The organism is Plantibacter elymi (nom. nud.) (assembly GCF_900177795.1).
Lineage (GTDB): Bacteria > Actinomycetota > Actinomycetes > Actinomycetales > Microbacteriaceae > Plantibacter > Plantibacter elymi.
The window spans coordinates 1-893,917 of record NZ_FXWJ01000001.1; the positions used below are offsets into that span (position 1 = coordinate 1).

The following is an 893,917-nucleotide window of genomic DNA, read 5'->3' on the forward strand; positions in this document are numbered from 1 at the left end:
TTTTGGCATTTGACATTGTGCACGCTGTTGAGTTCTCAAGGATCGGATGCTCCTGCCTTTGGCCATCACGACCGCCCTGCAGGGCAACTTCTCTATCTTACATCTTCCCGGCTTGTTGTCAACTCGGCGTTTCAGCCGCTCTGCGAACAGAGTCATGCTGAGCACGAGTGACACCAGGAGGAAGTCATCCAACCGAGACTTGAAACGATAACATCTAAATGTTCTCGCTTTTGGCTGGGGATTGTCCCCGCTTGAGGCCGAGAAGCTCTTCCGCTTCCCGCACCTTTGGGGTGACGAGTGATTACTCTACGTGTGTCTCGGGATCGTGGCAAATTCCGCTTGCATCCCGGGCGTGTCGCCCGGAATCACGCGGTTTTCGCCGAGGCGGCCGCGAACGGGTCGGCACAGGGTCACTGCGCGATACCCGTGCCGGCGCACCAGGACAGGTCGAAACCGGCCTGCGTCCCGACCACCTTGCCGGTGCGGGCGTCGACGACCTCGATCTCGGGCCCGTTGGGCATCGGCGCGTTGGCGTACCCGTCGAAGCCGGCCTTCGCGAAGTCGGGGACGACGACGACCGCGACGTACTCCGCGTTCGGGCTCGCGCACAGTGACCAGATGACGGCACCCGGGTCAGGTCGATAGAGCTCGGCGGTCGCGCCGTCCTTGATCGCCAGTACCCGCTGCTCCGTGGTTCCGGCGGAGCGGTCGTAGTCGGCGTAGATCCTGGCCGACAGGGACTCGGACAGTGCGACGAGTTGTCCAGGGATCTCGGTGGGCGCCACCGAGGGCAGAACGAACGGTTCGCTCTTCCCCGTCGCGAGGTCGAGCACGACCACACCGTCGACCTGCTCGATGACGACCTTGGTGGTGCCCGGGATGTAGCTCGAGATGAGGGAGGCCCGGCCGAGCAGCACCGGATCGGTCGTCGCAGCAGGATCGAGCAGCTCGAGCGAGTTGTCCACCGTGCGGACGAGCATCGAGGAGGTCCGGGGCACGAACGACCACTCCGCCGCCTGGACCGCAGCCCCGTCGATCCCGCCGACCCGGGCGGCCTCCGTCGGTTTCCCCTGCCGCAGCTCGAACGAGTACAACGTGAGGTTGTCGCCGCCATCGCGACCGAACGATTGCTCCGTGAACAGGAAGCCCACCCGACTCTGCGCCGGAGCGGTCTGCAAGGAGGTGATCATCCCACCCATCGGAAGGGCCACCTCCTGGGTACTCCCATCGGTCGTGTCCACCACCACGATGCGACCGAGCCCGCTCGTCTCCTGCTCCACGACGATCAGGGAGTCACCGATCGTCGCGAACTCTTGGATCTTCGCCGCTTCGTACGCGGTCTCGGGTTCACCACCGCCGATCGAGAGGCGCACGATCCGGTCGTCCGACTTCGTCGCCGCCGAGCCGCCGTCCTTGACCGGACTCCGCACGAGGGAGAACCCCTCGACGGGCGGCGTCGAGAACGACGTCGTGAGCGTGGCCGCCGGTCCGCCACCCGGCGCGGTGACCCCGTCGACCGTGATCCGGTAGTCCGTCGCGTAGGCGAGCGGCTCGGGGAACACCAGCGTGATGCCGCCGGCCCCGGTACTGACGTCGAAGTCGGCTGCAGGCTCGATGCGCACCCGGTCCGAGCCGAGATCCGCGATCGGTTGGTTCACCGCCAGGACGACCCGCTGGCCCCAGGACTCCACGAGTCCGGTCGGATCGACCACCGTGCGGACGAGCTTCGGTCCCTGGGTCAAGCCCACGACGGCCGCGCCGCCGCCGATGACGACGAGCGCGATCAGCACGATCGCGACCAGTCGGCCGAACCCGCTCCGGTCGCCGGTGGCCTGGGTCGACCGGCCTCGTGCAGCATCCCGGCGATCAGTAGTCATACGGGTCCGCCGGCTCCTCGACCTTGTCGACCTTCGCCGTCCCGACCACCAACGGCAGATGCGAGGCGTCGCTCGCGGTGAGCGCGCCCGAGACCTCGACCCAGTCGCCGGGCTTGAGCTGTTGGTCCCAACCGTCGAGCTGCACAGGCACACCGACCGGCTGGGCGTCCACGGCGCAGCAGTTCACGACGAACCGCGAGACGTAGAAGACGTCGGCCGCGTCCGGATCGGCGATCACGAAGCCGACCCCGGTGAAGGCGCGCCCCTCGAGGTCGGCGGGACGCGTCGTCTGGCGCAACAGCGTCGCCCAGTCCTTGATGCCGAAGGTGCTGAAGTCCGGGTTCGAGGTCAGCACCGTCTGGGCGTCCTGCCCCTGGACCTCCCCCGCGAGCGTGCCGGAGTTCACCGCGCGCTGGTCGGCCGTCGCGACCGAGAGCGTCGACGGCGGGAGCACCACCATCGCGCCGACCACCGCGAGACTGCCCACGACGGAGGCGAGCTGCAGCGCCGTTCGCCCACGACGTCTCGGCACCTCCTCGACATCCACATGGACGAGGACGCTGACGATGCCGAGCGCGACCGCGATGAGCGCCATGATGACCGTGAACACGAAGTAGCGCGGGTGGATGTACAGCCCGAGACGGTCGGTCAGCGCGAGCCAGAGGATGCACACGGCGGCGGTGACGAGCAGCAGCACGCCCCACCATCGCTGCCGGAGGCGTTCGAGCAGTGGGACGCGACGATCGCCGACCGCCGACGTCTCGGCGTACGCGTGTCCATGGGTGGCGTTCTGATCAGGCAAGGGCGTTCACTCCGAATCCGAGGGCCGCCGAGAACAGCACGGCGACCGCGGTGATGATCACGAGGGTCCTGGTCGTGTAGGTGGTGCGCATGAGTGCGAGCATCTTGACGTCGACGACGGGGCCGAGGACGAGGAAGGCGACGATCGAGCCGGGCATGAACGTCGATCCGAAGGACAGCACGAAGAAGGCGTCGACATTCGAGCAGATCGAGACGATCACGGCGAGCGTCATCATCGCGAGCACCGACCAGACGGGGTTCGCGCCGAGGGTGACGAGCACCTCGCGTGGGACGAGGACCTGCACGGCACCGGCCACGGCCGACCCGATGAGCAGCGCCGGCATGATCGCGCGCGCCTCGGCGACGAACTGCTGCAGGCTGCGCTCCACCTTCGTGTGCTCGTGCCCGTGCTGCTCGGTCACCTCGCAGCTGGCCTGGAAGGTCGGTGTGAGCAGCGAGCTGGGATCGGGGTGCTTGCTGAAGAGCCACCCGATGAGGTTCGCGAGCAGGAACCCGCCGACGAGGCGGGCGACGAGGATCCCGCCGTCCCAGCCGAAGGCCTGATGCGTCGTGACGATGACGATCGGGTTGAGGATCGGCGCCGCGAGCAGGAAGGTGATCGACTCCGGCACCGTGAACCCGCGCACGATGAGGCCGCGGGCGAGCGGGACGTTGCCGCACTCGCAGACCGGCAGGAACATGCCGAGCAGCGAGATGCAGGCCCGGCGGAGGATCGGCTGCGTCGGCAACCACCGCTCGAGCCAGCCGTCGGGAAGCCAGATCTGCACGAGGATCGACAGCACGATGCCGAGCACCACGAACGGCAGCGACTCCACCACCACGCTGAGCGTCAGCGTCACGAAGTCGCGCACCGCGGTGGGCGGGGTGAGCGCCTCACCGAGCGGCATGAGCGCCCGGAGCACGAAGAGTCCGACCACCACGAGCAGTGCGACGCCGATCAGGAGCGGTGTCCGCAGATTCCGTGGATCACGCCCCTCGGTGCGACCCCAGTGCTCCGCGCCGTCGTCGTCGGGCGCGGTCCAGTCGTCGTCGACCCCGAGGGTTCCGGTCGTCCTGCTCACTCCGGCCTCACGCGCGCTGGGCCGCCGCCGAGCAGTTCTCGCAGAGCCCGAAGACGTCGACGACGTGCTTCGCCTCGGTGAACCCGTGCTGCGACGCGACCGAGCGCGCCCAGGCTTCGACCTCGTCGGCCTCGATCTCGATGGTGAGACCACAGTTGCGGCAGATGAGGTGGTGGTGGTGCGTGCCCGGCGTGCAGGCGCGGTAGAGGTTCTCACCCTCGGGCGACTGCAGAGAGTCCGCTTCGCCTTCGACCGCGAGGTCGGAGAGGGCGCGGTACACGGTCGCGAGCCCGATGGGCGAACCGGTGTCGCGGAGTTCGGCGTGCAGTCCCTGGGCGCTGATGAATCCGTCGTTGCCGCCGAGGGCCTCGCGGACAGCTTCTCGCTGCCAGGTGTTGCGCTTCGCCACGGGTGCTCCTGCCTGTCGCTTCAAGGGTACCCGGGAACCGCTCGGAGGACGCTCCGAAGCAGCTCCGCGCGGACGCGGTGCACGGTCCACGGTCATCGCGCGACCTGGGCGTGCCGCGTCTCGCCGACGGGTGCCCGACGACCACGTCGTCCGGACGCGGTGCGCGGCCCGACGATGCGGCAGACGAGGTAGATGAGGAAGGAGATCGTCGTGATGTAGGGGCTGATCGGAAGCGATCCACCGATGGCGAGCAGGATGCCGCCGACCGCCGAGACGAAGCCGAAAAGCATGCTCAACACCGGGACGAGGACGGGCGACGACGACACCCGGAGCGCCGCGGCAGCAGGTGTCACGAGCAGCGCGAGGACGAGCAGCGCACCGATGATCTGCACCGACACCGCGACGGTGAGCCCGAGCAGCACCATGAAGGCGAGCGAGACGAACCGGCTCGGCACCCCACGTGCTGCGGCGACGTCCGGGTCGAGGCTGTCGAAGCTGAGGGGTCGCCACAGGAGGAGGAGCGCGACCAGCACGACGATGCTGATGACGATGAGGAGGCCCAGCTGCGGGTCGTCGACCGACACGATCTGCCCCGTGAGGAGCCCGAACTTGTTGGCACTCCGGCCCGGATAGAGCGCGAGGAAGAGGATGCCGAGGCCGAGGCCGAACGGCATGAGCACCCCGATGATCGAGTTGCGGTCGCGCGCCTTCGAGCCGAGCAGGCCGATGAGGATCGCGGCGACGAGGGACCCCGCGAGGGACCCGACGACGACGTTCGCCCCGAACAGCAGCGCACCGGCAGCGCCGGCGAAGGACAGCTCGCTGATCCCGTGCACCGCGAACGCCATGTCCCGCTGCATCACGAACACACCGATGAGGCCACCGACGATGCCCAGGACCGCGCCGGCGATGATCGAGTTCTGCACGAGTTCGAGGAGTGCGCCGTAGTCCTGGAAGTTGAACAGGCGTCCCCAGAGGTCGTCGGTGTTCATGCGCCGACCCCCACCGCACCGGTGTGCGGATCGTCATGGTGATGGTGGTGGGTCTCGCTGTCGGGGATGCCGACCACGACAACCCGGCCGTGACTGCGGAGCACGTCGACGGGGGTGCCGTAGAGCTCCGACAGCACCTCGCTACGGAGCACCTCGTCGGGGGTGCCCTCCCGGAACCGGCCGCCCGCGAGGTACAGGATGCGGTCGACCATGGGGAGCACCGGGTTCACGTCGTGGGTGACGAAGACCACCGCGGTGTCGTGCTCGCGCCGACGACGGTCGATGAGTTCGCTGACCCCGCGCTGATGCTGGAGGTCGAGGCTGAGCAGTGGTTCGTCGCAGAGCAGGAGGATCGGGTCGTCCGCGAGCGCCTGGGCGACGCGGAGCCGCTGCTGCTCACCGCCGGACAGGGTGCCCACCGCGCCGTCGGCGTAGGCGGTCGCGCCGACGGAGGCGATCAGCTCGTCGACCCGACGCTTCGTCGCAGCAGTGCGGATGGGGAGTCCGAACCGGTGGCCGTCGACGCCGAGGGCGACGAGATCGCGACCGCGCATCGGCGTGCCGGCGGGGATGAGCTTCTGCTGCGGGATGTAGCCGATGCGGCGGTCGCCGCGGTGCACCGGGCCTCCGGCGACCCGGATGGTCCCGCGGTCGAGCTGCTGCTGCCCGAGGATGGTGCGCAGCAGACTCGTCTTGCCGGAGCCGTTCGGGCCGAGCACGGCGAGGAACTCCCCCGGGCGCACCGAGAGGTCGAGGCCGTCCCAGAGCGTGCGTCCGCCGAAACCGAGCTCGGCCCCGGCGAGCGCGAGGACGTCGACGGGGCCTGAGCCGTTGGTAGAACCGCTGGTCATCGATTCAGGGCGTCCGCCACGGCGTCGACGTTCTCGGTCATCCACGAGAGGTAGTCCTTGCCGTCCGGGAGGGTCTCGGTGAATGACAGCACCGGCACGCCTGCGTTCTCCGCGGCGGTCTTGACCTGCTCGGTCTCGCCGCCACTCGTCTGCTCATTGTAGGCAAGCAGCGCGACCGATCCGCCGCCGAAGAGGTCGAGCGTCTCCTTGAGGACGGTCGGCGACACGTCGGTGCCTTCCTCGATCGCCTCGCTGAACGCCTCGGGGGTCCGGTTCACGAGTCCGGCGCCCTCGAGCAGGTAGAGCGGGACGGGCTCGGTGATGGCGACGCCCTCGCCGTCGTGGGCGGTCTTGATCGCGGCCTGGGCCGTCTCGATCGTGCCGAGGGACTCGGTGAAGGCCTTCGCGTTCGCGGTGTACGTGGCGGCGTTCGCGCTATCGAGTTCGCCGAGCTCCTTGGCCAGCTCGTCGGCGAGCTTCGCCATCGTCGGGAAGCTGTACCAGACGTGCTCGTTGAAGCCCTCGATGTGGTCGTGGCCGTCGTCCTCGGCGTGCGCCTCGTCCGTGTGCTGCTCGTCGGCGTGGTCGTCGTCCGGGGCGAGGCCCGACAGGTCGACGACGTTGACGACCTCGACGGACTCGTTCTTGGCGGCGTCGAGGAGCGTGTCGACGAACGGGTCGTAGCCGCCGCCGTTCTCGATGACGAGGTCGGCGTTCTTGATGGAGAGCTGGTCCTGCGTGCTCGCCTCGTAGGAATGCGGGTCCTGGGCTGCCGAGGAGATGAGCGAGGTCACCTCGACGTCCTTGCCGCCGATCTTCGAGGCGATGTCGCCGTACACGTTCGTGGAGGCGACGATGTTGATCTTGCCGTCGTCGGCCGCGCTCGACGCGCCGCTGCCGGAGCAGCCCGCGAGGACGAGGGCGGCTGCCGGGAGGATGGCCAAGGTTGGGAGCAGGGTGCGAGCGCGCATTGATGAACCTTCTCGATCGGGGTGAGAAGGCCAACGGTACGCCTATTGATACTGATTCTCAAAATCGCCCGGCTGGAAGATTCCTGAGCAGGTGTACTCAGTCGAGCAGCAGCGCCGGCTCCTCGATGATCGACGCGACGTCCGCCAGGAAGCGGCTCGCGACGTCGCCGTCCACCACGCGGTGGTCGAAGGAGGCACCGAGCGTCGTCACGAACCGACTGCGCACCTCGCCGTCGACGACCCACGGCTTCTGCTTGATCGTGCCGAGCGCGACGATGCCGACCTCACCTGGGTTGAGAATCGGGGTGCCGGTGTCCATGCCGAAGACACCGATGTTCGTCACCGTGATCGTGCCGTTCTGCTGGTCGGCGGGCGGCGTCTTGCCGTCGCGGGCCGTGAGGGTGAGGGTCTCGAGGGCTCGCGCCAGCTCGAGCAGGCTCATCGCCTGCGCCTCCTTGACGTTCGGGACGATCAGTCCGCGCGGTGTCGCGGCGGCCACGCCGAGGTTCACGTAGTGGCGGACGATGATCTCCTGGTCCGTCCACTCGCTGTTGACCGTGGGGTTGCGGCGGACCGCCCAGATCATCGCCTTGGCCATGATGAGCAGCGGCGAGACCTTGACGCCGGCGAAGTCCGTCGAGTTCTTCAGACGCTTGACGAACTCCATCGTGCGCGTCGCGTCGACGTCGACGAAGAGGGAGACGTGCGGCGCGGTGAAGGCGCTGCGGGTCATGGCCGTCGCGATGGCCTTGCGGACGCCCTTGACCGGGATGCGCTCCTCGCGCTCGTCGGCCCACTCCGGCGTCTCGATGTTGCGGAACACGCTCGCCTGGCTGGCCTCACGGATGACGTCGTCGCGGGTGATCTCCCCCGCGAGCCCGGTGCCCTCGATGGCCGTGAGGTCGACCTCGAGGTCCTTCGCGAGCTTCCGGATCGGCGGCTTGGCGATGACCGGCAACGCGGACGCGGCGGGGATGCTCGACGGCGGCTGGCGGCGCACGGGCGGCTGCGGGGTGACGGCCGGGCTCGCCGGCTCGATGACCGGCGTCGCGCCACGGCCACGGCGACGGCTCGAAGTGTGGCCGGCGCTGCCGTATCCGACGAGCACGGCGCCAGGGCGCGGCTCTTCGGCGGGAGAGACGCTCGCCGCGGTGTCGGCGGCCAGCGTGGCCTCCTCCGACTCGACGACCGCCGGTGCGGGCGCGGTCGGCTCGGCGGTCGCCGCCCCGCCACCGGTGCTCACGCTGATGATGGGCGTCCCGACGTCGACGGTCTGGCCCTCCTCGACGAGCAGGGCGCCGACGGTGCCGGCGAACGGCGACGGGAGTTCGACGAGCGACTTCGCGGTCTCGATCTCGACCAGCACCTGGTTGACCGAGACGGCGTCGCCCGGCGCGACCTTCCATGCGACGATCTCGGCCTCGGTCAGGCCTTCGCCGACGTCCGGCAGTTCGAACTGGAGATCACTCATCGTGGTTCCTCGTCTTCCTTCGGTGTTCAGTACGCCAGCGAGCGATCGACGGCCTCGAGGATGCGGTCGGCATCCGGGAGGTAGACGCCTTCGAGCTTCGCCGGCGGGAACGGGGTGTCGAACCCGGACACCCGAAGAACGGGTGCCTCGAGCGAGTAGAAGGCGCGCTCGGTGACGGTCGCCGCGATCTCCGAGCCGACGCTCGTGAAACCGGGCGCCTCCTGCACGTAGACGAGGCGGCCGGTCCGGCGGACGGATTCGACGAGCGGGTCGTAGTCGATGGGCGACAACGAGCGCATGTCGACGACCTCGACGCTCGTGCCCTCCGTGGCGGCGAGTTCAGCCGCCTGCAGCATGACGCTCACGATCGCGCCGTGTCCGGCGAGGGTGACCTCCGTGCCGGTGCGGACGATGCGGCTACCGTGCAGTGGCGCGGCGGAGCGGTCGAGGTCGACCTCGCCCTTCGGCCAGTAGCGACTCTTCGGCTCGAGGAAGACGACCGGGTCGTTCGAGGCGATGGCCTCCTGGATCATCCAGTAGGCGTCGTTCGGGGTCGACGGGCTGACGACGCGCAGACCGGCGGTGTGGGCGAAGTACGCCTCGGGGCTCTCCTGGTGGTGCTCGACCGCGCCGATGTGTCCGCCGTAGGGGATCCGGATGACGACGGGCATCTGCAGCTTGCCCTCGTGCCGGTTGGTGAGCTTCGCGAGCTGCGTCGTGATCTGGTTGAAGGCCGGGAACACGAAGCCGTCGAACTGGATCTCGCACACCGGACGGTAGCCGCGCATGGCGAGGCCGATCGCGGTGCCGACGATGCCGGACTCCGCAAGCGGGGTGTCGAGCACGCGGTCGCCGCCGAACTCGGCGTGCAAGCCCTCGGTGACGCGGAAGACGCCGCCGAGCGGGCCGATGTCCTCGCCCATCAGCAGGACCTTGTCGTCGTCGGTCATCGCCTTGCGCAGGCCGGCGTTCAACGCCTTCGCCATCGGCATGGTGGTCATCGTCATGCGTTGCCTCCTTCGAGCGAGGCCTCGTAGCGTTCGAGCCAGGCCTGCTGCTCGACCATGAGCGGGTGCGGTTCGGAGTAGACGCCCTCGAACATGAGCTCGGGACCGGGCGCCTCGAGTGCGAGCGTGCGGACGCGGGTGTCCTCCGCGAGCGCAGCAGCCTCTTCGTCGACCTCGGCGAAGAACGCGTCCGAGGCGCCGAGCCCCTGGAGATACGTCTTGAACCGGACGATCGGGTCGCGGGCGATCCAGGACTGGAGTTCGTCGTCGGTCCGGTACTTGGTCGGGTCGTCGCTCGTGGTGTGGGCGCCGACGCGGTAGGTCATCGCCTCGATGAGGCTCGGGCCGTGGCCGGCGCGGGCGTCGTCGAGGTGCTTCGCCGCCGTCGCGTAGCTCGCGAGGACGTCGTTGCCGTCGATGCGGACGCTGTCGAGGCCGAACCCGGCGGCGCGCTGGTAGAGCGGCTCGCGGGCCTGGCGGGAGACGGGGACGGAGATGGCCCACTGGTTGTTCTGCAGGAAGAACACCTGCGGCGTCTGGTAGCTGGCGGCGTAGATGTACGCCTCGTTCGCGTCACCCTCGGAGCTCGAGCCGTCGCCGAAGTAGACGAGCACGGCCGTGTCGCGGTCGGGGTCGCCGGTGCCGACGGCCTTGTCGAAGTTCAGGCCCATCGCGTAGCCGGTCGCGTGCAGGGTCTGAGCGGCGAGCACGAGGGTGTACAGGTGCATGTTGCCGTTGGACGGATCTGCCGGGTCCCAGCCGCCGTGCGTGTTGCCGCGCATGAGGCGGACGATGTCGATGGGGTCGACACCGCGGATCATCGCGACGACGTGTTCGCGGTAGGAGGGGAAGATGTGGTCCTGGGCTCGCGCCGCACGGGCCGAACCGACCTGTGCCGCCTCCTGCCCGTGACTCGGCGGCCACAGCGCCATCTGGCCCTGGCGCTGCAGGTTCGTCGCCTCGATGTCGAAGGCGCGGACGTTCGCCATGTCTCGGTAGAACTGCTGCAGGTCGGTCTCGGTCAGGCGATCGAGGAACGGCTGATAGCGCTCCGCGTGTTCGTTCGGCGCGAAGGTGCCGGCCGCGTCGATGAACTGGACGCTGGGCACGGTGGGGTCGTCTCCGGAACGGCTCATCGTGAGCGCACTCCCTCTCGTGTCGGGTGGTCGGCCGGCAGCCCGGCGAGGATCTCTGCAGCGGCGGCGAGGAGCGGTTCGATCGACTCGGCTTCACCGATCGAGATGCGGACGCCGTCGCCGGGGAAGGCGCGGCCGACGATGCCGTGCGCGAGGAAGGTCTCGTTCGCCGCGGCCGCCTGCTCGCCGAGGCCGAACCAGACGAAGTTGCCCTGTGCCGCGGGGATGAACCAGCCCTGCTCGCGGAGTGCGGCGGCGAGGTCGTCGCGTCGTGCGGTGATGACCGCGACGCGGGCTCGGATGTCTTCGGCGTTCGCGAGTCCGGCGATGGCCGCCTGCTGCGCCGGCGCGGTGCTGGAGAGCGGGATGGCCGCGTTACGGGCGCCGTCGAGGACGAGCTCGTGGCCGATGGCCCAGCCGACGCGGAGGCCGGCGAGTCCGTAGGCCTTCGAGAAGGTGCGGAGCACGACGAGGTTCGGGTGCTCGTCGAGGAGCGGGATGCCGTTGACAGCGTCATCGTCGGTGACGAACTCGCGGTAGGCCTCGTCGAGGAGGACGAGCACGTCGGACGGCACGGAGCGGAGGAAGGCGAGGAAGGCGGCGCGCTCGACGACCGGGCCCGTGGGGTTGTTCGGCGTGCAGACGATGACGACGCGGGTTCGGTCGGTGACGGCTGCGGCCATCGCCTCGAGGTCGTGGGAGCCGTCGGGCCGGTTCGGGACGCGCACCGACGTCGCTCCGGCGACGGTCACGAGACCCGGGTAGGCCTCGAAGGAGCGCCAGGCGAAGACGACTTCGTCTCCCGGACCGGCGGTCGCGGTGATGAACTGGCTGAGGAGTGCGACCGAGCCCGCCCCGATGTGGATGCGCTCCGGCGTGACGCCGTTGGTTTCGGCGAGCGCCGTGCGCAACGCGAGCGCGGCGCCGTCGGGGTAGCGGTGGGAGTGCGCAGCCGTGTCGGTGATGGCCGAGAGGACGGCGTCGAGCGGCGGGAACGGGACCTCGTTGCTGGAGAGCTTGAAGGCGTCGGGTGCGGCCGGCTTGCCCTGGCGGTAGGGCGGCAGATCTGCGATCTCCGGACGGAGACGGACCGGGCTCCGGCCCGGCTGAGCGGCCGGCTGGGCGGTGGTTGGCAGGTTGTCACTCACTCGACGAGTCTAGGCCGCGAAGGATACCTGCGTCGGAATGCAGTGCGCCGGTCCGAATCGGCCCTTTGCCCGCTGTGGCAAGGGTGGGAGGATTGCCCTCATGGGACGTTTTCTGCTGAACCTGATCGTCAACGGCTTCGCCATCTGGGTCACGACCCTCATCGTCGCCGGTGTGAACGTGACGCCGTACGCGCCCGGCGGCACACTGGAGACGATCCTGACCTTCGCGCTCGTCGCGCTCATCTTCGCGGTCGTGAACACCATCATCGGTTCGGTCATCAAGGTGCTCGCGTTCCCCCTCTACATCCTCACGCTCGGTCTGATCGGGCTCCTCATCAACGGGCTCCTGCTCCTCATCACCGCCGGAATCAGCGGCTGGTTCGGGTTCGGCCTGACCGTCGACGGCTTCTGGTGGGGCGTCCTCGGGGCGATCGTCATCTCGATCGTGAACTGGCTGCTCGGCATCATCATCCGCCCCAAGGCGAAGGACTGACCTTCGGCTCGACCACCCGGTCACGGCAGGACCTTGTCGGCCCGGTACTGCCAGACATCCCCGGTGCCCGTGAGCCCGGCGAGGGGGTCGATCGCTGGCGTGAGCCGCTCCTCCGAGGACTGGTCGAGGAGGCGCGCCGTCTCCCGGTAGCGGTCGAGATTGTGAGCCGGAAGGGGATCGTCACCGGCCGGCGGTGGCCCTCCGTCGTACAACGAACGCTGGACGACGGTACCCCCGTTGAGTGAGTCGCGTCGTTCACCGGAGAGTGCGGGGATGACGTCCTCGGTGTGTTCGACATGGGTGCGCGGGAGGTCCTCCGCGAAGTCGACGGATTCGACCGGCGATCCGAAGGTGACGACCGAGGAGTCGTAGGTACCGCTGGCGGCGATGCGGGACGCGATGATGCCGCCCTGGGAGTACCCGACGTGGAGCACGGAGGCGCCGTCCGGGACACCCGCGAGTCGCATGGCTTGGAGGGTCGCTTCGGCGCTCTCCGCCTCCAGACCTGCGACGGCGTTGACATTGCTGCGGTTGTCGAAGGGCTCGGTCGACGTCTCAGGGAACCCGGTCTCGATGGTTCCACCCGACCAGACGATCCACTGGTCGGCGCCGGAAGCGTCCTCGTACCGCTCGATCCTGATCTGCGGCGAGCCTGCTCCCCCGTGCGGCATCCGCTCGACGAGGTCCTCGTACCGGGTCGGAGGTTTCAGGGGCGCCGGAGCGCCCTGGGCCTTCACCTCGACCGTGCGGACCGGCGCCGCGGGAGTGAGGAGGCCGGCACGATCGACTCCGCGCAGTGCGACTGCGGCTGCGAACGCCACCCCGGTGATGCCCTGCTCGCTCAGGCGGTTCGCGTCGAGCATCGCCGGCAGACCGAACGCGCCGATCAGGAACTCGTCGGAGCCCGATACGACTCCGCGCACGAGGGCGACGAACGCGGGTGACGACATCAGCTCACGCGCAGTCTTCACCGAGGCCTCATCAAAGCCGTCCTGCAGGCCCGAGGACAGCAACCCCAACATTCCGCGGAACACCGTCCTGATGAGCGTGACCTCTCCAACGGCGGCGAGGACACCGAGGGGGATCAATGGGGAGGCCCCCAGGACCCACCCCGCGGCGCCCCCGGTGAACGTGAACAACGATTGGACCATCCGCTCGAGCTCTCCGTACTGCTCCGCGCCGACGATCAGATGCCCGCCCAACCGGCTCGCGTCGTCGCTCGCACGCCGCAAGCTGGTGGCGGCCTTCGCAGCCGCCCCGCTTCCCGCCCCGGGATCGGCTTGGGGAACGATCGTCGGGCCGACGGGCACCAGGGACACGTCGTCGGTCGACACCGATTCCACGCGGTCGGCCCAGCTCGCGCAGGCCTCGCCGAGTTCGAGGAGCAGCGCGCCGAGGAGCAGATGATCCTCCGTGGCGACGGCTACGACGCCTCCTCCTCGGATGGTGAGGTCGTCACTCATGCTCCGCTCCCACGGCGATCGACGATGCCGCCCCACGAGCGCTCCTGAGTCCCTCATCGAGTGCAGCGGCCGCTCCACGAAGCACCGCGGTCAGTTCGTCCGCGGACCAGGAGAACTGCACGGCGGCGGGACCGACCCACTCGAGACCGCTGCGCGCCTGCGCGAACCTGAGAATTTCCGGCTCCAGTTCGAGCAGGACCTCCTCGAGACATCGAGCGCGCCCCTCGAGGATCGAGGCAACCTCCTCTGCCGTCGACTGCGACGGGAAGCCCATCGCCAACGGGTCGTACTCCAACGCCATGTCCCCTCGCCCTCCGCCCGCCCACCGCCGGCATCACGCTCGACTCTGCCCAACCGGCGGAGCGGTCGTGACGGCACACCGTGCTGATGTGGAGGCAGCTGACCCGCGGAGCGCTGTGGAGCGGGGTCAGCTGAGAACGGTTCGACGGCTCGGGCGCGGTCGGCCAGAATAGACGCATGAACACCCTCGGGGAGGCCGACCCCGGCACGACCCCGTTCCGCGTGTGCTTCGTCTGCGCGGGCAACATCTGTCGATCCCCGATGGCCGAGAGCGTCTTCACCGACCTCGTCGCGGCCGCCGGGCTGGAGCGGGTCGTGGAGGTCTCCTCCGCCGGCACCGGCGACTGGCACGTCGGCGAGCACGCCGACCACCGCACGGTCACCGCGCTGCGAGCGCACGGCCACGACGCCACCGCCCACCGGGCCAAGCAGTTCGACCCCGACCGCTTCGACAGCTACGACCTCGTCGTCGCCCTCGACCGCAGTCACGAACGCATCCTGCGGGCCTGGGCGGGCAACGACGCGGACCGTTCCAAGGTGCACCTGCTCTTGAGCTTCGACAGCACCTCCGGGACCCGCGACGTCCCCGACCCCTACTACTCGGACGCTCAGATGTTCGAGACCGTCCTCGGCATGATCGACCATGCCTGCAGATCCCTCTTCCACCAGCTCGAACCAGCACTGACCCAGGGAGCCACCCCATGACCGAATTCCCCGCCCAGCCGCTCAGCCCGCTCGACGGTCGCTACCGCCCCGCCGTGACGGCGCTCGGAGAGTACCTCTCGGAGGCCGGTCTGAACCGCGCCCGCGTGCAGGTCGAGGTCGAGTGGCTCGTCTACCTCACCGAACACTCGATGTTCGGCTCCTCCCCGCTCACCCCGGCGGAGATCGAACAGCTCCGCGCGCTCTACCTCGACTTCGGCCAGGCCGACATCGACTGGCTCGCCGAGAAGGAGGCCGTCACGCGTCACGATGTGAAGGCCGTCGAATACCTCGTGCGCCACCGCCTGTCCGAGCTCGGGCTCGACCGCATCGCCGAACTCACCCACATCGCCTGCACGAGCGAGGACATCAACAACCTCTCCTACGCGCTCACGGTGTCGCAGGCCGTCCGCGCCATCTGGCTGCCGAAGCTGCGACTCGTCCTCGACTCCCTGCGCACCAAGGCCGTCGACTTCCGGGCCGTCCCGATGCTCGCCCGCACGCACGGCCAGCCGGCGACGCCCACCACGATGGGCCGCGAGCTCGCCGTCACCGTCTACCGACTCGAGCGCATCGCCCTGCAGATCGAGGCGAACGAGTACCTCGGCAAGTTCTCCGGCGCGACCGGCACCTTCGCCGCCCATGTCGTCGCCGATCCCGACGCGGACTGGCCCGCCATCTCGCGCGAGTTCGTCGAGGGGCTCGGCCTCGACTGGAACCCCCTGACGACGCAGATCGAGTCGCACGACTGGCAGGCCGAGCTCTACGGCAAGATCTCCCACGCCAACCGCGTGCTGCACAACCTCGCCACGGACATGTGGACGTACATCTCCATCGGCTACTTCCGGCAGATCCCCGTCGCGGGCGCCACCGGCTCGTCGACCATGCCGCACAAGGTCAACCCGATCCGCTTCGAGAACGCCGAGGCCAACCTGGAGCTGTCGAGTGCGATCCTCGACTCCCTCGCCGCCACCCTCGTCACCTCGCGACTCCAGCGCGACCTCACCGACTCGAGCGCCCAGCGCAACATCGGTGTCGGGTTCGGCCACTCGCTGCTCGCCCTCGACAACATCCTCGGCGGCCTCGGGCAGATCGACCTCGCGGAGGACGTGCTCGCCGCGGACCTCGACCACAACTGGGAGGTGCTCGCGGAGGCCATCCAGACGGTCATCCGCGCCGAGGTGACCGCGGGTCGCTCGAGCATCGAGGACCCCTACGCGCTCCTCAAGGAGCTCACGCGCGGCAAGCGTCTCGGCCAGGCGGAGCTCGTCGAGTTCGTCTCCAAGCTCGACATCGGCGACGCCGCGAAGCAGCGCCTGCTCGAGCTCACGCCGGCGACGTACCTCGGGCTCTCCGACGACCTGGTGGACTACCTGCCGTAGGTCGCCCATCGACAGGCTCGGGGAACGGGAGACCGATCACCGAGCCTGTCGGCGTGCGCCCTTCGACAGGCTCAGGGACCGGAAGGAACGCTCAGGGACCGGGCGAACGCCCAGGGCCGGAGGGACGAGACGGTCAGTGGCCGGAGGGGCGCGGCGGACGCTTGTCGTCGCCGTCCTGCTCGTCGAGGTCGAGCTTCTCCTGGAAGTCGGGCTTCACGGCGAGCGCCAGCATCGCGAGGACGACGAGCGAGGCGATGAATGCGATGCCCAAGCCGATGAGTGACAGGACGATCTCGCGGGTCGACATCAGGACGACGACGCCGGTGAAGACCCCCATGACGCCCGAGAGCACGAGGAGCTCGATCGGCCGCAGGACGTCGTCGCGGTTGGGCTTGCTCATGATGCGGCTCCAGCCGTGCCGGTGGTGTCGTCGGTGGCTGCGCCAGTGACCGGGCGCTTGCCCGCCCACCGCAGCGACAGTCCGCCGATGACGAGGTAGACGCCGATGATCGCGGCGTATGCCCCGACGAGGCCGACGACGACGATGTCCGCACGGAGGACACCCTCGACACCTCCCGGGGCGGCGAATCGCTGCTCGAGTCCGGGCGGGACGAGGAGCGTCGCGATGGCGAGCAGCACCGTGAAGGCACCGACCGCGGTCCAGTCCTTCGCCGCGGCGAGGCGACCGCGCCAGCGGATCCCGCTGTACAGCTCGAGGAATCCGGTGAGGGCCGCCCACAGGGTGACGACGTAGAGGAAGATGCTCAGCCCGCCGCCACTCACGAGCAGCGAGAAGACGCCGGTCACGACGCCGATGACGCCCTGGCCGAGGAAGAAGGCGCGGGTCACGGTGTCGGAGAAGTTCGGGAACGCGAAGGCACCGACGATCGCGCCGGACAGCAGCGTGAAGACCCCGAAGACCACGAGGCCGAACTGCGAGGAGTGGCCCTGCGTGAAGGTGACGACCCCCGCCGTGGCGAGCGCGATCACCGCACGCAGGATCGGGACCATCCAGTACCGATCGTGCTTGGCGCCGTCGAACGGAATGCTGGGCACGGTGAACGTCTCATCTCTTGCAGGAAGTCCCCTCCAGCTTACGCGGTCCTGCGGGCGACGCGGACCGGGGTCAGGGTGCCCTGGGTGGGACCGACAGGCCTGCGGCGAGTTCCGTGAAGACGGCCTCGGCATCGGCCCGATCGCGGGTCAGCAGTGACGCCTGCCCTGCCCAGAAGCCCTGGAGGTCTGCGACGCCCCGCTCGGAGGCGACGGTGCGGAACCGCCCGGTCAGCCAGTTCTGGACCGGGAACGGGGCGACGACCCCCGATGCCTCGATCTCGCGCAAGACCCGGTTCGGGACACCCCGGCCGAGCCTGCCACTCATCGCGCGCGTGAGGACGGTGCCGTCGGCGGGCGTCGAGACGATGGCCGCGCGATGCTCGGCCGTCGCCGCGGAGACGCTCGTGCGGAGGAAGGCGGTCCCGACCTGCACTCCGGCGGCACCGAGTGCCCGTGCGGCGGCGACACCACGTCGGTCGGCGATGCCGCCGGCGGCGATCACCGGGACGTCCAAGGCATCGACGAGCTGCGGGATCAGGGCGACCAGGCCGACGAGGGAGTCCTCGGCTGCGCGCAGGAACGAGACGCGGTGGCCGCCGGCCTCCATGCCCGTGCCGACGACCACGTCGACCCCGCCCTCCTGCAGGGCGAGTCCCTCGGCCACCGTGGTCGCCGCCCCGACCACGACGATGCCCCGGTCGTGCGCCGCGTCGACCACCGGCCGCGGCGGAACCCCGAAGACGAAGCTGACCACGGCGGGCCGCGCCTCCAGGACCGCCTCGATCTGCTCGTCGAACGGCGGCACGTACCGGGCCGGACGATCGGGCAGCTCGAGCGACAACTCGTCGAACACGGGTCGGAGCGCCTCGACCGCTCCTGCGAAGGACGCCTCGGAGTCGTCGGGCGACGACTCGTCGCCACGCGGCAGCCACAGGTTCAGGGCGAAGGGCGCCGCGGTCCGCTCGCGGAGGGCCGTGACCGTCCGCTCGATGCGCTCGGCGTCGTAGCCGTACAGACCGAAGGAGCCGAGGCCGCCCAGCTCGCTCACCGTCGCGGTGAGTTCGACGGAGGACAGGCCTCCGAAGGGGCCGAGCACGATCGGGACGTCGACAGGAAGGGCACGCACGCCACCAGTATGTCCCGCCCCTCTTGCGGGCGAAACCGGATCGAAACATGATGGACATCAAACAGCTCAGTTTGAGCTGTTTACTGAGTGCATCGACGCACGCCCACCGAGGAGCTCCACCGCCATGACCCTGACCATCGCCGGACTGCAGCACCACGGCGTCCCTGGAGACGTCGAGGCGAACCTCGCGCTCGTCGCCGACGCCGCCAGACAGGCGTCGGATCGCGGCGCGGATCTGCTCGTCACCCCCGAGATGTTCATCACCGGCTACAACCTCGGAGACCGCCTCGCCCCGCTCGCCACCCCGGAGCTGGTCGACCAGGTCGCCGCCATCGCCGGCGAGACCGGGATCGCGATCCTCGCCGGACTCCCCGAACCGCTCCCCGGCGGAGCCGTCGCGAACGCCCTCGTCCTCGTCGGTCCTGACGGGACGGAGCTGCTCCGGTACCGCAAGACGCACCTGTTCGGTGAGCTCGACCGACAGCTCTTCGTGGCCGGCGACACCCTCGCGCCGACCGTCGACCTGGGCGGCGTCCGCGTCGCCGTCCTCATCTGTTACGACGTCGAGTTCCCCGAGACCGTCCGCGCCGCGGCCCTCGACGGCGCCGACGTCGTGATCGTCCCCACCGCGCAGATGGAGCCCTACGCGCACATCGCCGAGCGGCTCATCCCGGTGCGCGCCTGGGAGAACCAGGTCCACCTCGTCTACGTCAACCGCGTCGGCTCCGAAGGGGACCTCACCTACGTCGGCCGCAGCAGCATCGTCGGCCCGGACGGTGTGGTCCTCGACGCGCTCGACGCGGACGCCGTCGGTCTCATGATCGCCACGATCGATCCGGAGGCCACCAGGCGCGCCAGGCAGGAGAACCCCTACCTCGCCGACCGCCGCGCCGAGCTGTATTGAGGGGCTCCGTCCCTCCTCCCCTCCCCCTCCGAGTCCCCCGACTCCCCTGGAAAGTGACCTCATGACCGTGAACCCCATCGCCGAGCCGCGTCAGCGCCTCGACGGCCAGCTCGGTACCGGCTCCATCGTCTTCATGGTGATCGCCGCCGCCGCACCACTCACCGTGATCGGCGGCAACGTCCCCATCGCGATCGGCACCGGGAACGGCGCCGGAGCCCCGATCGGCTTCGCCCTCGCCGCCGTGATCCTCCTCGTCTTCTCCGTCGGCTTCGTCACCATGACGCCGTTCGTCCGCGAAGCCGGCGCGTTCTTCTCCTATGTGACGGCCGGACTCGGCTCGCGCCTCGGTCTGGGTTCCGCCTTCACCGCGCTCGTGGCCTACACCGCGATCCAGGTGGGCGTGTACGGCTACATGGGGTGGGCGCTCGACGACCTCGTCACGTACTTCGGCGGCCCGAGCCTGCCCTGGTGGCTGTACTCCTTCGCGACGATGGCGATCGTCGCGGTGCTCGGCTACCGGCACATCGACCTGAGCGCGAAAGTACTGGGCATCGCCCTGACGCTCGAGATCCTCGTGGTCGTCGTGCTCGACGTCGTCATCTTCGCGACGGGCGGTGCGGACGGCATCGCGGTCGAGACCTTCGACCCCGCCAACATCTTCACCGGTGGGATCGGCGTCGCCGTGCTCTTCGCCCTCACCGGCTTCATCGGGTTCGAGGCGACCGCGGTCTTCCGGGACGAGGCGCGCAACCCGGAACGCACCATCCCGCGAGCCACGTACCTGGCCGTCGTCATCATCGGCGTGTTCTACGCCATCTCCTGCTGGGCGCTCGTGACGGGCGTCGGCGCAGGGAACGCCGTCGCTGTCGCCCAACAGACGCTCGCCGGCGAGGGCAACCTCCTGCTCGACACGACGACGACCTACCTCGGCCCGATCATGCGCGATGTCGTCCAGGTGCTGCTCATCACGAGCCTGTTCGCGTGCGTGCTGTCCTTCCACAACGTCATCGCGCGCTACCAGTTCACGCTGGCGCAGAAGTCGGTGCTGCCCGCGCGCCTCGGCCAGCGTCACCCCGCACACCACTCGCCGTCGACCTCCTCGATCGTGCAGACGGTGACGGCGGCCATCGTCCTCGCCGGGCTCGCCCTCGCCGGCCTCGACCCGCTCGTCGGGGTCTTCGGATCCATGGCCGGGGTGGCGACCGTCGGGATGGTGCTCCTGATGCTGACGACCTCGATCGCCGTCCTCGTGTTCTTCGCGCGCCGGCCCGAGCTGGTCCCCGGCCGCACCTGGGGTGCGCGGGTGTTCCCGATCCTCGCGGTGGTCGGACTCGCATTCGCACTGTGGCTCGTGCTGTCGAACTTCACACTCGTCACCGGCGGAAGCGTCACCGTGAGTGTCGTGCTCGCCCTCATCCCCGTGGTCGCCATGCTCATCGGTATCGTGTTGGGGAAGCGATTCCCCCTGGACGCTGAGCCGGACGGCGCGGTGAGCGAGGCGACCGCCGACCAACCGACGGCCGGCTGAACCAGGGTCGCGGAGTCGATCGGCGACGAGACGAGGGTGCCATGGATCTGGGTTCGCCCTCGCTCGGAGCGATCCGCCGCACGACCGCCGTCGACACCGTCCGCGCACGCATCTCGCTGGCGCTGGAGCTCGGGATGCTGGTGCCCGGCCAACGGCTCCCGGCACCCGAGGAAGCGGCTCGAGCGTTCGGGGTCAGTGAGATGTCGGTGCGGCGCGCGTATCGGGCGTTGAGCGACGAGGGCGTCGTCGTCCGCCGGCAGGGCAACACGGGCGGCACGTTCATCGCGGACGCGCCCGCGGTGGGCACCGTGCCCGAGATCGCCGCCTACCGCGAGGACGCCGTCCACGTGCACGCGCTCATCGACCAGCGCGCGACGCTCGAAGCCGGGCTGGCGGCGCGGGCTGCCGCTGCACCGGAGGCGCCGTCCCTGCGTCGACTCGACGACCTCGTGGCGACCATGCGGACCGAGCCGGACTGGAGCCGGTTCCGCGAGGCCGACGCTGCGTTCCACGCCGAGCTGGCGGTGTCGGCAGGCGCGCCGGGCGCGGCCGACCTCCACGACCGGGTGTCCCGCGAGCTGTACTCCTACTTCATCCCCTACCGGATCGAGTACCTACGCGCGTCGAACGAGGAGCACGCCCAGCTCGTCGACGCCCTCCGCATCGGCGATGCGGCAGCAGCGAGTCGCCTCGCCTTCGACCACGTCGCGGAGCTCCACCGCTCGATGTACGTCGGCCTCGCGGGCCCCACCGACGGCGCGCAATCCACTCTTTGAAGCGCCTGGAGACGACCGAACGAGCACGCTCGGCGAGGCGTCACGGCTGGGGACGGAAATCCGACATGCGCCGTACTAAGGCATAGTGGGGACGGGTTCACCCCCGCCGCGAAGGAGTGAGAGCATGATCGACAAGGCCTCGATACAGGACTTCCCGCCGATGACGGCATCACTGCTGGCGGACAATTCCGGCGTGTTCCGCGTCGGCACCGCCGAGCAGTACCTGACCGCCACCGACGAGGGAACGGCCCGCCGCCAGCTCGTCGAACTGATGCAGGCGGAGGCCAGGAAGTCCGGTCGACCGATCCGCGTGACGGTGACCGACCCCACGAGCGTCACCGTGCTCCTCATCGGTGTCAACGGCGAACTGCAGGAGGAACCGCAGTCCGCAGCGCCAGCGCGCACCGCGCAACGGACCACGCCACCGCCCGCCGCCGCGCAACGGGTGCCGCTCATCCAGGCGCCGCCGCCCACACCCTCGCAGCCGGCACCCGCGCGCCCGGCCCCGGCTCAGCCGCCGACACCGCCCCGTGCCGCGCCCGTCCAGCCGTCGCAGCCCACGCCGGTCCCGGCACAGCCCACGCCGCCGGTCTCCGCAAACCCGCAGGCGACCACGACGCCGCAGCCCGTCCCGCCGCAGCGCCCGACGGTGCAGCAGCCCGCGTTCGGCACGCCGCCGTTCCAGCCGGTCTCGAACCAGCCGAACGCGCAGCAGGCTCCGGTACCTGCGCAGCGCGCGGTCCCGGCCCAGCAGGCGGTGCAGGCACCGCCGGCCGCACCCGCGCAGCAGCAGCCCCCGGTCCCACAGCAGCTGGCTCCGGGCCAGCCGACCGCCCCGGCTCGACGAGACCTGCGCGATGCACCCTCGTTCCTCGCGCCGCCCACGATCGGCCCGGCGCAGCACGGGCTCGCCGGTCTGCTCAACAAGCTCGGCTTCTCGGTGCCGCCGTCCGCGAGCGAGCGCGCCGAGCGTGACGACGTCCACGCCGTGTCACGCCACTTCCCGAGGCGTCGCACCATCTCCGTCGCGAACCAGAAGGGCGGCGCCAACAAGACGCCGACCGTCGTCAACCTGTCGTCCGTCTTCGCCCGGTACGGCGGTGGCGGCGTCGCAGCCTGGGACAACAACGAGACCATGGGCACGCTCGGCTGGCGGACCGAGCAGGGCGGACACGATTCGACCGTCCTCGACCTCCTCGCCGCGGCGAGCGACCTCCTCTCCCCCGGCGCCGAGCGAGCCGACCTGTCGCGGTTCGTCCACCACCAGCCGGGCGACAAGTACGAGGTGCTGCGATCCGCGGCCGACGGCGAGCACGTGGTGACCGCCGACGAGGTCGACCTCGTCCATCGCGTCCTCGCGAAGTACTACCGCCTGATCGTCATGGACTCGGGCAACTCGGCCGGTGCCCCCAACTGGCGCCGCATGGTGGAGCTGACCGACCAGCTCGTCATCCCGACCACGACCGTCGAGGACAAGAAGGAGGGCGCGCGACTCACCCTCACCGCCGTCAGCCGCGTGAGCGAGCGCGGTGCTGAACTCGCGCGCAACGCCATCGTCATCGTCTCCGAGGCCGAGGCCAAGGACACGTCGATCGCCAACGCGTACGCCGAGGACTTCCGACCCTACGTGCGCGACGTGGTCGTCGTCCCCTTCGATCCCGCGTTGAAGAACGGCGTCATCCGTCACGACGCCCTGCGGTCGAGCACGCAGCGGGCCTGGCTCGCAGCGGCTGCCGCGGTGTCCCGCGGACTCTGACCGGGCCATGACGCAGGGAGGATCGGAGACCGGGATCACGCGGGCGGCCGCGCTCGGCGACTACCTCAGGGCTCGTCGAGGACTCGTCCGACCGGAGGACGTGGGGTTCGTCCCGGAGGACGGTCGGCGGGTCGCCGGACTCCGACGCACCGAGGTGGCAGCGCTCGCGGACGTCAGCGCCGACTACTACCTCCGCCTCGAGCAGGGGCGGGACCAGCGACCGTCCGAGGAGGTGCTGGCGGGCATCGGTCGGGCCCTTCGACTCGACGAGCACGCCGTGGACTACCTCTTCCGACTCGCCTACGACGTCGACCTCTTCCCGGCCGAGCGCCGACCGTTGGACGCCGGCACGCCCGCACCGGCCGGACGATCCGTCCCGGACACGACACTCCTCGACCACTGGTCGGACACCGGGGCGTACATCACCGACGGCAACCGGGACATCGTCGCGTCGAACGCGCTCGCGCGACGCATCGGCGGCGGCCTCCTCGACGTCGGGCAGAACGATGTACTCGGGTACTTCGACGATCGGGTGCAGTCCATCGCCCCGGAGTGGGAGGTGAGCGCCCCGGCCGTGGTCGCAGCACTCCGCTACAGCAGCGATCCGAGCAGCCCTCGGTTGCAGACGATCGTCGAGGAGCTCACCGCCCGCAGTCCGCTGTTCGCCCGCCTGTGGGCTCGCCATGACGCCCGTCCCCTCGCCGGCGGTCCACTTCGGGCCTCGATCGACGACTTCGGGACCGTCGAGCTGCAGTATCAGCACCTCCTCGTCCCCGACTGGCCCGGCCATCAGTTGACGACCGTCTTCGCAGAGCGCGGCTCCCCGGGGGCCGCGGTGCTCGCCTACCTCGCCGCCCGAGCCGGCTGACCGCCATCCGGAGCGATGGCCGGCGCACGTTGACAGGGGTGGGCAGCTGGCACCAGAGGGCTAGCCGACGGCGGTCGCAACGCCTACCGTGGACCCATGATCGCGAACGAGGGCGTGCGTGAGCGCCGGGACCGGATCAGGGACTTCATCGACTCGTGGCGAGAGGTGCCCGTGGTCCTCTGCGACCGCACGCTGGACGTCCTCGAGGCGAATCCGGCGGCGGCACGCTTGACGCCGGCGTTCCACACCGGCGTCAACCTGGCGCGCTTCGCGTTCCTCTCCCCCGACCGGGTCGTCGGCGATCCGCTGTGGACCCGGATGTCCGAGACCACCGCGGAGCTCCTCAAGCGGTCGGTCGAGGAGCACGATACGGATCGTCCGGCGGCTCGGATCATCGGCGAACTCTCCGCGAAGTCGCGCGACTTCGCCCAGACCTGGGCCTCGGGCGACGGGCACTCCGGGACGTCGGGTCCCATCGTCTTCCCCACGCCGGCCGGGGAGGTCCGGATGGTCTACAACGTCTTGAACGCGCCCGGGCCCGAGGGCGATCTGCTGTTGGTCTTCGTCCCGTCGGGAGCATCGTCCCGGGCGCGGCTGAAGCGGCTGTCCGAGGCGGTCTCGCCGGACGAGCCCTCCGCGTCGAGCGATCCGGTGCCCTCCCGTTGAAGCGCGTCCCGGGCTGCGAGGTAGGCGATCGCCGCCGCCGCAGCTGAGCCCGGCTCGTCGAAGAACACGGTGAGGAACTGGTCCGTGTGCGGGACCTCGAAGGTCTGCGCCCGGAAGTCGACCCAGCCGAGGGGCTCGATGAACGTGCGTGTCCGCCGGGACATCTGCGGTTTGACGACATGTTCCGCCCAGATCGTCCGGAACACCGGGTGCCGTGCCGAGAGCATCCCGACGATCTCCTGGAGGCGCGGATCGTCCGGTCGGCCGTAGTAGCGGAGCGGGGCGGTGAGGTCGCGGAGTGTCCCCTCCCACTCCCGGTGCATGCGGTCGTACTCCGGTGCGTCGGGCGATGTGGTGCCTCGGAAGTCGGCGTACTGCTCGAAGGCCGAGACGAGCAGGTTGACCCCGGGATCGAGCATGCCCGGTGGCACCCACGCCCGCGCGAGCGCGTTCGCGGCGACGACGTACTGGTTGTCGTCGCTCACGTACGCGGGCGTACCGGACCAGTGTGCGAGGAGCCGGGCGACCCGGTCGTCGAGTTGCGTCGATCGGTCGTCAACCGCGCGCATGAACGGCCTCGGGCTCGCCAACCGGAGCAGGTATCGGCGTCCACTGTCGTCCAGCAGCAGGGCACGGGCGAGCCCGAGGAGGACCTGCTCCGACGGCCGCCGCACCCGCCCCTGCTCGATCCGCAGGTAGTACTCGGGGCTGATGCTCGCAAGGTGCGCGACCTCCTCGCGGCGCAGGCCCGGCACCCGTCGGGACGTATCGGCGCCGATGCCGACCTGCTCTGGCCGCACGAACTCCCGGCGCGCGCGGAGGAACTCGCCGAGAGCATTCGACAGCCGAGTTGGTGACATCGCCGCGTCCTCCGGAGAGCGAGTGGGATCGACGCCAATCCTCCCCCAGCACGCTCGGCCGCATGCATCCTTCCGCGGCCGATCATGGGTCGTTTCTGGACATGTCGACCGACGATCGGTCGTTCGCTGAGCCTGACCCTGCGCGTCCCACCCGGTCGCCGCGCGTCCTCACTATCGTGGTCGCATGGTTGAGCGCGGACCCGCCGATCGGCTCCCTCAGGACCTGGTCGATCTCGTCGACTCCTGGTCGACCGTCCCCGCGTTCGTCCACGACCGCCACTTCACAGTGCTGCACGCCAACCGCCTCGCTCAGGCGCTGTCGCAGGCCTTCCGGCCAGGAGCCAACCTGCTGCGCTCGACCTTCCTCCGCCCGGAGATCCTCCAGGCGAGTCCCGATCCCGGCCTCGTCACCGAGCATGTGGTGGGCGAGCTCCGGAGGTCGCTCGGCACCCACGAGTGGGACGAAGTCTTCGAGGGCCTCGTGGACGAGCTCTGCTCCGGGAACAGCCGCTTCGCCGAGGCCTGGACCGAGCTGGGACCAGGCCTCCGACCCGATGCGGCCGAGACGTTCACCTTCGACCGCCCGGATCTCGGGCGTCTCGAGCTGCGCTACCTCCAGCTGGAGGTCCCCGAGCACTTCGGCTTGAGTCTCGTGATCTGGCGAGCGTGCGACGAGGCTTCGGCACAGCTGCTCACGGTCCTCGCCGGGCAGTCCCCCGATCGAACCTGACGGGCGGGCCGCCACGATCCGACCGCCGACGGGCACGATCTCGTCATCCGTCGGAAGGGTTGTCACACCGTCCCTGCTGGGCTGGAGGCGATCCAGGCCGCAGCGCGGCGCAGCGAGGAGGAACACCATGGATTCGACGGACGACACCGTCCTGCACCACGAGACCCCGAGTCTGGGCAACCCGGACCTCCCGCCGGAGGGCGAGGTGAACACGCTCCGCCACCCGCAGAGCACGCAGATGACCGGCCCGCAGAACCCGGCGATCGCCAGCCAGTTCCCGAACCAGATCGACGCTCCGGGAACCGACATCAGTACGCAGGCGTTCTTCTGGTCGTCCTTCAACATCTCGCCCCGCCGTGTGCAGGACGGCGGGTGGGCGCGCGAGGTGACGAAGCAGGACTTCGCGATCTCCGACGAGATCGCCGGTGTGAACATGTACCTCGAGTCAGGCGGCATCCGCGAGCTCCACTGGCACCAGACGGCCGAGTGGGCCGTCATGACCCGTGGCAGGTGCCGGGTCACCACCCTCAGCCGATCCGGGATGCCCAGCGTCGAGGACGTGGAGGAAGGCGATCTGTGGTTCTTCCCCGCCGGAACGCCGCACTCCCTGCAGGGGCTGGGTCCCGACGGCGCCGAGTTCGTGCTCGCGTTCGACGACGGCGACCAGTCGGAGTCCAACACCCTGCTGCTCACGGACTGGTTCGCCCACACGCCGCCGGACGTGCTGGCGAAGAACTTCGGGGTGGCCCAGGAGACCTTCGCGGACATTCCGCTCCACAACCTCTGGATCTTCCCCGGCGACGAGCCCGGCCCACTCGCCAAGGACCAGGAGGACGCCGGTGTCGAGTGGGGAGCGTCGGAACCGATCATCTTCCGACTGTCGCGGTCCAAGCCACTCCACCGGAACAGTGGTGGAAGCATCCAGATCGCAGACAGCACCAACTTCCCACTGTCGCAGTCGGTCGCCGCAGCGCTCGTGACGGTGGAACCCGGGTCGATGCGCGAGCTGCACTGGCATCCCAACGCCGACGAGTGGCAGTACTACCTCCGCGGATCCGCCAGGATGACCGTGTTCAACACCGGACCCCACGCGAACACGACCGACTTCCGCCCCGGCGACATCGGCGTCGTGAAGAAGAACCTCGGACACTACGTGGAGAACACCGGCGACGACGTGCTCCAGTTCCTCGAGGTGTTCCGCACGGACCGCTACCAGGAGGTCTCCCTCGCGAACTGGCTGGCGCACGTGCCGCCGTCGCTCGTCGCCGCACACCTGAACATCGACGAGGCGACCCTGGCGACCTTCCCCCGGGAAGCGCAGGGGATCACCCCGCTGCGTCCGTGATCCGGGCAGGGTGGCTCTCGGCGGGCCACGCTCGCCCAGGGCCATCCGTCCTAGCTTGAGCGGGACACCACTCGTTCAACCGCGCGGAGGCACCGATGAACAGCGAACGCAGCACGATCGAACCGGCCGAGGGCTCCTGGTCCATCTCGGACGACCGGGCGTTCGTCCTCATCGACATGCTCAGCGACCACCGCGATCGGCGGCGCCACGCGCTCAGGACCGCGCGCTCGAGGCGCTGGCTCGACTCCTACGGTGAGGTGGTCGTGCGTTCGGTGCTGCTCGGGACCACGAGCACGATGGAGCGGGACGAGTATGCGCGGGCCCTCCGTCACGACGGGCGCGACCACACGCTCGTCCTCGATCACGTCGGCGGCTTCGTCCTCGTGACCTCCGAACGACGCTCCGCCTCGCCCGTCGACGAATGGGTCCGTTCCGTCGCGCCGGCCGGTGTCCGCATCTCCGCGATCGGTTCGGCCGTGCTGCACGCGGACGAGGACGACCTGCTCGGCGTCGTCGACGAAGCCCGCACCGCTGCCGAGATCGTCGGTCAGGTCGGGGACGCGCTCGGGTCGACCCGCGCGGAGGATCTCGGCGGGTGGCGACTCCTGCACGCGATCGGTGGCGGGCCGCAGCTCGTGACCTCGGCGTCGCCGGCGGCCGACGAGCTCTGGCACGCGGATCCCGTGCGTCGGGAGACGGTGGAGACCTACCTCGACGCCGGATGCAACGTCGTCGTCGCGTGTGAGCGGCTCCACATCCACCGCACGACCCTCTATTACCGGCTCGACACCATGCCGGAGGTCGTGCGCGACGCGCTGGCCGACGGCTTGAAGCGGAGCACGCTGCACCTGTCGCTGAAGCTGCTCCGCCTCTGGAACGACGTCCCCACCGCGTCGGAGCGGTCGTCCGCGTCCAGCCGACGCCGACGCGTTCCGGAGACCCGTGCCGTCGCCCCGGTGCGGCAGCTGCACCCGCAGTCCGCGGGCACCGAGTAGGAGGGGACGTGACCAGTTCAGCGCGACGCGTCCCGATCGAGCCTCAGGCCGTGGACGCGCCGCTCAGCGGGACCGCCGTCTTCCTCGTGCTCACCGTGCGCGACGCGGCAGGCGCGTTCGACACCGTCCGCAGCACCCTGGCGGGTGTCGCCGACGTCCTGAAGAACGTCGCCTTCCGCGATCTCGACGCCGCCCTGTCCTGCACCGTCGGGATCGGCGCGCGCGTCTGGGGCGAGCTCACCCGCGGTCCCGCGCCGAAGGAGCTCCATGTCTTCCCCGCGGTCGTCGGCGACCGGCACATCGCACCCTCCACGCCCGGCGACGTCCTGCTCCACATCCGTGCTGCGAGACGCGACCTGTGCTTCGAGTTCGAGCGGCAGCTCCTGGACCTGCTCGGCGATGCCGTCGAGGTCGTGGACGAGACGGTCGGCTTCCGGTACTTCGACGTCCGTGACCTGCTCGGCTTCGTCGACGGCACCGCGAACCCCGTCGGCCAGAACCTTCCCGACGCCACGCTCGTCGGTGACGAGGACCCTGCCTTCGCCGGTGGCAGCTACGTCGTGGTGCAGAAGTACACGCATCCGCTCGACCGCTGGCGCGCGCTCACGACGGAGCAGCAGGAGGCGATCATCGGCCGCACCAAGGCCGACAACATCGAACTCGACGACGCGGAGACCGGCCAGAAGTCGCACAAGACGCTGTCCACGGTCGTCGTCGACGGTGCCGAGCACGACATCCTCCGTGACAACATGCCGTTCGGCAGCCCGGCCGGCGGCGAGTTCGGCACCTACTTCATCGGGTACGCCCGTCGGCTCTGGGTCATCGAGCGGATGCTCCAGCGCATGTTCATCGGCGACCCGCCGGGACTCCACGACCGACTCCTCGACTTCTCGACCGCCCGGACCGGGTCCGTGTTCTTCGCTCCGAGCGCCGCGTTCCTCGAGGCGATGGACGACGATCCGGCCCCGTCCGGCCCCGCTGATCCGGCGAGCGCCGTCGTCCCTGCCTCGCCGCCCGAGCCCGCCGACGGTTCCCTCGGTCTCGGGTCGCTCCAAACCGCTCCCGAAAGGACGTGACCGTGAACAACCATCTCTTCCGACACCTCGCGCCGATCACCGATGAGACCTGGCAGATGCTCGACGACGAGGCCCGCGCGCGCCTCACCCCGGTGCTCGGTGGCCGACGGGTGGTCGACTTCGCCGGACCGCTGGGTTGGGAGCACTCCTCCACCGACATCGGCCGTGTCGGCGCGGTCGTCGACGCCCCGATGGACGGAGTGATCGCCCGACAGCGCGCGGTGCTGCCGCTGACCGAAGTGCGTGCCGACTTCGCGCTGGTGCGCAGCGAGCTGGACAGCGCGGCCCGAGGCGCACTCGACGTGGACCTCTCCCCGCTCGACGACGCGGTCACCCGCTTGTCCACGTTGGAGAACGCGGCGATCCTGTCCGGCTGGTCCGCGGCCGGCTACACGGGTGCGACGGCTGCCTCGCCGCATCCTCCATTGACGAGGGACGACGACCCGACGCGGTTCGCACAGGTGGTCGCCACGGCGGTCGAGACGCTCGCGCGATCCGGGGTCGGCGGCCCTTACGCCTTGGCCGTCGACGCACCGGGCTGGGTGTCGGTCACAGGCGGCAACGACAGCGGTGGCGCGCGGCTGTCCTCGCACATCGAGGCCATCCTCGGCGGGGAGGTCGTCTGGACGCCCGGCATCGAGGGAGCCGTGGTCCTCAGCAGGCGCGGCGGCGACTTCCTGTTCGAATCCGGTCAGGACATCGCCCTCGGCTATGCGGCGCACTCGGCCGAGTCGGTGAGCCTCTATCTGGAGGAGAGTTTCAGCTTCCGCGTCGTGACACCAGAGGCTGCCGTCGCGATCCGTTAGCGCGGTGAGACGGCTCCGTCGATCGGATCAGCCAGGGGCGACCGGGTCTGCAGGGACGCCTCGGCCACGCCGACACCCGTCGTGCGGAACCGTCGCTGGTACTCGGAGGGCGTCGTGTTGTACCGTGCCGCGAACGCGCGGCGGAAGGCGATCGGGCTGGCGTACCCGGCGGCAGCGGCGACCTGCCCCACCGTGTCCCCGGCCTCCAGCATGCCGAGCGCGACGTCGAGTCGGAGCGAGCCGACGTACTGGATGGGCGTCATGCCCAGCTCGTCCCGGATGACCCGGTTGAGATGGCGGACGCCGACGTTCGCGTGTGCGGCGATGTCGGCCAACGATCCCGCACGGGTCGGATCGCCGTGGATGTAGTCCGCGACGGCCTTCGCGATCGAGGTCCGCGCCGGCTTCGCGCGGACGGAGGCGGAGAACTGCGACTGGCCGCCGGACCGGCGCATGTAGACGAGCAGCAACTGCGCGATGGAGCGTGCGACGTCCGCGCCGTGGTCCTCCTCCACGATCGCGAGCGCGAGGTCGATCCCGGCGGCGACCCCGGCCGAGGAGTACGTGTCGCCGTCACGGACGAAGATCGAGTCGGGACGGACGTCGATCGACGGGTAAGCGGTGGCGAGCGCGCCGGTGAACTTCCAGTGGGTCGTCGCCGACTTGCCGTCGAGGAGCCCGGTGACCGCGAGGGCGAACGCGCCGCTGCAGATCGACGCCACCCGCTCGGCTCGGGCCGCGAGGAGCCGGACCGCGGTCTGCACCTCCTCCGGGCGGTACACCTGTGGTGCGGACTCGCTCCCCGGGACGATCACGAGGTCGAGCGGTCCGCTGTCGGCCGCGGCGGCGTCCACGCCGACCCGGAGTCCCATCGAGGTGACGACGTCCTGGCCGTCGTGGGAGAAGAACCGGACGTCGTAGCCGTCGACCCGCTGGTTCGCCTCGGTGAACACCTCGGCCGGGCCGACGAAGTCGAGCGTCTTCACCTGGTCGAACAGGAAGATCCCGACCTGACGCCGTCGTGAGGGCGCGCCGAGCGGATCCGTGGTTCGCGACACCTGTCGGGGCGGGCTCATCCCCTCATCCTGCCGGACGATGCCCGGTCCGACCACTTCCGATTCCGACGTCTGTCGAAGCGCTCGGCGACGGATGTCCGGTGACCGCGATCCGCTCGCGGCATACGCTCGGACCGGCAGGCCCACGACCCGGGGTCTCCGACCACCGTCACGACGCTTGAAGGAGTACGTCCATGCGACTCGAACGCGCGGGATCCATCCCCCTCGACCTCACCCATCGCACCGCGCTGGTGACCGGCTCGACGAGCGGGATCGGTTACGCCATCGCCGCGCGGCTCGTCGAGGCGGGGGCGGACGTCATCGTCAACGGTCGCGACGCCGATCGCCTCGAGGCCGCTGTCCTGTCACTCGACACCGAATCGCTGGAGTCGGTGCGCGGGATCACTGCCGACGCGACCACCCGGGAGGGAGCTGAACGGCTCGTCGCCGAGGCCGGCCAGGTCGACATCCTCGTCAACAACCTCGGTGTCTTCGAGGCCGTACCGCCGCTGGACATCACCGACGAGCAGTGGCGGGCGATGTTCGAGGTCAACGTGCTGTCAGCCGCTCGCCTCACCCGGCTCCTGCTCCCCGGCATGTCCGGACGCGGCTGGGGTCGTGTCGTCGACATCGCCAGCGACTCCGCCGTGGTCATCCCCGAGGAGATGATCCACTACGGCATGTCGAAGACCGCACTCCTCGCGGTGAGCCGCGGCTTCGCGAAGGCTGCCGCCGGGACGGGCGTGACGGTGAACTCGGTGATCGCCGGCCCCACCCACACGCCGGGCGTGGAGACCTTCGTCCGGCAGCTGGTCGGCGACGAGCTCGAGTGGGACGACGCCCAGCGGGAGTTCATGCGGCTGCACCGCCCGCAGTCGCTGATCGGCCGCCTCCTCGAACCCATCGAGATCGCGAACCTCGTGGTGTACCTCGCCTCGCCGCTCGCGTCCGGCACCACCGGCGGCGCGCTCCGGGTCGACGGCGGCTACGTCGACTCGATCCTGCCCTGACGTCGACACCGAGCGAGAGCCGAGCGACCCGATGACGACCTCTCCTGTTTCGACCCGATCCCACGTCTCCCACGGTGCCGGGTTCTGGATCGTCGCCACCACGTTCCTGCTGGTGATGGCCTACTCGACCGTCCCGACGCCGTTGTACGCGCTGTACCAGGCGAGGGACGGGTTCCCCGTCTCGACGATCACCGTCATCTTCGCCGCCTACGCCGTCGGCGTCGTGTTCAGCCTCTTCTTCGTCGGCCACATCAGCGACTGGGTCGGGCGGCGGCGGATGCTGCTCATCGCGATCCTGATCTCGGCGCTGTCGGCAGTGCTGTTCCTCCTCTGGAGCAGCGTCGAGGGGTTGATCGTCGCGCGGGTCGTCAACGGCGTCAGCATCGGCGTGCTCACCGCGACGGCGACCGCGCACCTCGGCGAACTGCGCGCGGTCGCCCGGCCCGACGAGAACTCGATCGTCGCGGCATCGGTCGCCGGGGCCAGCAACCTGGGTGGTCTCGCCCTCGGACCGCTCATCGGTGGACTCTTCGCCGAGTTCCTCCCGAACCCGCTCGTGCTCCCGCACGCGGTGTTCCTCGTCGCGCTCGTCATCGCCGCGATCGTCATGGTCTCCGTGCCCGAGACCGTCGAGCAGAGCGAACCACGGAGGCGCTACCGACCACAGCGCCTCGCGGTCCCGGCGTCGTCCCGAGGGGCGTTCATCGCCGCGGGGTTCGGGGCCTTCGCCGGCTTCGCGCTCCTCGGACTGTTCACCTCGCTCGCGCCCACCATCCTCATCGGCACCTTCGACGCACCCGACCACCTGCTCGCCGGTGTGACGACCTTCTCCGTGTTCGGAGCCGCCGCGCTCGGTCAGGTGCTGCTCGCTCGACTCCCGTTACAGCGCCAGCTCCTGATCGCGACGGTCAGCTGCGGTGTCGGACTCGCCGCGGTCGCCGCGGGGGCGGTCCTGCCGCAGCTGGGGGTCTTCCTCTTCGGCGGTGTCATCGCCGGACTCGGTGTCGGCGTCCTGTTCAAGTCGGCGATCGCGACCGCCGGATCGCTCGCCGACCCCGCCCGCCGGGGCGAGACGCTGTCGCTCGTGTTCCTGATCGCCTACTGCGGCCTCGCACTCCCGGTGCTGGCCATCGGCTTCGCCCTCACCTTCGCACCGGAGATCGACGTGCTGCTGATCTTCGTCTCGCTCGTACTGGTGACGACGGTACTCGCCGGTGTCGCGATGACCCGGCGAGCGGCCGGACGCCACTGACCGGGCCCGGCTGCCACTGAGCGGGCGGTGTCGCTTCGGCCTACCCGAACGTCTCGGCGAGGTAGCGATGGACGAGGGAGACCGCCATCGCGCCCTCACCGACGGCCGACGCGACCCGCTTGATGGAGTTGGCGCGGACGTCACCGGCGGCGAACACGCCGGGCTGGTTCGTCTCGAGGTGCAGGGGCTGACGGCGGAGTGGCCACGCCGACAGGTGCTCCGGCAGCAGGTCACCTCCGGTGAGCAGGAAGCCGCGAGGGTCCAGCGCGACCGCGGAGTCGCGGGCCCAGGCGGTGTTGGGGCTCCCGCCGATGCAGATGAACAGGCGCGACGCCGGCACGTCGGTCGTCGTCCCGGCCGAGTCGACGGTCAGTGACTGCAGGTGGTCGTCGCCGTGGAGTGCGGCGACCGTCGTGTCCACGAGGATCTCGACATTGGGGGCCGCGAGCAGTCGCCGCAGGAGGTAGGTCGACATCGTCGACGAGAGGGAGTGACCGCGGACGAGGACGGTGACCCGCTCGGCGTGCGCGGCGAGGTTCATCGCCGCCTGGCCCGCCGAGTTCGCACCGCCCACGATGTAGACGTGCTCGCCGACGCACGAGGACGCTTCGCTCGTGCCGGCGCCGTAGTAGACGCCGGAGCCCTCCAGCTCGTCCTCCTTCGGCAAGCCGAGGCGACGCCACTGCACGCCCGTCGCGCAGACGACCGCCCGTGCGGAGAGTCGCGAGCCGTCCGCGAGCTCGGCCTGCATGTGATGGTCGCCGAAGCTCCGGCTCAGACTGTGACGCATGACGAGCAGTTCGGCGCCGAACGCGATCGCCTGTCGTCGCGCCTGCTCAGCGAGCGCTGCGCCTGAGATGCCATGCGCGAAGCCGAGGTAGTTCTCGATGAGGCTGCTGGAACCGGCCTGACCGCCGACGGCGTCCCGTTCGACCACGGCGACATCGAGTCCCTCGGACGCCGCATAGACCGCGGCCGAAAGCCCGGCCGGTCCGGCACCGTAGACGAGGACGTCGTACTCGCTGCGTTGCGGTCGCTTGATCCAACCGAAGTGTTCGGCGATCTGCGCTGGCGTCGGATCGGCGAGCCGGGTGCCGTCGGGGAAGGCGACGACGGGAAGCCGGGCCTCTGCCAGACCCGAACCGAGCTGGGCCCGGCAGTCCTCGTCCGTCTCGACCACCACCGTCTGGAACGGGACACCACTGCGGGTGAGGTAGTCGCGGATCGCGAAGGCCTCGCGACCGAAGGACCGCTCGAACACGAGCAGTGGTGCGATCGCCACCTCCCCGACGACGGTCATGAACCGAGGAGTCGTTCCCACTGGGTAGGGACACGATCGTGCGGCCCGGGGACCGTCTGCGAGCGTGGGTGGCTGAGCGGGGGCGCGAGGGTGGGACCGGCGAACGACTCCTCCGTGCCGTAGTCGTAGAACCAGTCCTCGCCCGGCTCGTAGCTGCGGATCACGCGATGACCGGTGGTGGTCGCGTGCTTCGTCGCGTGCTTGTTCAGGGAGTCGTCGCAGCATCCGATGTGCCCGCAGAACGTGCAGCGGCGGAGATGCAGCCACCAGCTGTCGGTCGCCTCGCACTCGACGCAACCGGGGCCGGACGGCGGGACGTCCGGCTTGATGTACTGCTCGACGTCGTCCATGGTGGACCTCATCTCGGCTCGTGCTGCGGTGACGTGGACTCACCGTACGTCTCTCGATGGGCAACCCGCTTCGACCTCAGTCGGAAATCGAGAGCTGGGAGCGGCAGCCCGTCAGCCCCGGGCGTTCTGCACGATCGCGGTCAGGGCGTCGAGATAGGAGTCGAAGGCGACCCTGCCCTCCGCGGTGAGGGCGATACGGCGTCCGCGGCGGTCCGTGTCGCTCTTCCCGACCTCGACCACCCCGGCGTCGGCGAGCGCCGAGAGGTGCTTCGAGAGAGCCGACTTGCTGACGCCGGTGATGCGCAGGAGCGAGGCGAAGTCGGTGTACTCGGCGGGCGCGAGCGCGGATAGCAGGGCGAGGCGGGCAGGCTCGTGGAAGAGCGGGTTCAGCGGCTGGCGGCTGACCGCGGCGTCCTCGGCTCCATCGTCGTCAGGCATCGCGCGACCCCGACCGTCCGCGGAGCGGCGTGGAGCCGTTCGCGAGGCGCACCAGTGCAGGCAGACAGACAGCGAACACGACGACGGCTGCGACGATCGCGGACACCGTGTTCGGTACGGAGACGCCGGCGGAACGGGCGATCCACTGGGTCACGACGTAGACCACGGCGACCGCCACGCCACTCGCGGTGAGCAGCAGCACGCCGGTCCGGTCCGACCAGTCGAGGCGGAGCTTCACCGGGCGCGCGAGGGACAGGGCGACGAACCCGATCGCGACGAGTCCGAGTAGCCAGACCATGTCGAGGTCGACGACGACCCCGAGCGCGATGATGAGGACCGCGGTGAGGATGGCGGTGGTGAGCGCTCCCTGGCGTGCGGAGCGGTGCGAGGCGTCTCGTGCCTGGTTCAAGCGGTCCTGTGCGTCTTCATGATCCATGATCGACCTCCAGTCGTTGCGTCCGAAGAAACTATCACAGTGTTTCCCCAAAGGAAACAATCAACGTCGAGCTCACTGCGCTCGAGGTCGCGGTGGCGCAGGACGAGGGCGGCGGGAGCTCCGCGGCGACCTCATCAGGACGACCCGGCCTCCACCACACCGGCGAGGGCATTGACGATCGGGCACGGCACCGACGGATCGACGCACTGGGCATCGAGCAGATCCGAGATGGCGGAACGCGTCCGTTGCAGGTCGGCGACCTTCTCGTCGATCTCCTGCAGCTTCCGCGCCGCCGCCGCGGCGACGTCACCGGCGGAGGCACCTCCGCTCCGCACCGCTTGGGACAGCCGGTCGAAGTCGTGGAGCTCCGCCAGCGTGAACCCGAGCTCCTGGCCGCGACGGAGGAACCGGAGGCGGACGACATCGGTCTGCCGATAGTCGCGATAACCGCCGGTGGTCCGTTCGGGCTCGGCGAGCACACCGGACCGTTCGTAGAACCGGACGGTGGACACCTTCACCTTGGCCAGCCGGGCCAGCTCAGCGATATGCACAAGCCGACCCTAGGCCAAGGCCGCCCGACGAGCCGACAGCATGACGCCGCCCTGGACGACCGCCCACAGCAGCTCGAACACGAGCATCCCGAGGACCAGCGGTGACGCGCCATGCAGCAACGCGGCCACCATGCCGAGCGAGAAGAGCAACCTCCCGGCCGTGTCGGCCACACCGGCCGCCCACGTCGGACGCACCAGGCGGAAGGCCGACCAGACCACCACGAGCGAACCCATGAGGTTGGCGAACATCACCGCGAACACGTCTCCAGGGTCGGGAACGACCCCGGGAAGTGCCAGTGCGGAGTGGATGACGCCCAATCCGGCGAACAGCGTCGGTGCGGTGAAGGGTAGGGCGAACCCGGCGGTGACGACGAGGTCGTAGAGGGCGGACAGGCGCACGGTGCGTCGAACGATCGAGGAAGTCATGTCCTCACTGTCGACCCTGCACCCCGGTGCAAGGTCAAGGCCTACCCCGCACACTCCCGTGAGAGCTCGGTGATGATCCAGTCGGTGCCGGGGCGCTCCATCACGACCGTGCCGCAGTCACCCGAGGACAGGTAGGTGACGAACAGCATGGCAGCCGTTGCAGTCTCCTCCTGCACGGCGATGTCGACGGCGGGATCCTGGCCGGTCGCCCGGTAGAGCTCGGCGGTGGTGTTGATCATCTCCTCGCAGGTACCGGCCTGCACCGGGCTCTGCGCATTGAGTTCCGCCAGCATGCGGATGACGAGCTCCGGAGACAGCTGGCGGCACGCGGTCTCAGGGTCCGGCTTCCGCGAGGCGTCGAGCCAGGCGAGGAAACCGTCGACCGCTCCCATCGCGGTGGAAGCAGCATCGGGGAGGGGTGAAGCGCTCGCCGCGGGAGCCTCCGACGACGTCGCGGGTGGTGCGCCCTCGGTCGGAGACGTGCTCGCTGGAGCGCAGGCGCTCAGCAACATCGAGGCGGCCAACAGTCCGACCGATAGAAGCACCGGCGTGCGAGACAGGATCACGCGAACATCCTACGGACGCCCACCCCGTCGCGCACGTGCCCCTGCAGCCGCAGGCCGTCCTGACCTCCTGCAGCGATCAGAGGTCGAGGGACAGCCGCCGACCGAGCGCTTCGATCGCGGCCTCGTCGCGCTGATAGTGCGACCACTGGCCGATCCGGGTGCACGTCACGAGGCCGGCACGCTGAAGTGTCGCCATGAACTGCGAGGCGGTCGACTGCGACACCTCGGCCCTCGCCTGGATGTGCTTGAGGCACACCCCGACCTCGGCCGCCGGCTGATCCTGCGGCGGGAACGACTCAGGATCCTTCAACCACCCCAGGATGGCCAGGCGCGTCGGGTGGCCGAGCGCCTTGAAGACCGCCACCAGGTCCAACTCGTCAGCGTTCGTCATGCGTCGACCATATCGCAATATCGCGATTCCACGATGTTGTGCAACACTGTGGATCGGTAAATCGCGATCTAACGATGGAGATGTCATGACACAGCACACCGCACTGGTGGTGGGAGCCCGCGGCGTGATCGGCGGGAACCTGATCACCCACCTCGAGGGGCTCGGCTGGGACGTGATCGGGTTGTCCCGCCGCGGCGGTACCGACCGGGGATCCGTCAGGCACCTCGCGGTGGATCTGCTCGACCGCGACGCGACCATCCGCCAGTTGCGGGGCCTGTCGGAGGTGACGCACCTGTTCTACGCCGCGTACCAGGACCGCCCCAGCTGGGCCGAGCTCGTCGCGCCGAACCTCGCGATGCTCACCAACGTCGTCGACGCCGTCGAACCCGTCGCGCCGGGCCTCGAACACGTCAGCCTGATGCAGGGCTACAAGGTCTACGGCGCACATCTGGGGCCCTTCGCGACACCCGCGAAGGAGTCCGACCCGCCGCACATGCCGCCGGAGTTCAACGTCGACCAGCAGCAGTTCCTCGAGCGCCGCCAGGTCGGGGCGGCCTGGTCATGGTCGGCGTTGCGGCCGTCGGTCGTCGCCGGGATCGGCCTGGGCAACCCGATGAACCTGGCGATGGTCATCGCCGTCTACGCATCCATGAGCAAAGAGCTCGGCATCCCGTTGCGCTTCCCGGGGAAGCCCGGCGCGTACACGAGCCTGATCGAGATGACCGACGCCGACCTCCTCGCGAAAGCCACAGTGTGGGCCGCGACGCACGAGGCCGCCCGCAACGAGGCGTTCAACATCACGAACGGCGACGTGTTCCGGTGGTCGTCGATGTGGCCGAAGATCGCCGCCTTCTTCGACCTCGACGTCGCGCCTCCACTCGAGATGAGCCTCGTCGAGGTGATGGCCGACAAGGAGGCACTGTGGAACGCGATGGTCGAGCGGCACGGCCTCGCGCCCACCAGCTACGCCGAGGTGTCGTCGTGGGCGTTCGGCGACTTCGTCTTCGCGTGGGACTACGACGTCATCGCCGACACCTCGAAGTCCCGCCGAGCCGGGTTCCACGAGTACGTCGACACAGAGGCGATGTTCCTCCGCATCTTCCGGGACCTGCGGGAGCAGCGACTCATCCCGTAAGCGTCGGAGCCCGGCTACTGCTCGAAGGCGGCGAGCGCGACGCTCGCCGCCTCCGCGACCAACGCGTCGTCGTACTCGGCGTCCGGGTCGAGTGTGTTCGTGAGGATGGTCAGGACGATCGGGTCGCCGCCCGGCCGGTCGATGATCGCGATGTCGTTCCGGATCCCACCCGCACCCCCGGACTTGTCCGCCACCTGCCATCCCGCCGGCGCACCGGCCCGGATCAGCGTGTCGCCCGTCGCGTTGCCGCTCATCCAGGCGAGAAGCGTCGCCCGGTCGGCGGGCTCCAGGTAGGAGCCGTCGACGAGGCGGGTCAGGTTGTCGGTGAACGCGGCAGGGGTGGTGGTGTCATCGGTGCTGCCCGGTTCGATCACGTTCAGCAGCGGCTCCGCGTTGACGACCTCGGTCACCTCATCGCCGAGCGCACCCAGCGCTGCATCCAGCGCTGCCGGCCCACCGATCCGGGCGAGGACGAGGTTGAGGGCCGTGTTGTCGCTCCGCCGGACGGCGGCCTCGGCGAGCTGCGACAGAGTCAGGCCGGTCTCGACCTGTTCACTCGTCACCGGCGAATAGCCGGCCGCCTCGACATCCTCAGCCGACCAGTTGACGACTTCGTCACGCGCCGAACCGCGCACCTCGTGGAGGAAGACCGCTGCGGCGAGCGCCTTGATCGTCGAGGCATACCCGAAGCGCTCGTCAGCCCGGTATGACAGGCGCGCACCGGTGCCGGTGTCGACGGCGCTGATGCCGACGCGCGCGCTGAACTCGGCCTCCAAGGCTTGAAACTCGACGGACCGGTCGGGCATCGACGTGGGCGGGGCCGACGTTGGCGCCGAGGTTGGGGAGCTCGGCGACGCCGAAGGGGACGGAGTAGCGGAGGCGCACCCCACGAGCCCGAGCACCAGCCCACCGGCCAGGGCGACGGCGACGCCCCGCTTCATCGACGAACGCCGGCGGTGGCGCCGTGCTCCCGCTCGAACGCCTGCTGCGTCCGACGCGAAGTCGCCACCCGCCGGATGCCGAAGCACGCCCAGACGGTCCAGAACACCGCCATCGCCCAGCTGAGTGGGGAGCCCGCAGCTGCGAACCAGACGGAGCCGGCCACGAAGAGCAGACCGATCGTGATCATCACCCAGCCGACGGTGCGCTCACGTTCGAAGGCGAGCCGTTGCTGCACGAGCGAGTCCATGGGAGGACGCTATCGCGAGATCCGGAACGACGGCGCACGAACCGACGAGACCAGGGCCAGGTCGGGCGTGCGCCGATCATTCCTGCCCGGTGAGCCGACGATCGAGGCGCTCGAGGTCCGCCGCGACCATCGCGACGTCCCGCGCGAACGCGTCGTCGTCCAGCTCGATCTGGCGCACCGTGAACACCACCTCGGCACCCTCCGGATGGGCCAGGACGCGCACCGGGTTGGTCACCACGGTCCCGGACGGCAGGGTCACGTCGTGGTCGAGCACGCCGAAGCGGTTGCGCTCGACGAACCGGACCTCCACCCGACCCATCGGCGACTCGACGAACAGCGAGTCACCTTCGCGCACCACCTCGGCCTGCGCGAGACCGGCCGCCCACCGTGGGAGATTGTCGATGTCGGACGCGTATTCGTAAACGGCTTCCGGCGAAGCGCCGATGACCCGGCTCACATGGTGACTTCTCATGACCGCATCCTGCCACCTCGGTGTGGGATCCATCCGCCACGTCCCGCCTGCGGATGATGCTCCGCGAGCGGGATCGTCCTGCGGGCTGACGATTCGACCATCGACGATTTGTAGCCTGGAGGCATGCCCGGCATCACCCGCAGTCGACCGCCCTTGCCATCACCGGCCCCCATGGAACAGCGACGTCGTCGGCGTCGGCGTGGCCTCATCGCTGCCGTCGTCACGGCATCATTCCTCGCGCTGGTGGTCGGCGGCGCGGTCGTCGCCGCGCCGCTCCTGCGGTCGTACGGGATCTACCTCGTCCCACCATCGCCGCAGACGTATGCGGAGGTCGCGCTGGATGCGATGCAGCGGGGCGTGGACGCGACGCCGGACCGCTACACGCAGGTGCGGGAGCGGGCTCTGGCCTCAGTCGCGGACGCCTCCGACTATGCCGACACCTACGGGCCGCTCACGAAGGCGGCGGCCGAGCTCGGCGGCCCCCACACCACCTTCAACGATCCTGCGACCGCGGCCGAACTGTTCGGGCCGTCGTCGGGATCGAAAGCGGAGAACGAACTGCCCACCGTCACGAGCGCTGACGGCGTGACGACCATCCGCCTCCCGACACTCATCGGTGGCGGCTCCGGAAAGGACTCCTTCGGCCAGCGGTACATCGACACGGCCGTCGATGCGATCACCGCCGCCAGGCCCGACACGTCGGCGTGGGTGGTCGACCTGCGGGACAACCACGGCGGCAACGTGTGGCCCATGCTGGCTGCCGTGGCACCACTGCTCGATGACGGGACCGTCGAGACCTTCGAGTCCGTCGACAGGTCGACGGTCGTCTCGGTGTCGGGCGGCGGCGTCTCGTCCGACGGCAATCGACAGAGCGCGGCGACGAAGCCGCAGCCGAAGGTGGACGGTCCGATCGCCGTGGTCATCGACGGGATGACCGGCAGCTCCGCGGAGGCGGTCGCGATCGCCTTCATCGGGCAGTCGGACGTGCGCGTGTTCGGTCAGCCGAGCTACGGCTTCAGCACGGCGAACCAGCCGGTCCGCCTCTACGACGGCGCGGTCGTCAACCTGACGGTCGCCGTCGACGCCGATCGCACCGGCAAACGCTACGGTGTCCCGATCCAGCCCGACACCGTCGTCGAGGACTTCACGCAGCTCCCCGCGGTGATCGGCGCGTGGGTCGCCGACCGCGGCTGAACGATCCGTCCACCGAGAGTGCCGGTTCTGCTCGTCCGAGCACGCCCAGCGAGCAGAACGAGCACTCTCGGCCGCCCGGAACTGGACGTCTGCGGCAACCGGTTTGGACAGGTGTCGGGACTTTCGACAGACCAGCGAAACGGCCGTCGCGTCGCGTTACCGTGGTCGCGCTCCCACATTCCGTGGAAGTGGAATTCGCGAGAGTCGTTCCGAGCACGGCTTGGCTCGACATGAGCTTGGAGGTCAGTCATGCCATTCGTGACAACGGACGACGGCACGGAAATCTACTACAAGGATCTGGGCGACCCGGCGGCGCAGCCCATCATGTTCCACCACGGTTGGCCGCTCTCGTCGGACGACTGGGACGCGCAGGTGCTCTTCTTCCTGTCGAAGGGGTACCGCGTGGTGGCCAGCGATCGGCGCGGTCACGGGCGGTCCTCGGAGATCGGGTCCGGCCACGACATGGACCACTACGCCAGCGACGTGTCGGCGGTCGTCGAGCACCTCGACCTGCGCAACGTCGTCCACATCGGGCACTCGACGGGTGGTGGCCAGGTCGCGCGGTACGTCGCCAAGTACGGCGAGCCGCAGGGTCGTGTGGCGAAGGCCGTCCTGGTCTCGTCCGTGCCTCCGCTGATGGTGCAGACCGACGCCAACCCCGAAGGGACGCCCATCTCGGTCTTCGACGGCTTCCGGAGCGCGCTCGCTGCGAACCGGGCGGAGTTCTTCCAGGCCGTGGCTTCGGGCCCGTTCTACGGTTTCAACCGTGACGGTGTCACCGTGTCCCAGCCCGTGATCGACAACTGGTGGCGTCAGGGCATGACCGGCAGCGCCGTGGCGCACTACGAGGGCATCAAGGCGTTCTCCGAGACCGACCAGACCGAGGACCTCAAGGCGATCTCCGTGCCGGTCCTCTGCATGCAGGGCGATGACGACCAGGTCGTGCCGTACAAGGACGCGGTCATCAAGCAGGCCGAGCTCCTCAGCAACGCGACCCTCAAGGTCTACGAGGGCTTCCCGCACGGCATGCTGACCACGCACGCCGACATCATCAACCCCGACCTCCTCGCCTTCATCGAGCAGTAAGGGAACCACCGTCGGAGACGTGCGGCGCACCCGGGTGATCTCGGGTGCGCCGTTCGTGCGACCACCGAGTCCGGCCGGGGACGTGTTAGACACGAGGCATGACGCACTTCCCGATGACGCATGACCTCGGCCGGATCGATGTCGTGACGCTCGACGACATCGCCGCACTCAGCCAGGACGTCGCACTCGACATCGAGCAGGTGCAGGCGGCTTGGCCGGCGTTCGAGAACTCGTTCGACTCGCTGCAGGGTCGCAAGATGATGGGCCTGGTCTACGGAGGAAGTGACAGGTACCGCATGGCGTCCGCGCGGCTGGACCGGGATGCCGACAACCCGCTCGGCCTGGACGAGACCGTGATCCCCGGCGGCGACTACCTCAGGCTGCGTCTTCGCGGCGAGGCGCCCGGCGTCTACGCCCGGATCGGCGACGCCTTCGACGTGCTCTTCGACCTCGCCGATCACGACGAAGACCGCCCCCACATCGAGCACTATCGGCGCGACGGCGAGGTCGACTGCCTCGTTCCAGTCAGGTCGCCGCGCTGAGCTGTCGGCTCAGTTCACCAACGGGTACCAGTGCCGGTCGCGCAGCTGATGCTCGTCATCGTCGAGACGCACCCACATGCCGTGAGCCTTCGGAGTCGCGTCCGAGGCCCACACGCCGAAGTGGGCGACAGGGACCGGCCAGTCGTATCCGTCGGCCGGGGCCTCCACGACGTTGCGTACGGCGCCGATGAAGTGCATGCCCGTGTGCTCGCCGGTGATGCGCTGGGCCAGCTCACGGACGGTCACTGTGCCGTCGAGGTCATCGCGTGCAGCCTCGAGCATCGGGAGATCGAGCCGACCTGTCTCCTGCCTCGGCACGCAGAACACCCGGTCGGAGTCGCGGAGGAGCAAGCGTACGACCGCCATCGGTCGGGGTGGCATCGTCCGGCGGATCACCTCGGCCCTGCCTCCAGGAGGCAGCCACGGCGCGTCGTGCGTCACGTGGACGAGCGTCTCGTCTCCGTTCACGCCGCGAGCGTACCCGAATCGAGGGAGCGTCCTCCGACCCCCGCCCCGCATCCTGACCGGCGGCGTTCACGAGCTGTCGGGCGCCGGACGTCAGCGGAAGTCGCCCAGCTGACGCTCGACGGGCACCGTGCCCTCGACGATCACGTCGCCGGTGTGCGCGGTCGTGACGGTCTCGATCAAGACGATCTCGACCTCCTCGTCGGCGATGGGATTGTGCTGCACGCCCCGCGGCACCACGAAGAACCGGCCCGGCGTGAGCACGACCTCCTCGCCGTCGGGGAGCTGGATACGGAGCGTGCCCGACACGACGAGGAACATCTCGTCCTCGTTCGCATGGTCGTGCCAGACCAACTGGCCGAGGAGCTTCGCGACCTTCACGTATTGATCGTTGACCCGTCCGACCACTCGAGGAGTCCAATGGGCCTCGACCTGTCGGAGTTCGGCGGCGATATCGATTCCGCGGAGAGCGTTCATGCGTCCATCCTCTCCCGGCTGACGCGCGGAGTGGCACGGCAGAGCCATTCGGTCTCGGTCCGCGCCGGCTCGGTCAGCCGTCCAGCCGGTCCGTCGTCGACGGCTCCTCCACGCGACGGTTCGCGATCGCACGGACGATCGCCAGGACGTCCTCGACGGCCACCCCGGCCGCGTCGCTCGCCTCGACGAGCGCACGAGCCCGTTCGATGACCGCTTGCGGCGCCCGCGAGGCTCCGGGGGCGACGCGGGTGCCGGCCGCGGTCCGGGTCACGACGAGACCCTCCTGTTCGAGCGCCCGATAGGCCTTCGCCGCCGTGGCTTGGGCGACCGCGAAGTCCCGAGCGGTCTGCCGCACCGTCGGGAGGCGTTCGCCGTCTCCCAGCAGCCCCGACCGGATCGCGCCGCGGAAGAGTTCGGTGATCTCGTCGGCCGACAGGTGGTTCATCGAGCCGACCCGGCGAACTCGACGTCCACGTCGGAGCGCGTTCGTGTGGCGAGCGCAGCTCTGACGGTGTCCACCGCGACTCGGAGCGCCAGAGCGACACCGGCTCCTTGGAGGGCGTAGCCGGCGAGGTTCATCGGCCGGGCGATCGCGCTGTATCCGCCGTCGATGAACAGGCGCGTGTTCGAGACGTTCTCCGACACCCAGTACTCGTCGATCCCGACGAGCGACGTCCCAGCCGACCCCACGTGCATCCAGACGGCGCCGAGTGTGGCGGTGAGGCCGGCGAGCATGAGGAGCGTGAACACCCGGGCGGTCGACTCGCGGTCCGGTCGGACACTCGGCGCGGTGGACCGGGCGAGGATCGGCCGGTTGGCGTCGGTGCGGAGCACGAGGACGAGTGTCAGTGCGGCGAGCACGATGACGATGACCGTGGCGAGGTGGTTCGGCCATCCCGAGCCGGACACGTAACCGAACCCGTTGTTGAAGTTCGTGTAGATCGGCAGGGGCGAATAGTCGGGGACATGTCCGAAGAACTCGCCGTCCTCGGGTGCCGTCGTCGCGCTGGCGATCTGCCAGGTGGTGGTCAGAAGGACGATGGACGCCGCGATACCCGCGATCCACATCGACGCGCGCGGTGCGAAGGTGCTCCATGCCCGCTGCGGCGTGATCGCCCGCTCGCCCGGTGCGGGCACGGGGACACGACGCAAGGCGAGCGCCGCGATCACGATCACGAGGGTCGCCACGACGAGCGGCGCCGGCCGCCGCCACCAACCGTCGTATCCGGACGCGTCGTACACGCCGACGTTCAGAGCACTCGCGAGGGTCGCGGTGGCCACGATCGCGACGGCGCCCGCCGTCGCTGCCCAGCGGAGGACGGTGCGACGGGGGCCTCGATCGGGCAACGAGATGATGCGACGCGGGCGCACCCAGGACAGCGCGAAGATCACCAAGCCGAAGGTCAGTGCGTTCTCGAGGGGCAGGATCTGCTTGACCTCGGACAGCAGCATGAGGAGTGTCGTGAGCATCGGTACCTCTCGGAGCGTCGGACGGAGCGCAGCGCGCCTTGTGCTGACAAGGTAGCACAAACTTGTACTGCGCACGCAGCTCAAAGTTTGCCCACCCCATCATTGCGACAGTGGCATGGCAGCACCACTCAGCCGAGACCCGCTCGTCATTGGGGTGACGGTGGCGACACCCATGACCCGACGGCGCACCTCACCTACGCTGACGTGATGGTCGACGACAACGAGCGCGGATTCCGTCGCGCCCTCATCGAAGCGAGCGCCCACTTCGGTCTCGATCATGAACGCCTCGAGCCGCTCGGCGGGATGACCGGGCGGGTGTTCGGGATCGACGACGCCGTGTTGCGCCTCGGCTCCCCGGAGACGATCGCGCACGAACTCGCCGCTGCGAACGCAGCCTCCGTGGCGGTGCCGGTTCCAGCGACCCTCGGTACCTTCGTCCCAACCGACGGCGTGACATGGGCGGCCGCGCTCATCGAGCGGGTCGACGGCACTGTCGCCGCCGATCTCAACGGCGCGACCGCGGAGCGGGCCTTCACCCGGGGTCTGGCCTGTGGTCGTGCGCAGGCGGCGCTGTGGACGGTCACCGCCCCTCCGGCGTTCGCCTCCATCGACGGCGGGCGCTCGCTCCTGCATCTCGATCTCCACCCGTTGAACATGCTGCTGGGGCCGGACGACCGCGTGACCGCCATCATCGACTGGACCAACGCCGCAGCAGGGTCGCCGGACTACGACCGGGCCAGGACCTCCGCCATCTTCCGACTGGACCCGCACGCGATACCGCTGCTCGACCAACCGGTGTGGCGGGCGTTCCTCGCGGGCTGGACCGACGGAGCGAACCTCGACGAGGCGTCGACGGCCGCGCGCATCTGGGCCTGCCGTTTCATGCTGCACGATCTGCAGCATCGCCACCCCGGGGATGCGCTCGACCACGTGCGTCACGAACTCCAGGTCCTCGAGCAGGTCACCGAGAGTGCACAATCCGTCCCCTGACGCTTCGGGCAGGAGCAGAACGGGCACTCTGGGCGGCGTCTTCAGGCCGGCCGGTACCGCATGGCGACCGCGCCTGAGCGGAACTCGCGGCGGTCCACGAGTTGGAGCTCGATGCGCTCACGCAGCCCGGCGAGCAGGGTCGGCCCGCGTCCAGCGAGCACCGGCTGCACGAGGAACTCGTACTCGTCGATCAGCCCCAGGTCGGCCAGCGCGAGCGGCAGCGTCACCCCGCCCACCCAGAGGCTCTCGCCCGGTTCGTGCTTGAGCCGCCGGACCGCCTGGTCGAGGTCGCCTCTGACCAGCTCCGCGTTCCAGGCAGCATCGCCCAGCGTGCTCGAGACGACGTGCTTCTTCGCCCGGTCGATGGTCTCCGCGAAGGGGATCTGCCACGGCTCGACCCAGTCCGGCCAGGTGCCCGAAGCCGGTCTCCGCCAGGCGGCCTCCATCATCTCGTAGGTCACCCTGCCGAACAGGAGTGCGTCGGCCCGAGCCAGCTGCGCGGTCCAGTACCGCATCGACTCCTCGTCGGGCGGGAGTCCCGCCTCGTGATGACAGCACCCGTCGAGCGTGACGTTGATCGAGTATCGGAGTGGTCTCATCGCACTACGCTCCCTCACGGATCGCCGGCCTCCCGATCCGAAACACGTACACGAACGCGCGGAGTTGATGGAAACCGAAGACGCTTCCCGCTGTCTCTCCGGCCTCTGGGTCACCCGCGGCGGGCCGGCGGTCGGGTATGACTTGCTCGGAGGCTACTGCACCGGGGCGTCGCGTGGTGATCGGAGTTCCGACGCACGCCACAACGCGGTTCCGGCACCATGTGCCCCGAGAGTGCCCATTCTGCTCTCTGACCACTGATCAGCGAGCAGATTGGGCACTCTCGGCGGGGCCGCCGCCGAGGAAACTCGTCGCACTGTCGCCGGTGGTCCTCAAGCTGGTGTTGACGCTCCTCACGTGGCGCGCGGCTCGATCGTCTTCTCTGCACCCTGCCAGACTGGCGTCGATGATCATCCGCACCGAACGAACCACCCTCGAACCGATCTCACCGGCGCTCGCGCGACGCATCGTCGAACGCGACGAGCGCGACGGTGACGACTGGCACCCGGAGTATCCGTTCGCCGATGAGCTCGGCCCGCTCCGTGGCCTCGCGGAATCGACCACTGGCGACCCGATCTTCACGCTGTACCTCATCCGTGACGCCGACGGTTCGGCCGTCGGTGGACTCGGCTTCTTCGGCCCACCCGACAGCGATGGCCGCGTCGAGTTCGGCTACGGTCTCGTCCCTGCTGCCCGTGGGATCGGACTCGCGACGGAAGCGGTCACCGGCGCACTGTCGTTCGTCGCAGCGCATGGCGCAGAACGGGCGGCCGCTGAGACCGACGTCACCAACGTCGCGTCCCAGCGGGTCCTCCTGAAGGCGGGACTCACAGAGACCGGACGCACGGCCACGACGGTGTCGTTCGCGCGCGACGTGAGGAGACCGTCTGGGTTCCGGTGAACGACGTATGGATCCTGTGAGGACCGAGGCTCGGGCGGGCGGCGAGGCGTAGACCGGAGGTCATGACCCTCACGACGATCCTGCCCTCGCTCCGCCGCAGCATCCCGGACCCGTTCGTCCCCGACCGCTGGCCGGCACACACCCACCTCAGCACCACGGACGTGATCGTCGACGACGTACCGATGCTGCGCCTGGTCGAACAGTGCGGAACCCCGTGCGTCCACTCGGCCACAGCGGTGATCCCCGGCACGGGTGGATGCCCGTCTCCCGTCGAGCAGACCTCCGTGGTCGTCATGCGCGTCGTCGCTGCGGCGTTCGACGAGGACGGCCATCACCTCACCCTCGACGCCTGTCTCTCAGGCGCCGAGGCGTGCTGGTCGGAACTCCGGCTGATCGGCCGCGCGTCGACGACGCACACGGTGTCGTTCCGCATCGACAGCGAGGCCGGAACCGATCAGCGCGCGCTGCTCCCCCGCGACCTCGCGCCCGGCGACCTGCTCGCCGTGCCGTGTCGCGGTGAGGTCACTCAGGCGGTCGGTTCGGCGTCGGGCTTCATCCAGAACGGCGAGTAGTGGTACCCGTCGGGGTCGTCGAACTGGCGCTGGTACATGAACGGATAGTCGTCGGTGTCGCCGATCCGTCCACCCGCGGCGCCGGCCCGCTCGACGAGCTCGTCGACCGCCTCGCGGCTCCCGAGGTCGAACGAGACCGTGACCTTCGAGGGCGTGTCCGGTCCACCGATCAGCTCCTCGGTGCCGCCGACGCTCGCGTACATCTCGCGGCTGCCGAGCATGACGTACTGTTCGGGCGCGATCTCGAAGCAGGACACCTGGTCGGAGGACATCGCGGCATTGCGGGTCCAGCCGAGGGCGTCGTAGAAGGCGGTCGCGCGTTCGACGCTCTCGACCGGACACGTGATGAAGAGGCTCATGCGGTCAAGCTACGCCCGGCGTGAGCACACCCACAAGGACGTCTTTCGGAGGTTCACTCGGACGGCGCCCACGGCACGGTCGGGTGGATCGCCGTCGCGATCTTCGCGCTGATCTCGGCCAGTTGCCGTACCTGCGCCTCCGTGAGCGAGCCGAAGACGAGCTCCTCGATGAGCGCGTGGTGCGCGGGCGTGGACCGGGCGACGTGCGAGTGGCCGTCGTCGGTGAGCACGGCGAGCGTGAACCGTCCGTCAGTGGGGTCGACCTCGCGTCGCACCCAGCCCTGCTTCTCGAGCCGCGAGATCGCGCGGGAGAGCCGGGAGAGCGTGCTGCTCGCGTACCCGGCGAGCGTGCTCATCCGGAGCGTGCGGTCCGGGGCGGTGTCGAGGGCGAAGAGCAGCCCGTGCTCATAGTGACTCAGTCCACTGTCGCGCTGCAGCTGGGCATCGAGCGCGGCAGGAAGCCGCTCCAGCAGGGTGGCGACGGAGGCCCAGGCCGCCAGCCGGTCGCCGCTGAGGCCGGGGCGTTCGGCGGATTCGGTCATGGAGCAAGCCTATTCGACTTGCTTGAGCAAGTGAACCGGCCTAGGTTGACTTGCCTGAGCAAGTGAGGCGGCGTATCGCCGACAGAGGGAGACGACATGGACCTGCAGCTTCAAGGCAAGACGGCCTTCATCAGCGGATCGACCGGTGGCATCGGCGCAGCCATCGCTCGGACGCTCGCCGCGGAGGGCGCACGGGTCATCGTGAACGGGCGCTCCGAGCAGGCGGTGCAGGACGCGGTCGCCGCGCTTCAGCGCAGGCACCCCGATGCCGGCCACGACGGGATCGTCGCGGATTTCGCCGATCCCACCTCCGTCGAGCGACTGCTCGGTGATCTCGGTGCCGTGGACATCCTGGTGAACAACGTGGGCCAGTTCGGTCTCGCGGAATTCGAGGCCATCTCGGACCACGATTGGTCCCACGTCCTCGAGGTCAACCTGATGAGCGGCGTCCGGCTGTCCCGGCACGCCCTGCCCGGCATGTTGGACCGCGGCTGGGGACGAATCCTGTTCGTCAGCAGCGAGTCCGGCGTGAACATCCCCGCCGACATGATCCACTACGGCGTCACGAAGGCGGCGATGATCGCCCTCGGCAACGGACTGGCGAAGCGCACCCGGGGCACCGCCGTGACGGTCAACACGATCCTCGGCGGCCCGACCTACTCCGACGGCGTCGCCACCACGATCGAATCCATCGCCGCCGACCAGGCCGCGCCGGTCGACGCGGTGAAGGCCTCGATCATCGGTCGCAACACCACCACCCTGCTCGAACGGTTCATCGAACCCGAGGAGATCGCCTCGCTGGCGGCCTACCTCGCGAGCCCACTGGCGTCGGCGACGAACGGTGCAGCCCTGCGCGCGGACGGCGGAGTGCTGACCGGGATGCTCTAGCCAGGCCAGGTGCCACAGGACTCGCGGGCGGGTACGCGCACGTCGAGACCCCTGCGCCGACATCACTCGGAGCGACGCTCCCGTACGGCGTCGAACGTCCGCTGCAGCGCACCGATGGACGCCTGGGAGTCAACCTGGGCGACGCCGATGAAGAGGCAGTCGACGACCATCAGCTGTGCGATCCGACTGCCGAGCGCCCCCGACCGGAACGCCGTCTCCCGCGCGGACGTCTGGAGGACGATGTCCGCGCTGCTCGCCAGGGTCGACTCGGCGTGGTTCGTGATCGCGATGGTCGTCGCCCCGGAGCGGGCCGCGAGCCGGAGGTAGTCGACGGTGTCCGCGGTCGCGCCGGAGTGCGAGATCGCGACGGCGACCGCCTGCTCGTCCAGGATCGCAGCGGCGGTCCAGGCGGCATGCGGGTCGGGCCACTCGAGCGCCACCCGCCCGATCCGCGAGAGTTTCCGCTGCAGGTCGACGGCGACGATGGAGCTCGCCCCGACGCCGAAGATGTCGACCCGGCGAGCGCCGGCGACCGCGGCGACCGCACGGGTGAGGGCTGCCGTGTCGAGCGCCTGTGCGGTGTCGGCGATCGAGAGCGATTCGTTCGCGGCGACCTTCGCGACGATGTCGTCGAGGCTGTCTCCGGCGACGATGTCGGGTGACTGCACGTTCGTCCCGGCGAGCGCGAGCCGCTCGCGGAGGTTCTCCTCAGTCAGGTCGTGCCGGAAGTCCTTGAAGCGGTCGTAGCCGATCTTGCGCGTGAAGCGCACGACCGTCGTCGTCGACGTCGAGGCCTCCTCGGCGATCTCGGCGACCGACCGCGTCGCGAAGGCGCCCGGGTCGGCGAGCAGCGATTCGGCGATCCGTCGCTCGGAAGGACGGAGGTCGTCGAGACGGGCGCGCACCTCGGTGGACACCGCACGTGTCGTCCGGTGGACGTCAGCAGCCATCGGCGTTCCTCTCATCGGTCAACACTGTACCGGCGACACTCGTCGGAGATAGGTATAGAAATTACCATCTTCACGCAGATTGTGTATGTTTGTTGCACCGACTCGCGACCAGTGCCCTCCTCAGGTGCGGACTGGCCGACACGTGTAGCGGAGTACCGCGGGTGCTGCCGGCATGCACGATCCAGGAACCAAGGGAGGTCCCGTGACCAGCGCAACAGCACGCAACGACGTGATCAGCAGCACCGCCCGACGCCGGGCGATCGTCGCCGGCAGTGTCGGCAACTTCATCGAGTGGTACGAGTTCGGGATCTACGGGTTCCTCGCCACGATCCTCGCCGCACAGTTCTTCAGCGACGGCCAGCAGACCGGCATCGAGTCGCTCATCGCGACCTACGCGTCCTTCGCGATCGCCTTCTTCTTCCGCCCGGTCGGTGCGGCGCTCTTCGGTCGGATCGGCGACCGTATCGGCCGCAAGCCGACGCTCATCCTCGTCCTGGTCATGATGTCCGGGGCGACCGCTCTCATCGGCATCCTCCCGACGTACGCCTCCATCGGCATCGCGGCGCCCATCCTGCTCACGATCGTGCGCATCCTGCAGGGCCTCTCCGCCGGAGGTGAGTTCGGCGGCGCCGTCTCGGTCATGACCGAGTTCGCACCGGCTGGGAAGCGCGGCTTCTACGGATCATGGCAGTCGTTCACCGTCGCCCTCGGACTCCTCGGCGGCGCCGGCACCGTCGCACTGCTGGCATCGCTGCTGTCCGAAGCCGATCTGGCGGCGTGGGGCTGGCGGATCGCCTTCCTGCTCGCCATCCCCCTCGGCGCGGTCGCCCTGTTCCTCCGCCTGAAGCTCGAGGAGACCCCGGAGTTCCAGAAGGTCGCCGCCGCCGATACCACCACGGTCGCCGAGCCGGTCGTGCGTGCGGGTGCCGCAGAGACCGCCAAGGCGATCCTGCTCGGGATCGGCCGCCTGATGGGCTGGTCCGCCGCCGGGTACACCTTCCTCGTGGTGATGCCCTCCTACCTCCAGAGCAGCCTCAACGCGTCCTTCCAGGAGGCACTGATCTCCACGGTCCTCGCGAACGCCGGCTTCGCCGCGACGATCCTCCCGGCCGGCTGGCTGTCGGACAAGATCGGTCGGCGTTGGGTGATGCTCACCGGCACCGGGCTCATCGTGATCCTGGCGCTGCCCCTCCTCAACGTGCTGCAGAACCCGGACCTCGGCGTCGGTGTCCACGGCCTCGCCGTGTTCGTCGCCGGAGCGGTCGTCGGCCTGATCGCGGGCCCGGGCCCCGCCATGCTCGCCGAGATGTTCCCCACCTCCGTGCGGTACACCGGCCTCGGACTGTCGTACTCGATCTCGAACGCCGTCTTCTCGGGCAGCGCCGGACTCATCATCACCTCGCTGATCGCCTCGACCGGCAACGTCGACGTCCCGGCGTACTACGTGATGGCGACCTGCCTGGTGAGCGCGATCGCCATCGGCACGCTCCGCGGGAACGCCCACCGTGCGGAGCTGCGCAAGTGAGCCGCGCGATGCGCGTCATCGGCCTCATGTCCGGCACGTCGCACGACGCGATCGACGCCGCCGCAGCCGAGATCAGCGTGGACGGCGACACCCTCGTCGTCCGCCCGCTCGGGATGATCACCGCCGGGTACGACCCGGAACTGCGAGCCGCGATCACCGCAGCCCTGCCACCGGCGAAGACCAGTGTCGACGACGTCTGCCGGCTGGACACGCGGATCGGGCAGGCCTTCGCCGATCTCGCGGTCCGAGCCGTCGCGGAACTCTGCGACGGGGAGGCCGACCTGATCGTCTCCCACGGCCAGACGATGTACCACTGGGTCGAGGACGGCCGGGTCGAGGGCACGCTGCAGCTCGGCCAGCCGGCGTGGATCGCCGAACGCACCGGCTGCACCGTCGTCGCCGACCTGCGTTCGCGCGACGTCGCGGCCGGCGGGCAGGGCGCACCGCTCGTGAGCATGATCGACGCGCTCTGGCTGGGCGGCGAGACCGCTGCGGCCGTCAACCTCGGCGGCATCGCCAACGCCACCATCGTGCGGCCGGGCCAGGACCCGATCGCGTTCGACAGCGGGCCGGCGAACGCCCTCATCGACGCCGTCGTCACCGAGCACACCGGCGGCGCCCGGCAGTTCGACGCCGACGGCGAGCTCGCCGCGCGTGGCACCGTCGACGAGGAGACGCTCGACCTCCTCCTGCGCGAGCCGTATTACCAGCGCCCCGCCCCGAAGTCGACGGGCAAGGAACTGTTCCACCTCGACTACCTCCGCGAGCAGCTCGCCGGCCGTCCGACGCTGCCGATCGAGGACCTCGTCGCGACCCTGACCGAACTGACCGCACGAACCGTCGCCGACGCCGTCCGCGGGGTGGAGCGCGTCATCCTCGCCGGTGGAGGGGTGCGCAACCCTCAGCTCGTCGCGCGCATCCGGGCCGCGCTCCCCGAGGCCGACGTCGTCAGCAGCGACGACGCAGGCCTCCCGTCCGACGCGAAGGAGGCACTCGCCTTCGCTGTGCTCGGCTTCCTGACGGTGAACGGACAGGCCGGATCCCTCCCCTCGGCCACCGGTGCCTCGCACGGCAGCGTCCTGGGTGCGATCGTCCCTGGACACTCGCTCCCCGCGCGGACGCTCGACGGACCGCCCCGCTCGCTACGGTTCGAAGCATGACGGGCGACAACCCCACGGACCACCACGACGGCATCAGACCGTCCGACCCAGAACGGAGGGCCGTTCGTGCCTGAATCATCGAGTACCTTGGCAGCGCTCTCCACCGAGGGACGCAACCCACGCACGGTCGACCTCGACACGCTGGACACGGTCCGGCTGCTCGAGGTCATCAACGACGAGGACCGACTCGTCGCCGACGCGGTCCGGGCGGAACTGCCGAGCATCGCGCGCGCCGTGGAACGCATCACGGAGGCCCGCCGGCAGGGTGGACGACTGATCTACCTCGGTGCAGGGACGAGCGGTCGGATCGGGCTGCTCGATGCGGTCGAGTGCCCCCCGACCTTCGGCACCGACCCCGCCGAGGTCCTGGGGCTCATCGCCGGGGGCGAGCACGCCTTCGTCGTCGCCGTCGAGGGTGCCGAGGACGACATCGAGCTCGGCGCCGCGGAACTCATCGCGGCCGACCTCCGCCCCACGGACATCGTCGTGGGTCTCGCGGCCAGCGGTCGCACCCCGTACGTCATCGGCGGCCTGCGCTACGCACGCCACCTGGGCGCGGGGACGATCGCGGTGTCCTGCAACCGGAACGCCAGGATCAGCGCCGAGGCGGACATCGCCATCGAGGTGATGACCGGCCCCGAGGCGCTCACCGGCTCGACCCGGCTGAAGGCCGGCACCGCACAGAAGCTCGTCTGCAACATGCTGTCCACCGCGTCCATGGTGCGCTCGGGCAAGGTCTTCTCCAACCTCATGGTCGACGTGAAGCCGACCAACGAGAAGCTCGTCGACCGCGCGCAGCGGATCGTCGCGGACGCCACCGGTGTCGAGCGGTCGATCGCCGACGCCGCCCTGGAGCAGGCCGGGTCGCACGCCAAAACCGCCGTCGTCATGCTCCTCGCCGACGTGGACGCAGCGACGGCCGCCCGGCTGCTCGAATCGCACGACGGCGACGTCCGCTCGGCCGTGGCTGCGGCGAGCGCCTGAGCAGGGACGAGAGGACACCGTGGAGATCATCATCCTTCCCGACGCCGCCGAGGTCGGTCGCGTCGCCGGCGCGAAGATCGCGTCGATCGTCGCCGGGCGACCCCAGGCCGTCATCGGGCTCGCGACCGGTTCCAGCCCGCAGGGCATCTACGCGGAACTGGCCCGTCGGGTCCAGGCGGGCTCGCTGTCGTTCGCCGAAGCGCGCGGCTTCGCGCTGGACGAGTACGTGGGCATCCCCGCCGACCACCCGGAGTCGTACGCCAACGTGATCGCGCGCGAGGTCGCCGCCCCGCTCGGCTTCGACCCCTCGCGCGTCCGCGTCCCGGACGGCCGCGCCGCAGACCTGGCGGCCGCCGCGAAGGAGTACGACCGGGCCATCGCCGAGGCCGGCGGCATCGACGTGCAGATCCTCGGCATCGGGTCGAACGGACACATCGGTTTCAACGAACCCACGTCGTCGTTCGCGTCACGCACGCGCATCAAGACCCTCGCGCCGAAGACCCGCCAAGACAACGCCCGCTTCTTCGACTCGCCCGACCAGGTGCCGACCCACTGCATGACGCAGGGACTCGGGACCATTCTGGAGGCGCGCGAGCTCGTGCTGGTCGCTCAGGGCGCCGGGAAGGCGGACGCCGTCGCGGCCGCCGTCGAAGGACCGCTCAGCGCGTTTGTCCCCGGGTCGGCGCTCCAGCTGCACGAGCACGCCACCGTCATCGTCGACGAGGCGGCGGCATCAGGGCTGCGGTTGTCGGACTACTATCGCTACACCTACGACAACCGGCCGGACTGGCAACGCTTCGAATGAATCGGCCGGGCGATGGCCGACGACGCCCCATCCTCTGAGGCGTCCGGCCACCGCAGCCGCAACCCAGCACCCCGCTCCCCTGCACCCCGCTGACGCCCGCATTCGAGAAGGAAGCCTCGTGGCACACCCGACCACCGTCCCATCCCTCATCACCGAAGCCATCGGCGAAGCCGTGGGTGACCCTTCCCGGATCCGCACCCGCGCGATCGACCTGGCCGCGTACGCCGGGGATGCATCGCACTACCTGCTGACGCCCGAGGCGGTCGTCATCGCGGAGAGCGCTGCCGAGGTCGCATCGATCCTCCGGGCGGCGGCGCGGTCCGCCGCGCCCGTCACGTTCCGGTCGGGTGGCACCAGCCTGTCGGGTCAGGCGTCCGGTTCCGGCATCATCGTCGACACCAGGCAGCGGTTCAAGTCCATCGAGGTGCTCGACGGCGGCAAGCGCGTCCGGGTGCAGCCGGGGGCGACGGTGGCGCAGGTCAACGCGCGACTCACGCGACTCGGCTACCGCCTCGGCCCGGACCCGGCGAGCGAGGTGGCGTGCACGATCGGCGGCGTCATCGCGAACAACTCCAGCGGCATGGCCTGCGGGATCGACGAGAACACCTACCGGACGCTGGAGTCGATGGTGTTCGTCCTCCCGTCCGGCACGACGATCGACACGGCCGACCCGACGGCCGACCGACAGCTCCATGCAGCGGAACCGGAGCTCGCCGAGGGCATCGAGCGTCTGCAGCGCCGCGTGCGGTCGGACCCGGCCTCCGTCGCGTCCATCGAGCGCCAGTTCTCTCTGAAGAACACCATGGGGTACGGGATCAACGCGTTCCTCGACTTCGAGTCGCCCGTGGACGTCCTGCAGCACCTCATCATCGGCTCGGAGGGCACGCTGGCATTCGTCGCCGAGGCGACCTTCCGCACCGTCCCCGTCCTCCCGCTGGTGTCGACGGCGCTGGCCGTGTTCCCCTCCCTCGACGCGGCGACGCGCGCGCTGCCCGAGTTGGTCGCGTCCGGAGCCGCCACGCTCGAACTCATGGACGCCACGTCACTGACGGTCGGGCAGCGTCTCCCCGGCAGCCCGGCGGAGATCCAGGGGTTCACGCCGGACGGGCATGCGGCGCTCCTCGTCGAGTACCGCTCCGGTGAAGCTGTCGACCTCCACGACCGCGCGACGGCGGGCGGCGCACTGCTGAACGGTCTGGACGTGCACGCACCGGTGGTGTTCTCGAGCGATGCATCACAGCGGTCGCGCGCCTGGGCGCTCCGCAAGGGTCTCTACGCCTCGGTCGCGGGAGCGAGGCCGTCCGGCACCACGGCCCTGCTCGAGGACATCGTCGTCCCGACCGCGGCTCTCGCCGACACCTGCGCGAGCTTGCAGGAGCTCTTCGTGCAGCACGCCTATCGCGACTCGGTCATCTTCGGCCACGCGAAGGACGGCAACATCCACTTCATGCTCACCGATCGGTTCGAGGGCGACGCCGCGCTCGGCCGGTTCAACGGCTTCACCGAGCAGATGGTCGACCTCGTCCTCGACGCGGGCGGCAACCTGAAGGCCGAGCACGGCACGGGTCGCGCCATGGCACCGTACGTCCGCCGGCAGTACGGCGATGAACTGTACGGGGTGATGCTCGAGCTGAAGCGGTTGGTCGATCCGGCCGGGGTGATGAACCCCGGCGTGCTGATCGACGAGGATCCCCAGGCGCACCTCCAGGGGATCAAGCTCCAGCCGACCGTCGAGGAGGAGGTCGACCGCTGTGTGGAGTGCGGGTACTGCGAACCCGTCTGCCCGAGTCGCGACCTGACGCTGACGCCGCGGCAGCGCATCGTCGTCCGCCGTGCCGAGGAGTCCGCTCGCGCTCGCGGGGACATCGCCCTCGCGGAGGAGCTCGCGGACGACTACGACTACGCCGGCGTGCAGACCTGTGCTGTCGACGGGATGTGTCAGACGGCGTGCCCGGTCCAGATCAACACGGGCGCGCTGGTCAAGCGCATCCGGCGCACGGAGGCGGCTCCGGTCGCCGCCGCGGGCTGGAAGGCTGCCGCCACCGGTTGGGGGCCGGTCACGCGGATCGGTTCGGTCGCGCTCTCCGGCGCGAAGCTCCTGCCGGCTCCGGTGGTCGGCGCGGTGACGGACGTCGCGCGTGCCGTGCTCGGCGCGGACACCGTGCCGAAGTACTCGGGCGATCTGCCGGGCGGCGGACGCTCGCGGAAGGCACTCGGTCGGACGGTGGGCGCCGATGACGGTCCGACCGTCGGCATCTACGTCCCGGCGTGCGTGAACAGCATGTTCGGCGCGGCGGACGGCGGGGACGGCGTCATGGGCGCCTTCACCCGACTGCTCGAGCGGGCGGGCCTGAGCATGATGGTGCCCGACGGCGTCGAGTCGATCTGTTGTGGCACCCCGTGGTCGTCCAAGGGGTTCGCGTCCGGTGCTGCGGTGAACGAGCAGCGCACGGTCGAACGCATTCGAGCGGCCGTGGCCGACAGCGGCCTGGTGGTCGTCAGCGACGCGTCGAGCTGCACCGAGGGCTTCGCGAAGCTCCTCAGCGAGAGCGGCGTGGTCGTCGAGGACGCGGTGGCCTTCGCCGCCCGGGAGATCCTGCCGCGGGTCGACGTCTCAGCGCAGATCGAGCAACTCGTCCTGCACCCGACCTGCTCCTCACGGCAGATGGGCCTCGACCCGGATCTCGTGCTGATCGGCGAAGCCGTGGCCGAGCGCGTGCACGTCCCGGACGACTGGGGCTGCTGCGCCTTCGCCGGCGACCGCGGCATGCTGCACCCCGAGCTGACGGCGTCCGCGACGAAGGCCGAGGCCGCCGAGGTCGCCGCCCTTGGTGCCGACGCGCACGCGTCCTGCAACCGCACCTGCGAACTCGGGATGACCCGCGCCACGGGCGAGGACTACCGCCACGTACTCGAGCTGCTCGACGCCGCGTCGGCCGCACCCCTCGAGAGTGCACGTTCTGCTCGCTGAGACCCGTGTGGCAAGCAGAACGGGCACTCTCGGCGCTCGCACCGACTCCTAGCCGAGCGGAGCGCCATGGCAGCGGCAGCAGCATCGAGCCGGCTCGTCGAGGAGTCGATCCCAGGCGGATCGCTCGCACGTTGCGTGCCTGCCGATGCGACAGTCGTGGGAGACGAGCGGTTTCCGAGCCATCCTCAATCTCACGGGACGCTCACTCCTCGCCACCGGCGTCGAGGACGTGTTCCGCGTAGCCCACGCAACCGGCGTCCTGCCAGGTGTCGTCCTCGCCCGCTGGTCGCGTGCCGACGTAGGCCGACCATTCCGGCGTCCCGACCGCCGGCAGATCGATCGAGGTGCTGCGGCGTTGGCTGTCCGTGCGCTCCCACGGGAGCGAGAAGGTGAAGTCCAGGCCGAGGTCCGCCATGCACTGCGCGGCGATGAAGTTCCGGGCGACGAGCAGCTCCTGCACCGCACGTTGCTGGGCCGTGAGGGTGCTCGGGTAGGTCACGAGCTTCGGGTCGGTGTCCGCGTCGTAGACCGGCGTTCCGAAGGTGTTGCGCCGGCGGTCGTCCGCAGTCGTGATCGTGGGATCCGGATTCAGATACGCGGAGACATCAACGCCACGGTCCTCGAGCGGGACGAGTACGAACGTGCCGACGGCGCGTTGCTCGGCTGCATACGCGGCCTGGGCGACCGCCGCCGCCCCGGTGCCGGCGAACACGCCGACACCGAGGACGGCCACCAGGAGCGCCGTCATGGTCCGCGCTCGACTTCGCGGGACGAGACGTTCAGCTCCTGGCGCCTGCATCAGTGGTCGAACCCGGCAGCCGCGTCGGCGACGAATCCGCAGGACGCCTCCCAGGTGCTCTGCTCCGACCGGGGGTAGCTGGAGTCGTATCCGGTCGCGTCGAGGAGCCACGTGTGGGCGTCGTCCGGCGACAGGCCATCGGGCATACCGGCCGGCAGCTTGGCGTCGGCGAATGGCGCGGTCTGCAGGGTCATGTCGACATCACCGACGAACTCGTGCCCACGGTCGGCCATGCACGAGCGCATCTCGTCGATCCAGCCCTGGTACTGCCCCGCGAACGCGAGCGCTGCAGCCCGCTCCTCCTCGGTCGGGACGTACGCCGCCTCAGCCGCCGCGGTCGCCGCGTCACGCTCGGCCCAGCACGGCTCAGCCGCGGCATACCATGCCTCCTGGTCGACCTCACTCAGCCCCGACGGCATCCCGTCGAAGGTGGTTCCATCGAACGGGAACCCGCCCTCGGCCATGCACGACTCCATCGTCAGCTGGCCCACCTGGCGGAACTCCTGCCACTTGCCCTGCAGGAAGAACTCGTCGATGTACGCGTCGTCGACGGCCGGTGTCGTCGTCTCATCGGGAACGGTCGGGGCTGCGGTGTCATCCGCGACATCCGCCACGGAATTCATGCTGACCGCCTGTGCCGCGACGCCGCCGAATCCGCCTGCGACCACCAGACCGGCCGTGACCAGGGTCAAGAACTTCTTACGAGCCATTTCATCTCCAACATCGAACAACGGTTTATAGGAAGTTAGCTGCCGTCGGCGAGAAAGGCAAACACCCTGGAATTAAGCACCGGTTGTTGGCTAGTGACGATCAGTGGCCGTTTATCAGAGACTAGCTTCCCTATACTGTCGACATGGTCAAACGTCGCCCCGGTACGCTCTTCCCGCTCGAGCTGGACATCCTCGACGTGGGCACGGTGCTCCAAGCGGCGGAGGGCTCGTTCTACGGCTTCTCCCTCGCCAAGCGACTGGCCGGCCCTGACGGGAAGCTGGCAGCGCACGGCACCCTGTACAAGGCGCTGTCGCGCATGTCGGAAGCCGGCCTCATCGAGGAGGACTGGGAGGACCCCGAGATCGCGGCCGCGGAGGGTCGACCTCGGCGACGGCTGTACCGGATCACCGGCGTCGGTGCCGCCGCTCGGGACCGCGAGCACGCGCGTCTCGTCGACGAGCACCGGATCGCGGCTCGCGTCACCGACCAGGGGATCGCATGAGCCTGATCCGCACATCGACGTTCCGCACCACCGCGCGCTGGGTCCTCTCGTGGTGCGCCCACTACACCCGCGACCTACCCGACGGCGTCGCCGCCGCACGTCGCGACGAGCTCGCCTCCGATCTGCACGAGCATGCGGTGTGGGCAGAGGAGGCGGGCTGGTCGGTCGAGCGCCTCCGCCGGGACATCCTCCGCCGACTCGTCCTGGGAAGCGTCCACGACGTCACCTGGCGTGCCCATCAACTCGGCCGGGGTGCGGTCGGTGATCCGGTGCACGCCGCAACCGTGCGGACCGCCCAGCGCATCACCCGGTTCATGCTCGCGCTCGGCGTCAGCCTGACCCTCGTCGGCGGGTACACCTACGCGCGGCTCATCCGGTCCATCGTCATCGACGACTACCCCGTCCCACCCCTGCCGACGATGCTCGTCGGCCTGCTCGCCGTCCTCGCGCTGTTCGGCACCGCCTTGACGGCCCGGCGACGTTCTCGCTTCATCGGCGCCTGCGTGCTCGCTCCGCCCACACTCCTCCTCGGGTACGTCGCCGTCGGGTCGCTCAGTCGGATCAGTATCACCGGCGCGCAGTTCGTCTTCTGGGCGGACCACCTGATGGCGACCGCCGGGAGCCTCGGGTATCTCGCCCTCGGCATCGGGGTGAGCGCCCTGCTCGGCCTCACGTCGGCTGCGATCTGGTGGTGGCCGTTCACACGCCCGTCGATGTCGGCGACCGAGGTGAGCGCGGAGAGCTGACCACGGAGGTGGTGGCGCTGCAGCTCAGGACGATCCGATGGCGAACGCCACGATCGCCTGCTGCACGGGGAGCAGCGACGCCTTGAACCGGTGACCGACGAAGGCTGGGTGCTCGATGGCGTCGGCGCTGACCTCCTCGCCGCGCGTGAACGGCGGGCAGGGGTTGAGCAGGACGCCGGCTGGGGCGATGTCGAGCAGGGCCGCGGTGATCTGGAACGGCTCCAGCTGCGCCACGTGCTCGCCGAACCCGTCGGTGAGGATGACGTCGGCCGTGCGGACGGCGGTTTCCAGATCGTCGGTCCACACCGCACCAGGGATCGCGATGTCCGCGGGGCAGCACTGCGTCAGATCGAGACCCAGTACCCGCGCGGCTTCCTGCCACGCCCGGGCGACGTTGCCGTCGGCGCCGACGAAGAGGAACCGCTGCCCGTCGAGCCCACGCCGCTCGCGGATCGCGAACAGGTCGGACAGCACCTCGCAGGGGTGATTGACGTCGGTCATCGCATTCACGACGGGGAGCGCCGCGGCGGCGGCCAGTTGTTCGAGGACGACGATGTCGCCGTGCCGCACGATCATGACGTCGGCCCATGACTCGAGGTATCGGGCGACGTCGGCGAGCGCCTCCGACTTGTCGAGGGCCTCACTGGGGAACACGATCGGCTGCAGCCCCATCAGGGCGGCCCCGCGCTCGAAGGAGACCCGCGTGCGCAGGCTGGTCGGCGGGAAGAACATGACGGCGGATCCGTCGAAGCTCGGCCCGGATCCGTCGCGGTAGGCCTCCGCGAGACGGAACACCTCATCGATGTCCGCGGGTGACCAATCGTCCAATCGAACCAGGTTGTGCATCGCTCAAGCCTACGGACGATTCGAGCCTCGCTCGGTGACCGGCGGCCCAAGCCGACGCCCTCGAATGCCCGTGCTCAGGGCCTCGTTCACTCAGTCGATCAGGGCAAGGCGATCCGGTCCAGCGGCCGATGCGGTACTCCGAGCTGGCGCGGACGCTCGCCGGGGTGAGCCCGAAGATGCTGTCGCAGACGTTGAAGTCCCTGGAACGCGACGGGCTCGTCAGCCGAACGGCGACCGCGACGGTTCCCGTGACCGTGACCTACGATCTGACCGCCCTCGGGCTCTCACTGCATGAGACCGTCCGGCAGCTCAAGGTGTGGTCCGAGCTGCACCGCGACGAGGTCTCGGCGCATCAGGCCCGGTTCGACGCCGCCCGGGACCGCTGAATCGCGAGCCTCGCGCCGAGCCGAGCAACTCACCTGCGGAGAGCCCCACGATGAGACCCCTACCCTGGGTTCTGTGAGCACTCCTCGGAACGACGGCGGGCCGGTGCGTGGTTGGCTCGGCCCGGATTGGGAAGCGAGCGTAGATCCTGGCCGCCTCGACGAGTTGCGGTGGAGCATCGAGCAAGAGATCAGCACGTTCCGCGGCTTCCGTCGCCGGTTGAAGACTGAAGGCGAGTACTCCATACTCGGGCTGGTGCTCGGGATTCCGTTCCTGATCCCACAGCTCTTCGGACTGGTCGACGCCGTCACGACAGCATCCGAGCCCGGCATCGGCGCGCTCGGGGAATGGCTCTCGAGACCGGCCGTGGCAGGGTGGGTCGCCACGGGCCTCCTACTGATCGCCACCTCGGTGGTGTCGATACAGGTGCGTCTCCGGCGAGAGTTCGGGATCTTCCGCAAGGATGGCTGGGTCGCCCTGCAGGCACCGAGCGGCCTCGCCGAATGGGGTGGCGAGGGTTCGCCCACCATCACCTACGATCAGCGTTTGGTCGGCGGCAGGGGTGAAGCTCGCGCTCGTGATCTCCAGAAGCCGTTCATGCTGGTCTCAGGCCCGCGGATGCCGACGTGGGTGTTCGCAGGCGCCCTGCGCACGGTCCGCGCGGCCACGGTGGCGCATGCATTCGACATCCACCGACTGGCGGTGCTCAAGCAGCAGATCGGCGTCTTTCGCGCCATTCCCGCGACGGTGGTGTTTCCTGAAGCGGACGGTTTCCTGTTCGGCGCCCAGGACGAGGGATTGCTCACCGTGGCCCTTCCGCGACCAGTGAAGGGCGGGCAGCGGATCCGTCTCGCCCGGGTCAAACTCTCTCGCGCCGAGCGGGAGAGCGTCACGATCGGCCATCCGTCCTGATCGCCGATCGGCCCGAGGCTGTTGGTCACCGGTCACTGGCATCATCGACCCATGAGTGAATCCCCGATCGAACGAACGACCCTGAGCACGGTGACGCTCGATGGGGCTCCGAGCTTCGCCTCCGTCGAAGTGCGACGCATCACGATCGCCCCCGACTTCCACGTCGGGGCGCACTGGCACAACGGCCCGGTCTTCGGCACCATCGAAACCGGCTCCGTGAACTTCCAAGTGGGGACCGGGACTCAGACCGTCCTGCGCGCCGGCGACACCTTCACCGAGCCGGCGAACGAGACGATCGTCTTCGACGCGACCGACGAGGGCGTCACCTTCCTCGCCTGGTTCCCGATGCCGGCCGGCGTCGAGCCGGAACTGACGATGGGCGAAGCGCCGAACTGAGACCGACCTGCAACCAGAGGCTCTGACGCGAATCGGATTCCGTCACGCCGGCACGCGCGCAGGCAGCGACAGCTCGAAACGGCTGCCCTCGCCGAGGCTGCTCTGCGCGACGAGCGTGCCGCCCAACGCCTCAGCGAGACCGCGAGCGATCGAGAGACCGAGGCCGGTGCTCTGCCCGGCGCGGACCCGAGACGGCTCGCCGCGCCAGAGCCGGTCGAAGACCCGCGGCAGGTCTGCCGGGGCGATGCCCTCGCCGGTGTCGACGACCGCGATCCGCACCAGGTCGTCAGCGGTCACCGCTTCGAGGTCGACACGACCGCCCGGCGGCGTGTGGCGCAGAGCGTTCGAGAGCAGATTGTCGAGGATCTGCCGCAATCGGGCAGGATCGGTCTCGAGCGGCAACGGCCCCGAGATCTCGACGTGCAGCGCGACGTCCGTACTCGCCGCCTGCGCTCGGTACGCTTCGCCGAGCTCTCGCACGATCACAGCCGCATCGCACGCCTTGCTCTCCAGCACGAGGTCGCCGGCCTCCGCGAGCGCGAGGAGCTGCAGGTCCCCGGTGATCCGCTCCATCCGCCCGGCCTCGTCGAGCACGAGCCGGCGGAGGGCCGCCTCATCGAGACCGAGACCGTCGTCCGCCGCCTCGACCCATCCGCGGATGTTCGTGAGCGGGCTGCGCAGTTCGTGGGCGATGTCGCCGAGCAGCCGTCGCCGTGACGCTTCGTGTCCGGCGATCTCACCGGACATGCGGTCGAACGCGGCGCCGACGCCGGCGAGGTCGTCGCGAGCGGGCAACGCCGCGCGGGCCTCACGATCGCCCGCGCTGAAGCGATCGACCGCGGTCTCGAGTCGGCGCGCGCTGCGGAGGGTCGGCACGACGATGAGCGCCGCGGCCACCGACACGAGTGCAAGCAGCACCACGACGAACACGCCCACGCGGGCGATCGATCCAGGACTCGCGTCGAGCGGGCCCTGCGCGTCACCTCGCTGGTCGGTGAGCACCACGTTCACCGCGGGCGCCGTCGTCGCCCGGGCCTGGTCGATGCGCGCCTGCAGCAGGCACCCGTCAGCCGCGTCGTCGCCGGTCGGGATGGTGCGCAACGCGAGCTGCGCAGGGGCGCTCGACGGAGACAGATCGAGTTCGACGTCGGTGACCAGCGGCGCGTTCGCGGCGAGCAGGCAGGCGTTCGTGCGATCACGGAGCTCGTCGAGGGCGAGCCGCTCGCTCGGCAGCGGTGTGTTCAAGGCGGCACGGCCACAGTCCGGTGCATCGTCGTATCCGTTGACCACGGGGCGGCCGCTCCCCCACACGCCGGTGTCGACGACCGCATCGCCCAGGCACTCCACCACCGCGGCGGCCTGCCCGGTGAGCTGGTCACGTTGCGCATCGTCGAGCGAGAACGGCCCGCTGATGCCGTCGGGCAGACGCAGTTCGGATGTCACCGGGTCCCCGAGGGGCTCGAGCGGGTCGAGCAATCGGGTGGAGGTCGCCGGACGGGGCAGCTCGGGCGCCGTGTCGGCGATCACCGTTCCGGCACCGTCGACCACGGCGATGCGACGCCCGGTCTCCTGGCTGAGCAGCAGCAGCGTGGACCCGACGTCGCTCCAGTCGTCGTGGTGTCCGGCCCACGTCCTGAGCGCATCCAGCACCTGCTCGTCTCGCACGAGATCGGCGCCGGACGCCTGCTCGTCGTACCGGTACTCCGAGGTCTGGGCCAGCCAGACCGTACCGCCCGCCGAGGCGAGCACGAGCAGCAGTCCAGCCGCGAGATAGCGCGCGAGCAGTCGGGGCACGCGTCGGGGCCCAGCGGTGCCCGCTCTTCTGCTGTTGCTCATGTCGTCTGCCATGCTCTCATCGCTTTCCGCCCCGGCCCGCATCCGCGCACGCACGCGCTGTCGGACCCGCTCAGGTCGCGGCGAGCGCCGCGGTCGGCGACTGGCGGGCGGCGCGGATGGACGGGGCGAGTCCGGCGACGGCGCCCGTCACCAGCGCGGCGCTCATGCCGGACAGGATCGTCTCCACCGGAACGACCAGCGGCCAGCCCTGCAGACCGCTCCAAGCCGCGGTTCCGAGGAGACCGAGCACGACTCCGGATACGCCGCCCAGCGCGCAGAGCAGGATGGCCTCCACGAGGAACTGCGCCTGGATCTGACCGCGGTGGGCGCCGAGCGCTCGTCGCAATCCGATCTCCCGGCGGCGCTCGAGCACGGAGACGAACATCGTGTTCGCGATGCCGATGCCGCCGATCACGAGTGCGACTGCGGCGAGCGCGAGGAAGAGTCCATCGAAGCTTGATCGGGCTGCAGCCTTCGCGGCGAGCACGGCCGACGGCTGGCTCACCTGCACGAGTCCGCTCGCCCCCGGGGAGAGGGTTGCGGCGACGACCGGCCGCAAGGCGTCGATCGACGCCTCGACACCCGTGACGTAGGCGACCGTCGGTGCGCCGTCGAAGCTCAGCCAACGCCGTGCAGCTGCATCGTCGACGAGGACCGCCGACTGCACGTCGGCGGAGAGCGGCGTCGCTGCGAGCACGCCGATCACGGTGAACGCGACGCCGTCGACGTCGATCGTGACCGGCCGATCGGGGAGCTGCGACAGGCCGAGCCGATCAGCGGCGTCGATGCCGAGCACGGCCGTCGGCAGGTCGCTCCCGTCGAGCCAGCGACCGGAGGTCACCTGCGTTCGCAGCACCTCGCGAAGACCCCCGCGGACCGCGAGTGTGGTCAGCCCGGTCTCCGGGTATCCGCGGAGCTCATTGCTGCGGACTGGGGCATGGGTGTTGCCGACCGTCGCGGCATCCTTCACGGTTCCGATGCGCTGCAGCATGCCGAGCGCCTCGGCCGGAAGCGGCACGGGGGTTCCGTCTGCGCCGGCACGAGGGTCGGCTCGCAGCAGGTCCGCTCCGAGCGCCGTGAGCTGTTCATCGAGCGCGGCCTGCGAGGACGCAGGCACGGCGGTGACGGTCACCAGTGTCGCGATGCCGATGGCGATCCCGATGGTCGAGAGGACGGCGCGAAGCGGTCGGGTGCGAAGCCCGACCGTGCCGACGGCGAGCAGATCCCGGGGGTCGAGACGTCTGCGACGCTCACGCATGCGCCACCGCCCTGGTGTCGGTCCGGGTGTCGGCGACGATGCGGCCGTCCCGCAGCTCGATGCGTCGTGGCAGTCGTGCGGCGAGCTCGACGTCGTGGGTGATGACGACGACGGTGGTGCCCTCGTCGTGCAACCGCTCGAGCAAACTGAGCACGCGTTCGCCGTTCGCCGTGTCGAGTGCGCCGGTGGGTTCGTCGGCGAGGACGACGAGCGGGTCGGTCACGATCGCCCGGGCGATGGCGACCCGCTGTCGCTCACCGCCGGAGAGGTCCTGCGCCGCGTGCCCGATGCGGTGCTCCAGTCCCACGCGCTCGAGTGCCGCGCGGGCGAGGTCACGGCGCTCCCGCCTCGGAACGCCGCTGTAGAGCAGCGCCATCGCGACGTTCTGTTCTGCGGTCACGCCGTCGGTCAGATGGAAGCCCTGGAAGACGAACCCGATCGAGCTCCCACGCACGGTGGACAGCGCGCGATCCGTGAGGTCACGGGTGTCGGTGCCGCCGATGCGGACCACGCCGGCCGTGGGACGGTCGAGGGTGCCGAGGACGTTGAGCAACGTCGACTTGCCGGCGCCGGAGCGTCCGACGATCGCGGTGAGTTCACCCGGGTCGACCTGCAACGAGACGTCGTCGAGTGCAGCGACTCCGCCGGGGTGGACGCGGCTGACGTGCTCGAGCTCGAGTGCCGGCGTCGTCATCGTGCCGACACCACCATCATGCCGGCGTCGATCCCTGCACCGCTGACCTCGACCCGGTCATCTGCGATGAGGCCGATCTCGACACCATGGAGTCGGCCGCGGTCGTCCTGCAGCGCGTAGCCGCCTTCCGCGAGCGCAACGAGTGCGGCGACGGGCACGATCAGCACGTCCGGCACGGATCTCGTGACGACCCGAACGGTCACGGCGGCAGCGTCGACGCCCGCGAGTGCAGCCTGATCGTCGATCGCGACGAGCGCGCGGACCTTCGCGTCGGCTCCTTCCCCGGTCGTGGTCACCGTGACGATGGACCCGCCGACGGCGCGCCCGTCGGGCAGTTCGATCGTCGCTTTCGCGCCGGCACCGATGACCCCCGCGTCCTGCGCCGAGACCGACGCATCGACGACGCGTGTCGTGGGCGTGACCGAGAACGGCTGACCTCCCGCCGCGTCGCCGAGGCGTGCCGTCACTGCGGCGATGCGACTCGGCGCGCTCAAGACGACCACGTCGGCGGGTGCCAGCGTGCCGGTGCACTCCAGGCCGAGCGATTCCTGCCAGTCCCTGACGGCCTCCGTGAAGTCCCACCCGGTCTCGAAGGTCTCCGGATCACTCCGGCTGAGATGTCCGAGGTCCATCAGGTTCGACGCGACCATGCTCACATCCGCTCCCTCCATCCCCGAGCCGTCGATCGCCCGATAGAGCGGAAGCGCTCCGATCAGCACCGGCACCGGTCGCTCGTTCGCGCGCAGTGCCACGGATCCCCGATCGAGTGTCGCGCCGACGTCGGGCAACCCGGTGATGATGCCGTCGGCCTTCGTCGTCACGGGCACCGCGGCACCGAAGCCGACGGCGCCGTCGAGGCGAGCGGTCTGCACGAGCTCACCCCGCTCGACGACCGCGGTGGCCGGCGCGGCGGTCTGCTCGACCGGGGCTGCGTCGGCCACGGGCCGGAGGAGCAGGGCGGCTCCTCCGGCCCCCACCGCGAGGACGGCACAGAGCACGAGCGATCCGACGAGCGCGGTGCGGCGACGCGACCGGGTCATCCGGCGCTCCCATCCGATGCGGACACCATGCAGGCGTCCACGTACTGCATCCCCAGTGAGATCGAGGTGGCGTCGTTGGCCTCGCCACCGAAGGCGAGGTTGATCCGGCCGAACGCATCCGGCTCGGTGATCTCGACCTCGCGGACACCGCGTTCGTGCAGGCAGTCCACCACGCGCTGCGCGAACCGCAGGGCATCCGGGTTCTGAGCGTCGAGCTCCCACGGCGGCAAGGGTGCCACGCGCTGGCAGAGCGCCTCGGCCTCGGCGAACCCCGCGAGATCCTCTACGACGCCGCCGCTGACCGCGTCTCCATCACCGCCCGTCGGAGCGTCCGGCGTCGCCGGGCTGTGATCTGCGAGACAGCGATCCCGTGGCTTCCACGCGTCGGCCTCCTCCTCATCCGACATGTCGAGACGCAGACGCACGGGCTCGCCGTACTTCGCGACGAGCGGGTCGGCGGCCTCGGTCGGCGTCGGAGCGTTGGTCTCCAACCTCGCGATGCCGCCGTCTCCTGCCTGATCGGCGGAGGGTGCGGCGCAAGCGGTGAGTGCCGCCAGGAGCGCCAGGGCACCCGCGGCGGCGGTCAGGGATCGGTGGATGATGCGTGTCACGGTTCCTCCTCGTATCGTGAGTGGCTGTGACCCACGCTCGCCGAAGGATGTGAAGGACTCGTGAGCGATCGGTCCGGAGCCCGACCGCGCGCCGAGCCCGTGCCTAGGATCGGATCGTGACCAGAGTCTTGATCGTCGAGGACGATGCCCTGCAGTCGGAGCTCGTCCGCCGCTACCTCCAACGGGAGGGACACGACGTGACCGTCCTGGCCGACGGTGCCGAAGCGCTCTCCGAGGTGCGTCGCTCCGCGCCCGACCTGCTCGTCCTCGACGTCATGCTCCCCGGTGCCGACGGCCTCACGGTCTGCCGCACGCTTCGCGAGGAGCAGTTCGACCTCCCGATCCTGCTCCTCACCGCACGCTCCACCGAGAACGACCTGCTGCTCGGGCTCGAACTCGGTGCCGACGACTACCTCGCGAAGCCCTACAGCCCCCGCGAACTCGTCGCCCGGGTCCGAGCGCTGTTACGACGGGCCCGCCGCACGGTGCCGGCCTCGACGGTCATCAGCGTCGGAGACCTCGAGATCGACCCGGACCGGCATCGAGCCACCATCGCGGATCGGCTGCTCGACCTCACGTGTGCCGAGTTCGACCTCCTCGAGGAGTTCGCCCTGCATCCCGGCATCGTCCTCAGTCGTGCCCGGCTGCTCGATCGTCTCCACGGGACCGACCGCTGGATCGGAGGCCGCACCATCGACACCCACGTGAAGAACCTCCGTGCCAAGATCGAGTCCGATCCACAGCAGCCCACCCGCCTCGTCACCGTCTACGGGGTCGGGTACACCCTCCACGCGGGCTGAGCGACGCCCGGACGCCTCGCGCGGGTCGGCGCGGTGTGGTGCTGACCGGTCCCGACACGGATGATCGCGGTCGACGACTCAGCGTTCGGCCGGTGGCGCGAGGTCAAGTGCATCGAGTTCGAGGACCAGTTCCATGCACCGCAGGCGTGCGCGCGAGAAGTCGTAGGGCATCATCCGGACGGCCTCGGTGAGGCTCGTCGAGCCGCACGTCGAGCCTGCGCCGTCCTCGTCGTCGGGAAGGGGGTGCGACTCGTCCCACGCGTCGAAGCGGTCGTCGTCGGCCTGCGCCAGGCCGGAGTCCTCGATGACCGTGCGGAGGGCCGCCTCGAAGGCGTGCCGTTCGGCGGCGACCTCCGCGACGCGGGGGTCGTCGACCGCGACCGTGTCGTCGAGTGCTGCTTCGGCGGCGTCGACCCGGTCGGACTCCTCCCGCAGCTCCGGGTGGGTGGCCAGGGCGATGAACCGCGACGCCTGGACGGACGCGCCGAGCCCACCGAAGATCCGCTCGGTCACGAGCAGGGTGTCCAGGTCGTCCTGCCGAAGGGCGCCCTCGGGCAGGTCTGTGAGGCGGTCGCTCACGACGTCGGAGAGCAGCCCCAACCTGCTGCCCTGCGCACGCATGCGCTGCACGGCGGTCCGCTGCTGCTCGAGTTCCGCCTGCCGAGCGACGAGGGAGCCCTCCAAGCGGTCCAGGATGCGCGCGACATCGTCGTCGGTAGCGGTGATGCCGTCCGAGAAGGCGTCGCGGATGTCGTCGAGGGCGATGCCGGCGTCAGCCATCCGACGGATCCACAGCAGCCGGATCATCTCGTCGTAGCCGTAGCGGCGGCGATCGTCACTCCCCCGCTCGGGCTCAGGGAGCAGACCGATCTGGTGGTAGTGACGGATCGCCCGCGGGGTGGTGCCGACGAACGCGGCGGCGCCTCCGATCGTGACCTGGCGCGGCGGGGTGAAAGACGAGAACATGTGGGGGCCTTCCTCGGTGGGCGGAATACGTCCACTGCATCACATGACGCTACGGCAGGTGCAAGTCCGTGCATGAGGTGGAGTCCCGTCGCTCACGTGCTCCATCGGACCCCCAGCCTCTGAGCGGCCCGCCGCCGTGATGATGGTGAGCGGTCCCCATTCGCTGCGCCGATTGCGACCGGTACGGTTTGGCCATGGAGAATCGCATCGCACGCATCACAACGCTTCGGGACGCAGCGCGAGAACATGCGCTGAGCGCGACCACAACGTTGCGAGGAACCCCATGATCACGAGCATCGAGATACTCGGCACTGAGGAGCTGCTGCTACAGCGGAACCCGCGCGCCGCAGCCGTGCACCAGGCGATCGTGGCTCGCGGCCGCGAAGCGGTGATCGCGCTGAACGAACGATTCGACGACCCGTCGGACGACACGGCGATGGAGCGACTCGACACCGAGCTCGAGGCGATCGTCGAGCGGAGCGTCAGTGAGTACGTCCGTCAGGCCAGTGGGCTGTTCAGCGCCGAGGACGTCGACCTGTGGACCGCGAAGATCAGCCGGGTGCCCGGCAGCTATGTCGGACGAGCGGCGGCCGTCGGCGTGCCCGGAGCCCTGCTGCTGATGGAGTCCGTGGAAGAGGCCGAGTCGGAGGAGAACAGCACCTTCGTCTCACTCGACGACACCCTCTCCAACATCGCGGGGTATTGCCAGTGCGGCTACGCCACGAGCCGCATCGTGCCCAGGCAACTGTGCCGCCTCTGCTCCGGCGGCGTGCTCATCGCGTGGAGGACCGAGGAGGACCAGGTCATCGCGACAGCCCCCAAGGTCCGTTCCGAGCTGCACGCGGTGTTCGAGGAGTTGCTCGACGAGCTCGCCACCATCCACCTCGCGACGGGCGACGCCTCGGCCGAGACCCCTGCGCGCCGTCGAGCGGGCAACACTGGGATCACCCGGGTGAACGAGACGTATGCCGAGGAGATCGCGCTGCTCGACCTCACACGATGGCGGGAACTCAGCGATCTGAACCAGCTCAGCCAGATCACGGCGGTGACGGCTCACGCGAAGCACTGGTCGCAGTGGGGTCTCGGATCGGCGCGGTTGGCGATGCAGAGCGATCCGGAGATCCAGGCACGGATGCGCCGGATCGCCGGCAGTCGGCCCGCTCCGAAGCCCTCGCTGTTCGAGCGGCTCTTCTCCCGACGATGAGGTCCGCGACGGCGACGATCAGAGCCCTTGCGGCCGTCGTCGGTACCGGCCGCCTCCGCCGACGCAGGTCGGCCACCCAGGAAGTGGTGTGAGATGTTCTTCCAGCCGACCCTTCGCGAACCCCGGCCGAGACCGCCGCGCACCCGTCGCAGTAGGGCCGGCCGGATCGTCGTGCTCGTCCTCCTCATCGCCATGGCCTGCATCGCAGCGCTGATCCTGTACTCCTGCTCGACGATGAAGATCGCCTCCTGGCGGGTGACACCGGTCCTCCAGGAGGTCGTCGGCGATCACGGCACCGTCTCGGCGTACGCGAAGGAGTTCACCTACAGCTCCGGCTCGAGCTGCACCCTGTCGGTGGACCTCGACGAGGACATCACGGTCGATGAGACGGCGACGGTCCTGCAGTCACTCGCACCCACCGACCGCTTCGCGCCCTGCGACATCAGCACCGTCGAAACGGCCACCCGTTCGACCGTGTTCGCCGAGAACTGGAACACCATCTCCGACGACGGCTGGGTGTCGGTCGCCGAACACCTTGCCGAGCCGGGGCCGATCACGCTGTACTTCGCCACCGACGCCCCAGCCCATCTGGACGCTTCCGAGCGGGGACGGTACACCGACTTCGTCGACCTGCTCCGTCAGCACACGACCGGCGACCGCCTCGAGGACACCGTCGGTCCCGTCCGGTGGACCCTGACCTGGGACAGCGGCACCGGCGCCTACAAGGGCGTACGCATCACCACTGACGAGACACCGCCCGCCGCGCTCGCCGAGTTCCTCGAAGCGCTCACCATCCCGTTCCAGGGATCATCGGGCCTGGACAGCATCATCTACACCGTCGCCGACGGCGAAACCACGCTCCACGCCAACCTCAGCAAGCCGGATGACCAGGTCACCGCCGCCATCCAAGCGGCGTTCGTAGCCTCCGGACTCCCCGGCGAGCTCACGATCAACCCGCCAACAGCCTGAGCCGTCCGAGCCGAACGCGCCACGAGACCGATTCCGACGAAGAGCTTTCCGCGGGGATCCGGTTGATGTTACAGTAAGCGCACTTACTACTTGGAGGATCAACATGTGGACGACGAACTACGAGCAGACGACGACGGCCAGCGCATCCGCAGTCTGGGGTGCGCTCGAGCGCCTGCACTCCGGCACCCCACTTGGCCCGGCATCGGACAGCTTCGAACTGCATGGGCCGTTCGTCGTCGGGACGACGCTCACCATCACACCGCAGGGGCAGGAACCGATGGAGTCGACGATCGTCGCACTCGTCCCGGAGACCACCTATGCGGACCGGACCCGTTTCGGCGACCTGGAACTGACCTTCCGACACGACCTGCGCCCGACCGCAGACGGCGGGACGACCGTCACGCACACGCTCGTCATCGACGGACCGGGCTCCGACGAGGTGGGACCCGAACTCGGGCCGCAGATCAGCGGTGACTTCCCCGTGGCGATGGGCGAACTGCTCTCCGCGGCAGAGCGCTCGGCCCGGTAATCCGATGGCCGGCGACCTCGACACCCGCTTCCCTGACGCGCAGTCGAGCCTCGGGCTCGCGCTCTGGCGCGCCAGTACCTCCTGGCAGCGCCACATCCGTGCAGCCCTCGCCCCGCACGATCTGACGCACGTCCAGTACGTGCTCCTCGCATCGCTGACCTGGATGGATCGCACCGTGCCGGTGAGCCAACGGGACCTCGCGGCGCACACGGAACTCGATGTGATGATGACCTCGCAAGTCCTCCGTGCGCTGGAGACGAAAGGGTACATCCGCCGCGAGCCGCACCCCGAGGACGGACGCGCCAACGCCCTGCACCCCACCGAGCGAGGGATCGAGCTGGCGAACCTGGCGACACGAGACGTCGAATCAGCCGACGCCTCCTACTTCGCCGCATTGACTCCGACGCAGCGCGACTCGCTCCTCGCCGTCTTGCAGCACCTCGCCTCGCCGCCGAGCGTCGCGCCCGATCAGCGAACACCCCACGACCCGTCTTCCAGGGAGGAACAGCTGTGATCTCCCGTGTTCAACGAGACTTACCACGCCGTTTCACAACATCGACGACCAGCGCTCCCAAGAGCATCAGCCCGCCCGCGAGTCCCGTGAACACGTAGAAACGAGGCCGCAGGAAGTCCTGCGTCGCAATGGCGTAGGTACAGAAGACGACCAGCGCCAGGAAGAGGATCCGCGCCCAGAGGTCCGTTCTCTACCCATCCTCGGGTGCCCTCCATGTCGGCCGTGCGGGCGACCACCGCCCTGGTCGCCGTCCAGTGTGACGGGTGCTACCGCGAACGGGTCCGGCGGCCGCGGGCCGATGACTGCTTCCAGGATGGAGAGCACAGTCCGCACTGCCGCCGGACAGTCAAGCCAGTCGTCCGAACCGAACGCGCCGCCACTGACCTCGGTCCAGGCGTAGGGACCGACCCGCCGGGCTAAGCGCTTCGGTCACTCATCCGAAGCCAGTCCGTGATGGTGTCAGCGACGTGGTCGAGGTCGGATTCGAGGAGGAAGTGTCCGCCGTCGACGAGCTCGACGCAAGCATCGGGGGCGTCGCGGGTGAACGCTGTGGCGCCGGCGGCGGCGAAGATCTCGTCGTTACGCCCCCAGATCGCGAGCACCGGTACCTGTGAGGTGCGGAGCCATTCGTGCACCGCGGGGTAGAGGTCCCGGTTGGTGGCGTAGTCGCGGAAGAGCGCCAGCTGCACGTCGTCCTGACCCGGACGGGCGAGGAGCGCGAGGTCGTGCTCCCAGGCGTCGGGGTCGACGGTCGTCGGGTCCGGCACGCCGTGCGTGTACTGCCACTCGACGGCTTCCCGACCGAGGGCCGGACGGAGCGCGTCGCGCGTCTCGGCGGTCCGTTCGGCCGCGTCGGCCCAGATCGGGTCCCAGAAGCTCGGGACGAAGCCCTCTTCGTAGGCGTTGCCATTCTGGGAGATGACCCCGACGACGGCAGTGGGGTCGTTGAGGGCCAGGCGCCAGCCGACCGGGGCGCCGTAGTCCTGGACGTAGATCGTGTACTGCGTCACGCCGATGGTCGAGAGGAACCGGCCGGTCACGCCTGCGAGGGCCGCGAAGGTGTACTCGAACTCGTCGACCGCGGGGGCGGAGGAGCGACCGAAGCCGATGTGGTCCGGAGCGATGACGCGGTACTGGCCGGCAAGAGCCGGGATGAGGTGCCGGAACATGTGGGAGCTGCTGGGGTACCCGTGGAGGAGCAGGAGCACGGGAGCGTCTGCCGGGCCGGCCTCGCGGTAGAAGACGTCGAGCCCGTCGATCGAGACGGTGCGGTGGTGGACGGTGACCATTGCTAACCCCTTTAGATTGTTTTACTGGTTAGCCAGACGGTAGCATGGATCCCGGGCGCCGGACGGCGCACGAGAACGGAGAACGATGCTTCGCGACGAGGAGCTTCTGCTGGGCCTGTTGAACAGTGCGCCGGTCGTCGAGGGCACCCCGACCGACCGTCTCGAGGGGGCGACCGGACAAGACCTCGCGCGCAGCTGGGGCGGCACGGGATCCGCGGACGAGGTGGCTCGCCTCCGACGTGCGAGACAGGCGCTGCAGACCATGGTCCGTGGAGATGACGGAGGAGCGATCCGAGACCTCGCGGGCATCCTCGACGATGCCGTGCGCACGCCGCGCATCACCCCGGACGGCGTGGTCTGGGAACTTCAGGTCCCTGAGGACGATCGCCTGGTGGCGGGGGTCGTGCTGGCGTGGTCGAGCGTGATCACGGAGCTCCCCGGGCGCCTCCGCGCCTGCGCGAACCACGAGTGCACCCAGTTCCTCGTCGACCACAGCCGGCCTGGCACCGCGAAGTGGTGCTCGATGGCGGTCTGCGGCAACCGGATGAAGGCGCGCACGCACGCACGCCGCGCTCAGAGCTGAGCGGCCCGGTACACGCTCGGATCAGGACGAACGTCGTATCGGGGCATCAATTCGCGGCGGCGACATGGGTCCCTCTCAACCTGACGATCGGCGCATCAGGCTCGTTCCAGCAGAAGAGCACCAGATGCCAGAGCCCTGGGCGCTTCCGCGAGGGATCGATCAACCCGTTCGCGCCGCCGGCAAGGAGTCGGTCGCGGACGCTCCACGACGTCGGCGTGCCTCCAGCGGCGGCGACGTCCTGCCACGGGGCTGCCGCGTCAGCGAGGTCGATGCCTGCCGACTCCAGTGCTCCCACGTCGCGCAGGTCGACGATGCCGGACGCCTCGACATCGATCTCCACGATCTCGCGCGCCGCCGCCCGAGCATCCTGGTGGGCGATCATCGCGGCCTCGACGCCGCCGACGGACGAGCTCAGGTAGAGCGTCGGCTCATTGGCCCGCGAATAGCGCCCGGCGGCACGCGATCCGGCGATCGCGAACTCACGGAAGCTCGGGTCGATCGCGCGATAGAACGTGCCCCTCAGCGGTGGCGCGAAGGTCAGGTCGATACCGGTCACAACGCCAGCTTCCCACCCCGGAATGTCGCGCGCGACCCGGTGCCGAGCCAGAACTGACGATGGGCAAAGTGTCAAACTCAGGCGCGGCCAGTGATCGCGATCTCGTGCGGAAGTCATCATTGGGGTGAGCAGTATGGTGAGAGGATGACGAGCACCGGCATTGACGGCGGGGACGACACCGTGAGCATCGACGTCCCGAAGTTCGGCGGGTAGCCGTGACGCGTATCAGGAGCTGCACGTGACTCGTCCGCCCCGCCCCGACTTTCGTCGTGGGCCGTTTCCCTGGCTGACCGACGAACGGCAGGCGGGTCCGCACTTTTGGCCGGTGGTCAGCCCCTGGGGGCTAGGCTCCCTCGGCCTCCTCTTGCTCGGCGCCGCCGCCCTCTTTGTCGTCAGCGGAATGACCAGTGGCGATCAGGAGAGGCTCATGGCGGGGATCTTCATCGCGATCCTCCCTGGCGGCGCCGGCGCTGTGGCGCTCGTCATGGCGATCATCCGCTGGCGTTGGTTCCGTGGAGCGCGTCGCTCGCGACCCACCCCACCACGATAAAGCAGCATTCCCGACCATCCCGCACTCGATGGTGGGAGAAACAAGCATCGACGGGCTTCACGCTAGAACGTAGGCCGTGGGTCGGTGCGGGGAACGGATATGAGGATCGAGTCGACCCCTGTCCGTCTCACAACAGCGCGGCGCGACGAGTGTTGTGGTGGCGTGATCGACTCGAAACGAAACGTGCGGGATACGCTCGATGATGTTGCCGACAACGACGGAGGCCCCTGATCATGCGCGGATTGACCCTTGCCCTTCTCGTTCATCGGTGACCTCTCAATTTCTCAGCAGTTCGCACACGCCACGCTCGCCGAGTACGAGCGCGAGCTCATCGTCGAGCGCGTCAAGGCCGGCATCGCCGCAGCCCGCGAATCCGGCACCCGCTTAGGGTGCCCACCCGTGAACCCCGACACCATCGCGGAGAAGCTCGCCGTCGTTGCCGACGCCCGCAGCCGGGGCCGCACCGCGGCGGAAGCGGCCGCACTCGTCGGCTGGAACCGCGCGACGCTCTACAGACACCAGACCGGCGCCATGAAAAGCACCTCAACAGTCTGATGTTTGGAGCAGTCCGGTTTCGGCGACGAGCTCTGAGCACGGAACGCCCTAGAACTTCTAACGACATCGCGTCGATCGAAACCTGAACTCCCAATGACAGCTATTCCTGTCGCGTTTGCAGCAGGAGCAGCCTCGACCCTCGTCGCCTGCAAGCATGAACAGGGGCCTCCACGTTCGAACACTCAGCGCACGACGTGACCCACACGTCGCAGGGCGTCAGGCTCCACCGCGGTGGCAAAGACGATCAATGAATGCACCACGACTACCGGGACAGGCTGTGGCCATGATTCGTCCCGAGAGTGGGTTAGGTTTCCTCCGGTGTATGGTTTCGTGCAAGGAGGCAGATGCCAAGCGACGTTGGGTTCTGGTGGACTTCAACCGGCTGGTGGATTCGTCCTAACACAGCTCGGGATGTCATGAACGTTCTGGGAGCGATCGGTGTATACAACGCCCGCCAGAGCTTTGGTTGGCGAGGTATGTCTAGCGCGGACTACCGCCTCACATCATCCCTGCAACGGAAGCTCGGTGCCGAAACGTCGGAAACTGAGATGCGCGCAGCTGAAGTCGATCTCCTAGCAGCAGCGCGGGAGTGGGGTCTGGGGATAGGACCTGGCGGATACGTCGACGACCTGCAGCTCCTCGCGGACCTGCAGCACTACGGGATCGCAACCAGGCTCCTCGACTTCACGAGCAATCCGATGACGGCTCTTTGGTTCGCTTGCCAGTCGCCGAAAGATCCCGCTGCTGCGAAGAGTGGGGTCCTTCTCGCGCTCAACACGACCGGTATGCGGCAGGTCTCAACTGTCCCCACGGGACGCAGCTGGAGTTACTTGAACAACCCTGCTGGATCGACGTTGCAGGATGCACTCAAGGATCCAGCACCTTTCTTGGTGAGATCGGCTATCCCTAACGAGCGACTCCGCGCCCAAGAAGGTTTCTTCGTCACGGGCGCGGTTCCACCGCCTCGGGGAGAAGTAATCGCGTCTCCGTCGGGCGCGAGGGAGTTCCGGATCCAGTTGGTCGACCCGTTTGAGGCGATCAACGTCTCATGGACGCACGGTGATGCAGAGAGGCTTGCGGCTAGTCTCGTTGCTGAACGGCAACGTGGCCATCCGTCTGCGATGCCGTTCGTCGCGGTGATCATCAAGGCGGGCTTGAAAAGGAAGCTGCTGCGCTACCTCGAGAACACATACAACCGGACCGCGAAGGTCCTGTTCCCCGACTACGGTGGATTTCTCGAGTTCCGATCAGAGCCCGCGGCGCGAGACACTGTCGCTGACTAAATCGGCGCCCCTGAAACCTCTTGCTACAGGCAAGCGGGTGGGCGATTTACCGCCCATGTCTCGACGCCAACTGAACAGCAGAACCCGATGTGGCGAAAAAGTCATCGTTCGTACCCATCAAAAACGGCTCAGGGGAATGCTGCTCGCCTAACCAAGCCGCTCTGTTCGCGCTTCTTGCAATGATGACCTTTACGACCCAAACGGCGCGCCCAGTATCATGCGAGCGCTGCGGCTGCGGTCTGGATAATCAACATGGCGAGCAGGGCCGCGAGATAGACGCAGAATGCGATGAGCGCGATCTGGAGGGAGCTGTATTTCGCCGCAGCGATGCGCGCGAGTGATGCAGCCTGGTCCCAGGCCTCTGCTCTGATGTCTTCGCCGGACATTTGCCGGGGAGGAAGGTGCTCCGGGGTCATGCCCGCGAGGCTCGACCAGGCGAATCGGTTCGTCAGGTTGGCGCCCAAGGAGGTGCGGGGTAGGAGGGCGTTGCCGATTCGGTAGCCGGTGAGTAGCGCCGCTGCGATGAAGATGACACCGGAACTCACCCAGAGACCAAAGGCGAACGGAACTGTGACGATGTTCGGTATTGCCTCGAGCAGTCGAGGAACGGCGAACGTTAGGCTGAGACCGAAGGACCCGGCGAGGATGGTGGACTTGGTGTCTGCGTTTTTTATCCACCCTCCGGTCTCCTGGATGGCAAGTTTGCTGTGTTCCCAGTCAGACGGTACAGACTCAGCTGCCCTACGACGCATGTGCGTAGGTACCTTCCGTGGTCCACTGCCGACTCATGCGCCACTCGGTGTAAGCAGCGAGCCAATGTGCCCCCCAAGCGATTGCGGTTGAGGCATCGTGTACTCCTGGGTGCCATTCGTCGCGGTCGGCAACGCAGATGTTGCCGCTGTCATAGAGGTGTGGCGAACGAACCCATCGCCCGGAGGAGAATGCGCCGAGCTTCGGGCCGAGCACGCGAAGCGTCGGTAGAGATAGGTCAGCTCGCAACTCGACTTCCAGAGTGAACGTTCCCCGTCCGGTGTCGATAGCTCCAGTCCATCGCGGTCCGTTGCTCATCGTCGCTTCCGCGTAGATGAAGCCAGGGAACGACTGTTGGACAGCGTTCAGGTGTCGATCGAGTTCGCTGGGATCGTTCCACCACGGCAGACAGGCGGAAGAGTCAAGATGGTCCTCGCCGCCATGGAACGTGTGGTTCGCCACAGCGGTGACGGGTCCGAGGCCCTGGTGGATGGCCACGCCCGCTGAGTTGATGCTGACGCCATCGAAGACGATTCGACCGTCCACGGTGACGTAGCGTGGGACGTCCACCCCGTGGTGGCTGAGAAGTGATGCGATAGACATGGTGTTCCTTTCAGCCGATGCTCACGGCAGAGACCGGGCTGCCGGCGAGTTCTTCTATGAGGGACTCGGAGTGCGCCAGCGTTCCGCGCCAGCGGTAGTCGTGGAAGTGGTATCGCTCAGTGTGGTCGTCTCGGGTGTAGGTCTTCGGCGGATACAGCTTGGTGAATTGGGGGGCGTCTGGGAACAGCTTCGCGAGGTTCTCTCCTGCGACGATCTCCCACGAATTGGCTTTCTTCTCGCACTTGGCGGCGAAGTTCGCGGCGAAACCGACCGGGTTGATCTCGCTGTGTCCCGGCGACCCGGTTCGCACGAAGGTGATCTCACCGAAGTCGAGGCCAGCGCGGGCCTGCACGCGCCGGACGTTGAGTTGATCGAGCCTTGGATTCACGTTCTCTTCGATGGCGTTGAGTGCGAAAGCGCAGGCTGCCAGCGCGAAAGATGCACCCACACGATCGTCGCCTGGGCCAAAGCCGGCAAAGAGGCCATCTCCTCGAAGGCCGAGCGGGTATCCACCGTGGCTGAGGACGGTCTCGATAAATCCGGCGAGGACTGCGTGCGCGAGGTCAGCGACCTGCTCCTGTGGATCCCAGAAGGACCGCCCGGTGAAGTCACGGAGGTCGATGAACAGTGCGGTCATCGGTACAGTTCTCATTTCTCCAACCTGGAGGCTGGAGAAGTCAGGGTGCCCCAACGCGATGGTCTCATGGTCTTCTCTGGCTTCATGGGCAAGGAACTGGCCCTTCGAGACGCGTCGACGCCTCTCGTACTGTTCGAGAACTGTGTCCCCGAACGCGCTTGCTGTGTAACGCATTGTTCGATCCCAACCTCGGCGATGACGGCGTGTCTGCCACGCATGTATCTAAGTGTAGCGCATGATTCACCCTATGGGTGAAGGTGTGCTGACAAGTAGCCATCTGGGGCTAGCATGGTGACCGGAGCCAAGTGGGAGGCCAGGTGCGCATTGAGTTCGCAGACGAGGCCGTGCTCGCCTTTTGCGAACAGCGCCCCGGGTGCATGTTTCCGTGGGCACCGACCCTGCGTCACCATCTGATGACACGGATACAGAGTCTTGATGCAGCACTTGACGAGCGCGACGTCCTTGCACTGCGCTCACTTGATTACAGAGCCAACGAAGCCGCCCGGGGCAGCATCCGGGTCGGCGATGCGCATCGCCTGAGCATCGAATTCCTGCCCGGCCCGCCCGCGGCTGTCTCGATCAAGGGACTCGAGCTCGCCCATTACACAGGAGACCGGAATGTATGAGTTTCGCGAAGCGGATGTGGCGCCAGCGGGTGCACACTTGCTCGAAGAGTTGGACAGCCGGGGCTGGACTCAGGCGGAGTTCGCCAACATTCTTGGTCGGCCAGTGCAGTTCATTTCTGAGATCATCCATGGCAAGAAAGAGATCACAAGGGAGTCTGCTGCTCAGATTGGTGCTGCATTCAATATGTCAGCGGAGTACTGGTTGAAGTTGCAAGACAGCTTTCACCTCGCGAAGCAACGGGAAGATGGGGACGCCGTCGCTCGCCTGGAGCTAGTTCGGCGACGCGCCCAGCTCCGAAAGATGTTCCCGATTCCTGTTCTTGCGCAGAGGGGGCTGGTGCATCCGACTGATCCCGATCAACAGGAACGCGACGTACTGCGTCTGTATCGGATCTCTTCAATCGACGACCAACGAACATTTGGTTTGGCCGCAAGGCGCTCCAACGTTGCTGAGCCCCTTTCGCAGCTCCAGGAAGCGTGGTCTGTGTGCGTCCGAGACAAAGCGGAAATCCGGCCGGTCTCCAACTACAACGAGGCTGCGTTCCTGCACCTAGCGTCCGCACTGCCCAAACGGCTGCGGTCCGCCCGCGACTTCGCTGCCTTGCCCGACGAGTTCGCGGATGTTGGGGTCAAGCTCGTCCACATCGACGCTTTTCCATCGAGCAAACTAGACGGATGCGCCTTCTTTGATGGCGCGACCCCGGTCATCGGTCTAAGCGGCCGCGGGAGACGGATGGACAAGGTGTTCTTCACCCTCCTGCATGAAGCGGCCCACGTCTTGCTTGGACACGTCGGCTCTGCGCCGATCGTGGATGAAGGGAACCCGGAGAACGTCCCCGACGCCGACATTGAAAAGGAAGCCGACGATCTCGCCGCAAAGTGGTCGTTCGGCGATGGCCTTCCAGAGGCACCAGCTCGGGTCAATGAGGCCTGGATTGAGGCAACCGCGAAGGAATACGGATTACACCCTCTCGTCGTCATTGGGCGCCTGCAGCATGACGGAATACTCAGCTGGAGAACCTCACTAGTCCGCGAAGCTCCAACTGTGACCAGAGAATTGCAATCCTGGAGCTGAACAGGGTCAATTGGAACACCCCCTCAGAGACGATCCCACCTACCCAAGCACGCTCTCCTCGGCTCGGCCCGGCAGGACCTGCGGGTCGCCGCCGCTGCGGAGCCATTCGCCGGGTGTCGCCCGCTTGCCATCGATCTCACAGCTTCGCTGCGGAGTTTCCATGAAGCCAGCACCGTCGCCGGGTGCATGCTTGCTGGAATCGATGCGATCAGGATTGCCAGGTGCGGCAGCAGCGGCTGCTGCCTGCCCTCGGTGAACTGCCAATACGGGTACCTGCACCGCTCCTCCGAGCGGAAGGCATAGAGGTTGCCTGTGCCGCGTAGGCGCTCAACTTCGGCGGCATCGACTCCGAGTCTGGTGCGGGCCATGGCTGGGGTGATCGTCGCCTCGAGCGCGCGCTGTGCGGTCTTCCGTTCCCTGTCGGAGAGGTCGCCGCGAGCGACAGATGCGACTGCTCGAGCCCAGGACTCTTCCGTGAATGCGCCTGACTCGATCAGGAAGGCGACGGTTTCTGGGGGGACGGCTCGCCACGTCCCGACGCGCGTTCGATGGCCATCGTGTCTCCGTTCAGCGGCGCTGCAGGCTGCGGTCAGTGTTGCTGCTAGCGGCAGATCGAATGCTGTTGGTGAGTGCTCATCCCCACACCGATGAGTAGCCAGGCTCGTGTTGGTTGAGTGCAGTAAGCGGGAGCAACTGCTGCCAGTCAACGTCCATGACGGCTTGTCCACACGACGGCGGGACAGCGTCGATCGCTCGAGCCACGCGGCGGGTGGACACTCCGAGCGCGCCGGGAGGGTTCGGTGGGTGTAAATGCCGTCGCGCAGCATGGTGTGCAGCAGGTTCACATTCAGATCGGTGACCTCAGGGCCTGGCCAATCGAGGTCGACGCTGACACCAGGTGTCCAGGTGACTGGGTACCATTCGCCGTGCGCGAGGACGAAGGCTTTGGCGTAACTGTCGAGCGCGGTCTGCAGTTGTGCGGTCATGCGGGTGCGGCAGGCTGTGTACTGGGGAGTGTCATCACGGGCGCGACCGAGCTTCAGTGGTTCGGGCAAGGAGCCAGTCCCGGTGGCGGTGAGGCGTTGCCACAGGTAGCGGCGGGCGTTGCGGTGGCGTCGCTCTGCTCCGGGGTCCAGTCCGATGCTGTCCGGGAGGAGGGAGGATCTCCCATTGCTCGCGCATCAGCAGGTCGTCGGCCGGGAGATCGACGTTGCAATCGAAGGCTCGCCTTCCGCTCTCTGCGAGGCGCGGAGAGAAAGCCGAGCTGGCACTCTCAGTGAGCGAGAGGGCTACATGTGAACGCGGACCTAAAGTGTCGCTGCGGACCCGCTGAATCAGTGTGTTTCCAACGTAAAGTGTCGCTGCCGTTTCCAGCACAAAGTGTCGCTCCGAACATGCCCGCGTGATTCCGCGGTTCCAGGGGGTATGGGGTCATCTGGTGGCGCCCCGCCGCGAGGTACGTCGAGCGGAGGGGCTGCTGCTAGAGACCGACGACGCGATGCGAACGCTGGTCTACCAGACCTCGTCGACGGTGTCCGCTATGCGCCGGACGTTCTAGGTGCCGCTATTGGCTTGAGCCTCTCGCCAAGGAGACCGGGCAAGTCGTTGCGGTGTATTCGATCACTGCGGCAATCCGCGGTATGCGGTGTGAAGTCTTGGCGTGGAGCGTCGCCTCGTCCAAGCTTGCGTAACCGCAGGCATCGGATTCGTCGCCACGCGGCCGCGGATTCCTCGCCGTCGAACAACTACGCCGTCGCCGGACGAACATCGCGATCATGTCCCCACACTCCCGGAGGATGTCCGAGAGGACAAACTCGCGGTTGCCGTCGCAATCTTCCCAGCTTGCCGCCCGCATGGCACCTATCTGTACTCAACTTGCGCGCGTATGTCTTCGTCAAACAGGGCAGAGCTGGTGCCATTTGCTCACGAGCCCGCGCCTTCGCGTAATGGGTCCGCTCGGGGAGATCTCGTTCTTCGCGCGTCACACCGTCTCGCAGCATTCTGCGAGCACCCTCGCGCCAACTCATACAGCGTGTGTTCGGTCAGGGAGGTAGTCACCGATCGCTGTCGCTTGGACGTGAGTAAGTCACTCGAGTTTCGCCACCATACCCCCAATTTGCACCGTTGTGATGCCCGCTGCGCTGGCGCTGCGGGCCGCGTCGATCGGCCGGCACACCATTGGCTCGTCGTGGAGGTTGAACGATGTGTTTATGATCACATGCTGACCGGTACGTCGCTCAAGCTCGTCGATGATCGCCGTTGCTCGCTCATCATCATCTAGCAGCTGTGGACGGGCGGTCCCGTCTGCGTGGACAATGGCGGGGTAGCGCCGACGAGTCTCGACCGTGCAGGGAACTGCGGCAGTCATTGTCCGGAATGAATCCGCGAGAACGGGAACGACGGCAAACAAATCAACCGCATCCCGGGCACGCGCCATCGGCGCGAACGGCATCACCGTGGAGCGGCGGAGCATTCGATTGAGTATTACAGGCATAGATGGGTTGTTTGCCGGCGCGAGGATGCTCCGGTTGCCTAGGGCGCGGGGACCGTACTCTGCACCGCCGACGAATCGTGCGACTACCTCCCCCCGCGCAAGGGCACCCCCTAGAACGACTTCCGCCCCCAAACGCGGCGTCGTAACGCAAAAGCCCTCTCGCTCGAAAGCGTCCGCGCATTCCCGATCGCTATACGTTGGCCCGATGCCCAAGTCGCGAAGGGGCTGCGGCGCGGTCCCCTGGGCAGCGAACGTCACAACTGCTGCGCCCATCGCGATGCCAGCGTCGGTCATCGCAGGATGCACATGCAGCCTGTCCACGGCGCCAAGATCGGCGAGCCTGTGGTTTAGGCTCACGTTCGCAAACACGCCGCCCGAGACTACGAGCGTCCGCAGCCCCGTACGTGCAAGGTGCCATGTCACGAACTCTGCGACGACCTGTTCGAGAAAGTTCTGCACCGTCGCGGCGACGTCCACGATGCGGGATCCGCCGATGATCTCCCGCACGAGGTCATTGTGGAGGTCAGGACGGCGGTCGGGATAAGGTCCAATGACGAGGCCTTCGCTGAGCTTTCCACGGATTGCCCCCGACCGACCATCGAGCTCGAACCGGTCTTCCAGCCACGACCGGATTCGGCGATCAATCGACCCAGACGCGGCCATCGCCTGCAGCTTGCCTTCGTCGCGTTGCGGGCGTAATCCGCACGCAACAGTGAACGCCGAGTACAAATGACCTAGGGAATCCTCCGACGGTATCTCAAGCGTGCGAGAGATGGTGCCGTGATCCCCCACGGAGACCGAGCCTGAGAGATTATCGCCCTTTCCGTCCAAAGTGACCACGAGTGCCTGATCCAACCCAGATAGCAGATACGCGCCGCCGGCATGAGCGGCATGATGATCGACGAATGCTACCGGCGCTTCCGCTCCCAACCCGGCACCTGCGACAACCGCGCTCAGCGTGTCCACACGGCGGCGCTGCGTGGACGCGGGCAACTCGCGGAGTTCCGAGTCAGTCAGCCCCAGTTCGGCGGCACGGCTGAGACGTTGGCTTTCGCCAGCTGCGACACAAGCATCGAAAGTGGCCATCGCATTCCGTGAGAGTTCAGCTGGCGCAGCAAGTCCGAAGGCAATGCGTGTCACCGGCTCGGGTGAAGCCGCGAGGCAGAACGCGACGCTCTCATATGGTGGAGCACTCTGCCCGGGCCGCGCGTCGTGGTTCTTGATTCTAGAGAACCGCTCTTCCTCTACAGCCGCTATGACGCGCCCCCTCTCCGAGACGAGGGCAGCCCCTGCGTTGTGCCCGTCATAGATGCCAAGGACACTCAATCCGGCTCGCCTCCGAGCTTGATTCGAATAAGGCGACGCTCGAGATCCTGCTCGATGCTCGGTCCCCGGTGCAGATTTGCTCGATTATCAAACATGAGTAGCCGCCCGGGCTCGACAACTGCGCGCACTGGAGGCATTGCGTCGATCGTGCCTCGGAAGAGCGAAATCGCATGCTGCAACTCGTTCCCGAGGCCAGCCTCCAGGTCAGCCAGTACTGATCCAACCCAACGTGGCCGATCCAACGAGAGGATCGGGGCACTGAACTGGCGCCGTTCGGGGAAGTTCCGTCTCCATGGCACCGATGTGGATCGAAGGAGATGCAAGGCCGCAGGATATTCGGCCATTGCCTCGTCCACCGCTGAGATGGGAAGTAGCTCAGTCGCAGGGGCCTCGTAGTCCGCTGCAAGGTGTACCTGCCCGAGGAGAGTCATCGCGTTCGGGCACCACCATGGCGTGCTGTCGGTGTGCCACTTCTGATCATCGCGATGCCCGAGGCCGGAGCGCACGATCGTTACTGTGCCACCCAGATCCTCATGCACCGACTCCGGGGCAGGACCAATCCACGCCGCGAGCGCTGCCGCTGCATGCAGCGCGCCGTACTCTCGCGGATACGTGAACTGGGCGTGGGAGCCGACCGCCGACCGCACGCCGGCTGATAGCCCGCAGGCATCCTTGACCGAAGTGCGGCGGACTGTCGCCACCAGCGGGTGTGACGAATCGCGAAGCGCTTGACGCACCGTGGCGTCGTCGCCGACAAGCGGCTCGATCGTGAACCAGGATGCAGGCAGAGCCGTGGCAGTCATCACGCCTCCGGAAGGTGCCGGGCGAGTGCGGAACGAACCCGCTCGATTCGCTCGGGCGTGGCGTCCTCGGTGACGAAGACATCTAGTTCTGAGTCATGCAGAAGTGGCCCGAAATTGCCGGCGAACGAGCGTGATGCGCCGTCGAGAATACTCATTCCGAAACCGGGATAGGTCGAGTCATACGAGTGGCCGAGGTAGAAGGCGAGTGAGCGCTGGCGCGTAGTGTGCGCGTCTCTTTCGCGGTAATTCTCGAGGCTGAAGCGCGGATGGCACGCATCCAGTAGAACTTTGGGTGCTCGCCAAACCGGCATGACGACGCGCTGGTCTCCCAGCGGGCGGACCGGATAGGCGAGCGGCGCACGCCCGTTCATCAGCGTGAACGTTACCTCGGCGAGCAGATCCTCGCGGTTGTAGCCGAACGCAAGGTCGCCGAAGCCCTGATCGACGGCGATCACGCGGGCGGCCCGCAGGATCAAGAATGTGCCGAAGAAGTGGACGGCTTCATCACCGAAGGACACCTGGAAGTCCCTGTACATTTCCGACAGCGACGTTCGCAACCCAAGGAGCATTGCGGTCTCGTCCTCGGAATAGACGCGATGTGCGATTCCGAGGTCCTGACACAGCACTGTGGCACGGTCGGCGGCGGCGGCGGTCATGACGTCACGGAATACGAGCGTGAACGCACTCAAACGATCAGATGGGAGCGCGCGCGCAAGCCCAAATGCCAGCGCGTTGCTGTCGCCGCCGCCCGACACTCCGAAAACGCACCCGCGTTCGCTCATCCGATGCTCTTCGACGAAGTCGACCACTTGCTGAGTCACCATCTGTTTCGCCCGGTCAGCGTCGAGAAGCGCCCCTTCTGCCACAGCGCTTCCTTCTGCGTGGGAGATGCCGGCAATACCTGCGCCCACACCCTGAGAACGCGTATCGTCGCCCCAGGGCAGGATCGTCTCGAAGAGGGTGTTGCGCAGGGCCCGGACGACGACTCGTTCGACATCGGGGGGCACTTCTGTGAGCCGAGTCCAGCCTGGCACGGGAGTCAGTACTTCACCGTGAGCGAGGTAGGTCTGCACCATCGTGCGTGGAATGTCGTTGAGCGCGAGGAGGTCGTCGATCGTCTCGGGACGCGCACGCAGTGTTCGCACACCGCGAACGTGTTCAAGGTCTACGCGGGGATCAGTCATTGCATAGCCTCCGGGAAGGGTACCAAGGCAGCGCTGCGGCGCCCGACTAGTGCTGGATGTGCACGTTGCGGAACTCCTCCGCCGAATGCCCCAAGAGCAACCAATATCTGCTTGCGTGCATACAGATCGGCTGGGCAACGACGCGGTCCGCCACCGAAGGGTAGCGCAGCCACAACATCCGCTCGGTGAGGATCGAATAGCTTCGGATCGCGCCATGCGAGTGAGCGATGGGTGAGCCAGGGGCTCACAACGGCGAGTTCGCCTGCCAATCCCCACGGCTCGTCGCCTGCGAGCTCCCGCACAATGAGCCAGCTCGGCGGGTACAGACGTAGCAGTTCGGAGATGTCCGCGGCACTTGGAGTGGCGCTCATGCCAAGGGCCAAGGCCGATGTGACCGCGGCGGCGGTGCTCTCCCACCCGGCGAGCGCGAGTCCAACCAGCTCCTGAACTATACGAGGAGTCGACCATCCCTTCTCGCGTAAAGACTGGACGAACCTCGCATCCTCCTTTTCCACGCGCTGTGCCAGTTCGCTGGCCAGGTGGGTGCGGGCTTCATGTCCTTCCGAACCCGCCGGCCTACCGGCTTGCACCGCCTCGACTGCCGCGGTCGCCGCGTTGATGCCCGCTGTGAGCACGTGGAGATCGACAGGCGCACTGTCACCTCCGGCGAGATCGTGCAGCATCCATCGTGTGAATGACGCCGGGGCATCAGCGCGAGGGGGCACAACTGAACCCATCGTGGCGGCGAGGCTTGCCGACATCGCAGACGAGTCTGCAGACGCGTGAGCGAGGGCAGCTACGACGTCACTGCGGCCCCGATGGAAATCGGCCCCACTCAACGACGCATAGCCACCTGACTCTCCCCGGGACGCTACGGAGCGCGCCTTCTCCAGATTCCGCCGTCGCAACAGGGTTCGTGCAACGGCGGGATCAATGACGATCCAGCCCCGGCGTTCACCAAATCGTGCCTCGACAACGTCCTGGTGAAAGACATGCGAAAGGAGCGCGTCGAAAAGCTCTGGGCGGTAGCGCAGACTCAGTTCAGGGAACGAGGCGATGTCCGGCGAGGAACTCGTCACATCTGAGCAGTCAAGGCGGAGGCGCAGAGAACGAACTCGATGCCGCCCTCGGTCATGGTCTGCATTCCCTGATCAGCGAGCGAGCCAAACACGATCTCTGTCGCGGTGTCGATCGAGGTGATCGTGGTGTTGTCAGCGGTCATCATTACTCCAGTCTGAGTGGCGTGCGCCAATCGTAGCGGCGATCGATTGCGCGTGACTATGGCGAATATCAACGAAAGAGCGCGACTCCCCGGGAGCAACCGACGCCCAGAAAGCGAATGGATCCACGTTGGCCCCGGTCTGCTCCGGCTGTGACGCCTTCGAGAGGACCAGCCGTCGCCGCGCACGCCCCGGTCAGGGGCTATCTCAACCGATCCGACGGCACTTGGTTCTCACCGACGGGTTATATGGCAGTTTGATGTTTGGATAAGCACCTACGAGCTAGTATTTCTGTTTGCGAGAGCCGACAGCGGAAAACGCCGTTGCCAGAAGCGCGCCCGCATGTCGCAAAGCAGGCACCGCGGTGCATGCTCATCGAGCCCGTTCAACACCTAAGTATCAGCTCTCGAGCTCGTCACCATGGGCACACCCCCAACTCGAAGCGTTTCAAAGGAATCAATTGGAGGCCAGCAAAATTTGACAACTCCAACTCTTCTCCCGCATGCTCATCGAGACCGCGCCGCTGCGGTCGTGTGACCGAGGGTGGGGCAAATGAAGTCGATCGCATTCTTCAATAATAAGGGCGGTGTCGGAAAAACGACGCTTGTTTGCAATCTTGCACATTACCTCGCCTCGGTGGAAGAGAAGAGAGTGCTTATCGTGGATCTCGATCCGCAGTGCAACTCAACTCAACTGCTTCTCACACCAGAGCAATGCGCCCACCTGTACTGGCCAGAAGAGGCACTTGGCGACGAAATTTCGGATCTTTGGGGCGATGTCACGAACGTAGAGACAATCTATGACGCCGTGCGACCTTTGGAGGAGGGCGAAGGCTCGACTTCCCCAGTCACACCCGTACCGGCAGCCATGAACCGATTCGCAGTGGATATCATTCCCGGCCATCCACGGATGTCAGTCTTCGAAGACAAACTCGGCCAGTGGTTCCTTTCCGCGACATCCGGGGACATTGATGGACTGCGTAAGACGCTCTGGCTGAACAAGCTTATCGAACCGCTCGAGACAGAATACGACGTCATCCTGTTTGATCTCGGGCCTTCGCTAGGAGCGCTGAACCGTTCGGTCTTGGCGGCGTCCGACTACTTTGTTACGCCAATGGGCGCTGACATATTCAGCATCGTGGCGCTCCGCAATATTGCCGAGTGGCTGGGCCACTGGTCTCGGCTATACATGCAGGGCGTTCAGCTATGCCAAACAAACAATCCTGGAGCGGTAGAGAGGTACTCCGTCCCGGAGCAACTCAGAGTTGACAAAGGATTTGCCGGATTCACCGTCCAGCAGTACTCGACGGTGACCATCCGCGGGGAAAGACGGGCGACCGTTGCATACGACCAAATTCTGAATCAAATCCCATCTCAGGTTGAACGACACCTTCACGACCTCGCGATTCCTGGGCTCGACGTCGAAGCATTGAAACTGGGCGATGTCCCCAACCTGAGGAGCCTGGTTCCTCTCGCTCAGAGCGCCAATACGCCGCTCGCCGCACTGACATCCAGGGACGGCCTCGCTGGCGGGCAATACAGCCAACAGCGCAGCTACACAGAACTCATAAATAATGTCGGAGCCCGTCTCACCCAGAATTGCCTCAGTTCATGAGTGACTTCTGGCCCGACGACCTTGTCCAAGCGCTCTCACAACGACGAGGCGTGATCTTTCTGGGAGCCGGAGCGTCTGCGAGCTGCGTATCCAACTCCGGCTCACGCCAACCCAACTGGACTGCGCTACTCAAGAAACTCGCACGTGGTCTCGCTGGGAAGGATAGGATCGCATTCGACGAAGCAATGTCGCGATCTCGACTGCTTGATGCGGCGCAAATCGTGGTCGATAACGTGGCCCCGCCAACGCTGCATTCTCGTCTCATAGAGATTTTCTTGGATAACACAATTCGACCTAGTTCTCTTTACGAGTCGGTCAACCTGATCGATCAATCCGTGGTAATGACGACTAACTATGATCGAATGTATGAGCGGTTCTGGGAGATTGATCTCAATGAACCGTTGAGCGGCTCCAAATCACCACTCATGGTCTCCTATTATAAGGAGTCCGATGTCGTCGACAATCTTCGTTCTGATCGCCGTATGCTCCTCAAACTTCATGGAACGATTGAGAAACCGCGCGACATTGTGCTTTCGAGATCCCAATACTCGCTCGCAAAATATGAGCATGCCAATTTCTTCCGGGTGGTGAGCGCATTGATGCTTACACGAACCATGTTGTTCGTGGGCTGCGGATTCAATGGCGATCCCGATATAGATCTACTGCTTGAAGATTCGGCCTTCACCGCACAATCTACGGCCCCTCACTACGCCCTAGTAGCAAAGGGTCGCCATTCCAGCGAAATTCGTTCTCTCAAGAACGCATTCAATATCACTCTCCTCGAGTACGACAACGACAACGGCGATCACGCCGAGATGCTTGCGCAAATGGCCTCGCTTGCGCAGCTCGTTGAGGCAAATCGCGTGTAGCGATGCTCATGGGCAGGCGCGATATCATAGTTGGTACCCCCCCCGGTGCGACGATAGCCTTCGAGTCCCCAGGGTTCTTCGGTCGTGGCTCAGTTCCGTTTCAAGCCAGTATCCGAGCTGTGTTCGGTGACGCCACTGGCCGTGCGCGTCTGCAGAGATGCGCAGCACTGCGTGTGACGTCGATCTCGTCGGGCCGGTGGACGCCCGCCGGCTCTCCATTCGACGCCGCGCCCAGTCGGGCGCGCCTCCACGAGCATCGAAGAAGATCGGCGCTCGGTCCTTCTGGAGAGGAGAACATCATCACAGGCTGGGGTGCGACCACCTCCTCTGAGCGGATGTCGGAGCGAAACGGCGGGATACATCGCCAGCCAGAGGCATTCGCCAAGGGAGGAAAGTGGGGGCCCTCAGCACTCTCAGCTTGACCGGCGGACTTCCCAAATAGCTACGCGAGTCACCGAGGTTCAGTTCTCCGGGTCTGGCGCGGCACCGGGAGCCTGGTTTGCCTCGACAACGACGCCGCCTATTTGTGATCGTCAGTCGCACGCGAGCAGATTGAGATCCAACGGATCTCAATGATTCGCGAAGGCGGTGAGGTCAGCCACCACATCCTCACCTGGCTGGATGCGATGGTAGTGATCTCCTGCGAGTTTTCGCGACGGACGCAAACGCGGCTCAGCTAGTTCCGTGCGCTTGCGGTGGGGATCTGAACCAATCGCACAAACGCTGTTGATCTCCCGAACAACACCTAGGGGCCTATAGATGTATCGTTTCGTCGGGACGGGATGCCTTACCTGCTTCGATGAGGTACTCGATGAACAGATCGACGTCTGAGCGCGGATTGTCGTGGGGGAAGACTCGTCCCGCAGCCGTGTGCGTAGCCCGGGCCTGCTCAGCTCGTGCGCGTGCCGCCCCGTAATTGCCCTGGATCGTCGACAGCCCGACGGCCTTGCCGCCGTGACCGGTCGCTGCGCCCGCGGCGATGGCCTTTTGCTGAGCATCCTTCGTAGCTAGGTGTCCTGCACTGTCCCGTACGTGCCAGAGCAGCCAGAGTTCGAAGCAGGGGTTCGACATGGCACACCGAACGCCGGCGTTTTCGGCATGCGCGAGTGCCTCGGGAATCGAGTTGGCGAAGTCATCGACGTCGAACATCACCCAGACCTCATCAAAGACGTTGGCCGCATCGCCCGCCATCTTCGCTTGTCTGGCCTCTTCATGAGCGCGTCGGATCGCTTCGTCAACGAGACGCACGGGATCCTTCCCGGACTTGGCAACCTGGACCGCCAGTCCGGCACTTCGCACCTGCGTGTTGATGTGGGCGAGGTACTCGGGCTCCGTTTTGACCCCACCGGTCACGACCAGTACCCGCTTGTGGCGTTCTCGCCTCGGAGCACGTCCGCGCCGGCTTGCGCGAGGAGAGTCCTTTCCCATGAGTCGACTAACCGCGCGCTTCGAGCATCGAGTTGACCAGGGAGGACATCGGCAAGCCCCCGTAGCGCCCTGTGAGATATGCGCGTTCGAGGTTCTCGTCCTTCCGGGGGAGCCCGAAGTCTCGGATCGGGATGAGGTCGGATGCCCCTACCGCGTTTTTCTCGACAACCCAGACCGCGTCACTTTCAAGCTTTGTTCCGGGCCGCAGGAGCGATACGTCGTGAGTCGTGATGATGAGCTGTGCCTGTTTCCGGTTGACGCGGGCATCCGCAAACACAGCTATGAGCTCGGCGACCATGAGCGGATGAAGGCTGCTGTCGATCTCGTCGACGACGCAAACGGTTCCCTCGGCAAGGGCGCGGATGGCTACCGAGGCGAACGAAATGAGTGCCTGAGTTCCGTCGGACTCCACGTTGAACGGCAATTCGAAACGCTCACCATCACCCTGATGTGACAGCTGCAGCTCTGTCTCGAAGGTGCCGATGACGTCGTCGAAGGTCAGTAGTTCATCGTCCCGCGCATCGATAATCTGTCGGATTCGTTCGCGTTCCTCTGGATCCATTTCTTGCTTCACGACAGACACGCTTTGGACGCCGAGGTCGAGTTGCCGCATGAAGTCAGTGATCTGGTCAGCGAAGTCTGCGTCCCGCGCCAGGAGCCGCTTGATCCTGTTGTGCTCGGCCGGGAATCCGGTGGCGTGGTAGAAGCTCAGTCGCTCGGTGAGCCAGTCATGTGCGGGTTCGGTGGCCTCGAGTCGCGCCGCGGCGGAGGCGGATAAGAAGAGCGCGTTCGGCCGCGTGGTCTCTCGCAGCAGGGACGCGGGTCCGCGGAACGAGTCGCCAAACTTGTAGCTGTCCCGTTCGCGTTCGAACAGGATGGATCGACGACGCGTCCTATACACATGGAGGTATTCGCTGAGGACGCGCTCGTCGTCGACAGCAAATCCGTACCTGTACTCGTTCCCGTCGGCAGCGAGAAACTCGATGTCGAACTCCGTGGGCATGGTCCGGTGTTGGCGGTCGAGCTTGAACGGCTGCCGGGGCACGCCGCCGTCTGCATCCCACCTGGCATAACTGTCCTCGACAGCGCGAGAAACAAACCCCAGTGCGTCGAGTACCGACGATTTTCCCGCCGCGTTCGCCCCGTAGATGGCCGCGACCGGCGAGACGTCCGGACGCAACCACGGATCCTCCTCCGCCCGCGCAACTTTCAAAGTCCGAGCGCTCCGGTACATGCTCAGGTTCTGGCGGTCGCGGAGCGACCGGAAGTTGCTCACGGTGAAGTCGATCAGCATGTGTCCTCCATAACGCCCCTTCCGGGGGCCTCGCATCAATTTTTACACACTTCTGACAAAAATCGAGACCTGCGCGGATCAGTTCCGGGTTTCAGGCGTGTTCTTGTGGTAAACTGACGGAATCGCCTCCGGAATCGGCAACACCGGATCTGGAGGGGACGCAAAACCCCGATCCTACCGGTGACGGTGAGCGTCTTCCGGTGGATCGGGGTTGAGGTGTCTTGGACGGACTCCTTCACTCTAGGACCTTCTCATGGGTCCTTGCTGACGCCTGCGGGCTTCGGGTCGATCTGCCTTCGCCAACAGCCCCACCGCGGGCTTCATCCAGCAAAGGACTGACCAGTGTACGAAATTGACTTTTTGCCCGTCGAGAACGAAGACGGCAGCTCATCCAAGAGCGGCGATGCCATCGTCGCCAAGTTCACCGACCCCGCCACTTTCAGCCCTGTTGTGGTTGTCGTCGATGCGGGTTTCACGCCAGTGGCCGATCAGGTGATCGAACACCTCGACACGTACCACGGGGCCCGGAGTATCGACCTGATGGTGTCCACTCACCCCGACACGGACCACATCAACGGACTCATCGGAGTGCTCGAGGCCTGTGATGTGAAAGAGCTGATGATGCATCTCCCGTGGAAACATGACACGCGCGCTGCGTCGTGGGGAAACTACGAGAAAATCGTTCAGCTGTTCGACCTGGCGACAAGCAGGGGCGTCACCGTCACGGAACCCTTCGCCGGGGTGACCCGGTTCGGGGGAGCATTCAGGGTCCTCGGTCCGACGGAGGAGTACTACCGGGTGCAGCTGTCACGATCGCTGGACGAGGTCACTTCTGTCAGCCTCAGCGCCTCCGGCTGGGCCGGTTCTACGCTCATTGCGAGCGCCACCAAGCTCGTCAAGCGGGTACTGAACTGGTTCCCGTCCGAGACGTTGACGGACACGGACGACACCAGCGCCCGAAACAACACGTCCGTCATCAGCGCGATCGTTGCGGATGACAGGCGCTTCATGCTCACCGGCGACAGCGGCATCTCCGCCCTGGAAGGCGCGGCATTGGAGTACGAAGGAGCCTACGGTGCGTTCTCGACGGCGCCCCTGTTCCTGTTCCAGGCGCCGCACCACGGCAGCCACCACAACCTCGGGCCGGCGATCCTCGACCGCATCCTCGGCACTCCCGATCACCCGCACGTTCCCGAAGTCAGCGCGGTCGTGAGCAGCGCGAAGGCATCCGAGAAGCACCCCTCAAGCAAGGTGACGAACGCTCTGGGACGACGCGGCGCTCACGTGTCGGCTACCGAAGGCAGGACGCTCTGCCTGAGCAGCACACCGCGTCCTGGGTGGAGCAGCGTGGCACCCATCGGTCCGCTCGAGGAAGAATAGCCGTGCAGAGTTCGCTCGACGCCTACGCCATCAAGGCAAGATGGCTGCCTGTCGCCGTCGCAGTGTTCCCCATCGCGTTGCTGACGTTCGCGGTCCTGCAGCTGGACCTCGGGCTGCTCACTGCAACACCCGGCGCTGCAGCCGCGATCCTGATGGTGCCCGCAGCAGAAATCGTTCGGTCCCGCGGGCTCGCATGCGAACGACGCCTCATCGAGATTTGGGATGGTCTCCCGACCACAAGAGCGCTCCGCTGGCGTAACGCGGATGGGCGAACGCACCGGCGCCGGGAAGCCGTGGAGGCGCGTACGGGACACCGCCTCCCATCCGCCGACGAAGAATCCGACGGTGCCGCTAGCGACTTGCGCTACGCAGACGCCACACGAACGGCGATCTCGATGATCAGGGCCGACGGACGCGACGCTCCCGTGCTCCAGGCGGAGAACGCCTCGTACGGGATGCGTCGCAATTTCCGGGGGCTGAAGCCGTTCGGCATCCTCCTTGCCGCCATCAGCATCGTAGGCTCCGTCGCGGCCTGGCTATTCCTCCAGCCAGACCCGGCAGCTCTTCTGCCAGCGTTTCTGATCCAAAGCACGATCCTCGGTTTCTGGATGGTGTACGTCAAGGACAGCTGGGTAGCGGAACAAGCCGACACGTTCAGCGATCGATTCTTCACAGTGCTCGATGCTCAGTCCACAAGTGCAGCGCGGTGAAGTGACGCTCGTGAGCAGAGTGGGACCGGAGCAGCCCAACCCGATCCGCCTCGGGCTGAGCTGTTCCGGTCCCCCTCGCGGTTCGTCACCGCTGGACAGGCGACGCATCTATTCGAGGTCGAGTAGGCGCACCCGTCGGTAGCCTGCTCCCATGGGGCAGACGAGAGTTCGCAGACAACATGTCGTTTCGAGGTTCTACCTGAAGGGTTTCGCGGCGGATGAGCGGTATCTGACGAGAACGGTTCTACCAGGGACGTACTCACATCGAATGGTCGTCAACGACGCCACGGTGAACAACGACTACTACACGGTGGAGTTCGAGGATGGCACCGTGTCTGATGCAGCAGAGACGATGTTCAACGAGATTGAGGCGCCGGCATCGAGCGCGCTTCGGGGGCTCCTGAGCACGCCGGTCGTCTTCCCCGACGGGGACCAACGGGATGCGCTGGCTGCGTGGATCGCGCTGCAATACGTCCGCTCGCCCGCCATTCGCAGACAACGCGACGAGCTGCATTCGGCGATGGTCCGCATGGTCGTCGGGGTGGTCGGAAAAAGAGGACTGCGGAACTTCATCGAGGAACGCGAGGGTGTTGCCATCTCTGCGGCACGCCTCGAGGCGGAATGGGAAGACCTCACCAAGCCCGGTGGACCCACGTCACGGGTCAGGGCCGAGAACCACCTCCTCAACATCTTCGAGCTGCTCCCGTCCACCACGCAGCGCCTGGTCGATGGACGTTGGATGATCGTGGATTTCACCGAGAATCCTCTTGTCGCAGGGGACCATCCGGTCTTTCTGATGGCGGACCCCGAAGCTCCGGATTGGCGTGGGGTTGGGCTCGGCAACGCGCACGCGTTCGGCCTTGCCCTCTCGCGACACCGCGGCATCATCATTTTCACCGGCGACGGCCATGCGGGCCCGGATGTCATGGGTCCCGGCAGCGCAGACGAAGCGCGAACACTGAACGCTCAGACCATTCAGAACGCGCGTGAAGCGATCTACCACCACCCAGATGACGACCCGGTTGCCTGGTTCGGCGGTGAGCTTCCCCAACCGCGCCCCACCGAACTGACCGTCGGGGACAACAGCTTGATCCTGCCCGACGCGGAGGGGTACCCACCGCCGGCGCGAGACGATGCGGAGCCGGCCGAGCCAGGGGGCTTCAGCATCGCGAACCTCGTCTGGCCCATCCCCGATCGAGTATTTGAATGGATGGAACCTGACGACGATCAGTAGCCTGATCCGTTCGCGGACCACAGGACAGTCGGAGCGACGTCTCACGGCATCTGTACGCGTTCAGTCGTTGCCCTGACCTGTGCGAACTCGCTCCCTGCGGTTTTCACGGAGCATCGATCAGGCTGGACGTCCTCCCAGCCTGGCCCCGGTCGACCCAAGGCCTGAATAGCATTGGCTCTGAGGTGGTGACTATTCGCAAATTACCGGCATGCACTCCTCCACCTGTTACTCGCGGAAGGGTAGATCGACCGCGCTCGGAGCCAGATTGTTGTAACCGAGCTTTTGCGCTGCCCGCTGCACGCCGTAGAGTGCGGAGGCCTGGTCTGTGCCGACAGGACCTACTCGAACGTCATGCAAGAACGTTGGGATACTAGCTCCGGGACGCGGATTTACCTCCGCTTCGATGTACGGGGTGATGCCAAATCGTCCGACTCGGAGATTGATGGCACTGTTACTCAGCGGAAGACGGGAGAAGATGCGCACCTCCCGTTCCTCTTGGAAACCGTGGTGTTTCACGAAGGCCGCGCAAACTGTCACCCGCTCAACTGCGAGCGCTTCCGCATAGGACACAGAGTCATGCCCGTCCTCGCCCGGCCAGTCGTCGCACTGCTTTACGAGCACGTCGAGCAAGCGATCAATGTGAGCCTTTACTTCCGCGCCGCTGTACAGTACGCGACGCCAACCTGCTTCCAGACTTTCGTCGGCGTCGACTTCGTTCATGTCCACGAAGTAACCGTCCTCCACGCGCGACTCGGGCATTTTCGCTCTCAACGCCATGCCGGCATTAATTGCTACCGCGTACCCGCCATAACCCCGGAACTGACTCAGAGCGTCCTTCTGAGTGGACGCACACGCGACGAACCATTCATCCGTGCTCTGTGGTGCTCGCCCAAGAAATCCCTCGATCTGAGCGACGATCGCAGGGTCGACCTGATGAGCGTCCCGACGCGCCTCCAATCTCCTACGAATCATTAGGAGCCCGTAGCTCATCTCGCCGGAGTCGTTCATCATCCGCACCGAGCTCAAGCGCAGCGCCCGCGATTCGAGGATCCCCAGCACCCCAGCGGCGTCTGTGTAGTGCCACAACAGATCGCTGTCGGGACGGGGGGCTAGAAGCTCATCAAACTCATCCTCGTGGAAGTACCTCACATGAGTGAATCTACTCGTGCCGTCTACCCCATCGAGCTACCGTCGGACATTCTCCGCGCGCCCGTTGGCGAATCCGACACACCAACTGAACCGCTCAGGAAGCCGCTGAGCCTTCGTGATCGCAGACCCTGACGGGCGCTGCACGCACCGTAACGAGTGGGTCTCGCAGGCGAAGCACGTTCTGCTGGGCACACTTCCACCGTACGCGTTCTCGACGGTGGTGCCATCCCTTCGAGAAGGAGAAGAATTACGCCTCTGTGTAGAGTCGTCCGAAGAAAACAGCGGCTAACGAGGTGACATGACGATTGGCGAGACTGTCGCCGGTTGGCCACGCTGACAGGGTCTGATCATTGCCCTCGGGTGTGACGATGAACACCCCCGACGATCGATTGTGGCTCGCCCTCGTGGTCCCAAGAATCCCGCGACGGCGGATGACGTGCGCCTCAACGCCGAGCGTCGCCCCCACTCAGCAGCCGCGTATCAGCAGCTCCACGACCGCCAGGAGTTCTGGCACTTCGTCGCCTCCGACCGTGACGCCGAAAACTGACACGCCCGCCTAACAACCACTCTGTGCCAGATTTGCTGCATGAACCCAGACGAAATCAAGAAGCAGCGGGCCGAGGCGCTCGAAGGAATCGCCGCGGCCGACGCCGTGCTCAACACGTTCGACAACGCGGAGCTGAGGCGATTCGCGGAGGGGATGAAGCAGGCTCACGAGGGTCAGCTCCGCATCCTGGCCGACGCCGAGAACAACTAGGACGGACGAAGAAACGGGGCGGCTCGTGAGCCGCCCCGCCTGTGGATGTCTACCCAGATTCTGAACCGAAAATCTCCGTTATGTCGAGCTAGCAGCGCTCCGCTCAAACGCTACCGCGGCGTTCCCACCGCAGCGGGCGACGGACAGTCTGCCGGGTCTGCTCCTGGGTCGCTGCCCAGCTTGCGAGCAACGCGATTGCCTGTTCCGAGGCGGAACCCGGTTCGGTGCCGTAGGCGACGAGGCTGAGCCCTTCGTCGGCGGTGAGGTCCATGGACTCAAACGTGAGCTCGACGTCACCGACGATCGGGTGGTGGATGCGTTTCTTACCGGTGCGATGGGAGTGCACATCGTGCGCGGCCCAGCGGATGCGGAAGTCCTCACTCCGGGTGGAGAGTTCGCCGATCAAGTCGGTGAGGCGTTTGTCGTAGGGGCGTCGGCCGGCTTCTCCGCGAAGTGAGGCGACGAGGTCGGAAGCGAGGCGGTCCCAATCGGGATAGAAGTCCTTCGAGCGCGGGTCAAGGAACGTGAACCGGGCGGAGTTCGGTGTCCCGGCCGGGTCGATGAACATCGGCGCGTAGAGGGCCCGGCCGAGGGTGTTGGTGGCGAGCAGGTCGGATCGGCCGTTCCGGACGACGGCGGGGGCGCTCATACTGTCGAGGAGTCGTTGGATCGGCGGCCGTACCCGGTTCGCGGGCGTTCGTCGGCGCGCGGCGGGTGACGCATTCGCTGCGTGCGCGAGGTCGAGGAGGTGGGCGTGCTCGGCCTCGTCGAGTTGCAGTGCACGGGAGAGCGCTTCGAGCACGCTCTCGGAGACGCCGGAGAGGTTGCCGCGTTCGAGGCGGACGTAGTAGTCGACGCTGACGCCGGAAAGCATCGCGACCTCTTCGCGGCGCAGGCCGGCGACCCGGCGCTGACCGCCCATCTCGGGGAGCCCGGCCTCCCGTGGCGTCAGTTTCGCCCGTCGGGTGGTCAGGAACTCCTGCACCTGCGCTTTGGTATCCACGCTGCAACGCTACGTCGGCCCGGGTGGTTCTGGGAGGTACCGGCAGGAACTCCCACCCTCCGCAGGTCCCCTCGTAGCGTCGGGACATGGACACTTTCACTCTGAACAACGGCGTCGTCATCCCAGCTCTCGGGTTCGGCGTCTTCCAGACCCCGCCGGATGAGACCACCACCGCGGTCACCGCTGCCCTGGAGGCCGGCTACCGCCACATCGACACCGCCGCCGCCTACGCGAACGAGCGTGGCGTCGGCGACGCGATCGCCGCGTCCGGCATCGACCGCGACGAGGTCTTCATCGAGACGAAGATCTGGATCAGCGACTTCGGATACGACGAGACCATTCACTCCTTCACCAAGAGCGCCGGCAAGCTCGGCGTCGAGCAGATCGACCTCCTCATCCTCCACCAGGCGCTCCCGACCGCGTTCGAGCAGACCCTCGGCGCGTACCGGGCGCTGGAGCAGCTGCTCGCAGACGGCAAGGTGCGGGCGATCGGCGTCAGCAACTTCATGGTCGAGCACCTGACCCGCCTCATCGACGAGACGATCGTCGTCCCGACCGTCAACCAGATCGAGGTCCACCCGTACTTCCAGCAGCGTGGGGTCCAGGCGTTCGGCGCTGAGCACGGCATTCTCACGCAGGCGTGGTCCCCGATCGGCGGCATCACCGCCTACCGCGACTCTGAACGCCGCAGCTTCGATGAGCCGGTCATCCTCGCGATCGGTGAGAAGTACGGGAAGTCGGCCGCTCAGGTGATGCTCCGCTGGCACATTCAGGAAGGCCGTCAGGTCATCCCGAAGTCCACCAAGCCCGAGCGCATCGCCGAAAACATCGACGTGTTCGACTTCGAACTCACCGACGACGAACTCGCGCAGATCGACGCCCTCGAGACCGGCGTCCGCGGAGGACCCGAGCCGGAGGCCGTCACCCTCGAAACGTTCGGCCGCGACATCCCCGACGCCTGATCGTATGACGATCACCAATGCGCTTCAGTCCGGCCGCACAGTCACGACGTTCGTCGGCGGCGCGCTGGTGGTCGTCGCCGTCAGCGGCTGCGCGGGCGAAGCGGATCCGTCGCCGAGTCGTGTGGCCGGCCCGCAACAGGACAGCATGCAGACCCCCGCAACCCCCGACTATAAGGACGGCGATTACACGGCGACCGGCTGGTACGGGTCGCTCCCATCGCACCAGGATGTGACCCTGTCCATCGCCGGTGACACGGTGACCGCGGTCACCATCACCACGCCCGCCGAAGACGAGACCTCCCTCGGCTACCAGCAGCGCTTCACCGCCGCGCTCCCTGCCGCGATCATCGGCCGAGAACTCGCAGACCTCGACGTCGACCGGCTCGCCGGAGCGAGCGGCTGCTCCGAAGGATTTATGGATGCCCTCGCAAAGGTTCGAGCCGACGCCATTGCCGACTAGTTCGAGAGCTATGGTGTTGATCTAGTCCTTCAGTGAATCGATGAACTCTCGCAGTTCGAAGCTCAACTCAGATGCGTCTTTGCCCGTTGCCGCAGTGAGTTGGGAGAAGAACCACTCGTAGCTGGCTGAGGAGGCGAGCAGCAGCGGCGTTACGTCCAAGGACACCTCGTCCTGGTCGCTCAGCACCGCGCCTATTGCTCCGTCTTGGTTGAGTTTTTCCATCGATGTGTTGAAGGTCCGAGTCCTGGCTTCATCCGACTCGGCACCGGTGTATCCGGAGTAGAAATCGAGCAGCGTGTGAGCGGTGTTCCGAGCGGCAGTATCCATGCCGTGACGGTACCGGCTCGCGCCGACATTCAGAGACGTCAGTCACCCTCGTGACGCCCTCGCTGGAACCGTCGGCACCGTCAGAGGGGCCCGATAGTCTGCGTGCATGTCAGAAGTTGTAGCCGCTCTCATCACCACAGTTGGTGCGCTGGCGGGTTCTTTCGGAGGCTTCACGCTCGCGGCTCGCATGCAACGCCGCCAAGCGAAAGAGGAGGACGAACGCGCACAGCGCGATGCCGAGCGAGCGAGGGCCGTAGTGCTCGAAGATGAGCGCCACGAGTTTCAGCTCACTACGTTGCTCTCGCTGCAAGAACTCACCCGGAGGATGGCACGAAGGACCTTCCTGATCATTCAACAGGATCGCCAAACCATCGAGAGTCATGGTGGGTACCGGATGCTCCCGACCGAGGACCCTGAAGACTTCGCCAACTCCGTCGAGTTCAGCCACAGCATTGCGCGCGTTACCAACGCTGAGCTTAGAGAACAGCTCGACGCTTTCTCCAACCTGTGTAGCACCTACTCGATGCCGCCGCTCGATTGGTCGGACCTGAGCAAAGAGTCTGCCCTGGTGGTGCAGGAGCACCGCTTTCAAGAACTGATGGAGTCGGCCTCCGAGACGGCCGACCTGCTCAACCAGCGTTTGCGCGACGAGCTCGATCGCAACGCTGCAAAATGACGGCGACGGCGGCGGCTCTTAGACGCGCGGCCAGTTCTGCGAACCGGACATCGTGACCTAGCGCTTCATCGACCACGCTTCAAATGAACAGTTGCGTGACTAGCGCGGTAGCGAGTGCACCGGCGCCTGCGTTCGCGGCCGATCCGAGCACGCCCCGCAGTGTGGCGAGTGCACCCTTCACCTTGCGCTGGTTCGGCTCAGCCTGCACGATCTCCTCGAGCACGGTGCTCGCAGCTTCGCGGCCGGCTTCTCGTTCGTCGTCGTCCAGATCATCGGCCGCACTGAGGGCGTCAATCGCCTGCTGGATCTTCTGCGCCAGCTCCTCGTAACCTGATGTCACGGTCGAGGTCTGGTTGAGCGTGCCACCTCGGGTGACAATGTTGACGCTCTGGGAGCCAGTGATGACGTACTGGTCGCCGTGCACGTGCTGCGCAGGCGCAACCGGCCGCGGCGGACTCGTGGTGAACTTCGCCTCGATATGGGACGCGTGCGAGGGCATGTTGCTCGGTGCCTTGTTCACATCGGTGGTCGTGACGTAAACGGTGCGCGTGCCACCCGTGGTGCTGCGCGGGTCACTCAGCTCCATGGTGTCGCCGTCATGGACGGGAGCGGTGATATCGAAGAACGCGCTGTGCGCCTGCACCTGAGCTTCCAACTCGTGCCGGACTCCTTCGTGAATGACCACGACCTGCTCGGTGCCGAAACGTCGTCCGATGCGGGCGATGAAGCCGCCCTTTTCTGGCCGAGGAAGCGGAGTCATCTGCGTCTCATTTCTGGCTCAATTTAGGTCGCGCCGACCTGTGGATAACTCACCGAGGATATGCCCGATAATTATGATTATGGCAGTCTGGGCGTTTCCTCTGTGGATAACTACTCTCGCCCAAGGTCGAGCGCTGAGAAGTCGAGCGCATCGAACGCGTCCCACAGTTCATCCGTGGCCTTAGTCAGTGCCGACCCTCCGAGGACGGCCTCTTGATACACGGCATCTTCGTACGCTGCCGCTGCTTCGAGGACCGCAGTGGGCACCTTGCCGATGCGCGCGGCGTTGAGAACCATGAACACTCTTGCCGCCTGTGCGGCAGTCTGTCGCACGTTGTTGTGCTTCCCGTTGTCTGCACCTGTCATGACGCCCCCCTTATCTGGGCCGACCCCCGGCCCGTCATCGCACTCTACCGGCGGCGTCGATGTGGACGGGTCGGCACGATCCGTCGACCGGCCTCCGTGTATGGGTGCAGCGCCTCACGGAGCGCGGCAGCATTGTCGTCGCTGAGGTCAATCTCATAGTCGCGGCCGTCGACGCCAAACCGGATCGTCTCGCCAGATCCGCGCTCGAGGTCGGTTTCGTCGAGGTCGTCGACGAGCGTAATGATCGTGCGCTGTGCCATATGTTCATTCTTACGCGGTCGAGAAGAACCTCCAATAAGGTGATGGAAAACACCCACCAGAACAGGATGAAAACGTGGCAGTTCGTCGCTCAGCGCCAAGCTCGATTTGGACTTTCTTCGATCTAGCTCCCCGCATACGGCTCTATCGCGATGACGTCGATGCACTCTTGAAGCTCATCCGCGATAAAGGGGCTACAGCAGCCCTCGTTTCGGGCAACAACGTGGAGATGGATGCAGGCCAGGACATTTCCTCGTTGTCTGGCAAAGAACTGCGGGATCTGGCAATCAAGACGCGCAACCCCGAGTTTTCCATCGATCTCCAGCCGACCCGGGCACGGGTGACCTCGACCGATGGCTCTGCCGTAACACAGGCGTTTGGAACTGCGGTAATAGGATTCCTTGGCCAACACAAAGCAACGGGATGGGAGCGTGTCTGGCTAGAGATTTCCCGAAGCCGCTCCATTGTGCTGGCCGGCACCGCAGTCCTCGCCTCATTCGTCGTTCCCACGACGTGGTTTTTTGGTCTGAACCCGTTCCTCTTGCTGTGGATATTTGCCCCTTCTATCGGCAGCGGCATGCTTGCGGCGCTCACCCCCGGAACTGGCACTTGGGTTACCCGCCGGAACCGCGCCGATGTCTACCAGCGCCGAGAAGACCGTGGCTGGAGCATCGTCGGGTTCATCGGAACTACCATTTTCGGTGGCATCCTCGGTGCCGGAATCACCTATCTTTTGACCCAGTAGTTTCCTCGGGCCGTCTTGTGGGATACCTCCTGGCCCGCGACGTCGCCGGCAGCCGAGCTCGACCGCGGCCGCGCCGCCGGCCTGTGGGGTCTGTACAACGGTTCGATTCAACAGCAGTGCCCGCCTGACAGGGCGGGCACTGCGCCGCGATCGGCGGTTGTAGGTGTTCTATGGTGTCTGCAACGATTCTGGGAACAGTCCCGAAATGACGCCGGTCGCGAGCGACACGAACACGGCGATGAGCGCCACCCGGATACCGAAGGTGGCGACGTCCGGCCGGTTGCTGCGACTGCCGTAGATCAGCACCGCGACAGCCATTGCCGTCACCACGATCCCGGCGATGGTCACCCAGAAGAAGGACCAGTGCGCGTCCACGAGGAACGGGATCGGTGGCGGGGTCGGTGGCGGGTTGGGGATGCTGAGCGGGTAGTACATAGTGGTCCTTCCTCGAGCGGTTGACACCTAGGCGTCAACCGGCCTGCCCGCCACGTAGCAGCGGCTTTCCGTTCGTGTATGCGACGTCGACGTGCAGGTGACTGCACGAGTCATATATCTGCGAGATGTTCTGAGTGGCGATCATCGTTCCAGCGTCCGCACGGCAGTCTTCCTGCCCGATGCGTGCACCCTTCGGCACGATCGGATCGAGCAGGCTGATAAGCCGGATCGAGGGACAGTCCGCGCCGGTGATGGACGTTCCTCCGAGCGAGTAGAAGTCGACGGCTCCGCAGCCACCGTTGATGTAGTGGGAGGATGTGAGTCCCGCGCCTTCGATCTGGCCGGTGCAATTGCGGTTGATATCGCTGACGCCGATGCGCTCGAACTCGTTGAGCGCGAGCACCATGAATGTCTCTAGTTCATCAAGAATGCGTCGAAGATGTCTCGCAGTACCTGCGGGTCCCCGCCGCTGAGCAGCCACTCGCCGGGTGTCACCCGTTTGCCGTCGATGCGAGCGCTTCGCTGCGGAGTTTCCATGAAGCCAAGCACCGTCGCCGGGTGCATGTCGACCGGAATCGATGCGATAAGAAATGCGAGGTGAGGCAGCAGAGGCTGCCGCCTGTCCCCAGTGAACTGCCAATACGGGTACCGCCACCGCCCTTCCGAGCAGAAGGCATACAGGTTGCCAGTGCTGCGCATCCGTTCGACTTCGGCGGCATCCACTCCGAGCCGAGCGCTGGCCATGGCGGGGGTGATCGTCGACTCGAGCGCGCGCTGTGCGGACTTCCGTTCACGAGCGGCGAGGTCGCCGCGCGCGACAGCCGCGACCACTCGAGCCCAGGACTCTTCGGTAAACGCGCCCGATTCGATCAGGAACGCGACGGTTTCAGGGGACGGCTCGTCGCGTCCAGACTCGGGTTCAGTGGTCATCGTGTGTCCGTTCAGCGGTGCTGCAGGCCGCGGTCAGTGTCGCTGCTAGCGGCAAATCGAATGCTGTTGGTGAGCGCTCATCCCCACACCGATGAGTAGCCAGGCTCGTGTTGGTTGAGGGCAGTAAGCGGGAGCAACTGCTGCCAGTCAACGTCCATGACGCTTTGTCCACACGAGGGCGGGACAACGTCGATCGCTCTGGCCACGCGACGGGTCGACACTCCGAGGGCCTCGGCGAGAGTTCGGTGAGTGTAGATGCCGTCGCGCAGCATGGTGTGCAGCAGGTTCATGTCCAACGCGGTGATCTCCGGGCCTGGCCAATCGAGGTCGACGCTGACATCAGGTGTCCAGGTGATTGGGTACCAGTCGCCGTGCGCGAGGAGGAAGGCTTTGGCGTAGCTGTCGAGCGAGGTCTGTAGTTCTGCGGTCATGCGGGTGCGGAAGGCTGTGTACTGGGGAGAGTCGTCACGGGCGCGACCGAGCTTCAGGGGCTCGGGTAAGGAGCCGGTCCCGGTGGCGGTGAGGCGTTGCCACAGGTAGCGGCGGGCGTTGCGGTGGCGTCGCTCTGCTCCGGGGTCCAGTCCGATGCTGTCTGCGAGGATCTCCCAGTGCTCCCGCACCAGTAGCTCGTCGGCTGGCAGCTCACTCCTGTGTCGGTAGTTGATCCATGAACGGCTCGTGTCGATCGTGTGGGCGAGCTCGCTGACACCGGCCAGGAGACGATCGATCTGTCCCGGGGTGCCGAGCATATTGTGTCGCAGGACTGCAGCGAGCTGCGCTTCGGACTCATGCCGGATCTCCCCTTCCATTCCTACGCCGCGCACTACGGTCGCGAGCGCCGCGGCGAGTGTCTCGGATTCGACGTTGCCATCGACGTCGAACCGGCTGCACCATGCCGGCCAGAGCTGCTCCGGAGTCAACAGCTCGCGCCTCAGGGCGAACCCATACGGGTCCCCGTGCTGAGCACGCGTGTCGGGGTGGACCGCAGTATCGAACAAGACCCGCTGCGTGATTGTGAGGTCTTGATCGAGCGCGCGCAGGATCTGAGCGCGGAAGGCCTGCGGGGCATGCGGCCAACGGGTGAGGAGCTCGGCGGGGCTCCCCGGTCCGTACCCCATGCCTCGGGGGACGTGTGCGGGTGGGCGTGCGAAGGTGGCTTGGCGGATGAGGTCTCGCATGGAGTGCTCATCGCCGGTGGTCAGCGCGTAGGCGGCGCCGACAAGTGCGGCCATCGCGTAGGCGCTGTTCGGGGCGCTGATACCGATGTGCTTTTCCTCGTCGAAGAGGCCCACGAGTTCGCCGGCGTCGATTCCACTGAGCCGGGCGATGTCGTCGTACAGTCCCGCGCCACGCAGCGCTGTCGCTGCGGACTGCAGCGTTGGGATGAAGTCGCGGTCGGTGTGGAGGGAGCTGTAGAGGATCCGCTCCTGGGCGCGCATCGGGGCGGAGTCCGGGGCAAGCCGAAAGTGCTCCCAGGAATCTTCGAGCGGCGCCCTGCACCATGTCTTTCTCGTGGCGTCTTTCGGGCCGATATTGGCACGGCAGGTGGCGGGGTCGAACGGGTCAGTGTTCCGGCCGCGCATCTCGGCAACGTCGCGCTGGCAGGTCGGACATGCGTCCAGGAGCACTCTGCGGTGGGTGGTGCAAGCGAACACCCACGGGCTTCGCCACTCGACCTTGAATACCCCTGGATGGTGACGCAAGCAATCGGGACAGTAGCGTGTTCGAGCTTGCCAGGACCAGGGGCCTCGTTTGGAGACCACTGCCGACCGGTCGCCGTCAGTTCCTGGGGCTAAGACGAGTAACACATTGTCGAGCGTCTCCATCGTGGCGTCGCGGAGGCGGGGGATCTCGATGCCCGTTGCCTCGGAGATGCTCGCTGCGAGGTCAGTTGGGAGCCAGGTCCCGAGCGACTCCACGGTCCAGAGTGCGACCGATCCCAGCCCGAATGCGTCGAGCAACGCGGCCCGCGAGACACCGAAGACGTCCCACGACCATCTGCTGATCGCACTGTGTAGCCATTCGCCGGGATACAGCTCAAGCGGCACCCCTAGTCGTACCGGGGTCTCGAGCTTCACCGTCATTCGGGATCCATGATGGGGTAGGTGCCGTCGTCGAACATCGCAACACGTCGTTCGCGTCCTCGCTCGACTTCGTATTGCAGGGGAATGCTGTCGAGCAGTGCCCGGTCGATGGTCTCCGTACCGCTCTCGATGGCGGCAGTGGCGGCACGACTCATGAGCAGAATCAACGAGTTGAGGTACCCGAGCGTGCGCACCCAGGCGTAGACGCCGAAGCTGTCTGCGAACCAGCCGTCGGTTGTCGGTGCGGAGACCAGACGAAGTCGTACCTCGAACGCGTAGACCAGGTCGAGCCATTGTTCGTGTTCACGGCTGTTGCGCATACTCAGCTTCGGCACGTCGATGCGCACCCATCGGCCTCGCGAGTTGCGGGCAGCGACCTCGACCGCTGCGGGTCCGCCACTGTTCAGCACCGTGTTGACGTCTGTGCCGCCGAGGATGACTCGTAGGCCCGCATTGGACATCCACCGGATGATGTTGTGGACGTGTCGACCGGTGGCTCCGCCGAAGTTGACGTGCTGAATCTCGTCGATGATGATCAGCTGCACCCCGCACTGCTTAATCGCTCGTTCGAACGCTGGCAGCGGGTTCGTGTCGCTTGGCCAGTTCAGCTGATCGCACAGCAGCCGCACGACCTCGTTCCGCGTCATCGGGCCCTGGAGGTGGGCGTAGAGCACCGGGCGGAACGTCCAGAGCGGCTCCGCCGTGCCGTGTTCGAGTTCCAGGCTCCGCTGAAACGCCAGCCGCTTCATTTCTTCAGCGGCGTGTGTTTTCAGCATCATGGTCTTCCCCACGCCTGGTTCCCCATCGAGGATGACGACGTCTTGTTGGTGCATGTCTGACCTGATGGAGGACTTCGCGTGCTGCCGAAGAGCCTCCATGACGGTGGTCACCACTGGGGTATCAAGCAGCGGAACCCGCCGGAGGTAGTTGGTTCGGGCGAGGTTGAACCATGAACGCTCACGATCAGTCATTGCAGCCAGTTGCTCGGCAGTAACCGGACGAGGTTCCGCGATGTCGATGGCGAGGACCTCGCTGATCCATGCTCGGTCGACGTCGGTGAGCAGCAGGATCGGGTTCGCGTCCGCCGCGTCGACGTGGCGGGTTGTATTCATTGTCATGGCTACCATCTGTCCGGGTCGTAGGGGCGAAGCGGTTGTCTGGGCCGCGGTTCAGGGTCGTCATCGTCGGGGACGATCGCAGCGCCGGTGGATCTTTCGTCCGGTTCCGGGTCCGGGCCTGCGTGTCGTGGCCGCTGCCGCCTCGGTTGCGGCGCGCTGGTGGGCGGTGTGTATGCGGTGCTGGAGCTCGGGTCTTCGTCGCCTGCGCCCGCTGGGTCGTCGCGCAGGCCGGCGGCAAGTGCGGCAGCGCCGGCTTCCATGAGATCGTCGGCGAGCAGACCGAGTCGGCTCGGCTCGGCCGTGCCGTCGTATTGACCGGCGAAGATTCCGAGAAGGATCCGTTCGATGTCGTGCGCACTCACCCGCTTCCGAGCGAGGAGTTTCACCGCCCAGTTCGTGTGGAACTCGCCGAAGCGTGGTGTGTCCTCGCGCAGGTACGACCACCGGAGTGGGTGGAGGCCACCTTCGCTGTCGAAGCACCACGCAATACGAAGGTCGAACGGGTCGTAGTAGACGCGGATCTTGCCGGTGGCCACGACAGATGGATCTGATTGGAGCTCTTTCAGGACGGGACTCTTGAAGTTCAGCCGGCAAGCGCGCAGTCGGGTCGTGTCTGCGGCGACGAGCGTCGACGGGAGGAACCGAACCCAGTCGAAGTTGTACTCGAGGTCCGGGATCGCACCAATCTTCGCCATCAAGATTCCGTACATCATGTATGGGCTGAGCCTCGCGAAAGGGTCTTCGGGGAGCACAAGCCCGTCGTGATCCTTGTGATTGTAGAGGTCGATGCACTGCCGCAGCCGACGTTCGTATTCGCCGGCGGTCATCAGGTCTTCAGCCTCTGGGCGCTCGCCCCGTTCGTGGACGGATCCGCCCGTGAATCCCGGCATCTGCGATTCGAACATGTCCTTGATCGTGCGGAAGACACGTTCCACTTGCGCTTTGTCGGTCGGGTTGTAGGAGCGTTGTGGTTCGTAGCTGATCCCTAGGCGCGCCATTTGGTTGGCTACATAGTCGGTGACATATGGTTTGCCGTTGTCGACCACTACGCCCTCAGGGTGGAACGCGGCCGAGTGAAACGAGATGAAAGCATCGGGTCGGCCGATGAAAGGTTGATCGAAAGTCTCGTCAAGAGCGGCCCACTCAGAGGCCAGGGGTGATGTCTTGGGACGGAGCACATCCGCCAAGCACAAACCGATCGCGAACTGTGTGGTGGTGTGAGTGACTGCGAGTCCGACGATGCACCGGGTAGCGAGATCGATGGCGAGGGTCACATCGAGTCGGTATGCCTTCCCCACGCGCGGGTCCTTCACCCAAACGTTTGCCCGGGTGGTGTCCACGAGCACCAGTTCACCCGGCCGAGTCGGCAACCGCGGCACGGAGGAAGCTGTCGGGACGTTCATCTGCGAGACCCGGTTTCGTGCGGTTCCACCGAGGTGCGAGTTCGTTCGCCTGATCTTCGAGATGTAGTTCCACAACGTCGAATCGGACGGCAGCGCAAGCGGCGGGAACTGTGCGGCGCTGTGGGCTTTGAACCCGCGCACAAGTGCCAACGTCGTCACGGATGAGCGGCGGGCCTGCACCTCGAGGTACAGGTACAGGGCGTCGAGCACAGCAGGGTCCACCTTGGACGTCGACTGACGCAGATACCGTTTGTCGACGAAAGTTTGATTGCTCCGCCATTCCGCCTCAAGCCGTTGCAGATACTTCATTTCGCTCTTCACGAGTACCGCCTGTCCTTTCATTGACCCTCCGCCCCTCGGATGTTGGGCTCGTTCCACGGCGATCCGTCGGCGACGGACGCTGATGTGCACTCGTGCGGGATCCAACGCCGGCGCCGGCGGGTCACTGTCCGGCTGGTCCGCCCGCTTCCCGGTGAGGAGCAGGTGCAGCAGGTCCTGCTTCTCCTTCCGGCGCGCCCGCGCACGATCGGTCATCCGCTCATCCACGTCGCGCAAGTACGGCCGGTCGCTCGGGGCGACGTTGCCGCGCAGGGACGCCGCGACGTTGGCAATCGGCACCTCGATCGGGTGGGACCCATCAAGACGGGTGAGGACGACGTGAGCTCCGACCGAGGAGATCAACATTCGGTGACTGTCCCAGTTCAGCTCGATGCCGGGGCGAATTACTCTGATGTCGCTCATGGCCGGTCTAGCTCCGAATCTGGGGAGAAGCGCACGTTGAGGTCGACGGTGAACTGCTGGTCCCACAGCATCCGCCGCACCACCACCAGGCCGACGTTGGGGTCGATGCCGTGCAGGTGACTGGCTCGCTCGAGGAGCACGTGGACCCGCGTGCTCGGTTGGTGGGTTGAGAGGAGCTTCGGTGCGAGATCGAGCATCATCCCGTCCGGCACTCGCGCTGCAGCGAAGTTCGCAAGGTTCTCCGTGACAACCGAGGCGACACCGGTCCACACGAAGTGTGCGATCCCAGCTGAGTTGAGCGCATTCCGCACGATCTCGTGACGCCGAACCGCGACCGCATCCAGTGCCCGAGTCGGCCATTTCACATCGATGACGACGATCGCCCCTAAGGCACCGATGACGGCGAAGTCCGGGGTGTGCGACGTTAGTTCACTGCCGGTTGGGAAGTCGATCGTGAAGGGTTGGGCTGCGATGTGGACGGCACTGGTGAGGAAGTCGGCGAGCAGCACGAAACGGCGCTCGTGTTGCGATTCGCAGCCCACCAGGTCGTTGGTCGTGCGGGAGAACTGTGCGACGGGCTTGTTGGATTGCGCGTTTCGGCGGGAGAAGGTGCGCATCGGGTGACTGTTGATCAGTTCCTCCACACCGAGCTGGGAGAGTTTGCGCTCGTACCCTTGGCTGCCATCACGAGAGAGCAGCACGCGCGGTTCCTCGTCGCCCGGCCTCCGGGCTGGAAGCGTCAGGCGGCGTGAGGCTCGTACGGGTCGAGAGATGCGCACGCGTGTGCCGTTGAGGACGCGGGTCCGGTTGTCCCGGACATCCAGCACCGCGCGCAGATACGCCGGCATGGCCCCGCCGGCGGGGCCGCGCGCCACAGCGCTCTCCCATGTGTCGGCGGGAGTCATGATCGCAGTGCCGCCCGGTCAACGGCATGCACCACCTCAGATGCACCGGCCGGCCGCGTTTTCCGCGGCCTGATCATCAAAAACTCTGGCATCGGTTCCTCCTATAGCTGAGTCAGCGCGCAACACAATCGCCTCCATTGGCGTCGACGTTCACGGGAAAACGGTCCCGGATGCGCCGCAGTCGAAGGCTTGGGTCTGACCCAACCAGCCGCACCCGAACCTTGACAAGGCTGATGCGAGTCGCCCTGCACCATGGACACTTCGGTCCAGCCGCCTACCGGCCGCGGCCAGGAGCGCGATTCTCGTTAACGAGCAAATACGCTCGCATGCCGGTCCGCACACGCCCCCGAAATCGGTCTACTCCCGTATAGACGTCTGACTCCTTGCGGCCGAGTGTCTATATGGTGGTCCGATGGCCTTGGACGTCGGCGATGCGCTCTTCATCCTGCATGCCAACGGGTATGAGGTGAAGTCGTTTGGCGGCGGCTTCACCGCGTTCAGGCGACGCGGATCGCGGCGGCCGCCGGTCCCGCACCGAGTGGTCGTCCTCGATCACGTCGACCATCCGGATGCGCTCGTCCAAGCGCACCTCGACGCAGCACCGTCTGGCCGTGAGCTTCTGCTCATCGTGCGTCGAGAAACACCCGCGCTGCGCGCTACGGCACGGACAGGCGCCTTCGCATATGTGGCCATCCAGGACCGATCGTGCAGTGTTGACGGGACCCGCTTGCCGAGAGGAGTCCGCGCACCCAAAGGGTCGAACTACGCCCTGTTCGCTCTCGCTCGCATCATGCTGGCGACATCCCGTCCCACCCGCCAGGGCAAGTCCAAAGCCGCCTCAATCGACATCGGCGCGCCCACAAGACTCTCGCTGGCGGATCAGCTCGACGTAAGTCAGCCCTACATCAGCTTCCTCCTACGCAAGCTCCCCGCGGGTTCAGTGCTCCGAACGGATGATGGTTGGGTCGTCGCCGACTTTGATGCCATCTGGGATTGGCACCTCCGCGACTATCCCGGTCAGGGAGGAGCCCGCATGGCTTGGCAGAGCCCCCGCAGTCGCGCGACGCAAGAGAAGGACGTCAGCGTAGTCCTCAACTCCGCCAGCCTCCTGGGCGACCCGTTGTGTCCTCCAGGGCAATGGCTGGAGTCCGGTGCGACCGCGGTGCCCGCATACGGTCTCACCGAGCCAGCACGAGCAAGGCCGTTGGTCATGCTGAGCACCTATGTGACCACCGACCTGACCGACTGGAACTACACCGTGTGCGCCGAGAGCACCGCGACTGTGAAGCTGGTCGAGATGCGCGACCCGAAAGCGATGCTGACCGCTGCGGCCTGGGGCAACCCCGCCCGCACGGATCCGCTGCTGACTGCCAGCGAACTCGCGCATGAACCAGACGCTCACGGTCCGATCCGGCGCCTTCGGCAGGCAGCGCTTCTCTACGCGGCGGGCAACTGATGTCCGAATCATAGTCGTTGCCGGACCTGCGCGAACGGGGCTAACCTGCCTATGCAGTGCCGTCAAACGGCGCGACGAATACCGCGGCTGCTCACCACGGTCCTTCGACGCTTTGGAAGCATCCAACAAATGCTTCGCAGACGGTAGGTAACGTTCGCTCAAACGAGACCCAGGCTTGTCCCTGCTGCCAGTTTGCCATGCCCTCAGCGGGCCGGCAACGAGAGAGAGGGATGACCCGACATGTCACTGCTGCACGAAGGCTTCATCGAGGATGTCCGCGATGCGGACAAGGTGGTTCTCAGCTCCGAGGAGCTGACGCAAACGCGGGCTCGAAAGCGAAGCATCCTTGCCCGTGTGGCGCACGAGAACGGGGTGTCCGTCTCGCAGCTGGCCGCTGCAGTCAGTCAGCCAGAGGCCACCATCCGAGAGTGGTTGGCAGAAGCCGCGGAGCCCAACGCCGACGACAGCCCGTTCGCCCCAGACGACAGCTGATGTTCCCTTGGCGGCGCGGCTCGTGCGGCTTCATGGCACGCAGCCCACCTGCCGACTGCAGATGGAGGCCAGCGGCCTGTCGGCGCCTGTCGCGGCGACTCACAGTCAGCGGCGGGTTTCGCAGACCTACTTGTCGCTGCAACCCGAAAGCGACACTTTAGATTGCAAAGCGACACTTTACGTGGGCGTTCACACTACATCCCCGGCGCCATGTCGGCGAAGCGCGAGAAGTGGCCGTGGAAGCCGACGGTGATCGTGCGCGTCGGTCCGTTACGGTGCTTGGCGATGATGAGGTCGGCCTCGCCCGCTCGCGGGCTGTCCTTCTCGTAGGCAGACTCACGGTGCAGGAGCACCACCATGTCGGCGTCCTGCTCGATCGAGCCCGATTCACGGAGGTCGGACAGCGCCGGCATCTTGTCGGCACGCTGCTCCGCACCACGGTTCAGCTGCGACAGCGCAATGACCGGAACCTGGAGCTCCTTCGCCATGAGCTTCAGCGCACGGGAGAACTCCGAGACCTCCTGCTGACGGCTCTCGACACGCTTACCGGACGTCAGCAGCTGGAGATAGTCGATGACGACCATCTTCAGGCCCACGCGCTGCTTGAGTCGACGGCACTTCGCACGGATCTCGACGAGTGTCATGTTCGGGCTGTCGTCGATGTAGAGCGGAGCGTCGTTGATGCGTCCACGCACCTGCGCGATCTTCGTCCAGTCCTGCGAATCGACGGTGCCCTTACGCATGAGCTGCAGCGGCACCGACGCCTCAGCGCTCATGAGGCGCATCGCGATCTCGCTGCGCCCCATCTCGAGCGAGAAGAAGATCGACGGCTGGTTGTAGTGGACCGAAGCGGCACGGGCGAAGTCGAGCGCGAGCGTGGACTTACCGATAGCGGGTCGGGCGGCGACGATGATGAGCTGACCCGGGTGCAGACCGTTCGTGAGTTCGTCGAGTTCGCGGAAGCCCGTCGGCACGCCGGTCATGGAACCGTCGGTGTGCTTGGCGGCCTCGATCTCGTCGATCGCCGCACTCACCGCGTCGGTCAGCGGGACGTAGTCTTCGACCTCCTGGTTTCCGGAGACCGCGTAGATCTCGGCCTGAGCGGAGTTGACGAGCTCCACGGCCTCGCCCTCGGCCGCGTAGCCCATCTGCACGATGCGGGTGCCGGCCTCGACGAGACGACGCAGCAGTGCGCGCTCCGCGACGATGCGGGCGTAGTAGCCGGCGTTGGCCGCCGTCGGCACGAGGCTCGTGAGCGTGTGGAGGTAGTCCGCGCCACCCGCGCGCGACAGCTCGCCCGTCTTGACGAGCTCGTCGGTGACAGTGATGACATCGGTCGGCTCACCGTGCGAGTACAGGGTCAGCAGGGCGTCGTAGATGACCTCGTGCTTGGGGATGTAGAAGTCCACGCCACGGAGCGTCTCGACCACGTCGGCGACCGCGTCCTTCGACAGCAGCATGCCGCCGAGTGCACTCTGCTCCGCGAGGAGGTCGTGCGGAGGGACCCGCTCGTTGCCGCGCGGCTCGTCGTACGAACCGCCGCCTTCGGAGCGGCCCAGGTGAGCGATCGACAAGTGGACATCCCTTCTCGATGTGGACTCGGGTGGTGCGGGTGGTGACGACTCAGGTGTAGCAGGAGCATGCGACACGCGCGGGCCCTGCGGGACGCTCGAGGGCTACGGACGAGGGCTGCTCAGCCTGCTCGCCCGGCTGTTCCGAGACGCCGATGACTCACGATAGGGCCACTCGTCTCCACAACCAACTCTGCCTGTGGATAACTCTGTGGAGAGATCGGGGGAAACGCCGCGTGTCGTGTGCACAAGCTGTGGGAAACCCTGTGGAGAGAGAAGTTTTTCTGCCACGCAATACGCCCCTGATCAGGAGATTCTGATTCCACAGGCTGTGTGTGGAAAGTTCTTTCGATCCTGTGTCGAACGTTGGGGAGAACGGGGGTCACCTGTGTACAACTTGCTTGACGCAGAGGGCGAAACGGGTGTAGCACACAGGTGTCGGGGCGACGCGTCGCCCCCGTTCTGGGCACAGAAAAACGCGATGGCGGCAGGCCTCTCGGTCCACCGCCATCGCGCTCATCACGACGTGCATGAGGCGCCGGACCCGAAGGTCCGACACCGCACGGCGGGTACTACTTGGCCGCGACCACCTGAAGGGTGATCGTGGCGACGATCTCGTCGCGGAGGCTGATGGTGGTCTCGTGCTCGCCGACGTACTTGATCGGGGTGTGGATCTCGATCTTGCGCTTGTCGACCTCGCCCAGCCCGGCTTCCGCCACGGCCTTCGCGATGTCGGCAGGCTTCACGGAACCGAACAGACGGCCTTCGCCGCCCGTCTTGACCGTGAGCTTGACCTTGGTGGCCTGGAGGCGAGCCTTCAGGTCCTGGGCCTCTTCGATCGTGGCGTGCTCGCGCGCAGCGCGGGCCGACTTGATCTGCTCGACCTGCTTCTCGCCACCGCGGGTCCACGGGGTCGCGAAACCCTGGGGAACGAGGAAGTTGCGAGCGTAGCCGTTCTTGACGTCGACGACGTCACCAGCGGAGCCGAGGCCGGAGACCTCGTGCGTCAGAATCACTTTCGACATGTGCGGCGCCTCCTAGCGGCCAGAGCCGGCGTAGGGCAGGAGCGCCATCTCGCGTGCGTTCTTGACCGCACGTGCGATGAGTCGCTGCTCCTGGACGTTGACACCGGTGATACGACGAGCGCGGATCTTTCCCCGCTCGGAGATGAACTTGCGAAGCGTGGCGACATCCTTGTAATCGATGACACCAACGCGGATCGCCTTCGCGGGAGCGACGTTCTTGCCGCCCTTAGCACCGCGGGCAGGCTTGCGGCGGTCGCCGCTCGACTTTCCAGCCATGGTTGTTCCTTTGCGTGTGAATGGAGTGATCGGCTAGCCGGCAGAACCGGACCGATCGAATCTGTTTAGAAGGGGGTCTCGTCGCTGTAGCTGCCCGGAGTGTTCCAGGCATCTGCACCGCCGTTGCCGCCGGAAGCTGCGGGTGCGCTCTGAGCCCAGGGCTCGTTCTGCTGCACCTGCGGAGCTCCGCCGCCGCGCTGCTGACCACCGCCGCCGCCACCCGAGGGTGCACGGCTGATGGTCGCGGTCGCGTACCGGAGCGAAGGGCCGATCTCGTCGACTTCGAGTTCCATCGAAGTCCGCTTCTCGCCTTCCTTCGTCTCGTAGGAACGCTGCTTGAGACGCCCGGTCGCGATGACGCGGCTTCCCTTGGTGAGCGATCCGGCCACGTGCTCGGCGAATTCACGCCAGACGCTCGCGCGCAGGAACAGCGCTTCGCCGTCCTTCCATTCGTTCGTCGCGCGATCGAAGTTGCGCGGCGTGGAAGCGATGGTGAAGTTGGCGACAGCCAGGCCGTTCTGCGTGAAACGCAGTTCCGGATCGCTGGTCAGGTTGCCCACCACGGTGATGACGGTCTCGCCGGCCATGAGCCCTAGGCTTCCTTGGTCTCAGCCGCAGCCGGAGCCGCGTCTGCCTTGGGAGCCGCGGCGACAGCAGCAGCGGGCTTGGCGGCAGCCTTGCGGGCGGCCTTCTCTTCGCTGCGCTTCGTCTCGGTGGCGACCTGAGCGATGGCCTCTTCGGCACGCAGCACCTTGGTGCGCATGACGGCCTCGGAGAGCTTCAGCTGACGGTCGAGCTCCTGCGTGGCAGCGCTCGATGCAGTGAAGTCCACGACGGCGTAGATGCCTTCGGTCTTCTTGTTGATCTCGTAAGCGAGACGACGACGGCCCCAGATGTCGACCTTGTCGATGGTTCCACCATCGTTGCGGATGACGTTGAGGAACTTGTCGAGGCTCGGTGCAACCGTGCGCTCGTCAATCTCGGGGTCGAGGATGACCATGAGTTCGTACTGATGCGTCACTAACCCACCTCCTTCGGACTCGAACGGCCACAGACTTTCTGTGGCAGGAGGGTGTAAGCATCGTTGCGATCGGGCGAGAACAGAGCGGACGCACCCGGGCAACCTTCACAGCGTACCGGACGGGAGCCCGTACCGCCACCGCGGGCCTGTCGCGGAGCCGCCACGCGTGGGATGCTGGACGCGATGAGCAGCCCAGCCAGCCGACAGCGCGCCGACCGACTGATCGGTCTCGACCTCGCGCGGTTCCTCGCGCTCATCGGCATGATGGCCACGCACGTCTGGGCGTTCGACATCGCGACCGGTGGACACACGCCGATCACGGAGGTGTTGTCCGGCAAGGCCGCAGCCCTGTTCGCCGTGCTGGCCGGGATCGGGATCGTCCTCACCAGCCGCCGCGACCTCGCCGCCGGCTCTCCCGCAGCAGCGCGCCTCAACCTCTTCGGACGCGGCTTCGCCCTGCTCGTCCTCGGCCTCACCCTCGGCGTCCTGCCCGGCGGCATCTATGTGATCATCGCGTATTACGGCGTGACCTTCTGGCTCGCGATCCCGGCCGTGACGTGGCGTCCACGCACACTGTTGATCGCCGCGGCCGTCTGGGCGGTGGTCTGGCCGATCTGCTCGCAGGCGCTCCGGGTGCCGCTCAGTGGCGTCGACTCCCCCGAGATCGGCAGTGCGTCCTGGTTCGACGTCTCGGGCGGCGGGTTCGCCCGCGGGCTGCTCCTCACCGGGGTGTACCCGGCGCTCACCTGGATCGTCTACGTCCTCGTCGGGATGGCCGTCGGCCGGCTGCTCATGGATGCGCGGGCGAACGGGACCCTGCGGCGGTTCGCACTCCGGCTCGCGGCGATCGGACTCGTCGTCGCCATCGCCGCGGATCGCCTCGCCGCCCTCCTCCTCGGTCCCGTCGGCGGCGTGCAGGGCATCGCGCGCGCCTGGACCGGCGGTCTCGAGCCCGATCCGACGACCATCACCGCCGCGGAGGACACCCTCGCCGAAGGGATGTACGGCACGAGCCCCACGGAGTCCTTCTGGTGGCTCGTCGCCCGTGCCCCGCACTCGGGCACCACGCTCGACCTCGTCTTCACGATCGGGATCGCGGCGGTCGTCATCGGCCTGTGCCTGGCGCTCGGCACCGTCCTGAACCGCGGCTGGTCGCTCGCACTCCTGCCGGCGACCGGGGCCGGGGCCGCCCCGCTCACCGTCTACTCGGCGCACGTCTTCATGGCGTCGGTGGGCGCCTTGATCGCCGCGATCGCCGGGACGTATGCGGACACGGCGTGGCTCATCTCCAGCCCGCAGCTCTGGCTCGTCCACGTCGCCGGCGCGCTCCTCCTCGGCTGGATCATCGCCCTCACCAAGCGTCGCGGACCGCTCGAGACACTGGTCCATGCGGCCGGCCGGGCACTCACCGTCGCCGCGAACCGCCCTGGTCGGACGCCCACGGCGATGATGCCCGCGCCCGTACCCCACGGAACACCCGACGGGCGATGACCGCACCGACGACTCGAACCACGACGCCGGACCCGCGAGCGCTCACCGAACGGATCGACCGACGCGCGCTCCGCGAGTACCGCAGGGGCCTCCCGGGCGAAGTCCGTCCACCACTCATGGCGGCGATCTGGCCCGCCGTCGTGCTGGCGGTGCTGCCGATCGGCTTCCTCTCCGCCTGGTGGTTCGTGCTCGAAGACGGCTCGATCCCGGCCGAGCCCTGGGACTGGTCGGCCCTGATCCTCCTGCCCTACCTCGCGCTACCCGTCGGCATGCTCGTCCTGCTGGTGCGCACGGTCCGACGACGCAGCGGCGTCCGCCAGTTCCGGCTGGACCGGTTCGCGCGGGCGAACGGCCTGAGCTACCGTCCGTTCGCCATACCGGTGGCGTTGCCCGGCCTGATCTTCACGATGGGCGGGACGAGCGTGGTCAGGGACCTGCTGTGGCGGGGCGGCCGGTCGCCGTTGTCCGTCGGGAACCTTCGCACGACCATCGGTTCGGGACGGAACCGCAAGGAGCACCGCTGGGGCTACGTGGCCCTCCGGCTGCCGGTGGCGCTCCCCCACATCGTCTTGGACGCCGTCGGCAACAACTCGCTCCTGCACCCCCGTCTGCCCGTCACCTACGCCAAGGACCAGCGGCTGTCGCTCGAAGGCGACTTCGACCGCCACTTCGAGCTGTACTGCCCGCGCGGGTACGAGACCGACGCCCTCTACCTCTTCACGCCCGACATCATGGCGAGGTTCATCGACACCGTCGCCGAGCTCGATGTCGAGATCGTCGACGACCATCTGTTCCTCTACTCACCCAAGGACCTCTCGACCCTCGACCCCGAGGTGTGGACGTGGCTGATGTCGGTCGTCGACATCCTGGGCGAGCGCATCGCGCAGTGGGAGCGCTGGCGGGATCGCCGCCTGGAACCGGTCGACGCAGTGACGATGCCGGGATCGTTCCCGCTGATCCGTCCGCCACGAGGCGTGGCCGGGCAGGGCAGACGCCTGTCCCGCCGGACAGGATGGTGGTGGGTGATCGGGCTCGCCCTCGCCGTCTACGGGTGGTACCTCATCATCGGCGACGCGGTCCGGGCGATCACCGGCGGCTGAGCCCGTCCCAGCTCGCGAACTGTCACTTCGGAACAGTGCGGGCCGCGAACACCCGCATCTACTGACAGTTCGCGGGCTACTTGGCGTCGGCGTAGGAGGTGACGACGGCGGTGGTGACCGGGAACTCGACCGGCGCGGTGCCGAAGATCAGACGACCGGCCTCGGCCGCCGCCTCACGCACGAGGGCGACGACCCGCTCGGTCTGGCGCTCGGGACAGTGGACGACGATCTCGTCGTGGAGGAAGAAGACGAGGTGGGCCGACTCGGTGAGCGCAGCGGCCGGTCCGACCGACTCTGCGGCGAGCGCCTGCAGCCGTGTCCGGAGGCCGGCCATCCAACACAGCGCCCATTCGGCGGCTGTGCCCTGCACGACGAAGTTGCGGGTGAAGCGACCCCAGCTGCGCGCCTCCATGCGGGCGCGCTGGGTCGCGGCGGCGTTCGCGCCCTCCATCGACGCGGCCGACTGGATCTCCCGCCAGGTCTCGCCGGGCAGCGGTGAGGTACGACCGAGCCGGGTGCTGACCCGCTCGCCGCGTTCACCGGCCCTGGCGGCCGTCTCGACGAACTCGATCGCTCGCGGGAACGCCCTCGTGAGCCGGGGCAGGAGGCGCCCACTCTCCCCCGTCGTCGCGCCGTACATGGCACCGAGCATCGCGATCTTCGCGTGTGGTCTGGTGTCGACCGCGCCGACGTCGACCATGCCCTGGTAGAGGTCGACGCCGCGTCCGGCATCGGCCATCGCGCGGTCGCCGGACATCGCCGTGAGGATCCGTGGTTCGAGCTGCGCGGCGTCGGCGACGACGAAACGCCAGCCCTCGTCCGCGAGGACGGCACCGCGGACCTGGTGCGGGAGCTGGAGGGCACCGCCACCGTCGGAGGCCCAGCGGCCCGTGACGACTCCGCCGGGCACGTACGTGGGGCGGAAGCGTCCGTCCTTCACCCAGGTCTCGACCCACGTCCAACCGTTCGCGGTGAGGAGGCGGGACAGCTTCTTGTACCGGAGCAGCGGCTCGATGACGGGGTGCTCGATCTCCTGCAGCTCCCACTGCCGGGTGGAGGTCGCGTTGATGCCGGCACGCTGGAGCGCCTTGAGGAGCTCGCCAGGTGACTCGGGGCTGAGCTCCTGCACCCCGAGGGCGGCCTTGACCTCCTCGAGGACCGCGGCCAGCTTCGCCGGACGGACACCGGGCGGCACCTTGGGGCCGAGGGCGTCGGCGAGGATGCGGTCGTGGGCCTCGGCGTCCCACGGGAGACCGGCGAAGGTCATCTCCGTGGCGATGAGGGCACCGGCGGACTCGGCGGCGAGGAGGAGTCCGAGCTGCGAGCGTCCCTGCGGTGTCGCGCCGTCGACGGCGTCGCGCTGGAGGGCGAACTCGGCGACGGGATCGCGTTCGCCGCCCGGGAGGTCGAGGTCGAAGAGGGTCCCGACGGCCTCCGCACGCTGGGCGACGCGCGGATCGAGGACCTCGTCCCACGGGCCGGCCGGCGCGGTCGCGAGTGCAGAGTCGGCGGTGAAGGCGGCATTGCGGAGGAGGTTGTGGGAGAGCCGGAGGTCGACGCAGCGCGCGACCCGGACACCCGCGGCGAGGAGCGCCGGGTACCAGAGCGTGGTGTCGTCCCAGACCCAGCGCGGCGGGTTCGGCTCGGCTTCGAGACGCCGGACGAAGGCCGCGAGGTCGGCCCGCGGCATGGTGGTCTCGGAGACCGGAGGTGGCTCGCCGGATGAAGTTGGGCGGTCCTCGAGGTGCACGACGCGCACGCGGGCGCCGTCGAGCTGCTGGAGGACGATGTGCACCACCCCAGTCTGCCTTCACCCGCCGACCTCGCCCGACGCGACCTCTCGCTGGAGAAACGAGACCCGGACGGAATCGCCCGTTCCCTCCGGGTCTCGTGCAGGCAGCACTCGGGCGTTCAGCGCCTCCGGCCGCGGGCCAGGTTCACCCGCGTCATGACCAGGTACGCCGCGAGAAGCAGCTCGGCGAAACAGAGCGCCGAGCCGAGATACTCGGCGACGCCGAAGCCCGCTCGGACTCCGATGATGATCGTCAGGAACGCGGCGACGATCGATCCGGCCGTGAGGCCCTGGCGGATCTGGAGCGGCCGTGGGCCGTGTGTGGTGATCGGCGATTCGGGGTTCGACATACAGATATATTAGATTGCCTCGTATCAGCCGCCTCGACATCCTCGGCGCACGATATCGGGGGTCCCTGAGCCTGTCGAAGGGTCAGGCGCCACCGTGCTTGCACTTCGACAAGCTCAGTGACCGGGAAAGGTCGGTGACCGGGGAAAGGTCGGTGACCGCGGAAAGGTCGGTGACCGCGGTGAGGCCCGGGAGACCGGGACATCCCCCCTATGGGGGTGGGCGCAGCGGTGCCAGACTGCGAACATGCTGATCTCGACGATGAACGATGTCCCCGGCCGCCAGGTCACCGAAGTGCTGGGCGAGGTGACCGGCCTCACGGTCCGTGCACGCAACGCGGGCGTGCAACTCGGCGCCAACTTCAAGGCGCTGCTGGGCGGTGAGCTCTCCGGGCTCACGAAGCAGCTCGCTGAGAGCCGCGAGGAGGCGAAGCAGCGACTCATCGAGGCGGCCACCGCGCTCGGCGCCGACGCGGTGCTCGCGATGCGGTTCGACGCGGCCGAGGTCGGCCAGAACTACCAGGAGGTCGTCGCCTACGGCACCGCCGTCAAGCTCGGCTGAGTGCGGGGCCTGAGCCACCCCGGTCCCTGGGCCATCCCGGTCCCGGTCCCTGAGCCTGTCGAAGGGCGCACTTCGACAAGCTCAGTGACCGGGGGGGGGTGAGGCTCAGTGACCGGGGGGGTGAGGCTCAGTGACCGGGGGGGGTGAGGCTCAGGGACCGGGCCCTTCGACAGGCTCAGGGACCGAAGGAGGGTCAGGCGCGGAGGCGCTTGAGTTCTTCGCGGCGCACGGCCTGCTCGGCGGGGTCCGGCACGGGGAGCGACGCGAGGAGACGACGCGTGTAGACGTCGCTCGGCGCACCGAGCACCGCTGAGCCGGGCCCCTCCTCCACGATGTCGCCGCGGTACAGCACGACGATGCGGTCGGCGAGGATGTCGACCACCGCGAGGTCGTGGCTGATGAACAGCGACGCGAACCCGAACTCACGCTGCAGCTCGGCGAAGAGCTCCAGCACGCGAGCCTGCACCGACACGTCGAGTGCCGAGGTCGGTTCGTCGGCGACCAGCAGTGCCGGTTCGAGCGCCAACGCCCGCGCGAGCGAAGCGCGCTGCCGCTGCCCACCGGAGAGCTCGTGCGGGAACCGGTCGCCGAACGCCTTCGGCAGCTGGACCGCCTCGAGGAGCTCGTCCACCCGACGCCGGGCCGCGCGTGCGTCGCCGAAGCGGCCGTGCACGATGAGGGGCTCCGCCACGCACTCCGCGATCGTGAGCAGCGGGTTGAAGCTCGTCGCCGGGTCCTGGAACACGAACCCGATCTCGCGGCGCTTCGGAGCGAACTCGCGCTCCTTCACCCGGTTCATCTCCACGCCGAGCACCGACAGGGAGCCGCCGGTCACCTTGGTGAGCCCGGCGATCGCGCGGCCGATCGTGGTCTTGCCCGACCCCGACTCCCCCACCAGGCCGAGGACCTCACCCGCGTGGATCGTGAAGTCGACACCCTTGACCGCACGGAACCCGGCACGCCCGAAGCGACCCGGGTACTCGATCTCGAGCCCCTTCGCGACCACCACCGGCTCACCGAGCTGCAGCTGCTTGCCGCGCTCGACCTCGGCCGGCGCGGAGCTCTTGCCGCGGCCGACGTGCGGCACCGACGACAGGAGCTTCTTGGTGTACTCGGCCTTCGGTGAGGAGAACAGCTCCTGGACGGGTGCCTCCTCGACGATGTCGCCCTGGTACATGACCACGACGCGGTCGGCGAGGTCGGCGACGACGCCCATGTTGTGGGTGATGAGGACGATGGCCGTCCCGAACTCGTCGCGGCACCGACGCAGGAGGTCGAGGATCTCCGCCTGCACGGTGACGTCGAGCGCGGTCGTCGGCTCGTCGGCCACGATCAGTCCGGGGTCGAGCACGAGCGCCATCGCGATGACGATGCGCTGCTTCTGCCCGCCCGAGAACTGGTGCGGGAAGTAGTCGACCCGCTCCTCCGGCTCCGGGATGCCGACGCGACGCAGGATGTCGATGGCCTTGGCACGTGCCTCGGCCTTCGTGTACGACCCGTGCGCGCGGAGACCTTCGGCGATCTGCCAGCCCACCTTGTAGACGGGGTTGAGGGCCGTCGACGGTTCCTGGAACACCATCGCCGCGTCGCTGCCGCGGATGGACCGCAGCTGCTCCGCCGACGCCGTGACGACGTCCTGTTCGGTCGAACCGTCGCGGGAGCGCAGGACGACGGCACCCGAGGCGGTCGCCGTCTCCGGGAGCAGACCGAGGATGGTCTTGGCCGTGACCGTCTTGCCCGAGCCGGACTCACCGACGATCGCGACGATCTCGCGCGGTGCGACCGACAGCGAGATGTCGTTGATCGCCTTCACCGCGCCGGCATCGGTCGAGAACGAGACCCCGAGGTCGCGGATGCTGACGATGTCCTTGGTGCCGAGGTCGCGTGGACCGGTGGTCGGCGTCGACTGGCTCATGAGCGCTCGTCCTCTCGTCGGTTCTCCAGATCACTGTCGGCCGCCGCGTCGCTCACGGCGCCCAGCGACTCGGCGTCCATCATCCCGGCGCCACCGGGGCTGTCGGACGTGCCACCGGTGGTCGTGATGCTCGACGTCGCAGCGACCGATCCACTCGACGCACCGACCCGACGACGGCTGCGCAGACGCGGGTCGGACAGGTCGTTGAGGCTCTCACCGACGAGCGTGATGCCGAGCACGACGAGCACGATCGCGAGGCCGGGGAACAGCGCGGTCCACCAGATCCCGCTCGTGACATCGGAGACGGACCGGTTGAGGTCGTAGCCCCACTCGGCGGCCGCGGTCGGCTCGATGCCGAACCCGAGGAAGCCGAGCCCCGCGAGCGTGAGGATGGCCTCGGAGGCGTTGAGGGTGATGATGAGCGGCAGCGTCCGGGTCGCGTTCCGCAGCACGTGGCGGAACATGATGCGGGAGCTCGACGCACCGATGACCTTCGCCGACTCGACGAACGCCTCGCTCTTGATGCGCACGACCTCGGAGCGGATCACCCGGAAGTACTGCGGGATGAAGACCACGGTGATCGAGATCGCGGCAGCGAGGATGCCACCCCAGAGGCTCGACTGCCCGCGGCTGATGACGATCGACATGACGATCGCGAGCAGCAGCGACGGGAAGGCGTAGACCGCGTCGCACACGACCACGAGCACGCGGTCGAGCCAGCCACCGAAGTACCCGGCGACGAGCCCGAGCAGGACGCCGATGAAGATCGACAGGATGATCGCGGACACGATGACGAAGAGCGCGGTCTGGGCGCCCCAGAGCACGCGGGACAGAACGTCGTACCCACCGACGGTCGTCCCGAGGAGGTTCGTCGCGTTCGGCGCCTGCTGCGTACCGAACGAACCGTCGTCGCCGCGCAGCTGGTTGTAGCGGTACGGCGCGACGAGCGGCGCGAGGATCGCGATGAGCACGAACACGCCCGTGACGACGAGGCCGATGACGAGCATCGCCCGCTGCAGCCCGACCGACTGGCGGAACTGCTTGACGACGGGCAGGCGGTCGCGCAGCGGACGCTTCGCTGGCGCGGTCTGCACGGCGGTGGTGGCTGTCGGAGCACTCATGCTCAGTACCTCACCCTCGGGTCGATGATCGCCGCGATGATGTCGACGATGAAGTTGGTCAGGGCGACGATGACGGCCAGCAGCGCGACGATCCCCTGGACGGCGACGAAGTCACGCGCCTTGAGGTACTCGCTCAGCATGAAGCCGAGGCCCTTCCATTCGAACGTCGTCTCGGTGAGGACTGCACCCGCGAGGAGGAGCGCGATCTGCAGGCCGATGACCGTGATGATCGGGATGAGCGCCGGACGATAGGCGTGCTTCGTCACGAGCCGGAACTCGCTGACGCCGCGCGACCGGGCCGCATCGACGTAGCCGGAACCGAGCGTGCCGATGACGTTGGTGCGGACCAGACGCAGGAAGACTCCGGCCGTCAGCAGGCCGAGGGCGATCGCCGGGAGCACCGCGTGGGCGAGGACGTCGCTGATCGCCGTCGGATCGCCGAGGCGGATCGCGTCGATCAGGTAGATGCCGGACGGGTTCGAGATGGTCTGGAGCGTCAGCTCGGTGCCGGTGCTCGCTCGACCGGCGACCGGGAGGATCCCGAGCCAGACGGAGAAGATGAGCTTGAGCAGCAGGCCGGCGAAGAACACCGGGGTGGCGTAGCTGAGGATCGCGAAGACGCGGAGGCCCGCGTCCTGCCAGCGGTCGCGGCGGGCGGCGGCGAGCATGCCGAGCGGGATGCCGACGATGAACGCGACGATGAGGGCGTAGATCGCGAGTTCGAGGGTCGCGGAGCCGTACGTGAGGAGGACCTCGAGGACCGGCCGGTTGTCGGAGATCGTCGTGCCGAAGTTGCCGACCGCGATCTGCCCGAGGAACTCGAAGTACTGGATGAAGATGGGCCGGTCGTAGCCGGCGGCGCTGATGCGTTCCGCGAGCTGATCGGCCGGGAGTCGACCGCCGAGCGCCGCGGTGATCGGGTCACCGGTCAGGCGCATCAGGAAGAAGACCATGGTGACGAGGATGAACACCGTCGGGATGATCAACAGGAAGCGGATGACGAGGTACCGCCAGAGTCCGCCACCTCCGGAACGTCTGGCCGCCTTGGGGGGTGGGGTTGCGACAGCTGCCGTCATTGCAGTGGATCCTCCTCGATCACCGACTCGGTAGAGCCCGGACAGACGATCGGGGCGGCTCTGTGGAGCCACCCCGATCGCGACGTCCGACTCACCATAGTCGGATATCAGTTGGTCAGGCTACTCAGCCCTTGGTGATGGGCGCGTAACGGAACTTGAACGACGCGTCGAGGACGGTGCCCTCGACGTCCTTGCCGACGACGGCCACCTGAGCGCCCTGGAGCAGCGGGATGGTCGACAGGTCGGCCGCCTCCGTGTCCTGGATCTGCTCGATGAGCTTCGTCCGTGCGTCGGCGTCCGTCGTCGAGCGCTGCTCGTTGATCAGGTCGTTGACGGCCGGGTTGTCGTAGTGGTTCGCGAGGAAGTTGTCCGTGGCGAAGAACGGCGACAGGTAGTTGTCGGCGTCGGAGTAGTCCGGGAACCAACCCAGCTGGTAGGCCGGGTAGACGTCCGTCGTGCGGTCCTTGGCGTACTGGACCCACTCGGTCTGCTGCAGGTTGACGGTGAACAGGCCGTCGGCCTCGAGCTGGTCCTTGATGAGCGCGTACTCGTCGCCGGAGCCGGAACCGTAGTGGTCACCGTTGTACTGGAGGTTGAGCGCGACCGGAACGGTCACGCCGGCTGCCTCGAGCGTCTCCTTGGCCTTCGCGGCGTCGGGGCCGCCGTCGCCATCGCCGTAGAGGCCCTTGAGAGACTCGGTGGCGCCGGTCAGGCCGGCGGGCACGTAGGAGTAGAGCGGCGTGTAGGTGTCCTTGTAGACATCCTTGGCGATCGCAGCGCGGTCGATCAGGTCGGCAGCGGCCTGGCGGACGGCGAGCGCCTTCGCCGGGTCGGCGTCAGCGGTGGTCGCTCCGTAGGGCATCGTGTCGAAGTTGAAGACGAAGTAGCGGATCTCGCCACCGGGGCCGTCGACGACCTTGACGTTCTTGTCCTTCTTCAGGTCTTCGATGTCGGTCGCGGAGAGGCTGCGCGATGCGACGTCGATGTTGCCCTGCTTGACGTCGAGCTTCAGGTTGGACTCGTCGGTGTAGTACTTCACGTTGACGGTGTCGTTCTTCGCCTCGCCGAGGAGGCCCTGGTAGTCGGCGTACTTCTTGTACGAGATGAGCTCGTTGAACTTGTAGCTGTCGATCGTGTACTGACCGGCGAACGCCTTGCCCTTGACGATGTCGTTGTCGGGCGTGACCTCGGTGGCGGAGAAGACGTCCTCGTCGACGATCGGGCCGACGGGGCTCGAGAGCACCTGCGGGAAGGTCTGGTCGTTCTCGGTCTTCAGCGTGAAGACGACGGTGAGGTCGTCAGGCGCATCGGTCTTCTCGAGGTTGCCGAGGAGCGACGACGGGCCGTTCTCGTCGGCGATGGCGAGCTGACGGTCGAAGCTGAACTTCACGTCGGACGAGGTGAGGTCGTTGCCGTTGGCCCACTTGAGGCCCTTCTTGAGCTTCACCGTGTACTCGGTCGGCGAGGTGAACTCGGCCGACTCGGCGATGTCGGGCTCGACGTCGGGGCTGTTGTACGGCGTGTTCAGGAGGAAGGGGAAGACCTGGTTCATGACGGCGAAGGAGCCGTTGTCGTACGATCCGGCCGGGTCGAGCGTCGTGACCTTGTCGGTCGTGCCGATGACGATCGTGCCGCTGGCACCGCTGCTGGAGCCGCTACCACCGGCGGCGCAGCCGGCGAGGGCGAGGGCGGTGATGGACAGACCCGCGAGCGCGACGGCGCTCTTCCGGAATCCACTACGTGGGGATGACATTGATGTCGACCTCATTTTCTGTGTGTGAGAGACGGCACGGCTGTGTGCAGGTTCTTCGCACGTGCTTGTAGAGGATTACAGCACGCTCCGAACAAATCCCTCAAACCGAGAAGGCTTCCGGTGCAGATTCGTTACGAGCACGAAACGTGCGCGAGCGACATCTGTAGCGCAATGACCGCGCGTTTCGTCCGGTTCGGACGCCACCGAGATCCCGGGCCGACGCCCCGATGATCAGGGTCGGTCAGTACCCGCGCTCGGCGTCGAACCGGTTCAGCAGCGGTTCGCCTGCGCGGTAACGGGTGAGGTTCTCGATGAACAGTGCCGTGAGTGTCGCGTTCTCACTCTCGACCGTGGACGCCGAGTGGGGCGAGATGAGCACGTTGTCGAGGTCCCAGAGCGGTGAGTCCGCGGGCAGCGGCTCCTCGCGGAAGACGTCGAGCGCCGCGCCACCGAGCTTGCCCGAGCGGAGCGCCTCGATCAGCGCTTCCTCGTCGACGACCTGCCCACGGGAGATGTTGACGATGGTGGCGCCGTCGCGCAGGAGCGCGATCCGGTCGGCGCCGATGAGGTTCTCGGTCTCGGGCGTGAGTGCCGTGCAGAGGACGAGCACGTCGGTGCCCGGCAGCACCTCGTCGAGCCGGCCCACATCGCTCAGCTCGACGCCGTCGGGGAGCTCATAGGTGCCGCCGACGCGACCCACCGCGGTCACCCGTGCACCGATGGCGTCGAAGGTCCGCACCACGTTCGACCCCATGCCCCCGACGCCGACGACGGTGACGCGCATCCCGGCCAACTGTCTGGTCGTGTACCGCTCGAACCGGCGCTCGCGCTGCCGGCGCTGCAGGAAGGGAACGCCCTTCACGACGAAGAGCGCTCCGGTGAGGGCGAACTCGGCGAGTGGGACGGCATGCACGCCGCCCGCCGTCGTGACGGCGATGCCGCTGCGGTCGAGTCCGGTGCGGCGCATGAACGCACCGATGCCGGCGCTCGTCGCCTGGATCCATCTCAGGTTCGGGGCGCGCTCTGGGAGCGCCGCCGGGTCCTGCCAGTCGAAGTCGAACGCGACGTCGGCGTGGGCGAGCATGTCCTCCCACCGTTGCTGGTCCGCTGCGGACAGCTCGGGTGCCGGCCCGCGGTGATCGGCGACGTACTGCGGGACCGCGACGAGCGTCGGGTCGTACAGCACCTCGACATCGGGGTGGGAGGCGCTGATCGCCTCGACGTGCTCAGGCTCGAGGTGACTCGCGATGAGGATCCGCATGATGGTCCATCATGCCCTGCGACGCCCTGCGCCCGGACTCAGTCGTTGATGGCGGCGTTGGCCGCCTCCTGCGCCTTCTTGAGGCCGTCCGCGACGGGCGTCGTACCGGCGAAGATCTCCTTGAAGATCGGGTCGTAGGCGGCGAGCCCCTTCGCGTAGCCGGCACCCGTCGGGGGCGCGATGGTCTTCGCGTCGTCGGCGATCACGTCGAAGAAGGGCTGCACGTCGACGTCCTGGCCCTTCCAGTAGTCGAAGTACTGCTTCTGAGCCGCGGTCACGGCCGGGACCGCCGAGCCGGACGCACCGACGGGTGCGTTGCCCTCGGTGCTGCCCAGCCAGGCGAGCACCTTCTTCACCTGGTCGGGGTGCTTCGTGGCTGCGTTGCCCGCTGCGGCGATCCCGTTCGTGACGCTGACCTTGCCCGCAGGGCCGGCCGGGAGCTCGGCGACACCCCAGCGGAAGTCGGCGCCGTCGTGGACGGCCTTCAGGCTGTAGAGCCCCGACTGGAACATCGCGACCTTGCCCTGGAGGAAGGCGTCGCGGGCGAAGTCGCCGTCGGCGTTCGTGGAGGCTGCCGGCGGCGCGACCTTGGCGCCGTTGATCGCATTCACGAGGTAGCTCACGGACTCGCTCGTCTTCGGGTCGTTGAACGCGAAGTCGTCGCCGTCCTGGTACTTCCCGCCGTTCGAGCCGATGAACGGCAGGAGCACGGCCTGCAGGTCGTATCCGAGGCCGGTGCCGTAGGTGGCGGGCGCCGCGGGGTTGAAGCCGGGCTGGTCGGCCGAGACCCCGGCCGCGTCCTTCGTCAGCTTCTTCGCAAGAGGCAGGAACGTGTCCTTCGCCGCGTCGGGCGACCAGGTCGCCTCCTCGAGCTCGGCGGGCTTCACGCCGGCCGCATCGAGGAGGTCGGCGTTGTAGTAGACCGCGATGCCGGCGTCGGACAGTTGCGGGACGGCCCAGAGCTTGTCGTTCCTCGTGAACTGGCTGACCACGCTCGGCGCCCAGTCCTTCGAGGCGTCCTTGCCGAGCGTCTGCCCGACGTCGAGGACGCTGCCGCTGTCCGCGTACCCGGCGAGATAGGAGTTGTTCAACCAGAAGACGTCGGGAGCGGTGTCCGCCGCGACGTCGGTGCGGAGCTTCGTCCAGTAGTCCGCCCATTCGACGACGTCGACGCGGACGCGGATGTCGGGGTTCTCGCGCTCGAAGGCGGCGAACGAGGTCTCGTAGGCGTCGGCGACGGCGGAATCCCAGACCCGCACCGTGACCGTCGTGCGCTCCGTGGATCCGGCGGCGCAACCGCTCAGCATCAGGGCGGAGGCGGCCGCGATCGCGAGGGCGGCGTGTCGCTTGAGCATGAGAATCCTTCGTTCCGTGAACCTCAGGGAGGCTAGCAGTTCAGTCTGAACGCCCGCGAGCTGTCAGAAACGGTCAGTGTGACGCCGTCTGACTGTGCGTTTGTGACAGTTCGCGGGCAGGTGGGGCTGTCACCGGGAGGACCACCAGTCGAGGAGGCGGCGGGTGGCCTCCTCCTCGCCGAGCGGGCCCTCGTCGAGGCGCAACTCCAGCAGCCAGCGGTACGCCTCGCCGACCTCGCGACCGGGTGCGATGCCCAACACCTCCTGGATACGGTTGCCGTCGAGGTCGGGCCGGACGGACTCGAGCTCCTCCTGCTCTTGGAGCTCGACGATGCGCTGCTCGAGGTCGTCGTAGGCGAAACCGAGGCGGTCGGCCTTGCGCCGGTTGCGGGTCGTGACATCGGCGCGGACGAGCATGTGCAGCCGCTCGAGCAACGGACCGGCATCGCGGACGTAGCGCCGCACCGCGGAGTCTGCCCACACGCCCTCGGAGTACCCGAAGAACCGCATGTGCAGTTCGACGAGTCGCGCGACGCTCTTGATCGTGTCGCCGTCGTAGCGGAGTGCGGTGAGGCGCTTCTTCGCCAGTTTCGCACCCACGAGGTCGTGGTGGTAGAAGGTGACGGCCGCGCCGGGGCCGGTCTTCTTCGTCGCCGGCTTGCCGATGTCGTGGAGGAGCGCGGCCCAACGCAGGACGAGGTCGGGCGCCTCGCCGGGGTGCCGCGAGTGCTCGTAACCGATCGCCTGCTCGAGCACGGTGAGCGAGTGCTGGTAGACGTCCTTGTGGTGGTGGTGCTCGTCGGGCTCCAGCCGGAGGGCGGGCAGCTCGGGCAGCACGAGGTCGGCGATGCCGGTGTCGACGAGCAGCTCGAGGCCCGCGCGCGGGTGGTCGGTCGCGAGCAGCTTGCCGAGCTCGGCCTGGATGCGCTCGGGGCTCACGATGGAGATGGTCTCGCGACGCACCTCCATCGCCTCGATCACGTCGTCGGTGGGCCGGAAGCCGAGCTGCGAGGCGAACCGCGCGGCCCGGAGCATGCGCAGCGGGTCGTCGCCGAAGGAGACCTCGGGCGAGCTCGGCGTCCGCAGCAGGTGGGCGACGAGGTCCTCGACGCCGCCGGACGGGTCGACGAGGGTGATCTCGGGGATGCGGAGCGCCATCGAGTTGACCGTGAAGTCGCGCCGCCGCAGGTCGTCTTCGAGGGTGTCGCCGAAAGCGACGACCGGCTTGCGGGTCACGCCGTCGTAGGCGTCGGCGCGGTAGGTGGTGATCTCGACCGTGTCGGCGTGCTCGACACCGTCGTCGTCGGTGACGGTGACCTTCGCGCCGATCGTCCCGAAGTCGCGGCCGACGTCCCACCAGGCGCTCGCCATCGGCTTGAGGACCGCGAGGATCTGATCGGGCGAGGCGTTCGACGTGAAGTCGAGGTCGCTCACCGTGCGACCGAGCATCGCATCGCGAACCGGTCCGCCGACGAGGGCCAGTTCGTACCCGGCTTCGGCGAACGCCGACGCCACCCGAGCGACCACGGGCGACGAGGCCAGGTCCTGCAGGCGCACCAAGGATTCCGCCACGCTCACCATGGGGTCAATCGTACCCGGACGCCGCCTGCGACCCCGTCGCCGTCAAGCCGCGAGCGCTCCTGGGCGACGGCCGTACAATAACGAGGAACCCACTCCCCAGCAGACCAGAGGCGGACACGATCACGAACGAACTCGACGACCAGCGGCCAACCGTCGGCACTCAGGCACCGACGGCCTTCACCAGTACCGCGAAGGACCCGATTCCGCCGGAACTCCCGTTCACCACCGCCCCTGAGCTCGTCCTCGTGACCGGTGGCTCCCGATCGCAGCGCTTCGACCGCCCCGACGTGGTGCAGCGCAAGGGCGTCTACACCCTCATCAACGGTCACCTGACCCCACAGCAGTCGATGGTGGAGGACCTCCTCGCCGTCGCCGACGTGCTCGACGCGGCCGAGATCGAGTACCTCCTCATCCGGGGCGAGCACGACCGCCCCGTCATCGTCGTCGACCGCTCCCTGCGCAAGCGCCTGCAGACCGCCCTCGCGGAGGCGTTCGCCGACGAGCCCTTCTACAGCGTGCCGCTCAAAGCGCGAATGTCGACGGTGAAGCCGGCCGGCGATCCGCACCTCCTCTCCGACGGCCTGCTCACCGGCGCCCGCAAGGCCGAGGTGTTCCGGCTGTACCGGCCGCGCATCGAACCGCTCGGCCGCCTCCGCTACGGCATGGAGACCGCCCTGCAGCTCGAACTCTGGCGCTTCGGCGACGAGGAGATCACCGCTCCCGTGGAGAACGTCCTCATGCGGACGTACATGCCGCGGACGGAGGCCGTCGAGACGACCGTCGAACGCTACGGACGCAGCTGGCGGACCCTCGAGCACATGTTCGGCGCACTCGCGAGCGACGTCACCTTCGACATCGACCTCGTCTTCTCGTGGGTGGACGGCTCCTCCGAGGAGTTCCAGCGCGCCCGCGCCAAGCGGATGCAGAGCTACGTCGTCGGCGACGGCGACGACTCCGACGCCCGCTTCCGCCAGATCAACGAGCTCAAGTACGCCCTCCGCAGCGTGCACACCTTCGCCCCCTGGGTCCGACGCATCTTCATCGCGACCGACTCCCCCGCGCCCGAATGGCTGGTGGAGCACCCGAAGGTCACCATCGTGCGCAGCGAGGAGTTCTTCGGCGACCTCGACGCCCTGCCGACGCACAACTCCATGGCCGTCGAGAGCCAGCTCCACCGCATCGAGGGGCTGTCGGAGCACTTCCTCTACTCCAACGACGACATGTTCCTCGGCCGACCGATCAGTCCCGAACTGTTCTTCTCACCGGGCGGCATCAGCAAGTTCGTGGAGGCGACCACCCGCATCGGTCTCGGGGCGAACGACCCCTCGCGCAGCGGCTTCGAGAACGCGGCCCGGGTGAACCGTCGGCTCCTGCACGAGCGCTTCGGACGCGTCACCACCCGTCACCTCGAGCACTGCGCCGCGCCCCTCCGCCGGAGCATCATGGCGGAGATGGAGCAGGAGTTCGCCGAGGAGTTCCGCGCGACCTCCCACAGCGCCTTCCGTGCGGCCGACAACATCTCGGTGACGAACTCGTTCTACCACTACTACGGCCTCATGACGGGTCGCGCGGTGCAGCAGACCCAGGCGAAGGTCCGCTACATCGAGACGACGCTCAAGCAGTCGCTCGGGCAGATGGAACGACTCCTCAAGCGACGCGACCAGGACATGTTCTGCCTGAACGACGGCAGCCGGCCGGAGATCTCGGTGGAGCAGCGCACCACCGCCGTGATCGACTTCCTCGAGCGGTACTTCCCGTTCCCGGCGCCGTGGGAGCGCGAGGCAGCCGTGCCGAGCGCGCTCGAGATCGAGCCCGCCAAGCTCAGCTGACCGCCCTTCGACAGGCTCAGGGACCGGGATTGGTCACTGAGCCGAACCAGGTCACTGAGCTTGTCGAAGTGCCGCCCTTCGACAGGCTCAGGGACCGAGACGGTCGCCACCCTTCGACAGGCTCAGGGACCGAGACGGTCGCCGCCCTTCGACAGGCTCAGGGATCGGGATGGGTGCTCAGGGACCGAGAGGGCGCTTAGGGAACGGACGCGCGCTCAGGGACCGGGAGGGCGCTCAGGGGACGATGCGCTCTGCGCGGAGGCGGTCGAAGATCGCGGTGAAGGCGTCCAGCGTCCGCCGGTAGCCGGTGAAGCCGGCGAGTCGGCTCTTGCTCATGTCGGTGACGACCTCGATGTCCCGGCCGAGGTCACCGTCGGTGTGCCACCACGACGCCACGCGGGAGAGGTCGGCCTCGACGAGACCGTGTTCGGCCACCATCTCGGCCCAGGTGCCCTCGACACCCGACATCTGCTGCTCGAGCGGACGCGGCGCAGTGTCGAAGCCCTCCGGCTCGACGCCGAGGTGCGCCGCCAGTCGCGGCCACATCCAGCGCCAGCGGAAGACGTCGCCGTTGACGATGTTGAACGCCTCGTCAGCACCGGCCGGTGAGGTCGCCGCCCAGAGCATCTGCTCGGCGAGGAGTCCGGCGTCGGTCATATCGGTGAGGCCGTTCCACTGGGTCTCTGAACCGGGGAACACGAACGGTCGGTCGAGCCGCTTGCAGAGCGCCGCCTGCACCGCGAGCGTGGACGCCATGTTCATCGCGTTGCCCACCGCATGTCCGATCACGGTGTGGGAGCGGTGCACCGACCAGGTGAACCCCGCTCGCGCAGCCGCGGCGAAGAGCTCGTCCTCCTGCTCGTAGTAGAAGTTGGGCGTGTCGAGTCGGTCCTCGTCCTCGTGGAACGGGGTGTCGGGCATCTCGCCCGCCGCATAGGCCTCGAACGGGCCGAGGTAGTGCTTCAGACCGGTGACCAGGGCGACGTGCTGGACGGGCTCGGCGGCGAGGGCGGCCAGCAGGTCGCGGACCATGCCGCCGTTGACCCGGATGTTCTCGGCCTCGGTGTCCTGACGCGACCAGGCGGTGAAGAACACGTGGGTGACGCCGGTGCCGCCGAGGGCGCGCGCGAGGTCGTCCTCGTCCCGGAGGTCGGCTGCGACGTGCTCGACCTGCGGGTGGGCCGCCGGCGCGCGGCGAGCAAGGGCGAGGATCCGCCAGCCGCCATCCTCGAGGAGCTGCGACACGATCGCGGAACCGGTGATGCCGCTGGCGCCGACGACGAGTGCGGTGCGGGGTGCTTCTGGGGAGGTCATCCGTCCACGATAGGCGCGTCGCACCGGGGAGGCTCCCGGAACGGCGGACCCACCGGGCTGCGGTACTCTGCCGGGCTGCGGCCCTTCGACAGGCTCAGGGACCGGATTGGAGCTCAGGGACCGGAGCGGAGCTCAGGGACCGGAGGAGAGCTCAGGGACCGGTAGTCGCTAGACGAGGACGCCGATCGGCATCGTCAGCGGCGGCTCCGGCTGCACCGGCACCGTGTCGGAAACGGGCAGCTCGATGCCGTCGCGAGCGAGCAGGCGCGCACTCTCCTCGGCGTCGATGTAGTGCAACGGCGGGGTCTCACCCAGCGGCACCACCGAGTGCAGGACCGTCTTGCCGTAGACGTGGACGAGGTTGAACGCCCGCGCGCCGTCGCGACCACGCGTCCCTCCGACGGGCACATTGAGGTCCTGCGTGTAGCACGTGGCCGAAGCGACCGACACCGGGATGCCCGCGAAGGTCGCGGTCGACGAGTAGTGCAGGTGCCCGGCGATGATGCTCCGGACGTCGGACCCCTCGAGCACTTCGGCGAGCTTCGCCTGATCGCGCAGCTCGACGCTCACGGCGAGGTCGAGCACGCTCGGGACGGGCGGGTGGTGCATGGCGAGGATCGTGCCGTGGGGCGCCTTCGTCGAGAGTTCCTCGGCGAGCCAGTCGAGCTGCTCGTCCGAGACCTCGCCGTGGTGGTGACCGGGCACGCTCGAGTCGAGGGTGACGACGCGGAGGCCGTTGACGTCGTAGACGCGGTCGACCGGGCGGGTGGTCGGCACCTCACCGAACAGCCCGGCCCGGAACGCCTGGCGGTCGTCGTGGTTGCCCATCACCCAGATGATCTGCGATCCGAGGCGCTCTGCGACCGGCTCGACGATCGAGCGGATGCGGTCGTACGCGTCGGGTTCGCCCTTGTCGGCGAGATCGCCCGTGAAGACGATCGCTTCGGGCCGACCGCCGGACGCCTCGAACTCGGCGAACAGGCGGCGCAGGTGCGTCTCGCTGTCGACGCTGTCGTAGAGGCTCCCCCCGCCGGCGAGGAGGTGCGTGTCGCTCACATGGAGCAGGAAGTGATCGGGCCTCGGGTACTCGGCCGTGCGAAGACTCACGTGACAACTCTCGTTCGAGCGATGCTCTCCGAACCGCATCGCAGCTGTTTGACCATCTGACCAGATTCGGTTGAACGGCAACGGAACGCCACGCTACGACGCGGGAAACTCGTGAGCAAGGTCACGGGCCGACATCCAGGGGACTCACACCTGACGGTGCCGGTTCCCTGTCTCAGGAACGCCTCGGCGTGTCGAGCGCGGGGGACCCGACACGCCGAGACGCTCCTGAGACAGGGACGGAGCGGGATCCGTCTAGGCGCCGGGGAGGGTGCCGAGTCCGTCGACGACCGGGATCGCCGCGAGGAGCCGCTGCGTGTAGGCGTCCTGCGGGTCGGACCAGACGCGGTCGACCGGACCGTGTTCGACGATGCGACCGGCGCTCATGACCGCCACGTCGTCCGCGATGACCCGCACGACGGACAGGTCGTGGCTGATGAAGAGGAGCGCCGCGCCCGTCTCGACCGCGAGCTTCCGCATGAGCTTCGCCACGCGCGCCTGCAGGGAGGCGTCGAGCGAGGCGATCGGCTCGTCGCCGATGAGCAGCTCCGGACCCGCCGCGATGGCCCGGGCGATCGCGATGCGCTGCCGCTGGCCGCCCGAGAACTGGTGCGGGTAGCGGGTGCGGCTGGCGGCGTCGAGCTCGACGTGTTCGAGCAGCTGACCGACGTCCCAGGCGTCACGGACCGGGTTGACCCGGAGGCCGTCCTCGATCTGGCTCCCGATCGTGCGTCGTGGGTTCAGCGAGGCGTAGGGGTTCTGGAAGACCATCTGGATCCGCAGCAGTTCCGGTGCGCGCTTCCGGAGACCGAGTTTGCCGATGGGCGTCCCGTTGAACGTGATCGCGCCACCCGAGGTCGGTTCCAGTCCGCAGACCGCTCGCGCGAGGGTGGACTTGCCGCAGCCCGACTCCCCCACCAGCCCGAGCACCTGTCGCGGCTCGAGGTCGAAGCTCACGCCGTCGACCGCGTTCAGCGTGCCGCGACCGGGCAGCTTGTACGTCACGTGGACGTCGTCGAGGTGCAGCAGCGTCATGACGCCGCCTCCGTTCCCGTGTCGGGCAGCGCGTCGATGAGCGCCTTGGTGTACTCGTGCTGCGGATCGGTGATGACCTGGTACCGGCTGCCGTGTTCGACGATCTCGCCGAGCCGCATGACCGCGATCGTGTCGGCGAGCGCCGACATCACCCCGAGGTCGTGGGTGACGAGGATGATCGCGATCCCGAGCTCGTCGCACAGCTTCCGCAGCAGGCGGAGGATGCCGGCCTGGACCGTGACGTCGAGGGCGGTGGTCGGTTCGTCGGCGATGAGCACGGAGGGCTCGCACATGAGCGCCGAGGCGATCGCGATGCGCTGCAGCTGTCCGCCCGAGAACTGGTGCGGGTACTTGCGCAGCGCCGCCTCCGGGTTCGGGACGGCGACGAGTCCGAGCATCTCGAGCGCCCGCGCGTGGGCGGCAGCCTTCGAGGCTCCCGTGTGGTGCCGGTAGTGGTCGACGAGCTGGGCCTCGACCGTGAGCATGGGGTGCAGGCTCGCGGTCGGGTCCTGGAAGATCATCGCGATCTCCGTGCCGCGGTACCGGTTCATCGTGCGCTGCTTCAGCCCCACGAGTTCGGTGCCGTCGAAGCGGATGCTGCCGCCGAGGTCCGCGCCGGCCGGCAGGAGCCCGCAGATCGCGAGCCCGGTCATGGTCTTGCCTGACCCCGACTCACCGGCCAGTCCGGTGATGCGACCGGCGGGGACCTCGAGGTCGATGCCGCGGAGGATCTGCTTGGTGGCGGTTCCACGACCGAAGCCGAGCGTGAGCCCCTCGATGACGATCCCGCCACCGGTTCCGCCTGCTGCCTGCGTCATGTCGCGTCCTTTCGGGTCGCTCGCACCGCGTGCGCCACTCACAGTGCGCGCCCCTGCACGGCTTCCTGCGACCGTGGGTCGAGGGCGTCGCGGAGGGCGTCGCCGAGGAAGTTGAAGGCGAGCACCACCGTGAGGATGGCGAGTCCCGGGAAGACCGTGATCCACCAGGAGGAGAAGTTCTGCACCCCGTCGGACACCATCGCGCCCCAGTCCGGTGTCGGCGGGACGGCGCCGAGGCCGAGGAACGAGAGACCCGACAACAGCAGGATGGCCGTACCGACGTCGAGTGTGGCGAGCACGACGACCGGCGACACGACGTTCGGCAGGATGTCCTTGCCGAGCGAGGTGAACGGCCCGTTGCCGAGCAGACGACCGGCGATGACGTACTCGGCGCCCCTGGCTCCGATGACGAGTGAACGCGTCACGCGGGCGTACGCCGGCCACGACACGATGAGCATCGCGATGACGGCATTCGTGAGACTCGGGCCGAGCGCTGCGGCGATGACCATCGCGAGGATGATCGTCGGGAACGCGAACACGAGGTCGGCGATCCGCATGATGGTCTCGTCGAGGGCCTTGCCGAAATACCCGGCGATCGCCCCGAGGAGCGAACCGATGAGCATCGCGAAGATCACGAGCATGAGGGCGAGCGGGATCGAGACCTGCGCGCCGCTGACGACCCGGGACAGGACGTCGCGGCCCACCTGGTCGGTGCCGAACCAGTGCGCGGCACTCGGGGCCTGCAGTCGGTCGAAGTCCTGGGCGAGCGGGTCGAACGGCCGGATCCACGGCGCGAGCACCGCGACGAGCAGCCAGAAGAGCACGATGGCACCACCCGCGACGGCGAGCGGGGTGCGCAGCTGCTTCGAGATGCGGAGGCGGCCCTTGCGCTTGATCTGGACGGCGAGCACGTCGGTCATGCCACCCTCACTCTCGGGTCGATGAAGCCGTACAGCACGTCGACCACGAAGTTCAGGCCGATGTACACGAATCCGACGATGAGCCCGACGCCCATGATCGCGGGCAGGTCGAGTTTGGTCGCCGCGGAGTACGCGTACTCGCCGAGGCCGTGCCACGAGTACACCTTCTCGACGAGGACCGTTCCGGACAGCAGCGACCCGAAGGCGACGCCGAGCACGGTGATGATGGGGACGAGCGCCCCGCGGAGGACGTACCGGGTCACGACGACGTGGCCGGGAAGGCCCTTCGCCCGCGCTGCACGCACGTAGTCGAGGTCGAGTACCTCGAGGATCGCCGACCGAGCGAACCGGGTGAGCAGGCCGATCGTGTAGAGCGCCAGGACCGAGGCGGGCAGGATCAGGTGGGCGATGGCGTCGCCGAAGGTCGACCACTGGCCGGCGAGCAACGCATCGATCGTGTACATCCCGGTGACCTTCGGCGGCGGGATCGCCGCGGGCGAGAGTCGACCGGAGCCCGGGAACCAGTGCAGCTGGGAGAAGAACACGAAGTAGACGACGAGTGCGAGCCAGAACGAGGGCACCGAGATGCCGATGAGGCTCACGACCCGGATGACCTGGTCGGTGATCGTCTTCCGGCGCAGCGCGGCCCACATGCCGAGGCCGACGCCGATGATGATCGAGATGACGATGGCGGTCAGCGCCAGTTCGGCCGTGGCCGGGAAGGCGCGACCGAGTTCGTCCGCGACGGCGCCGCGGGTCTGCTGCGAGGTCCCGAGGTCGCCCTGGAACAGGTTCGCGACGTAGGTGACGTACTGGACGGGCAGTGGCTTGTCGAGGCCGGCGTTCTCGCGGAACTGCGCGACGATCGTCGGATCCGCTGCGGCCTGCTCACCGAGCGCCGCCTGCACGGGGTCCGCGGGGACGAGGTTGGTCAGCGTGAAGGTGACGAGCGTCACCCCGAACATCAGGAGGACCGTGAGTCCGAGCCGGATGCCGAGGTAGCGCGCGAGCGGGTGGAGACCCGCTCGCGCGCTGGACGTCGTCGGTGCGACGCTACTTGATTCCGGCAAGATCGACGGTCCACGTCGGGTTCAGCGGAACCTCGGTGATCGTGGTCGCGGTGACCACGTTCTGCGCCGGCTGCAGGAGCGGGATGAACGGTCCGCTCGCGTTCTGCGCCTTCTGGAGGTCCTGGTACGCGGCGGCACGGGCGTCCGTGTCGGTCGCGGCGAGCGCCGCGTTCGCGAGGTCGGTCACGGTCGGGTCGGCACCTGCCGGCCAGCCCGCGCGGAGGCCGACGAGCTCACCCGGCGTGAACGCGAGGTAGTTCGACGGGTCCGGGAAGTCCGGGCCCCAGTACCAGAGCCCCACGGTCTCCTTGCCGTCGCGGTAGGCGTCCAGCTCGGTGGCGACCGGAGCCGGGGCCAGCGTGATGGTGATGCCGACCGACTTCAGCTGCGCCTGGACCGACTCCGCGATGCTCTGGAGCGACAGCCCCTGCACCGTGATGTCGTTCGGGAAGTTCAGCGTGACGGCTTCGCCGGCGTAACCGGACTCCTTGAGCGCAGCCTTCGCTGCATCGGCGTCGAACTGGTTGCCGTCGGCGGCGTCGAGCGCACCGTTGAAGATCGAGGGGATGAAGCCACCGGGACGGACGGAACCGTCGCCGGCGAGGTCGACGATCTTGTCGTAGTCGATGCCGAGCTTGACGGCCTCGAGGAACTTCGGGTTGCTCGTGATGTCGCTGATCGCGGGGTCCTGGTTGAGCATGAGGAAGATCATGTAGCGCGAGGGGTTCGCGATGATCTTCACCTTCGAGTCGTCGAGCTCGGAGACCTGGTCGGGGTTGAGGTCGAGGGCGACCTGCGAGTCACCGGCCTCGACGTTGAGCTTCTGGGTCGGGCCCTGCACGTTGCGGAGGACGACGCGCTCGTACGCGGGCTTGGTCCCCGTGTACTCAGGGTTCGCCGTGAAGACGACCTGCGAGGCCGCGTCGAAGGACTCGAGCTTGTACGGGCCGGAGCCCGCGGAGGTGGTGTTGAGGAACGACTCGGCCGCGTCGTCGGCGGTCGCGCTGCCACCGTTCTCCTCGACGACCTTCTTGTTCACGACGCCGAGGGCCGGGTTCGGGAGGATGAACGGGAGGGCGGGGTTCGGCGTCGCCGAGGTGAGCGTGAGGGTCGTGTCCGAGGTCTTCTCGATCGTGACGCCGTCGAGCAGGAAGGACGGGTTGCCCTTCACGCCCTGGACGCGCTGCAGCGAGAACACCGCGTCGTCGACGGTCACGTCGGAGCCGTCGGAGAACTTCTTGCCGTCCTTCATCGTGAGGGTCATCACCGTGTTGTCGGCGTTCATCTCGTAGCTCGCGAGGCCGTCGACGGGGGCGGTGACGTCGTCGCCCTTGAAGGTGAGGAGGGTCTCGTAGAGCGCCTTCGCGACGATCGAGCCGGTGGTCTCGTACTCGCGGTTCGGGTCGGCGGTCTTGAGGTCGAAGGACGCGTCGACGACGAGCGACTTGCCCGCGCTGTCATCGGAGCCACCTGAGGGGGAGCAGGCGCTGAGCGCGAGGCCAGCGGCGAGGGCGAGGCCGAGGGCCGCCATGCCGCGCCGGCTCGTGCGGCTGAAGGATCGTGACAAGGTGGAGCTCCTTATCTGGTTGGAGGGATGAGCTGAAAGTAGTGCGATACGCGATCATTCGTCAATCCACAAGCCGTTACCAAAGAAGAATTGTCTCGATTTCGCGGCGAATCTGCCATATCCTCTCAAACGACCGCCAGGACCACTGCTGAATCTGGACGTTTGGAGCAATCGATGCAACTCGACGACACCCACATCCGCATGTTGGAGCTGCTCCGGGAGGACGGGCGGGCTTCGGTCGCCGCACTCGCGGAGGAGCTCGGGATCTCCCGCTCGAACGCCTACTCGCGCTACGAGGCGATGCTCCGCGCCGGCGTCCTGAAGGGGGTCCACGCGGAGATCGAGCCGGCCACGGTCGGGCTCGGTGTTGCGGCGATGGTCTTCATCACGCTGCGCCAGAGCCAGTGGGCGGACTTCCGGGCGCGGCTGTCGTCAGTCCCGGAGCTGGAGTACTTCGCCGTCACGACGGGCGAGCACGACGCGATGATGCTGATCCGGGCCCCCGATGTGGCGGCGATCCACGAACTGGTCGCCACCCGGCTCGCTCAGTGGCCGTCCATCAAGGCGACGACGACCGTCTTCCTCATGGACGAGGAGCGGTCGAACGTGTCGCTCCGCATGACGAGGTCCGAACGCACGAGCGTCGAGGACTCCGGCGAGCGCTTCGGCATGACGCGGTTCGTCCGTACGAGCGACGAGCGCGCCCAGCGGGTGCCGGAGCGACGCGGACGCTGACCGGGCGACGGTGGCGTGCCGGCCCTGGCCGGTTCAGGCGGCGGCGATCTCCCGACAGACGCTGACGTGGGCCTGCCCGTCCGGGCCGACGAAGTCCTCGGTGAGGATGAACGAGCCGTCCTCGGCGCGGGAGATGATCGAGCTCGCTTCGCCACGCGTCGTCAGGTCGCCGGCACGGTTGCGGTGCACGAACGAGATGTCGATGCGTTCGCCGGTGCGTACGCCGCAGAACCGACCGACGGAGACGGTGTCGCCGACGTATTCGCCCCACAGCACGCCGTGCGTCTCGTGGTAGACGAATCGCGTGGGCGCGTCGGCGTCGACGACGCTCGCGGACGACGACACCATGTCGAACACCTTCGCATCGAGGTTGAAATCGAGCGTGGCGCTGGTGCCGGTGTCGGTGGTTCCTGTCATGCCGTCATTCTGCGGAGGCGTCCGAACAGGTGTCAACCTGCCGACGATCCGTCCATCCCGTCCGTCGCCTGAGCCGGTCGGACAGGACGAAACGCCGGATCCGACGATACCGGCGAGATGTTCCGCTGGCTCCAGGCGTCGCAGCTTGACGACGTCCACCTCGAGTGGCTTACTGATCTCCATGTGTCCAGACAGCCTGCAGTTCCGCGACCCCCGCACCCAGCCGCTCCCCCGGGACGACGCGTTCCGCGAGTACCTCGCGACGGGCTGGGGTGCGGTGGACCGCTCCGTCGACCTCGCCGAGGGGGCCGGCGCAGCCGCCGGGCGTCACCGCGACGTCATCAGCGCGCAGTTCCCCGGCCGCTGGCTCGTGGTCACCGCGGGACGCGCCGTGACGCGCGCGAACGACACCGAGTTCCCGTTCCGGCCCGACAGCGACTTCGTGTGGCTCACCTCCTGTCAGGCGGAGGGTGCGGTCCTCGTCATGCGGCCGACCGCCGGTGGGCACGACGCGACGCTCTACCTCGCCGAGCCCGTCGGTCCCGGTGAGGAGGCGTTCTACGCCGACGCCATGCGCGGCGAGCTCTGGATCGGCCCGTCGGCCGGACTCCCCCAGTGGGCGGAAGCGCTCGGCATCGAGGTCCGCTCCCACGAGGTGCTGGACGAGTCCCTCGCCCTCGTGCCCGCCGACGCGCTCCGCGCAGGCGCCTCGGAACCCCGGGCCGACGGTCGATTCGCGCCGTCGCGAGCGCTCCTCATCGCCCTGTCCGCCGCGAAGCTCGTCAAGGACGACTGGGAGATCGCGCAGCTCCGTGCCGCCGTGGACGCCACGGTCGGCGGATTCCGCTCGGTCGTGCGCGAACTGCCTGCAGCCATCGAGTTCGGCGGAGAACGCTGGTTGCAGTCGACGTTCGAGCGCCACGCCCGCACGTTCGGCAACGGTGTCGGGTACTCGACCATCATCGGCAGCGGACCGCACGCTCCCACGCTGCACTGGACGCGCTGCGACGGTCCGGTCCTCCCCGAGCACCTCATCCTCATGGACGCCGGTGTCGAAGCCCGCTCGCTGTACACCGCCGACGTCACGAGGACCTTCCCCGCGAGCGGGTCGTACACCGCGGCCCAGCGCGAGGTCCACGACCACGTCGAGCGGGCCCACCGCGCCGCGATGTCGCAGGTCGGCCCCGGCCGGTCGTTCATCGACATGCGGAACACGGCCTACGAGCAGATCGCCATGAGCCTCCGCGACCTCGGCATCCTGCAGGTGTCGGTCGATGAGGCCATGTCACCGAACGGCCAGCAGCACCGCCGCTACCTGCCGAGCGGCACCGGCCACCATCTCGGACTCGACGTGCACGACTGCGCCCGCATCGGCGACGAGCGGTACCTCGACGAGCCGTTGCAGCCGGGCGCCGTCCTGACGGTCGAACCGGGTCTCTACTTCCACACGAACGACCTCACCGTGCCGCCGGAGCTGCGCGGTATCGGCGTCCGCATCGAAGACGATCTGCTCGTGACCGCCACCGGTCACGAGGTCCTCTCCGCAGCACTCCCGATCAGCGCAGACGGTCTCGAGGCCTGGTTGCGGAGCTGACCGACGGTTCACAACTCAGGACGGTCGTCGTGTGTCGCGACGCGCCCCTCCGGCGCGAGCAGCGACTCGCCCGGTGCGTCCTGCGTTGCGAACGAGCCTAGGCTTGCACGGTGAGTCAGCCCGACGCCCCCATGCGCACCGCCGTCCGCCCGAGCCCCGGCGTCATCGCGACCCTGCGGAACCCCAGGGCCTTCACTGTCGAGATCCTCGCCGGGATCGTGACGACGCTGGCACTCATCCCCGAGGTCATCTCCTTCTCGATCATCGCCGGCGTCGACCCGAAGGTCAGCCTCATCGCCTCCGTCGTCCTCGCGATCTCGATGTCGATCCTCGGCGGCCGTCCGGCGATGATCACGGCCGCTGCGGGCGCCGTCGCCCTCGTCGTCGCGCCGCTCGTCAAGGAACACGGCGTGGAGTACCTGCTCCCCGCCGTCATCCTCGCGGGCCTCATCCAGATCGTGTTCGGCGTGACCGGTCTCTCCCGGCTCATGCGGTTCATCCCCCGCTCGGTGATGATCGGCTTCGTCAACGCGCTCGGCATCCTCATCTTCGTCGCTCAGGTCCCCCACCTGCTCGGCGTCCCGTGGCTCGTCTACCCACTGTTCGTCATCACGGTGCTGATCGTCCTGCTGCTCCCCAAGCTCACGACCGCGGTACCGGCGCCGCTCGTCGCGATCGTCGTCGTCACCGCGATCACGATGATCGCGCACGCCGCCGTGCCGACCGTCGGCGACCAGGGGGACGTCTCCGGCGGCCTCCCCGGGCTGACCGCGTTGCTCGTGCCGCTCAACCTCGAGACGCTCGGCATCATCTGGCCGACCGCGCTGAGCGTCGCGTTCGTGGGGCTCATGGAGACCCTCCTCACGGCGAAGCTCGTCGACGACCTCACCGACACGACGTCGTCGAAGGGACGCGAGTCGTGGGCCCTCGGCGTCGCCAACATCCTGGCCGGGTGGTACGGCGGGATCGCCGGCTGCGCGATGATCGGTCAGACGGTCGTGAACGTCAAACTGGGGCGCGCTCGGACGAGGATCTCCACCTTCGTCGCCGGCGTCTTCCTCCTGCTGCTCGTGACCGCGCTCAGCCCGGTGATGGCGCAGATCCCGATGGTCGCGCTGGCCGCCGTGATGATGATCGTCGCCATCAAGACCGTCGACTGGCACAGCGTGCGCCCGGCGACCCTGCGACGGATGCCGATCCCCGAGACGGTCGTGATGGTGGTGACCGTCGCGGTGGTCGTCATCACCCACAACCTCGCGATCGGCGTCGCTGCAGGAGCCGTCCTCGCGATGGTGCTGTTCGCGCGGCGCGTGGCCCACGTCATCCGCGTCCGCCGGGTCCTCGCGGACGACGCCGCCGCCGTCCGCTACAGCGTCATCGGCCCGCTGTTCTTCGGCAGCAGCAACGACCTGGTCGAACAGTTCGACTACGCGGCCGATCCCGCGGACGTCGCCGTCGACTTCACCGCCTCGCAGATCTGGGACGCCTCGAGCGTCGCCGTCCTCGACGCCGTGCAGGAGAAGTACGCCGCGCACGGCAAGCAGGTCGTGTTCACCGGGCTCGACGAACGCAGCTCGGCCTTCCACGGAAAGCTCACCGGCCATCTCTGAGCCGATCGCTCCGGCACCACCTCAGAGGTGCAGCACTCGACGGAGCCCCGCGTCCAGATCCAGTGACAGGGTGACGGGCACCCTTCCGGCGGCCGGACCGAGGTCGTCCTCATCGAGGGTGAGCAGCTGCGTGGTGTTCACGACCGAGTCCTTCGGCAGACCGGAAGCCGTCGCAGGGAGGAACACGTTGCCCGGGAGCTCGGCGAGCGCCGTGTTCGACGTGACGACCGCGACGATCACGGTCCGGAGTGCGCTCCGCGTGTAGGCGTCATGCTGGACGACGACGACCGGGCGGCGGCCGGCGGGCGCACTCCCCCGCTCACGAGGACCGAGATCGACCCACCGGATGTCGCCGCGGCGGATCACCAATCGTCTCCTACGGTGAGTGCGGCAAGGCGGTCGCGTCCGGCCGAGGCGACGGCCCGTGCTTCCTCCGCCGAAGCGACTCCCGCATGCCGCAGTGCGGTGTCCACTTCGGCAGTGAGACCGGCGGCTCCGGTCTCGTCGAGATACCGACTCGCCGCCGCCGCGAAGAACTCGGACCGGTTGACACCGAGCTCGGCGGCGCGAGCTTCGACGCGGGTGAACAGTTCATCGGGCAATGAGATGGCGGTCTTCACAGTAGGAAGTATAACTGGGTATAACCTCCTCCGCGACCGTGGATCGCTGACGGTGTGTGCGTGGCTGAGCATGCGGCCACGGTACGCGGACCCCGTCGTCCGAGCCTGTGTCGGTGCAGAGGCGGGGGAAGGCGCCTCCGCAAGCCGGGCTGTGGAGGACTGAAGTCGCGGATTCGCAGGCCGCCAGAGGATGATGGAGCCATGGCAGAAACCGGAACGCCCAGAGTCGCGGTCTACATCGACTTCGACAACATCGTCATCTCGCGCTACAACCAGCTCTACGGGAAGGCGGCGTTCAGCCGGGATCGCGCCCGCTCGCACGTGCCGTCCGCCGCTCCGGAGGGCGACGAGATCTCCGAGCGCCTGCAGGCCGCTCGCGTGGACGTCGGCGCCATCCTCGACTACACCTCGTCGTTCGGGAACATCGTCATCAGTCGTTCCTACGCCGACTGGTCCGAGCCGGTCAACTCCGCGTACCAGAAGGACCTCGTAGACCGCGCGGTCGACCTGACGCAGATGTTCCCCACGACCAAGGCGATGAAGAACGGTGCCGACATCCGCCTCGCCGTGGACGTCGTCGAGGACCTCTTCCGCCTCCCCGACCTGACCCACATCGTGATCGTCGCCGGTGACTCGGACTACATCTCCCTCGCGCAGCGCTGCCGTCGTCTCGGTCGCCACGTGATCGGGATCGGCGTCGCCGGTGCGACGAGTCGTGCACTCATGGCGGCGTGTGACGAGTTCTCCGACTACGACGACATCCCCGGGATCGTCCGGCCGGTCGTCACGCGTACGCCCCGGACCCCTGCCGCCGTCGAGAGCACGGCTGAGGTCTCCGCAGAGGAGACGCCGAAGTCCGCGCCCAAGTCCGGCGGGCGTCGTCGCGCCTCGTCCGGGTCCACGCCGACGGCCGAAGCACCGGTCGCCCAGACACCCCCGCGGATCGGGGGCCTCTTCACCGAGCCGGTCTTCAGCCACCGCGACGCCGACGACCTGGACGACACCGACGACGAGACCGCGGACCCCTCCGGCCCCGACGCACAGCGTGCGGCGACCGAGCTCCTCGTGCGCGCGCTCCGCCTCGTGCACGCCAAGAACGACGACGAGGACTGGCTCCTGAACGCCGAGGTGAAGAACCAGATGATCCGCATGGATCCGGCGTTCAAGGAGAAGCCGCTCGGCTACCGCTCGTTCAGCGACTTCATCAACTCGCGCTCGGACCTCGTCGAGGTGAACCCGGACGCGAGCCCCGACGGACGTCGTCTGCGGCTGCGCGAACTGGGCTGAGCCCGACCCCGCAGCAGGAGATCTGCGCCGCAGCAGGACCGTCCACCTCGGGCGTCCTGCTTCCGCGCGGATCTCTTGCTGCGGCGCGGCTCAGGCGCCCCGGAAGAACGCCTGGACCGCTGCACTCAGAGCGGTCGGATCGTCGATGTGGCACAGCTCGCGGGCGGAGTGCATCGACAGCAGCGGCGTCCCGACGTCGACCGTCCGGATGCCGAGTCGCGTCGCGGTGAGCGGGCCGATGGTCGAGCCGCACGGCACCGTGTTGTTCGACACGAAGTCCTGCGAGGGCACACCTGCGGCGGCGCAGCTCCGGGCCCACAGCGCAGCCCCGAGGGCGTCGGTGGCGTAGCGCTGGTTCGCGTTGATCTTGAGGAGCGGACCGCCGCCGGCGATCGGTCGGTTGGCCGGATCGTGGCGCTCCGGGTAGTTCGGGTGGATCGCGTGTCCGGCGTCTGCTGACAGGCACCAGGAGGCGGCATAGGCCTGGAGCCGCTCCGATGTCGATGCGCCCAGCGATGCGCCGATGCGGGTGAGGACGTCGTCGAGGAACGGACCGCTGGCACCGGAGGTCGAGGCCGAACCGAGCTCCTCGTGGTCGAAGGCGGCGAAGACCGTGATGTGTCCGGCGTCGTCGGTCGCTCCCCCGTCGCTCGCGGCCAGCAGCGCCGCGAGTCCCGCGTGGACCGAGGTCAGGTTGTCCATGCGGCCGGCGGCGAACAGCTGACCGTCGAGACCGAATCGCCTGGGCTCCTGGGTGTCGGCGACGAGCACGTCGTAGCCGGCGATCGCGGTGGGGTCGATGCCGGCGATCACCGCCAGGTGCGCGAGCACGTCGGCGTGGGCGAGGTCACCGACCCCGTACACCGGCTGCAGGTGGCGCTGGCGATCGAGGACGAGGCCGTCGTTGACACCTCGATCGAGGTGCACGGCGAGCTGCGGGATGCGGAGGAACGGGCCGGTCCGGACGAGGTGCACGGTCCCGTCGAGCGTCACCAGTCGTCCGGCGAGTTCGAGCTCGCGGTCGAGCCAGGAGTTGAGGAGTGGTCCGCCGTAGACCTCCACACCGGCCTGCAGCCACCCGTGGGCGCCGGTCGTCGGCTTCGGCTTGAGCTTGAAGCTCGGCGAGTCCGTGTGCGAGCCGAGGATGCGGAACGGCGTCGTGGCGTGGGCCCGCTCGGGCTGCACCCAGGCGATCACCGCGCCCTCGCGTTCGACGAAGAACCGGCCGGTGCCGCCGCCCCAGGACTCGGTCTCGAGCCGCCGGGTGAAGCCGGCCGCCGTGAGGCGCCGAGCGCTCTCCGCGACCGCGTGATACGAGGTGGGCGAGGCGACGATGAAGTCGGCGAGGTCGGTGATGTGGGCGACGGAGTCCATTCCCCCATCCTCCCACCACCCACGCACCCGGCACGTGGATGCACCAGGCCCTACCCTGGACGGGTGACGAAGACCCGCAGCGACCTCATCGGGCCCGCAAGCGGCCTGTCCGAGGACCGTCGCGGACGGATCGCACGCATCGTCGACGGTTGGTTCTTCGCCTTCGGCACGGCTGCTGCCGTCTTCCTGGCGTACGTGCTGCTCACCGAGGCGTTCGCCCGCGGTTGGGCCCAAGCCTGGTTCATCCTCGTCATCTACCTCGTCATCGCGTACCTGATCCTCCCCCGCCTGCACACCGTTCTGTCGCGCGTCTACCTGCCCGACTACTTCATCGGACGCACTCGAACGCGCGAGGGCATCCTCGGTGATCCCGTGAACCTGGGCCTCCGCGGTCGGGAGGAGCAGATCCACATGGCGATGCTCTCGGCGGGCTGGACGCTCGCCGACGACCTCGGCCTGCGCGCGAACCTGCGGATCGTGACCTCGACGCTGACCAGGCGCAGCTACTCGGAGGCACCCGTCTCGTCGCTCTACCTGTTCGGTCGTCGCCAGGCGTTCTGCTACCAGCAGGAGGTCGACGGCAGTCCGGGGAAGCGGCACCACGTCCGGTTCTGGCCCACCCCCGAGGGCTGGCTGCTCCCGGGCGGCTACCAGGCGGATTGGCTGGCCGCCGGGACGTACGACCGGTCGGTCGGCATCAGCGTCTTCACCCTGCAGGTGACCCATCGGATCGCCGACGACGTCGACGACGAACGCGATCACATCGTCGCGTCGATCGAGGCTGCAGACCTCGGGGCGTCGACGTCCGTGATCGACAACTTCTCCACCGGGTACCACTCGCGGAACGGCGGAGGCGACGCGATCGTCACCGACGGCGACCTGCCGATCATCGATCTCAGCGCGGTGGTCGTGCCGCCGGCGGCGACCCTGCCGGCCGCCGACGCTCCCCCGACGCGCTCTCTCGTCCGGGCCGGCGACCCGCGGCCGCTGGACACCACCGTCGGTGTGGTCCTCATGGTCGTTGCGGCACTGTCCACCGTGCTCTCCGGTGCCCTCCTGGTCTCCGATTGGAAGCAGGTCATCTCGGAGGCCCGCGCGACGGCCGCGACGGCCGACGACGTCGTCCTCATCCCGTGGGTCGTCGGGGCTGTACTGGCCCTGTCGGCCGTGGTGACGCTGTGCTACCTCGTCCTCGCCTGGCGGGTCCATCTGGGAGGCAACCTCGCGCGCCTCGTCGCCATGACCTTCAGCTCGACGTCCATCGCCACCCTCGCCGCGAGCTATGTCGCCGGTGCCGGCGGATTGACGCTGCAGACCAACCTGATCGGCTTCGCGGTCGACTGTTCCATCATCCTCGCCCTCTCCGGAACCGAGGCCCGCGACTGGGCCCGTGGGCGACAACGACGCACCCGGAGGACGAAAGCATGACCGACGCACCCGACCAGACGGATGAGGGTCCACGCCCCGCCACCTCGCTCAAGCGCGCGCTGCTCCTCGGTGCAGCCATCATCACGATCGTCGCCGGCCTGACGGTGCACTGGTCGGTGGCGGCAGCCTGGGCGAACCCCGTGACCAACGCGCTCTACACGGTGCTCGTCGCGCTCCTCCTGGCCTTCGCCGCCCCGCGGCGTCCGCTGTGGCAGATCGCCCTCGGTGCCTTCGCCTTCTCGGCGGCGATCGAGTGCTTCCAGGCCACGGGCGTGCCGGCCGCACTCGCGGACCAGTGGCCGCCCTCCGCGCTCGTGCTCGGCACGACGTTCATCCCGACGGACTTCATCTCCTACGCCCTGGGCGCGGCGGCGTTCCTGTTCCTGTCGCTCGCCATGTCCCTGGTGATCCGCTGGGTTCGCAACGACATCCTTGAGCGACGCGCACGGGCGGACCGGGAGACACGGCGCCGATCGGACTCAGGACCCGCCTGACGGATGCCCTCAGCCGCGGGTCGTCTCGCCGTACTGGACGTGTTCGAGGTCGAAGACGGCCTCCGCCAACGCCGACCTCGCCGCTTCGAACTCCACGTCGTCGGGGTGACCGACCACCCGGGCGTGCTCGAGGTGCCAGGTGGCACTGCGCAGGAGTTCGACGGTCGTCGGAGCGGGCGAGGGCGCTCGCGTCGAGGCCGCGGGTGACGCGTCGGCGTTCGCCGCTCCGCCGGGGACGAACTCGATCGCGTTCGACTCCTCCGGAGCGTCGCCCTGAGCGTATTCCTTCTTCTTCATATTTCCTTCATCGAGATCGTGGGCTGTTGTGGGTCGACGGTCGACCGGCTCCACTGATGGCGAAGTCGTCAGTGGTGGAGGCGAAGTCATATATGCCGATATGGGAATGTTCGGTTCGGAGCGCTGTTCGGGTCGCGCCATGGCGAGGAGGGTCGGGACACGCCCACGGTCGTCCGGAGCATCCGAGGCGCCGAGGATCTGGAACCGTTCGAGCCCCCAGCGAGACCACGCGGACGCCGTCCACGCGCAGATGGCCGCGTCGATGAGGTCCTCACGGTGCTTGTGCGCCGATTCCTTGAGCGGCGATGGTTCCGCAATGAGGAGCGCCGTCACCGGGTGGCTGTCGAGTTCGAGTGGCGGAGTCGCCGAGGTCAGCGCCTGCAGGCGCGAGACGAGGTCGTCGCAGACCTCCGCGCGGCGTCGCCGTCGCTCGGCGACAGGCAGACCGGGGTCGAGGCGTTTGTAGCGGGGCCGCGCATCCGGGTACCCGAACTCCTCGGCACCCACCAACGTGGTGTGGGGATAGGCCTCGAAGAACACGACGGCATCCGGCGCGGGCGTGCTCAGGCCGTCGAAGTACTGGAACCCCGCCGCCTCCAGGGCGGTGAAGAGCGCGACACCGCCGAGCGCGGGCAGGCCGAGGTTCGACGGGTAGGCCGAGACCTGCCAGCGCCCGTACCGCTGTCCGACCTCACGTTCACAGAGACGCATGCCGGTCTCGTTCTGGACGAGCAGTGGGGCGTCGACCGCGATCACGGAGCCCGGTGAGGCGGTGGCGACGATCCAGGCGACGACGGCGTCGATCCCCACGGCCCACCCGGCCTCGATGACCGTCCCGGTCTCGTCGATGCACACCAGTCCCGTCTCGTTCGCCGCACGGGAGCCGGTCCCCTCGCCCCAGGCGAGGTCGACTCCGAGGAAGCGGGTCACGAGCGGTTCCTTCCGGTGGACGCGGCGAGGCACCGCCTCCCGAGCCTACTGGGCAGACGTCGACGACTCCTCGGATCCGACGGCGGGCCGGAGGTGAGGAGCCGTCGACTGTCCCGAACGGCCGATCAGGCGACCGGTCCCTCGATCAGCGTCACGTCCGCGGTCTGGGACGTTCCACTCGCCGTCGTCCAGGTGACGGAGACCGTCTGGCCGGGCTCGAGCGTGGCCATGGTCGCCGTCAGGGTCTGAGCGGAGTCGATGGCGGCACCGTTGAGGCCGGTGATGACATCGCCGGCTGCGAGGCCGATCGACGCCGCCGGCGTGTTCTCGATCACCGAACCGACCACGGCACCCGGCACGGTCTGGGCTGCGCCGGACGCGGCCAGACCGATCCCGATGAAGGCCGGGTAGCCGATCGAGACGGTGTCGGTCTCGACGCCGGTGCGGATCTGGTCGACGATGGACAACGCGTCGTCGATCGGGATGGCGAATCCGTCGATGTCGGTCCCGCCGGAGGAGGCAGCGGTGTCGACGCCGACGACCTCTCCTTCCGCGTCGTAGAGCGGCCCGCCGGAGTCGCCCGACTGGATGTCCGCGTCCGTCTGGATCAGTCCGGTCAGCTGCTTGCCCGCCCCGGTCGTCTCATCCTGGACCGTGATGTCCTGGTCGAGGGCGGTGACGGACCCGTCCGCCGCGCTGGGCGTCCCGCCCGTGCCCCCGGCGTTGCCGACCCCGGTGACGGCGTCACCGACGACTGCGCCGCCGTCGTCGTCGATCGTGACGGTGTCCAGCCCTGAGGCGCCGTCGAGCTGCAGGAGCGCGACGTCGTTCGTGGCATCCGTGCCGACGACGCGTGCGTCGTATTTCTCCCCGGTCGCCACGACAGTGACGACGATGCTCGTCGCTCCCGCGACGACGTGGTTGTTGGTCAGGATCTGGCCGTCCGCGGTGAGGATCATCCCGGTTCCCGCGGCGGCGGCCCCCTGGTAGGCCAGCTCGGTGTCGATGTCGACGACACCCACGGACTCCGCAGCGGTGGCACTCCGGGTGTTCGCCGTCGCGGCATCCGGCGTCGCCTGCTGCGGGCCAGGCTGACCGCCGGGCGCGCGGAAGCTCTGACCGCCCTCGTCCGGCACCGTCTCCGTCACCTGTGAGGAGGCGGCGACGCTCTGGAACGCGCCTGCCGCGAGCGAGGCGAGGCCGAGGCCACCGGTCACGAGGGACACGACCGTGGCGGCCGTCGCGGCGGCGATGATCCACCCGATGGGCTGCTTCTTCGGCGGGGTGCCCGTGGTCGACGGCGGCTGGGGGATCGTCTGCTGTCCGTACGGCTGGGGCTGCCAGGCGCTGGGCTGCGTGTAGGGGTGTCGGCTGTCGCCGAACCGCCCGTACGGGCCATGAGGGCCCTGGGGGTGACCGGACGGCTGCTGGCCGCGCATCGCGTGGGGAGCCGTGGCGTATCCGAAGGGCGTCGTCGGGTCGGGTCGCGGACCGCCGCCGGTCGTGTTGCCGGGGTAGCCGGCCGGGGGAGTGACGTCCACCCCGGGCCGGGGCTGATACGAGCCGGTGGGCGGCTGGTACGGGTCGGGTTCGGGCGCCGACGGCGACGTCTGCGTGCCGTCCACTGGACGCGGCTCAGGGCGTTCTGGATCTGGGGTGGTGTTCACGGGGATTCCTCTCGGCGGGGGTGCTGAGATCATCTGACTCCCGCAATCCGAGTGAATCGTCTGGTTCGACCATGAACGGCCTCTGAGCTTCCCGACCGTTTCCCGGATAAGGATCGTGCAAAGGCTCCATGCGAGACGCCCCTCAGGGTCGCGTGAGCAACGCCTCCAGCGCGGGTCGGGCCTCCGCCTCGGAGATGTGTCCGGCGACGACGAGCTCCGCGAGCCCGTGGACCGCGGCCCAGACCGCCGTGGTCAGGGCGGCGATGACCTGCGGTTCGGCGCCGGGGGCCAGCGACGCCGTCGTCTCGGCCAGGAGCGCTTCGACGCCTCCGATGAGTGGCGCCATAGCCTCGCTGGGTGAGCCCGGGACGCAGACTTCGGGGTCGTAGATCAGGCGGAACCGCTCCGGGTGCTGCGCCGCGTAGTGCACATACGTCGAACCGATCCGGACGGCCGCCTCCCGTGGGCCTCGACCCGCCGTCGCCTCCCGCTCCTCGCGCATGGCGTCCAAGAGCTCGGCCATGCCGCGTTCACTCAGCCGCTTCAGGAGTGCGGTCCGGTCGCCGAAGTGGTGGTACGGCGCGTTGTGACTGACCCCGGCACGGCGTGCGACCTCCCGCAGGCTCAGCGTGGCATGGCCTTGCGTCCGCATGAGTTCGAGCGCAGCGTCCTCGAGCGCCGGCCCGAGGTTGCCGTGGTGGTACGCGGTGGTTGATCTTGACACAAGCAACATCGTACCCGTACAGTCTGTTCCGGCCAGAAGTGGACAGTGTCCAGATTTTTGGCACTGTCCAGACCTACAACTGTTGGAGAACTGATGCCCGCCCTCGTCATCGACGGACACCCGAACCCCGGGTCCCTGTGCGCCGCCCTCGCCACGAGCTACGCGGACGCGCACGGCGACGCGACCGTCCTCGCCGTCCGCGACCTCGCGTTCGACGCGAACCTCCGCCTCGGCTACACCCGCCGACAGGACCTGGAACCCGACCTCGAACGCGCGTGGGAGCAGATCCTCGCTGCGGACCACATCGTCATCGTGGCTCCGGTCTGGTGGGGATCGGTGCCGGCGCTGCTCAAGGGGTTCTTCGATCGCCTGCTGCTGCCCCGACGCGCCTACCGGATGAAGTCCAACGGCCTCCCTGAGGGGCTGCTAGCGGGCCGTACCGGTCGGGTGATCGTCACGTCGGACTCACCGTCGTGGTACCTGCCGCTCGTCGGCGACACGACGGTGAAGCAACTCCGCACCACCACCCTCCGGTTCTGCGGGATCAAGCCGGTCGCCGTGAATCGGTTCGGTCGGGTGAAGGATTCGACCGTCGAGCAGCGTCAGCGGTGGCTCGCGAAGGCTGCGCAGAACGGGCGCATCGACGCGGCGCGACGGAATCCTCGCCTCTCCACAGCCACGGCGGAGCTGGTCAGTGGCCGTCGACCAACCGGATGAAGGCACTGAGCTCGGCGACACCCTCCGGCGTGACCGGCAGGTACTCGGTGAGTGCGGGGGAGTGCACGAGGTAGGCCGCCCACTGGGCGCGGGAGATCCCGACGTTCAGTCGGTTCTTCATCAAGAGGAACGACATGCCCCGCGGGACGTCGGCAGGGGAGGACGCGGCCAGCGACACGATCGCGATGACGGCCTCCTGCCCCTGGAACTTGTCGACGGTCCCGACGCGCACCGCGTCGAATCCGGCCGCGTCGAGCGTCGCTCGGACGATGGCGACGTGGGCGTTGTAGGGACACACGACGATGATGTCGGCCTCGCTCACCGGGTCGTCGATGCGGCCGGCATCCGGATCGGTCCACCGGAGCCCGATGCTCGACCGGACGAGCTCGGTGACGCGGTCGGCCTCCTCCTGCGAACTCGTCGCGTTTCCGACGTGGTGGACCGGGACGACGTGCAGTCCTGGCGCACGATCCTCCAGACGCCGCTTCGTCGTGGCCGCTGCTGAGCGCAGCTCGCCGCCGTACGACAACCGCGAGACCGGCTCGGTGACCGCGGCATCCATCCGCCAGGTCTCGTGGAGGAAGTAGCCGAGTTCCGGAGGGAGGACGTCGCGACCGTCGGCCACGAATCCGAGGGCCGAGGTGTCGATCGGTTCGGGATGCGTCCCCTGGCTCACCTGCGGCAGCTGCTGCGGGTCGCCCAGGAGGAGGAGGTTCCGCGCGGCGACGCTCGCCGCGATCGTGTAGGCGAGCGAGAACTGACCGGCCTCGTCGACGACGAGCAGGTCGAGCGACCTCCGGTCGAACCGGTTCGGGTTGCTGAAGTCCCAGGCCGTCCCGCCGACGACGAAGCCGCCGGTCTGCTCCGCCATGAACGCGCCATGACCATTGGCCGGAAGGACGGTGTAGCCGCGCTCCGCATCCGGGTCGGCACCGGATCGCAAGGTCTTCGCCACGAGCGCGGGGGAGAGCCCCGCCTTCACGACGCGCTCGAGGAGGTTCTCGACGACGTCGTGCGACTGCGCAACGACCCCGATCCGCCAGCCGTGCTGCTGCACGAGGGCCGTGATGACGTGCGAGGCGACGTAGGTCTTGCCGGTTCCGGGCGGCCCCTGAACGGCGAGCGCCGAGTCGTCGAGGTCGAGCAACGCGGCGGTCACGTCCTCGATCGTCTGCCCGTCTCCGCGGTGGGGCAGTGGGTCGCCCGAGGTCGTGCGGGGCGGCTGTCGCCGCAGGATGTCGACGACACCGTCGTCCGGCCACCCGGGAGCGGCGTCGAGGACCGCTTGCCCCCACTCGGCGATGGCGTCGACCTGTGTTCCGGGTCGCGGGGGAGGAGACGGCGTGAGCGCGACCGGCAGCTCCGTGTAGGGCTCGCGATCCGTCTTGAGCGTCTCCTGGATGAGCAGGGAGTCGTCGTCGACCTCGAGGACCGTGATCTGTCCAGCCGGTCGCGAGCCGGGCTCGGCGCGGGGGAGCGTGTACGGTCCCGGGTGGTCGTAGACCGCGAACGGGTCGGCGCCGACCTTCACACTGCTGCCGGGAGCCCATCGGCCGCGGAGTCGGACGTGACGGCGGTCGCTGCGCTGCCGCCCCTCGCGGAACCAGTCGCGCTCGACGACTCCCGAGGTGACGGTGAAGACGTTCCGGGTGTCCTCCCATTCGTCGCGCGCGGCGATGAGTCGGGAGAAGTGCTCCTGCCAGAACGACTTGTGCTCGCGCCGGTGGTAGTCGATGGCGGCCGCCGCGAGCGCATACGCGGTGGCGTCGTCGGAGCGTTCTGGGTCGAGGGGGTCTCCGGCCAATGCCGTCAGGGCGTCGTGGAGCGGCGTCGGTTCGTCCACGAGGGGGTCGGGTGCGTCGGTGACGAAGGTGCCGGGCAGCACGCCCCGTTCCGCACCGAGGTCGAGCAACCAATTCCGCAGCCGACGGGTCGACTCGCAGTCGTACGCGTTGTACTCAGCGATCTCGGCGAGCTTCCGTTCGCCTTCGGCGACGAGCTCAGGGTCGTCGCTCCGACTCAGCTCGCGCGCCTCCGCGTAGGCGGTGATGGACGCCGCGGCGTCGGTGACGTCGCTGTCGCGGTGGTCCTCACCCATGTAGAGCGGCTCGAGCTTCTTGATCGAGTACGACCGCGTTCCGACGCGCACCGTCTTGCGGACGAACGGGTAGAGGTCGAACAGCACGGCCTCGCGGAGGAGGTCGTCGATCGTGTCCTCCCCGACGCCGTGCCGTGCGGCCAGCGAAAGCAGGTGCGTCCGCTCGTACGCGGCGTAGTGGTACACGTGCATGCCCGGGAACTCGGCACGACGGGCGGTGAGGTAGGCGAGGAAGTCGATCAGGGCCGTGCGCTCCTCGTGGAAGTCGTGCGCCCACCAGGATCGGAACCGGCCGTCGGTGTCGACCAGGCCGAACAGGTAGTCGATGCCCCACCTCGTGCGGTCGCCCCGTCGGGCGTCGCCCGGCTCGCCCTCGGTGTACAGCGGGTCGCCCTCGAAGTCGAAGAAGACGTCGCCCGGATCGGGTTGCGGCAGGAGTCCGAGCGCCCTGGCGTCGTGTACGCGGAACGCCGGCACGCCGGCGGCGGGTGACGGCTCGAGCTGCAGCTGCGCCTGCTCGCGGAGCGCAGCGAGGGTGCTCTCGGCGATGCCGTCGACCGTCCCGCCGTCGCCACCCGACAGCCCGTTCGGCCCCGGTCGCTCAGTCGACCCGGTGAGCGTGAGCGACGCCAGATCGTCGATCGTGGCGATGCCGGCCGCCAGCAGGCGGTCGCGCTGCGTCAACCGGAGCCCGGCCACCAACAGGACGTCGCGTGAGGCCGTGATCTCGGCGTCGCACCAGGCGCATCGTCCGCAGACGCTGTAGCGCTGGTCGCCCCAAGCCACCGGCGCGTCGGCCTCGAGCCGTTCGGCGACGATCCGCAGCAGGCGCGCACGACGGCGACGGTACACCGGCAGGATGTCGGCCACCGCGTGGGTGCTGACGGTGCCGTCTCCCAGAATGAGGTCGACGTCATCGTCGACCGGGATCCCGGCCGTCTCCAGCTGCTCCACGTAGGCGGCGAGCTGGAGGAGGGCGGTGACCTTCGGCGAGCGCGCGAGTTTGGTGTCCTGCACGCGATACCGGCCGTCGGGCCGGCGCACGATGAAGTCGGCGAAGCCGATGAACGATCCGTCGAAGAACGCGGCCTGGAAGACGACCGGGGCTCCGTCGCGGAACGCCGTGATCGTCGACTCGACGGCTGCGGCGAGCGCCACCGCGTCTCGGACGTCGGGGCGGTCGAGCTCGACGACGTCGGTGCCGAACTCGGCGCGGTACGACTCGAGGACGCGAAGCTCGTGCTGGTCGCCGAGCTTGGAGGTCCGCATCAGCATCTCGTCGTCGGGCTCGACGATCGGCTCGATCCGGCCGAGCTTCGCGTCGACCGTGCGCAGGAAGGCGAACTCGCAGGAGGAGGCGTTGGAGAGGTCGCTGGCGCTCGTGATGGCGGAACCGTCGAGGAGGAACATCGGTGCGGTGGGTGCCTTTCGAGACGACTGCTGCGGGGGCTGGTCCACCTCCGATCGCTGTCAGTCTGGCACGCACCACTGACCACGGCGCCGCCGCGGGACGCAGGCTGTCGTCAGCCGAGGGGGAGCCGTCTGTGGAGCGGCTTCGGGCGCCCTCGATCCCGCGTCCCCTAGCCTGGACAGCGACCACGACGCCACGGGACGGGAGCGCATGATGACCACCACGATCCAGGTCGTCGCGGGTGTCGCCTCACAGGGCGACACCGTGCTCGCGTGTCGGCGGGCACCCGGGCGGGCGTCCGGTGGACTGTGGGAGTTCCCCGGCGGCAAGGTCGAGGCCGACGAGCTGCCGCAGGACGCGCTGGCTCGCGAGCTGCTCGAGGAGCTCCACGCCGACGTCGCTGTGGGGGTACTGCTGGACCGCTCCGCCGTCGCCGTGGGCGAGCTCGTCATCGACCTCGCCTGCTACGAGGTCACCTTCCGCGGGGCGCCCCCGGTCCACAGCACGGACCACGACGAACTGCGCTGGGTCACCCGCGAACAGCTCGGCGAACTCGACTGGGCGACCCCCGACCTCCCGATGGTCAGGCGACTCACCGCGAGCTGACCCCGGAGACGCGGCGCGTCAGTCGGCCGCGTCGAGCGGGATGCGGGCGAGCGTGCGTCCACTGAGCACGAGATCGTCGTTGGTCGAGGTGATCGCCAGCTCGGTGACCGTCCACTCGAACAGGGTGACGTCGCGCCAACGCTCGAGGAAGGCGGCGAGCGCCGCGGTCTCGGCAGCGTCGAGCTCATCGCGGAAGTGGTGCAGGCCCACCCCGACGAGCGGTGCGGGACGCCCGCCGACGGCCCGCTGGATGGGGGCGAAGGCGTCCGCGATGGCGGGGAGGTAACAGCGTCCGCGGTTGAACCCGCCGATGACGGGGCCCGCCAGCCTGACCCGGAACGGCGTGAACGCGCCGACGCTCGTCCGCAGCCCGTCGAGGAACCCGGAGGCCGCGTCGATGGACGAGAGCGTCGCGTGCAAGCGGTGGGCGCGTCGGAGCTCGATGCCTCTGGCGAGTTTGGGTGCGAAGGGTGCCGAGGCGAGATCGGCCTCGTAGCTCAGGAAGATCGGATCGACGAACAGTCGTTCGATCGGGACGGGGACGACGACCGCCAGGCGCGCCTCGGCGTACCGCCCGCCGCGGTAGACGCCGTCGGGGCTTGCGGCGAGCGCGAGCGGGTGGTCGGCGTCGATCAGCGGGAGCTGGGCGTACCGGTAGCGCTCGTCGAAGGTGAGCGCCTCACCTGGTCGGAAGCTGGAGCGGACGACGTCCCAGCTGCGGAGGGCGTCGTGCGAGTGCGACGACGTGCCCGCGGCGCTCGTGGCCGTTTCGGGGACATCGACCTCGAACGCGCGGTCGGCGGACCCGCCGGTCACCGTCCGGATCAGCCCCGTCGCGACGCCGGTCGGCAGCGCACCGATCGTGTTTCCGGACGCACCGGCGGGAGAGGGCATGTCGTGAGGTTAGTGGAGCCGTCGACCCGGCGCGTCGGGGACACCCCGAATTCGGGTGATCGACCCAATTCACCGCACGGTCGACGCGAACGCCGACTCTGTCGGACGATCAGTGCGCCTTGCAGGCCTTCCAATAGCCGCAGAACATGACGCGCTCCTTCGGCATGCCACCACGGACCCAGAGCCGACGCACGTTCGCGGCGAGGGACTGCTCTCCGACAACCCACCCGTAGCAGGGGTCGGCCGGCACCCCGAGGGCGGTCGCGGCGGCCAGCGCCGCCCGTCCAGGGACGTCGTGTGGATCCTCTCGGACCACCCAGCGCAGCTCGACCCCGTCCGGGACACGCACGTCCTGCGCGTCGGCCGCGGACGGGATCTCGACGATCGCCGTCCCGACGGTCGAGGCCGGAAGCGAGGTCAGGATGCCTGCGACGGCGGGGAGTCCGGTCTCGTCGGCGACCAGGAGCACCCGGTCGACGTCGGCCGGTAGGTTGAACATGCGCCCCTCGTCCAGCAGCGCGACGGCATCGCCCACCTCGCATGACTGGGCCCAGCTCGCCGCAGGCCCCGCAGTCCCCTCGGCGGCCGACCCGTGGATGACGAAGTCGATGTCCAGCTCCGGCCCGTCGGGGCCGTCGAGCCGGAAATCCCGCACCGTGTAGTTCCGGAGCACCGGTCGCACGGACTTGGAGATCGCGAGGTACTTGGCGTAGGCCAGCATGTCGAGTTTGGTCGGCAGCCGCTCGAGCCCGCCCTCGGAGACCGGGATGAAGAACCGGAACCACTGGTCGTAGCCGAGGAAGGTGAAGCCGGCGATGTCACCGCCACCGAGGGTGACCCTGGCGATGTTCGGTGAGACGCGTGAGCGGCGGACGACCCGCAGCGTGAGCAGGGTCGCCGCCTCGGGTTTGATGCGCGCCGTCTCGGCATTCGTGCGAGCCACTCGAGCCCCTTCCTCCGGCGGCTCCGGCAGCCGCGACTGAGGCTACCCTAACTCAGGTCACCCTTACTGAGGAGATTCGGGTGCGGCGGCGGCGACCTTCCGCGAACGGGTGTCGAGCAGCGCGAAGACCAGCGCCACGACCACGAAGCCGATCGTGACGAGGGTGCTGTTGCGATACGCGTCGTGATACACGTCGAGCGAGGCGCCCGACGCATCGCCGCCGTTCTCCGAGTACACGGTCGCGTAGAACGTGGCCGTCGCGGCGGCGAGCCCGACCGCGGTGCCGATGCGCTGGCCGAGTTGACCGATCGATCCGGCGACACCACCGGAGGCCACGGGGATGTCCGCGAGCATCAGCGTCTGGTTGGGAGAGATGACCGCGCCGCCGCCGATGCCGGCGAGCAGCATCGCGGCACCCATCGCGTACGGCGTGATCTCCGGGGGTGTGATGAACGCGAGGAGCGAGTTGAGACTGAACCCCACCACGACCAGCACGAGCCCACCGACGACCAGGGGGCGTCCGAGTCGGTCGACGACCCGACCGCTCAACCACGAGCTGACGGCCGAGGCGAGGGCGAAGGGGATCGTGATCATGCCTGCGAAGACCGGCTCGAGCCCGAGCCCCTGCTGCACGAACAGCGTGAGCGTGAGGAAGGTGGCCGGCATCGCCGCGAAGTACGTCGTGGAGATCAGGACGCCGTTCCGGTAGCTGCCGAGCTTGAACAGCGAGAAGTCGACGACGGGTGTCTTCCCGGCGCGTTGATAGCGACCCTCCCACCAGGCGAAAAGGCCGGCGAAGACGGCGAACGCGACCAGCAACCACCAGCGCGCCGGGTCGTCGCCCGGGGAACCGGTCGTCAGGACGAACGGCAGCATGAGCGACAGCACGGCAAGACCGAGGAACACGATGCCCACCGGGTCGAGCGATCCGGCACCCGCCTCGTGCGGCTGCTGCTTGGGCAGCAGTCGAGCGGCGATCGGCAACAGGATGATCGCGAGCGGGACGTTCATCCAGAAGAGCAGGCGCCAGCCGTCCTCCGGGCCGCCGATGGCGATGAGCAGACCGCCGAGCGTCGGTCCGAACGCCGTCGAGAGGCCGATGATGGCTCCGAAGAGACCGAACGCGCGGCCGCGCTCCTTCCCCACGAACAACTGCTGGATGAGCCCGATGACCTGCGGCATCAGCAGACCCGCGGCGATGCCCTGGAGGATCCGCCCGCCGATGAGGATGCCCACGCTCGGTGCGACGGCGCAGGCGAGACTGGCCGCCCCGAACACGCTCAGGCCGATCATGAACATGCGACGCCGCGAGTGCAGGTCGCCGTAGCGCCCGGCGGGCACGAGGATCAGACCGAAGGCCAGGGCGTACCCGGCGACGATCAGCTGCAGGGCGGTCGGGCCGGCGTCGAGCGCCTGCTCGATCGACGGCAGTCCGACGTTGACCTTCGAGAGGTCGAGGATCGTGAGGGCGGCGACCGACACGCAGATGGCGAACGCGCGCCACTTCGTCCGGTCGTCGGGGGCGGTTCGCTCGTCAGTCATCCTGGCCAGCCTAGGCCCGCGTCAACCCGGTCCACCCCGGCTTGACGGGCACGGATCCACCGTCCCGTGCAGCATCTTCAGCCTCAGAACCGGCTCAGACGATGACGGGGCAGCCGTCACGGGCTACGCTCGGAAGATGCATATGGATGCCCCTCGCGGGCTGCAAGACCCCGACGAACTGGCCGAACGACACCGCATGCTGGCCGAGTCGCCGGCACTCGCGCCGCTGCGCGACTGGTCGGACGCGATGATGACCCGCCGAGGACGGCGGCAGGCGGACCTCGTCCTCCCGCTCGTCGACCCGGCCGATGCGGCCGTCAACGCGAAGACACTGATCCTCCTCGACGCCCCGGGGACCCTGGCCCCCGACAGCCTCGACGCCCCGGGATCCGGCTTCGCCTCGGTCGACAACGACGACCCGATCGCCGAGAGCCTCTGGAATCTGCGGAACGACATCGGCTTCGACGACGTCATGGTGTGGAACATCGTCCCGTGGTACCTGAGCGCCGGGCGGAAGAAGCCGAACGCGCCTGAGGTCGCTCAGGGAGCGATGGAACTGCGCGCCCTCCTGCCCCTCCTCAAGAACCTGCGCGTCGTCGTCCTCTGCGGACCCCACGCCCAGGACGGTTGGTGGAAGCACGTCGAGCCCCTGCTCGGCAACACCTATAGCGCCTTCAACGCTCCGCACCCCTCGCCGCTGTCACTGAAGCAGCCGGGTCGCCGCGAGGAGATCGAGAAGGTCTTCGCCCGCGCCAAACAGGTCGCCGGCTGATCGCACACCCCCGTTCCGCAACCCCCTCGCCCGTCGGGTGAGGGGGTTGCGTGCGTCTGAGGCCTCGTTAGGGTCGATGGACGAGGAGAGGAGCATCACATGGACATCGGCACCATCATCATCCTCGCCGCGCTCGTCCTGCTGGCGATCGCGGCCGTCTGGTACGTGTCACGCCGAGACCGCGCTGCGCGCTCGGCCGACGAACACCACTCACACGACAACGACGCGGAGGTCGAGCGCGAACGCGCGAGAGGCCTCGCGGAGGGCACCGGCGGCGTTCCGCGCCGGGGCGGCGGCCCGATGGGCGTCTGAGCCCGCGAGATCGCAGAAACGGTCGCCATTCCTGATGAATGGCGACCGTTTCTGCGATCTCGGCGGCGGGCTCTAGACGAGCGGTGGGAGGCCCGCTGCGACGCGAGCGCCCAGCGTGCCGTCGACGGCGGTCCAGTAGGCGATGACCCGCGCACGGAGCTCGGGGCGCGTCACCTTCGAGACGTGGCCGATGATGTTGCCGACGAGACGGTCGCAGGCGGCGTCGTCGAGCACCTCGCGCACGAGGGTCCCGGCCTGGCCGAAGTCGTCGTCCTCGGCGTGCAGCGTCGCGGCTGCCCGCACGAGCTCGCCGTCGGACTGCCAGCCGTTGGACTCAGCGGCACGCGCGGGGTCGGCGTGGGCGCCACCGACCGAGTTGGGTGCGTAGACCGGTGCGTCCGCGTCGTTGAAGGTGTAGCGCATGGCGCCTTCCTTCGAGTACGTGTGCACCGGCGCGTGCGGCGCGTTGACCGGCAGCTGTGCGTGGTTGGTGCCCACGCGGTAGCGGTGTGCGTCCGCGTAGCTGAAGATGCGGGCGAGAAGCATCTTGTCGGGGCTCGCAGCGATCCCGGGGACGAAGTTCGACGGCGCGAAGGTCGCCTGCTCGATCTGCGCGAAGTAGTTCTCCGGGTTGCGGTCGAGGGTCATCTTGCCGACCTCGATGAGCGGGTAGTCGCTGTGCGGCCAGACCTTGGTGAGGTCGAACGGGTTGAAGCGGTAGCCTGCGGCGTCGGCGTAGGGCATGACCTGCACGGAGAGCGTCCAGCTCGGGTGCTCACCGCGGCTGATCGCCTCGGAGAGGTCGCGGATGTGGAAGTCGGCGTCCTCACCGGCGATCTGGTCGGCCTGGTCCTGCGTGAGGATCTCGATGCCCTGGTCGGTCTTGAAGTGGTACTTCACCCAGAAGCGCTCGCCGGCGGCGTTGACCCACTGGTAGGTGTGCGACCCGAAGCCGTCCATGTGCCGCCAGGAGCCCGGCAGGCCGCGGTCGCCCATGAGCCAGGTGACCTGGTGCGCGCTCTCGGGTGAGAGCGTCCAGAAGTCCCACTGCATGTCGTGGTCGCGCAGGTGCGAGCCCGGGAGACGCTTCTGCGAACGGATGAAGTCGGGGAACTTGATGCCGTCGCGGATGAAGAACACCGGCGTGTTGTTGCCGACGAGGTCGTAGTTGCCCTCGCTCGTGTAGAACTTCAGTGCGAAGCCACGGGGGTCGCGCCAGGTGTCGGGGCTGCCCTGCTCACCGGCGACGGTGGAGAAGCGTGCGAGCATCTCGGTCTCGACGCCTGGCTGGAACAGCGCGGCACGCGTGAACTGGGAGACGTCGCCGGTCGTGACGAACCGTCCGAACGCACCGCCGCCCTTGGCGTGGACGACACGCTCCGGCACCCGTTCGCGGTTGAACTGCGCGAGCTTCTCGACCAGGTAGTGGTCGTGGAGCGCGATCGCTCCGTCTGCGCCGACGCTCTGGGAGTGCTCGTCGCTCGCGACGGGTGCTCCGCTGTTGGTGGTGGTGTAGCTGGTCTCGGACATGTCTCTCCTCGAGGGTGGGGCTGGTCGGACGGTCGGATGGATTCAGCACTGCCACCTTGGCGGTGTCAGCTGACGATCGGCATGGAGGTGCCGTCGAGTGGTCTGTGGAACGGCCTCAGGCGGCATCCGCCTGGCACGCGGGGCACACTCCCCAGAACGTGATCTCGGCCGTGTCGATGACGTACCCCGCCGTGTCGTCGGGGTGCATGCACGGCGCCGCGCCCTGCGTGCAGTCGACGTCGACCACGGCGCCGCACGAGCTGCACACCAGGTGATGGTGGTTGTCGTCGACGCGGAGCTCGTACCGGCCGGGATGGCCGTCCGGCTCGATCCGGCGCACGAGACCGACTGCGACGAAGGCGTTGAGCACGCTGTACACGGCCTGTGGGGAGGTCTGCGGAGCTCGCGGCTTCAAGGACGCGACCACCTGCTCCACATCGGCGTGCGGTGTCCGGGCGAGGATTTCGAGGACGGCGAGGCGTCCCGTGGTCACCCGCAGCCCGGCGGCCCGGATCTTCGTGTTGAAGTCGATCGTCGCCGACTCCACCTCCGATCCGTTCATGCAGCCACCGTACCGAGTTGTTTTGAATTAGTCAAAATAAGGACTTCCCCTCCGCGTTGTCCCGCAGCCACCCCTACTCTAATATCAGATATGAGTGGTGGACCGATCGATGACGCCAGATGTGGAGAACTCCCGCTCGCGGCGGGGGAGTGCCGGGCTACAGCTCGACGGTCAGCAGGGGCCGCAGCGAACGTCGGGTCTCCTCGGCCATGTCCACGGAGTCACGATCGAGCAGCCACTGCAGCTGGAGACCGTCCATCATCGCGATCAGCATGCGTGCCGCGCTCGCGGGCTCGACACCGGCCACCAGCTGGCCCTCGCGAGCCATCACCTCGAAGGAGACCGTCATCCCGTCGATCAACCAGCTGTACCGCCGGACGAAGTGCTCGTGCGCCGGGTGGTCCGGCGAGGTCGCCTCGGCGGACAGGACGCAGTGGAGCTCGACGAGACCGGGGACGCGCATGTTGTGCTCGACGAGGCGGAGGAGACCGCGGATGCCTTCGATGCCGCTCCCGATCTCGATGCCGGATTCCTCGCGATCCCGGTCGTCGCGGAAGTCGAGGATCGCGGCGAGCAGGTCGTTCTTGGTCGAGAAGTGGTGGAGGAGGCCGGCCTGGCTCATGCCCACGCGCTCCGCGACCTCGCGGAGCGATCCACTGCGGAACCCCTGCTCGGCGAAGACGTCCATCCCCGCCTCGAGGATCTCCCGACGTCTTGCCGCCGTCTTGGCGTAGCTGCCGCGGGAGCGGCCCGTCTGCGTCACCGTCATCCTGCGATCGTATCGGGCGTGCGGTCCGGCGACGACGGGGTTCCCGAGGCGCCCCTAGCCCGCTCCTTCCCCGGGTGTCCACCCCGGTACTTCCCCAGGTCGCTGTCGTACGGTGTCGCCATGAGACGCCCCATCGAGCCCGTGTACGACACCGCTGTCGGTGTCGGTCGCTCCCTCTTCGGCTTCTGGCGCCTGCGCCGTCACACCACCGGCATCGAACACCTGCCCGACGAGGGTGGCGCGGTGATCGCGATGACCCACTTCGGGTACCTCGAGTTCGCACTGGTCGAGTGGGCGACCGTGCTCCACAACCGCCGCCGTATCCGCTTCATGGCCAAGCAGGGTGCGTTCGACCAGCCCGTCGTGGGCCGCCTCCTCCGGAGCATGCGGCACATCGCGGTCGACATGCGCGCCGGCGCGGCCGCCTACGCCGACGCCGTCACAGCTCTCCGCAGCGGCGAGCTGGTCGGGGTCTTCCCCGAGGCCGGCGTCAGTGCCTCGTTCACCGTCCGCGACCTCAAGTCGGGCGCAGTCCGCCTCGCGCAGGAGGCCGGCGTGCCGATCATCCCCGTCGCGGTCTGGGGCGGTCATCGCCTCTTGACGAAGAACCACCGGGTCGGCTTCCGCGAGCGGTTCGGGGTCCCGGTGCACTTCTCGTTCGGCGAGCCGATCATCGTCGCACCCGGCGACGACGTCGGTACGAGCACCGAGCAGCTCCGCGACCGCTTGCAGGGCATGGTCGACGAGCTGCAACGCGACTATCCCGTCGATGGGACCGGGGCGTGGTGGCAACCACGCGCCCTGGGCGGAACGGCTCCGACGCCTGCCGAGGCTGCAGCCGCCGACCTCGAACGCGAGCGCCGACGCGAGGCGCGTCGGCAGACGGCGAGCTGAGCGCACGTCCGCCGCGGTCTATCCTGTGGAGGTGCCACCTCTGACCTCGTCGACCCACCCCGCAGGGCATCGTCGCTCTGCCAGCCCGCGTCCCGAGCGGAGCGTGGCACCGTGAGTCGCGGGTGGAACGGCTTCGTCGCGAAGTCGACATGGCTCCCGAAGGCCTGGCGCGAACGCGCTGAACGTGCGCTCTCGGAGGACCCCTCGACGCCGGCCACACCGGACACGAACGACGCCGAGTCCTCAGCGGACCACTCGCCGCGGCGCACGCCGGATCCCGCGCCGCGGACGACGCCGACACCCCCCGCTCAGCAGCCCACCGGCTCGGAGCCGCTGGACGACCGCGAGGCGAACGCACCCCGGACACCTGTCGCCGGCTCGGACGGCCACGAGGCAGCACCAGCCGACGAGCGCTCCGCCACCCGCCTGGTGGACCCGGTCGCCCTCCCCGTCACCGCGTCGGCCCCGGTCGTCCCGCTGAGCGTCGCCATCACCGATTTCGAGCTCGCCGACGACTCCGTCATCGGCCCGGCGTCCGTCCTCGACAACCTCGAGCTCACGAAGGCCGCCGTGACCCGCGTCGCCTCGGCGATCCTCACGACGGAGGGCCCGATCGCCGTCCCGCGCCTCGTGACCATCGTCGCCCGGCGCTTCGGCGTCGACCGACCGTCCGAGGAGTCGCGTACCGAGCTGTCAGCGCTGGTGACCGAAGCGTTCGTCGTCCAGAACGGCTTCGCCTGGCCCACCGGACTCGACGTCGTCACGTGGCGAGGCGTCCGCCGGGTCGTGCATCGCGACCACCGCGCTGTCACCGACATCAGTCCCGCGGAGATCTGCAACGCCATGGAACTCGTCATCACCGCGAGCCCCGCGCACGAGGTCGACCGCGAGCAGCTACCGATGCAGGCGGCCTCCGTGCTCGGCTACGGTCGCCTCGGTGAGACCGCTCGACGTTGGCTCGACCTGACGCTCGCCCAGGCGGTGCTCCACGGTCGTCTCGTCGAGGACGGCGACCGCATCCGCCTCCCCTGACGCCGGCCGTTCAGCGGACGGGCGGACCCTGCTGCCCGAACGGCAGGCTCGTGTCGGTGACGCCGTCGATGAAGGCGTCCATGCGCTGGAGGTTGAACCGACCCTGGTCGTTGAGCAGGAACTGGTACTCGTGCTCGAGCCCTGGCCGGAAGTCCGGGTTGAAGATCATCGATTGCACGTCCACACCGAGGCCCTGGAGCTTCGCCTTGAACTCGACCGACTGCGGGTAGAGCGGATCCCAGTTGCCGACCGTGATGTACGTCGGTGGATACTTCGCCGTCAGATAGTCGACGACGGATGCGGACGCCACCTCCGGCCGGGTCTTGTAGTCACGCGCTCCTAAGTACGACCAGAGCACCGTGTCGAGGAACCACCCGAAGCTGCCCTCGGCGTTGACCAGGCTGAGGTCGTATGCGCCGCAGGCGAGGACCACCCCGGCGAGCTGCTCCGGTTCGATCGGCGATTCGACCTTGATGGAGCTGGCGTACTCGGAACTCGTGACCACGTTCGCGACCTGGGCGGCGATCTGGGCACCGGCGGAGTCGCCGGCGAGGATGAGCTTGGACGAATCCACGTTGAGCGCGCGTGCGTTGGCATCGAGGTAGCCGAGCGAGTCGGCGACCTGCTCGATGGGCAACGGGTACTGACCCTCGGGCGCGATCGTGTACTCGACCGCGATCGCCGTGTACCCCTCGCCGGCCAGCACGCGCATGTAGTTGGAGATGAGTTCCTTGCTGCCGGAGATCCACGCTCCACCGTGCACCCACACGATCGTCGGAAGGGCGGCACCACTGCCGCGCACGCCGTCGGGCGTGTAGACGTCGAGCAACGCGTCGGCGTCGCCGGAGCGGTACGGGATGTCCTGTCGGACGTCGACACCGTCGGGGACGTACTTCACGAGGTCGGATTGCACGACCTTCGCCCGCTCGTCGAAGGCCATGCGGATGACCATCGAGCCCGGCCACGGCGTCAACTGCAACCAGACGAAGATCACCAGCGCGATGGCGAGGATCACGCCGATGATCCAGAACATCGTGTTGCGGACGACACGCAGGAAGCGCGCGAAGCCCGAGCGAGGGGGTGCTGTCCTCAAGCGATTCACCTCCTGGCGGGTCTGGACGGCGGCGCTGCCTGGCGGAACACGAACCTCCAGTCTCGCATTCGATCGGACACCGCCGGCGTCTCGGAAGTTTTTCGACGGATTTCGTGACGAATGCCCACCGAGCTGCGTCCTACCCGATGACCGGACATCATCACCGGTTTCCAACGCAGACGAAGGAGAACGCCATGAGTGCATCGGACAAGATCCAGAACGCCGCTGAGGACCTCGCAGGTAAGGCGAAGGAAGCCCTGGGCAAGGTCACCGGCGACGACAGCAAGGTCGCAGAGGGCAAGGCCGACCAGACGAAGGCCGACGCCAAGAAGGCCGGCGAGAATGTCAAGGACGCGTTCAAGCACTAGTCCTCGCGATACAGTGGCCGCCCCCGCCCACCGGCGGGGGCGGTAACACGGTCGACCTGCACCCCGTTCGATCCAGCAATCACATTTGGAGACATCATGAGTTTTCTCGGCTTCCTGCTGCTCGGCCTCATCGCCGGTGCCATCGCCAAGGCAATCCTTCCGGGCCGTCAGGGCGGCGGCTGGTTGATCACGCTGCTGCTCGGCGTCGTCGGAGCACTGCTCGGCGGCTGGCTCGGCGGCATCCTCTTCGGCGCGAACCTGCAGGAGTTCTTCTCGCTGCAGACGTGGCTCCTCGCCATCGGCGGATCCATCGTCGTGCTCCTCATCTACGGCGCACTGACCCGCAACAAGAAGGCGTAAGCGCCTCCACACAGCACTCGGACGCCCGGCCCCTCCAAGGGGCTGGGCGTTCGTGCGTGTCGGAAGAAGGACGACGACAGCACGGTGTCCGCCGTTCCGGGGACTGTGCGACCTTCCGACCTCTGTCAGGATGACTGATGTTTCATTTCAGCACCTGATATGAGAGGAGGTGGTCTCATGGACTTCTACCGAAAGTTGCTCGAGCTGCTCCGCGCGATCTGCGGCTGGGTCTGACCCGCACGGACGAACGCCCGGTCCACCAGGACCGGGCGTTCGTGCGTCGCGTTGCGACCGGAGTCAGGCGTGCTGGCCCTCGTGCTCGCCCTCACCGATCTCCTCGACGAGCTTCGCGTTGAAGGCCGGGAGGTCGTCGGGCGTCCGGCTCGACACGAGGCCCTGGTCGACGACGACCTCCTCGTCCACCCAGGACGCGCCCGCGTTCCGCAGGTCCGTCTTGAGGCTCGGGTAGCTCGTGACCTCACGACCACGGACGACGTCCGCCTCGATGAGGATCCACGCGCCATGGCAGATCACCCCGACCGGCTTGCCCTGCGCGAAGAACGCCTTCGCGAAGGCGACCGAGGTCTCGTCCATGCGGAGGTCGTCAGCGTTGACGACGCCTCCGGGCAGCACGAGTGCGTGGTAATCGTCGGAGGAGGCCTCGGCGACCGCGACGTCGACGGGCTGGACGTGTCCGTTCTTGCCGGTCACGTCCTGGGTGGCGGGCGACACCAGTCGGGCGGTCGCTCCGGCTCCGGTGACCGCCTCCCAGGGGCTCGTCAGTTCACTGTCCTCGTAGCCGTCCGTGAGCAGGAAGGCCACCTGCTTGCCGTTGAGTGCTGCGCTCATCGTCGCTCCAATCCGTCAGCGTCGAGGCACCGTCCGGCGCCTCGCCAGCGACGATACGCTCGGCTCCGCGTCTCGGACCCGAGCTTCCGCCGAACGCGAACGGGGTTGCTCAGGCGTCGCAGGCGATGCCGTCACCGTCCCGATCGAGGTCGTAGACGTCGCTTCCGACGACGTACACCGGGCCAGGCGTGTACGCCGGTCCGTTGCCGCTTCCACCGGCGCAGTCGACATCGCTGGCGATCGGGACGCACTGCCCCTCGTAGTTCGGGTCGCACCCTCCGCCGGCCGGATCGGCGACGGGAGCGGGAGGCGGCGGAGCGGGTTGCCGCGTCCCGACAGATGTCACCTGCGCGACCGGTTGGACCGACACGAGCTGCGCGACGAGCTCTCGAGCGATCTCGACCCCGGCTCGCGTGGTGACGCGGTAGGTGTTCGTCTGCTGTCCAGGGACGCCCGTCGTCGTCACGACGACCTGACCGACGTCGATGTTCGGGTCCTGGACCTCGGTCACCGCGAACGGGATCTCCACCACCTCGGTCACCTCGCTGACGACGTCGGTCGGGGTGGGCGACGGCGTGGCACTCGGCTTGGCGACGGACGTCCCCTCCGGAGCCGACAGCAGCGCCGCGGGCCGGGGCCCGACCGGGTGGATGGCCGCGTTGGCGCTTCCGCCCACGACGACCAGGCACAGGGCGGCTCCGATCACGGCGGCCGCGATCCCGCGGTTGCGGATCCCGAGGGAGGAGACGCGACCACGGACGAGCGCGACCACGCCGATCACCACGGCCACCAGGGCGACGAGTGCGAGCATCGCCCAGAACGCCCCACCGACCGCGCTGACGAGCAACAGTGCTCCGACCAGGCTGAGCAGGGCGATGTGGAGCGGACCGAGGCGGCGCGTACGCGTGGCCCCGGTAGGAGCAGGAGGGCCGGCGACCGGGGGAGCGGGCACGGCCGCCGGCATGCGTTGCCCACCCCAGCCGACTCCGGTCCACCATCGTTGCTGGCCGGGCTGCTCGGGATCGGGATACCAGCCTGCGGGAGAAGTCATGCCCAGATGGTGGGGCCTGGAGCAGGAGCGCACAAGGTCCCCGAGTGGGGCGGGAGGGGATTCCTCCCGTGCCGTGTCACGGCGCGTGTCAGAGGCCGACGAAGCGGATGGTCTGCTGCAGACGCGTGCGGATGTCGAACAGCTGGTTGCCACCCATGCGGTCGACGCCCGGGAGACCGGTGCGGAGGAGGTCGGCCAGGCGGGAGCGCTCGACGAGGACCGTGACCGGATGCTTGCGTCCGATGAACTCCACCGACTCCGGGGTGGCGCCGTCGGGCACGACGATGACGGACGCCGTGAACTTCACCCGGGCCGCCTTCGCGACGGTCCGCGCCGAGCGCACGATCGACCGGACGGGTTCCTCGCGAGGATCGAGCGTCTCCCCGACGACCTCGCCGCGGTGCACCCGGACCGGCCCACCCCAGTCCTCCGACTTGACCGCGAAGAGGCCGGTCGGGCCGAGGACGACGTGGTCGAGCTTCGCCTCGCCCGGCGCCAGGACGTCGTGCCAGACGGTGTATCCGATGCCGAGCGTCGCCACGGTGCGCGCCGTCTGCTCCTCGGCGAGCGCGTTGGCCAACTGGTGCCGGATCTCGCGCGGAGCCGAGCGGACGAGCTTCGGGTCGTAGGGGTCGTCGAGCGGGACACCACGGCCGACCCACTCCCGGATGAGCCCGAGGTAGGCCTCCCGCGAGTCTCCGCCGGGGTGTCCGTAGGCGCGAGCGCGGGGTCGCGAGTCGGCGCGCTGCGTACCCGACCGGCCAGTGGTCGACGCCGACCAGGTCGGAGCGTCGTCGTCGCCCGCGTCGGAGGACGGCACGTTGCGCCCGCGGTCGTAGGCGGCCCGGTCCTGCTCAGTTCCGACGCGCTCCCAGGCGAGTTGGACGGCGTTGAACTGCCGCGCGCTTCCACCGAGGTCGGGGTGGGTCTCGCGCATGAGCCGTCGGTAGGCCCTCCGGAGCTCGTCCTGCGTCGCCGTGGTGCTCACGCCGAGCACCTCGTACGGGCTGGCTGAGAGTGGGCTCTCCGTCATGGAGGGTGGTCGCTTTCGTCGGCGGCGTCGGTCGGTCCGACACGGCAGACTATCGCCATCACCTGGAAGACCGCCCGAACCGGCACCCTGTCGGGGCTGTGGAGCATCGACTGGTCTACCGCCTCACGGACGACGGCGTCCTCATCGCCCAGGCACGGTTCCACGACGAGTAGGGCCAGCGTGCCTGAACACCTCAGGAGCTCGGCAGGAGGATGCCGTCGTCCAGCAGTGCGCGGACCCGGGGGAGGAGTTCGGCGCGGAGCTCCGCCGCATCGACCTCGACGAGCTGGGCGATCGCGTCGATGATGGCTCCCAGGGTCAACTCGCCGTCGCAGGCCCCGACGAGCCCCGCCAGGCCCGTGTCGATGCCCACCGAGCGAGCCAAGCCGCCACCCTGCCGCAGAGTCATCGCCGTCGGGTCCTCGTCCCCGGGCCAGTAGTGGCGCTCCTCGGTGACGTCGCCCGCGAGGATGACGCGTTCACCGAGCAGCTGGTCGTCGTCGAGCGCCACCTGCCAGTCGTGAGCGAGGAGACACACGGCGAGGTGCGCACCCAGCCCGGCGGCGTTCGAGCCCGCCTGCCCGTGCAGCCGCTCGAAGCGGCGCAGCGGAGTGGACGGTTCCGATCGACGGAGCAGCACGTACCCGAAACCGACGCCGGTCACGGCCCGCGCCTCGAAGTCATCGAGCCACGCGCCCGCGAGGCGCTCGAACTCCGGCGTCCCGAGCCGTGTGCCACCGTCGCGGATCCAGGTCTCCGCGTATTCGGCCGGATCCTGCACCTCGCGCTCGATGACCCAGGCGTCGACCGGTTCCGCACTGCGCTCAACCCACCCGGCGACGCGCTCGAGCCCGTCGGCACCGCCGCGGTACTCCCAGTTGCCGAGGAACTGCGCGACGCCGCCGGGCGTCAGATGGCGGGCGACCTCGAGGAACACGGACTCGACGAGTGCATCGCCGACGAGACCGCCGTCGCGGTACTCGTAGCTCGGCACACCCTCGGCACGCGGTGTGATGACGAACGGCGGGTTGGAGACGATGCGGTCGAACCGTTCACCGGCGACGGGGTCGAACATGCTGCCGTGGCGGAATTCGATCGAGTCGATGCCGTTCAGGCGCGCGTTGAGTGCGGCGAGCTCGAGGGCTCGTTCGGAGATGTCCGTCGCGACCACGTGATCCGCGATCCGCGACAGGTGGAGGGCCTGGATGCCGCACCCGGTCCCGAGGTCGAGTGCCGTTCCGACCCGCTCGGGGAGGATGATGCCGCTCAGGGTCATCGACGCGCCGCCGACCCCGAGGACGTGCTCCTCGCCGAGCTCATGCCCCAGTGCGAGTTCGCCGAGGTCGGAGGCGATCCACCAGGCACCGCTCCCGTTGGCGTCGACCCAGGCGTAGGGGCGCAGATCGATGGCCGGGGCGACCGAACCGTCGTCGCTCAGGCCGACGAGACCGAGGGCCACCGCGCCGTCGAGGCCGAGCGACGGCAGTGCACGCATCGCGTCATCGGCCCCCACGGCAACGCCGAGCACGAACAGCGTCGCCAACGTCGCGATCGGTTCCGCGCCGGCCGTCCGGCGGCGATCGTCGAGCGAGCGGATCGCCACGACCCGGTTGGAGCGGTGCAGGGCTGCCTCGGCCGTCTCACCCCAGAGGCCACGCACCCGTTCCACCGTGTACCCGGCCGCGTCGAGGTCGGAACGGAGGAGGTCGATCAGTCGCTGGTCCACGCTCACCAGTGTGCCAGCTGCTGGGTGGGCCGAGCCGCCCACCCTGCAGCCGCCGTCAGCGATCCGTGGTGAGGATCGCGTCGAGGTCCTCGTCGGTCTGCTCCTCGTGCTCCTCCGCCTCGTGCCGAGCAGCCTTCGCCGTGCGCTTCCGCTCACGCTTCTCCAGACGGCGCTCGGTCCGGCGCTCCAGGAGCAGGTAGAGCACCGGCACGAGGATGAGCGTCAGGAGCGTCGACGACACCAGGCCGCCGATCACGACGATCGCGAGCGACTGCGAGATGAACACCCCACCGCCCGTGAGGCCGAGCGACATCGGCACGAGCGCGAAGATCGTCGCGCAGGCGGTCATGATGATCGGCCGCAGACGGAGTCGGGCTCCGTGCAGGACCGCGTCGTCGATGCCGTCGCCCCGAGCCCGGTACGAGTTGACCAGGTCGATGAGGACGATCGCATTCGTGACGACGATGCCGATGAGCATCAGGAGGCCGATCATCGACGGGATGCCGAGCGGTGTCCCCGTGATGAGCAGGGCCGCGATCGCGCCGGTCGCCGCGAAGGGCACGGAGACCAGCAGGATGAGCGGCTGCAAGAGGCTCCGGAACGTCGCCACCATGACGATGAAGACGAGCACGATCGCGATGAGCATCGCGAGGCCGAGCTGCGCGAACGACTCCTCCTGATCCTGGGCGACGCCACCGACCGAGGCGGTGACCCCGCTCGGCAGGTCGAGGCCCGCGAGGCCCTCCCGGACGGCGAGCGTCGTCGCGCTGAGGTCGTCACCCGTCGGTGTCGCCGACACGGTCACGGTCCGGACGCCGTCGATGCGCGTGATCGCCGCTGCGGCACGTTCCTCGCCCACCTGCGCGACGGCGCTGACCGGGATCGGGACGGCGCTGACGTTGGCGAGGTCCTTCTGCGCCTGAGTGAGGCGGTCCGCCTCCGCCTGCTGCTCGGCGGCCTCGCTCTCAGCGTCCCGCATCGCGGTCAGTTGCTCGTCGATGGTCGTGATCGAGCCCTGGAGCTGGGAGATCGCGTCGCTCAGCCCGGCGAGTTGGGCGGCGCGGGCCTCGTAGGCCTGTCGTGCCGCCTCCTCCTCCGGCGTCGTGGGCGTGACCGGCGGCACTTCGACCGGAGCAGCTTGCAGTGCGCTCAGCTGAGCCCGCAGGGCGTCGAGCTGCGACGCCGCGGTCGAGCGGGCCTCCTGGAGTTCCGAGCGCTGGGTCGCGGCCTGGGATGCCGCCTCGTCCTTCGCGCGCTGGGTGGCCTCGTCCTGCTCGGCCGTGAGGGCATCGGTCGCAGCCTTCTGAGCCGCGGCCTGCTGCAAGGCACTGACAGGAAGGGGGAGCGCGGCGATCTCGGCCGGCGTCGTGCCGACCCGCTGCGAGCGCACGATGATGTCGCGAGACGCTCCCTCGAGGATGACCGAACCCATCGGCGCGCCGCGGAGTGCACCGGCGATGGCCTGGCCGACCTGTTCCTGCGTGAAGCCGTACCGGGCGGCGGCGGCGCGGTCGACGTTCACCTTGAGCAGGCCCTGCTCGTCGGCGAGGTCGCTCGTCGCATCCCGGAGGCCGTCCGTACCGCCGAGCATGTCCTGTACCGCGGCGGCCGCTGTGGCGAGCGCCACGGGGTCCTCGCCCTGCAGCGTGACCTCCATGCCGCCTCCGCCACCGGTGAATCCTCCGGCGGCGTCACCGACGGTGACCTCGCCGACGTCGTCGAGCTTCGCCACGGCGTCCCGGATGGTGTCGGCGACACCCTCGCGGGAGCTCTCCTCACCGACGGTCACGCTGATCTGTGCCGTGTTGCTCGAGCCGTTCCCACCGACGGTGGTCAGGTACCCGGAGACCCCGGCGGTCTTCGCGAGGACCGCTTCGACGGCCGCGGCCGCGTCGCTGGTCACGTCGAGGCTCGTCCCCTCCGGGAGCTCCTGGGTGACCGTGACGGTGTTCTCGCCGCCGATGTCACCGAGGTAGTCGGTCTTCAGGAACCCGGCCGAGACGATCGTCCCGGCGAACACGACCGCCGCCACGAGCAGGGTCACGACCGGACGCTTCAGGGCGGTGCGCAGGACCGGCAGGTAGGCGCGCTGGAGCTTCGAGTACGCCTCGGACTCATCCTCGACCACGGACGCCTCTTCGGTGGCCGCGTCGTCGGTGGCCTTGCCCATGGCCGGGGCGGAGGAGCCTCGCATGAACCAGTACGCGAGCACCGGAACGATCGTGAGTGAGACCACGAGGGACGCGATGAGCGCGACCGACACCGTGACGGCGAAGGGTCGGAACAGCTCGCCGACCGTCCCGCCGACGAAGGCGACCGGGAGGAACACGGCCACGGTCGTGATCGTCGACGCGGTCACGGCCCCGGCGACCTCGTGGACCGCCTCGACGACGCTCGAGGTCGTCATCACCCGCCCGGTGTGCCGTCGTTTGATGTTCTCGATCACCACGATCGAGTCGTCGACCACCCGCCCGACGGCGACGGTCAGCGCGGCGAGCGTGAAGATGTTGAGCGAGTAGTCGCCGATCCACAGCCCGATCATCGCGATGAGGAGGGAGAGCGGGATCGACACGGCCGTGATGATCGTGGACCGGATCGACAGGAGGAAGACCAGGATCACGATGATCGCGAACAACAGCCCGAGCCCGCCCTCGACGGAGAGGTCGTGGATCGATTGCTCGACCATCGGCGACTGGTCGAAGACGACGGTGAAGGCCGCACCCGAGCCGAGCTCCTGCTCCAGCCCGGGGAGGGCGTCACGGATGGTGTGGGCGAGTTGGACGGCGTTGGCCGACGGGTCCTTGAGGATCGTCAGCGAGAGCGACGGGAGCCCGTCCGCCCGGGCGATGGAGGTCTCGGCCGCGGGGACGAGCTCCACGTCCGCGACGGCGGAGAGCGCGAACGGGCCGTCCTCGTGCTGGATGGGCAGGGCCTGCACCTCGGCCAGCGAGCCGACGGGCGACCCGACCTCGATCGACAGTTCCTTGCCGGCGTCGACACTGGTTCCGGCAGCCGTGATGACACCACTCGCTTGGACGGCCGCCATGACCTCCTCCGCGGTCACCTTCTTGGCCGCGAGGTCGGCCGGACGCATCGTGATGACGAGCTGCGTGGCGTTCTCACCCGCGAGATCGACCTGGCGTACGCCGGCGATCCCACGGAGCGCGGGGAGCACGGTGGTCTCGACCCTGCCCGCGAACTCGCCGGACTCGTCCTCGGACGCGACCGCGAGCTGCAGCACGGGGATGTCGTCGCTCCCGCCGGCGTAGACCTCGGTGGTCGTGTCGTTCGGAAGCGTGCTCTTCAGGCCGGCGAGGGCGCTGCGGATGTCGCCGACGATCTTCTCGTCGTCCTGGCCGAAGTCCCAGCTCACCTGCACGGACGTGGAACCACTGACCGACGTCGAGGTGACGCCAGTGACACCCTTGACCCCCTGCACCGCTTGTTCGACGGGCTTCGTGACCTCGCGCTCGACCGACGACGGCGAGGCGCCGGGGTACGTCGCGGCCACGACGGCACCCGGCTGCTGCACGGACGGCAGCAGTTCCTGCTTCAGGGAACCGACCGCGAAGAGTCCGAAGGCCACGATGGCCGCGGTGATGAGACCGACGATCAGGCGATTGGCGAGGCTGAGCCTCGTGAGGAATGACATGGAAGGACGGGCCTCTCGGTCGCGGAGCGGGCGCGATCCGCCCCACTCCACGCTATGGAGCGCCGCCGCCGCCCACATCCGCACGAGGATGGACCTGATGCGACCCCGGCATCCGCCGATCGGACGACATCGGTGGTCCTGCGGTACCAGCCTCGGCCGCGAGTGTGCTGCGCCTTGACGGCACGGTCCACCGATACCGGGCGTACCCTTGATACCCGAGTGCGCGCCGCGGGGTGCGCCGGAGCGAGGAGGGTACGTGGATCTGCAGGCCGTCGACCTCCCCAGATTGCGCCGCGACGCGCAGCTCGAGCGCGAGGTGATCATCGAGCATCGCGCCCGCGACGGCGAAGACCCCTGGGATTTCCTGCCCTCGATGCCGACGGTCGACGAACTCGTCGTCGCCGTGCTCCGGGACGACGCGCTGCACGCCCGGGGTCTGGCCGCCCAGCACGCGATGGCTCGGCTGGCCGGGTACTCGTCACTCGATGACGCCCAGGACCACCGCGACAACGCGGACCACCTGGAGTACGAGGTGCTCCGTGAGATCGCCCGCGTGCACCCTGAGTTGACCCGAGCCGTGTGGCGGATGTCCGGCAAGGTCGCCCGGCCGCCGTGGGAGGGCGACGACGCCGAGTAGATCGACGCCGCCGCCCAGGTCACAGCGCTGCGGCGAGTCCCATGGCGACGACGGAGACCGTCATGCTCAGCACCTCGACGACCACGACCCGCTCACGCCGTCGAGCCGCCTCGACCGCGATCCGCGTGGACAGGGCGACGAACCCCGCCATGCCGCCCGCCAGGAGCACGGCGGGGAGAGCACTGGTTCCGAACTGATGTCCTGCCGGGTGTATACCCGATCCGGCATATATACTCCCGGCGGCATGACCCGCCATGGTGCACACGAGCGCCGCCATGATGACGAGACCGCCTGAGGTGTGCACGGTCATTGCAGCACGGTGGCGCTTGACGGCGAGCGCCACAGCGTCGTCGACCGGAGCCGGCAGTTCGGCGACGGAACGCAGCCGGACCGCCGAGGCGACGGCGAGGACGATCAGGACGACGGCCCAGAGCAACGGATGCAGCATCCCGACACCGGTCGCCAGGTCGAGCATCGCCGCGAGCATGACGATCGCGGCCACGAGGTCGAGGGGTCCGCGTCGGCCGCCGACGGTGCAACAGGCGCCGACGGCGGCCGGGACGAGCGCCCCGAGGTGGAGGACCTCGCTCATCGCCGCGACCTAGTGCCCGTGGCCACAGTGCTCCTCGGCACCCTGGTCGTGACCGCCGTGTCCCGCGTGCGCGGTGCCGGTGTCGTGCGAGCAGTGCCCGACCGCTTCGTTCGGCGGGACGTTCAGGGTCGGGTTCTTGCCGAAGAAACCGTAGGGCTTGAGCGTGAACCGGGCGTAGTCCACCGGCATCACCGGCCAGTCCTCCGGACGGGGGAAGTGCGTCGGTCCGAAGGTGTGCCAGAGCACGATGTCCTCGCCGTCGATCGACTCGTCGCCCTCGATGAACCGCGTGATGCCGTCGCCACCCGGGTTCTGGTGGACGAAGTCGCCCGCCGCGTATCGTTCAGCCGGGTCGTACTTCGTGACGAAGAGGTGCTTCGTCGCGAACTCCGCCCGCTTGGCGATCGACGACGACGCGTCGGCCATGAGCGTCGGCGACTCCTGCGGGTACAGCACGTACCCCGTCGGGCGTCCCATCCGGTTCGTCTTCTCCGTGTTGACGATGTGCCAAGCTCGAGCGGCCGAGCCGTCCGCCACGCGTCCGGAGCCCGCTTCCGTGCTGAGCCGCGTGACCCGCTTCGTGAAGGCGTTGCCGTGCTCGTTCCCCGGCCCGATCGGCACCCGGACCGCGTCCACCTCCTCGACCGCGTTCGACAGACCGTCCACCATCATGTCCAGACGGGCCGAGAAGAGGTGCTGATGGTACGGCCCGCCGAGCCCGGGCGCGACCTCCGAGGCGTACGGGTAGTCGGCGCCCGCCGCGTCGAGCCCGGGGTACGCGGAGGTGAAGAGGATGCCCGTCAGCTTCGACTCGCACTCGATGGTGCCGTCGAGGTACAGGTACCAGTAGAACCCGTAGTCGTAGTTGCCGACGGTGGTGAAGAAGGAGATGACCAGCCGACGCGACCGCCGGACCTCGTTGGAGCCGGTGTACAGGTCGGAGTGCTTCCAGAGGGTGCCGAAGTCCTCCTCGTGCATGCAGATCCCGTTCTCGATCGTGAACGGGTTGCCGAGTTCATCGGCGAGCACCGCGTCGAAGTATTTGATCTCGCCCACGCAGTCGCACCCGAGCGCCAAGGAGTTCGTGAACCGGCCGAACAGGTACTCGCCGGTGTCGAAGTAGTTCTGCCAGAAGCGCACGGGGGAGGGGTCGCCGTAGGGGACCAGCATCTCGTTGATCGACGCCCGGTAGATGATGGGCCGTTCCTCGCCGGCGTCGTCGAACGACAGCTGACGGAGGACGAGGCCCTCACGGACGTCGAAGCCGACCTGGAACCGCCAATTGCCCCACTCGACGAACTCGCCGTCGACCTGGAAGCTCGGGCCCTCCGGCTGGGTGATGACGATCGGCTTGAGCGAGGAGAGCGGAGCACCCTGGACCGTCGGGTCGTCGAAGTTCCCGGGCTCCGCCGGGATCGCCAAGGCGGTCGCGTCGATGAGGCGGGTGATCCGCCGCGCCGCGGTGTCGACATAGGCGCTCAGTCCGTCGACGGGGTGGGCCCACGGGTGGTCGGCCGGGTAGTCCTGGCGGAACGCGAGGACCCGGACGATCCGGCGCCCGACCTCCTCGGGATAGTCGTAGAAGCCGGCCGACAGCGGGACGACCTTCACCTCGTCGACCGTGCAGCCACGGGCGGCGAGGGCGGCGACCCACCCCTCGTCCTCCGCCACGATCTCCGCGATGGCGTCGAACTCCTCGATGAGGATCGGCAGCTGGCCGCGGGAACCGTCCAGGACGACCGTGCTGAGCAGGGACCCGCTGTCGATGGACACCACGTTGTCCGTCGATCGACCCGTGGCCATGTCGAGCAGCATCACGCGGGCGAGGCGTTCCGGCAGGGGACCGTTGCCGGCCTGCCAGGCGAGCACCGCCCGCTTGTGGGGCTCCTCGAGGCCGACGTAGGCGAACCGGGTCGTCTCGGTGAAGTCGTCGAAGGCGGTGACGATGTCGCGGATGCGGTCGAACTCCGGCGCGGACAGGCTGGCGAGCGGGTGCTGGACGGGCGTGTCGCCGTCGGCGTCGCGCAGGGTGGTGGGGTCGGTGATGGTCATCGTGATGCTCCTGGTTCGGTGATGCGGGTGGTCGCGGGTGGCGAGGGGAAGGGTCGGATGGTCAACCGCCGATGGCGTCCATGACGTCGGCGTAGGCCGCCGGGCGACGACGACGCAGGTACGCGGCCTGCACAAGGCCGACGACGGGGCAGACCGCGATGAGGGCGAGCAGGACGGCGCTCACGGTCCCGAACACGGGGTTACCGCCCGCGTCCACGTCTCCGACGAGCATCGGGAAGTAGACGACGATCACCACGGCCGAACCGACGAGTCCGATGAACCCGAGGCCGGGTGCGACGACCGTGTTCCACACCCGCCGATCCTGCTTCGTGCGGGCGAAGTACACGATCACCGCGAGACTCGTGACCGCCATGAGGATCGCGATCGCGAGGGTAGCGACGCCGGCGAACCACGTGAACACCTGCAGGACGGGGTCGAGACCGAGCACGGCGAAGACGACGATCAGGATCGCCGCGGTGGCGCTCTGGACGAGCGACGAGGTGTGCGGCGAGAGGTGCTTGGGGTGGACGCCGCCGAGCCGGCCCGGCAGGACGCCGGCGTTCGACATCGTGTGCTGGTACCGGGTGATGACGTTGTGGAAGGACAGGACGCAGGCGAACATGCTCGTGATGAGGAGGACGTTGATGACGAGCTCTCCGACCGGGCCGAGGTAGAGCAGCGTGGTGCGGAGGATCATCGCGCCGGGATCCTCGCCGGCCACGGCGAGGACGTCGTCAGGGCCCCAGGCCATGACCAGCGCCCAGGAGGCGAGGGTGTAGAACAGGCCGATCCCGATCACCGCGATGTAGGTCGCCCGCGGGATCGTGCGGGACGGGTCCTTCGCCTCATCGCGGAAGATCGCGGTCGCCTCGAACCCGATGAACGCCGCGATCGCGAACATCAGTCCGACACCGGGCGACCCGGAGAACACCTGCTCGGGCACGAACGGCTCGGCCGACAGTCCGTCGGCACCGCCGGTCACGATCACCGCCCCGGCGAGGACGAGGACGATCCCGACCTCCGCCACGAGCAGGACACCGAGGACCTTCGAGCTGAGGTCGATGTGGCGATAGCCGAGCAGACCGACGACGGCGATCGACGCGAGCGAGTACAGGTACCAGGGGATCTCCGGGGCGCCGAGACCGGCGAAGGTCACGCTCAACAGGTAGCCGATGTAGCCGTACACCGACACCTGGATGGTCGTGTAGGTCAGGAGGGCGAGGAACGCCGACGCGAGACCGGCCGGTTTGCCGAGCCCGTATCCGACGAAGGTGAAGAAGGCACCCGGCTTGGGCACGTGCCGCGTCATGGCCGAGAGTCCGACGGCGAACAGCAGCAGGATCACCGCGGACACGACGTACATGCTCGGGAAGCCGACCCCGTTGCCGAGCAGGATGCCGAGCGGCGCGGCTCCACCGACGACCGTCAACGGCGAGGCCGCGGCGACGACCATGAAGACGATGGCGGTGACGCCGAGCGATCCCTTCAGGGACCGGGTGGGCTGTCCGGCATCGGTGGCCGGACCTTTCGTGACGGTCATGGACACTCCTCGAGCAATGCGGCGGTATCGGGACGAGGCCAGCATCCCGGTCTCCTGTTGCCGCCTCGTCTCGTCGCCGTAACACCTGCTCGGCACCGAATGAGACCGGTCGACACCGCTGTCTCATTTGACGGTCACGAAGCCGAAACACGCCCGCCACGCCGGTGCAACGGGACGCGCCTAGCCTGAACGACGAGGAGGAGGTGAGGGACGTGACGGCTCTGGAACGCGCGATCAGCAATCCTCCGAGCGTCCGTGGTCTCGAGTCCCGGTCACCGGTCGACGGCCTCCAGCGGCGCAGTGTCGGGTTCATCGACGTGTTCGCCCAGTCCGTCTCGGCGGTGGCGCCGTCCGCCGCTGCGACGACGATCCCGTTGATCGTCACCGTGACCGCGGGCGGGGCGACCATGTGGTCGCTCGCCATCGCGATGCTGCTGTCGTTGCTCGTCGCCACCACCGTGAACGTGTTCGCGAAGCGCATCGCCGCGACCGGCTCGCTGTACACCTTCGTCTCCAAGGGGCTCGGAACGGGTGCGGCCTTCGTCACGGGCGTCGCGCTGCTCATCGGGTACGGCTTCATCGCCATGTTCGCCCTGGCCGGTGCCGGGTACTACCTGTCGATCCTGCTGCACCGGTTCTGGCCCGGCATGCCGAGTTCGACGGGTGTCGTGTCCGCACTCCTCGTGTGCATGGCCGTCGTCTGCCTCGTCGTGCTCGTCCGCGGGATCCACCTGTCCACCCGGGTGACCCTGATCGTGGAGAGCGCCTCGGTCGCGATCATCCTCATCCTCGTGGGCGTGCTCCTGTCGCAGCTCGGACCGACGCCCGATTGGTCCGTACTCGGGCTGGATGCCTCCCCGGAACACCTGGCGGTCGGATCGGTGCTCGCCGTGACCGCCTTCGTCGGATTCGAGAGCTCCTCGACGCTCGGCGTCGAAGCCCGTCGGCCCTTCGCGAGCATCCCCCGGTCCCTGGTCTGGACCGTCGTCGGCGCGGGTCTCCTCTTCCTCGTCACCTCGTACAGTCAGCTGGCGGGCTTCGCGGCGTTGGGGGAGGACATCACCGCGACCCGAACGCCCATCAACGACCTGGCGTTGGCCTCCGGGGTCGAGTGGATGGGGCTGCTGCTCGACCTGTCCGTCGCGGCGTCGTTCCTCGCCTGTGCGATCGCCTCCATCACGGCGTTCTCGCGGGTCGTCTTCTCGATGGGTCGAGAGGGGGTCCTGCCGTCGCGCCTCGGGACCACGCACCGCCGGTTCCGCACGCCCCATGTGGCGATCGGCGCGGCTCTGGCGATCGTCACGCCGATCTCGGTGCTCGCGCTCGTGCTGACCGGAGGCGCCTGGGCGGCGATGCAGGTCCTCATCGTCGTGGCGGCGGCCGGGTACATCACCGCCTATGTCCTCGTCTGCATCGCAGCCCCGGTCTTCCTCTGGCGGATCGGAGAACTGACGCTCTGGCCGCTCCTGCGCGCGGTGGTGGCCGGGGTGTTGCTGTCCATCGCGCTCGTGGTCTATCTGGTCGTGGAGAGCGCCGGCGAGCGTGCTGTCGGCGTCTGGGTGTTCCTCGTCACGATGGCACTCGGCATCGCGATCTGGGCGATCCGGCATCGACGCCGACCGTGGCTGAGTTCGACCGTGGGGGTCTACGACGAGACGGTGAGCGCCGACGTGCTCGGCGGACCGTCCGCGGAGCACCGGTGAGCGGCGCGGGCGAGCTCCGCGCCCGACAACCGAAGGCCGTGCACAGCGCGCTCACCGTGCTCGAAGAGGTCGCGCGATGCGGTGCCGGTGTGACGGCGCAGGAGGTCTCCGCCGGACTCGACATGCCGAGGGCGACCACCTACCGACTCCTCAACCTCCTCGTCCAGGACGAATACCTCGTCCGCATGCCCGACCTGCGCGGATTCGCACTCGGGCGGAAGGTCGTTGAACTCGCCCATCTCGTCGCTCCGGCCCCACCCCCGCTCGCTGCGCGCGAGGTGATCGGACGATTGCGGTCGAGCGTACGAGGAGGCGTCCACCTCGTGCGGTACGAGGGCGATCGGATCAGGATCGCGGATGCGGATCCCGACTTCCCGTTGAGTGACGAGCAGCGGATCGTCAGGCGCCTCGACACCTCCGCGATCGGGCGTCTGCTCCTGCACGAGCTCGCTCACGGCGGATACGACTGGTCAGGACTCGTCCAGCGGCCGTTCCGGGACGCCGAGCCCTTGATCCACGACGTCGAACGACTCGGGTACGCACGCCAAGTGGGTGAGGTGACGCCCGGTCACGGTTGCCTCGTGGTCCCGATCCGGGACGACCGCGGCGGTCTCGTCGCGGGGCTGTCGCTTTCGGCACCGAGTGAGCGGATCGAGCGTCCCGCCGCACTCCTCGACCTCCTGATCGACGGCTCGCGCCAGCTGCAGCCGCTCCTCGTCTGACCGCCGGACGTCCGTGTGACATCAGCCTCGAGAAGGCGCATAATCAGAATATGCAGCCAGCTGATCGTTTCCGCGCATGACGGAGTCCACGCCTTCCGCGAAGCCTGAGCGCTCGCCGTCGGACCGTCGCAAATGGTTCGGCCTCGTCGTCATCAGCATCGCCGTCGCCCTCATCATCGTCGACTCGACGATCGTCAACGTGGCGATCCCGTCGATCGTCGACGACCTCGGGATCTCCTCGACCCAGGTGCAGTGGGTCCAGGAGTCCTACACGCTCGTCTTCGCCGCGCTGCTCATCGTCTTCGGCACGCTCGCCGACCGGTTCGGCCGTCGTCGGATGCTGCTCGTCGGCGTCGTGGTCTTCGGCGGAGCCTCCGTCTTCGCCGCACTCGCGGCGACGGGCGACCTCCTGATCCTGTCCCGGGTGATCCAGGGCGTCGGCGGCGCGATGATCCTGCCGACGACCCTCTCGATCATCAACGCGACCTTCCGAGGCCGCGACCGTGCGATCGCCTTCGCGGTGTGGGGCTCCACGATCGGGGGCATGGTGGCCGTCGGTCCGCTCCTCGGAGGCTGGCTCACCACCGACTTCTCCTGGCGCTGGGCGTTCGGCATCAACGTGCCGCTCGGTGTCCTCATCATCGTCGGACTGCTCCTGTTCGTGTCGGAGTCGCGGGAACCCGCGACCGACCGCATCGACGCCGTCGGCGCCGTCCTGTCGATCCTGACGAGCGCGTCCCTCGTCTACGGACTCATCGAGGGCCGGAGTCTCGGGTGGTGGCTCACCGACAACCCGCTCGTCATCGGGGACTGGACCTGGCCGTTCAGCCTCTCCCCGGTGCCCGTGGCACTGATGATCACGGTCGTCGCAGGTGTCGCGTTCGTCCTCTGGGGACGCCACCGGATGCGCCATGGGCGCAGCACGATCGTCGCGTTCTCCCTGTTCTCCCTGCCGTCGTTCCGGAACGGCAACATCGCCGCCCTCATCGTCTCGCTGGGGGAGTTCGGCATCATCCTCTCGCTGCCGATCTGGCTCCAGTTCGTCCTCGGCTACAGCGCACTGCAGACCGGTCTGATCCTCCTGGCCCTCGCGATCGGCTCCTTCGTCGCGAGCGGGTTCGCTGGCGCGTTCGGCAACCGGGTCGCACCCGTCCTGATCGTCCGCGTCGGCATCGTCGCGGAGATCATCGGTGTCGCGGGCATCGGGCTGGTCGTCGGGCCGGCGACCGAATGGTTCGCGATCGTGCCGTTCCTGTTCGTCTACGGCTTCGGCGTCGGTCTCGCCACCGCACAGCTGACGGGCGTCGTCCTGAAGGATGTGCCCGTCGAGCAGAGCGGCCAGGGTTCCGGGACGCAGAGCACGGCGAGGCAGATCGGCTCGGCACTCGGTATTGCCGTCCTCGGGACCATCCTCTTCGTGAGTACGGCGTCGGTCCTCGACGGACGACTCGAGGACGCCGGTGTGCCGAGCGCGCAGCGCGACGCCCTCGTGACGAGTGTCGTCGACAGCTCGGGCGCCGCCATCGCCGGTCTCGACGCGAACCCGGCGACCGCGACGGTGGCCGAGGACGCCAGGATCGCCCTGTCGGACGGCACCCGCTCCGCGGCGTTCGCGGCCGCAGGATTCCTGGCCGTGGGCTTCCTCGCCACCCTGTCGCTCGGCGCCGGGCGCCGGGAGGACCGAGAGGACGAAGCCGGAGCACGAGCGGACGGGACGGACTCCTCCGAGACGTTCGACCCGACCTCGCGGACGTAGGGCTTCGAGGCCGCCTCACACCTCCGCCGGCGGCGAATCGGCGTCTCCCGGCGCACAAGCATCCAGGTTCGACTGGGAGGCCCCCGTACAATCGTCACCGGACGGCTCCGCCCGAGCGGACCGTCCCCACCGCCCATGACACGCCACCGCCACCGCCCACGCCTCCTCAGCGCCCTCGCAGCAGCCGCGCTGTCGCTCGCCGTGGTGTCCGCCGGCGGTTGGTCCACGGGTTCCAGTGCGATCGCCTCGCCCGAGCTGAGCGCGAACACGGCATCGACTCCCGACGGCCTCGTGTCCGTCGAGGTGAGCCCGAGCGACGGGGGAGCGGTCGAACCGTCGTCCCTCACCTCGTTCGGCATCACGCTCACGAACGGCACCGACGCCGACCTCCCCGCCGGCTCCGTGTCCGTGGCGGTCACCACGGCGCGGATCACCGGCACGGCGGCGCTCGACGCGTGGCTCGACACGACCGGGGTGGACGCGGCCGCGACGCCCGCCGGCACCACCGTGGTGCGGACGATCGACATCCCCGAGCTCATCGCCGGACAGCAGTACGTCGTCAGCGGTCTCGACTTCACTCCTCCGGCGTTGGGGTTCGACGACGCCGACGCCTGGGGCTCCTATGGCGTCTCAGCCGGCTATGTCGCGGGCGACACGGCGGCCGGAGGTCGGACGGCGCTCGTCTGGCGGGCGCAAGGCCAACCCACGTCAGCCTCGGTCGCGCTCGTCGCCCCGCTCACCGTCCCCCTCAGCTACGGCGGTCTCCTCGATGCGGACGAACTCACCGAGCTCACGGCCGACGACGGCGCGCTCACGACGCAGCTCGACGCACTCTTCGGCGAGCAGATCGCGCTCGGGATCGACCCACGCATCATCGCGTCGATCCGGGCGCTCGGCACGCGCGCACCGGAGAGCGCCGTCGCCTGGCTCGCCCGCCTCGAGGCCGCTCCGAACGAGACCTTCGCGCTCCAGTACGGCGACGCCGAACCCGCCGTGCAGGCCGAAGCCGGCCTCGACCGACTGCTGACCCCGAGCTCGTTCTCCTTCGCCTTGAACGTCGCCGACTTCCCCGTCGTGCAGCCGACCGAGACGCCCACCCCGACCGCGTCGCCGACCACCGGGCCCGACGACGTCCAGCCGACTCCGCAGGCCGGCTCCTCACCGGCCACGTCCTCCGACCCGTCGGCGGCAGCCACGCCGTCGGAGGAACCGACACCCGCACCGAGCCCGTCCGAGACCCCCGGCCAGGCGGTGCCGACCGTTCCGACGATGGACGAGCTCCTCAAGTGGAGTTACTCGCTCCCGGGCATCGTGTGGGCGGGAGGCGCGGTGACCGATGCGGATCTCGCCGTCTTCGCCGCATCTGGCGGAACGGTCACGTTGCTCGACTCCGCGAACACGACCGACACCGGACAGTCCGTGCGCGCCTCGGCGACGGTCGGCACGGCGCAGACACTGCTGGCCGACCACGGCCTCGCCGAGTCGCTGGGCGACGCCGCCGCCGCCACGACGGACGCCGCGTTCGAGAGCGCCATCGCCGATGTGAACGCGCGGGCGGCCGCCATCGGCACCGAGGGTTCGTCCGGCGGAACGGTCGTCGCCGTGCTGCCTCGGGGAGTGGACGCGGCCCTGCCCGCCCTCGCCGACACCGTGAACGCGCTCCGCTCCCTGCCGGCCACGACGCAGACCTCCCTGGCGGCGACGCTCGCCGAACCGCCGGCCGCGGCGACGCTCGGGGCGATGGCACCCGACAGCGAGCGCGTTTCCGACGTGCAGGTCCTCCTCGACGAGGAACAGGACGTCACCGCCTTCTCCTCGGTACTCGACGAACCCGAGCTGCTGACCGGACGGGAGCGCGCCACCCTGCTCTCCAGCCTCGCGGCCGGCTGGCTGCGTGCGGAGGGCGACTGGGGATCGGCGGTCACCGCGCAGCAGGAACGGACGGACACGGTCCTCGCATCGGTGCGCGTCACCGACAGCAGTCGCATCAACATGGTCGGCGGCGAGGTGTCCCTGCCGTTCGCCGTGCGCAACGACCTGCCCTATCCCGTCACCGTGGTCATGGAGGCCTCGCCGAGCAACGGTCGACTGAGCATCTCCGGTTCCGTGACGCAGGAGATCGCCGCGGACTCGCGCGCCACCGTGCTCATCCCCGTGCAGTCGCAGATCGGCAACGGCGACGTCACCCTCCGTCTGCAACTCTTCAGCACCAGCGGGCAGGCGATCGGTGAACAGTCCTTCGTGGGCGTGAACGTCCGCGCCGATTGGGAGGGCATCGGTGCCGTCGTCCTCGCCCTGCTCGTCGCCCTGCTGTTCGTCAGCGGTGTGGTCCGCATGGTGCTGAGCCGACGAGCCAAGCGACGCGGCTCGGGTTCCACATCCGCCGCCCCCGCAGATGCTCCGGACGGCGGTCAGCCGCCAGGCGATGAGCCCCCGGTAGAGTCGTCACCCGGACGACAGGAGACGAATGGCTGACGGCATCGGCAGGGCGAGCGCGCTCCTCGCCTCGGGAACCCTCGTCTCCCGACTGCTCGGCTTCGTCAAAGCGATCCTCGTGGCTCAGGCCATCGGCGTCCTGGTCATCGGCGACACCTTCGCGATCGCCAACCAGCTCCCGAACACGATCTACGTCATCATCGGTGGCGGCGTGCTCAGCGCCGTGCTCGTGCCGCAGATCGTCCGTGCGGGGATCCACGCCGACGGTGGCAACGCGTACATCAACAAGCTCGTCACCATCACCCTCGTCTTCATCGGCGGGGCCACCGCGCTCATCACCCTGCTCGCACCCGTGTTCGTGTTCATCGTCGCCGCGACGCTGTCGCCTGATCAATTCGCGCTCGCGACGGCGTTCGCCTACTGGTGTCTCCCGCAGATCCTGTTCTACGCGCTTTACACCGTCCTCGGGGAGGTCCTGAACGCACGCAGGATGTTCGGTCCGTTCACCTGGGCACCGGTGCTCAACAACGTCATCGCGATCGCCGGGCTGATCGCCTTCATCACGCTGTACGGCAGCGGCGACCTCGCGGTCAGCGAGTGGACCGACGGTCGAACGGTGCTCCTCGCAGGCTCCGCCACCCTCGGCGTCGTCGTCCAGGCCGCCTTCCTCATGCTGTTCTGGCGTCGGGCCGGACTGCGTTTCCGACCGGACTTCGAGTGGCGAGGCGTCGGCCTCCGGGCCACCGGGCGGATCGCCAGCTGGACCTTCGGGATGCTGCTCCTCACGACCGGTGCCGGGATCATCGAGACCCAGATCGTCGCCTCCGTGAGCGATAAGGGGCCCTCGGTCGCGATCCTCAACTACGCCTGGCTGATCTTCATGCTCCCGCACTCGATCATCACCGTCTCGATCGCGACGGCCTATTTCACGCGGATGAGCGAGCACGCGCAGGGCACACGCGATCGCGGACGGGACATCCAGCGGCTGCAAGCCGACATCTCCGGGGCCATCCGTGTCGTGAGCGTCCTCATCGTGCTCGCAGCGGCCGTCATCATGGTGGTCGCCGTGCCGTTCGGCAGTATCTTCGCCGAGACGTTCGAACAGGCGCAGGCGATGGGCGGCATCATCATCGCGTTCGTGATCGGACTCGTCCCCTTCTGCATCCTCTTCGTCCTCCAGCGCGCCTTCTACGCCCTCGGAGATACGAAGACGCCGTTCTTCTTCACCCTGTTCCAGACCCTCCTCTTCGTCCTGCTCGCGCTGATCGTGCTCCTGGTCCTCCCACCGCATCTGGTGGGTGCCGGCGTCGCGCTCGCCATCACGATCGCGTGCATCGCACAGACCGTGGTCGCCGCACTGCTGCTCCGGCGCCGGCTGGGGGGTCTCGACGGCCGACGGATCGTCATGAGCCTGGTCCGGTTCATCGCCGCCGCCGTGCCTGCGGCTGTGGTCGGCGTCGTCGTGCTGCTGCTGCTCGGCGGTGTCAGCGAGGAGGGGTTCCCGACCGCCACGATCCCCGGCGCCATCGTCACCATGGCCGTCGTCGGGGCGGCGATGGCCGCCGTGTACCTCGCGGTGCTCGCCCTCCTGCGCACGCCCGAGCTGAAGGCGGCCTTGGCGCCCGTCCTCGCCCGGTTCGGGCGCTGACACCCACGCGTCGACACCACCTCGATCTCACCGGCTGAGAGCTGTCCGAGGCCCCGGGGGGAGCGGAATAGCGGCCGGTTAGGATGTGTTACACCACTCGGAACCCCGGAACCCACCTGGTCCGGGAGCCCACGAACCACTGAGGAGCATCGTGCGTCAGGTCATCATCATCGGATCAGGACCCGCCGGCTACACTGCGGCGATCTACGCTGCCCGCGCCTCGCTGCAGCCACTGCTCGTCGCGTCATCGGTCGAGGCCGGCGGCGAGCTCATGAACACCACCGAGATCGAGAACTTCCCCGGCTTCCCCGAGGGCATCCAGGGCCCCGAGCTCATGATGAAGCTCCAGGAGCAGGCGGAGCGGTTCGGCACCGAGGTCCTCTACGACGACGTCACCGAGCTGAAGCTCGACGGCGACGTCAAGACGGTCACCCTCGGCAACGGACAGGTGCACGAGGCACACACCGTGATCTTCGCCACCGGCTCCGCCTACCGCAAGCTCGGCCTCCACGACGAAGAGCGACTCTCCGGCCACGGTGTGTCCTGGTGCGCCACCTGCGACGGCTTCTTCTTCAAGGAGAAGACGATCGCGGTCATCGGCGGCGGCGACAGCGCCATGGAGGAGGCCACCTTCCTCACACGGTTCGCGTCGAAGGTGTACGTCATCCACCGCAAGGACACCCTGCGGGCGTCGAAGATCATGCAGGACCGTGCGTTCGCGAACGAGAAGATCGAGTTCATCTGGAACAGCGAAGTCGCCGGCATCACCGGTGCCGACGCGGTCGACGGCGTGACGCTGCGCTCGACCACCGACGGCACGGAGACCCATCTGCCGCTCGGTGGCCTGTTCATCGCGATCGGCAACGACCCGCGCACGCACCTGATCCACGGCCAGCTGGAGCTCGCCCCCGAGGGCACGATCGCCGTCAAGGGCCGCTCGTCGAAGACCAACCTCCCCGGCGTCTTCGCCGCGGGCGACGTCATCGACCCCACGTACCGACAGGCCATCACCGCGGCCGGCAGCGGCACCATCGCCGCCCTCGACGCGGAGCACTACCTCGCAGACCTCGAGCAGGCTGCTGGGGAAGCGTCGGCCATCGGCGAAGCACAGACGGCCGGTCGTCCGCAGCCGGCCGACCCCGTGCTCACCACCACCGTTTGATCGACGGCCAGGCTATCGGCCTGGCCACCACGAAGGAGAACACTCATGTCAGATGCAGTCACCGAGGCCACGTTCGACGAACTGGTCATCAACAGCGACAAGCCCGTCCTCGTCGACTTCTGGGCCGCCTGGTGCGGTCCGTGTCGCGCGGTCGGCCCGATCCTCGACACGATCGGCTCCGAGAACAGCGACAAGATCACCGTTCTCAAGCTGAACGTCGACGAGAACCCGAACCTGGCCATGAAGTACCAGATCACCTCCATCCCCGCGATGAAGGTCTTCAAGGGCGGCGAGGTCGTGCAGACCGTCATCGGTGCCAAGCCGAAGGCAGCACTCGAGAAGGATCTCGCAGCTTTCCTCGCCTGATCAGGTTTTTCTGAACCACGGAACCGCCCGGCTCATCTGAACCGGGCGGTTTTTCGCCGTCAGGGTGTTTCACGTGAAACATCCCGAAATATCGCTTTGATCAGGCGTTATTAATTACAGAGCGCGCGCGTGCCACTTCGACAAGCTCAGTGACCGAGATGGGGCGACCGTGCGCCAATCCACGGATCCCCCCGTCTCGGTCCCTGAGCTTGTCGAAGGGCATGAGCAACCTCGCGGCCGAACGGCTCATGTTTCACGTGAAACAGTGTCAGGAGGACTGACCGAATCCCGACTCGCCAAGCTCGCTCAGGATGCGGTTGAGGTCGGCGATGGTCGCGAACTCCACGACCATCTGTCCCTTCTTCGCGCCGAGCGTCACCTTCACGCGGGTGTTCAGGCGGTCCCCGAGGCGGTCTGCGATCTCATCGAGTTGCCCGCGTCGCGAGCCGGCGATCGGACGCGGCTTCTTCGCCTGAACGCCCTGAGCCGCAGCAGCCTCGGCCGCGCGAACCGACAGGTCCTCGTTCACGATCTTGTCAGCCAAGCGCTGCTGCGCCTCAGGATCGGTCAGCGACAGGATGGCGCGAGCATGTCCCGCGCTCAGCACACCGGCGGCGACGCGCTGCTGCACGGCCGCCGGCAGCTTGAGCAGGCGGATGGTGTTGCTGATCTGTGGGCGGGACCGACCGATGCGGTTGGCGAGCTCGTCCTGGGTGATTCCGAAGTCGGCCAGGAGCTGCTGGTATGCGGAAGCCTCCTCGAGCGGATTCAGCTCCGAGCGGTGCAGGTTCTCGAGCAGCGCATCGCGCAGCATGTCCTCGTCGGCGGTGTCCTTGATGATTGCGGGGATGCGGTCGAGACCCACCTCCTTCGAGGCGCGAAGACGCCGCTCACCCATGATGAGTTCGTATCGTTCGTCGTCGCCAGGGATCGGCCGGACCACGATCGGCTGCAGTACGCCGACCTCACGGATGCTCGTGACGAGTTCAGCGAGGTGGTCCTCATCGAAGACCGTGCGCGGCTGGTTGGCGTTCGGCACGATCAGTTCGGGGGAGAGGTACGCCAGCCGGGCACCGGGAACGGCCACGAGCTGCGGCCCATCTGTCGTGGTAGCAGCGGCGTCCGGTGCAGTGGGGGCGTCGGCAGCCGCCGCCTCTGCTGCGGCGGCGTCCGCGGCGGCGGTAGCCGCGTCCTTCGCCGCCTTGCGGGCAGTGCCCTGGTTGTCGGGGAAGAAGACGTCGACGGGACGGTTCGCCTGCGAGTCTGAACTCGTCGTCGGAATGAGTGCACCGATCCCGCGACCGAGTCCAGTTCGTTTCGTTGCCATCAGTGACTGACTCCCTCAGGGTGGTTCGTATCGGGTGTATCGGAGGAGCCTGCGGCCCATCGGTTGGCGATCTCCGCCGCTGCTTCGAGATAGGACACTGCGCCGAGCGACGTGGGGTCGTAGCTGATGACGCTCTGCCCGAAGCTGGGCGCCTCGGAGATGCGCACCGCTCGTGGGATGACGGACTCAAGGACCTGTCCGGTGAAGTGGTCTCGGACGTCCTGGGCCACCTGCTGCGCGAGGTTCGTGCGGCCGTCGTACATCGTCAGCAGGATGGTGCTGACGGCGAGCCCGGGGTTCAGATGCCGTTGGATCAGCTGGATGCTGCTGAGGAGCTGACTCAAGCCCTCGAGCGCGTAGTACTCGCACTGGATCGGGATGAGTACCTCTTTGGCCGCGACGAAGGCATTGATCGTCAGGAGGCCGAGGGACGGCGGGCAATCGATCAGGACGTAGTGGAACGGCTCTTCGGCGTCCTGGATGAACTGTTCGAGGGCCGTGCGGAGACGGTGCTCACGCGCGACCTGTGATACAAGTTCGATCTCCGCGCCGGCGAGATGAATCGTCGAGGGAGCGCAGAACAGCGTGGGGAACTCGGGGCTCTGCTGGACGACATCGGCCAGGGGGAAGTCGTCGATCAGGACGTCGTAGACACTCGGGACATCCGAGTGATGCTCGACGCCGAGTGCGGTGGACGCGTTTCCCTGGGGATCCAGATCGATCACGAGGACACGTGCCCCCGAACGGGCGAGGGCGGCGCCGATGTTGACGGTGGTCGTCGTCTTGCCGACTCCACCCTTCTGGTTGGAGACCGTGAAGACCCGAGTGTGGGCGGGCGTCGGCAGGGTTGCGTGAGCCAAGGCTTTACGCCTCTCAGTCAGATGATGGAGCTCGCGAGCCAACGGCGTGGACGCGTCGAAGGCGCTACCAACGGAGTCGCGCTCGGGAGCCGCGGAATGCGTTGGTTCGGGTTGTTTCACGTGAAACCTTCTTGCTCGAAACGTGTCCTTCAACCGTACCAGCGTGGGCTGACGCCAGGGGAGCGATCTCCGACAGTGATCGGGGGAGTGCGTACGCGTGGCGACCCCAGAGCGCCGTTTTGCGACACCCACATATCGTTGAACGCGCCGAATGGTGCCCAGAACGGACGCCTCGCCTTCCTTCGTCCACAGGGTTATCCACAGGGCTCCGAGATACCCGATGCCGCGTAACCACGTGCGCCTCGGGCGTGCAGGTCGAAGCCGGTCAGATCAACACGAGGCGAGCCCGGCGGACGTGTGTTGACAATCATGGGGGAAGTTCTTCTGTAATCAGGCAGAGATCCGCGTCTTTCCGCGGAAGTTCGCACCCGATCGCCCCACTCCGGGTCCGGTAGGTCCGGGCTCCTGCCCCGGTGCGGGTTGACCACAGTGCGGTGGTACGCCGGTTGGGGCCCGCTTCTTCACGGAGGATCACCAGTTTCTCCGGTTACGCGCGAGAACTGTCCACAGAGTTATCCACAGGCGCTATCTCCACGCGCTCGTATAGTGGGGAGCTGTACGACTGGCGCCGGTCCGCGCCAGCGTTTCACGTGAAACCAAGACTCCGTGCACGCCGAGCCGTCCCGCGGCTCACATCGATAGGCGCCCTACCAGCCTCTGGCCACAGCCGGCTGACCGCCTCACCGGGGTGATCCGACAGTGGGGAGCGGTAGCGACGAAGCATCACGCAACCGTCCGATCCCGCACTCGGTCCGTCGTACCCGCCCGCTGTTTCACGTGAAACACTCTCGACAGGACCAACGCAACGGATGGGAGTGATCTCGAGCGCAAGCCAGCCTGCTACCGCGCAGTGTGCTCGTCGAACTCAACTCGTCTCCACCACCGCGTCACAGCCACGCAGGAGCAGAACGTCACCCATGTTCCACGTGAAACATCGAACACCGCGCCGGTCCCGGCACGACAGCCTCCCTGGGCGCGCACTCACTGAGTGAACTGGGTCACATGACTCCAGGTCGACAGGAACCACTCCTGAGAACCATGGACTCCAGCGAGGGGCATCGCTCCCACGTTCCACGTGAAACGTCGCGCAATCTCACCCTGCCGGCGGCAAGCACCCTCCTCCGAGGCTATCTGCGCGCGGAATCATGCATCGTCGATCAGGAGTACGCCTGCTCCTTCCAAGCTGACAGGAGTCACGAGCACGACCTCCACAGTGCCGGCGGATCTCGATACATCGTTACGCCGAGTGGCCGCCAAGCACCGTAGGTACGTCACATCCCGCGGGGAGAGACGCTAGGAGCAGCAGCAGGGAGCTCCGATGCGACCGCACCGCAAGGCGGCGCCGAACCTTCAGGAGAGCGACGACATCAACGCGCGCGATAGCGGCCGGCCGGCCATCCTCTCCCTCTTCGGCCGGCAGCTCACCCAGCACCTCAGCCAACACCGACCCCGCGGGTGGACAGAGCCTGCCGACGGTCGGGCGCCAGACGGGCCCGCAGGCACTGAGGAACTATCGGAGTGCGCATCTCGCGCAACAGCTGCCCAACGAGAGGTCCGCCACGTGATGCACCACCGCGAGTCAGCTGAACGTGTGGGACGGGGCGACGCATCCGACGCATACTCCCTGCAACCAAAGACCGACTCGGACCTACCCGGACTGCGAACGAAGGCCACAGATCCCTGACAAGCCAGACCGGATCACCAATCTGGGAGCTCCACCGTTGCCACCCCCACTCGTCCGTCATCTCCGAACGGGCAGCTAGCTGGCCGGCCACCGCACACAACAGCATCGACGTCTGGGTGCGCCGACCACCGGTGCGCGGAGCATCGCCGCCCGTCGATCACGGTGCCGGCGCCGCGTCACGACACCGGGGCTACAGGCCCAGTGAAGAACATATATGAGATACCAGAAGCATTACCGCTGGCAAACGTCAGAAAACACTCGAATCCGGCCCGCCCAGCGCCCCAAATTCGTGTCCGAATGGACCGGAGAATCGTTCCTGACGAACTCAGGGCCTCTGAACCGGCCGCATTCTCCGGGCCGGTTCGTCAGGAGCCATTCTCCCGAGAGCTCGCAAGCCGCGGAAGATCGTCTGCGGCGCCCCTCACGGAGGCCGCAAGAGCTCTCGCCCGACTTCAGCCGCGGACGGTTCCCACGATGACTCGGGTCGGCTCCGCGAGAACACCCTCACCAAGCGTTCGAACCTCGACGCCGGAGACCCGGTACTTGCGAAGCTCCTTGGTCGACGCCTCGACCTCCGCCTGCGCGCCGGCGCCCTTCATGAGGACCAGCTCTCCGCCGTCCCGAAGCAGGGGAGCGGTGAGGGGGAGCAACTTGCGGAGCGCACTGACCGCGCGCGCAGTCACCTGGTCGAGCGGCTCGTCGAGGCGAACCTCCTCAGCGCGCGCTCGCACGACGGTGACGTTCTCGAGCCCGAGGACGCCGACCTGATCGTTGAGCCAGGCGACTCGACGTTCCATCGGTTCGATGAGCACGAACTCGACGTCCGGCCGGGCGATCGCGAGGACCAGTCCAGGCAGTCCCGCGCCAGTGCCGACGTCTCCTACTCGTCCGGGACGGAGAAGCGGAGCCACGATCACGCTGTTGAGGATGTGGCGGGTCCAGAGACGCGGGAGCTCCAGGGGCCCGATCAGACCGAGAGGTTCGCCGAACTCCGCCAGGTTCGCGGCGAAGGCGCGACCCACATCGATGCGGTCGCCGAACAACTCGGCTGCTTCCGCCGGTTCCGGTTCGAGTTCTGCAGGCACGTCAGTCATCGCAGTTTCACGTGAAACGATCAGGCCGCGTCAGCCGCGGGTGATGACGGTGTGACGATCGCGGCCTTCGCCGTGCGACTCGGACACGAAGCCGCGAGCCGAGACGATGTCGTGGACGAGCTTGCGCTCGTAGCTCGACATCGGGGGGAGTGCCGCCTCGGTGGAACCGGCCTCGATCCGCTCGACCGCTCGCTCCACGAGGGCGCCGAGCTCCTGCTGACGCGCTTCGCGCGATCCGCCGATGTCGAGGATGAGTCGGGAGAAGCCACCGGTCCGGTTCTGAACAGCCAGACGGGTCAGCTCCTGCAGCGCGTTGACCGTGTCGGGACGCGACAGAAGACGCAGGTTGCTCTCTGTGGGGGAGTCGATCGACACGTACGCACGACCATTGCGGGCATCGATGTCGATGTCGCCATCGATGTCGCAGATGTCGAGGAACTCCTCGATGTAGTCCGCGGCGACGTCGCCCTCTTCTTCGAGCTGCGTGATGGTGGGTGCTTCGTCCTGGGCCGGGGCCAGTTCCTGGTCAGTCACCGATACTCCTACTTGTCTCGTCCGTCGGTCTGCTGCTTCTTCGCGCGCGCCTTGCCCATGGGCTGCTGGCGCTGCGTCGGGGTCTTCTTCTCGGGTACCGGCGCCTCGGAGATCGAGATGACGTCGCCGTTCGGCGTCATGAGCTTGCCCTTCCGCGCGAGACGCTCCTCACGAGCCTTCGCAGCGTCAGAACCAGGCGTCGGCATGTTCCGGATGACGAGGAACTGCTGCACCATCGTCCACGCGTTGGACGTCAGCCAGTAGAACATGACGCCGAGCGGGAAGGCGAAGCCGGAGAAGAGGAACACGAAGGGCAGGATGTAGAGGAGGATCCGCTGCTGCTTGAACTGCGGGCTGGCCTTCGTCTCGGCCGACATGTTCTTCGAAACGATCTGCAGCTGCGTGATGAACTGCGACGCGCACATGAGGATGACCATGACGGCGGCGATGATGACGACCGCCCAGTTGACCGGGTTGCCGGCGAGTGCCGCCTGCATGCTCGTGTGCAGCGGAGCGATCCCGAACAGGTTCGCGTCGCCGAACTGCACAGCGAGGGTCTCGTTCAGGGGACCGACGCCGGCCTTGCTCTTCTGGGCGTCGTTGAGCACGGAGAACAGGGCGAAGAAGATCGGCATCTGGACGAGCAGCGGGAGACAGCCGCTGACGGGGGAGGTGCCGTGCTTCTTGTACAGCTCCATCGTCTCGCGGGACATCGCCTCGCGGCTGGCCTGGTCGCGCTTGCCCTTGTACTTCTCCTGCACCTTCTTCATCTGCGGCGCGATCTCGAGCATCTTGCGTTGGCTCTTGATCTGCTTGATGAACAGCGGGATGAGCGCGGCACGGACGACGAGGACGAGCCCGACGATCGAGAGGACCCAGGTCAGACCGGCCGCGGGGTCGAGTCCGATGGCAGTCCACAGCAGGTGCCAGCCCACGAGGAGCAGCTCGACCGCCCACTTGAGCGGCCAGAGAATTGTGCCGATGATGTCCATAGGTGCGGGTCAGCCCTTTCCGTGGCTCGGTTGCACGACAAATCCGTGAGAAGTGACGCTGTACCGGAAGTTCTTCTTGGGTGGTACCTCGTCGAAACGAGGTGCTGCCCAGGGGTGGCATCTCGCGATGCGGGCCGCTGCCATCGCCGAACCGACGACGACACCGTGTTGCTGCACCGCTCCCAGAGCGTACGCGGAGCAGCTGGGGTAATACCGGCAGACGTCGCCGTACAGCGGTGAGATCGCGGCGCGATACCCACGAAGCGCCAGCACCGCAGCATTGCGGGGCGCGAGGCAGGTGGCAGCGAGGACGCCGTTCATCGGAGCGCGTCCGAAGCTTCGTCGATGACGCCGCGTTTGACCAAGGCACGATCGACCTCGGCATGGAGCGAGGCGAACGGAGCCGTCGCTGCAGACGGCAACGCACGGATGACCACGTCAGCCCCGCCGGCAGCCTGAACGACGCTGTCGTGGCAGATGGCCTTCAAGCGACGTCTGACGAGATTGCGGGTCACTGCGTTTCCGACCGTTTTCGCAACGATGAACCCGAAGCGCGGCTGTCCGCCCTTCGGGTTCATGCGTACGTACGTGACCGTGTGCTCGCCGACGAACCGGGACCCGCGACGAACTACCCCTCGGTAGTCGTCGCCGGACGTGATCCGGCTCGCACGCTCGAGCACGACGGCTCTACGCGGAGAGTTCGGTGCGGCCCTTGGCGCGACGAGCCGACAGGATGCCGCGGCCGGCACGCGTGCGCATGCGCAGACGGAAGCCGTGCTTCTTGGCGCGACGACGGTTGTTCGGCTGGAAGGTTCTCTTGCTCATAATTACGATCTCCGGATCATGACCCACCACTGCACAGGTGGCAGCAGGGTACGGAAGGGTGCCCGTGGGCAGAAGTCAACTGATTAAACCTACGGTCTACTCGCGCGAAGGTCAAACCAGCGGCGCCCAAACGAATGATTATCCACAGGATTCTCAGAAATTGTAGCAGTGACACGCAGGGCGGCCGTACAGTGATTTGGGACTGGGGCGACGTGTTGTTAGCGTAAGCCCTCGGGTTATGCACAGCGTGTGGATAGCACCGCGCTCAGCCCCGAATACTCAGGGGAGAGCCTGTGGATGAACCTGTGAGTATGTGTGGGGAGAACTATGTCGGACGCCGACGATGCGATCGCTGAGACCTGGCAATCGGTGCTCGAGATCCTCTCCGTCGACGACCGCATCACCCCGCCGCTCCGCGGGTTCCTCAACCTCATCGTCCCCAAGGGCATCATGGGCGGCACCTTCTACCTGGAGGTGCCCAACGAGTTCACGATGGGCATGCTCAACCAGCGCATGCGGGCACCGATCCTCGCCGCACTCGCGTCCATCGTCGACGGCGGTCCCGTCGGCAACTACGCGATCGTCGTCAACCCCGACATCGTCGAGGAACGGTACGAGCAGACCGGCTTCCAGCACATCGACCCGGCACCGCTCGAGTCGCCGCAGCCGCAGCTGACCCCGACGCCCACGCTGCCGGCGCGAGAGAACGACACCCGACTCAACCCGAAGTACAGCTTCGACAACTTCGTCATCGGCCAGTCCAACCGGTTCGCGCACGCGGCCGCGGTCGCGGTGGCCGAGGCGCCGGCCAAGGCCTACAACCCGCTGTTCGTCTACGGCGACTCCGGACTCGGCAAGACCCACCTCCTCCACGCCATCGGCCACTACGCGATGAACCTCTATGCGGGGATCCGCGTCCGGTACGTGTCCAGCGAGGAGTTCACGAACGACTTCATCAACTCGATCGCCAACAACCGCGGCTCGTTCTTCCAGTCGCGGTACCGCGACATCGACATCCTGCTGATCGACGACATCCAGTTCCTCCAGGGCAAGGCGGAGACGCAGGAGGCGTTCTTCCACACCTTCAACACCCTGCACGATCACAACAAGCAGGTGGTCATCACCAGCGACCTGCCGCCGAAGGCGCTCACCGGCTTCGAAGAGCGGATGCGTTCACGCTTCGAGTGGGGACTCATCACCGACGTCCAGGCTCCCGACCTCGAGACGCGCATCGCGATCCTGCGCAAGAAAGCGCAGAACGAGAAGCTGCACATCCCGGACGAGGTCCTCGAGTTCATCGCCACCAAGGTGTCGAGCAACATCCGTGAGCTGGAGGGCACGCTCATCCGCGTCGTCGCGTTCGCCAGCCTGAACCGGACGGCGGTCGACATGACGCTGGCCCAGACGGTGCTGAAGGACGTCATCAGCCTCGACGACGACAACGTGATCTCGCCGATCGACATCATCAACACGACGGCCGACTACTTCAAGCTCTCGGTCGACGACCTGTACGGCTCGAGCCGGTCGCAGGCCGTGGCGACGGCGCGTCAGATCGCGATGTACCTCTGTCGCGAACTCACCAACCTCTCACTCCCGAAGATCGGTCAGCTGTTCGGCAACCGGGACCACACGACGGTCATGTACGCCAACCGGAAGATCACCGACCTCATGCAGGAGAAGCGCTCGATCTACAACCAGGTGACCGAGCTCACGAGCCGCATCAAGCAGAACCTCCGCTACGGCGCCTGACCCGTGTCCGGTCACTGAGCCTCACTCGGTCCCTGAGCTTGTCGAAGGGCCCTCAACAGGCTCGGGGACCAGGGAACCGCTACGGCGCCTGACGCGTCCTGGTGAACGTTTCCGGCCCCTCGACGCACTCGGTGCGCTCGAGGGGCCGATTTCGTTCATCAGGCGACGACGAGCGCTCATTCGACGACACGATCCGCGTCCGATCTGTCCACATTCCGACCTCGCAGCCCTGTGGATAACCTGTGGAGAGATGTGGAAGCTCCGGGCACGCTTGTGAGTGAACACCGTTCACCGACCTCCGCGTCCCACACCCTGGCGTCGTTCTCTCCACAGGCCACCACCAAGTTACACACATGTAGTTCCCTGTGTTCGAGCGGGTTCGGGAGACTTATCCACAGTTTCCACACCGGTTAAGACTGTTAACCGTTAATTCAATGATCTCTCCGGCAAACAACCTTTCCCCAGGCTCGCTTCTCCACAGCACCTCGTCCCACTCGACCCCGGAAGCGGACCCACTAGCATTGGTGACGTCATCGAGAGCCAGAGACAGGGGACTTGTCGTGCGATTCAGCGTCAACCGGGATGTATTCAGCGAAGCCGTCTCGTTCGCAGTGAAGCTGCTCCCGCAGCGCCCGACGCTGCCGATCCTCAACGGCATCCTCATCGAAGCCGGTGACGACGGTCTCATCCTGTCCTCGTTCGACTACGAGGTCTCCAGCCAGACCGGCATCGCGGCCGAAGTCGAGGAGGCCGGTACGGCACTCGTCAACGGTCGGCTGCTCTCGGAGATCGCCAGTCGACTCCCGAACGCGCCCGTGCGGTTCAGCAAGGTCGAGAACCGCATCGAGGTCACCTGTGGTTCGGCCCGGTTCACCCTCGGATCGATGCCCGTCGAGGAGTACCCGACGATCCCGCAGGTCGACGCCGACTTCGGTCTCGTGCCTGCCGACGAGTTCGCCACCGCAGTGAGCCAGGTCGCCGTCGCCGCGAGCCGCGACGACGTGACCCCGGTCATCACCGGTGTGCAGCTCGAGGTCTCCAAGACGAGCCTCAGCCTCGTCGCGACTGACCGCTACCGGGTGGCGGTCCGCGAGATCGACTGGGACTCCGGCCAGGGCGACGGTTCAAGCGAGACGATCACGGCTCTCGTGCCGGCTCGCACCCTGCAGGAGGTCGGCAAGACCTTCGGCCACAGCGGCAACATCAACGTCGCGATCACGAATCGCGACGACCGCGAGCTCATCGCGTTCCGGGCTGACCGCAAGACGGTCACCTCGCTGCTGATCAAGGGCAACTTCCCGCCGGTCAAGCGGCTCTTCCCCGAGACGACCGACAACTACGCGATCATCAACACCGCGGAACTCATCGAGGCGACCAGGCGTATGTCGCTCGTCCTCGAGCGCGAAGCGGCCCTCCGCTTCACCTTCACCATCGACGGCCTCACGCTCGAGGCCGTCGGATCCGAGCAGGCGCAGGCATCCGAGGGCATCGACGCCCTCCTCACCGGCGACGACATCGTGCTCTCCCTCAAGCCGCAGTTCCTGATCGACGGTCTGACCGCGGTCCGGAGCGAGTACGTGCGGTTCTCGTTCACGAAGACGGAGAACACGAACAAGCCGGGACCCATGCTCATCACGAGCCAATCCTCCAAGGATCAGCCGGGTGCCGACAGCTACAAGTACCTGCTGCAGCCGAACCTGCTGCTGCGCTGACACGCAAAGGATCCACCATGCACATCGGTCTCGTCGGTCTCGGCAAGATGGGCAACAACATGCGCACGCGTCTGCGTGCGAACGGCATCGAGGTCACCGGTTTCGACCGGAACCCCGATGTCACCGACGTCGCGACGATCAGCGACCTCGTCGCTGCGCTCCCGGCACCTCGCACGGTCTGGGTCATGGTCCCCGCCGGGGCCATCACCGACTCCGTCGTCGAGGAGCTGAACGGCCTGCTCGAGGCCGGCGACCTGATCATCGACGGCGGTAACAGCCGCTTCACGGACGACTTCAAGCACGCTGAACTCCTGTCGGCGAAGGGCATCGACTACATCGATGCCGGCGTCTCCGGCGGTGTCTGGGGTGTCGACAACGGCTACGGCCTCATGGTCGGCGGTTCCAAGGAGCAGGTGGAGCGGGTCATGCCCGTCTTCGACGCCCTGCGTCCTGAAGGCCCGCGCGATGAGGGCTTCGTTCACGTCGGAGAGGTCGGCGCCGGCCACTACGCGAAGATGGTGCACAACGGCATCGAGTACGCGCTCATGCAGGCGTATGCCGAGGGCTTCGAGCTCCTCGACAAGCGCGAGGACATCATCAAGGACGTGCCCGGCACCTTCAAGGCCTGGCAGCGCGGCACTGTCGTGCGGTCTTGGCTGCTCGAGCTGCTCGTCCGTGCCCTCGAGGAGGACCCGGACTTCGAGCAGATCGAGGGCTACGTCGAGGACTCGGGCGAGGGTCGCTGGACGATCGAGGAGGCCATCGCGAACGCGGTGCCCGTCCCGACCATCTCGGCATCGATCTTCGCCCGCTTCGTGTCGCGCCAGGAGGACTCGCCGGCCATGAAGGCGGTCGCCGCACTCCGCAACCAGTTCGGCGGACACGCGGTCAAGAAGGCCGACGACTGACGACACGACGTCTCCTGACGAACGAAATCGACCCTCCCGGAGCCTTCCGCTCCGCTGGAGGGTCGATTTCGTTCACCCTGCGTCGTCGTGCCGGCCGCGTTCGGACGTCCGAAGGCGCCCCGACCCGTTCGGCGTCAGGGCGAGGCGGTAGGGTGACGTGGTGATCGTGCGGCACTTGAATCTCACCGACTACCGCAACTACGCGGTGGTCGACGTGGCGCTCGAACCCGGACCCAATCTGTTCGTCGGCCGAAACGGCCAGGGCAAGACCAACCTCGTCGAGGCGATCGGATACCTCAGCAGCCTCGGTTCCCATCGGGTCTCCTCCGAACAGGCGCTCATCCGACACGGTGCCGACGCAGCGATCATCAGGGCCCGCATCGTGCACGACGGTCGTGAGCTGCTCGCCGAGGTGCAGCTCAACCGGGGTTCGGCCAACCGCGCGCAGGTGAACCGGTCCCAGATCAAGCCGCGCGAACTGCCGAGGTACGTGTCCACCGTGCTGTTCGCCCCGGAAGACCTCTTGATCGTCCGCGGCGACCCGTCGGCGCGCCGGCGGTTCATCGACCAGCTCCTCGTGCAGCGGATCCCCCGCCTGGCCGGGGTGATGGCCGACTACGACCGCTCCCTGAAACAGCGGAACTCCCTCCTCAAATCGGCGAGGGCGCGTGGGCTGAAGTCCGGGCCCCTGGCCACGCTCGACCTCTGGGACGATCGACTCGTGCAGTACGGCACGGAGATCATCGCCGAACGTCTGCAACTCCTGGCCATGCTCGGTGGGCCACTGCGTGCCGCGTACGAAGCCGTGGCCGGAGACGATCACCGACCGGTCCTCCTGCCCGTGCTCAGCATCGCCGGGACCGATGCCGAGGACGAGTCGGCAGCCGCCGATCCGACGGAGGGCGTGGAGCCAGGCGCGCCCGTCGATCTGGCGCGCATCGCGGAACGGTTCCGTGCGGCGCTCGCGCAGCGTCGGTCGGCCGAACTCGAGCGGGGCCTGACGCTCGTCGGACCGCACCGCGACGACGTGTTCTTCGGTCTCAACGGGTTGCCGGTCAAGGGCTACGCGAGCCACGGTGAATCGTGGTCGTTCGCACTCGCCGCCAAACTCGCCTCAGCCGAGCTCCTCCGCGCCGACTCGTCCCTCGGTGATCCGGTGCTCATCCTCGACGACGTCTTCGCCGAGCTCGATTCGCGTCGCCGGGAACGCCTCGCGGCCGCGGTCGCGGAGTACGACCAGGTCATCATCACCGCGGCGGTGTTCGACGACGTCCCCGAACGGTTCACCGCGCACGTCGTGCGCATCGAGGCCGGACGGATCGTGGACGGTCCGGACGAGGCGGGCGGTCCCGCGCAGCACGAGCCACTCCCCGCGGAGTCGACGCATGACTGAGCCGCGGCGACTCGGACGGGATGCCGACCCGGCGGGGGAACTCTCCGCCACGGTGTACCTCCGGTTCAAGGAGATCTTCGGCGGCGAGCGGATCTCCCGTGACCGCAAGCGCCGCGAACGCTCGGCCGAGGGGCCGCAGGACTCGGTGCCGTACGGTGTCGGTCGCGACCCCAAGGGCCTCGGGACGGTCATCGATTCATTGACCGCCGGACTCGGGTGGAACTCGCCGCTCGCCCAGCACGAGGTGCTCGGCAACTGGGCGGAGTTGTGCGGCGAGGACACCGCCAGGTACTCCGAACCGGTGTCGATCTCGGACGGCGTCCTGCTCGTCCAATGCCAGTCGACGGCGTGGGCGACACAGCTGCGACACATGCGTCACGAGATCCTCGTCCGCATCGCCGAACGCTATCCCGACGCCGGTGTCGACACGATCCGTTTCCAGGGCCCCGGAGCACCCTCCTGGAAAAGAGGCCCCAGGTCGATCCCAGGGCGTGGTCCACGCGATACTTACGGCTAGGGAGGCAAATACGGCCTCCCGGCATGGAAAAGTGCCTCAAACGGGCGTTTTCTCGCGGCTTCACGGGGTCTGTTTGGTAGGATGGAACGGTCGAATCTCGACGGTTTGGAGCCCTCTTTTCCTATGACATCAGAACCCAACACGCACGCCCAAGACTCTGATTACGGCGCAAGTGCCATCCAGGTTCTCGAAGGTCTCGAAGCCGTCCGGAAGCGGCCCGGTATGTACATCGGGTCCACCGGTCCACGTGGTCTGCACCACCTGGTCTACGAGATCGTCGACAACTCCGTGGACGAGGCCCTTGCCGGCTACTGCGACACGATCCTCGTGACCATCCTGGAGGACGGCGGCGTCCGCGTCATCGACAACGGTCGAGGCATCCCGGTCGACATCCACCCGGTGGAGAAGAAGTCGACCGTCGAGGTCGTCCTGACCATCCTGCACGCAGGCGGCAAGTTCGGTGGCGGCGGGTACGCGGTCTCCGGTGGGCTCCACGGCGTCGGTTCGTCCGTCGTCAACGCACTGTCCACGCGCCTCTCCGTCGAGGTCCGTCGTCAGGGTTCGGTGTGGCGCCAGAGCTTCCAGCACGGTGTCCCCGACGCCCCGCTCCACGAGGACGAGCCGTCCTCCGAGACGGGCACCACGATCACCTTCTGGCCGAGTGCCGAGACGTTCGAGACGACGGAGTTCGACTACGAGACGCTCCGCACCCGCTTCCAGCAGATGGCGTTCCTCAACAAGGGCCTCCGTATCGAGCTCGCCGACGAGCGGCCGTTGCGCGACGCCATCGAGGCCGAGGACGTCGACGACAACTCGGCGGCCCACTCGCAGCGCAAGGACGTCTTCTTCTACGAGCGCGGTCTCGAGGACTACGTCGAGTACCTGAACAAGGCCAAGCGTGCCGAGCTCGTCCACGACGAGATCATCTCCTTCGAGTCGGAGAACACCGAGCGCAAGATCGCGCTCGAGGTCGCGATGCAGTGGACGACCGCGTACAACGAGAGCGTCCACACCTACGCGAACACGATCAACACGCACGAGGGCGGCACCCACGAAGAAGGCTTCCGGGCTGCGCTCACCACGCTCGTGAACCGTTACGCGCGCGAGAAGGGCATCCTCAAGGAGAAGGACGACAACCTCTCCGGCGACGACGTCCGCGAGGGCCTCACCGCCGTCATCTCCGTCAAACTCTCCGAGCCGCAGTTCGAAGGCCAGACGAAGACCAAGCTCGGCAACACCGAGGCGAAGGCGTTCGTGCAGAAGGTCGTCAGCGAGCAGCTCAACGACTGGTTCGACCGCAACCCCAACCAGGCCAAGGAGATCATCCGGAAGGCGCTGCAGGCCGCGACCGCTCGACTCGCCGCCCGCAAGGCCCGCGAGACGGCCCGCCGCAAGGGCCTCCTCGAGGGTGGCGGCATGCCCGGCAAGCTCAAGGACTGCCAGTCGAAGGACCCGTCGCTCTCCGAGATCTTCATCGTCGAGGGTGACTCCGCAGGCGGTTCCGCCGTGCAGGGTCGCAACCCGGAGACCCAGGCGATCCTCCCGCTCCGTGGCAAGATCCTCAACGTCGAGAAGGCACGCCTCGACCGCGCCCTCGCGAACAACGAGGTCCAGGCCATGATCACGGCCTTCGGTGCCGGCATCGGTGAGGACTTCAACCCCGACAAGGTGCGGTACCACAAGATCGTGCTCATGGCCGATGCCGACGTCGATGGCCAGCACATCACGACGCTGCTGTTGACGCTCCTGTTCCGCTACATGCGCCCGCTCGTCGACCTCGGATACGTGTACCTCGCGCAGCCGCCGCTCTACCGCCTGAAGTGGTCGAACGCCGACCACCAGTACGTGTACAGCGACCGCGAACGCGACGCGCTCCTCACCGACGGTGTCGCGTCGGGCAAGCGCATCCCGAAGGAGAACGGGATCCAGCGCTACAAGGGTCTCGGCGAGATGAACTACAAGGAGCTGTGGGAGACCACCATGGACCCGCAGACGCGGACGCTCCTCCAGGTCACCCTCGACGACGCCGCTGCTGCCGATGAGATCTTCTCCACGCTCATGGGCGAGGACGTGGAGTCCCGCCGGACCTTCATCCAGAAGAACGCGAAAGACGTCCGCTTCCTCGACATCTGAGTGGCACGAACCACCCTCATCCACCGGTCACTGAGCTTGTCGAAGTGATCCACCTCGCATCGAACAGGTCCTTCGACAAGCTCAGGGACCAGGAGAAGTAAGAGAACATGGCAGACGAAACCAACGACGAGATCACGGTCCCGGACGAGGACCACGGCGTGCACGGACGGATCGACCAGGTCGATCTGCAGCTCGAGATGCAGCGCAGCTACCTCGACTACGCGATGAGCGTCATCGTCGGTCGTGCCCTCCCGGACGTCCGCGACGGGCTGAAGCCCGTCCACCGTCGCGTGATCTACGCGATGTACGACGGCGGCTACCGCCCCGACCGCTCGTTCTCCAAGTGCGCGCGCGTCGTCGGCGACGTCATGGGTCAGTTCCACCCGCACGGCGACACGGCCATCTACGACGCGCTCGTGCGCCTCGTCCAGCCGTGGAGCCTGCGGTACCCGTTGGCGCTCGGCCAGGGCAACTTCGGCTCACCGGGTAACGACGGCGCGGCCGCCCCTCGGTACACCGAGACGAAGATGGCCCCGCTCGCCATGGAGATGGTGCGCGACATCGACGAGGAGACCGTCGACTTCCAGCCCAACTACGATGGCGAGTCCCAGGAACCGGTCGTCCTGCCGGCGCGCTTCCCGAACCTCCTCGTCAACGGGTCGGTCGGCATCGCGGTCGGCATGGCCACGAACATCCCGCCGCACAACCTCCGCGAGGTCGCCGACGGTGCCCTCTGGCATCTGGCAAACCCGGAGGCCAGCCGGGACGAGCTCCTCGAGGCGCTCATGCAGCGCATCAAGGGGCCGGACTTCCCGACCGGCGCGCAGATCCTCGGTATCAAGGGCATCCAGGACGCCTACCGCACGGGTCGCGGTTCCATCACGATGCGTGCCGTCGTGAACGTCGAGGAGATCCAGGGCCGGACCTGCCTCGTCGTCACCGAGCTCCCCTACCAGGTGAACCCCGACAACCTCGCGCTGAAGATCGCCGACCTCGTCAAGGAGGGTCGTCTCGGCGGCGTCGCCGACATCCGCGACGAGACCTCCGGTCGTACCGGCCAACGGCTCGTCATCGTGCTGAAGCGCGATGCGGTCGCGAAGGTCGTCCTCAACAACCTCTACAAGCACACGCAGTTGCAGGACAACTTCGGCGCGAACATGCTCGCGATCGTCGACGGCATCCCGCGCACGCTGCCGCTCGACGGGTTCATCACCAACTGGGTGACGCACCAGGTCGAGGTCATCGTCCGCCGCACCGTGTTCCGACTCCGCAAGAAGGAGGAGCGCGCACACATCCTCCGCGGCTACCTGAAGGCGCTCGACGCCCTCGACGAGGTCATCGCGCTCATCCGTCGCTCGCCGTCCGCCGACGAGGCGCGCACAGGCCTCATGGACCTCCTCGAGATCGACGAGCTCCAGGCCAGCGCGATCCTCGACATGCAGCTGCGTCGTCTCGCCGCCCTCGAGCGTCAGAAGATCATCGACGAGGCCGCCGAGATCGAAGCGCAGATCGCCGACCTCAAGGACATCCTCGCGAAGCCGGTCCGTCAGCGCGAGATCGTCAGTGAAGAACTGACCGCGATCGTCGACAAGTACGGCGACGACCGCCGCACCGAGATCATGTTCGGCTTCGACGGCGACATGAACATGGAAGACCTGATCCCCGAAGAGGAGATGGTCATCACCGTCACCCGCGGCGGGTACATCAAGCGAACGCGCAGCGACAACTACCGCCAGCAGCACCGCGGTGGCAAGGGCGTCAAGGGTGCCCAATTGCGCGCGGACGACGTGGTCGACCACTTCTTCGTGACGACGACGCACCACTGGCTCCTCTTCTTCACGACGAAGGGTCGCGTGTACCGCGCGAAGGCGTACGAGCTGCAGGAGGCCGGCCGCGACGCCAAGGGCCAGCACGTCGCCAACCTGCTCGCCATGCAGCCCGACGAGGAGATCGCCGAGATCCTCGACATCCGCGACTACGAGGCCGCGACGTACCTGGTGCTCGCGACGCACGACGGTCTCGTCAAGAAGACGGCGCTCTCGGAGTACGACACGAACCGCTCGGGCGGCATCATCGCGATCAACCTGCGCGAGGGCGACGAGCTCACCTCCGCGCTGCTCGTGGAGAACGACAGCGACGTCCTGTTGGTGTCCCGCAAGGGCATGTCGATCCGCTTCACGGCGAGCGACGAGACCCTGCGGCCGATGGGACGCGCGACGAGCGGCGTCATCGGCATGCACTTCCGCGACGACGACAAGCTGCTCTCGGCGTCGGTGCTGCCGTCCGTCGAGGGTGAGGAACGCGAGGCGTTCGTCTTCGTCGTGACCGAGGGCGGCTATGCGAAGCGCACCAACATCGACCAGTACCGCGGCCAGAACCGCGGCGGTCTGGGCATCAAGGTGGCCAAGCTGAACGACGATCGAGGCACCCTTGCGGGCGCGCTGATCGTCGACGAGAGCGACGAGGTCCTTGTGGTTCTTGCCAGTGGCAAGGTGGTAAGGTCTGCCGTGGCCGAAGTTCCAGCGAAGGGGCGCGACACGATGGGCGTCGTCTTCGCACGTTTCGCGGAGAGCGACCGAATCATCGCGCTGGCCAAGAACAGTGACCGAAACCTTGAGACCCAGGATGTTCCGGAGACGGTTGCAGACGCAGCCGCCACGGAGGGTGCAGAACCCGAGGCATCCGTGCCGGACGAGACTCCGGCGATGAAGGAAGAAGTAGATGAGCAGTAGCGTCGCAGAGAAGTTGGCCAAGAAGTCGACCAAACGCACCAGCACCAAGCAGGTGCGCCTGAAGCTGGTGTACATCGACTTCTGGTCGGCGGTGAAGCTGTCGTTCCTGGCGGCGATCGCGGTCGCCGTGGTCATCGTGGTCTTCTTCTTCCTCGTCTACACGGTGCTCAACACCACCGGTGTCTTCACGAAGGTCGGTGGACTGTTCACCGACATCGCCGGCCCGGGGAACAACATCCTGCAGTACGTCAACCTCCCGCAGGTCATGGCCTTCGCGGGCATCGTGGCGCTGCTCAACCTGATCGTCATCACGCTGCTGGGAGCCCTGCTCGCGGGTCTCTACAACCTCAGCGTGAAGATCACGGGTGGCCTCCTCGTCGGGTTCACCAACAACTGACGCTCCGTCTGGTCGGCGCCGCCCCGTGCGGCGCCGCTCGATTATGAGTTGCGGCGGGAATCGGGTAGTCTCAACAAGGTTCAAAACGGGGCTATAGCTCAGGCGGTTAGAGCGCTTCGCTGATAACGAAGAGGTCCCAGGTTCAAGTCCTGGTAGCCCCACCCTGCACGACCAGCAACACACCGATTGGATCGGATCTCCGGATCTGCTCCATCCGGGGCCTTAGCTCAGTTGGTAGAGCGCCTGCTTTGCAAGCAGGATGTCGGGAGTTCGATTCTCCCAGGCTCCACAGTCCAGAAACGCCCTCGGCAGACGCCGGGGGCGTTCTCCGTTGTCGCGGGGCCCGGCGGTTAGGCTGGCGGCATGGATATCCGCGTCGCTGCTTATGCCGTCATCGTCGACGAACGGGGCATGCTCCTCTCCCACTGGAACGAGAGCGGACACAGCGGATGGACACTCCCCGGCGGCGGCATCGACCCCGGTGAGGACCCGGCCGACGCGGCCGTCCGCGAGGTGTTCGAGGAGACCGGCTACCACGCGGAGCTCGACGACCTGATCGGTGTCGACTCGCAGGTCGTGCCGGCGGAGCGTCGCCTCAGCACGGCCGCCACCGGGCCGCTCCACACGCTGCGCATCGTCTACCGGGCGCACCTCACCGGCGGCACGCTGACCTACGAGTCCGACGGCAGCACCGACTACGCCGCGTGGTACCCGCTCGAGGAGGTCGGCTCACTCGACCGCGTCAGCCTCGTCGACGTCGGACGACGCTTCGCCGGGCTCATCTGAGCACAGCCGTCACAACACGAAGCCCCTCCCCGGTCGGAACCGGCGAGGGGCTGCGTCGTGCGAAGCGAGATCAGGAAGCGGCAGGCTCCTCGTCGGAGACCCACAGCTCGTCGTCTGCACGGAACGTCTGCCAGACGGCGTAGGCGACACCGGCAGCGGCGAGGACGCCGAGGCCGATCGCGATGACGGTACCGGCGCTCGCGCCCTTCTTGGCGGGCAGCACCTGCTCGGGCACGTGGAGACGGCGGAGGGCTGCCTGCACGCGGGTGTCCTTGGCGATGTCGCCGATGCTCAGCACCGTTCCGACGACGCCACCGACAGCGGGGACGACACCATCCGTGATGCCCTTGCGCACGCCGTCGACGGCGTTGCGGGAGACCTTGATCCCCCGGTCGACCGTCGGGACGACGCGGTGCTCGTAGGTGTCGCGCACGACGGGGACCACCTGCTCCTTCGAGAAGTTCCCGAGCTGACGGCTCACCTCACGTGCGACTTCGTTGGCGTGGTTCAGGACATCCTGCTGGGAGTCCCAGAGGTCGGCAGCGGAACCCTTGAGCTTCTTGAGCTCTTTCCGGCGCTTGCGTGACAGGCTCATGTGGTCATCTCCAATGATCGCGGCAACAACGTAACCTCCATCTTGCCACTTAGACCCCTGGATACCATCCGAGAGTCCCGAACCCTTGTGCAAGAATTGGGAGTATGTCAAAGCACACCGCAGTCGCCACGTTGCACACCAACCACGGTGAGATCAAGGTCAACCTCTTCGGGGACCACGCTCCCAAGACGGTCAAGAACTTCACCGACCTGGCGACCGGCGGGCGCGAGTGGACGGACTCGAAGACGGGCCAGACCCGGAACGACGCGCTGTACAGCGACCTCATCTTCCACCGCATCATCCCCGCGTTCATGATCCAGGGCGGCGACCCGCTCGGAACCGGCACCGGCGGCCCGGGCTACAACTTCGACGACGAGATCCACCCGGAGCTCAACTTCGACGAGCCCTACATCCTCGCCATGGCGAACGCCGGCAAGCGCCGCAACGCCATCACGGGCGCCGTCGAGGGCACGAACGGTTCGCAGTTCTTCATCACCACCGTTCCCACGCAGTGGCTCCAGGGCAAGCACACCATCTTCGGTGAGGTCGCCGACGCCGAGTCCCGCGCGGTCGTCGACGCCATCCAGGCCGTCCCGACCGGTGCCGGCGACAAGCCGATCGAGCCCGTCGTCCTCGAGAGCGTCACCATCTCCGAGGCCTAGACCCCGCTCGGAGGACAGACCGTGACCCTGCCCCGGGATCCGTCGGCCAACTTCTGCTATCGCCACCCCGACCGACAGAGCTTCGTGCTCTGCCAGCGTTGCGGTCGGACGATCTGTGGAGAATGCCAGACGCCCGGGGCAGTCGGTTTCATCTGTCCGGAGGACATGAAAGCGCAACGGCAGAGCGCCCCTCGCAACCGGCTCGGCGCGAGGATCAGCAACTCCTCCCCCATCGTCACGTACGCGATCATCGCCGTGACGGCATTCGTGTTCCTGTTGCAGTGGATCCCCGGGCTGGGCGTCACGAACGCGCTCCTCTACGCCGGCGTGTACTCCGATCCGTCGTACGGTGCCTTCCAGCCCTGGCGGATGCTGACCGCCGTGTTCGTGCACTCGCAGGGCTTCATCTTCCACATCCTGCTGAACATGTACACGCTCTGGATCTTCGGACGGATCCTCGAGACCATGCTCGGGCACTGGCGGTTCCTCGCGCTCTACCTGGTCGCCGGGTTCGCCGGTTCGGTCGGTGTCCTGTTCCTCGCCGACCCGAGGACGGCCGTCGTCGGCGCCTCCGGCGCGATCTTCGGGCTGCTCGGCGCGTTCCTCGTCATCCAGCGACGCATGGGTGCCGACACCCGCGGGCTGTTGGTGCTCCTGGGCATCAACCTCGTCATCGGCTTCATCCCCGGCGTGAACATCGCCTGGCAGGCCCACCTGGGCGGTCTCATCGGCGGCGCCCTCGTCGGACTCATCCTCGTCAACACCCGCAAGCGCACCCAGCAGCCACTCCAGGCGGTCCTGATCGGCGCCTTGAGCGTCGTCCTCGTGGGCGCCAGCCTGCTACCCGCCCTGCTCTGAGCGGGGCCGCACTTCGACAGGCTCAGTGACCGGGATCGGCTGAGTGACCGGGATCGGCTGAGTGACCGGGATCGGCTGAGTGACCGGATTTGGTTCAGCGGCCAAGCCCGGCTGAGTGACCGGGTTCGGTCCGGTGGGCCGGCGAGGCCCGGTGAGCGGGTGCTACCCGGCGGCCAGCGTGGCCGGTGGTGCGGTCGGCGGTGATCCGCAACCATGGAGCAGACGTTGAAGGTTGGGTGAGTTATCCACAGAGTTATGAACACTGGGGATAATTACATGGGTGTGGTTCCCCGTGTTTCCGGGACTCCCTGCGGTTCTCCACACCGGCCTGTGGATAACTGGGAAGTTCTCCACACTCCTGTGGAGAACTCGATTCGTCGGCTGCCGGGTACAACGAAACAGCGGGCCGTCCGAGAGGACGACCCGCTGTGCACGACGTGAAGTGAGAGAGGCTAGCGCCACCTGGTGGTCATGAGGAAGCCGATGAAGGCGATGCCGAAGCCGACGAGGATGTTCCACGGGCCGAGCGACTGGATCGGGAGCAACGTGCCGCTCAGGTAGTAGACGACGATCCAGGCGAGGCCGAGGAGCATGAAGCCGAACATGACCGGCTTGAACCAGACCGCGTTCGGTGCGGGTTCGCCGCTCGTCTGCTCGGGTTCGCGGGACGGTTTGCTTCGTGACTTCGTGCGTGCCATGCCGACATTCTACCTGTTCACCCCAATCGGTGCCTCGGGGATCAGCCGATCCCGAGTTCTTCTCGGTAGAATCCATGCGTGACCGACGACCTACCTTCGCGAGCGAGCGCACGCGCCGCTGAGCGGAGTGCGCCGTCGAAGCACCGCATCAGCGTCTTCGGGGTCGCCGGCGAACTCCTCATCACCGCGGGCATGGTCGTCCTGCTCTTCCTCGCCTGGCAGCTCTGGTGGAACGACATGATCATGGCCGGCAGCCAGGCGAACGCCGCGTCGAGCCAGTCGCAGGAGTGGATCAAGAACGCCGAGACCGCTCCCGCGCCGGAACCGACCGTCGACGCGAGCGGCGCGCCGAACTACGGTGAGCCGCCCGTGACCGCCCGCCCCGCGCCGGGCGACCCGTTCGCGGTGCTCTACGTACCCCGCTACGGCGCCGACTACCGCCGCGTCGTGGCCGAGGGTGTCGACACCGCGACCGTCCTCAACAGCTTCGACCTCGGCGTCGGTCACTACCCGAGCACCCAGATGCCCGGAGAGGTCGGCAACTTCGTCGTCGCCGGTCACCGCAAGGCCTACGGCGGCGCGATGACCCTGATCAGCGACCTGCAGATCGGCGACAAGGTCTACGTCCAGACGGCCGACGGCTACTACACCTACGTCTTCCGGAACATCACCTACGTGCTGCCCACCCAGGTCGACGTCCTCAACCCCGTCCCGCAGGTCGACGGCGTCGCACCGACGCAGCGCATCCTCACCCTGACCACCTGCAACCCGCTCTACTCGACGGCGGAACGCAGTATCGCTTACGCGGTGTACGAGTCCTGGCAGCCGCTGTCAGCCGGGCCGCCCGCCGAGATCGCCGCGTCCGTCGCGGCCGCTGGAGGCTGACGATGTACGGCGCACTCTGGAGGGTCCTGCCCGGACCCGTGTGGCTGAGGATCTTGATCCTCGTCGTCCTGTTCGTCGCGGTCGTGGCTGCGCTCTTCACCTGGGTGTTCCCCTACGTGGACTCGTTCATTGTCGATCAGAATGTGACCGTCGGCGACGAATGACCCGCGTCCTGGTCATCGACAACTACGACAGCTTCGTCTACACGCTGAACGGTTACGTCGAACAACTGGGCGCCGAGACCGTCGTCGTGCGGAACGACGGCGTCGCCCTCGCCGACCTCGAGGGCATGATCCGCGAGTTCGACGGCGTGCTCGTCTCCCCCGGACCCGGTCGGCCCTCCGACGCTGGGATCTCGATGGCCACCGTACACGCGGCGCACCGCACTGGGACACCGCTCCTCGGGGTGTGCATCGGCCACCAGGCGATCGCGGAGGCGTTCGGAGCGACCGTGCACACCGCTGGCGAGCTCATGCACGGGCAGACCTCGCTCGTGGAACACGACGATAGTGTCCTCTACCGCGGCATCCCGCAGCAGTTCAACGCCACGCGATACCACTCGCTCGCCGTCGTCGACGGCACCGTGCCGGAGGAGCTCGTCGTGACGAGCCGCACGACCGGCGGCGTGATCATGGGGCTGCAGCACCGGGACGCCCCGATCCACGGCGTGCAATTCCATCCGGAGTCGGTGCTCTCCGAGGGCGGCTACCAGCTTCTGGCGAACTGGCTCGAGACGACTGGGCTCACGGGTGCGCATCAGCGGGCGCGAGGGCTGAGCCCGCTCATGACCCGGTAACCCTTCGACAGGCTCAGGGACCGGAGAGCTTGCTCAGGGACCGGAGAGCTTGCTCAGGGACCGGAGAGCTTGTTCAGGGACCGGAGAGCTTGTTCAGGGACCGGAGAGCTTGTTCAGGGACCGGAGAGCTTGTTCAGGGACCGGAGAGCTTGTTCAGGGACCGTCCTTCGACAGACTCCGGAATCAGCGCCGTCTACGAACCGGTGCAGTAGGTGAGCGTGATGACGGACTTCTGCGGGATGTCGCCTGGTGCGGGTGACATGGCCGTGACCGGGTCGCCGGCGACGGCCTTGCACGTCGCGTCGGCCTGCGGCTGCACGGTGAACTGCCTCGTCGCATCCTGCAGGTAGTTCGTCGCGTCGAGGAGCGGCTGCCCGACGACGTCCGTCAGCGTGACGTTCCCACTGGAGACGACGAGGTTGACCGTGGAGCCCTGGTCGACGGAGGTGCCCGCTCCGGGATCCATCCGCAGCACGACACCTGCCGGCACGGTCGGCGAGTTCTCCCGGGTCACGGAGCCTTGCGTGAGGCCGGCGGCTGCGACCGCGGCCCACGCGGCCTCGGAGGACTGGTTGACGACGTCGGGGACCTCGACCTGCGCACGGCCGGTCGACACGTAGACCTTGATCTGCGTGTTCTTCGTGACCGTGGTCCCGCCGGGCGGGTCGGTGCGGATGACGTGACCCGCCTTGTAGTCGCTGCTCGCTTCGTCGAACTTGGTGGGCACGAGCTCGAGCTGTTCGATCGTGCTGTTCGCGCTCTCCCACGTGGCGTCGACGAGGTCGGGGACCTCTCGGGAGTCCGTGGAGATGCTCGTCGCGGGTGGGAGCTGGACCACCCAGAACACGAGCGAGAACAGGATGACGGCGATACCGGCGATGGCCGCCCAGATCCACACGACCGGTGGCCGGCGCTGGGTACGCGTCACGGTGTCGTCCGAGGTGAGCTGACGGATCGCCTGCTCGGTGCTGGACGCCGCCGTCGGCGACGGGCCGAACAGCGAGTCGTGGTCGTCGCGTCGGACCGGAACATGGCCGGCTCCGGCTTCGTCGAGATCCTCACGGAACTCGACGGCGCTCTGGTACCGCTCGAAGCGATCCTTCGCGAGGGCTCGGAGGACGACCTGGTCGAGCGCCGGCGACACCTTCGGGTTGATCGAGCTCGGCTTCACCGGGCGCTCACTCACATGCTGGTACGCGACGGCGACGGCGGTGTCGCCGCGGAAGGGCGCCTTGCCCGTCAGCATCTCGAAGAGGACGACGCCGGTGGAGTAGAGGTCGGTCCGGGCGTCGACCGTTTCGCCCTTGGCCTGCTCGGGAGAGAAGTACGCGGCCGTGCCGAGGATGGCGGTCGTCTGGGCGACCGTCGTGGACGAATCGGAGACGGCGCGCGCGATACCGAAGTCGGTGACCTTGACGTCGCCGGCCGAGGTGATCATGACGTTGCCCGGCTTGATGTCGCGGTGCACGACGCCGGCTCGGTGGGAGTACTCCAGCGCGGTGAGGATGCTGTGCGCGATGCGCACGGCCTCCTCGGACTCGACGGGGCCCTCGGCGATGAGGTCCTTGAGCATGCGCCCCTCGACATACTCCATGACGATGAACGGCTCGATGAGGTCGTGCCCCGATCCGTCCTTCACCCGCTCCTCGCCGGCGTCATAGACGCGGACGATGGTGGGGTGGGCCATCCGAGAGGCGGCCTGCGCCTCCTGGCGAAAACGGGAGCGGAACGCGGGGTCGGTGGCGAGCGTGGACTTCAGGACCTTGATGGCGACGGTGCGACCGAGCTTGGTGTCCACGCCGCGGAAGACGTTCGACATGCCCCCGCGACCGATGAGGTCGCCGACGACGTATCGGCCTGCGAGCAGGCGTTGATCGTCAGCCACGTACCACCCCTGAATTCGCTTGGAGGACAAACACTAACAGCTTACCCGGGCACCCTTCGAGTGCTCTCAGGGATGACCCTGAGAGCACTCGTCGAAGCATGACTACGAGGTCGCCTTGACGACCGTGATGGGCGTGGGCGCAGGGGAACCAGACGAGGTGCCGGTGCTGCACCGGACGGCGTACGTCGCCGACAGCGAACCAGGGGTGTCCACCGTGACCATGCCGAACGTCGTGTTCGCGTCGAACTCACCAGAGGAGTTGTTCTGGAACGTTCCTCCGGTGACGGAGACGGTGTAGCCCAGGAAGTCGGTGCCGCTCGGGCAGGCGTTCTGCACGGCGAGCCAGTCGATTCGAATGGTCGTGGATGCGGCGTCCTTTGGAATCTCGAGCTGTCCGCCGTCGTTGAGCGCGGACTGATCGAACTTGGGCGCCTCCGTCGGCGCGTTGATCACGGCGATCTCGCCGTACACCGTGAGCGTGATTGCCGAGCCGGTCTTGACGTTGCCCGTGGGGTTCACGTCGTAGACGGTGTCGACCTGCTCAGGCGTGGTGGCGGCGTTCCCGACGTTCTTCGAGACGCTGAAGTTGTACGGTGCAGCACTGAAGATCGTGTTGAGCTCGTCGAAGGACCGGCCCTGGAGGTCGCTCAGGTTGATCGGGAACACCGTCGGCGTCGGCGACGACGTCGGAGTCGGGGTCTTCGTCTTCGGGGGTGCAGACGACGTGGTCGCCGACGGCGTCTTGCCCCCGGCATCGCTGCCCTGGTTGGCGAAGACCGCGATCAACGAGCCGACCAGCACGATGACGAGCAGGGCGACGAGACCGATGAGCGGCCACGTCCACTTGCTGCGTGGCTTCTTCTCGCCCTCGCCTTCGACGTCGTCCTCGAGCTGCTCCGCTTCGGCGGCGGAGAGCAACTGCGTGGTCGCGTCGTCGGCTGCGGGCATCCGGCGGGTCTGGTCCATGACGGTGGTCGCGGCGTCGCCGGCACCGCCGAGGATCATCGGGACGGCTGCAGCCGCGGCGTTGAGGTCGCCTCGACGGAGCGCCTGGGCGGCGCGCGCGACGTGGGCGGACGATGCCGGACGGTCGACCGGGTTCTTCGCGATCATCGACATGACGAACCGGCGGACCGGCTCGGCGATCGTGACGGGAAGCTCCGGCGGCTGCTCGTTGATCTGCGCCATCGCGATGGCGACCTGCGACTCGCCCGTGAACGGACGGCGCCCGGCGAGGCACTCGTACGCGACGATGCCGAGCGAGTAGATGTCCGTCGACGGCGAGGCGGGGTGACCGCTCGCCTGCTCGGGCGAGAGGTACTGCACGGTGCCCATGACCTGACCGGTCGCCGTGAGCGGCACCTGGTCGGCGATGCGGGCGATGCCGAAGTCGGTGATCTTGACGCGGCCGTCCGGCGTGATGAGCAGGTTGCCCGGCTTGATGTCGCGGTGGACCAGGCCGGCCGCGTGCGCGGCCTGCAGCGCCGAGGACGTCTGCGCGACGATGTCGAGCACCTTGTCGGTGGGGAGGACCCGCTCGCGCTCGAGCACGGTGGACAGGGCCTCACCGGGGACGAGTTCCATCACGAGGAAGGCGCTGCCGTCCTCCTCGCCGTAGTCGAAGACATTGGCGATGCCCTCGTGGTTCACGAGTGCGGCGTGCCGTGCCTCGGCACGGAACCGCTCGAGGAACCCGGGGTCCCCCATGTACTCGTCCTTGAGGATCTTGATGGCGATGGTCCGGCCGATGACCAGGTCAGTGGCCTGCCACACCTCGCCCATACCACCGATCGCAATACGAGATTGCAGTTCGTAGCGACCCCCGAAGGTCAGCCCGGCTGTCGGTCTCATTTATTCAGCACCGCCTCTAGTACTTTCTTCGCGATCGGCGCGGCCACGAGGTTGCCGTAACCGTCCTGACCGAGTCCACCGCCATCTTCAACAACGACCGCCACGGCGACCTTGGGGTCGTCCGCAGGCGCGAAACCGGTGAACCACAGCGTGTACGGATCGTCCGATCCGTTCTGCGCCGTGCCTGTCTTTCCAGCCACATCGACCCCGTCTATTCTTGCATTAGTCGCAGCACCGCTCTGGACGCCCTGGACCATGATGTCGGTGATCTCCTGAGCCACCGAGCTCGAGATCGGCTGCGACAACTGCGCCGGTTCGAACTCCTTGAGGACGCTCAGATCCGGGTTCACGACCCGGTTCACCAGCTGCGGGTTGCAGACGATGCCGCCGTTCGCGATCCCTGCCGAGACCATCGCCATCTGGAGTGCCGAAGCGCGGACGGTGTACTGCCCGAAGGCCGCCATGGCCGTCTGGTCGTCGCTCAGCGCGTTCGGGAACGTGCTCGGCTGCATCGGCATCGGGTTGAGCCCGGTTCCGGTGATGTTCACGTCCATGTTGAAGCCGAAGTTCTGGGCCATGTCGCGGATCTTCTCGTAGCCGAGTTCGACGCCGAGTTCTGCGAGCGGGATGTTGCAGCTGAGCTCGACGGCTGTCGCGATGGAGACCGTCGCGCCGCCGCCGCAGCTCCCGCCCTCCGAGTTGCGGATGACGGTGCTCGTGCCGGGCAGGGTGTACGTGGACGGGTTCGGGAACTCCGACTCCGGCGTGTAGTCGCCGGAAGCGAACGCCGCAGCGGCCGTGACGAGCTTGAAGGTGGAACCGGGTGGATCGAGGTCGCCGTCCACGCCCTTGTTGAGAAGCGGCTGGCGGTCGTCGTCGTCGAGGGCGCGGTACGCGTCGAGCACGGCGGCGTTGTCGTGGCTGGCGAGGACGTTCGGGTCGTACCCGGGGCTCGACACCGAAGCGAGGATCTTGCCCGTCTTCGGTTCGATGGCGACGATCGCGCCCTCCTGGTCGCCGAGCGCGTCGAAGGCGGCCTGCTGCACGACGGGGTCGATGGTGACCTCGACCGCGGCACCCTTCGGGGCCTGCCCGGAGATGAGGCGGTTGATGGAGTCGAGGAACTGCGAGTTCGACGTGCCGCTCAGGAGGTCGTTCGTCGCGAGTTCGAGCCCGGAAGACCCTTGCGTGGGCGAGAAGTAGCCGGTGACGGGCGCATACAGCGGGCCGTTCGCGTAGACACGCTGGTACTTGTACTCGTCGTCACTCGCGACGGACGAGGCGATGGCGGTTCCATCCGCGAGCAGGATGGGGCCCCGCTCCGTCCGGTAGCTGTCGTAGAGCGTCCGGGTGTTACGACCGTCGGCGTTCAGGGTGTCGGCCTGGAACATCTGGATGATCGTGGTCGACCCGAAGAGCGCCAGGAACATCGCCAGGACGACGATGCTCACCCGCTTGAGTTCGCGATTCATGAGACCACCGCCTTGGGTTGGGTCCGGACAGTGTCGGAGATGCGGAGCAGGACGGCGATGATGATCCAGTTCGCGACGAGCGACGACCCGCCGGCCGCCAGGAAGGGTGTGGTGAGTCCCGTGAGCGGGATGATGCGGGTCACGCCGCCGACGACGACGAAGACCTGCAGTGCGACCGTGAACGCCAGGCCGATCGAGAGGAGCTTGCCGAAGTCGTCGGTACCGGCGTAGCCGACTCGGAAGCCTCGCGAGACGAGTAGCAGGTAGAGCGCGAAGATCGCGAAGAGGCCGGCGAGACCGAGCTCTTCACCGAGGCTGGCGATGATGTAGTCACTCTGCGGGACGGGGGTGATCTCGGGCATGCCCTGGCCGAGCCCGGTGCCGAGCAGTCCGCCGTGGGCGAGGCCGAAGATGCCCTGCACCAGCTGGTAACTGCCGCCGTCGCGGTCGAACACCTCCGGGTTGAAGGCGTCCCACCAGTTGTGGAAGCGACCGGCGACGTAGGAGAGGGTCTGACCGGCGATGAACGCACCCGCGAAGAACATCGTCAAGCCGATGATGATCCAGCTGGCGCGGCTCGTCGCGACGTACAACATGACGAGGAACATGCCGAAGTAGAGCAGACCGGTTCCGAGGTCGCGCTGGAACACGATCACGCCCATCGCCATCGCCCACACCACGAGGATCGGGCCGAGGTCGCGCAGCCGGGGGAACTGGACCCCGAGGAACTTCTTGCCCACCATCGACAGGCTGTCGCGTGTGCGCACGAGATAACCGGCGAAGAACACGGCCAGCGCGATCTTTGCGATCTCACCGGGCTGGAAGGTGACGGCGTCGCCGATGCCGATCCAGACCCGGGCGCCGTTGACCTCGCGACCGATGCCCGGCAGCAGGGGCAGCAGGAGCAGGACGAAGGCGAAGAGGCCGGCGATGTAGGTGTACTTGAACAGGACGCGGTGGTTGCGGATGATCAGGACCACGGCGATGGCGCCGGCGATCGCGATCGCACTCCAGACCATCTGTCGGACCGCGGCGCTCGCCCAACCGGAGTCGCCGAGGGCGATGTCGATCCGGTAGATCTCGGCGATGCCGATGCCGCCGAGCACGGTGGCGATCGGTAGCAGGAAGGGGTCGGCCTCAGCCGCGGTGTAGCGCAGCACGATGTGGAAGGCGAGGACCAGGAGTGACAGGCCCGAGCCGAACGTGATCAGGGCGAAATCGAGGTGCCCGAGGGCGCCGAGCTGCACGAGCATGACCGCGACCGCGTTGATGGCGAACGCGAAGATGAGGAGCGCGAGCTCGAGGTTGCGGAGCTTCTTCGGCAGCCGGAGTCGGCGCATCGTCTTGATGACGCCGGTGTCGGCTTGGATGGGGGCTGCGACGTCACTGGTCATCGGTCACCCGCAGACGTTTCACGATGTCGAGGGCCTCGGTGAACGAGGATGCGCTGATGGTCTGGTCGACGGCCTGGCGGTCGAAGTCGGAGAGCGAGCCGAGCGGGATGCCGGTGTCCTCCTTGACGTTCGAGAGTTTGATGGGGCCGACGTCCTGCTGGATCCCCTGGTAGATGACCACCGTGTCGTCGTCGCCGCCCACGAAGTACCTGGTCTGGGTCCACGCGTACCCGAGCACGACCCCGCCGACGATCGCGATGATGACCACGATGAGGCCGACGAGCCAGGTGATACGCCGACGTCTCGCGCGACGCTCGTCCTCTTCGATGAGCTCGTCGAGGTAGTCCTCGGAGGCCGGCTCGAAGTGGGAGTTGCCGAGCGAGGTGACGCGGCCGGGGTGCAGCCAGCTGTTCGGGATGAGCGACGGCTTCTTCACCGACGGGGTGAGTGCGAAGGCCACGGGCTTCGAGGCCGAACCGACGACGACGGGCTCACCGTCACTCACCGGCTCGTCGACGATGTCGACGACCACGACGGTGACGTTGTCCGGGGCACCGCGGTCGAGGCTCTGCCGGACGAGCTTCTCGGCAGTGCGCTGCGCTGACAGCTTCTCGGTGAGGGTCGCGGTGATGTGCGTCTCGTCGACCACGCCCGAGAGACCGTCCGAGCAGAGGATCCAGCGGTCACCCGGCTGCGTCCCGAGCGTCATCGTGTCGATCTCGGGGGAGGCGTCGACGTCGCCGAGGACGCGCATCAGCACCGACCGGCGGGGATGGACCATCGCCTCCTCGGCCGTGATCCGGCCGGAGTCCACGAGGCGCTGGACGAAGGTGTGGTCGACGGTGATCTGGCTGAGCTCGCCCTCACGGAAGAGGTAGATCCGGGAGTCGCCGATATGGGCGATCGCGACCTCGTTGCCGATGACCGCGAGCGCGGAGACCGTGGTGCCCATCCCCGTCAGCTCGCGGTGCTTCGAGACCGTGTCGCCCAGGATGGAGTTCGCCGCGAGGATCGCCGACTGGAGCGTCGCCTCTGCGGCCTCGGACGAAGGATACGGCTCGTCGGCTTCGATGATGCGGTTGAGTGCCATCGCCGAGGCGACGTCACCACCCGCGTGGCCGCCCATACCGTCGGCGACGACGAACAGGTGGTGCCCGGAGTAGCCGGAATCCTGGTTGTTTGAGCGCACTTTACCCACGTGGGAGAGCGCTGCGCCGGCGCCGCTGGTCGTCACCGGGTTACCGCCGCAACTCGAAACTGGTCTGGCCGACCTTGACGGGGGTGTCGAGTGGGATCTGCGTCGGGACGCTCACGCGCTTGCCGGCGAGGAAGGTGCCGTTGGTGGAATCGAGGTCCTGGACCATCCACTCGTCGTTCCAGAGCATGAGTCGCGCATGATGCGTGGACGTGTAGTCGTCGCGGATGATGAGGCCGGAGTCCGCTGAGCGGCCGATGGTGATCGGCTCGCGGCCGAGGGGGAGCTCGGTGCCCTGCTTGGGCCCCGACACGATGACGAGGCGCGAGGTGTTCTCGACCGTGGCGCGCGGAGGCGTGCCGCTCGATCCACCGGCGGCGGCCCGACTGGGGGCCGGGGCGGTCGCGGCGCGCATCGGCTGCGGCGGGGTGGCCGGAGCTCCGTTCGACGACTGCTGCTGCGGCTTCCGGACACGCGGTCCGAAGAGGTCGGTGCGGAGGGCGTAGACGATGCCGAAGACGAACGTCCAGAGCAGGAGCAGGAAGCCGATGCGGAGGACCAGCAGGGTCAGTTCGCTCACGCGCCGTCCCCCCACGAGTCGCCGAAGGACGACACATCGTGACGTCGGGTCGCATCGCTCATCTGGCGATCGGATCCGCCGGCCTTGGCGACCACCCGGAACACGATCCTGGTGCGGCCGATCTCGATGACGGAGTCGGGGGAGAGGGCCGCCTGGCGGAAGGACTGACCGTTGAGCTTCGAGCCGTTCGTCGAGCCGAGGTCGCGCGCCTGACCGGCGTTCCCGTCCCAGAGGATCTCGACGTGCTTCCGCGAGGTACCGGTGTCGGGGATCGTAATGTCGGCCTCGGTACCGCGGCCGATGACCGTGCGGGCCTGCGTGATCGGGTAGCGCTTGCCACCGATGTCGAGCACGGGCGCCCAGGTGACGGAGCCCTTGAGGTTGACGCTGTCGATCTGGACGAGGCCGTCGGGGAGGGAGCGGTCGCCGGAGAGCTTGATGGTCACGGCACCCGGGAAGGAGTACCCCTGGCTCTTGGCGTGCTTCTGGACGAGCGAGCCGAGTTCGTCGATGAGGGAGGGACCGATGGTGTCCATGCGCTCGAAGTCGGTGGGCGACATGCGGACGGTGAACTTGTTCGGCACGAGGATGCGGTCGCGGGAGACGACGGCTGCCTTGGTGTCGAGCTCGCGTCGGAGCGCGCTCGTGATCTCGACCGGCTGGAGTCCGGACTTGAAGGTCTTCGCGAAGGCGCCGTTGACGGCGCGCTCGAGTCCCTTCTCGAAGTTGTCCAGAATGCCCACGGTCTCTCGATTCGTGTCGGTGTCCAGGCAATGTTAGACGGTTTGCCTGCACGCGAGGCCAATCGACGCGGGCGCCGACGCCAGGTGTTCACCCGCTCGGCAGCAGGAGATCGACATCGGCGCCGGACCGTCGGGGCCGTTTCCTCCTGCCCTGGTGCGGATCTCCGGTGTTCTGCCACCCGGGCTCCGCGTGCTATCCTCGATAAGTTGCCGCGAGAGCGGTGACGTCTGGTGTCTCGCGCGAGTGGCGGAATTGGCAGACGCGCTGGCTTCAGGTGCCAGTGCTCGAAAGGGCGTGCGGGTTCAAGTCCCGCCTCGCGCACCAGGGTGGGTTCACGTAAGAACGCGAATCAGTTCATGAAATGCGAGTTCGGCGGTTGCCTCGGTGAAAATCGAGGCAACCGCCGCTTCTTTTTCGGGCCTCAGCGTGGTTCGCGATCGCGGATCCGCGCTCGCCGCGTTCTGTGTCCACGACGAATAGCCCCTTGAGGGGCTGTTCGGTCTTGATTTTCGATTGCGAGCGAGTCGTTCGGACTAGGCGGGAGGTGCGAGCGCCCCGACTGTTGCCGGCCGAACATTAGCCAGGTTCGCGGCGGAGAACTTCTTCCTCGACTTCCGCCGCCGCTTGGCCTTCGGCCTGCACTCTTGCACGAGAGCTCTGACGAGCACGCGAATGTTGTACGCGACTGCCATGAGGGCGGTGGCGATGCTCTGGTAGGCCTTGCCGCGGCCGGGTCGCTTCGCGGCGGACTTGAGGTCGGTGAACCGAGTGTGCTTGATGCCCTTGTTCACAGACTCGACCTGGTTGCGCTGACCGTAGGCCTTCTTCCACTCAGCGGTCCCCGCGAGTATCGCTGAAGATGACGGAACTACCACTTCTGAAGCCCACGGTTCCGGGCGACGCCGCCCCACGGGAGGCTCGTCACCGGTTCACGAGGGCGCGCGACGGTCAGACGGGGGTGTTCGCGTACTCTTCCTGGCACGTCGCGCACGTCGGCTTCGTCTCGTGATCTGCGGTGGGAACGAACCAGTGGCCGCACATGGCGCGGATCGCCTCGCCGTGGACGCTGGCGTACGCGATGTGATCACGATGTGAGTAGTGCGCGACAGTGCCGAGCCGGACCTCGCCGGGGCGCACATCGGCGGAGAGTTCTCCGGAGTCGGCGGCCGCACGTGCGGCGGACATCGCATCCTCGGTGAGGACCGCCCAGTGAGATACGGCGTTGTCGTTCAGAGGGGAGGCCGTCCACGCCTCCGGTTGCGGGTCGATGGCGGACGTGACGATGGTGGACGCCATCTTGCAGAGCGCGGGGTGCTCCCACCCCGCGGGGGCAAGCTCGACGATGAGCTCGCGCGCGGTGGCGCCCTGGGCGACAGTGTTCACGACCGTCATCGACAGGGTCAGCAGCTCGGCGCTATCGGGTGACAGCACGGTGGTATTGAAAGTGTTCTCGGGGTTGATGACGGCCGCGTCCAGGAGCACGAGAGCTGTGAGATGCAGCTGGAGCTTCCATGCATCCAGACGAGCGACCTTCCGCTCGATACGGCGTAGCGTGATGTCCTCATCGGCGGGAAGGAACGCGCCGGAGCCGGAGCGGCAGCGTCGGCCGAACTCTTCGTAGAAGTCTTCGGGGGACCCCTCACGGTGGTAGCCCGCTGCGCCGAGCCAGGCGGTCTCCTCTTCGCCCTCTGCGAGCACGACAGCCGCTCCTCGCCACCGTGATGAGTACGTCTGCTTGAACCAGGGGCGGTCGTTGACGGCGCTGATGGTCTCGCGCAGCATCCCGGTGTCGTCGTCGCCGGAGTACTGGTCATCGAACGCGAGGATCAACGGGTGGCGCAGCTGCGACAGCGGCGGCAGCATCTTCAGGTGCGCACGCACGACCGAGTCTGGGACGTCACCGCTGACGGCACGCTGGGCAAGCTCGCGCAGCTCCCTGACGTCAGCCAGGTCTGCCGGGCTGGTCCAGTCGTTGGCCAGATCCTCGGAGGCGCAGCGCAGTGTTACCCGGCGACTTCTTCCCATGTCCCCAGCATACGAACAGCTGAAGACACCGGGCGAAGGTTCGGGTCAGTTGAACTCGTCGAGTGCGAGGTCGTCGAGCTCGTCCATGTGCGCAGCGGCTTCCGCGTGGCTCTTGCGCATCTCCAGCATGCGGGCACGGTAGGCCATGACATCAGGCGCGGCGATCCGACGGTCGCGAGAACCGACAACGTAGTAGGCCAGAGCCCCGGAGTCGAGGATCTTGTACAGGTGCGTGCGGCTCACGCCGAGCAGTTTCGCAGCCTCGGCCGGGGTTAGGTCTTCCTTCTCGGACACGACGAACGTGTCCTGGCCCCCGCGAAGCGCGAGGGAGAGGTTCTCAAGGGTGGTGCGGAGCGCGCCGTCAGGGAGCTGGTGGAACGCGTCCTCCAGGACGGTGATCTCGGTCGTGGGCACGCTGGAAGCGTCGAGCTTAGGCATGATGGTGTGCCTCGAATCCTGTCGGGGATGGCCACGCTGGGGACGTGGCGGGTGGCGGATGCGGCTGGATGGGAGTGGTCACCGTCGTCGGCGTGTACGCATGACCCAAGTGTCACACATGGCACGGAATCGGTCAATTCGAACATTTCGGGCATATTCGCCCTATGCGCGGCACTGACCATCAGGCGATCCTAAGATGTCATAGATGCATCAGATGTCACATGCGCCACACATCGGAATATTTTCTGCTAAACTAGGATCATGACCTCGAAACTCCAAGCGCGCGGTGAGCTCCTGACAGCTCTGCGTCTTTCGCGCGAGCTCACGCAGGTGCAGCTCGCCTTCGACGTCGGCATCTCCCAGGCGGCCCTGTCGAAGGTCGAGTCGGGTGAAGCTCGTCTCGATCTCGAGACCTGGCGCAAGGTCGCAGACAAGCTGATGGTCCCGCTGTCCGCGTTCCGGGCGGCCGAGTCGTCCACGGCGCCCGCCCGTATTTTCCACCGCAAGCAGCGCAGCACCCCGAAGAGCGCCGTGAACAAGGTCGCGGCGGAACTGTCGCTCGTGCGCCTCCGTGTCCGTGACCTCGTCGGAGATCAGACCACGTCTCTGCGCCGTCACGACCTCGATGGCGGATACAACACCCCGCAAGAGGTCGCGCGCGATGTGCGCGATGAACTCGGACTCGGTCGAGCACCTCTTGGTGACCTTGTCGCCATCCTCGAAGAAGCCGGTGTGGTGGTGCTGCGGTGGCCGTTGGAGAGCATCCAGGTCGACGCCATCGCGTCCTGGCAGGACGACACCGTGCCCGTGATCCTCATCGGTGACCACGTCCCCGCTGACCGGCAACGCTTCACAATGGCGCATGAGCTCGGCCACGCCGTCATGCACGAGACCGAAGCCGACAAGGAGCAGGAAGCGGAGGCGGACGCGTTCGCCGCGGAGTTCCTCGCCCCGGAATCCGAGATCGCGAAGGAGTGGCCGAGCGATGCCAGCCTCGACGCCCTCCTCTTACTGAAGAGGCGGTGGGGGATCTCTCTGTCCGCTCTCATCCGGCGAGGCAAGGACATCGGCCGCCTCACCGAACAGGAGTACCGGCAATGGAACATCCACCTGAGCACCACCGGGATGCACCGCCGCGAACCAGACCCCACTGAGCGCGAGAACCCCACCGCGCTCACCACAGCAATACGCAAGTACCTCGCCGAAGGCGCGAGTGTCGAGGAGCTTGCGAGCACTGCCCACATGTACCCGCGCGAGTTTGAACAGACCTTCCTTCAGGAGACATCATGAGTTTCACCGTCATCGACAACCCCCATACCGCCCCGACCCCGCTCTTCATCGCACCTCGCAGCGTCGAGACCGGCAACGCCATCGCCCTGCTCACCGACCGGCAGTTCCATGTGGCCGGCCAGAATGCGCAGAGTGAAGCGCCGCTGATCCAGACCAACTTCGGCGGTGCGATCCTGGTCGGCGACGACGCCGTGACGAAGGTCGCGGGCATCCGCGCCGCGAACCCTGACCTGCCCCTCATCGTCGAACCCCGCTCGCTGCGCAAGCACCTGGCGACCGATACCCAGCCGTTCCAGCTGACCGCCGCGACCCTCAGCGAGGATCTCGACCAGCAGCGTGTGTACAGCGACCTCGCGATCACACCCACCGGTCAGATCAAGCCCGGCGACTCCGACGCGCTGAAGGCCGCGCTCCGCGAGGTGAACAAGCTCGGCCGCACGGACACCATGTTCGCGATCCCCGCCTACGCTGGCTGGCTCAGCGACGAACAGTACGTCAAGCAGCTCATCGCCGTCATCAACCGCAGCGACCACCCGGTCCTGCTCACGTTCATTCACGGGCACAACCCTGTCGAGAGCGTGAAGCGCGCCCGCGCCTACCGCCGCGTCTTCCAGGAGACAACCGTGCCCGTCGTCGCCCACCGCGCGGACCTCATCGGCTTCGACGCCCTCGCGCACGGAGCCATCGCCTCCGCTATCGGCTCCTACCCCTCCACTCGGCGCCTGAACCCGTTCGACCACCACGGCGGCCCCGTCGGCGACCGCGAGAATCTGTCGCCGCACATGCTGCTTACCGACATGCTCCGCATCGTCCGTTCCACCCACATGCGGCGCGAATGGTTCGCGAGCGCGACCCCGATCCAGTGCTTCTGCGTCATCTGCCGTGGCGCCGATGTCGACAGGCTTCACGAGGACCCGGCAGAGCGGCGTACTGGCCACAATCACAACGTCGTCAACCTCGACGGCCTGTACTCCTCATACGTCGGGCTCGGCACCGCTGCACGTCGGACACTGTGGGCGAGCCAGGTCGCAGGGGCGCTGGACACATACCCGCAGCTCGAGGCGCACATCGGACGCAGCCTGCGGGTAGACCCCATCCTCCAGAACGTGTGGGCGAAGGCGTCCTAGCCGTTCAGGTCGCGGAACTGTCCGTAGACGAGCTCCGCGAACCGCCAACGCGCTGACGACCAGCGCTGCGGCACGAAAGCGGCGGGCATTATCACGCACTCGCCATCCGGCGTCTGAAGCCCGATCCCATAGTGGGAAGCCTCGGTGAGCTCGAACGTGCTCGCCGAGGCCGACGTCATTATGGTCCGTGGGCCGTATCCGGCCCACCGGTGGGCGACGGAGCACCCGCGCTTCAGGCTCGTGGACGTGATCTCGATGCTTTGCACGTCCACGGCCGGCTGCGCGCGCCGCTGCGCCCACAGGCCACCTTCAGGGTCTTCGAGGATCGTCGCGAGGTGCGCACTATCCGCCTTGCGCAGCACGCGCTCGAAGCGCGGCGACACCTTCCCCAGCTGATCCTCCGGCACGCTGAGCAACGCCGCCAGAAGAAACTCATCCCGGATCTCACGCCGACCCGCACGGACACGCGCGTCATGCTCGTTGAGATTCACAGAGTAGGTGACCGTCAACAGCGACCGGTCGAACACGCCCTCGTGTCGGTACGTCGCATCCGACTCTTGCAAAACCTCAAGCATAAGCCAGCTCCCGCGCGGCGTCCCAGAACGGGTGCGTGACTCGCTGGAAACGGATGGGCTCTGTCCGAGCCTGTCGTTCAAGCCTCTCCATTAGTCCCACTCCTTCCAAAGCGACGAGGATACGCTGCACCGCCGACTGTCCGAGCCCGAGACGATCCTGCAGGCTCTTCGAGTCCACGACACCGTCTCCGGCGCCGATGGCATCGGCAACGCTCAGCATATGCGTGTTGTTGAAGAGCAGCTTCGACCTCACGCCCATGCGGCTTTCCATACCCCCAGTGTAACCCGAAACCCAGGTTACGCGTTACACGCATTGGCCAACAGGCCGGCGTTACCGCGCTCGTGTCGGGTCTCGCGGCCGCACGGCTCCACCGATGGGACGTCGGCTGATCGGCGGAGCTGCCGTCCCTGCCGTCCGCCGCGTCAGTCCCGACGCGGGGCTGCCGTCGAATCGCGCACGATGAGCTGTGAGTCGAGACTCGCGACCGAACGGGGCGACCCTCCGGCCATGGCCTGGAGCAGCACCTCGACCGCCAACGACCCGCACCGGTTGATCGCGAGCCGCACGGTGGTGAGACCGGGCTGGCGGATGGACGCCATCTCGATGTCGTCGGTGCCGATGATGCTGAGGTCCTCGGGGCAGCGCTTGCCCATCGACGTGATGCCGGCGTCGATGCCGAGGGCGACGAGGTCGTTGTAGGCGATGACCGCCGTCGCGCCGCTCGCCACGATCGTGGCCGCTGCCGCGAGGCCGCCTTGGATCGAGGCCGCCTGGTGGCCCAGGCGGGTGAACTCGATGTTGAGCTGCGCGCACGCCGCCGCGACCGCGTCGCCGCGGCGGAGGTCCGCCCACGAGTGCTTCGGTCCGGCCGCGTAGGCGATGTGTCGGTGACCCAGTGCGGCGAGGTGCTCGACCGCCTGCCGTGGCCCGCTCTCGGTGTCCATCACGACGTAGGGCAGGCCGTCGATGATGCGGTTGACCACCACGACCGGGGTGTCTCCCACGAGCGCGCGGATCTCGTCGTCGGGGAGGCGTGGCGAGCAGAGGAGCATCCCGTTCAGCTTCCGCGCCAGTTCGAGCTGCTCGTGCTCCCGATGCAGGTCCTCATCGGTGTCGAACAACACCGGGCGGTGTCGTCCCTGCCAGGCCTGGGCGTGGACGCCCTTCAGGAGCGTCGCGTAGACCGGGCTGGCGATGTCGGGGACGATGACGCCGAAGGTCTTCTCGGCCGTCGAACCGTTCGGGTTCGAGTACCCGAGGTCCGCCGCCGCTGTGAGGACCCGCTCGAGCGTCGCGTCCGCAAGGCGATCCGGCTCGCCGAACGCCCGTGACGCGGTGGCGATGGAGACGCCCGCGTGACGGGCGACATCGGTGAGGGTGGCGGTCACGGTTGATCCTTCGCGGGGTCGGGTGTACTCATGATGCGGCATCGTGCTGCCATGAAACTACTTGACAAACTTTGTACAAACCATTCAGAATCGCTTTCATGATGATCGACGCGGATCTCCTCCAGCCGACGACGCAGTGCCACGAGGCTCGGCGATGACGGCCCTGCCGCCGCGACTGGGCGCCGGCTCGGGCCCGCGTCCGGAGCACCCGGCACCGTCCGCCGCCGGCATCCTGCACCTCGGCCTCGGCAACTTCCACCGAGCGCACCAGGCCGTCTACACGGCGGCTGCGCTCAGCGCGGGCAGCGATGAATGGGGCGTCGTCGGTGTCGCGTCCCGGTCCCGAGCGGTCGTCGACGCCATGCAGGCGCAGGATCTCCGCTACACGGTCGCCGAGATCTCACCCACCGGGGCCTCGTTCTCCGTGCCCGCCGTGCACACTGACGCGTTCGTCGCGGCGGAGGATCCGGAGCGCGTGGTCGGCACCCTCGCGGACGACCGCATCCGGGTCGTCACGCTGACCGTGACGGAGCACGGCTACAGCGCCTCGCCGTCGACCGGCCTCCTCGACCTGAACGACCCGCTGATCGCAGCCGACCTCCGGGGAGGTGCCCCGCAGACGACCATCGGCCAGCTCGCCCGCGGTCTGCAGTTGCGGGCTTCGGGTAGTGGAGCGCCGATCACGATCCTGAGCTGCGACAACCTGAGCGAGAACGGCGCTCGCACGGAGGCGCTCGTCCGGGCGTTCCTCTCCGAACTGCGCGGCACCGAGGGCGCGGAAGCGCTCGCCTACCTCGACAGCGCGGTCGCCTTCCCGTCCAGCATGGTCGACCGCATCGTCCCGGCGACGACCCCGCAACTGCGCGAGCTCGTGGCCGCCCGCCTCGGCGTCCGGGACGACGCACCCGTCTCCGCCGAACCGTTCACGATGTGGGCGATCGAGGACCGCTTCGCCGCCGCCCGCCCCGCCTGGGAGGCCGGAGGTGCCGTGTTCACCGACGAGGTCGGGGCGTACGAGCAGATGAAGGTGCGGCTCCTCAACGGGACGCATTCGCTCATCGCCTACCTCGGTGCGCTCCGGGGGGTGGCCACGATCTCGGAGTCGATCGCCGACACCGCCGTCGAATCCGCCGCACTGGCGATCCTCCGCGACGAGTACGAACCGTCGGTGCGGTTCCCGTCCGGCGTCGACGTCCGCACGTATGAGGGGCAGCTCTTCGAACGCTGGGCGAACCACGCCCTCGGGCACCGCACAGCTCAGGTGGGCACCGACGGATCGGTGAAGCTCCGCCAGCGCATCCCGGAACCCGCCCTCCGCCTGCTCGAGGCCGGATCCGTTCCGCACCTCATCGCCCTCACGGTCGCGGCCTACCTGTCCTGCATCGCCCCGATGCCGGGGTTCGACCCCGGTCCGCACGCGCGCGCCATGGTCGATCCGGCCCGCGAGGAGCTCGCCCGGCTGGCGGACACGTCGACGGACGGCCGGCACCTCGCGCAGCGGGTGATCGCCGAGCTGCACCTCTTCGGGCAGGACCTCGCCGAGCAGCCGACCTTCATCTCGCGGGTCGGCGAACTGATCGACACCATCCGTCGACACGGCGTCGACGCGGCCATCCGCGACAGCATCGCCGCCTCGCAGGCACCCATGACCACGACAGGAGCCAACCGATGAAGACGCTCGCGATCCACGGCGCGGAGGACATCCGCTGGGAGGACGCCCCCACCCCGGAACCACGCGACGGCGAGGTCCGCCTCCGGGTGCGGTACGTCGGTATCTGCGGTTCCGACCTGCACTACTACTTCAACGGAGCGAACGGCGAGTACGTCATCCGCGAACCGCTCACCCCAGGCCACGAGCTCTCGGCCGTCGTCGACGTGGACCCCTCCGGTCGGCTCGCCCCCGGCACCCGGGTCACCGTGCACCCGGCGCGATACGGCCCGACCCTGCCGGGGCTCGAGGACCGCCCACACCTGCGGCCCGGCGGCGACTACCTCGGGAGCGCCGCGGCGAACCCGCACCGACAGGGTGGGGCCTCGGAGTACCTGATCGTCGAACACTCGATGGTGCGCGTCCTGCCCGACGGACTCCCGCTCGAGCGGGCGGCGCTCGCCGAACCCCTCGCGGTCGCCATGCACGCGGTCGGGCTGGCAGGCGACGTGCGCGGTGCGCGGGTCCTCGTCATCGGTGCAGGCCCCATCGGTCTGCTCGTGATCGCCGCGGCCGGCCGGGCCGGTGCAGCGACGATCGCGGCGAGCGACATGCGTGAACAGGCACTGGAACGCGCCGCGACCGTCGGAGCCGGTGAGCTCCTGCTCGTGGGTCGAGACGCCGTCGCCGACGAGTCCTACGACGTCGTCTTCGAGTGCTCCGGCGCGCCGGTCGCCCTGACCCAGGCGGTCCGCGCCGCGAGACGAGGCGGGTCGATCGTCCAGGTCGGCATGCTCCCCGACGCCGACAGCCCGATCAACCTCGCCCCCATGCTCGCCAAGGAGCTCACCATCCGCGGCGCGTTCCGCTTCTCCACCGAGATCGACGACGCGATCGCGTTCCTCACCGAGGGCGATCTCCTCGACGCCGTCGTGACCCAGGTGATCCCAGCCGAGGAGGCGGTCGAGGCCTTCGCCGTCGCTCGGGACTCGTCCCGGTCGGCGAAGGTGCTCCTCGCTTTCTGAGCCACCCACCGCCCACTCCCACCCCCACTTCCGCTGCATCCCGTAGGTCCGAAGGAGTACCTCATGTCAGAACCCAAATCGTCCGTCGCCACCGGCGACCCCACCGCGAACCGATCCGTCCGCGATCTCGTCCGCGCCGCCATCTCCGGGTGGCTCGGCACCGCGCTCGAGTTCATGGACTACCAGCTCTACTCGCTGGCCGCCGCGCTCGTGTTCGCCGACCTCTTCTTCTCCAACGAGGACCCGGCCATGGCCGTCGTCGCCGCGATGGCGACGTACGGGGTCGGCTACGTCGCCCGTCCAGTCGGCGCGTTCTTCTTCGCCCGGCTCGGCGACAAGACCGGCCGGACCAAGGTCCTCTTCTACACGATCCTGCTCATGGGCCTGTCGACGACGCTCATCGGATTCCTGCCGACCTACTCGCAGGTCGGCATCCTCGCGCCGATCCTGCTGGTCCTCCTGCGGATCGCGCAGGGCTTCGGAGCCGGTGCCGAGATCTCGGGCGCCGGCGTCATGCTCGCCGAGTACGCCCCGGCCAAGCGACGCGGCATCATCGCATCGCTCGTGGCGCTCGGGACCAACTGCGGCACCCTGCTCGCCTCCGCGCTGTGGGCCGGTCTGCTCCTGGCGTTCAGCGAGGACGAGGTCATCGCGTGGGCCTGGCGCATCCCGTTCATCGGCAGCGTCGTGATCATGCTCTTCGCGGTCTGGGTCCGCTTCAACCTCAAGGAGAGCCCGGTCTTCGAGGAGCGCGACGACGTCGTCGACGGCAAGGCGCTCACCAAGCAGGAGACGATCGCCCTCGCGACCGAGACCGGCAACCTCCGCACGCTCGAGGCCATGAACCGCAAGCCGATCAAGGCGTTCAGCATCGCGCTCCTGCTGCGGTTCGGTCAGGCCGGCAACTCGGGACTCGTCCAGACGTACCTCATCAGCTACATCACTGTCGTCCTGCTGCTGGACCGGTCGATCGGTGTCAACGCCGTCATCGTCTCCTCGCTCGTCGCCTTCATCACCGTGCCGCTCTCCGGCTGGCTCGGTGACCGGTACGGACGGAAGCGCATGTACATGGTGTGGGCGATCATCGCGCTCATCATCATCGTCCCGACCATGCTCATGATCCACAGCAAGGACACCGTCCAGGTGTTCGTCGGCTACGTCGTCCTGCACAACCTGGCCGTGATGAGCTTCGCGTCGCTCGAGAACCTGACCCTGCCGGAACTCTTCGGCGCGCGGAACCGCTACACCTACACCGCGATGGCCCGGGAGATCGCCGCGATCGTCGCGACCGGCGCCGGCCCCGTCATCGCCGCCGCTTGGGTGTCCGCCGCCACCGGCTCCTTCATCCCGATCATCATCATGCTCGGCGTCTTCACCCTCTGTGCCCTGGTCGCGTCCATCTGGATGCCCGAGGTCGCCGGTCGGGACCTCACCGACCCGCGCGACGCCATCTGACCGGCACCCGACCTCCTCGAAAGGAACCCCATGAGCATCGAACGCGCGGACGTCATCGTCACGAGTCCCGGCCGGAACTTCGTCACCCTGAAGATCACCACCAGCGACGGTGTCGTGGGCTGGGGCGACGCGACCCTCAACGGGCGTGAGCTCGCTGTCGCGTCGTACCTCGGCGACCACGTCGCGTCGATGCTGATCGGCCGTGACGAGGACCGCATCGAGGACACCTGGCAGTACCTGTACCGCGGACCGTACTGGCGGCGCGGCCCCGTCACGATGGCGGCCATCGCGGCGGTGGACATGGCGCTCTGGGACATCAAGGCCAAGAAGGCCGGGGTGCCGCTGTACCAGCTGCTCGGCGGGGCGAGCCGATCGGGGATCCGGGCGTACGCTCACGCCTCGGGGACGGACTACCAGGCGCTCGCCAACGCGATCACCGGGTACCAGGAGCTCGGGTTCACCGCGGTGCGCGTCCAGACCGGTGTGCCGGGACTCGGGCAGGTCTATGGGGTGTCCGCCGCAGGACCCGGGGTCCGCTATGACTACGAGCCGGCGAAGCGAGCGGCGGACGGCTCGGCAGCCACGGCACCGACCGAGGAGTCCTGGGACACGGCCGGCTACCTCGCGCACATGCCGGGCGTCTTCGAACGGATCCGTGCGGACTTCGGGACGGGCCTTCGGATCCTGCACGACGGACACCACCGCATGTCGCCGATCGAGGCCGCCCGGTTCGCGAAGGACATCGAGCCGTACAAGCTCTTCTGGCTCGAGGACTGCACACCGGGGGAGGACCAGACCGCCTTGCGACTCGTCCGCCAGCACTCGACCACGCCGCTGGCGATCGGCGAGGTCTTCAACTCGGTGTACGACTACCAGACCCTCATCACCGAGCGTCTCATCGACTACGTCCGCTCGGCGGTGACGCACACCGGTGGCATCACGGCGATGAAGAAGCTGCTCGACTTCGCGGCGATCTACGGGATCCGTTCCGGCATCCACGGCCCCACCGACATCTCGCCCATCGGGATGGCCGCGGCGCTGCACCTCGACCTCGCGATCCACAACTTCGGGATCCAGGAGTACATGCCGCACAACGAGCAGACGCTCGAGGTCTTCCAGACCTCCTTCACCTTCGACGACGGCTTCCTGCACCCCGGCGAGCAGCCCGGCCTCGGCGTCGAACTCGACGAGGACGCGGCCGCCGCATTCGAGTACACGAAGGCGTACCTGCCGGTGAACCGGCTGACGGACGGCACCGTCCACGACTGGTGAGCGGCGGCGGTGGTGGCATCTGGTGCTCCGCGGCTGTGAGGTGAGATGATGCGGTGCTGCCTCGAACGCGTGCGATCCTCCGCCACGTCCGTCCCGATGCGCGAGGCGCTGCAGGTTCCGGGACGGCAGCTCCTCCCTGCGACCCGGAATCGAAGGATGCCCGGTGCACGAGGACCCGACCGTCGGCGCGGCCGACGCCGCTGAACCACTCACCCGGGGCGGCAGCGACGCGCCCGCCGCTCCGCCGTCGCACCGACTGCGTCCGGTCGCCCTCGGCGGTGTCATCGCCGCCACGGTCGTCGTCGCCGCGGCCTGGGTGGTCGGCGCGTCGGTGTCGCTGACGGCGGCCACGGCACCGTCGGTGATGCTGCAGCCCTACCTCGACGAACTGGAGGACGGGCACCTCGAACGGGCGGTCGCGATGGACGGGACCGCTGCCGCCGCCGCCGAACTCGGCTACAGCGTCGACCTCCTGACCGATGAGCGGTACGCGCTCGCGACCGACCGCCCGACGGCCTATCGAGTCGGAGCGACCCGGACCGAGAACGGGGTCGCCACGGTCGACGTGGCGTTCGAGCGCGGCGGTAAACGGCAGACCACGGCGTTCACGCTGCGCGCGCAGCCGTCCGGCTTCCTGTGGTTCAGCGCGTGGCGCATCGAACCGGCGAGCCTGCCGACCATCACGGTGCCCACGGTCAGGTTCGGCGCGCTGGACCTCTCCGTCGGAGGCGAGCACGTTGGCACGGTGGATGAGACGACGGTCTACGTCGTCGGACCGGGGAAGTACGACATCGCGGCCGACTCGACCACCGGCTTCTTCGACTTCGCAGTGCCCAGCGTGGAGGCCGAATGGGACGGCAGGCCGACGGCGTACCTGTACCCGACACTGACGGCGCTCGGGCAGGAGGGGGCGACCGCTGCGGTCCGCGCGTACGTGGACGCCTGCATCGCATCGACGTCCTATGAACCCGAGGGCTGCTCCATCGCGATCGACAATTCGGAGGGCGACGAGATGTCGGGCGTCACCTGGCTGTTGACCCGTGGTCCCGAGTTCGAGTTCTCGGAGTACTCCGCGACGGCGGGGTTCCTCGTGACCACCACCCGTCGGGGCAGTGCCGACTTCCTCGCCGCGTTCGCCTCGGCCTCGGGCGAATACGGCATCGTGACCGCGGAGGACTGCGAGGTGTGGGTGGACGGTGCCGTCGTGTTGTCGACCGACGGCACGTGGACCTTCGACCCGTACACCTGGTGAGGATGGGCGACATGATGCACCTGGCGACGGAAGGTGACGCATGAAGTACGTTCCCGCGTTCGGCCTGAAGGCCCAGGTGTTCATGCTCTGTGTGGCGCCGCTCTTCCTCTTCCTGGTGATTCCGAAGGACAAGCTGGTGTCAGCGGTACCGGTCCTGGTCGTGGCCTTCGTCGTCCTCGCAGCCGTGGCATGGAACACCCTCGTCGTGACGGCACACCGGATCGTCGTGCTCGATGAGCACCTGGTGGCGTACACGGCCTTCCGCTCCCGCGTCGTCCGTATCGACGACGTCACCTCGATCGGACCGAGCTGGACAGCCCAGAGCTTCCGCATCGCCCTGCGGGATGGTCCGAGCATCAGGGGCTACCGCCGCAACGGCTACGCCGCGTTCGCGGAGGACCTGACGACCGGACACCCGTCGATCGAGTTCCGGTACTCCATGCTGAAGCCGAAGACCGATCAGTTCATGGAATCGGGCTACTCGGAGCTGACGGAGGACGAACGCCGCGAAGCCGAGGCCCTCGTCCTGGCCGCCCAGTCGGCGACGAGCTGAGCTGCCCGCGCGACGATAGGGTGAGGACCCGTGACGGCCGCCCTTCCCCCTGAGCATCGCGAGACGACGCCCCGCGGGGTCCTCGTCTCCGTCGTCGCGTCGTTCCTGTTCGCGGCGCTGTTCTTCCTGCCACCGCTGCTGGAGCCGTTCGGGGCGAACGAGATCTTCGCCTGGCGCGTGATCGCGACGGTGCCGGTGCTGGCGACGCTCATCGCGGTGTTCGGGTGGTGGCGGGACGTCCGCGACATCGCGGTCCGTCTCGCACGTCGTCCGCTCCTCGTCCTCGTGGTCGTCCTCGACGGGCTCCTGTTGTCCCTGCAGCTGTGGCTCTTCGGTTGGGCACCGCAGACCGGGCACGGGCTCGAACTCGCGCTCGGCTACCTGCTGATGCCATTGGCGATGGTCGTGGTCGGCGTCGTCCTGCATCGCGAGCGACTCGCACCGCTCCGGATCGCTGCGGTCGTCGCAGCCGCCATCGGTGTCACCGCCGCGATCGTCGTCGCCGGTGGGTTGTCCTGGGCGACCATCGCGGTTGCGGTCGGCTACCCGGTGTACTTCGCGATCCGGCGCCGAGCCGGGCTCGACTCCATCGGTGCGTTCTGCTTCGAGCTGACGGTCCTCGTCCCCGTCGCGGTCGTGCTGGCACTGCAACCGTCCTCACTCGCCATCCTGGCCGCGCACCCGCAGCTGGGCTGGGGGATCGTGCTCCTCGGGGTGACCGGCGGTGTCGCCCTCGTGCTGTACCTCGTCGCGAGTCGTCTGCTGTCGTTCGGGGTCTTCGGGCTGCTCAGCTATCTGGAACCGGTGCTGCTGGTCCTCGTGGCGGTCCTCCTCCTCGGCGAATCACTGACCCTCGCCGACGGGTTCGTCTACGGCCCGATCGTGGTCGCCCTCGTGTTCTTGGGGCTCGAGACCGTGCGACGCCCGCCGCGCTGATCGTCCACCTGCAGCCCGGCGCGTCGTCGCGAACCTGTGAAGTCAAGCCTCGGGACGCGTTCCGCGAGCGCGCCTAGCCTGATGGCATGGTCACGAAGCATGCTCCAGCAGTGTCGCTCGAGCCGTCCTTTCCCTCACAGCACGATGTGTCTCCAGCGCGAGACTCGTCCGAACGGCACCACGTCGTCCCGATCGGTGCCCGGCAATGGCGGATCTCGAACGACGCCGATCCCTCCTCACCCGAATGCTGTCTCGCGTACGTCGAGGCACAGGGCACCGGTTACGACGTCCTCATCGTGGCGCCAAGCCCGCCCGAATGGCTGCATGTGGACACCTTCGACGAGGCCAAGCGCGCCGCGATCCGACGGCCGTCACCGCAGCTCTGAGTCGCTCCACCGGCATTCGTTCGCCCATTCTCGGGCGACGGAGTGCTGGTTCGCCCAAGAATGGGCGAACGAATGGGTTCAGACGCTCCCGCGACGCACGATCGACGTGGGGACGAACGAGCCGACAGGCGAGATCGTCTCGCCCCGGAGCTGCGCGAGGAGTACTTCCGCCGCGCGCTGACCGACGGCCGCCGCCGGCTGGTGGACGGTGGTCAGGGGCGGGTGGCATCGGAGCGCCCACGCCGAGTCGTCGAAGCCGACGACCGACACATCCTCCGGCACGCTCCGCCCTGCCGCACGGAGAGCTTCGAGCGCTCCGGCAGCGACGGCGTCCGAAGCCGCGAACACGCCGTCGATGTCCGGCTCCCGGCGGAGCAGTTCCGACGTGCCGGCGAAGCCGTCCTGGTGCGAGTAGAGCGGGACCTCCACGACGAGTCGTTCGTCGAAGCGGTCGCCGAGCGCGTCACGGAACCCTGCGAGTCGGTCGGAGCCCGAGTCCCGGTCGAGGGCTGCCGCGATCATGCCGATGTGCCGTCGGCCGGCGCCGATCAGTTCACCGGTGATGTCGGCCGATGCCGACCGGTTGTCGATCCCGACGAAGGGGAGCTCACGGAGGTCGGGCGGGTGGCCCACGAAGGTCGCGGGGAGGCCGAGGCGCTCGATGACGCGCGTGATCGGGTCGTTCTGGCGGGCGGAGACCATGATCACCCCGTCGACGAACCCACCCGAGAGGTAGCGGGTGATGCGGTCGGTGTCGCGCTCGGAGTCGACGACCAGGCAGACGAGCTGGTGGTCGGCCTGTGAGAGTGCCTCGTTCGCCCCGAGCAGGATGTTGCCGATGTTGGGGTCGTCGACGAACAGGCTGTGCGGCTCGTGGACGACGAACCCGACGGCCTGGGTGCGCTGCATGACGAGGTTCCGGGCGGCCGTGTTCGGCACGTAGCCGACCTTCTCGATGGCGGCCTCGATCGCCTCGCGCGCTTCAGCCGACACGTAGCGCTCGCCGTTGACGACCCGGCTGACCGTGCCCCGGGAGACGCCGGCCTCGACGGCGACATCGTGCACCGTCGCTCGTTTGCGTCGGGTCGGCGGAGAGGTCACGGCTCCACCCTAGCGCCGGTCCGGGCGGCCTTCGGCGGGCTCCGTGTTGACAGATTCAGAAACGCACGCCTACTCTGTGTACGTTCACAGACTCTCAACGTGGAGTTGTCGCTCTTCGATCTGTGCACGTTCACAGATCGCGGAAGGCACCATGAGCACGACCCCCACGTTCAGCCACGACGGCATCGCCTACGGCTGCGACTACAACCCCGAGCAGTGGGATCGGTCCGTCTGGCGCGAAGACGTCGCGCTCATGCAGGAGGCGGGCGTCGACCTCGTCGCCCTCAACATCTTCGGCTGGTCGCACCTCGAGCCACGGCCGGGGGAGTTCGACTTCGCCGGGCTCGACGAGATCCTCGACCTGCTCCACGAGGCCGGCATCCGGGTCAACCTCGGGACCGGCACCGCATCGGCGCCACCGTGGCTGACGTTCCGGCACCCGGAGATCCTCCCCGAGACCGAGGACGGGACGACGCGCTTCCCCGGCGGTCGCCAGGCCTGGTGCCCGTCGTCCGCGGTCTTCCGTCGCTACGCCCTCGAACTCGTCGAGCGCGTCGCTGAACGCTACGGCGAGCACCCCGCAGTCGAACTCTGGCACGTGTCGAACGAACTCGGCTGCCACAACGCGCTCTGCTACGACGACGAGAGCGCCGAGGCCTTCCGGGGCTGGCTCCGCGCCCGCTACGAGACGATCGAGCGCCTGAACACCGCGTGGGGCACGTCGTTCTGGAGCCAGCAGTACAGCGACTTCGCTGAGATCCTGCCGCCGCGTCTGACCCTGTCGAGCCGGAACCCGAGCCAGGTCATCGACTTCCACCGCTTCTCCTCCGACGAGCTCCTCGGCTACTACCGGGCCGAGCTCGAGGTCCTCCGCCGCCACAGCTCCGTGCCCGTCACGACCAACTTCATGGTCACCGCGCACATCCGGAACCTCGACTACTGGCAGTGGGCGCCCGAGATGGACGTCGTCGCCAACGACCACTACCTCGACAACCGCCTCGCGGACCCCACGGCCGAACTCGCGTTCGCGAGCGACCTCACGCGCGGTCTCGCGGGTGGCGGTGCGTGGTTGCTCATGGAGCAGTCCACCGGCGCGGTCAACTGGCAGCCGCAGAACCTCGCGAAGGCAACGGGCGAGATGACCCGCAACTCCCTCACGCACGTCGCGAAGGGCGCCGAGGCGATCTGCTTCTTCCAGTGGAGGGCGTCGCTGCAGGGCTCGGAGAAGTTCCACTCGGCCCTCCTGCCGCACGCGGGTACCGACTCGGACGTGTGGCGCGAGGTCGTCGAGCTGGGCGGCACCCTCGACCGACTCGACGAGATCACCGGCACGCGCGTCCAGGCCGACGTCGCGCTCCTCTTCTCCTGGGAGAACTGGTGGGCGGCCGACGGCGAGAGCCGCCCGACCCACGCGATCGACCACCTCTCGCAGGTCCACGCGGTCCACGCGTCGCTACGTCGCCTGGGTCACACCGTCGACGTCGTGCGTCCGGGAGCCGACCTCTCCGCCTACCGGCTCGTCGTCGTCCCGAATCTGTACCTGGTGCGCGACAGCGAGGCCGCGATCGTCTCGGATTTCGTCGCGGCCGGCGGGCACGCCGTCGTCACGTTCTTCAGCGGGATCGCCGACGAGGAGGACCGGGTCCGCCCCGGCGGGTACCCGGGTGCGTTCCGAGAGCTGCTCGGCGTCAACGTCGAGGAGTTCGCCCCCGTCCTCCCCGGCCAGGTGCTGACCCTCGCGTCCGGCCGGACCGCGACGGCCTGGTCCGAGCGGACCCGCGCCCGAGGTGCCGAGGTCGTCGACTCCTTCGCCGACGGCCCGTCGGCCGGTCGCCCGGCCATCACGCGCAACCGCATCGCGGGTGGCGGCGACGCCTGGTACCTCGCGACGAACCTGGACGCCGTCGCGCTCGACGAGGTGCTCCGCGACGCAGCCGCGGGGGCCGGGGCGCTGCCACAGGGTGATCCGGACCAGCCGGGCCTCGAGGTCGTCCGCCGCGCCGATGAGGGACGGAGCTACCTCTTCCTCATCAACCACTCGACGAACGACGTCGAGCTGTCGGCCAGCGGGCGCGAGCTCGTCACCGGCGAACCCGTCGACTCCATCGCACGCGTGCCAGCCGGCGCCGTGCGCGTCATCAGAGAGGACCGCACGCGATGAGCGTCAACATCGAGACGGCCGAGGCGACGTCGCCACGGCCCGTCCGCCCGCCGAGGGCGGCCAAGCTGCCGAAGGCGGTGGTGCAGCACAAGCGGGCGATCGCCATCTTCATCGTCCCGTTCGCCGTGCTGTTCGCGCTGTTCTACCTCGTGCCGATCGGGTACGCGGTCTACCAGTCGCTGCTCGTGATCGAGCGTGACGGCACCTTCGGTCAGGCCCGGGAGGTGTTCGGTGGACTGGCGCAGTACGTGCAGGTCTTCCAGAACGGCCCGTTCTGGCAGTCCGTCGGACGGGTGCTCCTGTTCGGCGTCGTCCAGGTGCCGGTGATGCTCGGGCTCGCGCTCCTCTTCGCGCTGCTGCTCGACTCACCGCTCCTGCGGGGCAAGCGGTTCTTCCGCCTCGCGTTCTTCGTCCCGTACGCGGTGCCCGGCGTGATCGCCGCCATCATGTGGGGCTTCCTCTACTCGCCGAACCTGTCGCCGTTCACCGCAGTCACGCAGAGCGTGGACTTCCTCTCGGCCGATCTCGTGCTCTGGGCCATCGCGAACGTCGTCACCTGGGTGTTCGTCGGCTACAACATGCTCATCATCTACTCCTCGCTGCTCTCCATCCCGACGGAGATCTACGAGGCCGCCCGGCTCGACGGCGCCGGTCAGGCGCGTATCGCCTGGTCGATCAAGATCCCGCTGGTGATGCCGGCGATCGTCCTCACGGCGATCTTCTCGATCATCGGCACGCTGCAGCTCCTCGCCGAGCCGCAGGTGTTCCGCACCTTCAGCTCGGCCGTCAGCAGCACCTTCACCCCGAACCTCACCGTCTACACCACCTCGTCCATCCCGAACGTGAACCTCGCAGCCGCCTTCTCGGTCGTGCTCGCGTTGGCGACCTTCGTCCTCTCCTTCGGGTTCCTGAAGTTCACGCAGCGAAAGGAAGGCAAATGACCGCCATCCTGTCCACCGGCCGCGGCCCGCAGGAGAGCCGCCTGTCGCGCGCCGGCGCGCTCATCGTGATGCTCGTCTTCACGCTCTACTTCCTCATCCCCATCTGGTGGCTGTTCATCGCCTCGACGAAGTCGTCAGCGCAGTTCGGCAACTCGGCTCCGCTCTGGTTCGCGGACTTCAACCTGTTCGAGAACATCGGCCAGCTCGTCGCCTACCGAGACGGCGTCTACCTCAAGTGGATGCTGAACTCGGTGCTCTACGCCGGCCTCGGCGCACTGCTCGGCACGCTCTTCGCAGCCATGTGCGGCTACGCCCTCGCGAAGTACCGGTTCCCGGGACGCGACCTGATCTTCAACGTCGTCCTCGGCGGTGTGCTCGTCCCCGCGACCGCGCTCGCGCTCCCGCTGTTCCTCATCTTCAGCCAGGTGGGCCTCACGAACACGTTCTGGGCGGTCTTCCTCCCCTCGCTGGTGAGCCCCTTCGGTGTCTACCTGACACGGATCTTCGCGGCGTCGAGCGTGCCCGAGGAACTCCTCGAGGCCTCGCGTCTCGACGGTGCCGGTGAGATCCGGACCTTCTTCACCATCTCCGTGCGACTCATGTTCCCGGCGCTCGTCACCGTGTTCCTCTTCCAGTTCGTCGCCATCTGGAACAACTTCTTCTTGCCGCTCATCATGCTGCGCGACGAAGCCCTGTTCCCGGTCACCCTCGGGCTCTACTCCTGGAACTCGCAGGTCAACCAGATCCCCGAGCTGCGCCTCTACGTCCTCGTCGGCGCGTTCCTGTCGATCATCCCGCTCGTCATCACCTTCCTCCTGCTCCAGCGGTTCTGGCGCTCCGGCCTCGGTGCCGGCGCCGTGAAGTAGTCGGACCGACGAGCAGACCTTCCTCTCCATCCCGCACCAACACCCATCCCGCACCATTCACAGAAGAACGGATTCGCTATGAACCTCAAGAGAACAGCGGTCGCCGCAGCGGTGCTGTCGGCCGTCGTCCTGAGCGGCTGCTCCTCCACCGGGTCGGAGGGCGGCAGTGCTGCTGCCTCCTGCGCCCCGGCCGAGGGCAAGGTCGACCTCAGCTTCACCTCCTGGATCCCCGGCATCGAAGAGGTCGTCGACGTCTGGAACAAGGAGAACCCCGACATCCAGGTCAAGGTCCAGACCGGCCCGAACGGCAACAGCGGTACGTACCAGAACTTCTTCAACCAGCTGAAGGCCGGCAACGCACCCGACCTCGGCCAGATCGAGTACGACGCCCTGCCGAACTTCCGCGTGCAGAACGGCCTCATGGACCTCGGCGCGTGCGACGACGTCATGGCCGCCAAGGACGACTTCGTCGACTGGACCTGGGGTCAGGTCTCGCTCGGTGAATCCGACTCGGTCTACGCCGTCCCGCAGGACTCCGGCCCGATGGCCATGTTCTACCGCGCCGACCTGTTCGAGCAGAACGGGATCGCCATCCCGACGACGTGGGCCGAGTACAAGGAGGCCGCCAAGCAGGTCCGCGCCACTGGTGCGTACATCACGAACTTCTCGCAGGGCGACATCAACCAGTTCGCCGGCTTCGTCTGGCAGGCCGGCGGCAGCTGGTTCAACAACGACGGCTCCGACTGGACCGTCGACCTGACCGACCCCGCCTCCAAGAAGGTCGCCGACTACTGGCAGGACCTGATCGACGAGGACCTCGTCTCGACCGTCCCCACCTGGACGACCGAGTGGGACAACGCCTACAACACCAGCGCCGCCTGGACCTGGAACTCCGCCGTCTGGGGCGCGAACTCCATCGCCTCGGGTGCTCCCGACACCGCCGGCAAGTGGGCCGTCGCGAAGGCTCCGCAGTGGGAGGCCGGCGACTCCGCGGCAGGCAACTGGGGCGGCTCCTCGACCGCCGTCTTCACCGGTTCCAAGCACCCCTATGAGGCGTCGAAGTTCGCGCTGTGGCTGAACACCTCCGATGAGGCACTCACCATGCTCAACAAGAGCGCCAACATCTACCCGGCGACGAAGGAGGGCCTGAACCTGCCCGTCCTCAAGGAAGGCGTCGACTTCTACGGCGGCCAGCCGATCTACGATGTCTTCGCGGAGGCTTCCTCCGAGGTGTCTGAGGACTTCGCCTGGGGCCCGACGATGACGCAGACGTACAACGACGTGTCCGATGGCTTCAAGGCTGCGGTCTCCGGCGACGGAACCCTGCTCGATGCCCTCACCAAGGGCCAGTCCGCGACGATCGACGCCCTCAAGGCGCAGTCCATCCCCGTCAAGGAGTAACAGAACAGTGATCCACCACCTTCGTGCCGCGGGCGTCAGCCTGATCGTCGACGCCCGCGGCACGAAGGTGCCCACCATCCTCCACTGGGGAGCCGATGTCGGCGAACTCGCCGCCGACTCCCTCACCGCCCTCGCCGACGGGCTGATGCCGGCGATCCCGCCCTCGTCCATCGACGCCCCGCCGCGCCTCAGCCTGCTGCCCACCGTGTTCGACGGTTGGAGCGGCCGCCCGGGTATCGGCGTGCACCGGCCGGGCGGAACCGATGCCTCGAACCTGCTCGCGCTGCGGCTGATCGACCAGCAGACCACCGACACCTCGCTGATCCTGACGACGTCCGACGAGCGCGCCTTGGTGACGGTCGTCTCGACGATCGAGTTGACCCCCCAGGGCGTGCTCCGCGTCCGGCACACGGTGCGGAACGACGCCGAGGTCGACCGCCCGCTCGCCGTCGACGCCCTCGCCGTCGTGCTCCCGGTTCCCGACCGCGCCACCGAACTCCTCGACTTCACCGGTCTCTGGACGCACGAGCGCACGCCGCAGCGCCACCGCCTCGGGCAGGGTGCCTGGACGCGCGAGCACCGTCACGGACGACCCGGTCACGACGACGCGTTCCTGTCCGTCACGGGCGCGCCCGGCTTCGACTTCCGCACCGGCGAGGTGTGGGCGACGCACCTCGCGTGGAGCGGCGACAAGGTGGTCTGGAGCGAGCGCTCGCCACTCGGTCCCGTGGTCACCGGCTCCGGTGAACTCCTCGCGCCCGGCGAGGTCACGCTGGAGCCGGGGGAGACCTACGAGTCGCCGTGGACGGTCGCCGTCTACTCCGACGCTGGTCTCGACGGCGTCTCCGCGCGACTGCACCCCTGGATCCGGTCGTGGAGCACGATCACGAAGCCCCGCCCGGTGGTGCTGAACACCTGGGAGGCCGTGTACTTCGACCACGATCTGCCGACACTGCTCACCCTCGTGGAGCAGGCGAAGCGCGTCGGTGTCGAGCGGTTCGTCCTGGACGACGGCTGGTTCACCGGTCGCACGGACGACCGCCGTGCACTGGGCGACTGGTTCGTCGACCCGGAACGCTGGGCAGGCGGGCTGTCGCCACTCATCGAGGCGGTGACCGGTGCCGGCATGGACTTCGGACTGTGGGTCGAGCCGGAGATGGTGAACCCCGACTCAGAGCTCGCGCGCACGCATCCCGATTGGGTCCTCGGGCATCCGGACGCTCCGAGCTGGCGCTTCCAACGTGTGCTCGACCTGGACAACCCGGACGCCTTCGCCTACCTCCTCGGCCGACTCGACGCGTTGCTGACCGAGTACGACATCGCGTTCCTCAAGTGGGACCACAACCGCGACCTCCTCGGCGGCTCGGCGCACCGGCAGACGACGGCGCTCTACCGACTGCTCGACGAGGTGCGTGCCCTGCATCCCGGTGTCGACATCGAGTCGTGCGCGTCAGGTGGCGCGAGGATCGACCTCGGCATCCTCGAACGGGTCGAACGGGTGTGGACGAGCGACACGAACGACCCGCTGGAGCGGCAGTCGATCCAGCGCTACACAGGGCTCGTCGTTCCACCGGAGTATCTCGGCGGTCACCTCGGTGCGGCCCGCTCGCACACCACCTGGCGCGCCTCGGACCTGTCGTTCCGCCTCGCCACGGCGCTCTTCGGGAGCGCTGGCATCGAGTGGAACCTCAACGAGGCGAGCGAGTCGGAACTCGAGTTGATCGCGGCATGGATCGCGCACTACAAGCGCCTCCGCCCGCTGCTGCACACGGGCGAGGTCGTCCGCATGGACAGCGCCGACCCGGCACTGCACGCGCACGGGGTGATCGCCCAGGACCGCTCGTCCGCGATCGTCGCGCAGGTGGCGCTCGCCGCGCCGCTGACGGCGATCCCCGCGCCGCTCCGGGTGCCCGGCCTCGATCCCGAGCGTCGCTATCGGGTCCGCCCACTCGACCTCGGCGCGCCCGCCCGGTCGATCCAGGACGTGCCGCCGGTGTGGCTGACCGAGGGCTCGGTCGTGCTCACCGGCCGCGCGCTGGCCGAGGTCGGGATCGCGATGCCGCTCCTCGCTCCCGAGCAGGCGCAGCTCTTCACCCTCGACGCGGAGTAGCCGCCGCGTTCGTTCGCCCGTTCCCGGGCGAACGAGAACTCCCTCGCCCGAACACGGGCGAGGGAGTGTCGTCGTGCGGGTCCGGTCAGATGTTGCAGCCTGAGGCGCGCGCCGCGTCGTACGGGTACCACGAGATCGGCCCGGGGCCCATCTGCGGCCCGCAGAGGATGTTCCAGGTCTCGGCGCCCACGACGCCGTCGACCTGCATGCCCCAGTACGTCTGGAAGGCGACGACGGCTGCTCGGGTCTGGTCGCCGAACTGGCCGTCGACCTCCAGGTTGGTCACACCACCGGGGATCCTCGGTCCGAAGGCGTTGAGCAGGGTCTGGATGTTGGCGACGCAACTACCGTCGCCGCCGGCGGAGTACTGGTAGTCGACGCACTGGCCCGCCGCTTGGGCCGGTGCAGCCGTGGCGACCCCGCCGACGGAGCCGGCGATGGCGAGACCGAGGGCGGCCCCCGCGATGGTGATCCTGTTGCGCATCGTTCGTGTGGTCATGTCATGTTCCTCTCGGTCGACTGCTCGGACATCACGAGCGTAGGTCGAGCGTCTCGAGCGGTGAATGGGGAGTGGTGCCCATCAGATGTTGCAGCCGGAGGCACGAGCAGCATCGTAGGGGTACCACGTGATCGGCCCGGGGCCCATGTGCGGGGTGCACATCTGGGCCCAGGTGTCGGGGCCGACGACCCCGTCGGGCTCCACGCCGAAGGTGCTCTGGAGCGCCATGACGGCCGTTCGCGTCTGCTCGCCGAACTGGCCGTCGACCTCCAGCTGGGGACCTCCGGTCTTGAAGGCGTTGAGGAGCGTCTGGATGTTGGCGACGCACCCGCCGTCGCCGCCGATGGAGTACTGGTAGTCGACGCACTGACCTGCGGCTTCGGCTGGGGCGGCGGTGGCGACCCCGCCGACGGAGCCGGCGATGGCGAGACCGAGGACGGCCCCCGCGATGGTGATCCTGTTGCGCATCGTTCGTGTGGTCATGATGTTCCTCTCGTTCGACTGCTCGGACATCACGAGCGTAGGTCGAGCGTCTCGAACCCTGAATGGGCAGTGGTGCCCATGTCAGGTTCAGTCCACGAGGAGATCGGGAGGGGTGATGACCAAGCAGAGGACGCCCCAGAACATCGCGCCGAACACCGAGAGGACGACCGGCAGCGCGACCAGGTCGGCTCCCGTGCCGGCCAATCGGGTGAACTCCACCGACCACATCCAGACGACGAGACCCAGCACGGCTGCTCCTCCGGCGAGTGCTCGCTGCACCCGACGGTTCGCCTGCCACGACTCGCGGAGCCCGGCGATGCCGAGCACCGCGGCGACCACGGACAGCGCGAGCGGGACCGCGATCATGAGCCAGGTCGGCGCGGTACCGTCGACCACTCCGTTCCGGTCGACGTGGACGTCGAGCGTCGGGGGTGCGGTCGGGAGGACGGTCCAGGCAGCGACGATCCCAGCTGTCAACGGGAGGCACATCATCCCGGCCGAGACGACTTCGCGGACCATCCTGCTCATCGGTTCGCCCCCCAGCGCCTCCGGTGTCTGTTCGTTCGCCCATCTTCGGGCGAATGTGTGCTCGTTCGCCCACGTTCGGGCGAACGAAGGACGGTCAGTCGATGCCGATGTCCTCGCCGACGACGGTGATCTGGGCCGGGACGGGCCAGGGGTGGTCGCCGACGGGTGCGAGGCGGACGAGCTCGGTGACCCGGGGCGCCGGGGCTCCCGCTGAACCGATGAGCCAGCCGCCCACGAGGAAGGTGGTGCCGGGGACCGACCAGACGGCGATACCGGTCACGCCGAAGTCGCCGTAGGCGCCGTCGGAGAACCGCACCGTGACGAGGTCGCCGTGTGCGAGCTCGGCGAGCTGAGCTGTGACGGCACCGGGGTCGGGGTCGACGGGGTCCAGCTCAGGGATCGTCTCGAGCACCTGGAGGGGCTTCGTCGGCTTGCCGTTCTGATCGAGCGCCGTGCCGGCCAGGAGGAGTCCGCCGATGATCGGCGAGCGGCGAGCCCGGCCGACGAGGTCGAACACGCCGTAGCGGGGCACGCTCAGACGCGCTTGCAGTGAAGCAGCGTCCTCGGCCGACTCGATGGCGGCCGTGAGGCCCTTGATGTCGCGGCGAGCAGGGGCGCTGAGGTCATAGTTCACCCATCCACTCTCCCATGCCCACTGTGACAGCGGATGGACGGCCACAAATAACAGTTTCACTCAATGATGAACAGTCCGTTATGGAACCGTGACCAGCGTGCGTTGACCTGTCACGCGAACACCGGGCATGCTAATCAACACTTGGCCGCTGATATGAGCGCCGCCGCCCCAGGAAGCCCCGCACTCAGCGGAGGGCTCCTCACAAGGATGTGAGTATGACGACTTCACAGTTGGAAACAAATTCAAACAGACCAAAACGGATGCCGGACGGGATGTTCGCATTCGTCCTCGTCCTCCCCGGACTCGCGCTGCTCGTCGCGGTCGTCGCCTATCCGCTGCTGACCGCGCTCGTCACGGCGTTCTTCAAGCAGAGCCTGGTCGTGCCCGGCCGCGAGTTCGTCGGCTTCCAGAACATCATCGACGTTCTCCAAGGCGACTTCTTCAAGCTGCTCGGGCAGACCATGGTCTTCACCCTCGGGACGACCATCGCCCCCTTCATCATCGGTTTCGCACTGGCCCTCGCACTCAACACCCGCATCCGCGGTGCCAAGGTGCTGCGTGGACTCATGCTGATCCCCTGGCTCGTTCCGGGTGTCGTCGTGTCGTTCCTCTGGATGTGGATCTTCAACGCGAACTACGGAGTGGCGAACGCCGTCCTCGGCCTGTTCGGGGTCGACGCGCAGGCGTGGCTGGCACAACCCCAGACGGCCATGTTCGCGGTGATCGTCGCGAAGACCTGGCAGTCCTTCCCCTGGATCATGGTCATGCTGCTCGCCGGCCTGCAGACCGTGCCACAGGAACTCCACGAGGCGGCCGAGATGGACGGCGCCGGGACCATCCGACGCTTCTTCTCGATCACGGTCCCGCAGCTGAAAGGCATCATCGGCCTCGTCCTGCTGCTCGAGTTCATCTGGAACTTCCAGCACTTCGACATCATCTACGTCCTGACGGGCGGCGGTCCGGCTGGGAGCACCCAGACCTTCGCCACCGCCGTCTACGAGACCGCCTTCCGCGGCTTCGACCTCGGCCACGCGGGCGCCCTCGGGCTGCTCTGGCTCATCCTCCTGATGGCGCTCGTCGTCGTCTACGTCCGATTCTCGGAGAAAGGCGAGCAGAAATGAGCGTCTCCACCGCCCCGCCAGCACCGCAGGACACCACGCCGGACCCGCAACCGCCGTTCGTCGCGACCGAGCTCGGCACGCTGCGACGCCGACCGTCGCTCTTCCGCTCGGAGAGCCGGGCGGTCCGGATCAGCGCTTGGGTCGCGGTGATCGTCTGCGGCGGCTTCGGGCTGCTGCCGGTGTACTGGTTGCTGGCCACGTCGCTGACCCCGCGAGCCCAGGTCTTCTCCTACCCACCGAAGCTCTTCCCCACGGAGATCAGCTTCGAGGCCTACACCGCTCTCGCGTCGAACCCGGACCTGTTCGGTTACCTGCGGAACAGCATCATCGTGTCGGTCATCACCGCCCTGCTGTCCGTGATCGTCTCGGCCTACATGGGCTACTCGTTCTCGAAGTTCCGCTACCGCGGACGTCGATCGCTCATGTACTTCGTGCTCGCCTCGCAGATGTTCCCGCAGGCGTTGCTGCTGATCACCCTGTACTCGGTGTTCAGCGCCTACGGACTCCTGAACACCTATGCGGCGCTGGTGCTCTCGTTCACGACGTTCACCCTGCCGCTGTGCGTCTGGATGCTGAAGGGGTTCTTCGACACGATCCCGGACGAACTCATCGAGGCGGCTCGCGTCGACGGGGCGTCCCGACTGCGGATCATCCACTCCATCGTGCTGCCGCTGTCCGCACCCGGCCTGGTCGCCGCGGGCCTGTTCGCCTTCGTCCGCGGGTGGAACGACTTCATCTTCGCGCTCACGCTCGCGGGACCCGACAAGCAGACACTCCCGCCCGGCCTCGTGAACACCTTCGTCGGCGAGGCCGCCACGGCCTGGCCCGAGCTCATGGCGGCGTCGCTCGTGGTCTCCCTGCCCGTGGCGATCGCGTTCATGGCCCTGCAGCGTCACCTTGTCGGCGGACTGACCGCCGGTGCCGTGAAGGGCTGAGCGCAGCACCCCGAACCGGCCCGCCGCCGGGCCTCCCCACAATCCGTTCCACCAACCCAGACCCGTCCCACCAGGATCACGCTCGAGGAGGAGCCATGTCCCACACCACCCCGTCCTTCGCCACCGCCGCACAGCAGACCGTCATCACCCGCCGCCGTGCCCTGCAGTTCCTCGGCATCGGCGTCGCCGCAGCCACCCTCGCCGGATGTGCGCCCACCGGTGCCGCACCCGGGGCGGGATCCATCCCGAAGGCGACCGCCGGCGGCACCGCGACCGACTTCGACTTCGCGAGCTGGTCGCTCACCGAGAAGGCTTCGGCACCCGCCATCCAGAGCCTCCTGCAGAAGTACGAGGGCAAGGCCAAGATCGACGTCGGTGAGGTGTCCTTCCCCTACAACGAGTACATCAACCAGCTCATGCTGCAGGTGCGCGGCGGGCAGTTCTCCGGAGTCGCACACGTCGATGTCGCGTGGCTCGGTTCCCTCGCGAGCCTCGGCAAGCTGCAGGACGTCTCCGGGCTGACCGAGGGACGCGGATACACGAAGGCCGGACTCACGGCCGCGACGTTCGACGGCGTGCAGTACGGCCTTCCGTGGACGATCGGCGCGATCGGCCTCGTCACCAACCAGGCGATCCTCGAGCAGGCCGGCATCGGGGAGTTCCCCACGACGATCGACGAGTTCGAGGGCTCACTCAAGCAGCTCAAGGGCCTCGGCAATGGCATGATCCCCTACGCCGCGTCGACGAAGGCGGCGCAGCTGAAGGACATCCTCATCTGGATGCAGACCTTCGGCAGCCCCCTGGTCGACGGGGACACCGTGACGATCGGCGACGACGCCAGCATCGAGGCGGTCACCTGGTACAAGAGCCTGTACGACCAGGGACTCATCGCCGCCGACGTCGACCGCTTCGACGCACGCTCACTGTTCGCGCAGGGACGCACCGCGATCTACGACGACGCGATCGTCGGACGGAGCGCCGTGACCGGCGAATCACCCGACCCCGACTTCGCGAGCAAGCTGCAGCCGGTCTCCCGGCCGGTCCTCAAGCAGGGTGACACGCCGCGTGCGCTCGTGTGGGGCGGGGCGCTCGCCGTGGTCGACGGTCCGGCCGCCGGCACCGCAGCGGACTTCGCCCAGTGGGTGACGTCCGACCCGGAGACCGTGCTCGAGGACTTCGCCGCCCGTGGTCTGCCGCCGGCGACCGAGGATGCGCTCAACTCCGACGCCGTGAAGAACGACTCGTTCGCCACGAACTTCAGCGACCGCATCACCAAGACGAGCTCGACGAACCCGTTCTGGAAGTTCGTCCAGTACTCGCAGATCGAGACGAAGATCGCGGAGAAGGTGCAGGCGGTCCTCGTCGGCCAGGAGCAGCCTGCCGAAGCCATGAAGGCCGCCGGGGCAGCCGCGCAAAAGCTCGTCGGCTGAGCCGCGGATCGGACGATCGTGACCGGCACCGGGAGAACCATGCGACGCAGCTCATCGAACACCGTCCGCGCGCTCGCCGCGGCCGCGCTCACGGTCCTCGCGCTGGGGGTGACGGCGCCGGCGGTCGCCGCCTCCGGAGGCCAGGCGCGGAGCGACGCGGGCGGGGGCGCGGTGACCGACACGGTCGAGACCGTGCCCGTCACCGTCGACACGTCGAACCAGGCCGGCTGGTGGCGACCGCTCGACGTCGTCGACGGTGTCTCCTACTTCGCCTTCAACGCGCCGGCGTCCACCGCGTCCAAGCACGAGGTCCACCTGGCCTCGCGGGGCGCGGACGGGACGTGGACCGAAGGGTGCCTGCGCTCAACGGCCGGCGGTGCCTGCGTGACCTTCACCGACGACAACGGTCACAACCAGCCGTCGATCGTGGTCGATGGCGCCGGCATCATCCACGCCTTCGTGTCGATGCACAACGAGCAGTGGAACGTGTTCCAATCCGGTGCACCCGGCGACGTCACCTCGCTCGTGGAGGCGACGTCGTCCATGCCAGACCTCGACGCGGCGATCACCTATCCGGTGACGGCGCGCGGCCCGGACGGCGACGCCTGGGTGCTCGTGCGCGTCGGGACCGACGCGCAGGGACGACGAGAGGGGCGGCTCTACCGGTACGACCTCGACACCGGTGTCTGGGAACGCGAAGCGGTGGTCGCCGCGGCGACCGGCTACTCCTTCTACCCCGACGACCTCGAGGTGGACGCCGACGGTCGCGTCCACGTGCTGTGGGAATGGGGCCCGTTCCCGGCGGACCCGGCGCGGCACCTCGGGTCGTACGCGACGTACGACCCGTCCGACGGTTCCTTCGCCGACGTCGCGGGGACCGCGCTCACCGGACCGATCACCCCGACCACCCCGGGATCCGTCGTCTGGCGCCCCTTCGATGCCGGTGAGGCCATCGGCAGCTACACGCCGGCGCTGCAAACCGCGAAGCTCGCCCTCGACGGCACGGAGCTCGCGGGGATCGTCTACCGGTTCGTCGAAGCCGACGAGACCGCGTACGACGTCCGGTACGCCTCGTGGGACGGCGGTGCCTGGAATGACGAGTCACTCATCGACGCCTCCGCGCTCGGTTCCGGCGTCTCGACCGTCGCCGCGATCGATTCGACGAGCGCCGGTGGGGTCGACCGCGTCTACGCGGTCCTCGCCGTGCAGGTCTGCGGCGAGAACCGCAGCCAGGTGGTCCGGCTGGAGCGCGAGACGGACGGCACCTCGTGGACGGCCCGCACGGTCGGCACCGATCAACTCGGCCAGCAACGGCTGCGGGCGGAGACCGTCGACGGCACGGATGTGCTCTACCTGAGTGCGCCACTCAGCGAGACCACACGCGGCACCGTCCGGTACGCGGCGATCCCGCGAGCGGCGTCGGCCGAGACCGGCGGGACCTCGCTCCAGGACATCGTGTCGGGCCTTCGTGGCGAAGCGTCCGGCACGAACGTGGCACTCGGCGCGACCGTCAGCGTGTCGTCGTCGCTGCGCGCCGACACCGGCGGGGCACTCGCCGTCGACGGCGTGTGCACGGACGCGAGTCGTTGGATCTCCGCGGTCGGCGACACGGCACCCACGATCACGGCCGCCTGGCTGACCCCGACGGCGCTCGCCGAGGTCAGGGTCAAGAGCGGCTACGCCGGGGGAGTCTCGACCGATTCGGTGCTCCGCGACTTCACGATCGAGGTCCGGACGGGCGGCGCCTGGGTCGAGGTCGGCCGGTTCGACGACAACACCGCAGGGACCGTGACTGCGGCCGTCGACGGACTGGTCGTCGACGCGGTGCGCCTGCTCATCACCGACCCGTCCGCCTCGGCGACCGACGTCGCGCGGGTCTTCGAGCTCGAGGCGATCGCGGCACCCGCCACCGAATCCGCGAGGAACGACGATGTCCCGGGATAGCGTTGTGCTCAGTCGAGACCGCAACGGTCCCGAGCGGCCGGGATCCACCCGGTCAGCAGTGAGGAGCAGCACCATGTCGGACGCCGCCTTCGGCTCTCAGCGGTCGGCACCGGTACCGCGCCGTTCGCGCACGGGCATGGTGGCGCTCGCCGTCCCGAACCTCGACGAACCGTACTTCGCGGAGCTCACGACGCTCCTCGTCCGCGGTGCCGACGAGCGTGGACTGTCGATCCTCATCCAGCACACCGAGGGCGACCACGACCGCGAGGTCGACATCGCCAACGGGGTGGGCCTGCCGCTCACGGACGGACTCATCCACATCCCCCGCTCGCTGACGGTCGGCGACCTCACGCGGCGGACCTCCCCGGGGCCCCTGGTGCTCCTCGGCGAGCACATCCAGGTGAGCCCGTTCACGCACATCTCCATCGACAACCGGGCGGCCGCCGACGCCGCGACGACGCACCTCGCCGAAGTCGGCTGCTCCCGGATCGCGTTCATCGGGCCCAGGGACGAACGACCGTCCGACGCAGCGGATCAGCGGTACGCCGGGTATCGGGACGTGGTCGCGCGGCTCGGGCTCGCGCAGGAGCCGTCGCTGATCGGACACGTCGACGCGTTCACGCCCGAGGAGGGACGCCGCGTGATGCGCAGGATGACCGCCGAGGGCGTCGCGCTCGACGGCGTCGTCTGCTCCAACGACTCGATCGCCTTCGGCGTCCTCGCGGCTCTGCACGAAGCCGGCCGGCTGGTGCCCGAGGAGGTCGCGGTGATCGGCATCGACGACGTCCACGCCGCCCAGTTCTCGACCCCGTCGCTCACGACGGTGGCGCCCGACTACGACGCGATCGTGCGCGCTGCCTTCACCGAACTCGAACGCCAGATCGCCGCCCCGCCCGGCGCCGACACCCCGGTCCGGCACGTCGTCGTCGACGCGCGGATCGTCGTGCGGGACAGCACGGCGCGCTGAGGTCCATGAGCGGCAGGACAGGCCTGCGCTCCGCTCTGCCGGGGTGCTGGAGGTGGCGCGGTCAGGCGTCGGTGTGGTCGTCGTCGGACGAATCGGAGGCGACCGGCGCGAGCCAGACCTCGGCGAACTGCGCGCGGAGCGTGGTCTCGACGTCCTCGGTCACGTCGTCGTCCATGACGAGGTGGTCCACTTCGCGGAGGTCGACGATCGTCGTCAGTCCGACGGCGCCCCACTTCGAGTGGTCGGCGAGGACCACGGAGCGGCGCCCGGCGCCGACGAAGGCCCGGTTGGTCTCGGCCTCGAGGAGGTTCGAGGTCGTCAGCCCCGCCTGCAGGTCGATCCCGCGGACGCCGAGGAAGACGACGTCGCAGTGCAGGGACTCGATCGCGCGCACGGCGACCGGACCGACCAGGGCGTCCGAGGGGGTGCGGACGCCGCCGGTCAGCACGACCGTCTGGGTGTACGGCTCGTCGGCGCGGTCGGGCCGTGCGAACACGTCGGCCACCGGGAGGGAGTTCGTGACGATGGTGAGCTCCGGGATGGCTCGCAGCTCCTGCGCGAGGGTCCAGGTGGTGGTCCCGCCGGACAGGCCGACCGACATACCGGGCTCGACGAGGATGGCTGCGCGACGGGCGATGGCGCGCTTCTCGGCAAGCAGTCGGCGTGCCTGGTTGGGGAAGCCCAGCTCGGCACGGTCGGGTAGCCGCGGCGTGGTGGCGCCACCACGGACGCGGTCGATGAGACCCTCCGTCGCGAGTTGCTCGATGTCGCGTCGCACGGTCATCTCGCTGACGCCGAGCGCGGTCGCGAGGTCGACGACGCTCGCCGCACCGTTGCGGCGCACCTCCGACATGATCTGCGATCTGCGTTCCGCACCGAGCACAGCGTCCTCCTTCGACCCGGCTGCCAGTCTGGCACGCGCGCACGGCGAACCTCGGCACCGGCGATCCACGACGACGAGGCGGAGGCGGACGACGCATGCGTGAGGTACGACATCGGGACTGGTTCGGCGACGAGGTTCGCGACGGCACCTACGGCTACGACCTCGAGGGGCTCCTGGCGGTCGAACCGGTCGTGCCGCCGGCCGGATTCGAGGAGCTGTGGCGCGGGTGGTACGCGGCGGCATGTGAGGTGTCTCCGGATCCGGTCTTGACCCCGATCGGCCGACAGGGTGCGCACGAGGTCTTCGTCGTCGAGCACACCGTCGCCGACGGCCTCCGCCTGCGCGGATGGCTCGCGATGCCGGTGGGCGCGCCTGCGCGCTTCGGGATGGTGCACGGGCACGGCTACGGCGGACGGGACGCACCGGACTGGTCCCGCGTCCCGGACGACGCTGCCGTCATCTTCCCGATCGCCCGCGGCCAGGGCGTCTTCAACGCGGGACTCGGAGCGCCGACGCCGGAGGACGGGCATGTCCTGTTCGGCATCGACAGCGTCGAGCGGTACGCGCTCGGCCGCTGTGCCGTCGACCTCTGGCACGCGGCGTCGGCGCTGCTCGACGTCGTCGGACCGCTCCCGCTCTACCTCGTCGGTGAGAGCTTCGGCGGTGGGATCGGTGCGCTCGCCCTGCCGTGGGACGACCGCTTCGTCGGAGCGACGCTCGTGGTGCCGAGCTTCGGTCAGTACGATCTGCGTCTGCGCCTGCCGTGCGAGGGGAGCGGGGAGCGGGTGCGACACCACGTCGCCGAGCACCCGGAGGCGCGCGAGGTCCTGCGGTTCTTCGACGCGTCGACGGCCGCGGGGTTCGTCCACGTGCCGGTGCGGGTGGAAGCCGCGCTCTGGGACGGACACGTGCCACCACCCGGGCAGTTCGCCGTCGCCAACGCGCTCGAGGACCTCGAGCTGAGCGTCCTCCCCGCCGGGCACACCGAGTACCCGGGGCTCGAAGCCGTGCTGGAGGAGTCGTACGCGGCGACGAGGGCGCACGCAGTCCGGTCGGTCGCGCTCGCGGTGGACGGATCGACGATCGAGAGGTGAGAGGGTGGACGGATGATCGCTGCGCTCACGCTCCCCGTCGCCCTCAGCACACCGGGGCAGGAACTACTGCTTCGCCGGGCCACCCTCGCCGACCTCGACGCGCTGATGGCGCTCCTCGCCGACGACCCGATCAGCGCGTCCCGCGGTGACCAGGCCCAGGAGAGCGATCTCCCCGCCTACGAGCGTGCGCTCGCGGACCTCATCGACGATCCGGCGAACGAGATCCTGCTGGTCGTCGACGCGGTGGAGGCCGTCATCGCGACGATGCAGCTGACGCGCATCCCCGGGATGGCCCGGCGCGGCTCCACCCGACTGCTCGTCGAAGCCGTGCGGGTCTCCTCCGCGCTGCGATCCGGCGGCGTCGGAACGGCGATGATGCGCTGGGTGACGGACGTCGCCGCCCCCGCGACCGGATCGTCGATCGTGCAGTTGACCTCCGACGAGGCTCGGGTCGACGCCCACCGCTTCTACGAACGACTCGGCTTCGTCGGCTCGCACCGCGGCTTCAAGTACGCTGTCGACGCCGCACCTCGACAGGCTCGGTGACCGGTGGTGGCTCGGTGTCCGGTGAGCACGCGGCGAGGAACGGGCGCCCGATGACCGGTCAGCGCCACGACGTGGTCTGCGCGGTCCTGATCCGGCATGGACAGGTCCTCCTTGCGCATCGGGCCGCGACGAACGACTGGTACCCGGACGTCTGGGACCTCCCGGGTGGGCACGTGGAGTCGGGCGAGACCGGTATGCAAGCGCTGATTCGCGAGCTGCGCGAAGAACTCGGGGTCTCGATCAGCGAGTTCGATGACCCGCCGGTCGCGGAACTCCGACTCGAGGACATGACTCTGCGGATCTGGCGCGTCGACACCTGGCTCGGTGAGCCGCGGAACCAAGCTCCCGAGGAGCACGACACCGTGGGATGGTTCGACCTCGCGCAGCTCGAGGAGCTCGAGCTGGCGTCTGTCGACTACCTTCCGCTGCTTCGCCGTCTGCTCGAATGACGGCACAGGGCTCCGCGCTCCCGATGCCGCCGCGTCGGACTACCGGCCGACGAAGAACTCGAGGGCGATGCCGTCCGGGTCGGTGAAGCTGAGGGCTGTCCCGTACGAGGCTTCGACGAGTCCGCTGTGCTCGATGCCCGCGGATGTCAGGTGTGCGGCCCACGCGTGGAGCTCATCGACGGAACCGACCGTGAACCCCAGGTGGTCCAAACCCGGACTGAACGGCGTGAAGTCGCCGGTCTCCGTCGTCTGGTGCTCGGTGAGCCCGAGCGTGACGCCGTCGGGGAGCGAGAAGAGCTTTCGAGTGAGTCCGGGGCCGTCGATGGCGCCGACCGGGGCGAATCCGAACACCCGTTCATAAAACGCGGTGCTGGTCTCAAGGTTTCGGACGGTGAAAGCGACATGGTTGACTCCGCTGAATTCGGGCATGTCGTCAGTGAACTCCCGGTACCTCCCAGTCGACTGGGAACGAGGACGGCCCTCCCGGCAGAACTGTTGATCCGGGCCCAGGGGCAGCGGGCCTACGCTCTGAGGATGGGTATCGTCCGCACACTCGCACGCTGGCTCCTCGGAGCTGTCCTCACCTTCGCCGGCGTCGGCCACCTCACGTTCGCGCGGCAGTCGTTCGTCGCCCAGGTGCCGCAGTGGTTGCCCCTGCCGGTCGACGTGGTCGTCGTGGCGTCGGGAGTCGTCGAGATCCTGCTCGGCCTCTCGCTGATCCTGCTCGCCCGGTACCGCGTCGCCGTCGGCTGGATCGTCGCCGCGTTCTTCGTCGCGGTGTTCCCCGGCAACATCGAGCAGTTCGTCCGCGGCACCGACGCCTTCGGCCTCGACAGTGACGTCGCGCGCGGTGTTCGACTGGTGTTCCAACCGCTTCTCGTCGTCTGGGCGCTCTGGTCGACGGGAGCGTGGCGAGCGTGGCGGACCAGCCGCCGCCGGTCGTCCTCGACCGAGTCCGGCCTCGGAGCTGCCTAGTCATCCGGCCCCACCGGGTGTCAAGGGGCCTGAGGTTCCAGGCCTGATCCGGCAGGGTTGATGCATGCGATGCATTACATACGCGGGTGAGAATGTTGTGACGACCGACGAGGTCGCGGCCCTGCTGGTCGAACTGACGGCGGAGCTCGCGAAGCGCGGACGCGCTGAAGCGGTCACCATTCCGATCGTCGTGGACTCCGACGTCGAAGACGCATCAGCCCAGCTCGTGATCGGTCTCGGCAACGACGTGCTGTCCGTGCCGCACGCCTGGGATCAGGACGTACCGGACTTCAGTGAGGCCGAATCGCGCCTGCAGGGCTACCTCGACGACATCCGTCCGTCCACGACGGCCTACGAGCCGCGCGACTCCATCGAGACCTCGGACGTCCTCGAGGATCCCGACCTCGACCTCCGCGACTTCGCCCGCTGAGTCGGCCTTGCGCGACAACGCCGGCGTCGACCCCTCTGGTCGACGCCGGCGTTCGTCCGGGTCGCTCAGCGCGGGAGCGGCAGCTTGGCCGTCTCGCGGGCCCGCAGCACGACGATCAACGTGATGAGCGCGGCCGCCATCACATAGAACGCGGGGGCGAACCGGTTGCCGGTCGAGGCGATCAGGAATGTCGCGAAGTAGGGCGTGATCCCACCGAACACGGCGACCGACAGGTTGTATGCGATCGCCATCGAGCCGTAACGGATGCTGGTCGGGAACAGCTCGGCCATCGCAGCACTCGACGCACCGTCGTACGCCGCCATGAAGACGCCGAGGATCACCATCGCGACGGCCGCGGCGGCGAAGTTGCCCGCGCTCATGAGCATGAGCGTCGGGTACGTCAACACCAGGAACCCGACGCAACCGGCGATCATCACCGGCTTCCGCCCGATGCGGTCGCTCAGCAGGCCCATGAACGGGACGAGGATCGCGATCGCGAGCAGCCCGAGCACCGTGACGCCGTAGCTGAGCGGCTGCGAGTAGCCGAGGTCGGTCTGCAGGTACGACGGCATGAAGGTCTGCAGGATCCAGTGGCCGACGGCCTTGATCACGACGAAGCCGACGCAGAAGAGCAGCGCCTTCCACGAGGTGCGCAACGAGGTCCGCAGCGGTGACTTCGAGACGGCCCCCTTCGCTTGGATCGCCTGGAACTCCGGGGTGTCCTCGAGCTTGTTCCGCAGGTAGAGGCCTGCGAGGCCGAGGGGCAGGGCGAGGAAGAAGAGGGCGCGCCAACCCCATTCGTTGAGGGCGTCGGTGCCGAGCGTCGAGGTGAAGAGGAGCACGAGGCCCGCACCGACCACGAAGGCCGCGAACCCGAACACGTCGATGAAGCTCGTCACGAACCCGCGTCGGTTGGACGGGGCGTACTCGGCGAGGAGCGTCGTGGCGCCGGAGCTCTCACCACCTGCGGCGAAGCCCTGGACGAGCCGCACGATCACGAGCAGGATCGGCGCCCAGAGGCCGATGAGGTCGAACGTCGGCAGGAGGCCCATGACGACCGTCGCCCCGGAGGTCACGAGGATCACCGTCGCGAGGACCGTCTTGCGCCCGATGCGGTCACCGAGCGAGCCCCAGAAGAGGCCACCGAGCGGACGCATCACGAAGCCGGCCCCGAACACCGCGAACGCGGACAGGAGAGCCGACTGGGTGTTGCCCTGCTGGAAGAAGTTGAGGCTGATGACGGTCGCGAGCGTGCCGTAGAGGCCGAAGTCGAACCATTCGACGAAGTGGCCCGCCCCGGCGGCCCAGATCACCTTCCGCATGCGGCGTGATCGCTCCGCGTCGTCGTAGGGGGTCTGTGCGCTGTGCGCGGCGGCTTCGGCCAGGGCTGCAGCCTGGGTCCTGCTCTCGTCCATCGGTCCTCACATCGTTGTCGGGGTGCTTCGAGGTTCACCTGCCGAAGAATCTTACCCACTGAATGGGAAAGTCGTACCGCTGAATGGTAGCGTGGCACTCGCCCGGAGGTCGCCATCTATTCGACGGCTTCCAGGATCACGCATCACGAAGGAGTGTCATCCATGCAGCACCGCACCCAGACCGCAGACGTCGTCGTCATCGGCGGTGGCCTCGCGGGCGTGTCAGCAGCCGTCGCCGCTGCCCGCCTCGGTTCGCGGGTCTCGCTCGTCACCAACCGGCCGGTGCTCGGTGGCAACTCGTCGAGCGAGGTTCGGGTGTGGGTGGTCGGAGCGACCGCGCACGGCCACCAGCGGTTCGCGCGGGAGACCGGGATCATGGGGGAGCTCTTCCTCGAGAACCAGTACCGCAACCCGGAAGGCAACCCGTTCTACTGGGACCAGACCGTCCTCGACCTCGTGCGCGCCGAGCCGAACCTGCAGCTGCACCTCAACACCGACGTCCGCATCGTCACGATGGAGGAGTCGTCGGACGGTGAGGAGTCGCCGTCGCCACGAATCACGTCCGTCACCGGATGGACGATGGGCAGCGAGATCGAGACCGAGTTCTTCGCCCCCGTCTTCATCGATTGCACCGGAGACGGGCTGGTGGGTCATCTGGCGGGTGCGACCTCCCGCATCGGGCGAGAGGGCCGTGCCGAGCTCGGCGAGCCGTGGGCGCCCGAGGTGGCGGACGACGAGCTCCTCGGCAGCTCGATCTTCTTCTACACGAAGGACACGGGACGCCCCGAGCGGTTCGTCGCTCCTGACATCGCGCGCGACATCCGCGACACCCCGATCCTCACCAACCGGATCATCCGGACCGGCGACAACGGCTGCAACTACTGGTGGATCGAGTGGGGCGGCGAGCTCGACACCGTCGCCGAGAACGAGCAGATCCGCGACGAGCTGTGGAGCGTCGTCTTCGGGATCTGGGACTACATCAAGAACTCCGGCCAGTTCGACGCCGACACCCTGACGCTGGAGTGGGTCGGGTCGATCCCGGGCAAGCGCGAGTACCGGCGGCTGCTGGGCGACCACACCCTCACGCAGAACGACCTGCTCGACCAGGTCGACTTCGAGGACACCGTGGCCTTCGGCGGATGGTCGATCGACCTGCACCCGGTGGAGGGCGTCTACGCCGAGAGCGCCGGTGCGCAACAGCGCTTCAGCAACGGCACCTACGGGATCCCCTTCCGCAGCCTGTACTCGCGGGACGTCGGCAACCTGTTGTTCGCCGGACGCAACATCTCCGCCTCCCACGTCGCGTTCGGGTCCACCCGCGTCATGGCGACCTGCGCCACGCAGGGTCAGGCGGTGGGGACGGCTGCGGCGCTCATCGCCCGCGACGGACTGACGCCGCGGGAGCTCGCCGGGCAGGCGCTCCCGCTCCTGCAGCGCACACTCATCCGCGAGGACGCCCCGGTCATCGGCATCACCACGGGCGACCCCGACGATCTGGCCGGGCGGGCGACGGTCTCCGCCTCGAGCGCGCTCAGCGCGATCTCCACGCTGGAGCACCTCGGCTCCGGCGAGCGGTTCACCCTCGACCGCGACGTCGCGATCCTCGTACCCGTCGCTCCGTCACTCGACCAGATCACCCTGCTCGTTGACGCCGCACGCGACGCGACCCTCCGCGTCGAACTGTGGAGCACCGGCAAGCGCCAGAATGCCGTCCCGGTCGAGCACCTCCTCGACGGAGCTGTGGAGATCGCCGCCGGGCTGGGCGTGTCGGCCACCGTCCGCTTCGGATGGACGCCGGATGTCGAGCAGAACGCGGTGCTCGTCGTCCGTGCCAACCCGGACGTCAGCCTGCTCCTCACCGAGGGCCACCCCTACGGGCTCCTCGTCCTGACCGCGAAGCACGCGTCCGACGAGGTGTTCGACGACCACATCCCCGAAGAGCAGGACCAGGCGATCCTCGACTGGAACGCCCGGAAGCTCCGCGGCCGGAGCGTCGCGCTGACCGTCGGTGGGGACACCACGGCGTACCGCCCGGAGCGGATCGTCGACGGCTACCAACGTCCCTACGGCGGACCGCACCTGTGGTCCTCGGAGCGACTCGATGACAACCGCGATCTGGTCGCCGAGCCCGAGGTCCTCACACTGCACTGGGATGAGCCGGTCGATGTCGCGTCCGTCCGGATCGTGTTCAACGACGACGTCGACGTGGACCTCATCAACCTGCACCACCACCGCACGGACTTCGAGGCGGTGCCGGAGCTCGTCGCCGCGTACCGAGTCGAGGCCCGACCGGCGGGTGCGCCGGAGGGGACGTGGACGGTGTTGGCCGAGGTCGAGGGGAACCGCCACCGCCACCGGATCCACGACGTCGAACCCGTGCGGGTCGACGCCCTCCGTGTCGTCGTCACGGCCACGAACGGGTCGCCCTACGTGAGTGTCGCGAGTGTGAAGGTCTTCGAGCAGCCGAGCGGGCGCACCACCCGGGCACGCCGAGCCCGACCGCTACGCTGAACACGGCCTCCGAGGCCGGACATCCGAACCGACACCGACACCGTGGAGGACCCGTGGCAGGTGAGATCCAGCAGGGCATCGGCCGTGCAGCATCCGTGCTCGCCGTTCTCGGCGCATCGACCACCGGACCGTTGCGGGCCTCCGACATCGCCCGTGCGACCGGTCTCGGCACGTCGACGACCGCACGCCTCCTCGGCACGCTCGAGGAGCTCGGGTATGTGACGAAGGCGGCCGACAGTCCGTCCTACGCCATCGGCGCGACCATTCTGGCGCTCGCAAGCGAGGGGCTCAACCAGAACCCGGTGCACCGGGAGTCGCGTGCTCCCGCCCAGGAGCTCGCGCAGCGGATCGGACTCAGCGTCAACGTCGGTGTCCTCGACGGCTTGAGCCTCATCTACCTCTGCCACTTCGAGGGAGCCCTCGCCCCGAAGTCGCACTCGATGATCGGGCTGCGCCAGCCGCTGCACGCGTCCGCGCTCGGCAAGTGTCTGCTCCTCGACCTCGACGCGGACGGTCTCCGAGCGCTGCTCGGTGATGAGCCGCTCCCGCGCTACACGGCCAACACCGTCACGGAGCACGCGGCCCTCGCCGCCGAGCTCGCGACGGCGCGGGAACGCGGCGTCTGCATGGAGGACCAGGAGCTCGCGCTGGGTCGTCTCGGGATCGCGGCGCCGATCCGCGACGCGAACGCCAGAGTCGTGGCGGCGATCTCCATCTCGGGCCGACTGAGCCTGATGCGCGAGCGCGACCTCGACGTCCTCACCGAGGACCTCATCGAAGTGGCGGACCGGATCAGCGTCGGTCTCGGCCTCATCTCCGCGATCCCCTCCTCCTGACCAGTACTCGGCAAACCGACCTCACGAACCGAAGGTGACCAGTGGCGCAATTCGACCTCCCCCTCGCCCAGCTCCAGCAGTACCTGCCCGACCGCGAGGAGGCGTCGGACTTCGACACCTTCTGGGCGGACACCCTCGCCGAAGCCCACGCCCTCGCCCAGCCGACGGTGCGTGAACGATCCAACCCTGAGCTGACGGGTCTCGTCGTCGAGGACGTCACGTTCTCCGGGTTCGGTGGCGACCCGATCAAGGGGTGGTTCATCCGACCGGCCGGCGCGACCGAGCCGCTCCCGTGCATCGTGCACTACATCGGCTACAGCGGCGGTCGTGGGCTCGCCCACCAATGGACGATGCACCCGTCCGCGGGCTATGCGGTGTTCGTCATGGACACCCGCGGCCAGGGGAGCGCGAACCTGCCGGGCGCGACCGCCGATCCGTTCGGGAGCGGTCCGCAGGTCGCCGGCAAGATGAGCGCCGGGCTCGGCAGCCCCGAGACCTACTACTACCGTCGGGTCTTCACGGATGCGGCGCTCGCCGTCGACGTGGTGCGGAGCTTCCCGGAGGTCGACCCCGCCCGGGTCGTCGTCGCCGGTGGCAGCCAGGGCGGCGGCATCGCGCTCGCCGCGGCTGGGCTCTGCGAGGGACTCGCGGCGGCGCTCGTCGACGTCCCCTTCCTGTCGCACTTCCGTCGTGCCCTGCAGATCACCGACGCGAGCCCCTTCGCCGAGCTGAAGACGTACCTCATCAGCCGACGAGGCCACGAGGAGGAGGTGTTCCGGACGCTCTCGTACTTCGACGCGACGAACTTCGCCGCCCGTGCGACCGCCCCCGCACTGTTCTCCGTCGCGCTCTGCGATGCGGTGTGTCCGCCCTCGACGGTGTACGCGGCCTTCAACCACTACGCGGGCACGCAGAAGGACATCGCCGTCTACCCGTACAACGGGCACGAGGGCGGCGGGCCGGTGCAGCAGCAGGCGCAGCTGACCTTCCTCGCGGACCGCCTCGCCTGACGCTTCGCTCGCCCATCTTCGGGCGAGCGAGCTCCCTTTCGCCCAAGCATGGGCGAACGGGCGTGGGACGATGTGCACGTGACTGAGACCGGCGGCACCGACCCGACGCTGACGACCACCCGTCGTCGGACGCGGGCCGGCATGATCGCGGCGATGGCGCTCGTGCTGTCGTTCGCGGCGGGGGCGACCGACGCCTTCGCGTTCCTGCAGCTCGGCGGCGTCTTCACCGCGAACATGACCGGCAACTTCGTGCTGGCCGGACTCACGAGCCGGCCCGACTTCGGCGAGGTGCTGCTCGGGGCGACGGTCGCCGTGCTGCTGTTCTCCGTCGGGACGTTCCTGGCCTTCCGCTTCACGAGGCCCGTCGCCGCCCCTGACGGACGGCCTCCGGAGGCGCCGCAGCACCGGCTCGTCCTCGTGCTCGGCGGTGCGGTGATCGCGCAGGCGTGCGTCCTCATCGGATGGATCGTGTCTCCCGAGACGCGCACGACGCCAGTGATCTGCGTCCTCATCGCGCTCTCCACGCTCGCGATGGCGGGGCAGACGGCCGTCGCGCGTCGCATCGAGCGGTCGGGCGTGACCACCACCTTCGTGACCGGCACCCTCACGAGTCTCATGCAGAGCCTCGCCGACGGTGTCCACGACCACCACCTCATCCGCATCGGCGCGATCGTGCTGCTGGTGGCGGGCGCCCTCTGCGGCTCGCTCCTCACCGGTGTGGACCCGGTGTTCGGTGCCGCGCTGCCGCTCCTCCCGTCGATCGTCGGGCTGGTGCTCCTCCGGCTCGCGCCGACGGCGTCCATCGCCTGATCCACCGAACTTCGAGCGCGTGTCCGAGACGCGCCGCCGTCAGTGGGTGAGCTGCGCCCGGATGAGGATGGGGAAGTGGTCGCTCGCCTCCGAGGTGGGTTCCTGCTCGTCGACGAGGGCTTCGATCGGTTCCAGTCGGGTGTGCGGAGCGACCCTGCCTGAGCGGCCGAGCACCCAGTCGATGCGTGCGTTCCCGGGACGCTGCGGACCGTAGCCCTGGAACGTGCCGATACCGTCGCTGTCGACCGGTGACAGGTCGACGAAGCCAGCGCGCTGCAGAGCGTCGTGCGCCGCCGATCCGCGTTCGGTGTTGAAGTCGCCGGTGAGGAGGACGGGGACGTCGACGCCGGAGAAGCGGTCGGCGATGAGCTTCGCGCTGTGCGTGCGGACGTCGTCGCCGTGGGGTGAGCTCTCGTGGTCGAGGTGGGTGTTGGCGAAGACGAGCTCGTCGCCGGTGCGTCGCTCGCGGAGCCTGACCCAGGTGACGAACCGTGCGTGCAGTGACGGCCAGGTGTTCGAGCCGGGCTCATCCGGGGTGTCCGACAGCCAGAACTCGCCGGCGTCGAGCTGTTCGAACCGCGAGCGGCGGAAGCACACCGGACCGTACTCGCCGGCCGAACCGCCGTCACGGCCCTGCCCGAACCAGTCGTACTCGGCGAGGCCCGGGAGCAGGTCGTGCAGCTGGTGCTCGCGGACCTCCTGCAGCCCGAGGAGGTCGGGCGCGTTGCGGGCGATGACCTGTGAGACCAGCGGTGCGCGGTCCACCCACTCGTGACCGGGCTGGGCGACGGCGGTGCGGATGTTGTAGCTCATGACGGTCAGGACGTTCTGGGTCAGGATGGATTCGCTCACCCGGCCAGCGTAGGGGAGCCGGATGACGGGGAGCTGTCCCCATGTCGCCGACCGGGCCGCCTGCCTAGAATCGCCCCATGACCTTCGACCTCCGCGACGCCCAGGCCCGGATCCTTGCGCTCAACAGCGAAGACCTCCCCTTCATCTACGACCCGACGCCCGACGGGATCGTCGCGCACTGGCGGTACGCCGACCAGCGCTGGCTCGGCTTCATCGGCGCCGGGATGTTCAGTGCCGAGTACGAGCTGCGGGTCGAGCTGCACCCCGAGGACGGCGAGTGGGAGTTCCACGAGCAGTCGTCCTCCTCGAAGACGACCGTCGGTCTCGGCGGTCTGTCGACCAAGCGCACCTGGCAGTCCGGCCCGCAGAAGTCCTTCTCCTTCGGGCGGAGCGTGGCGCCCATCTCGCAGTCCACCGACCGCGATGGCACGACGACCGGACAGTTCATGGGCTACGAGTTCACGACCGACGAGGTCAAGCGGCCCGTGATCGACGCCCTGACCGCCGCCGGCTGGAAGCCGCGCAAGGGGTTCTTCGGCAAGCTGTTCGGAGGCTGATCAGCCGCGTGCCGGGTCGGCGGGCACTGCACCCGTCGAGTCGCGCACGACCAGTTCCGGGCGGAGCAGGATCGCGTGGGTCGACTCCCGGTCGTCGGTCCGTTCGCGCGTGACCACCTGCTCGACCGCCAGCGCGGCCATCCGTGCGATCGGCTGACGGACGGTCGTCAGCGACGGTGATACGAGATCGGCCAGGGGGATGTCGTCGAAGCCGACGACGGAGACGTCCGTGCCGATGCCGAGTCCGAGATCGCGGATGCCTTTGCAGACCCCGAGGGCCGTCATGTCGTTGATCGCGATGATGGCCGTCGGCGGTGGACCGGCACTGAACAGGTCGTGCACGGCCCGTCGGCCGACCTCGGGCGCCTCGAGCTCGTCGGCATCGGCTGGAAGCCCTGCCCACACCGGCAACTCCGCCGCGTCGAGGCCCGCCGCCTGGACCGCCGCGAGGAAGCCGGCGTGCCGGACGGTCCGGTTCACCGAACGTTGCGACCCGGAGACGAACGCGATCCTGCGGTGACCGAGCCCCGTCAGGTGGGACGTCGCGACGCTGCCGCCGACGTGGTTGTCGATCCCGATGCTCGCGACGAGGGGCGGGTCGCCGGGCTGGACCGGACGGTCGAACAGGATGAGGTTGAGGCCGCGCTCGACGAAGGACGCCAGGTGGTCGAGTGACGGCAGTGAGGTGCAGAGGACGATGTCGCGGACGCCGTTGTCCCACAGCTCCTCGACGTACCCGAGCTCTCGTCCGGGGTCGCGCTCGCTGTTGCCGAGGAGGACGTTGTAGCCGTGGCCGAGTGCGGCCTGCTCGAGCTCGCGGGCGAACGCTCCCCAGAACGGGTTGCTGACCGACGGCACGATGAGGCCGATCGTCTTCGTCTGCCCGGTGCGCAGTTGTCGTGCTGCCCGGTTGGGCCGGTAGTCGAGGGCTCTGATGGCTGCGAAGACCCGGTCTCGGGTCTCGGGCTGCATCCGGTCGGAGCGACTGTTGAGGACGTTCGAGACGGTGCTCGTCGAGACGCCCGCTGCCGCGGCGACCTGTTGGATCGTCACCTTGTCGGCCATGACCGCCCCCTTCGTGGCTCCGCGTCGCCCGGGAACACGGCGTCGGTACCGCTTTCCAGTGTATCGATAAAGCGGTCGCGCCACCAACATCTTGTCGATTCTTCCACTCTATGACTGGCATCGACCAGGACCGCCGATGTGGAGCCGGTTGACGTCACCGGATGTGGTGGTTATGGTCGGTAAATCGATACACAAGATCATCGCCGATCCTGGATACCGATGACGACGACGTCACGGACTCGCGGCATCGTCGCCCCGAATCGATACCCGTGAAGGGAACCAACGCATGACCACCCGGACCATGAGGCCCCGCCACCGGCGGACGACCGGCATCCGCAGGGCCCGCATCGCCACCGGACTGCTCACCGCGAGTGCGCTCGCGCTGGCTCTCGGCGCGTGCTCGACCCCGGCAGCCGAGAAGGACACCGACCCGAACGCCATCAGCGGCGACCTGACGATGCTGACGCCGATCTTCGAGGGCACAGCGGGCCAGAAGCTGCTGGAGGAGGAGCTGCTGCCGCAGTTCACGGAGATGTACCCCGACGTGACCGTGTCCGTCGACTACACGAACTACGCCCGGCTCAACGAGAAGCTGACCACCGGCGTCGTCTCCGGTCTCGTGCCGGACGTCATGATGATGGGCGTCGGATGGATCGAGGCCTTCGCCGATCGCGGGGTGCTCGCCAACCTCACCGACGGAGGCCTCACCGCCGAGTCGCTGGAGCAGACCATGACGCCACAGATCGTCGAGGCCGGGCTCTGGAAGGGCGACGTCTACGGCGTCCCGATCATGCTCGACGCCCGCTTCGGGGTGGCGCGGATGGACCTCCTCCGCGAGGCCGGCTACGACCACACCCCTCGGACCTGGGACGAACTCGTCGAGATGGCCGATGCGCTGACCGAGCGCGACGCCTCGGGCAAGCTGACGCGCACCGGCTTCGACATGTTGACCATCGAACCGCGCCAGATGTTCGAGACGGCCCTGTTCTCGAACGGCGGATCGCTCTTCTCCGACGACAACAGCTCGCCGGCGTTCGACTCCGAGCAGGGTGTGGAGGCACTGCAACGGATCGTCGACCTCTTCCACGACGAGAAGGTGGAGGACACCGGCTTCTCGGCGCCCAATGCGACCGTCAACCCGCTCATCAACGGGCGCGCGGCGATGGCGATCGCACACAACAACGTGTGGACCCAGGCCGAGGCGGCCGACCCGGAGGTGTTGGACGACCTCGAGCCGTTCCTCATCCCCGGTGACTCGCCCAGCATGTTCGTCGGCGGCACGATGGCGGCGGTCTCCGCCACCACGGCCCACGAACGGGCGGCGCAGAAACTCGTCGAGTTCCTGGCGAGCCCCGGCCCGGCGCTGGCGGCCAATCAGCAACGCGGCAACGTGCCGGCGCTCACCGAGCTCCTCGAGAGCGAGTACGTGCAGGACGACCGCCTCGTGCAGTTCGCCATGGAGAACCTGTCGGTCGCCAAGCGTGAGGGTGGGCCCCCCAAGTGGCTCGGTCTCCGCGGCGACGTCGCCCCGGCGATCGAGAACGCGATCCTCCGCAAGAAGACGGCGAAGGCGGCACTCACCGACCTCGCCGCGACCTTCCAGAAGAAGTTGGACCGGTGATCATGACCGCGACGCGCACCCCCGACGTCCCCAGGACGCTCGACCCTCGGCAACCTCCACCCATCCCGCGGCGGGCCGCCAGCAAGCGTGCGGCACGGAAGAGCGGCCTGTTCGGCTGGCTCATGGTCGCCCCGGCCGTGTTCCACATCGGCCTCTGGACCGCGATCCCCGTCCTCGCGACGATCGCCCTGAGCTTCACCGACTACGACATCTTCGACGCACCCGCGTGGATCGGTCTCGACAACTACGTGGAGATCTTCCAGGACCCGGTGTTCGGTCAGGCCACGTGGAACACGATTGTCTACACCTTCTGGACCGTGCCCGCCTCGATGGCGATCGCCATGGTCATCGCCGTCGCGCTCAACCAGAACCTGCGACTGCGCACCTGGTTCCGGACCGCGTTCTTCCTCCCGCAGGTGACGGCGACGGTCGCCATCGCGATGGTCTGGCTGTGGATCTTCAACCCGCAGCAGGGTCTCCTGAACGGGATCCTCTCGGTGGTCGGGATCCCGGGTCAGGCCTGGCTGGCCGACCCGGAGTGGGCGCTCCCCTCGGTCATCCTCGTCGGAGCGTGGCAGGGCATCGGCATCAAGATGCTCATCTACATCGCGGCGCTGCAGAACGTCGACCCCTCGCTCTACGAGGCCGCCGCGGTCGACGGTGCCGGCCCGATCCGCAAGTTCTTCGCGATCACCGTGCCGATGCTGAAGCCCGCCACCTTCTTCGTGCTCATCATCTCGATCATCGGAGCGTTCCAAGTGTTCGACCAGATCTACGTCCTGACCGACGGCGGACCCGCGAACTCCACGACGATGATGACCTACGAGGTCTACCGCTCCGCGTTCCAGAACTTCGAGATGGGGATGGCGTCGGCGCAGTCGGTGCTGCTGTTCCTGATGCTCCTCGTGATGACCGTCATCGGCCGACGCGCGACGAAGGGTGACGAGGGATGACCGCCGAACCGCTCACGACGAGGTCGCTCGTCACCGGAGCCCACGAGGACTTCCCGACGAAGCCCGCCGGGCGTCGTCGGAACCGCCGGTGGATCGGACGCGTCGTCCTCAACCTCGCCCTCACGCTCGGTGCGCTCACGATGGTCGTGCCGTTCATCTGGATGATCGCGACGTCGCTGAAGTCCCCGGCCGAGCTCGCCGAGTTCCCGCCGACGTTCCTGCCCAAGGTGTGGGAGTGGAGCAACTATCCGGAGGCGCTCCAGGCGGCGCCGTTCGCGACGTACTTCCGGAACAGCTTCATCATCTCGGCGTCGCACACGATCATCACGCTGATCTTCGCCGCGATGGCCGGCTACTCGCTGGCCAGGATCCGCTTCCGCGGCAGGGAGCTCGTGTTCCTCGGGTTTGTCGCGATGCTCATGATCCCGACCTACACGAAGATCGTGCCGCAGTTCCTGCTCGTGAAGTTCATGCCCCTGTTCGGTGGGAACGACATCCTCGGGCAGGGCGGATCCGGGTGGCTCAACACCTGGTGGGCGCTCATCATCCCCGGCGGCCTGAGCGCGACCGCGATCTTCCTGTTCCGCCAGTTCTACCTCTCCCTCCCGACGGAGCTCGCGGAGGCCGCAAGGATCGACGGACTCAGCGAGTTCCGCATCTTCTCCCGGATCTACACGCCCCTCATCAAGCCGGCGATCGCGACGGTCGCGCTCCTGACCTTCCAGGAGAGCTGGAACAACTTCCTCTGGCCGCTCCTCGTCACCACGAGGGACGACCTCAGGGTGATCCAGGTCGGGCTCGCGGTGTTCCAACAGCTCGACGGGACGCAGTGGCAATACCTGATGGCCGGCACCACGATGGCGACCATCCCGATGGTCCTCCTCTTCCTGTTCTGCCAGAAGTACTTCATCCAGGGGTTCACGAACGCCGGCATCAAGTAGCCGGCGACCCCGCCCACCGCTCATTCCGAGCGGACCGAACACCAGCAAAGGAATCACCATGCAGATCGACCTCACCGGCCGCCGCGCCCTCGTCACCGGCGGAGGCGCCGGCATCGGAGCCGCGATCGCCCGAGCACTCGGCGCGAGCGGAGCGGACGTCGCCGTGCACTACGCGTCGAGCGCGGAAGGCGCAGCCGCGGTCGTCGACGAGCTCACCGCCGCGGGTCGGACGGCCGTCGCGGTCCAGGGCGACCTGACCGACTCCGCCCAGGCGGACGCCGTGGTGCAGCAGGCGACCGAGGCGCTCGGGGGCCTCGACATCCTCGTCAACAACGCCGGCCACCTCGTCGGGCGGGCGACGGTCGCCGAGATGACCGACGAGCACTGGCACCAGGTCCTCGACGTGAACCTCACGAGCAGCTTCGCCGTCACGCGGGCCGCGCTCCCCGCCCTCACCGCCTCCGGTGCCGGACGCGTGATCCTCATGTCGTCCCTCGCCAGCGAGAACGGAGGCGGGGCGGGATCGGTGCCCTACGCGGCAGCGAAGGCCGGTGTTATCGGGTTCACCCGGGCGCTCGCGAAGGAGATCGCACCCGCCGGCGTGACGGTGAATGCGGTCGCCCCCGGCTTCATCGGCGACACGGCGTTCCACAACACCTTCACGCCGACGAAGGCGCAGGAAGGGATCGTCGCGGGCATCCCGCTCGGGCGCGCCGGCACGGTGGACGACGTGGCCGGCGTCGCCTTGTTCCTCGCCTCCGAACTGTCGTCGTTCGTGACCGGCCAGGTCGTCGACATCAACGGAGGGGCCAACTTCCGATGACCACCGTCACCCGGGCGCGCGGCGGCTGGTGGCACGACTTCGTCTGCCCCACCCACGGCACCGAGCTGCTCGAGGCACGTGGCGACGCCTTCGTCTGCACCTACGGCTGCGAACTGCACGGGGAGCCGTACGCCTCGGCGTGGCTGGTGCTCGAGCATCAGGCCGCGGCTCGACTCGCGCGGACGGCGGCGCGCCGGTTCCGTCGACACGGCGACCCGGCCGACCAGGCACAGGCCCTCGCCATCGTGCGCGAGTTCGCCGACTACTCCGCCGAGATCACGGCCGAGTGGAACCGCGACAGCGAGAGCTGGATGCTGCAGGGCAAGCTCTTCAAGCAGGCGCTGACCGAGGCGATCTGGGCCACGCAGATCGCCGACGCGGTCGTCGTACTCGCCGACGACGAGGCGGCCCGGGAGGCGATGGGCGCACCCGTCGCGACGATGCTCGAGGCCCTCGTGGAGACGATCGTCGAGTCCCGTCGGGTCCTCGTCGTCGAGCGCGACGACCTCACGAGCAACTACGTCGCCTGGCTCGACGCGGCCGGTGGCCTGGCCACCCTGGCGCTCGCCGCATTGGGCGGAGTCGCGCCGCACGGCGATCAGGCGCGCTGGATCTCGCAGGCGGTCGAACACTCGGCCGTCGCCATCGGCCAGGACGGCTGGGAGTGGGAGGGGTCCACCTACTACCACCTGTTCGTGCTCCGCGCCTATCTCCTCACCCTCGCCGGAGCCGACCCGGCAGCGCTCGATCGCGCCCTCGTCCAACGGTTGCGACGGATGGTCGACGTGCTCGTCGGCTTCGCCGGACCGGACGGACGTCTGCCGATGCTGCACGACGGCCCCTACGATCGACTCGGCGTCCACCTCGAAGTGGTGGAGATCTGCGTCCTCGCCGGACAGCTCTGGGATCGGACCGGCCTCGACGCGGTCGAGGCCTGGGCTCGGCGTCGTATCGGCGAGCGTCACGACGGACTCGAGGACCTCCTCGACGGCTGGTTCTCCGGGGCACCGCTCGCCGCGCCAGGTGACGCACCCGGCCGTGGCTCGGTACTGTTCGCCGACGTCGGGTACGCGGTCGTGCGCTCCGAGGCGAGCTCCCTGCAGGCGGTGCTCGACGCCGGACCGCACGGCGGCTCGCACGGGCACCTCGACACCCTCGCCCTGTACCTCTACGGCGACGGGGTCGCCTGGCAGCCCGCTCCCGGTGTCCCGCCGTACGGCAGCGCCTTGCGACGCGACTACTACGCCCGGACGACGGCGCACCCGACCGTCCGGGCGGACGACGCCGATCAGCTCGAGAGTTCGGCGCGCGTGGAGCGCTGGGAGGTCGACCCCGCGGCCGACACGACGCTCGTCCACGCCTCCTCCAGTGAGGCGATCGACGGCGTCCGACTGGACCGGCGGGTCGAGTCCACCGGAGGGATCCTCATCGACGTGCTCTGTGCAGCGACCGCCGACGGCTCGGTCCGGACCTTCACTTCCGCCCTCCGACCCGCAGTGCCGTTCGAGGTCCTCCAGCACGGTGACGGGTGGCGCACCGGCTGGTCCGGCCCGTCCGGGCGGCGGCTGCACGGCCACCATGTCGCGGACGTCGCGTCCGTCCTCGTGGACGCCCCGGGCAGAGGGCCGTCGGACGATCCGACCGTCCCCTTGGCCGTCGGCGACTGGACGGCGACGGCCGCGCGGGTCACGTTCGTGTCGGTCTTCGCCGAGGCGGAGGTGTCGCCGATCACGTCGATCCGTCTCGATGGGGGACGCCTGGTCCTCGGCCTGTCCGATGGACGGACCCTCGAACGGGAGCTGCTGCCGTGATCCCGGCACTGCTCCTCGACGTGCGGGAGGACCTCCTCCGCGCCGAGCTCAACGGCGTGCGGCGTCGCGAGTTCCGTCGCCTGCTCGACGAATGCGAACGCCTCCGTGGGATCGAGCTCCCGACGGAGCACCCGCTGGCCTCGATCACGTACTTCGGCCCCGCCGCGGCGAACCTCGCGCTCGCCCACCGGCTGACCGGGCAGCCGCACTACCTCGACGAGCTGCGACGCTGGCTCGCGCCACCACTGGCCTTCGAGCACTGGGGTCGCGCGCACCTGCCGGACCACGACCTCGATGCCGGGTGGCTGCTCCACGGACTGTCGCTGGCCCTCGCCTGGGCGGGTGACGCGCTGGACGAGGGGGAGCGGACCCGGCTCCGGGACCGCCTGATCCTGCAGGGCACCCGCCTGTTCGACTTCGCCGTCGAGACCGAGGGTGACTGGTGGTCGTCGTCGTACTGGCAGAACCACAACTGGATCTGCTTCACCGGTCTCGCAACCGCCGGGTACGTCCTGGCCGACGAGCACCCCGGCGCGCTGGCCTGGACCGAGCGCGCGAAGGCGAACTTCGACGAGGTCCTCGACCTCCTGCCGACCGACGGCTCGAACCATGAGGGCGTCGTGTACTGGCGCTACGGCGAGCCGTGGTTGGTGAGCTATCTCGACGTGCTGCGTGCCGCCGAGGGCGTCGACTGGTTCCCGCGGAGCGAACATCTTCGGGAGACCTTCTGGTTCCGCCTCCACCAGGCCGCTCCGGACCTCGAGCGCATCGTCGACCACGGTGACTGCCACGACCATCGCAGCGGACACTCGATCGCGCTGTACCGGAAGCTGGCCGCCGAGTACCGGATCCCGCAGGCCCAGTGGTTGGCCGATCGTGTGTCGACCGACCTCCTCTGGCGGGAGGCGTCGCAGAGCGGTGTGCGCCCGGGGGTCCTGCCCGAGGCCTATCAGGAGATGCTCTGGTTCGACCCCACGGTCGAGGCGATCGGTCCTGAGGAGCTCCCGACGGCCAGGTACTTCCCCGATCTCGGCCTCGTGGCCGGCCGGACGTCGTGGGACGCGGATGCGACGCTGGTCTCGGTCAAGGCGTCGCCGGGCGGCGGTTGGCGGGCGTGGCGGGAGTCGCACCGTCACCGACGCGAACGAGGCTGGACGACGCTCAACACCGGTCATCATCACCCCGACGCCGGCGCGTTCGTCCTGCTCGGTGGCGGCGAGTACCTCGCGATCGACGAGGGTTACTCCTCCCGCAAGCGGACGGAGCACCACAACGGTGTGCTCGTCGACGGTGTCGGGTACGGGCGCGAAGGACACTACGACGTCCACGCCGGCCTCGCCGAGGACCGCGTCGGCGAGATGCTCGAGGTCACGCTCGCCGAGGACTGGGTGCACACGGTCAGCGAGATCGGCGCCCTGTACGCGCCGGAACTCGGCGTCCGCAGGCTCCGGCGTCACCTCGTGCGGACGCCGAGCGGCGCGCTCGTCCTCGTCGACGACCTCGAGGCGGACACCGCCCGCTCCTGGACCTGGTTGCTGCAGACGACGCACCCCGCAGCGCTGCTGGGCGACGGGCGGCGGTTCGCACCCGCCGGCGCTGCCGGCCTCCTCGTGACCTCGCTCGACGACGTCGATTCGGTCGACCTCGTCCACCCGACGGCGGTCCAAGCCAACCCGACCTCATCGACACCGGGGCTCGAGATCGAACGGGTGCAGCACACGCTGCGCCGGACCTCGTCCCCGTCGCACTCGGCGCGGTTCGTGTCCGTGCTCCAACCCGTGCGATTCGGTGAGCCCGTTCCGTCGGCCGCGACGATGGCCGAGTGCCACGAGGGACTGATGATCACGATCCCCGGGCTCACGGACGCGGAACAGGTGGTCGTGCGGGTCGATGGAGCGCGACCAGGTCATGACGGGATGGACGCGGTCGGTAACGGCTTCGCAGGACGGAGGCTGCGAGGATGAGCGGCATGGCAGTCAAGCGCACCGGCTGGGAAGGTCGTCTGCTGGGTGTGCTCGTCCACCCGATGAACGTCGCGGCGGCAGGTCTGGCCGCTGCGGTGCTGTCGCTCGGTGTCGTGACCGCCGTTCCCGCGGTCATCGCGGCGAGCCGCTCGATGCGACGCTGGCTGGACGGCGAGGAACACGCGGTCTTCACCGGCGTCTTCCGGGAGTTCGCGGCCACCTGGCGACGCTCGCTGCCGCTCGGCGTCGGGGTCGTCGTCGTCATGGCGATGCTCGTCGTCGACGTATCGTTCCTGACCGCGCAGCTCGAACAGGGATCGGCGATCGCGATCGCCCTGCTCGCCGCGACCGCGCCGGTGGCACTCGCCCTCGGACTCCTCCTGCTCGCCCTTCCGGCGTCGGCGGCGCTGCAACCGGACGCCTCGGCCCGGGCATGGCTGGTCGGGGCCGGGGCACTCGTCGCCCGTCGGCCGTTCACGGCCCTGCTGCTCCTCGTCGGTGAGGCGACGTTCGCCCTGCTCTGCTACCTGTTCCCGACGCTCCTGCCGTTCTTCGGTGCCTCGCTCCCGGCGTACCTCGCACTCCTCGTCTGGCGGCGGGCCGGCCTGCAGCGCTGAGTCGCCCGGAACTGCACGGAAATCGCTGAATTCCGTGCAGATTCGGGCGACTCACGCACGCACCACGACCGCCGCTAGGCTTTCAGGAACCTCGCCGCCGACCGGACGGATGGACCTGTGCTCGTCACCATCACCTCGACCGCGCCCTCGGCCGCCGACCTGGGGCACCTCGTCCGCAAGCATCCCGCGCGGGCGCAGAGCTTCGACCTCAGCGTCGGGCGCGCTCACGTGTTCTACCCGGAGGCGACCGACGAGCGGTGCACCATCGCCCTGCTGCTCGAGGTCGACGCGATCGCGCTCGTCCGTCAGAAGCGCTTCGGCGGCGGTGACAGCGCCTCGCTCTCGCAGTACGTGAACGACCGACCGTACGCGTCCTCGTCGATGGTCGCCGTCGCGATCGGGCAGGTGTTCCGTAGCGCCATGACCGGCCGCAGCGAATCCCACCCGGAGCTCGCCGCGGCAGCGCTCCCGCTGACGATCACCGTCGCCGCGGTGCCGTCGCGAGGCCTGGAGCAGCTGGCGACCCGACTCTTCAGCCCGCTCGGCTGGACCGTCGTCGAACGGGCGATCCCGCTCGACCCGACGGTCCCCGCGTGGGGCGACTCGCGATACGTCGACCTCGAGCTGACCGGTGACCTCCGCCTCGCGGACGCGCTCCGCCAGCTCTACGTGCTGCTGCCCGTGCTCGACGACGCCAAGCACTACTGGGTCTCCGACGACGAGGTCGGCAAACTCCTGCGCGCCGGCGAGGGGTGGCTGGCGGACCACCCCGACCGGGACCTGATCACCAAGCGGTATCTCGCGCACCAGTCGCGGATGGTCACCGATGCGCAGTCGCAGCTCGACCCGGAGGCGCGGACTGCCGGTGCCGACGAGGACGATGCGGCAACCGCGTCACAGACGAAGCGTGCCCCGGCGCTCGCCGGCCTGCGCGCCGAGGCGGTCGTGCAGGCGCTCGCCGACGTGCGTGCGCGTTCGGTCGCCGACGTCGGGTGCGGCGAGGGCTCCCTCCTCACGCGATTGCTGGCGGATCCTCTGGTCACCTCGGTGATCGGGACCGACGTCTCCGCACGCGCGCTCGCATCCGCGTCGCAGCGGCTCGGGCTCCGCGACGCGAGCGATCGCGTCCGAGAGCGTGTCCAGCTGCTGCAGTCCTCGGCGACCTACGCGGACACCCGGCTGCGCGGACTCGACGCGATCGTGCTCATGGAGGTCGTCGAGCACATCGACGCCGAGCGCCTCGATGCACTCGAGGCTTCGATCTTCGGTGCTGCGGCTCCCGAAGCCGTGATCGTCACGACGCCGAACCGCGAATACAACGCGTTGTATCCCTCGTTGCCGGCGGGCTCGTTCCGGCACCCGGACCACCGCTTCGAGTGGGACCGTCAGGAGTTCGCGACCTGGTGCACCGCTGCGGCCGAGCGGTATGGCTACGGCGTCGAGCACCGCACGGTCGGCGACGTCGACCCGCAGCACGGCTCGCCGACGCAGCTCGCCATCTTCCGGAAGGCCATCTCATGAGCGACCTCGAGCAGACCCCCGCCGCCCTGCCGATCCCCGAACTGTCGCTCGTGGTCCTCATCGGCGTGAGCGGGTCCGGCAAGTCGACCTTCGCCGCCACGCAATTCGGCCGGTTCGAGACCCTGTCGAGCGACTTCTTCCGAGGGCTCGTCTCCAACGACGAGAACAACCAGGCCGCCAGCGCTGACGCCTTCGCCGCACTCCGCGATGTGGCCGCGCGCCGCCTGGACGCCGGGCTCCTCACAGTCATCGACGCGACCAACGTCCAGCCGGCCTCGCGCAAGTCGCTCATCGATCTGGCACGCAACCACGACGTCCTCCCCGTCGCCGTGGTGCTCGACGTCCCTGAGCGCGTCTGCATCGAGCGCAACGAGGTCCGCGAGGACCGCTCGTTCGGCGCGGCCGTCATCAAGCGCCAGCAGGACCAACTGCGCCGGTCGATGCGGCACCTGAGCAAAGAGGGCTTCCGGAAGGTCCACGTCCTCTCCGGGGTCGAGGCGATCGCGCAGGCGTCGTTCGTCCGTGAGCCGCTGCTCAACGACCGCCGTCAGGAGCGCGGTCCCTTCGACGCGATCGGCGACGTGCACGGGTGCCGGAGCGAGCTCGAGACGCTGCTCACGAAGCTCGGTTACGTGATCGAGCGCGACGTGGAGGGTCGACCGATCGACGCCGCGCACCCCGAGGGACGCCGCGCGATCTTCCTCGGCGACCTCGTCGACCGCGGGCCGGACACGCCTGGCGTGCTGCGGCTGGCGATGGGGATGGTCGGCGCGGGGCACGCGTTGGCCGTGCCCGGCAACCACGAGTCGAAGCTCGTCCGCGCGCTGCAGGGCAAGCGGGTGCAGACCAGTCATGGGCTCGCCGAGTCGCTCGCGCAACTGGCCGAGGAACCGGAGGAGTTCCGTGCCGAGGTCGAGCGGTTCTGTCGCGAGCTCGTCGCGCACCTCGTCCTCGACGACGGGAAGCTCGTGGTCGCACACGCCGGCCTGATCGAGCAGTATCACGGACGCGCGTCCGGTCGAGTGCGGTCGTTCGCGCTGTACGGCGACACCACGGGGGAGACCGACGAGTACGGCCTGCCCGTGCGACTGCCCTGGGCGGAGGACTACCGGGGCAAGGCGACCGTCCTGTACGGCCACGTGCCGACCGTCGACGCCGAGTGGGTCAACAACACGATGTGCCTCGACACCGGCTGCGTCTTCGGCGGCAAGCTGAGTGCCCTGCGGTGGCCGGAGCGCGAGGTCGTCGACGTCCCGGCCGAGCAGGTCTGGTACGAACCCGTCGTGCCGCTCGGCCGCCCGACCGGTCCGGCCGGCGAGCAGCGGGATCCCGGGCTGCTGCGCATCGACGACGTCCTCGGCAAGCAGGTCGTCGAAACCCGCGTCTCGGGCCGGGTCGGCATCCGCGAGGACGCGGCGGCCGGCGCACTCGAGGTCATGAGCCGGTTCGCGATCGACCCGCGGCGCCTGGTCTACCTGCCGCCGACGATGAGTCCGCCGAGCACCTCGCAGCGGAAGGACCTCCTGGAGCATCCCGCTGAGGCGTTCGAGGCGTATCGCCGGGAGGGGCTCGATCGGGTGGTCTGCCAGGAGAAGCACATGGGCTCGCGAGCCGTCGTGCTGCTCACGCGTGATCCGGCACCCTTCGGTGCGCCCGCGGGGTGGCGAGGCGCCGTCCACACCCGCACCGGTCGGCCGTTCTTCGACGAGGAGACGACGCAGACGCTCCTGACCCGGCTCGACGCCGCCGCGGAGCGCGCCGGTCTCTGGGAGGAACTCGACGCTTCCTGGCTGCTCGTCGACAGCGAGCTGCTGCCGTGGTCGGTGAAGGCGGAGAGCTTGATCCGCGACCAGTACGCCTCGGTCGGAGCTGCCGCGACTGCTGCACTCCCGGCGGCCGTGCACGTGCTGGAGCAGGCGGCGGCGACGGGTGTCGACGTCTCGGACCTGCTCGAGCGGACGCGTCGACGGGCCGAGGCCGCCGACGCCTACGTTGCGGCCTACCGCCCGTACACCGCGCCCTCGAACGGTCTGGAGGGCGTGCAGATCGCTCCGTTCCAGCTCCTCGCCTCGACCGGGGCGAGTCACCTGGGCCGCGACCACGCCTGGCATCTCGCGGTCGCGGACCGTCTGGCGGACGCCGACCCGGAGCTCATCCGCCGGACCCGCTCGATCGAGGTCGACCTCACCTCGGCGGCCTCCGAGGACGCCGCGACCGCGTGGTGGGAGGAGCTGACCGGTGCGGGTGGTGAGGGCATGGTGGTGAAGCCTGTGGCCGGTCTCGTCCGCGGTGCGAAGTCGCTCGCGCAGCCCGGCATCAAGGTGCGCGGGCCCGAGTACCTGCGCATCATCTACGGCCCCGACTACACGGAGCCGCACAACCTCGAGCGCCTGCGCGATCGGGACATCGGCCACAAGCGGTCGATGGCGTTGCGCGAGTACGCGCTCGGCGTCGAGGCGGTCGAACGGTTCGTCGCCGGTGAACCGACCTGGCGGGTGCACCAGGCCGTCTTCGGCGTGCTCGCCATGGAGTCCGAGCCGATCGACCCGCGCCTCTAGCGTCGGCCCTGGCGGGTCGTCAGCGGAGGACGGAACTCAGCAGGAGACTCGTCTCGCTGTTGACGACGCCCTCGATGCGTCGGATCCCGCCGAGCACGCGGTCGAAGTCGGTCAGTGTCTCGGTGCGGAGTTCCGCGACGAGGTCCCAACCGCCGTTCGTGGTGTGGAGCGCGCTGATCTCCGGGAAGCCGCGGAGCTGGCGGATGACGTGGTCGGTGGTGCGACCCTCGACCTCAATGAACGCGATCGCGCGGATGGTGCCGGGGTCGAGTTCGTCGCGCACCCGGACGGAGAACCCCACCACCGTGCCGGAGGAGATGAGTCGCTCCAGGCGACTGTTCACCGTCGCCCGGGCGACGTCGAGCGACCGGGCCAGGCTCGCGACCGACGCACGGCCGTCGGCTCGGAGCGCAGCCAACAGCCTCCGGTCCAGATCGTCCAGCGCAGCCATGCACACAATGTACAACGCAGTTACTCACATTGTGCATAACCTGTGCACAAATCGCGCATCTCTGGAATAGAAAGTGCAGATCGTCGAAACCTAGGCTCGAAGCAACCGCGAGTGGTCTGCTCCGGTCGGCTCCGAGCCCGAACTCGTCTGGAAGGGAACGTCATGACGCGTTTCGTCGATGTCCGCAACATGGTCCGCTGGACGGCCGACCGACGTCCTGAGCGCATCATCGCCGGCATGATCGGCTACCTCGAGGCCGACTTCCGCCGCTGGCCGTCGTTCGACAAGAGCCCGCGCGTCGCGAGCCACACGCCCTTCGGCGTCATCGAGCTCATGCCGACGAGCGACCACGAGACGTACGCCTTCAAGTACGTGAACGGCCACCCCTCCAATCCGGCCCGGGGCTACCAGACGGTCACGGCCTTCGGCGTCCTCGCCGACGTGCACAACGGCTATCCCACCTTCCTCGCCGAGATGACGCTCCTCACGGCCCTCCGGACCGCCGCGACGTCGGGCATGGTCGCGAAGCACCTCGCCCGCCCCGACTCGAGCGTCCACGCCCTCATCGGCGCCGGCAGCCAGGCCGAGTTCCAGGCCCTCGGCATGCGGGCCGCCCTCGGGATCAACACGGTCCGGATCTGGGACGTCGACCCGCTCGCGATGGACAAGTTCGCGCGCAACCTGGAGCCGCTCGGGTTCGAGGTCGTCATCGGGACGAGTGCCGCGGACGCCGTGGCGGGGGCGGACGTCGTCACGACTTGCACGGCCGACAAGGCGCTCGCGACCGTGCTCACGAACGACCTGGTCGAGCCCGGCATGCACCTGAACGCCATCGGTGGCGACTGCCCCGGCAAGACGGAGCTCGAGGCGTCGATCCTCGATCGCGCCGACGTCTTCGTCGAGTTCCCGCCGCAGACCCGCATCGAGGGCGAGATCCAGCAGATGGCTCCCGACTTCCCGGTGATCGAGTTCTGGCAGGTCCTCACGGGCGCCGTCCCCGGCCGCAGCTCGCGGGAGCAGATCACGCTCTTCGACTCCGTCGGTTTCGCGATCGAGGACTTCACCGCGCTGCGCTTCCTCCGCGACTCCGTCGACGGCAGCGAGTACTTCGAGGAGATCGACCTCGTCGCCGCCCCCGACGACCCGAAGGACCTCTTCGGACTCGTCGGCGCGCTCTCTCCCGTCGGCTGAGTCCGACATGTCCGTGCAGGCGCCGTCGGCCGTGGTGCTCATCCGGCCGCACCGGTTCACGCCGAACCCGCTGACCGCAGCCGACAACGTCTTCCAGGTCGCGGACGGCGTCCCGTCGGCGTCCGTGGCCGGGGTGGCTCACGCGGCGTTCGATGAGGTCACCGCCGTGGCCCAGGCGCTCGACGCCGCCGGGGTGCGCGTGCACCTCTTCGACGATGAGGACCCGGACCGCCCGGACAGCGTCTTCCCCAACAACTGGCTGTCCACGCATGCGGGCGGGCACCTCGCGGTCTACCCGATGTACGCGGTGAACCGCCGACGCGAGCGCCGGTGGGACATCGTCGAGATGCTGAAGCGCGAGTACCGCGTGCAGGACGTCATCGACTACTCGGGGCTGGAGCTCGACGACGTGTTCCTCGAGGGCACCGGTGCGATGGTGCTCGACCACGCGGCCCGGGTGGCGTTCGTCGCGCGATCCCACCGGGCCGACCCGATCGCCCTCGAGCGGTTCTGCACCAACTTCGGCTACGAGCCGCTCGTCTTCGACGCGGTCGACCCGCACGGGGTCCCGATCTACCACACCAACGTCATGATGGGCGTGGCGACCGAGTTCGCGCTCGTCGGCCTCGACCTGATCGCCTCGCCGGCGCGGCGCGATCAGGTGATCGAGCGGCTCACTGGCCATGGGCGGACGATCATCGACCTCGACTACGGACAGGTCTGCGACTTCGCCGGCAACGCGATCGAGCTGCGATCGGCGACGGGGGAGCGCCTCCTTGCGATCTCGAGTCGCGCCGTCCAGAGCCTGCGGGCGGATCAGTTGGCGGTCATCGAGCGCAGCTGCCGGATCCTGCCACTGGACGTGCCGACCATCGAGCTCGCCGGGGGTTCCGTCCGCTGCATGATCGCCGGGATCCATCTCGACCGGCGGCCGGCGGTTGCCGCATCCAAGGCGGCACCGACCCCTCAGCTCGCCCGCTCCTGATTCCACTGATCGGTGATCCGATTAACGCAAATCCATCCGTCCGACGCGATGGCTGAGCGCTCCAGGCCTGCGACGATGGCTGTCCGCGTGCGCATGGGTTAGATTGACGTCGATCAGCTGATCGACGTGGAATCCGGCCGACGTCCTCTCTGACCGAGCTGGAGAGAGTGGGCGATCGTGCCGCTGTTGGAACATGAAGCCTCTCGACGCGGCCGATTCCGGGTGTTCGCCCGCGCACAGCTCCCGTTCGCGATCGCCTTCGGCATCGTCGCGATCCTCGTCGCGATCGTCCTGCCCGAGCGGTTCTTCACGGTCGCCGTCCTCTCGGGCACCGCTCTCGCGGCGATCAGCACCCTCCTCGCAGCTGTCCTGCCGTGGGAACGCTGGCCGACGCACGCGATGGCCGCCATCGCCGTCCTCGACCTCCTCGCCGTCGCGAGCATCCGGCTCGAGCTCATCAGCGTGACTCCGGGCGCGAGCCTGCTCTGCATCTTCCCCGTGCTGTGGTTGGCGTTCGGGTTCACCCCGCGGATGATCATCCTGGCCGTGGCGGGGACCCTGTTCATCAGCAGCGCTCCCTATGTCCTCCGGGCTCGCACGCCGGAGACCGCCGTGGACTGGCTCAACGTCGCGCTGCTCCCCATGCTCACCATCGGTATCGCCGTCGCCGTGAACATCGGAGCCCGCCAACTGCGACGGAGCCGGCATGCCATCCAGGAGCAGGCCGCGCAGCTCGAACGCTCGCTCGCCAGGGCGCTCGACGCGGAGGCGCTCGCCGAGTCGATCCTCGAGACGGTGGACGCGGGCGTCGCCTTCTACACCGCTGACGGCACCCTGGGCGTGGCGAACGCGCATGCTGCGGACATGGTCGCCGCCGTCGGGTTCCGGCTGGACACCCCGCCGTACGCCGGGGAACACGTCTTGCAAGCCGATCGTCGGACACCCATCCCGTTCGACGAGCAGATCATCCCCAGGGCGCTGCGGGGCGAGCTGCTCTCGAATCATCTCGAATGGGTGGGGGAGGCCGGGCAACAGCGTGCGATCCTCGCCAGCTCCGCGCGGGTCATGCGCAACGGGGACATGCACCTGGGAACGGTCATCGTCGCGCACGACGTCACCGAACTCGCCAACGCGATCAACGTCCGTGAGGCGTTCCTCACGACGGTGTCGCACGAGCTGCGCACGCCGCTCACCTCCATCCACGGCTACCTCGAACTGATCATGGACAACGCCGAGGTCGACGCCCCCGGTCTGCTCCCGGCGCTGCGGGTCGTCCAGCGCAACGCGGTCGAGCTGGAGCGGCGGGTGCAGGAGCTGTTGACCGCATCCGACTCGACGGTCCAGGTCAAGCCGAGCCGTATCGACCTCACGGACGTCGCCGCGCGTGCGATCGAGACGGCGACCGCGGGAGTCTCCGGTCCGGTCGTCCGACTGCACGCCGACGCGGCGGCGGTCGTCTCTGCGGATCCCGAGCAGGTCCTCCGTGCGATCACCGAGCTCGTCGCCAACGCCGTGAAGTTCACGCCGGCCGATGGGACGGTCGACGTGGTCGTGGAGCCGGGCGCCGGGCACGCCCAGGTGGCCGTCAGCGACACGGGTGTCGGGATGAGCGCCGACGAACTCCGTCAGGCCTTCGACAAGTTCTTCCGGGCGGACTACGCCCGGGACCAGGCGGTGCAGGGTGTGGGGCTCGGCCTGCCGGCTGCGCGGGCGATCGCCGACGCGCATGGCGGTTCCGTGACCCTGCGGAGCACCCCTGCTACGGCCGGCGCCCCCGGTACGACCGTTGCGACCCTCGTCCTGCCGCAGGAGCCGTCGGTCATCCCGTCACGATGACGCGGACGTTCGCGCCGTCAGTCTGCTGACGGCTCGCCGAGGAGCGCCGACCGTGCCGCATCGAGGCCGGTGACCTCGGCGGTCCAGTCGGGTCGCACGAACTCGTCACGGTGCAGTCGGAGGCCCTGCGACTCGACGAGCTCGCCTGGCCGCCCGATGAAGCGTTGGAGGCCGTTGTCCCGATAGCCGAGTCGACGCGAGACGCCGAGCGATGCGCCGTTCCAGACGGCCGCGTCCGACACCGCGACCTGCGCGTCGAGGTGGTCGAAGGCGAACTGGAGCATGCCCGCCCGCATCTCGACGCCGAGGCCCTTCCCCTGCTGCGCCTGCGTCAACCAGGAACCGCTCCCGATCGTCCGGGTGACGGCGAAGTCGCGGGCGCCGATGTCCTGCAGACCGATCGGCGTCCCGTCCAGGAGGATCGCGAGGTTGAGCGTCCAGGACGACGGCGTCGCTCCCGCGCGCTGGGTCCAGAGGTGCCGTGCGGTCTCGCGGATGAGTTGTTCGCGCGGCTGGTCGGTCCACGGCGTGGAGAACGGCATGACGGCGGGATCGTGGACGCCGGCGAGGGCGGCCTCGATCAATCCGGGGAGGTCCTCGTCGCGCACGAGGCGCAGGACGAGTCTCGGCGTGCGGATCTCCAGGCCGAAGAGCGGCCAGACGTCGGTGAGGCTGAGCATCGTGCCACGGTATCGCCTCGGGCTGTAGCCGGTCGAGGCCGCCCTGTCGAGCCGGGGGTGTAGCGGGCGGCTTCCGTGACACACTCGACGCGCCGCGGGATCGCGGCCCGGTTCGACGATGAGAAGGGCTCCACGATGAAGTACACGCACCTCGGCCGCACGGGGACGACGGTCTCCCGGATCGTGCTCGGCACCATGAACTTCGGCGACCGGACCAGCGAGGAGGACTCGTTCGCGATCATGGACCGGGCGTTCGACCTCGGCGTCAACTTCTTCGACACGGCGAACGCGTATGGCGGCAGCGCCGGTCGGGGCGCGACGGAGGAGATCATCGGCCGGTGGTTCGCAGCCCGCCCCGGCGTCCGTGACGACATCGTCCTGGCGACGAAGGTCCACTCGCCCATGGTCGCCCCGAACGACGACGGCTCGGACGTCGTGAACGCGCGTGGCGCGTCGGCCTGGCAGGTCCGTCGTGAGGCGATCGCCTCCCTGGAACGGCTGCAGACGGATCGGATCGACCTGTACCAGTTCCACCACATCGACCGGCACATCTCCTGGCAGGAGCTGTGGCAGGCGATGGAGGTGCTCGTCGCTCGCGGCGAGGTGGTCTACACGGGCAGCTCGAACTTCGCGGCGTGGAACATCGCGCAGGCGAACGAGGTCGCAGCTCAGCGACACTTCCTCGGCCTCGTCAGCGAGCAGTCGCTCTACAACCTCGCGCAGCGCTCGATCGAACTCGAGGTCATCCCCGCCGCGCAGCACTACGGGCTCGGCATCCTGCCGTGGTCGCCGCTGTCCGGTGGTCTGCTGAGCGGTGGTTCCTCCGACAAGGGCGCTCGGTCGGGCGAGTCTCGCATCACCGAGGCCCGAGCCAAGCAGCAGGACCAGCTCGAGGCCTACGACCGCTTCGCGGCCGAGCGTGGCTGGACCTCGGCGTCCCTCGGTCTCGCGTGGCTCCTGCACCAGCCCGGCGTCACCGGCCCGATCATCGGACCGCGCACGATCGAGCAGCTGGAGTCCGCCGTCGCAGCAGTCGACATCGAACTGAGCGCCGACGACCTCACCGCCCTCGACGAGCTCTTCCCCGGCCCCGGTGGCCAGGCCCCGGAGGCCTACGCCTGGTAGGCGTGTGCGATGCGGCGGACCGCCTCGGTGATGGCGGTCGGCCCGGCGTTCAGTTCGAGGATCCGTCGGCTGATGTTCGGCTCGAGGATGAGTGCCTCGAGGACCGCAGCCACGTCTTCGCGCGTGATCTCGTCGTGGAGCTCGGCGGGCCCCAGGGTGACCGTTCCCCGGGCCGGGTCATCGGTCAGCAGTGACGGGCGGAGGATGACCCAGTCGATCGGCTCGCGGGTGAGCGCGACCTCCGCCCGCTTCTTGACGGCGAAGTAATGTTCTTCGTCGTCGCTCAGTTGCCGTTCGCGCCAAGCCTCCGGCATGACGGACAGCAGTATGAGGCGCTTCCCCGGTGACGCAGTGACCGCTTCCGACACGCGCTGGAGCGCCGCGTCGTCGATATCGTCCGTCACGCTCTGGGGTCCGGCGTTCGACCCTGCCGCGAAGACGATGACGTCCCAGTCCGAGATCATCGCCGTGATCTCCTCCGTGGTGGCGACCCCGAGCTCGCCGGTGACGGTCGTCACTCCATTGGCCTCGAGGGCGGGAGCCGGCAACGACGACCTCGTGAGGCCTGAGACGACGACACCTCTGGCGCGGAGCCGGGTCGCCAGGAGGCGACCGACTCTGCCCGTGATCCCGAAGATGAACACGCGCGTGGTGGGTGCGGCTGAATCGTCGTGGGATGCGTTCTCGGTCGCGGCGGTGGTGTCTCGTGACGTCATGGGTGATCCTCTCGATCTCTTACGTACCAATAGTAACTTACCAATAGTAGGTAGAATTGGGGGATGGACACCACCGCGGATGACAGCTTCAGCTCTGGGCCGAGACGTCGCCTCTCGTGGGACGCGCGCCACGCGCAGTTGCTCGATGCGTTCCGCGACCTCATCCGCACGCATGACCTCGCGGACGTCACGCTGGCGCGGGTGGCTGCGCACGCCGGCGTGACGAAGCCCGTGGCGTACGACCACTTCGGTGATCTGTCGGGCTTGCTGTCCGAGGCCTACCGGGCCTTCGAGTCGCATCAGCGAGACGCCCTGGTCCGCGCCCTCGAGGGCGCCCCCCGGGACCTCGCTGCTGTAGCGGACCTGGTCGCCGAGGCCTACATCGAATGCTGGGTCGCTGAGGGGATGGAGCTCGCGGCCGTCGTGGCCGCTCTCCAGGGTTCGACGACCTTGAGCGGCCTGCGGTCGGAGGCGGAGCTGGCGTATCTCGAGATCTGCCGCGAGGCGCTGGAGCCCTGGACCGGCGCAATCGACCCGGCACCGTTGAGCGCCATCGTCGGCGCCGGGGACGCCCTCGCCAGAAGTGTCCTGTCCGGGGCCCTCTCGACAGCTCAGGCCTGCGCGACCCTCGCCGTGGTGGTTCGGGCCGTCGCGTCGGCCTCGGCCGTTCCCGATGCGATTGGGGAGCTCGGCACCTGAGCCGCGGCTTGCTCAGCGTGGGCCGCCCCCCGCTATGGTTGCTCCATGGCTCGCGCACCCTGGAATCGACCCGGCGAATCTCCACAGACGCGGCGGCTTCGCATCGCGATGTTCTGGACCGCTGTCGTCCTCGTCGTGGCATTCGTCGCCATCCTCGTGTACTTCGTCGTGCGATCGGCTGAAATCGCCGGTCTGTAAAGGCGGCTCGATGCGACAACGGCCTCTTCGCTGTCGCGACCCTCGGGCGCCGTCCCGGGGACGGGGTCGGTCACCGACCCTTGGGGAAGCCGATCGGGCGCAGCTCGGGTGCCAGGTTCTCCCACTGCCAGGCGCGCTCAGCTTCCTGAGCGGGCTGACCGTCTCTGCCGAGGCCCACGGCTTTCGCGGCGTAGGTCGCCGCGTGCGGAGCGTGGTCGAACATGTGGGCTACCGCGCATGCCTGACCGGCTGCGCGAGCAGCGGCGACGGCGGCGAATGCTCCTGTTTCGGTCGCGTCGCGTGCGGCCGCATGTGCTGCGAACGCAGCGGTGCGGCACGCCGTCATCGGAAGCTCGCCGCGCTCCCAGGCGCGGAGCGCCGCGATCGCTGCACGTGGTCGATCGTCACCGGGGCGCTGTTGTTCGAAGATCGGTAGAGCTCGTTCCGCGCAGTTCGCCGCCCACAGCGCGATCGCGTGATGGATCGCCGGCTCAGGGTTTGCCCACTTCGGTTTCGTCTCTTCGCTCACTCCCCGATCGTCTCAGCGATCGAGCGGAGAAAGATCGGCCCGACGCAGCTTGTGTCCGGGAGGCGTCCGCGTACGTATTGGAAGTGGCTCGGAAGCGATGGCGGTCTCGACTGGTCGCGCGCCACCCAGGATTGATCTGGGAGTTCGCGTGTCACGAAGGATCAGGTCGGCACGGTATGGAAACAGGTGGAAGGCCGGACAGTCTCGCTGCGGGTGGTCAGAACCCGAACGTGAGGACCGCTGATCTGCGCCCCTCGCGCAGGGCGTCCATTGCAAGTCGCTCGTGAGCGGGCAGGTTGACCGGCAGATCGTCGAGGCGAAACCACGACAGTTCTGCGCACTTGGCCGGTTCTCGGATCAGTGGTTCGCCACCCCAGACGTCGCAGACGAAGAACCAGTCGACGCGCTGTTCCATCGGGTTCGCTGTGCCATCGGTGCGCTGCATGACAGCCACGGCCGATAGTGCCTCGGGTGCCACCTGAACGCCGAGTTCTTCCCTCGCCTCGCGGATTGCGGCAGACGCCGCAGTTTCACCAAGCTCTACATGACCGGCGGCACCCGCTGACCAACAATCGTCCATGTAGCCGGTGTTCTGCCGTCGTTGCAGCAGGACCGATTGATCGCGGCACAGGAAGACATACGACGCGGGAACAACGGAGAAATGGCTCATGGTCGTCAAACCCTATGCCGCTTACGGCAGGGAGAGGAGCGCGTCACAGCGCTCGATGACGCTGCGGTGGTGGGTCGCCAGGATGACGAGCGCGCCATCGTCGGCCAGCTCGCGGAGGGTGTCGAGGACCAACGCGGCGTTGGTCGTGTCGAGTGCGCTCGTCGGCTCGTCGGCGAGGATCAGCGCGGGACGTTTGACGATGAGGCGAGCGAGCGCTACCCGCTGCTGCTCGCCGCCACTGAGCGTGTGGATCTTCGCGTCATGACGGCCGGCCAGTCCGACACGCTCGAGTGCCTCCCGTCGAGCCAGCCGGACTCGCTCCTTTCCGGCTGCGACGAACCGCGCCGCCACCGCGATGTTCTGATCGGCGGTCCAGGTCTCGACCAGTCCGTAGTTCTGGAACAGGAAACCGATCCGATGCCGGTAGAGCTGTCGCCGACGTTCCTCTTGTGGCTTCGTGACGTCGTTCCCATCGATGATGAGCTCCCCACCTGAGACCGTGTCGAGCAGGCCGAGGCAGTTCAGGAGCGTCGTCTTGCCTGATCCGCTCGGACCGGAGAGCGCGATGAGGCCGGGATGATCGAGGGTGAAGCTCAGGCCAGACCAGATGGGGCGGCCGTCGATGGTCTTGCGGATGTCGTGCGCGTCGATCGAGATGGCTGCCGGCGCTGGACCTCGGCGTGGCCGGCTGCGGGTGGTCGTCATGATGTCCTGTTCAGTAGCGTTTGATGAGATCGCCTCGGAGGCGGTGTTCGGCCAAGCGGACCAGTCCGAGGACCAGGATGCACTCGACCGCCAGGATGACGGCTGCCCACGGGAGGGCATGGGGAGTCGTCGTGATGACGCCGGCACACAGGAGCAGTGCGGTCCCGCCGAGCGATGAGATGAGAAATGTCCGGTGCGAGGCGAGGAACGACCAGCCGTTGGTGAATCTGGTGAAGATCGCCTGGCTCTGGCCCTGACAGTATGCCGACGCCAGGACTGTCGCCGAGAAGGCGAGCACCAGAACCGTGAACGCGATCGAGAGCTGTAACCCGCGGATCGCGGACTGGAGGGTCTGGAGGGCGTCGATCGCGAAGTCGGCGGCAGTGTCCAATGACGCGAGCCTGGCAGTGATCCCGAGACGATCGAGCAGGTCCAGGGTGGTCTGATCGTCGCTGACGAGTACGCCACCCGATGACGCGTTTGAGAGGTAGAAGTCCGACGAGAGCACCTCCGATGCCGCCGGGATGACCGCGACGACCGGGTCCGCCTGAGCTGGTTGAGCCAGATCCTGGCTGTAGTTGAAGATGCGCTGACCGTCGCGCACTCGGATGACCTCGATAGTGATCGGGTGCGGGTCGAGGCCCGCGAGCGACATCTGGAACGCCGCCTCGTCTTCGTATGTTTCGACGATGTCCGGTATTCGCTCGGTCAGCCGCTCGGGGATCAGCAGGGTGAGATGATCGGCCTCTTCCGCGACGGGTGCGACCCGAGTGCCGTCCTCGGAGATGATGGCCTGTCGGCGGAGGAACTCGTTGTTCACGACGATCCGATTGCCGTCGGCTCCGTAGTCATCGGTGCGGACGACGGAAGGATGGACGGCGAGCAACAGCTGACCCGATCCATCGAGTGTCTGGACGACTTCGCGGAAGAGCTCCTCGAGTGCTTTCCACTCCAGCTCTGATGACATCGGAGTGAATCTGAGGGTGAGCAGGTCGGTCGACGCTCGCCAATGGTCCAATTCCGCCGCCGATGCTGCCGCGACCGATACCTGTGAGCTCGCGCTCGTGAACGCGGTGAGCAGACTCCACATGGTCACGCTCTGGATCATCGCCGCGGCGACGGCGAGGTAGAGCACCGGACGCTTCCCCGCGATGAGGGAGGCGAGAGGCTCGTTCGGGAGGAGCAGCAGTGTCAGTAGAGCCACTCCCGAGATGATGAGGAAGACGACGAGCACGATCGGGACAGTGAAGGTGACGAACCCTCCGAGCTGGGCCCAGCCGTTGATGAAACCGAGCGCGACAACGCCCAGAAGAGCGAACACGATCAGGGCTTGGCCGAAGACCACTGCGATCCCTCGCAGCTCAGCCAGCACGAACTGGGCTTCGCTCCACCCGTTGACGAGCGCGACGGCTCTGCGCTTCTGTGCCTGGGAGGAATGGAACACGAGCGCCAAGCCGACGGCGAGGAGGGTGGCCATCCCGATCGTCGCGACCGCCGGTTGCTTCGCGATCGTCCCCATGACGTAGGCCTGGGGGCTGCGAGACTCCGTCTGGGCGAGGTACCCGAGAGACTCGAGGGACGAGACAATGCGCGCGCCTTGGCGAGCCGAACCGTCGATGAGGTACAACCCGCGCAGGTCCGACGTTCCTCCATCACCGATCGGCCTCACGATGGTGCGGATCGCGCTGCTGAACGGCCGGTATCCCGCGGCTGCCTCGTCGAATGTCAGGACGATCCGTGAGTGGTCGATGTCCTCGGGATCCGCCACGACCTTCACGATCGACACACCCTCCGCCTCCGCAGCCTTGCGGACTGCGGAGATCGCGTCGAGGCGCGTCGCCTGCGCAGGGATGCTTTGCACGACCACAGCCGTGGAAGCGCCGTCGAAGGTGACCTCATCGACGCCTTGGAACGCCAAGTAGCAGGCACCCAGGGTCAGCAGGACGGTGCAGCACAAGGCGAGGCGAGCGAGGAGAGCCATTGTTCACCTTTCGGAGGAGGGCTCTGCTCTCGCCCGTGCGACGGGCGAGAGCAGAGATCGAGTTCAATCGAGGTTGTACTTGGCGTAATTGCCCCAGAGTGACGTCTCGACGCTCACCTCGGACCAGTAGCCGAGGTTTACCACCGGGCTCTTTCTTTCGTAGCTCGCGTTTCCGGCCAGACTGTGATGGCGCGATCCGTGGTGAAGATAGTCGGACCAGGTCCCCCGCGACGGGCTGTCTGTCCCGTAACTCCAGGTGCCACCCTCCGGTGGATTGACCGTGACTGCGTGGGCTGAGCCCGCGCCTGCCACGGCGAGGGTCGTGCTGAGCGCAACAATCGCGGCTCCTCGCTTCCAGCGCATCTCGTTCTCCATTTCTGACCAGCAATTTGCCGGTCGACTAAATGTATTAACATCTAATATATTTTGTCTGCCTAGTCCTCTGTTGGGAGGACATCCCTTCTCGACGTCGAGGACGAACCTGGAGCCGGAAGCACCCCAAGGAGTTGACGTCGGCGCACGGGTGTGTAGCGCGGGCGGACTCCGGAGGCGCGGTCCGGTACCGTGGGCGGCGGGGCGTAACGATGAGCGACAGCATCAACACCTGGGGTGGCACGGCGACGCGGGAGGGCGTTCAGCCGTTGTTCGTGGTCCGGCGGCCTCGGTACCAGTCGCTGATGTTCGAGATCCTCGGCGGGCTCGTCGCCGTGATCGGGCTGTTCGGCGGGCTCGGCGAGCTGTTGTCCGGCGCGGAGGACGGCGTCTCCAACTTCGGGTTCTTCCTGCTCTTCTTCGTGGGCGGCGGTGGACTGGTCGTCGTGCTCGGTCTGTTGCTCGGCGCCGGTCGCATCAAGGCATACGACCGGCATCTCGACGTGAAGTCGGGCTTTGGCCGATACCGCCAGCGGCAGGTCGGCGACATCCACACCCTGCGTTTCGGGTCACAGTCGCCGGGAGGCGGGCCGACCTTCATCAGCCTCACCGCGTGGGATGAACGCCGCAGGAAACAGTTCACCGTGTTCACCGGCTACCGCGGGTACGGCGAGCTCACCGCATGGCTCAAGCAGCGCCGGCCGGAGCAGTGGGCCGACTGCGAACGCGCGGGCATTCCCCGCTGACGCGAGGTGAGGCCGAACACGTTCGGGCCGTAATCGACCATCACGGACGACAGCGGACGTGCACCGTATGTCCTGATGTCCCGCAGCACCGCTCTCGAGCCTGCGTCGGGACCGCGGAGTTCAGCGCGTCGATAAGCTCACCCCATGGGCGTTCTCGGCATCGGCGGGTTGTTCTTCCGCAGTCATGACCCGTCGGCGCGCGCGGCGTGGTACCGCGAGCATCTCGGCATCGAAGTCGGCGCGGAGGGCGAAGACGCCGTCTGGATGCAGGAGGCCGGCATGACCGTCTTCGCGCCTGTTGCGGGGACGAGCGAGTCGTTCGCTCACGACCAGCCGTTCATGCTCAACCTTCGCGTCAGCGACTTGGATGCCCTGATGGCGCATCTCGAGGGAGCCGGTATCACCGTCGAGCGTCGAACCGAGTGGGAGACGGAATACGGCCGATTCGTCCGCATTCACGACCCCGAGGGCCTCCCGATCGAACTCTGGGAAGTCCTCGAATAGCCGCCTCGGCTACCTCGTCGCCCGCGAACGCGCGCCCATATCCTCGGCCACGAGCGCCTAGCTGCCGCTGACGACGCTCACGGCCTGGAGGCCCACCACCACGGCGTTGATCGGCACGGCGATGATGAGCACGACGACGGCACCGATGACGGCGACGATCGAGTGTCGAGGCGTCCGCTTGTGGACCCGCGCCTGCAGGATGAGCACGACGATGGGCGAACCGATCGCGATCGCGGCGCCGAGCACGAACCCGGCGAGCGTTCCGCCGCCACTGAGCCGGTCCTCGGACGGACCGAACTCACCCTGCAGCGCGAAGGAGAGTTGGACGAGCCAGCTCACCACCAGCAGCCCGAACAGGAGCAGCGTGATGCCGACGCCGGACGCTCGTCCGGTGACCGGTCCGTCCTGGTCGGCTGCTCCAGGGTCGGCGGCTGACACGGATCCGGGATCCGACGCGGCGGGCCCTGTGACCGGGCTCGGCCCCGATGGCCGTTCGACCGGCGGCCGCAGTCCGTCGCCGGTGTTCGGTTCGTCGCTCACTGACTGCCCCTCAACGCTGGATCGGATGCCGGTTTCTCTGCGTCCTCGTCGGCCCGTTGGTCTCGTCGAGAGCGCCGAGATGATGCACCGGCGGAATCGATGCTGCCACAACGCGAGGTGATACCGGCTCCGAGCTGCACCCGAGCAGTGACACAGATGAACCGATCCAATCGGTCACGGCCGACCATTGCGCGGATCAACATCCAGCTCAGACGGCGATCCTGACGAGGAGGTCATTGGCGGCCGGTCCCCATCCCGTTGGATCCTCTGCTGGAGGAACCAGCACCAGGGAGAACCACAGCACGAGGACGTTCCACCAGTCTGCCTCAGTTGCTGTCAGCGGACGCTCAGACGCGTATCCCTCGAGCAGCCAGGCGTGGACGTGGGGCGATACCGGACCCCAGTCACGGAAACGCGTTCCGAGCATCACGGCCGACTGCGCCAGCTCCATGATGGGGAAATCGAACCGGGCCTCCTCGAAGTCCAACACCGCCGCGATGTCGTGTCCTGCGCACAGGATGTTCGCGGCCCGGAAGTCTCCGTGGACGAGTTGTGCCGACAGCGGCTCGGTCGGTGAGTTGTCGACGAGCCTGATCAACCTCTCACGCGCTGATGGCGTCAGCAGGCCCGAACGGTCGGATTCCAGCCAACCGCTGATTCGTGTCGCAAGCGGCTTCGGCACATCGGCGAACCCGCGCACGTCCTCGGTGTCCGGATATCGCCCCAGCGCCAGGTGCAGCCTGGCGAGAGCGGCGCCGGCGGCGATGACCTGATCCCTGTCCGTGACGTCCAGCAGCGAACCGCTGATCTGGTGTTGGAGACTCATCGACGTCCTATCGTCGATCGGTATCTGGACCCGCCCGTCGACCGAGGGCACGGGTGCTGAAACGGGGAGTCCGCGCTCACCAAGCCATGCGGTGAGCTGCGTCAACGCAGCAAGCCGCGGGAACCTCGGCGGGAGAACGGACCACTTCGCGAGGAATGACCCGGACGGAGCGCTGATCCATGCCAGAGCATTGTGACCACTCATCACGACCTGTGTGACCGATTCGACGTCGAGTCCCCAGCGATCACCAACGGTGGCGGCCACCCATTCGCCGACCGCGGCGGCATCACTGAACCCGAACCGCGCGGCAACCACCTCCGCGGGATCGTCCGTCTCCCACAGCATCTCCAGCAGCGGTGCGGTGACCCTGGTCATGCTTCCCCCTCTCGGTCAGAGCTCGTGCCGCACGAGGGTACCGCGCGCCCTCGAGATGACGCTCTGCTCGCGACCTCGACGCCTGCCCGGTGACCGGTCCCGTTCGTCACGCCGAGAGCGCCGCCCCCACCTGCGCGGCGAGGAGCGGAACCGTCTCCTCCTGGAACCAGGGGTTCTTGCTGCGCCAGCCGCGCGCGAGCGGCGACGGGTGCACGATCGGGAAGAGCGGGAGGTGGGTCTCCGCGGCCCGGACGTTCTCCGTCAGGGTGCGTCCGGCACGCGGTCCGAGGTAGGCGCGCTGGGCGTAGGCGCCGATGAGGATCGTCAGGCGCACCTCGGTCAGCTGCTCGAGCAGGCGCGGATGCCAGCGCGGCGCGAAGTCGCGGCGTGGCGGCAGGTCGCCGCTCGTCCCCTTACCCGGGAAGTAGAAGTCCATCGGGACGATCGCGACGTTCGCCGGGTCGTAGAACTCCTCGGGGGTCACACTCATCCAGGAGCGGAGGAGGACGCCGCTCGGGTCGTTCCACGGGATGCCCGACTCCTGCGCGAGGCGACCAGGCGCCTGACTGATGATGAGGACCCGTGCCTCCGGGGAGGCGACGAAGAGCGGTTCCCAGCCGAGTTCGCCGGCCCAGGCGTTCGACTCGTGCGCGGCGACCTCGGCTCGGAGTCGATCGATCGGATGCATCCCTGCAGTCTCCCACCCGCCGCGCAATACAGTGAGGGGATGGACGACGACCAGCGGCGACGGCGACTCATCCCCGAGCCGGTGGACCGGTTCGCGACCGGCGAGGAGTACCCCGAGTACCGGGTCGACCTCGAGCGCATCCGGTTCTCCCCCTACTTCGCGCGGTTGTCTGCGGTGACGCAGGTCGTCTCGCCCTCCGGCGTCGGTCAGGTCGTCCACAACCGGCTCACGCACTCGATCAAGGTGACCGCGGTCGCCCGTGCCATCGCCATGCAGCTCACCACGACCGATCCCGAGCAGAACGCCATCGTCGAGCGACTCGGCGGGTGCGACCCGGTCGTGGTGCAGGCCGCCGCCTCCGCCCACGACCTCGGCCACCCGCCGTTCGGCCACCTCGGCGAGCAGGTCCTCGACCGCCTGGCCCGCGAGCGGCTCGGCCTCGCGGAAGGTTTCGAGGGCAACGCGCAGTCGTTCCGCATCCTCTCCGCGCTCGACGTGTGCGAGACGGTGAAGGAGGGACTCAACCTCACGGCCGCCTCCCGCGCCGCGGTGCTCAAGTACCCCTGGGGCCGCACCATCCACCGCCCCGACCTCGACCCGGCGGATCCCACCCGCATGCCGCGCGGGTCAACCGCCAGCCGCTGGGAGACCGCTCCACCGAAGTTCTCCGCGTACACCCTCGACCTCGACGACATGCTCGACGCCCGCAGTGCGTTCACCGCGATCGCGCCCTGGCAGCAGACCGTCGAGTGCTCCGTGATGGACGTCGCCGACGACATCGCCTACTCCCTGCACGACCTCGACGACTTCTACCGGGCCGGCGTCCTGCAGCAGGCGGCGGTGGCGGTCGAGTTCCGCACCTTCCTCCGTGATCAGCACACGCTCGCCGCTCTCGACGCCGACGAACTCTGGAGCCGCGCGCCCGGCCACTCGCTCGAACTCCTGCGCCGGCGGATCGTCTCACGCGACCCGTGGATCGCCAGCGACGAGCACTTCCGGGCGTCGGTCCAGCGGGTCGCGACCGAACTCGTCGAAGGACTCCTCGCCGTCCCCTTCGACGGTTCCAGCCGAACCGAACGCGCCATCGAGTCGTTCGTGTCGTCCTGGATCGGTCGCCTCCAGCGCTCCGTCCTCGTCGTCGAGGAGCCGAACGTGCGCTCCGGCCACGTGTCACTCCTGCCCGAGGCCTGGCACGACGTCACCGTGCTGAAATTCGTCCACACCCGGTTCGTCATCGACCGGCCGGACTTCGCCACCTATCAGCGCGGCCAGTCGCGGGTGCTCGACGTGCTCGTCACCGAATTGGACAGCTGGCTCGACGACCCCCGCGACGGCCCGCGAGCGCCGCAGAAGCTCCTCGACTTCGTCGAACTCGCCACCGACGGCTACTTCCGCCTGCGCGCGGACAACCCCGACTGGCTCCCGGCAGACCCCGAGTCCGACAGCGGCCGCCCGCAGAGCGACCCCCGCGCCCTGGGGCGCCTCGGTCGGGCGCGCGGCATCCTCGACTACGTCGCCTCGCTGACCGACGAACAGGCGACGGCGCTCGCCGCCCGACTGCGCGGTGACCGCGAGTCCTGGGCCTTCGGCAGCTGAGTGCAGCCTGAACGCCGACCCGGTTCCGAGCAATACCCGACGCATTTCGGATAGGTCAGAGCGGGGGATCGCTAGAACATCTAGCGTTATCAACGGCGCCAGGAACCAGCCCGGCACCGGAACAGAACGGATGGCGCGCCTCATGGGAAACCTCCTCTACGGAACCCCTCCGACCCCGCACGAGATCGAAGACCGACTGCTCGCTCACCTGCAGACGGTCATCTTCACGAAGTTCCGCCGCAACGAGAGCTTCGCGTTCCACCTCGAAGCCGTTCCCGGCCGCGGGACCGGACGTCAGTCGCTCTGGCTGAACCCGATGATCCCCCTCCAGTTCTCCTTCTACGGCAGCCGTGCCCCCGAGCTCAACCGTGAGTGGTTGGCCGCGCTCCTCGAGCAGGCCAACAGCGCCAAGGGCATGCGCGTCGTACCCGAGCCGGCAGCCGGTGCCGCGAAGCGCGTCGAGTCCGCGGCCTAGGTCCGAGCGTCCGCTCCGGCGGATCGATCAACGCCACGACGAGCTCCGGCCGTCGGGCATCTGCGAAGCACCAGTTGGGGGTGGGACCGTGACGACGTGGACTCCCAGCGCGCCCGACTTCCTCGCCCTGGACGATGCGCGAACCACCGGCCGACTCCTCGACCGCACCGACATCGTCTTCGAGACCTCGCACGTCAGCGCCGAGTCGGGCGGCGGCCTGTCGCTCAGCCGCGCCGCCATCGCCCTGGACGTCGACGGCGACACCGTCCGCGTCCTCACCCGGCACATCGTCGCGTGGTCACTTCGCGCCGAGGGTGGACTGATCGTCGTGACCGTCTGGTCCGAACGACCGACCGCCGTCCACGAGACGACGGTCCTGCCGCGCTTCGCCAGCATCACGTCGTCCGCGATGACCGACGTCCTGGGCGCAGAGCACGGCTTCCTGCAAGGGACCGCCTGACATCGAGTGGACTGCTCCGCGTCCGGACGACCCCGTCGAGGGTGACAGTTCAGGATCGCCGTGAGATTCTATGAGCGATGAGCGAACACACGGGACCCGCCGAGCGGTCCGAGGTCGCAGGTCGCGACGTCGATGAGGCCCGCGACCTGTTCACCGGCGCCTACAACGCCGGCGAGATGGTCATCGAGCCCACCGAATCGGAGTTCACGTTCCGGTACACCGCGATCGGCGACGACGAGCTGACCCTGCGCGGCACCCAGTTCGACGGCCACGTCACGGGCACGGTCCTGACGCAGGGCGAGTACATCGTCTCGTGGTTGACCGGGGGCAGCGGCGCCACCGACCTCGGCGGTGATCCGGTACGGCTCGTGCACGGGCAGCCGGCGATGTTCGCGAACAACCGGCTCGCCGAGTTCGACTTCACGGACTACCGGCAGAACCTCATGCACTTCGACGGGACGTTCCTCGAGCGGGTGGCCGGCGAGGTGGAGGGCACGAGCGGCCCGATCCTCTTCGACACGACGGCCCGTCCGACCGGTGAGCAGCTCCGCCGGTGGGCCGCTTCGGTGACGTCCGTCGCCCGGGTCATCTATGACGACACGAGTCCAGCGCTCCTGCGGGCCGAGGCGAACCGCGCGGCCGCGGTCGCGCTCCTGGAGACCTTCCCGCACACCGCGCTCCACGCACCGGTCGAGATCGGGGTGCCGAACGGCGGGAAGACGCGCGCCGCAGTCGAGTTCATGATCGCCAACGCGCATCTCCCCATCCGCACCGAGGACGTGGCGGAGGCGACCGGCATGAGCCAGCGCAGTCTGCAGAGTGCCTTCCGCAAGGAACACGACATCACGGCGATCGACTACCTCAGGCGCGTCCGGCTCGACCGCGTGCAAGAGGAACTCCGGAAGGCCGACCCGGGGCTGGCCACGGTCGCCGAGATCGCCAACCGATGGGGTTTCGCCCATCTCGGACGCTTCTCCGCTTCCTACACGAACCGCTTCGGCGAGTACCCGAGCACGACGCTCGGTTCGTAGCCGTCGAGGCCGGTCAGGTCAGAACTCGCCGAACTCGTCGTACTCGTCGAGACCGGACAGGGTCCCCGTCTCGATCGTCGGGACGATCTCCAGGGCACGGTTCGCGAACGACTCCACCGTGATGTGCAGGCCAGGGCTGACGAGCACGTCGATGGTCCGGTCGGAGGAGAGCGGCACCCGGACGAACCGACCACCGGCTTGGACGGCGGCTTCGATCTCGGACATGAGCGCAGGCAGGTCGACACCCGGTTCGATGTCGTAGATGGCGCGGCCGATGGCGATGCTGTACTGCAAGACCATCACCTCCGAGCTCGGGTTGTTGCTGCAAGCGTATGGAACGCACCTGTGGATGACGGTGGGTTGACCAAGTCGGCGACTCATGCAGGGGGGTGTCGCCTCAGTCGTCCTGCTGGGCGGCGAAACTGCGCAGCACGGATGCGACGAATGCGAGCTCCCCGTCACCTGTGGCGACGCTGTTCATGAACGCCTCCGCTGCATCCACGTCGAAACCGTGGCTGAGCCGGATGCCGTGACCCATGCGAATCACGAACGGCGGGCCGTTCCGAATGCGGTGGCGACGGCTGTGAACACGTCGTCGGCATCGAGATGGAAGCAGTTCATGCGAGGCGCGCATTGAGCCCGGCGGAGGTCGCTGCGACCTCCTGCGCGAGTTGGACGATCATCCGCTTCCGGTCGTTCGCCGCGGCCAACGCCGCATCGTGGACGAACGACTCCTGGGAGGTCTCCGTGCCCGAGGCGTCCGCGTGCAGCTGGTCGAGTTCCGCGTCGATGGAGGTCACATCGCTCGCCGGCATGCATCGAGGATAGCTCGGTGGTACCCGCTACCGCGCGCGGTCGACGCGGGTCTCCTCCCAGACGGGCTCGTCGGAGGCCTGCACCCGGCCGTCGGAGCCGAAGACGAGGAAGCGGTCGAAGCCGCGCGCGAACCAGCGATCGTGGGTCACCGCGATCACGGTGCCCTCGAAACCCGCCAGACCTTGTTCGAGCGCCTCCGCCGAGACGAGGTCCAGGTTGTCGGTCGGCTCGTCGAGCAGCAGCAGCGTGGCGCCGGAGAGTTCGAGCAGGAGGATCTGCAGGCGCGCCTGTTGCCCGCCCGAGAGGGACTCGAACGACTGCTCGGCCGCGCCTGCCAACCCGTAGCGGTCGAGCACGCGGCTGGCGGCCTCGCGGGGGAGACCCGACCGGTGCTCGTCGCCGCGGTGCAGGATGTCGAGCAGGGTCCGGCCGACGAGTTCGGGGTGCCGGTGCGACTGTGCGAACCACCCCGGCTGCACGCGCGCGCCGAGCTTGGCGTCACCGTCGTGCTCGACCGGGACGAGCGCGTCGCCCGCTGCGGCGAGGTGCCCGGCGCCCGGATCGGGATCCGTCCCGCCGCCGGCGAGCAACCGGAGGAAGTGCGACTTGCCCGAACCGTTCGAACCGAGGACGCCGATGCGCTCGCCGAACCAGATCTCCGCGTCGAACGGCTGCATGAGGCCGGTCAGTTCCAGCCCCGTGCAGACGATCGCGCGACGACCCGTACGTGCGCCGCGGAGGCGCATCGTGACCTGCTGGTCCTTCGGCCGCTCCTCAGGCGGACCGGCCTCCTCGAACTTGGCGAGTCGGGTCTGCGCGGCGCGATAGCGGGAGGCCATGGAGTCGTTGAACTTGGCCTGCTCGCGCAGACGCAGCACGAGTGCGCGGAGCTTCACGCGGTCCTCGTCCCAGCGCCGGCGGAGTTCGTCAAGACGGTCGAGGCGGGCGTCGCGGGCCTCGTGGTAGCTGCGGAAGCTCGCGCCGTGGGTCCACGTCGTGCTGCCGGCCGCGCCGACCTCGAGGGTGATGATGCGGGTCGCCGCCTGTGCCAAGAGCTCGCGGTCGTGCGAGACGAGGAGGACCGTCTTCCGGGTCTCGGCGAGCATCCCCTCGAGCCAGCGCTTCGTCGGGACGTCGAGGGAGTTGTCGGGCTCGTCGAGGAGGAGGACCTGCTCGGGGCCGCGGAACAGGGCCTCCAGGACGAGCCGCTTCTGCTCGCCGCCGGACAGCGTCCCGAGCGTCCGCCACTGCGCGCGGTCGTAGGGCACCCCGAGTGCCGCCTCGCAGCAGCTGTCCCAGAGCACCTCCTGGTCGTACCCGCCGGCGTCGGCGTACTCGGCTAGCGTCGTCGCGTAGGCCATCTGGGTCGCCTCGACGTCGTCCTCCATGAGGGCGAGCTCGGCGCGGTCGACCGCCTCGGCGGCCGCGCGGACCCGCGGAGGCGCGACCTGGACGAGCAGGTCGCGGACCGTCCGGTCGTCGTCGCCGCGACCGACGAACTGGTCCATCACGCCGAGGCCGCCGTCGATGGAGACGACCCCGGAGTCTGGCTGGAGTTCGCCGCGGATGATCCGCAGGAGCGTCGTCTTGCCGGCGCCGTTCGCTCCGATGAGCGCGGCGATCGCTCCCTCGCCGACGCGGAACGAGACCTCGTCCAGCAGGGTCCGTCCGTCGCTCAGCGTGTAGCTGAGGTCGCTGACGTCGATGTAGCCCATGGTGCGCACTCCCCAGGGAGCCGATCGCCCCCGAACGGGCCCGCGCTGGTTCGCGCCGGGCCGCCCACCGCCTGGCGAGCCGACCAGTCTAGCCGCGCCGGTCCGGCCGCGCGCAACGTACGCTCGCCGAGCGCACCCGTTCCGGCCATGGCGCGCGCTCGTTCCGGTCGCGGTACGCACCCGTTCCGGTCACTGAGCCCCCCCACCCCGGTCACTGAGCCCCCCACCCCGGTCACTGAGCTTGTCGAAGTGCCCACGGGCGCCCTTCGACAGGCTCAGGGACCGGAGGAGGTCGCCGCCCTTCGACAGGCTCGGGGACCGGAGGAGGTCGCCGCCCTTCGACAGGCTCAGGGACCGAAAGGGGCCCGGTCAGAGACCGAAGGAGTCGCGCGGCTCAGGCGAGCGAGGCCGCGATGTCACCGATCCACGTGCGCACCGACGCGTCGTGCTCGTCGAACCAGTCGCCCTCGTAGCCACGCGGGACGCCTTCGACCACCATGACGAGCGCGAGGTACAGCGACCACAGCCGCGCGCGGGTCCGGGCGTCCTCGTCGGGGAGGAGCTCGCGGCCGGAGGTCTCGCGGTAGGCGCGGAGGAGTTCCGAGTCGGCGGCGACCGTCTCCGGCACGTCGGTGAAGAGCGCCAGGGAGACGAGGTCGGCGGTCGGATCGGCCCAGTGGGCGCGCTCATGGTCGATGACGCCGGTCAGTTGGGCGGCCTCTGCCCCGTGCTCGGGCATGACGAGGAGGTTGCCCTCCCAGAGGTCGAAGTGGACGAGTGTCGGCTGCGTCACGCTGTCGAAGGCCGGCAGCGCGTTGTTGATCAGGTGTCGGATCTCCTCAGCCGCGACCGGGAGGTCGACCTCGAACCGCAGGGCGTCGGCGAGGACGGCCTCCACGACGAGTCGGTAGGCGTCCGCGGCGCTCGCCGCCTGAAGCTCCGGGCGGACGGGGTAGCCGAATCGATTCCCCTCGGCGAGGCCGGTCGCCGGATCGGTGGACGCGGCCTCCGCCGGGATATCGACGTCGTCTGGTTCCACGTGGAACGGCGTGCGTCCTGCCTCGTGCAGGCGGGCGAGCGTGCGGCCGAGGACGTCGCGGGCGAGGGGGACGGTCTCGGTGCTGTTCGCCGGTCGGCCGGTGAGTTCGGTCATCACGAGGGCGTCGCGTCCGTCGAGGGTCGCCTCGAAGACGATCTCCGGCTGCGGCACCTCCGCACGACCGAGGATGCGGAGGGCGAGCGCCTCGGTCGCCATGAGGGACCGCTCGTAGGTGAGGCCGGCCGCGTCCGCGGGGGAGAGCTTCACGATGACGCGCTCGCCGCCGTCGAGTTCGACCGCTGCGACCTCGTTCGCCGTGCCCGCTCCGAGCATCGTGATGGTCGGGCTGCCGGGCTGCATCGCCGGTCGCTCGGCCGCCCAGTGCTCGGCGACCGCGATCATGGTGTCACTGGGGCGAGGGGTTCGGCTCATCCGCCCACGGTAGCGCGCCCTCCGCCCTCCGCTCTTCGCCCTTCGCTCGCGCTGGCCCGCTCGCCGACTGCCCCTACCCCGGTCACCGAGCACCCCACCCCATTGCCGAGCCCCCCCATCCGGTCACCGAGCGCCCCATCCGGTCGCCGAGCTTGTCGAGGTGCGCAGCCCAGAGCGTCCACAACTCCTGCTGGAGTTGCGGGCGGCTCACGCGGGGTGCGGGATCTCCTCGCGGGCGGCGTCGGCGGGCTCATCCTGCAGGAGTTGTGGACGACGGCGGGAGCGCTTCGCGGCGGTGGACGCACCGACGATGACGATCAGGCCGAGCAGGGTGATGGCCGCGCCGGCCCAGATCGGCGAGGTGTAGCCGAGGCCGGCGGTGATCGTGACGCCGCCGAGCCAGGCGCCGAGCGCGTTACCGAGGTTGAACGCGGCGATGTTCGCACCCGAGGCGAGCGTGGGAGCGGCCGACGCGTACCGCATGACCCGCATCTGCAGCGCGGGGACGGTCGCGAATCCGAAGCCGCCCATGAGGACGAGGGCGATCACGGTGGCGACGGGCGACTGTGCGGTCGCGGCGAAGGCGACCAGGATCACGGTCAGCACCGCGATCACGACGATGAGCGTCCGGTCGATGTTCCGGTCGGCCGCCTTGCCGCCCACGATGTTGCCGACCAGGAGTCCGACGCCGAAGAGGATGAGCAGCCACGGCACCGTGGTCGAGGCGAAGCCGCTGACCTCCGTGAGTGTGTACGCGATGTAGGTGAAGGCGCCGAACATACCGCCGTAGCCGAGGACCGTGACAGCGATCGAGAGCCAGACCTGGCCGGAGCGGAACGCGCGCAGCTCGGCGAGGAGCGACGCCGGGGCTTCGTCACGCTTCGGCTTCGGCACGAGGGCCAGGATGCCGACGAAGGCGATGACTCCGATCACCGTGATGGCCCAGAAGGTCGAGCGCCAGCCGAAGTGCTGGCCGAGCAGCGTGCCGAAGGGGACACCGAGCACGTTCGCCGCGGTGAGGCCGGTGAACATGATCGCGATCGCGCCGGCCTGTTTGTGGGCGGGGACCATCGCCGCCGCCAGGACCGAGCCGATGCCGAAGAACGCTCCGTGGCTGAGGGCGGCGATGATGCGGCCGGCGAGCATGACCTGGTAGTCGCCGGCGAGTGCGGAGACGAGGTTGCCGACGATGAAGAGCACCATCAGGGCCAGCAGGACGGGCTTCTTCGGCAGTCGGGTGACCGCCGCGGTGAGGGCGAGCGCCCCGACGACGACGGCCAGGGCGTAGCCGGAGATGAGCCAGCCGGCTGCGGCCTCTGAGACGCCGAAGTCGGCCGCCACCTCGGGCAACAGCCCCATGATGACGAACTCTGTGAGGCCGATGCCGAAGCCGCCGAGGGCGAGGGCGATGAGACCGAGTGGCATGACGATTCCTGCGATTCCTGGGGGTCGTGGGGAGAGTGCTGGTGGCCTGTAGCCGGGACGCGTACGCTGATAGTTGCAGACGCGCGATAGATATCGTTGCACGCGCTAGGTAATAGCGCAAGCAACTATGTGCGTCTGCAATCAATTGATCGATGTTCGAACCGAGGAGTCCCGATGGGCATCGCCGACGACGCTGTTGAGATCCGCGCGCAGGGGTGGCGGACGCTCGCTGCCCTGTACGGATCGATCGAGTCCGATCTGGAACGTGCGCTGCAGGCCGAGGCCCGGCTCTCCGTGGTCGAGTACACCGTGCTCGACGCCCTGGGGCGCCAGGACGGCTGGCACATGCGCATGCAGCAGCTCGCCCGCGCGACGGCCCTGTCGCCAAGCGCCACCACCCGGCTCGTCAACCGCCTCGAGGACCGCGCGCTCCTCACCCGCGTGCTGTGCGCCGACGATCGCCGAGGTGTCTACACCGAGCTCACGGCGGCCGGGAAGGCGCTGCTCGAGGAGGCCCGACCGGTGCACGACCGCGCCCTCGAGGAGTCGCTCACCACCGCGGAGTCGCTTCCGGAACTCGCGCCGCTCGTGGAGGCGATCCACCGGCTGGACCCCGTCGCCACCACCGTCTGACCCGTTCGCAATTCAGGAAGCCTCCGGCGTGTCCGTGCTGCGGCGCGGCGGAGCCGGCGAGACACGCGGGGGCGTCCTGTATTGCGAACACGGCGTCGGTGGGTGATGCCAAGCTGAGTCGTCCGACTCGAGGGAGCACGATGAGCACCGCAGCACCGAACACCCGTGTCACCGCGCTCGTCGCACCAGGGTCCCGCAGGGTGCTGGGCGCCTATCTCGGTGCCGCGCTCATCTGGGGTGCCAGCTTCCTCTTCATGAAGACCGGCCTCACCGGCCTCGCTCCGGCGCAGGTCGCGCTGTCCCGCGTGGTGCTCGGCGCCCTGACGCTCTGCATCATCATGCTCGTCACCCGACGCCGCTGGCCGCGGGAGCGCCGACTCTGGGCGCACCTCGCCGTCGTCTCCGTCTTCCTCTGCGTCGCCCCGTTCCTCCTCTTCTCCTGGGCGGGACAGTTCCTGCCGTCCGGCCTGTCGAGCATCCTCAACGCGTCCACGCCGATCATGACGCTCGCCGTCGGCGCCGTGTTCCTGCCGAAGGAGCGACTGAACGGCCTCCAGGTGTTCGGCATCTTCGTCGGCGCCCTCGGCGTCGCGATCGTCGTCGGCCCCTGGCGTGTGCTCGGCGACCCGGCGATCCTCGAGTCCATCCCCGCGCAGCTCGCCTGCCTCGGCGCGACCCTCTGCTACGGCATCGCCTTCGTCTACCTCCGGAAGTTCGTCCTCGGCACCCACAGCTACGACGCGGTCGTCATCTCCGCCGTGGAGATCTCGCTCGCCGCCGTCATCATGCTCGTGCTCTCGCCGTTCATCGCGATGCAGCCCGTGTCGCTCGATGCCCCGGTCGTTCTCAGCATGCTCGCGCTGGGAGCACTCGGTACCGGCGTCGCCTACATCTGGATGACGACGATCGTCGACTCCTGGGGCCCGACGGCGGCGTCCACCGTCACGTACCTCACGCCCCTCGTCGGTGTCGTCCTCGGCATCGTCGTGCTCGGTGAGATCCTGCACTGGAACGAGCCGGTGGGTGGCGTGATCGTCGTGCTCGGCATCCTCGTGAGCCAGGGGCGGCTCCGGCTCCGGAGGCGCACGCCCCCACTCTCGGCATAGGGTGGCTGGACGGCCGCGCGCTGACGGTCGCGGCCCTTCCCACGGAACGAGGTTTCACATGCGCATCGCATCCGGGCAGTTCTCCGCCGGAACGGACATCGACGAGAACCTCGCCAGCGTGGTCGCCCTGCTCGGTGAGGCCGCGGCGGGTGGCGCCGAGCTGCTCGTGCTGCCGGAGATGAGCAGCTACGCCACCTCGGAACCGCCGAGCGCGCTCGCCGCGATCGCCCAACCACTCGACGGCCCCTTCATCACGGGCGTCGCCGCCGCAGCCGCTGCGCGCTCCCTCCCGACGGTCGTCGGCACCATCGAGGAGAACCCCGGCGGGTTGCCCTACAACACGCTCGTGGTGATCGACGCCGAGGGGGACATCACGGCGACGTACCGGAAGGTGCACCTCTACGACGCCTTCGGGTACGCGGAGAGCGACGGCATCTCGGCCGGCGAGCTCACCGAACCGTTCGTCCTCGAGTTCGGCGACCTCCGCATCGGTGCCTTCACCTGCTACGACCTCCGCTTCCCGGAGAGCGCACGGCGGCTCATCGACGCCGGCGCCAACGTCATCCTGCTGCCAGCGATGTGGATCGTCGGCCCCGGCAAGGAGGACGCCTGGACGACCCTCGTGCGCGCCCGGGCGATCGAGAACACCGCCTACGTCGTGAGCGCCAACCAGACCGGCCCGCTCGCCACCGGGAACTCGATCATCGTCGACCCAGCTGGCGTCGTCATCGCCGCCGCCGGCGAGGCACCCGGTGTGGTGTTCGCCGAGCTCGATCCGGTGCGACTCGACGCCGTGCGGGCGCGGGTGCCCTCGCTCGCCAACCGCCGGTTCACCGTGGTCCCGCGGACCGCCGAATGAGCGTGGGCGAGCGCGTGAGCGACCCGGTCGGCCTCTCGGAGGTCGTCTCCATCACGCGCGACCTCATCCGGATCGACACCTCGAACTACGGCGGCGGGCGTGCCGTCGGCGAGTCCCGCGCGGCGGACCTCGTCGAACGCCTGCTCGGTGAGGTCGGGATCGTGTGCGAGCGCTTCGAGGCCGAGCCCGGCCGGACGAACCTCGTCGCGCGGTGGCCAGGTCGTGACCGCACCCTGCCCGGTTTGCTGCTGCACGGGCACCTCGACGTCGTCCCGGTCGACGCCGCCGCGTGGACGGTCGACCCGTTCGGCGGCGAGATCGCCGACGGCATGCTGTGGGGCCGCGGCGCCGTCGACATGAAGAACATGGTGGCGATGATCGTCGCGTCGGTCCGGCGCATGGTGACGGCGGGGGAGCAGCCCGAGCGCGACGTCGTCCTCGCGTTCTTCGCCGATGAGGAGGCCGGGTGCGTCCTCGGCTCCCAATGGATGGTCGAGCACCACCCGGAGCAGTTCGCCGGCGTCCGCGATGCGATCAGCGAGGGCGGCGGGTACAGCGTCACCCTCGGCGAACGAGCGGACACCCGCGCGTACCTGCTCAACACCGGCGAGAAGGGCGTGCTCTGGTTGCGGCTGACCGCCCACGGTGCCGCCGGTCACGCCTCCCTCGCGAGCCAGGACTCGGCGATCGTCAAGCTCGCCGCCGCGGTCGGCCGGATCGGCGCGCTCGACTGGCCGGTGTCGTTCACCGAGACGACGACGCACCTGTTCCAGCGGCTGCGCGAACTGACCGGGGCCTCGTCCGAGCTGTCGCCGTTCGAACTCGCCGCGCTCGTCGGCCCGAGTGCTTCGCGGCTGCGCGCCGGCCTGCAGAACGTGGCGAACGTCACCATGATCTCCGGCGGGTACAAGGAGAACGTGATCCCCGAGTCCGCGACCGCGACCGTCGACGCGCGGTTCCTGCCCGGCCAGCGGAACGAGGTCATCGCGCGCATCCGCGAGGCGGCGGGTGAGGGGGTCGACGTCGAGGTCCAGCTGGAACTCATCGCGATGGAGTCACCGAACGACGGCGAGCTCGTCTCGGTGATCGAGGCGGTCGTCGAGCGTCACGACCCCGGTGCGACCGTGCTCCCGCACCTCATCCCCGGCGGCACCGACGCGAAGGCGCTCAGTCGACTCGGCATCACGGGGTACGGCTTCATCCCGCTCCGGCTGCCGGCGGACTTCGACTTCCCCGGAATGTTCCACGGTGTCGACGAACGCGTGCCGCTCGACGCTCTCGACTTCGGCTGCGCGGTGCTCACGGACATCATCCGCTCGGCCTGACGTACGCCGGTCCCTGAGGTGACTTACGCCGGTCCCTGAACCTGTCGAAGGGCGGTGGTGGGCTCGGTTGGGGCGCCCTTCGACAAGCTCAGGGACCGGAACGGCGCTCGGGGACCGGCGCTCGCTTGGGGTCCTGAGCTGCGCTCGGCGACCGGGTGGCCGACCGGTGTTCGGGTTCGCCGATCGGCCACCCGGAGTCGGGTGGCACGGTGTTCTGGCGAGCTCGGGGTCCGGGAGGCTCGGCGCTACTAGCGTGCGGGTGGTGCGGGCGGAACAGGCCTCGGTGCCGTCGCGAACGGGCCGGAGAGCCTCGCCCACTGCAGCAGCATGATGGTCTTCGCGTCGATGATGTCGTCGCCGATGCGCGCGATCGCGTCGTCGATGTCGAGTTCGAGGAGTTCGATCTCCTCGCCCTCCTCGGCGAGCCCGCCCCAGTCGCCGCGACGCGCAGCGGGGTCGTACTCGGCCGCGTAGAAGTGCAGGCGCTCGGTCACGGAGCCGGGGCTCATGAAGGCGTCGAACACATGCTGGACGGCCTCGACCGCGAACCCGGTCTCCTCGCGGGCCTCACGGGCAACCGCCGTCTCGGGATCGTCGTCGTCGAGCAGGCCTGCGGCGGTCTCGATGAGCTCGCCGGTCGGGTGTCCGTTGACGTAGGCCGGGTAGCGGAACTGCCTGGTGAGCAGGACCTTCCGCGAGTCACCGTGGTAGAGCAGGATGGTCGCGCCGTTGCCGCGGTCGTAGGTCTCGCGCTGCTGCGTCGACCATGCGCCTGAGCGGTCCTGGACCCGCAGGGTCGTCCGTCGGAGGACGTGCCAGGCGGCGGCGACCAGTTCCACGTCGGTCACCTGGACGCGCGGGTTGCCGGTGAGGTCGAGGCCGGTCCGGTGCAGGCCGGTGCGCCCGCGGGCGTCGGGGAGGTCTGCTCCGGGTCGCGGCTCCCGGACCGTCGTGGAATCGGCCATCCATCGAGTGTACGACCGCCCGCGAACGGCATACCAGCGGGGTGTCCCGGGTGCGCCGCTCGGGTGAGCCCTGCTGCGCGCCGCGCCCGATCGTGAATGGCGACTGTTCTTCGGTTTTCGCGGGTTCTGCAACATACTGGTGGGAGCACCGGTCGCGGTCCACGGAGGACCCCCGTCGAAAGGCACTCGATGACGAGCAGCAGTCCCGCCAGCAGCAGTCCCGCCGCCAGCGAAGGCGCCCCGGCAGCAGCGCGGTCGGTCGCCTGGGTCGTGACCACCCAGGACGCACCCTGGCAGGAGCAGGAGCCTCTCGGGTTCGGACGAGTCGCGGGGATGCCGAACGTCATGGTCGACCTGACGAACCCGCAGCAGACCGTCGACGGTATCGGCGGATGCTTCAACGAGCTCGGCTGGACGGCGCTGGGGCTCCTGTCCGAGGATGACCGCGAGGGTATCCTGTCCGACCTCTTCACGCCGGGCTCGGGACTGAACCTCTCGCTCTGCCGTATGCCCGTCGGCGCCAACGACTTCTCCACCGACTGGTACTCCTACGACGAGGTCGACGGCGACTTCGACCTCGAACACTTCAGCATCGATCACGACCGCGCGACGCTCGTCCCCTTCATCCAGGCGGCGCAGCGGTACCAGGGCGACCTGCGTCTCTGGGCGTCGCCGTGGAGCCCGCCCACCTGGATGAAGACGAACGGGCACTACGCGGCCGCGCGCCCCTGGGCAGGATCAGATGTCGACAACGGCATCCGTGACGATCAACTCGGCGCAGAGGGGACCGATCTGTTCGTCCTCGAAGACCGCTACCTCGAGACCTACGCCCGGTACTTCGCCCGCTTCGTCGAGGCCTACGGCGAGGAGGGCATCCGCGTCGAGATGGTCATGCCGCAGAACGAGTTCAACTCTGCGCAGGTGTTCCCGAGCTGCGTGTGGACGGCCGAGGGGCTCGCGCGGTTCATCGCCGTCCTCGGCCCGGAGATGGACCGTCTCGGAGTGCGGGTCTTCCTCGGCACGCAGGAGCGGCCGCACGACGCGCAGATCGAGACCGTGCTCCAGGATCCGTCGGCCGGCCCGTGGGTCGCCGGAGTCGGATTCCAGTGGGCCGGCAAGGGCGCGATCGCCGCAGTGCACCACGCCCACCCGGACCTCGCGCTCTACCAGACCGAGCAGGAGTGCGGCGACGGCCGGAACGACTGGCGCTTCGTGCGGCACACCTGGGGACTCATGCGCCACTTCTTCACGAACGGCGCGCAGGCCTACACGTACTGGAACCTCGCGCTCACGGAGGGCGGGGTCAGCCGCTGGGGCTGGGCGCAGAACTCGCTCGTCGTCGTGGACCCCGAGAACCGGACCTTCCGCTACACCCATGAGTACTTCCTCATGCGGCACCTCGGGCACTTCCTGCAGCCGGGGGCGCAGCGACTCGCGACGATGAGCTGGACCGGGCACGAGAACCTGCTGGCCTTCCGCAACCCGGACGGCGGCGTCGTGCTCGTGATGCAGAACGACCTCGGCCAACCGCTCCCCGTGCAGATCGTGGTGGGCGACGACGTCATCACCCCGACCCTGCCGGCCGACTCCTTCGCGACGCTCGTCATCCCGCCCGCCTGACTTCGGTGCCGGAGCCACCCCTTGTGGGCGGTCGCCTCTGCGGCCTAGCCTCTCGCGTACCGGCACTGGCGACGGAGGACACATGGGCAGGCTCATCTACTCGGCGATCAGCTCGCTCGACGGCTACCTCGCCGATGAGGAGGGCCGCTTCGACTGGAGTGCGCCGGACGCCGAGGTGCACGCGTTCGTGAACGAGCTCTCCCGCCCGATCGGCACCTACCTGTTCGGCAGACGCATGTACGAGATCATGACGTTCTGGGAGACGGCGGACGAGCTGCCGGACGAACCTCGCGAGATCACCGACTTCGCGGCACTGTGGCTCGCGGCCGACAAGGTCGTGTACTCGACGTCGCTCGATGCGGTCTCGACGGCCCGGACGACGCTCGAGCGATCGTTCGACCCGGAGGCCGTGCGCCGGTGGAAGGCGGAATCGGACCGCGACCTCAGCGTCGGCGGTCCGCACCTCGCGGCCGAGGCGATGGCCGCGGGGCTCGTCGACGAGGTGCAGTTGTTCCTCTCGCCGGTGATCGTCGGTGGCGGCTTGCGTGCGCTGCCGGCCAACCTCCGGCGACGTCTGGAACTCGTCGACGAGCGTCGCTTCGAGGCCGGCGTCGTCCACCTCCGCTACACCGTCACCGGCGAGCCCGTCTGAGTCGGCAGCGCGGCCAGCTCGCTCCGCGCACAACTCCTGCTCCTCCGAGGCGGTGATCCCCGCCGGTGCGCACAACTCCTGCTTGGAGCCGCGCGGCTCACCCGACACGCCGGGGCGGGAGGTGACGCGGCGCGATGAGCAGGAGTTGCGCACGGGCGGGGATCGGCGCCCGTGCGCCCAGCAGGAGTTACGGACGGGTCAGACGGCTTCGAGGATGATCGCGGAGCCCTGCCCGCCACCACCGCAGATGCCGGCGGCACCGATCGAACCCGAGCCGGCGGCGGCGAGGCGCCGGGCGAGGTGCCCGACGATCCGGGTGCCGGAGGCGCCGATCGGGTGACCGAGGGCGATCGCGCCGCCGTTCGCGTTCACGATCGCGGGATCCACACCGAGCTCCTCGGTCGAGTGGACCGACACGGCGGCGAACGCCTCGTTGATCTCGACCGCTGCGAGGTCACCCGTCGTGTGGGAGGTCTTCGCGAGGGCGGCGACGATCGCGTTCGACGGCTGGGCGTGCAGGCTGACGTCGGGTCCGGCGACGAGTGCATGCGCGACGACGCGGGCGATCGCGGTGAGTCCCCGGGCTGCAGCGACTTCCTCGCTCATCAGCACGACCGCGGCGGCCCCGTCGGTGATCTGGGAGGAGTTGCCTGCGGTGATCGTGCCCTCGCCGCCGAACGCGGGACGCAGCCCGGCCAGCGACTCGGCAGTGGTGTCGGCGCGGAGTCCGTCGTCGGCGCTCACGACCGTCGGGCCCTTGCGCCCCGGCACGGAGAAGGGTTCGATCTCCTCGGCCTGGACGTCCGCAGCTGCTGCGAGCCGCTGGTGTGACCCGGCCGCCCAGGCGTCCTGCTCAGGGCGTGCGATGCCGAGTGAGCCGTTGCGCTCTTCGGTGGACGACCCCATCGACCGGTGCTCGAACGCATCGGTCAGGCCGTCGTGGTCGAGGGTGTCGACGAGCTCGATGGCGCCGTAGCGCTTGCCGGCGCGCGAGCCCGACCAGGCGTGCGGGGCGAGACTCATCGACTCCTGGCCGAGCGCGACGACGACGTCGACCTCGCCGGCGTCGATGAGACGCGTGCCGCTGACGATCGCCTCCATGCCGGAAAGGCACACGGCGTTGACGGTGATGGCGGGGACGGTGAAGGGGATGTCGGCCCCGACGGCGGACTGCCGGGCGGGGTTCTGGCCGGCGGCGCCCTGCAGCACCTGGCCGGCGATGACCTGCTGCACGTCGGCGGCGTCGACCCCTGCCCGGGACAGCGCGGCGCGGATGGCGTGGGCGCCGAGCTCGGTGGCCGGCACGGACGCGAACGCCCCGTTGAACTTCACGAACGGGGTGCGGGCGTACCCGACGATGACGGTGCTCATGCGTGTGCCTCCTGAGGCGTGGCGGGTGCGGTCGGCACCTCGCCGGTGGTGGTGGGGTCGAGTTCGACGGAGAACTCCGCGCCCGTCAGGGTGCGCAGCTCGGCGACGCTCGTGTCGGGCGCGAAGGCCCGTAGGACGAGCGCCCCCTCGACGATATCGAAGACGGCGCGGTCGCTGATGATCCGGTCGACGACACCGACGCCGGTGAGAGGGAGATCGCACTGCTCGACGATCTTCGGGCTGCCGTCCTTCGCGACGTGCTCGGTGACGACCACCACCCGTGGCGTCCCGGCGACGAGGTCCATCGCACCGCCCATCCCCTTGACGAGCTTGCCCGGGATCGTCCAGTTCGCGAGGTCGCCCGCACCCGACACCTGCAGCGCGCCGAGGATGGCCAGCTGCACGTGGCCGCCGCGGATCATGCCGAACGAGGTCGCGGAGTCGAAGTAGCTCCCGCCCTCGAGGAGCGTGACCGTCTGCTTCCCGGCGTTGATGAGGTCGGCGTCCTCCTCGCCCTCGATCGGGAACGGACCCATGCCGAGCAGGCCGTTCTCGCTCTGCAGCGTGACGTGGACCCCCGGCGGGACGTGGTTCGCGACGAGCGTGGGGATGCCGATGCCCAGGTTCACGTACTCGCCGTCGCGGAGTTCGGTCGCCGCGATCGCGGCCATGTCGTCTCTCGTCCACATGATGATCAGGCTCCTGCCGGTGTCGTGGTGGCGGCCGCCGGACGGACGGTGCGCTGTTCGATGTCCTTCACCCGCGGCGTCGCCGTGACGAGGCGCTGGACGAAGATGCCGGGGGTGACGACGGTGTTCGGATCGAGGTAACCGTCCTCGACGACCTCCTCGGCCTCGGCGATCGTCAGCCGGCCGGCGGTCGCGACGATCGGGTTGAAGTTCCGTGCGGTGTGCCGGAAGACGAGGTTGCCCTCGCGGTCGGCGCGGAACGCGTGCACGAGGGCCACGTCGGCGACGATGCCGCGCTCGAGGACGTAGGTCTCCCCGTCGAACACCTCCGTCGGCTTGCCCTCCGCGACCGGGGTGCCGACGCCGGTCTTCGTGTAGAACCCGGCGATACCGGAACCGCCAGCGCGCAGCCGCTCGGCGAGCGTGCCCTGTGGCGTGAACTCGACCTCGAGCTCACCGTCGAGGAACTGCTTGGCGAAGAGCTTGTTCTCGCCCACGTACGACGCGACGACCTTCCGCACCTGTCGGTTCTCGAGGAGGATGCCGAGGCCCTTGCCGTCGACGCCCATGTTGTTGGAGACGATCGTGAGGTCGGTGGCACCCGTGTCCCGCAGGGCCTCGATGAGGTCGGTCGGGTTGCCGCTCAGGCCGAACCCGCCGACCGCGATGGTGGCTCCGTCCCGGACGACCTCGTGCAACGCCTCGGCGGCGCTCGACCAGTGTTTCGTCATGTCACTCCCTTGTGGATGGCGGACCGGCCTGCCCACATGGTGGTTCCGGCCGTTCGTCTCTCCAGTAGTCAGTCACAGCGGTCCTGCGGTGTCAAAGGTGGCATCGGGCCCGAGCCCGGATTCACTCATGACGTGGTCCCGGCCACGGCGTAGGCTCACCATGTGGACAAGCTGATGGTGAGATGTGGCTGAGGGGATGCGCGGCGCCCAGGTCGTCTCGCGCGTGAGCCGGATCCTCAAGATCGTGTCGGAGCATCCCGGTGGCGCGTCGTCTTCGGCGGTTGCTGCGGCCGCCGGGCTCACCCGGCCGACGGCGCACCGCCTGCTCGCCTCGCTCGCCGCCGAGGGCTTCCTCGACCACGACACCCGGGCGGCCCGATGGCACCTCGGTCCAGAGTTGTTCCTCCTCGGATCGCTCGCGGCGGAGCGGTACGACGTCGCCGAGCTCGCGCAGGAGAGCGTGCGGATCCTCGCGCACGAGAGCGGCGAGAGCGCGTTCCTGTCGGTGCGCCGTGGCTTCGAGACCGTCTGTCTCCTGCGTGAGGAGGGGAGTTTTCCGGTGCGGTCGTTCGTCCTGACCGAGGGTGTCCGCTTCCCGCTGGGGGTCGCGTCGGCGGGGCTGGCGATCCTCGCGTTCTCGAGCGACGAGGAGATCGACGACTACCTGGGCCGCGCCGACCTCGCCGAGCGGTGGGGCGAGGCCCACGCCGCCGACCGTGTGCGCGAGCGGATCCGCGAGACGCGCGAGCGCGGGTATGCGGTGAACCCGGCGCTCATCCTCGAGGGCAGCTGGGGGATGGGTGCAGCGGTCTTCGATGCGGCGGGGAAGCCCGCCTGGGCGCTCAGTCTCACCGGGATCGAATCCCGGTTCCGGCCTGAGCGCCAGGCGTTCCTCGGTGGCCTGCTGCTGGAGCAGGCGCACGAGCTGTCGAAGCGGCTCCGCTGAGCCGGGTGGTCGGTCCCTGAGCTGCGCTGCACTTCGACAAGCTCAGTGACCGGGTGGCCGCTCCGTGACCGGCGGTGCGGTTCCTGAGCCTGTCGAAGGGCAGTGACCGACGGTGCGGTCCCTGAGCCTGTCGAAGGGCGGCGGCACGACGCCGGCGAGCCGTAACCCGACGCTGCTCCAGCGGTATCGCTGACCTCCCAAGGTGGCGCGATGAGGCGTGGAGGGACTCTCGACCATCTTTCGACCCACGCGCTGGGTCTCGCGCTATGGCGGTGAGTCAGTCATATCAGCGAACCAGGAAAGCCTGAAATATTAACTGGACATGCAAAATATCTGTTCGCTAGGGTCGACCTACGCTCAACTCCTCAAGCCGAACCGACCAAAAGGAGCCATTCAGGTGTCGATAGTCGGATCGGCTGCGGACAAGATCGCGGGGCGTTACCGTCGGTGGCGCTCGACTCAAAGGGTTAGAGGGGAAACACATAATGAGGATCAAAAAGGCACTCACCGTCACGCTACTGTCTGCGGGACTGTTGGCTGGAGGAGCAGGTGTCGCGCACGCGGAAACCGTTTACTACAAAGGGTCTGCGATCAGCTGGGATCACGGTCGCTCTTGGGGGGTAACGAGTTACTCGAGTGTGCAGTCGGGCGCCTACGAGCACAGCGCCACCGCAAATACGACCTTCTCAGGTTGGAAAGCCCCGGGAGTGCTTGCGAGCGCTGAACAGTGGGTCGGGACGGGCTCGGCGACGGCCTACTGGAACGCCCGAGGATAGGTTCTTCGTTCACATATTCGGCCTCTCGTGAGGTCTCCGTCGTCTGGGGCGACCTCACGAGAGTGTCCGGAGAACCGGCGGTCGGCGAAAGAGAGACGGCAACACACATGGCCCTCTGGTCGAAAGTGACGAGCGTCGTGCTCGTGATCGTCATCGGAGCACTGATGAGTGTGCTCTACGTGATCGGTCAAGGGAGCCTGCTTCGTCGAGAGATCGATGAGTATCCTCGCGGTTCCACAGAGATCTCCCTCTATGACGTTTCCGAGGCGCAAACGACTCGCGTACTGGGCATTCTCGGTGAGTTCGCCACCGCCGACGAGGCAGCCATCGTGAGAGTGGATCAAGAGTTGTCCGATGCTGACGGCTCATTGACCGGGATGCGCGTCGGGGTCATGACCGGAGACAATGCTCCGGCATCGCTCACGTTGGATTTCCTCGGGACGACGCTGGTCGACATCGACCAGATCGCCGATCTCGCCAGGGCCGATCCCGCCGCATCGATCGGCCTCGACGCCAACGCGGCAGATGTGATCCACCCTGTTCCGGAGTTGTTGTTCGCGCCGCGGTTCTCCGTGGTGCAACTCGCGCGGCTCGTGGAAACGTCGGGTACGGTCAACGGTGCTTACCGGGTTTCGGGAGCCGACGAGGAGCAGTTGACGGAGTTGCTCAGTTCGCTCGAATCGGCGACGGGGCTCTCGTCGGACCGGATGCTCGCACCGCTCCGCGGTCATGTGACGGACAGCGGGATGAGCGCCCGCCTGCTTCAAGGATTCGTGATAGCCACGGCTCTCCTGCTGTTGCTCGTTCTCCTCTTCGAGGCAGTGCGTGCGTTCTGCGTGCTCGGCGTGCATCTCCTCCTGGGAAGGTCGCGCTTGGGTTTCGCCGTCGTGCTGTTGAGACCCGTCGTCGTCGCGATCGTTGCAACCATTGCGCTGTCGATGATCGCCGTACCGCTGATGGCGCCGGGATACAGCGTGAACCCGACGATGCTCGTCGCTGCATGGAGTGCCGCAGTGGCCGGAATGCTCCTACCAGTCGGGTGTGTGGCGATCGCGGCCCTCGCGCTCGTCGCGGTCAAACCGGTCGACGCGATCGCCGGACGCTTCTCGCGGCGAATTCTGCTCGGCGTGCTCGCCGGTATTCACGCGATGGCGATGGCCGGATTCACCACGACGTTCATCTTTCTCGACGGTCCGATGAAGGAAGCCGGAACGCTCGCAGGGGTCAGCGAATCATGGGCGGCGGTGGCCGATCAGGAGATCCTGTACCAGACGAAGGCGGGTGATGATGAGGCGAGTTTCGCCGGACAGTCAGGCCAGTATCAGCGCGATTTCTACGACTGGTACACCTCGATCGCCGACGCGCGCGGCGTCGGCCTCGTCAACAGCCAGTATGTCGACCGGAGTGTGCTGGACGTGTGGTCGGGAGTGTACCAATCCGTTCCGGAGCGGCCGTTCTGGTATGTGGTGGCCTCGCCGAACGCCCTCGCGTCACAGGGCTTCGCGGTGGACGCCGGTCTCGTCGAGCGTGCCGAGGCCGGCGAACGTGTCTTCCTGATTCCGGATTCCTGGACGGGATCGGCGCAAGCCGCAGTCCGCGGGTGGCTCGGTGAGCACAGTGACGTCGCCTACGAACCGGCGATCCGCACGGCCTTCTTCGACGACCGGATCGTCACCTTCCAGAACTACCACCCCGCCGAAGCGCTGTTCCCGTGGAGCACGAATCCGGCTGGGTGGAATGGGGTCACCGACGCGGTCATCCTCGTGACGACCCCGGAGAACATGATCCCGTTCGAAAGCGAAAGCCTCGCCGCGGTCGGGTTGGACAACAGTTACGTCAAGCTCAGCCGGGGCGCATCGAAGAGCTATGCGAATCAGTCATACCTCTCGAGATTCGACCTGGACGACAACGGGGTCGAATTTCTCCCGGTCGGCGATTTCGTCGCGGGCCTCACGAAGTCCATCCAGTCGGTGGTGCAACTCTTCGGCGTGATGATTCTCTTCCTTGGCCTGTTCTGCTTGTTGCTGCTCACTGCGCTGATGAGGCTGTATTCGACCACGTATCGGGAATCGATGGCCGTCAAGAGGATGCTCGGGTATTCATCCAGCAGCATCTTCGCGCCCGCCTTCGTCCTCGTCGGCGTGGTCTGTGCCTCGGCAGTGACAGCCGCGGCGCTGTCCTCTTCGCGGAGCGCGATCCTGGGGATCGCCGTCATGTCCGCGGCACAACTCATCCTGTTCGTGTTCCTTGCGCGAACCCTCTCGCGGCTGCAACTGACCATCATGCTCAAGGACTAGGACGGACCCACAGTGACACCACTGCTCATGATCGACCAGCTGACCAAGCAGTACGGTTCACGCCGCGTCCTCGACGGCGTGGACTTGGAGGTCCACCGTGGCGAATCGGTCGCCATCGTGGGGCCGTCAGGTTCCGGCAAGTCGACGTTGTTGAACATCGCAGGGCTCCTCGACGAGTGCAGCGGCGGCGAAGTGCGGTTCCGCGGCGCACCGCTTCCACGGATCAACAGCCGGGCGGCGTCGCATCTGCGCCGCGACCACATCAACTACCTCTTCCAGTCGTTCGCGCTGATCGGTGCTTCGACGGCCTTCGAGAACGTCCTGATCGGTCTTCATGCTGTGAGACTCGGCCGACGAGCGAAGGAGCAGCAGATCATGGAAATACTCAACCGACTCGGTCTTCGGCAGGTCGCGCACGACCGGGTCATGACGCTGTCCGGGGGAGAGCGTCAGCGCGTCGCGCTCGCTCGTTGCCTCGTGAAGCCGGGAGAGCTCATCCTCGCGGACGAGCCGACGGGAGCCCTCGATGACGCTCTGGCGGATGTCGCAGTCGCTGAAATGCTCTCGCTACAGCAGGACTACGGCAAGACACTGCTGGTGGTCACTCACGATCGGCGGGTCGCCGACCGATGCGACCGGGTCTTCGACCTCGGCCTGTCTGCAGAACGCGATGGAGCCCCGTCGCTCTCGGCCTCGTCGGCCGACCCGGCGACCAGGTCCTGAGCTGCGCTGCACTTCGACAAGCTCAGTGACCGGGTGGCCGCTCAGTGATCAGCGGTCCGGTCCCTGAGCTGCGTCGCACTGAGCCTGTCGAAGTGTCGAAGGGTGGTGGGAGTACTACTCCGAGACGGCGGACAGCTCCTCGAACTCGTCGTCGGTGAGCTCGATCGTCGCGCCCTGCAGGTTGTCCTCGAGGTGCTCGATGCTCGACGTCCCCGGGATCGGGAGCATGACGCGCGAGCGCTTGAGCAGCCAGGCCAGCGCGAGCTGCGACGGGGTCGCGTCGTGTCGCTCGGCGAGCTGCGTGAGCGGGCCGTCCTCCTTGCTGAGGGCGCCGGTCGCCAGCGGGAACCACGGGATGAAGGCGACGCCGTGCTCGGTCGACCAGTCGAGGAGGTCCTCCGAGGAGCGGTCGGTGAGGTTGTAGAGGTTCTGCACCGACGCGATCGGAGCGATCTTCTGGGCCGCCTCGACCTCGGCGACGCTGACCTGGCTGAGGCCGATGTGCCGGATCTTGCCCTCGTCCTGCAGCTTGCGCAGCTCGCCGATCTGGTCCTCGAACGGCACGGTCGGGTCGATCCGGTGCAACTGCAGGAGGTCGATGCGGTCGACGGCGAGACGGCGGAGACCGAGTTCGACCTGCTGGCGGAGGTAGGCGGGCACGCCGGTGGGCGTCCACTCGCCGGGACCCTGTCGCGTCTGGCCGACCTTCGTCGCGATCACGATGTCGTCGTAGGGGTGCAGCGCTTCGCGGAGGAGGGTGTCGGTGACGTCGGGGCCGTAGGCGTCGGCGCTGTCGAAGAAGTTCACGCCGAGCTCAGCGGCTCGCTTGATCAGGCGGATGGCGCCGTCGCGGTCGTCGGGCTCGCCCCAGACGCCCTCGCCGGTCAGCTGCATGGTGCCGTAACCGAGTCGGTTGACGGTGAGGTCGCCGCCGAGGGCGAAGGTGCCTGCGGCGGTTGCGGGGCGTGTGGTGGTGTCGGTCATGCGGGTGCTCCTTCGGAGGAATGCGGGAGTTCCAGCCAAGCACCGGCGGCTGGGAGGCGCACCCCCCTTGCGTTCGGTCCCCGAGCCTGTCGAAGGGTGGTTCCTGAGGTTGTCGACGGGCGCCCTTCGACAAGCTCAGGGACCGGCGGGTGTTACTCAGGGACCGCCCTTCGACAGGCTCAGGGACCGGGGATGGGTCAGGCCGCCGCGTCCTCGAGGGCGGCGCGGAAGGCGACGATCGCCGGGCGGGTGACGCCGGCCTCGCGCGCGGAGGTGAAGATGGTGCGCCGCGGGAGGTCGGGCAGGTCGACGAGGCGACAGCTGGCCGGCTCGCCCGCCCACTGGAGGTCGGGGATGAGGGCGACCGCGTTGCCGGACTCGATCAGCCGGATCTGCGCCTGGAGGTCGGCGGTCTGGTAGCGGACGTCGGGCTCGAACCCCGCACGGCGGCACAACTGCTCGGCGAAGTGGCGTGACGCCGCTCCGTGCGGCTCCATCACCCAGGGGAGGTCGGCCGCATCCTCGATGCGCAGGACCGGGTGGATCTCGTTCGCGACCGGCGGGCACGCGAGTCGGATGGGGTCGGTGGCGAGCTGACGGCGGTCGAGTCCGGGGTGCCGCGGGGCGGCGTGGGCGGGGTACTGCTCCGCGACGACGACGTCGAAGTCGCGCGCCCAGGTCTCGGCCAGCGCCGTCTCCGGTTCGTGCTGCACCATCTCGACGCGGACGTCCGGGTGGTCGCGGCGCATGGCGCTCAGGGCCGCCGGCATGAGCGCGAGCGCCGCCGACTGGAAGACCGCGACGCGGATGGTGCCCGACACGGTCGTGAGGGACGCCCCGAGGTCGGCTTCTGCGCGCTCGAGCGTGTCGAGGAGGGCATCCGTGTGTCCCACGAGGATCTCGGCCTGCGGGGTGAGCTGCACCCGTCGACCGACCTTCCGCAGGAGCTCGACACCGGTCTCCTGCTCGAGGACGGAGAGCTGCTGCGACACGGAGGAGGGGCTGAAGTTGAGGGCTGCGGCGACCTCGGCGATCGTCCCGCGGATCTTGAGTTCGCGCAGCAGGCGGAGCCGTCGGACGTCCAGCACGGTGCCCTCCAAAACCATCGGCTCAACCGATGGATATCGTTCGAAAACCTTCGCTGTATCTTATTGGTCCCGACGCCGATACTGGCACCATGACCGACACTCTTGCATCGACGCAGCAGCTCGACCGCGACGCCCTCGCCACCGAGGCCATCGCCCTCGTCCGCCGCTGGCTCCAGACGGCCTCGACGATCCCCGCCGACGCCTCCGCGCAGCAGCTCGCCGGTGTGTTGAAGGACCCGACCGGCCTCGAGTTCACGGTCGGCTTCGTCGACGGCGTCGTGCGTCCGGAGGACCTCCGCGTCGCGGCCCGCACCCTGCAGACGATCGCCCCGAAGGTGCCTGCGTTCCTCCCCTGGTACCTGAAGGCCGCCGTCCGCTGCGGCGGTGCGTTCGCCCCGATCCTGCCCGGTATCGTCATCCCGATCTCCCGCAAGGTGCTCCGCAACATGGTCGGCCACCTCGTCGTCGACGCCACCGACAAGAAGCTCGGCCCCGCGATCGCGAAGATCAAGACGCCCGGCACCCGACTCAACGTCAACCTGCTCGGCGAGGCCGTCCTCGGCACAGGTGAGGCGGCACGTCGTCTCGAGGGCACCCACAAGCTGCTCGCGCGCCCCGACGTCGACTACGTGTCGATCAAGGTGTCGTCGACCGTCAGCCCCCACTCGGTCTGGGCGTTCGACGAAGCCGTCGAGCACGTCGTCACGAGCCTCACCCCGCTGTTCGAGCGTGCCGCCAAAGCCACACCTGCGAAGTTCATCAACCTCGACATGGAGGAGTACAAGGACCTCGACCTCACCATCGCGGTCTTCACCAAGCTCCTCGACCTCCCGCAGTTCCGCGACCTCGAGGCCGGCATCGTCCTGCAGGCCTACCTGCCCGACGCCCTCTCCGCGATGATCCGTCTCCAGGAGTGGTCGGCCGGTCGCCGTGCCGCCGGTGGTGCCGGCATCAAGGTGCGCATCGTCAAGGGCGCCAACCTCCCCATGGAGCAGGTCGAGTCGTCGCTCCACGACTGGCCGCTCGCCACCTGGTCGACCAAGCAGGACTCCGACACCAACTACAAGCGCGTCGTCGAGTACGCCCTGCACCCCGACCGCATCGACAACGTCCGCATCGGCGTCGCGGGCCACAACCTCTTCGACATCGCCTTCGCCTGGCTGCTCGCCAAGCAGCGGGGCGTCGAGCGCGGCGTCGAGTTCGAGATGCTGCTCGGCATGGCTCAGGGGCAGGCCGAGGCCGTGAAGCGCGACGTCGGCGAGCTCCTGCTCTACACGCCGGTCGTGCACCCGCAGGAGTTCGACGTCGCCATCGCGTACCTCATCCGCCGCCTGGAGGAGGGCGCGAGCCAGGACAACTTCATGTCCGCCGTGTTCGAGCTGAGCGAGAACGAGACCCTCTTCGCCCGTGAGGAGCAGCGGTTCCTCGCGTCGCTCGCGGAGCTGGACACCACCGTCCCCGCGCCGAACCGGCAGCAGGACCGCACGAAGCCGGCCGAGGCCTCTCCGGTCGACGCGTTCGAGAACACCCCCGACACCGACCCCTCGCTGCCCGCGAACCGGGTCTGGGGACGCGACATCCTCACCCGTGTCGCCGAGTCGCGGCTCGGGGACGACACCGTCGCCGCGTCCATCCTCGACAGCGTCGAAGCCCTCGACGCCGTCATCGACGGAGCGACCGCAGCGGGCGCCTCGTGGGGCTCGCTCTCCGGCGCCGAGCGTGCGGTCATCCTGCACCGCGCCGGCGACGTCCTCGAGCGGCGTCGTGCCGACCTCATGGAGGTCATGGCGTCGGAGACCGGCAAGACCCTCGACCAGTCCGACCCCGAGGTGTCCGAGGCGATCGACTTCGCCCACTACTACGCCGAGCGCGCCCGCGAGCTCGACCACGTGGACGGCGCGACCTTCACCCCCGCGAAGCTCACCGTCGTCACCCCGCCGTGGAACTTCCCCGTCGCCATCCCCGCCGGCTCGACCCTCGCGGCGCTCGCCGCCGGTTCGCCCGTCATCATCAAGCCCGCCCGTCAGGCTCGCCGAAGCGGTGCCGTCATGATCGAGGCGCTGTGGGAGGCCGGTGTGCCGCGCGAGGTGCTCCGCTTCGCGCAGCTGGCCGACAACTCGCTCGGTGAGCGCCTGATCGCCCACCCGGCGGTGGAGCGCGTCATCCTCACCGGTGGCTACGAGACCGCGGAGCTGTTCCGCTCCTTCCGCCCCGAGCTCCCGCTCCTCGCCGAGACGTCCGGCAAGAACGCGATCATCGTCACCCCGAGCGCCGACCTCGACCTCGCGGTGAAGGACGTCGTCGCGTCGGCCTTCGGTCACGCCGGCCAGAAGTGCTCGGCCGCGTCGCTCGTGATCCTCGTCGGGTCGGTTGCCTCGTCGCGCCGCTTCCGTCACCAGCTGGTCGACGCCGTCACCTCGCTCAAGGTCGGCTACCCGGTCGACCCGACCACGCAGATGGGGCCGATCATCGAGCCGGCGAAGGGCAAGCTGCTCGGCGGCCTGACGACGCTCGGCTCCGGTGAGTCGTGGCTCGTCGAGCCGAAGCAGCTCGACGACAGCGGCAAGCTGTGGAGCCCCGGCGTGCGTGCCGGCGTCGCTCGCGGCTCCGAGTACCACCTCACCGAGTACTTCGGCCCGATCCTCGGGATCATGACGGCCGAGACCCTCGAGGAGGCCATCGCCATCCAGAACGAGATCGACTACGGTCTCACCGCCGGGCTGCACTCCCTGAACCCGGCCGAGCTGCGCCTCTGGCTGGACGGCATCCAGGCGGGCAACTTGTACGTGAACCGCGGTATCACCGGCGCGATCGTGCAGCGTCAGCCGTTCGGCGGTTGGAAGAAGTCCGCGGTCGGCGCGGGGACGAAGGCCGGCGGCCCGAACTACCTCATCGGCCTCGGCTCGTGGACCAGCGCCGAGAGCACGGCTGAGCGCACCGTCGGTCGGTCGGCGGAGCGCCGTGGCCCGAAGCCTTCTGTCGCCTCGTTGCTGCGCGCCGCTGACGCGGTGCTCAGCGCCGACGAGTTCGCGTTCCTGCGCCGGTCGGTCGCGAGCGACGCGGCAGCGTGGGCGGACGAGTTCGGGGTCGCGAAGGACGTGTCGAAGCTGACCGCCGAGCGCAACGTGTTCCGGTACGTGCCGCGTGAGGTCCACGTGCGTCTCGTCGACGGCGGTTCGGTCGCGGAGCTCCTCCGCGTCGTCGCCGCCGGTGCGACCGCAGGCGCGACCGTGCACGTGTCGTCCGCCGTCGCGCTGCCGCCGAAGCTCGTCCCGGCCGTCGAGGCCATCGCCGGTGGGATCACCGTCGAGAGCGAGGACCGCTGGTACGTCACCGCCGCCTCGCTCGTCGGGACGAAGGCCGGCGCGCGCGTCCGGATCATCGGTGGGACGACCGAGGGTGTCGCCCACGCGACCTCCGGCAGCCCCGACGTCGCGATCTACGCGGGCGACGTCACCGAGGCCGGCCGCATCGAGCTGCTGCCGTTCCTCCAGGAGCAGGCGGTCTCGATCACGGCGCACCGCTTCGGCACGCCGAACCACCTCTCGGACGACCTCATCTGACCCGACTCCGCGCGGTTCGCAACTCAGGAACGCCCCGGCGTGTCATCCCGACACACCGGGGCGTTCTGCGCGACGCGCCGACGTCCTCCTGAATTGTGGACGGAGGACCCGTCGCGTGGGTCTTGTCCCTCACTCAGGACGAGCTGGGTGTGTCGGCGCCGGGCGCACGCGGATGGGCGCGACACGCCGGAGCTGTCCTGAGTTAGGGATGAGGTGGAAGGGGTCAGGGGAGGGGTTGTGGCGTCAGCGGAGTGTGCCGTGGACGGCGAATTCGTCGATGCGCGCGAGTTCGGCGTCGTCGAAGTCCAGGCGGTGGATCGCTGCGTAGTTGCCCTCGAGCTGCTCGACCGAGCTGGCACCGATGATCGCCGAGGTGACCGTGTCGCGACGCAGCACCCACGACAGCGCCAGCTGCGCGAGCGTCTGGCCGCGTTCCTCCGCGATCGCCTGCAGGCCGCGGGCGCGCTCGAGGTAGGTGCCCGTGATCGACTCTTCGTTGAGGAAGTGGCTCGTCGCCGCACGCGAGTCCGACGGGACCGTTCCGCCGAGGTAGCGGTCGGTCAGCATGCCCTGCGCGAGGGGGCTGAACACGACGGCACCGAGACCGAGGTCGTCGAGGGTGTCGAGCAGGCCGTCCTCGACCTCGCGGGAGAACATCGAGTAGCGCGGCTGGTGGACGAGCAGCGGGACGCCGTGCTCACGAAGCGCGGCCGCCGCGGCGATGGTCTGCTCGGGGGAGTAGTTCGAGATGCCCGCGTACAGCGCCTTGCCCTGCTTGACCGCCGTCGCGAGCGCACCCATCGTCTCCTCGATCGGGGTCTCCGGGTCGGGGCGGTGCGAGTAGAAGACGTCGACGTACTCGACGCCGATGCGCGCGAGGCTCTGGTCGAGCGAGGACAGCATGGTCTTGCGTGAGCCCCACTCGCCGTAGGGCCCCTGCCACATGTAATAGCCGGCCTTCGAGGTGATGATGATCTCGTCACGGTGGGCGGCGAGGTCCTCGGCGAAGATGCGGCCGAAGGCGGTCTCGGCGGAACCCGCGGGCGGGCCGTAGTTGTTGGCGAGGTCGAAGTGGGTGATCCCGAGGTCGAAGGCGCGGCGCACGATGGCCCGCTGGACCTCGATGCTGCGGCCTTCGCCGAAGTTGTGCCAGAGACCGAGGGACAGCGCGGGGAGGCGCAGTCCGCTGCGGCCGACGCGGCGGTAGGTCATGTCGTCGTAACGGGTTTCGGCTGCTTCGTAGGGCATGGTCTGCGCTTTCATCATCGAATCGTCGTGGTGCCGGAGGCAAGCGTACCGTGATCGTTCACGGCCGAGCCGATGCGGCGTCGAGTAGCGTGAGCACGTGTCGTCCACCACGCTTCCACCCGCTGAAGAGCCTGTGTCCCACCCGCGGTCCGGGTGTGGCGTCGCGATCGTCCGCGAGGGTCGGATCCTCCTGCTCGAGCGCCTCCGCGAGCCCGAGGCCGGATCCTGGGGCATCCCCGGCGGGAAGGTCGACTGGATGGAACGCCTCGAGGACGCCGTCCGTCGCGAGGCACTGGAGGAGACCGGGCTCGAGCTCGGATCGATCGAGCTGTTGTGCGTCGTCGACCATTTCGAGCAGGCGCTGCACCAGCACTGGATCTCGCCGGTGTACCTCGCGGAGGACACCGTCGGCGAGCCAGAACTCCGAGAGCCGGAGAAGCACGGCGGTCTCCGGTGGTTCCCGCTCGACGCATTGCCGGAACGGGTGACCGTGTCCACGGCGGCGGCGGCGGTCGAGGCGATCGCGCGGTCTCGCGGATCCAGACGCCCGGACGACGCCGACTCGTAGACTCGGGCGCGTGACCGATTACCCGTCGTCCGACGCCCGCAACGACTTCGTCACCTTCGACGCGCTCCGGGCGGAGGCCGTCGAGCAGCCGGTCCGACGTGGAGCGGGCGCGTGGGGGTTCTTCGGCACGGTCGCGATCGTGATCGGCGCCCTGTTGATCCCGGTCGCCCTCGTCAGCACCTGGGCGGACACGATGCTCCGCGACACCGACGCGTTCGTCGACACCCTCGCCCCGCTGGCCACGGACCCCGCCGTCCAAGCCTTCGTGGGGGACCAGGCGCTCGCCGCGCTGGAGAGTCAGGTCGATCTCGATGCGGCGGCTGCAGTACCGGCCGACCTTGCGGCGACCCTCTCGCTCCCGCCGGCGATCTCGGAAGTGCTCGGCGCGATCGGCGGCGACACCGCGGATGCGCTGCGCGAGGTCCTGCGCCGGAACGTCGCCGAGTTCGCGACCGCCTGGACCGAGGCCCTCCGCGTCACGCATGAACAGCTCGTCGCGGGCGTCTCCGGTTCCCAGGGTGCCGTCATCGACGTCTCGGCCGAGCAGGGCCTGGGCGTGCAGTTGGGACCGATCGTCTCCGCGACCCGCACCTGGCTGGTCGACGCCGGGTTCGGCTTCGCGGCCGCCATCCCGGACGTCGACCGCGTGGTCGACGTCGTCCCGGCATCGCAGGTCGCGCCAGTGCTCGATGGCATCCGGGTGATCGAAACGGCGGCGGGTTGGTCGCCCTGGCTCGCAATCGGGCTCCTCGCACTCGGGGTGATCTTGCTCTGGCTGGGGCGCCGCAACCCGAGCCGGACCGTCGCCGGAGCTGCGATCGGCGTCCTGCTCGCGGCGGGCCTGACGCTCATCCTGCTCGGCGCTGCCCGACTCGCCCTCGTGTTCGCGGTGTCGGTCGCGATCCCCGGCGGCGTCGGGGATGCGGCGGCGTCGCTGCTGCTGGGCCCGCCCACCGAGGTCGCCTGGTCCGTACTCTGGGTGTCGCTCGCCGTGGCAGTGCTCGCCTTCGTCAGCGCTGCGTTGCGACTCCCCGAGCGTGTCGCGCGGGGCGTCCGCACGGTGCGGCGCCCGCTGTCGGGGACGAACGCCTAAGCACCGGTCGCCGATCCGTCGGCTTGGGTGGCCCGGCTCGTCCGCGGTGCTGCGAGTCTCCGATGCCACGGCACCTCCACGAGTGTGTGGAGCAGCCAGGACGCGGTGAGGATCGTGCCGCACCAGACCGGGATGATCGGGGCCCGGAGGAGGAGGGGCATGCCGTCGACGGCGCTCGGCGTGATCGCTTTCGCCAGCAGGATGAGCACGAAGACGTGCACGAGGTACGTGGAGAACGAGAGCTGCCCCAGGAAGCGCGCTGGGCGACTGCGCAGCACCGCCGTGGAGCGCGGACTCGCGACCGCCAGGCCTCCGACGATGATCCCCGCGAAGGTGATCGCTGCCCAGGCTCGTGGTGCTCCGGGTTCGAGTGCGATCGCCGCCATTACCAGACCGACGGCACCTCCCGCAGCGACCCACGCCGCTCGTCGGGTGGCCGGGAGGGCCGCCGTCCACTCCGCCACACAGAAGCCGAGCGTGAAACAGCACAGCACCCGGACAGCTGGGGGTGCCATGCCGTTCATGGCCGACGGCGCGACAGCGGCTGCGATCGTCGTCGCGCAGACGAGTCCGATTGCGAGGGCGATCACCGGGACCGGGCCGCGCATCCGGCCGCGGAAGGCGAAGGCGATCACCGGGAACAGGATGAACGCGAGGAACTGGGCCGACAGCGACCAGGCGGGCGGGTTCCACCAGAGTGCGTCGCCGAACCATGCGCGGGTGAGGGTGAGCTCGGCGAGGAGGCCGATGGGCGGGAACGCTCCGTCGTCCGTTGCGACACCGACGATGGCCCCGCCGACGCAGAGCAGCACGAAGGCGGAGAGCACGGCCACGTGTGCCGGGTAGAGGCGCGCCACGCGGTTCCGGAGGTAGCGACCGTAAGCGGGCCAGGTCCAGCGCCGATCCAGGTAGGCCCGGGCGATCGTGTAGCCGCTCAGGACGAAGAAGACGTCCACGGCGAGTCCGGTGTGTGCCAACGGCGCGAGCCACGAGAGCTCGGGGAGTACGGAGAACAGCCAGTCCGCGGAGTGCGAGAACACCACCCACCAGGCGGCGATGGCGCGGGCACCGGCGAAGGCGGTGTGGTCGACGCGGGGTGCCGGTCGGCAGCCCGGCCAGGTCGCGCGGTTCGCGGGTGACGGCATGGTGCTCCTGAATGGTCGGGCGGCGGTGAACGCGCCAGACACTCATCTTAAGATGCTTTTGTGCCTCATGTCTCTGTACTGTGTGAGCTGTGGACAAGACATCACGACGCGAGAGATCAGGCTGGTGGCGGAGCGGCGCGGCCGAGCCTCAGACGACACCGGAGCCAGAGCCGACCGCCGATGACCCGGGTCCGGAGGAACCGGGTCCTGACGAACCGGCTCCGTCACCCGATACCGGAGAAGAGCCGTCGACTCCGGACGCGGTACCGGACGCCGCCACCGTCGCGCCCGCCGAACACGTGCTCGGCGGCCCGGGGATCGACACGACCGGTGCGGTGGTGAGCACGGCGGCCGTCAAGGCGTGGTTCGCGGCGCTTCCGGACGGAGCGACCGCCGTGGTCAGGGGCGGGGACGTCGTCGCCCTTGACGGGACGCTCAGGCTCGCTCGACGCATCGACATCAGAGGAGGGGGTGAACTGCGGTTCGTGGCGGGGCTCGCCGCCGACTCCGCGATCAAGTTGATCGTGGACGGAAGCTCGGTGCGGGATGTCCGAGTCACGTACTCCGGCCCCATCGACGGCGGTGCCGCGGAGCGCAACGTCGGGATCGACATCCACGCGGACGACGTCGTGGTCGACGGCGTCACGGTGGATGGGTTCCAGAACGGCATCGTCGTCCGCCCGTTCGGTGAATACCAGGGCACCATCGTCACGAACTGCCACGTGCTCAACATCAGGGGCGCCGGCGGCGGCTCGGGGTCCGACTCGAAAGCAGGGGAGGATCGGGGCGACGGCATCGCCGTCTGGGGTGCTCGGGCGACCGTCGTCGGCAATGTGGTCTCCGCGGCTGCGGGTACCGACGCTCGGATCGGGATCCACGCCGAGTCGCTCGGCGACTTCGCGGTCGATCCGGGTTCCTGGCTGGATTCGATGATCACGATCAGCGGCAACGTCGTCTCCGGACCGTTCCGTCGGGGGATCACCCTCGAGGGTGTCGGCCACGCCGTCGTCTCCGCGAACACCGTCTCGGATGCGACGTGGTGGGGGATATCCCTCAACGACACGGGTCCGACCTCGGTGGTCGGCAACGCCGTGCGTTGGACGAGGACGGCGGACCAGACGCCCGGCTCCGTGTGGAACCCGCTCCGCTGCCCCATCATGCTGTACCGGGGTGCGCAGTCCTCCCTGGTCACCGCGAACGTCATCGAGATCCTCGGGGTCGCGTCGGCTGCGATCGTGCTGCAGCCGGCGACGCTCCCCAGCGACAAGACGAAGCTGGTCGGGGCGACGGATGCGATCATCTCCGACAACATCGTGCGGATCGCAGGGGGAAGCTGTTCGACGGGGGTGGCGGTCGACCGCGCCGTCCGCGCGACGGTGTCCGGGAACCAGATCGCTGTGAGCCTCGCGACCGGTCCGGTGGGCGGGGTGATCTCCTACCTGGCCGTCGACGCGGTCGTGAGTGGCAATTCGATCGTCGGGGCGGCGAGCTCGAACGGGTACGGGGTGCTGCATCAGGGTGACGGCTCGATCGTCGTCATGGGGAACCGCATCGACCGGATCCGTGTCGCGGTCGCCGTGAACAACTGCACCGGTGGTGCGACGATCGTCGGCAACACGGGACGCGACTGCGAATACGGCCTGGACACGTTCGGTACGACCGGGCCGTCGGTGGTGCAGGGCAACCGCTGGGAGTCGAACAACACGGCGCATGCGAACGCGCAGCCGAACACGAGCTACCTCTCGACCCGCCACATGGGTCTCGCGCGCCCGTACGGAGGTCGGTCGGGCGACATCCTCGTCGGGAACGGCCTGCTCTGGGTGAACGACCAGGGCACCTGGCGGTGGACCGCGCTGAAGTGACGCAGCGGCGAGACGGTGGACCCACTGATATATGAGTAGATTGGCAGCGTGAACGACATTGAACAGCCCCTTCCGGCCGGCCGGCCGCGAGCGGTTGAAGTACCACCCGATCCGTCCCCGCCGCCAACGCCCGTGCCCGATCCCCCTGCGGAGTCGCCCGACGATCTCGACGGTGGAGGAGGGGAACCAGCGCCGCAACCGGAGCCGTCGCCCGACGCCGCGACGCCCGCCGCCGACCCGGCGTCGTCCTCGTCTTCCGGCGCGTGGGTCTTGGAGGGCCCGGGCATCGATCCGACGGGTGCCGCAGTGAGCACCGCCGCCGTCGCGGCATGGTTCGCCGCCGTGCCCGTCGGCAGCACGGTCATCGTGCGAGGCGGCGATGTCATCGCCCTGGATGAGACGATCCGGCTCGACCGACGACTCGATCTCAGGGGAGGAGGTGAACTCCGTTTCGTGGACGGTATCGCTGCTGCTGCGGCACTCTCGTTCAGAGCGGACGGCAGCACGATCCGGGACATCCGCGTGACGCACCCCGGTCCCATCGACGCGGGCGCACGGACCCGGAACATCGGGATCGAGGTCCTGGCGCACGACGTCGTCATCGACGGCGTGACGCTCGACGGCTTTCAGAACGGCGTCGTCGTCCATGCATCGGGCGACTTCGAGGGCACCATCGTCACGAACTGTCACATCCTCAACATCCGAGGTGCCGGGGGCGGTTCCGGCTCTCCATCCAAGGCCGGAGAGGACCGCGGCGATGGCGTCGTCATCTGGGGTGCCCGCGCAACGGTCTCCAACAACATCGTCACGGCTGCCCCTGGGACGGATGCGCGGATCGGCATCCACGCTGAAGGGCTCGATGCGTTCTCGACCGACCCGGGACCGTGGCACGATGCCATGGTCACAATCCACGGCAATGTCGTGACGGGGCCGTTCCGTCGTTCCATCGCACTCGAGGCGGTGAGCCACGCGGTGGTCTCCGCCAACACCGTTTCAGATGCGACGTGGTGGGCGATCGCGATGAGCGACACGACCGCAGTCTCCGTCGTCGGGAATACGATCCGATGGACGAGGGCTGACGATGACACGACGGGCTCTGTGTGGAAGCCCAAGCATGCCGCTGTCTATGTGTTCCGCGGCACGCAAGCGACGGTCATCGCGGCGAACGTCGTCGACGTCGCAGGTGACGTGCCGGTTGCGATCCGCTTCTACGCGGCGCCTCGAGACGACGACAAAGGGACCATCATCGGCGCTGCCGACGCGGTGGTCGCTGACAATACGATCCGCCTCGCAGGAGGATCCTGTTCGACGGGCATCGCGCTCGACCGGACATCCCGCGCAGTCGTGTCCGGGAACCGGATCGCCGTGTCGTCGGGTTCCGGTTCGGTCGGTGGGGTGACGTCCTATCTCGCCGTCGATGCGTCGGTCAGTGGGAACTCGATCAGTGGGGGCGGAACGACGACTGGGTACGGCGTGCTGCATCAAGGCGACGGACCGATCCTGGTGTCCGGGAACCGCGTTGACAAGGTCCGCGTCGCCGTCGCGGTCAACCAGTGCAAGGAGGGCGTGACGGTCACCGGCAACGTGGCTCGCGACGTCGAGTTCGGGCTCGACACCTTCGGCTCCACCGGTCGATCGCTCGTGCATGGCAACCTCTGGGGATCCGCGAACACCCCCCACACGAACGCGCAGCCGAACACGAGCTACCTCTCCACCCGGCACATGGGTCTTGCGCGGCCCTTGGGCGGCCAGTCCGGCGACATTCTCGTCGGGAACGGTCGTCTCTGGGTAAATGACCAGGGCACCTGGCGGTCGACGACCCTCAGCTGAACCGACGGGCGGGCACTCGGGAATCGAGTGCCCGCCCGTCGGCGTCGGTAGGGCTCAGCTGCGCGGTGCGTGCGCCGCCTCGGACCCGTCGGCGACGGCTGCCTCGTCGATCGCCGACTGCTCCTCGCCGCCGCGGAACTGCGTGCGGTAGAGCTCGGCGTAGGCGCCGTCGACCTCGAGGAGCTGTGCGTGCGAGCCCTGTTCGACGATCCGTCCGTTCTCCATGACGAGGATCGTGTCCGCGTCGCGGATGGTCGACAAGCGGTGGGCGATGACGAACGAGGTGCGGTCGGAACGCAGCGCTGCCATCGCGTGCTGCACCAGCAGCTCGGTCCGCGTGTCGACGGAGGACGTCGCTTCGTCGAGGATGAGCAGCTTCGGCTTCGCGATGAACGCGCGGGCGATCGTGATGAGCTGGCGCTCACCGGCCGAGACGCTGCCGCCGTCCGCGTCGAGGACGGTGTCGTACCCGTCGGGCAGCTGCCGCACGAAGCGGTCGACCATCGTCGCCTCAGCGGCCTCGACGACCTCCGCGTCGCTCGCGTCGAGTCGGCCGTACCGGATGTTCTCGCGGATCGTTCCCTCGAACAACCAGGCGTCCTGCAGCACCATTCCGACCTGCGACCGCAGCTCGGCGCGCGTCAGGGCGGTGATGTCGACGCCGTCGAGCAGGATGCGACCACCCGTGAGTTCGTAGAACCGCATGACGAGGTTCACGAGGGTCGTCTTCCCGGCCCCGGTCGGGCCGACGATCGCGACGGTCTGACCCGGCTGCGCGGAGAAGGAGAGGTCTTCGATGAGCGGCTTCTCGGGGTCGTAGCTGAAGGAGACGCCGTCGAACTCGACGTGGCCGTCGGTGTGCTCGGGCAGGTGTGCCGTCGCCGTCTCCGGGTCCTGTTCCTCGGCGTCGAGCAGCTCGAAGGTGCGCTCGGCGGAGGCGACACCCGACTGCAGCTGGTTCGCCATGCCGGCGATCTGACCGAGCGGCTGCGAGAACTCGCGAGAGTACTGGATGAACGCCGTCGCGTCGCCGAGCGTCATCTGCCCGGAGGCGACGCGCAGGCCGCCGACGACCGCGATGAGCACGTAGGACAGGTAGGACACGAAGGTCATCGCCGGCATGATCATGCCGGACACGAACTGCGCTCCGAACGCGGCCGTGTAGAGCTTCTCGTTGCGCTCGTCGAACTCGGCGAGCATCTCCTTGTCGCGGCCGAAGACGCGCACGAGCTCGAGCCCCGAGAACGACTCCTCGATGTGCCCGTTGAGCGAGCCGGTGTTCTTCCACTGCGCGGTGAAGAGCTTCTGCGACCGCGAGCCGATGACCCCGGCGATCAGTGCGGACAGGGGCAGCGCGATCAGCGCGATGAGGGCGAGCTGCCACGACACGATGAACATCATCGCCGTGATGCCGAGCACCGTGAGCGCAGACTGCACGAGTTGCGAGAACGCCTGTTGCAGGGCGGTCTGGATGTTGTCGACGTCGTTCGTGACCCGGGACATGAGGTCGCCGCGCTGGCGGGTGTCGAAGTAGCTGAGCGGGAGGCGGTTGAGCTTCCGTTCGATGTCCTGGCGGAGGGTGTAGACCACGCGCATGACGAGTCCGTTGAGGATGTATCCCTGCGCCCAGTTGAGGATCGACGCGACGATGTACATGGCGAGCACGATGATGATGAGGCGGCCGAGCAGGGTGAAGTCGATTCCCTGACCGGGCGTGATGTCGGACTTCACGAGCATGTCGGCGTACTGGTCGTTGCCGGAGGCCCGTGCTTCGTCGACGATCTGGTCGAGCGGGACGCCCGCCGGGAGCTGCGAGCCGATGACGCCGTTGAAGATCGCGTCCATCGCGAGCCCGAGGATCTTCGGGGCGATGACCGTGAGGACGACGGAGAGCACGACGAGCCCGACGACGAGGCTCATCTTGACCTTCTCGGGGGCGAGGAGACCGATGAGCCGCTTCGCGGAGGGCCAGAACTGCTCGGCCTTCTTCGACGGGGTGCCGCCGAACATGTCGCCGTCGGACTCACCCGGCGTGAACTCCGGTGCGAGCGCCTCCTCCTCGACCGCGGTCAACTCGGGGGCCTGAGCGGTGTCCTTCGAGGGACCGGAGGAGCGCTTGTCACGTGGTGAACGGGCCATGGTCACGCCACCCCTTCCACAGCGAGCTGCGATTGGACGATCTCGCGATACGTCTCGTTGGATTCGAGGAGTTCGTCGTGGGTGCCGCGGCCGACGATGCCGCCGTCGTTCATGACGATGATGTGATCGGCCTCGCGGATGGTCGCGATGCGCTGCGCGACGATGATGACGGTCGCGTCGGCGGTGCTGTCGCCGAGGGCTGCGCGGAGTCGGGCGTCGGTGGCGACGTCGAGGGCCGAGAACGAGTCGTCGAAGAGGTAGACCAGAGGCTTCGCGACGAGGGCCCTGGCGATGCACAGGCGCTGACGTTGGCCGCCGGACACGTTCGTCCCGCCCTGGGCGACGCCGTCGTTCAGCATCTTCGGCTTCGCGCGGACGAAGTCCTCAGCCTGCGCGACGTCGAGGGCGCTCCACAGCTCGTCGTCGGTGGCGTCGGGACGTCCGAACCGGAGGTTCGAGGCGATCGTGCCCGAGAACAAGTACGGCTTCTGTGGCACGATCCCGACGACCCCGGCGATCTGCTGCCGGGTGAGCTGCGAGACGGGGACGCCGTCGATGGTGACGTGGCCCTGCTGCGGGTCGTAGAGGCGCGGGATGAGCGAGAGGAGCGTCGTCTTGCCGGAGCCGGTGGAGCCGACGATCGCGGTGGTCTTGCCGGGCTCCGCCGTGAACGTGACGTCCGACAGGACCGGTCGCTCAGCACCGGGGTAGCCGAAGGTGACTCCGGTGAACTCGACTCGTCCGACCGACGGCACGCGGATGTCGGTGCTCGTCGGAACCGTGAGGCTCGGCTCGGTGTCGAGGACGCTCTGGATGCGCTCGGCGCACACGACCGCGCGAGGGATCATCATGACCATGAAGACGCCCATCATCACCGAGGTGAGGATCTGGAGCAGGTACTGGAGGAACGCGGTGAGGGAACCGACCTGCATCTGTCCGGCGTCCACCCGTTGGCCACCGAACCAGAGCACGGCCGCCGTCGCCAGGTGCAGGACCATCATGATGACCGGGAACATGAGGACGAAGATGTTGCCGACCTTGATCGACACCCGGGTGAGCGCCTCGTTCGCGCGGTCGTACCGCTCCGACTCGAACGGCTCTCGGACGAACGCCCGGACGACGCGGATGCCGATGATCTGCTCGCGCAGCACGCTGTTGATGCCGTCGATGCGGTCCTGCATCTGGCGGAACAGCGGCATGAGCAGGTAGACGAGGAACCCGACGATGATGAACAGCACCGGCACGGAGACCCACACGAGCCACGACAGCCCCGCGTCCTCGCGGAGCGCCATGATGATGCCGCCGACGCACATGATGGGCGCGGACACCATGAAGTTGAGGGTCATGAGGACGAGCATCTGGACCTGCTGGACGTCGTTTGTGCCGCGCGTGATGAGCGTCGCGCTGCCGAAGCCGCCGATCTCGAGGGCGCCGAGCGAGTCGACCTTGCGGTAGAACTCCCGGCGCAGGTCGCGGCCGATGGCCATGGCGGTGCGGGCGCCGAAGTAGACCCCGCCGATGGCCGCGGCCACCTGGACGAGGCAGACGAGCAGCATCGTCATGCCGGTGGACCAGATGAAGTCCGTGTCGCCGCGGGAGACACCCTGGTCGATGATCTGGGCGTTCAGGCTGGGGAGGTACAGGGCCGCGATCGTCGAGACGAGCTGCAGCACGAACACCGCGACCACCCAGGCCGCGTACGGCTTGGCGTGTCGGAGGGCGAGGGCGAGGAGGGCCACGTGAGGTCCTTAGACGGTTCGTGTCCGGCGCGGGGCGTCGCGCGGACGGGTGACGAGGTGGAGCGGGCCTGGCGCGAGACCAGTGCTCCGGTCGGCGGCGCAGCCGGACGGGAGCGTGAGGGACGTGCCCGAGTGACGATACTCCGCACCGGTGACACGGTGGTGTCCCGGTTCGGAATCGTGATGATCTCGGGTCAGTCGACGCCGACGGAGATGGTGTGCCAGCCCTCCGCGCCGTCGGGGACGACGTCGACGGGGGTCTCGCTCTGCGTCTTCCCGGCGGCATCGGTCGCGCGGACGGCGATGGTGTGGTCGCCGGCCGGGGCGTCCCACTGGAGGACCCACTGCACCCAGGTGTCGTCGGAGATCGCGGTCGCGAGGGTCGTGTCGAGCCAGTCGCCGTCGTCGATCCGGACCTGGACCCGGTTGACGCCCGTGTGCTGTGCCCAGGCGACGCCGGCGATCGCGACGTTGCCTGCAGCAACACGTCCACCGTTGCGCGGCACGTCGATGCGCGACTCCGTCTTGATGGGCCCGCGTTCCGACCAGCCGCGGTCGGTCCAATACGCCCGGGCGTCCGCGTAGCGGGTCACTTCCAGCTCGACGACCCACTTCGTGGCGGAGACGTACCCGTACAGGCCGGGGACGACCATGCGGACCGGGAAGCCGTGCTGCAGCGGGAGCGGTTGCCCGTTCATCCCGACGGCGAGGAGGCTGTCGCGGTCCTCGTCCTGCAGGACCTCGAGCGGGGTACCGGCGGTGAACCCGTCGATGCTCCGCGACAGGACCATGTCGGCCCCGGCCTTGGGCTTCGCGCGGGCGAGCAACTCGCGGATCGGGTACCCGAGCCAGAGCGCGTTGCCGATGAGGTCGCCGCCGACGGGGTTGGAGACGCAGGTCAGCGTGATGATCGACTCCTGGAGCGGGAGGGCGAGGAGTTCCTCGAACCCGATCTCGACCTCCTGCTCGACCATGCCGGTGATCTTGAGGCTCCAGGTCGAGGGGTCGATGTTCGGTACTTGGAGGGCGGTGTCGATCCGGTAGAAGGAGTCGTTCGCCGACACGACCGGGGTGAGTCCGTCGATGCCGAGTTCGGCTCCAGCGGGGACCGGTGGTGCGGCGACGGCGGCCGTCGGGAGCTTGAGCGCCTTCCGGATGGTCTCCACGGCGACCGCTCCGGCCGAGGCGACGCGCGCGCCGACGCCGACGACGAGGGCGCCGACCGCGGTGCCGCCGAGCAGGACGAGGAAGGAGCGCCGGGGGAGTTCGGCCCGCGAGGCGCCGACGACCGGCCGGGCTTCATCCGCGACCGTCGCATCGTCCCAGGTCCGGAGCCGGGTCACGAGCAGTCGCAGCACCAGGATGCCGACGGCGGTGCCGACGATGCTCGGGAACGCCCAGTCGAGGCCGGCGTCCGCGCGGGTGATCGCTGCGACGACCGCGACGACGCCGACGAGCGCGAGGGCGATGCTCCCGACCACCGGGCGGCGTTCCTCGAGGATGCCGATCCCGACGGCGAGGGCCGCGACCAGGACACCGAGCACGATGAGCAGCACGAGCTTGTCGTCGGTGCCGAACAGGGCGATGACGAGGTCCTTCACCCAGCCGGGCACGAGGTCGATCACGAGGGAGCCCACGGCGAGCAGGGGCGAGCTCGCGGGGGCGACGAACGCTGCGACGGCCTCGGCCGAACCGAGGGTGGCGACGGCTGCGACGACGCCGGACGCACCGGCGAGCAGGGTGCGGCGGCGGGGCTCCATGTCCGTCATGCTACGCGCGCCCGCTGGGCGTTCCTCCCGGAAGCGGCTCTAGAGGGGCAAGTCGGCCGTCCATCCCCGTACCCTGGGGGGATGACCACAGTCGGGCTCGGAATCCCACGCATCGGGTCGCCGCTCAGGCACATCCCGGACGCTGCCGGACGCCCCGACGTCGACGGCCTCATCGATCGCTTCGGCAGGGTCGCCCGCGACCTCCGGGTGTCGATCACGGAGAAGTGCTCGCTGCGCTGCACGTACTGCATGCCCGAGCAGGGTCTCCCCGCGATCGCCCGCGACGACCTGCTGACGCCGACCGAGATCGGCCGCCTCGTCGAGATCGCCGTCCGCGACCTCGGGGTGCACGACATCCGCTTCACCGGCGGTGAGCCGCTCATGCGCCCCGACCTCGCGGAGATCATCGCCCGTAGCTCCGCGGTCGCCGGCGACGCCTCGATCTCCATGACGACCAACGGCATCGGACTCGACAAGCGCGTCGACGAGCTCGTGGCCGCCGGGCTCACCCGTGTGAACATCTCCCTCGACACCGTCGACCGCGACCACTTCGCGCGGCTCACGCGTCGCGACCGCCTCCCCGCCGTCCTGGCCGGCATCGAGGCCGCCAAGCGCGCCGGGCTGACGCCGCTCAAGATCAACGCCGTCCTCATGCGCGACACGCTCGACGGCGCGGTCGCCCTCCTGTCCTGGGCGATCGAGAACGGTTGCCGCCTCCGGTTCATCGAGCAGATGCCGCTCGACGCCGACGAGGCGTGGGTGCGGGAGAACATGGTCGACGCGGCCGAGTTGCTCGACGTCCTCGGCTCCCGCTTCACGCTCACCGCTCCGCATCGCGAGGACCCCTCCGCTCCTGCCGAGGAGTGGCTCGTCGACGGCGGCCCGGCGACGGTCGGCATCATCGCCTCGGTCACGCGCTCGTTCTGCGACGACTGCGACCGAACCCGGCTCACGGCCGAGGGGACGATCCGCTCCTGCCTCTTCGGCGACGACGAGACCGACCTCCGGGGCATGCTGCGTTCGGGCGTCGAGGACGTCGAGATCGCGGACCGCTGGCGCGCGGCGATGTGGCACAAGCAGGCCGGGCACCGCATCGCGTCGCCCGACTTCGTCCGTCCGGAGCGGAGCATGGGAGCGATCGGTGGCTGAGACGACGACCCTGCAGGTACTCGTGCGTTACTTCGCCGCTGCCGAAGAGGCCGCCGGCGTCCCCGAGGAGTCCTTGCCCGCGGTCGCGACGGTCGGCGAGTTGAAGTCCGTGCTGCTCGAGCGCTACGGCGACGCGATGGCGAAGGTACTCGCGTCAGGCTCGTTCCTGGTCGACGGCGTGGTCAGTCGCGACGACGCGCGTCCGCTCGGCGCCCGGGTCGACGTCCTCCCACCCTTCGCCGGCGGCTAGGACGGCGACGTCGCCGAGCGACCACGCTCGGCCAGGGCGCGGGTCGCGCGGTGTTGGAACCATCGCACGAGGTCCAGGATGCGATGGCGCCGTGCATCCGATTCGTCCTCGTGCGACGCCCGGTAGCCGGGGATCGAGTCAGCCGGGTAGTCGTCGAGGTTCTCGCAGCGCATCGTCCAGTCGGGGAACCGCCGGTAGTCGATCTCCTCCTCGACCAGGACCCGCAGCTCGCTGTGTCTGGTGTCCTCGCGCAACCGCTGCAGCACGTGGCGCACGGCCGGAGGAGGCCCTTCGACCACCTGAAAGAAGTCGTCGCCTCGCACGGCGAGCATGCCGGTGAGGCCCGAGCGTTCGTTGTTGTCTCGGGACTGACGGAGGATCGCTTCGAGGGCGGTCTGCGTCAGCGGCGCAGCGGACGTACTCACGTAGGTCACGGAGAGGAACGCGGATTCGGGCTGCGTCATACTCCGTGACCTTACACGTCAGGTGTCGGATAGGGGCTCATCGCGAAGCCTGCCAGGCGCGACGGGCCACCCCGGCCGACCGGAACATCAGGACGAGCGAGGAGATCGCGCCGACGACGGTCGCCAGGAACGCCACGAGCGCCAGCATTTGGAGCAGTTCGCCGATCGATGACGACCGGCCGACGTACGGCGGGATCTCGTCGGACACGGTGTTCCCGACGCCAAAGCCGGCGACGAACATGGCCAGGAGACCGAGCCAGACGAGCATCGAACCGAGGGTCGCGACGTGGACCCAGTGTGTGCCGAGCCGGCCGCGCCATCCGAGGTGGGTGAACACCAGGATGGCAGCGAGGCCGAGCAGGAACGCGATCGCGACCCCGACGAGGCCGACGGCCAGGGTGGTGGGCGTGAACACCCCGTAGATCGCCTCGAGGCCGTAAGAGTCGTCCGTCATCGCGAGCGGTGCCCAGATGAGTTCCTCGATGGGAGCGAGCACCAGCATCACCGTCGCGGCGACCGCCCAGACGACGACAGCGATGCGCTGAGCGCGGAGGTCACGGCGTGCATCGGTCGTCTGCATGGACTCCACGCTAGGCGCTCGGCGACAGCGGGGCGTCATCCCGCCGACGCGTCCTCCGGTGACGGTGCGGCACCGAGCAACGCCAGTCGCTTCGCCAGGTAGGGCGCGGTGCGGCTATCAGGGTCTGCGGCGACGGCGTCCGGGGTGCCTGCGGCCACGATGCGTCCACCAGCGTCGCCACCGGACGGTCCGAGGTCGATCACCCAGTCGGCCGCCGCGACGACGTCCATCTCGTGCTCGACCACGACGACCGTGTCGCCGGAGTCGACGAGCGCGTTCAACTGCGCCAGCAGACGACGGACGTCGGCCGGGTGGAGGCCGGTCGTCGGCTCATCGAGGAGGTAGAGCGTGTGACCGCGTCGCACCCGCTGGAGTTCCGTCGCGAGCTTGATGCGCTGCGCCTCACCGCCCGACAGCTCGGTGGCCGGCTGGCCGAGTCGCAGGTACCCCAGGCCGACCTCGAGCAGGGTGCGGAGGCTGCGCGCAGCCGCCGGGACGGCCGCGAGGAACTCGGCCGCCTGCTCGACGGTGAGTGCGAGGACGTCTGCGATCGACTTCCCGTCGTAGGTGACCTCAAGGGTCTCCGCGTTGTACCGAGCGCCGTCACAGGTCGGGCATTTCCCGTAGCTGCCGGGGAGGAACAGCAGCTCGACCGACACGAAGCCCTCACCGAGGCAGGTTTCGCAGCGACCTCCCGCGACGTTGAACGAGAACCGGCCGGCCGTGTAGCCGCGTTCGCGGGCGAGGTCCGTGGCGGCGAAGGCCGCGCGGACGGCGTCGAACAGTCCGGTGTAGGTCGCCAGGTTCGACCGCGGTGTGCGTCCGATGGGCTTCTGGTCGACCCGCACGAGGCGGTCCACGTGTTCGAGCCCGCGCGCGCGGCGGACGGTGAGCGTGTCGGCGTGTCCGTCCGGCACCGTCGCCTCCGCCAGGCCGGAACCCTCGGCCGCATCGGGATCGGTGGGCACCTCGTCGTCATCGTCCGCGACGTCGTCCGTCGTCCGGCCGTCCGCGCGCAGGTGATCGCGCACGACGTCGTCCGTCGTCCGGCCGTCCGCGCGCAGGTGATCGCGCACGACGTCGCGGAGGACCCGGCTCACGAGGGTCGACTTGCCGGAACCCGAGACACCGGTGACGGCGACGAAGGTCCCAAGGGGGATCGAGGCGTCGACGCCGGCGAGATTGTGGAGCGTGATGCCCTCGACCTCGAGCCAGTCGCGTGCCTCGCGGAGTGCTCGTCGCGCGGGAGCCGGACCGTGCTGGTCGGGGAAGAGGAACGGGCGGGTCGCCGAGGCCTCGACGTCGGCGAGACCCTCGACGGCCCCGCTGTAGAGCACGTCGCCGCCACCCTCACCCGCGCCGGGGCCGACGTCGACGATCCAGTCGGCGTTCCGGACGACGTCCATGTTGTGCTCGACGACGTAGACCGAGTTGCCCGAGCGCTTCAACTGCTCGAGCACCTCGAGAAGGGGCTCCGCGTCGGCCGGGTGCAGCCCCGCCGACGGCTCGTCGAGCACGTAGACCACGCCGAAGAGCCCCGAGCGCAGCTGGGTCGCGAGCCGGAGCCGCTGCATCTCGCCAGGGGAGAGCGTCGTGGTCACGCGCCCGAGGCCGAGGTAGCCGAGTCCGAGGTCGGTGAGCACGCGGATGCGCGCGAGGAGGTCGGTCGTGATGGCGACGGCGACGTCGGTGCGCTCGCCGGACAGCGTCGTCGGGAGTGCGGGCGCCGCGTCGGTCAGCTCCGTGGTGGGCCGGATGACCTCGGCGAGCTCCGTCATCGGCAAGGCGTTGAGTTCGGCGATCGTGCGGCCGGCGAAGGTGACCGCGAGCGCCTCGCGGCGGAGTCCCGTGCCGTGGCAGAGCGGGCACGGACCCGAGCGCACGAACTGGAGCACCTTGTTCCGCATCATCTGGCTCTTCGAGTCGGAGAGGGTGTGGAAGACGTACTGCTTGGCGCTCCAGAACATGCCGTTGTACGGCTTCGCGACGCGGTCGCGCTGCGGCGTGATCTGCACGACCGGCTGCTCCTCGGTGAAGAGGATCCAGTCGCGGTCCTCCTGGTCGAGCTCCCGCCAGGGGCGGTCGACGTCGTATCCGAGGGCGATGGTGATGTCGCGGAGGTTCTTCGCCTGCCAGGCTCCCGGCCACGCGGCGATCGCGCCCTCGCGGATGCTCAGCGACGGGTCGGGCACGAGGGAGTCCTCGGTGACCGTGTGCGCGACGCCGATGCCGTGGCACTCCGGGCAGGCGCCGACGGCGGTGTTGGGCGAGAAGGCGTCCGAGTCCAGACGGGTCGTGAATCCCTCGGGGAAGGTGCCGGCGCGTGAGAAGAGCATGCGGAGTGAGTTCGAGAGCGTCGTCACCGTGCCGACGCTGGAGCGCGAGCTGGGGGCGCCGCGTCGCTGCTGCAGGGCGACCGCCGGTGGCAGGCCGGAGATCGAGTCGACGTGCGGGTCGTGACCCTGCTGGATCAACCGTCTGGCGTACGGGGCGACGGACTCGAGGTACCGTCGCTGCGCCTCGGTGAAGATCGTGCCGAACGCGAGCGACGACTTGCCCGAGCCGGAGACCCCGGTGAAGGCGACGATCGCATCGCGCGGCACGTCGACGTCCACGTTGCGGAGGTTGTTCTCGTTGGCTCCCCGGACGCGGACGAACGGGTCGGATGCTTCGGGGGCGTGTTCGGGCATCAGATCACCCTACGTCGCCGCGGTCCGGTGGGCGACCGGTTGACGTGCCCCGCCCGATGCGCGATGTCGGGGGTGGAAGGCAGGATCGTCCTCATGACTCGTGAACGTTCCTGGCACGGCTGTGTCTTCATCGGCGTGAGCCTCGACGGTTACATCGCAAAGCCCGACGGCGACCTCGGCTGGCTCACCGAGCTCGAGCCGCGGGAGCATGCCGCGGATGCGCCAGGGCAGCACCCGGCGCTCGACTGGGACTCGTTCTTCCCGACGATCGACACGCTCGTGATGGGCCGCTCCACCTACGACACCGTCCTCGGCTTCGGCGAGTGGCCGTTCGACGGCAAGCGGGTCGTCGTGCTGAGCACCACACTCGAGGCCGGGGACGACCGCGTCACGGTCGCCGGGTCGGTCGACGAGGCGGCCGCCCTGCTCGACGAGGCCGGGGCCGGCCGCGTCTACATCGACGGCGGCAGGACCATTCAGGCGTTCCTCGGTGCGGGCCTCGTCGACGAGATCACCGTGTCGGTCGCACCGGTGCTCATCGGCTCGGGCGCCCGCCTCTTCGGCGACCTCGACGCCGACGTCCGCCTGCGGCTCCGCGGCACCCACGCGACGCCCGAGGACGGGCTCGTGCGCATCACCTACGAGGTGCTGCCGCGCTGACAGCTCGATTCGCCCCGAATGGTCGCCCACGCTTCGTGCATGCGACCACTCGGGGCGAATCGAGCAGGGGTCGCTACAGGCCGACCCACTCCGTCTCGCCGTCGGCCAGGTGCTGGCGCTTCCAAATGGGGACGGTGCGCTTGATCTCCTCGACCAGCCGCTCGCAGGCGGCGAACGCCTCGGCCCGGTGCGCAGCCGCGACGGCGGCCACGAGCGCCAGGTCGCCGACGACGAGCGACCCGACGCGGTGCGCTGCCGCCACTCGGAGGCCGGTCTCCGCGGCGACCGTCCGGCAGCAGTCCTCCAGGAACCGTTGGGCGTCGGGGTGCGCCCGGTAGTCGAGGGCGTCGACCGCCTCGCCGTGGTCGTGGTCGCGCACGATGCCTCGGAACGCGACGAGTGCGCCGTTGGCGGGCGCCGCGACGAAGTCCTCGATCGCGTGCGCGTCGAGGGGCGACTCCGAGATGAGGGCGAGGACCTCGGGAACCGTCGACTCACTCATGCGAGCCACCTCCGGCGATCTGGGCGACGAGGTGGTCGAGCAGGCCGTCGAGGACCGCGAGTCCGTCCTTCACGCCGCCGGTCGACCCGGGCAGGTTCACGACGACGGTGCCGCCGGAGACCCCGGCGAGACCGCGACTGAGCGCGGCGGTCGGGGTCTTGGTCGACCCGAGCGTGCGGATCGCCTCCGCGATGCCGGGCAGTTCGCGGTCGAGGTGGGGCTGCGTCGCCTCCGGGGTGCGGTCGCTCGGCGAGAGGCCGGTGCCGCCCGTCGTGATGAGCACCGCGGGCGCGGCGTCCAGGGCTGCCGTGATCGCGAGGTGCACGTCGGCGTCGGACACGACCGTCACCGCATCGACCGCGTAGTCGTGCTCGGACAACCAGGCGGAGATGCGCGGCCCCGTGAGGTCCTCGCGTGTGCCGGCCGCGCCGGCGGTCGACGCGACGATGACGGCCGCGGTTCGCGGACGGACCGTTCGCGCCACAGGTGCTTCGATCGGCTCCACCGCTTCCGGCGTCCAGTTCCCGCGCTTGCCGCCCGACTTCTCCAGCAGCCGGATGTCGCCGAGGACCGATGCCGGGTCGACGGCCTTGACCATGTCGTGCAAGGTCAGGCCGGCGATCGACGCGGCCGTCAGGGCCTCCATCTCGACCCCGGTCTGGCCGGTGGTCTTCGCCGTCGCGGTGATGACGATGGAGTCCTCGGTGAACGCGAAGTCGAGGCTCACGGATGACAGCGCGAGCTGGTGGCACAGCGGGATGAGCTCGCTCGTCCGCTTGGCTCCCGCGATCCCGGCGATGCGAGCGGTCGCGATGACGTCCGCCTTCGGCAGGCCGTCCGCTTGAACGAGCGCGATCACGTCTGGTCGGGTGGTGAAGGTCGCCGTCGCCGTCGCGGCCCGCTTCGTCGTGGCCTTGTCGCCGACATCGACCATCCGTGCGCGGCCGTCGTCGTCGAGGTGTGTGAGCCCGGTCATAGTGCCCATGCTTCCACAGCGTCACCGGCGTCGAGCTCGACGATGTCCTCCGGGATCACGATCAGCACGTCCGAGGCCGCGAGCCCGGCGACGAGGTGCGAGCCGGGGCCCGCGACCGGTTCGACCCGACCATCGTCTCGTCGGCGTCCGCGGAGGAACTGGCGCTTGCCGGGCACCGAACGCACGGCGACCGCGAGTTCGGCTGGCACACGCGACGCCTGCGGCAGCCCGGCGACCCGGCGGAGGACCGGAGCGACGAAGACCTCGAACGAGAGCTGGGTGCTCACCGGGTTGCCGGGGAACGCGATGATCGGGACGCCCCGGTGGGCACCGAGCGCCTGTGGTCCGCCGGGCTGCATCGCGACCGAGCCGATCCAGCCGCCCAGTGGCCCGAGGACGTCTCGGACGACCTCGTGCTCGCCCATGGAGATCCCGCCGGAGGTGAGGATGAGATCGACCTCGCCGTGGAGGTCGTCGAGCAGGGCGAGCAGGACGTCGGCGTCGTCGACGACGCGCGAACGGGCGGCGACCTCGGCCCCGGCTGCGACGACGGCGGCCGCCAGCGCGGTCCCGTTGGAGTCGAAGGTCTGGCCGAGCGTCGGCGTCTCGCCGGGTTCGACGAGTTCGGCGCCGGTCGTGACGATCGCGACCCGCACCCGCCGACGCACCTCGACGGTCGTGATCCCGGCCGCAGCCAACACGGCGAGGTGTCGCGAAGCGAGGCGTACGCCGGCCGGCAGCAGCTCCTCGCCGGCGCGGACGTCGCTCCCGCGCTCCCGGACGAACAGCCCCACCGGTCGCTCGCCACCGCCGCGCGCAGGACCGAGGAGAACGGTCTCGACACCGTCCGGATCCGTCTCGACCTCGCTCTCCTCGACCGGCACGACGACGTCCGCACCCGGCGGAACGACCGCGCCCGTCATGATGCGCACCGAGGTCCCCGCCTCGAGCGGCGCGGGTTCGATCGGGCGCGCGGCGATCTCACCCACCACCCGCAGTCGCGTCTCATCGCCCGTGAGGTCTGCCGCCCGAACCGCGAACCCGTCCATCTGCGAGTTGCGGAACAGCGGCAGGTCGACCGGTGACGGCACCGCCACCGCTGTCACCCGAGCTGCGGCCTCGTCGATCGGCACGCGCTCGGCGCCGGTGTCGGTCACGTCGTCGAGGAGGGCTGCGACGTCGGAGGCGTGTTGCTCGACGGTCTTCCGACTCGTGGGCGCTGGCGTCGTCATGGTGGTTCCCGTCGTCGAGGTCGGTCGGTGGGGCTGCACGGGGTGTTCGGAGCCGCGGTCAGTAGCGGGGGACGGTCGGATCCACGAGCCGCGACCACGCGTCGATACCGCCCTCGAGATGGACGGCCGAGTAGCCGCGCTCGAGGAGCAGGCGAAGCGCTGACTCGGACCGGATGCCGTGGTGGCAGTAGACGACTACGGGCGTCTCGGGGTCGAGCCCGTGGAGCGTCTCAGGGAGCGAGCCGAGCGGCATCAGCGTCGAACCCGGCAGCCGGGCGATCTCCGCCTCCCACGGCTCCCGGACGTCGAGCAGGACGGCCTCATCGTCGCTCGCCGCGAGCTGTGGTGCGGTGATCGTACGTCCGGCGTGTCGCGGCTCGTGGGGTGCTGCCGCTGCGGCACTCGCCGCGTCCCCTCCTGGCGTCCGATGCAGATGCTCATCGAGCGACACCTGCCGGGCACCCGCGGGGTCGCGCTCGTACCGGAGTTCGCGGAACCCGCCGCTCAGCCCGTCGAACATCGTCACCCGGCCGAGCGAGAGGGTCCCGACCTCGGTGAGCACCTTGATCGCCTCGGTCGCCATGATCGACCCGATGACCCCCACCGTGGTGGGCAGGACCCCGCCGGCCTCGCAGGAGAGCACCGAACCGTCCGTCGGCGGGTGGGGGAAGAGGTCGCGGTAGCGCGGGCCGCGAGACGACCAGCTGAGCCCGGCCTGCCCGCCGTACTGCGAGACCGCACCCCAGACGAGTGGGACGTCGGCGAGCGTCGCGGCGTCGTCGACCAGGTAACGGGTCTCGAAGTTGTCGCTGCCGTCGATGACGAGGTCGATCTCCGCGTCGGCCAGGAGGCCCATGATCTCGCCGGGTCCGAGGCGGAGGCGGTGCCTGAGGATCGTCGCATCGGTGTTGACGGCGAGGGCGCGATCGGCGGCGGAGTCGACCTTCGGCCGGCCGACGTCCGCGGTGCTGTGGACGGTCTGCCGATGCAGGTTGCTGAGCTCGACCGTGTCGTCGTCCACCAGGTGGATCGCGCCGTCACCGGAACCGACACCGGCAGCGGCAAGCGCCGGGATGACGATGCTGCCGAGCCCACCGGCGCCGACGATCAGCACCCGCGCATCGGCAAGGCGCTGCTGCGCCGCTGGTCCGAACCCGGGGAGGGCGAGCTGCCTGGCGTACCGCGCGGTCGAGGACATGCGCCGATTATCCCACCGGCACCGTGCCCGACGGCCCTCAGACCGGCTTGACGGGCGTGCGCAGGAGGCAGAAGGCGTTGCCCTCGGGATCGGCGAGGACGTGCCACGACTCGTCGCCCGTCTGCCCGATGTCCGTCGGGCGCGCACCGAGGGCCAGCAAGCGCTCGAGTTCGGCGTCCTGGTCGCCGTCGGTCGGGCTCACGTCGATGTGGAGCTTCGACTTCGGCTGCGGTGGGTCGTCGCTGCGGCTGAGGATGATCGTTGGCTGCGATCCACCGAAGCCGTCCCGGGCTCCGATCTCCACCCCGTCCTCGTCTCGGTCGAGCACGACGAAGTCGAGGACCTCGCACCAGAAGCGGGCGAGCGCTTCCGGATCGCGGCAGTCCAGGACGAGTTCACTGATGCGGCATGACATGACGGCACGCTACCCCGCACGCGTCGTGCAGCGGAACCCGTTGCGGATCGGCTAGGACTCGTCCCCAGCGGTCTCGGCCCAACGGGTCAGGGTGATCGTGAACCCACGGACGAGGCGGTCGAAGCTGCGGTCGAGATCGCGGTCGAGGCCGAAAGAGCCTGCCGCCTCGAGCGAGACGAAGCCGTGCAGGGTGGACCGGAACGCGCGGATTGCGTCGATGGCGTCGTCGCCGCGGAGCTCGTAGGCCGTGAGGACGTCGGTGATGACCTGGATGGCACCGAGCGATGCTGCCGTGTCCTCCTCGTCCTCCGGCCCGGCGATCCACTGCGCGGCCGTATAGCGTGCCGGGTGCTTCAGGGCCCACTCCCGGTAGGCCCCGGCCATCACCGTGATCGCGTCCGCGCCCGAACGGCCGACGGCCGCGCGCAGCAGGACGTCGCCGAGCTCGCCCTTCGCCTGGAGGGAGATGCTCCGGCGGAGTCCGGCGAGCGAGTCGAGGTGCTTGTAGAGCGAGGGCTGCCGGACGCCGAGCCGTTCGGCGAGGGCGGCGAGGGTCAGCCCCTCGAGCCCGACCTCGTCGGCGAGTTCAGCCGCTTCGTCCACCACGCGCGCGCGGCTGAGTCCCGCCCTAGGCACGGTGCAACGCCGACTGGAGGAAGCCGAGGACGGCCTGCGACGTGACCTCGGGCTGCTGGGCCTGCGGGTAGTGGCCGGCGTCCTCGACGAGGACGACCTCCGCCTGCAGGGTGTCGCCGATCCAGCGGGCCTCTGCCGCAGGGTCGGGGAAGTCGGGGTCCTTGGTGCCCATGATCACGAGCGTCGGAGCGCTCACGCCGGGGAGCGCGGCCTCGGCCGGGGCGTGGTCGGTCTGCCTCGTCGTCTGCGAGAAGGCCTTGCCGTAGGCGGGTCGACGCAGGCTCGCGAAGACGTCGGCGAGGTAGTCGTCGAAGTCGACCGGCTTCCGGCCCGCGTTCAGCGTGGGGAGGTAGGCCTTCCAGACCCGTGCGATCCACAGCGGAGCCATCATCGCGCGGAAGACCGCCTGCATGACGGCGCCCGCCTTCGGGTTGCGGACGAAGGGCCCGACGAGCACGAGACCGGACACGTCCTCGGGGTGCTCTGCGGCGACGATCACGCCCGCGCCGGCAGCGAGGGAGTTGCCGATGACGACGGCCGGGGCGCCGAGGTCGCGGATGAGGGCGTGGACGTCCGAGGCGGTCGCCACGTCGCCGTACGAGGAGAACGTCGTGTCGCTGTCGCCGTGACCGCGGAGGTCGGTGGAGGCGACGCGGTACCCGGCCTGGACGAGCGCTGGGGCGAGGAAGCGGTAGGAGGAGCGGAGCTCGCCCATCCCCGGGACGAGGACGACGAGCGGGCCGTCTCCCTGGATCTCGTAGGCGATCTTGCCCTCGGGACGGTCGAGGTAGCGGGTGGCAGGCCCTGTCGATGCCGGGTTCGTGTTCATGAAGCTAGTCTGCATCGCCGTTTGGCTAATGTCAATAGCTTTTGCGGACGAGGTTCATTCGCCCATCTTTGGGCGACAGCAGCTCCGTTCGCCCAAGAATGGGCGGACGAGTGCGGGGGAGGGGTGGTCAGCCGAGGTCCGTCCACCAGCGGACGCCGTCGAGGGTGACGCGCGTGGTCTCCTCGTGATGGAGGACGACGAGCAGGACGTCGTCGCAGAGCCGACAGCGCACCACCCACGCGTCCGGGGTGCCGAACACCAGCTCCGCGGCGAGGGGCGCGACGTCGCGGCACCCGAGGCACTGCGACATCGTCCTGCTCGGGTCGGTGCCGGTCAGTTCCGACAGGGTTCCGGCGAGGACGTTCCCGTCCAGATGCGAGGTCATCACGCGCCTCCGAACCGCTCGGTCTTGATGCGGGCGGGATCATGGCCGATCGCGACGAGGGTGTCGGCGACCGCCTCGACGAAGCCGGTCGGCCCGCAGACGAACACCGATGGGGCCTCGCCGCCGGTGGACTCGAGCGCCTGCAGGTCGGCCGCGGCCAGGCGACCGGCGGGCCGAGGCCAGCCGTCGGGCGCTCGCCGGGTGTAGATCCAGGTGACCTCGACCCCGGTCGCCGCAGCGAGCTCGTCGGCGAAGAAGGCGTCCTGCGGTGAGCGGACCGAGTACACGAGTCGGAACGGCGTCGTGCTCCCGGCCGCCTCGTGCGCTCGCACCATCGCCATGAGCGGCACGATGCCCGAACCGCCGCCGATCAGGAGGACCGGCTCCGTGTCCTCGGGGCGCCAGACGAACCAGCCGCCCAGTGGGCCACGCACCTCGACCTGGTCGCCGACCTCGATCGCGTCGACGAGGAACGGGGAGACCTCGCCGTCGGGGACCCGGTCGACGGCGATCTCGATGCGGTCGCCGGCGTCCGCCGAGGCGATCGAGTAGGAGCGCACCGCCTGGTAGCCGTCGGGCGCGGTGAGGCGGACGTCGGCGTGCTGCCCGGCGAGGTTCCCGCCCCAGCCGGGGGCGTCCAGGACGAGGCTGCGCCCCGATGGGGTCAGCTGCGTCGCCGTGACCACGGTGGCCGGCTTCCAGACGTCGACATGGTTCGTGCGCCTCACGAGTACCGCTGTTCGAGCCAGGGGTCACCGTAGGCGTGGTAGCCGTTCTGCTCCCAGAACCCCGGTTCGTCGTCCTGCTGCATGACGAGGCCGCGGATCCACTTCGCGCTCTTCCAGAAGTACAGGTGCGGGATGAGGAGCCTCGCCGGGCCGCCGTGCTCCGCGGCGAGGGGCTCGCCGTCGAAGCCCGTGGCGATCCAGGCCTTGCCGTCCAGGAGGTCGTCGAGTGGGACGTTGGTCGTGTAGCCGCCGTAGGAGTGGGCCATCACGAAGTCGTAACCGCTCTCGACCTCGGCGAAGAGCGTGTCGAGTGAGACGCCCTGCCAGCTCGTGCCGAGCTTCGTCCACCGGGTCACGCAGTGGATGTCGCGGGTGATGTCGTCCTGCTGCAGGGCCTGCATGGCCGCCCAGTCCCAGCGGTGGGTCTCGCCCGTCTCCGTCCGGATCTGGAACTCCCACTCATCGGTGTCGATCCGCGGCGTGGGCCCGGCGGACAGCACCGGGAAGTCCTCGGTGAGGAACTGACCGGGCGGGAGTCGGTCGTCCTGCTCCCGTGCCCGTCCTCCGAAACCACGTGTGAACACCGCCATGTCGACCTCCTCAGGATGGTCATCACCCTAGTGAGCAGGTGTCGGTGAAGCCAGGCCCTCCTGGGGTCACCAAGTGGTTCCGGTCTCGCTCAGCCGGTGATGAGGTTCGACAGCGCGTCGATCGAGTGGACGACGGCGAGGGCGCCGGCGGCCTCTGCGGGCGAGCCGTAGCCCCACTCGACGAGGATCGTCGGGATCCCGTGTGCAGCCGCGCCCTCGATGTCGTGGAGGCGGTCGCCGACGAGCACGGTGCGGGAGGTGTCGACGCCGGCGGCCGTGAGGCGTCGGAGGGCCTCGCCGACGACGTCGGCCTTGCTGCTGCGCACCTCGTCCTCGGAGGCGCCCGTGACGACGGTGAAGTACTGGCTCAGACCGAAGTGGTCGAGGATCGTGTTCGCCTGCGACTCGGGCTTCGAGGTCGCGAGCCCGATGGGGATGCCGGCCTCGGAGATGCGCGCGAGCAGCCCGGCGACGCCTGGGAACACCGCGGTGCCGACCTCGGCGCCCTCGATGGCGACCTGGCGGCGGTACTCGGTGAGGGCGAGCTGCGACTGCAGTGGGTCCATGTCCGCGAAGTCGCGGAAGGAGTCGAGCAGCGGCGGTCCGACCCAGCGCAGCAGCGATTCGTCGGACGGGACGACGGCACCGACGTTCGCCAGGGTCGTCTTCATGCGGGAGATGATGCCGGGAGCCGAGTCCACGATCGTGCCGTCGAGGTCGAACAACACGCAGGACCAGCTGCGGTGGAAGGACACGGTCGTACTCGCGAGGTAGAGATCGGTCACACGCTCCATCCTAGGGCGACCCCTCCGGCCGGGAAGGGTTGTCAACCGGTTGCCAGAGCCGTAGGCTGACTGGACCGGCAGCCCGACTGTCTGGTTCCCGATGACGAGAACGAACGCGAAGGCGGAAGCGCACGTGAATGCACAACACCCGGTGAGCTGGACCCTGTCGGGCTTCGGCGACGAGATCGACGCCGACCCCACGACGCAGATCGCCGTGCTCGAGGCGCTCGGGGCATCGCACATCGAGGTCCGCAGCGCGTGGGGCGTCAACATCATCGACCTCGACACCGACCAGCTCGCCCGACTCGGTGCGCAGCTGCGGCAGTCGGGTATGGGTGTGTCCGCCATCGGATCGCCGATCGGCAAGGTCGACGTTGCCCTCGACGCCGAGCTGGAAGTCGCCCGCCTCGCGCGAGCGATCACCGCTGCACACGCCCTCGGGACCCCGAACATCCGCATCTTCTCCTTCTTCCGCGGCGAGGGCGTGCCGGTGGAGGCCACCCGCGACGACGTCCTGGTCCGCATGCGCCTGCTCGCCGACCTGGCCGAGCGGGAGGGGGTCGTGCTCCTGCACGAGAACGAGAAGGACATCTACGGCGACGTCCCGGAGCGCATCCTCGACCTCGTCGAGTCCGTCGGATCACCCGCCCTGCGGCTTGCCTGGGACAACGCGAACTTCGTCCAGGTGGGCGTCGCCCCGTTCGACGACGGCTACGCGATGCTGCGCCCGTACGTCGACTACCTCCAGGTCAAGGACGCGGTCGCCGAGAGCGGCCAGGTCGTGCCGTCCGGCGAGGGCGACGGGCAGCTGCGTGAGACGCTCACGGCGTTGCGCGACGACGGCTACGCCGGGTTCGCCTCGCTCGAGCCGCACCTCGCCGACACCCACGCGCTCGGCGGCTTCTCCGGTCCCACCTCGTTCGGCGTGGCCGCCCGGGCCTTCCGGAGGCTCACCGACGAGCTGGGGATCGAGCTGCGATGAGCCGCGAGCCCGCACCCGTCCTCCGCCGCGTCGCCGTGATCGGGTGCGGCGACATCTCCGCACTCCACCTCGCGGCGATCGGAACGGTCCCCGGCGCGCAGCTCGTGGCGGTGTGCGACGTCGACGCCGGCCGGCTCGATGCGGCGACGGCTGCGACGGGTGTCCCGGGATTCACCGACCTCGACCGACTGTTCGATGAGGCGCGACCCGACGTCGTCCACATCTGCACCCCGCACCACCTGCACGCCGACCAGGCGATCCGGGCGCTCGAGCGCGGGATCAGTGTCATCCTCGAGAAGCCCCTCGCCCACACGCGCGATGAGGCCGAACGGCTCCTGGCCGCGGCGGAGCACAGTCGCGCGAAGATCGCGGTGTGCTTCCAGAACCGCTACAACCAGCCGGCGGAGCGCGCCAAGGAACTCCTCGACTCGGGTGAGCTCGGCGCAGTGCTCGGCGCCTCGGCGGTCGTGCCGTGGCATCGGACGGCGGCCTACTACGAGGATCGCCCGTGGCGCGGTCGCTGGGAGACCGGCGGCGGTGGACTCCTCATGAACCAGGCGATCCACACGATCGACCTCGTGCAGTGGTTGGTCGGCGACCCGATCGAGGCGACGGGGTCGATCGCCACTCGCGCGCTTGCCGAGGTGATCGAGGTCGAGGACACGGCCGAGCTGCGCATCGTGCACGCGGGTGGCGCGACGAGCACGGTCTACGCGACGGTCGCCGGGGTCGCGAACCTGCCCGTGACGATCGACGTCGTCTGCGAGCGGGGCACGCTGAGCCTCGGCGCCGAACTCACCGCCCGCTTCGCCGACGGGCGCGTCGAGACCACCGTCGAGCGCGTGACGGCCAGCGGAGCGCGTGCCTACTGGGGCGTCTCCCATGAACGGCTGATCCAGGACTTCTACGCGGGGCTCGACGAGCCGGGCGCCTTCTGGCTCCACCCCGCCGAAGCATGCAAGGCGTTCGCCGTGATCCAGGACGTCTACGACGCGGCGATCCCCGAGCGACGGCCGTCGGTCCTCGCCGCGCAGCTCGGCGCTCGCTGAGCCACCACCCGTTGCAGGCGGCGACGCCTCAGGACGCTGCGGTCCGCCTGACGAGCCGCAGCGCTCCGTCCGGGTCGGGGAACCGCTCCACGTCTCGGACGGCCGTCTGCAGGACGGTGTCGAGGTGCTGGGACGCCAGGCTGACGCCACCCATCGCCACCGCCTCCGAGCCGAGCGAGGACACGACCACGTCCGGTGGCAGCGGGCAGATCTCGCCGAGGGTGTGGATGAAGCGCGGCAGGAAGACGTCCGCGCCCGGAGCGCTGCCGCCGCCGACCACGAGGAGTTCCGGATCGAGTGCGAGGACCATGGCCGCCGCACCGGTGGCCAGGTCGTCCGCGAACTCGTCCATCGCCGTCAGAGCGATCCGATCACCGGCGCGAGCCGCCTCGAAGATCTCCTCGCGGGACGGCCGTGGTGAGCTGAGGACCGACTCGCCGTACCGCTCGTTCAGGCGGGACCACCGGAGTTCGGGCATCTCGCCGACGATCCCTGCCGCACCGTGCACGCCGCGATGCACCTTCCCGTCGACGATGGAGGCCGCGCTGGTGCGCACGCCGCAGAGGAGGTAGACGACGTCGCGGTGGCCCTGTGCTGCGCCGACGGTCAGTTCCGCGCGGGCGCCGAGCGCGACGTCGCCCTCCACCAGGACGGCTCCGTCGAACTCCTGCTCGAACCGCTCGCGCAGGTTCAGCCCGACCCAGTCCGGCAGCCCCGTCCCGCCGAAGTGCAGTACCTCGCCGTCCCGGCCGATCGCGCCCGGGGACCCCACGGCGACGATCCACACCGACCCGCGGGTGAGGCCGAGGGTGCTGAGCACCGCATCGCCGGTCGCCAGCGCCAGGGTGATGCGCTCGGTCGCGCCCGTGTCCTCTGGGAGGCGAGCCGTGCGCTGGTCCAGGACGGCACCGGCGAGATCGGTCACGACGGCGTGGATGTGGTTCGCGCCGATGTCGAGCGACAGGAGGTGGCCGAGTCCGGCCCGCACGTGGAAGGCGGTGGCGGGTCTGCCGATCCGGGACGCCGAGGCGCGTTCGACGGATTCGAGCCAGCCCATCTCGACGAGGTCCGTCACGATAGCGTCGATGGCCGTCCGAGACAGCCCGGACGCGTCCGCCAGCTCCCGCAGGGTGAGTGGCTGCGGGAGCAGGGCGCGCAGCACACCGAGCGAGTTCATCCTCCGGAGCAACGACCGACTGCCCATCGATCCGCCGGACGGCTCCACCATCGCCTCTCGAGGCATTCGCCATTCCCCTCTTGCGACTTTTCACGGCACGTTGCAGTATTAACTCCGCCTCCTCGACTCTACCCGCGGCAGCCCCGTGGTGGCAGGCGGGAGTCCCGCGTCGATCCCGAGAGCGCCCACCCACACAGAAAGCCGGCCATGCTGCACACCTTCACCTTCGGTGACCTCCGCATCCCCGCGAACCTCGCCGGCGAACCGACGGCCACGAGCACGGGGTTCGTCGTGCCCGCAGGTCCGGTCGCGCTGCTCCACCCCTTCGGCGACACCGGCTTCTACCGGCACGGCTGGAACTCGTGGAGCCCGAGCGGCTGGACCACCACCGACGGCGAGACGATCGGCATCAAGAACAGCCCCGACCGGCTGCTCACCGCCGACGATGCGGTCAACGAGACCACGCACCTCCACTCCGGCAGCGGTGTCGGAGCCATCGCAGGACCGGACGGCACCGTGCTGCTCATCGGGACCCTCGGGCTCGGCAACCCCCGGGTCGGTGCCGACCGCAACACGATCTGGGCGCGGAGCGAGACCGACGAAGCCGAGTGGTTCGTCACGTTCGGACCGGAGCAGCAGGCCTTCGCCGACTACGCGGCGATCCTGTCCGAACGGCTGGGGCGGCGCTCGCAGCGCGCCGGTCGCGTCTGGAGCAGTTGGTACTCCTACTACGAGGGCATCGACGAGGAGCTCGTCGCCCGCACCGTGGCCGACCTCACCGGGTACCCCTTCGACGTGTTCCAGCTCGACGACGGCTGGGAGCCGATCGTGGGCGACTGGACGGCCGGCCCGGACTTCCCGTCGGGCATGCAGGCGACCGCCGGTCGCATCGCCGAAGCCGGGTTCCGCCCGGGGCTCTGGCTCGCCCCGATGATCGCGCTTCCCGACTCCACCATCGCGCGAGAGCGCCCCGACCTCCTCGTGCAGGACGACGCCGGCCGCCCGCTGGCGACCGGCTACAACTGGAACTCCCACTACTACTCGCTCGACACCACGCAGCGGGAGGTGCAGGACCACCTCCGCGAGGTCTTCGAGCGCGTCACCGGATGGGGCTTCAGCTACCTCAAGCTCGACTTCATGTACGCGGGCGCCGTGACCGGTCGGCGGCACCAGGACGTCCACCGCGAGACCGCCTACCGGGACGCGATCTCGTTCATCAGGGAGACCGTCGGCGACGACGTGTACCTGCTCGGCTGCGGCGTCCCGATGATCCCGTCCATCGGGGTGTTCGACGGCGCGCGCGTGGGGCCGGATGTCGGTCCGTTCTGGGACAACGCCGAACGCGTCGGCGACCCGTCGGGCGTCGGGGCCTGGAACTCCATCGTCGACTCCGTCAACCGCGTCTGGCTGAAGGAGGTCTACGAGGTCGACCCCGACGCCGTCTACTTCCGCAGCGCTCGGAACCTCCTCGACCCCGTCGAACGTCGCCTGCTCCAGGACGTCGCCGCCATCCTCGAGTTCAAGTCGACCTCCGACCCGGTGGTCTGGCTGCATGAGAGCGAACGCGCCGAGCTCCGGCAGTACCTGACGGAGACGCCGACGGTCGAGCAGACGGGGCGGTTCACGTTCCGGCTCGACGGCCGCGAGGTCGACCTGACGGACGTCGTGGCGGGAGAGGCCCGCTCCGACACCTCGTACATCGGGTGACGCCAGGCGCTCGGCGGCAAACCGGCGTTATCCGATAAACGAACGCCGACCGCGCAGAAGTGGAGCTTTGGCACAGTCGTGGGATTCTGAGCAGGATGAGCGCGAAACCAGGGTCCGCGGAGCGGTTCGAGGCCGCGGGGAGCGACGTCGACGACGCTCGCGAGCTCTACCGCGAGGCCTACCGGATCGGCAGGATGACGGTCGAGCCGACGGCGGCTGCGTTCGGATACCGCTTCACCTCCACTGGCGACGACGACCTCTCCCTCCGCGCCTCGCAGGTCGAGGGACGGATCACGGGTGCGTCGTTCACCCAGGGGGAGTACGTCGTCTCCTGGATGACGCGTGGCGAAGGCGTCTCGGACCTGCTCGGCTCGCCGATGAAGTTCCTCCACGGGCAGCCGGCGATGTTCGCGAACGACCGCCCCGCGCAGTTCGACCTCATCGACTACCGGCTCAACATGATGCACTTCGGTGGCGCGTATCTCGAGGGTGTCGCGGGGGAGACCGAGGGGTCGGTCGGTCCGATCCGGTTCGACACGACGTTCCGCCCGTCGGGCGACGCCCTGCGGCGCTGGACCGAGACGGTGGCGACCGTCGCCCGGGTGGTCTACGACGACGGGAGTTCCGCACTGCTGCGCGCCGAGGCGAACCGAGCGGCAGCCGTCACGCTGCTCGAGGTCTTCCCACACGTCGCCCTGCAGCCGCGGGTCGACCTGGCGGTGCCGTCGGGCGGCAAGACCCGCGCCGCGGTCGAGTTCATGATCGCGAACGCCCACCGGCCCATGGGCACCGACGAGATCGCCGCTGCCGCGGGGATCAGCCTGCGCAGTCTGCAGGCGGCGTTCCGCCGCGAGTACGACGTCACCGCCACCGACTACCTGCGGTCGATCCGGCTCGATCGCGTCCGACAGGAGCTGCGGGACGCGGAACCGGGCCTCGCGACGGTCGCCGAGGTCGCCAGGCGCTGGGGGTTCACCCACCTCGGGCGCTTCGCGGCCTCGTACACGGCCCGCTTCGGCGAGTACCCGAGCGTCACCCTCGCATCGAGCCGCGGCGCAACCCACCCGCGTTCCCTAGGCTGAGGCCATGACGCGATCCACGGTGACCGATCCGCACGCTCCGAAGCCCGTCGGGCCGTATTCGCATGCCGCGGTCGCCCCGACCGGAGCGCTGTACCTGTCCGGGCAGACGCCCATCGATCCGGTGACCGGAGCCCTCGTCGACGGTGATGTCGCCGAGCAGACCCGCCGGGTGTTCGCCAACCTCGAGTCGGTGCTGACGGCCGCCGGTCGCGGGTTCGGCGACGTGGTCAAGGTGAACGTCTACCTCGTCGACATGGCGGACTTCGCGTCGATGAACAGCGTCTACGAGACGGTCTTCTCGGCGCCCTATCCTGCGCGCACCACGGTCGCGGTCGTCGGGCTGCCGCTCGGCGCGCGCGTCGAGATCGAACTGGTCGCCTGAGGCGGTGCGCCCCTGGGCGAGAGCGGCTCCAGAGCTCATCCAGGTCCCTGAGCCTGTCGAAGGGTTGGACGAAGGCCCGACTCAGTCCGAGTTCGGCGGCGGGGCGGTCGACTCGCGCATGATGAGCGTGGTCGCGAGGTCGGTGATGGTCGGGACGTCGGTGCCCCCGAGGTGCGCGAAGAGGGTCTGCACGGCGTAGGAGCCGGAGGCGATGTGCGGGCTGCGGATCGACGTGAGTGCCGGTGTCGTGAAGTCCGAACCGAAGATGTCGTCGAAGCCGATGAGGCTCAGCTGGGTGGGCATCTCGACACCACGTGAGCGCAGCTCCAGCATGATGCCGATGGCCAGGAGGTCGTTGTACGCGAGGACCGCGGTGGCACCCGTCTCGAGCACGGCCGTGGCCGCCGCCCTGCCCGCGGCCATGTCGGGCTGCGTCGACGGCACTCGCACGGTCTCGATGCCGCGTTCGGCGCACAGCTCCCGTGTCCGGCTCCACCGATGCCGCGACATCCAGGAGCGACCGGGGCCGGAGACGAACGCGAGGCGGCGGTGACCGAGCTCGGCGAGGTGGTCGATCGCCTCGGTGAGCCCCGGGTCGATGTCGGCGACGATGCTGTCGACGTCGTCGACCTGACGGTTGATCACGACGACGGGCTTCTCCTGGCCCAGTGCGCGGACGTCGTCGGGCAGGAGCCTCGAGGTCGCGAGGATGAGACCGTCGACCGACGGCATGAGCCGCCTGGCGGTCAGCAACTCCATCTCCGCCGACTCCTTGAACTCCGCGAGCACGAGCGTGTAGTTGCGCTCGGCGGCCTCGCGCTCCGCGCCGCGGACGACGTCGAAGAACATCGGGTTCGTGATGTCGGCGACGATGAGGCCGAGCGTGCCGGTGCGCCCGGTGGGGAGCGCCCGGGCGGCGGGGTTCGCGACGTAGTTGAGCTGCTTCGCGGCGTCGTGGATCTTCTGCGCCGTCTTCTCGTTGATGCGGCCGGGGCGACTCAGCGCCCGCGACACGGTCGATGGGTTGACGCCGGCGAGCTGCGCGATGTCGTAGATGGTCGCGGCACGTTTCGTCTTCGCGGCCCCTGCCGTGGGTTCGGGCGTTCCGGGCTCGGGAGCGACCGTCTCCGCGGATGCGTCAGCGGTGCTCATGGGGCCCGCTCCTCTCGATCGCCGCCCTCGGCGGCCTGAGCCATCGTACTGCCGCGGCCTCGGCGTGCGGGCTCAGGCCGGCCGGGTCAGCGGGTCGCGACATCGAGTGCGTGGCTGGCCCATTCGTATGACAGGCGGTGCGACTCGTAGACGCTCTCGACGCTCGGGAAGTCGACCTCGATCATGTAGTCGCCGTCGTAGTCCGCGGGCATCGCTGCGACGATCGCGTCGAAGTCGAGTACACCGAGCCCGGGTTCCGCCCACAGCCGCTTCGTCTGCGACGTCTCGTGGTAGCTCAGCGCGCCGTCCGCTGCGCCGTCGAGGTGATCGGCGTAGACGTCCTTGATGTGGATGCCGCCGACGCGGTCGCGGTAGTCGGTGATCATCGCGACCGGGTCCGCTCCCGCCCAGCGGAGGTGTCCGGTGTCGGGCCCGAACCCGATGAGGTCCGGTCCGAGGGTGTCGAGCAGACTGCGGATCTCGTGCTCGGTCTCGAAGACACCACCGACGTGCGAGTGGTGCAGGGGGCGGATCCCCTCGGCGAGCAGGACCTCGCAGGTCCGGCCGGCGTTCTCGATGGCCAGGTCGAGACGCTCCTGGGAGAAGTCGGCGCCGATCGCCGGCGTCGCCATGCGGGCCGGGATCGCCATCGAGGAGATCATCGTGCGGTCGAGTCCCAGGGAGGCCTGCGCCGCCCCGAACGCCTTCGCCGCCTCGAGGACCTCGGTCAGGACGACCGTCTCGTCGAACGCGCTGCTGAACAGGCTGAGCGACGGCGTGAGGCCGTAGCCGCCGATCCACGTGCGGTACTCGTCAGCGGTCATGCCCTCGGGGATGTCGGCCTTCACCGCGGTGAACCCGATGTGCTGGAAGTCGGCGAAGGCCTCCTCGAACACCTCGCGGGTCTTGCCGCGCGCACTCCAGTACGGGATGGGGTTCGCCGCCACCCGGTTCGTCCGCTGCGCGCTCATCGGGTCACCGCCGCAACGGCGTCGAGCCGGACCGGCTGGCCAGTGCGCGCGGATTCGTAGAGACCGGTGATGATCGAGATCGCCTGGCGGTTCTCGGCCAGCGTCACGCGGAGCGGCTCCTCCCCGCGGATCGCGGCGAGCACGTTCCGGTACTGGTGCAGGTGCGCGTCCGACATCTGTCCGGCGACGCTCGAGCCCGCCTGCGTCTCGTCGGCGAACTGCGCCGCCTGGTTCGTGTCCTTCCCCTGCGAGCCGAAGAAGGCCTCGGCGCGCTCCATTCCTGCGGGGGTGGAGTGGAAATACGTCAGCTGGTCGTTCTCGATGACCGCGGAGCCGCGGTCACCGTGGACCTGCAGCCGCGCGACGAGGCCCGGGTAGACGGCCGTCGAGCCGTGGATGACGCCGAGCGCGCCGGATGCGAAGCGGACGACACCGACCGCGACGTCCTCGGTCTCGATGCGCTCGTGGGCGAGGAGCGCGGTGTAGCCGAAGACCTCGACGGGGCGTCCGAGGAGGGCGACCAGCAGGTCGACCGTGTGCACGCCCTGGTTCATGAGCGCGCCGCCGCCGTCGAGCGCCCAGGTGCCGCGCCAGTCGCCGGAGTCGTAGTAGCTCTGCCCGCGCCACCAGTCGACCGAGGCGATGCCCGAGGTGATGCGCCCGAGGTCTCCGCGTTCGGCGGCGGCGAGGACGATCTCCGTCGAGGGGTCGAAGCGGTGCTGGGAGATGACGGTCACGACGGTGCCGGCGCGCTCCTGGGCGGCGATGATGTCGTCCGTCCGCGAGACGGTGACGTCGGCCGGCTTCTCGATGATGACGTGCTTGCCGGCCTCGAGCGCCTCGATGGCGAGGTCGGCGTGCAGGCCGGTGGGCGTGCAGACGACGACGATGTCGGGGTCGGTCTGCGCCAGCGCCTCCGTGAGGGTCGTGAACGCCCGTCCGCCGCGCTCGGCGACGAGGGCCTCCGCCTTCGCGAGCTCCGGGTCGGCGACGGCGACGAGTTCCAACTCGTCGCGCAGCTGGTCGATGACGATGCCGTGCTGCTTCGAGATGATGCCGGCGCCGGCGATGGCGATGCGGTGCGGTCGGGACATGCGGGGGTTCGCTCCAGTTCTGTGCGTGGGATGGGTCGGTGTCCGTGCCGGCTCAGGCGAGCTGGCGGAGGTGTGCGAGGGCGGCCTCGAGCTCCGGTTCGAAGTCCTCGAAGAGGCACTCGACGGTGATGGGGCCGTCGTAGCCGCCGTCGCGCAGGGCCGTGATGAACCCGGTGAGCGGCCAGTCGCCCTGGCCGGGTGGCCGTCGTCCGGCATCGGCGATGTGGGCGTGTCCGATGCGGGCGCCGAGGGCTTGGACGACGGCGAGCGGCTCCTCCTCCAGCATGATGTGGAAGAGGTCGGCGACGACGGGCACGCGGTCGATCCCGAACTCGTCGAGGAAGGCGACCGTCTCCTCGAGCGAGTTGAGCAGGTTCGTCTCGTCCCGGTTCAGCGGCTCGAGGACGATCTGCAGCCCGTTCCGCTCCGCCGCGTCGCGCGTCTCTACGACGACGTCCGCGAACCTCGCGCGGGCGGCCGTGACGTCCACCCCGGTGGGGATGGTGCGCGCCGTCCCGCTCCCGAACACGATCTTCGCGCCGGGCTCCGAGACCGAACCGATGATCGGCATGACGGCGTCGAGGTACGCGGTGACGCGCTCCGCCGGGAAGCCGGGGTCGGCGAGCGACAGGTCGCCGGGGAACAGGATGGCGAACGAGCCGCGTGGGACGCTCGTGTCGTAGTCGGGATGGCGCGTCCACCCGGCTCCGTCGGCGACGACGAGGTTGCCGACGATGGTCGGTTCCGCGTAGTCGGCTCCGGACGCGAACGCACCGGGGATGCGTTCGGAGGGGACGATCACGCCGTACCCGGTGAGCGGGTGCCGCTGGGCGGTCGGGTTCGTGTCGGACATGTGGTTCCGTTCCGTCGTCGGTGGGATGGTCATCGCTACTTCAGGCTCCCCGAGATGAGGTCGAGGCGCCAGAACCGCTGGAGGACGAGCACGAAGATCACCACGGGGATGACGGCGATGAGCGCCCCGGCGATGGCGACCGAGTAGAGCACCGGTTCGCTGCCACCACGGTTGAGCATGAGGAACATGGCGACCGTGATGGGCGACAGCTCCGACTTCGACTGCATGATGTACGGCAGCAGGAAGTTGTTCCAGGCGCCGATGAACTGCAACAGGAACACGGTCACGAGACCGGGGAAGAGCAGCGGGAGTCCGATCGAGACGAAGGTGCGTCCCTCGTTCGACCCGTCCACGCGTGCCGCTTCGAGGAGTTCCTGCGGCACTGAGCCTCGCGCGAACACGTAGGAGAGGTAGATCCCGAACGGGGTGATCGAGATCGGGATGAGCACCGCCCAGTAGGTGTTCGTGAGGTTCAGCTGCGCGAAGAGCATGTACTGCGGGATCGCGAGCGTGATCGTCGGGAGCAGCACGCCGGCGAGGAGTCCGACCATGACGGCCTTCTTGCCCGGGAACCGGTAGAGCGCGAGCGCGTAGCCGGCGGCGGCCGAGACGGCGGTCGACAGGAGTGCGCCGCCGATCGAGTAGATGAAGCTGTTGCCCAACCAACGCGCGAAGGAGCCGTTCTCGTACGCGAACAGGTCGGCCATGTTGTCGACGAGGCTCGACCCGAAGGTGAACGCGCTCGTGGAGAACAGCTCACCCGTGCTCTTCGTGGCGGCGAACACGACCCACACCATCGGGAGCAGGAAGTAGAGGACGGCGATCAGGAGGACGATCGTCGGGAGGATTCCGCCGAGCTTGTGGACGAGGCTGACGGATTCCTTCGGCTTGCGGATGCGGCCGCGATCGGCGCGGACGACGGTCTCGCGAGCGCGACGGTCCTCCTCCGCGCGTTCCGCGGTGCGTGCGGTGGTGGTCATGCGTTCCTCCGAGCTGCGAGGCGTTGCCCGCCGAGCACCAGGAGCGACAGCAGCACCGTGGCGAGGGCGAGGATGATGGATGCCGCCGACGCCGAGTTGAGGTCGTCGTGGGCGAAGGCGTCCCGATACACCCGCATCAGCGGGAAGTAGGTGGAGCTGATGGCCGGGGTGAGGCTCGAGAGCATCTGCGGCTCGCTGTACACCTGGAGCGCGCCGATGATCGAGAAGAGCCCGGTGAGGATCGTGGCCGGCACGATGTGCGGCAGCTTGATGTACCAGGCGATGCGCGGTTCGTTGCAGCCGTCGATCCTGGCGGCGTCGATCTGCTCCTTCGGCAGCGACTGCAGCGAGGTGTAGAGGATGATCGTGTTGAAGCCGATCCCGCCCCACAGCACGACGTTGATGATCGCGGTCATGACGAGATCCCCGCGCAGCAGCGTCGGGAACTGCAGACCGAAGGTCTCGGCGAGCTGGTAGATCGGGCTGATCTCGGGCACGTACAGGAAGCCCCACATGAGCGCCGCGATGACGCTCGGCACGCCGTACGGCAGGAAGATCGCCATCCGGCTGAACGCGCGGAGTTGGGCTCTCGGGAGGTCGAGCAGCAGCGCGAACAGCATCGCCGTGAGCATCATGATCGGCACGAGGAAGAGCGCGTACACGGCGAGGTTGCCGAGGCTCGTCCAGAACGTCGGGTCCTGGAGCACCTTCGTGTAGTTGCCGAGGCCGACGAACACCTCCTCGCGCACGCCGTACGCGCTCGCACCTGCCGCGGTGCCCATGAGGCTGAGGCCGCCGGAGTACACGATCGGGATGACGAACACGAAGACGAACAGGACGACCGCTGGGGCGATGAGCACCCAGGCGAACAGGTGGTGCGGGCGGGTCAGCGAGACGCGCCGTCTGGTGGGGACCGCGGTCGGATCGTCCTCCGTCCGACCGCGGTCCCGCTCGATGGTCGGCGCGGTCATCAGCCGGCCAGGTCCTTCTCGACGATGTCCTGCACCTTCGGGAGCACGTCGGCCCACGGGCTCGTCCCCTCGATGGCGTTGCCGAGTTCGTCGGTGATGGCGGTGAAGGCCACCTGCGTGTTCGGGCCCCACTGCACGGTGACGAGCTTCGACGCCGCTTCCGTGGCGCTCGGCCAGTAGGTGGTGTCCTCGGGCATGAGCTCCGGCGGCGTGCGGTCGATCTCCTGGCCGTGCAGGGCGCCGGTGAACTTGTTGACCTCGACGAGTCCCTCGGCGCCCTCGTCGGAGGCGTTCAACCACGTGATGAACTCGAGCGCCTGGTCGTAGTGCGGGCTCTCCTTGAGGATGACGTTTGCCGAACCGCCACGGGCGAAGACCCGCGGATCGGCGGCGTCCCACTGCGGGATCTGCGCGGCCGACCAGAGCCCGACCGTGTCGGGGTACTGGTTGAGCAGCGGGCCGGGAGCCCAGGCGCCGGCGATCGTGCCGAGCACCCGGCCACTCGCGGTCGCCTCGATCTGCTCGGGGCTGCCGGTCTGGTAGGTGCTCACGAGATCGTCCTCGACCATCCCCTGCCAGAAGTCCAGGACCTCCTGCGTCTCGGCGCTGTCGATGTCGACACCCCATTGCTCGTCGGAGTAGTCCCACCACTGGGCGCCGTTCTGCAGGGCGAGTCCCATGAACTGGTCGGCGTCGATCGAGCTGAAGTTGAAGAGGTAGCGGTCACCGTCGAGGGTGCGGACCTGCTCGGCGAGGGCCCGGAAGTCGTCCCAGCTCGCGGCCGGGGTGAGACCGTACTGCGCGAAGAGGTCGTTCCGGTAGACGAAGAGCGCCGGTCCGAGGTCCTGCGGAACGCCGTAGACGGTGTCGTCGAAGGACACGCTCTCGAGCACCGTGGGGGAGTAGGCCTCCTCGAGGTCCTGCTTCGCGCTGTCGAGTGGGGCGAGGACGCCGGCCGACACGTAGGTCGGCAACTGCGTGTACTCGGCCTGCGCGATGTCGGGGCCGTCACCGGCACGCACCGCGCTCAGGACGCGGACGGGCATGTCCGCTCCACTCGCGGGTTGCGAGATGTTGACCTGGATGTCGGGGTTTGCCTCGTTCCACACCTCGACGCGCTTGTCGATGTTCGAGCCCCAGGCCCAGAACTCGAGCGTCACCGGGCCGTCGGCCGAGTCGTCGCCGCCCGGGCCCGAGCAGGCGGTCAGTGCGAGGGCGAGGATTCCCGCGGTCGCGATTCCGATACGAACGCTGTTTGCCACTGCAATCTCCTTTGATAGCGGGGTCTGCTCCTCGCGTCGCTGAAGCGTTTCAGTGGTGCTGGACCACGACGGTTCCGGGCGGAAGCGGGATCAGTCTCGCAGACGGTCGTCGATCTGGCAAGCGATTGCCAGATCCGAGTGGCAATCGGTTGACAGACCGCGGTCCCCCGGTTTCAATGGAGGCGTGCCAATGACGCTGCAGAACGATCCAGACCGCCTCCTCCCCGCCGACCCGGGGACGCGCGACGTCGCCAGGGCGCTCTACCGCTCGGTCGAGGCCCTGCCGATCATCTCGCCGCACGGACATGTGGATCCGGCGATCCTCGTCGAGGACACCCCGTTCGCGAACGCCACCGAGCTGTTCCTCCGGCACGACCACTACGTCACCCGCCTGCTGCACGCCGCCGGGTTCTCCCTCGCGGACGTCGGTGTGCCCGACCTCGCGGAGGGTGGTGCCGTCGCCGCGCCGCGGGACGCCTGGCGACGCTTCTGCGAGCACTGGCACCTGTACGCCGGCACCGCCTCCGGGTACTGGCTGAGCTCGATCCTCGGAGAGCAGTTCGGCGTCACGGAGCAGCCGGACGGAGCGAACGCCGACCGGCTCTTCGACACGATCCACGAGCGGCTCCAAACGCCGGCGTTCCGTCCGCGTGCGCTGTTCGACCGCTTCCGCATCGAGGTGCTCGCGACCACCGACGACCCGATGGACGACCTCGCCGCGCATGCCGCCCTCGCGGCGGACCCCACCTTCAGCGGGCGCGTCCTGCCGACCTTCCGGCCCGACGCGTACCTCGATCCGGCGAAGGCCGGTTGGGCGGAGCGGGTCGCTTCGCTCGCCGCCTGGAACGGGACGCCGGAGGGCAGCTACCGCGGCTACCTCGAAGCGCTCGCCGGGCGCCGTCGCCACTTCATCGAGCACGGCGCGGTGTCGGCCGACCACGGTGTCCCGCAGCCGCTCACGCTCGAACTCGAGGAGGTGGACGCCGCAGCGCTGTTCGACCGCGCGCTGTCGGGCACTGCCGACGCCGCGGACCTCGAGCGGTTCGCCGCGCACATGCTGTTCGAGAGCGCCCGCATGAGCGTCGAGGACGGCCTCGTCATGACCGTGCACCCCGGCGTCCACCGCAACCACCACGCGCCCACGCTCGCCCGCTTCGGGCCGGACACCGGGCACGACCTCCCGGTCCGCACCGACTACGTGCGCCCCCTGCGTCCGCTGCTGGAGCGGTTCGGCACGGCTCCGGGGTTCCACCTCGTCCTCTTCAGCGTCGACGAGACGAGCTACTCGCGGGAGATCGCACCGCTCGCCGGGTTCTACCCGAGTGTCTTCATCGGCGCGCCGTGGTGGTTCCTCGACGCGCCCGACGCCGTCCTGCGCTTCCGCTCCGCCGTGACGGAGACGGCCGGGTTCTCGCGCGGATCGGGGTTCATCGACGACACCCGGGCGTTCCTCTCGATCCCCGCCCGACACGACATGTCCCGGCGCCTCGACGCGTCCTTCCTCGCGCGACTCGTGCGGGAGGGGCGCATCGACGAGGCGACGGCCGAACGCATCATCCTCGACCTCGTCGTCGACCAGCCGCGACGGGTGTTCAAGCTGTGAGCACCGTGATGAACGCGGACAATGCTGCCGGAGCCCCGGGGGAGGAGGCGGTCCCGCATCTGTCCCGCGCGCGACTGCCCGAGTTCCCATCGGCACCGGTCCGGATCGTCCACCTCGGACTCGGCGCCTTCCACCGCGCCCACCAGGCCTGGTACACCCAGCTCGTCGACCCCGATCACGAGTGGGGCATCGCCGCCTTCACCGGTCGGAGCCCGCAGGCCGCAGCCGATCTGGATGCCCAGGACTGCCTCTACACGGTGGTGGAGCGATCGGCGGACGGCGACTCGGCCACGATCGTCGGTTCGATCGTCGAGGCGCGGGACGGTGGCGACGTCGCACGGCTCCACGACCTCCTCGCCGCCGAGACGACGGCCATCGTCACGCTCACCGTCACCGAGTCCGGGTACCGGCTCGATGCCGAGGGGACGCCGGACGCGTCGGATCCGGCGGTCGAGCACGACGTCGCCCTGCTGTCCGAGGCCTTCGCCGAGCGGGCGGACCTCCGCGACGCCCGACCGACGACGACGCTCGGCAGACTGCTCCTCGGCCTCGAAGCCCGTCGTCGTGCCGGGGCTGGTCCGATCGCGATCGTGCCGTGCGACAACATCGCGGACGGCGGCCCGCTCGTCCGTCGAGCGATGCTCGCCCTCGCCGACCGGGTCCACCCGGAGACCGCTCGATGGATCGCCGACGAGGTCTCGTTCGTCTCATCCTCGGTCGACCGCATCACGCCGCGTCCCACGGTGGCCGACGGAGCGACGGCCGCGACGCTCACCGGATTCGCCGATGCCGCTCCCGTCGTGACCGAGCCCTTCACCGACTGGGTGCTGAGCGGCGACTTCCCCGCCGGGCGGCCGGCGTGGGAGTCCGCGGGTGCCCGGTTCGTCGACGTCCTCGAGCCCTACGAGCAGCGCAAACTGCGGCTGCTCAACGGTGCCCACAGCCTCCTCGCCTACGCGGGCCCGCTGCGCGGTCATGCGACGGTCGCCGAAGCGGTCGGCGACGAACAGTGCCGGGCCTGGGTCGAGGAGTACTGGGACGAAACGGAGCGCCACCTGCCGGAGGGCCTCGGGCTGACGGCGTATCGCACCGCACTCCTGGAGCGCTTCGACAACGCGCGCATCGAGCATCGACTGCAGCAGATCGCCCTCGAGGGCGTCACCAAGCTGCGGGTGCGGATCGTGGCGACGCTCCTCGCGGAACGGGCCGCCGGTCGGCCGGGAACCGGGTCCCTGCGCGTGATCGCCGCATGGGTGGCGGCCGTCCAGGGCGACGACCGGCCGGGTGATGCGAGCGGTGCTGCCGTCGCCGAGGCACTCCGGTTCCAGGGTCGGGAGCGGACCGCGGCGCTCGTGCGCCTGATCGATCCCCGCCTCCTCGACTCGGAGCCGGATGACGGTTCCGCGCTCGTCACCGAGCTGGGGCGCCTGGTCGACGAGCTCGCCTTCCCGGTCCCTGAGCACCCTCTTCCGGTCCCTGAGCACCCTCTTCCGGTCCCTGAGCACCCTCTTCCGGTCCCTGAGCCTGTCGAAGGGCCCACCCCGGACGACTCCTCCCGGTCCGCCTGAGTCCGGAACCACCCGGCCACACCGGCCGCAACGCACGAAGGAGCAGTACCCATGAACATCGACAAGGCCGAGGTCATCGTCACGAGTCCGGACCGGAACTTCGTGACGTTGAAGCTCACGACCGACGACGGCCTGACGGGTCTGGGCGACGCGACGCTGAACGGGCGTGAGCTCGCGGTGGTGGCGTATCTGTCCGAGCACGTGGTGCCGCTGCTGCTCGGGCGCGATGCGTCGCGGATCGAGGACACCTGGCAGTTCCTCTACCGCTCGGCGTACTGGCGGCGTGGTCCGGTGACGATGGCGGCGATCGCGGCGGTCGACATGGCGCTGTGGGACATCAAGGGCAAGGCTGCGGGCATGCCGGTGTACCAGCTGCTGGGCGGGGCGTCCCGGACGGGGCTGCTCGCCTACGGGCACGCGTCGGGGAAGACGAACGAGGAGCTGTTCGACAGCGTGCGCGAGCACCAGGCGCAGGGCTACAAGGCCATCCGCATCCAGACGGCGGTGCCGGGGTTGAAGTCGATCTACGGCATCGCCTCCAACGCCACGTTCGAGGGCAACACCGGCGTCCGCTACGACCACGAGCCGGCGCAGCGCGGTGGCCTGCCGAACGAGGAGGACTGGGACACCCGGTCGTACCTGCGTCACCTGCCGACGGTGTTCGAGGCGGTCCGGAACGAGTTCGGTCCGGAGCTGCCGTTGCTGCACGACGGGCATCACCGGATGACGCCGATCCAGGCCGCGAAGCTCGGCAAGAGCCTCGAGCCGTACGACCTGTTCTGGTTGGAGGACTGCACGCCGGCGGAGAACCCGGAGGCGTTGCGGCTCGTGCGGCAGCACACGACGACCCCGCTGGCGATCGGGGAGATCTTCAACACGGTGTGGGACTACCAGCAGATCATCCGGGAGCAGCTCATCGACTACGTCCGCAGCGCGGTCACGCACACCGGTGGGATCACGCATCTGAAGAAGGTCCTCGACTACGCCTCGCAGTACCAGATCAAGTCGGGCATGCACGGGCCGACGGACATCTCGCCGGTGGGGATGGCGGCCGCGATGCACCTCGGGCTGGCGATACACAACTTCGGCATCCAGGAGTACATGAAGCACGGCGAGAAGACCGACGCCGTGTTCCAACAGTCCTACACCTGGGAGAACGGCATGCTGCACCCGGGAGAAGCACCGGGGCTGGGTGTCGAGTTGGACGTCGACGAGGCGGGCAAGTACCCGTATCAGCGCGCCTACCTGCCCTACAACCGTCTCGCCGACGGCACCGTCCACGACTGGTGATCCCTGCGGCCAGCGCGGTGCGCTGACCCGACCGCGCTCCTGTGGCGTGAGTGCGCCCCTCCGGAGGCCCGCGCTCACGTCACAGGGGCGCACTCGTGTCACAACCTCGTCACCCAAGCACCTCTGGTATTTCAGGTTCCAGCGGGTTACCGTGGTGCGGTACGAGGACGCGCACGACGGTTCGGGGGCAGATGACGAGCGACGACACACAGCCACCGGAGGTCCAGCCCGACCCCGCCCCATCGCCGACACCAGACCCGACACCCGAGCCTCCCGCCCCGACCCCACCCGGCCCGGCATCCGACGCCCCGGAGGCGCCCACCGAGGCCGATCCGGCAGTGCCCGCGACGCAGGCGGCGTCCGACGGCACGATCGTCCTGGCCGGCGACGGCATCGATCCGACCGGAGCGACCGTGTCCACGACCGCGGTCCAGACGCTGTTGTCGGCGGCTCCGGACGGCAGCACGATCATCGTGCCGGGCGGCGCCGTCATCGCGCTCGACGCGACCCTCCTGCTCGACCGCCGGCTGGCATTGCGGGGGAGCGGCGAGCTGCGGTGGACGGCAGGCATCACGAACGCGCCGGCGATCCGCATCACCGCCCCGGGATCGACCGTGCGGGAGGTGCACCTCACGAACCCGAACCACCTCGGTTCCGCCACGGGTGCGCGCAACATCGGCATCGACATCCGGACGAGCGACGTGATCGTCGACGGGGTGCGGATCGTGGGCTTCCAGAACGGTGTGGTGAACGAGCCCACCGGCGAGTTCGAGGGCGTCATCGTCACGAACTGCCACATCGTCGACATCGTGGGCGTGGGCGGTGGACGCGGTTCGACCTCGAGGGCCGGCGAGGATCGCGGCGACGGCATCACCATCTGGGGTGCTCGTGCGCTCGTCTCCGGCAACGTCGTGAACGCGCTCGCCGGCACGGACGCGCGGATCGGCATTCACGCGGAAGGCCTGTCGGACTACGAGGTCGACCCGGGGCTCTACCCCGACGCGATGTTCTCGATCAACGACAACGTCGTCAGCGGTCCGTTCCGCCGCGGCATCGCATTGGAGGCGGTGTCGCACGCCACCGTGTCGGGGAACACCGTCACCGGGAACACCTGGTGGGGCATCGCCGCGATCGACACGCGCTCGACCGGGATCTCCAACAACACGGTGCGCTGGACGCGGGCGGCCGAGGACGACCAGGGGTCGGTCTGGAGCCCGTCGCGCGGGCCGATCATGGTCTACCGCAGCGCGGAGGCCACGGTGGTGGACGGCAATGTGCTGGAGATCCGTGGCGTCGCCTCAGCCGCCATCCGCCTGCAGGACGCCACCATGCCCTCGGGCGACACCACGACGCCCGTCGGTTCGACCGACACGGTGATCACCGACAACGTCGTCCGGCTCGCCGGCGGCACGTGTCCGAGCGGGGTGGTGCTGCAACGCGCGATCCGGCCGCTCGTCGTCGGCAACCGGCTCAGCGTGACCACGCCGAGCGGGACGGCAGGCGGCGTCGTCTCGTATCTCAGCAGCGACCTCGTCGTCGCCGACAACTCGCTCCTCGGCGCAGGTGAGGCCAGCGGGTACGGGGTGCAGCATCAGGGCGCCGGAGCCGTGCAGGTCACCGGCAACCGCGTGGAGGGGTTCCGGATCGGGCTCGCCGTCACCAATTCGACGGGCGGGGTGACCATCGTCGGCAACACGGTTCTCGCGTGCGCGACCGGGATCGACACGTACGGCTCGACCGGCCGCTCGATGGTCGCGGCCAACCGTGTCTCGGTCTCCGGCACCGCCCACATCAACGCACAGCCGGCGACGAGCTACGTCACGACCAGGCACATGGGTACGGCGCGCCCGGCCGGTGGCGGGTCCGGCGACTTGCTCGTCGGCAACGGGCTGCTCTGGGTGAACGACCAGGGCACGTGGCGCTCGGTGAAGGTCACCTGACGCGGTCGTCGCGGCGGTCCGGTGCCGGCGTCCGGGCGTCCGGTGGTCAGCCCGCGAGGAGGGCGACGCCGATCACGACGACGGTCGCCGCCGCGATCCGGCGCACAGGGCGGCCCTCGCGGAGCACGAGCGCACCGAACAGGCTGACGAGGATGACGCTCACCTCGCGCATCGGCGCGACGAGGGCGACCGGTGCCATGGTGATGGCGACCAGCACGAGGATGTACGACATCGGCGAGAGCACCCCGAAGGCGAGGATGCGCGGCCAGTGGGCGCGCAGGACCGCCGGCAGCTCGCGTGCCCGGCGTCCGAGCGATCCGGAGAACAGGACGACCTCGACCGCGGTGCAGCCGACCATGAATGCGACGGGCGAGGCACCCCAGGTGCGGACGGCGTTTGCGTCCCAGATCGTGTAGGCCGCGATCGCGACGCCGGTGAGCAGCCCGAAGGCGACCGCAGGGTCGAGGCGTCGTCGGTTGGCGCGCTCGTCGACGGCGACCGGTGACGGGTCGCTGCCGCGATCGACGAATCCGATCGCGACGACGCCGACGACGATCGCCGCGACGCCGACGAGCGCGAGCAGTGACGGGCGCTCGCCGAGCAGGAGGACGGCGATGATCACGCTGATCGTCGGACCGGTGCCGCGTGCCGTGGCGTAGACGGTGGAGAGGCGTCCGCTGGCGTAGCCGCGCTGCAGCACGAGCATGTAGACGTAGTGCAGCACGGCGGAGACCACGATGCCGATGGCGAAGCCGCTGAGGTCGTCCGTACCCAGCCCGCCGGTGAACGGGACGACGATCGCCCACAACACGGTGCTGGACACCGCTCCCCACCAGAGGAAGGGCATGCCGATCCGGCTCACGCCGTGGGCGACGATGTTCCACGCCGCGTGGCAGACGGCGGCGGCGAGGACGATGGTGACGGCGAGCAGAGACACGTGAGACCCTTCCGATCCTCGCGGGCGCGACGATCAGGGTCCTCCGGGCTTTTATCCTGTCAGATGACGGTCGCCGGCTGGCCGCCGACCGTGGCGCCGCTCGGACCAGTCGAGCTGTCGCTCCGGAACCCTAGGCGATATCGCGCACCACGCTACCAGCCTCCGGCGAGGCGTGTCCGTGCGTCAGTCGACGATCGCGATGGCGTCGATCTCGACGAGCATCTCCTCGCGGGGGAGGCCCGTGAAGACCGTGGTGCGGGAGGGCAGGACGCCGCCCTTCACGCGCGAACCGACGAACTCACCGTAGGCGTCGTTCATGATCGCGAAGTCCTCGCGCTTGGTGAGGTAGACGCGCAGCATCATGACGTCGTCGAAGGTCGCGCCGCCGGCCGCGAGGATCGCCTCGACGTTCTGCAGCGTGCGGGTGGTCTGCGCGGCGACGTCGCCCGGGAACAGGTACTCGTTCGTCGCGGGGTCGACGGGGCCCTGGCCGGAGACCTGGACGAAGTTGCCCTTGCGGACCCCCTGGGAGAAGGTGTGCGCCGGAGCCGGGGCGTCGGTGGTGGAGATGGCGGTGCGTTCGGTCATGGGGTGTGTCCTTCGGTTGGTGGCCCTTCGACAAGCTCAGGGACCGGGATGGGTGGTCAGGGACCGGGATGGGTGGTCAGGGACCGGGATGGGTGGTCGGGGACCGGGTATGGGGGTCAGGCGGTGGCGGAGGGTTCGGCGGCGACCGGCGGTGCGTAGCCGAGTTCGGCGGAGATCGCGGTCGTGGTGGCGAGGAGCTGCGGCAGGAGGGCGCGGACGCCGCTGTGGGGGAGGACCATCGTCGGGACCGAGATCGACACCGCCGCGGTGACCCGGCCGTCAGGCCCGAACACCGGCGCGGCCACGCAGTTCATGAAGCTCTCGTGCTCCTCGTGGTCCTCGGCCCATCCGCGTTCGGTCGAACGCTCGATCTCGGCGAGCAGGGCGTCGGCGTCGGTGATGGTCTTGTCGGTGTACCGCTCGAACACGATGCCGGTGACGACGCGTCGACGCTCCGCCTCGTCGAGTCCACCGAGGAGGACCTTCGCGACCCCGGTCGCGTACAGGGAGGCGGGCAGGCCGACGCGCGAGTACATGCGGAGGGGCTGACGGGACTCGACCTTGTCGATGTAGAAGACGGAGCCGCCCTCGTAGGCGGCGAGGTGCACCGTTTGGCCCGTGGCCGCCCCGAGCGCCCGGATGTGCGGCGCGGCGACGCCGCGGACGTCCTGCTCGTCGAGCGCGGTCTGGGTCAGCTCGAACATCGCCCGCCCGAGGTGGTACCGGAACGACGCGTCGCGCGTGACGAAGCCGTGCTCCTCGAGGGTGTTGAGCAGGCGCAGCACCGTGGTCTTGTGCACGCCGGCTGTCGCCGCGAGCGCGTCGAGGGAGTTGGTGCCCGAGACGATCTCGCGGAGGAGGTCGAGGGCCCGGGACAGCGATTGACTCATGCGTCGATCATCCCGTGCGCGCCGACGGTCGTCCACGGCAGCGGGCGGTCGGCGGTGATGCGCCACGACGCCCACTCCTCATCGGTCGCCTCGACGATGGTGTCCACGCCTTTCGCGTCGGGTACGAGCTCGGGGCGGTCGCCATGGCAGATGAGCGTCGACGCCGCGACCGCGTGGCCGAGCCGCGTGCAGGCGGTGTCGGAGCGACCCGAGGCCAGCCCGGCGAGGTAGCCGGCGGCGAACGCGTCGCCCGCGCCGACGGTCTCGACGACGTCGACCGACAACGACCGCACCTCGATGCCCGCCTCGGAGCCGCGGTGGAGGGTGGTCGCTGCGTTCTCCTCGTCCTTGAGCACGATGCGCTGCAGGGTCGGCAGCTCGGCGAAGAGGCGGGCGGCGTCCGTGTGGCCGAAGAACAGCTCCGCTTCGTCGACGCCGAGGAACAGGACGGACGCCTGGTCGAGGAGACGGTGCAGCGGGGCGGTCGAGCGACGTTCCCAGAGTCGCGGGCGGAAGTTGAGGTCGACGCTCAGGATGGTGCCTCGGGGCAGTGCGCCGCCCAGCTCGCCCACGAGCAGCGCGGTCGAGTCGGAGAGGGCCGGGGTGATGCCGGAGGTGTGCACGATGGCGGAGGCGGTGATGGCCGCCCGGGTCGCCTCGTGTCGCAGGGTGTCGGCGCCGAGCTGCGACGCGGCGGACTCGCTGCGGTAGTAGTGCATCCGCGGTCGACGGTCGCCGTCGGCGCTCACGACCGTCTCCTTGACGTAGAGGCCGGTGGGCCGGTGGTCGTCACGTTCGACGGCGTCGGTGAGCACGCCGTCGTGCCGGGCCGTCTCGAGGATGTAGTCGCCGAAGCCATCGGCCCCGAGGCGTGAGATCCAGTGGGTGGGGACGCCCAGGCGCGCGAGGCTGGAGGCGACGTTGAACTCGGCGCCACCGACAGCCGTCTGGTAGGCGCGTGCCTCGGCGACCGGAAGCTGGCCCTCGGGCAGGAGGACGACCATCGCTTCGCCGATCGTGCTCACGCTGGACGGTGACGTCGTCATCACGGTTCCCCTCGCGTCTCGGCCGGGTCCGGTTGACGGCCTGTGGACGTAATGCTAGAACAGACGTAGCGCCGGATGCAATGTCGGTTGCAAGATGCGCAACGCTTGACGCTCGCGACGTCGGCAGCGCTCGATCGTGAAACGAGGAGACCATGACGGACGACTTCGATGCCGGCGCGCTGGGCGCGCTCGACGGCAGCCTCAAGGGCTTCCCGCCGGCGTCCGTCGGAACCGACGCCGCCGCGTTCCTCGCCGGTCGACCGGCGCTCGCCGATTTCACCACCCCGCTCGTCACGCTCGACCGCTCGGCGATCACCGACAACGTCGAGACCATGCGGCAGTGGTGCGACCGCACAGGAGTTGGCCTCGCGCCGCACGGCAAGACGACGATGAACCGAGCCCTGTGGCAGCGTCAGCTCGACGCGGGTGCCTGGGGCATCACCGTCGCGACCCCGTGGCAGCTCTCCATCGCGCTGGACTGGTCGATCCCCCGCGTGATGCTCGCCAACGCCCTCGTGCAGCCCGAACACCTGCGCGCCGTCGCGCGGTCCCTCGACAGCGGCGACGCCGAGATCGTCGTGTGGGCCGATTCCGTCCGAGCCGTGCAGATCATGTCGCGCGTGCTCGCCGAGCAGCCACCCCGTCGCCCCCTCCACGTGCTCGTGGAACTCGGTGCGCCGGGCGGCCGCACCGGAGCCCGGGATCAGGCCACCGCGCTCGAGATCGCCGAGGCCGTCGTCGCCTCACCCGAGCTCGCGCTCACCGGCGTCAGCGGCTACGAGGGGGCCCTCGCGCACCACGGCGACGACGGTTCGCTGCAGATCGTCCGCGACTACCTGGAGTCGCTCGCCGCGCTCCACGGCGCGCTCCTCGCAGGCGGCCGGTACGACGAACGTGTCCGGACGCTCATCGTGACCGCCGGGGGCAGCGCCTACTTCGACGTGGTCGCCGAGGTCCTCGCCGGACTGCGCGACCTCGACGGTGCTCACGGACGCGCCGTCGACGTGCTGCTGCGCTCCGGCGCGTACGTCACCCACGACGACGGCTTCTACCGCGGGATCACGCCGCTCGGCCGCCACGAGGGCACCGGCGACTTCCGCTCCGCGATCCACGGCTGGGCGACGATCGTCTCCCGCCCCGAGCCCGGTCTCGCGCTCATCGACGGCGGGAAGCGCGACTTCCCGTTCGACGAGGGACTCCCCGAGGTGCAGGGCGTCCGCCGCGCCGGGTCCGCCACCGTCGAGCCGCTCCCGGGCGCGACGACCACGGCCATGAACGACCAGCACACTTTCGTCTCCCTGCCGCCCGGCAGCGACGCCGAGGTCGGCGACGTCATCCGCCTGGGCCTCTCCCACCCGTGCACCACCTTCGACAAGTGGCGTGCCCTCGTCGTCATCGACGACGTCCGTCTCGCCGAACCGAGCGCCGTCGACGCCGTCACCACCACCTTCGGCTGAGCCGACCCGAACAGGAGCCCCGCATGACGCTCGAGACCCCTCCCACCACGCCGCACGCCCTCGACGCACTGTACGCCGACCGCGCCATCGCCGTCGTCCGCGTGCCCGTCATCCCCGACCCGGTCGAACTCTGCCGGGCGCTCGCCGCGGGCGGGATCCGCAGTGTGGAGTTCACCTTCACCACGCCGGGCGTCGAAGCGCTCATCCGCGCCGCGGCCGACGCGATCGGCGACCACGGGGCCGTGATCGGCGCGGGGACGGTCGTGGACCACGACACCGCGCAGCGCGCCGTCGACAGCGGAGCGCAGTTCCTGGTCACGCCCGGTCTGAGCGAGGAGGTCGCCGAGGTCGCCACCGCCGCCGGCATCCCGTTCCTGCTCGGGGCGATGACGCCGAGCGAGGTCATGCGCGCCGCGTCGCTCGGTTCCCACGCGGTGAAGATCTTCCCCGCCGCCGCCATGGGGTCCGGCTTCCTCAAGGACCTCAAGGGTCCGTTCCCGGGTCTCCGGCTCGTGCCGTCGGGCGGACTGCACGCCGGCAACGCCCGGGAGTACATCCAGGCCGGCGCAGCCGCCGTCACCGCGGGGTCGAGTGTGGTCGGTGCGGCCGACATCGCCGCCGCCGACTGGGCCGGGGTCACCGAGCGCGCGACCGCCTTCACCACGGCGGCCCTCCTGCCGTGACCTCGCGACCGACGGCCGGTGCGCGCGCGGTGGTCATCCGCGGCGCTCGCATCGTCGACGGCACCGGCGGACCGAGCGTGCACGGGTCACTGCTCCTCGACCGGGGCCGCATTGCCGCGATCGGGGCGTCCGCCGAGGCCGACGCGCCCGCCGACGCCCTGATCATCGACGCCGACGGTCTCGTCGCGTCGCCCGGCTTCATCGACATGCACGCCCACTCCGACCTCGCCGTCCTTCGCGACCACGAGCACCTCGCGAAAGTCTCGCAGGGCGTCACCACGGAGGTCCTCGGACAGGACGGGCTCTCCTACGCCCCGACGGACGACCGCACCATGTCGATCGTCCGACAGCAGATCGCCGGCTGGAACGGGCAACCCGACGACGTCGACTTCGCGTGGCGGACCGTCGGCGAGTACCTCGACCGGGTCGACCGCGGGGCCGCGCTGAACGTCGCCTACCTGGTGCCGCAGGGCTCCGTCCGGATGCTCGTGGTCGGCACCGAGAACCGGGCTGCGACCGCTGACGAGATCGCTCGTATGCAGGAGCTCGTCGCGGCGGGTCTGCGGGAGGGGGCCGTCGGGATGTCCTCCGGCCTCACCTACGTGCCCGGGATGTTCGCCGACACCGAGGAGCTCGTCGCGCTGTGCCGCACCGTCGCGGAGCACGGCGGCTTCTACGCACCGCACCAGCGCTCGTACGGCAAGGGTGCACTCGAGGCGTACGCGGAGATGATCGACATCAGTCGTCGTTCCGGGTGCGCGCTGCACCTCACGCACGCGACGATGAACTTCGGCGTCAACGCCGGCCGGGCCGCCGAACTCGTGGCCCTCATCGACGCCGCCATCGCGAACGGCGTCGACATCACGCTCGACACCTATCCCTACCTGCCGGGTTCGACGACCCTGTCGGCGTTGCTGCCGAGCTGGGCGGCGGTCGGCGGGCCGGACGCGACGATCGAGCGTCTGGGCGACGACGACGTCCGGGCGCGGATCCGATACGAGCTGGAGGTCCTCGGCACGGACGGCTGTCACGGTGTCGTCACCGACTGGGCCACGATCGAGATCTCCGGCGTCGCGAACCCCGAGCTCGCCGGCTTCGTCGGACGGACCGTCGCCGACATCGCCGCCGAGGACGCGGGACACGCATGGTCGGGCGACCCGACGGCCCTGTTCTTCGCGCTCCTCGAAGCCGATCGGCTCGCGACCGGCATCCTCCAGCACGTCGGCGACGAGGCCAACGTGCGCACGATGATGGCGCACCCGGCCCACACCGGCGGGAGCGATGGGATCCTCATCGGCGCGAAGCCACACCCGCGTGCCTGGGGCACCTTCCCGCGCTACCTCGGCCACTACGTCCGCGAGGAGGGGGTGCTCGGGCTGGAAGACGCCGTCGCCCACCTCACCTCGCGACCGGCCGCGCGCCTCGGCCTCAGCGACCGCGGCGTGCTCCGCGTCGGAGCCGTCGCCGACCTCGTCCTCTTCGACCCTGCGGCCATCGCCGACCGCGCGACGTTCGCCGAGCCCCGGCAACAGGCCGCCGGCATCCCGTGGGTGTTCGTGAACGGTGCCGCCGTCATCGCCGACGGTCGACGCACCGACGCCGTCCCCGGCCGCTCGATCCGCCGAAGCCCGGCCTGACCGCTCCCTCGTTCCTCCCCGCCCCGCGCCCACAGACACAGAAGGTCCTCCCATGCCCATCACCGCCCTCGCGCGCAGCGTCGTAGCCGCCGCCGCACCAGCCCCGAGCGATCCCATCGGATGGCTGCAGCAGACCACCCCCGGACTGCTCATCCTGTGTGCGGTCGCCATCGCGGTGCTGCTGTTCCTCATCATCCGGGTGAAGCTCGAACCGTTTATCTCGCTCTTCATCGTCGGCATCGGTCTGGCGCTCGCGACCGGGACGAGCATCTACCAGATCGTCGGCGTGGCCGTGCCGGACCCCTTCGACGACGAGCAGATCAAACCGGGGGCGTCACTCCTCGAGACCGGCTTCGGCGGCATCCTCGGGCACATCACGATCATCATCGGTCTCGGCACCGTGCTCGGCGCGATCCTGGAGCGCTCCGGCGGTGCCGACGTCCTCATCCGGAAGCTCCTCGGTCGCTTCGGGGAGCGCGGCGCTCCGATCGCGATGGGGCTCACCGGTCTCATCTTCGGCATCCCCGTGTTCTTCGACGTCGGCATCTTCGTCCTCGCGCCCCTCGTCTACATCACCGCGCGTCGCGGCGGGAAGTCGCTCGTGCTCTACGCGCTCCCGATGCTCGCCGGCCTCTCGATGACGCATGCGTTCCTGCCGCCGCACCCGGGACCGACGGCGCTCGCCGGCACGTTCGAGGTCGGGCTCGGCTGGCTCATCCTCATGGGCTTCCTCTGCGGTATCCCCGCCTTCATCGCGTCGGGCATCGCCTGGCCGCTCTGGATCGGGAAGCGTGTCATGGTCTCGGTTCCCGAGGAGTACGTGCTGGAGCCCGAGGACGACGCCCCCGAGCGCAAGGACGTCTCGCTCTGGAGCGTCGGTCTCATCATCATCACGCCGATCCTGCTCATCCTCGCCGCCACCTTCGGGGCCCTCGCCCTGCCGAACGGCCCGGTCCTCGAAGCGTTGACACTCATCGGCAACCCGGCGGTCGCGCTCACGATCGCCGTCTGCCTCGCGTACTACGTGCTGGGGGTGCGGCGCGGCATGACGCTCGCCGAGCTGGGCGAGCTCTCCGGTCAGTCGCTCCGGCCGATCGGCATGATCCTGCTCGTCGTCGGTGCGGGTGCGTTCTTCGGCGCAGTCATCTCAGCGACGGGTGTGGGCGCGGCACTGGCCGAGGTGCTCGGTTCGCTCGGCCTGCCGATCATCGTGTCCGCGTACCTCATCAGCTCCGGCCTCCGCATCGCGCAGGGCTCGGCGACCGCGGCCATCGTGATCACGGCGGGGATCCTGCAGCCGGTCGTGCTCGCGGGCGACTACTCGCAGCCGCAGCTGGCGCTCATCGGCATCGCGATCGCGGCGGGTTCGATCACGCTCTCGCACGTCAACGACGGCGGGTTCTGGATCATCGCGAAGTACTTCAACATGTCGGTGAAGCAGACGCTGGCGACCTGGACCGTGCTCGAGACGATCCTCTCGGTCGTCGGCTTCGGGATGGTCGCCCTCATCTGGCTCTTCGTCTAGTTCCGGGTCGTGACCGTCGGTCCAGTGCCTTTCTCAGCAGTGTTCGGGCGCGTCGGTGCCGGGTGAGGCCGGCGCGCCGGAGGACTCCTGAGAAAGGTCACTGAGCGGTAGTTGGTGCCTTTCTCAGGAGTTTCCGGGCGCGTCGGTGCCTGGTGAAGCCGGCGCGCCGGAGGACTCCTGAGAAAGGGACTCGGTCGACGTCAGAAGAGGCGGGAGTCGCTGTCGTCGAGGCCGCGCATCGCGTCGTAGTCGAGGACGACGCAGCGGATCCCGCGGTCCTGGGCGAGGGTGCGCGCCTGCGGCTTGATCTCCTGGGCGGCGAACACGCCCTGCACGGGGGCGAGGAGCGGGTCGCGGTTCATGAGTTCGAGGTAGCGGGTGAGCTGCTCGACGCCGTCGATGTCGCCGCGGCGCTTCAGCTCGACCGCCACGGACGCCCCGGTCGCGTCGGTGGCGAGGATGTCGACCGGACCGATCGCGGTCATGTACTCGCGGCGGATGAGTCGGTAGCCGTCGCCGAGGAGCTCGATCTGCTCGGCGAGGAGCTTCTGCAGGTGCGCCTCGACGCCGTCCTTCTGGAGGCCGGGGTCGACGCCGAGCTCGTGCGTGCTGTCGTGGTGGACCTCGTGGATCGACACGATGAGCGCGTCGCCGGTCTTCTTGTGCGTGACCTTCCACAGCTCCGTGATACCGGCTGCCGCTTGCGTCTCATCGGGCTCGACCGTCGTGAGCACGCAGGGCGGGCTCATCCAGTTGAGCGGCTTGTAGGAGCCACCGTCGGAGTGGACGAGCAGGCTGCCGTCGTTCTTCACCATGAGCAGCCGCTTGGCGAGCGGCAAGTGAGCCGACAACCGTCCGGCATAGTCGACCGAGCACTCCGCAATCACCAAACGCACGACGACGAGCCTACCCTCCGCGCCTGGCTGTCCAACGCGCACTCGGACCCCGGTGGGTGTGCACAACTCCTGCCGGCCATTGAGAGCGGCCGCTCCCCTCGCAACAGTTCCGCCCGCAACTCCTGCTGATCTTCCCTCCGTCGGGGCCTGAGCCCCCTGTTCTCGGCTCGACGAGGTTGTAGGTGATGCGAGGAGCAGGAGTTGCGAACCGTGCGCGGGCGGCGGACTGGCCGCAAGCAGGAGTTGTGAACCCTCGCCAGGCGGGGCGTGCCGGCGGACGAACCGGGCTCAGCGCTTGCGGCGGCTGCTCTCGCGGGCGGCCGGAGAGGCCAGACCGGCGAACACGATGAGCACGAGCACGACGAACAGGGCGTTCAGCAGGCCGATGGCGTCGCCGAGGATGCCGATGAGCGGCGGACCGACGAGGAACGCGCAGTAGCCGATCATCGCGACCGCGCTCACCCGTGCCGCAGCGCGCTTGGAGTCGTCGGCCGCGGCGGACATGCCCACCGGGAACCCGAGCGAGGCGCCGAGTCCCCACAGCACGGTGCCGAGGACCATGAGTCCGGTGACCGGCGTGAGGATGAACAGCACGAGTCCGGCGATCGCCGCGCCGGCCGACACCTGCAGCACCGGCACCCGCCCGAAGCGGTCGATGAGCGGCCCGCCGACGATGCGACCGACGGTCATCGCGGTGACGAACACGCCGTAGACGAGCGCACCGGTCGTGTTGCTCTGCTCGTGGCCGTCGACCACGGCGAGTGCGAGCCAGTCATTGGCGCTGCCCTCGGCGAACGCCATCCCGAGCATGATGACGCCGATGAGGATGAGGCGGCCGTCGGCCCAGACGGAGAGGCTCTCGCGGAGACGGTCCTGCCACGGGGACTTCGGTGCGTCGTCCAGCTCATCGGCCACCATCTGCTCGGCCGGAACGAAGCGCACGGCGACGACGGCGACGATCGCGATGACGACCGCCATGACGAGCGCGTGCCAGAACACCTCGAGACCGGCGGCGGACGCGAGGGCGCCGAGCCCTGCTCCGGCGACCGTGCCGAAGCTGAAGCACGCGTGCATCAGCGGCATCACCGTCTTGCCGAGCTCCTGTTCGGCCGCGGCGCCCTCGACGTTCATCATGACGTCGAGCGCTCCGTTCCCGAAGCCGAAGATGATGAGCCCGACGAGGACGATGCCCTCGAGCGGCACGAGGCTCGCGCCGATCCCGATGAGGAGCAAGCCGGTCGCGACGAGCCCGAGCGTGAGCTGCATGCCGTGTCGCGGGCCGAGACGCGCGAGGAGGTGCTGCGAGGCGACGAGGCCGAGGATCGATCCGATCGACATGCCGAGGATGAGCAGCCCGACGGCGCCGGTGGTCAGCTCGAGGTTGTCGCGGATGGCGGGGATGCGCGCCACCCACGTCGCGATGCTGAGGCCACTCAGTGCGAAGATCACGAAGATCGCGTTGCGCCAGGCGAGGAGTTCGCGGCGTGGGCGCAGGGCGACGGGTGCGGTGTGCGGGTTGGTCGGCTCTGACACAGGGTCCTCGGGATCGGTGCTGGTGCGCCTGGGCGCTCGGTGGAGCGGGGTGGTGAGGCCCGTGCATCTTGGCGGATCTGGCGGAAATCGAATCGATTCGATTCCGTCGACTAAGCTAGCAGATCGTGGACCAGGAATCACGCCCCTCGCGACCGACGCTCGCCGATGTCGCCGAGCGCGCGGGGGTGTCGCCGTCGACCGCCTCGCTCGCGTTCAGCGGCGCCGGACCCGTCTCCGAAGCGACCAAGCAGCGGGTGCTGCAGGCTGCGGCCGACCTCGACTACGCCGGCCCCGACCCGCGGGCCCGCTCCCTCCGCCAGGGACGCAGCGGCATCGTGGGAGCCGTCGTCGCCGGTCGGATCGGACACTCCTTCCGCGACCCGGTGATGGTGCAGACCCTCGACGGACTCGCGGACGAGCTCGGCGCGGTCGGTGCCGGTCTGCTGCTCCTGAACGATGCGCAGGAGGGCACCCTGCAGTTGAGCAACGCACCGATGGACGGCGTCGTCCTCATCGGCTGCAGCCCGAACCTCGACAGCTCGGTGGCGATCCTCAGCCGACGGGGCATGCCGATCGTGTCGATCGAAGGACTCGCGGCCCTCGGCGTCCCCGACATCGCCGTCGACAACCGCGGCGGCGTGCGTGAGGAGGCGCGACACCTCGCAGATCTCGGCCACGAGCGCGTCGCCGTCGTCACCCTCAACCTCGACCCGACCGAACGCCGCGGCCCGCTCACACCCGAGTGGGAGCGATCCGCCACGACGGTCCCGGCCATCGAACGCCTGCAGGGCCTCCGCGACGTCTTCCCCGACGCGCAGGGGTTCGTCACCACGGGCTCGTCGCTCGAGGAGGGCCGGGTCGCCGGACACGCCATCCTCGACGTCCCGGCGGGTGAACGTCCGACGGCGATCGCCGCGCAGAGCGACCTCCTGGCCGCCGGCGTCATCCGCGCAGCTGAGGAGCTCGGCATCTCCGTCCCCGCGGAGCTCAGCGTGGTCGGGTTCGACGGCATCCGGGTCGAGGGGCTCGACTACGACCTCACGACGGTGTGGCAGCCCTCTCGGGAGAAGGGGTCGGCCGCCGGCCGGGCGATCGTCGCCATGCTCGACGGCCGCGATCCGGAGTGCGAGCAGTTCAGCGTCCGGTTCCACCCCGGAGCGACGACGGCACCGGCGCACCGGGCCCGGTGATGCGACCGACCACCCTCTCGTCCATCGCCGACCTCGGGGAGCTGGCCGAGGCGCTCACGGGGTTGCGCGCGGCGGCCGGTGCGCCGTCGTTCGCCGAGCTGGCCCGGCGGGTCGGTGCCCTCCGGCTCGGACGAGGTTCCCGCGACGCCCCCGGCAAGGTGACGGTCTACGACTGCTTCCGCACCGACCGGCATCGGGTCGACGCCGAACTCATCCACGACCTCGTCCTCGCTCTCGGAGCCTCGGCCTCAGCGGCCGCCGAGTGGCGCACCACTGCTGCGCGCCTGAACGGTGCGACGCTTGGAGGCCCGGTGTCCGCCTCCGTCCTGCCGGCAGCTGAGGGATCGACGTCCACCGGCGTGGAGCCCGCTGCCGCACCCGTCGTCGTCCTCACCGGGCTCCCCGGGGTCGGCAAGGCCGAGTACGCGAGGCGGCTCGCCGAGGTCGAACGCCGCCGTACCCCCGGTGCGGTGGTGCTCCTCGTCCGGTTACACGGATTCGAAGACGGCCAGCGTCCGGCGGAAGCGGACGAGGTCCTGCGCGAACTGGTGCGCGCCGTCGGAGGTCGGTCCGATCGTCGCCTCGACGCCGCAGCGCTGCGCGAGAGGCTCCGAACGGCGGCGCGCGACCGCCGGATCGTCGTCCTGCTCGAGGACGCGTTCTCCGCAGCGCAGCTCGCTCCACTCCTGATCGCCGACCACGCCCGGGGTCCCGCCGGGTGCGGTCTCCATCTGATCGTGACCTCGCGAGCCCGGCTCGACGGCCTCGAGGCACTGGCGGCCGCCGAGGGACTCGCGGTGGACCGTCGGACCGTCCTGCCCCTCGAGACCGAGGAGACGGTCCGGCGGCTCTCGGCCGCGACCGCCTCGCGGCGTCCGACGTCCTCCTCGTCCGACGACGCGGCGGTCCACCGGCTCGCGAAGGCGATCAGCGGGATCCGTCTCGACCTCGACCTCGTGCTGCGCTTCATCGAAGACCACCCGGACTGGTCGCTCGCCGATGTGGCCGAGCGCTTCGGCGACCGCCCGCGGCGCGACCACGCGGTGCCGCTCCTGGAACCCTCGGTCGCCGCCGTCGGACCGGACGCCGCGACCCTGTTCCGGCGGCTCGGCCTGCTCCGCGGCCCAGTACGGCTGGACGTCGTCGAGACACTGCTGGACGACGCGGGTGCGGATGCGCCGACCTCGGTGCGCCTGCTCCGTCGCCTGGCGGACATGCACCTGGCCACCGTCTCGGAGCGGGCCGTCGAACTGCACCCGCTCGTCCACACCGCGGCCCACCGGCTCGCGGTCGAGCAGGAGCGCCCGTCGGTCCTCGTGGTGCTGGCCGGGCGTGTGTTGGACCGGTTCCGCGAGTTGATCGGCTCCGTCCGCTTCGACGCGTCCCTCGCCGACGGGCTGGTGGCCGCCGCAGCGCTCGCGGTCGACCAGCGGGCGGGCGACGCGCTCGCCGCGGTCGTCTTCGACGTGGTGGAGCCGGTGGGTGATGCCGGCTACTGGAGCCATGCGGCCGAACTCCTCCAGCTCGCCGCGCCGTTCGTGCCGCGGGACCGACGAGGCACGACCGCGGAGCTCCTCGCCCGCGCCTTCGAGAAGCTCGGTCGGTACGACGACGCCCTCGACCACCTGCATCGGGCGAGCCGTCTCCTCACCGAGGAGCAGCCGGGTCGCACGATGAACGTGATCGCCAATGTGGAACGCCAACTGGGACGGATGGCGGAGGCCGAGCAGTCGTATCTCCGCGCCGCTCGGATCGCGGCCGCAGCCGGCAATCCGATCACGCGAGGGCGCGCGATCGGCAACCTCGGCAATCTGTCGCGCATCACGAGCCGGTATCGCCGATCGGAGCGGTTGTTCGATCTGGCCGATGCGGTGAGCGCTCGAGCCGGGGATGACGTCAATCGGACGATCGTCGAGTCGAACCGTGTGCTCCTGCTCCAGGCGCAGGGTCGGTTCGACGAGGCGCTCCGGCGCTGCGCGACCCTGCTCGAGCACGGCGGTGCCGGCGTCAACCGCGGATACCTCCTCACCCAGCGCGCCACGATCCTGCTGGACCTCGACCGTGTGGCCGAGGCGGAGGCGGCCCTGCTCGCGGCAGGGGCGGACGACGGCGGTCCGACGACGTTCGACGAGGACGCCGAGATCGCCATCCAGCTCGCCCAGGTCGCTCGTCGACGCGGAGACCTCGTCGAGGCCGCGCGTCTGGCGGACACCGCCCTGGCCTCGGCCGAGCGTGTCGGCTACCCACTCCTCCGCTCCGACGCTTGCAGCACCCTCGGCGAGATCGCCGCCGACACCGACGACGCCGGGACCGCCGAGCGCTGGGCGCGATGCTCGCTCGAGCTCGCCGAACTGCTCGGTGACCGAGTCGAGCAGGCGCGGGCGTTCGAGACGATCGGGAGAGCGGCGGCGATCCGCGGCGACCGAGCGGCGGCCGACGCCGCGTTCACCACCGCCGCCGACCTCCTCAGCGCGGTCGGCCACTGGCGAGCCACGGCCGTCCAGACGATGCGCGCGAACCTCGCTCGGGCCTGACCCCACCGCCGCCACGCGTGCGCGACCTCCGTTCGTCGACCTCGGCGAGTCGTTCGGGCTCGTTCGGGCGGCTGGCTCGGAGCCGCGGCGCTCCGGCACCATCGGTTCGGGCACGCCGTGGAGCATGCCGCCACCCCAGACGACCGGCCGGGCGACGCGTGTCGCTCGGTCCATGCCAGGAGAAGGACGAACCACATGACGCACCGCACACGATCGATGAGCCGGCTCCCGCGCCTGGTCGGAGGAGGTGCTGCGCTTCGTCTTCGCCGCGGCCCTCGCCGGCTGCTCCAGCGGTTCCGTCTCGGTCGGCGAGACGGCCACCGTGACCCTGCCTGCCAAGATCGCGGGGAACGACGACCAGGACTTCGCCGTCACGGTCGCCTCGCTCGACGCGGCACCCGACGAGGTGACCGCGCAGATCGGCGGTGACGACGACGTCTACTTCGCCTTAATCGAGTTCGCATACGAGGGGGACGCCACCGCCGAGGTGCTCGCGCTGCCCTGGAACAACGTCTACGCCGAGCTGTCGGACGGAAGCTTCCTCGAGACGTCGTTCATCGGTCTCACGGAGTGCACCGGGACACCGGACGACCCGACGGCGGCTGCGGAGGACCTCGTCGGTGGCGAGACGATCACGGTCTGTGTGCCGCTGTCCTCGACCGATGGCCTCGAAGTGACCGGCGTCTCCGTGGGCGGTTCCGACGTCGGGGCCGGCGGAACGGTCTGGAAGCGATGAGCGGCGGGCAGCAGCCTGGCCAGCAGCCGGAGCAGGAACCGGTTCAGGCGGGTGGACCGGAGACCCCACCGCAATGGTCCGTCGAGGAGTGGGGGAGTTCGCCGTTCGGGTGGTTCGCCGGCGCGGGGATCGGCGTGCTCGTCGCCGTGCTCTGCTTCACCCCGATCTGGGACGAGGTCGCCGGGCGGAGCACCGGACGACGAGCCGGTTTCGGTGCGCTGCTCGGTACGATCGGGCCGTTCGGCGTCGCCGCGATCGCGCTGGCCGTCGCCGTCGTGTTCGTGGTCGTCGGTGTCCGGAAGCGACGCGCCGGCGACCGCGGCTGATCGCCCGAGCCGGCATCCGGCCGACGATACGGACGGCGTGCCCCGTAGGGTGGAGGAGACGCTCGAAGGAGACCCATGACCGACCAGCCCATCGCCACCGCAGCACTCGTCCAGCAGGAGGCGGCAGCGCTCGCCGTGTCGCTCGCACCGGTGTACCAGGATCTGCACGCCAATCCGGAGCTCTCCTTCGCGGAGCACCGGACGGCCGCCCTCATCGCCGATCGCGTCACCGGTCTCGGCTACGGCGTCGCGACGGGGATCGGTGGAACCGGTGTCGTCGGTGTCCTGGAGAACGGCGAGGGACCGACGGTCCTGCTGCGGGCCGACATGGACGGCCTGCCCGTCCTGGAGGAGACGGGCCTCGACTACGCGAGCGTCGCGCGCGGGGTCGACCCGGAGGGCAACGACGTCCCGGTCATGCACGCCTGCGGCCACGACGTCCACGTCACCTGTCTGCTGGGTGCCGCCGAACTGCTCGCTGCGCGGCGCGACACCTGGTCCGGGACGCTCGTCGTCCTGTTCCAGCCGGCCGAGGAGGCCGGCGGCGGTGCGCAGGCGATGGTCGACGACGACCTCTACGCACGCGTCCCGAAGCCCGACATCGTGTTCGGCCAGCACGTCGGTCCGCTGCCGGCCGGTGTCGTCGGCACGCACGCCGGTCCGTCCTTCGCCGCGACCGACGCCTACCGCGTCACCTTCCACGGCCGCGGCGGGCACGGCTCCCGCCCGCAGTCGACGATCGACCCGATCGTGATGGCGGCATCGGCGGTCGTCCGCCTCCAGAGCATCGTGTCCCGCGAGGTCGCCGGAACCGACACCGCGGTGCTCACCGTCGGCACGATGCACGCCGGCACCAAGAACAACATCATCCCCGACACCGCGCAGATCGGCGTCAACATCCGCAGCTACGAACCGCACGTGCGCGACCGCGTCGTCGGCTCCATGGAGCGCATCATCCGGGCCGAGGCCGCAGCGTCGGGCGCCGAGCGGGAACCGGTGATCGAACACACCGAGGCCTTCCCGGTCCTCGTGAACGATCCTGCGGCGACCGCCGACGTGACCTCGGTGTTCGCCGACGCCTTCGGTGCCAACCGGGTCGTCGACCCCGGTCTCGTCACGGGGAGTGAAGACGTCGGCATGCTTGCGACGGCCGCCGACGCTCCCATCGTCTACTGGATCCTCGGGGGTGCCGACCCACAGGCCTTCGCCGCGGCCTACGCCTCGGGGCGCATGGAGCAGGACCTCCCCGGCAACCACTCCTCGAAGTTCGCGCCGCTCATCCACCCCACCCTCGACACCGGCATCGCCGCGCTGTCGCTCGCCGCGCTGTCGCGTCTGGCCGCAACGGCGGCCACCGCATGATCGTCGTGACGACGGACACCGTCGCCGGACACCGCATCGACGCCGTCCTCGGCGAGGTCGTCGGGCTCACCGTGCGAGCTCGCGACTGGGGCTCCTCGATGTCGATCGGCTTCTCGGCGCTCGGCGGCGGCGAGGTCCCGGGGATGACCCAGCTGCTGTTCGAGTCCCGCCAGGAGGTCATGCGACGACTGGTGGCCGACGCGGAACAGCGCGGCGCGAACGCGGTCCTCGCGATGCGTCTCGAGACCACCGACATCGGCGGTGCGTGGACGCAGCTGACCGCCTACGGCACCGCGGCGTACCTCGTCCCGATCCCCGCAGGCGAGCCCGGAGCGACCGGCCAGTCCGCCTATGCGGCGGCGCAGCCGGACGCCCCGAAGCCACGCGGCGACGTCTGACGGCGGGGCGGACGAGGGGTGCGGTCTCGTTCCGACCTGCCATGACCTGACTCGACCTGACCCGCCCGATCACCGCGCCGACGCAGACGGAGGAGACCCATGACCGCTTGGATCGACGAACTCATCACCGAGGTGACCACGGCTGTGCGGGAGCGCAGTGACGAACGGGTGGCCGAGATGTTCGAGCGCTGCTTCGCCGACACCCTGCACAGCACGATGACGCCCATGCCGGACGGCACCGTCTTCATGCTCACCGGCGACATCCCGGCGATGTGGCTGCGCGACTCGAGCGCCCAACTCGCGCCCTATCTCCACTTCGCAGCCGACCACCCCGAGCTGGCCGAGCTGCTCGTCGCCGTCAACCGCCGGCAGCTGGACGCGATGGCGCTCGACCCCTACGCGAACGCGTTCAACGCCGAGCCGAACGGACACGGCCACCGCGACGACCGCACCGACGCGTCGCCCTGGGTGTGGGAGCGCAAGTACGAGATCGACTCGCTCTGCTACCCGCTCCAGCTCGCACACGACATCTGGCTGGCGACCGGGCGCCGCGACCACCTGGATGCGCGATACCGCTCCGCCGTCGTCGCGGCGATGGAGGTCTGGCGCGTCGAGCAGCACCACGAGGAGCGCTCGCCGTACCGGTTCCAGCGGTTCGACGCGCCACTCTCCGACACGCTCGTCCGTGACGGACTCGGGCCGGAGACGGCGTGGACCGGGCTCTCGTGGTCGGGGTTCCGGCCGAGCGATGACGCAGGGCGGTACGGCTACAACGTTCCGGGCAACCTCTTCGCCGCGGTGACGCTCGCCGGGGTCGAATCGATCGCTGCCGATGTGCTCGATGACGAGGCACTCGCCGCGGAGGCCGGTGCGCTCCGGCGCGAGCTCGAGACCGCGATCGACGCCCACGGTGTCGTGACGACCGATCAGTACGGCGACGTCTACGCCTACGAGGTCGACGGGTTCGGCAATGCGCTCCTGATGGACGACGCCAACGTGCCGAGCCTGCTCTCGCTGCCGTTCCTCGGCTGGTGCGCGCCCGACGACGCCCGGTACCTCGCCACCAGACGGTTCCTGCTCAGCGAAGACGACCCGAGCTTCTTCGTCGGGTCCGCCGCTCGCGGGATCGGGAGCCCGCACACGCCCGACGACCACATCTGGCCGATCGCGCTGTCCATCGAGGGCCTCACCTCGCAGGACGAGCAGGACCGCGCCCGCCTGCTCGACACGCTGCTGCGGACCGACGCCGGCACGGGGGTCATGCACGAGTCGTTCCACAAGGACGACCCCGACATCTTCACCCGCCCCTGGTTCTCCTGGGCCAACGCGATGTTCTGCGAGTTCGTCCTCGACGTGGTGGGTCTGCGCACGCACGTTCGGCGTCCCGTGCCCCGAGCCGACTGAGCGGACCCGCCGCCTCGTGCGCCGGCTCAGAGCAGTCGCAGCTCCTGAGCACGGGTGACGGCCCTGGTCCGGTCGGCCACGTCGAGCTTCTCGAAGACGTGCAGCAGGTGCGTCTTCACCGTCGACTCCGAGATGAACAGCGCCGCCGCGATCGACCGGTTGCTGTTGCCGGCGGCGACGAGCGCGAGGACCTCGAGCTCGCGGGCGCTGAGTTGCGGGCGGGCTGGGTTCCCGCCCTGCATGCGGCCGACGAGCGTCGCCGCGATCGTGGGCGCGAGCACCGTCTGACCGGCGACCACCGAACGGATGCCCGCCAGGATCTCCTGCTCGGGCGCCGCCTTCAACAGGTAGCCGCCGGCACCGGCCTCGATCGCGCCGAGGATGTCGTCGTCGGTCTCGTAGGTCGTCAGCACGAGCACTCGGACGCCTGGCACGCGCTGCACGATGCGCGCCGTCGCCTCCGCACCGCCGAGGACCGGCATGCGCAGGTCCATGAGCACGAGGTCGGGCCGGTGCTCCTCGGCCGCAGCGACCGCCGCAGCGCCGTCCGCCACCTCGGCCACGACCTCGAGGTCGTCCGCGCGCCCGAGCAGCGCGACGATGCCCGACCGCACGATGGGGTGGTCGTCCGCGACGACGATCCTGATCCGTGTCATCGTCCCTCCTCCACGGTTCCTGACCCTGTCGAAGGGCCGCCGGCCGAGACACCGTCCGTGCTCCCTGAGCCTGTCGAATGGCGGCTGGCTGTGTCATCCCCGGTCCCTGAGCTTGTCGAAGGACCTGCTTCGATCGTCACCGGCACTCGCACCCGCACCGTCGTCCCCGCTCCGGCGGCACTCGCGAGTTCCACCGTTCCGCCGAGCAGCGTCACCCGGTCGTGCATGCCGTGCAGCCCGAAGCCTGCGCCCGGACTGGTCCCGAGCAGCGCGCCGTCCGGGTCCGCGATCCCGACCCCGTCGTCGGAGATCCGCAGTTCGGCCCAGCCGTCGTCGACGGTGAGCGCCAGCTCGACGCGGTCGGCGGCGGCGTGCTTCCGGATGTTCGCGAGACCCTCCTGCGCACTCCGGAGCAGCACGACCTCGGGCGCGCGCTGGAACCGTTCGGACGGAGCGTCGATGTCGACGGCCACACCTGTCTCGCGGGCGAACCGCTCGCCCAAGCGGCGGAGGCTGTCACCGAGCGTCGTGTCGGCAGCCGGCATCGCAGCCGTCGTGGCCACGAGGGACCTCGCCTCGCGGAGGGCGTCGCGTGCCGTGCTCTCGATGAGGTCGATGCTGTCGAGGGCGGCGATCGGCCGACCGTCCAGCGGGGAGGCGTCCGGCGTGCCCGCGACGGTCTCGCCGACCTCGGAACGGGCGCGTTGCGCGAGCAGCACCACACTCGTGAGGCTCTGCGCGATGGTGTCGTGGATGTCGCGAGCCATGCGTTCGCGTTCGGCGGCAGCCCCGGCCTCCCGGCTCGCCCGTTCTGATTCGGCCTGAGCGGTCTGCAGACTCACGAGGAGTCGCGCCTTCTCGTCGCCGAGCTCGGCGATCCGGGTGATCCACAGACCGAGGGACAACGCGAAGACGAGCGAGACGCTCTGGATCGCGAGCCCCTGCAGGATCGCCTCCGCGGTGGCGCCTTGTCCGACGATGAAGCCGACGGCGAGGGTCGCGGCGCTCGCGATGTTGAGGACGATCGCGTTCCGCGTCTTCGGTGTCAGCACCCACAGCAGCGGGAATACGAGGCACTGCAGGGTCAGGACGTTCGGTGAGAACGCGGTCCCCACGGCGGTGAGTGCGATGAGGGTGATCGCGAACCAGAGCCCGCCCTGCGGACGCTCGAGCGTGCGTCGCCCCGCCGTGTAGTAGACGAGGCAGAGCACCGCGAGCACGATCCAGACGCCGACGACCCGTTCCGGTGCCCCGGCCGCGCTGACGCTCACGAGCGCACCGACGATCACGCACCCCGCGCCGAACGCGACATCCCACCATCGTCGTCCGTCCATGTCCCAACCCTCCCATCCCTGCTCGCGAACTGTCACTTCCTGCTAGTCCCGGCGGCGTACACCCACCGGAACTGACAGTTCGCGGGCTAGGAGCGACGGACCCAGCGGAAGGTGAGGCGGGTGAGGACGAGGCCGACGACCGCCCAGACGACGAGGACGAGCGCGACCATCGGGAGGTCCCAGCCACCGGACGGCTCCTGCGAGGCGAACCCCTCCGGCAGGAAGACGGAGCGCATGCCCTGCGCGATCCACTTGAGCGGGAAGACACTCGCCACGTTCTGCAGCCACTCGGGGAGCATCGTGAACGAGAGGTAGACGCCGGAGATGAACTGCAGCACGAGCACGATCGGGATGATGACGGCCGTCGCGCTCTTGCCCGTGCGGGGGACTGCCGACAGGGCGATGCCGAGGACCGCCGACGTCGCGATGCCGAGCAGGTAGATCCAGGCGAAGGTGAGCCACCGCTCGGGCTCGGTCGGCAGGGTGACGTCGAACAGGAACCGGGCGACGAGCAGCAGCAGCGCGATCTGGAGGACCGAGGTGACGAGGACCTGCCCCATCTTCCCGAGGAAGTAGGAGATCACCGGAAGTGGGCTGCCGCCGAGGCGCTTGAGCGTGCCGTCGCTCTTCTCCGTCGCGATGTCGGTCGCGAGGTTCTGGACGCCCGAGAGGAGGATACCGGCGGCGATCATGCCGGGGAGGTAGAACGCCGCCTGGCTGACCCCGCCGGTGCCGTCGGGCGCCTCGCCCACGTTCCCCATCGCGCTGAAGGCGGTCGAGAAGATCGCGAGCATCACGACGGGGAAGAGGAAGGTGAAGAACACCTGGTCGCCGGAGCGGAAGTAGATGCGGGTCTCGTAGCCGATCCGGCTGGCTCCGAGCCGGAGAGTGCGTCCGCGGGGGAGTGCCGGGACGAGCGCGTTGGTGGTGCGGTCGATGGTGGTCATGCGCCGACTCCTGTCGTGGTGACCTTGGTGGCCGGTGACGGTGCTGCTGATGAAGTGGTTGACGTCGCAGCGCCGTCGGCCGCGTGGACGAGCCCGAGGTAGATGTCCTCGAGGCTCGGACGGATGACTTCCAGGTCGCGTGGCTCTCCGCCCAGTGTCGCCGTGAGATCGGCGACCCGTGCGGCCGGCGACTCGGTCCGTTCCTCGTGGAGGCCGTGCTCGTCGCGCCAGCGCACCACGGGGATCCGGGCCTCCGCGCCGCCGATCTCGTCGACGGCGCCGATCTCCACGAGCCGACCAGCCGCGATGACGGCGACGCGGTCGGCGAGCTGGGCGGCTTCGTCGAGGTAGTGGGTGGTGAGGAGGATGGTCGTGCCGTCACGTTTGAGCGAGCGGATGAGTTCCCAGAACTGCCGACGCGCCTCGGGGTCGAAGCCGGTCGTCGGCTCGTCGAGGAAGAGGAGCGCTGGGCGGCCGACCACCCCGAGGGCGACGTCCACCCGCCGGCGCTGGCCCCCCGAGAGCTTGCCGATGCGCGTGCCCGCCTTGCTCGTGAGCCCGACCGCCTCGATGACCTCGTCCACCTCCCGCGGGTGCGCGTAGTACCGGGCGAACTGTGTGAGCTGCTCCCGGACCGTGACGTTGGCGGCCTCGGCACTCGACTGGAGGACGATGCCGAGGCGGGCCTTCCAGTCGAGACCGCCCTTCGCCGGGTCGACACCGAGGACGCTCGCCTCGCCGCCCGTCCGGTGGCGGTAGCCCTCGAGGATCTCGATCGTGGTGCTCTTCCCGGCACCGTTCGGGCCGAGGAGGGCGAAGGTCTCGCCCTGGTGGATGTCGAAGGAGACCCCGTCGACGGCGGTGAAGTCGCCGTACTGCTTGCGCAGCTCGCGGACCTCGATGATCGGTCGTGTGCTCATGGTGTCCATGCTCGTCCGCTGCGACGCGCAGCGGTAGCGGTGGAGGGGCTGATCCTCGTATCCACCGATCGGTTGATGCGCGGGGCACCGGAGGTCTCATCGTGCCAGCGCAGCCGACCCGACGCGCACGAACGCCCACCCGCCCGACGAGGGCGGATGGGCGCTGGTGTGACGCTGCGGCGGCCTAGCCGAGTGCCGCGGTCGAGACGACGACGACGAGGTCCTCGACGTTCTCGAACCCGGCGGTCTCCTGGGTGAGCTGGGTGAACGGGATGCCGATGATCGTCAGCCCGTCGAGCGATCCGGTGAACGTACCGGCGGCTTCGGTCACGCTCGCGCCACCGGCCGTCGCGTTCGCGGCTGCTGCGGTGAGGGAGGCAGCGCCGCCGGAGAGGACGGCGTAGCTGCCCGAGGCGGCACCCGCTTCATAGCTGAGGATGCACACCGTCGGCAGGTCGCCGAGGACCGCGGCCGGAGCGAAGGTGGCCTTCGCCGCGGCGACAGCGGCTGCCGGGACCGCGACGCCGCTGGCCGCGCTGAGCGTGTTGACCTGCTCTTCGGTGCACTTCGTCGCACCCGATGCCGGCTCTTCCTGGGCAGCGTCCTCCGTGGCCTCGGGCGCGGTCGTGGCGCTCGTCGAGGGTTCGGAGTCGGCCGGTGCGTCGCCGCTACTGCAGGCGGCGAGCCCGAAGAGCCCGATGACGGCAACGGCGGCCACCGCGGAGACGCGGAGACGGTGGTGAGCGGAGCGTAGTGACATGGTGGTTCCCCCTGGAATCGTGAGCGTTGACGGATGCTCACGTCCAGGATGGGGGACCGAGGCGACAGCCTCAATGGGGACAACTCCCCAGTTGTCGGTCAGGCGCCGGTGCGCATCCAGGCCGTCGTGCGAGCTCGAAGCCCGAGGGTGGTCGCGCGCGCACCGAGGTAGCCGACGAAGAAGGTGAGTGCCAACCAGGTGAGTCCGGTCTGCCCGCCGGGTGCCCAGGCGAGGACCGCGAGCGCGAACGGCAGGAAGACGAGCGTGTTGAGCAGCCCGGTGATCGCGAGGTACTTCGCGTCGCCGGCGCCGATGAGGACGCCGTCGAGGACGAAGACGACGCCTCCGAGCGGAGTGGTGACGGCGAGCACGATGATCGCGGGCACGATGAGCGCCGCGAGGTCGGGGTCGCTCGTGAAGAGCAGGCCGATGACCGGGCTTGCGAGCGCGATGACCAGGCCGAGGACGATCCCCGAGCCGACGCCCCACTGCAGGCATCGGACGAGGACGGCGCGCACCCCTGCGACGTCGCCGGCCCCGAGCCCCTTGCCGACGAGGGCCTGCGCGGCGATCGCGAGGGCGTCGAGCGCGAAGGCGAGGGTGGCGAAGAGGGTCATGACGAGCTGGAACCCGGCGAGTTCGTCGGTGCCGAGGTCGGTCGCGACGAACACGGCGATGAGCATCGCGGCACGGAGGCTGACGGTGCGGAGGAACAGCCACCCGCCGGAACGGGCCGCCCCACCGAGGCCGGCGCGATGCGGTCGGAGACGTGCTCCCGTCCGACGCACGTGGCGCAGGACGACGACGAGATAGGCGACGACCATGCCCCACTGTGCGATGACGGTGCCGATGGCGGATCCCGCGATGCCGAGTCCGAGGCCGTAGATGAAGAGGAAGTTGAGGCCGATGTTCGCGGCGAACCCGGCGCCGGCGACCACGAGGGGCGTGGTGGTGTCCTGCAGGCCGCGGAGGAGCCCGGTCGCACCGAAGACGAGCAGCATGGCAGGGATGCCGAGCATCGAGATGCCGAGGTAGGTGTCGGCCTGCTGGGCGACGGCGTCCGTCGCACCGAACAGCCCGACAAGCGTGGGGGAGAGCAACCATCCGGCCGCACCGATCACGACACCGAGCCCGAGCGACAACCAGAGGCCGTCCACCCCGAGCGACACCGCGCCGCGCTCGTCGCCGTGACCGAGACGCCGGGCGACCGCAGGCGTCGTCGCGTAGGCGAGGAACACCATGAGTCCGATGACCGTCTGCAGGACGGCACTCGCGACCCCGAGGCCGGCGAGTGGCACGACGCCGAGGTGGCCGATCATCGCGGAGTCGGCGAGGAGGAACAGCGGCTCCGCCATCAGCGCCCCGAGCGCGGGGACCGCGAGCCGGAGGATGTCGCGGTCGACAGGCCGCAGCCGTCGCCTGTCCTGTCCCGTGGTCACCCGCCGAGCCTAGCCGCGGGTGGTGACACGCCGCGTCGCCGTCCGAGGCGGGACGAGCCGAAGGCCTACCGCACGAGTAGTGATCCGCTCAGGCCGGGGAGGTCGCGCAGGCGGATGCCTGTGAGGAGGCCGGACGCGGCGGCGTAGGCGACCCGCGGTTGGTCGGCGTCCTCGCGGCAGGCGAGGAACAGCGGCACGGCGGTGGCACCCAGGCGCTCGGCGACGTCGGCGATCTCGGCGAAGCCGACGAGGGGGTCGACCCGGTGGGCGATGCCGGCCATCGTGCGCACGGCGACGCCGTCGGGCTCGGTGCCGTCCTGTGCCAGTCCGGAAGCAGCGAACGAGACCAGGGACGCGCCCTCGGACGCGAATCGTCGGCATGCGTCGGTCAGAGCCAGCTCGACGGCTCGGCTGGCGTGTTCACGTGACGCTGCACCCGCACCCGTCGTCGTTCCGGCGTCGTCCTTCGGCAGTGCGCGCCGGACCGCATCGAGCACCCATCCGTGCACGGTGCCGCCGGCCCCCGGGATCGGCAACCAGGACACCGCCGCGAGCACGGCGCCCGCGGCGTCCGTCACGACGGAGACCCGGACCGCGGCGGTCGGCTGCCGGTCGTCGTCATCGGGGGCGTCGATGCTCGAACCCACGGTGAGACCGAGCTCGGGCACGTGCCGGTCGGACACCCACACCGACGACAGCGCGCGGATCTGGCTGCGGAGCTCCCACGGCAGTTCGCGAGCGGCCAGGAGGATCGAGGCCGTCGGATCCGCGCGGGTGGCTCCCGTCGCATCGTCCGGACCAGCGGGTCCTGATGCATCCGCCCCGCGGAGGTCGAGCACGAGGTCTCGACCGAGCGGCGACACCCGCCACCCCTCGGGCACGATGCGCGCGTCGCGGGTGGCGAAGACCGCCGGTGTGAGCCCCTCCTGCTCGGCCGCCGTCGCGAACGACGACACCGCTGCTGCTGCACCGCCGGGGTCGCCGATCGGCTCGCCGAGGGCCAGCGCGACGCCGGCGTGCTGCTGGTAGGCGACCGCGTGTCCACCGTCGGCCGTGACGAACACCCGGTTCTCCGGTCGGAGCGCCGAGGCAGCCAACGGTCCGCCGCCGTGTTCGTGCAGCAGCTGCGCCGCCCTGGCGCGTGCTCGCCGCGCACCCGGACCGATCGCCCCGGGCAGGCGTCGCCTGGTCTGGTTCGCCGCGACCCGGAACGCGTGGCGCGACAGCACGAGGACCACCGCCTGTCCCACCCACAGGACGCTCGCGGAGATCCAGATGGTCGACGCCACGAGCGGCACTTGGGCCAGCCAGGCGAGGGCGATGAGGGCGAGCGTGACCAGCAGGTTGCCGACGGTGAGCACCATCGCCGCCCACCAGGCCCAGCGATGACCACGGCGGAGCCAGTTCGCGATCACCAGGATCGCGATGGTGTCGACCCCGACGTCGAGGATTGAGCCCTGCGTCAGGGTGGTCGAACCGAGCGGCCCGTCGAGCGACACGAGGGTGACGAGCAGCTGCACCGCACCGATCACGAGCAGTCCGGAGACGGCGAACAGCCGCCAGTCGCGCATGGTGGGTCGCGGGGTCGACCGGTGCTCGCCGAGGAGGAGGCGGGCCACGATCACGAAGACGACGGTCGTGATGAAGTGCTCGAGGTCGTCGATCTTCCCGACGTAGAGGAGCGCGATCGACACCCACGACAGGAGCAGCAGCCGCCAGCGCAGCCGGTAGGGGGAACGCATGAACGCGGTCGCGGTCGCGACGCAGGCGAGGATGCCGCAGCTCGGACCGACGTCGAGCGTCGTCACGAGGGACTGCGCCCACGGCCAGTCGAGCCGAGCCAGCGCCGAGGCCGCACTGAGGGCTCCGAGGACGCCGACGAGATTGCCGGTCACGAAGATCGCCGACGCCCGCAGCGTGCCGAATCGGACCTCGACCCATCCGCCGAACACGGCCGCGCCGACGATCGCGATGAGATAGGCGAGCGGGTCGGCGGTGATGAACATGCCCGTCAGGACCGTCCACCAGCGCCCGGCTTCGAGGCTCGGCACCCCGTAGGCGAATGCCGGATACCAGGCGGCCTGGTCGATCGGGCGCCACAGGCCGCCGGTCACGACGCCGAGTGCGACGAAGACGGTGACGAAGGCGGTGGTCGCAGGGGTGCTCCGCAGGGCCCAGCGCAGCGGCGTCAGGACGACGGAGATCGCGGCGCGCAGATCGGTGCGGACGGGGGCCGAGCTGGCGGCCCGGGTGGTCGGCGTGTCCATTCGGGCGTCGGCGTCGGTCGTGGCCGGGACCGACCCGGATGGCGACAGCAGTTCGTCGAGCTCAGCCTCGGTCATCGACACGGGCGCGCGATCGGCGGCCGGCTGGGCAGCCCGACGACGGATCCGGAACACGACGACCACCGCGATCACGACGGCCGCGGCACCGGCCAACGCGAGCGCCGCCCAGGAGAAGCGGTGCAGGAACTCGGTCGCGGCACTCCCCAGCACGGTGACGACCGTCACCACGAGCGAGGCCCAGGCGATGCCACCCGCCGCGTTGGCGACGAGGAAGTGCGGGTACGTCATGCGGAACATGCCCGCGAGCGGTCCGGAGAAGATGCGGAGGACGGCGATGAACCGTCCGACGAACACCGCCCACGGCCCCCACCGCCGCATGAGGTGCACCGCGGCGCCCAGCCGCTTCGGCCCCACGTGCTTCGGGAACCTGCGGTTCAGCACCGACAGGAGCCGCCGACCGTACCGCTTGCCGATCCAGTACCCGATCGAGTCGCCGAGGATCGCACCACCGGCGGCCGCGGCGGCGACGAACACCGGGTTCAGGCCGCTCGACGCGGCGAGGAGAGTCGCACCGATGAGCACCGTCTCACCCGGCAACGGCACACCGAGGCTTTCGACCGCGACGACCAGGAACACGACGAGGAGGAGGACGCCGGGCGGGAAGTCGGCCAACCAGTCCACGCGGGCTCCTTCCGGCCGGGTGGGTCAACGGTAGTCCCTCGTTCCCCGAAGTGCTCGCGACGCTCCTCCACAGGACTCGGTCCAGAGCTGCACGCCCGCTCTGAGAGAACACCCGAGCCGTGGTCAGGTGCCGTCGCTAGGCTGATCCGCATGACTGACGCGCAGCTCGCCTCCGGCATCGACCGCTCCGAACTCGACCCGGCCGTGCGGCCGCAGGACGACCTCTTCCGCCACGTGAACGGCAAGTGGATGGACCGCACCGAGATCCCCGACGACAAGGCCCGCTGGGGATCGTTCCACCAGCTGGCGGAAGACGCCGAGAACGCCGTCCGCGACATCATCGAGGAGTCGCAGACGAACCCCGACGGCGAGGAGGGCGTGAAGATCGGCGCCCTGTACGCGAGCTTCATGGACGTCGACCGGGCCAACGCCCTCGGAGCGACGCCGCTCGCCGACCAGCTCGCCCGCGTCGCAGCGGTCGACTCCATCGAGGCCTTCCTCCGCCTGTCCGGCGAGTTCGAGGCGGAGGGCGTCGGCGGCTTCCTGCAGCTCTTCGTCGACAACGACCCGGGCAACCCCGAGCGCTACCTCGTCTTCGCCGAACAGGGCGGCATCACGCTGCCCGACGAGTCCTACTTCCGAGAAGACACCTTCGCCGAGATCCGCGACGCCTACCGGGCACACCTCCAGACGATGTTCGAGCTCGCCGGCATCGACGATGCAGCCGCACGCGCCGACCGCGTGTTCGCCCTCGAGACGGCCATCGCGTCCAAGCACTGGGACAACGTCGCCACCCGCGACAGCGAGAAGACGTACAACCTGTACTCGTGGGACGAAGCTGCGGCGCTCGCCGCGGGCGCCGACCTCGACGGCCCGAACCTCGCCGTGTGGCGCGATGCGATCGGCGCGGCCGACGCGGTGTTCGCCGAGATCGTCGTGCGCGAGCCGAGCTTCCTCGAGGGCCTCGGGGAGCTCCTCGTCGACGAGCAGCTCGAGTCCTGGAAGGACTGGCTGGCCTGGAAGGTCGTCCACGGTGCCGCACCGTACCTCTCCGAGGAGTTCGGTCGCGCCAACTTCGACTTCTACGGCAAGACACTCACCGGTACGCCGCAGCAGCGCGAGCGCTGGAAGCGCGGCGTCTCGCTCGTCGAGGGCATGCTCGGCGAAGCCGTCGGCCGCATCTACGTCGACCGGCACTTCGGCGCGACGTCGAAGGACGAGATGGACGTCCTCGTCGGCTTCCTCGTCGAGGCGTACCGCGACAGCATCGAGAACCTCGAGTGGATGAGCCCCGAGACCCGCACGCGCGCGCTGGAGAAGCTCGACAAGTTCACGCCGAAGATCGGTTTCCCCGTGAAGTGGCGCGACTACTCGGCGCTGGAACTCGACGCCGACGACCTCCTCGGCAACGTCCGTCGCGCCAGCCGCTTCGAGATGGACCGGGAGCTCGGCAAGATCGGCAAGCCGCTCGACCGCGACGAATGGTTCATGACGCCGCAGACGATCAACGCCTACTACAACCCCGGCTTCAACGAGATCGTGTTCCCCGCCGCCATCCTCCAGTACCCCTTCTTCGACGCCGGCCGCGACGCCGCCGCGAACTACGGGGCGATCGGTGCGGTCATCGGCCACGAGATCGGGCACGGTTTCGACGACCAGGGGTCGAAGTTCGACGGCGACGGCCGACTCACCGACTGGTGGACCGAGGCCGACCGCGCGGCGTTCGAGGAGCGCACCGCATCGCTCATCGAGCAGTACAACGCGCTGGCTCCCGCCCAGGTGCCCGACCACCACGTGAACGGCGCCCTGACGATCGGTGAGAACATCGGCGACCTCGGCGGGCTCGGTATCGCCTGGAAGGCGTACCTGCTGTCGCTCGAGGGCGCGGAGCCGCCGGTCATCGACGGCCTCACCGGCGCGGAGCGGTTCTTCCTCTCCTGGGCGCAGGCCTGGCAGCAGAAGGGACGCGACGCGGAGGTCATCCGACTGCTGTCGATCGACCCGCACTCGCCGAACGAGTTCCGTTGCAACCAGATCGTCCGGAACATCGACGCCTTCTACGAGGCGTTCGGCGTGACCGAGTCCGACGCCGCATGGCTCGCCCCCGAGGAGCGCGTCACCATCTGGTAGCCGACCTGCCGGTCCCTGCCCCTCGCACCACCCGGTCCCTGCCCCTCGCACCACCCGGTCCCTGAGCTTGTCGAAGGGCAGGGCTTGTCGAAGGGCAGGAACCGCTTGTCGATGGGTCGGCTCCGCCTGTCGCCCCCTACCGATGACCCCAGTAGTGGGACATGCGGGAGACCGACAGACGCTGCGAGAATCACTCTGGAGTCGACGAATCGTCATCCCGATGCACTCGTGAAGCTCACGGCGCGAGACCCGAACAGCGCCTGAGCGGACCTGGTCCGATCCGTCCGGTTCACAGCAGCGTCGCCGTCGATATCGCCACAGCCCCAGCCGTCCCCCGGCCTGGGCGAGGCGGTAGCGGCGGCGACGTGCTCGACTCCCCGCGAACCCGTAGAATCGCAGGCGTGTCTAAAGTCTTGAGCAGCCTCCCCGTCGGCGAGCGCGTCGGCATCGCCTTCTCCGGAGGTCTCGACACCTCCGTCGCCGTCGCCTGGATGCGCGAGAAGGGTGCCATCCCGTGCACCTACACCGCCGACATCGGCCAGGCGGACGAGCCCAACATCGGCGCCGTCCCCGACCGCGCCAAGGAGTACGGCGCCGAGATCGCACGCCTCGTCGACGCGAAGTCGGCGCTCGTCGAGGAGGGCCTCGTCGCCCTTCAGTGCGGTGCGTTCCACATCCGCAACGCCGGCAAGACGTACTTCAACACGACGCCGCTCGGTCGCGCCGTGACGGGCACCATGCTCGTCCGCGCGATGAAGGAGGACGGCGTCGACATCTGGGGCGACGGCTCCACGTACAAGGGCAACGACATCGAGCGGTTCTACCGCTACGGCCTGCTCGCCAACCCGCGCCTGCGCATCTACAAGCCGTGGCTCGACGTCGACTTCGTGAACGAGCTCGGTGGCCGCAAGGAGATGAGCGAGTGGCTCGTCGCCCGCGACTTCCCGTACCGCGACTCCACTGAGAAGGCGTACAGCACCGACGCCAACATCTGGGGCGCCACCCACGAGGCGAAGCGCCTCGAGGAGCTGAGCTCCGGCATGGAACTCGTCGAGCCGATCATGGGCGTGCCGTTCTGGCGTGAAGACGTCGCGATCGCCTCCGAGGTCGTCACCGTCACCTTCGAGGCCGGTCGCCCGGTCGCGCTCAACGGCGTCGAGTACGCCGACGCGGTCGCGCTGGTCCTCGAGGCCAACGCCATCGGTGGTCGTCACGGCCTCGGCATGAGCGACCAGATCGAGAACCGCATCATCGAGGCGAAGAGCCGCGGCATCTACGAGGCCCCCGGCATGGCGCTCCTCCACATCGCGTACGAGCGTCTGCTCAACGCGATCCACAACGAGGACACGGTCGCCAACTACCACAACGAGGGTCGCCGACTCGGCCGCCTCATGTACGAGGGCCGCTGGCTCGACCCGCAGTCGCTCATGCTGCGCGAGTCCATCCAGCGCTGGGTCGGCTCCGCCGTCTCCGGCGAGGTCTCGATCCGTCTGCGCCGCGGCGACGACTACACGATCCTCGACACCTCGGGCCCGGGCCTCAGCTACCACCCCGACAAGCTCTCGATGGAGCGTGTCGGCGACGCAGCGTTCGGCCCCGACGACCGCATCGGTCAGCTCACCATGCGCAACCTCGACATCGCGGACTCGCGCTCGCGGCTCGAGCAGTACGCAGCGGCCGGCATCGTCGGCGGCGCGACCGCGGACCTCGTCGGCAAGCTCGAGCAGGGTGAGGCGCAGGAGATCCTCGGCGGCGAACTCCTCGACCCGACCGCAGACGCCCTCGAGCGCGCGACCGACCTCGCTTCCGAGGGCGCCGCGTTCGACTCCGGCACCGACTAGTCGCACCACGTAACGCAGAACGCCCGCCGCACTCCAGGAGTGCGGCGGGCGTTTCGCGTCGGCGCTGCCTGCCCCAACTCAGGAAGGACGCGGCGTGTCGACCTGCAACTCCGCCGACACACCGGCCGACTCCTGAGTTAGGGCAGGAAGGCGGTGCGGTGTCCACAGCGCAGGACAACTGCGTTGTGTCCTGACCGTTCTCAGGAGTCCTGCGGCGTGTCGACCTGCAACTCCGCCGACACACCGGCCGACTCCTGAGCTAGGGACGGCAGGGGTTCACAACTCAGGACCGGTGCGGCGCGTCCCGCCGGACCCGCCGGGTGGCCGATGTGACCCGCCGGGGCCGTCCTGAGTTGTGAACCGGCCAGGGCTACGCGGGGACGGGTGACTCCGCGTGTCGACCGGGTGTTGTTGTGTCCCTAACTCAGGACGGCTGCGGCGTGTCGCGTGCGACACGCCGGGCGGACGGCGCGACACGCCGGGACACTCCTGAGTTAGGGACGGCGACGGAGGACGAGGACGCTGTCGTCGAGCTCGGCGGGCTCGCCGTCGGGCCCGATCGCGGCGCGCGCGACGAGGCCTGCGGTGACGACCTCCCACTCGGTCGCCTCCAGCTTCAGCGAGGCCTGGACCTCGTCGGGGGTCGGGAAGTGGGCGTGAGCGATGTGCTCGGTTGCCCAGGGTGGCGGGCCGGCGTGGCCGACGATGAGGAGGGCGCCACCGGGGGCGACCGCCGATGCGGCACGGCGCAGCACCGCCTCGCGCGGGAACTCGACGGGGGAGTGCAGGAAGGTCGCGGTCACGAGATCGAACGACGTCGACGGCTCCCACTCGACGAGGTCGGCCTGCACCCAGGTGATGCGATCGGCGACCCCTGCCTCGCTCGCTGTGGAGGCTCCGAGGGCGAGTGCGCTCGGGGAGATGTCGACGGCGGTCACGGACCAGCCCTGCCGGGCGAGCCACACGGCGTCGGCGCCCTCCCCGCTGCCGAGCTCGAGCGCGGTGCCCGGTGGCAACCCGCGCACCTCACGCTCGAGGGCGGCGTTCGGATTGCCGCTCCACACCTGGCCGCGGCTGCTGTAGCGGTGCTCCCAGAAGGCGGCGGGATCGGTGATGGCGGGCTCGTGCTCGGAGGTCATGACATCAGCCTGCCGTGACACCGGCTGCGAACGCCCGTTTCTTGCCGGAACGGCAACGGAGGTTGTCACCGGGTGGCCTTCGACCCTTCGACAGGCTCAGGGACCGGGTTGCGGCTCAGGGTCCGGGTTGCGGCTCAGGGAGCGGGTTGCGGATGGGCTGATCCGGTCACTGAGCCTGTCGAAGTGCTCGCGGGGAACGACGGTCCGGTCGCCGCCCTTCGACAGGCTCAGGGGACCGGGCATCGACGCCGCGTCCTGCGTCAGGCGCGGAAGTTGAGCGCCAGGTCGATGAGGAGGCGCGTGCCGTACCCGGTCGCACCCTTCGACCGCCAGGACTCGTCCGACTCCACGAGCATGGTGCCGGCGATGTCGAGGTGCGCCCACGGGACGTCGCCGACGAACTCCGCGAGGAACAGCGCGGCGAGCGTCGAACCGGCGAACCGGCCGCCGATGTTGGCGAGGTCGGCGACGTCCGAGTCGAGCTGCTTGCGGTAGCTGCGTTCGAGCGGCAACTGCCACAGCTGCTCGTCGGTGGCCTTCGACGACGCGAGCGTCTGGTCGACGATGCCCTGGTCGGTCCCGTGCACCGCCGCCGTCTTCGTACCGAGCGCCATGATCGCGGCACCGGTCAGGGTCGCGATGTCGACGATCGCGTCGGGCTCCTCCTCGACGGCGAGGCTCAGGCCGTCGGCGAGGACGAGGCGACCCTCGGCGTCGGTGTTCTTGATCTCCACGGTGGTGCCGTTGCGGAACGTCAGCACATCGCCGAGCATCGTGGCCGAGCCCGAGGGCATGTTGTCCGTGCACATGAGGAACGCCGTGACGCTGCTCGTGCAGTGCAACTCCTCCAGCGCCGTCATGGCGGACAGGATCGCTCCGGCGCCCGCCATGTCCATCTTCATCGCCGCGTGGGACGGGTCGGACGGCTTGAGCGAGATGCCGCCCGAGTCGTACATGATGCCCTTGCCGACGAGCGCGAGGTGTCCTGCGGCCTCGATCGGCGAGCCGTCGTCGTCCTTCGGCGTGTACCGCAGCTTGATCATGCGCGGTTCCTCGACGCTGCCGGCGTTGACGCCGAGCAGGCCGCCGAGACCGAGCTCGATGAGCGCGTCCTTGTCGAAGACCTCGACGTCGAGCCCGTTGGCGGCACCGAGCGTCTCGGCCACCTCGGCGAGGTCGGTCGCCGTGAGGTGTCCGGGAGGCGTGTTCGCGAGGTCGCGGGCGAGGTTCGCCGCGCGGGCGAGGACCTCGCCACGGTGTGCGCCGGTCGCGGTCTCCGGGAGGTCTTCAGCACCGGCGACGAGGTGGAGCGCGACGAGCGGGGTGCGCTTCGTCTCCCGCTTCAACTCGGTGTAGCGGTACCGGGCGAGGAGCGCGCCCTCGACGACGAGCTGGCCGGCGGAGGCCGGGTCGACGTCGAACGACCGCGCCACGTCGAGGCCGATGCTCGCGAACGAGGATGCCGCACGGGCGAAGGCTGCAGCGATGTCGCGGAGGGCTGCCGGGGTGCGCTTCTCAGGAGCACCGACGCCGACCGCGATGTACGTCGGGGCGTCCTGGCTGGGGATGACGAGCGTCTGGCCGACCTCACCGGTGAACCCGGCGCGGGTCAAGGCCGCACGGTCGAGTCCGAGCGCGGCGGGGATGTCGTCGCCGGCGCCGTCGGCTGCGGGGGCGACGGCCAAGCCGATCGCCTCGACGCCCTCGGGGAGTTCGATCGCGACGCTCAGCTCGACCGCCTCGGCGTCGAGTGAGGGGGTGCGGGAGAAGGTCGGCGGGATCAGCTTGGTGGGGCGGGATGGCATGCAGCGTCCTTCGTCTCGGAGTCGGGCTGGATCCATCGTATGGGCCTCGCCTGGCTGCTGACGCGAGGGGTCTGGCAGGATGCCGGGATGGGTGCATGGGGAACGGCGATCTTCTCGAACGACACAGCGTCGGACATCCGCACCGAGTACCGCGAGTACGTGCAGGACCGGGTGCCGGACGACGAGGCGACGCGGCGGACCATCGGGTCCTTCGCCCACCTCGTGGAGCGCGCGGACGGCGAGCTGTGGATCCCGCTCGCGGCCGCGCAGAGCGAGGTCGGCCGACTCGATCCCGACGTGCGGACGCGTGCGCTCGCGGCGATCGATCGCGGTGCCGACCTCGAGCTGTGGGCCGAAGCAGGCACGGGGGAGGTCGCCAGGCGGACCGCGGCCCTCGATCGCCTCCGCGAGAAGCTCCTCGGCCCGCAGCCCGCACCGAAGCGCCTCCGTCGATCGTGGCGCCATGTGGAGGACGACCTGACGCCAGGCGACGTCCTCGCGTTCACGGCGCCGAACGGACAGACCGCCCTGTTCCGGGTCGCCGGCATCCATCGGTCCCGATACGGCGACTCACCCGAGCTCGACGTGCTCGACTGGGTGGGCGAGCAGATCCCCGGGCCGGAGACCCTGGCGACGCTGCGAGCGAAGCGCGAGCCGGCGTCATTCAGCCTGCCGGAGCGGCCGGTCGTCTGGCGGCCGGATCGGTTCCGCAAGACGGACCCGGTGTGGCACGAGGTCGGCTTCGTCCGTGTCGCACGCCTCGAGGGGTGGCCGAACCGGCCGGGCCAGACGCCGGGCCACTCCAGCCTCTGGCGGGTGCTCAACCTGGTCGTGACCCGCGGCCTCCTCGACGGGACCTGGTGAGGTGAGGCGGATCGCGTGCACCTCGCCACCGCGTGTGTGGGAAGCACGCCGTTTGTGCCATGCGCGACCATTCCGTTCAGTGCACCATCTATACCCATTTTGGGTATACTCAGTGCAGTGAAGACGCATCGAGATGAAGTGGCCGGCGCAGCAGCTCTCGCGCGACGTCCTCTGAGGGTGGCGCGTCCGGCGGATCTCGCTGACGTCTATCGCAATCCCTCGAAGGAGCTGTCGCGGCTTGAGCAGTCCGGCAAGGTGGTTCGGCTTGCGCACGGGTTCTACATCGCGGTGCCCGACGACCGCATCGGCACGGACTGGAGGCCCACGCTCGAGAGTGCCGGTCTGGCGATCGCCACGGCCATGCAGGGCGATCGAGTACCGGTCCTCATGGGCCTCGGCGCTGCTCGCTTTCATCGAGCCATCCCTCGCGCGGTCGCGGTGACCACGATCGCGATGCCGTCGAAGCGAAATCCCGTCCGGTTGTCCGCTGGTGGCGAGGTCGTGTTCGTCGCGCGCGACGTGGACCGATTGGAGGCTCGCCTCGAACGGTTGGATCTCGGGAGCGGGCTCGTCACGACGGTGGAGCAGACCGCGTTCGACCTCCTCATGCGGCCTGGGCTTGGAGGCATGCCCGCAGAAGCTGCAGAGGCGGTGACCAACCTCGCCCCTCGAGTCGATGCGGGTGAACTCCAACGGATCGCCTCACGCCACGGGCGGATGAACGATGCCGTGCGAGCGCTCATCTCGAGGCGGGAGGAGGCCGAGGATGGCAGCTGAACGGACTCCGACCCCCGGCGTCCTCAGTGCAGCCGAGCGCAGGCGAATCGAGGACCAGTTCGGCGTCGAGACCGCGCAGGTGGTCCGAGACCATCTGATCTCCCATGTGCTGGCAGCGCTTTCGGAGACCGTCGCCGACGAAGTGATCTTCTTCGGGGGCACGGCTCTCGCACGGACCCATCTCCCGTTCCTCCGGCTGAGTGAAGACATCGACCTCATCGCCGTCGGGTCGCGGGCGCAGGTCGGCCGCCGAATCGAACAAGCGGTCCGAGGCTCACTGCAGCGGACCTTCGGTGAGGTGCAGTTCCTTCCAGGATTCGGCGCGACTCGCGGTTCCGAACCGGTCGTCCTCAGCGTCGATGCCAGCAGCATCCAGGTGCAGCTCCTCGACCAGGTCGGCTACCCGAAGTGGCCGACGGAACGCCTCGAACTGGTGCAGCGGTACAGTGACGCGCCGCCCGCGTGGCTCACGGTGCCGACCCGTTCGGCGTTCGTGGCCGCGAAGGTCTCCGCCTGGGCCGATCGCAGGGCGCCGCGTGACCTGTACGACCTGTGGGCGCTCCAAGCGCACGGCGCGTTCGACGTCGAGGCGGCACGCCTGTTCGCAACCATCGGGCCGGGTGGGCGACCCAACGCACGGACCTTTGACGCGGCACCGGACGGCGTCGAGTGGCAGCGCGCGCTGGCTCACCAGGGCCGTATCGACGTGGACCCGGAAACTGCGCTCACGACCGTCCGAGACGCTTGGTCGCGTCTGAGCTGACCGTACGGCAGCCTCGACCGGCATGTGAGGTGAGGCGGATCGTCGCTCGCGGGGTGCGCGGGCGGCGATCCGCCTCACCTCAACGGGAGGCGACGAGCGCGGCCCGGACGTCGTCGCGCGGCTCGGCCTCGATCGCCTGCGCGTGCGCCTGGGCGAGTACGTCCGCGATGAGCACGCGCTCGCCGGACTCGGCTGACCGCACGGCGGCCTCCACCATCGCGAGGCTCAGTACGTTGGCGTGCACCTCACCCGACGGGACACGCCCCGTGCGCAGGGCGTCCACGAACTCGACGAGCGAGCCGGCGATCTCCTCCGGCACGTCCGGCTCGAGGTCGGCGGTCTCGACCTTCGACGGAGACCCGCCCTGCGGTGCGAGCTGCCGCTGCGGAGCGGAGTCGCCGTCCCAGATGGCCGTGCCGTGCTCGCCGTTCACCCGCCAGCTGCCGTTCCACGAGGTCTCCACGCCGTCCGCACACCAGCTGCCGCTGTAGGTGTACCGGACTCCCCCGGCGAACTCGAAGATCGCGGTCGCGGCGGCGTCGGCGGAGAACCAGCTCCAACCGGGGTTGTACTCCTCGCAGTACACGGCGATCGGGTCGCTGCCGAGGACGTAGCGGGCGGCGTCGAAGGCATGGATCGCCATGTCGACGAGCAGCACGTGCGGCATCTCCTCGCGGAAACCGCCGAAGTGCGGTGCCTTGAAGAACTCCGTGGTCGCGGACCCGAGCCGACCGAGCGTCGCGACCTGCTCCCGGAAGGCGGCGATCGACGCGTAGTAGCGACGCGACTGGCTCGTCATGAGCAGTTGCCCGCTGGCTTCGGCCGTCGCCGCCAGTGAGAGGGCCTGCGCCACCGTCGGTGCGATCGGCTTCTCGCAGAGCACCGGCAACCCGGCGAAGAGCGCCTCGGTGTTGACCGGGTGGTGCGCGGCGGGCACGGTGACGTTGACGACCGCGTCCGCCCCCGTCGCCTCGGCGACGACCGACACGCTGGTGCCGACGACGACACCCTCGGGGCCCACCCGGAGCCCGGCCTCGGTCACCGCCGACTCGGCGAGGGCCGTGTCGAGGTCGACGACGCCGACGAGTTCCGTGTCCGGATTCGCGAGGATCGTCCGCAACCACGCCCGTCCCATCCCGCCGGCACCGACGAGCACGAGCCGGACCGGCCTGGTGGCGTCCGCGAGCGTCGCGAAGCCACCGTCGACAGGAGCGCTCATCGCGCGAGCGCCCCTTCGTACCCGCGGCCGTTGTAGAAGTCCTCGGTCTCGTACCGCAGGAGGACCGGCACCGCGCGTTCCGGACGCAGGGTCTGCGCCCACCGGACGCCGTTCGCGAGGACGCGACGGACGTGCTCGTGGTGGTAGACCGGGTAGTCCTGGTCGCCGGGGGAGAAGAAGAAGATCTTGCCGAAGCCGCGCTTGTAGGTCATGCCGGAACGGAAGACCTCGCCACCGGTGAAGGTCGACAGGAAGACGAGCTCGTCGGGCGCGGGGACGTCGAAGAACTCGCCGTACATCTCCTGCGCCGGGATGATGAACGGGTGCGGGATGCCCTGGGCGATCGGGTGCGTGGGGTCGACGGTCCAGACGATCTCGCGGTCCTCCTCCGACCGCCAGCGGAGCGTGCACGAGGTGCCCATGAGCTTGCCGAAGATCTTCGACCAGTGGCCGGAGTGCAGCACGAGCAGACCCATACCGGCGAGCACATGCTGATGCACGCGCTCGACGACCTCGTCGGCGACCTCGCCGTGAGCCGCGTGGCCCCACCAGACGAGCACGTCGGTCGCGGCGAGCACCTCCTCGGTGAGCCCGTGCTCCGGTTCGTCGAGCGTGGTCGTGGTGACCACGGCGTCGGCGCCGAGGTGCTCCTCGATGCCCTCCTTGATGGTCGTGTGCATGCCGTCCGGGTAGATGGCGCGGACCTTCTCCTCGATCTGCTCGTGGCGGTTCTCGCCCCAGACGAGGACGCGGATGGGGGTGCTGCTGTCGGACATGGTGGTGCTCCTTCGAGGATGCGTTGCGTGGTCGGAGAGGATGTCGGAGTGGTCGTCGGTCACTTCACGGCGCCGCCTGTCGCGCCCGCGGCGATGAACCGCTGGGCGATGACGAGCAGCAGGATCGCGGGTAGGGACGAGAGGACGGCGGTCGCCATCACCGCGCTCCAGTTCGAGACCTGCGAGCCGAGGTACTGGTAGATGCCGAGCGTCACGGGCCGGACGTCCTCCGTCGTCGTCAACGTCAGGGCGAACAGGAAGTCGCTCCAGGAGAAGAGGAAGGCGAACAGGCCGGCGGTGATGAGCACGTTGCGGCTCACCGGGAGGACGATCGAGACGAAGGCCCGCACGTGCCCCGCGCCGTCGACCCGTGCCGCCTCCACGATCGAGGGCGGGATGGTCTGCATCGACGCCCGCAGGATGAGGATCGCGAACGGGATGGCGTGCGAGGCGTCGGCGAGGATCAGCCCGGGGATCGAGTTGAGCAGGCCGAGGTCGTTGTACGCCGAGTAGAGCGCGTTCGCGATCACGATGCCCGGGATCATCTGGGCGATCAGGATCACGAGGAGCGCGATGCTGATCCAGCGGAACCGGAACTGTGCGAGGGCGTAGGCCGCCGGGGCCGCGATCGCGAGCGACAGGACGACGGTACCGAGCGAGATGACGAGGCTCGTGACGAGGTGCCCGCCCTGGTCGGCGATCGCCTTCTCATACCCCGCGAAGCTCGGGTTGATCGGGAAGAAGTCGCCCGTGAGTGTGTTACCCGACGGCTGCAGCGACGCGTTCACCATCCAATAGACGGGGAAGAGCATGATCGCGAGGATGATGACGCCGACGACGGTGTAGCCGAGGTGGCGTCGGTCGCCGCGGTGGCGACGGGGGCCGACCGGGGCGAAGCGGCGCGTCTGCCGGCCGCCGGTCACGATGCTGGTCGTGGTCATGAGGGTCCGTGTCCTTACTCGTCGACCGCGCGTCGGTTCACGCGCAGGTAGACGATGGCGAAGAGGAGCGAGATGACGATGAGGATGTTGCTGAAGGCCGCACCGACACCGAACTCGAAGTTCACGAACGACTCCTGGTACGACCGCACCGCGAGGGTCTGGGTGGCGTTCGCCGGCCCGCCGTTCGTGAGGCCGAGGATGATGTCGAGCACCTTGATCGTGTAGACGACGCCGAGCACGAGCACGACGCTGACCACGGGCCTGAGGTTCGGCCAGGTGATGTGGCGGAACGCCTTCCAGCCGGTCGCGCCGTCGAGCGCTCCCGCCTCGTAGAGCTCGTCGGGGATGTCCTGGAGGCCGCCGTAGAGGATCGTGACGTTGAACGGGATGCCGATCCAGATGTTGACGAGGACGACCGCGAACAGGGCCACCGACGGGCTCGTCAGCCAGGGGACGCCCGACAGGCCGATGGATCCGAGGGCGGCGTTCAGGACGCCACTGTCCTGGTCGAGGATCGACCGCCAGGTGGCGCTCGACACGATCAGGGGGAGGAGCCAGGGGAGCAGCAGCATCGCGCGGAGGAACGAGCTCAGGGGGAAGCGTCGCTTGAAGAAGACGGCGAGCGCGAGCCCGATCACGAACTGCCCGGCGATCGACCCGACCGTGAACAGTGCCGTGTTGAGGAGTGCCGGTGTGAACAGCTGGGAACTGAACACGGTCACGTAGTTCGCGAACCCGACCCACGGCGCCTCGCCCGTGAAGAACGTCTTCGTCGTGTACTCCTGGAAGCTCATCGTGACGTTCTTGACGACCGGATAGCCGAAGAAGAGGACGATGTAGAGCGCTGCTGGGAGGACGAAGCCGAGCTTGATCAGGTCTTCCCGGCGGAAGCGTCGGGACCGGCGGCCGGCCCCGACGGGGGTGCGCTTGGTCGGCGCGCCCCCGTCGGTGCCGCTGGACCGCTGGTCGGTCTTCCGGTCCTGGAGCGATGCTCCGGCGATGCCACTGCTCATCGGGATCAGCCCGCGGCCGCCTGCTTGAACGCCTCTTCAGGCGTCGCCTGCCCGGTCAGGGCGAGCTGGATGGCGGTGTAGATCTCGGTCGCGGCCTCGGGCCACTCCTCGCCGAGCTCGCCGGTGCGCGAGCGGGCGTTGGCGACCTGCTCCGTGAACGCGGCCATCTCGGGGACCTTCGCGACGTACTGCTCGGCCAGGGCCGTCTTCGTCGGGACGGTGAAGCGGGCCTCCGCGAGGGCGAGCTGGTTCTCGTCACTCGAGATGCACTCGACGAACTTCGCCGCCTTCGCCTGCTTGTCCTTGTCGCCGGTCACGGGCACGGTCCAGACCTCACCACCGAGCGGGGCGACGGGTGTCTGGCCGGCCTTGTTGACCGGAACCTGGACGCTGCCGTACTTGAGATTGGTGTCGGCGCTGAGGGCCGGGATCTGCCACGGGCCGTTGATCATCATCGCGGCCTTACCGGCCATGAACTGGTCGTTCACGTCGGCCTGAGACCAGTTGATGACGCTCTTCGACGCCGACCCCGAGTTCACGAGGTCGACCTGCAGCTGGAGGGCCTCCGCGACGGCGGGCGTCGTGAGGTCGGCCTCGTCGCCGCCGTTGGTCCACATGAACGGCAGGAACTGCCAGCTGCCCTCGTAGGTGGCGATGGAGCTGAAGGCGAGGCCGTAGGTGTCGCCCTCGGTCAGGGCCGCCGCTGCGGTCTTGAGTTCGTCCCACGTGGTCGGCGGGGTGATGCCCTTCGCGGCGAGGAGGTCCTCGTTGTAGAAGAGGCCGAGGGTGTTGACCGTCGGCGCCAGGCCGTAGACCTCGCCCTCGTAGCTCGCCGCGTCGAGGATGCCCTTCGCGAAGCCCGAGGTGTCGACGCCGTAGTCGCTGAGTGGCGAGAGGCCGCCGGTCGCGGCGATCTCCTGGACATCCGGGTTGTCGAGCATGAGGACGTCGGGCAGCGTCTTGGACGACGACTGCTGGAGCACCTTCTGGATGAGGTCCTTGCCGGGGACGGTCTCGCGCTTGATCTTCACGCCGACGTCGTCCGCGCAACGGTCGAGGGCGTCGCCCACGAGGGTCTTGTCGGGTTCGTTGTTGTAGTAGTCGAGGATCGTGAGGGTGCCGGCGTCGCCTCCGGCCGCCGCGCCACCGCCACCACTGCACGCGGTGAGGGCGAACGGGGTGATCGCGAGGATCGCGAGCGATCCGAGCACGTGCGGCCGACGGATGATGCGTGGCCGGGTGTCGCGGGTGGTCGTGGATCTCATGTCATGGCTCCTTTGCCTGGTGAGTGGTGTTCGTGATGCGGTGGTGATCGTGGTGCGGTGGGTGGTTCGGTCAGTGGTCGAGTGGGATCCAGGCGGCGCCTGCGTCGGCGCTCGCCGAGACCGCGGTGAGCACGCGCTGCACCAGGAGGCCGTCGGCGAAGCCCGGTTCGGGCGCCCGGCCGGCGGCGAGGTCACGGGCGAGGTCGGCGACCTCGTGGACGAAGGTGTGCTCGTAGCCGAGGCCGTGGCCGGCCGGCCACCAGGCGTCCGCATACGGGTGACCGGGTTCGGTGACGAGGATGCGCCGGAAGCCCGCCTCCTCGGCCGGGAGGGTGTGGTCGTGGAACTGCAGCTCGTTCATGCGCTCGAAGTCGAAGACGAGCGATCCGTCGGATCCGTCGACCTCGAGCCGCATCGCGTTCTTGCGACCGGTGGCGAAGCGGGTGGCCTCGAAGGTCGCCAGGGCGCCGCCGTCGGTGCGGGCGATGAACACGACCGCGTCGTCGACGGTCACCCGGCCGGTGAGGGGTTCCGCCGCCTCGCCATCCTCAGGATCGCCGCCCGCGGTGGCGCTGAGGCCGCTCGACGAGGTGGGGAGCGGCCGCTCGGTGACGAAGGTCGAGGTCAGGGCGCTCACACCGGTCAGTTCCTGCCCGGTGACGAACCGCGCGAGATCGATGATGTGGGCGCCGAGGTCGCCGAGCGCACCGGAGCCGGCCTGATCGGCGTCGAGTCGCCAGACGAGCGGGAAGGTGGGATCCGCGATCCAGTCCTGCAGGTACTGGGCCCGGATGTGACGGATCGTCCCGAGGCGACCGTCGGTGACGAGCCGTCGTGCGTAGGCGAGCGCGGGGGTGCGCCGGTAGCTGAAGCCGACCATCGCGTGCACGCCGCGCGCCGCAGCCCGTTCGGCCGCGGCGTTCATCCGCTCGGCCTCCTCGAGCGTGTTCGCGAGCGGCTTCTCGCACAGGACGTGGATACCGGCGTCGAGCGCGGCGATCGCGATCTCGGCGTGGAGGTGGCCCGGGGTGCAGATGTCGATCACGTCGATGTCGCCGCGGGTGAGGAGCGCTCGCCAGTCGGTCTCGACGTCAGCGATCCCGAACCGGTCTGCGAACGCGCGGGCGGCGTCGGCATCGCGACCGCTGACGGCGACGAGGTCGACCCCGCGGCCGAGGTCGAAGAAGCGGGGAGCGGTGGTCCAGGCCTGCGCGTGGATGGTGCCCATGAAGCTGTACCCGACGATCGCGACGCGCAGTGGCTCCTCGGACCGGTGGCCGTCGGTGGTCGGTACAGGCATCAGCACGGCTCCTTCGCCGGTCGAGGTCGGATCGCGCCGACCGGAAAGTTAACCGGTTTACTGCGCGCTTCGGGAACCAGCATGCACCGCGTCGCCGGAGCCGTCAAGAAGCACTTTAACCGGTTTACCGAATCGTGATCCGTGAGAGACTGACCGGACAGCACCGCACCTGAACGGGGATCCATGGCAACGATGCGTGACGTCGCGCGACTCGCAGGGGTCTCGGTCGCCACGGTGTCGTTCGTCGTCAACGATTCGAAGCCCGTGTCTCCGGCCACCCGACTGCGGGTGGAGTCGGCGATGGTCGAGCTGGACTTCCGCCGGAACGCGGTCGCCCGCGCGCTCGCGAGCCGTCGGACCCGCATCATCGCACTGCTGTTCCCGGTGTTGCAGCATCGACTGTCCGACAACGCGGCCCGCTTCTTCACCGGTGCTGCGGAGGCTGCGGCCGAGCTCGGGTACACCGTCGTCCTCTGGCCGGAGCCGAGCGACCCAGACGCGCTTCGCGAGTTCACCTCCGATGGCCTCATCGACGGCGTCATCCTCATGGAGGTGCGGCTCGACGACCATCGGGTCGACCGTCTGCTCGCGGCAGGGACGCCACTGACGCTCATCGGTCGGACGCGCGATCCCTCCGGTCTCGACTACGTCGACGTCGACTTCGAGGGGATGGTCGAGTTGTCCATCGACCGCTTGCAGGCCCTCGGTCATCGGGAGTTCGCCCTGCTCGAGGAGGTCGAGCGTGCCGATCTCGACGGTTACGGCCCGGTGGTCCGCGTCCAGGAGACCTTCCACGCCGTGTGCGCGGCCCGTGGACTCCGCGCTCGGACGCTCCAGTGCACTCCCGATCCGGCCGGTGGTCGCGAGATCGCGGCGACCCTCCAGGAGGAGGCGCCCGAGGTCACCGCCGTCCTCGTGCTCAACGATCGGGCGGCCCTCGGTTTCGTGAGCGAGCTCGGCAGGCGCGGCGTCTCGGTCCCCGACGACCTGTCCGTCGTCCTCGTCGCCTCCACCCGAGAGGTGTCGGAAGCGGCCGACCCGGCGCTCGCCGTCACGTTGCTGCCCGCCGCCCAACTCGGCAGGATGGGCGTCGAGACCCTCATCGGCCGTCTCGACGGCACCCTCGGTGAACTGCGTCACGAACTCGTCATGGGCGCCTTCCTCGAGGGCGCGTCCCTCGCGCCGCCGCGCTGACCGTTCATCGAGCGATCGCCGGAGCGATCGCCGGAGCGACCGTGGGGCGTCACGGGCGTTGGAGGCCGATCCGCGGGTAGAGCGCACGGAGCGTCTGGTCCAGCCCGCCCGTGAGCGAGCTGACCCCGTGATCGCCGCCCGGTATCGCGAAGGTCTGGACCTTCCAGCCGGCTGATGTCGCGGTGGCTGCGGCGCGCCGCATCATGTCGGTGTAGACCGCGTCCGCCGTCCCAGCGGAGAAGAACGCCTCCGTGTCGGCGTAGTTCGTCTTCGCCATGATGGTCGCCGGTTTGATCGCGTCGTACGCGTTCTGGTCGCCGTCGAACATCGCGCGCAGGCTGTCAGCAGGGACGCTGGCGCCGGGATACTCCTCACCCGAGACACTGATGACGTTGCCGAAGGTCTGCGGGTACTTGGCTCCGTAGTAGATCGCACAGCTGCCGCCGGCCGAGTACCCGGCGACCGTCCAATCCTTCGGCGACTGGAGGATGTGCAGGTTCGCCTTCGCCCACGGGAGGACGTCCTGCGTGACGTACGTCTCCACCTTCCCGTACCGCCCGTCGATGCACAGCGGATCCACGGAAGGGTCGCCGAGCTGATCCACGACGAGCGCGATGGGGGCGAGCCCCTGGTGGTCGGCGGCGATCGCGTCGAGCGCCTCGCCGATCCACTTCGCGTCGGGGTCACCCGGTTGTCCCATCATCATGAGCACGAAGGGGAGGGGCGGGGGATCCTTCACGAGCGCGGCGGGTGGGTAGTAGACCTGCGCCGGGCGGGCGTTGAACCCGGAGTTCGTGTTCGGGATCCGGTCGCCTGCGGGGAGTGGGCCGAATCGTCCCGTCTTCGGCAGATCGGCCGGCGGCTTCCACGTCTCGTACAGCGGGCGGGCCGGAGCGCCGGTGGGCGTGCTCGTCGGCGTCACGAGGGTGATCGGCTTGCGGTTCTGGACGTGGAACATCGAACCGAGGGTGGTCTGGACGCCGTACGCGCCGTTGACGCCCAGCGCCGCGGTCGCGCCGAAGACGATGATGCACGCGACAGCGATGACGCGCCGCTTCCACGAGACACGCCAGTAGATCGTCAGGATCGCGAGCGCGCTCCCGGCGAAGGCGCCGATCAACCAGGGCTCCGCCGAGCGGATCAGGGGCCCGCCGAACAGGTTGAGCGCGTCGAAGACCAGCCACACCGTCCCCAGAGCGAGGAGCGCACCGGCCAGGAGGGCGATGGCGGCGCTCAGGTACCACAGCAGCCCGGACCGACGGATGACGAGGTACAGCAGGCCGGCGATGCTGAGCCCGTCGAGCACCCAGACGAGTGGACCGTCGATGACGTCGAGGTTCCACAGCCAGTCCATCGATGCTCCATCCTGCGTACCGCGATGGTTGTCAGGCTAGGCGGCCGCCCTGAGTGGGACAAGGGCCGTTGGGCGTCCTCACGGGCTCGCCCATAGGATTGAGGGGTTCCGGGAGCGGGCGCCAGCCAGGCGTCAGCACCGGAAGGTACCGCCGCGTGGCAAGCGGCACGGAGGATCCACACCCATGGCAGAGCAGTCCCATCTCGAGTCCGTCATCACCCTGGCCCAGCACCGCGGCTTCGTCTTCCCGTCGGGAGACATCTACGGCGGCACGCGGTCTGCGTGGGATTACGGGCCCCTGGGTGTCGAGCTCAAGGAGAACATCAAGCGCCAGTGGTGGAACGCGTTCGTCCGCGGCCGCGGCGACATGGTCGGTCTCGACTCCGCCGTCATCCTGCCCACCCCGGTCTGGGAGGCGTCCGGTCACGTCAAGGTCTTCAGCGACCCGCTGACCGAATCGCTCATCACCCACAAGCGGTACCGGGCCGACCACCTCTTCGAGGCGTACGAGGCCGAGCACGGCCACCCACCGGAGAACGGCCTCGCCGACATCCCCGACCCCGAGCACCCCTCGAAGATCGGCCAGTGGACCGAGATCCGTCAGATGTCCGGCCTCCTGAAGACCTTCCTCGGCGTCGTTGACGACGAGTCTGGTCTCCACTACCTGCGTCCAGAGACCGCTCAGGGCATCTTCACGAACTTCGCGAACGTGCTGCAGACGGCCCGCAAGAAGCCGCCGTTCGGCATCGGCCAGATCGGCAAGGCGTTCCGCAACGAGATCACGCCCGGTAACTTCATCTTCCGCACCCGCGAGTTCGAGCAGATGGAGATCGAGTTCTTCGTCGAGCCCGGCACGGACGACGAGTGGCAGCAGACCTGGATGGACCTCTGCTGGGCCTGGTTCATCGACCTCGGCATGACGCCCGACAACATCCGTTGGTTCGAGCACCCGCAGGAGAAGCTGGCGCACTACTCCAAGCGCACCGTCGACATCGAGTACAAGTTCGGCTTCGCCGGCAGCGAGTGGGGCGAGCTCATGGGCGTCGCGAACCGCACCGACTACGACCTCAAGGTGCACACCGAGCAGTCCGGCAAGGACCTCAGCTACTTCGACCAGGCCAAGAACGAGCGATTCGTGCCGTACGTCATCGAGCCGTCGTTCGGTCTGACCCGTGCGCTCATGGCCTTCCTCGTCGACGCGTACGAGGAGCAGGAGCTGCCGCCGAACGCCAAGGGCAAGATCGAGACGCGCACCGTGCTGCACCTCGACCCACGTCTCGCGCCCGTCAAGGTCGCCGTGCTGCCGCTGTCCCGCAACGAGGCGCTGTCACCGCTCGCCCGCCGGATCGCCGACGAGCTGCGCGGTTCGTGGAACATCGACTTCGACGACGCTAGTGCGATCGGCCGCCGCTACCGTCGTCAGGACGAGATCGGCACCCCGTACTGCGTGACCGTCGACTTCGACTCGCTCGAGGACAACGCCGTGACGGTCCGCGACCGCGACAGCATGCAGCAGGAGCGCGTCGCCATCGACGAGTTGTACGCCTACCTCGCCACCCGCCTCAAGGGCGCGTAGGCCTCCGCCGCTTCACACGAACGCCCGCTCGCCCATGTTTGGGCGAGCGGGCGTTTCTTCGCCCAAAAACGGGCGAACGGACGCGGAGCGCTCGGGCTAGGCGTTGCCGAGTGAGGTGTCGAGGAACGCGAGCGTCTTCACCCAGGCGTCGGCGGCCGCGTCCTCGCGGTAGGTGATCGTGTTGGTGTCGTTGAAGAAGGCGTGACCGGCGTCGGGGTAGACGGTCGCGGTGAACTCGACCCGTGCGTCCTCCATCGTCGTGGTCAGCTCGGGCAGGCTCTGCATGAGACCCTCGTCCTGGTCGCCGTAGAACGCGAGGACGGGGCAGGCGATGCTCGTCACGGCCTCGGGCTCCGGCGGGTAGCCGTAGAACGGGACAGCGGCGCGGATGCGGCGGTCGGCCGCGGCGAGCGCGAAGCTGTAGCCGCCACCGAAGCAGAAGCCGACGACGGCGACGCGGCCGTCGATCCCCTCCTCGTCGAACAGGGCGTCGACGGCCTTACCCAGGTACCCGAGCGCCTCCTCGGCGTACTCGGGCGACTTCGAGGCCGAAAGCTTCTCGCGCAGCTTCGGCTGTGCCGCGGTCCTCGTCGCCTCGTCGCTGTTGAAGACGAGGCTCTCCAGCTCCGCACCGATCTCGGGCGTGACGCCGGCGCCACTCAGGATGTCGGGCGCGATGACGAGATAGCCCTCCGCGGCGAACCGGTCGGCGACGTCGGTGATGTGTGGGACGAGGCCCCAGATCTCGTGGATGAGCACGAGCCCGCCGCGGAGCTCGACGCCCTTCGGCGGGTCGGCGCGGTAGGCGGTGAGGCCCTTGGTCAGCGTGATGGTCGTCATATCGCCAGTGTTCCAGCCGACCCTCCGCACCGGCTGGGGGTTGCGCTGCCTCGCGAGTTATCCACAGATTCTGGACGAGCATCCGAACTGATGTTTCAGATGACTACAGTCGAGCTGTGGCGTGCCCACGGGCCGGCTCTCCTCACCGCGAGGCGGCCCCTGGACCTCGACACACTCCGCTCGGAGTCGTCGACATGCCGACCTGCCCCCTCGTTCCATCCGCGATCAACACCCTCGGAGGTTCTCTCGTCGTGCCCGTTCGACCACTCGCCATCGTCGGCCTGTCCGCCCGCTTCGGTGGCGCGGCAGACGCCCACCAGTACTGGCGCAACATCCTGGCGGCCCGACGCAGCGGCTCCACCGTCCCCCGCTCGAGATGGGATCACGCCACCTTCTTCGCGCCGCACGACCCCCGAGCGGTGCATCACGCCTACTCCGACCAGGGCTCCTTCATCGACGACGTCGAGCAGTTCGCGGCACGGCACTTCCGCATCCCACCCAGCCGGGCGCACGCGATGGACCCGCAACATCGCCTGCTCCTCGAGGCTGCGCGAGCCGCCTGGATCGACGCCGGGTTCGAACGTCGTCGCATCGACCGGTCGTCCATCGGCGTCTTCGTCGGGATGGCCGCGAACGACTACCGCGAACTCTCCTCGCTCCGCATCCGGGCGCAACTCCTCGGCGACGACTCGGTCCACGCGGAACACGCCGGCCCCGACCTCACGGCGGCGATGGGCGCGCGCGTCGCCGGTGTGCGTCCGTTCCACGCGTTCTCGATGCCGGGATGCCTGCCGAACATGGGGCCGGCGCTGGTGAGCAGCACGCTCGACCTCGGCGGCCCGAGCTTCGCGGTGGACGCCGCGTGCTCCAGCAGCCTCGTCGCGCTCCACCAGGCGATCGCCGCCATCCGGTCAGGGCAGTGCTCGGCGGCGCTCGTCGGCGGCGTCAACCTGAGCCTCGTCCCCGATGCGATGGTCGCCTTCTCCCGGATCGGTGCGCTGTCACGGAGCGGAGTGTGCCGACCGTTCGACGGCGATGCCGACGGGTTCCTCCTCGGCGAGGGCGTCGGCATGATCGTCCTCAAACCGCTCGAGGCCGCCATCGACGACCACGACGACGTCTACGCGGTCATCCGCGGCTCCGGGGTGTCCAACGACGGCCGGGCCGAAGGACCGATGACGCCGACGACGGACGGACAGCTGGCAGCACTCCGCGGGGCTTACGAGGACGCCGCTGCCGACCCCGCCGACCTGGGCGTCGTCGAGGCGCACGGCACGGCCACCCCGGTGGGTGACCGCACCGAGCTGGAATCGCTGGCGGCGCTGCGTCGTCTCGGGGCATCGCCGCACCGGACCGCCACGGTCACGGCGGTGAAGGCGCTCGTGGGGCACACGATGGCGGCGGCCGGGATCGCCAGCATCGTCAAAGCGGCACTCATGGCGAGGCATCGGGTCGTCCCCGGGCAGCCCCGCCTGCGTTCCGAGGCGCACGCCGAGACCCTCCGATACGGCCACCTGGCGCTCGCCTCCCGCACCATCGACCCGGGCGACGACGGTCTGGGCCTGATCGGCGTCAGCTCGTTCGGGTTCGGCGGCACCAACGCGCACGTGGTGCTCGAATCACCGCCGGCGCGAGCAGGTCGAGTCCGTCGGCGTGCCGCCGGAGGACCGGCTGACGAAACGCTCCCGCACCTCCTCGTGTTCTCGGCCGCCGACCCCACGCTGCTCGGCGAGCACCTCCGCGCGGTCCTCGCCGTCCTCGAAACCGCCGACGCACCATCCATCGCCGGTCTCGCACGGACCCTGACCTCCCGGTCGCTCGCGAGCACCCGTCTGGCGGTGGTGTGCCGCACCGCCGCCGAGCTGATGTCCGGGCTGTCGGCAGCTCTGGAGCAGCTCGCAAGCGGAGCCATGGGGGTGATCTCCGCGGACGTGTGCGCCGGGGTCCGTGTCGACGAGGCCGCTCGGCGGATCGCCTTCGTCTTCCCCGGGCAGGGCAGCCAGACACCGCGGATGCAGTCGGACCTCCTCGATCGGTTCCCCGCCTTCCGTGCAGCGGCCGAGACCTTGAACGAGCAGGTGCTCGACGAGACCGGGGTCGATGTGCTCGCGGCGCTCTCCGCGGCCGACGCCGACACCGCCTCCGGAGTCGACCGCCTCACGTCCACCGAGGTCTGCCAACCCGCGCTCGCGGTGACGGCGCTCGCCGCCGTGGCGCTGTTGCGCGAGATCGGCATGGAGCCCGACCTCGTCATCGGGCACAGCGTCGGCGAGCTTCCCGCCCTGGCGACGGCCGGCGCGCTCGATGCGCCCGACGCCGTGCGGCTCGCCGCGGTCCGCGGACACCACATGCGGTCGGCTGCGACGCGACCCGGCGACGGCATGACGGCCCTCGGCTGCGACGCCGAGCGGGCCGCAGCGCTCCTCAGCGGCATCGACGACGCGTGGATCGCGGCCGCCAACGATCCCCGGCAGACGGTGGTGAGTGGAACCGGCGAGGCCCTGCGCACCGTTGCGGAACGGTGCGTCGAGCACGGGGTGTCGACACAACCGCTGCGCGTCGCCACCGGGTTCCACTCGCCCCTGCTCGAGCCGATCCGGACGGCCCTCGTCGCGGACCTGTCGCGGTTCCGACCTCGTGCGCCGCAGCTGCAGCTCGTCTCCACCGTGACGGGCCGCACGGTGGAGACGAGCGAGGAGCTGGGTCGTCAGCTCGAGGAGAACGTCTTCTCCACGGTGCGGTTCCGCGAGGCGATCGAGTCGGCGTCCGCATCCGGCGTCGGCGTCTACGTCCAGATCGGTGGGGGTTCGGCACTGCTCGGGTCCATCCGACGTTCCCTGGGCGATGCGCCCGACGTGCACGTCATCCCGAGCAGCGCGTCGGCGCCGGACGACGCGTCGACGTTCCTCCGACTCCTCGGTCGGCTGACGGTGCTGGGGGCCGACCTCGACCTGGCATCGCTCGTGCCACCAGACACCGCGGGTGTGGCGCTGCCGATCGCGCCGCTGCCGACCGAGCCGTACTGGGTCGTCCGACCGGACGCCTCCGACCCGACGACCACAACCCGAGTACCCACATCCGAACCGCACCGACCATCCTCCCCCGTCGAACAGGATCCCCACTCCATGCGCCACGACCCCCACGACCCATCGTCCTCCCCGCTCGCCGGACCACCGTCGGCACGACCGCCGATCCAGCCGCAAGCCGCCGAGGCGCAGGCCGACCACCTGCCCGGACTGCTCGCTCTCATGAACCGCCAGCTGAGCCTCATCGAGGGTTCCGGGCGGGCCGGTCACGCGCCCGCGTCGACGGATCCGTTCCGTTGGTCAACGGAACCCGGCTCGCCGCAGGCGGAGGTGGTCGCACGGATGGGCCTCGCAGCCTCCCGGTCGCATCGTGCGGAGTCCGACGCGGTCATCCTCGGCATGGTGTCGCGCATCAGCGGGTTCCCGCTGGACCTGATCCGGCCGGACATGCACCTCGTCGAGCAGCTCGGATTCGATTCGCTGATGATGCGTGAGCTGATCACCCAGCTGCACACGGAGTGGCCATCGCTGCCGACCCCCGCCCAGCTCGGCGAGCGCTTCGCCGGGCGGCCCACGGTGGAGCAGGTGCTGGACGGCGTCGGCTCCCTGCTGCACCCGTTCGCCGAGGAGCCGCAGCACCGGCTCCCGCGGGTCGAGACGGACCCGGTGGCTGCCGCATCCCCGGCGCCGGCCGACCGCCCGACCCGATGGACCGAGGCCGACTCCCGCATCGAGTGCTTCCCGGAGGCGGTCGCCATGCGGGAACGCCGGCAGCAGACGGACCGCAACCCCTACTTCCTGCTGCATGAGGGGATCATCGACGCCACGACGACGATCGGCGACGCCCAGCTCGTGAGCTTCTCGAGTTACAACTACCTCGGTGTCACCGGCCACCCCGTGGTCGCCGAGACGATCGCCGACGCCGTGGCCCGATACGGCAGCTCGGTGTCCGCCAGCCGGTTCCTGTCCGGTGAGCGGCCGATCCATGCCGAGCTCGAGCAGCAGCTCGCCGACCTCCTCCAGGTGGAGTCGGCGCTCACCCTGGTGAGCGGCCACGCGACGAACGTGAGCGTCATCGGGCACCTGGTGGAACCGGGGGACCTCATCGTCCACGACAGCCTCGCGCACGACAGCATCATCCAGGGGGCGAAGCTCTCCGGAGCCACCCGGCGGTCCTTCCCCCACAACGACCTGAACGCGCTCGACGACCTCCTCGGCGCGATCCGCAGCGGGTTCCGCCGAGTCCTCATCGTCGTGGAGGGCGTCTACAGCATGGACGGCGACCTCGTACCGCTCCCGCAGCTCATCGAGCTGAAGAAGCGGCACGGCGCACTGGTGCTCGTCGACGAAGCGCACAGCATCGGGACGGTCGGCGCCAACGGCGGCGGGGTCGGTGAACACTTCGGTGTCGACCGCTCGGACATCGACCTCTGGTGCGGCACGATGTCGAAGTCGCTCGCCGGATGCGGCGGCTACGTCGGTGGCGCCGCCGCCGCGATCGACTACCTCAAGTACTCCGTGCCCGGGTTCGTGTACAGCGTCGGCATCACCCCGGCGAACGCGGCCGCGTCGCTCGCCGCCCTCCGGCTCATGCGCGACGAGCCCGAGCGCCTCAGCCGCCTGCGGCAGAACGCCGACCGCTTCCGCGAGACGGCCCGGGCCGCCGGCATCGACATCGGCGACAGCGCCGACTCGCCCGTCGTGCCGTGCATCGTCGGCAGCTCGGAACGGGCGCTCGCCCTGGCGACGGCGCTCTTCGACCACGGCTTCAGCGTCAACCCGATCCTGTACCCGGCCGTGCCGGACGACCAGGCGCGGCTCCGCTTCTTCATCACCGCGGAGCACACCGCCGAGCAGATCCAGCGGGTCGTCGACATCACGGCATCCGAACTCAACCGCATCACCCACGACATCGAGGTATCCGCATGACGAACCACTCCAGAACGACACCCAGACGACGGGCGGTGATCACGCTCCTGATCGGCCTGGTGTTCGCGATCGTGGCGGGCATCGCGGGGGCCGACGTCCTCGACAACCTCAAGACGGGCGGGTTCGACGACCCGCAGTCCGACTCCGTGGCCGCAGCGGACGTGCTCGCCGATCGGTTCCCGGGCAGCGACCCGAAACTCGTCCTCGTCGTGGACGTCTCCGACGGACTCGACAGCGCCGCCGGCAGGGAGGCGCTCGACGACATCGTCGGCGCGGTGGACGACGTGGACGGCGCCAGCGTCACCGGCTCCTACGCCGACGCGGAGCAGCTGCGGAGCGACACCGACCGCGGTGTCGTGCTCGTGGCGCTCGCCGGAGACGAGGACACCGTGCAACGCGCGACAACGATGCTTCGCGGCACGATCACCGAGGAGGTGACATCGGCCACCGTGCGGTTCGGCGGCATCGCGGGGATCAACGATGACCTGAACGCGCAGGTCAAGACGGACATCATCGTCGCGGAGACGATCGCCATCCCGATCACCCTCGTGCTGCTGTTCTTCGCGTTCCGCGGTGTGGTGGCCGCGCTGCTGCCCGTCGGCGTCGCGGGCGTCACGATCCTCGGCTCCCTCGGCCTGCTGAACGTGGTCGCGCAGCTCACCTCGGTCTCCCTGTTCGCGGTCAACCTGGTCACCGCGTTGGGCCTCGGACTCGCCATCGACTACTGCCTGCTGTTCCTCACCCGGTATCGGGACGAACGCTCGGGCGGAGCCACCGACGAGGAGGCGTTGCGGATCGCTCGGCGGACGACCGGCCGGACCATCGTGTTCAGCGGCGTCGTCGTCGCCGCGGCGCTCGCCACGCTGATGCTGTTCGACCAGTACTTCCTGCGCTCGTTCGCCATCGCGGGACTCGTCATCGTGGCCTGCTCCGTGGTGGGCGCGGTCGTCCTGCTGCCCGCCGCCCTCACCCTCCTGGGTCGCCGGATCGACTGGGGCCGTCTGCGCTCCCGCCGTCCGGCCGGGGCCGAGGGCCGGTTCTGGTACCGGGTGGGCGACCACGCGTATCGCCGTCCGTGGTTGGCGGTGCCCGTGATCGCACTGCTCATCGCCATGGCCGCGCCGTTCGCGCACGCGGAGTTCGGGGTGCCCGACGAGCGGGTGCTCCCCGCCGACGCCGAGAGCCGGGTCGTGGCGGACATCATGCGGTCCGACTTCGCCATCGCCGAGGCGGACGCCGTCTCCGTCGTCACCGAGGACTGGGCGGGGACGGACCGAGAGCTCGACGAGTACGCCACCGAACTCTCCTCGATCACGGGCGTCGAGGCCGTCACGACGTCCCTCGGCAGCTTCGTCGACGGACGCCTCGTCGTCCCGGCCGATGCGCGGACGGAGCAGCACTTCCGCGACGGTTCGGCGCTCTGGCTGCAGGTCGCGACCGACGTCGTCCCGTACTCGCCCGAGGGCTCGGAGCTCGTCCGCGACGTCCGCGCGGTGGACCCGGGAGCCGGCTCGACCGTCCTGGTCGGTGGCCTCGCGGCGCAGATGATCGACATCGGAGACTCCATCGCGGCGCGTCTGCCGTTCGCCGCCGCGGCCATCGCGCTCATGACGCTGATCATCCTCTTCCTGTTCACCGGGAGCGTGCTGCTCCCGATCAAGGCCCTGGTGCTGAACGTGGTCGGGCTGGTCGGCATCCTGGGCGTCATCGTGTTCCTCTTCCAGGACGGCAATCTGTCGGACGTGCTCGGCTTCACCCCGTCGCCCATCGCCATCTCGATCCCGATCCTGCTGTTCTGCATCGCCTTCGGGCTCTCGATGGACTACGAGGTGTTCCTCCTCGCGCGAATCCAGGAACGGTTCCGTGCCACGGGCGATCTCGCGGAGGCGGTGCGGAGCGGGCTCGGTGCTAGCGGCCCGATCATCACGGCCGCTGCGGCGATCCTCGCGGTGTCGTTCTTCGCCATGGCGACCTCCGGGGTGTCGATCATCAAGATGCTCGGCATCGGTACCGGCATCGCGATCCTCATCGACGCCATCCTGATCCGCGGCGTGCTCGTCCCGGTCTTCATGCGCGTCGCCGGACGATACAACTGGTGGGCGCCGCGGTGGCTCGCGGCGATCCACCGCCGCATCGGGATCACGGAGGGCTGAATGGACGCGCGGTTCAGCGGCCCGTCGGCCGACGACGACCTCTCGGCGCTCGTGTCCGAGGCGGCTCGTGCGGCGAACGCCCACAACACGCAGCCGTGGGTCGTGGACCGCCAGGATGACGAACTCGTCCTCCGCCGGGACCGCACTCGCACCCTCGGCGCGAGCGATCCGCGAGGACGCGACACGATGCTGTCGTTCGGGGCGTTCGTTGAGTCGCTCCTCATCTGCGCGTCCTCCGCCGGTGTCGGACTGCGGTTCGAGGCTTCAACCGGCGGTGACGCGGAGACCGATGAGGTCGGCCGGTTCTCGCGCCACCCGGAGGGCTACCAGACGACGTTCTCCTCGGCGGACGTCTGTGGACGACGCGTCTGGCGAGGGCGATGGCGGGACGGCGCTCCTCCGCCCGACGTCCTCACGGCGGCCGCTGCGGAGGCGGAGCGTGCGGGGTTCCGGCTCGTCTCGATGCCGACCCGGGACGCCCGTCCGTTCCTCATCCGAGCCAACCGGTGGTTCTTCGGCGACGCGGCGATCGTCGCCGAGCTCCACCGGTGGACCCGCCTCTCGCCGCGCCACCCCGACTACGACGAGGACGGCCTCAACGACGCGATGCTCGTGCTGTCGAAGGTCGAACGAGCCGGCCTGCGGACGCTGATCAGCCCGCGGGTGTTCCGCGCGCTTCGCGGGCTCGGGCTGCCCGGGCTGTTGGCACGGATGTCGGCCACCGCCACCCAGGGCTCCGGCATCGTCCTCGGTGTCGTCGGACCCACCGGGGCCCGGCAGGAACTCGCCGCGGGGCGACTGCTCACCCGGCTCTGGCTCGGCTTCCAGGGCCACGGCCTGTACGTGCACCCGCAGAGCGCGCCGCTCGACTGTCCGGAGACCCGGGCCATGCTCGACGAACGCTGGAAAGTCGCCCGGGACGAGCAGCTCGTCGCCTGGTTCCGTGTCGGTATCCCCGCCTCCGACCCCTTGACGCGTGTGGCGTCGCCGCGTCGGTCGAGTGGCTGAATCCGCAGCCGCGGTGGTCGACGCTCTCCGGATGCAGGTGCCGACGGGCGTCGTCGTCTCGGCGTCCGTCGGCACCGCAGCCGGGCCGTTCCGGGCTCGTCCGACCTCGGCTGGTCGCAGCGCCGAATCCCGCTCGGCGCGCGACTGCGCCAGGGCGGCACTCGCGATGCTCGGCCAGCGCTCCACGGACATCCCGACGGGGGAGGGCGGGCGACCGGTCTGGCCGACCGGCTTCGTCGGGAGTCTCTCGCACTGCCCCGGTTTCACGATCGCAGCCGTCGGTCACGTCGGTGTCGCGAGCGCCATCGGGATCGACGTCGAGGTGCACCGGCCCATCCGTCCCGCCGTCGCGGCGACGATCGTCTGCGGGAGTGAGGCGTCCATGCTCACGCGGCTCGCCACGAGCCATCCGGCCGTCGCGTGGAGCGCCGTGTTGTGGAGCGTCAAGGAGAGCGTTTTCAAGGCGTGGTACCCGCTCAGCGGGCGATGGGTCGACTACACGTCATGTGAGGTGGTGATCCACCCGGATCGGGGCTCGTTCGATGCGCGGGTCGTCGCGCCGGCTGGCCCGACCACGCCGCGCACGTTCGCCGGCCGATGGTCGGTGGTGGGCGCCCACCTCTGCAGCGTCGTCATCGTCCCGGCCTCGCGGCGACAGGACGGGTGATCGGTTGATCCGGCCGACGCGGGTACCGTTGAGGACGATGTCGTAGACCGCAGGAGGAGGGGCCATGCCGGACGAGGAGCGGACGACGACGGACTGGCGCGCGCTGGCCGCCGCCCTCGCGAACGACGACACCCGGACGGTGTACGCGCAACTCGTCCTCGGGCAGGAGCCCGACCTCGGCGCCACCCAGCGTGCCGTGCGGCGAGCCGAGCAGAGCGTCCAGACGTTGTCTCGGGCGGGCCTGCTGGACGACGGCGGGCGCGTCTCGGGCGGGGTGTTCCGGGACCTCCTCGCGGCCGCCGCACCGCCGAAGCGCGAAGGGATCGACCGCTTCCTGGTCGACGGTCGGATCGTGCAGTACCCGTCGAATCCGGACGAGCGGCAGGCGCTGTTACAGCGCGTCGCGGCATCAGCGCTCCAGCCGGGTGAGGTGGTCGACGAAGCCGAGATCAACGAGCGGTTGTCCGCGTTCCACGACGACGTCGCGGTGCTCCGGCGGTACCTCGTCGACGCGCAGCTCGTCGAACGCACGCGCTCAGGGACCGAGTACGCGCTCGTCACCTGAGGAGGCCGCCCTGCGACAGGCTCAGGGAGCGCTATGCGCGAGGTCGGACCTCCTCCGGTCACTGAGCTTGTCGAAGTGCGCACGGGGTCTTGTGGGGCTGCCCTTCGACAGGCTCAGGGACCGGTGCGCGCGACGGTGGACCTCTTCCGGTCACTGAGCTTGTCGAAGTGCGCACGGGGTCTTGTGGGGCTGCCCTTCGACAGGCTCAGGGGCCGAAGCGCGCGACGGTGGACCTCCTCCGGTCACTGAGCCTGTCGAAGTGCGCACGAGGGGCTTGCGGGGCCCTTCGACAGGCTCAGGGACCGGGTTGGGGGCTCGGGGACCAGGCGGGAGGCTTAGGGACCGACGGGAGGTTTAGGGACCGGGCGGCAGGCTCAAGGCCCGCGGCCGGCGTCAGGCGCGGATGTCCTTCGTGAGTTCGGCGACGAGGGCGGCCCGCTGCTCGCGGGTGGACGGTCGACCTTCGGCGTCGGGACGCTCCTGCCACGGGAACGGCCCCGTGGCGCGGCGGTACTCGACCCCGAGGGCGTCGAGGCGGGCGAGATGCTGCTGCAGCCGCGCCTCGAAGCCCGCGAGGTCGCGCTCGCGGCCGACCCAGGCGACCTCGGCGAGGGCGCACAGCCGCGGGTACGCCTGGTAGTCGATCACGCGGGCGGAGTCCATGTGCTCGGTCCAGATGTTCGCCTGCACCCCGATGATGTGCTCGGCCTGCGCCTCCGTCAGCTCAGCCGGCACCGGCTCGAAGGTGTACACCTCCGCGACCGTCAGCGGCGGGCCGACCGGGATCGGCTCACCCGGCAGCTCCGACTCGCGGTAGTCGAGGTAGACGCGGTCGTCCGGGCAGGCGATGACGTCGTACCCCTGGCGCGCGGCGGCGACCGCGCCGAACTCGCCGCGCCATGAGGCGACGGTCGCGTCCTTCGGCAATCCGCCGCCCTCGAGGATCTCGTCCCAGCCGTACAGGCGTCGGCCTGCGGCGGACAGGTGCGCCTCGAGCTGGCGGATGAACCACGCCTGCAGCGCTTCGACGGAGTCGAGCCCGCGCTCGGCCATGAGGGCTTGCGTTCGAGCGCTCGCCGCCCAGCGGGTCTTCTTCGCCTCGTCGCCACCGACGCCGATGAAGGTCGATGGGAAGAGCTCCATGACCTCGTCGAACACGGTGCGGAAGAACGCGACCGTCTCCTCGCCCATGTCGAGGATCGCCTCGTTGATGCCCCACCGTGTCCACACCGACGGCTCGTCCGTGTCCTGCGCCACGTCCGGCACACCCAGCTCGGGGTACGCGGCGATGATCGCTCGGGCATGGCCGGGCAGGTCGATCTCGGGGACGACCGTGATGGACCGCTCAGCGGCGTAGGCGACGATCTCGCGTAGGTCGTCCTTCGTGTAGAAGCCGCCGTGCGGGCGGCCGTCGCCGGGAGCGTGCCGCGCTGCGCCGTGCTGGCTCTCGGTCCGCCACCCGCCGACCTCGGTCAGCTTCGGGAACGCGTCGATCTGGATGCGCCAGCCCTGGTCGTCGGTGAGGTGAAAGTGGAGGACGTTGAGCTTGTGGCGCGCGGCGAGGTCGATGAACCGCAGCACGTCGGACGTGGGGAGGAAGTGCCGTGCCACGTCGAGCATGACGCCGCGCCAGCCGAAGCGCGGGGCGTCGTCGATGGTCGTCGCCGGTACGGTCCAGTCGACGCCGGGGACGAGCGCACGGCGGTTGACCGCCGGTGGGAGGAGCTGGGTCAGGGTCACCGCACCGGAGAACGCGCCGGAGGTGTCGGCGGCGACGATGCGCACACCGTCCGCGTCGACCACGAGCCGGTAGCCGCCGGCCGCGACGGTGTCGTCGTGGATGAACGCGATGCTGTCGGTCCGCATGTCGATCCGTGCGTCGAGGTCGAACCCGGTCGACGTCTGCAGCACCCCGCGCAACCAGCGGGTCGCGGCCGTGAAGCGGCGGTCACCGCCGAGCCCGGTCGCCTCGCTCAGCGTGAAGGCGCCGTCGTGCTGCTGGACGGATGCGGGCAGTGGAAGCATCGGTGGTTCTCTCCTCGAGTGCTGATGGGCCGTTCTCAGGACTGCTGCGGCGCGGCTGGCCGGGAAGCCGGCGACACGCCGGAGGACTCCTGAGAAAGGTCCGGGATGGTGGAGGTCAGGACGGGCGGTCGACGAGGGTGGTGAGCCGGTCGGCGATCAGCGTATCCGAGACGACGGTGACCGGCGACTGCCCGGCCTCGGCGGCGAGCTCGGCGATGCTGCGGCCGACGAGCTCGCGGAGGTCGGGGTGCGACACCTGCGCGATGCGCACGGCCGACCAGTCGACCTGCTCCTCGACCGGCGGCTCGGCGAAGGCACGCTCGAGTTCGTCGACGATGGCGTCGTCGCGGAGACGGTCGATGACGGCGTCGCCACCGCCGCCCGTCACCCAGGAGGGCAGCAGGGCAGTGAGGGCGGTGCCGCGGAGGACGCCGCCCGGGAGGATGGTGCCGGTGCCGTGATCCATGGGCCGCTCTCCAGTCGTCGGGCGATTGCGCATGTTGCAACGGGGGTTGCGTCAATGCCCGACAACTGTAAAGGGTCCGAACAAACGTGTCAACGGTGTTGAGACGGGGTGGCGTGGAGGGTCAGCTCGGCACTTCGACAGGCTCAGTGACCGGGGAAGGGCGGCTCAGTGACCACGGGGTGCTGGCCCGATGATCGGGGAAGGGTGATCTCTGTAGCGGGCGAGGGTGGCTCGGCACTTCGACAGGCTCAGTGACCGGGGGAGGGTGGGCCTCGTGACCGAGGAAGGGAGGGCCTCGGCTCTGCGGTCGGCGTGCCTACTCCACCAGGCGGAGGCGGACCGCCATGAACTGGCGGCCGGGCAGGTCGACCCGGACGGTGCCGGTGTGGGTGCCGGGCACCGTCTCGACCGTCATGTTCCAGGTGTCGAGCACGTCGACGTGGAACTCGCCCTCGGGGAGGAAGACGTTGCGGAACCGCGGCCGGTTGAAGCCGAAGTAGCCGATGACGTAGCGGCCGGCCACCCCGCCCCACGGCACGTCCCAGTCGCCCGGCAGCGGGTCGAGGACGCCCGTCGGGGACTCCGCCGAGATGCGCTCGAGGAATGCGATGCGGTCGGGACTCGAACCGATGAGCGGCCCGCCCTTCGACCAGAACAGCTCCTCACGGTCGTTGAGGTAGGTCTCGCCGTGGCCGACGTAGCCGCCGCGGATCGCGCCCTCCCAGAACCGTCGCACCATCTCCTCGCCGGTGATGTTGCCCCAGCCCTGGTCGATGTCGCCCTCGTAGGCGCACTCGTCGATGACGATCGGCTTGCCCCACTGCTCGCGCCAGGCGTCGGTGTTCTCCGCGGTCCGGTAGACGTCGACGCGCTGCACGCTGCAGTGCGTGATCCAGGGCTTCGCGTAGTCGTAGAACCCCTGGCAGTTGTGGATGGAGTTGAGGTGGCCGTGCGGGTCCTCCGCGCCGACGACCGCCGCGAGCCGCTCCCAGTCGTCGTTCGTCTTCGCCCAGAGCAGGTCGTACTCGTTCGCCATCGACCACCACACGTTCGCGAACGCGGCCAGCCGGCGGACGGCGTAGCGCAGGTACCGTTCGTCGACGGCCGGACCGAGGTCCGCGAAGCCCCAGCGGTCGTAGGCGTGGAAGAGGATGAGGTCCGCCTCGATGCCGAGGGCGCCGAGCTGGGTGATGCGCCGCTCGAGGTTCGCCCAGTACGCCGGGTCGAACCGCTCGTGGTCGAACCCGTCGGCGAGCGAGCCGACGAAGGGGAACGTCTCCGGCTCGTTCGCGTTGTAGAGGTACGACTTCGGGAACACGCACATGCGGATCTTCGTGAACGGCGCGGTTTCGAGGGCGCGGAGGGTCTCCTCCTGCAGCTCCTCGGGCTGGTGCGTCCAGGCGTAGGCGGTCGTGCCGAGCGGGCGGTGTCGGGTGCCGTCCGCATGGGCGAAGTGGAAGCCGTCGACGCGCACCGGTCCGTGGCTGCCCGTCGCCGCGGCCGACACGGTGAACGCGCCTGCGACGCCGTCGAGTGATCGGGCGGTCGAGCTCGTGGTGAACGACCACTCGCCCTGCTCCTCGGCGAGCAGCCGCACCAGGTACCGGCCGTCGCCGTCGTAGAACCCGCCGACCGTGAGCTCGCGTACGCCGTTCGTGAACGTCGCGCCGAGTTCCACGTCGACGAACGGGTTGCCGTGCGACGGCCCGTCCAGCCGGATCTCCACGACGCCGTACTGCGGGACGTCGCCGGGGACCGTCAGGGTCGCCGAGCCGCGCGGGACGTCCTGGCCCTCGTAGTCGGGAGCGGGCTCGATCGCGGCGCCGTAGGGTGCGCGGGCGTCGGGACCGTCGTCCACCTGTGCGAGCGCCGCCCAGAGACGATCCTTCGCCGCATCGTCCTGCAGCTCCGGCACGATCGCCGACAGCTGCCCGAGACGGATGCTGCGGAACTGCTTGGCCATCGGCGACGCGGCGATGCCGGGCAGGAACTGCTCGAGGACGGTGCGACCCGCCGGGCTCTCGATGACGTCTCCGAAGGCGGAACTGCGGTCGAACATGGATCTCCTGTGATCAGCCGAGGGGGTCGGCGGCGGGGTGCACCTGGTGCAGGCGGTGCGAGTGTTGCACGTGGAACAGTCGTGTGGGGGTTATCGCGCAACTCCTGGTGCCGGAGTGGCTGCAGCAAGCGCTGCCCCCACGTCGTCGAGCATCGACGGCGGCGTGAACATGAGGAGCTGACGGACGGTCCGACCACGAGTCCACTGGGTGCCGCGGCGGATGTCGTCGGCCTTGGCCTGATCGTGGGCGCCCACCGAGCTGAGGAGGGCGTCGTACGCGGCCGGTCGGTCGATGATCTCCGAGAGCGGCGAGTCGAGGCCGAGCGTGATGTCGTCGTCGGCACTCGAGCCGGCGTCCGTGACCTCGACCGTCCAGTCGTGGCGACCGGACCCGACCGTCTCCTCCGGGGCACCCGGCAACGCGACCGTCGCCGTGGTGTTCGGTGGCACGACCGCCGACACCCGGAGGGACGACCCATCGCGACGCCACGCCACCGATGCCTCGCCATAGGGCGTGAGGTGGCGGGCCTCGGCGTGGTCGAGTCCGTCGAGCGGCCGCGGTGCGATCCGGAGTTCGCGGTAGCCGGGAGCCGCGGGAGCGAGGCCGGCCACGGTGCGGTGCAGCCAGTCGGCGACGGCACCCAGCGCGTAGTGGTTGAACGAGGTCATCTCGCCCGGGTTGACCGAGCCGTCCTCGAGCAGGCTGTCCCAGCGCTCCCAGATCGTGGTCGCGCCCTTGGTGACGGGCGAGAGCCAAGACGGGTTCTCGGTCTGGAGCATGAGGCGGCCGGCCGCGCGGAGGTGGCCGCCGTCGGCGAGCGCGTCGGTGATGAGCGGCGTCCCCACGAAACCGGTCCCGATGCGGTAGCCGTCGGCACGGACGAGGTCGGCGAGGCGGTCCGCGAGGCGCTGTCGCAGGGCGGGGTCGTCGACGAGGTCGAACCGCAGGGCGAGGGCGTACGCGGTCGGCGCGTCGGACATCATCCGGCCGGCGGGCGTCACGTACTCGGCGGTGAAGGCCGCCCGACTCCGCTCGGCCAGTTCGCCGTACCGCTCGGCGTCCGCCGTCTCCCCGAGGAGCCCTGCGGTGTCGGCGAGGATCCGGAGGGATCGCGCGTGATAGGCGCTCGCGACGATGTCCGAGTCGACCCTGGCCTTCGCCGGCTGGTCCGGCGGCGCGCTCGGGTCGAGCCAGTCGCCGAGCTGGAAGGTGTTCGACCAGAGACCGTCGGTGCTCACCCGGAGGACGGCCTCCACCCAGGACCGCATCGACGGGTACTGCTCGCGCAGGATCCCGAGGTCGCCGTAGCGCTCGTGGAGCACCCACGGCACGACGGTCGCGGCGTCGCCCCAGGCCGCGGTCGGCCCGCCGCCGGCGAATCCGGACAACGCGGCCGGGACCACCATGGGGACGACACCGTCCTGGTGTCCCTGCTCGAGCGCGAGGTCGCGCAGCCAGGAGTCGAGGAAGGCGGAGCTGTCGTAGAGGAAGCTCGCGGTCGGGGCGAAGACCTGCAGGTCACCCGTCCAGCCGAGCCGTTCGTCGCGCTGCGGGCAGTCGGTCGGGATGCTCAGGAAGTTGCCGCGCATGCCCCAGACGACGTTCTCGTGGAGGCGGTCGAGCAGCTCGTGCGAGGAGGAGAACCAACCCGTGCGCGTGAGGTCGCTGTGGAGGACGACGGCGGTGACCGACGCCGGGTCGAATGCGCCCGGCCAGCCGTCGATCTGCGCGTAGCGGAAGCCGTGGAAGGTGAAGCGGGGCTCGATCGTCTGCTCGCCGTCTCCCGAGAGCGTGACGTGGTCGGTGGCCGCGGCGTTGCGGAGGGGACGCAGGGCGAGTTCGCCCTCGTCGAGGACCTCGGCGTGCCGGAGCGTGAGCGTCGTGCCCCGCGGGCCGGCGACGGTGAGCCGGAGGCGGCCGACGAGGTTCTGGCCGAAGTCGAGGATGGTCGCGCCGGACGGCGAGGTGAGCACGTCCGCCACCGCGCGCTCCTCGATGCGACGGACGGGCGCGGCGACGCGGGCCTCCGGCACCGGGTGCGCAGCGTCGTCGACGAGGGCCGGGGCCCAGGTGGACGCGTCGAACGCCGTCGTCGACCAGCCGGGTTCGGCCAGGGTGGTGTCGATCGCCTCGCCGGCGTAGATGCCGCTGTCGACGAGCTCGGCACCGTCGGCCGCCGACCAGCTCGCATCGGTGACGAGTGTCTCCGTCGTCCCGTCGAGGTAGTCGAGCTGCAGCTGGGCGGCGAAGCGTGGCTGGTCGCCGTAGATCCGCTCGGCGAACTGGAAGAATCCGTAGCGCTCGGTGTACCAGGCGCCGGCGACGGTCGCGGCGAGGACGTTCTCGCCCGGCTCGACGAGCGCGGTGACGTCGACGGTCTCGTGCACGAGGCGGTCGCCGTAGGCGGTCCAGCCGGGGGAGAGGACGTCCTCCGAGGCGGGCAGCCCGTTCAGCTGCGGTTCGGCGGCACCGAGCGCGGTCCAGAACAGCCGGGCGCGACGGACGGGCCCGCCGACCGTGAAGGTGCGGCGCACCCGGATCGGCTGCGCCGGACGCTCGGGCGCCGCGAGACCGATGAAGCGTGCGGTCCAGGCTCCGTCGGCGAGGAACGCGGCCTCGACGACGGTCGGCTCGCTCCAGGGTGTCTCCTCACCCGCGGTCGACGCGGCACGGACCTCGACGGTGCGCACCTCGTCTGGGGCGAGCGGGGTGAACGGCCAGGAGACGAGGACGGAGTCGCGGCCCTCGACACGCGCCGTGACACCACTGCCGTCCCGGAGCTCGGCCCAGGCCTGCACCCAGTCGGAGCCACCGGTCTCGACGGTCCAGCTCAACCGAGGCGTCGGCGTCGCGACCGCGGGGCTGTCGTCGCGGGTCTCCGCCCGCAGCCGACCGATCCGCGCCACGTGCGCGGTCATCGGGAAGTCCCTGCCGCGATGGTGACGACGTGTTCGTGAACCAGGTCGACGACGGACGATCCGATCCGGAGGGTGACGTCGCCTGGCTCGACCTGCCAGCCGTCCGCCCAGTGGGCGAAGACCCGGGCCGGCAGCGCGACCTCCCAGGCGACCGATTCGCCGGCGCCCGCGCGGACGACGGCCGATCCGACGAGCCAGCGCACGGGGCGGTCGACCGAGGAGTCCGGTCGCTCCGCGTACACCTGGACGACGTGCTTGCCGGCGCGGTCGCCGGTGTTCGTCGCGGTCCCGGAGACGCGGGCATCACCGGAGGCGACGTCGCCCGAGACCTCGCCACCGACGATGGACCAGCTCGTGTACCCGAGCCCGTGGCCGAACCAGTAGGCGGGCGTGGCACCCGAGCGGAGCCACGCGCGGTAGCCGATGTGGATGCCCTCCTCGTAGCGGAGCACGCCGTCCACCGGTGTGACGTCGAGCACCGGGACGTCGTCGAGCGCTGCAGCCCAGGTGGTGCTCAGGCGACCACCGGGTTCGGCGACACCGAGGAGCACGTCGGCCAGGGCGTTGCCCATCTCCTGCCCGCCGAACCAACCGAGGAGCACGGCGGCGACCTCGTCGCTCCAGGGGAGCAGGACCGGGGCGCCGGAGTTGACGATCACGACGGTGCGCGGGTTCACGGCGGCGACGGCCCGGACGAGCTCGTCCTGACGGCCGGGGAGCGTGAGGTCGCTGCGGTCCCAACCCTCCGACTCGACCTTCGAGTTCGTGCCGACGACCACGACGGCGACATCGGCCGCGCGGGCCGCCTCGACCGCCTGGGCGATGAGGGCGTCGGGGTCGGAATCGTCGGGAGCGCGGCCGACGGTGACGCTGATCGCTCCGAGACCGTTCTCGCTCGGGGAGAGGTCGAACTCCGCGCGGAGCTCGACGGCGACGTCGGCCTGGGCGGCGAACGCCCCCGTCGCCGACGGCGGGGCGAGCAGCGCTGCACCGAGGTCGTTCCCGACGACCACGGGCTGCTCGTCGACGAGGAGGACGCCGTCGACGAAGAGCCGGCCGTGGAGCCCCGTGGCGAAGCCGAGTCGCAGCTGCTCGGTGGCCTCCGGCGTGTACGTGGTGGTGAGGACGAGCTGCGACGCCGTGGTGACCGGGGCGTCGCCGCCGAACCAGACGAGCGCGGTGGACCGGCGGTCCTCGGTGAAGAGTTCCGCGCCGTCGGCGTCGAGGAACGTGGCGACGAGGCCGGGGTCACCCGTGCGCGGGTTGGTGAGGCGCTCGAGCGGGAGTTCGGCGACGCCCTCCTGCACGATCGCGCCGACGGCGTAGTCGATCGTCGCCTCGGGGAGCGCGAGTCGGAGTCCCTCGAGTGGGCTGACGGTGTGCTCAGGGAGGACCGTCGCACTGCCACCGCCCTGGGTGCGCGAGTCGCGGGCGTTGTGCCCGATGACGGCGACGCGGGTGAGCGTGCTCGCGTCGAGGGGCAGGGTGCCGTCGTTGTCGAGCAGCACGACGCCCTCGGTCTCCGCCTCGCGGGAGAAGGCGACCCCGTCGACCGGGGCCGGCGCCAGCGCTTCCTCGCCGAGGGCACCGACGCGGACCGCGAGGGCGAGGAGCCGGGCGACCTTGCGGTCGACGTCGGCTTCGGCGACGCGGCCGTCGCGGACGGCCTCGACGAGGGCCGCGCTCCATGCGGGAGCGGGGCCGGGCATGGCGAGGTCCTGCGACGCCGGTGCCGAGCCGAGGCTGCGGACGCCGGTCCAGTCGCTGACGACGACGCCGTCGAAGCCCCACTCCGAGTTGAGCGGCGTCTCCAGGAGGTCGTTCTCGCTCATCGTGACGCCGTCGACGGAGTTGTAGGCGCTCATGATCGCCCAGGTGCCGGCTTCGGTCACCGTGCGCTCGAACGGCGCGAGGTAGAGCTCGCGGAGGGCACGCTCGCTTGCGTGCACGTCGACCGTGAAGCGGTCGGTCTCGGAGTCGTTGGCGACGTAGTGCTTGGGGGTCGCGGCGACGCCGTTGTCCTGCAGGCCGCTGACGTAGGCGGCCGCGAGCGAACCGGTCAGTTCCGGGTCCTCGCTGAATGCCTCGAAGTGCCGCCCGCCGAGCGGGGAACGGTGGAGGTTGATGGTCGGGCCGAGGACGACGTCGACGCCTTTGCGGCGGGCCTCGGCCGCGGCGACGGCGCCGTAGCGGTAGGCGAGCGAGGGATCCCACGAGGACGCCAGCGCGGTCGCTGACGGGAGGTTGATCGACGGCGAGCGCTCGTCCCACAGCGGACCGCGGACGCCGGCCGGGCCGTCGGACAGGACCATGGCGCGGAGGCCGATCTTCTCGAGCGGGACCGTGGTCCAGAAGTCCGCGCCGGAGACGAGTGCGACCTTCTCCTCGAGGTCGAGCCGGGCGACGAGGGCGGCGATCGCCGCGGTGTCGATGGGCTTCGTGGCGGCGGCGTGCCGGGGAGTAGTGATGGTCATGCGATGTGGGTCCGTTCTGGGGTGGCCCTTCGACAAGCTCAGGGACCGGATGGTGGGTCTCAGGGACCGGATGGTGGGTCTCAGGGACCGGATGGTGGGTCTCAGGGACCGGATGGTGGGTCTCAGGGACCGGATGGTGGGTCTCGGGGACCGGATGTGGGCCCTTCGACAAGCTCAGGGACCGGGGGTGGGTCTCGGGGACCGATGGTGCGCCCGGCCGGCCGGGTTCCTGGCCCCGGCCGACCGGGCGGTCGAAGCGACGGTCAGGCGGCGGAATCCGCCGCACGCTGCTCGTCGATGAGGCGGCGTCGCTCCACCCGGCGGTCCTCCTGGCGGTCCGGGTCGGGGATCGGTGCCGCCATGAACAGGCGCTGCGTGTAGGGATGCGCCGGGTGCGCCGTCACCTGGTCACCGTCGCCGGACTCGACGATCTCGCCGTGGTACATGACCGCCACGCGGTGGCTGATGTGCCGGACGACCGCGAGGTCGTGCGAGATGAACAGGTAGGCGACACCCGTCTGCTCCTGGATGTCGATGAAGAGGTCGAGGACCCGCGCCTGCGTCGACAGGTCGAGGGCCGACACGGGCTCGTCGCACACGATGAGCTTCGGATCGAGGGCGAGCGCCCGGGCGATCGCGATGCGCTGCCGCTGGCCGCCCGAGAACTCCCGGGGGAGCCGTGAGGCCGCGCCGGTCGGCAGCTGCACCTGGTCGAGCAGGGATCCGACGCGCTTGCGGGCGTCGGCACCGGAGACGCCGCGCACGGTGAGCGGCTCGGTGAGGATCTGCTCGATCGTGAGCGAGGGGTTGAGGGAGGAGTACGGGTCCTGGAACACGACCTGGATCTCCGAGCTGAGTGCCCGGCGCTCCTTGCGCTTCAGGTGCCCGATCTCCTGGTCGCGGTAGCGGATACTGCCGCCGGTGACCGGGGCGAGGCCCAGCACGGCGCGACCGAGCGTGGTCTTGCCGGAGCCGGACTCGCCGACGAGACCGACGGTCTCACCGGGCTTGATGTCGATCGACACGCCCTTGAGCGCCTTGAACGACTGGGCACGGAACCCCTTGCCCGGGTACTCGACTTCGAGGTCCTTCACCTCGAGCAGTGACGACGTCATCGGGTCTCTCCTGTCAGGTTCGTCGCGAGTGCCGGTCGGGCGGGACCCTCGTCGAGGATCGCGCCGAGCAGCGACTGCGTGTACGGGTGCTGTGCGTGGTTGAAGATCGAGCGCACCGGCCCGGTCTCCACGATGAGTCCGTTCTGCATGACCGAGACCCGGTCGCAGAGGTCGGCGACCACACCGAAGTTGTGCGTCACGAGGAGCATCGCCATGTGGCGCTCCGCTTGGAGGTCGCGCAGCAAGTCGAGGACCTCCGCCTGCACGGTCACATCGAGGGCGGTGGTGGGCTCGTCGGCGATGACGATGTCCGGGTCCGTGGAGACGGCGCCGGCGATGAGCACGCGCTGCGCCATACCGCCCGAGACCTCGTGCGGGAACGCGGCGAAGGTGCGCTTGGGGTTCGGGATGCCGACCCGCTCGAGCAGGGCGAGCGCCTTGTCCGTCGCCTCCTTCTTGCTGAGGCCGAGGGTGACGCGCAGGGGTTCGACGAGCTGGCTGCCGATCGTGAACGCCGGGTCGAGGTTCGACATCGGCTCCTGCGGGATGTAGCCGATGCGCTTGCCGCGGATGGCCGTGTACTCGCGCTCCCCGAGGGTGTCGAGTCGGGTGCCCTCGTAGCGGATCGTGCCGTCCGTGACCCGCCCGCCGCGCGGCAGGAGCCCGAGGACACCCCACGCGGTCTGGGTCTTGCCCGAACCGGACTCGCCGATGAGGCCGTGGACCTCGCCCTTGCGGATGTCGAGGTCGACGCCGTGGACGACCTCGGTGACCCGGCCGCCCTCCTGGTCGTAGCCGACGCGGAGGTCGCGCACGCTGAGGACGAGCTCCTCGGCGCGAGCGGAGGCGCGGGCGTCGTCGTCGTGGCGGATGGGCGGGACGCCGACGATCTCGTCCTCGCTGATCCCGGAGGTGCTGATCGACTGGGTGACGATCGTGTTCGAGCCCGTCTTCGAGGTCGTGACGATCTTGCGACGGCGCCGACGGACGGACACGGTGCGCTCGAGCTCGTCGCGCATCGCGTTGGCGAGCAGGGTGAGCGCGATGCAGGTGAGCGCGATCGCGAGCGACGGCCACACCATGAGGATCGGTGCCTTGTAGATGTTCGTGAAGCCGTCGTTGAGCATCGACCCCCAGGTCGGCACCGACAGGTCGCCGAGACCGAGGAACTCGAGGCCGGACTGGATCGCGATGGCGATGCCCGCGATGATCGCCGACTGGATGATGATCGGTGCGCGGACGACGGAGAGGATGTGCTTGCCGATGATGCGCGGGTCGCTGAGGCCCGAGACCCGGGCGGCGTCGACGTAGAGTTCCGAGCGGACGGCCGTGACCGCCGCGTAGACGAGGCGGAAGTAGGAGGGCGAGAGCAGGATGCCGAAGATCGCCATCGAGATCCAGACCGACGGGCCGAGGACGGCGCGGGCGGCGAGGAGGACGACGATGCCGGGCAGCGCCATGATGAGGCCCGTGAACCAGGACGACACGGAGTCGAACCAGCCCTGGTAGTACCCGGCGATCAGTCCGGCGACGACCCCGATGACGATCGCGACGACGAGGGCGAGGAGCGCTGCGGCGACGCTGATCTGGGTGGCGGCGAGCAGGCGGGAGAACACGTCGCGCCCGGCGCTGTCCGCTCCGAGGAGGTGGTCGGCGCTCGGAGGCGCCAGGACCTGCTGCAGGGACGCGAGGTTCGGGTCCTGCGGGGCGATGAGCGGTCCGAGGATCGCGACGACCCCGATGAGCACGAGGAACACGAGGGACGCGGCGCCGATCGGGCGCTTGAGGAGCCGACGCAGGAGGTTGACGCGGACCTGCGGGGTCGGGACGGTGAGCGGGGTTTCGATGGCGGTCATGACAGTCGCACCTTCGGGTTGAGCGCAGCCTGCGCGAGGTCGATGAGCAGGTTGACGACGACGACGATGATGGCCGTCGCGATGACGACCCCCATGACGATGGGGATGTCGCCCTGGGTCGTGGCCTGCACGGCGAGCTGACCGATGCCCGGGAGGGCGAAGATCTGCTCGATGATGACGGCGCCGCCGAGGAGGCCGATGAACTGCACGGCGAGGACGGCGAGAGCCGGGCCGCCGGCGTTCCGCAGCACGTGCTTGTAGATGACGCGGCCCGTGCCGAGCCCGCGACTGCGGAGCGTCCGGACGTAGTCCTTCGACATCGCGTCGACGACGGAACCGCGCACCTGCTGCGAGACCGTCGCGATGGCGCCGATCGCGAGGGCGATGATCGGCAATGTCACCGAGGCGACCCAGCCGGAGAAGGACGTGGTGATCGGGATGTACCCGGTGGCTTTGAACAGGCGCAGGTTGATCGCGAAGGTGATGACGAGCACGAGCGCGATGAGGAAGCTGGGGATCGCGAAGCCGATGACGGAGATGAACTGGACGACGTTGTCGATCCATCCACCGCGACGGGCGGCGAGGACACCGAGGATGACGGACACGATCGCGGCGATGATGGTCGCGCCGAGCACGATCGAGAGGGTGACGGCGAGGCGGCCGGTGACGCCGGAGGAGACGAGCTGGCCGGTGAACCACGAGCGGCCGAGGTCGCCCTGGAAGGCGGAGGTGATCCAGTCGAGGTACTGCACCGGCAGCGGGCGGTCGAGGCCGAGTTCGGCGGCCTTCTTCGCGACGGTCTCGGTGGTGGCGCTCTGGCCGAGGATCCGGCGGGCGATGTCGCCGCCGCCGAGGTAGAGGAGGGAGTACGCGATCACGGAGATCACGAAGATGAGGACGACGCCGGAGACCAGGCGTCTGAGGATGAATCCGAGCATGGGTCACTCCAGGAAGTGGGTGAGTGAGGGGTGTTGGGGCCGGCCCGCCCGAGCGCTGGGCACTCGGGCGGGCCGGGGTCGAACCGACGTGCGGCCGGCCGGTCCCGGTCCCTGAGCCGGTCGACGGGCGAACCCCTCGACCGGCTCAGGATCAGCGGACTACTTCGGCTGGATGTCGTAGATGGACGGGTACGCGTTCGTCGGGATCATCTTGACGGTCGTGTTGGCGTCCGTCGCGAAGCTGCCCTGCACCCGGTAGAAGGGGGCGAACCAGGCCTGCTCGACGATGTAGGCGTTGAGTTCCTTGGCGACCTTGCCCTGCGTCGCCTCATCGCCGTACTGGATCTGCTTGATGTACTCGTCGACCTTCGGGTCGTCGTACTTGAAGGGGTTGAAGACGGCGTTCGGGGCGATCATGAACTGGATGAGCTGCCAGTCCGGGTTCTGCTCCAGCGCCATGAAGGAGACGGGGAACTTCGGGGCCAGGAGGTCGGCGATGAAGTTGTTGCCCGGGTCCGTGTACTCGGCGGTGATGCCGACGTCGGCCAGCTGCTGCGAGATCAGCGTGTAGGTGGTGGCGCCGAGCACCGTGGAGGACGGCATCGAGAGCGTCAGGCCGTCGGCGTAACCCGCCTCGGCGAGCAGCTCCTTGGCCTTCTCGGGGTCGTAGCCGTAGCGGTCGTCGAGCGACTTGTCGTAGGCAGGGGAGTTCTCCGGGAAGACCTGACCCGTGACCGTGCCGTTGTCGTTCTGCAGCGCCTTGAGCAAGGCCGGGCGGTCGAACGCGTAGTTGATGGCCTGGCGGACGCGGACGTCGGCGATGGCCGGGTTCATCGTGCCGGCGCGGTCGAGGAGGAGCATGCCCTGGAAGTCGAGCTCGTTGGCGTTGACGGTCCAGCCGGCGCCCTCGACCTCGGCGAGGTTGTCGTTGTTGGCGAGCTTGATGCCGTTGACCTCGCCCGACTTGACGGCGTTGAGGCCGGCGGTCGCGTCCTGGAGGACGTTGATGGTCAGCTTGTCGTAGTGCTGCCAGTCCTTGTTCCAGTAGTCGGGGTTCGCGGTGTAGCTGTAGCTCGTGCCGGTGACGGTCGCGGCCGTGTCGAGCACGTACGGTCCGGAGCCGACGGGGTTGGTGGCGAGGTCGGGGCTGTCGAACGACTCCGCGCTGGCGATCAGGCCGGGGTCACGGGTGAGGTAGTTGAGCATGGCCGGGTCCGGCGCGCTCAGGGTGATGACCACGGTGGTGTCGTCGGGGGCAGCGACGGAGGCGACCCCGGCGAAGTAGCCGGCGTCGGGGGAGGTGCCGGTCTTGAACCGCTCGAGGTTCTGCTTGACGACGTCGGCGGTGAGCTTCGACTTGTCGGTGAAGGTGACGTCGTCGCGGATCTTGAGCGTCAGGACGGTGTTGTCGTCGTTGTACTCGTAGGAGGTCGCGAGCGACGGGACGATCTCCCCGTCGGCGGTGGCGACGAGCAGGGTGTCGAAGACGGCCTGGTAGAAGGGCGAGCGGTTGCCCCACTCGGAGCCGGCCGGGTCGAACGTGGTGGGGGGAGTGATCGCACCCAGGATCAGGGTGCCACCGGAGCCGCTGTCAGAGCCGGAGGTGCTACCGGAGCATCCGGTGAGCACGAGTGCAGCAGCGGTGACCGCGACGGCTGCGGTCGTCTTCCATCGGAACATCTTTGTCCATTCGCTGTGAGCAATCCCTCATCGGATCGCTGGTGATTGAGGACGCTAGCATGAAACCCGAGTGGTCACTAGCTTTTTGTTTTCGGCCATGTCACAGTTGGATCACGACCAGGCCGCGGCGTTCGACGGGGAACGCGCTATCGTGAAGCCGTCCGAAGGGGGAGGTCGTCCGATGACATCGGTCAAGACCGGGAACAAGCCGCAGGGGAAACCTCGCGGCGCATATGCGAAAACCGGTATGAAGCGCGTCGCGATCCTCGACGCCGCGCTCGCGGTCTTCGCCAATGGGGGATATCGCGCGGGTTCGCTTCGGGAGGTGGCCGCGCAGGTGGGGATGAGCGAGGCCGGACTCCTGCACCACTTCCCGAACAAGAGCGCGCTGCTCGCCGCCGTGCTCTCGCACCGCGACGACCTCTCGGCGACGCTCGTGCCGATGGACGGCGACGACCCGATCGAGACGCTCCGGGGGTTGGTCGCACTCGCTCGGTACAACGCCTCCGTGCCCGGCGTGGTCGCGCTCTACTGCACGCTGTCGGCGGAGGCCACGTCGCCCGACCACCCGGCGCACGACTACTTCGTCGAGCGCTACGAGGGCACACGCGGGCGGCTCGAGCGCACCTTCGGACTGCTCGTCTCCGCAGGACGGGTGCGGGCCGACTTCCCCACCACCAGCGCGGCCTTCATGACCCTCGCGCTCATGGACGGCTTGCAAGTGCAGTGGCTGCTCGCGCCGGAGTCGGTCGACATGGCGGACGAGCTCCACGCCTTCCTGTCGGGGCTCCTCGGCACCGAGCTCTAGGCGCCGAGCGGCCGGCGCGGCAGCAGGACATCCGCCCGGGGGCAGGAGCCTCCGGGCGAGTGCGTCCTGCTTCGGCGCCGATCTCCTGCTGTCGCGCTACGGTGTCGTCGTGCGAGCGTCGCGGAGGTCCGCGCCGACGGAGGCGTACGAGACGCCGCGGCGGTGCCGGGTGAACGGTACGGAGACGACGGCCGTGGCGACGATGATGAAGCTGAGGATCCCGATGATCCCGACGATCGTCTGCGTGAGGCCGCTCGTGGCGTCGGGTATCTGTGCGGCGGTCGTCGTGGCGATGTACGGCAGGGCCACGACGGACCCGCGGTAGAGGCGGCGGGCCGCTGATCCACGGCCGTCCGACCACTGCGGAGCGAGCCAGACGAGGCGCTGCCCGAGCGACGCCCCGCTCCCGATGAGCGCCGGCAGGACGATGACGAGGACGACCGTGCCCGCGCCGATGCTGAGCACCTCGGGCAGTGTGGGGTCGTTGGCGGCCCCGGTCGCTCCCGTGAGCAGGACGCGTGGGACGACGAACACGAGCGACAGCACCGTGATCGAGAGGTTCACGGCGAACGCGTCGAGCACCATGCCGAACCAGCGTCGCCAGACGGTGATGGGTCGCGCCCGGTCGCGGGTGGCGCGCAGGGCTCGCGCGCTCGGCATCCACCCGAGGATGATCGGGGCGATGAGTGCTCCGATCGCGGCGCCCGCCGTGTTCGTGATCACGTCGTCGACGTCCGCCACCCGGTAGGCGCATTCGTACAAGCCCCAGATGCCCGTGTACTGCGTCGACTCGATCAGGAGGGAGACGAGCGCCCCGAGCAGGATGGAGACACCGAGCCCACGGTTCCAGTACCGCCGCGCGATGGCGCCGAACGGGATGAACAGGATCACGTTCAGGACGACCTGGAGGAACGCGTGGCTCGTCAGGGTGCTCAGGACGGAGAGCCCAGCGGTCTCTCGTGCGATGTCCCCGATCGAGTGCCCGGGGATCAGCTCGAGCGCGCCGTGGGCCGTGCTGCAGTTCGCACGCTCGTCCGGCAGCGGCAGCAGCGTGTACGCCACGAGGGCCACCGCGTAGACACTGACCGCCGCGGCACCGATCACCCGGGGGAGTGACATCTGGCCGTAGCGACGGAGTTGCACGAGCAGGATCGGACCAAGGACGGCGAAGAAGATCAGCGTGCCGCCGACGAGTCCGACCCACGCCTGCCATGTCCATCCGCTCATTCCGACAACTGTAGGGCGCTCGCCGCGCCGTCGGCATCAGTCGGCGGACGGACCCCGGTCATCCTGCAGAGGGTGCCGAACGGCGGATCCCGCGTCCGATGCAGGCGATGATGGAGTGTGCCGACGCTCATCGTGACCACCCATCCCGACTCCGACTCCCTCACCCACCATCTCGCCCAGCGGCTCGCGCAGGAGCTGCGATCGACCTCGGACTCGACCAGCGTCGAGGTCGCAGACCTGGCTGCGGAGGGCTTCGACCCGCGGTACACGCTCGCCGACCGCCACACCTACCGCGTCGGCGGTGACTTCACCCCGGACGTGGCCGCCGAACAGGAGCGGCTCGACCGGGCCACCGACCTCGTGCTCGTCTTCCCGGTGTACTGGTGGTCGGCGCCCGCACTCCTCAAGGGCTGGTTCGACCGCGTGTTCGTCAACGGCTGGGCGTTCGGCCTCGACGCGGACGGCGGGATCGTCCGGAAGCTCGACCGCCTGCGCGTGCACCTCGTACCGATCGCTGGTGACGACGCCGGGGTCTACGACCGCCACGGCTACGAGCAGGCGATGCGGACGCAGCTCGAACACGGCATCGTCGACTTCTGCGGCGCTCGCCGCGGCGTGACGACCTTCGTCCACGACTCGGAGGGCGAGGACGCCGACGCCCGGACGCGTGCGGTGGAGGTCGCGGCGGAGGCGATCGTCGGAGCGATCCGCGCCTGACCGCCCTTCGACAAGCTCAGGGACCGCCCTTCGACAGGCTCAGGGACCGGGTACCGTCACTGAGCCGAACCCCGGTCACTGAGCCGAACCCCGGTCACTGAGCCTGTCGAAGTGCTACGCCGTGAGGGTGCGGTTCAGGCGCTCGGTCGCGGTGTCCATGTGGTGCTGCATCGCTGCCGTGGCCGCGGCGGGGTCGCCCGACATGATCGCCTCGTAGACGGCCTCGTGCTCCTCGAAGGCGCGCTGGGCGTCGACGTCCTCCTGGATGCCGCGCTCCACCCAGATGCGGAGGAGCGAGCGGATGCTCTGCAGGAGGTCGGAGAGCACACGATTCCCGGTGGCCGAGGCGAGCTCCAGGTGGAACTTCAGGTCGGCCTCGATGAACTTGGTGCGGTTGGCACCCGCCTCGCTCATCGCGGTGAGGTGGTTGCGGAGCCGGTTGCGCGCCATGTCGTCCATGCGCGTCGCGGCGAGGCCGGCGGCGAAGACCTCGAGCTGCCCGCGCACCTCGATGAGCTCGCGGGTCCGTGGTTCGCCCAGCATGAGGCCCCAGCTGAGCGTCTCGGGGAGGAGCTCGGAGACACTGCCGCGGAGGTAGGTGCCGCTGCCCGGGCGGACGTCGACGACGCCGAGGATCTCGAGCGCCGCGAGTGCCTCGCGGACGGCTGAGCGCCCGATGCCGAGCGACGCGGCGAGCTGGCGTTCCGGTGGGAGGCGGGTCCCCGGGGCGATCTCACCGCTCGTGAAGTGGTCGAGCAGACGCTTGGCGACGGCGGAGACGGCGGATCCCACGGCGACCGGTCCGAGGCTGGACGAGATGTCGTCGGTCGGCCGATCCGGGAACGCAGGCATGGGTTCACTGTATCGCGGCCCTTCGACAAGCTCAGGGACCGGGATGGGTGCTTCAGGGACCGGGAGGGGTGCTTCAGGGGTCGGAAGAGGTGTTCGAGTACGAGGCGGGTGCTCGGGGGCCAGCGATGCTTGAATTGGTCAACCGGTTGATGTATCGTTCATTCCGGTCCGGCCCGGACCACGCCCTGCCCGCGGCATCGATGCCGCCCACCCGAGGAGTCATAGTGGACACCACCGCCCCCGCGGCCAACCCGGCTGTCGAGCGATCAGCCATCCGGAAGGTCTCGATCCGTCTCGTGCCGTTCGTGGCGCTGATGTTCTTCATCAACTACCTGGACCGCACCGCGATCGGCTTCGCCGCCCCCAACGGCATGAACGAGGACCTCGCGCTCTCCGCCGCCCAGTTCGGCTTCGCGTCCGGCGTCTTCTTCATCGGCTACATCCTGCTCGAGGTGCCCAGCAACCTCGCGCTCAACAAGTTCGGTGCACGCCGCTGGCTCGCCCGCATCATGGTCACCTGGGGCATCGTCGCGGTCCTGTTCACCTGGGTCGCCAACTTCGAGCAGCTCGCGATCCTCCGCTTCGTGCTCGGTGTCGCCGAAGCCGGCTTCTTCCCGGGAGCGATCCTTTTCCTGAGCCTCTGGGTCCCGGCCAAGCACCGCAGCAAGATCCTCGCCCTCTTCTACCTGGCGCAGCCGCTCACCACCGTCATCGGCGCGCCCCTCGCCGGGTGGCTCATCGGCCAGCACGGCGTGTTCTTCGGTCTCGAGGGCTGGCGCTTCATGTTCCTCGGCGTCGGTCTCCCGGCCATCCTCATCGGTGTCATCGCCTGGTTCTACCTGAAGGACCGCCCTGCGGACGCCAAGTGGCTGACCACCGAGGAGCAGGTCTGGCTCACGGCTGCCCTCGCGCATGAGAAGGCCACCACCGAGCAGAAGCAGGGCCACGTCAGCCTCAAGCACGCGTTCACGAGCGGTCGCGTCTGGATGCTCGCGTTCATCTACTTCGGCTTCATCTACGGCCTCTACGCGCTCGGCTTCTTCCTCCCCACGATCATCGAGGGCTTCCAGGAGACGTTCGGGACCGAGTTCAACGTCATGCAGAAGGGCCTCATCACGGCGATCCCGTACGTGCCGGCCGCCATCGCCCTGTACTTCTGGTCGCGTGACGCGACGCGTCGTGGCCTGAAGACCTGGCACATCGTGATCCCCGCGATCGTCGGCGCCGTGAGCATCCCGCTCGCGCTCTTCGCCAACTCGCCCGCCCTCACCATCGCGATCATCGCGGTGACCGCCATGGCGATCTTCGCCGCGCTGCCGAACTTCTGGACGCTGCCCACGCAGTTCCTCACCGGTGCGGCAGCGGCTGCCGGCATCGCGCTCATCAACACGGTCGGCAACCTCGCCGGGTTCTCGGCGCCGTACATCACCGGTGCCGTCGCGGACCTCACCAAGGTCGGCGACACCCCGCAGTACGTCGTCCCGATGTTCATCGTCGGTGGCTTCATGATGATCTCCGCGACGCTCATGGTGATCCTCTCCAAGCAGCGGAGCTCTCGCGAGCTGCGGGTCTCGCACGACGACCTCACGGGCAAGACCCGATGACGCGCCTCTTCAACGACCCGGCGGACTTCGCCGACGAGATGATCGACGGCTTCGTCGCTGCGAACCGCAACCAGGTCCGCCGCGTGACCGGTGGCGTCGTCCGGAGCACCCGGACGCCCGAGGGCACGGTCGCGCTCGTCATCGGCGGTGGCTCCGGCCACTACCCGGCGTTCGGCGGCATCGTCGGCCAGGGCCTCGCGCACGGTGCGGCGATGGGCAACCTGTTCGCGTCGCCGTCCGCCCACCAGGTCGAGTCGGTCGCGAAGGCGGCGCAGCGTGGCGGCGGCGTCCTCCTCAGCTATGGCAACTACGCGGGCGACGTGCTCCACTTCACCCAGGCGCAGGACGCGCTGAACGCGGCGGGCATCCCCACCCGCAGCGTCGCCGTCACCGACGACATCTCGAGCGCGCCCCTCGCCGAGAAGCACAAGCGTCGCGGCATCGCGGGCGACCTCACCGTCTTCAAGTCCGCCGCCGCAGCGGCCGAGGCGGGCTACGACCTCGACGAGGTCGTCCGCGTCGCCACCCACGCGAACGAGCGCACCCGGTCCTTCGGCGTCGCGTTCAGTGGCTGCACCCTGCCGGGCGCGACCGAGCCGCTGTTCACCGTGCCCGAGGGCCGCATGGCGGTCGGCATGGGCATCCACGGCGAGCCCGGCATCGACGAGACCGACGTGCCGACGGCCGATGAACTCGCCACCCTCCTCGTCTCCTCGCTGCTCGCGGAGCTGCCCGAGGGCGTCTCCGAGGCCGGGGGCGCGCGCGTCGGCGTCATCCTCAACGGCCTCGGCTCGGTGAAGTACGAGGAACTGTTCGTCGTCTACCGCGCGGTCGCCGCGCAGCTCGAGGCCGCAGGGGTGGACATCGTCGACCCCGAGGTCGGCGAGGTCGTCACGAGTTTCGACATGGCCGGGGTCTCGCTCACGCTCTTCTGGTTGGACGAGGAGCTCGAGGGTTTCTGGGCTGCCGGTGCCGACACCCCCGCCTACCGCAAGGGCGTCGTCGCAGCGGCCGAGCAGCTCGACCCCTCGGAGCTCGTCGCCGAGACGGTTGCCGAGATCCCCGAGTCCACCGACGCGTCCCGGGCCGCCGCCGCGGTCGTGGTCGAGGCCCTCGACGCGCTGGTCCAGGTCATCGACACGAACGTCGAGGAGCTCGGCCGGATCGACGCCGTCGCGGGTGACGGCGACCACGGCATCGGCATGCAGCGCGGTGCTCGTGCCGCCGTCACCTCCGCACATGCCGCCGCTGATGCCGGGGCCGGTGCCCACACCGTCCTGCACCTGGCCGGCGACGCCTGGGCGGACCGCGCCGGCGGCACGTCCGGCGCCCTGTGGGGCCTCGCGCTCCGCTCGGTCGGAACCGCCCTCGGCGACGAGGTCGCACCAGGCCGCACCGACGTCGCGACCGGCGTGCAGGCCGCGGTCGACGGCATCATGTCGTTCGGCAAGGCCGAGGTCGGACAGAAGACGATGGTCGACGCGCTCGTGCCGTTCACCACCACCCTGAGCGCAGCCGTCGCCGACGGTTCCGACCTCGTCACCGCCTGGACGGCCGCCGCCGCGGCAGCCTCCACCGCTGCCGCTGAGACAGCGGACCTCCTGCCGAAGATGGGCCGCGCCCGACCGCACGCCGAGAAGAGTCTCGGTACCGTCGACGCCGGTGCCTACTCGTTCGGCCTGATCGTCACGGCGATCGTCCCCGTCCTCGAGCGCGCCGCCGGCACCACCGCACCGGACGGCTCCACCAGCACCACCACCAACGAAGGAGTACACGCATGACCGATCAGCTGCGCATCGTCATCGGCTCGGATGACGCCGGGTTCGACTACAAGGAGATCGTCAAGCGCGACCTCGAGCAGCACGACGGCGTCGCCTCGCTCGTCGACGTGGGCGTGGACGCCGATGGCCACACCGCCTACCCGCGCGTCGCGATCGCCGCAGCGGAACTCGTCGCGTCCGGCCAGGCCGACCGCGCGCTCCTCTTCTGCGGCACCGGTCTGGGCGTCGCGATCGCCGCCAACAAGGTCGCCGGCATCCGCGCCGTCACGGCACACGACAGCTTCTCCGTCGAGCGCGGTGTCCTCAGCAACAACGCGCAGGTCCTGACGATGGGCCAGCGCGTCATCGGCATCGAGCTCGCCCGCCGCCTCGTCCGCGAGTGGCTCACCTACCGCTTCGACGAGACCAGCGCGAGCGCCGAGAAGGTCGCCGTCATCGGTGAGTACGAGGCGACGGGCTCCTGCTGATGACCACCCCGTCCCCGTCGGCCGTGCCCACGTCGACCGCGCCCCGCGTGGTCGGTGTGAGCCTGAAGATGTACTTCGGCCACGCGCAGACCCTCGACTGGATCGAGCAGGTGGGCGCTCTCGCCCGCCGGCACGAGGCCGTCGTCGACGGTCGGGTGCGGCTGTTCGTCATCCCCGGCTACCTCTCGATCGCCGCCTCGGCGGCGGCGCTGGCGGAGACGGGCGTGCTCGTCGGTGCACAGGACCTCGCGAGCGCCGACCGCGGTGCCTTCACGGGTGAGGTCGGCGGGCCGGAGCTCGCCGAGGTCGGTGTGACCGTGGTCGAGGTCGGCCACGCGGAGCGCCGCTCGCTCTTCGGCGAGACCGACGAGGTCGTCGCCGAGAAGACCGCAGCCGCCCTCCGCAACGGCCTCTCGCCGGTCCTCTGCATCGGCGAGGTCGAGCGCACGACGCCCGAGGCGGCTGCGACGGAGTGCGTGCGCCAGCTGGACTCCGCGCTCGCGGATGCCGTGGCGGGACCGGTCATCGTCGCCTACGAGCCCGTGTGGGCGATCGGTGCGGCTGAACCCGCGTCCGCCGAGTACGTGCGAGCCGTCGGCGCGATCCTGAAGCAATCGATCGCCGAGCGGCCCGACCGGGTCGGCAGTTCCGTCATCTACGGCGGCAGTGCGGGTCCCGGTCTGCTGACCGCCCTCGGTGACGACGTCGACGGCGTGTTCCTCGGACGCTTCGCCCACGACGTCGCGGCGCTCGAGGCCGTGCTCGACGAGGCGGCCCGCGCATGATCGGCTTCGGCACCTACACCTTCTTCTGGGAGGGCTCCGAGCTCGCACCCGAGCGCTTGAGCGTCATCGGCATGATCGAGCGCACTGCCGAGGCCGGCGTCGAGCTCTTCCAGATCTGCGACGACGCCCGCATCGAGTCGATGTCCGACGATGAGCTGCGCCAGATCGCCGAGGTCGCCCGCGAGCGCGGGGTCACCCTCGAACTCGGGACGAAGGGGATCGCGGTCGCGCACCTCGAACGCTTCCTCCACATCGCCACCGTGCTGGGCGCGAAGCTCCTCCGCAGCATGGTCACGTCCGGCGACGACCGGCCGTCCCACGCGGACGCCGTCGATCGACTCCGCGCGGTGCTCCCGGCGTTCGAAGCGGCCGGCGTGACGATCGCGCTCGAGACCTACGAGCAGCTGTCGTCGCAGGAGCTCGTCGACCTCGTGACCGTCGTCGACCACCCGAACCTCGGCATCTGCCTCGACCCCGCCAACACCGTGGCCCGGCTCGAGCACCCCAGTGACGTCATCGAGCGAACCGCTCCGTACGTCCGCAACATCCACGTCAAGGACTTCGCGTTCACCCGCCGGGGCGGCTGGGTCGGCTTCACCCTCGAGGGCGCGCCGCTCGGCACCGGCCTGCTCGACTACCCCGCCCTCACCGCCGTCGTCCGACCGGACGAGCGCGGTGTCAACCAGATCATCGAACACTGGCTCCCGCTCGGCGACTCCATCACGGAGACGATCGAGCTCGAGCGCACGTGGACCGCACACAACCTGCAGTACCTGAGAGAAGGAAGATCATGACCGACACCACCACCGTCGCGGACCAGCTCACCATCGCCGTCATCGGCGCGGGCGGCAAGATGGGCATGCGCGTCTCCAACAACCTCGTGAAGACCAGCCACACCGTCTTCTACAGCGAGGTCTCGCCCGCCGGCCAGGAGCGTGTGACCGAGGCCGGTCGCGAGCTCACCGAGACCGACGCGGCCGTCACCGACGCCGACGTCGTCATCCTCGCCGTCCCGGACCTCGCCCTGAAGGCCGTGTCCGCCGGCGTCGTCCCGCTCATGAAATCGGGCGCCGTGCTCCTCACGCTCGACCCGGCCGCAGCGTACGCGGGTCTGCTGACGCGTCGCGACGACGTCATCCAGGCCGTCACGCACCCCTGCCACCCCTCCGTCTTCGTCGAGCGCCACACGCCCGAGGAGTACGCGGACACCTTCGGTGGCATCGCCGCCCTCCAGGACGCCATCGCGGCGATCGAGTCCGACGACGCTGAGAAGCAGGCGCAGGTCGAGGCCGTCGTCCGGGCGATCTTCGCGCCCGTCGGCGAGGTCCACTGGGTCACGGTCAAGCAGCTCGCGCAGCTCGAGCCGACCCTCGTGGAGACGATCGCCTGCATGATCGGTGCGCTCCTCAAGGAGTCGCTCGACGAGGCCGTCAACACCATGGGCGTGCCGGAGCCGGCCGCTCGTGCGATCCTCCTCGGCCACACGCAGGTTGCCCTCGCGAACTCGCTCAAGGGCGACAACCCGTTCTCCGACGCGTGCCTCATCGCGATGGACTACGGCCGTAGCGCGATCATCAAGGACGACTGGAAGAAGGTCTTCCAGGACGACGAGCTCGACAAGAACCTCGCCGCCATGCTCCACCTCGACAAGATCGAGCGGTAACCCACTTCCCCAACTCAGGAACGCTGCGGCGTGTCGGTCCGCTGCCCCCCCTGGCGGGCCGACACGCCCACCGGCTCCTGAGTTGGGAATCCTGCACCAGACAAACGCCGACGCCACATGCGGTCAACCGGTTGTGCCGGATAGGCTGCAGACGACCCGATGCGCCACCCGCGACACCCACGGCAGCAGCCCGCGATACCCACCCGCGACACCCCGAACACCGCACGAGAGACAGGCGACGATGACTGGACGACTTGCAGGAAAGACCGCGCTCGTGACGGGTGCCGGATCGGGGATCGGACGCTCGGTCGCCGAGCGGTTCGCCCGGGAGGACGCCGCTGTCGTCTTCTCCGACCGCGACATCCAGGCCGCCCGCGATGCTGCGGCACCCTTCCCGACCGCCATCGCCGTGCGACTCGACATCGCCGACGAAGCGAGCGTCGAGGCCGCCTTCGCAGTCATGGACGCCGCCGGCAAGACCCCGGACGTCGTCGTCGCGAACGCCGGCGTGCAGCTCTTCGGCCAGGACGCGAAGATCGCCGACCTCGACCTCGGGGTCTGGCAGCGCACGGTCGACATCAACCTCACCGGAACCTTCCTCACGACGAAGCACGCCGTCCGTGCCATGCTCGGCCGGGGCGGCTCGATCATCCTCACGGGCAGCCCGACCGGTCTCAACGGCGAGGGCGCCGACTTCACGGCGTACAGCTCCACGAAGGCCGGGATCCACGGCCTCGGCCGGACCGTCGCCGCGGCCTACGCCGATCAGGGGATCCGCGTGAACACCGTCGTCCCCGGCTACACGGAGACCCCGCTCGTCACCGCGATCTCCGGCGACCCCGAGTCCCGCGCCGCGATCGTCGGGCGCATCCCGCTCGGTCGTCCCGGCCAGGCCTCGGACGTCGAGGGCATCATGGTGTACCTCGCCAGCGACGAGTCGAGCTTCGCCACCGGAGCGACCTTCCGGGTCGACGGCGGCATGACGAGCCTCTGAGCCGACGATCATGACCTCGCGTTCGGGAACCACCTTCCGCGTCGCATCCGACCTCTTCCTCGACCGCGAGCGCGACGCACTCGCCGTCGGCCGTGGACCGTGGTCTGCCTCGCTCCGCGGGTCGGAGCTGGATGACATCGCCTTCGACGGCGAGCTCGTACTGCGCAGCATCCGCTTCGTCGTCCGCGACCAGGACTGGAAGACGCTGCCCGTCATCGTCGACGCGGTCGACCACACGACGAGCGGCCTGCATCTGCGCGGGCGGGTCGGCGACGACGGCGAGACCGTCGCCTGGTCCCTGTCGGTCGACCTCGGTGCGTCGACACTGCGGGTCGCCGTCCGGGCCGAGGTGACCGCCGCGTTCCGGCGCGCGCGCATCGGTCTCATCGTGCTGCAGTCACCGGCCCTCGCAGGCACCGAGCTCGTCGTCGGCCACCCGGAGGGCTCCACGACGACCACGCGCCTCCCGGACCACGTCGCTCCGCATCAGCCGGCGATCCGCATCGAGTCCCTCGCCTGGACCGGCGACCGCATCGCGACCACGGCCCGCTTCAGCGGTGACGTCTTCGAGATGGAGGACCAGCGCAACTGGACCGACGCCTCGTTCAAGACCTACTCGACGCCGCTCTCGATGCCGTTCCCCGTGGCCCTGGCGGTCGGTGACGTCGTGGAGCAGTCCGTCGAGGTCAGCTGTGCGCGGGTCGACGCTGCCGAGCGCGCCGACGCCCCACTGGCCACGCCGCTCGCCGTGACCGTCGTGCCCGAGACTGAGCTCGCGGGCAAGCGAGAAGACCCGGTTTCTGAGCCTGTCGACGGGCGGATCGGCGCGCCACTCGACGGCGTCGTCCCCACGATCTCGACCTCGGTGTCGAGTGACCCCGACGGTGGACGCGCTGGTGCGGTGGTCCCGGATGCGATCACCGGGACCCTCGTGGAGATCGACCCGACGAACCACGACTGGCCGGCCATCCTCGATCGCGCCGTGCGCCAGGCCGGCGCCAGGCCCCTCGACCTCCGGCTCGTGCTCGGGACGGGCGAGGAGGCCGAGCCGGTGCTGCGACGGCTGCGTGATGCAGCTGTGACCGTCGTGCGCGTCGGGGCGTTCCATCGTCGCACCCACCTCTCGGAGATCACGCTGCTGACCGCGGTCGGCGACGTCCTGCGAACCCTGTGGGCCGACATCTCGACGCCGCCCCCCGAGCTCGTCGGCGGCACGCGCGCGCACTTCACGGAGCTCAACCGCAACCACGCGCGCCTCGAGCGCTGGACGGGCCCCGTGGCGTTCAGCATCACGCCGTTCATGCACGACCGCGGCGGGCACCAGCTCGTCGAGTCGCTCGGCATGCAGGCCGTCGTCGTGGCGGACGCCGTGAGGATCGCCGACGGCCGCCCGCTGCACGTCGGGCCGGTCACGCTCGGCGCCCGCTACAACGCGGTCGCCACCACGCGGGCGAGCGCCGGTGACTCCCGCGACCCGGAACTCCGTGCGGGCTTCGGCGCGGAGCACGTACCCGGCGCGACGGATCGCCGGCAGTCGGCCGAGGCGCTCGGTGCCTGGGTCGTCGGCAGTGTCGCGGCGCTGGCCGTCTCCGGGGTCGAATCGTTGTCGTACTTCGAGGCGACCGGACCGCGTGGGCTCGTCGCGGCCGACGGGACGCTCACGGCTGCCGGCCGGGTGCTCGGGTGGATCGCCGAGCTCAGCGGACGGCAGCGCGTCGCGGTCGAGATCGGCGGGATGTCGCTCGGTGCCGGGTCGTCCGTCGCCGGGCCACCCGTCTCGTCGGCCGGTGTGACCGCGATCGCCGCCGTCGATGCCGCAGGCGAGACCGTCGTCATCCTCGGCAACCTCGCCGAGACACCGGTCCGGGTCGTCCTGACCGGCGCGTCCGAGCCGCGCGCCGTGGAACTCGCTGCGGGTGCGGTCGCCCGGGTCGTCATCACGGCTCCCGTCCCCGGTTCGTAACTCCTGCATCCCGGGCGCGTACCCGGGGGCCGGGCTGCTCCTGGGCGGTGTACTGACCGACCAGCAGGAGTTGTGCGCAGCGCATCCCGGTCGGAGCGCCTCAGCCGGCAGGAAGCCTCGCCGAGCTTCCCGCCGGTTCACAACTCCTGCAGTTCGTCGCGGGAGCGCGGCGGCACGCCGGGGCTGAGCCGATCCGCGAACGCACGACCGACGCGAGCAGGAGTTGTGAACCGGCGGGAGGGCTCAGGCGAGCGTGCGGCGCAGGATGGCGAGGTCGAGCCAGCGGCCGAACTTCGTCCCGACCTCCGGCAGCAGGCCGACCTGCTCGAACCCGAGCTTCGTGTGCAGGGCGATCGATGCGGTGTTCTCGGCCTCGATGAGGGCGAGCATGACGTGGTGGCCGTCGGCCGTGGCGCGTTCCAGCAACTCGACCATGAGCGCCTTGCCGAGGCCGCGCCCCTGTGCGTCCGGGTGCACGTACACGGAGTTCTCGACGGTGTGGCGGTACCCGTCCTTCGCGGCGTAGGGACCGTAACTGCCGTAGGCGAGGACGTCACCCTCGGGGAGCGCGTCGTCGGGGCCGTCGGCGATGGCGACGAGCGCGACCCGGCCCGGCTGCTGGTGGCGGGCGAGCCACGCCTCGCGCTCGGCGAGGTCGGGTGTGACCTCGGTCCAGATCGCCACACCGTTCGCGACGGCGTCGGTGTGGATGGCGAGGACGCCAGGCAGGTCGGCGGGTTCGGCGATACGGATGCGCATACATCGATCGTAGAGCGCCCTTCGACAAGCTCAGGGACCGATGGGTTGGGCTCAGGGACCGATGGGTTGGGCTCAGGGACCGATGGGTTGGGCTCAGGGACCGGTGATGTCGGGTTCAGGGGTCGGCCGTGGGGAGCCGGGGTGCCCTTCGACAAGCTCAGGGACCGGCGGGTTGGGCTCAGGGACCGACGGTGTCGGGCTCAGTGGCCCGGTGCCCGCGACGGGTAGATTCGAGGCATGTCCTCCTCCACTCCGCTCCCGATGGAGCAGCTCACCGCCGTCCTGAACGCCGAAGTCGCCCGGTACGCCGCGCGCGGTTGGACGGTGTCGTCGGTGCAGGGCCAGCAGGCCGTGCTGCAGCGACAGAAGCGCATCGGCTGGTTCTGGAACCTAATCCTGACGTTCATCACCGGCGGGCTCTGGCTCATCGTCGTGATCATCCGCGTCGTGAACCGCAAGGTCGAGTCGCTCATCGTGACGGTCGACGCCTACGGTCGCATCTCCACGCGACGCTGACGGTCGGAGCATGAGCGAGCGCGGCGAGAGCGACTCCCGGGAGACCGACGCCAGAGCTGTCATCGCCGCCGAACGTGCCCGCGTCCAGCGGCGGACGCTCACGGTCGTCGTCATCAGCCAGGTCCTCGGCGGTGCCGGTCTGGCCGCCGGGGTGACGGTCGGGGCGCTCCTCGTGCAGGACGTCCTCGGCAGCATGAGCCTCGCGGGCGTCGCGGCCGCGCTCCTGACCCTCGGCTCCGCGCTCACCGCGTTCCTCGTCGGGCGCGTGACCCAGCGGCTCGGCCGGCGCATCGGGCTCGGACTCGGATTCGCGGCGGGCGGCATCGGCGCGATCGGTGTGGTCGTGGCCGCCACCACCGCCCTGGTGCCGCTCCTCTTCCTGTCGTTCTTCGTCTACGGCGCAGGCACGGCCACGAACCTCCAGGCGCGCTACGCGGGGACCGACCTCGCGACCCCGGCCCGACGTGGTTCGGCGATCAGCGTCGCGATGGTGTCGACGACGCTCGGCGCAGTGGCAGGGCCCAACCTCGTCGAACCCTTGGGAGCGTTCGCGACCGGCCTCGGGCTGCCGTCGCTCGCCGGGCCGTTTCTCCTCGCCGCGGTCGCCTACCTCGCGGCCGGGACGGCGTTCCTCGTGCTGCTCCGACCCGACCCGTTCCTCCTCGCCCGCCGTCTCGACGCCGAGCTCGCGCAGCTGGAGGTGGAGCGGACCGCCGCGGAGCAGACCGCCGCAGAGCAGATGGGGTCGAAGCAGACATCACCGACGACCGCGGCACGCCCACGTCCCGGCGTCGGTGCCTACGTCGGTGCCGCGGTCATGGTGGTCACGCAGATCGCCATGGTGGCGGTGATGACCATGACCCCGGTGCACATGCGCGCCCACCACCACGGCCTCGGCGAGGTCGGGCTCGTGATCGGGATCCACATCGCGGCGATGTACCTCCCCTCGCTCGTGACCGGCGTCCTGGTCGACCGCATCGGCCGCACCCCGATGGCGATCGCCGCCGGCGTGACCCTCCTGCTCGCCGGTGTCACGGGAGCCCTCGCGCCGGCGGACTCGCTCGGCTTACTCATCCTGGCGCTCGCGCTCCTCGGACTGGGCTGGAACTTCGGGCTCATCGCGGGCACCGCGCTCGTCGTCGACCACACCGTGCCCGCCAACCGGGCACGTACCCAGGGCACGCTCGACGTCCTCATCGCGCTCGCCGGTGCCGGAGCCGGTGTCATGTCCGGCGTCGTGATGGCGGGTGTCGGCTACGGCGCGCTGTCGATCGCGGGCGGTGTGCTCGCCCTCCTGCTGATCCCCGTGCTGCTCTGGGCCCGGCGGGTCACCCCACAGACCACAGTCGGCTGAGGGGGCGCGAGCTACTCCGCCGCGGCCGGAACGCGGACGGTGAGTGCTCCCGGCTCGATCCAGGTGTTGATCGCGACGGCCTTGCCGAAGCCGTCGCCGTCGAGTTCGATCTCCTCCGGCTTCGACATGCGGGCGACGAAGCGCTTCGCGGTGCCGTACCGGAGCTCGCCGTCGTCCTTCTGCTTGCCGGCGAGGGCCTTGCCCGCCTTCGTGCGACGGAGGACGCCGTTCACCCAGGCGACCTTCGCCCAGATGCGGATCCACCCCAGGATGCCTCCGGGGCGCATGAACATGAGGTCGAACAGGCCGTCGTCGACGACCGCGTCCGGCAGCAGCAGGATGTTGGCCGGCAGTGAGCCGCAGTTGCCGATGATGACGGTGTGGACGGTCGCGCGGGTCTGCGGCTCGTCGTCGATGCGGAACCGCAGGTGCAGTTCGTCGGGGTCGCGCAGCGACTTCACGATCGCGTCGACATAGGCGGCCCAACCGGCCTTCGCCTTGAGGTCGTCGTCGGTGTTCTTGATCATCTTCGCGTCGATGCCCATGCCGGCCATGACGACGAACACGTGGCGGTCGCGCGAGTGGTCGGCGCGCTCGATGTCGATGACGCCGAGGTCGATGGGCTTGTCGTCGCCGGTGAACGCCGTGACGACGGAGCCCGGGAGGTCGTTCAGGGTGAGGTCGAGGTTGCGGGCGAGGAGGTTGCCGGTGCCGGAGGGCAGGAGCGCGAGGGGGATCCCGCTGCCCCGCAGCGCCTCGGAGACCGCACGGACCGTGCCGTCGCCGCCGGCCGCGATGACGAGGTCGACCTTCGCGGCGATCGCCTCGGCGGTGACGCCCTGGCCGACGTCGTCGATGCTCGTCTCGAACCAGAGCGACTCGCCCCAGCCCGCGGCGGCGGCGGAGCGGTCGACCGACTCCCGGAGCGCGTCGAGGTCGACCTTCACGGGGTTGTAGATGACGGCGGCGGTCTTGGTCGCCGTGGTGTCGCTCGGCGTGGTCGTGCTCTCAGGAGTCGTCATCCGATCAGCATAGAAGCGGAGACGCGGACGAGGGGGATCCCGCTCACGGGTTGACGCAGCACGTGGGTTCTGTAGGCGGCGGAAGAGTATCGTTGAGTCCTTGCAGGCACCGTCCATGCCCGCCACGAACGCAGTGTCCGCGGCGGCCTCCCCATCGTGATTGCGACATCGTGAAGATCCTCTCCATCCAGTCAGCCGTGGCCTACGGGCACGTCGGCAACTCCGCGGCCGTGTTCCCCCTCCAGCGCATCGGCGTCGAGGTGATCCCGGTCAACACGGTGAACTTCTCGAACCACACCGGTTACGGCGCGTGGCGCGGGCCGCTCATCTCGCCCGAGCAGGTCGGCGAGGTCATCACCGGTGTCGAGGAGCGCGGTGCGTTCCCGCAGATCGACGTCGTGCTCTCGGGTTACCAGGGCGGCGTCGGCATCGGCGACGTCATCGTGGACGCGGTGCAGCGCGTGAAGGCGGCGAACCCCGACGCGCTGTACGCCTGCGACCCGGTCATGGGCAACGCGAAGTCCGGCTGCTTCGTCGCCCCGGAGATCCCCGACCTGCTGCGCGACCGCGTCGTGCCGAACGCCGACATCATCACGCCGAACCAGTTCGAGCTGGGCTTCCTCACGGGCACCGATCCTGCTTCGCTCGAGTCCACGTTGGCGTCGGTCGAACTGGCGCGCGCGATGGGCCCGTCGGTCGTCCTGGTGACGAGCGTCGAGCGTCCCGACCGCGACCCCGAGACGATCGAGATGCTCGTCGTGGACGACGCCGGTCGGTGGATCGTCCAGACGCCGCTGCTGCCGTTCAAGGCGAACGGCTCGGGCGACGTCACGGCCGCCCTGTTCGCCGCGCACTACGGCGAGACCCGCGACGCGAAGCTCGCCCTCGAGCGGACGGCGTCGAGTGTGTTCGACCTCGTCGAGCTCACGTACCGCTCCGGCCAGCGCGAGCTGCAGCTCGTCGAGGCGCAGGAGTTCTACGCGAACCCGCGGATGCAGTTCACCGCGACGGCGGTCTGAGCCACTGAGCTCCCCTCCCGGTCCCTCAGCTCCCCTTCCGGTCCCTGAGCTTGTCGAAGGGCGGGGTTGTCCGTGTGCACTTCGACAGGCTCAGTGACCGGGGAAGGTGTCTCGAACGGGTTTCGGTCCCTGAGCTCCCTTTCCGGTCCCTGAGCTTGTCGAAGGGCGGGGTTGTCCGTGTGCACTTCGACAGGCTCAGTGACCGGGGGCGGCTCAGTGACCGGGGAAGGTGTCTCGAACGGGTTTCGGTCCCTGAGCTTGTCGAAGGGCGGCACTTCGACAGGCTCAGTGACCAGGGCGACTCAGCGACCCACGCTCACCGCACGGCGCGGCAGGCGAGGTGGAGCGCGAGGCGCACCTCCGGGTCCGCCATGTCGACGCCGAGGAGCTCCTGCGCGCGGGTGATCCGCGTCGCGACGGTGTTGCGGTGCAGTCCGAGTGCGGCGGCCGTCGGCGCGACCGCGGACTCGTGGTCGAGGTAGGCGGACAGCGTCGTCAGCAGCTCGCCGTTGCCGGTCTGCAACGGTGCGAGGAGCGACCGCGCCGCCGGGACGAAGGTGTCGTTGCCGGTCCAGGCGAGCAGCAGCTGTTCCAGCCCGAGGCCGTCGACCCGTACGAACCAGCCCGTCGTCGACCGGTTCGCGGCGATGCGCACCGCGTCGGACGCCTCGCCGAGTGATGACGTCAAGCCGGCCGATCCGCTCGCCAGCGACCCGACGGCCGTCGCGACGTTGAACGAACGCCGCGCCTCCACATGCAGGTCGCGGAGGGCGGCGATGTACTGCTCCACCTGCGGTGGCTCCGGCGGTTCGGCGAAGGTCAGCCAGCCGCTCACCCCGCGTCCGCTCGTCGTCGCGTGGGAGTCCACGGCGATCCGACCGAGCGCGCCGGTCACGAAGCGGAGGAGTTGCAGGGCGTCCACCCGGCTCCGGCCGACGATGCGGAACGCGAGGTGGTAGCCGGTCGTCCGCCAGCCCCGCTCGAGCATGCGGCGTTCGACGTCGGGATCGGGGCGGCCTCGGAGGTCCACGAAGTCCCGCAGGACGCCGGACGACACGGAGGCGTCACTGACCTCGGCGACCTCGTCGATGAGGATCCGCGCGGCGACGGCGGGCATGGCGACCTCGGCGGCGACCGCGAGCGCACTCAGTTGCCGGTCGTCGAGTCCGTCCCCGAAGAACGCGACCCGGAGGCCCTCCCGGCTCGGGCTGTCCACCCGGACCGATGCCGCCGCGCCGCGCCCGGCCTTCGTCAGGTCGACCCAGGGGCCGAAGTCGATCGCCGCGTGCACCTCGGACGGCAACCGCCCGCCCGCCTCGAGCAGGACCCCCTCGCTGTCGATGAGGGCGATCCCGTGGCCGATGCTCGTCGAGAGGTGGCGGAGCAGGTCGGCCAGGCCCTCGGCGTGGTACTCGATGGACTGCGCGACCTTGCGGACGTACCCGAGGGTCAGGGAGTCGCGGGCCTCGACGAGCTGCCAGCATGCCTTCGCGAGCAGCATCGGTCGGTCGACGTGCAGGAGCGAGAAGCCGAGTCGGTCGGCGAGCGCGCGCGTCCCCGCTCCGAAGCCGTCGGCCTCCGGGATCGCCAGGGCGAGGAAGCCACGATCCCGGGTGCGACGGACGAGCGCGTCCTGCTGCCACGGCCTCGTGGGTGGGGCGCCGGTCACCACGGCGAGTCGACCGGCGCCGTCCTCGGGGAGGGCCGCCTCGTTCGTCTCGACCACCACGCCGGCCCAGTTGGCGTCGGCCGGGCCGGCGACGAGCCGCACGCCGCCGTTGTCGGGGTGCGCGAGGAGCGCGCCCAACTGCAGGCGATCGCTCATGCCGGGACCTCGTCGGTTCGGACCTCGTCGAGCTCGTCCAGGCCGTAGGCGGACGGGAGCACATGACGGAGTCGTTCCGGGGAGCCGGACCACCAGTCCGGACCGTCGACCCGGATGACGGCGACGTGTCTCGCCATCGAGATCGCCGTGACCTCGAGGATGTCCCGGGAGACGGCGTCGACCACGACGATGAGGTCCGGCGCGGCGGCTTCGAGTCGTCCGTCGGTCATGAACGCGAGCGTCTCGGAGCGGGCGACGAGACGGTGCAACGCGCCACTGCTCCCGTCGATCCCGAAGGTGAGGACGTGCGGGTCCCGGGAGTCCGGCTCGATGCTGCTGACCCGTCCCTCCGCGAGGAGCCGTCCGCCCAGCGACTCGGCCAGGGCGGTCAGCGGGCCGTCGATCCGCGCGAGGAACGCGCCGCCCAGCTCGAGTGCCCTGGCGGCGTTCCCGACGATGGCGTGCGCGCGGAGGTCGCCGACGGTGAAGCCTGCGAACACCATGCCGCCACTGCCACCGGCCTGCACGATCGCCGCGCGGACGACGCGTTCGATGTCGAGGGCCCGCTCGGTCTCGACGAGGGCGACCCCGCCGGCACCGGTGTCGCAGGTGACGACGATGCCCGGGACCTCGTCCACGAGGATCGACATCTGGTCGAGCGAGGGGACGGCGCGTCCGGTCAGATCAGCATCGACGATGGTCCGCCCCGCGGCGAACGCGAAGGGGGTGAGCCCGTTGACCCCGCCACCCTCCAACGAACAGATGGCCGGGATGCGGTGTCCGAGCCAGCGTTCCGCGGCCCCGATCAGCCGCCCGAACGGATCCGTGCCGGGGAGGCGCTCGCTGAGCAGCATCGTGGAACCGACGAAGCCGACGGCGAGACACGGGGTCTCCGGGTCGAGGTCGTCGACGCTGTGGAGGTCGAACGGCCAGGCGTGCTCGTCGCGCAGGGCCAGCTCGAGCATCGTCGTCGCGCCGCCACCTCCCGAGCCCAGGATCGCGAACCCCGTCGCCAGGGCGGGGAGGCGATCGTGCTCGAGGAGGGTCGGCATGCCCTCAGCCTAGGCTCGGACCGCCTGACCAGCTGCGAACGCATCCGCGGCTTCCGCAGCCATCGCCTCGCCCTCCACCGGGACGAACGGCTCCGTCAGCCCGAACGCGGTCGGTCCGAAGGCGCGCAGCGCGTCCGGGGTGCGCATGAGGGCAGGCGTCGAGATGCCGAGCACCCGGACGCGCTGCCCGTAGCGGAGGCCTTCGGTCGTGATCGGCTCGGCGGTCTCGTGGTCGACGATGCAGATGAGGTCCGGCACGATCGCGACGACCTCGCCGTTCCACCGAGCGATGAGGTTCTCGTTCTGGAACGAGATCTCCAGGCGTTCGGAGCTCGACGGGTCGGCCGACCAGATGACGGCCGTGCCCTTGGCGAAGCCCTCGGTGGTGCGACGCTCCACGTCGGCGACCTTCCCGACGAACAGCTCCCGGACGTGCGAGTAGAGCGTCGTGGAGAGCGTGTCGGCGATGGCGGCGAACGGTGAACGGTGCTCCTCGCGCGCGACCCGGATCGCCCGGCCGAGGGCCAGCGCCATCGAGATCGTCCGCGGCACCGCGGTGCGACGCACGTCCGCCCCGCTCATCGCGTACTCGGCGATGTGGGCGACGCCGCCGAGACGGATCGCGATGCCGCGCGCCAACCACTCCATCTGTCGGTCGTCGTCGCCGGTGTCGATGATCACGCGCTCCCCGCGTTCCCCGGCGATGGCGAGGGGCGAACCGTGCACGCCGTACACCGCGAAGGTCTCCATGGAGAGCTCCGGGAAGGCCCGGCCCATGCCGTCGGCGTCGACGACCGGTAGCCCGGTCTCGGCGGCCACGATGAGCGGGATCATCGAGTTGATGCCACCGCACTCGATCGGCATGGTCGCGTCGGCCGTGCGCCCGAGGTGCTCCTCGAGCGTCCGCAGGGCGAGTGTCGGTTCGAACCCGGCAGGGATCTTCTCGACCATGACCGTCGGAGCGCCCATCTGCGCGGTGGGGATGACGAAGAGGTCGTCGTCCAGGTCGTCGGGGTCGAGGATCGTGATGGAGCGATCGCCGAGCACCTGCTTCACGAGCATCATGCCGATGTACGGGTCGCCACCGCCGCCGGTCCCGAGGAGCGTGGCGCCTCGGGCGAGGTCGGGCAGGTCGTCCGCGGTCAGCGTCCAGCTCATGCGGCGACCTCCGGCGCGTCAGGCGCAGGCGTCTCAGCCGTGCCGTCGAAGCGGTGCGACGGCACCTCGTACCCGAAGTACCCCGGCCCGACCATCGCCAGCGCCTCAGGGCTGTGCCAGCGGTCGTCGCTCGGCGCCGAGATCACGCGGACGCGCTGTCCGTAGCGGAGCCCCTCGGTGGTGATGGGCTCGCCGGAGTCGTGTTCGAGCACCATGATGAGGTCGGGCGTCGTCACGAGGGTGACGCCGTCGAGCGCCGCCATGAGGTGCTCGTTCTGGAAGGACAGCTCGAGGCTCGCGTCGACGCCGTCGATCCGTGCGCGACCTCGGGCGAACCCGGTGGTGGTCGCGCGCTCGACGTCGACGACCTTGCCGGAGAACAGCTCGCGACCGCCGAGCAACTGCACGGTCCGCTCCACGGGGTCGGCCTTCTCGGTTCGGGCCGCTTCGATGCCGTCGCCGATCTCGCGGCACAGCGACAGCGAGTCGGCGACGAGCGCCTCGCGGGCCTGCGCGCCGGACATCGGGAAGCCGGAGATCATGACCGAGCAGCCCATCTCGACACAGGCGACGCGGGCGATGCGTTCGGTCCAGCTGTTGTCGACGGTCGTGAGGACGCCGGTGTTGCCCTTCTCATCGCTGAACGCGAGCGGGGAGGCGTCGACGCCGTACAGGGTCGGGAGCACCATCTGCAGCTCGGGGAAGGCCCGCCCCATCCCGTCGGCGTCGATGAGGGGGAGTCCGAGCGCTGCGGCTGCGGCGATCGGGATGGTCGAGTTCACGCCGCCGACCTCGGCGCACGCGATGTGGGTGACCGGGCGACCGAGGGACGCGCTGAGGGCGTGGACCGGTGCGACGACCTCGGTGAGGCTCGGCAGCTTCTCGACCATGACGGTCGGGGCGCCCATCATCGCGACGGTGAGGACGAGCGCGTCGTCGGGGACCTCGTCGAGGGTGACGACGGTGACGTCGCCGTGCTCGCGGAGTGCCTGCGCGGCGAGGAGCGCGCCGATGTACGGGTCGCCGCCACCGCCGGTCCCGAGGACGGCGGCTCCGCGGGCGAGGCCGGGGATGAGCTCGGCCGAGATGGTCCAGCTCATCGGAGGCCTCCCATGTCGAGGTCGCCGACGGCCTTCACCCGGATTCGCGTGGCGTTCCCGGGGAGATAGGGGATCGGGACCTCGTCGAAATCGACGATCGCGACCGACGCGGGGGAGGCGCCGGCCGCGATCGCCTTGTCGATCGCCTCGGCACGGACCTCGGCGATCGCCTCCTCACGCCGGCCGGGTTCGATGGCGTAGACCTTGTCGATCTCGCCCCCGACCTGCGCGATGGAAGCACCGATGGCATTCGCCACGGCGTAGTTGTCGGGCCGGTGGACGGCGCCGAAGATGGGGAGTTCGTCTGAGAGCAGGATCGACCCGCCGCCGACCGCCACCACGGGGATCGGCTCGGGGGAGGTGCGCATGCGGTCGACGGCCTCGGCGATGCGTTCGCCGATCCGCTCGAGGACGCGCTCCACGAAGACCGGGTCGAGGTGGGCGACCTTCGAGGCGTCGCCGATCGACGCGCGACCGGCGGCCACGGCGATGTCCGTCGCCGTGAGGGTGCTGCCGCCGAAGACGAGGGCCTCGGTCATGAGCTTGTACCCGACGGACGCCGGCCCGACCTCGGCGGTCTCCTCGTCGACGATGCTGCCGCCGCCGATGCCGATGGACAGGACGTCGGGCATGCGGAAGTTGGTACGGATGCCGGCGACCTTGACCTCGTTCGCCGTCTCGCGGGGGAAGCCGTTGATGAGCAGGCCGATGTCCGCCGTGGTGCCGCCGATGTCGACGACCGCGCAGGTTGCGAGTCCGCTCGTCAGTGCCGCCCCGCGCATCGAGTTGGTGGGGCCGGAGGCGAAGGTCGCGACCGGGTAGAGGCGCACGTAGTCCTCGTCCATGAGCGTGCCGTCGTTCTGGCTGAGGAAGATGGGCGCCTCGATGCCCTGCTTCCGGACGGCGGCGGTGAGCCCGTCGACGATCTCCGAGGCGAGCTCGCGCAGGGCTGCGTTGATGATCGTCGCGTTCTCGCGCTCCAGGAGGCCGATGCGCCCGATCTCGTGCGAGAGCGAGATGGCGACGTCCGGGCCGAGGACCTCGCCGACGATCCGCGCCGCCTCGACCTCGAGGTCGTGGTTGACGGGGCTGAAGACGGAGGAGATCGCGACCGAGCGGATGCCGTTCGCGCGCATGTCCTCGGCGTGTGCCCGCAGCTCGTCGGGGTCGATCGGCGAGATGGGGCGTCCGTCGAACTCGTAGCCGCCGTGCGCGAGGTAGCTGCGTGCGCTGATCGCCTCGACGAGCTCCGCCGGCCAGTCGACGAGCGGCGGGAGTGCGCGGGTCGCCGGGAGCCCGAGGCGCAGTGCCGCGGTGGGTGCGAGCCGCTTGGCCTGCACGAGGGCGTTGATGAAGTGCGTCGTGCCGATCATCACCGCGGTGATCTGCTCACCGTCGAAGTGGTGTCCGCTCCGCAGTTCGCCGATCGCCTGGACGATCCCGTCGGTCACGTCCGGGGTGGTCGCGTGCTTGACGGCCGCCAGGGTGGTGGTGCCGTCCATGAGCACGGCGTCGGTGTTGGTGCCGCCGACATCGATACCGATGTGCATACGAGGGGTTCGCTTTCTGTTGGTGCGGTGGAGCGGTGTGCGATGGAACGGTCTGGCGCGACGGAACGGGCGTCCCGCGGGTCAGCTCGAGGCGGTGGCCGGGCTGTCCGTCGTCACGTCCGCCTCGATCTGGGAGGTGTGGGCGACGCCGACACCGCGGACCAGGCCGAGCTTGCCGGCGGCGATGTACAGCACCATCGAGAGGATGAGCGACAGGACGGCGGGGATGCCCCAGGTGACGAAGTAGCCGGTGATCGCGGACACGGCCCAGATGATGATGGTCGCTGGGACGATGCGCGGAGCGGTCGTGGGCAGGCGGCCCGAGGCGCGGGTCTCGTCGAGCTCGCCGCGCCAGCGCTTCACGATGAAGTACTCGGCGACCATGATGCCGGCGATGGGCGGGAAGGCGACGCCGAGGATGATGAGGAAGCCGGAGAACTGCCCGAGGATGCCGACCGCCGCGAGGATGGAGCCGACCACGCCGAGCACGATGGTGGTGGTCACGCGGTTGAGGTTCTTGCCGAACGCGGTCGAGATGAAGTTGACCAGCCCGAGCGTCGACGAGTACAGGTTCCAGTCGTTGATCTTGAGCGTCCCGGTGATGACGATGATGAGGCCGATGAGCCCGACCGACGACGTGACGATCGCGACGACGTTGCCCGAGGCTGCGGCGTGGGCGAGCAGGACACCGGAGAGGCCGATGACGAACTCACCGAGCGAGACGCCGACGACGGTCTGCTTGATGACGTCGGCGCGGGACCGGTTGAAGCGGGTCATGTCGGCGGTGATGATGGCACCGACGATGAGGCCGCCCGCGACGATGCCGGTGCCGGCCCAGACGCTCATGGTGGGCCCGGGTGCCGGGCCCGTGACGAGTTCCATGAAGTCGTGCTGGGTGAGTTCGCTGATGATCGACCAGCCGACGAGGATGAGGAACAGCGGCACGGTGATGTTCGCGAGCCACTGCATGCCCTTGAACCCGTAGGCGACGATGGCGGTGACGGCGAGGCCGAAGATGAGGCTCCAGGCCCATACCGGCATGAAGCCGGGGAGGAGGGCGTCGAGCGACTCGGCGGAGATCGCGCTCTGGATGCCGAACCAGCCGATGAGGCTGATGCCGATCGCGAGTCCGACGAGTGACGCGCCGATCTCGCCGAAGCCGGTCCAGCGGGCGAGGAGGGCGGTGTTGAGGCCCTCCTTCTGGCCGATGATGCCGACGATGCACATGATCACCTCGAGGATGATCGAGCCGAGGAGCAGGGCGAGGAACGCCTCGCCGAAGGTCATGCTGTAGCCGAGGGTGGCGCCGAGGAGGAACTGGGACAGGGCCGACACCTGTCCGAAGCGCTGGACGGCGATGCCGAACCAGGGCTTCTGTGCGTCGGGACGGACGCGGGACAGGGCGAAGTCGTCTGCGTGTGCCATGCGAGCCATGCTGGTCTCCAGAAGTGGGGGAGGGAGCGGTGCGGGTGGCGGCAACGTTACTGACGGCTCGCCCGCAGCAGAATGTGCATGATGCAGGAATTCGATCCTCGAACCAGCACTCTGCACAGGTGCTCCTGTCCCACCCGGTCCCTGAGCGACCCACCCGGTCCCTGAGCGACCCACCTGGTCCCTGGGCGACCCACCCGGTCCCTGAGCCTGTCGAAGGGGTGTCCTCCGTGTGCACTCCGACAGGCTCAGTGACCGGAGAAGGAGGCTCAGTGACCGAGGAGGCGGCTCGGTTGGTTTCGGTCCCTGAGCCGGCTCAGAGCGAGGCCTGGATCACCTCGAAGGTGCGTGCGCCGTCGAGTGCCGCCATGTCGTGGCGGATCCCCGGGAACCGCGTGACGGTCCAGCCGAGCCGTTCGTACTGCTCGACGTCCGCTCGCGGAACGACGAGCTTCGCGTCGTCCGACAGCACCAGCGTCGAGGGGACGAGCGGTGCCGACGGCGTCACCGGGTTCGCGGCGACGTCGTGCAGCACCTCTGCGATCATCGAGCGGTCCCAAGCAGCATGGGCGGCCTCGGCGAGCGCGACGTTCGCGGGACCCGTCGCGGGGTCCGTGCGGTCGTAGAACCAGGCGAGGAGCCGTGGCAGCCCTGGGATGCTCCAGAACAGGCGGGCTCCGAGGCCGCGTCCGGGGAGTTTCAGGCCGAACCCGGGATCGAGGTAGATCGCGTGCGCCGGGCGGAGTGGCCCCACGATGTCGATGAGGAGCCGCCCGCCGAGTGAGTGGCCCACGATCGCGTCGAGGCCGGTCGGCAGCGTGTCGACGAGGTCGGCAGCGAGCGAGGCGATGTCGTACCGCTCACCCCGGGGCCGATCGGCTCGCGGACTGGACCCGTGACCGCGGAGGTCGACGAGCAGGAACGTGTACCGCTCCGGGTCGGACGCTGCGACGACGTCGGTCCAGGCGGCTCCGTCGGCCAGGAACCCGTGGATGAGGGCGATCCGGACCGGGCCGTGCCCGCGTTCCTCGACATGCAGTCGCATGGGCCTCCTCCGTCGGTGCTGGGGACGACTCTACGCGGCGTCGCTGTGCACAGGATCGAACGAGCGACCAGGCATATGCGAGTCAGGGGGTGCCCCGCCGTAGGATGTCGGGATCAGTGCGGTTGACATCAAGCCCGGGGGAGCGACCTGTGGAACGTAACGTGATCTTCACTCCGAACGCACCTTGGTCCCCTGGGGGTTCCAGCCAAGCGATCGCGCACGACGGTGTGCTCTACGTGTCGGGTCAGCTTCCGATCGATCCGGCGACTGGTCAGATGCTGCCTCGGCCCCTGAACCCGGCATTCGGCGGTGGTCCGCAAGCGGTCAGCGCGCAGATGAGACAGTGCCTGACGAATCTCGACGCCATCTGTCGGGCTGCTGGGGCCGACCTCTCCCAGGCGATCAAGCTCACCATCTATACGCCCATGTTGATCGAACTCGCCCCCACCATCGATCGTGTGTACCGTGAATCCTTCACCGACGCCCCTCCGGCACGATCGATGATCGGTGTGAACGTGCTGCAGGGCAATGCGCTCGTGCAGATCGACGCGATCGTGCCGCTCAGCTGACACCGCTGCTCAGGAGCGCACGAGCAACCAGGCGAAGGCACCGAAGGACACGAGCCCGAGTGCTGCGCCGACGATCGACCCGATGAGGCTGAAGGTGGGCCAGGGGGCGCCGGGTTGGCGACTCATCCTGATGCCCTGGACCGCGAACAGTAGGGGCACGAAGCAGGCGAGCACCGAGAACGTCCATGACCCGCCGTCTCTCGCCGTCGACGCGACGAGGTAGATGGAGAACGCGGCGATCGCGATACTGAGGATCGCGCACGCGCGTGCCGAGATCGGTTCGTTCTTCGCAGCCATGGGCACAGGGTATCGACTGGTGCCAGTCGCCGACCAGAGCAGAATGGACGGCATGACCGACGCGACTCCGCCGACCCTGACGGAACGACTGACGCTCGCCCGCCCCACCGAGCGCGACCTGCCGGAGCTCCACGACCTCCATGCCGACCCCGCGGTCTGGACGCACCTGCCGTCCGCCCGACACACGGCGCTCGCCGAGACTCGTGAGCTGATCGAGCGGTACCAGGCCGGCTGGGAGGCGAACGGTCTCGACGTGTGGGTGGCGCGCGACACCGCGACGGGTGCCTTGGTCGGCATCGGCGGCCCGAGCCTGCGTGGCGGGGTCGCCTGGAACCTCTACTACCGTCTGGCGCCCGCGGCCTGGGGGCGCGGATACGCACAGGAGCTCATCGCGGCCGCGCGAGCCGCGGCATCGGCGTCGGCACCGGATCTGCCCGTCGTGGCGTTCCTCCTGGAGCACAACGAGGGTTCACGTCGGGCTGCCGAACGGGCGGGGTTGGAGGTCGTGTGGCGTGGCCCCGACGCGGGCAACCCGGATCCGGATGCCGTGCGCCTGGTGTTCGCCGACCGCGTGCTCAGCGACGAGGCGCTCCGCGTGTTCGTGGGCTGAACGACCGCTGCACCCGATCTCCGAGCGTGTCGAAGGACGCCGCTTCCGGGCGCGACCGGGTATTTTCGGGCAACCGGCCGCGAAACGCAAGCAGTCTGTTCACCGAAGACGTTCCTCGATACGGTTGGAAGATATGTCAGCCACGGTCGAGATGGAACACATGAGTCAGGTAGAACGCGAACGCCCGCTCCTGCGCAAGGGGAGCGAGGCGAGTTTCGTCCGGTGGGCCTTCGACGGTCGCTCATGGTGCGCCGACCTGGTGAGCGGACAGTACCGAGGCGCGACGAAGACCGGCTGGCTCTTGCAGACCGAGAACGAGCAGCGGGAACTCTCCAACCAGGAGTGGGCCCCCTGCATGGCGTGAGCCGGCACTCAGTCGCCCGATACTGCACGGAAATCCAAGACTTTCGAGCAGTTTCGGGCGAGTCAGGGTTCAGATGGTGATCGACGGCTCGTCGCTCACCGAGAGCGTGAGCACGGCCTTGCCGATGAGCTCGTCCTGTTCGAGGTCGCCCTCGAGTCGGCGGAGCTGACGCGCGACGTCGTTCTCGCGGTCGTCTCCGACGAGGTCGACCGACGCGACGAGGAACAGACGTTCCGGTCCGCTGAACTCGAGGTACAGCGCCGTGACCCGTTCGATCTCCGGGTGCGACAGGAGCGCGGTGATGGTCTGCGCGCGATACGCCGGGCTCGGTGAGGCTCCGAGGAGGTAGCGCCGGTTGCGGTTGATGAGCAGCAGCGCGACCCCGCCGAGCAGGACGCCGATCGCGATCGACCCGATCGCATCCCAGACAGGATCGCCGGTCACCTGGTGGAGGCCGATGCCGGCGCCGGCGATGATGAGGCCGAGCAGCGCTGCGGAGTCCTCGAAGAACACTGAGCGGAGCGTCGTGTTGGAGCCGTTCACGATGTAGTCGAAGAAGCCGCGGCCGTACTTCTTCGCCGTGCGCCGGCCCTCGAGGATCGACTGGGTGAAGGAGAAGCCCTCCAGGAGGAAGGCGACGCCGAGCACGAGGTAGCTGAGGGCGTAGTTCTCCATCGCCTCCGGTGCGGTGAGGCTCTGGATGCCGTGCTGGATTGAGACGACCGCACCGACGGTGAAGATCCCGAAGGCGGCGAACAGCGAGAAGATGTACGCGTCACGGCCGTAGCCGAGCGGATGTGCGGCGTCGCGTTGCTTGTCGGCCCGTTTGTCGGCGATGAGGAGGAAGATCTCGTTCCCCGCGTCGGCCCACGAGTGCGCGGCCTCGGCCAGCATCGACGCCGACCCGGTGAGCGCGGCGACGATGGACTTGGCGATGGCGACGACGATGTTGGCCAGGAAGGCGATCACGACGGTCATGCGCCAACGCTACGCCCAGCCGGGGTCCGTCGTGGACGTCCGGGTGTCTGTGCGTCGGGCCGCCAGGCGTCGTGGCCTCAGGACTTCAGGACGCGCAGCGCGGAGCCCTTGTGCGCGGCCTTCGCGCCGGTCTTCTCCGACTCCACGATGAACGCGGGCTCGTCCTTCGACGCCGTGAAGTGCTGGCCGTCGAACTGGAAGTCCGCGGTCTTCCGCTCGACGACCTTCCCCTGCGTCCGTCCCTGGGAGGTGCCCCACGACACGCGGTCGCCCACTCGTACGTCTGCCATGCTGCCTCCTCGGCGCTCCACGCCGCGTGCGAGCGGCGTGACAGTGAGGATGCCAGCGTGTCGGCGGCCGGACAAGCGCTTGCGTCGCGCGAGCGCAGGGGATATCCCCCGAGGCCCGGGGGCTCCGCGGGGTTAGCGTCTCCCCATGGCCTCATTCACTCCGGGAAGACCCCGACTCGCGCTCGGCATCGGCATCGTGGCTGTCGTGCTCGGGGTGGCGCTCATCCCGGTCGCCATCGCGAACGCCCACGGCGAGTACGGCTTCCATTTCTGGTGGATCGTCATCGTCCCGATCCTCGCCGGCCTGTACTTCGGTGTGGCCGGAGCCGTCGGGCTCCGCAACCGCCGCTGAGGTCCGGGGCCGCCGCCGGCACCCCTCGAATCTCGCGTACCGTTGGCGTGATGAGTGACGACACCGCGACCGAGGAGCACCGCAGGACCGCTGCGCACGCCTACAGCGCGCTCGGCTGCCTGCTCCTCGATGCAGGCACCTCCGTCACCGACGTCCGCGACTCCCTGGAGCGCGCCACGGTCGCGTCGGGCGACGAGGGCCTGGCCTTCTCGGTGCTGCCGCAGCTCATCATCGTGAACGACGTGCGCACCGGCGCGGTGCTCGCTGCCGGCAACACGCACGGCGAGCTCTCGTTCCGCGGCGCGGCGAGGGCGAACCGGCTCATGCGCGAACTCGAGCTCGGACACTGGCCGGTCGGTGACCTGCCGGCCCGCATCCAGTCGATCCGGGAGACGCCGCGCCCGCATGCGTCGATGCACTGGGTGGTCGGGAATCTGCTGCTCGCGGGTGGGCTCGCGCTCCTCTTCCGCTGCCCATGGTGGGCGATCGTCGCATCGATGCTCGTCGGTGCCTTCGTCGGCCTCGTCATCACCCTCCTGGCGCGGTGGCGGGGAGCGGTCGCGATCGCCCCCTTCGTGACGGCGTTCGTGTCGACGACGCTCGTCGGGACGCTCGCATCGGCGATGGATCTCGGCCCCGTGCCGCTGTTCGCCGTCTGCGCGCCGATCGCGATCCTCGTGCCCGGCGCGCTCATCACCAACGCCCTGCTGGAGTTGACCGCGACGGACATCGTGACGGGCTCGGCGCGCCTGATGTACGGGCTCATCGTGCTCGCCTTCATGGCGGCGGGGATCTCGGCCGGGGCGCTGCTCACCGGCCTGTCGATCGACCCCGACTCGACGGCGCTCGTCGGTCAGGTGGTCCGCGGGAGCTCGGACCTCGTCGGGTGGGAGTCGGTCCCGCCGCTGTGGTTCACGTGGATCGGCGTCGTGATGCTCGCGGCCGGGATCGGGATCGCGTTCGGTTCGGGCCGCTCGCTGACGCTGCTGACCATCTGTGTGATGGCGCTGACCTACGCGGGCATCGTCCTGTTCGCCCCGCTCGTGGGGAACGCGGTCGCGACGGGGCTCACCGCCGGGCTCGTGTTCGTCGTCGCTCGCATCGTCGAGCGGTACTCGGCGGCGGTGCCGTCCAATGTCACGTTCCAGCCGGCCCTGCTCATGCTCGTGCCGGGCACCGTCGGGCTGGTCTCCCTCGCGACGCTCGAGGGCTCAGCGGTCACGGCGGCGCTGACGGTCTTCATCAGCCTCTGTGTCGGCGTGAAGACGGCGGCGGTCCTCACTGGGGTCGTCATCCCGCCGGTGCGTGCGGCCGCACGTCCCTGAGTCGCCCGGAATCGTCGGAAACCGAGCCGAAATCGTGCAGATTCGGGCGAATCAGCGGCTCAGGGCTGCGCGCGCCCGCGCCTTGATCGCGAGGATGACCTCGGTCTTCGCATCGGCGTAGTCGTTCATGTCGTTCCAGGACCGACCGAGCAGCTCCCGCTTGGTGCGTTCGTACAGCGCGCGGTCGTCGGCGTCGGAACGCAGATGGTCGCGGAGGAGGAGGTACTCGTCGATCTCCGGGGCGCCCTGCTCGTAGAGGTGCACGTGGACGTCGCGCTCCGGCGTCCGGACCATCCGATGGCGGGGTTCACGGACGCGCAGCACGTAGCCGGCGGTGAGCAGGGGGTCGAGGTAGTCCTCCTCCGCCGTGATGTCCTCGACGGCGACCACGAGGTCGACGATCGGCTTCGCCGCGAGTCCGGGCACCGAGGTCGAGCCGATGTGCTCGATCGCGACGGCGCTCGCGCCGATCGCGTCGAGGATGCGCTGTCGGTGCTCGAGGTACCGTTCGGGCCACTCCGGGTCGGCGTCGTGCAACTCGACCCGGACCGGCTCGGGGCCGCCGACGAGTTCGAGCGTCGTGACGTCCCGGCGGCAGGGTCGTCGGAGCAAGCCGTTCTGGATGGCGCGGATGTTGTCTCCGAGCACCCCCGAAGCCAGCAGTCCGGTGCCGAGCGGCCCTGACGGATCGGTGCCGAGTGCCGGCAGGAGGCGCAGTGCCGTGCGGGCCGGGTCGCTCAGGTGCTCGAGCTGCCAGGCGATCTCGGTCGTGCCGGCTCCGGCCTGATGCAACTCGGCGGCCTTCGCCGCGTAGGCGGCGGCGCCGAGCGCGTGGGCGCCCATGTGCGCGACACCTGATGCCTGCCCGGCCGACCACGCGGCGGCTTTGGCGGCGGTCGAGGTCACCACCTGCGAGGCCTGGTTGGCGACGAAGCGTCGGCGGATCTCCCCGGCGGTGTCGAGTTCGCCACTCGCGTACGCCCGGGCGCGGGCGATCGCGTCACGCGGACGATCGTCGTCCGGGGCCTCCGCTTCGAACAGCGGCAGCACCCGCTCGGCGCAATCGGCGGCCCACGAGGCGACCAGACGGCGGTCGGCTTCACTGAGGGACTGCGGCGAGAGCATGCTCCACCCTCGCACACCCGCCGGGCCTACCGTGGGGTGTCACCGGTTACGGCGATTGGGCCGCGAAGCGCTGGGGCCTCCTCCGTCAGGCGACCTGGACGCGCTGGTCGCCAGAGACGTACTCGATGACCAAGCCGCCGCCGACGGCCTCGAGGTACTTCCGGATCGTGCCGATCTTCGCGTTGTCGAGGTCTCCATGCTCGATCTTGGAGACCTGGCGCTGTCCGACACCGATGCGCTCGGCAAGCTGAATCTGCGTCAGACCCATTGCTTCACGCAGTTCCCGCAGCTGATGCGCTCGGATCTCACCAAGCATCCGGGTTTTGTGGGCATCCACGCGTTCGCGGTCGACAGGGCGCTCCGCGAGAAGCTGCTCACGTGTCAGAGCCATGATGCTCACTCTCCTTCGGACTTCATTCGTTGTACGTGGGCGTCGAACAAATCGTCTGCGACGGGAATGTTCTTCGTGTACCAGGACTTCCAGTTGTCGGCTTTGTCGCCGGCCACGAGCAGAATCGCCTGCCGCCGAGGATCGAAGGCGAACAGTATCCGCAGTTCGGATCGCCCTGACGAGCCTGGCCGCAGCTCTTTCATGTTCTTGTGTCTGGAAGCCTTCACCGTGTCTACGATCGGACGACCAGTTGCGGGCCGCGCTCCTCGAGCAGCTCGATCGCGGCGATGACCTGCTCGTAGGAATCCGAGTCGAGAGACGTCAACCAATGTTGTATCGGTTCGAGGTCCACGCTCCACACGGGTTCAGTGTAGACCCTACAAGGTCTACGTGCAATGCATGCCGCGCCTGGCGGCGTGACGGACGAGACGGCGGTCGGCTTCACTGAGGGACTGCGGCGAGAGCATGTTCCACCCTCGCACACCCGGTGCGCTCGGGGCGTGGGCAGGCGGGTTAGCGTAGAGGGATGGTCGCCTTGAACCTGCCCGTGATCTCCTGCAGCCTCGATCCGGCGAGTCGGAGCCGGACCCTCGCTTCGGCGAGCAGCGAGCTGCTGCGCGAGCAGGGTCATGACTCGTCCGTCATCGATCTGGCCGAGATGGAACTGCCGCCGTTCGACAACGACCGGGTCTTCGCGACCCCTGCGTTCCGTCGGCTGCATGCGTTGATCACGGCTGCCGACGGCGTCGTCCTCGCCTTCCCGGTCTACAACTGGGCACCGGCCGCGACGGTGAAGTCGCTCATCGAGGCGACCGGCGCGACCGGTGAGGACGGCAGGGTCGCCGCCTGGTTCGACAAGGTCGTGACCTTCGTCTGCGCCGCCGGCCTGCCGCACAGCTACATGGCGACGGCCACGCTCGGGCAGTCGCTCATGCTGGACTTCAAGTGCGTCATCAACCCGTACACGGCCTACCTGTCGGAGCGGGACTGGGAGCGTCCCGAAGTGCTGAAGGCGGACCGCGCCGAACGTCTCGCCAAGACGATGACCGTGCACGCGGAGCTGTCGGCGCTCCTCGCCGAGCGGAGCTACCGCTCGACCTGGGAGGTTTGAGACCTGGTCTCGCCAAGACGATGAGCGTGCACGCGGAGCTGTCGGCGCTCCTCGCCGTGCGGAACTACCGCTCGGTCTGGGAGGTGTGAGGGCGGAGCGTCACGGTCCCGCGCCTCACAACCGCACGACGAGCTTGCGGGCTGAGACGCCGCCATGGAGTCGGTCGAGGGCCGGCTGGATCGCCTCGAGGCCGTCGCCGACCACCTCGGGGGCTGGCGCGCAGACGTATCGTCCGCCGGCGAGCGCGCCCGGCAGGTAGTCCTCCCACAGCATCGGCCCGACCTCGTTGGTCATGAGCGAGCTGCCCCACACGTACCGCGCTGAGATCCCCGCCCGACGGGCACGGACCTGGAGCGCGATGTTGGCCGCGACGAGTCGGGTCATGGTGCGGACGAACGTCAGACTCGGGCCGGCCCGACGAGGCAGCGACCCGAACGACACCGACGGGCTCGCGAGTGCGACGCGGCGTGCCCCGGTGGCGGCGGCGACGGCGACGGCTGGTTCTGCGGAGCCGGTCCCGACGGCGAGGACGCCGACGACCGAGGAGCCACGGAGGGCGTCGACCAGATCCGTCACGACGGTCGGGCTGCGGTAGTCGAACACGAGGTCGGCACCGAGCTCGCGCATCCGGTCGTGGTTGTGCGGCGAGGCGGTCGTCGCGACCCGGTGGCCGGATGCGACCGCGAGCTGGATGGCGTTGCTGCCGACGCTCGTGGCGCCGCCCCAGACGACGACGGTCGTCCCGGTGGGGGTGGGGTGCTCCGCGGGGTGCGGGAGCGCGAGGTGGTCGCGTTGGAAGAGGGCGGTCGCGGCCGTGGAGATCCCGAGCGGCAGGACGACGGCGTCCTCGTCTCGCAGACCGTCCGGGATCGGGGCAGCCAGGTCCGTCCGCACGACGGTGAACTGCTGGAACCCGCCCTCAGCTGCATGCCGCCGACCGCGCTCCATGCCGACGGCGTAGGCCACGACGCGGTCGCCGACCGCGAAGCGACGGACGCCCGGCCCGACGGCCACGACCTCGCCCGCGACGTCCTCACCGAGCACGGCGGGCACCGGCAGCCACCGGTACATGAGGTTCCCGGTCCGCTGCTTGACGTCGTCGAGCGGGTTCACCGCGACCGCTCGGTTCCGGATGAGGAGTTCGCCCGGGCCGGGTTCGTGCATCGCGGCCGGACCGACGACGAGGTCCGCGCGGGGTGCTGGCAGCCAGGCTGCGGTGTTCGTTGGCATGTGGGCTCCCCGTGAAGTGATTGCTGGAGGGTGATGATGACACGACATGCCATCAGGGCTCCGTCATCACTGTACACCTGACGACACGACGTGTCATCGGCTATCCTGATCGCATGGCACGCTGGGCTCCCGACGCCGCTCTCCGACTCGAGAGCGCTGCGATGGCGCTCTTCGCCGAGCGGGGCTTCACGGTGACGACCGTCCCGGAGATCGCCGAAGCCGCCGGGCTCACCACCCGCACGTTCTTCCGTCACTTCGCCGACAAGCGTGACGTGCTCTTCCTCCGCGAGCGCGAGCTCCCGACGGTGGTCGGACGGCTGGTAGCCGTGGCGCCACCAGGACTCGACGCGCTCGCGCTCGTGATGTCCGGCCTCGAGACCGTGGCCGCCGGCGAGCTGCAGCGCTGGCGGGACGACATCGCCGCCCGCCGCGCCATCATCCGGTCGGAACCGCAGCTGCGGGAGCGGGAACGGCTGAAGTCGGCGGTCCTCACCGACGCGATGCGCGATGCCCTCATGGAGAGTGGTGTCACGTCAGCCGACGCGGCGCTCGCCGCCTCCATCGGTTCGGCGCTCTTCGACGCCTCCCTCGAGCAGTGGCTCGCCGGACCGGACGACGTGCTCCTCGTCGACGTGCTCCGCGGGATGCGCTCCCGCCTCGGCGACCTCGCGGGTCGCTGACCGAGCAGACCGGGAACCGGTCGCGCGCGCAGCGTGGCCGTTCTGTTCACGACCCCGTCGTCGCCCGGTCGTACGGTGAGACCATGACACTGAGACTCGGCTTCATCGGCATCGTGACGAACGACATGGCGGCCTCACTCGCCTTCTACCGCGCACTCGGAGTGCCCATCGAGCCCGGTCAGGACGACGCTCCCCACGTGGATGCACTCCTGGACGGAGGGGTGGCGCTCGCATGGGACACGGTCGAGACGATCCGCGGTTTCGACCCGACCTTCGTTCCGGCGTCCGGCGGCCACCGGATCGCCCTCGCCTTCGACCAGGGGAGTCCGGCTGCCGTCGACGCCACCTTCGCCACGCTCGTCGATGCCGGGTACGCCGGGCACGTCGAGCCCTGGGATGCCGTGTGGGGCCAGCGGTACGCGACCCTCCTCGACCCGGACGGGAACTCGGTCGACCTCTACGCCGCGCTCGCCGCGAACTGAGCGGGGCTCGAGCCGACGAGGCGCCTGAACTCGCGGGAGAGGTGGGGTTGGTCGGCATAGCCCGCCGATGCGGCGACGTCGGCGATCGACGAGCCCGAGCGGAGCAGTGATCGAGCGTGATGTGCGCGATCGAGGCGCACGAGCGTGGCGTAGCCGTATCCGAAGCTGGCGAGCATCCGCCGCCGGAAGGACCGTTCGGAGCCGCTCAGCGTCGCGGCGACGTCACGCGCCGGCGTCGCCTCGGACGCCGCTCGGCGGACGGCGTCCGACCAGCGACTCGCTTCGGCCAGCTGGGCTGCGAACGTCGCGAGCGTACCGATCGGGGCGGGTCCGGCTTCGAATGGGATCATCGCCTCGCGCAGCCGTGCCGCGGTCCGACGATCGGTGACGTCGACGAGTGGTACGAGCTGGTCCGCGATCGCTGCGAGATCGAGGCCGAGCAGGAGCCTGGCCCGCCCCGGCTGCATCCTGAAGCCGAACGACCCGGCGGCCCCGTCGGGACCGGTGGCGAGCCACCGTGTCGACGGTCCGGCAACCTCGACCCGGCCGTCGCGGAGGATCAGGTCGACGCAGCCGTCGGCCGGGACGACCGCCCCGCCCGAGCCGTCTTCCGAGCGCCACAGCGCCTCGCCGGAGAGGAGGACACGCTCGGAGTACACCTGCCCAGTGTCTCAATCGGCGCGCGATGGTGTCGACACCGATCGGGCCGATGTCGACCGACGACGGCGGTGGTCCGCCGCTCACCACCACCCGCTACGGCGATGGCGGCGCGGTCGGTCAGCGGTGTTCCGTCGAGGGCCGACCGCCCTGACCGACCGGCTGCTTCGGGAGCCCGACCTGCCACAGGATGAACGCCACCGCGCTGCAGACCGCGAGCGCGGCGCCGATGATCAGTGCAGCCGTGCCGGTGGAGGCGAGCCAGTCGTGGTGGCTGATCCAGCCGGGATCGTCCTGCGGGAAGTCGAGGAACGACGCGTAGGTCGAGATGCTCACGACGCCTGCCGCAAGGAATGCCGCGCTCAGGACGGACGCGCACCAGGACAGCGTCAGCCAGACTCGGGCGTGGGTCGCGCCCGGGCGCGCTCGTGTGCCTCGCGATTCCCCCATGCAGCGAGGCTATCGCGACGCCGCGCCATGAGGTCGATCGATGGAGCGGCGTCCGATGGTCGAGGATGAGGGCATGTCGAAGCAGCAGTCGGGCCCGCAGAAGCACCGCGATCCCACCACCAACCCGTACCGGATGAGTCGACGGCGCATCACGACGTGGACTGGCGCGCTCATCGCCTCCGTCGTGCTGCTCGTCGTCGTCGCGGTCGTGTTGGGTGCCATCGGCGGCGACAGTGCCGAGTCCTGGGTCGCGATCGTCCTGTTCGTGGCGTTCGGCGTACCCGTCGCTGCGGCCGCCGTCTTGGGCGGGTTGGCGATCGCCTCATGGGGTTGGGTGGCCGGCACGGTGTTCGGTGTCGGGTGGCTGACGCTGCTCGTCGTCGTCGTGAACAACGGGTTCCATCTGCTCTTCGACGGTCAGGCCGTGGGGCCCGTGATCTATGACGAGGCGATCTGGCAGGTCGTCGGGGTCGCCGGCCTGGTCGTCGGCGGGGTGCTGTTCTTCGTCGCCGGCTGGGGGAGTGGGGTGCCGATGTGGATCGGTGGACCGGCAGGCGGCGTCGACGTCTCGCGCCGGAAGCGCTCGGGCGAGGGGGACGCGGTTGTGCCGCCATCGAAGCGCAAGCCGCGCACGAAGCCGAAGCGCCGCTCGAAGCAGCAGCGACGCCGCTGATCAGCCGAGGTGATCACGGAGTCGACCGGTCAGTCGCCGCCGCCCCCACCGCCCCCGTCTCCTCCGCCGCCGGAGTCGCCGCCACCGCCACCGTCCCAACCGCCGGAGTCGCTTCCGCCGTGGTGGCCGCCGCCGTGGTGACCGTCTCCATGGTGACCGTCGCCATCGACGATGAACGGCATGCCGGAGTCCGAAGTCGTACCCCCGCGATGCTTCGACGTGCCGGCACGCCGGGCCTGCACGGTGATCGTGACGACGATGACCGCGACGACGGCGAGGACCGCGATCATGATGACGGTTGAGCTGTCCATGGCTCGACCGTAGCGATGTCCGACGGCTGTCGCATCACCCGCGCGGCGAGTATCGGCCTCCGACCGGACTTCAGCGCCTCGGGATGGTGGAACCGCGGAGGACGAGGCGGCCCGGCAGGTACTCGACGCCGGGTGCGACGTCCGTGCCCTCGATCGCCTCGAAGATGCGCGTGGCAGCCAGCCGGCCGAGCTGCTGCAGGTTGGCGTCGATCGACGACAGTTCGGGGCGCGAGTTGGTCGCGAGGATCTCCCAGTTGTCGAAGCTGACGACGGCGACGTCGGTCGGGACGTCGCGCCCGAGGTCGCGGACGGTGTCGAGGACGCCGCGGGCGATCTGGTCGGAACCGGCGACGATGCCGTCGATCTCGGGGTGCTGCGCGAGCAGCATCGCCGCCGCATCCCGACCCCAGTGCTCGGTCCACTCCGAGAACATCGGTGTGCCGACGAGGTCCAGGCCCGCCGCGGCGAGGGCGTTCTGCACGCCCGTCACGCGGTCCCTGGCCGCCGCGTACTGCGGTTCACCCGTGATCATCGCGATGCGGGAACGCCCGCAGGCGATCAGGTGCTCGACGGCGAGACGCCCGCCGTCGCGGTTGTCGGGGGTGATCGACACGTCGGTCGGATCGTCGGAGGGCGCGTAGGCGTAGACGACCGGGACGGGCAGTTTGTGGCCGAGCGAGGGACGCGGGTCCGTCGTGCGGCCCACGACGATGATGCCGTCGACCCGTCGGGTGAGGAGGGCGTTCAGGTGATGCTGCTCGCGGATGGCGTCCCCGCGGGCGTCGCACAGGAACACGTTGACCTGCCCCGCGCCGAACGCGTCCTCGGCGCCCATGAGGATGGGGATGACGAAGCGGCCCTCGAGGTCGCTCGTCAGGAGTCCGACGGTGCCGGTGCGTCCGTTGATGAGGCTCCGGGCGAGTTCGTTGGGCGTGAAGGCGACCTCCTTGGCGGCGTCGAGCACCCGCTGCCGGGTCTTCGGGGCGACCTCGCTCCGTCCGTTGATGGCCTTCGAGGCGGTGGCCATGGAGACGCCTGCGATCCGGGCGACGTCGCCCAGGGTGGCCGCTCGGCCGGGGGTACCGGTCACCGAAGCGCCGACATCACTGTCTGGCATTGCTCCCCCTCTTCGTTTCCGAAACGTTACCGGATTTCGCTCTTGACGCTACACCGATCCCAGGCTAGCTTTACCGAAAGGCGTTTCGACAGTTTCGAAAACCTCCCATGCACCGCCGGGCCCGACCGGTCCGCTCAACGATGAGTCAGAGGAGTCACCATGCGCAGCACGCACACCAGACGGATGCAGCGGGTCGGAGGGGTGCTGGCCGCCAGCGCCCTCCTCGTCGGCCTCGCCGCCTGTTCCTCCGGGGGCGGCGGCAGTTCCCCGCTCGCCAGCGCCGGGCCCGAGGGCGTCGATGACGGCTCCGAGCTCACACTCTGGACCCGCGCCCCACTCGAGAAGCAGGCGAAGCTCCTCGTCGAGGCCTACAACGCCTCGCACGAGAACCAGGTGAAGCTCACCGTCGTGCCGAACGACGACTACGTCGCGAAGGTCGGTGCGGCGGCCGGTTCCGACAGCCTCCCCGACCTGTTCGCCGCCGACATCGTGTACGTCCCGAACTGGGTCGAACAGGGCCTGTTCCAGGACCTCACCGCGAACATCGACGGGCTCGACTTCAAGGACGAGATCAACCAGGGCCACCTCGCCGCCGGCACCGCGGACGGCAAGGAGCACGTCCTCCCGTTCGTGCTCGACCTCTCGATGTTGTTCTGGAACAAGGAGCTCTACAAGGAAGCCGGGCTCGACCCCGAGCAGGGCCCGACCACGCTGGCCGAGTTCGCCGAGGACGCGAAGGCCGTCCAGGCCCTCAACAAGCCCGACACCTACGGCACCGCGACCGGCCTCAACTGCGGCGGTTGCCTCGTCTTCACCTGGTTCCCCAGTGTGTGGGCCGACGGCGAGCAGGTCATGAACAAGGAGGGCACCGAGTCCCTCCTCGCCGAGGACGGCGCCAAGGAGGTCTACAGCACCTGGGCCGACCTCTGGAAGTCGGGCGCCGTGCTCCCGTCCTCGAAGGACGAGGCCGGACCCACCTGGACCGCCGGCTTCACCGAGGGCAAGGTCGGCGTCATGCCGTACCCGGCGACGCTGCTCTCCTCCACACCCTTCGACGTGGGTGTGTCCGGCATCCCCGGCCCGAAGGGCGGCGACTCGACCTTCGTCGGTGGCGACGGGATCGGCGTCTCGAAGGACAGCAAGAAGGCCGCACAGTCGTGGAACTTCCTCAGCTGGCTGATGTCCGAGGACGCGCAGGTCGGTGTCCTCGCGAAGGACAACGACGTCGTCTCCCGCTCCGACCTCGCCGAGAACGAGTACTCCAGTAAGGACCCGCGCCTCGTCACGATCAACGAGGTCGCCTCGAAGGGCGACACCCCGTACTCGCTGAACTTCCAGGAGGCCTTCAACTCGCCGACCAGCCCGTGGCTGACGCTCGTGCGGAACGCGGTCCTCGAGGGCACCGACACGGTCGACGCCGACAACGACGCGATCACGGACGTGCTCTCGCAGTAGTCCGATCCGCCGGTGCGCCGCCGCGTCCTCACCGCGACGGCGCACCGGCACCCACCCGTCTCGAAAGGTCCACCCATGAGTACCACCCTCGCCAGACGAGGCCCGACGGACTCGGTCGGTGCCCGGAAGCGCCGCGCAGCGCAGGCCCGCACCGGCTGGCTGTTCGCGCTCCCGACCGCCGTGTTCGTCATCCTCCTGTTCCTCGTCCCGCTGGGGCTCGTGTTCCAGATGGCGGCCTCGGACTGGCCGCTCCTCGGCGGCAACCAGGGTGTGAACTTCCCCGAGAACTTCCCGAAGGCGATCGACAACCGCTTCTTCCTCGACTCGGTCGTCTTCACGCTCAAGTACACGGCCATCGCGACCGTCCTGCTCATCGGCCTGGGGCTGGGCCTCGCGCTCCTCGTGCAGGAGTCCAGCCGGTGGAAGGGCTTCCTCCGCACCGCGTTCCTCATCCCGAGCGCCCTCGGCCTCGCCTCGGCGTCGCTCCTCTTCTACGTGCTGTACTCGCCGATCGCGGGGCCGTTCGCCGACCTCACGAAGGCCATGGGCTTCACCTTCCTCGGGACCCCGGACGCGGCGCTCTGGTCGACGGTGTTCCTCATCGTCTGGCGCTTCGCCGGCTTCTACATGCTGCTCATGCTCGTGGGCCTGCAGGGCATCCCGGAGGAGGTCTACGAGGCGGCGCGCATCGACGGCGCGTCACGCTGGCAGACCTTCCGCGACATCACCGTCCCGCTGCTCAAGCCGACCCTCGCCCTCACGACGGTGATGTGCGTCACGGGTTCGCTGCTCGCGTTCGAGCAGTTCTACATCCTCACCAAGGGCGGGCCCGACAACAGCACGATCACCATCGTGCAGCTCATCTACAACGTGGCGTTCCAGGGCCCGAACAACCTCGGCGTCGCCGGCGCGCTGTCGGTCATCGTGCTCGCCGCGCTCATCGTCATCAACATCGTGCAGATCCGCGCGTTCAGCAAGAAGGTCGAGGACTGAGCATGACCATCACCCGAAAGGAACCGGCCACCGTCACCTCGACGATGCCCGACGTCCGTGGTCACGGGCGCACGCGCGGCCGCGGACGCGACGGAAAGCCGACGAACTTCTTCGGTATCGCCATCCGGATGCCGTTCTGGATCTTCACCGCGGCGCTCGCCGTGATCTTCCTCTATCCGCTCGTCTGGACCGCCGTCCGCTCGGTGTCGCCGCTCGCCGGCACGAACCAGACCGAGGGGTGGGGGCTCGGTAACTACATCACCCTCGCCGGGTATCAGGACGGCATCCTGCAGTACATCGGCAACTCGCTGTTCGTCTCGCTGCTGACCGTGATCCTCACGCTCGTCATCTCGCTCTTCGGCGGGTACGCGTTCGCGAGGTTCCAGTTCCGCGGCAAGAACGCCCTGTTCCTCGCCACGATCGCGATCCTCATGGTCCCGTACGCGACGCTGCTCATCCCCCTGTACGTGCTCCTCAACCTGGTCGGGCTGTCGAACTCGCTCGTCGGCGTGGCGCTCGTGCTCACCATGTTCCAGCTGCCGTTCTCGACCTTCATGATGCGCATCGCGTTCGAGTCGATCCCGAAGGAGCTCGACGAGGCCGCGATGGTCGACGGCTGCACGTCTTGGAGCGTGCTGTGGAAGGTTCTCGTGCCGGCCGTGAAGCCGGGGCTGATCACGGTCGGCCTGTTCGCGTTCCTCGCGGCGTGGAACGACTTCATGGCGCCACTCATCCTCATCAACGACTCGGCGAAGATGACCCTGCCGCTCGCGGTCTCGAACCTGCGCGGCCAGGTCCAGGGCGTCGTCGACTACGGCGCGACCGAAGCCGGCGTCGTGGTCCTCGCGCTGCCGTGCATCCTCCTCTTCCTCATCCTCCAACGTCACTACGTGCGCGGCTTCATGTCCGGCGCATTCAAGGGGTAACCATGAGCACCACCACCACCAGCACCACGCCCACCACGTCGGCGACCGTCGCAGCCCCGGTCGTCCCCACCAGTGGCGCGCTCACGCCGCTCGGCCTCGACGAGGTGCGCATCACCGACGGCTTCTGGGCCGACCGCCAGCGGGTCAACGGCACGGCCACGCTGCCGCACGTCGAGCACTGGCTCGAGCGGGAGGGCTGGCTCCGCAACTTCGACCTCGCCGCCGCCGGCACGCTTCCCGAGGGCCGCCGCGGACGGGAGTTCGCCGACTCCGAGGTCTACAAGTACCTCGAGGCCGTCGCGTGGGAGCTCGGACGGCTCGGCGGTGACGAAGCGCTCGAGTCGCGGTTCCGCGCGATCGTCGACCGGGTCGCCGCCGCGCAGGAGGCCGACGGCTACCTCAACACCCGCTTCGGTCGCCCGGGTCAAGGTGAGCGCTGGTCGGACCTCGAGTGGGGACACGAGCTGTACTGCCTCGGCCATCTCTTCCAGGCGGCCGTCGCCCGGGAGCGGACGAGCCCTGGCTCCGACGACGGGCTCCTCGGGACCGCGACCCGGGCCGCGGACCTCATCTGCGAGGTCTTCGGCACCGACGGCATCCAGTCCGTGTGCGGGCATGCCGAGGTCGAGGTGGGCCTCGCGGAGCTGTCACGGGTGACGGGCGAGCCGCGCTATCTCGAACTCGCGTCGCTGTTCGTCGAGCGTCGCGGCACCGGCGTGCTCCAGGACATCGAGTGGGGCCGTGCGTACTTCCAGGACGACGTGCCGATCCGCGAGGCGGAGGCGTTGCGGGGCCACGCGGTCCGCGCGAACTACCTCGCGGCCGGGGCCACCGACATCGCGGTGGAGCACGGCGACGACGGCCTGCTCGACGCGCTCCGCGGCCAGTGGGACCGGACGATCGCCCGCCGCACCTACCTGACCGGCGGTCAAGGATCGCACCACCAGGACGAGGCGTTCGGCGAGGACTTCGAGCTGCCGTCCGACCGCGCCTACTCCGAGACCTGTGCCGGTATCGCGTCGATCATGTTCAGCTGGCGACTGCTGCTCGAAGACCGCGACGTCCGGTACGCCGACCACATCGAGCGCGTCCTCTACAACGTCGTCGCGACCTCGCCGTCGGCCGCCGGTACCGCGTTCTTCTACGCCAACACGCTGCACCAGCGCACGCCGGGGGAGTCGAGTCCAGACGACGAGGTGTCGCCGCGGGCGTCGTCCTCAGAGCGTGCGCCCTGGTTCGACGTGTCGTGCTGTCCACCGAACGTGGCGCGGACCCTCGCGAGCCTGGCGGCGTTCGTCGCCACGAGCGACGACCGCGGCGTGCAGATCCATCAGTTCGCATCGGCGACGATCGACACGGTCATCGGCGGCGAGCACGGCGGGCGGTTCCGGGCCGAGCTCGTGACGGACTACCCGCGGTCCGGTGTCGTCACCGTGCGCATCGTGGAGGCGCCGAGCGGACCGGTGACCGTCTCGCTCCGCGTGCCGTCGTGGGCTGATGACGCGGTGGTGACCGTCCGACCCGTCGACGGTGCATCCGTGGGCCGTGCCATCACCCCTGGCTACGCCGACGTCGAGCGGTCCTTCGTCCCCGGTGACGTCGTGGAGCTCACGTTCAGCATCCGTCCGCGGGTCACCCTGCCGGATCCCCGCGTGGACGCCATCCGTGGCAGCGTCGCGATCGAGCGCGGACCCGAGGTCTACTGCGTCGAGTCGGTGGACCTCCCGGGCGGTGACGAGGCGATCGCTCGCATCGAGGTGGGGGAGGGTGTCGTCCCCGTCGAGGACGCGGACGGTCGGCTGTCGATCGAGCTGCGCACCCGGAGTCTCGCCGACACCGCCTGGCCGTACGGCGATGCGTTCGCCGGGTCGGGACCCGATGAGACCTTCACAGCGAGCATCGCGCCGTACCATTCCTGGGCCGAGCGTGGGCCGTCCACGATGCGTGTCTGGATCCCGATCACCCGGGCGTGAGGGCGGAGCGCGTCATACTGGTGTCTCGTCGACCAGCGATCCGGAAGCAGCCATGACGTATCCTCCGAACCCTCAGGTCCCCTCCGGCCAGCCGCCGTACGGGCAGCCCCAGTACGGCCAACCACCCTACGGCCAGCCGCAGTACGGCCAGGCACCGTACGGTCAGCCGCAGTACATCGCGCCCCCGCCCAGGGGCGCCAGCTCGCCGGACGACCTGTCCCTGCCGCTCTACGGGGCGACGTTCCGCCAGGCGACCAAGCGGTTCTTCAAGCAGTACGCGAACTTCTCGGGTCGCGCGTCGCTCAGCGAGTACTGGTGGAGTTCGCTGCTCACGACGCTTCTGATGCTCATCCCGACGCTGCTGATCACCATCGGCGCGATCATGACCGCAGTCTCCGCGGCGACGGCTGCCGCGCAGGAGCAGGGGCTGTCCGGGAGCGAATACGACCTCGCGGACCCTGGACCCATGGGGTTCGGCGTGCGCGTCCTGCTCATCGTCGGCGTCGTACTGTTGCTCGTCGCCTGGGTGGCGCTCATCGTGCCGAGCCTGGCGATCGCCTGGCGGCGCCTGCACGATGCAGGGTTCCCCGGCCCGTACTATTTCCTCACCCTCGTGCCGTCTGTCGGGAGCATCATCGTCCTCGTCCTCATGCTGCTGCCGTCGAAGCCCGAGGGGCAGCGCTTCGATCGCCCCTCGCAGGTGTCGTCCGGACGCTGAGGTCGCAGGAGACGCGGTTCACTGCGGCAGTCCGGCGGCCTTCCGCAGCAGGACGTCGCGCTCACGGTCGTTCGCTGCGAGGTGCGCGGCGGTCAGGAGTTCCGAGCGGGCCTCCTCGGTGCGCCCCAGCCGTGCGAGCAGTTCGCCGCGGACGCTCGGGATGAGATGCGACCCCCGCAGCGACGCATCGTCGGCGAGGCCGTCGACGATGCGGAGCGCCGTCGCCGGGCCGGTCGCCATCGACACCGCGATCGCGCGGTTGAGTTCGACGACCGGATTGGGCGCGATCCGTCCGAGCGCCTCGTAGAGGATCACGATCTGCTCCCAGTCCGTCGCCGCCACACTGGGCGCGACCGAGTGGCACTGCGCGATGGCCGCCTGGAGCGCGTAGGCGCCGCGACCCCGGCCGAGGGCGTCGGCGCGGCTGAGTGCCGCCGACCCGCGAACGATCTGCGCCCGGTCCCAGCGCTCGCGGTGTTGGTCGGCGAGCAGGATGGCGGAGCCGTCGGGTGCGACGCGGGCGGCGAAGCGTGAGGCCTGGAACTCCATGAGGGCGACGAGCGCGTGCGCCTCCGGCTCGCGGGGGACGAGCGCAACCAACCGTCGACCCAGCCGCAGCGCTTCGTTCGCAAGGTCGGCGCGGATCCAGGTCGGTCCGCTCGTCGCCGCATACCCCTCGGTGAAGAGCAGGTAGACGACGCCGAGGACGGCCGACAGACGCCGGGGCCACTCGGCCGGGTCTGGCGCCTCGAAGTGGACGTTCGCCGCGGCGAGCGTCTTCTTCGCACGGGTGATCCTCGCCTGTACCGTCGGCACCGGGACGAGGAGCATCCGGGCGATCTCCTGGGTGGTGAGCCCGCTGACGACCCGCAGCGTCAGCGCCACCTGCGACTCCCGCGAGAGCACCGGGTGGCAGGCGGTGAAGACGAGCCGTAGGACGTCGTCCCCGATCGGCTCCCAGTCGAGGTCGCTCGCCTGCTCCAGGTCACGGGCGAGCGAGCGGTACCGCTCATCGAGTGCCGCTCGGCGTCGCCAGCCGTCGATCGCACGACGCTTGGCCACCATCGTCAGCCACGCACCCGGGTTGCGCGGCACGCCGTCGCGCGGCCACTGCTCGAGGGCCTCCAGCAGGGCCTCCTGAGCGAGGTCCTCCGCCAGACCGAGGTCGCCGGTCAGCTTCGTGAGGGTGGCGACGATCTGCGCGCTCTCGATCCGCCAGACGCTGTCGACGCTGCGGCGGGCGGCCGCATCGCCGGCCGTCACGTCGGTGTCGGTCATGTGCGTCTCGCGGCGGTCGTGCTCAGGCCGGGTCGGCCGCCGGCTTCGCCGCGCCCTCCTGCGCCCGCCACTCCTGCTCCTTCTGGAGGTACTCGTTGTCGGCGTGGTCGGCGAAGTCCGTCTCGTCGGTCACGCGGCGCACCTCGATCTTGTTGCCGGGGCCGAGCGGCGCACGGCCGGCCCACTCGATGGCCTCCTCGCGGGTGGCGACCTCGATGGTCCAGAACCCGTTGAAGAGTTCGTGGAGTTCGCCGTAGGGACCGTCGGTGACGATCGGGGCCTCGGTCGTGAACTCGACGACGGCGCCCTGCGCGGCGTCGGTGAGGCCGTCGCCGCCGACCATCACTCCGGCGTTGATCATCGACTCGTTGTAGGCGCCCATCGCATTGATGACCGCTTCGAAGTCCATGTCCTCGAACTTCTCGACGGACCCGCTGTTGCGCATGATGAGCATGTATTTCGACATCGTCTTCTCCTGTCGTCAGGGGCGCTGATCGCCCGCCTCACTCTGACGTCGAACGGCGAACACGGAAATCGACATCGCGGTCAGAATATCCTCGGCGGGTGCCCGACGGGGAGGGTGAACGGATCGCGGCGGCCAGGTGTCCGGCCGGAGAACAGCGGCGGACGGAAGTCGCGATTCACAGCCCAGGCAACAACTGTGGGTTGATACTGAGTCCATGGCAACTGAGATCGACCACGAAGAGATCATCCGTCAGCTCACTGCGAAGCTGAGCGAGAAGTACTCGGGGGTCGATTCCGCTCGGATCGGCGAGCTCGTGCGCGAAGAGGTCAACGCACTCGCCGAGCGTCCGGTCCAGGACTACGTGACCGTCCTCGCCGAGCGTGCGGTCAAGAAGTCGCTCAAGCGCTCCGAGAAGTGACGGTCCCGCTACCGGTCGGATGACGGCCGATCGGGTCTGCTCGTCAGTGCCTCGATCGAGACCACGATGACGATGCAGATGACGAGCAGGGTGAACACGTTCGGGTTCAGGGTCAGTCCGTAGACGACCACAGCGATCAGGACGAGGACGCCGATGATGACGAAGGCGCGCAGCGGTGATCTCCGCTTCGTCCGGTTCGGGTCTGACATGGTGCCCCTCGCTGGTGGTCGGTCGAATCTCCAGACTATGAGTACCCCGGCGACCCGCACATCCAGTCTCTGTCGATAGACTCACCTCGGGTACTTTTGTCGAGTAGTCGACAGAAGCGGTTCCGTGCCGTGGGAGACACGCGGGGAAGCGCCCGTCGGTGCCCGCCCGAAGCTACGAAGGAGTACCCATGAGCGCACCGTCCGTGCAGCTGTACACCGTCCGCGACGCCATCGCCGAGGACCTGCAGGGCGCCGTCGCCCGCATCGCCGAGATCGGCTTCACGAAGGTCGAGCCCTACGCGTTCGTCGAGCGCGCGGCCGAGTTCGAGACCGCCTTCGCCGCCGCTGGTGTCACGGCTCCGTCCGGGCACGCGCCCGTCATCGATGCCGCCGACCCGGCGGTCGCGTTCGACGCGGCGTCGCGGCTCGGGATCGGAACGGTCATCGACCCGTTCATCCCCACCGACCGCTGGCAGACCGCCGACGACGCGGCACGTCTCGCCGAGCGCGTCAACGAGCTCGCCGTCCAGGCGGCGGCGTCCGGCCTGAAGTTCGGGTACCACAACCACAACTGGGAGTTCTCGACCCACGTCGACGGGCGCCCGATCTTCGAGCTCTTCGTCGAGCAGCTGTCGCCCGACGTCGTCCTCGAGATCGACACCTTCTGGTCGACGGTCGGCGGGGCGGACACCCCAGCGTTCCTCCGTTCGCTCGGTGTCCGCGTGCAGTTCCTGCACATCAAGGACGGCATCATCTCCGGTGACATCGCCACCGCACTGCCGAGCAGCGAGAGCGCGCTCGTCGTGCCCGACGCGCTCGCCCAGGCGTTCGCGAACCAGCAGCCCGCGGGTCAGGGTCAGGTCGACATCCCGGCGATCCTCGCTGCCGCACCGCACGCGACCCGTGTCGTGGAGTTCGACGGCTACAGCAAGGAGATCTTCGGCGGCGTCGCAGAGTCCTACGCCTGGCTCGCCGAGAACGACAAGTAGGCGCGCACCTCGACAGGCTCGGTGAGTGGGACGCCCGTTCCCTGTGCTGCGCCGCACTGAGCCTGTCGAAGTGTCGAAGGGCCCACGCGGAGTTGTTCTGTGGCCGTGGATGTGTGCTCGGGGCACTTCGACAAGCTCAGTGACCGAGGTCGGTTCGGTGAGCGGGGTGCCCGTTCCCTGAGCCTGTCGAAGGGCCCACGGGGAGTCGTTCTGTGGCCGTGGACGTGTGCTCGGGGGCACTTCGACAAGCTCAGTGACCGAGGTTGGCTCAGTGACCGAGGTCGGCTCAGGGACCGAGATTGGCTCGGTGGGTGGGGCGCCCGTTCCCTGAGCCTGTCGAAGGGCCCACGGGGAGTCGTTCTGTGGCCGTGGACGTGTGCTCGGGGCACTTCGACAAGCTCAGTGACCGAGGTCGGTTCGGAGACCGAGGTTGGCTCGGTGACCGAGGTTGGCTCGGTGAGCGGGAGGCCCGTTCCCTGAGCCTGTCGAAGGGCCCACGGTGTGGCGTGTTCTGGCCGTGGACGTGTGCTCGGGGGCACTTCGACAAGCTCAGTGACCGAGGTTGGCTCGGAGACCGCGCACGCACTCAGAACGGCGGGACCGCTTCCGGTTCCGTGCGGTGTCGCTTGCCGTCGGGCGTGGTCCAGTCGAGGACGCCATCGGGTCGATGGTCGAGTGACCACCCGGGCAGGTGCTTCAGTCGGTGGTGATGTCGGCAGACGCACGCCAGGTTGCCGACACTCGTCGTGCCGCCGTCGGCCCAGGCGACGGAATGGTCGAGATCGCACGCCCGAGCCCGTCTCCCGCAACCCGGTGCGCGACACGTGACGTCTCGTAGGCGGACCGCCCGTTGCAGATCCGCCGGCACGCGGTACTGCTGCCGCCCGACCGAGACGACAGCGCTCGTCTCCGGGTGGGTGAGCACCCTCGTCATCGAGGGCGCGTTGACCGCGAGCCGCGCCGCGGTCTCGGGGTCGATCGGGCCGTAGCCGTCGAGGATCGCCGGGGCCTCGTTGACTCCCAGGAGGCTGAGCACGGGCACGGTGAGGTTCACCGTGGGCTGGATGTCGTCGAGCACCTCCACCGGCCGGGCGATCGGCGACCGCCGGCCCTGGTGGTCGGTCTGGTCGGCAGTGGTGACGCCGCTGATGCAGAGCGAGCCGAGTGCGTCGGCGCGCAGCTGCTGACAGGTGCGGTCGTCGTCCGTCAGGTGGGCTGCACCGACGAGTGCGTCGAGTCGTTCTCCGATCGCGACGGCGACGGGTGCCGTGGTGAACAGGTGCACCCATGCCATGCCGTCTGCCGAGGGCTCGATCTCCACCCGTCGGTCGGCCTCCGACCGCGCCGCCCGCACGGTGATGGACTCCGGGTGCAGTCGCTCGCGGAGGGTACGGGCCTGATGCTGCAGCCGTGCGACGGTCGACTGCTCCGCGATGGGGAGGACCGTCTCGAGGAACGCGGCTTGGCCGTGCGTCGGGATGTCTTGGAGCTGATCGGTGATGGTCCGCGCGTGCCGGCTCGAGATGCGGCCGTCCTCCAATGCACGGAGGACATCCGGGGCATCGGCGACGAGCCGTTCGGCATCTCCGGTGGCTCGTTGCACGGTCGGCTCGGAGGCACGTGTCGCCATGGCGAGCGTTGCACAGGTGGAGCGACGGATGAGCGCCTTCCGCTGTGCGGGCGTCTCATCGTGCGACACGAGACTGTCCGCCATGGCGTCGGCCAGGGCTGCCGACCTGGCGAGGAGACGAGCCCCCCGGGCGTCGAGCGCGGCACGCTCGCGCGCGATGGCGGTGAACTCGTCGGACAATTCCGCGAGGCGCTCTTCGAAGACGTCCACCGCGCGCAGCGGGAGCGTGGTGGAGGTCTCGGTCATGACTTCAGTCCACCACCGACCACTGAAATTCGAGATGATCAGTAGCGACGTCGTGAGAAGCTCGGTGACCGAGCGGCATGTGGAGCGGGGTGGCACTTCGACAGGCTCAGTGACCGAGTGCGGCTCAGTGACCGGGTGCGGCTCAGTGACCGGGTGCGGCTCAGTGCCCGGGCCGCGGGCGTGCGCAACCCCATGACGATCATCCGGCGCTCGGTCAGGATGGAACCATGAGCGACCAGTCCGACACCACCACCCAGCCCGATCCCGACACCGTACCCGGCATCCCGGATGCGGAGTCGCTGGAACCGACGAAGCGCACCATCGCGATCCTCGGTGCCAACGGCGACCTGGCCAAGCGGCTCCTGATCCCCGGTCTCGGTGAGGTCGTCGACGCCGCCCGCGACATCTCACTGCAGATCATCGGTGCCGCTCGCACGCCGCAGCCGAACGAGGAGTGGCGTGCGACCGTCCGCGCCAGCCTCGAGGACGCCGGCATCGGCGCCCGGACCGTGGACGCGCTGGTGTCGACGACGGAGTTCATCCCCACCGACGCCTCCGACCCCGACGAACTGCGTGCACTGCTCGACGCCTGCACCGGCTCGCCGATCCTCTACATCGCGCTCCCGCCGTCCGCCGGGCGCAAGGTCGCCGAGGCGCTCGCGCAGATCGACCTGCCCGACGACCTCCTCATCGCCATCGAGAAGCCCTTCGGCGACGACCTCGCCGACGCCCAGGCACTCAACGCGGCGCTCGCCGAGGTCGTGCCGGAGGAGCGCCTGTGGCGCATCGACCACTTCCTCGGCAACGCGACCGTCCTCGGGATGCTCGGTCTCCGCTTCGGCAACCGACTCCTCGAGGCCGGCTGGAACGCGGAGCAGATCGAGAAGGTGGAGATCCTCTACGACGAGGAGCTGGGGCTCGAGGGGCGTGCAGCGTTCTACGACCAGACCGGCGCGCTCCGCGACATGCTGCAGAGCCACCTGCTGATGGTCCTCGCCCTCACCGCGATGGAGCGGCCGGACGCGGTGACGCCGACCGACGTCCACGACCGCATCGCCGAGGTCCTCGGCGCCGTCCGGCTGTGGAAGGACGATCCGTCGACCGCCCGTCGCGCCCGCTACACCGAGGGCCGGGTCGGCGACCGACTTTTCCCCTCCTACGTGGACGAGCCCGACGTCGACGCCTCCCGTGAGACGGAGACGCTCGCACAGCTCCTGCTCCAGGTCGACACCCCGCGCTGGCAGGGGGTGCCGTTCGTCCTGCGCTCCGGCAAGGGGATCGGCGACCCGCGCCGCGAGGTCGCCATGCACTTCCGACGCTCGGCGGCGCCGACCGGACTGGACGCTCCCGACGGACACGCCGACACCGTCCTCCGCATGTCGCTCAAGGGCGGCGCGGTGCACCTCGACCTCATCGTGACCGGGGCCGACGACGTCGACGGCCTGCGCCGGGTCGAGCTCGAAGCGGACCCCGGAGCCGCGACCCTCAGCGCCTACGCGCAGGTGCTCGCCGGCCTTCTCCAGGAGAACACGCTGCTGTCGGTGCGCGGCGACATCGCCGAGCAGTGCTGGCGCATCGTCACCCCGGTCGTCACCGCGTGGGCCGCTGGCGAGACGCCGCTCGAGGAGTACGAGGCGGGGAGTGCCGGTCCGACGGACTGGTGACCGGGTCCTGACACACTGCTGACCGCCTGACACAAGACGACCCGCGCCGGATGATCGGCGCGGGTCGTTCCGTACAGCGGGCAGCTATGCCGACGGCTTCAGGACGACCTTGATGCAGCCGTCCCGGTGCCGTCAGGTCACGCCGAGAACTGCAGCTACGCCGACGGCTTCAGGACGACCTTGATGCAGCCGTCCTCCTTCTTCTGGAAGGTCTCGTACATCGCCGGAGCTTCTGCGAGCGGCACCCGGTGGGTCGCGAGGTCGAGCACGCTGAGCGGGTCGGTGCTGTCCTCGACGAGGGGGAGCAGCGTCGGGATCCAGCGGGCGACGTTGCACTGACCCATCCGGAGCGACACCTGCTTGTCGAACATCGACTTCATCGGCATGATGTCCGCCTCACCGGCGTAGACGCCGCTCAGGGACACGACACCGCCACGGCGGACGAGCTCGAGCGCGGTGTGCAGGGCGGCGAGCCGGTCGATGCCGGCGTGCTCCATGGCCGGTCGCGCGATCGCGTCGGGCAGCACGCCGACGGCCGTCTGCGCCGCAGCCGCGATCGGTGAGCCGTGGGCCTCCATGCCGACGGCGTCGACGACCCCGTCCGGGCCGCGTCCGCCGGTGGCGTCGCGGAGCTCAGCGATCACGTCGTCCGTGAGGTCGAGTGCACGGATGCCGTGGCGCTCGGCGAGGGCACGGCGCTCCGGCACCGGGTCGACGGCGAAGACCTCGAGACCGCGGTGCTTGGCGATGCGAGCCGCGAGCTGGCCGACCGGGCCCAGGCCGAGCACGGTGATCGAGCCGCCGTCCGGCACCCCGGCGTACTCGACGCCCTGCCAGGCGGTCGGGAGGATGTCGCTCAGGTAGAGGTAGGACTCGTCGGGCAGGTCGCGACCGACGACGATGCAGTTCGCGTCGGCGAGCCGCACCTGCAGGAACTCGGCCTGTCCGCCCGGCACCTGACCGTAGAGCTTCGTGTAGCCGTACAGGGAGGCGCCGCTGCCGTGCTCCTTCACCTGGGTGGTCTCGCACTGCGACTGCAGCCCGTTGCGACACATGAAGCACTCGCCGCACGCGATGGTGAAGGGGATGACGACCCGGTCGCCGACCGCGACGCGGGTGACCTCGGAGCCCACCGCCTCCACGACGCCCATCGTCTCGTGGCCGAGGACGTCGCCGCGGTCGAGGAACGGGCCGAACAGTTCGTAGAGGTGGAGGTCGGAGCCGCAGATGGCTGCCGAGGTGACACGGATGATCGCATCGGTGGGGGCGGTGATCGCGGGGTCCGGGACGGTCTCGACCGACACCGAACGGCGACCCTGGTACGTGAGTGCGCGCATGGATGCTCCTTCGTCGTTGTCCTTCCACCCTGCGCCTCCCGGGCGTCGGGCGGCTGGGGGTGGACGTCTCGTCGGAGGGCTGATACGAGCTCAGTGTGTCGCGTCTGCGGCCACGCGCTGGAGGCTGGCGAGCACCGACCGGACCGCGGACCGCGCCATCGCCTCCGGTCTCGCCAGGACGTCGACGTGCCGGACGAGGACCGCGCCGGCGACCGGTCGGAGGACCATGCCGTCGACGGCCAACGGTGCCGCCGTGGTGCGCGGCATGACGGCGATCGCCGCCCCCGTGCGGACGACCTGGGCGGCGACCGAGAACTCGTTGATGCGGTGGTCGATGCGCGGCGCCCGGCCGCTCAGTGCGCCCAGATGATGGAGGACGCCGGCGAGCGGGAAGCCCTCGTGCGTGGAGATCCAGCGTTCGTCGCGCAGATCCTCCGGTCGCAGCTCCGACCGCGCCGCCAGCGGATGCGCCTCGTGCATCGCGATGTCGAGGGGTTCGACGAGCAGCGGTGTCACGACGAGGCGGTCGAGCGGCCACGCCGGTTCGTGCGGGAGGCGGTGGGCGATGACGAGGTCGTAGTCGGCGGTGAGCCCGGCGAACCGGTCCTGCGCGACGTCGGCGTCGGCGAGGATGAGCCGCGGAACCGGACCGGTCGCATCGGCTCCGGGAATGGGGCCGCTCGCGAGCAGCGGTCCGAAGAACGCCAGCCCCGCGCTGTGGAACGCGGAGACGCTCACAGGGCGCTGCTCGTGTTGGAGGAAGGAGTCCACGGCGTCCCTGGCCTCGGCGAGAGCCTCCTCGACGCGCGCGGCGGCGACCGCGAGGGCTTCGCCGGCCTCCGTGAGGACGAGACGGCGCCCGTGCTTCTCGGTGAGCGGCACCGGCATGGTGGCCTGCAGCGCGGCGAGCTGCTGCGACACGGCCGAGGCGCTGACGTGCATGGCTGCGGCGACCGCGGCGACGCTGCCGCGATCGCCGAGTTCGCGGAGGAGGCGGAGGCGCGCGGGATCCATAAGTCATTCCTTCATCGTCGATCCAGACACTGCCTGTTGTTCTGTCGTGTCCGTCTCCTGGAGAGTAGCGGCATGGCCCGCCGCGCACCCTCCGAACTCATCGTCGATGTGCTGCTCGTCGGGGTCGCGGCGGTGTGGGGCGCCAGCTTCCTCGCCGCGAAGGACCTCGCCGCCGTCACCGGTGTGCCGGCCGCGGTCGCCCTGCGGTTCCTGGTGGCGGTGATCGCCATCGGGCTCATCTGTCTTGTGCGACGGGAGCGGCTCCCTCGCGGACGGGGCCTGCTGATCGCGGCGGCACTCGGCTGCTCGCAGGCCGCGATCATCGGCCTCGAGACGTGGGGCGTGCACCTGACCTCGGCGACGAACGCCGGGCTGCTCATCAGCCTCGCGCTCGTCATGACGCCGGTGCTCGACGGTGTCGCGTCGCGATCCTGGCTCCCGAGGTCCTATTTCGTCGCCGCGGTCGCGGCCGTGGTCGGTGTCGCGCTGCTCGTGTCGGACGGCGGTCTCCGCGCACCCACCGCGGGCGACGCGCTCGTGATCGCTGCGGCCGTCGTCCGTGCGGTGCACGTGACGTCGAGTGCGCACCTGACGCGAGGTCGAACCGACAGCACGCTCGGCGTCGTCTTCGTCCAGATGCTCGTGTGCGCCGGGGCGTTCAGCCTCATCGCCGGTGACGGGCTCGCGGCAGCTGTCACGCGGCTCGATCTGCGCGGCTGGCTGGACGTGCTGTTCCTCGGTCTGCTGTGTTCCGTGTTCGCGTTCGTCGTCCAGCTGTGGGCGGTGCGGCGGACCTCGGCCTCGCGCGCGAGCATCCTCATGGGGACGGAACCCGTCTGGGCGCTCCTCGTCGGCGTGCTCATCGCGGGGGAGGTGATCGGCCCGCTGGGTGCGCTCGGTGCGGCGCTGATCATCGTGGCGAGCTATGTCGGCCAGGCGATCGAACGCCGCCACCGCGCGCGGACGAGCGGCACGGCACCCACGGTGCAGCAGGAGCCGGCGCCCGTCTGACGGGGTCTACAGCGTGGTCGCCGCGCTCGTGAGCGGCGTTCCCAGCGGTGCTGCGTCCTCGATCCGGCACACGCGGACGTCGATCTCATGGATCGGCGTCCCCTCCATCGACGTCGCGAGTACCCCGCGGATCGCATCGCCGACGAGGCGCAGGGTCGCCGGGACCGGGGCCCCGTCGGTCACGCCGATGGTCGCGCCGATCGTCAGCGCGCCGTCGGCTCCGCGACCGACGGCAACCTTCGTCGGCCCGTCGTCGTCACGGCCGACCGCATCGGCGACGGTCCGCAGGACCGCTCGGATCGGAGACCCGGACGCGTAGACCGTCGTGACCCCCGGTGTCGCGGCGACGACGGCGGTGAGCTGCTGCGAGAGTGCGGCATCGGTGTCCATCAGGAGTCCTCCGGCCGCGCGACGCGCTGCGTGTGGATGTCGATGATCGTGACGTCGACGGCGACCACGTTGAGCTCGGTGTGCGTGGACAGTTCCGCGACGACCCGATCCCGGATGAGCTGCGACAGCCGTTCGAGGTTGTTGCCGAACGCGGCCGAGGCGGTGATCGCCACCGTGATGGGCGCGTCCAGGGTCGTCACATCGCCGTCGAGGCGGACCCGACCGACGATGACCCCGCCGACGCCGTCGCCCACCCCGCGGATCAGGGTGCGGACGGAGCCTTCCGTGATGCGCAGGTGCACCTCGGGGTCCGGGTGCCTGAGCGGGATGTCCCGACCGGCGTGCGCCTCGAGCGAGATGTTCTGGAGGACCGCGTGCATCCAGGAGCGGTCCTGCTCGGAGTGCGTCGCCGCCTCCGACTTGAGCAGTGCCCAGGTCTGGGTGCGCAGCCGGAGGAGGGCGTCGAGGGCGAGTTGGCAACCGGGGGAGGCTTCGATGTCGGGGTCGAGGGGCTCACGGCCGCTGTCGAGGTAGTCGGAGAGCTCGTCGATGGTGTGCCCGTCGAGGTCGGCGCCGGCCAGGCCGTCGAGCATGGACTCGTGGTCGTCGTCGTTCATCGCCACACCTCCATCTCCCGCAGGACGGTCTGTCTGGCTCGCGCGAGCTGACCGCGCACCGTCGACGTCGGGACCCCGAGCGACTCGGCGATCTCGACGTACGACAGCCCGCCCGTCTCCTTGAGCATCCAGCACTCGCGCTGCATGGCGGGCAGTCGGTCGAGGACCGAAGCGAGTGCGCTCATCTGCATGCGCACCTCGACGACCCGTTCCGGGGACTGATGGGACGGGGCGGGGGCATTCCAATCCTCGATCTCGCTGTGTTCGCGGCGGCGTCTGATGCGGTCGATCGCCCGGTTCGAGACCATGCGCATCAGCCAGGACTTCACCGCGTTCGGGTCGTTCAGGCGGTCCAGCTGGCCCCACGCCTGGATGAGGACGTCCTGCACAACGTCCTCCGCCTCCGACTGGTTGCCCAGCACGCGGACGGCGTAAGCGCGCATGAGGGAACCGTGCCGGAAGACGAGGACCTCGAAGGCGGTGGCGTCTCCGTCGGCTGCGCGCTCGGCGAGGATGCCGTCCGGGAGGACCTCGAGCGAGCGCTTCACGGTGTGGCTAGAGGACGGCGAACGCGGTGAAGGCGACGGCGGTCGCGGACACGATCGCGGACGCGGCGACAGCGGCGACGTACGGAAACTGGAGCGTCTTCGCCGGGCCGTTCTCCACCGCCTCCTTGGCGCGGAGCAGGGAGACGAAGACCCCGAGGTCCTTGCCGGTGCTCGAGGCGGCGACGAAGCGGCCGTCCCGGAACTCGACCATGCCGGCGTACTCGCCGTCGACCGAGGCGACCCAGAGGGTCGCGTCCGGCTCAGCCCAGGCGACCGTGGTCGTCGTGCCTCGCTCCAACACCGTGCTCATGACTGCTCCTTGCTCAACGTTCGTGTTGTTAGAGAATCTAGTTATTCATGCGTCTGCATGTACCCCACTTGACATGGCGATCCGTACTCCGCTAGACAATCTCGTTACGAGAACCACTACTGTTGGACTTCATGACCGCCCAAGCCGTTGACGCCCAGCACTACTGGTACGAACAGGACGAGCACGAGCGTGGCCGCCGCATGCTCGAGGCCATGCGTCTGTACCGTGCGGCCGAGGCAGCCATGCGTCGTCGGACCCGCGACGAGATGCACATGGGGGAGAACGACCTCCTCGCGCTGCGGTTCATGCTGCGCGCCAAGCAGGAGCACCGGCTGGTCAGCCCGACGGATCTGGGCGCCTACCTCGGCATCAAGACCTCATCGGTCACGGTCATGCTCGACCGCCTTGAGGCAGCGGGCCACGTGGTCCGTCGGCCGAGCGAGACCGACCGTCGCCGCGTCACTGTCTCGACCACCGACTTCGCCGACTCCGAGGTCCGCAAGACCTTGAGCCACATGCACCACCGCATGATGGAGGCGACCACCGGGATCGAGCCGGAGATCGCGGCCGGCATCGTCGACTTCCTCGACCGCATGCGCGAGGCCGTCGACTCGATCGACCGCACCGAGCCCGAGGGACAGCCGCAGCACTGAGCGGTCGGACTGAGCCGTCGATGGGCTGGGAGGTCACTCCGTCGGCCCCCTGGTCTGAGGGGAAACAGCGAGGCGGGCCGCACGGTCTGATCCGTGTGACCCGCCTCCGAATGTCTTCGACGATTTCGACCGCGCGCTGCGGGCCCTCCAGGCACCGCTCGAGCCGACTCTCAGAAGTCCCCGACCTTCGATGATCCGATGGTAATCGAGCACGTGTCGGACGACCGATGCTTGAACGGTCGGACCGCTTGTGCTACCCGGGATCGTGCCGGTAGCTGTGCCTCAGTTGTCGGCGGACAGCTCCGGGTAGTCGGTCTCCGGCATCAGCTCGAGTCCCGCCGGCGTGTAGGTGCGGTCGAGCATGGCCTGCAACCAGGTGCGGTTGAGCGCGACCGGGCGGGAGCCGGTGAACCGGAAGACGATGGGGACACCGGTCTCGATCCAGATCGCGTAGCGGCCCGAGCCGTGTGCGGGGTCGATCGTCCACGAGAGGAGGAACGCCTCACCCTTGCGGAGTTTCGAGACGACGACCATCTGCACATGGGCGAGGGTCCGGTCTTCGAGTTCGAGTGCTTCGTTCCCGTACCGCAGCGTTCCCATGTTCCCCAGCCCCCTGTGGTCGTGTGTGCGGTGGATCACCGCGCCGACAATTCTGGCAGCTCCCGTCCACGAGCGGCGAACCGCAGGGGTGGGAGCGCTGGTCAGTCGGCGTCGAGGACGGCGTCGAGGAGGCCCGGGAACCGGGTGTCGAGGTCGTCGCGCCGCAGGGTGAGCGTGCGGTGGCGACCGTTCGGCTCGTTCCGGATGACGCCGGCCTCGCGGAGCACCTTCATGAGGTGGGACTTCGTCGACTTCGGGATCGTGGGGTCGAGGGCGGTGCAGTTCGCGGCGTCCATCGGTCCGTCCCGGAGCTGCCGCACCATCTCGAGTCGGTCGGGATCGCTGAGCGCGAAGAGCACGGCCGGCAGCTCGATCGCCTCGCGGTCGGGGTGCGTGAGATCGGCTGGTGCAGGCATGGTTCGATAATAATTGAACAATCGGCGGAAAGCGCGTATCGTCCAATCGTTCGACATTTTTGGAACCGAAGGATGCCCGCCCCGTGCAGACGACGACCCCGTCACCCCCGACCCGACCCGTGCCCACCGCGGCTGCTGGCGCGCCCGTGCTGCCGCGCCGTCGCTTCGGCTTCGTCCTCGCGGGGCTCGGCAGCACGCTCATGCTCGCCGGCGCCAGCGCTCCGTCACCGTTCTACCCGGAACTCCAGGAGCGGCTCGGCATCGGCCCGATCGGCGTCACCATCGCCTTCTCGGCCTACGCGCTCGCCCTGTTGGTCGCGCTCCTCACGATCGGCTCGGTCTCGGATCACCTCGGACGCCGCCCGGTCATCACCGCCGGGTTCGTCGTGCTCGCCGGGAGCATGCTGCTCCTCTGGCACGTCGACTCCGGAGCGCTGCTGTACCTCGCCCGCGTGCTCCAAGGTCTCGCCAGTGGGGCACTGCTCTCGACCCTGTCGGCGACCATCATCGATCTGGCCCCGCCCGAGCGGCCACGAGCGGCGACCCTGCTGAACGCCATCGCACCGATGATCGGTCTCGCCTCCGGCACGATCCTTGCGGGCGTCCTGCTGCAGACGGTCGCCGACCCGTCGAGCTGGACGTTCCTGCCGCTGGCGATCGCCTATCTGCTCATCGCGGTGTCCATCTGGATCGTGCCGGAGACCTCCGCCCGCGCTCCCGGATGGGCCCGTGCCATCCGACCTCGCGCAGCCGTCCCCGTCGACGCCCGACGGCTGTTCGTCGTGAGCATTCCGATCGTCCTCGGCGGGTGGGCGACCGGCGGACTGTTCCTCTCCCTCGGACCGAGCATCATGCACACGGAGCTCGGCGTGGACGGCCAGCTCGGGGGCGCGCTGCTCATCGGGCTGCTGCCGGCCGCTGGGGCCGTCGCCGCCGCGGTGCTCCACCGTCGCCGACCCGTCGTCGCGGCCGTCTACGGGGCGTCCGCACTGTCTGCCGGGACCGTCCTCCTGCTCGTCGCGCTGATCCTCGGCTCGCTCCCGATCGCGGTGGTGGCCGTGGTGATCGCCGGCACCGGGTTCGGCACGGCGTTCATGGGCACGATCGCGTCGCTCGTCCCGCTCGCGCCGGCCGACGAACGCGCGGAGCTGTTCGCCGCGCTGTACATCGTCGCCTACCTGTCCTTCGGGGTCCCGGCTGTCATCGCCGGTCTCCTCGCCTCGGCGATCGGGCTCCACGCCACGGTCCTCGGCTACGGCACGGTCGTCGCGATCGCCGCGGGCACGGCCGCCGTGGTGCGTGCCCGATCAGCGCGCTGACGGCTTCAGCGCGCTGACGGCCCCTCGGCGAGGCGATCGAGGAGGGTCGACGCGCGGTAGGGGATGACCTCGATGAGGGAGACCTTCGTGTTCGTCCGGACCACGCCCGGAGCCGCGAGCAGCACGCCGGCGATGCGGTGCAGGTCCTCGGTGTCGTGGGCCACGACCTTCGCGAAGAGGTCGGCGTCTCCGGTGGTCGCGTGCACCTCGACGATCTCCGGGATCGACTCGAGGGCCGCGTAGGCCTCCGTGGCGAGGTCCTGGCGGATGGAGATCTCGATGAACGCGGTGAGAGGGTAGCCCAGCGCCGACAGTCGCACCCGGCGACTCGGGGCGGCCAGTGCGCCGCTCGTCTCGAGTCGACGCAGACGGGCGTGGACGGTGTTCCTCGCGACGCCGAGGGTGCGTGCAAGGGCGAGCGCCGTCATGGACGGGTCGTCGTCGAGCGCGGTCAGGATGCGCGCGTCGAGGTGGTCGATGGTCGCGGGATGAGGCATGTTGCTCACTCTCGGGCTGGGAATCGAGCACGGTGACCACTGCACTCTACTCGTGTTGCGCAAGACGACGAGCTGACGCATCGTTGGCGGAATGAGCACCCAGCAGCCGAGCGCCGCCACGTCGAGCGCGCAGCAGGCTCCCTCCACGCCTGCCCCGGCACCGTCTCCGGTTCGACACGGGGTGGTCGAGGACATCCTCGGGCTGCTCGTCGGCGTGACGGTCGTGTCGTTCGGGCTGTTCATCCTGAAGGCGGGATCGGCGGTCACCGGCGGAACGGCCGGCCTGTCGCTCCTCGTCAGCTACCTCGCGCCCGTGCCGTTCCCGGTGCTGTTCATCGCGATCAACCTGCCGTTCTTCCTGCTCGCGATCCGCGGCAAGGGCTGGGTGTTCACGCTGCGGAGCGGCGGCGCGATCGTGCTCGTGTCCGTCCTGTCCGGGGTGCACCCGCTGTTCCTGCCGGTCGGGCACATCGACCCGTTCTACGCGGCCGTCGTCGGCAACGTGCTCTGCGGCGTCGGCATCCTCATCCTGTTCCGACACCGCGCCAGTCTCGGCGGGTTCAACATCGTCGCCCTGATCCTCCAGGACCGGTTCGGCATCCGCGCGGGCTACGTCCTCATGGCCGTCGACACCGTGGTCGTGCTCGTGTCGCTCGTCGCCGTGCCGCCGCTCAACGTGCTCGTCTCGGCGCTCGGCGCGGTGCTCCTGAACCTCATCCTCGCGCTCAACCACCGGCCGGGCCGCTACCTCGGGGTGTAGCGCAGGAGATCCGCCTGGCAGCAGGACGCGCTGGTCGCTGATGTCCTGCTGCCGCGCTGATGTCCCGCTGTCGCGCTACTGCTTGTAGGACGACAGGAAGTTGCCGAGCCGCTCGATCGCGTCGGTGAGGACACGCTCCTCCGGCAGGGTGACGACCCGCAGGTGGTCGGGGTCCGGCCAGTTGAAGCCCGTGCCCTGAACCAGCAGGATGTGCTCCGCCACGAGCAGATCGTGGACGAGCTGCTCGTCGTCGTGGATCTCGTGGACCTCCGGGTCGAGGCGCGGGAAGGCGTAGAGCGCACCCATCGGCTTGGTGCAGGAGACGCCCGGGATCGAGTTGAGGCCGGCCCAGGTGGCGTCGCGCTGCTCGAGCAGACGGCCGCTCGGTGCGATCAGGGCGTCGATCGACTGCACGCCGGAGAGCGCCGCCTGCACCGCGTGCTGCGCCGGCACGTTCGGGCACAGACGCGTGGACGCGAGGAGGGTGATGCCCTCGAGGAAGCCGCGCGCGTGGTCGCGCGGCCCCGTGATGACGAGCCATCCGGAGCGGTAGCCGGCGACGCGGTACGTCTTCGACAGGCCGTTGAAGGTGAGGCAGAGGAGGTCGGGGGCGACGGTCGCCATCGGGATGTGGACGGCGTCGTCGTAGAGGATGCGGTCGTAGATCTCGTCGGCGAGCAGGAGGAGTCCGTGTTCGCGCGCGACCCCGGCGATCTGCTCCAGTACCTCGCGGGAGTACACCGCACCCGTGGGGTTGTTCGGGTTGATGACGACGATCGCCTTGGTGTTCGGGGTGATCTTGGAGCGGATGTCCTCGATGTCCGGCGCCCAGTCCGCCTCCTCGTCGCAGCGGTAGTGCACCGGGGTGCCACCCGCGAGGCTCGTCATCGCCGTCCACAGCGGGTAGTCGGGTGCGGGGATGAGGACCTCGTCGCCGTCGTCGAGCAGGGCCTGCATCGTCATCGTGATGAGCTCGGAGACGCCGTTGCCGAGGAACACCCACTCGGGGTCGACCCGCGGGAACCCCTCCATCTCCTCGTAGCGGTAGGAGACGGCCTGGCGCGCGGAGAGGATGCCGCGGCTGTCGCTGTACCCGTGGGAGTGGGGGAGCGCGGCGATCATGTCGCGCACGATCTGGTGCGGTGCCTCGAAGTCGAAGATCGCCGGGTTGCCGGTGTTGAGCTTCAGGATGCGGTGTCCGTCGGCCTCGAGACGCACGGCCTCGACGAGGGCCTTCCCCCGGATCTCATAGAGGACGCTTTTCAGCTTGGAGGACTGGTCGAGGGTGCGGCGGGTGGTCATCCCCACAGGCTACTGCGGCGACCTGCGCGCGTGGCAGTGCCGATTGCAGGATCGCGGCTCCCGGCTGCACCGGTGCTTCGGCGGGCCCGAGTCGCGCTGTCCCGCTGGGCACCTGCTGTCAACAACGGGGACACGATTCGTCCACGTTCAGGGTAGAGGAGTACCGTCAGACGCTGGCGGTCAAGACTGCCTGGTCAGAGGCACGGAGGAATCGTGACCGGAAACGCAACTACCCGATTCGACAATGTGGCCATGTTGTCGGTGGCGAGCACGCTGCCGTCCGCAGTGGTGACCTCGGTCGAGATCGAAGAGGGCCTCGCGGCCGCGATGAAACGCGCCCGCCTCCCGAAGGGCATCCTGCGACGTGTCGCCGGTGTGGTCGAGCGACGACACTGGGGGCCCGACGAGAACTCGGACGACGCCACGGTGTCGGCCGGTCGCCGTGCGCTCGCCGAGGCCGGCATCTCGCCCTCGCAGATCGGGCTCATGATCAACACCTCGGTCACGCGGCAACACCTCGAGCCCTCCGTCGCCGTCCGCATCCACGACGGTCTCGGCCTCCCGAGCTCGGCCATCAACTTCGACATCGCCAACGCATGCCTCGGCTTCGTGACCGGCATGACGATGGCGGCCGCGATGATCGAGTCCGGCCAGATCGAGTACGCGCTCATCGTCAACGGCGAGGACGCGAGCGAGGTGCACGCCAACACCATCGAGCGCCTCAGCGGCAGCACCATCGACCGCGACGACTTCATGAGCGAGTTCGCCTCCCTCACCCTCGGCTCCGGGGCCGCCGCCGCCGTCATCGGGCCGGCCGACCGCCACCCCGAGGGGCACCGCATCCTCGGCGGCGTCACCCGCGCGGCGACCGAGTTCAACCACCTCTGCGTCGGCAGCGTCGACGGCATGTTCACCGATGCCCGAGCACTCCTCAAGGGTGGGCTCGACCTCGTCGTCTCCGCGTGGAAGGAAGCCGCCGGCGACTCGTGGCGGTGGTCGAAGATGGACCGCTACATCACCCACCAGGTGTCGTCCATCCACACGGACTCCATGGTGAAGGCCGCCTCGCTCGACCGCAGTCGCGTGCCGGTCACCTATCCCTACCTCGGCAACGTCGGACCTGCCTCCATCCCGATCACCCTCGCCGACCAGCAGTCGACCCTGAACAAGGGCGACCGCGTCCTCCTCATGGGCGTCGGCTCGGGGTTGAACACCGGCCTCATGGAGCTCGCGTGGTAGCGGGCACGGTCGCCGCGAACGTCGGCCTGCGGACGATGGGCGTGCGCGCCGCCGGTCTGCCCGGCCTGCCCGCGCGGTACTCGCACCGCATCGACGTCCCCGGTCGCCTGGCCGACGACGGCGTGACGAGGAACTGGCACTACCTCGACACCGCCGACGCGCTCAGCGAAGCCGGTGTCGAACCGGTCGGCACCGTCCTCGCCGTCCACGGCAACCCGACCTGGTCGTACCTCTGGCGCTCGCTCGTCACCCGGTCCGTCGAGCAGGCCCAGGCCGGAGGGACCACCTGGCGCGTCGTCGCCGTCGACCAGCTCGAGATGGGCTGGTCCGAGCGGACCGAGGTCACCCGCACGCTCGAACAGCGGATCGCCGACCTCGCAGCCTTCTCCGACGCGCTCGGCCTGACCGGACCCGTCGTCACCCTCGGCCACGACTGGGGCGGCGTCATCTCCCTCGGCTGGGCCACCGAGCACCCTGAGGTCCTCGTCGGGTCGATGCTGCTCAACACGGCCGTGCACCACCCGGAGGGCACCCCGATCCCCGCGCCCCTGCGGCTCGCCGGCGCTCGCGGCATGCTCGGCGCCGGTTCGGTCCAGACGACGGCCTTCCTCGACACGACGCTGTCGCTCGCGTCCCCGCCGCTCGACCGCGACGTCCGCGACGCGTACCGCAGCCCGTACTCCGCGCCCGCGCGCCGTCGCGGCATCGGCGCGTTCGTCGCCGACATCCCGGCGACCCCGGAGCATGTCAGCTTCCCGCGCCTCGAGCGCCTCGCCGACGACGTCGCCCAGCTCCGCGTCCCGGCGGTCATGCTGTGGGGTCCGCGCGACCCGATCTTCAGCGACCGCTACCTCGACGACCTCGCCGACCGCCTCCCGCACGCCGAGGTCCACCGCTTCGCCGGCGCTGGCCACCTCGTCATCGAGGACGCCCCGGTCGCGGAGTCGCTGCTCACCTGGCTCGACGACCGGCTGCCGCAGGGCACGCCCGTCGAAGCGGCTCCGATGGAGTCCGCCGCCGCTGCGACCGAGCAGCCGGACTTCGAACCGCTCTGGCGGCGACTGGACGAGCGACGTACCGACGACAGCGATGCGATCGTCGAACAGCGCGGTTCGGGTGCGGCCCGTCGCGTCAGCTGGCGGCAACTCGACGACCGCGTGACACGCCTGGCCGCCGGTCTGCACCGCATCGGTGTCCGGCGCGGCGACCGCGTCTCGCTGCTCGTCACGCCTGGCGCCACGCTCACCGCCGTCATCTACGCCTGCCTGCGCATCGGCGCGGTCGTGGTCGTCGCCGATGCCGGTCTCGGCGTCAAGGGCCTCCACCGCGCGGTCCGAGGCGCGTGGCCCGCCTACGTCATCGGCGAGACCAAGGGCCTCGCCGCCGCGCGTGCACTCGGCTGGCCGGGTGTGAAGATCTCCGCGGCCCGCCTCCCCGGCGCGACTGCGACGGCCCTCGGCGTCTCGCACAGCCTCAAGGACCTGCTCGACGCCCGTACGACGCCCGAGCTGCCCAGCGAACCCGGCCCGACCGACCTCGCGGCGATCCTCTACACCTCGGGATCGACCGGCCCGGCGAAGGGCGTGAAGTACACCCACGCGCAGCTGTCGTCCTTGCGTGACGTCCTCTCGGAACACTTCGCGATCACCGCCGATTCGGGGCTCGTCACCGGGTTCGCGCCGTTCGCGCTCCTCGGCCCGGCGCTCGGAGCCCGTTCCTCGACGCCGGAGATGGACATCTCGGCGCCCCGGACGCTCACCGCTCGAGCGGTCGCTGCGGCCGTGGAGGAGACGGATGCCGACATCGTGTTCCTCTCGCCGGCGGCCATCCTGAACGTGGTCGCGACGGCCGACGCGCTCGACAGTACGGACCGTCAGGCGCTCCAGGGCGTCAGGACCGTGCTCTCGACGGGCGCGCCCGTCAGTCGACAGCTCCTCTCTGCACTCGTGGGTGTCCTGCCCAACGCCTCCGCGCACGCGGTGTACGGCATGACCGAGTGCCTGCTCGTCTCGGACATCACCCTCGACACGCTGCCCGACGAGGACACCGAGCACACGGGGGTGTGCGTCGGGACGCCCATCGGCGGCGTCGACGTGCGCATCAGCCCACTCGACGAGGCCGGACGCGCCACGGGTGCGCCGACGCAGGACGCGGACCGCCTCGGCGAGGTCATCATCTCGGCCGAGCACCTCAAGTCGCAGTACGACCGCCTCTGGCTGACCGACCGGGCCGCCGTCCGCGACGTCGCCGATGATGGACGCTGGCACCGCACCGGCGATGTCGGGCATCTCGACACCGATGGCCGCCTCTGGATCGAGGGCCGTCTGCCGCACGTGATCGCGACCCAGGGCGGACCGATCGCTCCGGTAGGACCGGAGCAGGCGATCGAGACGGTGCCGCTCGTTCGCCGCGCCGCCGTCGTGGGCGTCGGTCCCGAGGGTCTCCGCCAGTGCGTCGCGATCGTCGAGACGACCACGGGCACGAAGCGGGTCCAGCTCGCCGAGGCCCAGCTCGCAGCACAGGTGCGGGATGCTTCGACGCAGCCGCTCGTCGCGGTGTTCGTCGTACCCGAGCTGCCGACGGACATCCGCCACAACTCCAAGATCGACCGCACCCGCCTGTCGGTCTGGGCGGAAGGCATCCTGGCCGGTGAACGGCTGAGCACCCCGTGACGGTCCTCGTCACCGGCGCGAGCGGCATGCTCGGCCGCGAGGTCGCCCTCGAGCTGCTCCGCGGTGGACATCGCGTCCGGGTGTTGCAGCGTGGGCCATCCGCGCTCGCCGACGTCGAGGAGGTGCGGGGATCCATCACCGACGCAGCCGTCGTCGAGTCGGCGATGGACGGTGTCGACGCGGTCGTGCATTTGGCCGCGAAGGTCTCGTTGGCGGGTGATCCGGCGGAGTTCGAGCGGGTCAACGTCACCGGGGCCGAGGTCGTCCTCGACGCGGCCGAGACCGCGGGTGTCTCACGGTTCGTCCACATCTCCTCGCCGTCCGTCGCGCACGGTGGCTCGGCGCTCGTGGGTGTCGGTGCGGAACCGGCCGACCCGGACGCAGCACGCGGGGAGTACGCGCGGACGAAGGCGCAGGGCGAACTGCACGCCCTCGCGCGGGACCGTCGCGGCTTCGCAGTCGTCGTCGTGCGGCCGCACCTCGTGTGGGGTCCGGGCGACCCGCAGCTCGTCGAGCGCATCGTGGACCGCGCACGCCGCGGCCGCCTGCCGTTGCTCGACGACGGCACCGCCCTCATCGACAGCACGTACGTCGCGAACGCCGCGTCGGCCATCGCCGCGGCACTCGAGCATGCGGAGACGGCACATGGTCGTGCGTTCGTGGTGACGAACGGGGAGCCGCGTCCGGTCGGCGAGCTGCTTGCGGGCATCTGCCGTGCAGCCGGCGTGAAGCCGCCCGCCTTCAGCGTCCCCGCCGGTGTCGCCCGAGCTGCCGGTGGGCTCGTCGAGCGTCTGTGGAGCATCCGCCCCGGCGCCGATGAGCCGCCGATGACGCGCTTCCTCGCGGAACAGCTGTCGACCGCCCACTGGTTCGACCAGCGTCAGACCCGCGCGGCCCTGCACTGGACGCCGGCGGTCTCGATCGACGAGGGCCTCGAGCGCCTGGCGGCGCACTACCGCGCCTGAATCAGACACCGGGCAGGTGTCCTGCAGTCGGTCGCTGATACTCAGAACCAGACCCGCCGCAACGTTCCAGACACCCGAATGCCGGCTCAAGCGGCGGCGGGGTCTGGGCCACAACCGGGCGAGGGAGCCCGGTACAGGTCATGGTACACGCTGGATCCGGTCCTTTCGGCGGAATGCCCGGTCCGTTCGCAAGATGGCTATCCGAACCTGGGTACCGGAACCCAGCCCCGCCGCTGCGATCCAGACATTCGGGTGCCGGCTCAAGCGGCGGCGGGGTCTGGGCCACAACCGGGCGAGGGAGCCCGGTACCGGCGATGCTACCGGTCGCGACGGGCGGTGTCATCAGTGGAATCTCGGCGTCGCGCCCGCCCGATCCACGGTCTACCGTGTGAGTCATGGCGGCGCAACGCGACTCCGAGCCTGGTACCGCGGAAGACGGTGCACCGAGTGAGCACGCGGCCACGCGCCGTCGTCGGGTCGTCGGCCGGATCATCGGCGTCGCGGCGTTGGCCGCGTTCATCGTGGCGGCACCCGCCGTCGCGCGTCTACTCGACTTCGGCGTGCGTGTGGGGGAGGGGGCGGCGGTCGAGTCTTCGGTGGAGGGCTTCTACGGTTCCGCCGCGCCCACACCGTCGTCGACCGCAGCGCTTCCAGGGACGATCGTGCGGAGCGAGCCCGCCGTCGGCGCGCCGGACGGTGCCACGGCGCTGCGGGTCGTCTACCACTCGACCGATGTCGACGGCGCCGACATCCTCGTCTCCGGCCTGATCGTCGCACCGAGTGAACCGGCGGCGGTCGGGACTCGAACGGTCGTGTCCTGGGCGCACCCGACGACCGGGACTGCACCGCACTGTGCTCCATCGAGTGGTATCGCACCGTTCGCGCTCATCGAGGGACTCACCGACCTCCTCGCGGACGGCAACGTCGTCGTCGCCACCGACTACGCGGGGATGGGGGTCCCCGGCCCGGCGTCGTTCCTCATCGGCGCGACCGAGGCGGCGAACGTCCTCGACATCGCCCGCGCCGCACAGCACGTCGAGGGCATCGGCGCGAGCGACCGCGTCGTGCTGTGGGGACACTCGCAGGGCGGACACGCGGCCTTGTTCGCGGCACAGCGTGCCGCCACCTACGCGCCCGAGCTCGACGTTCGGGGCGTCGCGGTCGCGGCTCCAGCGAGCGATCTCGCAGCGCTCCTGCAGGACGACATCCGCGACGTCTCCGGCGTCACGATCGGGGCCTACGCCTTCAACGCCTACGAGGAGGCCTACGCCGACCGGCTGCCGACGGACCCGCTGAGCACGATCCTCTCCCCGGCCGGAGTGGCGGCCGTGCCCGCGATGGCGAAGCTGTGTCTCCTCGGCGAGAACAAGCAGTTGCACGACATCGCCGACCCGATGATCGGCTCGTTCCTGACGGCGGACCCGGCGACGGCTCCCGTGTGGAGCGACCTCCTGCAGGAGAACACGCCGACCGAGCGGATCACCGTGCCGCTGTTCGTCGCACAGGGCTCGAAGGACACGCTCATCCGGCCTACCGTGACCGCCGCTTACGTCGCCGCGCAGGAGCAGGCCGGCGCGACGGTCAGCTCACACGTCTACCCCGACGCCGATCACGCCACCGTCGCCCTCACGGCCCTCGCCGACCTCCGGGCCTGGATGCGCACATTGTGATGCGCTAGCGGATCCGGTTCGCCTCCCCTGTCGGACGTCTGCTCTAGCGTCGAGCGCATGCGTTCATTCCGGATCCAGGTGCCCGATGCCGACCTCGAGGACCTGCGGCGGCGACTCGACACGGTTCGCCTCCCCGCCGCGATCGGTGACGCCGGCGAGGAGAGCGCCCTCTCGCTCGACCGGTTGCGGGCGCTCGTCGACCACTGGCGGGACGGCTTCGACTGGCGGCGCGTCGAACGCGAGCTGCAGGAGGTGCCGCAGTTCGAGGCGGAGGTCGACGGGCACTGGCTCCATGCCGCGCGGCTACCGGCGCCGGACGGCGTCACGGTGACGGTCCCGGTGATCGCGTTCCACGGTTGGCCCTACTCCTTCATCGAGATGCTGCCGCTGGCGAAGGAACTCGCAGGACGCACGGTCGACCTCGGCGACGACCGGACGCTCGGCTTCGAGGTCGTCGTCCCCTCCCTGCCCGGGTACGGGTTCTCAGCGCCCCTCGAGGACCGGCCGTTCACCGGCCCGGTGGTCGCCGAACTCATGCACGCACTCATGACGGAGGTGCTGGGGCACGCGAGCTACCTCACCTACGGCGAGGACGTCGGGTCGACGACGAGCGACTGGCTCGCGGCACTGTATCCCGAATCGGTCATCGGCCAGTTGGCGACGCACGCCGCCTTCCCGTCTGCGTCCCGAGCGCGCGACCTCACCGCCGAGGAGCGGGACTGGCTCGATCGACACGACCAGGAGTGGGCTCGCGGTCTCGCCTATGCCCGGGTGCAGGCAACCAGGCCCGAGGTCCTCGCGACGGCCCTGAACGACTCGCCGGTGGGCCTCGCCGCATGGATCACGGAGAAGCTCCTCGCGTGGGCGGGAGCGGGCGACTGGTGGACCGACGACGAGCTGCTGACCACGGTCTCGCTGTACTGGTTCACGCAGAGCATCGGATCATCGTTCCGGCCGTATCGCGACCACCCGAAGCAACCCGAACTCCCGCTGATCGAGGTGCCCGTGGCCGTCGCCGTGCAGACGGGCGAACGCGGACTCCCGCGCTCCCACGCGGCGAGGGCCTACAGCGACATCCGGAGCTGGACGGAACTGGATCGCGGGGCGCACTTCACGGCCTGGCAGGTCCCGGTCACGGTTGCGGACCGGATCCAGGCGTTCGTGGAGACGCTTCCCATCACCGACTGACGGGTGCCTCAGCGCTCGTCGTCGCGAAGTGATCTGATCATGCTGCGCAGGACGACGAGTGCCTCCCGCTGCTGCTCGGCGGTCAGGCCGCTCAGCATCCTGACCTCGACCGATCGCACGGCGGCGGTCGCCTGTGCGAGATGCTCACGACCGAGCGGCGTGAGCCGGGTCGGCAGCGCTTTGCCGACGGGAGCCTGTTCCGGACGGCTGACGAAGCCATCGCGCTCGAGGGCCTGCAGGAGCACGTTCATGGACTGTCGGGTGACGAAGGCGCCGCGGGCCAGTTCGGAGTTCGAGAGCCCTGGTCGCTGGGCCAGGAGTTCAAGGCAGGAGTAGTGCGTGATCGTCATGCCGAGTGGCCGCAGCACCGCCTCCATGGCTGAGCGGAGTGCGCTCGACGCCTCCTTCAGGAGGTACCCCAGCGAGGTGTCCAGTTCGATCCCGTCTTGACTCATGTCAGTATTCTGACATATGCTGAATGTGTCAGACAACTGACACGACAGAAATGGACGCACATCATGCCCGTCACCGGACCGGACTTCATCTCCCTCCAGGTCACCGACCTCGACGCCTCGCAAGCCTTCTACGAGCAGTACCTCGGCCTCGTCCGCTCGCAGGCCGGCCCGCCGCACGCGGTCGTCTTCGAGACGACGCCGACGGCCTTCGCCCTGCGTGACATCGTCCCCGGGGTCGATCTCGCGTCCGCGCCCCAGCCTGGGATCGGTGCGGCGATCTGGCTGCACGCCACGGACGTCCAGGACATCCACGACGCCCTCGTCGCCGACGGCCACACGATCGTCTCGGCTCCGATCGACGGCCCGTTCGGTCGCACCTTCACCTTCGCCGACCCCGACGGCTACCAGCTGACCCTCCACGACCGCGCCTGAGCTGTCCAGTGCCCGAGTCTGTCCGCGCCTGACGCGCTCTCCGCCACCCGCTCGCATGCGATGATCGTCGTCCGGCCGGTGGGTTCAGGGCGGATGTGATGACGGATCAGTTGACGCGCGGCCAGTCCGTTGTCAGATAGGCCTCGACTGCCCGATTGCGGAACGAGTACGGCTTTCCTCGAGTGATGATGCCGCGCACGGTGTCCAGCCGCTGCGACGTCGGACCGACCTGCGTTGCTGCTGTCATGCCCATCTGCTCGGCGATCTTGGTCAACTTCCGGTCTGCAGGCGGCAGAGCCGCCATCGCGTCGATGAACTCGTGCTCGCGAGTCGGGAGCCGGTTCAGGATGCGTTCGACGTGCGCCGATGCCTCGCCCTCCGCTCCACTCCACCCGGTCACAACCTGATCCTCTGAGATGACCGAGGTCTGCGCTGCGTTCCAGGCGCGCTGTCCGGCGAGCTGGAACAGGAACGGTTCCCCACAACACAGGGCCACGATCGCTTTGGCCGCCTCTTGGCTCATGCTCACCCGCGCGATGCCGTGTTCATCGTCCTGGGTCTCCCATCCCTCGAGGATGAACGGCTGCAATGCTTCGAGCAGATCGTCCTCGTCGAGCGCTGTCAGTGTGGTGGTACGGAAGCGCCTCGCGAATGTTGCTCCTTTTCGAGCGCCGGCCATGTCCTCGAAGTCCGGCAGTCCGGTGAGGTATACGGCGATCGGTAGGAATCGGGTTACGTAGAGCCCACCGGGGGCTGAGACCTCCACCTCATAGGACAGGGCGTCGCCGAGCGCGATGAGCAGTTGCGACAGTGCGGCTTCATCGGTGATGTTCTGCACCTCGTCGATGTGAATCAGAATCACCGCATCCTGATCGATCGCTGCCTGCCCGAGTTCGATCAGGAGGTCGAACAGCGCGGTGAAGGGCTCCGGCCCTTCACCCCCACCCATCGCGAGGGAAAAGCCTGAAATCGCCACCTGCTCGACCCTGCTGAGGAGGTCCATGACCCGCTGCCGGGTCGAGGTTCGAAGACCTGCCTTATCAGCGAGTCGCAGCACTGCGGAGGCGACGATCTTCAGTGGATCAGCACCAGAGGGTATCCGCAGTTGCGGTGTCACCCAGTCTCCAGCGTCCGCCGCGTCGCGGGCGATCTTGCGGACCAGGCTCGATTTGCCGGTTCCGGGTTCGCCGAGGATTGTTCGGCCGGTCTCATACAGGCCTGCACGTCTGCGCGGACGAACCGCATCCCGCCAATCGCTCAGTTGCTCGACGCGGCCTGCCCAGACATCGGGTACCACGTCTGAGCCGGGCTGAAAGGGATTCGTGACAGGTGATCGCATGACGATAACTTTATCACCGACCTATCACGGCGGAGATAAAGTTATCAATACCCATCGCCAGGATTCGAGTGGGATGGCTCTCTCGCTCGAGCCTCCAAGGTCGGGGGTGTCGGAGAATGGACGGATGCGACGATCGAGAGTGCACGTGATGGGTGCCAGTGGCAGTGGCGTGACGACGCTCGGGCGGGCGCTCGCCGACCACTGGTCCGTCCCGCACGCCGACGCCGACGACTACTTCTGGGTGCCGACGGACCCGCCCTACGTGACCAAGCGTTCTGACGCTGAGCGGGTGCGGCTCATGCGCGAGCTGTTCGTACCGCGCGAGGCGTGGGTCCTGTCGGGCTCGATGCCCGGCTGGGGTGACGAGATCGTCGCCGAGTGCGACGCGATCGTCTTCGTGACCCTCGATCCGGCGGAGCGGCTGCGGCGTCTGGAGGCCCGAGAGATCGAGCGGCGGGCCGGCGAACCCCACGACGACCGTGCGTGGCGGGAGTTCCGTGCGTGGGCGAGCGGCTACGACGACCCCGCGTTCGACGGCCGGAGTCGGGCGTCGCACGAGGCCTGGCTCGCGACCCTGCCACAGCCGGTCCTCCAGGTCGACAGCGGGCTGCCGCGATCTGCGCTCCTCGAGGTCGTGCTGGCCTGGGAACCGCGCTGACGGTTGTCGGTGCCAGAGCGCTGTCAACGGGGTGCCGGCCGCCGGATCGAGGCGCATACTGGAACGGTCAGACTTATCTGACACACGTCGCTTAGTGAGCGACTGCGGCGTGCGGTTCCGACGCTCGAGGAGGATGTCTCACCATGAAGGCACTGCGGTACACGAAGATCGGCTCGGCCCCTGAGGTCGTCGAGATCGAGAAGCCGACACCGGGGCCGGGTGAGATCCTGCTGAAGGTCACCGCCGCCGGCGTCTGTCACTCCGACGACTACGTCATGAGCCTCCCCGAGGAGGACTACCTCGCGCAGCAGTACCCGCTGCCGCTCACGCTCGGACACGAGGGTGCCGGCGTCATCGAGTCGTTCGGTGAGGGTGTCGAGACGGGCCTGCAGATCGGAGACGCGGTCGCCGTCTACGGACCGTGGGGCTGTGGTCACTGCCTGAACTGTTCGCAGGGCAAGGAGAACTACTGCACGAACGCCGTCGCCGAGGGGATCCGTCCTCCTGGACTCGGCAGCCAGGGCTCGATGGCCGAGTACATGATCGTCGACGACGTGCGCCACCTGGTGCCGATCGGGGACCTCGACCCCGTGAAGAACGTGTCGCTCACCGATGCCGGCCTCACGCCGTACCACGCGATCAAGCGCAGCCTGCCGAAGCTCGGAGCCGGCACTTTCGCCGTCGTCATCGGATCCGGTGGCCTCGGTCACGTCGGCATCCAGATGCTCAAAGCGCTCTCGGGCGCGACGGTCATCGTCCTCGACGTGAGCGACGAGAAGCTCGAGCTGGCGAAGCACGTCGGTGCTGACGTCACGCTCATCAGCGACGAGTCGGCCGCGGGCAAGATCCGCGAGCTGACCGGCGGCGTCGGGGTCAACGCGGTGTTCGACTTCGTCGGCGCCAACCCGACGATCGCCACGGCCACCGCGGTCGCCGCCATGGAGGCCGACGTGACGATCGTCGGCATCGGCGGCGGATCGGCGACCATCGGCTTCGGGTCGATCGCCTACGACGCCGCCGTCCGGGTGCCGTACTGGGGTTCGCGGAGCGAGCTCATCGAGGTCTTCGAGCTCGCGAAGGCGGGCAAGGTCGACGTCGAGGTGCAGCCGTACTCGCTCGACGACGCCCCGAAGGCCTACGAGGACCTGCACGCGGGCACGATCCGCGGTCGCGCGGTCATCGTCCCGTAACCACGACTCCCGGAACCGGCGTCCGTCGCACTCGCGACGGGCGCCGGTTCTGCGTTCCAGCGCACCTCGGCGCAGGGTTCACACCCCGGAAACACTTTCGACACTGCATCGAAACTCCAGCCGCGCATACTTTCAATACAGTATCGAAATGAGTCGCGGCGAGGGCAGCGACGCAACCGGAGGAGCATCCCATGACCGTCGTCGAGACCGTTACCACCGTGGAGTCCGTCCGCGCCCGACTGCAGGAGGCCGGCGTCAAGTACGCCATGGCGAGCTTCGTGGACATGCACGGCAGCATCAAGACCAAGTTCGTCCCGCTGTCGCACCTCGAGCGCATGGCCGGGGGATCGGAGCTCTTCACGGGGGCCGCGCTCGACGGCCTCCCGCAGGCGATCAGTGACGAGGAGCTCTCCGCTCGCCCCGACCTCGACAGCGCCGTGCAGTTGCCGTGGCGGAAGGACGTCGCCTTCTTCGCGAGCGACCTCTACACGAAGGGCGAGCCGTTCGAGGCGGCGTCGCGCAACATCCTCAAGCGCCAGCTCGATGCCGCGGCCGAGATGGGCTTCACCTTCAACCTCGGGATCGAGACCGAGTTCTTCGTCCTCAAGGACACCCCGGATGGTGTGACCGAGGTCAGCGATCGCGACGACCTCGCGAAGCCCTGCTACACGGCGACCGCCGCGCTCGACAACCTCGACTGGCTCACCGAGCTGGTCGAGGCGATGACCGAGATGGGCTGGGGCGTGTACTCGTTCGACCACGAGGACGCCCCGGGGCAGTTCGAGATCGACTTCAACTACTCCGACGCGCTCACCATGGCCGACCGCGCTGTCTTCTTCCGCCTCATGGCCAACGAGATCGTCCGCAAGCACGGCTACTTCGCCACCTTCATGCCGAAGCCGTTCGCCGACCGCAGTGGGTCGGGTGCGCACTTCAACATGTCGCTCGCCGACATCGAGACCGGCGAGAACCTGTTCGAGACCGACGACGACCCGCGTGGTTGCGGCATCTCGGAGCTCGGCTACAAGTTCATCGCCGGAGTCCTGAAGCACGCGCCGGCGCTCTCGGCGGTCATCGCGCCGACGGTCAACAGCTACAAGCGCCTCGTGCGTCAGGGCAGCATGTCGGGCTCGACCTGGGCGCCGGTGTTCGTGAGCTACGGCAACAACAACCGCACCAACATGCTCCGCGTGCCCCTGCAGGGTGGCCGCGTGGAGTGCCGGGCGGCCGACATCAGCTGCAACCCGTACCTCGGGGCGGCGCTCATCCTCGCCGCGGGCCTCGAGGGCATCCGTGAGGACCTCGACCCGGGTGCGCCGCACACCGAGAACATGTACGACTACACCGAGGCGCAGGTCGCGCAGCTCGGCATCGGCATGCTGCCGCGCAGCCTCGGCGAGGCGGTCGACGAATTCGCCACCGACTCGCTGTCGCGTGCCGTGTTCGGCGAGGCGATGTACGACGCGTTCATCGACTACAAGCGCCAGGAATGGAACGAGTACCAGGCGCACGTGTCGGACTGGGAGACCGCCCGCTACCTGAAGTTCTTCTGATCCCGATGCACCAGGTCCTCGACCTCGGGAGGTTCGCGCTGGAGTCCGGCGCGGACCTCCCGGAGGCGCGGCTCGCGTACACGACGCAGGGCGCGCTGAACGCCGACGGCGACAACGCCGTCCTGCTCCCGAGCTACTACACCGGGACGCACGCGAGCTACGAGCCGTGGATCGGGCCGGGCCGGGCGCTCGACCCCGAGCGTTGGTTCATCGTCTCGGTCAACCTGTTCGGCAACGGCGTCTCGACGTCACCGTCGAACGCGGCTGAGGAGGTGCGCGGTGCCGCGTTCCCTGAGGTCTCGATCGGCGACGACGTCCGTGCGCAACGGCAGCTCGCCGAACACCTCGGTGTCCGCCGCTGGCGGCTGATCGCCGGCTGGTCGATGGGCGCGCTGCAGGCGTACCAGTGGGCGGTGCGGTACCCGGAGTACGTCGACGCGTTCCTCCCCGTCGCCGGTGCCGCGCGGTGTTCGCCCCACAACGCCGTCTTCCTGGCTGGCGTCGAGGCGGCGCTCCGGGCGGATCCAGCGTTCGACGGCGGCCGCTACACGACACCGCCGCGGGCCGGACTCCGCGCATTCGGAACGGTGTACGCGGGGTGGGCCTACTCGCAGGCGTTCTTCCGGGACGGCACCTACCGAGAGCTCGGGTACACCGACGTCGCAGACCTCCTCGAGGACTGGGCGGCCGACCACGAGCGGTGGGACGCGAACAACCTGCTCGCGATGCTGCGCACCTGGCAGCGGGCGGATCCCGGGCGAGGGGTCGAGGGCGGTTTGGCCGCGGCCCTCGGGGGCGTGCGCGCGCGGAGCATCGTCATGCCGTCGTCGACCGACCTCTACTTCACCGTCGAGGACAACGTCCTGGAGTCGGCGATGATGCGTCGGAGCGAGGTGCGGGTGATCGAGTCCGACCTCGGCCATGTCGCGGGGCGGCCTGGCGTGCGTGCGGCCGAGACGGCCGTGATCGGGGCGGCCATGCGGGAGCTGCTGGGCGAGAGGTGAGCCGTCCTGCCCGCCCGTAGGATTGGTGGAGGTGTCCGCGAGCAGGGAGTGGTGATCGATGGCCGGCCGCACAGGAGCATCGCCCGGTCGTCCTCGCGCGAGCGGCATCGCCGCTGAGGATCCTCGTGAGGAGATCATCCAGGTCGCGACCAGGTTGTTCGCGGAGCGCGGGTACGAGCGCACGAGCATGACGATGCTGGCCGAGGCGTGCGGGATGAAGCAGTCCTCGCTCTACTACTGGTTCGCGAACAAGCGCGAGGTGCTGCGGGCGACCGCCGCCTCGAACCGCCAGTCGGTCGGCGCCGCGGAGGCCCTCGGTCCGATCGAGGCTGACGTTCCCGCGAAGCTCTACCGGGTCCTCTACGAGGACGGTGTGGCAATCTGCGAGGCGCCCTTCGACTACAACGAGATCGAGCGGCTCGCGGCGGAGCATCCCGACGACCTCGCGTCGTTCTGGGACGACTACCGCACGCTGTTCACCTTCATCGCCGGACTCATCCGCGACGGCGTCGAGCAGGGGACCCTCGTGCTCGGCGGCAGCGAGACGCCGGAGTGGGCGGCAGCGGCCGCACTCCACGCCAACGAGGGCATGCAGAAGGCCTACCGCTATGGCTCCGGCGACATCGCCGCCCAGTACCCGCCGGTCGAGGCTGCCGAGGGTGCGAGCGAGACCGACCGCATCAGGGCCTTCGCCCGGCGCACCGCCTCCGCCACCCTCCACAGCCTGTTGGTCGACCGCGCTGCGCTCGCCGACGTCGAGCGGGCTGCGCTCCAACTCGACCTCGCCGGGGGGTGAGCCGCTACTTCGTCTCGTTCGGGTGGCTCGTGTGCACCTGCTCCAGGTAGACGGTGTGTCCGTCGACGTAGTACCAGATGCGCGCCGTTCCCTTCGCGGTCGGCTTGTGTTGCCAGCGTTCGTGCGTCTGCCCAGCTCGGGTGATGACGCCGAGATCGCCCATGAGTCGGTAATTCGTGAGCGTGGTGTCCAACGGCGTCGAGGTGAGGAAGTCCCAGGTGTCGGCCATGGAGTTCCGAATGGTGGCAACGAGGTCCTGCCACCCGCGGCTGGCCTCGACGGTCGCGAATCGTATCTCGTACTGGATCTTCTTCGGCGGGCGCGGAACCAGCGCGCCTCTCTTGGATGCCGCCACGGTCAGGGGCGCTCCACCGGCCCGACCTCGTCGGTCTCGAGCCAGACGAGGTCGACCGCGCCGAGGCCCGCAGCCAGGGCCGTGGCCGTCTCCTTCCAGGAGGTCAGCCGGGTGATCGCCAGGTGCGGCTGATCGGTCGCGATCGACGCGCGGGCTGCGTCGACGAGGTCTTGCGCGCACGTCGCCCGGTCCGCGTTCGAGAGCGCGAGCATCCAGGGAAATGCCCGGGACATCCGCTCAGCGAGTGTGCCGGTGTCGTCGAGGGTCACGGTGATGAGCTGCGCAGCGAAGTCCAGGAGTCGAGCGCGGGCTTCGGCTTCACGTTGTGACATGAGGACGAGTGGCTCGCCGTCACGGCGGGTCACCGTGACGGGGTGATCGTCGGCCTCGGCGAAGACCTCGGCCGAGTGCTTGCTCAGATCGGAAGAACGGCGACTGAGTGTAGGGAGGTAGGTCGAAGCGCTCATCCATCAATGGTATTCGGAATGTATTCGGAAGTCCATGAGGACGCAATGTAACGAACACGAAACGGATTCGATACTGCATTGAAACCGGTCGTCACGACAATTGGATGACCTATTGAAAATGCGGTCGTCCGTTTCGGATCCCGCGCGAACCCTGGAGGTCCGGATGGACACGGCTGCAATCGCGGGCAACACGGCATGGCTCCTGACGGCGGTGGTGGCCGTGGCGCTGATGCTGCCCGGCCTGGCGATGTTCTACGGCGGGATGGTCAGCCGTCGCGTCACCATGAACATGATGATGATGATCTTCGCGTCGTTCTGTCTCGTCGGGATCCTCTGGGTCGCGTTCGGCTACTCGATGGTCTTCGGCGACAGCCTCGGTGGCCTCGGACTCGTCGGCGACCCCACCGAGTACCCCGGCCTCGGCCAGTTGCTTGTCGCCCCCGAGGGGAGCACGCTGCCGCCGCTGGCGCTCGCCGCACTCCACCTGATGTTCGCCGGTCTCACGATCGGGATCGTCGCTGGAGCGGCCGCCGGTCGGATGAAGTTCAGCGCATGGATGGTCTTCGCCGGCGTCTGGTCGACGCTCGTCTACTTCCCTGTCGCGCACTGGGTCTTCGCCTTCGACTCCGCTGACGGCAGCGTGCAGGGCGGGTGGCTCGCCAACACGATCGGCTCGATCGACTACGCCGGCAGCACCGCGATCCACGTCAACTCCGGGGTCGCCGCACTCGCCCTCGCCATCGTCCTGGGCAAGCGGAACGGCTTCCCGTCGCAGCCCAAGGCGCACAGCCTCCCGCTCACGCTCCTCGGCGCCGGCCTGCTCTTCGTCGGGTGGATCGGCTTCGACGGCAGCGCCCTCGGTGCCGCCGACAACAACGCCGCCGTCGCCGTCTTCAACACCGTCGCCGCGACCTGCGCGGGCGTCATCGTCTGGCTCGTCGTCGAGAAGCTGCGCGACGGTCACCCCACGACCCTCGGCGCCTGTTCGGGCGCGATCGCCGCACTCGTCGCCATCACGCCGTCCTGCGGTGCGGTCACCCCGCTCGGCTCGCTCGCGATCGGTGCCGCCGCAGCGGTCGTCTGCTACTTCGCGGTGAGCCTCAAGGTCCGCCTCGGCTTCGACGACGCCCTCGACGTCACTGCCCTGCACTTCGTCGGCGGCGTGGTCGGTGGTCTCCTCATCGGTGTCCTCGCGGTCCCGCTCGCGCCGAGCGGTGGAGAGGGGCTCCTCGCGGGCGGAGGCTTCCTGCTCCTGGGTAAGCAGGCGCTCGCGATCGTCGCCGTCTTCGTCTACACCTTCTCCATCACCTGGGTGCTCGCGAAGGTGCTCGACAAGACGATGGGCATCCGCGTGTCAGCCGAGACGGAGGCGCAAGGCCTCGACGTCGTCCTCCACGCCGAGAACGCCTACGAGATCAGCACGCACGAAGCGCTCGCCCCGCGTGGGCACGCCGAACCGAAGGTCCCGGCCGTCGTCGACTAGGACCGGCACCGGCGGCGCCGCAGAACACCACCGGGGTAGGGGGTCCGCGATACCCCAGGGTGATGCTGCGGCGCCGTCCGCTTCGTAGCGTCGGAGCATGGACGTCATCAACGAGCTCATCCTCAACGCAGTGACCTCACCGTGGCTGTACGTGGTGATGTTCGCGACCGCCGTCATCGACGGGTTCTTCCCGCCGATCCCGAGCGAGACGGTGCTCGTCGCCGCGGCAGCCGTCGCGGTCTCGACCGGCGGATCGAACCTCCTGCTGCTCTGCGCCGTCGCGGCGGTGGGAGCGGCGATCGGCGACAACCTCGCCTACCTCATCGGCCGTGGCGTCGGCACGACCCGCTTCGCCTGGATGCGGCGTCCGCGCATCGCCGCGGCCTTCGACCGGGCCGGGCGGACCCTCGGCCGGCGGGGCGCGCCGCTCATCCTGGGTGCGCGCTACATCCCCGTCGGACGGGTCGCCGTCAACATGTCGGCGGGTGCCCTCCGGTACCCGTGGCGTCGTTTCCTGCCCCTGAGCGTCATCGGTGGCGTGACCTGGGCCGCCTACAGCGCGATCATCGGCGTCGTCGCCGGCAAGCTCTTCGAGGACCAGCCGTTCCTCAGCTCCGTGCTCGGTGTGGGCGTCGCGCTCGTCCTCGGTCTGGTCGTCGACCGGGTCGCAGCCATCCGTCGTCGTCGCCGTGAGCGGTCCGATGCGGCCGGCGACGGGACACCGGCGGAATCAGACACCGAGGAGCACCCGCCGGCCCTGGCGCTGATGGGACAATGACCCTCATGGATCGGACGGCGCGCGGCACCTCCCGCCGCACCGTCGGGCTCTTCGTCCTCGCGGGTGTCGGCGTCGTCCTGCTGAGCGTCCTCGTTCCGATCCAGAGCCTCCTCTACGGGACCGTGCTCCCGGCGTCGTTCCTCCTCGGAGCCGCGATCTGCGGCGCGCCGCTCCTGTCCGTTGTGCTCCCACGCGTCGCGATCGTGCTGTTCTCCGCGGCGGCCTTCGTGCTCCCGCTGGTCGCCTCGCCCGGCCACGACCCGGTCTGGCCGTGGCCATGGTCGGTGCCCGCGCTCATCGCCTTCGCCGTGTTCGTCGGCGTCGTCACCTTCCTCCACAGCTGGCTGCTGGGACTCATCCCGTTGCTCGTCGGCATCGCGGGCTCGCTCGTCGCGGCGCTCCTCGTCCCGTCCGCCGCCGACGCGACAGCCATGGCCGCGGACCTCATCGTCGCGTCATCCGTCGCGGGGGTGGCGTACCTCGTGGCGTTGCTCGTCTCGGGACGCGTGCGGGTGGGGGAGGAGCTGACCCGGGAGCGTGAGATCTCCGCCGCCGAGCAGTCCCGGCGCGTGCTCGTCGAGGAGCGCACCCGCATCGCCCGCGAGCTCCACGACGTGGTCGCGCACAGCATGTCTGTCATCCAGGTGCAGGCCTCGACGGCGAAGTACCGCGTGCCCGGCCTCGCCGAGGACGCCGCAGCGGAGTTCGACGACATCGCCGCTACCGCGCGCGGCTCGCTCGTCGAGATGCGGCGTCTGCTCGGCGTCCTGCGCACCGAGGACCAGGTCGCAGAACTCGCTCCGCAACAGGGCCTGGACGACCTCCCTGCGCTCGCCGACGGCCTGCGCCGCGTGGGTGCCGACATCACCCTCTCGATCGACCGCGGCGACGAGGGCGCCCTGCCCATCCCGCCGACCGTGCAGATCGCGGCGTTCCGTATCGTGCAGGAGGCGATGAGCAACGCCGTCCGACACGCACCGGGCGCGCCAATCGTCGTCGACGTCCGGGTCGACGCGACCGCGGTGCAGCTGCGCATCCACAACGGCCCTGCGCAGAGCCCCGGGGAGCACGGCGCGGGCCACGGCCTCCGCGGCATGCTCGAACGCGCCGCCCTCCTCGGCGGCACCCTCGACGCCGGCCCCGACGGCGCCGGCGGTTGGCTCGTGACGGCCGTACTGCCCGCCGGCGAGCCGAACCCGACGCCATCCCGCCCCCGATCCAGCCCGACGAAGGACCGCCTGTGACCATCGACGTCCTCATCGCCGACGACCAGGCCATGGTCCGAGCCGGGTTCGCCGCGCTCCTCGACGCCCACGACGGGATCCGGGTGACGGGGCAGGCCGCGAACGGTGCCGAAGCGGTCACGCTGTCCGCGCGGCTCGACCCCGACGTCATCCTCATGGACGTCCGCATGCCCGAGCTCGACGGCATCGAGGCGGCGAAGCGCATCCTCGGCCCGGGCTACCCGGCGGCGAAGGTCCCTCGCATCATCATGCTCACCACCTTCGACATCGACGACTACGTCTACGACGCCCTGCAGGCCGGGGCGAGCGGCTTCCTCCTCAAGGACGCGCTGCCCGAGGACCTCGTGCACGCCGTGCGGGTGGTCGCGGCCGGCGACGCGCTGCTGGCCCCGAGCGTCACCCGGCGGATGATCGCGCAGTTCGCCGCGCAGAAGCCTCGCGCCTCGCATGGCGCCGCGCGGCTGGCGGAGCTCACCGAGCGCGAGCGCGAGGTGCTCGTCCTCATCGGCCATGGGCGGTCGAACAGCGAGATCGCCGCGACCCTGTTCATCGCGGAGCAGACCGTGAAGACCCATGTCGGCAAGGTCCTCGCCAAGGTCGGCGCGCGCGACCGCGTGCAGGCCGTGATCTTCGCCTACGACACCGGACTCGTCGCCCCGTCCTGACCCGGACTCCGCGCGTCGGCGCCTCACCCCTGGGTACGGGGCGCGACGACACCGCCGGGTGATGTGCCCTCGGGTGCCGCGTTCGTAACCTCCTCGGACATCACCGAGGAGGACCGTCATGGCCATCACCCACGCAGCACCGATCGACGCCGGAACCGATCGCACCAGACCGGTCCGCACCGGGCTCGATCGCACCCGGGGCGAACGCGACCGCGGCATCGACCTCGTGCGTGCCTGCTGCATCGTCGGTGTCGTCGTCCTGCACGCGATGATGGTCGGCGTGACGGTGACCTCCGTCGGTCCCGTGTTCGAGAACGCGAGTGACGGCACCGCCTGGATCGCCCCGCTCAGCTGGGTCCTGCAGGTCATGCCGCTCTTCTTCGTCATCGGCGGCTTCGCCGGCCTGCTCGCGTATCGACGCCACCGGTCGCATGGTGCGCCGGCCTCGGCGTTCGTCGCCGCGCGGCTCCATCGCCTGTTGCTCCCCGCGGTCGTCAGCATCGGCTGCGTGGGAGCCGCCCTCGCGATGCTGACCGTGGTCGGTGTCCCCGCCGACCTCGTCGCCATGGCCGGTTTCCGGTTCGGCCAGCCACTCTGGTTCCTCGGCGTCTTCCTGCTCTGCCAGGCACTGCTGCCTGCGCTCGCCGCCGCCCACGAGCGCGCACCGCTCCGGTCGAACGCGACACTCGCCATCGCCGCCGTGCTGGTCGACGTCCTGCGTGCTGCCACTGGTGTCGACGCCCTCGGATTCATCAACCTCGTCCTCGTCTGGACCGCGCTCCAGCAACTCGGGTTCTTCCTGGCGGACGGCTCGATCGGTGCGCTCAGCCGGCGTGTCCGGGCGGCTGCCGGTGTCGGGGCGGTCGTCGTCCTCGTGCTCACGTGGTGGACCGGCGTCTACTCCAGCGACCTCATCGCGAACATCAACCCGCCCACCGCGGCGCTGCTCCTCGTCGGGGTCGCCCACACGGCACTGCTGTCGCTCGTCCGCGAACGACTCACTCGGCTGAGCGCGCGTCGCCGGGTCGCGTTCGTGACCGACTTCGTCACCCGTCGCGCCATGACGATCTACCTCTGGCACATGCCGGTACTCCTCGCCATGGCCGGCGCGTCCGCCGTGTTCGCGCTGACGACCGGCATCGCCCTCCCCGCGCCGGACAGCCTCGGGTGGTGGCTCGGACGGCCCCTCTGGCTGGCGGTGGCACTGACACTGACCGCACTGGTCGCGACGGTGTTCGCCCGCGTCGAGGCGGTTCCGAGCCCGGTCGCGACCGGTGCACGACGGCGACTCGCGATCGCCGTCCTCCTGGGGCTGGGCGCGATCGTGGCGCTCCTCGTGATCGGTACGACGGTGCTCAGCGCGGCGCTCGTCGTGGTGCTGATCCTCGCCGCGTTACTCCTGAGTGCAGAGGCCTGCGCGGATCGTCGCAGCCAACGCTGTGCGCCGACGGTCGTGGACCTCTGGCGCGTCGGCGGACGTGGCGACGACCGTCATGGACGCCTGCGCCCACGTCGCCGCGGTCGAGATGAGCAGCGCCCAGACGTCGGCCGGGTCGAGGTCGGGCCGGATCGATCCCGCTCGCTGCTCCGCCTCGATGTCCCGGAGGTGGCGGAGGTCGTGGTCCTCGAGGCCGCTGTAGAGGTACCCGGTGCTCTCGCGTTCGAGCCGCTTCCACATGACGAGGCGGGCGAGCGCAGGATCGGCGAGGTAGTCGTCGTACAGCCTGGCCGCGTACTCGGGGAGCTCGGCCGCCGTGAACGGCACCCGATCGCCGTTGGCGATGACATGCGCGTCGAAGACGGCATCGAACAGCTGGTCCTTGGCGCCGTAGTAGGCGTAGATCATCGGCTTGCTCATGCCTGAGCGCTGGGCGATCCTGTCCACCCGTGCGCCGGCGATGCCGTGGGTGGCGAACTCCTCGGTCGCGGCGTCGAGGATGCGCTGACGAGTCTGTTCTGCGGTGTTCATCGATCGAGTGTATCGATACTACCAACTAGTAGGTAGTATCGACCGCATGCGCACAACCGCCCTCATGTCCACCGCCGCCCCTCGGTCGCTCCAGCAGACCGTCATCGAACGCCGCGAGCTCCGACCGGACGACGTCGACGTCCGCGTCACGCACTGCGGCGTCTGTCACAGCGACCTGCACGCGCTCGCCTCCGTGGGCCCGGATGCGGGGCTCGTGCCCGGTCACGAGTTCGTCGGCGAGGTCGTCGCCGTCGGGTCGGACGTGACGTCCTTCGCGCCCGGCGACGCCGTCGCCGTCGGCAACATCGTGGACTCCTGCGGAACCTGCACGATGTGTCTGCGGGACCAGGAGAACTTCTGCGTCGAGTTCCCGACGCTCACGTACGCCGGCCGCGACCGCATCGACGGCAGTACGACGCTCGGCGGGTACTCCGGGCGCTACGTCGTGCGCGACAGCTTCGTCTACCACCGCCCGACCTCCCTCGACCCGGCCGGTGTCGCACCCCTGATGTGTGCGGGCATCACCGTCTGGGAGCCGCTCCGCACCAACGGCGTCGGGGAGGGGACGCGACTCGGCGTCGTCGGCCTCGGCGGTCTCGGTCACCTCGCCGTCCGGCTCGGTCGCGCGCTCGGTGCCGAGGTCACCGTCTTCACCACGTCCGAGGGCAAGTCGACCGACGCGCTGCGGCTCGGGGCGTCCCGGGTGGTCGTGTCGACCGATGCCGACGCCATGGCTGCGGCGGCCGGCAGCCTCGACCTCGTCATCGACACCGTCTCGGTCGGGCATGATCTCGCGCCGTACCTCCGCGTCCTCGACCTCGACGGGACGCTCTGCTCGCTCGGCTACCTCGGCCCGATCGACATCCTGACCATGGACCTGCTCCTCGGCCGGAAGCGTCTGACGTCGGCCGGGAGTGGTGGTCGCCGGTGGACGCAGGACCTCCTCGACTTCTGCGGCACCCACGGCGTGACGGCGGACGTCGAGGTGGTCCCGGCTGCGGACGTGGACGTCGCGCTCGATCGGCTGGCCCGCAACGACGTCCGGTACCGCTTCGTGCTGGACCTCGCCGACATCGACGCCGAGCTCGCCTGACGTCAGGAAAGCGTCGTCTGCCGTCCCGTCACGCCGTCGAAGAACACCGCGAGCTCTGCGGTGGCCGTGAGCGGGAGGACGTGGGCGACGTACTGGTCCGGCCGCACGACGACGACGGCACCCGCTCGGTCGACGCCGCGCTCGGCGAAGATGTCGACGTCGGGATGGCGGGCGTAGACCTTCTCGTAGTCGACGAGGTCGAACGGGCCGACGCGCGGCAGGAACACCGGCGGAACGGTGCCGAGATCGATGTCGGTGTGCCGCTGCTGGTAGACGATCTTCACGTCGAACCAGTCGTCGGCCCGCACGCCGTCGGGCACCACGCGGAGCGGTGACTCCGGTGCGTCCTGCAGCCAGGCGGCGAGCGCCGCCGATCGGCCAGACGCCGGCGAGGCGTCATCCGCGAAGACGTAGATCCGCCAGCGCCCGTCGGCCGTGGCGTGGTGTCCGAGATGGATGTGGTTGGCGTCCGCGACGCGCGAGGTGAGGGAGGACTTGAACCGCTTGCCGATCGGGAAGCCGCTTGCGAGGTGCTGGTGGGTCGCCTCGCCGACGATGGCCGACGGGGTGTACTCCGTCATGAAGCCCGCCGGGAACTCCGCCGTCCGCACGTAGAAGTCGGCGAGCTCGGAGGGGTCGTCGAACTCCTCCGGCCGCTTGGCCATGAGGCTCGACCACTCGCGGTCGAAGTCGATGAGCTCCCGGGCGACGACCTGACGCTCGGCCGAATACGTCGCCAGCAGGCTCTCCGGGCTCCGGCCCTCGAGCACGTGGCCGAGCTTCCATGCCAGGTTGAAGCCGTCCTGCATCGACACGTTCATCCCCTGCCCGGCCTTCGCGCTGTGGGTGTGGCAGGCGTCGCCGGTGATGAAGACGCGCGGCGTGCGCGTGCCGAGTTCGTCGATCGGGACGTCGTCGAAGCGGTCCGTCAGGCGATGACCGACCTCGTAGACGCTGTGCCAAGCGACGTGCTTCACGTCGAGCCGGTAGGGGCTCAGGATGGTGTTCGCGTGGTCGATGATCTGCTCGATCGAGGTCGACCGCACGGCCTCGCTGCCGCCCGACGGCACCTCGCCGAGATCGACGTACATGCGGAAGAGGTGCCCGCCCTCGCGGGGGATGAGCAGGATGCTGCCACCGGAACCCGACTGGATGGCGCACTTCGTGCGGATGTCGGGGAAGTCGGTGACGGCCAGGGCGTCCATGACGCCCCACGCGTGGTTCGCCTGGTCACCGGCCAAGGTGCAGCCGATCGCCTGGCGGACGGCACTCCGGGCGCCGTCGGCCCCGATGACGTACTTCGCGCGGACGGTCCTGGTCGCACCGGAGGACTCGTCGCTCGTGTCCAGCAGCGTGACCGCGACAGGGTACTCCGCCGCGTCGTCGATCTCGAGTCCCTGGAACGCCCACCCGTAGTCGGGTCGCATCCGGGTCGGGGCGTTCGCCATGTACTCGGCGAAGTAGTCGAGCACGCGGGCCTGGTTCACGATGAGGTGCGGGTACTCGCTGACGCCGGTGGTGTCGTCGAGTGGTCGGGCGCCGCGGACGATCCGACCTGGGTCCTCGGCGTCGGGCTGCCAGAACGCCATCTCGGTGATGCGATACGCCTCGGCGGTGATGCGCTCGGCGAAGCCGAAGGCGTCGAAGGTCTCGACACTGCGCGCCTGGATGCCGTCCGCCTGACCGATCGCGAGGCGTCCCGGTCGACGCTCGACGATGCGCGTGGTGATGGACGGGAATCGGGACAGCTGGGCGGCCGCGATCATGCCCGCCGGCCCGCTGCCCACGATGAGGACGTCGACCTCGTCTGGGAGGTCCTCGGGCCGATCGACCCCGACGCCCTCTGCGGGCAAGACCCGCGGATCACCGGAGACGTAGCCGTGGTGGTGGAACTGCATCGATTCCTCACTTCATTGTCAAGAATTCGATAATGGAACACGCTGTTCGCTTATCGCACGGCAGACACTACCCTGCACCGGCGCACGGTGGAAGACCGTTCGCCGGTGCAGGTGCAGCTCGAGTCGCGGGAGCTCAGCCCTTCGTCGCCCAGGTGCCGAGGTCCTTGACCTCGACGACCGTGGGCAGAGCGTCCTTGTCGCCGAGGAAGGCCTGGCAGGCGACCAGCGGGGCGTCGGGGGACACTCCGGCCGTCGCGTTGCCGTCCGGGGTGCAGTCGAACTGACCCAGGACCTTGATGGGCTGGTAGCTGCCCGTGCCGCTGAGCTTCCATTCGTCCGTCGTCGGCACGGGGAGCGCGGAACGGTCGGCGTCCTTGATGTCGCCGTCCGTCAGCGTGACCGAGTAGGTGACGAAGTAGGGGGTCTTCCCCTCGTCCGACGGCGTCGACTGCACGCCCATCTCGGCGAGGTCGCTGAGCTTCCCCTCCCGCACGTCGTCGATGGCGAACGACATCTCGACGCCCGTCCCGACCTCGACGGTCACGCCCGTGCCGAGCGCCAGAGCGTCGTCGGGTGCCTGCTGCGGGCTCGAGCACCCGGTGAGGGCGATCCCGGCGGTCGCTGCGACGAGGGCGGTCAGGGCGAGGGTGCGGTGCAAGCGGATCATGTCATCGACGGTATCGGGGACGGCCGCCCGAGGCCTACGGGGACAACTCCCCATCTGTCGGGGAGGAGGTGTGACTCGCCGTCGCCCAGTGCCCCGGTCGGTCGAGGGTGGCCGGCAGGAGCGTCGCCTCGTCACCTCGTGCCGCGTTGAGCTGCATCTGGGTGAGGAACAGGGTGTCCGAGAGGTCGGCTCCGTCGAGTCGTGCACCGCGGAGATCGGCGCCGAGCAGGTCCACGCCTGCCAGGTCCGCTCCGCGGAGGTCCGCGCCGATCAGGATCGCCCCGCGCAGATCGGCTCCGCACAGTCGACGGGCGCGCAGGTCACGGCCGGCGAGGTCCGCGGAGGGGTGGAGGTCGTCGTCCGGCGCGGTGTCGGCCAGGTACCCGCCCCGCGCCTCCTCGCTGACGTCGATCAGCACACTTCGGATGTCAGCGCGGAGGGACTCGACGTCGTAGGCGAGTATCTCGGAAGTCCCACCGTCGAGCGTCCGCTGGATCCCGGTGCGGAGTCGGCTGATGTGCGCCACCAGGTCTGACGCTGCCGTCCGCTCGGCGGCTTCGACGAGGTACCAACTCATCTCCTGCAGCTGGCGCACCACGGAGAACGTGGCGAACATCTCGGCGCTCGGGCCTGGGCGTTCCCGCCAGCTCGTGCCGCCGAAGAGCTCCTGCGAGACGAGCTGGCCGGCACCGAAGCAGTCGAAGACGGTGCATCCGCGGAACCCTCGTGGGCGCAGGGATTCGTGGATGGTGCAGGAGAAGTCGTCCGCCAGATTGAGGCAGGGCGTTCCCGCTGGTTTGTCGATCGGGAAGTCGGTCGATCGTTGGAACCCGAAGGCGGTGCAGCAGAGCGCGAAGCAGTCAGCGCAGTTCGCGCGAAGCGCCGAGCGGTCGTCGGAGGGGGTGGAGGAAGCGTCGATGGACGTCATGCGTGGGTGTTCTTTCCGGAGTGGTTTCGAGTGGGGGCCGGGGTGCAGGGGAACTCCGCAGGGAGCTCCCGTTCCGGGCGCACGAAATCACCGCCCCTCGTGGGAGGAGCGAACGGGTGTCGCTGAAAGGCCTCTGGGTCACAGAGCGAAAGAACGGTTCACTGCCCCCAGGGTATCGGAGGGCGTCGGATCGGCATGCTCGATCGCGTTGCTCACAGAACCCAAGGGTTCTAAGATGATGTGGTGGAGAACACCTGGGACATTCGACTTTGGCCTGACGTGGAGGCGCAGATCCTTGCTTTGGCCGAGTTCGATCCTGATCTCTGCGATTAGATCACCGCTCGTATCGACATGCTGTCCGAATATGGCCCGTCGCTGGGGCGTCCCATCGTGGATCGGATCAAGGGCAGCACGATCCACAACATGAAGGAGCTTCGCGCGGATTCGATTCGGATCCTCTTCGTGTTCGATCCGAAGAGTCGTGGGATTCTCTTGGTGATGGGTGACAAGCGCGGCGACTGGAGAGGCTGGTATCCGCCAGCGATCAAGACCGCAGAACAGCGATTTCGTGAATGGCAGAAGGGTGATGACGATGAGTGAGAAGCCAGTGAGTTGGGAGAGCGCGCGCGCGAAGTTGGGCCGAGATCCGGAGCGCGTCGCCGCCGCTCGCCATGCCGCCGAGTCAGAAGTGCTCGCCTATCAACTGGTCACGCTGCGGAAGGAAGCTGATCTGACGCAGACGGAGCTCAGTAAGACGATGGGCGTATCGCAGCGTCGTGTGTCGGCCATCGAACACGGGCAGCTTGAGTCGTTCGAACTCGACACCATCAGGAAGTACGTCGCCGCGTTGGGTGGTCAGGTCCGGGTTGTCGCCGACTTCGGGGATCGCAGCGTCACCCTTGCGAGTTGACCTTCTCGCAGGCCTGTGATCGCATCGAGCAGGTGAGTATGCGTCCATTGGTGCTCTCCGGTGGTCCTGCGGTCGGGAAGTCGACCTGCGGCAGGCGCCTCGCCGGAGAGCGTGAACGAGCGGCGTTCATCGATGCCGACGACGTTCGGCAGCTGATCGTCGCCGGTGACGCGACGCTCTGGAGCGGTCCCGAAGGTCGAGCACAGCACCTGCTCGCGGTCCGGAACGCCGCGGCGCTCGCTCGCAACCTCGATGACGCCGGCTTCGACGTGGTCATCGCGGACGTCGTGTCGGCTGACGCGCTCGCGGCCTACCGTGCCGAACTCCCCGACTGCCTCGTGGTCCAGCTCGCACTCCCGGTGGAGGACGCGCGAGATCGTGCCGCGACGCGCCCCGCGTATCTGACTGACGCCGAGTTCGATCTGCTGCACGATCTGCTCGCATCGCCGCCAGAGGTCGACGTCGTCCTGGACGTCTCCGGCTTCACGATCGACCGACAGCTCGAGGCGATCCGCGACGTGTGGTCGGCGTCCCGCTGATCCCGCCGGGGGCTCAGTCCCGGATGAGCTGGTTCAGTGCGGCCCAGCCGAGCGTGGGCGATGATGCGGGAGCCGCATCGGGCGTCTCGAGCATCGCTGTCGCCCACTGCTGCGCGAGGCTGTAGGCGGCCTCGGCGATCGACGAACCCGCGCTGATGCGACTCGCACCGGCTCTCGCGAGCTCGCTGATCGTCAGCGTTCCCGGACCGAAGGCGACGTTGAGCGGCAGCGTCGTCGCGTCGGTGAGCCGCTCGATCGTGTCGGCTCGGAGGGCACCGAGCACGAAGATCCCGCTCGCGCCGGCCCGTGCATACGCAGCGGCACGCGTCACCGTCTCGTCGAACCAGCGGTCGCCTCCGATGTCGCCGAGTCGATGCGTGTCGATCCGGGCGTTGATGAAGAGCGGAATCCCCACGTCGTCAGCGGCGGACCGTGCTGCCGCGATCCGTCGTTCCTGTTCCTCGATCGGGCGCAGCGAGTCCTCGAGGTTCACCCCGGAGGCGTCCGCGTCGATACAGGAGGCGATCGTGCTGGCGACCTCCTCCGGTGTCTCTCCGTAGCCGCCCTCGATGTCCGCGGTGACCGGGACGGACACCGACGATGCGATCCGTCGCACGGTATCGAGGGCGTCGTCGCGGGTCAGCTCGTTCCCATCGCGGTGCCCGAGCGACCAGGCGACCCCGGCACTCGTCGTCGCGATCGCGCGGGCGCCGGACGCCAGGATGGCGCGGGCGGAGGCGACGTCCCAGGCGTTCGGCAGGATCAGCGGGTTTCCGGGGACGTGCATCGCCTGCAGGACGAGCGCGCGTTCGAGCGGTGTGGTCATCAGGCAAGTCCAGCACATCTCGCCTGGCCGTTCGACCGCGTGGGTGGCTGAGACCCTGGGGGTCAGCGGACGGAAGGCGTGAGGGCTGAGCTCAAGCGGGACATCGGGATCGCGCCGGGGAACGGCTCGCGCGTCGGCTCCCAGCCCGGTTCGGTGAGACGCCGCTCGGTGACGTTCTTCGTCTGCCCGTCCCAGATCCTTGTGAGGACATTGCCGGTGCGCCGGCTCAACATCGTGATGATCAGGTTGAGCGGCGAGATCGGGACGGGCATCTCGACGTCGAGCAGGATGCAGAGCCGACCCGAGTACAAAAACTTCGGATCGTGGTTCACGAACCACCCGCCGCCGCCGATCCGCAGGTAGGTCTCGCCGATGTATCGCGTGGCACCGTCGTTGAAATCGGTGTCCTGCTCCTGCGCGAAGGCGTGGCGGTCCGGCCAACGGTGGAGGATGAGCTGCTCGAGGGAGACGAGCGAGTCCCGCGAGTAATCGGTGACGACCTCGCGCGGTGTGAGGAAGTCCTCGAATCGTGCGAGGCGCGGGTGCATGATCTCCAGCCACTCGATCAGCAGCTTGTCCTGCTCCGGTGCGGGTGATTGCTCGCCGGTCTCGGTGCGTCCGTCGTCGTTCATCCCTCGAACGTACGCGGTGGGCGACGGGCAGGGAAGAGGAGCCGTCTGCCGGAACTCGTCCGCGACGCACCGCGATACGGTTGGGCATGTCCCGGATCTTCGTGGTGTTCGGCTATGTGTACGCGGCGATCGCCGTCGTCACGGCGGTCCTGATCGCGGCAGCGACCTGGTTCCTCGTCAAGGTGGACGCGTACCCAGGCGACAGTGCCCTGTGTCAGAACGCTCCGGCAGGCGCTCTGGTCGCGGAGAACCCGGCGCCGGCGTTGGAACTCTCCTTGTTCCCGTTCGGGTACCAGTGCGTGTACCCGATGGTCGGAGGCGGCACGGTCGCGACGCCTCCGACGGACTGGTCGGCGACCCAGGGAATGGCTGTGGCGATCGCCTTCCTGGTGACGGGGCTGGTCGCAGCGATCGTTGCCGGGTCGATTCAGCGCCGGGGCGTTCGACCCGTCGGCACGGCACCCTGCCCGTATGGTTGACCCGTCCGCAGGTGCGCGGTCGTCGTCCCCCTAGGAGGTAGCCGTGCGTGTCTTCGGTGTCTTTGCCCTCGTGCTCGCCGCCGTCGGCCTCGTGGTCGCCTCGCTGGTCGTGATCGGCAACCCGGATCTGGCCGCACCCGGTCCGCAACTCCTGCCGTACCAGGCGTACGACTCCTGGCGCTTCACCCTCGGCCTCCTGCTCTGGGGCGCGGGTGTCTGGCTCGCGGTCGGCATCCTCGCGGTGTCGCGTCAGCCGGGGCTCGCCTGGCTCGTGCTGCTCGCGTTCATCCCGCTGCTCGTGGTCGACCTGATCGGCGGCGGGCTGATGCCGAGCTTCGTCCTGGCGCTCCTCGCGGTCGTCGTCCTCGGGCTGGTCGTCCCGGTGATCGTCGGGGTCGTCGGCGCCGCGATCGGCGGGGCTGTCCGGCGTCGGAAGGTGCGGACGGCACCGACGGCCTGAACCGTTCGGCCGGCGCTTGCGCTACCGCGCACCCTCGAAGGTCTGGGTGCCGAGGACGGCGAGCAGCTTGAGCTTGCCTGCGGCCTCGGTGTGCGGCGCGGCCGTGAGGACGAGGAGTGCCTGCGACTGGTCCTCGGTGAACAGGGCCTGACAGTCCAACTCGATGGGGCCGATCTCGGGGTGGATGAGCACCTTGTGGTCCTCGAACCGCCGCCCGACCTCGTGCGTCGCCCACAGTCGCCGGAACTCCTCACTGTGCCCGGAGAGTGCCTCGACGATCTCGCCGGCCGGCGACTGCGCCCCCAACGAGCCGTAGGCCGCACGGAGCGACGCGACTTGCGATCGACTCTGTCGGTCCCGGTCTTCGGCCGGGTATCGCTCGCGCTCCTCCGGGTGCAGGAACCAGCGGTAGATCGCGCTGCGTTCCAGGCCCCGGTACCGGCTCGCATCACCGAACAGCGCCCGGGCAGGATCGTTCTGGACGAGCGTCTCGCCGAGCGCCGACAGGATGAGCGCGGGGGCGTCGGTGAGTCGGTCGAGGACACGCAGGAGCGCTGGTGCGACGTAGTCGGTCGCTGCGAGACGGGTCGGCGCGTTGTGTCCGGCGATCCGGTACAGGTAGTCGCGTTCCTCGGCGCTCAGCCGGAGCGCCCGCGCGAGCGAACCCAGCATCTGCGTGCTCGGCTGCGGACCCCGCTGCTGCTCGAGCCGCGCGTAGTAGTCGGTCGACATCGCTGCGAGCTGCGCGACCTCCTCGCGTCGGAGCCCCGCCGTCCGTCGCCGAGGTCCGCTGCCCAGACCGACGTCCGAGGGCTGCAACGTCGATCGGTGTCGGAGGAGGAAGTCGGCGAGCGCTGGGCGATCCATCCCGCCAGTATCCGCCCCTGGGGCCGCCCGATCCAGGGATCACGGATCCATGGATCGCCGGACCCTGGTGCGGCCGTCGTCACCGCCGGAGACTCGATGCATGCAGATCACCGGAAACACCGTCTTCATCCCCGGCGCGACGAGTGGCATCGGCCTCGCTCTCGCACGACGCCTCCACGCAGCCGGCAACACCGTCATCATCGGCGGGCGACGCACCGAACTCCTCGAGTCGATCGCCGCCGACGAGCCCGGTCTCCACACCGTGCGGATCGACACAGCAGATCCCGCGAGCATCGAAGCCGCGGCGAAGCAGGTCATCGCGGAGCACCCGGAGCTGAACGTGCTCATCACGATGGCCGGCGTCATGCGCGGGGAGGACTGGACCGGTCCCGACTTCGTCGCGACCGCCGAGGAGATCATCACGACGAACGTCCTCGGGCCCATCCGGCTCATCGGCGCGTTCATCGAGCAGCTCCGCAGCCGACCGGACGCGACGATCATGACCGTCTCGTCCGGGCTCGCCTTCACCCCGCTGCGGGTGACGCCGACCTACAACGCGAGCAAGGCGGCCATACACATGCTGAGCGAGTCGATCCGCCTCCAGCTGGCGGACACGGGCGTCCGTGTCGTCGAGCTCGTCCCGCCGGCGGTCCGCACCTCGCTCATGCCCGGCCAGGAGGAGAGCGACTTCGCGATGCCACTCGACGCGTTCGCCGACGAGGTCATGGGCCTCATCGAGTCGCAGCCCGACGCCACGGAGATCCAGGTCGAGAACGTCAAGTTCCTGCGCTACGCCGAGGTGCGCGGCGAATACGACCAGACGGTCGCGATGCTCAACCGCCTCGACCCGCACTAGGCGCGTTCGTTCGCCCGGATCTGCACGAAATCAGGCTGAGATCGTGCAGATCCGGGCGACTCAGCGCGCCCGGAGCCCGCCAGATGGCGGTGTGATGCCGGGAAGACGGGCACGTTCGGCGGGTGAGGCGGGTCGCCGCGAGCAGCAGACTGGGGACACCGTCATCCGCTGTGGACATTGGAGTTCATCATGACCGCGACCGCGAACCACCCGCCCTTCGATCCCGAGCTCGCCGCGGTCCTCGCCGCCATCGGCGATCTGATGCCCTCGACGCTCACCGCCGACATGATCCCGATGCTCCGGCAGGCGTCACCGGTCTCGCTCCCGGTGGACGACATGCTCTCCGAAGCCGGGGTCGAGCGCCGCGATCTGACCATCGCCGGGTACGAGGGTGCCGAGATCTCCGTCTCCGTGCTCGCGCGAGCCGGTAAGACCGGCACCGGGCCAGGCGTGTTCCACACCCACGGTGGCGGGATGGTCATGGGCGACCGCTTCGTGGGGCTCGGCCAGTTCCTGCCGTGGATCGTCGAACTCGACGCCACGGTCGTGACCGTCGAGTACCGACTCGCGCCGGAGTACCCCGACCCGTACCCGGTGGAGGACTGCTACGCCGCGCTCGTCTGGACGGCGGAGCACGCGCAGGAACTCGGCATCGATCCGGCTCGGTTCATCATCGCCGGAGCGAGTGCCGGTGGAGGGCTCGCCGCTGGTGTCGCGCTCCTGGCCCGCGACCGGAGCGGCCCGGAGCTCGCCGGACAGGTCCTCATCTACCCGATGCTCGACGACCGCGACGCCACCGTCTCGACCGCGCAGATCGACGGCGTCGGCGTCTGGGACCGCGGCAGCAACATCACCGGCTGGACCGCACTGCTCGGCGACCGTGTCGGTGGCGACGACGTCTCGATCTATGCCGCCCCAGCACGCGCAACCGATCTGACCGGCCTGCCACCCGCCTTCATCGACTGCGGCAGTGCAGAGGTCTTCCGTGACGAGGACGTCGCCTACGCGACGTCGCTCTGGCAGGCCGGCGTCCAGGCCGAGCTCCACGTGTGGCCGGGTGGGTTCCACGGATTCGACATGCTCGCGCCGCACGCCGAACTCGCTCGGGCCATGACCGCGGCCCGGAACGCCTGGGTCGCTCGCCTGCTCGCGCCCTGAGGCCATCGCCTGCGACGGCTCGGTTCCCTATGCTGGGTCGTCACAGGCACATCGGAGTGACGCCATGCAGGAACTCGTCGGCCGCCTCACCGCTTTGGACCCCGAGGCGAGTGAAGGCCTCAAGGTCATCGCCTACTTCGACGCGCTCGTCGCGGGCGGGGTGAACACCGAGGCGCTCACCCGCGGGGCAGCCGTCCTGGCCGGGGTGCCCGCAGGAGCGCGTACGCCCGAGGCCGCCGTCCGCGTCGATCCTGCCGGCCACCGTCTGCCCGTCGAATCCGCAGACTGGCCGACGCGCACGGTCGCCGGTGACGGGTCCGTCTGGTTGGAACGCGTCGGAGTCGCCCACGCCAACGACGCGATCGTGCTCGAACGGTTCGCGCTCGCCGTGGCGCTGCTGCGGTCGCGGCGTCACCCGCAGGCGGAATCCTCGGTGCAGATCCTGCTCGATGCCGACCGTTCCGAACCGGAACGATCGCAGGCCGCCGAACGGCTGTCCCTCTCCGGCTCCGCCCTGCGGGTGATCGCGACGTCGCCGTCGGTGCATCCGCCGGGTGGGCCATCGGCCCTCATGGTCGGCGCTGGTGGGATGCTGCGCGCCACGATCGTCAGCGGTCCCGACTCGGTGACGGGACTGTCTGCTGTCGACGGCGTGGCCGGAATCGGACGCCCGGGAGTCGCGACACAGCTGGTGCGATCGTGGGCGGACGCACAGTCGGCCATCAGCATGACGGACGCCTCCCACCGGGTCGTCGACATCGCGGACCTCGGCATCCTCGCTGACGCGGTCCGGGAGTTGGCCGCCACCGCCGCCGGGGTGCCGGACGTCTCGGCGCTCGCCGCACTCGACGACCGCGCCGTGCGGGTGCTCGACGCGCTGGTGCGAGGCGACAGTGTGCGGTCAGCTGCGCAGGAGCTCGGCATGCACCACTCGACGTTGCAGGGCAAGCACGAGCACTTCACCCGGATCCTGGGGTACGACCCTCGCGAGCCCGTCGGCCGGGCGCGCTACGAACTCGCCTCGCTGCTGCTCAGATCCATGGGGCGTTGAGTCGCCCGGTTCTGCACGGAATCCGGCGATATCCGTGCAGATTCGGGCGACTCAGCGACCCGCTGCCTCCAGATCCAGGACGACGTCGTCGAGGCCGGCGCCGCTCACCGTCACCGTGATGGCGCCGGCCCCGCTCGGCCGGACGATCGCCAGCGCCCGTCCGTCGAACGTGGTGCGTGTGGTCGCGTCGAAGCGTTCGGTCGTCTTCGGGGTGCCGGTTCCGAAACCCGCGAGCCGACCAGCGCCCGTGACGCTGACCGAGACCTCGCGGTCGGCGCCGGTCACCAGGACGCCGGCCGCATCACGCAGCTCGATCGCGATGAAGGCGAGATCGGTGTCGTCGGCGCGGAGCGTCGACCGGTCGGCGGTCGCCACGAGCCTGGTCTGGCCCGTGGCGGAGACGAGCGCGGTGCGGCCGACCTCCGCGCCTGAGCGGAACGCGACCGCCTCGAGCGTGCCCGGCCGGTAGACGGTCTCGAACTCGGCGAGCTTCGGCCGGCGTCCACCCACCGGCCCCCGCGCCACCTCGACACCGTCGAGCAGCAGGGCCACTTCGTCGGCGTCGGCGGCGACCTCGACCGTCACCGGCGCGCCCTCGAAACCGGGCCACGTCCACGAGTCGACCGAGTCGCTCCACGCCCACGGGGACTGCATCGTGATCGTCTGCCCGTGCCGTTCCGGTCGGAGCACCGCGATGGCCGGCTCGGACCGCAGACCGAAGACGATCTCCCGGTAGTACGACACCGGCCGCCGCCAGCCGGTGATGTCGAAGTCGCCGCACCACGCGGTGAGGTAGGGGAACTCGCGCTCGAGGGCGCCGTTCGCCTCGGGGTCCTCGGCGTAGGAGGTCGCACCGATGCCGACCTCACCGAGGTAGTCCCAGCCGGTCCAGGTGAAGTCGCCGATCACGTTCGGGTTCGCCTCGACGAGCGGCCAGAGGTCGCCGATCTGTGTCGGGAACGTCTCCGAGCCGACGATCACGCGGTGCGGGAACCGCTCGGCATCGCTCGCGTAGCGGCCGTCCGCGTAGTTGAGGCCGAGGACGTCGAGCGCCGCGCTGGACTCCTCGGTGCGCATCGTGACGGCGTCGGAGGAACCGATGAGACTCATCATGTTCGCGCCCGCTTCGCCCATCAGCTCGTTCAACCCCTGGTCCGACGCCATGATGTCGTCCAGATCGTCGAGCACGGCCAGCGTCGCGTTCACGCCGTTCGTCACGAGTCGTGTCGGATCCAACGCGCGCACGTGCTCGGCGAGTTCCCTCGCCTGGATTGCACCGTGCGGGGTGCCGACCTCGACGATCTCGTTGCCGATCGAGTACATGATCACGCTCGGATGATTCATGTCCTTCGCCACCATCGACTCCAGATCGGCCCGCCACCACTGCGCGAAGTCGAGGGAGTAGTCGTTGTCCGTCTTGCCCCGGCCCCACATGTCGAAGGCCTCGTCCATGACGAGCATGCCGATGCGGTCGCAGGCGTCGAGCATGGCGGGCGATGCCGGATTGTGGGCCGCGCGGATCGCGTTGAAGCCGGCGTCCTTGAGGAGCTGGACACGCCGTTCCTCGGCGCGCGCGATCGATGCTGCGCCGAGCGGACCGTTGTCGCTGTGGATGCAGGCCCCGCGCAGGAGCACCGGCTCGCCGTTGATGCTGAGACCCTTCCGCGGGTCGACGGTGACCGTGCGGATGCCGTGGACCGTGTGGACGACGGCCGCGTCGTCGGCGGGTCGGTCGTCGACCTCGAGCGAGGTCCTCGCCGAGTACAGCGCCGGTGAGTCGACGCTCCACAGGGCTGCGTCCGGCACGTAGAGCCGCTGGCGGACGAGCGCGGTCCCGCCTGGCGCGACCGTGACCGGCGTGCGTTCGCCCTCCACCATGCTCCCGTCAGGGCCGGCGAGTTCCGTCGCGAGGACGCGCGCACTCCTGGTGAGACCCCGGTTGACGATGGTGGTCGCCACTTCGAGCACCGCCTGGTCGTCCTCGATCCGGATCGTCGTGATGCGGACACCGTCGGGCTCGATGTGCGTGGGTTCGTCGACATGGAGGAGGACCGGGCGGTGCAGGCCGGCTCCGGCGTACCAGCGGGAGTCCTGCCCTGCGCGGGTCTCGATGCGCAGCGTGTTCGTCTCGCCGAAGCGGAGGAACGGGGTGAGGTCGACGAAGAAGCGCGCGAAGCCGTCGGCACGATTGCCGGCGAGCTCGTCGTTGAGGTACACCATCGCGTGCCGGAACGCCCCCTGGACCTCGAGCCGGACGATGCGACCGGACCACTCGGTGGGGACCTCGAAGGTCTTCACGTGGCTGAAGGCGCCGGTGGGGTAGTAGGCGGCCCCGCCCTTGGCGAGTGCGTCCGGCAAGCGCTCGGCGTCGCGCAGGGCGTCGTGCGGGAGGGCCACGATCAGCGAGTCGTCCACACCGCCCTGGACGGCGGCGAAGGGGCCTCGGGGTGCGCGGAGGATCCAGTCGGCGGTGAACGGGATGCTGGTCATGACGTGCTCCAGTGCAGATCGGGGTGACGAAAGTCTTTCGGCGTGGTGCGCCGTGATCCCGAAGGTAAGCGAGACTGCGAGACGTCGTCAACGCGTCGATTCGAAACAGTTTCGCTAGGCTGGGCGCGACCGGCGGCCGCTCGCCGCGGGACGAGGGAGGGCTCTCGATGGCACGCACACCCATGACGGGCCCGACGCTGGCGTCGATCGCAGAGCGTGCCGGTGTCTCGATCGCGACCGTCTCGAAGGTGATCAACGGTCGGTCGGGTATGTCCGAGGCGACCCGTGCGCGGGTCGAGGAGGCCGTGCGCGAGCTCGGGTACCGCCCGACACCCCGATCGATCCCCGGTGCTCCGCGAAGCATCCACGTCGTGTTCGACACCCTGCACAGCGTCTACTCCCTCCGTGTCCTCGACGGCATGGTCGCTGCGGCACGGCGGTCGGACGTCGATCTCGTGACGCGGGTGCTGTCGCCCGGCTCCGAGTTCGTCGAGAACGGCATCGGTGGTGCGGCTGCAGGCGGGGTGGCGCTCGACCGCAGCTTCATCGACGGCGTCGCCGCGCGAGGTGCGATCGGCATGATCGTCGTCACGACGCCCATCGCCGTCGACGTCGTCGACGCCTGCCTCGACGCGGGGATCGCGCTCGTCGCTGTCGACTCTCCCGATCCGCTCGACCGCTCGGTCGCGAGTATCGGCTCGAGCCACGGCGCCGGCGGGCAGCAGGCGGTCGAGTATTTGCTCGATCTCGGCCATCGGCGGATCGCCTTCGTCGGAGGCAACCCGGCGAATCCAGGCCTGCGGGCGCGCGCCGTCGGGTACCGCGAAGCGCTTCGCGGGGCCGGCATCCCGCTTGATCCCGACCTCGTCTCCGAGGAGGGGATGGGGACCTCGTCGACGGCGGTCCTGCGCATGCTCGCTCTCGACGAGCCGCCCACCGCCGTGTTCGCGACCAACGACGCCGACGCGTTCGCGGTCATCCGCACGGTCGTGCAAGCCGGGCTGCGGGTGCCGGACGACGTGAGTGTCGTCGGCTACGACGACACGTACTCGGCGATGCTGACCGTCCCCCGCCTCACCACGGTCCACACGTCCATGCACGACATCGGACGCGCAGCGGTCGACACCCTGCTCCGCCTGCATGCCGGGGAGAAACCGTTCTCCCACCACCTCGAGCTCGCGACCATGCTCGTCGAACGTGAGTCGACGGCGCCGCGCCTGACCTCAGCCCCCTGAGCTGCCCGAATCTGCGCGATTCCGCACGGATTTCGAGCAGTTCCGGGCGACTCAATGGGATGAGCGCGACAGGCGGAGGTCGCCGAGGGTGAACCGGCCGACGGGGAGCGCGGCACGGATCCGGGACTCGTCGAAGCGGCGTGACGGACGGAGGTCCGCAGGGAGTTCCGGTGCGGGTGGAGCGGACTCGCTCACGCCCTCGGCCAGCATCTGCGCCTGCGCCTTCGCCACCAGTGGCGTCTTCATGAGGTGTTCCGTCGCGCGCGCGAGCAGGCGGATCGTCCACACGGGGACCGGGACGTAGAGCGGGCGGCGTCCGGCCACGTGCGCGATCCGGCGCACGGCCGCACCCAGCTCGAGTTCCTCGGCGCCCATGACCGCGACCGTCGGCTCCGACACCCTGCCCTCGAGCGCTGCGACGAGGACGTCGACGGCGTCCGCTACCGGCACCGGACGCACGCGACGCTCACGGTAGCCGACGGTCGCGAACACCGGGAAGGTGCGGACGGCCTTGGTGACGTGATCGACCATATGGTCGCCTGCGCCGTAGATCATGCCGAACTTGAGGACGGTGTGCGCGAGGCCCGAGCTGCGCACGATCTCCTCGGCCGCCCACTTCGTCTCGTGGTACCCGGAGCCGCAGTCGGGGCGCGCGCGGAGGAAGCTCACCAGCACGATGCGACCGACACCGGCGCGGCGGGCCGCGTCCACGACCGCCCGGGTGCCGTCGACGTGCACGCGCTGGAAGGTCTGGTCGCCGAGCTCCCGGTTGATCCCGGCGCAGTGCGCGACTGTGTCGCAGTCGGCGAACGCGGCGGCCAATGCCTCGACGTCGTCGATCTCCACGCCGGTGCGTCGAGAGACGACGACGATCTCGTGGCCGTCGTGCTGCAGTCGCTCGGCGAGGTGTCGTCCGACGAACCCGGTCCCACCGGTGATGGCCACTCGCATGCCGTCTCCTTCGCTTGTTAGCAATATAGCGAAACTGTATATCGCAATTGTGCTAGATTGCAAACATGGCAGATACAGCGTCGGACATCTTCGCCGCGCTCGCTCATCCGACGCGGCGGCAGATCCTGCAGGACCTCAAGGACGGCGAGCTCGCCGCAGGGGAGATCGCCGCACGCTTCGACGCCACCGGTCCGACCATCTCGCGGCACCTGAGCGTCCTGCGCCAGGCCGGCCTCGTCTCAGAGCGCCGCGACGCGAACCGCATCCTCTACTCACTCGTCGGTGAGCGCCTCGCGCTGTCGGTGGGCGACTTCCTGTCCACCGTGTGCCCGGAGCAGATGGTCCTGCGCGAGGTCCGGAAGCGCCGGACCCAGCCCTGAGCTGCCCGAATCTGCGCGATTCCGCCGCGATCTCGAGCCGTTTCGGGCGACTCAGCGCAGCCCGCGCGTGACGCTGTGGACGATCGTCTGCGTGGCGGCATGTCCGGCGCGGGTCGGCAGCAGTGCCCAGACGTGGAACTGTCCGGCGCCCTCGTGGTAGTCGACCGTGACGCCGGCCGCTTCGGCTCGGTCGACGAGCAACTCGGCGTCGGGGTTGAGGACGTCGCGGGTCCCGCTCAAGACCGTGAGCGGCCCGAGCCCGGCGAGGTCGCCGAACAGGGGGCTCACGGTCGGATCGGCGATGTCCAGGTCGCCGCGCCAGTGCTCCGCGAACACGCGTCCGCCGGGCGTCGCCAGCCAGGGGTCGCTCGGTTGCACGAGCGGGATCCGCGGGTTGCTCCAGGTGAGGTCGAGCGCTGGAGACAGCAGGGTGGTCATCGGCAGGACGACGCCCTCGTCCCGGAGTCGGAGCGCTGCCGACAGGGCGATCTGACCGCCGGCCGAGTCGCCGGCGAGGACGGTCGGCCCGTGCTGCTCGATGCTGCGCCGGACTAGCTCGACGACGCCGGTCTGTGCCATGGCCGCGGTGCCGTAGGGCACGAGCGGGTAGATCGGCAGCGTGACCACCGCGCCGGTCTCCGCGGCGATGGTGGCGGCCAGCGTCCAGTGCTGCGGTGCGATCTCGCCGACCCAGCCGCCGCCGTGCGCGTACACGACTCCGCCGATCGCGGGTCGTTGCGTGGGGGACACGGTGTACACCGGCCAGTCTCCGAAACGTTTGACGTCGACCCGGACGTCGCTGCGGAGGGTGCTGGGCGGACCGTAAGACGCCGGCCGGAGGGTGCGCTCCCGGATCCGGCGGCGCGCGCCGGCCTCACTCACGAAGGCGCGGTTCGCGCGGATCAGTCGGAGCGCGGGGCCGACGACGGCGCCTGGGATGGTGAGCACGGTGCCTCCGCGGTTGACGGGTTCCTGGGTCTCGCCACGGTAGCAGCGCAGGCTGGGCAGGAGTCCCCGTCATGCTGGAGGTGAAGCGCTCCGACGGGTCTGCGTCGTGGGACACTGGCAGACGGCGGCGACGTGCCGATCGCGCCGCAGTAGCCGTCCCGAAGGAACCGCATGCCCGAGCTGAACCCCGTCGTCATCGAGCGAGTCGCCTGGGACGACGAGCGGGCCGTGCGGCTCCGCGCCGCGATGGACGAGGAGATGGACGCACGGTACGCGTCGGCCTGGGAGGACTGGGACCCGGCGGCTGCCGAGCGAGCGCTGACCGCGTTCACCGTCGATCCTGCCGACATCAGCGCGACCTTCCTGGCCCTCATCGACGGCGAGCCGGTCGGCCACGCCGCCCTGCGCCGACTGCACGGCGAATGGGAGCTCAAGCGCGTCGTCACCCTCCCGGCTCACCGCGGGCGGGGCGTCTCGAAACGCCTGATCACCGCCGTCGAGGACACCGCCCGTGCCGAGGGGGCGTCCCGCCTCATCCTGCAGACCGGCGACCGCCAGCCCGAGGCCGTGCGGCTCTACGAGTGGCTCGGCTACGAGCCCATCCCGATCTACTCGCCGTACGAGGTCATCCCGATGTCGCTCTGCTACGCCCGCCCGCTCCGTTAGCCGCCCCCGGAACCACGGCTGTCGTCGCTAGTGCGCAGCCTTCGCGGGCTGGTTCCGCGAGCGCAGCTTCGAGATCCCGGTCACGATCGCGACGACGATCAGACCGAGGACGAGTCCGAACACGGCGGACATCGCGGTGTCGGCGATCCAGACGACGACCGGTCCGGCGGCCTCGATCGCGTGGGTGACGACGTGCAGGAGGTCGTACGGGCCGTGCCAGAACGTCTCGGCGAGGTTCGCGATCACGAGGTGGCCGCCGACCCAGAGCATCGCGACCGTGCCGACGACGCTGATGACGCGGAAGACCGCGGGCATCGACGCGACGATCCGTGCACCGGTGCGGCGGACGCCGCGTGACGGGTTCTTCATGAGCCGGAGTCCGATGTCGTCGATCTTCACGAGCAGGGCGACCGCGCCGTAGACGACCGCCGTCATGACGAGGCCGATGACCAGGAGGGCGCCCAGTGTCATCCAGATGCCGAGCCCGGAGTCGAGGCTGGCGAGGGAGATGAGCATGATCTCCGTGCTGAGGATGAGGTCGGTGCGGACCGCCCCGGAGACGAGCTTCTTCTCGTCGCGGACGTCCTCCTCCGCCTCCGCGTGGTGCATGCCGAACCACTCCATGACCTTCTCCGCGCCCTCGAAGCACAGGTAGGTGCCTCCGATGATGAGGAGGAACGGCAGGACCCAGGGCGCGAACGCGGTCAGCAGCAGGGCGATCGGGATGATGATGACGAACTTGTTGATGAGGCTGCCGCGGGCGATCCGCCAGACGACCGGCAGTTCCCGCGCGGGGGTGAGCCCTTGCACGTACTGCGGGGTGACGGCCGCATCGTCGATGACGACGCCGGCGGTCTTCGCACTCGCCTTGAGGGCTGCGCTGAGGATGTCATCGACAACGGCGAGCAGGCCGACCGACATGTGCTTCTCCTTGGCTCGGGGGTCACGCCGCCGCGGGCTCGGCAGGGACGGAGTCCACAGTACTGTCGTGATCGCCGAAGGGTGTACTGCTGGACACTCCCTCGCCGACGTGCACGGCCGTAGCGTCGTCCGTATGCAGATCCAACCGAAACCCGCGACGATCAAGAACCCCGCCGAGCAGTTCACCGGCGACGTCTACCTCGACCTGCTGGCCGCGCCGCAGCAGGACGGCCAGCACATGGTGGTCGCGAAGGTGCGATTCCTCCCCGGCGCCCGCACCGCATGGCACTCCCATGCCAACGGGCAGACGCTCCATGTCACCGAGGGCGTCGCCCTCATGGGTACGCGCGACGGTGCCGTTCTCGTCGTCCAGCCGGGCCAGACGGTCTACACCCCGCCCGGCGAGGAGCACTGGCACGGGGCCACGCCGGACGACTACATGGAGCACCTCGCGATGTTCGAACGGGCGGACGACCCGGCCGCGAGCACGACCTGGCTCGAGCACGTCGCCGAAGCCGACTACCACCGCCCCTGATCGACTGCCCGACCGCGACCCTGCTTCTCCGCTGTGGAGAAGCGGGCGTCCTCCCCAGAGGTAGGGAGGCCTCCCTTCCATGCGGATGCCACCCCGGTACTGTTGGCACTCACGACAGATTGGGGATTTCGAATGGTCGAGACCACACCGCGCCGCTCACGGTCGGCCGTGCTCGCGCTGACCTTGACGATCGGAACGCTCGTCGCAGCGGCGATCATCGGCGGATACTTCATCATCGTCGGCGATCAGGCCGACATCGCCGGGCGGGTCTGGCTCACGCTGCTGCTGCTCGCGGCCTTCGTCGGTGCCGTGTCGCTCGACGCCGCAGCTGGCCACGGACCCAACAAGTGGTACCTCGCGGTGTCGACGTTGGTGAACATCTTCCTCGTCACCGTCGGCCTCCTGAAGCTGTGGAACGGGTGGCTCCAGCCGCCGAACACCTCCGACGGGTTCGTCTGGTCCACGCAGATCATGCTGTTCATCGGCATCCTCATCATCGTGCGTCTGGCGCTCATCATCATCCAGGTGTACTTCCTCCACTTCGTCACCCGCGCCACGTCCACCGTGGTCAGGGCCACCGGCATCGTGACGATCGCGCTCATCATCGCCACGGTCCTCGTGCTCGTGCTGCCCATGGCGTTCCCCGAGGGCACCTGGGCGGACTGGTGGTGGCGCATCGCCGCGGCCACGACGCTCGCTGCAGCGATCTCCGCCGTGATCCCCGTGATCGTGCGGGCGTTCTCCCCGAAGCCGGAGGGCGAGCGTGTGAGCTACGGGCAGCAGCCGTACCGTCCGGAGGTCTACCAGCAGGCCGCGCCTGGCTACCCGGTGCAGGGTTACCCGGGTCAGCAGGGATACCAGGGCCAGCAGGGCTACCCGGGACAGCAACCGCCGCAGCCGTTGCAGGGGCAGCCGTACCCCCAGCAGCCGTACCAGGGGCAGCAGCAGCCGTATGGCGGCCAGCCGAACCCTGGCCAGCCGAACCCCGGCCAGTATGGGCAGGGGCACCCCGGGCAGGGCTACCAGGGGCAGCCGGCTCCGCAGCAGCCTGCCCCACAGCAGTTCACCCCGCAGCAGCCGGGCCAGCAGTGGCCCACGCCGTCCTGGCAGGGCTCCGCGCCCGGGCAGCCTGCTCCGGCCCAGCCCGCGCCGCAGCAGTGGGGGCCTCCGCAGCCGCAGGTTCCGTCGTCACCGGTTCCGCCCGCGCCCACGCAGCACGAGCAGCGTCCGCAGGAACCGAAGCAGCCGACGGAGCCGCAGCAGCCGCAGAGCCCGCCGCCCGCCGAGTAGGCGAACCGACCAGGAGCCGGCTGGAAGCCCACCGCTTCCAGCCGGCTCAGTCGTCGGTCGCACTCGAAGCCGCGCTTTACTTGCGCACAATTGCGTAGGCGTGTCGGGCATGTCCTCGCCCAGCGGCGGATGTGGCGATGCGCTCGCTCCGTGAGGATGGAATCGGCGCGGTGCGACCGCCCGCCGCCGACTCCTCACGATGGGTGACGATGCGCAAGCTCCTGAAGGTTCCACTGATCTCGATCGCCACGATCGCCGGCCTCATCGCAGCGGGTCTCGCGACGACGAGCATCGTGAACGCCGTCGCGAGTTCGTCGGAAGCGGGCGACCTGCAGCCCTATGGGCAGTTGGTCGACGTCGACGGCAAGGACATGAACGTCGTCATCAGTGGTTCCGGCGCCGAGACGATCGTCCTGCTGCCCGGGCAGGGCACCGCGGCACCCGGCCTCGACTTCGAGCCGCTCGTCGCCGAGCTCCGCGATCAGTACCGGGTGGTGGTGGTCGAGCCGTTCGGCTACGGCCTCAGCGATCAGACGGACGTGCCCCGGACCTCGGCCAACATCGCCGGCGAGGTGCACGCCGCCCTGCAGCACCTCGGCATCGACCGCTACGTCCTCGCCGGACACTCGATCGCCGGCATCTACGCCCTCGAGTATCTGGAGCGGTTCCGCGCCGAGGTGACGGCGTTCATCGGGATCGACACGAGCGTCCCGACCCAGCCCGGAAGTGACGAGCCGACACCCACCGACGGCGTCGACACGCTGAAGGCCCTCGGCATCCTCCGCCTCCTCACCGCCAGCGCGCCCGACCCGTACGAGGGCCTCCCGTACGACGCCGCCACGAAGCGCCAACTCGCGATCCTGACGAACCGCAATGCGATGTCGCCGACGCTGCTCGACGAGATCGCCCACACGCCCGGCAACTTCAAGGCGGCCCGATCCCAAGCGTTCCCGGCCGACCTGCCGATCCTCATGTTCGTCGTCGGCGACGACCCGGAACTCTCCGACTGGGTGCCCCTTCACGAGGAGCAGCTCGCCGGAGTCGACCGGAGTGAACTCGTCCGACTCGACGGCGGCCACTACCTGCACCACACCGAGGCGACGGTGATGGGCGAGGACATCAAGCGGTTCCTCGCCGACACGCCGGGAGACTGAATCCGCGGCCGATCCGGGCTGGCGTGTCGTCGGATGTCGGGTTAGGCTCACTCTCTATCGAACGTATGTTCGAACGACGGGAGGCCACGCATGTTGATCACGAGCACCGAGATCGCGGTCTGGACGACGCCGGCAGGCGTGCCGGAGCGACTGTTCTGGGACGGAGCCCGGTACCTCGTCACCGACACCCCGACACCGCTCGAGCCGAACGTCTCGTTCGTCACCCATCCGCCCGCGGCGACCCCCGCCTGGCGGTTCCAGGCGACCGCTGCAGACGGCCGGTCCTTCGTCTTCGACATCCGACTCGACAGCGCGCGCGGCCGCTGGCAGCTCCTCCGAGCGTACGAATGAACCGCTCAGACCGTCGCCCGGGTCGACGTCGCTCCGGGTGTCAGGCGGCCGGCTGCAACCGCACGACGATCGCCTTCGAGACCGGGGTGTTGCTCCGGTCGGCCGTCGAATCGAGCGGGACGAGGACGTTCGCCTCGGGGAAGTACGCTGCGGCACATCCACGAGCGGTCGGGTAGGAGACGACGCGGAAGCCGCGGAGTTCCCGATCCGGCTGCCCGGCCCACTCGCTGAAGACGTCCACCGTCTGCCCGTCCTCCAGGCCGAGGTCGCGGAGGTCGTCCGGGTTGACGAAGACGACGTTCCGGCCCTTCTTGATGCCGCGGTACCGGTCGTTCAGGCTGTAGATCGTCGTGTTGAACTGGTCGTGCGAGCGCAGGGTCTGCAGGAGCAGCCGACCGGGCGGGCAGTGGATCGGTTCGAGCTCGTTGACCGTCAGCAGGGCGCGACCCTCGGGGTTCGTGAACGTGCGGGAGTCCCGCGGTCCGTTCGGCAGGACGAAGCCGTCCTCGCGGCGGATCTGCTCGTTGTACCCCTCGCAGCCCGGCACGACCCGTCCGATGTGTTCGCGGATCGTGTCGTAGTCGTCCTCGAACGCCTGCCAGGCGATGCCCGAGTCCTCACCGAGCGTCGCACGCGCGAGTCGGGTGATGATGGCGACCTCGGAGAGCAGACCGGGCGCTGCCGGCGGGATGCGGCCGTGCGAGGCGTGGACCGCGCACACCGAGTCCTCGACGCTGACCATCTGCGGTCCGCTCGCCTGCAGGTCGATCTCGGTGCGCCCGAGGGTCGGCAGGATGATCGCCGCCTCGCCCGTGACCGCGTGCGAGCGGTTGAGCTTCGTGGAGATCTGCACGGACAGCTGCGTTCCGCGGATCGCGGCCTCGGCGGCGGCGGTGTCGGAGATCGCCGCGACGAAGTTGCCGCCGAGCGAGATCCAGGTGCGGACCTCGCCCCGCTGCATCGCTCGGATCGCGTTCACCGCGTCGACACCGTGCTCCCGCGGCATCGGGACCGCGAACTCGCGCTCCATGGCGGCGAGGAAGGACTCGGGCATCTGCTCCCAGATGCCCATCGTCCGGTCGCCCTGCACGTTGCTGTGCCCGCGGATCGGCGACGCACCGGCGCCCGGCTTGCCGATGTTCCCGCGGAGGAGGAGCAGGTTGATGATCTCCTTGATCCCGTTGACCGCCGCCTTGTGCTGGGTCAGACCCATCGCCCAGGTGACGATCGTCGCGTTCGAGGCGATGTAGCGTTCGGCGAGTTCGTCGATCTGCTCGCTCGTGAGGCCGGTCGCCTCGAGCACCGCCGTCTCGTCGAGGTCTGCCAGGTGGGCCGTGAGCTCCTCGAGCCCGAGGCAGTGCTCGGCGAGGAACGCGTGGTCGAGGATCGTCCCCGGAGCCGCCGCCTCGGCCTCCAAGACCCGCTTCGAGACCGCCTGCAGCAGCGCCATGTCGCCGCCGAGCCGGATCTGCAGGAACTGGTCGGAGATGACCGTGCCGCGCCCGACCATGCCGCGGACCGTCTGCGGGTTCTTGTACCGCTCGAGCGCCGCCTCGGGGAGCGGGTTCACCGAGACGATCGTCGCGCCCGCCTGCTTCGCGTCCTCGAGCGCCGTGAGCATGCGCGGATGGTTCGTGCCCGGGTTCTGGCCCATCACGATGATGAGGTCGGCCTGCTCGAAGTCCTCGTACCGGATGGTCGACTTCCCGACGCCGATCACCTCGCCGAGCGCAGTGCCGGTGGACTCGTGGCACATGTTCGAACAGTCGGGGAGGTTGTTGGTCCCGAAGGCGCGCACGAAGAGCTGATAGACGAAGGCCGCCTCGTTCGACGCGCGGCCGCTCGTGTAGAAGACGGCTTCATCAGGGGACGCCTGCCCACGCAGCTGATCGCCGACGATGGCGAACGCCTCATCCCAGCTCACCGGCCGGTAGTGGTCCGAACCGGCCGGCTTGTAGACGGGCTCCGACAGCCGACCCTGCATGCCGAGCCAGTACTCCGACTTGTCGGCGAGATCGGTGAGCGAGTGTTCGGCCCAGAACGCGCTCGGGATGACGACCGGCGTCGCCTCCCAGATGACGGCCTTCGCGCCGTTCTCGCAGAACTCGAGCTTCTTGCGGTCGTCCGGGTCGGGCCAGGCGCAGCTCATGCAGTCGAAGCCGCCGCGCTGGTTGATCGAGGTGAACAGCTCCGCGGTCCGCTTCGGCCCGAGCTGTCGGAGGGCGGGCTCCATCGAGTGCAGGATGCCGGGCAGGCCGACGGCGACGTGCTTCGGGTGGCTGACCTCGATGTCGGCGTCCGTGACGTCCTCGACGGGCGGTTCGGTGCTCATGCGTTCGCTCCGGTCTGGAGTGCTGCTGGCGCCGAGCCTTCGGCCGGGTCGGCAAGGCGATGCGCTCCGCTGTAGACGACCATCGAGTCGCCGCGGAGGAATCCGACGAGCGTCATCCCGAGTTCGGTGGCCAGTTCGGCGGCGAGCGAGGACGGAGCGGAGACGGCGGCGAGCATCGGGATGCCGGCCATCGAGGCCTTCTGCGTGAGCTCGAAACTCGCGCGCCCGGACACCATCAGGACCATGGAGCGGAGGGGGAGCAACCCCTCCTTCGCCGCCCATCCGACGACCTTGTCGACGGCGTTGTGCCGGCCGACGTCCTCGCGGAGGACGAGCATCTCGCCGGTGCGGGCGTCGAACAGGCCGGCCGCGTGCAGGCCACCGGTGCGCTCGAAGACCGCCTGCTGTGCCCGGAGGCGGTCGGGGAAGGTCACGAGGAGCGCCGGGTCGAGGCGGAAGTCGTCGTCCGCGACGGAGTAGCGCGAGCTCGTCCGGACGGCGTCGATGCTCGCCTTACCACAGAGGCCGCACGAGCTGGTGGTGAAGAAGTTCCGTTCCAGGCTCGGATCGGGGGCGGGGACGCCGGGGGACAGGGCGACGTCGAGCACGTTGTACGTGTTGACGCCCTCGTCCGTCGCGCCAGCGCAGTACCGTGCGGTCCGGACGTCGTCACCCCGACCGATGACGCCCTCCGAGACGAGGAAGCCGATCGCGAGGTCGACGTCGTGACCGGGCGTCCGCATCGTGATGGCGAGCGAGCGACCACCGACGCGGATCTCGAGCGGCTCCTCGACGGCGAGGACGTCCTCGCGGGTGCGCGCGGGCTGTCCCACCGTGATGCGGGTGGCGCGTCTGCGCGCCGTGATGCGAGTCATGGCTCATGGCTATCACCACCATCGGACGAGGGCAAGGTGCCTCACCGGATCCGCAGCCGCCTCGGGGGTTGGATCGCGGCCTAGGCTGGTGCCATGTCCGTCGACGCGATCATCCTCGCGGGAGGGCGGTCCTCCCGCCTCGGCGGCGTCGCGAAGGCGTCGTTGCTCCGCGACGGCCGGACGCTCCTCCAGCTCGCGATCGATGCTGCGCGGGCGGCCGGCGGCCGTGTCGTCGTGGTCGGCCCCGAGGTCGAGACGACTGATCCAGTCCGCTTCGTCCGCGAGCGCCCCGTGTTCGGCGGTCCTGCTGCGGCCATCGCCGCAGGCCTGGACGCCCTGCGTGATGGCGTCGCGGCCGAGGGTCCCGCGCGGGTCGCCGTCCTCGCCTGCGACATGCCGGATGCCGCGCCGGCGCTCGCCGCGGTGCTCGACGCAGCCACCGCCACCACCACTGACACTGCCGGGACGGACACCGACGGCTGGGTCGCGGTGGACGACTCCGGTCGTGAGCAGTCGCTGCTCGCCGTCTACCACCGGGAGGCCCTGGAAGGCCGGGTCGCCGCACTCCGGATGTCACAGCCGAGCGGTGACCTCGCGGGTGTCTCCGTCCGCCAGCTGCTCGCCGGACTCGTCCTCCGACAGGTGCCCATCCCCGACGGCGGCTCGGCCGACGTCGACACCTGGGCCGACGCCACCGAACTCGGGGTCGTCACCGCCGTCGAGTCGCCGGCATCGACCGCGTCCACCATGCCGACCGCGACCCTGAGGAGCGTCTCCCATGACCGATGACCTGCATGCCGTCCTCGCCGACTGGACCGACCGGGTGTCTGCCGAGCTGGAGCTCGGCGACGTCGCGGTCGACATCGACGCCGTCCTCGGACTCGCGGGCACGGCCGCGCACGCCGTGCTGCGTCCGGCCGCCCCACTCACCACCTATCTCGTCGGCATCGCCGTCGGGAAGGCGCTCGCGAGCGGGGCGGATCCGGTCGCCGCCGCCGAGGCTGCGACCGCGGCCGTCGACCGGTTGGTCGCCTCGGACTCGACCGCATGACGAGGTCCTCCTGGTCGGACGCCCGCAGCATCGCGCATGCGGCGGGTGCCGCGCTGCGGTCCGACGTCGTCGACACCCTGGCGCTCACCGAGGCCCTCGGGCACGTCCTCGCGGCGCCGCTCGTCTCGCCCATCGCGATCCCGCACTACGACTCCTCGGCGATGGACGGCTGGGCGCTGGCCGGGAGCGGGCCGTGGGTGCTCTTGACCGGCGGTGACGCCGAGCGCGCGCGGTCGGTCGGACTCAGCGACGGTGTCGCGGTCGACGTGCTGACCGGTGGGCTGATCCCGGCGGGCGCCGAGACTGTGCTCCAGCTCGAGCACGGCATCGTCGAGCACGGCTCGGGATCACCTCACCTCCACCTCGCCCCGACCGCACCGAGCGGTGAGCCGCGCCCGGGGCGGCACATCCGGCCCGCCGGAACCGAGTCACCCGCGGGGTCGACCGTCCTCGACGCCGGCACGCGTCTCGGTCCCGTCCACCTCGCGGTCGCCGCCGGAGCCGGCTTCGACCGCGTGCCTGTCGTACCGACCCCGCGGGCCCGCCTGGTCCTCACGGGTGATGAGGTCGTCACGAGCGGCGTGCCCGGCCCGGGGTTCGTCCGCGACAGCTTCGGCCCATCCCTCCCGGGAGTGATCACCTCGCTCGGTGGCGTCGTGACGTCCAGCGTCCGTGTCGGCGATGACGCGTCCACCACGGCCGACGCCCTCGGGCTGACGAGTGCGGTCGGCGCTCCTGCCCGCCACCAGCGGGACCTCGTCGTGACCACGGGTGGTACCGGCGACTCCCGCGCCGATCATGTCCGAGCGCTGCTGCGCGACGCCGGAGCGGACTTCCTCGTGGACGGCGTCGACGTCCGTCCGGGTGGCCCCGCCCTGCTCGCGCGGCTGCCGGACGGTCGCCTGTTCGTCGGGCTCCCCGGCAATCCGCTCGCCGCACTGCTCAGCGTCCTCACGCTCGTGCACCCGGTGCTCGCGGGCCTCCAGGGACTCGAACTCCCGGCCCTGCGACCGGCGGTGCTCGCTTCGCCCATCGACGGGGTCCGCTCCGGGACGGTCCTGCGCCCCTACCGCTCGGTGCACGATCCCGACTCGGCCACGGCGCATGCGGAGCCGACGCCGTGGCACGGGGCAGCCATGCTCCGAGGCCTCGCCGACGCCGACGGCGTGCTCGTGTGCCCGGGCTCCGGCGCGGCCGCGGGCGGCCTGGTACCGAGTCTCGACCTGCCCTGGTGATCGGGCCTCGGGTCAGCAGCCCCGGACGGCTGCCGCCGTCATCAGCTGCAGCAGTTCCTCGCCGGCGAGGATGCCGCGCCGCTCGGTGACCGTCAGCGTGTCGATCGTGAAGCCCTCGTCGTCGAGCTCGCCGTGCGCCGGCCGGAACGCGAGGTCGGCGGTCTCCAGCATCGACTGGTCGAGGAGCGAGTCGCCGGCCGCGAGCACGAGTGGCCCGTCGAGCCGACGGGCGACCTCGCTGACGGCGTCGTGTTTCGTGAGCGTCCGTGGCACGCAGTAGAGCTTGCGTCCCTGCAGGGACACCGTCCACCCGAGCCGTTCGCACTCCTGCTCGACCTGCTCGAGCCAGCCCGTCGGGATCGCGTCGCGCTCGACGATCGAGTAGAAGAACAGCGCGTCCGCGACGTTCGTCTTGAGGATCCAGGTCGGCGACGCCAGCTCCTCGAAGCGCGCGAGCGCCTCGTCGAGCGGGGCGGTGTGGTCGGTGAGGTGCGCTCGCAGCCGGTCGCGCCAGTCGGCATCGGGGACGCCGTCGACGAGGATCTCGCCGCCGTTGCTCGTGATCGCGTACGCGGGCGCGCCGCCCGGCAGCTGCACCCGCTGATACTGCGCCACGGTCCGCGTCGTGACGGGCATGAACACGGCCTGCGAGCGCAGCTCGATCAGCAGGCGCTCCGACTCGCGCGTCATGAACGAGATCGGCACGCCGTTCCAGAGTTCCGAGACGATGATCGACGGCGCCTCGGGGTCCGGCGTCTCGAGCCAGAACGCCTTCGGCGAGTAGATGAGGGTGCGGTCGAGGTCGCAGGCGACGAGGGCGCTCACTGGGCGTCTCCCGCCGCGGCGTCGCTCAACGGGTTGATGAGTCCGACACAGCTGTAGGGCAAGCCGGGCACGACCTCGACCGGCACGCCGCGCTGCTCGGCGAGCAGGAGCACGTGCGCGACGTCGTCGAGGGCGTCCGGCGATACGAGCACCTTCCACGGCACCCGGCGGAGCAGCACGCGGGTGGTCTCGCCGACACCCGGCTTCACGAGGTTCACGGTCGGGATGTCGTACTGTTCACGGATCCGCTCGACGGCCTCCCAGCCGATCCAGCTCGGTTCACGATCGGCCGCCGAGGCCTCCTCCACGCCCGCGGCGACGTCGTCGACCACCTCGGCGAAGCGGCTGGAGACCGCGTCGAGGAACGCACCGGAGACGTCGTGACTGCTGAGCTCACGGTAGAACTTGGCACCGTGGAACTGGTCGTCGGAGAGCAGCTCGCGGTTGTACACCGTGCGGGACACGAGGCCGGAGACGGTGGAGTTCAGGCACGCCGAGGGGATGAGGTAGTCGTCGCGGGTGCCGTACACGGGCACACAGTGGCCGGGGTCGGCGAGGACCGCCAGCTCGTCGGAGAAGCGGATGCCGTCGGTCTCGGCGAAGCGTTCCAGTGCCGCCGTCAGTTCACGCGCGATGGCGCCCTTGCCGGTCCAGCCGTCGACGAACGCGATCTGCTCCGGATCGTGGTGCGCCGCGAGGTAGCGCAGCGCGGTCCCGTCGACGCCGACACCGCGCACGATGCTCATCGTGTAGTGCGGCACGTCGATCCCACGGACCTCCTTCGCCCAGCGACGCATGAGGATCCCGATGGGCGTTCCGGCGCGGGCGAGGGAGACCAGCACGGGGCGGTTCGCGCGGGAGGCCAGGACGAGGTCGGTGACGACACCGACGGCCACCGCGAGGCGCCGGCTCGACCGCGCGAGGGCGTCGCGGTAGAGCTCCTCGTACTCGGGGGAGGGCAGGTACTCGATGGGCAGCGACTCGGCGTAGTGCGCACGACCGCTCTGGATCGCGGCCTCGCGTTCGGAGGCGTCGGCCTCGAGGCGGGTGTCGCCGAGATCGGTCAGCAGCCAGCGCACCTCCGAGGCGTCGTAGGACCCGAAGTCCGGTCCGGTGAGCGGCTCGGGGAGGGCGGCGGCGTCGATGGTCACGGTGCGGGGTTCCATTCGGCTGGGGTCGGGACGGATTCGGTGAGGAGGACGACGATGACGTGTTCGGTGACGGTCCGCAGCGCCTCGACGACGCCGTCGGGCCGGAGCAGGAGCTCGCGGTCGGCGCCCGGCTCCGGGAACAGGACCACCGCCGCGAACCGCGAGCCGCCGCGCGAGAGGTTGTAGGCGAAGCGGGGTCCGAGGCCGTCGATCGTGCGGTCGTGGCTGGTGAAGGACACCGCGCTCGCGATGGCGTAGTCGTCACGGTCGATCACGGCGATGGGGGATCGCGTGGTGGTCGAGAAGCGCGTCGCTCCGCGGGCGCGGTCGAGGTGGGCGGCGACGGCCAGCGGTACCGCGATGAACTCCTCGGAGCCGAGCACCACGACCTCGCCGTCCGGCAGCTCCGGACGGACCCGGTCGGCGATCGCGGCGGTCACCGCGTCGTCCAGGCGTCCTGGCGCACCGAAGCGCGCGCTCCGCACGGGCGGCAGGTCGGAGGCGTCTACGACGATGACGTCGCCGGCTGCGGTCGAACCCGCGACCGATGCGGCGGGTGCAGCGTCGATGACCGCTCGCGCTCGGGCGAGGACGTCCTCCGGAAGGTCGACGGCACCCACACCGAGTGCCACGACGGTGATCCGGGTGCCGAGCCGGTCGGCGAGGTCGTCGAAGCGCTGCCGGTCCGCATCCGAACGGAGGTCGATGAGGCCCGCGACCACCCAGTGCGCCTGCGGAGTGGTGGCGTGTAGGGCGGTGATCGTGTTGCGGACGGTGCGTCCCGTGCTCAACTCGTCGTCGACGAGCACCGTGGTGCCGCCGGCCGTGGCCCACGCGGGGTCGCTCGGGTACAGGCGGTGGTCGCTCGCGTGCGAGTGCTCCTCCTCGAACGGCGTGAAGGGCACGTCCGCCTCGTGCCTCGTGGAGTGGAGGTACGGCGAGCCGAGCGCGTCGGCGACGATGTGGCCGAGCCCGGTCGCCGTCTCCGCATAGCCGACGGTGACGAGCTCCGGCCCGGCCGGTGGCGCCGCATCGCGGAGCTGGGCGAGGTGCTCGCGGACGGCGGTGAGGGCGGCGAGACCGTCAGCATCCGGCCGTTCCCGACGGGCCAGGAGCTGCGCCACGGTGTCGAACGGAGCCGTCTCCGGATCGCTGCCGTCGAGCGCGCTCCGCACCAGCAGTCCGAGCAGTTCTCCGGCGGCGAGTGCCAGGCCGGGCACGGTCGGCACGTGTTTGGCGAGGACCGTCGACACGAGCAGCTGCGCGCGTTTGGGGTTGTCGCGGAGTGCGAGACCGACGAGGTCCTCCACCGGGATCAGGCTTCGGGAGGCGTCCGAGCGGAGGCCGATGCCGACGGCGTCGCGCACGAAACCGCCTGTCCATGCGCCCGTCCATACGGTCACCGCATGCTCGTCTCGAGGAGGTCGACGAAGGTCGTCTCCTCCGCTGCCACCCCGAAGGCATCCGCACGGAGCAGGGTCTTGCGCGCCCACGCCTGGTGCGGCTTCATCTCGTTCATCTTGTTCCGGTACGGGGAGGCGTTGGCACCGCCGCCCACGTCGCCGACGACCGAGAGGGCGTCGACGTACTCCTCGTGGCTCACGACCGACATCGCGTGGACGACCGGCACGTGGCTCGGGTGGATGACCGTCTTGCCGAGCAACCCGTTCGCCTGGTCGAGCGCGATCTCGCGGATGAGGCCGTCGAGTCCCTTGAGGAGGAGCTTCTGACGCAGCTGCGCCTCGTTCGCGTCCTGGAACGGCGTCATGCGCAGCTGCGGGCGCATGAGCCGCTCCGCGTTGTGGAAGTGCTCCCAGACCGTGCCGGTGATGACGAAGTCGTCGCCCGGCCGACCGAAGACGTTGACGACGTCGGCGATGACCGAGGAGACGAGTTTCACGTCGTACACGGTGAGGTCACGCGAGCGCCGGAGCGAGAAGGCGCTCGAGAGGTCGGTGGCACCGATCCGGACCGCGAGGACGTCCTCGCGGTGGGCCTTCGTGACGTCGACGATCCCGGAGAGGGTGTCGTCGCGGGTCTCGCGGTGGATCATCCGTGGCGACTCGAGGATGGGCATGACCCGGAGCCGACGCGCGCCGTTCGACCCGTCCTGCCCGTAGTCGCGCTGCACGCGGCCGAGCGCCTCGAAGAAGCGGTCCGCCAGCCCCTCGCTGTTCTCGTACTTGGGGATGACGAAGCCGCTCAGGAGGTCGAGTCCGGGACCGAGGAGTCGGGCGACCCGCTCGAGCTGCTCGGGCGTGCGGACACGGATGAAGAGCAGCGGCAGCACAGGGCGCTTGGACCCCGAGCTCTTGGCGGCGAGCTGCTGCATCGCCTCCGCGACGTTCGTCTCGGCGAACTCGACCGCGTCGTCGGGGACCGAGTCCTCGAGGCACAGCACCATGCTCAGGCACCCGTGCTTCGCCTGCTTCACCACGTCCTTCGCGAGCGTCGGGCGCGTGCCGGGACTGTAGAGCGTGGCGCCGAGCGCCGCCGCCACGTGTTCCGGCGGGGAGTCGATGCTGATGGGGCTCGGGAGCTTGTGGAACAGCCGCGACGCGCGCTTGTCGTCGACGTAGCTGAAGTGGCGCATGGTCATCGTCTCCGGGGTTCGCGGGCGACGACGTACGGCGTCGGCTCGAAGCCGAACTGCTGCAGGAGCGTCTGGAGGGGGATCTCGGCGGGAAGGGGCTCGAGGCGGAGTTCGAGCCTCGACCCGATGCGCAGCAGCGAGACGACCGGAGCGGCGCCGGTCTCGTCGGCGGCCGCGAAGCTCTCGCCGTCGAAGAGCTGCACCGTCAGCGGACGGCCGGGTGTGCCGACGAACAGTGCGCGCCGGATGAGGTGCACGTGCCGGAGCGCGAGGATCGCGTCGCCGCCGTCGAAGCCGAGCAGCGGCCGGTTGCCGGGCGTCGTCACGGGCGTGCCGTCGATGCCGTCGGCGGTCGCGACGCCCGTCACGAGTTCGACGGTCTCCCACACGATCGCCGTCGCTCCGCCGACGATGAGGCTGCCGATGGCCGACTGACGCGGGTCGAGCCGGACCAGCGGGGTCTCGTCGTCGAGGACGCGGACCTCCTCGGCCGTCGGGGCGGGGAAGGGCTGTGGGGTCGTCGGTGCTGCGGCGGGCGTGGTGGCCGGGCGTGCCGACGGCGCAGCGGGAGCGGGCGACGAGGATCCGCCGAGCGAGAGTCCCGTCGACGGTGCCGACGCTGCCGACGGCGCTGCCGATGCCGCCGGGGCAGGGGGTGCGGCGGCGGGCGTCGACGGCCCGCCGAGCGTGAGTCCCGTCGACGGTGCTGCCGACGCGGCGGGGGCAGGTGCCGCCGGGGCGCTCGCCACCGGCTCGACCTGCGCCGCCGGCTCGGGCCTCGGCTTCACCCGACGACGGAGGTAGTCGATGTCCCGTCGCACCGGGGAGGTGTTGAGCGGCACGGCTCAGAGGTCGATTCTGAAGTCGCGCGCCACGCCGGCGAGACCACCGGCGTACCCCTGCCCGAGGGCGCGGAACTTCCAGTCCGAGCGGTGCCGGTACAGCTCGGCGAGGAGCAGCGCCTGGCTGCTACGGACCTCGGCGATCGGCACGTCGAAGCGCACGAGCTCCCGACCGTCGGGCGTGGCGACGCGGACGAACGCCGAGCGCACGGGCGAGAAGTCGCCGGGACCGCGGACGTCGGGGTCGATGTAGAGCAGGAAGGCGATCTTCGACACGGCGTCCGACACGCGCGACAGCTCGACGTCGATCTCCTCGTCGTCGGCCTCGGAGGAGAAGGTGACCGCGCCGTCCTGGCTCTCGACCTGGTTGAAGAACACGAGGTGGTCGTCGGACAGGGCCTTGCCGTCGTCGCCGCACATGATCGCCAGCGGCACGGGTTCGCTCTGCGGCCCGCGGCTCGCGATGACGTCCCAGCCGAACCCGATGAGCACGGCGTCGAGGCCGGGGTTCTCGGCGGTGAGCGCGGCGTTCGCGCCCGCGATCAGCGACGCCATCAGTGCGCACCCAGCACGAGACCGGCGTCGGGCTCCTGGAACTTGTCGGAGAGGAACCGACCGTGCGTCGAGAGTTCGGCGATCGCGCCGATGCGGATCTGGTTGAGGAGGTCGCGGATGGTCTCCTCGATGAGCTCCAGCTGACGGGCGAAGACGATCGTGCTGCGGGAGTCGTCGGTGCGGTCCGCGGCCGGCAGCGCGAGGAAGGAGCGCAGCGGGGACGGGATGTAGTCCGTCACCATCGCGGCGAGGAGCACGCGCTGCTCGGTCGACGCACCCTGGTCGGCGATCGTCGCGACGACGAGGCGCAACTGGTCGTCGATCTGTCGGAGCTGTGAGGTGAGCAGCGTGGGGAGGTCGCGCCCCACGGAGCGCACCGAGTCGCGGAGTTCGTCGAGGTGCCGGGCCGTCTGCTCGTCCTCGGTCTCACCGACGGGCGCCGGCGTGGCGTCGGCGACGCCGAGCGGCTCGGCCCCGCCGGTCCGCAGTGCGTTCAGCAGTCGTCCGAATGCCATCCCTCGTCCCCTTCGTCCTCAGCGACCCGTGCGCCCGGTCACCCGAGCGTGAGGCTACCGCAGTTCGCGCTGCTCGGCCTGACGGCTGCGCTCGAGGTACGGCTTCGCCTTCTCGAGGCCCGACTCGAGCGCGTTGACGGTGCCCTCCATGTTCTTGGCGGCTTCGGCACGGAAGGTGTCGATCGCGTCCATGGTCTGGAAGACGTTGTCGAACGCGCGCTGCAGGGTCTCGACGCTGACACCCGCGGTGGATGCCTGCTGGTGGATGCGCGTGGTCTGGTCCTTCAGCATCTCGCTCGTCTGCAGGATCATGTTGTTCGTCGTGGTGTTGATCGCGTCGATCTGGTCGAGGACCATCTTCTGGTTCGCGAGGGCCTGCGCGACGACGACGGCGGTCCGCAGGGCGGCGATCGTCGTGGTGCGGGCGCGGTCGACACCCTTGATGAGCTCGAGGTTGTTCTTGCGGATGAGGTCCATCGCGAGGTAGCCCTGCACCGAGACGGCGAGCTGCGTGAGGATGTCCTGGTGGCGCTGGCGGACAGGGAAGAGGACGTCGGCCTCGAGCTTCTGGGCCTCCTCGATGCGTCCGGAGGAGCGGGCTTCGTCGATCTTCGCGACACAGGCGGCGTCGAGGGCCTTCGCGAAGACGGCGTACTCGCTGAGCGCCTGCATCGTCTCCCAGAGCTGGACCTTCTCGCCGGCGAGGGCGGCGTTGTCCTTCAGGAGCTCGTCCTGGCCGGCCATGAGCGACTTGATGATCTTGTCGAGCTGGGTCTGCGCGGACTCGTACTTCTGGAAGTACTTGGCGAGCTTGTTGCCGCCCGGGATGAACCCGAGGATCTTGCGGCCGACGCCGAGGTCGGCCTGGTTCGGCGTGAGGTCCTCGACGGTGCTGCGGAGGTCGCCGAGCGTGGTCGCGACCTTGATCTGCGCGCTGTCACCCGAACGCTTCGCACCGGCGACCGAGGTCGACGAGCGGTCGAGCATGCGGGAGGAGTACCCGCTCGACTGCACCATCTCCTTGCCGCCGATCTGGGAGATGCCCTCGATCTTCTGCGTGAACTCGGGCGAGCGCGGGTCGAGCGTCGCCACCTCGGTCACGAAGGAGCGCGCCTGCTGCTGGATCTCCGTCTGGCGCTCTGCCGGGACCGGGACCATGCCCGGTGCCTCTTCGGCCTGCACGACGTCCGGTGCATCCGGAGCGTGCAGCACGAGGGAGGCTGCTGCCTGTTCGTTGGCGTCTGGCGGAGTGAGTGGCGTGCTCATGCGGTCGACCTTGCTCTCGTGTGTGGCTTGCTCGTGGTGGAGGTGTCGGTGCTCAGCCGAGCGGAACGCCGAAGTCGCCGGCGATGCCGGCGAGGCCGGTGGTGTAGCCCTGGCCGACGGCCTTGAACTTCCACTCGGATCCGTTGCGGTAGAGCTCCGAGAACAGCATGGCGGTCTCGGGGGCGGCGTCCTCGCTGAGGTCGAAGCGGACGATCTCGGTGCCGTCCTGGTCGACGATGCGGCAGTACGCTCCGCGGACCTGGCCGAAGTTCTGGCGTCGCTCGTCGGCCTTGTCGATCGACACTGCGATGATCACGCGCTCGACGTCTGCCCCGACCGCGTTCAGATCGACCGAGATCTGCTCGTCGTCGCCCTCGCCGTCGCCGGTGCGGTTGTCGCCGAGGTGCTTGACGGAGCCGTCCGCTGAGGCGGGCTGGTTGTAGAAGATGAAGTCGGCGGAGGAGCGCACCTTGCCGTTCGCGCCGACGAGCAGCGCCGAGGCGTCGAGGTCGAAGGCCTCACCGCTCGTGGAGCGCGGGTCCCACCCGAGACCGACCGTCGCGACCGTCAGGCCGGGGCTGGTCTTGGTGAGCGAGAGGTTGTTGCCCTTTTCGAGGGTGAGTCCTGCCATGGTGATCGCTTCTCCTTCGGAACTGCGCTGTCGCGCGGGGGACTACTGCGGGTGGTGCTCAGAGGGCCTGGGCGGCCGGGCCGAGCAGGTCCATGACGGATCGACCGTTGGCGCGCTCGCCGATCGCCTTGAAGGTCCAGCCGTTGCCCTCGCGCGCGACCTTCGACATGATCATCGCGGTGTGCGGACCGGAGTCGGTGAGCTGGTAGCGGGCGACCTCGGGCGAGCCGGGGGTCGAGTCGTCGATGATCCGGCTGAAGGCGTTCTGCACGGTGTCGAAGGTCTGGCGGCTGTAGCTGCTGATCACGAACACGATCTGCTGGACGGACGGGGCGACCTTCGAGAGGTCGACGAGGATCGTCTCGTCGTCGCCGTCGCCGGCGCCCGTGAGGTTGTCGCCGGTGTGCGTGGCCGAGCCGTCCTTGCTCGCGAGCTGCTGGAACCAGATGGTGTCGAGCACCTTGCCGGTGGCGTCGAAGAAGATCGCTGAGGCGTCCAGGTCGATGTCGGGTGCGGACGAGCGTCCGAAGAAGCCGCGCTTCACCGGTGCGACGCCGTCCCAGCCGAGGCCGAGGCGGATCCGCGTGAGCGAACCGCCGTCCTGCTTCGTCAGTGAGAGCGACTGGCCCTTTTCCAGACTCAGACCCATGGTTCCGTCTCCTAGATGCTTCATCGTGTAGCTGGTGGTGAGGTGTGGGACGTGCGCCCCGGCCGAAGCCGGGAGCGCACGACCACGTTATCGGTTCAGCCGGGCGAGCGCCCGGATTCCCGGTCCGTTCAGAGCAGGCCGCGGGAGTCGGGGCTCTTCGCCTGCAGTTCGTGGGCCCGGGCGAGTAGCCGCTGGAGCTCCTCGTCGTCGGCCGCCTTCGCCTGGTGCTTGGGCTTCAGGTTCGCGAAGGACTTCTGGCGCTCGACCATCCGGGTGTAGCTCGTCTCGAGTTCGACCTCGTCCACGTGGTGGCCGTCCGGGATGTCCTCGGGGGAGTCGGCGTGGAGCACGATCTTCTTCGCCTGGCTGCGGGCGTCGCTGATGATCGTGTGGGCACGACCGGCCGGGCTGAGGAGCGACAGCAGGACCGTCACGATGAGGATGCCGACGATGACGGCGAGCGAGAGGCCCGTCTCGATCTCGAAGACCGGGACGTGCTCGCCACCGTTGATGAACGGCAGGGTGTTCTCGTGGAGCGCGTGCAGGACGAGCTTCACGCCGATGAAACCGAGGATCGCCGCCAGGCCGTAGCTCAGGAAGATGAGGCGGTCGAGCAGGCCGTCGATGAGGAAGTAGAGCTGACGGAGGCCGAGCAGCGAGAACGCCGTTGCGGTGAAGACGATGTACGGGTTCTGCGTGAGGCCGAAGATCGCGGGGATCGAGTCGAGCGCGAAGAGCAGGTCGGTGCCGCCGATGGCGACCATGACGAGCAGCATCGGCGTGAGGACCTTCTTGCCGTTCTCGATGGTGACGAGCTTGTCGCCGTCGTAGCGGTCGGTCGTCTTGAACAGGCGCTTGGCGAGTCGGATGACGAAGTTGTTCGCCTCGTCGTCGCTCTCCTCCTCCGGACGGAGCAGCTTGACGGCCGTGAAGATGAGGAACGCGCCGAAGATGTAGAACAGCCAGGACCACGCGTTGACCGCGGCGGCGCCGAGGAAGATGAACCCGGTGCGGGCGATGAGCGCGAAGACGATGCCGAAGAGCAGCACCTTCTGCTGGTCGGCCCGCGGGACGCGGAAGCTGGACATGATGATGAGGAAGACGAAGAGGTTGTCGACCGACAGGGCCTTCTCCGTGATGTAGCCGGCGAAGTACTCGGACCCGAGCGTCCCGCCGCCGAAGATGAGGACGCCGACGCCGAAGAGGAGGGCGAAACCGACGTAGAGGGCCGACCACTTCGCGGCTTCCGGCAGCGTCGGCTCGTGGGCCTTGCGCACGTGGAAGATGAAGTCGAAGGCGAGGAGGGCCAGAATGCCGACGATCGTCAGCAGCCAGACGTATCCGGGGATTTCCATGGGCTGTGTTCTCCGCAGCGCTCGAGGTGGGGGACGGGTGATGTTTAGTTGGTGCCGTCCCACTATATAGTTGGTATGGTCGAACCAACACCCGAACGCACGTATTCAGAAAGAATTCAGCTATGAGCGATGACGTCGACCCCGCTGAGGCGGGAGCTGTCATCCAGGCGTCCCTCGCGACGGTGCTCCGTTGGTCCACCAGGGCCGACAACCGGCGTTCGCTGCACGACGCCGAGGGTGCCGCCCTCACCGCCACAGACGCGTGGCTCCTCGAGTACGTGATCACCGCCGGGCCGATCCGCATGTCCACGGTCGCGGGCTGGATGGACGTCGACAAGTCGACCGCGACGGCCGAGGTGCGTCGCCTCGAGGAGGGCGGTCTCGTCGTCCGGGCGACGGATCCGAGTGATCGCCGCGCGGTGCTCGTGAGCGCTACGGAGGAGGGACGGACCGCCCTCGAACGACACCGGCAGGCGGCGCAGCAGGTCTACAACACCCTCGTCGGCAAGTGGAGCGAGCGCGACCGAGCGGAACTCGCCCGGCTGCTCTCGCGGTTCGTCGACGAGTTCTCCTGGGTCAGCGACGCCGTCTCGCAGCACAACGCGAGTCGGTGACCGGACGACCTCACGGGTCGATGCGCACCGGGATCGGCCCCGTCGGCTCTGTCCGCTCCGCTCGCGGCCCGTACACCCAGAAGCGGTAGAGCACGAAGCGGAACGCGGAACCGAGGGCCAGTCCGACGATGTTCGCCGACACGTTGTCCGCCAGCGGCGTCGTCAGGTGCATCGCGTCGTGGGAGACCCAGAGGCAGCCCAGGGCGATCGCGCCGCCCGCGAGGCTCACGATGCCGAACTCGAGCGCTTCGCGGGCGACGTCCGAGCGCCGGTGCGCGCGGAAGGTGAGGAGCCGGTTGCCCACCCAGTTGGCCACGATGGCGAGCGTCGTGGAGACGCCCTTCGCCACGAGCAGTCCGGAGGTGCCGGTGTGGAGGAACACGGTGTACGCGAGGAGGTTGAAGACTCCGACGTCGACGAGGAAGCCGGCGCCGCCGACGAGGCCGAAGGCGGCGACCTCGCGGACGATCGGTCGCCGGAGCAGTGCGCGCGGATCGGGAAGGGCTCGGATCACCACCGCGTCACGACCTGACCAACTCGAAGACGATGCTGCGGTAGACGGGGATGCGCTGCTCGACGTGGTAGCCGAGCGCCTCCAGATCCGCCACGTTCGGCGAGGTGCTCGAGCCCTCGACGACCCAGACGGTGTCGTGGCCGATGAGCCGGTCGTGGATCTCGGACAGCGGCGCGGCGAGATCCCAGAGCTCGGGGCGGTCGCGGTAGCTCGTCTCGAGCGCCACGTCGTCGAGGCCGGCGAAGGCCTGCGGGTAGAGGTCGATCGCGAGTCGCGACTTGCGGGAGGGCTTCACCGACTGGTCGAAGACGACCGCGTCGCCCGGCGAGGCATGGGCCTGGACGACCTCGGCGGTCTGCCGGAGGTCGCTGCCGTCGTCCTTCGCGTAGGGGCCACGCTGCGCTACGAGGATCGGAGCGGCGAGTGCGAGGATGAGCGCGACACCGGCCGCGGTCGCCACTGCGCGGTCCACCCGCTTCGGGAGGAGGTCCACGATCGTCCGGAGTCCGAGCGCCATCATGATCGCGACGGCCGGGACGCAGAAGGTGACGTAGCGGAGGTTGTACATCGGCGTCACGAGGGTGTTGCCGATGATGAGCAGCGCGGTCGGTGCGAGCGCCCAGACGGCGATCATCGCCAGGGCGCGACGCTGTCGGGAGGATTGGCGCACCACGAGGACGCCGATGGGGGCGAGCACGATGAGCAGCCACGCGAGCACGGCGAAGGCCGGCGTCTGGAACCACTGTCCGACGAGCACCGATTCCGGCGTCGCGTAGTCCCGCCTGCCGAGGAACGCGATCTGCTCGCGCTGAGCGATGCCGGCGATCACGATCGGAGCACCGAGGGTCAGTGCTCCGGCGAGGGACCAACCCCACGCTCGGACCACTCGCCGCCCGGGGCGTTGGAGTGCCATCCACGTGGCGTGGACGATGAGGAGCATCGCGAGGTACAGGAACAGGTACATCGAGGCGGCGCTCGCGATGGCGAAGAGTGCCCAGCTGCGGCGTGATGTGGACCGGCGACGCACGAGCGACACGAACCAGACCGTCAGCCACACGACCGCGGCCATGCCCAGCGCATAGGAGCGCGTCTCGGCGCCCATCCTGGTGACCTGGGGGATGACGGCGAACACGAGGCCCGCCGCGATGCCGATCGTCGGGGTGAAGATGGACCTCGCGAGGACGACCGTGCCGGCCGCGGCCAGACCGACCCCGATCGCGCTCGGGAACCGCGTGACGGCCTCGGCGGTCCCGAAGGCGCCGGTCCAGACGTGCAGGAACGCGTAGTACAGGCCGTGGACGGCGTCGATGTGGCCGATCATCCCGAACATGACGGGGAGCGGGCGTTCGGCGGCGAGGATGCTCGCCGCCTCGTCACCCCAGTACGACGGCGTCCCGATGCCGATGAGCGAGACGAGGGTGGCGAACAAGCCGACGACCCACGGCACGGCGCGGCCGCCGAGGAGGGTGTGGAGGGCGTCCCACCGACGGCGCGAGGGCGCGGTCGGGACGGTGATCGTCGCAGTCATGGGTTCCCCTCGGACGCGGCAACCTGGCGCGTCGTCTCATCGTCCGCCGCTCGGATGAACGCCAGCAGGGAGATTCCTGAGAGGGCGCGGGGGATCCTGCTGGAACCCGACGGCCGGAGGCTGGCCGCCCGGTGGGGAGTTGTCCCCATCGCGCGGCGGCGGCGCGCGGGACAGACTGCAGGGGTCCGCCGCCGAAAGGAATCCCGATGCAACTCTCCCGCGTCACCGCCCTGATCACCCTCCCCGTCGCAGCCGTGCTCGTGCTGGCCGGATGCTCCACGCCGTCGGCCCCCGACGCGAAGCCGACGGAGAAGGCCTCGTCGTCCGCGACCTCGAAGCCGACGTCGACCGGATCGGCGGACGGCGAGGTCACCGAGCCTGGAGCGCAGGTCGGGATCGATGAGCCGATCGTCTACGAGTCGCAGGGCACCGACGGCGTCACCGCGCTCATCAGCGCGAAGCTGACCGAGGTCACCCCCGCGACGGCCGACCAGGTCGCGTTCCTCAAGACGCAGTTCGACGGCGGGGAACTCGACGGCTACGACATCACGCTCATCCGGCTCGAGATGACCAAGGTGTCGGGCGACCCGGTGGCGTTCAACAGCGACGCGACCTCCTTCGCGCCTGTCGACGCCGATGGCGAGAAGGTCCAGGAGGCCACGCTCATCGGGTGGGACGAGTGCGGATCCGAGTCGTTCACCGAGGAGTTCGACGCTGGCGCGCCGATCACGCAGTGCTACGTCGCGGCGGCTCCCGCCGGTGGCAAGGCTCCGGCCGGACTCATGTACGACGGCGGTTTCACCGACCCGAACCCGTACGACTCCTACGACGGCGACCCGATCCTGCTCATCAAGGACTAGCTGTACTGCGGGCTGAGTGCCCTTCGACAGGCTCAGGGACCGGAGCGTTCCGGGTGCTCCTCTCCCGGTCACTGAGCTTGTCGAAGTGCCCACGAGGAACCCTCATCGTTCCGGCCACACTTCTCGCGGTCACTGAGCTTGTCGAAGTGCCTGAGTGCCCTTCGACAGGCTCAGGGACCGGATCATTCCCGGTGAACATCTCCCGGTCACTGAGCCTGTCGAAGTGCCCGCGAGGATGCTTCATCGTTCCGGGCGAACATCTCCCGGTCACTGAGCTTGTCGAAGTGCCCACGAGGAACCCTTCCGGCGGGAACACGGCCGGAACGACCGAGTCGGCGAGCGCGTCCGCATATGCGGCTGAGCGAGCCAGCAAGCGCGCCTCTCGTGCGTCGAGCGCTGCTCGCAGCCGGTGGATCTCCGCGTATTCATCCGAGAACTCCGCGAGCTGCGCGGCGTACTCGTCGCCGACGCGGATCGCGGTGAGGGTGGTCTCGGTCATGGAACCAGTCCACCATGGACCACTGACATTCCAGATGGTGAGTCGTCCTGGTTGTGGAAGCCTCCTCGTGTGCCCTTCGACAGGCTCAGGGACCGGGGGAAGGGCCCCGGATTCGTGGGGTGCTCCCGTGTGCCCTTCGACAGGCTCAGGGACCGGGGGAGGTCCACCGGGTTGGCGGGGTTTCTCCGGGGGCGGTGAGCCGAGTCGGCGCCCCCCCCCCCCCCCCCCCCCCCCCCCCCCCGCCGGTGGCCTGAAAGAGCCACCGGCGTTCGTGTGATCGGGAGGTCAGTTCTTGAACGCGTCCTTCACGTTCTCACCGGCCTGCTTCACGTCGGACTTGGCCTGGTCGGCCTTGCCCTCCGCGACGAGCTTGTCGTTGTCGGTCGCCTTGCCGACGGCCTCTTTGGCCTTGCCCGCGAGGTCTTCGGCGGCGTTCTTGATCTTGTCTGCTGCGCTCATATGGTGCTCCTCACATGTTCTTCGGGCTGTCGATCCGCACTGATCGAATCCGACAGGGCGACCTGGTGGACGCCCTTCACTTCTACACCCGGGAGCTCCACGTCCGGGCGGGGCTCCAGCAGACTCCCAGAGAACTCCCCGGACCGCACTGCGCCAGGGCACCCATCGTCGGTTCGTCCTCGACAGCCTGCACCCTGGCCATCAGACCGCGCCGCTCGTGCCGAGCAGGGTGCCGATCGCGAAGGTGACGGCGAGGGCGAGCGCTCCACCGACCACGACCCGGACGGTCGGGCGGAGCGCGGGGTTGCCGCCGATCCTCGCGCTCGTGAAGCCGGTGAGCGCCAGCGCGATGAGCACGACGACGAAGGTGATCGGGACGCGCACCTCGGGTGGCGGCAGCAGGATCGCGAGCAGGGGGAGCAGCGCTCCGATCGTGAAGGCGAGCGCCGATGCGCCGGCGGCCGCCCATGGGCTGACGACGGCGTCCTCGGTGATGCCGAGTTCGGCCTCGAGGTGTGCCGTGAGCGGATCGTGTGCGGTCAGCTCCTCGGCGACCCGCCTCGCGGTCGTCGGCTGGAGCCCCTTCGCCTCGTAGATCCCGGCGAGTTCCGCGAGCTCCGCCTCGGGGTCGTCAAAGAGCTCCCGCCGCTCCTTCGCGATGAGGGCCCGCTGACTGTCCCGCTGGCTGCTCACCGACACGTACTCGCCGAGGGCCATGGAGATCGCACCACCGACGAGCCCCGCGACACCCGCTGCGAGGAGCGGGGCGCTGTCGGTCGTGGCACCGGCGACACCGACGACGAGGGACGCGACGGAGACGATGCCGTCGTTCGCGCCGAGCACACCCGCACGGAGCCAGTTCAAGCGGCCCGCGAGGTCACCGCGGTGCGGTTCGTCCGGGTGGCCGCCGGTCGGTGGAGAGGAGCTCATGGATGCATCCAAGCACTGCGCAGGCCGCCTGCGCACGGTTCCCGGCAGATCCCCCACCCGATCGCCTAGAATGGACGCTGGTGCGCCGGGAAGTCTGGTCGGCGGGCGATCGATCGAGATCGCTCTGCTGCTCGACCGAACCCTCACCCGAAGGATCCGCATGCCCGACGCGCACCGCTCCCACGACCTGCCGGCCGACCAGGCCCCGCACTCGATCTGGCGTGGCATCCACCAGACGCTCCAACAGGACACCGTCGGTGGTGCCCTCCTCGTCGTCGCCACCGCACTCGCGCTCGTGCTCGCCAACACCGGCGCCTCCGAGTTCTACCTGAGCGTCCGGGACTTCACCTTCGGTCCGGAGGCGCTCCATCTGAACCTCTCCGTCGGTGCCTGGGCGGCCGACGGGCTCCTCGCGATCTTCTTCTTCGTCGTCGGTCTGGAACTCAAGGAGGAGTTCGTCGCCGGGAAGCTCCGGAACCCCAAGACCGCGGTGCTCCCCATCGCCGCTGCGGTCGGCGGAGTGGCCGTGCCCGCCGTCATCTACGTCCTCGTGAACCTGAGCGCCGGGCCCGACGCGCTGCAGGGATGGGCGATCCCGGCCGCCACGGACATCGCGTTCGCCGTCGCCGTGATCGCGGTGGTGGGCACGTTCCTGCCGCCGGCGCTGCGGACCTTCCTGCTCACGCTCGCCGTGGTGGACGACCTCATCGCCATCAGCATCATCGCGATCTTCTACACCGACCACATCGAGTTCCTGCCGCTGGCGCTCGCCGCGGTGCCGCTCGCCATCTTCGCCGTGCTCGTCCAGCGTGGCGTCCGGGCCTGGTGGGTGCTCATCCCGCTCGGTCTGTGCACCTGGGCGCTCATCCATGCCTCCGGTATCCATGCGACCGTCGCCGGCGTGCTGCTCGGCTTCATGGTGCCCGTCTTCTCGACCAAGCGCGCCCGCGTCCAGGTGGGGACCACCGCCGAGGGGCGCCCGGTCTACGACGGCCTCGCGGCGCACTTCGCCGATCGCTGGAGCGTCGTCTCCACGGCGGTCGCCGTCCCGATCTTCGCCTTCTTCTCCGCGGGCGTGGTCATCGGCGGGATCTCCGGGCTCGTCGAGTCATTCCAGGACACCATCGCGCTCGGGATCATCGCCGGGCTCGTCCTCGGCAAGCCGATCGGCATCCTGGTGACGACGTTCCTCGTCACCCGACTGCCCGGCCTCGGCCTCGACCCGTCGATCCGCTGGGTCGACCTCGTCGGCATGGCGTTCGTCGCGGGCATCGGGTTCACGGTGTCGCTGCTCGTCGGTGAACTGTCCTTCGGTGTCGGCAGCGAGTCCGACGACCACGTCAAGGTCGGTGTGCTCGCCGGCTCGCTCATCGCCGCCGCTATCGGTGCCGCGATCCTCGCCGCCCGCAACCGCGTCTACCGGCGGGCGGTCACGGCTGGATCCGAGCAAGCGCCGAGGTAGGTGCGGGCATCCGATCAGAGCCCTGCAGGGTGGTACCGCATCGTGTGGGAGTGGCTTCCGGAAGAGTGTGGCTGGAGCGCCTCGCGCAGCGCTGCGGTGTCACGACCCGAGATCAGGGATCAGGCGGCCGGCGCGGCTCGCGATGCCGGCCAATTGACGGTCGAAGGTCGCGAGGGAGACATCGTACTTCTCTGCCGTGGCGAGAACGCACGTATCGGGCATCTTCAGCCCCCACTGTGCTCGCAGTCGGGCCAGGGCGAGCGGTTCGTCGGAGCCGAGTTCGGCCACCTCGACGCCAATGCCTCTCAGGTCGTGCCAAACCTGATCCTCGATATTGCGTTTCGCGGGCCCCACGAGGATCTCGGCAGCGGTGAGTGGGTGAACGAGGTAGCCGGTGGGGTGTTCTTCGAGCAGGGCGACAGCGGCGCCGTGGTGAGCATCCGACCCATCGAGGAAACCGATCAGAACGCCCGCATCGAGGACGATCACTCGGCCCAGCCTTCGCGGACCTGATCCAAGTAGTCGGCTTCATACAGTCCGGTGTACCTGCCCGCTGTGTCGAGGATGCGCGCGCGACGGCGCTCCGCGGTGGACTGCTCGCCGGCTTCAAGCGCCTTCGCCCCTGCCTCCAAGAGGTTCAACAGCAAGGCGCTCTCACGATCCTCGTTCGGCCAGTGCATCCGAGCGACCTCGAGTGCGTGTTTCACCTGCGGCGTGTGGGTGAGGTTCGTGCGAGCGTGCTTCGTGGGCATAATTCAGTGTAACACTGCGCGTTTCGGTGTAACACCGAATTCTGCCGACCGCGCGATTCCCGAGCGTGCACCGTGGGCTCGATGCAGTGAGCGTCTACGGTCACGGCTGGAAGTAGTACGCCGAGTGCAGGCGGCAGCCCGGATTGAACCGGGCGTCGCAGTTCGGGCAGGCGTCGACCTCCAGGTAGCGGTCGATCGTCAGTTCCGTCGAGCACACGCCGCACAGGATCGCCTCGCGGTCGCGCTGCTCGCGAGGCCACTGCTCGGCCGGGTGGTCGGCGCACTCCGCGTGGCACAGGTGGCACGGGTAGTACTCGCCGCAGCAGGCGAAGCGGATCGCGATGACGTCGAGCGCGGTCGCGTAGTGGACGCAGCGCGTCTCGTCGTCGACCGTCTTCCCGAGGACGCGCACGGTGTCGCCGCCGCTCACCGGACGCCCCGGGCGGTGAGGGCCTCACCGAGCTCGTCGGCGTGCTTCAGCGACACCACGAGGAACGGCACGACGAAGGTCACCAGGTTCGACCCGGCCCCACGCGCCCGCTGCGCCTCCCGGACGCTCGTGGCCAAGCGGGCGAGGACCGGCACCGTGTTGATCGCGACGGCGAGCATCAGGGCGATGCGGGAGGGGTCGACACCGAAGCGACCCAGGGGCTGGAGCACGCGCTCGAAGGCGTCGAGCAGGTCGGCGACGCGCGTGCTCAGCACGAGGAGCGCCGCGAGCAGGATGGCGGCGACGATCCGGGAGGTGTTCGACACCGCGGACTCGACGTCGAGGAACAGCAGTTGGCCGGCCACCGTGATCGTGATGATCCAGCGGATGAGCAGGAGCTGCCGTCCCAGCTCGCCGAGGCCGAGGCCCGAGACGAGGTAGGCGAGGACGGTCACGGTGGTGGCGATGCCCGCGGTCCACCAACTCGTCGGCAGGAGCGAGATCGCGAGCACCACGATGAGGATGCCGAGCGCCTTCGGGCCGGCCGGCGCGCGGTGGAGCCAGCCGGAGCCAGGGCGGTAGAGGGTGATCACGCCGTCACGACCGCAGGCTCGCGCGGTAGGCCGCGATCACCTCGTCGGGACCACCCTGCGCGACGACCCGCCCACCGTCGAAGAGCAGCGCGGTGTCGCAGCGGGCGGCGAGTTCCAGGTCGTGGGTGACGAGGAGGAGCTGATGGCCTGCCTCGGGGTGCAGGAGGTGGTCGGCGACGGCGGCGCTGTTGCGGGCGTCGAGGTAGGCGGTGGGTTCATCGGCGATGAGCAGTGCCGGCCGACGGATCACGGCCCCGCAGAGCGCCAGCAGCTGCTTCTGGCCACCGGAGAGTTCGTAGGCGGACCGGTCGGCGAGGGCCGTCAGGCCGAACTCGTCGAGCGCATCGGCGACCTGCGCGGCGATGTCGGCCTTCGACGCCTTCGTGCCGCGGAGGGAGAACGCGACGTCCTCCGCCACCGTGGGCATGACGATCTGTGCGTCCGGGTTGCTGAACACGATGCTGACGAGTCGTCGAAGGGTCGCCGTGTCCTTGGCTGCATCGACCCCGTGGACCTGGACACTGCCGGCGGTCGCTCGCGTGAGGCCGCCGACAAGCCGGGCGAAGGTGGACTTGCCAGAGCCGTTCGCGCCGATGACCGCGATGCGCGCGTCGTCGAGGTGGAGCGTCACGTCGTCGAGTGCGACGGTGTCGCCGAGACGTGCGGTGACGCGGTCGAGACGGATGGCGGATGACTGGTCGATGTCCCCGATCATCGCACGACCTCGAACACCGCGGCGACGCCGAGACCGCCGCCGACCGACGCTGCCGCCACCCCGATCGTGCCCGCTGGAGCCCCGCCGCGCACGAGCCGCGAGAACAGGCGGACCACGGCGACCGCACCGCTCGCGCCCCACGGATGACCGAGCGCGAGGGCGCCACCGTCGGCGCAGAGACGCTCGTCGTCCTCGGCGACACCGAGTCGGTCGAGCACGGCGAGCGTCTGGGCCGCGAACGCCTCCACGATCTCGAACGCGGCGACCTGCGCGAGGTCCACGCCGGCCCGATCGAGGGCGTCGAGGATCGCCGGCGCGGCCCCGATCCCCGGGAGCGCCGGGTCGCAGCCGACGACGGCGTGCGCCCGGACGGCGAGACCGGGCGTCGTACTCCCGCGGGCGGCTCCGCCGGGTCCGCCGGGCACGACGAGCACGGCGGCGGCACCGTCGCTCACCCGGCAGGTGTTACCGGCGGTGAGGGAGCCGTCGGTGAAGAGCGGCGTGAACCGGGGGAGGAGCCGCTCGATCCCGCCGCGCGGCGCCTCGTCGTGCTCCGCCGCGCCGACCAACGGGACGAGCTCGTCGGTGAACCGCCCGGCGGCGACGGCGCTCGCCGCACGGTGCGTGCTCCGCGCCGCGTAGGCGTCCTGGCGTTCGCGGGAGATCCCGTCGTGCTCGGCGAGGTCCTCGGCGGCGCGGGTCATGTCGGGGTCGTGCCAACCCGCCGGTGCGAACGGAGCGCGTGCGTAGGCGACGCCGTCGACGGAACGAGTCGGCGCGGTCGACGCGCTCTCGACCCCGCCGGCGATCCGTGGCCGATGGTCGCCGGCGCTGATCGCCATGGACGCCTCGATGATCGCCGCGAGGCCGCTGCCGCACTGCCGATCGACGGTGAGCCCTGGAACGTCGAAGCCGAGGCCGGCACCGAGTGCGGCGACGCGGGCCGGGTTGCCGCCAGGCCCCATGCAGTTGCCGAGGACGACGTCCGCGACCACCGGCGGCAGGCCCAGCACGTGCGTCGCATCGTCGTGCACGGCGCGGACGACGGGGACCGCCAGCTGCTCGACCGTGAGTGCGGCGAGGGCGCGCCCGCGCGTCGCGATCGGCGTCCGGCGGGCCGCGACGATGCGCGGGAGGGTAGGCGACTCAGTCAAGGGACGCCACCGTCCCTGCCGCGAGTCGGTCGGCGAGCTCCGCGCGGGCGGCTTTGCCGGTGACGGTGCGGGGCAGCTCGTCGACGACGAACCAGCGTCGGGGCCGATGGGTCGGCGGCAACAGCGGTGCGAGGGCGTCGCGGAGCATCGCGCGGGTCGGACGCGCGCCCGGGTGCAGTTCCAGTACGGCCGTCACGAGCGATCCGACCCCGGCGTTCGGCAGGCCGAGCACGACGGCGTCGTCCACCTCGTCGAGTCGGCGCAGGGCCTCCTCGACGTCGGCTGGGATGACGGTCGCCGCGGCCGTGAGGATCGCGTCGTCGGATCGGCCGAAGAGCGTGACGATCCCGTCATCGATCCGTGCGCGGTCGCCGACGGTGGACCAGGCGCCGTCGCGTCGGAGCGGTCCCGAGCCCCCGAGGTACCCGGTCGCGACGAACGGCGATCGGACCCAGAGGACGTCGTCGTCCCGCACCTCGAGCTCGACGCCGGGGAACGCGCGGAGGCCCGGTCGATCCGGATCGACACCGTCGTCGACCGCCACGAAGGAGAGCTCGGCGGCTCCGTAGTAGGACACGACACGGATGCCGAGGTCCTCCGCTCTCGCGCGGAGTCCGGAGTCGAGTGCGGCGCCTCCGATCAACGCCACCCGCAGGCGGGGTGGCACCTCGCCGTCGAGCAGCGCCCGGAGGCCGTTCGGGGTCCCGTGGAACCGGGTCGCGTCACGGGCGTCGTCGGGGGTGAGTGCATGGGTGGTCGGGAGGGCGAGCGAGCAACCGACGGCGGCCGCATGGGCGATCGAGAACAGCGACAGCGACGACGCGGGCGGCGACGACAGTGCCAGGAGATCGTCCGGACCGAGGTCGAGCAGCGTGCCCACGGCCGGGAAGGAGTCCGCCCACGACGCGGCGGTCCTGAGCACGATGCGCGGCCCGCCCGTGGTGCCGGAGGTCAGCGTCGCCCACCCCTGGCCAGGCTGTGGACCGGCCGCGGTGCTGCGGTCGCGGACGGAACGCCAGTACGACTCGCTCCACCGGTCGTCGCCGATCAGTGGCACGCCGCCGGCCGCCCGCACCTCGAGCGCCCGACGGACGAGGTCGGTCGGCGCCCCGCCGCGCAGCGGGACGAGGTGCCCTGGACGCACGGTCATCCGATCCGGGCGGGCTCGCCGGGGCGCGTGGAGCCGGCGCCGGCCGCGTTGCGGAACGCGCGCGGGTAGGCGCGGGCGAGCGTCATCGTGATGACCGTCGCGAGCACGACCTTCACGAGGTCGCCGGGCACGAAGACGAGGCTCTGCAGGGCGGTCTCGCCGAGTGGCAGGCGGGTGACGAGCGACTGCACCGGGATGCCGAACGCGTAGATGACGCCGATGCCGCCGACGAAGACGCCGAGCGCGGTGCGCCACCAGCGCAGCCGACGCCCGCCGGCGTGCACGATGAGCCCGATCACGAAGACGCCGACGATCCAGCCGAGGAGATATCCGGCACTCGGCCCGACGAAGACGCCGATCCCGCCGCGACCGCCGGACAGGAGGGGCAGGCCGATGGCGACGAGGGCCAACAGCACGAGCATGGACAGCATGCCGCGCCACGGGCCGAGGATCGCGCCGGCGAGCATGACGCCGAGGGTCTGCGCCGTGATGGGCACCGCGCCGAGCACGGAGAACGCGCCGGGCAGGCCCAGGGCGGCCACGATGGCGGCGAACACGGCGATGCGTGCGATGTCGGTCGCGTCGATCCGGAGTCTGCTCATGCTGGGTCCTTCGTCGGGATGGTCGGCTCGCCTGGGGCGGGTGGATCGCACCTGAACGGTGTTCACCTGAACAGCGTTCACTATAGTGGTGCTCATGTCCGGTCCCGAAACAGTGCGTCGCCATCGGCGCGACGATGTGACTCAGGTGGCGCTTCGGATCCTCGACGATCACGGCCTGGCCGACCTCACGATGCGCCGCCTCGCCGCGTCGCTCGACGTCCAGCCGAGCGCGCTGTACTGGCACTTCGAGAACAAGCAGACCCTCATCGCCGAGCTCGCCGACCGGATCGTCGACGCTCACCTGGCACCGGTCGACGCCGTGTCCGAGGCAGGTTCCGACTGGCGCGAGCGGACGCGCGTGGAGGCGGAGGCGCTGCGTGACGCCCTCCTCGCCTATCGCGACGGCGCCGAGGTGGTGTCGAGCACCTACGCGCTCGGGCTCGGTTCCGGACGTGCGCTCACCCGGCTGACGGACGCGGTGTCGGTGGCCGGGTTCGACGAGGCGACGAGTCGACGTGCGGGCACGGTGCTGCTCCACTTCATCCTCGGGCACGTGTCGCACGAGCAGCAACGGATGCAGTACGACAGTGTCGGTGTGCTGGCCGACGGTGCGACGGATCCACTCGGCCAGGAGGACCAGGCACAGGCGTTCGCCTTCGGGGTCGGTCTGCTCGTCGACGGCCTGGCGGCGCTCTCCGTCCGCTGACGGCTCTGGTTCCACTGACCGCTCTGGGTCCGCCGATAGCACAGCGCGGAGGGAACCGCCCACCGTCTGGATCGGTGGCGGCCCACGGTAGCGTTGGTGCAGGCAGGACGTGAGGGAGGCAGGCGATGGCGAAGGGTGATGACGACGACGTCGACATCGTCATCGACGCCTGGGCGAACGCGCTGCCCGACGTGGACTTCGCGCCGCTCGACGTGGTGTCCCGCCTCCGCCGGCTCGTGCCGCACCTGCAGGAGGTCCGACGCCTGTCGTTCGCCGCGAGCAACCTGCGGCCGTGGGAGTTCGAGTTCCTCTCCATCCTCCGCCAGCACGGAGCGGACGGTCTGACGCCGTCCATGCTCGCAACGCGGTTGGGCATCACGAGCGGCAATCTCGCGAGTCAGCTCGATCGTCTGGCCGCACGCTCGCTCGTCGCCCGACAGAAGAACGAGGCCGACGGTCGGAGCAAGATCGTCGTCCTCACGACCCTCGGTCAGCAGCGGGTCGACGAGGCGATGCGCCGGCTGGTCGATGACGAGAACGCGATGCTCGCCGGGCTCAGCCATGAGCAGGTGGCTGTGCTCATCGAGAGCCTCCGGGTCATCGGCGCGGCGCTCGAGCGTCGGTAGGGCGCGAGGGGCCGGACGACAGGCTCAGGAACCGGACCCGCTTCAGAACCGCAGGTCGGACGGGCCGCTCAGCTCGATCCAGGTGTCGGTGTCGGGACGCACCGTCGCGGGAGCCGGCTCGAGGACGTCGGCGGAGGCGAGGGCGCCGAAGTCGAGACCGGTGATGCTCGCGAGGTCGAGGATCGGCAGCTGGTAGGTCCGGAACGGGCCGAGTGGGGGCACGGCGGTGGCGTCTTGCGTGTCGTCGATCGCACTGGGCCGGTCGAGATCGAGGTCGTCGAGCTGCGCCGACTGGTCGAGGAGGTAGCCGCTCGCCGCGAGCGCTCCGCCATTCGACCACGCCGCCACCTTCCAGAACCGCCGCGGGATCTGCGCGCCTCGATAGAGCGGGTCCGTGTCGGCGAACACCGGACCGGTGAAGACCGACAACCGTCGCCGTCCGGCCGAGGCGTACTCGAGGACGAGGTCCTCCAGGCCGTTCCAGAGCTCGAGTGACTGGTTGAAGTCCGCAGCCTGCGGGGCAGCGTTCGTGTAGCAGAAGGTGTCGACGTTGGCCTGCCGGGCGATCTCGACGGGCCCCCAGACCGGGTCCCTCCGCCGCACGAGGTGGCCGCGGTCGAGGTCGTTACGCGCGTAGAGTTCCGGGCCGGCCTGCTCCTCGACCGGGATGCGGTCGTCGAGGTGCCAGTCGTCGCCGCGCCCGAGGTCGAGGAGGGCGGCGCCGTCGATGTCGACCCCGGTCGCGGCTGCCAGGCGGCGGTCGGGGTCGAGGAGCACGGTGAAGTGCGTGTAGTCGAGACGGCGGAGGCGCGCCAGCTCGGCGGGGTCGGCCGGTGCCGGGAACGGCAGCTGGTCGGCGAGGTCGAGGAAGCCTGAATCGAAGCCGGTCATGGCAATGAGTCGATCATGAATCCGATCGAATCGGAACGGGGACCCGCCCGAGGGCCACGACGTCACCGACCGTTCACGATCATGCACCCGTTCCGCAACAAATGAGAGCGCTCTCTTGACCTCGTCCAATCCAGCGCTTAGTGTGTCCTGCATGCCCGTGGGAACGTTCCCACGGCGTCGCGCCGCGGATCCCGGATGGGTGGCCGGCCGACACCGAAGCGCACACACAAAGGAGTGACTGTGAACAGCAAACGCCGCGGCATCACCGCCGCATCCATCGCGGGGGCATCGATCCTCGCCGTCCTGGCCTCGGGGTGCAGTTCCCCCGCCGGCGGTGGCGGAGACGAGAAGATCACCCTCTCGGTCACCACGTTCGGCACCATGGGCGTCGACGCCAACTACGAGAAGTACATGGAGGAGCACCCCAACATCACCATCGAGGCCACCAACCTGGAGGGTGGTGGAGCAGCGCGTGACGACGCCTACGCCAAGATCGCCGCCGGAACCGGCCTCAGCGACGTCGTGGCCATCGAGGAGGGCTGGCTCGGAACCATCTCCGAGGTCAGCGACTCCTTCGTCGACCTCCGTGACTACGGCATCGAGGACGTCAAGGACACCTGGCTGGACTGGAAGTACGAGCAGGGCACGGACGCCGACGGTCGCGTGATCGGCGCCGGTCTCGACATCGGACCGCAGGGCATCTGCTACCGCGGTGACCTGTTCGCGGCAGCCGGTCTGCCGAGCGAGCGTAGCGAGGTCGCCGCGTACTTCGGCGGGGAGGACGCGACCTGGGACCGCTTCTTCGAGGTCGGTGAGGAGTACGTCGGTGCCACCGGGAAGGCGTTCTATCACAGCCCCCGGTTCTTCTGGAACTCCTTCGTGAACCAGCAGGAGGAGGGTTACTACAAGGCCGACGGCGAGACCCTGAACATCGAGGGCAACGACGTGCTGAAGGAGCAGTTCGCGAAGATCGTCGAGGCCGAACAGGCCGGGCTCGGTGCCGGTCTTCCCGGCTGGGACGTCGGCCCGGAGGCCAAGGAGGGCAAGTTCGCGACCTACATGTGCCCGAGCTGGATGCTCGGCATCGTGCAGGGCTACTACGACGAGGGCACGACCGACAGCGGTTGGGACTTCGCCGACGTGATGCCCGGCGGCGCTGCCAACTGGGGCGGTGCGTTCCTCGGCGTCGCCGAGAACTCCGAGCACAAGGAGGAGGCGGCCGAGCTCGCCCTCTGGCTCGCATCCCCTGAGGCGCAGGCCGCATCGTTCGAACTCGCCGGTCCGTTCCCGAGCACGCTCGACGGCCAGGAGCTCGTGAAGGACTCCACCAACCCGTTCTTCAACGACGCACCGGTGGGCGAGATCTTCGCCGCGCGGTCGGAGGGGGTCGTGGCTCAGGTGAAGGGTCCTGAGGACTCCAACATCCAGGACAACGTGTTCGGTCCGATCCTCGACCGGGTGAGCCAGGGCGAGATCACCGACGGTGACACCGCCTGGAACGAGGCGCTCAAGCTGCTCGACCAGCTCGTCGGCTGACCTCCTCTCCGACGCAGCTCGCCGGGGCGTCCGTTCGCACGCGGACGCCCCGGCACCCCTCCCGCTCCCTCTCCCGGATTGGCAGAGCCATGACCAGCACCGCAACCGTCCGCCGGCCACCTGCCGCGTTGACGTTCAGACAGAAGCTGAACCGCTTCGACTACCGCGCCTCGCCGTACCTGTACATCGCGCCGTTCTTCATCCTCTTCGCCCTCATCGGGATCTTCCCGATCGTCTACACCTTCAACGTGTCGCTGTACGAGTGGCATCTGCTGAAAGGACAGGGCGACTTCGTCGGACTCGACAACTACGTCTCCGTCCTCTCGGACCCGTTCTTCTGGAACGCGTTCGGCAACACGATCAGCATCTTCCTGCTCTCGGCGGTGCCGCAGCTCGTCATCGCGACGCTGATCGCCGCCCTCCTCGACCAGACGCTCCGCGGACGCACGTTCTGGCGCATGAGCATCCTGCTGCCGTACATCGTGGCGCCGGTCGCCGTCGCGGTCATCTTCCTGCAGATCTTCAACCAGTACCACGGACCGGTCGCCGGCCTCCTCGAGCTCTTCGGGCTCGACCCGATCCGGTGGGCGTTCGACGTCTTCCCCTCGCACGTCGCCATCGCGAGCATGGTGAATTGGCGGTGGACCGGCTACAACGCCCTCATCCTCCTCGCAGCGATGCAGGCGATCCCACGGGACGTCTACGAGTCCGCCGCGCTGGACGGCGCGAACAAGCTCCGACGGTTCTGGTCGATCACGATCCCGATGATCCGCCCGACGCTCATCTTCGTCGTCATCACCTCGACGATCGGCGGGCTGCAGATCTTCACAGAACCGAAGCTGTTCGACCCCCGGAGCAACGGCGGATCCGACCGGCAGTTCCAGACGATCGTCCTGTACCTGTACGAGCTCGCCTTCCCGAGGCGGGACTTCGGTCGAGCCTCCGCCACCGCCTGGATCCTGTTCCTCGTGATCATCCTCGCGGGCCTGATCAACTTCGCGATCACCAGGGCCATCCGGACGAACGACGCACGTCCGGTGCGGATCCCGAAGGTGCGCGACGCACTCATCACGACGCGGTCCGCCACCACCAGCCCGGCCCGCTCGCGTTCGAAGACCACGAGCACCACCGACCAGCGAGGCGGACGAGCATGAGCACCCTGATGGAACGCACGCGGACCGAACCGACCGCGACCCAGGAGGCCCCGCGATACCGCAAGGGCAAGGACCACGAGCGGCCGGGCATCCTCACCTACGCCATCCTGATCGCGTTCTTCGCCATCTCGGCGTTCCCGTTGTGGTGGTCGTTCGTCATCTCGAGTCGGCAGTCCTCCGACACGAACCTCGTGCCGCCCGCCGTCCTCCCCGGCCCGAACTTCCTCGGCAATGCGGCGAAGGTGTTCGAGACCGCCCCGTTCCTGCAGGCGCTCGCGAACAGCGTCATCATCTCGGGCGCGATCACGGTCTCGGTGGTGTTCTTCTCGACCCTCGCCGGCTACTCCTTCGCGAAGCTGAAGTTCCGGGCCAGCAACGGGCTGCTGCTCGCGGTGATCGCCACGATGGCCATCCCCACGCAGCTGGGCATCATCCCGTTGTTCATGCTCATGGCAGAGTGGGAGTGGGTGGGGACGCTCCAGGCCGTGATCCTGCCGGGGCTCGTGACCGCGTTCGGCGTGTTCTTCATGCGCCAGTACCTCGTCGACGTCATCCCCGACGAGCTCATCGAGGCCGCGCGTGTGGACGGCGCGTCGATGTGGGGCACCTTCTGGCATGTCGCGCTGCCGGCCGCCCGACCGGCGATGGCCGTCCTAGCGCTCTTCACCTTCATGGCCGCGTGGACCGACTTCCTCTGGCCGCTCCTCGTCCTCGGTCCGCGGAATCCGAGTGTGCAGACGGCCCTCGCGGCTCTCAGTGCGAGCGGCGGACAGACCCCGGACCACTCGCTCGTGCTCGCTGGCGCGGTGCTCTCGGTGATCCCACTGCTGATCCTCTTCGTCCTCGCCGGGAAGCAGCTCGTGGCGGGCATCATGCAGGGCGCGGTCAAGGGATGACGCCTGCGCCGCATACAGTGTCTTCACACCGGCACGACTGAGGAGACACACCATCGACACCGAGACGGACTCCACCGTCCCCACGCTCATCGCGGTGGCAGCGCTCGCGGGGGTCTCCAAGTCCACCGCCTCCCGCGTCATCAACGGGTCCTCCCAGGTGACGCCGGAGGCGGTGGCGTCCGTGACCGCCGCCGTCGAGCAGCTGCACTACGTCCCGAACCGCGCGGCACGCAGCCTCGTGCGTCGGCGTGCGCAGACGATCGCGATGGTCATCCCGCAGCGCACCGCCGAGTTCTTCGCCGACCCCTACTTCGCCGAGGTCATCCAGGGTGCTGCGATGTACGCGTCGTCGACCGACTACACGCTGACCCTGCTGATCGAATCCGACGTCGACCCGGACAAGACTCGTCGGTTCCTCACCGGCGGCAACGTGGACGGCGCGCTCGTCCTCTCGCATCACACGAGCATGCAGGCGTACGCGAAGCTGTCGGCCTCGCTCCCGGTCGTGTTCGGGGTGCGGGCGCTCGAGGAGACGACGCCACCTGGACATGTCGTCGACGTCGACAATGTGGAGGCGGGCGCCCTGGCGACCCGGCGTCTGGTGGAGGCCGGTCGAACCCGCATCGCCACGATCACCGGCCCGCTCGGCACGGCGGCCGGTATCGACCGCCGTGCCGGGTGGCGGCGCGCCCTCCTCGAGGCGGGACTCGAGCCTGGGCCGGAGGAGGAGGGCGACTTCACGCCGACGAGCGGCGCGCGGGCGATGGAGCGGCTCCTCGCAGACGGCCGGCAGGTCGATGCGGTGTTCGCGGCGTCGGCGCAGATGGCGACGGGCGCGCTCGGCGTGCTCCGCGACCGCGGGATCCCGGTGCCGACGCGGATCGCCATGACCTCGGTCGACAACAACGTCTTCGCGGTCGACGCCTATCCGGCGCTGACGACGGTCGATCTGCGCACGGCTGAGAAGGGGGCGTTGCTCGTGCAGACGCTGCACCGGCTCATCGCCGGTGAGGACGTCCCCGAGATGACGACGATCCCGTGCGAACTGGTGGGGCGCGCCTCGGTGTGAGCTGGCGGAGCGCACCTCGGTGTGCATCCCGCTCCACCACCCGCTCAGAAGCGGATCTGCGTCTTCGGTCCGGAGCCGGCCGCGCGGGGGAGCCCCTCGGCGAGCACCCGCGGCACGTCCTCGAGGGTGATCACGGAGCCGATCAATCGTCGGACCGTGTCGCCCATGGAGGCGAACCGTCGCGCCGCCTCATCGATGCAATCTGATCCGCCGAGCACCGCGTGGAGTGTGGCGTCGAGGGCGATCAGCCTGCCTGACGGCAGCCCCACGTCCCCGCCGGGCACGCCGAGGAGTGCGATGCGGACGCCGGCGGTGGCGTTGTCGAGGAGGCGACGGGTGAACTCGGGTGCGCCCGTCGCCTCGATGATCACGTCGAAGCGCTCGTCGCCGAGGTCGGCCGGATCGCGCGTGGCCAGGCCGAAGTCCGCGGCGAACCGCCGATCGGACTCACGGCGGGCCACGACGGTGACGGACGCCCCGGAATCCGCAGCGAACAGCGCGGCGAACATGCCGAGCGTGCCGGCGCCCCAGACGAGTACGCGGTCGCCGGGCCCCACTGCCGTGAGTCGGACGCCACGGAGTGAGCAGGAGGCGGGTTCGACCATCGCCCCGAGGGGCGCGTCGACGCCGGCCGGGAGGCGATGGACCGCGCGCTCGGGGACGACGAGGAGTTCTGCGAGGGCCCCCTCCAGTTGCCCGAGGACGCCGAGTTCGAGGTGATCGGGGCAGAGATGGTGGCGGCCGGTTGCGCAAAGCGTGCAGACGCCGCACCCGATGAAGGTGTCACCGGTGACGAGGTCGCCCGGTGTAGTCGAGGTGACACCCTCGCCCACCGAGACCACCCGACCGGCCCACTCGTGGCCGGGTTGGAGCGGCAGGGTGGTGCGGCCGTCGGCGAGGTACGGCATGGTGCCTCGGAAGAGCGCGACATCCGTGCCGCAGAGCCCGGCGCGTTCGATGCGGATGAGGACCTCACCGGGACCGGCCTGTGGATCCGGTCGGTCGACGACCGCGGCTTCATCCGGTGCGGTGATGCGTACGGCTCTCATGCGGTCTCCTCGTCGTGACGGCGCTGGTCAGAGCGTAGTGGGAAGGCGCGTCCGGGCTGAAGTGCAACAGCCGCCGTCGACCTGCATGCGGAAGGACGAGGTGTCCTCGTGGGCACTTCGACAGGCTCAGTGACCGGGAGAGGTTCACCGGAGACGTTCCGGTCCCTGAGCTTGTCGAAGGGTAGCTCGGTTGGGGCGCCTCGGTGGCCGGGAGAGGTTCACCGGAGACGTTCCGGTCCCTGAGCACGCTCCGGTCCCTGAGCACGCTCCGGTCCCCGAGCCTCAGCTCACCAGGACGACTTGCCTCCGCCTGCGACGACCGCGCTCGGCCGCTGCACCTCGGTGAGACGGGAGGTCCGGAGCGGCGTCGTCTCCCACCAGGCGTCGAAGGTGCCGGCCGCCGGGTCGATCTCGACGTGCATGCGGTGGGGTGTCTCGATGAAGATCGCGTCGACGCGGAGGGCCCGCGCTCCGTCCTCGTCGCCGGTGCCCCAGGCGGAACTCGCAACGATCGGTCCGTGCGTCCGCCATGCACCGACGCCGGGGACGAGCTCCACCCGGTCGTCGCCCTCGTGCACGACCAGCACGACAACGTCACCCTCGCCCGCCGTCACCTCGAGCGCCGTCAGCTGTGCCAGGCCGGTATCGGCTGCGGCAGCGAACGTCCGTCCGACGAGCTCGCGCAGCGACGCTGCCGCGCCGGACTCGTCCGACGCGTCGAGCGGCGGCAGGGCGAGCCCCGCCAGGCGTTCGAGCAACGCCTGATCGGCGGTTGTGCTCGCGCCGCGCTCCGCGTCGGAGGTCTCGCCGGTCCCGAAGGCCGGCAACAGGTGCTCCCACGCGGCGTTCAGCACGGCCTGCATGTCGAGACTCTGCCCGGTGATCGCCAGGACGACCTCGTGCTCCGGCAGGACGACGCAGTACTGACCGTAAGCGCCGTCGCCACGGAACCCGTGCCGAGCCATCCAGAACTGGAACCCGTAACCCTGCGCCCAGTCCGACTCCGGGTCGTCGCCGTTCGCGATGTGCGATCGCGTCACCTCGGCGACCCATTCGGCCGGCAGCAGCTGTCGACCCTCCCACTCGCCGCCCTGCAGGTAGAGCTGACCGAGCGCGGCGATCGCTTCCGTCGTCGCGTGCAGGCCGCTGTACCCGAGCTCGAAGCCCTCGTCGTCCTGCTGCCAGTCGAACTCGCCGATGCCCAGTGGCTCGAGCAACCGCGGTCGCAGGTAGTCGGTGAGCGTACCGCCCGTGACGCGCTGGACGATCGCCGCGGCCGTGTAGGTGCAGGGCTGGTTGTACGCGAAGACGGTTCCCGGGTCCTCGTCGGGTGGGAGGAGTAGGAAGCCGCGGACGAGGTTCGTCGGATCGATCGCAGCAGCCCGCATGATCGTCTCCTCGCGGTGGCCGCTCGCCATCGCGAGCACGTGGCGCACCCGCATGGCGCGGCTGCGGGGGTCGGTGATCTCGGCGTCGAGCTCCGGGAAGTGGCTGATGACCGTGTCGTCGAGTCCGAGCAGGCCCTCCTCGACGGCGAGGCCGACGGCGGTCGAGGTGAAGCTCTTGCTCAGCGAGTACAGCAGGTGCACCCGCTCAGCCGAGTACGGCGCCCACCAGCCCTCGGCGACGACGTTCCCGCCGCGCAGGAGCATCAGGCTGTGCGGTTCGACGTTCGGTGTGTGCTCGAGGGCGGTGATGAACGCCTCGATCCCGGCGGGGTCGACGTGCTGGGCGGACGGAGTGCTTCGCTGCAGGCTCATCCCTCCATGCTGCCATCTGCCGGCGGCCGGATCGACCCGACGCTCAGTCCTGGTCGGCGTCGAGCTGGTCGCGGAGTCCCCGGTTGATGTCCTCGAGATCGAGCACGCGAGCGATGCCGGCGAGGTTGACGCCGTCGTCGCGGAGGTCGGTGACGCGCTTGAGTCGCTCGATGTCGTCCTCGCTGTAGCGACGGGTGCCGCCCTCGGTCCGGGACGGGGTGAGGAGGCCTTTGCTCTCGAAGAGCCGCAGCGACGCCTCCGGGACGCCGGCGAGCTGGGCCGCGACGGCGATGCCGTACACGGGTGTCGCGCCGTCACGATCGGCCATGCTTGAGATTTCCTTTGAACGGGTTGCAACGGATCAGGTTTCGGATGTATAATAAATCTACACCAAGAAGTGCAGATCCGAACCCCCGGATTTGTGACTTCCGGGCACCGACAATCGATGAGCCCGATCCGTCATCGGGCGACAGGGAAGGAGAACACCCATGGCAATGACCCTCGATCCCATCAGCCAGCTCGACCGCTTCGCGGCCTCCGTACTGGACTCCGTGCGCGCACCCCGGCCCATGCCGGTGGACCTCTTCCGTGACGGCGACCGGTACATGATGGTCGCCGACCTCCCCGGCATCGACCCCGGATCCATCGACGTCGACGTCGACGGTGGTCAGCTCACCATCCGTGCCCAGCGCACGGCCGACAGCCGCGAGGGTGTCCGCTGGCTCGCACGTGAGCGCGGTGGCGGCCACTTCCTGCGGCAGTTCACCCTCGGCGAGGGAGTCGACCTCGACGGCATCACCGCGTCCTACGACAGCGGTGTGCTCTCCGTGATCATCCCGGTGAGCGAGCGTGCGAAGCCGCGGAAGATCACCGTCGACTCCACGACCGACCACCCGCAGTCGATCAACGCCTGACCCGGGATCGACACTGACCCGGGATCGACACTGACCCGGGATCGACACTGACCCGGGATCCACACTCGTCCGAATCGAACGAACCGAACGCCCCGCCCACGATCCGTGGGTGGGGCGTTCGCCCGTGTGCGACCGGCGGTCGGCATACTGGGGGCATGTCCCGCCTCCAACGGATCCTCGTAGCGTCTGCCCTGCTCGTGATCGCTGCGCTCGGCCTGTTGGTCGCGGCGACGCAGACCACGATGATCTGGTACCAGGCTCCGGGCGCTGACGGCATCGCGACGGAGCAGGTCGCGGTGTTCGAGCCGGCGGTGGTCGGCACCGTGGTCGCCGCGGTGGCGGTGCTGGTGCTCCTGGTCCACCTGATCCTCGTGATCCGCCGTGCCGTGCCTCGGATGCAGTGGGTCGTCGCCATCGCGCTCACCGTCGTCGCCGTGATCGCCGCGGTCCTCGTGTCCATCGCGGACCGGCCGGTGTTCTAGCGCACGTCGACCTCAGCCGGGCAGCTCGGCCAGCAGGGCCTGAGTCGTCTCCTCGCTCGCCCCGGGGGCCTGCAGACGCACCCAGTCGTCGCCACGTCGAGCGTGCGCCGAGTGCTCGCTCCCGGCCGCATCCACGGCGCCGACCGGACTGTCCTCGCGGAACACCCACGCGCCTCCAGGGAGCACCGTGAACCGGACGAGCTCGCGGGAGTCCGCGGACAGCAGTCGGCAGTCGAGTCCGCCGACCCGCTGGAGCGAGTCCTGCACGAGGTGGTAGCTCGGTGTCGCGGTGCTCACGTAGCTCGCGCCGGTGGCGGCCGCACCGAGGTGTGCCGCCGCGGTGTCCACCGGCAACGCCGTGGCGCACGAGCGCGAGGTGGGCGCCGACGACGACGTGGGCGTGGCGGGCGCCGGAGCCGGGGCTGCCGCAAGCGCTGCCCGAGCCAGTTCCTCCGTGCGCGTCCCAGCCGGGTCGTCGACCCCTGACGCGTCGACCTCGATGAACCGCTCGCCGTCGAGGGCGTGGACGGAGCAGGCGCCGTCCGAGCACATCGTCCCGTTGATCTCGCCGACGCTCGCGCTCCAGTCGGTGTGCTCGTACCAGTGGTTGAAGGTGGCCCAGTGGTCGACGCCGTCTCCGACCAGTCGGACGGTCAGTGAGGTGCCGACAGCTTCGTCGGCCCAGGCGCAGACGGTCCCGCCGTCCTGCAGGACCGGGGCGTCGTCGATGGTGAGCGGTCGCGGTGCGGCTGCGGCGCCCAGGAAGGATGCGACCTCCGCGTCGGGGACGAGCGCGTCGCAGGCGAGCCCCGGGAAGGCGGCCGTCGGCGGAGGTGGGAGCGCCGCTGATGAAGTCGGTGCGGATCCGGCCGGAGTCTCGGTGGGCGCCCCCGACAGCGGCGCGCTACACGCGGTGAGGACGCCCAGCAGCGCGGCGATCGTGAGGACGCGTGCGCCACGTGCGATCGCGGGCACCGTTCGACTCAGCCCACTGCTCATCGTCGCCGGAACAGTCCTCGCTTGCGGCGGTGGAACGGCGGGACACCACTCAGGAGATGCTTCGCGCCCGGCGCCGCGTACATGACGTCGATCGGCACGCTCGCCGAGTACGTCGCGAGGGCTCGTGCGAGCGGACCGCTGATCGTCTCGCGTGCGGTCCCGGCTCCGACGATGACGAGGAGGTAGCACTCGTCGAACGTGCCGCCCTCCTGCGGGGTGACCTTCCAGCCCAGCACCGCCTCGTCGACCTCGCTGTAGTCCGCGAGGACCGCCGTCAGCGTCTCGGTCATCCCCGGTGGGACGCGAGCCGGCTCTCCCACCATGACCTCGGTCTCGCGCTCGACCACGCGTGGGGTGAGCACCGCCTCGCCGTCGAGCAGCTGGGCGATCTCGCCCGGGAGGAACTCCTTGCCGTGCGTGGAATGCGGGTTCAGGACCAGCCTTGCACCTCGGGTCATCTGCCACAGGACGCGGCAGGGGAGGGCGAGGAGGTGCTGTTCGAACGACGGGACGACCTGGAGCGTCTCCTGGAAGCGGGCCTTCGAGGTGTAGAACGGCTGCACTGAGCTGCCGTCCGAGTCGAGGAGGTCCGCCAGGGTCGCCAGGCCGTCGTCGGTCACGGTCCCCGCCACGATCACGGTGCTCTCGAGGAGCGCCGTCAGGAACGCGGGCGCGTTCGAGCGGTCGTTCGCGGCTGCGGCGAGGAGGGCTTCGATCTCGGGAGCGTCGGGTGCGTCGTCGGCGGCAGGCATGCCAGCAGCGTATCCCGGCCATGTGGGAAGGTGCGCGTGCTCAGCAGCAGTCGCAGGTGTCCGTGTTCTCCGAGGTGAGCGATGAGACCGGCCGCTTGCATGCGTCTCCACGCCAGGCTTCGACGCCCTCACGGACTGCGAAGCCGGCGATGACGAGGGCGGCGACGGCGTCCGCCCAGGCCCAGCCGAGGGTGCTGTTGAGGACCAGCCCGATGAGGACCGCGGCCGACAGGTAGGAGCAGATGAGCGTCTGCTTCGAGTCCGCGACGGCGGAGGCGGATCCGAGTTCCTTGCCGGTCCGGCGTTCGAACAGCGAGAACGCCGGCATGAGCACGACGCTGACCGCCGCGAGGACGATGCCGACGGTCGAGTGCTGGACCTCGGCGAATCCGAGTAGCGAGCGGGCGGCGTCGACGCTCACGAACGCGGCGAGGCCGAAGAACGACAGGGCGATCACCCGGAGGGCGATCCGTTCTCGGCGATGGGGATCAGGGCTCGAGAACTGCCACGCGACCGCGGCGGCGGACAGGACCTCGACGATCGAGTCGAGACCGAAGCCGACGAGGGCCGCCGATGAGGCGACGGTCCCGGCGGACAGGGCGATGACGGCCTCGACGACGTTGTAGGCGATGGTCGCCGCGACGATCCAGCGGATGCGGCGCTGCAGCGTCGCGCGTCTGGCGGGGCTCGGCTGGGCTCGGAGACGAGGGCTCGGCAGGCCGACGGTGCTCATGCGCAGGTACAGCCCTCACCCGAGCAGCAGGCGGGATCGACGACCAGGACGAGCCGGAGGAGGTCGTCGAGCGCCGGCGCCAGGTGGCTGTCCGCCAGGCGGTACCAGGTGTTGCGTCCTTCCTTGACGCCTTCGACGAGGCCGCAGCCGCGGAGACAGGCGAGCTGGTTCGACATGACCTGTCGGGAGACGCCGAGTGCGTCCGCGAGGTCGGAGGGGAAGGCCGGTGCCTCGCGCAGGGCCAGGAGGATCCGGGCCCGGGTCTCGTCCGACAGGGCGTGCCCCAGCCTCGCGAGCGCGGCGGTGTGCGTCAGGGTCGCGGTCGGTGTCATGGTGTCGGTCATGTGAACGACAGTACAGCAAACGCTGTATCGATCAAGCCTCGCGGTCGCCCGAACAGCCGCGTTAGGTGAGGCGAAACGCTGGCAATCGGGCGTCTCGGCTTGCCGCCGCCGCACCGCGCTGGCAACGTTGACGGGTCCTCGCGGCACGGCGCCCGAACGCATCTCCGCGTCCAGGACGCATCACAGGAAGATCTCGCGACATGACGTTCTGGCCGCTGCTCCTCATCGCGCTCGGCGTCTCCGCCGACGCCTTCGCCGTCGCCCTCACCAAGGGCCTGCACATGCGGCGGTTCAACGTGCGTCACGCGCTCGTGATCGCCGGCACTTTCGGACTGTTCCAAGCGGTCATGCCGCTCATCGGCTGGTTCCTCGGCACGCAGTTCGCGCGGTACATCACGGAGGTCGACCACTGGGTCGCCTTCGGCCTGCTCGCCCTCGTCGGCGGCAAGATGCTCTGGGAGGCGTTCTCGAGCCACGAGGACACCGAAGTCGACTCCGACCGCATCGACGTCCGGCGACTCCTCATCCTCGCGCTCGCCACGAGCATCGACGCGCTCGCCATCGGCATCACGCTCGCGTTCCTGCCCGGCTCGATCCTCGAAGCCGTCATCCTCATCGGACTGACGACGTTCGTGCTCGCCTTCCTGGGCGTCTTCATCGGCCGTCGCGTCGGTCAGCGCTTCGGCAAGCCGGCGGAGATCGCCGGTGGAGTCATCCTCATCCTCATCGGTACCAAGATCCTCATCGACCACCTCACCGGCTAGTCGGAGGTCAGCGCTTCCGGGTGAAGATCGCGCCGGTCGACACGTCCTCACCGAGCGCCTCGAGGCTCCGCCCACGCGTCTCGGGTACCTGGGTGGCGACGAACAGGAGCGCGAGCGCGCCGACACCCGCGAACAGGAAGAAGGTCCCGGTGATGCCGAGGCCGTCGACCAGGGACGGGAAGTACAGCGCCAGGAACCCGTTGGCGACCCAGAGCATGAAGATCGAGACGCCCATGCCGAGGCCGCGCATCTGGAGCGGGAAGACCTCGGCGAGGTAGACCCAGACCGCCACGTTGAGGAACGTCTGCATGGAGCCGACGAACACCACCACGAGGAAGAGGATGACCCAGGGACGCATCGGGTCGCCCGGCTCGAGCACCATCGACGAGAAGCCGATGAGGAGATGGCACGCGGTCGTGAGCGAGAAGCCGATGACGAACGTCTTACGCCGGTCGAGTCGGTCCATGTAGGTGAGGGCGATGAAGCCACCGACGACGGCGATGATGCCGGGCGCGATGTTGGCGATGAGCGCGGCGCTCTCGTTGAAGCCCGACTCCACGAGCACGGTCTGCCCGTAGTACATGATCGAGTTGATCCCCGTGAGCTGCTGGGCGATCCCGACGCCGACACCGACGAGCAGGATGCGCACGAGCCACGGGTTGCGGAGGACGGCCCCGAGCCCGATCCGGTGTTCGTGGCGCTGCGCGGTGATGGACGCCTCCACCTCCGCGAGTTCGGCGACGGCGCGGTCGTCGGAGCGGACGGTCCGCAGGACGTCCAGCGCGTCCTCCCGGCGACCGTGGTCGACCAGCCAGCGCGGCGACTCGGGCATCCGCAGCATGCCGACGAACAACGCGACCGCCGGGAGGGCGCAGACGGCGAACATGATGCGCCACACGCTCGTGTGCTCGCTGAACACGGTGCCGATGACCGCGTTGATCACGAACGCCGACAACTGTCCGAGGACGATCGCGACCTCGTTCCGGCCGGTGATCGACCCTCGGATCTCGTACGGAGCGAGCTCCGCCAGGTAGACCGGGACGACAGCCGAGGCACCGCCGACGGCCAGACCGAGGAGGACGCGACCGGCGACGAGGAACTCGACGTTCGGCGAGCAGACGACCACGAGCGTCCCGACGAAGAAGAGCACCGCCAGCACGATGATGCTGCGCCGCCGGCCCCACGCGTCCGACACCCGACCGCCGAGCAGGGCGCCGACGGCGGCCGCGAAGACGAGCGAGCTCGTGACGACGCCCTCGGTGATGGGTGTGAGCCCGAGCTCCGCGGTCATCGGACGCAGCGCACCGTTGATCACGCCGGTGTCGTAGCCGAAGAGCAACCCGCCGAAACAGGCGACGATCGAGATCAGGCCGAGGTGGCGGCGGTGCGGCCCGGGCGTGAGGGCCGGCAGCGTGCTCGCCGACTGTCGGGCTGTGGGGGATCCGGCCATCGTGTTTCCTCGTCTGCTGGGCCAGCGCGCCGAACGGCGTCGTGGACAGGACGACAGTACCGGTTCAGTCGTCGGCGCCCGGCCGCAGCAAGCCGCTCTCGTACGCGAGGATGACGAGCTGGGCGCGGTCGTGGGCGGCGACCTTCGTCATGATGCGGTTCACGTGGGTCTTCGAGGTGTGCGGTGAGATGACGAGGTCGTCGGCGATCTGCTGGTTCGACCGTCCGCGGGCCACGAGGAGCAGCACCTCGAGCTCCCGCTCGGTGAGCAGCGCCAGCTCGGCGGGGACCGGGCGTGGACTCGTCGGCTCGTCCGCAGCGACGACGTACTTCGTGATGAGACTCCGGGTCGCCGCGGGGGAGAGGAGTGCGTCGCCGGCGTGCACCGCTCGCACGGCGCGGACGATCTCCTCGGGTTCCGAGCCCTTGCCGATGAAGCCGCTCGCGCCGGCGCGCAGGGTGGCGATGAGGTTCTCGTCCTCCTCGAACGTGGTGAGGATGAGGACCCGGGTGTCCGCGAGGTCGGGGTCGGCGCAGATCGCGGCGGTCGCACTGATGCCGTCGAGGACAGGCATGCGGATGTCCATGAGTACGACGTCCGGTCGCAACTCGCGGGCGAGCGACACCGCCTGCGCGCCGTCGACGGCTTCGCCCACGACCTCGAGGTCGGCCTCGGACGAGAGGATGTCGGCGACGGCCTGGCGGATGAGTGACTGGTCGTCGACGACAAGCACGGTGGTCATGCGGGGGACTCCTCGGGGTTCATCGTGTCTGCCTGCCTCGGCTCGCCGGTGGGGAGGGTCGCAGACAGCCGCCAGCCGCCCGGGGTCGCGCCGACGTCGACGGTCCCGCGGACGGCCGCGACGCGCTCACGGATGCCGAGGAGTCCGTGCCCGGTGGTCGGCGCCGCGTCGGCCGGCTCACGCGGGACGCCTGGTGCCGTCGGATTGCTCACGCTGACGATGATCCTCCCGTCGCCGCCTTCCACGAGCACGTGCGCCCGACGCTCCGGACCGTGCTTCAGTGCGTTCGTCAGCCCCTCCTGGACGACGCGGTAGGCGACCGTGTCCGTGGCGGTCGAGAGCTTCGGTGCGTCGGGGTCGATCCGTGTCGTGATGTCGAGGCCTGCGGTGGTGAACTCGGCGATCAACGCGTCGAGTCGGTCGAGTCCCGGCTGCGGCAGCGTTCCGCGGGAGCCTGCGCCAGCGTCCCCGCCGTCGCTGCGCAGGACCTCGAGCAGGTCACCGATCTCGCCGAGCACCGTCCGCGACGCCCGGCGGATCGAGACGAGCGCCTCCTTCGCCTTCTCCGGTCGCGACTCCAGGGAGCTCGACGCCACCCCGGCGTTCAGACTGATCACCGAGATCTGATGGGCGACGGTGTCATGGAGGTCGCGCGCGATCCGGAGACGCTCCTCCGTCACCCGACGCCTCGCCTCGGCCTCGCGGGTCTGTTCGGCCCGTTCCGCGCGTTCGGTGATCGCCAAAATGTACGCGCGGCGCGAGCGCGTCCCGTCACCGGCCGCCGCGGCGAAGGCGATCATCACCGCGAACTGGACCGTCCGCGGATCGAAGCTGCCGATCGACGCGAGCAAGCTGAGGAGGGCGACCGCGACCATCGTCGCGACGGCCGTGATGAGGGTCGTCCGCCGCGCAGAGCGCACGGCCACCCCGAACATCGCGATCGCGGCCGCGATCACGACACCGGGAGCGAGGGTCCCCGTGATCGCCGCCGCACCGTAACAGGCGATGACGGCAGCGAGCACCGGGATGGGCCAGCGTCGACGGAGCGGGAGCAGGAGCGCGGGCGCGACGACCAGGGCGACGACGAGCGGGCTCCCCGGCCGGAACTCCGCATTGGGGAACGGGATGAACGCCGAGGCGATGATGAGGACCGCGGCGACCACATCGCCCACCCACACCGGAGGTCGCGGATGCGGATCGCGCGCCCGGTGATCCTGCGTCGCGGAGGTCATGGGCCCAGTCTGCCGGGAACCGGCGCCCGGCGACTCCTCCGCACGCGGCATTCCGCGGTACCACGGACGCGGTACGCGGGTGTCCGCCGGTGGGGGACGCGTCGGACGGGCGACGCCGCGAGTCTGGAGTGGTGCCGGAGCACCCGGCCCCAGACGAGGAGACACCATGCAGAGCACCACAGCGCCGCCGATCATCTCGGTCCGGGACGTCCGGCGTTCCTACGGTCGCGGTCAGAACCGGTTCGACGCGCTGAAAGGGGTGAGCTTCGACATCCACGCCGGCGAGAGCGTTGCGATCGTCGGGAAGAGCGGCTCCGGCAAGTCCACGCTCATGCACGTGCTCGCGCTCCTCGACGCACCGAGTTCCGGCACCGTCGAGCTCGAAGGGGTCGACACGAGCACGCTCCGCGGTCGCCGCCTCAACACGACCAGGAACAAGACCTTCGGGTTCGTGTTCCAGCAGTTCTTCCTCACCGCCAACGCGACCGTGCTCGAGAACGTCCTGCTCCCCATGAAGATCGCCGGCGTCCGACGCGGTGACCGACGTCGCCGGGCGCTCGCCGCACTCGCGCAGCTCCAGCTCGAGGACAAGGCGCGGAACCGCGCGGTGAACCTCTCCGGCGGGCAGAAGCAGCGGACGGTGATCGCCCGCGCGCTCGTCAACAACCCACGGATCATCTTTGCCGACGAGCCGACCGGCAACCTCGACACGGCGACCGGCGCCGTCGTGGAGGACATCCTCTTCTCCCTCAACCGGGAGAGCGGCATCACCCTGATCGTCGTCACGCACGACGAGGAGTTGGCGGCACGCTGCGACCGGCGGATCCTCATCCGCGACGGACTGCTCGTCGAGGACGAGGCGGTGGCCGCATGAGAACCGTCGACCTCATCGGGACCGCTGTCGCGAACACGTTCCGGTCCAAGACCCGGACCATCCTGACCATCCTGGCGATCTTCGTCGGAGCGTTCACCCTCACCCTCACCAACGGGCTCGGCACCGGCATCAACGCCTACATCGACGACACGGTGTCGAGCGTCGGCGCGTCCGACACGATGACCGTCACCAAGACGGCCGACACCGGCGGCGGTCTGGGAGCGGCGACGAGCGGGCCGAAGGAGTACGACCCGGACGCGGTCGCCTCCACCGGTGCCGGCGCGCCGGGATCGACCGTCGTCGCCCTGACACCGACCGATCTCGACGAGCTCGGCGGGATCGACGGCGTCCTCGACGTGCAGGCCGTGAAGTCGATCTCGACCGACTACATCGAGGCGGGCGGCGGCACGAAGTACGTCGTCGGTGTCGGTGGACTCATCTCCGGGCAGAGCGTCACGCTGCTGGACGGTGCACAGCCCGACGACGACACCGACACGCTCCAGCTCGTGCTCCCCACGTCCTATGTGGAACCGCTCGGCTTCGGAAGCGACGCCGACGCGGTCGGCCAGACGGTCACGGTCGCGATCACCGATGCGCAGCGCACGCAGCACACCGTGGACGCGACCGTCGTCGGAGTCGCCGAGGAGAGCCTCGCCTCGCCCACCGGTGCCTCGATCGTGCCGAACGCCGCGCTCACCGACCTCCTCTACGCGACGCAGAACATCGGCGTCCCGTCCGACCAGGTCGAGCGGTACGCGCAGGCGTCCATCCGGTTCGGCGCGGACGCCACCGACGAGCAGGTCACGGCGTTGAAAGACCGACTGGCCGACGCGGGCTACACCGGCACGACCGTCGCGGACCAGCTCGGCACCATCAAGACGGTGATCGACGGGATCGTCCTCGTCCTCAACGCCTTCGCGATCATCGCCCTCCTCGCGGCCAGCTTCGGGATCGTGAACACGCTGCTCATGTCCGTGCAGGAGCGCACCCGCGAGATCGGGCTGATGAAGGCCATGGGGATGGGCAGCGGGAAGGTCTTCGGGCTGTTCAGCCTCGAGGCCGCGTTCATCGGCTTCCTCGGCAGCGCGATCGGCGTCGGTGTCGCGGTGCTCGCCGGCACCGGCATCAGTGCCGCGCTGTCCGGATCGCTCCTCGCCGACCTGCCGGGCCTCGACCTCATCGCGTTCGACCCGGCGTCGCTCGGGATCATCGTCCTGGTCGTCATGGTGATCGCGTTCCTCGCCGGCACCCTGCCCGCCGCCCGTGCCGCCAAGGCCGATCCGGTGGAGTCGCTCCGCTACGAGTGATGCGCGGCGGTCCGGCATGCCGGGTGGCGACTGTGGGGCGTGGCGGAAGCGGCGCCCCACAGCCGCGCCGGCGCCAGGTTGAGGAGCAGCGCCGACGCAGACGCTCAGGTCGTGTCTGCAGCGTCCACGTTACGACCAGCGGCCGTCCCGTCGTCGGAGGTTGAGGCTCCGCGCCCGCTTCTTCTAGGCTTCGCGCTGTGGGGTGGTGACGTGCTCGGGCCTGAGCCCGATCCCGATGAACCTCGCCGCAAGCGGTCGGATGACGGGGCTGGCGAGCCGTATCAGCCGGATCACCCACCGCGGCGCGATGTGGGCACCCGTGGTGGTGCGGGAGATCACCCGATGCCCCGCTCGCTGGATGCGCTGCATGATCCTGACCGGCAGCTCACGTCGACGTTGGACGGCCGCGAGGACCCCGGACGGTGCGTCCCCTGCGGCGAGGTGGCCGGCGATCGCGTTGGACAGGGCGACCGCATCCTGGATCGCGTAGTTGACCCCGACGCCGAACATCGGTGACATCGCGTGCGCGGCGTCGCCGATGGCCATGAAGCCCGGGCGGTACCAGCGGTCGAGGCGGTTGAGCTGGACCGAGAGGAGCTTGACCTGGTCCCAGCCGGTCAGGGTGTCGACCACCGGGCGCAGGACGGGCGCGGCATCGACGATCCTCTGCCGGAGCGACGGCAGGCCTTCGGCTCTGAGCTGCTCCGCGCCGCCCTTCCGGATGACCATGCCGGACTGGTACCGGTCACCCCGGTCGATCGTGAGCACCATGCCGCGAGGCGAGAGGTAGGCGAGAGTCGGGGGCGGAGGGTCGGCCGGCTTCGGCAGGCTGAACCACAGGACGTCGATCGGGACGCCGCTCTCGTCGGGGATGAGTCCGGCCGCGTCGCGGAGTGCCGAGGTGCGTCCGTCCGCCGCGACCGTGAGGGTGGCTCGGATCTCGATGTCGGTGGAGGTGCTGGTCGCTGGGTCGGTGTCGGTTGCTGGGTCGTCGGCGGTCGTCGTGGTCGCGCGCAGGCCGCGGACCCGGCCCTGCTCCACGACCAGGCCGGTCGCCTCGGTGCAGAGGCGGAGCTCGAAGTTCGGCAGTACGGCGGCCTCCTCGGCGAGGAAGTTCAGGAAGTCCCACTGCGGCGCGAGGACGAGGAAACGGTCGGGTGCCGGCAGGGTGCGGAAGTCGACCATCGTCATCCGTAGGCCGTCGATCACGGCGTCCATCGTCTCTAGCCGGTTGAGCGGCAGCCGCAGGAACCGCTCGCGCAGGCCGAGCTCGCCGAGCAACGTGATGGTCGACGGGTGGATCGTGTCGCCGCGGAAGTCGCGGAAGAAGTCGGCGTGTTTCTCGAGCACGGTCACGCGGAGGCCGGCCCGGGCGAGGAGGTAGCCGAGCACCATGCCGGCCGGGCCGCCACCCGCGATGACGCAGTCGCGGTCGCTGGTGTGGTCGACGTGATCGCTGTCGGTGCGGGTCGTCGGTTTCATCGCGCTGCTCCCGTCGGTCTCTTCCGGACACTACTCCGGAACCCATATCGTCGACATCATGCGTCTGTTGCAGCGGGCAGGGCTGCCGCTTCTCGTGTCCGGAACGATCGTGCTCGCGCTGTCGGCGTGCACTGGTGGGAGTGGGCCCGGTGGTGGCTCCGCCGGCAGTGCGTCGCCCGCTGCGTCGGTGCCGGCGGAGTCGTCGAGCGGGGGCTCGGGAGACGGATCGTCCGTGCAGGTCGACTGCGCGGCGGTGGAGGCGGCCGTCGCGCCGTACATCGAGGGGCTCGTTGCGCGGGAGGACAACGGGGCGGACGAGTACGGGACCGTCTGCGGCTGGGAGGCGCCGGAGGGGACGATCGATGCGGCGGACATCCGGTCGGTGGAGGTCGTCGTCTCACCAGCGTCGAGCGAGGCGCTGTCGGCCGATGAGCTCGCCGCCGCCGGGCTCACGCCGATCCCGGATGCGACCATCGAGGCTGCCGGAGGGACCGCTTACAGCTCGACGGTCGAGACCGGTGTCGCCGCGGTGATCGTCACGACGGTGGTGCTGCCGGAGACGGAGATATCCGTCACCGGTGGGCAATGGGCCGGTCATCCGTCGCTCGACGGGCCGGCCGCGGTCGCGGTCGTGAAGGCGCTCATGGGTCGGTGAGTGGCCCGGGAGCCGCGGACCCCCTCCGGTCCCTGAGCCCATCGAAGGGCACTCGTAGGCACTTCGACAAGCTCAGTGACCGGAAGAGGTGCACCCGCGCTCACTTCGGTCTCCGGGTGACCCTCGCCGGTCCCTGAGCAACCCTCGCCGGTCCCTGAGCAACCCTCGCCGGTCCCTGAGCCTGTCGAAGGGCACACGCAGGCACTTCGACAAGCTCAGTGACCGGAAGAGGTGCACCCGCACTCACTCCGGTCCCCGAGCAACCCCCTCCGGTCCCTGAGCTTGTCGAAGGGCGCACGAGCAACTTCCACAATCCCCCGACTCAGCATCTGGAATGTCAGTGGTTCATGGTGGACTTGTTCCATGACCGAGGCCACCCTCACCGCGATGCGCGCGAGCGACGAGCACGCCGCGCGCCTCGCGGAGTTCTCGGACCATTACGCGGACATCCAGCGGCGTCGCGCCAACCTGGACGCCGAGGAGGCCCGGCTGCTCGCCCGGTCTGCGGCCTACGCGGACGCCTTCGCCGACGCCACGGTCCCGGCGATCTTCCCGCCGGCCGAACGCCTAGCGCTCTCGCGCCGCTCCACCTGCGCAGCCCTCGCGATGGCAACCCGAACGCCTGAGCGGACGGTGCAGCGCGCGACGAACGACGCGGAACGCCTCGTGAACGAAGCCCCGGCCGTGCTCGAGTCGCTCGAGGCGGGCCGCATCTCGGCGCGGCACGCGCAGACGATCATCGATCAACTCAGCGACGTGCCGACCGCAGGGCGAGCGGTGTTCCTCGCCGAGGTCCTGCCGGTCGCCGAACAATCCACCAATGCGTACCTCCGGAAGCGTGCCCGCGTTCTGCGCGAGCGCCTCCACCCGGAATCGATCACCGCACGCGCAACCCGTTCGGAGGCTGACCGTCGGGTCGAGTTCGAACCTGCCGCCGACGGCATGGCGTGGGTGCACCTGTTCACGACGGCACCGATCGCGCAAGGCATCATCGAGCGAGTCGAGGCGGCAGCTGCGGAATCGCGCAAAGCCGGTGACACCCGCACCTGCGGACAACTCCACGCCGACGCGCTCGCGGCGCTTGCACTCACCGGCGTCACACCCGACGACGTCATGTCCAGCGCGGTCCTCCCGCACCCGATCGAGGTGCAAGAGCACATCACGCCGACCGTGCAGATCACGGTCCCGGCGCTCACGATGGCCGGCGTGAGCGATGCCCCGGCGGCGCTCGACGGCTACGGACCCATCGACCCGGAGACCGCAGCACGTATCGCGGTCAACGCCCCCAGCTTCACGCGGATCCTCGTCCAACCCGAGACCGGCGCGGTCTTGTCGGTCGGGCGGAATCAGTACCGGGTTCCGGCCGACCTGCAACGGGCAGTGCGGCTTCGGGACGGCACTTGTCGGGCACCGGGCTGCGGGAGACGAGCCAGAGCCTGCGATCTCGACCATTCGGTCGCGTGGGAGGACGGCGGGGTGACAGATGTCGGCAATCTTGCTTGTTTGTGTCGACATCATCACCGGATGAAGCATCTGCCCGGGTGGAACCTCGACCACGGTCCCGGCGGGGTCCTCGACTGGACGACACCCGACGGGAAGCATCATCGGACCGAACCGGACCCCGCGCCGTTCTGACCGTTTCCGGTCCCTGAGCCTGTCGAAAGGGTCCTCGTGGGCACTTCGACAGGCTCAGTGACCGGGAAAGGTGCGCCCGAACCGTTTCGGTCCCTGAGCCTGTCGAAGGGTTTCTTGTGGGCACTTCGACAGGCTCAGTGACCGGGAGGGGTGTGCCTGGAACGTTGAGGGGTCCTCGTGGGCACTTCGAAAGGCTCAGTGACCGGGAGAGGTTCACCGTGAACGTTTCGGTCCCTGAGCTTGTCGAAGGGCACTCGGGTTGCGCTGCCTCAGTGACCGGGAAGGGTGTGCCCGGAACGTTGAGGGGTCCTGGTGGGCACTTCGACAGGCTCGGTGACCGGGAGAGGTGTGCCCGGAACCGATTCGGTCCCTGAGCTTGCCGAAGGGCACTCGGGTTGCGCTGCCTCAGTGGCCGGGGAGCGGTGTGCCCGGAGCGTTGAGGGGTCCTCGTGGGCACTTCGACAGGCTCAGTGATCGGGAGAGGTGTGCCCGGAACCGATTCGGTCCCTGAGCTTGTCGAAGGGCACTCGGGTTGCGCTGCCTCAGTGGCCGGGGAGAGGTGTGCCCGGAACGTTCAGGCGTGCTCGTGGGCACTTCGACAGGCTCAGTGACCGGGCTGGACTGTGCTCGCAGGCGTTTCGGTCCCTGAGCCTGTCGAAGGGCAGTCGGGGTGAGGACACGCAGCGCGGGGAGCTGCTTCCGGGACCACCTCCGCACCCCGCCGGGTAGGCTCCAAACGTGGGCACCGACGAAGACCAGATGCTGTCACTCGTGTACGCGAGCACGGCGACACAGCCGTTCAGCGATGACGACCTCACCGCCCTGCTCGCCGTCTGCCGCGAGAACAACGCCCGCGCACAGCTCACCGGCATGCTCGTCCACCGCGACGGCCGGTTCCTCCAGGTCCTCGAAGGCCCCGAGCCCGCCGTCCGCGAACTGATGGCCACCCTCGCCGCCGACCCTCGTCACACTGGCATCCGCGTGATGTTCGAGGAGCCCCTCCGCGAACGCCAGTTCGCCGCCTGGACGATGGGCTTCGAACGCGCCGACACCGGCTCCGCCGCAGAGCTCGACGGCTACCGCGACACCTTCGATGACCTCGACCGCGACGACCCGACCGCCACCATGCGCGCGCTGCAGGAACTCGCCCGCTGGTTCCGCAGCCGCGCCACACGGAGCTGAGCAGCGCTCAAGCCCGCGCTCACGCCCGCAGTCAGCCCGCGAGCTTGCCGATCGGGCTGTCGTCGAGGTTCGCGAGTAGCTCGGCGACATCGCCGTAGACCGCGACCGCACCGGCATCACGGAGCTCCTGCTCGCCGAACCCACCGCTGCGCACCCCGATGCACTCCACACCGGCCCGCGCGGCCGCCTCGATGTCCCAGACGGCATCGCCGACCATGACCGCCCGCGTCGCCGGCACGCCCGCACGATCGAGCGCGACCTCGACGATGTCGGGCTCCGGCTTGGCGGTCTCGACGTCACCGGACGAGGTCGCTGCGAAGATCGCATCGTCGACATCGAGCAGCTCGCGTAGGATCTCGAGCTCGTTCTCCGGAGCCGAGGTCGCCAGGACGACCGCGATCCCGCGGCCAGCCAGCTCGGCGAGCAGCTCGCGCGCACCGCCGATCACCCGCAGCCGGGAGGTGTTCTGGAGGTAGTACTCGCTGTGCAGCTCGCTGGCCCGCTCGCCGTACTGCTCGACCTCGTCGGAACCGTCCAGCAGCGATTCGAGCAGCTCACCGCCGTCCTTCCCGATCGAGCGATGGATGCGCCACGCGTCGACCGGCCTGCCGGCATCGGCGAACGCGCGATCCCACGCGTCGACGTGCAGGTAGTTCGAGTCGACGAGTGTCCCGTCGATGTCGAAGAGCACCGCGATGCGGTCGTCGGGGTTCTCGGGGACGGTGGTGTCAGCTGGTTCGGACATGCGTCCAGTCAAACCCGGGAGCCCGCGATTGTGAAGCGGTGGTCATTCGCCGCAGAACGTGCGAGCCGCAGTGCCGCCCGCTACTGGAACCGGCTGGTGAGGATCACCGAGCTGGTCGCGTCGTCGAGGAACACCTGCGTCGAGCGGCCATCCTGCGAGAAGGCGTCGTCGAGAGCGGACGAACGCACGAACGGCCCCGGCGGCAGCGCGTCGTCGAGTCCGGAGTCGAGGTCCGGGAGCTCCGCCTCCGCGTCCGAGCCCGCCTCACCTGGTGCGAGCGCGCGCAGTTCCGCGTAGCCGGCCTCGTCCAGGACGACGATCGCGTCGATCCAGTAGGTGCTCGGGCCAGGAACCCGCTCGTCACCCATGGTCCCCGACATCCAGGTCGCCGAGAGCGCGGTGGCGAGCTGTGGGAAGCGGTCGGTGAGCGGGCCGAGCTCGTGCCGGATCTCACCGGTGCCCGATCGGGTGGCGGAATCCGATGCCGATGCGGATGCCACCGTCGTCCGGTCTGGCGAGGGTGACGACGCGCAGCCGGCGAGCAGACCGGCGACCACGACGACCACCGCGGCCACGACGGTCGCGCGCGGCGCGAGACGGTGACGTCGATCATGCATCCGAGCAGTCGTGTCCATGCCAGCAGCCTAGAGGTCGTCGATCACTGTCCGTTCGGCCAGCCCGGGACTGTGCGGCAGGCGGGGGTGCCCGGAACGCCTTGCGCCGAGGCTGGAGCCATGAACCTCTCCACTCATCCCATCGAGGCTCGCGGCCTCCGCAAGACCTTCCACGGTCGCCCGCGCGTCGATGACGTGTCCTTCACCGTCGACCCCGGCCGGGTCGTCGGACTCCTCGGCCCCAACGGCGCCGGGAAGACCACCACCATCCGCCTGCTGCTGGGACTGGCCCGTCCCGACGCCGGAGATGGCCTCATCCTCGGCCGCCCGTACCACGAGCTCGAGCAGCCGGCGCGCACCGTCGGCGCCGTCCTCGACGCGGGCGGACTCCACCCGGCTCGCACCGGTCGGCAGCACCTCCGCATCGCCGCCGCGCGGATCGGGGTCGACGCAGCCCGCATCGACGCGGTCCTCACCGAGGTCGGGATGGCACGCGACGCCGACCGCCCCGCCGGCGGGTACTCGCTCGGGATGCGTCAGCGCATCGCGATCGCGGCAGCGCTCCTCGGCGAGCCGGCCGTGCTCATCCTCGACGAGCCGTCCAACGGCCTGGACCCGGCAGGCATGCAGTGGCTGCGACTCCGGCTGCGCGCGTTCGCCGACGCGGGTGGGACGGTGCTGCTCTCGTCTCACCTCCTCTCCGACGTCCAGGACATCGCAGACGACGTGGTCGTCATCACCGACGGGCGCGTCCTGGCCCAGTCGTCGATGGGCGACATCCTCGCCGCATCGGGCGGCGACCTCGAGGCGTACTACCTGCAGGTCACCGGAACCGCCCAGCTCACCGAGAACGGGCAGGTGCGCTGATGTTCCGCGCTGAACTCGTCGGTCTCGTCACCACGACCGCGACGAAGGTCACCGCGGCGGTCGCCGTCCTTGGACTCATCGTCACGCAACTCGCCTTCGTCACCCTCATGCCCGCCCTCGCCGACGGCGACATCGGGCCGGGGCTCGACGCCCTCGGGAGCGACTTCCCCGTCCTGGACCTCGCCTCCCGCGCCGTCCAACTCGACGCCCTCAACCCCCTCGGTGCGTCGATGGGCAGCGGCTCCATCGGCGTCGCACTCCTGGCGATCACCCTGCTCGGTGTGCTCGCCGGCACGAGTGACGATCGCTACGGCGGCATCGTCGGTGCTGTCCTCGCCGCGCCGAAGCGGTTCCGCATCGTCGCAGCCAAGGCGGGCGCGGTCGCACTCGTCGGCGCCGCCCTCGGTGTCGTGCTCGCCCTCGTCAGCCTGGTCACGCTCGTGATCACCCTCGGCGCGACCGGGACGCCGTTCGTCCTCGGTCTCCCGGACCTCGCAGCACGGTTCGGGCTCGGTGTCCTCGCCGTCACCGCCCTGTCGGTCATCGGCCTCGCGGTCGGACTCATCGTCCGCACCCAGCTCGCCGGCGTCCTGACGATGATCGCGATCCTCATCCTCGAACCGGTCGTCGTCTCCTCGATCCAGCTGATCACCGGCGGCGCCGTGCCGGTCTGGACCCAGTTCCTGCCCGTCGCCCTCGCACAGGGCGTCATCCACGGCGGAACGGACGGGCTCGGACCGTCCGTCGTCATCATCGCCCTCGTGGCGCTCACCGCCGCCCTCACCGCGGCCGCATCCGCTGCGCTCTCGCGCCGCGACATCTGAAAGGAACCACCCACATGAACGACCAGACCCAGACCCACACGCAGACCAAGACGCAGCACCAGACCCGTCACCGCACGATCATCGCCGTCTCGGCCGCCGCCGCGCTGCTCGCCGGAACCGTCTCCCTGAGCGCCTGTTCCAGCGCCACGGAGCAGACCACCGGCACCGGCTCGGAATCCGGCCCGCTGCAGGACCGGATGCAGTCGCTCGTCGACGCCGGCTACCCCGCGGCGCTCGCCTCGGTGATCGGGCCGGACGGCGAGGCGATCGACGTCGCGGCCGGCATCGGCGACCTCGCGAGCGACGAGCCGGCCCCGGTCGACGGCGAGGTGCGGATCGCGAGCAACACGAAGATGTTCGTCTCGACCGTCGTCCTGCAACTCGTCCAGGAGGGGAAGGTCGCGCTCGACGCCCCGATCGACACCTACCTCCCCGGGCTCATCACCGGCGACGGTATCGACGGCACCCGCATCACGGTTCGTCAGCTGCTCCAGCACACGGCGGGGCTCCCCGAGTACGCCGACCAGATCGCCGCCGACGCGTTCGCGGCACAGGAGCGCTACACCTCGCCCCGCGACATGCTCGACATCGCCCTCGCCAAGCCGGCCGTGTTCGCGCCGGGGGAGCGGTGGGCGTACAGCAACACGAACTACCTCGTGTTGGGGCTCATGGTCGAGCACGTCACCGATCGGGCACTCGCCCAGCAGATCGACGAGCGCATCGTCAAGCCGCTCGACCTCGAGCACACGTACTTCCCGGCGCCGGGCGAACGCGAGCTGCGCGGCGAGCACCCGCACGGGTACCACGCGAAGACCGTCGGTGACCTCCTGGACATCACGGCCCTCGACACCTCGTTCGCCTGGTCCGCCGGTGCGCTCGTCTCGACGCCGCACGAGCTCAACGTCTTCATGAAGGCCCTGCTCGACGGTGAACTCCTGAACGAGGAGACCCTCGCCGAGATGCAGACCACGGTCCCGGCGGGCGACGAGCTGTGGCCGGGAGCGGGCTACGGGCTCGGCCTGCAGAGCTACCCGCTGAGCTGCGGCGGCGTGGCCTGGGGCCATGGCGGCGACATCCCCGGAACCCAGACACGCAACGCTGTCGGTCCCGACGGCACGGCCGTCACCATCGCCGTCACCTCGTTGCCCTGGGCGGTCGTGTCGCCCGACGACAACGAGCGGTTGATGAAGCAGTACCGGATCGTCGTCGACGCCCTCGACGCGACCCTCTGCGAGCGATGATCACTTCCCACCGGACGCCGAGCGCCGACCCCAACCGGGGTCGGCGCTCGGCGTGGTTGACTCGACCCATGACCTCTCCCGCGCGGCCCGCCCCTGTCGCGGCCCGTCTGCGCTCGGCGCTCCCGCCGGTCCTGGTCCTCGCTGGTGCGGTTGGGTATCTCGGGGTCGTCCCGTGGGTCGACGAGCTGCACGCCGTGCCGGGTCGGATCCCGCCGTGGGTGCACGCGGCCCTGGTCGTGCTCCAGGCCGTCGCGTTGCTGCTGCGGGTCCGGTACCCGGTGGTCGTGTTCGGGGCTGTGGTCACGCTCGACCTCGTGATCCTCGGCAGCACCGGCGGTGAGCTCGGGATCGGCTCGTTCGGCGTGATCCTCGCCACCTACGCGCTCGCTCGGCACGAGGAGCGGCGGACGGTCATCCGCGCGCTGGTGGCCGGCGCGGTCGCGACGACGGTGGTCGGCGGCATCGCGATGGCCTTCGGGTCGTCCGAGCAGCCGCTCATCCTCGTGTTCGCGGCCGTCGCGCGCATCGTGTTGCAGTACGTACTCCCGGCCGGCGTCGCCGAGTACGCCAGGGGTCGCGAGCGCTTGCTGTCGGCGATCGAAGACCAGGCGCGCATGGCCGAGAACGAGCGTCGGATCAGCGTGCAGAACGACCTCCGCGCGGAACGCACCGCCCTTGCGCGGGAGCTGCACGACATCGCCGGACACCACCTGTCGGGGATCATCGTCAGTGCGCAGGCGGCCAGCGCTCTAGTCGAGCGCGACCCGGAACGCGCTCGGGAGATGCTCCAGACGGTGCAGTCGGACGCACGCACCACGCTCGTGGACCTGCGGCGGACGGTCGGCCTGCTGCGCAGCGACGACGCGGACGCCCAGGGCGGCGGAGACGGATCGACCCTCGGGCCGGCGACCACTCCGACCATTGCGGCGATCCCGGAACTCGTCGAGGCGGCGCGGTCGCGGGGGCAGCACGTCGCCTACACCGTGACCGGTGAGCCTCGTGTGCTGGGTCCGCTCGCGGAGACGGCCGCGTATCGGACCGTCCAAGAGTCGCTGGCGAACGCCGCCCGCCATGCGCCCGGAGCCGTCTGCCGCGTGGCGGTGCGGTTCGAGGCGGACACGGTCGAGCTCACTGTGACGAACGCAGCGTCGTCGCAGCGGCCTACTTCGCCGTCGCGCGACGGCTACGGCCTCTGGGGCATGCGCGAGCGTGCCGAACTCATCGGAGCACGATTGACCTCGGCACCGACGGACGAGGGCGGGTGGCGCAATCGCCTGACCATCCCTGACGAGCACCGTCCCGACGACCGTCCCGACCAGCACCGGAGTGACCAATGATCCGCCTCCTCATCGCCGACGACCAGGCGGTCGTCCGCGCCGGCCTCTCGGTGATCCTCGGTGCCGAGCCCGACATCGAGGTGGTGGGTGAGGCGATCGACGGAGCCGACGCGGTGCGGTTGGCGAAGGAACTGCGACCGGACCTGATCTGCATGGACATCCGGATGCCGGGCACGGACGGGATCGCGGCGACCCGCACGATAACGGCGGACCCGGACCTCGACGCCGACGTCCTCATCCTGACGACCTTCGACGTCGACGCGGACGTGTTCGCCGCGCTCGAGGCCGGTGCGGCCGGCTTCCTGCTGAAGGGCGCGGACGAGGCGACGCTGCTCGCGGCGATCCGTTCCGTAGCAGTAGGGGAGGGGACGCTCGACCAACGCCTCACCCGTCGTATCCTGCGCGAGTTCTCGGAGCGCAGGCGGGAGACGCCCGCGGCCACGATGGCACCGGCGGAGTCGCCGCTCACCGACCGCGAGTTCGAGGTCCTCGACCTCCTGGCGCAGGGACTCTCCAACGCGGAGATCGCCGACCGCCTGTTCGTCGAACCCACCACGGTGAAGTACCACCTCGCCGGTCTGCTGCAGAAGACGGGAGCGCGTGACCGCCTGCAGGCCGTGCTCTGGGGGATCCGCGCGGGACTCGTCGACCCGCGGTGAGTGGTGGGCGTCGGTGGTGCGTGCACCTGTGGTTTGCTGATTCGCCGCCGCTGGAAGCGATGTTGGGTGGCAATTGGAGAACGGCGACAGACAGGCCGAGGGTCCCGTTCGCGCCTGCATGTCGCATCGCCCGCCAGAGCGAGGGGCGGCGTTCAGCACGCCGCTTCGACAAGGACTCAGTCATGAGGGTGGCGAACTTCATATGGTTCCGGCTAACGGCGGAAGGATGAATAAATAGAAATCACCAGTGAAATTGCTTTAGGGTTCGACGTGGTCATCGAGGCGAGTCGGAAATCGCTGGGCATCTTCGGCACATGGGTCTCGACTGCCGGTGGAAGCCGATCTTCTAATAAGCGTCGCTGTCCCCAGTTGGCGGAACTTCCTTTGGTTCAAGTGGGAGTAACAATGCAAACAAGCCGTGCGGCTGAGTCGTCTACTTGAATGGGTCCCAAGCCGTCTCGTCCGGCCACGGTCGTCTCGCGGCTGACGAACGCGACGCAATCTCGAGATTCGCATGAGCATCGTAGAATGCCAGCCATCTGCGGAGCACCTCGGGGTCCGAGAGTCGCCCACCGATCTGTGCAGATCCGTCTCCGGAGCTGACCTTGATCTGCTCCCAGCCACCCTCGCTGAGCGCGAATCGATATGTCAATTGCTCCCAGGTCGGGTTCACGTAGATCACCTGCGCGTCGGTTTCGTTGAGCATCTCGCCACTGAGAAAACACGTTACATCGGAAGCGCCGGCGTACCGGCGTTCTCGGTAGTCATCCCGCCGCGTACTTACGGCGTGGCGCATGGCATCCTTCGCGTCCACTCTTGCCGATGGGCCGGTAATGGCAGCGTTGTAGCCGAAGTCGGCTGGGCTGCCATCCACACGACGAATCCAGATTCCTCTGCCGTTCCAGTGGCGCACGGAACCGTCTTCCTGCTGAGTACGCCCTACATAGAAGTGGTCGACGCCTTGCCCAGTCTTCTCCTGCACTCGCGGGTGCTGTTCGAGGAGCTCGTGGAGCATCTTGACATGGGTGGGGTCGGTAATCCGTTCGTTCAAATCGTAAGTATGCAGAATAGCGCGGAACGCCTCCTTCGCTTTTGAAATAGTATCCCAACGGAACGTACGCAATACCACGGGCTTTGCGACCATGATCTCCTCTTTTTGTCTATTGCGATCGCTGGCCTAATCGCCGCTTGTTCGCCTGCGCGCCACTTGCACGATTTCTGCGACAACGAGAGTAGGTAGATCGAACGCCGCGATATCTCGCGACGTAATCCACTCAACTGACTGCTCAGGCGTGAGGTCGTCGCTGACGATGTGCTCAGACAACGCCACCACACTGGTCCTCGAGATACCAAGACTCATCATCGATACCTCGGTTACGCGCGACACGCCGAGCTCCATCATCATCGCGATGTCCGGCGTTTCGGTGCCATTCACATCCTGCGGCAGGGCCTCGTTGAGGATATCGGCGTAGCAGGCGAGGAACAGCGGCCCTTCGAATCGTGCATACTGCTCGACATCCTTGAGCACACTGCGTATCTCAACGGCGAGGGTGAATTCTTTACGTGCCCTGCGCAGATACCGAATGCGGCTTGCGATGAGAACCGCAAGGGGCCGACCCCTCATCCACTCCACGAACAAGAGAGCAAGTGAGAAGTGTCGTCCGTCCACATCGGTGAAGTCAGCCCCTAGGAACCTGAAACAGATTGCGATTGCGCGTATGTAGGAATCGACAGCATCCGTGCTCTCGGGAGCGGCCAAATCGAACTCATCCCGACTTGAGACTGTCCGGAAATGGTCGTACAGGCGTTGTATCGAGATGGGACTAATGCCCGCGTGAAGTTGGAGAGTCTCCACCGGTACGGTCAGTGGGGCCAGGCTTGCGTCAACAATCTCTGAGAGTTCGGCCGCCTCATCAGCCGTTGCCTGCAGCCACGGCAGCTCCTGCAGCTCGCGACCTTGTCGCCGTGCCGACGCCAAGATACCGAACAGAGCTTGGAGGATGGGTTGCGTGCGTGCTGTGGCCACCGGCGTACCATCCGCGATGTACTCGCGCAGAGCACCGATGTCTCGGGCGATCGCGTCGGTCGCTCTCGCCATCGGCTGACGTGTGCGGCGAGTAGGCGCCTCAAGCCACGCGTTCTCATCCGACGTGTCGATGCACACGATGTTGCCTTGAAACTCGACACCCCATCGGCCGGCTCGACCCGCCAGGTTCCAGAAGTCCGGCGCCGACATCGGAGTGTTGTTCCCCTTGCGGGGTGCTCTGACGAAAAGGTTCTGACAAGGAAGATTCACGCCCTCGAGTAAGGTTGATGTGCAAACGAGATAACGAACGTCTCCATTGCGAAAGAGCGTTTCCACTGCTTCGCGGACCAGCAACGGCATATTTCCGTAGTGGAAAGCCACGCCCTGCTTCAAATATGTTGCCAAGAGATAGTGTGGATGAATCGTCTTTTCGATGAGCTCGACGACATCGAGGGTCGCCGCGGACGGCCTCCAATCTGACGTGCCCAGCGCGTCGCAGATCTGACCGGCCGTCTTTTCGGCGTCGCCGGGCCCATTGGCGTACACAACATTGCCGGAGTGTGCACTTCCTAGCGCGACGGCAACGAGCGAAAGTCGCTTGCTTGCCGGAACTGGTCGAGCGGGCAGGTCGAACTCGCCGATCGAGATTGCCTCCCCGCTCACTAGAGCGACCATGTCCCACAGCGTCGTTTTACGTGGTCGCTGATTGACGTGAATAAGCGTCTGATTGACCGTCACTGTTTCGCTGACAAGAGCCTTCGATGTTCCAGAAACGCCTTCGACAAGGAGCTCCGGATTCGACGTGAGTGGGCTCGCGAAGATAATCGTAGGCTCGCCGCGGCGTGCGGCTTCGTCTAGAGTGCGCTGGAGAAGGACTCCGCGAGATCCGTCATTTAGCTTTTGTGCTTCATCGACGAATATGACGTCAAACGTCATCTCCGGTCGTTTGCGCAAAAGAATATGCAGCCGTTCTTGCGTCAGGACGAACAGCTCATGTCTTTTCTCGTCGATCCTTGTATCCCAGGGCATTGTTGTAACTGTCGCACCTTCGCCCAGAGCCGTCTCGAGTTCGCGACTGACCTCATCGATCAACGCGCGTGTAGGCACCACGTAGACGGCCCTGTAGGTGTCGTGAGATCTGACTTGGGTCGTCAACCACAACCTGACGATGTGTGACTTTCCAGCCGAGGTCGGTGCTGAGACGCTCGTCCATCGTGAGTCTTCCGCTGCGCTCCAAAATTGCCGCTGGAAGTAGTTCACCGGAACGCGGTGCTCGCCTCCGTCGACGCTGAGCTCGAGAGTTCGCCGAATAAGGTCGAGCGACAGCGGGCTCGCAGACGCCGGGTCGTCATCGTCCGGCGCGAGCCCCCTCTTGTGCGCGAGTTCGGCGGCGCGGCCATTCCCGAGGCGCCGCAGAAGATACTCGGCGGCTGCCTTCTGCACCGAAGTGGCGTCAGGGTCCTGGACGCATCCTTGCAGTATCCGAAGGGCGCCCGACTGGACAGTTTCCGGTGCGTCTAACGTAACGAGGCTCGCAGCAAGAAGGTGTCGATCCCATTCGATGCTGGGGGTAGATTCGCGCGGCCGAACATTGGCAAAGAAGCTGCGGGTGGATTTCAGCGTTGAAAGCCGAACGCCTTCGGTGAACGCTGCGAGACCGGAGACCTCGACCCAGTACTCTTCGTCGTTCACTTGTGCCCCAAGAGATCATTGAACGCCGTCCGTAATTTGCGCACAGATGGCAGCGGTATACAGAAGAACTCGATCTCAAAATCCTCGATCTTACGGTTCAAGACTCGGGAGCCTACGCTCTTGGCCCAAGCGCTGACTCGCTCCTCGACCTCCGCGAGCATGGTGACCTCGTCTTCCTCGAAGGGGTAGCCATGGGGGTCATGGGTGAAACCCACGAGACAGGCGCCCCGGACCTCGAGCTTGGACCGCTCAGGCGCGTCGTCTGTGAAGTACTGCACGAGCCTCAGCGTGAGTTCGCGGTCCCCGGTGTCCAACCCCTCGCGTACGAGTACGAGATCTCGATGCGCCGCCCCTGACCCGTCGTCAAGGAGAAACGGAGTGATGCTCGAAAAACACTCGGTCAGCGCCGCCTGCACATCTGTGTAGAGCTTTGACTCCCCCCAATACACGGCGAGCCCGCCGCCTGCGCGAACCCCAGCGTGTACGCCGTCGACACCATGAATGGGCATCTTGGCGTTCGTCTTGAGGGGCATCTTGCACAGGACTTGCGGGAGGTTGAGCTCCGCCTCCAGCAGGAAGTAGAGAAGTAGTTCGCCGCCCTCTCCGGACGCGTCTGAATCAATGAAGAGGCGGCGGGCTTCTTCCTGCAGCATCATCATCTGCACGTTGCCGCCCTCGCGTTCATCGCGCGCGCGCGCCTCGAGTATCCGGCTGCGTGGAGTGCAGTAGTCAGCGATCTTGAAGTAGAGGTGTTGCGCCAATGCGACAGTACGGTCGCGCCCGTTGCCATCTAGGGTCAGCCAATGGACCCGATAGTTCACACGTGTGTTCGGGATGTTGAGTTCACCGATGACGTGGAAAAATGACCGAGTCTGCTCCGGTGTTCCGGCAGCAACAATGTCTAGCGTGTCCAATTGATTCATGCCCCCCCTGCATAACATAGCGTGATGCACCCAGGGTCAGGACCGCTTCTATTCGTGAGGCGGGTTCACTTCGCGATTCCCCGCTTTTCGCGGTCGCGTGCGACATCAAAGCGGTGGCTCGAATGTCGACATTGATCAATCTCGGTCGTGTCGATCCTGGGTACGGTCCGGCATCGGTACTGCGTCGTAAGGCTCGTGTCAACGATCACTGCTGCGTCCACGACCATGAGGCTCCGGCTGTGAGCGACCGGTACGATCGCAAGATTCCCCGCGATGATGTCGGCGTCCACTGATGGATCCCGTGGTTTGATGGTGAGCCAGCGCGCGGACGTTCGGCTGTATCGAGCCCGTTCACGAAGGAACGGCCGAATCGGTCGATGCGCCGGACGGTCACCCTCTCGCTGCTCTGAGGTAATATCCGCGAGGATGCCGCGGTCCTACACGCCGAAGTCGATGAGCGTAGAAGTTGCAGCTTGCGCTTCCTGCGCCGCTGCAGGAGGCGCGAGCGCGTGACCGCCTCCAGGCCGTGCTCTGGGAATCAGCGCGGGGCTCGTCGACCCGCGCTGAGGGGTGGGGCTGTCGCGCCTGCTCCGACCGCCCCGATTCGCCCCCGCCACTCAGGTAATGCTATCCTTCCTAGGTCCCACCCCCTCGAATGAAGGAGACGACGTGCACCAGCGCGCCGCCATCAGCCTCGTCCTCGCCGCGGCGCTCGCCGTCGGACTGTCCGCCTGCGGCGCGTCCGAAGCGGTCGAGCCCGAATCGACCGCCGCCGCCGCAGGGCAGGGCGCGACCGACTACCCGCTCACGCTCGACAACTGCGGCACCGAGGTCACGATCGACGCCGCACCACAGCGGGTCGTCTCCCTCGACCAGAACTCGACCGAGATCCTGCTGTCCCTCGGGCTCGAGGACCGCATCGTCGGCACCGCCTCCTGGACGGACCCCGTCCTCGAGTCACTCGCCGACGCGAACGCCGACGTCCCCCGGCTGGCCGACAACGCCCCCACCTACGAGGTCGTCCTCGGAGCCGACCCGGACTTCGTCACCGCCTCGTTCGGCCGCCACTTCAATGAGGGCGGCGTCGCACCACGCGAGCGGTTCGCCGAGACCGGTGTCGCCAGCTACCTCTCGCCCACCGACTGCGACAACGGCACGAGCATCAACGGTGGCGGGACGCGCACGACCCCGCTCACCATCGACGCGCTCTACCAGGAGATCACCGAGATGGGCGAGGTCTTCGACGTCTCCGACCGCGCAGCAACGCTCGTCGCCGACCTGCAGGCCCGGGCCGCGAAGGCGACCGAGGGCGTCGACTTCGACGGCACGACCGTCGCGTTCTGGTTCGCCGACACGAAGACCCCGTACGTCGGCGGTGGGCTCGGATCCGCCGCGCTGCTCGCCTCGACCACCGGGCTCGACAACGCCTTCGGGGAACTCGAGGACGACTGGCCGGCCACCACCTGGGAAGACCTCGTCGACCGCGACCCACAGGTCCTCGTCCTCGGCGACCTGCAGCGCGACCGGTTCCCCGGCGACCGCCTCGACGACAAGGTCGCGTTCCTGGAGTCCGACCCGCTCACGAAGACCATGGACGCGGTGCGCAACCAGCGGTACATCGCCCTGCACGGCGCCGAGCTGAACCCGTCCATCCGCTTCGTCGACGGCCTCGAGAAGATCAAGGCGTGGTGGGTCGAGCACGAGGACGAGCTCTGAACCCGGAGACGGTGACGAGCACCGAACCGGTGACGGCCAGCGACACGGCGCGGCGACCCGCCTCACGCGCACGCCGCGCGACGATCACCGGCCTGCTCGTCCTCGCCGGCGTGGTCCTCCTCCTCGTCTCGGTCGGCGTGGCGATCACACTCGGACCGGCGGACATCCTGCTCGTGAACGTGCGGGACATCGTCGCGAACCACCTCGGTGTCACCGACATCCCCGTGAAGCTGTCGAAGGACGCGATCGTGTGGGAGGAACGCCTGCCGCGGGCTTTCGTCGCGGCAGCCTGCGGTGCCGGGCTCGGGCTCTGCGGCGTCATCATGCAGTCGCTGCTCCGCAACCCGCTGGCCGATCCGTTCATCCTCGGCATCTCCTCCGGTGCGTCGACCGGTGCCGTCGCGATCGGGATCCTCGGACTCGGCGGGGCGTCGATCGGCCTCTCCGGCGGCGCGTTCATCGGCGCGCTCGTCGCCTTCGGACTCGTGCTCCTGCTCTCCCGTCTGTCGGGCGGCGGGACCGACCGGGTCGTCCTCGCGGGCGTCGCCAGCACGCAACTCTTCTCCGCACTGACGTCGCTGATCATCTTCGCGTTCGCCGACTCGGACGAGACGCGCGGCGTGATGTTCTGGCTGCTCGGCTCGCTCGAGGGCGTGCGCTGGGACGACGTGGTGCTCTGTGCGATCGTCGTCGTCGCCGGCTCGGTCCTGTGCCTCCGGTACGCCCATGCGCTCGACGCCTTCGCCTTCGGTGAGGACGTCGCGGCGTCACTCGGCATCCACGTCGCGAGGACGCGGGCGATCCTGCTCATCGCGACGGCGCTCATCACGGCGACGCTGGTGAGCGTCGCGGGAGCGATCGGCTTCGTCGGACTCGTGCTGCCTCACGCCGCCCGCCTGCTCGTCGGACCCCGTCACGGTCGGCTCATCCCGGCCACGGCGATCATCGGTGCGATCTTCATGGTCTGGGTGGATGCCGGCTCGCGCGTCGCCTTCTCGCCGACGCCGCTGCCGGTCGGCGTCGGGACCGCGCTCGTCGGGGTCCCGGTCTTCATCGCCCTGCTGGCCCGGAGACGGAGGCGCGGATGACCCTTCATGCAGAGCACGTGTCCTGGAACCGCGGCGGTGCGCTCGTCGTCGACGGGGTCACCCTGCACCCCGAGCCGGGCCAGACCGTCGGTCTCCTCGGTCCGAACGGGTCGGGCAAGTCGTCGCTCCTGCGGGTGCTCCACGGCCTCGTGAAGCCGACCGCCGGACTCGTGACGCTCGACGGTGTGGACCTGGCGTCGGTCGGTCGACGACGGATCGCGCGTTCGGTCGCCTCGGTGACGCAGCACGCCGACACCGACGTCGACATCACGGTGCGCGACATCGTGCGGCTCGGCCGGATCCCGCACCGCTCGGGACTCGGCGGTGACACCGCGGCCGACGAGACCGCCGTCGACCGCGCGCTCGCCCACGTCGGCCTGCTCGACCAGGCCGGCCGCCTCTGGCACACGCTCTCCGGAGGCGAACGCCAGCGGGCACAGATCGCGCGGGCACTCGCGCAGGAGCCACGCGAGCTCCTCCTCGACGAACCGACCAACCACCTCGACATCCGACACCAGCTGGAGCTGCTCGACCTCGTCTGTGCGCTCCCGGTCACGACCGTGATCGCCATCCACGACCTCAATCTGGCCGCGATGTACTGCGACACGGTCGTCGTGCTGCGGGCCGGTCGGGTGGTCGCTGCCGGGGCGCCGGGCGAGGTGCTGACCGCGGCGCTCATCGCGGACGTCTACGGCGTGGCGGCCGAGGTGACGCTGGATCCCCGCCGAGGGCACCCCGTCGTCACGTTCACGCGATGATCCCACCCGCTCTGGGCACCAGATGGCCCGAGCACCGTGGGCTCGCTCACTCCGAGCGCTCGAGCGTGCCGATCTCCGTGCCGCTCTCGTCGAGGACGACGAGGCTCGTGTCGGTCCAGGTGCCGGACGCTCCGCCCGACAACCAGGTGTCGACTCCCTCACAGGCCATCCGTGTGGACACCAGCGGCGCGAACTCGACCGTGTCGCCGTCGGCAGTCCACGAGCCCATGAGGCGGTTGCAGCCGTCGGTCCCCGTGACCTTGCCGTCCTCCGCGAACACCAGCGATGGGGTGCTCTGCGCGTCGGGGTCTCCCCAGACACCGACGACACCGACAGCGTCGCCCGACTCGGCGGCAGGCGGTGTGCTCGAGGCGTCGGCGCCGCCCTCGGCGCCGGATGCGCATCCCGTGAGGGCGAACCCGAGCACTGCTGCGCCGATGACACCGAGGACTGCGGTGCGCCCCCGATTCGACCTGGTGCCTGTGAACATGTCCATCCCCTCAGTGGGCGGCCGCCCGACCGCGACTGGCTCGATGCTAGCGCGTCGACTCGTCGCAGCCCGCGATCGGCTGCGCCGTCCCCGTCACGGTGATGCCGCCGGTGACCGGGACGTCGACCGTCAGCAGACTGGGCGCGCCGACGTGGTGGCCCTGGCGGATGAGGATCCGAGCCGGCGGGGTGAGGAGGCCGAGCGCCCGCAGGTAGCCACCGAAGGAGGCGGCTGCGGAACCGGTCGCCGGATCCTCGGTGATGGCTCCGACCGGGAAGAGGTTGCGGGCCTCGACGAGCAGCTGGCCGTCCGCGTCGATCCCGTGATCGTGTACGACCGTCACCGTCCCGGCCCAACCCTGCTCATCCATCAGCGTGCGCAGGGCGGTCGGGTCGAAGGTGAAGGCGTCGAAGACCTGTTGCTCGCGGACCGCGACGACCGGGTGCCGGTTGCCGGCGAACGACTCGCGGAGCGGCCACCGCTCGTCGAGGTCGGAGCGTTCGAGCCCGAGCAGTGACAGCAGACGATCGGCGACCCCGGCGTCGAGATCGCGCACGGTGGGTTCGACGCTCGTGAACGACGCGGTGATCGAGCTGGCGTCGCCGTTCGTGTCGGCGTCGGATGCGGTCTCGACGACGAGGGGTCCGACGTTCGTCTCCAGCGTGAAGCGTCCGACGCCACGGCGCTCAGCCAGGGCGACGGCGGTGGCGATGGTCGCGTGCCCACAGAACGGCACCTCGGCACCGGGGGAGAAGTAGCGCATGCGCAGGTGGCGGTCGTCACCATCGATACCCGGGTCGACGACGAACGCCGTCTCCGGATACGCGACCTCGGTGGCGATCGCCTGCATCTCGGCGTCGGTGAGCACCGAGGCGTCGAGGACGACACCCGCGGGATTGCCGCCACCGGGTTCGGCGGCGAAGGCCGTGAGGCGGAGGATCTCGGGCGGTCGCGTGGTCGACATCCGACGATGCTACCCGCTCGAAAAACCGGTGTCGCAGCGCGCCCGGAGCGGCGTACCGTTCAGCCATGATCAACGACGATCCGACGGTGAGCAATCCCGACAACTACACGACCCTGTGGGAGAACGACTTCGTGCGTGTCCTGGACTACCAGGACACGCCGGGCACGCAGACCGTGCCCCACCGACATCCGAACAGCGTCATGATCACGCTGACCGACTTCCACCGCCGACTGCACTCGGGCGAGCGGGTGTTCGACACGGAGCTCCACGCCGGCAACGCGGTCTGGCTGCCCGCGCAGCGGCACTCCGGTGAGAACACCGGCACGACCCCGACGCACATCATCCTGGTCGAGCTGAAGGGCGCATCGGCCGGCGAGGTGTCGGAGGCCGTTCTCGGACCTGCTCGATGAGCGGTCGCGACGCTACCTGACCTGACAGGGCCTGACCCGCCGTGTCGCGCGGGTCGTGGCGGTCAGGCGCGCGGCCTGGCCCACATCACGACGCTGTACCAGGCGATGACCGCCACGACGCCGGCGATCACCCCGCCGAGGACGAGGTCGCCGAACGGGTCGTCGCCCGCGACACCGTTCAGGGTCCAGACGCCCAGGATCACCGCGGCGGCGAGGGCCGACGGGGTCAGCCAGCGCACGGCGTCGCGGAGGAGACCCGGTTTCGGGGCCCGGCGCCGGGCCGACCCGAGGGCGCCGATCACGGAACCGAGGACCGCGATGCCGGCGAGGACCACCGTGAGGAGCCCCGGTGCCAGCGCCGCCGTCCGGGCCAAGGCCGCGGCATCGGCGTCGGTACCGGCGACCGTCCCGGCCGGGAGGTCGAGGACCGCACCGAGGTCGTCGCCACGGACGTCGAGTGACCACCGGCCGTCGTCGTCCGGCGCGAGGTCGAGCGTCGCCGTCGAGCGGGCGGCACCACCTTCGGTCGCCGCCGGTCGCCAAGCCCCTGCCTCGGCGGGAGTCCACCCGGCGTCGACGGCGTCGTCGAGGAGCTCGTCGTCGGCGGTGAAGCTGAGTCGGAACGGTTCGGGCGGGATGTCCTTGTCGATCGGGACGCTGTTCGACCAGCCGTCGAGGAGTGCGACCCAGCTGACCCGGTCGACGTCCCGACCGCCGACGGACGTGGCGATAGCCGGCCTCGTGGCGGTCGTCTGGATCACGACGTCGTGCAGACCCGTCCGCACGTCGTCGAAGGTCGTCCGGAGCAGCAGCCGACCGTCCTCGTGTTCCGTCGTGAATGGCGCGTCATCGCCGTCGATCGTCACGCGGTCGACGCTGAGACCCAGGTCCTGGCCGTCGACGACGGCGGGCCACTCGCGGACCACCTGACCGGGCACCGCCCCCTCATTCGAGAAGTCGACGCCGAGGCGTTCGGTCACGCGCAGTCGCGCACCGTCGCCACCGGACCGGGTCAGCTGTGCGTCGAACTCGGCTGCAGCGATCGTGACGAGGGTCGATCCGGGGATGTCGCCCGTGTAGGAGCGCGCGGTCTCGGGCTCCAGCGACGAAGCCGGGAGGACGTTCACCGCGACGATCGCGCCGACGACGAGGAGCGCGGCGAGCACCCGGACGGCGATCCGCGGGCCGGTCAGGAAGCCCGCTGACGACCCGTCGGGCGGCGAGGTGGGACCGGTCGCGGCCGCCGGCATCGTGATCTCCGGCGCGATCAGCGCGGCGACCCGTCGGCCCGTCGCCCGGGGCGGGGCGCCGAGCACGGCGTAGGGCAGGAGACGGTCGCGTAGGGAGGCGCGATCGAGCAGCTGCGTCCGTTCGGCGAACACCCGGATGCCGAGCAGGTGCTGCTTCACGAGCGCACCCTTGCGGGTCAGTGGCCGGGCGGTCAGGGTGATCGCGAGCACGATGACGGCGAAGACGGTGGAGAGGGCGACGAAGGCGAGCGGCCACCACACCACCGCGAGCACCGTCTGATGGGAGAGCTGCCGGACGATGCCCCACTGGAGGATGGTCAGCGCGATCGGTGCGGCGATGAACCAGTCACGGACGAAGCCCTTCGGCACCCGGCGCAGACCCGCACGGACCTGTCCGGCCCGTTCCGTCCCGGTGAGGTACCGACGCAGGGCGCGGGGTCGGTCGCCCAGACGGCCGGCCCGCTTCGCGGCGCCTGCGGCCGCAACGAGGCGCGCCTGTCGCTTGGCCTGCTCCTTCGAGCCGCTGATCGCGGCGTCCTTCAGTCGTTCGGCGAGCTCCATCGTCGCGGGCGACCGGAGGAGGTGCGCCGCGGTGCGGGGCGTGATGCCCTCCGGAGGCTCCGACTGGGCGAGGTACCACGGACGTCCACGAGCGTCGCCCCACGCGACGGCCCGGGCGGCGAACGACAGCAGGAGCGTCGCAGCGAGGACGAGCATCGGCAGGACGGGGCCGAAGGTCTGGACCCAGAAGATCCAGGACTGCGGCGGCATCGTGATCGAGCCCGCTTCGAACGGCATCGTGAACCGCGCCTGCGCGTGCGGCGGGGCCGCGTCGTCGCTCGTGAACGCGTAGGCGACCTCGCCAGGAGGCGAGTCGGCCTCCGGGCTGAGCCACTGCCCGGCACCGATGAGGGTCCAGGCGAGGGAGCCGTACGGCTGCCGGACGAGCCGGTCGTCGAGGTCTTGTGGGATGGTCACCCGCACGTCGAGCTTCGCCACGGCCTGCTGCAGGTCGGGCCCGAAGACGTCCCAGCGGAGGAGGTCGACGGGCTGCCCGGTGGCCGGGTCGGTGTTGACGTAGGCGAGATCGGAGAGTCGGTACCGGATGACGAGTTCGTGGTCGCCCGTGAGCTGCTCGCCGGGGTCGACGACGAGCCGGAGGAAGACCGCTGCCCGCTCCCGGGTCACGTCCTGCTTCACGCCGTCCAACGTCACCGTGATCGCCGACGGGTCGAGGGCGTGGCCCTGATACTCGGTCGCGAGCACCCGCTCGATGGTCCGGTCGTCGAGGTCCTTCGGGAAGAACGCGTCGATGCGCTCCTCGACGTCGGTGACGAGCCGGCCGTCGTCATCCGTCGTCACGCGGTAGTCGGCGCTGAAGGAGCGGGCGATCCAGGTGTCGGTGACGTCGGATGCCTCGTCGGTGAGGTCGTCGAGGGTGAGGGGCGGGTTGATGACCGGGCCGACGAGGAGGAGGATCCCGCCGACGGCGACGAGCCCCCAGAGCTGCCACAGCCCGCCGCGGAGGCGGGAGCCGCCACGGGACTGCAACCAACGCTCGACGCGCAGAAGCCAGGCGGAGAGGACGGTCCACAGTGGCGTGTGCCGAGGCGCGGGATCCGGGATGCGGACGTCGGGGTCGCCCGTTCCGTCCGATCCGCTCACGTCGTCGAGTGTAATCGCGTGACGCCCTGCAACCGGACGACGTCCGTCGCTCAGCTTGCCCGAGAACTCAGCGTTGCCGGGAGCTGAAGGCGACCGCCTGGTGACCCGTCTCGGTGACGTCGCGCTCGGCCGCTGCACGCTCACGGCCCAGGTCGAGCGACCGGGAGAGGAGGACGTAGGCGATCGCGGACGCGGCGAGGCCGATGAACAGCGCGAGGTCGGCGCCGCCGAGCGCCTGCGCGATCGGACCGGTGAACCACACCGTCACGACGAACGGGATCATCGCCACGATGCCGATCGCGTAGGCGAGGAGGCCACGCCAGCCCCAGGCGCCGTAGACGCCGTTCGGGGTGAAGATGTCACGGACCACGTAGTGGCCCTTCCGGACGAGGTAGTAGTCGACGAGGTTGATCGAGGTCCACGGCACGAGGACGTAGAGCAGGACGACGAGGAAGCTGCTGAAGTTCGCGAGGAACTCGCCGGTGCTGAGCAAGGAGCCGATGACGGCGGCCGTGGCGATCGCGAGACACGTGACGACCCGCAGCGTGCGTGTCGGCCGGACCGGTCGGATGGAGTCGATGATCGTGATCGTCTCGATCGAGGCCGCGTAGATGTTGACCGTGATGACGCTGATGAGTCCGGGTAGCGCTGCCACGAGCAGCCAGGTGCCGGAGCCGGGCAGGATGGCGTCCGCGGCGTCACGGACCCCTTCGAGCGGGTCGGCGCCCTGGAACGCACTGGCGACGAAGGCACCGAGCCCCATGAGCCAGACGGCGCCGACGAACACACCGCCGTAGGTGTAGAAGAGTGCCCGCCCGGGGTTCGTCTGCGGCGGGAGGTAGCGCGAGTAGTCGGACACGTACGGCGCCCAACCGAGCGCGTAGGCCGCGGCGCCACCGAACTGCACGAGGAACGCCACCCAGCTGAAGTTCGCCAGCGACAGCGCATCGGCCGGGAGCGGCACGACGAAGGGGACGACGACCGTGAACAGCCCGAAGGTGATGAGGAACAGCGCGGTGAGCCACGACTGCGTCCGGTGGATCCAGGAGTACCCGAAGATCGCGAGGAGGACGGCGACACCGCTGATGAGCACGTACCAGCCCGCGCCCGCGTCGACGCCGGTGGTCATGGTGAGGACGTCCGCACCGAGCATCTGGTTGAACATGTTGAAGCCGACGAGGCTGAACACGACGATCGCGCAGATGAGGACGACGCCGCGGTAGCCGAACTGGGCCCGCGACTGGATCATCTGCGGGAGTCCCAGCTGCGGTCCCTGTGCGGAGTGGAAGGCCGTGAACACGGTGCCGACTGCTACGCCGAGGACGATCGCGAGGAGGGACGTCGCGAGGTTCGCTCCGAGAGCCGCGCCGAGCATGCCGGTCGCCAGGGTCGTGACCTGCGCGTTCGACATGAACCAGAGGGAGAACAGCGAGCGCGGGCGACCGTGACGCTCGTCGAGCGGGACCCAGTCGATGGAGCGCGATTCGACGAGGGACGGCTGGGCGTCACCCGCTCCGGGAGCGGAACCGGGCGTGGACGAGTGGGCGGCGGGTGTCGCCATGGCTGGCCTCCAGGGCTCGGGCGGTCGAGGAGTGCGACGGGCAGCGGGGGTCTGCCTCGGGTCGGGGACTCGCTCGTGCCGACGACGGTATCCGCAGCCCACGGACGGGCACAATCGGCCATGCCCCGATCCCAGCCATCGGGGAACACGATGGTCCCGTCCGCGAGGGCTTCGTATGATCGCTGGATGACCAGCACCGACCCCACGGGGGCCACCGACCACAGCGACCCCGATGCGCGGAGCGCCCGGGTCCGCGCCCAGGAACTCGCCCCCGTCCTCGGCGACCTCGACAGCAATCTGCGCACGATCGAGGCGGCCATCCGGGACGCCGTCGCGGACGGGGTGCAGCTCCTCGTGCTGCCCGAACTCGCGACGAGCGGCTACTACCTCGGCACCCCGGATGCGGCCCGCGCGGTCGCACTCCCGAGCGATGCGTCGGTGTTCAGCGGCTGGGCGTCACTGCTCCCCGAAGACGGCGTGGTGGTCGTCGGGTTCTGCGAGCTGGACGGTGAAGAGATCCGTAACAGCGCGCTGGTCCTCGGTGCCTCGGGGGTGCTCGGGGTCTACCGGAAGGTGCACCTGTGGGACGAAGAGCAGTCCGTCTTCGTGGCGGGTCGCGAGACCCAGCCGGTGGTCGAGACGCCGCTCGGCCGGCTCGGCGTCCTCGTCTGTTACGACCTCGAGTTCCCCGAGGTGCCGCGGGGACTGGCGCTCCGCGGAGCGGACCTCCTCGTCGTCCCGACGAACTGGCCCCTGGTCGAGCGGCCGGAGGGCGAGCGGGCACCCGAGGTCGTCCAGGCGATGGCGGCGGCGCGCGCGTCCGCGATCCCGATCGTGTGCTGCGACCGCTCCGGCACCGAGGCCGGCAAGCCCTGGACCGAGGGGACCACGATCATCCCGGCCGACGGGTGGCCCGTCGGTGAGAAGGACGCGCGGGGACGGGTGGACGGGACCGTCTGGATCGACCGGGCCGCGACCCGGATCGGTCCGCGCAACGACGTGCTCGCCGACCGGCGGCCGGAGCTGTACGGCGCCGTGACGGGAGAGCGCTCCTCGCTAGGCTGACCGCATGACCCTCGCGCAACTCCGCGCCTTCCTCGCTGCCTACGAGAGCGGCTCCTTCACCGCCGCGGCCGCCGAGCTCGACAGCAGCCAGGCCTCCGTGTCCGAGCTCGTCAGCCGCCTCGAGCGCGAGATCGGCCTGCAGCTGTTCGCCCGCGGTGCGCGCCGGCTCGTCCCGACGGCGGCCGCCGAGGAGCTGCGCGAGCATGCCAGACGCGCGGTCGCCGCGATCGACGGCGGACTCGACGCGCTCTCGGCGATCACCTCCCTCGACGGCGGCGTGTGCACCTTCGGCGTCCTGCGCAACGCCGCCTATTACGAGCTGTCCGACCTGGTGCAGCGCTTCCACCAGCGGTACCCCAACGTGCGTGTGCGACTCGTGGGGCTGAACTCGGCACTCGTCGCGGACTCCGTGGCGAGCGGCGAGATCGAGGCCGGGCTCGTCGTCCTCCCGGTGCCCGTCGCGGGCCTCGCCATCCGGCCCCTCTTCCGCGACGAGGTCTTCTACGCCTCCACCACCAGGGATCCCGCCGCGGGCCCGGTCGGGATCGACGAGTTCGCGGACGCCAAGCTCGTGCTCTACGACGCCTACGCCGGGTGGCGGGATCCCACTCGGCTCCAACTGCTGGAGCGCGCTCGTCTGCAGGGACGGTCGATCGAACCAGCCGTCGAGGTCGAGCACGTGGAGACCGCCCTGAGCCTCGCGGCGACCGGGGCCGCCGACACGATCGTGTCCGGCACGGTCGCCCGCACCGGCGGGTTCCCGGAGCAGCTGACGCTCACCCCCTTCGCCGAACCGCTCTACGACACGATCGCGCTCGTCCAGCGCGAGGGCGCCTACCTGTCGCCGGCCACCGCACGGATCGCCGAGCTCGCCGAGCACACCCTGCTCGCGGCGGCGGAGCCCGACCAGGTGATCGCGACCACCCCGAGGCGCTGAGCGACGCCTGCGAACCGGAGTATCGGATGACCCGATGGCTCGCGCCGGTACGTCCCCCGTTGTCGCCCCCGCGCCGCGTTCGTACGCTCGCAGCATGCGTTTCAGTCCTCCCGTGCTCCAGTCCCTCGGCGGCTCCTTCCGTCACCTCAAGACCCCGCTCGTCGACGCCCCACCGGCGCAGCGCGACCCGGCCGTCATCGAGACCGTCTCCGCGATGCTCCTCGACATCGAGCGGCGCGGCATGGACGCCGTGCTCGATGCCGCGCGACGGCTCGACCGGTACGAGGGCGGCGACGTCGAGCTCACGCCCGAGCAGATCGCGACCAGCGGCGACCGCCTCCCCGCGGACCTCCGCGCCGCCATCGACCTCGGCGGTGAGCGCACCCGGGCCTTCGCCCGGGAGCAGCGCTCCCACCTGCAGGACTTCGAGACCGAGCTCGTCCCCGGACTCATCACTGGCGTGAAGTACGTGCCCGTCTCCCGCGTCGGCGCCTACCTCCCGGCCGGTCGCTTCCCGCTCACCGCGAGCGCGTTCATGACGGTCGGCGTCGCCAAGCAGGCCGGTGTGCCGACGGTCATCGCCTGCACCCCGCCGCAGCCCGACGGCGGCGCGAACGACGCGGTCGTCTACGCCGCGCACGTGTCCGGCGTCGACCGCGTCTTCATCCTCGGCGGTGTCCAGGCGCTCGCCGCCATGGCCTACGGTCTGCTCGGCGAGCTGCCGATCGACATGCTCGTCGGTGCGGGCAACGCCTTCGTCGCAGAGGCCAAGCGGCAGCTGTTCGGCACGGTCGCGATCGACCTCCTCGCCGGTCCGTCCGAGGTGGCCGTCCTCGCGGACGAGACCGCGGACCCGATCCTGGTGGCCGCGGACCTGCTCGGGCAGGCCGAGCACGGACCGAACTCGCCGGCCGCGCTCGTGACGACGTCGGAGGAGCTCGGCCGCGCGGTCATCGCCGAGGTCGAACGCCAGCTCCCGACGCTCTCGACCGAGTCGATCTGCGGGCCCGCCTGGCGCGACTACGGCTCCGTGACCGTGGCCGACGACCGCGAGACCGCCGCGGCGCTCATGGACGACCTCGCCCCGGAACACCTCGAGGTCATCACGGCGGACGACGCCTGGTACCACGAGCGGTTGCTCAACTACGGGTCGATCTTCCTCGGCGCGTGGAGCACCGTGGCGTACTCGGACAAGGGCATGGCCGGCACGAACCACGTGCTCCCCACCGCCGGCGGCGCCAAGCACAGTGCCGGGCTCTCGGTGTCGCGGTTCCTGAAGCCGCTCACCTACCAGCGGATCGCCGAGACGGCGACGCCCGAGCTCGCCGACGCGGTGCAGGTCATCTCCGATTCGGAGGGGATGGCGGCGCACAGCGCGACGGCGACGCTCCGCACGGCCCGGCTCAGCTGAGGCGGTCGGGGCGTACCCGCTTCCTCAGTCACCCTGGCGGAGCGCGTGCTGGGCCTCCTGCATCGCCTCGTCGAAGTCCAGTTCGGGGTCGTGGAGGATCCGGGCGGTCGCGCGAGCGTGCGCACGGGCCTCGCGTTCGAACACCTCGGATGCGGCCGCTTCTTCGACGGGTTCGATCGAGGGCTCGCCGATCGTGGCGAACGCACGCGTGAGGCTGAGCTGCACCTCGCGGTCGCCTCGGCCGAACTGCCTCGCCAGCAGCTCGGCGAGCGCCGACGCCTCCCGCTCCGGGACGACCCCTGCGGCGGTGCGCCAGGCGGCTCGGGCGACCTGATCCTCCTCGTCCTCCAGCAGCGCGAGCGTGATGGCCGACCAGGTGCGTGGGTCTCCGGTCTTCGAGAGGGTGTGCAGCGCCTGGCTGCGCGCCTGCGGGAAGACCGACCCGAGTTCCTCCAGCAGGCGGGGAACGGTGACCTCGGGGTCGTGTCGCACGAGTGCCCAGGTGAGCATGTCGCGCACGAAGAAGTCGGGCTCCACGGCGCAGCGGTCGACGAGGACCTCGATGTAGGCGCTCTTCGGGGTGGTGCCCGCGGCGAGCGCGGCCTGGAGCCGGTCTGACGAGGCCGGCACGCGGAGGGCGCGGGCGAGCCCGTTCGCGGCGGCGTCGTCGTATTCCGAGGACATCTCGACCACCTTCCGGGTGTGGGGACGGGTTTCCAGCGTAGGTGTCCGGTGACGCCGGTGGCCCCCTATGACGACGGTCGTCGTGCGGACGGCCAGACTGGACCCATGATCACCATCCACCTCCGCTACCAGATCGACCCCGAGCAGCTCGACACCTTCACCGAGTACGGGCGGCGCTGGATCCGCCTCGTGAACCGGCTCGGCGGCGACCACCACGGTTACTTCCTCCCCGCGGAGGGCGACAACGACGAGGCGTTCGCGCTGTTCAGCTTCCCGTCGCTCGCCGCCTACGAGCAGTACCGCATCGCCGCGGCGACGGACCCGGAGTGCATCGAGGCCTACGAGCTCGTGCGGGGCACCGGCTGCATCGTGCGCTTCGAGCGTCGTTTCCAGACACCGCTCTTCGGCGACGAGGTGGAACTCCGGCCCTGAGCCTCGGTGAGCCTGAGCCTCGGTGAGCCTCAGTAGGGTGCGCGGAACGTCAGGGTGAACCGGGTCGGCGCGTCCTCGGTGAGCAGGGAGCCGTTCAGGAGTTCGGCGCGTTCACTCAGGCCGACGAGCCCGTGGCCCGCAGAGGACCACGAGCTGTCGGACGACCGCGCGGGGCGGGCGTTCCGGATGACCACGATGACCTCGTCGGCGGAGGCCTCGGCGCGTACGTCGACCGCGGCCCCCGGCGCATGCTTGCGCGCGTTCGTCAGCCCCTCCTGCACCGTCCGGTAGATCGCACGCTGCACGGGCGCGGGGAGTCCGTCCGGCAGCTCGATGGCGGAGGTGACGGCGATGCCGCTGTCCGCGATCAACCGGTCGAGGTCGTCGACCGTCGGTTGCGGGGCCAGCGGCGCATGCCCGGTCTCCGCGCGCAGCAGCGTCACCATGTCGCGCAGCTCGTCGAGGGTGCGCGACGCGAGTGACCGGATCGTCACCGCCATGCGCTTCGTGCCGGTTTCCTCGGTCTGCACCTGGATCGCGCCGGCCTGGACGGCGATCAGACTGACCTGGTGGGAGACGACGTCGTGCATCTCCCGGGCGATGCGCGTGCGTTCCTCGACGAGGACGTCGGTGGCGATGCGGGCCCGCTCGCTGCGGCGGGCCTGCTCGAGGTCTCGGATGCGGTCGAACAGCTCACGCCGGGTGCGGACGAGCAGGCCGAACGCGATCGGTGCCGCCGCGTAGAGCGCGGCGTACACGATGGACAGGATCGTGTAATTGGGCGACGTCCACCCCCACCACGGCACCGCGGCGAGGACAAACACGACGGCGCCCGTCGTGACGAGCCGCCAGCGTCGCCGTTCCCGCACCGCGACGGAGAAGAGCGATGCCAGGCCGGCCAGGGTGGCGAGGTTGAGGGTGAAGGCCGGCACGGCGAGCAGGAGCGACAGCCACGGCCAGCGCCGCCGGAAGACCAGGCCGACCGCAGCGGCGATCGCCAGACCGGACTCCCACGGCGCCGCCCACTCGAGCGTCGCCAGACTCTCGACGGCCGCCGCCGCGATGAGGGCGAGTTCCAGGAGCACCGACCAGAGTCGGGAGCGCCGCTTCACCGAGGAGCCGCCTCATCACCGCGGACCCCGGCACGCTCAGCGACGATGGCGGCTTCGAGTCGGGTCGTCACCTCGAGTTTGCCGAGGATCGCACTCACGTGGTCCTTCACGGTCGCGCGGCTGAGGTGCAGCGCCTCGCCGATCTCGGTGTTGGACGCGCCGGTTCGGAGCGCCGCGAGCACGTCCTGTTCGCGGCCGGTCAGCCCGGACAGTCGCTTCGCCGCCTCGCGGTCGGCGGTGCGTGCGAACCCGCCGACGAGCGTCCGGGACACCTGCGGAGAGAGCACGATGCCGCCCGCGGAGAGGGATCGGAGCAGCATGGGGAGCTGCTCCGGGTCCGTGTCCTTCACGAGGAACCCCGCAGCGCCACTGCGGAGGGCGCGTGCGATGTAGTCGTCGGAGTCGAAGGTGGTCAGGATCGCGACGACGGGCGGGTCGTCCCAGGTCTGCAGTTCGTCGAGGATGTCGAGCCCGTTGCGCCCTGGCATGCGGACGTCCAGGAGGACGACGTCGGGACGGCTCGACCGGATCGCCTCCACGGCGTCGATCCCGTCGACCGAGGCGACGACCTCGATGTCCTCGACGGCACCCAGGATGAGTTCGAATCCGGACCGTACCAACGCCTCGTCGTCGACGATGGCCACTCCGATCACGGTGTCCTCCTCAGTTCGAGTCTCACCCTACGAGTCCTGGGAAGCGGTCGGCGACGGACTGGAGGCTGAACCCGCCAGGTGGCGGGGGTGGAATAGCCCGCAGCAGGATGTGGGTCGTGCCGACTCGGGCGGATACTGAAGCGCCCCGGTGACGTGAGCGTTCCTCGGAGCATCGACATCGAGGGTGTCGATCGAACGTCCGGGGGAAGCACGATGCGAGAACTGTCATGATACGAGTGCGCGTGGAGCAGCGGATCCCGCTGTCGAAGCCCTATCGCGCGGCCGGTGAACTCGAACACCTCGAACGCGTCCTCGCCTCCGACCACGTCCACGGCGACGGCGTCTTCACCGCGTCGGCCTCCGAGCGCCTCCGGCACCTCACGGGCGCGCCGCACGTGCTCCTGACCACCTCGGGGACCCACGCCCTCGAGATGATGACTCGTCTGATCGGCGTCGGTCCCGGCGACGAGGTCATCCTGCCGACCTTCACCTTCCCGTCGGCGGCGAACGCGGTCGTCCTCGCCGGAGCGACGCCGGTCTTCGTCGACAGCGACCCGGTGACGGGCAATCTGGACCCGCAGCACGTCGCCGACGCCATCGGACCCCGCACGCGGGCGATCTCGGTCATGCACTACGGCGGCGTCCCGGTGGACGTGCCGGCGTTCCAGCAGCTCACGGCCGAACACGGGCTGCACCTGCTCGAGGACAACGCGCACGGCCTCGGGGTCGCGGGCGACGGTGTCCGCCTCGGCACGGTGGGAGCGATGGCGGCCCAGAGCTTCCACGACACGAAGAACGTGCATTGCGGCGAGGGCGGCGCCCTGCTCATCTCCGACGAGACCGTCCTGCTCCGCGCCGAGATCATGCGCGAGAAGGGGACCGATCGGGCACAGTTCCTCCGTGGGCAGGTCGACAAGTACAGCTGGGCGGACCTCGGGTCGAGCTACCTGCCGAGCGAGCTCAACGCCGCCGTCCTCGACGCCCAGCTCCGCGAGTTCGACGTCATCCAGGGGCATCGGCACCGCATCTGGGACCGCTATGCGGCCGAGCTCGCCGAGTGGGCGCACGATCGCGGCGCGACGCTCATGGACCCGCCCGGCGGCGTGCACGCCGCGCACCTGTTCTTCCTCCTGCTGCCGGATGCGCAGGTGCAGCAGGAGTTCCTGCGGCACCTCCAGGCGCACGGTGTCGGTGCCGCCTTCCACTACGTGCCGCTGCACTCGAGCGCGGCGGGTCGGCGCTACGGCAGAGTGGTCACCGAGCCGCAGCACGCGGTCCGGTTCGCCGAGCGGCTCGTCCGGCTCCCGTTGTGGCCAGCCATGACGGACGACGAGGTGGACCGGGTCATCACGGCGGTCCGCGCATTCGGACCGCTGACACCAGCAGCACCCGCCGCACCTGCGGCACTCGCAGCGACGACATCGACGGGACAGGACTCCATATGGGCATGATCGGGCAGGGGCTCCGCGCCATCCGCGGCGAAGGCGTCCGGTCGACGCTCTGGCGTGCCGCGCACTTCGCCGACGGACGGTTCAACCCCATGCGGCGCAAGCCGACGGACCTCTACCCGAGCGACGCCATCGCCGCCGACTGGACGGTGCCGCGGAACTTCAACGCCGCCGAGTTCCCGGAGCGCCCGTACGACGTGGCGTGGTTGATCTCGCCGCCGAGCCGGACCTCGGGCGGCCACCAGAACGCCTTCCGGTTCATGGAGTTCCTCGAGCGGGCCGGGCACCGGCTCACGATCTACCTGTACCAGGCGTCGGCCCAGCCCGCGGTCGACATCCCCGGGATCCGCGCGATGATGGCGGCGAGCAGTGCCTACCCGGAGCTGCAGGCCGATATCGTCCGGTACGACCCGACGACCGGCATCGCGCCGGGCGCGGACGTCGTCGTGTCCTCCGACTGGCAGACGGCCTACCCCGCGTTCCGCTCCGAGGGGCCGGCCAAGCGGTTCTCCTTCGTGCAGGACTTCGAACCGTGGTTCTACCCGGCCAGCAGTGAGTACGTGCTCGCGGAGAACACCTACCGGTTCGGGTTCCACGGCTTCTCCGCTGGGCCGTGGCTCGCGCAGAAGGTCGCGGACGAGTACGGGATGAGCTGCGACCACTTCGACTACTCGGTCGACAAGCAGCACTACTCGCACGTGAACGACGCGCCCCGCACCGAGATCCTGTTCTACGCCCGCCCGCCGACTCCTCGACGCGGCTGGGAGATCGGCGAGCTCGCCCTGACCGAGTTCCACCGCCTGCGCCCCGACATCACGATCAACCTCGTTGGCTGGGACATGTCGGGATACGAGACCGGGTTCCCGTTCGTCAACCGGTCGGCGATGGACATCTCGGAGCTCAACGCGGTCTACAACCGCTGCGCCGCAGGCCTCGTCCTCTCGCTGACCGACATGTCCCTGCTGCCGCTCGAGATCATGTCCTCCGGCGTCGTGCCCGTCGTCAACGACAGCCCGAACACGACCGGGGTCCTCGACAGCGAGCACATCGAGTACGTCCCGCTGTCGCCCGCGGCCATCGCGCGTCGCCTCGTCGACATCGTCGAACGGCCCGACGCGGTCGAGCACGCGAAGCGGATCTCGGCGTCGATCACCGCCGCGGACTGGTCCGACCCGGGCACGCAGTTCGTGGCGCAGTTCGAGCGCGCGATGCGCACGTCGATCTGACGAGCCTCCGCCGCGTCAGCCCGCCCGCACCTGTCGGCCACGTGAGTCGATGTCGGGCGTCGTGGGGGCGGTGCCCGCCCCGCGTGAACCGAGGGCGGTGAGCGCAAGCTCGACCGCCTCCCGCACGCTCAAGCCGGTCGCCGTGAGGGTGTCCAGCTGCGCGAGGGCCTCGGGATCCACGATGACGACTGAGACGGGTGACTCTGGGCCCGCCTCGCCCACGGCGGACCCGGCGCGAGCCCGACGGGTGGCGAGCCCGCGAGCGATCCATGCCCGGTTCCGCTCGACGTCGATCTTCAACAACCGTTTGTTGTTCCGGACCCGTTCGGCGACGAGTCTGCCTTCGTGGATGTCCGAGTACACCTGCCAGCGCGGGTAGAGGAGCCGGGTCGCGAGGTCGGTCGGTCGCAGGGGGACCGGCAGGTCGTCGATGAAGTCTTGCAGCACGGCCTCGGCGAGCGCCTCGCGGAGCGGTCGCCGCTGCAGGGTGTCGTCGGGCGAAGCTGGGAACGGCAGGGTCATGGGGATCCGGTGGTCAGAGGTCGGGTATGGTCCAGTGTCACTCCGGGTCCTGCGCCCCGGGTGGGCTTCACCTGGAAACCACCCCGGAACCAACCCCTGCAATCCGTTGACCGTGCAGGTGCCGGTCTCATCGCACGGACCTGATCGGTAGCACGGCGAGTCCGCCCAGGACGGCGAACACGATCGCCGCGAGATACAGCGCGTGATAGTTCTCCCCGCCACCGAGCGCGAGCAACGGGACGGCGACGATCGGCACGAGCAGCTGCGGGAGTTGATAGGAGAGCGAGACGATGCCGAGGTCCTTGCCGGCCTCGTCGAACGACGGCAACACCTCCGTCATGAGGGCGATGTCGACGGACACATAGGCCCCCTGCGCTGCTCCGACGATGAAGATGCCGACGAGGAACACGGTGACGTCGGGGGAGATGATCGCGACCCCGAGCCCGACGGCGCTGAGGAGGCTGGAGACGAGCACGATCGGCTTCCGTCGCCCGGTCCGGTCGGAGATCCAGCCGAACAGGACCGTCATGACGATGTTCCCGACCGTGAAGATGATCAGCGCGTTCGCCTGGACACCCGAGGCCTGCTCCTTCGGGATGCCCAACTGGTCGATGATGAAGAACAGCAGGTAGATCGACACCGAGACGATCGACATCGTCACGAGCAGCCGGCAGGCCCACGCCCAGAAGAAGTCGCGGTAGCGCACGGGGTTCAGCCAGTAGGTGGACAGGATGTCGGCCACGCGCAACGGCGGAGCAGGGACCGTCCGCACGATGTCGCGGAGCCCGAACACGAGCGCGGTGCTCAGCACGCCTCCGATCAGGCCCGGCACGACGAACCAGGTCCACCGCGCCTCATTGGGGAGGGCGGCGACGATCTGCGCACCGACGATCAGGGCGAGCCCGCCCGAGACGCTGGCGGCGGCCGCGACGCGCGCCCGGATCCGCGCCGGGATCTGATCGGCGAGCAGCGCGTGCACCGCCATGTTCGTCGCCCCGAAGCCGAGCTGCACGATGCTCCACCCCAGGATCGTCACCGCGAGGCTGTCACCCGTCGCCAGGATCGCGACCCCACCGAGCGCCACGACCGCGCCGCCGAGCATCCACGGCCGCCGCATCCCGAAGCGCGAACGCGACCGGTCGGACAGCCGGCCGAACAGCGGCGTGATGATCATGATGACGACACCACCCACCGCCGCGACGATCGAGAGGTTCGTCCCTTTGGTCGCATCGTCGAGGAAGGCGAGGGCCTTCGGGATCGACGCGCCGCTGATGGTGCCGAGCGCCAGCGTGACCCCGAACCAGGCCAGGACGAACAGCGGCAGGAAGCCGCGCGCCTGCGGTGACCCGGGGACGGCGTCCGGATCGACCGCCGCGACGGGGATGGCGTCACCGATGCGCGGCTCCGGCTCGGCGGGCCCCGTGGACGGACCGGTGGGTGGGGTGTGAGCTGACATCATCGTCTCCTCGGCTGGGTCGGTTCGGGCGCGAGCAGGTTCGTCCCGTAGGCCTCACGGAGCGCGGTGGCCTGGACCGCCTGCCACTCCCTCGCCCCCGCCATGACGGCCGTGAGACCACCCGACGCATGGACGTGGCCGCGCCCGATCCACGTCATCGTCGAGACCCCCGCCTTCACGAGTCGGCGTCCGTACGCCAGACCCGCGTCGCGGAGCGGGTCGTGCTCGGCGACCTGGATCTGCGTGGGCGGCAGGCCCGAGAGGTCGTCGGCCTCGAGCGGGGAGGCATAGGCGTCCGCCGCACGCGGACCGCCGAGGTAGAGGGGCACGAGTGCCTCCGCGTCGTCCAGTCCGAACCCGCGCGCGTACCGGGTGGCGGAGTCGCCCGATGGGGTCAGCGACACCGCGGGGACCTCGAGCGCCTGATGGACGAGCTGGAGGTCGCTCGCGTCACGCAGGTGGAGGACGGCGCTCGCCGCGATCCCGCCGCCCGCCGAGTTGCCCGCGATGCCCAGGCGGCCGGGGTCGACGTCGAAACGACTCGGGCCCGCTTCGGTGGTCAGGGCCCGCAGGGCGTGGATGGTGTCGTCGACGGCGGCCGGATAGGGGTGCTCGGGTGCGAGCCGGTACCCGAGTGCGACGACCTGGATCCCGGCGGCGAGGGCCCGGGCGGCGAGGAGTCGGTCGTTCAGGAGCTCGTGGACGGTGCCGGATGTGAAGCCACCGCCGTGCAGCGCGAGTTGGGTCGGCGCCGGAGATGGGAGTCCCGCCGGGCGGTACCGGCGGAGCTCGAGCGGGCCCGCCGGTCCGTCGATCCAGCTCGTGGTGATCTCGACCGACGGTGGCGCGGGTTCGGTGAACTCCTCCGCCAGGAGGTCGGAGAGCCGCCGCGCCGCCTGCCGACGGAGCGCCAGGTCCGAGGAGCGGAGTGCCGGCAGCTGCTCCGCGTGCTGCTCGATCCGCGCAGCCCAGGCGAGGATGCCCGGATCCAGTTGCAGCTCCCCGACGGACGTCACCGCGAGGCCTCCGCCGGCTCGCGGAGCGGCGCACCGTAGCTCGTCGGCTCCTCGTGGAGCGTCCGCAGGGTCGTGATGACGTCGCGATGCAGGTGGTCTGCGGCAGGGACGTGACCGGTCAGCCCGCCGGAGGTGTGCGTCTGCCCGATGTACCGGACGCAGCTCACCGGCACGCCGGCCTCGCTCAGCACGCGGGCGTAGGCCTCGCCGTCTCCGCGGAGCGGGTCCATCTCCGCCGTGTAGATGACGGCCGGTGGCAGACCCCGGTGGTCGGTCGCGAGGAGTGGCGACGCGTACGGTTTGCGCTGCGTCGCCCGATCCGGCCCCAGGTACTGCAGCACGAGCTGGCGCGCGAGGCGACGCAGGATGGCACCCGGCACCTGCGTGATCCCACGGGCGTCGAGGTGTCCGCGCGTCAGGTCGAGCGCTGGAGCCTCGAGCAGCTGCAGCCGGATCGGTCGCTTGGCGCGGTCGCGGTTCATGAGGGTCACGGCGGCGGCGAGGTTCCCGCCCGATGATGCACCGCCGATCGCGAGTCGATCGGGGTCGCCGCCGAGTGAACGCGCATGCTCGGCCGCCCACTCGAACACGGACCAGCACTGCTCCGGTTGTGCGGGGTACCGGACCTCCGGGGCCAAGGAGTACTCGCCGGCGACGATGATGACGCCGGCCTCCCTGGCGCGACGACGGAACCCCGCATCCCAACCGATCCAGTCGATCCCGGCGATCGTGAAGCCACCGCCGAAGAAGTACACGAGGACGGGCCGACCACCGGACGCACCGTCGGCCAGGGCGGGGAGTCGCTGCTGGTCGGGCCAGTAGACGCGGAGCCGTGCGTCCGGGTGGCCGGGCACGTGGACGGTGTGGTCCTCAGTCGCTGCCACGAGGGTCTCGGTGCCGAGCGCCTCGGAGGACACCCGGTCGAAGGCGGCCGCGTGCGCCCGCCGCCCGACGGGATCCTTCGGCTCGGGCGTCTGCTGCAGTGCTGCCAGACGCCCCGAGACCGCCGTGACGAACGCGTCGACGGTGGGCTTGCTCCGAGCCATGGTGTTCCTCCGATCCCGGCATCGATGCCGTGTCCGGTTCGAGTATCCGCTATCGAAGAACTTCGATCAAAGAACTTTTCACGAGCTAGGATCGTCGGAGGAGGTGCGCCATGGACGAGCGACCGCAGAAGGCGACGATCTACGCGGTGGCCAAGCGTGCCGGCGTGAGCATCTCCACCGTCTCCCTGGCCATCAACCACCCGCAGCGGGTGAACGAAGCGACACGACGATCGGTCATCGCCGCAGCGACGGAGCTCGGCTACCGAGGTGGTGCCGCCGCGAGCGGCGCTCAGCGGATCGCCGTCGCTGCACCGTTCTCCAGCTACGCCTCCTACTACCGACGACTGTCCGGGATCATGGAGCGCGCCGCGATGGACTCCGTCGAGATCGTCGTGCACGACCTCCCCTCGGCGGCCGGGAGCGACAGTCCCGTCCTCGACGCGCTGCCCATGCGAGCGGGGATCGACGGCATCGTGGTGATGGGCGTGCCGCTGTCACCGGCCGCGTTGGAGTCGAAGGCGCTCCCTGGCCCGCCCGTCGTCCTCGTCGACGTCCCGGACGGCGCACAGCGACGGCTCGGGCTGCCCTCCGTCCTCATCGACGACGAACGGGGTGGTGAACTCATCGCCCGACACCTGGCGGAACTCGGACACGAACGGGTGGTGTTCCTCCACGAACCGCAACGCTCCGAGGAGTACGTGTCGGCCGGCATGCTGCGGGCGCGCGGCTTCGGTCACCTGCTCTCCGTCTCCGAGGCCGTGGCCGACGTCGCCGCGACAGACCTCGTCGAAGCCGTCGGTGCCGCGCTGGAGCGGGCGTTCCGGGCAGACCCGGAAGCGACCGCCGTGGTCGCCAACCACGATGAGCTGGCTGCTGCCGCGCACCGGGCGTTCCGGGTCGCGGGCGCGCACCTGCCCGAGGGGCGCTCGCTCGTCGGCTACGACGACGGACCGCTGGCGTCGGCGCTCGACCTCACGACCGTCCGCCAGCCGTTCGAGGAGTCCGGGTACGCGGCGCTCGATCTCCTGCTCGGTCGGCTCTCGGGTGAGCACGCCCGCGTCTCATCGGTCCAGCTCGCACCCGACCTGGTCGTCCGGGGCACCACCTTCCGCGTCTGACCCCGACCCCGCGAGCGCCCGCCGCCGCGACGCTGTTAGCCTCGACGCACGAACACCACCGTTGAGGGAGGAATCGTCATGGGCAACGACGCCGGACGACAGGACCGAGCACGCGCAGGATCGAAGCGGGACGGAGCGCTACAGCCCGCGGGTGGCGGGGAGGCGGAACCCGTCCTGGTGCAGGATCCGGAGCTGCCGCCCACGGCGGTCGACGAGGCCGACCTCGCTCCGAGATGGACCCCGGCGAAGGTGATCCTGTGGGTCGCCATCGCCCTGCTCGGTGGTCTGGCCTGGACGATGCTCGCCCTCGTCCGGGGTGAGACGGTCAACGCGATCTGGTTCGTCTTCGCTGCGGTCTGCACCTACCTCATCGCCTACCGCTTCTACTCGAAACTCATCGAACGCAAGCTGCTGCGCCCCGACGACCGACGGGCGACCCCGGCCGAGTACCTGGCCAACGGCAAGGACTTCGTCCCCACCGACCGCCGGGTGCTGTACGGCCACCACTTCGCGGCGATCGCCGGTGCCGGTCCACTGGTCGGCCCGGTGCTCGCGGCACAGATGGGCTACCTGCCCGGCACCATCTGGATCATCATCGGCGTGATCCTGGCGGGTGCCGTGCAGGACTACCTCGTCCTCTTCTTCTCGATGCGCCGTGGCGGCCGCTCCCTCGGCCAGATGGCGCGCGACGAACTCGGCGTGATCGGCGGGACGGCGGCGATCATCGCGACGCTCGCGATCATGGTCATCATCGTCGCCATCCTCGCCCTCGTCGTCGTCAACGCGCTCGGCGAGAGCCCGTGGGGTGTCTTCAGCGTTTCGATGACGATCCCGATCGCACTCTTCATGGGCGTCTACCTGCGCTTCATCCGGCCGGGCAAGATCACCGAGATCTCGATCATCGGCTTCATCCTGCTCATGTTCGCGATCGTCGCCGGCGGCTGGGTCGCCGAGACGGAGTGGGGCGCTGCGGCGTTCACCCTCGACCGCACGGTCATCGCCGTCGGGATCATCGTCTACGGCTTCGTCGCCGCCATTCTGCCGGTGTGGCTGCTCCTGGCACCACGCGACTACCTCTCCACGTTCATGAAGATCGGCACGATCGTCATGCTCGCGGGAGCGATCGTCCTCGTCCGCCCGGAGATTACGGTCCCGGCGTTCAGCGAGTTCGCCGGTGGCGACGCCGGCCCGGTCGTGAGCGGCTCGCTGTTCCCGTTCCTCTTCGTCACGATCGCGTGCGGCGCCCTCTCCGGCTTCCACGCGCTCATCGCCTCGGGCACCACGCCGAAGCTGATCGAGAAGGAGCGCCAGACCCGCTTCATCGGATACGGCGGCATGCTCATGGAGTCGTTCGTCGCGATCATGGCCCTCGTCGCGGCACTGTCGATCGACCGCGGCATCTACTTCGCGATGAACTCCTCCGCAGCTGCCACGGGCGGCACCGTCGAGGGGGCGGTCGCCTTCGTGAACTCGCTCGGCCTCGCCGGGGTGAACCTCACGCCCGACGTGCTGACCCAGACCGCGGCGAACGTGGGGGAGGAGTCGATCGTCTCCCGCACCGGCGGCGCGCCGACGCTCGCCCTCGGCCTCGCGCACATCATGCAGCAACTCATCGGCGGCACGTCGCTCATGTCGTTCTGGTACCACTTCGCGATCATGTTCGAGGCGCTGTTCATCCTCACCGCGGTCGACGCCGGGACGCGCGTGGCGCGCTTCATGCTGCAGGACACCTTCGGCAACATCATCCCCAAGTTCCGCGACCCCGACTGGCGGGTCGGAGCATGGATCTGCACCGCGGTGATGGTGGCGGCGTGGGGAGCGATCCTCATCATGGGCGTCACCGACCCGCTCGGCGGCATCAACACCCTCTTCCCGTTGTTCGGCATCGCGAACCAGCTGCTCGCCGCCATCGCGCTCGCCGTGTGCATGGCGATCGTGGCGAAACGCGGGAACTTCCGCTGGCTGTGGATCGTCGCCGTCCCGCTGGCCTTCACCGCCGTGGTGACGATCACCGCGTCGATGTTCAAGATCTTCTCGCCCGTGCCGGCCGTCGGCTACTGGGCGCAGAACGCGGCGTTCCGTGAGGCGCTGGCGGCGGGCGAGGACAGCTTCGGCAACGCACCGACGCGGGCGGCGATGGAGGCGGTCGTGCGGAACACCACCGTGCAGGGAGTGCTCTCGATCCTGTTCGTGACCCTCGCGATCATCGTCATCTTCTTCGCGATCCTCCATACCGTGCGGTCGTTCCGCTCGGGCGGTGGGCCGAGCTCGGAGGATCCGGCACTGCCGTCGCGACGGTACGCGCCGTCGGGGCTCATCGCCACGAAGGCGGAGAAGGCGCTCGAGCGCGAGTGGTCGACCGTGGACGCCGACAAGCGACCCGCGCGGTCGGGGCACTGATGGCCGGCTTACGGCGGGGTTGGGCGTCGGTGCGGTGGTTCGTCACTTCGCTCATGGGTGACACCGCCTACGCCACCTATGTGGAGCACCAGCGTCGCGTCCATCCCGACGCACCGGTCCCCGACGAGCGCACCTTCTGGCGGGAGCGCTTCGCTGAGCAGGACCGGACGCCGGGCTCCCGCTGCTGCTGAGCGCGCGGGGCGCTCGTGCCGTCGAGTCCTACTGGTCCACGGCGTGGACTGAGAGGACGACCTGCTCCTCCGGCACGAGCGCCTCCAGGGCCTTGCGGGCACTCGGGTAGTCGCGACCCTCGGCCTCGATGGTGCGGGTGGCTGTCGGCCGGAACACCGCGGTGCCCACGAGGTCGCCGTTCACCCGACCGCCGCCGTGCAGCCCGGCGAGGGCGTGCCCGGGCGGGGTGGAGGCGAGGACGGCGGCGCGCAAGGCGGCGACGTCCGGTGCGGAGGCTTCGGTGGTGATGGTCGCGCGGTCGCGGACGGTGGCGATGAGCTTCACCCGTCAAGCCTACGGAACGTCGCGATTCCGCCGCACCCCCTGCGATCCCTACCGAGGGCCGCGGGATGGAGTCGTCCTCGATCTCGGAGTCCTTCGGGGGCACTTCGACAAGCTCAGTGACCGTCAGGGGTCTGCCCGTCGCCCCGGTCGCGACTCCGCCGCACCTTCCTCCGGTCCCTGAGCAACCTCCGCCGGTCCCTGAGCAACCTCCTCCGGTCCCTGATCAACCTCCTCCGGTCCCTGAGCAACCTCCACCGGTCCCTGAGCTTGTCGAAGGGCACACGGAGAACCCCGCGAATCCGGCGAACTTCCACCGGTCCCTGAGCCTGTCGAAGGGCACGCGGAGAATCTCCCGAAGTCGGTCCGACTCGGCATCTGGAATGTCAGTGGTCCATGGTGGACTTGTCCCATGACCGAGACCACCCTCACCGCAGTCCGCGCCGGCGATGAATACGCCGCGCAGCTGGCGGCGTTCTCGGACGAGTACGCGGAGATCAAACGGCTGCGCGCTGCGCTCGATGGGCGAGAGGCTCGCCTCCTCGCCCGTTCCGCCGCCTACGCCGACGCACTCGCGGACGCGACGGTCCCAGCGATCTTCCCGCCGGCGGAGCGTCGGGCACTGTCTCGTCGCTCCACCTGCGCGGCCCTCGCGATGGCGACCCACACGACCGAACAGTCGGTTCAGCGCGCGACGAACGACGCCGAGGCGCTCGTCAATCACGCCCCGTCCGTCCTCGCATCGCTCGAGGCGGGTCGTATCTCGGCTCGGCATGCGAAGACGATCACCGACCAACTCCGCGACGTCCCCACCGAAGGTCGCGCGGTGTTCCTGGCGAAGGTGCTCCCGGTTGCCGAGCAGACCACCGACGCAGAACTTCGGCACCGCGCCCGCGTCCTGCGCGAACGGCTCCATCCGGAATCGATCACCGCACGCGCCAAGCGTTCCGAGGCCGACCGCCGCGTCGAATTCGAGCCCGCAGCCGACGGCATGGCGTGGGTGCACCTGTTCACCACGGCGCCCATCGCGCAGGGCATCATCGAGCGGGTCGAAGCAGCGGCCTCGGAATCTCGCGCAGCTGGCGACACCCGGACGTGCGCTCAGTTGCAGGCGGACGCCCTCGCAGCCCTGGCCCTCACCGGTGTGACCCCTGACGACGTCATGTCGAGCCCGGTGCTCCCGCACCCGGTCGAAGTGCAGGAGCACATCAGGCCGACCGTACAGATCACGGTCCCGGCGCTGAGCATGGCCGGCGTCAGCGACGCCCCGGCGACGCTCGACGGGTACGGCCCGATCGACCCGGAGACCGCGGCACGTATCGCGGTGAACGCCCCCAGCTTCGCCCGGATCCTCGTCCAGCCGGAAACCGGCACCGTCCTCTCCGTCGTGCGCAACCAGTACCGGGTCCCCGCCGACCTGCAACGCGCGGTCCGCCTGCGGGACGGCACTTGTCGGGCACCGGGCTGCGGGAGACGCGCCAGAGCGTGTGACCTCGACCACTCGGTCGCCTGGGACGACGGCGGGACGACAGATGTCGGGAACCTCGCCTGCCTCTGCCGACATCACCACCGGATGAAGCATCTTCCCGGGTGGAACCTCGACCACGGGCCGGGCGGGGTGCTCGAGTGGACAACACCCGACGGGAAACGCCACCGGACCGAACCGGATCCCGCACCGTTCTGACCAGCACCGGACACTGAGCCTGTCGAAGGGTTCCTCGTGGGCACTTCGACAGGCTCAGTGACCGGGGGATGTGAGCCCGCAACGGTGAGGCACCTTCGTGGGCACTTCGACAGGCTCAGTGACCGGAAGATGTGTGCCCGGAAAGACTCGGTCCCTGAGCTTGTCGAAGGGCACTCGGGTCGAGGCGCCTCGGTCTGCGGGGGATGTGTGCCCGGAAAGACTCGGTCCCTGAGCTTGTCGAAGGGCACTCGGGTCGAGGCGCCTCGGTCTGCGGGGGATGTGTGCCCGGAAAGACCCGGTCCCTGAGCTTGTCGAAGGGCACTCAGGTCGAGGCGCCTCGGTCTGCGGGGGATGTGTGCCCGGAAAGACTCGGTCCCTGAGCTTGTCGAAGGGCACTCAGGTCACGCTGCCTCGATGAACGGGAGAGGTGCACCCGGAAAGGGCTGCCTCGTACACGGCCCGAGGGTGCACTCCGATACGCTGCCTGCCGTGGAGATCAGTGAGATGCAAGCGGCCTTCGACGACGCGTTCGACCAGGCGGTGGTGTTCCACGGCTTCACGGAGTACATGCGCGACTACGAGATGATCGTCCAGATCGTCGCCGCTCCGAGTACGGGCATTCCGATGAGGTCCCTGCGCTATCTCTTCGTCAACTGCGTGCAGGCCGACGTGTCGACGGTGCTTCCGCCGGACCTCTGGGCGCGTTCGTTGGACGACCGACTGCTCGAGCTCGGCTCGGACCTTGACGGGTACGTCTGGGGTGTCAGAGAACAGGGCCTCTATCCGGGGTTCGAACTGATGCCCGACTCGGAGATCGCACGATCCTGGTCGACGTCCGTGGGAATCCCGTTCCATGAGCTTCGCCTGATGTCGAACGCACACGACATCAGCCTGGTGTTCTCCGACCTTCGCGTCACGGAGCTGGCTCCCGGCTATGCCCCGTTCACGGTCGGGCCCGAGTAGTCACAGGGGTGCTCGGGGTCGGACCGCCCTGCGTCTGCCGCTCGATGCAGGCGTGCACACCCGTCACCCCGACGGCTCGGTAGCCTGGGCGGATGACCGGACCAGCCGACGCATCGCCGGAACTCGAACACGTCGCGGACGGTCTGCGGATCCTCGACGCGATCGTCGGCCTCGCACCCCGTGAAGCCGCGACCCACCCCTCACTGTGGCCGCTGCTCGGCGTCCCGGCCATCGACCGTGGCGCGCTCGTGATCTTCCCCCTGGCCGTAGCCGCCTGCAGCGCGACGGATCGATCAGGACTCGAGCGGCTGCGCGAAGTCTGCGCGGCACTGCAGCAGGACTGCATCCACCTCTTCGGTGGAGACCACATCCACCGGGAGACCGTGCTCGACCCGGATGAGGACCCGTACGGGCGGCGTCTCGCCGAAGTCGGAGCGCACGCGACGACACCACGCGGGGTGGTGGTGTGGCGTGTCCGCGATCGCGGTGCGGCACTCGTCCTCGTCGTCGACGAGGAGCGCGGGCAGGCGACGCTGACCTTCCACCTGGTGCCCAAGGACTGGATCTGGAACTGGCCTCCGACGTCCACGACGAAGCGCGAAGCGTCCCGTCGTCGGTCCGCGGTGAAGGAACAGGCGGCCGTCGACGTCGTCTGGTCCTGGCCGGCGGCCGACCTGGCTCAGGGTCGCTGAACGGAGGGCCCGCCAGGCGATTCCGGCGGTGTCGATCCAGTCGCAGAGCGTCCCGGGCGCGGGTCGTCGCCTCCGTAGGCGACGACCCGGTCCCACAACCAGTCGGTGAGGCTCGCGGCCACCTCTTCGTCGTCACGTCCGGCGGATCGACGGACGAGCCGTCCACCGGAACCCTCGATGAGGTAGGCGCCCGCGTCGTCGGTGAAGAGCTGCGTGTAGTAGTCGCGCTCGGCATCCCACTGCGGCCACGCTTCCGGGTCCCGTTCGATCGCCTCGTCCATCTCGCCGATCTCGGCGCCGCTCATGAGACGGAACGGGCTGCCGTCGCCCCAGCGCCCGCCGGTACCGGGGAGCTGCCCGTCGTGCCAGGCGAGCACCTTGTCGTCACCGCCGCTCGCGCTCGCGGCATCGAGGTCGAGCGGCGGGCGCAGTGAGGCCGCCAGCTCTTCCGGAAGGAGCGGTTCCAGAGCGGCCAACGCCTCACGGAGCCCGGCTTCGAACACCTTGTCGCGGAGGATCCGCCAGGCGATCTCGCCCATGCCGGCCCGGCGCAGGTCGTCCATCGTCCCGACGCCACGCTCGATGGGATCGAGGAACGCTCGCGCGACGACCATCCCGCCCTGGGCGACCTCGTCCATCGGGTCCTCGCGAAGGACCCTGGCCAGGAGTTCCAGCGCCTCCTGCGGACGGTAGTCGTACAGGTAGGCGAAGGCCAGCGCCGTCGAGAGTGTCGTCTCGCTCGGGTCCGCCTCGATCGCCTGCTGCGCGGCGACGAGGAACCGGCCAGGTGGGGTGCCCGTCGACAGGAAGTGCAGGGCTCGGAGTCCGAGCGCGCCGGCGTACGCCTCCGGGGCGGTCCGTCCGGCCAGCTCGACCGCGTCGTCGATCAGCGCCCACCCTCGCTGGGGATCGGCGGCCATCGCGACGGCGGCCGCGTGGTCCATGTGGTCGAACCAGTCCGCCTCCGGGTCCTCGCGGAGGACGAGTTCACCGAGTCGCATGGCCTCGGCGAAGTCGCCCTCGGACCCTTCGAGATCGCGCAAGCGACGCAGCGCCCCGAGGAACTGCCGGTCGCGGCGGCCGAGCAACTCCCGGAGGAGGCGTCTGGCCTCATCGACGTCGCCGCACGCCTGCCGGTGCATGGAGAGCAGAATGATCATCCCGGTGAACTGCGGCGCCCGGGCGAGGACGCTCATCGCCAGCTCGGGGATCCGTGGGTGCTCGGGCTGGAAGTCGAAGAGCTCCCAAGCGAGATCGCGGTCGTGTTCGATGGCCTCGCGCTCGGCGCCGACGGGGTCGCTCATCGGAGCCCGTGCTGCACGCGGTACGCCCGGAGCTGGGCGAAGGTGCCGTCGTCGACGCCGTATTCGAGCACCGGTGCGACCTGGTCGAACCACGATGCCGTCGAGGGGATGAGTCCGGCGGCGGCATCGAGCAAGGCCTGCGTCGTGACCGGCACGATCGCCCCCGCCTGCATCGACGCCGTGAGCGACTGCTGCAGTGCGACCCGCGACACCTGCGCGATGTCGGCCCCGGAGAAGCCCTCGGTCGCTGCGGCCACGGCGATGACGTCGACTCCGTCGGCCGGCTTGCCCTCGAGGTCGCCCAGCAGGATCGCGGCGCGCGCGACCGCGTCCGGCGGCAGGACGAGGACCGTCTTGTCGATGCGGCCGGGGCGCCGCAGCGCCGGATCGATGTCCCACGGGCGGTTGGTCGCGGCGAGGAAGTACACGCCGTCGTTCTCGTCCGCCACCCCGTCGAGCTCCTCGAGGAGCTGCGTCACGATCGTGCGCATCGACTGCGATCCGCCCCCGGACGTGCGGCGGCCACCGAGTGCGTCGAACTCGTCGAAGAAGATGACGCACGGAGCGGCGGCCCGAGCATCGTGGAAGACGCTCTGGATCGCCTTCTCGCTGTCGCCCAGCCACTTGCTCAGGAGGTCGGCGAGGGTGACGTGGATGAAGGACGCCCCGAGGTCGCCGGCGATCGCCTTGGCGATGAACGTCTTGCCGCAGCCGGGAGGGCCGTACATGAGCAGTGCACCGCCGGGCTTCTGCCCGAACGCGGCGGCGAGCTCCGGGTTGCGGAGTGGCGCGAGGAAGGTCGAGTCGAGGTGCTGCTTCACGTCGGCGAGTCCTGCCACGTCCGCGAGCGTGACCGCCGGTCGTTCCGCATCCCAGAGGCTGGGCTGGCCGATCGGCACGGTGACGGATTCGGCAGTCGACGGTGACGGGACCGCCGAGCGGTCGGGCTCGGTCGAGGTGTCGGCCGCCGGCCCCCGGAGTCGCGCCGCCATCACGCGGGCGCGCAGCAGCCGGACCCGCGCCGGGTCGCCGCCGAGTCGCTCGAAGGTCGTCACCTCCTGCGCCGCGCGGTCGACGTCGTGCTGCAGCAGCAGGGTCACGAAGTCCTCGCGGAGCGCTGCGTTCTGCGGATCCTGCGAGACCTCCGCCGCGATCACCTCGAGGAAGTCCTCGTCCTGCGTCATGTCGTCCCCCCCCCCGGTCGATGTGCGATTCCGTCCATCCTGGCAGCGCCAGCGCGATGGGCGACAGGTGTTCGCCAGCATTGGTCGCGCGTGGGGATGGGCAGTGCTCCCCATCCCCCGGAGCGGCTGGTGTAGCGTCGAACGCGGGGCTGAACCTGAAGGTCGCTTGAGGTCGCATCCCGGAAGGTCAGGTGAGGCGCCGTGCACAGCCCCGACGAGTTGCTCAGTGTCGGTGAGATGAGTCGTCGCACCGGCGTCGCGGTGTCGGCGCTGCACTACTACGAGCGGCTCGGCCTCATCGGTTCCGAGCGGACCGCCGGCAACCAGCGGCGCTACCCGCGGCACATGCTGCGCCGCGTCGCGCTCATCTCGGTCGCGAAGCGCCTCGGTATCCCGCTCGAAGATGTGGCGGAGGCGTTCGCCGACGTGCCGCTCTCGAGCACCCCGAGTCACGAGGACTGGCAGCGTGCCTCCCGCCGCTGGCAGAAGGTCCTCGAACAGCGTCGGCGCGGGATCGAGCAACTCGAACGCGAGCTCACCGGCTGCATCGGTTGCGGCTGCCTCTCGATGAAGGCGTGTACGCTCCTCAACCCCGACGACGAGCTCGGCGACACCGGCACCGGTGCCCGGCGCATCCCGGTCTGAATGCACTGCCTGCCCGGTGTTCAGCCGTCGTGGTGCTGTCCGAACGTGGCGGGATCGACCGGGCGCAGCCGCTTCGGCAGCCCCTCGACGACGAGCAGGTACGACTCCGTGACGAGATCGTCGACGAACGCCGGTTCGAGCTCGCCGTCCGGCTTGAGCGAGATCCAGTGCCGTTTGTTCATGTGATAGCCGGGGATGATGTCGGGGAAGGCCTCGCGCAGGCTGTGGCTGTCCTCAGGCCGCGCCTTCAGGGTGACGATGGGTTCGCCCGTCGCCCCCGTCTGCAGCATGAAGACCTTGCCGCGGACCTTGTAGACGTCCCACTCGTCGCCGAACGGGTGCGTCAGCTCCGCGCCGGGGAGTTCGTCGGCGCGCCGAGCCGCCCGGTCCTGCAGCTCCGAGCCGTGCATCGTGGTCCTCCTCGGCGTCAGCCCTGGGTGTCCGTGGGCCGGAGCCCCGCCAGGTTCTGCAGCGGGCACCAGGCGCCGAGGCGCGGGTAGTCGATGGTCACGCCGACGACCCCGTGCTCGCCGAAGGACCGGACCCAGTCGATCGCCGCAGGCATCGGCACCGCGAGCAGCGACACCGTGGCGTCCGGGGGGACCAGCCCGTTCGCGTACGCGGCCTCCTGTGCTCGCGTCCCGCTGCTGTAGATCCCGATCAGGTTCCCCGGTTGCGCGGCGAGCGCGTACGGCCGAGGGTTCTCCTCCGGACCACGGTTGATGAAGACCCACCGGTCGAGTGCGGCGACCGCCCGCCAGAGCCGGATCTGAGCGTCGATGTCGTCCGGCGCCGCCCGGCAGGCCTCGTTCAGTGCGTCGAGCTCGGCCAGTACCTCGGGAGCGGGCTCGAGGGTGCGGCCCTGGTTCGGCTGCCCCGGGGCGTCGGTCTGCTCATCGACCGGGCTGTCATCGTTCGGGCTGTCGTCGCGGCGGAACGGGTTCTTCATGGTCACTTCCTCGTGGCTCGGGATCCGGGTTCGGGGACGTGACCAACGCTATCGCAGGGGTCCGACGGGGAGCCGGACCCTCAGAACGCACTCCCGAAGGCGAGCGCTTCCGCCGCAGCCTGCGCGGGCGAGCCGAAGAACGCCGGGCCGTGTCCGGGCAGCACGACGGAGGCCGGGAGTCCGGCCAGCGTGGTCAACGACTGGCGGGCGCGCTGCAGGTCGCCGTGGAACATCTCGGGGAGCAATTGCGGGCCGTCGTGGGGACTGGTGGGGTGGGCGGTGACGAGCGCGTCGCCCGCGACGAGGACGCCGTGCTCGACGAGGAGGAATCCGAGGTGCCCGCGCGTGTGGCCGGGGAGGGGGAGCGGACGGACCGCGACCCCGAGGGTCGCCCGGAGTTCGGGCACGTCCTCGATCGCGGTGACCGATGTCGGCGGCACGACCTCGAGCCCGCCGGCCTCGACGGCGTGGCTGACCCAGGCGGCGACCCCGGGACGTTCCAGATGGGGTTGGACGTCGGCGAGTCCGACCTGTTCGAGCACTTCCCGGCGGACGTTGGGGATCTCGTCGCGGGACGCGAGGATGTCGCACTCCGCCAACCCGGCGATGAAGGTCGCGTTGCCGATGTGGTCGCTGTGACCGTGGGTGAGGAGGATCGCCTGCACGTCCTCGACCGCATAGCCGAGCGCGCCGAGGGTCGCGGTGACGGCCGCGCCGTCGCCGGGGTAGCCGGTGTCGATGAGGACCGGGCCGAGATCGCCCTCGACGATGATCCAGTTGACGGACGGACCCTGCACGAGGTGCACGCGATCCGCGACCGTGGTGCTGCGGGTGGTGCCGTTCGGCACGGCGTCGAGGTGCGCGGGGTCGATCTGGGACATGGGCGTCCTTCCGATTGCGGAGACGGGGTTCGGGGGAGGGGGCGATGCGGGGGGGGGGCTCAGTGCTCGGCCGGTTCGGCGACGAGCTCATGAGCGGCCGCTGCGGCGGTCGTCGTGGCTGCAGCGCCGGCGGGATCGACGGTCGCGAGGATCGGCCGGATCAGGGTGATCAGTCGCTCGCTGAGCTCGGCCGCATCGTCGTCGCCCACCGTCGTGGTGACGAGTCCGAAGCAGGCGTCGAGCAGGACGTCCGCGACGCCGTCGAGGTCGGGGAGGTCGAGATCGTGCGCTGCGGCCTCCATGCGGAGGTTCGTGCGGGTGTAGGCCCGCCAGTCGAACACCGTGTAGACCGGGTCGTCCATCCGTGGCAGTTCGTGCAGGAGCCGGATGGCGCCCATCGCGATGGGGGATCGCTGCGCCTCCTGCGCGGAGGCGAGGATCATCGTCACCCAGCGGAGCGCTCCGTAGGGCACGCCGATCCGTGCGTCCGCCGCCTGCCACCGTTCGTCCTGCTCGGCGATCACCGCATGCGCGAGACTCCGCTTCGACGGGAACAGGTGGTACCCGATGACCGATTTCGGCTTGCCCATGACGGACGCGATGCCGGAGAACGACGTTCCGGCGTAGCCGTTCCGGCCGAACTCGAGTCCGGCGGCGTCGATGATCTCGTCGCGGACCTGGTTCATCGCGTACTGTCGCAGACCGCTCACGAGCGCTCCTTCGAGGTGGAGGGCCCGTCGATCGGGCCGCTAGACGATCGTCTGAGTCAGACGCTCGTCTAGCTTAGACGAGCGTCTGTGAAGGAGCTGAGGGATGCGACGACCACCCGCGCCGACCACTCAGCCGGGGAGCGGCTCGATGAGGTGCGGGCCCGTGTTGCGGACGTTGTTCACGTCGCGCGTGACCTCGTAGTGCGTGAGATCGTGGGCGACCGCGAAGGACTCCCGGTCGAGCAGCTGCAACAGCTGGTCGGTGTCGAGGTGGTCACCGAGCCAGTCGTCGTAGCCGTCCGGGGTGAGGCAGGCCGGCATGCGGTCGTGGACCTCACCCGGGGAGACGTGCGCGTCCCGCGTGATGATCGCCATCGACAACCGCCACTTGGCCGGGTCGCCCTCGGGCTTGCCCGGGTCGGGCCAGGCACTGATGATGCCCGCCATCGCGAGCTCGGCCTCGGGGTCGTGGATGAAGTGGGGCTGCTTGCCGGTCTCGGTGACGACCCACTCGTAGTAACCGGTCGCCGGTACGATGCACCGTGCTGACGCGAAGGCCTTGCGGAACATGGAGGCGGTCGCGACCGTCTCCATGCGCGCGTTGATCGGTTGTGGCCGTTGCTTGGCGAAGTCCTTGGCCCAGCCGGGGACGAAGCCCCAGCGGGCGCTGGTCGCGGCCCGTTCCTCGTGCCGGGTTCGGACCACGGTCACCTCGGTGGTGGGGGCGACGTTGTAGTCGGGCGCTGGCGCCTCGAACTCGGCCACGAGGTCCGCGAGGAGGGTGGACGTGGAATCGGTGACGACGAAGCGACCGCACATGCGCTCAGCATAGGAGCGCATGTGCGGTCGGTCGACCCCTACCGCTCGATGCCGGCCCGCGCATCGCGGCGGGTCTTCGCGAGCGAGGCGACCGTCGCCACGGTGATGGTCACGGCGATGAAGAGCAGCGAGAACCAGATCGGGATGTCGGGGATCCAGTCGATGTGCTGACCGCCGTTGATGAACGGCAGCTCGTTCACGTGGAGGGCGTGGAACACGAGCTTCACACCGATGAAGGCGAGGATGACGGCGAGACCCTGGGCGAGGTAGACGAGACGTTCCAGCAGGCCACCGATGAGGAAGAACAGCTGGCGCAGGCCCATGAGGGCGAACGCGTTCGCGGTGAACACGATGTACGCCTGCTCGGTGAGGCCGTAGATCGCGGGGATCGAGTCGACCGCGAACACGAGGTCGACGAACCCGATCGCGACGATCGTCAGCAGCATCGGGGTGAAGAAGCGCTTGCCGTCGATCTTCACCGAGAGTCGGTCGCCGTGGTAGGTGTCGGTGATCGGGAGGATGCGGCGGGCGAAGCCAACGACCTTGCCGTTCGCCGGGTCGCTCTCGTGGCTGCCGAACGCCTGGCGGTACGCGAGGAACAACAGCAGCGCGCCCATCAGGTAGAAGATCCAGGAGTAGTTCTCGATGAGTGCGGCGCCGACGGCGATGAACGCGCCGCGCATGATGAGCGCGATGATGATGCCGATCATCAGCACCTTCTGCTGGTACGCCTTCGGGACGGCGAACCCGGCCATCACGATGAGGAAGACGAACAGGTTGTCGATCGACAGCGCCTTCTCGGTCAGATACCCGGCGAAGTACTCGCCGCCGTACGTCCAGCCGGAGACGAGGCCGATGCCGACGCCGAACAGCAGGGCGAGGCTGACGTAGAAGATCGACCAGCGTGCCGACTCGGCGATCGTCGGTTCGTGGGGCTTCCGCACGTGCGCGAAGAACTCGTAGACGAAGAAGAGGATCGTGACACCGATGGTGATGATCCAGATCAGCGGGGTGACGGCCATGGTGGCTCCAAGGGCTCGAGGACGGGACTCCGACGCGATGGTCGGAACACGGTCTTCTCCACTCTCGATGAGAGCCGACACCCCGGGACCCGATGGCGGATCCGTACTGACGAGCATGTCGCGAAGGAGTACTCCCCCTGCTCCGACAAGTGTAGGTCAGGGGGTGGACGGGGTACCTGGGAATTCGCCCTTCGACAGGCTCAGGGACCGGGTGAGGCTCAGAGGCCGGGTGAGGCTCAGGGGCAGGGCGGGGCAGGGACCGGGTGAGGCTCAGAGGCCGGGTGAGGCTCAGGGGCCGGGCGGGGCAGGGACCGGGTGAGGCTCCGGGACGGGAGATGCTCAGGGGACGTCGACCCGGCGCCTCGCCAAGCGCTCGGCGTTCGCCGTCGCCGTGGAGTCGCGCAGGATCAGCTCCGGTACCGAGGGCGGCACTGCTCCCGGGGGTTCTCCGTTGACGTGGTCGAGCAGGGTCGCGAGGAGGGTCCGGCCGACCTGTTCGAAGTCCTGCCGCACGGTGGTGAGCGGCGGCGAGAGGTGCTCCGCCTCGGGGATGTCGTCGAACCCCACGACGCTGAAGTCGAGCGGGACCCGGAGGCCGCGCTCGGTGAGCGAGTGCATGAGCCCCAGGGCCATCTGGTCGTTGGCGGCGAACACCGCGGTGACCTCGTCGTCCAGCTGACGGCCGAGAGCGTATCCGGAGGTCGGCGTCCAGTCGCCGGTCCCGACGACCTGCGCGACGAGACCCGCGGTGGCGAGTTCGTCTCGCCAGCCGCGCTCGCGCTCGCGGGCGTCGATCGCATCCGGTGGTCCGGCGAGGTGCCCGATGCGCCGGTGGCCGAGCCCGATGAGGTGGGCGGTCGCGGCACGAGCGCCGGCGTACTGGTCGACGCCGACGGTGACCATGCCCGCGCGTGGTGTGGCGTGCAGGGCCACGAGCGGCACGCTGAGTTCCATCCCCGCCACGATGTCGGTGACCCCCTCGCGTGCGCTGATCACGGCGATCCCCTCGACGTTCTGGCGGAGGAACCCCTCGACCGCCGCGCGTGCCGAACCCGGGTCGCTGTCCACCATGTTCGCGGTGAAGACCGACCAGCGTGCGTCGCGGGCCGCGGCGTTGAAGTGCAGGACCGAGGACGAGGGCCCGAACTCGGTGCCGCCGGTGGCGATGAGGCCGATGGTCCGGGATCGCTTCGTGACGAGCGTCCGGGCCGCGGGGGAGGGGACGTAGCGCAGCTGCTTGATCGCTTCGTCGACCCGCGCCTTCGTTGCCGGGCGCACGTTCGGGAGGTCGTTCAGGACCCGTGACACGGTCTGGTGCGAGACCCCCGCGAGCCGCGCGACGTCGAAGATCGTCGCATGGCGGGACGGCTCAGCCACGCGGTCCCCTCTCGTCGTCGGCGGTCGTGGTCGGTTCCGGCGGGGCCTCGTCCGGCCCCTCCGACATCGCAGCTAACAGCTTCGAGACGGTGAGGTCGTAGTTCGGGAGGTCGGCGACCTTCCGTCGGTCGCGCAGCACGGCGATCCGGTGGCTGATGCGCAGGACCTCCTCGAGTTCGGCTGAGATGAACACGACCGACAGACCGTTCTCGGCGAGCCGGGTCACGAGCTTCTGGATCTCGGCCTTGGCGCCGATGTCGATGCCTCGGGTCGGTTCATCGAGCACGAGCAGCCGAGGAGCGAGCGCGAGCCACCTCGCCAAGAGTACCTTCTGCTGGTTCCCGCCTGAGAGCTCCTTCATGAGCGCATCGGGATTCGCCGGTTTGATGCCCATCGCCTGGATGTAGCTCTCGGCCAGTTCGTTCTGCCGACGCAGCGGTATCCGCCTGAACCACCCGAGGTCCGCCTGCAGGGCCAGCGCGATGTTGTCGCGCAGGCTGAGGTCGCCGATGATCCCCTCGGTGCGACGGTTCTCCGACGCGTAGACGATCCGTTGCTTGAGGGCACGGCGCGGGGATCCGAGGCGGGTGGCCCTCCCGGCCACCTCCACCGAGCCGGTGTCGGCCCGGTCGACGCCGGTCAGGAGTCTGGCGAGCTCCGTCCGGCCTGAGCCGAGCAGGCCGGCGATGCCGACGATCTCGCCCTCGTAGACCTTCAGGTCGATCGGTTCGATCGCGCCCTGGCGCCCGAGGCCGATCGCCGCGACGAACGGGTCCTCACCGTCCAGGGCGTCGCCCTCCTCGGAGGTGTCGAGCCCGCGTCGGATCTCGTCGAAGGTCGCGAGCTCCTTGCCGATCATCTTGTGGACGAGGTCGATCCGGAGCAGTTCGTGCGGGAGGTATTCGCCGACGAGTCGGCCTTCGCGCAGCACCGTGAGTCGGTCGGAGATCTCGTAGACCTGGTCGAGGAAGTGCGAGATGAAGAGGATCGCGACGCCCTCGGCCTTGAGGATCGAGATGACCCGGAAGAGTTCGGTGACCTCGTCGTTGTCGAGGCTCGAGGTCGGTTCGTCGAGGACGAGCACCTTGGTGCGCACGGCGATCGCCCGGACGATCGCGACCAGCTGTTGGATCGCCGGCGGGTGGGCGGAGAGCTGCGAGGCCGGGTCGATGTCGAGTCCGACGACGGCGAGCAGTTCGCGGGCGCGCTCGCGCATCCGCCTCCCCGAGATCCCTCCCCAGGCATGGCGGGGTTCGCGGCCCAGGAGGATGTTCTCCGCGACGGTCAGGTTGGGGAGGAGGTTGACCTCCTGGTAGACGGTGCTGATCCCGTGCGCCTGGGCGTCGGCGACGCTCGAGAACGAGACCTCGCGCCCCTCGAGGAGGATGCTTCCGCTGTCGATCCGATGGACCCCGGTCAGCGACTTGATCAGGGTCGACTTCCCCGCTCCGTTCTCGCCCATGAGGGAGTGGACCTCGCCGGGGAACAACCGGAGGTCGACGTCGTCGAGCGCTTTGACGCCGGGGAAGCTCACCGAGACACCGCGCAGCTGCACGAGTGGCGTGGGCGAGGTCATCTGCAGCTCTCCATCGAGGTGGTCGCGGCCGGGGTGTCCGCTGATCACCTGACTCTAGCGCGCGCGACGGCGCCGCAGGGAGGCCGCTCCGCGAGAATTGTGAGGGCTAACATTGCCTGTTGACAACCACTTCGAGCCGTGGCTAATGTTCAGCACAACGCAGATGTGATCGCTAACAATCACCGACCACCTGCGTCACCGCAGCACCACGCACGTCACATTCACGCCGCACCCATCGTCGGGACCGCGGGTCTCAAAGAGGAGAACAATGTTCAAGACAACACGTGTCCGCGCACTCGCGGGCCTCGCCCTGGTCGGTGCTCTCGCGTTCAGCGCGACCGCCTGCTCCAGCGGTTCCGGAAGCTCCGACGGCGACGCCGGTTCCGACGGCGAACTCACCACCATCGGCTTCGTGGCCGTCGGCCCCGAGGGTGGATGGCGCACCGCGAACGAGAAGAACATCCAGGACTCGTTCTCGAAGGAGAACGGCTTCGACCTCAAGTACGCACCGGCGACGAACGGCGACCAGAACTCGCAGATCACCGCCTTCACCTCGTTCATCGACGAGGGCGTCGACGCCATCCTGCTGTCCGCCACCGAGGCGACCGGCTGGGAGAGCGTCCTGGAGCGCGCGAAGGAGGCCGAGATCCCCGTGGTCCTGCTCGACCGCGGCATCGAGCCGAACGACACCGAGCTCTACACGAGCCGCATCGCCCCCGACAACGTCGGCATCAGTGCCTCGGCCGCCGAGTGGGCGAACGGTCAGTTCCCCGACGGCGCCAAGTACGTCGTCCTCGAGGGCCCTCCCGGCCTCTCCGTCGTCAACGACCGCAACAAGGGCTGGGACGACACCATCGACCCGAACTTCACGAAGCTCGAGTCGCAGTCGGCCAACTGGTCCACCGAAGAGGCGAAGAGCGTCTTCGAGACCATCCTCAAGGCGAACAACAACGACGTCCAGCTCGTCTTCGCACAGAACGACGAAATGGGCCTCGGCGCTGCACTCGCCGTCGAGGAGGCCGGCCTGAAGCCCGGAACCGACGTCAAGATCATCACGATCGACGGCACCAAGGCGGCGCTCGAAGCACTCGCCGCCGGACGACTGAGCTTCGTCGCCGAGTACAACCCGCTGTTCGGTGAGACGGCGATCGACATCGTCAAGAAGGCACTCGCCGGCGACAAGGTCGAATCGGACATCGTGGTGCCGAGTGTCACGTTCGACTCCCCGGACGCCGCGACGGCAGCACTGCCCGAACGCGCCTACTGATCCGACCCGGTCGCCCGGCAGCCACCCCCTCGCTGCCGGGCGACCGCCCACCCGCTTCCCGGGGACCAGACTCCCCGGCGACGACGCCGGATCGACCGGCAGAACGACCAGGCAGACATGGCAATCACCGAGCCGATCGTCGAGATGCAGCACATCTCCATCGAGTTCCCGGGCGTCAAAGCCCTGCAAGACGTGGACTTCCGTCTCTTCCCCGGCGAGGTCCACACGCTCATGGGCGAGAACGGCGCCGGCAAGTCGACGCTCATCAAGGCGCTCACCGGGGTGTACAAGATCGACTCCGGCACGATCCTGGTCGCCGGAGGTCCCCGTTCCTTCTCCGGAACGGCGGACGCGCAGAGCGCCGGCATCTCGACCGTCTATCAAGAGGTGAACCTCTGCGACAACCTCACCGTCGGCGAGAACGTGATGCTCGGCCACGAGGTCCGCGGCCCCTTCGGCATCAACTGGCGCCGCACCCACGAAGCCGCACACGAAGCGCTCGTCGGGCTCGGCCTCGGGCACATCGACCCCAAGCAGCCGCTCTCGAGCATCTCGCTCGCGCTGCAACAGCTCGTCGCGATCAGCCGGGCCATGGTCACCAAGTCGAAGGTGCTCATCCTCGACGAGCCGACCTCCAGCCTCGACGCCAACGAGGTGGAGGGCCTCTTCCAGGTCATGCGCCGACTACGCGACCAGGGCGTCGCGATCCTCTTCGTCTCCCACTTCCTCGACCAGGTCTACGCGATCAGCGACCGCCTCACGGTGCTCCGCAACGGCGAGTTCGTCGGGGAGTACCGCACCGCGGACCTCAACCGCACCGAGCTCATCTCCAAGATGATCGGCAAGGACTACGGCGCGCTCGCCGCCCTGGGTTCCAACCGCGGCCGGACCGCCACCGCCGACACCCCGGCGTTCTACCGCGCCAAGGACCTCGGGCGGAAGGGCTCGATCGACCCCGTCGACATCGAGGTCCACGCGGGCGAGGTCGTCGGTCTCGCGGGGCTCCTCGGGTCGGGCCGCACCGAGCTCGGTCGGCTCATCTACGGTGCCGACCGTCCCGACTCCGGCACGGTCACGATCGACGGCACGACCGCAGAGGTCCACACGCCCATGGCCGGCTTGTCGAAGCAGATCGCCTTCTCCACGGAGAACCGACGCGACGAAGGCATCATCGGCGACCTGACCGTTCGCGAGAACCTCATCCTCGCCGTCCAGGCCCGCAGGGGCTGGGCGCGCCCGCTCTCCCGCCGTGAGCAGAACGAGCTCTGCGACAAGTACCTGCTCGAACTCAACGTCCGCCCGTCCGACCCGGAACGCCCCATCAAGAACCTCTCCGGTGGTAACCAGCAGAAGGTGCTCCTCGGCCGATGGTTGGCGACGAAGCCGCAGCTCATCGTGCTCGACGAGCCGACCCGCGGCATCGACGTCGGCGCCAAGGCCGAGATCCAGGAGGCGATCGCCGCGCTCGCCGAGGACGGGATGTCCGTCGTGTTCATCTCCTCCGAGCTCGAGGAGGTCGTGCGCTTGAGCGAGCGGATCGTCGTGCTGAAGGATCACCGTAAGATCGGCGAGATCGTCAACGGACCCGAGGTCACCGCAGACACCATCGTCGACCTGATCGCCACCGAAGGGAGCGCCACGTGAGCGCCACTGATCAGGGGCCGGCCCGTTCCGGTTCCTCCGCCCGCGGCGGCCAGGGCTCGGCCCGCGGCGTCGTCAGCACCATCGTCCACCAGCCCTACATCTGGGCGATCGTGACGTTGCTGCTCCTGCTCGTCATCAACCTCGTCAAGGACCCCGGCTACCTGGGCGTCTCCGTCAACGGCACGACCGGCAACCTGTCGGGCAACCCCATCGACATCCTGCGTGCGAGCGCCCCGATCATGATGATCGCGGTCGGGATGACGCTCGTGATCGCCACCCGCGGCATCGACCTCTCGGTCGGTTCCGTCATGGCCGTCTCCGGCGCCGTGTCGATGGAGTTCATGAGCAACCAGAGCGGCGGCGACGCCGGTTCGGCCATCGTCGCAGCGCTGCTCGCGCTCGCCGTGAGCGCCTTCCTCGGCACCGTCAACGGAGTGCTCGTCTCGATCGTCGGCCTGCAGCCGTTCATCACCACCCTGATCACGATGCTCGCCGGCCGCGGCCTCGCGAAGGTCATCACCTCGGGGCAGAACACCTCCGCCACGAACGAGCCCTTCCGCTGGCTCGCCAACGGCACGGTGTTCGGCTTCCCCGTGGTCTTCATCATCGCCGGTGTCATCGTCGCGATCGTCGCGTTCCTCGTCCGGCGCACCGCGCTCGGCCTGATGATCGAGTCGATCGGCATCAACCCGCGCGCCGCCCGGATGGCGGGTATCCGCCCGATCGGCATCCTCATCGCCGTCTATATCGTGAGCGCCGTCCTCGCGGGTGTCGCCGGGATCTTCAGCACCGCCAGCGTCATGACGGTCGAGGTCGCGAAGACCGGGTTGAACGCGGAGATGGACGCCATCCTCGCGGTCGTCATCGGCGGCACCTCGCTCGCCGGTGGCAAGTTCTCCCTCACCGGCAGCGTGATCGGCGCGCTCCTCATCGCGACGCTCGACAAGACGATCGTGTTCCTCTCCATCCCCTCCTCGGCGACGCCGGCGTTCAAGGCCGTCGTGATCGTGATCATCTGCCTCCTCCAGTCACAGCGCGTGAGAGCCCTGTTCGCCCGGCGGAAGTCCCGGACGACGCCCACGGCGTCGGTCCCCACGCGAAAGGAAACGGTGTCCGCATGAGCACCCTCACCGACCGACCCGCACCTGACGCTCCGGTGCTCCCGCGGCGCTCGCTGCTGTCCCGGCTGACGCCCAACCTCGAGACCCTGCCCACCCTGGCGGCCGTCGTCATCTTCATCGGCATGGTCGTCTACGGCGAGATCGCCTACGGACGGATCGTCCAGGCCAGCACGATCTCGAACCTGCTCATCAACAACGCCTACCTGATCATCCTCGCCGTCGGACTCACCTTCGTGATCCTCACGGGCGGCGTGGACCTCTCCGTCGGTGCGATCATCGCCATCAGCAGTCTGATCGGGGTGATGCTCGCGAACTCGGGCTGGAACCCGATCGCGGTCATGGTGATCATGATCCTGATCGGCTCAGCGTTCGGCGTGTTCTCGGGCGTGCTCGTGCAGTACTTCAACGTGCAACCGTTCATCGCCACCCTCGCGATGATGTTCCTCGGGCGCGGTCTCGCGTCGATGCTCAGCACCACCCCGGAGCGTCTCGCCGACGACTCGCCGATCCGTTCGCTGTCCACCGAGTGGAAGGTGATCGACGGCCCGAAGATCAACGACCTCATCACCACCCCGAACGTCCTGATCGCCCTGCTCGTCGTCGCTGCGGCGTTCGTGGTGCTCCACAAGACCCGCCTCGGCCGGACCGTGTACGCGATCGGCGGCTCTGAGCAGTCGGCGCTCCTCATGGGGCTGCCCGTCGTCCGCACGAAGCTCATGGTCTACATCATCAGCGGTACCCTGGCCGGCCTCGCGGCCGTCGTCTACACCTCGAAGCTCGGCATCGCCCAGAACATCACGGGCGTCGGCTGGGAGCTCGACGCCATCGCCGCGGTCATCATCGGTGGCACCCTGCTGACCGGAGGCGCCGGGTTCGTCCTCGGCTCCGTCGTCGGTGCGCTCGTCCTCGGCCTCATGAACGTGCTCATCACCCGCGACGGCAGCATCCCGCCGGAGGCGACCACCATCATCACCGGCGGCATCCTGCTCGTCTTCGTCCTCCTCCAGCGACTCGTGGTCTCGCGCAAACGCAAGACCTGACGCACGCACACCCCCACCGCACCACCCGTTCCATCCCGCTCGACAACGACGCCGAACCAGGAGAACCAACCCCCATGAGACAACTGCGCCTCAAAACGGTCGTCGCGACCTCCATCGCGGCCCTGATCCTCCCGCTCGTCGGTGCCTCCGGCGCCGCTGCAGCGGTGCCGTCGGGGGCCGCTCCGACAGCGACCTCCCAGTCCGGCTTCCGGGCCGCCCCCACAGCGCAGGAGGACCTGGACGCCGCCGCGGCGGCGCTCTCGATCGCGAACGTCGACGACGTGCGCGGCAATCTGACCCTGCCGGGAGCACCCGAGGGGATCGACATCGCCTGGGCGTCGTCGGACACCACCGTGATCACCATCGACGGTGTCGTGACGCGGCCCGCCACGGACACCACCGTCACCCTGACCGCCACGCTGAGCCAGGGAGAGGCGACCGCGACGCGCGAGTTCACGGCGACCGTCCGCGCCGCGATCGCGGCCCCCGACTACGAGGGCTACGCGTTCGCCTACTTCACCGGCAACTCGCTCGCCGGCGAGAACATCTACTTCGCCGCCAGTGAGGGCAACAACGCGCTCGACTGGAACGAACTCAACGCCGGACGCCCGGTCCTCACCTCGGACGAGGGTACGAAGGGGCTGCGCGACCCGTTCCTCATCCGCTCTCCCGAGGGTGACACCTTCTACCTCATCGCCACCGACCTCTCGATCGGCAGCGGCACGTCCTGGGGAGACTCGGTCCGGAAGGGCAGCCACTACCTCGAGGTGTGGGAGTCCCACGACCTCGTGACCTGGTCCGACCAGCGCCACATCGAGGTCGCACCGGAGAACGCCGGCAACACCTGGGCACCCGAGGCGTACTACGACGACACCATCGGCGCGTACGTGGTCTTCTGGGCGTCGTCGCTCTACGGCGCCGACGACCCGGACCACACCGGGAACAGCTACCACCGCATGATGTACGCGACCACCCGCGACTTCACGACGTTCAGCGAGCCGCAGGTCTGGCAGGATCAGGGCGTCTCCCGGATCGACTCGACGGTGATCAAGTCGAGCGACACCTACTACCGCTTCACCAAGGACGAGGGCGCCGGTGGCACCGGGTGCGCCGACATCATCCAGGAGTCCTCGACGGACCTGCGGGCCACGCTCGAGTCCTGGACGGTGCTCGACAGCTGCATCGGTCGCGACGCCGGCACCAGCGCGGTCGAGGGTCCGACGGCGTTCGCCGCCAACCCTGGCGACGTCAACGGTGACAAGTTCTACCTCTTCGTCGATGAGTACGGCGGACGCGGCTACATCCCGCTCGAGACCGAGGACATCGCGAACCCGGACTGGCAGGTCGCGAAGGACTACGACCTGCCCGCGAGCCCGCGCCACGGCACGGTGCTCCCGGTCACGGCCGCAGAGCTGCAACTGCTCGAGGACAGCCTCGGCGGAGCACCCGAGCCGTTGCCCGCGAACGAGGACGGCGAGATCGTCCGTTACGACTTCGCCGAGTCCGCCGGCTCGACGCTCAACGACGTGTCCGGCAACGGCCTCGACGCAGCGGTCGAGGGCGGTGCGACCTTCTCCGACGGCGCGCTGCAGCTCGACGGCGGCGACGACTACGTCAAGCTGCCGGACAACCTGCTCGCCGGCGTGAAGGACGTCACGGTGGAGGCGGAGGTCTGGATCGACCCGACGCAGGCCAATCCGTACTTCATCTACGGGCTCGGCAACACCACCGGTGGCGCCGGCGACGGCTACCTGTTCAGCACCGGCAACGCGTATCGGACGAGCCTCGCGACCGGCAACTGGAGCACGGAGCAGACGGTGTCGCAAGGCAAGGACCTGACGCGCGGTCGCTGGGCGAAGCTGACGTACACGTTGCAGGGCACGACGGCCACGATCTACCTCGACGGCATCGCCGTCGGGACGGGGACCGTCACGTCCGATCCGGGCGACATCGGCGGCGGGTGGACGAGCGCCAACTACCTGGGCCGTTCGAACTACGACGCCGACAACCGGCTGAAGGGTGCGTTCCGCGAGTTCGCGATCTACAACCGCGCGCTCTCGGCGGACGAGGTGCTCGCCGGCTCCGGGAACACCGCGGCACTCACCGACATCGGCCTCGAGGAGGACGTGCTCAAGACCGCCCCGATCGTCGACAACGACCGTCACGAGGTCGTCTTCCCGGTGCGCCCCGGAACGGACCGCACCGTCTTGAGCCCGACGTTCACGACCGCGGCCGGTGTCACGGCGAGCCCCGCCTCGGGGACCGCCGTCGACCTCAGCAGCCCCGTGACCGTGACGTTGACGCCGACCTCGGGTGCTGCCGTGACGTGGACGATGCGGGCGGTCGAGATGAAGAGCCCGGTCATCCCCGGTCTCTACGCCGACCCGAACGTCTTCGTCTGGGGCGACACCTACTACATCTATGCGACCTCCGACGGCTTCGCCGGCTGGGGTGGCAAGGAGTTCTTCGTCTGGTCGTCCAAGGACCTCGTCGACTGGGAGCGTTCGGCGGAGCCGATCCTCACGCTCGACGGCGCGAACGGGAACGTGCCGTGGGCGACCGGCAACGCCTGGGCACCGACGATCGGCGAGAAGGACGGGAAGTTCTTCTTCTACTTCAGCGGACACAACCCCTCGGTCGACCGGAAGACCATCGGCGTCGCCGTCGCGGACAGTCCGACCGGTCCGTTCACGGCTCAGCCGAACGCGATGATCCTCAACGACGAAGCGGTGACCTCGGGACAGGCGATCGACCCGGCCACGTTCACCGACCCGGTGACGGGGAAGAGCTACCTGTTCTGGGGCAACGGCTCGCCGGTGTACGCCGAGCTGTCGGACGACATGCTGTCGATCAAGGCCGACACGCTCAAGCGCATCGACGGCCTGACCGACTTCCGTGAGGGCGCCTTCGTCAACTACCGGGACGGGATCTACCACCTGACGTACTCGATCGACGACACCGGCTCGGAGAACTACCGGGTCGGCTACGCGACGGCGACGAGCGTCGACGGCCCGTGGACGTACCACGGTGTGATCCTGCAGAAGAAACCCGAACTCGGCATCCTCGCCACGGGTCACAGCTCGATCCTCAACGTGCCGGGAACCGACGACTGGTACATCGTCTACCACCGGTTCGCCATCCCGGGTGGTGACGGCCAGCACCGCGAGACGACGATCGACCGGCTGACGTTCGACCCGGAGACGGGCCTCATGAACCCGGTCGTCCCGACCCTCGAGAGCGTCGGCCCACAGCGGATCGCGGTGCCCGGTGCCGAGGGCACGCTGACGATCGACCAGCCGTCGGTGCGGGTGGGTGAGTCGATCTCGGTGTCCGGGTCCGGCTTCGCCGCGGGGGAGCAGGTGCGGTTCACGCTGTTCTCCACCCCGACCGACCTCGGGACCGTCGTCGCGGACGCTTCGGGTGCGTTCGTGGCGACGCTCACGGTGCCCGCTTCGGTGGCGCCGGGAGCGCACACCCTCCAGGCGCTGGGCGCCGATTCCGGCATCACGGCCGAGGCGGCGCTGACGGTCCTGGCCGCAGACGCCGCGGCTCCCGGAGTCACGGGCTCCGGTCCTGGTGCGCTGTCGACCACCGGTGTCTCGGTCGTCGGATTCCTCGGCCTGGCCGGGCTGCTCCTCGCAGCCGGCGCGTGGCTGGTCGTCCGTCGCCGACGCGTCGCCTCCTAGCCCGCGCCGACACCGCATCGATCCCGTCCGGGGTGACCATCGTCACATCGGGCGGGATCGTTGCTGTTCTGTCGCGACGAACCGGGCAGATCATGCCGGCAGGACGATCACCTTGCCGGCGATCCGGCCCGCAGCGGCTTCGGCGTGGAGTGCGGGCAGCTCCGTGAGCGGGATCCGGCGCGTCACCTCAACCGTCAGCGATCCCTCGTCGACGAGCGACACGAGGGTCGACAGGCGGTCGCGGTTCCGCAGGACGAAGACCGTCGCCGCGCGGACCTGCCGCGCCTCGTCCCCGGGCGTCGGCATCCACGCGGTGGTACTCACCACCGCGCCGCCGTCGCGGACGAGACCGACGAGCTCCTCGAACTGCTCCGGGTCGATCGGAGCGAGGTTGAGGAGGACGTCGACGGGCTCGGAGACCGCACTGAGGAGGTCGGACGCCGTGTGGTCCACGACCTCGTCCGCCCCGGCGGCTCGGACGGCCGCCTCACTCCGAGGGCTCGCCGTCGCGATGACGTGCACCCCGGCGCGCTTGGCGAGTTGGATCGCGTACTTGCCGACGACCCCTCCTGCGCCGACGATCAGGACGCGCTCACCCGACTCGAGACCGCCGTCGTCGAACAGCGCCTGCCAGGCGGTCAGGGCGACCGAGGGGAGGGCAGCGGCGTCCGCGAGCGGGATGGTCGTCGGTGCTGCGACGACGGCCTCCGCCGGTGCGACGACGTACTCGGCCGCGCCGCCGTCGAGCTCCATCGGGAGGAAGCCGATGACCGCGTCGCCGACCGTGAGCCCCTCGACGCCCTCACCGATCGCGTCGATCGTGCCCGACACGTCGTAACCGGGGACGTGGGGGAGCTGGACCGGGATCGGCAGGAAGCCGGCCCGCATGCCGTTGTCGGCCGCGTTGAACGCCGACGCGGCGACGCGAATGCGCACCTGCCCCGCGGCTGGACTCGGCTGCTCGATGTCGCCGTAGTGGAGGACCTCGGGTCCGCCGACCTCGTGGAACTGGACTGCCTGCATGATGCTCTCCTTCGTCAAGTGCTTCGAATTTGAAGCAACTGGCATGACGATAACACTGCTTCGAACTCGAAGCAACACCTAGAATGGATCCATGGCCGAAACCCCTGCATCCCTCACCCCGACCGAGCTCGGCGCGTACTTCGCGTTCACCGAGGTGAGTAGCCTCCTGCGTCCGGCGGTCGAGCAGCAGCTCCGTGAGGCGGGGGAGTTGAGCTACGTCCAGTTCCAGTTGCTGGCGCGCCTCGGTGATGCGCCGGACGGTCACCAGCGCATGACGGACCTCGCGGACGGCGTGGTCTACAGCCGCAGTGGGCTCACCTACCAGGCGCAGTTGCTTGAACAGCGCGGACTCATCACCCGTTCACCATCACCCGACGACGAGCGCAGCACGGTCGCGGCGATCACGACGGCCGGCCGGGACGTGCTCGCCGCGGTCTTCCCCGGTCACATCCAGGCCGTCCGGGATCTGCTCTTCGCGCCACTCGACGGCCACGAGGTCAGCGAGCTTGCCCGTATCCTCGGGCGGGTCAGCGAGCACCTCCGGGCGGCCCCGCCGCGCTCGGCAGGGCGTCGTCGGAAGGCGTGATCGGGATGTTGTAAACCACGCAGCCCTCGGCCGAATCCGACCGAGGGCTGCGTGGGTGATCGTGCCGACTCAGTCGAGCGGGACGCCGAAGTCGCCCGCGATGCCGGCCAGGCCGGTGGTGTAGCCCTGGCCGACGGCACGGAATTTCCACTCCGAGTTGTACCGGTAGATCTCGGCGAACAGCATCGCCGTCTCCTGCGAGGCGTCCTCGGTGAGGTCGTAGCGGACGATCTCCTGCTGGTCCTGGTCCATGACCCGGCAGAAGGCGTCGCGGACCTGGCCGAAGTTCTGGCGGCGGTTGTCGGCGTCGTGGATCGAGACCGCGATGACGATGCGAGAGACGTCGGGCTCCACGGCGCGGAGGTCGATCGTGATCTGCTCGTCGTCGCCGTCACCCTCGCCGGTGCGGTTGTCGCCCTGGTGCACGACCGAGCCGTCGGGCGTCGACATCTGGTTGTAGAAGATGAAGTCCGCGGGGCTGCGGATCTTGCCGTTCTCGGCGACGAGGATGGCGGATGCGTCGAGGTCGAACGCGACGCCGACGGTGGTGCGCGGGTCCCACCCGAGACCGACCGTGGCGATGGTCAGCCCGGGGCTGGTCTTCGTGAGCGAGAGGTTGTTGCCTTTGGAGAGGCTGAGGCCTGCCATGGGTGTGTTCCTTCGAGAGTGCTCGGTGATGTTCGAACCTCCATCCTGCCTTGTTCCGGCTGAGTTTGGAGTGGGTTGTGGAGGATCGACCAGCCACCCCACGGCCGGAGCGGCGGTCAGGCGCCGTCCGCTCCGGGGGAGCCGGCCGCCGTGACCTCGTCGAGCGGCACTTCCTCTCGGGCGACCGCAGCGGCGACGTCACCGAGCCGCCGCTGGCGGGTGCGTGCGTACTGCCGGATCATCCCGAAGGCCGTGTCCATGTCGACTCCCGCCGCACGGGCCAGATACCCCTTCGCCTGTTCGATGGCGATCCGGCTGTCGAGTGCGCGCTCGAGTTGCTCGGCGGCGAGCGTCGCGTTCTCGATCGTGCGTTGCTGGAGGAGGCTGATCGTCGCGACATCGGCCAGCGCCTGGGCGGCGCGGGCGTCGGCGCCGTTGAGGGCTCCCTCGGTCTCGCGGAACAGGTTCAGTGACCCGACGGTCGTGTCGCGGAGCCGCATGGGGATCGCGTGGACGCCCGCGTACCCTCGTTCCTGCGAGGCCGCGGCGAACCTCGGCCAGTGCTCCTGGAGCTCCTCGGCGCTCTCCGCGGTGACCAGTCGGCCGGTCGTCACCGCTGCGATGCACGGCCCCTCGCCGGCGTTGAGTTGGAGGAGACCGATGAACTCGCTCCGCTCGCTCGTGGACGCGACGACCTGCAGGACGTCGTCGCGGTCTGCCAGGTGGATGGCCCCGGCGGCGGCGTCGAACAATTCGACCGCCCGGTCGACCAGCGTCTGCAGCACGTCGACGACGTCGTAGTCGGCGACGAGGCTGTCGGTGAGGGTCACGAACGTCTCGATGAGCCGTGCTTCGCGCGTGTCGTCCATGGGCGTGTTTGTCCTCATCTGTTGATCAGCGGATCAACCGTAACCGAGGCCGGAGGTCGTCCATGACCGCCGGTGGTCGAGATCCGCTCGTGCGGATTTGCACCGGGTCGCGAGACCGTTCTACGCTGAACGAGCGCTGCCCCAGACCCCGGTTGCCGGATTGTCCGTCCTTTCTGATGATGCCCAGGAGCCTCATGAGCACGCACCCCGTCGGCCTTCTTCGCGCGCGCCATCGGCGACCATCGTGGTCGACGAGGCCGCCAGTCGCACCGGCGGAGGGCGTCCGATGACGGTCGAACGCAGCAGCGGGTTCCGGAGGACCGGACCCAGTGGGAGACCCCGGACAGGCGGGACGTCGAGCTACTCCGCGATCCTCGCCGAGGTGAAGTCGGCCGGTCTGCTCCGACGACGCTACGGCTTCTACTGGACGCTGTTCGCCGTGCTCGTGCTGGCCACCGCCGGCTGCTGGGTCGCCTTCGCGTTCCTCGGTGAGTCCTGGCTGCAGCTGTTGGTCGCGGCCGCTCTGGGTGTGCTGTTCACGCAGTTCGCCTTCCTGTCGCACGAGGCCGCGCATCGGCAGGTGTTCGAGTCCCGTGCCTGGAACGACTGGGCGGGCCGCTTCCTCGGAACCTTCCTGGTCGGACTGAGCTACTCGTGGTGGATGAACAAGCACACCCGTCACCACGGCAACCCCAACACGGTGGGCAAGGACCCCGACATCGAACCCGACACGATCCGCTTCCTGCCCGAGGACGTCGACACCGTGCGGAACCGGGCGGCGAGGATCTTCTACCGTCACCAGGGTTGGTTGTTCTTCCCCCTCCTCACCCTCGAAGGCCTCAACCTGCACTGGCTCGCGATCCGCTCCGTCGTCAGCGGTGTCGGGACGCGGGCCGGCGTGCGCGACCGGGTGATCGAGGGCGTGATGCTCGTCGCACGCTTCGGAATCATCCTCACGGTCGTGTTCTGGTTCCTGCCGTTCGGTATGGCGTGCGCGTTCCTCGGTGTGCAGCTCGCGGTGTTCGGCGTCATGATGGGTGCCTCGTTCGCCCCGAACCACAAGGGGCTGCCGACGATCGCCCATGACGCGAACGTCGACTTCTTCTCCCGGCAAGTCCTGACGTCGCGGAACGTGGCCGGCGGATGGTGGGTGTCGTTCCTCATGGGCGGCCTGAACTACCAGGTCGAGCACCACCTGTTCCCCTCGATGCCGCGCCCCGCGCTCAAGGAGGCTCGACGGCTGGTCCGCGACCACTGCGCCGCGCTCGACGTCCCCTACACGGAGACCACCTTGCTACGCTCCTACGGGATCGTCATCCGTTACCTCAACCGCGTCGGTCTCGGGGCTCGAGACCCGTTCGCGTGTCCGCTCGTCGCCGAGCTCCGCATCCACTGAGTCACCATCACCGATCACCATCACCCCACGGAATCAGGAACCCAAGCCATGCAGATCATCATCGTGCTCCTCGTCATCTGGGCGATCCTCTCCATCGTCGGCTTCGCGCTGAAGGGCCTGCTGTGGCTCGGGATCATCGGCATCGTCCTCATCATCGGCACGATCGTCTTCGGCGCCATCCGGCGCGCAGCCAGCAAGCGCTAGCCCACGGGTGTACTGACGGGAAGATCGCGGGCGTGAAGTTCGACTCGCGGGTCGACACCTGGGACCTGGGGGACGGTCACACGCTCTACGGCTCGTCGTCCCAGGGGACCGGCGTCGTCGTGCCCGACTGCACGTCGCTGCGGAGGATCGCGTAGGCGACCGATGCGAGTGGCAGTCCGCCGTCGACGGGCCAGCCCTCGCGGTAGTGGGCCTCCTTCACCCAGCCGGCCCGACGGAAGGCACGACGCATGGCGACGTTGTCCTCGCGGGTCTGCCCTTCGAGCTTGCGGACCGACGGGAACCGCCCGAACACCTCGGTGACAATGACCGGCAGCACCGCTGTTCCGATCCCGCGCCCTCGCGCGTCCTCGGCGAGCCGCAGGTCGATCAACGCCGCGTCGTCCTCCAGGTCCTCGAGGGTGACGACTCCCACCACCTCGCCGTCTGCGAGTACCCAGCATCCGAAGGCGCCGGGCCCGTCGACGACGCCGGCCACCAGGCGTGCACGCGCATCCTCAGTTGTCGGTCGCGGTCGCATGTGGAAGGGGAACTCGTGAGTGCTCAAGAACTCGACGAACGCGTCGTCGTCCCGAGGGCGCTCCATGGGTTGCAGGCTCAGCTGTGACATCAGCCCAGTATCGCAAGGTCGCCACGGCGCGTGCCCGACCGGAAGCACGGTGCCGGAGGCGCACGCCTATCCAGAGAGCGCAACGGGCCACGCGACGCCCGGCTCCGTGATTACGCTGTTGCCCGACAGGACCCTTTCGCCCTGTCGGGGTTCCCGGCCGGCTTCCCCTCGATTCCGGCCGGGACCCACCTCACCGCCAGGGCGGACGTCAGGGTCGGTCGATGCGTCCGGCGCTCGCCGTGAGCAATCCACTCGCTCCGGCGACCATCGCGGCCTCGGTCCGGGTCGCCACTCCGAGCTTCCGCAGGATGGCCGAGACATGGACGCTCGCGGTCTTCGCACTGATGAACAGGCGCTCGCCGATCTGTCGGTTGCTCAGGCCCTCCGAGATGAGCTGCAGCACCTGGCGCTCCCGGGCGGTCAACTCGATGGAGCCGCTCGTGCCACGCGCTCGGGGGCGGCCGTCGAGGTTCAGCGACGCTCGCTCCGCCAACGCCCGGGCACCGTCGAGCACGAGGCCGGCACCGAGCGTCGTCGCCTCGGCGACCGCGACGACGAGCGTGTCCTGTGCGCCGGGGCGATCACCGGCGGCCACGCGCGCCTCAGCCAGCCGGAGCGCGGTGTAGGGCGCGAGCACGGCCGGAGCGAACGGACGCTCGGCCATCGCCCGAGCCGCCTCCCACGCCCCGACGTCGTCACCGGTGCCGTCCGGCCCGCCGAGTTCGGCGTCGACCAGCGCGCTCCACAGCGGCGCGGTCGGCCAGAAGCGCTCCTCGGCGAGCAGTGCCCGCCAGCGTTCCTCCAGCTGCCGGAGCTGATCGTCGTCGACCCCCGCGAACGGGCCGGACGCCACGTCGAGCGTGCCGGTGGCCAGCGCGACACGGACCCGGGCCAGGACGCGGGCCGCGTCCGCCAGCGCCGGCAGGTCGTACGCCGGCATCGGGCGGTGGTCCGGTGCATCGAACACGCCGACCCCCGCCGGCGACCAGGCCCCGGCGAGGTCGCCGGCCGCCAGCCCGACCTGCATCACGACGCGGGCGACACCGAACCGCGTCTGCACCTCCAGGCCGGACAGGGAGAGCATCCCCTTCCGCCACCGGCGGTACATGGTCGCCGCACTCTCGGTGTCGCCTCGCCAGAGGGTGAGCAGGATCAGCGACTGGCGGAGGTACACCGAGAATGCGAGCGGTGGTTGCAGTGCCAGTGCCCGATGCACCCGTTCCTCCGCCTCGTCCCATCGCCCGAGCGCCACCAGCGGGTCGACCGCGTTCGACGACAGGATGAGCCCCGAGCTGCGCTCGACACCCAGCTCCTTCGCCCGCGCGACGCCTTCCAATGCCGACGCGAGCGCGTCCTCGTACGAGCCGAGCAGGTTCGCCATGTCGGACGCGTTCACCCGGTACCGGAGCAGGGCGCTGCCGTCGCCGTCCGCCAGCGTCTCAGCGGTCGCGAGCATCCTGCTGCCGCTCTCCAGTTCGCCGTGGTGGATGCGCGCGATCCCACCGATGTTCGCGGCGACCGAGGCGTTCCGTGCCGAACCGGTGCGGACAGCCTCCCGAGCGGCCTCGTCGGCGTACTCGATCGCCCGCTCCAGCCGTCCGACGATCATGTGCCGCGCGCCGAGACTCGTCAGCAGCACCCCGCGCAGGTCGCCGGGGGTGCCCGGCGGGACCCGGTCGAGCGCCTGTTCGAGGAGGTCCACCGAGCCCGGTCGCCCGAGGTTGGCGAGGTAGAAGGCCTTGTCGCGGAGGAGCTTGGCCTGGTCGAGGTCGTCGCGGTCCTCGGGCGTTGCGAGCACCTCGTCGACCATGGCGATCGCCCGGTCCGTCCAGCCGGCGTTCCGCAAGGCGCTCGCCGTCCGTCGCATGAGTTCCGAACGCGAGCGGCCGACGAGTGTCGCGGCATCGGGGACCTGGTCCCAGATCTCCAGGAGGCGCTCGCCGAGCTGCGCCTCCGTGCTGTACGCGTATGCCGCGTGAGCCTGCTCCATGGCGCGGACGGTCGCGGGGAAGGCCCGTCCGAAGTCGCGGGCGAGCATCCAGTGGTGCGACACCGCGGCAGCGACCGGCTCGCCACCGACGCCTGCCTCCAGCGCCTCGGCGAACCCCGCATGGAACCGGCTCCGTTCGCCGGGCAGCAGATCGTCGTGGATCGCCTCCCGGACCAGTGCGTGTCGGAACTCGTACGTGGTGGCGTCCGCGACGAGGACGTTCGACCCGATCGCCTCCCGCACACCGGTGTCGAGAGCATCGGGCCCGCCCGCGAACACCCGTTCCAGGAGGGCGTGCTCGACGCAGACGCCACCGGCCGAGATCACGCGCAGCAGTTGTTGGGTCGTGGGCGCGAGTCGCTCGTAGCGCGCGAGCAGGAGTTCGCGGAGCGTGTCCGGGAGTTCGTCGCCGTCGCCGTCGCGGTCCTGGTCGAGCCCGAGCAGCTCCTCGACGAAGAACGGGACGCCCTCGCTCCGCGCGTACACGCTGTCGATCGAGACCGTGTCGAGTGACGTGCCACGGATGGCGATCGCCTGGCGGAGCACATCGCTGCGGCTCAACCGTTCGAGACTGTGCCGCTCGACGCGCCTCGTGCGGTCGAGCTCGGCGAGGAACCCGCGCAACGGGTGTCCGCGGGAGACGTCCTCGCTCCGGAACGTGAGCACGATCATCACACGATCGCAGGTGAGCGCGCGGACGAGGAATGCGAGCAGACTGAGCGTCGCGCCGTCGGCCCAGTGGACGTCCTCGACGACGACCACGACGGGCCGGTCGCGAGAGAGCGCCTCGAACAGCACCGCGACGGTCTCGTGGAGCCGCCCGACGCCGCCCTCCCGCTGGTCCTCCGCATCAGGACCGAGTGTCGGGAGCAGCGTCGCGAGGGAGGCCTTGCCCGGGCCCGCAGCCTCCAGCACCGCGTCGCGCCCGCGCTGCGCGACGAGGTCCTTCATGAGGCCGAGGACCGGTGCGTAGGGCGCGGCGACCTCACCGAGGTCCACGCACTGGCCCGTGATGACGAGCGCCGACGACCGGACCGACCGCGTGAACTCGGTGAGCAGGCGCGTCTTGCCGATACCGGCCTCGCCGCTCAGGACCACACTGCGTGACTCGCCGGCGGCGACGGCGTCGAACACGGCCTGCAGTGCTCGGAGATCGGAGGCTCGCCCGATCATCGTCGGGCTGGTGGTGGGCAGGCTCACCACTCCATGGTCCCACCCTCGTCACCATCGGCCGCGGCCTCCTCGAGTCGTCGCTCCCGGTGGCGACGCTCCCGCTCGAGGTCCCGCTGGAGTTCCTGCTCGATGAACCGTCTCGTTTCGACGGATGTGAACGGGCTGTAACTGGCGCTCGTGATCAACATGGTTCCTCCGCTGCGCACGGGGCTCGTGTCCGTGCTCGACCACTCACGTTCCTCGCTGAGGCCACTGTCCTACCTCGGGCAACTGCCCTAGTTCCGCCGGATGCGCGTCGCTGTGGAGCCGTACGACGGGTTCGCGCCGCCCGATGGCGTACGGTTGCCCTTCGCGCACCATGACCTCATTGAGGACATCACGATGGAAAGCAGCACTCTCACGCTCGGCGGGCTCGTCTACGACCTCGACCCGGCTACGATCATCACCACGCTGAAGGACACGATGGAGCGCACCGCGCTGTCCGGGGGCGGTTTCGTCGACCTCGACGTCGTCGGCGAGGACTCCGCGAGCGTCTTCGTGAGCCCGGGGACGTCGATCTACTTCACGACCAACGACGTGTCCGAGGCGCCGCAGGTCGGCCTCAGCCCCGCGGAAGCGGTCGACTGGGAGCTGGGCTTCTACGGTCTCTGATCCAGCACAGCTGCTGCGTCCGCCTCAGGGGCGGACGCGGACGCTGCGCCCCTCGAGGGAGACGACGTCGTCGAGCTGCAACTGCCGGCCGCGTCGGCGATCGATCTCGCCGTTGACCCGCACCGCGCCGTCGGCGATCGCCGCCTTCACGTCTCCGCCGGAGTCGAGCAGACCGGCGAACTTCAGGAACTGCCCGAGTCGGATGCCCTCGCCGCCGATCGGGACGTCGGTGATCTGTGTCGGGTTCGTCATCCCCGAATGCTAACAAGGATGCGGTGGCTGGACCGGGGAACAGGATGTGGCTGTACCCTCAGCGGTACCGGGTCACCGTGACTCGCAAAGGAGCACCATCATGGGCGAGAAGTCCGCACGGAAAGAAGGCGGCAAGACCGCACCGGCGAAGACGCTGAAGGAGAAGCGCACCGCCAAGGCCGACAAGAAGGCCGGCAATGCGCGTTCGGAGAACACCGACGCAGTCACGCGGGTCAAGAACCGCTAGTCCTGATCAGCGGCCCAGCGCGGTCGGTGATGCGCTCAGGCGTCTGTCCCCTCACGGAGACGGGCGCCTGTTCTGGTCTTCAGGCGTCTCCGGGACGAACCGTCCCGCTATCGTCGTGGCATGTCCGACCTCAGCCCCGGCGACGACGCGCTCGAGCTCGCCCGCCTGCTCATCTCGATCGACTCCGTCAGTCCGAGCCTCGTCCCAGGGGCTCCCGGTGAAGGGCGGATCGCGGCGGTGATCGCGCAGCGGCTCGAGGGCGCCGGCTTCGTGGTCGACCTCGTTCCCGCACCGGAGGACCCGCAGCGCGTCAGCGTCGTGGCCGTGCACGCAGGATCGCAGCCGGGTCCGACGGTCGTGTTCAACGGCCATCTCGACACCGTCGGGGTCGAGGGCATGGTCGACCCCTTCAATCCGCGGATCGCGGACGGCAAGCTCTTCGGGCGCGGCGCCAGCGACATGAAGTCCGGCCTCGCCGGACTGATCGTCGCCGCGGAGCGACTCGCCGCGGCGGACCATCCCGGCACGGTCGTCTTCACCGGCGTCGCCGATGAAGAGGACGCGAGCGTGGGGGCCGCTGCCGTCCTCCGACACCTCGCCGATCGTGGTGTGACGGCGGACGTGTGCCTCATCGCCGAGCCCACCTGGCTGGACCGCATAGCGGCGCACCGGGGGTACGCGGTCGTCGAGGTCACGCTGCAGGGGACGGCCGCGCACTCCTCTCAGCCTGGCCTGGCCGTCGATGCGATCCGCGCCCTCGGCGCGCTGCTGCACGAGGTGGAGCGGGCCGACGACGAGCTCCATCGGCGACCGGCGCACCCGTTGCTCGACCACGGTTCGTTCACCACGACGGTGGTCCGGGCGGGGAGCGCTCCGTTCACGATCGCCGCCGACGCGACCCTCGTCATCGAGCGACGCACCCTGCCGGGTGAATGCGCTGAGGACGCCCTCGTTGAGGTCCAGACGATGCTCGACGCGGTCGCCGCGAGGACGCCTGGTCTCCGCACGGGCGCTCGGCTGACCCATCAGCGCGAGGCCTGGGAGGCCGACGAACATGGGCCGGCTGCGCGGTTCGCCGGTGTCCTCGAGGCAGAGCTCTTCCGGGACGCGGAGGCCGTACCGGCGGCGGTCGGAGCGCCGTACTGGATGGAATCGGCGCTCTGGCAGGCGGCGGGGATCCCGACCGTCGTGTGCGGTCCCGCCGGTGGCGGACTGCACGCGGCGGAGGAATGGGTCGACCTCGACCAGCTCCGGCGGTTCCCGGAAGCGGTCATCGCCGCGACCCGCGACGCCCTGTCCGGATCGGGCGAGGCATGATGCCCGGGGGACTCGACCGCGTCGCGGTGATCGGGCCGGGTGCGATCGGCACCGTGGTCGCCGCAGCGCTCCACGAACAGGGACGGACGCCGTTCATCGCGGGGCGGTCGAAACGGCCGGAACTCCAGCTCCAGGTCGACGACGAGACGCTGACGGTCCCCGGGCCGGTCCACACCGATCCGGCGGAGTCTCCGGGCACCGCGGACCTCGTCTTCCTGGCGGTCAAGGCGACCCAGACGGCCGCCGCTGCGGACTGGCTCGCCGCGCTGTGCGGCCCGGAGACGGTCGTATGCGTCCTGCAGAACGGCGTCGAGCAACGCGAGATGGTGGAGCCACTCGTCCGAGCGGGAACGGTCGTCCCTGCGGTCGTCTGGTTCCCGGCCACCCGTGAGCTCGGCGGTCCGGTCACCCTGCTGAGCCCGCCGCGCCTGTCCCTGCCGGAGGCACCCGGTGCCATCGTCGTCGAGGACGTGTTGCGCGGCTCCCGCTGCGCCGTCGAGGTCTCGACCGACTTCACGACCCTCGCCTGGCGCAAGCTCCTGCAGAACGCCGCCGCCGGCCTCATGGCGTTGACCGGACGCCGATCCGGCATGTACCGGCGCGACGACATCGGCCGCTTGATGCTCGGCTACCTCGAGGAGTGCGCGGCCGTCGCGCGCGCGGAGGGTGCGCAGTTGACCGACGACGAACCTCGACGGCTCCTCGACCAGTTCCGAACCGCCCCGGTCGACCGCGGGACGTCGATCCTCGCCGACCGCGAACAGGGGCGACCGCTCGAATGGGACGTCCGCAACGCGGTGATCCAGCGGCGGGGGATCGTGCACGGCATCCCCACGCCGATCAGCGACGTCGTCGTGCCGTTGCTCGCCGCGGCGAGCGATGGACCCGGCTGAACCGCGGCGGTGGTGGGATCGAGCGCTTCGATAAGGTCGAAGGCATGCTTCGTCTGATCGCCTTCGCGGCTCTCGGTGCTCTGATCGGCGGCGTGATCGTCATCGCCGTCGGCCCTCCCGACGTCGGGTACGCGGTCGCCGGTGTCGCACTCCCCGTCTTCATCATGACCTCGGTGCTCACGCTCGTGGCCCGGTCGGTGGGGAACGCCGTCGGTGCTTCGCCTCAGGCCGTCCAGCAGGCCAAGGACGCTCGTCGGCTCGGGGTCGCCCGCATCGACGCCCTGCGTCAGACCGGCACCCAGATCAACGACCAGCCGCTGTGCGAACTCGACCTGACCGTCCAGCCGCTCCACGGAGCGGCGTTCGCGAGTACGATGCGCACCGTCGTCCCGGTGACCGCCATCCCGATGTTCCAGCCCGGCACGGAGCGTGATGTCGCCATCCTGCTCGACGGCGGGCCGGAGGTAGCCTTCATCGACGCCGGCGAGCTCGCTCCGGCGGAGCGGTCACGCCTCCGTGTGCCGCCACGCGGATCAGTTCTGTTCCTCCCCGTCGAGCCGCACCGGCGCATCGTCGACGGACGGCGACGCGGACCGTTGCTCGGCGTCGGCCGGGCCGGTCGTCCCGGCCGCATCGCCCTGTTCGCGATCGTCGCCATCGCGGCAGCGGCCATCGTGGTCGTGCCGTACCACCAGTCCGTCGCGCAGGCGATCGTGGCCCTCGAGGACGGACGCCTCCGACCCGACCTCCGTCGTCCGGAGGCGCTCGCGGAGGCGCAACGGGCGCTCCAGGAGGCGATCGGTCATGACCGTGTGGTGTCGATCACGGTCGCCGCCGACTTCGTCATCGTCCAGGCGCCACTCACCGTGGGGGACACGAAGACCGATCGGTGGGAGTACCGGTATGGCCAGGTCACCAACGACGGCGCGGCGAGCATCCAACCCGAATCGGCGGCCGAGCAGTTCTCCTGGTCGGACGTCGCGCTCGACCGCGTCTGGACGCTGATGCAGGACGGTGCCGAACAGGTCGACCTCCCCGTCGGTGACGCGCTCGCCTACCTGGTCCGCTCGACCGACACCGACGTCGACAGCCCCACCTTCGCCCGCTCGGCCGGACCGCCGCAGATCACGTTCAGTATCGGTGACGACTACGGTTCCACCTCGTTCGTCGCCGATGCGGACGGCTCGGGCCTCACCGCGCGCTGACGTCCGCGGCCGCCGGTGCGCTGCGTTCTCTGGTCAGCCCGGGTCAGGTCGAGGGGTGCGGCTTCGTGCTCGGATCGCGGGTGCTGGATTTTGCGTTCGGGAAGGCCTTCATGAGCCGCCCGAGTGTGGCGAGTCGAGCGAAGTCCCCTGTGGATCTGCGTTCCTCGATGGTCTGCTCGAGCTGGATGACACCCCGCTCGATGCGGTCATGGGTCTGGGCGAGGGTCCCGGAGACCTCCGCGAGCACCGGGCGCAGCTTGGCCAAGGTGGTGATCGAGTGGGCGGCATCGACCAGGAGGATGCCGATCAGGGCCCAGGCGACCGCGATCGCGACGTCATGGGGGATCGCGACCAGGAGGCGCACGAGCGGCGGGTGGATGACGTAGATGAGGAGGACCCCGAGCAACCCGAACAAGAGGGAGTTCTCGAGGCAGATCCGCCCCTGGAGATTGAAGCGTCGCGGACTGTAGTCCCAGAGCTTGATGTGGAACGCCTTGTCGAGGACGAGGTGGGTGACGAACTCGAGCGTGCTGGTGATGGCCACGCTCGCGATGAACACGAGGAACGGATTACTGACGTACGGGTACACGAGCAGGATGAGCGCGATCGCCCCGAACCCGTAGATCGGAACGGTCGGCCCGGTGAGGAATCCGCGGTTCTGCAGGGACCGCTCCCGCACGAGGACGTACAGGACTTCGGCGATCCAACCGAGGAAGGCGTAGACGGCCAGGAACAGGAACAGCATGCTGATCGTGTACATCGCGGGTGCGCCTTTCCGTTCCTGGGGCGACAGCCGTCTGATGACGATGGGCGCACGATGGGTGCGGCGGTGATCGCTGCCGCGTGACGATCACCCTAGTACGATTCGAGACACGTTCGAACAGCTTCGGGAGGCGTGCATGCGTACAGGTCTGAGTGCCACCGAGGTCGCCGAACGTGTCGCGGCCGGGCGCACGAACGCGTTCACCCAGGAGACCAGTCGGAGCGTCTGGAGCATCGTCCGCGCGAACGTGCTCACGCTCTTCAACGGCATCATCCTCGCGTGTTTCCTCGTGCTGCTCGCAATCGGCCGGTGGCAGGACGCGCTCTTCGGATTTAGCGCGATCGCCAACGCCGTGATCGGCAGCGTCCAGGAGTTCCGGGCGAAGCGGTCGCTCGACCGGCTGGCGTTGCTCAACTCGCCGAGTGCCCGCGTCCTCCGCGACGGCGTCGAAGCGGACATCGAGGTCGGCGACGTCGTGATGGACGACCTCATCGTGCTGCGGGCCGGTGACCAGGTGCCCGCCGATGCCCTCGTCGTGGAGACGCACGGCTTGCAGGTCGACGAGTCGATGTTGACCGGCGAATCCGACGCCGTCGAGAAGTCGGTCGACGACCGCGTCCTGTCGGGCTCGACCGTCGTCGCGGGGGAGGGCTGCGCGGTCGTCGACCGCGTGGGTGCCGACTCTTTCGCGAACTCGCTCTCCACCGAGGCCAAACGCTTCTCCCTCATCGCCTCCGAGCTCCGGTCGTCGATCAACCGGGTCCTGAAATGGGTGACGTGGATCGTCGGGCCGGTCGCCCTCCTGGTCCTGAACGCGCAGATGAACGCGGTCGGGGGCTGGTCCGATGCGACGTCGAGCGGGGCCTGGCGTGACGCGGCCACCGCCACGATCGCGGCCATCGTGGCGATGGTGCCGTTGGGTCTCGTGCTCATGACGAGCATCTCCTTCGCCGCAGGGGCGGTGAAACTCGCCCGCAAACAGGTGCTCGTGCAGGAACTGCCAGCGGTCGAGGCGCTCGCCCGGGTGGATCTCATCTGCCTCGACAAGACCGGCACGCTCACGCAGGGCGACATCGTCTTCGACGCGGTCCACCCGATCCGGGAGCAGGCCGGCTGGGAACGAGTGCTCGCCTGGTACGGCGTGCAGAGCGACGCGAACGCCACGGCTCGGAGTCTCACCGCCCGGTTCACCGATCAGCCGGAGGTGGCGCCGACGGATCGGATCGCGTTCTCGTCCGCTCGCAAGTGGAGCGCCGTCGTGTTCCCCGACGGCATGTGGATCCTGGGTGGCCCCGAGATGGTCTTCCCGGCCACGACGGACGACGCCGGCCGCCGCGAGTTGGCCGCGGAGGCGGAACGGCTCGCGGCGACCGGCCGCCGCACCCTCGTCCTCGCCCACGGAACGCCCACCACCGATGAGACCGTCCCGCATGACGCCGTGCCCGTCGCGCTGTTGACCTTCCGGGAGGACATCCGTCCGGACGCCGCCGAGACCCTCGCCTACTTCGCGGCCCAGGAGGTCGGCGTGCGGATCATCTCGGGCGACAACCCGCAGACGGTCGCGGCGATCGCCCGGGACGTCGGCCTCGATGCGCCGAGCGGCTTCGACGCGCGGAACCTCCCGGACGATGACGACGCGCTCCTCCGGGTGCTCGACGAGCACCTCGTGTTCGGGCGGGTCACACCGGATCAGAAGCGACGGATCGTCGTCGCGCTGCGCAGGGCCGGCCATACGGTCGCGATGACGGGGGACGGGGTGAACGACGCGCTGGCGATCAAAGAGGCCGACATCGGCATCGCGATGAACTCGGGCGCGGCCGCGACGAAGGCCGTCGCGCGCCTCATCCTGCTCGACGGTCGGTTCTCGCACCTGCCGTCGGTCGTCGCGGAAGGACGGCAGGTCATCGCGAACATCGAGCGCGTCTCGATGCTGTTCCTCACCAAGACCGCGTACGCGACGTTCCTGGCGATCGTGTTCGGCATCCTCATGCTCCCCTTCCCGTTCCTCCCACGGCAGCTGTCCATCTCGGACGGACTCACCATCGGACTCCCGGCGTTCTTCCTGGCGCTCCTGCCCAACGCCCAGCGGTACATCCCCGGTTTCCTGCGCCGATCACTGAGCTTCGCCGTGCCCGCCGGCCTGGCGGTGACGCTCGGCATCACGGCCTATGCGCGCCTCGCGGCAGGGCTCGGTGTCCCGGAAGCGGAGGTCCGGACCGGCTCGACGCTCATCCTGACGCTCATAGGCCTGTGGATCCTCGTCGTCCTCTCCCGCCCCGTGACCCGGTTCAAGGGCGCTGTCATCGGCGTGATGATGGTCGCCCTGGTCGTGGTCTACACGGTCCCGATCGCGCGGGACTTCCTGCAGTTCGTCGAACTGACGCTCCCGACCGCGCTCCTCGTCCTCGGCACCTCGCTCGTCTCCATCGCGCTCATCGAGATCGTCCGGTTCGCCCACCGACGCATCGCGAGACGCGATGAGGAACGCATGGTGGCTCAGCGGGCGGCGAAGTAGCGTCGGCCGCCACCGAGCCAGAGTGGGAGGAGCACCGCCGCCGCGACGACCGACTGGACCACCACACCGGTCCAGTCGCCGTCGCCGGCGACGACCAGGTCGGCGACGGCGAGCGCGAGGGCCAGGACCACGACGGCCGAGGCGATCGCCCGCGACAGTGAACTCCCGCGGGCGACCCCGGAAGCGATGGCGATCATGAACAGGCCGAACAGCACCATCCCGGCGCCGGTCAGGGTCACGGCGAGGGTCAGTCCATCGGCCTGCACCTCGGTCGAGTACCGCAGGAAGATCGAGACGACACCGAGGCCGATCTGTGCGATGCCACCGAGGTAGAGCACGACGACCGCGACGGTCACGGTGGTTGGTCGTCGTCGAGGGGTCTCGATCGTCACGGGGTCAACCGGCCTTTCCGAACAGGCCCTTACCGAACCTGGTCAGGTAGCGGTAGGCGTCCGCGAACGTCGGGACGTCCTCTGGCATGACCTCGCCGAACTTCGCGAGCAGCAGGCCGAGCAACGACTGCGCGGGCGGGCTCAGCGGCTTGTCCTTGTGCGGGTGGTCGTCGGTGTACTGCTCGGCTTCGAGGTTCGGCGGGATGTACTGCGGATGCGTGTGGGGCCATTCGCTGGGATGCCGGGGGCGGTCGAGGTTGATCGCGTTGAACAGGTTGTTCGCGCCGGCATCCCGTTTGGTCAGGGGCTTCAGGCCGTGCAGTCTGGCGAGCGTGGCGATGACCGCCCCGTGGTGCATCTCGTCGTGGATGATCGTCCCGGCCTTGGTGTAGGCGGAGATCGCGATCGCCGGCACACGGACACCCAGGCGGTCGAACGCGAACCCCATCTCACCCGGGCCGCTGTCGTCCGGTGGCACCGCGATCGGCGGCGGGACGTGGTCGTAGGTCCCGCCGTGTTCGTCGAAGGTGATGAGCAGGAGCGTGTTCAGGGCGTTCGATCCCGTCGTGCTCGAACTGCGCCGGACCGCGTTGTACACGTCGCTCACGAGGGCCTCGCCGGCCCGGACGTCGGAGAGCGCGCTGTCGTACACCGGCTGGCCCTCGATCAGACTGGCGCGAAGGTTCCCGAACGGCGGATGGAAGTCGTTGTGGTTGTAGGTCATGCGCGGCTCGATGAACGAGTAGGCCGGAAGCTTCCCCTCCCTGGCGTCCTCGTAGAACTGCTCCATCGTCGCGAAATGGTCGGTCTTCCAATGCTTCTCGAGCACCGGCGCATGGATCATGCCGGTGTACGAGATGAGCTGGAGCTTGTCGATGTAGATCTTCCACGGGATACCCGCGTCGTCGAGCCGGTTGAAGATCGTCGGTGCCGGAGGGGCGTCGAGCCACTTGTCGTAGTCGCCGTTCAGCCGGTTGGTGACGAAGCCGTGGGAGGTCGACGCGTGGAAGAACGAGCGGTTGCAGAACGTCTGCGACGGGACACCGGCGAACCAATGGTCGTAGACGGCGAACTCCCGGGCGAGGGTCGACAGCACCGGCAGCATGTCTGGGGTGAAGCTCCCCATGACCTTGCCGAGGTTGTCCGGCACCTCGTCGGGTCGTCGCTTGAGGCGCAGGAAGTTCACGACGTAATCGTTGACGAAGCCCTGCATGTTCGGCTTGGCACCGGCAGGTGGGGCGTTGAATGGAGCCTCCATCTGGTGCAGGAGGAGGTCGCCGTTCGTCGGGGGGTCGACGACGTTGAAGAGCTGACTGTTGACGTGCGGATACTCCTCGCCCGGGTCCGGGTCGGGTTGACGCATGATCTCGTCGGTGGACCCTTCGTAGGGGTGCGCCGAGATGCGTCCGCCGAGTGGCGAGGGGTTGCTGTACTCGCCGAAGTTGAGGCCCTCGAAGGTCTCTCCCTCTGGGAGGTCGTCCTGGTCGTACAGGTAGCCGAGGAGGTTGTCGAAGGAGCGGTTCTCGCCCATCAGGACGATGAGGTGGTCGAAGCCGGGCTCCGTCCGCGGGTCGAAGGCGACGAAGTCCGGCGTCGCTGCCGCCCGTTCGGCCTCGCTCACCGTCACACCGATCCCGATGCCGGCGGGCGTGCCGACCGCGGCGCCCGCGGCCGCCAATCCCATGCCTTTGAGGAATGCTCGTCGCGAGCGGTCGATGGGCTGGTCGGCATCGTGGTCGAGTGGTTCGCGCGACGTCTCGTCAGTACCCATGGTGCCTCCTCGTTCAGGATCGGAAGAAGTCTCCGGCGCGGCCGGTGTACAGCAGGATGATCCCGATCACGGCTGTGGCCGCCGAGATGATCGGACCGACGATCGGACCGGCGGGGTCGTCCGCCACGAGGACGACGGCCGCGAGGATCGACGCCAACAGGGACAGCGTCACGAGAATCCGAGCGATGTTGCTGCCGCTGAACAGACCGACACTGACGCAGAAGATCACGATGCCGACGCCGATAGCGATCCACGCCGAGAGGTCCGAGACGCCGTCTGCCGACAGGATGCCCCGCAAGACCAGGATGCCGAGCAGGATGTGGAGGGCTGCTGAGATCCAGGTGAGCACGGCGATCAGCGTGACGCCGGCTGGTCGCTTCGCCATCATCGTCTCCTCCACACGATCCGGGTGAACCCGGGCGTGGGAACACGATAGCGCGATGCGAGACAGTTCCGAACGGTCTTGACATCCTTCGGCAACCGTTCATCGCCTGGCGGCTGACGACCTCTCGTCGTCGAGGCGAGACATGATCCTGCAATCTCGGAGAAAATCAAGTCCTTCGGTCTTGTCCTGAACTTCGCTACGTTATTGCCAGCAGCTGTCGAGCTCCTCAAACGGGGCCAGATGAAAGAGGTCGACCGTATGTCCAGAGAAGAGCATGCACGTGAGGGAGCCCAGGCGGTCATCCCGGATGACGAGATCCTCGATGTCGCGGTGGTGATGCCCCGCGGGTCGACGCTGTCCGGTGTCCTGGGTGCTGCTGCCGGTGTCGGTCTGGGCGGCAACAATCAGACGGCGTGGGGTGTGGCTGGTGGGATGATCGCGCAGCGGGCCAACAGTGCGTCGCACGGGAGTTACCCGTCCATCGTGCTCGCGGTCTCCGCGACCAAGGTCTACGTCCTCGGGCGGACGTCGACCGGTCTCGTGGGTGGTTGGAAGCATCTGCATCCGGTGGCGCACATCGAGCGCAGCGACCTCAAGGTATCGCGTCGTCACCATGGCACCGTGCGCATCATCGAGCTCCAGGACACGACCACGGGCAGCAGCCTGGAGTTCGAGGCGCTCAACATCGGAGGCCTCGGGCTCAACGACCTCCTGAAAGAGCTCGGCGACTGACGCCGGCGATCACCACCCGCACGCACCCTCGTCGAAGGAACGCCCCATGTCCATAGAACTGAAGGTCCGGCCCCGCGTCTGGATCGGCTTGGCCATCTACCTCGGGTACATCGCGGTGGTCTTCACCGTCCAGCTGGTCTCCGGCGTCCGGTACGACGAGCTCGGTGCGAGTGGAAGCAACCTCTTCTTCGGGGCTGGTCTCTCGCTGATCATCGCCACGGTGCTCCTCGCCCTCACGACGACGCTGCTCGGGTGGTGGCGCCCGGCACTCTTCGATCGTCATCGGAGCGTGCGATGGCCGATCATCGCACCGATCCTCATGGCGGTCGCCCTGGTCTTCAACCTCATCTCGACGGACTGGGGCGCGTTCGACGGGGCGTTCCTCGCTGCGGCACTCGTCATCCTCCTCGTCGGGTTCACCGAGGAGATCACGACCCGGGGCCTGCTGCTCACCGGCTTGCGGAGTCGCCTCAGCGAGGGCTGGGTGTGGTTCCTGACCTCGTTCCTGTTCGGAGCGATGCACCTGCTGAACGCGACGGGTCAGGCGCTCGGAGCCACTATCCAGCAGGTGGTGTTCGCCTTCATCGCCGGGACGGTGTTCTACATCCTCCGCCGGGTGACCGGCACGCTCATCTGGGCCATGGTGCTGCACGGCATGTGGGACTTCTCCACCTTCGCGCTCTCCCACGGCACGCCCGGACCGCTTGCGGGCATCGGTGCCACGATCAACCTCATCGCCGGAGTGTTCGCGCTCATCGCCGTCGCCTTCGTCATTCGCGGGACCGACGAGCGGACTCCGGTGAATGAGGGCGGCCGTCCGTAGCGGCTCCACAGCCACGCCGGTCGATTCCTCATCGACCTGACCCGCGAACACCTCCATGATGCGACCGCTCGCTCTCGACGGCGAACGCGCGACCGGTTCCCCGATCCCTCCACAGCGGACGCAGTGGTGCCACTCGATAGAGTTGGTTGGATTGCGCTGGTAGGAGAGATCGATGCAAGACGAAGCGCACGCCCGGGCGATCGAGTTGCTCGGGCAGTTCAACGACCGGCTCACGAGAGCCGTCGACGAGGTCTTCGGTACACGCTGGGCCGAGATCGAGGAGATCATCGCACTCATCGTGATCGCGCGTGACTCCGTCATCACGACGCGTTCGCTGGCCGACATCAGCGGACTCGGTCGCCGCGCGATCTCCCGTCTCATCGCGCGCCTGAAGGAAGCCGGCCTGGTGACGACGCGATCATCGGACCGCGACGGACGGGTCGTCGAGGTCGTCCTCACCGGTCACGGGCACGAGCAAGCCGAAGCCTTGCGGACAGGAGCGCTCGCGCTGCTGGGCGACAGCAGAGAGCTCGCGCGCGAACTCGGCGCGATCCTGCAGACGACGGGCCTCGATGCGCATCCGTCTGCTGCAGACCCACTCGACCTCCTCCTCGACGCCAGCACGGCTGGCGCGAAGCTCGTGACCTACATGCCCGTCGCCGCGACCCAGGGTCGGATGGCCGCCCGCCAACGAGCCGCCCTCGTGTACATCGCCACCCATGAAGGGGTGCGTCCGGGAGCGTTGTCCGAGCCCCTGGAGGTGTCCCATGCGGGAGCGGCTTACCTGATCGATCAGCTCTGCGACAAGGGCTTCATACGTCGTCATCGCAACGAGGTCGCGGATGATCGACGCGCCGTCATCCTTCGAGCGACGCCCGAGGGGCTGAGCGCCGTGGCGGCTGTCGCGCACGGGGTCCGCGAAGAACGGGTGCCTCTCGCCCGCGTCTTCCTACACATCGCCGCATGGCGTCAGCCGGACGTCGTGCCGGAGTGACCGCTCGCCCGTCACCGAACTGAAGCAGCCCTTCCGCTGCCGCGCGATGCGCGTGTTGAACGCGCGGCTCGATCGACCGGCGACCGTCCCGGCAGGATCCGCCTACGGGCATACTGGCCTCATGAACGGTGCGCCGCAGTCCTTCCCCCCGCTGGTCGTCGGATCGGCCCCGGTTCGGACCGAGCGGGCGACCCGCCCGGCGTTCGTGTTCATGTTGATCGCAGCGGCGCTGATCCCGGTGTTCGGGATGCTCCTCGCCGTGCTGACCACGGCCTCCGGCGGATTCGCCCTCGGCATGCTGGCCGGGGTGTCCTTCAGCGTCGTCTCCTGGTTCATGCTGTTCGCGGTGGTGCAGTTCGCGACGGTCCGCGGAGCGCAGTCGGTGGCTAGCACGGTGCTGACGCTCGACGCCGACGGCCTTCGTGGGAGCATCCCGCAGGGCGAGGTCTTCCTCCCGTGGGGAGCGATCGAGCGCGTCTCGATCCGCTCACGCGGCAAGTGGCGGATCCTGACCTTCCGGCTCGTGCCTGGTCTCACTGCGCAGTCACCGGGCGTCACGACGACCCTCCCGCCGCGGTCGTTCTCCATGCTCGGCAAGCTCGGGTTCCAGATCGGCGAGGTCGCGATCGATACCCCGCTCGACACCGTGTCCGCGGCCGCGAGCGCGTTCACCGGCGGTCGCCTGCGTTGAGCTGCAGCCGACGAGGTCTGTCGGATGGTCTGGCACGATCGACGGTATGAACTCCCCGAACGACGCAGCACCGGTCGCGTCGCCCGACCATGACGCTGCGACTGCGATGTGGCAGGCGTACACCGAGCATCGCGGCGGCGCGGGACTGGACGACGCCGACTACACGGTCGAGCACTTCGGCGACACGGCCGGGCTGGCCGACGAACTGCTCGACATCGTCCTGACCGGGCGGAAGCGGGCCACCGCCGAACTCGTCTCGGAGTTCGCGCACCGCGGGGACCCGCTCCCGCGGATCGGGTCGCACTGGATCGCGTGCGACAGTACCGGGGCCCCGCGGATCATCATCCGCAGCACCGCGCTGCGCATCGGACCGTTCGCGAGTGCAGACGCCGCGTTCGCGTTCGCCGAAGGTGAGGACGACCGCACGCTCGAGAGCTGGCAGCGCGAACACCGACGCTACTGGGAGCGGACCAGCGCGGCCCGGGGTGCGGCGTGGTCGGAGTCCGAGGACATCGTCTTCGAGTACTTCGCCGTGGTGTGGCCGCCGGAGCACGCCGACTGACACGTTCCGGTCAGACCGGTTCCGTAGACTCCCCGCATGCCGATGTCCGACTACGTCGCCTCGATCCGCGCCCACATCGGGACCGGGTTCCTCATGCTCCCCGGGGTCACCGCGGTGATCAGGGACGGGGACCGGTTCCTCCTCGGTCGCCATCACCACTCCGGCCTCTGGAGCCTGATCGGCGGCGGCGTCGAGCCGGGTGAGGAACCCGCCGACGCCCTCCTGCGCGAGGTCCTCGAGGAGACCGGCGCCCGGGTCCGCGTCCGCGGGATCGTCGGGGTGTACGGCGGCGAACCGATGATGGTGCGCTACCCGAACGGCGACCACGTCGGGTACGTGACCACCGCTTACGACTGCGAGCTGCTCAGCGAAGCGACCGCGGATCCCGAGGAGCTCCTCGAACTCGGCTGGTTCGCTCGGGACGAGATCCTGACGCTGCCGCGACGTGACTGGATCGATCGCGTCATCGCCGACGCTCCTGGGCATGAGTCGGCGGGCAGCGAGGAACGGGTCGAGTCGTGATCCGCGTCGTCCTGTTCGACCTCGACGGCGTGATCCGACACTTCGATCCGGCGCAGGTGTCCGACATCGAGGCCAGGTACGGACTCCAGCCTGGGGTGCTCGCCGGGATCGCCTTCGCGGCGCCGCTCATCGACGAGGTCACCACCGGCCGGATCACGAGAGCCGAATGGGTCAGCCGGATCGGACACCTCGTCGGTGACCACTCGGCGGCGGAGGAATGGGGCGCTCAGACATGGTCGGTCGACCACGCGCTGCTGGACCTGTCCGACGAGATCCGAACCGCGGGCTTGACGACTGCGGTGCTCACGAACGGCACGGACACCATCGCTGCTGAACTCGCAGCCTCGGGCATCGCCGACCACTTCGACGCGATCTTCAACTCTGCGGACACCGGCTTCGCGAAACCCGACGTCCGAGCGTTCCAGCATGTGCTCGATGCACTGGAGGTGCGGGGCGAGGACGTGTTCTTCACCGATGACTCGGCAGCGAAGCTCGCCGGAGCAGCACGCCTGTCGATGTCCACGCACCGGTTCACGACGGTCGACGACCTTCGGGGTCGCCTGCACGCCGCGGGAGTACCGGTTCGTGGTGCGCAGGCACTCGACCGCTGAGACGTCGTCCGGGTCAGCGCTTGCGCCTCGGAGTCGTCGTCTCCGTGCGCAGCTTCACGACAGCCCGTACTCGCTGCCAGAGGGCGGCATAGGCTCGGGCTGCCTCGGTGGCCGGCGCGTAGCTGCCCACCGGTGCGCGCTCGGACCCCATGCGCTCGAGATGCACGGTGGACGGGATGACGACGTCGATCACCGACTTCCGCTCCCTGGGGAGTTCGTCCACGGCTACTCGGTGCTGGGTCTTGCGCCGATCGACCATCGACAGGAACGCGACGACGGGTGCCCGCGACGAGGATTCCGAGACGAACTCGGTCACCTGGTCGAGCGAACGCATCGACAGCGGGGAGGGCACGAGCGGGACCACGATGGCGTCGGCGGCGGTGACGGCGTTCTCCGCGACGAGTGACGCTCCGGGCGGGCAGTCCAGGATCACGAGGTCGTAGTCGTCCTCGATCTGCTCGATGATCTTCGCCACCCGTCGTTCCGACTTCTTCGCCTGGTCGAACACGAGGTCGAGGTCGCGGTAGCTCGCGTCCGCCGGCAGGACGTCGAGGCGTTCGTACACGGTCGAGCGGATGGCGCCGGAGACCTTGTGCTGCCCGCCGACGAGGGCGCCGACACCGCCCTTCACCTTGGGCTTCACGTTCAGCAGGAAGGTGGCTGCGCCCTGCGGATCGAGGTCCCAGAGCAGGACCCGCGCGTCCTTCGCAGCCTCCCAGGCCAGGTTCACCGCTGCTGTCGTCTTCCCGACGCCACCTTTGGTGCTGTAGACCGCGAGGACCTTCACGCCCGGTTCGCCAGGTCGACCCGCTCGAGGAGGGTGGCCTTGTTCATGCGGGAGTAACCGACGATCCGCTGTTCCTTCGCGAGCTCGCGCAGTTCGATCAGCGTCGGCACCGCGCCAGCGGGCTTCGGCAGCGGCGGAGTGAGCTGCGGTGTGGGTCGTGCGTCCGGTCCGGTGGCCGCTGCATGCGTCGCGAGCGCCGCATGTGCGCGGGCCTGCTGCTGCGTCAACTCGCGAACGGACTGCTCGTGCTTGACGGCGAGCTTCTCGGTCCGTTTCGCCAGCGCCGAGACCTGCTTCCGCAGCTGCTTGCTGGAGGTGCGGACGGCGTCTCGGGCGGCCTCCACTGCGGCTTCGGCACGGGCGACCGCTTTCTCAGCTCCGCGCCGGAGCTTCTGCTCCACTGCCCGCTGTTCAGCTGCCAGCTTCTTGGCCTGCTTCTCGGCCTGCTTCGTGCTGGCCCGCTTCTTGTCCGTCTGCTTCTTGTCGGCTTGCTTCTTCTGAGACATCGCACGTACCTCCGCTGAGTGGACCCGCTCGGTTGTGACCCACGGTACCGATCTGCCGCCTCACGGTCGATGATTCCCTGCCGCTGGACAGGAACCCCGGTGTCGGTGGCTTGGTCTACGGTGAGGTCTGGTCGACGTCGCATCCCCAGCTGACAGTCCTCGGGCCTCACTGGTGAGGCCCCCGCGAGACATCTTCGCGACGTCGGCCCGCCTTCACTCCCGCTTGCGCGAACCCTGCGGACGCGACCGCGATCAGGACGAGGATCATGAGCGGCGGCATCGCGGCCTGGACGCCTTCCTGTGCCACGAGCCAACCGGTTGACGCGGCGCTCGCCGCGATACCCGCGGCGGAGGCCGAGTTGATCCAGGTGAAGCCCTGCGTCAGTTCCCGTGGGACGACCGTCGCCTGCACGATCTGCGAGGAGGAGGCGAGCAGCGGTGCGATCGCGGTCCCGCCGACGAGGAGCATGATCGCCTGGCCGAGCAGGGTCGGCCAGACGGCGCCGACGAGGACGGCGAGCGTGAGGACGACGGACGCGATCAGCTGTACGGTCTGCGGTCACGGGGTCGATCGCAGCGCACCGTACAGCGCGCCGGCGACGATGCTCGCAGCGCTGGAGAGCGCGAGGACGAGTCCGATGAACGGTTGCCGTCCCTCCGCCGTCGCCGCCGCCGTGACGAGGAGCGGCACCGCACCGAAGAAGCACCCCAGCCCGAGGTTCACCCCGAGCGCCGCGAGGAACGGCGGGGCGAGGAGGGTGGATCGGTGGGTGTCGGCCCCGCGGTCCGTTCGACGTCGCGGTATCGGTGCGGTGGAGCGTTGGAGGGAGAGTGCGACACAGCCGGCAGCCACGAGGATCGCCGCTACCACGGACCCGGCCCACGGTGCCAGAAGGGTGCTGGCCAGCGTGGCGAGGATCGGTCCCGACAGGAACACGACGTCGTTCACGTTCGCCTCGAGGGAGAAGGCGGTCCGGAGCGCTGCGGGCTCCGGGAGGAGCCGCGACCAGCGTGCCGCCGATAGGGCGCCGGGCTGCGGGATCGCGGCGCCCGCGATGACGACGGTCGCCAGGGTGATGCCGATCGGCGCATGTCCTGCAGTGGTGATCGCGACGATGACTGCACTGACGTGCACGAGCACGGCTACCGGAACGGTCGCCGTCTGGCCCCACCGGTCGATGAGTCGTGCGATCTGCGGACCGACCACCGCCTCGGCGAGGGCGAACGCCCCCGTCCCCGCACCTGCGACCGCGAACGACCCCGTCGCGTGCTGGATCGAGAACAGCAGCCCGAGTCCGGTCATGGCGACGCCGAGCCGGGCGAGGGCCGCAGCGAGGAAGAACTGCGGCGCCCCGGGCCGGACGAGGACACCGCGATACCGGCTGGCGGCTGCGCAGACGGGGCCGAGGATGGATGGCGGGATTGAGCGAGCAGTCGTCATGGACGATGCCTCCGAGGCGGAGCGGGGGATCGGTCGGCAGACAAGTCGGCCTGGGCTTCGACGATCACCACGACACCGCGGTACCCATCCATCGTGCCCGCCAGGCCTGTGGGGCGCAAGCATCCTGAGCCGCCCGTGGTGGACGGTCCGCATGAGGCGTGGGTGGGTGGTGCGGTGGGGTTCGGATCCCGTGCTCTGCGGGCGGTCCTGGCGCTGGTATCTTACGGATGGCGCCGACACCATCGGGGTATGACTCCGGATGCGGTGACGAGTGACGAGGTATCGATGCGAACGATCGGCGTACTGGACAGTGACGACCGCGCCCGCGCGTCTGCCGTGTCGTGGCTCGGCTCCCACGCACCTGATCTGCAGGTGACGATCGCGGCGTCGTCCTGGGGCGAGATGCTCACGAACGAGCGCTTCCCGCCGAGCGCGGTCGTGTTGTGCCCGCGAGCCGGGGACCGCGTCGACATCGCGTACAAGGCGCGTGTCTGTCGCATCCTCGACATCGACGTGGTCGTGCTTTCCGACGCTCCGCAACAGGAGATCCGGTCGGGGCACCGGAGCGTCGGCGCCACATTCGTCTCGACCGTCGAAGCGGCGGCGGGAGTGCTCCGCGCCGGAAGCTGACCCGCGCCCGCAGCCGGGCTCAGCCCGTGGTGTCGGTGAGGAACGAGGACACGGAGGCCGCGATGCGGTCGGCCCCCTCGTGGTCCTCGGCGGTGATGGTGACCACGGCGTCGCCGGCGAAGACGACGAGCTGCCCGTATGCGCCGTGGAGTCGCCAGGCCTCGCCTGGACCGTCCCATCCGGCGAGCGCATACCGTTCGTACCCGGCGCCGGTTCCGGAGGTCACCCAGTCGGCGTGCATGGCGTCGATCCACTCCGGCGACAGGAGCTGTTCGCCTCCCCACCGGCCGCGGTCGCGGATGAGTCGTCCGATGCGGGCGAGTTCCGTGGTGCGGAGCTGCAGCCCGCCGCCGGATGCGATGAATCCGCGGGGGCATCGCTCCCAGGGTGCGTCGTGGATGCCGAGCGGGGCCAGGAGTCGCTGCTCGAGGTAGTCGCCGACGTCACCGACCCGGGTCTCGAGCGCGCGCATCGCCGTGTAGGTGCTGGCGTTCGAGTACTGGAAGACGCGACCGCGGGACGGCCTGCTCAAGAACTCGAGCGCCAGGTCCGGCCAGTCGGACAGCAGGGTCGGTGACCAGGGGAGGTCGACGCCGCTCGTCATGTTCAGGAGGTGGCGGAGGGTGACGTCGGCGGTGCCCTCGCCGAAGTCGGCTTCCGGGAACACGGCGCCCAGCGTGGTGTCCATCGTGATGAGGCCGTCGTCGATGGCGAGGCCGGCGGCGAGCACACAGACGCCCTTCGCTGCGGAGTGGATGTCCTCTCGGACGTCCTCGGTCCAGCGATGCTCGGCTTCGTCGTCACCGGCGAGCACGTGCAGGCCGTGCGCGGCGAAGCCCTGCTCAGCGATCTGCTGGACGATGCGGTCGCGGAGGAGGGCTGCTCGGGTGGTGTCGGCTCGGGTCACGGTTCCAGTCTGCCCGACGCCCGCACGGCGCGGAGGCCAGACACCGGGTGCGTCCACTGCGACCTGATCACCGGCATCTCCACCCTGGCGGACGCCTTCCAGGGTTCCCCGATCACCCGGGCGCTTCCGGGGCTCGTGTCCGACCTCGAGGCGGACCCGGCGTTGCGTGAGGTCTTCCGCCGTGACTACTTCGAGGCTCGCCGGGCGACCTCGCGTGCGGTGCTCGAGCACGCGGTCGAGCGTGGCGACATCCAGGGCGGCCTCGACATGGAACTCACGCTCGACCTCCTGGCGGCCCCGCTCTACTACCGCGCCTTCTTCGGGCACCAGCCGATCGACGACGGCCTGGCCGAACGGACCGTGCTGAGCGTCCTGAACGGCGTCGCGTCAGTCGACTGGCAGCGCCACCACCGAGCGCGGCCCGCCGCATCGAGCACCGGTGGCGCCTGATCACGGCGACAGAACGTCTGCGACGTCGCGTCCAGGCTCCGCGAGGTCGGCTGACGGAGTCGGGTGCGGTGCGGCCCACCCGCCCGTCGCCCAATAGAGCGCCGGTAGGAGGACCCACGTGAGGGACACGACGAGGACGGTCGCGTTGGCGACGACCGTGGCCAAGCGGGGCCAGTCACTGGTGAGCGGGTCGAGGCCGATGTTCAACGCGACGCTCATCGGTAGGACCCCGGCGAGGGTGACGACGGCCTGCCGCCAGGATCCGCGACGGAATCGGCGCCGCTTCACGCGAAGAACCCGTCGCGCCAGCTCGGGTACCGCAACGTGAGACCTGCCGCTCTGGCGGCCGCGTTCGACACCGGCCGGCCGATGTCGCCTGAGATCGATGACGTCGGCGGCGGCGCGCCGACTGCAGCGGCGAACCGCGGCACCCACTCGTGGCCGCTGGCGGGCTCGTCGTCGACGATGTTCCACGTCCCGCGACCCCATCCGAGCGCGAGCAGGAGCGCCGCGGCGGCGTCGGAGGTGTGCACGAACGAGGTGACGGTCTCCGTGGCCGGGAGCTCGCCCGCACGGGCGGCGTCACCGAAGCGTCCGGCGGTCGAATACCAGGTTCCGGGCCCGTAGAGCTGGCCGAACCGGAGGACCCCGCCGTCGTGGAGCTCCTGCACGGCGCTCTCGAGGGCACGCACCGCGGAGATCGTCGTCTGCCGGGGCTCCGGTGCGTCCAGATCGAGCGGATCGGACTCCGTCGCGGGCTCACGACAGGGGGAGTGGACCCAGGAGATGCTCTCCGCGACCATCCGTGACGTTCCGGCCTCGTGAGCTGCGTCGACGAGGTGACGGGTGCCCGCGGTGCGCAATCGTGCGTTGCTCCCTGAGTCTCCCGCGGTCAGATCGGTCAGGAGGTGCACGATCGCGTCCGGCCGGGTGTCGACCACTGCCCGCACCGTCGCGGTCCGGTCGAGGACGTCCAGCAGGAACGGTGTCGCCCCGGTGTCGGCGACGCGCGCGAACTTCGAGAGCGACCGGGTCGTCGCGATCACCTCGTGGCCTGCTGCTCTGAGCAGTGGGATGAGCGCGCGCCCGAGCACGCCTGATCCGCCCGCGATGAACACCCGCATGAGCACGTCCTTCCAGAAGATACGATTCGACCCTATTTCGCCGGTGGACCGATGATGAGGGCCAGAACGAGTCGCATATCCTGGTCCAGTGGACCTGATGCTCCAGCTGGACCCGACGTTGCCGAAGACCCGAGCCGTCGAACACGCCATCCGGGCCGCGATCGCCGATGGACGGGCCCGACCCGGTATGCGATTGCCGTCGTCCCGGGAACTCGCGCTCGAGCTCGGGGTGGCTCGCAACACGATCGTGGCCGTCACCGACGACCTCGTCGCCGAAGGTGTTCTCGAGGCCAGAGCCCGCGCGGGCACATTCGTCGCGCGCAGCGTCGCGCCACTCCACAGCGAAAGCCGGACGCCAGCGGGTGCCGGGCCGGAGTTCGACCTCAGACCGGGGCGACCTGAGGCGGGGTCCTTTCCGAGCGCGCGTTGGCTCACCGCCATCCGGCGCGCCGGCGCCGCAGCTGCCGACGTCGACTCCGACGGTGCCGGCAGCATGGCGCTGCGTTCCGAACTCGCCTCCTACCTCGCCCGCGCTCGCGGGGTGGAGACGACCGCTGACGCCATCGTGATCTGCGCCGGGTACCGGACTGCCAGCGCGCTCCTCGCGGCAGCGCTCGCTGCGGGCGGAGCGTCGTCCGTGGCGATCGAGGACCCGTCGCTGTTCGGCATCGAACGCCCATGGTCGACGTCGGGGTTCACCGTGTCCGACCTCGTCGTGGACGAGGACGGCGCGGACATCGGTCGGCTCGATGCCCGCACGGACGCCGTCGTGCTGACGCCGTCGCACCAGTTCCCACTGGGTGGGGCGTTGGCCCCGGTGCGACGTCGACTCGTCGTGGATTGGGCGATGGCGAACGAAGGCCTCATCGTCGAAGACGACTACGACGGCGAGTTCCGCTTCGACCGCCGCCCGGTCGCCGCGTTGCAACGGTCGGCACCGGAGCGCGTGGTCTACGCCGGCAGCGTGAGCAAGACCCTCGCTCCAGACCTCCGCCTCGGGTGGCTCGTGTTGCCGCGCGACCTCGTGCGTCCGGTCGTCGAGGCGTCCGAGGCGCTCACGGGCGGAGCGCCGATGCTGAACCAACTGGCTCTCGCCGACCTCATCAGGACCGGCGAGTACGAGCGTCACATCCGCCGGCAGCGCCGCGAGTACGCCCGCCGTCGCACCCATCTCCAGCAGGCGCTGCGCAGCGTCGGTCTCGAGGTCCCCGGTCTTGCCGCCGGTCTCCACGGCCTCATTCCGCTCGGCGATGCCGCCCCGACGGTGCTGTCCCGGCTCGAGTCCCAACCCGATCACGTCGGCGTCCATCGCCTCGCGCGCTACACCCGGAGCCACGACCGCCCGGAGGCCCTCGTCGTCGGGTTCGCCACGCCGTCGCGAGCGCGGTTCGAACCGGCGATCGAGGCCCTCACGTCGCTGCTGACCGCTCGCGACCCCCGACCCCCGCGCTGAACGCGGTCAGCAGTCGCCGGCCCTCCGGCCAGGCGCCGAGTCCACTGGCGGAGTTCACGTGGCCCTGGCGCCCGATGGTAATCCGAGGCACGCCCCACGTCGCGGCGAACCCGGCCGCGCGTGCCTCCGAACAGTACGGGTCGTCGTCACTGGTCACGAGCAGCGCGGGTGCGGATGGCCGGACATCGAGATCCTCGGCGAACGCAGCGGCGACCCTCGGGAACCGCGGCCCGTCGGGATCGGGGGCGGCGACGAGGAACAGCCCGGCGACTCGTGCAGGGTTCGCCGCTGCCCAGCGGACGGCCAGCAGACACGAGAGGCTGTGCGCGACCAGGATCGCCGGTTCGTCCGCCACCGCTCGGTCGAGGGCGGCGGACCAGTCGTCGAGGTCCGGTTCGTCCCAGGAAGCCGGTGCGAACCGGCGGATCGCAGGCGTGTCGCGCTCCCACTGGGATTGCCAGTGGGCGTCGTCGGATCCACCGATCCCGGGCATGGTCGATGATCGACATGGGATTCCTTCGTCGTGGTCGGGCGATCTGCCCTCAGCGTGCCAGTCGAACCCTCGGTCTCAGCAGCTGGAGCGTCATCATCCGTTGTTTACTAAGCAGATGACGGACGATGCTTCGCTTTCCTTCGATCGAACGGATCAGACGATCCTCGACGTGCTCCAGGTCGACGGGCGGACCACGATGACCGACCTCGCCCGGCTCGTGCATCTGTCCCAGCCGGCGGTGTCGGCGAGGGTCCGCAAGCTCGAGCTCGCCGGGTACATCACCGGCTACGGAGCTCGGGTGTCGCCGCAGAAGCTCGGGCTCACGACGCACGCCGTCGTCCGACTCCGGACGACCCACGCGCAGATCCAGGCGTCACTGAGCCAGTTCGACGAGCTGCCGGAGATCCACCGGATCTACCGAGTGACCGGCGAGGACTGTTTCGTCCTCGATGTGCACGCGCCCTCGCCGGAACGCCTCGAGCAGATCATCGACGCCATCGGCCGGTTCGGTCCTGTCAGCACGGCCCTGGTGCTGCGCGAGTACCCGGCCCACCCCATCGCCAGCCGCTGAGTCTCCGTCAGCGGTACCACTCCTCGTCGATCGTGGCGAGGCGCGAGGGGTGCACCTGGTCGGTAAGGCCGAAGAACTTCTGGAAGCTCATGATCAGGGGTCGCCACCGCAGCGGGTCGATCCGGTTCGGGTGGACCGCGTCCTGGATCCCGGGATGGACGTGCACCCGTGTGACGGTCACCTCGAAGGTCGAGGCGGAACCGGCCTCGGCTGGATCATCAACGTTGAGCGGATGGACAGCGGTCACCCGGCCTTCCAGCGACACCGGGCACTCGGCGACCCGCGGGGGACCGACCGTCGTGGACGGCACGGCGGTGAGGCCGGCGAGGGCGAACTTGTCGGCGGCGTGCCGATAGCCGACCTGCTGCTTGGCCGCGGGCACCGGATCGCGGCCGGTCGTGAGCGCGAGACGGTCGACGGCGTCCACCTGGGCGACCGACGGCAGATTCATCACGACCTCCCCGGTCGCGAGCAGGTTCGACGCCGTCTGCGACCGCATCCCCATGCCCAGGACGGCCGTGTGATCGAGCCAGAAGACCGACGACATCGGGGCGAGGTTCGGGCGGCCGTCGGCGTCCACCGTGCTGAGCAGCACGACGGGTGTCCCGAAGTAGAGGATGGCGGGGTCGATGTCGACATGGGAGTGGGGCACGGGTGTCCAGACATCAGGGAAGCAAGGCGGTCACCCTTCAGCCTCCTCAGTCGCGTCACCCTGAGCTGGCGGGAAACGGTCGTCGCATCGGGGTGGTCGAGTGCACCCGGCGGCGACTACCGTTGACGGGTGTTCACCGTGATCAATCTCGCCGACGGCGTCGACATGCGGCCCTTGGGGCTCGGCGATGCGAAGGAGCTCGCTGCGGCGTACTCGCGGAACCGCGACCATCTGGCGCCGTGGGAGCCGGCTCGATCCGACGAGTTCTTCACCGAAGCCGGGCAATCGGCGGACCTCACCAGCAAGCTCGCGTCGAGTGCCGCCGGGACCGGATACTCCCTCGGCCTGTTCGACGGCTCGACCATCGTGGGCCGGTTCAACGTGTCGGGGATCGTCCGCGGCCCGTTCCAGAACGCCGGGTTGGGCTACTGGGTGGACGCGGAGTACGCGGGTAAGGGCCTCGCGACGGCGGCCGTGCAGGCGATCGTCCGGGTGGCGCGCGACGATCTCGGCCTGCACCGGGTCGAGGCGAGCACCCTGCTGCACAACCACGGTTCGCAACGGGTGCTCCGCAAAGCCGGGTTCGAGCACATCGGCATGGCTCCGTCGTACCTGCGGATCGCCGGCACCTGGCAGGACCACAACCTGTACCAGGTGATCCTGCACCGCTGACCATCCGGGACCGGGCGCCTTCGCTATCGTGAGCGCATGCTGATCAGACACCGGGACCGCGAACCGTCGATCCACGAGACCGCGACCGTCGCGTCGTCCGCCATGATCGTGGGCGATGTCAGGATCGAGGCGGGTGCTCGGATCCTGCACGGTGCGGTGGTGTCCGCCGAAGACGGCGAGGTCGTCATCGGCGAGGACACCGTCGTCATGGAGCACGCCCTGATCCGCGGACGGTCCGGTCACCCAGCGCTCATCGGAGCCGCCGTCATGATCGGGCCGCACACGCACGTCAACGGCAGCGTGGTGGCCGACGAGGCGTTCATCGCCACGGGTGCCTCGCTGTTCCCCGGCAGCCGAGTCGGGCACGGTGCCGAAGTCCGGATCAACGGTGTCGTCCAGGTCAACACCGTGCTGGAGCCGGGTGCCGTTGTTCCCATCGGATGGGTCGCGGTCGGGACGCCGGCATCGATCCTCCCGCCCGAACGTCACGATGAGATCTGGGCGATCCAGCGACAGCTCGACTTCGGCGGGACCGTGTACGGCGTCGGACCCGAGGTGTCGATGCGCGAGCTCATGCGGCGGCAGTCCGAGTTCTACGGAGCCCATGCAGGCGACGAGCCCGTCGGTCGCTGAGGCCTGTGGAGTTCCGCGCTTCCCCCATGCAGACTGGGGTGATGACAATCGCCCGTGTCGTCTCGGTCAGCAGCGACGATGAGCACCGTTTCTCCAAGCCGCGACGGCACGCGATCACGCTCGTCGCCGGGCTGGGCGTCGAGGGGGACGCGCATTTCGGTGCGACGGTGCAGCATCGGTCCCGGGTGAGACGCGATCCCACGCAGCCCAACCTCCGGCAGGTCCACCTCATCCACCGGGAGCTCTTCGCGGAGGTGGACGCCGACCTCACTCCGGGCGAGCTGGGCGAGAACATCACCACCGAGGGGCTGGACCTCCTCGACCTCCCCGCGGGTGCAGTGCTCCGACTCGGGACCGACGCCGTCGTCGAGGTGACGGGGCTTCGGAACCCGTGTGTCCAGATCGACCGCTTCGAACCGGGCCTGCTCAAGCAGGTCGTCGGTACGGACGCAGAGGGGCGCACCGTCCGCAAGACGGGAGTCATGGGCGTCGTACTCGTCGGTGGCGTTGTACAGCCGGGTGATCCGATATCCGTGGAGCTGTCGGACGGAGCCCGCGAACCCCTCGCGCCGGTCTAGAGACAGGCCGCGGTAGCGCGATGCGACGGCGCGCGTGGTTCCCGCCTACCGGAGCGCCAGCCGCGTCTGCGTGTGGGTCGCCCCTCCGTCGTTCTTCATGTTGCGGAGGAGGCGGTCGAGGGCGGCAGTGCCGGCGACGCGGATGTGGACGAGGTAGTCGTAGGCGCCGGTGACGTGCACCGCGTCTCTGATCTCGGGGATCCGTCGGGTCCACTCCAGGAACTCCTCCGACTTGCGCGCAGGGTCGAGTCGGACGTCGATGAACGCCTCCAGGCCGTCCTCGGCGACCGGGGCATCAGAGCCGAGGATCGCGCGGTACCCGGTGATGACGCCGCTGTGTTCCAGACGACGGACACGGGCCGCCGTCGCATTCGTGCTCAACCCGATCTGACGGCCGAGCTCACTGAACGATATCCTCGCGTTCAGCTGCAGCACGCCGATGATTGCACTGTCGAGATCGTCCATGCGACACAGTATGCCGTCTCACTGCGAGAACGCACTGTCGGGACCGGTGCGCTGCACCAGAGTCGTCGGCATGGATGTCCTCCTCGCCCTCCTCGCCGGGTCCGTCGCCGGCCTCGCTCTGGCCGCGCCGCTCGGGGCGATCGGGATGCTGCTCCTGCAGGAGGGCATCACGCGCGGGCTGCGCAGTGGACTGCCTGCCGCCGCCGCCGTGGCGACGGTGGACGTGTCGTACTGCGCGGCCGCCGTCGCTGCCGGTGCGCTCGCCGGTCCCATCGTGAGCGGATGGTCTCCCTGGCCGCAGCTCCTCGGTGGTGTCGCCGTCATCGCGCTCGGAGCGCACGGGCTCCTGCAGGGCCTCCGTGCGAAGCCGTCAGCCGGGGAACCGCCCGCTGAGCGCTCGGGCACCTCGCGTCAGCGCTACCTGCTCTTCCTCGGTCTGACGGCGATCAACCCGGCCACCCTGGTGTACTTCGCGGCGATCCTGACCGGGCTGGCCGACTTCACGGAATCGGGGTCGACGGCGGTCGCCTTCATCGTGGGTGTCGGGCTCGCATCCTTCGGCTGGCAGGCGCTGCTGGTCGCGCTCGGAGCCGGGCTCCGGCGGAGGACGGGCGCGTCCTTTCGGAGGTGGACGGCCGTCGTCGGCAACGGTCTGATCGTCGCATTCGGTGTCGCACTCATCGTCCAGGCGGTGTGACCGTTCGGGTCGGCGAGAAAATCGGCGATTCCCAACGGATCTCGCCGTCCTCGATGCTCGATGTCGGACGGAGGCCTCGGCGGTGCGCCACCCGCTGAGACGCAGCGTGCTCCGGATGGATGTGCCATCGGGCTGCTGTCGGGCATCGTGTTCAAGCTGTTGCAGGACTACTCCGCGCAGCGGCGCGCCGGCCTCGATCCGGTCTTCGCCCGTGACCGGTTGCCCGAAGTCAGCGGGATCGAATGCTGGCAGGACGCTCTCAGCGTGACCGGCCCTCTGCCCGTGCAGGAGGCCCGCACCGTTCGCTGACGCGGACATCCCGGTCACCCACGGCGATCTCCGCGTCAGCCCTCCGGTCCCCGCCACGGAACGTGAACAACGGGTGAATCCGCCCGCTCGCCCGTTGTCGATCCAGCGATCGAGGAGCAAGCTCGTCGCCGTGGACCCCATCATCCTGCTCTCGCTCGTCGTGATCACGGCACTCGCCTTCGACTTCACCAACGGCTTCCACGACACCGCGAACGCGATGGCGACCTCCATCGCCACCGGTGCGCTGTCGCCGAAGATCGCGGTCACCCTCTCAGCGGTGCTGAACCTCGTGGGCGCGTTCCTCAGCATCGAAGTCGCGCTCACCGTCACGAACGCGGTGGTGAAGATCCAGGACTCGTCGGGAGCTCCTGATCCCGCGCTCCTCGAGGGAGGCGGCTCGGCGCTCCTGCTGATCGTGCTCGCCGGGCTCATCGGTGGCATCATCTGGAACCTGCTCACCTGGTTGCTCGGTCTGCCGTCGAGCTCGTCGCACGCGCTCTTCGGCGGTCTCATCGGTTCGACGCTCGCGGGCCTGGGCCTGAACGGCGTGAACTGGGCCGGTGACGGCTCGAAGCTCGACGGCGTCGTCGGCAAGGTCATCCTCCCGGCGCTCATGTCGCCGTTGCTCGCCGGCGCGGTGGCTGCGATCGGCACCTGGCTCGTCTTCCGCGTCATCGGCAACCTCGCCCAGGGGCGTCTCCACCGCGGCTTCCGGATCGGGCAGATCGGCAGCGCGTCGCTCGTCTCGCTCGCCCACGGCACGAACGACGCACAGAAGACGATGGGCGTCATCACCCTCGCGCTCATCGCGGCCGGCGGCTGGGACGACACCGAGTCGGTCCCACTCTGGGTGAAGCTCGCGTGTGCCCTCGCGATCTCGCTCGGTACGTACATCGGCGGGTGGCGGATCATCCGCACCGTCGGCAAGGGCATCGTGGAGTTGAACACGCCGCAGGGCATGGCAGCCGAGAGCTCCTCCGCCGCCGTCATCCTCGCCTCGAGCCACCTCGGCTTCGCCCTCAGCACCACGCACGTCGCGACCGGATCGATCCTCGGCTCCGGGGTCGGACGGCCAGGTGCGCAGGTGCGCTGGCGGGTGGCCCTCCGGATGGTCGTCGCCTGGGTCATCACCCTTCCGGCCGCCGCGCTCATGGGTGCGGTGATGTGGTGGGTCGGTCACCTCGCGGGCGGGGCGATCGGCGGAATCCTCATGGTCGCGATCCTCGTGGGTGTCGCGCTCGCCATCTACCTGCGGTCGCGCCGCGACAGCATCGGATCCCACAACGTGAACGACGACTGGCAGGACGCCCCCGCCCGCTCGTCGCAGAAGACCGCAGCGTAAGGACGTCGGACATGTTCATGCTCTTCCTCGAAGCCGCCGCCCAGGTGGCTGTCATCGCGCTCGTGCTCGGCGCCGGGCTTCCCGCGCTCTTCGCGCTGGGTGTCCGCTCGTTCGCGGTCGCCGGAGGCGCCGGGTCCGACGACCGGAGCGGGTCGGCCGCGCCGACGATCCCGTCGGGGCTCCTCCGCGCCATCGGCGTGCTGTGCTTCGCCGTCGTCGTCGCCGCCGTGCTGGTCGGACTCACGATCATCGTGGCGACCGGTCTGGGGCAGGAGGTCAGCTTCGACCACGTCTTCCCGACCTTCACCCCGAAGGACTGAGCGTGTCGCACGAGAACGGGACGGACCTCACCGGCCACGGGTCCGGCGTGGTGGCGCGCGTTGTCGGCTGGCTCCGCGCCGGATACCCGACGGGCGTGCCCGAGCACGACTACGTGCCGCTGCTCGGCATCCTCCGACGGAGCCTCACCCCCGAGGAGCTGGACCAGGTCGTCGAGGGACTGCTCGTCGAGGCGGAGAACGCCGATGCGAGCGGTGAGCCGGTCGGCCACGATCGTCTGCGGGCGCGTGTCGAACAGCTCCTCCTCGGTCCGGCGCTCCCGGAGGACCTCGTCCGCGTCTCCGCCCGGCTCGCGAGCGCGGGCTGGCCGCTCGGCAGCCCGGACGACGTCCGCGCGGTGGCGACTGACCAGGACGACGCCGGTCGGGAGGCGCGCGCGACCCTCCTCGAGGAACGCGGAGGGCTGGTCGCCCGCATCGTGCGCTGGCTCCGAGCCGGGTATCCCGCAGGATTCCCCGACCAGGACTTCGTCCCGCTCGTGGCGCTCCTCCGTCGGCGACTGAGCGACGCCGAGGTGGCCGAGGTGGGTGCGCGCCTCGCGGCCGAGGGCGACACGTCGCTCAGTCGGGTCGACGTCGCCACCGCGATCGCGCGGGTCACCGCGGAGCTGCCGAGTGACGAGGACGTGGAGCGTGTGCGGCGGTCGCTCGCCGACCACGGATGGCCGAGCGACTTCGCGGTCTGAAGGTCGAGTCGGGGCGCCGGGGTGACGACCACTGCGTCCTCAGTCGTGGCCGGTGTCGGGGGCTCGTCGTAGGTTCGGCTCGTGCCGGAACGTGTTGAAGCGTGGTGGGCCCGCCGTCAGCGGTCGAAGGGCCTCGACACGCCGTACCCGGTGGGCGCCTACCGGCAAGCGTGGGCGTCGTTCCCGGCGCTGTGGCGGCAGTACCATGCGGATCTCAACGCCGGGATCGTCCTGAGCCAGGTGCCGCCGGCCGCCGATGTCCTGCTGCAGTGGCAGTGTGACCGGGGACACCGGTTCGTCGCGACGCCGGCTGAGCAGCGCTCGCGGCCCGGACGCGAGCGTCGCCGCAGTGCGTGGTGCCCGGAATGCTCCGATGAGGCGGATCCGTCGAGGATCGTCGCACTGCCGATGCGGGAGTCGGTGACCGATCCGGTGCCCGCGGTCGCCGGGATCATCCGGGAGCGTCGTGCGCGCCCGAAGGCGTCGCTGTGCGAGAAGACCCCCGACCTGCCGGTGGGGGAGGCCTTCACGTCCGTGTGCGCGCCGAAGCCTGCGTCCGCTGTCGAGGCTCAGCTGCGCGCGGACGTCCATGAAAGGCTGGCGCTGGCCGAAGGGCTGAACGCCGTGCGGGTGCAGCGACCGTTCTTCCAGCACCTCGAGGTGTGGCCCGACCTGGTCTACCCGGAACTGCGCATCGCCATCGAGTACGACAGCATCGGCAGGCACGGCCTGGAGCACGTCGGACGCCGCGAAGCCGTCGACCGACGGAAGGACCGCGCGCTGCGGTCGGCCGGCTGGGAGGTCGTCCGCCTCCGCACCGGGAAGCTCGAGCCCCTCGGCCCCTTCGATCTCCAGCTCTCGTCGTGGAACAGTCGAGCCCTCGGACGCCTGATCGACACGCTCAGGGCCATCCGGGGTCCGTTGCTGGTCGACGCGTATCTGCGGTGAACCGCAGGTGCCAGGACCGGGCGATGATGCGTTACCCTCATCGCAGAGGGAAAAATCCCGTCGTGCTTCGGCTGGCGGAAACGCGCACGCGGCTCATGGGAGCCGTCACTTCTTCATCGAAGGAGTGCGCCCATGTTCGAACCCTCAACCTCCGCGGCTGTCGAAGACTCGCCGCCACGCCTCCGCGACGCGTGGGTCGCGCTGGCCGGCCTCTCGGCCGTGTTCCTGTTCGAGATGCTCGACAACTCCGTCCTGAACGTCGCCCTCCCGACCATCGGCCGTGAGCTCGCGGCATCCACCGCGTCGCTGCAGTGGGTGTCGGGGGCGTACTCGGTCGCGTTCGGTGGACTGATGCTGCTCTTCGGTGCGGTCGCCGACCGGTTCGGCCGGCGTCGGGTCATGCTGATCGGCCTGACGTTGCTCGCCGTCGTCAGCGTGCTGACCGTGTTCGTCGCCTCGGTGGAGCAGTTGATCGCCGTGCGCGCGCTCATGGGTGTCGCCGCGGCGATGACGACCCCGGGATCCATGGCGCTGGCGTTCCGTCTGTTCGAGCAGGACGACCTCCGTGTTCGGGCGCTCACGGTCATCTCGACCGCCGGATTGGTGGGCCTCGCGGCCGGCCCGACGATCGGTGGCTTCGTGCTCGCCGTGGCACCGTGGCAGGTGCTCATCGTCGCCAACGCCCCGATCGCGGTGATCGCCTGGATCGGGATCCGCGCCGGGATCGTTGCCGACGAGCGGTCGCACCTGCACCGGGACCGGATCGACGTGCTCGGCGCTGTGCTCGGGACCGCGACCGTCGTCGGCGTCCTCCTCACCCCGACCCTGTTCGTCGCCGGCACCGACGTCGTAGCGGCCTGGGGTGCGGCGGCGGCAACGGTGATCGCCGCGATCGGCTTCGTGGTCAGGGAGCGCACCGCTCGCCACCCGTTGCTGGATCTTCGTCTCGTGGCTCAGCCGCTCGTGGCCTCCGGCTTGGCGTACAAGGCCGCCGCGGGGCTGGCGATGGCCGGCTTGTCGTACCTGGCGACCCTGCAGCTGCAGTTCGCCTGGGGGTGGCCGCCGGCCCTGGCCGCTGTCGCGATGCTCCCGCAGGTCGTGGTGTTGTTGGCGAGCGGTCGCTTTGTCGGTCCGTTCGTGCACCGCGTGGGACTCGATCGTGCGGCATGGATGAGCGCTGCCGCGGTCGTCTCGGGGCTCGCCGTGTTCGCGCTCCTGAGCCGGTTCGGCTACCCGTGGGTCCTCGTCGCACTCGTCCTCGTCGCCGCCGGGATGCGGGTGGTCGGAGTCGTCGCTGGCAACAACGTCCTCCGCGGCCTCCCCGCGGACCGCACGTCCATCGGTGCGGCCCTCGTCGACACCGCGAGCGAGATCGCCACCGCTGTCGGGATCGCCGCGACCGGGACCATCCTCGCTGCGGTCGTCGGCGGCGGTATCACGACCGAGTACTTCACCCTGGCCCTCGTCGCGTCGTTCCAGCAAGCGATCCTCATTGCGGGATCGACCATCGCCGTCCTCGCTGCAGCCCTGGTGGCTGTCGGTGTCCTCCGTTCACATCACCTCCCATCTCAGCCCGCAACCCAGGAGCCTTCCCATGTCTGACCTCATGCCCCGTCCCCCGTTCGATCCCGAACTCACCCCCTTTCTCGACGCTCTCGACGCGCGCGGACCGTTCACCCTGACGACCGAGATGCTGCCGAGGATGCGCAGCCTCGACACGACCGAGAAGGCCCTCGACGAACGGCTGCGCTCGCGGGGGTTCGAGCGGCGCTCCCTCACGGTGCCCGGCCATCTCGGGGATCCGATCACGCTCGCTGTCATCCAGCGGATCGGGCGCTCGGGCACGACGACGGCGGTCTACACGATCCACGGCGGCGGGATGATGTTCGGCCACCACCTCGGCAACCTCGAGTCTTACGACGACTGGCTCCTCAACGACCACGACGTGGTGCTCGTCAGTGTCGACTACCGCCTCGCCCCCGAGTACCCCGACCCGTACCCGGTGGAGGACTGCTATGCCGGACTCGTGTGGGTCGCGGAGCACGCGGATGAACTCGGTATCGACCCGGACCGCATCGTGATCGCCGGGCAGAGCGCTGGCGGCGGGCTCGCGGCCGGCACCGCCCTGCTCGCCCGGGACCGCCGTGGGCCGGCCCTCTTCGGGCAGATCCTCGTCTCGCCGATGCTCGACGACCGCGATGCCACCGTGTCGACGATGCAGATCGACGGGGTCGGGGTCGCAGATCGGCAGATGACCCGGTTCGGCTGGGACGCGTACCTCGGACCCCGCCGTGCCGGTGAAGACGTGTCGATCTCCGCCGCACCCGCGCGGGCGACCGACCTCGCCGGCCTTCCGCGCACCTACATCGACTGTGGCAGTGCAGAGGTGTTCCGTGACGAGACGGTCGCCTACGCCAGCGCGATATGGGCTGCGGGTGGCGACGCGGAACTGCACGTCTGGCCGGGGGCGTTCCACGGCTTCACGAGCATGGTGCCGAGTGCCGCCATCTCGCGGGCCGCCATCGCAGCCCTGGCCGACTGGACGAGGCGACTGCTCGGAACACCCGCCGGCGAGGTCGCTCTGCCGGGTGCATCATGAACCGGTGAACTGCACCACGGTGTCCCAGGCGAGCTTCACGATGAGGATGGACAGGGTCACCAGGAACACGATCCGCACGAAGCCGCTTCCGCGTTTCGTCGCCATACGGGCGCCGATGAACCCGCCGGTGATGTTCATCACGGCCATGGCGAGACCGAGCGCGAGCAGGACCTCGCCGTGCACCCCGTACACGACGAGAGCGGCGAGGTTCGTGGTGAGGTTGGCGATCTTCGCGTTCACGCTGGCTTGCAGGAAGCCGTACCCCAGCACACCGACGATGAGGATGACGAAGAACGAGCCCGTTCCCGGTCCGAGGATGCCGTCGTAGAAGCCCACCAGCAGGCCGATCATCGCCGCCCGCCAGGCGACGGCGGTGGCGCGGTCGTGGCGGGGTTCGTGGTGCAGGCCCATGGTCGGCTTGAAGAGGGTGTACAGCGCCACGGCTATCACGGCCACGAGCACGATGGGCGTCAACACCTCGCGAGGCACGTACCGCGACAGGGCGGCACCGACGGTCGAGCCGGCGTAAGCCCCGGCGACGAGAGGCACCAGGAGCACGAGCTGCACCCTGATCTTGCGCAGGTACACCCAGCTCGCCGACAGGGTGCCGAAGAACGACGACAGCTTGTTCGTGCCCAGGATGAACGGGGTCGCGACGTCGCTCGGAACGGCGATGACGAGCGCGGGCAACTGGATCAGTCCGCCGCCGCCGACGACCGCGTCGACCCAGCCGGCCACTCCCGCCGCGACGAGGAGGAGGACGAGCGCGGCCACCGAGACGGGGAGCCATTCGGCGATCAGCGGTCCATCGAGCACAGTCGCCCAGCCTAATCGTCAGAGTGACGATCCAGCGGGCGGAGGTCGAACGGGGTCTTCGAGGATTCAGGCGATCCTGATGCATTCACATCTGCTTATATGTACAGATGAACGAGGATCTGGAACCCGCCGCCGAGTTGTTCAAGGCACTGTCCTCCTCCTCGCGGTTGCGGTTGCTGCGCATCCTGGCAGGCGGTACGTCCACGGTCGGTCAGCTCGCGGAACAGAGCCAGTTGTCGCAGCCGTTGGTGTCACAGCACCTGCGGACGCTGCGATCAGCCGGCCTCGTCTCCGTGCAACGGATCGGTCGAGAGGCGCACTACGACGTCGCTGACGTGCACGTCTCGCACATCGTCGACGATGCCGTGCAGCACGCGCTCGAGGGATAGCGAGAACCACTATCGATTAGCTGCATGTATTGCAATTCGCTTATTGATGAGATGTACTGATGACGCGTCGCCGCCCGTCGCGACACCCGATCTCTTCCTTCGAAAGGCAACCATGAGCACGACTGACATCCACGCCGAGCACTCCGTCACCGAGCACGAGCACGGAGCGGACTGCGGCCACGAGGCCGTCCAGCACGACGACCACACCGACTACGTGCACGGCACGCACCACCACGCCCTGCACGACGGTCACTACGACGAGCACGAGAGCGTCGCCGAGCACACCGTCGCCGACCACGAGCACGGTGCGGCATGCGGCCACGACGCGGTCGATCACGACGGTCACGTCGACTACGTGCACGACGGCCACCAGCACGCGGCGCACGGCGAGCACTACGACGAGCACTGATCACTCGTCGTCGTACGACGCACGAGGGGGCCGGCTTTCGAGTCGGCCCCCTCGTGCCGTCCGGGGGGTGTTCGGCCCGTCAGTCGTTGTTCCTGGTTGGCCGCTACGCTCGCTCCATGGAACCGGACTGGATCGAACATCGGCGCTCGGAGGACCGAGAGCGGCTGGGGTGGATGAAGCCTGTCGGTGAGGGGTTCGTCGTCATCGATCTCCTGGGGCGTCAGCGAACCGAGGCGCTGGACTGGTTCCATGCCGAGGAGGCGCTCGACGAGATCGGCATGGGCTATCTCGCCGACCCGCACGAGCTTCGGCTGGCGGACGGCTCCTGGTTGCGCGTCCGGATCGCCGAGGTCTCGACCGCCGGGATCCGGGTGAAGAAGGATGACTGGGGTGACATGACCGCCACGCAGCTGTGCTACGAGGTCTCCTTCCCTGTGGCCGAGGATCAGCTGCGACCGTCGCCGCGCTGAGCGGCATGGCGGCCCACGCGCTCTGGGCCACCATGGCCGGATGTCGGGATCGCCGTCAGCGGGGCATGGAGCAGCGTTGTCAGTTGCTGATCCGGAGCTCCTGCTGGGCGTATCGCAGGTCATCGGCCTGGGCGAGCATGAACCGGGCGAGGTCGGTGCGAGCGATGCGCAAACGGACCCGGTCGCCGGATCCGCTCGCGGTGCGCACCCTGACCGTTCCCGTTCCGGGCTTGTCGTGGGGCATCGTGACGACCACGGTCGTCCAGTCGCGATCAGAGCCGCGAATGGCCTCGCCCACCTCGGTGGACTCGGGCCCCAACCCGAGCAGGGCGTAGCTCGCTCTGCTCAATGCCCGCATCAGCGGGCTGCGGGGGATCAGAATGCTCGGCCCCCAACTGAAGACGAGTCGGCGGACCCCGTGCGCGCGCATCGCGGCCACGATGTTGCGCGTTCCGGCTGCGACGGGCAGGTCCTTGGACCCGCCGACGATCTGCGGCGTCAGGGTGGCCAGGACGGCGTCGGCACTGCGCACGACGTCCTCAACGGCGACCGCGTCGGTCAGCTCGCCCTGCACGACCCGCAGTCGGTCGTGGCGCAGGTCGAGCTTCGCCGGATTGCGGATGAACGCCACCACGTCATGCCCGACGGCGAGTGCCTGTTCGACCAGGCGGATACCGGTGCGCCCGGTGGCACCGAAGATGATCAGCTTCATGACGTCTCCCTTGCGAAGCCTGTGGGTCAGCCGTTGTAGGCGACGTAGTGCAGCTCGGCCTGCTGACGCTCGTCGTGCAACTGCGCCAGGGCCTCCGCGATGACCTCGGGCTCGGCGTCGGGGTGGCCGCCTCCGATGAGTGCGGTGATGCCCAGGTGTGCGACGTAGACGCCCTTCGGTTGCAGTGCGTTGTGCAGGTTGAGGGCCCAGTTGCGAAGTCCCGCTGCGGCGATGTTCACGTTGCCGAGGAAGGGCATGGGGCTGATGGATCCGCCGCCGGTCGTGATGAGGACGGTCCCCTTGCCTGCTGCGATCATGTCCGGCAGCACTGTCCCGACGGCGGCGAGCGCGCCCCCGAGATAGAAGTCGATCTGTGGTTGCAGGTTCTCCATCGTCACCTCGAGGACGTCGACGGGCGTGAGGGACGGGTCCGCGGGCGAGAACTCGAGCACGTCGATCGGGCCAAGCGTGTCCGTGATCGAACGCAGGGCGGCGGTGACGGTGTCCGGTCGGCTGATGTCGGCAGCGAACCCGTGAGCGGTGATGCCTTCGCCCGCGAGGGTCTGGGCGAGCGAGTCGAGCTTGGACTGCGTTCGTGCGACCAGCGCGACGTCGAAGCCCCTGCGTCCGAAGGCGCGGGCGATCTCGAGGCCGAGGCCTGGGCCGGCTCCGATGATGGTGATGAGCGGCATGATGTGTCCTTTCGAATCCCACGGGTTCGTGGGGCGTTGCGTCGTTGAGCTAAGTTGAGGGTGTCCTCAAACAAGCTCGAGCATAACTTGAGACCACCCTCAATATCCATAGGAGCCAGCATGACCGCGGAACGGAGTCTGCGTCGCGATGCTCAGTCGAACGTCGAGAAACTGCACGCGGCGGCGCTGACGGTGTTCTCGGATCGAGGTCTGTCCGCTCCGTTGGAGGACATCGCGAAAGCAGCCGGGGTGAGCATCGGCACGCTCTACAACCGAGTGGGGTCGCGCGATCAGTTGATCGATGCCGTCATCCCCGCGGTCGTGGGGGAGAAGCTCCTCGCGCTCAAAGAACGGACCATGGCGGAGCCGACTCCGCGAGCGCGGCTGGAGAGGTTCGTCACCTGCATGATCGACCTGCAGCTCAGCGATCCGGCCCTCAACGACGCAATGCTCCGGCGGTTCCCCGACGCAACGGCGCTCATCAACGCCTGCGATCGGTCAACGGCCCTCGGGGCGGAACTCATCGAGGATGCGCACGCCGCCGGTGTCCTCTCCCAGGACTTCACGACCGAAGATCTCATGGCGGTGTTGTGGATGGCGGGCACGGCGAGTCACGACCCGAGAGCGCCGTCCGGATGGCGACGACTCGTCGAGCGTGGTGTCGCTGCCGCCTGGATCGAGTAGACCCGGCGGCTGACGGTCGCCGTCACCAGCGCGACGTTCACGGGTCCGTGCGGCTGCAGCTGGGCGCCGGGGTGGCGGCCTCGGCTCTCGACCTCCGCCTATGGGCGCTCGTGGACCTCGTCATCGCTGTGCTGACAGGATGACCACTTTGATTAATTAGTCATGAAAGTCCTTGACCTCTGGAGGAAGACAGGGGAGCCTGTTGAGACCGGCGCTTCAACGAGGAAGCGCGAGAGGGAGACGATGATGAAATCACATGTTCGTGCCGGACGACTGGCGCTCGCCACCGCGCTCGTGCTCGGCTTGGCAGGAGCGGCGGTCGGGCAACCGGCACCCGCTGAGGCGTTCCCGGCCAAGACGAAGGCGTCGGTGATCCAATACCTCCGTTCGATCACCGGCTCGAACGTCGTGTCGGGCCAGCACAACAAGGAGCCCGCGAGTGCGCCGGGCCAGTACACCCAGCAAGTGAAGGACATCACCGGTCAGTATCCCGGTCTCTGGGGCGGTGACCTGATGTTCCGAGCGCAGGACGCGGCCAACCGTCAGCGAGTGATCGATCAGGCGAAGACCGAGTGGGCGAACGGTTCGCTCGTTGCGTTGACGTGGCATGCATGCTCACCGACCGGCCCCTCGACCTGTGAGTTCGACGGCGGTGTCAAGACGCAGATCACCAACGCGCAGTTCACCCAGATCGTCACGGGCGGCACTGCTCTCAACACCACCTGGCGGCAGCGGATGGCCGAGGTCGTCCCGTATCTGCGACAGCTCAAGGACGCCGGAGTCCCGGTCCTCTTCCGGCCCTTCCATGAGATGAACGAGACCTGGAACTGGTGGGGCGGCCGATCGGGAGCGAACGGCGGGGCGAAGATCTTCCAGCAGATGCGTGACTACTTCGACTCGCAGGGGCTCGATAACCTGATCTGGGTCTGGAACGTGCAGGACAACCCGGCGGGAGGGTGGGCGAACTACTACCCGGGGAACTCCTACGTCGACGTGGTCTCACTCGACGTCTGGTACAAGAACTATCCGAGCGCGGCCGACTACCAGCAGATGCAGACGATCGCCGGTACGAAGCCGATCGCGATCGCGGAGTTGGGGAAGGCGCCGGATGCGAACCTCCTGCAGTCGCAGACGCGTTGGTCGTACTTCATGATCTGGTCGGAGCAACTGCGTGGCAACAACTCCAATGCCGAGATCCAGAACGCGTACTTCCATCCGCGGGTGTTCAATCAGGGCGAAGTGGTCCTGCCGTAGGCGGGATGCCGTGACCTCGTCGGTCCGCGCCCGCTACCATGGCGCGGCCGTCGGGGCGGCCTCCTGAACGAGCTGGGAGGCCGGGCCGTCGTCGAACCGGCGACTCAGCGTGTGAGCGCCGGCCCGTGTCCCGGGGCGATTGTGCCTTGTAGGACCAACGACGCGGCGCCGATCGCTGCCGCGTCGCGCGGGTTGGCGGAGAGCTCGACCACGATCGGGTGGGCCCGCCGGGCGAAGAACCGCTGCTCGAGACGTTCGCGGATCGCGCGGGCGTAGAGCGAACCGGCCACCGCCATGCCAGGGCCAGCGAGGACCAGTCGATCGAGGTCGAGCAGGTTCGCGAGTGTCACCGTGGCCGCGGCGACCCGGTCGGCCGAGTTCTGGATCAGGTCGAGCGCCACGTCATGGCCGCTGACGGCGGCTCGGGCGAGCTGGTCGAAGTCGCGGCTGAGCGTCTCCGGTGCGAAGCCGAGCCCGAGTCCGTCGAGGTGATCCCGCGAGGCCTCAGCCGCCGCCATCACGGCTGCCGGTGCCGCGTAGCGCTCCAGGCATCCGCGGTTGCCGCAGTGGCAGGGGACGCCGTCGACCTCGATACTGATGTGACCCAGCTCACCGGCGTTCGAGCTCGAACCACGATAGAGCGCTCCGCCCAGCACCATTCCTGCGCCGATCCCGGTACCCATGTAGACGCACGCGAAGGACTCCGTGCGCGACACCTGGCGACTCCAGAACTCGCCGACCGCCGCTGCGGCAGCGTCGTTGTCGACGACCACCGGAACGTCGAGGCTCTCCTGCAACGCCTGCTGCAGGGGGAAGTCGTCCCAGCGTACGAGCGTGGGCGGACCGAGGAGGACACCGCCGAGTTGGGCGATCGGACCGGGAGCGACGACGGCGACGCCCGCGATCGACGGGGCCGCGAGCCCGACGCCGGCGACGAAGTCGCGGTAGAGCGTGACGAGTCGGTCGGTCACCTGCTCCGGCGTGGCCGAGCCTGCGCCGTCGACGAGTTGTCGGCCGACGACGCCGCCGCGGACGTCGGTGGCGACGAGCGTGATCGACTCGAATCCGAGCTGGACCCCGACGGCGTACTTGGCGCTCGCGTTGATCTCGAGGAGGGTCCGCGGCTTGCCGCCGCGGGGCGCGGCCCGACCGGTCTCGCGGACGAGTCCGTCCTCGATGAGGCGGCGGACGATGTTGGAGATCGACGGCTGGGTCAGACCCGTCGCCTCGGTGAGCTCGGTGCGGCTGATGGTGCCGGCCGAGCGGATGAGGTCGACGATGAGCGCCTGGCTGCCGGGACCCGACTGCACGGACTCACGTCTGGCCAACTGTCCCTCCCGGCGATCTTCGAGCGCGTAGTGTGAGGGCCACACGACCACTCCTCACGAAAGGCCGCGTCCCGATGGGTCTCGATGCCGAACAGACTATCGCGCAGCCCCGGCCGATCGGCCTCACGCTGTTCCGGGCCTCGGAGATCTACGGCGCGGAGCCGTTCTACCACGAGCTCATCGCCGGCATCGATCGCGTCGTCCGCCCGCACGGCCTGTCCGTGTTGCTCCGCGTGCTGCCGACGCGGGAGGAGGAGCTGCTGCAGCTCGGGCGCTGGCAGCAGGACGGAACGGTGAGCGCCGTCATCCTCGTGGACCTCATCGACGACGACGAGCGGGTGGCCTTCGTCGAGCGGTCCGCGATCCCGGCGATCGTGATCGGCGCTCCGACGACGGCTCAGGGGCTCCCGGCGGTCTGGACCAACGACGCGGTCACGATGCACGAGGCCGTCGACCACCTCGTCTCGCTCGGGCACCGGCGTCTCGCGCACGTCACGGGCCCGCGCGAGCTCACCCACACGCTGTCCCGGATGGAGGCGTTCACCCTCGCCTCCGACCTGCCCGACGTGGACACGGTCTCGATCGGCGGCGATTACTCGCGGACGTCCGGCTACCAGGCCATGCAGACGCTGCTCGCCCGAGAGCCCAGACCGACGGCGGTCGTCTTCGACAGCGACGTGATGGCGCTCGGCGGGCTGCAGGCGGTGCAGGAGGCCGGGTTGCGGGTGCCCGACGACCTGTCGATCGTGGCGTGGGACGATTCGGCGCAATGCCAGCTGTCGGACCCGCCGATGTCGGCGCTCAGCCACGACGTCCAGCGCATCGGTGAGATGGCGGGCGAGGAGCTGCTCGAGCTGTTGGCGGGTCGCCCAGGTGCCACCCGGGAAGCGCCGCACGCCGTCGTCATCGAGCGCTCCACCTCGGGTCCCGTCCCCGTCGCCTGAGGCTTCGAGGGCGCGAGTGGGGTGGATTCTCCGTGATCGATTCGTTATATAAATTAATAATGTTTAGTCTTGACGGGCGTGAGACGGCAGACGATGCTGGACAACGAGCGACGAGGCGACCCGGCCCTTCGCCCCCATGAACGAAGGAGTTCCCATGTCCCGGAGACCGATCATCGGCCTCGCCGCAACGGCTGCGGCCGCGGCACTCGTCCTCAGCGGCTGCTCCGGTGGAGCCGCCAACGACGACGGCGACCCGAGCGGCGAGATCACCGTCCTCACGAACCGCACCGACCTCGTCGACACCACCTTCAAGGACTACGCGACCGAGTTCGAGAAGCAGTACCCCGGCACCACCGTCAAGTTCGAGGCTCTGACCGACTACGAGGGCGACGCCAAGATCCGGCTCAACTCAAAGGACTACGGCGACGTGCTCCTCATCCCCTCGTCGAACGTCACCAAGGACCAGTACGCGAACTTCTTCGAGCCGCTCGGCAGCACCGAGGAGCAGTCCAAGACCTACCGCTTTGCGAACGAGGCGTCCTTCGACGGCACGGCCTACGGCGTCTCGACCTTCGGTTCCGCCATGGGCTACGTCTTCAACCGCGACGTGTGGACGAAGGCCGGGATCACCGAGCCGCCCGCCACCGAGGAGGAGTACCTCGCCGCACTCGAGAAGATCAAGGCGAACGGCTCGATCCCGTACTACACGAACTACAAGGACGGCTGGCCGCTCGCGACGCTCGAAGGCAACCTCGGCGCGGTGCAGGGCCCGAAGGTCCGCACGGAGATGATCGCCACCGACAGTCCCTGGACCGAGGGCAACGACCAGTACAACATCGACGGTCTCCTCTTCGACACCGTCGCCGCCGGCCTGAGCGAGCCGGACCCCACCACCACCAACTGGGAGGAGTCGAAGAACCTCCTCGCCTCCGGTGAGATCAGCTCGATGGTGCTCGGCTCCTGGGCCGTCTCGCAGATGCAGGACGCGGCCGAGAAGGCCGGCGAGTCCCGCGACGTGATCGGCTTCTGGCCGATGCCGTGGAAGACCGACGAGGGCTTCACCTCCGTCACCGCCTCCGACAAGTTCCTGGCGGTCAGCAAGTACTCCAAGAACAAGGCGACCGCGAAGGCCTGGATCGACTGGTTCACGAACGAGTCCGGGTTCGCCGCGAGCCAGGGGGCCATCAGCCCCGTCATCAGCGACCCGGCACCCGACACGCTGGCCGACTTCTCCGACCTCGGCGTCACCTACCTGGAGCTCGCTCCGGACCCGGTGGGCAAGGAGGCCGTGATCAACGACATCGCGAACGCCGCTGAGATCGACCTCTTCGGCAACACCTACCGCCAGAAGCTCATCGACATCGCCCGAGGCGCAGCCGACGGCGACAAGGAGAGCGCCTTCGCCGACCTCAACGAGCGCTGGGCGGCCGCCCGCGCCGACGTCGCCGAGTAGCACCCATCCGATCGACACCCGGGCCCGTCCCCACGGCGGGCCCGGGTGTCCTCCACCCCGCGCAGCGAAGAAGGCAACCAGCATGGTCACAGTCCAGGGAGCGTCACCCGCCACCCGAGCGGTGGTGACGAACCATCCACGCCCGCCGCGCACCCTGCGCCCGGGCAGACCCCCGAAGGCCACCGGGTCGCGTGTCACCCCCTGGCTCTTCCTCGTGGTGCCGCTCGCCTTCCTGATCGTGCTCACCTACGTGCCGGTCGCGAACATGTTCTGGTACAGCCTCACCTCGTGGGACGGACTCGAACCCGAGCAGGAGTTCGTCGGCATCGACAACTTCGTGCAGATCTTCACGAAGCCGGAGATCTTCCAGGTCTTCTTCGTGAGCCTGTACTACCTCGTCGGAGCCGTCGCCCAGCTCGTCCTGGCGTTGTACCTCGCCACGCTGCTGAGCTTCCGCACCCGTTTCAAGAACCTCTTCAAGGGCGTCATCTTCTTCCCCTACCTCATCAACGGGGTCGCGATCGGGCTGGTCTTCCTCTACTTCCTGCGCCCAGGCGGCACCCTCGACGCCCTCCTCGCGGCGGTCGGCGTGCAGGACACCCCGCAGTGGCTTGGCGACCCGTCGTTCGTGAACGCCTCCCTCGCCGCCACGTCCGTCTGGCGGTACATGGGCCTCAACTTCGTCCTGTTCCTCGGCGCGATCCAGTCGGTCCCGTCCGAGCAGTACGAGGCAGCGGACCTCGACGGCGCCAACTCGTGGCACAAGTTCCGCTTCATCATCCTGCCGAGCATCCGGCGCATCCTCGGCCTCTCGTTCATCCTGGCCATCGCCGGGGCACTGTCCGCCTTCGAGATGCCGTACGTCATGACCGGCGGTGCCAACGGCTCCGAGACCTTCGTGATCCAGACGGTGAACACGGCCTTCAAGTTCTCGAAGGTGGGCTTGGCGTCCGCGATGGCCGTCGTCCTGCTGCTGATCGTCCTGATCATCACCTTCGTCCAACGCCGGGTCTTCCCCGACGAGAAGGGAGGCGAATCGTGACCGCCACCGCCGACCGACCGGTCTCCTCTGCCACACCCGAGCCCCGACGCGCACTGCGACGGACGCGGCGCGGGCCGAAGCGCCCACAGGGTGCCGCCGCCCTCACCGCGACGACGATCAAGTACGCCTCGCTCATCATCGCGAGCCTCTTCGCCGTCGTCCCGCTCGCCACGATCTTCATGCTCGCGTTCAAGACCGACCGCGAGCAGCGGATGACCGGTCCCCTCACCCCGCCGTCGAACTGGTTCAACTTCGACAACTTCGTCGTCGCCTTCGACCAGGGCGGAATGGTCACCGGCTTCCTCAACACCGCGATCATCCTGCTCGTGTCCGTCGCCGGGACCATCCTGATCGGCACCATGTCGGCCTATGCACTCGACCGGTTCCGCTTCCGCGGACGGAAGCTCGTCATGGGCCTGTTCCTCCTGGCGACGCTCGTGCCGTCGGTCACGACCCAGGTGGCCACGTTCCAGGTGGTGTCCGCACTCGAGCTGTTCAACACCCGCGGCGCCGCGATCCTGCTCTTCATGGGGACCGACATCGTCGCGATCTACATCTTCCTGCAGTTCATGCAGTCGATCCCCGTCTCCCTCGACGAGGCGGCGATGCTCGACGGCGCGAACCGCTTCACGATCTACTGGCGCATCATCCTCCCGCTGCTGAAGCCCGCCGTCGCGACGGTGGTCATCATCAAGGGCATCGCCATCTACAACGAGTTCTACATCCCCTTCCTGTACATGCCGTCGCAGGACCTGGGGGTGATCTCCACCTCGCTGTTCCGGTTCATGGGACCGTTCGGCGCCCAGTGGCAGATCATCGCGGCCGGGACGATCCTCGTGATCATCCCGACGCTCGTCGCCTTCCTCTTCCTGCAGCGATACATCTACAACGGCCTGACCTCTGGAGCAACCAAGTGAGCATCATCGACACCGCCACCGTCCGTCCCCTGACCACCCGCCTCCTGCACGAGGGGTGGAGTCTGCGTGCGGTCGGTGGGGCCGTCCCCGAGGCCTTCGCCGGGACGAGCGTGCCCGCGACGGTACCCGGCCTCGTGCACACGGACCTCCTCGACGCCGGGCTCATCCCCGACCCCTTCCTCGACCGCAACGAGCACCTCGTGACGTGGATCGGATCGACGGACTGGGAGTACCGCACCACCTTCACGTGGGAGCCGGACGGCCACGAGCGGCACGACCTCGTGTTCGAGGGACTCGACACCGTCGCGACGGTGACCGTGAACGGCGCGGTGGTCGCGACCACGCGGAACCAGCACCGCACCTACCGCATCGACGTCGGTGCCGTCCTGCGCGAGGGTGAGAACGAGCTGGCCGTGCACTTCGCCTCGCCTGTCGCGGCTGCCGACCTGGCCAGCCTCGAGATCGGCTACCGCCCCCACACCTACTCCCACCCGTTCAACGCCATCCGCAAGGCCGCGTGCAACTTCGGCTGGGACTGGGGACTGGACGCCGCTTCGTCAGGGCTCTGGAAGCCCGTGAGCCTGCAGTCGTGGTCGACGGCCCGCCTCGCCTCGGTGCGTCCGGTCGTGACGGTCGACGGCGGCGAGGGCCGGGTGGCCGTGCACGTCGACGTGGAACGCGCCGGCGACGGTGACGCGCCCCTCGCGCTCACAGCGACGGTCGCCGATGCGAGCACTGATGTCGTCCTCGCGGCCGGTGCCGACAGCGCCGTGGTCGAGCTCACCGTCGCGGACGTCGAACTGTGGTGGCCGCGCGGGTACGGCGAGCAGCCACTGTACGACCTCGACGTCGTGCTCAGGCAGGACGAGGCACGCCTCGGCGAGTGGTCGAAGCGGATCGGGTTCCGGACCGTCGCCGTCGAACTCGAACCAGACGCGGAGGGCACCTCGTTCCGCTTCGTCGTGAACGGCGAGGCCGTCTGGGTGCGAGGCGCCAACTGGATCCCCGATGACGCCTTCGTGACCCGCGTGGATCGCGCACGGCTCGCGCGCCGGATGGACCAGGCCGAGTTCGCGAACCTCAACCTGCTCCGCATCTGGGGCGGCGGCTACTACGAGTCGGACGACTTCTACGAGCTCTGCGACGAGCGCGGGATCATGGTCTGGCAGGACTTCCTCTTCGCCTGCGCGGCCTACGCCGAGGAGGAGCCGCTGTGGAGCGAGGTCGAGGCGGAGGCGCGCGACAACATCACGCGTATCATGCCGCACGCGAGCCTCGTGCTGTGGAACGGCAACAACGAGAACATCTGGGGCTTCGAGGAGTGGGGCTGGGAGAAGCGCGTCCAAGGCCGTACCTGGGGCATGGGCTACTACCTCGACCTGCTGCCTCGGCTCGTCGCCGAGCTCGACCCGGCCGGCAACTACACCGCGGGCAGCCCATGGTCGGGAACGCCGGACATCCCGGCCAACGATCCGGACCACGGATCAGTGCACCTCTGGGAGCTGTGGAACCGCGTCGACTACCCCGCCTACCGCGACGTCTCGCCGCGCTTCGTGGCCGAGTTCGGTTGGCAGGGTCCGGCGACGTGGTCGACGATCGAGCGAGCCATCTCGGACTCCCCGCTCACGCCGGAGTCGCCCGGCATGATCCACCACCAGAAGGCGACGGACGGGAACGACAAACTGACCGACGGACTCGTCGCGCACCTGCCGCTGCCGGACGACACCGAGGACTGGCACTGGGCGATGTCGCTCAACCAGGCCAACGCAGTGACCGTCGCGATCGAGCACTTCCGGTCGTGGAGCCCACGCTGCATGGGGTCGATCGTCTGGCAGCTGAACGACTGCTGGCCCGTCACGTCCTGGGCGGCCGTCGACGGCGACGAGCGCGCGAAGCCGCTGCTCTACGCCCTGCGGCACGTCTACGCCGACCGGCTCGTGACCGTCCAGCCGCGTGGGGAGTCCATGGTGGTCGCCGTACTCAACGACGGCCCGGACGCCTGGGCGGACGACCTCGTCATCCGGCGCCTCCGGTTCGACGGGACCGAACTCGCCTCGGTGCGCGTCCCGGTCGACCTGGACCGACGCTCCTCGACGCTCGTCGAGATCCCCGAAGCGGTCGCGGTCGCGGGCTCGGCACCCGATGAAGTGCTCGTCGCCACGCTCGGGGCGGAACGCGGCTTCTGGTCCTTCACTGAGGCACGTGATTCGACGATCCCCGCCCCGCGGTTCAGTGCCGAGGTCGCCCGCGAGGAGGACGGTTACGCCGTGACCATCACGGCCGAGTCGTTCCTCCGCGACCTCACGCTGCTCGTCGACAAGCTGGACCCGGCCGCCGTCGTCGACGACCAGCTCGTGACCCTCCTGCCGGGAGAGCGCGTGACGTTCCACGTGCGGACCGAGGTGGAACTCGGCGAGGACGAGCTCCGGTCGACCCGGGTCGTGCGCACCGCGAACCAGCTGGTCGAGGACTGGGCGCGGTGACCCTGGCGGACCTGACCGCGGAGCGGGATCCGTCGGGGTCGGTCGCGCTCGCGGTCGACCTCGGCGGCACCAAAGTGGAGGCCGCGCTCGTCACGGCCGAGGGCGTCGTGGTCGACGGCAGCGCGCATCGGGCGCCGACGGGGCCCGATGCCGGGCGCCGTGCACTGGAAGACGCCGTCGACCGAGTGGTCCTCGCCTCGATCGCGCACCTGCCAGACGGTTCCGCGCTCGTCGGCGTCGGCATCGGTTCGGCGGGTCCCGTCGACCTCGGCCGCGGCACCGTGAGCCCGAAGAACCTCCCGCGACTGCACGGCTTCGACCTCCGAACACACGTCGCCCGGCTGTTACCGGACGCCCCGGTGGTGGTCCGTCTCGACGGGACCTGCATCGCGCTCGCGGAGCACTGGCTCGGAGCGACCCGCGGCACCGAGAACTCGATGGCGATGATCGTCTCGACCGGTGTCGGCGGCGGGATCATCCTGCACGGGCGGTTGATCGCCGGCCGGAGCGGCAACGCCGGCCACATCGGTCAGGTGCAGATCGCCTCGCGCGTACCTGGAGAGTCCGCCGACGACGCGACGCTCGAGCGCATCGCCTCCGGACCACGGAGCGTCGCCTGGGCGCGGGCCCACGGCTGGGACGGCCGCACCGGCGAGGAGCTCGCCGTCGACGCCTCGGCGGGGGATCCCGTCGCGCGGTCCGCCGTCGTCCGTTCGGCCACCGCGGTCGGACAGGCGATCGCGAGTGCTGCGACCCTGCTCGACCTGGAGGCGGTCGCCGTCGGCGGCGGGTTCACCGCCGTCAGTACCGACTATCTCGACCTCGTCCGTGCCGCGGTGCAGGACGCCATCGTCCTCCACTACGCGGCCGGCGTCGTCGTGACCGGTTCCGCTCTCGACGGCGCCGGTCCGATCCTCGGCGCCGCAGCACTCATCCACCGACCGGAGGCACTCGGCCTCCCACCGCTCGACCCGATGCACCATCCCAGACGAAGGAGCCTGGCACGATGAATCGCACACCCGACCCCCGCCCATCGCACCGCAACACGAGCGGCCGCCTCGCCGCCGGCATGCTCGCGGCGGCCGTCACCGCCGCACTGCTCCCGGCGCTCGCGGCGTCGGCAGCTGCCGCCCCGGCCGACTGGACCTCGCTCAACACCTCGTTCGTCGAGCGTGACGGCTCCCGCCTCGTGCTCGACGGCGAGACCTTCCGCTTCAGCGGTCCGAACATCTACTGGCTCGGTCTGGACGAGAACGTGGGCGGGGTCGACTACCCGACTGCCTTCCGCATCGCCGACACCCTGGATGCGGCGGCCCGGATGGGTTCGACCGTCGTCCGGACGCACATGATGACCTCGACGGGCCAGGACGGCGCGAACCCCCTGGCGATCATGCCGGCCCTCGGGCAGATAAACGACGAGGCGTTCGCGACGATCGACTTCGCCGTCGCGTACGCCGGCAAGCTCGGCATCCGGCTGGTGCTCCCGCTCACCGACGAGTGGGAGTACTACCACGGCGGGCATCGCGACTTCACGACCCCGTACGGGCTGACGTCGGCCGACTTCTACACCGACGAGCGGCCGATCGCCGCCTACCAGGCCTACGTCGACGCGATCCTGCAGCGGACGAACGCGCTCACCGGCGTCCGGTACACCGAGGACCCGACGATCATGGCGTGGGAGCTCGGGAACGAGTTGGAGGGGATGACCGCGCCGTGGATCGACCGGCAGGTCGCGTTCATCAAGGAACGCGCCCCGCAGCAGCTCGTCGCGGCCGGTCGTCGATTCGACATCGACCCGGACACGCTCTCGGCGCCGGGGCTCGACATCGTCGATGTGCACTACTACCCGCCCACCGCCGCACGCGTGTCCGCGGACGCGGCCACGGTCACCGCCGCGGGCAAGGTCTACCTGGCCGGCGAGTACGCCTCCACTGCTGCGAGCCCGGCGTTGCTCGAACCGCTCGTCGCCGACCCGAACGTGACCGGCATGCTGTTCTGGTCGCTGTTCGGCAACAACGACCGTGGTGGGCTCGTCCCGCACGACGACGGGTTCACGATCCATGCACCCGGTGCGACCGATGCCGAGCGCGCCCGGGTCTCCGCGATCACCGCCTATGCCGCTGCGATCGGTGCCGTGCCGGCTGCTCCCGCCGTCGGGACACCGCTCATCACAGCGGTCGACCGCGCGGACGGCATCAACACCGTCCGATGGCGCGGGGCCGGCGGCGCGGTCTCGTACCGGCTCGAACGCTCGCTCGACGGGATCTCGTGGACCGCGGTCGACACCGGCGCGCTCCGGGCCGATGCCGGGTCCGCGACGGACTTCGCCTCGCCGACGGGAGCGGCCTACCGTGTCGTCGCGATCGACGGGGCCGGGGCCGACACGGCGCTGTCGGACCCGGTCATGACCGAGACCGACACACGCGTGCTCGTGGACCCGCTCGAGTCCTGGCTGCTCACCGAGGCGCACGACGGCGCAGCGATCGCGCCAGGCGCGGACGGGACGAGTGTGGTCGCTGCCTCCGATGGAGCCAGCATCACCTGGAAACAGGACCGTCTGTCGGCGGCGTCGTTCATCGTCTCCGGGTCGGTCGTGGTCGAGTCCAGCGCTGACGGTTCGGCCTGGGAGACCGCCGTGTCCGAGGTCGGAGCCGGCGGCATGGTGGTCGCACGCGATCTGGCGGGGCCGTACCTCCGGGTGACGCTCGCCGCCGACGCGACCGTGTCGCGGGCCACCATCTGGTCGGCTGTGGACGCCCCGAGCGGGCCACCGGCGGCGTTCGCATCGACCTCGCCCACACCCGGCACCGTCGACGTGACCGCGACACCGACCTTCACCTGGGAGCCGGCGGCCGGTGCGGCGTACTACCGCTTCACGCTCGCGGCGCAGGCCGACCTCGGGGACCCGGTCGTCGTCGTCGACGGTGTCGGAACCCCCTCCATCACCCCGACGGTCTCCCTCACGCCAGGGCAGCGGTACTGGTGGTCGGTCACCGCGGTCAACGGAGCCGGGACGACCGCCTCGAGCACGGCAGCGGCGGATTTCCTCATGAAGGCGCTGCCGAGCGAACCGCTCGCCGTCGAGGACTTCGAGTCGTACGCCGATGACGCCGCCTTGCAGGCCGCCTACGTGCGGAACACCGGGGGCGGCGCCGTGACACCGACGCTCACGCCGAACCCCGACACCGGCACGAACGCGATGTCGGCCGCGTACGACCTCGCCGGTCCCGGCTATGCCGGCGTCGTCCGCACCTTCCAGACGCCGCAGGACTGGTGGGGCTACAGCGGGCTCCAGCTCTGGGTGCAGGGGACACCGGGCGACGACGTCACCGTCCAGTTCGTGACGCGTGGGACCTACTGGGAGACGGTCGCGCCCATCGAGGGCGAGGGCTGGCAGCTGATCGAGATCCCGTTCTCCGCCTTCGCCCCGCCGGCCTGGGCTGGTGAGGCGGCGTTCGACCCGACCTCCGTCACCCAGATCGGGTTCTACCTCGGTGGTGAAGGAGCCGGCACCCTGCTGGTCGACGACGTCGTCACGACGGTTGCGGCGGTGGAGCCGGAACCGGGCACGGGACAGCCGGGCACGGGACAGCCGGGTGGGTCTGACGGCGCTGACCCGGTGGCGCCGACGGACGACCTCGCCCGCACCGGCCTGGACGCCACGCCCTGGATCGTCGGCGCGTTCGCGCTGCTCGCGATGGGTGGTCTGCTGCTGGTCCGCGGTCGACGGCGTGCTCTCTGATGGCGCTGCACCGCATCACCAGCGACCCCAAGCGGTACGCCTGGGGGTCGACGACGGCCATCCCGGAGCTGCTGGGGGTACCCGCTGACGGTTCGCCCCAGGCGGAGCTCTGGCTCGGGGCACACCCTGGCAGTGTGACCGAGTTCGTCGAGCCGGGTCACGGTCGTCCCGACAGCCTCAACGACTGGATCGCGTCGGACCCCGACGCGGCTCTCGGTGGGCGCTCCAGGATGCCGTTCCTGGTGAAGCTGTTGGCCGCCGCGAGGCCGCTCTCCCTCCAGGTCCACCCCACGCCCGACCGGGCCAGGGCGGGGTTCGCGGACGAGGACCGCCGCGGCGTGTCACTGGACGCACCGCATCGGAACTACAAGGACGCCTGGCACAAGCCGGAGATCATCGTCGCCCTGCAGGACGGCTTCCGCGCCCTCTGCGGATTCCGGGCGGTCGAGGAGTCGCGCGCATTCCTCATGCACCTGTCCGCCTACGTCGAGGGGCCGGACCGGATGGTGCTCGAGGCGTTCGAGGCGGAGCTCCGTGACGCCGGTCTGGAACCGACGGTGCGAGCGGCGCTCGAACGACGGACGCCCGGCGTGGTCGCCGCCCTGGTGACGGCCGCCGGTGTCGGCACCGGCAGCGGAGCGGTCCCGGACGCCGACCGTCGATCGCGCTGGTCGGCCGAGCGCGAGCTCATCCTGCAGCTCGCCGAAGAGTACCCGGGGGACCCCGGCATCGTCGTCGCGGCGCTCCTCAACCTCGTGACGCTGCGGGAGGGTGAGGCGTTGTTCCTGCCCGCGGGGAACATCCACGCCTACCTCTCCGGCTTCGGGGTCGAGGTCATGGCCTCGAGTGACAACGTGCTTCGCGGCGGACTGACGCCGAAACACGTCGACGTTCCTGAGCTTCTCGCGGTTCTCGATTTCGAACCGTCGCCGGTCCCGTTCGTCGAGCCGATCGTGCGAACCGGCGGCGGGGTCATGTACCCGGTGCCGGTCGACGATTTCCAGCTCGTCCGGATCGATCCCGGGACGGCGACCGACCTTGCTCGCGGCCAGGCGGCGGTGATCCTCGTGACCGGTGGTACGGCGCGGGTGGAACAGGGTGCGGACACCGTCGTGCTCGAGCGCGGGACAGCGGTGTTCGTCTCTCCGGGCCCGGAGCCGGTGACGGTGTCCACGGACGGTCGGGTCTTCGTCGCCACCGGCTGACCGGCCGACACTGTCGGTGGCTGCTGTCCACCACATGTAGGCGTGTATTCGTGCGCGGACGTTCGGTCGTGACGACAGGCGTGCGCTGCTCGAGCCGCTTCGCGTCGGATGACCCTTGACGTCGTCGACCATCCTCGTCATCATTCGAACACGATCGACGGCAACGAGCCGCCGGCACCCTCGAGAGAGACGGCCCCGATGTCCACCATGATCTTCGTCAACCTGCCTGTCAGCGACCTGGCCCGGTCACGGGTGTTCTTCGAGGCGCTCGGATACTCGATCAACGAAGGGTTCAGTGACGAGAACGCGATCAGCGTGGTCATCAGCGACACGATCACGGCGATGCTGCTCACGCGGGAGTTCTTCGCGGAGTTCACGAGCAAGTCGATCATCGACGCCACCACCTCCACCGAGGTGCAGCTCGCGCTCAGCGCTGAGAGCAAGGGCGACGTCGACTCGATCGTTGAGAAGGCCATCGCGAGTGGGGCTACACCCGCTGGCGAACAGGATCATGGGTTCATGTACTCGAAGAGTTTCGATGACCTCGACGGCCACCACTGGGACTTCGTCTGGATGGACCCGGAGGCGGCCGCCGGCGGCGCGCCGGAGATGACCGTGGAGGAGATGCGGGCGAACACGACGCACAGCTGAGCGCGTTGATGGACGAGTTGAAGATCCGTCGGGCGGTCCCGGCGGATGCGGCTGCGGTGCTGGCACTCTTCGATGCGGCAATCGCCTGGTTCGTGCGGATCGGCAACACACGGCAGTGGGGTACCGAACCTGCATCTGGGCAGGAACGCTGGATCACGCGGGTCGAGCAGTGGTGTGCCTCATCCGATGCCTGGGTCGCCGAGCATCCCGCGGTCGGCGTCTGCGGAGCGCTCGTGCTGGGCGAGGCGCTCGAGTACGTGCCGGCCGCCACCGAGCCGGAGGTCTACGTCCGCGTGTTGATCGGCTCGCGCGATCCACGGGTGAAGGGCACCGGTCGCCGCTTGCTGGCCTTCGCCGAGGAGCGCGCGCAGACCGCCGGGGTCGGTCGCATGCGGGTCGACTGCTACGCGGGTGGCTCGGGGGATCTCGTCCGCTTCTACGAGGCCGCTGGCTACGAGCGTGACGTGACGTTCATGGTCGGCGACGGGGCTGACGCATGGCCGGGCCGGGTGTTGTCACGGCGAATCGATGTGGCGAACGGCCTGGTGCGATGAGGTGATGAGCGCCGGGTAACGGAGGAGGCGTGTGACACCTGCCGGGTAGAAGGGGTGATCGGTCTCGCTGATCGACACCCACCGAACCGGACTTCCCTCGTCCAGGACGTGGAGGCGGGCGTCGAGCGGTATGGCATCGATCTCGGCGGACTCGACGGCGAAGATGTGGGCGATCTCATGGCCTCGCTCCCCCTCGTACTCGAAGATGTTCTCCGCGACGTCGAGCAGGGTGACGGGGCCCAGCGTGACGCCGAGCTCCTCGACGAACTCGCGGCGCAGAGCGGCTTCCGCGGTTTCGCCGAACTCGATGCCGCCCCCGATCCCGCGATGGAAGGCCTGGTTCTTCACGGTGTCCACGCCGTTCAGAACGAGAACGTGACCGTCTCGGATGGGAAGGCCGACGGAGATGTTTCGAATCGAGGGCATGGCGTCGACTCTACGACGAACCCACACACGGGATTTGGAGCGGATGACGGGAATCGAACCCGCGCTATCAGCTTGGGAAGCTGAAGTTCCCAACTGTCGGCTAACTGGGGCTCACTCAGGCGAACTTCCGCGTGATATCGCGGGAGCGTGAGCCGAGGTGAGCAATGGTGGGCTCGATTTTCGGGTGAGAAAAGTGTGAGCATCGCGGGAGGGGCGTTAATCGCCCCGTGCGCGCGGCCTGCCTCTGTCGATAAGTCGATGGCCCCGCCAAATCCGCGTTGAGTCTCTGGCAGCGTGGTCAGGGATGTCGACAGCGAGTCTCGGAACACTCGCGGCCAAGGCAGGGGGGCGGCCAGGATGAGATGCCGCGGGTTCAGCACGTGAGACGCGCGCTTCGCCGGAGATGGCGGTCCTGCCTGATAGTGGATACCCGCAAGGCAAACGACCGCCCTATTTGAAGTTCGCTATTCGCCGGGAGAAGACACGGGAATGCGCTGACGGCATGCGACGCATCGAGAATACTTGCGAACTAGACGACAATGCGGGTGCCGCTTACTGATTCAAGCGGCACCCGCGGCGTCACCCCAGATGTTGGAGAACTTCCAAGACCGGCGCTACCGCTGACGGATTCACGACGCTGACGGTTATGACGGCAGCTGCGATCGTCCCATAGGTCAGCCACTTCCGTCCAGGTGGAACCTTCTTGAGAGTGACGCTGACGCTGGTCCTTCGCTGACTCTTGCTATACTTGAAATTGAACATTTCTCTCATTCGCCTTTCTTGTGAGTGGGTCGACGGACGCCTCGGTGCCAGCCAAGGCGTCCGTTGTTGTGCTGGTGGTGTCGCTCTCACGACGGCTGTCTCAGCATCTTCGATAGATCAGCGTCGAATCGACAGCCAGCTGTCAGCGCTCAGCCATGGAATGCCGACAGCCTGACCTTGTTTAGTTGCGGCAACCCTGGATCAGGGCCTGCTATAGGTGCACCTCCTCGAGACCTGCGTGTGAATTTTGTGGGTACACCTCAGCACGACGGGATCTGGGTGACAATCCCGGGGACGAAACCCCTCGACGTTGCTGATCTTTACAAACGTGGAAATTTCTAAAGGTTTCTACCGAGTTGGTGCTCCGGTCAATATGCTGACGCTATGACGACCTATTGGGCCCTCCGTCTGAAATCTTTCGGAAGCGACGCACCCAAGTCCTTGCTGGCCCAGCACGACCTGCTGCAGATCCTGGTCGACGCGGCCGACCCATCCCTCTCGGTCACCATCCGGATGACGGCTCGCCGACGTAGTGAGGGTGTCGAGGTGGCGTACCACCTCATATGTGAGGGCAACCGTGCGAGTGCAGGACTGGCGAAGACGCTGCACGATGTCGCGTCGGTAGGTCTACTCACGGGCTACAGCCTGCGAACAGGCACTGAGGCTCCGGAGGCCGTCGAAGGGTTGCGAACTGAGCTGGTCCCGCAGCTCGGTGGGCTAGAGACACTTCCCATCAAGCCAGATTGGTCGCAGGTGTATGACATCGTCCGACGCCGAGGCGAGACGATCTCCCTCGATCTTCGGTGTAGATTCACGTCGTCGGCCGCCGGTCCTCGATCGACCGCCCGACCGGTCATGCTAGGCACAGATGCGGGAACACCTGCCCTTGAGGCACTTGGCGGGGCTGATTCTGGGAGCGGCCGGTTGTCACTCGAGGTGACTATTACCGCGCCCAAGAAGATCGACCGCGCTTATGCCAATGCGATCGCGCGCAAACTGTTTGGTGTCGCTTGCGATCTTGTTGCGCTGGACGCGAGCGCTTCGCCCCGAGGAAGCATCTGGTCGCCGAACGAGGCACTCCGCGTCTGGCATTGGCCTTATGGCGAGATCCAGGGGCGCGGACTCGGCACCTTCGCGCCCAGTTTGCCGTTGATCGCCAAGAAAGGGTCGCGGCGGGGCAGCTCGCTCGGCACTGCCCGCTTCGAGGGTCCCCGTTTTGACCGCGATGACGAGGTGGTGATGGGCGCCGACGACCGCATGAAACACATTTACGTGGTGGGCAAGACCGGCTCCGGCAAGACCAACCTCCTCAAGCGGCTGGCTCGCCAGGATATTCAGCAGGGAAAGGGGTGCCTCGTCATCTCGCCGCACGCTGACCTCATCGACCACCTTATTGACACCGCAGGCGATCGCAGCAACGATATCGTGCTGCTCGACTTCGGCGACGCCATCTACGCGCCGCTGGTCAATCCGCTTACTATCGACGTCAATGAGGCGTCCGACTATGCGCGCGCCGTAACCCAGCTCACGGATCTTGTAGCCGGGATGAACTACCACGAGTTCACCGGCCCTGTCTTCTACGATGCTGTTCGCACGGCTTTCCAGACCGCAGTTCTGGACGACATCCGCGGCCAGCAAGATCCGAGCATCGCCGTCGCCGTGGAGATCGTGCGTGACCGCACGCTCCGCGGCTGGGCCGCGAAGGTCGCCAAAGATGCACGACGGGATCTCGAATTGGAGCTCTCCCTTATCAGCGACCTCAAGTCGTCCGACGTCTCGGAGTACAGCCGCTGGGTGACAGCCAAGTTCAGCGACTTCGCTGTCAACGGACCGTTGCGAGCAATCACGAGCGGCTCAGCGGGATCGCCCTTGTCGTTTCGCGAAATCTACCAAGGGCAGAAGATCCTGTTGGTGCATCTGCCTGACACATACCTCACGGGAGAATCAGCCGAGTTCATCGGCCGGTACATCTTCGAGCGGATCTACCTCGAGGCGCGACGCACATCTTCGGGAGCCCGCAAGGACTTCTACATCCACGCAGACGAATTCCAACGCTTCGTGAACCGCGACCTCGAGGTGCTTGTTACGGAAGCGCGAAAATTCCGCCTCGGCTTGACTTTCGCACATCAGAACCTGCGGCAGCTCCAGGCGTTCTCCCGCTATGAAGGAACGTCATCGAGCCGATTGGCCGAGGCCATCTTTTCCAACGCCGGAACCTTGGTCGCCATGCGTACCTCGGGGTCAGACGTTCAGACCCTGGCGACCGAGCTCGAGGTGCCCGAGCACTACGTGCGACGCATCGCGCAGCACGAGGCGCTCGCGCGCGCGACCCTGGGGGGCGCAGAGGAACGAGCGTTCACTCTCCGTGTTCCGCTGGAGACAACGGCCACAAACTCGGCACGTCGATCGGCGCTGAGGCGCCGCATGATCGCTGAGGGCTATTGGCATCGGCGCAAGACCGTGGAGCGCGAACTGGATGCGCATCTGCAGAAGTTGCGCGAGTTGGCAAATCCGCTTCCCAAGCGCAGCGCTCCTCCTGACAACCGACGCCCGCGCCCATCGACGTCCGTATCAGCCACCGGCTCCGCGCCACCGGAGCCGCCGAACAAGCCTGGCTCTTCCTTCCTCGAGGAGTGGCTCGCCAATCGGGCCACCCAACGATCCGCAGACGGCCAGCGACCCGCCGACCGCACTTCGAAAGGAAAGACACTGTGAACGCCGAAGCCCATCCGGATGCCGAGATTCTGGACAAGTACCTCGCCGCACTGACAGAGCTCGACCACGGGCTCCTCGACCTTCTCGACAAGGTGGCCACCGACACGGGCCTCTCTGAGAACCAGGCCCTCGCCTTGGCGATCATCGGTCTCTGGTCGCGAGCAAAGGACGTCGACGAAGGACGCGTCTACATCTCCGTCCCCGCCGACAGCGTGCGCTTCTACAACACGCCCGACGGTCTCCTTCTCGGTGAGGGGAATGAGGCGTATGCGGAGGTGCTCGCTCAACTACGAGACGGTGCATCGTGAGCGACGAAGTCTTGCGCGATGCACGCGGGCGAGCCGAAGAGGCTAGGAGACAAGCCCTTGAACGCACGCGACGATCCACCTTGTCTGCTCTCGGCACCACATTTAGGCCTGCTGACGTGAGGACACTGGGCAGTGCGCAGCAACTGACCGTCCCTCCGGAGATCCGACGGCGCTGGAGTTCGAGCGGTTCTGACGAATTGATGATGCTCGTCGGAATTCGCCTCGATGGCGACGGCTTCTTGCTCCTTCCCCGTCACCGCGCCGCGGCGTGGCTAAGAGTCCCGGGAAACAAGAACGGAACGTTCCCGGTCTCACTTCAGAGGGGGGGAAACTTCCACCTGCCCCGGCCGGTGCGGGAAGCATGGTCGTCGTCGGACATCGCGCGTATCGACCTGGGATACTGCTACCTGCTCGTGCCGAGGGCATCGATTGCGGTAGTGCTCGGCGAGTTCTGGGGAGCGGGAGAGAGCTGATGACAACAAACGCGGTGATCGATCGATGCGGATTCGACTCCGCGCTACGGGGGGTGATCCCCGGGGAGGTGGGTACCTTGTACGACAGCTACATCCTCCCCCATAGCGAATACCGCGCGTACCTGACCGCCATGTTTCGCCTGCGGTTCGCGCCAGGGGCCCGCCCACCTGCACTGCAGGACCTTCTCAAAGGTGTGGCCGTGTCCTCCCAACCTTACGGATTGACGCTCGGCGCAGCTATGCACATTAGTCTGCCCGAAGCGCTCTACAGTATCCCGGTCGTGCTATCGCAGGTGTCGGCCAGTGAGGTTCTGGACGGTGTGCGTATACACGCCGGGTATCTTCAACTTCCTGCCGATTCAGCGGAGTTCATTGAGACGGCCATCCGAGCTCGCGCCGACGTGATCGCGTGCGGCCACGAGCAAAATACGTTGGCCCTCGCAGTGCTGCGTGAGTACCGGGTTCAGATCGCCATGCTGAATCACGAGTGCCGACTACGAGAAACGAAGGAGTTCAGCGATGACATCTCAGCGGGATAGTACGCAATCCTTCTCCGACCGACTCTCAAAGTTGCTGTACGACGAGTTGGAGCTGCGGGTCGGCATGAAACTGTCGGAGGGCATGAGTGACGATCAGATGCTCGAGTTTGAGGCCATAGTCAGCAAGGACACACCCCGACTCAGCGCCTGGCTCAGGCAGCACTCTCCAGATTTCGATAGTGACCCGAAGTTTCAGGCACTCGAAGAGCGATCTCCCGGCGTCGACGCGCTCGATCTCGTTGCCGACTATGCCGCTACGAAGTGGCTCGCTATCAATCGTCCTGACTACGAAACTTCGGTCAGAGCCGTGCGGACGGAGCTTGCTCTGACCACGCGCTCGTGCGCCGACCGGATCCTGGGCACTGACAGTGCCGGCTGACCCGCACAGACAACACCACGAGGCTGGCCACGTGCAGAAGCCCGCTATCGCCCAACACCAACCTGCGTATCAAGGTGGTCCGCTACCTCACCACCCAGACGACCGGACGCCGAGTCCGGGGAGAGCCTGCTACGCCAATTCGTAGCGATGGTGCAGCTGGAAAAGTGCGGGTGCTCTTGTCACTTATAAGACGTCACGTTCGAATGCGATCCCGAGGCCATACCCATCGAAAGCCTGGCAGGCGTCCTCGAGCGCCACATCGTTGTAGGCGCATACGGTCCACGGGATGTCCTTCAACGTTCGTGCGAGATGCTCGAAGTAAGGCATATCCACCGCTCCGAAGGAGTGACCGTAAACCAGAATGCGCCTCAGGGGCTGAGTAATTGCACCAATAAAGTCGACCAACCTCTCGTGCTGGTAGACCTTTTCGAAATCGTTCATACGGCGTGCAACTGCACCATATGCTCGAGAGCGGTAGAAATCAAAGTTCTCTTCGTCGTCGTATTGCCGCAAGATCCTGGTCCCCTGCAGTGTGCCTGGCGCGTAGCCAAGGATGAGCCGACTGACGCCGGATTCTCCGTGCAAGTGCAAAATACGCAAGGGATCGACACGATATAGATACTCAAGCGTATGGGTGTAATTGAACGTCAGAAAGCGGTCACCTGATTGAAATAAGCCACCGAACTTCTGGAGCGGTACGGTGTAGTCAAGATTCTCGTCGGCGCGGCGCGCGAACTCAGCTAGGGGAAGGGTGAGAAGCTGTTCCGCTTCGTGGATGATCGCGTCCCGGTCGCCCTCCCGATCGGATCCTAAGTCTGGATTATACTGGCTCAGATGATCCAAGACGAGGTCGATGTCGGGATGGGCCAGTCGCTCTTCCACGTCGGACCATAGATTGCCTCCGATGCTGTAGCTCTCCCACTCGCCAGGGAATCGCTCAGCTTTTATGGCGATCGTTTTCAGGTGCGGGTCGTACATGGTTGGCAGGCCATGCTGCAGGTCGAAACCGTTCCCCAGCACAAACAGAGTCGACATTTGATATTCTCCCTCACCGCGCTGCTATCTGAGGTATAGCATACGGTCGTTCCCAGAAGGTAGATCGAAACGTCGACGAAAAACGGCGAATCTCCAAGCGCTCGGCGCGCGCGTTCCAGCCAGGGCTGATGCGCCCTAACCGAACGATGCCTCAGCAATTCAGACATCACTTGCCGATTACGACAGATCGGTACCTGACATTTGATTCGGGTCTACCCGTCGTACGCGCCGATGCTTTGGGTTCGTCGGCCAGGAAGTTCCTCGTTGCTCTAGATCTGTCCTGGATACAAGCGGCGAAGCCAGAACATCGGCCAGTAGCTGCTCTTGTTTTGGCTGCAAGGCAACGAGCTGTGTGAGCACAGACAACAATTCAATGAATTCAAGTGACCCCTCACCAGGCCAGCTGGTCTCGATGAGGTCATCCAGCGGCGACGTACGTTTGCCACGCGGATCTGCACGACGATAGCCAATCCACGAATCTAGGACGTTCGAGCCGCCCACCGTGTAGTTGCGAACCTCAGCAGTCACATTAGTCCAGCGCCCGGCACCCAAGCCGATTGTCTCCAGGTCACTGTCATACTCAATTCCCGCCGGCATAGCCGTTCCAACTGATGCGTCGTAGGAGGGAAGAGTCAACTCAGCTTGCTCAGCACGGACATGTGATGATCCTCGTGGGTGAGCGCCCTTGTCCCCGTACGTGTGAAGCCAGATCACGTACTTACCTAATTCGACGGCCCGGTTCCACAGCCCAGGATCGCTCGTGATGGGGATGCGAACCCCGGGTGTGTGCAGCTCGGCGTCGAAAGTCTCGACAAATCCTGGATGAGAGGCGATCCCGGCCATATAGAAGAGAACCTCTTCTGCAGGTAAGAACCTGCCGTGTATGGCACCCAATGACTCCGTCAATCCGGGCGCGACATTGGCTGTGCCGTCGGGATGCAGCAATGGCAGAGTCCGACCTCCACCACTGCCCCTGAAGAAGTGCATGTCGGGTATCAGCGCGGAGAAACTCAGCCCCGGGCCACTTCTAGGATACTCGCTATGCAGTTCTACCGCGTAGATCTGTCCGGGGATTCGGGCCTCCCAGATTGGTGGTGCCGGCCTATGAATCAATCTACTATCGGCAATCAGATATTGCCGATCGAAGGAGCGATATCCTGAGTTGGATGACAACGCGGGTCTGCAGGAAGGCTGTGGCTACCCTCGTCGCGGATGAGCATGGTATCGAGGCAGCGAAAGAGCAGCTTGGTCATCACAACTCGTCAGTGACGAAGAAGCACTATGTGCCGCGACAACTCGAACGACCGAACGTGTCGCCCACCCTTGATGGACTTGCGTGATGCTCGGAGATCGGTGTCGAGTTAGCACCGACTACGAAACTTGCCGCGGCTGTCGTGCGCGGTGAGTGATTGCCGCAACTACTGAGACGGAGATCGTCCGCCGGTAGCCTGCAACCTTCATCTGTTGACACCGCAGATGTCCGCTGTCGCTATCGTTGTACCTATTCCGAGCGTCGCTTCCCCCGCCGGGTCTCGCTGCATTCACAGCTGGTGACCTGATGGCGCTCGTTCTACAAAGGAGAGTAAAACCCATGGCACAGAAGATTGTTACCACTTTGGTCGATGACCTCGATGGCTCAGAACTGAAGCAGGGCGAAGGTAAGACGATCACGTTTGGTCTCGAAGGGTCGACGTACGAGATCGATCTGTCCGAGAAGAACGAGAAGGCGCTGCGTGAGGCGCTCGAGCCTTTCGTGAAGGCTGCGCGAAGCTCATCGCGACCCAAGGCGTCCAGCTCCACCAGCGCTAACCGAAGCGACAAGGAGGAGCTCGCGGCTGCCCGAAGCTGGCTCCGTGCCAACGGCCACGATGTCTCCGACCGCGGCCGCATCCCCGGCGCCCTCCTCGAGAAGTTCCGCGCCGCGGCGAAGTAGGACGTGGGCCCGGCGGTGGGTGCCACAGGACTGTCGAGTGTGGCACTCAGCGCCGACCAGCAGAGAGGATGATCGTGGCGCTGACGCTCGGTGCGATCTTGCGTGACGCCGATATCGGACTCTCTGACGCGCTCGTGATCCGCCACACCTACGTTCGCGAGCACGAGGAAAGCGGGCTGCGTGGAATCCACGGAGACTCGACGGACGACGAGATCCTCGAGTACACGCGAAACCAGTCTCCTGACCCAAGACGGTTCCCGATCGCGCCGGCTCCCCTCTGGGTGGTCTTCATCCGCGAGGGAGGTGACCGGGCGAGGCTCTGGTCGGTGGTGGAGAACCTTGGCGAAGTCGGGCGGACGGAGCATCTCCGGACGTTTGACCTTGTTCGGTCTCCGTGCATGGACGACCTCCGAAACCGGCTCGTCGTCGGTTGGCGGTCGCCGCGCAGTTGGCGGATGAACGCCACGACGGCAGCTGACTATCCCGTGGTCGGGATTGCTGACGCTGAGCCCCTGCCCTTTCCTGGTTTCGACAGACTCCTATTGAGTTACGACCAGCTGCAGGCAGTGATGCGCGAGCCTCGGTACGCGTCCTGGCGGACCGCCCTGGCGTCAGTCATCGGGATCTACCTGATCACCGACACTCGAGACGGTCGGCACTACGTTGGGAAGGCCGACGGCGCGGAGAGCATCCGCCAACGCTGGAGTTCGTACGCTGCCAACGGGCATGGCGGCAACACCGGGTTGCGCGGACTCGATCCCATGAGCTTTCGGTTCTCGCTGCTGCGAGTGTTCGACCCGTCGACACCGACGCCGGTCATCGATATGGCTGAGAGTCACTTCAAGGTAGCTCTCGATACGCGTACGCATGGGCTGAATCGAAACTGAAGCTATCAACTGTCGAGTATCAGGTAGTCGCCGACTTTGATCCAGCCCCCCCCCGCGAACGCAAAAATGCTGCCGGTCATGGACCCTAGCGGAGCGTGCTCCGAGGACGAGCGAAAGTCGTCTACCTAGCGCCCGGCGGTCGGACGGCATCCGAGCTCAAGTATTGGCTCACTGGCTGTACGTCCGTAGGCTGGCTGAATGACAATCGAACAGCTCGCGACTGGATCATCACTCACTGGGCTGATTGTCGATGGAGTAGCAGGCACCCCGTACGCCGCGGGCACGTTGCGGATCGACGAGACTACTGGTCCGCTCCTCGAAGTACCGTACATTCGCGGTGACCCCACTGGTCAATTCGACCCAGTCCACGAGTGGTTCTCAACGCGGACGCCGCCGACGAATCTTATCCTGCGAACATCAGAGGGAGACGTGTCACTCTTCGACGTGAGCTGGTTCGGTCATTCAGAGCGCAGCGGTCGGTCTGTATCGCTCGGCAAGTTACGCCCCTCCGAGATAGTCCTAGACACGCGTAAGGCAGATCTGTCGGCACCGCTCATGATTGCTGAGGTCAGGAGCCAAATGGATGGCTTGCGAGAATGGACCGAATTCTCCGCAATTGCAGAGGAGCGAACCACCGACGAACACAACTACATACGAGGCTTTCACATCGACGTCTCGAGCGAGGCGTCGTTGGAGTGGCTTCAAGGGGACGCGAGAATGACACTACAAACGGATTGGCGCGCCGCGACCAGCCACGTTCGAGGTGAACCCAGTGTTGGCGTTTTTGAGTGGGTTGTTCTCGATAGCGCTTTTAACTCGCCTGTCCCGTTCCTCACGCACCTTGTAGAGCACCAGAAGATCAAGCACCTGCTCGTGCTGATGTTTGATGGTGCGATTCACTTCAGACAGCATCGAGTGAAGGACGAGAGCTTTGCTAAGCGGCACGGACGCATGTCAGAACTGCATCTGCCTTTCGTTGAGTTGATCAGCCGCCGCACCATACATGAGTACGCCGCGAGCGAGCCCGATGCGCGTGCGGCGAGAATGCCGCTCGTATACCTGGACCAGATCGGCGCAGAGGGGCTGACGAAGTGGTCTGATCGCTACGAGGCCTGGGAGCGCTTCATCCTGCCGACGGTTGGCGTTCTCGGGCGGCAAGACGTGTTCGTCGAAGATCTCGTGGTCTCCCTCTCCATGTCGGTTGAAGCCGCGGGGCATCTGATCGGTGTAGCGGAAGGGGAAGTCGAAACGTACGGGAGAAACCGCAAGCCGTCGACAGCGACCCACATCTACCGCTGCCTTCGTGCCGTCGATGTTGCATGGGGCGATCATGTGGAGAGCATTCTTGGTCTCGCGCGGGCCTCGGCAGACGTGTACAACTCGATCAAGCATTTTGATCGCGGTCAACTCCCCGATCACGAGGAGATGCTGCTCATCTCTCTTGTCCTGAGGCATCTCATCCGACTCACCGCGCTCAACGTCATCGACTCGACGGGTCAGCTGATCCTCCAAGCGGACGGCCAGCGAGAACTAAGCGCCATCCATGCGAGGTTCTCCGTGATCGAACGACGTGTTCGTCACGACGGCAGGTGGGAGCAGCTGCCAGTACGCGCTGAAAAGCCACTGCCTAAGGGGTTCACCACTTGGTGAGCGCCTCGGCGTGAACTCCGGGACCAAACGGGGCGGCGAAGCTTGAGTGGCGTCGGCGCCGCGGCAGCATCGCGGGAGAGGCTCCGCACCCGCATCACAAACGCAACTCAACGAATCCGGTGAGTAAACGGTGAGAGCCCGCCAGGAGGTGCTGAGGCAGGTGCGCAAGTCTCACGGCGGAACAGGCCGCTGACCAGGCATTTGGAGCGGATGACGGGAATCGAACCCGCGCTATCAGCTTGGGAAGCTGAAGTTCTACCATTGAACTACATCCGCGTGGCGCCGGAGCGTCCTGAGTAATCGTACATGACCCGGCGGGCCTCCGTTCGGTCCCTGTGTGCGGCCCCGTTCGATCCCTACGTGCGGCCCCGTTCGGTCCCTGAGCTTGTCGAAGGGCGGGGTGTGTTCGTGTGCCCTTCGACAGGCTCAGGGACCGGGGTTGGGCTCAGGGATCAGGGTTCGGCGCAGGGACCGGGGTTGGGCTCAGGGACCGGGGTTGGGCTCAGGGACCAGGGATAGCGCAGCGAGCGGGTCGGCTCGGTGAGCCGGGTGCTCGGAGCTAGGCTGGTTCACCGTTCCCCGAGCGGGACGGGATCGGGGGTGTGACGTGAAGCGCAGTGCAGGTGTCGTCGTGGCCGGCCTCGCCGCCGTTGCCGTCGCCGGGTTCGGGATCGCGAGCGCCATGGTCGCCCGGCGCGTCATCGGGGCGGGGCGCGTGCACTACAGCGACGTGTTGCCGACCTCGTCTCCGATGACCGTGCGGCTCGAACGGAACGCTGCCACCGCGCTGCCGGGACGATACGGGCTCGAGTTCGACGACGGCTCGCGAGTCATCGTCGGGCCCGTGATCGGTCGCGAGACGACGGACGGTTCGGTGATGCGAGCGGTCGTCAACGGTCAGGTTCCCGCCGGAGCGACCCGTGCGCGGTTCACCGGCGCGGCCGTGACACCCGCGGACCTCGGGGTGGACGAGGCGCGCGTGCCGAGGGCGCGGTCAGGGGCGTGGCGATTCGACGGCGATGGCAGCGAGGCCCGCGACGGCACCTGGGTCGTGCACACCCACGGACTCGGGGCCTCGCCGCTCGCGACTCTCCGCTCCGTGCAGGCCGTGCAGCGCGCGGGACTACCGTCGCTCGTCACCTGCCTCGGGTCCGCGTTCGCCGAACGTCGCTCCGGGGCTGATGCCACGGACGTCGACCGCGTCATCGCGGCCATCGACGACGCCGTGACGCTCGGTGCGCGACGGGTCATCGTCTGCGGGTGGTCCTACGGCGCCGCCCTGAGCCTGGCGGCTGCACGAGAGCGACCCGAGGTGGTGCAGGGCGCGATCCTCATCTCGCCGATGCTCGGCCTCAGCGAGACGGTGCTGCACGCTGCCGCGGTCGCCGGGGTGCCGCGGGTGCTCGTGCACTCGGCGCTCGCCGTGCTCTCGACGCCGGTGCTGGCACGATCCGCCGGGGTGCGCGGCGCGGTTCCGGTCCGCGCGCTGTCCGCCGGGCCGATCGACGGCCTGCCGACGCTCGCGATCCACTCGCCCGGCGACACGACGATCCCCGTGGAACTCACGCGGGCCATCGCTCACCGTTCACCCTCGTTCGAGCTTGTCGAGGTCGCCGCTGCGCCGCACGGCTTGGAGTGGAACGTCGCGCCGGAGGCGTTCGAGACGGCTGTGCGGGAGTGGCTCGGGGCGCGCTGATCGGAGGACTCCTCGGTCCCTGAGCTTGTCGAAGGGCGGGGTGTACTCGTGCTGCCCTTCGACAAGCTCAGGGACCGAGGTGGCTGGGGGCCCGGGTCGCAGTCGGTTGGGTGCGTGGTGCCCTTCGACAGGCTCAGGGACCGGGATGGTTAGGGGAGCGGGTCACGGTCGGTTGGGTGCGTGGTGCCCTTCGACAGGCTCAGGGACCGGGATGGTTAGGGGAGCGGGTCACGGTCGGTTGGGTGTGTGGTGCCCTTCGACAGGCTCAGGGACCGGGATGGTTAGGGGAGCGGGTCACGGTCGGTTGGGTGTGTGGTGCCCTGCGACAGGCTCAGGGAGCGAGGGGCGGTGTGACCGGGTCGCGGTCGGTTGGGTGCGTGGTGCCCTTCGACGGGCTCAGGGACCGAGGGGGCTGGGGAGCGGGACGGCGGACGGGGACCGGGGTGTACGGGGCTCAGGGACCGGGATGTCCGTCCTAGGCCGGGTCCTTCGCGTGGCGGTAGCGAGCTCCGGTGTGCTCCTCGGGGAGACGGTCGCCACGGCCGTGGAGCTTGTGGCGCAGGCTGCCCTCGACGTACTCCTCGGGGTAGGCACCACGACGTCGCAGCTCGGGGATGACGAACTCGACGATGTCCTCGAAGGTGCCCGGCGTGATGGCGTAGGCGAGGTTGAAGCCGTCGACGTCGGTCTCCTCCACCCACTCCTGCAGGGTGTCGGCGATCTCCGACGCACTGCCGACGATCCGCGGACCGAGCCCACCGATCGCCCCCATGCGCGCGATGTCCTTCACCTTGAACTCGCCACCCTCCTCGTTGGCCGCCTGGTAGTTGGCGACCGCCGACTGGATGGCGTTGCTCTTGACGTTGCCGATCGGCTCCTCCGGGTCGTACTGCGACAGGTCGATGCCCATCCAGCCCGACATGAACACGAGTGCACCCTCCTGCGACGCGTACTGCAGGTAGTCCTCGTGCTTCGCCTGGGCCTTTTCGCTCGTCTCGTCGGTGATGATCGTGAGCAGTGTGTAGATCTTCGCCGAGTACCGGTCGCGACCGGCGGCCTCCAGGGCATCGCGGATGCGTCCGACCGTCGCCTTCAGGCCCGCCTTCGTCGACGCCCCGACGAAGATCGCCTCCGCGTTGCCAGCGGCGAACTGGATGCCGCGCGGCGATGCACCGGCCTGGTAGATCACCGGCGTGCGCTGCGTGGACGGCTCGGACAGGTGGATGCCGGGCACCGTGTAGTGCTTGCCGAAGTGCCCGATCTCGTGGACCTTCGTCGGGTCGGTGAACACGCCCGTCTCGCGGTCGCGCACGACCGCGTCGTCCTCCCACGAGCCCTCCCACAGCTTGTACAGGACCTCGAGGTACTCGTCGGCGACGTCGTACCGCTCGTCGTGCTCGAGCTGGTCGTCGTGCCCCATGTTGCGCGCCGCACTCGGCAGGTAGCCGGTGACGACGTTCCAGCCGACCCGCCCCTTCGTCAGGTGGTCGAGCGTCGACATGCGCCGCGCGAACGGGTACGGGTGCTCATAGGCGGTGCCGGCCGTGACGCCGAAACCGAGGTGCTTCGTCACCGCTGCCATCGCCGACACGAGCAGGATCGGGTCGTTCACCGGCACCTGCGCGCCGTTGCGGATCGCGGCCTCGTTGCTGTCGCCGTAGACGTCGTAGGTGCCGAGGACGTCGGCGATGAAGATGCCGTCGAAGTTGCCGCGCTCGAGCAGCTGTGCCAGGTCCGTCCAGTAGGAGAGGTCCTTGTAGGTGCTCGAGCGGTCGTCGGGATGACGCCACATGCCCGACGCCTGGTGGGCGACGCAGTTCATGTCGAAGGCGTTGAATCGGATCTGTCGGGTCATACGCACGATCCTGCATCACGAGTCCCGGACGTCGCCTGGCAATCGGCCTCGCCCGTAACAGGGCGTCATCTAGGCGCAGCGCACTACCTGTGCGAGGTGTCCTCCGCGGCGATCGCCTCGGCGTACTCCGCGTCGCTGAGCGCGCCGACCGTCGAGTGCCGACGCCCGTACCCGAGGTAGAGCGCCGCGCCGACGAGCATCCAGATGAGGAACACGATCCAGGTCGTCCCGCCGAGCGACACCATCAGCCCGAGGCACATGACGATGCCGAGCGCGGGGACCACCGGGAACAGTGGGACGGAGTAGCTGCGGTCGAGATCGGGACGCAGGCGACGCAGCAGGATGACGGAGAGGTTCACGAGGGCGAACGCGAACAGCGTGCCGATGCTCGTGGCGTCGGCGAGCTCGCCGAGCGGGATGAGGGCGGCGACCACCGCAACGACCGTACCGACGATGACGGTCCCGGCGACGGGCGTCCCGCTGCGACGACCCACGCGCGAGAACACCCGCGGCACCATGCCGTCCTGCGCCATCCGGTACAGGATGCGCGTCTGCCCGTAGTAGACGGTGAGCACCACGCTCGCGATCGCGATGACCGCGCCGATGGAGAAGAAGAGCGCGACGATCGGCTGCCCGGTGATCTCGGTGAGGATGCCGACGAACGCGGACTCGTCGTCCGCGAAGGCGGTCCACGGCCGGGCACCGATCGCGGCGATGGCGACGAGGATGTAGACGGCGGTGACGATCACCATCGACAGGATGATCGCGCGCGGCAGGTCGCGACGCGGGTTCGTCGCCTCATCGCCGGCGGTCGATGCCGCGTCGAAGCCGATGTAGGAGAAGAACAGTCGGCTGGAGGCTGCCGCGATGCCGGCGACCCCCATGGGCGCGAGCGGTTCGAAGTTGCCGAGCGAGAATGCCGAGAACGCGATGACGACGAAGACGAGCAGCACGGCGAGCTTCACGAACACCATGATCGTGTTCGCCCAGGCGCTGTCCTTCGCACCGCGGACGAGCAGCAGCATCGCGAGCAGGACGAGGGCCGCTGCCGGCAGGTTGACCAGGCCGTCGGACACGCCGATCGGGTTCGCGAGTGCCGGTGGCAGTCCCAGGCCGAACACCGCGAGCGCCTCGTTCACGTACTGGCCGGCACCGACGGCGACCGCCGCGACGGAGACCCCGTACTCGAGCACGAGGCACCAACCGCACACCCAGGCGACGCCCTCACCCATCGTCGCGTAGGCGTAGGAGTAGCTGGATCCGGAGACCGGCACCGAACCGGCCATCTCGGCGTAGGACAGGGCCGACAGGAGCGCTGCGAGTCCGGCGACCGCGAACGCGATCCACACGGCGGGCCCGGCGAGCGGGACGGCGGTGCCGAGGACGACGAAGATGCCGGTGCCGAGCGTCGCGCCGACGCTGATCATCGTGAGCTGCCAGACGCCGAGCGAACGGCGGAGCGACGTCCCCGAGTCGGCGGGATCCGTCCCGAGTCGGACGAGCGGCATGCGCCGGCGCAGCTGCGCGAGGAGCGGGAGTCGGCGATCAGTCACGGGTATCCATGGTAACCGTGGGGATCCGCGGAGCTTGCCGCGGTCACCGCACCGAGCTGCGCCGGACGACGAGTTCCGGCTTGAGGACGACCGTGCGGTGCTCGTGCGTCGCCGGCTCGTCGACCTCCTCGGCGAGCAGTCCGGCTGCGATCACGCCCATCTCCCGACCGGGCTGCGCGATCGTCGTCACCGGGACGGCGCTCTCGGCGGCGTAGTGGTTGTCGTCGTAGCCGGTGACGGCGATGTCGTCGGGGACGCTGATCCCGGCGGCGACGAGGTGCTCGATGCACCCGACGGCCAGTGAGTCCGCGGCGCAGACGATCGCGTCGGGCCGATCCGTGGCCGCGCGGTCGGCCAGTTGCTCACCGAGGATGCGGCCGACCCTGGTGGTGAGGCTGTGGGTCTCGGCGACCTCGAGCTCGACGCCGGTGTGCTCGGACACGGCGCGTCGCACGCCCGCGAGCCGGTCGGCGACGGCGTGCAGGTGGAGCGGTCCTCCGGCGTACAGCAGCCTGGTCCGTCCGAGACCGATGAGGTGGCTCGCCGCGAGGTAGCCGCCGAACTCCTCGTCGACGATGACGCCGCAGGACTGCGCGGGGTCGCCTGGCCAGTTCACGAACACCACCGGGCGGCCGTGGCTGCGCACACGGGCCGCGCCCCGCTGTTCGCCGTCGAGTGGAGCGAGGATGATGCCGCGCACGCGGGTCTCGTCGAACAGGTCGAGGTAGTCGTTCTGGCGTTGGAGGTCGACGTCGCTGTTGGCGAGCAGCAGTTTCAGTCCGGCTTCCGCCGCAGCGGACTCGATCCCGCGCGCGATGTCGACGAAGAACGAGTTCCCGATGTCGACGAGCACGGCGCCGACGGTGTTGCCGGTGCCTTTCGCGAGCGTGCGGGCTGCGTCGTTGGGGACGAAGGCGAGGGCGTCGACCGCGGCGGCGACCTTCTCGCGCGTCGCGTCACTGAGCAGGTGGGGTCGGTTGAAGAAGTTCGACACGGTGCCGTGCGACACGCCCGCGCGCTCGGCGACGTCGCCCATCCGCGAGTCCCCCTGCTGCCCGCGCCGTGCTCTCGCTTCCGACATCTTCGCCCACCCTCGTCGTGATCCGCGTCGATCGGTGAATCGTTACCGATTCCACCTTGCGGATCGAAGCCAGTTTACCTAGTCTCATCACTTGACGCGCATCAATTGATGCGCGTCAACAACACACGGCACCGCTCGGGGCCTGCATTCAAGGAGGAATCGCAATGACACGACCCATGCGCCGGAAAGCCGTCCTGGCTCCGCTGGCCGCCAGCGCCGGAGCGCTCGCTCTCGTCCTCACCGGTTGCGGTGGCGGTGGTGGCTCGACGACGGCGACCTCGTTCACCTATCTCATCAACTCCGAGAACACGATGATCCCGGGGCAGATCACGGCCCTCAGCGAGAACCAGTGCAAGGCCGAGAACACCGCCCTGCCACTCAAGGTGGAGACGGTCCCGCAGACGAACCTCGACCAGAAGCTCCAGTTGCTCGCCGGGCAGAACTCCCTCCCCGTCATGTACGCGGCTGGTAACGCTCCCGATCTCACCAAGACGCTCGACGGCTCCGGCAACGTGGTCGACTTCGAGCAGGCCCTCACCGACCTCGACGCGCTCGACGACATCGAGCCCGCGGCGATCAGCACCATCAAGGCGCTCTACGGCGGCAAGTTCAACGTCCTGCCCTACCAGTACAACATCGAGGGGATCTGGTACAACAAGCAGATCTTCGCCGACGCCGGCGTCGAGATCCCGCAGACGTGGGACGAGCTCGTCACCGCTGCCGACACCATCTCGAAGACGGGCGTCACCCCGTTCTCCGCCTCCGGGGAGCAGGGCTGGCCGCTCACGCGTCTCGTCGGCGACTACCTCTTCCGTGACCTCGGCGCCGATGCGCTCCAGAAGGTCGCCGACGGCGATGCGAAGCTCACCGACCCCGAGTACGTCGAGGCGGCCGCTGCCGTCGCCGACCTCGGCGCGAAGGGCTACTTCGGGCAGGGCGTCGGATCGATCGACTACGACACGGCCGCACAGCAGTTCCTCACCGGCAAGGCCGCTATGTTCTACATGGGCAGCTGGATCCTCGAGTCGATGAACGACGAGACGGCGAACCAGATCGGCATCGACAACGTCGGCTTCATGCCGTTCCCGGCCGTCGAGGGCGGCACGGGCTCGATCGACGAGTACCCGGCGAACGTCGGCCTTCCGACGACCATGAACGCGAAGCTCTACGACGACAAGGTCGGCGACTGGCTCGGCTGCATCGCCGAGAACTACGGCAGCGCGGCGCTCCAGGATCAGGGCACCATCTCGGGCTTCAAGACGAACACCGAGGTGACCGGCGTCGCACCGCTCACCCAGGAGATCCAGACGACGATCTCCGAGTCCACGTCGAGCGTGCTCTGGTTCGAGGCGCTCTTCTCCACGAAGGCGACGACCACCAGCCAGACGAACGCCGCACAGCTCGTGACGGGGGCCATCAGCCCCGAGGAGTTCATGCAGCTCGTCCAGGCGGACCTCGACAACTGACCCGCGGCGGGCGGCGGTCTCGCGCCGTCGCCCGCCTCCGACCGCGGCTGCACACGGAAGTGACATGACATGAAACACGTACTCGGCGACAAGCGGGCGATCGCGATCCTGCTCGGTCCCGCCCTCCTCGTCTACACCCTGGTGATGCTCGTCCCGGTCATCTGGTCGCTCGGCTACACGGTCTTCGAAGGCAACGCCATCACCGGCTTCACCTTCGTGGGCGTGGACAACTTCGTGCGCGCAGCCGGCGATCCGAAGGTCTGGGACGCGGTCCTCTTCACGGTCAAGTACGCCCTGGTCGTCACGATCGGGCAGGTGCTCATCGGGTACCTGATGTCGCTCCTGTACGTGTTCGTCCTGAAGCGGTCGTCCGGCATCATCCGCACACTGGTGTTCTTCCCGGTCGTCCTGCCGACCGTGGCGGTCGCGCTCCTCTTCCAGAAGATGTTCGAGGTGGCACCCTCCACCGGCGTCGTCAACACGGTCATCACCAGCTTCGGCGGCGACTCCGTCGACTGGTTCGGCAGCGGCGCGAACGCATTCCTCGTGATCGCGATCATGGACATCTGGCGCTCCATCGGCTTCTACGGCGTCCTGCTGTACGCGGGCATCGTCGAGATCCCCGAGGACACGCTGGAATCCGCCCGCCTCGACGGAGCGACCGGCTGGAGCCTCGTGCGCCACATCGTCATCCCGCTGTCACTCCCCGTCCTGCTGTCGGCGATCATCTTCAGCATCAACGGAACCCTCAAGGTGTTCGACTCGATCATCGCGCTCACGAACGGCGGCCCGGGCAACGCGACGAGCCCCCTGACGCTCTACATGTTCCAGACGTCCTTCTCCTACGGCGAGTACGGCTACGGCAGCACCATCGCCCTGCTGCTGACGATCATCTGCCTCGTCGTGACCGTGTTCATCTTCCGTTCCTCGCGTCGCGACCTCACGAAAGCCTGAGCCGATGACCTCCAGCACCCTGCCCGCCACCGCGGTTCCCACGAAGACCCCCGAGCGACGACCGCGCGTCTCGCCCGGCGCCCGCCGCTTCCGCCGCGGGCTGGTCAAACTGCCCCTGAACGTCCTCGTCGCGGTCATCCTCGTCATCACGATCTATCCGCTGTTCTGGCTCGTGATCAGCTCGTTCAAGACCAACGACGAGTTCATCAACGGCGACGCCTTCGCTCTGCCGTCCTCGATCGCCTGGGGCAACTACGTCGAAGCGTGGACCACCGGCAACATGGGCCAGTACCTCACGAACAGTGCGCTCGCGGTGTTCCCGGCGCTCGCGCTCATCATCGTCCTCGGGACCGCCGCCGGCTTCGCCCTCGAGGTCATGGTGTGGAAGGGGCGGAACGGCGTCCTGCTGGCGTTCCTCGTCGGCATCATGGTGCCGGGGCAGATGATCCTGCTGCCGCTGTTCACCGTCTACTTCCAGACCGGGCTCTCCGGCACGCTCTGGCCGCTCATCATCACCTACACCGCGATCGGCCTGCCCCTGACGGTGTTCATGATGGCGACCTTCTTCCGGGCGATCCCGCGCGAGGTCTTCGAAGCGTCGACCCTCGACGGTGCGAGCATCATCCGCTCGTTCTTCGTCATCGGGTTCCCGATGGTCCGGAACGGGATCTTCACGATCGCCCTCGTGCAGTTCTTCTTCATCTGGAACGACCTGCTCATCGCACTGACCTTCACGAACAGCTCCGACCTCCGCACGATCCAGGTCGGGCTGCTCAACTTCACCGGCGAGTTCGGGGCCACGCAGTACGGCCCGCTGTTCGCAGCCATCTGCATCAACGTGTTCGGCACCCTCGTGCTCTACCTCGTGCTGAACCAGCGGGTGATGAAGGGGCTCACGGCGGGCTCCGTCAAGGGCTGATCCCTCAGTCGCCGCCGTCCCCAGCGCCTTCGATCGCGCTTCCCACCACTCCGCTCACCCGGTCCGCTCCGACCGGGAGAAAGGCGACGTCTCGCCATGACCACCTCCATCACCGCCATCACCGCCGACCAGGCCGGCCGTCCTCCCGCTGCCGCAGCCGAGCAGGTCACCGTGACCGCGCCACGATTCGAGCACCTCCGTGAGCCGCTCGGGATCGGCGTCGCGTCGCCGCGGCTCTCCTGGAAGCTCGACGCTCCGTCCGGCTTCGAACCGTCCGCGTACCAGGTCGAGGCGATGCGCGCCGACGGCCGCACGGAGGCGGAGCCGGTCGCGTCCTCGGAGCAGGTGCTCGTCGACTGGCCGTTCGAACCACTCGTGTCGCGTGAGGCGGCCGTGGTGCGGATCCGGGTCCAGGGTCGTGACGGTGCGTGGTCGGCGTGGAGCGAGTCGGCGACCGTGGAGGCCGGCCTGTTGGAGCCGTCCGATTGGTCGGCAGCACCGGTGGGCGGCGCGTGGGAGGAGGACCCGGAGGCCGAACGGCGACCGTCGCTCGTCCGTCGGGAGTTCTCGCTGCCGGACGACGTCGTCTCCGCCCGCCTCTACGTGACCGCCCACGGGCTCGCCGAGGTCGAGATCAACGGGAGCCGTATCGGGGCGGACGCCCTGGCGCCGGACTGGACCGTCTACGGGGAGCGCCTCACGTACCGCACGTACGACGTCCTCGACGCACTGCGGGCGGGTGGCAACGCGATCGGGGCCTGGCTCGGTGACGGTTGGTACCGCGGCCGCATCGGCTTCCACGGCGGGTACCCCAACCTGTACGGGGCCGACCTGTCGCTCATCGCGCAGCTCGAGGTGACGCATGCCGACGGCACACGCACGACGATCGCCACCGACGCCGACTGGACGGCCGGGTTCGGGCCGATCCTCCGCAGCAACCTCTACTTCGGCGAGCACTACGACGCGCGTGAGGAGGTGGCCGGGTGGTCGCTTCCGGGGTTCGACGGAGAGGGCTTCTCGCCCGTCGCCGTCGGATCGCGCGATACCGGGACACTGGTGGCGCCGCAGGGTCCGCCGGTTCGGAACACGCAGGTCGTCTCGCCGGTGGAGGTGACCACCTCGCCGTCGGGCGCCACGGTGCTCGACTTCGGGCAGAACCTCGTGGGTCGCCTCCGCATCCGGGTCTCCGGAGCGCGCGGGACGACCGTGCAGCTCCGCCATGCGGAGGTCATGCAGGACGGCGAGATCTACACCCGTCCGCTGCGTGGTGCCCTCGCGACCGACCGGTACACGCTGCGTGGTCCGGCTTCCGACACCGACCCCGACGCCGACCAGGTCGAGGTGTGGGAGCCGCGGTTCACGTTCCACGGGTTCCGGTACGCCGAGATCACGGGCTGGCCGGGCACGTTCGATCCGTCGGCCGTCGAGGCGCTCGTCTACCACAGCGACATGGAGCGCACAGGGTGGTTCGAATCGTCCGACCCGCTGCTCGACCGGTTGCACGAGAACGTGGTCTGGGGGATGCGTGGCAACTTCGTCGGCCTGCCGACCGATTGCCCGCAGCGGGACGAGCGGCTGGGCTGGACCGGGGACATCCAGGTGTTCGCCCCGACAGCGTCGTTCCTCTACGACTGCGCGGGGTTCCTGGGCGGGTGGCTGCGGGACGTGGAGGCGGAGCAGCTCGACGACGGGACCATCCCCTGGTACGTCCCGGTCATCCCCGGTGGCAGCGAGTGGACGCCGATCCGGCCTGGCGCGGTGTGGGGTGACGTCGCCGTCCTGACGCCGTGGACCCTGTTCGAACGGTTCGGCGACCGCGGGGTGCTCGCGACGCAGTACGAGAGCGCGAAGCGGTGGGTGGACCTCGTCGACCGTCTCGCGGGGCCCGGACACCTGTGGAACACGGGCTTCCAGCTCGGCGACTGGCTCGACCCGGCTGCACCCCCGAACGACCCAGCCGATGCCGCGACCGACCGCTACCTCGTGGCGACCGCGTACTTCGCGTGGTCGGCGAAGCGACTGGGGGAGACGGCGGCCGAACTCGGACTGACGGCCGACGCCGAGCACTACGGGCGGCTCGCGGCAGCGGTCCGGGACGCCTTCGCCGCGGAGTACGTGCTCGACTCGGGCGAGCTGACGAGCGATGCGCAGACGGCGTACTCGTTGGCACTGGAGTTCGGACTGTTCCCGACCCCGGAGCAGCGGGACTGGGCGGGTCGTCGGCTCGCCGAGCTCGTCGCCGAGGCCGGCAACCGCATCGCGACCGGCTTCGCGGGGACACCGCTCATCACGGACGCGTTGACCGACAGCGGCCACCTCTCGACCGCCTACGACCTCTTGTTCGAGGACGAGTGCCCGTCGTGGTTGTACACGGTGAAGCAGGGCGGCACGACGATCTGGGAGCGCTGGGACAGCCTCCGCCCGGACGGGACCGTGAACCCCGGTGGGATGACGTCGTTCAACCACTACGCCCTGGGGGCCGTCGCCGACTGGATGCACCGCACCATCGGTGGGCTCACGAGTGTCGCGCCGGGCTACCGTCGCGTGCGGATCGCGCCGCGACCGGATCCGCGGCTGACGTCGGCGGCGGTCGCGCATGAGTCGCCCTACGGTCGCATCAGTGTGTCCTGGCGGGTCGTCGGCGAGGCGTTGGAGGCCGACGTGGTCGTGCCTGTCGGCGTCACCGCGGAGATCGCCCTCCCCGGTGCGGAGGAGCAGGCGGTCGCGCACGGTGAGCACCGGTTCGTGGTGCCGGTCGTCTCGGATTGAGTCCGGGTCGCCCGGGGTCGCCCAGGCTCACCCGGTCTCGGCGAGCTCCGGTCTGGTCTCGTGTCGTCGGCCGTCGGGTGTTGTCCAGGTGAGGATGCCGCCGGGTCGGTGCTCGAGCTTCCAGCCCGGCAGGTGTTTCAGCCGGTGATGATGTCGGCAAAGACAGGCCAGGTTGTCGACCGCTGTCGTGCCGCCGTCCTGCCAGGCGACCGAATGATCGAGGTCGCAGTTCCGGGCGGCTCGTCCGCAGCCCGGAGCCCGACACGTGGTGTCTCGCAGGCGGACGGCACGCGCCAGGTCTGCCGGTACCCGGTATTGCTCGCGCCCGACGGACAACACGGCGCCCGTTTCCGGTTGGGTGAGGATGCGGGTCATGGAGGGCGCGGTGACCGCGAGTCGGGCGGCGGTGTCGGGGTCGATCGGGCCGTAGCCGTCGAGCACACCGGGTTCGTCGGTGACGCCGAGGGTGGACAGTGCCGGGACCGTCATCTGGACGGTGGCTCGGATGCGGGCCTCGATGCCGACGGGCTCGGCGAGCAGAGGGTCGGCCCCGGCGGCGACCGCCTCGTCGGCGATCCTGGCGGCGTCGTCGAGTGGCGCTGAACCGGGGAGCCACGTGAACGTCCCGGTCGTCTCCGGATCGACTGGGATGGGACCGACGTCGTCGTGCACCGTGCCGGCGACGGCGAGCGACGCGAGGGCGTCGGCGCGCAGCTGCGCGAGCGTGCGGGGGTCGCCGGCGATCCGCGCCGGGACCGCGACGGCGTCGAGGCGGTTCCTGATCGCGTGCGCCAGCGGGGCGGTGGTGAACAGGTGCAGCCAGGCCATGCCGTCGGCCGCAGCCTCGAGCTCGACACGGCGGTCGGCGATCGAGCGCGTGCGTCGGGCGGTGAACGATTCGGGGTGCAGCCGCTCCCGCACGACCCTCGCGCGCTGCCGGAGGCGTGCGGTCGTCGAGCGGAGGGCGACGGGCAGCACCTGCTCCAGGAACACCGCGCGGCCCTCCACCGGGACGTCGCGCAGCTGGTCGGTGATCGCACGGGCGTGACCGCCGCTGATGGAACCCTCCGCGAGCGCCTCGAGCACGGCGGGTGCATGGTGGACGAGCGCCTCGGCGTCGCCGACCCGCGCCTGGAGCGTCGGCTCAGACATCCTCGTGGCGATCGCGAGCGACGCGCACATCGACCGCCTCGCGAGGTCGCGGGCGTCGGTCGAGGTGGTGCTCGCGGAGACGAGCGCTGACGCGGTGGCGTCGGCATACGCGAACGCCTCTGCGAGGAGCCGTGCCTCCTCGGCGTCGAGCGCCGCGCGCCGCCGGGCGAGGTCGACGAAGCGGTCGGTGAACGACGCCATCCGAGCGGCAAACACATCGCTCGGGTGCTCCGGACGCCCCGTGCGCTCGTGCGCCTCGGGGCCCTGGATCGTGGCGGTCTCGGTCATGACACCAGTCCACCACCGACCACTGACATTCGAGATGGTCAGTACGAGCTGGGCCACCGGGCCTCGCCCTCCGCCTCGCACAGACGACCGCCGAACACCAGGGCGAGCCCGCCGTCACCCGTGGCTCGTACGATGAGCGGGTGGGTATGCGTTCGCTGCTGAGTCAGCTGGCCGGGGGAGTCCGAGGAGCGGCGCCGGAGGGCGTCGACGAGCAGGCGGTCGTCCGCCTCAACGCGGAACGGCCCGTGCGCGAGGTGCTCGAGCTGGCCGGCCGGATCGGCGAGTCGATGCTGGCTCTTGGAGCAGCAGCGGCCGAGGTCACCGACGCCATCCGTCGCGTGTGCCGCGCGTTCGACCTCGAATGCCAGGTCGACCTCACCTTCACCTCCATCCTCATCGCGCACGACGGCTCCGAGCTGTCGCCGGGCGTCACCGTGCTCCGCGTGGTCCGCTCGCCCTCCGCCGACTTCGACCGCCTCGCCAAGGTCGTCGTGGTCGCCGAGGGCATCACCAACCGATCCGAACCGATCATGACGGTCACCGACGTCGCCCGCGACGACGAGGCAGACCTCCGCGACGAGCTGCACGCCCGCCTCGGCGCCGCCCACCGCGACCTCGACCGCATCCTCACCGCACGCCGGACCTACCGCCGCGGCTTCGTCACCGTGCTGCTGTCGACCATGGCGGCCGCCGTCGCCGTCCTCCTCGGGGGTGGTGTGGTCTCGATGCTGCTCGCCGCTGCCACCACCGCGCTCATCGACAGCGCGTTCCGCGCACTGAACGTCTGGAAGCTGCCGGTCTTCTTCCTCCAACTCACCGGGGCGGCCATCGCCACGACCGTCGCCGTCCTCATCTCGATCCTCAGCCCCTACGTCCCGGACGACCTCTCGGCCCTGCCGCCCGCCCTCATCGTCGCGTCGGGCATCGTCGTCCTCCTCGCCGGCGCTTCGCTCGTCGGGGCGGCCGACGACGCGATCAACGGGTTCCCCGTCACCGCGAGCGGACGGCTCGTCGAGGTGATGCTCCTCACCATCGGGATCGTGGTCGGCATCGGTGGCGTCCTCGACCTCGCCCGGCGCCTCGGCATCTCGCTCGTCCTCTTCGATCTCCCGGTGAGCCCGTGGCCCGTCGCCGTGCAGATCGTCGGCGCGGCCGTGGCCTCCGCCGCCTGGGCGATGGCTTCGCAGGCGGCCCTCCGTGCAGCGTTCTTCGCCGGGGTCACCGGCGCGATCGCGTTCTCCGTCTTCGTGTTCGTCTCCGGCAGTGGCGTCGCGCCCGCAGCAGCGAGTGCGCTCGCCGCGCTCATCATCGGCTTCGCTGCGGAGGCGCTCGGCCCTCGGCTGCGGATCCCGGCGATCATCCTCACCATCTGCGGGATCGTGCCGCTGCTGCCCGGGCTCGCGATCTACCGCGGCATGCTCGCGCTCGTGAACGGCGAGCAGGGTTCCGAGGGGGTCGAACAGCTGCTGCAGGCGGGCCTCACCGGCCTCGCGCTCGCCGCCGGCGTCACGCTCGGCGAGATCCTCGCGCGCCGCACGGGCGTCTCCGGCCGCGTGCTGCTGCCCGGGTACATCCGGCGCTCCAAGCGCCACCCGCGCTGAGCAGCCCCGGTCACTGAGCGGTCCCCGGTCACTGAGCGCTCCCGGTCACTGAGCTTGTCGAAGTGCGCCCTTCGACAGGCTCAGGGACCGGGATGGTGTTGCTCAGGGACCGATGACTGCGTCTCAGGGACCGGAGTTCGACTCATGGACCGGCTGGCGTGACCTACCGCTCCTGCGGCTTCGCCGCGGACGTCAGGAACGACGCCAGCACGACGACGGCGAGCACGACGATCATCGCGCCGCGCAGACCGAAGTGCTCCCCGAGGAATCCGAGCAGCGGCGGCCCGACGAGGAACGCGACGTAGCCGGCCGAGGCCACTGCCCCGACGGTCGTCGTCGGATCGTCGCTCTCACCCGCCGCCGAGAGGGTCACCGGGAAGCCGAGCGCCGCACCGAGCCCCCACAGCAGCACCGCGAGCCCTGCGACGAGGACACTGTCTGAGAACACGACGAGCGCGATCCCGACCGCCGACACGAGGGCGCTCACCCGCAGCACGTTGGCCTTGCCGAAGCGGGCGAGGAGCGGTTCGCCGGCGAAGCGACCGATCGTCATGGCGAGTGCGAACCCGGCGAAGACGATCGATCCGACCGCCGCCGTGGTGCCGTGCCCGTCGACCATGATGAGCGGCAACCAGTCGCCGGCGGCGCCTTCGGCCAGCGCGAGGGCGAGCACGATGAGGCCGAGGAAGATCACGCGCTGCTGCCGCCAGACCGCGAGCTGCGCACGGATCCCAGGGGAGCCGGCACCCGTGTCCGACTGTCGTCCCGTCTCCGCGGGGATCTTCGGGATCGCCCACAGCAGCGCCACCAGCGCGACGGTCGCGACGATCAGCAGATGGATCGTCACCGGGAAGGCGATCGCCGTGAGCGCGATGCCGGCGACCGAGCCGATGACGGACCCGAGGCTGTAGCAGCCGTGGAGCACGGGCAGGATGGACCGCCCGGACAACTGCTCGATCATCGCGCCCTCGATGTTGATCGCGATCTCGGCAAGGCCGAAGCCCAGACCGATGCCGATCAGACCGAGGAAGACACCGACGCCCTGCCCGGCACCCGCCGTGAGGGCGAGGAGGGCGAGTCCGATGACGAACGCCGCTCCGCCGATGATGATCGGGCGACGCGCGCCGAACCGACGGACGAGCGCTGCGGACGACAGGATGCCCGTCATCGAGCCGACGGAGATCCCGAAGAGGATGAGTCCCATCTCGGCGGTGCTCGCGTGCACGAGGTCGCGGACGGCGGGCGTCCGGACGATGAAGGACGACAGGCCCACGCCGACGGTGAGCATGAAGACGAAGATCGCCCCGCGCCGCCGCCGAAGAGGGGCGGACAGCGCGGGGCGGGGGTTCGCCTGACCGGCGCGAGCACTCATGCTCCGAGCCTAGAAGCGGTGATGCGGTGTGACGGGCGTGTTGCTAGCCCGACGGGTTCTCGACGGGGTCGCCCTCGGCGTCGGTTCCCGTCTCGGGGTCGACCTCCTCGGGCTTCGGCACGTCGTGCTTCACGTCGTCGTCGTGCGTGTGCGGGGGACCGGGGCGGGGGCCGTCACTCGACATCGCCACGCCATCCCTGTCCGGTCTGGCCCTCGGATTCGACGAGCTGCTTGAAGTTGCCGAGGTCCTTCTTGACCGCGTGGCCCGCCACACCGACGGCTGCGCCGAGGTGCTCGAGGAGGCCCTTGGGCTCCCAGTCCAGCTGGACGGTGACACGCGTCTTGGCGTCCTCGAGGCGGTGGAAGGTGACGACGCCGGCGTGGTCCGCCTCGCCGCCGGTGCTGTTCCAGGCGACGCGCTCGTCGGGGTGCTGCTCGGTGATCTCCGCCTCGAAGGTGCGGGTCTGTCCGGCGACGCTGACCGTCCACTCCGTGAGGGTGTCGGTGACCTGTGTGATGGAGTCGACCTCGTCGAGGAACTTGGGGAAGTCCTCGAAGCGGGTCCACTGGTTGTAGGCGACGGAGACGGGAACGTCGACGTCGATGGTTTCGATGACCTGGGTCATGGGCGCCATCCTCTCTGGTTCTGCGGTACCTGCATGGGTCTCGTCCGGAAAGCCCGGACGCGACTGCGACGGTACGCGTGCAAGCTGCGATTCCGGGGGCATGGCCTCGGGCGCTGCAACCTGTTACCCTGCCCGTCGCCGCGGCCGCGGCCCGTTCAGAGCTGGAAGCGGTACCCCATGCCGGCCTCGGTGAGCAGGTGGCGGGGGGTGGCCGGTTCCGGCTCGAGCTTCTTCCGCAGCTGCGCGATGTAGAGGCGCAGGTAGCCGGTGTCGGTCACGTGCGTCGGACCCCAGATCTCCGTGAGCAGCATCTGTCGGGTCACGAGCTTGCCGGCGTTCCGGATGAGCAGCTCGAGCACCTGCCACTCCGTCGGCGTCAGGCGGACGGTGACCGGGGACGCACCAGGGGTCTGCTTGGTGACCTGCTTCGCGGCGAGGTCGACCACGATGTCGCCGAAGCGCACGGTGGGTTCTGCCTCGGCGCCGGGGACCCGTCGGGTGAGCGCACGGATCCTGGCGAGCAGCTCGTCGATCGCGAAGGGCTTCGTCACGTAGTCGTCGGCTCCGGCGTCGAGCGCCTCGACCTTGTCGGTCGAGCCGGCACGACCGGACACCACGAGGATCGGCGCGTCGGTCCAGCCGCGGAGGCCCTCGATCACCTGCCGCCCGTCGAGTCCCGGCATGCCGAGGTCGAGCAGGTACAGGTCGGGCCGGTGCGTCGTCGCGGCGTTGAGCGCAGCGGTCCCGTCCTCGGCCGTGATGATCTCGTAGCCCCGGGCGGTGAGGGTGATGCGCAGGGCCCGGAGGATCTGCGGGTCGTCGTCGGCGATCAGGATCTTCATCGAGCGGTCCCCTCCTGATCACGTGCCGCCGGCAGTGACACCACCATGGTGAGGCCCCCACCCGGCGTGTCCTCCGGTTCGAGTGTGCCACCCATCCCCTCGACGAAGCCCTTCGACAGCGCGAGTCCCAGGCCGAGACCGGTGAGGTTGTCGGTGTCGCCGAGGCGCTGGAAGGGGACGAACACGTCCTCCCGCCGGTCGGGCGCGATCCCCGGGCCGTGATCGACGATGCGGATCTCGACGGCGTCCCGGAAGCCGCTCGTCGCGATCCGGACGGGGGTGCCGTCGGGGCTGAAACGCTGCGCGTTCGTCAGGAGGTTCACGATGACGCGTTGGAGGAGGCCGGCGTCCGCGAGGACGGGCGGGAGGTCGGGTGCGAGATCGAGCTCGGCGTCGTGCGGACCGATGCCGAGCTCGTCGAAGGCCGGCAGGATCGCGTCCTCGACGTCGATCGGGGCGACGGTCACGGCGAGGACACCGGCCTGGAGGCGACTGACGTCGAGCAGGTTCGTGACGAGGGCCGCGAGGGTGCGCAGGCTGTCGTCGGCGGTCTCGAGGAGGTCGCGGCGGTCCGCCGTGGTGAGCTCGACGTCGGTCGCGCGCAGTCCGGTGACGGCGGCGGTCGCGGCGGCGAGGGGGCGCCGGAGGTCGTGACTGACTGCCGAGAGCAGCGCGCTCCGCACCCGGTCGGTCGCTGCCAGCGGGCCGACCTCCCGGGCGGTTGCGCGGAGATCGGTGTGCTCGAGCGAGGCGTCGAGCTGCGCCGCGATGACGGCGAGCAGGCGGCGGTCGGAGGCGGCGAGCACCCCGCCGTGCAGTTCGAGCACCGCGCGGGTGCCGATCGGGATGCTCGTGAAGTCGCCTCCGCGGGTCGGTTCGCCGTCGACGGCGAGGACCTGCTCACCAGCGACGAGGCGTACGCCGGCGAGCGAGAAGGACTCGCGGGTCCGGCTGACGAGCGCCTGCAGGGCGCCCTCGCCGCGGAGCACGCTGCCCGCGACCGTCGCGAGCAGCTCGGACTCCGCGGCCGCGCGCCTGGCCGTGCGGGCCCGCCGCGCCGAGAGGTCGACGACGCCGCTCACGATCACGGCGATGACGACGTAGAGCACGAGCGCCACGAGGTGCGCCGGATCGTCGATGGTCACGGTGTAGAGCGGTTGGACGAAGACGAAGTCGAGCGTGACCCCCGACAGGACGGCCGCGAACACCGCCGGCCAGAACCCGCCCACGAGCGCGACGAGCACGACGAGGAGCTGGTAGGACAGCACCTCGCTCGTGATCGACTCCTCGGTACGGGCGAGGTGGAGGAGCCAGGTGACGAGCGGCCCGCCGATGAGCGCGAGCGCGAAGCCCGCGATGTGGCGCCGAGCGCTCAGGGCGCCGCCGAGCTTCGGCAGCCGGAAGCGGCCGCCCGCCGCCTCGTGGTTGACGATGTGGACGTCGATGTTGCCCGACTCGCGGATGACCGTGTTGCCGATGCCGGGACCGGTGACCGCGGCGGACAGGCGACTGCGCCGGCTGACACCGATGACGAGCTGCGTCGCGTTCGCCGCCTTCGCGAAGTCCACGAGCGCACGCGGCACGTCGTCGCCGACCACCTGGTGGAAGGTGCCGCCGAGGGTGTCGACGAGCGCTCGCTGCTGCGCGAGCGCGCCGGGGTTCGCGGTCCGGAGGCCATCCTGCGTCGTCACGTGCACCGCGATGAGCTCGCCGCCGGAGGAGCGGGCGGCGATCCGGGCGCCGCGCCGGAGCAGGGTCTCGCCCTCCGGGCCGCCGGTGAGGGCCACGACGACCCGCTCGCGCGCCTCCCAGGTGCTGTCGATGCCGTGCTCGGCACGGTAGTCGCGCAGGGCGGAGTCGACCTCGTCGGCCAGCCACAGCAGCGCCAACTCGCGCAGTGCCGTGAGGTTGCCGAGGCGGAAGTAGTTGGACAGTGCGGCGTCGATCCGCTCGGCCGGGTAGACCCGGCCGCCGGCGAGCCGGTCGCGGAGGGCCTGTGGAGCGAGGTCGATGAGTTCGATCTGGTCGGCCGCCCGCAGCACGGCGTCGGGGATCGTCTCCCGCTGCGGCGCCCCGGTGATCTGCCGGACGACGTCGTTCAGCGACTCGATGTGCTGGATGTTGACCGTCGACAGCACGGAGACACCGGCGGCGAGCAGGGCTTCGACGTCCTGCCAGCGCTTGTCGTTTGTGGAGCCGGGGGCGTTCGTGTGGGCCAGTTCGTCGACGAGCGCGAGTCCGGGGCGGCGTGCGAGGACGGCCTCGAGGTCCATCTCGTCGAGCGTCACGCCCCGGTGCTCGACGCCCCGACGCGGCAGCGTCTCGAGCCCCTCCGTCAGAGCGGCGGTCGCGACCCGACCGTGGGTCTCGACGACCGCGACGACCACGTCGACGCCCTCCCCGGCGAGGCGGTGCCCCTCCTCGAGCATGGCGTAGGTCTTGCCGACCCCGGGGGCCGCGCCGAGGAGCACCCGGAGTCGTCCGCGCTGCATGGTGTTCAGTCCTCCTGGAGCATGGCGCTCTGCCTGCCGACCTCGGGGGCCGCGCTGTGTCGTCCGCGCTGCATGGTCATCCGTTCAGTCGGGCCACGGCGAGGTTCAGCTGCAGGACGTTGACCGTGGACTCCCCAAGGTAGCCGAGGTCGGGGCCCTGCGTCAGGCGCTCGACGAGGGCACGGACCTCGCCCTCGTCGAGGCCGCGCTCGGAGGCGACGCGGGGCACCTGCAGCAGTGCGTAGGCCGGGCTGATGTGCGGATCGAGACCGGACGCGGAGGCCGTCAGCGCGTCGGCGGGGATGCTCGACGGATCGACGTCCTCGAAAGCGGCGATGGCCGCGCGGCGCTCTTCGATCGAGGCGACGAGGTCGGTGTTCTCCGGCCCGAGGTTGCTGCCGCTCGACGCCCCACCGTCGTAGCCGTCGCCGGCCGCCGACGGACGCGACTGGAACCACTGCGGCAGCGGCTTGCCGTCGGCGTCGGTGAACGACTGCCCGATGAGCGCCGAGCCGACCGTCTTGTCACCCTCGGTGACGGTGGATCCGTTCGCCTGCCAGGACATCGTCGCCTGCCCGATGCCGGTGACGATGAGGGGGTAGCCGACGCCGAGGACGACGGTGAGGGCGAGCATGGCCCTGATGGCGACCCAGTACTGGGCGATGCCGCTGCGGGATGCACTCATGATGTTCTGTCTGCTTTCGTGTGCTTGGTGTGCGGTGCTGGGGTGAGGGGACGGGGTCCGGCTAGAAGCCGGGGATCAGCGTCACGACGAGGTCGATGAGCTTGATGCCGATGAACGGCGCGATCACGCCACCGAGTCCGTAGACCAACAGGTTCCGGCTGAGGACCTTCGAGGCGCTGAGCGGGCGGTACTTCACCCCGCGGAGGGCCAGCGGGATCAGGATCACGATGATGATCGCGTTGAAGATGATCGCCGAGAGGATCGCCGACGCGGGGGAGTGCAGCTGCATGATGTTGAGCAGTGCGAGCCCCGGGAACACCCCGGCGAACATGGCCGGGATGATCGCGAAGTACTTGGCGACGTCGTTCGCGATCGAGAACGTCGTGAGGGCACCTCGTGTGATGAGCAGCTGCTTGCCGATCCGGACGATGTCGATGAGCTTCGTCGGGTCGGAGTCGAGGTCGACCATGTTGCCGGCCTCCTTCGCAGCGGAGGTGCCCGTGTTCATCGCGACACCGACGTCGGCCTGCGCGAGCGCCGGAGCGTCGTTCGTACCGTCACCGGTCATCGCGACGAGGTTGCCGCCCTCCTGCTCCTTGCGGATGAGCTCGAGCTTCTGCTCGGGCGTCGCCTCGGCCAGGAAGTCGTCGACTCCGGCCTCGGCGGCGATCGCCTTCGCGGTGAGCGGGTTGTCACCCGTGATCATGACCGTGCGGATGCCCATGGCACGCAGCTCGGCGAACCGCTCCGCGATGCCGGCCTTGACGACGTCCTTCAGCCGGACGACGCCGAGCACCCGCGCGGTGCCGGTGGTGCCGGTCTGCGCGACGACGAGCGGGGTGCCGCCGCCGGCGGACACCGCCTCGACGTGCGCCTGGAGCTCGGCGCGGGTCGCGTCGGCGAGGGGGCCGAACGACTCCACCCAGGCCAGCACGGCCGAGCCGGCGCCCTTGCGGATCTGTGCACCGTCCGGCTGGTCGAGGCCGCTCATGCGGGTCTGCGCGGTGAACGGGACGATCTCGCCGGCCCCGGACCCGTCCAGGTGGATGCCACGCTCGGCCGCGAGGTCGACGATCGACTTGCCCTCGGGCGTCGGGTCGCTGAGCGAGGACCGGGCTGCGGCCTGCGCGAGTTCCTCCGGCGTGACCCCGCGGAGGGCGATGAACTCGACTGCCTGGCGGTTGCCGTAGGTGATGGTGCCGGTCTTGTCGAGCAGCAGGGTCGTGACGTCGCCGGCGGCCTCGACCGCGCGGCCGGACATCGCGAGCACGTTCCGCTGCACGAGTCGGTCCATGCCGGCGATGCCGATCGCCGAGAGCAGGGCGCCGATCGTCGTCGGGATGAGGCAGACGAGGAGGGCGATGAGGACCGGGACGCTGACGGGAGCAGCTGCGTAGGAGGCGATCGGGTTGAGCGTGAGCGCGACGACCACGAACACGATCGACAGGCTCGCGAGCAGGATGTTGAGTGCGATCTCGTTCGGCGTCTTCTGCCGCGCCGCACCCTCGACGAGGCCGATCATGCGGTCGACGAAGGTCTCGCCGGGCTTCGAGGTGATGCGGACGACGATGCGGTCCGACAACACGCGGGTGCCGCCGGTGACGGCGCTGCGGTCCCCGCCGGACTCGCGGACGACGGGGGCGGACTCGCCGGTGATGGCCGACTCGTCGACCGACGCGATGCCCCAGACGATGTCGCCGTCGCCCGGGACGAGCTCACCGGCGGTCACCACGACGACGTCGCCGAGGGTGAGGTCCGCGGAGGAGACCTGGCCGATGGCGGCGTGCTCCGCGGACGGGTCCGCCGAGGCGTCGTAGGCCGTGACCTGGTTCGCCATGGTCGAAGTGCGCGTCTTGCGGAGACTGTCGGCCTGCGCCTTGCCGCGTCCCTCGGCCACGGACTCAGCGAGGTTCGCGAAGACGACCGTGAGCCACAACCAGATCGCGATGCCCCAGGTGAACGACGCCGGCACGGCCGACCCGCCGGATTCCTGCGCACCACCGAGGAACGGTTCGGCGATCGCGAGGACGGTGGTCAGCGCCGCGCCGACCTCGACGATGAACATGACCGGGTTCTTGACCATGAGCCGCGGGTCGAGTTTGCGGAGGGCGCCCGGGGTCGCGGCGAGCAGCTGTGCCGGACCGAACGCGGCCTTCGCGGGCTCGTGGTGGTGGTCCTGCTCCTGCTCGGGTTCCGCCGGGGCGGGAAGCGTGTGCGTGGTGGACATGGTTTATGACAGCCCTTCCGCCAGGGGACCTGGCGCGAGTACGGGGAAGGAGGTGGGTGCGGTGATGATCACGCGGTGTGCGTCGTGGACGCGGCTCATGACAGCCCTTCCGCCAGGGGACCTGGCGCGAGTACGGGGAAGGAGGTGGGTGCGGTGATGATCACGCGGTGTGCGTCGTGGACGCGGCTCATGACAGCCCTTCCGCCAGGGGACCCAGCGCGAGTACGGGGAAGTAGGTGAGTGCGGTGATGATCACGGCGACACCGGTGAGGAGACCGACGAACTGCGGCCGGTTGGTCGGGAGCGTTCCGGCGGTCGACGGCACCCGGTCCTGCGCGGCCAGCGAACCGGCGAGCGCGAGGACGAGCACGATCGGGACGAAGCGACCGAGGAGCATCGCGACACCCAGGGCCGTGTTGAACCACGGGGTGTTCGCCGTGAGGCCGGCGAACGCGGAACCGTTGTTGTTCGCGGCGGAGGTGAAGGCGTAGAGGACCTCGGACAGGCCGTGGAGGCCCGGGTTCCAGATCGACGTCGTCTCCACGTCCGAGCGGACGCCGGGGATGGCGAAGCTCAGTGCGGTGCCGGCGAGCACGAGGGTCGGCGTCACGAGGATGTACAGGCTCGCGAGCTTGATCTCCCGCGGGCCGATCTTCTTGCCGAGGTACTCCGGGGTTCGGCCGACGAGCAGCCCACCGATGAACACGGCGATGACGGCGAGCACGAGCATGCCGTACAGGCCTGAGCCGACGCCGCCGGGGGCGATCTCGCCGAGCATCATGTTGATCATCGGCATCATGCCGCCGAGTGCCGTGTACGAGTCGTGCATCGAGTTGACGGCACCCGTCGAGGTGAGCGTCGAGGTCGAGCCGAACAGTGTCGAGGCGAAGACGCCGAAGCGCTGCTCCTTGCCCTCCATCGCGCCGCCGGCCGCCATCGGTGCCGCTCCGAGGCCGCGGGCTTCGAGCGCCGTGAGGATCGAGAACGAGGCGAGGAAGATGACGCCCATGACCGCGAGGATCGTGTAGCCCTGCTTGTGGTCGCCGACCATGCGGCCGAAGGTGCGCGGCAGGGAGAACGGGATCGCGAGCATGAGGATGTTCTGCACGAGGCTCGTCCAGGCGGTCGGGTTCTCGAAGGGGTGCGCGGAGTTCGCGTTGAAGAACCCGCCGCCGTTCGTGCCGAGGAGCTTGATGGCCTCCTGCGAGGCGACCGGCCCGCCGGGGATGGTCTGCGTCGCGCCCGTGATGGTCGTGACGTCGGTGAAGCCGTTGAGGTTCTGGATGGTCCCGCCCGCGATGAGCACGACCGCCATGACGACGGAGAGCGGCAGGAGCACGCGGAGGGTGCCACGTGTGAGGTCGACCCAGAAGTTGCCGATGGTGCCGCTACGGCGACTCGCGAACCCGCGGACGAGGGCGATGGCGATGGCGATGCCGACGGCCGCGGAGACGAAGTTCTGCACCGCGAGGCCCGTGAGCTGCACGGTGTAGCCCATCGTGACCTCGGGGGAGTACGACTGCCAGTTGGTGTTGGCGACGAACGACGCGGCCGTGTTGAACGACAGTCCCTCGGGGACGGCGGGGAGGCCGAGTGCGAAGGGGAGGACGGCCTGGGCGCGCTGCAGCGCGTAGACGAGGAGGACGCCGACGAGCGAGAAGGCGAGCACCCCGCGGAGGTAGGCCTGCCAGGTCTGCTCGGAGCGGGCGTCGACACCGATCACGCGGTAGAAGCCGCGCTCGACGGCGAAGTCCTTGCTGGAGGTGTACACCCGGGCGAGGTACTCACCGAGCGGACGGTAGAGCAGCACGAGGACCAGGACGAGGGTCGAGACCTGGAGGATCGCGAAGAGGGTCTGCATCAGAACCTCTCGGGTTTCACGAGCGCGTACACGAGGTACACGACGGCGGCGACGGCCAGGACGGCGGCGAGGAGTTCGAAGACGATCACAGTCTCTCCACTCCCCGGGCGACGAGGCCGACCAGAGCGAACACGGCGATGACGCCGAGCACGTAGACGAGGTCGAGCAAGAGGACTCCAGTGGGTGCGTGGTGCGGGTGCGTGGTGCTGTGTCCCGTTCGGGACAGCTCAGAGCCAACACCCGTCAACGACCTCCGACGGCGGTCCTCACGGTTTCCATACGCCTTCCGCGTCGATCCTCACGACCTCCCTACGGCGCGTGGTGCGCGAGGCTCGAACGCCCACGCGCGGGCGGGGTTGTCGCGGGTGATCGTCGACACCGCTTCCACGCCGAGGGCCCTCGCCAACTGCGGTGCGACGGTCGTCAGCAGCGCCGCCGGACCGCACTCCTCCGGCCGAGCGCGGGAGGCGGACGTGGTCGTGTCGGCGCCGAGGAGCAGTGCGGGCAGGTGCCCGTCGTCGATGAGGATCTCGAGGATCCGTGCCAGTCGGGAGGACTCCATCGGGTGGCCCGGCGACGGTGTGTCGATGCATACCCACGCGCCGGAGCGGGCGGCCTGGAGGATTTGCTCGACGTGAGGGTTCCGGCCGAGATGCCCGAGGACGATGGACCTCGGGTCCACCTCGTCGTCCTCCAGCGCCGCCAGGACGAGGTCGGCCGCAGCTCCCTGCTCGAGGTGCACCGCGATCGGCACTCCGCTGGCGTGATGCGCCACTGCCGCGGCCCGCAACGCGTCCCGCTCGTCCTCGGCGAGGCGGTCGGGGCCGACACCGATCTTGATCAGCCCGCACCCGTGCCTGTCGACGTCGTCGATGAACGCCGCTGCGAGCTCGTCGGCCGAGTGCGCGGGTTCCGCAGCGCCGGCAGGGTAGACACGTCGCAGATGTCGTCCGGTCGCAGCCACGACGTGGACCCCCGTCGACGCACTGACCCGTCGGAGCGCCGGGAGGCCGCGTCCGAGACCTCGAGGCGTCCACTGGACGACGGTCCTGCCGCCCGCCGCCGCGAACCGCTCGACCGCGGTCGTGGCGTCAGGCTCGTCGACCAGGTCCTCACCGGCCAGGACCGGTGTCCGCAGGAAGAGGTGGTCGTGCGAGTCGACCACGCCTACCGTGGCCGGGTCGATGTCACCGAGCACCGTGCGGATCACCCGGGTCCCGAGCCGCACCCGGGTCACCGGGCGTCGACGTCGCGGTCGGTCATCGGTGGCTCGGCCGCCGGCTCGGGGAGGAGTCGCAGTGCCGCCATCACCCGGGGCAGCCCGACATACGGCACGAGGTGGACGAGCGCCTCGGCGACCTCCGTCCGGGTCATCCCGATCCGGAGCGACGTCGTGAGGTGGCCGCTGAGTTGCGGGTCGACGCCGCCGAGCGCCGTCAGCGCGCCGATGATGAGCAGTTGTCGGTCGCGCGGCGTCAGGCCCTCGCGCTGATACGTCCCACCGAACACGGCGCCGACGATCCATTCGTCGAAGCCCGGCGCCGCCGCATCGACCGTCGCGCGCCAGGCCGCGGTCGTCGTCTCGTCCTGCAGCTCCGCCAGTCGTTCGCGGCCGGCCGCCACATCGAACACCTCGTGCATCGTCGCTCCCTGCATCATCGTTCCCTCACTCGTCCCGGTTGTAACGGTTGACACGTTACACTCGAACTATGACGACCGAGACCGACTTCCGCCTCGACGGCGGAGCCACCTGGCTGAACCTGCTCGCCACGCAGGGACAGAGCTTCGGAACGCGGCCGGTGGAGCGGATCGGGACGCCCGAGGCGGGACGGCGGTGGCTCGGCCTGGTCGGGTTCGGGGTGGACGGCGAGCTGAGCTCCGACGACCTCGACCGCCTCGTGCGGTTGCGGGAAGCGCTCCGCGAGCTGGCGATGGCGGCGGTCGCCGGGCGCGAACCGGCCTCGGACGATCTCGCGCAGGTGCGTGGACACGCGTCAGGGTCGGCCGGAGCGCTGTGGAGTGGTCCCGCTCAGGCCGGCGTCACGCTCGACGCGGCGCTCGCCGCGATCGCCGTCCAGGCGCTGGTCATGCTGCAGGGGCCGGACCGGGAGCTGTTGCGTCAGTGCGCCGAGGTCGACTGCCGCTGGGTGTTCCTCGACACCTCCGGCAGGCGGCACTGGTGTCCGTCGCCGGCCTGTGCCAGTCGGGGCCGGGTCCGCGCCCACCGCGCGCGACAGGGCGCCCCGAGCGCTGACTGATCCGAGTCGTCCCGTCAGCGCGTCGGTTCAGCCCCCGAGGGTGTGGGCGTGATCCGGCACGTACCGGTACCGTTCGCGCGCGGGTCGGTCGTACCCGTCGGCGCCCGGCCGCTCGGGGATGTCGATCGGCTCGGGGGCGCGCTGCTCGTAGGGGACCTGGGAGAGCAGGTGCGAGATCGCGTTCAACCGGGACGCCCGCTTGTCGTCGCTCTCGATCGTCCACCAGGGTGCATCCGCGTGGTCGGTGGCCTCGAACATCTCGTCCTTGGCGCGCGAGTAGTCCTCCCAGCGGGTGATCGACTGGAGGTCCGTGTCGGACAGCTTCCAGCGGCGCATCGGGTCGTCGAGACGCGAGCGGAACCGCTGTTCCTGGACGTCGTCGGAGACGGAGAACCAGTACTTGATGAGGATGATGCCGTCCTCGACGAGCATCCGCTCGAACACGGGCGTCTGCCGCAGGAAGAGCCGGTGCTGCTCGGGGGTGCAGTAGTCCATGACCCGTTCGACACCGGCACGGTTGTACCAGGAGCGGTCGAACAGCACGATCTCGCCCGCCGTGGGCAGGTGCTGGATGTAACGCTGGAAGTACCACTGACCACGTTCCTGCTCACCAGGGGTCGGCAGGGCGGCGACCCGTGCCGAACGCGGGTTCAGATATTGGACGATGCGCTTGATCGCGCCGCCCTTGCCGGCGGCGTCTCGGCCCTCGAAGACCACGACGACCCGCGCGCCGGTCTCGATCACCCAGCGCTGCATCGTGACGAGCTCGATCTGGAGTCGTTCCAGTTCCGCTTCGTAGCGGTCCTTCCGGATGCGTTTGGGTGGCTTGTTCCGGTTCGGAGCCTTCGACATGCTGCGTGTTCCCGCCCGTCCCCGAGAGGACCTGTTCGACGCCTGAGCGGCGCGGTGGTGCAGAGCTCGGTGCCCGCCCCGGCGGAGCGGTACTCACGCCCAGCCTGCGCCTGCCGATCGATATCCGTGGGGGCGTGTCATCCGTGCGCCGACAGGCGTATAGTCACGCGCGCGCTGCGATCAGTCCGAACGGGTCAACCCGTCGCGGAGGGCGACGAGATGGGTGCGGCTGCGGTCGAAGGCCGCGATGGCATCGCGATCCACGACCGCCTGCACGATGTGCTCATGGACGAGCTGGTCGTGGTCCGTCCCCGGCGCGCCACTGAGGCGGAGCATCTGGATCATCGCCTCGCGGCTGCGCTCGGCGAAGGTGTCGAACAGTTCGGTGAGGATCTCGTTCCCGCTCGCGGCCACGATGCTCCGGTGGAGCGCGGTGTCGGCGTCGACCCGCCCCTCGATGGTCGCGCGATCGGTGTTGCGGTGGGCCAGCGCTGCCCGGATGGCGGCCAGATCGGACGCCGTGTGGCGTTGTGCGGCGAGGGCAGCCGCTTCACACTCGATGGCGATGCGCGCCTCGATGACCGAGCCGATCGCGGTCCGCAGGACGAGTGCGTCCCAATCCTGGACCGGCGTGCGCGACCGGAGGAAGTTCCCCGATCCCTGCCGGGTCGACAGCACGCCCTGACCGGCCAGCTGGCGGATCGCCTCGCGCATCGTCGACCGGCCGACACCGAGCTGCGGTGCCAGGGTCGTCTCGCCGGGCAGCTTCTGGCCGATCTCCCACTCACCGGCCTGGATGCGCTGCAGGAGCAAGCGTGCGACCTGGTCGGAGAGCGATTCACGGTGCACGGTGTCCATGTGTCGATCATAGTCCTCAGCTTGTCTGACAAGTTGTGTTAGCGTAGCCGCGTGATCCCCGCAGACTCCCGACTCTCCACGCCCGCCGGCCCCGTCCCGTCCTCCGCGCCGAGCTGGAATCGCCAGCGCCACTCGCAGATGCCGTCCCATCGCTACCAGGACCTGTACTCGCGGGTGGACGTCCCCCTCCTCGACCGCACCTGGCCGTCGAGACGACTGACCGAGGCGCCGCTCTGGGTGCCGGTGGACCTGCGCGACGGGAACCAAGCGCTCGCCGAGCCCATGGACCCCGAGCGGAAGCGGGCCTTCTTCGAGCTCATGGTCTCGATGGGGTACAAGGAGATCGAGGTCGGCTACCCCTCCGCCTCGCAGACCGACTACGACTTCGTCCGCCTGATCGCCGAGACCGACATCGCCCCCGAGGACGTCACGATCGTCGTCTTCACACCGGCCCGCCGCGACCTGATCGAGCGCACGGTCGAGTCGATCCGTGGGATCCGGAACCCGGTCGTCATCCACCTGTACACCGCGACGGCGCCGCTCTGGCGGGAGGTCGTCCTCGGACACGACCGCGACTCACTCCGCGCGCTCATCCTCGCCGGCGGCTCCGACGTCCTCGAGTTCGCCGGCGACCTCGACGGGGTGCGGTTCGAGTTCTCGCCCGAGGTCTTCAACCTGACGGAGCCGGACTACGCCCTCGAGCTCTGCGACGCCATGACGACCCTGTGGGATGCCTCGCCGGACCGCCCGGTGATCCTCAACCTGCCCGCGACCGTCGAAGCGGCGAGCCCGAACGTCTATGCGGACCAGATCGAGTACATGCACCGCAACCTCGACCGCCGCGACGCCGTCATCCTGTCGGTCCACCCCCACAATGACCGCGGTACGGGGATCGCGTGCGCTGAGCTCGCGGTCCTCGCCGGCGCCCAACGCGTCGAAGGGTGCATCTTCGGCAACGGCGAGCGGACCGGCAACGTCGACCTCGCGACCCTCGCGCTCAACCTGCACGCGCAGGGCGTCGACCCGATGATCGACTTCTCCGACATCGACCACATCCGTCGGGTCGTGGAGCACAGCAACCGCATCGAGATCCACCCGCGCCACCCGTACGTCGGCGACCTCGTCCACACCGCGTTCTCGGGGACGCATCAGGATGCGATCAAGAAGGGCTTCGCGGAACACCGAGCGCGGGCCGAGGCGACCGGCAGCCGCCCGGAGGACCTCCCGTGGCGCGTGCCCTACCTGCCGGTCGACCCCGCGGACCTCGGCCGGAGCTACGAGGCGGTCATCCGGGTGAACTCGCAGTCGGGCAAGGGCGGCATCGCCTACCTGCTCGAGCGCGACTACGGCATCGAGATGCCCCGTCGTCTCCAGGTGGACTTCTCGCGTCGCGTCCAGCAGCAGGCGGACGAGACCGGTCGCGAACTGGACGCCGAGGCGTTGCTCGCGGCGTTCGAGCGCAGCTACCTGTCGGCGACGCCGTCCCGGGTCGAGCTGCTCGAGGTCGATGTGGCGACGACCGGCGAGACCTCGCGGACGACGGTCGGTCTCCGGATCGACGGCGACCGACATGAGGCCACCTTCGCCGACGTCGGCCCGGTCGAGGCGGCGACCCGTCTCCTCGCCGACCACGGCGTCCACGTCGAGATCGTCTCCCTGCATCAGACCTCGCTCAGTTCCGGAAGTGGCGCCGAGGCCTTGACCCTCCTCGAGGTCCGCCGTGGCCCGGAGACGGTGTGGGCAGCCGGGCGCCATCGCTCCGTGCTGGAGGCGTCGGTCCGCGCCGTCGTCAACGCTGCGAGCCGGTAGTCGCCCTGCCCTACGCTGGGAGGCTGAGGGCGTCGAGGGGATCTGGATCAGTGGAACTGCGGTGGCTGACGGCGCCCGAACACGAGGTCGCCGCGGCGATGGCGGATGAGCGTCGCTCCGGCCGGCCCAAACGGGTGCCCACCGGGCGGAGAGTGCTCTTCCATCTCTACTTCAGCCTCGTCCTCTGGTACCTGGCGATCGCGCTCGTCTCGGTCGGGGTCAGCGTCGACGAATACCACGACCGTCGCGTCGAGCCTGATGACGTCATCGGCCTGGTCGTCGCCGCGCTCGTCCTCGTCGGGCTGCTCGTCGGTGCCTGGTTCCTGTACCGCTGGTCGCGACGCCCGCCGTCGCCGAAGGCGCGTCTCGCCGGATGGCGGACCCATCTGACGGCGGTGGCCAACGGCTTCGAGGAGGAGCCGAAAGGACGGGCGATGTTCTCCTCGCTCATCACCACGACGGGGAAGTACAACAACGCCTTCATCACCGTGCCGGGACCACAGGTGCAGTCCCACCCGCGGTTCGTCGGCGACCGGGTCGAGTTCGGCAACCTGGTCGACGACGTGAAGCGGTCGCGGGACTGGCACTACCTGACCGTGCAGCTGCCGGCCCCGCTCCCGCACCTCCTGCTCGACGCGACGACGAACGACACCGTCCGCAGCGACCTGCCGCCGGGCGTCGACCGGGGTCTGCAGATCTCCCTCGAGGGCGACTTCGACCGGTGGTTCCGCGTCTACGCGCCGTCCGGGTACGGAGCGGACGCGCGATACGTGCTGACCCCTGACGTGATGTCGTCGCTCGTCAGCACCGCGGCGTACTACAACGTGGAGATGGTCGACGATCGGGTCGTCTTCTTCAGCAGGCCGGCCGCCGACTTCGCCTACGCCGCCCCCTGGGCCGCCATCGATGCGATCCTCACCGACCTGGTGCCGCGTCTCATCACGAGGGCCGAACGGTACCGCGACGAACGCGTGGCGGGACAGGACGCCGAGAGCGTCCTCGAGGCGGCGCGGGACGCCATGGAGGCTGAGCAGGTCTGGACCCGGAAGGAGACGGTCGTCGGCGAGGAGGGGCGTCGCCTCACGGTGCGGGCGCGCTTCCATGCGATCTGGGTGGCCGTCGGTGCGGTCAGTTGGCTCGTCACCCGCACGCTGCTCTACTTCATCCCCGCCGCCTTCGCCTTCGCGGGGTTCATGTCCGTGGTGGACGGGCGCTAGCCGCGACTGAGTCGCCCGAATCTGCTCGGATCCACGCCGAAATCGGACAGATCCGGGCGACTCAGCGGGCACGTCGTGGAACATCCGGCGACGCATTCGCGTTCGCATCGGTGTGACCCTCACCGCGACCCCTCCAGCGTCGACGACCGACACCTTCGATCGCGCGCTCGCGAGCCTGGAGTGGACGATCCACGGCACCGACCGCGACCGCCTCGCTGCGGGCACACCCCTGCGGCGACCGCACACGGCGTCCGGCTTCGTCTACCTTTCCAGTGGACGCGTCCGCCTCACCGCCGCCGACGGCACCCGCGACCTCGACGCCGGCGACCTCGTCTTCTTCCCCCGCGCCCACGCCACGACGGTGCTCGCGCTCGAGGACGCCGAGCTCCTCGATGTCGCCTTCACCCCGCCGGGTCAGCGCCAACAGGTGGCGGAGACGCTGCCCGAGCACCTGTACGTCGCCGACTTCGCCGGGCAGGAGCCCTCGATGGTGGCGCTCATCGCAGGCATGGGGTGCCCGCAGGCGACTGGCCGTCCGCGGGCGGGCGACACCGTCATCTGCAGCCGCATCGCGACGACGATCGTGTCGGCCGCGCTCCGCACGTGGAACGAGGCCGGCTGCGCGCCGGATCGCTGGCTGCAGCGCATCGGCGACCCGCACATCGGCGCGGTCCTCGACGCCCTGCACGCCGAACCGGGGCGACCATGGACCTTCGAGACGCTCGCCCGCATCGCCATGATGTCGCGGTCGGCGTTCGCCGAGCGGTTCCGCGAGGTCGTCGGGCACACTCCGCGCGCTTACCTCACGACCGTTCGCATGGAGACAGCCAAGGGGCTCATCCTCACGGGCGACGCTTCCGTGGCCGAGCTCGCCGGCGCGCTCGGCTACGTGTCCGAAGACGGCTTCGCGCGCGCCTTCCAGCGGTATACGGGCCTCACGCCGGCGCGCTGGCGTGCCGAGGCGGCGCTCGCCGCGTAGGCGGTTCTTCGCCGAGAGTGCCCGATCGGTCGCGTGTTCCGCCGTTGGACGACCGTTTGCGCACTCTCGGCGACCTGCATCACCGCGCGGTGCGCGCCGACCCGAACACGATGCCGCCGACGATCGCGGAGATCGCCGCGACCGTGAGCGCCGGGACGATGCCGACCGCGTCGACGAGCAGTCCACCCGCTCCGGCACCGACGGTGATCGCGAGCTGGAACCCCGCGACGACGAGTCCGCCACCGGACTCCATGCGGTCCGGCACGAGGCGACCCATCCACGTGCTCAGGGTCGTCAGCCAGGCGCCGAAGCCCATGCCCCAAGTCGTGATCGCGATGGTCACGATCCAGGGCTGCCCCGGGAACAGGATCACCAGTGCGATCGAGATGCCGATGAACGCCGGGACGACGTAGCGCAGGGCCGCCAGGTGGCGGTCGACGAGGAGTCCGATCACGAAGTTGCCGACCACGCCGCCGAGACCGAACGCCGCGAGGAGCACGGCGACACCGGCCGCGTCGAGGTCGGGCACCCGCTCGATCGCGAGCCGGATGTAGGTGAAGGCGATGAAGTGCCCGAGGACGGTCAGGACGTGCCCCGTCAGGCCGACGCGGATGCCCGGGACCCGGAGCGTGTCGACGAGTGACCGCAGACCGCCGCTCGACGGAGCCGGCGCGACGGGCGGGAGGACGAGCCGCAGCGCGACGGCCACCACCGCGGTGATGACCGCGACACCGGCGAAGATGAGGCGCCAGTCCATGACCGAACCGAGGTAGGTGCCGACCGGGACACCGGCGACCGTCGCGACGGTGGTGCCGGTGTTCACGAGCATGATCGCCCGACCGAGGTGGTGCGGAGCGGACAACCGGGCGGCGATCGCGATCGACATCGCCCAGAACGCGCCGAGGGCCGCACCGAGCAGGAGTCGGGCGATGAGCAGCATCACGAAATCGGCGGAGATCGCGACGAGCGCGCTCGACACCGCGGCCGCCGCTGCGAGCAGGACGAGCAGGAGGCGACGGTCGAGTCGCGGGACGAGGATGCCGATCGTCGGTGCGGTGAGGAAGCCGATGAACGCCGTAGCGGTGACGGCCTGACCGGCCTGTCCCTCGGTGATCCCGAGCGATGCGGCCATCGACGGCAGCAGGCTCGGCGGCAGGAACTCGGCGAGCACGAGCACGAAGCTCGTCGCCATCATGACGGCGACGGCCGCCCAGGCGGTCCGCGTGCGCGGGGCGTCGGACGCGGCTGCGTTCGTCGTGGGGACCGAGCCCGTTCGTGGAGCGTCGAGCTTCTCGTCTGTCGTCATGCTCTCAGCTTGCCGGAGCCGCGACCCCTCCACCCGACGCCCAGTCCACCCGACCCGACCGTCCGTCCATCCCGGCACCCGTCCCGGCGTGGCTGAGTCGCCCGTTCTTGCACGAAAATCGGCGATATTCGTGCAAGAACGGGCGAGTCAGCGCCAACGCCGGGCCGCGAGAGCCGATAGGGCGTCGGCGACCACCATCGCCACGACCCCTGCGGCGGCCCAGGAGCCGGTGACGGTCACCGCGTGCGTTCCGGTGGTGTCCAGGAACCCGTGGAAGGTCGCGATGAACGGGACGACGATCGTCGTCGTCTGGCTGAAGGCCAGTGCCGCGAGCAACATGCCCATGATGGCAGTCACTCCAATCGAGATGCCGAGCGCGCACGCCACCATGAACGCCAGAGGAACCCAGCTCGTCGACCTGGTGGGGCGGGCTTCCGTGGTGATGTCCACTGCGACCTCCATCTCTCCTGAAATTCCAGATGTCCAGGCTAGCTCGCGCTCGGGGCGTGTGGCCGAGTCGCCACGATTCGTCTCCGAATCAACGGCGATTCGCGCGCTTCCTGGCAGATCGGTGAACACTGGGTCAACAAGTTGCACTGAGTGCATCGGTGCACGTAGTGTACCCACGTGTCCACCACCGCCCCCGCCGAGGATCGACGCGCCGCCCTCCGCGCGCGCCACCATCGGGCGATCCTCGACGCCGCCCGCGTCATGATCGCGGAGCAGGGCATCGCCGGGTTCAACGTCGACGTCATCGCCGAACGCGCCGACGTCTCCCGCCGCACGGTGTTCAACCACTTCTCCTCGATCGACGACCTCGTCACCACCTCCTGCACCGAGGAGCTGGCCGTCGTGATCGAGAGCTTCCGGTCCGCCGTCAACGCCCGACCGGCAGGCCCCGGGTCGCGCGTCTCGATGTTCGAGGACGTCGCTGCGGCACTCCGCACGACCGACATCCCCCGCGTCATCGCCTTCCTCTGGAACGCGCTCGGCGGCTTCGCACCCGACGACTCGCGCCCGCAACAGCTGTTCCAGGCCACCTTCTCCCGCACCACCCAGGAGCTCGCCCACGAACTGGCCGAGCGCAACACCGACGTCGACGAACTCGAGGCCGGCTTCCTGGTGTCCTCCCTCATGCACGGTGTCGAAGTGCTCGCCCATCACTGGATCGCGAGTACCGGCGCCACCACGGACGATGAAGCCCGTGCCCTCTGGACCGACCTGCTGGAACGGCTCATCGCGAGCGTCCGCACCGGCTACGCGTCCACGCACTGATCCGCTTCCGCTCCGTCCCCGCACACGTCACCAGCACCACCTCCCGAAGAATCGAGACTCCCTTGGCTGAACTGCTGTATCGCCTCGGACGCTTCTCCGCGCGCCGCGCGTGGGCCGTCCTCATCTCCTGGATCGTGATCCTCGGCATCTCGGTCGGCGCGTTCCTCGCCTTCGGCGGCACCCTCTCGAGCGCCGTCACCATCCCGGGCACACCGACCGCGAAGGTCACCGACCAGCTCGAGGAGTCCTTCCCGAGCGCCTCCGGAGGCACCGGGGCGATGGTGTTCCACACCAAGGACGGCGACGCCTTCACCGACAGCCAGAAGAGCGCGATCGGCGAGCTGCTCGACGAGACGGCCGACCTGAAGGGCGTCGACTCCACGGTCAACCCCTTCGAGACGCAGGAGACCATCGCCGACCAGGCGAAGCAGATCTCCGACGGCAAGACGCAGATCGACGACGGCCGCACCCAGCTGACCGACGGCCAGACGCAGCTCGACGCCGGACAGCAGCAGCTGACCGACGCACAGACCCAGCTGAGCGCCGCGCTCGCCCAGGCGCAGCAGGCCGCCGGCGGCACGCTCCCGGCCGCCGCACAGGCCCAGTTCGACGCGCAGCAGACCGCGATCACACAGCAGCAGACGGCGCTCGACGCCCAGCAGGCCACCATCACCGAGAACCTCGCGAAGCTCGACGAGCAGAGCACGAAGCTCGAGCTCTCCTCCCAGCTCCTCGACCTCTCCTCGGGCATCCGCACCGTCTCGACCGACGACACCACCGCGGTCGCGAACGTCGTCTTCGACAAGCGTCAGCAGGAGGTCACGCCGGAGACCAAGCAGTCGGTCATCGACCAGGTGAAGAAGGACGTCCCGTCGGGCGTCGAGGTCGAGTTCTCGAACGAGCTCGCGCAGAGCCTGCCGCAGCTGTTCGGCGTGGGTGAGGCGATCGGCCTCATCATCGCGGCGATCACGTTGCTCGTCATGCTCGGCACGGTCATCGCCGCATCGCTCCCGCTCGTCTCCGCGATCGTCGGCGTCGGTGTCGGCGTCACCGCGTCGCTCTCGCTCTCGGGCGTCGTCGACATGCTCTCGATCACGCCGGTGCTCGGCGTCATGCTCGGGCTCGCGGTCGGCATCGACTACTCGCTGTTCATCCTCAACCGGCACCGCAAGCAGCTGCTCGCGGGCGTCGAACTGCACGAGTCCATCGGCCTCGCGAACGGCACCTCGGGCAACGCGGTCGTCTTCGCCGGATCGACCGTCCTCGTCGCCCTGCTGGCGCTCAACGTCACGGGGATCCCGTTCCTCGGCCTGATGGGCACCGTCGGCGCGATCTGCGTCGCCGTCGCGATCCTGCTCGCGGTCACCCTCACGCCCGCCCTGCTGTCGCTGCTCGGCCTCCGCATCCTCAGCCGGAAGGCACGCGGCACCATCGGCACGCCGCGCCCGGACGCCGTCCCGACCAAGCCCATGGGCACCCTGCGCGCCGTCGGCACGCTCGTCGCCGGACTCGTCGTGCTCGGCGTCGTCGCGATCCCTGCGCTCGACATGCGCCTCGGTCTGCCGGACGGCAGCTCGGAGGCCGTCGACTCGACGCAGTACCAGTCCTACACGCTCATCGAGGACAAGTTCGGTGCCGGCGTCAACGGTCCGCTGCTCGTCGTCGCCACGCTGCCCGACGCCGCCACCGACGAGGAGGTCCTCAAGGAGCAGGTGCGGATCGGCCAGGAGATCGCCGACCAGGACGACGTGAAGGCCGTTGCGCCTGTGGGTGCCTCGGACGACAACTCCGTGCTCGCCTTCCAGGTGATCCCGAAGGAGGGGCCGAACGCCGTCTCCACCGAGCAGCTCGTCCGCGACCTGCGTGACCTCTCGCCGCTGTCGGGTGACGTCGAGCTCGGCGTGGCCGGTAGCGCGAGCGGCAACATCGACGTCTCGAAGCAGCTGTCCGACGCCCTCCCGCTCTACCTGGCGCTCGTGGTCGGTCTGTCGCTGATCATCATGATCCTCGTGTTCCGCTCGATCCTCGTGCCGCTCACGGCGACGCTCGGCTTCATGCTGTCGCTCGCGGCGACCTTCGGTGGCATCACGGCGATCTTCCAGTGGGGCTGGCTCGGCCCGGTGTTCGGTGTCCACGACCCGGGGCCCATCCTGAGCTTCCTGCCGACGATCCTCATCGGCATCCTCTTCGGGCTCGCGATGGACTACCAGCTGTTCCTCGTGTCCGGCATGCGCGAGGCGTTCGCCCATGGTGCCCCGGCGCGCCTGGCGGTCCAGCGTGGCCTGCACGCCGGCCGGACGGTCGTCGTGGCGGCGGCGATCATCATGATCTCCGTCTTCGGCGGGTTCATCTTCTCCCACTCGGCGATGATCCGGTCCATCGGCTTCGGTCTGGCGTTCGGCGTGCTCGTCGACGCGTTCGTCGTCCGCATGCTCCTCATCCCGGCGGTCATGCACCTGCTCGGGAAGAGCGCCTGGTGGATCCCGAAGTGGCTCGACCGCATCCTGCCGAACGTCGACGTCGAGGGTGCCGCTCTCGAGCGCAGCCACCCGGCGCATCAGGTCGAGGCCGGTGACACGGGTTCGGTCGCGACCGCCCCGTCGGGCAGCGAATCGCGGAACGCGATCGACGGCGCGGAGACGGCGGCCCTGGGTGCCGGCGCGACCGCGGGCACGGCCGCGCACGTGGCCGCACCGTCGACTGAGCTGACCCGTCGGGAGGCGGCGGCCGCCGCCGAGCGGACGCACCCGGCGCACGTGCTCACGACCGACCCCGACCCTGCCGACCAGCAGGTCTCCCGGGTGGAGCCCGGGCTCGACGTCATCGTGCACCCGGCGACCGCCGGTGTGCAGCGCGTGGCCGTCGGTGCCTACGTCATCGCGGTCGACGCCGACAACGGCACCGCGGTCGTCGAGCCGCCCGTCGGCGGCGTCGTGGTCGTCCGCGCGCCGAGGTAGCGCGGCGCTCGGTCCCCGGGTGGGCTGCACTGAGCCTGTCGAAGTTTCGAAGGGCGGGGTGGTCCGGGTTGCATTTCGACAGGCTCAATGACCGGGGTGGGGCGGCGGCCGGTGGTCGCCTCTCCGCTACGGCTGCAGGCGGTCCACGATCCAGCCGCCGTCGGCCGCGAGGTAGCGGAGGCGCCGGTGCATGCGGTCGCGACTGGCGTGCCAGAACTCGACCATGTCGGGGACGAGCCGGAACCCGACCCACGTGGCAGGCCGGGGCACGTCGTCGCCCTCGCGCTCGAGCAACGCGTTCGCCTGCGCGATGAGGGCGTCGAGGGTCTCCTCCGGGCCGTCGCGGAACGGCGTCGACTGGTGGGCGACCGCCGTCGCCGCTCGTGACTTCGGTGAGCGATCGGCGAACAGCGCGTCGGACTCCTCGTCGCTCAGCTGCTCGACGCGGCCCTCGAAGCGGAGCTGCTGCATCGTCTCGCGCCAGTACACCTGGAGAGCGGCGCTCGGGTTCTCGGCGAGCTGCCCGCCCTTCCGGCTCTCGGTCGATGAGCCGAAGATCAGGCCGCGATCGTCGAGCGTCTTCACATCGACGGTCCGCGCGCTGACGACACCGACCGAGGTGGCGGTCGCGAGCGTCATCGACCGGGGTTCGCTGACGTCCCGCTCGATCGCTGCGGCGAGCCACTGCTGAGCGAGCAGCATGGGTTCGGCGGGCGGGGTGTCGAACTCGGGCAGCTGCAGGGTGTCGTCTCCGGAGAGGGGTTCGGCGCTCATGTCGCGAGCCTACCCGCGTTGTCCTCGGTGCCGACGGCTGGGGCGCCGGCACAGTCTCCACGGGAACCGTGGTGTCCGGGCACATGGTGCATGGTCAGGCCGCGGGCTAGCCTCGGAACGCCTGCCAGGGAACACGTTCGAGGAGAGTGAGCACCGCATGCCGTACACCGACACCGACGACGTCTCGATCTACTACGAGGTGGAGGGCGACCCCGCCGACCCGGTGATCGTGCTCATCGCGGGCGGCGGTGCGCAGCTGCTCACCTGGCGTGACCCGTTCCGGGCGATGCTCGTGGACGAGGGTTTCCGCGTCGTGCGGTTCGACAACCGCGACGTCGGCTTCTCGCAGCGGTTCGGTGGTGAGACCGACCTCGACGGTGGGTACTCGCTCGGCGACATGGGTGACGACGTCCTGCGGGTGCTCGACCACCTCGGGGTCGAGCAGGCGCACCTCGTCGGGCACTCGATGGGCGGCATGATGGCGCAGATGGTCGCGCTCGACCACCCGGAGCGCGTGCTGAGTCTCGGCCTGCTGTCCACGATCCCCGGCCAGGACCCTCGCTACATCCTGCACGGCGAGCGGCCCGAGCTGCTCGTCGAGCCGGTGCGATACACCCGGGAGGAGTCCGTCGCCGCGATGGCGGAGCTCGCCGCGCCCGTCCCCGGCGCCCGCTACCAGCCGGACACCGAGTGGGAGGTGTGGGCGACCGGCGAGGCCTACGACCGCGGGTACGCGCCGGAAGGGTTCAGTCGGCAGTGGGCGGCGCTGCTGCGTGCGCCCGAGCGACTCGAGCGGCTGCGCGACGTGACCGTGCCGACCCTCGTGCTCCACGGTCGTGAGGACGACGTCCTGCACTGGTCGTCCGCCGTGGACATCGCCCAGGTGATGCCGGCGGCCGAGCTCCACGTGCTCCCGGGCATGGGGCACCTCATCCCCGCCGAGCTCTGGCCGACGCTCGCCGCCGGCATCGTCCGGGTGGCGAGGAGCTCGTCCGGTCATTGAGCCTGTCGAAATGCGGCTCGGAGGACGTGTCGCCGACGGGAAGGCGCCGCGTGGGCCCTTCGACAGGCTCAGGGACCGGGAAGACCTGTGCCCGGTCATTGAGCCTGTCGAAATGCGGCACGGAGGACGTGTAGCCGACGGGAAGGCGCCGCGTGGGCCCTTCGACAGGCTCAGGGACCGGGAAGACCTGTGCCCGGTCATTGAGCTTGTCGAAATGCAGCGAAGAGGACGTGTCGCCGACGGGAGGGCTATGCGTGGGCCCTTCGACACGCGGTTCCTGAGCCTGTCGAGGGGCAGGGACCGGGGCCTACGGCATGCCGATGAGCCGCACCCGGCAGGCGAGTTCCGCGGCGAAGCGGACGTCCGGGTCGGCGAGGTCGAGTTCGAGCGACTGCTCGATGCGCCGGATCCGGTAGTTCACCGCGTTCGGATGCAGGTTCAGCTCGGCCCCGGCACGCGCCAGCGAGTTCCGATGGCTGAGGTAGGAGAGGAGCGTCCGCACCGAGATCGTGGCCCGCTCCGGCCCGAGGGCGTCGAGCGGCGAGAGGATGTCGTCGAGCAGTGTCCGGCTGAGCGGTGAGGCGTAGAAGTCGAGGAGGACCCGGCGGAGCCCGGTGACGTCCGTCGCCTCCATGGTGCCGAAGCGACCACCCGCGATGGCGGCCTCCGCCGCGACCCGCGCCTCGGTCGCCGACTGCCGGAGCCCCGCCGCCCCGCTCTGCGGCGTCCCGAGCCCGACGGTGAACGTCCACTCCGGCCCCGCGATCGTCGAGGCGTGCGCGACGATCCGCTCCATCACGTCGCGCAGTCGCCGCTGGTGGTCGGGTGCGCCGAGCTCCTCCGAGGAGATGACCACGATCTCGTCGCGTCGCATCGCGAGGTGCCACTGCTCCTCGCGCTGGTCGACGAGTTGCAGCGCGAAGAGCTCGACGGAGGGCGCGAGGACCGTGGGTGCCCGGCGGTCGGGATCGCTCGCGTGCTTCGGCGTCAGCCACGCCACCGCGTGCGACAGCTGCAGCGGCAGGCCGGCCCGGACCGCGTCCATCGCGAAGCCGTCGATGCGGGACGATTCGGCGAAGATCAGCTCGATGATGAGCTCCGCCCGCGAGCGGACCGAACCGAACCGTCCGTGCAGTTCCCGCTGCAAAGCGCGCGAGAGGACGGAGGCGATGACCGGGAGGGCGATCGCCGCGGCCGGGTCGTCGCGCTCGGCGTGGACGCGCCCGATCGGGATCTCACCGATGCACACCGCGTCCGGTTCGAGCCAGCTCGCGCTCGCATCCTCGACGAGCGTGACCGGCACCCCCAGGGTCGTGCTGGCGACCTCGAGGATCGCCTCCCGTACGCCGACACCCGACGCCTGCTCCGCTTCGGCCGCGGACGCGCTGATCACCCGTTGGATCGCGAACTCGGCGCGTGACATCGCCTCCTCGGCCCCGCCGCGGATCGTGCGGTCCATGAGCACGGCGAGGTCGGAGGCGATGCCCTCGCTCATGATCACCGGCAGACCAGCGCGGTCCGCGAGGGCCCGCGAGGTCTCGGCGACGGGGAACGCACCGACGAACACGAGCGCCGCGCAGCCCGCGGCGATGGCCCGGCGGATGGCGATGTCGACCTGGTACGGCCTCGGGACGGCGCCGTCGGGGGTCGTCACGATGGCGATGGACTGCTCGGTCGCGTCGTTCAGCTCGTCGAGCGCGAGGATCTCGACGCCGGTGACCGGGACGCCAGCGGGGGCACCGGCGACGCAGCGTGCGCCGAGATGCTCGGCTTGGAGGATGACGTCGGCGACGGTTACTTGGGCCATGAGCACATTCTGCCCCGATTGTGTGGGCCACGGGAACATTGTCGTGGTTCCCCGCCCTGCCTACGCTCGGTACATGTCAACGAACCACCCCGCTGCACGCTCCGCAGCATCGGCCACGCCGATCACCAGCATCACCCTGGCCGACGTGCCGGCGCTCGCCGCAGGATGCGCCATCTTCGGTACCGGTGGCGGCGGCGCGGTGCAGACCCCGCAGCTCGGCGTCGAGATCGCCCTGGAGCAGTTCGGTCCGGTCCCCGTCAAACAGGTCGCCGACCTCGACGCGGACGACGTGGTCGTCGCCATGTCCGGCATCGGAGCGCCCTCGGTGGGCTTCGAGATGCTCGGCGCGAGCGGCCAGGCAGAGATCATCGTCGAGGAGATCGAGCGCCTCACCGGCAAGCGCATCACCACGATCATGGCGACGGAGATCGGCGGCAGCAACGGCGTCGGCCCCGTCGGCTGGGCCGCGAGCCTCGGTCTCAGCATCCTCGACGCCGACGGCATGGGACGCGCCTTCCCGGAAGCGCCGATGACCGCGATGAACGTCGCGAACCTCCCGCCCGGGTACGCGGTCCTGAGCGATGTGATCGGCAACGTCTCGATCCTGCGACCCGTCAGCCTCGCCTGGCTCGAGCGCCACGCCCGCGCCCTCACCGTGGCCAGCGGCGCGATCTCGATCGGCGCCAACTACGTCATGGACCGCGACACCGTCCGCGGCGCGGTCATCGAGGGCAGCGTCAGCCGCGCCGTGCAGGTCGGGCGCCGGCTCCTCACCGCCACCGACCCCGTCGGCGCGCTCACGGACGAACTCGGCGCGTCCCTGATCACGGGCGGCAAGGTCGTCGACATCGAGCGGCGCACCGAGGGCGGGTTCACCCGCGGTTCCGTCACCGTCGAGGGGATCGGCGAGCACCGCGGTCGCCTCACCCGCGTGGAGATCCAGAACGAGAACCTCGTCGTCATGGAGGACGGAGCGGTCATCGTCAGCGTCCCCGACCTCGTCACGATCGTCGACTCCGAGACGGGCGACGCGATCTCCACCGAGATGCTGCGCTTCGGGCAGCGGGTGAGCGTCCTCGCCTGGGCGTGCGATCCACTGTGGCGCACCGCGCGCGGCCTCGAACTCGCCGGCCCGCGCGCGTTCGGCTACGACCTCGACTACGAGCCCTTCGGCGTGAGCGCCGACGAGACCATTGGAGCGACCCGATGAGCGCCGGCACCACGACCAGCACAGTCACCGACACCTCGGGCGAACTCGCGATCGGCATCGACGTCGGCGGGACCAACACCGACGCCGTCGCGCTCTCGGGCACGGGCGAGGTCGTCTCGTGGACGAAGCAGCCCACCACCCGCGACGTCACCGGCGGCATCCGGGCGGCGCTCGCCGAGGTCCTCGACCAGCTCGGCGACGACCGAAGCCTCGTCACCCGCGTCATGCTCGGCACCACCCACGCCACCAACGCGATCGTCAACCGTCGCGACCTCGGACGCGTCGTCGTCATCCGGCTGGGCTCGCCCGCAGCCACCTCGCTCCCGCCGCTCGCCGGCTGGCCGCGGGAACTGCGCGACGTCGTCCTCGCGGGGAGCATCCTCGCGGGCGGCGGCCACCTCGTCGACGGCTACCCGATCGCCCCGCTCGACCGCGACCTCATCCGCCGGGAGCTCGACGCCCTGGCCGGCACCTTCGACGCCGTCGCCGTCTGCGGCATCTTCAGCCCGTCGTTCCCCGAGCAGGAGCTCGAGGTCGAGGCGCTCGTCCAGGACCACGTCGGGGTCGACATCCCGGTGTCGCTGAGCCACGAGATCGGCGCGCTCGGGTTGTTGGAGCGCGAGAACGCGACCGTCCTGAACGCGTCGCTCTACGCCGTCGCCCGCGACGTCACGAACGCGCTCACGACCGTCGTCGCCGAGGAACGACTCGACGCGACCACCTACTTCGCCCAGAACGACGGCACGCTCATGGCCGTCGAGTACGCGGCGCGTTACCCGGTGCTCACGATCGGTTCCGGGCCGGCGAACTCCATCCGCGGCGCCGCCTTCCTCTCCGGTGCCGACAACGCGATCATCATCGACGTCGGCGGCACGACGAGCGACCTCGGCGTGCTCGTCGACCGGTTCCCCCGCGAGTCGACCCTGCCCCGGGAGGTCGGTGGCGTGCGGACGAACTTCCGCATGCCCGACATCCTGAGCGTCGGCCTCGGCGGCGGCACGATCGTCGACACCGCGACCGGCATTCCGCGGCACGACTCGGTCGGTTACCGCCTCACCGAGGAGGCGCTGCTGTTCGGCGGCACCACCCCGACCCTCACCGACGCGGCCTCGCTCCAGTTCGGCATCGCCGACCGCGAGCTACCGCCCCTCGACCGCGCGACCCGCCAGGCCCTCGAGCACGCGCTCGGCGTCGCCCACGAACGCATCGAGTCCGCCGTCGAGCGCATGTCGCTCGGCCGAACCGGCCTCCCGCTCGTCGTCGTTGGCGGCGGCGGATTCCTCGTCCCGGACGCCGTCCTCGGCGCGAGCGAGGTCCTGCGCCCGGCGCGCGGCAACGTCGCCAACGCCGTGGGCGCGGCCATCGCGCTCGCCGGTGGGCGCTCCGATCAGCTCTGCGACTTCGCCGACCGCGCAGCCGCCATCGAGGAGGCAGGACGCTCCGCGATCGAGAAGGCGATCCAGGCCGGCGCAGACCCGCGCTCGGTCGAGATCGTCGACGTGCTCGAGACCCCCGTCTCGTACGCGACCCGCCCCACCCTGAAGGTCTCCGTGAAGGCGGCGGGTCCGCTCGCCCGCATCGGAGTGCCGTTGAGACGCACGTTGTAGTCCAACCCCGCTCCACCCCATCCGATCCGGCCACCCGCGCACCACGGCCACCCGAGTACGAAGGATCCAGCATGAACAGCAAGCGGAAAGCCGCGGCGGCACTCGCCACCGCGGCCCTCACCGCGGTGGCCCTCACCGCGTGCACCTCCTCGCAATCCTCCGATTCGTCCGGCGAGTACGTCTCCGGCGGCACCTTCGTCACCGCGATGAGCGGCGACCCGGGCAGCCTCGTCCCCATGACTGGGATCAGCCTCGAGGCCCGCGAGATCATCAGCTTCCACTACGAATCGCTCGTGTACGTCAACGCCGACGGCGAGCTCCTGCCCTGGCTGGCCGAGAGCTGGGAGGAGGACGCCACCTCCACCTCCATCACCTACACGCTCAAGGACGGCATCACCTGCGCCGACGGCACCCCGTTCACCGCGGAGACCGCCGCGGCGAACATCACCTACAACGCCGACCCGGCCAACGCGACCTTCTACTACGGCGCGCAGGTCTCCGAGCGGATGACCGCGACCGCCGACGGCAACCAGCTCACCGTCACGAGCTCGACGCCCGACCCGTTCATCCTCGCCAACACCGGCACTGTCGAGATGGTCTGCCAGGCCGGCCTCGACGACCCGGACTCCCTCGTCGAGACGATGAACGGCACCGGCCTCTTCACCCTCGACAAGGCGACCCCCGGCTCCAGCTACACCTTCACGAAGCGCGACGACTACACCTGGGGCCCCGAGGACGTCACGAGCGACACCAAGGGCCTGCCGGACACCTTCGAGGTCCGCGTCGTCACCGACCCCGGGACCGCCGCGAACCTGCTGCTCTCCGGTGACGTGAACGCCGCGAGCATCGGCGGCGCCGACCAGGACCGCGTCGAGGCCGCCGGTCTCGGCAGCGAGGGCGTGCGCAACCCGATCGGCGAGATGCTCTTCAACGAGCGTCCTGAGCGTCCCACCTCCGACCCGCTCGTCCGTGAGGCCCTCGTCACCGCGATCGACCGCGAGCAGGTCGGTGAGGTCGTCACCGACGGCACCGCCGAGGAGTCCAAGTCGCTCGTCGTGAAGAGCCCGTACCTCTGCGTCGCCGACGGTCCGCAGTGGACGCTCCCCGAGACGGACGTCGAGAAGTCCGGCGAGCTGCTCGACGAGGCGGGCTGGACGCTCGGTTCCGACGGCAAGCGCTCGAAGGACGGCGAACCGCTGACGATCAAGTTCATCTACGACGCTGCCACCCCGAGCCACGCGGCAGCGGCCGAGCTCGTGCAGCAGACCTGGGACGAGCTGGGCGTCACGACGGAGCTCTCGGGCAACGACGCGAACGCCTGGTCGGAGCAGCTGTTCTCGACCTTCGACTGGGATACCGGCTTCGTGCAGATCGCTCCGGGCGGACCGGTCATCGTGAACACCTTCTTCGGTGGCGAGACCCCGGACAAGGGCGGCAACAACTTCATGTTCGTCGACAACCCGGAGTACGACGCGCTCGCCGAGCAGGCCAAGACAGCCAGCCCGGAGGAGACCTGCGACCTCTGGCAGCAGGCCGAGGCGAAGCTCATCGAGCGGACGGACGTGTTCCCGATCGCCGACGCGCAGGACTTCCTGTACCTGAACGGCGCCGAGGTCGAGCGTCCGAACTTCATCCGCCCGACGAGCATCCGGATGGTCGGCTGATCATGACGATCCCCTCGACCGTGACCACCGAGCAGGCCACCGAGCAGGCCCAGGGCCCCGGCGGCCCGGCGGTCGCGCGTCGAGGGGGTCGCGGCGTCCTCGGCGGACTCTCCCCGCGGACCTCGTTCATCCTCCGACGACTCGGCCGGGTACTCGTCTCCCTCGCCATCGTCATCGTCGCGACGTTCCTGATCGTGCAGCTCGTGCCGGGCGACCCGGTGCGGGCTGCGCTCGGGAACAGCGCGACCCCGGAACTCGTGGAGCGGACACGCGCCGACCTCGGCTTGAACGTGCCGGTGCCGGAGCAGTTCGTCAACTACGTCAGCGGGCTGTTCCGCGGCGACTTCGGGACGGCGATCGGGTCGCAGCGGCCGGTCGCCGACACGATCGCGCAGCGCTTCCCGGTGACGCTCACCCTCGCGGTCGCCTCCTTCCTCCTCGCCGCGATCGGCGCCTTCCCCATCGGCGTCGCGACCGCGGTGTCCTCGCGCACCGGCCGCCGTCGCCTCGCCGACCTCGGCGTCTCGGGCCTGCTCGGCGTGCTCATCGCCATCCCGAGCCTGCTGCTCGCCGTCGGTCTCATCGCCGTGTTCAGCATCGGGCTCAAGGTGCTCCCGGCCGCCGGCTGGGGAGGCTTCGACCAGGCGATCCTGCCGGTGGTCGCCCTCGCGGTCGGTCCGATGGCGTATCTGGCCCGCATCGTGCACGTGGAGATGCTGGCCGTCCTCGAGATGCCGTACATGACCACCGCACGGAGCAAGCGCCTGCCGACGCACCTCGTCTACCTCCGGCACGCGCTGCCGAACATGGTGACCTCGACGCTCACGATCGGCGGCATCATCCTCACGGGCATGGTCGCCGGCACCGTGCTCATCGAGACGGTCTTCGCCATCCCCGGTCTCGGGACGAGCATCGTGTCGTCGATCACCTCGAAGGACTACCCGATGATCCAGGGCATCGTGCTCGTGTACGCGATCCTCGTCCTCGGCCTCAACCTCCTCATCGACATCGCGCTCGCGACGATCGATCCGCGCTCCTCGATCACGGAGGGCTGAGCTCATGAGCACCCGTCCGACCACCTCCGGTCCCACCCCCTCACGCCGATCCCCGGTGCTCGACCGCCTCCGCACCCCGCGCGGCCTGACCGGCGCGATCGGAGCGCTCCTCATCATCGTGGTCGCGGTCGTCGGCCCGACCGTCTGGGGGTCCGCCGCCGACACGACGTCCGTGGCCGACCGCCTCGCCGGTGCAAGCCTCGCCCACCCCTTCGGCACCGACGAGCTCGGTCGCGACGTCTTCGCCCGGGTCATGGTCGCCACGCGGGTGTCCGTCCTGCTGACCCTCGGCGCCACCGCGATCTCGGTCGTCGGCGGCGTCCTGCTCGGGGCCGTCGCGACGGTCCTGCCTCGACCGCTGCGTCGACTCGTCACGGCACTCATCGACATCCTGCTGTCGTTCCCCTGGCTGCTCATGGCGCTGTTCTTCTCGGTGATCTGGGGCGCGAGTGCCACCGGCGCGATGCTCGCCGTCGGGTTCGCCGGCGTGCCGACCTTCGCCCGCCTCACCTACACGCTCGCGTCGTCCCTCATCGGTCGCGACTACGTGAAGGCCGCGCGGATCGCGGGTGTCGGGCAGGCGGAGGTCCTCGTCCGGCACGTCATGCCGAACATGCTCCCGCCGATGCTCGTGAACGCGGCGGTCTCCGCCTCCGGCACGCTGCTCGCCTTCGCCGGCCTGTCCTTCCTCGGTCTCGGTGTGCAGGCGCCCGAGTACGACTGGGGTCGCCTCCTCGGCCTCGGGATCGCGCGCATCTACGGCAACCCGATGGCGGCGATCGGTCCCGGCATCGCGCTCGTCGTCTGCGGCGTCATCTTCACGCAGCTCGGCGAGCTCTGGAACGAGTCGTCGAAGCGGCTGCTCGGCCTGCCCGCGCCGGCGCGACGTCGCACCGCGGCTCCCGCGACCGCCTCGGCTGCTGCTGCGACGCCGGCCGACCAGGAGCCCGTCGTGCAGGTGCGCGACCTCCGCGTCGCCTTCCCGGACCGCGACGGCCGACTCGTCGAGCGCGTCCACGGCATCAGCCTCACGATCATGCCCGGCGAGGTCGTCGGTGTCGTCGGCGAGTCCGGATCGGGCAAGTCGGTGAGTGCGATGGCGATCGCCGCCCTCCTCGGGCCCGACTCCTCGGTGCAGGCCTCGGAGCTGAGCTTCCGCGGGATCGACATGACCGCGCCGCTGACGAAGGCCGAGCGCAGCCGCCTCGGCCTCGAGCTCGCCATGGTCTTCCAGGACCCGCTCACCTCGCTCAACCCGTCGCTCACGATCGGCAAGCAGCTCCGCGAGACCGTCGAGGTCCACGAGGGGCTGTCGGCGGCCGAGTCCACGAAGCGGGCCGAGGCCGCGCTCGAGTCGGTGCGGATCCCGCTTCCGGCCAAGCGCCTGAAGCAGTTCCCGCACGAGCTGTCCGGCGGCATGCGGCAACGGGCCATGATCGGTATGGGGCTCATGGGCCGCCCGAAGCTGCTCATCGCCGACGAGCCGACCACCGCGCTCGACGTGACGGTGCAGCGCCAGGTCCTCCGGGTCCTCCACGAGGCACAGGAGCAGACGGGTGCTGCGATCCTGCTCATCTCGCATGACATCGCCCTCGTCAGCGGGTTCTGCGACCGCATCCTCGTCATGAAGGACGGCCGTATCGTCGAGTCGCTCGACGCCGACCGCCTCCACGAGGCGCGGCACCCGTACACCCGTGGGCTCATCGCCTGCGTCCCCGACATGACCTCCGACCGCACCATGCCGCTCCCGGTCATCGGTGCGATCGACGAGGAGCCCCTCCCGGTCCCTGAGCTTGTCGAAGGGCCCATCACCACCGAAGGACAGCGCGCATGACCGGTCTCGAGTTCTCCGGCCTCACGGTCCGCTACGGCCACGGCGCGTCCGCGCACACCGCGGTCGACGGCTTCGACCTGACGGTCCGCCCGGGCACGTCCCACGGCCTCGTGGGGGAGTCCGGCTCGGGCAAGTCGACGGTCGCCGCGGCCGCCGTCGGTCTCGTCATCCCGAGCGCCGGCGGCATCCGACTGAACGGTGCCGACATCGTCGGGCGCTCGTCCGCGGCCCGTCGTGCGCGTCGACGCGTGCAACTCGTCTTCCAGGACCCGTACTCCGCGCTCGACCCGCGCATGCCGATCGGTTTGTCGATCGCCGAGGGGTCCCGGGCGACGGGGCGCTCCTGGAGTCGCTCGGAGCAGCGGTCCCGCGTGGGCGAGCTGCTCGAGCGCGTGCACATCGACCCGGACCGGGCTGGTGACCTGCCGTCGGCGTTCTCGGGCGGTCAGCGGCAGCGCATCACGATCGCCCGGGCGCTCGCGGCCGAACCGGAGGTCCTGATCGCCGACGAGATCACCTCGGCGCTCGACGTGTCGGTGCAGGGCGTCGTCCTCAACCTGCTGCGCGAGCTGCAGCGTGAGCTCGAACTCACGGTGCTGTTCATCTCCCACAACCTCGCCGTCGTGAACTACATGTGCGACACGGTGAGCGTCATGCAGGCCGGCCGGGTCGTCGAGGCGGGCCCCACGGCCACCGTCCTCGCTGCTCCCGAGGACGCCTACACCCGAGAGCTCCTGGCCTCCGTGCCCGTGATGGGCCGCCGCATGACCTGGGACGAGGAGTAGCCAGGGACCGGGGGTCACCGGGTCGGCCTCTTCCGGTCACTGAGCTTGTCGAAGTGCCCACGGGTGACGTCGCCCTTCGACAGGCTCAGGGACCGGGTCTGCGGGCCAGAGCCCTCCCAATTCCTGAGCGCACCTCTCCCGGTCACTGAGCTTGTCGAAGTGCCCACGGGTGACGTCGCCCTTCGACAGGCTCAGGGACCGCGTCTGCCGGGTTGGCCTGGTTCCGGTCACTGAGCTCACTTCTTTCGGTCACTGAGCTCACCTCCGCCGGTCACTGAGCTTGTCGAAGTGCCCACGGGTGACGTCGCCCTTCGGGCGGATCCTGAGCCTGTCGAAGGGCAGGGACCGAGGACGCCTCAGCCGCGCTGCTTGCGCGGCAGGGTCTCCGGGAGGAACGCGATCCCGACGATGCCGATCGCGCTGAGCACCAGCAGGTACGCCGCCACCAACCACGGTGCGCCACCGCTCGCGGCGACGAGCGCGGTCGCGACGAGCGGGACCGTCCCGCCGACGAGGGCGGCCGGGATCTCCCGCGAGAGTGCGATGCCGCTCCAGCGCATCGAGGTCGGGAAGATCTCGGCGAGCAGTGCACCCGAGGTGCCGATGGTGGCCCCCTGGATGACGGCCAACCCGAGGATGAGGCCCAGGGCGACGAGGGTCGACTGCTCGGTGTTGTAGAGCAGGAACATCGGGAACGCGTAGAGCACCCCGAAGATCGCGGCGCCCATGAGGACCGGCTTGCGGCCGATGCGGTCGGCGAGTCGACCGAACAGCAGCGCCGTCGGGATGGTCAGGACCTCGGCGATGATGAGGCCGATGAGCGCCTCCGTCGGGTTCACGCTCAGGGTGCCCGTGACGTACGACAGTGAGAACACCTGCACGACGTACACCCACGGCAGTGCGAACGCGAAGAGCCCCATGCCGCAGAGGATCACCCGCCAGTGCGAGCGGATGGCGCCGACCAGCGGTGCCGAGGTGACCGCGCCGCGCTCCTCCGCGCTCTCGAAGGCCTTCGTCTCCTTGACCCGCAACCGGAAGTACAGCGCGAACGCGACGATGACGACGCTCGCGAGGAACGGGATCCGCCAGCCCCAGCTCTGGAACTGCTCGATCGGCAGGGTGCTGACCACGGCGAAGACGGTGGTCGCGAGCGCCATGCCCACGTACACGGAGGCGCCGGGGAACGACGCGGCGAACGCACGGTGCTTCACGTCGGCGGACTCGCTCGCCATCGTGATCGCGCCGGCGAACTCGGCTCCCGAGCCCATGCCCTGGAAGATGCGCAGCACGATGAGCAGGATCGGAGCCCAGATGCCGATGCTGTCGGCGGTGGGGAGGATGCCGATGAAGGTGGTCGCGACGCCCATGAAGAGGAGCGTGACGAGCAACGTCGGTTTGCGCCCGAGCTTGTCGCCGTAGTGGGCGAAGATCAGGCCGCCGATCGGGCGGGCGCCGAAGCCGACCGCGAAGCCGGCGAACGCGCCGAGCAGGCCGGCGAGGTCGCCTGCGCCGGGGAAGAACAGCGGCGCGAACACGAGCGCGGAGGCCAGCCCGTAGAGGGTGAAGTCGTACCACTCGATGACGGTGCCGACCGAGCTGGCGAGGATGGCGCGGCGGCGCTGCACCCGGGAGTCGAGGCCGTCACGATCGATGTCGCTCTGGCCTGCGGTGGTGGTGTCTGCTCCGCGAGGGTCGCTCTCGCGCGCGCTCTGGATGGCCATGGCACTCCTTCGTGTTGGGCGCACCCGGACGGCCGGGACGCCTGACGAGGCTACCGGCCGTCTGGAGGCTCAGCCCATGTGCGGTCGGCACACTCCGAAGCCGATCCGGTGCGTCGGGAGCACACGGGGTGGGGTGCGCACGAGCGACGCGCCCCACCCCACCCGACCCCTGCTCGCTACAGCGCCTTCGACTCGCGGAGGATCCCGGCGAGGGTCTCCATCTGCTTCGCCTGCGACGTGTAGTCGAGGGCGGCGGTGTTCCAGGAGTGGATCTGACCTGCGACGAGTGCCGGGTGCGAGGCGAAGGTCGCCTGCGCCTCGAGGTCGCTCTGCTGGAAGCCCTCGACGTTGACGAGCAGGACGTCACCGGTCATCGCCTGGCCCGCGTTCTCCCAGCTGTAGATGTCCCAGTAGTAGTAGCCGTCCGGGTTCGCGTTCGTGTACTTCACGCCGAGTTCGCTGTACAGCTCGGTCTCCGGCTCGTCCTGCGGCTTGACGACGTAGATGCCGCTCGCGTCCGCATACATCTGCGTGACCTCGAGGTCGGTCTCCTTCGCCGCGGCGGTCAGGTCTGCTGCAGCGGCGTCGTACTTCTCCTTCGCCGCGGCGATGGTGTCCTCGTCGGCTCCGAGCGCCTCGGACAGCTTGTTGAGCGAGGCGATGACGTCGGCACCCTTGCCGCCGACCTTGATGGCGACGACCGGGGCGATCTTCTCCAGCTGCTCCTGCTGCTCGACGTCGGCGACGCCGTAGTACGGACCCTTGAGGTCGAGCGTGCCGTCGCGGTCGGTCGGGTAGATCCCGGTCACGATGAGGTCGGGTGCCGCCTCCGCGAGTGCCTCGAGGTCGATCTCGCCGTAGCTGTTGCCGACGATGGCCGTGTCGCCGAGGTCGTCGTCCGCGAAGCGCTTGTCGGTGGCGACGTCGACGCGACCGAAGACCGCGACGGGGTCGATGCCGTTGCCGTGCAGGCCGAGCGCGTAGTCGGCGAAGCTCGCGACGCGCTTCGGCTGCTCGTCGAGCTTGACCGTGGTGCCGGTGTCGTCGGTGTAGCTCCAGGCGCCGCTGGAGTCGGCGTCGGATGCGGCGGTGGGGGAGCAGCCGGCGAGGCCGACCAGGGCGAGCGCCGGCACGAGTACGAGTGCGGCGCGGCGGAGGCGTGAAGAGATCGTCATGATACTTAGGGTAGCCGAACCTAAGTCACGAAACGATATCGGAATGCCCGATCGCCCGGATCACTCCGCGTCGAGGGCGATCGCGTCGTCGGGGTCGACGGGCACGATGAGCGGCGAACCGCTGCTCGGGTCGGGGATGACGATCGCGTCGAGGTCGAACGCCTCGCGGAGGACGGCCGGGGTGAGGACCTCCCAGGGCGTGCCGTCGGCGATGACCCGGCCGCCACCCACGACGACGAGTCGGTCGGAGTACCGGCCGGCGAGGGTGAGGTCGTGCAGGACCATGACGACCGTCGCGCCGCGCTCGCGGTTGATCGACCGCACGAGTCGGAGGACGTCGAGCTGGTGGCTGAGGTCGAGGAAGGTCGTCGGCTCGTCGAGCAGGATCGTGGGGGCCCGCTGCGCGAGGACCAGGGCGATCCAGGCCCGCTGTAGCTGGCCGCCCGACAGGGAGGCCGTGTCGCGGTCGGCGAGGGTCTCGAGACCGGTGGCGGCGAGCGCTTCGTCGACGGCGATCGTGTCGGCGGGCGTCCAGGGCTTGAGGAGGCTCTGGTGCGGGTGTCGCCCTCGAGAGACGAGGTCGCGGACGGTCGTCGCCGACGGCGTCAGCGGCTTCTGCGGCAGGATCGCCAGGCGGCGCGCGACCTCGCGGGTCGGGATCGAGCGCACACCGCGACCGTCGAGTTCGACCGTGCCGGCGGTCGGGGTGAGCAGGCGACCGAACGCCTTCAGCAGGGTCGACTTGCCGCAACCGTTGGCGCCGATGAGGGTCGTGACCTCGCCCGTCTCGATGCGGAGGTCGAGCCCCTCGAAGACCACTGTCTGGTCGTAGGCCAGGGAGACGCCCCGAGCCTCGAGGGCGGGCGTCGGGCGTTCCTTCACGAGCGAGGGGGTCGTGGCGGGGTCGGTCATGCGGAGGTCTCCCGTTCCTTGCGGCGCGTCAGCAACCAGATGAGATAGGGCGCACCGATGATCGCGGTGATGATGCCCACCGGGATCTCGCCCGGCAGGACACCGCGGACGAGTGCGTCGCCGCCCGTCACGATGACGGCGCCGAGCAGCGCGGAGGCGAGCAGCGGCGGGCGACCGGTGCGGGCGAGGCGGCGGGCGATCTGCGGTGCGACGAAGGCGACGAACTCGATCGGCCCTGCCGCGGACACGGCTGCGGCGACGAGCAGGACCGCGCACGCGATGACGACGATCCGATGCCGCTGGACCGCGACGCCGAGGCCGGTCGACAACTCGTCGCCGAGCTGGCTGATGTCGAGGCTGCTCGTCTGCAGGACCGCGATCGGCGTCAGGATCACCAGCGCGACGAGCACCGGCCACACGCTCGACCAGGAGATGCCCGAGAGACTGCCGACGAGCCACTGCGCCGCCGCTGCAGCCTCGGTGATCTGCGCCCGGGCGATGAGGTAGCTCGTGATGCCGCCGAGCGTCGCGGTGGCACCGATGCCGATGAGGATGAGGCGGAAGCTGTCGACCCCGCCGCGCCAGGACAGCGCGTAGACGGCGGCCGAGGTGACGAGCGCGCCGATCGCGGCCATGGCGGGCAGGCCGAGACTGAGTGCGCCGGCACCGACCGAGTAGCTGCCGCCGACGAGGACGATCGCGGCCACGGCCCCGAGCGCGGCACCCGAGGTGACACCGAGGATGTCCGGGGTGGCGAGCGGGTTGCGGGCGAACGTCTGGGTGAGCGCGCCGGCGAGCCCGAGGGACGCGCCGACGAGGAGACCGCCGACGACCCGGGGCAGGCGGAGCTCGAACACGATGAGTTCCTGACCGCCCGTTCCGCCGCCGAGCAGGGTGGTGATCACGTCGGGGATCGTCAGGGAGGACGAACCGGCGACGATCCCGAGGAGCGCGAACGCCAGCGCGACGACGAGGCAGGCGATCGTGACGCCCACGACCCGTCCTCGCCACAGACGGCCGAAGAAGCGGCTGCCCTCCCGCACGGCGCTCACAGCTCCGCCATCCGTCCGCGGCGCACGATGGCGATGAAGGCGACGCCACCTGCGACGGTGAGGACGACGCCCACGGGCACCTCGGCGGTGCCACCGATGAGCCGACCGATCACGTCGCACGCGAGCAGCACGCTCCCGCCGACGAGTCCCGAGGCGGGGAGCAGCCAGCCGTGATGCCCGCCCACGAGGGTGCGGGCGATGTGCGGGGCGGTGAGTCCGACGAAGGCGATCGGGCCGGTCAGGGCGACGGCGGCGGCCGTGAGCAGGGTGATCGCGGCGAGTCCCACGAGGCGCGCGCGGATGAGGTTCTCGCCGAGGCCGTTCGCGAGTTCGGTCCCGAGTGCCAGGGCGTTCAGCGAGCGGATGTTGGCGACCGCGAACACGAGGCCGAGCCCGGCGAAGACGAGGGCCGCATCGACGCCCGTGAGCGATCGACCGGACAGCGAACCGACCACCCAGATGCGATAGGCGGCGAGCGTCGTCTCGTCGGACAGGACGAGGTACGAGGTCAGGGCGACGAGGAGGGCCGAGACGGCGGTGCCGGCGATCGCGAGCGGGACGGGACTCGACAGCCCGCGACCGAGGGCGGCGACGGAGAACACGACGACACTGGCGACGGTGGCGCCGAGCAGGGCGAGCCAGAGGGTGGTGACCACCGAGCTCGTGCCGAGCACGTAGACCCCGACGACGACCGCGAGACTCGCACCGGCGGAGACGCCGAACAGGCCGGGGTCGGCGAGCGGGTTGCGGGTCTGCCCCTGCATGACGGCACCGGCGATCCCGAGGCAGACGCCGACGAGGACGCCGAGCACCGTGCGCGGCACCCGCGACCCCCAGACGACGGCGCCGGTGTCCTGGGCGGGGTCGAACAGGGCGGTGAGGACGGCCACGGGACTGATGAGGTTGCTGCCGAGCATCAGACTCGCGAGGGCGATGACGAGGAGCGCGGCGGCCAGCGTGCCGACGGCGAGCGCGCGTCTCGATCGGAGGAGGGTCGCGCTGCGCATAAAGTAAGCCTAGCCTCACCTATCCCGGTCGCGATGCACACCCGTCATCGTCGGTGACAGACGGGCGATCCATGGAACGGCTCGGGAGGTGTGGGGTTCGCACATGGGTGAGGCCTCCACCGCCCGATACCGTTGACCGGTACGGAGTACGGCGATCAGGAGGACACGCATGACCGAGCACCAGCCGTCGACCGGAGCCGACACCGAAGCGGTCCTCGCGGCCACGGAACGACTCGCCGTCCCGCCCGGCTCGCTCGAGGGCGTCGTGGTCCTCGACCTCTCCCGCGTCCTCGCCGGCCCCTACGCCGCGTCGATGCTCGCCGACCTCGGCGCCACCGTCATCAAGATCGAGAACCCGAACGACCCCGACGTCTCCCGGGGCTTCCCGCCCTACCTGCGCGACGGCGACGAGGAGTTCAGCGGCTACTACGGCCAGTACAACCGCGGCAAGTTCGGCCTGGCGCTCGACCTCGCAAGCGACGCGGGCAAGGAGGTGCTGCGCGACCTCGTCGCGAGCGCCGACATCCTCGTCGAGAACTTCCGCCCGGGGACGATGGCCAAGCTCGGCCTGCCGTACGAGGCGCTCGCCACCATCAACCCGAAGCTCGTGTACACCGCGATCTCCGGCTACGGACAGACGGGTTCGCGGAGCCGCCGTCCGGCGTTCGACAACACGGCCCAGGCCGCCGGTGGGCTCTGGTCCATGAACGGCTATGCGGACCAGCCGCCCGTGCGCGTCGGCGTCACGATCGGCGACCTCTCCGCGACGATGTTCGGCGTCATCGGAACCCTCGCCGCCCTCCGTCACGCCGAGCGCACCGGCGTGGGGCAGCTCGTCGACGTCGCCCAGGTCGACAGCATCATCGCGATGACCGAGACCGCCGTCGTCGACTACACGGTCGACGGGACCGTCGCCTCGCCCTCCGGCAACGAACACGCCTGGGTCCGGCCCTACGAGTTGTTCCCCTGCGCCGACGGCCAGGTGTTCTTCGGCGCATACACCGACAAGCTCTGGAAGGCGAGCTGCGAGCTGTTCGGCACGCCCGAGGCGATCGCCGATCCCGAGATCGACACCATGCGCAAGCGTTTCGACGAGGAGGTCTACGCCCGACGCGTGAAGCCGCTCGTCGTCTCCTGGTTCGCGGACCGCACCCGCGCCGAGCTCGAGGAACTGGCCGGCGACGTCGTCCCGCTCACCGCCGTCAAGACCATCGGCGAGGTCGTCGACGACCCCGGGACCGCCGAACGCGACATGGTCGTCGAGACCGACTACGGCTCCTTCGGCACCCTCCGCTCCTTCGGCCAGCCCATCAAACTGAGCGCGACCCCTGCGACCACCGACCGTCCGGCGAACCACATGGGCGAACACGCGGACGACGTGCTCACGGCGCTCGCCGGGTATGACGCCGACCGCATCGCGGCGTTGCGTTCCGACGGGGTGATCTGAGTGGGAGCCGTGGAGCGGACGGAACAGCTCGATCTCCGTCCCGCCTCCTGGTACCGCAGCACGTTCGCGATCGCGGCACCGGAACCGGTCCTGGGTGAGGAGCTCCCCGCCGGCTGGGAGGGCGTCCGCTTCCCGTTCGAGACGCCGTTCGCGCAGCTCCGCGAGGACGGCTCGCCCGCGGAGGACGGCGTGCTGCCGGTCATCGACCTCCCGCGCCGCATGTACGCGGGGGAGGACACGGAGTTCCTGGCGCCGCTCCGCTACGGCGACGCGGTAACGCAGCGCACGAGCCTCGGTTCGCTCGTCGAGAAGCAGGGGCGGGCCGGCCGGCTCGTCTTCGCCGACCTCGTGCGTGAGTACCTCGTCGACGGCGAGGTCGCCGTCCGCAGCACCTGGCACGACGTGTTCCTCGAGGCGCAGCCCGCGGTGCCCTCCCCGAGGACGGCGGCGCCCGAGGTGGCCGCCGAGGACGCGGTCGATCCCGATGCCGGAGCCGACTGGACCGTGACCCGGTCGCTCGACTCCCGCCAGCTGTTCCGCTTCTCGGCCGTGACGGGCAACACGCACCGCATCCACTACGACCGGCAGTGGGCGCGTGAGGTCGAGGGGCTCGATGACCTCCTCGTGCACGGCCCGCTCACCCGTATCCTGGTGCTCGACGCCCTCACCGCGAACGCCGGTGGTCGTCGGCTCGCGTCGGTCCGTTTCCGGGCGACGGCGCCGGTGCTCGTCGACACGGCGTTCCGCATCGCGGGGACGGACGGCGCGGAGGGCACCTCGGTCGTCGTGCGTGCCGCCGACGGCACGATCCTGGCCTCCGCCGACGCCACCTGGCGTCCCTGACCGGCGGGGTACTTCCTCCTGGTCACTGAGCCTGTCGAAGTGTCGAAGTGCCCACGGGGATACGTCGCCCTTCGACAGGCTCAGGGACCGGGGTGGGGTGCCCAGGGACCGGGATGGGATGCTCAGGAACCGGGATCGCTGTCATGCCGCCTACGCGTCGATCACGAGCGTCGACGTCAGCGACCGCGACACACACGGGTACATGATCATCGACGCGTCGTCGGTCGTCAGGGAGTCGCGATGCTCCGGCGTCCCGTCCACCACCTGCACGGCACAGGAGCCGCAGACGCCGCGCATGCACGACCCGGCGACACCGACCCGCGCGGCCTGCATCGCCTGCAGCATCGTCTGCCCGGCGGGAACCTCGACGGTCCGCTCCGACCTGGCGCACTCGACGGTGAACGCCGTGTTCGGCAGGTAGGAGCGGGGCTTCGGCTCGAACCGCTCGAGGTGCAACCGGCAGTCCGCGGGCAGTGTCCCGGCCAGGTTCGTGAGGGCGTCCGTGAACCCGCGCGGCCCGCAGGCCGACACGTCGGTGCCCGGCTCGAGTCCCGCGAGGAGGCCGGCCAGGTCGAGTCGGCCGCTCTCCGCGCTGACATGGATCCGCACGTGGTCGCCCAGCGCTTCGAGCTCCGGCGCGAACGCGATGTCCTCCCGCGTGCGTACCGCGTAGACGAGGGTCCAGTCGGCGTCGCCCGCGGCCAACCGCCGCGCCATCGAGAGCAGCGGCGTGATCCCGATGCCGGCGGCGAGGAGCAGGTGCCGCTTCGCGTCCGAGAGCGGGAACAGGTTCCGCGGCGGCCGGATGAACACCTTCCGACCGACCTTGAGGAAGTTGTGGATGTAGTGCGAGGCGCCCCGCGAGTGCTCCTCCCGCAGGACGGCGATCCGATACCGGAACTCGTCCGCCGGATCACCGCAGAGGGAGTACTGCCGTTCGTGGCGGGTGATGAGCTGCAGGTCGATGTGCGCTCCGGGGTCCCACGGCGGGAGCCGGCGACCTTCCGGATCGGCGAGCACGACGCTGACGATCGTCGGCGTCTCGCGCACGATCTCCTGAACGATGAGCGGGGTCATGCCCGCGCGATTGCGCATCAGGAATCCCTCATATCGATAGCATCGCCGATCTGGAGATCAGGACCGGTCATGCCCGCGCGATTGCGCATCAGGAATCCCTCATATCGATAGCATCGCCGATCTGGAGATCAGGACCGGTCATGCCCGCGCGATTGCGCATCAGGAATCCCTCATGCTTCCAGTCATCAGTACAGGCTCTTCGCTTCCAGCCATCAGTACAGGCTCTGGTTCCCGACGGCGACCGCCTCGTCGATGGCGTCGCCGACCTCGGTGCTCAGCCCGGACATGCTCGCCCAGATCCGGCCCGCACTCGGCACCTCGGCCGCGAGCTCCTGCATCTCGGCGTCCCACAGCCCGCCGCGGAGGAGTGCCCGCCCGCAGTGCAGGTAGACCTCCTCGGTGCGCACGACGATCGCGAGCTGCGGGGTCACGTGATCCTGCTCGAGCATGGCCATCAGGGCCGGGTCGTCGGTGACGGTGGCCGTGCCGTTGATCCGGAGGGTCTCGCTCATGCCGGGGACGAAGCACAGCATGCCGATGTGGCCGTTCTGGACGATGTTCTGGAGGGAGTCGGCCAGCCGGTTGCCGAGGCGCTCCGGGATCACGAGTGTGCGGGTGTCGAGGGCCCGGACGAACCCCGGGTAGTCCCCGCGCGGCGAGTTGTCGCACCGGCCGTCGGCGTCGGACGTCGCGATGGTGCAGAACGGCGAGTGGGCGAGGAAGGCGAGGCAGTTCTCGTCGAGCTCGTCCATGATCTTGGCCGTCGCCGCGGGATCCGGTTCGCCGAGGGACCGACGGATGGTGTCGACGTCGATCGACGCGAACGCGCTGGCCTGCATGGCGCACCCCTTCTCTGTCCCTCCGACCCTACGGTCGTCCCACGCGCGCCTCAATGGGCTGTCGGCACACGGTTCGCGTGTGTCCTGTGCCACCGACCCAGCCGCGTCGATCGTCCCGCCCCGGTTCATCGGCCGAACGAGCGGCGGAACATCGCCTTCGCGCGCGCCGCGGTGTCGGCTCGATGGGAATCGGGGATGCGGGTGAGGGTCGCTCCCACCATCGAGATCGCCATGAGGATGTCGTCGGGCTCGACGTGGTCGGCGATGCGGTGCGCAGCCAGTTCCTTGGCATGCAGGGCGTGCGCGAGGCGGTCGAGGCGGGTGCCGAGCGCGATCACGCGTGGGTCGTCGCCCTCGCCGAGGATCGCCTCGACGAAGGGCGAGGTGACGAGGGCCTGGTCGATCACGACGTCGAGCAGGGTGTCGAGGGTCGCATCGGGTCGCCCGGCGTGCTCCTCCAGCTCGCCGACGTTCTCGTCGAGCACCGCGAGGGCGAGGGAGAGTCGGTCGGGGAAGTGCCGGTACAGGCTGCCCTGTCCGACGCCTGCCCGCCTCGCGACCGCGCTGAGGGGAGCGCTGAAGCCGTCCGCGGCGAACACCTGACGCGCCGCGGCGACGAGCGCACGGCGGTTCTCAGGGCCTGCGCTCGGGCCGCGGTTCGGCTTCGGGGGCGTGGACGACATCCCGGTAGCGTAACGCCGCGCGACCGGTCCGGAGCACCCGGCTGGGAGCCGACCGTGAGGGCTGGCGGCCGTGCCATGGACGGCGTAACGTGTACCGGACAATGATGTCCGGTATGGATCGAGGTCCATATGATCCCGCCGCTCATCGCCCTCCCGAGACCGAAGGAACCCCATGAGCGCCCTCACCGCCAACACCCCGATCGCCGCGTGGCTCGGCGACCCCACCGGCGGTCCGCTCATCCGCGGCCTCCTCACCCAGCTGGGCACCGAGGAGTCGCAGCTCGCCCCCATCTCGGGCCTCCCACTCCAGCAGCTCGTCGCCCTGAGTCAGGGCAAGCTGCCCCAGTCGCTCATCGACGAGCTCGTGCTCGCCGCGAACGACGGCGTCGCACCCGTCGACGAAGCGCCTCAGGGGTGGCAGGAGCGCATCACCGTCGGTCGGTTCACCGGCAAGACCGTGATCGTCACCGGTGCCGCTTCCGGCATCGGCCGCGCCACGGCTTCCCGCGTCGCACGCGAGGGCGGCCGGGTCGTGGCCGTGGACCTCTTCGAGGACAAGCTCGCCGATCTCGCCTCGAGCCTGCCGGACGCCGACCTCGTCACGGTCGCCGGCGACATCACGAAGCAGGACGACATCGACGCGATCGTCGCCGCGGCGGGGGAACGGATCGACGCGCTCGCCAACGTCGCCGGCATCAACGACGACTTCTCCCCGCTCCACGAGACCTCCGACGCGACCTGGGAACGGGTGATGGGCGTGAACGTCACCGGCGCCTTCAAGCTGACCCGCGCGGTCCTGCCGTCGATGGTCGCGGCCGGATCCGGTTCGGTCGTCAACATCGCGTCCGAGGCCGGGCTTCGCGGCAACGCCTCGGGGAACGCCTACACGACCTCGAAGCACGCGGTCGTCGGCATGACCAAGAGCGCCGCCTTCATGTACGGACCGCACGGTGTCCGGGTCAACGCGGTCGCTCCGGGCGGCGTCGCGACGGGCATCCCCTTCCCGCCGAACGTCTCCGAGGCGGGTTCGGCGCGGCTCGGACCGTTCCAGGCGGCGATCCCGACGATCGCGACCGCGGAGCAGCTCGCGGCGTCCATCACCTTCCTGCTGAGCGACGACGGCGTGAACATCAACGGCGTCATCCTGCCGTCCGACGGCGGATGGTCGGTGCAGTAGTCGGCGAGGCGCAGAACTTCAGCAATCGGTAAGAACAGCGGTTCTTAACGACCGTTCGGGGAGGGATGAACGCGTTTCTGCTGCGAATCTTGAAGCACACGGGCCGCTCTGCGTCGCCCGTCCCCTGCGAACGGTCTGAACGAGTACGGCCGGAACGATCGTTCGCACCGCGGTGACACCGCTCACAGGGCCCCACCGATCTTGGCGGAAGGTGGGGCCCTGCGCTGTGTCCGGGCCGCCCTGCGCCGTGTGCCGGCTGCTCAGCGCGGGATCGCGGCGGCGAAGCGCCACGGCTGGGAGCGGATCGTCGCGACGGCCCGGGTGATCGCACCGAGGGCGACGACGTCCGCGCCGAGTCGCGACGCCCGCACGATCGGCGTCGGGGCGTAGGTCCCCTCGTCGAGCCAGGTCTGCGCCGCGGCGATGACGGGGGAGGCGACGCGGGCCACGCCGCCGGCGACGACGACCTCGTCCACGTCGAGCAGGCTGCCGAGCAGGACGCACACCCGCCCGAGGCGCTCCCCGAGACGTTCGACGAGCCTGCCGGCATAGGCGTCGCCCGAGGCTGCGGCGTCGATGATGCGGCCGACGTCGAGCGCGCCGATCGGCATCCGGGCGAGGGGGGAGGCCGCCGGCACGGCGCCGGATCGCTGATCCTCCTCCAGCCACGACCGTGCCGCACCGTCGAGGCCCTCCGGCGAACCGACACCCTCGACCATGCCGAGCACACGGAGTTCGCCTGCGCCGCCGGCCCCGCCGTGCAGCAGCACGCCGTCCACGATGAGTCCCGCGCCGAAGCTCGCCTCGGCCAGGAGGACGGCGATGGACTCGCGCGCCACTTCTCCGAGGGCGCGCTCGGCCGTGGCCGCGAGGTTGGCGTCGTTCTCGAGCACGACGTCGCCCCAGGGGTCGAGGCGGCTCGCGAAATCGGGGTTCATCCGGGCCCAGTAGTCGTGATCGCCCCGCGGGGAGCGGCCGTGCGCGTCCACCGGTGCCGGGACGCCGACGGCGGTCACGAGCACCTGTCCCGGGGTCGCGCCGGCCTGCGCGGTCGCCTCCTCGACGACGGTCCGTGCGGTCGCGAGGCGGAGGTCTGGGTCTTCGTCCCCACCCACGATGGGGCGTTCGGCTCGGCCGACGACCTCACCGCGGAGCGTCGCGACGAGTGCCGCGACCCGGTGCTGCCCCACGTCGAGTCCGACCACGAACGCGGTGTCCGCGGCGAGTTCGTAGCGCCTGGCGGGTCGTCCCCGCCGGTAGTCGCCGGCGGCCCGTGCGTCGTCGAGCTCCCGGATCCAGCCGCGGTCGGCGAGGGCGTCGCAGGCGTTCAGCACGGTGGCGCGGGTCAGGCCGGTCCCGTCCATGACGTCGCTCGCCGTGAACGCACCGTGGTCGAAGGCGTAGGCGGCGACGAGTTCGACGCTCGCCCTGCCCGTCTCGATTCCCGGTTCCGCCATGGGGTGACTGTAGCAGGGTTGCATTACTAGATATGGCCGCTATATTTAGTGGCGAAGGTCGACCACCGCCGGTCACGACAGTGCTCGGCTCCGCACCCCGAAAGGAACCGTCCGAGCATGAGCACCAGTACCGCCCCGACATCATCAGACGCTTCGGACCTCCGGGTCGGCGTCATCGGCCTCGGATTCGCCGGGACCACGCACCTGGACGCCTTCACCGCGCTCCCCGGTGCCACCGTCGTCGCCCTGTCCGGCCAGGAACCGGCGCGCCTCGCCGAGCTGGCCGAGAGCCGTGGGGTCCCCGAGACCTACGCCGACTGGGAGGACCTCGTCGCCCGCGACGACCTCGACATCGTCTCGATCGGCGTGCCGAACGCCCTGCACCACCCGATCGCCGTGGCCGCGCTCCGCAGCGGCAAGCACGTCTTCTGCGAGAAGCCGCTCGCCACGACCGCCGACCTCGCCGCCGAGATGGTGGAGGCCGCGACCGCCGCCGACCGCGTCCTCGAGGTCGCGTACAACCACCGCCGTCGTGCCGACGTCGCTTACCTGGCGCGCTACCTCACCGAGGAGCCGATCGGTCGCGTCTACCACTCGCGCGCCTCCTGGCTCCGCCGTCAGGGCGTGCCCGGCATCGACTCCTGGTTCACGAACAAGGCCGCGGCCGGTGGAGGGCCGCTTATCGACCTCGGTTCCCACGTGCTCGACATCGCGCTGTCGCTCCTCGGCGAGCCCCGCGTGACGCACGTCTCGGCCGTCGCGTACAACGAGCTCGGCCGCGCCGGGCGCGGTGGCTCCTCCGGCGGTGGTCCGGTCTCGAGCCGGTCCACGCACGCCTTCGACGTCGAGGACTTCGCGTCCGCCCTCCTGCGGTTCGAAGACGGCGGCAGCCTGCACCTCGAGGCGTCGTGGGCGTCCTACTCGAAGGCCCACGAGGACATCTCGGTCGAGCTCCTCGGCTCGGAGGGTGGCGTCCGCCTCCACGTCGACAACTACAACACCGAGGGAACGGTCACGATCTACCGCGACGTCGCCGGTGCGCCGACGATCGAACGTCCCGCGGTCCAGGTCCCGGCCGGCCACCACCAGTCGGTCATCGCGGAGTTCCTCGACACCATCCGCGCGGGTGAGACCGCCGGCGGTGAGCTCCGGTTCGCCGGTCACCACGGCGAGTACGCGCTGCACCGCAGCCGCGTCATCGACGCCGCCTACGCCTCGGCCGCCGCCGGGCACGAACTGGAGGTCCCCGCATGAGCACCACGACACCGATCCGCATCCGCGTCTGGAACGAGTTCGTCCACGAGTCCCGCGGCGACGCCGTTGTGCTCGGCCACTACCCCGACGGCATCCACGCCGTGATCGCGGCGGGCCTCGAGGAGTCGCTCGGCGACGCCGTGTCCGTCTCGACCGCGACCCTTCAGGATCCCGAGCACGGTCTCACCGAGGAGGTCCTCGCGAACACCGACGTCCTCTTCTGGTGGGGGCACATCGCCCACGACCAGGTCTCCGACGAGGTCGTCGAGCGGGTCGTACGCCACGTCCACGCCGGCATGGGCATCGTCGTGCTGCACTCCGGGCACTACTCGCGGGTCTTCCAGCGGCTGATGGGCACGAGCTGCGCCCTCAAGTGGCGGAACGACGGCGAGCGAGAGCTCGTCTGGACGGTGCTCCCGGACCACCCGATCGCGCAGGGTGTCCCGCACCCCATCGTCATCGACCGCCAGGAGATGTACGGCGAGCAGTTCGACATCCCGCGTCCTGACGAGGAGGTGTTCCTCTCCACCTTCGCCGGTGGCGAGGTCTTCCGGTCAGGTGTCGCCTACCACCGCGGACGCGGGCGCGTGTTCTACTTCTCGCCCGGCGACCAGGAGTACCCGGTCTACCACCACCCCGACATCCGTCGAGTGCTGGCGAACGCGGCCGAGTGGGCGCGCCCGACGATCGAGCGCACGCCGCCGACCGCGGACCAGCACCCACGGGACTGGTTCCTGAACTAGCGCGTCCGTGTCCCTGACACCAGCCCCTCCACCGATCCGTCGGGCAGCGAGAGGCTGGTGGCAGGCCGATCGGCCGACCACCGGACGATGAGGGAGGACGACATGCCCGGGAAGCAGAACCCGTCACTGAAGGATCCCGAGCTCTACGAGAAGCTCCGTGACGACGGCGCGTCGAAGGGCAAGGCTGCTCGGATCTCGAACGCCGCCGCGAAGGAGGGGCGCTCGACGATCGGGGAGAAGGGCGGCGAGGCCGGGTCCTACGAGGACTGGACGGTCGCGCAGCTCCGTGAGCGCGCAAAGGAGATCGGCCTGACCGGCTACTCCGGCAATCGGAAGAGCGAACTCATCGCGATGCTCCGCGACAGCTGAACAGGCGGCGCGATCGCCCGCGCTACTTCGCCTCGGCGGTCGCGTCGTCGCCGGTCGTCGCGTGGATGACGACCTCGCCGGTGTTCGCCTCGTGCATGAAGCCTTCGAGCAGTGCGCGGTCCATCTCGCCGACCTCGTCGGAGTCGAAGGAGAACTGCAGGGCGATCGCCGGGTGCAGCCAGAGCGTCGTGCGTCCGTCGGTGGTGGAGTCCTGCCGGATCGTGAGCGCGAACGACTCGTTCCGTCGCAGCTTCATGAGCGCGATCGTCTTGACATGGGCGAGCGTTCGATCGTCGAGCCGAACGCGTGCATCGCCGGTGCCGTAGACCAGTTGTCCCATGGGATCCCTCGACTTCCGACCCCTGCGATGGCCGACGACGCGAAGGGCCGACTGCTGTGCGCATCCCGACGGGGTCCGGGCCGGTGAAGCGCTCTCTCAGGATACGAGACATTCTTGGCGCGCGCCCGATTATCCACAACGCGGTGACTGTTCGCCGACGCGCATTGTCCGCTGCCCGAGCCATCCGCGCAATGGCCCTGGCGCCCCCGTCTCTGCGCGCTAGCGTGGCACACCTGAGAAAGGGGCTGACGATGGGATTCCTCCGCCTCGGTGCGCTCCGCTCACAGGTCGACGACCAGACGCTCGCCCAACTGGAACGCGTGATCCTCACGCGCATGCTCGGCGAACGGTCGTTCCGACTGCAGCTCCACCGCGGGCGCTTCCAATCGTCCGAGCCGGTCACCGTGTCGCCCGAGCAGCCGATCGTCTTCGCGTTCGACGCGGAGTTCGAGCCGCCGATCGACGAGCGCATGGCAGCCGAGATGCTCGAGGAGATCGAGATCACGGGCGGATTGCACGTCGTGGTCGCCTGACCAGCAGCAGACCGACACCAGCACCACATCGAAACCACCACCACAGGAAGCAGGAGCGACATGAGCGACTTCACCGGAGCAGACGCATTGGGTACCGACCCGGACATGGTGGTCGGCACGCCGCCCACCGAGATCCCGGACGAGTCGACGGATGAGGACACGGCGGACGAGCCGGACGTGCTCGAGCAGCCGGACACGGCGCCGTTGGAGGACCCCGACGCTCGCTGAGTCCATCACACGCGGAAGCGCCGCCGACCCTCGGGTCGGTGGCGCTTCGTCGTGCAGCGGGCGGGGCTCAGCCCTGCTCGGTGTCCTCGGGGTCCGCGCCCGGGCGCACCGCCGCGTCGTCGCGGATGTCGATGCGGGTGACGCCGTCACCCTGGTCGGTGACGTCGATGCGGGGAGCCGCGTCGGCTTCGGTCGCGTTCGGCGCGGTCGTCAGCTGGTCGTGCCGGTTCTCGTCGTGCGTGTTGGGAGTCTGGTCGCTGTCGGTCATGCCCAGACGATAGCGCACGGGCACCCGGTGCCTCCCGGTATACCCTCCGGGTTGCGGATGCAAGGTCTGACGGCCCGACCGCTTCGGTTCCCAGAATGGTCGTATGAGGAAGTTGCACTACGCCGGCGGGTACCTGCTGATGGCCGACCAGACCTGCAAGGCGCTCCTCCGGTATGCGCGCGCCCTCGCCCAGACCGGCGAGTCCGACATCGCGGTGGTGCCGACCATCTCCGACGGCGGCAGCCTCGGGTACGCCCACCTCCTCGTCGGACCCGCGAGCCAGCTGTTCTCGACCCCCGTGGAGAACGCCTCGAAGGAGCCCTTCGACGACGAGATCATCGCCGAGCTCGAACGGCGGACCGCAGCACTCCAGCCGGCCCGGCCGGAGTGGGCGACCGAACTCACCGACGTCGACGATCTGGAGTTCGACGAACGCTCGATGTGAGTGCAGTTCGGGCCGTGGTCACGCCGCGAGGTTCGCGAGACCGCGAGGTTCAGATGCGCGGCCCCGGCTCCGGCACGAGGACGAGGCCCTGGTTCGAGTCGGCGCTGACCGCGAGCGCATCGAGCCAGGCGCGATTGAGTTCGACCGGGACGCTGCCCGCGTACTTGAACCGAAGAGACATCGCCGGGTGCAGCCAGATCGTCGTCCGGCCGTCGCCTGACCGAGGGTCGTCCTTCCACCCGAAGTAGAACGCTTCGCCGCGACGCAACTTCGCGCCGATGACCTGTTGCAGGTGGGCGAGGACGCGGTCGTCGAAGGTCACCGACACGTCGGCGTCGTAGATCATCTTGCCCATGGGTTCTCCTGCTCCACTCTCCGGTTTCCACCGTAGGCCCGGTCCTGCGGAAGTGCCACGATGCCCGAGGGGGTTGCGAACCGGCGCGAGTCGCCGGACCTGACACGCCGAAGCGGCACCGGCGCGATGCCGGTGCCGCTCAGTGGTGGTGCGCGATCGCTCAGACGCTGATCGGCAGCGCCTCCGCGATCGAGGTGCGGTGCAGGACGTCCCAGCGGCTGGTGTAGCTGCGCTCGGGGAGTGAGCGGAGCGCCTCGACCAGGTGGGTCGGGAGCAGGTCGCGGCGGGCCTCACGCGTCAGGTCGCTGGGGCGGCAGGGGTACTCCATGCCGCGTAGGAATTCGTCGAGCTCGGTGAACACGAGCATCTCCTCTCTGGGCGCGTCGTGGCACCCGATGTCAGGCGGGCCGGCTGCGTCGACCGGTCGTCAGACCGCCGTGCCCTCCTTCGAGTGTCGTTCCCGTTCGGCCGTTCGGCGCGCTCTTGCCTTTCCGTCGTCGAGCTGCTACTCGACGGGGCCCGGACGTCCGGACTAGCGTGTGCCCATGACGAAGCTCCGGGTCCACAATCTCGCCGTCTCGCTCGACGGGTTCGCCACGGGCGAGGGCCAGTCCTTCGAGACCCCGTTCGGCCACGCCCAGCACCGACTCATGCAGTGGTTCTTCCCGACCCGCACCTTCGTCTCGATGAGCGGGCACGAGGACGAGGCGGTCGGCGCCGGAACGCGTGGGGTCGACGACGCGTTCGCAGCGGCCACCGGTGACCGCATCGGCGTCGAGATCATGGGCCGGCGCAAGTTCGGTCCGCAGCTCGGACCGTGGGAGGACGAGAGTTGGCGGGGATGGTGGGGCGAGGAACCGCCGTTCCACACGCCGGTCGTCGTGCTGACCCACCATGAACGCCCGGACCTGGTGGTCGGTGAGACGACGTTCCTCTTCCGCGACCTGTCAGCCGTCGACGCGTTGTCGTTCGCGACGTCGCTGGCCGACGGACTCGACATCCGTCTCGGTGGAGGACCGACGACGGTCCGCCAGTTCCTCGAGGCCGACCTCGTCGACCATCTCCACGTGGTCGTCGTCCCGATCCTGCTCGGTCGTGGGGTGCGGCTCTGGGACGGGCTCGAAGGCCTCGAGGAGCGGTTCACGGTCGAGGTGACCGCATCACCGAGTGGCGTCGTGCACTACGTGTTCGCGCGGAAGCCGCAGTGAAAATCGATCGGGGCCGGTGACCGGGCCTCAGAGCTCGAGGCGTCGCTCCACGATGTCGCGGGCGACGTCGGCCAGGGCACGACGTCCGCCGCGAGCGTGCTTCCGGATGCGCTCGAAGGCCTCTTCAACCGAGATCGCGGCGGTGTAGGCGACGACGCCCTTCGCCTGCTCGATGACGACCCTGGACTGCAGCGCGGACTCCAGCTGCTCGCGGGTCGCGTCACTCTCGCGGAGGGTCCGCTCGTGCAGGATCCCGATGGTCGCGACGTCGGCCATGGCCTGGGCGGCTCGCGACTCGAACCGGTCGAGGGCTTCCGGTGTCGTGCGGAACAGGTTGAGGGTGCCGATGGTGGTCCGGCGGAGTCGCAGCGGGAAGGCATGAGCCGACCGGAATCCCGCGGTCGCCGCGACCTCGGCGAATCTCGGCCAGTCGGCTGCGACCGCGGCGATCTCGGGGATCGACACCGGCGTCGCCTCACGGAAGCTGTCGATGCAGGGGCCTTCGTCCGCGCTCAGCTGGATGAGTTCGACGAGCTTCCCGGACTCGCTCGTCGACGCGATCAGTTCGAGGTCGCCGTGCGGGTCCGCAAGGAGGATGCCGGAGGCCTGGACGTCGAGGAGGTCCACGGTGGCGTCGACCAGGACCTGGAGCAGGTCGACGACGTCGTACTCGTCCACGAGGGTGTCGGCGAGCGTGGCGAACACGTCGAGCAGGGCGGTCGAATGACGGAGATCGGACCCGGTCCCGTCGTCGCCGCGCGCGCTCATCGCTCGTCTTCGATCGAGTCGTCGTGCAACACGTACCCGGTGCGGCGTTCGAGGATGTCCTCGGCGACGTCCGACATCGAGCGGTTCTGGGCGAAGGCCTGCGCCTGGATGAGCAGGTGGGCGTCGTCGGGGGTGAGGCCGAGTTGCGCGATCACGAACCCGGTCGCCTGATGGATCCGGCGTCGGGCGTGGGGCTTCAGCTGCGCCGTGTCGGGGAGGCTCGCGAGTTCCAGGGTGCGTCGGAGCACGTACCGGCTGAGCGGGCGGGTGAGGGACATCATGTCCTCGACCGCTTGCGCGTCCAACGTGCGCTCGTCGGTGTCGTACAGCTCGACCGCGCCCACCTGGAGCGGTCCGACGCGGAGCGGGAAGGCGAAGATGGAGCCGACCGCGTGTTCGCGGATCGCCTCGGTGAACGACGGCCAGGAGTCGTAGCCGTTCCGCTTGACGGCCTCCTCGAGCACCGGGCGGCCACTGCCGACGGCGTCCCAACAGGGCCCCTCGGAGAGGTCGAACTGCAGTTCGTCGATCAATGCGATCTGCTCGTCGCTCGCGGCGATCGTCTCGGGGCTCAGGGTGTCGCCGAGTGTCGCGATCGAGACGCCGCTGAGGGGCATGAGTCGCAGGATCGGCTCAACCAGCTGGTCGTCCTCGTCGACCCGGTCGAGTGCGCTGTACACGATGGCGAAGGTGTCGCTCATGTCCGCATTCCTTCCGGGCTTGAGGGTGGTCTCCGCTCATCGTACGGCCATCCGGCCGCGATCGCCGGGTGGTGATCCGTCCTGCCTGGGAAAGCAAGGGGAGGCACCGACCGGGTGCCGTCGCCTACCGTGGCGTCATGCCTCTGACGACGACAACCCCTCCGCGCCCCTCCGCCCACCGGTCCGCAGCAACCGATCGGTCGGCGCGATGAGCCGCGGGGTCGCCGTCGTCACCGGCGGAACCGCAGGGCTCGGTCGTGCGACCGTCCGTGAACTCGCCGCCCGGGGCTGGGACGTCGCGGTCCTGGCGCGCGGTGAGGACGGACTCGCGGCCACCGTCGCCGAGGTCGAGCAGGCCGGGCGTCGCGCTCTCGCGGTGCCGACGGACGTCGCCGACCGGGAGGCCGTCGAGCAGGCGGCGGACCGGGTCGAGGCGGAACTCGGACCGATCGAGCTGTGGGTGAACTGCGCCATGGTCGGCGTCTTCGGGGACTTCCTCACGACCGAACCGGCGGACTTCGAGCGCGCGGTCGCCGTCAACTTCTTCGGCTTCGTCAACGGCACCCGCGCCGCCCTCTCACGAATGACGCCGCGTGACCGTGGGCACGTGATCCAGGTCGGTTCCGCCCTCGCCCACCGCGGCATCCCGCTGCAGGCCGCCTACTGCGGGTCGAAGTTCGGTGCTCGCGGGTTCACGGAGTCGGTGACGGCCGAGCTCCTCCACGACGGCAGCAACGTCAAGCTCTCGACCGTGGACATGCCGGCGCTCAACACCATCCAGTTCAGCTGGGTGAAGTCGCAGCTGCCCGAGCACCCGCAGCCGGTGCCGCCGATCTACCAGCCCGAGGTCGGTGCGACCGCCATCGCCGACGTCGCAGACCGACCGAGGCGCCGCACCTGGGTGGGGGAGTCCACCGTCGGCACGATCCTCGGCGACCGCTTCGCCGGCGGTTTCCTCGACTGGTTCCTCGCCAGGACCGGGTACTCCGGGCAGCTCGCACCGGACAAGCACGACCCGAGGATGCCCGACAACGTCTACACGCCGGCCCCCGGTGACCACGGCGCCCGTGGCGTGTTCAGCGACAAGGCCCACTCGTGGAGCCCGCAGACCTGGGCGATCCGCCACCGCCGGGCCGTGTACGCGACCGCCGCCGGCACCCTCGCAGCGGGTGTCGCCCTGGTGGCCGGCGCGGCGAAGCGGCGCTGAGCACGATGGCGCGGCGCGAGCAGTTCGACGCGGTGGTCGTCGGTGCGGGCCCCAACGGGCTCGCTGCCGCGGTGACCCTCGCCAGGGCCGGCCTGCACGTGCAGGTGGTCGAGCGGGGCGACACGATCGGTGGTGGTGCCAGGACCGCCGAGCTGACGCTGCCCGGCTTCCACCACGACATCTGCTCCGCAGTCCACCCGATGGCGCTCGCCTCCGGGTTCTTCCGATCCTTCGGCCTCGAGCGCCGCATCGACCTCGTCGTGCCGGAGATCTCCTACGCCCACCCGCTCGACGGTGGCCGGGCCGGGATCGCCTACCGCGACATCGACCGCACCGCCGACGCCCTCGGACGCGACGGCGAGGCCTGGCGCTCGCTCATGGGACCGCTCGCCGCCGACGCCGACCGCGTCTCGCAGTTCACCGGTGGCAAGCTCCTGCAGGTGCCGCGCCACCCGGTCACGGTCGCGCGCTTCGGCCTCCGCGCGCTCGAGCAGGGCAGTCCTGCCTGGAACCTCCGGTTCCGTGAGGAGACCGCTCCGGCGATGCTCAGCGGTGTCGCCGCCCACTCCATCCGCCCGATGCCGAGCCTGTCCACCTCGGCCGCCGCCCTGTCGCTCGGCGCGTATGCGCACGCCCGCGGTTGGCCCATCCCCGTCGGTGGCAGCCAGGCGATCGTCGACGCGCTCGCGGCCGACCTGCTGGCCCACGGCGGTGAGATCGTCACCGGAACCGAGGTGCGCTCCATCGACGAGCTGCCGTCCGCCCGCGCCGTCCTGTTCGACACGACGCCGAAGGCGCTCGCCGAGATCGCGGGCAGCCGACTGCCTGACGCGTACCTCCGTCGTCTCTCCCGGTTCCGGTACGGCGACGGCGTGGCCAAGGTCGATTTCGCGCTCTCGGGCCCCGTCCCGTGGACAAACCCGGAACTGGCCCGGGCCGGCACGCTCCACCTCGGCGGCACCCGCCCGGAGATCGCCGCCGCCGAGCGCGACGTCGCCCGCGGTCGGCACAGCGAGTCGCCCTACGTCCTCGTCTCGCAGCCCGACGTCGGCGATCCTGGTCGCGCTCCTGGTGACGCCCAGGTCCTCTGGGCGTACACGCACGTGCCGAGCGGGTCCGGTCTCGACCAGACCGAGGCGATCACCCGGCAGATCGAGCGCTTCGCGCCCGGGTTCCGCGACGTGATCCTGACGTCGGCGTCGATGACCGCCCGCGACATGGCGCGGTACAACCCGAACTACGTGCTCGGCGACATCGCGGCCGGCGCCGCGAGCTTCGCGCAGCTCGTCGCGCGTCCCGTGTTCTCGAACGACCCGTGGCGGACGCCGGCACCGGGGATCTTCCTCTGCTCCTCGTCGACTCCGCCCGGCCCAGGCGTCCACGGTCTCGCCGGCTGGCACGCCGCCCGCAGCGCGCTCCGCTCGGTCTTCGGCCGCGACCGCATGCCGTCGCTCGCGCCCGACCGACCGCGTCCGACCTCCTGACCTCGCCCCTGCTCCAGCGAAAGGAACACCACCGTGTCCCACACCACTCGGATCCTCGACTGCCCGCCCGACCGTGTCTTCGCCGTCCTCGCCGACGGCTGGCTCTTCCCGGCGTGGGTGGTCGGCGCGTCCCGCATGCGCGACGTCGGTGACCGGTGGCCGCACGTGGGCGGGAAGCTGCACCACTCCTTCGGTGTCTGGCCGGCGGTGCTGAACGACGAGACGACCGTGCTCCAGTGGGATGCTCCGCACCGGTTCGTCATCCAGCCGAAGGGGTGGCCGCTCGGTGAGGCCCGCGTCGCGGTCGAGGTCGAGCCGCACGAACGCGGGTGCATCGTCCACCTGCATGAGCACGCAGTGACGGGCCCTGGAGCGCTGATCCCGGTCTGGCTCCTCGACATCGGGCTGCACATCCGCAACGTCGAGACGCTGCGCCGACTCGCCCACCTCGCTGAAGGTGGTGCCGGCGGCACCCACCTCGTGGAGGCGGCCGAGCCGACGGCCGAAGATCGGAAGCGCGCCGAGTTCCCGAAGAGGTCCCTGTTCGCGCGGGTGGCGTCGGTCCTCGTCGTCGCCGTGCCGGTGGCGGTCGTCGCGCGCAAGCTCGCCCGGTGACGGTGTCCAGTCATGCCAGCCGCAAGTGATCCGGCCGACGCCCTGCCCGGGGACGGCCGCGACGAGACGCTGAACGAGCGCTCCGACCGCAACTGGTCGGAGCTGCTGCAGGAGTTCCGCGTCCTGCAGACAGGCACGCAGATCCTCGCGGGCTTCCTGCTGACGCTGCCGTTCCAGCCGCGGTTCACCGAGCTCAGTGGATTCGACCACGTGCTGTACCTCGTCCTCGTGGTCCTGGCCGTGACGGTGACGCTCCTGGCGCTCGCACCGGTCATCATGCACCGGCTCGTCTTCGGACGGTTGGAGAAACCACAGCTGGTGCGGCTGTCCAGCAGGATCCTCATGGTGTGTCTCGGGGCGGCTTCGCTGCTGTTCGCGGGGATCGTCCTGTTCGTCTTCGACTTCGTCGCTTCGCCTGCGGTCGGGCTGTGGGCGGGTGGTGCCGTGGTCGTCGTCATCGGGCTGGTGTGGATCGTCGGCCCGCGCCTGATCCGGGGTGCGCGCGACCGCGTGTCCTGAGGTGGTCGACGTGCCCACGGTGAGCCCCGAGAATGGGACGATGCCCGAAACGTGCACCTTCTGCCGGATCATCGACGACGAGCCCGACGACGTCATCTGGGTGGAGCGCGAGGACGAGGCGGTCGCCTTCCGGCCGTTGCCCGAGTCGGAGCTCGCGCCCGGTCACACCCTGGTGGTGCCGCGGGCGCACAGTGTCGGTCTGCTCGACGCCGACCCGCGTGCCCTACAGGCGACGACGGCACTCGCTCAGCGGGTGGGACGTGCGATGCGGGCGGCGCTCGGGGCGACCGGCGTCGTCGTGCTGAGTGCGTCCGGTGCCGACGCCGGGCAGAGCGTCCCCCACCTCCATCTCCACGTCGTCCCGTGTTGGGATGACGACACGGTCACGTTCTGGCCCGAGGGCCGCTCGAAGCACCGGGTCGACGGCGACCCACACGAGCTCCTCGCGGAGATGTTCGAGTAGCCGGAGATCGCTGCCCCTTGAGTTGACCTCAAGACCGATTGAGGTTCTACGGTTGAAGCATGACCATTCCCACCACGCCGTCCGCTGATCCCGATGCCCTCGCCCGCGCCGCGACCGTCGACGGGTTCAAGACGGCGTTCCGTGACCACCCGGCGGGCGTCGCGCTGATCAGTGCCTCGACCGATCGAGGGGACGTCGGGCTGACGGCGTCATCGGTCGCGTCGGTGGCCGTCGACCCGCCGATGCTGTCCTTCTCGGTCACGCGGGCCACGGGGTCCGCGGGCGGACTACTCAGCGCGGGAACGGTCGTCGTCCACCTCCTGGCCGATCACCACCTGGAGGTCGCCAAGGCGTTCGCGAAGACGGGGGAGCCGCGCTTCACCCCGGAACAGCACTGGGAGCGACTCGCGACCGGCGAGCCCTACCTGCCGAGCGCCCGTGCGGCGCTGCGCTGCCGGATCGTGCAGACGGTCCCGGCTGGCAGCTCGATGCTCGTCATCGCCGAGGTGCTGGAGGTCATCCCGCCCGGCACGGACGCGCCGGCGCTCGTCTACCAGAACCGCAACTTCCACCGCCTGGAGTCCGACCCGCTGGGCTGATCAGGCGAGGAGCGCGATCGGGCCGATGTCGGCGATCGCCTCGATGACCCGCTCGGGGTGCTCGGCGATCCGGTTGAGGACGTAGAGCCACCACTCGGGTCCGTAGACGAGGTACTCGCGCGTCGCGAACCCGCGGCGGCGGAGGTCGTCGAGCAGCTCGGTGCCGAGTCCCTGCAGCATCTCGAACTCCACGTGCGGCTGCCGGAGGTCGTCGCCGAGCGCGCCCTCGAGTGCGGCGACGAGGTTCGCGTCGTGGGTGGCGACGTTGACCCGGTGACCTGACCCCACGAGTCGCGTGACCATGCTGATGTAGGCCGCGGTCATCGGTGCGGAGTCGCGGGGGTACGCCACCTCGGCCGATTCGAGGAAGGCGCCCTTGACGACGCGGATCGGCCCGGGCCGACCCAGCACGCGGTCGAGGTCCGCGGGGGTACGGTGCAATCTCGCCTGCAGGGTGATGCCGGTCTCCGGGAACGGGTCGGCGATCTGCTCGTAGATCGACAACACGAGGTCCGTGCGGTCGGAGCCCTCCGCGGAGATCATGAGCGAAGTTCCGGCGTCCCGGGCCGCCTGCGCGAGCGACAGGCCGTTCCGCAGGCCGAGCTCGGGCGAGACGACGGAACCGATGTGCGAGAGGTCGAGCGAGATCGTCGCGGTCTGGTCGGATTCGCTGATCCGGCGGGCGAGGTCGATGAACTCCGCGGTCTGCTCGTCGGCGACGCGTGCGTCGCGGACGGACTCACCGACGAGCTCGATGCTCCAGCGGTGCCCACGATCGGCGTTCGCTTCGAGGAGCCGCAATGCGGAGGCCGCGTCCTCGCCGGCGATGTATCGCAGGGCGGCCCGCTTGGCGACGGCGGCGGCCACCGGGTGGGCGAGGACTCGCGCTTTGAGGTCCTCGTCGAGGGCCCAGGCTCGCAGGGTGTCGGCGGCGCGCGACAGCGTCTCGTCGTTCATCAGCATGCTTCGACCCTATCCAGTCCCGGGTGACGGTCCGGACGGCACCGGGGTCTGGGCTGCGCCGGGGTCTGGGCCGCGTCGCCCGTGCGCGCTACGCTCGCTCACGTGGCGAGCTTCGAGGAGAAACCGATCCTGGACCTCACGCTCGATGAGTGGGAGGCCTACCTCGCCGGTGCGCCGAGCGACGCGGGCGTTCGGTTGAAGCTGCGGAAGAAGACCTCGAAGGCGTCGGGCATCACCTGGTCTGAGGCGCTCGACGTCGCCCTCTGCTACGGATGGATCGACGGACAGAGCAAACGGTTCGACGACGACTACACGCTGCAGGCGTTCACACCGCGGCGGAAGAGCAGCCCGTGGTCGCAGATCAACCGGGAGCACGTCGCCCGCCTCATCGAGGAGGGGCGGATGCGTCCCGGTGGGCTCGCGGAGATCGAACGAGCCAAGGCTGACGGTCGTTGGGACGTGGCGTACCGGCAGAAGGACGCCGTCGCACCGGACGATCTCCAGGCAGCGCTCGATGCGAACCCCGAGGCGGCGGCGTACTTCGCGACGCTCGGCCGCACCGACCGCTTCCGTGTCTTCTTCCGCCTCAGCAACATCAAGACGCCCGCGATCAGGGCCGCCCGCATCGCCGACGTGGTCGAGAAGGCCGCCAAGGGCGAGCAGCACTACCGCTGATGATGAGTGGACCGGCGCGGATGAGCGTGTCACCGAGGACCGTCTGGCCGGTCGTCCACGAGGAACGTCGGCGGCTCGTCGCGGACCTGTCGATGCTGGGCGATGAGCAGTGGGGGACGCCGTCGCTGTGTAGCGGATGGGATGTGCATGACGTCGTGGCCCATCTCGTCGATTCGGCGAAGACGACGCGGCTGGGATTCGCCCGACGACTCGTCGCCGCGCGGTTCGACTTCGACCTCGACAACGCACGCGGGGTCGAGCGGGAGCGGAGGAACAATCCACAGGAGACGCTCCGCGCCCTGGCGGACGCCGCCGAGCTGACGCGCACCCCGCCGGCGAACCTCGCGACCAGGCTCGTCGAGATCATCGTGCACGGGGAGGACGTCCGTCGGCCGCTCAGCGTCAGCGCGGACTACCCGGCAGCGGCTGTTCTGGCGGCGTTGGAGTACCAGCTCCGGACCGGCGTCTCGATGGGCGGCGGCAAGGAACGCGCCCAGGGCGTCCGGCTCGTCGCGGAGGACGCCGGGACGAGCTGGGGTGCGGGCCGTGAGGTCCGCGGATCGGCGCTCGACCTGCTGCTCGCGGTGTCAGGGCGACCGACCGGGCTGGCTCTGCCGGGGCGGTGAGGAAGAAGCTGGAAGTCACCCGCGTGCACCTTCCCCGTTGACCGAGGTGCCTGGGCTCGGCTGCCCTTCGACAGGCTCAGGGACCGAAATGCATCCGAGCACAGTCCAGCCCGGTCACTGAGCTTGTCGAAGTGCGCACGAAGAACCCTTCGACAGGCTCAGGGACCGGATCATTCCCGGTGAACATCTCCCCGTCGCTGAGCTTGTCGACGTGCGCACGAAGAACCCTTCGACAGGCTCAGGGACCGAAACGGTTCGGGCGCACCTTTCCCGGTCACTGAGCCTGTCGAAGTGCCCACGAGGACGCTTCGTCGTTCCGGGCGCACCTCTTCCGGTCATTGAGCTTGTCGAAGTGCCCACGAGGATGCCCCATCGTTCCGGGCATACTTCTTCCGGTCACTGAGCTTGTCGAAGTGCCCACGAGTAACCCTTCGACAGGCTCAGGGACCGGTGGAGGTCAGAACGGCGCGGGATCCGGTTCGGTCCGGTGGTGTTTTCCGTCGGGTGTCGTCCACTCGAGCACCCCGCCGGGCCCGTGGTCGAGGTTCCACCCGGGGAGATGCTTCATGCGGTGGTGATGCCGGCACAAGCAGGCGAGATTGCCGACATCCGTCGTCCCGCCGTCCTCCCACGCGACCGAGTGATCCAGGTCGCACGCCCGAGCGCGTCTGCCGCAGCCCGGTGCGCGACAGGTGCCGTCTCTGAGGCGGACCGCGCGTTGGAGGTCTGCCGGAACCCGGTACTGGTTCCGCCCGACGGAGAGGATCGCGCCGGTTTCCGGTTGGACCAGGATGCGGGTGAAGCTGGGTGCGTTGACCGCGATACGCGCCGCGGTCTCGGGGTCGATCGGGCCGTAGCCGTCGAGCGTTGCCGGGGCATCGCTGACGCCGGCCATGCTCAGGGCGGGGACGGTGATCTGCACGGTGGGCGTGATGTGGTCCTGAACCTCGATGGGGTGCGGGAGTACCGGGCTGGTCATGATGTCGTCGGGCGTGACGCCGGTGAGGGCGAGGGCTGCGAGGGCGTCCGCCTGGAGCTGGGCGCAGGTGCGGGTGTCACCTGCTGAGCGGGATTCGGCAGCTGCCGCCTCGATCCGCTCGATGATGCCCTGGGCGATCGGCGCCGTGGTGAACAAGTGCACCCACGCCATACCGTCGGCGGCGGGTTCGAACTCGACGCGGCGGTCCGCCTCGGAACGCTTCGCGCGCGTCGTGATGGAGTCCGGGTGGAGGCGTTCGCGGAGGACCCGGGCGCGCCGCCGAAGCTCCGCATCAGTGGTCTGCTCCGCGACCGGGAGCACCTTGGCCAAGAACGCGGCCCGCCCCTCGGTGGGCACATCGCAGAGTTGGTCGGTGATCGTCTTGGCGTGCCGGGCCGAGATGCGCGCCGCCTCGAGAGCGTCGAGGACAGACGGGGCGTCGTTCACGAGCGCCTCGGCATCGTTCGTCGCCCGCTGAACCGTCCGTTCAGAGGTGCGGGTCGCCATCGCCATCGCGGCACACGTCGATCGGCGGGACAGAGCGCGGCGCTCGGCAGGCGGGAACGCGGCAGGGACGACCGTGTCTGCGAAGGCGTCGGCATAGGCGGCGGAGCGGGCGAGGAGGCGGGCCTCCTCGCCGTCCAGAGCCGCACGCCGCCGCTGGATGTCGGCGTAGTGATCCGAGAACTCCGCCAGCCGCGCGGCGTACTCGTCGCTCGCGCGGATCGCGGTGGTGGTGGTCTCGGTCATGGAACCAGTCCACCATGGACCACTGACATTCCAGATGCCGAGTTGCGCTGGTTGTGGAAGTTGCTCGTGTGCCCTTCGACAGGCTCAGGGACCGGGGGTCGACTGGCGACCGGCTCAGGGGCTGGCACTCGACCGGCGCCCGGCCCATTGGCCGGACGGGGTCAGACGGCCCGGGCGAGCAGGTCTGCGACGCGCTTCGCGACGGCGTCGTTCCACGCGGTGACGCCGAACGCGGTCGGCCACAGGTCGCCGTCGTCGAGCTTCGCGGAGTCGTTGAACCCGATGGTCGCGTAGCGCGCCTTGAACTTCGCCGCCGCCTGGAAGAACACGACCGCCTTACCGTCGGCGCCGACATAGGCGGGCATGCCGTACCAGGTCTTCGCCGCGAGGCCGGAGTCGCCGCCCATGATCAGCTCGTGCAACGGCTCGGCGATCGCGCGGTCGGCGTCCTCCATGTCGGCGATCGCGTCGACGACGGCCTGCAGAGCCTCCTCGCGGCTCGCAGCCGCTTTCAGCTCCTTGGCGCGCTCCTTCATCGCCGCGCGTTCCTCGGCGCTGAATCCGCTCTTCGTGCTCGACTGCTTCTCGGCCATGTCGGCGTCCTTCCGTTCGGGGCTGTGGTCTGCCTCTCACGGTAGACCTCAGCCCACTGAGTCGCCCCAAAGCGCTCGAAATCAGCCGGAAGACGGACCGATTTGGGCGACTCAGTCGTCCAGCGCGCCCGGCCCGAGCACCGACTCGACGATCACCCGGATCGCGTACTCGCTCGTCTCGGCGAGGTCGACGTCCGCAGGGTCGATGAGCCACTGCACCTGCAGGCCGTCCATGACCGCCAGGATGGAGGCCGCCGCACGGTGGATCGTCTCGGGCGCATCCATGCCCCGCTCGGCGCACACCACCTCGAACGCCTCCGCGATCTCCCGTCGCAGCGTCCGGTAGCGGTCGTCGAAGTAGTGCCTGGCCGGGTGGTCCTCGGTCACCGACTCCGCTGACAGGACGACGAACGCCTGCACGATCCCGGCACGCTGCGCGTTCGCGGCTGCGGTGCGGATCAGGTGCTTGAACAGGTCGATGCCGCCGGGGATGTGCTGGTCGTCGAGGTCCTGCACGTCCGTCGCGTCGCGGTAGCTGAGCACCTCGAGGAGGAGCTGGTCCTTCGACCCGAAGTGGTGCAGGATGCCCGCCGGCGTCATGTCGACGAGCTCGGCGATGTCGATGAGCGTGCCGTTCGCGTACCCCTTGGCGCCGAAGACGTCCAGCGCGGAGCGGACGACTTCGGCTCGCCTCGCCACGGTCGCCGGGCGTGGCTGGGCCGGTCGTTTCGCCGTGTTCTGTCGTTTCACCGTGCTCATGGTGTCCGTTCCGCGGGGGCCTCGATGCGCCCGACACTACCGCGCTTACCAACTTACTGAATGGTCAGTAAGTTATCACCGAATCCCGACTTGCGCCGCACTGCCGCAGCGCACACCCAAGAGGAGAAAGCGATGAAGCTGAGAACCCCACTGCTGGCCGCGTTCGCGGCCACAGCCCTGCTGCTCACCGGATGCACCGGTGGCGGCGGGTCGAGCGACGGCCCCGAGAGCGGCGCCGCCCTGACGATCGCGAAGCCGGACGGCTCGATCGCCACCGAGTCCAACAACCCCTACGTCGGCGATTCGTCCGCCATGAAGCTCGGCTACATCAACGCGATCCTGGAGCCGCTCGCGATCGTCAACCTCGTCGACCCGAGCGCCGAGGTGAAGCCCTGGCTCGCCTCCGAGATCGCCTGGTCGGACGACTACACCTCCGTCGCGCTGACCGCGCGGGAGGGCGTCACCTGGAACGACGGCGAGGCGTTCAGCGCCGACGACATCGCGTTCACCTTCCAGCAGTTCATCGACCACCCGGAGCTCGACAACTCGGCCCTCGGCCTCACCACGGTCGCGACCGAAGGCGACACCGTCACCCTCTCGTTCACGAACCCCATGTTCGTGAAGCAGGACAAGGTGCTCCTCAAGCAGATCGTCCCGAAGCACGTGTGGGAGTCCGTCGACGACCCCGCCACCTTCGAGAACCCGGAGCCCGTCGGCACCGGCCCGTACACCCTCACGAGCTTCAGCACCGAGAGCGTCGAGCTCTCCGCTCGCGACGACTACTGGGGTGAGCAGCCGGCCGTGCCGACGCTCTACCACGTGTCGTACAACGACAACACGGCCCTCACCACCGCCCTCGCGAACGGCGACGCCGACTGGGCGCAGGCCTTCATCCCGAACGTGCAGTCCGCGTACCTCGACAAGGACAAGGAGCACAACGTCTACTGGGCGGCCGCCGGTCTCGCCGTCGACACGATGTTCGTGAACACGCAGACGAAGCCGTTCAACGACCCCGCGTTCCGCCAGGCGGTGAACCTCGTCATCGACCGCGAGCAGCACCAGCAGATCGCCCGTGAGGGTGGCGTCCCCGAGCTCAGCTCGGTGACCGGCCTCCCGACCCCGGCGGGTGACGCGTTCATCGCCTCCGAGTTCGAGGGCGAGGACTACACCGTCGACGCGAAGGCCGCGAAGCAGGTCCTGACCGACGCCGGCTACACCTGGGAGGACGACGTCCTCACCGACCCGTCCGGCGAGGCCGTCACCTTCACGCTGTCGGTGCCGCAGGGCTGGAACGACTACGTGACCGGCATCAGCCTCATCGCCGACTCGGTCAAGACGCTGGGCGTCACCGCCATGGTCGACACGCCCGACCAGGACACCTGGTGGGCGGCGAAGTCGGACGGCGACTTCCAGGCCATCCTGCACTGGACCGACACCGGCGCGACGCCGTACGACCTGTACTCCGACATCATGGACGGCCGCTGGCTCGTCGCCGAGGGTGAGGCGGCCGACTTCAACTTCGGTCGGTACGACAGCCCGGAGGCCACCGCGGCGCTCGCGGCCTACGCCAACGCGACGGACGACGCCACGCGCGCAGCCGCCCTCGAGACCGTGCAGAAGCTGTTCGTCTCCGACGTCCCGGCCATGCCGATCGGCACGCGTCCGTTCATCGGTTCGTACAACACGCGGAACTACACCGGATGGCCGAGCGAGGACGACCCCTACGCGCCCGCCGACCCGACGCAGCCGACCGCGGTCTACATCCTCACGCAGCTCAAGGCCGCGAAGTAGGCACGAGCACCACACCGACGGGCGGGGCGCTCATCCGCCCCGCCCGTCACCTCCCGCATGCGCAACGGCATGCACCGCGATCAGCACAGAACGGACTCATGCAGTGACCAACGACGACCTGCTGACGGTGTCCTCCTTCAGCGTCACCTACGACGTGGAACCACCCGTCGAAGCCGTGCGCGACGTCTCGCTCACCCTCCGCCGCGGCGAGATCCTCGGCCTCGCCGGCGAGTCCGGCTGCGGCAAGACCACCCTCGCCTACGGCCTGCAACGGCTCCTCAAACCACCGGCGGTCATCACGGGCGGTACCGCCGTCTTCCACGACGAGTCCGGCGAGGACATCGACCTCGGCCGGCTGGGCGAGGAGGAGATGCGTGCGTTCCGCTGGGACAAGGCCTCCATGGTGTTCCAGGGCGCGATGAACGCCCTCAACCCGGTCACCTCGATCGGCCGGCAGCTCGACGACGTCTTCACCACGCACCGCCGGGGCATGTCACGCGCCGAACGCCGCGAGGAGGCGGGCAAGCTGCTCGACATCGTCGGGGTCGGCCGCGACCGCCTGAAGTCCTACCCGCACGAGCTCTCCGGCGGCATGCGCCAGCGGGTCATGATCGCGATGGCGCTCGCCCTGAAACCGCAGCTGATGATCATGGACGAGCCGACCACCGCGCTCGACGTACTCGTCCAGCGCGAGATCCTCCAGCAGATCTCCGACCTCCGCACCGAGTTCGGGTTCTCGGTCATCTTCATCACCCACGACCTCCCGCTGCTCCTCGAGATCTCCGACCGCATCGCCGTCATGCGTGCCGGCCGACTCGTCGAGATCGACACGGCGGAACGCATCTACCGACAGGCGAAGGACCCGTACACGCGGAAGCTGCTCGCGTCCTTCCCGAGCCTCACCGGCGAGCGCGGCGACTTCGTCCGCGGGACCAGTGCGGCCACGTCGGCCACCCAGGCAGGAGTGACCGCATGACCACCCTCGAGTTCTCGCACGTCTCGAAGCGCTACCGGGTCCGTGGCTCCGGTCACATGCTCGCGCTCGACGACGTCAGTTTCACCCTGCGGTCGGGCCAGACGCTCGCCCTCGTCGGACAGTCCGGCAGTGGCAAGTCGACCATCGCGAAGATCCTCACCCAGTTGGAGCGGGCGACGAGCGGCGACATCCTGCTCGACGGCAAGGCCATCCCGCGTCGTGGTCGTGCACTCCGCCGCTACCGCCAGCAGGTCCGCATGGTCTTCCAGGACCCGTTCGCCTCGCTGAACCCGTCCCACACGATCCGTCACCACCTGGAGCGACCGCTGCGCCTCGACCACGTCGTCCCCGAGTCCGAGGTCGAGGATGAGGTGCACCGCCTCCTCGAGCGCGTGCAGCTCGATCCGGCCGGCACGATCGACCGTCGGCCCCACGAACTGTCCGGCGGTCAGCGCCAGCGGGTCGCCATCGCCCGTGCGCTCGCGTCGCGTCCGTCCCTCCTCATCGCCGACGAGCCTGTCTCGATGCTCGACGTCTCCATCCGACTGGGTGTCCTCAACCTCCTGGCCGAGCTGCAGCGCGAGTCGCAACTCGGCGTGCTCTACATCACGCACGACCTCGCGACCGCGCGGCACTTCAGCGACGAGATCATGGTCCTGCACCACGGCGAAGTGGTCGAGCGGGGCCCGGCGGACGACGTGATCCTCCGCCCGCAGCACCCCTACACGCTCGCCCTCCGCAACGCGTCGCCCGACCCCGACCGCCACTTCGCGGGAACGGAGACCATCGCATGACCTTCTTCCTCCGTCGCGCCGCCTTCTACGCGTTCACCGCGTGGGCCGCGATCACGATCAACTTCTTCCTGCCGCGGATGCTCAAGGGCGACCCCGTCTCGGCGTACATCGCGAAGAACCAGGGCCGCATCAGCCCCGAGGCAGCGGACTCACTGCGCACCCTGTTCGGACTCGACGCCGACAAGTCGATGCTCGAGCAGTACCTCGACTACTGGCGGCTCCTCTTCTCGGGCGACCTCGGACGGTCCTTCTCGAAGGGCCTGGCGCCCGTCACCGACGTGATCGCCGCAGCCCTGCCCTGGACCGTGGGCCTCGTCGGGATCGCGACGATCCTGTCGTTCGTCCTCGGCACCTCCATCGGCGCCCTCATCGGCTGGCGACGCGGCAGCAAGGCGGACTTCATCGTCCCGCTGTCCACCTTCTTCTCGACGGTGCCGTACTTCTGGATGGGCCTCATCGCGATCGCGGTGTTCTCCACCCTCCTCGGCTGGTTCCCCGCCTCACACGCCTACGGCAAGGGGTCGAGGCCCGAGTTCTCACTCGACTTCTTCGGGCAGGTGATCGCGCACGGCTTCCTCCCGGCGGCGACGATCGTGCTCGCCTCGCTCGGCGGTTGGATCCTCGGCATGCGCAACATGATGGTCACCGTCCTCGACGAGGACTACGTGACCGTCGCCCAGGCGAAGGGGTTGCCGACCCGCCGAGTGCTCGTGGACTACGCCGCACGCAACGCGATGCTGCCGCAGCTGTCGAGCTTCGCCCTGTCGCTCGGCTTCATCGTCGGCGGCACGATCGTCATGGAGATGGTCTTCTCCTACCCGGGCGTCGGCAAGCTCCTGCTCGACGCCACGACGGCGAAGGACTACCCGCTCATGCAGGGGCTCTTCCTCGTCATCACGCTCACCGTCCTCGTTGCGAACATCCTGGCCGACGTCGCCTACGCGGTGCTCGACCCCCGCACCCGCCAGATGGAGTCCTGACATGACCATCCCCACCACCGAGGCCCTCGCCACCGCCGAGGCGCCCAAACCGACGCCGACGGGCCGCTCGGTCGCCGCCCGGTTCGCGTCGTCGTTCGCGATGTTCCGGAACGGCAAGTCGATCGCGGGGCTCTGCATCCTCGGCTTCTTCGTCCTCGTCGCGATCTTCGGCGACCTCATCGCGCCGTACGGCCCGCTCGAGAAGGACTTCACCGCGTTGCGTCAGGCCCCGTCGGCCGCGCACCTGCTGGGCACCACGCACATGGGCGAGGACGTCCTGAGCCAGCTGATCTACGGCACCCGCGGCGTGCTCCTCGTCGGCTTCCTGGCCGGGATCTTCGCGACGATCATCGCCGTCGCCATCGGGGTCACCGCCGGGTACGTCTCGGGGTTCACGAGCGAGTCGCTGTCCGCGCTGACGAACGTCTTCCTCGTCATCCCGGGGCTCCCGCTCATGATCATCGTGGCGTCCCAGTACGACAACCCGAGCCTGTTCCTCATCGCCGGTGTCCTGGCGCTCACCGGGTGGGCGTGGGGCGGCCGGGTGCTCCGCGCGCAGACGATGTCGCTGCGGAACCGTGACTTCATCCAGGCGGCGAAGGCGAACGGGGAGTCCCTCTTCCGGATCATCACCGTCGAGATGCTGCCGAACCTCACCGCGATCATCGCCTCGAGCTTCGTCGGGACGGTGACCGCTGCAGTGCTCGGGCTCACCACGCTCGCGTTCATCGGCGTCATCCCCATCACGAACCTCAACTGGGGCACCATCCTGTTCTGGGCGCAGCAGAACGGCGCGTTCCCCGACTTCTGGTGGTGGTACGTGCCCGCCGGTGTCTGCATCGCCCTGCTCGGCGTCGCGCTGTCGCTCATCAACTTCGGGATCGACGAGTACGTGAACCCGAGACTCCGCTCGGCGGGTGAACGCGCCAGGGCCCTCCGCAAGCGCGGGATCAAGCCCGGGGCGAGCGTCACCGCCGTCCGCACCGAGACGACCGGCCCGTCCACGATCACCGACACGACCCACACCGAACGCGCTGGAGCCACCGAACGATGAAGACCGATACCGCCCGCCACCTCGAGGACGCCCGCTACCTCGACCCCGCGCTGCCGATCACGGCCCGCGTCGACGACCTCGTCGAGCGGATGACCGTCCGTGAGAAGGTCGGGCAGATGATGCAGCTCGACGCGCGCGACGACATCGATGCGCACGTCCTCGAGACACACGTCGGCTCGATCCTGCACGCGTCACCGGAGCGTCTCGCGGTCGCGCATGAACTCGTCGGGCGGACGCGACTGCGGATCCCGCTGATCGTGGGGGAGGACTGCATCCACGGTCACTCCTTCCACCTCGGCGCGACGATCTTCCCGACGCAACTGGCCATGGCCGCGAGCTGGGACGCCGAGCTGCTCGAACGGGTCGCCAGGGCCACGGCCGTCGAGGTCGCCGCGACGGGTGTCCACTGGACGTTCTCGCCGGTGCTCTGCATCGCCCGCGACCTCCGCTGGGGGCGCGTCGGTGAGACCTTCGGCGAGGACCCGTTCCTCATCGGCGAGCTCGCGTCCGCGATGGTGCGCGGCTACCAGGGCGACGGCCTGTCCGACCCGACCGCCATCCTGGCGACGGCCAAGCACTTCGCCGGCTACTCCGAGACGCAGGGCGGGCGCGACGCGAGCGAAGCCGACATCTCCCCGCGCAAACTGCGGTCATGGTTCCTCCCGCCGTTCGAGCGGGTCGCCCGCGAGGGCTGCGCCAGCTTCATGCTCGGCTACCAGTCGATCGACGGGGTGCCGATCACGGTCAACGAGTGGCTGCTCAACGACGTCCTCCGTGGCGAGTGGGGGTACGAGGGGACGCTCATCACCGACTGGGACAACGTGGGCCGCATGGTCTGGGAGCAGCACGTGAGCCCGGACTACGTGCACGCCTCGGCTGCCGCGATTCGCGCCGGCAACGACATGGTGATGACCACGCCCGGCTTCTTCGAAGGTGCCCTGGAGGCGCTCGAGCGCGGGCTGCTCGAGGAGGCCGACCTCGACCGCGCGGTCCGTCGCATCCTCACCCTGAAGTTCGCGCTCGGCCTGTTCGAGCGTCCGCGGCACCCGGACGCCGCGGAGCAGCTCGCGGTGATCGGCTCGCCGGAGCACACCGAGCTCAACCTCGAGACCGCGCGGCGTTCCCTCGTCCTGCTCCGCAACGAGGGCGTGCTGCCGCTCGCCGGCGGCTACCAGGCGGACGAGGCAGGCAGGGCGATCGCGACGCCTGATGCCGGGCCGCAGCGCATCGCCGTCGTGGGTCCGCTCGCGGACGACGCGCAGATGCAGCTCGGCGACTGGGCGGGCAACTCCGGCCAGGCCGGTTGGTTGCCCGACGGCCAGCCGCGCGAGATGATCACCACCGTGGTCGACGGCCTGCATGCGGTCGCACCCGCCGGGAGCACGGTCACGACGGCGTTCGGAGCGGACATCCTCACGCTGTCACCCGACCCCGCGGGGGCGACCTTCCCCGACGGTCAGCCGCGTCCGCCGCTCGTCACGCCCGCGCGACCCGACGAGGCGCTCATCGCGGAAGCCGTCGCACTGGCCGAGGACGCCGACGTGGTCGTCGCCGTCGTGGGTGACCGCATCGAGCTCGTGGGGGAGGGCCGCTCCACCGCGACGCTCGAGCTCATCGGCGGACAGGTGGCACTGCTCGACGCCCTGGCCGCCACCGGCAAGCCGCTCGTCGTGGTCCTACTCGCCTCGAAGCCGCTCGTGCTGCCGCCGTCCGCGCTGCACGCCGACGCGATCGTGTGGGCGGCGAGCCCCGGCATGCAGGGTGGCCGCGCGATCGCGGAACTCCTGCTCGGTCTCATCGAGCCGACCGGCCGCCTGCCGATCTCCTTCGCGCGGCACGCCGGCCAGCAGCCGACGTACTACAACCAGATCCGCGGCCAGCACGGCGACCGGTACGCCGACCTCACCCAGGAGCCCGCGTTCGCGTTCGGCGACGGGCTGTCCTACTCGAGCGTCGAGTACGGCGAGCCGCGCCTCGACCAAGCCGTCTACGGACGTGACGCCACCGTGCGCGCCGAGGTCGAGGTGCACAACAGCGGTTCGCGACCCGTCCTCGAGACGGTGCAGGTGTACGTCAGCGACCTCGTCACCTCGGTCAGCTGGGCCGACCAGGAGCTGAAGACCTTCCGTCAGGTCGCGATCCAACCGGGCGACACGGCGACGGTCACGATCGAACTGCCCGTCGCCGACTGCTCCATCGTCGACGCGAGGGGACGGCGGGTCGTCGAAGCGGGCGAGTTCGAGCTGCGGGTGGGCGGCTCCTCACGGGCCGATGCGCTGCACGCGGTCCGCTTCACCATCGCCGACTGAGCCGTCGGCCGCCGGAACCCTCGCGGGGCCGCACGAAGTCCCTCCTGTTTCGTGCGGCACCCGTGAGCGGTCCCGAGGACTACGCCAGTTCGTCCACGTCAGCGCGGACGGTGACCTCGCCACCGTTGGCGCCGTGCATCAGGTCCTCGAGCAGGGGGCGGTCCATCTCGAACGTCTCATCCGAATCGAAGCTGAACTGCAGCGGGATCGACGGGTGCAGCCAGAGCGTGACGCGGCCGCGCTCCGTCGAGGTGTCGCGCAGGGTCACCGAGAACGACTCGTTCCGGCGGAGCTTCATGAGGGTGATGGTCTTGACGTGAGCCAGCATCCGGTCTTCGAGGTGGAACCGGTTCTCGCCCGTGCCGTATACGATCGCGCCCATGTGCTGTGCCCTTCTCCGGGCCTCCGACGATCGACACGGCGAGATGCGCCGGTGTCGAGCGGCCAGCCTGGAGACCCACTTCAATGTCCGCCGAACAAGTGTAGGAAACTTGAAATCGTCGCTCTGAACTGTTGATTTCCAGGTGTCGGCTGCGCTATGCCAGCTTCCGCTGGCGAGGCGGTCAGGACAGCAGGTCGGGGTCCTGTCCCTGGGGGAGTGCCGAGGACGGCGTGTCCTGCGAAGGACCGTCCGGTGTGCCCATCGCGATGCCGATCCCGGGGCCGATCAGGATGGTGATGGGCTCCAGCTGACCCTCACCGCGGTCGACCTGCAGCCACCGGAACTGTCCGGCGGAGATGCTGTCGAGCACCTCGGCGCGGAACTCGTCCGGATCCTCGACGGCGATCGAGTACGGAAGTCCCTGGTAGACGATCTCCATGCGGCTCATGCGACTTGTCCTGTCCGGCTCGGAGCGGGCTCCGCGATGACCGAGAGGCCGTGGGCGGAGTTCGCCGTGACGTTGAGCGCGTCGATCCACGCGCGGTTGAGGTCGATCGGGACACTGCCCGAGTACTTGAAACGCAATGGCACCGAGGGGTGGATCCAGATGACGCTGCGTCCGTCGCCGGCGCGCGGGTCGTCCTTCCAACCGAAGTAGAAGGCCTCGTTCCGGCGGAGCTTCGCACCGATCACGAACTGCAGGTGCGCAAGCAGCCGGTCCTCGAAGGTGATCGAGACCTCAGAACCGTAGATCAGTTTTCCCATGGCGGGCCGTGCTCTCCTCGTTGTGCGTCACGCGGTGTCTATCGCGGTGTCGCTTCACCTTAAGACTCTCGGCTCCGAAAACCCAGCTGGCGGCCGCGCGGGCACGGATGGGACGCTTCGGCGTCGATGTCAAGGGCCCCGGGGTCGACAGGTACGGTGCGTAACCTGCCGTGCAGGAGGTGCCAACCATGGCAACAGCAGAGAAGACCAGCAAGACCGAGAGCACGACCCGATCGGCTCCCGGAGGATCCGGGCCGAAGCCCACCCGTCGGCAGAACGCCGAGAAGGGCTTCGTCGCGTCGAAGGAACTCGACGCCAACATGCAGGCCGTCCTCGTCGACCTCATCGAGTTGTCGATCCAGGGCAAGCAGGCGCACTGGAACGTCATCGGACGCAACTTCCGCGACACGCACCTGCAGCTCGACGAGATCATCGACGCCGCGCGCGAGTTCAGCGACACCGTCGCGGAGCGCATGCGTGCCCTGCACGCCGTGCCGGACGGCCGCAGCGACATCGTCGCCGAGACCACGACGCTGCCCGAGTACCCGCAGGGCGAAATCGACACCTCGGAGACGATCGACCTGATCACCGTCCGACTCGAGGCGGTCGTCGGCACGATGCGTCGGGTCCACGACGACGTCGACGATGAGGACCCGACGAGCGCGGACATCCTCCACGCGATCATCCAGCAGCTGGAGCAGTTCGCGTGGATGATCAGCGCGGAGAACCGGACGGCGACCCGCAGTCGTTGATCTGCAGTCGGTGACCCTGGGCGGCGCCCGACGACCACGCGTCGTCGGCAGCGCCGCCCGGTCGTTCATCGACGACCAAGGGCCGGCGACGACTACTCGTCGTCGGCGCCGCCACCCGACGCCGTGTCCTCGCCGTCGTTCGGCTCGGAGCCGTCGGAGCCCGAACCGTCGGGGATCTCTTCCGCGTCGGGACGTGAGGATGATGCAGATGCGTTCGTCATGTTCGCTTCCTTCCTGGTTGTCGCCATCGGAGATGACCAGACCAACGCTAGGCCGCCGAGCTGATCGGCGCGTGGGGGTTGACGCTTCGACAGGGCCAGACCACCATGGCGGCTGTGATGAGCGGCGATGAGGTGACCGGGCGCGAGACCCCGACGGGGAGCATCCGCACACCGAAGCAACGGGTCGGCGCGTGGATCATGCCCGCACTGCGTCCGTGGCGCCTCATGCTCGCGCTCAAGGTCGCCATCGCGGCCACCGCCGCCTGGTTCCTCGGCAGCCTGCTCCCGGGCGAGCTCGGAGACTTCTCCTACTACGCCCCGCTCGGCGCCCTCGTGAGCCTCACACCGACGCTCATGGACTCGGTGCGCTCGAGCCTGCAGACCCTCATCGGCCTGGGCCTCGGCATCGGACTCGCGTGGCTCCTCATCATCTCGCCCGCGCCCGGCTGGGTGTCCGTCTCACTGTCGGTCGGTCTCGGCACGCTGCTCGCCGGTCTGCCGGGACTCGGACAGGGCCGTGACTACGTCCCCATCGCGGCGCTGTTCGTCATCATCATCGGCGGAGCCAACGCCAACGACTTCTCGGTCGGCTACCTCGTGCAGATGGCCCTCGGCGTGCTCGTCGGGCTCCTCGTGAACCTGCTCATCATGCCGCCGTTGTTCGTCCGCGAGTCGGCAGCCGGGATCTCGGCCGCGCGGTCGCGGATGGTCGGCGCGCTCCGGAGCATGTCGGACACCCTCCGATCCGAGTCGGCACCGACCCCGGACGACCCGCCGTCCTGGGACAGCTCACTGCTCGCCATCCGGCACGACGTCGACGCAGCCCGCGGGCTGATGAAGGACGCCGCGGAGAGCCGCCGGGCCAATCCGCGCACGCGGTGGAACCGGCACGACTTCCGCGGGGATGAGGGGGCGCTCGCCGCCCTCGAACGGATCGCGCCGGTGGTCGTGGAGATCGGTGACGCCCTGCGTGCGGCGCTCTGGGGGATCCCGGTGCCGGTCGACCTCGACGAGGGCGTCCGGAGCGCGCTCGCCGATGCGATCGACGCCTCGGCCGACCTCGTCGAGGCCGCGATCGACGACGAGCGGCTCTCCGAGGCGCTGCGTGCCTCCGACCAGGCGCTGACGACGCTGCGACGGGCGGTGCGCTCGGCGCACGCGGGCGCGAACGGGGCGGCGGGTCGGGAGCCGGACGACGACGACCCGGCGGAGGATGCGGGCGGCGAGAACCTGCTGTTCGCGCTGCGCCGCATCCACGCCGAGATCGAACGCTCGGAGCGGTCGCCCGACGCCTGAGCGGCGCCCGGCGCGCGGTCCTCAGAGGATCGGCTTGCCGCCGGTCACCGCGATGACGGCGCCCGAGATGTAGCTCCCCTCGTCCGAGGCGAGCAGCACGTAGGGCGGAGCGACCTCGGCAGGCTGGCCCGGACGCCCGAGCGGGGTGTCCGTTCCGAACGACTCGACCGTCTCGGGCGGCATCGTCGACGGGATCAGAGGCGTCCAGATCGGGCCGGGGGCGACCGCGTTCACGCGGATCCCGTCGCCGCCGAGCATCTGGGCGAGCGAAGCGGTCATGCTCGCGAGCCCCGCCTTGGTCATGGCGTAGGGCATGAGCTGCGGCGACGGCGAGTCGGCCTGCACCGAGCTCGTCGCGATGATCGAGGAGCCCGGAGCCATGTGCGGGACGGCCGCCTTGCTCAGGTGGAAGAACGCGCTCAGGTTCGTGGCGAGCGTGTGGTCCCATTCCTCGTCCGGGATCTCGGCCAGGCTCTCCCGGGTCATCTGGTACGCGGCGTTGCTCACGAGGATGTCGACCTTGCCGAAGCGTTCGACCGTCGTGCGGACGATCTCACGGCAGTGCTCGGGGCTCGTGAGGTCCCCACCGATGCTGAGGGCGGTCCGGCCGGCCTCCTCGACCCAGCGGACCGTGTCGGCCGCGTCCTCGTCCTCGTCGAGGTAGCTGACGACGACGTCCGCCCCTTCGCGGGCGTAGGCGATGGCAACCGCCTTGCCGATACCGCTGTCGCCGCCGGTGATGATGGCGACCTTGCCCTCGAGTTTGCCCGAACCCCGGTAGCCGGTCTCGCCGTGGTCGGCCTGCGGCGTGAGCGCTCCCTCGGTCCCGGGCGGCTGCTGCTGCTGAGCGGGCTGGTTCATGGTGTTCCTCCCTGTGCTGCTGTGCGTGCCAGCATGCTGTGGTTGCGGTCCGTCCACCCAAGCCGATCCGAGCGATCCGCCTCCAGGGGTTGACGCCCGCCCGGCACCAGGCGTCCCGCGCTAGCAGCCGCGTGGCGGGGCCGCCAGCCCCGGCGATTCGGAGGCGCGGCTCGTAGGGTGAAGCGCATGACCGCAGCTGGCGAGGATCTCCGTTCGTACGCACCGATCGGGGACGGCCGCACCGTCGCCCTCATCGGACTCCGTGGCCAGGTCGACTGGCTGCCGATCCCCGACCTCGGCTCCATGCCGGTGTTCGCCCGGCTGCTCGACGACGACTCCGGCGGGTGCATCGAGCTCGAGCCGGTCGGCGAGTACACCGTCACGCGGCGCTACGTGTCCGGCACCAACGTGTTGCGCACGACCTTCACGACCGAGCACGGGCGTGCGACGATCACGGACGCACTCGTCACGGGCATCGCAGGGCGCCTGCCTTGGGCCGAACTCGCGCGCCGGATCGACGGGGTGTCCGGCAGCGTCGAGTTCACCTGGCGCGTCCGGCCAGGGACCGCGCTGGGCACGGCCTCACCCTGGATCGAGGACAGCACGCGCGGCCCCATCATCCGCTCCGGCGCGACGACGATCGCGGTCGTCGGCGACGAGTACGGGCCGGAGGCGGTCGAGGTCGACGGAGCCATGCCGACGGAGCTCTCCGGTCGCTTCACGACGACCGAGAAGTCCCGTCACCTGCTGATCATCGTCGCGACCCACGGTGAGCCGATCCACTTGCCGGTCCCGGCGAACGTCGACGTCGGCATCGATCGGACCATCGACAACTGGCGCGCCTGGTCCCGGGCCTTCTCCTACGAAGGCCCCTGGGCGGATCAGGTGCAGCGCAGTGCGCTCGCCCTGAAACTGCTCATCTTCAGTCCGACCGGTGCCATCGCCGCGGCCGCCACGACCTCGCTGCCGGAGAACCCGCGCGGGGCCAAGAACTGGGACTACCGCTTCGCCTGGGTGCGCGACCTCGCCTACACCGCGCACGCGCTCGTCCGCTTCGGCCTCCGTGAGGAGACGCACGCCGCCGTGTCGTGGCTGCTGCGCACCATCCGCGAGAACGGGCCGGAGCTGCACATCTTCTACGGACTCGAGGGCGGTGTGCCCGACGGTGTGGTCGAGCACGACGTCGCCGGCTGGCGTGGCATCGGTCCGGTGGTCAGTGGGAATCCGGCCCAGGGGCAGTTGCAGCTCGGCGTCTACGGCGACCTCTTCGCGATCTGCCGCACCTACGTCGACGCCGGCAACGTCCTCGACGTCGAGACCGGCCGTCTCCTCGCCGAGGTCGCCGACCGCACCTGCGACCTGTGGCGGAACCGCGACGCCGGCATGTGGGAGCTGCCCCAGGAGGAGCACTACGTGTCGTCGAAGATGGGGTGCTGGCAGGCGCTCGGTGATGCGGTGCACCTGGCGGAGCTCGGGCAGGTCGCCGGCAGTGCCGACCGCTGGCGCACCGAGCAGACCCGCATCCGGGAATGGATCGACGAGCACGGGTGGAACGAGGAACGCGGGGCGTACGTCATGTTCCCCGGGAGCGACGACCTCGACGCCTCCGTGCTGCTGCACGCGATGAGCGGGTTCGACCGCGGTGACCGGATGTCCTCGACGATCGACGCGCTGACGGCCGAACTCGGCGAGGGGGCGCTGCTGTACCGATACTCGGGCGTGCAGCAGGAGGAGTACACCTTCGTCGCCTGTGCGTTCTGGCGGGCCTCCGCGCTCGCCTGCGTCGGTCGTCTCGAGGAGGCGATCGCGGCCATGGACGAGCTCGTCGACATGACCAACGACGTCGGGATCCTCGCCGAGATGATCGACCCGGCCGACGGCGCGCACTGGGGCAACCTGCCGCAGGCGCTGAGCCACCTCGCGCTCATCAACGCGGCCCTCACGATCAAGGAGCTCAACGAGGAGGATTGAAGTCCCCGGTCCCTGAGCTGCGCCGCACTGAGCCTGTCGAAGTGTCGAAGGGCACGCACGCGGGTACCCGCCCGATGCTGGGAAAGCAAGCCCCGCAGGGACACCCGTCCGGGTCCGTACCGTGGAGGCGATGGATGTTCACCCACAGGTCTTCCGAGACACCCCCGCGATCCTCGTCGAGAGCATCTGGTGGGACGCCCGCATCGACGAGGTCGTCTGGGTCGACATCACCGCGGGCACGCTCCATCGTGGTCCGATCGACGGAGCCGTCGACGGCAGTGACGACCGCGTCACCGAACTCCCACCGCCGCTGAGCGCCGTGCAGCCGCGTGCCGCGGGCGGCTACATCGCCGCACTCGGTGACCGCATCGTCACCCTCGACGACGACGGGCTCATCGCCGAGACCCTGGCGAAGCTCGACCACGTCCACGCCGGCCTGCGCAGTAACGAGGCGAAGGTCGACCCGTTCGGCCGGTTCCTCGTCGGCTCCATGAACGTCACCACCGGCGAACCGAATGCCGCCCTGTACCTGCTCGACGACACCGGACTCCGCACACTCCTCGGCGGCTTCGGCGTCACCAACGGCTTCGAGTGGTCCGACGACGGTCGCACCGTCTACGCGACCGACACCACCGTGAAGACGGTCTACCGGGCGAGCACGGGAGAAGACGGCCGACTCGGGCCGCTGGAGCCCTTCCTCGTCGGCTACGACTCCGACGGCCTCGCGCTCGACACCGAGGGTCGGTTCTGGAACGGCGTCAACGGCGGTGGTCGCGTGCTCCGGTGGAGCCCGGACAGCACCGTCGAGGATGAGCTGAGCGTGCCCGCCCCAGGCGTCACCTCGGTGGCCTTCGGTGGGCCCGAGCTCACGACGCTCTTCGTCGGAACGGCCCGCGAGAACCTCACCGAGGCGGACCTGGTGGACGCACCGCTCAGCGGCGGCATCTTCCGATTCGACGGACTCGCGACCGGCCGACCCGTCAATTCCTACGGACGCCGATCGACCTCGGTGCCCGACCCGGCGACCGACCGCATCTGACCTGAACCATTCCGACCTGTCCGACCACGACCGAACACTGAACGAGAGGACCATCACCATGGCCAACGACCAGTACACCTTCACCGACCCGGCGAAGCTCTACGCCCACATCACCGCCGAGAAGCAGCACCAGCCCGAGCCGGGTCTCGACGCGAAGCTCGACCCGAAGGCCGACCTCGGCGAGGAGAGCTACCGCGGCTCGGGCCGCCTCACCGGCCGGAAGGCGCTCATCACCGGCGGCGACTCCGGTATCGGTGCCGCCACCGCGATCGCCTTCGCCCGCGAGGGCGCCTCGGTCGCTCTGTCCTACCTCCCGGAGGAGGAAGAGGACGCGCAGCGCATCGCCGGCATCGTCCGCGAGGCCGGCGTCACTGTCCTCACGCTGCCGGGCGACCTGCGCGACCCGTCCTACTGCCGCGACCTCGTCGCGCAGACGGTCGAGGGCCTCGGAGGACTCGACATCCTCGTGAACAACGGCGGCAAGCAGATGTTCAACGAGGACCTCACCACCCTCACGGATGAGCAGTTCGACGACACCTTCAAGACCAACGTCTACGCGATGTTCTGGCTCTCGAAGGCCGCCCTCCCGCACCTTCCGGCCGGCTCGTCCATCATCAACACGACGTCGATCCAGGCGTACTCGCCCTCCGACATCCTCGTGGACTACGCGTCGACCAAGGCGACCATCAACGCCTTCACGAAGGCGCTGGCGCAGCAGCTCGCGCCCAAGGGCATCCGCGTCAACGCGGTCGCGCCCGGCCCCATCTGGACGCCGCTCCAGGTGTCGGACGGTCAGCCGCAGGACAAGATCGCCGAGTTCGGCGAGGACACCCCGCTCGGCCGCATGGGCCAGCCGGCCGAGCTCGCACCCGCCTACGTGTTCCTCGCGTCGGCGGAGTCGTCCTACGTCCTCGGCGAGACCCTGAACGTCAACGGCGGTATGCCCACGCCGTAACCCCGTCCCACCCCACAGCAGCCCGCGAACTGTCAGTTGCGGCTAGTCAGACCACCATCCGACTAACTTCTTCTGACAGTTCGCGGGCTGTTTGGGTCAGTCCGTGCGGTCTGCAGCGCGTCGCACGCGACGGCCCTCGAGGGCGTCCTTCGCGTCGCGGTCGGCGAGCGCCTTGATCGCGGCGTCCGAGCGCAGGGGCAGCTGCAGCTCCTGCTCGGCGGCGACACCCGAGGCGAGCTGGCGGCCACGCTGGATCTCGATGTCGAGCTGGGCACCGAACAGCAGTGCGAGGTTCGCGATCCAGATCCACAGCAGGAAGATGATGATGCCGGCGAGCGAGCCGTAGGTGGCGTCGTAGTTGCTGAAGTTGGCGATGTAGAAGCCGAACCCGAGCGAGGCGATGAGCAGGATCAGGAGCGCGGCGAGCGCACCGATGCTGATCCAGCGGAACTTCTCCGGCTTGATGTTCGGCGTCGCGGAGTACAGCACGGCGATGACGAAGACGAGCGCGACGGCCATGACCGGCCACTTCGCGATCGACCAGACCGTGAGGCCCGTCTCACCGAGACCGACCGCCTGTCCGATGGCCTGGGCGACCGGCCCGGACACGATGAGCGCGAGGGCGATCACCGAGATGACGAGCAGGACGACGAGGGTCACGCCGAGCTGCGTCGGACGCAGGGACCAGATCTTGCGCCCCTCCTCGACCCCGTACATGCGGTTGAGCGCGCGTCCGAAGCCGCCGACGTAGCCGGATGCCGACCACACGGCACCGCCGATACCGACGACGAGCGCGAAGCCGATCGCCGGTGACTCGACGAACTGGTTCACCGCGTCGGTCAGGAAGCCGAGGCTGTCGCCCGGTGCGAGGTTGCCGACGATCTCGAGGAGGGCGTCGGTGCCGTTGCGGCTCTGTCCGAAGAGGCCGAGGATCGAGACGAGCGCCAGGACGGCCGGGAAGAGCGACAGGATCGCGAAGTAGGTGAGACCCGCGGCGAGGTCGGTGCACTGGTTCGAGGTGAAGGAGTGCAGCGTCCGCTTCAGAACGTAGCCCCAGGGGACGGGGACGCGCTGGGGCTTCATCGTCTCTTCCGCGTGGTCCGCATCGCGGTTCCGCGGATCGTCAGCCGTGCTCCGATCGAGACGGTCCTCTTTGGCGGACTCAGACACGGTGCCCTCGGTTTGCACGCCACAGCAGGACGCCCGCACCGACGACCGCGACCGAGGCGACGACGACGGCAGTGGTGCGCAGGTGGTATGCCACGGCGGTGCGGACGTCGAACTTCTGGAAGAGGAGGTCGAGCGTCTGCGCGAGGTGCTCACGCGTCTGTTCGACGTCGAGCTGCAGGGTGTTCAGTCCGGCACCCTCGGGGGGAGTGGGGCGGGCGAGATCCTGGTCGCTCATGCTGCGGCCTCCTTGGTGTCGTGCTTCGAGTCGTGCTGCTGGTGCTCTGCGAGGTGGTCGCCGGTGAGGGCTTCGACACTGCGCTCGGGGACGGGCTTGGCGCCGGCCTTGAGCTTCTTGACGCCGACGAGCGCCAGGATCCCGGCGACGAGGATGAGGACGACGCCGACGATGAGGGCGGCGAGCCAGGCGGGGAGCACGGTGGCGAGTCCGAGGACGGCGGCCGCGATGAGCGTCCCGAAGCCGAAGAGCACGAGCACGAGGGCGACGACGAGCATTCCCGCGCCGACCCCGAGGTCCTTGGCCTTCTTCGTCATCTCCGCCTTGAACAGGGCGATCTCGCCCGTGACGAGGCGGACGACGTCTTCGCGGAGGTCGGTGAGGAGGGTCTTCATGGGAGGAAGTCCGCGGCGACTCCGTCTGCGGTCGGCCGCGCTGCTGGCATCGGTCATGTGAGCACTCTTCTCGTTGTGGTCCTCCAGCCCACACCCCTCGCGCGCGACAGACAAGGGCTTGACAGGCGTGTCGGCCGATCACGGAATACGAGGACCCGGAATTGGTTACATCTACAAGTAAATGGGGTAGCCTGTACCGACCCCATCACCCGATCGGAGACCGAATGTCCGCTGTGCTCGACGAGCGTCTGCTCGCCCCGGAGACGTCGATGGGCGCGGTCACGCTCCGCGTCGGCGACCTCGACCTCATGTCCGGCTACTACGCCAACGCCTTCGCGATGGAGCCGCTCGAGGAGCGCAGCCGCGACCGCGAGGTGCACCGGGTGCTCGGTCGTGGCGACACCCCGCTCGTGCGGCTCGTGCACACGCCCGACCTGCCGGCCGTCGACCGGCGGCAGGCCGGCCTGTTCCACACGGCGTTCCTGTTCGAGGACGAGTCGAGTCTCTCGGCGACGGTCTATCGGGCCGCGCAGGACCCCCGTGGACAGTTCGTCGGGTCGAGCGACCACTTCGTGAGCGAGGCGTTCTACTTCACCGACCCGGAGGGGAACGGCGTCGAGCTGTACACGGACCGCCCGCGCAGCAGCTGGGTGCGCTCGGGCGACCAGATCGCCATGACCACCACCTACCTCGACCCGAACGCCTACCTGCAGCGGCACCTCACGGAGGACGCCCTCGGCGCCGGGCCGTCGCTGGCCGGTGCCGTCGGGCACGTGCACCTCCAGGTCGGCGACCTCCAGACCGCCCGAGCCTTCTACGTCGACGCCCTCGGATTCGAGACGACGCAGACCGAGTACCCCGGCGCGATCTTCGCCTCCGCCGGCGGATACCACCACCACATCGCGATGAACGTCTGGAACAGCCAGGGCGCCGGTCCCCGCGCGGCCGCCCTCGGCCTCGGCGACGTGTCGATCACCGTCCCCGACCTCGCGAACCTCGATACGCTGGCCGCGAGGCTGCGCGCTCGCACGATCCCCTTCGACGCGGACGGTCGTTCCGTGACCGTCTCCGACCCGTGGGGGACCCGCGTGACGGTGGCCCTGCCCGACCTGTCGACCGAGGAGCTGCTGTCCCGATGACCACCGCACTGCGCGACGTCCGCTCCGTCGACTGGGCCGACGCCGCGTCGTCCGCTCCCGTCGTCGCGGTGCTCCTCCACGGCTACGGTTCGAACGAACACGACCTCACCGGCCTCGTCGGGCCGCTCGCGCTCGGGATGCCCTGGGTGTCGCTGCGCGCGCCGCTCGAGATGGGTCACGGCGGGGCGGCCTGGTTCGAGATCACGACGCCGGGCAACCCGGACCCGGAGCCGATCGCCCATGCCACGGACGCCGTCTGGGGTTGGATCGACGAGCACGTGTCGGCCGAGGCGCGCATCGTGCCCATCGGCTTCTCGCAGGGCGGCTTCATGGCCTCGCAGCTGCTGCGCACGCGACCCGAGCGGGTCGTGGCGCCGGTCATCCTCGCCGGGTTCGTGCTGAGTGCGCCGCAGCCCGGCGACGAGGTGCTGGCGGCGACGAAGCCTGCGGTGTTCTGGGGGCGCGGGCTCGAGGACCGCGTCATCGCCGCGCCGGCCGTCGCGCGGACCCATGCCTGGTTGCCGCTGCACACGACCCTCACCGAGCGCACCTACCCGGGACTCGCCCACGGGATCGACCAGGCCGAGATCGACGACGTCCGTGGGTTCCTCGGCGAGCACGTCGGCTGATCGCTCAGTCCCCGTGCTCCGCGGGCATCACCACCTGCGGTCGCACGTGCTCGTAGACGACGCTCGTCCGGACGTCCGCGACCTCCTCGCGCTCGGTGAGCTTGTCGATGACGAAGGCGTAGAGCGCGTCGTTGTCGGTGACGGCGACCTGGAGCAGGAAGTCCTCGTTCCCGGAGACGACGAACACGCCGATGGTCTCGGGGAGGGTGATCGCCCAGCTGCGGAACGCGTCGATGTTGACGCGCGACGGCGGTCGGATCCGGATCGCGATGAGCGCCTGGACCGAGCGGCCGAGCGACGGCAGATCGACGTCGAGTCGCGCGCCGCGGATGACGCCGCGGCGGTACAGGCCGCGGGTGCGGTCGAGCGCGGTGGTGGGTGAGACGCCGACCGCGGCAGCGATGTCCCGGTTGGTGCGCCGGGCGTCGCGCTGGAGTTCGCGCAGGATCGCCGTATCAAGTTCGTCCATGCGGTCGATTGTGCCAGTTCGGCCGGACGATGTACGGGGTCGAAATCGTTGCGGAGTCGCTCGACATAGCCTGAGGGTCGATTCGCGTACGACATCAGGGAGAGACATGACGGAAGAACAACTCGTCGGCTTCGCGCCGGAGGAGATCGACACGGCGGCGCCCACGCGGTCCGCCCGGCTGAAGTGGGTCCTCGTCGTGCAGCAGGACCTCCCGGCCGGTCGAGCCGTGAATGCGGCGGCCTGCGTCGCTGCGGCGGTCGGAGCCGGCGTGCAGGGTCTCCTCGGGCCGGACGCCCTCGATGCCGACGGCTCGGCTCATCCCGGACTGCCGTGGGCCGGGTGCAGTGTGTTGTCCGCTCCGGCTGAGCAACTGGCGGCGATCCGCGCCAAGGCGGCGGGCTCGGGCGGCGTACTCGTCGTCGACATGCCCGAGGCCGCCCAGCTCACCCGCGTCTACGACGAGTACCTCGAGGCGGTGGCGACGACCGCGTCGGACGCGCTCGCCCCGCTGGCCGTCGCCCTGGTCGGGCCGCGCAACCGGGTGGACCGGATCGTCGGGCGACTGCCGCTGTTGGCCTGAAAGCGCATGCGTCAGGGCTTGAGGGAGGTGGGGTGCGGCGGGCTGGCTAGGGTTGGCGGGTGAGCACCACCGTCCATCCCACGCAGGTCGCGCCGTCCGCAGCCGTCGTCACCGCCAGCCGCGTGGTCTACCTCCTGATCGCCGTGATCATCGCGATCTCGCTCGTCATCCAGATCGTCCTCGTCATCACCGGCGGCGCCGACGCCCGCTCGGGTGGCGTGGACATGTCCGTCGGGCTGGCAACCCGCTTCGCTCGCATCTTCAGTGCGTTCACGATCCTCAGCAACCTCATCGTGCTCGCGGTGTCCGTCCTGCTGGCGATCGACCCCCTGCGAGACGGTCGGCTCTGGCGGGTGGCGCGGCTCGACGCCCTGCTCAGCATCGTCATCACCGGCATCGTCTACGCCGTGGTGCTCGCGCCGCAGGTGAACCTCACCGGGTGGGCGCTCGTCATCACGATCGGGTTCCACTACCTGTCCCCGTGGCTCACGCTCGGCGCCTGGCTCGTGTTCGGTCCGCGTCCGCGCTTCACCTGGAGCACCGTCGCCTGGGCGTTCCTCTGGCCGCTCGCCTGGGTCGTCTTCACCTTCATCCGTGGCGGCATCACCGGCTGGTACCCCTACCCCTTCCTCGATGCGACGCAGCTCGGCTTCGACGGTGCCGTCCGGAACGCGCTCATGGTGCTCGTCGTCGCGATCGTGTTCGCCGTGCTGCTCAAGCTCGTCGACCGGGTGCTGCCCGCCGCGCTCCGCCGCTGAGGTGAGGCGCAGGCTCACGGGTGCAGGACCACCTTCCCGTTGAGCGTCCGCGACTCGGCGAGCTCCATGGCGGCGACGATCTCGGTCAGGGGGAATCGGGCGGCGATGTTCGCGGTGATGTCGCCGTGCTCGAGGAGTCGGAAGACCTCGCCGAGGTCGGCCTCCAGGTGGCGGCGGAAGCGGGCGGGACGGAAGCGGTGGCCTGCCCACAGGTCGTAGAAGGTCGAGCTGCGGCCGTTCGGGAGGGCCGTCCAGAGCAGCGCCTGACCGATCGCCAGCAGGAACGGCGCCATCAGCGGTCCCGTGCCGCCGACCGTTGAGATGATCGAGTAGGTGACGAGCGTGCCGCCGCGCGCGAGGAGTCCGAAGGCCGTGCGGGTCGTCTGGCCGCCGACGTTGTCGAAGACGGCGTCGACCCCGTTCGGCACCAGCTCGCGAACGCGTGTCGCGAGCTCGGGGTCCGCGTAGTCGACGGGGATGACGCCCGCCGCGCGGAGCGCCTCGTGATGCCGGGGCGACGCCGCACCGATGACGCGGACGCCGTGGAGCCGCGCCAGCTGGATGAGGATTCCGCCGACACCGCCGTTCGCACCGAACAACAGGATGGTCTGGCCCGGCTGGACCCGTGCCGCGCGGTGCAGCATCTGCCAGGCGGTGACGCCGTTCACGACGACCGTCTCGGCGTCCTCCGAGCTCACGCGGTCCGGCACGAGGATGCTGTCGCGCGCGGCCACGACGGCGTGGGTCGCCCAGGCGCCCGTCTTGGTCAGGGTCGCGACCCGCCTGCCGATGAGGGTCGCGTCGCCACCGGGGCCCACCTCGAGCACCCGTCCGACGAGGTCGTACCCCGGGACGAACGGGAACGCCGGCTGGCCGAAGTACCGGCCCTTGCGCATCGACTGCTCGGCGAAGGAGACCCCGGTCGCCTCCATCTCGGTCAAGAGCTGGCCGGCGTCGGGAGTCGGCGTCGGCACGGTGGCCAGTTCGAGGCCGGACGGCTCGACGAGGCCCGGCAGGACGACCTGGGTGGTGGTCGCGGATGGTGTGGTGTGCATGGTGTGTTCCGATCTCGTGATAATTGTGTGTGACTGGACAGTCACAACTGTGGGTACGAAAAGCAGCGGGTGCGGTCGGTGGCGCGGAGTCGATCAGTCGTGCCGGATACCGTGGTCGACGACGCGCGCCCAGTCGGCGTCGACGTCGCCGAGGCCCGCCTGCACGACGAGGTGGCAGAGCTGCCCGTAGGCGAGACTGCGCTGGACCGCGCCGGCGTCCGCCCCGGAGTCACGGGACATGACGCGCACCACGAGTGCGAGCCCGGAACGGACCGCCTCCTGGATCTCGGGGACGTCGCAGGCGCTCTGCGCGTGCACCTGGAGGGCGATGAGACTGCGGTCTCGGATGAGCTCGATGTACGCCTGGGTCATCGCGTCGAGCTTGTCGTCCGGGCTCCACTCCGGGTGGTCCTCGACGGCGCCGGACATCGCGTTCGCGACCTGCTCGTAGCAGTGCTCGACCGCGGCGACGAAGAGGCCGAGTTTGCCGTCGAACAGACGGAAGACGTACGCGGGGGAGATCTTGGCAGCCGCGGCGACGTCCGCGACGGGGGTGGCGCGGTAACCGGCGATCGAGAAGACCTCCACCGCACTCGCGATGGTGCGGACGCGTTGGTCCTCGGCGGTCGATCGGCTCATGTGACTGATTGAACACTAACAAGTGACGTTCGTCAAGCACCCGTGTCAGGATGGGGCATGCCCGTCGTCGAATCCCGCTGCACCGTGCCCGTCCCGCCCGACGTCGCGTTCGCGATCTCCCAGACCACCGGCGAGACCCGGATGCGCTGGGATCCGTTCATCCGGCGGCAGTACTTCCTCGACGGCGCGAAGGAGGCCGCCAAGGGCGTCCGCACCTTCACCGTCCAGCGGTTCGGGTTCCGGATGGTCAGCGAGTACATCTCGTACCACCCGCCGACCAACGTCGGTATGAAGATGACGAAGGGCTCATGGTTCTTCGAGCGGCTCGCCGGCGGCTGGCGCTTCAGCCCGGTGGAGGGCGACGACCAGCGCACCCTCGCCGTCTGGCGCTACAACTTCACGTGCAAGCCGCGGTGGCTGGCGCCCATCGCCGAGCGCATCGGTGCGATCGTCCTGCAGCGCGACATCGACCGCCGCATCCGAGGCTTCGCGCGCGGCTGCGAGGACCCCGCCGTGCTCGCCGCGGTCGCACATTGACTCGGCGCGGCTGAGGTCGAGGCGCTCAGGCGCTCCGCGCCAATCGCTTGATCCACTCCGCGGTCTCGTGTCCCCGCCGTTTGTCGTACGCAACCCGGATTCGCGCGGCTACGGCACGCTGCGAGTCCGTCACCGGGTCTGCCTTGCCGGACTCGATACGCGCCTCGAGACCGTTCAGTTCATGCGTGCGCCGCTCAGCTTGCTCGTCCATTGCATGTCCCTCCGTGATTCATTGTGAGCGTCATCGGTCGTTCCTGTCCACGCGTGGCTCGAACAGGAGTGCCGATGTGACCGCGTTGACGAGTGCGGCTTCGGTCCGCGTCGCGTCCTGGAACAACACTTCGACTGCTGCCAACCCGACGTCGCGCTCGGAGCCGCGGTCGGATGTCGCCAGATTCAGAGCCCACTCGGCGCGTGCCCACCACTCCTGGCGTTGCGCGGCGCGGCGCGAGATTCGAGCTGCGACCGCGGCAGCTGCAAACGCGATGACGGCTCCGGCCAGCGCGAACAGGCCGCCCATTGCGGGCCCGGTCAAGAAGTCCCTCCAGAACGGACGGTCGATCACGAACGGAGGAAGCAGACTCCGACCTGCTACACCGAGCGAGCAGCCGAGAATCAGCACGGCGGCCGTGAAGACCCGTCGTCTCAAGTCCACGCTCCGTCCGTCGATTCCCAGCAGCGTACGTGGCGCGGAAGGTCGAGACCGGGTTATCCACAGGTCAGCATCGACTACGAGCGGGCGAGGAACGAGCCGATGCCGAATCGGGCGGTCACGCCGGGGCTGAAGAGCACCGAGTCGGGCTCGAGCTCGACGACACCCGGGAGGCCCGCCGCCGCGCAGAGCTCGTCTCGCAACGAGGTGACGCGCGCCGGGTGCAGGACCCACGGTTCGTGCTCGTTCGGCAACCACTGCGTCCGACCGAAGCGGCTCTGGAAGAGCCCCCACCGCGCCGTCAGGAACTGCGACAGCTCGTCGTCGACGGTCGTCGCCCGGTCGACGTCGACGCCGAGCTGGAAGCCCGGACCTCGTGTCGTCGGCGACCCGGTGATCCGCCGCGACGCGTACTCCCAGCCGTCGTCCGTCGGCCGTTGCGCGGTCCGCGCCCACTGGTAAGGCAGGCCGAACATCGCGCGAGCCGCGAGGACCGCCGGCAGGCTCGACGCCTCGAGCGACCGGAACACGACGCCGCGACGCCCCTCGGCGTCGACCCCGTACAGCCGGACGTTCACCTCGGTGAAGGAGCCGCCGACCGGCGACGGCGGCAGTGGGCCGATGCGGGCGTCGCCCAACTGGAAGGCGATCAGCCCGACCCACGTGGAACCGTCGAAGACGTCGGGGACCACCCCTGGCGGCAGCAGTGGCGCGACGGCGCTCGCCGGGACGCGCCAATGGACGAACGCCAGGTCCCGCCACTCCTGCGCGGCGACGACCGGGCCGGACAGTGCCGGTGCGGTCACGGAGATTTCTTTGGGCTCGCCGGTGGAGGTCGTCATGCCAGGTGCTCGTACTCGGGCAGGTCGATCTTGTCGGCCGGCGGGGAGAACAATTGCGCACCGACGAGCTTCGCCGGCTTCGACCCGGCCACGCGGAGTGCGGTGCGGAACGCGGCGACGCCGGCCTTCGAGGTCGGATTGGCGAGCTGCGGCGTACCGGGCGGCAGCGACTGGGCCTGCTCGACGTACGGGCGCATGATGCGTTCGTACCCGCGGAAGGCGTCCCGGTGGTGCACGTGCGCGGCCAGCTCGCCGGCCAGCACATAGGCGCCGACGATCGACAAGCTCGTCCCCATGCCGCTGACGGGCGACGCGCACCAGGCCGCGTCGCCGAGCAGCGCGACCCGACCGGATGCCCAGCGGGGCGTCCTGACCTGGCCGATGGACTCGTAGTAGACGTCGTCGCTGTCGTCGAGATGCTCGAGGATCCGGTTCGCCTGCCAGGGGAGTCCGACGAACCGGTTCCGGAGATGCCGTCGCTGCGCGTCGAGGTCGCGGCGCGCGGGGACGACGCCGTCGCCGCGGTCGGACGTGACCTCCGTGAGGACGGCCCGGGTGGTGCCGTGCCGGTCGGGTCGGAGCGTGACGCTGCGGCCGCCGACGCCCGAATACCACTGCCACCACGGCACGTCGGCGTCGTCGCGCGGGATGGTGAGGTACGTCATCTCGAGCCCGAGGGACCGGGTCACCGCTTCGCCGGGGAAGGCCAGCTCGCGGGTCGACGATCGGATGCCGTCCGCCGCGATGACGAGGTCGAACGCCTCGTCAGCTCCATGCGCGAAGGACACGAGGACCCGTTCGCCGTCGTCGTCGAGTCCGGTGATGTGGTCGCCGTACCGGTAGGTGGTGGAGCCGTCCGTCGCGTCGATGAAGATGCGGGCCAGGTCGCCACGGAGGATCTCGACCTCGGCGGTCGCGCCGTCGGTCTCGGAGTCCGACACCGGGAACTCGGCGATCGTCTCACCGGCGTCGCCGACGAATCGGGTGCCGCGCTCGCCGGTGGTCGCCTCGCGTGCCGCGTCCTCGAGGCCCGCGCGTCGCAGGACCTCGCGAGCAGCGCCTCGCACGTCGATGTTCTGGCCGCCGTCGCGGAACGTCGGCGCGCGCTCGACGACCGTCGTCTCCCAGCCGTAGCGGTTCAGCCAGAACGCCAGGCCGGGGCCGGCGATGCTGGCTCCGGAGATCAGGACGCGGGGAACGGTCATCGTGGTGCCACCTCTCGGGGAGCGTGGGACTGCCGCTCCGGTTGCCTCCATCATCGCGCTCGCCGATCCGAATCCCGCATGGTTGACAGCTCCGGCGGTGCAGGTGTCGGCCGCTTGTACGCTTGGGGCATGTCGAGGATCGAACGCAAGCGTCGCAAGCGGAGTGTGCGGGTCGATCGCGTCTACGACGGCGACGTCTACGTCCGGGTCAACTCCGTGGGATCCAGCGGGGATCGCTCCTTCATCCTCATCCCCGGCATCGGTGTCTCGTCCACCTACTTCGAGCGCCTCGCGCCGCACCTCAACGAGTTCGGGCCGGTGCACGCGCTCGACCTCCCCGGCTTCGGTGGGGTGCCGCACCCCTCGTCGACGCTCACGATCCGCGAGTACGCGGACCTCGTCGGCCGGGTCATCGACGAGCTCGATCTCAAGGACCCGATCATCGTCGGCCACTCGATGGGCAGCCAGGTCGTCAGCGACCTCGTCTCCCGGCGCCCGGAGCTGTCCACCCTCATCCTCATCGGGCCAGTCGTCGTGCCCGGTCAGCGGCGGGTGTTCACCCAGGCGGTCCGCTTCCTGCAGTCGAGCTGGCACGAACCGCTCACCGTGAAGGTGCTCGCTGTCAGCGCCTACGTCTTCTGTGGCTTCAAATGGTTCTCGCGGGTCCTGCCGGAGATGCTGACCTACCCGATCGAGGAGGCCCTGCCGAAGGTACAGGCGCACACGCTCGTGATCCGTGGCGAGTACGACGCCGTCGCGCCGCGCGAGTGGGTGGAGCGGGTCGGTGAACTCCTGCCCTCCTCACGCCTCTGGGAGATCCCCGGCGCAGCGCACTCCGTCATGTACGCGCACGCCGAGGAGGTCGCGAAGCTCTGCGTCGACCACGCCAGGCGCACGGTGGCGGACGGCGACGACGACCGACTCCAGGTCTACCCCGAGGACTCGGACGGGAGCGACGACAAGGAGCCGGAGGCACCGCAGCCCGCGGCCATCATCCAGGCGGTCGGAGGTCGGATCGAGGAGACGATCGGGATCGTCACCGATGACGACGACCGCGTGGCCGAGGGGAAGTCGCAGGTGGCCGACGCGGTCGCCTCCATCGACCACGACTGAGCGCTCGCTGCGATGCGGCGGATCGTCGCTCAGCCTCGGACCGTGCGACGAACCGCCTCACCTCACCGTGTCGGTTCGCCGAACCAGCGCCGGAGGGCCGGTTCGAGTGGTTCCCGCCCGTCGGCCAGCCAGACCACGTGACCATCCGGGCGCAGGAGCACCGCCGTGGCCGCGAGCTCCGGGGTCGTGGTGACGACTCGGTCGACGCGGTCCGCCCAGCCGGTGACGGTGTGCTCACCGGTCTGGTCGAGCAGGAGTCCGCGACCCTCGTGGAGGAGGGCGAACAAGCGCCCGCCGTCGGCCAGGGGGAGGTCGTGGAGCCGTCGACCGAGCAGCGACCCGTCGTCCACCGCGGCGACAGGACCTCCGACGTCGTACCGGATGCCGGTTGACGCGATCCGCTCGCCCAGGAAGCGGGCCACGTCGTCGAACCGCATCAGCTCCGAGAACAGTCGACGCACCGCCTGCGGGCCGGGGTCGGGGGACAGGAGGACGCTCTGCGCTCGGGTGAGCGTGAGGACGTCGTCGGCGACCGGGCGGCGCTCCATCGCGTAGGTGTCGAGGAGGTCGGCCGGTGCCCAGCCTACGAGCTCGGCGGCCAGCTTCCATCCGAGGTTGAACGCGTCCTGGATCCCGAGGTTGAGGCCCTGCCCGCCGAGGGGCGGGTGCACGTGGGCGGCGTCACCGGCGATGAGCACGCGGCCGACCCGGTAGTGCTCGGCGAGTCTCGTCGCATCGGTGAAGCGCGACAGCCAGCGCGGGGAGTGTGCGCCGAAGTCGGTCCCGGCGAAGCGCTCGAGCCGGGCCCGGAACTCCTCGATGGTGGGAGTCGCCAGGCGTTCGTCGGCGGGAGCGTCGGCGGGCGCCACCGCGCGGAAGAAGCCGTCGGACACCGGCCCGATGCCGAAGCCGCGGTGCGTCTTTCGGACCTCCTCGGCGATGGCGGCGACCTCGTCGGCCGGGAGGGCGACCTGGATCTCCCCGAGGATCCATTCGGTCTGCGCGGGCTCGCCGGGGAAGCCGATGCCGAGGATCTTCCGGACGGTGCTCCGCCCGCCGTCGCACCCGACGAGCCACCGCGCCCGCAGGCGCTCACCGTCGTCCAGCTCGACGGTGACGCCGTCGTCGTCCTGTTCGAAGCCGACAAGTGCGCTCCCGCGACGCACTTCGGCGCCGAGCTCGACCGCGCGCTCGGTCAGCAGTCGATCGGTCACCGGCTGCGGGAGACCGAGGACGTAATCATGCGTGGTGTCGAGCGCCACGGGTCGCGGCGGGACGATGCCGGCGAAGTGACCGGTGGCGCCCGGGTACCGCGTGCCCTCGGCGAGGAACCGGTCGAGGATGCCGCGCTGATCGAGGATCTCGATGCTCCGCGGGTGGAGGCCCAACGACCGCACGACAGGGCTCGGCTCGGCGTCCCGCTCGAGGACGAGGACGTCGGCGCCGTGGAGGCGGAGTTCGGCGGCCAGCATCATGCCGGTCGGGCCGCCACCGCTGATGATGACGTCGTGCATGAGGACCCCGTTCTCGTGGTCGGAGGCGACCGCGGCCACCCATTCTGGAGGCCGGAGGGGGTCTTGCGGCAAGCCCCGGTGCCCGGCGTACTCTGGAACTGCGAGGAGACGCGGGCCCCCTGCGTCCAGCACCCCCCGGCCCCACCCGAGGCGTCACATGCGGGTCGCGAGGATCGCTCCGTGCGGTCGCTGATCGAGGCTCGTCCTCGTGTGCGTCTCGGTGACCTCGAACCCCGCCCGGCGCACGTGCTCGGCCAGCTCCGTGATCGGCCAGCGATAGGCCGTCACCACGGCATGGTCGAACGGCTCGACCGATTGCCCCTCGAAGCAGCCGATCAGGAGTTCGCCACCCGGCCGGAGCACGCGAGCGAATTCGGCGAGTGAGGCGTCGATCGTGTCGGGACGGTGGTGGATCAGCGAGTACCAGGCGAGGACGCCGCCCACAGAGCCGGTCTCCGCGTCGAGGGTGTCGAGGCTGCCGAGATCGAACCGGGTTTCCGGGTGCTCGGCGCGGGCATGCGCGATGAACTCGGGGACCAGGTCGACGCCACGGATGTCGAGCCCGCGCGAGGCGAGGTACGCCGTCCAATGTCCCGGGCCGCAGCCGGCGTCCAGCGCGGGACCGGCGATCCGGTCGGCCCAGGAGGACACGAGTTGCCGGTCCGACGGGTGAACCGAAGCCATCGTGCCTAGCAGCTTCGCGTACTCGGTGGACCGTCGGGCGTAGGCGTCTCGAACGGTGCTCATGCTCTCACCGTACCGATGGGCCCCGATCACGCCTGCGGTGAGTCGTCCCCGGTGGACGACTCACCCGGCGTGAGCCTGGCGAGGGCCGCCGCGACGAGGACGACGACGGCTGCCGCCGCGCAGATACCGACGACCGCGGTGGGCGCACCGGCAGCTTGGATGAGGACGCCGGCGATCGCACTGCCCGCTGCCGCACCGATGTTGTGTCCCGTGTTCACCCAGGTCGTCGCGGCGTTCTGCTGGTACCGCCCACCGGCTGCGTGCGCGGCGACGTAGGAGACGATCATGATCGGCGAGAAGAACAGCCCGGCGACCGCGAGGACGACGCTGACGGCGAGGAAGCCGGTCACCGCGGCGATGAGCGATGCCGAGACGAGGAGTGCCCCCGCGAGTGCGACCAGCTGGCGGACGGCCGACCCCGGGACCGAGAGCGCCCCGTAGAGCAGCCCGCCGAGGGCACTCCCGCCGGCGAAGAGTCCGAGGGCGATGCCCGCGGCAGCTGCACCACCGTGTTCCGCGAGCACGACCGGTACGGCGACACTGATCGTGCCCGAGACCGTCCCGGCGACCAGCACCGGCAGGAGGATGGCGATGAAGCGGGCGTCGAGCAGGAGTGACCGTCCACGGTCGTGCCGAGGGACGCTGCGATCCTGCGGGGCCATGCTGCCGACGGTCGACGTGCTCACGAAGAGGAGTCCGCCGATGAGGACGAACCCGGCGGGCACGAGGAGCGCCGTCCCCGGGGCGATGACGGCGAGGGCCAGCCCCGCCGCCGCGGGTCCCGCGAGGTAGAGGAGCTCCTCGATGACCGCATCCAGGCTGAGTGCCTTGCGCAGGAGTTCACCGTCTGGCGTGAGCCGACCCCAGGCGACACGCATCGTCGGGCCGAGCGGCGGAGCGAACGCGCCGGCGAGTCCTGCGAGCGTGATCAACAGCGCCCCGGGAGCGGCGGTGAGGGACGCGACGGCCAGGCCCGCGATGGCGCCACCGAAGACGAGGATCAGGATGGCCAGGACGCGACGCGCGCCGTGGCGGTCGATGAACCAGGCCCGAAGCGGTGCGAGGAGGCTCGCCGTGGCGCCGTAGACGGCCACCGCGCCACCGGCGAGGGCGATCGAACCGGTCGCTTCGGAGACCGCGTAGAGCAGGGGGAGCAGTACCAGCGCGTAGGCGGATCTGCCGACGAGAGCGGACCCGAAGGTCAACGGGACATGGGGAAGTGCGAGCACGTCGAGATAACGCGCTGTCCGGGTGGACGGCATGAGAAGAACTCCAGTGAAACGGGCGCGCTCGACGGCGCGCGGGGTGATCAGGATCGGGACGAGCGTCGGAGACGACGCGCGGGCCGATCAATCACGAACTGGAGACATGTCGGGCAGCCTACCGGCAACGACGAGCGTCGCGCTGCCGTCCGCTACAGCGTCGTCAGGAACGCCCGGATGTCGTCCGCGAGGAGCTCGGGCTCCTCGTGCGGTGCGAAATGGCCGCCTCGGGGCATGGTCGTGAACCGTCGCACGTCGTAGTTCCGCTCTGCCCAGCTGCGAGGCGGGCTCGCGAGGTCGTGCGGGAAGAGCGCGACCGCGGTCGGCACCTCGACCCGGTCGACACGCGTCGTTATCCCGGTCGCGGACTCGTAGTACGGGCGGAGCGAGGTTCCGATCGCGTTCGTGAACCAGTAGACGGAGGCGAGCGTCGCGAGGTAGTCGTCGCTGAACCGGGACGAGACGTCGCCGCCGCAATCGCTCCAGGCCCGATGCTTCTCGAGGATCCACGAGAGTAGGCCGACGGGGGAGTCGGACAGCGCTGGAGCGAGCGTGAGCGGACGCGTGTGGTGCTGATGCTCATACGCACCCTCCTCGGCGTCCCACGCATCGACCCGGGCGAGATGTGCCCGCTCCTCCTCGGTGAGCGTGTCGGCGTCGACCTCGCGCGGCGCGGCGACCGCGAGGACATGGATCCCGGCGACCGCCTCGGGATGCGCCTGCGCGAGCCGAGAGGTGACCCCGGCCCCGAGGTCGCCTCCGTGGGCGGCGTACCGGGCGAAGCCGAGGTGATCGTGCATGAGCGTGTGCCACAGCTCGTGCGTCTGGTCGCCGAAGGTCGGCCGTTGCGGCGAGAACGGCAGTCCGGGCAGCGCGGGCACGATGACGGTGACGGCGCTCGCCGGGTCCCCGCCGAAGCGGGACGGCGTCGCGAGGCGCCTGGCGAGTCCGACCAGTTCGAGGGCGGTGCTCGGCCATCCGTTCGTGAGGACGACGGGGATGCCGCCCGGGGCCTCGGCGTCGAACCGGAGGTAGGTGATGGCGGCCCCGCCGATCTCGGCCCGGTGCCACGGCAGTGCGTTGATGTCCCGCTGCTGTGCCGCCCAGTCGAAGTCGTCCGCCCAGTACGTGACGAGCCGCCGCAGCTCGTCCTGGTCGGTGCCGGCCTCCCAACCGGCGGTCGGCCACCGGTCAGGCCAGCGGGTGTCGTGGAGTCTGCGGCGGAGGTCGGCGAGGTCGTCCTCGCTGACGTCCATGACGGTCCGGCCTGCTGGCGACCGGGTCACCTGGTAGCGGCGTTCGATGCCCGCGGTCGCGCGTCCCCACGCGCTGGACGCGACGCGGGCCTGATGCGCCGCGAACGACTCGTCGTCCTCGAAGACCTCGGCGACGTCCCAGACGAGCGGGTCGTCCGTCAGCGTCACCTCGAACGACGCGCACCCCGGTTCGGCGCGGGTGAGCGCGACATGCTCCGGTAGATGGCTCTCGACGATCGCCGCGTCGGTCGGTGTCGCGCAGATCAACTGGCCGGTCAGGTGCACGGTGGTCATGGTCTCACCGTAGCGAGGGTCGGCCCTCCGGCTGCTTCGTCCCGAGCTCCGCACCGCGTTTCCAGAGCCATTCGACGGGGCCGAGTGCGAACCGCCGGAGCCAGAGGTGGGCGAAGCCGGTCACGAGCGCGGCGATGACGACGAACGCGGCGACGGTGACCGGGACACGCCACGGAGCGGTGAGTTCGGCGAGGCCGAAGCCCCAGCCGTAGAAGATCGCGCCGCCGAGGAGGTTCTGGAGCAGGTACGCGCTCAAGGCGACCTTCCCGAGTTCGCGGAGGCGTGAGGCGATCCAGCCGTCGGTGCCGAAGCGGCGACAGAGCTCGACGGTGGCGCCGAGGATGCCGAGTGCCACGAGGGGCGCGGCCAGGTAGCGTTCGGCGAGGAGCCCTGCGGTGCCGCCCCAGATCCCGAGGGCGAGGTCGACCGGGAGCGCGCAGGCCCCGATGATCATCAGGCGGCGTCGGAGTCGACCGCCGGTCTCCCCGAAGACCCCGGCCTGGAAGAGGTGTGCGCCGGCGAGGAACATCGCGAGCGTGAGGAATCCGATCAGCACGGGCTCCGCGCGGAAGACCCCCACGTTGTCGAGCCGGAAGATCGCCAGGCCGAGGAACGTTTCAGTGGCGTAGGGGCTCGGTCCGGCGGGGAGCGGGAGGTCGCCCGACATCGCCGGCGTCGTGGCGATGAACGCGACGATCGTGCTGATGAGGAGGACGTGCAGCGCGCCGAAGACGGCGATCATGGCGCGCTGGGCGCGGGGCCTGGTGAGCAGGAGCCAGGCGACGATGGCGCCGGTGACCGCATAGCCCATGAGGACGTCGAACTCTGCGATGAGGACGTAGTTCACGGCACCGTCGATGAGGAGCAGGGTGGTGCGCCACAGGTACCGGCCCGGCCAGCGCTGCTCGCGTCGGCGTGCGGTGGCGTGCTGGATCGCGAGTCCCGCGCCGAACATCAGGGTCAGGAGGGCGAGGAACTTGCCCTGCGTGAGTGCCATGAGGGCGAGCTGGATCGTGCCCGCCGCGGGGCCGGTCTCCGGCGTCACCGGGGCCGAGAGCATCCCGAGCAGGCCCCAGGGGTGCGAGAACACCCAGATGTTCGTGCCGAGCGTGCCGAGGATCGCGAGTCCGCGGACCACGTCGAGTGCGGCGATGCGTCGGGAGGTCGGCGGCGATGGCGGCAATACGCTCGTATTGGTCATGTGAAGACCGTACCCTGTCCAGTGGGCGATGGCGAAAGCGGAGGCGATGACCGAGCAGGACACGAACAGGGATCGGATCCTCGATGCACTGCTGCGGATCATGGCGTCGCGCGGAGCCGATGCGCTGACGATCCGCACGGTCGCGAGCGAGGCCGGTGTCTCCGTCGGCGCGGTCCAGCATCACTTCCCGACGAAGGACCGGCTGGTCGTCGCGGCGATGACCGAGGTCAACGAGCGGTTCCGTCGGCGTGTGGCAGCGCGGCTCGGGGCTGTGGCGTCCGAGGAGGAGCGACTTCGGATCTTCTGTCGTGAGATCGCCTGCATCGAGGGTGATGACCTGACCGATGGGATCGTCTGGGTCGCCTTCGCCGCGCGGGCGAGCACGGAGACCGAGGTGCGAGCGATCCACGCCGCTGACTGGGCCCGCACCGAGGAGGTCCTCCTGCGGCTGCTCGTCGCCGCGTTCCCTGATGACGGCCTGGCCGCGGACGATGCGGCGCTCCTGCTCGCGGTGCTCGACGGCATCGCGGTCGCGCGAGCAGCGGAGCAGTCCGAGCGGATGACGCCGGAGCGCGCCGAACGCCTGATCGACGCGACGCTGCGGAGCCTGCGCCGCGCGTGCTGAACGGCGCGGGTCCGGCTCAGTCGACGTCCAGTTCGAGCTCGACGAGGTAGCCGACGAGTCGGAGTTCGACCTCGCTCGTCGCCGTGTCGAGTTCTCGGACCTCGACCGCCGCTTGAGCCGCTGCTCGGACGTCGGCGTTCTCGAATTCCGATTCCGGCGGGATCCGTGGCGCGAGGCTCACGACCGGGAGTCCGGGGACCGGTTCGTGATGCGTGACGTACTCGGAAGGGCGCGAGCCAATGAACACGCCGCTCCCCGGCGGGCCGACGGGGCGCAGTGCGGCCCGGGCGGCTCCTTGCGGTAACAGGGGACGTTTCGTGCGCACCAAGCGGGACGGCATCGACACCCTCGACAGCTTCGCCAGCCTGCCCGTCAGCCGCTCCGGTGCGGCGTCCTCCTCGTGGTGCATCTCGACACCGTCGATCCGCGCCGTCAGATCCGCACCGATCGCCTCGGTCAGCCAGGTCCGCTGTCCATCGTCGACGGGCCAGACTGAGAGGGTCACCCGTTGGCCGGGTTCCAATGGCCCGCCGCAACAGTCCCACTCCCAGGGGCTGAGCCAGAGCATCCGCCGGGTCATCCGTGCCGACTCGGGGTTGGTGGTTCGCAGGCGCGAGACCAGCTCGGTCGTTGGTGCGGTCAGGACGCGGAGGGCGATCGCGTCGCCGGGCATCGGTACACGGCCGAGCTCGCTGAGTCCCCAGCTGCGGTACATCGCTGCCGCCTCGGTCGCGCGCTCGTAGACGCCGATGACCGTCTGCGTCTCGGAGCGGTCCTGCAGGACGGCGGCCAGGCAGCCGCGGGCGATCCCACGTCCGCGCTGATCCTCCGCGACGGCGAGTTCGTGGACGACGACGGCCTCCACCGGATGCGCGAGGGCGGCCGCAGCCGTGCTGCTGGAGTCGGCCAGTTGCGCCAGGATGCCGAGCCAGGCCGGGTCGGCGTCGAGGCCGTGGGCGAGCGCGAAGCCCACGATCCGGCCGTCGACCGTGGCGATGACGAGGCGTCCGCCGCGGTGGCCGAGATGCTCCGGGCCCCACTGCCGGATGGTCGCGAGGTCGATCGCATCCTCGTTGTACGGCTCGGCGGTGAACGCCGCGACGAACAGCTGCGTGACCTCACCCCACACGTCGTCGGGTGCGGATCCGGTGAACGAGGTGTAGCCGACCGGGCTCATCATCCAGCCAGCATAGGGAAGTGGCGCGACCGGCTCAGTTCATTCGCCCATGTTTGGGCGAGCGGACACTGCGTGGCCCAAGAATGGGCGAACGAACTGAGGCCTAGAGCGTGTTGCCGAGCTTGAAGCCCTGGGCCTCGTCGCCCTTGCGGGTGTAGGAGAAGCCGTCGGCACCGATCGTGACCTCGAGTTCGGAGTCGTCGGTCCGGGAGACGACCGGCTTCGGCTCGCCGTCGAGGTCGAGCACGAGCGACGCGTCCGTGTACCAACTCGGCACGACGGCGTTGCCCCACCAGTCGCGCCGCTGGTTGTCGTGCACGTCCCACGTGACCACCGGGTTGTCGGGGTCGCCCGTGTAGTAGTCCTGGGTGTAGATCTCGATCCGGTGGCCGTCGGGGTCACGGATGTACAGGTAGAACGCGTTCGAGACGCCGTGCCGGCCGGGGCCGCGCTCGATGACGTCCGACATCCGAAGCGCGCCGAGCTTGTCGCAGATCGCGATGATGTTGTGCTTCTCATGCGTCGCGAACGCCACGTGGTGCATGCGTGGTCCGTCACCACCCGTCATCGCGGTGTCGTGCACCGTCGGCTTCCGGCGCATCCAGGCCGCGTACGTCGTCCCGGCCTCGTCCTGGATGTCCTCCGTGACACGGAACCCGAGGTCCTCCATGTACGCGACCGCCCGCGGCACGTCGGGCGTGACCTGGTTGAAGTGGTCGAGCCGCACGAGCGCGCCCGGTGTGTACAGGTCGTAGCGCCACGCCAACCGCTCGACGTGCTCCACGTCGTAGAAGAACTCGTAGGGGAACCCGAGCGGATCCTCGACGCGCACCGAGTCGCCGATGCCTTTCACATACCCCTCGGCCCGACGCTCCACCCGGCACCCGAGCTCCGTGTAGAAGGCGACCGCGCGGTCGAGGTCCTCAGGACTCCGCACCCGGTAGCTGAACGCGGCGACCGCCGCCACCGGCCCCTGCCGCAGCACGAGGTTGTGGTGGATGAACTCCTCGAAGCTCCGCAGGTAGACGGTCGTCTCGTCCTCCTCCGTGACCACGAGGTCGAGGACGTCGACGTAGAACTTCCGGCTCGCGGCGAGATCCGTGACGACGATCTCCATGTAGGCGCACCGGAGGATGTCCGGCGGGGTGGTGGCGGGCGTCGGAATGCGGTTCACGGGCACGGGGATCGGGTCGGTTGCGGTCACGACGGGCTCGGCCGACGACGGGGTGATGGGGTTCGACATGATCTGCGTCCTTGCTGATCTCGATTGCTGGGTGGAGGTCGACCGGGAGCGGTCAGTGCGCGGCCTGCAGCGGCACACCGGTCCCGAAGCGCGGGGAGTGCGCCTGGTTCAGCGTGATGTGCACCGCCTGCTGGTCGGTGTAGAAGTCGATCGAGCGGTAGCCGCCCTCGTGCCCGAGCCCTGAGGCCTTCACCCCGCCGAACGGGGTGCGGAGGTCGCGCACGTTGTTCGAGTTCAGCCACACCATTCCGGCCTGCACGTTCTGGGAGAAGGTGTGGGCGCGCTTGAGGTCGTTCGTCCAGATGTAGGCGGCGAGCCCGTACTTCGTGTCGTTCGCGAGCGCGAGCGCCTCCTCGTCGGAGTCGAAGGGGGTGATGGCCACGACCGGTCCGAAGATCTCTTCCTGGAAAATGCGGGCGGTCGGCGGGACGTCGGCGAAGACCGTCGGCGCGACGTAGTTGCCCGTCGGGAACCCCTCGGGGCGACCGCCGCCGGCGACGAGGCGGCCCTCGGTCTTGCCGATCTCGACGTAGCCCATGACCTTCTCGTAGTGCTCCGGGTGCACCAGCGCGCCGACCTCGGTGGCCGGGTCGTTCGGGTGCCCGACGACGATGTTGCGGGCCCGCTCGGCGTAGCGCTCGACGAAGTCGTCGTAGACACTCCGCTCGACGAGGATGCGGCTTCCGGCGGTGCAGCGCTCGCCGTTCAACGAGAACACCCCGAACACCGTCGCGTCGAGGGCGTCGTCGAGGTCGGCGTCGGCGAACACGACGGCCGGTGACTTGCCACCGAGCTCCATCGAGAGCCCCTTCAGGAACGGCGCGGCGTTCGCGAAGATGAGCTGACCGGTGCTGCTCTCGCCGGTGAACGAGATGAGCGGCACGTCCGGGTGCTTCACGAGGGCGTCGCCGGCGTCCTCACCGAGCCCGTTCACGAGGTTGAACACCCCGTCGGGCACACCGGCGTCGCGGAAGATGTCCGCCCACAGGCTCGCCGAGAGCGGGGTGAACTCCGCCGGCTTCAGGACGACCGTGTTGCCGGTCGCGAGGGCCGGAGCGAGCTTCCAGCTCTCGAGCATGAACGGCGTGTTCCAAGGCGTGATGAGCCCCGCGACGCCGATGGGCTTGCGGTTGACGTAGTTGAGCTGCCGCCCGGGCACCTTGTAGGTGTCGTCGTGCTGGGCGACGATCAGGTCGGCGAAGAACCGGAAGTTCTCGGCGGCGCGCTTCGCCTGACCGAGCGCCTGCGTGATCGGCAGTCCGGTGTCGAAGCTCTCGAGCTCCGCGAGGCGGGCGTCCTGCGCTTCGACGGCATCGGCGACCCGGTGCATGATCCGGCTGCGCTCGCGGGGGAGGAGCCGCGGCCACGGACCCTCGTCGAAGGCCCGCTTCGCTGCGGCGACGGCGAGGTCGATGTCCGCCTGCTTGCCGGCGGCGGCCTGGACGTAGGTCTCGTTCGACACCGGATCGAGGACGTCGAAGGTGTCGCCGTCGACCGAGTCGACGAACGCGCCGTCGATGTAATGCCGGATACGGTCGGGCAACGCTGCCGGAACGTGCTGGGTCATGGGTGGTTCCTCCGGTCGGTGGTGGACGGCGGTGACGACGTCGGGCGGGCCGCGGTGGGCGGCTGGTGCTCCGCCTGGTACGCGAGCATGGCGTCGAGGGTCGCCGTGCGGTGGTCGCGGGCGGCGATCTCGATCTCGAGCGGCTGCGCGCCGGCGGCGATGAGTTCGAGGATGCCGTCGTGCTCGGCGACCGACTCCCGCGCGCGGCCGGGCACGAAGCTGAACGTCGAATCGCGGAGCGCGTTCAGCCGCCGCCAGCCGCGGTGGACGAGGTCGAGGACGTGCGGGTTCGGGCACTCCTCGAAGAGGACGGTGTGGAACTCCAGGTTCAGCGCCGTGAACGCGTGCGGGTCGAAGTCGTCGAGCGTGCGGCGCATCCGCTCGTTGATCTCGCGGGCGCGCGCCAGATGGTCGTCGGTGAGGTAAGCGGCACTCATCGAGGTCGCTGCGCCCTCGACGAGGGCGAGCGTCTGCATCGTGAAGAGGTACTCGGTCTCGTGCAGCATCGCGACCTGCGCGCCGACGTTGCGCTCGAACGTCACGAGCCCCTCGGCCTCCAGCCGGCGGATCGCCTCGCGCACCGGGACCACGCTGATGTCGAGCTCACCGGCGATCTGTCCGAGCACCAGCCGGTACCCGGGGACGAAGCGCCCCTCGTCGATGGCCTCGCGGATGAACCGGTAGGCGCGCTCGGACTTGCTGAGCGACGCCTCCTGCCCGGTCGTCGGGTGTGGTCGGCTCATCGTCCCTGCTCGCTCTCGTATCGCGCCCGCCACTCGGCGTTCAGCGGGAAGAGGCCGTCGACGGCGGCACCGCCACGGACCTGCTCGGCGATCCAGGCGTCCTCCGCCTCCTGCACGACCGCCTCCGCGGCGACCTCGGCGGCGAGCGCCCGGGGGATCGCGATGACGCCGTCACCGTCCCCGACGATCACGTCGCCCGGCAGGACGGTCGCCCCGCCGCAGGTGATCGCGACGTCGGTCTCCCACGGCACATGGCGGCGCCCGAGGACGGACGGGTGCGGACCCTGCGAGAAGGTCGGCAGGTCGAACGCCGCGACCTGCTCGGCATCGCGGATCCCGCCGTCGGTGACGACCCCGGCCGCTCCGCGCTGCTGCGCCCGAAGTGCGAGGACGTCGCCGACGGTGCCCGTGCCGCGCTCGCCGCGTGCCTCGATCACGATGATCTCGCCGGCCTCGACCGTGTCGAAGATGCGCTTCTGCGCGTTGAACCCGTTGCCGCGCTCGGCGAAGAGGTCGGGCCGGTAGGCGACGAAGCGGAGCGTGCGGGCCACGCCGACCATGCGAGTGCCCGGTCGCGAGGCGTGGACGCCCTCGATGAAGACCTCGGTGTACCCGCGGGCCCGGAGCTTGGCGCTGAGCGTCGCCGTCGAGACCGAGGCGAGCTGCTCGGCGACCGCGGGATCGAGTGGTTCGGCGGGCGATGCGGCGGTGGGAGGCTCAGCCGGTGCGGGCAGACCCGCCGCCGCAGCGTCCCCCCAGGCTTCGATCCGCTGATGGTCGTCGGCGGCCGGCTTCGCGCCGAACCCGCCGAAGGGCTCGGTGCCCTCGACGACCGTCGTCACGAGTCGACCGCTCGTCGGGGTGCCGGGTGCGGTCGGTGCGTCGACCTCGACCTCGACGACGTCGCCGGGCACGACGACGGAGGAGCCGGCGGGTGTACCGGTCAGGATGACGTCGCCGGGCTCGAGCGTCGAGAGCTGCGAGAGGTCGGCGATGAGCTGGGCGAAGGGGAAGAGCAGTGTGTCGCTCGTGTCGTCCTGGACGACGACACCGTTGACCCAGGTGCGCACACGGAGGGCGGCCGGATCGATCTGCTCGGCGGGGATGACGGACGGGCCGAGCGGCGTGTAGCCGTCGCCGCCCTTCGAGCGCAGGTTCGACCCCTTGTCGGCACTGCGGAGGTCGTAGAGCCCGAAGTCGTTCGCAGCGGTGACGCCCGAGACGTGCTGCCAGGCGTCCTCGACGCGGACGCGGCGGGCCGCGGCACCGATGATGATCGCGATCTCGCCCTCGAAGGCGAGCAGCTCCGCGCCGACCGGGCGCTCGACGGTGCCGTCCGTGCCCGAGACGGAGGACCACGGCTTGAGGAAGTACGAGGGGTGCTCCGGTGTGCGGCCGCGCTGAGCCGCCCGTGACGGGTAGTTGAGGTGGACGGCGATGATCTTGCCGCCCCCGCTCTTCGGGAGGCCTTCGATGCCCTGGTGGCTGCTCATCACACGTCCTCGTTGTCGGTATCCAGAATCGTATACGATCCGCACGCGGCGCGGAAGGGTCAGTACCCGTCGCCGCGGGTCGCGTCGCTCCGGCCGTCGATGAAGCGCTCGGCCAACTGCTCGGATGCGCGTGCGAGGAGCGACACGTCCGCACCGACGAGGACGAAGGACGCCCCGCGGTCGAGGTAGTGCTCCGCCATGACGGGGTCGAAGGCGTTCACGCCGGCCGGCTTGCCCGCGGCGGTGGCGGCATCGAGCACCCGCTCGACGGCGCTGACCACGGTGGGGTGCCCCTGCTGACCGAGCAGGCCGAGCGACGCCGAGAGGTCGGCCGGACCGACGAACACCGCGTCCACGCCGTCGACCGCGAGGATCTCCTCGGCCTGCTCGACGGCCTCCGCGGACTCGATCTGCACCGTGAGCGACACCGAGTCGTCCGCCTGCGCGAGATAGTCGTCGACCCGGTTCCAGCGGGAGGACCTCGCGAGCGCGCTGCCGACCCCACGGACGCCCTGCGGCGGGTACCGCACGGCCTGTACGAGCGCCGCCGCCTGCTCGGCCGACGACACCATGGGCACGATGAGGTTCTGCGCCCCGAGGTCGAGCACCTGCTTGATGACGACCGCGTCGCCGAATGGCACCCGCACCAGCGGGCACACCGGGGAGGCGGCCACCACCTGCAGCTGTAGCTGGATGCTCTCCAGGGTGTTCGCCGAGTGCTCGCCGTCGATGAGGAGCAGGTCGAGCCCGCTGCCCGCAGCGATCTCCGCCGCGATCGGGCTCCCCGACACCACCCACATCCCGACGAGGGGTCGGTCCGCGGTGCGCAGGCGCTCGCCGAAGGTAGGCGGCAAGGTCATTCGAATCGGCATGTCACGGCTCCCAGTCCCTGGTATTCGGCGTGGACGGTGTCGCCCCGCTCGACCCACATCGGTCTCGTGAACGATCCCGACAGGATGATCTCCCCGGCGGCGAGACTCCCGCCGTGCTGGGCGAGCTTTCCGGCGAGCCACGCGACGCCGAGTGCCGGGTGCCCGAGGACGGCGCCGGCGACGCCCGACTCCTCGATGGTCTGGTTGCGGTAGAGCAGGGCCGAGACCCATCGCGGGTCGATCGCGTCCGGGCGGACGGGCGTTCCGCCGAGCACCATGGCACCGAGGGCCGCGTTGTCGGCGATGGTGTCGACGATCGTGCGGCCGTCGAGTTCGATGTGGGAGTTGAGGACCTCGAGCGCCGGGACGATGTGGTCGGTCGCGTCGAGCACCTCGAAGATCGTGCAGTGCGGCCCCTGCAGTGGGCGACCGAGGACGAACGCCAGCTCGACCTCCACGCGGACGTTGGAGTAGGCGTCGAAGTCGAGCGTCGCGCCCGAGTCGAAGACCTGGTCGTCGAGGATGACGCCGTAGTCGGGTTCGGTGATCCCGGTGGCCTGCTGCATCGCCTTCGAGGTGAGGCCGATCTTGTGGCCGACGACGCGCCGACCGGCGGCGATGCGGCGTTCGGCCCACAGCGCCTGCACGGCGTAGGAGTCCTCGATGGTCATGTCCGGGTGTCGGGCGGTGAGCAGGGGGATGACGCTCCGCTCCTCGTGCGCCGCCGCCAGCTCGTCGGCGATCGCCTGTCGTTCGTGATCCTGCATCGCGTCCCGTCCTCATCTGCGTCGACTGCGGCCTGCGATCACGATACGGTGCGTCGTCATCGACTGCCTCTTGCGCGGTGATCACGATTGTATACGATGTGGTGTACATTCTGGCGGTCCAATGACGGGCCGCGACGGACAAAGGGGTCTCGAGACAATGACAACCGCATCACTGGCGCGAGCGACGACGCCCGCGGAACTCCGGCGCGTGGCCTTCGCCACCGTCATCGGCACCACGGTCGAGTGGTACGACTTCTTCCTCTACGCGAGCGCCGCAGGACTCGTCTTCTCGCAGCTCTTCTTCCAGCCGGCGGGACCGCAGGCCGCGCTGCTGCTGTCGTTCGCGACCGTCGGCGTCAGCTTCCTGTTCCGGCCGCTCGGCGCGTTCGTCGCCGGGCACTTCGGCGACCGCATCGGCCGGAAGAAGATGCTCGTCATCACGCTCTTCCTCATGGGAGCCGCCACGACGCTCATCGGTCTGCTGCCGACGTACGACCAGATCGGGATCGTCGCCCCCGCCCTGCTCGTGCTCCTGCGTATCCTGCAGGGGCTGTCGACCGGCGGGGAGTGGGGTGGCGCCGTCCTCATGGCCGTCGAGCACGCCCCCACCGGTCGCCGCGGCCGGTTCGGGGCGTTCCCGCAGATCGGCGTCCCGATCGGTCTCCTCCTCGCCTCCGGCATGCTCGCCCTCATGACGGGGGTGATCTCGCCCGGCGCGGCGTTCCTCGAATGGGGCTGGCGCATCCCGTTCCTGCTGAGCTTCGTCCTGATCATCGTCGGCTACGTCGTGCGCCGGAAGGTCGACGAGAGCCCGGTCTTCGTCGCCCTCGCCCGCAACAAGGAGCGCCGCCGGGTCCCGATCGTCGAGCTCTTCCGCCACCACTGGCTGCTCGTGCTGCTCGCAGCGCTCACCTTCGCCGGCAACAACGCCGCCGGCTACATGACCACGGGCGGCTACATCCAGAACTACGCGACGACGCCGCTCGCCGACGGTGGCCTGGTGGGCATGGAGCGGACGCCGGTGCTGCTCGCGGTGACGGGGTCGGCCATCGTCTGGCTCATCGTCACGTGGTTCGCGGGTTCACTCTCCGACCGGATCGGCCGACGCAACACCTACATCATCGGTTGGGTCGCGTTCCTGGCCACCGTCTTCGTGCTCTTCCCGCTCGTCAACACCGGTGACCCGTGGCTGTTGTTCCTCGGGCTCGCGCTGTTCACGATCGGCAACGGCTTCACCTACGGGCCGCAGGCGGCGTACTTCGCCGAACTGTTCCCCGCGTCGATCCGCTACACGGGTGTGTCGGTCACCTACGCGATCGGGGCCATCCTCGGTGGCGCGTTCGCACCGACGATCGCGACCTGGCTGGTGCAGGTCACGGGGTCGTCGACGAGTGTCGCGTTCTACATCGCCGGCATGATCGTTATCGCCTTCGCGGCGACCCTCCTCCTGCGTGACCGCACGGGCATCCCGCTCGGTGGCGAGGCGGAGGACGAGCAGAGCCGTGGTCAGGTCTACGGCGCGCGGAGGTAGCCGCGGTCAGACCGACGACGCGATGGTCGCGGCCCCCTCGATGAGGCGGGCCGCGATCTCGGTTTCGGGTCGGCTGCTGGAGACGTAGACGACCGCGAGGGCTGAGGCCGGCGAGCCGTGCGCGGCGAGCGGCGCGGCGATGGCGCGGAGGCCGGTGATGACCTCGTCGTGGCTCGACGCCCAGCCCTGTTCGCGGACCACCGCCAGCTCGGCGCGGTGGTCGTCGTCGAGGGCGTCCGGCCATTGCGACGCAGGCAGCCGGGACGCGATCGCCTTGCCGGGAGCGCCGACGCCGACCGGGTGCCGGGTGCCGGGCCGCTGGGCGATCGACCCCATCGTGTGCCGTGGCTCGACGCTGACGAGCGTGACGATCTCATCGCCGTCCAGCACGGTGAGGAAGCAGGTCATGCCGAGCTCGTTCGCGATCGCCGTCAGCTCGGGCAGGGCGGCGGCCTGCAGATCGTGCGAGACGCCGGCGGCGAGGGCTGCCAGGCGCGATCCGAGTGCGATCCGTCCCGTACCGTCGCGGACGACCAGGCGGTGGTCTTCGAGCGTGCGCAGCAGCCGGTAGGTGACGCTGCGGTGCAGGCCGAGCGTCGCGCTCAGCGCGTCGATCGTGAGCGGGGTGCGCGCGTCGGCCAGGACCTCGAGGATCCGGATGCCGCGCGAGAGCGTCTGGGAGTGGGCGCTGCTGGCATCGGTCACGCTCCGACCCTATCGACGAGCCCCCTGAGTCGCCCGGATCGGTGCGATTCTTCGTCGAAACCGTGCAGCGTCGGGCGACTCAGTCGTCGATCGGGTAGGCGACGAAGGCGAACCGTGAGCTGTCGGGTGCCCAGCTGTTCACGTTGAGGGTGCCCTGCCCGCCGAACAGCGGGTAGCGGCGGAGCGGGGTCGCCCAGTCGTCGGTCGAGACGAGCCGGACCTCGACGTCGAGGTCGGCGGGGTGTCCGATCGTGCCGGCGGGGAAGGCGATGTACGAGGCCAGGCGGGCGTCGGGGGAGAGGTGCGGGAACCAGTCGACGGTGTCGCTCACGACGAGCTGCTCGAGCTCGCCGCCGCCGTCAGGGATCCGTGCGAGCTGCGCATGGCCCGGGGCCGTGCCGAAGTGTTCCGTGTTGCAGAGCAGCCACCGGCCGTCGGGCGACCACTCCGGGCCGTCGAGGTGGCCGTCGCCCGTGTCGAGGACGGTGACGGGACCGCCGCCCTCGACCGCCGGAGCGATCGCGAGTCGACCGGGGTGCTCGAAGCCCTCGAGCTCGACGTACGCGATCCGGGTGCCGTCGGGCGAGACGCCGTGGAGGAAGTGCCACCGGTCGTCGTCGGCGGTGAGCTTCGTGACCGGCCCACCGGTGAGGGCGCCGCGGTAGATGTGACCGTCCATCGCCGAGAGGAGGATGTGCTCGCCGTCGGGGTCGAGGACGTGGTCGTTGTTGAGCTCGGGGAGGCCGTGGAAGTCGATCGGCGTGAGCCCTACGGCCGGGTCGTCGACCGTGAGCGCCCAGAGCCGCCCGTTGCCGTTGAGGTACAGCGTCCGGCCATCGAGGGACCAGTTCGGCGCTTCGACGAGGAGCTCGTCGGTCTCGAAGAGGAGGGCGGGCGCGTCATCGTGCGGCCCGCCGAGCAGGACGCTGGAACGCTGGCCGGGGGTGAGGGCGCGGAAGGTCATGCGCCCATCGTCCTCCAGTCCGTCGTGATCCGGGAGGACCGTTCCTCCCGGATCAGGATCGGGCGACTACTTGACGAGCGCGAACCCCGCGGTCCAGGAGATCTTCTCCGACGCCGCCAACGTGAGCTGCAGGAAGCCGATCGCCTCGAGTTCGTGGGCGCGCTTGAGGGACCCGGCGTCGACGGCCTCGAGACCACCGTCGGTCACGAGCTGCTGGAGTGCGGCCTTGGCGTCGGCGTCGTCCCCGGCGATGAGGACCGTGGTGGCCACATCGCCGACCTGCTTCGCGGCGAGGGTCGCGGCGAAGTTCGTGTTGAAGGCCTTGAGGACGTGGGAGCTCGGGAGCTTCGCCTGCAGTTCCGCTGCGGCCGAACTGCCGGCGGGGACGGTGAGGGCGTCGAAGGTCGAGAAGTCGAGGGGGTTGGTGATGTCGACGACGACCTTGCCCGCGAGCTGGTCGGCGTACTGCTCGACGATCGTCGCGAGGGCCGGGTAGGGGACCGCGAGGACGACGACGTCGCCGGTGATCGTGCCGGTCTCGGCCGACCCGAGGTGGTCGACGGAGGCGCCGCCTGCTGCGAGGACGCCGGCGATGGCGCTTCCCATGTTGCCGGTTCCGAAGATGGTGACGTTCGTCATGACGATGCTCCTTCTCGTGGCCGCCTGGTCACGGGTCAATTGGTTGTTGGTACAACTAACGTAACACCGGTTAGTTGTACGCGCAACTATTGCTACGCTGGAGGCATGACCGACACGCGATGGCTGAGCGACGACGAGCAACGCTCCTGGGTGCGCTTCGCCGCGGTGCTCGAACTCCTGCCGGCCGCGCTCGACCTCCAGCTCACGCGGGACGAGCACCTGACGCACTTCGACTACTTCACGCTCGCGATGCTGTCCGAGACCCCGGGCCGCACGCTGCGCACCTCGGCGCTCGCGGCCCGGACGAACGCGACGCTGCCCCGCTTGTCGCGGGTGCTGACGCGCTTGGAGGAGGCCGGCTTCGTGGCGCGGACACCGTGCCCGGAGGATCGACGGGCGACGAACGTGACGCTCACCGATGCAGGCTGGGACAAGGTCGTCCAGGCTGCGCCGGGCCACGTCGAGCATGTGCGGTCGCTCGTGCTCGACGCACTGACGCCGACGCAGATCGAGCAGCTCGGCGAGATCTCCGCAGCCCTCCTGACGAAGCTCGACCCCGACGGGCGGATGTTCGCCAGCGAGGCCTGATCTCCGTCACCTGGGGGATTCGCGGCGCTCGAGGGCTGCGTAGCGTGGGGCTCGACGTCGTGGACACCACCGAGCGCGACGCGGATCGGAGCGAATGATGACCGGATCGACGCAGCCCGAGCCTGCACCACGCGGGGACGAGGTGCCCCAGGACGGTCCAGCCTCGGCGGAGCCCGAATCGACGCCACCGCCCACCTCGCTCAACGGTGGGACGACTTCCGTCTGGTACTTCGTCGGCGCCACGTTCCTCTTCGCCGGACCCCTGATCTTCGGTGTCGACGACTTCGGGTTCTTCCGGATCATCACCCTCGTCCTCGGGGCGGTCGTCATGGTCGCCGGGTTCGTCGTGCTGCGACGTGAGAGCGGCAAGCGGTCCTGAGGGCGCTGACGCCGGGTTGGCCCGCCAACTGTTCAACCGGCGAGCCGTTCAGCCCGCCAACCGTTCAGCCGGCGGGCCGTTCAACCGGCGAGGCCGTCAGCCCGCGAGGAAGGCCCTGATGCCGTCGAGCAGGCGGTCGACGTCCTCGTCCGAGGTGTACGGGGCGACGCCGACCCGAAGGCCGCCGACGTCGTCGAGGCCCAGCGCCGCGAACGGCTCGACCGCGTAGAACGAGCCCGCCGGTGCGAGGACGTCGCGTGCGGCGAGGAACGCGGCCGCGTCGGCTGCACGCCTGCCCGGGAACGTCATGAACAGCGTCGCCGTGCGCTCGGCGGCTCGCGAGTGCAGCTCGACGAGCGGGCCGAGCTCCGCGAGGGCATCCTCGATGCGGGTGCGCAGCGCGAGTTCCCGTTCGTGGACGGCCGCGGCGGAGGCCACCAGACGGTCGCGTCTCGTCGTGGCGTCACCGGGGTCGATCGATGCGAGCACGCCGATGGCCGCCGTCACGCCGGCCATGAGCTCGTAGGGCAGCGTGCCGAACTCGAAGCGTTCGGGCACCACGTTCGTCGACGGCAGCAGCTTGTCGGGGTGGATCGACTCGAGCAGCGCGGGCGACGCGGCGAGGACACCGCAGTGCGGCCCGAAGAACTTGTACGGCGAGCAGACGAAGAAGTCGGCACCGAGGGCGTCGACGTCGACGACGTGGTGCGCTGTGTAGTGGACGCCGTCGACCCAGACGAGCGCGCCGACCGCGTGCGCCCGGTCGGCGATCGTCCGCACCGGCGGGATGGTGCCGAGGAGGTTCGACGCTGCGGTCACGGCGACGAGCCGGGTGCGCTCGCCGAGGGTCGCGTCGAGCGACTCGAGGTCGAGCTCGCCGGTCGCGGCATCGAGCTCGATCCAGCGCACCGTCGCGCCGGCGCGTTCCGCGGCCTGGACCCACGGGCGGACGTTCGCGTCGTGGTCCAGCCGGGACACCACCACCTCGTCGCCCGCCGTCCAGCCGCGGGACAGGTGCTTCGCGAAGTCGTAGGTGAGCTGGGTCGCGCTGCGACCGTAGACGATGCCGCTCGGGTCGGCGGCGAGGAGGTCCGCCATCGCAGCGCGGAAGGCGACGACCGCGTCGTCAGCCCGTCGTTCGGAGGCGACCGAGGTTCCTCGGTTCGAGAGCGGGCCCGTCAGGGTGTCGAGGATGGCCTGGCCGACGGCGAGCGGCGTCTGGGTGCCGCCGGGGCCGTCGAAGTGGGCGATGCCCGAGGCGAGGGAGGGGAACGCGGTGCGGAGGAGGGCGACGTCGAGGGTCATGCGTCCATCCTGCCGCGCCAGGAGCCTGAACGTGCGGACCAGGGGAGCGAGCGCGCCATCGCTTGATACAGTGCCTGTGTGTCCATGCTCATCGCTCCGCCCCGTGTCGGGCGTCTGGAGGTCGTCGGCGTCCGCAACGCCGGCCCGAGAGAGCAGCGCACCCGGTCGACCACCTCACCCACCCGGTGAGGACGTCGGCCTCGTCCATCGCGCTCGTCCGAGCGACGACGACGGGGCCGCGCACCCTGACGCACCCACCGCAGCGCATCGACGCGCGGAGGGTCTCTCCGCCGTCTCCACGACGGCCCAGCCGAAACCGGTGAACCCATGATCCCCCTGAACGAATCCCAGATCCGAGCCTCCTTCGTCAACGCGTCGCGCAAGGAGGTCAGTGACGTGAGCCTGCCCGTCGACTTCGACACGCTCGACTTCGAGGTGCGTGACTTCCTCGGGTGGCGCGACAAGAAGCTGCCGCGACGCGCGTACGTGGTCACGATCGTCGACGGCGAACCCGTCGGCATCCTGCTCCGGCAGGCCGACGCGGCACCCCGCACCCGGCCGCAGTGCGCGTGGTGCCAGGACATCACGCTCAGCAACGACGTCGTGTTCTACAGCGCGAAGCGGGCCGGACAGGCCGGCAAGAACGGCGACACCGTCGGCACGCTCGTCTGCGCCGACTTCCAGTGCTCGGCCAACGTGCGGAAGCTGCCACCGCTCGCCTACGTCGGTTTCGACGCGGAGGCGGCCCGCCAGGAGCGCATCGCGACGCTCAGCGTCCGCGCCGCGTCCTTCGCCTCCTCGGTCCTGAACGGCGTCGGCTGACCCGCTGAGTCGCCCGGGTCTGCACGAAATCCAGTGATTTTCGCGCAGATTCGGGCGACTCAAGGCTCGGGAGTCAGGCCCCGCCAGAAGACGCCGACGGCGCTCGTCACGAGGTCGTCGGCCGGGACGCCGTCGAGCAGGCCGCCAGAGGCGAGCGCGGCGATGCCGTGGAAGGTCGCGAACGCGACGAGCGCGATGTGGTGCGGATCGCCGGCGGTGATCGCCCGGATCTCCTGCCCGGCGGTGACGACCCGGACGACGATCTCCATCGAGGCGTGACCGGCGGCGAGCAGCTCCTCCCGGGCATCGGGCGCGTGCTTGAGGCCGAACATGAGCGAGAGGAGGGTCGGCTGAGCGAGCGCGAAGCCGACGTACGCTCGGGCCAGTGCGCCGACCTGTTCGCGGGCACCTGCCGACGACGTGACCTCGGCTTCGGTCGCCCGCTCGAGCGCCGCGGAGAGACGACGGAAACCGTCTTCGGCGAGCGCGTCGAGGAGGGCCTGCTTGTCGCGGAAATGTCGGCTCGGCGCCGCGTGGCTGACGCCGGCATCGCGGGCGAGGCGGCGCAGCGACAGCTCGTCGACGCCGTCCGTCTCGAGGCTGGCTGCGGCGGCCTCGAGGAGCGTCCGGCGGAGGTCTCCGTGGTGATAGGGCTGGGCTGACACGAGACGAGCCTACCGCCATGTTGACATTGACAACACGAGCAGAGACGGTGATGATGTCACTGACAACATTCGTGTACTGCCAGCTGAAGGATTCCCCATGACACTCGATCTCCGCGGTGGCACCGCACTCATCACGGGCGCGAGCTCCGGCCTCGGCGTCGAGTTCGCCAGACGGTTCGCGAACCGCGGGTCGAACCTGGTGCTCGTCGCAAGGCGCGCGGATCGCCTCGAGGTGCTGGCGGCCGAACTCCGGTCTGCCTCGGGTGCCGAGGTCACGGTCGTGCCGGCCGACCTCGGCGTCGCGGGTGCCGCCGAGTCACTCCACGAGGAGCTGGATCGCCGCGGTGTCCGGATCACCTCGCTCGTCAACAACGCCGGGTTCGGCAGCCACGGTGCCTTCGACCAGGCGGACCCGGAGCGCATGACGGGAGAGATCCAACTCAACGTCGGGACCCTCGTCGAGCTCACGCGTGCGTTCATGCCGCAGTTGCTCGAGGGGTCCGGCGCCCTGGTGACGGTCGCGAGCACCGCTGCCTACCAGCCGACGCCGGGCATGGCTGTCTACGGCGCGACGAAGGCGTTCGTGCTGAGCTTCACCGAGGCGCTCTGGGCAGAGGCCCGTGGCACCGGGCTGCGGGTGCTCGCCGTGAGCCCCGGGCCCACCCAGACCGAGTTCTTCGACGTCGTCGGAAGCGAAGACGCTGCTGTCGGCCGCAAGCAGACGAGCGCGCAGGTCGTCGACACCGCGTTCCGCGCGCTCGACCGGGCTGACGGTGGCCCCAGTGTCGTGTCCGGCCGCAGCAACCACCTCACCGCGCTCGCGACCCGACTGCTGTCGCGTCGGACGCTCGCCCGCACGAGCGCCCGTGTCCTCGGCGGCGTGCGGATGGCCCGCTGAGTCGCCCGGATCTGTCGAAAATCCGGCCAATTTCGTGCAGGTTCGGGCGACTCAGCGGCCGGCGAGGGCGGCGCGCACCGAGGCGACGACGGCGCGGAGGTCACGGAGATCGTCGGCCGTCAGCTCGATGACCGTCCAGCCCGCGGCTCGCAGGCGGTTGGAGCGCGCACGGTCCTTGCGCCACCGGTCGACCTCGACCCGGTGATAGTCACCCTGGTATTCGATGACGATCCGCGCTGCACGGTGACAGAGGTCCGCGCGGGCGAGGAACGAGCCGTTCGCCGCCCGGATCTCCTGGTTCGGCTCGAACCCGATGACGCCTCCGCGGACGAGCGCGACGCGGACGATGGACTCGGGCGGTGATTCCGCGCGGTGATCGAGCAGCGGGAGTGCGGCGGCGATGGCTCCACGGCCGCGCCGACTCGGATAGCGGGCTGCAGCCTCCTCCAATTCGGCCAGGCCCGCGGTACTCGTCCGAAGCAGATGGTCGCCTGTCGCGACGAGATCGGCGAGCGGGAGCGTCGCGGCAAGGTCCAGCCACGTTCGAACCGGACTCGTCAGTCGGATGTGACCGCGGACGATCACGTCGTCCTCGTCATCGATCGTGATCGACCGACCGGCGATCCCGGCGGCGTGCGGAGCGCGAGCCGGGGCGGCCACGGCGAGGTCGAGGCGATCGGGGGTGGAGAGCCGGTACGGGAGCGGCAGGCCGAGCAGGAGCGCAGCGGTCGGACCGCAGACGAAGACCCGGTCGGACAGGCGGTGCAGGAACGCGCGGCAGCGATCCTCCACGGTCTCCATCGGGCGGGCGGACCGGATGCCGTGACCCGGTTTGTCGAGGCGACGACTGCGGAGTTCGCCGGGTGTCATCCCGCTGCGGAGCGCGTCGCCGACGAGGAACGGTCCGTCCGGAAGCTCAGCTGGCATCCCTTCACTGTGCCTGCGCGGAGTGGTTCCCCGTCCACGTTCTCCACAGGTCCGCTGAGTCGCCCGGATCTGCACGAAATCCAGTGATTTTCGCGCAGATTCGGGCGACTCAGGCGGTCGGGGCGGTCAAAGACGAGGCGCGGACCTGCAGCTCGGGGAGGACCTGGGTGCGCTGCGTCGGGCGACGACGGCCTTCGGACAGGCGGGCGACCATCGTCTCGACGGCCATCCGACCGATGTGCTGCTTCGGCGGGCGCAGCGCGGTGATGGGCGGCTCGCCGTTCTCCGCCACCTCGTCGTCGTAGGCGACGATCGCGAGATCCTGGGGGATCCGCACGCCGCGGTCGAGGCAGTGGTGCTCGAGCAGGATCGCCTGCGGGTCGGCATGCACGAACAGCGCGGTGGTCCCCGTGGCGAGGCACTCGTCGACGAGCGCACCCAGGCGGGCGTCCCTGGCCCCGTTCTCGACGTCGTCGATCTCGGCGTTCACCGTCAGGCCCGTGTCCAGCCCGAGGTCCGCGGACGCCCTGGCCCACCCGCGCCGCAGGTGGTCGGAGGTGGGGGAGTGCCGAGCCGCGGCGATGCCGATGCGGCGGTGCCCCTGCTCGTACAGGTGGCGGACGGCGAGCACCGCGCCGAACTCGTGGTCCGTCGTCACCCACTCCAGTGAGCGCAGCGCGAGCGATGACGGCGCGCGACGCTCGGCCAGCACGACCGGGATCGGCAGCGCATCGAGCCAGGCGAGGAGGGCGTACCCGTCCTGGCCGGCGGTGTCGGGTGCGGCGATGAGGCCGTGGATCCCGCCCGTCTCCACGAGTGCGGCCATCTGCCGGCGCTGGTCGGCGGGGTCGTAGGACGAGCCGCGGAGCACGAGCTGCGAGCGGCTGAGGGCGGCCGTGGCCCGGGCACCGTTGACGATCTGCGGCCAGTAGTAGCTGAGCGACGGCACGACCATGCCGATGCGGTATCGGGCGGGGCCGGCGGCATCGGCGGATCGCGCGACCGTCTGGTCGAGGGAGCTCCGGGCGGTCGCACCACCGTGGACGCGCGTGACGAGCCCGAGGTCGGCGAGCGCGGTGATGTCGCGTCGGATCGTCAGTTCCGTGACGCCGAGGAGGACGGCGAGTTCGCGGACGACGACGGAACCGTTGCGCCGGACCTCGTCCATGATCCGTTCGCGGCGCTCGATGCCGAAGACCTGTGAGGGTCCGGTGCCGCCCGTCGGTCCGCGGTCGCCGGAGACGTCGTCGTCGCTCATCGTGCGGCCTCCACGGTGACGAGCAGACGATCCGCATCGGGACGCGGCAGCAGCCGCACACGGGTGATCGTGTCGCCCCAGGACGATCGCATCATCGGATCGTCGAGTCGGACGACCTCGATCGCGACCTCATCCGCGTCGTGCTGGAGCATCACGTCCCGGACGCCGGCGACCGGTCGACGGACGCGCAGACTCGCCTGGTCGACCTCGGTCACGTCGCCCCACAGCATCAGGGTGACGGCCGTGCCCGCCGTGTCGTCGAGCGTCCAGACGTCCTCGATCACGACCCGCGACGACGTGCGGTCGAGCGTCGCGGTCCGGCGCCAGTGTTCGTGCTCCACCAGCCCGTAGGCCGCGGCGAGGTCCATCGACCAGCTCGCCTGTGCGCCCTGGTCTCCGCCCCGGCGATCGCGCGCCGCGAACGCCGAACCGTGCTGCTGCAGCAGACCGCGCGGTGCCGGGACGCTGTGCCAGTCGCTGCGCATGCACCAGATGTCGTAGCGGTCCGGGCCGAAGGTCCGTGCGTCGTAGGTGGGCCGTCCGGGATCCATGACCGCGGGGACGCCGTCGAGCGCGACGATCACGCTCCCGAGGTCGTTGTGGTTGTGGTTCTCGTCGTTGTGGCCGCCCTTGAGGCTGACCGCGAGTCCGTCGGGTCGCCCCTCGTGCTCACGGGCGAGGCTCACGCCGATCGACGACAGGTCGACGGAAGCCGGCAGCGGCAGGGCTGCGCTCCGGGCGTCCGCGACCGCCCACTCACGATCGAGGCAGACGCGGACGAGACGCCCGAGTCCGGCCCGGTCCGTGGCGACGGGGGCGTCGGGATCGCGATGTGCCGTTGCGTACGCGACGACGTCCGGTAGCTCGAGTCGCCGGCCCCAGCGATGCAGCAGATCGAACGGGAGCGAGCGGTCACCGCGTGCTCGGGCATCCGCGACGTTCACGTACCAGTCGGCGGACAGCTGCATCCGCAGTGGGAAGCGGAGCGACTCGGGCAGCAGGTCGAGGCCGTCGAGCGCGAGGCGACCACCGGCGAGACGATCGAGGGTCTCGACCGCCTCGAGGGCGCGAGCCGCTCCGTTCCACCAGTACTCCCAGCCCTCGTCGATCGCGCCGTCCCGGGGGAGGCCAGCCAGGTAGCGGTCGATGCCGTCGACCGCTCGGTCGATGACGAGTTCAGCGCGGTCCCAGGTGCAGAGCACCGCCGCCGCGGCGATCGTATTGCCGAGGATCCAGGGGTTCCAGTTGTGGAGGACGCCCGGTTCATCCGCATCGTCGACGTCGAGGCCGAGCCAGTGCCAGTCGTCGCGGTCGAGGAACGGCCGGAACACCCGCTGCTCGGCCTCGGCTCGCAGCCGGTCGGTGAGTCCCGGGTAGCGCTCGTCGAGCTCGTCGCCGAGGACGGCGATCGCCCAGGCGACGGCCGCGACCGCCTCACCGGCGCCGAGGTCGAGGAACGGTTCGTCGAGCGACGGCGTGACCGTCCCGAATCGGCGGAACGCGTCGTCGTGGGCCGCCCAGCACCAGGTCGTCTGCTCCGCGAGGAGCCACAGGCCGTCGGCGACCTCGGCGAGCGGGTCGTGCGGCGCGGCCACCGCCACACCGGCTGCGGACGCGGCGGCGAGGACCACGGCGCGGGAGAGGCGTGCGAGTCGGTCACCGACCGCCGTCTCGTAGGAGAGGCGCTCCCCGGCGAGCGGGTAGGCGCTGTACTGCGAGAAGAGCGGCTGCGGCCAGGGCGTCGCGGCACGGTCGTCCCGCGCTGCTTCGGTGGCGGCCTGCGCCACGAACGCGTCGAGCAGCCGCCGATCGATCGAGCTCCAGTCGCCGTCCGGCACGATGGGCCGGAGTGCGGTCGCCGGGCGCTGTGACCACGCCGTCACCAACGGTCCGTGCGACCGACGTCGCTCATCGGTGGCCGGTGCGGCAGGTGCGGTCTGCGAGGGTGGATTCACGACGTCTCCATGATCATCTTCGATCGAGCTTGTTCGTTTGTGATCGATTGTTTTGACTCCGATCGGATTGGAGTATTCACTACCTGACAACCGCATGCAACCGCGGCCCACTCGAAGGAGAGCACCAGATGTCGAACGCCGCGCGCCCCGCAGCCCTGGTCGCCATGTGGCCCGACGTGTTCTCGACGCTCTTCGACGACGCCCGTCTGGCCCGGCTCCACGCGCTGTGCGAGGTCCGCGACGACGAGACCACCGGCGACCTCGACGACCCGGCGCTCGCCGCACGGCTCGCTGAGGTCGAGGTGCTCATCACCTCGTGGGGAACCCCGCCGCTCACGGCGGAGCGACTCGACCGCATGCCCCGGCTGCGCGCGGTCTTCCACTGCGCCGGCACGGTCCGCTCGCTCGTGACCGACGCGGTCTGGGAGCGCGGCATCGTCGTCACCACGGCCGCCGAAGCGAACGCCATCCCGGTCGCCGAGTTCACCTTCGCCTCGATCGTGCTCGCCGGCAAACGGGCACAGGTCTTCGCCCGCGACCCTCGGGCGCACCGTCGCGAGTGGCGCACCCTGCTTGAGACCACGAACCTGTCCAACCTCGGACGCCGCGTCGGCGTCGTCGGCTTCTCGCGCATCGGCCGTCGCGTCGTCGCCCTGCTCCAGCAGCTCGACGCGGTCGAGGTGCTCGTCGCCGACCCCTACGCCGACGCCACGGTCGTGGCCGCGGCCGGAGCCCGCCTCGTCTCGCTCGACGAGCTCCTGCCGAACGTCGACGTGCTCTCGCTGCACGCCCCGGAGCTCCCGGAGACGAAGCGCATGATCGGGGCTGCCCAGCTCGCGGCGCTCCCGGACGGCGCCACGGTGATCAACACGGCCCGCGGGAGCCTGCTCGACACCGACGCCCTCGCGGCGGAGTGCGCGAGCGGACGTCTCGACGCGATCCTCGACGTCACCGACCCGGAACCGCTGCCCGTGCACTCGCCGCTGCTCGACCTCCCGAACGTCTCGATCACCCCGCACATCGCGGGCTCCCTCGGCCGGGAGACGCTGCGCATGACGGACGCGGCGCTCGACGACCTCGAGCGGTTCCTCAACGGCGAGGACCCGCGCGAAGCCGTCCGGGTCGCCGACCTGGGGGTGAGCGCCTGATGGTCGCGCTCCTGACCGCCCCGGCGTCGGTGACGCTCGCCCTGGACCGCACCCTGTCACCGTCGACCGGCTGGCCGCGCAGGCACTGGGAGGACCTCGCGGACCGGCTGCTCGGCGGTGCCGAACCCTTCACCTCGCCCGGTCGTGCCCGCGTCCTGTTCCCGGGTGCGCCAGGCGGCTACGGCTCCGACATCGACGGGCTGGAGGGGTTCGCGCGGACGTTCATGCTCGCCGCCTTCCGCATCGCCGGTGATCCCGCACGGACGGGTGACCTCGTCGAACGCTACGCCGCCGGCCTCGCAGCGGGCACCGACCCGGACTCCCCGGAGCGGTGGCCGCGGCCGGACGAGGTCGACCAGGCCAAGGTCGAGGCCGCAGCCATCGCGATCGGACTCCACCTCACCCGTGCCGAACTCTGGGACCGTCTCGACGACCGGACCAAACGCACGACGATCGATTGGCTCGCATCCGTCATCGGCCAGCCGTACCCGCCCATCAACTGGGTGTGGTTCCGCATCGTCGTCGAGGAGTTCCTGCGCACGGTCGGCGGCTCGTTCTCGGAGGCGGACCTCGAGGAGGATCTCGCGATCGCGGACGGTTTCTTCCGCGAGGACGGCTGGTTCGCCGACGGCGGCACGCGAGCCTACGACCACTACACCGGGTGGGCGCTCCACCTCTATCCGGTGCTGTGGCGCACGATGCTCGCGCCGGGCCACCCGCATCAGGCACGCCTCGACCGCTACGACGCCCACCTCGACCGCTACCTGGAGGACGCCGTCACGCTCGTCGGCGCGAACGGTTCGCCGCTCGTCCAGGGGCGGAGTCTCATCTACCGCTTCGCCGCCGCCGCCCCGTTCTGGGCCGGTGCGATGGCCGGGTCCACCGCGCTGTCGCCGGGACTCATCCGTCGGGCGGCCAGCGGTGTCGTGTCGCACTTCGACGCGGCCGGTGCACCCGACGACCGCGGGATCCTGACGCTCGGCTGGCACCACGAGTGGCGGCAGCTCGCACAGTCCTACTCCGGCCCCGGTTCGCCCTACTGGGCGTCCAAAGGCATGCTCGGGCTCGCGCTCCCGGCCGAACACCCGGTGTGGACGGCGATCGAGGAACCACTGCCGATCGAGCGGGGCGACGTCCTCCGCACCGTCGTCGCCCCGGGCTGGATCGTCAGCGGGACGACCGCCGACGGCATCGTCCGCGTCGTCAACCATGGGACGGACCACGCGAACGACGGCGTCGCCCAACGCGATGCGCCGCTGTACGCGCGACTCGGGTACTCGACGGCGACCGCGCCGGTGCTCTCGGCTGACGCCCGCGATCCGTTCGACGGATCGGTGGTGCTCCTGGACACCGAGGGTGTCCCGAGTCACCGTTCCGGGTTCACCAGAGGTGCGCTGACGCCGCTGCCGACCTCCGACGGATCGTCCACCGGTTGGGCGACATCCTCCGGTCTCGCCCGCTGGATCGACGCCGATGCCGACGGCCCGGACCATGGCCACGGTCACGCGGCGGACCGGACCCGCACCGGCGCGCGGATCGACCTCTGCTCGGCCGTCCGCGGCCCGTGGGAGGTGCGGTTCGTCCGCGTCGTCCCCGGCGCCGGCGACGAGGTCCCGCTCGGCGCACTGCGTGTCGGCGGGGGGACCGTCAGCGGTCGTGACCTGGCCGTCGCCACCGACCCGACCTCGGCAGTCGCCGTCGCCGACGGGGTGCGTTCGGCTGTCGTCGCGCTCCCGAACGAGCGCGACCCGTTCCCGACCGACGTGCTCCGGTCAGGCGTCCGCGACCTCGACGACGCCACCCCGCTCGGACCCCGTTCGGGCACGCCGTGGTGCGAGACCGACGCACCCGTCCGCCCGGACCACTGGCACGCGTTCGCGCTCCTCCTGGACGGCGCCACGCAGCCGGGCGTCGTCGCCCCGGCGATGGCGGGCGACGCCGGGTCCACCGGCCGCACCATCACCTGGCCGGACGGGGCGACGACCTCGCTCGACCTGCCCGCGTCGCACTGACGCCCACCGACCTCTCCATCCCGCAGCATCCCTGTTCCACCTGCACCGCCACCAGCACCGCCATCACCACCGACAGCACCACTACTCACCGAGGAGCATCCGCAATGAAGCGACCCATCCTGACCATCTCCGCGATCGCCGCAGCAGCCGGCCTCGCCCTCACCGGCTGCTCGGGTGCAGGCTCCGCCCAGCAGGACGAGGACGGCCCCGTCACGCTCAGCGTCTCCGTCTGGAACTACGACCAGACGCCCGAGTTCAAGGCGCTCTTCGACGCCTTCGAAGCCGAGCACCCCGACATCACGATCGAGCCCGTCGACATCCTCGCCGACGACTACTCCGACAAGGTCACGACGATGCTCGCGGGCGGCGACAAGACCGACGTCCTCACCATGAAGAACGTGACCGACTACGCGCGCTACGCGAACCGTGGCCAGCTCGTGGACGTGGGCGACGTCGTCGACGACATCGGCGCGGACAAGCTCGCGGGGATCGAGCCGTTCGAGCTCGACGACACCTACTACGCGGCGCCGTACCGGCAAGATTTCTGGCTGCTGTACTACAACAAGGCCATCTTCGATGCAGCAGGCATCGACCACCCCGACAACCTCACCTGGGACGAGTACGCGGACATCGCGGCGAAGCTCACCTCGGGCGACGGCGACTCCAAGGTCTACGGCACGTACAACCACTACTGGCGCTCCGTCGTCCAGTCGATCGCCGCAGCCCAGACCGGCGGCGACCTGATCAGCGGCGACTACGGCTTCATGCAGGACCAGTACGACCTCACCCTCGACCTGCAGGACAAGGGCTACGCGCTCGACTACGGCACGGCCAAGACCCAGCAGATCAGCTACCGCACCATGTTCGAGACCGGCAAGGCCGCGATGATGCCGATGGGCACCTGGTACATCGCGGGCATCGCGCAGTCCATCGAGACGGGCGCGACCGACGTCGACTGGGGTGTCGCGCAGATGCCGCAGCTCAAGGCCGGTGAGGAGACGGTGACCTTCGGTTCGCCGACCGCGTTCGCCGTCAACAAGAACTCCACGCACCAGGCTGCGGCGAAGACCTTCCTCGAGTTCGCCGCGAGCGAGGCGGGCGCCAAGGCGATCGCCGCGATCGGTGTCGTCCCCGCGTACCAGTCCGACGACGTCACCGCGGCGTTCACGGCCCTCCCGACCGACGACCTCTCGGTCAAGGCGTTCCAGGAGCCGAAGGACGTCGTCCTCGAGATGCCCGTGAGCGAGTACTCCTCCGACGTCAGCTCGATCCTCGACGAGGAGCACGACCTCATCATGGTCGGTGAGTCGGACGTCGACGACGCCATCACGAAGATGCAGGACCGCGTCAAGAACGACGTCCTCGTCGACTAGCCGCGATCGCGGGGCCGGCACGCCCGGCCCCGCGACCCCGCGTCCGCCCGGCGCGTCCCCACCGACCCCGCACCACCGTCCTCGAAAGGCTCGTCATGGCGATCGCAGCCCCACCGCAACGCACCCGCTCCAGCAGCCGCGTCCGCAGGAATGCGCTCGTCGGTTGGAGCTTCATCCTGCCGAACTTCATCGGCTTCGCGCTCCTGACCCTCATCCCGATGTGCGCGGCGTTCGTCATCGCGTTCATGAAGTGGGACTCGTACTCGCCGCCCGAGTGGGTCGGGTTCGCGAACTTCGCCCGCATGATGCGTGACGAGTCCTTCTGGATCGCGCTCGGCAACACCGCCTATTACGCGGCCGGGCACATCCCGCTCACGATCCTCGCGTCGCTCGGCCTGGCACTGCTCCTCAACCGCAAGCTCCGCGGCCTCGGCTTCTTCCGCACCGCGATGTTCTTCCCGTACATCACCTCGCTCGTCGCCGTCGCCGTCGTGTGGAACATGCTCTTCAACCCCACCGCCGGCCCGATCAACCAGTTCCTCGAGCTCATCGGTGTCGCCGACCCGCCCGGCTGGACGACGAGCTCCGCGTGGGCGATGCCGGCCGTGATCATCACGAGCGTGTGGCGCGACATGGGCTACTACATGGTGCTCTACCTCGCGGGCCTCCAGGCGATCCCGCAGGAGTACTACGAGGCCGCCGAGGTCGACGGTGCGAACGCCTGGCAACGGTTCTGGAACATCACGATCCCGTCGCTGCGTCCGACGACCTTCTTCGTCCTCATCATGGTGACGATCGCGAGTTTCAAGGTGTTCGACCTCATCGTCGTCATGACGGGAGGCGGGCCAGGCCGGTCCACGCTCGTCCTCTCGCAGCTCATCTACCGCGAGGGCATCACCGAGAACCGCTTCGGCTACTCCTCGGCGATCTCGCTCGTGCTGTTCATCATCGTGCTCGTCTTCACCGTCGTCCAGTTCAAGCTGCAGCAGAGGAAGGAACGCTGATGTCGACCAGCGCCACCACGCGTGCCTCGTCCACGGTCACGTCGTCGGCGGACGTCGCGATCGCCGAGGTCACCGACGCCATCACCCCACCCGTGCTGCCCGGGGCTGGAGGCAAGCGCACCCGGGTGCGCCGCCACGGTCCGATCTCGCCGCTGCGTCGCGTGCTCATCTACGTGATGCTCACCGTGCTGACCGCGATCATCTTCGTCCCGTTCTTCTGGATGGTCTCGTCGTCGCTCAAGCAGAACAACGAGGTGTTCTCGATCCCCGTCCAGTGGATCCCCACCGAGTTCGTCTGGCAGAACTACGTGGA

At 69.1% G+C, this 893,917-nt stretch carries 877 protein-coding genes, 4 tRNA genes and 3 pseudogenes (1 of these 884 cut by a window edge); 432 read left to right on the forward strand and 452 right to left on the reverse strand.

Annotation, left to right across the window (positions count from 1 at the left end; all coding sequences use genetic code 11):
• Positions 1 to 410: 410 nt before the first annotated feature.
• The 11 genes from CCK91_RS00005 to CCK91_RS00055 all read right to left on the reverse strand — a co-directional run bounded on the left by CCK91_RS00005 (position 411) and on the right by CCK91_RS00055 (position 11,745).
• Positions 411 to 1,877, reverse strand: a complete 1,467-nt coding sequence (locus CCK91_RS00005) for a hypothetical protein (protein ID WP_086472322.1) — start codon at positions 1,875 to 1,877, stop codon at positions 411 to 413.
• Positions 1,867 to 2,679, reverse strand: coding sequence for a TIGR03943 family putative permease subunit (locus CCK91_RS00010; protein ID WP_242664186.1), 813 nt, complete (start codon positions 2,677 to 2,679; stop codon positions 1,867 to 1,869). Before CCK91_RS00010 ends, CCK91_RS00005 begins: the two co-directional genes overlap by 11 nt.
• Positions 2,672 to 3,760: a permease gene (locus CCK91_RS00015; protein ID WP_369821859.1), complete on the reverse strand. Its 1,089-nt coding sequence runs from the start codon at positions 3,758 to 3,760 to the stop codon at positions 2,672 to 2,674. The genes CCK91_RS00010 and CCK91_RS00015 overlap by 8 nt, the downstream gene beginning before the upstream one ends.
• A gap of 7 nt (positions 3,761 to 3,767) precedes the next feature.
• Positions 3,768 to 4,169: a Fur family transcriptional regulator gene (locus CCK91_RS00020; RefSeq protein WP_079704165.1), complete on the reverse strand. Its 402-nt coding sequence runs from the start codon at positions 4,167 to 4,169 to the stop codon at positions 3,768 to 3,770.
• A 92-nt stretch (positions 4,170 to 4,261) separates the two neighbouring features.
• The gene (locus CCK91_RS00025) at positions 4,262 to 5,161 is read right to left on the reverse strand and encodes a metal ABC transporter permease (RefSeq protein ID WP_085511689.1); all 900 of its coding nucleotides are present in this window, start codon (positions 5,159 to 5,161) and stop codon (positions 4,262 to 4,264) included.
• Positions 5,158 to 6,012 carry a metal ABC transporter ATP-binding protein gene (locus CCK91_RS00030; protein ID WP_086472323.1) on the reverse strand — a complete coding sequence of 285 codons (855 nt, stop codon included), beginning with the start codon at positions 6,010 to 6,012 and terminating at the stop codon, positions 5,158 to 5,160. The genes CCK91_RS00025 and CCK91_RS00030 overlap by 4 nt, the downstream gene beginning before the upstream one ends.
• The gene (locus tag CCK91_RS00035; protein ID WP_086472324.1) at positions 6,009 to 6,983 is read right to left on the reverse strand and encodes a metal ABC transporter solute-binding protein, Zn/Mn family; all 975 of its coding nucleotides are present in this window, start codon (positions 6,981 to 6,983) and stop codon (positions 6,009 to 6,011) included. The genes CCK91_RS00030 and CCK91_RS00035 overlap by 4 nt, the downstream gene beginning before the upstream one ends.
• A 97-nt stretch (positions 6,984 to 7,080) precedes the next feature.
• On the reverse strand, positions 7,081 to 8,454 hold the full coding sequence (locus CCK91_RS00040; RefSeq protein ID WP_086472325.1) for a dihydrolipoamide acetyltransferase family protein: 1,374 nt from the start codon (positions 8,452 to 8,454) through the stop codon (positions 7,081 to 7,083).
• A 26-nt stretch (positions 8,455 to 8,480) separates the two neighbouring features.
• Positions 8,481 to 9,461, reverse strand: coding sequence for an alpha-ketoacid dehydrogenase subunit beta (locus CCK91_RS00045; protein ID WP_369821860.1), 981 nt, complete (start codon positions 9,459 to 9,461; stop codon positions 8,481 to 8,483).
• Positions 9,458 to 10,597, reverse strand: a complete 1,140-nt coding sequence (locus CCK91_RS00050; protein ID WP_086472326.1) for a thiamine pyrophosphate-dependent dehydrogenase E1 component subunit alpha — start codon at positions 10,595 to 10,597, stop codon at positions 9,458 to 9,460. Before CCK91_RS00050 ends, CCK91_RS00045 begins: the two co-directional genes overlap by 4 nt.
• Positions 10,594 to 11,745, reverse strand: coding sequence for a histidinol-phosphate transaminase (locus CCK91_RS00055; RefSeq protein WP_242664187.1), 1,152 nt, complete (start codon positions 11,743 to 11,745; stop codon positions 10,594 to 10,596). Before CCK91_RS00055 ends, CCK91_RS00050 begins: the two co-directional genes overlap by 4 nt.
• Positions 11,746 to 11,845: 100 nt before the next feature.
• Between CCK91_RS00055 and CCK91_RS00060 the strand changes: the two genes are divergently transcribed.
• Positions 11,846 to 12,238 (forward strand): phage holin family protein, encoded by a 393-nt coding sequence (locus CCK91_RS00060; RefSeq protein WP_086472327.1) that lies wholly within the window; start codon positions 11,846 to 11,848, stop codon positions 12,236 to 12,238.
• A 20-nt stretch (positions 12,239 to 12,258) separates the two neighbouring features.
• On the opposite strand, the gene CCK91_RS00065 is transcribed toward CCK91_RS00060, so the two are convergent.
• Both CCK91_RS00065 and CCK91_RS00070 read right to left on the reverse strand, forming a co-directional pair.
• Complete coding sequence (locus CCK91_RS00065) at positions 12,259 to 13,701, reverse strand: hypothetical protein (RefSeq protein WP_086472328.1); 1,443 nt, start codon at positions 13,699 to 13,701, stop codon at positions 12,259 to 12,261.
• Positions 13,694 to 14,002: a hypothetical protein gene (locus tag CCK91_RS00070; RefSeq protein WP_086472329.1), complete on the reverse strand. Its 309-nt coding sequence runs from the start codon at positions 14,000 to 14,002 to the stop codon at positions 13,694 to 13,696. The genes CCK91_RS00065 and CCK91_RS00070 overlap by 8 nt, the downstream gene beginning before the upstream one ends.
• A gap of 176 nt (positions 14,003 to 14,178) precedes the next feature.
• Here CCK91_RS00070 and CCK91_RS00075 point away from each other — a divergent pair, with 176 nt between their 5' ends.
• Positions 14,179 to 14,706: a low molecular weight protein-tyrosine-phosphatase gene (locus tag CCK91_RS00075; protein WP_079704175.1), complete on the forward strand. Its 528-nt coding sequence runs from the start codon at positions 14,179 to 14,181 to the stop codon at positions 14,704 to 14,706.
• Positions 14,703 to 16,085, forward strand: a complete 1,383-nt coding sequence (gene purB, locus CCK91_RS00080) for an adenylosuccinate lyase (RefSeq protein WP_064296029.1) — start codon at positions 14,703 to 14,705, stop codon at positions 16,083 to 16,085. The genes CCK91_RS00075 and purB overlap by 4 nt, the downstream gene beginning before the upstream one ends.
• 133 nt (positions 16,086 to 16,218) lie before the next feature.
• Here the strand turns inward: purB and CCK91_RS00085 are convergent, their stop codons facing one another.
• The 3 genes from CCK91_RS00085 to CCK91_RS00095 all read right to left on the reverse strand — a co-directional run bounded on the left by CCK91_RS00085 (position 16,219) and on the right by CCK91_RS00095 (position 18,267).
• Entirely contained in the window at positions 16,219 to 16,485 is a 267-nt protein-coding gene (locus CCK91_RS00085; protein ID WP_056010480.1) for a hypothetical protein, read from the reverse strand.
• Positions 16,482 to 17,141: a hypothetical protein gene (locus CCK91_RS00090; RefSeq protein ID WP_192003894.1), complete on the reverse strand. Its 660-nt coding sequence runs from the start codon at positions 17,139 to 17,141 to the stop codon at positions 16,482 to 16,484. Before CCK91_RS00090 ends, CCK91_RS00085 begins: the two co-directional genes overlap by 4 nt.
• 70 nt (positions 17,142 to 17,211) lie before the next feature.
• Entirely contained in the window at positions 17,212 to 18,267 is a 1,056-nt protein-coding gene (locus tag CCK91_RS00095) for an NAD(P)H-dependent flavin oxidoreductase (protein WP_086472330.1), read from the reverse strand.
• 124 nt (positions 18,268 to 18,391) lie between these two features.
• On the opposite strand from CCK91_RS00095, the gene CCK91_RS00100 reads away from it, so the two are divergent.
• The 6 genes from CCK91_RS00100 (at position 18,392) to CCK91_RS19835 (ending at position 24,765) form a co-directional block, all read left to right on the forward strand.
• Positions 18,392 to 19,171: a carbon-nitrogen hydrolase family protein gene (locus CCK91_RS00100; protein WP_207568152.1), complete on the forward strand. Its 780-nt coding sequence runs from the start codon at positions 18,392 to 18,394 to the stop codon at positions 19,169 to 19,171.
• Positions 19,172 to 19,232: 61 nt separating this feature from the next.
• On the forward strand, positions 19,233 to 20,699 hold the full coding sequence (locus tag CCK91_RS00105; protein WP_086472331.1) for an APC family permease: 1,467 nt from the start codon (positions 19,233 to 19,235) through the stop codon (positions 20,697 to 20,699).
• Positions 20,700 to 20,740: 41 nt separating this feature from the next.
• Positions 20,741 to 21,475 (forward strand): FadR/GntR family transcriptional regulator, encoded by a 735-nt coding sequence (locus CCK91_RS00110; protein ID WP_086472332.1) that lies wholly within the window; start codon positions 20,741 to 20,743, stop codon positions 21,473 to 21,475.
• Positions 21,476 to 21,599: 124 nt separating this feature from the next.
• Positions 21,600 to 23,231 carry a hypothetical protein gene (locus CCK91_RS00115; RefSeq protein ID WP_086472333.1) on the forward strand — a complete coding sequence of 544 codons (1,632 nt, stop codon included), beginning with the start codon at positions 21,600 to 21,602 and terminating at the stop codon, positions 23,229 to 23,231.
• Positions 23,232 to 23,238: 7 nt separating this feature from the next.
• Positions 23,239 to 24,099, forward strand: a complete 861-nt coding sequence (locus CCK91_RS00120) for a helix-turn-helix transcriptional regulator (RefSeq protein ID WP_086472334.1) — start codon at positions 23,239 to 23,241, stop codon at positions 24,097 to 24,099.
• 96 nt (positions 24,100 to 24,195) lie between these two features.
• Positions 24,196 to 24,765, forward strand: a complete 570-nt coding sequence (locus CCK91_RS19835) for an MmyB family transcriptional regulator (RefSeq protein ID WP_369821861.1) — start codon at positions 24,196 to 24,198, stop codon at positions 24,763 to 24,765.
• A gap of 38 nt (positions 24,766 to 24,803) precedes the next feature.
• Here CCK91_RS19835 and CCK91_RS00125 read toward each other — a convergent pair.
• Positions 24,804 to 25,625: pseudogene (locus CCK91_RS00125) on the reverse strand (helix-turn-helix transcriptional regulator); the annotation flags it as partial.
• A 184-nt stretch (positions 25,626 to 25,809) separates the two neighbouring features.
• Here CCK91_RS00125 and CCK91_RS00130 point away from each other — a divergent pair.
• The 5 genes from CCK91_RS00130 to CCK91_RS00150 all read left to right on the forward strand — a co-directional run bounded on the left by CCK91_RS00130 (position 25,810) and on the right by CCK91_RS00150 (position 30,577).
• Positions 25,810 to 26,355 carry an MmyB family transcriptional regulator gene (locus CCK91_RS00130; protein ID WP_086472336.1) on the forward strand — a complete coding sequence of 182 codons (546 nt, stop codon included), beginning with the start codon at positions 25,810 to 25,812 and terminating at the stop codon, positions 26,353 to 26,355.
• Between the two features lie 127 nt (positions 26,356 to 26,482).
• Complete coding sequence (locus CCK91_RS00135) at positions 26,483 to 27,700, forward strand: cupin domain-containing protein (RefSeq protein WP_086472337.1); 1,218 nt, start codon at positions 26,483 to 26,485, stop codon at positions 27,698 to 27,700.
• 95 nt (positions 27,701 to 27,795) lie between these two features.
• Positions 27,796 to 28,695 carry a helix-turn-helix domain-containing protein gene (locus CCK91_RS00140; RefSeq protein WP_086472338.1) on the forward strand — a complete coding sequence of 300 codons (900 nt, stop codon included), beginning with the start codon at positions 27,796 to 27,798 and terminating at the stop codon, positions 28,693 to 28,695.
• Positions 28,696 to 28,703: 8 nt separating this feature from the next.
• A complete protein-coding gene (locus tag CCK91_RS00145) occupies positions 28,704 to 29,771 on the forward strand; it encodes a Dyp-type peroxidase (protein WP_086472339.1) in 1,068 nt (355 codons plus the stop codon).
• Between the two features lie 2 nt (positions 29,772 to 29,773).
• Positions 29,774 to 30,577 carry a family 1 encapsulin nanocompartment shell protein gene (locus tag CCK91_RS00150; RefSeq protein ID WP_086472340.1) on the forward strand — a complete coding sequence of 268 codons (804 nt, stop codon included), beginning with the start codon at positions 29,774 to 29,776 and terminating at the stop codon, positions 30,575 to 30,577.
• On the opposite strand, the gene CCK91_RS00155 is transcribed toward CCK91_RS00150, so the two are convergent.
• The gene (locus CCK91_RS00155) at positions 30,574 to 31,653 is read right to left on the reverse strand and encodes a GlxA family transcriptional regulator (RefSeq protein WP_086473095.1); all 1,080 of its coding nucleotides are present in this window, start codon (positions 31,651 to 31,653) and stop codon (positions 30,574 to 30,576) included. The two genes, CCK91_RS00150 and CCK91_RS00155, sit on opposite strands and share 4 nt — an antisense overlap.
• 173 nt (positions 31,654 to 31,826) lie before the next feature.
• Here CCK91_RS00155 and CCK91_RS00160 point away from each other — a divergent pair, with 173 nt between their 5' ends.
• Entirely contained in the window at positions 31,827 to 32,642 is an 816-nt protein-coding gene (locus CCK91_RS00160; RefSeq protein WP_369821862.1) for an SDR family NAD(P)-dependent oxidoreductase, read from the forward strand.
• Between the two features lie 31 nt (positions 32,643 to 32,673).
• Positions 32,674 to 33,894, forward strand: a complete 1,221-nt coding sequence (locus CCK91_RS00165; protein WP_086472341.1) for an MFS transporter — start codon at positions 32,674 to 32,676, stop codon at positions 33,892 to 33,894.
• A 40-nt stretch (positions 33,895 to 33,934) separates the two neighbouring features.
• Here the strand turns inward: CCK91_RS00165 and CCK91_RS00170 are convergent, their stop codons facing one another.
• The 8 genes from CCK91_RS00170 to CCK91_RS00205 form a co-directional block, all read right to left on the reverse strand.
• Positions 33,935 to 35,194, reverse strand: coding sequence for an FAD-dependent oxidoreductase (locus CCK91_RS00170; RefSeq protein ID WP_086472342.1), 1,260 nt, complete (start codon positions 35,192 to 35,194; stop codon positions 33,935 to 33,937).
• A complete protein-coding gene (locus CCK91_RS00175) occupies positions 35,191 to 35,556 on the reverse strand; it encodes a UBP-type zinc finger domain-containing protein (RefSeq protein ID WP_242664188.1) in 366 nt (121 codons plus the stop codon). Before CCK91_RS00175 ends, CCK91_RS00170 begins: the two co-directional genes overlap by 4 nt.
• Before the next feature lie 99 nt (positions 35,557 to 35,655).
• On the reverse strand, positions 35,656 to 35,982 hold the full coding sequence (locus CCK91_RS00180; RefSeq protein WP_086472344.1) for a transcriptional regulator: 327 nt from the start codon (positions 35,980 to 35,982) through the stop codon (positions 35,656 to 35,658).
• Positions 35,975 to 36,418 carry a hypothetical protein gene (locus CCK91_RS00185; protein ID WP_086472345.1) on the reverse strand — a complete coding sequence of 148 codons (444 nt, stop codon included), beginning with the start codon at positions 36,416 to 36,418 and terminating at the stop codon, positions 35,975 to 35,977. Before CCK91_RS00185 ends, CCK91_RS00180 begins: the two co-directional genes overlap by 8 nt.
• A gap of 134 nt (positions 36,419 to 36,552) precedes the next feature.
• Positions 36,553 to 36,969: a MerR family transcriptional regulator gene (locus tag CCK91_RS00190; protein WP_086472346.1), complete on the reverse strand. Its 417-nt coding sequence runs from the start codon at positions 36,967 to 36,969 to the stop codon at positions 36,553 to 36,555.
• Between the two features lie 9 nt (positions 36,970 to 36,978).
• Positions 36,979 to 37,395, reverse strand: a complete 417-nt coding sequence (locus tag CCK91_RS00195; RefSeq protein ID WP_086472347.1) for a hypothetical protein — start codon at positions 37,393 to 37,395, stop codon at positions 36,979 to 36,981.
• 41 nt (positions 37,396 to 37,436) lie between these two features.
• Positions 37,437 to 37,961 carry a hypothetical protein gene (locus CCK91_RS00200; RefSeq protein WP_242664189.1) on the reverse strand — a complete coding sequence of 175 codons (525 nt, stop codon included), beginning with the start codon at positions 37,959 to 37,961 and terminating at the stop codon, positions 37,437 to 37,439.
• A 76-nt stretch (positions 37,962 to 38,037) separates the two neighbouring features.
• Entirely contained in the window at positions 38,038 to 38,352 is a 315-nt protein-coding gene (locus CCK91_RS00205) for an ArsR/SmtB family transcription factor (RefSeq protein ID WP_079704198.1), read from the reverse strand.
• An 85-nt stretch (positions 38,353 to 38,437) separates the two neighbouring features.
• Between CCK91_RS00205 and CCK91_RS00210 the strand changes: the two genes are divergently transcribed.
• Entirely contained in the window at positions 38,438 to 39,487 is a 1,050-nt protein-coding gene (locus CCK91_RS00210; RefSeq protein WP_086472348.1) for an SDR family oxidoreductase, read from the forward strand.
• 14 nt (positions 39,488 to 39,501) lie between these two features.
• Here the strand turns inward: CCK91_RS00210 and bla are convergent, their stop codons facing one another.
• The 3 genes from bla to CCK91_RS00225 form a co-directional block, all read right to left on the reverse strand.
• Positions 39,502 to 40,293 carry a class A beta-lactamase gene (bla, locus tag CCK91_RS00215; RefSeq protein WP_165766941.1) on the reverse strand — a complete coding sequence of 264 codons (792 nt, stop codon included), beginning with the start codon at positions 40,291 to 40,293 and terminating at the stop codon, positions 39,502 to 39,504.
• A 131-nt stretch (positions 40,294 to 40,424) separates the two neighbouring features.
• Positions 40,425 to 40,676 (reverse strand): hypothetical protein, encoded by a 252-nt coding sequence (locus CCK91_RS00220; protein ID WP_086472350.1) that lies wholly within the window; start codon positions 40,674 to 40,676, stop codon positions 40,425 to 40,427.
• 76 nt (positions 40,677 to 40,752) lie between these two features.
• A complete protein-coding gene (locus CCK91_RS00225; protein ID WP_207568153.1) occupies positions 40,753 to 41,148 on the reverse strand; it encodes an SRPBCC family protein in 396 nt (131 codons plus the stop codon).
• Between the two features lie 123 nt (positions 41,149 to 41,271).
• Here CCK91_RS00225 and CCK91_RS00230 point away from each other — a divergent pair, with 123 nt between their 5' ends.
• The 3 genes from CCK91_RS00230 to CCK91_RS00240 all read left to right on the forward strand — a co-directional run bounded on the left by CCK91_RS00230 (position 41,272) and on the right by CCK91_RS00240 (position 43,970).
• The gene (locus tag CCK91_RS00230) at positions 41,272 to 42,342 is read left to right on the forward strand and encodes a S41 family peptidase (protein ID WP_086472352.1); all 1,071 of its coding nucleotides are present in this window, start codon (positions 41,272 to 41,274) and stop codon (positions 42,340 to 42,342) included.
• Between the two features lie 249 nt (positions 42,343 to 42,591).
• Positions 42,592 to 43,428: an alpha/beta fold hydrolase gene (locus CCK91_RS00235; RefSeq protein WP_086472353.1), complete on the forward strand. Its 837-nt coding sequence runs from the start codon at positions 42,592 to 42,594 to the stop codon at positions 43,426 to 43,428.
• A 98-nt stretch (positions 43,429 to 43,526) separates the two neighbouring features.
• Entirely contained in the window at positions 43,527 to 43,970 is a 444-nt protein-coding gene (locus CCK91_RS00240; protein WP_086472354.1) for a GyrI-like domain-containing protein, read from the forward strand.
• 9 nt (positions 43,971 to 43,979) lie between these two features.
• Here CCK91_RS00240 and CCK91_RS00245 read toward each other — a convergent pair whose 3' ends face one another.
• From CCK91_RS00245 to CCK91_RS00260, 4 genes are all read right to left on the reverse strand, one after another.
• A complete protein-coding gene (locus tag CCK91_RS00245; protein WP_086472355.1) occupies positions 43,980 to 44,438 on the reverse strand; it encodes a hypothetical protein in 459 nt (152 codons plus the stop codon).
• 90 nt (positions 44,439 to 44,528) lie between these two features.
• Positions 44,529 to 44,912: a cupin domain-containing protein gene (locus tag CCK91_RS00250; RefSeq protein WP_086472356.1), complete on the reverse strand. Its 384-nt coding sequence runs from the start codon at positions 44,910 to 44,912 to the stop codon at positions 44,529 to 44,531.
• A gap of 73 nt (positions 44,913 to 44,985) precedes the next feature.
• Positions 44,986 to 45,357, reverse strand: a complete 372-nt coding sequence (locus tag CCK91_RS00255; protein ID WP_086472357.1) for a GntR family transcriptional regulator — start codon at positions 45,355 to 45,357, stop codon at positions 44,986 to 44,988.
• Positions 45,354 to 46,382: a hypothetical protein gene (locus CCK91_RS00260; protein ID WP_086472358.1), complete on the reverse strand. Its 1,029-nt coding sequence runs from the start codon at positions 46,380 to 46,382 to the stop codon at positions 45,354 to 45,356. Before CCK91_RS00260 ends, CCK91_RS00255 begins: the two co-directional genes overlap by 4 nt.
• Positions 46,383 to 46,589: 207 nt before the next feature.
• On the opposite strand from CCK91_RS00260, the gene CCK91_RS00265 reads away from it, so the two are divergent.
• Positions 46,590 to 47,372 carry a phosphotransferase gene (locus CCK91_RS00265; protein ID WP_086472359.1) on the forward strand — a complete coding sequence of 261 codons (783 nt, stop codon included), beginning with the start codon at positions 46,590 to 46,592 and terminating at the stop codon, positions 47,370 to 47,372.
• Between the two features lie 41 nt (positions 47,373 to 47,413).
• On the opposite strand, the gene CCK91_RS00270 is transcribed toward CCK91_RS00265, so the two are convergent.
• A complete protein-coding gene (locus CCK91_RS00270) occupies positions 47,414 to 47,971 on the reverse strand; it encodes a dihydrofolate reductase family protein (RefSeq protein WP_086472360.1) in 558 nt (185 codons plus the stop codon).
• A 404-nt stretch (positions 47,972 to 48,375) separates the two neighbouring features.
• On the opposite strand from CCK91_RS00270, the gene CCK91_RS00275 reads away from it, so the two are divergent.
• Positions 48,376 to 48,870 (forward strand): GNAT family N-acetyltransferase, encoded by a 495-nt coding sequence (locus CCK91_RS00275; RefSeq protein WP_086472361.1) that lies wholly within the window; start codon positions 48,376 to 48,378, stop codon positions 48,868 to 48,870.
• 62 nt (positions 48,871 to 48,932) lie between these two features.
• Positions 48,933 to 49,442, forward strand: a complete 510-nt coding sequence (locus tag CCK91_RS00280; RefSeq protein WP_086472362.1) for a hypothetical protein — start codon at positions 48,933 to 48,935, stop codon at positions 49,440 to 49,442.
• On the opposite strand, the gene CCK91_RS00285 is transcribed toward CCK91_RS00280, so the two are convergent.
• Both CCK91_RS00285 and CCK91_RS00290 read right to left on the reverse strand, forming a co-directional pair.
• Positions 49,397 to 49,801, reverse strand: a complete 405-nt coding sequence (locus tag CCK91_RS00285) for a VOC family protein (protein WP_086472363.1) — start codon at positions 49,799 to 49,801, stop codon at positions 49,397 to 49,399. The genes CCK91_RS00280 and CCK91_RS00285 overlap by 46 nt on opposite strands.
• Positions 49,802 to 49,854: 53 nt before the next feature.
• Positions 49,855 to 50,343 (reverse strand): MarR family winged helix-turn-helix transcriptional regulator, encoded by a 489-nt coding sequence (locus CCK91_RS00290; RefSeq protein WP_086472364.1) that lies wholly within the window; start codon positions 50,341 to 50,343, stop codon positions 49,855 to 49,857.
• A gap of 96 nt (positions 50,344 to 50,439) precedes the next feature.
• Here CCK91_RS00290 and CCK91_RS00295 point away from each other — a divergent pair, with 96 nt between their 5' ends.
• Positions 50,440 to 51,231: an SDR family NAD(P)-dependent oxidoreductase gene (locus tag CCK91_RS00295; RefSeq protein ID WP_086472365.1), complete on the forward strand. Its 792-nt coding sequence runs from the start codon at positions 50,440 to 50,442 to the stop codon at positions 51,229 to 51,231.
• Positions 51,232 to 51,293: 62 nt separating this feature from the next.
• Here CCK91_RS00295 and CCK91_RS00300 read toward each other — a convergent pair whose 3' ends face one another.
• On the reverse strand, positions 51,294 to 52,181 hold the full coding sequence (locus CCK91_RS00300) for a MurR/RpiR family transcriptional regulator (RefSeq protein WP_086472366.1): 888 nt from the start codon (positions 52,179 to 52,181) through the stop codon (positions 51,294 to 51,296).
• Between the two features lie 202 nt (positions 52,182 to 52,383).
• Here CCK91_RS00300 and CCK91_RS00305 point away from each other — a divergent pair, with 202 nt between their 5' ends.
• The 5 genes from CCK91_RS00305 (at position 52,384) to CCK91_RS00325 (ending at position 59,626) form a co-directional block, all read left to right on the forward strand.
• Positions 52,384 to 53,706, forward strand: coding sequence for an MFS transporter (locus CCK91_RS00305; RefSeq protein WP_207568154.1), 1,323 nt, complete (start codon positions 52,384 to 52,386; stop codon positions 53,704 to 53,706).
• An 8-nt stretch (positions 53,707 to 53,714) separates the two neighbouring features.
• Positions 53,715 to 54,866, forward strand: a complete 1,152-nt coding sequence (locus tag CCK91_RS00310) for an anhydro-N-acetylmuramic acid kinase (RefSeq protein ID WP_086473098.1) — start codon at positions 53,715 to 53,717, stop codon at positions 54,864 to 54,866.
• An 87-nt stretch (positions 54,867 to 54,953) separates the two neighbouring features.
• Positions 54,954 to 55,850 (forward strand): N-acetylmuramic acid 6-phosphate etherase, encoded by an 897-nt coding sequence (gene murQ, locus CCK91_RS00315; RefSeq protein WP_165766942.1) that lies wholly within the window; start codon positions 54,954 to 54,956, stop codon positions 55,848 to 55,850.
• A gap of 19 nt (positions 55,851 to 55,869) precedes the next feature.
• Entirely contained in the window at positions 55,870 to 56,655 is a 786-nt protein-coding gene (nagB, locus tag CCK91_RS00320) for a glucosamine-6-phosphate deaminase (protein ID WP_086472369.1), read from the forward strand.
• A 118-nt stretch (positions 56,656 to 56,773) separates the two neighbouring features.
• The gene (locus tag CCK91_RS00325; protein WP_242664190.1) at positions 56,774 to 59,626 is read left to right on the forward strand and encodes an FAD-binding and (Fe-S)-binding domain-containing protein; all 2,853 of its coding nucleotides are present in this window, start codon (positions 56,774 to 56,776) and stop codon (positions 59,624 to 59,626) included.
• A gap of 202 nt (positions 59,627 to 59,828) precedes the next feature.
• Here the strand turns inward: CCK91_RS00325 and CCK91_RS00330 are convergent, their stop codons facing one another.
• Positions 59,829 to 60,374, reverse strand: coding sequence for a hypothetical protein (locus CCK91_RS00330; protein WP_086472370.1), 546 nt, complete (start codon positions 60,372 to 60,374; stop codon positions 59,829 to 59,831).
• Positions 60,375 to 60,424: 50 nt separating this feature from the next.
• Entirely contained in the window at positions 60,425 to 61,135 is a 711-nt protein-coding gene (locus tag CCK91_RS00335; protein ID WP_086472371.1) for a hypothetical protein, read from the reverse strand.
• A 143-nt stretch (positions 61,136 to 61,278) separates the two neighbouring features.
• On the opposite strand from CCK91_RS00335, the gene CCK91_RS00340 reads away from it, so the two are divergent.
• A complete protein-coding gene (locus tag CCK91_RS00340; RefSeq protein WP_086472372.1) occupies positions 61,279 to 61,638 on the forward strand; it encodes a PadR family transcriptional regulator in 360 nt (119 codons plus the stop codon).
• Positions 61,635 to 62,384 carry a hypothetical protein gene (locus CCK91_RS00345; protein ID WP_086472373.1) on the forward strand — a complete coding sequence of 250 codons (750 nt, stop codon included), beginning with the start codon at positions 61,635 to 61,637 and terminating at the stop codon, positions 62,382 to 62,384. The genes CCK91_RS00340 and CCK91_RS00345 overlap by 4 nt, the downstream gene beginning before the upstream one ends.
• Before the next feature lie 24 nt (positions 62,385 to 62,408).
• Here CCK91_RS00345 and CCK91_RS00350 read toward each other — a convergent pair whose 3' ends face one another.
• Entirely contained in the window at positions 62,409 to 63,230 is an 822-nt protein-coding gene (locus tag CCK91_RS00350) for an ornithine carbamoyltransferase (RefSeq protein WP_086472374.1), read from the reverse strand.
• Between the two features lie 128 nt (positions 63,231 to 63,358).
• Here CCK91_RS00350 and CCK91_RS00355 point away from each other — a divergent pair, with 128 nt between their 5' ends.
• From CCK91_RS00355 to CCK91_RS00365, 3 genes are all read left to right on the forward strand, one after another.
• Positions 63,359 to 63,616, forward strand: coding sequence for a winged helix-turn-helix transcriptional regulator (locus tag CCK91_RS00355; RefSeq protein ID WP_086472375.1), 258 nt, complete (start codon positions 63,359 to 63,361; stop codon positions 63,614 to 63,616).
• 73 nt (positions 63,617 to 63,689) lie between these two features.
• Positions 63,690 to 64,526: a hypothetical protein gene (locus CCK91_RS00360; protein WP_133059891.1), complete on the forward strand. Its 837-nt coding sequence runs from the start codon at positions 63,690 to 63,692 to the stop codon at positions 64,524 to 64,526.
• A gap of 51 nt (positions 64,527 to 64,577) precedes the next feature.
• Positions 64,578 to 64,922, forward strand: a complete 345-nt coding sequence (locus CCK91_RS00365; RefSeq protein ID WP_086472377.1) for a cupin domain-containing protein — start codon at positions 64,578 to 64,580, stop codon at positions 64,920 to 64,922.
• 42 nt (positions 64,923 to 64,964) lie between these two features.
• Here CCK91_RS00365 and CCK91_RS00370 read toward each other — a convergent pair whose 3' ends face one another.
• The 5 genes from CCK91_RS00370 to CCK91_RS00390 form a co-directional block, all read right to left on the reverse strand.
• Positions 64,965 to 66,758 carry a sensor histidine kinase gene (locus CCK91_RS00370; protein ID WP_133059892.1) on the reverse strand — a complete coding sequence of 598 codons (1,794 nt, stop codon included), beginning with the start codon at positions 66,756 to 66,758 and terminating at the stop codon, positions 64,965 to 64,967.
• A 70-nt stretch (positions 66,759 to 66,828) separates the two neighbouring features.
• A complete protein-coding gene (locus CCK91_RS00375; RefSeq protein WP_086472379.1) occupies positions 66,829 to 68,016 on the reverse strand; it encodes an ABC transporter permease in 1,188 nt (395 codons plus the stop codon).
• Positions 68,009 to 68,710 carry an ABC transporter ATP-binding protein gene (locus CCK91_RS00380; protein WP_086472380.1) on the reverse strand — a complete coding sequence of 234 codons (702 nt, stop codon included), beginning with the start codon at positions 68,708 to 68,710 and terminating at the stop codon, positions 68,009 to 68,011. Before CCK91_RS00380 ends, CCK91_RS00375 begins: the two co-directional genes overlap by 8 nt.
• A complete protein-coding gene (locus tag CCK91_RS00385; RefSeq protein ID WP_086472381.1) occupies positions 68,707 to 69,750 on the reverse strand; it encodes an HlyD family secretion protein in 1,044 nt (347 codons plus the stop codon). Before CCK91_RS00385 ends, CCK91_RS00380 begins: the two co-directional genes overlap by 4 nt.
• Complete coding sequence (locus tag CCK91_RS00390; protein WP_086472382.1) at positions 69,747 to 70,361, reverse strand: hypothetical protein; 615 nt, start codon at positions 70,359 to 70,361, stop codon at positions 69,747 to 69,749. The genes CCK91_RS00385 and CCK91_RS00390 overlap by 4 nt, the downstream gene beginning before the upstream one ends.
• 116 nt (positions 70,362 to 70,477) lie before the next feature.
• Between CCK91_RS00390 and CCK91_RS00395 the strand changes: the two genes are divergently transcribed.
• Positions 70,478 to 71,161, forward strand: coding sequence for a response regulator transcription factor (locus CCK91_RS00395; protein WP_207568155.1), 684 nt, complete (start codon positions 70,478 to 70,480; stop codon positions 71,159 to 71,161).
• Positions 71,162 to 71,239: 78 nt separating this feature from the next.
• Here CCK91_RS00395 and CCK91_RS00400 read toward each other — a convergent pair whose 3' ends face one another.
• Entirely contained in the window at positions 71,240 to 72,127 is an 888-nt protein-coding gene (locus tag CCK91_RS00400) for a helix-turn-helix domain-containing protein (protein ID WP_086472384.1), read from the reverse strand.
• A 283-nt stretch (positions 72,128 to 72,410) separates the two neighbouring features.
• On the opposite strand from CCK91_RS00400, the gene CCK91_RS00405 reads away from it, so the two are divergent.
• The 4 genes from CCK91_RS00405 (at position 72,411) to CCK91_RS00420 (ending at position 75,343) form a co-directional block, all read left to right on the forward strand.
• Positions 72,411 to 73,331: a hypothetical protein gene (locus CCK91_RS00405; protein WP_086472385.1), complete on the forward strand. Its 921-nt coding sequence runs from the start codon at positions 72,411 to 72,413 to the stop codon at positions 73,329 to 73,331.
• A gap of 93 nt (positions 73,332 to 73,424) precedes the next feature.
• The gene (locus CCK91_RS00410; protein WP_086472386.1) at positions 73,425 to 74,300 is read left to right on the forward strand and encodes a hypothetical protein; all 876 of its coding nucleotides are present in this window, start codon (positions 73,425 to 73,427) and stop codon (positions 74,298 to 74,300) included.
• Positions 74,301 to 74,403: 103 nt separating this feature from the next.
• Positions 74,404 to 74,829 carry a polyketide cyclase gene (locus tag CCK91_RS00415; protein ID WP_086472387.1) on the forward strand — a complete coding sequence of 142 codons (426 nt, stop codon included), beginning with the start codon at positions 74,404 to 74,406 and terminating at the stop codon, positions 74,827 to 74,829.
• Between the two features lie 4 nt (positions 74,830 to 74,833).
• Entirely contained in the window at positions 74,834 to 75,343 is a 510-nt protein-coding gene (locus tag CCK91_RS00420; RefSeq protein WP_086472388.1) for a MarR family winged helix-turn-helix transcriptional regulator, read from the forward strand.
• Between the two features lie 416 nt (positions 75,344 to 75,759).
• Here the strand turns inward: CCK91_RS00420 and CCK91_RS00425 are convergent, their stop codons facing one another.
• Entirely contained in the window at positions 75,760 to 76,632 is an 873-nt protein-coding gene (locus CCK91_RS00425; RefSeq protein WP_086472389.1) for an alpha/beta fold hydrolase, read from the reverse strand.
• Positions 76,633 to 76,717: 85 nt separating this feature from the next.
• Between CCK91_RS00425 and CCK91_RS00430 the strand changes: the two genes are divergently transcribed.
• Entirely contained in the window at positions 76,718 to 77,215 is a 498-nt protein-coding gene (locus CCK91_RS00430; protein WP_086472390.1) for a CGNR zinc finger domain-containing protein, read from the forward strand.
• Positions 77,216 to 77,261: 46 nt separating this feature from the next.
• Here CCK91_RS00430 and CCK91_RS00435 read toward each other — a convergent pair whose 3' ends face one another.
• The gene (locus tag CCK91_RS00435) at positions 77,262 to 77,888 is read right to left on the reverse strand and encodes an RES family NAD+ phosphorylase (RefSeq protein ID WP_086473100.1); all 627 of its coding nucleotides are present in this window, start codon (positions 77,886 to 77,888) and stop codon (positions 77,262 to 77,264) included.
• Between the two features lie 310 nt (positions 77,889 to 78,198).
• Between CCK91_RS00435 and CCK91_RS20020 the strand changes: the two genes are divergently transcribed.
• The 3 genes and pseudogenes from CCK91_RS20020 (at position 78,199) to CCK91_RS00450 (ending at position 80,159) form a co-directional block, all read left to right on the forward strand.
• A complete protein-coding gene (locus CCK91_RS20020) occupies positions 78,199 to 78,321 on the forward strand; it encodes a hypothetical protein (RefSeq protein WP_255377965.1) in 123 nt (40 codons plus the stop codon).
• A gap of 300 nt (positions 78,322 to 78,621) precedes the next feature.
• Positions 78,622 to 78,876: pseudogene (locus CCK91_RS00445) on the forward strand (recombinase family protein); the annotation flags it as partial.
• Positions 78,877 to 79,220: 344 nt separating this feature from the next.
• On the forward strand, positions 79,221 to 80,159 hold the full coding sequence (locus CCK91_RS00450) for an FRG domain-containing protein (protein WP_119863531.1): 939 nt from the start codon (positions 79,221 to 79,223) through the stop codon (positions 80,157 to 80,159).
• Between the two features lie 215 nt (positions 80,160 to 80,374).
• Here CCK91_RS00450 and CCK91_RS00455 read toward each other — a convergent pair whose 3' ends face one another.
• From CCK91_RS00455 to CCK91_RS00465, 3 genes are read right to left on the reverse strand one after another with little or no spacing between them, the layout of a single operon-like run.
• On the reverse strand, positions 80,375 to 80,911 hold the full coding sequence (locus tag CCK91_RS00455; protein WP_086472393.1) for a Pycsar system effector family protein: 537 nt from the start codon (positions 80,909 to 80,911) through the stop codon (positions 80,375 to 80,377).
• Positions 80,901 to 81,512 carry a hypothetical protein gene (locus CCK91_RS00460; protein ID WP_086472394.1) on the reverse strand — a complete coding sequence of 204 codons (612 nt, stop codon included), beginning with the start codon at positions 81,510 to 81,512 and terminating at the stop codon, positions 80,901 to 80,903. Before CCK91_RS00460 ends, CCK91_RS00455 begins: the two co-directional genes overlap by 11 nt.
• A gap of 10 nt (positions 81,513 to 81,522) precedes the next feature.
• Entirely contained in the window at positions 81,523 to 82,323 is an 801-nt protein-coding gene (locus CCK91_RS00465; RefSeq protein ID WP_086472395.1) for an adenylate/guanylate cyclase domain-containing protein, read from the reverse strand.
• A gap of 143 nt (positions 82,324 to 82,466) precedes the next feature.
• On the opposite strand from CCK91_RS00465, the gene CCK91_RS19440 reads away from it, so the two are divergent.
• Both CCK91_RS19440 and CCK91_RS00470 read left to right on the forward strand, forming a co-directional pair.
• Positions 82,467 to 82,775: a hypothetical protein gene (locus CCK91_RS19440; protein WP_133059893.1), complete on the forward strand. Its 309-nt coding sequence runs from the start codon at positions 82,467 to 82,469 to the stop codon at positions 82,773 to 82,775.
• The gene (locus tag CCK91_RS00470) at positions 82,768 to 83,850 is read left to right on the forward strand and encodes a helix-turn-helix domain-containing protein (protein ID WP_086472396.1); all 1,083 of its coding nucleotides are present in this window, start codon (positions 82,768 to 82,770) and stop codon (positions 83,848 to 83,850) included. Before CCK91_RS19440 ends, CCK91_RS00470 begins: the two co-directional genes overlap by 8 nt.
• Before the next feature lie 23 nt (positions 83,851 to 83,873).
• Here CCK91_RS00470 and CCK91_RS19445 read toward each other — a convergent pair whose 3' ends face one another.
• The 6 genes from CCK91_RS19445 to CCK91_RS19520 all read right to left on the reverse strand — a co-directional run bounded on the left by CCK91_RS19445 (position 83,874) and on the right by CCK91_RS19520 (position 90,882).
• Entirely contained in the window at positions 83,874 to 84,836 is a 963-nt protein-coding gene (locus CCK91_RS19445; protein WP_133059894.1) for a hypothetical protein, read from the reverse strand.
• Between the two features lie 1,100 nt (positions 84,837 to 85,936).
• The gene (locus CCK91_RS00475; RefSeq protein ID WP_086472397.1) at positions 85,937 to 87,670 is read right to left on the reverse strand and encodes a carbamoyltransferase C-terminal domain-containing protein; all 1,734 of its coding nucleotides are present in this window, start codon (positions 87,668 to 87,670) and stop codon (positions 85,937 to 85,939) included.
• Complete coding sequence (locus CCK91_RS19450; RefSeq protein WP_133059895.1) at positions 87,667 to 88,473, reverse strand: hypothetical protein; 807 nt, start codon at positions 88,471 to 88,473, stop codon at positions 87,667 to 87,669. The genes CCK91_RS00475 and CCK91_RS19450 overlap by 4 nt, the downstream gene beginning before the upstream one ends.
• Positions 88,473 to 89,657 (reverse strand): hypothetical protein, encoded by a 1,185-nt coding sequence (locus CCK91_RS00480; RefSeq protein WP_133059896.1) that lies wholly within the window; start codon positions 89,655 to 89,657, stop codon positions 88,473 to 88,475. Before CCK91_RS00480 ends, CCK91_RS19450 begins: the two co-directional genes overlap by 1 nt.
• Positions 89,654 to 90,340 carry a cytochrome P450 gene (locus CCK91_RS19515; RefSeq protein ID WP_165766943.1) on the reverse strand — a complete coding sequence of 229 codons (687 nt, stop codon included), beginning with the start codon at positions 90,338 to 90,340 and terminating at the stop codon, positions 89,654 to 89,656. Before CCK91_RS19515 ends, CCK91_RS00480 begins: the two co-directional genes overlap by 4 nt.
• A 392-nt stretch (positions 90,341 to 90,732) precedes the next feature.
• Positions 90,733 to 90,882 carry a hypothetical protein gene (locus CCK91_RS19520; protein WP_165766944.1) on the reverse strand — a complete coding sequence of 50 codons (150 nt, stop codon included), beginning with the start codon at positions 90,880 to 90,882 and terminating at the stop codon, positions 90,733 to 90,735.
• Between the two features lie 547 nt (positions 90,883 to 91,429).
• Between CCK91_RS19520 and CCK91_RS00485 the strand changes: the two genes are divergently transcribed.
• Both CCK91_RS00485 and CCK91_RS00490 read left to right on the forward strand, forming a co-directional pair.
• Positions 91,430 to 92,491, forward strand: coding sequence for a ParA family protein (locus CCK91_RS00485; RefSeq protein ID WP_086472399.1), 1,062 nt, complete (start codon positions 91,430 to 91,432; stop codon positions 92,489 to 92,491).
• Positions 92,488 to 93,360: an SIR2 family NAD-dependent protein deacylase gene (locus tag CCK91_RS00490; RefSeq protein ID WP_086472400.1), complete on the forward strand. Its 873-nt coding sequence runs from the start codon at positions 92,488 to 92,490 to the stop codon at positions 93,358 to 93,360. The genes CCK91_RS00485 and CCK91_RS00490 overlap by 4 nt, the downstream gene beginning before the upstream one ends.
• A 753-nt stretch (positions 93,361 to 94,113) precedes the next feature.
• Here the strand turns inward: CCK91_RS00490 and CCK91_RS00495 are convergent.
• Both CCK91_RS00495 and CCK91_RS00500 read right to left on the reverse strand, forming a co-directional pair.
• Positions 94,114 to 94,713, reverse strand: a complete 600-nt coding sequence (locus CCK91_RS00495) for an RloB family protein (RefSeq protein WP_165766945.1) — start codon at positions 94,711 to 94,713, stop codon at positions 94,114 to 94,116.
• 82 nt (positions 94,714 to 94,795) lie between these two features.
• On the reverse strand, positions 94,796 to 96,082 hold the full coding sequence (locus tag CCK91_RS00500; protein WP_165766946.1) for an AAA family ATPase: 1,287 nt from the start codon (positions 96,080 to 96,082) through the stop codon (positions 94,796 to 94,798).
• Positions 96,083 to 96,424: 342 nt separating this feature from the next.
• On the opposite strand from CCK91_RS00500, the gene CCK91_RS00505 reads away from it, so the two are divergent.
• From CCK91_RS00505 to CCK91_RS00515, 3 genes are all read left to right on the forward strand, one after another.
• Complete coding sequence (locus CCK91_RS00505) at positions 96,425 to 97,462, forward strand: ComEC/Rec2 family competence protein (protein WP_086472403.1); 1,038 nt, start codon at positions 96,425 to 96,427, stop codon at positions 97,460 to 97,462.
• Positions 97,463 to 97,464: 2 nt separating this feature from the next.
• Complete coding sequence (locus tag CCK91_RS00510) at positions 97,465 to 98,172, forward strand: hypothetical protein (protein WP_086472404.1); 708 nt, start codon at positions 97,465 to 97,467, stop codon at positions 98,170 to 98,172.
• Positions 98,173 to 98,323: 151 nt separating this feature from the next.
• Entirely contained in the window at positions 98,324 to 99,406 is a 1,083-nt protein-coding gene (locus tag CCK91_RS00515; RefSeq protein ID WP_086472405.1) for a DUF4238 domain-containing protein, read from the forward strand.
• A 225-nt stretch (positions 99,407 to 99,631) separates the two neighbouring features.
• Here the strand turns inward: CCK91_RS00515 and CCK91_RS00520 are convergent, their stop codons facing one another.
• On the reverse strand, positions 99,632 to 100,555 hold the full coding sequence (locus tag CCK91_RS00520) for a hypothetical protein (protein ID WP_086472406.1): 924 nt from the start codon (positions 100,553 to 100,555) through the stop codon (positions 99,632 to 99,634).
• Between the two features lie 586 nt (positions 100,556 to 101,141).
• Here CCK91_RS00520 and CCK91_RS19525 point away from each other — a divergent pair.
• A complete protein-coding gene (locus tag CCK91_RS19525) occupies positions 101,142 to 101,312 on the forward strand; it encodes a hypothetical protein (protein WP_165766947.1) in 171 nt (56 codons plus the stop codon).
• Positions 101,313 to 101,415: 103 nt separating this feature from the next.
• Here CCK91_RS19525 and CCK91_RS00525 read toward each other — a convergent pair whose 3' ends face one another.
• The gene (locus tag CCK91_RS00525) at positions 101,416 to 102,315 is read right to left on the reverse strand and encodes a helix-turn-helix transcriptional regulator (protein WP_086472407.1); all 900 of its coding nucleotides are present in this window, start codon (positions 102,313 to 102,315) and stop codon (positions 101,416 to 101,418) included.
• An 86-nt stretch (positions 102,316 to 102,401) separates the two neighbouring features.
• Between CCK91_RS00525 and CCK91_RS00530 the strand changes: the two genes are divergently transcribed.
• Complete coding sequence (locus CCK91_RS00530) at positions 102,402 to 103,277, forward strand: aldo/keto reductase (RefSeq protein ID WP_086472408.1); 876 nt, start codon at positions 102,402 to 102,404, stop codon at positions 103,275 to 103,277.
• 4 nt (positions 103,278 to 103,281) lie between these two features.
• Positions 103,282 to 103,737, forward strand: coding sequence for an FMN-binding protein (locus CCK91_RS00535; protein ID WP_086472409.1), 456 nt, complete (start codon positions 103,282 to 103,284; stop codon positions 103,735 to 103,737).
• 21 nt (positions 103,738 to 103,758) lie between these two features.
• Here the strand turns inward: CCK91_RS00535 and CCK91_RS19455 are convergent, their stop codons facing one another.
• Positions 103,759 to 104,064 (reverse strand): hypothetical protein, encoded by a 306-nt coding sequence (locus tag CCK91_RS19455; protein WP_133059898.1) that lies wholly within the window; start codon positions 104,062 to 104,064, stop codon positions 103,759 to 103,761.
• A 106-nt stretch (positions 104,065 to 104,170) separates the two neighbouring features.
• On the opposite strand from CCK91_RS19455, the gene CCK91_RS00540 reads away from it, so the two are divergent.
• Positions 104,171 to 104,740 carry a hypothetical protein gene (locus CCK91_RS00540; RefSeq protein ID WP_086472410.1) on the forward strand — a complete coding sequence of 190 codons (570 nt, stop codon included), beginning with the start codon at positions 104,171 to 104,173 and terminating at the stop codon, positions 104,738 to 104,740.
• Positions 104,741 to 104,819: 79 nt separating this feature from the next.
• Here CCK91_RS00540 and CCK91_RS00545 read toward each other — a convergent pair whose 3' ends face one another.
• The 3 genes from CCK91_RS00545 to CCK91_RS00555 form a co-directional block, all read right to left on the reverse strand.
• Positions 104,820 to 105,500 (reverse strand): hypothetical protein, encoded by a 681-nt coding sequence (locus CCK91_RS00545; RefSeq protein ID WP_086472411.1) that lies wholly within the window; start codon positions 105,498 to 105,500, stop codon positions 104,820 to 104,822.
• 110 nt (positions 105,501 to 105,610) lie between these two features.
• A complete protein-coding gene (locus CCK91_RS00550; RefSeq protein ID WP_133059899.1) occupies positions 105,611 to 105,865 on the reverse strand; it encodes a hypothetical protein in 255 nt (84 codons plus the stop codon).
• Between the two features lie 44 nt (positions 105,866 to 105,909).
• Entirely contained in the window at positions 105,910 to 106,125 is a 216-nt protein-coding gene (locus CCK91_RS00555; protein WP_086472413.1) for a histone-like nucleoid-structuring protein Lsr2, read from the reverse strand.
• A 74-nt stretch (positions 106,126 to 106,199) separates the two neighbouring features.
• Between CCK91_RS00555 and CCK91_RS19460 the strand changes: the two genes are divergently transcribed.
• Positions 106,200 to 106,868 (forward strand): hypothetical protein, encoded by a 669-nt coding sequence (locus CCK91_RS19460; protein WP_133059900.1) that lies wholly within the window; start codon positions 106,200 to 106,202, stop codon positions 106,866 to 106,868.
• A 168-nt stretch (positions 106,869 to 107,036) separates the two neighbouring features.
• On the opposite strand, the gene CCK91_RS00565 is transcribed toward CCK91_RS19460, so the two are convergent.
• The 7 genes from CCK91_RS00565 to CCK91_RS19530 form a co-directional block, all read right to left on the reverse strand.
• Positions 107,037 to 107,303 (reverse strand): hypothetical protein, encoded by a 267-nt coding sequence (locus tag CCK91_RS00565; RefSeq protein WP_086472415.1) that lies wholly within the window; start codon positions 107,301 to 107,303, stop codon positions 107,037 to 107,039.
• A gap of 34 nt (positions 107,304 to 107,337) precedes the next feature.
• A complete protein-coding gene (locus tag CCK91_RS00570; protein WP_086472416.1) occupies positions 107,338 to 107,709 on the reverse strand; it encodes a hypothetical protein in 372 nt (123 codons plus the stop codon).
• Between the two features lie 8 nt (positions 107,710 to 107,717).
• Positions 107,718 to 108,233 (reverse strand): hypothetical protein, encoded by a 516-nt coding sequence (locus CCK91_RS00575; RefSeq protein ID WP_086472417.1) that lies wholly within the window; start codon positions 108,231 to 108,233, stop codon positions 107,718 to 107,720.
• A gap of 77 nt (positions 108,234 to 108,310) precedes the next feature.
• Positions 108,311 to 110,317 (reverse strand): TniQ family protein, encoded by a 2,007-nt coding sequence (locus CCK91_RS00580; RefSeq protein WP_086472418.1) that lies wholly within the window; start codon positions 110,315 to 110,317, stop codon positions 108,311 to 108,313.
• Positions 110,314 to 111,429: an ATP-binding protein gene (locus CCK91_RS00585; RefSeq protein WP_165766948.1), complete on the reverse strand. Its 1,116-nt coding sequence runs from the start codon at positions 111,427 to 111,429 to the stop codon at positions 110,314 to 110,316. The genes CCK91_RS00580 and CCK91_RS00585 overlap by 4 nt, the downstream gene beginning before the upstream one ends.
• 8 nt (positions 111,430 to 111,437) lie before the next feature.
• Entirely contained in the window at positions 111,438 to 113,579 is a 2,142-nt protein-coding gene (locus CCK91_RS00590; protein ID WP_165766949.1) for a DDE-type integrase/transposase/recombinase, read from the reverse strand.
• Entirely contained in the window at positions 113,576 to 114,484 is a 909-nt protein-coding gene (locus tag CCK91_RS19530; protein ID WP_165766950.1) for a hypothetical protein, read from the reverse strand. The genes CCK91_RS00590 and CCK91_RS19530 overlap by 4 nt, the downstream gene beginning before the upstream one ends.
• A 412-nt stretch (positions 114,485 to 114,896) precedes the next feature.
• On the opposite strand from CCK91_RS19530, the gene CCK91_RS00600 reads away from it, so the two are divergent.
• Both CCK91_RS00600 and CCK91_RS00605 read left to right on the forward strand, forming a co-directional pair.
• The gene (locus CCK91_RS00600; RefSeq protein ID WP_086472422.1) at positions 114,897 to 115,940 is read left to right on the forward strand and encodes a hypothetical protein; all 1,044 of its coding nucleotides are present in this window, start codon (positions 114,897 to 114,899) and stop codon (positions 115,938 to 115,940) included.
• Positions 115,941 to 116,180: 240 nt separating this feature from the next.
• The gene (locus CCK91_RS00605; protein ID WP_086472423.1) at positions 116,181 to 116,432 is read left to right on the forward strand and encodes a hypothetical protein; all 252 of its coding nucleotides are present in this window, start codon (positions 116,181 to 116,183) and stop codon (positions 116,430 to 116,432) included.
• A gap of 194 nt (positions 116,433 to 116,626) precedes the next feature.
• Here CCK91_RS00605 and dnaB read toward each other — a convergent pair whose 3' ends face one another.
• The 5 genes from dnaB to rpsF form a co-directional block, all read right to left on the reverse strand.
• The gene (gene dnaB / locus CCK91_RS00610; RefSeq protein ID WP_071262068.1) at positions 116,627 to 118,006 is read right to left on the reverse strand and encodes a replicative DNA helicase; all 1,380 of its coding nucleotides are present in this window, start codon (positions 118,004 to 118,006) and stop codon (positions 116,627 to 116,629) included.
• 569 nt (positions 118,007 to 118,575) lie between these two features.
• Positions 118,576 to 119,028: a 50S ribosomal protein L9 gene (gene rplI / locus CCK91_RS00615; protein ID WP_086472424.1), complete on the reverse strand. Its 453-nt coding sequence runs from the start codon at positions 119,026 to 119,028 to the stop codon at positions 118,576 to 118,578.
• A gap of 12 nt (positions 119,029 to 119,040) precedes the next feature.
• Positions 119,041 to 119,304 (reverse strand): 30S ribosomal protein S18, encoded by a 264-nt coding sequence (gene rpsR / locus CCK91_RS00620; RefSeq protein WP_056010351.1) that lies wholly within the window; start codon positions 119,302 to 119,304, stop codon positions 119,041 to 119,043.
• Between the two features lie 65 nt (positions 119,305 to 119,369).
• Positions 119,370 to 119,891, reverse strand: coding sequence for a single-stranded DNA-binding protein (locus tag CCK91_RS00625; RefSeq protein ID WP_064295656.1), 522 nt, complete (start codon positions 119,889 to 119,891; stop codon positions 119,370 to 119,372).
• 5 nt (positions 119,892 to 119,896) lie between these two features.
• The gene (rpsF, locus tag CCK91_RS00630) at positions 119,897 to 120,304 is read right to left on the reverse strand and encodes a 30S ribosomal protein S6 (protein WP_194718777.1); all 408 of its coding nucleotides are present in this window, start codon (positions 120,302 to 120,304) and stop codon (positions 119,897 to 119,899) included.
• Positions 120,305 to 120,508: 204 nt separating this feature from the next.
• Between rpsF and CCK91_RS00635 the strand changes: the two genes are divergently transcribed.
• Together CCK91_RS00635 and CCK91_RS00640 are read left to right on the forward strand one after the other, a co-directional pair.
• On the forward strand, positions 120,509 to 121,816 hold the full coding sequence (locus CCK91_RS00635; RefSeq protein ID WP_165766951.1) for a heparan-alpha-glucosaminide N-acetyltransferase domain-containing protein: 1,308 nt from the start codon (positions 120,509 to 120,511) through the stop codon (positions 121,814 to 121,816).
• Positions 121,813 to 122,916: a hypothetical protein gene (locus CCK91_RS00640; RefSeq protein ID WP_207568156.1), complete on the forward strand. Its 1,104-nt coding sequence runs from the start codon at positions 121,813 to 121,815 to the stop codon at positions 122,914 to 122,916. The genes CCK91_RS00635 and CCK91_RS00640 overlap by 4 nt, the downstream gene beginning before the upstream one ends.
• A 76-nt stretch (positions 122,917 to 122,992) precedes the next feature.
• On the opposite strand, the gene CCK91_RS00645 is transcribed toward CCK91_RS00640, so the two are convergent.
• Both CCK91_RS00645 and CCK91_RS00650 read right to left on the reverse strand, forming a co-directional pair.
• Complete coding sequence (locus CCK91_RS00645; protein WP_086473101.1) at positions 122,993 to 124,711, reverse strand: bifunctional 3'-5' exonuclease/DNA polymerase; 1,719 nt, start codon at positions 124,709 to 124,711, stop codon at positions 122,993 to 122,995.
• 116 nt (positions 124,712 to 124,827) lie between these two features.
• Complete coding sequence (locus CCK91_RS00650) at positions 124,828 to 125,058, reverse strand: hypothetical protein (protein ID WP_086472426.1); 231 nt, start codon at positions 125,056 to 125,058, stop codon at positions 124,828 to 124,830.
• A gap of 244 nt (positions 125,059 to 125,302) precedes the next feature.
• On the opposite strand from CCK91_RS00650, the gene CCK91_RS00655 reads away from it, so the two are divergent.
• Positions 125,303 to 125,617 (forward strand): YbjQ family protein, encoded by a 315-nt coding sequence (locus CCK91_RS00655; protein WP_064294105.1) that lies wholly within the window; start codon positions 125,303 to 125,305, stop codon positions 125,615 to 125,617.
• A gap of 193 nt (positions 125,618 to 125,810) precedes the next feature.
• On the opposite strand, the gene CCK91_RS00660 is transcribed toward CCK91_RS00655, so the two are convergent.
• From CCK91_RS00660 to CCK91_RS00690, 7 genes are all read right to left on the reverse strand, one after another.
• Positions 125,811 to 127,532: a dipeptide ABC transporter ATP-binding protein gene (locus CCK91_RS00660; protein WP_079704269.1), complete on the reverse strand. Its 1,722-nt coding sequence runs from the start codon at positions 127,530 to 127,532 to the stop codon at positions 125,811 to 125,813.
• Positions 127,529 to 128,653, reverse strand: coding sequence for an ABC transporter permease (locus tag CCK91_RS00665; protein WP_086472427.1), 1,125 nt, complete (start codon positions 128,651 to 128,653; stop codon positions 127,529 to 127,531). Before CCK91_RS00665 ends, CCK91_RS00660 begins: the two co-directional genes overlap by 4 nt.
• 2 nt (positions 128,654 to 128,655) lie before the next feature.
• Positions 128,656 to 129,729, reverse strand: a complete 1,074-nt coding sequence (locus CCK91_RS00670) for an ABC transporter permease (protein ID WP_086472428.1) — start codon at positions 129,727 to 129,729, stop codon at positions 128,656 to 128,658.
• A 124-nt stretch (positions 129,730 to 129,853) separates the two neighbouring features.
• On the reverse strand, positions 129,854 to 131,482 hold the full coding sequence (locus CCK91_RS00675; RefSeq protein WP_086472429.1) for an ABC transporter substrate-binding protein: 1,629 nt from the start codon (positions 131,480 to 131,482) through the stop codon (positions 129,854 to 129,856).
• A gap of 241 nt (positions 131,483 to 131,723) precedes the next feature.
• Complete coding sequence (locus CCK91_RS00680) at positions 131,724 to 132,743, reverse strand: D-2-hydroxyacid dehydrogenase (RefSeq protein ID WP_086472430.1); 1,020 nt, start codon at positions 132,741 to 132,743, stop codon at positions 131,724 to 131,726.
• A 38-nt stretch (positions 132,744 to 132,781) separates the two neighbouring features.
• Positions 132,782 to 134,098 (reverse strand): ABC transporter substrate-binding protein, encoded by a 1,317-nt coding sequence (locus tag CCK91_RS00685; protein ID WP_086472431.1) that lies wholly within the window; start codon positions 134,096 to 134,098, stop codon positions 132,782 to 132,784.
• Positions 134,099 to 134,227: 129 nt separating this feature from the next.
• A complete protein-coding gene (locus CCK91_RS00690; protein WP_086472432.1) occupies positions 134,228 to 135,679 on the reverse strand; it encodes a CCA tRNA nucleotidyltransferase in 1,452 nt (483 codons plus the stop codon).
• Positions 135,680 to 135,924: 245 nt separating this feature from the next.
• Here CCK91_RS00690 and CCK91_RS00695 point away from each other — a divergent pair, with 245 nt between their 5' ends.
• The gene (locus CCK91_RS00695; RefSeq protein ID WP_242664191.1) at positions 135,925 to 137,508 is read left to right on the forward strand and encodes a stealth family protein; all 1,584 of its coding nucleotides are present in this window, start codon (positions 135,925 to 135,927) and stop codon (positions 137,506 to 137,508) included.
• A gap of 234 nt (positions 137,509 to 137,742) precedes the next feature.
• On the opposite strand, the gene CCK91_RS00700 is transcribed toward CCK91_RS00695, so the two are convergent.
• From CCK91_RS00700 to CCK91_RS00730, 7 genes are all read right to left on the reverse strand, one after another.
• The gene (locus CCK91_RS00700; protein WP_086472433.1) at positions 137,743 to 138,822 is read right to left on the reverse strand and encodes an SDR family oxidoreductase; all 1,080 of its coding nucleotides are present in this window, start codon (positions 138,820 to 138,822) and stop codon (positions 137,743 to 137,745) included.
• A gap of 168 nt (positions 138,823 to 138,990) precedes the next feature.
• Positions 138,991 to 139,929: a phosphodiesterase gene (locus CCK91_RS00705; RefSeq protein ID WP_242664192.1), complete on the reverse strand. Its 939-nt coding sequence runs from the start codon at positions 139,927 to 139,929 to the stop codon at positions 138,991 to 138,993.
• A gap of 252 nt (positions 139,930 to 140,181) precedes the next feature.
• Positions 140,182 to 140,961, reverse strand: coding sequence for an ABC transporter ATP-binding protein (locus tag CCK91_RS00710; RefSeq protein WP_086472435.1), 780 nt, complete (start codon positions 140,959 to 140,961; stop codon positions 140,182 to 140,184).
• Positions 140,958 to 141,779, reverse strand: a complete 822-nt coding sequence (locus CCK91_RS00715; protein ID WP_086472436.1) for an ABC transporter ATP-binding protein — start codon at positions 141,777 to 141,779, stop codon at positions 140,958 to 140,960. The genes CCK91_RS00710 and CCK91_RS00715 overlap by 4 nt, the downstream gene beginning before the upstream one ends.
• 38 nt (positions 141,780 to 141,817) lie before the next feature.
• Positions 141,818 to 142,699, reverse strand: a complete 882-nt coding sequence (locus CCK91_RS00720; RefSeq protein WP_086472437.1) for an ABC transporter permease — start codon at positions 142,697 to 142,699, stop codon at positions 141,818 to 141,820.
• Positions 142,696 to 143,769: an ABC transporter permease gene (locus CCK91_RS00725; protein ID WP_242664193.1), complete on the reverse strand. Its 1,074-nt coding sequence runs from the start codon at positions 143,767 to 143,769 to the stop codon at positions 142,696 to 142,698. The genes CCK91_RS00720 and CCK91_RS00725 overlap by 4 nt, the downstream gene beginning before the upstream one ends.
• On the reverse strand, positions 143,753 to 145,336 hold the full coding sequence (locus tag CCK91_RS00730; protein ID WP_197977346.1) for an ABC transporter substrate-binding protein: 1,584 nt from the start codon (positions 145,334 to 145,336) through the stop codon (positions 143,753 to 143,755). The genes CCK91_RS00725 and CCK91_RS00730 overlap by 17 nt, the downstream gene beginning before the upstream one ends.
• A 174-nt stretch (positions 145,337 to 145,510) precedes the next feature.
• On the opposite strand from CCK91_RS00730, the gene CCK91_RS00735 reads away from it, so the two are divergent.
• Entirely contained in the window at positions 145,511 to 146,071 is a 561-nt protein-coding gene (locus CCK91_RS00735; RefSeq protein ID WP_079003723.1) for an Lrp/AsnC family transcriptional regulator, read from the forward strand.
• A gap of 33 nt (positions 146,072 to 146,104) precedes the next feature.
• Here CCK91_RS00735 and CCK91_RS00740 read toward each other — a convergent pair whose 3' ends face one another.
• Complete coding sequence (locus CCK91_RS00740) at positions 146,105 to 146,488, reverse strand: hypothetical protein (protein ID WP_207568157.1); 384 nt, start codon at positions 146,486 to 146,488, stop codon at positions 146,105 to 146,107.
• Positions 146,489 to 146,669: 181 nt separating this feature from the next.
• Here CCK91_RS00740 and CCK91_RS00745 point away from each other — a divergent pair, with 181 nt between their 5' ends.
• On the forward strand, positions 146,670 to 148,082 hold the full coding sequence (locus CCK91_RS00745; protein WP_086472439.1) for an aminopeptidase P family protein: 1,413 nt from the start codon (positions 146,670 to 146,672) through the stop codon (positions 148,080 to 148,082).
• A 131-nt stretch (positions 148,083 to 148,213) separates the two neighbouring features.
• Entirely contained in the window at positions 148,214 to 149,692 is a 1,479-nt protein-coding gene (locus tag CCK91_RS00750) for a SulP family inorganic anion transporter (RefSeq protein WP_086472440.1), read from the forward strand.
• 21 nt (positions 149,693 to 149,713) lie between these two features.
• On the opposite strand, the gene CCK91_RS00755 is transcribed toward CCK91_RS00750, so the two are convergent.
• Positions 149,714 to 150,058: a type II toxin-antitoxin system PemK/MazF family toxin gene (locus CCK91_RS00755; RefSeq protein WP_274498837.1), complete on the reverse strand. Its 345-nt coding sequence runs from the start codon at positions 150,056 to 150,058 to the stop codon at positions 149,714 to 149,716.
• On the reverse strand, positions 150,055 to 150,312 hold the full coding sequence (locus CCK91_RS00760) for a CopG family ribbon-helix-helix protein (protein ID WP_086472442.1): 258 nt from the start codon (positions 150,310 to 150,312) through the stop codon (positions 150,055 to 150,057). The genes CCK91_RS00755 and CCK91_RS00760 overlap by 4 nt, the downstream gene beginning before the upstream one ends.
• A 201-nt stretch (positions 150,313 to 150,513) precedes the next feature.
• On the opposite strand from CCK91_RS00760, the gene CCK91_RS00765 reads away from it, so the two are divergent.
• Positions 150,514 to 151,599, forward strand: coding sequence for an NYN domain-containing protein (locus CCK91_RS00765; RefSeq protein WP_086472443.1), 1,086 nt, complete (start codon positions 150,514 to 150,516; stop codon positions 151,597 to 151,599).
• 90 nt (positions 151,600 to 151,689) lie between these two features.
• On the opposite strand, the gene CCK91_RS00770 is transcribed toward CCK91_RS00765, so the two are convergent.
• Positions 151,690 to 152,973 (reverse strand): M18 family aminopeptidase, encoded by a 1,284-nt coding sequence (locus CCK91_RS00770; protein WP_086472444.1) that lies wholly within the window; start codon positions 152,971 to 152,973, stop codon positions 151,690 to 151,692.
• Positions 152,974 to 153,036: 63 nt separating this feature from the next.
• On the opposite strand from CCK91_RS00770, the gene CCK91_RS00775 reads away from it, so the two are divergent.
• Both CCK91_RS00775 and CCK91_RS00780 read left to right on the forward strand, forming a co-directional pair.
• Positions 153,037 to 154,401, forward strand: coding sequence for an LssY C-terminal domain-containing protein (locus tag CCK91_RS00775; RefSeq protein WP_242664194.1), 1,365 nt, complete (start codon positions 153,037 to 153,039; stop codon positions 154,399 to 154,401).
• Positions 154,398 to 154,895 (forward strand): ribosomal maturation YjgA family protein, encoded by a 498-nt coding sequence (locus tag CCK91_RS00780; protein ID WP_086472445.1) that lies wholly within the window; start codon positions 154,398 to 154,400, stop codon positions 154,893 to 154,895. The genes CCK91_RS00775 and CCK91_RS00780 overlap by 4 nt, the downstream gene beginning before the upstream one ends.
• Positions 154,896 to 154,904: 9 nt before the next feature.
• On the opposite strand, the gene CCK91_RS00785 is transcribed toward CCK91_RS00780, so the two are convergent.
• The 3 genes from CCK91_RS00785 to CCK91_RS00795 form a co-directional block, all read right to left on the reverse strand.
• The gene (locus CCK91_RS00785; protein ID WP_086472446.1) at positions 154,905 to 156,122 is read right to left on the reverse strand and encodes a DUF429 domain-containing protein; all 1,218 of its coding nucleotides are present in this window, start codon (positions 156,120 to 156,122) and stop codon (positions 154,905 to 154,907) included.
• Between the two features lie 125 nt (positions 156,123 to 156,247).
• Positions 156,248 to 157,789: a S1C family serine protease gene (locus tag CCK91_RS00790; RefSeq protein ID WP_242664195.1), complete on the reverse strand. Its 1,542-nt coding sequence runs from the start codon at positions 157,787 to 157,789 to the stop codon at positions 156,248 to 156,250.
• 142 nt (positions 157,790 to 157,931) lie between these two features.
• Positions 157,932 to 158,513 (reverse strand): TetR/AcrR family transcriptional regulator, encoded by a 582-nt coding sequence (locus CCK91_RS00795; RefSeq protein ID WP_242664196.1) that lies wholly within the window; start codon positions 158,511 to 158,513, stop codon positions 157,932 to 157,934.
• Between the two features lie 93 nt (positions 158,514 to 158,606).
• Here CCK91_RS00795 and CCK91_RS00800 point away from each other — a divergent pair, with 93 nt between their 5' ends.
• Positions 158,607 to 159,230: an NAD(P)H-dependent oxidoreductase gene (locus CCK91_RS00800; RefSeq protein ID WP_086472449.1), complete on the forward strand. Its 624-nt coding sequence runs from the start codon at positions 158,607 to 158,609 to the stop codon at positions 159,228 to 159,230.
• Here the strand turns inward: CCK91_RS00800 and CCK91_RS00805 are convergent.
• Entirely contained in the window at positions 159,205 to 162,738 is a 3,534-nt protein-coding gene (locus CCK91_RS00805) for a TM0106 family RecB-like putative nuclease (protein ID WP_086472450.1), read from the reverse strand. The two genes, CCK91_RS00800 and CCK91_RS00805, sit on opposite strands and share 26 nt — an antisense overlap.
• A 214-nt stretch (positions 162,739 to 162,952) precedes the next feature.
• Between CCK91_RS00805 and CCK91_RS00810 the strand changes: the two genes are divergently transcribed.
• Positions 162,953 to 163,345, forward strand: a complete 393-nt coding sequence (locus tag CCK91_RS00810; protein WP_086473105.1) for a (deoxy)nucleoside triphosphate pyrophosphohydrolase — start codon at positions 162,953 to 162,955, stop codon at positions 163,343 to 163,345.
• A gap of 18 nt (positions 163,346 to 163,363) precedes the next feature.
• Here CCK91_RS00810 and CCK91_RS00815 read toward each other — a convergent pair whose 3' ends face one another.
• The 3 genes from CCK91_RS00815 to CCK91_RS00825 all read right to left on the reverse strand — a co-directional run bounded on the left by CCK91_RS00815 (position 163,364) and on the right by CCK91_RS00825 (position 166,724).
• Positions 163,364 to 164,239: a hypothetical protein gene (locus CCK91_RS00815; protein ID WP_086472451.1), complete on the reverse strand. Its 876-nt coding sequence runs from the start codon at positions 164,237 to 164,239 to the stop codon at positions 163,364 to 163,366.
• Positions 164,240 to 164,348: 109 nt separating this feature from the next.
• A complete protein-coding gene (locus tag CCK91_RS00820) occupies positions 164,349 to 165,182 on the reverse strand; it encodes a siderophore-interacting protein (protein WP_086472452.1) in 834 nt (277 codons plus the stop codon).
• Between the two features lie 63 nt (positions 165,183 to 165,245).
• A complete protein-coding gene (locus tag CCK91_RS00825; protein ID WP_086472453.1) occupies positions 165,246 to 166,724 on the reverse strand; it encodes an MFS transporter in 1,479 nt (492 codons plus the stop codon).
• Between the two features lie 136 nt (positions 166,725 to 166,860).
• Here CCK91_RS00825 and CCK91_RS00830 point away from each other — a divergent pair, with 136 nt between their 5' ends.
• A complete protein-coding gene (locus CCK91_RS00830) occupies positions 166,861 to 167,496 on the forward strand; it encodes a uracil-DNA glycosylase (RefSeq protein ID WP_158596626.1) in 636 nt (211 codons plus the stop codon).
• A 99-nt stretch (positions 167,497 to 167,595) separates the two neighbouring features.
• The gene (locus tag CCK91_RS00835) at positions 167,596 to 167,808 is read left to right on the forward strand and encodes a hypothetical protein (protein WP_086472454.1); all 213 of its coding nucleotides are present in this window, start codon (positions 167,596 to 167,598) and stop codon (positions 167,806 to 167,808) included.
• A gap of 72 nt (positions 167,809 to 167,880) precedes the next feature.
• On the opposite strand, the gene CCK91_RS00840 is transcribed toward CCK91_RS00835, so the two are convergent.
• The 3 genes from CCK91_RS00840 to CCK91_RS00850 all read right to left on the reverse strand — a co-directional run bounded on the left by CCK91_RS00840 (position 167,881) and on the right by CCK91_RS00850 (position 170,669).
• Positions 167,881 to 169,338, reverse strand: coding sequence for a catalase (locus CCK91_RS00840; protein ID WP_086472455.1), 1,458 nt, complete (start codon positions 169,336 to 169,338; stop codon positions 167,881 to 167,883).
• 115 nt (positions 169,339 to 169,453) lie between these two features.
• A complete protein-coding gene (locus CCK91_RS00845; RefSeq protein WP_086472456.1) occupies positions 169,454 to 169,900 on the reverse strand; it encodes a Fur family transcriptional regulator in 447 nt (148 codons plus the stop codon).
• A gap of 157 nt (positions 169,901 to 170,057) precedes the next feature.
• Positions 170,058 to 170,669 (reverse strand): TetR/AcrR family transcriptional regulator, encoded by a 612-nt coding sequence (locus CCK91_RS00850; protein WP_064294065.1) that lies wholly within the window; start codon positions 170,667 to 170,669, stop codon positions 170,058 to 170,060.
• A 120-nt stretch (positions 170,670 to 170,789) separates the two neighbouring features.
• Here CCK91_RS00850 and CCK91_RS00855 point away from each other — a divergent pair, with 120 nt between their 5' ends.
• Positions 170,790 to 171,563 (forward strand): lysophospholipid acyltransferase family protein, encoded by a 774-nt coding sequence (locus tag CCK91_RS00855; RefSeq protein ID WP_086472457.1) that lies wholly within the window; start codon positions 170,790 to 170,792, stop codon positions 171,561 to 171,563.
• A gap of 111 nt (positions 171,564 to 171,674) precedes the next feature.
• Complete coding sequence (locus tag CCK91_RS00860) at positions 171,675 to 172,595, forward strand: hypothetical protein (protein WP_086472458.1); 921 nt, start codon at positions 171,675 to 171,677, stop codon at positions 172,593 to 172,595.
• A 10-nt stretch (positions 172,596 to 172,605) separates the two neighbouring features.
• Here the strand turns inward: CCK91_RS00860 and CCK91_RS00865 are convergent, their stop codons facing one another.
• The gene (locus CCK91_RS00865; RefSeq protein ID WP_165766952.1) at positions 172,606 to 173,688 is read right to left on the reverse strand and encodes an alpha/beta hydrolase; all 1,083 of its coding nucleotides are present in this window, start codon (positions 173,686 to 173,688) and stop codon (positions 172,606 to 172,608) included.
• A gap of 194 nt (positions 173,689 to 173,882) precedes the next feature.
• Here CCK91_RS00865 and CCK91_RS00870 point away from each other — a divergent pair, with 194 nt between their 5' ends.
• Positions 173,883 to 174,056, forward strand: coding sequence for a CsbD family protein (locus tag CCK91_RS00870; RefSeq protein ID WP_064294062.1), 174 nt, complete (start codon positions 173,883 to 173,885; stop codon positions 174,054 to 174,056).
• Positions 174,057 to 174,152: 96 nt separating this feature from the next.
• Positions 174,153 to 174,416, forward strand: a complete 264-nt coding sequence (locus CCK91_RS00875) for a GlsB/YeaQ/YmgE family stress response membrane protein (protein ID WP_079003747.1) — start codon at positions 174,153 to 174,155, stop codon at positions 174,414 to 174,416.
• Between the two features lie 297 nt (positions 174,417 to 174,713).
• On the opposite strand, the gene CCK91_RS00880 is transcribed toward CCK91_RS00875, so the two are convergent.
• The 5 genes from CCK91_RS00880 to CCK91_RS19840 all read right to left on the reverse strand — a co-directional run bounded on the left by CCK91_RS00880 (position 174,714) and on the right by CCK91_RS19840 (position 182,727).
• Positions 174,714 to 175,265 (reverse strand): type 1 glutamine amidotransferase domain-containing protein, encoded by a 552-nt coding sequence (locus CCK91_RS00880; RefSeq protein WP_086472460.1) that lies wholly within the window; start codon positions 175,263 to 175,265, stop codon positions 174,714 to 174,716.
• Positions 175,266 to 175,374: 109 nt separating this feature from the next.
• The gene (locus CCK91_RS00885) at positions 175,375 to 176,316 is read right to left on the reverse strand and encodes a G5 domain-containing protein (RefSeq protein WP_086472461.1); all 942 of its coding nucleotides are present in this window, start codon (positions 176,314 to 176,316) and stop codon (positions 175,375 to 175,377) included.
• 88 nt (positions 176,317 to 176,404) lie between these two features.
• Positions 176,405 to 177,349: a J domain-containing protein gene (locus CCK91_RS00890; protein WP_086472462.1), complete on the reverse strand. Its 945-nt coding sequence runs from the start codon at positions 177,347 to 177,349 to the stop codon at positions 176,405 to 176,407.
• 193 nt (positions 177,350 to 177,542) lie between these two features.
• Positions 177,543 to 179,075, reverse strand: a complete 1,533-nt coding sequence (locus CCK91_RS00895) for a DUF7059 domain-containing protein (RefSeq protein ID WP_242664197.1) — start codon at positions 179,073 to 179,075, stop codon at positions 177,543 to 177,545.
• Positions 179,076 to 179,130: 55 nt separating this feature from the next.
• The gene (locus tag CCK91_RS19840; RefSeq protein ID WP_242664198.1) at positions 179,131 to 182,727 is read right to left on the reverse strand and encodes an efflux RND transporter permease subunit; all 3,597 of its coding nucleotides are present in this window, start codon (positions 182,725 to 182,727) and stop codon (positions 179,131 to 179,133) included.
• 256 nt (positions 182,728 to 182,983) lie between these two features.
• Between CCK91_RS19840 and CCK91_RS00905 the strand changes: the two genes are divergently transcribed.
• The gene (locus CCK91_RS00905) at positions 182,984 to 183,364 is read left to right on the forward strand and encodes a hypothetical protein (protein WP_064294055.1); all 381 of its coding nucleotides are present in this window, start codon (positions 182,984 to 182,986) and stop codon (positions 183,362 to 183,364) included.
• Between the two features lie 19 nt (positions 183,365 to 183,383).
• On the opposite strand, the gene CCK91_RS00910 is transcribed toward CCK91_RS00905, so the two are convergent.
• The 3 genes from CCK91_RS00910 to CCK91_RS00920 form a co-directional block, all read right to left on the reverse strand.
• On the reverse strand, positions 183,384 to 183,956 hold the full coding sequence (locus tag CCK91_RS00910) for a hypothetical protein (protein ID WP_086472463.1): 573 nt from the start codon (positions 183,954 to 183,956) through the stop codon (positions 183,384 to 183,386).
• A 9-nt stretch (positions 183,957 to 183,965) separates the two neighbouring features.
• Entirely contained in the window at positions 183,966 to 186,008 is a 2,043-nt protein-coding gene (locus tag CCK91_RS00915) for a primary-amine oxidase (protein WP_086472464.1), read from the reverse strand.
• A gap of 61 nt (positions 186,009 to 186,069) precedes the next feature.
• A complete protein-coding gene (locus tag CCK91_RS00920) occupies positions 186,070 to 187,548 on the reverse strand; it encodes an APC family permease (protein ID WP_086472465.1) in 1,479 nt (492 codons plus the stop codon).
• Positions 187,549 to 187,760: 212 nt separating this feature from the next.
• Here CCK91_RS00920 and CCK91_RS00925 point away from each other — a divergent pair, with 212 nt between their 5' ends.
• The 7 genes from CCK91_RS00925 to trxA all read left to right on the forward strand — a co-directional run bounded on the left by CCK91_RS00925 (position 187,761) and on the right by trxA (position 197,341).
• On the forward strand, positions 187,761 to 189,251 hold the full coding sequence (locus CCK91_RS00925) for an APC family permease (protein WP_086472466.1): 1,491 nt from the start codon (positions 187,761 to 187,763) through the stop codon (positions 189,249 to 189,251).
• Positions 189,248 to 189,973, forward strand: a complete 726-nt coding sequence (locus tag CCK91_RS00930; protein ID WP_086472467.1) for an IclR family transcriptional regulator — start codon at positions 189,248 to 189,250, stop codon at positions 189,971 to 189,973. The genes CCK91_RS00925 and CCK91_RS00930 overlap by 4 nt, the downstream gene beginning before the upstream one ends.
• Positions 189,974 to 190,049: 76 nt before the next feature.
• Entirely contained in the window at positions 190,050 to 191,729 is a 1,680-nt protein-coding gene (locus tag CCK91_RS00935) for a DHA2 family efflux MFS transporter permease subunit (RefSeq protein ID WP_086472468.1), read from the forward strand.
• A 135-nt stretch (positions 191,730 to 191,864) separates the two neighbouring features.
• Positions 191,865 to 194,204: a DUF6049 family protein gene (locus CCK91_RS00940; protein WP_086472469.1), complete on the forward strand. Its 2,340-nt coding sequence runs from the start codon at positions 191,865 to 191,867 to the stop codon at positions 194,202 to 194,204.
• A complete protein-coding gene (murJ, locus tag CCK91_RS00945) occupies positions 194,197 to 195,813 on the forward strand; it encodes a murein biosynthesis integral membrane protein MurJ (protein WP_086472470.1) in 1,617 nt (538 codons plus the stop codon). The genes CCK91_RS00940 and murJ overlap by 8 nt, the downstream gene beginning before the upstream one ends.
• Positions 195,814 to 195,964: 151 nt before the next feature.
• Complete coding sequence (gene trxB / locus CCK91_RS00950) at positions 195,965 to 196,975, forward strand: thioredoxin-disulfide reductase (protein WP_086472471.1); 1,011 nt, start codon at positions 195,965 to 195,967, stop codon at positions 196,973 to 196,975.
• A 45-nt stretch (positions 196,976 to 197,020) separates the two neighbouring features.
• Positions 197,021 to 197,341, forward strand: coding sequence for a thioredoxin (gene trxA, locus CCK91_RS00955; protein ID WP_064294045.1), 321 nt, complete (start codon positions 197,021 to 197,023; stop codon positions 197,339 to 197,341).
• Positions 197,342 to 197,609: 268 nt separating this feature from the next.
• Here trxA and CCK91_RS00960 read toward each other — a convergent pair whose 3' ends face one another.
• The 8 genes from CCK91_RS00960 to rpmH form a co-directional block, all read right to left on the reverse strand.
• The gene (locus CCK91_RS00960; protein WP_086472472.1) at positions 197,610 to 198,668 is read right to left on the reverse strand and encodes a ParB/RepB/Spo0J family partition protein; all 1,059 of its coding nucleotides are present in this window, start codon (positions 198,666 to 198,668) and stop codon (positions 197,610 to 197,612) included.
• The gene (locus CCK91_RS00965) at positions 198,668 to 199,570 is read right to left on the reverse strand and encodes a ParA family protein (RefSeq protein WP_304442360.1); all 903 of its coding nucleotides are present in this window, start codon (positions 199,568 to 199,570) and stop codon (positions 198,668 to 198,670) included. Before CCK91_RS00965 ends, CCK91_RS00960 begins: the two co-directional genes overlap by 1 nt.
• 2,214 nt (positions 199,571 to 201,784) lie before the next feature.
• Positions 201,785 to 202,426 carry a 16S rRNA (guanine(527)-N(7))-methyltransferase RsmG gene (gene rsmG, locus CCK91_RS00970; RefSeq protein WP_086472474.1) on the reverse strand — a complete coding sequence of 214 codons (642 nt, stop codon included), beginning with the start codon at positions 202,424 to 202,426 and terminating at the stop codon, positions 201,785 to 201,787.
• Positions 202,427 to 202,456: 30 nt separating this feature from the next.
• Entirely contained in the window at positions 202,457 to 202,960 is a 504-nt protein-coding gene (locus CCK91_RS00975; RefSeq protein WP_064294041.1) for a Jag family protein, read from the reverse strand.
• An 8-nt stretch (positions 202,961 to 202,968) separates the two neighbouring features.
• Complete coding sequence (yidC, locus tag CCK91_RS00980) at positions 202,969 to 203,952, reverse strand: membrane protein insertase YidC (protein ID WP_064294040.1); 984 nt, start codon at positions 203,950 to 203,952, stop codon at positions 202,969 to 202,971.
• A gap of 9 nt (positions 203,953 to 203,961) precedes the next feature.
• The gene (gene yidD, locus CCK91_RS00985) at positions 203,962 to 204,273 is read right to left on the reverse strand and encodes a membrane protein insertion efficiency factor YidD (protein ID WP_079003764.1); all 312 of its coding nucleotides are present in this window, start codon (positions 204,271 to 204,273) and stop codon (positions 203,962 to 203,964) included.
• Entirely contained in the window at positions 204,270 to 204,701 is a 432-nt protein-coding gene (gene rnpA, locus CCK91_RS00990; RefSeq protein WP_369821864.1) for a ribonuclease P protein component, read from the reverse strand. The genes yidD and rnpA overlap by 4 nt, the downstream gene beginning before the upstream one ends.
• Positions 204,640 to 204,777 (reverse strand): 50S ribosomal protein L34, encoded by a 138-nt coding sequence (gene rpmH, locus CCK91_RS00995; RefSeq protein ID WP_056010217.1) that lies wholly within the window; start codon positions 204,775 to 204,777, stop codon positions 204,640 to 204,642. Before rpmH ends, rnpA begins: the two co-directional genes overlap by 62 nt.
• Before the next feature lie 327 nt (positions 204,778 to 205,104).
• On the opposite strand from rpmH, the gene dnaA reads away from it, so the two are divergent.
• From dnaA to CCK91_RS01050, 11 genes are all read left to right on the forward strand, one after another.
• The gene (gene dnaA / locus CCK91_RS01000) at positions 205,105 to 206,526 is read left to right on the forward strand and encodes a chromosomal replication initiator protein DnaA (protein WP_064294038.1); all 1,422 of its coding nucleotides are present in this window, start codon (positions 205,105 to 205,107) and stop codon (positions 206,524 to 206,526) included.
• A 560-nt stretch (positions 206,527 to 207,086) separates the two neighbouring features.
• Positions 207,087 to 208,238, forward strand: a complete 1,152-nt coding sequence (gene dnaN / locus CCK91_RS01005) for a DNA polymerase III subunit beta (protein ID WP_064294037.1) — start codon at positions 207,087 to 207,089, stop codon at positions 208,236 to 208,238.
• 17 nt (positions 208,239 to 208,255) lie between these two features.
• A complete protein-coding gene (gene gnd / locus CCK91_RS01010) occupies positions 208,256 to 209,146 on the forward strand; it encodes a phosphogluconate dehydrogenase (NAD(+)-dependent, decarboxylating) (protein WP_064294036.1) in 891 nt (296 codons plus the stop codon).
• 160 nt (positions 209,147 to 209,306) lie between these two features.
• Positions 209,307 to 210,539 (forward strand): DNA replication/repair protein RecF, encoded by a 1,233-nt coding sequence (gene recF, locus CCK91_RS01015; protein WP_086473109.1) that lies wholly within the window; start codon positions 209,307 to 209,309, stop codon positions 210,537 to 210,539.
• Complete coding sequence (locus CCK91_RS01020) at positions 210,532 to 211,056, forward strand: DUF721 domain-containing protein (RefSeq protein WP_086472476.1); 525 nt, start codon at positions 210,532 to 210,534, stop codon at positions 211,054 to 211,056. Before recF ends, CCK91_RS01020 begins: the two co-directional genes overlap by 8 nt.
• Before the next feature lie 123 nt (positions 211,057 to 211,179).
• Positions 211,180 to 213,189 carry a DNA topoisomerase (ATP-hydrolyzing) subunit B gene (gene gyrB / locus CCK91_RS01025; protein WP_079704323.1) on the forward strand — a complete coding sequence of 670 codons (2,010 nt, stop codon included), beginning with the start codon at positions 211,180 to 211,182 and terminating at the stop codon, positions 213,187 to 213,189.
• A 107-nt stretch (positions 213,190 to 213,296) separates the two neighbouring features.
• The gene (gene gyrA / locus CCK91_RS01030; RefSeq protein ID WP_086472477.1) at positions 213,297 to 215,921 is read left to right on the forward strand and encodes a DNA gyrase subunit A; all 2,625 of its coding nucleotides are present in this window, start codon (positions 213,297 to 213,299) and stop codon (positions 215,919 to 215,921) included.
• Complete coding sequence (locus CCK91_RS01035; RefSeq protein WP_086472478.1) at positions 215,911 to 216,318, forward strand: DUF3566 domain-containing protein; 408 nt, start codon at positions 215,911 to 215,913, stop codon at positions 216,316 to 216,318. The genes gyrA and CCK91_RS01035 overlap by 11 nt, the downstream gene beginning before the upstream one ends.
• 87 nt (positions 216,319 to 216,405) lie before the next feature.
• A tRNA-Ile gene (locus CCK91_RS01040) sits at positions 216,406 to 216,479 on the forward strand.
• A gap of 55 nt (positions 216,480 to 216,534) precedes the next feature.
• A tRNA-Ala gene (locus tag CCK91_RS01045) sits at positions 216,535 to 216,607 on the forward strand.
• A gap of 74 nt (positions 216,608 to 216,681) precedes the next feature.
• Positions 216,682 to 217,104, forward strand: a complete 423-nt coding sequence (locus CCK91_RS01050) for an NUDIX hydrolase (RefSeq protein ID WP_086472479.1) — start codon at positions 216,682 to 216,684, stop codon at positions 217,102 to 217,104.
• Between the two features lie 70 nt (positions 217,105 to 217,174).
• Here CCK91_RS01050 and CCK91_RS01055 read toward each other — a convergent pair whose 3' ends face one another.
• Entirely contained in the window at positions 217,175 to 217,699 is a 525-nt protein-coding gene (locus tag CCK91_RS01055; protein ID WP_086472480.1) for a hypothetical protein, read from the reverse strand.
• 104 nt (positions 217,700 to 217,803) lie between these two features.
• On the opposite strand from CCK91_RS01055, the gene CCK91_RS01060 reads away from it, so the two are divergent.
• On the forward strand, positions 217,804 to 218,361 hold the full coding sequence (locus tag CCK91_RS01060; protein WP_064294028.1) for a peptidylprolyl isomerase: 558 nt from the start codon (positions 217,804 to 217,806) through the stop codon (positions 218,359 to 218,361).
• Between the two features lie 165 nt (positions 218,362 to 218,526).
• Positions 218,527 to 219,219 carry a rhomboid family intramembrane serine protease gene (locus CCK91_RS01065; RefSeq protein WP_242664199.1) on the forward strand — a complete coding sequence of 231 codons (693 nt, stop codon included), beginning with the start codon at positions 218,527 to 218,529 and terminating at the stop codon, positions 219,217 to 219,219.
• Between the two features lie 452 nt (positions 219,220 to 219,671).
• On the opposite strand, the gene CCK91_RS01070 is transcribed toward CCK91_RS01065, so the two are convergent.
• Complete coding sequence (locus tag CCK91_RS01070) at positions 219,672 to 219,917, reverse strand: cell division protein CrgA (protein ID WP_064294026.1); 246 nt, start codon at positions 219,915 to 219,917, stop codon at positions 219,672 to 219,674.
• A 78-nt stretch (positions 219,918 to 219,995) separates the two neighbouring features.
• Here CCK91_RS01070 and CCK91_RS01075 point away from each other — a divergent pair, with 78 nt between their 5' ends.
• Genes CCK91_RS01075 through CCK91_RS01080 form a run of 3 tightly spaced genes read left to right on the forward strand, consistent with a single transcriptional unit; the run spans position 219,996 to position 221,598 of the window.
• Complete coding sequence (locus CCK91_RS01075; RefSeq protein ID WP_133059902.1) at positions 219,996 to 220,802, forward strand: class E sortase; 807 nt, start codon at positions 219,996 to 219,998, stop codon at positions 220,800 to 220,802.
• A 2-nt stretch (positions 220,803 to 220,804) separates the two neighbouring features.
• Positions 220,805 to 220,966, forward strand: a complete 162-nt coding sequence (locus CCK91_RS19535; protein ID WP_165766953.1) for a hypothetical protein — start codon at positions 220,805 to 220,807, stop codon at positions 220,964 to 220,966.
• On the forward strand, positions 220,963 to 221,598 hold the full coding sequence (locus CCK91_RS01080) for an anthranilate synthase component II (protein WP_086472482.1): 636 nt from the start codon (positions 220,963 to 220,965) through the stop codon (positions 221,596 to 221,598). The genes CCK91_RS19535 and CCK91_RS01080 overlap by 4 nt, the downstream gene beginning before the upstream one ends.
• A 193-nt stretch (positions 221,599 to 221,791) precedes the next feature.
• Here CCK91_RS01080 and pknB read toward each other — a convergent pair whose 3' ends face one another.
• The 7 genes from pknB to CCK91_RS01115 all read right to left on the reverse strand — a co-directional run bounded on the left by pknB (position 221,792) and on the right by CCK91_RS01115 (position 230,718).
• Positions 221,792 to 223,483: a Stk1 family PASTA domain-containing Ser/Thr kinase gene (gene pknB, locus CCK91_RS01085; RefSeq protein ID WP_086472483.1), complete on the reverse strand. Its 1,692-nt coding sequence runs from the start codon at positions 223,481 to 223,483 to the stop codon at positions 221,792 to 221,794.
• Positions 223,484 to 223,585: 102 nt separating this feature from the next.
• Positions 223,586 to 225,334: a serine/threonine-protein kinase gene (locus CCK91_RS01090; protein ID WP_086472484.1), complete on the reverse strand. Its 1,749-nt coding sequence runs from the start codon at positions 225,332 to 225,334 to the stop codon at positions 223,586 to 223,588.
• Complete coding sequence (locus tag CCK91_RS01095; protein ID WP_086472485.1) at positions 225,331 to 226,806, reverse strand: peptidoglycan D,D-transpeptidase FtsI family protein; 1,476 nt, start codon at positions 226,804 to 226,806, stop codon at positions 225,331 to 225,333. The genes CCK91_RS01090 and CCK91_RS01095 overlap by 4 nt, the downstream gene beginning before the upstream one ends.
• Complete coding sequence (locus CCK91_RS01100; RefSeq protein ID WP_086472486.1) at positions 226,803 to 228,200, reverse strand: FtsW/RodA/SpoVE family cell cycle protein; 1,398 nt, start codon at positions 228,198 to 228,200, stop codon at positions 226,803 to 226,805. The genes CCK91_RS01095 and CCK91_RS01100 overlap by 4 nt, the downstream gene beginning before the upstream one ends.
• Entirely contained in the window at positions 228,190 to 229,434 is a 1,245-nt protein-coding gene (locus tag CCK91_RS01105; protein WP_086472487.1) for a Stp1/IreP family PP2C-type Ser/Thr phosphatase, read from the reverse strand. Before CCK91_RS01105 ends, CCK91_RS01100 begins: the two co-directional genes overlap by 11 nt.
• A 4-nt stretch (positions 229,435 to 229,438) precedes the next feature.
• A complete protein-coding gene (locus CCK91_RS01110) occupies positions 229,439 to 229,975 on the reverse strand; it encodes an FHA domain-containing protein FhaB/FipA (RefSeq protein WP_086473110.1) in 537 nt (178 codons plus the stop codon).
• Positions 229,972 to 230,718 carry an FhaA domain-containing protein gene (locus CCK91_RS01115; protein WP_086472488.1) on the reverse strand — a complete coding sequence of 249 codons (747 nt, stop codon included), beginning with the start codon at positions 230,716 to 230,718 and terminating at the stop codon, positions 229,972 to 229,974. The genes CCK91_RS01110 and CCK91_RS01115 overlap by 4 nt, the downstream gene beginning before the upstream one ends.
• A 238-nt stretch (positions 230,719 to 230,956) precedes the next feature.
• On the opposite strand from CCK91_RS01115, the gene CCK91_RS01120 reads away from it, so the two are divergent.
• A tRNA-Leu gene (locus tag CCK91_RS01120) sits at positions 230,957 to 231,043 on the forward strand.
• Positions 231,044 to 231,252: 209 nt separating this feature from the next.
• On the opposite strand, the gene CCK91_RS01125 is transcribed toward CCK91_RS01120, so the two are convergent.
• From CCK91_RS01125 to CCK91_RS01135, 3 genes are all read right to left on the reverse strand, one after another.
• Positions 231,253 to 231,594 carry a hypothetical protein gene (locus CCK91_RS01125; protein ID WP_133059903.1) on the reverse strand — a complete coding sequence of 114 codons (342 nt, stop codon included), beginning with the start codon at positions 231,592 to 231,594 and terminating at the stop codon, positions 231,253 to 231,255.
• 73 nt (positions 231,595 to 231,667) lie between these two features.
• A complete protein-coding gene (locus CCK91_RS01130; protein ID WP_086472490.1) occupies positions 231,668 to 232,744 on the reverse strand; it encodes a DUF3039 domain-containing protein in 1,077 nt (358 codons plus the stop codon).
• Positions 232,745 to 232,789: 45 nt separating this feature from the next.
• On the reverse strand, positions 232,790 to 233,182 hold the full coding sequence (locus CCK91_RS01135) for a helix-turn-helix domain-containing protein (RefSeq protein ID WP_086472491.1): 393 nt from the start codon (positions 233,180 to 233,182) through the stop codon (positions 232,790 to 232,792).
• Between the two features lie 261 nt (positions 233,183 to 233,443).
• On the opposite strand from CCK91_RS01135, the gene CCK91_RS01140 reads away from it, so the two are divergent.
• Both CCK91_RS01140 and CCK91_RS01145 read left to right on the forward strand, forming a co-directional pair.
• Positions 233,444 to 234,472 (forward strand): helix-turn-helix domain-containing protein, encoded by a 1,029-nt coding sequence (locus CCK91_RS01140; RefSeq protein ID WP_086472492.1) that lies wholly within the window; start codon positions 233,444 to 233,446, stop codon positions 234,470 to 234,472.
• Positions 234,469 to 235,599, forward strand: a complete 1,131-nt coding sequence (locus tag CCK91_RS01145; protein ID WP_086472493.1) for a hypothetical protein — start codon at positions 234,469 to 234,471, stop codon at positions 235,597 to 235,599. Before CCK91_RS01140 ends, CCK91_RS01145 begins: the two co-directional genes overlap by 4 nt.
• On the opposite strand, the gene CCK91_RS01150 is transcribed toward CCK91_RS01145, so the two are convergent.
• The 3 genes from CCK91_RS01150 to CCK91_RS01160 all read right to left on the reverse strand — a co-directional run bounded on the left by CCK91_RS01150 (position 235,596) and on the right by CCK91_RS01160 (position 237,563).
• On the reverse strand, positions 235,596 to 236,174 hold the full coding sequence (locus CCK91_RS01150; RefSeq protein ID WP_086472494.1) for a hypothetical protein: 579 nt from the start codon (positions 236,172 to 236,174) through the stop codon (positions 235,596 to 235,598). The two genes, CCK91_RS01145 and CCK91_RS01150, sit on opposite strands and share 4 nt — an antisense overlap.
• A complete protein-coding gene (locus tag CCK91_RS01155; protein WP_133059904.1) occupies positions 236,167 to 236,445 on the reverse strand; it encodes a hypothetical protein in 279 nt (92 codons plus the stop codon). Before CCK91_RS01155 ends, CCK91_RS01150 begins: the two co-directional genes overlap by 8 nt.
• 152 nt (positions 236,446 to 236,597) lie before the next feature.
• Positions 236,598 to 237,563 carry a LacI family DNA-binding transcriptional regulator gene (locus tag CCK91_RS01160; protein WP_086472496.1) on the reverse strand — a complete coding sequence of 322 codons (966 nt, stop codon included), beginning with the start codon at positions 237,561 to 237,563 and terminating at the stop codon, positions 236,598 to 236,600.
• 154 nt (positions 237,564 to 237,717) lie between these two features.
• Here CCK91_RS01160 and CCK91_RS01165 point away from each other — a divergent pair, with 154 nt between their 5' ends.
• The 8 genes from CCK91_RS01165 to CCK91_RS01200 all read left to right on the forward strand — a co-directional run bounded on the left by CCK91_RS01165 (position 237,718) and on the right by CCK91_RS01200 (position 246,090).
• Entirely contained in the window at positions 237,718 to 239,235 is a 1,518-nt protein-coding gene (locus CCK91_RS01165; protein ID WP_086472497.1) for a mannitol dehydrogenase family protein, read from the forward strand.
• Positions 239,232 to 240,236: an L-idonate 5-dehydrogenase gene (locus CCK91_RS01170; protein WP_086472498.1), complete on the forward strand. Its 1,005-nt coding sequence runs from the start codon at positions 239,232 to 239,234 to the stop codon at positions 240,234 to 240,236. Before CCK91_RS01165 ends, CCK91_RS01170 begins: the two co-directional genes overlap by 4 nt.
• Positions 240,237 to 240,299: 63 nt before the next feature.
• The gene (locus CCK91_RS01175; RefSeq protein ID WP_086472499.1) at positions 240,300 to 241,691 is read left to right on the forward strand and encodes an MFS transporter; all 1,392 of its coding nucleotides are present in this window, start codon (positions 240,300 to 240,302) and stop codon (positions 241,689 to 241,691) included.
• 30 nt (positions 241,692 to 241,721) lie between these two features.
• Positions 241,722 to 242,963, forward strand: a complete 1,242-nt coding sequence (gene manD / locus CCK91_RS01180) for a D-mannonate dehydratase ManD (RefSeq protein WP_086472500.1) — start codon at positions 241,722 to 241,724, stop codon at positions 242,961 to 242,963.
• Positions 242,964 to 243,126: 163 nt separating this feature from the next.
• A complete protein-coding gene (locus CCK91_RS01185; RefSeq protein WP_086472501.1) occupies positions 243,127 to 244,215 on the forward strand; it encodes a hypothetical protein in 1,089 nt (362 codons plus the stop codon).
• Between the two features lie 40 nt (positions 244,216 to 244,255).
• Positions 244,256 to 244,768: a hypothetical protein gene (locus CCK91_RS01190; protein WP_086472502.1), complete on the forward strand. Its 513-nt coding sequence runs from the start codon at positions 244,256 to 244,258 to the stop codon at positions 244,766 to 244,768.
• Positions 244,769 to 244,798: 30 nt separating this feature from the next.
• A complete protein-coding gene (gene rarD / locus CCK91_RS01195) occupies positions 244,799 to 245,704 on the forward strand; it encodes an EamA family transporter RarD (RefSeq protein ID WP_086472503.1) in 906 nt (301 codons plus the stop codon).
• An 86-nt stretch (positions 245,705 to 245,790) separates the two neighbouring features.
• Positions 245,791 to 246,090, forward strand: coding sequence for a hypothetical protein (locus CCK91_RS01200; protein ID WP_133059905.1), 300 nt, complete (start codon positions 245,791 to 245,793; stop codon positions 246,088 to 246,090).
• Between the two features lie 78 nt (positions 246,091 to 246,168).
• Here the strand turns inward: CCK91_RS01200 and CCK91_RS01205 are convergent, their stop codons facing one another.
• Positions 246,169 to 247,191, reverse strand: a complete 1,023-nt coding sequence (locus tag CCK91_RS01205) for a LacI family DNA-binding transcriptional regulator (RefSeq protein ID WP_086472505.1) — start codon at positions 247,189 to 247,191, stop codon at positions 246,169 to 246,171.
• A 151-nt stretch (positions 247,192 to 247,342) separates the two neighbouring features.
• Between CCK91_RS01205 and CCK91_RS01210 the strand changes: the two genes are divergently transcribed.
• From CCK91_RS01210 to CCK91_RS01230, 5 genes are all read left to right on the forward strand, one after another.
• Complete coding sequence (locus CCK91_RS01210; RefSeq protein ID WP_086472506.1) at positions 247,343 to 249,352, forward strand: beta-galactosidase; 2,010 nt, start codon at positions 247,343 to 247,345, stop codon at positions 249,350 to 249,352.
• A complete protein-coding gene (locus tag CCK91_RS01215) occupies positions 249,349 to 250,293 on the forward strand; it encodes a carbohydrate ABC transporter permease (RefSeq protein WP_079704353.1) in 945 nt (314 codons plus the stop codon). Before CCK91_RS01210 ends, CCK91_RS01215 begins: the two co-directional genes overlap by 4 nt.
• On the forward strand, positions 250,290 to 251,159 hold the full coding sequence (locus tag CCK91_RS01220) for a carbohydrate ABC transporter permease (RefSeq protein WP_079704354.1): 870 nt from the start codon (positions 250,290 to 250,292) through the stop codon (positions 251,157 to 251,159). The genes CCK91_RS01215 and CCK91_RS01220 overlap by 4 nt, the downstream gene beginning before the upstream one ends.
• A gap of 78 nt (positions 251,160 to 251,237) precedes the next feature.
• A complete protein-coding gene (locus tag CCK91_RS01225; protein WP_086472507.1) occupies positions 251,238 to 252,560 on the forward strand; it encodes an ABC transporter substrate-binding protein in 1,323 nt (440 codons plus the stop codon).
• A gap of 7 nt (positions 252,561 to 252,567) precedes the next feature.
• The gene (locus CCK91_RS01230) at positions 252,568 to 254,670 is read left to right on the forward strand and encodes an alpha-galactosidase (protein WP_369821865.1); all 2,103 of its coding nucleotides are present in this window, start codon (positions 252,568 to 252,570) and stop codon (positions 254,668 to 254,670) included.
• Between the two features lie 85 nt (positions 254,671 to 254,755).
• Here the strand turns inward: CCK91_RS01230 and CCK91_RS01235 are convergent, their stop codons facing one another.
• The 4 genes from CCK91_RS01235 to CCK91_RS01250 form a co-directional block, all read right to left on the reverse strand.
• The gene (locus CCK91_RS01235) at positions 254,756 to 255,169 is read right to left on the reverse strand and encodes a peptidoglycan-binding domain-containing protein (protein ID WP_119863533.1); all 414 of its coding nucleotides are present in this window, start codon (positions 255,167 to 255,169) and stop codon (positions 254,756 to 254,758) included.
• Between the two features lie 81 nt (positions 255,170 to 255,250).
• Complete coding sequence (locus CCK91_RS01240; RefSeq protein ID WP_165766954.1) at positions 255,251 to 255,652, reverse strand: peptidoglycan-binding domain-containing protein; 402 nt, start codon at positions 255,650 to 255,652, stop codon at positions 255,251 to 255,253.
• 87 nt (positions 255,653 to 255,739) lie between these two features.
• Positions 255,740 to 256,171, reverse strand: coding sequence for a hypothetical protein (locus CCK91_RS01245; protein WP_086472511.1), 432 nt, complete (start codon positions 256,169 to 256,171; stop codon positions 255,740 to 255,742).
• Between the two features lie 103 nt (positions 256,172 to 256,274).
• Complete coding sequence (locus tag CCK91_RS01250; protein ID WP_086472512.1) at positions 256,275 to 256,814, reverse strand: hypothetical protein; 540 nt, start codon at positions 256,812 to 256,814, stop codon at positions 256,275 to 256,277.
• Between the two features lie 272 nt (positions 256,815 to 257,086).
• On the opposite strand from CCK91_RS01250, the gene CCK91_RS01255 reads away from it, so the two are divergent.
• The 5 genes from CCK91_RS01255 (at position 257,087) to CCK91_RS01275 (ending at position 263,211) form a co-directional block, all read left to right on the forward strand.
• Positions 257,087 to 257,935, forward strand: a complete 849-nt coding sequence (locus CCK91_RS01255; protein WP_086473111.1) for a carbohydrate ABC transporter permease — start codon at positions 257,087 to 257,089, stop codon at positions 257,933 to 257,935.
• Positions 257,932 to 258,870 (forward strand): carbohydrate ABC transporter permease, encoded by a 939-nt coding sequence (locus tag CCK91_RS01260; RefSeq protein ID WP_083397394.1) that lies wholly within the window; start codon positions 257,932 to 257,934, stop codon positions 258,868 to 258,870. The genes CCK91_RS01255 and CCK91_RS01260 overlap by 4 nt, the downstream gene beginning before the upstream one ends.
• A gap of 95 nt (positions 258,871 to 258,965) precedes the next feature.
• Complete coding sequence (locus tag CCK91_RS01265) at positions 258,966 to 260,300, forward strand: ABC transporter substrate-binding protein (protein ID WP_086472513.1); 1,335 nt, start codon at positions 258,966 to 258,968, stop codon at positions 260,298 to 260,300.
• 39 nt (positions 260,301 to 260,339) lie between these two features.
• Positions 260,340 to 262,244 (forward strand): BNR-4 repeat-containing protein, encoded by a 1,905-nt coding sequence (locus CCK91_RS01270; protein ID WP_086472514.1) that lies wholly within the window; start codon positions 260,340 to 260,342, stop codon positions 262,242 to 262,244.
• A 73-nt stretch (positions 262,245 to 262,317) separates the two neighbouring features.
• Complete coding sequence (locus CCK91_RS01275; RefSeq protein ID WP_086472515.1) at positions 262,318 to 263,211, forward strand: LacI family DNA-binding transcriptional regulator; 894 nt, start codon at positions 262,318 to 262,320, stop codon at positions 263,209 to 263,211.
• Positions 263,212 to 263,272: 61 nt separating this feature from the next.
• Here the strand turns inward: CCK91_RS01275 and CCK91_RS01280 are convergent, their stop codons facing one another.
• The gene (locus CCK91_RS01280; RefSeq protein WP_207568159.1) at positions 263,273 to 264,094 is read right to left on the reverse strand and encodes a DeoR/GlpR family DNA-binding transcription regulator; all 822 of its coding nucleotides are present in this window, start codon (positions 264,092 to 264,094) and stop codon (positions 263,273 to 263,275) included.
• Positions 264,095 to 264,189: 95 nt separating this feature from the next.
• Here CCK91_RS01280 and CCK91_RS01285 point away from each other — a divergent pair, with 95 nt between their 5' ends.
• From CCK91_RS01285 to CCK91_RS01295, 3 genes are read left to right on the forward strand one after another with little or no spacing between them, the layout of a single operon-like run.
• On the forward strand, positions 264,190 to 265,188 hold the full coding sequence (locus CCK91_RS01285; RefSeq protein WP_086472516.1) for an acetylxylan esterase: 999 nt from the start codon (positions 264,190 to 264,192) through the stop codon (positions 265,186 to 265,188).
• 12 nt (positions 265,189 to 265,200) lie between these two features.
• Positions 265,201 to 265,734, forward strand: coding sequence for a GNAT family N-acetyltransferase (locus CCK91_RS01290; protein ID WP_086472517.1), 534 nt, complete (start codon positions 265,201 to 265,203; stop codon positions 265,732 to 265,734).
• A 50-nt stretch (positions 265,735 to 265,784) separates the two neighbouring features.
• A complete protein-coding gene (locus CCK91_RS01295) occupies positions 265,785 to 266,183 on the forward strand; it encodes an NUDIX domain-containing protein (protein ID WP_086473113.1) in 399 nt (132 codons plus the stop codon).
• 39 nt (positions 266,184 to 266,222) lie between these two features.
• On the opposite strand, the gene CCK91_RS01300 is transcribed toward CCK91_RS01295, so the two are convergent.
• Entirely contained in the window at positions 266,223 to 266,612 is a 390-nt protein-coding gene (locus tag CCK91_RS01300) for a VOC family protein (protein WP_086472518.1), read from the reverse strand.
• Between the two features lie 105 nt (positions 266,613 to 266,717).
• Here CCK91_RS01300 and CCK91_RS01305 point away from each other — a divergent pair, with 105 nt between their 5' ends.
• Together CCK91_RS01305 and CCK91_RS01310 are read left to right on the forward strand one after the other, a co-directional pair.
• Complete coding sequence (locus CCK91_RS01305; RefSeq protein WP_086472519.1) at positions 266,718 to 267,158, forward strand: DoxX family protein; 441 nt, start codon at positions 266,718 to 266,720, stop codon at positions 267,156 to 267,158.
• Positions 267,159 to 267,255: 97 nt separating this feature from the next.
• On the forward strand, positions 267,256 to 267,588 hold the full coding sequence (locus CCK91_RS01310; protein WP_086472520.1) for a hypothetical protein: 333 nt from the start codon (positions 267,256 to 267,258) through the stop codon (positions 267,586 to 267,588).
• A gap of 65 nt (positions 267,589 to 267,653) precedes the next feature.
• Here the strand turns inward: CCK91_RS01310 and CCK91_RS01315 are convergent, their stop codons facing one another.
• Positions 267,654 to 269,003 (reverse strand): MFS transporter, encoded by a 1,350-nt coding sequence (locus tag CCK91_RS01315; protein WP_086472521.1) that lies wholly within the window; start codon positions 269,001 to 269,003, stop codon positions 267,654 to 267,656.
• A 162-nt stretch (positions 269,004 to 269,165) separates the two neighbouring features.
• On the opposite strand from CCK91_RS01315, the gene CCK91_RS01320 reads away from it, so the two are divergent.
• The 4 genes from CCK91_RS01320 to CCK91_RS01335 all read left to right on the forward strand — a co-directional run bounded on the left by CCK91_RS01320 (position 269,166) and on the right by CCK91_RS01335 (position 274,170).
• Positions 269,166 to 271,514 (forward strand): FAD-dependent oxidoreductase, encoded by a 2,349-nt coding sequence (locus CCK91_RS01320; protein WP_086472522.1) that lies wholly within the window; start codon positions 269,166 to 269,168, stop codon positions 271,512 to 271,514.
• A 53-nt stretch (positions 271,515 to 271,567) separates the two neighbouring features.
• A complete protein-coding gene (locus CCK91_RS01325) occupies positions 271,568 to 272,350 on the forward strand; it encodes an IclR family transcriptional regulator (protein WP_086472523.1) in 783 nt (260 codons plus the stop codon).
• Between the two features lie 41 nt (positions 272,351 to 272,391).
• Positions 272,392 to 273,360, forward strand: coding sequence for an acetylxylan esterase (locus CCK91_RS01330; protein WP_086472524.1), 969 nt, complete (start codon positions 272,392 to 272,394; stop codon positions 273,358 to 273,360).
• A gap of 78 nt (positions 273,361 to 273,438) precedes the next feature.
• Positions 273,439 to 274,170, forward strand: coding sequence for a YoaK family protein (locus CCK91_RS01335; RefSeq protein WP_165766956.1), 732 nt, complete (start codon positions 273,439 to 273,441; stop codon positions 274,168 to 274,170).
• Between the two features lie 39 nt (positions 274,171 to 274,209).
• Here CCK91_RS01335 and CCK91_RS01340 read toward each other — a convergent pair whose 3' ends face one another.
• Entirely contained in the window at positions 274,210 to 275,022 is an 813-nt protein-coding gene (locus tag CCK91_RS01340) for an endonuclease/exonuclease/phosphatase family protein (RefSeq protein ID WP_086472526.1), read from the reverse strand.
• Between the two features lie 77 nt (positions 275,023 to 275,099).
• Here CCK91_RS01340 and CCK91_RS01345 point away from each other — a divergent pair, with 77 nt between their 5' ends.
• Positions 275,100 to 275,579 (forward strand): hypothetical protein, encoded by a 480-nt coding sequence (locus tag CCK91_RS01345; protein WP_086472527.1) that lies wholly within the window; start codon positions 275,100 to 275,102, stop codon positions 275,577 to 275,579.
• On the opposite strand, the gene CCK91_RS01350 is transcribed toward CCK91_RS01345, so the two are convergent.
• On the reverse strand, positions 275,580 to 276,644 hold the full coding sequence (locus CCK91_RS01350; RefSeq protein ID WP_086472528.1) for a LacI family DNA-binding transcriptional regulator: 1,065 nt from the start codon (positions 276,642 to 276,644) through the stop codon (positions 275,580 to 275,582).
• A 286-nt stretch (positions 276,645 to 276,930) separates the two neighbouring features.
• Between CCK91_RS01350 and CCK91_RS01355 the strand changes: the two genes are divergently transcribed.
• The 9 genes from CCK91_RS01355 to CCK91_RS01395 all read left to right on the forward strand — a co-directional run bounded on the left by CCK91_RS01355 (position 276,931) and on the right by CCK91_RS01395 (position 289,453).
• The gene (locus CCK91_RS01355; RefSeq protein WP_086472529.1) at positions 276,931 to 278,265 is read left to right on the forward strand and encodes an extracellular solute-binding protein; all 1,335 of its coding nucleotides are present in this window, start codon (positions 276,931 to 276,933) and stop codon (positions 278,263 to 278,265) included.
• 2 nt (positions 278,266 to 278,267) lie between these two features.
• A complete protein-coding gene (locus tag CCK91_RS01360; RefSeq protein WP_079706135.1) occupies positions 278,268 to 279,218 on the forward strand; it encodes a carbohydrate ABC transporter permease in 951 nt (316 codons plus the stop codon).
• A complete protein-coding gene (locus CCK91_RS01365; protein ID WP_086472530.1) occupies positions 279,215 to 280,159 on the forward strand; it encodes a carbohydrate ABC transporter permease in 945 nt (314 codons plus the stop codon). Before CCK91_RS01360 ends, CCK91_RS01365 begins: the two co-directional genes overlap by 4 nt.
• A 58-nt stretch (positions 280,160 to 280,217) precedes the next feature.
• Positions 280,218 to 280,982, forward strand: coding sequence for an SDR family oxidoreductase (locus CCK91_RS01370; RefSeq protein WP_086472531.1), 765 nt, complete (start codon positions 280,218 to 280,220; stop codon positions 280,980 to 280,982).
• Entirely contained in the window at positions 280,979 to 282,793 is a 1,815-nt protein-coding gene (locus CCK91_RS01375) for a heparinase II/III domain-containing protein (RefSeq protein ID WP_086472532.1), read from the forward strand. Before CCK91_RS01370 ends, CCK91_RS01375 begins: the two co-directional genes overlap by 4 nt.
• A complete protein-coding gene (locus CCK91_RS01380) occupies positions 282,790 to 284,757 on the forward strand; it encodes a heparinase II/III domain-containing protein (RefSeq protein ID WP_086472533.1) in 1,968 nt (655 codons plus the stop codon). The genes CCK91_RS01375 and CCK91_RS01380 overlap by 4 nt, the downstream gene beginning before the upstream one ends.
• Before the next feature lie 5 nt (positions 284,758 to 284,762).
• The gene (locus CCK91_RS01385; protein ID WP_165766957.1) at positions 284,763 to 285,374 is read left to right on the forward strand and encodes a DUF624 domain-containing protein; all 612 of its coding nucleotides are present in this window, start codon (positions 284,763 to 284,765) and stop codon (positions 285,372 to 285,374) included.
• A 117-nt stretch (positions 285,375 to 285,491) separates the two neighbouring features.
• Positions 285,492 to 286,895, forward strand: a complete 1,404-nt coding sequence (locus CCK91_RS01390; protein ID WP_086472535.1) for a 3' terminal RNA ribose 2'-O-methyltransferase Hen1 — start codon at positions 285,492 to 285,494, stop codon at positions 286,893 to 286,895.
• A complete protein-coding gene (locus CCK91_RS01395) occupies positions 286,892 to 289,453 on the forward strand; it encodes a polynucleotide kinase-phosphatase (RefSeq protein WP_086472536.1) in 2,562 nt (853 codons plus the stop codon). The genes CCK91_RS01390 and CCK91_RS01395 overlap by 4 nt, the downstream gene beginning before the upstream one ends.
• A 19-nt stretch (positions 289,454 to 289,472) precedes the next feature.
• Here CCK91_RS01395 and CCK91_RS01400 read toward each other — a convergent pair whose 3' ends face one another.
• A complete protein-coding gene (locus CCK91_RS01400; protein WP_064293981.1) occupies positions 289,473 to 289,904 on the reverse strand; it encodes an Lrp/AsnC family transcriptional regulator in 432 nt (143 codons plus the stop codon).
• 162 nt (positions 289,905 to 290,066) lie between these two features.
• On the opposite strand from CCK91_RS01400, the gene CCK91_RS01405 reads away from it, so the two are divergent.
• The 3 genes from CCK91_RS01405 to CCK91_RS01415 all read left to right on the forward strand — a co-directional run bounded on the left by CCK91_RS01405 (position 290,067) and on the right by CCK91_RS01415 (position 293,916).
• Positions 290,067 to 291,095 carry an ornithine cyclodeaminase gene (locus CCK91_RS01405; RefSeq protein WP_086472537.1) on the forward strand — a complete coding sequence of 343 codons (1,029 nt, stop codon included), beginning with the start codon at positions 290,067 to 290,069 and terminating at the stop codon, positions 291,093 to 291,095.
• 7 nt (positions 291,096 to 291,102) lie between these two features.
• Positions 291,103 to 292,080, forward strand: a complete 978-nt coding sequence (gene ctlX, locus CCK91_RS01410) for a citrulline utilization hydrolase CtlX (RefSeq protein WP_086472538.1) — start codon at positions 291,103 to 291,105, stop codon at positions 292,078 to 292,080.
• Between the two features lie 186 nt (positions 292,081 to 292,266).
• Positions 292,267 to 293,916, forward strand: coding sequence for a sensor histidine kinase (locus CCK91_RS01415; RefSeq protein WP_133059906.1), 1,650 nt, complete (start codon positions 292,267 to 292,269; stop codon positions 293,914 to 293,916).
• A 17-nt stretch (positions 293,917 to 293,933) separates the two neighbouring features.
• On the opposite strand, the gene CCK91_RS01420 is transcribed toward CCK91_RS01415, so the two are convergent.
• Positions 293,934 to 294,596: a GNAT family N-acetyltransferase gene (locus CCK91_RS01420; RefSeq protein WP_086472540.1), complete on the reverse strand. Its 663-nt coding sequence runs from the start codon at positions 294,594 to 294,596 to the stop codon at positions 293,934 to 293,936.
• A gap of 135 nt (positions 294,597 to 294,731) precedes the next feature.
• On the opposite strand from CCK91_RS01420, the gene CCK91_RS01425 reads away from it, so the two are divergent.
• On the forward strand, positions 294,732 to 295,721 hold the full coding sequence (locus CCK91_RS01425) for an aldo/keto reductase (RefSeq protein ID WP_086473114.1): 990 nt from the start codon (positions 294,732 to 294,734) through the stop codon (positions 295,719 to 295,721).
• On the opposite strand, the gene CCK91_RS01430 is transcribed toward CCK91_RS01425, so the two are convergent.
• Positions 295,709 to 296,437 carry an NAD(P)H-binding protein gene (locus CCK91_RS01430; protein ID WP_086472541.1) on the reverse strand — a complete coding sequence of 243 codons (729 nt, stop codon included), beginning with the start codon at positions 296,435 to 296,437 and terminating at the stop codon, positions 295,709 to 295,711. The two genes, CCK91_RS01425 and CCK91_RS01430, sit on opposite strands and share 13 nt — an antisense overlap.
• A gap of 63 nt (positions 296,438 to 296,500) precedes the next feature.
• Between CCK91_RS01430 and CCK91_RS01435 the strand changes: the two genes are divergently transcribed.
• Together CCK91_RS01435 and CCK91_RS19540 are read left to right on the forward strand one after the other, a co-directional pair.
• A complete protein-coding gene (locus CCK91_RS01435) occupies positions 296,501 to 297,136 on the forward strand; it encodes a TetR/AcrR family transcriptional regulator (protein WP_086472542.1) in 636 nt (211 codons plus the stop codon).
• Between the two features lie 45 nt (positions 297,137 to 297,181).
• Positions 297,182 to 297,334: a hypothetical protein gene (locus CCK91_RS19540; RefSeq protein WP_165766958.1), complete on the forward strand. Its 153-nt coding sequence runs from the start codon at positions 297,182 to 297,184 to the stop codon at positions 297,332 to 297,334.
• 70 nt (positions 297,335 to 297,404) lie between these two features.
• On the opposite strand, the gene CCK91_RS01440 is transcribed toward CCK91_RS19540, so the two are convergent.
• From CCK91_RS01440 to CCK91_RS01460, 5 genes are all read right to left on the reverse strand, one after another.
• Positions 297,405 to 297,863 (reverse strand): putative immunity protein, encoded by a 459-nt coding sequence (locus tag CCK91_RS01440; RefSeq protein ID WP_086472543.1) that lies wholly within the window; start codon positions 297,861 to 297,863, stop codon positions 297,405 to 297,407.
• A gap of 217 nt (positions 297,864 to 298,080) precedes the next feature.
• Complete coding sequence (locus CCK91_RS01445; RefSeq protein ID WP_086472544.1) at positions 298,081 to 298,533, reverse strand: NUDIX hydrolase; 453 nt, start codon at positions 298,531 to 298,533, stop codon at positions 298,081 to 298,083.
• Positions 298,534 to 298,554: 21 nt separating this feature from the next.
• Positions 298,555 to 299,238: an ABC transporter ATP-binding protein gene (locus tag CCK91_RS01450; RefSeq protein WP_086472545.1), complete on the reverse strand. Its 684-nt coding sequence runs from the start codon at positions 299,236 to 299,238 to the stop codon at positions 298,555 to 298,557.
• Positions 299,239 to 299,248: 10 nt separating this feature from the next.
• Positions 299,249 to 301,219, reverse strand: a complete 1,971-nt coding sequence (locus CCK91_RS01455) for a hypothetical protein (RefSeq protein ID WP_086472546.1) — start codon at positions 301,217 to 301,219, stop codon at positions 299,249 to 299,251.
• Positions 301,220 to 301,282: 63 nt separating this feature from the next.
• A complete protein-coding gene (locus tag CCK91_RS01460) occupies positions 301,283 to 301,582 on the reverse strand; it encodes a lactococcin 972 family bacteriocin (protein WP_165766959.1) in 300 nt (99 codons plus the stop codon).
• 221 nt (positions 301,583 to 301,803) lie between these two features.
• Between CCK91_RS01460 and CCK91_RS01465 the strand changes: the two genes are divergently transcribed.
• Together CCK91_RS01465 and CCK91_RS01470 are read left to right on the forward strand one after the other, a co-directional pair.
• Positions 301,804 to 302,337 (forward strand): hypothetical protein, encoded by a 534-nt coding sequence (locus CCK91_RS01465; protein WP_086472548.1) that lies wholly within the window; start codon positions 301,804 to 301,806, stop codon positions 302,335 to 302,337.
• 144 nt (positions 302,338 to 302,481) lie between these two features.
• Positions 302,482 to 302,841, forward strand: coding sequence for a VOC family protein (locus CCK91_RS01470; RefSeq protein WP_086472549.1), 360 nt, complete (start codon positions 302,482 to 302,484; stop codon positions 302,839 to 302,841).
• 57 nt (positions 302,842 to 302,898) lie between these two features.
• On the opposite strand, the gene CCK91_RS01475 is transcribed toward CCK91_RS01470, so the two are convergent.
• From CCK91_RS01475 to CCK91_RS01485, 3 genes are all read right to left on the reverse strand, one after another.
• Positions 302,899 to 303,381: a hypothetical protein gene (locus tag CCK91_RS01475; RefSeq protein ID WP_086472550.1), complete on the reverse strand. Its 483-nt coding sequence runs from the start codon at positions 303,379 to 303,381 to the stop codon at positions 302,899 to 302,901.
• A gap of 208 nt (positions 303,382 to 303,589) precedes the next feature.
• Positions 303,590 to 304,582: a phosphotransferase enzyme family protein gene (locus CCK91_RS01480; protein ID WP_086472551.1), complete on the reverse strand. Its 993-nt coding sequence runs from the start codon at positions 304,580 to 304,582 to the stop codon at positions 303,590 to 303,592.
• A 106-nt stretch (positions 304,583 to 304,688) separates the two neighbouring features.
• Positions 304,689 to 305,270 carry a uracil-DNA glycosylase family protein gene (locus tag CCK91_RS01485; protein ID WP_086472552.1) on the reverse strand — a complete coding sequence of 194 codons (582 nt, stop codon included), beginning with the start codon at positions 305,268 to 305,270 and terminating at the stop codon, positions 304,689 to 304,691.
• Positions 305,271 to 305,309: 39 nt separating this feature from the next.
• On the opposite strand from CCK91_RS01485, the gene CCK91_RS01490 reads away from it, so the two are divergent.
• From CCK91_RS01490 to CCK91_RS01505, 4 genes are all read left to right on the forward strand, one after another.
• Entirely contained in the window at positions 305,310 to 306,866 is a 1,557-nt protein-coding gene (locus CCK91_RS01490) for a deoxyguanosinetriphosphate triphosphohydrolase family protein (protein ID WP_086472553.1), read from the forward strand.
• A 142-nt stretch (positions 306,867 to 307,008) separates the two neighbouring features.
• A complete protein-coding gene (locus CCK91_RS01495) occupies positions 307,009 to 307,341 on the forward strand; it encodes a DUF7882 family protein (RefSeq protein ID WP_079706140.1) in 333 nt (110 codons plus the stop codon).
• Between the two features lie 88 nt (positions 307,342 to 307,429).
• The gene (locus CCK91_RS01500; RefSeq protein ID WP_086472554.1) at positions 307,430 to 307,801 is read left to right on the forward strand and encodes a hypothetical protein; all 372 of its coding nucleotides are present in this window, start codon (positions 307,430 to 307,432) and stop codon (positions 307,799 to 307,801) included.
• A gap of 77 nt (positions 307,802 to 307,878) precedes the next feature.
• A complete protein-coding gene (locus tag CCK91_RS01505; RefSeq protein ID WP_086472555.1) occupies positions 307,879 to 308,832 on the forward strand; it encodes a helix-turn-helix transcriptional regulator in 954 nt (317 codons plus the stop codon).
• Positions 308,833 to 308,850: 18 nt separating this feature from the next.
• Here CCK91_RS01505 and CCK91_RS01510 read toward each other — a convergent pair whose 3' ends face one another.
• The 6 genes from CCK91_RS01510 to CCK91_RS01535 form a co-directional block, all read right to left on the reverse strand.
• Positions 308,851 to 309,126 (reverse strand): hypothetical protein, encoded by a 276-nt coding sequence (locus CCK91_RS01510; RefSeq protein WP_133059907.1) that lies wholly within the window; start codon positions 309,124 to 309,126, stop codon positions 308,851 to 308,853.
• Positions 309,127 to 309,229: 103 nt separating this feature from the next.
• Positions 309,230 to 309,370, reverse strand: coding sequence for a hypothetical protein (locus CCK91_RS19545; protein WP_165766960.1), 141 nt, complete (start codon positions 309,368 to 309,370; stop codon positions 309,230 to 309,232).
• A 79-nt stretch (positions 309,371 to 309,449) separates the two neighbouring features.
• Positions 309,450 to 309,647: a hypothetical protein gene (locus CCK91_RS01515; RefSeq protein ID WP_086472557.1), complete on the reverse strand. Its 198-nt coding sequence runs from the start codon at positions 309,645 to 309,647 to the stop codon at positions 309,450 to 309,452.
• Positions 309,648 to 309,674: 27 nt separating this feature from the next.
• Positions 309,675 to 311,363: an ABC-F family ATP-binding cassette domain-containing protein gene (locus CCK91_RS01520; RefSeq protein WP_086472558.1), complete on the reverse strand. Its 1,689-nt coding sequence runs from the start codon at positions 311,361 to 311,363 to the stop codon at positions 309,675 to 309,677.
• Positions 311,364 to 311,757: 394 nt separating this feature from the next.
• A complete protein-coding gene (locus CCK91_RS01530; RefSeq protein ID WP_086472560.1) occupies positions 311,758 to 312,834 on the reverse strand; it encodes a phosphotransferase family protein in 1,077 nt (358 codons plus the stop codon).
• A 207-nt stretch (positions 312,835 to 313,041) separates the two neighbouring features.
• The gene (locus CCK91_RS01535) at positions 313,042 to 314,259 is read right to left on the reverse strand and encodes an MFS transporter (protein ID WP_086472561.1); all 1,218 of its coding nucleotides are present in this window, start codon (positions 314,257 to 314,259) and stop codon (positions 313,042 to 313,044) included.
• A 174-nt stretch (positions 314,260 to 314,433) separates the two neighbouring features.
• Between CCK91_RS01535 and CCK91_RS01540 the strand changes: the two genes are divergently transcribed.
• From CCK91_RS01540 to CCK91_RS01555, 4 genes are all read left to right on the forward strand, one after another.
• Entirely contained in the window at positions 314,434 to 314,892 is a 459-nt protein-coding gene (locus CCK91_RS01540) for a MarR family winged helix-turn-helix transcriptional regulator (RefSeq protein ID WP_086472562.1), read from the forward strand.
• A gap of 140 nt (positions 314,893 to 315,032) precedes the next feature.
• On the forward strand, positions 315,033 to 315,998 hold the full coding sequence (locus CCK91_RS01545) for a DMT family transporter (RefSeq protein WP_086472563.1): 966 nt from the start codon (positions 315,033 to 315,035) through the stop codon (positions 315,996 to 315,998).
• A gap of 58 nt (positions 315,999 to 316,056) precedes the next feature.
• Positions 316,057 to 316,857, forward strand: coding sequence for a carbon-nitrogen hydrolase family protein (locus tag CCK91_RS01550; RefSeq protein WP_086472564.1), 801 nt, complete (start codon positions 316,057 to 316,059; stop codon positions 316,855 to 316,857).
• A 14-nt stretch (positions 316,858 to 316,871) separates the two neighbouring features.
• A complete protein-coding gene (locus CCK91_RS01555) occupies positions 316,872 to 318,182 on the forward strand; it encodes a M20/M25/M40 family metallo-hydrolase (RefSeq protein ID WP_242664200.1) in 1,311 nt (436 codons plus the stop codon).
• A gap of 248 nt (positions 318,183 to 318,430) precedes the next feature.
• Here CCK91_RS01555 and CCK91_RS01560 read toward each other — a convergent pair whose 3' ends face one another.
• On the reverse strand, positions 318,431 to 319,147 hold the full coding sequence (locus tag CCK91_RS01560) for an NUDIX domain-containing protein (protein WP_086472566.1): 717 nt from the start codon (positions 319,145 to 319,147) through the stop codon (positions 318,431 to 318,433).
• Between the two features lie 189 nt (positions 319,148 to 319,336).
• On the opposite strand from CCK91_RS01560, the gene CCK91_RS01565 reads away from it, so the two are divergent.
• Positions 319,337 to 320,767 (forward strand): glycoside hydrolase family 30 protein, encoded by a 1,431-nt coding sequence (locus CCK91_RS01565; RefSeq protein ID WP_086472567.1) that lies wholly within the window; start codon positions 319,337 to 319,339, stop codon positions 320,765 to 320,767.
• A gap of 82 nt (positions 320,768 to 320,849) precedes the next feature.
• Complete coding sequence (locus CCK91_RS01570) at positions 320,850 to 321,419, forward strand: dihydrofolate reductase family protein (RefSeq protein ID WP_086472568.1); 570 nt, start codon at positions 320,850 to 320,852, stop codon at positions 321,417 to 321,419.
• Between the two features lie 198 nt (positions 321,420 to 321,617).
• Here the strand turns inward: CCK91_RS01570 and CCK91_RS01575 are convergent, their stop codons facing one another.
• Genes CCK91_RS01575 through CCK91_RS01585 form a run of 3 tightly spaced genes read right to left on the reverse strand, consistent with a single transcriptional unit; the run spans position 321,618 to position 324,210 of the window.
• Entirely contained in the window at positions 321,618 to 322,790 is a 1,173-nt protein-coding gene (locus CCK91_RS01575; RefSeq protein WP_086472569.1) for an acetyl-CoA C-acyltransferase, read from the reverse strand.
• Positions 322,787 to 323,479, reverse strand: a complete 693-nt coding sequence (locus CCK91_RS01580; protein ID WP_369808440.1) for a CoA transferase subunit B — start codon at positions 323,477 to 323,479, stop codon at positions 322,787 to 322,789. Before CCK91_RS01580 ends, CCK91_RS01575 begins: the two co-directional genes overlap by 4 nt.
• Positions 323,480 to 323,484: 5 nt before the next feature.
• Complete coding sequence (locus CCK91_RS01585) at positions 323,485 to 324,210, reverse strand: CoA transferase subunit A (protein WP_086472570.1); 726 nt, start codon at positions 324,208 to 324,210, stop codon at positions 323,485 to 323,487.
• A gap of 196 nt (positions 324,211 to 324,406) precedes the next feature.
• Here CCK91_RS01585 and CCK91_RS01590 point away from each other — a divergent pair, with 196 nt between their 5' ends.
• The 3 genes from CCK91_RS01590 (at position 324,407) to CCK91_RS01605 (ending at position 328,952) form a co-directional block, all read left to right on the forward strand.
• Positions 324,407 to 325,156, forward strand: coding sequence for an IclR family transcriptional regulator (locus tag CCK91_RS01590; protein ID WP_086472571.1), 750 nt, complete (start codon positions 324,407 to 324,409; stop codon positions 325,154 to 325,156).
• Positions 325,157 to 326,039: 883 nt separating this feature from the next.
• Positions 326,040 to 328,229 carry a hypothetical protein gene (locus tag CCK91_RS01600; protein ID WP_086472573.1) on the forward strand — a complete coding sequence of 730 codons (2,190 nt, stop codon included), beginning with the start codon at positions 326,040 to 326,042 and terminating at the stop codon, positions 328,227 to 328,229.
• Positions 328,230 to 328,256: 27 nt separating this feature from the next.
• Complete coding sequence (locus CCK91_RS01605; RefSeq protein WP_086472574.1) at positions 328,257 to 328,952, forward strand: ABC transporter ATP-binding protein; 696 nt, start codon at positions 328,257 to 328,259, stop codon at positions 328,950 to 328,952.
• A gap of 114 nt (positions 328,953 to 329,066) precedes the next feature.
• Here CCK91_RS01605 and CCK91_RS01610 read toward each other — a convergent pair whose 3' ends face one another.
• Entirely contained in the window at positions 329,067 to 329,936 is an 870-nt protein-coding gene (locus CCK91_RS01610; protein WP_086472575.1) for an aldo/keto reductase, read from the reverse strand.
• A 197-nt stretch (positions 329,937 to 330,133) separates the two neighbouring features.
• The gene (locus CCK91_RS01615) at positions 330,134 to 331,024 is read right to left on the reverse strand and encodes a LysR family transcriptional regulator (protein WP_079003772.1); all 891 of its coding nucleotides are present in this window, start codon (positions 331,022 to 331,024) and stop codon (positions 330,134 to 330,136) included.
• A gap of 89 nt (positions 331,025 to 331,113) precedes the next feature.
• Between CCK91_RS01615 and CCK91_RS01620 the strand changes: the two genes are divergently transcribed.
• A complete protein-coding gene (locus tag CCK91_RS01620) occupies positions 331,114 to 334,587 on the forward strand; it encodes a bifunctional proline dehydrogenase/L-glutamate gamma-semialdehyde dehydrogenase (protein ID WP_086472576.1) in 3,474 nt (1,157 codons plus the stop codon).
• 243 nt (positions 334,588 to 334,830) lie between these two features.
• Here CCK91_RS01620 and CCK91_RS01625 read toward each other — a convergent pair whose 3' ends face one another.
• Positions 334,831 to 335,835 carry an aldo/keto reductase gene (locus CCK91_RS01625; protein ID WP_086473115.1) on the reverse strand — a complete coding sequence of 335 codons (1,005 nt, stop codon included), beginning with the start codon at positions 335,833 to 335,835 and terminating at the stop codon, positions 334,831 to 334,833.
• A gap of 97 nt (positions 335,836 to 335,932) precedes the next feature.
• On the opposite strand from CCK91_RS01625, the gene CCK91_RS01630 reads away from it, so the two are divergent.
• Positions 335,933 to 336,403, forward strand: a complete 471-nt coding sequence (locus CCK91_RS01630) for an NUDIX domain-containing protein (RefSeq protein WP_165766961.1) — start codon at positions 335,933 to 335,935, stop codon at positions 336,401 to 336,403.
• 10 nt (positions 336,404 to 336,413) lie between these two features.
• Positions 336,414 to 337,496: a hypothetical protein gene (locus CCK91_RS01635; RefSeq protein WP_086472578.1), complete on the forward strand. Its 1,083-nt coding sequence runs from the start codon at positions 336,414 to 336,416 to the stop codon at positions 337,494 to 337,496.
• Here CCK91_RS01635 and CCK91_RS01640 read toward each other — a convergent pair.
• Positions 337,493 to 338,641, reverse strand: coding sequence for an acyltransferase family protein (locus tag CCK91_RS01640; RefSeq protein ID WP_086472579.1), 1,149 nt, complete (start codon positions 338,639 to 338,641; stop codon positions 337,493 to 337,495). The two genes, CCK91_RS01635 and CCK91_RS01640, sit on opposite strands and share 4 nt — an antisense overlap.
• An 89-nt stretch (positions 338,642 to 338,730) precedes the next feature.
• Between CCK91_RS01640 and CCK91_RS01645 the strand changes: the two genes are divergently transcribed.
• A complete protein-coding gene (locus CCK91_RS01645; RefSeq protein ID WP_086472580.1) occupies positions 338,731 to 340,503 on the forward strand; it encodes a right-handed parallel beta-helix repeat-containing protein in 1,773 nt (590 codons plus the stop codon).
• 132 nt (positions 340,504 to 340,635) lie between these two features.
• Positions 340,636 to 342,333, forward strand: coding sequence for a right-handed parallel beta-helix repeat-containing protein (locus CCK91_RS01650; protein WP_133059908.1), 1,698 nt, complete (start codon positions 340,636 to 340,638; stop codon positions 342,331 to 342,333).
• 54 nt (positions 342,334 to 342,387) lie between these two features.
• Here the strand turns inward: CCK91_RS01650 and CCK91_RS01655 are convergent, their stop codons facing one another.
• The 3 genes from CCK91_RS01655 to CCK91_RS01665 form a co-directional block, all read right to left on the reverse strand.
• Positions 342,388 to 344,472, reverse strand: a complete 2,085-nt coding sequence (locus CCK91_RS01655) for an ABC transporter ATP-binding protein (protein WP_207568160.1) — start codon at positions 344,470 to 344,472, stop codon at positions 342,388 to 342,390.
• Between the two features lie 2 nt (positions 344,473 to 344,474).
• Entirely contained in the window at positions 344,475 to 346,211 is a 1,737-nt protein-coding gene (locus tag CCK91_RS01660) for an ABC transporter ATP-binding protein (RefSeq protein ID WP_086472582.1), read from the reverse strand.
• 194 nt (positions 346,212 to 346,405) lie between these two features.
• A complete protein-coding gene (locus CCK91_RS01665; protein WP_086473117.1) occupies positions 346,406 to 347,971 on the reverse strand; it encodes a molybdopterin-dependent oxidoreductase in 1,566 nt (521 codons plus the stop codon).
• 90 nt (positions 347,972 to 348,061) lie between these two features.
• On the opposite strand from CCK91_RS01665, the gene moaA reads away from it, so the two are divergent.
• Both moaA and CCK91_RS01675 read left to right on the forward strand, forming a co-directional pair.
• Positions 348,062 to 349,129 (forward strand): GTP 3',8-cyclase MoaA, encoded by a 1,068-nt coding sequence (gene moaA / locus CCK91_RS01670; RefSeq protein WP_064293946.1) that lies wholly within the window; start codon positions 348,062 to 348,064, stop codon positions 349,127 to 349,129.
• On the forward strand, positions 349,122 to 349,379 hold the full coding sequence (locus CCK91_RS01675; RefSeq protein ID WP_064293945.1) for a MoaD/ThiS family protein: 258 nt from the start codon (positions 349,122 to 349,124) through the stop codon (positions 349,377 to 349,379). The genes moaA and CCK91_RS01675 overlap by 8 nt, the downstream gene beginning before the upstream one ends.
• Here the strand turns inward: CCK91_RS01675 and CCK91_RS01680 are convergent.
• The 3 genes from CCK91_RS01680 to CCK91_RS01690 are packed head-to-tail and all read right to left on the reverse strand — an operon-like array spanning position 349,376 to position 353,113.
• Positions 349,376 to 349,843 (reverse strand): BLUF domain-containing protein, encoded by a 468-nt coding sequence (locus tag CCK91_RS01680; RefSeq protein ID WP_086472583.1) that lies wholly within the window; start codon positions 349,841 to 349,843, stop codon positions 349,376 to 349,378. The genes CCK91_RS01675 and CCK91_RS01680 overlap by 4 nt on opposite strands.
• Positions 349,844 to 349,880: 37 nt before the next feature.
• On the reverse strand, positions 349,881 to 350,423 hold the full coding sequence (locus CCK91_RS01685; RefSeq protein WP_086472584.1) for a hypothetical protein: 543 nt from the start codon (positions 350,421 to 350,423) through the stop codon (positions 349,881 to 349,883).
• 35 nt (positions 350,424 to 350,458) lie between these two features.
• Complete coding sequence (locus CCK91_RS01690) at positions 350,459 to 353,113, reverse strand: excinuclease ABC subunit UvrA (RefSeq protein ID WP_086472585.1); 2,655 nt, start codon at positions 353,111 to 353,113, stop codon at positions 350,459 to 350,461.
• 93 nt (positions 353,114 to 353,206) lie between these two features.
• Between CCK91_RS01690 and CCK91_RS01695 the strand changes: the two genes are divergently transcribed.
• Positions 353,207 to 353,773, forward strand: a complete 567-nt coding sequence (locus tag CCK91_RS01695) for a dihydrofolate reductase family protein (RefSeq protein WP_086472586.1) — start codon at positions 353,207 to 353,209, stop codon at positions 353,771 to 353,773.
• Positions 353,774 to 353,846: 73 nt separating this feature from the next.
• On the opposite strand, the gene CCK91_RS01700 is transcribed toward CCK91_RS01695, so the two are convergent.
• The 11 genes from CCK91_RS01700 to CCK91_RS01750 all read right to left on the reverse strand — a co-directional run bounded on the left by CCK91_RS01700 (position 353,847) and on the right by CCK91_RS01750 (position 362,049).
• A complete protein-coding gene (locus CCK91_RS01700; RefSeq protein ID WP_056011786.1) occupies positions 353,847 to 354,275 on the reverse strand; it encodes a molybdenum cofactor biosynthesis protein MoaE in 429 nt (142 codons plus the stop codon).
• Positions 354,268 to 355,251: a bifunctional molybdenum cofactor biosynthesis protein MoaC/MoaB gene (moaCB, locus tag CCK91_RS01705; protein ID WP_086472587.1), complete on the reverse strand. Its 984-nt coding sequence runs from the start codon at positions 355,249 to 355,251 to the stop codon at positions 354,268 to 354,270. Before moaCB ends, CCK91_RS01700 begins: the two co-directional genes overlap by 8 nt.
• On the reverse strand, positions 355,248 to 356,483 hold the full coding sequence (locus CCK91_RS01710) for a molybdopterin molybdotransferase MoeA (RefSeq protein ID WP_086472588.1): 1,236 nt from the start codon (positions 356,481 to 356,483) through the stop codon (positions 355,248 to 355,250). The genes moaCB and CCK91_RS01710 overlap by 4 nt, the downstream gene beginning before the upstream one ends.
• 58 nt (positions 356,484 to 356,541) lie before the next feature.
• Positions 356,542 to 357,681 (reverse strand): ThiF family adenylyltransferase, encoded by a 1,140-nt coding sequence (locus tag CCK91_RS01715; protein WP_086472589.1) that lies wholly within the window; start codon positions 357,679 to 357,681, stop codon positions 356,542 to 356,544.
• Between the two features lie 37 nt (positions 357,682 to 357,718).
• Complete coding sequence (locus CCK91_RS01720; RefSeq protein WP_071261898.1) at positions 357,719 to 358,096, reverse strand: VOC family protein; 378 nt, start codon at positions 358,094 to 358,096, stop codon at positions 357,719 to 357,721.
• Positions 358,097 to 358,147: 51 nt separating this feature from the next.
• On the reverse strand, positions 358,148 to 358,702 hold the full coding sequence (locus tag CCK91_RS20060) for a TetR/AcrR family transcriptional regulator (protein WP_207568161.1): 555 nt from the start codon (positions 358,700 to 358,702) through the stop codon (positions 358,148 to 358,150).
• Between the two features lie 22 nt (positions 358,703 to 358,724).
• Complete coding sequence (locus CCK91_RS01730) at positions 358,725 to 359,561, reverse strand: alpha/beta fold hydrolase (RefSeq protein WP_086472591.1); 837 nt, start codon at positions 359,559 to 359,561, stop codon at positions 358,725 to 358,727.
• Between the two features lie 127 nt (positions 359,562 to 359,688).
• The gene (locus CCK91_RS01735; protein WP_086472592.1) at positions 359,689 to 359,946 is read right to left on the reverse strand and encodes a DUF6510 family protein; all 258 of its coding nucleotides are present in this window, start codon (positions 359,944 to 359,946) and stop codon (positions 359,689 to 359,691) included.
• The gene (locus CCK91_RS01740; RefSeq protein ID WP_086472593.1) at positions 359,946 to 360,674 is read right to left on the reverse strand and encodes a ferredoxin reductase; all 729 of its coding nucleotides are present in this window, start codon (positions 360,672 to 360,674) and stop codon (positions 359,946 to 359,948) included. Before CCK91_RS01740 ends, CCK91_RS01735 begins: the two co-directional genes overlap by 1 nt.
• Positions 360,671 to 361,264 carry a sulfite oxidase-like oxidoreductase gene (locus CCK91_RS01745; RefSeq protein ID WP_086472594.1) on the reverse strand — a complete coding sequence of 198 codons (594 nt, stop codon included), beginning with the start codon at positions 361,262 to 361,264 and terminating at the stop codon, positions 360,671 to 360,673. The genes CCK91_RS01740 and CCK91_RS01745 overlap by 4 nt, the downstream gene beginning before the upstream one ends.
• An 89-nt stretch (positions 361,265 to 361,353) precedes the next feature.
• On the reverse strand, positions 361,354 to 362,049 hold the full coding sequence (locus CCK91_RS01750) for an HAD hydrolase-like protein (protein WP_229939748.1): 696 nt from the start codon (positions 362,047 to 362,049) through the stop codon (positions 361,354 to 361,356).
• Between the two features lie 100 nt (positions 362,050 to 362,149).
• Between CCK91_RS01750 and CCK91_RS01755 the strand changes: the two genes are divergently transcribed.
• Together CCK91_RS01755 and CCK91_RS01760 are read left to right on the forward strand one after the other, a co-directional pair.
• Complete coding sequence (locus CCK91_RS01755) at positions 362,150 to 363,031, forward strand: sugar phosphate isomerase/epimerase family protein (protein ID WP_165766962.1); 882 nt, start codon at positions 362,150 to 362,152, stop codon at positions 363,029 to 363,031.
• A complete protein-coding gene (locus CCK91_RS01760) occupies positions 363,028 to 364,080 on the forward strand; it encodes a Gfo/Idh/MocA family protein (RefSeq protein WP_086472596.1) in 1,053 nt (350 codons plus the stop codon). The genes CCK91_RS01755 and CCK91_RS01760 overlap by 4 nt, the downstream gene beginning before the upstream one ends.
• 28 nt (positions 364,081 to 364,108) lie before the next feature.
• Here CCK91_RS01760 and CCK91_RS01765 read toward each other — a convergent pair whose 3' ends face one another.
• A complete protein-coding gene (locus CCK91_RS01765; protein WP_242664201.1) occupies positions 364,109 to 365,323 on the reverse strand; it encodes an ROK family transcriptional regulator in 1,215 nt (404 codons plus the stop codon).
• Between the two features lie 141 nt (positions 365,324 to 365,464).
• Here CCK91_RS01765 and CCK91_RS01770 point away from each other — a divergent pair, with 141 nt between their 5' ends.
• From CCK91_RS01770 to CCK91_RS01780, 3 genes are all read left to right on the forward strand, one after another.
• A complete protein-coding gene (locus tag CCK91_RS01770) occupies positions 365,465 to 366,964 on the forward strand; it encodes a glycoside hydrolase family 36 protein (RefSeq protein ID WP_086472597.1) in 1,500 nt (499 codons plus the stop codon).
• A 95-nt stretch (positions 366,965 to 367,059) separates the two neighbouring features.
• Positions 367,060 to 368,046 carry an AraC family transcriptional regulator gene (locus CCK91_RS01775; protein ID WP_086472598.1) on the forward strand — a complete coding sequence of 329 codons (987 nt, stop codon included), beginning with the start codon at positions 367,060 to 367,062 and terminating at the stop codon, positions 368,044 to 368,046.
• A gap of 4 nt (positions 368,047 to 368,050) precedes the next feature.
• The gene (locus CCK91_RS01780; protein WP_086472599.1) at positions 368,051 to 368,428 is read left to right on the forward strand and encodes a Rid family detoxifying hydrolase; all 378 of its coding nucleotides are present in this window, start codon (positions 368,051 to 368,053) and stop codon (positions 368,426 to 368,428) included.
• Between the two features lie 81 nt (positions 368,429 to 368,509).
• Here the strand turns inward: CCK91_RS01780 and CCK91_RS01785 are convergent, their stop codons facing one another.
• From CCK91_RS01785 to CCK91_RS01815, 7 genes are all read right to left on the reverse strand, one after another.
• Positions 368,510 to 369,580 carry a LacI family DNA-binding transcriptional regulator gene (locus CCK91_RS01785; RefSeq protein ID WP_086472600.1) on the reverse strand — a complete coding sequence of 357 codons (1,071 nt, stop codon included), beginning with the start codon at positions 369,578 to 369,580 and terminating at the stop codon, positions 368,510 to 368,512.
• A gap of 86 nt (positions 369,581 to 369,666) precedes the next feature.
• Positions 369,667 to 370,551: a sugar phosphate isomerase/epimerase family protein gene (locus CCK91_RS01790; protein WP_086472601.1), complete on the reverse strand. Its 885-nt coding sequence runs from the start codon at positions 370,549 to 370,551 to the stop codon at positions 369,667 to 369,669.
• Positions 370,548 to 371,645, reverse strand: coding sequence for a Gfo/Idh/MocA family protein (locus CCK91_RS01795; protein ID WP_086472602.1), 1,098 nt, complete (start codon positions 371,643 to 371,645; stop codon positions 370,548 to 370,550). Before CCK91_RS01795 ends, CCK91_RS01790 begins: the two co-directional genes overlap by 4 nt.
• Positions 371,646 to 371,697: 52 nt before the next feature.
• Positions 371,698 to 372,531 carry a sugar phosphate isomerase/epimerase family protein gene (locus CCK91_RS01800; RefSeq protein WP_086472603.1) on the reverse strand — a complete coding sequence of 278 codons (834 nt, stop codon included), beginning with the start codon at positions 372,529 to 372,531 and terminating at the stop codon, positions 371,698 to 371,700.
• Positions 372,532 to 372,533: 2 nt separating this feature from the next.
• Entirely contained in the window at positions 372,534 to 373,478 is a 945-nt protein-coding gene (locus CCK91_RS01805) for a carbohydrate ABC transporter permease (protein WP_086472604.1), read from the reverse strand.
• On the reverse strand, positions 373,475 to 374,449 hold the full coding sequence (locus CCK91_RS01810; protein ID WP_086472605.1) for a carbohydrate ABC transporter permease: 975 nt from the start codon (positions 374,447 to 374,449) through the stop codon (positions 373,475 to 373,477). Before CCK91_RS01810 ends, CCK91_RS01805 begins: the two co-directional genes overlap by 4 nt.
• Positions 374,449 to 375,711, reverse strand: a complete 1,263-nt coding sequence (locus tag CCK91_RS01815; RefSeq protein WP_165766964.1) for an ABC transporter substrate-binding protein — start codon at positions 375,709 to 375,711, stop codon at positions 374,449 to 374,451. The genes CCK91_RS01810 and CCK91_RS01815 overlap by 1 nt, the downstream gene beginning before the upstream one ends.
• 190 nt (positions 375,712 to 375,901) lie before the next feature.
• Here CCK91_RS01815 and uxaC point away from each other — a divergent pair, with 190 nt between their 5' ends.
• The 4 genes from uxaC to CCK91_RS20065 all read left to right on the forward strand — a co-directional run bounded on the left by uxaC (position 375,902) and on the right by CCK91_RS20065 (position 382,112).
• A complete protein-coding gene (gene uxaC / locus CCK91_RS01820) occupies positions 375,902 to 377,314 on the forward strand; it encodes a glucuronate isomerase (RefSeq protein WP_086472607.1) in 1,413 nt (470 codons plus the stop codon).
• Between the two features lie 8 nt (positions 377,315 to 377,322).
• Positions 377,323 to 378,882, forward strand: coding sequence for a mannitol dehydrogenase family protein (locus CCK91_RS01825; protein ID WP_086473120.1), 1,560 nt, complete (start codon positions 377,323 to 377,325; stop codon positions 378,880 to 378,882).
• Between the two features lie 51 nt (positions 378,883 to 378,933).
• Positions 378,934 to 380,172 carry a D-mannonate dehydratase ManD gene (gene manD / locus CCK91_RS01830; protein WP_086472608.1) on the forward strand — a complete coding sequence of 413 codons (1,239 nt, stop codon included), beginning with the start codon at positions 378,934 to 378,936 and terminating at the stop codon, positions 380,170 to 380,172.
• A 191-nt stretch (positions 380,173 to 380,363) separates the two neighbouring features.
• Complete coding sequence (locus CCK91_RS20065) at positions 380,364 to 382,112, forward strand: NosD domain-containing protein (protein ID WP_133059909.1); 1,749 nt, start codon at positions 380,364 to 380,366, stop codon at positions 382,110 to 382,112.
• A 46-nt stretch (positions 382,113 to 382,158) separates the two neighbouring features.
• Here the strand turns inward: CCK91_RS20065 and CCK91_RS01840 are convergent, their stop codons facing one another.
• The 4 genes from CCK91_RS01840 to CCK91_RS01855 form a co-directional block, all read right to left on the reverse strand.
• A complete protein-coding gene (locus CCK91_RS01840) occupies positions 382,159 to 383,049 on the reverse strand; it encodes an EamA family transporter (protein ID WP_086472610.1) in 891 nt (296 codons plus the stop codon).
• A gap of 183 nt (positions 383,050 to 383,232) precedes the next feature.
• The gene (locus tag CCK91_RS01845; RefSeq protein WP_064293914.1) at positions 383,233 to 383,637 is read right to left on the reverse strand and encodes a RidA family protein; all 405 of its coding nucleotides are present in this window, start codon (positions 383,635 to 383,637) and stop codon (positions 383,233 to 383,235) included.
• A 116-nt stretch (positions 383,638 to 383,753) separates the two neighbouring features.
• On the reverse strand, positions 383,754 to 384,527 hold the full coding sequence (locus tag CCK91_RS01850; RefSeq protein WP_086472611.1) for an IclR family transcriptional regulator: 774 nt from the start codon (positions 384,525 to 384,527) through the stop codon (positions 383,754 to 383,756).
• Complete coding sequence (locus CCK91_RS01855) at positions 384,524 to 385,573, reverse strand: sugar kinase (RefSeq protein WP_086472612.1); 1,050 nt, start codon at positions 385,571 to 385,573, stop codon at positions 384,524 to 384,526. The genes CCK91_RS01850 and CCK91_RS01855 overlap by 4 nt, the downstream gene beginning before the upstream one ends.
• A 152-nt stretch (positions 385,574 to 385,725) precedes the next feature.
• Here CCK91_RS01855 and CCK91_RS01860 point away from each other — a divergent pair, with 152 nt between their 5' ends.
• From CCK91_RS01860 to CCK91_RS01875, 4 genes are read left to right on the forward strand one after another with little or no spacing between them, the layout of a single operon-like run.
• A complete protein-coding gene (locus tag CCK91_RS01860) occupies positions 385,726 to 387,030 on the forward strand; it encodes an alanine racemase (RefSeq protein WP_086472613.1) in 1,305 nt (434 codons plus the stop codon).
• Positions 387,031 to 387,053: 23 nt separating this feature from the next.
• Positions 387,054 to 387,713: a bifunctional 4-hydroxy-2-oxoglutarate aldolase/2-dehydro-3-deoxy-phosphogluconate aldolase gene (locus tag CCK91_RS01865; protein ID WP_086472614.1), complete on the forward strand. Its 660-nt coding sequence runs from the start codon at positions 387,054 to 387,056 to the stop codon at positions 387,711 to 387,713.
• Positions 387,710 to 389,350 carry an N-acyl-D-amino-acid deacylase family protein gene (locus tag CCK91_RS01870; RefSeq protein ID WP_242664202.1) on the forward strand — a complete coding sequence of 547 codons (1,641 nt, stop codon included), beginning with the start codon at positions 387,710 to 387,712 and terminating at the stop codon, positions 389,348 to 389,350. Before CCK91_RS01865 ends, CCK91_RS01870 begins: the two co-directional genes overlap by 4 nt.
• A gap of 52 nt (positions 389,351 to 389,402) precedes the next feature.
• Complete coding sequence (locus CCK91_RS01875) at positions 389,403 to 390,875, forward strand: GntP family permease (protein ID WP_086472615.1); 1,473 nt, start codon at positions 389,403 to 389,405, stop codon at positions 390,873 to 390,875.
• Positions 390,876 to 391,075: 200 nt separating this feature from the next.
• On the opposite strand, the gene nucS is transcribed toward CCK91_RS01875, so the two are convergent.
• The gene (gene nucS / locus CCK91_RS01880; protein ID WP_086472616.1) at positions 391,076 to 391,771 is read right to left on the reverse strand and encodes an endonuclease NucS; all 696 of its coding nucleotides are present in this window, start codon (positions 391,769 to 391,771) and stop codon (positions 391,076 to 391,078) included.
• Between the two features lie 288 nt (positions 391,772 to 392,059).
• Complete coding sequence (locus tag CCK91_RS01885; protein WP_242664203.1) at positions 392,060 to 393,304, reverse strand: MFS transporter; 1,245 nt, start codon at positions 393,302 to 393,304, stop codon at positions 392,060 to 392,062.
• A 125-nt stretch (positions 393,305 to 393,429) separates the two neighbouring features.
• Here CCK91_RS01885 and CCK91_RS01890 point away from each other — a divergent pair, with 125 nt between their 5' ends.
• From CCK91_RS01890 to CCK91_RS01920, 7 genes are all read left to right on the forward strand, one after another.
• Positions 393,430 to 394,494 (forward strand): LacI family DNA-binding transcriptional regulator, encoded by a 1,065-nt coding sequence (locus CCK91_RS01890; protein ID WP_242664204.1) that lies wholly within the window; start codon positions 393,430 to 393,432, stop codon positions 394,492 to 394,494.
• Positions 394,494 to 397,028, forward strand: a complete 2,535-nt coding sequence (locus CCK91_RS01895; protein ID WP_086472618.1) for a hypothetical protein — start codon at positions 394,494 to 394,496, stop codon at positions 397,026 to 397,028. Before CCK91_RS01890 ends, CCK91_RS01895 begins: the two co-directional genes overlap by 1 nt.
• A gap of 247 nt (positions 397,029 to 397,275) precedes the next feature.
• Complete coding sequence (locus CCK91_RS01900) at positions 397,276 to 397,764, forward strand: hypothetical protein (protein WP_086472619.1); 489 nt, start codon at positions 397,276 to 397,278, stop codon at positions 397,762 to 397,764.
• The gene (locus CCK91_RS01905) at positions 397,761 to 398,090 is read left to right on the forward strand and encodes a hypothetical protein (RefSeq protein ID WP_086472620.1); all 330 of its coding nucleotides are present in this window, start codon (positions 397,761 to 397,763) and stop codon (positions 398,088 to 398,090) included. Before CCK91_RS01900 ends, CCK91_RS01905 begins: the two co-directional genes overlap by 4 nt.
• Positions 398,091 to 398,165: 75 nt before the next feature.
• Complete coding sequence (locus tag CCK91_RS01910; RefSeq protein WP_086472621.1) at positions 398,166 to 399,452, forward strand: amidohydrolase; 1,287 nt, start codon at positions 398,166 to 398,168, stop codon at positions 399,450 to 399,452.
• Positions 399,449 to 399,850, forward strand: a complete 402-nt coding sequence (locus tag CCK91_RS01915; RefSeq protein WP_086472622.1) for a YbjQ family protein — start codon at positions 399,449 to 399,451, stop codon at positions 399,848 to 399,850. The genes CCK91_RS01910 and CCK91_RS01915 overlap by 4 nt, the downstream gene beginning before the upstream one ends.
• Positions 399,851 to 399,949: 99 nt before the next feature.
• Entirely contained in the window at positions 399,950 to 401,254 is a 1,305-nt protein-coding gene (locus tag CCK91_RS01920; RefSeq protein ID WP_086472623.1) for a glycoside hydrolase family 125 protein, read from the forward strand.
• A 26-nt stretch (positions 401,255 to 401,280) separates the two neighbouring features.
• Here CCK91_RS01920 and CCK91_RS01925 read toward each other — a convergent pair whose 3' ends face one another.
• From CCK91_RS01925 to CCK91_RS01955, 7 genes are all read right to left on the reverse strand, one after another.
• A complete protein-coding gene (locus tag CCK91_RS01925) occupies positions 401,281 to 401,910 on the reverse strand; it encodes a response regulator (RefSeq protein ID WP_086472624.1) in 630 nt (209 codons plus the stop codon).
• Entirely contained in the window at positions 401,907 to 403,244 is a 1,338-nt protein-coding gene (locus tag CCK91_RS01930; protein WP_086472625.1) for a sensor histidine kinase, read from the reverse strand. Before CCK91_RS01930 ends, CCK91_RS01925 begins: the two co-directional genes overlap by 4 nt.
• Before the next feature lie 86 nt (positions 403,245 to 403,330).
• The gene (locus CCK91_RS01935) at positions 403,331 to 404,191 is read right to left on the reverse strand and encodes an ABC transporter permease (RefSeq protein WP_086472626.1); all 861 of its coding nucleotides are present in this window, start codon (positions 404,189 to 404,191) and stop codon (positions 403,331 to 403,333) included.
• Positions 404,188 to 405,120, reverse strand: coding sequence for an ABC transporter ATP-binding protein (locus CCK91_RS01940; protein WP_369821866.1), 933 nt, complete (start codon positions 405,118 to 405,120; stop codon positions 404,188 to 404,190). Before CCK91_RS01940 ends, CCK91_RS01935 begins: the two co-directional genes overlap by 4 nt.
• 175 nt (positions 405,121 to 405,295) lie before the next feature.
• The gene (locus CCK91_RS01945) at positions 405,296 to 405,871 is read right to left on the reverse strand and encodes a hypothetical protein (RefSeq protein ID WP_085511350.1); all 576 of its coding nucleotides are present in this window, start codon (positions 405,869 to 405,871) and stop codon (positions 405,296 to 405,298) included.
• Positions 405,872 to 405,969: 98 nt separating this feature from the next.
• Positions 405,970 to 407,310, reverse strand: a complete 1,341-nt coding sequence (locus CCK91_RS01950; protein WP_255377968.1) for an MATE family efflux transporter — start codon at positions 407,308 to 407,310, stop codon at positions 405,970 to 405,972.
• A 65-nt stretch (positions 407,311 to 407,375) separates the two neighbouring features.
• A complete protein-coding gene (locus CCK91_RS01955) occupies positions 407,376 to 410,276 on the reverse strand; it encodes a VTT domain-containing protein (RefSeq protein ID WP_086472627.1) in 2,901 nt (966 codons plus the stop codon).
• Positions 410,277 to 410,426: 150 nt separating this feature from the next.
• Here CCK91_RS01955 and CCK91_RS01960 point away from each other — a divergent pair, with 150 nt between their 5' ends.
• Both CCK91_RS01960 and argG read left to right on the forward strand, forming a co-directional pair.
• A complete protein-coding gene (locus CCK91_RS01960) occupies positions 410,427 to 412,406 on the forward strand; it encodes a M13 family metallopeptidase (RefSeq protein WP_086472628.1) in 1,980 nt (659 codons plus the stop codon).
• A 401-nt stretch (positions 412,407 to 412,807) separates the two neighbouring features.
• Positions 412,808 to 414,247, forward strand: coding sequence for an argininosuccinate synthase (gene argG, locus CCK91_RS01965; protein ID WP_079704472.1), 1,440 nt, complete (start codon positions 412,808 to 412,810; stop codon positions 414,245 to 414,247).
• Positions 414,248 to 414,741: 494 nt separating this feature from the next.
• Here the strand turns inward: argG and CCK91_RS01970 are convergent, their stop codons facing one another.
• Together CCK91_RS01970 and CCK91_RS01975 are read right to left on the reverse strand one after the other, a co-directional pair.
• Positions 414,742 to 415,386, reverse strand: coding sequence for an SAM-dependent methyltransferase (locus CCK91_RS01970; protein ID WP_086472629.1), 645 nt, complete (start codon positions 415,384 to 415,386; stop codon positions 414,742 to 414,744).
• Between the two features lie 260 nt (positions 415,387 to 415,646).
• Positions 415,647 to 417,191: a leucyl aminopeptidase gene (locus CCK91_RS01975; protein WP_086472630.1), complete on the reverse strand. Its 1,545-nt coding sequence runs from the start codon at positions 417,189 to 417,191 to the stop codon at positions 415,647 to 415,649.
• Between the two features lie 87 nt (positions 417,192 to 417,278).
• Here CCK91_RS01975 and CCK91_RS01980 point away from each other — a divergent pair, with 87 nt between their 5' ends.
• From CCK91_RS01980 to CCK91_RS01990, 3 genes are read left to right on the forward strand one after another with little or no spacing between them, the layout of a single operon-like run.
• A complete protein-coding gene (locus tag CCK91_RS01980; RefSeq protein WP_133059910.1) occupies positions 417,279 to 418,055 on the forward strand; it encodes a hypothetical protein in 777 nt (258 codons plus the stop codon).
• Between the two features lie 15 nt (positions 418,056 to 418,070).
• A complete protein-coding gene (locus CCK91_RS01985) occupies positions 418,071 to 418,832 on the forward strand; it encodes a type IV toxin-antitoxin system AbiEi family antitoxin domain-containing protein (protein ID WP_119863534.1) in 762 nt (253 codons plus the stop codon).
• Entirely contained in the window at positions 418,822 to 419,595 is a 774-nt protein-coding gene (locus tag CCK91_RS01990) for a nucleotidyl transferase AbiEii/AbiGii toxin family protein (protein WP_086472633.1), read from the forward strand. The genes CCK91_RS01985 and CCK91_RS01990 overlap by 11 nt, the downstream gene beginning before the upstream one ends.
• Positions 419,596 to 419,674: 79 nt before the next feature.
• On the opposite strand, the gene CCK91_RS01995 is transcribed toward CCK91_RS01990, so the two are convergent.
• From CCK91_RS01995 to CCK91_RS02020, 6 genes are all read right to left on the reverse strand, one after another.
• On the reverse strand, positions 419,675 to 420,814 hold the full coding sequence (locus CCK91_RS01995) for a Gfo/Idh/MocA family protein (protein WP_086472634.1): 1,140 nt from the start codon (positions 420,812 to 420,814) through the stop codon (positions 419,675 to 419,677).
• Positions 420,811 to 421,590, reverse strand: a complete 780-nt coding sequence (locus tag CCK91_RS02000; protein ID WP_064295429.1) for a ThuA domain-containing protein — start codon at positions 421,588 to 421,590, stop codon at positions 420,811 to 420,813. Before CCK91_RS02000 ends, CCK91_RS01995 begins: the two co-directional genes overlap by 4 nt.
• Before the next feature lie 59 nt (positions 421,591 to 421,649).
• Positions 421,650 to 422,531: a carbohydrate ABC transporter permease gene (locus tag CCK91_RS02005; protein WP_086472635.1), complete on the reverse strand. Its 882-nt coding sequence runs from the start codon at positions 422,529 to 422,531 to the stop codon at positions 421,650 to 421,652.
• A gap of 14 nt (positions 422,532 to 422,545) precedes the next feature.
• A complete protein-coding gene (locus CCK91_RS02010) occupies positions 422,546 to 423,544 on the reverse strand; it encodes a carbohydrate ABC transporter permease (RefSeq protein ID WP_086472636.1) in 999 nt (332 codons plus the stop codon).
• Positions 423,545 to 423,549: 5 nt separating this feature from the next.
• On the reverse strand, positions 423,550 to 424,809 hold the full coding sequence (locus CCK91_RS02015) for a sugar ABC transporter substrate-binding protein (RefSeq protein ID WP_082916064.1): 1,260 nt from the start codon (positions 424,807 to 424,809) through the stop codon (positions 423,550 to 423,552).
• Positions 424,810 to 424,879: 70 nt separating this feature from the next.
• Positions 424,880 to 426,109 carry a Gfo/Idh/MocA family protein gene (locus CCK91_RS02020; protein ID WP_086472637.1) on the reverse strand — a complete coding sequence of 410 codons (1,230 nt, stop codon included), beginning with the start codon at positions 426,107 to 426,109 and terminating at the stop codon, positions 424,880 to 424,882.
• A 183-nt stretch (positions 426,110 to 426,292) separates the two neighbouring features.
• On the opposite strand from CCK91_RS02020, the gene CCK91_RS02025 reads away from it, so the two are divergent.
• Entirely contained in the window at positions 426,293 to 427,303 is a 1,011-nt protein-coding gene (locus CCK91_RS02025; RefSeq protein WP_242664205.1) for a LacI family DNA-binding transcriptional regulator, read from the forward strand.
• Positions 427,304 to 427,352: 49 nt separating this feature from the next.
• Here CCK91_RS02025 and CCK91_RS02030 read toward each other — a convergent pair whose 3' ends face one another.
• Entirely contained in the window at positions 427,353 to 428,657 is a 1,305-nt protein-coding gene (locus CCK91_RS02030; RefSeq protein ID WP_086472639.1) for an alpha/beta hydrolase, read from the reverse strand.
• A gap of 184 nt (positions 428,658 to 428,841) precedes the next feature.
• Between CCK91_RS02030 and CCK91_RS02035 the strand changes: the two genes are divergently transcribed.
• On the forward strand, positions 428,842 to 430,233 hold the full coding sequence (locus CCK91_RS02035; RefSeq protein ID WP_086472640.1) for a glycine--tRNA ligase: 1,392 nt from the start codon (positions 428,842 to 428,844) through the stop codon (positions 430,231 to 430,233).
• Between the two features lie 96 nt (positions 430,234 to 430,329).
• Here the strand turns inward: CCK91_RS02035 and CCK91_RS02040 are convergent, their stop codons facing one another.
• Complete coding sequence (locus tag CCK91_RS02040) at positions 430,330 to 431,073, reverse strand: dienelactone hydrolase family protein (RefSeq protein WP_085511333.1); 744 nt, start codon at positions 431,071 to 431,073, stop codon at positions 430,330 to 430,332.
• A 251-nt stretch (positions 431,074 to 431,324) separates the two neighbouring features.
• Between CCK91_RS02040 and CCK91_RS02045 the strand changes: the two genes are divergently transcribed.
• The 5 genes from CCK91_RS02045 (at position 431,325) to CCK91_RS02065 (ending at position 440,421) form a co-directional block, all read left to right on the forward strand.
• Entirely contained in the window at positions 431,325 to 436,028 is a 4,704-nt protein-coding gene (locus tag CCK91_RS02045) for a type I polyketide synthase (RefSeq protein ID WP_165766965.1), read from the forward strand.
• On the forward strand, positions 436,025 to 438,181 hold the full coding sequence (locus CCK91_RS02050; RefSeq protein WP_086472642.1) for an MMPL family transporter: 2,157 nt from the start codon (positions 436,025 to 436,027) through the stop codon (positions 438,179 to 438,181). The genes CCK91_RS02045 and CCK91_RS02050 overlap by 4 nt, the downstream gene beginning before the upstream one ends.
• Positions 438,182 to 439,189, forward strand: coding sequence for a hypothetical protein (locus CCK91_RS02055; protein WP_086472643.1), 1,008 nt, complete (start codon positions 438,182 to 438,184; stop codon positions 439,187 to 439,189).
• Positions 439,182 to 439,856, forward strand: a complete 675-nt coding sequence (locus CCK91_RS02060) for a 4'-phosphopantetheinyl transferase family protein (RefSeq protein WP_133059911.1) — start codon at positions 439,182 to 439,184, stop codon at positions 439,854 to 439,856. The genes CCK91_RS02055 and CCK91_RS02060 overlap by 8 nt, the downstream gene beginning before the upstream one ends.
• A 64-nt stretch (positions 439,857 to 439,920) precedes the next feature.
• Positions 439,921 to 440,421, forward strand: a complete 501-nt coding sequence (locus CCK91_RS02065) for a DUF2087 domain-containing protein (RefSeq protein WP_086472645.1) — start codon at positions 439,921 to 439,923, stop codon at positions 440,419 to 440,421.
• Positions 440,422 to 440,814: 393 nt separating this feature from the next.
• Here CCK91_RS02065 and CCK91_RS02070 read toward each other — a convergent pair whose 3' ends face one another.
• The 9 genes from CCK91_RS02070 to CCK91_RS02115 all read right to left on the reverse strand — a co-directional run bounded on the left by CCK91_RS02070 (position 440,815) and on the right by CCK91_RS02115 (position 455,953).
• Entirely contained in the window at positions 440,815 to 442,446 is a 1,632-nt protein-coding gene (locus tag CCK91_RS02070) for a beta-N-acetylhexosaminidase (RefSeq protein WP_086472646.1), read from the reverse strand.
• 115 nt (positions 442,447 to 442,561) lie between these two features.
• The gene (locus tag CCK91_RS02075; protein ID WP_086472647.1) at positions 442,562 to 442,912 is read right to left on the reverse strand and encodes a hypothetical protein; all 351 of its coding nucleotides are present in this window, start codon (positions 442,910 to 442,912) and stop codon (positions 442,562 to 442,564) included.
• 316 nt (positions 442,913 to 443,228) lie between these two features.
• Positions 443,229 to 444,971: a DUF5605 domain-containing protein gene (locus tag CCK91_RS02080; RefSeq protein ID WP_086472648.1), complete on the reverse strand. Its 1,743-nt coding sequence runs from the start codon at positions 444,969 to 444,971 to the stop codon at positions 443,229 to 443,231.
• A 90-nt stretch (positions 444,972 to 445,061) separates the two neighbouring features.
• A complete protein-coding gene (locus CCK91_RS02085) occupies positions 445,062 to 447,890 on the reverse strand; it encodes a family 78 glycoside hydrolase catalytic domain (protein ID WP_086472649.1) in 2,829 nt (942 codons plus the stop codon).
• Positions 447,887 to 450,364 carry a beta-glucosidase family protein gene (locus tag CCK91_RS02090; RefSeq protein ID WP_086472650.1) on the reverse strand — a complete coding sequence of 826 codons (2,478 nt, stop codon included), beginning with the start codon at positions 450,362 to 450,364 and terminating at the stop codon, positions 447,887 to 447,889. The genes CCK91_RS02085 and CCK91_RS02090 overlap by 4 nt, the downstream gene beginning before the upstream one ends.
• 263 nt (positions 450,365 to 450,627) lie before the next feature.
• A complete protein-coding gene (locus CCK91_RS02100) occupies positions 450,628 to 451,479 on the reverse strand; it encodes an ATP-binding cassette domain-containing protein (RefSeq protein WP_086472652.1) in 852 nt (283 codons plus the stop codon).
• The gene (locus CCK91_RS02105) at positions 451,476 to 453,335 is read right to left on the reverse strand and encodes a dipeptide/oligopeptide/nickel ABC transporter permease/ATP-binding protein (RefSeq protein ID WP_086472653.1); all 1,860 of its coding nucleotides are present in this window, start codon (positions 453,333 to 453,335) and stop codon (positions 451,476 to 451,478) included. The genes CCK91_RS02100 and CCK91_RS02105 overlap by 4 nt, the downstream gene beginning before the upstream one ends.
• A complete protein-coding gene (locus CCK91_RS02110; RefSeq protein WP_085511322.1) occupies positions 453,332 to 454,273 on the reverse strand; it encodes an ABC transporter permease in 942 nt (313 codons plus the stop codon). The genes CCK91_RS02105 and CCK91_RS02110 overlap by 4 nt, the downstream gene beginning before the upstream one ends.
• Positions 454,274 to 454,432: 159 nt before the next feature.
• Positions 454,433 to 455,953 (reverse strand): ABC transporter substrate-binding protein, encoded by a 1,521-nt coding sequence (locus CCK91_RS02115; protein ID WP_086472654.1) that lies wholly within the window; start codon positions 455,951 to 455,953, stop codon positions 454,433 to 454,435.
• Between the two features lie 247 nt (positions 455,954 to 456,200).
• Here CCK91_RS02115 and CCK91_RS02120 point away from each other — a divergent pair, with 247 nt between their 5' ends.
• Positions 456,201 to 456,761: a TetR/AcrR family transcriptional regulator gene (locus CCK91_RS02120; protein ID WP_242664206.1), complete on the forward strand. Its 561-nt coding sequence runs from the start codon at positions 456,201 to 456,203 to the stop codon at positions 456,759 to 456,761.
• 96 nt (positions 456,762 to 456,857) lie between these two features.
• Here CCK91_RS02120 and CCK91_RS02125 read toward each other — a convergent pair whose 3' ends face one another.
• Positions 456,858 to 457,988, reverse strand: a complete 1,131-nt coding sequence (locus CCK91_RS02125) for a VanZ family protein (protein ID WP_086472655.1) — start codon at positions 457,986 to 457,988, stop codon at positions 456,858 to 456,860.
• A 117-nt stretch (positions 457,989 to 458,105) separates the two neighbouring features.
• Between CCK91_RS02125 and CCK91_RS02130 the strand changes: the two genes are divergently transcribed.
• Complete coding sequence (locus CCK91_RS02130; RefSeq protein ID WP_086472656.1) at positions 458,106 to 458,705, forward strand: NAD(P)H-dependent oxidoreductase; 600 nt, start codon at positions 458,106 to 458,108, stop codon at positions 458,703 to 458,705.
• A 114-nt stretch (positions 458,706 to 458,819) separates the two neighbouring features.
• On the opposite strand, the gene CCK91_RS02135 is transcribed toward CCK91_RS02130, so the two are convergent.
• Positions 458,820 to 459,557, reverse strand: coding sequence for a FadR/GntR family transcriptional regulator (locus CCK91_RS02135; RefSeq protein ID WP_086472657.1), 738 nt, complete (start codon positions 459,555 to 459,557; stop codon positions 458,820 to 458,822).
• 224 nt (positions 459,558 to 459,781) lie between these two features.
• Here CCK91_RS02135 and CCK91_RS02140 point away from each other — a divergent pair, with 224 nt between their 5' ends.
• From CCK91_RS02140 to CCK91_RS02175, 8 genes are all read left to right on the forward strand, one after another.
• Positions 459,782 to 461,161, forward strand: a complete 1,380-nt coding sequence (locus CCK91_RS02140) for an MFS transporter (protein ID WP_229940051.1) — start codon at positions 459,782 to 459,784, stop codon at positions 461,159 to 461,161.
• Entirely contained in the window at positions 461,158 to 462,942 is a 1,785-nt protein-coding gene (locus tag CCK91_RS02145; protein ID WP_086472658.1) for a dihydroxyacetone kinase family protein, read from the forward strand. Before CCK91_RS02140 ends, CCK91_RS02145 begins: the two co-directional genes overlap by 4 nt.
• Positions 462,939 to 463,409, forward strand: a complete 471-nt coding sequence (locus tag CCK91_RS02150; protein WP_064295405.1) for a ribose-5-phosphate isomerase — start codon at positions 462,939 to 462,941, stop codon at positions 463,407 to 463,409. The genes CCK91_RS02145 and CCK91_RS02150 overlap by 4 nt, the downstream gene beginning before the upstream one ends.
• On the forward strand, positions 463,409 to 464,194 hold the full coding sequence (locus CCK91_RS02155; RefSeq protein ID WP_086472659.1) for a triose-phosphate isomerase family protein: 786 nt from the start codon (positions 463,409 to 463,411) through the stop codon (positions 464,192 to 464,194). Before CCK91_RS02150 ends, CCK91_RS02155 begins: the two co-directional genes overlap by 1 nt.
• Positions 464,191 to 464,988: a sugar phosphate isomerase/epimerase family protein gene (locus CCK91_RS02160; RefSeq protein ID WP_086472660.1), complete on the forward strand. Its 798-nt coding sequence runs from the start codon at positions 464,191 to 464,193 to the stop codon at positions 464,986 to 464,988. The genes CCK91_RS02155 and CCK91_RS02160 overlap by 4 nt, the downstream gene beginning before the upstream one ends.
• The gene (locus CCK91_RS02165) at positions 464,985 to 465,857 is read left to right on the forward strand and encodes a phosphogluconate dehydrogenase C-terminal domain-containing protein (protein WP_079704514.1); all 873 of its coding nucleotides are present in this window, start codon (positions 464,985 to 464,987) and stop codon (positions 465,855 to 465,857) included. The genes CCK91_RS02160 and CCK91_RS02165 overlap by 4 nt, the downstream gene beginning before the upstream one ends.
• A gap of 241 nt (positions 465,858 to 466,098) precedes the next feature.
• Positions 466,099 to 466,851, forward strand: a complete 753-nt coding sequence (locus CCK91_RS02170) for an SDR family NAD(P)-dependent oxidoreductase (protein ID WP_086472661.1) — start codon at positions 466,099 to 466,101, stop codon at positions 466,849 to 466,851.
• 10 nt (positions 466,852 to 466,861) lie between these two features.
• The gene (locus CCK91_RS02175; protein ID WP_086472662.1) at positions 466,862 to 468,814 is read left to right on the forward strand and encodes a hypothetical protein; all 1,953 of its coding nucleotides are present in this window, start codon (positions 466,862 to 466,864) and stop codon (positions 468,812 to 468,814) included.
• 243 nt (positions 468,815 to 469,057) lie between these two features.
• On the opposite strand, the gene CCK91_RS02180 is transcribed toward CCK91_RS02175, so the two are convergent.
• Positions 469,058 to 469,573, reverse strand: coding sequence for a GNAT family N-acetyltransferase (locus CCK91_RS02180; protein ID WP_086472663.1), 516 nt, complete (start codon positions 469,571 to 469,573; stop codon positions 469,058 to 469,060).
• A 237-nt stretch (positions 469,574 to 469,810) separates the two neighbouring features.
• Between CCK91_RS02180 and CCK91_RS02185 the strand changes: the two genes are divergently transcribed.
• Together CCK91_RS02185 and CCK91_RS02190 are read left to right on the forward strand one after the other, a co-directional pair.
• Positions 469,811 to 470,089 (forward strand): hypothetical protein, encoded by a 279-nt coding sequence (locus tag CCK91_RS02185; RefSeq protein WP_133059912.1) that lies wholly within the window; start codon positions 469,811 to 469,813, stop codon positions 470,087 to 470,089.
• 10 nt (positions 470,090 to 470,099) lie between these two features.
• Complete coding sequence (locus CCK91_RS02190) at positions 470,100 to 471,443, forward strand: MFS transporter (protein WP_086472665.1); 1,344 nt, start codon at positions 470,100 to 470,102, stop codon at positions 471,441 to 471,443.
• Between the two features lie 11 nt (positions 471,444 to 471,454).
• On the opposite strand, the gene CCK91_RS02195 is transcribed toward CCK91_RS02190, so the two are convergent.
• Positions 471,455 to 472,465, reverse strand: coding sequence for a diacylglycerol/lipid kinase family protein (locus tag CCK91_RS02195; protein ID WP_086472666.1), 1,011 nt, complete (start codon positions 472,463 to 472,465; stop codon positions 471,455 to 471,457).
• A gap of 170 nt (positions 472,466 to 472,635) precedes the next feature.
• On the opposite strand from CCK91_RS02195, the gene pdxY reads away from it, so the two are divergent.
• Positions 472,636 to 473,484, forward strand: a complete 849-nt coding sequence (gene pdxY, locus CCK91_RS02200; RefSeq protein WP_086472667.1) for a pyridoxal kinase PdxY — start codon at positions 472,636 to 472,638, stop codon at positions 473,482 to 473,484.
• 316 nt (positions 473,485 to 473,800) lie between these two features.
• On the opposite strand, the gene CCK91_RS02205 is transcribed toward pdxY, so the two are convergent.
• The 7 genes from CCK91_RS02205 to CCK91_RS02235 form a co-directional block, all read right to left on the reverse strand.
• Positions 473,801 to 475,309: a PucR family transcriptional regulator gene (locus CCK91_RS02205; protein WP_086472668.1), complete on the reverse strand. Its 1,509-nt coding sequence runs from the start codon at positions 475,307 to 475,309 to the stop codon at positions 473,801 to 473,803.
• Complete coding sequence (locus tag CCK91_RS02210) at positions 475,306 to 476,361, reverse strand: DUF917 domain-containing protein (protein ID WP_086472669.1); 1,056 nt, start codon at positions 476,359 to 476,361, stop codon at positions 475,306 to 475,308. The genes CCK91_RS02205 and CCK91_RS02210 overlap by 4 nt, the downstream gene beginning before the upstream one ends.
• Before the next feature lie 9 nt (positions 476,362 to 476,370).
• On the reverse strand, positions 476,371 to 477,519 hold the full coding sequence (locus CCK91_RS02215) for a DUF917 domain-containing protein (protein ID WP_086472670.1): 1,149 nt from the start codon (positions 477,517 to 477,519) through the stop codon (positions 476,371 to 476,373).
• Positions 477,516 to 478,619, reverse strand: coding sequence for a DUF917 domain-containing protein (locus CCK91_RS02220; RefSeq protein WP_086472671.1), 1,104 nt, complete (start codon positions 478,617 to 478,619; stop codon positions 477,516 to 477,518). The genes CCK91_RS02215 and CCK91_RS02220 overlap by 4 nt, the downstream gene beginning before the upstream one ends.
• Entirely contained in the window at positions 478,616 to 480,169 is a 1,554-nt protein-coding gene (locus CCK91_RS02225; protein WP_086472672.1) for a hydantoinase/oxoprolinase N-terminal domain-containing protein, read from the reverse strand. The genes CCK91_RS02220 and CCK91_RS02225 overlap by 4 nt, the downstream gene beginning before the upstream one ends.
• Before the next feature lie 81 nt (positions 480,170 to 480,250).
• A complete protein-coding gene (locus CCK91_RS02230) occupies positions 480,251 to 481,603 on the reverse strand; it encodes a purine-cytosine permease family protein (RefSeq protein ID WP_085511293.1) in 1,353 nt (450 codons plus the stop codon).
• A 313-nt stretch (positions 481,604 to 481,916) separates the two neighbouring features.
• Entirely contained in the window at positions 481,917 to 482,645 is a 729-nt protein-coding gene (locus CCK91_RS02235; protein ID WP_086472673.1) for an alpha/beta hydrolase, read from the reverse strand.
• Between the two features lie 149 nt (positions 482,646 to 482,794).
• Here CCK91_RS02235 and CCK91_RS02240 point away from each other — a divergent pair, with 149 nt between their 5' ends.
• Complete coding sequence (locus CCK91_RS02240) at positions 482,795 to 483,214, forward strand: RidA family protein (RefSeq protein WP_159453342.1); 420 nt, start codon at positions 482,795 to 482,797, stop codon at positions 483,212 to 483,214.
• Positions 483,215 to 483,223: 9 nt separating this feature from the next.
• On the opposite strand, the gene CCK91_RS02245 is transcribed toward CCK91_RS02240, so the two are convergent.
• A complete protein-coding gene (locus tag CCK91_RS02245) occupies positions 483,224 to 483,511 on the reverse strand; it encodes a hypothetical protein (protein ID WP_086472674.1) in 288 nt (95 codons plus the stop codon).
• A gap of 52 nt (positions 483,512 to 483,563) precedes the next feature.
• Between CCK91_RS02245 and CCK91_RS02250 the strand changes: the two genes are divergently transcribed.
• Together CCK91_RS02250 and CCK91_RS02255 are read left to right on the forward strand one after the other, a co-directional pair.
• A complete protein-coding gene (locus CCK91_RS02250) occupies positions 483,564 to 484,121 on the forward strand; it encodes a GNAT family N-acetyltransferase (protein WP_086473126.1) in 558 nt (185 codons plus the stop codon).
• 160 nt (positions 484,122 to 484,281) lie between these two features.
• Complete coding sequence (locus tag CCK91_RS02255; RefSeq protein WP_124768057.1) at positions 484,282 to 484,485, forward strand: hypothetical protein; 204 nt, start codon at positions 484,282 to 484,284, stop codon at positions 484,483 to 484,485.
• A 69-nt stretch (positions 484,486 to 484,554) separates the two neighbouring features.
• Here the strand turns inward: CCK91_RS02255 and CCK91_RS02260 are convergent, their stop codons facing one another.
• Entirely contained in the window at positions 484,555 to 485,463 is a 909-nt protein-coding gene (locus CCK91_RS02260) for a cation diffusion facilitator family transporter (protein WP_086472675.1), read from the reverse strand.
• Positions 485,464 to 485,540: 77 nt separating this feature from the next.
• Positions 485,541 to 485,753: a DUF2945 domain-containing protein gene (locus CCK91_RS02265; RefSeq protein WP_064295385.1), complete on the reverse strand. Its 213-nt coding sequence runs from the start codon at positions 485,751 to 485,753 to the stop codon at positions 485,541 to 485,543.
• 145 nt (positions 485,754 to 485,898) lie between these two features.
• On the opposite strand from CCK91_RS02265, the gene CCK91_RS02270 reads away from it, so the two are divergent.
• Positions 485,899 to 486,105, forward strand: a complete 207-nt coding sequence (locus CCK91_RS02270) for a hypothetical protein (protein WP_085511274.1) — start codon at positions 485,899 to 485,901, stop codon at positions 486,103 to 486,105.
• 50 nt (positions 486,106 to 486,155) lie between these two features.
• A complete protein-coding gene (locus CCK91_RS02275; RefSeq protein WP_086472676.1) occupies positions 486,156 to 487,430 on the forward strand; it encodes a threonine/serine ThrE exporter family protein in 1,275 nt (424 codons plus the stop codon).
• 51 nt (positions 487,431 to 487,481) lie between these two features.
• Here the strand turns inward: CCK91_RS02275 and CCK91_RS20115 are convergent, their stop codons facing one another.
• From CCK91_RS20115 to CCK91_RS19870, 3 genes are all read right to left on the reverse strand, one after another.
• The gene (locus tag CCK91_RS20115) at positions 487,482 to 488,555 is read right to left on the reverse strand and encodes a GrpB family protein (protein ID WP_086472677.1); all 1,074 of its coding nucleotides are present in this window, start codon (positions 488,553 to 488,555) and stop codon (positions 487,482 to 487,484) included.
• Between the two features lie 85 nt (positions 488,556 to 488,640).
• A complete protein-coding gene (locus tag CCK91_RS02285; RefSeq protein ID WP_071261530.1) occupies positions 488,641 to 488,946 on the reverse strand; it encodes a helix-turn-helix domain-containing protein in 306 nt (101 codons plus the stop codon).
• Positions 488,947 to 488,951: 5 nt separating this feature from the next.
• Positions 488,952 to 489,185 (reverse strand): type II toxin-antitoxin system RelE/ParE family toxin, encoded by a 234-nt coding sequence (locus CCK91_RS19870; protein WP_369821869.1) that lies wholly within the window; start codon positions 489,183 to 489,185, stop codon positions 488,952 to 488,954.
• A 287-nt stretch (positions 489,186 to 489,472) separates the two neighbouring features.
• Between CCK91_RS19870 and CCK91_RS02295 the strand changes: the two genes are divergently transcribed.
• Positions 489,473 to 490,057, forward strand: coding sequence for an NADPH-dependent FMN reductase (locus CCK91_RS02295; protein ID WP_086472678.1), 585 nt, complete (start codon positions 489,473 to 489,475; stop codon positions 490,055 to 490,057).
• Between the two features lie 114 nt (positions 490,058 to 490,171).
• Here the strand turns inward: CCK91_RS02295 and CCK91_RS02300 are convergent, their stop codons facing one another.
• On the reverse strand, positions 490,172 to 491,287 hold the full coding sequence (locus tag CCK91_RS02300) for a zinc-binding alcohol dehydrogenase family protein (protein WP_086472679.1): 1,116 nt from the start codon (positions 491,285 to 491,287) through the stop codon (positions 490,172 to 490,174).
• A 113-nt stretch (positions 491,288 to 491,400) separates the two neighbouring features.
• On the opposite strand from CCK91_RS02300, the gene CCK91_RS02305 reads away from it, so the two are divergent.
• Together CCK91_RS02305 and CCK91_RS02310 are read left to right on the forward strand one after the other, a co-directional pair.
• Positions 491,401 to 491,967 carry a TetR family transcriptional regulator gene (locus CCK91_RS02305; protein ID WP_086472680.1) on the forward strand — a complete coding sequence of 189 codons (567 nt, stop codon included), beginning with the start codon at positions 491,401 to 491,403 and terminating at the stop codon, positions 491,965 to 491,967.
• Positions 491,968 to 492,050: 83 nt separating this feature from the next.
• Complete coding sequence (locus CCK91_RS02310; RefSeq protein WP_085511268.1) at positions 492,051 to 492,449, forward strand: VOC family protein; 399 nt, start codon at positions 492,051 to 492,053, stop codon at positions 492,447 to 492,449.
• Here CCK91_RS02310 and CCK91_RS02315 read toward each other — a convergent pair.
• Both CCK91_RS02315 and CCK91_RS02320 read right to left on the reverse strand, forming a co-directional pair.
• On the reverse strand, positions 492,425 to 493,108 hold the full coding sequence (locus tag CCK91_RS02315) for a helix-turn-helix transcriptional regulator (RefSeq protein WP_086472681.1): 684 nt from the start codon (positions 493,106 to 493,108) through the stop codon (positions 492,425 to 492,427). The genes CCK91_RS02310 and CCK91_RS02315 overlap by 25 nt on opposite strands.
• A 118-nt stretch (positions 493,109 to 493,226) precedes the next feature.
• Positions 493,227 to 493,556, reverse strand: coding sequence for a hypothetical protein (locus CCK91_RS02320; RefSeq protein ID WP_086472682.1), 330 nt, complete (start codon positions 493,554 to 493,556; stop codon positions 493,227 to 493,229).
• Positions 493,557 to 493,629: 73 nt separating this feature from the next.
• Here CCK91_RS02320 and CCK91_RS02325 point away from each other — a divergent pair, with 73 nt between their 5' ends.
• Positions 493,630 to 494,229: a hypothetical protein gene (locus CCK91_RS02325; protein ID WP_133059913.1), complete on the forward strand. Its 600-nt coding sequence runs from the start codon at positions 493,630 to 493,632 to the stop codon at positions 494,227 to 494,229.
• A gap of 29 nt (positions 494,230 to 494,258) precedes the next feature.
• On the opposite strand, the gene CCK91_RS19775 is transcribed toward CCK91_RS02325, so the two are convergent.
• Positions 494,259 to 494,540 (reverse strand): hypothetical protein, encoded by a 282-nt coding sequence (locus tag CCK91_RS19775; RefSeq protein ID WP_207568163.1) that lies wholly within the window; start codon positions 494,538 to 494,540, stop codon positions 494,259 to 494,261.
• A gap of 70 nt (positions 494,541 to 494,610) precedes the next feature.
• A complete protein-coding gene (locus tag CCK91_RS02335) occupies positions 494,611 to 495,657 on the reverse strand; it encodes a LacI family DNA-binding transcriptional regulator (protein WP_086472685.1) in 1,047 nt (348 codons plus the stop codon).
• 159 nt (positions 495,658 to 495,816) lie between these two features.
• Between CCK91_RS02335 and CCK91_RS02340 the strand changes: the two genes are divergently transcribed.
• The 5 genes from CCK91_RS02340 (at position 495,817) to CCK91_RS02360 (ending at position 501,722) form a co-directional block, all read left to right on the forward strand.
• Positions 495,817 to 497,112 (forward strand): ABC transporter substrate-binding protein, encoded by a 1,296-nt coding sequence (locus CCK91_RS02340; protein ID WP_086472686.1) that lies wholly within the window; start codon positions 495,817 to 495,819, stop codon positions 497,110 to 497,112.
• A 75-nt stretch (positions 497,113 to 497,187) separates the two neighbouring features.
• Entirely contained in the window at positions 497,188 to 498,105 is a 918-nt protein-coding gene (locus CCK91_RS02345) for a carbohydrate ABC transporter permease (RefSeq protein WP_086472687.1), read from the forward strand.
• A gap of 2 nt (positions 498,106 to 498,107) precedes the next feature.
• Positions 498,108 to 499,031, forward strand: coding sequence for a carbohydrate ABC transporter permease (locus CCK91_RS02350; protein ID WP_369821867.1), 924 nt, complete (start codon positions 498,108 to 498,110; stop codon positions 499,029 to 499,031).
• 2 nt (positions 499,032 to 499,033) lie between these two features.
• Positions 499,034 to 501,004 (forward strand): glycoside hydrolase family 127 protein, encoded by a 1,971-nt coding sequence (locus CCK91_RS02355; protein WP_086472688.1) that lies wholly within the window; start codon positions 499,034 to 499,036, stop codon positions 501,002 to 501,004.
• Positions 501,005 to 501,056: 52 nt separating this feature from the next.
• Complete coding sequence (locus CCK91_RS02360; protein ID WP_119863536.1) at positions 501,057 to 501,722, forward strand: DUF805 domain-containing protein; 666 nt, start codon at positions 501,057 to 501,059, stop codon at positions 501,720 to 501,722.
• 18 nt (positions 501,723 to 501,740) lie between these two features.
• On the opposite strand, the gene CCK91_RS02365 is transcribed toward CCK91_RS02360, so the two are convergent.
• On the reverse strand, positions 501,741 to 503,000 hold the full coding sequence (locus CCK91_RS02365) for an RNA polymerase sigma factor (RefSeq protein ID WP_086472690.1): 1,260 nt from the start codon (positions 502,998 to 503,000) through the stop codon (positions 501,741 to 501,743).
• Between the two features lie 22 nt (positions 503,001 to 503,022).
• Positions 503,023 to 503,466, reverse strand: coding sequence for a YciI family protein (locus CCK91_RS02370; RefSeq protein ID WP_086472691.1), 444 nt, complete (start codon positions 503,464 to 503,466; stop codon positions 503,023 to 503,025).
• A 214-nt stretch (positions 503,467 to 503,680) separates the two neighbouring features.
• On the opposite strand from CCK91_RS02370, the gene CCK91_RS02375 reads away from it, so the two are divergent.
• Positions 503,681 to 503,884 carry a three-helix bundle dimerization domain-containing protein gene (locus CCK91_RS02375; protein ID WP_086472692.1) on the forward strand — a complete coding sequence of 68 codons (204 nt, stop codon included), beginning with the start codon at positions 503,681 to 503,683 and terminating at the stop codon, positions 503,882 to 503,884.
• Between the two features lie 8 nt (positions 503,885 to 503,892).
• On the opposite strand, the gene CCK91_RS02380 is transcribed toward CCK91_RS02375, so the two are convergent.
• Complete coding sequence (locus CCK91_RS02380) at positions 503,893 to 504,093, reverse strand: hypothetical protein (RefSeq protein WP_086472693.1); 201 nt, start codon at positions 504,091 to 504,093, stop codon at positions 503,893 to 503,895.
• Between the two features lie 188 nt (positions 504,094 to 504,281).
• Here CCK91_RS02380 and CCK91_RS02385 point away from each other — a divergent pair, with 188 nt between their 5' ends.
• Positions 504,282 to 505,082 (forward strand): sugar phosphate isomerase/epimerase family protein, encoded by an 801-nt coding sequence (locus CCK91_RS02385; RefSeq protein WP_086472694.1) that lies wholly within the window; start codon positions 504,282 to 504,284, stop codon positions 505,080 to 505,082.
• Positions 505,083 to 505,668: 586 nt separating this feature from the next.
• On the opposite strand, the gene CCK91_RS02390 is transcribed toward CCK91_RS02385, so the two are convergent.
• Positions 505,669 to 506,958 (reverse strand): HNH endonuclease signature motif containing protein, encoded by a 1,290-nt coding sequence (locus CCK91_RS02390; RefSeq protein WP_086472695.1) that lies wholly within the window; start codon positions 506,956 to 506,958, stop codon positions 505,669 to 505,671.
• Positions 506,959 to 507,185: 227 nt separating this feature from the next.
• Here CCK91_RS02390 and CCK91_RS02395 point away from each other — a divergent pair, with 227 nt between their 5' ends.
• Positions 507,186 to 508,622 (forward strand): glucose-6-phosphate dehydrogenase, encoded by a 1,437-nt coding sequence (locus CCK91_RS02395; RefSeq protein ID WP_086472696.1) that lies wholly within the window; start codon positions 507,186 to 507,188, stop codon positions 508,620 to 508,622.
• A 155-nt stretch (positions 508,623 to 508,777) separates the two neighbouring features.
• Here CCK91_RS02395 and CCK91_RS02400 read toward each other — a convergent pair whose 3' ends face one another.
• A complete protein-coding gene (locus CCK91_RS02400) occupies positions 508,778 to 509,959 on the reverse strand; it encodes an alcohol dehydrogenase catalytic domain-containing protein (protein ID WP_086472697.1) in 1,182 nt (393 codons plus the stop codon).
• A 90-nt stretch (positions 509,960 to 510,049) separates the two neighbouring features.
• A complete protein-coding gene (locus CCK91_RS02405) occupies positions 510,050 to 510,973 on the reverse strand; it encodes a LysR family transcriptional regulator (RefSeq protein WP_086472698.1) in 924 nt (307 codons plus the stop codon).
• A 72-nt stretch (positions 510,974 to 511,045) separates the two neighbouring features.
• On the opposite strand from CCK91_RS02405, the gene CCK91_RS02410 reads away from it, so the two are divergent.
• Positions 511,046 to 511,984 carry a DMT family transporter gene (locus tag CCK91_RS02410; protein WP_086472699.1) on the forward strand — a complete coding sequence of 313 codons (939 nt, stop codon included), beginning with the start codon at positions 511,046 to 511,048 and terminating at the stop codon, positions 511,982 to 511,984.
• Positions 511,985 to 511,990: 6 nt separating this feature from the next.
• On the opposite strand, the gene CCK91_RS02415 is transcribed toward CCK91_RS02410, so the two are convergent.
• From CCK91_RS02415 to CCK91_RS02430, 4 genes are read right to left on the reverse strand one after another with little or no spacing between them, the layout of a single operon-like run.
• Positions 511,991 to 512,374 (reverse strand): hypothetical protein, encoded by a 384-nt coding sequence (locus CCK91_RS02415; RefSeq protein ID WP_086472700.1) that lies wholly within the window; start codon positions 512,372 to 512,374, stop codon positions 511,991 to 511,993.
• A complete protein-coding gene (locus tag CCK91_RS02420) occupies positions 512,374 to 512,991 on the reverse strand; it encodes an Asp23/Gls24 family envelope stress response protein (RefSeq protein ID WP_086473128.1) in 618 nt (205 codons plus the stop codon). Before CCK91_RS02420 ends, CCK91_RS02415 begins: the two co-directional genes overlap by 1 nt.
• Entirely contained in the window at positions 512,988 to 513,539 is a 552-nt protein-coding gene (locus CCK91_RS02425; protein ID WP_079704557.1) for an RNA polymerase sigma factor, read from the reverse strand. The genes CCK91_RS02420 and CCK91_RS02425 overlap by 4 nt, the downstream gene beginning before the upstream one ends.
• A gap of 7 nt (positions 513,540 to 513,546) precedes the next feature.
• Positions 513,547 to 513,849 (reverse strand): hypothetical protein, encoded by a 303-nt coding sequence (locus CCK91_RS02430; protein WP_085511243.1) that lies wholly within the window; start codon positions 513,847 to 513,849, stop codon positions 513,547 to 513,549.
• 131 nt (positions 513,850 to 513,980) lie between these two features.
• Here CCK91_RS02430 and CCK91_RS02435 point away from each other — a divergent pair, with 131 nt between their 5' ends.
• Positions 513,981 to 514,502, forward strand: coding sequence for a MarR family winged helix-turn-helix transcriptional regulator (locus CCK91_RS02435; protein WP_079704559.1), 522 nt, complete (start codon positions 513,981 to 513,983; stop codon positions 514,500 to 514,502).
• 282 nt (positions 514,503 to 514,784) lie between these two features.
• Here the strand turns inward: CCK91_RS02435 and CCK91_RS02440 are convergent, their stop codons facing one another.
• On the reverse strand, positions 514,785 to 515,102 hold the full coding sequence (locus tag CCK91_RS02440; RefSeq protein ID WP_086472701.1) for a DUF7882 family protein: 318 nt from the start codon (positions 515,100 to 515,102) through the stop codon (positions 514,785 to 514,787).
• A gap of 101 nt (positions 515,103 to 515,203) precedes the next feature.
• On the reverse strand, positions 515,204 to 515,518 hold the full coding sequence (locus CCK91_RS02445; protein WP_064295809.1) for an ArsR/SmtB family transcription factor: 315 nt from the start codon (positions 515,516 to 515,518) through the stop codon (positions 515,204 to 515,206).
• An 83-nt stretch (positions 515,519 to 515,601) separates the two neighbouring features.
• Between CCK91_RS02445 and CCK91_RS02450 the strand changes: the two genes are divergently transcribed.
• Positions 515,602 to 516,837 carry an MFS transporter gene (locus tag CCK91_RS02450; RefSeq protein WP_207568164.1) on the forward strand — a complete coding sequence of 412 codons (1,236 nt, stop codon included), beginning with the start codon at positions 515,602 to 515,604 and terminating at the stop codon, positions 516,835 to 516,837.
• Positions 516,838 to 516,842: 5 nt separating this feature from the next.
• On the opposite strand, the gene CCK91_RS02455 is transcribed toward CCK91_RS02450, so the two are convergent.
• Positions 516,843 to 517,334: an Lrp/AsnC family transcriptional regulator gene (locus tag CCK91_RS02455; protein WP_086472702.1), complete on the reverse strand. Its 492-nt coding sequence runs from the start codon at positions 517,332 to 517,334 to the stop codon at positions 516,843 to 516,845.
• A gap of 91 nt (positions 517,335 to 517,425) precedes the next feature.
• Here CCK91_RS02455 and CCK91_RS02460 point away from each other — a divergent pair, with 91 nt between their 5' ends.
• Positions 517,426 to 518,094: a YitT family protein gene (locus CCK91_RS02460; RefSeq protein WP_086472703.1), complete on the forward strand. Its 669-nt coding sequence runs from the start codon at positions 517,426 to 517,428 to the stop codon at positions 518,092 to 518,094.
• Between the two features lie 75 nt (positions 518,095 to 518,169).
• Here the strand turns inward: CCK91_RS02460 and CCK91_RS02465 are convergent, their stop codons facing one another.
• Complete coding sequence (locus CCK91_RS02465; protein ID WP_056009747.1) at positions 518,170 to 519,396, reverse strand: pyridoxal phosphate-dependent aminotransferase; 1,227 nt, start codon at positions 519,394 to 519,396, stop codon at positions 518,170 to 518,172.
• 252 nt (positions 519,397 to 519,648) lie between these two features.
• On the opposite strand from CCK91_RS02465, the gene CCK91_RS02470 reads away from it, so the two are divergent.
• The 5 genes from CCK91_RS02470 (at position 519,649) to CCK91_RS02490 (ending at position 527,130) form a co-directional block, all read left to right on the forward strand.
• Positions 519,649 to 520,635, forward strand: a complete 987-nt coding sequence (locus CCK91_RS02470) for a 3-oxoacyl-ACP synthase III (protein WP_242664208.1) — start codon at positions 519,649 to 519,651, stop codon at positions 520,633 to 520,635.
• Complete coding sequence (locus CCK91_RS02475) at positions 520,629 to 523,307, forward strand: alpha/beta fold hydrolase (protein ID WP_369821868.1); 2,679 nt, start codon at positions 520,629 to 520,631, stop codon at positions 523,305 to 523,307. The genes CCK91_RS02470 and CCK91_RS02475 overlap by 7 nt, the downstream gene beginning before the upstream one ends.
• Complete coding sequence (locus CCK91_RS02480; protein ID WP_086472705.1) at positions 523,304 to 524,272, forward strand: NAD-dependent epimerase/dehydratase family protein; 969 nt, start codon at positions 523,304 to 523,306, stop codon at positions 524,270 to 524,272. Before CCK91_RS02475 ends, CCK91_RS02480 begins: the two co-directional genes overlap by 4 nt.
• Before the next feature lie 395 nt (positions 524,273 to 524,667).
• Complete coding sequence (locus CCK91_RS02485; protein WP_086472706.1) at positions 524,668 to 525,942, forward strand: alpha/beta fold hydrolase; 1,275 nt, start codon at positions 524,668 to 524,670, stop codon at positions 525,940 to 525,942.
• 57 nt (positions 525,943 to 525,999) lie between these two features.
• Complete coding sequence (locus CCK91_RS02490; protein ID WP_086472707.1) at positions 526,000 to 527,130, forward strand: epoxide hydrolase; 1,131 nt, start codon at positions 526,000 to 526,002, stop codon at positions 527,128 to 527,130.
• 8 nt (positions 527,131 to 527,138) lie between these two features.
• Here CCK91_RS02490 and CCK91_RS02495 read toward each other — a convergent pair whose 3' ends face one another.
• Positions 527,139 to 527,585 carry a MarR family winged helix-turn-helix transcriptional regulator gene (locus CCK91_RS02495; RefSeq protein ID WP_086472708.1) on the reverse strand — a complete coding sequence of 149 codons (447 nt, stop codon included), beginning with the start codon at positions 527,583 to 527,585 and terminating at the stop codon, positions 527,139 to 527,141.
• A gap of 63 nt (positions 527,586 to 527,648) precedes the next feature.
• Between CCK91_RS02495 and CCK91_RS02500 the strand changes: the two genes are divergently transcribed.
• Positions 527,649 to 528,017 carry a VOC family protein gene (locus CCK91_RS02500; protein ID WP_086472709.1) on the forward strand — a complete coding sequence of 123 codons (369 nt, stop codon included), beginning with the start codon at positions 527,649 to 527,651 and terminating at the stop codon, positions 528,015 to 528,017.
• A 106-nt stretch (positions 528,018 to 528,123) separates the two neighbouring features.
• Here the strand turns inward: CCK91_RS02500 and CCK91_RS02505 are convergent, their stop codons facing one another.
• Positions 528,124 to 529,356 carry an ATP-binding protein gene (locus CCK91_RS02505; protein WP_086472710.1) on the reverse strand — a complete coding sequence of 411 codons (1,233 nt, stop codon included), beginning with the start codon at positions 529,354 to 529,356 and terminating at the stop codon, positions 528,124 to 528,126.
• A gap of 124 nt (positions 529,357 to 529,480) precedes the next feature.
• Here CCK91_RS02505 and CCK91_RS02510 point away from each other — a divergent pair, with 124 nt between their 5' ends.
• The 5 genes from CCK91_RS02510 to CCK91_RS02530 all read left to right on the forward strand — a co-directional run bounded on the left by CCK91_RS02510 (position 529,481) and on the right by CCK91_RS02530 (position 534,557).
• Entirely contained in the window at positions 529,481 to 530,014 is a 534-nt protein-coding gene (locus tag CCK91_RS02510; RefSeq protein ID WP_086472711.1) for a hypothetical protein, read from the forward strand.
• 143 nt (positions 530,015 to 530,157) lie between these two features.
• On the forward strand, positions 530,158 to 531,204 hold the full coding sequence (locus CCK91_RS02515) for an NAD(P)-dependent alcohol dehydrogenase (protein ID WP_086472712.1): 1,047 nt from the start codon (positions 530,158 to 530,160) through the stop codon (positions 531,202 to 531,204).
• 191 nt (positions 531,205 to 531,395) lie between these two features.
• Positions 531,396 to 532,757, forward strand: coding sequence for a type III glutamate--ammonia ligase (gene glnT, locus CCK91_RS02520; RefSeq protein ID WP_086472713.1), 1,362 nt, complete (start codon positions 531,396 to 531,398; stop codon positions 532,755 to 532,757).
• Between the two features lie 5 nt (positions 532,758 to 532,762).
• Positions 532,763 to 533,761: an alpha/beta fold hydrolase gene (locus tag CCK91_RS02525; protein ID WP_086472714.1), complete on the forward strand. Its 999-nt coding sequence runs from the start codon at positions 532,763 to 532,765 to the stop codon at positions 533,759 to 533,761.
• Positions 533,762 to 533,819: 58 nt separating this feature from the next.
• Positions 533,820 to 534,557, forward strand: a complete 738-nt coding sequence (locus CCK91_RS02530) for a TetR/AcrR family transcriptional regulator (RefSeq protein WP_086472715.1) — start codon at positions 533,820 to 533,822, stop codon at positions 534,555 to 534,557.
• A 4-nt stretch (positions 534,558 to 534,561) separates the two neighbouring features.
• Here the strand turns inward: CCK91_RS02530 and CCK91_RS19875 are convergent, their stop codons facing one another.
• Positions 534,562 to 534,786, reverse strand: coding sequence for a hypothetical protein (locus tag CCK91_RS19875; RefSeq protein WP_242664209.1), 225 nt, complete (start codon positions 534,784 to 534,786; stop codon positions 534,562 to 534,564).
• 128 nt (positions 534,787 to 534,914) lie between these two features.
• A complete protein-coding gene (locus tag CCK91_RS02540; RefSeq protein ID WP_086472717.1) occupies positions 534,915 to 535,379 on the reverse strand; it encodes a prevent-host-death protein in 465 nt (154 codons plus the stop codon).
• Between the two features lie 163 nt (positions 535,380 to 535,542).
• Here CCK91_RS02540 and CCK91_RS02545 point away from each other — a divergent pair, with 163 nt between their 5' ends.
• The 5 genes and pseudogenes from CCK91_RS02545 to CCK91_RS19880 form a co-directional block, all read left to right on the forward strand.
• Entirely contained in the window at positions 535,543 to 536,862 is a 1,320-nt protein-coding gene (locus CCK91_RS02545) for an ammonium transporter (protein ID WP_086472718.1), read from the forward strand.
• 97 nt (positions 536,863 to 536,959) lie between these two features.
• A complete protein-coding gene (locus CCK91_RS02550) occupies positions 536,960 to 537,640 on the forward strand; it encodes a DedA family protein (protein ID WP_086472719.1) in 681 nt (226 codons plus the stop codon).
• Positions 537,641 to 537,645: 5 nt separating this feature from the next.
• The gene (locus CCK91_RS02555) at positions 537,646 to 538,884 is read left to right on the forward strand and encodes an ATP-binding protein (protein WP_242664210.1); all 1,239 of its coding nucleotides are present in this window, start codon (positions 537,646 to 537,648) and stop codon (positions 538,882 to 538,884) included.
• A complete protein-coding gene (locus CCK91_RS02560; RefSeq protein ID WP_086472721.1) occupies positions 538,881 to 539,549 on the forward strand; it encodes a response regulator in 669 nt (222 codons plus the stop codon). The genes CCK91_RS02555 and CCK91_RS02560 overlap by 4 nt, the downstream gene beginning before the upstream one ends.
• A gap of 271 nt (positions 539,550 to 539,820) precedes the next feature.
• A pseudogene (locus CCK91_RS19880) lies at positions 539,821 to 540,729 on the forward strand (acyltransferase family protein); the annotation flags it as partial.
• A gap of 213 nt (positions 540,730 to 540,942) precedes the next feature.
• Here CCK91_RS19880 and CCK91_RS19885 read toward each other — a convergent pair.
• Positions 540,943 to 541,434: a TetR family transcriptional regulator gene (locus CCK91_RS19885; RefSeq protein WP_242664370.1), complete on the reverse strand. Its 492-nt coding sequence runs from the start codon at positions 541,432 to 541,434 to the stop codon at positions 540,943 to 540,945.
• 130 nt (positions 541,435 to 541,564) lie between these two features.
• On the opposite strand from CCK91_RS19885, the gene CCK91_RS02575 reads away from it, so the two are divergent.
• Positions 541,565 to 542,611, forward strand: coding sequence for an NAD(P)-dependent alcohol dehydrogenase (locus tag CCK91_RS02575; protein ID WP_086472722.1), 1,047 nt, complete (start codon positions 541,565 to 541,567; stop codon positions 542,609 to 542,611).
• 2 nt (positions 542,612 to 542,613) lie between these two features.
• On the opposite strand, the gene CCK91_RS02580 is transcribed toward CCK91_RS02575, so the two are convergent.
• From CCK91_RS02580 to CCK91_RS02590, 3 genes are all read right to left on the reverse strand, one after another.
• On the reverse strand, positions 542,614 to 544,509 hold the full coding sequence (locus CCK91_RS02580) for an FAD-binding monooxygenase (RefSeq protein ID WP_086472723.1): 1,896 nt from the start codon (positions 544,507 to 544,509) through the stop codon (positions 542,614 to 542,616).
• 133 nt (positions 544,510 to 544,642) lie between these two features.
• A complete protein-coding gene (locus tag CCK91_RS02585) occupies positions 544,643 to 545,176 on the reverse strand; it encodes a hypothetical protein (protein ID WP_086472724.1) in 534 nt (177 codons plus the stop codon).
• A 34-nt stretch (positions 545,177 to 545,210) separates the two neighbouring features.
• A complete protein-coding gene (locus CCK91_RS02590; protein ID WP_086472725.1) occupies positions 545,211 to 546,104 on the reverse strand; it encodes a pentapeptide repeat-containing protein in 894 nt (297 codons plus the stop codon).
• A gap of 345 nt (positions 546,105 to 546,449) precedes the next feature.
• Between CCK91_RS02590 and CCK91_RS02595 the strand changes: the two genes are divergently transcribed.
• From CCK91_RS02595 to CCK91_RS02605, 3 genes are read left to right on the forward strand one after another with little or no spacing between them, the layout of a single operon-like run.
• Positions 546,450 to 546,704, forward strand: a complete 255-nt coding sequence (locus tag CCK91_RS02595; RefSeq protein WP_304442361.1) for a type II toxin-antitoxin system RelE/ParE family toxin — start codon at positions 546,450 to 546,452, stop codon at positions 546,702 to 546,704.
• Positions 546,697 to 547,014, forward strand: a complete 318-nt coding sequence (locus CCK91_RS02600) for an XRE family transcriptional regulator (protein WP_165766967.1) — start codon at positions 546,697 to 546,699, stop codon at positions 547,012 to 547,014. The genes CCK91_RS02595 and CCK91_RS02600 overlap by 8 nt, the downstream gene beginning before the upstream one ends.
• Positions 547,011 to 547,553 carry a hypothetical protein gene (locus tag CCK91_RS02605; protein WP_133059914.1) on the forward strand — a complete coding sequence of 181 codons (543 nt, stop codon included), beginning with the start codon at positions 547,011 to 547,013 and terminating at the stop codon, positions 547,551 to 547,553. Before CCK91_RS02600 ends, CCK91_RS02605 begins: the two co-directional genes overlap by 4 nt.
• A 13-nt stretch (positions 547,554 to 547,566) precedes the next feature.
• Here the strand turns inward: CCK91_RS02605 and CCK91_RS02610 are convergent, their stop codons facing one another.
• Positions 547,567 to 548,379, reverse strand: coding sequence for an isocitrate lyase/PEP mutase family protein (locus CCK91_RS02610; protein WP_086472729.1), 813 nt, complete (start codon positions 548,377 to 548,379; stop codon positions 547,567 to 547,569).
• A gap of 62 nt (positions 548,380 to 548,441) precedes the next feature.
• A complete protein-coding gene (locus CCK91_RS02615; RefSeq protein ID WP_086472730.1) occupies positions 548,442 to 549,011 on the reverse strand; it encodes a hypothetical protein in 570 nt (189 codons plus the stop codon).
• An 86-nt stretch (positions 549,012 to 549,097) separates the two neighbouring features.
• Here CCK91_RS02615 and CCK91_RS02620 point away from each other — a divergent pair, with 86 nt between their 5' ends.
• The gene (locus CCK91_RS02620; protein WP_086472731.1) at positions 549,098 to 549,490 is read left to right on the forward strand and encodes a hypothetical protein; all 393 of its coding nucleotides are present in this window, start codon (positions 549,098 to 549,100) and stop codon (positions 549,488 to 549,490) included.
• Between the two features lie 43 nt (positions 549,491 to 549,533).
• Complete coding sequence (locus CCK91_RS02625; RefSeq protein WP_086472732.1) at positions 549,534 to 549,950, forward strand: hypothetical protein; 417 nt, start codon at positions 549,534 to 549,536, stop codon at positions 549,948 to 549,950.
• Positions 549,951 to 549,971: 21 nt separating this feature from the next.
• Here CCK91_RS02625 and CCK91_RS02630 read toward each other — a convergent pair whose 3' ends face one another.
• Positions 549,972 to 550,817, reverse strand: a complete 846-nt coding sequence (locus CCK91_RS02630) for a helix-turn-helix transcriptional regulator (RefSeq protein WP_086472733.1) — start codon at positions 550,815 to 550,817, stop codon at positions 549,972 to 549,974.
• 100 nt (positions 550,818 to 550,917) lie between these two features.
• Here CCK91_RS02630 and CCK91_RS02635 point away from each other — a divergent pair, with 100 nt between their 5' ends.
• The 3 genes from CCK91_RS02635 (at position 550,918) to CCK91_RS02645 (ending at position 553,882) form a co-directional block, all read left to right on the forward strand.
• Complete coding sequence (locus CCK91_RS02635) at positions 550,918 to 551,673, forward strand: SDR family oxidoreductase (protein WP_086472734.1); 756 nt, start codon at positions 550,918 to 550,920, stop codon at positions 551,671 to 551,673.
• Positions 551,674 to 551,862: 189 nt separating this feature from the next.
• On the forward strand, positions 551,863 to 552,831 hold the full coding sequence (locus tag CCK91_RS02640) for an alpha/beta hydrolase (protein WP_086473132.1): 969 nt from the start codon (positions 551,863 to 551,865) through the stop codon (positions 552,829 to 552,831).
• A 64-nt stretch (positions 552,832 to 552,895) separates the two neighbouring features.
• Complete coding sequence (locus CCK91_RS02645; protein ID WP_086472735.1) at positions 552,896 to 553,882, forward strand: hypothetical protein; 987 nt, start codon at positions 552,896 to 552,898, stop codon at positions 553,880 to 553,882.
• Between the two features lie 51 nt (positions 553,883 to 553,933).
• Here CCK91_RS02645 and CCK91_RS02650 read toward each other — a convergent pair whose 3' ends face one another.
• On the reverse strand, positions 553,934 to 556,372 hold the full coding sequence (locus CCK91_RS02650; RefSeq protein ID WP_086472736.1) for a glycoside hydrolase family 2 TIM barrel-domain containing protein: 2,439 nt from the start codon (positions 556,370 to 556,372) through the stop codon (positions 553,934 to 553,936).
• A gap of 167 nt (positions 556,373 to 556,539) precedes the next feature.
• On the opposite strand from CCK91_RS02650, the gene CCK91_RS02655 reads away from it, so the two are divergent.
• Entirely contained in the window at positions 556,540 to 557,607 is a 1,068-nt protein-coding gene (locus CCK91_RS02655; RefSeq protein ID WP_207568167.1) for a LacI family DNA-binding transcriptional regulator, read from the forward strand.
• 51 nt (positions 557,608 to 557,658) lie between these two features.
• Here the strand turns inward: CCK91_RS02655 and CCK91_RS02660 are convergent, their stop codons facing one another.
• Complete coding sequence (locus CCK91_RS02660) at positions 557,659 to 558,558, reverse strand: NAD-dependent epimerase/dehydratase family protein (RefSeq protein WP_086472738.1); 900 nt, start codon at positions 558,556 to 558,558, stop codon at positions 557,659 to 557,661.
• Positions 558,559 to 558,623: 65 nt separating this feature from the next.
• Between CCK91_RS02660 and CCK91_RS02665 the strand changes: the two genes are divergently transcribed.
• Positions 558,624 to 558,938 (forward strand): metalloregulator ArsR/SmtB family transcription factor, encoded by a 315-nt coding sequence (locus tag CCK91_RS02665; RefSeq protein ID WP_086472739.1) that lies wholly within the window; start codon positions 558,624 to 558,626, stop codon positions 558,936 to 558,938.
• Positions 558,939 to 558,989: 51 nt separating this feature from the next.
• Here the strand turns inward: CCK91_RS02665 and CCK91_RS02670 are convergent, their stop codons facing one another.
• Entirely contained in the window at positions 558,990 to 559,886 is an 897-nt protein-coding gene (locus CCK91_RS02670) for an alpha/beta hydrolase fold domain-containing protein (protein ID WP_086472740.1), read from the reverse strand.
• A gap of 171 nt (positions 559,887 to 560,057) precedes the next feature.
• Between CCK91_RS02670 and CCK91_RS02675 the strand changes: the two genes are divergently transcribed.
• Positions 560,058 to 560,552: a GNAT family N-acetyltransferase gene (locus CCK91_RS02675; RefSeq protein ID WP_079000799.1), complete on the forward strand. Its 495-nt coding sequence runs from the start codon at positions 560,058 to 560,060 to the stop codon at positions 560,550 to 560,552.
• Between the two features lie 27 nt (positions 560,553 to 560,579).
• Here the strand turns inward: CCK91_RS02675 and CCK91_RS02680 are convergent, their stop codons facing one another.
• On the reverse strand, positions 560,580 to 561,473 hold the full coding sequence (locus tag CCK91_RS02680; protein WP_086472741.1) for a DUF808 domain-containing protein: 894 nt from the start codon (positions 561,471 to 561,473) through the stop codon (positions 560,580 to 560,582).
• A gap of 133 nt (positions 561,474 to 561,606) precedes the next feature.
• On the opposite strand from CCK91_RS02680, the gene CCK91_RS02685 reads away from it, so the two are divergent.
• The 4 genes from CCK91_RS02685 to CCK91_RS02700 all read left to right on the forward strand — a co-directional run bounded on the left by CCK91_RS02685 (position 561,607) and on the right by CCK91_RS02700 (position 564,803).
• A complete protein-coding gene (locus CCK91_RS02685) occupies positions 561,607 to 562,008 on the forward strand; it encodes a (R)-mandelonitrile lyase (RefSeq protein ID WP_086472742.1) in 402 nt (133 codons plus the stop codon).
• 132 nt (positions 562,009 to 562,140) lie between these two features.
• Complete coding sequence (locus CCK91_RS02690) at positions 562,141 to 563,298, forward strand: hypothetical protein (RefSeq protein WP_086472743.1); 1,158 nt, start codon at positions 562,141 to 562,143, stop codon at positions 563,296 to 563,298.
• Positions 563,299 to 563,435: 137 nt separating this feature from the next.
• Positions 563,436 to 564,452, forward strand: coding sequence for an alpha/beta fold hydrolase (locus CCK91_RS02695; protein ID WP_242664211.1), 1,017 nt, complete (start codon positions 563,436 to 563,438; stop codon positions 564,450 to 564,452).
• A 90-nt stretch (positions 564,453 to 564,542) separates the two neighbouring features.
• Entirely contained in the window at positions 564,543 to 564,803 is a 261-nt protein-coding gene (locus CCK91_RS02700; protein WP_086472744.1) for a hypothetical protein, read from the forward strand.
• Positions 564,804 to 564,843: 40 nt separating this feature from the next.
• Here CCK91_RS02700 and CCK91_RS02705 read toward each other — a convergent pair whose 3' ends face one another.
• Both CCK91_RS02705 and fdhD read right to left on the reverse strand, forming a co-directional pair.
• Positions 564,844 to 567,135: an FdhF/YdeP family oxidoreductase gene (locus CCK91_RS02705; RefSeq protein ID WP_086472745.1), complete on the reverse strand. Its 2,292-nt coding sequence runs from the start codon at positions 567,133 to 567,135 to the stop codon at positions 564,844 to 564,846.
• The gene (gene fdhD / locus CCK91_RS02710) at positions 567,132 to 568,010 is read right to left on the reverse strand and encodes a formate dehydrogenase accessory sulfurtransferase FdhD (RefSeq protein ID WP_086472746.1); all 879 of its coding nucleotides are present in this window, start codon (positions 568,008 to 568,010) and stop codon (positions 567,132 to 567,134) included. Before fdhD ends, CCK91_RS02705 begins: the two co-directional genes overlap by 4 nt.
• Before the next feature lie 93 nt (positions 568,011 to 568,103).
• On the opposite strand from fdhD, the gene mobA reads away from it, so the two are divergent.
• The 3 genes from mobA to CCK91_RS02725 are packed head-to-tail and all read left to right on the forward strand — an operon-like array spanning position 568,104 to position 570,296.
• Positions 568,104 to 568,799, forward strand: a complete 696-nt coding sequence (gene mobA, locus CCK91_RS02715) for a molybdenum cofactor guanylyltransferase (RefSeq protein WP_086472747.1) — start codon at positions 568,104 to 568,106, stop codon at positions 568,797 to 568,799.
• Positions 568,789 to 569,061 (forward strand): DUF6457 domain-containing protein, encoded by a 273-nt coding sequence (locus CCK91_RS02720; RefSeq protein ID WP_086472748.1) that lies wholly within the window; start codon positions 568,789 to 568,791, stop codon positions 569,059 to 569,061. The genes mobA and CCK91_RS02720 overlap by 11 nt, the downstream gene beginning before the upstream one ends.
• The gene (locus tag CCK91_RS02725; RefSeq protein WP_086472749.1) at positions 569,058 to 570,296 is read left to right on the forward strand and encodes a molybdopterin molybdotransferase MoeA; all 1,239 of its coding nucleotides are present in this window, start codon (positions 569,058 to 569,060) and stop codon (positions 570,294 to 570,296) included. Before CCK91_RS02720 ends, CCK91_RS02725 begins: the two co-directional genes overlap by 4 nt.
• Positions 570,297 to 570,308: 12 nt before the next feature.
• Here CCK91_RS02725 and CCK91_RS02730 read toward each other — a convergent pair whose 3' ends face one another.
• The 11 genes from CCK91_RS02730 to CCK91_RS02780 all read right to left on the reverse strand — a co-directional run bounded on the left by CCK91_RS02730 (position 570,309) and on the right by CCK91_RS02780 (position 580,678).
• Entirely contained in the window at positions 570,309 to 571,121 is an 813-nt protein-coding gene (locus tag CCK91_RS02730; RefSeq protein WP_086472750.1) for an HAD family hydrolase, read from the reverse strand.
• Positions 571,118 to 572,272 (reverse strand): cysteine protease StiP family protein, encoded by a 1,155-nt coding sequence (locus CCK91_RS02735; RefSeq protein WP_165766968.1) that lies wholly within the window; start codon positions 572,270 to 572,272, stop codon positions 571,118 to 571,120. Before CCK91_RS02735 ends, CCK91_RS02730 begins: the two co-directional genes overlap by 4 nt.
• Positions 572,269 to 573,675, reverse strand: coding sequence for a phosphoribosyltransferase domain-containing protein (locus CCK91_RS19785; protein WP_207568168.1), 1,407 nt, complete (start codon positions 573,673 to 573,675; stop codon positions 572,269 to 572,271). Before CCK91_RS19785 ends, CCK91_RS02735 begins: the two co-directional genes overlap by 4 nt.
• The gene (locus tag CCK91_RS02745) at positions 573,672 to 574,865 is read right to left on the reverse strand and encodes an HpcH/HpaI aldolase/citrate lyase family protein (RefSeq protein WP_086472753.1); all 1,194 of its coding nucleotides are present in this window, start codon (positions 574,863 to 574,865) and stop codon (positions 573,672 to 573,674) included. Before CCK91_RS02745 ends, CCK91_RS19785 begins: the two co-directional genes overlap by 4 nt.
• Positions 574,866 to 574,867: 2 nt before the next feature.
• Positions 574,868 to 575,707: a hypothetical protein gene (locus CCK91_RS02750; protein WP_086472754.1), complete on the reverse strand. Its 840-nt coding sequence runs from the start codon at positions 575,705 to 575,707 to the stop codon at positions 574,868 to 574,870.
• Positions 575,708 to 575,710: 3 nt separating this feature from the next.
• Entirely contained in the window at positions 575,711 to 576,262 is a 552-nt protein-coding gene (locus tag CCK91_RS02755; protein ID WP_086472755.1) for a TerD family protein, read from the reverse strand.
• Positions 576,262 to 576,777 (reverse strand): hypothetical protein, encoded by a 516-nt coding sequence (locus CCK91_RS02760; protein ID WP_086472756.1) that lies wholly within the window; start codon positions 576,775 to 576,777, stop codon positions 576,262 to 576,264. Before CCK91_RS02760 ends, CCK91_RS02755 begins: the two co-directional genes overlap by 1 nt.
• A 54-nt stretch (positions 576,778 to 576,831) precedes the next feature.
• Entirely contained in the window at positions 576,832 to 578,043 is a 1,212-nt protein-coding gene (locus tag CCK91_RS02765; protein ID WP_079704610.1) for a toxic anion resistance protein, read from the reverse strand.
• Between the two features lie 52 nt (positions 578,044 to 578,095).
• Entirely contained in the window at positions 578,096 to 578,674 is a 579-nt protein-coding gene (locus tag CCK91_RS02770; RefSeq protein ID WP_086472757.1) for a TerD family protein, read from the reverse strand.
• 58 nt (positions 578,675 to 578,732) lie between these two features.
• Positions 578,733 to 579,323: a TerD family protein gene (locus tag CCK91_RS02775; protein ID WP_086472758.1), complete on the reverse strand. Its 591-nt coding sequence runs from the start codon at positions 579,321 to 579,323 to the stop codon at positions 578,733 to 578,735.
• 128 nt (positions 579,324 to 579,451) lie between these two features.
• Positions 579,452 to 580,678: a TerC family protein gene (locus CCK91_RS02780; protein WP_086472759.1), complete on the reverse strand. Its 1,227-nt coding sequence runs from the start codon at positions 580,676 to 580,678 to the stop codon at positions 579,452 to 579,454.
• Positions 580,679 to 580,800: 122 nt separating this feature from the next.
• Here CCK91_RS02780 and CCK91_RS20025 point away from each other — a divergent pair, with 122 nt between their 5' ends.
• Positions 580,801 to 581,292: a MarR family winged helix-turn-helix transcriptional regulator gene (locus CCK91_RS20025; protein ID WP_086472760.1), complete on the forward strand. Its 492-nt coding sequence runs from the start codon at positions 580,801 to 580,803 to the stop codon at positions 581,290 to 581,292.
• 10 nt (positions 581,293 to 581,302) lie between these two features.
• Here CCK91_RS20025 and CCK91_RS02790 read toward each other — a convergent pair whose 3' ends face one another.
• On the reverse strand, positions 581,303 to 581,806 hold the full coding sequence (locus CCK91_RS02790) for a GtrA family protein (RefSeq protein WP_242664212.1): 504 nt from the start codon (positions 581,804 to 581,806) through the stop codon (positions 581,303 to 581,305).
• 7 nt (positions 581,807 to 581,813) lie between these two features.
• On the reverse strand, positions 581,814 to 583,334 hold the full coding sequence (locus CCK91_RS02795; protein WP_086472761.1) for a glycosyltransferase family 39 protein: 1,521 nt from the start codon (positions 583,332 to 583,334) through the stop codon (positions 581,814 to 581,816).
• 206 nt (positions 583,335 to 583,540) lie between these two features.
• Here CCK91_RS02795 and CCK91_RS02800 point away from each other — a divergent pair, with 206 nt between their 5' ends.
• Entirely contained in the window at positions 583,541 to 584,194 is a 654-nt protein-coding gene (locus CCK91_RS02800) for a hypothetical protein (RefSeq protein ID WP_086472762.1), read from the forward strand.
• Here the strand turns inward: CCK91_RS02800 and CCK91_RS19475 are convergent.
• The 3 genes from CCK91_RS19475 to CCK91_RS02810 all read right to left on the reverse strand — a co-directional run bounded on the left by CCK91_RS19475 (position 584,184) and on the right by CCK91_RS02810 (position 586,082).
• Positions 584,184 to 584,693 (reverse strand): hypothetical protein, encoded by a 510-nt coding sequence (locus tag CCK91_RS19475; protein ID WP_133059915.1) that lies wholly within the window; start codon positions 584,691 to 584,693, stop codon positions 584,184 to 584,186. The genes CCK91_RS02800 and CCK91_RS19475 overlap by 11 nt on opposite strands.
• Before the next feature lie 285 nt (positions 584,694 to 584,978).
• Positions 584,979 to 585,152, reverse strand: coding sequence for a CsbD family protein (locus CCK91_RS02805; RefSeq protein WP_086472763.1), 174 nt, complete (start codon positions 585,150 to 585,152; stop codon positions 584,979 to 584,981).
• A gap of 201 nt (positions 585,153 to 585,353) precedes the next feature.
• A complete protein-coding gene (locus tag CCK91_RS02810; protein ID WP_086472764.1) occupies positions 585,354 to 586,082 on the reverse strand; it encodes a VIT1/CCC1 transporter family protein in 729 nt (242 codons plus the stop codon).
• Positions 586,083 to 586,242: 160 nt separating this feature from the next.
• On the opposite strand from CCK91_RS02810, the gene nhaA reads away from it, so the two are divergent.
• Positions 586,243 to 587,544 (forward strand): Na+/H+ antiporter NhaA, encoded by a 1,302-nt coding sequence (gene nhaA, locus CCK91_RS02815; RefSeq protein ID WP_086473135.1) that lies wholly within the window; start codon positions 586,243 to 586,245, stop codon positions 587,542 to 587,544.
• Positions 587,545 to 587,643: 99 nt separating this feature from the next.
• Here the strand turns inward: nhaA and CCK91_RS02820 are convergent, their stop codons facing one another.
• The 8 genes from CCK91_RS02820 to CCK91_RS02855 all read right to left on the reverse strand — a co-directional run bounded on the left by CCK91_RS02820 (position 587,644) and on the right by CCK91_RS02855 (position 592,940).
• Positions 587,644 to 588,033, reverse strand: coding sequence for a type II toxin-antitoxin system VapC family toxin (locus tag CCK91_RS02820; RefSeq protein ID WP_161578572.1), 390 nt, complete (start codon positions 588,031 to 588,033; stop codon positions 587,644 to 587,646).
• On the reverse strand, positions 588,030 to 588,296 hold the full coding sequence (locus tag CCK91_RS02825; RefSeq protein ID WP_086472766.1) for a hypothetical protein: 267 nt from the start codon (positions 588,294 to 588,296) through the stop codon (positions 588,030 to 588,032). Before CCK91_RS02825 ends, CCK91_RS02820 begins: the two co-directional genes overlap by 4 nt.
• Before the next feature lie 100 nt (positions 588,297 to 588,396).
• The gene (locus tag CCK91_RS02830; RefSeq protein WP_086472767.1) at positions 588,397 to 588,726 is read right to left on the reverse strand and encodes a CHY zinc finger protein; all 330 of its coding nucleotides are present in this window, start codon (positions 588,724 to 588,726) and stop codon (positions 588,397 to 588,399) included.
• Positions 588,723 to 589,319 (reverse strand): energy-coupling factor transporter transmembrane component T family protein, encoded by a 597-nt coding sequence (locus tag CCK91_RS02835; RefSeq protein WP_086472768.1) that lies wholly within the window; start codon positions 589,317 to 589,319, stop codon positions 588,723 to 588,725. The genes CCK91_RS02830 and CCK91_RS02835 overlap by 4 nt, the downstream gene beginning before the upstream one ends.
• A gap of 4 nt (positions 589,320 to 589,323) precedes the next feature.
• Positions 589,324 to 590,034 carry an energy-coupling factor ABC transporter ATP-binding protein gene (locus CCK91_RS02840; protein WP_086472769.1) on the reverse strand — a complete coding sequence of 237 codons (711 nt, stop codon included), beginning with the start codon at positions 590,032 to 590,034 and terminating at the stop codon, positions 589,324 to 589,326.
• On the reverse strand, positions 590,031 to 591,188 hold the full coding sequence (locus CCK91_RS02845; RefSeq protein ID WP_086472770.1) for a thiolase family protein: 1,158 nt from the start codon (positions 591,186 to 591,188) through the stop codon (positions 590,031 to 590,033). The genes CCK91_RS02840 and CCK91_RS02845 overlap by 4 nt, the downstream gene beginning before the upstream one ends.
• Positions 591,181 to 592,338: a class I adenylate-forming enzyme family protein gene (locus tag CCK91_RS02850; protein WP_086472771.1), complete on the reverse strand. Its 1,158-nt coding sequence runs from the start codon at positions 592,336 to 592,338 to the stop codon at positions 591,181 to 591,183. Before CCK91_RS02850 ends, CCK91_RS02845 begins: the two co-directional genes overlap by 8 nt.
• Complete coding sequence (locus CCK91_RS02855) at positions 592,335 to 592,940, reverse strand: biotin transporter BioY (RefSeq protein ID WP_085511169.1); 606 nt, start codon at positions 592,938 to 592,940, stop codon at positions 592,335 to 592,337. Before CCK91_RS02855 ends, CCK91_RS02850 begins: the two co-directional genes overlap by 4 nt.
• Before the next feature lie 94 nt (positions 592,941 to 593,034).
• On the opposite strand from CCK91_RS02855, the gene CCK91_RS02860 reads away from it, so the two are divergent.
• The gene (locus tag CCK91_RS02860; protein ID WP_086473136.1) at positions 593,035 to 593,646 is read left to right on the forward strand and encodes a TetR/AcrR family transcriptional regulator C-terminal domain-containing protein; all 612 of its coding nucleotides are present in this window, start codon (positions 593,035 to 593,037) and stop codon (positions 593,644 to 593,646) included.
• A 125-nt stretch (positions 593,647 to 593,771) separates the two neighbouring features.
• Positions 593,772 to 594,272, forward strand: a complete 501-nt coding sequence (locus tag CCK91_RS02865; protein ID WP_064295883.1) for a MarR family winged helix-turn-helix transcriptional regulator — start codon at positions 593,772 to 593,774, stop codon at positions 594,270 to 594,272.
• Positions 594,273 to 594,314: 42 nt separating this feature from the next.
• Here CCK91_RS02865 and CCK91_RS02870 read toward each other — a convergent pair whose 3' ends face one another.
• Positions 594,315 to 595,163 carry a DNA/RNA non-specific endonuclease gene (locus CCK91_RS02870; RefSeq protein ID WP_086472772.1) on the reverse strand — a complete coding sequence of 283 codons (849 nt, stop codon included), beginning with the start codon at positions 595,161 to 595,163 and terminating at the stop codon, positions 594,315 to 594,317.
• A gap of 234 nt (positions 595,164 to 595,397) precedes the next feature.
• Between CCK91_RS02870 and CCK91_RS02875 the strand changes: the two genes are divergently transcribed.
• From CCK91_RS02875 to CCK91_RS02890, 4 genes are all read left to right on the forward strand, one after another.
• Positions 595,398 to 596,699, forward strand: a complete 1,302-nt coding sequence (locus CCK91_RS02875) for an ABC transporter substrate-binding protein (protein ID WP_086472773.1) — start codon at positions 595,398 to 595,400, stop codon at positions 596,697 to 596,699.
• 89 nt (positions 596,700 to 596,788) lie between these two features.
• Positions 596,789 to 597,853 carry a carbohydrate ABC transporter permease gene (locus CCK91_RS02880; RefSeq protein ID WP_086472774.1) on the forward strand — a complete coding sequence of 355 codons (1,065 nt, stop codon included), beginning with the start codon at positions 596,789 to 596,791 and terminating at the stop codon, positions 597,851 to 597,853.
• A complete protein-coding gene (locus CCK91_RS02885) occupies positions 597,850 to 598,749 on the forward strand; it encodes a carbohydrate ABC transporter permease (protein ID WP_086472775.1) in 900 nt (299 codons plus the stop codon). Before CCK91_RS02880 ends, CCK91_RS02885 begins: the two co-directional genes overlap by 4 nt.
• Before the next feature lie 94 nt (positions 598,750 to 598,843).
• A complete protein-coding gene (locus CCK91_RS02890) occupies positions 598,844 to 599,818 on the forward strand; it encodes a LacI family DNA-binding transcriptional regulator (protein WP_242664214.1) in 975 nt (324 codons plus the stop codon).
• A gap of 44 nt (positions 599,819 to 599,862) precedes the next feature.
• On the opposite strand, the gene CCK91_RS02895 is transcribed toward CCK91_RS02890, so the two are convergent.
• The 3 genes from CCK91_RS02895 to CCK91_RS02905 form a co-directional block, all read right to left on the reverse strand.
• Complete coding sequence (locus tag CCK91_RS02895; protein ID WP_086472777.1) at positions 599,863 to 600,867, reverse strand: zinc-dependent alcohol dehydrogenase; 1,005 nt, start codon at positions 600,865 to 600,867, stop codon at positions 599,863 to 599,865.
• A 287-nt stretch (positions 600,868 to 601,154) separates the two neighbouring features.
• A complete protein-coding gene (locus CCK91_RS02900; protein WP_086472778.1) occupies positions 601,155 to 602,627 on the reverse strand; it encodes a serine hydrolase domain-containing protein in 1,473 nt (490 codons plus the stop codon).
• Positions 602,628 to 602,670: 43 nt separating this feature from the next.
• Positions 602,671 to 602,955 carry a MerR family transcriptional regulator gene (locus CCK91_RS02905; RefSeq protein ID WP_086472779.1) on the reverse strand — a complete coding sequence of 95 codons (285 nt, stop codon included), beginning with the start codon at positions 602,953 to 602,955 and terminating at the stop codon, positions 602,671 to 602,673.
• 160 nt (positions 602,956 to 603,115) lie between these two features.
• Between CCK91_RS02905 and CCK91_RS02910 the strand changes: the two genes are divergently transcribed.
• Entirely contained in the window at positions 603,116 to 603,541 is a 426-nt protein-coding gene (locus CCK91_RS02910) for an Hsp20/alpha crystallin family protein (RefSeq protein ID WP_071261327.1), read from the forward strand.
• Positions 603,542 to 603,696: 155 nt separating this feature from the next.
• Positions 603,697 to 604,023, forward strand: coding sequence for a hypothetical protein (locus tag CCK91_RS02915; RefSeq protein ID WP_133059916.1), 327 nt, complete (start codon positions 603,697 to 603,699; stop codon positions 604,021 to 604,023).
• A gap of 12 nt (positions 604,024 to 604,035) precedes the next feature.
• Here CCK91_RS02915 and CCK91_RS02920 read toward each other — a convergent pair whose 3' ends face one another.
• The 4 genes from CCK91_RS02920 to CCK91_RS02935 are packed head-to-tail and all read right to left on the reverse strand — an operon-like array spanning position 604,036 to position 606,851.
• Positions 604,036 to 604,998 carry a hypothetical protein gene (locus CCK91_RS02920; protein WP_086472781.1) on the reverse strand — a complete coding sequence of 321 codons (963 nt, stop codon included), beginning with the start codon at positions 604,996 to 604,998 and terminating at the stop codon, positions 604,036 to 604,038.
• A 20-nt stretch (positions 604,999 to 605,018) separates the two neighbouring features.
• Positions 605,019 to 605,774 (reverse strand): enhanced serine sensitivity protein SseB C-terminal domain-containing protein, encoded by a 756-nt coding sequence (locus tag CCK91_RS02925; RefSeq protein WP_086472782.1) that lies wholly within the window; start codon positions 605,772 to 605,774, stop codon positions 605,019 to 605,021.
• Positions 605,775 to 605,814: 40 nt separating this feature from the next.
• Complete coding sequence (locus CCK91_RS02930; RefSeq protein WP_086472783.1) at positions 605,815 to 606,507, reverse strand: cation diffusion facilitator family transporter; 693 nt, start codon at positions 606,505 to 606,507, stop codon at positions 605,815 to 605,817.
• Positions 606,504 to 606,851 (reverse strand): ArsR/SmtB family transcription factor, encoded by a 348-nt coding sequence (locus tag CCK91_RS02935; RefSeq protein ID WP_086472784.1) that lies wholly within the window; start codon positions 606,849 to 606,851, stop codon positions 606,504 to 606,506. Before CCK91_RS02935 ends, CCK91_RS02930 begins: the two co-directional genes overlap by 4 nt.
• 200 nt (positions 606,852 to 607,051) lie before the next feature.
• Here CCK91_RS02935 and CCK91_RS02940 point away from each other — a divergent pair, with 200 nt between their 5' ends.
• On the forward strand, positions 607,052 to 607,615 hold the full coding sequence (locus tag CCK91_RS02940; RefSeq protein WP_086472785.1) for a manganese efflux pump MntP: 564 nt from the start codon (positions 607,052 to 607,054) through the stop codon (positions 607,613 to 607,615).
• 7 nt (positions 607,616 to 607,622) lie between these two features.
• Here the strand turns inward: CCK91_RS02940 and CCK91_RS02945 are convergent, their stop codons facing one another.
• The 3 genes from CCK91_RS02945 to CCK91_RS02955 all read right to left on the reverse strand — a co-directional run bounded on the left by CCK91_RS02945 (position 607,623) and on the right by CCK91_RS02955 (position 611,039).
• On the reverse strand, positions 607,623 to 609,065 hold the full coding sequence (locus CCK91_RS02945) for a sugar porter family MFS transporter (protein WP_086472786.1): 1,443 nt from the start codon (positions 609,063 to 609,065) through the stop codon (positions 607,623 to 607,625).
• A gap of 64 nt (positions 609,066 to 609,129) precedes the next feature.
• Positions 609,130 to 609,807 (reverse strand): response regulator, encoded by a 678-nt coding sequence (locus CCK91_RS02950; protein ID WP_086472787.1) that lies wholly within the window; start codon positions 609,805 to 609,807, stop codon positions 609,130 to 609,132.
• Positions 609,804 to 611,039: a sensor histidine kinase gene (locus CCK91_RS02955; RefSeq protein WP_165766969.1), complete on the reverse strand. Its 1,236-nt coding sequence runs from the start codon at positions 611,037 to 611,039 to the stop codon at positions 609,804 to 609,806. Before CCK91_RS02955 ends, CCK91_RS02950 begins: the two co-directional genes overlap by 4 nt.
• A gap of 166 nt (positions 611,040 to 611,205) precedes the next feature.
• Here CCK91_RS02955 and CCK91_RS02960 point away from each other — a divergent pair, with 166 nt between their 5' ends.
• The gene (locus tag CCK91_RS02960) at positions 611,206 to 611,913 is read left to right on the forward strand and encodes an ABC transporter ATP-binding protein (protein ID WP_085511157.1); all 708 of its coding nucleotides are present in this window, start codon (positions 611,206 to 611,208) and stop codon (positions 611,911 to 611,913) included.
• A complete protein-coding gene (locus CCK91_RS02965) occupies positions 611,910 to 613,220 on the forward strand; it encodes an ABC transporter permease (protein ID WP_086472788.1) in 1,311 nt (436 codons plus the stop codon). The genes CCK91_RS02960 and CCK91_RS02965 overlap by 4 nt, the downstream gene beginning before the upstream one ends.
• Positions 613,221 to 613,403: 183 nt before the next feature.
• On the opposite strand, the gene CCK91_RS02970 is transcribed toward CCK91_RS02965, so the two are convergent.
• Positions 613,404 to 614,702 carry an FAD-dependent oxidoreductase gene (locus CCK91_RS02970; protein WP_086472789.1) on the reverse strand — a complete coding sequence of 433 codons (1,299 nt, stop codon included), beginning with the start codon at positions 614,700 to 614,702 and terminating at the stop codon, positions 613,404 to 613,406.
• 58 nt (positions 614,703 to 614,760) lie between these two features.
• On the opposite strand from CCK91_RS02970, the gene CCK91_RS02975 reads away from it, so the two are divergent.
• From CCK91_RS02975 to CCK91_RS02985, 3 genes are all read left to right on the forward strand, one after another.
• Entirely contained in the window at positions 614,761 to 615,357 is a 597-nt protein-coding gene (locus CCK91_RS02975; RefSeq protein ID WP_133059917.1) for a hypothetical protein, read from the forward strand.
• 363 nt (positions 615,358 to 615,720) lie between these two features.
• Entirely contained in the window at positions 615,721 to 616,992 is a 1,272-nt protein-coding gene (locus CCK91_RS02980; RefSeq protein WP_086472791.1) for an HNH endonuclease signature motif containing protein, read from the forward strand.
• Positions 616,993 to 617,730: 738 nt separating this feature from the next.
• On the forward strand, positions 617,731 to 618,174 hold the full coding sequence (locus tag CCK91_RS02985; RefSeq protein WP_242664215.1) for a BLUF domain-containing protein: 444 nt from the start codon (positions 617,731 to 617,733) through the stop codon (positions 618,172 to 618,174).
• A 31-nt stretch (positions 618,175 to 618,205) separates the two neighbouring features.
• On the opposite strand, the gene CCK91_RS02990 is transcribed toward CCK91_RS02985, so the two are convergent.
• A complete protein-coding gene (locus tag CCK91_RS02990; protein ID WP_086472793.1) occupies positions 618,206 to 618,919 on the reverse strand; it encodes an HAD family hydrolase in 714 nt (237 codons plus the stop codon).
• A gap of 80 nt (positions 618,920 to 618,999) precedes the next feature.
• Positions 619,000 to 619,554 (reverse strand): hypothetical protein, encoded by a 555-nt coding sequence (locus CCK91_RS02995; RefSeq protein ID WP_086472794.1) that lies wholly within the window; start codon positions 619,552 to 619,554, stop codon positions 619,000 to 619,002.
• 99 nt (positions 619,555 to 619,653) lie between these two features.
• Between CCK91_RS02995 and CCK91_RS03000 the strand changes: the two genes are divergently transcribed.
• From CCK91_RS03000 to CCK91_RS03020, 5 genes are all read left to right on the forward strand, one after another.
• Positions 619,654 to 620,400, forward strand: a complete 747-nt coding sequence (locus CCK91_RS03000; protein WP_086472795.1) for an ABC transporter ATP-binding protein — start codon at positions 619,654 to 619,656, stop codon at positions 620,398 to 620,400.
• Entirely contained in the window at positions 620,400 to 621,224 is an 825-nt protein-coding gene (locus tag CCK91_RS03005) for a hypothetical protein (RefSeq protein ID WP_086472796.1), read from the forward strand. The genes CCK91_RS03000 and CCK91_RS03005 overlap by 1 nt, the downstream gene beginning before the upstream one ends.
• A 14-nt stretch (positions 621,225 to 621,238) precedes the next feature.
• Positions 621,239 to 622,465 carry a serine hydrolase domain-containing protein gene (locus CCK91_RS03010; RefSeq protein WP_086472797.1) on the forward strand — a complete coding sequence of 409 codons (1,227 nt, stop codon included), beginning with the start codon at positions 621,239 to 621,241 and terminating at the stop codon, positions 622,463 to 622,465.
• A 68-nt stretch (positions 622,466 to 622,533) separates the two neighbouring features.
• On the forward strand, positions 622,534 to 623,802 hold the full coding sequence (locus CCK91_RS19560; RefSeq protein ID WP_165766970.1) for a sensor histidine kinase: 1,269 nt from the start codon (positions 622,534 to 622,536) through the stop codon (positions 623,800 to 623,802).
• Entirely contained in the window at positions 623,799 to 624,461 is a 663-nt protein-coding gene (locus CCK91_RS03020) for a response regulator (RefSeq protein ID WP_086472799.1), read from the forward strand. Before CCK91_RS19560 ends, CCK91_RS03020 begins: the two co-directional genes overlap by 4 nt.
• Positions 624,462 to 624,894: 433 nt before the next feature.
• Here CCK91_RS03020 and CCK91_RS03025 read toward each other — a convergent pair whose 3' ends face one another.
• Genes CCK91_RS03025 through CCK91_RS03035 form a run of 3 tightly spaced genes read right to left on the reverse strand, consistent with a single transcriptional unit; the run spans position 624,895 to position 629,102 of the window.
• Positions 624,895 to 625,605 carry a DCL family protein gene (locus CCK91_RS03025; RefSeq protein ID WP_086472800.1) on the reverse strand — a complete coding sequence of 237 codons (711 nt, stop codon included), beginning with the start codon at positions 625,603 to 625,605 and terminating at the stop codon, positions 624,895 to 624,897.
• A gap of 33 nt (positions 625,606 to 625,638) precedes the next feature.
• Positions 625,639 to 628,179 (reverse strand): DEAD/DEAH box helicase, encoded by a 2,541-nt coding sequence (locus tag CCK91_RS03030; RefSeq protein ID WP_086472801.1) that lies wholly within the window; start codon positions 628,177 to 628,179, stop codon positions 625,639 to 625,641.
• Entirely contained in the window at positions 628,176 to 629,102 is a 927-nt protein-coding gene (locus CCK91_RS03035) for a HamA C-terminal domain-containing protein (protein ID WP_165766971.1), read from the reverse strand. Before CCK91_RS03035 ends, CCK91_RS03030 begins: the two co-directional genes overlap by 4 nt.
• A 669-nt stretch (positions 629,103 to 629,771) precedes the next feature.
• Between CCK91_RS03035 and CCK91_RS03045 the strand changes: the two genes are divergently transcribed.
• Genes CCK91_RS03045 through CCK91_RS03055 form a run of 3 tightly spaced genes read left to right on the forward strand, consistent with a single transcriptional unit; the run spans position 629,772 to position 632,664 of the window.
• On the forward strand, positions 629,772 to 630,818 hold the full coding sequence (locus CCK91_RS03045) for an ABC transporter substrate-binding protein (RefSeq protein ID WP_242664216.1): 1,047 nt from the start codon (positions 629,772 to 629,774) through the stop codon (positions 630,816 to 630,818).
• 11 nt (positions 630,819 to 630,829) lie between these two features.
• Positions 630,830 to 631,906 carry a FecCD family ABC transporter permease gene (locus CCK91_RS03050; RefSeq protein WP_086472805.1) on the forward strand — a complete coding sequence of 359 codons (1,077 nt, stop codon included), beginning with the start codon at positions 630,830 to 630,832 and terminating at the stop codon, positions 631,904 to 631,906.
• Positions 631,903 to 632,664 carry an ABC transporter ATP-binding protein gene (locus tag CCK91_RS03055; protein WP_086472806.1) on the forward strand — a complete coding sequence of 254 codons (762 nt, stop codon included), beginning with the start codon at positions 631,903 to 631,905 and terminating at the stop codon, positions 632,662 to 632,664. The genes CCK91_RS03050 and CCK91_RS03055 overlap by 4 nt, the downstream gene beginning before the upstream one ends.
• Positions 632,665 to 632,710: 46 nt before the next feature.
• Here CCK91_RS03055 and CCK91_RS03060 read toward each other — a convergent pair whose 3' ends face one another.
• The gene (locus CCK91_RS03060) at positions 632,711 to 633,154 is read right to left on the reverse strand and encodes an META domain-containing protein (protein ID WP_086473138.1); all 444 of its coding nucleotides are present in this window, start codon (positions 633,152 to 633,154) and stop codon (positions 632,711 to 632,713) included.
• Positions 633,155 to 633,200: 46 nt separating this feature from the next.
• Positions 633,201 to 634,118 (reverse strand): PhzF family phenazine biosynthesis protein, encoded by a 918-nt coding sequence (locus tag CCK91_RS03065; RefSeq protein ID WP_086472807.1) that lies wholly within the window; start codon positions 634,116 to 634,118, stop codon positions 633,201 to 633,203.
• Positions 634,119 to 634,183: 65 nt separating this feature from the next.
• Between CCK91_RS03065 and CCK91_RS03070 the strand changes: the two genes are divergently transcribed.
• Entirely contained in the window at positions 634,184 to 634,528 is a 345-nt protein-coding gene (locus tag CCK91_RS03070) for a cupin domain-containing protein (RefSeq protein WP_086472808.1), read from the forward strand.
• A gap of 62 nt (positions 634,529 to 634,590) precedes the next feature.
• Here CCK91_RS03070 and CCK91_RS03075 read toward each other — a convergent pair whose 3' ends face one another.
• Together CCK91_RS03075 and CCK91_RS03080 are read right to left on the reverse strand one after the other, a co-directional pair.
• Positions 634,591 to 637,443 (reverse strand): hypothetical protein, encoded by a 2,853-nt coding sequence (locus CCK91_RS03075; RefSeq protein WP_086472809.1) that lies wholly within the window; start codon positions 637,441 to 637,443, stop codon positions 634,591 to 634,593.
• 67 nt (positions 637,444 to 637,510) lie between these two features.
• Entirely contained in the window at positions 637,511 to 639,004 is a 1,494-nt protein-coding gene (locus CCK91_RS03080; RefSeq protein ID WP_086472810.1) for a purine-cytosine permease family protein, read from the reverse strand.
• A gap of 186 nt (positions 639,005 to 639,190) precedes the next feature.
• On the opposite strand from CCK91_RS03080, the gene CCK91_RS03085 reads away from it, so the two are divergent.
• The 3 genes from CCK91_RS03085 (at position 639,191) to hisD (ending at position 642,417) form a co-directional block, all read left to right on the forward strand.
• Positions 639,191 to 640,069 carry a nitrilase-related carbon-nitrogen hydrolase gene (locus CCK91_RS03085; protein ID WP_086472811.1) on the forward strand — a complete coding sequence of 293 codons (879 nt, stop codon included), beginning with the start codon at positions 639,191 to 639,193 and terminating at the stop codon, positions 640,067 to 640,069.
• 4 nt (positions 640,070 to 640,073) lie between these two features.
• A complete protein-coding gene (locus tag CCK91_RS03090; RefSeq protein ID WP_079704685.1) occupies positions 640,074 to 641,006 on the forward strand; it encodes a LysR family transcriptional regulator in 933 nt (310 codons plus the stop codon).
• A gap of 94 nt (positions 641,007 to 641,100) precedes the next feature.
• Positions 641,101 to 642,417, forward strand: coding sequence for a histidinol dehydrogenase (gene hisD / locus CCK91_RS03095; RefSeq protein WP_086472812.1), 1,317 nt, complete (start codon positions 641,101 to 641,103; stop codon positions 642,415 to 642,417).
• A 24-nt stretch (positions 642,418 to 642,441) separates the two neighbouring features.
• Here hisD and CCK91_RS03100 read toward each other — a convergent pair whose 3' ends face one another.
• Positions 642,442 to 643,101 carry a HEAT repeat domain-containing protein gene (locus CCK91_RS03100; protein WP_086473139.1) on the reverse strand — a complete coding sequence of 220 codons (660 nt, stop codon included), beginning with the start codon at positions 643,099 to 643,101 and terminating at the stop codon, positions 642,442 to 642,444.
• 105 nt (positions 643,102 to 643,206) lie between these two features.
• On the opposite strand from CCK91_RS03100, the gene CCK91_RS03105 reads away from it, so the two are divergent.
• Positions 643,207 to 643,533, forward strand: coding sequence for an NIPSNAP family protein (locus CCK91_RS03105; protein ID WP_086472813.1), 327 nt, complete (start codon positions 643,207 to 643,209; stop codon positions 643,531 to 643,533).
• A gap of 29 nt (positions 643,534 to 643,562) precedes the next feature.
• Here the strand turns inward: CCK91_RS03105 and CCK91_RS03110 are convergent, their stop codons facing one another.
• Both CCK91_RS03110 and CCK91_RS03115 read right to left on the reverse strand, forming a co-directional pair.
• A complete protein-coding gene (locus CCK91_RS03110) occupies positions 643,563 to 644,645 on the reverse strand; it encodes a sensor histidine kinase (protein WP_086472814.1) in 1,083 nt (360 codons plus the stop codon).
• The gene (locus CCK91_RS03115; RefSeq protein ID WP_086472815.1) at positions 644,642 to 645,298 is read right to left on the reverse strand and encodes a response regulator; all 657 of its coding nucleotides are present in this window, start codon (positions 645,296 to 645,298) and stop codon (positions 644,642 to 644,644) included. The genes CCK91_RS03110 and CCK91_RS03115 overlap by 4 nt, the downstream gene beginning before the upstream one ends.
• Positions 645,299 to 645,540: 242 nt before the next feature.
• On the opposite strand from CCK91_RS03115, the gene rffA reads away from it, so the two are divergent.
• Both rffA and CCK91_RS03125 read left to right on the forward strand, forming a co-directional pair.
• Positions 645,541 to 646,749 carry a dTDP-4-amino-4,6-dideoxygalactose transaminase gene (gene rffA, locus CCK91_RS03120; RefSeq protein ID WP_242664217.1) on the forward strand — a complete coding sequence of 403 codons (1,209 nt, stop codon included), beginning with the start codon at positions 645,541 to 645,543 and terminating at the stop codon, positions 646,747 to 646,749.
• Positions 646,740 to 647,972 carry a rhamnosyltransferase WsaF family glycosyltransferase gene (locus CCK91_RS03125; RefSeq protein ID WP_086472817.1) on the forward strand — a complete coding sequence of 411 codons (1,233 nt, stop codon included), beginning with the start codon at positions 646,740 to 646,742 and terminating at the stop codon, positions 647,970 to 647,972. The genes rffA and CCK91_RS03125 overlap by 10 nt, the downstream gene beginning before the upstream one ends.
• A 15-nt stretch (positions 647,973 to 647,987) precedes the next feature.
• Here CCK91_RS03125 and CCK91_RS03130 read toward each other — a convergent pair whose 3' ends face one another.
• From CCK91_RS03130 to CCK91_RS03145, 4 genes are all read right to left on the reverse strand, one after another.
• On the reverse strand, positions 647,988 to 648,494 hold the full coding sequence (locus tag CCK91_RS03130) for a hypothetical protein (RefSeq protein ID WP_086472818.1): 507 nt from the start codon (positions 648,492 to 648,494) through the stop codon (positions 647,988 to 647,990).
• Positions 648,495 to 648,621: 127 nt separating this feature from the next.
• Positions 648,622 to 649,950, reverse strand: coding sequence for an MFS transporter (locus CCK91_RS03135; protein WP_165766973.1), 1,329 nt, complete (start codon positions 649,948 to 649,950; stop codon positions 648,622 to 648,624).
• On the reverse strand, positions 649,950 to 650,966 hold the full coding sequence (locus CCK91_RS03140) for an alpha/beta hydrolase (RefSeq protein WP_086472820.1): 1,017 nt from the start codon (positions 650,964 to 650,966) through the stop codon (positions 649,950 to 649,952). Before CCK91_RS03140 ends, CCK91_RS03135 begins: the two co-directional genes overlap by 1 nt.
• A complete protein-coding gene (locus CCK91_RS03145; protein ID WP_086472821.1) occupies positions 650,963 to 652,012 on the reverse strand; it encodes an alpha/beta hydrolase in 1,050 nt (349 codons plus the stop codon). The genes CCK91_RS03140 and CCK91_RS03145 overlap by 4 nt, the downstream gene beginning before the upstream one ends.
• Before the next feature lie 110 nt (positions 652,013 to 652,122).
• Between CCK91_RS03145 and CCK91_RS03150 the strand changes: the two genes are divergently transcribed.
• From CCK91_RS03150 to CCK91_RS03160, 3 genes are all read left to right on the forward strand, one after another.
• Positions 652,123 to 653,130, forward strand: coding sequence for a LacI family DNA-binding transcriptional regulator (locus CCK91_RS03150; RefSeq protein WP_086472822.1), 1,008 nt, complete (start codon positions 652,123 to 652,125; stop codon positions 653,128 to 653,130).
• 78 nt (positions 653,131 to 653,208) lie between these two features.
• On the forward strand, positions 653,209 to 655,530 hold the full coding sequence (locus CCK91_RS03155; RefSeq protein WP_086472823.1) for a carbon starvation CstA family protein: 2,322 nt from the start codon (positions 653,209 to 653,211) through the stop codon (positions 655,528 to 655,530).
• Positions 655,530 to 655,721 carry a YbdD/YjiX family protein gene (locus CCK91_RS03160; protein WP_086472824.1) on the forward strand — a complete coding sequence of 64 codons (192 nt, stop codon included), beginning with the start codon at positions 655,530 to 655,532 and terminating at the stop codon, positions 655,719 to 655,721. The genes CCK91_RS03155 and CCK91_RS03160 overlap by 1 nt, the downstream gene beginning before the upstream one ends.
• A 28-nt stretch (positions 655,722 to 655,749) precedes the next feature.
• On the opposite strand, the gene CCK91_RS03165 is transcribed toward CCK91_RS03160, so the two are convergent.
• Entirely contained in the window at positions 655,750 to 656,046 is a 297-nt protein-coding gene (locus tag CCK91_RS03165) for a hypothetical protein (RefSeq protein WP_079704698.1), read from the reverse strand.
• Positions 656,047 to 656,455: 409 nt separating this feature from the next.
• Here CCK91_RS03165 and CCK91_RS03170 point away from each other — a divergent pair, with 409 nt between their 5' ends.
• From CCK91_RS03170 to CCK91_RS03180, 3 genes are all read left to right on the forward strand, one after another.
• Positions 656,456 to 657,727: an HNH endonuclease signature motif containing protein gene (locus CCK91_RS03170; protein WP_086472825.1), complete on the forward strand. Its 1,272-nt coding sequence runs from the start codon at positions 656,456 to 656,458 to the stop codon at positions 657,725 to 657,727.
• Between the two features lie 489 nt (positions 657,728 to 658,216).
• Entirely contained in the window at positions 658,217 to 658,690 is a 474-nt protein-coding gene (locus CCK91_RS03175; protein WP_207568171.1) for a YxiG-like protein, read from the forward strand.
• A 92-nt stretch (positions 658,691 to 658,782) separates the two neighbouring features.
• Complete coding sequence (locus tag CCK91_RS03180) at positions 658,783 to 659,382, forward strand: hypothetical protein (protein ID WP_086472827.1); 600 nt, start codon at positions 658,783 to 658,785, stop codon at positions 659,380 to 659,382.
• On the opposite strand, the gene CCK91_RS03185 is transcribed toward CCK91_RS03180, so the two are convergent.
• Entirely contained in the window at positions 659,370 to 660,686 is a 1,317-nt protein-coding gene (locus CCK91_RS03185) for a hypothetical protein (protein WP_086472828.1), read from the reverse strand. The genes CCK91_RS03180 and CCK91_RS03185 overlap by 13 nt on opposite strands.
• Positions 660,683 to 661,870 carry an ATP-binding protein gene (locus CCK91_RS03190; protein WP_086472829.1) on the reverse strand — a complete coding sequence of 396 codons (1,188 nt, stop codon included), beginning with the start codon at positions 661,868 to 661,870 and terminating at the stop codon, positions 660,683 to 660,685. Before CCK91_RS03190 ends, CCK91_RS03185 begins: the two co-directional genes overlap by 4 nt.
• A 201-nt stretch (positions 661,871 to 662,071) precedes the next feature.
• Here CCK91_RS03190 and soxR point away from each other — a divergent pair, with 201 nt between their 5' ends.
• Positions 662,072 to 662,515, forward strand: coding sequence for a redox-sensitive transcriptional activator SoxR (gene soxR / locus CCK91_RS03195; protein WP_255377972.1), 444 nt, complete (start codon positions 662,072 to 662,074; stop codon positions 662,513 to 662,515).
• A 20-nt stretch (positions 662,516 to 662,535) separates the two neighbouring features.
• On the opposite strand, the gene CCK91_RS03200 is transcribed toward soxR, so the two are convergent.
• The 8 genes from CCK91_RS03200 to CCK91_RS03235 form a co-directional block, all read right to left on the reverse strand.
• Positions 662,536 to 662,925, reverse strand: a complete 390-nt coding sequence (locus tag CCK91_RS03200) for an MmcQ/YjbR family DNA-binding protein (protein ID WP_086472830.1) — start codon at positions 662,923 to 662,925, stop codon at positions 662,536 to 662,538.
• A gap of 17 nt (positions 662,926 to 662,942) precedes the next feature.
• Complete coding sequence (locus tag CCK91_RS03205; protein ID WP_242664230.1) at positions 662,943 to 663,464, reverse strand: hypothetical protein; 522 nt, start codon at positions 663,462 to 663,464, stop codon at positions 662,943 to 662,945.
• Between the two features lie 80 nt (positions 663,465 to 663,544).
• Complete coding sequence (locus tag CCK91_RS03210; protein WP_086472831.1) at positions 663,545 to 664,345, reverse strand: MBL fold metallo-hydrolase; 801 nt, start codon at positions 664,343 to 664,345, stop codon at positions 663,545 to 663,547.
• 59 nt (positions 664,346 to 664,404) lie between these two features.
• Positions 664,405 to 665,055, reverse strand: a complete 651-nt coding sequence (locus tag CCK91_RS03215; protein WP_085511115.1) for a TetR/AcrR family transcriptional regulator — start codon at positions 665,053 to 665,055, stop codon at positions 664,405 to 664,407.
• A 129-nt stretch (positions 665,056 to 665,184) separates the two neighbouring features.
• Positions 665,185 to 665,874, reverse strand: a complete 690-nt coding sequence (locus tag CCK91_RS03220; protein ID WP_086473141.1) for an SOS response-associated peptidase — start codon at positions 665,872 to 665,874, stop codon at positions 665,185 to 665,187.
• Between the two features lie 38 nt (positions 665,875 to 665,912).
• Complete coding sequence (locus CCK91_RS03225) at positions 665,913 to 666,896, reverse strand: TerC family protein (RefSeq protein ID WP_086472832.1); 984 nt, start codon at positions 666,894 to 666,896, stop codon at positions 665,913 to 665,915.
• Positions 666,897 to 667,235: 339 nt separating this feature from the next.
• Positions 667,236 to 668,273 (reverse strand): LacI family DNA-binding transcriptional regulator, encoded by a 1,038-nt coding sequence (locus CCK91_RS03230; protein ID WP_086472833.1) that lies wholly within the window; start codon positions 668,271 to 668,273, stop codon positions 667,236 to 667,238.
• Complete coding sequence (locus tag CCK91_RS03235; protein ID WP_086472834.1) at positions 668,266 to 669,849, reverse strand: sugar ABC transporter ATP-binding protein; 1,584 nt, start codon at positions 669,847 to 669,849, stop codon at positions 668,266 to 668,268. Before CCK91_RS03235 ends, CCK91_RS03230 begins: the two co-directional genes overlap by 8 nt.
• Positions 669,850 to 670,117: 268 nt before the next feature.
• Here CCK91_RS03235 and CCK91_RS03240 point away from each other — a divergent pair, with 268 nt between their 5' ends.
• The 5 genes from CCK91_RS03240 (at position 670,118) to CCK91_RS03260 (ending at position 678,607) form a co-directional block, all read left to right on the forward strand.
• Complete coding sequence (locus CCK91_RS03240) at positions 670,118 to 671,116, forward strand: ABC transporter substrate-binding protein (protein WP_086472835.1); 999 nt, start codon at positions 670,118 to 670,120, stop codon at positions 671,114 to 671,116.
• A 117-nt stretch (positions 671,117 to 671,233) separates the two neighbouring features.
• Entirely contained in the window at positions 671,234 to 672,760 is a 1,527-nt protein-coding gene (locus CCK91_RS03245; RefSeq protein ID WP_086472836.1) for a sugar ABC transporter ATP-binding protein, read from the forward strand.
• Positions 672,757 to 673,881 carry an ABC transporter permease gene (locus tag CCK91_RS03250; RefSeq protein WP_086472837.1) on the forward strand — a complete coding sequence of 375 codons (1,125 nt, stop codon included), beginning with the start codon at positions 672,757 to 672,759 and terminating at the stop codon, positions 673,879 to 673,881. The genes CCK91_RS03245 and CCK91_RS03250 overlap by 4 nt, the downstream gene beginning before the upstream one ends.
• A complete protein-coding gene (locus CCK91_RS03255) occupies positions 673,878 to 674,921 on the forward strand; it encodes an ABC transporter permease (protein ID WP_086472838.1) in 1,044 nt (347 codons plus the stop codon). Before CCK91_RS03250 ends, CCK91_RS03255 begins: the two co-directional genes overlap by 4 nt.
• Before the next feature lie 74 nt (positions 674,922 to 674,995).
• Positions 674,996 to 678,607, forward strand: coding sequence for a family 43 glycosylhydrolase (locus CCK91_RS03260; RefSeq protein ID WP_086472839.1), 3,612 nt, complete (start codon positions 674,996 to 674,998; stop codon positions 678,605 to 678,607).
• A gap of 90 nt (positions 678,608 to 678,697) precedes the next feature.
• On the opposite strand, the gene CCK91_RS03265 is transcribed toward CCK91_RS03260, so the two are convergent.
• Positions 678,698 to 679,630: an NADP-dependent oxidoreductase gene (locus CCK91_RS03265; RefSeq protein WP_086473142.1), complete on the reverse strand. Its 933-nt coding sequence runs from the start codon at positions 679,628 to 679,630 to the stop codon at positions 678,698 to 678,700.
• A gap of 91 nt (positions 679,631 to 679,721) precedes the next feature.
• Between CCK91_RS03265 and CCK91_RS03270 the strand changes: the two genes are divergently transcribed.
• On the forward strand, positions 679,722 to 680,216 hold the full coding sequence (locus CCK91_RS03270) for a MarR family winged helix-turn-helix transcriptional regulator (RefSeq protein ID WP_086472840.1): 495 nt from the start codon (positions 679,722 to 679,724) through the stop codon (positions 680,214 to 680,216).
• 69 nt (positions 680,217 to 680,285) lie between these two features.
• Here CCK91_RS03270 and CCK91_RS03275 read toward each other — a convergent pair whose 3' ends face one another.
• Positions 680,286 to 680,864 (reverse strand): TerD family protein, encoded by a 579-nt coding sequence (locus tag CCK91_RS03275; protein ID WP_085512164.1) that lies wholly within the window; start codon positions 680,862 to 680,864, stop codon positions 680,286 to 680,288.
• Positions 680,865 to 680,980: 116 nt separating this feature from the next.
• Positions 680,981 to 681,733, reverse strand: a complete 753-nt coding sequence (locus CCK91_RS03280; protein WP_086472841.1) for a GAF and ANTAR domain-containing protein — start codon at positions 681,731 to 681,733, stop codon at positions 680,981 to 680,983.
• A gap of 286 nt (positions 681,734 to 682,019) precedes the next feature.
• Between CCK91_RS03280 and CCK91_RS03285 the strand changes: the two genes are divergently transcribed.
• Both CCK91_RS03285 and CCK91_RS19565 read left to right on the forward strand, forming a co-directional pair.
• Positions 682,020 to 683,129: a fatty acid desaturase family protein gene (locus CCK91_RS03285; protein ID WP_086472842.1), complete on the forward strand. Its 1,110-nt coding sequence runs from the start codon at positions 682,020 to 682,022 to the stop codon at positions 683,127 to 683,129.
• A 48-nt stretch (positions 683,130 to 683,177) separates the two neighbouring features.
• Positions 683,178 to 683,333: a hypothetical protein gene (locus CCK91_RS19565; RefSeq protein ID WP_162852293.1), complete on the forward strand. Its 156-nt coding sequence runs from the start codon at positions 683,178 to 683,180 to the stop codon at positions 683,331 to 683,333.
• An 85-nt stretch (positions 683,334 to 683,418) separates the two neighbouring features.
• Here the strand turns inward: CCK91_RS19565 and CCK91_RS03290 are convergent, their stop codons facing one another.
• The 3 genes from CCK91_RS03290 to CCK91_RS19570 form a co-directional block, all read right to left on the reverse strand.
• Complete coding sequence (locus CCK91_RS03290) at positions 683,419 to 683,961, reverse strand: GNAT family N-acetyltransferase (RefSeq protein WP_086472843.1); 543 nt, start codon at positions 683,959 to 683,961, stop codon at positions 683,419 to 683,421.
• 208 nt (positions 683,962 to 684,169) lie between these two features.
• Positions 684,170 to 687,151 carry a helix-turn-helix transcriptional regulator gene (locus CCK91_RS03295; protein WP_086472844.1) on the reverse strand — a complete coding sequence of 994 codons (2,982 nt, stop codon included), beginning with the start codon at positions 687,149 to 687,151 and terminating at the stop codon, positions 684,170 to 684,172.
• Positions 687,148 to 687,312 (reverse strand): hypothetical protein, encoded by a 165-nt coding sequence (locus tag CCK91_RS19570; RefSeq protein WP_165766974.1) that lies wholly within the window; start codon positions 687,310 to 687,312, stop codon positions 687,148 to 687,150. Before CCK91_RS19570 ends, CCK91_RS03295 begins: the two co-directional genes overlap by 4 nt.
• Positions 687,313 to 687,505: 193 nt before the next feature.
• Here CCK91_RS19570 and CCK91_RS03300 point away from each other — a divergent pair, with 193 nt between their 5' ends.
• Positions 687,506 to 687,775: a hypothetical protein gene (locus tag CCK91_RS03300; protein WP_133059919.1), complete on the forward strand. Its 270-nt coding sequence runs from the start codon at positions 687,506 to 687,508 to the stop codon at positions 687,773 to 687,775.
• Positions 687,776 to 687,799: 24 nt separating this feature from the next.
• Here the strand turns inward: CCK91_RS03300 and CCK91_RS03305 are convergent, their stop codons facing one another.
• Positions 687,800 to 688,027: an RNA-binding S4 domain-containing protein gene (locus tag CCK91_RS03305; RefSeq protein WP_064295072.1), complete on the reverse strand. Its 228-nt coding sequence runs from the start codon at positions 688,025 to 688,027 to the stop codon at positions 687,800 to 687,802.
• A 100-nt stretch (positions 688,028 to 688,127) separates the two neighbouring features.
• Between CCK91_RS03305 and CCK91_RS19575 the strand changes: the two genes are divergently transcribed.
• The 4 genes from CCK91_RS19575 to CCK91_RS03320 all read left to right on the forward strand — a co-directional run bounded on the left by CCK91_RS19575 (position 688,128) and on the right by CCK91_RS03320 (position 691,689).
• Positions 688,128 to 688,274: a hypothetical protein gene (locus tag CCK91_RS19575; protein WP_157579891.1), complete on the forward strand. Its 147-nt coding sequence runs from the start codon at positions 688,128 to 688,130 to the stop codon at positions 688,272 to 688,274.
• A gap of 120 nt (positions 688,275 to 688,394) precedes the next feature.
• Positions 688,395 to 689,591, forward strand: coding sequence for a M20/M25/M40 family metallo-hydrolase (locus tag CCK91_RS03310; protein WP_086472846.1), 1,197 nt, complete (start codon positions 688,395 to 688,397; stop codon positions 689,589 to 689,591).
• Complete coding sequence (locus tag CCK91_RS03315) at positions 689,591 to 690,484, forward strand: oxidoreductase (protein WP_086473143.1); 894 nt, start codon at positions 689,591 to 689,593, stop codon at positions 690,482 to 690,484. The genes CCK91_RS03310 and CCK91_RS03315 overlap by 1 nt, the downstream gene beginning before the upstream one ends.
• A gap of 44 nt (positions 690,485 to 690,528) precedes the next feature.
• Positions 690,529 to 691,689 carry a hypothetical protein gene (locus CCK91_RS03320; RefSeq protein WP_086472847.1) on the forward strand — a complete coding sequence of 387 codons (1,161 nt, stop codon included), beginning with the start codon at positions 690,529 to 690,531 and terminating at the stop codon, positions 691,687 to 691,689.
• Positions 691,690 to 691,732: 43 nt separating this feature from the next.
• Here the strand turns inward: CCK91_RS03320 and CCK91_RS03325 are convergent, their stop codons facing one another.
• A complete protein-coding gene (locus CCK91_RS03325) occupies positions 691,733 to 692,449 on the reverse strand; it encodes a putative ABC transporter permease (RefSeq protein ID WP_086472848.1) in 717 nt (238 codons plus the stop codon).
• Positions 692,450 to 692,588: 139 nt separating this feature from the next.
• Here CCK91_RS03325 and CCK91_RS03330 point away from each other — a divergent pair, with 139 nt between their 5' ends.
• Positions 692,589 to 694,967, forward strand: a complete 2,379-nt coding sequence (locus tag CCK91_RS03330) for an HAD-IC family P-type ATPase (RefSeq protein WP_086472849.1) — start codon at positions 692,589 to 692,591, stop codon at positions 694,965 to 694,967.
• On the opposite strand, the gene CCK91_RS03335 is transcribed toward CCK91_RS03330, so the two are convergent.
• From CCK91_RS03335 to CCK91_RS03345, 3 genes are read right to left on the reverse strand one after another with little or no spacing between them, the layout of a single operon-like run.
• Positions 694,949 to 695,359 (reverse strand): hypothetical protein, encoded by a 411-nt coding sequence (locus tag CCK91_RS03335; RefSeq protein ID WP_242664234.1) that lies wholly within the window; start codon positions 695,357 to 695,359, stop codon positions 694,949 to 694,951. The two genes, CCK91_RS03330 and CCK91_RS03335, sit on opposite strands and share 19 nt — an antisense overlap.
• Positions 695,360 to 695,363: 4 nt before the next feature.
• Entirely contained in the window at positions 695,364 to 697,130 is a 1,767-nt protein-coding gene (locus tag CCK91_RS03340) for an alkaline phosphatase family protein (RefSeq protein WP_086472851.1), read from the reverse strand.
• Positions 697,131 to 697,143: 13 nt separating this feature from the next.
• A complete protein-coding gene (locus CCK91_RS03345; RefSeq protein ID WP_133059920.1) occupies positions 697,144 to 697,515 on the reverse strand; it encodes a hypothetical protein in 372 nt (123 codons plus the stop codon).
• 258 nt (positions 697,516 to 697,773) lie between these two features.
• Here CCK91_RS03345 and CCK91_RS03350 point away from each other — a divergent pair, with 258 nt between their 5' ends.
• The 7 genes from CCK91_RS03350 to CCK91_RS03380 all read left to right on the forward strand — a co-directional run bounded on the left by CCK91_RS03350 (position 697,774) and on the right by CCK91_RS03380 (position 702,450).
• A complete protein-coding gene (locus CCK91_RS03350) occupies positions 697,774 to 698,247 on the forward strand; it encodes a hypothetical protein (protein ID WP_133059921.1) in 474 nt (157 codons plus the stop codon).
• A 46-nt stretch (positions 698,248 to 698,293) separates the two neighbouring features.
• A complete protein-coding gene (locus CCK91_RS03355) occupies positions 698,294 to 699,070 on the forward strand; it encodes a CPBP family intramembrane glutamic endopeptidase (RefSeq protein ID WP_242664241.1) in 777 nt (258 codons plus the stop codon).
• 172 nt (positions 699,071 to 699,242) lie between these two features.
• The gene (locus CCK91_RS03360) at positions 699,243 to 700,064 is read left to right on the forward strand and encodes a MarR family winged helix-turn-helix transcriptional regulator (protein WP_086472854.1); all 822 of its coding nucleotides are present in this window, start codon (positions 699,243 to 699,245) and stop codon (positions 700,062 to 700,064) included.
• 46 nt (positions 700,065 to 700,110) lie between these two features.
• The gene (locus CCK91_RS03365) at positions 700,111 to 700,755 is read left to right on the forward strand and encodes a hypothetical protein (protein ID WP_133059922.1); all 645 of its coding nucleotides are present in this window, start codon (positions 700,111 to 700,113) and stop codon (positions 700,753 to 700,755) included.
• 46 nt (positions 700,756 to 700,801) lie between these two features.
• On the forward strand, positions 700,802 to 701,317 hold the full coding sequence (locus CCK91_RS03370; RefSeq protein ID WP_207568172.1) for an ASCH domain-containing protein: 516 nt from the start codon (positions 700,802 to 700,804) through the stop codon (positions 701,315 to 701,317).
• A 36-nt stretch (positions 701,318 to 701,353) separates the two neighbouring features.
• A complete protein-coding gene (locus tag CCK91_RS03375; protein WP_165766975.1) occupies positions 701,354 to 701,839 on the forward strand; it encodes an NUDIX domain-containing protein in 486 nt (161 codons plus the stop codon).
• On the forward strand, positions 701,836 to 702,450 hold the full coding sequence (locus tag CCK91_RS03380; protein WP_086472856.1) for an HAD-IA family hydrolase: 615 nt from the start codon (positions 701,836 to 701,838) through the stop codon (positions 702,448 to 702,450). Before CCK91_RS03375 ends, CCK91_RS03380 begins: the two co-directional genes overlap by 4 nt.
• A gap of 13 nt (positions 702,451 to 702,463) precedes the next feature.
• Here the strand turns inward: CCK91_RS03380 and CCK91_RS03385 are convergent, their stop codons facing one another.
• The 4 genes from CCK91_RS03385 to CCK91_RS03400 form a co-directional block, all read right to left on the reverse strand.
• The gene (locus CCK91_RS03385; protein WP_086472857.1) at positions 702,464 to 703,237 is read right to left on the reverse strand and encodes a ParA family protein; all 774 of its coding nucleotides are present in this window, start codon (positions 703,235 to 703,237) and stop codon (positions 702,464 to 702,466) included.
• Positions 703,234 to 703,743: a hypothetical protein gene (locus tag CCK91_RS03390; RefSeq protein ID WP_086472858.1), complete on the reverse strand. Its 510-nt coding sequence runs from the start codon at positions 703,741 to 703,743 to the stop codon at positions 703,234 to 703,236. The genes CCK91_RS03385 and CCK91_RS03390 overlap by 4 nt, the downstream gene beginning before the upstream one ends.
• A 166-nt stretch (positions 703,744 to 703,909) precedes the next feature.
• Positions 703,910 to 704,212 (reverse strand): hypothetical protein, encoded by a 303-nt coding sequence (locus CCK91_RS03395; protein ID WP_086472859.1) that lies wholly within the window; start codon positions 704,210 to 704,212, stop codon positions 703,910 to 703,912.
• A gap of 90 nt (positions 704,213 to 704,302) precedes the next feature.
• Positions 704,303 to 705,184 carry a hypothetical protein gene (locus CCK91_RS03400; RefSeq protein WP_086472860.1) on the reverse strand — a complete coding sequence of 294 codons (882 nt, stop codon included), beginning with the start codon at positions 705,182 to 705,184 and terminating at the stop codon, positions 704,303 to 704,305.
• Between the two features lie 285 nt (positions 705,185 to 705,469).
• On the opposite strand from CCK91_RS03400, the gene CCK91_RS03405 reads away from it, so the two are divergent.
• Complete coding sequence (locus tag CCK91_RS03405) at positions 705,470 to 705,814, forward strand: hypothetical protein (RefSeq protein WP_133059923.1); 345 nt, start codon at positions 705,470 to 705,472, stop codon at positions 705,812 to 705,814.
• A 19-nt stretch (positions 705,815 to 705,833) separates the two neighbouring features.
• Here CCK91_RS03405 and CCK91_RS03410 read toward each other — a convergent pair whose 3' ends face one another.
• Positions 705,834 to 706,721: a serine hydrolase domain-containing protein gene (locus tag CCK91_RS03410; RefSeq protein ID WP_086473147.1), complete on the reverse strand. Its 888-nt coding sequence runs from the start codon at positions 706,719 to 706,721 to the stop codon at positions 705,834 to 705,836.
• On the opposite strand from CCK91_RS03410, the gene CCK91_RS19900 reads away from it, so the two are divergent.
• Positions 706,638 to 707,171 carry a TetR-like C-terminal domain-containing protein gene (locus CCK91_RS19900; protein ID WP_242664243.1) on the forward strand — a complete coding sequence of 178 codons (534 nt, stop codon included), beginning with the start codon at positions 706,638 to 706,640 and terminating at the stop codon, positions 707,169 to 707,171. The two genes, CCK91_RS03410 and CCK91_RS19900, sit on opposite strands and share 84 nt — an antisense overlap.
• Here the strand turns inward: CCK91_RS19900 and CCK91_RS03420 are convergent, their stop codons facing one another.
• Both CCK91_RS03420 and CCK91_RS03425 read right to left on the reverse strand, forming a co-directional pair.
• A complete protein-coding gene (locus CCK91_RS03420) occupies positions 707,172 to 707,459 on the reverse strand; it encodes a hypothetical protein (protein ID WP_086472862.1) in 288 nt (95 codons plus the stop codon). It abuts the gene before it with no gap.
• The gene (locus CCK91_RS03425) at positions 707,456 to 708,295 is read right to left on the reverse strand and encodes an NAD-dependent epimerase/dehydratase family protein (RefSeq protein ID WP_086472863.1); all 840 of its coding nucleotides are present in this window, start codon (positions 708,293 to 708,295) and stop codon (positions 707,456 to 707,458) included. Before CCK91_RS03425 ends, CCK91_RS03420 begins: the two co-directional genes overlap by 4 nt.
• 97 nt (positions 708,296 to 708,392) lie before the next feature.
• Here CCK91_RS03425 and pdxR point away from each other — a divergent pair, with 97 nt between their 5' ends.
• Positions 708,393 to 709,748: a MocR-like pyridoxine biosynthesis transcription factor PdxR gene (gene pdxR, locus CCK91_RS03430; protein ID WP_242664379.1), complete on the forward strand. Its 1,356-nt coding sequence runs from the start codon at positions 708,393 to 708,395 to the stop codon at positions 709,746 to 709,748.
• On the opposite strand, the gene CCK91_RS03435 is transcribed toward pdxR, so the two are convergent.
• On the reverse strand, positions 709,705 to 710,241 hold the full coding sequence (locus CCK91_RS03435) for an RBBP9/YdeN family alpha/beta hydrolase (RefSeq protein WP_086472865.1): 537 nt from the start codon (positions 710,239 to 710,241) through the stop codon (positions 709,705 to 709,707). The genes pdxR and CCK91_RS03435 overlap by 44 nt on opposite strands.
• Positions 710,242 to 710,356: 115 nt before the next feature.
• On the opposite strand from CCK91_RS03435, the gene CCK91_RS03440 reads away from it, so the two are divergent.
• Positions 710,357 to 710,812 (forward strand): Lrp/AsnC family transcriptional regulator, encoded by a 456-nt coding sequence (locus CCK91_RS03440; protein WP_086472866.1) that lies wholly within the window; start codon positions 710,357 to 710,359, stop codon positions 710,810 to 710,812.
• A 7-nt stretch (positions 710,813 to 710,819) separates the two neighbouring features.
• Here the strand turns inward: CCK91_RS03440 and CCK91_RS03445 are convergent, their stop codons facing one another.
• Positions 710,820 to 711,464: a flavin reductase family protein gene (locus CCK91_RS03445; RefSeq protein WP_086472867.1), complete on the reverse strand. Its 645-nt coding sequence runs from the start codon at positions 711,462 to 711,464 to the stop codon at positions 710,820 to 710,822.
• Between the two features lie 165 nt (positions 711,465 to 711,629).
• Between CCK91_RS03445 and CCK91_RS03450 the strand changes: the two genes are divergently transcribed.
• The 3 genes from CCK91_RS03450 to CCK91_RS03460 are packed head-to-tail and all read left to right on the forward strand — an operon-like array spanning position 711,630 to position 713,347.
• Positions 711,630 to 712,136 carry a GNAT family N-acetyltransferase gene (locus tag CCK91_RS03450; protein ID WP_086473149.1) on the forward strand — a complete coding sequence of 169 codons (507 nt, stop codon included), beginning with the start codon at positions 711,630 to 711,632 and terminating at the stop codon, positions 712,134 to 712,136.
• A 36-nt stretch (positions 712,137 to 712,172) separates the two neighbouring features.
• Entirely contained in the window at positions 712,173 to 712,769 is a 597-nt protein-coding gene (locus tag CCK91_RS03455) for a gamma carbonic anhydrase family protein (protein ID WP_086472868.1), read from the forward strand.
• A 41-nt stretch (positions 712,770 to 712,810) separates the two neighbouring features.
• Positions 712,811 to 713,347, forward strand: a complete 537-nt coding sequence (locus CCK91_RS03460; protein WP_086472869.1) for an MOSC domain-containing protein — start codon at positions 712,811 to 712,813, stop codon at positions 713,345 to 713,347.
• A 45-nt stretch (positions 713,348 to 713,392) separates the two neighbouring features.
• Here the strand turns inward: CCK91_RS03460 and CCK91_RS03465 are convergent, their stop codons facing one another.
• A complete protein-coding gene (locus tag CCK91_RS03465) occupies positions 713,393 to 713,812 on the reverse strand; it encodes an Lrp/AsnC family transcriptional regulator (RefSeq protein ID WP_086472870.1) in 420 nt (139 codons plus the stop codon).
• Positions 713,813 to 713,882: 70 nt separating this feature from the next.
• Here CCK91_RS03465 and CCK91_RS03470 point away from each other — a divergent pair, with 70 nt between their 5' ends.
• The 8 genes from CCK91_RS03470 to CCK91_RS03505 all read left to right on the forward strand — a co-directional run bounded on the left by CCK91_RS03470 (position 713,883) and on the right by CCK91_RS03505 (position 720,731).
• Complete coding sequence (locus CCK91_RS03470) at positions 713,883 to 714,509, forward strand: LysE family transporter (protein WP_165766976.1); 627 nt, start codon at positions 713,883 to 713,885, stop codon at positions 714,507 to 714,509.
• A gap of 147 nt (positions 714,510 to 714,656) precedes the next feature.
• A complete protein-coding gene (locus tag CCK91_RS03475; RefSeq protein WP_242664244.1) occupies positions 714,657 to 714,818 on the forward strand; it encodes a hypothetical protein in 162 nt (53 codons plus the stop codon).
• Between the two features lie 130 nt (positions 714,819 to 714,948).
• The gene (locus CCK91_RS03480; protein WP_086473150.1) at positions 714,949 to 716,160 is read left to right on the forward strand and encodes an inorganic phosphate transporter; all 1,212 of its coding nucleotides are present in this window, start codon (positions 714,949 to 714,951) and stop codon (positions 716,158 to 716,160) included.
• A gap of 11 nt (positions 716,161 to 716,171) precedes the next feature.
• Positions 716,172 to 716,480, forward strand: a complete 309-nt coding sequence (locus tag CCK91_RS03485; protein WP_086472872.1) for a hypothetical protein — start codon at positions 716,172 to 716,174, stop codon at positions 716,478 to 716,480.
• Between the two features lie 2 nt (positions 716,481 to 716,482).
• Positions 716,483 to 717,184: a DUF3349 domain-containing protein gene (locus CCK91_RS03490; protein ID WP_242664261.1), complete on the forward strand. Its 702-nt coding sequence runs from the start codon at positions 716,483 to 716,485 to the stop codon at positions 717,182 to 717,184.
• Between the two features lie 81 nt (positions 717,185 to 717,265).
• Entirely contained in the window at positions 717,266 to 718,132 is an 867-nt protein-coding gene (locus CCK91_RS03495; RefSeq protein ID WP_086472873.1) for a zinc-ribbon domain-containing protein, read from the forward strand.
• A gap of 132 nt (positions 718,133 to 718,264) precedes the next feature.
• On the forward strand, positions 718,265 to 719,734 hold the full coding sequence (locus CCK91_RS03500) for an MFS transporter (protein WP_086472874.1): 1,470 nt from the start codon (positions 718,265 to 718,267) through the stop codon (positions 719,732 to 719,734).
• Positions 719,727 to 720,731: an alpha/beta hydrolase fold domain-containing protein gene (locus CCK91_RS03505; protein WP_086472875.1), complete on the forward strand. Its 1,005-nt coding sequence runs from the start codon at positions 719,727 to 719,729 to the stop codon at positions 720,729 to 720,731. The genes CCK91_RS03500 and CCK91_RS03505 overlap by 8 nt, the downstream gene beginning before the upstream one ends.
• Here CCK91_RS03505 and CCK91_RS03510 read toward each other — a convergent pair.
• Complete coding sequence (locus CCK91_RS03510) at positions 720,726 to 721,547, reverse strand: sulfite exporter TauE/SafE family protein (RefSeq protein ID WP_086472876.1); 822 nt, start codon at positions 721,545 to 721,547, stop codon at positions 720,726 to 720,728. The genes CCK91_RS03505 and CCK91_RS03510 overlap by 6 nt on opposite strands.
• Before the next feature lie 107 nt (positions 721,548 to 721,654).
• Here CCK91_RS03510 and CCK91_RS03515 point away from each other — a divergent pair, with 107 nt between their 5' ends.
• The 3 genes from CCK91_RS03515 to CCK91_RS03525 all read left to right on the forward strand — a co-directional run bounded on the left by CCK91_RS03515 (position 721,655) and on the right by CCK91_RS03525 (position 722,815).
• Positions 721,655 to 721,936: an ArsR/SmtB family transcription factor gene (locus CCK91_RS03515; RefSeq protein ID WP_064295041.1), complete on the forward strand. Its 282-nt coding sequence runs from the start codon at positions 721,655 to 721,657 to the stop codon at positions 721,934 to 721,936.
• A 112-nt stretch (positions 721,937 to 722,048) separates the two neighbouring features.
• Positions 722,049 to 722,345, forward strand: a complete 297-nt coding sequence (locus CCK91_RS03520; RefSeq protein WP_086472877.1) for a hypothetical protein — start codon at positions 722,049 to 722,051, stop codon at positions 722,343 to 722,345.
• 116 nt (positions 722,346 to 722,461) lie between these two features.
• A complete protein-coding gene (locus CCK91_RS03525) occupies positions 722,462 to 722,815 on the forward strand; it encodes a hypothetical protein (RefSeq protein ID WP_086472878.1) in 354 nt (117 codons plus the stop codon).
• A gap of 79 nt (positions 722,816 to 722,894) precedes the next feature.
• Here the strand turns inward: CCK91_RS03525 and CCK91_RS03530 are convergent, their stop codons facing one another.
• Both CCK91_RS03530 and CCK91_RS03535 read right to left on the reverse strand, forming a co-directional pair.
• Positions 722,895 to 723,527, reverse strand: a complete 633-nt coding sequence (locus tag CCK91_RS03530) for an NAD(P)-dependent oxidoreductase (protein ID WP_086472879.1) — start codon at positions 723,525 to 723,527, stop codon at positions 722,895 to 722,897.
• Positions 723,528 to 723,553: 26 nt separating this feature from the next.
• Entirely contained in the window at positions 723,554 to 724,219 is a 666-nt protein-coding gene (locus CCK91_RS03535; RefSeq protein WP_086472880.1) for an SDR family NAD(P)-dependent oxidoreductase, read from the reverse strand.
• A 120-nt stretch (positions 724,220 to 724,339) separates the two neighbouring features.
• Here CCK91_RS03535 and CCK91_RS03540 point away from each other — a divergent pair, with 120 nt between their 5' ends.
• Complete coding sequence (locus tag CCK91_RS03540) at positions 724,340 to 724,903, forward strand: TetR/AcrR family transcriptional regulator (RefSeq protein ID WP_086472881.1); 564 nt, start codon at positions 724,340 to 724,342, stop codon at positions 724,901 to 724,903.
• A gap of 246 nt (positions 724,904 to 725,149) precedes the next feature.
• Positions 725,150 to 726,157: a glycosyl hydrolase gene (locus CCK91_RS03545; RefSeq protein WP_206428294.1), complete on the forward strand. Its 1,008-nt coding sequence runs from the start codon at positions 725,150 to 725,152 to the stop codon at positions 726,155 to 726,157.
• A gap of 104 nt (positions 726,158 to 726,261) precedes the next feature.
• Here CCK91_RS03545 and CCK91_RS03550 read toward each other — a convergent pair whose 3' ends face one another.
• Positions 726,262 to 727,530, reverse strand: a complete 1,269-nt coding sequence (locus CCK91_RS03550; RefSeq protein ID WP_242664271.1) for an ROK family transcriptional regulator — start codon at positions 727,528 to 727,530, stop codon at positions 726,262 to 726,264.
• A gap of 29 nt (positions 727,531 to 727,559) precedes the next feature.
• Here CCK91_RS03550 and CCK91_RS03555 point away from each other — a divergent pair, with 29 nt between their 5' ends.
• The 10 genes from CCK91_RS03555 to CCK91_RS03600 all read left to right on the forward strand — a co-directional run bounded on the left by CCK91_RS03555 (position 727,560) and on the right by CCK91_RS03600 (position 740,476).
• Positions 727,560 to 728,429: a LacI family DNA-binding transcriptional regulator gene (locus tag CCK91_RS03555; protein WP_086472883.1), complete on the forward strand. Its 870-nt coding sequence runs from the start codon at positions 727,560 to 727,562 to the stop codon at positions 728,427 to 728,429.
• 154 nt (positions 728,430 to 728,583) lie between these two features.
• Positions 728,584 to 729,882, forward strand: coding sequence for an ABC transporter substrate-binding protein (locus tag CCK91_RS03560; RefSeq protein WP_086472884.1), 1,299 nt, complete (start codon positions 728,584 to 728,586; stop codon positions 729,880 to 729,882).
• Positions 729,883 to 729,964: 82 nt separating this feature from the next.
• A complete protein-coding gene (locus CCK91_RS03565) occupies positions 729,965 to 730,924 on the forward strand; it encodes a carbohydrate ABC transporter permease (RefSeq protein ID WP_085512119.1) in 960 nt (319 codons plus the stop codon).
• Positions 730,921 to 731,841, forward strand: a complete 921-nt coding sequence (locus CCK91_RS03570; protein ID WP_165766977.1) for a carbohydrate ABC transporter permease — start codon at positions 730,921 to 730,923, stop codon at positions 731,839 to 731,841. The genes CCK91_RS03565 and CCK91_RS03570 overlap by 4 nt, the downstream gene beginning before the upstream one ends.
• The gene (locus CCK91_RS03575) at positions 731,838 to 734,324 is read left to right on the forward strand and encodes a glycoside hydrolase family 2 protein (RefSeq protein WP_242664282.1); all 2,487 of its coding nucleotides are present in this window, start codon (positions 731,838 to 731,840) and stop codon (positions 734,322 to 734,324) included. The genes CCK91_RS03570 and CCK91_RS03575 overlap by 4 nt, the downstream gene beginning before the upstream one ends.
• The gene (locus CCK91_RS03580; protein ID WP_242664290.1) at positions 734,321 to 735,334 is read left to right on the forward strand and encodes an ROK family protein; all 1,014 of its coding nucleotides are present in this window, start codon (positions 734,321 to 734,323) and stop codon (positions 735,332 to 735,334) included. Before CCK91_RS03575 ends, CCK91_RS03580 begins: the two co-directional genes overlap by 4 nt.
• Positions 735,331 to 738,066, forward strand: coding sequence for a CIA30 family protein (locus tag CCK91_RS03585; protein WP_086472885.1), 2,736 nt, complete (start codon positions 735,331 to 735,333; stop codon positions 738,064 to 738,066). Before CCK91_RS03580 ends, CCK91_RS03585 begins: the two co-directional genes overlap by 4 nt.
• Positions 738,066 to 739,271: a mannose-6-phosphate isomerase, class I gene (gene manA / locus CCK91_RS03590; protein WP_086472886.1), complete on the forward strand. Its 1,206-nt coding sequence runs from the start codon at positions 738,066 to 738,068 to the stop codon at positions 739,269 to 739,271. Before CCK91_RS03585 ends, manA begins: the two co-directional genes overlap by 1 nt.
• 198 nt (positions 739,272 to 739,469) lie before the next feature.
• Positions 739,470 to 739,922: a VOC family protein gene (locus CCK91_RS03595; RefSeq protein WP_086473156.1), complete on the forward strand. Its 453-nt coding sequence runs from the start codon at positions 739,470 to 739,472 to the stop codon at positions 739,920 to 739,922.
• 8 nt (positions 739,923 to 739,930) lie between these two features.
• A complete protein-coding gene (locus CCK91_RS03600; RefSeq protein WP_086472887.1) occupies positions 739,931 to 740,476 on the forward strand; it encodes a GNAT family N-acetyltransferase in 546 nt (181 codons plus the stop codon).
• On the opposite strand, the gene CCK91_RS03605 is transcribed toward CCK91_RS03600, so the two are convergent.
• A complete protein-coding gene (locus CCK91_RS03605) occupies positions 740,438 to 740,902 on the reverse strand; it encodes an NUDIX domain-containing protein (RefSeq protein WP_086472888.1) in 465 nt (154 codons plus the stop codon). The two genes, CCK91_RS03600 and CCK91_RS03605, sit on opposite strands and share 39 nt — an antisense overlap.
• Before the next feature lie 1,146 nt (positions 740,903 to 742,048).
• On the opposite strand from CCK91_RS03605, the gene CCK91_RS03610 reads away from it, so the two are divergent.
• From CCK91_RS03610 to CCK91_RS03630, 5 genes are all read left to right on the forward strand, one after another.
• Complete coding sequence (locus tag CCK91_RS03610; protein WP_086472889.1) at positions 742,049 to 744,379, forward strand: type IV secretory system conjugative DNA transfer family protein; 2,331 nt, start codon at positions 742,049 to 742,051, stop codon at positions 744,377 to 744,379.
• Positions 744,376 to 744,687: a hypothetical protein gene (locus CCK91_RS03615; RefSeq protein WP_086472890.1), complete on the forward strand. Its 312-nt coding sequence runs from the start codon at positions 744,376 to 744,378 to the stop codon at positions 744,685 to 744,687. The genes CCK91_RS03610 and CCK91_RS03615 overlap by 4 nt, the downstream gene beginning before the upstream one ends.
• Entirely contained in the window at positions 744,684 to 745,160 is a 477-nt protein-coding gene (locus CCK91_RS19480; protein WP_133059924.1) for an AbrB/MazE/SpoVT family DNA-binding domain-containing protein, read from the forward strand. Before CCK91_RS03615 ends, CCK91_RS19480 begins: the two co-directional genes overlap by 4 nt.
• Before the next feature lie 77 nt (positions 745,161 to 745,237).
• On the forward strand, positions 745,238 to 745,699 hold the full coding sequence (locus tag CCK91_RS03625) for a hypothetical protein (RefSeq protein ID WP_133059925.1): 462 nt from the start codon (positions 745,238 to 745,240) through the stop codon (positions 745,697 to 745,699).
• A 31-nt stretch (positions 745,700 to 745,730) separates the two neighbouring features.
• Positions 745,731 to 746,078 (forward strand): DUF5663 domain-containing protein, encoded by a 348-nt coding sequence (locus CCK91_RS03630; RefSeq protein WP_133059926.1) that lies wholly within the window; start codon positions 745,731 to 745,733, stop codon positions 746,076 to 746,078.
• A 183-nt stretch (positions 746,079 to 746,261) separates the two neighbouring features.
• Here CCK91_RS03630 and CCK91_RS03635 read toward each other — a convergent pair whose 3' ends face one another.
• The 3 genes from CCK91_RS03635 to CCK91_RS20030 form a co-directional block, all read right to left on the reverse strand.
• A complete protein-coding gene (locus CCK91_RS03635) occupies positions 746,262 to 747,113 on the reverse strand; it encodes a bacteriophage abortive infection AbiH family protein (RefSeq protein WP_086472894.1) in 852 nt (283 codons plus the stop codon).
• Positions 747,114 to 747,290: 177 nt separating this feature from the next.
• A complete protein-coding gene (locus CCK91_RS19485; protein WP_165766978.1) occupies positions 747,291 to 748,286 on the reverse strand; it encodes a type ISP restriction/modification enzyme in 996 nt (331 codons plus the stop codon).
• The gene (locus CCK91_RS20030; protein ID WP_255377982.1) at positions 748,241 to 748,366 is read right to left on the reverse strand and encodes a hypothetical protein; all 126 of its coding nucleotides are present in this window, start codon (positions 748,364 to 748,366) and stop codon (positions 748,241 to 748,243) included. The genes CCK91_RS19485 and CCK91_RS20030 overlap by 46 nt, the downstream gene beginning before the upstream one ends.
• 338 nt (positions 748,367 to 748,704) lie before the next feature.
• Between CCK91_RS20030 and CCK91_RS03640 the strand changes: the two genes are divergently transcribed.
• The 3 genes from CCK91_RS03640 (at position 748,705) to CCK91_RS03650 (ending at position 751,583) form a co-directional block, all read left to right on the forward strand.
• Positions 748,705 to 749,046 carry a histone-like nucleoid-structuring protein Lsr2 gene (locus CCK91_RS03640; protein ID WP_086472895.1) on the forward strand — a complete coding sequence of 114 codons (342 nt, stop codon included), beginning with the start codon at positions 748,705 to 748,707 and terminating at the stop codon, positions 749,044 to 749,046.
• A 68-nt stretch (positions 749,047 to 749,114) separates the two neighbouring features.
• Positions 749,115 to 749,933 (forward strand): GIY-YIG nuclease family protein, encoded by an 819-nt coding sequence (locus CCK91_RS03645; RefSeq protein ID WP_165766979.1) that lies wholly within the window; start codon positions 749,115 to 749,117, stop codon positions 749,931 to 749,933.
• A gap of 198 nt (positions 749,934 to 750,131) precedes the next feature.
• Positions 750,132 to 751,583, forward strand: a complete 1,452-nt coding sequence (locus CCK91_RS03650) for a hypothetical protein (protein WP_133059928.1) — start codon at positions 750,132 to 750,134, stop codon at positions 751,581 to 751,583.
• 202 nt (positions 751,584 to 751,785) lie between these two features.
• On the opposite strand, the gene CCK91_RS03655 is transcribed toward CCK91_RS03650, so the two are convergent.
• Positions 751,786 to 751,859 (reverse strand) — tRNA-Gly (locus CCK91_RS03655).
• A gap of 331 nt (positions 751,860 to 752,190) precedes the next feature.
• On the opposite strand from CCK91_RS03655, the gene CCK91_RS03660 reads away from it, so the two are divergent.
• Positions 752,191 to 753,279 (forward strand): alpha/beta fold hydrolase, encoded by a 1,089-nt coding sequence (locus CCK91_RS03660; protein WP_086472897.1) that lies wholly within the window; start codon positions 752,191 to 752,193, stop codon positions 753,277 to 753,279.
• 475 nt (positions 753,280 to 753,754) lie between these two features.
• Here CCK91_RS03660 and CCK91_RS03665 read toward each other — a convergent pair whose 3' ends face one another.
• The 3 genes from CCK91_RS03665 to CCK91_RS03675 all read right to left on the reverse strand — a co-directional run bounded on the left by CCK91_RS03665 (position 753,755) and on the right by CCK91_RS03675 (position 757,768).
• Positions 753,755 to 755,134 carry an LLM class flavin-dependent oxidoreductase gene (locus CCK91_RS03665; RefSeq protein ID WP_086472898.1) on the reverse strand — a complete coding sequence of 460 codons (1,380 nt, stop codon included), beginning with the start codon at positions 755,132 to 755,134 and terminating at the stop codon, positions 753,755 to 753,757.
• Positions 755,135 to 755,217: 83 nt separating this feature from the next.
• A complete protein-coding gene (locus CCK91_RS03670) occupies positions 755,218 to 756,642 on the reverse strand; it encodes an APC family permease (protein ID WP_086473158.1) in 1,425 nt (474 codons plus the stop codon).
• 88 nt (positions 756,643 to 756,730) lie between these two features.
• On the reverse strand, positions 756,731 to 757,768 hold the full coding sequence (locus tag CCK91_RS03675; protein WP_242664293.1) for a LacI family DNA-binding transcriptional regulator: 1,038 nt from the start codon (positions 757,766 to 757,768) through the stop codon (positions 756,731 to 756,733).
• A gap of 164 nt (positions 757,769 to 757,932) precedes the next feature.
• Here CCK91_RS03675 and CCK91_RS03680 point away from each other — a divergent pair, with 164 nt between their 5' ends.
• The 4 genes from CCK91_RS03680 (at position 757,933) to CCK91_RS03695 (ending at position 763,876) form a co-directional block, all read left to right on the forward strand.
• Positions 757,933 to 759,234: an ABC transporter substrate-binding protein gene (locus tag CCK91_RS03680; RefSeq protein WP_086472900.1), complete on the forward strand. Its 1,302-nt coding sequence runs from the start codon at positions 757,933 to 757,935 to the stop codon at positions 759,232 to 759,234.
• Between the two features lie 69 nt (positions 759,235 to 759,303).
• Entirely contained in the window at positions 759,304 to 760,188 is an 885-nt protein-coding gene (locus tag CCK91_RS03685; RefSeq protein ID WP_086472901.1) for a carbohydrate ABC transporter permease, read from the forward strand.
• Between the two features lie 4 nt (positions 760,189 to 760,192).
• On the forward strand, positions 760,193 to 761,107 hold the full coding sequence (locus tag CCK91_RS03690; RefSeq protein ID WP_086472902.1) for a carbohydrate ABC transporter permease: 915 nt from the start codon (positions 760,193 to 760,195) through the stop codon (positions 761,105 to 761,107).
• Between the two features lie 96 nt (positions 761,108 to 761,203).
• Positions 761,204 to 763,876: a glycoside hydrolase family 78 protein gene (locus CCK91_RS03695; RefSeq protein ID WP_086472903.1), complete on the forward strand. Its 2,673-nt coding sequence runs from the start codon at positions 761,204 to 761,206 to the stop codon at positions 763,874 to 763,876.
• Between the two features lie 27 nt (positions 763,877 to 763,903).
• Here CCK91_RS03695 and CCK91_RS19905 read toward each other — a convergent pair whose 3' ends face one another.
• The gene (locus CCK91_RS19905; RefSeq protein WP_242664294.1) at positions 763,904 to 765,316 is read right to left on the reverse strand and encodes an HNH endonuclease signature motif containing protein; all 1,413 of its coding nucleotides are present in this window, start codon (positions 765,314 to 765,316) and stop codon (positions 763,904 to 763,906) included.
• 146 nt (positions 765,317 to 765,462) lie between these two features.
• Here CCK91_RS19905 and CCK91_RS03705 point away from each other — a divergent pair, with 146 nt between their 5' ends.
• On the forward strand, positions 765,463 to 766,917 hold the full coding sequence (locus tag CCK91_RS03705; protein ID WP_086472904.1) for a threonine/serine ThrE exporter family protein: 1,455 nt from the start codon (positions 765,463 to 765,465) through the stop codon (positions 766,915 to 766,917).
• A 163-nt stretch (positions 766,918 to 767,080) separates the two neighbouring features.
• On the opposite strand, the gene CCK91_RS03710 is transcribed toward CCK91_RS03705, so the two are convergent.
• The 11 genes from CCK91_RS03710 to CCK91_RS03755 form a co-directional block, all read right to left on the reverse strand.
• Entirely contained in the window at positions 767,081 to 768,289 is a 1,209-nt protein-coding gene (locus CCK91_RS03710) for an MFS transporter (protein WP_086472905.1), read from the reverse strand.
• 43 nt (positions 768,290 to 768,332) lie between these two features.
• On the reverse strand, positions 768,333 to 768,473 hold the full coding sequence (locus tag CCK91_RS19585; RefSeq protein WP_159877259.1) for a hypothetical protein: 141 nt from the start codon (positions 768,471 to 768,473) through the stop codon (positions 768,333 to 768,335).
• Entirely contained in the window at positions 768,463 to 768,915 is a 453-nt protein-coding gene (locus tag CCK91_RS03715) for an SRPBCC family protein (RefSeq protein ID WP_085512102.1), read from the reverse strand. The genes CCK91_RS19585 and CCK91_RS03715 overlap by 11 nt, the downstream gene beginning before the upstream one ends.
• Positions 768,916 to 769,070: 155 nt before the next feature.
• Positions 769,071 to 769,757, reverse strand: coding sequence for a response regulator (locus CCK91_RS03720; protein ID WP_086472906.1), 687 nt, complete (start codon positions 769,755 to 769,757; stop codon positions 769,071 to 769,073).
• Positions 769,754 to 772,249 (reverse strand): sensor histidine kinase, encoded by a 2,496-nt coding sequence (locus CCK91_RS03725; protein WP_086472907.1) that lies wholly within the window; start codon positions 772,247 to 772,249, stop codon positions 769,754 to 769,756. The genes CCK91_RS03720 and CCK91_RS03725 overlap by 4 nt, the downstream gene beginning before the upstream one ends.
• A gap of 76 nt (positions 772,250 to 772,325) precedes the next feature.
• Positions 772,326 to 772,934 carry a potassium-transporting ATPase subunit KdpC gene (kdpC, locus tag CCK91_RS03730; RefSeq protein WP_086472908.1) on the reverse strand — a complete coding sequence of 203 codons (609 nt, stop codon included), beginning with the start codon at positions 772,932 to 772,934 and terminating at the stop codon, positions 772,326 to 772,328.
• 61 nt (positions 772,935 to 772,995) lie between these two features.
• A complete protein-coding gene (gene kdpB / locus CCK91_RS03735; protein WP_086472909.1) occupies positions 772,996 to 775,161 on the reverse strand; it encodes a potassium-transporting ATPase subunit KdpB in 2,166 nt (721 codons plus the stop codon).
• A 187-nt stretch (positions 775,162 to 775,348) separates the two neighbouring features.
• The gene (gene kdpA / locus CCK91_RS03740; RefSeq protein WP_086472910.1) at positions 775,349 to 777,022 is read right to left on the reverse strand and encodes a potassium-transporting ATPase subunit KdpA; all 1,674 of its coding nucleotides are present in this window, start codon (positions 777,020 to 777,022) and stop codon (positions 775,349 to 775,351) included.
• Entirely contained in the window at positions 777,022 to 777,111 is a 90-nt protein-coding gene (gene kdpF / locus CCK91_RS03745; protein WP_056009336.1) for a K(+)-transporting ATPase subunit F, read from the reverse strand. Before kdpF ends, kdpA begins: the two co-directional genes overlap by 1 nt.
• 209 nt (positions 777,112 to 777,320) lie before the next feature.
• Entirely contained in the window at positions 777,321 to 778,259 is a 939-nt protein-coding gene (locus tag CCK91_RS03750; protein WP_086472911.1) for a hypothetical protein, read from the reverse strand.
• A complete protein-coding gene (locus CCK91_RS03755) occupies positions 778,256 to 778,678 on the reverse strand; it encodes a carboxymuconolactone decarboxylase family protein (protein WP_242664295.1) in 423 nt (140 codons plus the stop codon). The genes CCK91_RS03750 and CCK91_RS03755 overlap by 4 nt, the downstream gene beginning before the upstream one ends.
• Positions 778,679 to 778,731: 53 nt before the next feature.
• Between CCK91_RS03755 and CCK91_RS03760 the strand changes: the two genes are divergently transcribed.
• Entirely contained in the window at positions 778,732 to 779,280 is a 549-nt protein-coding gene (locus tag CCK91_RS03760) for a CGNR zinc finger domain-containing protein (protein ID WP_086472912.1), read from the forward strand.
• Positions 779,281 to 779,307: 27 nt separating this feature from the next.
• Here the strand turns inward: CCK91_RS03760 and ppk2 are convergent, their stop codons facing one another.
• Positions 779,308 to 780,132, reverse strand: coding sequence for a polyphosphate kinase 2 (gene ppk2, locus CCK91_RS03765; RefSeq protein WP_086472913.1), 825 nt, complete (start codon positions 780,130 to 780,132; stop codon positions 779,308 to 779,310).
• 180 nt (positions 780,133 to 780,312) lie between these two features.
• Positions 780,313 to 780,990 (reverse strand): FadR/GntR family transcriptional regulator, encoded by a 678-nt coding sequence (locus CCK91_RS03770; RefSeq protein WP_086472914.1) that lies wholly within the window; start codon positions 780,988 to 780,990, stop codon positions 780,313 to 780,315.
• A 138-nt stretch (positions 780,991 to 781,128) separates the two neighbouring features.
• Here CCK91_RS03770 and CCK91_RS03775 point away from each other — a divergent pair, with 138 nt between their 5' ends.
• The 3 genes from CCK91_RS03775 to CCK91_RS19790 all read left to right on the forward strand — a co-directional run bounded on the left by CCK91_RS03775 (position 781,129) and on the right by CCK91_RS19790 (position 784,995).
• Positions 781,129 to 782,799 carry a 2-isopropylmalate synthase gene (locus CCK91_RS03775; protein ID WP_086472915.1) on the forward strand — a complete coding sequence of 557 codons (1,671 nt, stop codon included), beginning with the start codon at positions 781,129 to 781,131 and terminating at the stop codon, positions 782,797 to 782,799.
• Positions 782,800 to 782,849: 50 nt separating this feature from the next.
• Positions 782,850 to 784,016 carry a hypothetical protein gene (locus tag CCK91_RS03780; protein WP_086472916.1) on the forward strand — a complete coding sequence of 389 codons (1,167 nt, stop codon included), beginning with the start codon at positions 782,850 to 782,852 and terminating at the stop codon, positions 784,014 to 784,016.
• 112 nt (positions 784,017 to 784,128) lie between these two features.
• Entirely contained in the window at positions 784,129 to 784,995 is an 867-nt protein-coding gene (locus CCK91_RS19790; RefSeq protein ID WP_207568173.1) for a helix-turn-helix transcriptional regulator, read from the forward strand.
• 79 nt (positions 784,996 to 785,074) lie between these two features.
• Here the strand turns inward: CCK91_RS19790 and CCK91_RS03790 are convergent, their stop codons facing one another.
• Both CCK91_RS03790 and CCK91_RS03795 read right to left on the reverse strand, forming a co-directional pair.
• Positions 785,075 to 786,301: an MFS transporter gene (locus CCK91_RS03790; RefSeq protein ID WP_119863537.1), complete on the reverse strand. Its 1,227-nt coding sequence runs from the start codon at positions 786,299 to 786,301 to the stop codon at positions 785,075 to 785,077.
• A 147-nt stretch (positions 786,302 to 786,448) separates the two neighbouring features.
• Positions 786,449 to 786,751 (reverse strand): hypothetical protein, encoded by a 303-nt coding sequence (locus CCK91_RS03795; protein ID WP_133059930.1) that lies wholly within the window; start codon positions 786,749 to 786,751, stop codon positions 786,449 to 786,451.
• Positions 786,752 to 786,928: 177 nt separating this feature from the next.
• Between CCK91_RS03795 and CCK91_RS03800 the strand changes: the two genes are divergently transcribed.
• Complete coding sequence (locus CCK91_RS03800; protein ID WP_064296018.1) at positions 786,929 to 787,576, forward strand: TetR/AcrR family transcriptional regulator; 648 nt, start codon at positions 786,929 to 786,931, stop codon at positions 787,574 to 787,576.
• Between the two features lie 62 nt (positions 787,577 to 787,638).
• On the forward strand, positions 787,639 to 790,533 hold the full coding sequence (locus tag CCK91_RS03805; protein ID WP_086472918.1) for an MMPL family transporter: 2,895 nt from the start codon (positions 787,639 to 787,641) through the stop codon (positions 790,531 to 790,533).
• Positions 790,534 to 790,659: 126 nt separating this feature from the next.
• Here CCK91_RS03805 and CCK91_RS03810 read toward each other — a convergent pair whose 3' ends face one another.
• A complete protein-coding gene (locus CCK91_RS03810; RefSeq protein WP_086472919.1) occupies positions 790,660 to 791,307 on the reverse strand; it encodes a pyridoxal 5'-phosphate synthase in 648 nt (215 codons plus the stop codon).
• 157 nt (positions 791,308 to 791,464) lie between these two features.
• Between CCK91_RS03810 and CCK91_RS03815 the strand changes: the two genes are divergently transcribed.
• Positions 791,465 to 792,310, forward strand: coding sequence for an alpha/beta fold hydrolase (locus CCK91_RS03815; protein ID WP_165766980.1), 846 nt, complete (start codon positions 791,465 to 791,467; stop codon positions 792,308 to 792,310).
• A 307-nt stretch (positions 792,311 to 792,617) separates the two neighbouring features.
• On the opposite strand, the gene CCK91_RS03820 is transcribed toward CCK91_RS03815, so the two are convergent.
• Positions 792,618 to 794,117 carry a PucR family transcriptional regulator gene (locus CCK91_RS03820; protein ID WP_086473163.1) on the reverse strand — a complete coding sequence of 500 codons (1,500 nt, stop codon included), beginning with the start codon at positions 794,115 to 794,117 and terminating at the stop codon, positions 792,618 to 792,620.
• A gap of 73 nt (positions 794,118 to 794,190) precedes the next feature.
• On the opposite strand from CCK91_RS03820, the gene CCK91_RS03825 reads away from it, so the two are divergent.
• From CCK91_RS03825 to CCK91_RS03850, 6 genes are all read left to right on the forward strand, one after another.
• Positions 794,191 to 795,327, forward strand: coding sequence for a DUF917 domain-containing protein (locus CCK91_RS03825; RefSeq protein WP_086472921.1), 1,137 nt, complete (start codon positions 794,191 to 794,193; stop codon positions 795,325 to 795,327).
• Positions 795,324 to 796,934 (forward strand): hydantoinase/oxoprolinase N-terminal domain-containing protein, encoded by a 1,611-nt coding sequence (locus CCK91_RS03830; protein ID WP_086472922.1) that lies wholly within the window; start codon positions 795,324 to 795,326, stop codon positions 796,932 to 796,934. Before CCK91_RS03825 ends, CCK91_RS03830 begins: the two co-directional genes overlap by 4 nt.
• Positions 796,935 to 797,005: 71 nt before the next feature.
• Positions 797,006 to 798,598 carry an ABC transporter substrate-binding protein gene (locus CCK91_RS03835; RefSeq protein ID WP_086472923.1) on the forward strand — a complete coding sequence of 531 codons (1,593 nt, stop codon included), beginning with the start codon at positions 797,006 to 797,008 and terminating at the stop codon, positions 798,596 to 798,598.
• A gap of 2 nt (positions 798,599 to 798,600) precedes the next feature.
• A complete protein-coding gene (locus CCK91_RS03840) occupies positions 798,601 to 799,653 on the forward strand; it encodes an ABC transporter permease (protein ID WP_086472924.1) in 1,053 nt (350 codons plus the stop codon).
• Positions 799,654 to 799,657: 4 nt separating this feature from the next.
• Positions 799,658 to 801,487: a dipeptide/oligopeptide/nickel ABC transporter permease/ATP-binding protein gene (locus tag CCK91_RS03845; protein ID WP_086472925.1), complete on the forward strand. Its 1,830-nt coding sequence runs from the start codon at positions 799,658 to 799,660 to the stop codon at positions 801,485 to 801,487.
• Positions 801,484 to 802,272, forward strand: a complete 789-nt coding sequence (locus tag CCK91_RS03850; protein WP_079704789.1) for an ABC transporter ATP-binding protein — start codon at positions 801,484 to 801,486, stop codon at positions 802,270 to 802,272. The genes CCK91_RS03845 and CCK91_RS03850 overlap by 4 nt, the downstream gene beginning before the upstream one ends.
• A 356-nt stretch (positions 802,273 to 802,628) precedes the next feature.
• On the opposite strand, the gene CCK91_RS03855 is transcribed toward CCK91_RS03850, so the two are convergent.
• The 5 genes from CCK91_RS03855 to CCK91_RS03875 form a co-directional block, all read right to left on the reverse strand.
• A complete protein-coding gene (locus CCK91_RS03855) occupies positions 802,629 to 803,993 on the reverse strand; it encodes an MFS transporter (RefSeq protein ID WP_086472926.1) in 1,365 nt (454 codons plus the stop codon).
• Positions 803,994 to 804,169: 176 nt separating this feature from the next.
• Positions 804,170 to 805,168 (reverse strand): ABC transporter substrate-binding protein, encoded by a 999-nt coding sequence (locus tag CCK91_RS03860; RefSeq protein ID WP_086472927.1) that lies wholly within the window; start codon positions 805,166 to 805,168, stop codon positions 804,170 to 804,172.
• Positions 805,169 to 805,228: 60 nt separating this feature from the next.
• On the reverse strand, positions 805,229 to 806,080 hold the full coding sequence (locus tag CCK91_RS03865; RefSeq protein ID WP_085512078.1) for an ABC transporter ATP-binding protein: 852 nt from the start codon (positions 806,078 to 806,080) through the stop codon (positions 805,229 to 805,231).
• A complete protein-coding gene (locus CCK91_RS03870; protein ID WP_207568174.1) occupies positions 806,077 to 807,132 on the reverse strand; it encodes a FecCD family ABC transporter permease in 1,056 nt (351 codons plus the stop codon). Before CCK91_RS03870 ends, CCK91_RS03865 begins: the two co-directional genes overlap by 4 nt.
• Positions 807,129 to 808,139 carry a FecCD family ABC transporter permease gene (locus CCK91_RS03875; RefSeq protein WP_086472928.1) on the reverse strand — a complete coding sequence of 337 codons (1,011 nt, stop codon included), beginning with the start codon at positions 808,137 to 808,139 and terminating at the stop codon, positions 807,129 to 807,131. The genes CCK91_RS03870 and CCK91_RS03875 overlap by 4 nt, the downstream gene beginning before the upstream one ends.
• Positions 808,140 to 808,308: 169 nt before the next feature.
• Between CCK91_RS03875 and CCK91_RS03880 the strand changes: the two genes are divergently transcribed.
• Together CCK91_RS03880 and CCK91_RS03885 are read left to right on the forward strand one after the other, a co-directional pair.
• Complete coding sequence (locus CCK91_RS03880) at positions 808,309 to 809,586, forward strand: CaiB/BaiF CoA transferase family protein (protein ID WP_086472929.1); 1,278 nt, start codon at positions 808,309 to 808,311, stop codon at positions 809,584 to 809,586.
• A gap of 9 nt (positions 809,587 to 809,595) precedes the next feature.
• Entirely contained in the window at positions 809,596 to 810,429 is an 834-nt protein-coding gene (locus tag CCK91_RS03885; RefSeq protein ID WP_207568175.1) for an FAS1-like dehydratase domain-containing protein, read from the forward strand.
• Positions 810,430 to 810,579: 150 nt separating this feature from the next.
• Here the strand turns inward: CCK91_RS03885 and CCK91_RS03890 are convergent, their stop codons facing one another.
• From CCK91_RS03890 to CCK91_RS03900, 3 genes are all read right to left on the reverse strand, one after another.
• On the reverse strand, positions 810,580 to 811,524 hold the full coding sequence (locus CCK91_RS03890; protein WP_086472931.1) for a PDR/VanB family oxidoreductase: 945 nt from the start codon (positions 811,522 to 811,524) through the stop codon (positions 810,580 to 810,582).
• A 194-nt stretch (positions 811,525 to 811,718) separates the two neighbouring features.
• Entirely contained in the window at positions 811,719 to 812,345 is a 627-nt protein-coding gene (locus CCK91_RS03895; RefSeq protein ID WP_071261734.1) for an MSMEG_1061 family FMN-dependent PPOX-type flavoprotein, read from the reverse strand.
• 125 nt (positions 812,346 to 812,470) lie between these two features.
• Positions 812,471 to 813,028: a TetR/AcrR family transcriptional regulator gene (locus CCK91_RS03900; protein WP_086472932.1), complete on the reverse strand. Its 558-nt coding sequence runs from the start codon at positions 813,026 to 813,028 to the stop codon at positions 812,471 to 812,473.
• 172 nt (positions 813,029 to 813,200) lie between these two features.
• Here CCK91_RS03900 and CCK91_RS03905 point away from each other — a divergent pair, with 172 nt between their 5' ends.
• Positions 813,201 to 814,205: an SDR family NAD(P)-dependent oxidoreductase gene (locus tag CCK91_RS03905; protein ID WP_086472933.1), complete on the forward strand. Its 1,005-nt coding sequence runs from the start codon at positions 813,201 to 813,203 to the stop codon at positions 814,203 to 814,205.
• Between the two features lie 260 nt (positions 814,206 to 814,465).
• On the opposite strand, the gene CCK91_RS03910 is transcribed toward CCK91_RS03905, so the two are convergent.
• Positions 814,466 to 815,662 carry an ROK family transcriptional regulator gene (locus CCK91_RS03910; RefSeq protein ID WP_165766981.1) on the reverse strand — a complete coding sequence of 399 codons (1,197 nt, stop codon included), beginning with the start codon at positions 815,660 to 815,662 and terminating at the stop codon, positions 814,466 to 814,468.
• A gap of 117 nt (positions 815,663 to 815,779) precedes the next feature.
• On the opposite strand from CCK91_RS03910, the gene CCK91_RS03915 reads away from it, so the two are divergent.
• The 3 genes from CCK91_RS03915 to CCK91_RS03925 all read left to right on the forward strand — a co-directional run bounded on the left by CCK91_RS03915 (position 815,780) and on the right by CCK91_RS03925 (position 818,028).
• On the forward strand, positions 815,780 to 816,916 hold the full coding sequence (locus tag CCK91_RS03915) for a Gfo/Idh/MocA family protein (RefSeq protein WP_086472935.1): 1,137 nt from the start codon (positions 815,780 to 815,782) through the stop codon (positions 816,914 to 816,916).
• Positions 816,913 to 817,659 (forward strand): ThuA domain-containing protein, encoded by a 747-nt coding sequence (locus CCK91_RS03920; RefSeq protein ID WP_207568176.1) that lies wholly within the window; start codon positions 816,913 to 816,915, stop codon positions 817,657 to 817,659. Before CCK91_RS03915 ends, CCK91_RS03920 begins: the two co-directional genes overlap by 4 nt.
• A 102-nt stretch (positions 817,660 to 817,761) precedes the next feature.
• On the forward strand, positions 817,762 to 818,028 hold the full coding sequence (locus tag CCK91_RS03925) for a DUF7218 family protein (RefSeq protein WP_086473166.1): 267 nt from the start codon (positions 817,762 to 817,764) through the stop codon (positions 818,026 to 818,028).
• Between the two features lie 22 nt (positions 818,029 to 818,050).
• Here the strand turns inward: CCK91_RS03925 and CCK91_RS03930 are convergent, their stop codons facing one another.
• Complete coding sequence (locus tag CCK91_RS03930; protein ID WP_086472936.1) at positions 818,051 to 818,368, reverse strand: DUF7882 family protein; 318 nt, start codon at positions 818,366 to 818,368, stop codon at positions 818,051 to 818,053.
• A 251-nt stretch (positions 818,369 to 818,619) separates the two neighbouring features.
• On the opposite strand from CCK91_RS03930, the gene CCK91_RS03935 reads away from it, so the two are divergent.
• Both CCK91_RS03935 and CCK91_RS19590 read left to right on the forward strand, forming a co-directional pair.
• Entirely contained in the window at positions 818,620 to 818,901 is a 282-nt protein-coding gene (locus tag CCK91_RS03935; RefSeq protein WP_064297054.1) for a DUF7882 family protein, read from the forward strand.
• 60 nt (positions 818,902 to 818,961) lie between these two features.
• Positions 818,962 to 819,129 carry a hypothetical protein gene (locus CCK91_RS19590; RefSeq protein ID WP_165766982.1) on the forward strand — a complete coding sequence of 56 codons (168 nt, stop codon included), beginning with the start codon at positions 818,962 to 818,964 and terminating at the stop codon, positions 819,127 to 819,129.
• Positions 819,130 to 819,196: 67 nt separating this feature from the next.
• Here the strand turns inward: CCK91_RS19590 and CCK91_RS03940 are convergent, their stop codons facing one another.
• Positions 819,197 to 819,397, reverse strand: a complete 201-nt coding sequence (locus tag CCK91_RS03940) for a hypothetical protein (RefSeq protein ID WP_085512068.1) — start codon at positions 819,395 to 819,397, stop codon at positions 819,197 to 819,199.
• Between the two features lie 103 nt (positions 819,398 to 819,500).
• Between CCK91_RS03940 and CCK91_RS03945 the strand changes: the two genes are divergently transcribed.
• Complete coding sequence (locus CCK91_RS03945) at positions 819,501 to 819,842, forward strand: hypothetical protein (RefSeq protein ID WP_086472937.1); 342 nt, start codon at positions 819,501 to 819,503, stop codon at positions 819,840 to 819,842.
• A gap of 49 nt (positions 819,843 to 819,891) precedes the next feature.
• Here CCK91_RS03945 and CCK91_RS03950 read toward each other — a convergent pair whose 3' ends face one another.
• Positions 819,892 to 820,197, reverse strand: coding sequence for a DUF7882 family protein (locus CCK91_RS03950; protein ID WP_086472938.1), 306 nt, complete (start codon positions 820,195 to 820,197; stop codon positions 819,892 to 819,894).
• A 160-nt stretch (positions 820,198 to 820,357) separates the two neighbouring features.
• On the reverse strand, positions 820,358 to 820,558 hold the full coding sequence (locus tag CCK91_RS03955; RefSeq protein ID WP_158596586.1) for a DUF2795 domain-containing protein: 201 nt from the start codon (positions 820,556 to 820,558) through the stop codon (positions 820,358 to 820,360).
• 184 nt (positions 820,559 to 820,742) lie between these two features.
• On the opposite strand from CCK91_RS03955, the gene CCK91_RS03960 reads away from it, so the two are divergent.
• Positions 820,743 to 821,405: a dihydrofolate reductase family protein gene (locus tag CCK91_RS03960; protein ID WP_086472939.1), complete on the forward strand. Its 663-nt coding sequence runs from the start codon at positions 820,743 to 820,745 to the stop codon at positions 821,403 to 821,405.
• 27 nt (positions 821,406 to 821,432) lie between these two features.
• Here the strand turns inward: CCK91_RS03960 and CCK91_RS03965 are convergent, their stop codons facing one another.
• Positions 821,433 to 822,173 carry a GAF and ANTAR domain-containing protein gene (locus CCK91_RS03965; RefSeq protein ID WP_086472940.1) on the reverse strand — a complete coding sequence of 247 codons (741 nt, stop codon included), beginning with the start codon at positions 822,171 to 822,173 and terminating at the stop codon, positions 821,433 to 821,435.
• Positions 822,170 to 822,874, reverse strand: coding sequence for a GAF and ANTAR domain-containing protein (locus CCK91_RS03970; protein ID WP_086472941.1), 705 nt, complete (start codon positions 822,872 to 822,874; stop codon positions 822,170 to 822,172). Before CCK91_RS03970 ends, CCK91_RS03965 begins: the two co-directional genes overlap by 4 nt.
• A gap of 208 nt (positions 822,875 to 823,082) precedes the next feature.
• Between CCK91_RS03970 and CCK91_RS03975 the strand changes: the two genes are divergently transcribed.
• Genes CCK91_RS03975 through CCK91_RS04000 form a run of 6 tightly spaced genes read left to right on the forward strand, consistent with a single transcriptional unit; the run spans position 823,083 to position 827,761 of the window.
• The gene (locus CCK91_RS03975) at positions 823,083 to 824,081 is read left to right on the forward strand and encodes an SDR family oxidoreductase (protein WP_086472942.1); all 999 of its coding nucleotides are present in this window, start codon (positions 823,083 to 823,085) and stop codon (positions 824,079 to 824,081) included.
• Positions 824,082 to 824,086: 5 nt separating this feature from the next.
• Entirely contained in the window at positions 824,087 to 825,565 is a 1,479-nt protein-coding gene (locus CCK91_RS03980; protein ID WP_086472943.1) for a phytoene desaturase family protein, read from the forward strand.
• A 33-nt stretch (positions 825,566 to 825,598) separates the two neighbouring features.
• Entirely contained in the window at positions 825,599 to 826,180 is a 582-nt protein-coding gene (locus tag CCK91_RS03985; RefSeq protein ID WP_086472944.1) for an SRPBCC family protein, read from the forward strand.
• Positions 826,181 to 826,192: 12 nt separating this feature from the next.
• Entirely contained in the window at positions 826,193 to 826,699 is a 507-nt protein-coding gene (locus tag CCK91_RS03990; RefSeq protein ID WP_086472945.1) for a DUF6328 family protein, read from the forward strand.
• A gap of 40 nt (positions 826,700 to 826,739) precedes the next feature.
• Positions 826,740 to 827,162 (forward strand): HIT family protein, encoded by a 423-nt coding sequence (locus CCK91_RS03995; protein WP_086473167.1) that lies wholly within the window; start codon positions 826,740 to 826,742, stop codon positions 827,160 to 827,162.
• Positions 827,163 to 827,221: 59 nt separating this feature from the next.
• The gene (locus CCK91_RS04000) at positions 827,222 to 827,761 is read left to right on the forward strand and encodes a flavin reductase family protein (protein ID WP_082916284.1); all 540 of its coding nucleotides are present in this window, start codon (positions 827,222 to 827,224) and stop codon (positions 827,759 to 827,761) included.
• On the opposite strand, the gene CCK91_RS04005 is transcribed toward CCK91_RS04000, so the two are convergent.
• Positions 827,762 to 828,724 carry a proline dehydrogenase family protein gene (locus tag CCK91_RS04005; RefSeq protein ID WP_207568177.1) on the reverse strand — a complete coding sequence of 321 codons (963 nt, stop codon included), beginning with the start codon at positions 828,722 to 828,724 and terminating at the stop codon, positions 827,762 to 827,764.
• 102 nt (positions 828,725 to 828,826) lie between these two features.
• Between CCK91_RS04005 and CCK91_RS04010 the strand changes: the two genes are divergently transcribed.
• Both CCK91_RS04010 and CCK91_RS04015 read left to right on the forward strand, forming a co-directional pair.
• On the forward strand, positions 828,827 to 829,399 hold the full coding sequence (locus CCK91_RS04010; protein WP_086472946.1) for a YdeI/OmpD-associated family protein: 573 nt from the start codon (positions 828,827 to 828,829) through the stop codon (positions 829,397 to 829,399).
• Between the two features lie 20 nt (positions 829,400 to 829,419).
• Positions 829,420 to 830,025 (forward strand): maleylpyruvate isomerase family mycothiol-dependent enzyme, encoded by a 606-nt coding sequence (locus tag CCK91_RS04015; RefSeq protein WP_242664301.1) that lies wholly within the window; start codon positions 829,420 to 829,422, stop codon positions 830,023 to 830,025.
• Between the two features lie 457 nt (positions 830,026 to 830,482).
• On the opposite strand, the gene CCK91_RS04020 is transcribed toward CCK91_RS04015, so the two are convergent.
• The 3 genes from CCK91_RS04020 to CCK91_RS04030 form a co-directional block, all read right to left on the reverse strand.
• Positions 830,483 to 831,754 carry an HNH endonuclease signature motif containing protein gene (locus CCK91_RS04020; protein ID WP_086472948.1) on the reverse strand — a complete coding sequence of 424 codons (1,272 nt, stop codon included), beginning with the start codon at positions 831,752 to 831,754 and terminating at the stop codon, positions 830,483 to 830,485.
• 161 nt (positions 831,755 to 831,915) lie between these two features.
• Positions 831,916 to 832,347 carry a hypothetical protein gene (locus tag CCK91_RS04025; RefSeq protein WP_071261750.1) on the reverse strand — a complete coding sequence of 144 codons (432 nt, stop codon included), beginning with the start codon at positions 832,345 to 832,347 and terminating at the stop codon, positions 831,916 to 831,918.
• Positions 832,348 to 832,458: 111 nt separating this feature from the next.
• Entirely contained in the window at positions 832,459 to 833,106 is a 648-nt protein-coding gene (locus CCK91_RS04030) for a TetR/AcrR family transcriptional regulator (protein WP_086472949.1), read from the reverse strand.
• A gap of 132 nt (positions 833,107 to 833,238) precedes the next feature.
• Between CCK91_RS04030 and CCK91_RS04035 the strand changes: the two genes are divergently transcribed.
• The 6 genes from CCK91_RS04035 (at position 833,239) to CCK91_RS04060 (ending at position 841,010) form a co-directional block, all read left to right on the forward strand.
• Positions 833,239 to 834,897, forward strand: a complete 1,659-nt coding sequence (locus CCK91_RS04035; RefSeq protein WP_086472950.1) for an ABC transporter substrate-binding protein — start codon at positions 833,239 to 833,241, stop codon at positions 834,895 to 834,897.
• Positions 834,898 to 835,000: 103 nt separating this feature from the next.
• A complete protein-coding gene (locus tag CCK91_RS04040) occupies positions 835,001 to 835,873 on the forward strand; it encodes an ABC transporter ATP-binding protein (RefSeq protein ID WP_086472951.1) in 873 nt (290 codons plus the stop codon).
• Positions 835,870 to 836,667 (forward strand): ABC transporter ATP-binding protein, encoded by a 798-nt coding sequence (locus tag CCK91_RS04045; protein WP_086472952.1) that lies wholly within the window; start codon positions 835,870 to 835,872, stop codon positions 836,665 to 836,667. Before CCK91_RS04040 ends, CCK91_RS04045 begins: the two co-directional genes overlap by 4 nt.
• Positions 836,664 to 837,647, forward strand: coding sequence for an ABC transporter permease (locus CCK91_RS04050; protein ID WP_079704856.1), 984 nt, complete (start codon positions 836,664 to 836,666; stop codon positions 837,645 to 837,647). Before CCK91_RS04045 ends, CCK91_RS04050 begins: the two co-directional genes overlap by 4 nt.
• A 7-nt stretch (positions 837,648 to 837,654) precedes the next feature.
• Positions 837,655 to 838,701 carry an ABC transporter permease gene (locus tag CCK91_RS04055; RefSeq protein ID WP_369821871.1) on the forward strand — a complete coding sequence of 349 codons (1,047 nt, stop codon included), beginning with the start codon at positions 837,655 to 837,657 and terminating at the stop codon, positions 838,699 to 838,701.
• Positions 838,698 to 841,010: a glycoside hydrolase family 3 N-terminal domain-containing protein gene (locus CCK91_RS04060; protein WP_086472954.1), complete on the forward strand. Its 2,313-nt coding sequence runs from the start codon at positions 838,698 to 838,700 to the stop codon at positions 841,008 to 841,010. Before CCK91_RS04055 ends, CCK91_RS04060 begins: the two co-directional genes overlap by 4 nt.
• 79 nt (positions 841,011 to 841,089) lie before the next feature.
• Here CCK91_RS04060 and CCK91_RS04065 read toward each other — a convergent pair whose 3' ends face one another.
• From CCK91_RS04065 to CCK91_RS04075, 3 genes are all read right to left on the reverse strand, one after another.
• On the reverse strand, positions 841,090 to 841,392 hold the full coding sequence (locus tag CCK91_RS04065) for a DUF7882 family protein (protein WP_086472955.1): 303 nt from the start codon (positions 841,390 to 841,392) through the stop codon (positions 841,090 to 841,092).
• A gap of 181 nt (positions 841,393 to 841,573) precedes the next feature.
• A complete protein-coding gene (locus tag CCK91_RS04070; protein ID WP_086472956.1) occupies positions 841,574 to 841,840 on the reverse strand; it encodes a hypothetical protein in 267 nt (88 codons plus the stop codon).
• Entirely contained in the window at positions 841,837 to 842,157 is a 321-nt protein-coding gene (locus CCK91_RS04075) for a DUF7882 family protein (RefSeq protein ID WP_064297077.1), read from the reverse strand. Before CCK91_RS04075 ends, CCK91_RS04070 begins: the two co-directional genes overlap by 4 nt.
• 188 nt (positions 842,158 to 842,345) lie before the next feature.
• Here CCK91_RS04075 and CCK91_RS04080 point away from each other — a divergent pair, with 188 nt between their 5' ends.
• On the forward strand, positions 842,346 to 842,909 hold the full coding sequence (locus tag CCK91_RS04080) for a Dps family protein (protein WP_086472957.1): 564 nt from the start codon (positions 842,346 to 842,348) through the stop codon (positions 842,907 to 842,909).
• A gap of 92 nt (positions 842,910 to 843,001) precedes the next feature.
• Here CCK91_RS04080 and CCK91_RS20035 read toward each other — a convergent pair whose 3' ends face one another.
• On the reverse strand, positions 843,002 to 843,130 hold the full coding sequence (locus tag CCK91_RS20035; protein ID WP_255377977.1) for a hypothetical protein: 129 nt from the start codon (positions 843,128 to 843,130) through the stop codon (positions 843,002 to 843,004).
• Between the two features lie 117 nt (positions 843,131 to 843,247).
• On the opposite strand from CCK91_RS20035, the gene CCK91_RS04085 reads away from it, so the two are divergent.
• Entirely contained in the window at positions 843,248 to 844,426 is a 1,179-nt protein-coding gene (locus CCK91_RS04085) for an FUSC family protein (RefSeq protein WP_086472958.1), read from the forward strand.
• A 21-nt stretch (positions 844,427 to 844,447) separates the two neighbouring features.
• Here the strand turns inward: CCK91_RS04085 and CCK91_RS04090 are convergent, their stop codons facing one another.
• Entirely contained in the window at positions 844,448 to 845,287 is an 840-nt protein-coding gene (locus CCK91_RS04090) for an SDR family oxidoreductase (RefSeq protein WP_086472959.1), read from the reverse strand.
• A gap of 186 nt (positions 845,288 to 845,473) precedes the next feature.
• Here CCK91_RS04090 and CCK91_RS04095 point away from each other — a divergent pair, with 186 nt between their 5' ends.
• The 3 genes from CCK91_RS04095 to CCK91_RS04105 all read left to right on the forward strand — a co-directional run bounded on the left by CCK91_RS04095 (position 845,474) and on the right by CCK91_RS04105 (position 849,252).
• Positions 845,474 to 847,258 carry a glycoside hydrolase family 15 protein gene (locus CCK91_RS04095; RefSeq protein ID WP_086472960.1) on the forward strand — a complete coding sequence of 595 codons (1,785 nt, stop codon included), beginning with the start codon at positions 845,474 to 845,476 and terminating at the stop codon, positions 847,256 to 847,258.
• 130 nt (positions 847,259 to 847,388) lie between these two features.
• Positions 847,389 to 848,297, forward strand: coding sequence for an SMP-30/gluconolactonase/LRE family protein (locus tag CCK91_RS04100; RefSeq protein ID WP_086472961.1), 909 nt, complete (start codon positions 847,389 to 847,391; stop codon positions 848,295 to 848,297).
• Between the two features lie 58 nt (positions 848,298 to 848,355).
• Entirely contained in the window at positions 848,356 to 849,252 is an 897-nt protein-coding gene (locus CCK91_RS04105) for an SDR family oxidoreductase (protein WP_086472962.1), read from the forward strand.
• Between the two features lie 96 nt (positions 849,253 to 849,348).
• On the opposite strand, the gene CCK91_RS04110 is transcribed toward CCK91_RS04105, so the two are convergent.
• The 3 genes from CCK91_RS04110 to CCK91_RS04120 all read right to left on the reverse strand — a co-directional run bounded on the left by CCK91_RS04110 (position 849,349) and on the right by CCK91_RS04120 (position 851,109).
• Positions 849,349 to 850,335: a YihY/virulence factor BrkB family protein gene (locus tag CCK91_RS04110; RefSeq protein WP_086473169.1), complete on the reverse strand. Its 987-nt coding sequence runs from the start codon at positions 850,333 to 850,335 to the stop codon at positions 849,349 to 849,351.
• Positions 850,336 to 850,414: 79 nt separating this feature from the next.
• Entirely contained in the window at positions 850,415 to 850,657 is a 243-nt protein-coding gene (locus tag CCK91_RS04115; protein ID WP_086472963.1) for a DUF3618 domain-containing protein, read from the reverse strand.
• A complete protein-coding gene (locus tag CCK91_RS04120) occupies positions 850,654 to 851,109 on the reverse strand; it encodes a phage holin family protein (protein WP_064297085.1) in 456 nt (151 codons plus the stop codon). The genes CCK91_RS04115 and CCK91_RS04120 overlap by 4 nt, the downstream gene beginning before the upstream one ends.
• A 167-nt stretch (positions 851,110 to 851,276) precedes the next feature.
• Here CCK91_RS04120 and CCK91_RS04125 point away from each other — a divergent pair, with 167 nt between their 5' ends.
• Positions 851,277 to 852,191 carry a VOC family protein gene (locus tag CCK91_RS04125; protein WP_079704870.1) on the forward strand — a complete coding sequence of 305 codons (915 nt, stop codon included), beginning with the start codon at positions 851,277 to 851,279 and terminating at the stop codon, positions 852,189 to 852,191.
• Complete coding sequence (locus tag CCK91_RS04130) at positions 852,188 to 852,820, forward strand: alpha/beta hydrolase (RefSeq protein WP_086472964.1); 633 nt, start codon at positions 852,188 to 852,190, stop codon at positions 852,818 to 852,820. Before CCK91_RS04125 ends, CCK91_RS04130 begins: the two co-directional genes overlap by 4 nt.
• 4 nt (positions 852,821 to 852,824) lie before the next feature.
• Here the strand turns inward: CCK91_RS04130 and CCK91_RS04135 are convergent, their stop codons facing one another.
• Positions 852,825 to 853,289 (reverse strand): Lrp/AsnC family transcriptional regulator, encoded by a 465-nt coding sequence (locus CCK91_RS04135; RefSeq protein ID WP_064297088.1) that lies wholly within the window; start codon positions 853,287 to 853,289, stop codon positions 852,825 to 852,827.
• Between the two features lie 106 nt (positions 853,290 to 853,395).
• Here CCK91_RS04135 and CCK91_RS04140 point away from each other — a divergent pair, with 106 nt between their 5' ends.
• Both CCK91_RS04140 and CCK91_RS04145 read left to right on the forward strand, forming a co-directional pair.
• Positions 853,396 to 853,869 carry a DUF2000 domain-containing protein gene (locus CCK91_RS04140; RefSeq protein ID WP_086472965.1) on the forward strand — a complete coding sequence of 158 codons (474 nt, stop codon included), beginning with the start codon at positions 853,396 to 853,398 and terminating at the stop codon, positions 853,867 to 853,869.
• 59 nt (positions 853,870 to 853,928) lie between these two features.
• Entirely contained in the window at positions 853,929 to 854,627 is a 699-nt protein-coding gene (locus CCK91_RS04145; RefSeq protein ID WP_086472966.1) for a Pr6Pr family membrane protein, read from the forward strand.
• Positions 854,628 to 854,641: 14 nt separating this feature from the next.
• On the opposite strand, the gene CCK91_RS04150 is transcribed toward CCK91_RS04145, so the two are convergent.
• Both CCK91_RS04150 and CCK91_RS04155 read right to left on the reverse strand, forming a co-directional pair.
• Positions 854,642 to 855,682, reverse strand: a complete 1,041-nt coding sequence (locus CCK91_RS04150) for a medium chain dehydrogenase/reductase family protein (RefSeq protein ID WP_086472967.1) — start codon at positions 855,680 to 855,682, stop codon at positions 854,642 to 854,644.
• 93 nt (positions 855,683 to 855,775) lie between these two features.
• Positions 855,776 to 856,321, reverse strand: a complete 546-nt coding sequence (locus CCK91_RS04155; RefSeq protein WP_086472968.1) for a TetR/AcrR family transcriptional regulator — start codon at positions 856,319 to 856,321, stop codon at positions 855,776 to 855,778.
• Positions 856,322 to 856,378: 57 nt separating this feature from the next.
• Here CCK91_RS04155 and CCK91_RS04160 point away from each other — a divergent pair, with 57 nt between their 5' ends.
• On the forward strand, positions 856,379 to 856,858 hold the full coding sequence (locus tag CCK91_RS04160) for an SRPBCC family protein (RefSeq protein WP_086472969.1): 480 nt from the start codon (positions 856,379 to 856,381) through the stop codon (positions 856,856 to 856,858).
• 25 nt (positions 856,859 to 856,883) lie between these two features.
• Here CCK91_RS04160 and CCK91_RS04165 read toward each other — a convergent pair whose 3' ends face one another.
• The 4 genes from CCK91_RS04165 to CCK91_RS04180 all read right to left on the reverse strand — a co-directional run bounded on the left by CCK91_RS04165 (position 856,884) and on the right by CCK91_RS04180 (position 859,557).
• Positions 856,884 to 857,069: a hypothetical protein gene (locus CCK91_RS04165; protein ID WP_086472970.1), complete on the reverse strand. Its 186-nt coding sequence runs from the start codon at positions 857,067 to 857,069 to the stop codon at positions 856,884 to 856,886.
• A gap of 30 nt (positions 857,070 to 857,099) precedes the next feature.
• Positions 857,100 to 857,513, reverse strand: a complete 414-nt coding sequence (locus tag CCK91_RS04170) for a hypothetical protein (RefSeq protein WP_133059931.1) — start codon at positions 857,511 to 857,513, stop codon at positions 857,100 to 857,102.
• A 74-nt stretch (positions 857,514 to 857,587) separates the two neighbouring features.
• Positions 857,588 to 858,352, reverse strand: coding sequence for a YqjF family protein (locus CCK91_RS04175; protein WP_086472972.1), 765 nt, complete (start codon positions 858,350 to 858,352; stop codon positions 857,588 to 857,590).
• A complete protein-coding gene (locus CCK91_RS04180; RefSeq protein WP_086472973.1) occupies positions 858,349 to 859,557 on the reverse strand; it encodes an FAD-dependent monooxygenase in 1,209 nt (402 codons plus the stop codon). The genes CCK91_RS04175 and CCK91_RS04180 overlap by 4 nt, the downstream gene beginning before the upstream one ends.
• Before the next feature lie 129 nt (positions 859,558 to 859,686).
• On the opposite strand from CCK91_RS04180, the gene CCK91_RS04185 reads away from it, so the two are divergent.
• Positions 859,687 to 860,670: an alpha/beta fold hydrolase gene (locus CCK91_RS04185; protein WP_086472974.1), complete on the forward strand. Its 984-nt coding sequence runs from the start codon at positions 859,687 to 859,689 to the stop codon at positions 860,668 to 860,670.
• 62 nt (positions 860,671 to 860,732) lie between these two features.
• Here CCK91_RS04185 and CCK91_RS04190 read toward each other — a convergent pair whose 3' ends face one another.
• The 5 genes from CCK91_RS04190 to CCK91_RS04210 form a co-directional block, all read right to left on the reverse strand.
• Positions 860,733 to 862,184: an FAD-dependent monooxygenase gene (locus CCK91_RS04190; protein ID WP_086473170.1), complete on the reverse strand. Its 1,452-nt coding sequence runs from the start codon at positions 862,182 to 862,184 to the stop codon at positions 860,733 to 860,735.
• A 153-nt stretch (positions 862,185 to 862,337) separates the two neighbouring features.
• Positions 862,338 to 862,931: a class I SAM-dependent methyltransferase gene (locus tag CCK91_RS04195; protein WP_086473171.1), complete on the reverse strand. Its 594-nt coding sequence runs from the start codon at positions 862,929 to 862,931 to the stop codon at positions 862,338 to 862,340.
• A gap of 26 nt (positions 862,932 to 862,957) precedes the next feature.
• Positions 862,958 to 864,136, reverse strand: a complete 1,179-nt coding sequence (locus CCK91_RS04200; protein WP_133059932.1) for an MFS transporter — start codon at positions 864,134 to 864,136, stop codon at positions 862,958 to 862,960.
• A gap of 209 nt (positions 864,137 to 864,345) precedes the next feature.
• A complete protein-coding gene (locus CCK91_RS04205; protein ID WP_086472976.1) occupies positions 864,346 to 865,743 on the reverse strand; it encodes an epoxide hydrolase N-terminal domain-containing protein in 1,398 nt (465 codons plus the stop codon).
• A 4-nt stretch (positions 865,744 to 865,747) separates the two neighbouring features.
• On the reverse strand, positions 865,748 to 866,944 hold the full coding sequence (locus tag CCK91_RS04210; RefSeq protein WP_086472977.1) for a DUF418 domain-containing protein: 1,197 nt from the start codon (positions 866,942 to 866,944) through the stop codon (positions 865,748 to 865,750).
• 46 nt (positions 866,945 to 866,990) lie between these two features.
• Between CCK91_RS04210 and CCK91_RS04215 the strand changes: the two genes are divergently transcribed.
• Positions 866,991 to 867,569, forward strand: a complete 579-nt coding sequence (locus CCK91_RS04215) for a TetR/AcrR family transcriptional regulator (protein ID WP_165766983.1) — start codon at positions 866,991 to 866,993, stop codon at positions 867,567 to 867,569.
• 16 nt (positions 867,570 to 867,585) lie between these two features.
• Here the strand turns inward: CCK91_RS04215 and CCK91_RS04220 are convergent, their stop codons facing one another.
• The 7 genes from CCK91_RS04220 to CCK91_RS04250 all read right to left on the reverse strand — a co-directional run bounded on the left by CCK91_RS04220 (position 867,586) and on the right by CCK91_RS04250 (position 875,431).
• Positions 867,586 to 868,749, reverse strand: a complete 1,164-nt coding sequence (locus tag CCK91_RS04220; RefSeq protein WP_086472979.1) for a GNAT family N-acetyltransferase — start codon at positions 868,747 to 868,749, stop codon at positions 867,586 to 867,588.
• Positions 868,750 to 868,849: 100 nt separating this feature from the next.
• On the reverse strand, positions 868,850 to 869,989 hold the full coding sequence (hpaD, locus tag CCK91_RS04225; RefSeq protein ID WP_086472980.1) for a 3,4-dihydroxyphenylacetate 2,3-dioxygenase: 1,140 nt from the start codon (positions 869,987 to 869,989) through the stop codon (positions 868,850 to 868,852).
• A 52-nt stretch (positions 869,990 to 870,041) separates the two neighbouring features.
• Complete coding sequence (gene hpaE / locus CCK91_RS04230; protein WP_086472981.1) at positions 870,042 to 871,556, reverse strand: 5-carboxymethyl-2-hydroxymuconate semialdehyde dehydrogenase; 1,515 nt, start codon at positions 871,554 to 871,556, stop codon at positions 870,042 to 870,044.
• Positions 871,553 to 872,299, reverse strand: coding sequence for a GntR family transcriptional regulator (locus tag CCK91_RS04235; protein ID WP_086472982.1), 747 nt, complete (start codon positions 872,297 to 872,299; stop codon positions 871,553 to 871,555). The genes hpaE and CCK91_RS04235 overlap by 4 nt, the downstream gene beginning before the upstream one ends.
• Positions 872,296 to 873,792, reverse strand: coding sequence for a fumarylacetoacetate hydrolase family protein (locus tag CCK91_RS04240; RefSeq protein ID WP_207568178.1), 1,497 nt, complete (start codon positions 873,790 to 873,792; stop codon positions 872,296 to 872,298). The genes CCK91_RS04235 and CCK91_RS04240 overlap by 4 nt, the downstream gene beginning before the upstream one ends.
• 59 nt (positions 873,793 to 873,851) lie before the next feature.
• Positions 873,852 to 874,664: an HpcH/HpaI aldolase family protein gene (locus CCK91_RS04245; RefSeq protein ID WP_086472983.1), complete on the reverse strand. Its 813-nt coding sequence runs from the start codon at positions 874,662 to 874,664 to the stop codon at positions 873,852 to 873,854.
• Positions 874,649 to 875,431, reverse strand: a complete 783-nt coding sequence (locus tag CCK91_RS04250; protein WP_064297105.1) for a 2-keto-4-pentenoate hydratase — start codon at positions 875,429 to 875,431, stop codon at positions 874,649 to 874,651. The genes CCK91_RS04245 and CCK91_RS04250 overlap by 16 nt, the downstream gene beginning before the upstream one ends.
• A 157-nt stretch (positions 875,432 to 875,588) precedes the next feature.
• Here CCK91_RS04250 and CCK91_RS04255 point away from each other — a divergent pair, with 157 nt between their 5' ends.
• The gene (locus CCK91_RS04255) at positions 875,589 to 876,962 is read left to right on the forward strand and encodes an MFS transporter (RefSeq protein WP_086472984.1); all 1,374 of its coding nucleotides are present in this window, start codon (positions 875,589 to 875,591) and stop codon (positions 876,960 to 876,962) included.
• A gap of 6 nt (positions 876,963 to 876,968) precedes the next feature.
• Here CCK91_RS04255 and CCK91_RS04260 read toward each other — a convergent pair whose 3' ends face one another.
• The 3 genes from CCK91_RS04260 to CCK91_RS04270 form a co-directional block, all read right to left on the reverse strand.
• Positions 876,969 to 877,667, reverse strand: a complete 699-nt coding sequence (locus CCK91_RS04260) for an IclR family transcriptional regulator (RefSeq protein WP_086472985.1) — start codon at positions 877,665 to 877,667, stop codon at positions 876,969 to 876,971.
• Positions 877,668 to 877,746: 79 nt separating this feature from the next.
• On the reverse strand, positions 877,747 to 878,631 hold the full coding sequence (locus tag CCK91_RS04265) for a TolB family protein (RefSeq protein WP_086472986.1): 885 nt from the start codon (positions 878,629 to 878,631) through the stop codon (positions 877,747 to 877,749).
• 66 nt (positions 878,632 to 878,697) lie between these two features.
• Positions 878,698 to 879,270 carry an NADPH-dependent F420 reductase gene (locus CCK91_RS04270; RefSeq protein ID WP_086472987.1) on the reverse strand — a complete coding sequence of 191 codons (573 nt, stop codon included), beginning with the start codon at positions 879,268 to 879,270 and terminating at the stop codon, positions 878,698 to 878,700.
• Between the two features lie 105 nt (positions 879,271 to 879,375).
• Here CCK91_RS04270 and CCK91_RS04275 point away from each other — a divergent pair, with 105 nt between their 5' ends.
• Both CCK91_RS04275 and CCK91_RS04280 read left to right on the forward strand, forming a co-directional pair.
• Positions 879,376 to 879,858: a MarR family winged helix-turn-helix transcriptional regulator gene (locus CCK91_RS04275; RefSeq protein ID WP_086472988.1), complete on the forward strand. Its 483-nt coding sequence runs from the start codon at positions 879,376 to 879,378 to the stop codon at positions 879,856 to 879,858.
• A gap of 97 nt (positions 879,859 to 879,955) precedes the next feature.
• Entirely contained in the window at positions 879,956 to 880,237 is a 282-nt protein-coding gene (locus tag CCK91_RS04280; protein WP_133059933.1) for a hypothetical protein, read from the forward strand.
• A gap of 96 nt (positions 880,238 to 880,333) precedes the next feature.
• Here the strand turns inward: CCK91_RS04280 and CCK91_RS04285 are convergent, their stop codons facing one another.
• Positions 880,334 to 881,542, reverse strand: coding sequence for a cysteine desulfurase-like protein (locus tag CCK91_RS04285; protein ID WP_086472990.1), 1,209 nt, complete (start codon positions 881,540 to 881,542; stop codon positions 880,334 to 880,336).
• A 327-nt stretch (positions 881,543 to 881,869) separates the two neighbouring features.
• On the opposite strand from CCK91_RS04285, the gene CCK91_RS04290 reads away from it, so the two are divergent.
• Positions 881,870 to 882,364, forward strand: coding sequence for an FBP domain-containing protein (locus CCK91_RS04290; protein WP_086472991.1), 495 nt, complete (start codon positions 881,870 to 881,872; stop codon positions 882,362 to 882,364).
• Positions 882,365 to 882,423: 59 nt separating this feature from the next.
• Here the strand turns inward: CCK91_RS04290 and CCK91_RS04295 are convergent, their stop codons facing one another.
• On the reverse strand, positions 882,424 to 883,029 hold the full coding sequence (locus CCK91_RS04295) for a TetR/AcrR family transcriptional regulator (RefSeq protein WP_086472992.1): 606 nt from the start codon (positions 883,027 to 883,029) through the stop codon (positions 882,424 to 882,426).
• 97 nt (positions 883,030 to 883,126) lie between these two features.
• On the opposite strand from CCK91_RS04295, the gene CCK91_RS04300 reads away from it, so the two are divergent.
• Positions 883,127 to 883,927 (forward strand): SDR family NAD(P)-dependent oxidoreductase, encoded by an 801-nt coding sequence (locus tag CCK91_RS04300; protein ID WP_086472993.1) that lies wholly within the window; start codon positions 883,127 to 883,129, stop codon positions 883,925 to 883,927.
• A 51-nt stretch (positions 883,928 to 883,978) separates the two neighbouring features.
• Here CCK91_RS04300 and CCK91_RS04305 read toward each other — a convergent pair whose 3' ends face one another.
• The 3 genes from CCK91_RS04305 to CCK91_RS04315 form a co-directional block, all read right to left on the reverse strand.
• The gene (locus CCK91_RS04305; protein WP_086472994.1) at positions 883,979 to 884,854 is read right to left on the reverse strand and encodes an endonuclease domain-containing protein; all 876 of its coding nucleotides are present in this window, start codon (positions 884,852 to 884,854) and stop codon (positions 883,979 to 883,981) included.
• 109 nt (positions 884,855 to 884,963) lie between these two features.
• The gene (locus CCK91_RS04310) at positions 884,964 to 886,112 is read right to left on the reverse strand and encodes a substrate-binding domain-containing protein (RefSeq protein WP_207568179.1); all 1,149 of its coding nucleotides are present in this window, start codon (positions 886,110 to 886,112) and stop codon (positions 884,964 to 884,966) included.
• Positions 886,109 to 887,995 carry a heparinase II/III family protein gene (locus CCK91_RS04315; protein WP_119863538.1) on the reverse strand — a complete coding sequence of 629 codons (1,887 nt, stop codon included), beginning with the start codon at positions 887,993 to 887,995 and terminating at the stop codon, positions 886,109 to 886,111. Before CCK91_RS04315 ends, CCK91_RS04310 begins: the two co-directional genes overlap by 4 nt.
• A gap of 200 nt (positions 887,996 to 888,195) precedes the next feature.
• Between CCK91_RS04315 and CCK91_RS04320 the strand changes: the two genes are divergently transcribed.
• The 5 genes from CCK91_RS04320 to CCK91_RS04340 form a co-directional block, all read left to right on the forward strand.
• Entirely contained in the window at positions 888,196 to 889,215 is a 1,020-nt protein-coding gene (locus CCK91_RS04320) for a hydroxyacid dehydrogenase (RefSeq protein ID WP_086472996.1), read from the forward strand.
• On the forward strand, positions 889,215 to 891,227 hold the full coding sequence (locus tag CCK91_RS04325) for a DUF2264 domain-containing protein (protein ID WP_086472997.1): 2,013 nt from the start codon (positions 889,215 to 889,217) through the stop codon (positions 891,225 to 891,227). The genes CCK91_RS04320 and CCK91_RS04325 overlap by 1 nt, the downstream gene beginning before the upstream one ends.
• A 104-nt stretch (positions 891,228 to 891,331) precedes the next feature.
• The gene (locus tag CCK91_RS04330) at positions 891,332 to 892,600 is read left to right on the forward strand and encodes an ABC transporter substrate-binding protein (protein ID WP_086472998.1); all 1,269 of its coding nucleotides are present in this window, start codon (positions 891,332 to 891,334) and stop codon (positions 892,598 to 892,600) included.
• A gap of 95 nt (positions 892,601 to 892,695) precedes the next feature.
• Positions 892,696 to 893,604 carry a carbohydrate ABC transporter permease gene (locus tag CCK91_RS04335; protein ID WP_086472999.1) on the forward strand — a complete coding sequence of 303 codons (909 nt, stop codon included), beginning with the start codon at positions 892,696 to 892,698 and terminating at the stop codon, positions 893,602 to 893,604.
• A protein-coding gene (locus tag CCK91_RS04340; protein ID WP_207568180.1) for a carbohydrate ABC transporter permease crosses the window boundary here: on the forward strand, positions 893,604 to 893,917 show its start. 649 nt of this gene lie beyond the right edge of the window; the window shows 314 of its 963 coding nt (coding positions 1–314); its start codon is at positions 893,604 to 893,606; its stop codon lies off the right edge, out of view. Before CCK91_RS04335 ends, CCK91_RS04340 begins: the two co-directional genes overlap by 1 nt.

Excerpts from the sequence above, each read along its gene's own strand:
- CCK91_RS04035 (WP_086472950.1), top strand. The coding sequence starts at position 833,239 with ATGAAGCTGAGAACCCCACTGCTGGCCGCGTTCGCGGCCACAGCCCTG.
- CCK91_RS02550 (WP_086472719.1), top strand. The coding sequence starts at position 536,960 with ATGGACGTCATCAACGAGCTCATCCTCAACGCAGTGACCTCACCGTGG.
- CCK91_RS02040 (WP_085511333.1), bottom strand. The coding sequence starts at position 431,073 with ATGACGACCATCACGCTGACCAAGGGCCTCACCGCCTACCGCGCCGAC.
- CCK91_RS02635 (WP_086472734.1), top strand. The coding sequence starts at position 550,918 with ATGCAGATCACCGGAAACACCGTCTTCATCCCCGGCGCGACGAGTGGC.
- CCK91_RS04030 (WP_086472949.1), bottom strand. The coding sequence starts at position 833,106 with ATGAGCACGGTGAAACGACAGAACACGGCGAAACGACCGGCCCAGCCA.
- CCK91_RS01575 (WP_086472569.1), bottom strand. The coding sequence starts at position 322,790 with ATGAGCACCGTCATCGTCGGGTACGCCCGCACCCCGTTCGTGAAGTTC.
- CCK91_RS02390 (WP_086472695.1), bottom strand. The coding sequence starts at position 506,958 with ATGACCGAGACCTCCACCACGCTCCCGCTGCGCGCGGTGGACGTCTTC.
- CCK91_RS01760 (WP_086472596.1), top strand. The coding sequence starts at position 363,028 with ATGAGCCGCGAGCCCGCACCCGTCCTCCGCCGCGTCGCCGTGATCGGG.
- CCK91_RS04195 (WP_086473171.1), bottom strand. The coding sequence starts at position 862,931 with ATGAGCACCGTTCGAGACGCCTACGCCCGACGGTCCACCGAGTACGCG.
- CCK91_RS19560 (WP_165766970.1), top strand. The coding sequence starts at position 622,534 with ATGACCTCTCCCGCGCGGCCCGCCCCTGTCGCGGCCCGTCTGCGCTCG.
- CCK91_RS03915 (WP_086472935.1), top strand. The coding sequence starts at position 815,780 with ATGAGCACCAGTACCGCCCCGACATCATCAGACGCTTCGGACCTCCGG.
- CCK91_RS01400 (WP_064293981.1), bottom strand. The coding sequence starts at position 289,904 with ATGGCTGCGCTGGACGATCTGGACCGGAGGCTGTTGGCTGCGCTCCGA.
- CCK91_RS00460 (WP_086472394.1), bottom strand. The coding sequence starts at position 81,512 with ATGTCTATCGCATCACTTCTCAGCCACCACGGGGTGGACGTCCCACGC.
- CCK91_RS02395 (WP_086472696.1), top strand. The coding sequence starts at position 507,186 with ATGAGCGACCAGTCCGACACCACCACCCAGCCCGATCCCGACACCGTA.
- CCK91_RS02230 (WP_085511293.1), bottom strand. The coding sequence starts at position 481,603 with ATGGCTCGCATGGCACACGCAGACGACTTCGCCCTGTCCCGCGTCCGT.
- CCK91_RS02990 (WP_086472793.1), bottom strand. The coding sequence starts at position 618,919 with ATGTCCGAACCAGCTGACACCACCGTCCCCGAGAACCCCGACGACCGC.
- CCK91_RS00410 (WP_086472386.1), top strand. The coding sequence starts at position 73,425 with ATGTTCTTCCAGCCGACCCTTCGCGAACCCCGGCCGAGACCGCCGCGC.
- CCK91_RS02005 (WP_086472635.1), bottom strand. The coding sequence starts at position 422,531 with ATGACCACGACCAGCATCGTGACCGGCGGCCGGCAGACGCGCCGCTTC.
- CCK91_RS01470 (WP_086472549.1), top strand. The coding sequence starts at position 302,482 with ATGGGCGTTCTCGGCATCGGCGGGTTGTTCTTCCGCAGTCATGACCCG.
- CCK91_RS03185 (WP_086472828.1), bottom strand. The coding sequence starts at position 660,686 with ATGAGCGACCCCGTCGGCGCCGAGCGCGAGGCCATCGAACACGACCGC.
- CCK91_RS00815 (WP_086472451.1), bottom strand. The coding sequence starts at position 164,239 with ATGCCCTCTCCCGCCGGTGCGTCCGGAAACACGATCGGTGCGCTGCCG.
- CCK91_RS02860 (WP_086473136.1), top strand. The coding sequence starts at position 593,035 with ATGTCCGGTCCCGAAACAGTGCGTCGCCATCGGCGCGACGATGTGACT.
- CCK91_RS03890 (WP_086472931.1), bottom strand. The coding sequence starts at position 811,524 with ATGCGCAATCGCGCGGGCATGACCCCGCTCATCGTTCAGGAGATCGTG.
- CCK91_RS00500 (WP_165766946.1), bottom strand. The coding sequence starts at position 96,082 with ATGCTGATCGACTTCACCGTGAGCAACTTCCGGTCGCTCCGCGACCGC.
- CCK91_RS01865 (WP_086472614.1), top strand. The coding sequence starts at position 387,054 with ATGACGCTCGAGACCCCTCCCACCACGCCGCACGCCCTCGACGCACTG.
- CCK91_RS01505 (WP_086472555.1), top strand. The coding sequence starts at position 307,879 with ATGAGCGAACACACGGGACCCGCCGAGCGGTCCGAGGTCGCAGGTCGC.
- CCK91_RS03610 (WP_086472889.1), top strand. The coding sequence starts at position 742,049 with ATGACGACCTATTGGGCCCTCCGTCTGAAATCTTTCGGAAGCGACGCA.
- CCK91_RS04215 (WP_165766983.1), top strand. The coding sequence starts at position 866,991 with ATGACCGAGCAGGACACGAACAGGGATCGGATCCTCGATGCACTGCTG.
- CCK91_RS03565 (WP_085512119.1), top strand. The coding sequence starts at position 729,965 with ATGGTCACAGTCCAGGGAGCGTCACCCGCCACCCGAGCGGTGGTGACG.
- CCK91_RS00515 (WP_086472405.1), top strand. The coding sequence starts at position 98,324 with ATGGGGCAGACGAGAGTTCGCAGACAACATGTCGTTTCGAGGTTCTAC.
- CCK91_RS01990 (WP_086472633.1), top strand. The coding sequence starts at position 418,822 with ATGGCAGCTGAACGGACTCCGACCCCCGGCGTCCTCAGTGCAGCCGAG.
- CCK91_RS02895 (WP_086472777.1), bottom strand. The coding sequence starts at position 600,867 with ATGAGAGCCGTACGCATCACCGCACCGGATGAAGCCGCGGTCGTCGAC.
- CCK91_RS04335 (WP_086472999.1), top strand. The coding sequence starts at position 892,696 with ATGGCGATCGCAGCCCCACCGCAACGCACCCGCTCCAGCAGCCGCGTC.
- CCK91_RS02690 (WP_086472743.1), top strand. The coding sequence starts at position 562,141 with ATGGTCGAGACCACACCGCGCCGCTCACGGTCGGCCGTGCTCGCGCTG.
- CCK91_RS02195 (WP_086472666.1), bottom strand. The coding sequence starts at position 472,465 with ATGACGACTCCTGAGAGCACGACCACGCCGAGCGACACCACGGCGACC.
- CCK91_RS01235 (WP_119863533.1), bottom strand. The coding sequence starts at position 255,169 with ATGACCACACGAACGATGCGCAACAGGATCACCATCGCGGGGGCCGCC.
- CCK91_RS03605 (WP_086472888.1), bottom strand. The coding sequence starts at position 740,902 with ATGCCCTCGATTCGAAACATCTCCGTCGGCCTTCCCATCCGAGACGGT.
- CCK91_RS02285 (WP_071261530.1), bottom strand. The coding sequence starts at position 488,946 with ATGGCTCTGACACGTGAGCAGCTTCTCGCGGAGCGCCCTGTCGACCGC.
- CCK91_RS04025 (WP_071261750.1), bottom strand. The coding sequence starts at position 832,347 with ATGGCCGAGAAGCAGTCGAGCACGAAGAGCGGATTCAGCGCCGAGGAA.
- CCK91_RS20030 (WP_255377982.1), bottom strand. The coding sequence starts at position 748,366 with ATGACCAAGCTGCTCTTTCGCTGCCTCGATACCATGCTCATCCGCGAC.
- CCK91_RS02615 (WP_086472730.1), bottom strand. The coding sequence starts at position 549,011 with ATGAACGACGACGGACGCACCGAGACCGGCGAGCAATCACCCGCACCG.
- CCK91_RS02755 (WP_086472755.1), bottom strand. The coding sequence starts at position 576,262 with ATGGCGTCGCTGATCGCGGGCGCGAACGCCGCGCTCACCGCCGAGAAC.
- ppk2 (WP_086472913.1), bottom strand. The coding sequence starts at position 780,132 with ATGTCGAAGGCTCCGAACCGGAACAAGCCACCCAAACGCATCCGGAAG.
- CCK91_RS01960 (WP_086472628.1), top strand. The coding sequence starts at position 410,427 with ATGACTGACGCGCAGCTCGCCTCCGGCATCGACCGCTCCGAACTCGAC.
- CCK91_RS03090 (WP_079704685.1), top strand. The coding sequence starts at position 640,074 with ATGACCCTCGCGCAACTCCGCGCCTTCCTCGCTGCCTACGAGAGCGGC.
- CCK91_RS04045 (WP_086472952.1), top strand. The coding sequence starts at position 835,870 with ATGACCACCCTCGAGTTCTCGCACGTCTCGAAGCGCTACCGGGTCCGT.
- bla (WP_165766941.1), bottom strand. The coding sequence starts at position 40,293 with ATGCCCGACCGGTCCGTCGAGTTTCAAGCCTTGGAGGCCGAGTTCAGC.
- CCK91_RS03855 (WP_086472926.1), bottom strand. The coding sequence starts at position 803,993 with ATGGCCATCCAGAGCGCGCGCGAGAGCGACCCTCGCGGAGCAGACACC.
- CCK91_RS03170 (WP_086472825.1), top strand. The coding sequence starts at position 656,456 with ATGACCGAGACCACCCTCACCGCAGTCCGCGCCGGCGATGAATACGCC.
- CCK91_RS19575 (WP_157579891.1), top strand. The coding sequence starts at position 688,128 with ATGGGCGAGAAGTCCGCACGGAAAGAAGGCGGCAAGACCGCACCGGCG.
- CCK91_RS01700 (WP_056011786.1), bottom strand. The coding sequence starts at position 354,275 with ATGAGTGAGTCGACGGTTCCCGAGGTCCTCGCCCTCATCTCGGAGTCG.
- CCK91_RS00105 (WP_086472331.1), top strand. The coding sequence starts at position 19,233 with ATGACCGTGAACCCCATCGCCGAGCCGCGTCAGCGCCTCGACGGCCAG.
- CCK91_RS04305 (WP_086472994.1), bottom strand. The coding sequence starts at position 884,854 with ATGCCAGCTGAGCTTCCGGACGGACCGTTCCTCGTCGGCGACGCGCTC.
- CCK91_RS03200 (WP_086472830.1), bottom strand. The coding sequence starts at position 662,925 with ATGCACGGCTCGGAGCTGCAGGACCGGGCGGCTCGGCGCGCCGACGAA.
- CCK91_RS19530 (WP_165766950.1), bottom strand. The coding sequence starts at position 114,484 with ATGACTCCCGCCGACACATGGGAGAGCGCTGTGGCGCGCGGCCCCGCC.
- CCK91_RS04050 (WP_079704856.1), top strand. The coding sequence starts at position 836,664 with ATGACCTTCTTCCTCCGTCGCGCCGCCTTCTACGCGTTCACCGCGTGG.
- CCK91_RS04115 (WP_086472963.1), bottom strand. The coding sequence starts at position 850,657 with ATGAGCGACCAGGATCTCGCCCGCCCCACTCCCCCCGAGGGTGCCGGA.
- CCK91_RS02980 (WP_086472791.1), top strand. The coding sequence starts at position 615,721 with ATGACCGAGGCCACCCTCACCGCGATGCGCGCGAGCGACGAGCACGCC.
- CCK91_RS01135 (WP_086472491.1), bottom strand. The coding sequence starts at position 233,182 with ATGCCTAAGCTCGACGCTTCCAGCGTGCCCACGACCGAGATCACCGTC.
- CCK91_RS03025 (WP_086472800.1), bottom strand. The coding sequence starts at position 625,605 with ATGGTCGCAAAGCCCGTGGTATTGCGTACGTTCCGTTGGGATACTATT.
- CCK91_RS19475 (WP_133059915.1), bottom strand. The coding sequence starts at position 584,693 with ATGACCGAGACCACCCTCACCGCGATCCGCGTCGGCGACGAGTACGCC.
- CCK91_RS19445 (WP_133059894.1), bottom strand. The coding sequence starts at position 84,836 with ATGACCGCACAACTGCAGACCGCGCTCGACAGTTACGCCAAAGCCTTC.
- CCK91_RS04265 (WP_086472986.1), bottom strand. The coding sequence starts at position 878,631 with ATGACCTTCCGCGCCCTCACCCCCGGCCAGCGTTCCAGCGTCCTGCTC.
- CCK91_RS01625 (WP_086473115.1), bottom strand. The coding sequence starts at position 335,835 with ATGCCCTACGAAGCAGCCGAAACCCGTTACGACGACATGACCTACCGC.
- CCK91_RS02030 (WP_086472639.1), bottom strand. The coding sequence starts at position 428,657 with ATGGACTGGCTGTGGAACCTCGACGTCATCGACGGTCCACTCGTCTGG.
- CCK91_RS02655 (WP_207568167.1), top strand. The coding sequence starts at position 556,540 with ATGGCACGCACACCCATGACGGGCCCGACGCTGGCGTCGATCGCAGAG.
- CCK91_RS00470 (WP_086472396.1), top strand. The coding sequence starts at position 82,768 with ATGTATGAGTTTCGCGAAGCGGATGTGGCGCCAGCGGGTGCACACTTG.
- CCK91_RS04015 (WP_242664301.1), top strand. The coding sequence starts at position 829,420 with ATGAGCGTGTCACCGAGGACCGTCTGGCCGGTCGTCCACGAGGAACGT.
- CCK91_RS00400 (WP_086472384.1), bottom strand. The coding sequence starts at position 72,127 with ATGTTCTCGTCTTTCACCCCGCCGCGCCAGGTCACGATCGGAGGCGCC.
- CCK91_RS02310 (WP_085511268.1), top strand. The coding sequence starts at position 492,051 with ATGACACTGAGACTCGGCTTCATCGGCATCGTGACGAACGACATGGCG.
- CCK91_RS02975 (WP_133059917.1), top strand. The coding sequence starts at position 614,761 with ATGCGTCTGTTGCAGCGGGCAGGGCTGCCGCTTCTCGTGTCCGGAACG.
- CCK91_RS04150 (WP_086472967.1), bottom strand. The coding sequence starts at position 855,682 with ATGCACACCACACCATCCGCGACCACCACCCAGGTCGTCCTGCCGGGC.
- CCK91_RS03900 (WP_086472932.1), bottom strand. The coding sequence starts at position 813,028 with ATGTCGTCCACGCCCCCGAAGCCGAACCGCGGCCCGAGCGCAGGCCCT.
- CCK91_RS02420 (WP_086473128.1), bottom strand. The coding sequence starts at position 512,991 with ATGAACGACGACGACCACGAGTCCATGCTCGACGGCCTGGCCGGCGCC.
- CCK91_RS01370 (WP_086472531.1), top strand. The coding sequence starts at position 280,218 with ATGCAGATCGACCTCACCGGCCGCCGCGCCCTCGTCACCGGCGGAGGC.
- CCK91_RS02745 (WP_086472753.1), bottom strand. The coding sequence starts at position 574,865 with ATGCGCCACTTCAGCTACGTCGACGACAAGCGCGCGTCGCGGCTGTTC.
- gyrB (WP_079704323.1), top strand. The coding sequence starts at position 211,180 with ATGACATCAGAACCCAACACGCACGCCCAAGACTCTGATTACGGCGCA.
- CCK91_RS19450 (WP_133059895.1), bottom strand. The coding sequence starts at position 88,473 with ATGACTGCCACGGCTCTGCCTGCATCCTGGTTCACGATCGAGCCGCTT.
- CCK91_RS00465 (WP_086472395.1), bottom strand. The coding sequence starts at position 82,323 with ATGCGTTACACAGCAAGCGCGTTCGGGGACACAGTTCTCGAACAGTAC.
- CCK91_RS04070 (WP_086472956.1), bottom strand. The coding sequence starts at position 841,840 with ATGAGCCGCATGGAGATCGTCTACCAGGGACTTCCGTACTCGATCGCC.
- CCK91_RS01020 (WP_086472476.1), top strand. The coding sequence starts at position 210,532 with ATGACTGAGCCGCGGCGACTCGGACGGGATGCCGACCCGGCGGGGGAA.
- CCK91_RS00070 (WP_086472329.1), bottom strand. The coding sequence starts at position 14,002 with ATGGCGTTGGAGTACGACCCGTTGGCGATGGGCTTCCCGTCGCAGTCG.
- CCK91_RS02020 (WP_086472637.1), bottom strand. The coding sequence starts at position 426,109 with ATGCCTGTACCGACCACCGACGGCCACCGGTCCGAGGAGCCACTGCGC.
- CCK91_RS01455 (WP_086472546.1), bottom strand. The coding sequence starts at position 301,219 with ATGGCTCTCCTCGCTCGCCTCGCCTTGTGCTGCACCGTCCTGCTGACC.
- CCK91_RS03360 (WP_086472854.1), top strand. The coding sequence starts at position 699,243 with ATGCAAGACGAAGCGCACGCCCGGGCGATCGAGTTGCTCGGGCAGTTC.
- CCK91_RS03035 (WP_165766971.1), bottom strand. The coding sequence starts at position 629,102 with ATGAATCAATTGGACACGCTAGACATTGTTGCTGCCGGAACACCGGAG.
- CCK91_RS01305 (WP_086472519.1), top strand. The coding sequence starts at position 266,718 with ATGGGTATCGTCCGCACACTCGCACGCTGGCTCCTCGGAGCTGTCCTC.
- CCK91_RS00765 (WP_086472443.1), top strand. The coding sequence starts at position 150,514 with ATGGCAGAAACCGGAACGCCCAGAGTCGCGGTCTACATCGACTTCGAC.
- CCK91_RS03880 (WP_086472929.1), top strand. The coding sequence starts at position 808,309 with ATGACCGAGCACCAGCCGTCGACCGGAGCCGACACCGAAGCGGTCCTC.
- CCK91_RS00640 (WP_207568156.1), top strand. The coding sequence starts at position 121,813 with ATGACCGCACCGACGACTCGAACCACGACGCCGGACCCGCGAGCGCTC.
- CCK91_RS02935 (WP_086472784.1), bottom strand. The coding sequence starts at position 606,851 with ATGACCGACACCATGACACCGACCGCGACCCTGACGCACACCGCCGCG.
- CCK91_RS00140 (WP_086472338.1), top strand. The coding sequence starts at position 27,796 with ATGAACAGCGAACGCAGCACGATCGAACCGGCCGAGGGCTCCTGGTCC.
- CCK91_RS03895 (WP_071261734.1), bottom strand. The coding sequence starts at position 812,345 with ATGCAGGCCAGCGCGTTCGCGTCGATCGACGTCGACACCATCCGTCGG.
- CCK91_RS03190 (WP_086472829.1), bottom strand. The coding sequence starts at position 661,870 with ATGACGCAGGACGAGGACTTCCTCGAGGTGATCGCGGCGGAGGTCTCG.
- CCK91_RS01600 (WP_086472573.1), top strand. The coding sequence starts at position 326,040 with ATGGCCCTCTGGTCGAAAGTGACGAGCGTCGTGCTCGTGATCGTCATC.
- CCK91_RS01295 (WP_086473113.1), top strand. The coding sequence starts at position 265,785 with ATGACCGGTCAGCGCCACGACGTGGTCTGCGCGGTCCTGATCCGGCAT.
- CCK91_RS04160 (WP_086472969.1), top strand. The coding sequence starts at position 856,379 with ATGCCCGTCGTCGAATCCCGCTGCACCGTGCCCGTCCCGCCCGACGTC.
- CCK91_RS03260 (WP_086472839.1), top strand. The coding sequence starts at position 674,996 with ATGAGACAACTGCGCCTCAAAACGGTCGTCGCGACCTCCATCGCGGCC.
- CCK91_RS02650 (WP_086472736.1), bottom strand. The coding sequence starts at position 556,372 with ATGACCAGCATCCCGTTCACCGCCGACTGGATCCTCCGCGCACCCCGA.
- CCK91_RS02575 (WP_086472722.1), top strand. The coding sequence starts at position 541,565 with ATGCGCACAACCGCCCTCATGTCCACCGCCGCCCCTCGGTCGCTCCAG.
- CCK91_RS03325 (WP_086472848.1), bottom strand. The coding sequence starts at position 692,449 with ATGTACACGATCAGCATGCTGTTCCTGTTCCTGGCCGTCTACGCCTTC.
- CCK91_RS04245 (WP_086472983.1), bottom strand. The coding sequence starts at position 874,664 with ATGCCGATTCGAATGACCTTGCCGCCTACCTTCGGCGAGCGCCTGCGC.
- CCK91_RS03670 (WP_086473158.1), bottom strand. The coding sequence starts at position 756,642 with ATGCCGCTCGTCCGACTCGGGACGGATCCCGCCGACTCGGGGACGTCG.
- CCK91_RS01745 (WP_086472594.1), bottom strand. The coding sequence starts at position 361,264 with ATGGCGGTGTTCACACGTGGTTTCGGAGGACGGGCACGGGAGCAGGAC.
- CCK91_RS19525 (WP_165766947.1), top strand. The coding sequence starts at position 101,142 with ATGAACCCAGACGAAATCAAGAAGCAGCGGGCCGAGGCGCTCGAAGGA.
- CCK91_RS01100 (WP_086472486.1), bottom strand. The coding sequence starts at position 228,200 with ATGACCAGTGACGTCGCAGCCCCCATCCAAGCCGACACCGGCGTCATC.
- CCK91_RS19545 (WP_165766960.1), bottom strand. The coding sequence starts at position 309,370 with ATGGGTCACGGCATCCGGCTCAGCCACGGTTTCGACGTGGATGCAGCG.
- CCK91_RS04020 (WP_086472948.1), bottom strand. The coding sequence starts at position 831,754 with ATGACCGAGACCACCACCACCGCGATCCGCGCGAGCGACGAGTACGCC.
- CCK91_RS03205 (WP_242664230.1), bottom strand. The coding sequence starts at position 663,464 with ATGAAGAACCCGTTCCGCCGCGACGACAGCCCGAACGATGACAGCCCG.
- CCK91_RS00855 (WP_086472457.1), top strand. The coding sequence starts at position 170,790 with ATGAGACGCCCCATCGAGCCCGTGTACGACACCGCTGTCGGTGTCGGT.
- CCK91_RS02870 (WP_086472772.1), bottom strand. The coding sequence starts at position 595,163 with ATGACCGGCTTCGATTCAGGCTTCCTCGACCTCGCCGACCAGCTGCCG.
- CCK91_RS04175 (WP_086472972.1), bottom strand. The coding sequence starts at position 858,352 with ATGACGACCTCCACCGGCGAGCCCAAAGAAATCTCCGTGACCGCACCG.
- CCK91_RS02300 (WP_086472679.1), bottom strand. The coding sequence starts at position 491,287 with ATGCCAACGAACACCGCAGCCTGGCTGCCAGCACCCCGCGCGGACCTC.
- CCK91_RS00830 (WP_158596626.1), top strand. The coding sequence starts at position 166,861 with ATGCATATGGATGCCCCTCGCGGGCTGCAAGACCCCGACGAACTGGCC.
- CCK91_RS00365 (WP_086472377.1), top strand. The coding sequence starts at position 64,578 with ATGAGTGAATCCCCGATCGAACGAACGACCCTGAGCACGGTGACGCTC.
- CCK91_RS00750 (WP_086472440.1), top strand. The coding sequence starts at position 148,214 with ATGCGCACCGCCGTCCGCCCGAGCCCCGGCGTCATCGCGACCCTGCGG.
- CCK91_RS02485 (WP_086472706.1), top strand. The coding sequence starts at position 524,668 with ATGGCGGCGCAACGCGACTCCGAGCCTGGTACCGCGGAAGACGGTGCA.
- CCK91_RS00100 (WP_207568152.1), top strand. The coding sequence starts at position 18,392 with ATGACCCTGACCATCGCCGGACTGCAGCACCACGGCGTCCCTGGAGAC.
- trxA (WP_064294045.1), top strand. The coding sequence starts at position 197,021 with ATGTCAGATGCAGTCACCGAGGCCACGTTCGACGAACTGGTCATCAAC.
- CCK91_RS02945 (WP_086472786.1), bottom strand. The coding sequence starts at position 609,065 with ATGGCCGGATCCCCCACAGCCCGACAGTCGGCGAGCACGCTGCCGGCC.
- ctlX (WP_086472538.1), top strand. The coding sequence starts at position 291,103 with ATGTCCGTGCAGGCGCCGTCGGCCGTGGTGCTCATCCGGCCGCACCGG.
- CCK91_RS03535 (WP_086472880.1), bottom strand. The coding sequence starts at position 724,219 with ATGCCGCTCATCACCATCATCGGAGCCGGCCCAGGCCTCGGCCTCGAG.
- CCK91_RS02970 (WP_086472789.1), bottom strand. The coding sequence starts at position 614,702 with ATGAAACCGACGACCCGCACCGACAGCGATCACGTCGACCACACCAGC.
- CCK91_RS00175 (WP_242664188.1), bottom strand. The coding sequence starts at position 35,556 with ATGAGGTCCACCATGGACGACGTCGAGCAGTACATCAAGCCGGACGTC.
- CCK91_RS02155 (WP_086472659.1), top strand. The coding sequence starts at position 463,409 with ATGACCACCCCGTCCCCGTCGGCCGTGCCCACGTCGACCGCGCCCCGC.
- CCK91_RS02465 (WP_056009747.1), bottom strand. The coding sequence starts at position 519,396 with ATGACCACCCGCCGCACCCTCGACCAGTCCTCCAAGCTGAAAAGCGTC.
- CCK91_RS03815 (WP_165766980.1), top strand. The coding sequence starts at position 791,465 with ATGCCGTACACCGACACCGACGACGTCTCGATCTACTACGAGGTGGAG.
- CCK91_RS03060 (WP_086473138.1), bottom strand. The coding sequence starts at position 633,154 with ATGTTCACAGGCACCAGGTCGAATCGGGGGCGCACCGCAGTCCTCGGT.
- CCK91_RS02355 (WP_086472688.1), top strand. The coding sequence starts at position 499,034 with ATGAGCACCACCACCACCAGCACCACGCCCACCACGTCGGCGACCGTC.
- CCK91_RS02015 (WP_082916064.1), bottom strand. The coding sequence starts at position 424,809 with ATGAGATCCACGACCACCCGCGACACCCGGCCACGCATCATCCGTCGG.
- CCK91_RS03830 (WP_086472922.1), top strand. The coding sequence starts at position 795,324 with ATGAGCGCCGGCACCACGACCAGCACAGTCACCGACACCTCGGGCGAA.
- CCK91_RS00220 (WP_086472350.1), bottom strand. The coding sequence starts at position 40,676 with ATGGACTCGCTCGTGCAGCAACGGCTCGCCTTCGAACGTGAGCGCACC.
- murJ (WP_086472470.1), top strand. The coding sequence starts at position 194,197 with ATGGCTGACGGCATCGGCAGGGCGAGCGCGCTCCTCGCCTCGGGAACC.
- CCK91_RS03235 (WP_086472834.1), bottom strand. The coding sequence starts at position 669,849 with ATGACCTCGCCCACGCCACTCGTGCAGCTGCGCGGTGTCTCGGTGAGC.
- CCK91_RS01050 (WP_086472479.1), top strand. The coding sequence starts at position 216,682 with ATGGATATCCGCGTCGCTGCTTATGCCGTCATCGTCGACGAACGGGGC.
- CCK91_RS02165 (WP_079704514.1), top strand. The coding sequence starts at position 464,985 with ATGACCGACACCACCACCGTCGCGGACCAGCTCACCATCGCCGTCATC.
- CCK91_RS00160 (WP_369821862.1), top strand. The coding sequence starts at position 31,827 with ATGCGACTCGAACGCGCGGGATCCATCCCCCTCGACCTCACCCATCGC.
- CCK91_RS01225 (WP_086472507.1), top strand. The coding sequence starts at position 251,238 with ATGAACCTCAAGAGAACAGCGGTCGCCGCAGCGGTGCTGTCGGCCGTC.
- CCK91_RS02405 (WP_086472698.1), bottom strand. The coding sequence starts at position 510,973 with ATGGATCCCGCGCGCCTCCGCCTCCTCCGCGAACTCGGCGATCGCGGC.
- CCK91_RS03925 (WP_086473166.1), top strand. The coding sequence starts at position 817,762 with ATGCCCGGGAAGCAGAACCCGTCACTGAAGGATCCCGAGCTCTACGAG.
- CCK91_RS03225 (WP_086472832.1), bottom strand. The coding sequence starts at position 666,896 with ATGGCCGTCACCCCGCTGATCTGGATCATCACCATCGGTGTCACGATC.
- CCK91_RS03695 (WP_086472903.1), top strand. The coding sequence starts at position 761,204 with ATGACCACCTCCATCACCGCCATCACCGCCGACCAGGCCGGCCGTCCT.
- CCK91_RS00570 (WP_086472416.1), bottom strand. The coding sequence starts at position 107,709 with ATGGTGCTCGCGCTCAACGAGTTCGAGCGCATCGGCGTCAGCGATATC.
- CCK91_RS03965 (WP_086472940.1), bottom strand. The coding sequence starts at position 822,173 with ATGAGCGCGCGCGGCGACGACGGGACCGGGTCCGATCTCCGTCATTCG.
- CCK91_RS02930 (WP_086472783.1), bottom strand. The coding sequence starts at position 606,507 with ATGAGCACCGTCGGCCTGCCGAGCCCTCGTCTCCGAGCCCAGCCGAGC.
- CCK91_RS02180 (WP_086472663.1), bottom strand. The coding sequence starts at position 469,573 with ATGCGCATCCGTATCGCCGAACCCGCCGACCTGCCTGGCGTCCTCGCC.
- CCK91_RS01285 (WP_086472516.1), top strand. The coding sequence starts at position 264,190 with ATGCGTGAGGTACGACATCGGGACTGGTTCGGCGACGAGGTTCGCGAC.
- CCK91_RS01945 (WP_085511350.1), bottom strand. The coding sequence starts at position 405,871 with ATGTCACTACGCTCCGCTCACCACCGTCTCCGCGTCTCCGCGGTGGCC.
- CCK91_RS02185 (WP_133059912.1), top strand. The coding sequence starts at position 469,811 with ATGTCCTCCTCCACTCCGCTCCCGATGGAGCAGCTCACCGCCGTCCTG.
- CCK91_RS20115 (WP_086472677.1), bottom strand. The coding sequence starts at position 488,555 with ATGCTCTCGCCGCAGTCCCTCAGTGAAGCCGACCGCCGTCTGGTCGCC.
- CCK91_RS00375 (WP_086472379.1), bottom strand. The coding sequence starts at position 68,016 with ATGCGTGAGCGTCGCAGACGTCTCGACCCCCGGGATCTGCTCGCCGTC.
- CCK91_RS04130 (WP_086472964.1), top strand. The coding sequence starts at position 852,188 with ATGACCACCGCACTGCGCGACGTCCGCTCCGTCGACTGGGCCGACGCC.
- CCK91_RS01150 (WP_086472494.1), bottom strand. The coding sequence starts at position 236,174 with ATGCTTGAGGTTTTGCAAGAGTCGGATGCGACGTACCGACACGAGGGC.
- CCK91_RS01860 (WP_086472613.1), top strand. The coding sequence starts at position 385,726 with ATGACGGACGACTTCGATGCCGGCGCGCTGGGCGCGCTCGACGGCAGC.
- CCK91_RS01875 (WP_086472615.1), top strand. The coding sequence starts at position 389,403 with ATGCCCATCACCGCCCTCGCGCGCAGCGTCGTAGCCGCCGCCGCACCA.
- CCK91_RS02620 (WP_086472731.1), top strand. The coding sequence starts at position 549,098 with ATGTCCCGGATCTTCGTGGTGTTCGGCTATGTGTACGCGGCGATCGCC.
- CCK91_RS03635 (WP_086472894.1), bottom strand. The coding sequence starts at position 747,113 with ATGTCGACTCTGTTTGTGCTGGGGAACGGTTTCGACCTGCAGCATGGC.
- CCK91_RS03770 (WP_086472914.1), bottom strand. The coding sequence starts at position 780,990 with ATGGACACCGTGCACCGTGAATCGCTCTCCGACCAGGTCGCACGCTTG.
- CCK91_RS01395 (WP_086472536.1), top strand. The coding sequence starts at position 286,892 with ATGAGCGACCTCGAGCAGACCCCCGCCGCCCTGCCGATCCCCGAACTG.
- CCK91_RS03180 (WP_086472827.1), top strand. The coding sequence starts at position 658,783 with ATGACCGGACCAGCCGACGCATCGCCGGAACTCGAACACGTCGCGGAC.
- CCK91_RS00675 (WP_086472429.1), bottom strand. The coding sequence starts at position 131,482 with ATGTCATCCCCACGTAGTGGATTCCGGAAGAGCGCCGTCGCGCTCGCG.
- CCK91_RS01565 (WP_086472567.1), top strand. The coding sequence starts at position 319,337 with ATGACGAGCAGCAGTCCCGCCAGCAGCAGTCCCGCCGCCAGCGAAGGC.
- CCK91_RS03265 (WP_086473142.1), bottom strand. The coding sequence starts at position 679,630 with ATGCAGGCAGTCCAGTTCCACGAGGTCGGCGGACCCGAGGTCCTCCAC.
- CCK91_RS00170 (WP_086472342.1), bottom strand. The coding sequence starts at position 35,194 with ATGACCGTCGTCGGGGAGGTGGCGATCGCACCACTGCTCGTGTTCGAG.
- CCK91_RS04065 (WP_086472955.1), bottom strand. The coding sequence starts at position 841,392 with ATGGGCGCGATCGTATACGGCACGGGCGAGAACCGGTTCCACCTCGAA.
- CCK91_RS02125 (WP_086472655.1), bottom strand. The coding sequence starts at position 457,988 with ATGAGCGGATGGACATGGCAGGCGTGGGTCGGACTCGTCGGCGGCACG.
- CCK91_RS00665 (WP_086472427.1), bottom strand. The coding sequence starts at position 128,653 with ATGAGTGCTCCGACAGCCACCACCGCCGTGCAGACCGCGCCAGCGAAG.
- CCK91_RS02055 (WP_086472643.1), top strand. The coding sequence starts at position 438,182 with ATGGACGCGCGGTTCAGCGGCCCGTCGGCCGACGACGACCTCTCGGCG.
- CCK91_RS03820 (WP_086473163.1), bottom strand. The coding sequence starts at position 794,117 with ATGGCCCAAGTAACCGTCGCCGACGTCATCCTCCAAGCCGAGCATCTC.
- CCK91_RS02810 (WP_086472764.1), bottom strand. The coding sequence starts at position 586,082 with ATGAGCTCCTCTCCACCGACCGGCGGCCACCCGGACGAACCGCACCGC.
- CCK91_RS19520 (WP_165766944.1), bottom strand. The coding sequence starts at position 90,882 with ATGATGACCGCTGACAACACCACGATCACCTCGATCGACACCGCGACA.
- CCK91_RS01320 (WP_086472522.1), top strand. The coding sequence starts at position 269,166 with ATGCAGCACCGCACCCAGACCGCAGACGTCGTCGTCATCGGCGGTGGC.
- CCK91_RS02385 (WP_086472694.1), top strand. The coding sequence starts at position 504,282 with ATGAGCGCACCGTCCGTGCAGCTGTACACCGTCCGCGACGCCATCGCC.
- CCK91_RS03540 (WP_086472881.1), top strand. The coding sequence starts at position 724,340 with ATGACCGCGGAACGGAGTCTGCGTCGCGATGCTCAGTCGAACGTCGAG.
- CCK91_RS01710 (WP_086472588.1), bottom strand. The coding sequence starts at position 356,483 with ATGACGACGCCAGCGCCCACGAGTCGGAAGACCGTCGAGCAACACGCC.
- CCK91_RS19585 (WP_159877259.1), bottom strand. The coding sequence starts at position 768,473 with ATGTCGAGTGACGGCCCCCGCCCCGGTCCCCCGCACACGCACGACGAC.
- CCK91_RS01520 (WP_086472558.1), bottom strand. The coding sequence starts at position 311,363 with ATGGGCTACATCGACGTCAGCGACCTCAGCTACACGCTGAGCGACGGA.
- manD (WP_086472608.1), top strand. The coding sequence starts at position 378,934 with ATGAACATCGACAAGGCCGAGGTCATCGTCACGAGTCCGGACCGGAAC.
- CCK91_RS02950 (WP_086472787.1), bottom strand. The coding sequence starts at position 609,807 with ATGACCACCGTGCTTGTCGTCGACGACCAGTCACTCATCCGCCAGGCC.
- CCK91_RS01065 (WP_242664199.1), top strand. The coding sequence starts at position 218,527 with ATGAAAGCGCAACGGCAGAGCGCCCCTCGCAACCGGCTCGGCGCGAGG.
- CCK91_RS01080 (WP_086472482.1), top strand. The coding sequence starts at position 220,963 with ATGACCCGCGTCCTGGTCATCGACAACTACGACAGCTTCGTCTACACG.
- CCK91_RS00040 (WP_086472325.1), bottom strand. The coding sequence starts at position 8,454 with ATGAGTGATCTCCAGTTCGAACTGCCGGACGTCGGCGAAGGCCTGACC.
- CCK91_RS02010 (WP_086472636.1), bottom strand. The coding sequence starts at position 423,544 with ATGAGCAGTGGCATCGCCGGAGCATCGCTCCAGGACCGGAAGACCGAC.
- CCK91_RS03505 (WP_086472875.1), top strand. The coding sequence starts at position 719,727 with ATGTCTGACCTCATGCCCCGTCCCCCGTTCGATCCCGAACTCACCCCC.
- CCK91_RS01485 (WP_086472552.1), bottom strand. The coding sequence starts at position 305,270 with ATGCATCCGATCGATCGACTCCGAGCCGAGGTCGCCGCGCACGAGTCG.
- CCK91_RS01715 (WP_086472589.1), bottom strand. The coding sequence starts at position 357,681 with ATGTCCTCGACCGCGCGGTACGCCAGGCAGCTCGCCCTCCCCGGGTTC.
- CCK91_RS00060 (WP_086472327.1), top strand. The coding sequence starts at position 11,846 with ATGGGACGTTTTCTGCTGAACCTGATCGTCAACGGCTTCGCCATCTGG.
- CCK91_RS02075 (WP_086472647.1), bottom strand. The coding sequence starts at position 442,912 with ATGGATCACGGCACCGGCACCATCCTCCCGGGCGGCGTCCTCCGCGGC.
- CCK91_RS01940 (WP_369821866.1), bottom strand. The coding sequence starts at position 405,120 with ATGGACACCATGAGCACACGACCGATCATCGAGGTCCGCGAGCTGCGC.
- CCK91_RS00685 (WP_086472431.1), bottom strand. The coding sequence starts at position 134,098 with ATGCTCAAGCGACACGCCGCCCTCGCGATCGCGGCCGCCTCCGCCCTG.
- CCK91_RS01175 (WP_086472499.1), top strand. The coding sequence starts at position 240,300 with ATGTCAGAACCCAAATCGTCCGTCGCCACCGGCGACCCCACCGCGAAC.
- CCK91_RS03975 (WP_086472942.1), top strand. The coding sequence starts at position 823,083 with ATGAGCCGCGGGGTCGCCGTCGTCACCGGCGGAACCGCAGGGCTCGGT.
- CCK91_RS02340 (WP_086472686.1), top strand. The coding sequence starts at position 495,817 with ATGCGCAGCACGCACACCAGACGGATGCAGCGGGTCGGAGGGGTGCTG.
- CCK91_RS00210 (WP_086472348.1), top strand. The coding sequence starts at position 38,438 with ATGACACAGCACACCGCACTGGTGGTGGGAGCCCGCGGCGTGATCGGC.
- CCK91_RS00075 (WP_079704175.1), top strand. The coding sequence starts at position 14,179 with ATGAACACCCTCGGGGAGGCCGACCCCGGCACGACCCCGTTCCGCGTG.
- CCK91_RS02235 (WP_086472673.1), bottom strand. The coding sequence starts at position 482,645 with ATGCGACTGCATGTCGAGGAACGCGGGCACGGCCCGGTCCGGATCGCC.
- CCK91_RS02345 (WP_086472687.1), top strand. The coding sequence starts at position 497,188 with ATGAGTACCACCCTCGCCAGACGAGGCCCGACGGACTCGGTCGGTGCC.
- CCK91_RS01385 (WP_165766957.1), top strand. The coding sequence starts at position 284,763 with ATGGCAGTCAAGCGCACCGGCTGGGAAGGTCGTCTGCTGGGTGTGCTC.
- CCK91_RS03210 (WP_086472831.1), bottom strand. The coding sequence starts at position 664,345 with ATGTCCCAGATCGACCCCGCGCACCTCGACGCCGTGCCGAACGGCACC.
- CCK91_RS02115 (WP_086472654.1), bottom strand. The coding sequence starts at position 455,953 with ATGTTCCGATGGAAGACGACCGCAGCCGTCGCGGTCACCGCTGCTGCA.
- CCK91_RS03935 (WP_064297054.1), top strand. The coding sequence starts at position 818,620 with ATGGGATTCCTCCGCCTCGGTGCGCTCCGCTCACAGGTCGACGACCAG.
- CCK91_RS01365 (WP_086472530.1), top strand. The coding sequence starts at position 279,215 with ATGACCGCCGAACCGCTCACGACGAGGTCGCTCGTCACCGGAGCCCAC.
- CCK91_RS00405 (WP_086472385.1), top strand. The coding sequence starts at position 72,411 with ATGATCACGAGCATCGAGATACTCGGCACTGAGGAGCTGCTGCTACAG.
- CCK91_RS00435 (WP_086473100.1), bottom strand. The coding sequence starts at position 77,888 with ATGACTTCCGCACGAGATCGCGATCACTGGCCGCGCCTGAGTTTGACA.
- CCK91_RS02440 (WP_086472701.1), bottom strand. The coding sequence starts at position 515,102 with ATGGGAACGCTGCGGTACGGGAACGAAGCACTCGAACTCGAAGACCGG.
- CCK91_RS02705 (WP_086472745.1), bottom strand. The coding sequence starts at position 567,135 with ATGAGCACCGAACCGCCCGTCGAGGACGTCACGGACGCCGACATCGAG.
- CCK91_RS02805 (WP_086472763.1), bottom strand. The coding sequence starts at position 585,152 with ATGAGCGCAGCAGACAAGATCAAGAACGCCGCCGAAGACCTCGCGGGC.
- CCK91_RS02250 (WP_086473126.1), top strand. The coding sequence starts at position 483,564 with ATGACCGACGCGACTCCGCCGACCCTGACGGAACGACTGACGCTCGCC.
- CCK91_RS04120 (WP_064297085.1), bottom strand. The coding sequence starts at position 851,109 with ATGACCGATGCCAGCAGCGCGGCCGACCGCAGACGGAGTCGCCGCGGA.
- CCK91_RS04300 (WP_086472993.1), top strand. The coding sequence starts at position 883,127 with ATGACACTCGATCTCCGCGGTGGCACCGCACTCATCACGGGCGCGAGC.
- CCK91_RS01275 (WP_086472515.1), top strand. The coding sequence starts at position 262,318 with ATGTCGGACGCCGCCTTCGGCTCTCAGCGGTCGGCACCGGTACCGCGC.
- CCK91_RS00545 (WP_086472411.1), bottom strand. The coding sequence starts at position 105,500 with ATGACTCCGCTTCCTCGGCCAGAAAAGGGCGGCTTCATCGCCCGCATC.
- CCK91_RS01995 (WP_086472634.1), bottom strand. The coding sequence starts at position 420,814 with ATGAGCGCTCCTGTCGACGGTGGCTTCGCGACGCTCGCGGACGCCACC.
- CCK91_RS00605 (WP_086472423.1), top strand. The coding sequence starts at position 116,181 with ATGTCACTGCTGCACGAAGGCTTCATCGAGGATGTCCGCGATGCGGAC.
- CCK91_RS00355 (WP_086472375.1), top strand. The coding sequence starts at position 63,359 with ATGCGGTACTCCGAGCTGGCGCGGACGCTCGCCGGGGTGAGCCCGAAG.
- CCK91_RS02255 (WP_124768057.1), top strand. The coding sequence starts at position 484,282 with ATGAGTCAGGTAGAACGCGAACGCCCGCTCCTGCGCAAGGGGAGCGAG.
- CCK91_RS03285 (WP_086472842.1), top strand. The coding sequence starts at position 682,020 with ATGACGGTCGAACGCAGCAGCGGGTTCCGGAGGACCGGACCCAGTGGG.
- CCK91_RS02925 (WP_086472782.1), bottom strand. The coding sequence starts at position 605,774 with ATGCCTGCCGCCGACGACGCACCCGACGCTCCCGAGATCGAAGCCCTC.
- CCK91_RS00255 (WP_086472357.1), bottom strand. The coding sequence starts at position 45,357 with ATGAACCACCTGTCGGCCGACGAGATCACCGAACTCTTCCGCGGCGCG.
- CCK91_RS02400 (WP_086472697.1), bottom strand. The coding sequence starts at position 509,959 with ATGCGCGCACTCACGTACCAGGGTCGCCGTTCGGTGTCGGTCGAGACC.
- CCK91_RS03595 (WP_086473156.1), top strand. The coding sequence starts at position 739,470 with ATGTCCACCATGATCTTCGTCAACCTGCCTGTCAGCGACCTGGCCCGG.
- CCK91_RS03960 (WP_086472939.1), top strand. The coding sequence starts at position 820,743 with ATGACGAAGCTCCGGGTCCACAATCTCGCCGTCTCGCTCGACGGGTTC.
- CCK91_RS02885 (WP_086472775.1), top strand. The coding sequence starts at position 597,850 with ATGAGCACCCTGATGGAACGCACGCGGACCGAACCGACCGCGACCCAG.
- CCK91_RS20065 (WP_133059909.1), top strand. The coding sequence starts at position 380,364 with ATGACGAGCGACGACACACAGCCACCGGAGGTCCAGCCCGACCCCGCC.
- CCK91_RS02500 (WP_086472709.1), top strand. The coding sequence starts at position 527,649 with ATGCCCGTCACCGGACCGGACTTCATCTCCCTCCAGGTCACCGACCTC.
- CCK91_RS01780 (WP_086472599.1), top strand. The coding sequence starts at position 368,051 with ATGACGCGATCCACGGTGACCGATCCGCACGCTCCGAAGCCCGTCGGG.
- CCK91_RS01855 (WP_086472612.1), bottom strand. The coding sequence starts at position 385,573 with ATGACGACGTCACCGTCCAGCGTGAGCACGATCGGCGAAGCGATGGTC.
- CCK91_RS00565 (WP_086472415.1), bottom strand. The coding sequence starts at position 107,303 with ATGTACTACCCGCTCAGCATCCCCAACCCGCCACCGACCCCGCCACCG.
- CCK91_RS03705 (WP_086472904.1), top strand. The coding sequence starts at position 765,463 with ATGCGTTCGCTGCTGAGTCAGCTGGCCGGGGGAGTCCGAGGAGCGGCG.
- CCK91_RS00680 (WP_086472430.1), bottom strand. The coding sequence starts at position 132,743 with ATGCGGATCCTCATCGCGAGTCACCTCGAGCCTGAGCACGTCGAGGCG.
- CCK91_RS01035 (WP_086472478.1), top strand. The coding sequence starts at position 215,911 with ATGAGCAGTAGCGTCGCAGAGAAGTTGGCCAAGAAGTCGACCAAACGC.
- CCK91_RS02910 (WP_071261327.1), top strand. The coding sequence starts at position 603,116 with ATGGCAATGACCCTCGATCCCATCAGCCAGCTCGACCGCTTCGCGGCC.
- CCK91_RS00540 (WP_086472410.1), top strand. The coding sequence starts at position 104,171 with ATGTCAGAAGTTGTAGCCGCTCTCATCACCACAGTTGGTGCGCTGGCG.
- CCK91_RS19535 (WP_165766953.1), top strand. The coding sequence starts at position 220,805 with ATGTACGGCGCACTCTGGAGGGTCCTGCCCGGACCCGTGTGGCTGAGG.
- uxaC (WP_086472607.1), top strand. The coding sequence starts at position 375,902 with ATGACGCTGCAGAACGATCCAGACCGCCTCCTCCCCGCCGACCCGGGG.
- CCK91_RS00770 (WP_086472444.1), bottom strand. The coding sequence starts at position 152,973 with ATGGACTCCGTCGCCCACATCACCGACCTCGCCGACTTCATCGTCGCC.
- CCK91_RS02680 (WP_086472741.1), bottom strand. The coding sequence starts at position 561,473 with ATGTCGGTCGGCCTGCTCGCCGTTGTCGATGACATCCTCAGCGCAGCC.
- CCK91_RS00025 (WP_085511689.1), bottom strand. The coding sequence starts at position 5,161 with ATGAACACCGACGACCTCTGGGGACGCCTGTTCAACTTCCAGGACTAC.
- CCK91_RS04090 (WP_086472959.1), bottom strand. The coding sequence starts at position 845,287 with ATGAACCAGCCCGCTCAGCAGCAGCAGCCGCCCGGGACCGAGGGAGCG.
- CCK91_RS03835 (WP_086472923.1), top strand. The coding sequence starts at position 797,006 with ATGAACAGCAAGCGGAAAGCCGCGGCGGCACTCGCCACCGCGGCCCTC.
- CCK91_RS01640 (WP_086472579.1), bottom strand. The coding sequence starts at position 338,641 with ATGCCGTCACCCGCGAACCGCGCGACCTGGCCGGGCTGCCGACCGGCA.
- CCK91_RS03990 (WP_086472945.1), top strand. The coding sequence starts at position 826,193 with ATGCCAGCCGCAAGTGATCCGGCCGACGCCCTGCCCGGGGACGGCCGC.
- rsmG (WP_086472474.1), bottom strand. The coding sequence starts at position 202,426 with ATGACTGACGTGCCTGCAGAACTCGAACCGGAACCGGCGGAAGCAGCC.
- CCK91_RS02160 (WP_086472660.1), top strand. The coding sequence starts at position 464,191 with ATGATCGGCTTCGGCACCTACACCTTCTTCTGGGAGGGCTCCGAGCTC.
- CCK91_RS00425 (WP_086472389.1), bottom strand. The coding sequence starts at position 76,632 with ATGGTCACCGTCCACCACCGCACCGTCTCGATCGACGGGCTCGACGTC.
- CCK91_RS03470 (WP_165766976.1), top strand. The coding sequence starts at position 713,883 with ATGGATGTCCTCCTCGCCCTCCTCGCCGGGTCCGTCGCCGGCCTCGCT.
- CCK91_RS03270 (WP_086472840.1), top strand. The coding sequence starts at position 679,722 with ATGGCCGAAACCCCTGCATCCCTCACCCCGACCGAGCTCGGCGCGTAC.
- CCK91_RS04100 (WP_086472961.1), top strand. The coding sequence starts at position 847,389 with ATGGATGTTCACCCACAGGTCTTCCGAGACACCCCCGCGATCCTCGTC.
- CCK91_RS03345 (WP_133059920.1), bottom strand. The coding sequence starts at position 697,515 with ATGGCGAAGCGACCAGCCGGCGTCACGCTGATCGCCGTGCTCACCTGG.
- CCK91_RS03845 (WP_086472925.1), top strand. The coding sequence starts at position 799,658 with ATGAGCACCCGTCCGACCACCTCCGGTCCCACCCCCTCACGCCGATCC.
- CCK91_RS03350 (WP_133059921.1), top strand. The coding sequence starts at position 697,774 with ATGTCCAGAGAAGAGCATGCACGTGAGGGAGCCCAGGCGGTCATCCCG.
- CCK91_RS01975 (WP_086472630.1), bottom strand. The coding sequence starts at position 417,191 with ATGCCATCCCGCCCCACCAAGCTGATCCCGCCGACCTTCTCCCGCACC.
- CCK91_RS00780 (WP_086472445.1), top strand. The coding sequence starts at position 154,398 with ATGACCGACGCACCCGACCAGACGGATGAGGGTCCACGCCCCGCCACC.
- CCK91_RS03020 (WP_086472799.1), top strand. The coding sequence starts at position 623,799 with ATGATCCGCCTCCTCATCGCCGACGACCAGGCGGTCGTCCGCGCCGGC.
- CCK91_RS02225 (WP_086472672.1), bottom strand. The coding sequence starts at position 480,169 with ATGCACATCGGTATCGATGTCGGCGGCACCAACACCGACGCCGTGCTC.
- CCK91_RS04220 (WP_086472979.1), bottom strand. The coding sequence starts at position 868,749 with ATGATGAGCCCGGTCGGCTACACCTCGTTCACCGGATCCGCACCCGAC.
- CCK91_RS02825 (WP_086472766.1), bottom strand. The coding sequence starts at position 588,296 with ATGCCCACGAAGCACGCTCGCACGAACCTCACCCACACGCCGCAGGTG.
- CCK91_RS04270 (WP_086472987.1), bottom strand. The coding sequence starts at position 879,270 with ATGACGAACGTCACCATCTTCGGAACCGGCAACATGGGAAGCGCCATC.
- CCK91_RS02175 (WP_086472662.1), top strand. The coding sequence starts at position 466,862 with ATGACCTCGCGTTCGGGAACCACCTTCCGCGTCGCATCCGACCTCTTC.
- pdxR (WP_242664379.1), top strand. The coding sequence starts at position 708,393 with ATGCTCCAGCTGGACCCGACGTTGCCGAAGACCCGAGCCGTCGAACAC.
- CCK91_RS00345 (WP_086472373.1), top strand. The coding sequence starts at position 61,635 with ATGAGCCTGATCCGCACATCGACGTTCCGCACCACCGCGCGCTGGGTC.
- CCK91_RS04210 (WP_086472977.1), bottom strand. The coding sequence starts at position 866,944 with ATGACCAATACGAGCGTATTGCCGCCATCGCCGCCGACCTCCCGACGC.
- CCK91_RS04290 (WP_086472991.1), top strand. The coding sequence starts at position 881,870 with ATGATCCCCCTGAACGAATCCCAGATCCGAGCCTCCTTCGTCAACGCG.
- CCK91_RS19905 (WP_242664294.1), bottom strand. The coding sequence starts at position 765,316 with ATGACCGAGACCGCCACGATCCAGGGCCCCGAGGCGCACGAGCGCACG.
- CCK91_RS02900 (WP_086472778.1), bottom strand. The coding sequence starts at position 602,627 with ATGAGCCTGCAGCGAAGCACTCCGTCCGCCCAGCACGTCGACCCCGCC.
- CCK91_RS04275 (WP_086472988.1), top strand. The coding sequence starts at position 879,376 with ATGACCGACACGCGATGGCTGAGCGACGACGAGCAACGCTCCTGGGTG.
- CCK91_RS04250 (WP_064297105.1), bottom strand. The coding sequence starts at position 875,431 with ATGCAGGATCACGAACGACAGGCGATCGCCGACGAGCTGGCGGCGGCG.
- CCK91_RS03775 (WP_086472915.1), top strand. The coding sequence starts at position 781,129 with ATGCCGTCCCATCGCTACCAGGACCTGTACTCGCGGGTGGACGTCCCC.
- CCK91_RS01270 (WP_086472514.1), top strand. The coding sequence starts at position 260,340 with ATGCGACGCAGCTCATCGAACACCGTCCGCGCGCTCGCCGCGGCCGCG.
- CCK91_RS02660 (WP_086472738.1), bottom strand. The coding sequence starts at position 558,558 with ATGCGAGTGGCCATCACCGGTGGGACCGGGTTCGTCGGACGACACCTC.
- CCK91_RS04110 (WP_086473169.1), bottom strand. The coding sequence starts at position 850,335 with ATGAAGCCCCAGCGCGTCCCCGTCCCCTGGGGCTACGTTCTGAAGCGG.
- CCK91_RS00455 (WP_086472393.1), bottom strand. The coding sequence starts at position 80,911 with ATGCGTCGTAGGGCAGCTGAGTCTGTACCGTCTGACTGGGAACACAGC.
- CCK91_RS02530 (WP_086472715.1), top strand. The coding sequence starts at position 533,820 with ATGGCCGGCCGCACAGGAGCATCGCCCGGTCGTCCTCGCGCGAGCGGC.
- CCK91_RS02065 (WP_086472645.1), top strand. The coding sequence starts at position 439,921 with ATGCCGGACGAGGAGCGGACGACGACGGACTGGCGCGCGCTGGCCGCC.
- CCK91_RS01790 (WP_086472601.1), bottom strand. The coding sequence starts at position 370,551 with ATGAGCGCGCAGCGGACGAACCGGGTGGCGGCGAACCCCATCCCGTAC.
- CCK91_RS03390 (WP_086472858.1), bottom strand. The coding sequence starts at position 703,743 with ATGTCTCAGAAGAAGCAAGCCGACAAGAAGCAGACGGACAAGAAGCGG.
- CCK91_RS03875 (WP_086472928.1), bottom strand. The coding sequence starts at position 808,139 with ATGCGCAGCGCGACCCTCCTCCGATCGAGACGCGCGCTCGCCGTCGGC.
- CCK91_RS02855 (WP_085511169.1), bottom strand. The coding sequence starts at position 592,940 with ATGAGCAGACTCCGGATCGACGCGACCGACATCGCACGCATCGCCGTG.
- CCK91_RS02150 (WP_064295405.1), top strand. The coding sequence starts at position 462,939 with ATGACCGATCAGCTGCGCATCGTCATCGGCTCGGATGACGCCGGGTTC.
- CCK91_RS02265 (WP_064295385.1), bottom strand. The coding sequence starts at position 485,753 with ATGGCAGACGTACGAGTGGGCGACCGCGTGTCGTGGGGCACCTCCCAG.
- CCK91_RS03645 (WP_165766979.1), top strand. The coding sequence starts at position 749,115 with ATGATCGTGGCGCTGACGCTCGGTGCGATCTTGCGTGACGCCGATATC.
- CCK91_RS03240 (WP_086472835.1), top strand. The coding sequence starts at position 670,118 with ATGTTCAAGACAACACGTGTCCGCGCACTCGCGGGCCTCGCCCTGGTC.
- CCK91_RS00745 (WP_086472439.1), top strand. The coding sequence starts at position 146,670 with ATGTGTCCAGACAGCCTGCAGTTCCGCGACCCCCGCACCCAGCCGCTC.
- CCK91_RS02505 (WP_086472710.1), bottom strand. The coding sequence starts at position 529,356 with ATGCGATCACCTGTCACGAATCCCTTTCAGCCCGGCTCAGACGTGGTA.
- CCK91_RS02360 (WP_119863536.1), top strand. The coding sequence starts at position 501,057 with ATGACGTATCCTCCGAACCCTCAGGTCCCCTCCGGCCAGCCGCCGTAC.
- CCK91_RS02760 (WP_086472756.1), bottom strand. The coding sequence starts at position 576,777 with ATGGCATTCGGACGACTGCTGAACGCACTGCGGACCGGCGGGGCCGAG.
- CCK91_RS01695 (WP_086472586.1), top strand. The coding sequence starts at position 353,207 with ATGACTCGTGAACGTTCCTGGCACGGCTGTGTCTTCATCGGCGTGAGC.
- CCK91_RS00800 (WP_086472449.1), top strand. The coding sequence starts at position 158,607 with ATGCCCGCCCTCGTCATCGACGGACACCCGAACCCCGGGTCCCTGTGC.
- CCK91_RS01685 (WP_086472584.1), bottom strand. The coding sequence starts at position 350,423 with ATGCAGACGACCGATGCACGCCGTGACCTCCGCGCTCAGCGCATCGCT.
- CCK91_RS03560 (WP_086472884.1), top strand. The coding sequence starts at position 728,584 with ATGTCCCGGAGACCGATCATCGGCCTCGCCGCAACGGCTGCGGCCGCG.
- CCK91_RS03065 (WP_086472807.1), bottom strand. The coding sequence starts at position 634,118 with ATGTCGACCACGCGACCGCCCGAGATCCTCCGCCTCACGGCCTTCGCC.
- CCK91_RS19840 (WP_242664198.1), bottom strand. The coding sequence starts at position 182,727 with ATGTCATTCCTCACGAGGCTCAGCCTCGCCAATCGCCTGATCGTCGGT.
- CCK91_RS01300 (WP_086472518.1), bottom strand. The coding sequence starts at position 266,612 with ATGCCCGAATTCAGCGGAGTCAACCATGTCGCTTTCACCGTCCGAAAC.
- CCK91_RS02685 (WP_086472742.1), top strand. The coding sequence starts at position 561,607 with ATGCAGATCCAACCGAAACCCGCGACGATCAAGAACCCCGCCGAGCAG.
- CCK91_RS19455 (WP_133059898.1), bottom strand. The coding sequence starts at position 104,064 with ATGGATACTGCCGCTCGGAACACCGCTCACACGCTGCTCGATTTCTAC.
- CCK91_RS03450 (WP_086473149.1), top strand. The coding sequence starts at position 711,630 with ATGCGGCCCTTGGGGCTCGGCGATGCGAAGGAGCTCGCTGCGGCGTAC.
- CCK91_RS00535 (WP_086472409.1), top strand. The coding sequence starts at position 103,282 with ATGACGATCACCAATGCGCTTCAGTCCGGCCGCACAGTCACGACGTTC.
- CCK91_RS19775 (WP_207568163.1), bottom strand. The coding sequence starts at position 494,540 with ATGGACAGCTCAACCGTCATCATGATCGCGGTCCTCGCCGTCGTCGCG.
- CCK91_RS01825 (WP_086473120.1), top strand. The coding sequence starts at position 377,323 with ATGAACGCGGACAATGCTGCCGGAGCCCCGGGGGAGGAGGCGGTCCCG.
- CCK91_RS04330 (WP_086472998.1), top strand. The coding sequence starts at position 891,332 with ATGAAGCGACCCATCCTGACCATCTCCGCGATCGCCGCAGCAGCCGGC.
- CCK91_RS00600 (WP_086472422.1), top strand. The coding sequence starts at position 114,897 with ATGGCCTTGGACGTCGGCGATGCGCTCTTCATCCTGCATGCCAACGGG.
- CCK91_RS02220 (WP_086472671.1), bottom strand. The coding sequence starts at position 478,619 with ATGAGCTGGACCATCTCGGCCGAGCTCATCCCCGGCCTCGCCCGCGGA.
- CCK91_RS01405 (WP_086472537.1), top strand. The coding sequence starts at position 290,067 with ATGACGCGTTTCGTCGATGTCCGCAACATGGTCCGCTGGACGGCCGAC.
- CCK91_RS02445 (WP_064295809.1), bottom strand. The coding sequence starts at position 515,518 with ATGCCTGCACCAGCCGATCTCACGCACCCCGACCGCGAGGCGATCGAG.
- CCK91_RS03460 (WP_086472869.1), top strand. The coding sequence starts at position 712,811 with ATGACAATCGCCCGTGTCGTCTCGGTCAGCAGCGACGATGAGCACCGT.
- CCK91_RS01800 (WP_086472603.1), bottom strand. The coding sequence starts at position 372,531 with ATGACCATCCCACCGACGACGGAACGGAACCACATGTCCGACACGAAC.
- CCK91_RS03680 (WP_086472900.1), top strand. The coding sequence starts at position 757,933 with ATGACACGACCCATGCGCCGGAAAGCCGTCCTGGCTCCGCTGGCCGCC.
- CCK91_RS02375 (WP_086472692.1), top strand. The coding sequence starts at position 503,681 with ATGGCAACTGAGATCGACCACGAAGAGATCATCCGTCAGCTCACTGCG.
- CCK91_RS00185 (WP_086472345.1), bottom strand. The coding sequence starts at position 36,418 with ATGGATCATGAAGACGCACAGGACCGCTTGAACCAGGCACGAGACGCC.
- CCK91_RS02555 (WP_242664210.1), top strand. The coding sequence starts at position 537,646 with ATGGATCGGACGGCGCGCGGCACCTCCCGCCGCACCGTCGGGCTCTTC.
- CCK91_RS04235 (WP_086472982.1), bottom strand. The coding sequence starts at position 872,299 with ATGAGCCGACCACACCCGACGACCGGGCAGGAGGCGTCGCTCAGCAAG.
- CCK91_RS00035 (WP_086472324.1), bottom strand. The coding sequence starts at position 6,983 with ATGCGCGCTCGCACCCTGCTCCCAACCTTGGCCATCCTCCCGGCAGCC.
- CCK91_RS03860 (WP_086472927.1), bottom strand. The coding sequence starts at position 805,168 with ATGACGATCTCTTCACGCCTCCGCCGCGCCGCACTCGTACTCGTGCCG.
- CCK91_RS01260 (WP_083397394.1), top strand. The coding sequence starts at position 257,932 with ATGAGCGTCTCCACCGCCCCGCCAGCACCGCAGGACACCACGCCGGAC.
- CCK91_RS03160 (WP_086472824.1), top strand. The coding sequence starts at position 655,530 with ATGGCCGGCTTACGGCGGGGTTGGGCGTCGGTGCGGTGGTTCGTCACT.
- CCK91_RS00195 (WP_086472347.1), bottom strand. The coding sequence starts at position 37,395 with ATGACTTCCTCGATCGTTCGACGCACCGTGCGCCTGTCCGCCCTCTAC.
- CCK91_RS02775 (WP_086472758.1), bottom strand. The coding sequence starts at position 579,323 with ATGGGTCTGAGTCTGGAAAAGGGCCAGTCGCTCTCACTGACGAAGCAG.
- CCK91_RS02380 (WP_086472693.1), bottom strand. The coding sequence starts at position 504,093 with ATGTCAGACCCGAACCGGACGAAGCGGAGATCACCGCTGCGCGCCTTC.
- CCK91_RS00880 (WP_086472460.1), bottom strand. The coding sequence starts at position 175,265 with ATGAGCGCAGCACTCAACGGCAAGCAGGTGGCCTTCCTGCTCACGGAC.
- CCK91_RS02135 (WP_086472657.1), bottom strand. The coding sequence starts at position 459,557 with ATGCCTGCGTTCCCGGATCGGCCGACCGACGACATCTCGTCCAGCCTC.
- CCK91_RS02170 (WP_086472661.1), top strand. The coding sequence starts at position 466,099 with ATGACTGGACGACTTGCAGGAAAGACCGCGCTCGTGACGGGTGCCGGA.
- CCK91_RS00670 (WP_086472428.1), bottom strand. The coding sequence starts at position 129,729 with ATGACGGCAGCTGTCGCAACCCCACCCCCCAAGGCGGCCAGACGTTCC.
- CCK91_RS00480 (WP_133059896.1), bottom strand. The coding sequence starts at position 89,657 with ATGACTGATCCCCGCGTAGACCTTGAACACGTTCGCGGTGTGCGAACA.
- CCK91_RS01530 (WP_086472560.1), bottom strand. The coding sequence starts at position 312,834 with ATGAGCCGAACCCCTCGCCCCAGTGACACCATGATCGCGGTCGCCGAG.
- CCK91_RS00030 (WP_086472323.1), bottom strand. The coding sequence starts at position 6,012 with ATGACCAGCGGTTCTACCAACGGCTCAGGCCCCGTCGACGTCCTCGCG.
- CCK91_RS04085 (WP_086472958.1), top strand. The coding sequence starts at position 843,248 with ATGAGCGGCGATGAGGTGACCGGGCGCGAGACCCCGACGGGGAGCATC.
- CCK91_RS01785 (WP_086472600.1), bottom strand. The coding sequence starts at position 369,580 with ATGAGCACCGCTGACGCATCCGCGGAGACGGTCGCTCCCGAGCCCGGA.
- CCK91_RS02245 (WP_086472674.1), bottom strand. The coding sequence starts at position 483,511 with ATGGCTGCGAAGAACGAACCGATCTCGGCACGCGCGTGCGCGATCCTC.
- CCK91_RS02335 (WP_086472685.1), bottom strand. The coding sequence starts at position 495,657 with ATGCCAGACAGTGATGTCGGCGCTTCGGTGACCGGTACCCCCGGCCGA.
- CCK91_RS01905 (WP_086472620.1), top strand. The coding sequence starts at position 397,761 with ATGAGCGGCGGGCAGCAGCCTGGCCAGCAGCCGGAGCAGGAACCGGTT.
- CCK91_RS00260 (WP_086472358.1), bottom strand. The coding sequence starts at position 46,382 with ATGCTCACGACACTCCTCATGCTGCTGTCCGAGGTCAAGCAGATCCTG.
- CCK91_RS01895 (WP_086472618.1), top strand. The coding sequence starts at position 394,494 with ATGCGACCGACCACCCTCTCGTCCATCGCCGACCTCGGGGAGCTGGCC.
- CCK91_RS04205 (WP_086472976.1), bottom strand. The coding sequence starts at position 865,743 with ATGACCACCGTGCACCTGACCGGCCAGTTGATCTGCGCGACACCGACC.
- CCK91_RS01190 (WP_086472502.1), top strand. The coding sequence starts at position 244,256 with ATGAAGTACGTTCCCGCGTTCGGCCTGAAGGCCCAGGTGTTCATGCTC.
- CCK91_RS00960 (WP_086472472.1), bottom strand. The coding sequence starts at position 198,668 with ATGGCAACGAAACGAACTGGACTCGGTCGCGGGATCGGTGCACTCATT.
- CCK91_RS03220 (WP_086473141.1), bottom strand. The coding sequence starts at position 665,874 with ATGTGCGGTCGCTTCGTCGTCACCGATTCCACGTCCACCCTCCTCGCG.
- CCK91_RS03760 (WP_086472912.1), top strand. The coding sequence starts at position 778,732 with ATGACGACCGAGACCGACTTCCGCCTCGACGGCGGAGCCACCTGGCTG.
- CCK91_RS02540 (WP_086472717.1), bottom strand. The coding sequence starts at position 535,379 with ATGAGCGCTTCGACCTACCTCCCTACACTCAGTCGCCGTTCTTCCGAT.
- CCK91_RS04105 (WP_086472962.1), top strand. The coding sequence starts at position 848,356 with ATGGCCAACGACCAGTACACCTTCACCGACCCGGCGAAGCTCTACGCC.
- CCK91_RS02350 (WP_369821867.1), top strand. The coding sequence starts at position 498,108 with ATGACCATCACCCGAAAGGAACCGGCCACCGTCACCTCGACGATGCCC.
- CCK91_RS01460 (WP_165766959.1), bottom strand. The coding sequence starts at position 301,582 with ATGCGCTGGAAGCGAGGAGCCGCGATTGTTGCGCTCAGCACGACCCTC.
- CCK91_RS01430 (WP_086472541.1), bottom strand. The coding sequence starts at position 296,437 with ATGACGTCACGAGACACCACCGCCGCGACCGAGAACGCATCCCACGAC.
- CCK91_RS19540 (WP_165766958.1), top strand. The coding sequence starts at position 297,182 with ATGGCTCGCGCACCCTGGAATCGACCCGGCGAATCTCCACAGACGCGG.
- CCK91_RS03280 (WP_086472841.1), bottom strand. The coding sequence starts at position 681,733 with ATGGACGACACGCGCGAAGCACGGCTCATCGAGACGTTCGTGACCCTC.
- CCK91_RS01240 (WP_165766954.1), bottom strand. The coding sequence starts at position 255,652 with ATGACCACACGAACGATGCGCAACAGGATCACCATCGCGGGGGCCGTC.
- CCK91_RS03715 (WP_085512102.1), bottom strand. The coding sequence starts at position 768,915 with ATGACCCAGGTCATCGAAACCATCGACGTCGACGTTCCCGTCTCCGTC.
- CCK91_RS04000 (WP_082916284.1), top strand. The coding sequence starts at position 827,222 with ATGACCATTCCCACCACGCCGTCCGCTGATCCCGATGCCCTCGCCCGC.
- CCK91_RS02600 (WP_165766967.1), top strand. The coding sequence starts at position 546,697 with ATGAGTGAGAAGCCAGTGAGTTGGGAGAGCGCGCGCGCGAAGTTGGGC.
- CCK91_RS00335 (WP_086472371.1), bottom strand. The coding sequence starts at position 61,135 with ATGGCTCGTAAGAAGTTCTTGACCCTGGTCACGGCCGGTCTGGTGGTC.
- CCK91_RS20035 (WP_255377977.1), bottom strand. The coding sequence starts at position 843,130 with ATGACGAACGCATCTGCATCATCCTCACGTCCCGACGCGGAAGAGATC.
- CCK91_RS02085 (WP_086472649.1), bottom strand. The coding sequence starts at position 447,890 with ATGACCGCGCACGTGGCGCGGATCGGTCGGCTGCGGGCGGAGACCCGC.
- CCK91_RS03850 (WP_079704789.1), top strand. The coding sequence starts at position 801,484 with ATGACCGGTCTCGAGTTCTCCGGCCTCACGGTCCGCTACGGCCACGGC.
- CCK91_RS00065 (WP_086472328.1), bottom strand. The coding sequence starts at position 13,701 with ATGAGTGACGACCTCACCATCCGAGGAGGAGGCGTCGTAGCCGTCGCC.
- kdpA (WP_086472910.1), bottom strand. The coding sequence starts at position 777,022 with ATGCAGACCCTCTTCGCGATCCTCCAGGTCTCGACCCTCGTCCTGGTC.
- CCK91_RS03365 (WP_133059922.1), top strand. The coding sequence starts at position 700,111 with ATGCGCGTGTTGAACGCGCGGCTCGATCGACCGGCGACCGTCCCGGCA.
- CCK91_RS04180 (WP_086472973.1), bottom strand. The coding sequence starts at position 859,557 with ATGACCGTTCCCCGCGTCCTGATCTCCGGAGCCAGCATCGCCGGCCCC.
- CCK91_RS04080 (WP_086472957.1), top strand. The coding sequence starts at position 842,346 with ATGGCAACAGCAGAGAAGACCAGCAAGACCGAGAGCACGACCCGATCG.
- CCK91_RS02645 (WP_086472735.1), top strand. The coding sequence starts at position 552,896 with ATGCAGGAACTCGTCGGCCGCCTCACCGCTTTGGACCCCGAGGCGAGT.
- CCK91_RS00625 (WP_064295656.1), bottom strand. The coding sequence starts at position 119,891 with ATGGCCGGCGAGACCGTCATCACCGTGGTGGGCAACCTGACCAGCGAT.
- CCK91_RS01215 (WP_079704353.1), top strand. The coding sequence starts at position 249,349 with ATGAGCGTCAACATCGAGACGGCCGAGGCGACGTCGCCACGGCCCGTC.
- CCK91_RS01265 (WP_086472513.1), top strand. The coding sequence starts at position 258,966 with ATGTCCCACACCACCCCGTCCTTCGCCACCGCCGCACAGCAGACCGTC.
- CCK91_RS00155 (WP_086473095.1), bottom strand. The coding sequence starts at position 31,653 with ATGAGCCCGCCCCGACAGGTGTCGCGAACCACGGATCCGCTCGGCGCG.
- CCK91_RS01845 (WP_064293914.1), bottom strand. The coding sequence starts at position 383,637 with ATGACCGAACGCACCGCCATCTCCACCACCGACGCCCCGGCTCCGGCG.
- CCK91_RS04005 (WP_207568177.1), bottom strand. The coding sequence starts at position 828,724 with ATGCTGATGAACGACGAGACGCTGTCGCGCGCCGCCGACACCCTGCGA.
- CCK91_RS03970 (WP_086472941.1), bottom strand. The coding sequence starts at position 822,874 with ATGAGCGACACCTTCGCCATCGTGTACAGCGCACTCGACCGGGTCGAC.
- CCK91_RS02370 (WP_086472691.1), bottom strand. The coding sequence starts at position 503,466 with ATGTCGAAATACATGCTCATCATGCGCAACAGCGGGTCCGTCGAGAAG.
- CCK91_RS00555 (WP_086472413.1), bottom strand. The coding sequence starts at position 106,125 with ATGGCACAGCGCACGATCATTACGCTCGTCGACGACCTCGACGAAACC.
- CCK91_RS02205 (WP_086472668.1), bottom strand. The coding sequence starts at position 475,309 with ATGAGCGATCGCCTGCAGTTGGGCGCGCTCCTCGCGCACCCCGACAAC.
- CCK91_RS01560 (WP_086472566.1), bottom strand. The coding sequence starts at position 319,147 with ATGGCCGATTCCACGACGGTCCGGGAGCCGCGACCCGGAGCAGACCTC.
- CCK91_RS04060 (WP_086472954.1), top strand. The coding sequence starts at position 838,698 with ATGAAGACCGATACCGCCCGCCACCTCGAGGACGCCCGCTACCTCGAC.
- CCK91_RS03435 (WP_086472865.1), bottom strand. The coding sequence starts at position 710,241 with ATGCCCGGGATCGGTGGATCCGACGACGCCCACTGGCAATCCCAGTGG.
- CCK91_RS03520 (WP_086472877.1), top strand. The coding sequence starts at position 722,049 with ATGAGCACGACTGACATCCACGCCGAGCACTCCGTCACCGAGCACGAG.
- CCK91_RS01810 (WP_086472605.1), bottom strand. The coding sequence starts at position 374,449 with ATGACCGCGCCGACCATCGAGCGGGACCGCGGTCGGACGGAGGACGAT.
- CCK91_RS02270 (WP_085511274.1), top strand. The coding sequence starts at position 485,899 with ATGGCCTCATTCACTCCGGGAAGACCCCGACTCGCGCTCGGCATCGGC.
- CCK91_RS01210 (WP_086472506.1), top strand. The coding sequence starts at position 247,343 with ATGAGCACGACCCCCACGTTCAGCCACGACGGCATCGCCTACGGCTGC.
- CCK91_RS02210 (WP_086472669.1), bottom strand. The coding sequence starts at position 476,361 with ATGCCGACCCTCCTCGAGCACGATCGCCTCCCCGCCCTGGCGACGGGG.
- CCK91_RS03330 (WP_086472849.1), top strand. The coding sequence starts at position 692,589 with ATGCGTACAGGTCTGAGTGCCACCGAGGTCGCCGAACGTGTCGCGGCC.
- CCK91_RS04190 (WP_086473170.1), bottom strand. The coding sequence starts at position 862,184 with ATGCACGACGTCATCATCAGCGGTGGCGGCCCGACCGGCATGATGCTG.
- CCK91_RS03690 (WP_086472902.1), top strand. The coding sequence starts at position 760,193 with ATGACCTCCAGCACCCTGCCCGCCACCGCGGTTCCCACGAAGACCCCC.
- CCK91_RS02105 (WP_086472653.1), bottom strand. The coding sequence starts at position 453,335 with ATGACCGCCATCGAAACCCCGCTCACCGTCCCGACCCCGCAGGTCCGC.
- CCK91_RS03310 (WP_086472846.1), top strand. The coding sequence starts at position 688,395 with ATGTCCGACCTCAGCCCCGGCGACGACGCGCTCGAGCTCGCCCGCCTG.
- CCK91_RS02580 (WP_086472723.1), bottom strand. The coding sequence starts at position 544,509 with ATGCAGTTCCACCACCACGGCTACGTCTCCGGTGATCCGCGGGTCTTG.
- CCK91_RS00590 (WP_165766949.1), bottom strand. The coding sequence starts at position 113,579 with ATGAGCGACATCAGAGTAATTCGCCCCGGCATCGAGCTGAACTGGGAC.
- CCK91_RS03555 (WP_086472883.1), top strand. The coding sequence starts at position 727,560 with ATGGGTCTCGATGCCGAACAGACTATCGCGCAGCCCCGGCCGATCGGC.
- CCK91_RS02070 (WP_086472646.1), bottom strand. The coding sequence starts at position 442,446 with ATGCTTCCACTGCCCGCATCCGTCCAGCAGCACGACGGCGCCTTCACG.
- CCK91_RS00300 (WP_086472366.1), bottom strand. The coding sequence starts at position 52,181 with ATGGCTGCTGACGTCCACCGGACGACACGTGCGGTGTCCACCGAGGTG.
- CCK91_RS00690 (WP_086472432.1), bottom strand. The coding sequence starts at position 135,679 with ATGGTGAGCGTGGCGGAATCCTTGGTGCGCCTGCAGGACCTGGCCTCG.
- gnd (WP_064294036.1), top strand. The coding sequence starts at position 208,256 with ATGCACATCGGTCTCGTCGGTCTCGGCAAGATGGGCAACAACATGCGC.
- CCK91_RS19565 (WP_162852293.1), top strand. The coding sequence starts at position 683,178 with ATGCAGATCATCATCGTGCTCCTCGTCATCTGGGCGATCCTCTCCATC.
- CCK91_RS00265 (WP_086472359.1), top strand. The coding sequence starts at position 46,590 with ATGGTCGACGACAACGAGCGCGGATTCCGTCGCGCCCTCATCGAAGCG.
- CCK91_RS00720 (WP_086472437.1), bottom strand. The coding sequence starts at position 142,699 with ATGACCGACGTGCTCGCCGTCCAGATCAAGCGCAAGGGCCGCCTCCGC.
- CCK91_RS01140 (WP_086472492.1), top strand. The coding sequence starts at position 233,444 with ATGACCTCGAAACTCCAAGCGCGCGGTGAGCTCCTGACAGCTCTGCGT.
- CCK91_RS04075 (WP_064297077.1), bottom strand. The coding sequence starts at position 842,157 with ATGGGAAAACTGATCTACGGTTCTGAGGTCTCGATCACCTTCGAGGAC.
- CCK91_RS02460 (WP_086472703.1), top strand. The coding sequence starts at position 517,426 with ATGAGCACCCAGCAGCCGAGCGCCGCCACGTCGAGCGCGCAGCAGGCT.
- CCK91_RS01495 (WP_079706140.1), top strand. The coding sequence starts at position 307,009 with ATGGGAAACCTCCTCTACGGAACCCCTCCGACCCCGCACGAGATCGAA.
- CCK91_RS00700 (WP_086472433.1), bottom strand. The coding sequence starts at position 138,822 with ATGACCTCCCCAGAAGCACCCCGCACCGCACTCGTCGTCGGCGCCAGC.
- CCK91_RS03070 (WP_086472808.1), top strand. The coding sequence starts at position 634,184 with ATGATCAACGACGATCCGACGGTGAGCAATCCCGACAACTACACGACC.
- CCK91_RS04155 (WP_086472968.1), bottom strand. The coding sequence starts at position 856,321 with ATGAGCCGATCGACCGCCGAGGACCAACGCGTCCGCACCATCGCGAGT.
- CCK91_RS03375 (WP_165766975.1), top strand. The coding sequence starts at position 701,354 with ATGCCGATGTCCGACTACGTCGCCTCGATCCGCGCCCACATCGGGACC.
- CCK91_RS03710 (WP_086472905.1), bottom strand. The coding sequence starts at position 768,289 with ATGAGTGCTCGCGCCGGTCAGGCGAACCCCCGCCCCGCGCTGTCCGCC.
- CCK91_RS01935 (WP_086472626.1), bottom strand. The coding sequence starts at position 404,191 with ATGACCACCATCGACCGCACCACCAACGCGCTCGTCCCGGCACTCCCC.
- CCK91_RS03600 (WP_086472887.1), top strand. The coding sequence starts at position 739,931 with ATGGACGAGTTGAAGATCCGTCGGGCGGTCCCGGCGGATGCGGCTGCG.
- CCK91_RS02915 (WP_133059916.1), top strand. The coding sequence starts at position 603,697 with ATGTCCCGCCTCCAACGGATCCTCGTAGCGTCTGCCCTGCTCGTGATC.
- CCK91_RS02215 (WP_086472670.1), bottom strand. The coding sequence starts at position 477,519 with ATGAGCTGGACGCTGACCGCGGACGACCTGCCCGACCTCGCCCGAGGC.
- CCK91_RS03440 (WP_086472866.1), top strand. The coding sequence starts at position 710,357 with ATGACGGACGATGCTTCGCTTTCCTTCGATCGAACGGATCAGACGATC.
- CCK91_RS03000 (WP_086472795.1), top strand. The coding sequence starts at position 619,654 with ATGAACCTCTCCACTCATCCCATCGAGGCTCGCGGCCTCCGCAAGACC.
- CCK91_RS01910 (WP_086472621.1), top strand. The coding sequence starts at position 398,166 with ATGACCGACCAGCCCATCGCCACCGCAGCACTCGTCCAGCAGGAGGCG.
- CCK91_RS00805 (WP_086472450.1), bottom strand. The coding sequence starts at position 162,738 with ATGTTCCTCCTCGACGGTTCCGCCATCACGAGCGCCAGCGACCTCTCC.
- CCK91_RS01680 (WP_086472583.1), bottom strand. The coding sequence starts at position 349,843 with ATGACGCAGCCCGAATCCGCGTTCCTCTCCGTGACCTACGTGAGTACG.
- CCK91_RS00715 (WP_086472436.1), bottom strand. The coding sequence starts at position 141,779 with ATGACGCAGGCAGCAGGCGGAACCGGTGGCGGGATCGTCATCGAGGGG.
- CCK91_RS02510 (WP_086472711.1), top strand. The coding sequence starts at position 529,481 with ATGCGACGATCGAGAGTGCACGTGATGGGTGCCAGTGGCAGTGGCGTG.
- CCK91_RS03395 (WP_086472859.1), bottom strand. The coding sequence starts at position 704,212 with ATGCTCCTCGTCGGCGGGACCGCGATCGCACCGCTGCTCGCCTCCTCC.
- CCK91_RS02470 (WP_242664208.1), top strand. The coding sequence starts at position 519,649 with ATGTTGTCGGTGGCGAGCACGCTGCCGTCCGCAGTGGTGACCTCGGTC.
- CCK91_RS01970 (WP_086472629.1), bottom strand. The coding sequence starts at position 415,386 with ATGACCTCCGAGCACGAGCCCGCCATCACCGATCCCGCCGCCTTCTGG.
- CCK91_RS03945 (WP_086472937.1), top strand. The coding sequence starts at position 819,501 with ATGAGGAAGTTGCACTACGCCGGCGGGTACCTGCTGATGGCCGACCAG.
- CCK91_RS00235 (WP_086472353.1), top strand. The coding sequence starts at position 42,592 with ATGCCATTCGTGACAACGGACGACGGCACGGAAATCTACTACAAGGAT.
- CCK91_RS02880 (WP_086472774.1), top strand. The coding sequence starts at position 596,789 with ATGACCAGCACCGCAACCGTCCGCCGGCCACCTGCCGCGTTGACGTTC.
- CCK91_RS03840 (WP_086472924.1), top strand. The coding sequence starts at position 798,601 with ATGACGATCCCCTCGACCGTGACCACCGAGCAGGCCACCGAGCAGGCC.
- CCK91_RS01735 (WP_086472592.1), bottom strand. The coding sequence starts at position 359,946 with ATGACCTCGCATCTGGACGGGAACGTCCTCGCCGGAACCCTGTCGGAA.
- CCK91_RS02120 (WP_242664206.1), top strand. The coding sequence starts at position 456,201 with ATGAAGCGCGTCGCGATCCTCGACGCCGCGCTCGCGGTCTTCGCCAAT.
- CCK91_RS00420 (WP_086472388.1), top strand. The coding sequence starts at position 74,834 with ATGGCCGGCGACCTCGACACCCGCTTCCCTGACGCGCAGTCGAGCCTC.
- rplI (WP_086472424.1), bottom strand. The coding sequence starts at position 119,028 with ATGTCGAAAGTGATTCTGACGCACGAGGTCTCCGGCCTCGGCTCCGCT.
- CCK91_RS00740 (WP_207568157.1), bottom strand. The coding sequence starts at position 146,488 with ATGACAGGAACCACCGACACCGGCACCAGCGCCACGCTCGATTTCAAC.
- CCK91_RS04185 (WP_086472974.1), top strand. The coding sequence starts at position 859,687 with ATGTCGAGGATCGAACGCAAGCGTCGCAAGCGGAGTGTGCGGGTCGAT.
- CCK91_RS03530 (WP_086472879.1), bottom strand. The coding sequence starts at position 723,527 with ATGAAGCTGATCATCTTCGGTGCCACCGGGCGCACCGGTATCCGCCTG.
- CCK91_RS00835 (WP_086472454.1), top strand. The coding sequence starts at position 167,596 with ATGGACATCGGCACCATCATCATCCTCGCCGCGCTCGTCCTGCTGGCG.
- kdpB (WP_086472909.1), bottom strand. The coding sequence starts at position 775,161 with ATGTCCACCACGCACACGCTTCCCGCCCCGGCGGAACCCGAGCAGGAG.
- fdhD (WP_086472746.1), bottom strand. The coding sequence starts at position 568,010 with ATGACTCGCATCACGGCGCGCAGACGCGCCACCCGCATCACGGTGGGA.
- moaA (WP_064293946.1), top strand. The coding sequence starts at position 348,062 with ATGACCACAGTCGGGCTCGGAATCCCACGCATCGGGTCGCCGCTCAGG.
- CCK91_RS20020 (WP_255377965.1), top strand. The coding sequence starts at position 78,199 with ATGGCGGGGATCTTCATCGCGATCCTCCCTGGCGGCGCCGGCGCTGTG.
- CCK91_RS00250 (WP_086472356.1), bottom strand. The coding sequence starts at position 44,912 with ATGAACGCTCTCCGCGGAATCGATATCGCCGCCGAACTCCGACAGGTC.
- CCK91_RS03105 (WP_086472813.1), top strand. The coding sequence starts at position 643,207 with ATGATCACCATCCACCTCCGCTACCAGATCGACCCCGAGCAGCTCGAC.
- CCK91_RS01980 (WP_133059910.1), top strand. The coding sequence starts at position 417,279 with ATGGGTGCATGGGGAACGGCGATCTTCTCGAACGACACAGCGTCGGAC.
- CCK91_RS03675 (WP_242664293.1), bottom strand. The coding sequence starts at position 757,768 with ATGTCGGAAGCGAGAGCACGGCGCGGGCAGCAGGGGGACTCGCGGATG.
- CCK91_RS03340 (WP_086472851.1), bottom strand. The coding sequence starts at position 697,130 with ATGGGTACTGACGAGACGTCGCGCGAACCACTCGACCACGATGCCGAC.
- CCK91_RS00735 (WP_079003723.1), top strand. The coding sequence starts at position 145,511 with ATGCAACTCGACGACACCCACATCCGCATGTTGGAGCTGCTCCGGGAG.
- CCK91_RS01445 (WP_086472544.1), bottom strand. The coding sequence starts at position 298,533 with ATGAGCCATTTCTCCGTTGTTCCCGCGTCGTATGTCTTCCTGTGCCGC.
- CCK91_RS03755 (WP_242664295.1), bottom strand. The coding sequence starts at position 778,678 with ATGCAGGGAGCGACGATGCACGAGGTGTTCGATGTGGCGGCCGGCCGC.
- CCK91_RS02795 (WP_086472761.1), bottom strand. The coding sequence starts at position 583,334 with ATGACTGCGACGATCACCGTCCCGACCGCGCCCTCGCGCCGTCGGTGG.
- CCK91_RS03685 (WP_086472901.1), top strand. The coding sequence starts at position 759,304 with ATGAAACACGTACTCGGCGACAAGCGGGCGATCGCGATCCTGCTCGGT.
- CCK91_RS01255 (WP_086473111.1), top strand. The coding sequence starts at position 257,087 with ATGTTCGCATTCGTCCTCGTCCTCCCCGGACTCGCGCTGCTCGTCGCG.
- CCK91_RS01130 (WP_086472490.1), bottom strand. The coding sequence starts at position 232,744 with ATGGGAAGAAGTCGCCGGGTAACACTGCGCTGCGCCTCCGAGGATCTG.
- CCK91_RS01465 (WP_086472548.1), top strand. The coding sequence starts at position 301,804 with ATGAGCGACAGCATCAACACCTGGGGTGGCACGGCGACGCGGGAGGGC.
- CCK91_RS02365 (WP_086472690.1), bottom strand. The coding sequence starts at position 503,000 with ATGACCGACACCGACGTGACGGCCGGCGATGCGGCCGCCCGCCGCAGC.
- CCK91_RS00920 (WP_086472465.1), bottom strand. The coding sequence starts at position 187,548 with ATGACCGTCACGAAAGGTCCGGCCACCGATGCCGGACAGCCCACCCGG.
- CCK91_RS01770 (WP_086472597.1), top strand. The coding sequence starts at position 365,465 with ATGCTGCACACCTTCACCTTCGGTGACCTCCGCATCCCCGCGAACCTC.
- CCK91_RS00110 (WP_086472332.1), top strand. The coding sequence starts at position 20,741 with ATGGATCTGGGTTCGCCCTCGCTCGGAGCGATCCGCCGCACGACCGCC.
- CCK91_RS02050 (WP_086472642.1), top strand. The coding sequence starts at position 436,025 with ATGACGAACCACTCCAGAACGACACCCAGACGACGGGCGGTGATCACG.
- CCK91_RS01350 (WP_086472528.1), bottom strand. The coding sequence starts at position 276,644 with ATGGCCGACAAGGTGACGATCCAACAGGTCGCCGCGGCAGCGGGCGTC.
- yidD (WP_079003764.1), bottom strand. The coding sequence starts at position 204,273 with ATGAACGGCGTCCTCGCTGCCACCTGCCTCGCGCCCCGCAATGCTGCG.
- CCK91_RS01690 (WP_086472585.1), bottom strand. The coding sequence starts at position 353,113 with ATGCCCGAACACGCCCCCGAAGCATCCGACCCGTTCGTCCGCGTCCGG.
- CCK91_RS04125 (WP_079704870.1), top strand. The coding sequence starts at position 851,277 with ATGTCCGCTGTGCTCGACGAGCGTCTGCTCGCCCCGGAGACGTCGATG.
- CCK91_RS02100 (WP_086472652.1), bottom strand. The coding sequence starts at position 451,479 with ATGACGTCGTCACTGCTCGAGGTGAAGGACCTCGAAGTCGAGTACCCG.
- hpaD (WP_086472980.1), bottom strand. The coding sequence starts at position 869,989 with ATGTCGAACCCCATCACCCCGTCGTCGGCCGAGCCCGTCGTGACCGCA.
- CCK91_RS19570 (WP_165766974.1), bottom strand. The coding sequence starts at position 687,312 with ATGTTGATCACGAGCGCCAGTTACAGCCCGTTCACATCCGTCGAAACG.
- rpsF (WP_194718777.1), bottom strand. The coding sequence starts at position 120,304 with ATGGTCATCCTCGACCCCGAGATTGACGAGCGCACGGTTGCACCGAGC.
- CCK91_RS02780 (WP_086472759.1), bottom strand. The coding sequence starts at position 580,678 with ATGGAAATCCCCGGATACGTCTGGCTGCTGACGATCGTCGGCATTCTG.
- CCK91_RS00130 (WP_086472336.1), top strand. The coding sequence starts at position 25,810 with ATGGTTGAGCGCGGACCCGCCGATCGGCTCCCTCAGGACCTGGTCGAT.
- CCK91_RS03320 (WP_086472847.1), top strand. The coding sequence starts at position 690,529 with ATGCTTCGTCTGATCGCCTTCGCGGCTCTCGGTGCTCTGATCGGCGGC.
- CCK91_RS04280 (WP_133059933.1), top strand. The coding sequence starts at position 879,956 with ATGACCGGATCGACGCAGCCCGAGCCTGCACCACGCGGGGACGAGGTG.
- purB (WP_064296029.1), top strand. The coding sequence starts at position 14,703 with ATGACCGAATTCCCCGCCCAGCCGCTCAGCCCGCTCGACGGTCGCTAC.
- CCK91_RS03085 (WP_086472811.1), top strand. The coding sequence starts at position 639,191 with ATGACCAGCACCGACCCCACGGGGGCCACCGACCACAGCGACCCCGAT.
- CCK91_RS20025 (WP_086472760.1), top strand. The coding sequence starts at position 580,801 with ATGAGCGATGACGTCGACCCCGCTGAGGCGGGAGCTGTCATCCAGGCG.
- CCK91_RS01155 (WP_133059904.1), bottom strand. The coding sequence starts at position 236,445 with ATGGAAAGCCGCATGGGCGTGAGGTCGAAGCTGCTCTTCAACAACACG.
- CCK91_RS00655 (WP_064294105.1), top strand. The coding sequence starts at position 125,303 with ATGCTGATCTCGACGATGAACGATGTCCCCGGCCGCCAGGTCACCGAA.
- CCK91_RS04240 (WP_207568178.1), bottom strand. The coding sequence starts at position 873,792 with ATGAGCAGCCACCAGGGCATCGAAGGCCTCCCGAAGAGCGGGGGCGGC.
- CCK91_RS02495 (WP_086472708.1), bottom strand. The coding sequence starts at position 527,585 with ATGAGTCAAGACGGGATCGAACTGGACACCTCGCTGGGGTACCTCCTG.
- mobA (WP_086472747.1), top strand. The coding sequence starts at position 568,104 with ATGTCCGTCGACGCGATCATCCTCGCGGGAGGGCGGTCCTCCCGCCTC.
- manD (WP_086472500.1), top strand. The coding sequence starts at position 241,722 with ATGAGCATCGAACGCGCGGACGTCATCGTCACGAGTCCCGGCCGGAAC.
- CCK91_RS02700 (WP_086472744.1), top strand. The coding sequence starts at position 564,543 with ATGTTGATCACGAGCACCGAGATCGCGGTCTGGACGACGCCGGCAGGC.
- CCK91_RS03940 (WP_085512068.1), bottom strand. The coding sequence starts at position 819,397 with ATGACCGACAGCGACCAGACTCCCAACACGCACGACGAGAACCGGCAC.
- CCK91_RS03810 (WP_086472919.1), bottom strand. The coding sequence starts at position 791,307 with ATGAGCGCCGAACCCCTCTCCGGAGACGACACCCTGCAGCTGCCCGAG.
- CCK91_RS01375 (WP_086472532.1), top strand. The coding sequence starts at position 280,979 with ATGACCACCGTCACCCGGGCGCGCGGCGGCTGGTGGCACGACTTCGTC.
- CCK91_RS01355 (WP_086472529.1), top strand. The coding sequence starts at position 276,931 with ATGACCACCCGGACCATGAGGCCCCGCCACCGGCGGACGACCGGCATC.
- CCK91_RS04285 (WP_086472990.1), bottom strand. The coding sequence starts at position 881,542 with ATGACCCTCGACGTCGCCCTCCTCCGCACCGCGTTCCCCTCCCTCGCC.
- CCK91_RS04255 (WP_086472984.1), top strand. The coding sequence starts at position 875,589 with ATGACAACCGCATCACTGGCGCGAGCGACGACGCCCGCGGAACTCCGG.
- CCK91_RS01315 (WP_086472521.1), bottom strand. The coding sequence starts at position 269,003 with ATGGACGAGAGCAGGACCCAGGCTGCAGCCCTGGCCGAAGCCGCCGCG.
- CCK91_RS02320 (WP_086472682.1), bottom strand. The coding sequence starts at position 493,556 with ATGGGGGAATCGCGAGGCACACGAGCGCGCCCGGGCGCGACCCACGCC.
- CCK91_RS03950 (WP_086472938.1), bottom strand. The coding sequence starts at position 820,197 with ATGGGCAAGATGATCTACGACGCCGACGTGTCGGTGACCTTCGACGAC.
- CCK91_RS02610 (WP_086472729.1), bottom strand. The coding sequence starts at position 548,379 with ATGACCACACCGCTCGAACGCGCGCTCGTCCTGCAGGCGATGCACGTC.
- CCK91_RS00330 (WP_086472370.1), bottom strand. The coding sequence starts at position 60,374 with ATGACGGCGCTCCTGGTGGCCGTCCTCGGTGTCGGCGTGTTCGCCGGC.
- CCK91_RS02995 (WP_086472794.1), bottom strand. The coding sequence starts at position 619,554 with ATGGACACGACTGCTCGGATGCATGATCGACGTCACCGTCTCGCGCCG.
- CCK91_RS01775 (WP_086472598.1), top strand. The coding sequence starts at position 367,060 with ATGAGCGCGAAACCAGGGTCCGCGGAGCGGTTCGAGGCCGCGGGGAGC.
- CCK91_RS03315 (WP_086473143.1), top strand. The coding sequence starts at position 689,591 with ATGCCCGGGGGACTCGACCGCGTCGCGGTGATCGGGCCGGGTGCGATC.
- CCK91_RS19835 (WP_369821861.1), top strand. The coding sequence starts at position 24,196 with ATGATCGCGAACGAGGGCGTGCGTGAGCGCCGGGACCGGATCAGGGAC.
- CCK91_RS03100 (WP_086473139.1), bottom strand. The coding sequence starts at position 643,101 with ATGTCCTCGGAATACGACGACGCCGCCGCGAACGGGCTCGCCCGCGCC.
- CCK91_RS02455 (WP_086472702.1), bottom strand. The coding sequence starts at position 517,334 with ATGCCTCATCCCGCGACCATCGACCACCTCGACGCGCGCATCCTGACC.
- CCK91_RS02325 (WP_133059913.1), top strand. The coding sequence starts at position 493,630 with ATGTCGAAGCAGCAGTCGGGCCCGCAGAAGCACCGCGATCCCACCACC.
- CCK91_RS00270 (WP_086472360.1), bottom strand. The coding sequence starts at position 47,971 with ATGAGACCACTCCGATACTCGATCAACGTCACGCTCGACGGGTGCTGT.
- CCK91_RS01515 (WP_086472557.1), bottom strand. The coding sequence starts at position 309,647 with ATGCCGGCGAGCGATGTGACCTCCATCGACGCGGAACTCGACCAGCTG.
- CCK91_RS03155 (WP_086472823.1), top strand. The coding sequence starts at position 653,209 with ATGGGCAACGACGCCGGACGACAGGACCGAGCACGCGCAGGATCGAAG.
- CCK91_RS03125 (WP_086472817.1), top strand. The coding sequence starts at position 646,740 with ATGGGCATGATCGGGCAGGGGCTCCGCGCCATCCGCGGCGAAGGCGTC.
- CCK91_RS03005 (WP_086472796.1), top strand. The coding sequence starts at position 620,400 with ATGTTCCGCGCTGAACTCGTCGGTCTCGTCACCACGACCGCGACGAAG.
- CCK91_RS00135 (WP_086472337.1), top strand. The coding sequence starts at position 26,483 with ATGGATTCGACGGACGACACCGTCCTGCACCACGAGACCCCGAGTCTG.
- CCK91_RS03500 (WP_086472874.1), top strand. The coding sequence starts at position 718,265 with ATGTTCGAACCCTCAACCTCCGCGGCTGTCGAAGACTCGCCGCCACGC.
- CCK91_RS03305 (WP_064295072.1), bottom strand. The coding sequence starts at position 688,027 with ATGACGAACCCGACACAGATCACCGACGTCCCGATCGGCGGCGAGGGC.
- CCK91_RS00310 (WP_086473098.1), top strand. The coding sequence starts at position 53,715 with ATGCGCGTCATCGGCCTCATGTCCGGCACGTCGCACGACGCGATCGAC.
- CCK91_RS03665 (WP_086472898.1), bottom strand. The coding sequence starts at position 755,134 with ATGACCCGACAGATCCGATTCAACGCCTTCGACATGAACTGCGTCGCC.
- CCK91_RS00885 (WP_086472461.1), bottom strand. The coding sequence starts at position 176,316 with ATGACTTCTCCCGCAGGCTGGTATCCCGATCCCGAGCAGCCCGGCCAG.
- CCK91_RS02940 (WP_086472785.1), top strand. The coding sequence starts at position 607,052 with ATGACGTTCTGGCCGCTGCTCCTCATCGCGCTCGGCGTCTCCGCCGAC.
- CCK91_RS02410 (WP_086472699.1), top strand. The coding sequence starts at position 511,046 with ATGGCCCGCCGCGCACCCTCCGAACTCATCGTCGATGTGCTGCTCGTC.
- CCK91_RS01655 (WP_207568160.1), bottom strand. The coding sequence starts at position 344,472 with ATGGCCCGTTCACCACGTGACAAGCGCTCCTCCGGTCCCTCGAAGGAC.
- gyrA (WP_086472477.1), top strand. The coding sequence starts at position 213,297 with ATGGCAGACGAAACCAACGACGAGATCACGGTCCCGGACGAGGACCAC.
- CCK91_RS00650 (WP_086472426.1), bottom strand. The coding sequence starts at position 125,058 with ATGTCGAACCCCGAATCGCCGATCACCACACACGGCCCACGGCCGCTC.
- CCK91_RS03865 (WP_085512078.1), bottom strand. The coding sequence starts at position 806,080 with ATGACCGACCCCGCCACGACCCCCTCGCTCGTGAAGGAACGCCCGACG.
- CCK91_RS02295 (WP_086472678.1), top strand. The coding sequence starts at position 489,473 with ATGGTCGCCTTGAACCTGCCCGTGATCTCCTGCAGCCTCGATCCGGCG.
- CCK91_RS01915 (WP_086472622.1), top strand. The coding sequence starts at position 399,449 with ATGATCGTCGTGACGACGGACACCGTCGCCGGACACCGCATCGACGCC.
- CCK91_RS00810 (WP_086473105.1), top strand. The coding sequence starts at position 162,953 with ATGACCACCACGATCCAGGTCGTCGCGGGTGTCGCCTCACAGGGCGAC.
- CCK91_RS00870 (WP_064294062.1), top strand. The coding sequence starts at position 173,883 with ATGAGTGCATCGGACAAGATCCAGAACGCCGCTGAGGACCTCGCAGGT.
- CCK91_RS00430 (WP_086472390.1), top strand. The coding sequence starts at position 76,718 with ATGCTTCGCGACGAGGAGCTTCTGCTGGGCCTGTTGAACAGTGCGCCG.
- CCK91_RS00280 (WP_086472362.1), top strand. The coding sequence starts at position 48,933 with ATGACCCTCACGACGATCCTGCCCTCGCTCCGCCGCAGCATCCCGGAC.
- hisD (WP_086472812.1), top strand. The coding sequence starts at position 641,101 with ATGCGTTTCAGTCCTCCCGTGCTCCAGTCCCTCGGCGGCTCCTTCCGT.
- CCK91_RS03080 (WP_086472810.1), bottom strand. The coding sequence starts at position 639,004 with ATGGCGACACCCGCCGCCCACTCGTCCACGCCCGGTTCCGCTCCCGGA.
- CCK91_RS04135 (WP_064297088.1), bottom strand. The coding sequence starts at position 853,289 with ATGGACGAACTTGATACGGCGATCCTGCGCGAACTCCAGCGCGACGCC.
- moaCB (WP_086472587.1), bottom strand. The coding sequence starts at position 355,251 with ATGACCGGGCTCACACACCTCGACGACGACGGCCGCGCACGGATGGTC.
- CCK91_RS00045 (WP_369821860.1), bottom strand. The coding sequence starts at position 9,461 with ATGACGATGACCACCATGCCGATGGCGAAGGCGTTGAACGCCGGCCTG.
- glnT (WP_086472713.1), top strand. The coding sequence starts at position 531,396 with ATGACCGTCGTCGAGACCGTTACCACCGTGGAGTCCGTCCGCGCCCGA.
- CCK91_RS01420 (WP_086472540.1), bottom strand. The coding sequence starts at position 294,596 with ATGCTCAGCCTCACCGACGTCTGGCCGCTCTTCGGCCTGGAGATCCGC.
- hpaE (WP_086472981.1), bottom strand. The coding sequence starts at position 871,556 with ATGACCCAGCACGTTCCGGCAGCGTTGCCCGACCGTATCCGGCATTAC.
- CCK91_RS02275 (WP_086472676.1), top strand. The coding sequence starts at position 486,156 with ATGAGTGACGACACCGCGACCGAGGAGCACCGCAGGACCGCTGCGCAC.
- CCK91_RS02090 (WP_086472650.1), bottom strand. The coding sequence starts at position 450,364 with ATGACCATCACTACTCCCCGGCACGCCGCCGCCACGAAGCCCATCGAC.
- CCK91_RS01570 (WP_086472568.1), top strand. The coding sequence starts at position 320,850 with ATGGGCAGGCTCATCTACTCGGCGATCAGCTCGCTCGACGGCTACCTC.
- CCK91_RS00845 (WP_086472456.1), bottom strand. The coding sequence starts at position 169,900 with ATGAACGGATCGGAGGTGGAGTCGGCGACGATCGACTTCAACACGAAG.
- CCK91_RS00910 (WP_086472463.1), bottom strand. The coding sequence starts at position 183,956 with ATGAGCGAGGTCCTCCACCTCGGGGCGCTCGTCCCGGCCGCCGTCGGC.
- CCK91_RS03725 (WP_086472907.1), bottom strand. The coding sequence starts at position 772,249 with ATGCAGCGCGGACGACTCCGGGTGCTCCTCGGCGCGGCCCCCGGGGTC.
- CCK91_RS03455 (WP_086472868.1), top strand. The coding sequence starts at position 712,173 with ATGCTGATCAGACACCGGGACCGCGAACCGTCGATCCACGAGACCGCG.
- CCK91_RS01730 (WP_086472591.1), bottom strand. The coding sequence starts at position 359,561 with ATGAACACGAACCCGGCATCGACAGGGCCTGCCACCCGCTACCTCGAC.
- CCK91_RS02960 (WP_085511157.1), top strand. The coding sequence starts at position 611,206 with ATGCAGAGCACCACAGCGCCGCCGATCATCTCGGTCCGGGACGTCCGG.
- CCK91_RS02955 (WP_165766969.1), bottom strand. The coding sequence starts at position 611,039 with ATGACCTCCGCGACGCAGGATCACCGGGCGCGCGATCCGCATCCGCGA.
- CCK91_RS01610 (WP_086472575.1), bottom strand. The coding sequence starts at position 329,936 with ATGACCGACACCACCACACGCCCCGCAACCGCCGCAGGCACCTTCGCC.
- CCK91_RS03920 (WP_207568176.1), top strand. The coding sequence starts at position 816,913 with ATGAGCACCACGACACCGATCCGCATCCGCGTCTGGAACGAGTTCGTC.
- CCK91_RS03720 (WP_086472906.1), bottom strand. The coding sequence starts at position 769,757 with ATGAAGATCCTGATCGCCGACGACGACCCGCAGATCCTCCGGGCCCTG.
- CCK91_RS04310 (WP_207568179.1), bottom strand. The coding sequence starts at position 886,112 with ATGAGCGACGACGACGTCTCCGGCGACCGCGGACCGACGGGCGGCACC.
- CCK91_RS01585 (WP_086472570.1), bottom strand. The coding sequence starts at position 324,210 with ATGACGAAACACTGGTCGAGCGCCGCCGAGGCGTTGCACGAGGTCGTC.
- CCK91_RS03545 (WP_206428294.1), top strand. The coding sequence starts at position 725,150 with ATGAAATCACATGTTCGTGCCGGACGACTGGCGCTCGCCACCGCGCTC.
- CCK91_RS04325 (WP_086472997.1), top strand. The coding sequence starts at position 889,215 with ATGGTCGCGCTCCTGACCGCCCCGGCGTCGGTGACGCTCGCCCTGGAC.
- CCK91_RS00370 (WP_133059892.1), bottom strand. The coding sequence starts at position 66,758 with ATGAGCAACAGCAGAAGAGCGGGCACCGCTGGGCCCCGACGCGTGCCC.
- CCK91_RS02515 (WP_086472712.1), top strand. The coding sequence starts at position 530,158 with ATGAAGGCACTGCGGTACACGAAGATCGGCTCGGCCCCTGAGGTCGTC.
- CCK91_RS03055 (WP_086472806.1), top strand. The coding sequence starts at position 631,903 with ATGACCCTTCATGCAGAGCACGTGTCCTGGAACCGCGGCGGTGCGCTC.
- CCK91_RS04140 (WP_086472965.1), top strand. The coding sequence starts at position 853,396 with ATGACGGAAGAACAACTCGTCGGCTTCGCGCCGGAGGAGATCGACACG.
- CCK91_RS02000 (WP_064295429.1), bottom strand. The coding sequence starts at position 421,590 with ATGTCCGACAGCAGCACCCCCATCCGCGTCCTCGTCTGGGGCGAGAAC.
- CCK91_RS00285 (WP_086472363.1), bottom strand. The coding sequence starts at position 49,801 with ATGAGCCTCTTCATCACGTGTCCGGTCGAGAGCGTCGAACGCGCGACC.
- CCK91_RS00575 (WP_086472417.1), bottom strand. The coding sequence starts at position 108,233 with ATGACCACTGAACCCGAGTCTGGACGCGACGAGCCGTCCCCTGAAACC.
- CCK91_RS03405 (WP_133059923.1), top strand. The coding sequence starts at position 705,470 with ATGCGAACGATCGGCGTACTGGACAGTGACGACCGCGCCCGCGCGTCT.
- CCK91_RS02865 (WP_064295883.1), top strand. The coding sequence starts at position 593,772 with ATGGCGAAGGGTGATGACGACGACGTCGACATCGTCATCGACGCCTGG.
- CCK91_RS01920 (WP_086472623.1), top strand. The coding sequence starts at position 399,950 with ATGACCGCTTGGATCGACGAACTCATCACCGAGGTGACCACGGCTGTG.
- CCK91_RS00450 (WP_119863531.1), top strand. The coding sequence starts at position 79,221 with ATGCCAAGCGACGTTGGGTTCTGGTGGACTTCAACCGGCTGGTGGATT.
- CCK91_RS02260 (WP_086472675.1), bottom strand. The coding sequence starts at position 485,463 with ATGACCGTCGTGATCGCCTTCCTGGCCAACATCGTCGTCGCCATCGCC.
- CCK91_RS01805 (WP_086472604.1), bottom strand. The coding sequence starts at position 373,478 with ATGACCACCACCGCACGCACCGCGGAACGCGCGGAGGAGGACCGTCGC.
- CCK91_RS00115 (WP_086472333.1), top strand. The coding sequence starts at position 21,600 with ATGATCGACAAGGCCTCGATACAGGACTTCCCGCCGATGACGGCATCA.
- CCK91_RS02110 (WP_085511322.1), bottom strand. The coding sequence starts at position 454,273 with ATGCTCGGATTCATCCTCAGACGCCTGGTCTCCGGCGTCGTCCTCATC.
- CCK91_RS01345 (WP_086472527.1), top strand. The coding sequence starts at position 275,100 with ATGACCTTCGACCTCCGCGACGCCCAGGCCCGGATCCTTGCGCTCAAC.
- CCK91_RS00085 (WP_056010480.1), bottom strand. The coding sequence starts at position 16,485 with ATGAGCAAGCCCAACCGCGACGACGTCCTGCGGCCGATCGAGCTCCTC.
- CCK91_RS02035 (WP_086472640.1), top strand. The coding sequence starts at position 428,842 with ATGGCAGAGCAGTCCCATCTCGAGTCCGTCATCACCCTGGCCCAGCAC.
- CCK91_RS03275 (WP_085512164.1), bottom strand. The coding sequence starts at position 680,864 with ATGGCAGGCCTCAGCCTCTCCAAAGGCAACAACCTCTCGCTCACGAAG.
- yidC (WP_064294040.1), bottom strand. The coding sequence starts at position 203,952 with ATGGACATCATCGGCACAATTCTCTGGCCGCTCAAGTGGGCGGTCGAG.
- CCK91_RS01165 (WP_086472497.1), top strand. The coding sequence starts at position 237,718 with ATGACGGCCCTGCCGCCGCGACTGGGCGCCGGCTCGGGCCCGCGTCCG.
- CCK91_RS01425 (WP_086473114.1), top strand. The coding sequence starts at position 294,732 with ATGAAGTACACGCACCTCGGCCGCACGGGGACGACGGTCTCCCGGATC.
- rpmH (WP_056010217.1), bottom strand. The coding sequence starts at position 204,777 with ATGAGCAAGAGAACCTTCCAGCCGAACAACCGTCGTCGCGCCAAGAAG.
- CCK91_RS01220 (WP_079704354.1), top strand. The coding sequence starts at position 250,290 with ATGACCGCCATCCTGTCCACCGGCCGCGGCCCGCAGGAGAGCCGCCTG.
- CCK91_RS00490 (WP_086472400.1), top strand. The coding sequence starts at position 92,488 with ATGAGTGACTTCTGGCCCGACGACCTTGTCCAAGCGCTCTCACAACGA.
- CCK91_RS19515 (WP_165766943.1), bottom strand. The coding sequence starts at position 90,340 with ATGCTGCACGATCTCGCCGGAGGTGACAGTGCGCCTGTCGATCTCCAC.
- CCK91_RS00875 (WP_079003747.1), top strand. The coding sequence starts at position 174,153 with ATGAGTTTTCTCGGCTTCCTGCTGCTCGGCCTCATCGCCGGTGCCATC.
- CCK91_RS00295 (WP_086472365.1), top strand. The coding sequence starts at position 50,440 with ATGGACCTGCAGCTTCAAGGCAAGACGGCCTTCATCAGCGGATCGACC.
- CCK91_RS03650 (WP_133059928.1), top strand. The coding sequence starts at position 750,132 with ATGACAATCGAACAGCTCGCGACTGGATCATCACTCACTGGGCTGATT.
- kdpC (WP_086472908.1), bottom strand. The coding sequence starts at position 772,934 with ATGAGTGCATCCCGCAGCGGCATCGCCCAGTACTGGGTCGCCATCAGG.
- CCK91_RS01755 (WP_165766962.1), top strand. The coding sequence starts at position 362,150 with ATGACGAGAACGAACGCGAAGGCGGAAGCGCACGTGAATGCACAACAC.
- CCK91_RS02435 (WP_079704559.1), top strand. The coding sequence starts at position 513,981 with ATGACCGCCCAAGCCGTTGACGCCCAGCACTACTGGTACGAACAGGAC.
- CCK91_RS02725 (WP_086472749.1), top strand. The coding sequence starts at position 569,058 with ATGACGAGGTCCTCCTGGTCGGACGCCCGCAGCATCGCGCATGCGGCG.
- CCK91_RS02630 (WP_086472733.1), bottom strand. The coding sequence starts at position 550,817 with ATGGATCGCCCAGCGCTCGCCGACTTCCTCCTCCGACACCGATCGACG.
- CCK91_RS01665 (WP_086473117.1), bottom strand. The coding sequence starts at position 347,971 with ATGGAGCCCCGCCGCCGCACCCTGCTCGCCGGTGCGTCCGGCGTCGTC.
- CCK91_RS00485 (WP_086472399.1), top strand. The coding sequence starts at position 91,430 with ATGAAGTCGATCGCATTCTTCAATAATAAGGGCGGTGTCGGAAAAACG.
- CCK91_RS01090 (WP_086472484.1), bottom strand. The coding sequence starts at position 225,334 with ATGAGACCGACAGCCGGGCTGACCTTCGGGGGTCGCTACGAACTGCAA.
- CCK91_RS00915 (WP_086472464.1), bottom strand. The coding sequence starts at position 186,008 with ATGACCATCACCGACCCCACCACCCTGCGCGACGCCGACGGCGACACG.
- CCK91_RS02905 (WP_086472779.1), bottom strand. The coding sequence starts at position 602,955 with ATGGCCGATCGTGACGGCGCGACACCCGTGTACGGCATCGCCGTCGCG.
- CCK91_RS03930 (WP_086472936.1), bottom strand. The coding sequence starts at position 818,368 with ATGGGACAACTGGTCTACGGCACCGGCGATGCACGCGTTCGGCTCGAC.
- CCK91_RS01095 (WP_086472485.1), bottom strand. The coding sequence starts at position 226,806 with ATGAATCGCGAACTCAAGCGGGTGAGCATCGTCGTCCTGGCGATGTTC.
- CCK91_RS00350 (WP_086472374.1), bottom strand. The coding sequence starts at position 63,230 with ATGCACAACCTGGTTCGATTGGACGATTGGTCACCCGCGGACATCGAT.
- CCK91_RS03640 (WP_086472895.1), top strand. The coding sequence starts at position 748,705 with ATGGCACAGAAGATTGTTACCACTTTGGTCGATGACCTCGATGGCTCA.
- CCK91_RS02965 (WP_086472788.1), top strand. The coding sequence starts at position 611,910 with ATGAGAACCGTCGACCTCATCGGGACCGCTGTCGCGAACACGTTCCGG.
- CCK91_RS03825 (WP_086472921.1), top strand. The coding sequence starts at position 794,191 with ATGTCAACGAACCACCCCGCTGCACGCTCCGCAGCATCGGCCACGCCG.
- CCK91_RS03515 (WP_064295041.1), top strand. The coding sequence starts at position 721,655 with ATGAACGAGGATCTGGAACCCGCCGCCGAGTTGTTCAAGGCACTGTCC.
- CCK91_RS03290 (WP_086472843.1), bottom strand. The coding sequence starts at position 683,961 with ATGTCACAGCTGAGCCTGCAACCCATGGAGCGCCCTCGGGACGACGAC.
- CCK91_RS00205 (WP_079704198.1), bottom strand. The coding sequence starts at position 38,352 with ATGACGAACGCTGACGAGTTGGACCTGGTGGCGGTCTTCAAGGCGCTC.
- CCK91_RS03245 (WP_086472836.1), top strand. The coding sequence starts at position 671,234 with ATGGCAATCACCGAGCCGATCGTCGAGATGCAGCACATCTCCATCGAG.
- CCK91_RS02850 (WP_086472771.1), bottom strand. The coding sequence starts at position 592,338 with ATGACCGTGCGTCCAGGGCACCTCGTCCCGCTGCGCGGCGGGGCGCCG.
- CCK91_RS02415 (WP_086472700.1), bottom strand. The coding sequence starts at position 512,374 with ATGGACACCGATGCCGCACTCTCGCAGCAGCTCACCGCCGTCGTCGCC.
- CCK91_RS01850 (WP_086472611.1), bottom strand. The coding sequence starts at position 384,527 with ATGAGTCAATCGCTGTCCCGGGCCCTCGACCTCCTCCGCGAGATCGTC.
- CCK91_RS00340 (WP_086472372.1), top strand. The coding sequence starts at position 61,279 with ATGGTCAAACGTCGCCCCGGTACGCTCTTCCCGCTCGAGCTGGACATC.
- CCK91_RS02430 (WP_085511243.1), bottom strand. The coding sequence starts at position 513,849 with ATGAGCACGGTGTTGGAGCGAGGCACGACGACCACGGTCGCCTGGGCT.
- CCK91_RS02025 (WP_242664205.1), top strand. The coding sequence starts at position 426,293 with ATGGCAACGATGCGTGACGTCGCGCGACTCGCAGGGGTCTCGGTCGCC.
- CCK91_RS00585 (WP_165766948.1), bottom strand. The coding sequence starts at position 111,429 with ATGAATACAACCCGCCACGTCGACGCGGCGGACGCGAACCCGATCCTG.
- CCK91_RS01605 (WP_086472574.1), top strand. The coding sequence starts at position 328,257 with ATGATCGACCAGCTGACCAAGCAGTACGGTTCACGCCGCGTCCTCGAC.
- CCK91_RS03400 (WP_086472860.1), bottom strand. The coding sequence starts at position 705,184 with ATGACGACTGCTCGCTCAATCCCGCCATCCATCCTCGGCCCCGTCTGC.
- CCK91_RS03465 (WP_086472870.1), bottom strand. The coding sequence starts at position 713,812 with ATGGACGATCTCGACAGTGCAATCATCGGCGTGCTGCAGCTGAACGCG.
- CCK91_RS00890 (WP_086472462.1), bottom strand. The coding sequence starts at position 177,349 with ATGACGGAGAGCCCACTCTCAGCCAGCCCGTACGAGGTGCTCGGCGTG.
- CCK91_RS01720 (WP_071261898.1), bottom strand. The coding sequence starts at position 358,096 with ATGTCATGCCGCATCAGTGAACTCGTCCTGGACTGCCGCGATCCGGAA.
- CCK91_RS01055 (WP_086472480.1), bottom strand. The coding sequence starts at position 217,699 with ATGAGCCTGTCACGCAAGCGCCGGAAAGAGCTCAAGAAGCTCAAGGGT.
- CCK91_RS19590 (WP_165766982.1), top strand. The coding sequence starts at position 818,962 with ATGAGCGACTTCACCGGAGCAGACGCATTGGGTACCGACCCGGACATG.
- nhaA (WP_086473135.1), top strand. The coding sequence starts at position 586,243 with ATGCCCGACGCGCACCGCTCCCACGACCTGCCGGCCGACCAGGCCCCG.
- CCK91_RS01545 (WP_086472563.1), top strand. The coding sequence starts at position 315,033 with ATGAGCACCGCAGCACCGAACACCCGTGTCACCGCGCTCGTCGCACCA.
- CCK91_RS00550 (WP_133059899.1), bottom strand. The coding sequence starts at position 105,865 with ATGACAGGTGCAGACAACGGGAAGCACAACAACGTGCGACAGACTGCC.
- CCK91_RS02800 (WP_086472762.1), top strand. The coding sequence starts at position 583,541 with ATGCAACTCTCCCGCGTCACCGCCCTGATCACCCTCCCCGTCGCAGCC.
- CCK91_RS03790 (WP_119863537.1), bottom strand. The coding sequence starts at position 786,301 with ATGACGACAGACGAGAAGCTCGACGCTCCACGAACGGGCTCGGTCCCC.
- CCK91_RS01360 (WP_079706135.1), top strand. The coding sequence starts at position 278,268 with ATGACCGCGACGCGCACCCCCGACGTCCCCAGGACGCTCGACCCTCGG.
- CCK91_RS00385 (WP_086472381.1), bottom strand. The coding sequence starts at position 69,750 with ATGACCCGGTCGCGTCGCCGCACCGCGCTCGTCGGATCGCTCGTGCTC.
- CCK91_RS00660 (WP_079704269.1), bottom strand. The coding sequence starts at position 127,532 with ATGAGCCAGTCGACGCCGACCACCGGTCCACGCGACCTCGGCACCAAG.
- CCK91_RS03255 (WP_086472838.1), top strand. The coding sequence starts at position 673,878 with ATGAGCACCCTCACCGACCGACCCGCACCTGACGCTCCGGTGCTCCCG.
- CCK91_RS01480 (WP_086472551.1), bottom strand. The coding sequence starts at position 304,582 with ATGACCAGGGTCACCGCACCGCTGCTGGAGATGCTGTGGGAGACGGAC.
- CCK91_RS01490 (WP_086472553.1), top strand. The coding sequence starts at position 305,310 with ATGGACGACGACCAGCGGCGACGGCGACTCATCCCCGAGCCGGTGGAC.
- CCK91_RS01765 (WP_242664201.1), bottom strand. The coding sequence starts at position 365,323 with ATGCCTCGAGAGGCGATGGTGGAGCCGTCCGGCGGATCGATGGGCAGT.
- CCK91_RS03995 (WP_086473167.1), top strand. The coding sequence starts at position 826,740 with ATGCCCGAAACGTGCACCTTCTGCCGGATCATCGACGACGAGCCCGAC.
- CCK91_RS00240 (WP_086472354.1), top strand. The coding sequence starts at position 43,527 with ATGACGCACTTCCCGATGACGCATGACCTCGGCCGGATCGATGTCGTG.
- CCK91_RS01450 (WP_086472545.1), bottom strand. The coding sequence starts at position 299,238 with ATGACGACCACCCGCAGCCGGCCACGCCGAGGTCCAGCGCCGGCAGCC.
- CCK91_RS19875 (WP_242664209.1), bottom strand. The coding sequence starts at position 534,786 with ATGGCCGACACCTGGGACTTCCTCACCTCGACGCCGTTGGACACCACG.
- CCK91_RS03010 (WP_086472797.1), top strand. The coding sequence starts at position 621,239 with ATGAACGACCAGACCCAGACCCACACGCAGACCAAGACGCAGCACCAG.
- CCK91_RS03485 (WP_086472872.1), top strand. The coding sequence starts at position 716,172 with ATGTTCATGCTCTTCCTCGAAGCCGCCGCCCAGGTGGCTGTCATCGCG.
- CCK91_RS02585 (WP_086472724.1), bottom strand. The coding sequence starts at position 545,176 with ATGATCCGCTTGCACCGCACCCTCGCCCTGACCGCCCTCGTCGCAGCG.
- CCK91_RS03145 (WP_086472821.1), bottom strand. The coding sequence starts at position 652,012 with ATGGCTCGGAGCAAGCCCACCGTCGACGCGTTCGTCACGGCGGTCTCG.
- CCK91_RS01290 (WP_086472517.1), top strand. The coding sequence starts at position 265,201 with ATGATCGCTGCGCTCACGCTCCCCGTCGCCCTCAGCACACCGGGGCAG.
- CCK91_RS04095 (WP_086472960.1), top strand. The coding sequence starts at position 845,474 with ATGACCGCAGCTGGCGAGGATCTCCGTTCGTACGCACCGATCGGGGAC.
- CCK91_RS03425 (WP_086472863.1), bottom strand. The coding sequence starts at position 708,295 with ATGCGGGTGTTCATCGCGGGCGGATCAGGCGTGCTCGGGCGCGCGCTC.
- CCK91_RS00825 (WP_086472453.1), bottom strand. The coding sequence starts at position 166,724 with ATGACTGACGAGCGAACCGCCCCCGACGACCGGACGAAGTGGCGCGCG.
- CCK91_RS00710 (WP_086472435.1), bottom strand. The coding sequence starts at position 140,961 with ATGACGCTGCTGCACCTCGACGACGTCCACGTGACGTACAAGCTGCCC.
- manA (WP_086472886.1), top strand. The coding sequence starts at position 738,066 with ATGGCGCTGCACCGCATCACCAGCGACCCCAAGCGGTACGCCTGGGGG.
- CCK91_RS00530 (WP_086472408.1), top strand. The coding sequence starts at position 102,402 with ATGGACACTTTCACTCTGAACAACGGCGTCGTCATCCCAGCTCTCGGG.
- CCK91_RS00940 (WP_086472469.1), top strand. The coding sequence starts at position 191,865 with ATGACACGCCACCGCCACCGCCCACGCCTCCTCAGCGCCCTCGCAGCA.
- CCK91_RS03135 (WP_165766973.1), bottom strand. The coding sequence starts at position 649,950 with ATGTCAGCTCACACCCCACCCACCGGTCCGTCCACGGGGCCCGCCGAG.
- CCK91_RS02840 (WP_086472769.1), bottom strand. The coding sequence starts at position 590,034 with ATGATCGGGGACATCGACCAGTCATCCGCCATCCGTCTCGACCGCGTC.
- CCK91_RS02590 (WP_086472725.1), bottom strand. The coding sequence starts at position 546,104 with ATGACGTCCATCGACGCTTCCTCCACCCCCTCCGACGACCGCTCGGCG.
- CCK91_RS00230 (WP_086472352.1), top strand. The coding sequence starts at position 41,272 with ATGCCCGGCATCACCCGCAGTCGACCGCCCTTGCCATCACCGGCCCCC.
- CCK91_RS02695 (WP_242664211.1), top strand. The coding sequence starts at position 563,436 with ATGCGCTCGCTCCGTGAGGATGGAATCGGCGCGGTGCGACCGCCCGCC.
- CCK91_RS01200 (WP_133059905.1), top strand. The coding sequence starts at position 245,791 with ATGGTCACGAAGCATGCTCCAGCAGTGTCGCTCGAGCCGTCCTTTCCC.
- CCK91_RS02765 (WP_079704610.1), bottom strand. The coding sequence starts at position 578,043 with ATGAGCACGCCACTCACTCCGCCAGACGCCAACGAACAGGCAGCAGCC.
- CCK91_RS00380 (WP_086472380.1), bottom strand. The coding sequence starts at position 68,710 with ATGACGACGCCGGCACTCGAGCTCGAGCACGTCAGCCGCGTCCACCCC.
- CCK91_RS03585 (WP_086472885.1), top strand. The coding sequence starts at position 735,331 with ATGAATCGCACACCCGACCCCCGCCCATCGCACCGCAACACGAGCGGC.
- CCK91_RS01170 (WP_086472498.1), top strand. The coding sequence starts at position 239,232 with ATGAAGACGCTCGCGATCCACGGCGCGGAGGACATCCGCTGGGAGGAC.
- CCK91_RS00050 (WP_086472326.1), bottom strand. The coding sequence starts at position 10,597 with ATGAGCCGTTCCGGAGACGACCCCACCGTGCCCAGCGTCCAGTTCATC.
- CCK91_RS00120 (WP_086472334.1), top strand. The coding sequence starts at position 23,239 with ATGACGCAGGGAGGATCGGAGACCGGGATCACGCGGGCGGCCGCGCTC.
- CCK91_RS02305 (WP_086472680.1), top strand. The coding sequence starts at position 491,401 with ATGGCACGCTGGGCTCCCGACGCCGCTCTCCGACTCGAGAGCGCTGCG.
- CCK91_RS02190 (WP_086472665.1), top strand. The coding sequence starts at position 470,100 with ATGAGCGAGCGCGGCGAGAGCGACTCCCGGGAGACCGACGCCAGAGCT.
- CCK91_RS02720 (WP_086472748.1), top strand. The coding sequence starts at position 568,789 with ATGACCGATGACCTGCATGCCGTCCTCGCCGACTGGACCGACCGGGTG.
- CCK91_RS01435 (WP_086472542.1), top strand. The coding sequence starts at position 296,501 with ATGGACACCACCGCGGATGACAGCTTCAGCTCTGGGCCGAGACGTCGC.
- CCK91_RS01145 (WP_086472493.1), top strand. The coding sequence starts at position 234,469 with ATGAGTTTCACCGTCATCGACAACCCCCATACCGCCCCGACCCCGCTC.
- CCK91_RS01245 (WP_086472511.1), bottom strand. The coding sequence starts at position 256,171 with ATGGTCCGCGAAGTCGTCTCGGCCGGGATGATGTGCCTCCCGTTGACA.
- CCK91_RS04165 (WP_086472970.1), bottom strand. The coding sequence starts at position 857,069 with ATGGACGAGCAAGCTGAGCGGCGCACGCATGAACTGAACGGTCTCGAG.
- CCK91_RS00850 (WP_064294065.1), bottom strand. The coding sequence starts at position 170,669 with ATGACGGTGACGCAGACGGGCCGCTCCCGCGGCAGCTACGCCAAGACG.
- CCK91_RS01060 (WP_064294028.1), top strand. The coding sequence starts at position 217,804 with ATGTCAAAGCACACCGCAGTCGCCACGTTGCACACCAACCACGGTGAG.
- CCK91_RS01925 (WP_086472624.1), bottom strand. The coding sequence starts at position 401,910 with ATGACACGGATCAGGATCGTCGTCGCGGACGACCACCCCATCGTGCGG.
- CCK91_RS00840 (WP_086472455.1), bottom strand. The coding sequence starts at position 169,338 with ATGTCCGAGACCAGCTACACCACCACCAACAGCGGAGCACCCGTCGCG.
- CCK91_RS03980 (WP_086472943.1), top strand. The coding sequence starts at position 824,087 with ATGGCGCGGCGCGAGCAGTTCGACGCGGTGGTCGTCGGTGCGGGCCCC.
- CCK91_RS02490 (WP_086472707.1), top strand. The coding sequence starts at position 526,000 with ATGCGTTCATTCCGGATCCAGGTGCCCGATGCCGACCTCGAGGACCTG.
- CCK91_RS01590 (WP_086472571.1), top strand. The coding sequence starts at position 324,407 with ATGCGCGGCGCCCAGGTCGTCTCGCGCGTGAGCCGGATCCTCAAGATC.
- CCK91_RS01795 (WP_086472602.1), bottom strand. The coding sequence starts at position 371,645 with ATGTCCCGACCGCACCGCATCGCCATCGCCGGCGCCGGCATCATCTCG.
- CCK91_RS03525 (WP_086472878.1), top strand. The coding sequence starts at position 722,462 with ATGGAACCGGACTGGATCGAACATCGGCGCTCGGAGGACCGAGAGCGG.
- dnaA (WP_064294038.1), top strand. The coding sequence starts at position 205,105 with ATGTCGGACGCCGACGATGCGATCGCTGAGACCTGGCAATCGGTGCTC.
- CCK91_RS00415 (WP_086472387.1), top strand. The coding sequence starts at position 74,404 with ATGTGGACGACGAACTACGAGCAGACGACGACGGCCAGCGCATCCGCA.
- CCK91_RS02545 (WP_086472718.1), top strand. The coding sequence starts at position 535,543 with ATGGACACGGCTGCAATCGCGGGCAACACGGCATGGCTCCTGACGGCG.
- CCK91_RS03150 (WP_086472822.1), top strand. The coding sequence starts at position 652,123 with ATGGACGAGCGACCGCAGAAGGCGACGATCTACGCGGTGGCCAAGCGT.
- CCK91_RS01550 (WP_086472564.1), top strand. The coding sequence starts at position 316,057 with ATGCGCATCGCATCCGGGCAGTTCTCCGCCGGAACGGACATCGACGAG.
- CCK91_RS00290 (WP_086472364.1), bottom strand. The coding sequence starts at position 50,343 with ATGACCGAATCCGCCGAACGCCCCGGCCTCAGCGGCGACCGGCTGGCG.
- CCK91_RS00180 (WP_086472344.1), bottom strand. The coding sequence starts at position 35,982 with ATGCCTGACGACGATGGAGCCGAGGACGCCGCGGTCAGCCGCCAGCCG.
- CCK91_RS01540 (WP_086472562.1), top strand. The coding sequence starts at position 314,434 with ATGGGCATCGCCGACGACGCTGTTGAGATCCGCGCGCAGGGGTGGCGG.
- CCK91_RS04320 (WP_086472996.1), top strand. The coding sequence starts at position 888,196 with ATGTCGAACGCCGCGCGCCCCGCAGCCCTGGTCGCCATGTGGCCCGAC.
- CCK91_RS00935 (WP_086472468.1), top strand. The coding sequence starts at position 190,050 with ATGACGGAGTCCACGCCTTCCGCGAAGCCTGAGCGCTCGCCGTCGGAC.
- CCK91_RS01070 (WP_064294026.1), bottom strand. The coding sequence starts at position 219,917 with ATGGCACGCACGAAGTCACGAAGCAAACCGTCCCGCGAACCCGAGCAG.
- CCK91_RS02675 (WP_079000799.1), top strand. The coding sequence starts at position 560,058 with ATGCCCGAGCTGAACCCCGTCGTCATCGAGCGAGTCGCCTGGGACGAC.
- CCK91_RS01620 (WP_086472576.1), top strand. The coding sequence starts at position 331,114 with ATGACCGACACTCTTGCATCGACGCAGCAGCTCGACCGCGACGCCCTC.
- CCK91_RS03300 (WP_133059919.1), top strand. The coding sequence starts at position 687,506 with ATGGAAAGCAGCACTCTCACGCTCGGCGGGCTCGTCTACGACCTCGAC.
- CCK91_RS00635 (WP_165766951.1), top strand. The coding sequence starts at position 120,509 with ATGAGCAGCCCAGCCAGCCGACAGCGCGCCGACCGACTGATCGGTCTC.
- CCK91_RS02145 (WP_086472658.1), top strand. The coding sequence starts at position 461,158 with ATGACGCGCCTCTTCAACGACCCGGCGGACTTCGCCGACGAGATGATC.
- CCK91_RS02770 (WP_086472757.1), bottom strand. The coding sequence starts at position 578,674 with ATGGCAGGACTCACCCTCGAAAAGGGCAACAACCTCTCGCTCACCAAG.
- CCK91_RS00005 (WP_086472322.1), bottom strand. The coding sequence starts at position 1,877 with ATGACTACTGATCGCCGGGATGCTGCACGAGGCCGGTCGACCCAGGCC.
- CCK91_RS03910 (WP_165766981.1), bottom strand. The coding sequence starts at position 815,662 with ATGGCGGAACCGGGAATCGAGACGGGCAGGGCGAGCGTCGAACTCGTC.
- CCK91_RS03905 (WP_086472933.1), top strand. The coding sequence starts at position 813,201 with ATGAGCGCCCTCACCGCCAACACCCCGATCGCCGCGTGGCTCGGCGAC.
- CCK91_RS00225 (WP_207568153.1), bottom strand. The coding sequence starts at position 41,148 with ATGAGAAGTCACCATGTGAGCCGGGTCATCGGCGCTTCGCCGGAAGCC.
- CCK91_RS02525 (WP_086472714.1), top strand. The coding sequence starts at position 532,763 with ATGCACCAGGTCCTCGACCTCGGGAGGTTCGCGCTGGAGTCCGGCGCG.
- CCK91_RS03130 (WP_086472818.1), bottom strand. The coding sequence starts at position 648,494 with ATGACCCTGCCGTTCCCAGCTTCGCCCGACGACACCCTGCAGCGGCGA.
- CCK91_RS03370 (WP_207568172.1), top strand. The coding sequence starts at position 700,802 with ATGAACTCCCCGAACGACGCAGCACCGGTCGCGTCGCCCGACCATGAC.
- CCK91_RS01930 (WP_086472625.1), bottom strand. The coding sequence starts at position 403,244 with ATGGACGGACGACGATGGTGGGATGTCGCGTTCGGCGCGGGGTGCGTG.
- CCK91_RS02080 (WP_086472648.1), bottom strand. The coding sequence starts at position 444,971 with ATGTTCGACCGCAGTTCCGCCTTCGGAGACGTCATCGAGAGCCCGGCG.
- CCK91_RS01580 (WP_369808440.1), bottom strand. The coding sequence starts at position 323,479 with ATGTGGACGAGAGACGACATGGCCGCGATCGCGGCGACCGAACTCCGC.
- CCK91_RS02665 (WP_086472739.1), top strand. The coding sequence starts at position 558,624 with ATGGCAGATACAGCGTCGGACATCTTCGCCGCGCTCGCTCATCCGACG.
- CCK91_RS00165 (WP_086472341.1), top strand. The coding sequence starts at position 32,674 with ATGACGACCTCTCCTGTTTCGACCCGATCCCACGTCTCCCACGGTGCC.
- CCK91_RS02640 (WP_086473132.1), top strand. The coding sequence starts at position 551,863 with ATGACCGCGACCGCGAACCACCCGCCCTTCGATCCCGAGCTCGCCGCG.
- CCK91_RS01535 (WP_086472561.1), bottom strand. The coding sequence starts at position 314,259 with ATGCCACTCGGTCTCATCGCCCTCGCCCTCGGCGGCTTCGGCATCGGC.
- CCK91_RS00275 (WP_086472361.1), top strand. The coding sequence starts at position 48,376 with ATGATCATCCGCACCGAACGAACCACCCTCGAACCGATCTCACCGGCG.
- rpsR (WP_056010351.1), bottom strand. The coding sequence starts at position 119,304 with ATGGCTGGAAAGTCGAGCGGCGACCGCCGCAAGCCTGCCCGCGGTGCT.
- CCK91_RS00580 (WP_086472418.1), bottom strand. The coding sequence starts at position 110,317 with ATGACGGTGAAGCTCGAGACCCCGGTACGACTAGGGGTGCCGCTTGAG.
- CCK91_RS03355 (WP_242664241.1), top strand. The coding sequence starts at position 698,294 with ATGTCCATAGAACTGAAGGTCCGGCCCCGCGTCTGGATCGGCTTGGCC.